The sequence below is a fragment of the Aminobacter sp. P9b genome (assembly GCF_045345995.1).
GTDB lineage: Bacteria > Pseudomonadota > Alphaproteobacteria > Rhizobiales > Rhizobiaceae > Aminobacter > Aminobacter niigataensis.
Genome location: NZ_CP150082.1, coordinates 2,327,540 through 3,229,120 on the forward strand (window position 1 = coordinate 2,327,540; position 901,581 = coordinate 3,229,120).

At 63.4% G+C, this 901,581-nt stretch carries 868 protein-coding genes, 17 tRNA genes, 10 pseudogenes and 1 riboswitch (2 of these 896 only partly in view); of the genes and pseudogenes, 521 read left to right on the plus strand and 374 right to left on the minus strand.

The genetic code is table 11. The annotated features are described in order from the left end of the window. The 9 genes from glgC to WHT83_RS11510 form a co-directional block, all read left to right on the plus strand. A protein-coding gene (gene glgC / locus WHT83_RS11470; RefSeq protein ID WP_108608878.1) for a glucose-1-phosphate adenylyltransferase crosses the window boundary here: on the plus strand, window positions 1-1,008 show its 3' portion. 255 nt of this gene lie to the left of the window's left edge; the window shows 1,008 of its 1,263 coding nt (coding positions 256-1,263); the start codon falls outside the window, past its left edge; its stop codon occupies window positions 1,006-1,008. 3 nt (window positions 1,009-1,011) lie between these two features. Next, on the plus strand, window positions 1,012-2,457 hold the full coding sequence (gene glgA / locus WHT83_RS11475; RefSeq protein ID WP_406873840.1) for a glycogen synthase GlgA: 1,446 nt from the start codon (window positions 1,012-1,014) through the stop codon (window positions 2,455-2,457). After that, the gene (locus WHT83_RS11480) at window positions 2,458-4,086 is read left to right on the plus strand and encodes an alpha-D-glucose phosphate-specific phosphoglucomutase (RefSeq protein WP_406873841.1); all 1,629 of its coding nucleotides are present in this window, start codon (window positions 2,458-2,460) and stop codon (window positions 4,084-4,086) included. 5 nt (window positions 4,087-4,091) lie between these two features. Further along, window positions 4,092-6,095, plus strand: a complete 2,004-nt coding sequence (glgX, locus tag WHT83_RS11485; RefSeq protein WP_183263582.1) for a glycogen debranching protein GlgX — start codon at window positions 4,092-4,094, stop codon at window positions 6,093-6,095. Window positions 6,096-6,134: 39 nt separating this feature from the next. Beyond that, window positions 6,135-7,757 (plus strand): alpha-glucosidase family protein, encoded by a 1,623-nt coding sequence (locus tag WHT83_RS11490; protein WP_183263581.1) that lies wholly within the window; start codon window positions 6,135-6,137, stop codon window positions 7,755-7,757. A 187-nt stretch (window positions 7,758-7,944) separates the two neighbouring features. Then, window positions 7,945-9,540: a peptide ABC transporter substrate-binding protein gene (locus tag WHT83_RS11495; protein ID WP_183263580.1), complete on the plus strand. Its 1,596-nt coding sequence runs from the start codon at window positions 7,945-7,947 to the stop codon at window positions 9,538-9,540. A gap of 83 nt (window positions 9,541-9,623) precedes the next feature. After that, window positions 9,624-10,547: an ABC transporter permease subunit gene (locus WHT83_RS11500; RefSeq protein ID WP_183263579.1), complete on the plus strand. Its 924-nt coding sequence runs from the start codon at window positions 9,624-9,626 to the stop codon at window positions 10,545-10,547. Next, window positions 10,540-11,658, plus strand: a complete 1,119-nt coding sequence (locus tag WHT83_RS11505; protein WP_318762242.1) for an ABC transporter permease — start codon at window positions 10,540-10,542, stop codon at window positions 11,656-11,658. The genes WHT83_RS11500 and WHT83_RS11505 overlap by 8 nt, the downstream gene beginning before the upstream one ends. Window position 11,659: 1 nt before the next feature. Then, window positions 11,660-13,276 carry an ABC transporter ATP-binding protein gene (locus WHT83_RS11510; protein WP_318762240.1) on the plus strand — a complete coding sequence of 539 codons (1,617 nt, stop codon included), beginning with the start codon at window positions 11,660-11,662 and terminating at the stop codon, window positions 13,274-13,276. Window positions 13,277-13,330: 54 nt separating this feature from the next. Here WHT83_RS11510 and WHT83_RS11515 read toward each other — a convergent pair whose 3' ends face one another. The 3 genes from WHT83_RS11515 to WHT83_RS11525 all read right to left on the minus strand — a co-directional run bounded on the left by WHT83_RS11515 (window position 13,331) and on the right by WHT83_RS11525 (window position 16,192). Continuing rightward, complete coding sequence (locus WHT83_RS11515; RefSeq protein ID WP_246389642.1) at window positions 13,331-15,094, minus strand: TadG family pilus assembly protein; 1,764 nt, start codon at window positions 15,092-15,094, stop codon at window positions 13,331-13,333. Beyond that, window positions 15,095-15,700, minus strand: coding sequence for a TadE/TadG family type IV pilus assembly protein (locus tag WHT83_RS11520; RefSeq protein WP_406873842.1), 606 nt, complete (start codon window positions 15,698-15,700; stop codon window positions 15,095-15,097). Window positions 15,701-16,115: 415 nt separating this feature from the next. Then, window positions 16,116-16,192 (minus strand) — tRNA-Pro (locus WHT83_RS11525). 207 nt (window positions 16,193-16,399) lie between these two features. Here WHT83_RS11525 and WHT83_RS11530 point away from each other — a divergent pair. Continuing rightward, complete coding sequence (locus WHT83_RS11530; RefSeq protein ID WP_406873843.1) at window positions 16,400-17,920, plus strand: phosphomannomutase/phosphoglucomutase; 1,521 nt, start codon at window positions 16,400-16,402, stop codon at window positions 17,918-17,920. 9 nt (window positions 17,921-17,929) lie between these two features. After that, window positions 17,930-20,170: a mannose-1-phosphate guanylyltransferase/mannose-6-phosphate isomerase gene (locus WHT83_RS11535; protein WP_406873844.1), complete on the plus strand. Its 2,241-nt coding sequence runs from the start codon at window positions 17,930-17,932 to the stop codon at window positions 20,168-20,170. Between the two features lie 60 nt (window positions 20,171-20,230). On the opposite strand, the gene betB is transcribed toward WHT83_RS11535, so the two are convergent. From betB to betI, 5 genes are read right to left on the minus strand one after another with little or no spacing between them, the layout of a single operon-like run. Further along, complete coding sequence (gene betB / locus WHT83_RS11540; protein WP_318762235.1) at window positions 20,231-21,694, minus strand: betaine-aldehyde dehydrogenase; 1,464 nt, start codon at window positions 21,692-21,694, stop codon at window positions 20,231-20,233. A gap of 52 nt (window positions 21,695-21,746) precedes the next feature. Beyond that, the gene (gene betA / locus WHT83_RS11545) at window positions 21,747-23,399 is read right to left on the minus strand and encodes a choline dehydrogenase (RefSeq protein ID WP_108608855.1); all 1,653 of its coding nucleotides are present in this window, start codon (window positions 23,397-23,399) and stop codon (window positions 21,747-21,749) included. Continuing rightward, window positions 23,392-24,393 carry a threonine/serine dehydratase gene (locus WHT83_RS11550; protein ID WP_318762234.1) on the minus strand — a complete coding sequence of 334 codons (1,002 nt, stop codon included), beginning with the start codon at window positions 24,391-24,393 and terminating at the stop codon, window positions 23,392-23,394. The genes betA and WHT83_RS11550 overlap by 8 nt, the downstream gene beginning before the upstream one ends. After that, on the minus strand, window positions 24,390-25,916 hold the full coding sequence (betC, locus tag WHT83_RS11555; protein ID WP_406873845.1) for a choline-sulfatase: 1,527 nt from the start codon (window positions 25,914-25,916) through the stop codon (window positions 24,390-24,392). Before betC ends, WHT83_RS11550 begins: the two co-directional genes overlap by 4 nt. Further along, window positions 25,913-26,506, minus strand: a complete 594-nt coding sequence (betI, locus tag WHT83_RS11560; protein ID WP_406873846.1) for a transcriptional regulator BetI — start codon at window positions 26,504-26,506, stop codon at window positions 25,913-25,915. Before betI ends, betC begins: the two co-directional genes overlap by 4 nt. A 181-nt stretch (window positions 26,507-26,687) precedes the next feature. Between betI and WHT83_RS11565 the strand changes: the two genes are divergently transcribed. From WHT83_RS11565 to WHT83_RS11580, 4 genes are all read left to right on the plus strand, one after another. Then, complete coding sequence (locus tag WHT83_RS11565) at window positions 26,688-27,851, plus strand: acetyl-CoA acetyltransferase (RefSeq protein WP_406873847.1); 1,164 nt, start codon at window positions 26,688-26,690, stop codon at window positions 27,849-27,851. After that, complete coding sequence (locus WHT83_RS11570) at window positions 27,848-28,576, plus strand: SDR family NAD(P)-dependent oxidoreductase (protein WP_406873848.1); 729 nt, start codon at window positions 27,848-27,850, stop codon at window positions 28,574-28,576. Before WHT83_RS11565 ends, WHT83_RS11570 begins: the two co-directional genes overlap by 4 nt. A 66-nt stretch (window positions 28,577-28,642) precedes the next feature. Beyond that, entirely contained in the window at window positions 28,643-29,647 is a 1,005-nt protein-coding gene (locus tag WHT83_RS11575; protein WP_406873849.1) for an asparaginase, read from the plus strand. Between the two features lie 65 nt (window positions 29,648-29,712). Beyond that, window positions 29,713-30,183, plus strand: coding sequence for a GreA/GreB family elongation factor (locus tag WHT83_RS11580; RefSeq protein ID WP_406873850.1), 471 nt, complete (start codon window positions 29,713-29,715; stop codon window positions 30,181-30,183). On the opposite strand, the gene WHT83_RS11585 is transcribed toward WHT83_RS11580, so the two are convergent. Continuing rightward, on the minus strand, window positions 30,180-30,566 hold the full coding sequence (locus WHT83_RS11585; RefSeq protein WP_406873851.1) for a type II toxin-antitoxin system death-on-curing family toxin: 387 nt from the start codon (window positions 30,564-30,566) through the stop codon (window positions 30,180-30,182). The two genes, WHT83_RS11580 and WHT83_RS11585, sit on opposite strands and share 4 nt — an antisense overlap. Then, on the minus strand, window positions 30,563-30,793 hold the full coding sequence (locus tag WHT83_RS11590; protein WP_108608848.1) for an AbrB/MazE/SpoVT family DNA-binding domain-containing protein: 231 nt from the start codon (window positions 30,791-30,793) through the stop codon (window positions 30,563-30,565). The genes WHT83_RS11585 and WHT83_RS11590 overlap by 4 nt, the downstream gene beginning before the upstream one ends. Window positions 30,794-30,933: 140 nt before the next feature. Between WHT83_RS11590 and WHT83_RS11595 the strand changes: the two genes are divergently transcribed. Beyond that, window positions 30,934-32,493, plus strand: a complete 1,560-nt coding sequence (locus tag WHT83_RS11595; RefSeq protein ID WP_406873852.1) for a helicase HerA-like C-terminal domain-containing protein — start codon at window positions 30,934-30,936, stop codon at window positions 32,491-32,493. Window positions 32,494-32,561: 68 nt separating this feature from the next. Here the strand turns inward: WHT83_RS11595 and WHT83_RS11600 are convergent, their stop codons facing one another. Both WHT83_RS11600 and WHT83_RS11605 read right to left on the minus strand, forming a co-directional pair. Then, window positions 32,562-33,299, minus strand: a complete 738-nt coding sequence (locus tag WHT83_RS11600) for a L,D-transpeptidase (protein WP_108608846.1) — start codon at window positions 33,297-33,299, stop codon at window positions 32,562-32,564. A gap of 182 nt (window positions 33,300-33,481) precedes the next feature. Next, entirely contained in the window at window positions 33,482-34,144 is a 663-nt protein-coding gene (locus tag WHT83_RS11605) for a haloacid dehalogenase type II (RefSeq protein WP_183263566.1), read from the minus strand. Window positions 34,145-34,284: 140 nt separating this feature from the next. Between WHT83_RS11605 and WHT83_RS11610 the strand changes: the two genes are divergently transcribed. From WHT83_RS11610 to WHT83_RS11625, 4 genes are all read left to right on the plus strand, one after another. After that, window positions 34,285-35,163, plus strand: coding sequence for a branched-chain amino acid aminotransferase (locus WHT83_RS11610; protein ID WP_183263565.1), 879 nt, complete (start codon window positions 34,285-34,287; stop codon window positions 35,161-35,163). 108 nt (window positions 35,164-35,271) lie between these two features. After that, complete coding sequence (locus tag WHT83_RS11615; RefSeq protein WP_183263564.1) at window positions 35,272-35,868, plus strand: superoxide dismutase; 597 nt, start codon at window positions 35,272-35,274, stop codon at window positions 35,866-35,868. Window positions 35,869-36,031: 163 nt separating this feature from the next. Continuing rightward, window positions 36,032-36,469: a cytochrome c gene (locus WHT83_RS11620; RefSeq protein ID WP_183263563.1), complete on the plus strand. Its 438-nt coding sequence runs from the start codon at window positions 36,032-36,034 to the stop codon at window positions 36,467-36,469. 9 nt (window positions 36,470-36,478) lie between these two features. Then, window positions 36,479-37,432, plus strand: coding sequence for a c-type cytochrome (locus WHT83_RS11625; protein ID WP_406873853.1), 954 nt, complete (start codon window positions 36,479-36,481; stop codon window positions 37,430-37,432). A 42-nt stretch (window positions 37,433-37,474) separates the two neighbouring features. On the opposite strand, the gene WHT83_RS11630 is transcribed toward WHT83_RS11625, so the two are convergent. After that, window positions 37,475-39,574 carry a S9 family peptidase gene (locus WHT83_RS11630; RefSeq protein ID WP_406873854.1) on the minus strand — a complete coding sequence of 700 codons (2,100 nt, stop codon included), beginning with the start codon at window positions 39,572-39,574 and terminating at the stop codon, window positions 37,475-37,477. A 118-nt stretch (window positions 39,575-39,692) separates the two neighbouring features. Here WHT83_RS11630 and WHT83_RS11635 point away from each other — a divergent pair, with 118 nt between their 5' ends. The 4 genes from WHT83_RS11635 to WHT83_RS11650 all read left to right on the plus strand — a co-directional run bounded on the left by WHT83_RS11635 (window position 39,693) and on the right by WHT83_RS11650 (window position 41,322). After that, window positions 39,693-40,058: an SH3 domain-containing protein gene (locus tag WHT83_RS11635; protein WP_406873855.1), complete on the plus strand. Its 366-nt coding sequence runs from the start codon at window positions 39,693-39,695 to the stop codon at window positions 40,056-40,058. A gap of 83 nt (window positions 40,059-40,141) precedes the next feature. After that, window positions 40,142-40,408: a hypothetical protein gene (locus WHT83_RS11640; protein WP_406874060.1), complete on the plus strand. Its 267-nt coding sequence runs from the start codon at window positions 40,142-40,144 to the stop codon at window positions 40,406-40,408. Then, the gene (locus WHT83_RS11645; protein ID WP_406873962.1) at window positions 40,314-40,622 is read left to right on the plus strand and encodes a cation:proton antiporter; all 309 of its coding nucleotides are present in this window, start codon (window positions 40,314-40,316) and stop codon (window positions 40,620-40,622) included. The genes WHT83_RS11640 and WHT83_RS11645 overlap by 95 nt, the downstream gene beginning before the upstream one ends. 271 nt (window positions 40,623-40,893) lie before the next feature. Continuing rightward, on the plus strand, window positions 40,894-41,322 hold the full coding sequence (locus tag WHT83_RS11650) for a MucR family transcriptional regulator (RefSeq protein ID WP_108608840.1): 429 nt from the start codon (window positions 40,894-40,896) through the stop codon (window positions 41,320-41,322). A 19-nt stretch (window positions 41,323-41,341) separates the two neighbouring features. On the opposite strand, the gene WHT83_RS11655 is transcribed toward WHT83_RS11650, so the two are convergent. After that, window positions 41,342-41,698: a cytoplasmic protein gene (locus WHT83_RS11655; RefSeq protein WP_183263560.1), complete on the minus strand. Its 357-nt coding sequence runs from the start codon at window positions 41,696-41,698 to the stop codon at window positions 41,342-41,344. Window positions 41,699-41,915: 217 nt separating this feature from the next. On the opposite strand from WHT83_RS11655, the gene WHT83_RS11660 reads away from it, so the two are divergent. Continuing rightward, window positions 41,916-42,338, plus strand: a complete 423-nt coding sequence (locus WHT83_RS11660; protein ID WP_245439465.1) for a helix-turn-helix domain-containing protein — start codon at window positions 41,916-41,918, stop codon at window positions 42,336-42,338. Window position 42,339: 1 nt separating this feature from the next. Next, window positions 42,340-43,140 (plus strand): DUF6456 domain-containing protein, encoded by an 801-nt coding sequence (locus WHT83_RS11665; protein ID WP_406873856.1) that lies wholly within the window; start codon window positions 42,340-42,342, stop codon window positions 43,138-43,140. A gap of 7 nt (window positions 43,141-43,147) precedes the next feature. Here WHT83_RS11665 and WHT83_RS11670 read toward each other — a convergent pair whose 3' ends face one another. Together WHT83_RS11670 and WHT83_RS11675 are read right to left on the minus strand one after the other, a co-directional pair. Beyond that, window positions 43,148-43,576, minus strand: coding sequence for a SufE family protein (locus WHT83_RS11670; protein WP_406873857.1), 429 nt, complete (start codon window positions 43,574-43,576; stop codon window positions 43,148-43,150). Window positions 43,577-43,690: 114 nt separating this feature from the next. Further along, window positions 43,691-44,065 (minus strand): DUF5330 domain-containing protein, encoded by a 375-nt coding sequence (locus WHT83_RS11675; RefSeq protein WP_406873858.1) that lies wholly within the window; start codon window positions 44,063-44,065, stop codon window positions 43,691-43,693. Between the two features lie 450 nt (window positions 44,066-44,515). On the opposite strand from WHT83_RS11675, the gene WHT83_RS11680 reads away from it, so the two are divergent. The 3 genes from WHT83_RS11680 (at window position 44,516) to WHT83_RS11690 (ending at window position 47,477) form a co-directional block, all read left to right on the plus strand. Further along, window positions 44,516-46,288: an ATP-binding protein gene (locus WHT83_RS11680; RefSeq protein ID WP_406873859.1), complete on the plus strand. Its 1,773-nt coding sequence runs from the start codon at window positions 44,516-44,518 to the stop codon at window positions 46,286-46,288. Further along, the gene (locus tag WHT83_RS11685; RefSeq protein ID WP_183263556.1) at window positions 46,263-47,057 is read left to right on the plus strand and encodes a peptidoglycan-binding protein; all 795 of its coding nucleotides are present in this window, start codon (window positions 46,263-46,265) and stop codon (window positions 47,055-47,057) included. Before WHT83_RS11680 ends, WHT83_RS11685 begins: the two co-directional genes overlap by 26 nt. 72 nt (window positions 47,058-47,129) lie before the next feature. Beyond that, window positions 47,130-47,477, plus strand: a complete 348-nt coding sequence (locus WHT83_RS11690; RefSeq protein ID WP_318762216.1) for a DUF1491 family protein — start codon at window positions 47,130-47,132, stop codon at window positions 47,475-47,477. On the opposite strand, the gene WHT83_RS11695 is transcribed toward WHT83_RS11690, so the two are convergent. Next, window positions 47,464-48,480 carry a DUF2336 domain-containing protein gene (locus WHT83_RS11695; RefSeq protein WP_108609989.1) on the minus strand — a complete coding sequence of 339 codons (1,017 nt, stop codon included), beginning with the start codon at window positions 48,478-48,480 and terminating at the stop codon, window positions 47,464-47,466. The two genes, WHT83_RS11690 and WHT83_RS11695, sit on opposite strands and share 14 nt — an antisense overlap. A gap of 417 nt (window positions 48,481-48,897) precedes the next feature. Between WHT83_RS11695 and WHT83_RS11700 the strand changes: the two genes are divergently transcribed. Then, window positions 48,898-49,065, plus strand: a complete 168-nt coding sequence (locus WHT83_RS11700) for a hypothetical protein (RefSeq protein WP_183263554.1) — start codon at window positions 48,898-48,900, stop codon at window positions 49,063-49,065. A 55-nt stretch (window positions 49,066-49,120) separates the two neighbouring features. On the opposite strand, the gene WHT83_RS11705 is transcribed toward WHT83_RS11700, so the two are convergent. The 3 genes from WHT83_RS11705 to WHT83_RS11715 form a co-directional block, all read right to left on the minus strand. Next, on the minus strand, window positions 49,121-49,663 hold the full coding sequence (locus WHT83_RS11705; protein ID WP_108608833.1) for a DUF1254 domain-containing protein: 543 nt from the start codon (window positions 49,661-49,663) through the stop codon (window positions 49,121-49,123). Beyond that, window positions 49,656-50,186 carry a DUF1214 domain-containing protein gene (locus tag WHT83_RS11710; protein WP_406873860.1) on the minus strand — a complete coding sequence of 177 codons (531 nt, stop codon included), beginning with the start codon at window positions 50,184-50,186 and terminating at the stop codon, window positions 49,656-49,658. The genes WHT83_RS11705 and WHT83_RS11710 overlap by 8 nt, the downstream gene beginning before the upstream one ends. Before the next feature lie 170 nt (window positions 50,187-50,356). Further along, window positions 50,357-52,513 carry a transglycosylase domain-containing protein gene (locus WHT83_RS11715; protein ID WP_318762215.1) on the minus strand — a complete coding sequence of 719 codons (2,157 nt, stop codon included), beginning with the start codon at window positions 52,511-52,513 and terminating at the stop codon, window positions 50,357-50,359. Between the two features lie 283 nt (window positions 52,514-52,796). On the opposite strand from WHT83_RS11715, the gene WHT83_RS11720 reads away from it, so the two are divergent. The 32 genes and pseudogenes from WHT83_RS11720 (at window position 52,797) to WHT83_RS11875 (ending at window position 81,991) form a co-directional block, all read left to right on the plus strand. Further along, complete coding sequence (locus WHT83_RS11720; RefSeq protein WP_406873861.1) at window positions 52,797-53,231, plus strand: hypothetical protein; 435 nt, start codon at window positions 52,797-52,799, stop codon at window positions 53,229-53,231. Continuing rightward, window positions 53,213-54,481, plus strand: coding sequence for a DNA-packaging protein (locus WHT83_RS11725; RefSeq protein ID WP_406873862.1), 1,269 nt, complete (start codon window positions 53,213-53,215; stop codon window positions 54,479-54,481). The genes WHT83_RS11720 and WHT83_RS11725 overlap by 19 nt, the downstream gene beginning before the upstream one ends. Window positions 54,482-54,493: 12 nt before the next feature. After that, the gene (locus WHT83_RS11730) at window positions 54,494-55,669 is read left to right on the plus strand and encodes a phage portal protein (protein WP_406873863.1); all 1,176 of its coding nucleotides are present in this window, start codon (window positions 54,494-54,496) and stop codon (window positions 55,667-55,669) included. A gap of 26 nt (window positions 55,670-55,695) precedes the next feature. Further along, complete coding sequence (locus WHT83_RS11735; RefSeq protein WP_406873864.1) at window positions 55,696-56,052, plus strand: DUF6107 family protein; 357 nt, start codon at window positions 55,696-55,698, stop codon at window positions 56,050-56,052. Continuing rightward, a complete protein-coding gene (locus WHT83_RS11740) occupies window positions 56,045-56,731 on the plus strand; it encodes an HK97 family phage prohead protease (RefSeq protein WP_406873963.1) in 687 nt (228 codons plus the stop codon). The genes WHT83_RS11735 and WHT83_RS11740 overlap by 8 nt, the downstream gene beginning before the upstream one ends. Next, on the plus strand, window positions 56,728-57,984 hold the full coding sequence (locus tag WHT83_RS11745; protein WP_406873865.1) for a phage major capsid protein: 1,257 nt from the start codon (window positions 56,728-56,730) through the stop codon (window positions 57,982-57,984). Before WHT83_RS11740 ends, WHT83_RS11745 begins: the two co-directional genes overlap by 4 nt. 105 nt (window positions 57,985-58,089) lie before the next feature. Beyond that, window positions 58,090-58,659: a head-tail connector protein gene (locus tag WHT83_RS11750; protein ID WP_406873866.1), complete on the plus strand. Its 570-nt coding sequence runs from the start codon at window positions 58,090-58,092 to the stop codon at window positions 58,657-58,659. Further along, window positions 58,659-58,994: a phage head closure protein gene (locus tag WHT83_RS11755; protein WP_406873867.1), complete on the plus strand. Its 336-nt coding sequence runs from the start codon at window positions 58,659-58,661 to the stop codon at window positions 58,992-58,994. Before WHT83_RS11750 ends, WHT83_RS11755 begins: the two co-directional genes overlap by 1 nt. Beyond that, entirely contained in the window at window positions 58,991-59,182 is a 192-nt protein-coding gene (locus tag WHT83_RS11760; protein WP_406873868.1) for a hypothetical protein, read from the plus strand. The genes WHT83_RS11755 and WHT83_RS11760 overlap by 4 nt, the downstream gene beginning before the upstream one ends. Beyond that, window positions 59,163-59,576 (plus strand): DUF3168 domain-containing protein, encoded by a 414-nt coding sequence (locus WHT83_RS11765; RefSeq protein WP_183263544.1) that lies wholly within the window; start codon window positions 59,163-59,165, stop codon window positions 59,574-59,576. The genes WHT83_RS11760 and WHT83_RS11765 overlap by 20 nt, the downstream gene beginning before the upstream one ends. A 52-nt stretch (window positions 59,577-59,628) precedes the next feature. After that, window positions 59,629-60,045 (plus strand): phage major tail protein, TP901-1 family, encoded by a 417-nt coding sequence (locus WHT83_RS11770; protein WP_406873869.1) that lies wholly within the window; start codon window positions 59,629-59,631, stop codon window positions 60,043-60,045. Then, window positions 60,042-60,383: a gene transfer agent family protein gene (locus WHT83_RS11775; protein WP_183263542.1), complete on the plus strand. Its 342-nt coding sequence runs from the start codon at window positions 60,042-60,044 to the stop codon at window positions 60,381-60,383. The genes WHT83_RS11770 and WHT83_RS11775 overlap by 4 nt, the downstream gene beginning before the upstream one ends. Before the next feature lie 38 nt (window positions 60,384-60,421). After that, window positions 60,422-60,604: pseudogene (locus WHT83_RS11780) on the plus strand (phage tail assembly chaperone); the annotation flags it as partial. Further along, window positions 60,597-61,172 (plus strand): phage tail tape measure protein, encoded by a 576-nt coding sequence (locus tag WHT83_RS11785; protein ID WP_406873870.1) that lies wholly within the window; start codon window positions 60,597-60,599, stop codon window positions 61,170-61,172. The pseudogene WHT83_RS11780 and the gene WHT83_RS11785, both read left to right, overlap by 8 nt. 19 nt (window positions 61,173-61,191) lie before the next feature. Continuing rightward, the gene (locus WHT83_RS11790) at window positions 61,192-61,830 is read left to right on the plus strand and encodes a TIGR02217 family protein (protein ID WP_406873964.1); all 639 of its coding nucleotides are present in this window, start codon (window positions 61,192-61,194) and stop codon (window positions 61,828-61,830) included. A 2-nt stretch (window positions 61,831-61,832) separates the two neighbouring features. After that, a complete protein-coding gene (locus WHT83_RS11795) occupies window positions 61,833-62,714 on the plus strand; it encodes a DUF2163 domain-containing protein (RefSeq protein ID WP_406873965.1) in 882 nt (293 codons plus the stop codon). Beyond that, complete coding sequence (locus WHT83_RS11800; protein ID WP_406873871.1) at window positions 62,711-63,163, plus strand: NlpC/P60 family protein; 453 nt, start codon at window positions 62,711-62,713, stop codon at window positions 63,161-63,163. Before WHT83_RS11795 ends, WHT83_RS11800 begins: the two co-directional genes overlap by 4 nt. A gap of 19 nt (window positions 63,164-63,182) precedes the next feature. After that, the gene (locus WHT83_RS11805) at window positions 63,183-67,085 is read left to right on the plus strand and encodes a glycoside hydrolase TIM-barrel-like domain-containing protein (RefSeq protein WP_406873872.1); all 3,903 of its coding nucleotides are present in this window, start codon (window positions 63,183-63,185) and stop codon (window positions 67,083-67,085) included. A 33-nt stretch (window positions 67,086-67,118) separates the two neighbouring features. Beyond that, on the plus strand, window positions 67,119-67,331 hold the full coding sequence (locus WHT83_RS11810; RefSeq protein WP_055978469.1) for a hypothetical protein: 213 nt from the start codon (window positions 67,119-67,121) through the stop codon (window positions 67,329-67,331). Window positions 67,332-67,407: 76 nt separating this feature from the next. Further along, on the plus strand, window positions 67,408-67,704 hold the full coding sequence (locus tag WHT83_RS11815; protein WP_108608829.1) for a hypothetical protein: 297 nt from the start codon (window positions 67,408-67,410) through the stop codon (window positions 67,702-67,704). 67 nt (window positions 67,705-67,771) lie between these two features. After that, window positions 67,772-68,437 carry a response regulator transcription factor gene (locus WHT83_RS11820; protein ID WP_055978403.1) on the plus strand — a complete coding sequence of 222 codons (666 nt, stop codon included), beginning with the start codon at window positions 67,772-67,774 and terminating at the stop codon, window positions 68,435-68,437. 46 nt (window positions 68,438-68,483) lie between these two features. Continuing rightward, window positions 68,484-69,860 carry an ATP-binding protein gene (locus WHT83_RS11825; protein WP_406873966.1) on the plus strand — a complete coding sequence of 459 codons (1,377 nt, stop codon included), beginning with the start codon at window positions 68,484-68,486 and terminating at the stop codon, window positions 69,858-69,860. A 92-nt stretch (window positions 69,861-69,952) separates the two neighbouring features. Further along, a complete protein-coding gene (locus WHT83_RS11830) occupies window positions 69,953-70,399 on the plus strand; it encodes a hypothetical protein (RefSeq protein WP_406873873.1) in 447 nt (148 codons plus the stop codon). Between the two features lie 97 nt (window positions 70,400-70,496). After that, window positions 70,497-71,633, plus strand: coding sequence for a c-type cytochrome biogenesis protein CcmI (ccmI, locus tag WHT83_RS11835; protein ID WP_406873967.1), 1,137 nt, complete (start codon window positions 70,497-70,499; stop codon window positions 71,631-71,633). Window positions 71,634-71,636: 3 nt separating this feature from the next. Then, window positions 71,637-72,077 (plus strand): cytochrome c maturation protein CcmE, encoded by a 441-nt coding sequence (ccmE, locus tag WHT83_RS11840; RefSeq protein ID WP_108608825.1) that lies wholly within the window; start codon window positions 71,637-71,639, stop codon window positions 72,075-72,077. A gap of 18 nt (window positions 72,078-72,095) precedes the next feature. Further along, complete coding sequence (locus tag WHT83_RS11845; protein ID WP_406873874.1) at window positions 72,096-74,078, plus strand: heme lyase CcmF/NrfE family subunit; 1,983 nt, start codon at window positions 72,096-72,098, stop codon at window positions 74,076-74,078. After that, window positions 74,075-74,542, plus strand: coding sequence for a cytochrome c-type biogenesis protein (locus WHT83_RS11850; RefSeq protein WP_183263535.1), 468 nt, complete (start codon window positions 74,075-74,077; stop codon window positions 74,540-74,542). Before WHT83_RS11845 ends, WHT83_RS11850 begins: the two co-directional genes overlap by 4 nt. Before the next feature lie 117 nt (window positions 74,543-74,659). Then, window positions 74,660-76,195, plus strand: coding sequence for a Do family serine endopeptidase (locus tag WHT83_RS11855; protein WP_406873875.1), 1,536 nt, complete (start codon window positions 74,660-74,662; stop codon window positions 76,193-76,195). A 191-nt stretch (window positions 76,196-76,386) separates the two neighbouring features. Next, complete coding sequence (locus WHT83_RS11860) at window positions 76,387-77,061, plus strand: response regulator transcription factor (RefSeq protein WP_406873968.1); 675 nt, start codon at window positions 76,387-76,389, stop codon at window positions 77,059-77,061. After that, entirely contained in the window at window positions 77,061-78,512 is a 1,452-nt protein-coding gene (locus WHT83_RS11865; protein WP_406873876.1) for a sensor histidine kinase, read from the plus strand. Before WHT83_RS11860 ends, WHT83_RS11865 begins: the two co-directional genes overlap by 1 nt. Further along, a complete protein-coding gene (locus WHT83_RS11870; protein ID WP_406873877.1) occupies window positions 78,513-81,473 on the plus strand; it encodes a bifunctional [glutamine synthetase] adenylyltransferase/[glutamine synthetase]-adenylyl-L-tyrosine phosphorylase in 2,961 nt (986 codons plus the stop codon). Window positions 81,474-81,541: 68 nt separating this feature from the next. Continuing rightward, complete coding sequence (locus tag WHT83_RS11875) at window positions 81,542-81,991, plus strand: EF-hand domain-containing protein (protein ID WP_108608819.1); 450 nt, start codon at window positions 81,542-81,544, stop codon at window positions 81,989-81,991. 42 nt (window positions 81,992-82,033) lie between these two features. Here the strand turns inward: WHT83_RS11875 and WHT83_RS11880 are convergent, their stop codons facing one another. Further along, window positions 82,034-84,364, minus strand: coding sequence for a PAS domain-containing sensor histidine kinase (locus tag WHT83_RS11880; protein ID WP_406873878.1), 2,331 nt, complete (start codon window positions 84,362-84,364; stop codon window positions 82,034-82,036). Between the two features lie 255 nt (window positions 84,365-84,619). After that, complete coding sequence (pepN, locus tag WHT83_RS11885) at window positions 84,620-87,265, minus strand: aminopeptidase N (RefSeq protein WP_406873879.1); 2,646 nt, start codon at window positions 87,263-87,265, stop codon at window positions 84,620-84,622. A gap of 151 nt (window positions 87,266-87,416) precedes the next feature. Here pepN and WHT83_RS11890 point away from each other — a divergent pair, with 151 nt between their 5' ends. Beyond that, window positions 87,417-89,726: a xanthine dehydrogenase family protein molybdopterin-binding subunit gene (locus WHT83_RS11890; protein WP_406873880.1), complete on the plus strand. Its 2,310-nt coding sequence runs from the start codon at window positions 87,417-87,419 to the stop codon at window positions 89,724-89,726. Beyond that, window positions 89,693-90,670 (plus strand): DMT family transporter, encoded by a 978-nt coding sequence (locus tag WHT83_RS11895; protein WP_318762204.1) that lies wholly within the window; start codon window positions 89,693-89,695, stop codon window positions 90,668-90,670. The genes WHT83_RS11890 and WHT83_RS11895 overlap by 34 nt, the downstream gene beginning before the upstream one ends. A 1-nt stretch (window position 90,671) precedes the next feature. Here WHT83_RS11895 and WHT83_RS11900 read toward each other — a convergent pair whose 3' ends face one another. Beyond that, entirely contained in the window at window positions 90,672-91,469 is a 798-nt protein-coding gene (locus WHT83_RS11900; protein WP_406873881.1) for a helix-turn-helix domain-containing protein, read from the minus strand. Between the two features lie 138 nt (window positions 91,470-91,607). On the opposite strand from WHT83_RS11900, the gene WHT83_RS11905 reads away from it, so the two are divergent. Further along, window positions 91,608-92,009: a hypothetical protein gene (locus tag WHT83_RS11905; protein WP_406873882.1), complete on the plus strand. Its 402-nt coding sequence runs from the start codon at window positions 91,608-91,610 to the stop codon at window positions 92,007-92,009. Here WHT83_RS11905 and WHT83_RS11910 read toward each other — a convergent pair. Then, the gene (locus WHT83_RS11910; protein WP_108608813.1) at window positions 92,006-92,875 is read right to left on the minus strand and encodes a uracil-DNA glycosylase family protein; all 870 of its coding nucleotides are present in this window, start codon (window positions 92,873-92,875) and stop codon (window positions 92,006-92,008) included. The genes WHT83_RS11905 and WHT83_RS11910 overlap by 4 nt on opposite strands. 36 nt (window positions 92,876-92,911) lie before the next feature. Further along, on the minus strand, window positions 92,912-93,565 hold the full coding sequence (locus WHT83_RS11915) for a hypothetical protein (protein WP_108608812.1): 654 nt from the start codon (window positions 93,563-93,565) through the stop codon (window positions 92,912-92,914). 247 nt (window positions 93,566-93,812) lie between these two features. On the opposite strand from WHT83_RS11915, the gene WHT83_RS11920 reads away from it, so the two are divergent. Next, complete coding sequence (locus WHT83_RS11920; RefSeq protein WP_406873883.1) at window positions 93,813-95,495, plus strand: electron transfer flavoprotein-ubiquinone oxidoreductase; 1,683 nt, start codon at window positions 93,813-93,815, stop codon at window positions 95,493-95,495. 87 nt (window positions 95,496-95,582) lie between these two features. Here the strand turns inward: WHT83_RS11920 and WHT83_RS11925 are convergent, their stop codons facing one another. After that, entirely contained in the window at window positions 95,583-96,623 is a 1,041-nt protein-coding gene (locus WHT83_RS11925; protein ID WP_404801208.1) for an endonuclease/exonuclease/phosphatase family protein, read from the minus strand. A gap of 202 nt (window positions 96,624-96,825) precedes the next feature. Here WHT83_RS11925 and WHT83_RS11930 point away from each other — a divergent pair, with 202 nt between their 5' ends. Beyond that, complete coding sequence (locus WHT83_RS11930; RefSeq protein ID WP_406873884.1) at window positions 96,826-97,428, plus strand: DUF922 domain-containing Zn-dependent protease; 603 nt, start codon at window positions 96,826-96,828, stop codon at window positions 97,426-97,428. A 52-nt stretch (window positions 97,429-97,480) separates the two neighbouring features. Here the strand turns inward: WHT83_RS11930 and WHT83_RS11935 are convergent, their stop codons facing one another. The 3 genes from WHT83_RS11935 to WHT83_RS11945 form a co-directional block, all read right to left on the minus strand. Then, window positions 97,481-98,983 (minus strand): AMP nucleosidase, encoded by a 1,503-nt coding sequence (locus tag WHT83_RS11935; RefSeq protein WP_406873885.1) that lies wholly within the window; start codon window positions 98,981-98,983, stop codon window positions 97,481-97,483. A 67-nt stretch (window positions 98,984-99,050) separates the two neighbouring features. Continuing rightward, window positions 99,051-99,245: a hypothetical protein gene (locus WHT83_RS11940; RefSeq protein WP_055978476.1), complete on the minus strand. Its 195-nt coding sequence runs from the start codon at window positions 99,243-99,245 to the stop codon at window positions 99,051-99,053. 33 nt (window positions 99,246-99,278) lie between these two features. Next, the gene (locus WHT83_RS11945) at window positions 99,279-99,449 is read right to left on the minus strand and encodes a hypothetical protein (protein ID WP_183263521.1); all 171 of its coding nucleotides are present in this window, start codon (window positions 99,447-99,449) and stop codon (window positions 99,279-99,281) included. 173 nt (window positions 99,450-99,622) lie between these two features. Here WHT83_RS11945 and WHT83_RS11950 point away from each other — a divergent pair, with 173 nt between their 5' ends. Continuing rightward, window positions 99,623-100,345, plus strand: coding sequence for a glutathione S-transferase family protein (locus WHT83_RS11950; RefSeq protein ID WP_108608807.1), 723 nt, complete (start codon window positions 99,623-99,625; stop codon window positions 100,343-100,345). 110 nt (window positions 100,346-100,455) lie between these two features. Here the strand turns inward: WHT83_RS11950 and WHT83_RS11955 are convergent, their stop codons facing one another. After that, complete coding sequence (locus WHT83_RS11955; protein WP_108608806.1) at window positions 100,456-100,800, minus strand: DUF2147 domain-containing protein; 345 nt, start codon at window positions 100,798-100,800, stop codon at window positions 100,456-100,458. 436 nt (window positions 100,801-101,236) lie between these two features. Here WHT83_RS11955 and WHT83_RS11960 point away from each other — a divergent pair, with 436 nt between their 5' ends. The 3 genes from WHT83_RS11960 (at window position 101,237) to WHT83_RS11970 (ending at window position 103,811) form a co-directional block, all read left to right on the plus strand. Next, window positions 101,237-101,503, plus strand: a complete 267-nt coding sequence (locus WHT83_RS11960; protein WP_108608805.1) for a sel1 repeat family protein — start codon at window positions 101,237-101,239, stop codon at window positions 101,501-101,503. Between the two features lie 364 nt (window positions 101,504-101,867). Beyond that, entirely contained in the window at window positions 101,868-102,986 is a 1,119-nt protein-coding gene (locus tag WHT83_RS11965) for an ABC transporter substrate-binding protein (protein WP_108608804.1), read from the plus strand. Between the two features lie 162 nt (window positions 102,987-103,148). Next, complete coding sequence (locus WHT83_RS11970) at window positions 103,149-103,811, plus strand: peroxiredoxin (RefSeq protein WP_108608803.1); 663 nt, start codon at window positions 103,149-103,151, stop codon at window positions 103,809-103,811. 57 nt (window positions 103,812-103,868) lie between these two features. On the opposite strand, the gene WHT83_RS11975 is transcribed toward WHT83_RS11970, so the two are convergent. The 5 genes from WHT83_RS11975 to WHT83_RS11995 form a co-directional block, all read right to left on the minus strand. Continuing rightward, entirely contained in the window at window positions 103,869-104,486 is a 618-nt protein-coding gene (locus WHT83_RS11975) for a YitT family protein (RefSeq protein ID WP_343061751.1), read from the minus strand. A 101-nt stretch (window positions 104,487-104,587) separates the two neighbouring features. Beyond that, complete coding sequence (locus WHT83_RS11980) at window positions 104,588-106,546, minus strand: biotin carboxylase N-terminal domain-containing protein (protein ID WP_406873886.1); 1,959 nt, start codon at window positions 106,544-106,546, stop codon at window positions 104,588-104,590. A 13-nt stretch (window positions 106,547-106,559) separates the two neighbouring features. After that, window positions 106,560-108,167 (minus strand): carboxyl transferase domain-containing protein, encoded by a 1,608-nt coding sequence (locus tag WHT83_RS11985; protein ID WP_318762195.1) that lies wholly within the window; start codon window positions 108,165-108,167, stop codon window positions 106,560-106,562. Between the two features lie 120 nt (window positions 108,168-108,287). Next, on the minus strand, window positions 108,288-108,659 hold the full coding sequence (locus tag WHT83_RS11990) for a type II toxin-antitoxin system VapC family toxin (protein ID WP_199914502.1): 372 nt from the start codon (window positions 108,657-108,659) through the stop codon (window positions 108,288-108,290). A 2-nt stretch (window positions 108,660-108,661) separates the two neighbouring features. Beyond that, window positions 108,662-109,000, minus strand: coding sequence for an AbrB/MazE/SpoVT family DNA-binding domain-containing protein (locus tag WHT83_RS11995; RefSeq protein WP_318762194.1), 339 nt, complete (start codon window positions 108,998-109,000; stop codon window positions 108,662-108,664). Between the two features lie 340 nt (window positions 109,001-109,340). On the opposite strand from WHT83_RS11995, the gene WHT83_RS12000 reads away from it, so the two are divergent. Further along, window positions 109,341-109,733 carry a hypothetical protein gene (locus tag WHT83_RS12000; RefSeq protein WP_108608799.1) on the plus strand — a complete coding sequence of 131 codons (393 nt, stop codon included), beginning with the start codon at window positions 109,341-109,343 and terminating at the stop codon, window positions 109,731-109,733. A 17-nt stretch (window positions 109,734-109,750) separates the two neighbouring features. On the opposite strand, the gene WHT83_RS12005 is transcribed toward WHT83_RS12000, so the two are convergent. The 8 genes from WHT83_RS12005 to WHT83_RS12040 form a co-directional block, all read right to left on the minus strand. After that, window positions 109,751-110,911: an isovaleryl-CoA dehydrogenase gene (locus WHT83_RS12005; protein WP_406873887.1), complete on the minus strand. Its 1,161-nt coding sequence runs from the start codon at window positions 110,909-110,911 to the stop codon at window positions 109,751-109,753. Continuing rightward, the gene (locus WHT83_RS12010; RefSeq protein ID WP_108609982.1) at window positions 110,877-111,521 is read right to left on the minus strand and encodes a TetR/AcrR family transcriptional regulator; all 645 of its coding nucleotides are present in this window, start codon (window positions 111,519-111,521) and stop codon (window positions 110,877-110,879) included. Before WHT83_RS12010 ends, WHT83_RS12005 begins: the two co-directional genes overlap by 35 nt. 96 nt (window positions 111,522-111,617) lie before the next feature. Further along, entirely contained in the window at window positions 111,618-113,045 is a 1,428-nt protein-coding gene (locus WHT83_RS12015; RefSeq protein WP_108608797.1) for an HlyD family type I secretion periplasmic adaptor subunit, read from the minus strand. 2 nt (window positions 113,046-113,047) lie between these two features. Next, on the minus strand, window positions 113,048-114,784 hold the full coding sequence (locus WHT83_RS12020) for a type I secretion system permease/ATPase (RefSeq protein WP_406873969.1): 1,737 nt from the start codon (window positions 114,782-114,784) through the stop codon (window positions 113,048-113,050). 86 nt (window positions 114,785-114,870) lie between these two features. Continuing rightward, a complete protein-coding gene (locus tag WHT83_RS12025; protein ID WP_406873888.1) occupies window positions 114,871-116,091 on the minus strand; it encodes a CAP domain-containing protein in 1,221 nt (406 codons plus the stop codon). A gap of 194 nt (window positions 116,092-116,285) precedes the next feature. After that, window positions 116,286-117,398, minus strand: a complete 1,113-nt coding sequence (locus WHT83_RS12030; protein WP_406873889.1) for a pyridoxal phosphate-dependent aminotransferase — start codon at window positions 117,396-117,398, stop codon at window positions 116,286-116,288. A gap of 213 nt (window positions 117,399-117,611) precedes the next feature. Then, on the minus strand, window positions 117,612-118,487 hold the full coding sequence (locus WHT83_RS12035) for a site-specific integrase (RefSeq protein WP_245439939.1): 876 nt from the start codon (window positions 118,485-118,487) through the stop codon (window positions 117,612-117,614). 307 nt (window positions 118,488-118,794) lie between these two features. Then, complete coding sequence (locus tag WHT83_RS12040) at window positions 118,795-119,856, minus strand: porin (protein ID WP_183263514.1); 1,062 nt, start codon at window positions 119,854-119,856, stop codon at window positions 118,795-118,797. 451 nt (window positions 119,857-120,307) lie between these two features. On the opposite strand from WHT83_RS12040, the gene WHT83_RS12045 reads away from it, so the two are divergent. Then, window positions 120,308-120,398, plus strand: a tRNA-Ser gene (locus WHT83_RS12045). 147 nt (window positions 120,399-120,545) lie between these two features. Continuing rightward, window positions 120,546-121,613, plus strand: a complete 1,068-nt coding sequence (locus WHT83_RS12050) for a porin (RefSeq protein ID WP_406873890.1) — start codon at window positions 120,546-120,548, stop codon at window positions 121,611-121,613. 172 nt (window positions 121,614-121,785) lie between these two features. Here the strand turns inward: WHT83_RS12050 and WHT83_RS12055 are convergent, their stop codons facing one another. Continuing rightward, window positions 121,786-122,676, minus strand: coding sequence for an alpha/beta fold hydrolase (locus tag WHT83_RS12055; protein ID WP_406873891.1), 891 nt, complete (start codon window positions 122,674-122,676; stop codon window positions 121,786-121,788). Window positions 122,677-122,763: 87 nt separating this feature from the next. Continuing rightward, window positions 122,764-124,806: a lytic transglycosylase domain-containing protein gene (locus tag WHT83_RS12060; RefSeq protein WP_406873892.1), complete on the minus strand. Its 2,043-nt coding sequence runs from the start codon at window positions 124,804-124,806 to the stop codon at window positions 122,764-122,766. Between the two features lie 232 nt (window positions 124,807-125,038). Between WHT83_RS12060 and dapA the strand changes: the two genes are divergently transcribed. Both dapA and smpB read left to right on the plus strand, forming a co-directional pair. Continuing rightward, window positions 125,039-125,920 carry a 4-hydroxy-tetrahydrodipicolinate synthase gene (gene dapA / locus WHT83_RS12065; RefSeq protein ID WP_406873893.1) on the plus strand — a complete coding sequence of 294 codons (882 nt, stop codon included), beginning with the start codon at window positions 125,039-125,041 and terminating at the stop codon, window positions 125,918-125,920. A gap of 229 nt (window positions 125,921-126,149) precedes the next feature. Beyond that, on the plus strand, window positions 126,150-126,629 hold the full coding sequence (smpB, locus tag WHT83_RS12070; protein WP_108608786.1) for an SsrA-binding protein SmpB: 480 nt from the start codon (window positions 126,150-126,152) through the stop codon (window positions 126,627-126,629). Window positions 126,630-127,874: 1,245 nt separating this feature from the next. On the opposite strand, the gene WHT83_RS12075 is transcribed toward smpB, so the two are convergent. Together WHT83_RS12075 and WHT83_RS12080 are read right to left on the minus strand one after the other, a co-directional pair. Further along, the gene (locus WHT83_RS12075; protein ID WP_406873894.1) at window positions 127,875-128,534 is read right to left on the minus strand and encodes a uracil-DNA glycosylase; all 660 of its coding nucleotides are present in this window, start codon (window positions 128,532-128,534) and stop codon (window positions 127,875-127,877) included. Then, a complete protein-coding gene (locus WHT83_RS12080; protein ID WP_318762183.1) occupies window positions 128,534-129,115 on the minus strand; it encodes an NYN domain-containing protein in 582 nt (193 codons plus the stop codon). Before WHT83_RS12080 ends, WHT83_RS12075 begins: the two co-directional genes overlap by 1 nt. Before the next feature lie 280 nt (window positions 129,116-129,395). Here WHT83_RS12080 and rpoZ point away from each other — a divergent pair, with 280 nt between their 5' ends. The 7 genes from rpoZ (at window position 129,396) to era (ending at window position 135,978) form a co-directional block, all read left to right on the plus strand. Further along, the gene (rpoZ, locus tag WHT83_RS12085) at window positions 129,396-129,791 is read left to right on the plus strand and encodes a DNA-directed RNA polymerase subunit omega (RefSeq protein ID WP_108608782.1); all 396 of its coding nucleotides are present in this window, start codon (window positions 129,396-129,398) and stop codon (window positions 129,789-129,791) included. Between the two features lie 208 nt (window positions 129,792-129,999). Beyond that, entirely contained in the window at window positions 130,000-132,231 is a 2,232-nt protein-coding gene (locus WHT83_RS12090; RefSeq protein WP_108608781.1) for a bifunctional (p)ppGpp synthetase/guanosine-3',5'-bis(diphosphate) 3'-pyrophosphohydrolase, read from the plus strand. A gap of 43 nt (window positions 132,232-132,274) precedes the next feature. After that, entirely contained in the window at window positions 132,275-132,853 is a 579-nt protein-coding gene (gene pyrE, locus WHT83_RS12095; RefSeq protein ID WP_108609978.1) for an orotate phosphoribosyltransferase, read from the plus strand. A gap of 233 nt (window positions 132,854-133,086) precedes the next feature. Continuing rightward, window positions 133,087-133,503 carry a holo-ACP synthase gene (gene acpS / locus WHT83_RS12100; protein ID WP_406873895.1) on the plus strand — a complete coding sequence of 139 codons (417 nt, stop codon included), beginning with the start codon at window positions 133,087-133,089 and terminating at the stop codon, window positions 133,501-133,503. Window positions 133,504-133,580: 77 nt separating this feature from the next. Then, the gene (lepB, locus tag WHT83_RS12105; RefSeq protein ID WP_318762181.1) at window positions 133,581-134,327 is read left to right on the plus strand and encodes a signal peptidase I; all 747 of its coding nucleotides are present in this window, start codon (window positions 133,581-133,583) and stop codon (window positions 134,325-134,327) included. Between the two features lie 2 nt (window positions 134,328-134,329). Further along, window positions 134,330-135,052, plus strand: a complete 723-nt coding sequence (gene rnc, locus WHT83_RS12110) for a ribonuclease III (RefSeq protein WP_108608778.1) — start codon at window positions 134,330-134,332, stop codon at window positions 135,050-135,052. After that, on the plus strand, window positions 135,025-135,978 hold the full coding sequence (era, locus tag WHT83_RS12115) for a GTPase Era (protein WP_406873896.1): 954 nt from the start codon (window positions 135,025-135,027) through the stop codon (window positions 135,976-135,978). Before rnc ends, era begins: the two co-directional genes overlap by 28 nt. A gap of 71 nt (window positions 135,979-136,049) precedes the next feature. Here era and WHT83_RS12120 read toward each other — a convergent pair whose 3' ends face one another. Next, on the minus strand, window positions 136,050-136,952 hold the full coding sequence (locus tag WHT83_RS12120; protein WP_406873897.1) for a cupin domain-containing protein: 903 nt from the start codon (window positions 136,950-136,952) through the stop codon (window positions 136,050-136,052). A 98-nt stretch (window positions 136,953-137,050) separates the two neighbouring features. On the opposite strand from WHT83_RS12120, the gene WHT83_RS12125 reads away from it, so the two are divergent. After that, the gene (locus tag WHT83_RS12125) at window positions 137,051-137,794 is read left to right on the plus strand and encodes an SDR family oxidoreductase (protein WP_406873898.1); all 744 of its coding nucleotides are present in this window, start codon (window positions 137,051-137,053) and stop codon (window positions 137,792-137,794) included. 17 nt (window positions 137,795-137,811) lie between these two features. Here the strand turns inward: WHT83_RS12125 and WHT83_RS12130 are convergent, their stop codons facing one another. Then, window positions 137,812-138,318: an N-acetyltransferase family protein gene (locus WHT83_RS12130; protein ID WP_406873899.1), complete on the minus strand. Its 507-nt coding sequence runs from the start codon at window positions 138,316-138,318 to the stop codon at window positions 137,812-137,814. Between the two features lie 435 nt (window positions 138,319-138,753). Here WHT83_RS12130 and WHT83_RS12135 point away from each other — a divergent pair, with 435 nt between their 5' ends. Both WHT83_RS12135 and WHT83_RS12140 read left to right on the plus strand, forming a co-directional pair. Further along, on the plus strand, window positions 138,754-139,806 hold the full coding sequence (locus WHT83_RS12135; RefSeq protein ID WP_406873900.1) for an HWE histidine kinase domain-containing protein: 1,053 nt from the start codon (window positions 138,754-138,756) through the stop codon (window positions 139,804-139,806). Continuing rightward, the gene (locus WHT83_RS12140) at window positions 139,799-140,164 is read left to right on the plus strand and encodes a response regulator (RefSeq protein WP_406873901.1); all 366 of its coding nucleotides are present in this window, start codon (window positions 139,799-139,801) and stop codon (window positions 140,162-140,164) included. Before WHT83_RS12135 ends, WHT83_RS12140 begins: the two co-directional genes overlap by 8 nt. A gap of 11 nt (window positions 140,165-140,175) precedes the next feature. Here the strand turns inward: WHT83_RS12140 and WHT83_RS12145 are convergent, their stop codons facing one another. Further along, on the minus strand, window positions 140,176-140,778 hold the full coding sequence (locus tag WHT83_RS12145; RefSeq protein ID WP_406873902.1) for an NADPH-dependent FMN reductase: 603 nt from the start codon (window positions 140,776-140,778) through the stop codon (window positions 140,176-140,178). 120 nt (window positions 140,779-140,898) lie between these two features. On the opposite strand from WHT83_RS12145, the gene WHT83_RS12150 reads away from it, so the two are divergent. Beyond that, window positions 140,899-141,807, plus strand: a complete 909-nt coding sequence (locus tag WHT83_RS12150) for a LysR family transcriptional regulator (RefSeq protein ID WP_406873903.1) — start codon at window positions 140,899-140,901, stop codon at window positions 141,805-141,807. Between the two features lie 143 nt (window positions 141,808-141,950). Further along, window positions 141,951-143,183, plus strand: a complete 1,233-nt coding sequence (gene pepT / locus WHT83_RS12155; protein ID WP_406871301.1) for a peptidase T — start codon at window positions 141,951-141,953, stop codon at window positions 143,181-143,183. 68 nt (window positions 143,184-143,251) lie between these two features. On the opposite strand, the gene WHT83_RS12160 is transcribed toward pepT, so the two are convergent. The 3 genes from WHT83_RS12160 to WHT83_RS12170 form a co-directional block, all read right to left on the minus strand. Continuing rightward, window positions 143,252-143,935 (minus strand): HD domain-containing protein, encoded by a 684-nt coding sequence (locus WHT83_RS12160; RefSeq protein ID WP_406871302.1) that lies wholly within the window; start codon window positions 143,933-143,935, stop codon window positions 143,252-143,254. Next, window positions 143,935-144,957 (minus strand): serine hydrolase domain-containing protein, encoded by a 1,023-nt coding sequence (locus tag WHT83_RS12165; RefSeq protein WP_406871303.1) that lies wholly within the window; start codon window positions 144,955-144,957, stop codon window positions 143,935-143,937. The genes WHT83_RS12160 and WHT83_RS12165 overlap by 1 nt, the downstream gene beginning before the upstream one ends. A 155-nt stretch (window positions 144,958-145,112) precedes the next feature. Then, window positions 145,113-145,664: a MarR family winged helix-turn-helix transcriptional regulator gene (locus WHT83_RS12170; RefSeq protein ID WP_406871304.1), complete on the minus strand. Its 552-nt coding sequence runs from the start codon at window positions 145,662-145,664 to the stop codon at window positions 145,113-145,115. 50 nt (window positions 145,665-145,714) lie between these two features. Between WHT83_RS12170 and WHT83_RS12175 the strand changes: the two genes are divergently transcribed. The 3 genes from WHT83_RS12175 to WHT83_RS12185 all read left to right on the plus strand — a co-directional run bounded on the left by WHT83_RS12175 (window position 145,715) and on the right by WHT83_RS12185 (window position 148,304). Further along, the gene (locus tag WHT83_RS12175) at window positions 145,715-146,632 is read left to right on the plus strand and encodes a DMT family transporter (protein WP_406871305.1); all 918 of its coding nucleotides are present in this window, start codon (window positions 145,715-145,717) and stop codon (window positions 146,630-146,632) included. A 26-nt stretch (window positions 146,633-146,658) separates the two neighbouring features. Continuing rightward, window positions 146,659-146,889 carry a DUF4287 domain-containing protein gene (locus WHT83_RS12180; RefSeq protein ID WP_108608766.1) on the plus strand — a complete coding sequence of 77 codons (231 nt, stop codon included), beginning with the start codon at window positions 146,659-146,661 and terminating at the stop codon, window positions 146,887-146,889. Between the two features lie 215 nt (window positions 146,890-147,104). After that, window positions 147,105-148,304: an NAD-dependent formate dehydrogenase gene (locus tag WHT83_RS12185; RefSeq protein WP_406871306.1), complete on the plus strand. Its 1,200-nt coding sequence runs from the start codon at window positions 147,105-147,107 to the stop codon at window positions 148,302-148,304. Here WHT83_RS12185 and WHT83_RS12190 read toward each other — a convergent pair. Then, window positions 148,294-148,875: a TetR/AcrR family transcriptional regulator gene (locus WHT83_RS12190; protein ID WP_406871307.1), complete on the minus strand. Its 582-nt coding sequence runs from the start codon at window positions 148,873-148,875 to the stop codon at window positions 148,294-148,296. The genes WHT83_RS12185 and WHT83_RS12190 overlap by 11 nt on opposite strands. A gap of 94 nt (window positions 148,876-148,969) precedes the next feature. Here WHT83_RS12190 and WHT83_RS12195 point away from each other — a divergent pair, with 94 nt between their 5' ends. The 12 genes from WHT83_RS12195 to WHT83_RS12250 all read left to right on the plus strand — a co-directional run bounded on the left by WHT83_RS12195 (window position 148,970) and on the right by WHT83_RS12250 (window position 160,734). Further along, a complete protein-coding gene (locus WHT83_RS12195) occupies window positions 148,970-149,878 on the plus strand; it encodes an SDR family oxidoreductase (RefSeq protein WP_406871308.1) in 909 nt (302 codons plus the stop codon). A 100-nt stretch (window positions 149,879-149,978) separates the two neighbouring features. Continuing rightward, window positions 149,979-150,260: a metal-sensing transcriptional repressor gene (locus WHT83_RS12200; RefSeq protein WP_183262280.1), complete on the plus strand. Its 282-nt coding sequence runs from the start codon at window positions 149,979-149,981 to the stop codon at window positions 150,258-150,260. A gap of 76 nt (window positions 150,261-150,336) precedes the next feature. Next, window positions 150,337-151,656, plus strand: a complete 1,320-nt coding sequence (locus WHT83_RS12205) for an MFS transporter (protein WP_406871309.1) — start codon at window positions 150,337-150,339, stop codon at window positions 151,654-151,656. A 67-nt stretch (window positions 151,657-151,723) separates the two neighbouring features. Continuing rightward, entirely contained in the window at window positions 151,724-152,116 is a 393-nt protein-coding gene (locus WHT83_RS12210; RefSeq protein WP_406871310.1) for a DUF2946 family protein, read from the plus strand. Window positions 152,117-152,171: 55 nt separating this feature from the next. Further along, complete coding sequence (locus WHT83_RS12215) at window positions 152,172-153,524, plus strand: PepSY-associated TM helix domain-containing protein (RefSeq protein ID WP_406871311.1); 1,353 nt, start codon at window positions 152,172-152,174, stop codon at window positions 153,522-153,524. Window positions 153,525-153,758: 234 nt separating this feature from the next. After that, the gene (locus WHT83_RS12220) at window positions 153,759-154,940 is read left to right on the plus strand and encodes an MFS transporter (protein WP_406871312.1); all 1,182 of its coding nucleotides are present in this window, start codon (window positions 153,759-153,761) and stop codon (window positions 154,938-154,940) included. Window positions 154,941-154,994: 54 nt separating this feature from the next. Continuing rightward, window positions 154,995-155,756, plus strand: a complete 762-nt coding sequence (gene recO / locus WHT83_RS12225; RefSeq protein WP_406873970.1) for a DNA repair protein RecO — start codon at window positions 154,995-154,997, stop codon at window positions 155,754-155,756. Then, window positions 155,753-156,271 (plus strand): PaaI family thioesterase, encoded by a 519-nt coding sequence (locus WHT83_RS12230; protein WP_406871313.1) that lies wholly within the window; start codon window positions 155,753-155,755, stop codon window positions 156,269-156,271. The genes recO and WHT83_RS12230 overlap by 4 nt, the downstream gene beginning before the upstream one ends. Window positions 156,272-156,297: 26 nt before the next feature. Continuing rightward, complete coding sequence (locus tag WHT83_RS12235; protein WP_406871314.1) at window positions 156,298-159,030, plus strand: DUF2339 domain-containing protein; 2,733 nt, start codon at window positions 156,298-156,300, stop codon at window positions 159,028-159,030. A gap of 304 nt (window positions 159,031-159,334) precedes the next feature. Continuing rightward, window positions 159,335-159,964: an outer membrane protein gene (locus tag WHT83_RS12240; RefSeq protein WP_406871315.1), complete on the plus strand. Its 630-nt coding sequence runs from the start codon at window positions 159,335-159,337 to the stop codon at window positions 159,962-159,964. 105 nt (window positions 159,965-160,069) lie between these two features. Continuing rightward, window positions 160,070-160,315: a type II toxin-antitoxin system VapB family antitoxin gene (locus tag WHT83_RS12245; protein WP_108608754.1), complete on the plus strand. Its 246-nt coding sequence runs from the start codon at window positions 160,070-160,072 to the stop codon at window positions 160,313-160,315. After that, window positions 160,312-160,734: a type II toxin-antitoxin system VapC family toxin gene (locus WHT83_RS12250; RefSeq protein ID WP_199914498.1), complete on the plus strand. Its 423-nt coding sequence runs from the start codon at window positions 160,312-160,314 to the stop codon at window positions 160,732-160,734. The genes WHT83_RS12245 and WHT83_RS12250 overlap by 4 nt, the downstream gene beginning before the upstream one ends. A gap of 25 nt (window positions 160,735-160,759) precedes the next feature. Here the strand turns inward: WHT83_RS12250 and WHT83_RS12255 are convergent, their stop codons facing one another. Then, complete coding sequence (locus tag WHT83_RS12255; RefSeq protein WP_406871316.1) at window positions 160,760-162,001, minus strand: MFS transporter; 1,242 nt, start codon at window positions 161,999-162,001, stop codon at window positions 160,760-160,762. A gap of 227 nt (window positions 162,002-162,228) precedes the next feature. Here WHT83_RS12255 and WHT83_RS12260 point away from each other — a divergent pair, with 227 nt between their 5' ends. The 11 genes from WHT83_RS12260 to WHT83_RS12310 all read left to right on the plus strand — a co-directional run bounded on the left by WHT83_RS12260 (window position 162,229) and on the right by WHT83_RS12310 (window position 170,836). Beyond that, the gene (locus WHT83_RS12260; protein ID WP_183262263.1) at window positions 162,229-162,747 is read left to right on the plus strand and encodes an RNA polymerase sigma factor; all 519 of its coding nucleotides are present in this window, start codon (window positions 162,229-162,231) and stop codon (window positions 162,745-162,747) included. Then, the gene (locus WHT83_RS12265; protein WP_108608751.1) at window positions 162,744-163,538 is read left to right on the plus strand and encodes an anti-sigma factor; all 795 of its coding nucleotides are present in this window, start codon (window positions 162,744-162,746) and stop codon (window positions 163,536-163,538) included. The genes WHT83_RS12260 and WHT83_RS12265 overlap by 4 nt, the downstream gene beginning before the upstream one ends. Window positions 163,539-163,716: 178 nt before the next feature. Continuing rightward, window positions 163,717-164,823: a peptidase C39 family protein gene (locus tag WHT83_RS12270; protein WP_406871317.1), complete on the plus strand. Its 1,107-nt coding sequence runs from the start codon at window positions 163,717-163,719 to the stop codon at window positions 164,821-164,823. After that, window positions 164,820-166,280: a RimK family protein gene (locus WHT83_RS12275; protein WP_183262259.1), complete on the plus strand. Its 1,461-nt coding sequence runs from the start codon at window positions 164,820-164,822 to the stop codon at window positions 166,278-166,280. The genes WHT83_RS12270 and WHT83_RS12275 overlap by 4 nt, the downstream gene beginning before the upstream one ends. A 60-nt stretch (window positions 166,281-166,340) precedes the next feature. Continuing rightward, the gene (locus tag WHT83_RS12280) at window positions 166,341-166,730 is read left to right on the plus strand and encodes a helix-turn-helix transcriptional regulator (RefSeq protein WP_318764250.1); all 390 of its coding nucleotides are present in this window, start codon (window positions 166,341-166,343) and stop codon (window positions 166,728-166,730) included. Beyond that, window positions 166,727-167,293 carry an SRPBCC family protein gene (locus WHT83_RS12285; RefSeq protein WP_406871318.1) on the plus strand — a complete coding sequence of 189 codons (567 nt, stop codon included), beginning with the start codon at window positions 166,727-166,729 and terminating at the stop codon, window positions 167,291-167,293. The genes WHT83_RS12280 and WHT83_RS12285 overlap by 4 nt, the downstream gene beginning before the upstream one ends. 1 nt (window position 167,294) lies before the next feature. Continuing rightward, entirely contained in the window at window positions 167,295-168,086 is a 792-nt protein-coding gene (locus tag WHT83_RS12290; protein WP_406871319.1) for an SDR family NAD(P)-dependent oxidoreductase, read from the plus strand. 63 nt (window positions 168,087-168,149) lie between these two features. Then, window positions 168,150-168,422, plus strand: a complete 273-nt coding sequence (locus WHT83_RS12295) for a DUF3303 domain-containing protein (RefSeq protein WP_108609973.1) — start codon at window positions 168,150-168,152, stop codon at window positions 168,420-168,422. An 84-nt stretch (window positions 168,423-168,506) separates the two neighbouring features. After that, window positions 168,507-168,890: a DUF4087 domain-containing protein gene (locus WHT83_RS12300; RefSeq protein ID WP_108609972.1), complete on the plus strand. Its 384-nt coding sequence runs from the start codon at window positions 168,507-168,509 to the stop codon at window positions 168,888-168,890. An 82-nt stretch (window positions 168,891-168,972) separates the two neighbouring features. Further along, entirely contained in the window at window positions 168,973-170,157 is a 1,185-nt protein-coding gene (locus WHT83_RS12305; protein WP_406871320.1) for a low temperature requirement protein A, read from the plus strand. Window positions 170,158-170,209: 52 nt separating this feature from the next. Then, window positions 170,210-170,836, plus strand: coding sequence for a glutathione S-transferase family protein (locus WHT83_RS12310; protein WP_108608744.1), 627 nt, complete (start codon window positions 170,210-170,212; stop codon window positions 170,834-170,836). Here WHT83_RS12310 and WHT83_RS12315 read toward each other — a convergent pair whose 3' ends face one another. Both WHT83_RS12315 and WHT83_RS12320 read right to left on the minus strand, forming a co-directional pair. Continuing rightward, on the minus strand, window positions 170,837-171,451 hold the full coding sequence (locus tag WHT83_RS12315) for an HD family hydrolase (protein WP_199914645.1): 615 nt from the start codon (window positions 171,449-171,451) through the stop codon (window positions 170,837-170,839). Beyond that, window positions 171,448-172,302, minus strand: a complete 855-nt coding sequence (locus tag WHT83_RS12320) for a folate-binding protein YgfZ (protein WP_108608742.1) — start codon at window positions 172,300-172,302, stop codon at window positions 171,448-171,450. Before WHT83_RS12320 ends, WHT83_RS12315 begins: the two co-directional genes overlap by 4 nt. A gap of 71 nt (window positions 172,303-172,373) precedes the next feature. Here WHT83_RS12320 and WHT83_RS12325 point away from each other — a divergent pair, with 71 nt between their 5' ends. Beyond that, window positions 172,374-173,705: a dihydroorotase gene (locus WHT83_RS12325; RefSeq protein WP_108608741.1), complete on the plus strand. Its 1,332-nt coding sequence runs from the start codon at window positions 172,374-172,376 to the stop codon at window positions 173,703-173,705. A 524-nt stretch (window positions 173,706-174,229) separates the two neighbouring features. Here the strand turns inward: WHT83_RS12325 and WHT83_RS12330 are convergent. The 5 genes from WHT83_RS12330 to WHT83_RS12350 form a co-directional block, all read right to left on the minus strand. Continuing rightward, window positions 174,230-175,042, minus strand: coding sequence for a hypothetical protein (locus WHT83_RS12330; RefSeq protein ID WP_108609971.1), 813 nt, complete (start codon window positions 175,040-175,042; stop codon window positions 174,230-174,232). Window positions 175,043-175,224: 182 nt separating this feature from the next. Next, window positions 175,225-175,482 (minus strand): hypothetical protein, encoded by a 258-nt coding sequence (locus WHT83_RS12335; protein ID WP_055978591.1) that lies wholly within the window; start codon window positions 175,480-175,482, stop codon window positions 175,225-175,227. A gap of 133 nt (window positions 175,483-175,615) precedes the next feature. Beyond that, window positions 175,616-175,993, minus strand: coding sequence for a TIGR02301 family protein (locus tag WHT83_RS12340; RefSeq protein ID WP_318762142.1), 378 nt, complete (start codon window positions 175,991-175,993; stop codon window positions 175,616-175,618). 58 nt (window positions 175,994-176,051) lie between these two features. Beyond that, entirely contained in the window at window positions 176,052-176,474 is a 423-nt protein-coding gene (locus tag WHT83_RS12345) for an NUDIX hydrolase (protein WP_183262238.1), read from the minus strand. A 75-nt stretch (window positions 176,475-176,549) separates the two neighbouring features. Continuing rightward, window positions 176,550-177,101 carry a bifunctional 2-polyprenyl-6-hydroxyphenol methylase/3-demethylubiquinol 3-O-methyltransferase UbiG gene (locus WHT83_RS12350; RefSeq protein ID WP_159091676.1) on the minus strand — a complete coding sequence of 184 codons (552 nt, stop codon included), beginning with the start codon at window positions 177,099-177,101 and terminating at the stop codon, window positions 176,550-176,552. Window positions 177,102-177,595: 494 nt separating this feature from the next. Between WHT83_RS12350 and WHT83_RS12355 the strand changes: the two genes are divergently transcribed. Both WHT83_RS12355 and WHT83_RS12360 read left to right on the plus strand, forming a co-directional pair. Next, the gene (locus tag WHT83_RS12355; protein ID WP_406871321.1) at window positions 177,596-178,375 is read left to right on the plus strand and encodes an SOS response-associated peptidase; all 780 of its coding nucleotides are present in this window, start codon (window positions 177,596-177,598) and stop codon (window positions 178,373-178,375) included. A gap of 20 nt (window positions 178,376-178,395) precedes the next feature. Further along, on the plus strand, window positions 178,396-179,016 hold the full coding sequence (locus tag WHT83_RS12360; protein ID WP_108608736.1) for a LysE/ArgO family amino acid transporter: 621 nt from the start codon (window positions 178,396-178,398) through the stop codon (window positions 179,014-179,016). Here WHT83_RS12360 and WHT83_RS12365 read toward each other — a convergent pair. Continuing rightward, window positions 178,999-179,154, minus strand: a complete 156-nt coding sequence (locus WHT83_RS12365; protein WP_108608735.1) for a transcriptional regulator — start codon at window positions 179,152-179,154, stop codon at window positions 178,999-179,001. The two genes, WHT83_RS12360 and WHT83_RS12365, sit on opposite strands and share 18 nt — an antisense overlap. Before the next feature lie 363 nt (window positions 179,155-179,517). On the opposite strand from WHT83_RS12365, the gene cysS reads away from it, so the two are divergent. The 9 genes from cysS to rarD all read left to right on the plus strand — a co-directional run bounded on the left by cysS (window position 179,518) and on the right by rarD (window position 186,998). Further along, complete coding sequence (gene cysS / locus WHT83_RS12370; protein WP_406873971.1) at window positions 179,518-180,939, plus strand: cysteine--tRNA ligase; 1,422 nt, start codon at window positions 179,518-179,520, stop codon at window positions 180,937-180,939. A gap of 224 nt (window positions 180,940-181,163) precedes the next feature. Next, a complete protein-coding gene (locus WHT83_RS12375) occupies window positions 181,164-181,562 on the plus strand; it encodes an endonuclease domain-containing protein (protein WP_406873972.1) in 399 nt (132 codons plus the stop codon). After that, a complete protein-coding gene (locus tag WHT83_RS12380) occupies window positions 181,559-181,939 on the plus strand; it encodes a VOC family protein (RefSeq protein ID WP_406871322.1) in 381 nt (126 codons plus the stop codon). Before WHT83_RS12375 ends, WHT83_RS12380 begins: the two co-directional genes overlap by 4 nt. 12 nt (window positions 181,940-181,951) lie before the next feature. Then, window positions 181,952-182,443 carry a GFA family protein gene (locus WHT83_RS12385; RefSeq protein WP_406871323.1) on the plus strand — a complete coding sequence of 164 codons (492 nt, stop codon included), beginning with the start codon at window positions 181,952-181,954 and terminating at the stop codon, window positions 182,441-182,443. After that, entirely contained in the window at window positions 182,440-182,916 is a 477-nt protein-coding gene (locus tag WHT83_RS12390; protein WP_406871324.1) for a GFA family protein, read from the plus strand. Before WHT83_RS12385 ends, WHT83_RS12390 begins: the two co-directional genes overlap by 4 nt. Next, a complete protein-coding gene (locus WHT83_RS12395) occupies window positions 182,913-183,389 on the plus strand; it encodes a GFA family protein (RefSeq protein ID WP_108608730.1) in 477 nt (158 codons plus the stop codon). The genes WHT83_RS12390 and WHT83_RS12395 overlap by 4 nt, the downstream gene beginning before the upstream one ends. Beyond that, window positions 183,386-184,342: a prolyl aminopeptidase gene (gene pip / locus WHT83_RS12400; protein ID WP_406871325.1), complete on the plus strand. Its 957-nt coding sequence runs from the start codon at window positions 183,386-183,388 to the stop codon at window positions 184,340-184,342. Before WHT83_RS12395 ends, pip begins: the two co-directional genes overlap by 4 nt. Then, the gene (cimA, locus tag WHT83_RS12405) at window positions 184,339-185,961 is read left to right on the plus strand and encodes a citramalate synthase (RefSeq protein WP_406871326.1); all 1,623 of its coding nucleotides are present in this window, start codon (window positions 184,339-184,341) and stop codon (window positions 185,959-185,961) included. The genes pip and cimA overlap by 4 nt, the downstream gene beginning before the upstream one ends. A 128-nt stretch (window positions 185,962-186,089) precedes the next feature. Further along, a complete protein-coding gene (rarD, locus tag WHT83_RS12410) occupies window positions 186,090-186,998 on the plus strand; it encodes an EamA family transporter RarD (protein ID WP_183262221.1) in 909 nt (302 codons plus the stop codon). A gap of 59 nt (window positions 186,999-187,057) precedes the next feature. Here rarD and WHT83_RS12415 read toward each other — a convergent pair whose 3' ends face one another. After that, window positions 187,058-187,669, minus strand: a complete 612-nt coding sequence (locus WHT83_RS12415) for a TIGR00730 family Rossman fold protein (protein WP_108608726.1) — start codon at window positions 187,667-187,669, stop codon at window positions 187,058-187,060. A 109-nt stretch (window positions 187,670-187,778) separates the two neighbouring features. Between WHT83_RS12415 and WHT83_RS12420 the strand changes: the two genes are divergently transcribed. From WHT83_RS12420 to WHT83_RS12430, 3 genes are all read left to right on the plus strand, one after another. After that, the gene (locus WHT83_RS12420) at window positions 187,779-189,143 is read left to right on the plus strand and encodes an Ig-like domain-containing protein (RefSeq protein ID WP_406871327.1); all 1,365 of its coding nucleotides are present in this window, start codon (window positions 187,779-187,781) and stop codon (window positions 189,141-189,143) included. 70 nt (window positions 189,144-189,213) lie between these two features. Beyond that, the gene (locus WHT83_RS12425) at window positions 189,214-189,552 is read left to right on the plus strand and encodes a helix-turn-helix transcriptional regulator (RefSeq protein ID WP_108608724.1); all 339 of its coding nucleotides are present in this window, start codon (window positions 189,214-189,216) and stop codon (window positions 189,550-189,552) included. A 14-nt stretch (window positions 189,553-189,566) separates the two neighbouring features. Beyond that, a complete protein-coding gene (locus tag WHT83_RS12430; RefSeq protein ID WP_108608723.1) occupies window positions 189,567-191,462 on the plus strand; it encodes an ABC transporter ATP-binding protein/permease in 1,896 nt (631 codons plus the stop codon). Between the two features lie 6 nt (window positions 191,463-191,468). Here the strand turns inward: WHT83_RS12430 and WHT83_RS12435 are convergent, their stop codons facing one another. Both WHT83_RS12435 and WHT83_RS12440 read right to left on the minus strand, forming a co-directional pair. After that, window positions 191,469-192,398 carry an NAD(P)/FAD-dependent oxidoreductase gene (locus WHT83_RS12435; protein WP_406871328.1) on the minus strand — a complete coding sequence of 310 codons (930 nt, stop codon included), beginning with the start codon at window positions 192,396-192,398 and terminating at the stop codon, window positions 191,469-191,471. After that, window positions 192,388-192,849: an Rrf2 family transcriptional regulator gene (locus WHT83_RS12440; protein WP_318764248.1), complete on the minus strand. Its 462-nt coding sequence runs from the start codon at window positions 192,847-192,849 to the stop codon at window positions 192,388-192,390. Before WHT83_RS12440 ends, WHT83_RS12435 begins: the two co-directional genes overlap by 11 nt. Before the next feature lie 149 nt (window positions 192,850-192,998). Between WHT83_RS12440 and WHT83_RS12445 the strand changes: the two genes are divergently transcribed. Then, a complete protein-coding gene (locus WHT83_RS12445) occupies window positions 192,999-193,697 on the plus strand; it encodes a phosphatidylserine decarboxylase (RefSeq protein WP_108608721.1) in 699 nt (232 codons plus the stop codon). After that, window positions 193,697-194,549 (plus strand): annotated as a pseudogene (locus WHT83_RS12450) (CDP-alcohol phosphatidyltransferase family protein). Before WHT83_RS12445 ends, WHT83_RS12450 begins: the two are co-directional and overlap by 1 nt. On the opposite strand, the gene WHT83_RS12455 reads toward WHT83_RS12450, so the two are convergent. Continuing rightward, window positions 194,546-196,765, minus strand: coding sequence for an AMP-binding protein (locus WHT83_RS12455; protein WP_406871329.1), 2,220 nt, complete (start codon window positions 196,763-196,765; stop codon window positions 194,546-194,548). The pseudogene WHT83_RS12450 and the gene WHT83_RS12455 overlap by 4 nt on opposite strands. A 224-nt stretch (window positions 196,766-196,989) precedes the next feature. Next, window positions 196,990-197,910 carry a DMT family transporter gene (locus WHT83_RS12460; RefSeq protein WP_406871330.1) on the minus strand — a complete coding sequence of 307 codons (921 nt, stop codon included), beginning with the start codon at window positions 197,908-197,910 and terminating at the stop codon, window positions 196,990-196,992. Window positions 197,911-198,022: 112 nt separating this feature from the next. Between WHT83_RS12460 and WHT83_RS12465 the strand changes: the two genes are divergently transcribed. Further along, window positions 198,023-198,529 carry an OsmC family protein gene (locus tag WHT83_RS12465; protein ID WP_406871331.1) on the plus strand — a complete coding sequence of 169 codons (507 nt, stop codon included), beginning with the start codon at window positions 198,023-198,025 and terminating at the stop codon, window positions 198,527-198,529. 16 nt (window positions 198,530-198,545) lie between these two features. Here WHT83_RS12465 and WHT83_RS12470 read toward each other — a convergent pair whose 3' ends face one another. From WHT83_RS12470 to WHT83_RS12480, 3 genes are all read right to left on the minus strand, one after another. Beyond that, window positions 198,546-199,169: a hypothetical protein gene (locus WHT83_RS12470; protein WP_108608717.1), complete on the minus strand. Its 624-nt coding sequence runs from the start codon at window positions 199,167-199,169 to the stop codon at window positions 198,546-198,548. 83 nt (window positions 199,170-199,252) lie between these two features. Continuing rightward, window positions 199,253-201,019, minus strand: a complete 1,767-nt coding sequence (locus tag WHT83_RS12475; protein ID WP_406871332.1) for an SLC13 family permease — start codon at window positions 201,017-201,019, stop codon at window positions 199,253-199,255. Window positions 201,020-201,140: 121 nt separating this feature from the next. After that, entirely contained in the window at window positions 201,141-201,887 is a 747-nt protein-coding gene (locus WHT83_RS12480; protein ID WP_406871333.1) for an SDR family NAD(P)-dependent oxidoreductase, read from the minus strand. Window positions 201,888-202,072: 185 nt separating this feature from the next. On the opposite strand from WHT83_RS12480, the gene WHT83_RS12485 reads away from it, so the two are divergent. Continuing rightward, window positions 202,073-202,495, plus strand: a complete 423-nt coding sequence (locus WHT83_RS12485; protein WP_406871334.1) for a DoxX family protein — start codon at window positions 202,073-202,075, stop codon at window positions 202,493-202,495. 28 nt (window positions 202,496-202,523) lie between these two features. Here WHT83_RS12485 and purF read toward each other — a convergent pair whose 3' ends face one another. Beyond that, window positions 202,524-203,993 carry an amidophosphoribosyltransferase gene (gene purF, locus WHT83_RS12490; protein ID WP_183262198.1) on the minus strand — a complete coding sequence of 490 codons (1,470 nt, stop codon included), beginning with the start codon at window positions 203,991-203,993 and terminating at the stop codon, window positions 202,524-202,526. 127 nt (window positions 203,994-204,120) lie between these two features. Next, window positions 204,121-205,377: an MFS transporter gene (locus tag WHT83_RS12495; protein WP_406871335.1), complete on the minus strand. Its 1,257-nt coding sequence runs from the start codon at window positions 205,375-205,377 to the stop codon at window positions 204,121-204,123. A 294-nt stretch (window positions 205,378-205,671) separates the two neighbouring features. On the opposite strand from WHT83_RS12495, the gene WHT83_RS12500 reads away from it, so the two are divergent. Beyond that, the gene (locus WHT83_RS12500) at window positions 205,672-206,604 is read left to right on the plus strand and encodes a DUF6282 family protein (protein WP_108608714.1); all 933 of its coding nucleotides are present in this window, start codon (window positions 205,672-205,674) and stop codon (window positions 206,602-206,604) included. A gap of 185 nt (window positions 206,605-206,789) precedes the next feature. Here WHT83_RS12500 and WHT83_RS12505 read toward each other — a convergent pair whose 3' ends face one another. From WHT83_RS12505 to WHT83_RS12515, 3 genes are all read right to left on the minus strand, one after another. Continuing rightward, window positions 206,790-207,398, minus strand: a complete 609-nt coding sequence (locus tag WHT83_RS12505) for a CvpA family protein (protein WP_108608713.1) — start codon at window positions 207,396-207,398, stop codon at window positions 206,790-206,792. 26 nt (window positions 207,399-207,424) lie between these two features. After that, window positions 207,425-208,828 (minus strand): DNA repair protein RadA, encoded by a 1,404-nt coding sequence (gene radA / locus WHT83_RS12510; RefSeq protein ID WP_108608712.1) that lies wholly within the window; start codon window positions 208,826-208,828, stop codon window positions 207,425-207,427. Window positions 208,829-208,898: 70 nt separating this feature from the next. Next, complete coding sequence (locus tag WHT83_RS12515; protein ID WP_108608711.1) at window positions 208,899-210,395, minus strand: replicative DNA helicase; 1,497 nt, start codon at window positions 210,393-210,395, stop codon at window positions 208,899-208,901. 402 nt (window positions 210,396-210,797) lie between these two features. On the opposite strand from WHT83_RS12515, the gene WHT83_RS12520 reads away from it, so the two are divergent. Next, window positions 210,798-213,467, plus strand: coding sequence for an autotransporter domain-containing protein (locus tag WHT83_RS12520; RefSeq protein WP_406871336.1), 2,670 nt, complete (start codon window positions 210,798-210,800; stop codon window positions 213,465-213,467). A 33-nt stretch (window positions 213,468-213,500) separates the two neighbouring features. On the opposite strand, the gene WHT83_RS12525 is transcribed toward WHT83_RS12520, so the two are convergent. The 6 genes from WHT83_RS12525 to WHT83_RS12550 all read right to left on the minus strand — a co-directional run bounded on the left by WHT83_RS12525 (window position 213,501) and on the right by WHT83_RS12550 (window position 219,006). Beyond that, window positions 213,501-213,824: a YnfA family protein gene (locus WHT83_RS12525; RefSeq protein ID WP_318762123.1), complete on the minus strand. Its 324-nt coding sequence runs from the start codon at window positions 213,822-213,824 to the stop codon at window positions 213,501-213,503. Window positions 213,825-213,894: 70 nt separating this feature from the next. Next, window positions 213,895-215,184: a class I SAM-dependent methyltransferase gene (locus WHT83_RS12530; protein ID WP_406871337.1), complete on the minus strand. Its 1,290-nt coding sequence runs from the start codon at window positions 215,182-215,184 to the stop codon at window positions 213,895-213,897. Window positions 215,185-215,328: 144 nt separating this feature from the next. Then, window positions 215,329-215,907, minus strand: coding sequence for a 50S ribosomal protein L9 (gene rplI / locus WHT83_RS12535; RefSeq protein WP_108608707.1), 579 nt, complete (start codon window positions 215,905-215,907; stop codon window positions 215,329-215,331). A gap of 205 nt (window positions 215,908-216,112) precedes the next feature. Continuing rightward, complete coding sequence (gene rpsR / locus WHT83_RS12540) at window positions 216,113-216,361, minus strand: 30S ribosomal protein S18 (protein ID WP_018427106.1); 249 nt, start codon at window positions 216,359-216,361, stop codon at window positions 216,113-216,115. Then, a complete protein-coding gene (gene rpsF / locus WHT83_RS12545) occupies window positions 216,361-216,843 on the minus strand; it encodes a 30S ribosomal protein S6 (RefSeq protein ID WP_406871338.1) in 483 nt (160 codons plus the stop codon). Before rpsF ends, rpsR begins: the two co-directional genes overlap by 1 nt. A 306-nt stretch (window positions 216,844-217,149) precedes the next feature. Further along, window positions 217,150-219,006: an LTA synthase family protein gene (locus tag WHT83_RS12550; protein ID WP_406873973.1), complete on the minus strand. Its 1,857-nt coding sequence runs from the start codon at window positions 219,004-219,006 to the stop codon at window positions 217,150-217,152. A 442-nt stretch (window positions 219,007-219,448) separates the two neighbouring features. Between WHT83_RS12550 and fabD the strand changes: the two genes are divergently transcribed. The 7 genes from fabD (at window position 219,449) to gmk (ending at window position 225,829) form a co-directional block, all read left to right on the plus strand. Continuing rightward, the gene (gene fabD / locus WHT83_RS12555; protein WP_406871339.1) at window positions 219,449-220,390 is read left to right on the plus strand and encodes an ACP S-malonyltransferase; all 942 of its coding nucleotides are present in this window, start codon (window positions 219,449-219,451) and stop codon (window positions 220,388-220,390) included. A 53-nt stretch (window positions 220,391-220,443) separates the two neighbouring features. Further along, window positions 220,444-221,181, plus strand: coding sequence for a 3-oxoacyl-[acyl-carrier-protein] reductase (fabG, locus tag WHT83_RS12560; protein WP_108608703.1), 738 nt, complete (start codon window positions 220,444-220,446; stop codon window positions 221,179-221,181). A 197-nt stretch (window positions 221,182-221,378) separates the two neighbouring features. Continuing rightward, window positions 221,379-221,615, plus strand: coding sequence for an acyl carrier protein (locus tag WHT83_RS12565; RefSeq protein WP_055978681.1), 237 nt, complete (start codon window positions 221,379-221,381; stop codon window positions 221,613-221,615). 29 nt (window positions 221,616-221,644) lie between these two features. Continuing rightward, on the plus strand, window positions 221,645-222,907 hold the full coding sequence (gene fabF / locus WHT83_RS12570; protein ID WP_406871340.1) for a beta-ketoacyl-ACP synthase II: 1,263 nt from the start codon (window positions 221,645-221,647) through the stop codon (window positions 222,905-222,907). A gap of 108 nt (window positions 222,908-223,015) precedes the next feature. After that, the gene (gene mltG / locus WHT83_RS12575) at window positions 223,016-224,218 is read left to right on the plus strand and encodes an endolytic transglycosylase MltG (RefSeq protein WP_406871341.1); all 1,203 of its coding nucleotides are present in this window, start codon (window positions 223,016-223,018) and stop codon (window positions 224,216-224,218) included. A 63-nt stretch (window positions 224,219-224,281) separates the two neighbouring features. Beyond that, window positions 224,282-225,172 (plus strand): YicC/YloC family endoribonuclease, encoded by an 891-nt coding sequence (locus tag WHT83_RS12580; RefSeq protein ID WP_406871342.1) that lies wholly within the window; start codon window positions 224,282-224,284, stop codon window positions 225,170-225,172. Window positions 225,173-225,175: 3 nt separating this feature from the next. Beyond that, window positions 225,176-225,829, plus strand: coding sequence for a guanylate kinase (gene gmk, locus WHT83_RS12585; RefSeq protein WP_318762118.1), 654 nt, complete (start codon window positions 225,176-225,178; stop codon window positions 225,827-225,829). Between the two features lie 11 nt (window positions 225,830-225,840). Here the strand turns inward: gmk and rsmA are convergent, their stop codons facing one another. The 6 genes from rsmA to lptF form a co-directional block, all read right to left on the minus strand. Further along, the gene (rsmA, locus tag WHT83_RS12590; RefSeq protein WP_406871343.1) at window positions 225,841-226,677 is read right to left on the minus strand and encodes a 16S rRNA (adenine(1518)-N(6)/adenine(1519)-N(6))-dimethyltransferase RsmA; all 837 of its coding nucleotides are present in this window, start codon (window positions 226,675-226,677) and stop codon (window positions 225,841-225,843) included. Continuing rightward, window positions 226,674-227,696 (minus strand): 4-hydroxythreonine-4-phosphate dehydrogenase PdxA, encoded by a 1,023-nt coding sequence (pdxA, locus tag WHT83_RS12595; protein ID WP_406871344.1) that lies wholly within the window; start codon window positions 227,694-227,696, stop codon window positions 226,674-226,676. Before pdxA ends, rsmA begins: the two co-directional genes overlap by 4 nt. Window positions 227,697-227,699: 3 nt before the next feature. After that, window positions 227,700-228,635, minus strand: a complete 936-nt coding sequence (locus WHT83_RS12600) for a peptidylprolyl isomerase (RefSeq protein WP_108608696.1) — start codon at window positions 228,633-228,635, stop codon at window positions 227,700-227,702. Window positions 228,636-228,755: 120 nt separating this feature from the next. Then, window positions 228,756-231,134: an LPS-assembly protein LptD gene (locus WHT83_RS12605; RefSeq protein ID WP_406871345.1), complete on the minus strand. Its 2,379-nt coding sequence runs from the start codon at window positions 231,132-231,134 to the stop codon at window positions 228,756-228,758. Window positions 231,135-231,147: 13 nt separating this feature from the next. Then, window positions 231,148-232,236, minus strand: coding sequence for an LPS export ABC transporter permease LptG (lptG, locus tag WHT83_RS12610; RefSeq protein WP_183262172.1), 1,089 nt, complete (start codon window positions 232,234-232,236; stop codon window positions 231,148-231,150). Beyond that, window positions 232,233-233,432, minus strand: coding sequence for an LPS export ABC transporter permease LptF (gene lptF, locus WHT83_RS12615; protein WP_406871346.1), 1,200 nt, complete (start codon window positions 233,430-233,432; stop codon window positions 232,233-232,235). The genes lptG and lptF overlap by 4 nt, the downstream gene beginning before the upstream one ends. Window positions 233,433-233,747: 315 nt before the next feature. Between lptF and WHT83_RS12620 the strand changes: the two genes are divergently transcribed. After that, window positions 233,748-235,244, plus strand: coding sequence for a leucyl aminopeptidase (locus WHT83_RS12620; RefSeq protein ID WP_406871347.1), 1,497 nt, complete (start codon window positions 233,748-233,750; stop codon window positions 235,242-235,244). A gap of 35 nt (window positions 235,245-235,279) precedes the next feature. Further along, a complete protein-coding gene (locus tag WHT83_RS12625) occupies window positions 235,280-235,729 on the plus strand; it encodes a DNA polymerase III subunit chi (RefSeq protein WP_406871348.1) in 450 nt (149 codons plus the stop codon). 46 nt (window positions 235,730-235,775) lie between these two features. Here the strand turns inward: WHT83_RS12625 and WHT83_RS12630 are convergent, their stop codons facing one another. After that, window positions 235,776-236,267, minus strand: coding sequence for a carboxymuconolactone decarboxylase family protein (locus tag WHT83_RS12630; protein WP_406871349.1), 492 nt, complete (start codon window positions 236,265-236,267; stop codon window positions 235,776-235,778). A gap of 84 nt (window positions 236,268-236,351) precedes the next feature. Here WHT83_RS12630 and WHT83_RS12635 point away from each other — a divergent pair, with 84 nt between their 5' ends. The 6 genes and pseudogenes from WHT83_RS12635 to WHT83_RS12660 all read left to right on the plus strand — a co-directional run bounded on the left by WHT83_RS12635 (window position 236,352) and on the right by WHT83_RS12660 (window position 240,473). Continuing rightward, complete coding sequence (locus WHT83_RS12635) at window positions 236,352-237,038, plus strand: TetR/AcrR family transcriptional regulator (RefSeq protein ID WP_406871350.1); 687 nt, start codon at window positions 236,352-236,354, stop codon at window positions 237,036-237,038. Between the two features lie 66 nt (window positions 237,039-237,104). Continuing rightward, window positions 237,105-237,728 (plus strand): hypothetical protein, encoded by a 624-nt coding sequence (locus WHT83_RS12640; RefSeq protein WP_183262164.1) that lies wholly within the window; start codon window positions 237,105-237,107, stop codon window positions 237,726-237,728. Next, window positions 237,725-238,585, plus strand: a complete 861-nt coding sequence (locus WHT83_RS12645; protein WP_406871351.1) for a 23S rRNA (adenine(2030)-N(6))-methyltransferase RlmJ — start codon at window positions 237,725-237,727, stop codon at window positions 238,583-238,585. Before WHT83_RS12640 ends, WHT83_RS12645 begins: the two co-directional genes overlap by 4 nt. 53 nt (window positions 238,586-238,638) lie before the next feature. Continuing rightward, a complete protein-coding gene (locus WHT83_RS12650; protein WP_183262161.1) occupies window positions 238,639-239,085 on the plus strand; it encodes a hypothetical protein in 447 nt (148 codons plus the stop codon). Between the two features lie 18 nt (window positions 239,086-239,103). Further along, window positions 239,104-239,807, plus strand: a pseudogene (locus tag WHT83_RS12655) (ribonuclease T2 family protein). A 66-nt stretch (window positions 239,808-239,873) separates the two neighbouring features. Next, window positions 239,874-240,473, plus strand: a complete 600-nt coding sequence (locus WHT83_RS12660) for a glutathione S-transferase (protein WP_406871352.1) — start codon at window positions 239,874-239,876, stop codon at window positions 240,471-240,473. A 66-nt stretch (window positions 240,474-240,539) separates the two neighbouring features. On the opposite strand, the gene WHT83_RS12665 is transcribed toward WHT83_RS12660, so the two are convergent. Next, on the minus strand, window positions 240,540-241,199 hold the full coding sequence (locus WHT83_RS12665; protein ID WP_183262156.1) for an outer membrane protein: 660 nt from the start codon (window positions 241,197-241,199) through the stop codon (window positions 240,540-240,542). A gap of 420 nt (window positions 241,200-241,619) precedes the next feature. Here WHT83_RS12665 and WHT83_RS12670 point away from each other — a divergent pair, with 420 nt between their 5' ends. The 6 genes from WHT83_RS12670 to WHT83_RS12695 all read left to right on the plus strand — a co-directional run bounded on the left by WHT83_RS12670 (window position 241,620) and on the right by WHT83_RS12695 (window position 246,771). Beyond that, window positions 241,620-242,384, plus strand: coding sequence for an SDR family oxidoreductase (locus WHT83_RS12670; RefSeq protein WP_183262154.1), 765 nt, complete (start codon window positions 241,620-241,622; stop codon window positions 242,382-242,384). Then, window positions 242,381-244,444, plus strand: a complete 2,064-nt coding sequence (gene uvrC / locus WHT83_RS12675; RefSeq protein WP_406871353.1) for an excinuclease ABC subunit UvrC — start codon at window positions 242,381-242,383, stop codon at window positions 244,442-244,444. Before WHT83_RS12670 ends, uvrC begins: the two co-directional genes overlap by 4 nt. A gap of 106 nt (window positions 244,445-244,550) precedes the next feature. Further along, window positions 244,551-245,147: a CDP-diacylglycerol--glycerol-3-phosphate 3-phosphatidyltransferase gene (gene pgsA, locus WHT83_RS12680; protein ID WP_108608681.1), complete on the plus strand. Its 597-nt coding sequence runs from the start codon at window positions 244,551-244,553 to the stop codon at window positions 245,145-245,147. 5 nt (window positions 245,148-245,152) lie between these two features. Further along, window positions 245,153-245,407: a molybdopterin converting factor subunit 1 gene (gene moaD, locus WHT83_RS12685; protein WP_055978740.1), complete on the plus strand. Its 255-nt coding sequence runs from the start codon at window positions 245,153-245,155 to the stop codon at window positions 245,405-245,407. A gap of 3 nt (window positions 245,408-245,410) precedes the next feature. Next, on the plus strand, window positions 245,411-245,884 hold the full coding sequence (locus WHT83_RS12690) for a molybdenum cofactor biosynthesis protein MoaE (protein ID WP_406871354.1): 474 nt from the start codon (window positions 245,411-245,413) through the stop codon (window positions 245,882-245,884). A gap of 122 nt (window positions 245,885-246,006) precedes the next feature. Continuing rightward, window positions 246,007-246,771: a YbaY family lipoprotein gene (locus tag WHT83_RS12695; protein ID WP_406871355.1), complete on the plus strand. Its 765-nt coding sequence runs from the start codon at window positions 246,007-246,009 to the stop codon at window positions 246,769-246,771. A gap of 146 nt (window positions 246,772-246,917) precedes the next feature. Here WHT83_RS12695 and ndk read toward each other — a convergent pair whose 3' ends face one another. Beyond that, window positions 246,918-247,340 (minus strand): nucleoside-diphosphate kinase, encoded by a 423-nt coding sequence (gene ndk, locus WHT83_RS12700; RefSeq protein ID WP_018427138.1) that lies wholly within the window; start codon window positions 247,338-247,340, stop codon window positions 246,918-246,920. A gap of 73 nt (window positions 247,341-247,413) precedes the next feature. After that, entirely contained in the window at window positions 247,414-248,106 is a 693-nt protein-coding gene (locus WHT83_RS12705) for a glutathione S-transferase family protein (protein WP_406871356.1), read from the minus strand. A 59-nt stretch (window positions 248,107-248,165) separates the two neighbouring features. Here WHT83_RS12705 and WHT83_RS12710 point away from each other — a divergent pair, with 59 nt between their 5' ends. The 5 genes from WHT83_RS12710 to WHT83_RS12730 all read left to right on the plus strand — a co-directional run bounded on the left by WHT83_RS12710 (window position 248,166) and on the right by WHT83_RS12730 (window position 254,911). Continuing rightward, complete coding sequence (locus tag WHT83_RS12710; RefSeq protein ID WP_406871357.1) at window positions 248,166-248,678, plus strand: DinB family protein; 513 nt, start codon at window positions 248,166-248,168, stop codon at window positions 248,676-248,678. A 232-nt stretch (window positions 248,679-248,910) separates the two neighbouring features. Beyond that, window positions 248,911-249,540: a hypothetical protein gene (locus tag WHT83_RS12715; protein WP_406871358.1), complete on the plus strand. Its 630-nt coding sequence runs from the start codon at window positions 248,911-248,913 to the stop codon at window positions 249,538-249,540. Between the two features lie 258 nt (window positions 249,541-249,798). After that, window positions 249,799-251,676, plus strand: a complete 1,878-nt coding sequence (locus WHT83_RS12720) for an ABC-F family ATP-binding cassette domain-containing protein (RefSeq protein WP_108608675.1) — start codon at window positions 249,799-249,801, stop codon at window positions 251,674-251,676. Window positions 251,677-251,883: 207 nt separating this feature from the next. Beyond that, window positions 251,884-253,992: a molybdopterin-dependent oxidoreductase gene (locus tag WHT83_RS12725; RefSeq protein ID WP_406871359.1), complete on the plus strand. Its 2,109-nt coding sequence runs from the start codon at window positions 251,884-251,886 to the stop codon at window positions 253,990-253,992. Window positions 253,993-254,017: 25 nt separating this feature from the next. Next, the gene (locus WHT83_RS12730) at window positions 254,018-254,911 is read left to right on the plus strand and encodes a cation diffusion facilitator family transporter (protein WP_406871360.1); all 894 of its coding nucleotides are present in this window, start codon (window positions 254,018-254,020) and stop codon (window positions 254,909-254,911) included. Between the two features lie 8 nt (window positions 254,912-254,919). Here WHT83_RS12730 and WHT83_RS12735 read toward each other — a convergent pair whose 3' ends face one another. The 3 genes from WHT83_RS12735 to purM are packed head-to-tail and all read right to left on the minus strand — an operon-like array spanning window position 254,920 to window position 257,230. Next, window positions 254,920-255,447: a SixA phosphatase family protein gene (locus WHT83_RS12735; protein ID WP_406871361.1), complete on the minus strand. Its 528-nt coding sequence runs from the start codon at window positions 255,445-255,447 to the stop codon at window positions 254,920-254,922. Between the two features lie 14 nt (window positions 255,448-255,461). Beyond that, window positions 255,462-256,169: a phosphoribosylglycinamide formyltransferase gene (gene purN / locus WHT83_RS12740; RefSeq protein ID WP_406871362.1), complete on the minus strand. Its 708-nt coding sequence runs from the start codon at window positions 256,167-256,169 to the stop codon at window positions 255,462-255,464. Then, on the minus strand, window positions 256,166-257,230 hold the full coding sequence (gene purM, locus WHT83_RS12745; protein WP_108608670.1) for a phosphoribosylformylglycinamidine cyclo-ligase: 1,065 nt from the start codon (window positions 257,228-257,230) through the stop codon (window positions 256,166-256,168). Before purM ends, purN begins: the two co-directional genes overlap by 4 nt. A gap of 181 nt (window positions 257,231-257,411) precedes the next feature. Between purM and WHT83_RS12750 the strand changes: the two genes are divergently transcribed. Genes WHT83_RS12750 through hdaA form a run of 3 tightly spaced genes read left to right on the plus strand, consistent with a single transcriptional unit; the run spans window position 257,412 to window position 259,811 of the window. After that, complete coding sequence (locus tag WHT83_RS12750; RefSeq protein ID WP_318762098.1) at window positions 257,412-257,969, plus strand: CDP-alcohol phosphatidyltransferase family protein; 558 nt, start codon at window positions 257,412-257,414, stop codon at window positions 257,967-257,969. Next, window positions 257,941-259,107: an AI-2E family transporter gene (locus WHT83_RS12755; protein WP_108608669.1), complete on the plus strand. Its 1,167-nt coding sequence runs from the start codon at window positions 257,941-257,943 to the stop codon at window positions 259,105-259,107. Before WHT83_RS12750 ends, WHT83_RS12755 begins: the two co-directional genes overlap by 29 nt. Window positions 259,108-259,109: 2 nt before the next feature. Further along, on the plus strand, window positions 259,110-259,811 hold the full coding sequence (gene hdaA, locus WHT83_RS12760; RefSeq protein WP_406871363.1) for a DnaA regulatory inactivator HdaA: 702 nt from the start codon (window positions 259,110-259,112) through the stop codon (window positions 259,809-259,811). A gap of 3 nt (window positions 259,812-259,814) precedes the next feature. Here the strand turns inward: hdaA and WHT83_RS12765 are convergent, their stop codons facing one another. The 8 genes from WHT83_RS12765 to WHT83_RS12800 form a co-directional block, all read right to left on the minus strand. Then, entirely contained in the window at window positions 259,815-260,093 is a 279-nt protein-coding gene (locus WHT83_RS12765; RefSeq protein ID WP_108608667.1) for a hypothetical protein, read from the minus strand. A gap of 61 nt (window positions 260,094-260,154) precedes the next feature. After that, window positions 260,155-261,264, minus strand: a complete 1,110-nt coding sequence (locus tag WHT83_RS12770) for a helix-turn-helix transcriptional regulator (RefSeq protein WP_406871364.1) — start codon at window positions 261,262-261,264, stop codon at window positions 260,155-260,157. 226 nt (window positions 261,265-261,490) lie between these two features. Next, window positions 261,491-262,129 carry a 2-dehydro-3-deoxy-6-phosphogalactonate aldolase gene (locus WHT83_RS12775; RefSeq protein WP_406871365.1) on the minus strand — a complete coding sequence of 213 codons (639 nt, stop codon included), beginning with the start codon at window positions 262,127-262,129 and terminating at the stop codon, window positions 261,491-261,493. Window positions 262,130-262,141: 12 nt separating this feature from the next. Further along, complete coding sequence (locus WHT83_RS12780) at window positions 262,142-263,092, minus strand: 2-dehydro-3-deoxygalactonokinase (RefSeq protein WP_406871366.1); 951 nt, start codon at window positions 263,090-263,092, stop codon at window positions 262,142-262,144. Between the two features lie 43 nt (window positions 263,093-263,135). After that, window positions 263,136-264,416, minus strand: coding sequence for a TRAP transporter large permease (locus WHT83_RS12785; protein WP_108608663.1), 1,281 nt, complete (start codon window positions 264,414-264,416; stop codon window positions 263,136-263,138). Then, entirely contained in the window at window positions 264,413-264,958 is a 546-nt protein-coding gene (locus tag WHT83_RS12790; protein WP_406871367.1) for a TRAP transporter small permease, read from the minus strand. The genes WHT83_RS12785 and WHT83_RS12790 overlap by 4 nt, the downstream gene beginning before the upstream one ends. 82 nt (window positions 264,959-265,040) lie before the next feature. Further along, on the minus strand, window positions 265,041-266,045 hold the full coding sequence (locus WHT83_RS12795) for a TRAP transporter substrate-binding protein (RefSeq protein WP_406871368.1): 1,005 nt from the start codon (window positions 266,043-266,045) through the stop codon (window positions 265,041-265,043). A 74-nt stretch (window positions 266,046-266,119) separates the two neighbouring features. Further along, window positions 266,120-266,293 carry a hypothetical protein gene (locus WHT83_RS12800; protein WP_406871369.1) on the minus strand — a complete coding sequence of 58 codons (174 nt, stop codon included), beginning with the start codon at window positions 266,291-266,293 and terminating at the stop codon, window positions 266,120-266,122. A gap of 209 nt (window positions 266,294-266,502) precedes the next feature. Between WHT83_RS12800 and araD the strand changes: the two genes are divergently transcribed. From araD to WHT83_RS12815, 3 genes are all read left to right on the plus strand, one after another. After that, window positions 266,503-268,284 carry an L-arabinonate dehydratase gene (araD, locus tag WHT83_RS12805; protein ID WP_406871370.1) on the plus strand — a complete coding sequence of 594 codons (1,782 nt, stop codon included), beginning with the start codon at window positions 266,503-266,505 and terminating at the stop codon, window positions 268,282-268,284. A gap of 11 nt (window positions 268,285-268,295) precedes the next feature. Further along, entirely contained in the window at window positions 268,296-269,213 is a 918-nt protein-coding gene (locus WHT83_RS12810) for a dihydrodipicolinate synthase family protein (RefSeq protein WP_406871371.1), read from the plus strand. A 115-nt stretch (window positions 269,214-269,328) separates the two neighbouring features. Continuing rightward, window positions 269,329-270,042, plus strand: coding sequence for a FadR/GntR family transcriptional regulator (locus WHT83_RS12815; protein ID WP_406871372.1), 714 nt, complete (start codon window positions 269,329-269,331; stop codon window positions 270,040-270,042). A gap of 174 nt (window positions 270,043-270,216) precedes the next feature. Here WHT83_RS12815 and WHT83_RS12820 read toward each other — a convergent pair. After that, a tRNA-Pro gene (locus WHT83_RS12820) sits at window positions 270,217-270,293 on the minus strand. 158 nt (window positions 270,294-270,451) lie between these two features. Between WHT83_RS12820 and WHT83_RS12825 the strand changes: the two genes are divergently transcribed. From WHT83_RS12825 to WHT83_RS12845, 5 genes are all read left to right on the plus strand, one after another. Further along, window positions 270,452-270,757, plus strand: a complete 306-nt coding sequence (locus tag WHT83_RS12825) for an ETC complex I subunit (RefSeq protein ID WP_183262132.1) — start codon at window positions 270,452-270,454, stop codon at window positions 270,755-270,757. A gap of 44 nt (window positions 270,758-270,801) precedes the next feature. Continuing rightward, window positions 270,802-270,878 (plus strand) — tRNA-Arg (locus WHT83_RS12830). A gap of 555 nt (window positions 270,879-271,433) precedes the next feature. Beyond that, window positions 271,434-272,927, plus strand: coding sequence for an ammonium transporter (locus WHT83_RS12835; RefSeq protein ID WP_406871373.1), 1,494 nt, complete (start codon window positions 271,434-271,436; stop codon window positions 272,925-272,927). 29 nt (window positions 272,928-272,956) lie between these two features. After that, on the plus strand, window positions 272,957-273,196 hold the full coding sequence (locus WHT83_RS12840; RefSeq protein ID WP_108608656.1) for a hypothetical protein: 240 nt from the start codon (window positions 272,957-272,959) through the stop codon (window positions 273,194-273,196). A 161-nt stretch (window positions 273,197-273,357) separates the two neighbouring features. Further along, on the plus strand, window positions 273,358-273,981 hold the full coding sequence (locus tag WHT83_RS12845) for a helix-turn-helix domain-containing protein (protein ID WP_406871374.1): 624 nt from the start codon (window positions 273,358-273,360) through the stop codon (window positions 273,979-273,981). A gap of 67 nt (window positions 273,982-274,048) precedes the next feature. Here the strand turns inward: WHT83_RS12845 and WHT83_RS12850 are convergent, their stop codons facing one another. Further along, the gene (locus tag WHT83_RS12850) at window positions 274,049-274,558 is read right to left on the minus strand and encodes a cupin domain-containing protein (RefSeq protein ID WP_406871375.1); all 510 of its coding nucleotides are present in this window, start codon (window positions 274,556-274,558) and stop codon (window positions 274,049-274,051) included. A gap of 90 nt (window positions 274,559-274,648) precedes the next feature. Then, window positions 274,649-275,821, minus strand: coding sequence for a cystathionine beta-lyase (locus WHT83_RS12855; RefSeq protein WP_183262127.1), 1,173 nt, complete (start codon window positions 275,819-275,821; stop codon window positions 274,649-274,651). Between the two features lie 169 nt (window positions 275,822-275,990). Here WHT83_RS12855 and WHT83_RS12860 point away from each other — a divergent pair, with 169 nt between their 5' ends. The 6 genes from WHT83_RS12860 (at window position 275,991) to WHT83_RS12885 (ending at window position 282,026) form a co-directional block, all read left to right on the plus strand. Continuing rightward, window positions 275,991-276,701 carry a phosphatase PAP2 family protein gene (locus WHT83_RS12860; protein ID WP_183262124.1) on the plus strand — a complete coding sequence of 237 codons (711 nt, stop codon included), beginning with the start codon at window positions 275,991-275,993 and terminating at the stop codon, window positions 276,699-276,701. A 257-nt stretch (window positions 276,702-276,958) separates the two neighbouring features. Further along, a complete protein-coding gene (locus tag WHT83_RS12865) occupies window positions 276,959-277,987 on the plus strand; it encodes an amino acid ABC transporter substrate-binding protein (protein ID WP_055979263.1) in 1,029 nt (342 codons plus the stop codon). A gap of 63 nt (window positions 277,988-278,050) precedes the next feature. Further along, complete coding sequence (locus WHT83_RS12870; protein WP_108608651.1) at window positions 278,051-279,241, plus strand: amino acid ABC transporter permease; 1,191 nt, start codon at window positions 278,051-278,053, stop codon at window positions 279,239-279,241. A 9-nt stretch (window positions 279,242-279,250) separates the two neighbouring features. Then, the gene (locus WHT83_RS12875; RefSeq protein ID WP_108608650.1) at window positions 279,251-280,405 is read left to right on the plus strand and encodes an amino acid ABC transporter permease; all 1,155 of its coding nucleotides are present in this window, start codon (window positions 279,251-279,253) and stop codon (window positions 280,403-280,405) included. A 23-nt stretch (window positions 280,406-280,428) separates the two neighbouring features. After that, window positions 280,429-281,232 (plus strand): amino acid ABC transporter ATP-binding protein, encoded by an 804-nt coding sequence (locus WHT83_RS12880; protein ID WP_055978835.1) that lies wholly within the window; start codon window positions 280,429-280,431, stop codon window positions 281,230-281,232. Window positions 281,233-281,348: 116 nt separating this feature from the next. Then, complete coding sequence (locus WHT83_RS12885) at window positions 281,349-282,026, plus strand: TIGR02117 family protein (RefSeq protein WP_108608649.1); 678 nt, start codon at window positions 281,349-281,351, stop codon at window positions 282,024-282,026. Here the strand turns inward: WHT83_RS12885 and WHT83_RS12890 are convergent. Next, window positions 281,981-283,204, minus strand: coding sequence for an FAD-dependent monooxygenase (locus tag WHT83_RS12890; protein WP_406871376.1), 1,224 nt, complete (start codon window positions 283,202-283,204; stop codon window positions 281,981-281,983). The genes WHT83_RS12885 and WHT83_RS12890 overlap by 46 nt on opposite strands. Window positions 283,205-283,220: 16 nt before the next feature. Then, window positions 283,221-283,469 carry a zinc-finger domain-containing protein gene (locus WHT83_RS12895; RefSeq protein ID WP_055978849.1) on the minus strand — a complete coding sequence of 83 codons (249 nt, stop codon included), beginning with the start codon at window positions 283,467-283,469 and terminating at the stop codon, window positions 283,221-283,223. A gap of 206 nt (window positions 283,470-283,675) precedes the next feature. Between WHT83_RS12895 and WHT83_RS12900 the strand changes: the two genes are divergently transcribed. Both WHT83_RS12900 and ppx read left to right on the plus strand, forming a co-directional pair. After that, window positions 283,676-285,883, plus strand: coding sequence for an RNA degradosome polyphosphate kinase (locus WHT83_RS12900; protein WP_108608646.1), 2,208 nt, complete (start codon window positions 283,676-283,678; stop codon window positions 285,881-285,883). Then, entirely contained in the window at window positions 285,883-287,418 is a 1,536-nt protein-coding gene (gene ppx / locus WHT83_RS12905) for an exopolyphosphatase (protein WP_183262117.1), read from the plus strand. The genes WHT83_RS12900 and ppx overlap by 1 nt, the downstream gene beginning before the upstream one ends. Here ppx and WHT83_RS12910 read toward each other — a convergent pair. The 4 genes from WHT83_RS12910 to WHT83_RS12925 form a co-directional block, all read right to left on the minus strand. Further along, the gene (locus WHT83_RS12910) at window positions 287,411-287,824 is read right to left on the minus strand and encodes a DoxX family protein (protein WP_406871377.1); all 414 of its coding nucleotides are present in this window, start codon (window positions 287,822-287,824) and stop codon (window positions 287,411-287,413) included. The genes ppx and WHT83_RS12910 overlap by 8 nt on opposite strands. 133 nt (window positions 287,825-287,957) lie before the next feature. Next, entirely contained in the window at window positions 287,958-288,380 is a 423-nt protein-coding gene (locus tag WHT83_RS12915; protein WP_108608643.1) for a DoxX family protein, read from the minus strand. A 117-nt stretch (window positions 288,381-288,497) separates the two neighbouring features. Further along, window positions 288,498-289,895: a class II fumarate hydratase gene (gene fumC, locus WHT83_RS12920; RefSeq protein WP_406871378.1), complete on the minus strand. Its 1,398-nt coding sequence runs from the start codon at window positions 289,893-289,895 to the stop codon at window positions 288,498-288,500. A gap of 181 nt (window positions 289,896-290,076) precedes the next feature. Further along, window positions 290,077-290,256 carry a CsbD family protein gene (locus WHT83_RS12925; protein WP_183262114.1) on the minus strand — a complete coding sequence of 60 codons (180 nt, stop codon included), beginning with the start codon at window positions 290,254-290,256 and terminating at the stop codon, window positions 290,077-290,079. A 129-nt stretch (window positions 290,257-290,385) separates the two neighbouring features. Here WHT83_RS12925 and WHT83_RS12930 point away from each other — a divergent pair, with 129 nt between their 5' ends. After that, window positions 290,386-291,834: a patatin-like phospholipase family protein gene (locus WHT83_RS12930; RefSeq protein ID WP_406871379.1), complete on the plus strand. Its 1,449-nt coding sequence runs from the start codon at window positions 290,386-290,388 to the stop codon at window positions 291,832-291,834. Between the two features lie 256 nt (window positions 291,835-292,090). Here WHT83_RS12930 and groL read toward each other — a convergent pair whose 3' ends face one another. From groL to WHT83_RS12945, 3 genes are all read right to left on the minus strand, one after another. After that, window positions 292,091-293,746 carry a chaperonin GroEL gene (gene groL / locus WHT83_RS12935; RefSeq protein ID WP_108608640.1) on the minus strand — a complete coding sequence of 552 codons (1,656 nt, stop codon included), beginning with the start codon at window positions 293,744-293,746 and terminating at the stop codon, window positions 292,091-292,093. 64 nt (window positions 293,747-293,810) lie between these two features. After that, complete coding sequence (gene groES, locus WHT83_RS12940; protein WP_018427182.1) at window positions 293,811-294,107, minus strand: co-chaperone GroES; 297 nt, start codon at window positions 294,105-294,107, stop codon at window positions 293,811-293,813. Window positions 294,108-294,264: 157 nt separating this feature from the next. After that, window positions 294,265-294,879 carry a DsbA family protein gene (locus WHT83_RS12945; protein WP_406871380.1) on the minus strand — a complete coding sequence of 205 codons (615 nt, stop codon included), beginning with the start codon at window positions 294,877-294,879 and terminating at the stop codon, window positions 294,265-294,267. Window positions 294,880-295,020: 141 nt separating this feature from the next. Between WHT83_RS12945 and WHT83_RS12950 the strand changes: the two genes are divergently transcribed. The 3 genes from WHT83_RS12950 (at window position 295,021) to WHT83_RS12960 (ending at window position 298,276) form a co-directional block, all read left to right on the plus strand. Continuing rightward, window positions 295,021-295,491 carry a MarR family winged helix-turn-helix transcriptional regulator gene (locus WHT83_RS12950; RefSeq protein WP_183262399.1) on the plus strand — a complete coding sequence of 157 codons (471 nt, stop codon included), beginning with the start codon at window positions 295,021-295,023 and terminating at the stop codon, window positions 295,489-295,491. Beyond that, complete coding sequence (locus tag WHT83_RS12955; RefSeq protein ID WP_406871381.1) at window positions 295,488-296,624, plus strand: HlyD family secretion protein; 1,137 nt, start codon at window positions 295,488-295,490, stop codon at window positions 296,622-296,624. Before WHT83_RS12950 ends, WHT83_RS12955 begins: the two co-directional genes overlap by 4 nt. 113 nt (window positions 296,625-296,737) lie before the next feature. Beyond that, window positions 296,738-298,276 carry a DHA2 family efflux MFS transporter permease subunit gene (locus tag WHT83_RS12960; RefSeq protein ID WP_406871382.1) on the plus strand — a complete coding sequence of 513 codons (1,539 nt, stop codon included), beginning with the start codon at window positions 296,738-296,740 and terminating at the stop codon, window positions 298,274-298,276. A 60-nt stretch (window positions 298,277-298,336) separates the two neighbouring features. Here the strand turns inward: WHT83_RS12960 and WHT83_RS12965 are convergent, their stop codons facing one another. Further along, window positions 298,337-300,304 carry a pilus assembly protein TadG-related protein gene (locus tag WHT83_RS12965; RefSeq protein WP_108608635.1) on the minus strand — a complete coding sequence of 656 codons (1,968 nt, stop codon included), beginning with the start codon at window positions 300,302-300,304 and terminating at the stop codon, window positions 298,337-298,339. Between the two features lie 254 nt (window positions 300,305-300,558). Here WHT83_RS12965 and WHT83_RS12970 point away from each other — a divergent pair, with 254 nt between their 5' ends. Both WHT83_RS12970 and WHT83_RS12975 read left to right on the plus strand, forming a co-directional pair. Then, on the plus strand, window positions 300,559-301,419 hold the full coding sequence (locus WHT83_RS12970) for a TIGR01459 family HAD-type hydrolase (RefSeq protein WP_108608634.1): 861 nt from the start codon (window positions 300,559-300,561) through the stop codon (window positions 301,417-301,419). Window positions 301,420-301,427: 8 nt separating this feature from the next. Beyond that, window positions 301,428-302,411 (plus strand): bifunctional riboflavin kinase/FAD synthetase, encoded by a 984-nt coding sequence (locus WHT83_RS12975; protein ID WP_406871383.1) that lies wholly within the window; start codon window positions 301,428-301,430, stop codon window positions 302,409-302,411. On the opposite strand, the gene WHT83_RS12980 is transcribed toward WHT83_RS12975, so the two are convergent. Beyond that, window positions 302,408-302,971, minus strand: a complete 564-nt coding sequence (locus WHT83_RS12980; RefSeq protein WP_406871384.1) for an HdeD family acid-resistance protein — start codon at window positions 302,969-302,971, stop codon at window positions 302,408-302,410. The two genes, WHT83_RS12975 and WHT83_RS12980, sit on opposite strands and share 4 nt — an antisense overlap. Before the next feature lie 213 nt (window positions 302,972-303,184). Here WHT83_RS12980 and WHT83_RS12985 point away from each other — a divergent pair, with 213 nt between their 5' ends. From WHT83_RS12985 to WHT83_RS12995, 3 genes are all read left to right on the plus strand, one after another. Further along, a complete protein-coding gene (locus WHT83_RS12985) occupies window positions 303,185-303,988 on the plus strand; it encodes a MipA/OmpV family protein (RefSeq protein WP_108608631.1) in 804 nt (267 codons plus the stop codon). A gap of 232 nt (window positions 303,989-304,220) precedes the next feature. Next, a complete protein-coding gene (gene ileS, locus WHT83_RS12990; protein WP_406871385.1) occupies window positions 304,221-307,142 on the plus strand; it encodes an isoleucine--tRNA ligase in 2,922 nt (973 codons plus the stop codon). A gap of 189 nt (window positions 307,143-307,331) precedes the next feature. Continuing rightward, a complete protein-coding gene (locus WHT83_RS12995) occupies window positions 307,332-307,949 on the plus strand; it encodes a hypothetical protein (protein WP_183262100.1) in 618 nt (205 codons plus the stop codon). Between the two features lie 25 nt (window positions 307,950-307,974). Here the strand turns inward: WHT83_RS12995 and WHT83_RS13000 are convergent, their stop codons facing one another. After that, on the minus strand, window positions 307,975-308,427 hold the full coding sequence (locus WHT83_RS13000) for a nucleoside deaminase (RefSeq protein ID WP_183262098.1): 453 nt from the start codon (window positions 308,425-308,427) through the stop codon (window positions 307,975-307,977). A 76-nt stretch (window positions 308,428-308,503) separates the two neighbouring features. Between WHT83_RS13000 and WHT83_RS13005 the strand changes: the two genes are divergently transcribed. Further along, window positions 308,504-310,714: a pseudouridine synthase gene (locus WHT83_RS13005; protein ID WP_406871386.1), complete on the plus strand. Its 2,211-nt coding sequence runs from the start codon at window positions 308,504-308,506 to the stop codon at window positions 310,712-310,714. After that, complete coding sequence (gene rsmD / locus WHT83_RS13010) at window positions 310,714-311,268, plus strand: 16S rRNA (guanine(966)-N(2))-methyltransferase RsmD (RefSeq protein WP_183262094.1); 555 nt, start codon at window positions 310,714-310,716, stop codon at window positions 311,266-311,268. Before WHT83_RS13005 ends, rsmD begins: the two co-directional genes overlap by 1 nt. Window positions 311,269-311,281: 13 nt before the next feature. Here rsmD and WHT83_RS13015 read toward each other — a convergent pair whose 3' ends face one another. Then, the gene (locus WHT83_RS13015; RefSeq protein ID WP_183262092.1) at window positions 311,282-311,680 is read right to left on the minus strand and encodes a cupin domain-containing protein; all 399 of its coding nucleotides are present in this window, start codon (window positions 311,678-311,680) and stop codon (window positions 311,282-311,284) included. 267 nt (window positions 311,681-311,947) lie between these two features. Between WHT83_RS13015 and WHT83_RS13020 the strand changes: the two genes are divergently transcribed. Genes WHT83_RS13020 through WHT83_RS13030 form a run of 3 tightly spaced genes read left to right on the plus strand, consistent with a single transcriptional unit; the run spans window position 311,948 to window position 315,502 of the window. Then, on the plus strand, window positions 311,948-313,321 hold the full coding sequence (locus WHT83_RS13020) for a pitrilysin family protein (protein ID WP_108608625.1): 1,374 nt from the start codon (window positions 311,948-311,950) through the stop codon (window positions 313,319-313,321). Between the two features lie 4 nt (window positions 313,322-313,325). Beyond that, window positions 313,326-314,684, plus strand: coding sequence for a M16 family metallopeptidase (locus WHT83_RS13025; protein ID WP_406871387.1), 1,359 nt, complete (start codon window positions 313,326-313,328; stop codon window positions 314,682-314,684). Continuing rightward, window positions 314,681-315,502 carry a patatin-like phospholipase family protein gene (locus WHT83_RS13030; protein ID WP_183262088.1) on the plus strand — a complete coding sequence of 274 codons (822 nt, stop codon included), beginning with the start codon at window positions 314,681-314,683 and terminating at the stop codon, window positions 315,500-315,502. The genes WHT83_RS13025 and WHT83_RS13030 overlap by 4 nt, the downstream gene beginning before the upstream one ends. A 20-nt stretch (window positions 315,503-315,522) precedes the next feature. Here WHT83_RS13030 and WHT83_RS13035 read toward each other — a convergent pair whose 3' ends face one another. Further along, entirely contained in the window at window positions 315,523-316,947 is a 1,425-nt protein-coding gene (locus WHT83_RS13035; protein ID WP_108608623.1) for an MATE family efflux transporter, read from the minus strand. A gap of 140 nt (window positions 316,948-317,087) precedes the next feature. Between WHT83_RS13035 and WHT83_RS13040 the strand changes: the two genes are divergently transcribed. The 6 genes from WHT83_RS13040 to lpxK all read left to right on the plus strand — a co-directional run bounded on the left by WHT83_RS13040 (window position 317,088) and on the right by lpxK (window position 322,685). After that, window positions 317,088-318,431, plus strand: coding sequence for a TldD/PmbA family protein (locus WHT83_RS13040; RefSeq protein WP_406871388.1), 1,344 nt, complete (start codon window positions 317,088-317,090; stop codon window positions 318,429-318,431). Then, the gene (locus tag WHT83_RS13045; protein ID WP_406871389.1) at window positions 318,418-319,215 is read left to right on the plus strand and encodes a 3'(2'),5'-bisphosphate nucleotidase CysQ; all 798 of its coding nucleotides are present in this window, start codon (window positions 318,418-318,420) and stop codon (window positions 319,213-319,215) included. Before WHT83_RS13040 ends, WHT83_RS13045 begins: the two co-directional genes overlap by 14 nt. A gap of 86 nt (window positions 319,216-319,301) precedes the next feature. Beyond that, window positions 319,302-319,553, plus strand: a complete 252-nt coding sequence (locus tag WHT83_RS13050; protein WP_108608620.1) for a DUF4170 domain-containing protein — start codon at window positions 319,302-319,304, stop codon at window positions 319,551-319,553. Next, window positions 319,553-320,344: a lysophospholipid acyltransferase family protein gene (locus WHT83_RS13055; RefSeq protein ID WP_406871390.1), complete on the plus strand. Its 792-nt coding sequence runs from the start codon at window positions 319,553-319,555 to the stop codon at window positions 320,342-320,344. Before WHT83_RS13050 ends, WHT83_RS13055 begins: the two co-directional genes overlap by 1 nt. Beyond that, window positions 320,341-321,657, plus strand: a complete 1,317-nt coding sequence (gene waaA, locus WHT83_RS13060) for a lipid IV(A) 3-deoxy-D-manno-octulosonic acid transferase (protein ID WP_406871391.1) — start codon at window positions 320,341-320,343, stop codon at window positions 321,655-321,657. Before WHT83_RS13055 ends, waaA begins: the two co-directional genes overlap by 4 nt. A 2-nt stretch (window positions 321,658-321,659) precedes the next feature. Beyond that, window positions 321,660-322,685, plus strand: coding sequence for a tetraacyldisaccharide 4'-kinase (gene lpxK, locus WHT83_RS13065; RefSeq protein ID WP_406873974.1), 1,026 nt, complete (start codon window positions 321,660-321,662; stop codon window positions 322,683-322,685). A gap of 6 nt (window positions 322,686-322,691) precedes the next feature. On the opposite strand, the gene WHT83_RS13070 is transcribed toward lpxK, so the two are convergent. The 3 genes from WHT83_RS13070 to WHT83_RS13080 all read right to left on the minus strand — a co-directional run bounded on the left by WHT83_RS13070 (window position 322,692) and on the right by WHT83_RS13080 (window position 325,850). Further along, on the minus strand, window positions 322,692-322,925 hold the full coding sequence (locus WHT83_RS13070; protein WP_108608616.1) for a DUF2093 domain-containing protein: 234 nt from the start codon (window positions 322,923-322,925) through the stop codon (window positions 322,692-322,694). A 91-nt stretch (window positions 322,926-323,016) separates the two neighbouring features. After that, on the minus strand, window positions 323,017-324,861 hold the full coding sequence (mutL, locus tag WHT83_RS13075) for a DNA mismatch repair endonuclease MutL (protein ID WP_406871392.1): 1,845 nt from the start codon (window positions 324,859-324,861) through the stop codon (window positions 323,017-323,019). Between the two features lie 86 nt (window positions 324,862-324,947). Then, window positions 324,948-325,850 carry a LysR substrate-binding domain-containing protein gene (locus WHT83_RS13080; protein ID WP_406871393.1) on the minus strand — a complete coding sequence of 301 codons (903 nt, stop codon included), beginning with the start codon at window positions 325,848-325,850 and terminating at the stop codon, window positions 324,948-324,950. Window positions 325,851-325,941: 91 nt separating this feature from the next. Between WHT83_RS13080 and WHT83_RS13085 the strand changes: the two genes are divergently transcribed. From WHT83_RS13085 to WHT83_RS13095, 3 genes are read left to right on the plus strand one after another with little or no spacing between them, the layout of a single operon-like run. After that, window positions 325,942-327,507 carry a trimethylamine methyltransferase family protein gene (locus WHT83_RS13085; protein ID WP_406871394.1) on the plus strand — a complete coding sequence of 522 codons (1,566 nt, stop codon included), beginning with the start codon at window positions 325,942-325,944 and terminating at the stop codon, window positions 327,505-327,507. Window positions 327,508-327,558: 51 nt separating this feature from the next. Continuing rightward, window positions 327,559-327,789: a hypothetical protein gene (locus tag WHT83_RS13090; RefSeq protein WP_108608612.1), complete on the plus strand. Its 231-nt coding sequence runs from the start codon at window positions 327,559-327,561 to the stop codon at window positions 327,787-327,789. Continuing rightward, window positions 327,786-328,085 (plus strand): type II toxin-antitoxin system RelE/ParE family toxin, encoded by a 300-nt coding sequence (locus WHT83_RS13095; protein WP_108608611.1) that lies wholly within the window; start codon window positions 327,786-327,788, stop codon window positions 328,083-328,085. The genes WHT83_RS13090 and WHT83_RS13095 overlap by 4 nt, the downstream gene beginning before the upstream one ends. 41 nt (window positions 328,086-328,126) lie before the next feature. On the opposite strand, the gene queF is transcribed toward WHT83_RS13095, so the two are convergent. After that, a complete protein-coding gene (gene queF, locus WHT83_RS13100) occupies window positions 328,127-328,588 on the minus strand; it encodes a preQ(1) synthase (protein ID WP_108608610.1) in 462 nt (153 codons plus the stop codon). Between the two features lie 123 nt (window positions 328,589-328,711). Between queF and WHT83_RS13105 the strand changes: the two genes are divergently transcribed. Continuing rightward, complete coding sequence (locus tag WHT83_RS13105; protein WP_108608609.1) at window positions 328,712-330,757, plus strand: NADH:flavin oxidoreductase; 2,046 nt, start codon at window positions 328,712-328,714, stop codon at window positions 330,755-330,757. Here WHT83_RS13105 and WHT83_RS13110 read toward each other — a convergent pair. Next, on the minus strand, window positions 330,747-331,652 hold the full coding sequence (locus WHT83_RS13110) for a LysR family transcriptional regulator (RefSeq protein ID WP_108608608.1): 906 nt from the start codon (window positions 331,650-331,652) through the stop codon (window positions 330,747-330,749). The two genes, WHT83_RS13105 and WHT83_RS13110, sit on opposite strands and share 11 nt — an antisense overlap. Window positions 331,653-331,769: 117 nt before the next feature. Here WHT83_RS13110 and WHT83_RS13115 point away from each other — a divergent pair, with 117 nt between their 5' ends. Both WHT83_RS13115 and WHT83_RS13120 read left to right on the plus strand, forming a co-directional pair. Then, window positions 331,770-332,972, plus strand: coding sequence for an acyl-CoA dehydrogenase (locus WHT83_RS13115; protein ID WP_183262069.1), 1,203 nt, complete (start codon window positions 331,770-331,772; stop codon window positions 332,970-332,972). 199 nt (window positions 332,973-333,171) lie between these two features. Next, on the plus strand, window positions 333,172-333,684 hold the full coding sequence (locus WHT83_RS13120; protein ID WP_159097876.1) for a cupin domain-containing protein: 513 nt from the start codon (window positions 333,172-333,174) through the stop codon (window positions 333,682-333,684). Window positions 333,685-333,735: 51 nt separating this feature from the next. Here WHT83_RS13120 and WHT83_RS13125 read toward each other — a convergent pair whose 3' ends face one another. Then, window positions 333,736-334,851 carry a mandelate racemase/muconate lactonizing enzyme family protein gene (locus WHT83_RS13125; protein ID WP_108608605.1) on the minus strand — a complete coding sequence of 372 codons (1,116 nt, stop codon included), beginning with the start codon at window positions 334,849-334,851 and terminating at the stop codon, window positions 333,736-333,738. Window positions 334,852-335,102: 251 nt separating this feature from the next. Here WHT83_RS13125 and WHT83_RS13130 point away from each other — a divergent pair, with 251 nt between their 5' ends. The 7 genes from WHT83_RS13130 to WHT83_RS13160 all read left to right on the plus strand — a co-directional run bounded on the left by WHT83_RS13130 (window position 335,103) and on the right by WHT83_RS13160 (window position 340,895). Continuing rightward, complete coding sequence (locus WHT83_RS13130; protein ID WP_108608604.1) at window positions 335,103-335,582, plus strand: cupin domain-containing protein; 480 nt, start codon at window positions 335,103-335,105, stop codon at window positions 335,580-335,582. Window positions 335,583-335,705: 123 nt separating this feature from the next. Beyond that, window positions 335,706-336,893, plus strand: coding sequence for a glycine C-acetyltransferase (locus tag WHT83_RS13135; RefSeq protein ID WP_406871395.1), 1,188 nt, complete (start codon window positions 335,706-335,708; stop codon window positions 336,891-336,893). Between the two features lie 54 nt (window positions 336,894-336,947). Continuing rightward, window positions 336,948-337,982 (plus strand): L-threonine 3-dehydrogenase, encoded by a 1,035-nt coding sequence (tdh, locus tag WHT83_RS13140; RefSeq protein ID WP_183262060.1) that lies wholly within the window; start codon window positions 336,948-336,950, stop codon window positions 337,980-337,982. A gap of 77 nt (window positions 337,983-338,059) precedes the next feature. Next, on the plus strand, window positions 338,060-338,593 hold the full coding sequence (locus tag WHT83_RS13145) for an HPP family protein (RefSeq protein ID WP_318762060.1): 534 nt from the start codon (window positions 338,060-338,062) through the stop codon (window positions 338,591-338,593). Between the two features lie 110 nt (window positions 338,594-338,703). Then, window positions 338,704-339,621: an MBL fold metallo-hydrolase gene (locus WHT83_RS13150; RefSeq protein WP_406871396.1), complete on the plus strand. Its 918-nt coding sequence runs from the start codon at window positions 338,704-338,706 to the stop codon at window positions 339,619-339,621. Further along, window positions 339,587-340,333, plus strand: coding sequence for a fumarylacetoacetate hydrolase family protein (locus tag WHT83_RS13155; protein WP_406871397.1), 747 nt, complete (start codon window positions 339,587-339,589; stop codon window positions 340,331-340,333). Before WHT83_RS13150 ends, WHT83_RS13155 begins: the two co-directional genes overlap by 35 nt. 7 nt (window positions 340,334-340,340) lie before the next feature. Next, window positions 340,341-340,895, plus strand: a complete 555-nt coding sequence (locus WHT83_RS13160) for a DinB family protein (protein ID WP_406871398.1) — start codon at window positions 340,341-340,343, stop codon at window positions 340,893-340,895. On the opposite strand, the gene WHT83_RS13165 is transcribed toward WHT83_RS13160, so the two are convergent. The 7 genes from WHT83_RS13165 to aztA form a co-directional block, all read right to left on the minus strand. Next, on the minus strand, window positions 340,874-341,251 hold the full coding sequence (locus WHT83_RS13165) for a type II toxin-antitoxin system VapC family toxin (protein WP_406871399.1): 378 nt from the start codon (window positions 341,249-341,251) through the stop codon (window positions 340,874-340,876). The genes WHT83_RS13160 and WHT83_RS13165 overlap by 22 nt on opposite strands. Beyond that, entirely contained in the window at window positions 341,248-341,475 is a 228-nt protein-coding gene (locus WHT83_RS13170; RefSeq protein WP_183262052.1) for a type II toxin-antitoxin system Phd/YefM family antitoxin, read from the minus strand. Before WHT83_RS13170 ends, WHT83_RS13165 begins: the two co-directional genes overlap by 4 nt. 77 nt (window positions 341,476-341,552) lie before the next feature. Further along, entirely contained in the window at window positions 341,553-341,891 is a 339-nt protein-coding gene (locus tag WHT83_RS13175; protein ID WP_406871400.1) for a TIGR01244 family sulfur transferase, read from the minus strand. Window positions 341,892-342,030: 139 nt separating this feature from the next. Next, window positions 342,031-343,227, minus strand: coding sequence for a zinc metallochaperone AztD (aztD, locus tag WHT83_RS13180; protein WP_406871401.1), 1,197 nt, complete (start codon window positions 343,225-343,227; stop codon window positions 342,031-342,033). A gap of 140 nt (window positions 343,228-343,367) precedes the next feature. After that, window positions 343,368-344,303 (minus strand): zinc ABC transporter substrate-binding protein AztC, encoded by a 936-nt coding sequence (gene aztC, locus WHT83_RS13185; RefSeq protein ID WP_406871402.1) that lies wholly within the window; start codon window positions 344,301-344,303, stop codon window positions 343,368-343,370. A 23-nt stretch (window positions 344,304-344,326) separates the two neighbouring features. Next, a complete protein-coding gene (gene aztB / locus WHT83_RS13190) occupies window positions 344,327-345,193 on the minus strand; it encodes a zinc ABC transporter permease AztB (protein WP_183262047.1) in 867 nt (288 codons plus the stop codon). Between the two features lie 2 nt (window positions 345,194-345,195). Next, window positions 345,196-346,029 (minus strand): zinc ABC transporter ATP-binding protein AztA, encoded by an 834-nt coding sequence (gene aztA, locus WHT83_RS13195; RefSeq protein ID WP_406871403.1) that lies wholly within the window; start codon window positions 346,027-346,029, stop codon window positions 345,196-345,198. Between the two features lie 205 nt (window positions 346,030-346,234). Here aztA and WHT83_RS13200 point away from each other — a divergent pair, with 205 nt between their 5' ends. Further along, window positions 346,235-346,579: a RidA family protein gene (locus tag WHT83_RS13200; protein ID WP_055979001.1), complete on the plus strand. Its 345-nt coding sequence runs from the start codon at window positions 346,235-346,237 to the stop codon at window positions 346,577-346,579. A gap of 71 nt (window positions 346,580-346,650) precedes the next feature. On the opposite strand, the gene hutC is transcribed toward WHT83_RS13200, so the two are convergent. Further along, complete coding sequence (hutC, locus tag WHT83_RS13205; protein WP_343061696.1) at window positions 346,651-347,409, minus strand: histidine utilization repressor; 759 nt, start codon at window positions 347,407-347,409, stop codon at window positions 346,651-346,653. A gap of 16 nt (window positions 347,410-347,425) precedes the next feature. After that, entirely contained in the window at window positions 347,426-348,778 is a 1,353-nt protein-coding gene (locus WHT83_RS13210; RefSeq protein ID WP_406871404.1) for a formimidoylglutamate deiminase, read from the minus strand. 98 nt (window positions 348,779-348,876) lie between these two features. Between WHT83_RS13210 and hutI the strand changes: the two genes are divergently transcribed. The 10 genes from hutI to WHT83_RS13260 all read left to right on the plus strand — a co-directional run bounded on the left by hutI (window position 348,877) and on the right by WHT83_RS13260 (window position 368,349). Beyond that, on the plus strand, window positions 348,877-350,106 hold the full coding sequence (gene hutI, locus WHT83_RS13215; RefSeq protein WP_406871405.1) for an imidazolonepropionase: 1,230 nt from the start codon (window positions 348,877-348,879) through the stop codon (window positions 350,104-350,106). Further along, complete coding sequence (hutH, locus tag WHT83_RS13220; protein ID WP_318762047.1) at window positions 350,103-351,647, plus strand: histidine ammonia-lyase; 1,545 nt, start codon at window positions 350,103-350,105, stop codon at window positions 351,645-351,647. The genes hutI and hutH overlap by 4 nt, the downstream gene beginning before the upstream one ends. Further along, entirely contained in the window at window positions 351,644-352,471 is an 828-nt protein-coding gene (gene hutG / locus WHT83_RS13225) for an N-formylglutamate deformylase (protein ID WP_406871406.1), read from the plus strand. The genes hutH and hutG overlap by 4 nt, the downstream gene beginning before the upstream one ends. Before the next feature lie 11 nt (window positions 352,472-352,482). After that, window positions 352,483-354,159, plus strand: a complete 1,677-nt coding sequence (gene hutU / locus WHT83_RS13230; RefSeq protein ID WP_318762045.1) for a urocanate hydratase — start codon at window positions 352,483-352,485, stop codon at window positions 354,157-354,159. Window positions 354,160-354,161: 2 nt separating this feature from the next. Beyond that, window positions 354,162-354,725 (plus strand): HutD family protein, encoded by a 564-nt coding sequence (locus tag WHT83_RS13235; RefSeq protein ID WP_406871407.1) that lies wholly within the window; start codon window positions 354,162-354,164, stop codon window positions 354,723-354,725. 113 nt (window positions 354,726-354,838) lie between these two features. Beyond that, window positions 354,839-355,411, plus strand: a complete 573-nt coding sequence (locus WHT83_RS13240; RefSeq protein WP_406871408.1) for an NADPH-dependent FMN reductase — start codon at window positions 354,839-354,841, stop codon at window positions 355,409-355,411. 373 nt (window positions 355,412-355,784) lie between these two features. Beyond that, window positions 355,785-364,340: a GH36-type glycosyl hydrolase domain-containing protein gene (locus WHT83_RS13245; RefSeq protein ID WP_406871409.1), complete on the plus strand. Its 8,556-nt coding sequence runs from the start codon at window positions 355,785-355,787 to the stop codon at window positions 364,338-364,340. A 243-nt stretch (window positions 364,341-364,583) separates the two neighbouring features. After that, window positions 364,584-366,350: a glucan ABC transporter ATP-binding protein/ permease gene (locus WHT83_RS13250; protein ID WP_108608585.1), complete on the plus strand. Its 1,767-nt coding sequence runs from the start codon at window positions 364,584-364,586 to the stop codon at window positions 366,348-366,350. Between the two features lie 130 nt (window positions 366,351-366,480). Then, the gene (locus WHT83_RS13255; RefSeq protein ID WP_406871410.1) at window positions 366,481-367,245 is read left to right on the plus strand and encodes a heme ABC transporter permease; all 765 of its coding nucleotides are present in this window, start codon (window positions 366,481-366,483) and stop codon (window positions 367,243-367,245) included. Window positions 367,246-367,272: 27 nt separating this feature from the next. Continuing rightward, window positions 367,273-368,349 carry a nitronate monooxygenase family protein gene (locus WHT83_RS13260; protein WP_108608584.1) on the plus strand — a complete coding sequence of 359 codons (1,077 nt, stop codon included), beginning with the start codon at window positions 367,273-367,275 and terminating at the stop codon, window positions 368,347-368,349. Window positions 368,350-368,367: 18 nt separating this feature from the next. On the opposite strand, the gene glpK is transcribed toward WHT83_RS13260, so the two are convergent. The 9 genes from glpK to WHT83_RS13305 all read right to left on the minus strand — a co-directional run bounded on the left by glpK (window position 368,368) and on the right by WHT83_RS13305 (window position 377,872). Then, window positions 368,368-369,861, minus strand: a complete 1,494-nt coding sequence (gene glpK / locus WHT83_RS13265; RefSeq protein ID WP_406871411.1) for a glycerol kinase GlpK — start codon at window positions 369,859-369,861, stop codon at window positions 368,368-368,370. Between the two features lie 90 nt (window positions 369,862-369,951). Beyond that, a complete protein-coding gene (locus WHT83_RS13270; protein ID WP_406871412.1) occupies window positions 369,952-371,676 on the minus strand; it encodes a carbohydrate ABC transporter substrate-binding protein in 1,725 nt (574 codons plus the stop codon). Window positions 371,677-371,750: 74 nt separating this feature from the next. After that, window positions 371,751-372,032, minus strand: coding sequence for a DUF2160 domain-containing protein (locus tag WHT83_RS13275; RefSeq protein ID WP_055979040.1), 282 nt, complete (start codon window positions 372,030-372,032; stop codon window positions 371,751-371,753). A gap of 13 nt (window positions 372,033-372,045) precedes the next feature. Further along, a complete protein-coding gene (locus tag WHT83_RS13280) occupies window positions 372,046-372,864 on the minus strand; it encodes a carbohydrate ABC transporter permease (protein ID WP_406873975.1) in 819 nt (272 codons plus the stop codon). Between the two features lie 118 nt (window positions 372,865-372,982). Further along, window positions 372,983-373,849 (minus strand): carbohydrate ABC transporter permease, encoded by an 867-nt coding sequence (locus WHT83_RS13285; RefSeq protein ID WP_183262024.1) that lies wholly within the window; start codon window positions 373,847-373,849, stop codon window positions 372,983-372,985. Window positions 373,850-373,851: 2 nt separating this feature from the next. Beyond that, entirely contained in the window at window positions 373,852-374,919 is a 1,068-nt protein-coding gene (locus WHT83_RS13290; protein WP_108608581.1) for an ABC transporter ATP-binding protein, read from the minus strand. A gap of 9 nt (window positions 374,920-374,928) precedes the next feature. Continuing rightward, a complete protein-coding gene (locus WHT83_RS13295) occupies window positions 374,929-376,011 on the minus strand; it encodes an ABC transporter ATP-binding protein (RefSeq protein ID WP_406871413.1) in 1,083 nt (360 codons plus the stop codon). 38 nt (window positions 376,012-376,049) lie between these two features. Next, window positions 376,050-377,579 carry a glycerol-3-phosphate dehydrogenase gene (gene glpD / locus WHT83_RS13300; RefSeq protein ID WP_406871414.1) on the minus strand — a complete coding sequence of 510 codons (1,530 nt, stop codon included), beginning with the start codon at window positions 377,577-377,579 and terminating at the stop codon, window positions 376,050-376,052. Next, the gene (locus tag WHT83_RS13305; protein WP_406871415.1) at window positions 377,576-377,872 is read right to left on the minus strand and encodes a hypothetical protein; all 297 of its coding nucleotides are present in this window, start codon (window positions 377,870-377,872) and stop codon (window positions 377,576-377,578) included. The genes glpD and WHT83_RS13305 overlap by 4 nt, the downstream gene beginning before the upstream one ends. A 159-nt stretch (window positions 377,873-378,031) precedes the next feature. Here WHT83_RS13305 and WHT83_RS13310 point away from each other — a divergent pair. Further along, window positions 378,032-378,552 (plus strand): annotated as a pseudogene (locus WHT83_RS13310) (c-type cytochrome). An 81-nt stretch (window positions 378,553-378,633) separates the two neighbouring features. Here WHT83_RS13310 and WHT83_RS13315 read toward each other — a convergent pair. The 7 genes from WHT83_RS13315 to WHT83_RS13345 form a co-directional block, all read right to left on the minus strand. After that, the gene (locus WHT83_RS13315; RefSeq protein WP_108608576.1) at window positions 378,634-379,926 is read right to left on the minus strand and encodes an NCS2 family permease; all 1,293 of its coding nucleotides are present in this window, start codon (window positions 379,924-379,926) and stop codon (window positions 378,634-378,636) included. Window positions 379,927-380,252: 326 nt separating this feature from the next. Then, window positions 380,253-381,338, minus strand: coding sequence for an ABC transporter ATP-binding protein (locus tag WHT83_RS13320; protein WP_406871416.1), 1,086 nt, complete (start codon window positions 381,336-381,338; stop codon window positions 380,253-380,255). Next, window positions 381,335-382,264, minus strand: a complete 930-nt coding sequence (locus WHT83_RS13325) for a PfkB family carbohydrate kinase (RefSeq protein WP_406871417.1) — start codon at window positions 382,262-382,264, stop codon at window positions 381,335-381,337. Before WHT83_RS13325 ends, WHT83_RS13320 begins: the two co-directional genes overlap by 4 nt. After that, window positions 382,265-383,287, minus strand: coding sequence for an SIS domain-containing protein (locus WHT83_RS13330; RefSeq protein ID WP_406871418.1), 1,023 nt, complete (start codon window positions 383,285-383,287; stop codon window positions 382,265-382,267). It lies immediately after the preceding gene. Continuing rightward, window positions 383,284-384,129, minus strand: coding sequence for a carbohydrate ABC transporter permease (locus WHT83_RS13335; RefSeq protein ID WP_406871419.1), 846 nt, complete (start codon window positions 384,127-384,129; stop codon window positions 383,284-383,286). Before WHT83_RS13335 ends, WHT83_RS13330 begins: the two co-directional genes overlap by 4 nt. Continuing rightward, window positions 384,129-385,013: a carbohydrate ABC transporter permease gene (locus tag WHT83_RS13340; RefSeq protein ID WP_406871420.1), complete on the minus strand. Its 885-nt coding sequence runs from the start codon at window positions 385,011-385,013 to the stop codon at window positions 384,129-384,131. Before WHT83_RS13340 ends, WHT83_RS13335 begins: the two co-directional genes overlap by 1 nt. Before the next feature lie 70 nt (window positions 385,014-385,083). Then, the gene (locus WHT83_RS13345) at window positions 385,084-386,322 is read right to left on the minus strand and encodes an extracellular solute-binding protein (protein WP_318762030.1); all 1,239 of its coding nucleotides are present in this window, start codon (window positions 386,320-386,322) and stop codon (window positions 385,084-385,086) included. A gap of 240 nt (window positions 386,323-386,562) precedes the next feature. Between WHT83_RS13345 and WHT83_RS13350 the strand changes: the two genes are divergently transcribed. Continuing rightward, entirely contained in the window at window positions 386,563-387,780 is a 1,218-nt protein-coding gene (locus WHT83_RS13350) for an ROK family protein (RefSeq protein WP_406871421.1), read from the plus strand. A 99-nt stretch (window positions 387,781-387,879) separates the two neighbouring features. Here the strand turns inward: WHT83_RS13350 and WHT83_RS13355 are convergent, their stop codons facing one another. Beyond that, complete coding sequence (locus WHT83_RS13355) at window positions 387,880-390,504, minus strand: DNA translocase FtsK (RefSeq protein ID WP_406871422.1); 2,625 nt, start codon at window positions 390,502-390,504, stop codon at window positions 387,880-387,882. Window positions 390,505-390,776: 272 nt separating this feature from the next. On the opposite strand from WHT83_RS13355, the gene WHT83_RS13360 reads away from it, so the two are divergent. Continuing rightward, a complete protein-coding gene (locus WHT83_RS13360; RefSeq protein ID WP_406871423.1) occupies window positions 390,777-391,811 on the plus strand; it encodes a hypothetical protein in 1,035 nt (344 codons plus the stop codon). Window positions 391,812-391,820: 9 nt separating this feature from the next. Here the strand turns inward: WHT83_RS13360 and WHT83_RS13365 are convergent, their stop codons facing one another. Then, the gene (locus tag WHT83_RS13365) at window positions 391,821-392,903 is read right to left on the minus strand and encodes a GNAT family N-acetyltransferase (RefSeq protein ID WP_406871424.1); all 1,083 of its coding nucleotides are present in this window, start codon (window positions 392,901-392,903) and stop codon (window positions 391,821-391,823) included. A gap of 508 nt (window positions 392,904-393,411) precedes the next feature. On the opposite strand from WHT83_RS13365, the gene WHT83_RS13370 reads away from it, so the two are divergent. The 5 genes from WHT83_RS13370 to WHT83_RS13390 all read left to right on the plus strand — a co-directional run bounded on the left by WHT83_RS13370 (window position 393,412) and on the right by WHT83_RS13390 (window position 403,329). Further along, window positions 393,412-394,257 (plus strand): family 16 glycosylhydrolase, encoded by an 846-nt coding sequence (locus WHT83_RS13370; RefSeq protein WP_406871425.1) that lies wholly within the window; start codon window positions 393,412-393,414, stop codon window positions 394,255-394,257. Beyond that, the gene (locus WHT83_RS13375; RefSeq protein WP_406871426.1) at window positions 394,254-396,722 is read left to right on the plus strand and encodes a phosphotransferase; all 2,469 of its coding nucleotides are present in this window, start codon (window positions 394,254-394,256) and stop codon (window positions 396,720-396,722) included. The genes WHT83_RS13370 and WHT83_RS13375 overlap by 4 nt, the downstream gene beginning before the upstream one ends. Then, a complete protein-coding gene (locus WHT83_RS13380) occupies window positions 396,719-398,617 on the plus strand; it encodes a hypothetical protein (RefSeq protein WP_406871427.1) in 1,899 nt (632 codons plus the stop codon). Before WHT83_RS13375 ends, WHT83_RS13380 begins: the two co-directional genes overlap by 4 nt. A 168-nt stretch (window positions 398,618-398,785) precedes the next feature. After that, a complete protein-coding gene (locus tag WHT83_RS13385) occupies window positions 398,786-400,954 on the plus strand; it encodes a tetratricopeptide repeat protein (RefSeq protein ID WP_406871428.1) in 2,169 nt (722 codons plus the stop codon). A gap of 29 nt (window positions 400,955-400,983) precedes the next feature. Then, complete coding sequence (locus WHT83_RS13390; RefSeq protein WP_406871429.1) at window positions 400,984-403,329, plus strand: hypothetical protein; 2,346 nt, start codon at window positions 400,984-400,986, stop codon at window positions 403,327-403,329. 9 nt (window positions 403,330-403,338) lie between these two features. Here WHT83_RS13390 and WHT83_RS13395 read toward each other — a convergent pair whose 3' ends face one another. Next, window positions 403,339-404,454 carry a hypothetical protein gene (locus WHT83_RS13395; protein ID WP_406871430.1) on the minus strand — a complete coding sequence of 372 codons (1,116 nt, stop codon included), beginning with the start codon at window positions 404,452-404,454 and terminating at the stop codon, window positions 403,339-403,341. 81 nt (window positions 404,455-404,535) lie between these two features. Then, the gene (locus WHT83_RS13400; RefSeq protein ID WP_406871431.1) at window positions 404,536-405,219 is read right to left on the minus strand and encodes a N5-glutamine methyltransferase family protein; all 684 of its coding nucleotides are present in this window, start codon (window positions 405,217-405,219) and stop codon (window positions 404,536-404,538) included. 278 nt (window positions 405,220-405,497) lie between these two features. Here WHT83_RS13400 and asnB point away from each other — a divergent pair, with 278 nt between their 5' ends. The 4 genes from asnB to nadE are packed head-to-tail and all read left to right on the plus strand — an operon-like array spanning window position 405,498 to window position 410,309. Continuing rightward, the gene (gene asnB / locus WHT83_RS13405) at window positions 405,498-407,441 is read left to right on the plus strand and encodes an asparagine synthase (glutamine-hydrolyzing) (protein ID WP_406871432.1); all 1,944 of its coding nucleotides are present in this window, start codon (window positions 405,498-405,500) and stop codon (window positions 407,439-407,441) included. 22 nt (window positions 407,442-407,463) lie between these two features. Then, window positions 407,464-407,751, plus strand: a complete 288-nt coding sequence (locus WHT83_RS13410) for an acyl carrier protein (protein WP_406871433.1) — start codon at window positions 407,464-407,466, stop codon at window positions 407,749-407,751. Between the two features lie 18 nt (window positions 407,752-407,769). Further along, window positions 407,770-409,311, plus strand: a complete 1,542-nt coding sequence (locus WHT83_RS13415) for a class I adenylate-forming enzyme family protein (RefSeq protein ID WP_406871434.1) — start codon at window positions 407,770-407,772, stop codon at window positions 409,309-409,311. Continuing rightward, on the plus strand, window positions 409,308-410,309 hold the full coding sequence (gene nadE, locus WHT83_RS13420; RefSeq protein ID WP_406871435.1) for an NAD(+) synthase: 1,002 nt from the start codon (window positions 409,308-409,310) through the stop codon (window positions 410,307-410,309). The genes WHT83_RS13415 and nadE overlap by 4 nt, the downstream gene beginning before the upstream one ends. A gap of 43 nt (window positions 410,310-410,352) precedes the next feature. Here the strand turns inward: nadE and WHT83_RS13425 are convergent, their stop codons facing one another. The 8 genes and pseudogenes from WHT83_RS13425 to WHT83_RS13460 form a co-directional block, all read right to left on the minus strand. Then, entirely contained in the window at window positions 410,353-411,684 is a 1,332-nt protein-coding gene (locus WHT83_RS13425; RefSeq protein WP_406871436.1) for a sensor histidine kinase, read from the minus strand. A 113-nt stretch (window positions 411,685-411,797) separates the two neighbouring features. Continuing rightward, entirely contained in the window at window positions 411,798-412,166 is a 369-nt protein-coding gene (gene mnhG / locus WHT83_RS13430) for a monovalent cation/H(+) antiporter subunit G (protein ID WP_406871437.1), read from the minus strand. Beyond that, complete coding sequence (locus WHT83_RS13435) at window positions 412,163-412,444, minus strand: K+/H+ antiporter subunit F (protein ID WP_183261971.1); 282 nt, start codon at window positions 412,442-412,444, stop codon at window positions 412,163-412,165. Before WHT83_RS13435 ends, mnhG begins: the two co-directional genes overlap by 4 nt. Continuing rightward, entirely contained in the window at window positions 412,441-412,926 is a 486-nt protein-coding gene (locus tag WHT83_RS13440; protein ID WP_406871438.1) for a Na+/H+ antiporter subunit E, read from the minus strand. Before WHT83_RS13440 ends, WHT83_RS13435 begins: the two co-directional genes overlap by 4 nt. Further along, window positions 412,923-414,566, minus strand: a complete 1,644-nt coding sequence (locus WHT83_RS13445; RefSeq protein ID WP_406871439.1) for a monovalent cation/H+ antiporter subunit D — start codon at window positions 414,564-414,566, stop codon at window positions 412,923-412,925. The genes WHT83_RS13440 and WHT83_RS13445 overlap by 4 nt, the downstream gene beginning before the upstream one ends. Next, window positions 414,563-414,901 carry a Na+/H+ antiporter subunit C gene (locus WHT83_RS13450; RefSeq protein ID WP_108608551.1) on the minus strand — a complete coding sequence of 113 codons (339 nt, stop codon included), beginning with the start codon at window positions 414,899-414,901 and terminating at the stop codon, window positions 414,563-414,565. The genes WHT83_RS13445 and WHT83_RS13450 overlap by 4 nt, the downstream gene beginning before the upstream one ends. Continuing rightward, window positions 414,901-417,801 carry a monovalent cation/H+ antiporter subunit A gene (locus WHT83_RS13455; RefSeq protein WP_406873976.1) on the minus strand — a complete coding sequence of 967 codons (2,901 nt, stop codon included), beginning with the start codon at window positions 417,799-417,801 and terminating at the stop codon, window positions 414,901-414,903. The genes WHT83_RS13450 and WHT83_RS13455 overlap by 1 nt, the downstream gene beginning before the upstream one ends. Window positions 417,802-418,047: 246 nt before the next feature. After that, window positions 418,048-418,186: pseudogene (locus tag WHT83_RS13460) on the minus strand (oxidoreductase); the annotation flags it as partial. A 520-nt stretch (window positions 418,187-418,706) separates the two neighbouring features. Here WHT83_RS13460 and WHT83_RS13465 point away from each other — a divergent pair. The 12 genes from WHT83_RS13465 (at window position 418,707) to WHT83_RS13520 (ending at window position 433,071) form a co-directional block, all read left to right on the plus strand. Further along, window positions 418,707-419,963, plus strand: a complete 1,257-nt coding sequence (locus tag WHT83_RS13465) for an aminomethyltransferase family protein (RefSeq protein WP_406871440.1) — start codon at window positions 418,707-418,709, stop codon at window positions 419,961-419,963. Between the two features lie 189 nt (window positions 419,964-420,152). Beyond that, a complete protein-coding gene (locus WHT83_RS13470; protein ID WP_406871441.1) occupies window positions 420,153-420,977 on the plus strand; it encodes a methylenetetrahydrofolate reductase in 825 nt (274 codons plus the stop codon). A 285-nt stretch (window positions 420,978-421,262) separates the two neighbouring features. After that, complete coding sequence (locus tag WHT83_RS13475; RefSeq protein WP_406871442.1) at window positions 421,263-422,468, plus strand: aminotransferase class V-fold PLP-dependent enzyme; 1,206 nt, start codon at window positions 421,263-421,265, stop codon at window positions 422,466-422,468. Window positions 422,469-422,477: 9 nt separating this feature from the next. Beyond that, window positions 422,478-423,437, plus strand: coding sequence for a 2-hydroxyacid dehydrogenase (locus WHT83_RS13480; protein ID WP_406871443.1), 960 nt, complete (start codon window positions 422,478-422,480; stop codon window positions 423,435-423,437). A gap of 80 nt (window positions 423,438-423,517) precedes the next feature. Beyond that, window positions 423,518-424,792 (plus strand): serine hydroxymethyltransferase, encoded by a 1,275-nt coding sequence (gene glyA / locus WHT83_RS13485; RefSeq protein ID WP_406871444.1) that lies wholly within the window; start codon window positions 423,518-423,520, stop codon window positions 424,790-424,792. Window positions 424,793-425,123: 331 nt separating this feature from the next. Beyond that, window positions 425,124-426,164, plus strand: a complete 1,041-nt coding sequence (locus WHT83_RS13490; RefSeq protein ID WP_406871445.1) for a porin — start codon at window positions 425,124-425,126, stop codon at window positions 426,162-426,164. A 129-nt stretch (window positions 426,165-426,293) separates the two neighbouring features. Then, window positions 426,294-427,085: an AraC family transcriptional regulator gene (locus tag WHT83_RS13495; protein WP_183261953.1), complete on the plus strand. Its 792-nt coding sequence runs from the start codon at window positions 426,294-426,296 to the stop codon at window positions 427,083-427,085. Between the two features lie 295 nt (window positions 427,086-427,380). Next, window positions 427,381-428,250 (plus strand): aromatic ring-hydroxylating dioxygenase subunit alpha, encoded by an 870-nt coding sequence (locus WHT83_RS13500; protein ID WP_406871446.1) that lies wholly within the window; start codon window positions 427,381-427,383, stop codon window positions 428,248-428,250. Window positions 428,251-428,491: 241 nt separating this feature from the next. Continuing rightward, on the plus strand, window positions 428,492-429,511 hold the full coding sequence (locus WHT83_RS13505) for a BMP family protein (RefSeq protein ID WP_406871447.1): 1,020 nt from the start codon (window positions 428,492-428,494) through the stop codon (window positions 429,509-429,511). Window positions 429,512-429,525: 14 nt separating this feature from the next. After that, the gene (locus WHT83_RS13510; RefSeq protein ID WP_406871448.1) at window positions 429,526-431,067 is read left to right on the plus strand and encodes an ABC transporter ATP-binding protein; all 1,542 of its coding nucleotides are present in this window, start codon (window positions 429,526-429,528) and stop codon (window positions 431,065-431,067) included. Next, window positions 431,064-432,146, plus strand: coding sequence for an ABC transporter permease (locus WHT83_RS13515; RefSeq protein WP_406871449.1), 1,083 nt, complete (start codon window positions 431,064-431,066; stop codon window positions 432,144-432,146). The genes WHT83_RS13510 and WHT83_RS13515 overlap by 4 nt, the downstream gene beginning before the upstream one ends. Continuing rightward, window positions 432,139-433,071 (plus strand): ABC transporter permease, encoded by a 933-nt coding sequence (locus tag WHT83_RS13520; protein ID WP_318762002.1) that lies wholly within the window; start codon window positions 432,139-432,141, stop codon window positions 433,069-433,071. Before WHT83_RS13515 ends, WHT83_RS13520 begins: the two co-directional genes overlap by 8 nt. 16 nt (window positions 433,072-433,087) lie before the next feature. On the opposite strand, the gene WHT83_RS13525 is transcribed toward WHT83_RS13520, so the two are convergent. After that, complete coding sequence (locus WHT83_RS13525; protein WP_406871450.1) at window positions 433,088-433,903, minus strand: helix-turn-helix domain-containing protein; 816 nt, start codon at window positions 433,901-433,903, stop codon at window positions 433,088-433,090. A gap of 153 nt (window positions 433,904-434,056) precedes the next feature. Between WHT83_RS13525 and add the strand changes: the two genes are divergently transcribed. Next, the gene (add, locus tag WHT83_RS13530; protein WP_406871451.1) at window positions 434,057-435,211 is read left to right on the plus strand and encodes an adenosine deaminase; all 1,155 of its coding nucleotides are present in this window, start codon (window positions 434,057-434,059) and stop codon (window positions 435,209-435,211) included. Between the two features lie 115 nt (window positions 435,212-435,326). Here the strand turns inward: add and WHT83_RS13535 are convergent, their stop codons facing one another. Next, entirely contained in the window at window positions 435,327-436,151 is an 825-nt protein-coding gene (locus WHT83_RS13535) for a helix-turn-helix domain-containing protein (RefSeq protein WP_183261942.1), read from the minus strand. 19 nt (window positions 436,152-436,170) lie between these two features. Here WHT83_RS13535 and WHT83_RS13540 point away from each other — a divergent pair, with 19 nt between their 5' ends. The 7 genes from WHT83_RS13540 (at window position 436,171) to WHT83_RS13570 (ending at window position 443,988) form a co-directional block, all read left to right on the plus strand. Beyond that, a complete protein-coding gene (locus WHT83_RS13540; RefSeq protein WP_406871452.1) occupies window positions 436,171-437,424 on the plus strand; it encodes a Rieske 2Fe-2S domain-containing protein in 1,254 nt (417 codons plus the stop codon). 77 nt (window positions 437,425-437,501) lie between these two features. Beyond that, a complete protein-coding gene (locus WHT83_RS13545) occupies window positions 437,502-438,515 on the plus strand; it encodes a PDR/VanB family oxidoreductase (RefSeq protein WP_406871453.1) in 1,014 nt (337 codons plus the stop codon). A gap of 87 nt (window positions 438,516-438,602) precedes the next feature. Next, window positions 438,603-439,634 carry a BMP family protein gene (locus WHT83_RS13550; protein WP_108608533.1) on the plus strand — a complete coding sequence of 344 codons (1,032 nt, stop codon included), beginning with the start codon at window positions 438,603-438,605 and terminating at the stop codon, window positions 439,632-439,634. An 82-nt stretch (window positions 439,635-439,716) separates the two neighbouring features. Next, on the plus strand, window positions 439,717-441,231 hold the full coding sequence (locus WHT83_RS13555; protein WP_406871454.1) for an ABC transporter ATP-binding protein: 1,515 nt from the start codon (window positions 439,717-439,719) through the stop codon (window positions 441,229-441,231). Beyond that, window positions 441,228-442,292 (plus strand): ABC transporter permease, encoded by a 1,065-nt coding sequence (locus WHT83_RS13560; RefSeq protein WP_406871455.1) that lies wholly within the window; start codon window positions 441,228-441,230, stop codon window positions 442,290-442,292. The genes WHT83_RS13555 and WHT83_RS13560 overlap by 4 nt, the downstream gene beginning before the upstream one ends. Next, window positions 442,289-443,221 carry an ABC transporter permease gene (locus tag WHT83_RS13565; protein ID WP_406871456.1) on the plus strand — a complete coding sequence of 311 codons (933 nt, stop codon included), beginning with the start codon at window positions 442,289-442,291 and terminating at the stop codon, window positions 443,219-443,221. The genes WHT83_RS13560 and WHT83_RS13565 overlap by 4 nt, the downstream gene beginning before the upstream one ends. Window positions 443,222-443,313: 92 nt before the next feature. Continuing rightward, window positions 443,314-443,988 carry a helix-turn-helix domain-containing protein gene (locus tag WHT83_RS13570; protein WP_406873977.1) on the plus strand — a complete coding sequence of 225 codons (675 nt, stop codon included), beginning with the start codon at window positions 443,314-443,316 and terminating at the stop codon, window positions 443,986-443,988. A gap of 498 nt (window positions 443,989-444,486) precedes the next feature. Here the strand turns inward: WHT83_RS13570 and WHT83_RS13575 are convergent, their stop codons facing one another. The 7 genes from WHT83_RS13575 to WHT83_RS13605 all read right to left on the minus strand — a co-directional run bounded on the left by WHT83_RS13575 (window position 444,487) and on the right by WHT83_RS13605 (window position 454,589). Then, window positions 444,487-445,293: an ABC transporter permease gene (locus WHT83_RS13575; RefSeq protein ID WP_406871457.1), complete on the minus strand. Its 807-nt coding sequence runs from the start codon at window positions 445,291-445,293 to the stop codon at window positions 444,487-444,489. Beyond that, complete coding sequence (locus WHT83_RS13580; RefSeq protein ID WP_183261927.1) at window positions 445,287-446,144, minus strand: ABC transporter permease; 858 nt, start codon at window positions 446,142-446,144, stop codon at window positions 445,287-445,289. The genes WHT83_RS13575 and WHT83_RS13580 overlap by 7 nt, the downstream gene beginning before the upstream one ends. A 59-nt stretch (window positions 446,145-446,203) precedes the next feature. Beyond that, window positions 446,204-447,364, minus strand: coding sequence for a PotD/PotF family extracellular solute-binding protein (locus WHT83_RS13585; protein WP_406871458.1), 1,161 nt, complete (start codon window positions 447,362-447,364; stop codon window positions 446,204-446,206). A 51-nt stretch (window positions 447,365-447,415) separates the two neighbouring features. After that, window positions 447,416-448,510 carry an ABC transporter ATP-binding protein gene (locus tag WHT83_RS13590; protein WP_183261925.1) on the minus strand — a complete coding sequence of 365 codons (1,095 nt, stop codon included), beginning with the start codon at window positions 448,508-448,510 and terminating at the stop codon, window positions 447,416-447,418. Between the two features lie 3 nt (window positions 448,511-448,513). Next, a complete protein-coding gene (locus WHT83_RS13595; RefSeq protein ID WP_406871459.1) occupies window positions 448,514-450,568 on the minus strand; it encodes a hydantoinase/oxoprolinase family protein in 2,055 nt (684 codons plus the stop codon). Next, on the minus strand, window positions 450,565-452,247 hold the full coding sequence (locus tag WHT83_RS13600; RefSeq protein ID WP_406871460.1) for a hydantoinase B/oxoprolinase family protein: 1,683 nt from the start codon (window positions 452,245-452,247) through the stop codon (window positions 450,565-450,567). The genes WHT83_RS13595 and WHT83_RS13600 overlap by 4 nt, the downstream gene beginning before the upstream one ends. A gap of 137 nt (window positions 452,248-452,384) precedes the next feature. After that, window positions 452,385-454,589 (minus strand): LuxR C-terminal-related transcriptional regulator, encoded by a 2,205-nt coding sequence (locus WHT83_RS13605; protein ID WP_406873978.1) that lies wholly within the window; start codon window positions 454,587-454,589, stop codon window positions 452,385-452,387. On the opposite strand from WHT83_RS13605, the gene WHT83_RS13610 reads away from it, so the two are divergent. From WHT83_RS13610 to WHT83_RS13630, 5 genes and pseudogenes are all read left to right on the plus strand, one after another. Continuing rightward, entirely contained in the window at window positions 454,557-455,234 is a 678-nt protein-coding gene (locus tag WHT83_RS13610) for a hypothetical protein (protein WP_406874056.1), read from the plus strand. The genes WHT83_RS13605 and WHT83_RS13610 overlap by 33 nt on opposite strands. 151 nt (window positions 455,235-455,385) lie before the next feature. After that, window positions 455,386-455,480 (plus strand): annotated as a pseudogene (locus WHT83_RS13615) (IS5/IS1182 family transposase); the annotation flags it as partial. Between the two features lie 120 nt (window positions 455,481-455,600). Next, entirely contained in the window at window positions 455,601-456,389 is a 789-nt protein-coding gene (locus tag WHT83_RS13620) for a citryl-CoA lyase (protein ID WP_406871461.1), read from the plus strand. Window positions 456,390-456,392: 3 nt separating this feature from the next. After that, window positions 456,393-457,694, plus strand: coding sequence for a phenylacetate--CoA ligase family protein (locus WHT83_RS13625; protein WP_108608517.1), 1,302 nt, complete (start codon window positions 456,393-456,395; stop codon window positions 457,692-457,694). A 72-nt stretch (window positions 457,695-457,766) separates the two neighbouring features. Beyond that, complete coding sequence (locus tag WHT83_RS13630) at window positions 457,767-459,050, plus strand: cystathionine gamma-synthase family protein (RefSeq protein WP_318761985.1); 1,284 nt, start codon at window positions 457,767-457,769, stop codon at window positions 459,048-459,050. A gap of 278 nt (window positions 459,051-459,328) precedes the next feature. Here the strand turns inward: WHT83_RS13630 and WHT83_RS13635 are convergent. The 3 genes and pseudogenes from WHT83_RS13635 to WHT83_RS13645 all read right to left on the minus strand — a co-directional run. Next, window positions 459,329-459,490, minus strand: a pseudogene (locus WHT83_RS13635) (DUF6538 domain-containing protein); the annotation flags it as partial. A gap of 149 nt (window positions 459,491-459,639) precedes the next feature. Continuing rightward, window positions 459,640-459,713 (minus strand) — tRNA-Gln (locus WHT83_RS13640). Between the two features lie 115 nt (window positions 459,714-459,828). Beyond that, window positions 459,829-460,773, minus strand: a complete 945-nt coding sequence (locus WHT83_RS13645) for a YbhN family protein (RefSeq protein WP_406871462.1) — start codon at window positions 460,771-460,773, stop codon at window positions 459,829-459,831. 301 nt (window positions 460,774-461,074) lie between these two features. On the opposite strand from WHT83_RS13645, the gene WHT83_RS13650 reads away from it, so the two are divergent. Both WHT83_RS13650 and WHT83_RS13655 read left to right on the plus strand, forming a co-directional pair. Next, on the plus strand, window positions 461,075-462,427 hold the full coding sequence (locus WHT83_RS13650) for a Ppx/GppA phosphatase family protein (protein ID WP_183261892.1): 1,353 nt from the start codon (window positions 461,075-461,077) through the stop codon (window positions 462,425-462,427). Further along, window positions 462,424-463,143, plus strand: coding sequence for an RlmE family RNA methyltransferase (locus WHT83_RS13655; RefSeq protein ID WP_108608513.1), 720 nt, complete (start codon window positions 462,424-462,426; stop codon window positions 463,141-463,143). The genes WHT83_RS13650 and WHT83_RS13655 overlap by 4 nt, the downstream gene beginning before the upstream one ends. On the opposite strand, the gene WHT83_RS13660 is transcribed toward WHT83_RS13655, so the two are convergent. After that, on the minus strand, window positions 463,138-464,547 hold the full coding sequence (locus WHT83_RS13660; RefSeq protein WP_318761984.1) for an MFS transporter: 1,410 nt from the start codon (window positions 464,545-464,547) through the stop codon (window positions 463,138-463,140). The two genes, WHT83_RS13655 and WHT83_RS13660, sit on opposite strands and share 6 nt — an antisense overlap. Before the next feature lie 278 nt (window positions 464,548-464,825). Here WHT83_RS13660 and guaB point away from each other — a divergent pair, with 278 nt between their 5' ends. Together guaB and WHT83_RS13670 are read left to right on the plus strand one after the other, a co-directional pair. Next, window positions 464,826-466,328, plus strand: a complete 1,503-nt coding sequence (gene guaB, locus WHT83_RS13665; RefSeq protein WP_183261889.1) for an IMP dehydrogenase — start codon at window positions 464,826-464,828, stop codon at window positions 466,326-466,328. A gap of 5 nt (window positions 466,329-466,333) precedes the next feature. Next, window positions 466,334-466,909, plus strand: coding sequence for a hypothetical protein (locus WHT83_RS13670; protein ID WP_406871463.1), 576 nt, complete (start codon window positions 466,334-466,336; stop codon window positions 466,907-466,909). Window positions 466,910-466,913: 4 nt separating this feature from the next. On the opposite strand, the gene WHT83_RS13675 is transcribed toward WHT83_RS13670, so the two are convergent. Further along, window positions 466,914-468,029 carry a hypothetical protein gene (locus tag WHT83_RS13675; RefSeq protein WP_406871464.1) on the minus strand — a complete coding sequence of 372 codons (1,116 nt, stop codon included), beginning with the start codon at window positions 468,027-468,029 and terminating at the stop codon, window positions 466,914-466,916. Between the two features lie 112 nt (window positions 468,030-468,141). On the opposite strand from WHT83_RS13675, the gene WHT83_RS13680 reads away from it, so the two are divergent. After that, window positions 468,142-468,561, plus strand: coding sequence for an MAPEG family protein (locus tag WHT83_RS13680; RefSeq protein WP_406871465.1), 420 nt, complete (start codon window positions 468,142-468,144; stop codon window positions 468,559-468,561). A 19-nt stretch (window positions 468,562-468,580) separates the two neighbouring features. Here WHT83_RS13680 and rnd read toward each other — a convergent pair whose 3' ends face one another. Next, window positions 468,581-469,738 carry a ribonuclease D gene (gene rnd / locus WHT83_RS13685; RefSeq protein ID WP_406871466.1) on the minus strand — a complete coding sequence of 386 codons (1,158 nt, stop codon included), beginning with the start codon at window positions 469,736-469,738 and terminating at the stop codon, window positions 468,581-468,583. An 85-nt stretch (window positions 469,739-469,823) separates the two neighbouring features. Beyond that, on the minus strand, window positions 469,824-471,068 hold the full coding sequence (locus WHT83_RS13690) for an MFS transporter (protein WP_318761979.1): 1,245 nt from the start codon (window positions 471,066-471,068) through the stop codon (window positions 469,824-469,826). 164 nt (window positions 471,069-471,232) lie between these two features. Here WHT83_RS13690 and WHT83_RS13695 point away from each other — a divergent pair, with 164 nt between their 5' ends. Both WHT83_RS13695 and aspS read left to right on the plus strand, forming a co-directional pair. Then, a complete protein-coding gene (locus WHT83_RS13695; protein ID WP_183261876.1) occupies window positions 471,233-471,649 on the plus strand; it encodes a GNAT family N-acetyltransferase in 417 nt (138 codons plus the stop codon). Between the two features lie 149 nt (window positions 471,650-471,798). Continuing rightward, entirely contained in the window at window positions 471,799-473,589 is a 1,791-nt protein-coding gene (gene aspS / locus WHT83_RS13700; protein WP_406871467.1) for an aspartate--tRNA ligase, read from the plus strand. Window positions 473,590-473,674: 85 nt separating this feature from the next. On the opposite strand, the gene WHT83_RS13705 is transcribed toward aspS, so the two are convergent. Further along, window positions 473,675-474,868: a hypothetical protein gene (locus tag WHT83_RS13705; protein ID WP_406871468.1), complete on the minus strand. Its 1,194-nt coding sequence runs from the start codon at window positions 474,866-474,868 to the stop codon at window positions 473,675-473,677. A 272-nt stretch (window positions 474,869-475,140) separates the two neighbouring features. Here WHT83_RS13705 and parC point away from each other — a divergent pair, with 272 nt between their 5' ends. Together parC and WHT83_RS13715 are read left to right on the plus strand one after the other, a co-directional pair. Beyond that, window positions 475,141-477,447, plus strand: a complete 2,307-nt coding sequence (gene parC, locus WHT83_RS13710) for a DNA topoisomerase IV subunit A (RefSeq protein ID WP_406871469.1) — start codon at window positions 475,141-475,143, stop codon at window positions 477,445-477,447. Window positions 477,448-477,581: 134 nt separating this feature from the next. After that, window positions 477,582-478,811 carry an AI-2E family transporter gene (locus tag WHT83_RS13715; RefSeq protein ID WP_183261868.1) on the plus strand — a complete coding sequence of 410 codons (1,230 nt, stop codon included), beginning with the start codon at window positions 477,582-477,584 and terminating at the stop codon, window positions 478,809-478,811. A 17-nt stretch (window positions 478,812-478,828) separates the two neighbouring features. Here WHT83_RS13715 and WHT83_RS13720 read toward each other — a convergent pair whose 3' ends face one another. From WHT83_RS13720 to hemB, 6 genes are all read right to left on the minus strand, one after another. Beyond that, window positions 478,829-479,728, minus strand: a complete 900-nt coding sequence (locus WHT83_RS13720) for a DMT family transporter (protein ID WP_406871470.1) — start codon at window positions 479,726-479,728, stop codon at window positions 478,829-478,831. Between the two features lie 52 nt (window positions 479,729-479,780). Further along, on the minus strand, window positions 479,781-480,536 hold the full coding sequence (locus tag WHT83_RS13725) for an arginyltransferase (RefSeq protein ID WP_318761975.1): 756 nt from the start codon (window positions 480,534-480,536) through the stop codon (window positions 479,781-479,783). Between the two features lie 140 nt (window positions 480,537-480,676). After that, on the minus strand, window positions 480,677-481,147 hold the full coding sequence (locus WHT83_RS13730) for an RDD family protein (protein WP_183261865.1): 471 nt from the start codon (window positions 481,145-481,147) through the stop codon (window positions 480,677-480,679). 66 nt (window positions 481,148-481,213) lie between these two features. After that, window positions 481,214-481,570, minus strand: coding sequence for a DUF86 domain-containing protein (locus tag WHT83_RS13735; protein ID WP_406871471.1), 357 nt, complete (start codon window positions 481,568-481,570; stop codon window positions 481,214-481,216). Then, complete coding sequence (locus WHT83_RS13740; RefSeq protein ID WP_406871472.1) at window positions 481,570-481,866, minus strand: nucleotidyltransferase family protein; 297 nt, start codon at window positions 481,864-481,866, stop codon at window positions 481,570-481,572. Before WHT83_RS13740 ends, WHT83_RS13735 begins: the two co-directional genes overlap by 1 nt. Window positions 481,867-481,916: 50 nt before the next feature. After that, window positions 481,917-482,948 carry a porphobilinogen synthase gene (hemB, locus tag WHT83_RS13745; RefSeq protein WP_406871473.1) on the minus strand — a complete coding sequence of 344 codons (1,032 nt, stop codon included), beginning with the start codon at window positions 482,946-482,948 and terminating at the stop codon, window positions 481,917-481,919. 140 nt (window positions 482,949-483,088) lie between these two features. Here hemB and WHT83_RS13750 point away from each other — a divergent pair, with 140 nt between their 5' ends. The 15 genes from WHT83_RS13750 (at window position 483,089) to WHT83_RS13820 (ending at window position 496,987) form a co-directional block, all read left to right on the plus strand. Then, complete coding sequence (locus WHT83_RS13750; protein WP_183261856.1) at window positions 483,089-484,126, plus strand: enoyl-CoA hydratase/isomerase family protein; 1,038 nt, start codon at window positions 483,089-483,091, stop codon at window positions 484,124-484,126. A 26-nt stretch (window positions 484,127-484,152) separates the two neighbouring features. Next, on the plus strand, window positions 484,153-484,545 hold the full coding sequence (locus tag WHT83_RS13755; RefSeq protein WP_406873979.1) for a DUF6163 family protein: 393 nt from the start codon (window positions 484,153-484,155) through the stop codon (window positions 484,543-484,545). Window positions 484,546-484,760: 215 nt separating this feature from the next. Next, a complete protein-coding gene (gene ldtR / locus WHT83_RS13760; RefSeq protein WP_055971496.1) occupies window positions 484,761-485,276 on the plus strand; it encodes a transcriptional regulator LdtR in 516 nt (171 codons plus the stop codon). Window positions 485,277-485,607: 331 nt separating this feature from the next. Beyond that, complete coding sequence (locus tag WHT83_RS13765) at window positions 485,608-486,861, plus strand: murein L,D-transpeptidase (RefSeq protein ID WP_108609943.1); 1,254 nt, start codon at window positions 485,608-485,610, stop codon at window positions 486,859-486,861. 178 nt (window positions 486,862-487,039) lie between these two features. Then, entirely contained in the window at window positions 487,040-488,341 is a 1,302-nt protein-coding gene (gene glyA / locus WHT83_RS13770) for a serine hydroxymethyltransferase (protein ID WP_108608498.1), read from the plus strand. A gap of 177 nt (window positions 488,342-488,518) precedes the next feature. After that, window positions 488,519-488,983 carry a transcriptional regulator NrdR gene (gene nrdR / locus WHT83_RS13775; RefSeq protein ID WP_108608497.1) on the plus strand — a complete coding sequence of 155 codons (465 nt, stop codon included), beginning with the start codon at window positions 488,519-488,521 and terminating at the stop codon, window positions 488,981-488,983. Between the two features lie 15 nt (window positions 488,984-488,998). Beyond that, window positions 488,999-490,114, plus strand: a complete 1,116-nt coding sequence (gene ribD / locus WHT83_RS13780; RefSeq protein ID WP_406871474.1) for a bifunctional diaminohydroxyphosphoribosylaminopyrimidine deaminase/5-amino-6-(5-phosphoribosylamino)uracil reductase RibD — start codon at window positions 488,999-489,001, stop codon at window positions 490,112-490,114. Further along, a complete protein-coding gene (locus WHT83_RS13785; RefSeq protein WP_406873980.1) occupies window positions 490,114-490,731 on the plus strand; it encodes a riboflavin synthase in 618 nt (205 codons plus the stop codon). Before ribD ends, WHT83_RS13785 begins: the two co-directional genes overlap by 1 nt. Window positions 490,732-490,847: 116 nt before the next feature. Continuing rightward, the gene (locus WHT83_RS13790; protein ID WP_108608494.1) at window positions 490,848-491,312 is read left to right on the plus strand and encodes a 6,7-dimethyl-8-ribityllumazine synthase; all 465 of its coding nucleotides are present in this window, start codon (window positions 490,848-490,850) and stop codon (window positions 491,310-491,312) included. Continuing rightward, window positions 491,309-491,809, plus strand: coding sequence for a transcription antitermination factor NusB (gene nusB, locus WHT83_RS13795; protein WP_108608493.1), 501 nt, complete (start codon window positions 491,309-491,311; stop codon window positions 491,807-491,809). The genes WHT83_RS13790 and nusB overlap by 4 nt, the downstream gene beginning before the upstream one ends. Then, the gene (locus WHT83_RS13800) at window positions 491,806-493,008 is read left to right on the plus strand and encodes an MFS transporter (RefSeq protein ID WP_108608492.1); all 1,203 of its coding nucleotides are present in this window, start codon (window positions 491,806-491,808) and stop codon (window positions 493,006-493,008) included. The genes nusB and WHT83_RS13800 overlap by 4 nt, the downstream gene beginning before the upstream one ends. A gap of 156 nt (window positions 493,009-493,164) precedes the next feature. Beyond that, complete coding sequence (locus WHT83_RS13805; RefSeq protein ID WP_108608491.1) at window positions 493,165-494,076, plus strand: ABC transporter substrate-binding protein; 912 nt, start codon at window positions 493,165-493,167, stop codon at window positions 494,074-494,076. Window positions 494,077-494,133: 57 nt separating this feature from the next. Then, on the plus strand, window positions 494,134-495,300 hold the full coding sequence (locus WHT83_RS13810) for an ABC transporter permease (RefSeq protein WP_108608490.1): 1,167 nt from the start codon (window positions 494,134-494,136) through the stop codon (window positions 495,298-495,300). Then, window positions 495,297-496,235 carry an ABC transporter ATP-binding protein gene (locus tag WHT83_RS13815; RefSeq protein WP_108608489.1) on the plus strand — a complete coding sequence of 313 codons (939 nt, stop codon included), beginning with the start codon at window positions 495,297-495,299 and terminating at the stop codon, window positions 496,233-496,235. Before WHT83_RS13810 ends, WHT83_RS13815 begins: the two co-directional genes overlap by 4 nt. After that, entirely contained in the window at window positions 496,232-496,987 is a 756-nt protein-coding gene (locus tag WHT83_RS13820; protein WP_108608488.1) for an ABC transporter permease, read from the plus strand. Before WHT83_RS13815 ends, WHT83_RS13820 begins: the two co-directional genes overlap by 4 nt. 4 nt (window positions 496,988-496,991) lie before the next feature. On the opposite strand, the gene WHT83_RS13825 is transcribed toward WHT83_RS13820, so the two are convergent. Beyond that, window positions 496,992-497,303 carry a hypothetical protein gene (locus WHT83_RS13825; protein ID WP_406871475.1) on the minus strand — a complete coding sequence of 104 codons (312 nt, stop codon included), beginning with the start codon at window positions 497,301-497,303 and terminating at the stop codon, window positions 496,992-496,994. Between WHT83_RS13825 and WHT83_RS13830 the strand changes: the two genes are divergently transcribed. Beyond that, window positions 497,302-497,796 (plus strand): DUF2165 family protein, encoded by a 495-nt coding sequence (locus tag WHT83_RS13830; RefSeq protein WP_406871476.1) that lies wholly within the window; start codon window positions 497,302-497,304, stop codon window positions 497,794-497,796. The two genes, WHT83_RS13825 and WHT83_RS13830, sit on opposite strands and share 2 nt — an antisense overlap. 194 nt (window positions 497,797-497,990) lie before the next feature. Further along, window positions 497,991-500,132, plus strand: coding sequence for a sodium-translocating pyrophosphatase (locus tag WHT83_RS13835; protein WP_108608486.1), 2,142 nt, complete (start codon window positions 497,991-497,993; stop codon window positions 500,130-500,132). Window positions 500,133-500,302: 170 nt separating this feature from the next. On the opposite strand, the gene WHT83_RS13840 is transcribed toward WHT83_RS13835, so the two are convergent. Next, window positions 500,303-500,836: an outer membrane protein assembly factor BamE gene (locus tag WHT83_RS13840; RefSeq protein WP_183261844.1), complete on the minus strand. Its 534-nt coding sequence runs from the start codon at window positions 500,834-500,836 to the stop codon at window positions 500,303-500,305. A 112-nt stretch (window positions 500,837-500,948) separates the two neighbouring features. Between WHT83_RS13840 and WHT83_RS13845 the strand changes: the two genes are divergently transcribed. The 6 genes from WHT83_RS13845 to WHT83_RS13870 all read left to right on the plus strand — a co-directional run bounded on the left by WHT83_RS13845 (window position 500,949) and on the right by WHT83_RS13870 (window position 505,323). Then, on the plus strand, window positions 500,949-501,491 hold the full coding sequence (locus tag WHT83_RS13845) for a ubiquinol-cytochrome C chaperone family protein (protein ID WP_406871477.1): 543 nt from the start codon (window positions 500,949-500,951) through the stop codon (window positions 501,489-501,491). A 12-nt stretch (window positions 501,492-501,503) separates the two neighbouring features. Further along, window positions 501,504-502,058, plus strand: a complete 555-nt coding sequence (locus tag WHT83_RS13850; protein WP_406871478.1) for a YceD family protein — start codon at window positions 501,504-501,506, stop codon at window positions 502,056-502,058. Window positions 502,059-502,163: 105 nt separating this feature from the next. Continuing rightward, the gene (gene plsX, locus WHT83_RS13855) at window positions 502,164-503,231 is read left to right on the plus strand and encodes a phosphate acyltransferase PlsX (RefSeq protein ID WP_108608483.1); all 1,068 of its coding nucleotides are present in this window, start codon (window positions 502,164-502,166) and stop codon (window positions 503,229-503,231) included. Between the two features lie 11 nt (window positions 503,232-503,242). Beyond that, window positions 503,243-504,214, plus strand: a complete 972-nt coding sequence (locus WHT83_RS13860) for a beta-ketoacyl-ACP synthase III (RefSeq protein WP_108608482.1) — start codon at window positions 503,243-503,245, stop codon at window positions 504,212-504,214. Window positions 504,215-504,345: 131 nt separating this feature from the next. After that, complete coding sequence (locus WHT83_RS13865; protein WP_055971437.1) at window positions 504,346-504,669, plus strand: integration host factor subunit alpha; 324 nt, start codon at window positions 504,346-504,348, stop codon at window positions 504,667-504,669. Window positions 504,670-504,783: 114 nt separating this feature from the next. Further along, complete coding sequence (locus WHT83_RS13870; RefSeq protein ID WP_406871479.1) at window positions 504,784-505,323, plus strand: MerR family transcriptional regulator; 540 nt, start codon at window positions 504,784-504,786, stop codon at window positions 505,321-505,323. Window positions 505,324-505,866: 543 nt separating this feature from the next. On the opposite strand, the gene WHT83_RS13875 is transcribed toward WHT83_RS13870, so the two are convergent. Further along, window positions 505,867-507,171: a hypothetical protein gene (locus WHT83_RS13875; RefSeq protein ID WP_406871480.1), complete on the minus strand. Its 1,305-nt coding sequence runs from the start codon at window positions 507,169-507,171 to the stop codon at window positions 505,867-505,869. Between the two features lie 106 nt (window positions 507,172-507,277). Next, a complete protein-coding gene (locus tag WHT83_RS13880) occupies window positions 507,278-508,489 on the minus strand; it encodes a helix-turn-helix transcriptional regulator (RefSeq protein ID WP_406871481.1) in 1,212 nt (403 codons plus the stop codon). 115 nt (window positions 508,490-508,604) lie between these two features. Between WHT83_RS13880 and WHT83_RS13885 the strand changes: the two are divergent. Then, a pseudogene (locus WHT83_RS13885) lies at window positions 508,605-509,307 on the plus strand (SOS response-associated peptidase). A gap of 122 nt (window positions 509,308-509,429) precedes the next feature. Here WHT83_RS13885 and WHT83_RS13890 read toward each other — a convergent pair. After that, complete coding sequence (locus tag WHT83_RS13890) at window positions 509,430-510,107, minus strand: outer membrane protein (RefSeq protein ID WP_183261829.1); 678 nt, start codon at window positions 510,105-510,107, stop codon at window positions 509,430-509,432. Window positions 510,108-510,491: 384 nt separating this feature from the next. On the opposite strand from WHT83_RS13890, the gene WHT83_RS13895 reads away from it, so the two are divergent. Next, the gene (locus tag WHT83_RS13895; protein ID WP_406871482.1) at window positions 510,492-511,058 is read left to right on the plus strand and encodes a hypothetical protein; all 567 of its coding nucleotides are present in this window, start codon (window positions 510,492-510,494) and stop codon (window positions 511,056-511,058) included. Between the two features lie 43 nt (window positions 511,059-511,101). Next, a tRNA-Pro gene (locus WHT83_RS13900) sits at window positions 511,102-511,178 on the plus strand. 127 nt (window positions 511,179-511,305) lie between these two features. Here WHT83_RS13900 and WHT83_RS13905 read toward each other — a convergent pair. The 8 genes from WHT83_RS13905 to WHT83_RS13940 all read right to left on the minus strand — a co-directional run bounded on the left by WHT83_RS13905 (window position 511,306) and on the right by WHT83_RS13940 (window position 518,248). Then, window positions 511,306-511,560 carry a DUF1344 domain-containing protein gene (locus tag WHT83_RS13905; RefSeq protein ID WP_183261825.1) on the minus strand — a complete coding sequence of 85 codons (255 nt, stop codon included), beginning with the start codon at window positions 511,558-511,560 and terminating at the stop codon, window positions 511,306-511,308. A 312-nt stretch (window positions 511,561-511,872) separates the two neighbouring features. Continuing rightward, the gene (locus WHT83_RS13910; RefSeq protein ID WP_108608479.1) at window positions 511,873-512,109 is read right to left on the minus strand and encodes a DUF1344 domain-containing protein; all 237 of its coding nucleotides are present in this window, start codon (window positions 512,107-512,109) and stop codon (window positions 511,873-511,875) included. Between the two features lie 94 nt (window positions 512,110-512,203). Continuing rightward, window positions 512,204-512,440, minus strand: a complete 237-nt coding sequence (locus WHT83_RS13915) for a DUF1344 domain-containing protein (protein ID WP_183261822.1) — start codon at window positions 512,438-512,440, stop codon at window positions 512,204-512,206. A gap of 775 nt (window positions 512,441-513,215) precedes the next feature. Further along, window positions 513,216-513,452, minus strand: coding sequence for a DUF1344 domain-containing protein (locus WHT83_RS13920; RefSeq protein WP_108608477.1), 237 nt, complete (start codon window positions 513,450-513,452; stop codon window positions 513,216-513,218). Window positions 513,453-513,664: 212 nt separating this feature from the next. Then, entirely contained in the window at window positions 513,665-514,900 is a 1,236-nt protein-coding gene (locus tag WHT83_RS13925; protein WP_406871483.1) for an O-antigen ligase family protein, read from the minus strand. Continuing rightward, window positions 514,897-516,432 carry an undecaprenyl-phosphate glucose phosphotransferase gene (locus WHT83_RS13930; RefSeq protein WP_406871484.1) on the minus strand — a complete coding sequence of 512 codons (1,536 nt, stop codon included), beginning with the start codon at window positions 516,430-516,432 and terminating at the stop codon, window positions 514,897-514,899. The genes WHT83_RS13925 and WHT83_RS13930 overlap by 4 nt, the downstream gene beginning before the upstream one ends. A gap of 97 nt (window positions 516,433-516,529) precedes the next feature. After that, the gene (locus WHT83_RS13935) at window positions 516,530-517,663 is read right to left on the minus strand and encodes a glycosyltransferase family 4 protein (protein ID WP_406871485.1); all 1,134 of its coding nucleotides are present in this window, start codon (window positions 517,661-517,663) and stop codon (window positions 516,530-516,532) included. Window positions 517,664-517,681: 18 nt separating this feature from the next. After that, a complete protein-coding gene (locus WHT83_RS13940) occupies window positions 517,682-518,248 on the minus strand; it encodes a polysaccharide biosynthesis/export family protein (RefSeq protein ID WP_108609939.1) in 567 nt (188 codons plus the stop codon). 201 nt (window positions 518,249-518,449) lie between these two features. Between WHT83_RS13940 and WHT83_RS13945 the strand changes: the two genes are divergently transcribed. Next, on the plus strand, window positions 518,450-520,645 hold the full coding sequence (locus WHT83_RS13945) for a GumC family protein (protein ID WP_406871486.1): 2,196 nt from the start codon (window positions 518,450-518,452) through the stop codon (window positions 520,643-520,645). Here WHT83_RS13945 and WHT83_RS13950 read toward each other — a convergent pair. Next, entirely contained in the window at window positions 520,642-521,841 is a 1,200-nt protein-coding gene (locus WHT83_RS13950) for a GNAT family N-acetyltransferase (protein WP_406871487.1), read from the minus strand. The genes WHT83_RS13945 and WHT83_RS13950 overlap by 4 nt on opposite strands. An 89-nt stretch (window positions 521,842-521,930) precedes the next feature. On the opposite strand from WHT83_RS13950, the gene WHT83_RS13955 reads away from it, so the two are divergent. Continuing rightward, window positions 521,931-522,980, plus strand: a complete 1,050-nt coding sequence (locus WHT83_RS13955; RefSeq protein WP_406871488.1) for a polysaccharide deacetylase family protein — start codon at window positions 521,931-521,933, stop codon at window positions 522,978-522,980. Between the two features lie 3 nt (window positions 522,981-522,983). On the opposite strand, the gene WHT83_RS13960 is transcribed toward WHT83_RS13955, so the two are convergent. Beyond that, window positions 522,984-523,202: a DUF2842 domain-containing protein gene (locus WHT83_RS13960; RefSeq protein ID WP_183261809.1), complete on the minus strand. Its 219-nt coding sequence runs from the start codon at window positions 523,200-523,202 to the stop codon at window positions 522,984-522,986. 159 nt (window positions 523,203-523,361) lie between these two features. On the opposite strand from WHT83_RS13960, the gene WHT83_RS13965 reads away from it, so the two are divergent. Further along, window positions 523,362-524,456, plus strand: a complete 1,095-nt coding sequence (locus WHT83_RS13965; RefSeq protein ID WP_406871489.1) for a COX15/CtaA family protein — start codon at window positions 523,362-523,364, stop codon at window positions 524,454-524,456. Here WHT83_RS13965 and WHT83_RS13970 read toward each other — a convergent pair. The 3 genes from WHT83_RS13970 to speB form a co-directional block, all read right to left on the minus strand. Continuing rightward, window positions 524,446-525,288: an aminoglycoside phosphotransferase family protein gene (locus tag WHT83_RS13970; protein ID WP_406871490.1), complete on the minus strand. Its 843-nt coding sequence runs from the start codon at window positions 525,286-525,288 to the stop codon at window positions 524,446-524,448. The genes WHT83_RS13965 and WHT83_RS13970 overlap by 11 nt on opposite strands. Window position 525,289: 1 nt before the next feature. Then, complete coding sequence (gene argC / locus WHT83_RS13975) at window positions 525,290-526,228, minus strand: N-acetyl-gamma-glutamyl-phosphate reductase (protein ID WP_406871491.1); 939 nt, start codon at window positions 526,226-526,228, stop codon at window positions 525,290-525,292. Window positions 526,229-526,314: 86 nt separating this feature from the next. Then, window positions 526,315-527,271, minus strand: a complete 957-nt coding sequence (gene speB, locus WHT83_RS13980; RefSeq protein ID WP_406871492.1) for an agmatinase — start codon at window positions 527,269-527,271, stop codon at window positions 526,315-526,317. A 207-nt stretch (window positions 527,272-527,478) separates the two neighbouring features. Between speB and WHT83_RS13985 the strand changes: the two genes are divergently transcribed. Continuing rightward, on the plus strand, window positions 527,479-528,549 hold the full coding sequence (locus WHT83_RS13985) for a glycerophosphodiester phosphodiesterase family protein (protein ID WP_406871493.1): 1,071 nt from the start codon (window positions 527,479-527,481) through the stop codon (window positions 528,547-528,549). A 31-nt stretch (window positions 528,550-528,580) separates the two neighbouring features. Here the strand turns inward: WHT83_RS13985 and WHT83_RS13990 are convergent, their stop codons facing one another. From WHT83_RS13990 to WHT83_RS14005, 4 genes are all read right to left on the minus strand, one after another. Continuing rightward, window positions 528,581-528,862 carry a hypothetical protein gene (locus tag WHT83_RS13990; RefSeq protein ID WP_108608465.1) on the minus strand — a complete coding sequence of 94 codons (282 nt, stop codon included), beginning with the start codon at window positions 528,860-528,862 and terminating at the stop codon, window positions 528,581-528,583. 122 nt (window positions 528,863-528,984) lie between these two features. Next, complete coding sequence (gene rpsI, locus WHT83_RS13995; protein WP_108608464.1) at window positions 528,985-529,461, minus strand: 30S ribosomal protein S9; 477 nt, start codon at window positions 529,459-529,461, stop codon at window positions 528,985-528,987. 2 nt (window positions 529,462-529,463) lie between these two features. After that, window positions 529,464-529,928, minus strand: coding sequence for a 50S ribosomal protein L13 (gene rplM / locus WHT83_RS14000; protein WP_108608463.1), 465 nt, complete (start codon window positions 529,926-529,928; stop codon window positions 529,464-529,466). 214 nt (window positions 529,929-530,142) lie between these two features. Beyond that, window positions 530,143-530,607: a PaaI family thioesterase gene (locus WHT83_RS14005; RefSeq protein WP_108608462.1), complete on the minus strand. Its 465-nt coding sequence runs from the start codon at window positions 530,605-530,607 to the stop codon at window positions 530,143-530,145. Between the two features lie 173 nt (window positions 530,608-530,780). Between WHT83_RS14005 and WHT83_RS14010 the strand changes: the two genes are divergently transcribed. The 5 genes from WHT83_RS14010 to WHT83_RS14030 all read left to right on the plus strand — a co-directional run bounded on the left by WHT83_RS14010 (window position 530,781) and on the right by WHT83_RS14030 (window position 534,456). Then, window positions 530,781-531,602 carry an enoyl-CoA hydratase gene (locus WHT83_RS14010; RefSeq protein ID WP_406871494.1) on the plus strand — a complete coding sequence of 274 codons (822 nt, stop codon included), beginning with the start codon at window positions 530,781-530,783 and terminating at the stop codon, window positions 531,600-531,602. Window positions 531,603-531,604: 2 nt separating this feature from the next. Beyond that, on the plus strand, window positions 531,605-532,027 hold the full coding sequence (locus WHT83_RS14015; protein ID WP_406871495.1) for a VOC family protein: 423 nt from the start codon (window positions 531,605-531,607) through the stop codon (window positions 532,025-532,027). Between the two features lie 73 nt (window positions 532,028-532,100). Then, complete coding sequence (locus WHT83_RS14020) at window positions 532,101-532,622, plus strand: CoA-binding protein (RefSeq protein ID WP_406871496.1); 522 nt, start codon at window positions 532,101-532,103, stop codon at window positions 532,620-532,622. Between the two features lie 144 nt (window positions 532,623-532,766). Beyond that, the gene (locus tag WHT83_RS14025; RefSeq protein ID WP_406871497.1) at window positions 532,767-534,050 is read left to right on the plus strand and encodes an O-acetylhomoserine aminocarboxypropyltransferase; all 1,284 of its coding nucleotides are present in this window, start codon (window positions 532,767-532,769) and stop codon (window positions 534,048-534,050) included. 61 nt (window positions 534,051-534,111) lie between these two features. Then, window positions 534,112-534,456, plus strand: coding sequence for a cupin domain-containing protein (locus WHT83_RS14030; RefSeq protein ID WP_406871498.1), 345 nt, complete (start codon window positions 534,112-534,114; stop codon window positions 534,454-534,456). 4 nt (window positions 534,457-534,460) lie between these two features. Here WHT83_RS14030 and WHT83_RS14035 read toward each other — a convergent pair whose 3' ends face one another. Together WHT83_RS14035 and WHT83_RS14040 are read right to left on the minus strand one after the other, a co-directional pair. After that, window positions 534,461-535,117: a CatB-related O-acetyltransferase gene (locus WHT83_RS14035; protein ID WP_406871499.1), complete on the minus strand. Its 657-nt coding sequence runs from the start codon at window positions 535,115-535,117 to the stop codon at window positions 534,461-534,463. 24 nt (window positions 535,118-535,141) lie between these two features. Next, window positions 535,142-535,744 (minus strand): class I SAM-dependent methyltransferase, encoded by a 603-nt coding sequence (locus WHT83_RS14040; protein WP_406871500.1) that lies wholly within the window; start codon window positions 535,742-535,744, stop codon window positions 535,142-535,144. Window positions 535,745-536,026: 282 nt separating this feature from the next. On the opposite strand from WHT83_RS14040, the gene WHT83_RS14045 reads away from it, so the two are divergent. From WHT83_RS14045 to WHT83_RS14060, 4 genes are all read left to right on the plus strand, one after another. Beyond that, window positions 536,027-536,659, plus strand: a complete 633-nt coding sequence (locus WHT83_RS14045; RefSeq protein WP_183261788.1) for an ATP-dependent Clp protease proteolytic subunit — start codon at window positions 536,027-536,029, stop codon at window positions 536,657-536,659. A 301-nt stretch (window positions 536,660-536,960) separates the two neighbouring features. Continuing rightward, window positions 536,961-538,232 carry an ATP-dependent Clp protease ATP-binding subunit ClpX gene (gene clpX, locus WHT83_RS14050; protein WP_108608454.1) on the plus strand — a complete coding sequence of 424 codons (1,272 nt, stop codon included), beginning with the start codon at window positions 536,961-536,963 and terminating at the stop codon, window positions 538,230-538,232. Window positions 538,233-538,503: 271 nt separating this feature from the next. Next, window positions 538,504-540,918: an endopeptidase La gene (lon, locus tag WHT83_RS14055; RefSeq protein WP_108608453.1), complete on the plus strand. Its 2,415-nt coding sequence runs from the start codon at window positions 538,504-538,506 to the stop codon at window positions 540,916-540,918. Window positions 540,919-541,101: 183 nt separating this feature from the next. Then, complete coding sequence (locus tag WHT83_RS14060) at window positions 541,102-541,374, plus strand: HU family DNA-binding protein (protein ID WP_055971339.1); 273 nt, start codon at window positions 541,102-541,104, stop codon at window positions 541,372-541,374. A 73-nt stretch (window positions 541,375-541,447) separates the two neighbouring features. On the opposite strand, the gene WHT83_RS14065 is transcribed toward WHT83_RS14060, so the two are convergent. The 4 genes from WHT83_RS14065 to WHT83_RS14080 all read right to left on the minus strand — a co-directional run bounded on the left by WHT83_RS14065 (window position 541,448) and on the right by WHT83_RS14080 (window position 545,448). Next, on the minus strand, window positions 541,448-541,867 hold the full coding sequence (locus WHT83_RS14065) for a DUF6636 domain-containing protein (RefSeq protein ID WP_406871501.1): 420 nt from the start codon (window positions 541,865-541,867) through the stop codon (window positions 541,448-541,450). A 165-nt stretch (window positions 541,868-542,032) separates the two neighbouring features. Beyond that, window positions 542,033-543,127 (minus strand): M24 family metallopeptidase, encoded by a 1,095-nt coding sequence (locus WHT83_RS14070; protein WP_406871502.1) that lies wholly within the window; start codon window positions 543,125-543,127, stop codon window positions 542,033-542,035. Between the two features lie 75 nt (window positions 543,128-543,202). Next, a complete protein-coding gene (locus WHT83_RS14075; protein ID WP_406871503.1) occupies window positions 543,203-544,795 on the minus strand; it encodes an ABC transporter substrate-binding protein in 1,593 nt (530 codons plus the stop codon). After that, window positions 544,795-545,448 (minus strand): helix-turn-helix domain-containing protein, encoded by a 654-nt coding sequence (locus WHT83_RS14080; RefSeq protein WP_406871504.1) that lies wholly within the window; start codon window positions 545,446-545,448, stop codon window positions 544,795-544,797. Before WHT83_RS14080 ends, WHT83_RS14075 begins: the two co-directional genes overlap by 1 nt. A 229-nt stretch (window positions 545,449-545,677) precedes the next feature. On the opposite strand from WHT83_RS14080, the gene WHT83_RS14085 reads away from it, so the two are divergent. The 5 genes from WHT83_RS14085 to WHT83_RS14105 are packed head-to-tail and all read left to right on the plus strand — an operon-like array spanning window position 545,678 to window position 549,663. After that, a complete protein-coding gene (locus tag WHT83_RS14085) occupies window positions 545,678-546,670 on the plus strand; it encodes an ABC transporter permease (RefSeq protein ID WP_406873981.1) in 993 nt (330 codons plus the stop codon). Further along, window positions 546,670-547,575: an ABC transporter permease gene (locus WHT83_RS14090; protein ID WP_406871505.1), complete on the plus strand. Its 906-nt coding sequence runs from the start codon at window positions 546,670-546,672 to the stop codon at window positions 547,573-547,575. Before WHT83_RS14085 ends, WHT83_RS14090 begins: the two co-directional genes overlap by 1 nt. Beyond that, window positions 547,572-548,402 (plus strand): ABC transporter ATP-binding protein, encoded by an 831-nt coding sequence (locus WHT83_RS14095; RefSeq protein ID WP_183261780.1) that lies wholly within the window; start codon window positions 547,572-547,574, stop codon window positions 548,400-548,402. The genes WHT83_RS14090 and WHT83_RS14095 overlap by 4 nt, the downstream gene beginning before the upstream one ends. Then, window positions 548,399-549,142, plus strand: a complete 744-nt coding sequence (locus WHT83_RS14100) for an ABC transporter ATP-binding protein (RefSeq protein ID WP_183261778.1) — start codon at window positions 548,399-548,401, stop codon at window positions 549,140-549,142. The genes WHT83_RS14095 and WHT83_RS14100 overlap by 4 nt, the downstream gene beginning before the upstream one ends. 14 nt (window positions 549,143-549,156) lie before the next feature. Then, a complete protein-coding gene (locus tag WHT83_RS14105) occupies window positions 549,157-549,663 on the plus strand; it encodes a GAF domain-containing protein (protein WP_406871506.1) in 507 nt (168 codons plus the stop codon). Window positions 549,664-549,752: 89 nt separating this feature from the next. On the opposite strand, the gene WHT83_RS14110 is transcribed toward WHT83_RS14105, so the two are convergent. From WHT83_RS14110 to WHT83_RS14175, 14 genes are all read right to left on the minus strand, one after another. Beyond that, on the minus strand, window positions 549,753-550,568 hold the full coding sequence (locus WHT83_RS14110; protein ID WP_406871507.1) for a hypothetical protein: 816 nt from the start codon (window positions 550,566-550,568) through the stop codon (window positions 549,753-549,755). Window positions 550,569-550,700: 132 nt separating this feature from the next. Continuing rightward, entirely contained in the window at window positions 550,701-551,153 is a 453-nt protein-coding gene (gene panD / locus WHT83_RS14115; protein ID WP_406871508.1) for an aspartate 1-decarboxylase, read from the minus strand. 30 nt (window positions 551,154-551,183) lie between these two features. Next, entirely contained in the window at window positions 551,184-552,167 is a 984-nt protein-coding gene (locus WHT83_RS14120; protein ID WP_406871509.1) for a beta-ketoacyl-ACP synthase III, read from the minus strand. Beyond that, on the minus strand, window positions 552,164-553,429 hold the full coding sequence (locus WHT83_RS14125) for an adenosylmethionine--8-amino-7-oxononanoate transaminase (protein WP_406871510.1): 1,266 nt from the start codon (window positions 553,427-553,429) through the stop codon (window positions 552,164-552,166). The genes WHT83_RS14120 and WHT83_RS14125 overlap by 4 nt, the downstream gene beginning before the upstream one ends. Continuing rightward, complete coding sequence (gene bioD, locus WHT83_RS14130) at window positions 553,426-554,064, minus strand: dethiobiotin synthase (RefSeq protein WP_406871511.1); 639 nt, start codon at window positions 554,062-554,064, stop codon at window positions 553,426-553,428. Before bioD ends, WHT83_RS14125 begins: the two co-directional genes overlap by 4 nt. After that, window positions 554,061-555,197, minus strand: coding sequence for an 8-amino-7-oxononanoate synthase (locus WHT83_RS14135; RefSeq protein WP_406871512.1), 1,137 nt, complete (start codon window positions 555,195-555,197; stop codon window positions 554,061-554,063). Before WHT83_RS14135 ends, bioD begins: the two co-directional genes overlap by 4 nt. Continuing rightward, complete coding sequence (bioB, locus tag WHT83_RS14140) at window positions 555,197-556,294, minus strand: biotin synthase BioB (protein WP_406871513.1); 1,098 nt, start codon at window positions 556,292-556,294, stop codon at window positions 555,197-555,199. Before bioB ends, WHT83_RS14135 begins: the two co-directional genes overlap by 1 nt. 62 nt (window positions 556,295-556,356) lie before the next feature. Beyond that, complete coding sequence (gene nadC, locus WHT83_RS14145; protein WP_406871514.1) at window positions 556,357-557,208, minus strand: carboxylating nicotinate-nucleotide diphosphorylase; 852 nt, start codon at window positions 557,206-557,208, stop codon at window positions 556,357-556,359. Between the two features lie 3 nt (window positions 557,209-557,211). Next, on the minus strand, window positions 557,212-558,756 hold the full coding sequence (locus WHT83_RS14150; RefSeq protein ID WP_406871515.1) for an L-aspartate oxidase: 1,545 nt from the start codon (window positions 558,754-558,756) through the stop codon (window positions 557,212-557,214). Then, a complete protein-coding gene (gene nadA / locus WHT83_RS14155; RefSeq protein ID WP_406871516.1) occupies window positions 558,753-559,727 on the minus strand; it encodes a quinolinate synthase NadA in 975 nt (324 codons plus the stop codon). Before nadA ends, WHT83_RS14150 begins: the two co-directional genes overlap by 4 nt. Before the next feature lie 82 nt (window positions 559,728-559,809). Beyond that, a complete protein-coding gene (locus WHT83_RS14160) occupies window positions 559,810-560,754 on the minus strand; it encodes an NrtR DNA-binding winged helix domain-containing protein (protein ID WP_183261757.1) in 945 nt (314 codons plus the stop codon). A 274-nt stretch (window positions 560,755-561,028) separates the two neighbouring features. Then, window positions 561,029-561,838: a GGDEF domain-containing protein gene (locus WHT83_RS14165; protein WP_183261755.1), complete on the minus strand. Its 810-nt coding sequence runs from the start codon at window positions 561,836-561,838 to the stop codon at window positions 561,029-561,031. Window positions 561,839-562,032: 194 nt separating this feature from the next. Then, a complete protein-coding gene (locus tag WHT83_RS14170; protein WP_318761934.1) occupies window positions 562,033-564,450 on the minus strand; it encodes a bifunctional diguanylate cyclase/phosphodiesterase in 2,418 nt (805 codons plus the stop codon). A gap of 12 nt (window positions 564,451-564,462) precedes the next feature. Further along, window positions 564,463-564,993, minus strand: coding sequence for a molybdopterin-dependent oxidoreductase (locus tag WHT83_RS14175; RefSeq protein ID WP_108608434.1), 531 nt, complete (start codon window positions 564,991-564,993; stop codon window positions 564,463-564,465). A gap of 198 nt (window positions 564,994-565,191) precedes the next feature. Here WHT83_RS14175 and WHT83_RS14180 point away from each other — a divergent pair, with 198 nt between their 5' ends. Further along, window positions 565,192-565,551 (plus strand): 6-carboxytetrahydropterin synthase, encoded by a 360-nt coding sequence (locus WHT83_RS14180; RefSeq protein WP_108608433.1) that lies wholly within the window; start codon window positions 565,192-565,194, stop codon window positions 565,549-565,551. Between the two features lie 328 nt (window positions 565,552-565,879). Here WHT83_RS14180 and WHT83_RS14185 read toward each other — a convergent pair. Beyond that, window positions 565,880-565,955: transfer RNA gene (locus WHT83_RS14185), tRNA-Val, on the minus strand. 212 nt (window positions 565,956-566,167) lie between these two features. Here WHT83_RS14185 and WHT83_RS14190 point away from each other — a divergent pair. Continuing rightward, window positions 566,168-566,244 (plus strand) — tRNA-Asp (locus WHT83_RS14190). On the opposite strand, the gene WHT83_RS14195 is transcribed toward WHT83_RS14190, so the two are convergent. The 3 genes from WHT83_RS14195 to bcp all read right to left on the minus strand — a co-directional run bounded on the left by WHT83_RS14195 (window position 566,233) and on the right by bcp (window position 568,665). After that, the gene (locus tag WHT83_RS14195; RefSeq protein WP_406871517.1) at window positions 566,233-566,433 is read right to left on the minus strand and encodes a hypothetical protein; all 201 of its coding nucleotides are present in this window, start codon (window positions 566,431-566,433) and stop codon (window positions 566,233-566,235) included. The genes WHT83_RS14190 and WHT83_RS14195 overlap by 12 nt on opposite strands. A 107-nt stretch (window positions 566,434-566,540) precedes the next feature. After that, window positions 566,541-567,809: a peptidoglycan DD-metalloendopeptidase family protein gene (locus tag WHT83_RS14200; RefSeq protein ID WP_406871518.1), complete on the minus strand. Its 1,269-nt coding sequence runs from the start codon at window positions 567,807-567,809 to the stop codon at window positions 566,541-566,543. Between the two features lie 388 nt (window positions 567,810-568,197). After that, window positions 568,198-568,665, minus strand: a complete 468-nt coding sequence (gene bcp / locus WHT83_RS14205) for a thioredoxin-dependent thiol peroxidase (RefSeq protein WP_406871519.1) — start codon at window positions 568,663-568,665, stop codon at window positions 568,198-568,200. Between the two features lie 102 nt (window positions 568,666-568,767). On the opposite strand from bcp, the gene WHT83_RS14210 reads away from it, so the two are divergent. Then, a complete protein-coding gene (locus tag WHT83_RS14210) occupies window positions 568,768-572,172 on the plus strand; it encodes a DUF3971 domain-containing protein (protein WP_406871520.1) in 3,405 nt (1,134 codons plus the stop codon). 76 nt (window positions 572,173-572,248) lie between these two features. Here the strand turns inward: WHT83_RS14210 and tyrS are convergent, their stop codons facing one another. After that, a complete protein-coding gene (tyrS, locus tag WHT83_RS14215) occupies window positions 572,249-573,502 on the minus strand; it encodes a tyrosine--tRNA ligase (protein ID WP_406871521.1) in 1,254 nt (417 codons plus the stop codon). A 105-nt stretch (window positions 573,503-573,607) separates the two neighbouring features. Here tyrS and WHT83_RS14220 point away from each other — a divergent pair, with 105 nt between their 5' ends. The 3 genes from WHT83_RS14220 to WHT83_RS14230 all read left to right on the plus strand — a co-directional run bounded on the left by WHT83_RS14220 (window position 573,608) and on the right by WHT83_RS14230 (window position 577,322). Then, window positions 573,608-574,732: an anhydro-N-acetylmuramic acid kinase gene (locus WHT83_RS14220; protein ID WP_406871522.1), complete on the plus strand. Its 1,125-nt coding sequence runs from the start codon at window positions 573,608-573,610 to the stop codon at window positions 574,730-574,732. Between the two features lie 95 nt (window positions 574,733-574,827). Beyond that, a complete protein-coding gene (locus tag WHT83_RS14225; RefSeq protein WP_406871523.1) occupies window positions 574,828-576,186 on the plus strand; it encodes an esterase-like activity of phytase family protein in 1,359 nt (452 codons plus the stop codon). Window positions 576,187-576,407: 221 nt separating this feature from the next. Beyond that, window positions 576,408-577,322, plus strand: a complete 915-nt coding sequence (locus tag WHT83_RS14230; protein ID WP_406871524.1) for a hypothetical protein — start codon at window positions 576,408-576,410, stop codon at window positions 577,320-577,322. Between the two features lie 39 nt (window positions 577,323-577,361). On the opposite strand, the gene WHT83_RS14235 is transcribed toward WHT83_RS14230, so the two are convergent. Together WHT83_RS14235 and WHT83_RS14240 are read right to left on the minus strand one after the other, a co-directional pair. After that, a complete protein-coding gene (locus WHT83_RS14235) occupies window positions 577,362-578,012 on the minus strand; it encodes an FMN-binding negative transcriptional regulator (RefSeq protein ID WP_406871525.1) in 651 nt (216 codons plus the stop codon). A 14-nt stretch (window positions 578,013-578,026) separates the two neighbouring features. Beyond that, complete coding sequence (locus WHT83_RS14240; RefSeq protein ID WP_108608424.1) at window positions 578,027-578,701, minus strand: alpha/beta hydrolase; 675 nt, start codon at window positions 578,699-578,701, stop codon at window positions 578,027-578,029. 218 nt (window positions 578,702-578,919) lie between these two features. On the opposite strand from WHT83_RS14240, the gene WHT83_RS14245 reads away from it, so the two are divergent. The 9 genes from WHT83_RS14245 (at window position 578,920) to WHT83_RS14285 (ending at window position 586,697) form a co-directional block, all read left to right on the plus strand. Next, complete coding sequence (locus WHT83_RS14245) at window positions 578,920-580,083, plus strand: cysteine desulfurase family protein (RefSeq protein WP_406871526.1); 1,164 nt, start codon at window positions 578,920-578,922, stop codon at window positions 580,081-580,083. A 169-nt stretch (window positions 580,084-580,252) separates the two neighbouring features. Next, a complete protein-coding gene (gene sufB, locus WHT83_RS14250) occupies window positions 580,253-581,770 on the plus strand; it encodes a Fe-S cluster assembly protein SufB (RefSeq protein ID WP_108608422.1) in 1,518 nt (505 codons plus the stop codon). Continuing rightward, window positions 581,770-581,931, plus strand: coding sequence for a hypothetical protein (locus tag WHT83_RS14255; protein WP_159091663.1), 162 nt, complete (start codon window positions 581,770-581,772; stop codon window positions 581,929-581,931). The genes sufB and WHT83_RS14255 overlap by 1 nt, the downstream gene beginning before the upstream one ends. Before the next feature lie 82 nt (window positions 581,932-582,013). Further along, window positions 582,014-582,769 carry a Fe-S cluster assembly ATPase SufC gene (sufC, locus tag WHT83_RS14260; protein WP_108608421.1) on the plus strand — a complete coding sequence of 252 codons (756 nt, stop codon included), beginning with the start codon at window positions 582,014-582,016 and terminating at the stop codon, window positions 582,767-582,769. 10 nt (window positions 582,770-582,779) lie between these two features. Then, a complete protein-coding gene (gene sufD, locus WHT83_RS14265) occupies window positions 582,780-584,045 on the plus strand; it encodes a Fe-S cluster assembly protein SufD (protein WP_406871527.1) in 1,266 nt (421 codons plus the stop codon). Between the two features lie 192 nt (window positions 584,046-584,237). Continuing rightward, the gene (locus WHT83_RS14270; RefSeq protein ID WP_406871528.1) at window positions 584,238-585,479 is read left to right on the plus strand and encodes a cysteine desulfurase; all 1,242 of its coding nucleotides are present in this window, start codon (window positions 584,238-584,240) and stop codon (window positions 585,477-585,479) included. 5 nt (window positions 585,480-585,484) lie between these two features. Next, complete coding sequence (locus WHT83_RS14275; protein ID WP_406871529.1) at window positions 585,485-585,883, plus strand: SUF system Fe-S cluster assembly protein; 399 nt, start codon at window positions 585,485-585,487, stop codon at window positions 585,881-585,883. Window positions 585,884-585,986: 103 nt separating this feature from the next. Next, window positions 585,987-586,367: a Fe-S cluster assembly scaffold SufA gene (gene sufA, locus WHT83_RS14280; protein WP_108608418.1), complete on the plus strand. Its 381-nt coding sequence runs from the start codon at window positions 585,987-585,989 to the stop codon at window positions 586,365-586,367. A 15-nt stretch (window positions 586,368-586,382) separates the two neighbouring features. Next, window positions 586,383-586,697, plus strand: a complete 315-nt coding sequence (locus WHT83_RS14285; RefSeq protein WP_406871530.1) for a TfoX/Sxy family protein — start codon at window positions 586,383-586,385, stop codon at window positions 586,695-586,697. Between the two features lie 2 nt (window positions 586,698-586,699). Here WHT83_RS14285 and WHT83_RS14290 read toward each other — a convergent pair whose 3' ends face one another. From WHT83_RS14290 to WHT83_RS14300, 3 genes are all read right to left on the minus strand, one after another. After that, window positions 586,700-587,023, minus strand: a complete 324-nt coding sequence (locus WHT83_RS14290) for a hypothetical protein (protein ID WP_406871531.1) — start codon at window positions 587,021-587,023, stop codon at window positions 586,700-586,702. Between the two features lie 182 nt (window positions 587,024-587,205). After that, complete coding sequence (locus WHT83_RS14295) at window positions 587,206-588,129, minus strand: pseudouridine-5'-phosphate glycosidase (RefSeq protein ID WP_406873982.1); 924 nt, start codon at window positions 588,127-588,129, stop codon at window positions 587,206-587,208. A gap of 20 nt (window positions 588,130-588,149) precedes the next feature. Then, window positions 588,150-589,091 (minus strand): carbohydrate kinase family protein, encoded by a 942-nt coding sequence (locus WHT83_RS14300; RefSeq protein ID WP_406871532.1) that lies wholly within the window; start codon window positions 589,089-589,091, stop codon window positions 588,150-588,152. 281 nt (window positions 589,092-589,372) lie between these two features. On the opposite strand from WHT83_RS14300, the gene recA reads away from it, so the two are divergent. The 3 genes from recA to WHT83_RS14315 all read left to right on the plus strand — a co-directional run bounded on the left by recA (window position 589,373) and on the right by WHT83_RS14315 (window position 594,358). Further along, window positions 589,373-590,464: a recombinase RecA gene (gene recA, locus WHT83_RS14305; RefSeq protein ID WP_108608414.1), complete on the plus strand. Its 1,092-nt coding sequence runs from the start codon at window positions 589,373-589,375 to the stop codon at window positions 590,462-590,464. 238 nt (window positions 590,465-590,702) lie between these two features. Beyond that, window positions 590,703-593,369: an alanine--tRNA ligase gene (gene alaS, locus WHT83_RS14310; RefSeq protein WP_406871533.1), complete on the plus strand. Its 2,667-nt coding sequence runs from the start codon at window positions 590,703-590,705 to the stop codon at window positions 593,367-593,369. Window positions 593,370-593,506: 137 nt separating this feature from the next. After that, entirely contained in the window at window positions 593,507-594,358 is an 852-nt protein-coding gene (locus tag WHT83_RS14315; RefSeq protein ID WP_406871534.1) for a GyrI-like domain-containing protein, read from the plus strand. A 75-nt stretch (window positions 594,359-594,433) separates the two neighbouring features. Here the strand turns inward: WHT83_RS14315 and WHT83_RS14320 are convergent, their stop codons facing one another. Next, on the minus strand, window positions 594,434-595,645 hold the full coding sequence (locus WHT83_RS14320) for an NADP-dependent isocitrate dehydrogenase (RefSeq protein ID WP_108608411.1): 1,212 nt from the start codon (window positions 595,643-595,645) through the stop codon (window positions 594,434-594,436). A 328-nt stretch (window positions 595,646-595,973) separates the two neighbouring features. On the opposite strand from WHT83_RS14320, the gene WHT83_RS14325 reads away from it, so the two are divergent. The 3 genes from WHT83_RS14325 to WHT83_RS14335 are packed head-to-tail and all read left to right on the plus strand — an operon-like array spanning window position 595,974 to window position 597,880. Continuing rightward, window positions 595,974-596,855 carry an RNA methyltransferase gene (locus tag WHT83_RS14325; protein WP_406871535.1) on the plus strand — a complete coding sequence of 294 codons (882 nt, stop codon included), beginning with the start codon at window positions 595,974-595,976 and terminating at the stop codon, window positions 596,853-596,855. Then, entirely contained in the window at window positions 596,848-597,633 is a 786-nt protein-coding gene (gene murI / locus WHT83_RS14330; protein ID WP_406871536.1) for a glutamate racemase, read from the plus strand. Before WHT83_RS14325 ends, murI begins: the two co-directional genes overlap by 8 nt. A gap of 58 nt (window positions 597,634-597,691) precedes the next feature. Next, window positions 597,692-597,880, plus strand: a complete 189-nt coding sequence (locus WHT83_RS14335) for a DUF3008 family protein (protein WP_406871537.1) — start codon at window positions 597,692-597,694, stop codon at window positions 597,878-597,880. A gap of 20 nt (window positions 597,881-597,900) precedes the next feature. Here the strand turns inward: WHT83_RS14335 and WHT83_RS14340 are convergent, their stop codons facing one another. Continuing rightward, window positions 597,901-598,536 carry an NAD(P)-dependent oxidoreductase gene (locus tag WHT83_RS14340; protein ID WP_406871538.1) on the minus strand — a complete coding sequence of 212 codons (636 nt, stop codon included), beginning with the start codon at window positions 598,534-598,536 and terminating at the stop codon, window positions 597,901-597,903. Window positions 598,537-598,685: 149 nt separating this feature from the next. Between WHT83_RS14340 and WHT83_RS14345 the strand changes: the two genes are divergently transcribed. The 3 genes from WHT83_RS14345 (at window position 598,686) to rpsD (ending at window position 600,719) form a co-directional block, all read left to right on the plus strand. Continuing rightward, window positions 598,686-599,096 (plus strand): helix-turn-helix domain-containing protein, encoded by a 411-nt coding sequence (locus WHT83_RS14345; protein ID WP_318761911.1) that lies wholly within the window; start codon window positions 598,686-598,688, stop codon window positions 599,094-599,096. Between the two features lie 72 nt (window positions 599,097-599,168). After that, complete coding sequence (locus WHT83_RS14350; RefSeq protein ID WP_406871539.1) at window positions 599,169-599,879, plus strand: 2OG-Fe(II) oxygenase; 711 nt, start codon at window positions 599,169-599,171, stop codon at window positions 599,877-599,879. Between the two features lie 222 nt (window positions 599,880-600,101). Next, window positions 600,102-600,719 (plus strand): 30S ribosomal protein S4, encoded by a 618-nt coding sequence (gene rpsD / locus WHT83_RS14355; protein ID WP_055971213.1) that lies wholly within the window; start codon window positions 600,102-600,104, stop codon window positions 600,717-600,719. Between the two features lie 212 nt (window positions 600,720-600,931). On the opposite strand, the gene purB is transcribed toward rpsD, so the two are convergent. From purB to WHT83_RS14380, 5 genes are all read right to left on the minus strand, one after another. After that, window positions 600,932-602,239, minus strand: coding sequence for an adenylosuccinate lyase (gene purB / locus WHT83_RS14360; RefSeq protein WP_406871540.1), 1,308 nt, complete (start codon window positions 602,237-602,239; stop codon window positions 600,932-600,934). Between the two features lie 59 nt (window positions 602,240-602,298). Then, complete coding sequence (locus WHT83_RS14365) at window positions 602,299-602,829, minus strand: hypothetical protein (protein ID WP_406873983.1); 531 nt, start codon at window positions 602,827-602,829, stop codon at window positions 602,299-602,301. A gap of 14 nt (window positions 602,830-602,843) precedes the next feature. Further along, the gene (locus WHT83_RS14370) at window positions 602,844-603,560 is read right to left on the minus strand and encodes a DUF2259 domain-containing protein (RefSeq protein ID WP_406871541.1); all 717 of its coding nucleotides are present in this window, start codon (window positions 603,558-603,560) and stop codon (window positions 602,844-602,846) included. An 81-nt stretch (window positions 603,561-603,641) separates the two neighbouring features. Continuing rightward, on the minus strand, window positions 603,642-604,652 hold the full coding sequence (locus WHT83_RS14375; RefSeq protein WP_406873984.1) for a P1 family peptidase: 1,011 nt from the start codon (window positions 604,650-604,652) through the stop codon (window positions 603,642-603,644). After that, window positions 604,652-605,725: a branched-chain amino acid ABC transporter substrate-binding protein gene (locus WHT83_RS14380; RefSeq protein ID WP_406871542.1), complete on the minus strand. Its 1,074-nt coding sequence runs from the start codon at window positions 605,723-605,725 to the stop codon at window positions 604,652-604,654. The genes WHT83_RS14375 and WHT83_RS14380 overlap by 1 nt, the downstream gene beginning before the upstream one ends. 153 nt (window positions 605,726-605,878) lie before the next feature. On the opposite strand from WHT83_RS14380, the gene WHT83_RS14385 reads away from it, so the two are divergent. The 7 genes from WHT83_RS14385 to WHT83_RS14415 are packed head-to-tail and all read left to right on the plus strand — an operon-like array spanning window position 605,879 to window position 612,276. Then, window positions 605,879-606,373 carry a flavin reductase family protein gene (locus tag WHT83_RS14385; RefSeq protein WP_108608401.1) on the plus strand — a complete coding sequence of 165 codons (495 nt, stop codon included), beginning with the start codon at window positions 605,879-605,881 and terminating at the stop codon, window positions 606,371-606,373. 20 nt (window positions 606,374-606,393) lie between these two features. Continuing rightward, window positions 606,394-607,323 (plus strand): AAA family ATPase, encoded by a 930-nt coding sequence (locus WHT83_RS14390; protein WP_406871543.1) that lies wholly within the window; start codon window positions 606,394-606,396, stop codon window positions 607,321-607,323. Window positions 607,324-607,332: 9 nt separating this feature from the next. Next, window positions 607,333-608,577, plus strand: coding sequence for a vWA domain-containing protein (locus tag WHT83_RS14395; RefSeq protein ID WP_406873985.1), 1,245 nt, complete (start codon window positions 607,333-607,335; stop codon window positions 608,575-608,577). A gap of 18 nt (window positions 608,578-608,595) precedes the next feature. Beyond that, entirely contained in the window at window positions 608,596-608,931 is a 336-nt protein-coding gene (locus WHT83_RS14400; protein WP_108608398.1) for an XdhC family protein, read from the plus strand. 5 nt (window positions 608,932-608,936) lie between these two features. Continuing rightward, on the plus strand, window positions 608,937-609,647 hold the full coding sequence (locus tag WHT83_RS14405; protein ID WP_183261699.1) for an XdhC family protein: 711 nt from the start codon (window positions 608,937-608,939) through the stop codon (window positions 609,645-609,647). Continuing rightward, a complete protein-coding gene (locus WHT83_RS14410) occupies window positions 609,644-611,254 on the plus strand; it encodes an NTP transferase domain-containing protein (protein WP_406871544.1) in 1,611 nt (536 codons plus the stop codon). The genes WHT83_RS14405 and WHT83_RS14410 overlap by 4 nt, the downstream gene beginning before the upstream one ends. Then, complete coding sequence (locus tag WHT83_RS14415; RefSeq protein ID WP_406871545.1) at window positions 611,251-612,276, plus strand: alpha/beta hydrolase family protein; 1,026 nt, start codon at window positions 611,251-611,253, stop codon at window positions 612,274-612,276. The genes WHT83_RS14410 and WHT83_RS14415 overlap by 4 nt, the downstream gene beginning before the upstream one ends. 3 nt (window positions 612,277-612,279) lie before the next feature. Here the strand turns inward: WHT83_RS14415 and WHT83_RS14420 are convergent, their stop codons facing one another. Both WHT83_RS14420 and WHT83_RS14425 read right to left on the minus strand, forming a co-directional pair. Then, a complete protein-coding gene (locus tag WHT83_RS14420) occupies window positions 612,280-613,320 on the minus strand; it encodes a DUF1176 domain-containing protein (RefSeq protein ID WP_108608395.1) in 1,041 nt (346 codons plus the stop codon). Between the two features lie 66 nt (window positions 613,321-613,386). Further along, window positions 613,387-613,557, minus strand: coding sequence for a DUF1127 domain-containing protein (locus WHT83_RS14425; protein ID WP_108608394.1), 171 nt, complete (start codon window positions 613,555-613,557; stop codon window positions 613,387-613,389). A gap of 329 nt (window positions 613,558-613,886) precedes the next feature. On the opposite strand from WHT83_RS14425, the gene WHT83_RS14430 reads away from it, so the two are divergent. The 6 genes from WHT83_RS14430 (at window position 613,887) to WHT83_RS14455 (ending at window position 617,620) form a co-directional block, all read left to right on the plus strand. After that, the gene (locus WHT83_RS14430) at window positions 613,887-614,360 is read left to right on the plus strand and encodes a hypothetical protein (protein WP_318761903.1); all 474 of its coding nucleotides are present in this window, start codon (window positions 613,887-613,889) and stop codon (window positions 614,358-614,360) included. A gap of 101 nt (window positions 614,361-614,461) precedes the next feature. Beyond that, window positions 614,462-614,710, plus strand: a complete 249-nt coding sequence (locus WHT83_RS14435) for a ParB N-terminal domain-containing protein (RefSeq protein ID WP_108608392.1) — start codon at window positions 614,462-614,464, stop codon at window positions 614,708-614,710. Window positions 614,711-614,796: 86 nt separating this feature from the next. Further along, a complete protein-coding gene (locus WHT83_RS14440; protein WP_406871546.1) occupies window positions 614,797-615,267 on the plus strand; it encodes an SRPBCC family protein in 471 nt (156 codons plus the stop codon). Between the two features lie 300 nt (window positions 615,268-615,567). After that, a complete protein-coding gene (locus WHT83_RS14445) occupies window positions 615,568-616,500 on the plus strand; it encodes an alpha/beta fold hydrolase (protein WP_406871547.1) in 933 nt (310 codons plus the stop codon). A 276-nt stretch (window positions 616,501-616,776) separates the two neighbouring features. Further along, the gene (locus WHT83_RS14450; RefSeq protein WP_055970666.1) at window positions 616,777-617,241 is read left to right on the plus strand and encodes an aminoacyl-tRNA deacylase; all 465 of its coding nucleotides are present in this window, start codon (window positions 616,777-616,779) and stop codon (window positions 617,239-617,241) included. Between the two features lie 148 nt (window positions 617,242-617,389). Further along, window positions 617,390-617,620, plus strand: coding sequence for a hypothetical protein (locus tag WHT83_RS14455; RefSeq protein ID WP_108608388.1), 231 nt, complete (start codon window positions 617,390-617,392; stop codon window positions 617,618-617,620). Window positions 617,621-617,677: 57 nt separating this feature from the next. On the opposite strand, the gene WHT83_RS14460 is transcribed toward WHT83_RS14455, so the two are convergent. Next, on the minus strand, window positions 617,678-618,469 hold the full coding sequence (locus WHT83_RS14460; RefSeq protein ID WP_406871548.1) for a DeoR/GlpR family DNA-binding transcription regulator: 792 nt from the start codon (window positions 618,467-618,469) through the stop codon (window positions 617,678-617,680). 231 nt (window positions 618,470-618,700) lie between these two features. On the opposite strand from WHT83_RS14460, the gene WHT83_RS14465 reads away from it, so the two are divergent. Beyond that, the gene (locus WHT83_RS14465) at window positions 618,701-621,994 is read left to right on the plus strand and encodes an autotransporter domain-containing protein (RefSeq protein ID WP_406871549.1); all 3,294 of its coding nucleotides are present in this window, start codon (window positions 618,701-618,703) and stop codon (window positions 621,992-621,994) included. A gap of 126 nt (window positions 621,995-622,120) precedes the next feature. On the opposite strand, the gene WHT83_RS14470 is transcribed toward WHT83_RS14465, so the two are convergent. Next, window positions 622,121-623,014 (minus strand): LysR family transcriptional regulator, encoded by an 894-nt coding sequence (locus tag WHT83_RS14470; RefSeq protein ID WP_406871550.1) that lies wholly within the window; start codon window positions 623,012-623,014, stop codon window positions 622,121-622,123. Window positions 623,015-623,031: 17 nt separating this feature from the next. Continuing rightward, window positions 623,032-624,006, minus strand: a complete 975-nt coding sequence (locus tag WHT83_RS14475) for a YeiH family protein (RefSeq protein WP_406873986.1) — start codon at window positions 624,004-624,006, stop codon at window positions 623,032-623,034. Window positions 624,007-624,307: 301 nt separating this feature from the next. Between WHT83_RS14475 and WHT83_RS14480 the strand changes: the two genes are divergently transcribed. From WHT83_RS14480 to WHT83_RS14495, 4 genes are all read left to right on the plus strand, one after another. Next, window positions 624,308-625,201 (plus strand): DMT family transporter, encoded by an 894-nt coding sequence (locus tag WHT83_RS14480; RefSeq protein WP_406871551.1) that lies wholly within the window; start codon window positions 624,308-624,310, stop codon window positions 625,199-625,201. 148 nt (window positions 625,202-625,349) lie between these two features. Further along, entirely contained in the window at window positions 625,350-625,811 is a 462-nt protein-coding gene (locus tag WHT83_RS14485) for an acyl-CoA thioesterase (RefSeq protein ID WP_406873987.1), read from the plus strand. 431 nt (window positions 625,812-626,242) lie between these two features. Then, window positions 626,243-626,530, plus strand: coding sequence for a GIY-YIG nuclease family protein (locus tag WHT83_RS14490; protein WP_183261675.1), 288 nt, complete (start codon window positions 626,243-626,245; stop codon window positions 626,528-626,530). A gap of 264 nt (window positions 626,531-626,794) precedes the next feature. Beyond that, window positions 626,795-627,013, plus strand: coding sequence for a GIY-YIG nuclease family protein (locus WHT83_RS14495; protein ID WP_108608382.1), 219 nt, complete (start codon window positions 626,795-626,797; stop codon window positions 627,011-627,013). A 57-nt stretch (window positions 627,014-627,070) separates the two neighbouring features. Here the strand turns inward: WHT83_RS14495 and WHT83_RS14500 are convergent, their stop codons facing one another. The 5 genes from WHT83_RS14500 to WHT83_RS14520 form a co-directional block, all read right to left on the minus strand. Continuing rightward, window positions 627,071-630,859, minus strand: coding sequence for a vitamin B12-dependent ribonucleotide reductase (locus WHT83_RS14500; protein ID WP_406871552.1), 3,789 nt, complete (start codon window positions 630,857-630,859; stop codon window positions 627,071-627,073). A 604-nt stretch (window positions 630,860-631,463) separates the two neighbouring features. Further along, window positions 631,464-631,958: an NUDIX hydrolase gene (locus tag WHT83_RS14505; protein WP_406871553.1), complete on the minus strand. Its 495-nt coding sequence runs from the start codon at window positions 631,956-631,958 to the stop codon at window positions 631,464-631,466. Between the two features lie 149 nt (window positions 631,959-632,107). Next, entirely contained in the window at window positions 632,108-632,605 is a 498-nt protein-coding gene (gene gpt, locus WHT83_RS14510) for a xanthine phosphoribosyltransferase (RefSeq protein WP_055970685.1), read from the minus strand. 117 nt (window positions 632,606-632,722) lie between these two features. Next, window positions 632,723-633,562, minus strand: coding sequence for a universal stress protein (locus WHT83_RS14515; protein WP_108608379.1), 840 nt, complete (start codon window positions 633,560-633,562; stop codon window positions 632,723-632,725). A 117-nt stretch (window positions 633,563-633,679) separates the two neighbouring features. Continuing rightward, a complete protein-coding gene (locus WHT83_RS14520; protein ID WP_406871554.1) occupies window positions 633,680-634,420 on the minus strand; it encodes a competence/damage-inducible protein A in 741 nt (246 codons plus the stop codon). Between the two features lie 183 nt (window positions 634,421-634,603). Between WHT83_RS14520 and wrbA the strand changes: the two genes are divergently transcribed. Both wrbA and WHT83_RS14530 read left to right on the plus strand, forming a co-directional pair. Continuing rightward, window positions 634,604-635,233: an NAD(P)H:quinone oxidoreductase gene (wrbA, locus tag WHT83_RS14525; RefSeq protein WP_108608377.1), complete on the plus strand. Its 630-nt coding sequence runs from the start codon at window positions 634,604-634,606 to the stop codon at window positions 635,231-635,233. A 121-nt stretch (window positions 635,234-635,354) separates the two neighbouring features. Continuing rightward, window positions 635,355-636,347: an alpha/beta fold hydrolase gene (locus tag WHT83_RS14530; protein WP_406871555.1), complete on the plus strand. Its 993-nt coding sequence runs from the start codon at window positions 635,355-635,357 to the stop codon at window positions 636,345-636,347. Window positions 636,348-636,397: 50 nt separating this feature from the next. Here WHT83_RS14530 and WHT83_RS14535 read toward each other — a convergent pair whose 3' ends face one another. The 10 genes from WHT83_RS14535 to WHT83_RS14580 form a co-directional block, all read right to left on the minus strand. Next, the gene (locus WHT83_RS14535) at window positions 636,398-636,637 is read right to left on the minus strand and encodes a DUF2188 domain-containing protein (RefSeq protein WP_108608375.1); all 240 of its coding nucleotides are present in this window, start codon (window positions 636,635-636,637) and stop codon (window positions 636,398-636,400) included. Beyond that, window positions 636,637-636,909: a DUF982 domain-containing protein gene (locus tag WHT83_RS14540; protein ID WP_318761892.1), complete on the minus strand. Its 273-nt coding sequence runs from the start codon at window positions 636,907-636,909 to the stop codon at window positions 636,637-636,639. Before WHT83_RS14540 ends, WHT83_RS14535 begins: the two co-directional genes overlap by 1 nt. 381 nt (window positions 636,910-637,290) lie before the next feature. Further along, a tRNA-Leu gene (locus WHT83_RS14545) sits at window positions 637,291-637,375 on the minus strand. A gap of 174 nt (window positions 637,376-637,549) precedes the next feature. Beyond that, on the minus strand, window positions 637,550-638,269 hold the full coding sequence (locus WHT83_RS14550; RefSeq protein ID WP_406871556.1) for an outer membrane protein: 720 nt from the start codon (window positions 638,267-638,269) through the stop codon (window positions 637,550-637,552). Window positions 638,270-638,566: 297 nt separating this feature from the next. Then, window positions 638,567-638,776, minus strand: coding sequence for a hypothetical protein (locus tag WHT83_RS14555; protein WP_406871557.1), 210 nt, complete (start codon window positions 638,774-638,776; stop codon window positions 638,567-638,569). Between the two features lie 205 nt (window positions 638,777-638,981). Continuing rightward, complete coding sequence (locus WHT83_RS14560) at window positions 638,982-640,490, minus strand: tripartite tricarboxylate transporter permease (protein WP_108608371.1); 1,509 nt, start codon at window positions 640,488-640,490, stop codon at window positions 638,982-638,984. A gap of 10 nt (window positions 640,491-640,500) precedes the next feature. Further along, window positions 640,501-640,962, minus strand: coding sequence for a tripartite tricarboxylate transporter TctB family protein (locus tag WHT83_RS14565; RefSeq protein ID WP_406871558.1), 462 nt, complete (start codon window positions 640,960-640,962; stop codon window positions 640,501-640,503). Between the two features lie 190 nt (window positions 640,963-641,152). Beyond that, a complete protein-coding gene (locus WHT83_RS14570; protein ID WP_108608369.1) occupies window positions 641,153-642,130 on the minus strand; it encodes a tripartite tricarboxylate transporter substrate-binding protein in 978 nt (325 codons plus the stop codon). Window positions 642,131-642,345: 215 nt separating this feature from the next. After that, window positions 642,346-643,707 carry a sigma-54-dependent transcriptional regulator gene (locus WHT83_RS14575; RefSeq protein WP_406871559.1) on the minus strand — a complete coding sequence of 454 codons (1,362 nt, stop codon included), beginning with the start codon at window positions 643,705-643,707 and terminating at the stop codon, window positions 642,346-642,348. Then, entirely contained in the window at window positions 643,704-645,548 is a 1,845-nt protein-coding gene (locus WHT83_RS14580) for an ATP-binding protein (protein ID WP_406871560.1), read from the minus strand. The genes WHT83_RS14575 and WHT83_RS14580 overlap by 4 nt, the downstream gene beginning before the upstream one ends. A 123-nt stretch (window positions 645,549-645,671) precedes the next feature. On the opposite strand from WHT83_RS14580, the gene ade reads away from it, so the two are divergent. Further along, window positions 645,672-647,483, plus strand: a complete 1,812-nt coding sequence (ade, locus tag WHT83_RS14585; protein WP_406871561.1) for an adenine deaminase — start codon at window positions 645,672-645,674, stop codon at window positions 647,481-647,483. A 57-nt stretch (window positions 647,484-647,540) separates the two neighbouring features. On the opposite strand, the gene WHT83_RS14590 is transcribed toward ade, so the two are convergent. The 3 genes from WHT83_RS14590 to WHT83_RS14600 form a co-directional block, all read right to left on the minus strand. Next, window positions 647,541-648,005: an imm11 family protein gene (locus WHT83_RS14590; RefSeq protein WP_406871562.1), complete on the minus strand. Its 465-nt coding sequence runs from the start codon at window positions 648,003-648,005 to the stop codon at window positions 647,541-647,543. 290 nt (window positions 648,006-648,295) lie between these two features. Next, window positions 648,296-649,357: an alpha/beta hydrolase gene (locus tag WHT83_RS14595; protein ID WP_404801287.1), complete on the minus strand. Its 1,062-nt coding sequence runs from the start codon at window positions 649,355-649,357 to the stop codon at window positions 648,296-648,298. A 201-nt stretch (window positions 649,358-649,558) separates the two neighbouring features. Then, window positions 649,559-651,016, minus strand: a complete 1,458-nt coding sequence (locus WHT83_RS14600) for a TrkH family potassium uptake protein (protein ID WP_183261650.1) — start codon at window positions 651,014-651,016, stop codon at window positions 649,559-649,561. A 153-nt stretch (window positions 651,017-651,169) separates the two neighbouring features. On the opposite strand from WHT83_RS14600, the gene ilvA reads away from it, so the two are divergent. Together ilvA and WHT83_RS14610 are read left to right on the plus strand one after the other, a co-directional pair. Then, window positions 651,170-652,426, plus strand: coding sequence for a threonine ammonia-lyase IlvA (ilvA, locus tag WHT83_RS14605; protein WP_183261649.1), 1,257 nt, complete (start codon window positions 651,170-651,172; stop codon window positions 652,424-652,426). Then, window positions 652,423-652,962, plus strand: coding sequence for a DUF1697 domain-containing protein (locus WHT83_RS14610; RefSeq protein WP_406871563.1), 540 nt, complete (start codon window positions 652,423-652,425; stop codon window positions 652,960-652,962). The genes ilvA and WHT83_RS14610 overlap by 4 nt, the downstream gene beginning before the upstream one ends. 4 nt (window positions 652,963-652,966) lie before the next feature. On the opposite strand, the gene gloA is transcribed toward WHT83_RS14610, so the two are convergent. Beyond that, the gene (gene gloA / locus WHT83_RS14615; RefSeq protein WP_108608360.1) at window positions 652,967-653,407 is read right to left on the minus strand and encodes a lactoylglutathione lyase; all 441 of its coding nucleotides are present in this window, start codon (window positions 653,405-653,407) and stop codon (window positions 652,967-652,969) included. Between the two features lie 226 nt (window positions 653,408-653,633). Here gloA and WHT83_RS14620 point away from each other — a divergent pair, with 226 nt between their 5' ends. From WHT83_RS14620 to WHT83_RS14630, 3 genes are read left to right on the plus strand one after another with little or no spacing between them, the layout of a single operon-like run. Continuing rightward, window positions 653,634-654,230, plus strand: a complete 597-nt coding sequence (locus WHT83_RS14620) for a cold-shock protein (RefSeq protein WP_406871564.1) — start codon at window positions 653,634-653,636, stop codon at window positions 654,228-654,230. Window positions 654,231-654,254: 24 nt separating this feature from the next. Further along, window positions 654,255-654,773: a DUF192 domain-containing protein gene (locus tag WHT83_RS14625; RefSeq protein WP_318761883.1), complete on the plus strand. Its 519-nt coding sequence runs from the start codon at window positions 654,255-654,257 to the stop codon at window positions 654,771-654,773. 35 nt (window positions 654,774-654,808) lie between these two features. After that, a complete protein-coding gene (locus tag WHT83_RS14630) occupies window positions 654,809-655,582 on the plus strand; it encodes an alpha/beta fold hydrolase (protein ID WP_404801194.1) in 774 nt (257 codons plus the stop codon). Between the two features lie 9 nt (window positions 655,583-655,591). Here the strand turns inward: WHT83_RS14630 and WHT83_RS14635 are convergent, their stop codons facing one another. After that, a complete protein-coding gene (locus tag WHT83_RS14635; protein WP_406871565.1) occupies window positions 655,592-656,182 on the minus strand; it encodes a hypothetical protein in 591 nt (196 codons plus the stop codon). 4 nt (window positions 656,183-656,186) lie between these two features. Further along, entirely contained in the window at window positions 656,187-656,969 is a 783-nt protein-coding gene (locus WHT83_RS14640) for an enoyl-CoA hydratase-related protein (protein ID WP_406871566.1), read from the minus strand. A 129-nt stretch (window positions 656,970-657,098) separates the two neighbouring features. Between WHT83_RS14640 and cysE the strand changes: the two genes are divergently transcribed. Together cysE and WHT83_RS14650 are read left to right on the plus strand one after the other, a co-directional pair. Then, window positions 657,099-657,947 carry a serine O-acetyltransferase gene (cysE, locus tag WHT83_RS14645; protein ID WP_108608354.1) on the plus strand — a complete coding sequence of 283 codons (849 nt, stop codon included), beginning with the start codon at window positions 657,099-657,101 and terminating at the stop codon, window positions 657,945-657,947. Window positions 657,948-658,075: 128 nt separating this feature from the next. Further along, a complete protein-coding gene (locus tag WHT83_RS14650) occupies window positions 658,076-658,279 on the plus strand; it encodes a DUF3126 family protein (protein WP_055970710.1) in 204 nt (67 codons plus the stop codon). 40 nt (window positions 658,280-658,319) lie between these two features. On the opposite strand, the gene WHT83_RS14655 is transcribed toward WHT83_RS14650, so the two are convergent. Then, on the minus strand, window positions 658,320-659,045 hold the full coding sequence (locus tag WHT83_RS14655) for a hypothetical protein (protein ID WP_406871567.1): 726 nt from the start codon (window positions 659,043-659,045) through the stop codon (window positions 658,320-658,322). A 203-nt stretch (window positions 659,046-659,248) separates the two neighbouring features. Here WHT83_RS14655 and WHT83_RS14660 point away from each other — a divergent pair, with 203 nt between their 5' ends. Further along, window positions 659,249-659,782 carry a gamma carbonic anhydrase family protein gene (locus WHT83_RS14660; protein WP_406871568.1) on the plus strand — a complete coding sequence of 178 codons (534 nt, stop codon included), beginning with the start codon at window positions 659,249-659,251 and terminating at the stop codon, window positions 659,780-659,782. A 112-nt stretch (window positions 659,783-659,894) separates the two neighbouring features. On the opposite strand, the gene WHT83_RS14665 is transcribed toward WHT83_RS14660, so the two are convergent. From WHT83_RS14665 to WHT83_RS14675, 3 genes are all read right to left on the minus strand, one after another. Next, on the minus strand, window positions 659,895-660,500 hold the full coding sequence (locus WHT83_RS14665) for a transglutaminase-like cysteine peptidase (RefSeq protein WP_406871569.1): 606 nt from the start codon (window positions 660,498-660,500) through the stop codon (window positions 659,895-659,897). Window positions 660,501-660,929: 429 nt separating this feature from the next. Further along, entirely contained in the window at window positions 660,930-661,547 is a 618-nt protein-coding gene (locus WHT83_RS14670; RefSeq protein ID WP_108608350.1) for a PilZ domain-containing protein, read from the minus strand. A gap of 117 nt (window positions 661,548-661,664) precedes the next feature. Next, entirely contained in the window at window positions 661,665-662,303 is a 639-nt protein-coding gene (locus tag WHT83_RS14675; protein ID WP_108609927.1) for a PAS domain-containing protein, read from the minus strand. Between the two features lie 377 nt (window positions 662,304-662,680). Here WHT83_RS14675 and WHT83_RS14680 point away from each other — a divergent pair, with 377 nt between their 5' ends. After that, entirely contained in the window at window positions 662,681-663,415 is a 735-nt protein-coding gene (locus tag WHT83_RS14680) for a rhomboid family intramembrane serine protease (protein WP_406871570.1), read from the plus strand. A 101-nt stretch (window positions 663,416-663,516) separates the two neighbouring features. Beyond that, window positions 663,517-663,948, plus strand: a complete 432-nt coding sequence (locus WHT83_RS14685) for a CBS domain-containing protein (protein WP_055970721.1) — start codon at window positions 663,517-663,519, stop codon at window positions 663,946-663,948. Between the two features lie 53 nt (window positions 663,949-664,001). Here WHT83_RS14685 and WHT83_RS14690 read toward each other — a convergent pair whose 3' ends face one another. Then, window positions 664,002-664,259 (minus strand): YjhX family toxin, encoded by a 258-nt coding sequence (locus WHT83_RS14690; RefSeq protein WP_183261635.1) that lies wholly within the window; start codon window positions 664,257-664,259, stop codon window positions 664,002-664,004. A gap of 343 nt (window positions 664,260-664,602) precedes the next feature. Here WHT83_RS14690 and gatB point away from each other — a divergent pair, with 343 nt between their 5' ends. Both gatB and WHT83_RS14700 read left to right on the plus strand, forming a co-directional pair. Beyond that, the gene (gene gatB / locus WHT83_RS14695) at window positions 664,603-666,105 is read left to right on the plus strand and encodes an Asp-tRNA(Asn)/Glu-tRNA(Gln) amidotransferase subunit GatB (RefSeq protein ID WP_108608347.1); all 1,503 of its coding nucleotides are present in this window, start codon (window positions 664,603-664,605) and stop codon (window positions 666,103-666,105) included. 2 nt (window positions 666,106-666,107) lie between these two features. Continuing rightward, entirely contained in the window at window positions 666,108-666,599 is a 492-nt protein-coding gene (locus tag WHT83_RS14700; RefSeq protein WP_406871571.1) for an N-acetyltransferase family protein, read from the plus strand. Between the two features lie 12 nt (window positions 666,600-666,611). On the opposite strand, the gene panC is transcribed toward WHT83_RS14700, so the two are convergent. The 3 genes from panC to WHT83_RS14715 form a co-directional block, all read right to left on the minus strand. Further along, entirely contained in the window at window positions 666,612-667,457 is an 846-nt protein-coding gene (gene panC / locus WHT83_RS14705) for a pantoate--beta-alanine ligase (RefSeq protein ID WP_406871572.1), read from the minus strand. Beyond that, the gene (gene panB / locus WHT83_RS14710; protein WP_406871573.1) at window positions 667,454-668,290 is read right to left on the minus strand and encodes a 3-methyl-2-oxobutanoate hydroxymethyltransferase; all 837 of its coding nucleotides are present in this window, start codon (window positions 668,288-668,290) and stop codon (window positions 667,454-667,456) included. Before panB ends, panC begins: the two co-directional genes overlap by 4 nt. Window positions 668,291-668,425: 135 nt before the next feature. Next, window positions 668,426-668,908 carry a hypothetical protein gene (locus WHT83_RS14715; protein WP_406871574.1) on the minus strand — a complete coding sequence of 161 codons (483 nt, stop codon included), beginning with the start codon at window positions 668,906-668,908 and terminating at the stop codon, window positions 668,426-668,428. 157 nt (window positions 668,909-669,065) lie between these two features. Between WHT83_RS14715 and WHT83_RS14720 the strand changes: the two genes are divergently transcribed. The 3 genes from WHT83_RS14720 (at window position 669,066) to WHT83_RS14730 (ending at window position 670,639) form a co-directional block, all read left to right on the plus strand. Next, window positions 669,066-669,464 (plus strand): NADH:ubiquinone oxidoreductase subunit NDUFA12, encoded by a 399-nt coding sequence (locus WHT83_RS14720; protein ID WP_108608342.1) that lies wholly within the window; start codon window positions 669,066-669,068, stop codon window positions 669,462-669,464. Window positions 669,465-669,779: 315 nt separating this feature from the next. Beyond that, complete coding sequence (locus tag WHT83_RS14725; RefSeq protein ID WP_318764236.1) at window positions 669,780-670,190, plus strand: DUF2155 domain-containing protein; 411 nt, start codon at window positions 669,780-669,782, stop codon at window positions 670,188-670,190. A gap of 71 nt (window positions 670,191-670,261) precedes the next feature. Next, entirely contained in the window at window positions 670,262-670,639 is a 378-nt protein-coding gene (locus WHT83_RS14730) for a hypothetical protein (RefSeq protein ID WP_406871575.1), read from the plus strand. Between the two features lie 4 nt (window positions 670,640-670,643). Here the strand turns inward: WHT83_RS14730 and aat are convergent, their stop codons facing one another. From aat to WHT83_RS14760, 6 genes are all read right to left on the minus strand, one after another. Beyond that, the gene (gene aat / locus WHT83_RS14735; protein ID WP_318761871.1) at window positions 670,644-671,261 is read right to left on the minus strand and encodes a leucyl/phenylalanyl-tRNA--protein transferase; all 618 of its coding nucleotides are present in this window, start codon (window positions 671,259-671,261) and stop codon (window positions 670,644-670,646) included. Between the two features lie 12 nt (window positions 671,262-671,273). Continuing rightward, a complete protein-coding gene (gene accC / locus WHT83_RS14740) occupies window positions 671,274-672,617 on the minus strand; it encodes an acetyl-CoA carboxylase biotin carboxylase subunit (protein ID WP_108608339.1) in 1,344 nt (447 codons plus the stop codon). Between the two features lie 18 nt (window positions 672,618-672,635). Continuing rightward, window positions 672,636-673,100 (minus strand): acetyl-CoA carboxylase biotin carboxyl carrier protein, encoded by a 465-nt coding sequence (accB, locus tag WHT83_RS14745; RefSeq protein WP_108608338.1) that lies wholly within the window; start codon window positions 673,098-673,100, stop codon window positions 672,636-672,638. Window positions 673,101-673,127: 27 nt separating this feature from the next. Beyond that, window positions 673,128-673,562, minus strand: a complete 435-nt coding sequence (gene aroQ, locus WHT83_RS14750; RefSeq protein WP_318761870.1) for a type II 3-dehydroquinate dehydratase — start codon at window positions 673,560-673,562, stop codon at window positions 673,128-673,130. A gap of 130 nt (window positions 673,563-673,692) precedes the next feature. Next, window positions 673,693-674,499 (minus strand): DsbA family protein, encoded by an 807-nt coding sequence (locus WHT83_RS14755; protein WP_406871576.1) that lies wholly within the window; start codon window positions 674,497-674,499, stop codon window positions 673,693-673,695. Between the two features lie 53 nt (window positions 674,500-674,552). After that, window positions 674,553-675,956: a M48 family metalloprotease gene (locus WHT83_RS14760; protein ID WP_406871577.1), complete on the minus strand. Its 1,404-nt coding sequence runs from the start codon at window positions 675,954-675,956 to the stop codon at window positions 674,553-674,555. Between the two features lie 136 nt (window positions 675,957-676,092). Between WHT83_RS14760 and WHT83_RS14765 the strand changes: the two genes are divergently transcribed. Beyond that, window positions 676,093-677,241, plus strand: coding sequence for a pyridoxal phosphate-dependent aminotransferase (locus WHT83_RS14765; RefSeq protein WP_406871578.1), 1,149 nt, complete (start codon window positions 676,093-676,095; stop codon window positions 677,239-677,241). A gap of 223 nt (window positions 677,242-677,464) precedes the next feature. Here WHT83_RS14765 and WHT83_RS14770 read toward each other — a convergent pair whose 3' ends face one another. From WHT83_RS14770 to WHT83_RS14795, 6 genes are all read right to left on the minus strand, one after another. After that, window positions 677,465-679,138 carry a S8 family serine peptidase gene (locus tag WHT83_RS14770; protein ID WP_406871579.1) on the minus strand — a complete coding sequence of 558 codons (1,674 nt, stop codon included), beginning with the start codon at window positions 679,136-679,138 and terminating at the stop codon, window positions 677,465-677,467. Window positions 679,139-679,151: 13 nt separating this feature from the next. Beyond that, entirely contained in the window at window positions 679,152-680,123 is a 972-nt protein-coding gene (locus WHT83_RS14775) for a phospholipid phosphatase (protein WP_406871580.1), read from the minus strand. A 54-nt stretch (window positions 680,124-680,177) separates the two neighbouring features. Further along, window positions 680,178-681,962 carry an SARP family transcriptional regulator gene (locus WHT83_RS14780; RefSeq protein WP_406871581.1) on the minus strand — a complete coding sequence of 595 codons (1,785 nt, stop codon included), beginning with the start codon at window positions 681,960-681,962 and terminating at the stop codon, window positions 680,178-680,180. Between the two features lie 540 nt (window positions 681,963-682,502). Next, entirely contained in the window at window positions 682,503-682,643 is a 141-nt protein-coding gene (locus WHT83_RS14785) for a hypothetical protein (protein ID WP_246389436.1), read from the minus strand. A gap of 279 nt (window positions 682,644-682,922) precedes the next feature. Further along, on the minus strand, window positions 682,923-684,527 hold the full coding sequence (locus WHT83_RS14790; RefSeq protein WP_406871582.1) for an amidohydrolase: 1,605 nt from the start codon (window positions 684,525-684,527) through the stop codon (window positions 682,923-682,925). 461 nt (window positions 684,528-684,988) lie between these two features. Further along, window positions 684,989-685,063: transfer RNA gene (locus tag WHT83_RS14795), tRNA-Asn, on the minus strand. Between the two features lie 198 nt (window positions 685,064-685,261). Between WHT83_RS14795 and WHT83_RS14800 the strand changes: the two genes are divergently transcribed. Both WHT83_RS14800 and WHT83_RS14805 read left to right on the plus strand, forming a co-directional pair. After that, complete coding sequence (locus WHT83_RS14800; protein ID WP_183261613.1) at window positions 685,262-685,528, plus strand: hypothetical protein; 267 nt, start codon at window positions 685,262-685,264, stop codon at window positions 685,526-685,528. Between the two features lie 147 nt (window positions 685,529-685,675). Beyond that, window positions 685,676-685,749: transfer RNA gene (locus tag WHT83_RS14805), tRNA-Cys, on the plus strand. A gap of 32 nt (window positions 685,750-685,781) precedes the next feature. Here the strand turns inward: WHT83_RS14805 and WHT83_RS14810 are convergent. The 11 genes from WHT83_RS14810 to WHT83_RS14860 all read right to left on the minus strand — a co-directional run bounded on the left by WHT83_RS14810 (window position 685,782) and on the right by WHT83_RS14860 (window position 691,331). Further along, entirely contained in the window at window positions 685,782-686,972 is a 1,191-nt protein-coding gene (locus tag WHT83_RS14810; RefSeq protein WP_406871583.1) for a tyrosine-type recombinase/integrase, read from the minus strand. After that, complete coding sequence (locus tag WHT83_RS14815; RefSeq protein WP_406871584.1) at window positions 686,969-687,229, minus strand: helix-turn-helix transcriptional regulator; 261 nt, start codon at window positions 687,227-687,229, stop codon at window positions 686,969-686,971. Before WHT83_RS14815 ends, WHT83_RS14810 begins: the two co-directional genes overlap by 4 nt. After that, on the minus strand, window positions 687,226-687,588 hold the full coding sequence (locus WHT83_RS14820; RefSeq protein WP_406871585.1) for a DUF4326 domain-containing protein: 363 nt from the start codon (window positions 687,586-687,588) through the stop codon (window positions 687,226-687,228). Before WHT83_RS14820 ends, WHT83_RS14815 begins: the two co-directional genes overlap by 4 nt. Further along, on the minus strand, window positions 687,585-687,827 hold the full coding sequence (locus WHT83_RS14825) for a hypothetical protein (protein WP_406871586.1): 243 nt from the start codon (window positions 687,825-687,827) through the stop codon (window positions 687,585-687,587). Before WHT83_RS14825 ends, WHT83_RS14820 begins: the two co-directional genes overlap by 4 nt. Next, on the minus strand, window positions 687,824-688,108 hold the full coding sequence (locus WHT83_RS14830) for a hypothetical protein (protein WP_406871587.1): 285 nt from the start codon (window positions 688,106-688,108) through the stop codon (window positions 687,824-687,826). The genes WHT83_RS14825 and WHT83_RS14830 overlap by 4 nt, the downstream gene beginning before the upstream one ends. Beyond that, entirely contained in the window at window positions 688,105-688,527 is a 423-nt protein-coding gene (locus WHT83_RS14835) for a hypothetical protein (protein WP_406871588.1), read from the minus strand. Before WHT83_RS14835 ends, WHT83_RS14830 begins: the two co-directional genes overlap by 4 nt. Beyond that, window positions 688,524-689,564, minus strand: a complete 1,041-nt coding sequence (locus tag WHT83_RS14840; protein ID WP_406871589.1) for a DUF5131 family protein — start codon at window positions 689,562-689,564, stop codon at window positions 688,524-688,526. The genes WHT83_RS14835 and WHT83_RS14840 overlap by 4 nt, the downstream gene beginning before the upstream one ends. Then, entirely contained in the window at window positions 689,557-689,943 is a 387-nt protein-coding gene (locus tag WHT83_RS14845; RefSeq protein ID WP_406871590.1) for a hypothetical protein, read from the minus strand. The genes WHT83_RS14840 and WHT83_RS14845 overlap by 8 nt, the downstream gene beginning before the upstream one ends. Then, window positions 689,944-690,723, minus strand: coding sequence for a hypothetical protein (locus WHT83_RS14850; protein ID WP_406871591.1), 780 nt, complete (start codon window positions 690,721-690,723; stop codon window positions 689,944-689,946). Beyond that, a complete protein-coding gene (locus WHT83_RS14855; protein ID WP_406871592.1) occupies window positions 690,720-690,977 on the minus strand; it encodes a hypothetical protein in 258 nt (85 codons plus the stop codon). The genes WHT83_RS14850 and WHT83_RS14855 overlap by 4 nt, the downstream gene beginning before the upstream one ends. 135 nt (window positions 690,978-691,112) lie before the next feature. Continuing rightward, complete coding sequence (locus tag WHT83_RS14860) at window positions 691,113-691,331, minus strand: hypothetical protein (protein WP_406871593.1); 219 nt, start codon at window positions 691,329-691,331, stop codon at window positions 691,113-691,115. 146 nt (window positions 691,332-691,477) lie between these two features. Between WHT83_RS14860 and WHT83_RS14865 the strand changes: the two genes are divergently transcribed. After that, complete coding sequence (locus tag WHT83_RS14865) at window positions 691,478-691,774, plus strand: hypothetical protein (protein WP_406871594.1); 297 nt, start codon at window positions 691,478-691,480, stop codon at window positions 691,772-691,774. Further along, on the plus strand, window positions 691,771-692,118 hold the full coding sequence (locus WHT83_RS14870; RefSeq protein ID WP_406871595.1) for a hypothetical protein: 348 nt from the start codon (window positions 691,771-691,773) through the stop codon (window positions 692,116-692,118). Before WHT83_RS14865 ends, WHT83_RS14870 begins: the two co-directional genes overlap by 4 nt. 2 nt (window positions 692,119-692,120) lie before the next feature. Here the strand turns inward: WHT83_RS14870 and WHT83_RS14875 are convergent, their stop codons facing one another. Further along, a complete protein-coding gene (locus WHT83_RS14875) occupies window positions 692,121-692,915 on the minus strand; it encodes an XRE family transcriptional regulator (protein WP_406871596.1) in 795 nt (264 codons plus the stop codon). 18 nt (window positions 692,916-692,933) lie between these two features. Here WHT83_RS14875 and WHT83_RS14880 point away from each other — a divergent pair, with 18 nt between their 5' ends. The 36 genes from WHT83_RS14880 to WHT83_RS15055 all read left to right on the plus strand — a co-directional run bounded on the left by WHT83_RS14880 (window position 692,934) and on the right by WHT83_RS15055 (window position 721,593). Continuing rightward, complete coding sequence (locus WHT83_RS14880; protein WP_406871597.1) at window positions 692,934-693,209, plus strand: helix-turn-helix domain-containing protein; 276 nt, start codon at window positions 692,934-692,936, stop codon at window positions 693,207-693,209. Between the two features lie 382 nt (window positions 693,210-693,591). Further along, window positions 693,592-694,083 (plus strand): hypothetical protein, encoded by a 492-nt coding sequence (locus tag WHT83_RS14885; protein ID WP_406871598.1) that lies wholly within the window; start codon window positions 693,592-693,594, stop codon window positions 694,081-694,083. A gap of 2 nt (window positions 694,084-694,085) precedes the next feature. After that, a complete protein-coding gene (locus WHT83_RS14890) occupies window positions 694,086-694,697 on the plus strand; it encodes a hypothetical protein (RefSeq protein ID WP_406871599.1) in 612 nt (203 codons plus the stop codon). Beyond that, window positions 694,694-695,899, plus strand: coding sequence for an MT-A70 family methyltransferase (locus WHT83_RS14895; RefSeq protein WP_406871600.1), 1,206 nt, complete (start codon window positions 694,694-694,696; stop codon window positions 695,897-695,899). The genes WHT83_RS14890 and WHT83_RS14895 overlap by 4 nt, the downstream gene beginning before the upstream one ends. Then, window positions 695,896-696,975: a hypothetical protein gene (locus WHT83_RS14900; RefSeq protein WP_406871601.1), complete on the plus strand. Its 1,080-nt coding sequence runs from the start codon at window positions 695,896-695,898 to the stop codon at window positions 696,973-696,975. Before WHT83_RS14895 ends, WHT83_RS14900 begins: the two co-directional genes overlap by 4 nt. A 6-nt stretch (window positions 696,976-696,981) precedes the next feature. After that, the gene (locus tag WHT83_RS14905; RefSeq protein ID WP_406871602.1) at window positions 696,982-697,170 is read left to right on the plus strand and encodes a hypothetical protein; all 189 of its coding nucleotides are present in this window, start codon (window positions 696,982-696,984) and stop codon (window positions 697,168-697,170) included. After that, entirely contained in the window at window positions 697,163-697,462 is a 300-nt protein-coding gene (locus WHT83_RS14910; protein WP_406871603.1) for a hypothetical protein, read from the plus strand. Before WHT83_RS14905 ends, WHT83_RS14910 begins: the two co-directional genes overlap by 8 nt. Continuing rightward, complete coding sequence (locus WHT83_RS14915) at window positions 697,459-697,746, plus strand: hypothetical protein (RefSeq protein ID WP_406871604.1); 288 nt, start codon at window positions 697,459-697,461, stop codon at window positions 697,744-697,746. The genes WHT83_RS14910 and WHT83_RS14915 overlap by 4 nt, the downstream gene beginning before the upstream one ends. Further along, complete coding sequence (locus tag WHT83_RS14920; protein ID WP_406871605.1) at window positions 697,743-698,252, plus strand: hypothetical protein; 510 nt, start codon at window positions 697,743-697,745, stop codon at window positions 698,250-698,252. Before WHT83_RS14915 ends, WHT83_RS14920 begins: the two co-directional genes overlap by 4 nt. Next, on the plus strand, window positions 698,249-700,159 hold the full coding sequence (locus WHT83_RS14925) for a DNA cytosine methyltransferase (protein WP_406871606.1): 1,911 nt from the start codon (window positions 698,249-698,251) through the stop codon (window positions 700,157-700,159). The genes WHT83_RS14920 and WHT83_RS14925 overlap by 4 nt, the downstream gene beginning before the upstream one ends. After that, a complete protein-coding gene (locus tag WHT83_RS14930; protein WP_406871607.1) occupies window positions 700,156-700,713 on the plus strand; it encodes a hypothetical protein in 558 nt (185 codons plus the stop codon). The genes WHT83_RS14925 and WHT83_RS14930 overlap by 4 nt, the downstream gene beginning before the upstream one ends. Continuing rightward, the gene (locus tag WHT83_RS14935) at window positions 700,710-702,014 is read left to right on the plus strand and encodes a helix-turn-helix domain-containing protein (RefSeq protein ID WP_406871608.1); all 1,305 of its coding nucleotides are present in this window, start codon (window positions 700,710-700,712) and stop codon (window positions 702,012-702,014) included. Before WHT83_RS14930 ends, WHT83_RS14935 begins: the two co-directional genes overlap by 4 nt. Next, a complete protein-coding gene (locus WHT83_RS14940; RefSeq protein WP_406871609.1) occupies window positions 701,983-702,669 on the plus strand; it encodes a transcription termination/antitermination protein NusG in 687 nt (228 codons plus the stop codon). Before WHT83_RS14935 ends, WHT83_RS14940 begins: the two co-directional genes overlap by 32 nt. A 130-nt stretch (window positions 702,670-702,799) precedes the next feature. After that, on the plus strand, window positions 702,800-703,180 hold the full coding sequence (locus WHT83_RS14945; RefSeq protein WP_406871610.1) for an HNH endonuclease: 381 nt from the start codon (window positions 702,800-702,802) through the stop codon (window positions 703,178-703,180). 90 nt (window positions 703,181-703,270) lie between these two features. Then, a complete protein-coding gene (locus WHT83_RS14950; RefSeq protein WP_406871611.1) occupies window positions 703,271-703,852 on the plus strand; it encodes a phage terminase small subunit P27 family in 582 nt (193 codons plus the stop codon). A gap of 3 nt (window positions 703,853-703,855) precedes the next feature. After that, the gene (locus WHT83_RS14955; protein WP_406871612.1) at window positions 703,856-705,592 is read left to right on the plus strand and encodes a terminase large subunit; all 1,737 of its coding nucleotides are present in this window, start codon (window positions 703,856-703,858) and stop codon (window positions 705,590-705,592) included. After that, complete coding sequence (locus tag WHT83_RS14960; RefSeq protein WP_406871613.1) at window positions 705,589-706,827, plus strand: phage portal protein; 1,239 nt, start codon at window positions 705,589-705,591, stop codon at window positions 706,825-706,827. The genes WHT83_RS14955 and WHT83_RS14960 overlap by 4 nt, the downstream gene beginning before the upstream one ends. Window positions 706,828-706,832: 5 nt before the next feature. Then, the gene (locus tag WHT83_RS14965; RefSeq protein ID WP_406871614.1) at window positions 706,833-707,498 is read left to right on the plus strand and encodes an HK97 family phage prohead protease; all 666 of its coding nucleotides are present in this window, start codon (window positions 706,833-706,835) and stop codon (window positions 707,496-707,498) included. 31 nt (window positions 707,499-707,529) lie between these two features. Continuing rightward, entirely contained in the window at window positions 707,530-708,933 is a 1,404-nt protein-coding gene (locus WHT83_RS14970) for a phage major capsid protein (RefSeq protein ID WP_406871615.1), read from the plus strand. A gap of 66 nt (window positions 708,934-708,999) precedes the next feature. Beyond that, a complete protein-coding gene (locus WHT83_RS14975; RefSeq protein WP_406871616.1) occupies window positions 709,000-709,344 on the plus strand; it encodes a hypothetical protein in 345 nt (114 codons plus the stop codon). An 11-nt stretch (window positions 709,345-709,355) separates the two neighbouring features. Further along, the gene (locus WHT83_RS14980; protein WP_406871617.1) at window positions 709,356-709,532 is read left to right on the plus strand and encodes a hypothetical protein; all 177 of its coding nucleotides are present in this window, start codon (window positions 709,356-709,358) and stop codon (window positions 709,530-709,532) included. Next, window positions 709,532-710,104 carry a head-tail connector protein gene (locus WHT83_RS14985; RefSeq protein ID WP_406871618.1) on the plus strand — a complete coding sequence of 191 codons (573 nt, stop codon included), beginning with the start codon at window positions 709,532-709,534 and terminating at the stop codon, window positions 710,102-710,104. The genes WHT83_RS14980 and WHT83_RS14985 overlap by 1 nt, the downstream gene beginning before the upstream one ends. Beyond that, entirely contained in the window at window positions 710,104-710,454 is a 351-nt protein-coding gene (locus WHT83_RS14990) for a head-tail adaptor protein (protein ID WP_406871619.1), read from the plus strand. The genes WHT83_RS14985 and WHT83_RS14990 overlap by 1 nt, the downstream gene beginning before the upstream one ends. Continuing rightward, the gene (locus WHT83_RS14995) at window positions 710,451-710,699 is read left to right on the plus strand and encodes a hypothetical protein (protein ID WP_406871620.1); all 249 of its coding nucleotides are present in this window, start codon (window positions 710,451-710,453) and stop codon (window positions 710,697-710,699) included. Before WHT83_RS14990 ends, WHT83_RS14995 begins: the two co-directional genes overlap by 4 nt. Continuing rightward, window positions 710,699-711,142 carry an HK97-gp10 family putative phage morphogenesis protein gene (locus WHT83_RS15000; protein ID WP_406871621.1) on the plus strand — a complete coding sequence of 148 codons (444 nt, stop codon included), beginning with the start codon at window positions 710,699-710,701 and terminating at the stop codon, window positions 711,140-711,142. The genes WHT83_RS14995 and WHT83_RS15000 overlap by 1 nt, the downstream gene beginning before the upstream one ends. A 15-nt stretch (window positions 711,143-711,157) precedes the next feature. After that, entirely contained in the window at window positions 711,158-711,517 is a 360-nt protein-coding gene (locus WHT83_RS15005; RefSeq protein ID WP_406871622.1) for a DUF3168 domain-containing protein, read from the plus strand. 1 nt (window position 711,518) lies between these two features. After that, window positions 711,519-712,214 (plus strand): phage tail tube protein, encoded by a 696-nt coding sequence (locus tag WHT83_RS15010; RefSeq protein WP_406871623.1) that lies wholly within the window; start codon window positions 711,519-711,521, stop codon window positions 712,212-712,214. Window positions 712,215-712,223: 9 nt separating this feature from the next. After that, window positions 712,224-712,574 (plus strand): GTA-gp10 family protein, encoded by a 351-nt coding sequence (locus WHT83_RS15015; protein ID WP_406871624.1) that lies wholly within the window; start codon window positions 712,224-712,226, stop codon window positions 712,572-712,574. A 50-nt stretch (window positions 712,575-712,624) separates the two neighbouring features. Further along, entirely contained in the window at window positions 712,625-712,870 is a 246-nt protein-coding gene (locus WHT83_RS15020; protein ID WP_406871625.1) for a hypothetical protein, read from the plus strand. 1 nt (window position 712,871) lies between these two features. Beyond that, the gene (locus WHT83_RS15025; RefSeq protein ID WP_406871626.1) at window positions 712,872-715,085 is read left to right on the plus strand and encodes a phage tail tape measure protein; all 2,214 of its coding nucleotides are present in this window, start codon (window positions 712,872-712,874) and stop codon (window positions 715,083-715,085) included. After that, window positions 715,086-715,775, plus strand: a complete 690-nt coding sequence (locus tag WHT83_RS15030) for a hypothetical protein (RefSeq protein ID WP_406871627.1) — start codon at window positions 715,086-715,088, stop codon at window positions 715,773-715,775. It abuts the gene before it with no gap. After that, window positions 715,775-715,987, plus strand: coding sequence for a hypothetical protein (locus WHT83_RS15035; RefSeq protein ID WP_406871628.1), 213 nt, complete (start codon window positions 715,775-715,777; stop codon window positions 715,985-715,987). Before WHT83_RS15030 ends, WHT83_RS15035 begins: the two co-directional genes overlap by 1 nt. Then, window positions 715,987-716,577, plus strand: coding sequence for a hypothetical protein (locus WHT83_RS15040; RefSeq protein ID WP_406871629.1), 591 nt, complete (start codon window positions 715,987-715,989; stop codon window positions 716,575-716,577). The genes WHT83_RS15035 and WHT83_RS15040 overlap by 1 nt, the downstream gene beginning before the upstream one ends. A 4-nt stretch (window positions 716,578-716,581) precedes the next feature. Then, a complete protein-coding gene (locus WHT83_RS15045) occupies window positions 716,582-716,983 on the plus strand; it encodes a DUF6950 family protein (RefSeq protein WP_406871630.1) in 402 nt (133 codons plus the stop codon). Then, the gene (locus WHT83_RS15050) at window positions 716,984-719,056 is read left to right on the plus strand and encodes a fibronectin type III domain-containing protein (protein WP_406871631.1); all 2,073 of its coding nucleotides are present in this window, start codon (window positions 716,984-716,986) and stop codon (window positions 719,054-719,056) included. It abuts the gene before it with no gap. A 38-nt stretch (window positions 719,057-719,094) separates the two neighbouring features. Continuing rightward, window positions 719,095-721,593, plus strand: a complete 2,499-nt coding sequence (locus WHT83_RS15055) for a glycosyl hydrolase family 28-related protein (RefSeq protein ID WP_406871632.1) — start codon at window positions 719,095-719,097, stop codon at window positions 721,591-721,593. A 22-nt stretch (window positions 721,594-721,615) separates the two neighbouring features. On the opposite strand, the gene WHT83_RS15060 is transcribed toward WHT83_RS15055, so the two are convergent. Continuing rightward, a complete protein-coding gene (locus WHT83_RS15060) occupies window positions 721,616-722,728 on the minus strand; it encodes an acyltransferase family protein (RefSeq protein ID WP_406871633.1) in 1,113 nt (370 codons plus the stop codon). Window positions 722,729-722,815: 87 nt separating this feature from the next. On the opposite strand from WHT83_RS15060, the gene WHT83_RS15065 reads away from it, so the two are divergent. From WHT83_RS15065 to WHT83_RS15085, 5 genes are read left to right on the plus strand one after another with little or no spacing between them, the layout of a single operon-like run. After that, window positions 722,816-723,484, plus strand: coding sequence for a glycoside hydrolase family 108 protein (locus tag WHT83_RS15065; protein ID WP_406871634.1), 669 nt, complete (start codon window positions 722,816-722,818; stop codon window positions 723,482-723,484). Window position 723,485: 1 nt separating this feature from the next. Next, window positions 723,486-723,659 carry a hypothetical protein gene (locus WHT83_RS15070; protein ID WP_406871635.1) on the plus strand — a complete coding sequence of 58 codons (174 nt, stop codon included), beginning with the start codon at window positions 723,486-723,488 and terminating at the stop codon, window positions 723,657-723,659. Window position 723,660: 1 nt separating this feature from the next. Further along, window positions 723,661-723,900 carry a hypothetical protein gene (locus tag WHT83_RS15075; RefSeq protein WP_406871636.1) on the plus strand — a complete coding sequence of 80 codons (240 nt, stop codon included), beginning with the start codon at window positions 723,661-723,663 and terminating at the stop codon, window positions 723,898-723,900. After that, on the plus strand, window positions 723,897-724,115 hold the full coding sequence (locus tag WHT83_RS15080; RefSeq protein ID WP_406871637.1) for a hypothetical protein: 219 nt from the start codon (window positions 723,897-723,899) through the stop codon (window positions 724,113-724,115). The genes WHT83_RS15075 and WHT83_RS15080 overlap by 4 nt, the downstream gene beginning before the upstream one ends. Further along, window positions 724,112-724,423, plus strand: coding sequence for a hypothetical protein (locus WHT83_RS15085; protein WP_406871638.1), 312 nt, complete (start codon window positions 724,112-724,114; stop codon window positions 724,421-724,423). The genes WHT83_RS15080 and WHT83_RS15085 overlap by 4 nt, the downstream gene beginning before the upstream one ends. Before the next feature lie 505 nt (window positions 724,424-724,928). On the opposite strand, the gene WHT83_RS15090 is transcribed toward WHT83_RS15085, so the two are convergent. The 4 genes from WHT83_RS15090 to WHT83_RS15105 all read right to left on the minus strand — a co-directional run bounded on the left by WHT83_RS15090 (window position 724,929) and on the right by WHT83_RS15105 (window position 727,945). Further along, a complete protein-coding gene (locus tag WHT83_RS15090; RefSeq protein WP_406871639.1) occupies window positions 724,929-725,693 on the minus strand; it encodes a GGDEF domain-containing protein in 765 nt (254 codons plus the stop codon). Window positions 725,694-726,121: 428 nt separating this feature from the next. Beyond that, a complete protein-coding gene (locus WHT83_RS15095; RefSeq protein ID WP_406871640.1) occupies window positions 726,122-726,568 on the minus strand; it encodes a MucR family transcriptional regulator in 447 nt (148 codons plus the stop codon). Window positions 726,569-726,996: 428 nt separating this feature from the next. Further along, window positions 726,997-727,629, minus strand: coding sequence for an outer membrane protein (locus WHT83_RS15100; protein ID WP_406871641.1), 633 nt, complete (start codon window positions 727,627-727,629; stop codon window positions 726,997-726,999). A gap of 142 nt (window positions 727,630-727,771) precedes the next feature. After that, window positions 727,772-727,945: a hypothetical protein gene (locus WHT83_RS15105; protein WP_406871642.1), complete on the minus strand. Its 174-nt coding sequence runs from the start codon at window positions 727,943-727,945 to the stop codon at window positions 727,772-727,774. A gap of 60 nt (window positions 727,946-728,005) precedes the next feature. Between WHT83_RS15105 and WHT83_RS15110 the strand changes: the two genes are divergently transcribed. The 8 genes and pseudogenes from WHT83_RS15110 (at window position 728,006) to WHT83_RS15145 (ending at window position 737,947) form a co-directional block, all read left to right on the plus strand. After that, a complete protein-coding gene (locus tag WHT83_RS15110) occupies window positions 728,006-728,308 on the plus strand; it encodes a hypothetical protein (protein ID WP_406871643.1) in 303 nt (100 codons plus the stop codon). 3 nt (window positions 728,309-728,311) lie between these two features. Next, window positions 728,312-728,593: a hypothetical protein gene (locus WHT83_RS15115; protein WP_406871644.1), complete on the plus strand. Its 282-nt coding sequence runs from the start codon at window positions 728,312-728,314 to the stop codon at window positions 728,591-728,593. A gap of 196 nt (window positions 728,594-728,789) precedes the next feature. Continuing rightward, window positions 728,790-729,464, plus strand: a complete 675-nt coding sequence (locus WHT83_RS15120; RefSeq protein ID WP_406871645.1) for a protein-L-isoaspartate O-methyltransferase family protein — start codon at window positions 728,790-728,792, stop codon at window positions 729,462-729,464. A gap of 167 nt (window positions 729,465-729,631) precedes the next feature. After that, complete coding sequence (locus WHT83_RS15125; protein WP_183261609.1) at window positions 729,632-731,014, plus strand: TolC family outer membrane protein; 1,383 nt, start codon at window positions 729,632-729,634, stop codon at window positions 731,012-731,014. A 749-nt stretch (window positions 731,015-731,763) separates the two neighbouring features. Further along, a pseudogene (locus WHT83_RS15130) lies at window positions 731,764-731,994 on the plus strand (PopZ family protein); the annotation flags it as partial. Window positions 731,995-732,137: 143 nt separating this feature from the next. After that, window positions 732,138-734,921, plus strand: a complete 2,784-nt coding sequence (locus tag WHT83_RS15135) for a valine--tRNA ligase (protein WP_406871646.1) — start codon at window positions 732,138-732,140, stop codon at window positions 734,919-734,921. 365 nt (window positions 734,922-735,286) lie between these two features. After that, complete coding sequence (locus WHT83_RS15140) at window positions 735,287-736,417, plus strand: outer membrane protein transport protein (RefSeq protein WP_406871647.1); 1,131 nt, start codon at window positions 735,287-735,289, stop codon at window positions 736,415-736,417. A gap of 714 nt (window positions 736,418-737,131) precedes the next feature. Then, on the plus strand, window positions 737,132-737,947 hold the full coding sequence (locus tag WHT83_RS15145; RefSeq protein WP_406871648.1) for a tetratricopeptide repeat protein: 816 nt from the start codon (window positions 737,132-737,134) through the stop codon (window positions 737,945-737,947). Window positions 737,948-738,068: 121 nt separating this feature from the next. On the opposite strand, the gene xth is transcribed toward WHT83_RS15145, so the two are convergent. Beyond that, window positions 738,069-738,860, minus strand: a complete 792-nt coding sequence (gene xth / locus WHT83_RS15150; protein ID WP_108608325.1) for an exodeoxyribonuclease III — start codon at window positions 738,858-738,860, stop codon at window positions 738,069-738,071. Between the two features lie 138 nt (window positions 738,861-738,998). Here xth and WHT83_RS15155 point away from each other — a divergent pair, with 138 nt between their 5' ends. Next, complete coding sequence (locus WHT83_RS15155; RefSeq protein ID WP_406871649.1) at window positions 738,999-740,483, plus strand: nucleobase:cation symporter-2 family protein; 1,485 nt, start codon at window positions 738,999-739,001, stop codon at window positions 740,481-740,483. Here WHT83_RS15155 and WHT83_RS15160 read toward each other — a convergent pair. From WHT83_RS15160 to erpA, 3 genes are all read right to left on the minus strand, one after another. Further along, window positions 740,422-741,756 (minus strand): DUF4375 domain-containing protein, encoded by a 1,335-nt coding sequence (locus WHT83_RS15160; RefSeq protein WP_406871650.1) that lies wholly within the window; start codon window positions 741,754-741,756, stop codon window positions 740,422-740,424. The genes WHT83_RS15155 and WHT83_RS15160 overlap by 62 nt on opposite strands. 71 nt (window positions 741,757-741,827) lie before the next feature. Continuing rightward, window positions 741,828-742,208, minus strand: coding sequence for a VOC family protein (locus WHT83_RS15165; protein ID WP_406871651.1), 381 nt, complete (start codon window positions 742,206-742,208; stop codon window positions 741,828-741,830). 2 nt (window positions 742,209-742,210) lie between these two features. Further along, window positions 742,211-742,558 (minus strand): iron-sulfur cluster insertion protein ErpA, encoded by a 348-nt coding sequence (gene erpA / locus WHT83_RS15170; protein WP_108608321.1) that lies wholly within the window; start codon window positions 742,556-742,558, stop codon window positions 742,211-742,213. Between the two features lie 71 nt (window positions 742,559-742,629). On the opposite strand from erpA, the gene WHT83_RS15175 reads away from it, so the two are divergent. From WHT83_RS15175 to WHT83_RS15240, 14 genes are all read left to right on the plus strand, one after another. Next, window positions 742,630-743,850, plus strand: coding sequence for a deoxyguanosinetriphosphate triphosphohydrolase (locus tag WHT83_RS15175; RefSeq protein WP_406871652.1), 1,221 nt, complete (start codon window positions 742,630-742,632; stop codon window positions 743,848-743,850). A 61-nt stretch (window positions 743,851-743,911) separates the two neighbouring features. Further along, window positions 743,912-745,669 carry an arginine--tRNA ligase gene (argS, locus tag WHT83_RS15180; RefSeq protein WP_406871653.1) on the plus strand — a complete coding sequence of 586 codons (1,758 nt, stop codon included), beginning with the start codon at window positions 743,912-743,914 and terminating at the stop codon, window positions 745,667-745,669. A 106-nt stretch (window positions 745,670-745,775) separates the two neighbouring features. Beyond that, window positions 745,776-749,057, plus strand: a complete 3,282-nt coding sequence (locus tag WHT83_RS15185) for an SPOR domain-containing protein (protein WP_406871654.1) — start codon at window positions 745,776-745,778, stop codon at window positions 749,055-749,057. A 120-nt stretch (window positions 749,058-749,177) separates the two neighbouring features. After that, window positions 749,178-750,197 (plus strand): beta-N-acetylhexosaminidase, encoded by a 1,020-nt coding sequence (gene nagZ / locus WHT83_RS15190; RefSeq protein WP_406871655.1) that lies wholly within the window; start codon window positions 749,178-749,180, stop codon window positions 750,195-750,197. 65 nt (window positions 750,198-750,262) lie between these two features. Then, window positions 750,263-751,063, plus strand: coding sequence for a ScpA family protein (locus tag WHT83_RS15195; RefSeq protein ID WP_183262377.1), 801 nt, complete (start codon window positions 750,263-750,265; stop codon window positions 751,061-751,063). Continuing rightward, window positions 751,060-751,794, plus strand: a complete 735-nt coding sequence (gene scpB / locus WHT83_RS15200) for an SMC-Scp complex subunit ScpB (RefSeq protein ID WP_183261579.1) — start codon at window positions 751,060-751,062, stop codon at window positions 751,792-751,794. The genes WHT83_RS15195 and scpB overlap by 4 nt, the downstream gene beginning before the upstream one ends. Window positions 751,795-751,833: 39 nt before the next feature. Continuing rightward, the gene (locus tag WHT83_RS15205) at window positions 751,834-752,937 is read left to right on the plus strand and encodes an ABC transporter ATP-binding protein (RefSeq protein WP_108608314.1); all 1,104 of its coding nucleotides are present in this window, start codon (window positions 751,834-751,836) and stop codon (window positions 752,935-752,937) included. A 35-nt stretch (window positions 752,938-752,972) separates the two neighbouring features. Continuing rightward, a complete protein-coding gene (locus tag WHT83_RS15210; RefSeq protein WP_108608313.1) occupies window positions 752,973-753,191 on the plus strand; it encodes a twin-arginine translocase TatA/TatE family subunit in 219 nt (72 codons plus the stop codon). 32 nt (window positions 753,192-753,223) lie between these two features. After that, window positions 753,224-753,883, plus strand: a complete 660-nt coding sequence (gene tatB, locus WHT83_RS15215) for a Sec-independent protein translocase protein TatB (protein ID WP_108608312.1) — start codon at window positions 753,224-753,226, stop codon at window positions 753,881-753,883. Between the two features lie 41 nt (window positions 753,884-753,924). Beyond that, on the plus strand, window positions 753,925-754,767 hold the full coding sequence (gene tatC, locus WHT83_RS15220; RefSeq protein ID WP_406873988.1) for a twin-arginine translocase subunit TatC: 843 nt from the start codon (window positions 753,925-753,927) through the stop codon (window positions 754,765-754,767). Window positions 754,768-754,824: 57 nt separating this feature from the next. Then, window positions 754,825-756,129 carry a serine--tRNA ligase gene (serS, locus tag WHT83_RS15225; protein ID WP_406871656.1) on the plus strand — a complete coding sequence of 435 codons (1,305 nt, stop codon included), beginning with the start codon at window positions 754,825-754,827 and terminating at the stop codon, window positions 756,127-756,129. A gap of 1 nt (window position 756,130) precedes the next feature. Next, window positions 756,131-756,889 carry a 5'/3'-nucleotidase SurE gene (gene surE / locus WHT83_RS15230; RefSeq protein ID WP_406871657.1) on the plus strand — a complete coding sequence of 253 codons (759 nt, stop codon included), beginning with the start codon at window positions 756,131-756,133 and terminating at the stop codon, window positions 756,887-756,889. Continuing rightward, entirely contained in the window at window positions 756,886-757,539 is a 654-nt protein-coding gene (locus WHT83_RS15235) for a protein-L-isoaspartate(D-aspartate) O-methyltransferase (RefSeq protein WP_108608309.1), read from the plus strand. Before surE ends, WHT83_RS15235 begins: the two co-directional genes overlap by 4 nt. A gap of 261 nt (window positions 757,540-757,800) precedes the next feature. Then, complete coding sequence (locus WHT83_RS15240) at window positions 757,801-759,048, plus strand: peptidoglycan DD-metalloendopeptidase family protein (RefSeq protein WP_406871658.1); 1,248 nt, start codon at window positions 757,801-757,803, stop codon at window positions 759,046-759,048. 78 nt (window positions 759,049-759,126) lie between these two features. Here the strand turns inward: WHT83_RS15240 and WHT83_RS15245 are convergent, their stop codons facing one another. Further along, the gene (locus WHT83_RS15245) at window positions 759,127-759,999 is read right to left on the minus strand and encodes an ATP-binding protein (RefSeq protein WP_406871659.1); all 873 of its coding nucleotides are present in this window, start codon (window positions 759,997-759,999) and stop codon (window positions 759,127-759,129) included. A 181-nt stretch (window positions 760,000-760,180) separates the two neighbouring features. On the opposite strand from WHT83_RS15245, the gene yajC reads away from it, so the two are divergent. From yajC to WHT83_RS15265, 4 genes are read left to right on the plus strand one after another with little or no spacing between them, the layout of a single operon-like run. Then, window positions 760,181-760,519, plus strand: a complete 339-nt coding sequence (gene yajC / locus WHT83_RS15250; protein ID WP_108608306.1) for a preprotein translocase subunit YajC — start codon at window positions 760,181-760,183, stop codon at window positions 760,517-760,519. Window positions 760,520-760,569: 50 nt separating this feature from the next. Continuing rightward, complete coding sequence (gene secDF / locus WHT83_RS15255) at window positions 760,570-763,131, plus strand: protein translocase subunit SecDF (protein ID WP_406871660.1); 2,562 nt, start codon at window positions 760,570-760,572, stop codon at window positions 763,129-763,131. 6 nt (window positions 763,132-763,137) lie between these two features. Continuing rightward, complete coding sequence (locus WHT83_RS15260) at window positions 763,138-763,524, plus strand: Mth938-like domain-containing protein (RefSeq protein WP_108608304.1); 387 nt, start codon at window positions 763,138-763,140, stop codon at window positions 763,522-763,524. 1 nt (window position 763,525) lies between these two features. After that, on the plus strand, window positions 763,526-764,356 hold the full coding sequence (locus tag WHT83_RS15265) for a phytoene/squalene synthase family protein (protein WP_406871661.1): 831 nt from the start codon (window positions 763,526-763,528) through the stop codon (window positions 764,354-764,356). Window positions 764,357-764,361: 5 nt separating this feature from the next. Here the strand turns inward: WHT83_RS15265 and WHT83_RS15270 are convergent, their stop codons facing one another. Together WHT83_RS15270 and trmFO are read right to left on the minus strand one after the other, a co-directional pair. Continuing rightward, window positions 764,362-764,883, minus strand: a complete 522-nt coding sequence (locus WHT83_RS15270; RefSeq protein WP_108608303.1) for a GNAT family N-acetyltransferase — start codon at window positions 764,881-764,883, stop codon at window positions 764,362-764,364. 13 nt (window positions 764,884-764,896) lie between these two features. After that, window positions 764,897-766,306, minus strand: coding sequence for a methylenetetrahydrofolate--tRNA-(uracil(54)-C(5))-methyltransferase (FADH(2)-oxidizing) TrmFO (trmFO, locus tag WHT83_RS15275; RefSeq protein WP_406871662.1), 1,410 nt, complete (start codon window positions 766,304-766,306; stop codon window positions 764,897-764,899). Window positions 766,307-766,401: 95 nt separating this feature from the next. On the opposite strand from trmFO, the gene WHT83_RS15280 reads away from it, so the two are divergent. Beyond that, complete coding sequence (locus tag WHT83_RS15280) at window positions 766,402-767,007, plus strand: hypothetical protein (protein WP_406871663.1); 606 nt, start codon at window positions 766,402-766,404, stop codon at window positions 767,005-767,007. 479 nt (window positions 767,008-767,486) lie between these two features. Here WHT83_RS15280 and WHT83_RS15285 read toward each other — a convergent pair whose 3' ends face one another. Then, on the minus strand, window positions 767,487-767,627 hold the full coding sequence (locus tag WHT83_RS15285) for a DUF1127 domain-containing protein (protein WP_018427695.1): 141 nt from the start codon (window positions 767,625-767,627) through the stop codon (window positions 767,487-767,489). 51 nt (window positions 767,628-767,678) lie between these two features. Then, window positions 767,679-767,819 (minus strand): DUF1127 domain-containing protein, encoded by a 141-nt coding sequence (locus WHT83_RS15290; protein WP_082496386.1) that lies wholly within the window; start codon window positions 767,817-767,819, stop codon window positions 767,679-767,681. 221 nt (window positions 767,820-768,040) lie between these two features. Here WHT83_RS15290 and WHT83_RS15295 point away from each other — a divergent pair, with 221 nt between their 5' ends. From WHT83_RS15295 to WHT83_RS15305, 3 genes are all read left to right on the plus strand, one after another. Beyond that, window positions 768,041-769,144, plus strand: coding sequence for a DUF2157 domain-containing protein (locus tag WHT83_RS15295; protein WP_406871664.1), 1,104 nt, complete (start codon window positions 768,041-768,043; stop codon window positions 769,142-769,144). Further along, window positions 769,141-769,752 carry a GDYXXLXY domain-containing protein gene (locus WHT83_RS15300; RefSeq protein ID WP_406871665.1) on the plus strand — a complete coding sequence of 204 codons (612 nt, stop codon included), beginning with the start codon at window positions 769,141-769,143 and terminating at the stop codon, window positions 769,750-769,752. The genes WHT83_RS15295 and WHT83_RS15300 overlap by 4 nt, the downstream gene beginning before the upstream one ends. Before the next feature lie 85 nt (window positions 769,753-769,837). Further along, complete coding sequence (locus tag WHT83_RS15305) at window positions 769,838-771,109, plus strand: glycosyltransferase family 4 protein (RefSeq protein ID WP_406871666.1); 1,272 nt, start codon at window positions 769,838-769,840, stop codon at window positions 771,107-771,109. Between the two features lie 68 nt (window positions 771,110-771,177). Here WHT83_RS15305 and WHT83_RS15310 read toward each other — a convergent pair. Next, window positions 771,178-771,262, minus strand: a tRNA-Leu gene (locus tag WHT83_RS15310). A 343-nt stretch (window positions 771,263-771,605) separates the two neighbouring features. Here WHT83_RS15310 and tig point away from each other — a divergent pair. Then, on the plus strand, window positions 771,606-773,066 hold the full coding sequence (gene tig, locus WHT83_RS15315) for a trigger factor (protein WP_318764233.1): 1,461 nt from the start codon (window positions 771,606-771,608) through the stop codon (window positions 773,064-773,066). Between the two features lie 101 nt (window positions 773,067-773,167). On the opposite strand, the gene radC is transcribed toward tig, so the two are convergent. From radC to WHT83_RS15355, 8 genes are all read right to left on the minus strand, one after another. After that, entirely contained in the window at window positions 773,168-773,920 is a 753-nt protein-coding gene (gene radC, locus WHT83_RS15320) for a DNA repair protein RadC (RefSeq protein ID WP_183261383.1), read from the minus strand. Window positions 773,921-773,964: 44 nt separating this feature from the next. Further along, window positions 773,965-774,792: a type I methionyl aminopeptidase gene (gene map / locus WHT83_RS15325; protein ID WP_108608286.1), complete on the minus strand. Its 828-nt coding sequence runs from the start codon at window positions 774,790-774,792 to the stop codon at window positions 773,965-773,967. 160 nt (window positions 774,793-774,952) lie between these two features. Beyond that, a complete protein-coding gene (locus WHT83_RS15330; RefSeq protein ID WP_406871667.1) occupies window positions 774,953-775,684 on the minus strand; it encodes an SH3 domain-containing protein in 732 nt (243 codons plus the stop codon). 58 nt (window positions 775,685-775,742) lie between these two features. After that, window positions 775,743-775,967, minus strand: coding sequence for an alkylphosphonate utilization protein (locus WHT83_RS15335; protein WP_108608284.1), 225 nt, complete (start codon window positions 775,965-775,967; stop codon window positions 775,743-775,745). Window positions 775,968-776,070: 103 nt separating this feature from the next. Then, a complete protein-coding gene (locus tag WHT83_RS15340; protein ID WP_183261379.1) occupies window positions 776,071-776,796 on the minus strand; it encodes a GntR family transcriptional regulator in 726 nt (241 codons plus the stop codon). A 25-nt stretch (window positions 776,797-776,821) separates the two neighbouring features. Further along, complete coding sequence (locus tag WHT83_RS15345; RefSeq protein WP_406871668.1) at window positions 776,822-777,676, minus strand: ABC transporter permease; 855 nt, start codon at window positions 777,674-777,676, stop codon at window positions 776,822-776,824. Further along, window positions 777,676-778,488, minus strand: coding sequence for an ABC transporter ATP-binding protein (locus tag WHT83_RS15350; RefSeq protein WP_108608281.1), 813 nt, complete (start codon window positions 778,486-778,488; stop codon window positions 777,676-777,678). Before WHT83_RS15350 ends, WHT83_RS15345 begins: the two co-directional genes overlap by 1 nt. Next, entirely contained in the window at window positions 778,485-779,510 is a 1,026-nt protein-coding gene (locus tag WHT83_RS15355) for an ABC transporter substrate-binding protein (protein WP_199914489.1), read from the minus strand. Before WHT83_RS15355 ends, WHT83_RS15350 begins: the two co-directional genes overlap by 4 nt. Window positions 779,511-779,880: 370 nt before the next feature. Between WHT83_RS15355 and WHT83_RS15360 the strand changes: the two genes are divergently transcribed. Beyond that, window positions 779,881-780,573, plus strand: a complete 693-nt coding sequence (locus tag WHT83_RS15360) for a fumarylacetoacetate hydrolase family protein (RefSeq protein WP_318761793.1) — start codon at window positions 779,881-779,883, stop codon at window positions 780,571-780,573. A 22-nt stretch (window positions 780,574-780,595) separates the two neighbouring features. Then, a complete protein-coding gene (locus tag WHT83_RS15365; RefSeq protein ID WP_183261374.1) occupies window positions 780,596-781,249 on the plus strand; it encodes a 4-carboxy-4-hydroxy-2-oxoadipate aldolase/oxaloacetate decarboxylase in 654 nt (217 codons plus the stop codon). A 235-nt stretch (window positions 781,250-781,484) separates the two neighbouring features. Here the strand turns inward: WHT83_RS15365 and WHT83_RS15370 are convergent, their stop codons facing one another. Next, complete coding sequence (locus tag WHT83_RS15370) at window positions 781,485-782,396, minus strand: fumarylacetoacetate hydrolase family protein (RefSeq protein WP_406871669.1); 912 nt, start codon at window positions 782,394-782,396, stop codon at window positions 781,485-781,487. Window positions 782,397-782,546: 150 nt separating this feature from the next. Between WHT83_RS15370 and WHT83_RS15375 the strand changes: the two genes are divergently transcribed. After that, window positions 782,547-783,341, plus strand: coding sequence for a GntR family transcriptional regulator (locus WHT83_RS15375; RefSeq protein ID WP_406871670.1), 795 nt, complete (start codon window positions 782,547-782,549; stop codon window positions 783,339-783,341). Window positions 783,342-783,831: 490 nt separating this feature from the next. Next, window positions 783,832-784,008: a hypothetical protein gene (locus WHT83_RS15380; RefSeq protein ID WP_318761788.1), complete on the plus strand. Its 177-nt coding sequence runs from the start codon at window positions 783,832-783,834 to the stop codon at window positions 784,006-784,008. Window positions 784,009-784,146: 138 nt separating this feature from the next. On the opposite strand, the gene WHT83_RS15385 is transcribed toward WHT83_RS15380, so the two are convergent. Genes WHT83_RS15385 through WHT83_RS15405 form a run of 5 tightly spaced genes read right to left on the minus strand, consistent with a single transcriptional unit; the run spans window position 784,147 to window position 790,268 of the window. Next, a complete protein-coding gene (locus WHT83_RS15385) occupies window positions 784,147-785,475 on the minus strand; it encodes an amidohydrolase family protein (protein ID WP_406871671.1) in 1,329 nt (442 codons plus the stop codon). Window positions 785,476-785,535: 60 nt separating this feature from the next. After that, window positions 785,536-786,471, minus strand: coding sequence for an ABC transporter permease (locus WHT83_RS15390; protein ID WP_406871672.1), 936 nt, complete (start codon window positions 786,469-786,471; stop codon window positions 785,536-785,538). Between the two features lie 9 nt (window positions 786,472-786,480). Next, window positions 786,481-787,533 (minus strand): ABC transporter permease, encoded by a 1,053-nt coding sequence (locus WHT83_RS15395; protein WP_406871673.1) that lies wholly within the window; start codon window positions 787,531-787,533, stop codon window positions 786,481-786,483. Continuing rightward, window positions 787,533-789,122 (minus strand): ABC transporter ATP-binding protein, encoded by a 1,590-nt coding sequence (locus WHT83_RS15400; RefSeq protein WP_406871674.1) that lies wholly within the window; start codon window positions 789,120-789,122, stop codon window positions 787,533-787,535. The genes WHT83_RS15395 and WHT83_RS15400 overlap by 1 nt, the downstream gene beginning before the upstream one ends. A gap of 30 nt (window positions 789,123-789,152) precedes the next feature. Next, the gene (locus WHT83_RS15405) at window positions 789,153-790,268 is read right to left on the minus strand and encodes a BMP family ABC transporter substrate-binding protein (protein WP_406871675.1); all 1,116 of its coding nucleotides are present in this window, start codon (window positions 790,266-790,268) and stop codon (window positions 789,153-789,155) included. 115 nt (window positions 790,269-790,383) lie between these two features. Here WHT83_RS15405 and WHT83_RS15410 point away from each other — a divergent pair, with 115 nt between their 5' ends. After that, window positions 790,384-791,304: a LysR family transcriptional regulator gene (locus WHT83_RS15410; RefSeq protein WP_318761782.1), complete on the plus strand. Its 921-nt coding sequence runs from the start codon at window positions 790,384-790,386 to the stop codon at window positions 791,302-791,304. Window positions 791,305-791,560: 256 nt separating this feature from the next. Here WHT83_RS15410 and WHT83_RS15415 read toward each other — a convergent pair. The 3 genes from WHT83_RS15415 to WHT83_RS15425 all read right to left on the minus strand — a co-directional run bounded on the left by WHT83_RS15415 (window position 791,561) and on the right by WHT83_RS15425 (window position 794,950). Next, window positions 791,561-791,635: transfer RNA gene (locus tag WHT83_RS15415), tRNA-Glu, on the minus strand. A gap of 79 nt (window positions 791,636-791,714) precedes the next feature. Continuing rightward, window positions 791,715-792,905, minus strand: coding sequence for a YcbK family protein (locus tag WHT83_RS15420; RefSeq protein WP_406871676.1), 1,191 nt, complete (start codon window positions 792,903-792,905; stop codon window positions 791,715-791,717). 215 nt (window positions 792,906-793,120) lie between these two features. Next, window positions 793,121-794,950 carry a PHA/PHB synthase family protein gene (locus tag WHT83_RS15425; RefSeq protein ID WP_406871677.1) on the minus strand — a complete coding sequence of 610 codons (1,830 nt, stop codon included), beginning with the start codon at window positions 794,948-794,950 and terminating at the stop codon, window positions 793,121-793,123. A 99-nt stretch (window positions 794,951-795,049) separates the two neighbouring features. On the opposite strand from WHT83_RS15425, the gene WHT83_RS15430 reads away from it, so the two are divergent. The 5 genes from WHT83_RS15430 (at window position 795,050) to recJ (ending at window position 801,085) form a co-directional block, all read left to right on the plus strand. Next, the gene (locus WHT83_RS15430; protein WP_108608270.1) at window positions 795,050-795,439 is read left to right on the plus strand and encodes a hypothetical protein; all 390 of its coding nucleotides are present in this window, start codon (window positions 795,050-795,052) and stop codon (window positions 795,437-795,439) included. A gap of 48 nt (window positions 795,440-795,487) precedes the next feature. Next, window positions 795,488-796,705 (plus strand): LL-diaminopimelate aminotransferase, encoded by a 1,218-nt coding sequence (locus WHT83_RS15435; RefSeq protein WP_108608269.1) that lies wholly within the window; start codon window positions 795,488-795,490, stop codon window positions 796,703-796,705. 54 nt (window positions 796,706-796,759) lie between these two features. Then, window positions 796,760-798,073 carry a homoserine dehydrogenase gene (locus tag WHT83_RS15440; RefSeq protein WP_108608268.1) on the plus strand — a complete coding sequence of 438 codons (1,314 nt, stop codon included), beginning with the start codon at window positions 796,760-796,762 and terminating at the stop codon, window positions 798,071-798,073. 190 nt (window positions 798,074-798,263) lie between these two features. Next, entirely contained in the window at window positions 798,264-799,238 is a 975-nt protein-coding gene (gene glpX, locus WHT83_RS15445) for a class II fructose-bisphosphatase (protein WP_108608267.1), read from the plus strand. A 56-nt stretch (window positions 799,239-799,294) separates the two neighbouring features. After that, window positions 799,295-801,085: a single-stranded-DNA-specific exonuclease RecJ gene (gene recJ / locus WHT83_RS15450; RefSeq protein WP_406871678.1), complete on the plus strand. Its 1,791-nt coding sequence runs from the start codon at window positions 799,295-799,297 to the stop codon at window positions 801,083-801,085. On the opposite strand, the gene WHT83_RS15455 is transcribed toward recJ, so the two are convergent. The 3 genes from WHT83_RS15455 to folE form a co-directional block, all read right to left on the minus strand. Next, window positions 801,082-802,053, minus strand: a complete 972-nt coding sequence (locus tag WHT83_RS15455) for a patatin family protein (protein WP_108608265.1) — start codon at window positions 802,051-802,053, stop codon at window positions 801,082-801,084. The genes recJ and WHT83_RS15455 overlap by 4 nt on opposite strands. 84 nt (window positions 802,054-802,137) lie before the next feature. Next, the gene (hisI, locus tag WHT83_RS15460; RefSeq protein WP_406871679.1) at window positions 802,138-802,596 is read right to left on the minus strand and encodes a phosphoribosyl-AMP cyclohydrolase; all 459 of its coding nucleotides are present in this window, start codon (window positions 802,594-802,596) and stop codon (window positions 802,138-802,140) included. A 37-nt stretch (window positions 802,597-802,633) separates the two neighbouring features. Continuing rightward, window positions 802,634-803,269 (minus strand): GTP cyclohydrolase I FolE, encoded by a 636-nt coding sequence (gene folE, locus WHT83_RS15465; RefSeq protein WP_055970896.1) that lies wholly within the window; start codon window positions 803,267-803,269, stop codon window positions 802,634-802,636. Window positions 803,270-803,505: 236 nt separating this feature from the next. Between folE and WHT83_RS15470 the strand changes: the two genes are divergently transcribed. Next, a complete protein-coding gene (locus tag WHT83_RS15470; RefSeq protein ID WP_108608263.1) occupies window positions 803,506-803,946 on the plus strand; it encodes an iron-sulfur cluster assembly scaffold protein in 441 nt (146 codons plus the stop codon). Here WHT83_RS15470 and WHT83_RS15475 read toward each other — a convergent pair. Then, entirely contained in the window at window positions 803,943-804,857 is a 915-nt protein-coding gene (locus tag WHT83_RS15475) for a LysR substrate-binding domain-containing protein (RefSeq protein WP_406871680.1), read from the minus strand. The two genes, WHT83_RS15470 and WHT83_RS15475, sit on opposite strands and share 4 nt — an antisense overlap. A gap of 94 nt (window positions 804,858-804,951) precedes the next feature. On the opposite strand from WHT83_RS15475, the gene WHT83_RS15480 reads away from it, so the two are divergent. The 4 genes from WHT83_RS15480 to thrS all read left to right on the plus strand — a co-directional run bounded on the left by WHT83_RS15480 (window position 804,952) and on the right by thrS (window position 808,687). Continuing rightward, window positions 804,952-805,116 carry a hypothetical protein gene (locus tag WHT83_RS15480; RefSeq protein ID WP_406871681.1) on the plus strand — a complete coding sequence of 55 codons (165 nt, stop codon included), beginning with the start codon at window positions 804,952-804,954 and terminating at the stop codon, window positions 805,114-805,116. Window positions 805,117-805,214: 98 nt separating this feature from the next. Next, window positions 805,215-805,580, plus strand: coding sequence for a membrane protein insertion efficiency factor YidD (yidD, locus tag WHT83_RS15485; protein WP_406873989.1), 366 nt, complete (start codon window positions 805,215-805,217; stop codon window positions 805,578-805,580). Between the two features lie 201 nt (window positions 805,581-805,781). Continuing rightward, window positions 805,782-806,567 (plus strand): class D beta-lactamase, encoded by a 786-nt coding sequence (blaOXA, locus tag WHT83_RS15490; protein WP_406873990.1) that lies wholly within the window; start codon window positions 805,782-805,784, stop codon window positions 806,565-806,567. Window positions 806,568-806,710: 143 nt separating this feature from the next. Then, window positions 806,711-808,687 (plus strand): threonine--tRNA ligase, encoded by a 1,977-nt coding sequence (gene thrS / locus WHT83_RS15495; protein WP_406871682.1) that lies wholly within the window; start codon window positions 806,711-806,713, stop codon window positions 808,685-808,687. Between the two features lie 96 nt (window positions 808,688-808,783). Here thrS and WHT83_RS15500 read toward each other — a convergent pair whose 3' ends face one another. Then, window positions 808,784-809,752 carry a hypothetical protein gene (locus tag WHT83_RS15500; RefSeq protein ID WP_108608260.1) on the minus strand — a complete coding sequence of 323 codons (969 nt, stop codon included), beginning with the start codon at window positions 809,750-809,752 and terminating at the stop codon, window positions 808,784-808,786. Between the two features lie 136 nt (window positions 809,753-809,888). On the opposite strand from WHT83_RS15500, the gene WHT83_RS15505 reads away from it, so the two are divergent. Beyond that, the gene (locus WHT83_RS15505; protein WP_406873991.1) at window positions 809,889-810,473 is read left to right on the plus strand and encodes a nitroreductase; all 585 of its coding nucleotides are present in this window, start codon (window positions 809,889-809,891) and stop codon (window positions 810,471-810,473) included. Between the two features lie 5 nt (window positions 810,474-810,478). Next, window positions 810,479-811,087, plus strand: a complete 609-nt coding sequence (locus tag WHT83_RS15510) for a flavin reductase family protein (RefSeq protein ID WP_108608258.1) — start codon at window positions 810,479-810,481, stop codon at window positions 811,085-811,087. On the opposite strand, the gene WHT83_RS15515 is transcribed toward WHT83_RS15510, so the two are convergent. Both WHT83_RS15515 and WHT83_RS15520 read right to left on the minus strand, forming a co-directional pair. Continuing rightward, window positions 811,084-811,962, minus strand: a complete 879-nt coding sequence (locus tag WHT83_RS15515; RefSeq protein WP_406871683.1) for an HpcH/HpaI aldolase/citrate lyase family protein — start codon at window positions 811,960-811,962, stop codon at window positions 811,084-811,086. The genes WHT83_RS15510 and WHT83_RS15515 overlap by 4 nt on opposite strands. After that, window positions 811,962-812,414, minus strand: a complete 453-nt coding sequence (locus WHT83_RS15520) for a MaoC family dehydratase (RefSeq protein WP_108608256.1) — start codon at window positions 812,412-812,414, stop codon at window positions 811,962-811,964. Before WHT83_RS15520 ends, WHT83_RS15515 begins: the two co-directional genes overlap by 1 nt. A 149-nt stretch (window positions 812,415-812,563) precedes the next feature. On the opposite strand from WHT83_RS15520, the gene WHT83_RS15525 reads away from it, so the two are divergent. Further along, window positions 812,564-813,685, plus strand: coding sequence for a DUF2336 domain-containing protein (locus WHT83_RS15525; RefSeq protein ID WP_406871684.1), 1,122 nt, complete (start codon window positions 812,564-812,566; stop codon window positions 813,683-813,685). A gap of 13 nt (window positions 813,686-813,698) precedes the next feature. On the opposite strand, the gene parE is transcribed toward WHT83_RS15525, so the two are convergent. Then, window positions 813,699-815,762 (minus strand): DNA topoisomerase IV subunit B, encoded by a 2,064-nt coding sequence (parE, locus tag WHT83_RS15530; RefSeq protein ID WP_406871685.1) that lies wholly within the window; start codon window positions 815,760-815,762, stop codon window positions 813,699-813,701. Between the two features lie 252 nt (window positions 815,763-816,014). Between parE and WHT83_RS15535 the strand changes: the two genes are divergently transcribed. After that, a complete protein-coding gene (locus WHT83_RS15535; RefSeq protein ID WP_406871686.1) occupies window positions 816,015-817,190 on the plus strand; it encodes a diguanylate cyclase in 1,176 nt (391 codons plus the stop codon). Between the two features lie 97 nt (window positions 817,191-817,287). Here the strand turns inward: WHT83_RS15535 and gcvP are convergent, their stop codons facing one another. From gcvP to WHT83_RS15580, 9 genes are all read right to left on the minus strand, one after another. Continuing rightward, on the minus strand, window positions 817,288-820,098 hold the full coding sequence (gene gcvP, locus WHT83_RS15540) for an aminomethyl-transferring glycine dehydrogenase (RefSeq protein ID WP_406871687.1): 2,811 nt from the start codon (window positions 820,096-820,098) through the stop codon (window positions 817,288-817,290). A 14-nt stretch (window positions 820,099-820,112) separates the two neighbouring features. Beyond that, the gene (gene gcvH / locus WHT83_RS15545; protein WP_406871688.1) at window positions 820,113-820,481 is read right to left on the minus strand and encodes a glycine cleavage system protein GcvH; all 369 of its coding nucleotides are present in this window, start codon (window positions 820,479-820,481) and stop codon (window positions 820,113-820,115) included. A 5-nt stretch (window positions 820,482-820,486) separates the two neighbouring features. Further along, window positions 820,487-821,587, minus strand: coding sequence for a glycine cleavage system aminomethyltransferase GcvT (gcvT, locus tag WHT83_RS15550; protein ID WP_406871689.1), 1,101 nt, complete (start codon window positions 821,585-821,587; stop codon window positions 820,487-820,489). Window positions 821,588-821,736: 149 nt separating this feature from the next. Then, window positions 821,737-821,823: riboswitch (glycine riboswitch) on the minus strand. Between the two features lie 147 nt (window positions 821,824-821,970). Next, window positions 821,971-822,762, minus strand: a complete 792-nt coding sequence (locus tag WHT83_RS15555) for a molybdopterin-binding protein (RefSeq protein ID WP_406871690.1) — start codon at window positions 822,760-822,762, stop codon at window positions 821,971-821,973. A 1-nt stretch (window position 822,763) separates the two neighbouring features. After that, window positions 822,764-823,651: a cytochrome b/b6 domain-containing protein gene (locus WHT83_RS15560; RefSeq protein ID WP_406871691.1), complete on the minus strand. Its 888-nt coding sequence runs from the start codon at window positions 823,649-823,651 to the stop codon at window positions 822,764-822,766. Window positions 823,652-823,769: 118 nt separating this feature from the next. Continuing rightward, complete coding sequence (locus WHT83_RS15565; RefSeq protein ID WP_406871692.1) at window positions 823,770-824,426, minus strand: DUF1345 domain-containing protein; 657 nt, start codon at window positions 824,424-824,426, stop codon at window positions 823,770-823,772. Continuing rightward, the gene (locus tag WHT83_RS15570) at window positions 824,423-824,893 is read right to left on the minus strand and encodes a YaiI/YqxD family protein (protein WP_108608246.1); all 471 of its coding nucleotides are present in this window, start codon (window positions 824,891-824,893) and stop codon (window positions 824,423-824,425) included. The genes WHT83_RS15565 and WHT83_RS15570 overlap by 4 nt, the downstream gene beginning before the upstream one ends. A gap of 24 nt (window positions 824,894-824,917) precedes the next feature. Continuing rightward, a complete protein-coding gene (locus tag WHT83_RS15575) occupies window positions 824,918-825,382 on the minus strand; it encodes a GNAT family N-acetyltransferase (protein ID WP_108608245.1) in 465 nt (154 codons plus the stop codon). Continuing rightward, window positions 825,382-826,509: an S-(hydroxymethyl)glutathione dehydrogenase/class III alcohol dehydrogenase gene (locus WHT83_RS15580; RefSeq protein ID WP_406871693.1), complete on the minus strand. Its 1,128-nt coding sequence runs from the start codon at window positions 826,507-826,509 to the stop codon at window positions 825,382-825,384. Before WHT83_RS15580 ends, WHT83_RS15575 begins: the two co-directional genes overlap by 1 nt. Window positions 826,510-826,730: 221 nt before the next feature. Between WHT83_RS15580 and dnaE the strand changes: the two genes are divergently transcribed. From dnaE to WHT83_RS15605, 5 genes are all read left to right on the plus strand, one after another. After that, window positions 826,731-830,261 (plus strand): DNA polymerase III subunit alpha, encoded by a 3,531-nt coding sequence (dnaE, locus tag WHT83_RS15585; protein WP_406871694.1) that lies wholly within the window; start codon window positions 826,731-826,733, stop codon window positions 830,259-830,261. Window positions 830,262-830,443: 182 nt separating this feature from the next. Further along, complete coding sequence (locus tag WHT83_RS15590; protein WP_406871695.1) at window positions 830,444-831,454, plus strand: methyltransferase; 1,011 nt, start codon at window positions 830,444-830,446, stop codon at window positions 831,452-831,454. A 104-nt stretch (window positions 831,455-831,558) separates the two neighbouring features. After that, a complete protein-coding gene (locus WHT83_RS15595; RefSeq protein ID WP_406871696.1) occupies window positions 831,559-832,512 on the plus strand; it encodes a glycine betaine ABC transporter substrate-binding protein in 954 nt (317 codons plus the stop codon). Window positions 832,513-832,600: 88 nt separating this feature from the next. After that, window positions 832,601-833,227, plus strand: a complete 627-nt coding sequence (locus tag WHT83_RS15600) for a L,D-transpeptidase (protein WP_245439906.1) — start codon at window positions 832,601-832,603, stop codon at window positions 833,225-833,227. Window positions 833,228-833,266: 39 nt separating this feature from the next. Continuing rightward, window positions 833,267-833,575 carry a hypothetical protein gene (locus tag WHT83_RS15605; protein WP_406871697.1) on the plus strand — a complete coding sequence of 103 codons (309 nt, stop codon included), beginning with the start codon at window positions 833,267-833,269 and terminating at the stop codon, window positions 833,573-833,575. 35 nt (window positions 833,576-833,610) lie between these two features. Here WHT83_RS15605 and WHT83_RS15610 read toward each other — a convergent pair whose 3' ends face one another. Next, window positions 833,611-834,939, minus strand: coding sequence for a DNA polymerase IV (locus WHT83_RS15610; protein WP_406871698.1), 1,329 nt, complete (start codon window positions 834,937-834,939; stop codon window positions 833,611-833,613). 66 nt (window positions 834,940-835,005) lie between these two features. On the opposite strand from WHT83_RS15610, the pseudogene WHT83_RS15615 reads away from it, so the two are divergent. Next, a pseudogene (locus WHT83_RS15615) lies at window positions 835,006-835,571 on the plus strand (N-acetyltransferase family protein). Between the two features lie 5 nt (window positions 835,572-835,576). On the opposite strand, the gene WHT83_RS15620 reads toward WHT83_RS15615, so the two are convergent. Then, entirely contained in the window at window positions 835,577-836,122 is a 546-nt protein-coding gene (locus WHT83_RS15620) for a DUF924 family protein (protein ID WP_406871699.1), read from the minus strand. A gap of 2 nt (window positions 836,123-836,124) precedes the next feature. Then, complete coding sequence (locus WHT83_RS15625; RefSeq protein ID WP_406871700.1) at window positions 836,125-837,981, minus strand: monovalent cation:proton antiporter-2 (CPA2) family protein; 1,857 nt, start codon at window positions 837,979-837,981, stop codon at window positions 836,125-836,127. A 258-nt stretch (window positions 837,982-838,239) separates the two neighbouring features. Here WHT83_RS15625 and WHT83_RS15630 point away from each other — a divergent pair, with 258 nt between their 5' ends. After that, the gene (locus WHT83_RS15630) at window positions 838,240-838,509 is read left to right on the plus strand and encodes a hypothetical protein (protein WP_108608235.1); all 270 of its coding nucleotides are present in this window, start codon (window positions 838,240-838,242) and stop codon (window positions 838,507-838,509) included. A gap of 66 nt (window positions 838,510-838,575) precedes the next feature. Here the strand turns inward: WHT83_RS15630 and WHT83_RS15635 are convergent, their stop codons facing one another. From WHT83_RS15635 to WHT83_RS15650, 4 genes are all read right to left on the minus strand, one after another. After that, complete coding sequence (locus WHT83_RS15635; RefSeq protein WP_406871701.1) at window positions 838,576-839,127, minus strand: hypothetical protein; 552 nt, start codon at window positions 839,125-839,127, stop codon at window positions 838,576-838,578. Between the two features lie 72 nt (window positions 839,128-839,199). Next, entirely contained in the window at window positions 839,200-840,279 is a 1,080-nt protein-coding gene (locus WHT83_RS15640) for a YcjF family protein (RefSeq protein WP_406871702.1), read from the minus strand. Continuing rightward, window positions 840,276-841,748: a YcjX family protein gene (locus WHT83_RS15645; RefSeq protein WP_406871703.1), complete on the minus strand. Its 1,473-nt coding sequence runs from the start codon at window positions 841,746-841,748 to the stop codon at window positions 840,276-840,278. Before WHT83_RS15645 ends, WHT83_RS15640 begins: the two co-directional genes overlap by 4 nt. 67 nt (window positions 841,749-841,815) lie before the next feature. After that, the gene (locus WHT83_RS15650) at window positions 841,816-842,319 is read right to left on the minus strand and encodes a SixA phosphatase family protein (RefSeq protein WP_406871704.1); all 504 of its coding nucleotides are present in this window, start codon (window positions 842,317-842,319) and stop codon (window positions 841,816-841,818) included. 242 nt (window positions 842,320-842,561) lie between these two features. On the opposite strand from WHT83_RS15650, the gene dksA reads away from it, so the two are divergent. Continuing rightward, on the plus strand, window positions 842,562-842,978 hold the full coding sequence (dksA, locus tag WHT83_RS15655; RefSeq protein WP_055973928.1) for an RNA polymerase-binding protein DksA: 417 nt from the start codon (window positions 842,562-842,564) through the stop codon (window positions 842,976-842,978). A gap of 69 nt (window positions 842,979-843,047) precedes the next feature. Here the strand turns inward: dksA and WHT83_RS15660 are convergent, their stop codons facing one another. Then, complete coding sequence (locus WHT83_RS15660) at window positions 843,048-843,773, minus strand: flagellar biosynthetic protein FliO (protein WP_318761756.1); 726 nt, start codon at window positions 843,771-843,773, stop codon at window positions 843,048-843,050. Window positions 843,774-843,982: 209 nt separating this feature from the next. Between WHT83_RS15660 and cckA the strand changes: the two genes are divergently transcribed. The 5 genes from cckA (at window position 843,983) to WHT83_RS15685 (ending at window position 850,797) form a co-directional block, all read left to right on the plus strand. Then, on the plus strand, window positions 843,983-846,577 hold the full coding sequence (gene cckA / locus WHT83_RS15665) for a cell cycle histidine kinase CckA (protein ID WP_406871705.1): 2,595 nt from the start codon (window positions 843,983-843,985) through the stop codon (window positions 846,575-846,577). A 100-nt stretch (window positions 846,578-846,677) separates the two neighbouring features. Continuing rightward, window positions 846,678-847,415: a purine-nucleoside phosphorylase gene (deoD, locus tag WHT83_RS15670; protein WP_406871706.1), complete on the plus strand. Its 738-nt coding sequence runs from the start codon at window positions 846,678-846,680 to the stop codon at window positions 847,413-847,415. Between the two features lie 210 nt (window positions 847,416-847,625). Beyond that, complete coding sequence (locus WHT83_RS15675; protein WP_183262411.1) at window positions 847,626-847,778, plus strand: hypothetical protein; 153 nt, start codon at window positions 847,626-847,628, stop codon at window positions 847,776-847,778. A 337-nt stretch (window positions 847,779-848,115) separates the two neighbouring features. Next, on the plus strand, window positions 848,116-849,474 hold the full coding sequence (locus tag WHT83_RS15680; protein WP_183261301.1) for a DEAD/DEAH box helicase: 1,359 nt from the start codon (window positions 848,116-848,118) through the stop codon (window positions 849,472-849,474). 105 nt (window positions 849,475-849,579) lie between these two features. Then, window positions 849,580-850,797 carry an MFS transporter gene (locus WHT83_RS15685; protein WP_406871707.1) on the plus strand — a complete coding sequence of 406 codons (1,218 nt, stop codon included), beginning with the start codon at window positions 849,580-849,582 and terminating at the stop codon, window positions 850,795-850,797. Here the strand turns inward: WHT83_RS15685 and WHT83_RS15690 are convergent. Further along, complete coding sequence (locus tag WHT83_RS15690; protein WP_108608226.1) at window positions 850,788-851,609, minus strand: SDR family NAD(P)-dependent oxidoreductase; 822 nt, start codon at window positions 851,607-851,609, stop codon at window positions 850,788-850,790. The genes WHT83_RS15685 and WHT83_RS15690 overlap by 10 nt on opposite strands. A gap of 215 nt (window positions 851,610-851,824) precedes the next feature. On the opposite strand from WHT83_RS15690, the gene WHT83_RS15695 reads away from it, so the two are divergent. The 6 genes from WHT83_RS15695 to WHT83_RS15720 all read left to right on the plus strand — a co-directional run bounded on the left by WHT83_RS15695 (window position 851,825) and on the right by WHT83_RS15720 (window position 856,335). Further along, entirely contained in the window at window positions 851,825-852,853 is a 1,029-nt protein-coding gene (locus WHT83_RS15695; RefSeq protein WP_318761752.1) for a cysteine synthase A, read from the plus strand. Then, the gene (locus WHT83_RS15700) at window positions 852,853-853,596 is read left to right on the plus strand and encodes an alanyl-tRNA editing protein (RefSeq protein ID WP_406873992.1); all 744 of its coding nucleotides are present in this window, start codon (window positions 852,853-852,855) and stop codon (window positions 853,594-853,596) included. Before WHT83_RS15695 ends, WHT83_RS15700 begins: the two co-directional genes overlap by 1 nt. Before the next feature lie 13 nt (window positions 853,597-853,609). Continuing rightward, the gene (sseA, locus tag WHT83_RS15705) at window positions 853,610-854,461 is read left to right on the plus strand and encodes a 3-mercaptopyruvate sulfurtransferase (RefSeq protein WP_406871708.1); all 852 of its coding nucleotides are present in this window, start codon (window positions 853,610-853,612) and stop codon (window positions 854,459-854,461) included. Window positions 854,462-854,463: 2 nt separating this feature from the next. Next, the gene (locus tag WHT83_RS15710; protein WP_108609910.1) at window positions 854,464-855,027 is read left to right on the plus strand and encodes a GNAT family N-acetyltransferase; all 564 of its coding nucleotides are present in this window, start codon (window positions 854,464-854,466) and stop codon (window positions 855,025-855,027) included. 110 nt (window positions 855,028-855,137) lie between these two features. Then, the gene (locus WHT83_RS15715; RefSeq protein ID WP_406871709.1) at window positions 855,138-855,695 is read left to right on the plus strand and encodes an OmpA family protein; all 558 of its coding nucleotides are present in this window, start codon (window positions 855,138-855,140) and stop codon (window positions 855,693-855,695) included. A 148-nt stretch (window positions 855,696-855,843) separates the two neighbouring features. After that, window positions 855,844-856,335, plus strand: a complete 492-nt coding sequence (locus WHT83_RS15720) for a DUF1203 domain-containing protein (protein WP_406871710.1) — start codon at window positions 855,844-855,846, stop codon at window positions 856,333-856,335. A gap of 67 nt (window positions 856,336-856,402) precedes the next feature. Here the strand turns inward: WHT83_RS15720 and WHT83_RS15725 are convergent, their stop codons facing one another. Further along, on the minus strand, window positions 856,403-857,674 hold the full coding sequence (locus tag WHT83_RS15725; RefSeq protein WP_183261292.1) for an outer membrane protein: 1,272 nt from the start codon (window positions 857,672-857,674) through the stop codon (window positions 856,403-856,405). 204 nt (window positions 857,675-857,878) lie between these two features. Continuing rightward, the gene (gene ald / locus WHT83_RS15730; RefSeq protein ID WP_108608219.1) at window positions 857,879-858,994 is read right to left on the minus strand and encodes an alanine dehydrogenase; all 1,116 of its coding nucleotides are present in this window, start codon (window positions 858,992-858,994) and stop codon (window positions 857,879-857,881) included. Window positions 858,995-859,148: 154 nt separating this feature from the next. Between ald and WHT83_RS15735 the strand changes: the two genes are divergently transcribed. After that, window positions 859,149-859,622 carry an Lrp/AsnC family transcriptional regulator gene (locus WHT83_RS15735; protein ID WP_108608218.1) on the plus strand — a complete coding sequence of 158 codons (474 nt, stop codon included), beginning with the start codon at window positions 859,149-859,151 and terminating at the stop codon, window positions 859,620-859,622. A gap of 173 nt (window positions 859,623-859,795) precedes the next feature. Continuing rightward, window positions 859,796-861,772, plus strand: a complete 1,977-nt coding sequence (locus WHT83_RS15740; RefSeq protein WP_406871711.1) for a bifunctional 2',3'-cyclic-nucleotide 2'-phosphodiesterase/3'-nucleotidase — start codon at window positions 859,796-859,798, stop codon at window positions 861,770-861,772. Between the two features lie 56 nt (window positions 861,773-861,828). Here the strand turns inward: WHT83_RS15740 and WHT83_RS15745 are convergent, their stop codons facing one another. Further along, window positions 861,829-862,809 carry a glycerophosphodiester phosphodiesterase family protein gene (locus WHT83_RS15745; protein WP_406871712.1) on the minus strand — a complete coding sequence of 327 codons (981 nt, stop codon included), beginning with the start codon at window positions 862,807-862,809 and terminating at the stop codon, window positions 861,829-861,831. 132 nt (window positions 862,810-862,941) lie between these two features. After that, entirely contained in the window at window positions 862,942-864,198 is a 1,257-nt protein-coding gene (locus tag WHT83_RS15750; protein WP_406871713.1) for a class I SAM-dependent methyltransferase, read from the minus strand. A gap of 357 nt (window positions 864,199-864,555) precedes the next feature. Here WHT83_RS15750 and WHT83_RS15755 point away from each other — a divergent pair, with 357 nt between their 5' ends. Both WHT83_RS15755 and WHT83_RS15760 read left to right on the plus strand, forming a co-directional pair. Continuing rightward, window positions 864,556-864,684 (plus strand): hypothetical protein, encoded by a 129-nt coding sequence (locus WHT83_RS15755; protein WP_406871714.1) that lies wholly within the window; start codon window positions 864,556-864,558, stop codon window positions 864,682-864,684. 131 nt (window positions 864,685-864,815) lie between these two features. Then, window positions 864,816-865,106: a Dabb family protein gene (locus WHT83_RS15760; protein WP_406871715.1), complete on the plus strand. Its 291-nt coding sequence runs from the start codon at window positions 864,816-864,818 to the stop codon at window positions 865,104-865,106. A gap of 46 nt (window positions 865,107-865,152) precedes the next feature. Here the strand turns inward: WHT83_RS15760 and WHT83_RS15765 are convergent, their stop codons facing one another. Together WHT83_RS15765 and WHT83_RS15770 are read right to left on the minus strand one after the other, a co-directional pair. Then, a complete protein-coding gene (locus WHT83_RS15765) occupies window positions 865,153-865,593 on the minus strand; it encodes a MucR family transcriptional regulator (RefSeq protein ID WP_108608214.1) in 441 nt (146 codons plus the stop codon). A gap of 156 nt (window positions 865,594-865,749) precedes the next feature. Next, the gene (locus WHT83_RS15770; protein WP_406871716.1) at window positions 865,750-868,707 is read right to left on the minus strand and encodes a ribonuclease E/G; all 2,958 of its coding nucleotides are present in this window, start codon (window positions 868,705-868,707) and stop codon (window positions 865,750-865,752) included. A gap of 32 nt (window positions 868,708-868,739) precedes the next feature. Between WHT83_RS15770 and WHT83_RS15775 the strand changes: the two genes are divergently transcribed. The 8 genes from WHT83_RS15775 (at window position 868,740) to WHT83_RS15810 (ending at window position 877,018) form a co-directional block, all read left to right on the plus strand. After that, window positions 868,740-868,901 carry a hypothetical protein gene (locus WHT83_RS15775; protein WP_159091655.1) on the plus strand — a complete coding sequence of 54 codons (162 nt, stop codon included), beginning with the start codon at window positions 868,740-868,742 and terminating at the stop codon, window positions 868,899-868,901. A gap of 461 nt (window positions 868,902-869,362) precedes the next feature. Next, complete coding sequence (locus WHT83_RS15780; protein ID WP_183261280.1) at window positions 869,363-870,637, plus strand: N-acetylmuramoyl-L-alanine amidase; 1,275 nt, start codon at window positions 869,363-869,365, stop codon at window positions 870,635-870,637. 206 nt (window positions 870,638-870,843) lie between these two features. Next, a complete protein-coding gene (locus WHT83_RS15785) occupies window positions 870,844-873,297 on the plus strand; it encodes a penicillin-binding protein 1A (protein ID WP_406871717.1) in 2,454 nt (817 codons plus the stop codon). Window positions 873,298-873,552: 255 nt separating this feature from the next. Continuing rightward, window positions 873,553-874,023 carry a VOC family protein gene (locus WHT83_RS15790; protein ID WP_406873993.1) on the plus strand — a complete coding sequence of 157 codons (471 nt, stop codon included), beginning with the start codon at window positions 873,553-873,555 and terminating at the stop codon, window positions 874,021-874,023. A 145-nt stretch (window positions 874,024-874,168) separates the two neighbouring features. Continuing rightward, window positions 874,169-875,300 (plus strand): peptide chain release factor 2 gene (prfB, locus tag WHT83_RS15795; RefSeq protein WP_108608210.1). Its coding sequence is split into 2 segments (ribosomal slippage): window positions 874,169-874,234 and window positions 874,236-875,300, totalling 1,131 coding nucleotides; the frame shifts between segments, so codons are not numbered across the junction. Window positions 875,301-875,435: 135 nt separating this feature from the next. Beyond that, the gene (locus WHT83_RS15800) at window positions 875,436-875,768 is read left to right on the plus strand and encodes a hypothetical protein (protein WP_108609908.1); all 333 of its coding nucleotides are present in this window, start codon (window positions 875,436-875,438) and stop codon (window positions 875,766-875,768) included. Between the two features lie 99 nt (window positions 875,769-875,867). Next, a complete protein-coding gene (locus WHT83_RS15805) occupies window positions 875,868-876,236 on the plus strand; it encodes a GFA family protein (RefSeq protein ID WP_108609907.1) in 369 nt (122 codons plus the stop codon). Window positions 876,237-876,370: 134 nt separating this feature from the next. Next, entirely contained in the window at window positions 876,371-877,018 is a 648-nt protein-coding gene (locus tag WHT83_RS15810) for an OmpA family protein (RefSeq protein WP_108608209.1), read from the plus strand. Window positions 877,019-877,166: 148 nt separating this feature from the next. Here WHT83_RS15810 and WHT83_RS15815 read toward each other — a convergent pair whose 3' ends face one another. The 3 genes from WHT83_RS15815 to WHT83_RS15825 form a co-directional block, all read right to left on the minus strand. After that, window positions 877,167-878,705, minus strand: a complete 1,539-nt coding sequence (locus WHT83_RS15815) for a DEAD/DEAH box helicase (RefSeq protein WP_183261274.1) — start codon at window positions 878,703-878,705, stop codon at window positions 877,167-877,169. 167 nt (window positions 878,706-878,872) lie between these two features. After that, complete coding sequence (locus WHT83_RS15820; RefSeq protein ID WP_108608207.1) at window positions 878,873-879,646, minus strand: NAD kinase; 774 nt, start codon at window positions 879,644-879,646, stop codon at window positions 878,873-878,875. A 101-nt stretch (window positions 879,647-879,747) separates the two neighbouring features. After that, window positions 879,748-879,915 carry a hypothetical protein gene (locus WHT83_RS15825; protein ID WP_406871718.1) on the minus strand — a complete coding sequence of 56 codons (168 nt, stop codon included), beginning with the start codon at window positions 879,913-879,915 and terminating at the stop codon, window positions 879,748-879,750. A gap of 157 nt (window positions 879,916-880,072) precedes the next feature. Here WHT83_RS15825 and WHT83_RS15830 point away from each other — a divergent pair. Then, window positions 880,073-880,148, plus strand: a tRNA-Thr gene (locus tag WHT83_RS15830). Window positions 880,149-880,153: 5 nt separating this feature from the next. Here the strand turns inward: WHT83_RS15830 and WHT83_RS15835 are convergent. Then, a complete protein-coding gene (locus WHT83_RS15835) occupies window positions 880,154-880,648 on the minus strand; it encodes a YbaK/EbsC family protein (RefSeq protein ID WP_406871719.1) in 495 nt (164 codons plus the stop codon). A 212-nt stretch (window positions 880,649-880,860) separates the two neighbouring features. On the opposite strand from WHT83_RS15835, the gene WHT83_RS15840 reads away from it, so the two are divergent. Next, window positions 880,861-881,184, plus strand: coding sequence for a BA14K family protein (locus WHT83_RS15840; protein WP_406871720.1), 324 nt, complete (start codon window positions 880,861-880,863; stop codon window positions 881,182-881,184). Between the two features lie 53 nt (window positions 881,185-881,237). Here WHT83_RS15840 and bhcR read toward each other — a convergent pair whose 3' ends face one another. Next, window positions 881,238-882,074 (minus strand): HTH-type transcriptional regulator BhcR, encoded by an 837-nt coding sequence (gene bhcR, locus WHT83_RS15845; protein ID WP_183261267.1) that lies wholly within the window; start codon window positions 882,072-882,074, stop codon window positions 881,238-881,240. A 198-nt stretch (window positions 882,075-882,272) separates the two neighbouring features. Between bhcR and gcl the strand changes: the two genes are divergently transcribed. The 3 genes from gcl to WHT83_RS15860 are packed head-to-tail and all read left to right on the plus strand — an operon-like array spanning window position 882,273 to window position 885,824. Continuing rightward, on the plus strand, window positions 882,273-884,054 hold the full coding sequence (gene gcl, locus WHT83_RS15850; RefSeq protein ID WP_108608203.1) for a glyoxylate carboligase: 1,782 nt from the start codon (window positions 882,273-882,275) through the stop codon (window positions 884,052-884,054). 18 nt (window positions 884,055-884,072) lie between these two features. Beyond that, window positions 884,073-884,870, plus strand: a complete 798-nt coding sequence (otnI, locus tag WHT83_RS15855; protein ID WP_406871721.1) for a 2-oxo-tetronate isomerase — start codon at window positions 884,073-884,075, stop codon at window positions 884,868-884,870. A 36-nt stretch (window positions 884,871-884,906) separates the two neighbouring features. Beyond that, window positions 884,907-885,824: a 2-hydroxy-3-oxopropionate reductase gene (locus tag WHT83_RS15860; RefSeq protein ID WP_406871722.1), complete on the plus strand. Its 918-nt coding sequence runs from the start codon at window positions 884,907-884,909 to the stop codon at window positions 885,822-885,824. Window positions 885,825-885,920: 96 nt separating this feature from the next. On the opposite strand, the gene WHT83_RS15865 is transcribed toward WHT83_RS15860, so the two are convergent. Both WHT83_RS15865 and rlmB read right to left on the minus strand, forming a co-directional pair. After that, a complete protein-coding gene (locus WHT83_RS15865; protein WP_406871723.1) occupies window positions 885,921-886,811 on the minus strand; it encodes a WD40/YVTN/BNR-like repeat-containing protein in 891 nt (296 codons plus the stop codon). A 116-nt stretch (window positions 886,812-886,927) separates the two neighbouring features. Beyond that, complete coding sequence (gene rlmB / locus WHT83_RS15870) at window positions 886,928-887,773, minus strand: 23S rRNA (guanosine(2251)-2'-O)-methyltransferase RlmB (protein ID WP_406871724.1); 846 nt, start codon at window positions 887,771-887,773, stop codon at window positions 886,928-886,930. Between the two features lie 197 nt (window positions 887,774-887,970). Here rlmB and WHT83_RS15875 point away from each other — a divergent pair. The 14 genes from WHT83_RS15875 to rpoC form a co-directional block, all read left to right on the plus strand. Then, a tRNA-Tyr gene (locus WHT83_RS15875) sits at window positions 887,971-888,055 on the plus strand. Between the two features lie 126 nt (window positions 888,056-888,181). After that, a tRNA-Gly gene (locus tag WHT83_RS15880) sits at window positions 888,182-888,255 on the plus strand. A 196-nt stretch (window positions 888,256-888,451) separates the two neighbouring features. After that, window positions 888,452-889,627, plus strand: coding sequence for an elongation factor Tu (gene tuf, locus WHT83_RS15885; RefSeq protein ID WP_108608191.1), 1,176 nt, complete (start codon window positions 888,452-888,454; stop codon window positions 889,625-889,627). 129 nt (window positions 889,628-889,756) lie between these two features. Beyond that, window positions 889,757-891,376, plus strand: a complete 1,620-nt coding sequence (locus WHT83_RS15890) for a hypothetical protein (protein ID WP_406871725.1) — start codon at window positions 889,757-889,759, stop codon at window positions 891,374-891,376. Between the two features lie 128 nt (window positions 891,377-891,504). Continuing rightward, window positions 891,505-891,984 carry a group II truncated hemoglobin gene (locus tag WHT83_RS15895; protein WP_406871726.1) on the plus strand — a complete coding sequence of 160 codons (480 nt, stop codon included), beginning with the start codon at window positions 891,505-891,507 and terminating at the stop codon, window positions 891,982-891,984. A 163-nt stretch (window positions 891,985-892,147) separates the two neighbouring features. Further along, window positions 892,148-892,223, plus strand: a tRNA-Trp gene (locus WHT83_RS15900). A gap of 305 nt (window positions 892,224-892,528) precedes the next feature. Beyond that, entirely contained in the window at window positions 892,529-892,729 is a 201-nt protein-coding gene (gene secE / locus WHT83_RS15905; protein ID WP_055973830.1) for a preprotein translocase subunit SecE, read from the plus strand. Window positions 892,730-892,756: 27 nt separating this feature from the next. Further along, on the plus strand, window positions 892,757-893,284 hold the full coding sequence (gene nusG / locus WHT83_RS15910; RefSeq protein ID WP_108608198.1) for a transcription termination/antitermination protein NusG: 528 nt from the start codon (window positions 892,757-892,759) through the stop codon (window positions 893,282-893,284). A 155-nt stretch (window positions 893,285-893,439) separates the two neighbouring features. Beyond that, window positions 893,440-893,868 (plus strand): 50S ribosomal protein L11, encoded by a 429-nt coding sequence (gene rplK / locus WHT83_RS15915; protein ID WP_055973823.1) that lies wholly within the window; start codon window positions 893,440-893,442, stop codon window positions 893,866-893,868. Between the two features lie 4 nt (window positions 893,869-893,872). Continuing rightward, window positions 893,873-894,571, plus strand: a complete 699-nt coding sequence (gene rplA, locus WHT83_RS15920; RefSeq protein ID WP_108608197.1) for a 50S ribosomal protein L1 — start codon at window positions 893,873-893,875, stop codon at window positions 894,569-894,571. A 389-nt stretch (window positions 894,572-894,960) separates the two neighbouring features. Then, window positions 894,961-895,479: a 50S ribosomal protein L10 gene (gene rplJ, locus WHT83_RS15925; RefSeq protein WP_055973817.1), complete on the plus strand. Its 519-nt coding sequence runs from the start codon at window positions 894,961-894,963 to the stop codon at window positions 895,477-895,479. A gap of 54 nt (window positions 895,480-895,533) precedes the next feature. Beyond that, window positions 895,534-895,905: a 50S ribosomal protein L7/L12 gene (gene rplL / locus WHT83_RS15930; protein ID WP_055973815.1), complete on the plus strand. Its 372-nt coding sequence runs from the start codon at window positions 895,534-895,536 to the stop codon at window positions 895,903-895,905. 200 nt (window positions 895,906-896,105) lie between these two features. Continuing rightward, window positions 896,106-900,242 (plus strand): DNA-directed RNA polymerase subunit beta, encoded by a 4,137-nt coding sequence (gene rpoB / locus WHT83_RS15935; RefSeq protein WP_183261256.1) that lies wholly within the window; start codon window positions 896,106-896,108, stop codon window positions 900,240-900,242. 194 nt (window positions 900,243-900,436) lie between these two features. Further along, window positions 900,437-901,581, plus strand: partial view of a DNA-directed RNA polymerase subunit beta' gene (gene rpoC, locus WHT83_RS15940; protein ID WP_406871727.1) — the beginning only. Its footprint extends 3,052 nt past the window's final position; the window shows 1,145 of its 4,197 coding nt (coding positions 1-1,145); the start codon lies at window positions 900,437-900,439; its stop codon lies beyond the right edge, outside the window.

A 901,581-nucleotide genomic window follows, 5' to 3' on the forward strand; every position in this document is an offset into this window, starting at 1 on the left:
CCGGAGCGAAACGAGAGTTTCGACATCCTGCCGGCAAGCCAGCGCGTGTCGGAAACGCAGTGGTACGAAGGCACCGCCGACGCGGTCTACCAGAACATCGACATCATCGAGGCCTATGGCCCCGAATACATGGTCATCCTTGCCGGCGACCACATCTACAAGATGGATTACGAACTGATGCTGCGCCAGCACGTCGACGCGGGCGCCGACGTCACCGTTGGCTGCCTCGAGGTGCCGCGCATGGAAGCGGTGGGCTTCGGCGTGATGCATGTCGACAAGAAGGACAACATCATCTCCTTCATCGAAAAGCCCGCCGACCCGCCCGGCATTCCCGACAAGCCCGACTACGCGCTGGCCTCGATGGGCATCTATGTCTTCAAGACCAAGTTCCTGATGGAGCAGTTGCGCCGCGACGCCAATGAGCCGGAATCGAGCCGCGACTTCGGCAAGGACATCATTCCCTACATCGTCCAGCACGGCAAAGCGGTGGCGCATCGCTTCGCCAAGTCCTGCGTACGCTCGAGCACCGAGGCCGAGGCCTATTGGCGCGATGTCGGAACGGTCGATGCCTATTGGGAAGCCAACATCGACCTGACCGACATCACGCCCGAGCTCGACCTCTACGACCGCGACTGGCCGATCTGGACCTATTCCGAGCTGACGCCGCCTGCGAAGTTCGTCCATGACGAGGATGGCCGGCGGGGCTCGGCGGTATCATCGCTGGTGTCGGGCGATTGCATCGTCTCGGGTGCTTCGCTCAAGCGCAGCCTGATCTTCACCGGCGCACGGATCAATTCTTACTCCACGCTCGAGGATGTGGTGATGCTGCCGGCCTGCCATGTCGGTCGCAACGCCAGCCTCAAGCGCGTTGTCATCGATCACGGCGTACACATCCCCGAAGGGCTGGTCGTCGGCGAAGACCCGGTGCTGGACGCCAAGCGCTTCCGCGTCTCGGAGAAGGGTATCTGCCTGATCACCCAGGACATGATTAACAGGCTGGAGCTGTAACTGGTGCAGGTGCTTTCGGTCACGCCCGAGATTTTTCCGCTGATCAAGACCGGCGGGCTGGCCGACGTCACCGGCGCGCTTCCGGAGGCGCTTGCCGGGCTCGGCGTCGGCACGCGCAGCCTAGTGCCGGGTTATCCCGTCGTGATGAGCGCGCTGAAGAAGAAAAAGGCGGTTCATCAATACACCGCCCTGCAAGGCGGCAAGGCAGCACTCCATGCGGCCGAGATCGGCGGGCTGGATATGCTGGTGCTCGACGCGCCGCATCTGTTCGACCGGCCGGGCGGCCCTTATGGCGACGCCACCGGGGCCGACTGGCAGGACAATTGGCGGCGCTTCGCGGCACTTGGCCGTGTCGGCGCCGACATCGCCGCCGGCGTGGTCAAGGACTACAAGCCCGACATCGTCCATGCCCATGACTGGCAATCGGCGATGACGCTGGCCTACATGCGCTACGGCGAGGCGGCAAAGGTGCCGTCGGTGATGACGGTGCACAACCTGGCCTTCCAGGGGCAATTCGGGGCCAGCATCTTCGCGGGCCTTGGTCTGCCGCAGCAGGCCATGGCGCTGGACGGGGTCGAATATTACGGCGGCGTCGGCTTCCTCAAGGCCGGCTTGCAGGCGGCCTGGGCGGTCACCACCGTCAGCCCGACCTACGCCCAGGAAATCCGTACGCCGGCGTTCGGCATGGGGCTCGACGGGCTGATCAACCTGCGCGCTGCCGAACTCCACGGCATCGTCAACGGCATCGACGACGAGATATGGAACCCTGAGACGGACAAGCATCTGGCCGCGACGTACACGGCCAAGAGCCTGAAGGGGCGCAAGGCCAACAAGCGCGCCATCGAAGAGCGCATGACGCTCGACCGCGACGATGGGCCGATCTACTGCGTGGTCAGCCGCCTGACCTGGCAGAAGGGAATCGACATCCTGGCGTCGATCATCGACCCGGTGGTGGCCTCCGGCGCCCGGCTGGCGATCCTGGGTTCGGGCGATGCGGGGCTTGAAGGCGCGCTTTTGGCTGCCGCCGCGCGCCATCGTGGCCGGGTCGGTGTCGTCATCGGCTATGACGAGGGGCTTTCGCATCAGTTGCAGGGTGGTGCCGACGGCATCCTGATCCCGTCGCGCTTCGAGCCTTGCGGCCTGACCCAGCTCTATGGCCTGCGCTATGGCTGCGTGCCGATCGTAGCGCGAACCGGCGGCCTGGCGGACACCGTCATCGACGCCAACGAGGCCGCGGTCGCGGCCGGGGTAGCTACCGGTTTTCAGTTTGCGCCGGAGAATGCGGGCGATTTCCACCATGCCATCCTCAGGGCCAACGCGCTTTACGCCGACCCGGCTGCCTGGGCGTCGTTGCAGAGGCAAGGCATGAAGGCGGATGTGTCCTGGGATCGAAGCGCCCAGAAATATGCCGCACTTTACCGCATGCTTCTCTCAAAAAGGGATGCCTGAATGATTCGCACCGTCTCCACCACGCCCTATGGCGACCAGAAACCCGGCACATCAGGCCTGCGCAAGAAGGTACCTGTCTTCCAGCAGCCGAATTATGCCGAGAACTTCATCCAGTCGGTGTTCGATGCGCTCGAAGGTTTTGCCGGCAAGACGCTGGTCGTCGGCGGCGACGGTCGCTTCTACAATCGCGAGGTGATCCAGAAGGTCATTGCCATGGCGGTGGCCAACGGTTTCGGCCGCGTCGTTGTCGGCCAAGGTGGCATCCTGTCGACGCCCGCCGCCTCCAACCTGATCCGCAAGCGCAAGGCCTTCGGCGGGCTTATCTTGTCGGCTAGCCACAATCCCGGCGGCCCGCACGAGGATTTCGGCATCAAATACAATGCGGAAAACGGCGGCCCGGCGCCGGAGAAGCTCACCGATGCGATCTATGCCCGCAGCAAGGTCATCACCAGTTACAAGATCGCTGATGTTGGCCAGGTCGATCTCGACCACACGGGCACCTTCGAAGTGGGTGGCATCAAGGTCGAAATCGTCGATCCGGTGGCGGACTACGCGGCGTTGATGGAGACGCTGTTCGACTTCGATGCGTTGCGCGCGCTGTTCAAGTCGGGCTTCCGCATGCGCTTCGACGCCATGCATGCCGTGACCGGCCCTTATGCCAAGGAAATCCTGGAGCGCCGGCTCGGCGCCGCCGAGGGTACGGCGCGCAACTTCGTGCCGCTGGAGGATTTCGGTGGTCACCATCCGGACCCCAACCTGGTCCATGCCAAGGAACTCTATGACGAGATGATGGGGCCGAACGCGCCTGATTTCGGCGCGGCGTCCGATGGCGACGGCGACCGCAATCTGATCATCGGCCGCGGTATCTTCGTCACGCCATCGGATTCGCTGGCGATGCTGGCGGCCAATGCCCATCTCGCGCCGGGCTACAAGGCAGGCCTCAAGGGCATTGCCCGCTCGATGCCGACCAGCGGTGCCGCCGACCGGGTTGCTGAAAAGCTCGGCATCGGCATGTACGAGACGCCGACCGGCTGGAAGTTCTTCGGCAACCTGCTTGACGCCGGCATGGCGACGATCTGCGGTGAGGAAAGCGCCGGCACCGGCTCCGATCATGTTCGCGAAAAGGACGGGCTGTGGGCTGTGCTGCTCTGGCTCAACATCCTTGCCGTACGTGGCGAGAGCGCCAAGGAAATCGCTGCCAAGCATTGGGTTACATACGGTCGCAACTATTACTCGCGCCACGACTATGAGGAGGTCGAGACTGATCGCGCCAACGCGTTGGTCGACGCCTTGCGCGCAAAGCTCGGCTCGCTGCCGGGCACGAGTGTTCGTGGCATGAAAATCGCCAGTGCCGACGATTTTGCCTACAACGACCCAGTCGACGGCTCGGTGAGCAAGAACCAGGGCATCCGCATCCTGTTCGAAGGCGGCTCGCGCGTCGTCTTCCGGCTGTCCGGCACGGGCACCTCGGGTGCCACGCTGCGTGTCTACATCGAGCGTTATGAGCCCGATCCGGCACGACATGGCCTGGACACGCAGGCAGCCCTTGCCGACCTGATCAAGGCTGCCGAGGACATCGCCGGCATCCGCAGCCACACCGGTCGTGACAAGCCGAGCGTCATCACCTGATGCCAATGGACGCAGCGGCTGAATATCGGCCGCGGTTTGGCGCGACCGTATCCGAAGGCGGCATCCGTTTTGCCGTCTGGTCCGGTGCTGCCGAGCGCATCTGGGTGTCGGTCTTCGATGCGGCCGGCAAGGCCGAGACCGACAGGCTGGAACTCCAGCGCGAGGGCGAGGGCGTTTTCGCGCTGTCGGTTGCCGGCCTGCGCGAGGGAACCCGCTACGGCTTCCGCGCCGACGGGCCATATGTGCCTGATGAGGGTCTTTGGTTCGATCCCGACAAGCTGCTGGTTGACCCCTACGCCGTTCGAATTGACAGAGCCTATCGTTATGACGGACGGCTGGCGGCGAGAAGGGGGCAGGGCGGCGACACCGCCGATCTGATGCCGAAGGCTGTGGCGGTCAGGCTGCCAACAGCGCCGACTGCAGCACCAACCTTCACGCGGGGCGGGCTCATCTACGAGGTGCCGGTGCGCGCCTTTTCGATGGCGCATCCGTCCATCCCGACGAAGCTTCGCGGCACGATCCGCGCCTTGGCCGAGCCGGCTGTCATCGAGCATCTCCTGAGGCTGGGCGTGTCGGCCGTCGAACTCATGCCGGTGACCGCGACGATGGACGAGCGCCACCTGCCGGCGCTGGGGCTCAGCAATTCCTGGGGCTACAATCCCGTCAGCTTCATGGCGCTCGATCCGCGCCTGGCGCCCAATGGGATAGACGACTTGCGTGAGACAACGGCCGCACTCCACGAGGCCGGCATAGGCGTCATCCTCGACCTCGTTTTCAACCATACGGCCGAAAGCGATGAACTCGGACCGACGCTGTCGCTGCGCGGTCTCGACAATCGCGCCTACTATCGCGGGGCCACAGATGACCCCGGCCGCTTTGCCAATGACACCGGCACCGGCAACACGCTCGCCTGCGACCATTCGGTGGCGCAGCAGCTCATTCTCGACAGTCTCAGGCATTTTGTCGTTCATGCCGGCGTCGACGGTTTCCGTTTCGATCTCGCGCCGGTGCTGGGACGGGTCGATGGCGAGTTCCGGGCGGATGCACCGCTGCTCCAGGGCATGCGCCAGGATCCGATCATTGGCGACCGTGTTCTCATCGCCGAGCCATGGGACATCGGCCACAATGGCTATCGCCTCGGCGGTTTTCCGCCCGAATTCCAGGAGTGGAACGATCGCTACCGCGACGACGTCAGGCGCTTCTGGCGCGGCGACCGCGGCATGGTCGGCGCCCTGGCGACCAGGCTTGCGGGTTCGTCCGACATATTCGGCGGAGGAGCGCAAACGCGGACGGTGAATTTCGTCGCCGCCCACGACGGCATGACGCTGGCGGACATCGTGCGCTACGAACGCAAGCATAACGAGGCCAATGGTGAACACAATCACGACGGCCACAACGAGAATTTTTCCTGGAACAACGGTGTCGAGGGTGAAAGCAGCGACCCCGAGATCGCCGCCGAGCGCGGCCGGGACGTGCGCGCCATGCTGGCCGTGCTGTTCGCCTCGCGCGGCGCCATCATGCTGACTGCAGGCGACGAGTTCGGCCGCAGCCAGCATGGCAACAACAATGCTTACGCGCAGGACAACGAACTGACGTGGCTGGACTGGGTCGACCGGGACGTCGCGCTTGAGGATTTCGTAGCCAACCTTTCGAGGCTCCGGCGCGAGATACCCGCGCTGGCCGAACTGGATTTCCTGGCCGGCACACCCAGGCATGGCTCGGCCGTATCTGACGTGGAATGGCTGACGGAAGCGGGCCGGCCGATGAGCGACGCCACCTGGCACGAGCCCGACCGGCATCGCCTGACCATGCTGCTTGGAAACGGAACCGCCTTTGGCGGACAGCTCGCCGTCATGATCAATGGGGCGCGGCGCGACGCCACCTTCAAGCTTCCAACTCGTCCCGGCTTCCAATGGCAGCCGGTTGCAGGCGGGACAGGGCCGCTCGAGAACCGCACCGCGGTGCCGGCGCGCACCGTGCTTTTTGCCATCGAACATCCCGGCGAGTGACAGCCAAGGAGAACTGCAATGGTGCCGAAAGAGGGAACGATGCCCCCTGCTGACTGGTGGCGCGGCTGCGTCATCTATCAGGTTTACCCTCGCTCTTTTCAGGACACGACGGGTGACGGCAGCGGCGACCTTGCAGGCATTACGCGTCGCCTGGCGCACATTGCCTCGCTCGGTGTCGACGCAGTCTGGCTTTCGCCGTTCTTCAAGTCGCCGATGGCGGACATGGGCTACGACGTTTCGGACTACTGCGATGTCGACCCCATGTTCGGCACGCTGGCGGATTTCGACGCGCTGATTGCCGAAGCCCATCGCCTCGGGCTGAAGATCATCATCGACCAGGTGCTGTCGCACTCTTCGGACCAGCATCCGTGGTTCGTGGAGAGCCGCGCCAGCCGCGACAACCCCAAGGCCGACTGGTACGTCTGGGCTCCGCCCAAGCCCGACGGAGGCGCCCCCAACAACTGGATATCGATCTTCGGCGGCCCTGGCTGGGAGTGGGATTCGACCCGCAGGCAATATTACCAGCACAACTTCCTGGCCTCGCAGCCCGACCTCAATTTCCACAATCCCGACGTGCAGGATGCCTTGCTGGAGACTGTGCGCTTCTGGCTCGACCGGGGCGTTGATGGCTTCCGGCTAGATACGGTCAATTTCTACGTCCACGACAGGTGGCTGCGCGACAACCCGCCCTTGCCGAAGAGCATTGCCGGCGAGAACGAGGAAACCAACCCTTACGAATTCCAGGACCATTTGTTCGACAAGACGCGGCCGGAAAACCTCGAATTTCTCAAGCGCTTCCGGGCGTTGCTCGACGAATATGACGGGCGAAGCTCGGTCGGCGAGGTCGGAGACGGAGAGCGCTCGCTGCAGACGGTAGCCGCCTACACCTCTGGCGGCGACAAGCTCGACATGTGCTACACCTTCGACCTGCTGGGGCCTAAATTCTCGGCTGCGCATGTCCTGAAGTGCATTGCCGATTTCGAGGCAGCGGTCACCGACGGCTGGATTTGCTGGGCTTTCTCCAATCATGACGTAGCCCGCCATGTCACGCGCTGGACCCGGCCCGGCGGCGATCCGGAGGCGGTCGCGAAGTTCTCGGTCGCCTTGCTTGCCTGCCTGCGCGGCTCGATCTGCATCTATCAGGGCGAGGAGCTTGGCCTGACGGAGGCGGAACTTGCCTTCGAAGACCTGCGCGATCCCTACGGTATCCGATTCTGGCCCGGCCAGAAGGGCCGGGACGGCTGCCGCACGCCGATGGTTTGGGAGGCCCAGTCGGAGCAGGGGGGCTTTTCCGACGGCAAGCCGTGGCTGCCGATTCCGGCTGGTCATCGCGCCCATGCCGTTGACCGGCAGCAACGAGACGAGGGGTCGGTTCTGGCCCGCTACCGCGCCGTGCTCGCCGCCCGCAGGGCGCTTCCGGCACTTATCCACGGCTCGATCTCATTGCTGGAAGCCGACGGCGACGTGCTCTCTTTCGTGCGCGAGGCAGACGGCGAGCGGCTGCTTTGCGTCTTCAACTTTGCCGAGGATTCCGCCGTTTGGCCGGTTCCCGCGCGGCTCACCGGGTTGCTTCCGCTCGATTTTCCCGGAGGCTCGGACGAACTCGAAGGAGGCAGGATCGCGCTTCCTCCGCTCGGTTACTTTATCGGACGCTTGGTTTGAAGGCGCTCAAGTTGACTTTAGGTGAGCACGAGTCGTGTTGAAATAAAAATTCGCCGTGGATAGTGTCAGCCACCGCTGGCGGTAGGGAGCTGCCGGCTCGCTCAACGAAACCGGAAAAATCCGGCATTCGGGCGCTAACTAGGCGAGGCCTGTTTTACGAGGAACAGGCCACTTGGGAGAAACAATCATGCTGAAGAACATGCTGAAAGCGACCGTGTTCGCCACGACGCTTGCCTTGGCCACCGGCGCGGTCTCCATGCCGGCCTTTGCCGAGGTCGTCTTCAATCGCGGCAATTCGGCCGATCCGGAATCGCTTGATCCGCACAAGACCTCGACTGTCTACGAAGCGCACATCCTGCGCGACTTGTTCTTTGGCCTGGTGATGCAGGACCAGGGTGCCAATCTGATTCCTGGTGCGGCCGAGAGCTGGACCGTTTCGGACGATGGCAAAGTTTATACCTTCAAGCTGCGCCAGGGCGCGACCTGGTCGGATGGCAGCCCGGTAACGGCTGAAGACTTCGTTTACTCGTTCCGTCGTCTCGAAGATCCGGCGACCGGCGCCGAATACGCCTCGATGCTGTACCCGATCGTGAATGCCGAAGAGGTCAACACCGGCAAGGCAAAGCTCGAGGACATGGGCGTGAAGGCTGTCGACGCTTCGACGCTTGAAGTGACGCTGAAGGCCCCGACGCCTTATTTCCTTGAAATGCTCACCCACCAGGCGGCCTATCCGGTCAACAAGGCGGCGATCGAGAAGCTTGGTGCCGACTGGATCAAGCCGGGTAACCTGGTTTCCAACGGCGCGTTCACGCTTGCCGAATTCGTGCCCAACGACCACATCAAGCTGCTCAAGAACCCGAAGTTCTATGACGCTGCGAACGTCAAGGTCGACGTCGTCAATTACATCCCGACCGAAGACCGCTCGACCGCCATCAAGCGTTTCGAGGCTGGCGAACTGGACAGCAACGACGACATCCCGACCGAACAGATGGCCGATCTGAAGACCAAGTTCGGCGATCAGTTGCGCGTCGGTGCCCAGCTCGGCACCTACTATTACGCGATGAAGTGGGACAAGGAGCCGTGGACGAACCTGCAGCTTCGCAAGGCGATTTCGATGGCGATCGACCGCGACTTCATCGCCGAGAAGGTCTGGCAGAATTCGATGCTGCCGAGCTACACGATGGTGCCTCCGGGCATCGAGGGCTACACGCCCATCGCAGCCGACTATGCCGACAAGACCCAGATCGACCGCGAAGACGAGGCCGCCAAGATCCTGAAGGAACTTGGTTATGGTCCCGACAAGCCGCTGAAGATGGAGATCCGCTACAACACGTCGGAAAACCACAAGAATACGGCCGTCGCAATCCAGGAGCAGCTCAAGCCGCTCGGCGTTGAAGTGTCGCTGGTCAACACCGACACCAAGACCCACTACGGGTTCCTCGAGCAGAAGGGCGACTACGATACGGCCCGCGTTGGCTGGATTGCCGACTATAAGGACCCGGAGACCTTCCTCGGTGTCGCGCGCAAGGCGAGCGGCAACAACTATTCGGTCTACAACAATCCGAAGTTCGAGGAAGCCATGGACAAGGCTGCTGCCGCTGGCGGCAAGCCGGAAGAGCGCATGAAGGACATGCAGGAAGCCGAGCGCATTGTCCTTGAGGATACGGGCTTCATTCCGATCCTCTACTACAGCTACAAGAACCTGGTTTCGTCCAAGCTCAAGGGCTTTGATGAAAACGTCATGGACGTTCACCCGACCCGCTTCATCAGCAAAGTCGAGTAACTCTGATTGTGTCGCCGCTCCCACCCGGGAGCGGCGGCCCTAGCTGGATATGTTTCTGGCTGGCGTAACGGAGTACGGCGCCCATGTTTGTATATGTGATACGGCGGCTTCTGACCGCCATTCCCACCCTTTTTGTCATTGTGACAATGGCATTCTTCCTGATCCGCATCGCACCCGGCGGGCCGTTCAATCAGGAAAGAGGACTGAGCCCGGAGATCAAGGCCAACCTCGAAGCGCAGTTCGGCCTGGGCGACCCACTCTGGCTCCAGTACGTCAACTACCTCAAGAACCTGCTGCATGGCAATTTCGGGCCGAGCTACAATCTTCCCGATTTCACCGTCACTGAACTGTTCGCCAAGGGTCTGCCGATCTCGATCCAGCTCGGTTTCTCGGCTCTGGCGCTCGCGTTGTTTGTCGGTGGCATCCTTGGGATCGTAGCCGCGCTCAACCAGAACAAGCTCGGCGACTATTCGGTCATCGCGCTTGCCACTGCCGGCAGCACGATCCCTACCTTCGTCATCGCGCCCGTGATCCAGCTCCTGTTCGGTCTCACCTGGAAGCTGCTGCCGATCGGCGGCTGGGGTGATGGTGCGCTGATCAACAAGATCGGCCCAATCCTGACCTTGTCATTGCCGCAGATCGCCATCGTCGCGCGCCTGATGCGCGGCTCCATGATCGAGTCGCTGCGGTCCAACCACATCCGAACTGCGCGTGCGCTAGGCCTGTCCGACTGGTCGGTGGTGGTTAAGCATGCGCTCAGGGGCGCGGTGCTGCCTATCGTATCCTATGCCGGCCCGGCGGCTGCGGCACTGCTCACCGGCTCGATCATCGTCGAGACCATCTTCGCCATTCCCGGCGTTGGCCGCTATTTCGTCGATGCGGCGCTCAACCGCGACTATACGCTGGTGATGGGAACGGTCGTGGTGATCGCGCTGTTCACGATCGCATTCAACCTGATCGTCGACATCCTCTACGCCTTCTTCGATCCGAGGGTGCGTTATGACTGATATGGCCATCACTGCCCCTGTCGTCGGACGTTCGCTCTGGGCAGATGCCTGGGCACGCCTCAAGGCCAACAAGGCTGCCATGTTCAGCCTTTTCTACCTCATTGCCATGAGCGTCGTCTGTATTGTCGGACCGTATTTCGTGCCGCATCAATACACCACGATCTATGCCGACTATGTCAGGACCCCGCCCAGCCTTTCGTCATATCCAAAGCCCGAGATGATCGAGACCGCCATGAACGACGCCGTCCGGCGCATGCGGGTCGATGTCAAGGAATGGCGTCAGGAAGGCGAACGCGTCTTCATCACGGTGACCTCGGCCAAGCCGCTCGACGAGCGCAACATCCGCTACCTCGACCGCTCGGATACGTTCGACAATGCCAAGCTCGATAGCACATCCGCTGACGGCCTGACGGCGGTCATGAGCGCCTCGATCAAGCAGCAATACTTCCTCTTCGGCACCGACAATACCGGCCGTGACCTGCTGTCGCGAACGCTGATGGCCGGCCGCATCTCGCTGGCGATCGGTCTTCTGGCCGGAGTTGTCGCCGTGGTCATAGGTGTCGTCTATGGCGCAACCGCCGGCTTTATGGGCGGCAAGACCGACGAGGTGATGATGCGCATCGTCGACGTTCTTTATTCGCTGCCGTTCATCTTCTTCGTCATCATGCTGGTCGTCTTCTTCGGCCGAAACTTCGTGCTGATGTTCCTGGCTGTGGGAGCGGTGCTATGGCTCGACATGGCGCGCATCGTGCGTGGCCAGGCCTTGTCGATCCGAAGACAGGAATACGTCCAGGCAGCGGAAGCGCTCGGCGTCAGGTCGCGCGGTATCGTGCTGCGGCACGTCATTCCCAACCTGCTCGGGCCGGTGGTCATCTACATGACCCTGCTGGTGCCCCAAGTCATCATCCTGGAGAGCTTCCTGTCGTTCCTGGGGCTCGGCGTGCAGGAGCCGATGACGAGCTGGGGCGTGCTCATTTCAGCCGGCGCAAAGAACATCGGCACCGCCAATTGGCTGCTTTTGTTCCCCGCATTCTTCCTTGTCTCGACGCTTTTCGCGCTGAATTTCATCGGCGACGGACTTCGCGACGCTCTCGATCCGAAGGACAGGTGAGATGGCTGGCGAAACGATCCTTTCGGTCAAGGACCTGCGCGTCCGCTTCCGCACGCTCGATGGTGCTGTGGAAGCGGTGAAGGGCATCAACCTTCACATCGACGCCGGCGAGACGGTGGCGGTGGTCGGCGAGTCCGGCTCCGGCAAGAGCCAGACGATGATGGCGGCGATGAGCCTTCTCGCGTCCAACGGCGAAGCCACCGGTGTGGTGGACTATCGCGGCAAGAACCTGTTGACGCTCGGAAAATCGGAACTCAACAAGGTCCGGGGCGTCAAGATCAGCATGATCTTCCAGGAGCCAATGACCTCGCTCGACCCGCTCTACACCATCGGCAACCAGCTGATGGAACCGATCCGGCGGCATCGTGGGCTCGACGCCAAGGCGGCGCGCACCGAGGCGCTCAGGCTGCTCGAACTGGTCAAGATTCCCGACCCCGAGCGCCGCCTGAAGTCTTATCCGCACGAAATGTCGGGCGGCCAGCGCCAGCGTGTGATGATCGCCATGGCATTGGCCAATGACCCCGACATCCTGATCGCCGACGAGCCGACGACGGCTCTCGACGTGACGATCCAAGCGCAGATCCTGATGCTTCTTGCCGAGTTGCAGCGCAAGCTCGGCATGGCGATCGTCTTCATCACCCACGATCTTGGCATCGTCAGGCGCTTTGCCGACCGGGTCTATGTAATGCGTTCGGGCGAGGTGGTGGAGGAAGGCAAGGCAGACGAATTGTTTGCCAATCCGCAGCACGATTACACCAAGATGCTGCTCGCGGCGGAACCGACCGGACGCAAGGCCGCACCGCCGGACAATGCGCCGATCCTGCTCGAGGGTCGCAACGTCGAGGTCGAGTTCAAGATCGGTGGCGGGTTTCTAGCCGGTCCGCCGATGCTGCTCAAGGCGGTCGACCACATATCGGTAATGCTTAGGCGCAATCAGACCATCGGCATCGTCGGCGAGTCCGGCTCGGGTAAGTCGACGCTCGGTCGGGCGCTGCTCAGGCTGCTGCCGAGCGAAGGCTCGATCCGCTTCGGCGGCCAGGACCTGTCGAAGGCCGACAAGTCGACAATGCGCCCGTTGCGGCGCGAGTTGCAATTGGTCTTCCAGGACCCGTTCGGTTCGCTCTCTCCGCGGATGACGGTCGGTCAGATCATCACCGAGGGCCTTCTTGTCCACGAGCCGTCCCTTTCAGGCAAGCAACGCGACGCCCGTGCCGTCGAAGCCTTGCTCGAAGTCGGCCTCGACCCGGCTGCCCGCAACCGCTATCCGCACGAATTCTCCGGCGGCCAGCGCCAGCGCATTGCCATCGCCCGGGCGATGATCCTCAAGCCCAAGGTCGTGGTGCTCGACGAGCCGACCTCGGCGCTCGACCGATCGGTGCAGAAGCAGATCGTCGAGCTGCTGCGCAAGCTGCAGGCCGACCACGACCTGTCCTACCTGTTCATCAGCCACGACCTCGCCGTGGTGCGGGCGATGTCCGACTACATTATCGTGATGAAACAGGGAAAGATCGTCGAGGAGGGGCCGACGGAGGAGATCTTCGGCGATCCGCGCGAGGCATATACGAAGACACTGATGGCCGCGGCGATCGACGAGACCAAGTTCCGCCAATCGGCCTGAACAAAAAGCGCCTGCCGCCTGCGGGGCTGTCCCCGCAGGCTCTTTGTCCTTTGGCTAAAGAACCAGAACCGACCGGCCGCAGGACACGCCGTGGACGCGGATATCGGCCTCGCCCACCTTGACGCCCAACAGCGCAAGGACGTTGAAAACCAGGCCGTCGACGGGGGCCGTGACGCCCGACAACAGGTTGGCGACGGCTGTCTTGACCGCGGCATCGGAGGGCAGAAGTATGCCGATCCCCAGGCCCAACAGCCTCACATCGACGCTGAGGTTCAGGTTCTTGATCAGCGAACTGGTCAGTGACTGAGTGAGATTGCTTGAAGACACCGACTTGATGGTGCGGTCGTCGATGTCGTTCTTGTTGAAGGTGAGCGTCTTTGGCGTGGTGTTGCCGATGTCGACATTCGCGCTGCCGCTGACCTCGACCTTGATCAGCCCGACTGCGTTGACGTTCACGAGCTCCGCCGGGTGGACGGTTGGTTCTTTTGTAAAGACACGGAGATCGGCCGGATTGATCTGGCCGAGCCAGACTTCGGCGATGCCGGGTTTGGCTGCCACGGTGACGACCGCGCTGGCCGGCTTTCCGGTCGGACAGGATACGCCCTTGAGCTGGCCCTCGGCGTAGGCGAGCTCGACATAGACGGGCAGCTTGATCGAGGCGCCGAGGACGCCGCCAAGCAATCCGCCGGCGCCGCCGACCGTGGCTTCGATCTGCAGGCGCGTCTGGGCGGTCCGGACGATCTTGCCCGCTTCGCCGATCGCAAACCAGGTGCCGCCTTGCGGTGGCTCGCCGATTGCCAGATCCAGTTTGACCGCCAGCAGGCCGGGAACGCCGACGCCGAGATTGGCCGCCACCTGGTTCTTGCCGTTGGCGATTGCCGCGGCGGCACCGATCAGTTCCATCAGGCCGACATTGGCATCGAACGCCGACGCGCCGTGCCCCAGGGCCAGCTTGCCGACCTGGCCGAGGTCGATGTAGTGCGACAGCGGCACCTTCAGCGATCCGGGCAGCTTGGCGCCGAGCAGCTTGGCAAGTGCCACGTCGGCATCCTTGTCCTTGGTCGTGGTCGCCAGCGCTGACACGATCTGGCCGACGGTCGCTTCGGCTTTCAGCACGTCATTGTAGGTGCCGGCGCTCACCTTGAGTTCGGTTGCCAGGGCATCGATGAACTGCAATGCGTTCACATCCGTGGCCAGCAGGGCGTTGTAGTCCATCGCCGCCAGCGACAGGTTGGTCCCCAAAAGTCCGCCCAACAGCGGATTGAGCAGGGCGCTTTGCTGCGTATTGACGCTGACAAGGCGGGAGCCGATGGAAAAGGCCGCTTCCGCGGGAGCGCTGGCGACCGCGGTGGTGACGATGTTGCGTTGGCCGGTGACCAGATTGGCAAAGAAGGTGGTGCCATCCTTGCGGTAGGTTACGCGCACCGCATTGTGGGGCGTCGCATCGACGACGAACCGTTTGCCTGCCTCGACCATCGCGTCCGGCGTGTATCGGCCCTTCTCGACCCGGACTTCCTTGTAGCCGACCCCTGTCGGCTGGATGTCGAAAGTGCCGGCCAGGGAAACGCCGCCCTGGCGGTTGTTGGCGAAAACCTTGAGCACCGCTGCGTCGGCCTTGGCGATGTTGGCCGCGGCATAGATGGCGGCCAGATCGGTGATCGACTGCGCTTCGCGGCGCTCGACATAGAGTGAGCCTTCGTCGACAGCAAACGCGGCCGCCGCGATGCCGATCGGCAGGCTCAGGGCGAACATCGTGGCAAAGTTGCCTTTGGTCGAACGTCGGAAGCTGCCAAGCTTCTGCATGATGTTCGTGCGCATTCAGATGCCCCCCACCCGAATTGTCGAAGAACGAGAGATGGTCTTTTCCGGTAGCGGCAGCATCGGCAGCAAGTTCCAGATCGGAAGGTGGCCTGCGTCGTAGCGCAAAGAGACGACGAACTGCTCGCTGTCCTTGTCGCTGTCCTTGACCTCGACGACGAGCTTTTTCCTGTCGATGAACACGTAACCGTCCGCGTTGAGATCGATGTACCGTTGCGCAAGCGTCTTGCGCTCGTTCTCGTCAAGACCCGCAATTGCGGTGCGGGCTGCGTCGGCTGCCATCTGCTGGACGGAATGCAGTGCGCCGAAATAGATGCCGTAGGCGATCATCCCGAATACCAAGAGGATGAAGACCGGGGCGACGATTGCAAATTCAATTGCCGAAGTGCCGGATTGGTCTTGTATGATGGTTTGTCGATCAGGTGGCCGGGTGCGTGCCAGGATCTTGTCCTGCCTGCTCTTCAAGCCGATCAACTCGGTGAAGGGCTTGGAGCCTTCTGCTCCCAGCTTGCGGCGCTGGCGAGAGGGACTCGGCTTCATGCGTCTTTGAGAAGCTTGAATCTCACGAGAATATTGTTTGTATGCAAAGTAATAATGATATTCCATATGCCACCTGTTTGGCGATAGCCAAGATCTTTTCTTCTCACGCTGTGGAGAAGATCAAGATCAGCAGCAGAATGGCCGTAGAAGATTATCGATTTGCTAATGTGATGGTTCAGAGTGGATGATGACCAAGAAACAATCTATCGCTATCTAACAATCCGCATAAAATCTTCTGCAATCTTTGCGCGAATAAAGTTGTGATATTAGGTTGTGTCGAAGGAGTTGGAAGTTGACGCGCTGCGTCGACAAGCAAAAGATGGCACGCAAGAGCGGTGCCTGTATCGATGCAGGAGGCGCAAGGTGACTTACTTGCAATGAGCGGCAGGCGGTAGCAACGGGAGGGCGTCCGGTTGTAGAGCGCACGATCCGGCGCGGCAGTGCCGCCAACGCCTAATGGATTGAGATGTCGGGATTTTTCTGGTCGGAGTGGCAGGATTTGAACCTGCGACCCCATCGTCCCGAACGATGTGCGCTACCAGGCTGCGCTACACTCCGTGACCAGTCGGCGGGCTTATAGCCGCCGCTTCTGCTTCCTGCAAGCGCCAAAGGATTGGCTGGCGTAATTTTTCGCAAGCGAGTTATCTTATTGAGCTTTTTTGGCTTTGTTCCTGTGCCGCAGGTGAGGACAGTGCTCCAATCTTGCGATAAACCGTTCGGAAAACAATCGGTTCGTAAATCTTTGCGAATGCCCGGAGTGACGTTGTGAACATCAAGCCAGTCGGCCACGTGGCGCCCAATACGTTCGAATTCGAGACGCGCGCGCTGGTAAAACCGACGGGTTTCCGCGAATACGACGCGCGCTGGTGGTTCGGGCATCCAAGTTCGCCCAAGGAGCCGGAACTCAACCTGATCGGCGTGCAGGCGCTCGGCATGGGCATCGGCACGTTGATTCGCCGCTTGGGCGCAGGCCCCGACATCGTCACCGGCCACGACTTCCGCTCCTATTCGATGGCCATCAAGCTGGCGCTGGTTTCCGGGATGATGGCAGCGGGCGCACGGGTCAAGGACATCGGGCTGGCGCTTTCGCCCATGGCTTATTTTGCCCAGTTCGCGCTCGACACTCCTTCCGTCGCGATGGTGACCGCCTCCCACAACGAAAACGGCTGGACCGGCGTGAAGATGGGGGCACAGCGTCCACTGACCTTTGGGCCTGACGAGATGTCGGCGCTCAAGGAAATCGTGCTCAACGGAGATTTCGAGCTGATCGGCGGTGGCACCTATGAATTCGTGCCGGATTTCCGCAAGACCTACATCGACGACCTCGTCGCCGGCAAACGCATCACCCGCAAGCTGCGGGTCGTTGCCGCCTGCGGCAATGGCACTGCGGGCGCATTTGCACCCGAAGCACTGGAACGGATCGGCTGCGAGGTCATCCCGCTCGACGTTGAACTGGATCATTCTTTCCCGCGCTACAATCCCAACCCCGAAGACATGCAGATGCTGCATGCCATCCGCGACAAGGTTCTGGAGACCGGCGCCGACGTCGGACTAGGCTTCGACGGGGACGGCGACCGTTGCGGCGTCGTCGACAACGAAGGCAGCGAGATCTTCGCCGACAAGGTCGGCGTGATGCTCGCGCGCGATATCTCGGCGCTGTATCCGAACTCGACTTTCGTCGTCGACGTGAAGTCGACCGGCCTGTTCAACACCGACAAGGTACTGGCTGCGAACGGTGCGAAGACCGACTACTGGAAGACCGGCCACTCCTACCTCAAGCGCCGCGTCGCCGAGTTGAGCGCCATCGCAGGCTTCGAGAAGTCGGGCCACTTCTTCTTCAATCCGCCGATCGGCCGCGGTTATGACGACGGCATCGTCACCGCAATCGCCGTGTGCCAGATGCTCGACCGCAGCCCGGGCAAGTCGATGGCCGACCTGTATCGCGATCTGCCGCTGACCTATGGCACGCCGACCATGTCGCCGCATTGCGACGACGAGCTGAAATACGGCGTCGTCGACAAGGTGGTTGCCGATTTCGAGACGATGAAGCGCAATGGCGAAATCTTTGCCGGCCAGAAGATCGTCGACCTGGTGACCGTCAATGGCGTACGCGTCGTTGCCGAGGACGGCACCTGGGGGTTGGTTCGCGCCTCCTCCAACAAGCCGGAACTGGTCGTGGTGGTGGAAAGCCCGGTATCGTCCGAAAGGCGGCGTGAGATGTTTGAGGGCGTCGACGCCGTTTTACGGCGCAATCCGTCTGTCGGCGCCTACAACCAGACATTCTGAGGAGTGGGCATGGCTGAGAGAATCGTCAGTTTTGTCATGAGCGGCGGCGTCGGCTCCAGGCTCTGGCCGCTGTCACGCGAGGACAATCCCAAGCAGTTCCACGACCTGTCGGGCGACGGCTCGATGCTGGTCAAGACGCTGAAGCGGCTCGCCGCGCGCGATGTGGGCGAAACGCCGATCTACCTGATCGCGTCCGAGCGCCATGCCGCGCGCGTGCGTGCCGACCTTGCCGCAATCGACCTTTCCGGCGGCGCGGCGATCTTCGAGCCGACCGGACGCAACACGGCAGCCGCCGTGGCAATCGCAACACTGCAGACGCTCAAGGACTACGGCAACGGTATCGTATTGGTCGTTCCGTCGGACCACGAGATTTCGACGCAACGCCAGTTTTGGGACACCGTCGAGCACGGCGTGCCGGCTGCATCGGCCGGCCGCATGGTCGTTTTCGGCATCCGCCCGACTGCGCCCGAGACGGGCTACGGCTATATCGAGGCCGGCGCGGAAGCCGATGGCATTTCCGACGTCACCCGCTTCGTCGAGAAGCCGGACCTCAAGACCGCCGAGACCTATCTCGCAGCCGGAAACTTCTTTTGGAATGCCGGTATCTTCCTGTTCAAGGCGAGCGCCATGCGCAATGCCTTCCTCAAGCACCAGCCCGAGATCTGGCAGAAGGCCGAAGCAGCCTTTCAGGCGCAGACCAGCGATCTCTCCGGCGTCTACATGCCGTTGGATCTCTACCAGGACATACCATCCATCTCGATCGACTATGCCATCATGGAGCGCACTAGCGGCATCGCCATGGTGCCGGCGAGTTTTCGTTGGAACGATCTGGGGTCGTGGCAATCGCTGCTCGATATCAGCCCCTCTGACAAGGACGGCAATGTCATTGTCGGCGATGTCGTCGCCATCGACTGCGAGAACTCCTACCTGCGCGGCGAGGGGCGACTGCTCTCGGCCATCGGCCTCAAGGACGTAGCCATCGTCTCGACGTCGGACGCAACCTTCGTCGCGCCTGTCAGCCACAGCCAGAACGTCAAGAAGATCGTCGAGCAGCTTGAAAAGAGCGGGCGGCTGGAGACCAAGTTCACGCCGGCGCATGGCCGGGTGCTCTCCAATGGCGCCTGGCGCCGGCGGGTTCAGCACTGGCTGATGGAGGAGACGCTGCCGCTGTGGTCTACGGCGGGGGTGGATGAGCAGTTCGGCGGTTTTCACGAGGCCCTGGGCTTCGACGCAAGGCCGCTGGCGAAACCGAAGCGCATGCGCACCATGGCGCGCCAGGTCTATGCCTTTGCAGTTGCCAAGCAGCGTGGCTGGGACGGCAGGGCCGATGCGCTGATCGACCATGGCATACGCTTCATGGCCGACAAGGGCCGCACCGAGCGCGGCGGCTGGGTGCGTGCGCTCAACCCTGATGGCAGCGTCGTCGATCCCATCGAAGATGCCTACGACCACGCATGCGTGCTCCTGGCCCTGGCCCATGCACATCGCTCGGGCAATGCCGAAGCTCTGGCCCTCGCCACTGAAACATTCGCCTTCCTCGACAAGCACCTCGAGGACGAGCGCATGACGGGCTTCATGGAAAGCCCCGATGGGGAGGGTGTCCGGCGCTCGAACCCGCATATGCACCTGCTTGAGGCTTTTCTAGCCTGGCACGCGGTGACGGGCGACCGTGTCTATCTGCGCCGGGCTGCCCGCATCATCGATCTGTTCCGCAGCCACTTCTTCGAGTTGGACAGCTGGACGCTCGGCGAGTTCTTCGACCGCGACTGGCATCCTGCCGCTGGCGAAAAAGGCCAGTGGACCGAACCCGGTCATCATTTCGAATGGGCCTCGCTGCTGGTCGATTTCGCCGACAAGAGCGGCCAGAAGGATCTGGTTGCTTTCGGGCGCAAGCTCTATGCCTCGGCGGTGGCCAACGGGCTCAACCGTGCGACGGGGCTCGCCTATGGGGCAGTGTCGCGGCAGGGCCTGCCGCTTGACAACATTTCGCGCAGCTGGCCGCAGACCGAAGCCATCAAGGCTGCGGTGGCGCTCGACGGCACGGGCGGTCCCGACCTCAAGCCGGAGATCGAGGCGCGCGTCGGCCGCCTATTTCGCTGGCATATAGACCCCGCGCCGCAAGGCTTGTGGATCGACCAGATCGACGAGCACGGCCGTTCGCTGGCCAAGGAGGTGCCGGCGAGCATCTTCTACCACCTGGTGACGGCGCTGACGCAATATCTCGACAAGACCGAGGACGTCGTCCACTGAGACGCCTTACAAAAAGCCGGCCAATTGGCCGGCTTTTTGTTTGTTGGGCGTTGGCCGAGATCAGTAGGGGCTCGCGACGTCGCCGGTCTCGACATAGACCGATTTGAGCTGGGAATAGTGCTGGAGCGCGGCGAGCGAATTCTCGCGTCCGATGCCAGATTGCCTGGCGCCGCCGAAGGGAATTTCGACCGGCGTCAAATTGTAGGCGTTGATCCAGCAGGTGCCGGCCTTGAGTTCGCCGATGACGCGGTGGCCACGCGTGATGTCCTTTGTGAACACGCCGGCTGCGAGGCCGAACTCGGTGTCGTTGGCGCGCGCGATTGCCTCTTCCTCGCTGTCGAAGGACAGCACGCTCATGACCGGGCCGAAGATTTCTTCGCGGGCGATGCGCATGTTATCGGTGACGCCGCTGAACACGGCCGGCTCGACGAAGAAGCCGCCCTCGAAGCCCTGGAGCGAAGGCGTGCCGCCGCCGCAGCGCAGTTCGGCACCCTCGCTTTTGCCGATGGCGATGTAGTCCAAAACCTTGTCTTGCTGGGCCTTGCTGACCAGCGGGCCCATCTGGGTTTCGGGATCGAGCGGATCGCCGATACGGATCGCCTTGGTGCGCTCGACCAGGCGTTCGACGAAACGGTCGTGCAGGCCTTTCTGGACAAAGACGCGGGTGCCGTTGGAGCAGACCTGGCCGGTCGAATAGAAATTACCCAGCATGGCGCCGCCGATGGCGTTTTCGAGGTCGGCGTCGTCGAAGACGATGATCGGCGACTTGCCGCCGAGTTCCATCGTGGCGTGCTTCATGTGCGAGCCGGCGAGCGCCAGCACTTTCTTGCCCGTGGGCACCGAGCCGGTGAGCGAAATCTTGTCAACGACAGGATGCGCGGCGAGGGCAGCGCCGACGTCGCCATAGCCCTGGACCACGTTGAACAGCCCGTCGGGCAGGCCGGCCTCGGTGTAGATTTCGGCCAGCGCAAGAGCGGAAAGGGGCGTGTTCTCGGAGGGTTTGAACACCATGGCGTTGCCCATGGCCAGCGCAGGCGCCGACTTCCATCCAGCGATCTGGATGGGGTAGTTCCAGGCGCCGATGCCGACGCAGACGCCGAGCGCTTCGCGCTTGGTGTAGGCGAAGGGGCCGCCGAGATCGACATAGTCGCCGTTGAAGGCGGCGATCGCGCCGGCGAAGAATTCGAGGCAGTCAGCGGCGGATGCTGCGTCGGCGACAAGCGTCTCCTGGATCGCCTTGCCGGTGTCGAGCGTCTCCAGCCGCGACAGTTCCTCGTTGCGGGCGCGCAGGATGTCAGAGGCGCGGCGCAGGATGCGGCCGCGCTCGACAGGCTTCAGCCGCGCCCACGCCGGCTGGGCCTCGCGTGCGGCCTCGACGGCCAGCTCCACGACGTTGGCTGTGGCCGAGTGCAGCGAGGCGACCGCTTCGCCGGTGGCCGGATAGATGACCGGGATCGATGCCCCACGCTCGTCGTCGATATAGCGGCCGTTGACATAATGCGAGGCTTTGGGCTGGGCGCGCATGCGTTTGCTCCAGTTGTATTTTCAGTGTCTGGCCTGTTGGCCGGATGATGCTCTATCTGTCCGAGACCTGCCAGCGCGGATTGATCCATGGCTCCTGGTTCGACGGCGCAAGCGGCGTACGGCCTAGGATGTGGTCGGCGGCCTTCTCGCCCGTCATGATCGACGGGCCGTTAAGGTTGCCGTTGGTCACGCGCGGGAAGATCGAGGAGTCGGCGACGCGCAGCCCCTCGACGCCGATCACCCGGCATTCGGGGTCGACCACGCTCGTGGGGTCGTCGGCGCGGCCCATGCGGCAGGTGCCGCAGGGGTGGTAGGCGCTTTCCGAATGCTCGCGGATGAAGGCGTCGAGTTCGTCGTCGGTCTGAACCTGGCTGCCCGGCGAAATCTCATTGCCGCGGAATGGATCGAAGGCCGATTGCGCGAAAATCTCGCGGGTGAGGCGGATGCAGTGCCGGAAGTCCTCCCAGTCGTCGGGATGCGACATGTAGTTGAAGCGGATCTCCGGCTTGGCCCACGGGTCGCTCGAGCGCAGGGTGATCGCGCCGCGCGACTTCGAGCGCATCGGCCCGACATGCGCCTGGAAGCCGTGAGACTTGGCAGCTGCCTTGCCGTCGTAGCGCACGGCTGCCGGAAGGAAGTGGAACTGGATGTCGGGATAGTCGACACCGGCTTTCGAGCGCACGAAGGCCGCCGCCTCGAAATGGTTGGTGGCGCCAAGCCCGGTCTTGAACAGCAGCCATTCTGCCCCGATCAGCGCCTTGGAAAACGGGTTGAAGACCGAATGCAGGGTGATCGGCTGGGTCGCTTCCTGCTGGATGTAGAGCTCCATGTGGTCCTGAAGATTCTGGCCGACGCCACGCCGGTCGGCCACGACGGATATGCCGTGTTGCTTCAGGTGCTCGGCGGGGCCGATGCCCGACAGCATCAGCAGTTTCGGCGAATTGATCGAGGACGCAGCGACGATCACCTCACGCCGCGCCTTGACGACCTGGACCTTCCTGCGCGCTTCGATCTCGACGCCGACGGCGCGTTGATTCTCGATCACCACGCGCCGGGCGAAGCCATTGACGACACGGACATTTCCGCGTTTCAGCGCCGGACGCAGATAGGCGTTGGCGACCGACCAGCGGCGCCCGCCATGGATGGTCTGCTCCATGGCCCCGAAGCCTTCCTGCTTGGAGCCATTGTAGTCGTCGGTGAGCTCGAAGCCGGCCTGCTGGCCTGCTTCGACGAAGGCCTGATAGAGCGGGTTCCTGCGCGGGCCACGCTGCACGTTGAGCGGACCCGAAGTGCCGCGCCAGCCGTCCTCGCCGCCGTTCGAATGCTCCATGCGCTTGAAGTAGGGCAGCACGTCGGCATAGCCCCAGCCGGACGCACCCTGTTCGGCCCAGTGGTCGAAGTCGCGGGCGTGGCCGCGAACGTAGACCATGCCGTTGATCGAAGAAGAGCCGCCGAGCACCTTGCCTCGCGGGGTCGCCAGCGTGCGCCCGCCGAGATGCAGCTCAGGTTCGCTGGAATAGCCCCAGTCGTAGCGGCTCATGTTGAGGGGGATCGACAGCGCGGACGGCATCTGGATCAGGGGGCCGAAGTCGGTGCCGCCATACTCGATGACGATCACCGAGTGCTTGCCGTCCTCCGACAGGCGATAGGCCATGGCCGAGCCGGCGGAGCCGGAGCCGACGATTACGAAATCTGCTTCAAGCATTGTTCACATGAACCATGAAATCGGCGAGCGAGACGTTGCCGCCGGTTGCGACGACGAGCACGGTCTTGCCGGCTACGTCGACCTTTCCTCCCAGAAGTGCCGCCAGCGACGAGGCGCCCGAGGGCTCGAGCACGAGCTTCAGGCGCTCGAACGCTACCTTCATCGCACTGCGGACGGCTGCGTCCTCGACAGTCAGTCCGCGCACATTGGTCGTCGTGACCGCGGCATAAGGTGCTTCGCCCGGCTTGCGTGCCATCAGGCCGTCGCAGATCGATTTCGGACCCAGCGGCATGGTTTCGATCGCGCCATGGGCGAGCGACGAGCCCATGCCGTTGAAGCCTTCCGGTTCCACCGCGAACACCTGTGTTGATGGCGACAGGTAGTGGAAGGCGAGCGAGACGCCGCCAATGAGTCCACCGCCGCCGACCGGGCAGAGCACGATGTCGGCCGCAACACGTTTCGCCGCCAGTTGGTCGAGCGCTTCGAGCCCGGCACCGGCCTGGCCGGCGACGATTTCGGGGTCGTCGAAGGGATGGAGCAAGGCGAGGCCCTCGGTGTCCGAGATTTCGCGCGCCTTGGCGGCGGCGACTTCTTCGCGGGCGCGGTCGCCATGGTCGGTCAGCACCACGCGGGCGCCGTAACCCTTGGTCGCCTCGCGCTTGGCTGCAGGCACATCGATCGGCATGACGATGGTGACGGGAATGCCGAGCGCCTGGCCGGCGGCGGCAAGGCCCTGGGCGAAGTTGCCGGACGAATAGGCAACCACGCCGCGCCGCGCCTCGTCAGCTGTGAGCTGCTTGAGCCGCCAGTAGGCGCCGCGCGCCTTGAACGAGCCTGCCCATTGCAGCGACTCCGCCTTGACGAAGACGCGCGCCGCGCCGGTCTGGCGGGCCAGCGCAGCGGATTCGAGCAGGGGCGTCAGCTGCGTCGCACGCGATGTTTCGGCATAGGCCTGGCGGAGCCTGTCCAGGGTGGGGACTGTTGTCGTCATCATTCGCCTCTCGGGAAACGCTTGCTCTCTTCGAGCACGTTCAGGTCCATGTGGTTGCGCATGTAGCGCTCGGATGCTTTCTGCAGCGGCTGGAAATCCCACGGATAGTAGGCGCCGTTGCGCAGCGCGGGATAAATCACCCAGCGGCGTGCCTGGCTTTCGCGCACGGCCGCATCGAAAGAGGCCATGTCCCAGCGAGCGTGGACCTTGGCCACGAAGTCGGCCACCAGATCAGCATGAGCAGGGTCTGCGGCCAGGTTGTCGAGCTCCTGCGGATCCGATTCCAGATCAAACAGTTGCGGCGGGTCGATCTCGCAATGGACGAACTTGAAACGGCCGTCGCGGATGGCGACCAGCGGGCAATAGGAACCCTCGGCGGCATATTCCATGAGCACGGGGGCGGTTCGCTGCTCGCCGCGCATCAGCGGCAGAAGCGACTGTCCGTCGGTCCAGGGCATGATGGCCGAAAGGTCGATGCCGGCGAGGTCGCACAGCGTCGGCAGCACATCGAGATTGGAGGTCGGCGCCTCGATCAGTCCGGCGGGCAGGCCCATGCCTGATATCATCAGCGGCACGCGCGCCGAGCCCTCGTAGAAGCACATCTTGAACCACAGGCCGCGCTCGCCGAGCATGTCGCCGTGGTCGGAGCAGAACAGGATGACCGTGTCATCGAGCATGCGCGTGCGCTCGAGCACCGACAGCAATTCGCCGACCTTGTCGTCGATGTAGGAGATGTTGGCGAAGTAGCCGCGGCGCGAGCGGCGTACCTGCTCGGGCGTGATGTCGAAACTGGCGTAGTCGCTGGCGAGATAGAGGCGCTGCGAATGCGGGTCCTGTTGCTCGGTCGGGATGAAGCCGACCTCGGGATCGAGGGCAGGGCTATCCTCGTAGAGGTCCCAATATTGGCGCCGCGCGACATAGGGGTCGTGCGGGTGAGTGAACGAGACGGTGAGGCACCACGGGCGACGCTCGGCCTGATCAGAGGTGCGTGCGAAGTCGTAGAGCTTCTGGGTCGCTAGGAAAGCGACCTCGTCGTCATACTCCATCTGGTTGGTGATCTCGGCCGTGCCGGCGCCGGTGACCGAGCCGAGATTGTGATACCACCAGTCGATGCGCTCACCCGGCTTGCGGTAGTCCGGCGTCCAGCCGAAATCGGCGGGATAGATGTCGGTCGTCAGGCGCTCCTCGAAGCCGTGCAACTGGTCCGGGCCGACGAAATGCATCTTGCCTGACAGCACGGTGTGGTAGCCGGCGGCACGCAGGTGGTGGGCGAAGGTCGGGATGGAGGAAGTGAATTCGGCAGCGTTGTCGTAGACCCCGGTGCGCGACGGCAACTGCCCGCTCATGAAGGCCGCACGCCCCGGCGCGCAGAGCGGCGAGGCGGTGTAGTTGTTTTTGAAGCGCGCCGACCGCGCCGCCAGCGCCTTGAGATGCGGGGCGTGCAGGCAGTTGGCGGGGCCGTCTGGGAAGAACGTTCCGGCCAGCTGGTCGACCATGACGATGAGGATGTTTGGCTTGCTGGTCATCGTGCGCGGGCCGCCTGCGACAGCTTGGTTTCCAGATAGTCGTCGACCAGCGCGATCGCCGAAGCGGCATTGGGGATGCCGTCGCGCAGGGCCCGGCGAATGTAGAGCCCGTCGATCATCGCTGCTGTCGCCTCGGCGACGTGCTCGGCGTCCGCGCGTGGCAGCAGGCGCGCAAGGCCGCTCATCAGGTTCGAATGAAGGCGATGGGCGTAGATCCGCAGCAGGCGGCGCAGACCCGGCGACTTCTGCGCCTCGACGTAGAAGGCAAGCCAGGCGGCGATGGTTGCGGCGCGGAACTGCTTGTCGGAGAAATTGACCGAGATGACGGCCGACACGCGCGCACGCGGGGTCTCGGCAACGCGCAGTGCCGCGGTGGTGTCGGTCAGCAACTCGGACAGGAGATGCCGCATGGTGGCGGCGAGCAGGTCTTCCTTGGCGCCGAAATAGTGGTGGGCGAGGGCGGAAGACACGCCGGCGCGGCCCGCGATCTCCGACATGGTCACATCAAGGCTGCCGCGCTCGCCGATCGCCGAGATCGTCGCGTCGATCAGCGCCCTGCGGCGCAGCGGCTCCATTCCGACCTTGGGCATACAAGCTCCTCCAGCGGCCAAGCTATTTTTTATTGACGCATCAATCAATAAAAAACACGGCGCATTTCGTCTCGAATGCGCCATTGAAAGCTGATGAAAATTGTTCATATTTGAACGGAATTGAAGGGCGTTGGAATCGCCCGGCAAATGGCGCAACATAGAACTGGCGATGGAGACGAAGATGACCGCATGCATCGTGGGCTGGGCGCATTCGCGCTTCGGCAAGCTGGAAGGCGAGACGCTGGAAAGCCTGATTACGCAGGTTGCCACCGAGGCGCTGGCGCATGCCGGCATCGGGCCTGACGACGTCGACGAGATCGTGCTTGGCCACTTCAACGCCGGCTTTTCCGCCCAGGATTTCACTGCGAGCCTTGTGCTGCAGGCCGACGACCGCCTGCGTTTCAAGCCGGCGACGCGCGTCGAGAATGCCTGCGCCACGGGTTCGGCAGCCGTTCGCCAGGGCATCCGTGCGGTGAACGCCGGCCAGCGCATCGTGCTTGTGGTCGGCGCCGAGCAGATGACCACGACGCCTGGACTCGAGATCGGCAAGAACCTGCTGCGCGCCTCCTATCTGCCCGAAGATGGCGACACGCCGGCCGGGTTTGCCGGCGTGTTCGGCAAGATCGCCCAGGCCTATTTCCAGCGCTACGGCGACCAGTCGGACGCGCTGGCGATGATCGCCGCCAAGAACCACAAGAACGGCGTCGACAATCCTTATGCCCAGTTGCGCAAGGATTTCGGCTTCGACTTCTGTCGCCAGGAGAGCGAGAAGAACCCGTTCGTCGCTGGACCGTTGAAGCGTACCGACTGTTCGCTGGTTTCGGACGGGGCTGCAGCCCTGGTGCTGACGGACAGCACGACTGCGCTGAAGATGCGCCGGGCGATCGCCTTCCGCGCCAACGAGCATGTGCAGGACTTCCTGCCGATGTCGAAACGCGACATCCTGCAGTTCGAAGGCTGCGAGGTGGCGTGGAACAAGGCGCTGAAGTCGGCCGGCATTTCGCTCGACGACCTCTCCTTCGTCGAGACGCATGACTGCTTCACCATCGCCGAGCTGATCGAATACGAGGCCATGGGCCTGGCACCGCGCGGCGAGGGCGCCCGCATCGCCATGGAAGGCATCACCGCCAAGGACGGCCGCCTGCCGGTCAATCCCTCCGGCGGTCTCAAGTCGAAGGGCCATCCGATCGGCGCAACCGGTGTCTCGATGCATGTGTTGACCGCCATGCAGCTTGCGGGCGAGGCTGGCGGCATTCAGGTCAAGGACGCCAAGCTCGGCGGTATCTTCAACATGGGCGGTGCTGCCGTCGCCAACTACGTGTCGATCCTGGACCGCATCAGATGAGGCATTCCGCCGTTGTTATCGGCGGTGCGTCGGGCGTCGGCCTTGCAGTGGCCGAACGCCTGATATCGGACGGATGGCCGGTGGCGGTGATCGATGACGACGGCGGCGCGCTCGAGGCGGCCGAGGACCAGATCGACAACGACGAGGTCGTGTTCATCGAATGCGACCCGACCGACGAGGATGACATCGCCGAGGCGTTCGACCAGGTTGTGGACCGGCTTGGTCTTGTCGGCGGGCTTGTGTCGATGGCGAGTTTCGCCCGCAGTGCCGCCATCGAGGACACCAGCGCCGAGATGTTGCGGGAAGCGCTCGACGTCAACCTCGTTGCCCCCTTCATCGCCGCGCGGGCAGCGCTGGAGCGGATGGGCGCCTCGCTGTCCATTGTCAGCATCGGGACCGTGGCGGGCCTTCGGGCCCATCATGGGCAATTGGCCGTCGCCGCGTCGCAGGCCGGGCTCAAGCTCATGTCGGAAGTGCTGGCGCTGGAGTATGCCGGCCGGGGCGTGCGCGTGAATGCCATAGCCGCCGGGCCTGCGGACGTGGATGCTGCAAGCAATGGCGGCATCGCACCCCATCATGTGCCGCAAGGCCGCGGTGCTGAGCCGGATGAAATTGCCGCCGCCGCTGCTTTCCTGCTTTCACCGGAAGCCAGTTACATCAATGGCCACACGCTCGCGGTGGATGGCGGATTTCTCGCCGGTGGGTTATCGGGAAACAGATCATGACGCTTGGCTGACCGCTGGCGAAATGACCCAACCTCGATCTCGCAAGCGCATGAAGGCACGCACACAATGACAAATCCGGTCCTGGTCGAGGTGCTGCGCGGCGACCTCGTTGAAAGCGTACATCGCGGCGCGGTCGTCGTCGTCGATGCCGATGGCACGCAGAGGCTTGCCTTGGGCGACGCCACGCAGCCAGTGTTTCCGCGCTCGGCGGTCAAGGCCATCCAGGCGCTGCCCTTCGTCGAAAGTGGCGCGGCCGATGCCTATGGCTTTGGCGATCGCGAACTGGCGCTTGCCTGCGCGTCGCATTCGGGCGAGCCGGCTCATGCCGAACTGGCCAATGCGATGCTGGCCAAGGCCGGTCTCGGGCCGGATGCGCTGGAGTGCGGCGCGCATTGGCCTTCGAACCATGCGGCGACGATTGCACTAGCGCGCAGCGGGGCGTCGCCGAGCGCGTTGCACAACAATTGTTCGGGCAAGCACTCGGCTTTCGTCTGTACCTGCCGTCACCTCGGCATGGCCCATCTCGGCTATGTCAGGCCCGAGCATCGCTTCCAGCAGATGATCCGCGAGACGATGGAAGCCGTCACCGGTGCACCCCATAACGAAATGAACCGCGGAACCGACGGCTGCTCCATCCCGACCTTTGCCGTGCCGTTGCACAATCTCGCACTGGGTTTTGCGCGCATGGTCACTGGCAATGGCCTCGGCACGGAAAGGGCCAAGGCCGCGCGGCGGCTGATGTCGGCATGCATGGCGGAACCTTTCCAGGTCGCTGGAACCGACAGGGCTGATACGGAGTTGATGCAAGCTGCACCAGGACGGATCTTCGTCAAGGTCGGCGCCGAAGGCGTTTTTTGCGCGGCCTTGCCGGAACTTGGCCTCGGCATTGCGATTAAATGCGACGACGGCGCGGGCAGGGCTGCCGAGGTTATGATCGCGGCGGTCCTCGCAAAGCTTTTGGCTGGAGACGAGGCGTTGCCCGGGACACTGGACAAGGCGGCGAGGCCGGTGCTGAAGAACTGGAACGGGATCGAAGTTGCATCGCTTCGACCGACTTCCGCGTTCGCATGAAAGCATAAGTAGTCGGTCAGTTTGGCTGGCTTGTTATCGGAGCTATGAACACCTAGGTTTATTTCATGAGCAGAGCTTTCACCCGCGAAGACGACAGCGAAAACGTCATTGCCGATATCGGCGAGCGGCCGGTCAGTTCGTCCCGGAATCTCGTGACCGAACAAGGGCTGGCCCGTATCGAGGCCCAACTCGCGAGCCTGCGCGAGGATCTGGCAAAGGCGGAGGCCGATGCCGACCGGGAGCGGATCGCGACGGTGTCGCGCGACCTGCGCTATTGGCAGTCCCGCCGGGAGACGGCCGAAGTGTCGGTTCCCGAACCTGACAGTACGGTTGTCCGCTTCGGGATGAAGGTTGTCGTTGAAGATGACAATGGCAAACGCAACGTCTGGGAGATCGTCGGTGAAGACGAAGCCGATGCAGCCAAGGGCCGCATCTCGCATTCCTCGCCTATGGCGATAGCGCTGTTCGGCAAATCCGTTGGCGATGTCGCTTCGGTCAACGGGCATGAGTGGGAAATCGTCGAGTTCGCCAGCTAGGCTTCGATTGGAGCCGTGTGGTCGCGGAAGAACGCGGCCGCACCTGTCTCGTCGATCTCGCCGGCGGCGACCATCAATACGAATTGAATGATGTCTTCTTGCGCTGCTTCGACGCTCAATCCTTTGAAATATAGAAACAAATCCGCTGCTGCAAAGGCAGTTCGTTTGTTGCCGTCGACGAATGGGTGGTTCTTGGCGATGCCAAACAAATAAGCGGCTGCTAGGTCACAGAGGTTTGGCTCGCCATACGCTTGCTTCTGAAGCGGCCGTGCAAGGGCCGATTCCAGCATATCCTCGGATCGTACGCCTTGAGCGCCTCCGTGCAGCTTCAGTTGCTCGGCGTGTAGCGCCTCGACGAACTGACGCGAATGGAACTCAATCATTTGGCGAGGGCGCGATACGCGACCTCATATTTCTTCATCCGCTCGCGCGCGATCTTCATCTTGCGTTCGAACTCTTCCGGATCATCCTCAGCCGGCCGAAGCCGCAACTCGTTGCCATCCTCGGTGAGGACGAGCGTGTCACCCGCGCGCAGATTATGCCGCTCGAGCACTTCCTTCGGCAGGATCACGCCTTCCGAGTTTCCGATCTTGCGAACAGTCACGTTCATGGCTGCGTCTCCATGTTATAACTTATGTATAACATGCGTGCGGATGCGATCCAAGCCATTGTCGCACCGTAGCGCCGCCACTATACCTGTGGTCTGACTGCTGATGCGGTCGTGAAAGAGCATTGCCGGAGAGACAGCCCATGGCGCAGGACGACAGCATTTTCATTGGTGCCAGCCGCAAGCCCGACGACAGTTATCAGCGGCCCGAAGATCTGTTGCTGAAGTACGGCAATCGCCATGGTCTGGTTACCGGTGCCACAGGTACCGGCAAGACGGTAACACTGCAGATTCTCGCCGAAGGCTTTTCGAACGCCGGTGTTCCGGTGTTCTGCGCCGACATCAAGGGCGACCTGTCGGGCATCGCCATGATGGGCGAGGCCAAGGATTTTCTTACGGCCCGTGCCGAGGCGATCAAGCTCGACCCGTATGATTTCCAGGAATTCCCCGTCATCTTCTGGGATCTGTTCGGAGAACAGGGCCATCCAATCCGCGCGACCATATCGGAGATGGGACCGCTGCTGCTGTCGCGGCTGATGAACCTCAGCGAAGCGCAAGAAGGCGTGCTCAACATCGCCTTCCGCATCGCCGACGAAGAAGGGATGCTGCTCCTCGATATGAAGGACCTGCAGTCATTGCTCGCCAACGTCGCCGAGCGGGCCGACGAGATCGGTGCGCGCTATGGCAATGTCACCAAACCGTCGGTCGGCGCCATCCAGCGGTCGCTGTTGGTCCTGGAGCAGCAGGGCGGCAACAACTTCTTCGGCGAACCCGCACTGAAGATTGCCGATATCATGCGCACGACGCGTGATGGTCGCGGCGCGATCAACGTGCTGGCCGCCGACAAGCTGATGATGAACCCGCGGCTCTACGCGACGTTCCTGCTCTGGCTACTGTCGGAGCTGTTCGAGGTGCTGCCGGAAGTCGGCGACCCGGAAAAGCCCAAGCTGGTCTTCTTCTTTGACGAGGCGCATCTTCTGTTCGACGAGGCGCCGAAGATCGTCGTCGACCGGGTCGAGCAGGTCGTGCGCCTGATCCGCTCCAAGGGCGTTGGTGTCTATTTTGTCACCCAGAACCCGCTCGACGTGCCCGAAACCGTTCTGGCGCAGCTCGGCAACCGCGTGCAGCATGCGCTGCGCGCTTACACGCCGCGGGAGCAGAAGGCGGTGAAGACGGCCGCCGACACTTTCCGCCCCAACCCTGACTTCGATTGTGCCAAGGCGATCACCCAGCTCGGAACCGGCGAGGCGCTGGTCTCGACGCTCGAAGCCAAGGGCGTTCCGTCGATGGTGCAGCGGACGCTGATACGCCCGCCGGCCTCGCGGCTTGGCCCGATCACGCCGCAGGAGCGCCAGAAGCTGATCAGCGAGAGCCCGGTCGCCGGGCAGTACGATCAGACCGTTGACCGTGAATCGGCGTTCGAAATGCTGCAGAAGAAGGCGCTCGAGGCACAGAAGGCGCAAGAACAGGCCCAGCAGGCGAATACCGGTGGCGGTGGTGGTGGTTGGACCATTCCGGGCTTTGGCAATGACGCGCCGCCGGCTTCGGGCGGCCGCAACACGGGCAGCGCGCCGAGGCCGCGGACCTCAAACCGGCAGACGGTGACCGAAGCGGCACTGAAGTCGGTCGTGCGCTCTGTTGGTTCGTCTGTCGGCCGTGCGCTGGTGCGCGGAATTCTCGGAAGCCTGAAGAAGGGCTTCTGACCCGAGAAGCCAATAGCAAAACGGCGCGTCGATGACGCGCCGTTTTTCGTAGGTGACTGAGCCCAGGGTCAGGCAGTGCCGAGGCCGCTGGTGACCAGGATCGGCGTCTTGCCGGGCACGCGATCGTAGAGATCGATGATGTCCTGGTTCATCAGGCGCACGCAGCCCGACGACACCGACTTGCCGATCGTCCACCATTCCGGTGAACCGTGGACGCGATAGAGCGTGTCCTCGTTGTTCTGGAAGATATAGAGCGCGCGCGCGCCGAGCGGGTTGTTGAGGCCCGGGGCCATGCCGCCATTCCTGACGCTGTACTTTTCGAGGTCGGGCTGGCGGCCGATCATTTCGTCCGGCGGCGTCCACTTGGGCCACTTGCGCTTCCACTGGATGACAGCGCGGCCCTGCCAGGCAAAGCCGGCACGACCGAGGCCGACGCCATAGCGCATCGCTTCGCCGTTTTCGCGAACGAGGTAGAGGAAGTGCGTCGAGGTGTCGACGACCACGGTGCCGGGGCGCTCGCCAGTGGGGTCGCGGACGATCTGGCGCAGGAACTGCGGCTTCACTTTCTTGAGCGGGATGCCGGGGATTTCATAGCCCTCGTCGGCGACCGGGGCATACATGCTGGCATAGTCGCCACCGAAAGCGGGATCGACGCTCATGGGCGGTGCAACCGGAGGTGCATCGACGATCTGACCGCCTCCGCCAACCGTGGAGCAGGCAGAAAGCGCTGCCGACGCGGCGCCCGCTGCCGCCAGGTTCAAAAAGCCGCGACGGCTGAGCGGACGTGATTCTGTAAATGTGGACATGACTGCGATCTAGAGTTCCAGTTCGAAAGAAATGGTGAATTTAGAGGAAACCAACTGCGTCGCCCCTTAACGCTCGCGGAGATAGGCGGGTCAAATTCCGACCTTAGGGTGGACAAAGCATGGCGAAGGTGTGACAGGCCAATCACTGTTGCGTTATGGCAACAATATTGACCTATGGTAAGCTAACCAATTGTAACTAAACCTTCCAGAGAAGGTAGGATCAGCGATGGAGGCAGGTCGCGATACTCGTCCGGCTGGTTGCTGCGGTTGATCCAGACGGTGCGGCAGCCGAACTTTGCCGCCCCTGCAATGTCCCAGCGATTGGACGACTGGAACGACATTGCTTCCGGGTAAAGACGCCAACTGCTGGCGACGAGATCATAGACCGACTGGTCCGTCTTGAATCGGCGGACGCTGTCGACCGAGAACACCTCGTCGAGGATCAGGTCCAGCCCGGCCGAGCGCACGGCCGCTTCCAGCATGTCTGGCGAACCGTTGGAGAGAATGGCCAGCCGTGCACCGTTTTCCTTCAGGTTGCGCAGCACTGCCGGAACCTCGGGGTAGCAATCGAGGCGCCAATAGGCGTCGAGCAGCTTGCTGCGCATCGCGGGATCGACCGACGGCACCTTGCGGAATGCAAAGTCGAGCGCCTGCTCGGTGAGCTGCCAGAAATCGGCATAGGCGCCCATGAGCGTCCGCACCCAGGAATACTCGAGCTGCTTGGCCCGCCAAATCTCGGAAAGCAGCTGGCCCTCGGGTCCGATGTCGGCCGAATGGCGGCGAACCGCCGCATGGACGTCGAACAGCGTGCCATAGGCATCGAATATGTAGGCTGCGTGGCGCATGCCTTTGGTTGTCCAACGGCTTGGTTCCGAGCGCAAGCGCAACTATCGGCTGGCTCCAACATTTCGGCTTGCTGCCGATTGACGGGGCGCGCCAAAGCCTCTTCCATACCGGCGATCAACAAGATGGATGGGAAAACACCATGACGCTCGCGGCGGCTGCACAATCCACGACCTGGAGCTTCGTCGATGGCGACTGGCACGAGGGCAACGTTGCGATCATCGGCCCGCGAAGCCATGCCATGTGGCTCGGCTCCACCGTCTTCGATGGCGGCCGTTGGTTCGAAGGCGTGGCTCCCGACCTTGAAGCACATTCGCGCCGGGTCAATTCGTCGGCCATCGCATTGGGCCTGAAGCCGACCATGAGCCCGGAACAGATCGTCGGGCTGACCTGGGACGGGCTCAAGAAATTCGACGGCAAGACTGCCGTCTACATCCGGCCGATGTATTGGGCCGAGCACGGTGGCTACATGGGCGTGCCGGCCGACCCTGCTTCGACGCGGTTCTGCCTGTGCCTGTACGAATCGCCGATGCTTCCGCCGACCGGCTTTTCGATTTGCTTATCGCCGTTTCGCCGGCCAACTCTCGAAACCATGCCGACCAATGCCAAGGCAGGCTGCCTCTATCCAAACAACGGCAGGGCAATCCTCGACGCCAAGATGCGCGGTTTCGACAATGCCCTGGTACTCGACATGCTAGGCAACGTCGCCGAAACCGCCTCGTCCAACATCTTCCTGGTCAAGAACGGGCAAGTGTTCACCCCGGCGCCCAACGGAACTTTCCTTTCCGGGATCACCCGCAGCCGCACGATTTCGCTTCTTGCCGGCAGCGGTGTCTCTGTCGTCGAAAAGACGCTTTCGGTGCGCGAGTTCCTCGAAGCCGATGAAATCTTCTCCACCGGCAATCACTCCAAGGTTGTTCCGGTCACGCGCATCGAGGAGCGAATTCTCCAGCCCGGACCGGTAGCAAAAAAATCACGCGAGCTATATTGGGAGTGGGCGCACTCGACCGACAAGGCCTGAGTGTAGCGAAGAAAAACAGCGCCTCTCATCTGTTGTCACACGATGATGACGACCTATCTGTAGACGGCATAGTCATGCCGCGAAATTGCCAGCAAGGGAGTATGATCCATGGCTTTTGAATTGCCCGAATTGCCCTACGACTACGAGGCGCTACAGCCCTTCATGTCGAAGGAGACGCTTGAGTATCATCACGACAAGCACCACAAGGCCTATGTCGACAACGGCAACAAGCTGGCTGCCGAAGCAGGCATGGACAAGCTGTCGCTGGAAGAGGTCGTGAAGCAGTCGTTCGGCAAGAATGCCGGCCTGTTCAACAACGCCGCCCAGCATTACAACCACGTCCACTTCTGGAAGTGGATGAAGAAGGGCGGCGGCGGCAACAAGCTGCCCGGCGCGCTGCAGAAGGCGGTAGATGCCGACCTCGGCGGCTACGACAAGTTCAAGGCTGATTTCATTGCCGCCGGCACGACGCAGTTCGGTTCGGGCTGGGCGTGGCTTTCGGTCAAGGATGGCAAGCTCGCCATCTCCAAGACCCCGAACGGCGAGAACCCGCTGGTTCACGGCGCGACCCCGATCCTCGGCGTCGACGTCTGGGAGCACTCCTACTACATCGACTACCGCAACGCCCGCCCGAAATATCTCGAGGCGTTCGTCGACAGCCTGATCAACTGGGACTACGTGCTCGAGCGTTACGAAAACGCCTGAGCCTGGTTCACCCACGAAAAGCCCCGGCAAGTCCGGGGCTTTTTTTGTCGAGAGAACGCAAATTTATTCCACCGACTCACGTAAGCGTGAGGAGAATCTTGGGACGAATTGGGCCAGTTTCGCCGTTCACCCTAGGCAGCTTTTGCAACCGAAAGAGGACCTGATGAGAAAATTTGTGCTCGCCGTCGCAGCGCTGGCGCTCGCATCCACTGCAGCATTCGCCGATGTGATTACCGACCGTCAGGCGGTGATGAAGGAGAACGCAAGGCAAGTCGGCACGCTCGTCAAAATGGTGAAGGGCGAATCCGCTTTCGACGCCGCCGCCGTTCTGGCGGCCTTGACGGCGCTCAACGACAATGTCCAGAAAATCGATGTCGCGGCGTCGTTCCCGGTAGGAAGCGACAAGGGCGACACCACTGCATCCCCCAAGATCTGGGAGGATCCGGCTGGATTCCAGGCCGAGGTCGACAAATTCAAGGCAGTGACGGCCTCGGCAGTTGGCGCCCCGGCCCAGGACCTGGACGCCTTGAAGGCACAGGTCGGCACCATCGGCCAGACCTGCGGCACCTGCCATGAGGCGTTTCGCGTCAAGAAGGGCTGATCCCTTCGCATGGGTGCTTTCAAGAAGTTTGCAGTGGCGGCTCTGGCGCTTGGCGGTGCCGGAGCCGCGACTTTGTGGTGGCTGGCGCTTCCTGAAAGACTGGGGCCCGATGCCGTGGCTGCCCTGGGAGCCGGCGACGCGGCCCGCGGTCAACGCATCTTCGATGCGGGCGGCTGTGCCTCCTGCCACGCCAAACCGAAATCGGAGGGCGATGCACGTCTTCAACTCGCCGGCGGTCTCGAGCTGAAGACGGCGTACGGTACCTTCGTGGCGCCGAACATTTCCACCGACCCGAACGACGGCATCGGCGGATGGTCGCTCGAGGACTTCGCCAATGCAATGCTCAAGGGCGTGTCGCGCGACGGACAGCACCTCTATCCGGCGTTCCCCTATGCCTCCTATGCCCGCATGAAGCCGGCTGAGGTCGCAGATATCTACGCCTTCATGAAGACGCTGCCGCCTGTTGCGGGCAGGGCGCCGAGCCACACGCTCGCCTTTCCGTTCAATGTCCGATCCGGCATCGGGCTCTGGAAGCTGTTCTACCTGAGCGACCAGCCCGTGATCGCCTTCGCCGACGGCACGCCTGAGAAGGTCCTGCGCGGTCGTGACCTCGTGGAAGGCGCAGGGCATTGTGGCGAATGCCACACGCCGCGCGGCTTTGACGGCGGGACCAGGAAGGGCCAATGGCTGGCGGGTGCTGCGGCGGCCGAAGGACAGGGCATCGTGCCCAACATAACGCCGCAAGGGACTGGGATCAGCGGCTGGTCGGAGAGCGACATCGCCAGCTATCTCGAAACGGGTTTCACCCCTGAGTTCGATTCGGTCGGTGGCACCATGGTCGAGGTGCAGAAGAACATGGCGAGGCTAAGCGCCGAAGACCGCGAGGCAATCGCTGCCTATCTCAAGGCGATCCCGCCGCATTCCAACGGTTATCCCGCGCCACAGCCGAAGCCTGCCGGTTGACGCAACCGGCGGCCCCAAGCCGCCGGTCTGCCGTTTCCAATGTCAGGCGAGCCCAACGACCTTCAGTGCGAAGGCGTAGTTGAAGGCGATTTCCTCCAGCCGCGAGAAGCGGCCCGAGGCGCCGGCATGGCCCGAATCCATGTTGATCTTGAACAGCACAGGACTGCTGCCCGACTTGCGTTCGCGCAGGCGCGCGGCCCATTTGGCCGGCTCCCAATAGGTGACGCGCGGGTCGGTCAGGCCGGCCACCGCCAGGATCGGCGGATAGTCGAGTGCGGCGACATTGTCGTAGGGCGAATAGGCGGCGATGGTCTTGTAGTCGTCCTCCGAGGCGATCGGGTTGCCCCATTCCGGCCATTCGGGCGGCGTCAGCGGCAGAGTGTCGTCGAGCATAGTGGTCAACACGTCGACGAACGGCACTTCGGCGATGATGCCGGCAAAGGCATCCGGCGCCATGTTGGCTATGGCGCCCATCAGCATGCCGCCGGCCGAACCGCCCTGGGCGACGATGCGCTCATGTGCCGTGTAGCGCTCGGCGACGAGGTGGTGGGCACAGGCGATGAAGTCGGTGAAGGTGTTGGTTTTCGCCGCGCGCTTGCCGTCGTCATACCAGGCGTAGCCCTTGTCCTTGCCGCCACGGATATGGGCGATGGCATAGACGAAGCCGCGATCGACCAGCGACAGGCAGTTCGTGTTGAACGAGGCCGGAATGGTCATGCCGTAGGAGCCGTAGCCATAGAGCAGGCACGGTGCCGTGCCGTCCAGCGGCGTGTCGCGATGGTGGATCAGCGAGATCGGCACCAGTTCGCCATCGGGGGCCGGCGCCATCAGCCGCCGCGTGACGTAGTCATCGGCATTGTGGCCCGAGGGGACTTCCTGGGTCTTGAGCAGGACGCGTCCGCGCGTCCGCATGTTGTAGTCGAACAACTGCGTCGGGGTGGTCATCGACGAATAGGAAAATCGCATGGTGTCGGTATCGTATTCATAGGAGCCCGACAGGCCGAGCGAGAACGCTTCTTCCGGGAAAGAAATGATGTGCTCCGCACCGGTGGCGCGTTCGTGCACCACGATCCGCGGAAGGCCTTCCTTGCGTTCCAGGCGAACCATGAAGTCCCTGAAGCCGATGACCGACAGGATCAGCCGGCCGGGTTCGTGGGCGACAAGTTCCTTCCAGTTGGTGCGCGCCGGATCCGCCGCTGGCGCGGTCATGATCTTGAAGTCTTTGGCGCCGTCGGCATTGGTCAGCACGAAGAAGATGTCGCCGCCTTCCTCGAGATCATATTGCAGGCCGGTTTCGCGCGCTGCAACGAGTGCCGGCGAGGCGAGGGGATTGTCGGCCGGGAGCAGCCGGTATTCCGACGTTTCATGATCGCTGATCGAGATCATGATCCAGTCATTGCTGCGGGTGCCGCCGACACTCATGAAGAAGCCGGGATCGGTCTCCTCGTAGACCAGGCGGTCTGTCGAGGCGTCGCTGCCGAGCGCGTGGTAGAAGACCTTCGACGGCCGGTGGTTGGAGTCGAGGCGGGTGTAGAAGAAGCCGGCATTGGCGGCATCCCACTCGCCCGAGCCGCCCGTATCGGCGACGATGTCGGCGAGTTCGGCGCCGGTTGCCAGGTCGCGGACACGCAGGGTGTAGAATTCCGATCCCTTGTCGTCGAACCCCCAGATCAGGCGGCTATGATCGGAGGAGTGGTCGATCCCGCCGAGGCGGAAATAGGCGTGACCTTCGGCTTCCTTGTCGCCGTCGAGGATGATCTCCTCCGTGCCGCCTGCGCTCGGGAGGCGGAAATAGCGCGGCTGCTCGCCACCCTTCTTGTAGGATGAGCCATAGGCGAACGGGCCGTCCTTCATCGGAACCGAGGAATCGTCTTCCTTGATGCGTCCCTTCATCTCTTCGAACAGCTCCTTGCGCAGGTCCGCCGTGCCGGCCATCAATTCGGCCTGGTAGCTGTTTTCCGCTTCGAGATGTGTGCGGATTGCCGGATCGAGCAGGCTCGGATCGCGGAAGACCTCCTGCCAGTTGTCGGCGCGCAGCCAGGCATATTCGTCGATGCGGGTGATGCCGTGCCGGGTGTCGGAAACGGGGCGGCGCTCGGTCGACGGCGGGGCGATGTCGGCGAAAATGGCAGGTCGGGTCATCATGTCTCGCATGCGGTGAATCTTGAATGGCGAATGAACACGCCGATCAGGGCGGGTTCAAGGGCTGAGTTGCATTGTTCGTCAACGTTCCAATTGACCGGTTCGCCGGAGGAGAGAGATGAACACGTTCTTGAAGACCGCCGTAGCCCTGACCGTCGCCACGACAGCACTGTTCGCCGGCAACGCCCACGCGGCTGCTTTTGCCGCCTGGCAGGTGACCGACGTTCCGTTCGGCGACACGTTGAACATCCGGAAGTATCCGTCCAATGGTTCGCAGAAGCAGGCAGCCTATCCCAATGGCACTGTCCTGCAGATGACCGGAAAATGCACTGGCGGGGTCGATCTCTTCGACATTTCGCATTTGCCGGAATGGACGCAGGCACAGCGTGTGCGTTATCGCTGGTGCCAGGTCTGGCACGATCCCGCCCAGAACGGGCAATTCACCACTGGTTGGGTCTATGGCAAGTACATCGCGCCGTATTGAACAGGCAAAACTGTTGCTTGCGTTGCCTTGAGCACTCGGGCGGGCACCGGTTATTGACAAGATAGGTTCAGGTTTGGCCCTGCATGGCTGGTAACGACTGGGGCAGCGGCGCCTTCCTCGTTAGCTTTCTTGCGACTGTTGCGTTCCCGCATTTTTTGACCAGCGGCGGTGTCCATCTCAAGCAAGAGGCCGAAGAAAAACCGGTCATGATCAGCAGCGTTGGCGATTATCTTGCCGGCGGCCCGGTCATGGTTGGTGCGTTGCTTGCGATGGCCATCTCTCCAGGGGCTGTTGCGCCTCCCCGATTTCCACACGGTCTCGAAGGCCGGAACGGTTGGTTCCTGTCCTGAGTTGCTTCGTCTCGCGGTGCATATCGGCGAACTCTCCACGGCATTGCCGGCGCGGGCTGGAGTGGTGTTCTTCATGCTGATGGCGCAGATTTTGGCCGATTTGCTTGCCAAGGCGGCTTATTCAGCCGGATATCGCTTGTGGCAGGGGTCTCTCGGCGACGATTTGGCTGAAACTGTGGCGCGGGATAAGAAGAACCGCATTGTTGCCACCTAATGCCGACAATGACCCCGGAGAGAACATTCAGCGTTGTGTAACTTGATCTCGTGCGATGACATTGCCCTGTCAAAAAGGCTCATTTGTTAGAGAAGTGATGAATGCATTGTTCTTGGAGTTGCAAAGAATAGTGAATTGACTTGTTATGGCTACAGGCTCATTAAAGTGATGGAACGCGACTCGTAATGGCAAATTGCGATACAAGATCGCGCCGCACCCCGGTCGCAATATCGGGCAAAAAAACAACCAGTCACATTGGGGCCTGAAGCATATGGATACTTCCGAAACGCCTGCAGCAAATAGCGAAACGCTGATCGAACTGACCGCCGACGTGGTGGCCGCTTATGTCAGCAACAATCCGGTCCCGGTAGGAGAACTTCCGGGGCTGATCGCCGACGTTCACGCAGCCCTTGGCCGCGTCGGTAACGTCGCCGACACACCACCCGCCGACAAGCAGAAGCCGGCCGTCAACCCGAAGCGTTCGGTGCATGACGACTACATCATCTGCCTGGAAGACGGCAAGAAGTTCAAATCGCTCAAGCGTCACCTGATGACGCACTACAACATGACGCCCGATCAGTACCGCGAGAAGTGGGGCCTTGACGCCAGCTATCCGATGGTGGCGCCCAACTATGCGGCAGCTCGCTCGCAACTGGCCAAGAAGATGGGCCTGGGCCGCAAGCGCAAGGTGGGTAAATAATACTCCCTTCGACAGACGTTTAGCGAGCGGCGCCTTCGGGCGCCGTATTGCTTTTGTGCCGGCGCCGGCGCGGCCTGAGCGACAGTCGCCCAGGCTGGTCGGGGAAGACGCCTTTCAGCCGATCGCGCACTTGCTTGAGCGCGATGTGCCGGTTGAGATCGTAGCTCCAGTGGCGGTTGACACCCCGGAGCCGTTCGCGCTCGATCGCCCGTTCGAGCCGTTTGAGCAAGGCGACGGTCGATGTCGGCTCGCCAGAAAGCGCATTCGAAAGCTCGATCCCGCAGCAGAGCTGCAGGGCTGCCCGCTGCCGGGCGTCAGTCAATTCGGACAGCTTGTTCTGCCTGAAGGCTGCAATTTCATTCGAAAAATCCCGCATCGCGATCCTGCCTGATGTGACTGTGATCGTGCGATGATGCTGCCATCTTGCAGGGTGGGGAGAAACTGCGCCAAGAATTCACTGGAGCGGAATAAATAGAACAACGATTACAGCGTGTTGAAGTTTCTTCCGCTGCTTCATCGTTCTTTTTTTGTTCACACCCCGTGACGTGCCCGGTATAAGAACTTATTCCTATCCACAAAGGGGGAAGAGTTCGGTGGGATCCACGTCGGCAACATTGGTCAAACGGCAGAAGGAGGCGCGCGAGGCCGCCGCCAGGGACGAGCGTTCCGTTCTTGAACTTGTCGCCGACCGGCGTCGTGACCAGGTGGTGGAGCGTTGCGATGCGATGATCGACCTCATGGCGGCGTTGTTCGGCGTGCCAAGCAGGGAGATTCGTCGAATTGGCCGGACTGGCAACGACATCAGCCGCCTCCGCCAGATTGCCATGTATGTTGCCCATGTCGTGTTTCGTCTCAGCATGCGCGAGGTCGGCCGTGGCTTCGGGCGCGACCGGACCACAGTGCTTTATGCCTGCCATACCGTGGAGGACCTGCGCGACGATGCGGAGTTTGACCGGATCGTCGCGCTGGCGGAGCGGGTGGCGATCGCTGCGTTTCGCGACAGGCTGGAGGGTTGACATGAGCACCCCTGACGAAAAGGCACACAAGCGCGTGCTCACGCTGCTGGCCAAGGGGGCCGCAGAATGCGAGCCGGCCGCAACGGCCGGCAAGATGCTGCTTGAGAACGATAGGAACGACAGGATAGCTGTCGGCGCCGAGGTGCTTGCGGCATTGTCCCGGCAAGGGCTTGTCGTTTGCGTTGGCCGGGCGATGCGGCTTACGCCGGAAGGGCAAGCGGCCGCACGGCGAGAGGAGAGCCCAGTCGATCCTTTCCAGAGCCAGCACCGCGAACTGGACACGGCGACGGTCGATACCGCGGCCGGGCAACATGCGGCGCTGATCAACATTTCGGAGTCGCCACTCGGCCAACTCGCCCGACGCAAGACCAAGGCCGGCAAGCCGTTCCTGAACGGCAGCGAGTTCGTCGCCGGCGAACGGCTGCGTGCCGACTACACGCGCGGCCAGATCATGCCGCGCTTGGGCGCCAACTGGGTGGCGAGCGTCTCTTCCGGCAAGCGCAGTGCCGGCGGCGGCCTGGCGGAACTGACGGATGCGGCGCTCGCCGCGCGGCAGCGGGTTGACAGGGCGATCGATGCGGTCGGGCCGGAGCTATCCGGCGTCCTGATTGACGTCTGCTGCTTCCTGAAGGGGCTGGAACTTGTCGAAGCCGAGCGCGGCTGGCCGGTGCGGTCGGCCAAGGTCATGCTCAAGTCGGCACTTGGCGTGCTGGCCAGACATTACAATCCTCGCGCCGGTTCCGTTGCCGGTCGCAAGGTCCTGCATTGGGGGGCCGAGGATTATCGCCCGCGAATGGGCTGAACGGAACTCAGGCGACCTGATGGAGGGCAGCCTCGGCGTCGCGCTTGATACGCTTGACCGTCGAGCGCAAGCCATTGGCGCGTTGCGGCGACAGGTGCTCGTTGAGGCCGAGTGCCTTCAATGTGGCTTCGGCGTCGGTCGCCATGATCTCGCTGGCGCGATGACCTGAGAACAGGGCAAGCATGATGGCGACGAGCCCGCGCACGATATGCGCGTCCGAGTAGCCTTCGAAGCGGATGGCGGGGTCGGCACCGTCGCCCTTGTGGGTTACAAGCCAGACCTGGCTGACACAGCCCTGCACCTTGTTGGTGTCGGTCTGCGCGCTCTCGGGGAAAGGCGGAAGTGCTTCGCCCAACTCGATGACATAGCGATAGCGATCCTCCCACTCGTCAAGGAAGGAGAAGTCGTCGCGGATGGTGTCGATCGAGGTGGTCATGGTGCCTTCGATATAGTGCCGGCACCGCTGCCCGTCACGAAAAAAAGAAATGCACCGCAGATGCCAGAGGCGGGCGTATCGCGGTGGGACCTGGCGTAGGCCCGGAAGTCGGAATCAGTTTGCCGGGGCCGGGGCCGGGGCCGGGGCTGGGGTCGGGGTCGGGACGGCCATGGCCGGTTCGTCATCCGTCGCAGGGACGCTGCCGGTCCGGGTTGCAGTGTCGGGCTGTCCGAACTGCTGGTCGAGCGCCTCATAGGCGATGCGGGCGCTCTCGCGTGCCCTGACACCGATGGTCTGCATCGCGGCCTTGCCTGTTTCGCAAACCTCGGGCTTGCGTTCGCAGATGCCGGCGATGTCGCCAACCGCCTCGCGCGCGGCGAAAATGGCCTGTAGCGGGCTCACGCTGTTCTCACCATCGGGGCCCGTGCCGAGCGGCAGCAGGAGAAGGACGAGCGAGAACCAGAAAGCGGTTCTGAAGAGAAAGCCCATGGAAGCCTCGTGTGGTCTGTCGGCGCCGGATCTATGCGGCCCCGCATCTTGCTGAGCCGACAATGGCATGAACGAGCAAAGGAGCGCTTGCTGCAAAAGGTGGCATTTCGCGAAGGTTTTTCACCAAAGTTTAACGGACTGGCCCGGCTTGCGTGACTGTGCGCCTGAGTAATCTCTCACGAGACTCGTAAGCAATTGATTTAAATTGCGAAACTTCGAGATTGCGCGTTTTGCGCAGATTCGGGTTCGCGAAGTCGGCAAATAACCCTCCATTTACCATGGCGAGAACTGTTCTCGAATGTCGACGCCGTGATCCCGATATTCGCCATGCGCCAGGGTTTCGGTCGCCTGGCTTTATTCCTTCATTAAAGGCTCGGTGCGAGTTTGGAGACCAACCAGAGAAGAGCCGCAAAGCGAGCCACGGAAGAGTGCGTAGCGTTGAGTTTTGTCATGACCAGATACGGTGAGTTTTCCGGCGCGGTCGCCGGCGGCTGTGACCGGCTGGTCCATCCGTCCATCGATGGCTCCGAACGTTCGCGCCAGCGGCGTCTCGTTGGCCTGTTGTTGGCGGCACCTTTCCTTGTTGCCGGTGCCGGCGTGGTTCTGGTGTCGGCCAATCTGGGCGCGGCCCCGACCTTTGCCGTCATCTTCGCCGCCTTCAGCCTGAGCTGGCTGGCGGCCTTGTTGGTTGCCGCGACCGGCACGGCCGCGTCGATCGGCGTCGCGTCGCTTGGCGTCGGTGCCGTAACCGCTGGCGCCATCATTGCTGCCACGGGCGGCCTGACATCGCCGGCGGCGCTGCTTGCAGCCGCGCTTCCGCTCGAAGCGCTGTGGGTTTGGCGGACGCGGAAAGCGGCTTTGTTCGGCGGGCTCGCGGCCGTTGCTGCGCTGCTGCTGCAAGGTTTGCTTGGCGCCGTGCCATTTGCCGAAAGTGCGACGGCATCCGCATGGCATTGGTTGCTGCCAGTCGCCTGGTTGGCGACCTTCGTCGCTCGCGCTGTACAATTCGCCGGCCATGGCGCCGAACAGGCTGCCGCGCCGGCTGCGCCGCTGGAGCAGGTCCTCCGGGCTGTCGTCCTGCGCGTCGCGCAAAATGGCGACGTGGTTGATGTCTCCGAGCAGGCGCGGACGTTGTTGCGGCTGCAGCCGGAGTTGCTCCTCGGTACTGCCCTGTTCGACCGCATCCATGTGGCTGACCGTGTTGGCTATCTCTGTGCGCTGGCAGACATGCGCGATGGCGCCGAAACGCGTCAGGTGGAGCTGCTTCTGCGTTTGCCCAGGCAGTCCGAGAGCGATGCGGGCGACAATTTCCGGCCGTTCGCACTCGAGTTCATCAAGGCCGGTGTCGAGTTTATTGCGATTGTCCGCAATAACGACACTGTCGCCGAGTTGCGGAACGAACTGGCCAAAGCCACCGACGCCGTGAAGAGCGCGGAACTTGCCAAGAGCAATTTCCTCGCAGCCGTGAGCCACGAACTCAGGACGCCGCTCAACGCGATCATCGGTTTTTCCGACATGCTGCTGCACGAGATGTTCGGCAAGTTCCAGGAGCCGCGCCAGAAGGAATATGTCGGTATCGTCCGCGAGTCCGGCCAGCACCTGCTCGAGGTGGTGAACTCGATTCTCGACGTCACCAAGATCGAGTCGGGTTGCTATGCGATCAACCCGGAGCCTTTCAGGTTCCGCGAGGCGGTCGACATGTGCGCTTCGATGATGGCGCTGCAGATCGAGGCCAAGGCGCTTGACCTGGCTGTCGAAGTGGCTGCCGGCACGGGCGAGGTCAAGGCTGACCGGCGTGCGGTGCAGCAGATGCTGATCAACCTCGTGTCGAATGCGGCAAAATTCACCCCCGATGGCGGTCGCGTCGAGATCGGCGCCAAGCGTCTCGGTTCGCGGCTGCATTTCTGGGTGTCGGACACCGGCATCGGCATCGCCCAGGAAGACCTGTCGCGGCTGGGTACGCCGTTCACGCAGATCCAGAACGACTACACCCGTCGCTTCGAAGGCACCGGCCTTGGGTTGTCGCTGGTCAAGGGACTGGTTGCATTGCACGACGGCGCGATGTCGATCGAGAGCGCGCCGGGCGAGGGGACCACGGTTACCATCAGCCTGCCGATAGAAGGGCCAGCCCTCCGCCCTGAGCCGACGAAGGGCGAAGTGATGCGGTTGCCGGCAGACAGGATCAGGGAGATGCGCAATGGCCCGCTCCGCAAGGCAAGCTAAGCGGGTCGTCGAGGACCGCAGCCCGCTGCAAGAAGGGGCCGTGGCGCTCGGCGGGATGATTGCACGCAATCCGGTGCTGGTCGGCGGTTCGACGGCGTTTCTGGTGGCGCTGTTCTACGTCTCGGCGAATGCGCTGTGGTACCAGCCATATGCGCACAAGGGTGCGTTCTTCTCGACCCGGGAGGTGGTCGAGTTTCCCGACATGAACGAGGATGCGCCGGAGACCACGATCAAGATCGAGCGACCGGAGGCACAGGTCGTGCGCCCCAAGGGCGATCCTCAGATCGAACAAATACAGAGCATCCTGAAGGACCTCGCATTTTATGATGGCACGGTCGACGGGCTGAATGGGCCGGCCACGCGCAGTGCCATCCAGGCGTATCAGAAGAAGGTAGGCCTGACGGCCACGGGCGACATCGACGGCGCGCTGCTCGAGCAACTGGGCGCTGCTGAAACCACGGCCGGAATTGCGCCGACACCGACACCGCGAGCGCAAGCGACACCGGTGTCGAGGCCGCGAACGGGCGGGGCCACCACGGCACCCGTGCGCACGGAGCCCGCAGTCGATGCCGATCCGAGTGCGCGCATCATGAAGATCCAGGCTGGGCTGAAGGCCTTCGGCAATGACGGAATCGACGTTGACGGCGTTCCAGGCGCCAGGACCACGGCGGCAATCCGCGAATTCCAGGCTTTGTTCGGCTTGCCTGAAACGGGCGAGCCCGACCCGGCAGTTTACGTCAAGATGCGTGAGATCGGCCTGACCAACTGAGCCGATAGGCCTGTGCGCTTTCCGAGCGAGCCGCTATAGAGGCCGGATCGAAATTGCGTTCGGGCCTGGCAAATGCGCTTAACCACTGACTTCTGGGTGTCTGCCCTGTTGCGCCGGATTTTCGGCGAGGGCGGCTTTGGCGCGATCCTCAGCCGGGGCGCACTTGAAGCCGGCGCTGTCTTCATCCTGACCCGCGATCGTTTCGGCCGCACCAGCCTCTACGGCCCGGCGCCGCAGACGAGCTACGACATGGCAAGACCCGATGAGCGCCAGTTCAGCCTGCTGGAAAGCGACGATGACGGGACGGCGATCGAAAAGCGGCTCGAGCGCGAGCGGCGCTTCGACCCCGATATCTGGGTGGTCGAGATCGAGCCGGGCCAGACCGAAATCAAGGATCTGGTGTCTCTTACGACGCCCTGAGCTGATCACCCTTTGAGCCGGCTGCCCCTGGCTTAGGCTGTAGCCTGTCCGCGTTGCCGCGGATGCTTGCGCCGACCGCCGCTGCCTTCCAGTCGCGCACGCGGTCGAGCGCTACGTCGCGATGCAACAGCCGGTAGCGCTCAAGGAACAGCCTGATGGCTTCGGCATGGGCGAACTGGCCAGGGAATGTCGTCGCGGTGAGAAGGAATGCCTGCTCTTCAGGCAGGTCTAGCGCCTTGAGCGCGTCAATGAGCGAAGAGTAGCCAGACTTCTCGGTGATCGAACGGGCCGTCTGGAAGTCGATCTCCAGCGCGTCGGCGAGAGCGGTCTGGAAGAATGTGCCGTTGCCGGTAAGGGCGGTCGACTTGAGCCGTTCGTAGGCCGGCGCACGCGTTTGTCCTTCGGTCGATGTCGACTGGTGCGCCGTATTGGGTGTCATCATCGAGCGCAGACGGCGGCGGACGTTTTCGGCAAGTTCGCCCGGGGCGGGAATGTTCGGCGTGTCCTGCACCGCGTCGATTGTCGTTGCGGCTGTCGCTGTGGCGACTGGCACTTCGACCTGTTCCGTCGTTTCGGGGTACACCAGGCGTGGGCGCTCGAGCACCCGGATCAGGTCGGCGATCGTCTGGTTGAGGCCGGGGCGGCGGGCAATCGCGCGCGCATGCGGCAGGCCATGGCGTCCGATCAGCGCGATGAGCGCGACATCCGACAAGACAGGCGAACGGATCAGCAGCGGCGCGGCAATATCGACGCTTTCGTCGCTCAGACGGCGAACGAGGCCGGGCGGCGCATATTCGGTTTCGGAAAGCGCGGCAGAGACATACCGGCGCGCCTCCACCGAAACCTTTTCGAATAGGGGAAGGGTAAGGTCTTCAAGTTGCGCGATTTCGCGGCGCGATGGACGGGGCAGCGCACAGAAGGCGGAAACCGCTGCCCGGAAGAGCCGCTCGGGCTTTCCGGTTTCGCGACCGATGGCAATTTGCCTGAAGTCCGATGCTGACACGAACGGATACGCCTGACACAACCTTGCACTGCCCTGGGATGAGGCGGACGTCGCTGCATCCATCCTCCCGAAGGTGAACATAAACTTAGCGAAGATTTGTTAGCGGACTGTTAACTTTGGCGTTAAGGAAGTCATTCATTAACAAAGACTTATACGCGGATCGTCACGCAAAGGCCGAATTGCCCGTTTTCAGCCGGCGACCTGTGACGTGGCAATGCTGCTGCGTTCACAGACCGCTCACGCCGCATTGGTATGAATGCAGCGTCGAAAGCGGAGCCGCAGCGCCTAAATTGAATCAAATCCGTGACGGTAACCGACTGTTAACTCTCTACTGGCGTTATCGCGATGGAGGCGTTGCGTGCTTACTCCGGTTGAACCGAGAGGGAATCGCGAACCATGGGCAGCATAGTGTCATTCATGCCGCGTCGTGCGACCGTCCACCGGGCCCCACGTACAGCGGAAGCGTCGGCATCCATCATCATCTTTCCGGGCGTGCGTTACGAGCGCACCGGCGGCACGACTTCGTCGCCCGACAATCGCGTCGAAGGCGACAATCGCCGCAAGGATCCGTTGCCGCGACATTGACGGTGGCGACTGCCAAGCTCAGGCGACGTAGTTCATGCGCTGCTACGGCGTATGATTACTGGATTTCGCAGCTGATGCCGTCGAGGAAACGCGACACGATCGGCTTCCAGCTGTCGTCGGGAACAAAGGCACGAACGACGACGATGCCTTCGTCGATCGGCGTTTCCACGAAGATCGATTTTTCGAATTCAGACGGCAATTCCTTGCGCAGATCGATCATCTGCGCCGGTGTGAGCACGACGAAATCGAGATTGCCGTCGGTCGCGGTGCGGTCATTGAAGCTGTAGATGTTCTGGCCGCTGCGATCGTAGACCGAGGCCGACCAGTAGGGGACCTTGCCGGCATTGTCGATGCGGACGACGCCTTCGCCGAGATCGAAGCGGCAGGCGGCTTCGTAGAATGACGGGTCGAGCGACTTCACCACCGGTGCGCCGCCAATCTCGTGGTCGAGGCGGACAACCTTGTTGGGCCCGGCCACCATGGCCAAGCGTGACCATGCATCCCGCTCGGAAAAGCTGGGTACCAGCAGCAGGATGGCGATGTGGGCGATGCCGGCGCCGACCAGCCCGATGGCCAGGGCATGAAACAGCCTACGCATTGCACTGGACCCTGACGATGCGAGGCATTTCGATGCCGGACAGGCCAGTGCTGCTGGCGACGGGCGTGTCGTAGAGGGTCAACACCAGGTTCATTTCGCCGGCTCCCGATACCGGCAGCCAGTTTCCGGGCTCAGGCCGCGCGCCGACAGCAATCTCGATGGAATTGTCGGGCTGGCGCAGGATTTCGAAGGAATGCATCGACGGATCGCGGCGCATGCCCGACTTGAGTGTCATCTGCGCCTTGTCGGTCGCATAGAAAGTCCAGAACCGGGCAACCGGCAGCGATCCCTCGACGCGATAGCTGCATTCGCTTCTCAGGGTCACGCCGCTGGAGTCTCGGTCGGCTACGAAACTGAGGCCTTCGGCGCGGCCGAGCGCAAGCATGCCGTCGCGTGCGACGCGGGCCTTCGAATAGGGATCGGCTTCGGGCGTTCCAATATCGGGAAACGCCGTCCATGGGCCGACTGCGACAGCGCCGATGCCTTCCTGCGAGATCGAGAACCATCGCCACGCTGGCGGCACCGCCGCCAACCGCAACCGCGAGGGCGATAACTATCAGAAGCGATTGTTTCAGCATGAGCCGCCGCAGGATGGAGTTGGCGGAGGAATATCCCGCCATGCGACCGGAAGGCAAGCCGGGAAGGGCTGCAACCGGTACGGGAATGATCGCTGGCCCCTCAATTTGGGAACAATCACAGCGCTGACAGCGTCTCGGGTTCGGTCGGCGGGGTGATGGCGGGCGCTTTCTGGAAGACATCCGCGATCGCGCGCAATGCCCGCGTCGTCGTGCTCGACAGGACCGGAGGTCGGTCGGCCGTGTCGGCTGCCGGCGGCTGGGTTCCACTCTTTGCGGCTTCTTCGGCCTTGGCGATGGTCGCCGGATCGACGAAGGGGTTCTTGATGCCTGGGATGGGCCTTAGGTCGATGTTCTGGTGGGCATAGGCCATGAAACGCTGCCACACCATCGCCGGCAGCGAACCGCCGGTCATGTTGTTGGTGGGCGAGAAGTCGTCGTTTCCGAGCCAGACGGCGGCCGTATAGTTGCCGGTGTAACCGACATACCAGGCGTCGCGATAAGACTGGGTGGTTCCGGTCTTGCCGGCCGAGCGGATGTTGGGAAGCGCTGCCCGGCGGGCCGTGCCGACTTCGGGAATCTGAACCATGATCGAGTTCATCGATGCCACCGCCTGCTCGGACAGCACCCGGTGGGGCGGTGGCGCGTCCTTGCTGTAGTCGTAGATGAGCTGGCCGGAATGAGTGACCAGCTGGGTGATGCCGTGGCGGGTGCCGACGATACCGTCCTGGGCAAGCACGCTGTAGCCGGTGGCCTGGTCCATGACCGTCAGGCCCGATGTGCCGAGCACCATGGTCTTGTGCGAGCTGACGGGAGACTCGACGCCCATCGCCTCGGTCATCGCCTTGATCGGCGGTATCGACAGGTGATCCTTGGCAAGGCGCACCGGCACGGTGTTGATCGATTTGACCAGTGCGGTCGTCAGCGACATGCGGCCGGAATAGCCGCGTGTGTAGTTTTTGGGCGACCAGGCACCCCAGCTGATCGGGCCGTCCGAGATGACCGATTCAGGCGTAAAGCCGTTTTCCATGGCGGTCGCGTAGACATACGGCTTGAATGACGACCCGGTCTGGCGCTGTGCCCTGGTGGCGCGGTTGAACTGGCTGGCGCCGTAGTCGCGGCCGCCGACGATGGCGCGCACCGCACCGTTGGTTTCGATCACGACAACGGCGCCTTCGGTGACGCGGTATTCCTTGCCGAACTGACGCAGGTGGAACTCGACCGATTCCTCTGCCGCCTTCTGGATGTTCATGTCGATCGTGGTGCGCGCGACGAGCGAATGGATGCCCGATTTGGCTGCGATCTTCTTGACCTCGTCGAAGGCCCAGTCGAGGAAATAATCGGGGCTCTTGCGGTCGCCGCGATCGACGATGTCGGCGGGATGGAGACGCGCCGACAGAACCTGCCCCTCGGTCATGAACCCTGCCTGCACGAGGTTGCTGAGAACGACGTTGGCGCGGGCGCGGGCGGCCGGAAGGTTGATGTGCGGGGCGTATTTGGTCGGGGCCTTGAACAGGCCGGCGAGCATCGCCGCTTCTGCGAGGTTGAGGTCCTTGACCTGCTTGCCGAAGTAGAAATCGGCCGCGGCCGCAATGCCGAACGTGCCGCCGCCCATGTAGGCGCGGTCGAGGTAGAGCTGGAGAATATCCTTCTTCGACAGGTTCGATTCGAGCCAGAGCGACAGGAAGGCTTCCTTGACCTTGCGCTCGACGGTGCGCTCGTTGGTGAGGAACAGGTTCTTGGCAAGCTGCTGGGTCAGGCTCGATCCGCCCTGGACGACGGAGTTGGCGCGGACGTTTTCCGACATGGCGCGGATCAGGCCGAGGAAATCGATGCCGTAGTGATCGAAGAAGCGCCGGTCTTCGGTCGCCAGGACGGCCTTGATGACGTGGTCGGGCATTTCGTCGACCGGGACCGAGTCGCGCTGGATTATGCCGCGCTGGCCGATTTCATTGCCGTAGCGGTCGAGGAAGGTGACGGCGAAGTCGTCCTGGTTGCGCCAGTTGCCGGTTGTTTCCTGGAAGGCCGGCATGGCGAGCGCGAGCATCACCACCGAGCCGGCGGCGGCCATGGTGAACCCTTCGCTCAGGACCTCGATGACACCGCGGCGCCAGCCCTTGACGCGGAAGCGGCGGAAGAAAATGGTGGCGCTTTCCCAGAACTGCTGCGTGCGGAAACGCAGTTCGTAAAGCGAAGAGTCGAGCCAAGCATCAAGGGCGAGCAGGCCTGCTGCCAGGCGGCCTCGTTTCTTGCGTGGTTCTACGGGATTTTCCATTCGAGACGGGTCCGGCACGTGACTGCAGCTTATACCTAAATACGGGTGCTGGCGAATTCAGGGCACGCGTCCCTCGGCCCACGGCTGACTTGTCCCCGATTTTCGACGCCGCGACAAGAGGGGGGCGGCAAGCAGCCTGCGGAACAGGAAAATGCACCTCGATAGGAATATATTCTTGACACCGTGACGGTGCTTTGATAGTGTCCGGCTATCGTCAAAGAAGTGTAGCCAAAACGGGCAGCACGGCCAGGCGGTTCTCCCAATCATGATGCTGGAGGTTTCGTTGGTCGCGAGAGCGGACGAGCGATGGCGGGCGCTGCGCGCGCTCCATGAGGGCGCGACGCCGGACGTCGAGCTATTGTCGGTGGCAAGCGGCTATGCCGTGGCCAAGATAGAAAGACGTGCCGCGCGAGATGGCTGGATTGCCGCCGACGACTTCGCCGACCGGTTGGCCCGGTTGGCAGATTCGTTGATCGCGCAGGCAGAAGCCCTGCAGCCGGAAAACGAAGGCGGTTTCGACAAGGCGCAGGTCGACATGGTCGGCTCGATCATCAGGACGGTCGAGAAGATCAACGAATTGATGCGGGGAGGCGAGGCAGCGAAAATGAGCCAGACGGAGCGAGATGCAGAAATGGCAGATGTGCTCGCAAGGATCGACCGACGCATCGTCGAACTTGCCAGAGACTATGCAAGAGTGCTTTGCGCAAACGAGATCTGAACTGGCGCCAAGGTAGCCTGATCGCAAGAGAGTGGTATTGGTCGGCGCGAATCCAGCAATATCTGCTCGAAGCCGAGCCGGCGACGTGGCTGGTGGTGGGCGGGCGTGGCGCCGGCAAGACCCGGCTGGGGGCCGAGTGGGTCAATTCCATGGTGCGTGGGTTCTCGCCTTTCGCATCCAGGCGGCATTCGCCGATAGCCTTGGTCGGAGAGACCCTTGCCGACGTGCGAGAGGTGATGATCGAAGGACCGTCTGGCATCGCAACGATTTCGCGTCATGACAGGCCGCGTTTCGAGCCGAGCCGCAAGAGGCTGGTCTGGGACAGCGGCGCCGTGGCACAGATTTTCTCCTCGGAGGACCCCGACAGCCTGCGTGGGCCGCAGTTTCAAGCTGCCTGGTGCGATGAACTGGCGAAGTGGAAGCATGCCGAAGCGTGTTTCGACATGCTGCAGTTCGGGCTCAGGCTTGGCGACAAGCCGCGCCAGATCATCACCACGACACCACGGCCCGTACCGCTGCTGAAGCGCCTGCTGGCCGACCCGACGGTCCTTGTTACGCGAATGCGCTCGGATGAAAACAGCGCCAACCTGGCGCCAGGTTTCCTGGGCACGATCCGCAGCCGCTACGGCGGCAGTGTGCTCGGACGGCAGGAGCTTGACGGCGAGCTGATCGAGGACCGCGCAGATGCATTGTGGTCGCGCGATATGCTCGAAGCGGCGTTGGTCGCGGCAGCAGCCGACTTGCGTCGTATCGTTGTGGCGGTCGATCCGCCGGCGAGTTCGCGCAAGACATCGGACGCCTGCGGCATTGTTGCGGTCGGACTGGATGGCGCGGGCAGGGCGGTGGTACTCGCCGACGCGACGGTCCAGGCGGCAAAACCGCAGGACTGGGCAGGCACGGCCGTAAGGCTGTTTCACCGCCTGGAGGCTGACTGCATCATCGCAGAGACCAACCAGGGCGGCGAGATGGTGACGGCGGTGATCCGAACGGTCGATCCGGCGGTGCCGGTAAAGGCGGTGCGGGCGAAGCGGTCGAAATGGCTGCGCGCCGAACCGATCGCGGCGCTCTATCCGCAAAGCAAGGTTTTGCATGCTGGACGATTTCCGGCGCTTGAAGACGAAATGTGCGACTTCGGCCCGAATGGGCTGTCCAATGGTCGCTCTCCCGACCGCGTCGATGCGCTGGTCTGGGCGATCGGCGAGTTGATGCCGGACTGGTCGACCGAACCACGAATCCGCGATTTTCTCTGAACAGGAAACGATATGGCTGTGAATTGGCCCAGGTTCTGGCGGACCGGGAAGGGTAGCGCCGTGCCCGAACGCAAGAGCGGCGGACCGACTGGCTTCGTCGCTCTCCACGCCCAGGGCGAGGCGCGCTGGACACGGCGCGACTATGCCGGGCTGGCGCGCGAAGGTTTCATGCGCAATCCGATCGTGCATCGCTCGGTGCGCCTGATCTCTGAGACGGCGTCGGCAATACCCTGGCTGCTCTATGAAGGCGCAACCGAACTGGGCGAGCATGCCTTGCTCGAACTGTTCGAGCGGCCGAACGAGCGGCAGGCCGGTGGCAGCTTCATGGAAGCGCTGTATGGCCACTTGCTGCTTTCGGGCAATGCCTATGTCGAGCTGGTGGCGGCAGGCGGCGGTGCGCGCGAACTGCACCTACTACGGCCCGACCGGGTTGCGGTGGCGAGTGACGCCAATGGGTGGCCGATAGCACTCGACTATCGCGAAGGTGGTGCGCGCCGGCGCATATCCCTTGGCTTGTCGGAGCAGGGCGGGGCGGCACACCTGACGCTGTTTCATCCGCTCGACGATCATTACGGCTTCCCGCCGCTCGAAGCGGCGCTGATCGCCCTCGACACGCACAATGCGGCGGGGCGCTGGAACAAGGCGTTGCTCGACAATTCGGCGCGTCCATCCGGAGCGTTGGTTTATGCGCCCAAGGACGGCGGCAATCTGAGCGACGAACAGTTCGACCGGCTGAAGGCCGAGCTGGAAGAAGGCTATTCGGGAGCGACCCGCGCCGGCCGGCCGCTGCTGCTCGAGGGCGGGCTCGACTGGAAGGCGATGGGCCTGACGCCGAAGGACATGGACTTCATCGAGGCAAAGCATTCGGCGAGCCGCGACATCGCGCTCGCCTTCGGCGTGCCGCCGATGCTGCTCGGCATTCCGGGCGACAACACCTACGCGAACTACCACGAGGCCAACCGCGCCTTCTATCGCCTGACCGTGCTGCCGCTGGTGGCGCGGACGGCGAAGGAACTTTCCGCCTGGCTGGCGCCGGCTTTCGGTGGCGGTCTGCGGCTCTGGTACGACGCCGACCAGGTCGAGGGGCTCGCTGGCGAGCGCGATGCCCTGTGGACCCGGGTCGAAGCGGCCAATTTCCTCAGCGACGACGAAAAGCGCGAGGCGGTGGGTTATCCGCCGCGCGGCTGAACACTCTGAATCTGGGACCTGAAACGATGACCGACATGTCCAATCCCGGCTGGCTGTGGCTGGCCAAGGGCGGGGGCGCGATTGCCGGCTCGGCGATCTCGCTCGCCTACATCCTGCCGCACGGGAGGCGCGAGGCCGCCGTGCGCTTTGCCGTGGGCGTGGTCTGCGGCTTGGTGTTCGGTGGCACGGTCGGCCTGAAGATCGCCGCCGAGCTCGGCATCGAAGAACTGATCAGCCCGACCGAGATAACGATGATGGGGGCCGCGGCGGCAAGCCTGTGCGCCTGGTGGGCGCTCGGCTTCGTCATGCGTGCCTTTGAAGGCAACCGCGTCAGCCGGTGGATCGACGACAGGCGGAAGAGGAAGGGCGCTGATGATGCATGAGGCAGCGATGCGGCACGGCGAACGGAAATTCGTCGACCTAGTGCTCGACGAAGTCGCCATCGACGGCACTTTCTCGGGCTATGCCAGCCTGTTTGGGCGGGTTGATCTCGGCAAGGACGTGGTCGAGCGCGGCGCTTTCGCCAAGTCGCTTCGGACACGCGGCGCGGCGGGCATACGCATGCTGTTTCAGCATGATCCCAACCAGCCGATCGGCACCTGGACGGAGCTGAAGGAGGATTTTCGCGGCCTGTTCGTGCGTGGCCGGCTTACCAAGGACGTGGCGCGGGCCCGCGACGTGCACAATTTGCTGCGCGGCGGCGCGCTCGACGGCCTGTCGATCGGTTTTCGAGCGGTGAAGGCGCGGAAAGAACACGCGAGCGGTGTCCGCCATATCCTCGAGGCGGATCTCTGGGAGATCTCGATCGTCACCTTTCCGATGCTGCCCGAAGCGCGCATCGATACGGTCAAGGGCCGCGGAAGGCTGCCCACCACCCGACAATTCGAAGGTTGGCTCACGCGGGATGCGGGGCTGACCAGGAGCGACGCCCGGGCGGTCATCGCCGAGGGTTTTGCCAGCCTCGTGCGCAAGCGGGACGCCGCATGGGGATCAGAGAGCGGCCTCGCCGAACGCATTCGCGAGGCCACGCGCATGATCAAGCAAAAAGGAAGCAGCGTATGAATGAGACCCACGCGTCGCGCGCCCCCGAAATCAAGGCGGCAGCCGGCGACAACCTCGACCTGAAGGATGCCTTCGGCGAGTTCATGACCACCTTCGAGGCCTTCAAGGACAGCAATGACGAACGCTTGGCGCAGTTGGAAGGCAAGCTCGGCGCCGACGTGGTGACCTCCGACAAGGTCGACCGCATCTCGCGCGCACTCGACGAGCAGAAACGCACGCTCGACAGCCTGTCGCTGAAGCGCCTGCGGCCGACCCTTGGGCGCGACGGCCGGTCGATGCCGAGCGAACACAAGGATGCGTTCGACGCCTATATGCGCAACGGCGACGACCGGCAGTTGCGGGCCCTCGACACCAAGGCGATGTCCTATGGCTCCGGCCAGGACGGCGGCTATCTCGTGCCGAACGAGACCGAAACCGAGATCGGGCGCCGGCTGTCGACATTGTCGCCGCTCCGCTCGATCGCCTCTGTAAGGCAGGTTTCGGCCGCTGTGCTGAAAAAGCCGTTCACCACCACGGGACCGGCCGTGGGCTGGGTGGCCGAGACGGCTACACGGCCGCAGACGGCGACGCCTGTCCTGGCCGAGCTGCAGTTCCCGACGATGGAGCTCTACGCCATGCCGGCGGCGACGGCCTCGCTGCTCGAAGACAGTGTCGTAGATCTCGACCAGTGGATCGCATCCGAGGTGGAGACGGCCTTTGCCGAGCAGGAAGGCACCGCCTTCGTCAATGGCAATGGCGTCAACAAGCCCAAGGGCTTCCTCGACTACAACAAGGTGGCCGAGGCGAGTTGGGCCTGGGGCGATATCGGCTATGTGGTGACCGGCGTGTCGGGTGCGCTGCCCGCGTCGAGCCCCTCGGACATCCTGATCGATACCGTCTATACGCTGAAGGCCGGCTATCGCCAGAATGCCAACTGGGTGATGAACCGTAAGACCCAGGCGTCGATCCGCAAGCTGAAGGATGCCGACGGCAACTATCTCTGGCAGCCGCCTTCGGCACCTGGCCAGCGCGCCATGCTGATGGGCTTCCCGCTTGTCGAGGCCGAGGACATGCCGGATGCGGCCGCTAACGCGACGCCGATCGCCTTCGGCGATTTCGGGCGCGGCTATCTGGTCGTCGACCGGACCGGTGTGCGCGTGCTGCGCGATCCCTATTCCGCCAAGCCCTACGTGCTGTTCTACACGACCAAGCGCGTCGGCGGCGGTGTCCAGGACTTCAGCGCGATCAAGCTGCTCAAATACGGCACCGCGTAAGCCGGTTCGAACGAGATATTGCTCCCGTTTGCCGCTCAGTGCCGTTGCGGCCCCGGTTCCTCCCCGCCGGGGCCGCTCCCTTTCCATGCCAGACACAGGTGATGAATGACCCTGATCAGAACCGGCGCGCCGGCGGTCGAGCCCGTGACGCTGGTCGACGCCAAGGCGCATCTGCGCATATCGCATGCCAGCGAGGACGCGCTGATCAGTGGCCTGATCCGCGCCGCGCGAGAGGATGTCGAGCGCACGACGGGTACCGCGCTGATCGACCAGACCTGGCGGCTGGTGCTCGACCGCTGGCCGGCTGACAATTTCGTGATGCTGATGCGGAACCCGGTGCGGCAGGTGATTTCGGTGACGACCTTCGGCAGCGAGGGCGAGGCCTCGGTCATCAATCCCGGCGATTACCAGCTGGACACGCTGTCGCGGCCGGCGCGCATCCACTTCGAGCGTGCGCCGGAGCGGCTGCGCGTGATGAATGGCGTGGAGATCGATTTTCGCGCCGGCTTCGGCGAGGCGGGGACCGATGTGCCTGATCTGCTCAAACGAGCGATGCTTGTGCTCGTTGCGCATTGGTACGAGTTCCGCACGAGCTTCGGTCCCGACGACCAGCCCGTGTCCTATCCCGGCGGGTATGACCGGCTGCTTTCCGGCTATCGAGCCCGGAGGCTCTGATGCGCGCGAGCTTCATCGATCCCGGCGCGCTGCGCAGCGAGTTTGCACTCGAACAATGCGTGACGACGCCGGACAGCCTCGGCGGCCATACGGAAAACTGGGTCGAGCTGGCGACGTTGTTTGCCCGGGTCGAGCCGGTTTCGACGCACAGCTTGTTCGGCGCCGACCAATCGCTGGAGACGGCAACGCATCGTGTGACCGTGAGGTGGCGGGCAGGATTGAAAAGCGGGATGCGACTGCGCCGGGGCCCGCGCGTACTGGACATCATTACCGTGCACGACCCCGACGAAACGCAGCGTTACCTCGTTTGCCGCACAAGGGAGCAAGGTGCATGAACGTGACGATGAAGCTGACGCTGGATGGGCTGAAGCGGGCGCTGCGCTGGAAGGCGCATGAACTGGCGGAGAGCGCCGAACAAGGCTACCGTGACGTCGTGCCCGCCGAAAAGTCGGCCGACGTGCCGTCTTCGCGGGCGGTGGCGAGAAGCAAGAGGGAGCGAAGCGATGACCGCCCCGGCCGCTGAGTTGCAGAAGGCGGTATTTGCGGCGCTCCGTGGCAACGCCGCGCTGGTGGCACTCTTGGGCGGCCCGAAGATCCACGACCCGGCGCCCGCCAATGTCGACTTTCCCTACCTGACTTTCGGGCGGACGAGCGTGTACGACTGGAGCACGGACACCGAAAGCGGCACCGAACAGCTGTTCTCGGTCCACGTCTGGTCGAAGTCGCAGGGCAAGCGCGAGGCGCTCGAAATCATGGAAGCAGTGCGTGGTCTGCTCGATGATGCGACGCTCAACCTGGGCACGCAGCATCTGGTCAGCATGCGGCTCGAATTCTCCGAAACACGCTTCGACGACCGGCTATCCGTGCAGCATGGTCTGTTGCGCTTTCGCGCTGTGACCGAGCCGGTGGCCGCCTGACGGGCCAACAGCCGCCCAGTATCATTCTCAAGACATTTCAGGAGACCAACGAATGGTCGCACAGAAGGGCAAGGACCTTTTGCTCAAGATCGACAGCAACGGTCTGGGCAGCTTTGTCACAGTTGCAGGGCTGCGTTCCAAGCGCATTGCCTTCAACAGCGAGACGGTCGATATCACCGATGCCGAGTCGGTCGGGCGCTGGCGCGAGCTCTTGGCCGGGAGCGGCGTGCAGCGGGCGGCGGTGAGCGGGTCCGGCATCTTTAAGGACCAGCAGTCCGATGCCAGGATCCGCACATGCTTTTTTGGCGGCGAGATTGTCAGGTGGCAACTGGCCGTGCCTGATTTCGGCGTCGTCGACGGGCCGTTCCAAATCACCGCGCTGGAATACACCGGCAACCACGACGGCGAGGTGACGTTCGAGGTGGCGCTGGAGTCCGCCGGTGTCGTCGGCTTCACGGTGGCGCCATGACGGCGAACAGGCGGCGCGGCGAGATTGCCGCCGAACTGGACGGCAAGAACCACCGGCTGTGCCTGACATTGGGCGCCTTGGCCGAGCTCGAAGCGAGCTATGCCGCCGATGACTTGGCCGCGCTGGTGCAACGCTTTTCGTCCGGCCGACTGTCAGCAACCGACATGATCCGCATCATCGGCGCTGGCTTGCGGGGTGCCGGACATGAGCTTTCCGACGACGAGGTGGGCGGCATGCGTGCCGAAGGCGGCGTCGCAGGCTTTGCCGCGATCGTGGCGGACCTTCTGACCACGACCTTCGGCGCTGCGCCCAAGGCAGAGGATGGCCGAAACCCTTAGGTGCCGCAGCGGGTACCGGCGCTGAATTTCCCTGGGACAGCGTGATGGCCACGGGATTCGGCCTGCTGCGGCTATCGCCGAAGGACTTCTGGGCGATGACGCCACGCGAACTGGAGCGAGCGATGAGCATGCTGCCGCCAGGTACCGGCGGTGCGCCGACAAAGGCGCAGCTCGACGCGCTGATGACGATGTTCCCCGACAAGGACAAAAAGCATGGCTGAGGAAGTGACAGTGGCGATCCGCGCAGATACGGCGCCGTTCCAGACTGCGCTGCAGTTGCTGGAGCGGCTGTCGGACAGTTTCGGCGCGCAACTGACCGGCGCCTTGAAGAGTGCAGTGGTAAGTGGACGCGAACTGGACGACATCCTGCGGCGCATCGGCCTGAACCTCGCCGGCATGGCGTTGGAGCAAGGACTGGCGCCGCTGCAGTCGCTGGCGGGCTCGCTATTTTCGAAGCTGCTTGGTGGCTTGTCCGGCATCTTGCCGTTCGCCAAGGGTGGGGTGACGGGCAGCATCGTGCCGTTCGCCTCCGGCGGGGTGGTGTCGTCGCCAACCTATTTTCCGGCCGGCAGGAACATCGGATTGATGGGCGAAGCTGGCGCCGAGGCGATCCTGCCGCTGCGCCGTGGAGCTGATGGTAGCCTGGGCGTCGCGGCACCCGGCGGTGGTGGCGCCGTCAGTGTCGTCTTCAACGTGACAGCACAGGACGCTGCATCGTTCCGCAAATCCGAAGCGCAGATCACCGGCATGCTGGCGCGGGCTGTTTCGCGCGGCGCGCGAACGTTCTGAGGGAGAGGTCGTGACGGAATTGGCCAGCTTTCATGATGAAGTCTTTCCGCTCGCCGTATCCTTTGGCGCGACGGGCGGGCCCGAGCGGCGCAACGAGATCGTTTCGCTGACCTCGGGGCGCGAGAAGCGCAACCTGCGCTTTTCGCAGTCGCGCCACCACTATGACGCCGGCACCGGCGTCAAGTCGCTGGACGACCTGCACGATGTGCTGTCGTTTTTCGAGGCGCGGCGCGGATCGCTGCATGCCTTCCGTTTCCGCGATCCCTTCGACATGAAGTCGTGCCGGCCGGGAGACCTGCCCACCATGCTCGATCAGTCGCTTGGATCGGGGGACGGAGCCAGGGCACGCTTTTCCTTGGTCAAAGCGTATGGTCCCGGCATCGATGCGTACAAACGCCTGATTGCCAAGCCGGTCCTGGCCAGTCTCCGGGTGGCTGTCGCGGGCGTCGAACGACTTTCGCCGGCGTTCTCGTTCGATGGCGCTACCGGCGATGTTGTATTTTCGTCCGGATCGATCCCGGGCACCGGCGCGCTGGTCACGGCGGGTTTTGAATTCCATGTGCCCGTCCGCTTCGATACCGAGCGGTTGTCGCTGAGCCTGACGGCCTTCAAGGCGGGGCAGATCCCGTCGATCCCTCTGGTGGAGGTGCGCCTGTGACCATGCTCGTGGAACTGGCCGATCACCTCGGCCGAGCTGTGACCAGCGTATGCCATTGCTGGCGGCTGACCAGGAAAGATGGCGTTGTCAGCGGCTACACCGACCACGATCGTCCGCTCGAATTCGATGGCACGACCTTCGAGCCGGAATCCGGGTTGAGCGCCAGCGAAGCACGCAGTTCGCTCGGCCTGGCCGTCGACACCGTCGATGTCGAGGGAGCGCTGAGTTCGGACCGAATCCGCAACGAGGACATTGCGGCGGGGCTCTATGACCGCGCGACCGTGGAGACTTTCTTGGTCAACTGGATGGCGCCGGGGCAATTCGCATCGTTGCGGATGGCGACCGTAGGCAGGATTACCCGCAGCGACCAGCGCTTCGTCGCCGAACTGGAGAGCGCTACGCACGCGCTCGACCAGGTGCGGGGGCGCTATGTCAGCCGCTCATGCGACGCTGAGCTCGGCGACCAGCGCTGCGGTGTGGCGCTGAGCCCGCCACAGTTTTCCGGCAGCGGGACGGTTTTGGCGGTTGCCGAACCCGACATGCTGACTGTTTCGGGATTGAGCGGTTTTGCGCCGGGATGGTTTGGGCATGGCACGCTGACCTGGACTACCGGGGCAAGAGCCGGCCGAAGCGAAAGGATCGACGACCATCGTCGGGATGGTTTGGGCGTGACGCTCATCTTGGGGTCGCATTCCGGCTCCCCAGCGGCGGCAGGAGATGCGTTCTCGGTTCGCGCCGGCTGCGACAAGACGTTCGCGACCTGCAAGGCGAAGTTCTCCAATGCGCTTAGCTTTCGCGGGTTTCCGCATCTGCCTGGCAATGACGCCGGCTACGCCTACGTCACGGAGGGCGGCAAATTCGATGGCGGGCCGATCGTGTCATGAGCGGAAATGCTGGCAGGGACCGGATAGCAGCATCTGTCGTTTCGGTGGCATTGGAATGGGTCGGTACGCCCTACAGGCACCAGGGCAGCCGCAAGGGCGTCGCCTGCGATTGCCTCGGCCTGGTTCTCGGCGTGTGGCGTGAAGTCTACGGGCGCGAACTGGAACCGCCGGGACCCTATGCGCCCGACTGGGCCGAAGCCACCGAACAGGAGCGCTTGCTCGAAGGGTTGCGCCGGCATTTCGAGGAGAAGCCGATCTCGGCGATAGCAGCCGGCGACCTCATCGTGTTTCGCTGGCGGTCGCATCTTCCGGCCAAGCACGCAGCAATCCTGATCGAGCCGGATAACTTCGTGCATGCCTATCAGGATCATGGCGTGACGCTGACGCGGCTGGTGCCGCAGTGGCGCCGCCGCATCGCGGCAGCCTTTGCCTTTCCAGATATGACATAGCCGATAGCGGAGACCGGAGATGGCGACCATTCTATTGCAGGCAGCCGGGGCGTTTCTCGGCGGCATGCTCGGGCCTATCGGCACCGCCATCGGCACGGCTGCAGGCGCGCTGGCTGGTTATGTCGTCGACCGCGCACTGATCGACGGCACAAGGCGTATCGAAGGTCCACGGCTAGCGGGAGCGCGGCCGTTCACGGCAGAAGAGGGCGCCTCCCTGCCGCGCATCTACGGCTCGGCGCGTGTCGGCGGTACGCTGATCTGGGCGACGCGTTTCAAAGAGACACGTTCGACGCGACGCCAGGGCAAGATGGGGCCGAAGGTCACCGAATATGCCTATTACGGCAATGCCGCCTTTGCCCTGTGCGAAGGCGAGATCGCCGGGGTTCGCCGGGTCTGGGCTGATGGCCGCGAGATCGATCGCAACACGATCGAATTGCGCATTCACCTCGGCACCGAAGGCCAGGCCGTCGATCCGCTGATTGCAGCCAAGCAGGGTGCGGGCAACGCTCCTGCCTATCGCGGCGTGGCCTACGCCGTGGTCGAGAACCTGGACATTGGCGAATACGGCAACCGCATTCCCCAGATGCAGTTCGAGGTGATCCGGCCGATAGGCGAATTGCGCAGTCATGTCCGCGCGATCTCGCTGATACCGGGAGCCACCGAATATGGTCTGTCGACGAGCCTGGTCCGGCGCCAGAGGCGGCCCGGCGACACGGAGGCGGTCAATCGGCATGTGCTGTATGCCGGCACCGACATCGCCGCCTCGCTCGATGAACTGCAGATGCTTTGCCCGAACCTGGAGAACGTGGCGCTCGTCGTTGCCTGGTTCGGCACCGACCTGCGTGCGGGTCATTGCCGGATAAGGCCCGGCGTCACCCAGTCGTCCACCTCCGGCCTGTCGGCAGTTTGGCAGGTTTCGGGCATCGGCCGGCCGGAAGCCATGGTGGTTTCGACCCACGCCGGAGGCCCGGCCTATGGCGGGACGCCTTCCGACAAGAGCGTCAGAGAGGCGATCGCCGAGATCAAGGCCCGCGGCCTGAAGGTGACGCTCTATCCGTTCGTGATGATGGACATTGCCGAGGGTAACAGCTTGCCTGATCCCTATGGCCATTCCAGCCAGCCGAGTTATCCATGGCGCGGGCGCATCACCTGCGCGCCGGCGCCGCTGCTTCCCGGCACCGTGGATCGCACCGCGGCGGCGCGGAGCCAGATCGATGCGTTCTCCGGGGCCGCGCTGCGGACCCAGTTCGCGGCTGCCGGCGACATGATCAGTTTCGGGGGCAATCCAGGCGACTGGAGCTACCGGCGCTTCATTTTGCATTACGCGCACCTCGCAGCTGTGGCGGGCGGGGTCGATGCGTTCATCGTCGGCACGGAATTGTGCGGTCTGACGACATTGCGCGACGGCGCCAATGCTTTTCCGTTTGTCGAGAAGCTTTGCACCCTGGCGTCTGACGCTCGCGCGGTGTTGGGTTCGGCATGCCGCATCACCTACGGCGCTGACTGGAGCGAATATTACGGGCACCAGCCCGGTGACGGCAGCGGCGACGTCTACTTTCATCTCGACCAGCTTTGGGCGCATCCGGCAATCGATGCGGTCGGCATCGACAACTACATGCCCCTGTCTGATTGGCGCGACGGCGACTATACCGGCGGAAACCCGGACGGATTTGCCTCGCCCTACGATCTCGCCGGCCTGAGCTCGTCCATCGTCGGCGGCGAGGGGTTCGACTGGTATTATCCCAATTTCGAGGCGAGACAATCGCAATCGAGAACGCCGATCAGCGATGGCGCCCACGGCAAGCCGTGGGTATTTCGCTACAAGGACCTGGTCGGCTGGTGGAGCAACCAACACCATAACCGGCCCGGCGGGGTGGAAGCGGCAATGCCGACGGCGTGGGTGCCGCGGAGCAAGCCGATCTGGTTCACCGAGCTTGGATGCCCGGCGATCGACAAGGGGCCGAACCAGCCCAACATGTTTCCGGACGTCAAATCGTCCGAGAACGGAACGCCATACTTTTCGAACGGCGGCCGGTCGGACATTGCACAGCGCCGCCTGCTCGAAGCGCACGCCGCGCATTGGGATCCGGCGTCAGCCGGCTTCAACGGGGCGTACAATCCGCTGTCGCCGGTATATGGCGGCCGCATGGTCGATGTGGCGCGCAGCTACGTTTGGGCGTGGGACGCGCGTCCCTATCCGGTCTTCCCACTGCAGTCGCGAGTCTGGTCCGATGGCGCCGGCTGGCATCGCGGCCATTGGCTGAACGGCCGTTTTGGCAGCCCGACGGTTGCCGATCTCATCAACGCCATCCTGCGCGATCATGGACTGCCGCCGGCCAATGTGGATGGCGTCGAGGGAACGGTCACCGGCTATGTGATCGCCGACCCGGCGTCGGCGCGGGGTGCGCTCGAACCGCTGGTCGACTTGTTTGGCCTTTCCGCGAGCCAGCAACCGGGCGGACTGGCATTCAAGCGGACGACAGCCTCGAACATCGCCGCAATCGAACTGACCGACCTCGCGTTTGACGGCGAGAACGCCGTGGCCGAGACCGCACGCAGCCCCGATCACGATCTGCCGGCGGAGGCGATCCTCAGTTTCCGCGACCCGGTTGCCGACTATCAATCGGCTTCGGTCAGGAGCACGAGATTTGCCGCGGTGGGCAGTCGCCAGCACGGCCTGTCATTTCCTGGCGTGCTGGAAGCCGGGCAGGCGCGCATGCTTGCCGACGACTGGATGCGGCGGACCTGGCAAGAGCGCGAACGTGTCAGCTTCGCCCTGGCCGAGCCACGGGCGGATATCGTGCCCGGCACGATCATCAAGCTTCCGGCCTCCGGCAGCACGTACGAATTCCTGGTGACCGAGATCGAACAGGGGTTGGTTCGCAAGGTTGCAGCACGGCAGATGGCGCGATCGGTGCCGGCGCCCTGGCGTTCATCGAATCCTGGCGTTGCAGCCACCGCCCCGGTTGTTGCGGGACAGCCCCACGCCGTATTTCTCGATCTTCCGATGATGGATGGCAGCACGGCAAATCCGCACCTGCAATTTCGCGTCGCGGTGACGCAAACGCCCTGGAGGAGCCAGGCGCTGTTCGTTTCACCGGAGGAGACCGGCTTTGCGTTGCGCGGGTCGGTCGGTCGCCGTGCCGACATCGGTGTGCTCACGGCGATGTTGGCGCCCGGAATGGAAGGAAGGATCGACCGCGCGGCGGCTTTGACCGTTGAGCTTTACGAAGGCGAGCTGGCGAGTGTCAGCCGGCTGCAACTTCTCAACGGCGCGAACCTCGTCGCGGTGCGGTCTGCCGGGGGCGCCTGGGAAGTGCTGCAATTCGAAAGTGCCGAGGAAATTGCACCGGAGATTTGGCGATTGCGTGGGCTGCTGCGCGGGCAGTTCGGGACTGGCGATGCCGCTGCCGCCGGCGCTGCGGTTGGCGCAGACCTGGTCGTCCTCGACGAAGGGGTGGTGCCTGCCGGTTTGTTGGCCGGCGAGGCCGGTTTGCAGCTCAATTGGCGCGTCGGTCCGCTGGGTGCAGATTTCTCCAGCGCCAGCTTCTCTGCATCAAGCGAAACAGGAGGCAAGCGCGCGCTGATGCCATTTTCTCCCGTTCACCTCAGGGGAAGGCGGGCGGGAGCCGGCGATCTTTCGCTGTGGTGGATCAGGCGTGGACGTATCGACGCCGACAGTTGGGAAGCTAGCGACATTCCGCTCGGCGAGGAGCGGGAGGAATATCGCGTCGAGGTATCGGCCACAGGCGGTGGCGTGCTCCGCTCGGCCACCGTCTCGACGCCGGCCTGGATCTACGCTGCGGCGGACATCGTTGCCGATTTCGGCGTCCCGCCGCCGGCGGTCGACATCACGGTGCGCCAGTTGAGCGTCGCCGCAGGCCCGGGCCTTCCTGTCACAAGACGGTTTTCGCTCGCCTGAGGCGGGTGGGTCATTCAGCTGAAAGGATCGAACATGTTGAACCTGAAACCCTGGTATCTCTCGCGAACGATCTGGGCCTCGGTGGTGACCATGCTGGTAGGCGGGGCCGGGCTTGCCGGGTTGCCGCTCGACGGCATCGACAACTCCGCGTTGACCGATACCATCCTGCAGGCGATCACTGCTCTTTCGGGGCTGGTTGCGATCTTCGGCAGGTTGGCGGCCAAGCAACGCATCGGCAAAGGCTAGCAGACTTGCAATGGCGTCGATTGCATGAATTCATCGTTCATTCCACGTTCAGCACTGGCGTATTAGAAACCTCGACATGAAAACGCTTCGCTCCATATTCCGGCCAACGATTGCAGCGCTCAGCGCCGCCGGCCTTTTCGCCGTGTCGGCGAACGCCGCGCCCCTGCGCACGTTGGAAGGCGGCGAGATCCTGGTGGCGGCCGCAGATTGCTATTCGATCGGCCAGCAGGTGGCCGACCAACATGGCGGCACCTTGGCGCGCGCTTCCGAATCCAATCAGGGCGGGCAGTCGGTCTGCGTGATCGTCGTGCTGGTTCCTGCAAAGGATGGCCAGCGTCCGCGCCGCGTCGAGGTCGTTGTGCCGGCCAACTAGTCCGGATTTCCCGCTCGCCCGGAATCGCCTATATCTTCTGCCATCGTTCCACTGGTCGCAAAATCGCATGCGCATACTCGTCGTTGAAGATGACAAGGACCTGAACCGCCAGATCTCCGAGGCGCTGACCGACGCCGGCTATGTCGTCGACAAGGCCTTTGACGGCGAGGAGGGGCATTTTCTTGGCGACACCGAACCCTACGACGCGATCGTGCTGGACATCGGCCTGCCGCAGATGGACGGCATCAGCGTCGTCGAACGCTGGCGCCGCGAAGGGCGCAAGATGCCGGTGCTGATGCTGACGGCGCGTGACCGCTGGAGCGACAAGGTCGCCGGCATCGACGCCGGGGCTGACGATTATGTCACAAAGCCGTTCCACATCGAGGAAGTTCTGGCGCGGGTGAGGGCGTTGATACGCCGCGCAGCCGGCCACGCCTCTTCGGAACTGTCGTGCGGCCCGGTCAGGCTCGACACCAAGGCGTCCAAGGCTGACGTCAATGGCGTGCCGCTGAAACTGACATCGCACGAGTTTCGCTTGCTCGCCTATCTCATGCACCACATGGGCGAGGTGGTTTCCCGCACCGAACTGGTCGAACATCTCTACGACCAGGACTTCGACAGGGATTCCAACACGATCGAGGTGTTCGTCGGTCGCCTCCGCAAGAAGATGGGCATCGATATGATCGAAACCGTCCGCGGCATGGGCTACCGCATGCGCGAGCCGGAGGCGTAAGGCGGAACAGCTTCGCAAACGACTGGGTCGCTGGAAGCGCTACGTGCTGGGCCTCGGCCCGCGTTCGCTGGCATTTCGCGTCATCGCGTTTTCGACGGTGTGGGCGATCCTGGCGTTTGCGCTGATCTTCACGGTCATCAGCTCGCTCTACCGACAGACCAGCGAACGCGGTTTCGACAGTCTGCTGTCGGCGCATCTCTTCAATCTCATCGGCTCTGTCGGCGTGTCCGACAGCGGCACGCTCACCGGAGGCCCCGATCTCGGCGACCTCAGGTTCTCGGAACCGGAATCGGGCTGGTACTGGTCGGTCGAGCCGGTCTCCAAGGGACTTGTCGGGCAACTGCGCTCGTCGTCGATGACCGAACCGGTGGCGTCGCCGAGCGTCGATGACGTCCCGTTCAATGCCGAGTTTCAACGCCACTACCGGGTCGATGGCATCGTCGGCGAGGAACTGGAGGTCTTCGAGACCGAGTTCGTGCTGGATTCGCAAAACCGCATCGCGCGCTTTCGCGTGATGGGCAACCGCACGGAACTCGAGGACGAGATCAGAGGCTTCGAGTGGCGTCTCTTCACCTATCTGTCGCTGTTCGGCTTCGGCATGATCGCGATCAACGCGATAGCGATCCTGCTCGGACTGCAGCCGTTGACGCGGGTCCGCAATGCGCTCGCCATGGTCCGCGAGGGCACGGCGCAACGCCTGACCGGACGTTTCCCGGCCGAAATCCAGCCGCTCGCCAACGAGACCAATGCGCTGATCGAAAACAATCGCCGCATCGTCGAGCGGTCGCGAACCCAGGTGGGCAACCTGGCGCATTCGCTGAAGACGCCGCTCGCGGTGATGCTCAACGAGGGGCGTGCGCTTGGCGGTACCAAGGGGCAACTCATCGCCGACCATGCGACGGCGATGCAAAAGCAGATCGACCATTATCTCCAGCGGGCACGGGTCGCCGCGCAACGCGAGAGTGTCGTCTATCGAACTCCCGTCGCACCGCTGTTGCAGCGCATGGTTCGGGTGATGGAAAAGCTGACCCGTGGCACCAGGATCACCTTGACCTTGCCGGAAACTGAAGTGGTCTTCGCCGGAGAACGGGAGGATCTCGAGGAGGTTGTCGGCAATTTGCTCGAAAACGCGATGAAATGGGCGCACAGTGCTGTCAAGGTTTCGGTGGAGCCGGTAGCAGCTGTCGGCGAAGAACCGCCGCGCTTTTTGCTCCAGATCGAGGACGACGGCCCGGGAATTCCTGAGGACAAGGCGCGCGAAGCGATGCAGCGCGGCAAACGCCTCGACGAAACAAAACCGGGCACCGGCCTCGGTCTCGCCATCGTCGCAGACCTGGTCAAGGAGTATGGCGGGGCGCTTCGATTGGAGCGATCGGCGATGGGCGGATTGAAGGCCGTCGTCGAGTTGCGCGGCGTGCAATAGAAATGGCTGGCCGAATCGGCCCCATTTCGGCCAAAGATGCAATCTAACGCGGCGCCAAGCCCTTGTAAGCGGACGCAAATTCGGAACCGGTGATGAGCATGAGACTTCGGGTGGCACTGGTTGCGGGACTGCTTGCCGGCTCCGGATGCACGACCTCCGGTTTGAGCAGCGGCGGCGGAATCGTGCCGGCGCTCGGCGGCGGCGATAGCGGGGCTTCCAACGGCAAGGTTGCAGCGCGCATCATCAACGCGATGGATGGTGGCTTGATCGGTGGTACGATCGGCAATGGCCTGAGCGATGGTGACCGGCGCAAGGCGCTCGAGGCCGAGTACCGCGCACTGGAATACGGCCAGGGCGGACAGGGCGTTGCCTGGAAAGGCGGGTCCCGTTCCGGCGAGGTCGTCGCCGCGCAGCCGTATCGGGTCGGATCGCAGGACTGCCGCCAGTATTCGCAGACCGTGTTCACGACAGGCACGCCGCTGGTTGCTCGCGGTACGGCCTGCCGCAACGCGGATGGCAGCTGGACGCCCCTGACCTGAATTGTCACGCGTTGTTGCTTTGGCAACAGCGCCCGCCGTCAATAAGCCGCAGGACGGAGATGTTGGCAGCATGGAGGCTGCTAGCTATTTAGGTGCCATGCTGTTCTGGGTCATAGCCGCTGTATTGACACTTGGTGCGAGCCTTGCGGTTCTGTTGCCCTTGGCGCGACAGGCCGAAGGCGAAGCCGACACCAGCCACGACCTTGAAGTCTATCGCGATCAACTGACCGAACTCGACAAGGATGCCGCGCGCGGGCTGATCGCGCCCTCCGAAGCCGAGCAGGCACGCGCCGAGATTGCGCGCCGTATTATCAAACTCGATGCGGAAAGCGGGTCGAAGGCGAAAAGCGCATCGCCGCTTGCGCCGCGGCTGGTCGGCGTTGTCGCCGTGCTGGCGATTCCTGTGCTGACCTGGAGCATCTACACGGCGATCGGCTCGCCGGATGTGCCGTCGCAGCCCTTGAAGGCACGTCTCGAGCAGAAGCCGGCCGACAGTTCGGTCGACGAACTGATTGCCCGTGCCGAGGCGCATCTGATCGCCAACCCATCGGATGGCCGAGGATGGGACGTTCTGGCGCCGATTTACCAGCGCATGGGCCGGGCCGACGACGCCGTCACCGCCTATCGCAATGCGATCCGCCTCGAAGGCTCCACCGCCGCACGTCAGTCGGGTCTTGGCGAGGCAATCGCCGGCGTTTCGGGCGGCATCGTCACTTCGGAGGCCAGCGTTGCCTTCGAAGCCGCACTCAAGCTCGAGCCTGCCAATCCAAAGGCCCGCTATTTCCTGGGCCTGGCTCTGGCCCAGGAGGGCAAGGTTGCCGAGGCGGCCATCGCCTGGCGTCAGCTGGCCGAGAGCTTGCCGGCGGATTCGCCATGGCGTTCAGTAGCCGAACAGGCCGTTGCCCAGGCAGAAGCGCCTGGCGCCCCGGCTAACCAAGCGGCGGGTGCTCCCGGGCCGAACCAGAGCGACATCGATGCTGCAGCTTCGATGTCCTCAGGCGATCGCACGGCGATGATCGAAGGAATGGTTGCGACCCTGGACGAGAAGCTGCGCCAGAATCCGCGCGATCCGGAAGGCTGGCTGCGGCTGGTGCGTTCCTATCAGGTGCTCGGCAAGACCGAACTGGCCCAGGAAGCGCTGGGGCGTGCCTACGCAGCTCTTGGCCGCGACAGTGACGATGGCCGCAAGCTCACCGAATTGGCCGGCTCGCTTGGCCTGAAGGTCACGGAGTAGCCCATGACGCGCAAACAGAAACGCCTGTCGGTCATCGCTGGTGCGCTGGCCTTTCTCGGCGCGGCGACCGCGCTGACCTTCTATGCGCTTGGCCAGAAGGCATCCTATTTCTACATGCCCGCCGACCTGCAGGCGGCGACCCTCGAGCCAGGCCAGCGCATTCGTCTCGGCGGTCTCGTCGAGAATGGCACCATCGTTCGCGGCCAGGGCACCGAGGTTGCGTTCGGGGTGACCGATTCCGAAGAAACGGTCAAAGTGCGCTACACTGGCCTTCTGCCCGATCTGTTTCGGGAAGGGCAGGGCGTGATCACCGAGGGTAGCTTTGGATCGGACGGCGTGTTTGTCGCCGACAGCGTGCTGGCCAAGCACGATGAGAATTACATGCCCAAGGAAGTCGCCGACAGCCTGAAGGAAAAGGGCGTCTGGCAGGAAAGCACGCAATGAACGGCGGACGGTGCTGACATGGTCGAAATGGGTCACTTCGCGCTTGTCCTGGCGCTCGTCTTGTCGCTGGTGCAGTCGCTGGTGCCGCTCTACGGAGCCTACAAGGGCGACGCGAAGCTGATGGCGGTCGGCGGTCCCGTGACCGTCACCGGTTTCGCCATGATCGCGCTTTCCTTCACGGTCCTGACGCTGGCCTATGTCCAGTCCGACTTTTCGCTCGTCAACGTCTGGGAGAATTCGCATTCGCTCAAGCCGATGATCTACAAATTCACCGGCACATGGGGCAATCACGAAGGCTCGATGTTGCTTTGGGTGATGATCCTCAGCTTCTTCGGTGCGTTGGTTGCGGCCTTCGGCAGCAATCTTCCGGCTACGCTTCGGGCAAATGTGCTCGCCGTCCAAGGCTGGATCGGCACGGCTTTCCTGCTCTTCATCCTGATCACGTCGAACCCTTTCGCCCGACTGATCCCAGCGCCTATCGAAGGCAAGGATCTCAACCCGATTCTCCAGGACATCGGCCTCGCCGTGCATCCGCCGCTGCTTTATCTTGGCTATGTCGGCTTTTCGGTCTGTTTTTCCTTCGCCGTGGCAGCCCTGATCGAGGGGCGCATCGACGCTGCGTGGGCGCGCTGGGTACGCCCATGGACGCTGGCCGCCTGGGTGTTCCTCACCGGTGGCATCGCCATGGGCTCCTACTGGGCTTATTACGAGCTCGGCTGGGGCGGGTTCTGGTTCTGGGATCCGGTCGAAAACGCCTCTTTCATGCCCTGGCTCGCCGGCACCGCGCTGCTGCATTCGGCCATCGTCATGGAAAAGCGCTCGGCGCTGAAGATCTGGACACTGCTGCTTGCCATCCTGACTTTCTCGCTGTCGCTGCTCGGCACCTTCCTGGTGCGCTCCGGCGTGCTGACGTCGGTGCATGCCTTTGCCAGCGATCCGAGCCGAGGTGTGTTCATCCTCGGCATCCTCACAGTGTTCATCGGCGGCTCCCTGGCGCTGTTTGCGCTGCGCGCGTCCTCGCTGACGGCCGGCGGCATCTTCCATCCCATCTCGCGCGAAGGCGCGCTGGTGCTCAACAACCTGTTCCTGACCACGGCCACTGCTACCGTGCTGATCGGCACGCTCTATCCGCTGATGGTCGAGGCGCTGTTCGGCGAGAAGATTTCGGTCGGCGAGCCGTTCTTCAACCTCACTTTTGGCCCGCTGATGATGCCGCTGCTTGTGCTCGTGCCGTTCGGGCCGCTGCTCGCCTGGAAGCGCGGCGACGTTGCAGCGGTGGCGCAACGGCTGATGTTTGCTTTCGGCGCTGCCCTTCTGGTCGTCCTCGTCACCTTCCTGTTCATCGACGGCGCCTCGGTCTTCGCCGCGCTTGGTGCGGGCCTTGCCGCCTGGCTGGTACTCGGAGCGCTGACCGACCTCTCGCTGAAGGCCGGCATTGGCAATGTCGCGCCGAAGGTCGCGCTGCGCCGCTTCCTCGGCCTGCCGCGATCGGTGTTCGGTACGGCGCTCGCCCACCTCGGCCTTGGATTGACCCTGCTCGGCATCGTCGGGGTCCTGTCGTTCGAGAAGGAGGCGATCCTCGTCATGAAGCCCGGGCAGGTGCTGGAGATCGCCAGTCACCGCCTCCGCTTCGAGGGCCTGCAGCCTGTGCGCGGACCCAATTTCACCGAAGACCAGGGGCGTTTCTCGCTGCTTGGCGCTGCCGGACAGCCGGTTGCCGAGATCGTCTCGGCCAAGCGCTTCTATCCTGTCCGCCAGATGCCGACGACGGAGGCCGGCATCAAGACGTTGTGGCTCAGCCAGCTCTACATCTCGCTAGGCGATGAAGCGAATGACGGAGCGGTGGTCGTGCGTGTCTGGTGGAAGCCGCTGGTGACCTTGATCTGGGGCGGCACGCTGGTGATGATGGCGGGCGGCTTCGTGTCGCTGATGGACCGTCGGCTGCGCGTCGGTGCGCCGGCGAAGCGCAAGTCGGCCAAACCCAGCCCGGTCGTGACATGAAGACGAAACTGCCGGCCATTGCAGGCTTCCTTGCCGCCTTCCTTTTCGCGGGGACGGCGCTTGCGGTGAAACCCAGCGAGATGCTTGCCGATCCGAAGCTGGAGGCGCGCGCGCGCCTGCTGTCGGAGGAGCTGCGCTGCATGGTCTGCCAGAACCAGTCCATCGACGAATCCGACGCCGAACTGGCCGCCGACCTGCGCGTGCTTTTGCGTGAGAGGCTGGTTGCCGGCGACAGCGATGAACAGGTGATGGACTACATCGTCTCGCGCTACGGCGAGTTCGTCCTGCTGAAGCCGCAGTTCAATCTGCGTAACGCCTTGTTGTGGGGCACGCCGCTCCTGCTGCTGCTCGGCGGCGGCGCTTTCGTTTTCTTGTCGGCGCGCTCGCGGCGCCGGCAGGAACCGGCCGCCTTGAGCAAGGACGAGCAGGAAGCGCTCGACGCGATCCTGCGCAAGGACGTCTGACACGACAAACATTACGAAAGTTTCATGCTTCGGAAATGGTGCCGTAATGTGAGCCTCTCTATCTCTTGAGCCATCGGATGCAGATCCAAGGCATCCCGTTCAAGAGGATCAGAGACTATGAGCAACGCTCCCACCTCCCTTTCGCGTTCGCGCAAGCGTTTCATGGCCGCCGCCGCTTCCGTTGCCCTCGCTGGCGCGATCGGCATTGGCGCCGTTGCCGGCGGAACGGCACCGGTTTTCGCCGAAGCCGTGCGTGTCGAGGCACCTCAGGCGCCAGGCTTCGCCGACGTCGTTTCGCAGGTTTCCCCCGCTGTCGTCAGCGTCCAGGTCAAGGCCAAGATTGCACCGGCATCGGACCGTGGCGACTCGCCTTTCTCAGACCAGCAGGGTTTCGACAACCTTCCCGACAACCATCCGCTAAAGCGCTTCTTCCGCCAGTTTGGCGAAGATGGCACCCAGAACCGCGCTCCGCGCTCGAACCGTGGTGACCGTGGCCAGATGAAGCCGCGTCCGGTTGCCCAGGGGTCGGGCTTCTTCATCTCCGAGGACGGCTATCTCGTCACCAACAACCACGTGGTCGAAGACGGCAGCGCCTATACGGTGGTCACCGACGACGGCAAGGAATACGACGCCAAGCTGATCGGCACCGACCCGCGCACCGATCTGGCCGTGCTCAAGGTTGAAGCCGACGCCAAGTTCACCTATGTCGGCTTTGCCGATGACGCGAAGGTGCGGGTCGGCGACTGGGTCGTGGCTGTCGGCAATCCGTTCGGCCTCGGCGGCACCGTCACCGCCGGTATCGTCTCGGCCCGCGGCCGTGACATCGGCGCCGGTCCTTATGACGACTTCCTGCAGATCGACGCTGCGGTCAACCGCGGCAATTCGGGCGGTCCGGCCTTCAACCTCAATGGCGAAGTCGTCGGCATCAACACGGCCATCTTCTCGCCTTCTGGCGGCAATGTCGGCATCGCCTTCGCCATTCCTGCCTCGACCGCCAAGCAGGTGGTGCAGGACCTGATGAAGAGCGGCAGTGTCCAGCGCGGCTGGCTCGGCGTTGAAATCCAGCCGGTCACGTCGGACATCGCGGAGTCCCTCGGCTTGAAGAGTGAGAAGGGTGCCCTTGTTGCGAGCGCCCAGGACACCGGCCCGGCCAAGAAGGCGGGCATCGTTGCCGGCGACATCATCACCGGCGTCGACGGCCAGGATGTTGCCTCGCCCAAGGAACTGTCGCGCCTGATCGCCGGCATCACGCCCGGAAAGTCGGTCGACATCACGGTCTGGCGCAATGGCAAGGCCGAAACGGTCAAGGTCGGTCTCGGCGAGATTCCGGGTGGCGACAAGCAGGCCTCTGCCGATCAGTCGGCTGAACCCGGCGAACCGACCTCGCTGGCAGACCTCGGCCTGACCGTCACGCCATCCGAGGACGGCAAGGGTCTCGTGGTCACCGATGTCGATCCGTCCAGCGAGGCCGCCGATCGCGGCATCCAGGCAGGCGACGTCATCACCTCGGTCAACTCGGTCGAGGTCAAGGGTCCGGCGGACGTCTCGGCTGCCATCGAGCAGGCGGCGAAAGCCGGCCGCAAGGCCGTGCTCTTCCAGATCAGCCGTGAAGACACCAACCGCTTCGTCGCCCTGCCTGTCGGCCAAGGCTGAACGGTCTCTCCCGTCGGGCGGTTTCATCACCCCCGAGCCGCTCGATGGGAGCTGACGGTGCCGGATAGTTTGTCAGTCTTCGTTCCGGCCCCGGCGGCAGCGGACTTCCCATCGCCCGCTGCCGCTTTCGCATGCAAGAGGAGTACGACATGGCGCCTCTGATCTCAGGCAAAATCGTTTATAACGGCGGCATGAAGATTCTCGTCATCGAAGATGACCGCGAGGCAGCGGACTATCTGCAGAAAGCTTTCGCCGAGGCCGGACATACTGCCCATGTGGCGGGTGACGGCGATTCCGGTTTCGCGCTTGCGGACGCTGGCGAATACGACGTCATGGTCGTCGACCGCATGCTGCCTCGCCGCGACGGCCTGTCGGTGATCGCCGGTCTGCGTTCGCGCGGCAATACCACCCCCGTCCTGATCCTGTCGGCTCTCGGCGAGGTCGATGACCGGGTGACCGGCCTGCGCGCCGGCGGCGACGACTACCTGACCAAGCCCTACGCCTTCTCCGAACTGCTCGCCCGCGTCGAAGTGCTGAACCGTCGTGCCCCGGCGCGCGAATCCGAGACAGTCTACCGGGTCGGCGATCTCGAACTCGACCGGCTCTCCCATTCGGTCCGCCGCTCCTCGCAGGAAATCACCCTGCAGCCGCGCGAATACCGCCTGCTCGAATATCTGATGCGCCACGCCGGCCAGGTGGTGACACGCACGATGCTGCTCGAAAACGTCTGGGACTATCATTTCGATCCGCAGACCAACGTCATTGACGTCCATGTCTCGCGGCTGCGCGGCAAGATCGAAAGGGGCTTCGACAAGCCGATCCTGCACACTATTCGCGGCGCCGGCTACATGCTCAAGGCCGGCTGATGGCGCTCAGGCTGCCGGCCATCATGAAAACCACGGCGGCGCGCCTTTCGGCGCTCTATTTGTTGCTGTTCGCCCTGTGCGCGGTGCTCCTAGTCTTCTACATGACGTCGCTGTCGGCGCGCATGCTGTTGGCCCAGTCGCAGGAAACCATCAACGAGGAAGTCCAGGGCCTCGGCCGCGCCTACCAACGCGGCGGCATCCCGGTTCTTGTGCGGGTGGTCGAGCAACGTTCGCGCCAGCCCGGCGCCAACCTCTATCTGCTGGCCGATCCCAACGGCCGCATCCTTTCGGGCAATGTCCAGAGCATCCAGCCCGGTGTCCTGCAGCGCGAGGGCTGGACCGCTCTGCCGTTCTCCTACGAGCGTTACGGCGAGGCCTCCGGCCGACGTTCCCAGGGCGCCGCCGAGCAGGGTGAAGCGGAAGCCGCCACCGAAGTCGGGCACAACGCCATTGCCGTGGTGCTGCGGCTGCCCAACCAGATGATCCTGATGGTCGGCCGCGACCTCGGCGAGCCCGAGCGTTTCCGCGACGTCATCCAGCGCTCGCTGATGCTGGCGCTCGGCATGATGGGGTTTGGTGGCCTGCTGATCTGGTATTTCGTCGGCCGCCGCGCGCTGAAGCATATCGACGGCGTGTCCGAGGCCAGCCGGCGCATCATGGGCGGCGACCTGAGCGGCCGGCTGCCGGTCACCGGCGCGGGCGACGAGTTCGACCGGCTTTCCGAGAACCTCAACGCCATGCTGGCCCGCATCGCCCATCTCAACGACGGGCTCAAGCAGGTCTCCGACAACATCGCCCACGATCTCAAGACGCCGCTGACGCGCCTGCGCAACCGCGCCGAGGCGGCCCTGTCGGGCAAGAAGACCGGCGCCGACTATCGCGAGGCGCTGGAAGGCACCATCGCCGAATCCGACCAGCTTATCCGCACCTTCAACGCCATCCTGATGATTTCGCGGCTCGAGGCGGGCTACTCCGCCGAAACCGTGGCCAAGGTCGACTTGGCTGCGGTCGTTCGGGATGTCGTTGAACTTTACGAGCCTGTCGCCGAAGAACTGGGTGTCGGCCTCGAAGCGACGATCGACGGCGACTTTGTCGTCAGCGGCAATCGTGAACTGATCGCCCAGGCGCTTTCGAACATCGTCGACAACGCCATCAAGTATTCCGCAGGCGCAGTCGAAAAACCTCATGTCGATGTCACCTTGCGACGCGAGGGCGACGAAATCCGGGTCCAGGTCGCCGACAACGGCGAAGGCATCCCCGACGAAGGCGACCGCAAGCGCGCCACCGAGCGCTTCGTAAGGCTGGAAAAGAGCCGGTCGCAGCCGGGTTCCGGCCTTGGCCTCAGTCTCGCCAAGGCCGTGATGAAGTTTCACAATGGCCGGCTTGATCTCCTGCCCGGCAATCCCGGATTATCGGTCCTGATGGGTTTCCCCGGACCGAAGGACGAATAGATGAAAACTGCTGCCAGACAGAAAGCGACCGAATGGCGGCTGGAGCCCAAGATCGAGATCGCACCGCTCGATCCCGAACGTGCCTGGCGGGAACTGTCCGAACTCGCCGTCTTGGCCAAGGAGGAGGGCCTCGATCGGCTCGCCTCGTTCCTGAAAGCCAAGGGCCCGGCCCAAGGGTTGCTTGCCGCAGTCTTCGACCTTTCGGAGTTCATGCGCCACAGTGCCAGGCGTCAGCTCGAAATGCTCGACCGGTTGTTTGACCGGTCGATCGAGCAGCGGCTTCAGGAAATCGGCCAAGCGATCGCGGCATCCCCCCGTGAGGAGGGCGTGACGGAGGCCACGCTGATGATGCGGCTGCGCCGGCTGAAGGCGGAGGCCCATTTCCTCATCGCACTGGCCGACCTCTCCGGCGAAGCAACCGCCTCTGCCAGCGTTCACAGGCTGAGCGAGCTGGCCGACCTTTGCACCAGTGCGGCGGTGAACTTCCTGCTCAGGGATGCGCATGACCAGGGCAAGCTCAAGTTGTCCGATCCCGAAAACCCGACCGTCGGCTCGGGCTGGATCCTGCTCGGCATGGGCAAGCTCGGCGCCCACGAATTGAACTTCTCCTCCGACATCGATCTCGTCGTGTTCTTCGATCCCGAAGCGCCGGCGATCATTGACCCGCTCGAAGCGACCGAGTTGTTCGCGCGCCTGACTCGTCGCCTGGTCCGCATCATGCAGGACCGCACGGAGCACGGTTATGTCTTCCGCACCGACCTGCGCTTGCGTCCCGATCCCGGATCGACGCCGCTGGCGATCTCGGTCCATGCAGCACTCCACTATTACGAAAGCCGCGGCCAGAACTGGGAGCGCGCGGCGATGATCAAGGCGCGCCCGGTGGCAGGCGATATTGCTGCCGGCGAAGCCTTCCTCAAAGAGCTGCAGCCCTATGTCTGGCGCAAATACATGGACTATGCGGCCATCGCCGACGTCCACTCGATCAAGCGCCAGATCCACGCCCACAAGGGCCACGGCGAGGTCGCCGTCAAAGGCCACAACGTCAAGCTTGGCCGCGGCGGCATCCGCGAGATCGAGTTCTTCGTCCAGACCCAGCAACTGATCGCCGGCGGCCGCTTTCCCGAGCTGCGTGGCCGCGCCACCGTGCCGATGCTCGACCAGCTCGCCGTGCGCGGCTGGATCACCATGGAAGCGCGCGACGCGCTCGAACGGCAGTACTGGTTCCTGCGCCGCGTCGAGCACGCCATCCAGATGGTCGCCGACGAACAGACCCACACCCTGCCCGAGGACGACGAGGGGTTGGAGCGCATTGCCCACATGCTCGGCTTCGCCGATGCGGGGGCCTTCTCCCAGACCTTCCGCGCCTCGCTGCAGGAGGTCGAGCGGCATTATGCGGCGCTGTTCGAAGCCGCGCCCGAGCTTTCCGCCGGCATCGGCAACCTCGTCTTCACCGGCGATGTCGACGACCCCGACACGCTGCACACACTGCGCCAGCTCGGCTTCCAGCGGCCGTCGGACATCTGCCGTGTCATCCGCAGCTGGCACTTCGGCCGCTATCGCGCCACCCAGTCGGCCGAAGCGCGCGAACGCCTGACTGAGCTCACCCCGGCGCTGCTCGAAGCCTTCGGCAAGACGCGCCGGGCCGACGAGGCACTGATGCGCTTCGACGAGTTCCTCGCAGGACTGCCGGCAGGCATCCAGCTGTTTTCGCTGCTCCAGTCCAATCCGGCGCTGCTCAAGCTGCTCGCCACCATCATGGGTGCCGCCCCCCGGCTTGCCGCCATCATCACGCGCCGGCCGCACGTCTTCGACGGCCTGCTCGATCCCGCATTGCTGTCCGAACTGCCCAACCGCGCCTATCTCGCGACCCGTCTCTCGGCATTCCTCGAAAGCACCCGGCTCTACGAGGACGTGCTCGACCGCCTGCGCATCTTCGCCGCGGAACAGAAGTTCCTGATTGGCGTCCGTTTGCTGGCCGGTGCGATCGATCCGGCACGTGCCGGCAAGGCCTTCTCCGATCTCGCCGACCTGACCGTGGGTGCTGCCCTTGAAGCCGTCGAGGCCGAGTTCGCCCGCCGCCATGGCAAGGTGGCAGGCGCCCGGGTGGCGATCTTGGGCATGGGCAAGCTCGGCAGCCGCGAACTGACCGCCGGTTCCGATGTCGACCTGATCCTGCTCTACGACCACCTTGAGAACGCCGAGGAATCCGACGGCGACAAGCCGCTTGCCCCCTCGCACTACTACGCCCGCATGACCCAGCGCCTCATCGCGGCGGTATCCGCCCCGACCGCCGAAGGTGTGCTCTACGAGCTGGATCTCCGGCTGCGCCCTTCGGGCAACAAGGGGCCGGTCGCGACCCACATCTCGTCCTTCCGCAAATACCAGCGCGAGGAAGCCTGGACCTGGGAACACATGGCGCTGACGCGCGCGCGGCCCATCGCCGGCAACGCCTCGTTGCGCGCCGAGGTCGAAGCCGAGGTGGCCTCCATCATCGCCTTGCCGCGCGATACCGCCAAGGTTGCCGCCGAGGCGCGCGACATGCGCCAGATGATCGAGGACGAAAAGCCGCCGCACGACCTCTGGGACATCAAGCTTGTGCCCGGCGGGCTGATCGACCTCGAATTCATCGCCCAGGTGGCGGTGCTGACCGGCAGGATCGAAGGAGAGGGCCATGCCACCGGCACGACCGACACGCTTCACCGGCTCGCGCCCGGCTTTGCCGATGCGCAGGTGCGGCAGGACCTGGTCGAAGCCTATGGGCTCTATTCGGCCATCACACAGATGACGAGGCTGTGCCTCACCGGTGCGTTCGAGCGGAACGATGTTCCGCCGGGGCTGTCGGACTTGCTGCTCGCGGCAACCGACCTTCCCGATTTCGGCGTGCTGGAGGCACATCTCAAGGAGACGTCGCAAACGGTCAGGACACACTTCGACCGTTTGCTTCGTGCGAAGCGCAAGTGAGGGCGGTGGGACGCCATGCTTGGGCTTCGATCAGCATCGGGGGGTGCCGATGCAACAGGAGAAACCCCATGAGCAAGTCAACGAAGATCGCCATCGCCTTTCTCGCCCTCGCGGGCACGGCCGGCACCTCCGCCTTTGCCGCCGCGCAGCCCTCGCGCGGCCAGGGCATGAAGCCGCAGATGCGCTTCGAGCGGGCCGATGCCGACAAGAGCGGTGACGTCACCTTCGAGGAGTTCACGGCGGCGATGAACGAGCGGCTGGTCGACGCCGACGGCAATGCGGACGGCAAGATCACCGTCGCCGAGGTGGCCGACCAGATCCAGCGCATGCGCGCCGAGCGCATGGCCGAACGTCTCATCAAGCGGTTCGATGCCAATGGCGACGGCGAACTGACCAAGGCGGAGATCGAATCGCGCCAGAAGAAGATGTTTGCGATGATGGATCGCAACGACGACGGCAAGATCGTCAAGGACGAGATGCCGACCCGCAACGGGCATGGCAAGCGTCACCAGCAGTAACGCCGGCTTGCCGCCCCGGGGGCTTTGACCTCCGGGGTGGCCTCAGGCTGCCTTGGCCAGCCGCTCGATCCGGCGCACCGGTATGCGCACCGAAACGATCGTTCCGACGCCTTCGGTGGACCTGATTTTCAGCGCGCCGCCATGCAGCTCGGCCAGCGAGCGCGAAATGGCGAGGCCGAGGCCTGAACCTTCGTGGTTCTTCGAGAACTGGTTCTGCACCTGCTCGAACGGACGGCCGAGCTTGCCCAGCGCGTGCTTGGGAATGCCGCAGCCACTGTCTTCGATGCTCAGTGTCAGCGCGCCCGAGGCGTTGCGTGCCCGCACCGTGATGCGGCCGCCATGGCCGGTGAACTTCACCGCGTTGGACAGCAGGTTGATGACGATCTGCTTGATGGCGCGGCGGTCGGCGAACAGTGTCATCTGCTCGGCGATCTGTGTCTCGACGGTAATCGATTTCTGCGCCGCCTGCAGCGAGACGACCCTGACCGTCTCGCGGATCAGCGGGCAGAGGTCGATCTCTTCGCGATCCATCGAGAACTGGCCGGCCTCGATCTTCGACATGTCGAGGATGTCGTTGATGACGCCCAGGAGATACTTGCCGCTGGAGTTGATGTCGCGGGCATATTCCTCGTAGCGCGGCGAGCCGAGCGGTCCGAACAGCCGTCCCTCCATCAGCTCCGAAAAACCGATCACCGCGTTGAGCGGCGTACGAAGCTCATGCGACATGTTGGCGAGGAATTCCGACTTGGCGCGGTTGGCCGCCTCGGCGCGCTCGGTTTCCTTCATGTACTTGCGGTTGAGCTCGACCAGTTCGCCCGAGCGTTCCTCTTCGGAGCGTCGCGCCAGGCTGAGATCGTGGATCGTCGCCATCAGCCGGCGCTCGCTCTCCATCAGCTTGTCCTGGTGCTGCTTGATCTGGGTGATGTCGGAACCGACAGACACAAGGCCGCCGTCGCGGGTGGTCAGTTCGTTGACCTGCAGCCAGCGCCCGTCCGCCAACTGGCGTTCATAGGACGCGCCGGCACGCGGGCCGTTGGCGCTGGCCAGCCGCCGCTCGGACACGAAAGCGACCATGCGCTCTTCGAGATCTTGGCGGGCCGTCCCCGGCAGCACGTCGCGGTCGCTCAGGCCGTTGTCGTGCTGGTATTTCGAATTGCACATCACCAGCCTGTCGCTGGCATCCCAAAGCACGAAGGATTCGGTGATGTTCTCGATCGCCGCCCGCAGCCGCTGGTCCGCGGCCTCCGAGCGCAGCGCCAGATGCCGCTGCTCGGTAATGTCGACGGCAATGCCGGTCATCTGGATCTCGGGCGCTTCGGGGTCGACGACCTGGGCGCGGGCGCGCATCCACACCCAGCGCCCATCGGCATGGCGCATGCGGAAGACTCGGTCGATATGGTCGACTTCGCGGGCCACCACCTGGTTGGCCAGTTCGAACAGGTCGCCGTCTTCGGGGTGGATGATGCGCGCCACTTCGCCGAACGACAGCATCGCCTCGCAGGCCTCGTAGCCGAGCAACTGGTACATCGAGCCCGACCAGTACATCTTGCCGCGAACCATGTCCCAATCCCACAGCCCGCATTTGCCGCGGACAAGGGCGAGATCGATGCGCTCATGCGCTTCGAGATAGATGCCGTCGGCGGCCTGGGCGCGCGCCGCCTGGCTGAAATAGGCATAGAGGATGATGATCAGGATGCCGGCCGTCATCACGAACAGCGCGACGTTGAGCGACACCGTCTTGCGCCAGTCGGCGAACACGGCATCCTTCGGCACCATGGCCGCCGCTGCCGCCCGCTTGTCGTCGGCGAGGCTGACCGCTGCCAGCCAGTCCTGGCCGCCGATGCGGATGTCCATCACGCCGGCGCGGTCGCCGAACATGAACAAGGGCTGCCCGCCCGAGATGATGGCGTCGAGTGACTGGCCCTGCCAGCCGGTCGACTGCGGGCTGACCGCGACGACGCGGAAATTCCCGTCGGTCAGCGCAATCACATGGCTGCGGCTCAGCGTGCCTTGCTGGCTCGTGCGCTCGAGCAGGTCATGGCTGGCGGCGGCAAAGGGCACGTCGGTCGTGGCGCCTGCCATCAGCGAGTTGACCAGCTCACCGGCCGAAAGCGCCAGGATAGCCTTGGCGTTGCGTTCGACATCGTCGCGCAAGGCCATCATCGACAGAAAGCGCGCACCGGCAACGACGATCAGGAAGATGACGATCAGCGTCGGAATGGAGCGGCGAAGCAGCGGCTCGGCGGCAAGGAGCCGGCGGTACGCGGGCTCCGCGATAAGACGTGCATTGCCCGACAGGCCAGCGCCACGCGCCTGCCTGCGACGACCAAAAGCAGTCTCATCGGGCGCGCCCCACGCGTCCGCCTTTGCCATAAATGGCTCCCCAAATCCCGTTTCCTGGTAGATGATCCGGCATACACCGAACTTCCGAATCGTCACTAAAGAATCAAAGCTGATTCGCCTTGTCCAGTGGGGCGGGGGAAAAAGATTAAAATTCGGCTAAAAGTCAGCGGAATGAGCGGCGCAGCAAAACGGCGGCCCCTGTTTCGGGAGCCGCCGCGTTCTGGAACATTGCCCTGGCAAGCGAATTCAGGTCAGATCGGCCTCGCCTGAATTTCTCGGCACTTGTCAGGCCAACGTGCGTTCGATGATGTCGCGCAGATCGGCCGACAGCCCTTCCTTGGCTTGCATCGAGAGCAGGGCCGCACGCGCCTTTGCCTGGCGCTTGGGTTCGAGCGAACGCCATGACCTGAGCGCGGTGGCGAGGCGCGCGGCGACCTGCGGATTGCGCTTTTCCACCGTCAGTACGGATTCCGCGAAGAACGTGTAACCGGCACCGTCGGCGCGGTGGAAGCCGGTCTGGTTGGCGCTGGCAAAGCCGCCGATCAGCGAACGCACCCGGTTGGGGTTGGCAATCGAGAAGGCCGGGTGCTCGGTAAGTGCCTTGACGGCATCGACTGCGCCGGCGCCGGGGGCCGTCGCCTGGATCATGAACCACTTGTCCATGACCAGCGGATCGCCGCGGTAGCGCTTGTCGAATTCGGCCAGCACCTCCTTCGCTTCCTCCGAGCCGGCATGGCGATGTGCCAGCACGGCAAGGGCGGCCGCACGGTCGGTCATGTTGGTTGCCGAGGCGAAATGCGCTGCCGCGCGCGCGGCGCCGCCCGGCAGGATGGCGAGATAGTCGAGCAGCGTGTTGCGCAGCGCCCGCCGGCCAGCACTTGCGGCGTCCGGCGAGAACGGACCCGACATGCGCAAATCGTCGTAAAGCTGCGAAAAGACTCCGCTGTTGCCTTCCGCCATCTTGCGCGCCAGCGCCTCGCGCCCGGTGAAGATGGCATCGGGGTCGATGTTCTTGCCGATATCGCGGGCAATGTCGGCTTCGCCCGGCATGGCCAGTGCCAGCGCCCGGAAGGCATGTTCGAGCGAGCCGTCGCCGGCGATGCGTCCGGCCAATGCCGCCAGGTCCGCGCTCAACTCGGGCCGCTTGCCGCCGAGGATGTCCTTAAAGGCACCGATGGTGGCGTCGGTCAGAAGCGTGTTGAATGCCTGCCAGCGCGAGAACGCATCGCTGTCGTGCGAGGCGAGGAAGATCTGGTCCTCCGGGCGCTGCTCGACGGTCAGCGTGATCGGTGCCGAAAAGCCGCGGTTGACCGACAGCACCGGCCGTTCGCTCACTCCGGAGAAGGTCACCACATGCTTGCGCTTGCGGACGTGGATGACGCCGTTTTCGACGGTCGCACCCTCGGCGCTGCCATAGGCCATGTCCTTGCCGTCGGCGCCGACGAGGCCGAAGGCGAGCGGGATGTGCATCAGCCGCTTGCGGCTTTCCGACGGTGTCGGCGGCACCGATTGCTCGATCTCGATGGTGAATTCTGCCGTGGCTGGGCTATGCGATGCCGTCACGCTGAGGTTCGGCGTACCCGCCTGATGGTACCAAAGCGCGAACTGCGACAGGTCGCGGCCCGACACGTCCTCGAACACCTTGAGGAAGTCCTCGATGGTCGCGGCATCCCCGTCATGGCGCTCGAAATAAAGGTCCATGCCTTTGCGGAAGGTCTCCGCGCCCAGCACCGTGCGGATCATCCGCACCACTTCCGAACCCTTCTCGTAGACGGTTGCCGTGTAGAAGTTGTTGATCTCGCGATAGCGCCTGGGGCGAACCGGATGCGCCAGCGGCCCCTGGTCCTCTGGGAACTGGTGGGCGCGCAGCGTGCGCACCTCGGCGATGCGCTTGACCGGCCGCGAGCGCTGGTCGGCGGAGAACTCGTGGTCGCGGAAGACGGTCAGCCCTTCCTTGAGGCAGAGCTGGAACCAGTCGCGGCAAGTGATTCTGTTGCCTGTCCAATTGTGGAAATATTCATGCGCGATGATCGCCTCGATGTTGGCGAAGTCGGCGTCCGTCGCGGTCTCCTCGTCGGCAAGCACGTACTTGTCGTTGAAGATGTTCAGACCCTTGTTCTCCATCGCGCCCATGTTGAAATCGGACACGGCGACGATGTTGAAGACGTCGAGATCGTATTCGCAGCCGAACACCTCTTCGTCCCATTTCATCGATCGGCGCAGCGAATCCATGGCGTAGCCGGCCTGGTTTTCCTTGCCGTGCTCGACATAGATGCCGAGCTCGACCTCTCGGCCCGAAGCCGTGACGAAGCGGTCCTTGATGCAGCCGAGGTCGCCGGCGACCAGCGCGAACAGGTAGGACGGCTTGGGGAAGGGGTCGTGCCAGACCGCATAGTGCCAGCCGTTGGCGAGATCGCCATGCTCGACCGGATTGCCGTTGGCCAGCAGTAGCGGCGCCTCGGCGCGCTCGGCCTCGACGCGCACGGTGTAGACCGACAGGATGTCTGGCCGATCGAGGAAATAGGTGATGCGGCGGAAGCCCTCCGCCTCGCACTGGGTGCAATAGACCTTGCTGGAGCGATAGAGGCCCATCAGCGCCTCGTTGCGCGATGGTGCAAGCTCGGTCTCGATCAGCAAGGTGAAGTGCCCTGAGGCCGGTGGGGTGTAGATGACCAGCCGCTCGGGCGTGGCGTCGAAATTGGCGGCATCGACCGTCTCGCCGTCGATTTCGATCCGGCGCAATGTCAGCCCGTCGCCGTCGAGTTCCAGTTGCACCGGCTTGTCGACGCCAGCGCGCCGCTCGATCGTCAGCCTTGCCACCACCCTTGTGTTGTCTGCGCCGAGGCGGAAGTCGAGCTCGGTCCTGGGGATCAGGTAGTCGCTCGGCCGGTAATCCTCGAGACGAAACACCTGTCCGGTATCAGTGCGCATGTGGTGGGCCTTCCTGTCGACGTCCGAACGCTGGCTGCATGCTGGTAGAACAAATATGCGGCCGCTGCTCTTTACACGAAACGCCCCCTCGGCAAAACTGTTCGGGACCGCACATTTGCTGCGCTCCTCCACCAATCCTCACGGGGCAGATATGACTATCGTCACGCCGAAATTCGGGATGGGCGCATCCGTTTTGCGCCTCGAGGACGCGGCATTCATCACCGGCACGGGTCGCTACACCGACGACATCGCCCTGGCATCGCAACTCCACGGCTATGTCCTGCGTTCGCCGGTCGCCAAAGGCAGCTTCAAGATCGGTTCGGTCCAGGACGCACGCGCCGCACCCGGGGTCCGCCTGGTGCTGACCGGCGCCGATGTCGACCATCTCGGCGAACTCAAGTCGATGGTCATGCAGAAGCAACCCGACGGCACCCGTGCGCCGACCCGCGACATCCCGATCCTGTGCGGCGACCGGGTCAACTATGTCGGCGATGCGATAGCCTTCGTTGTCGCCGACACCAGGGCGTTGGCGCAGGATGCCGCCGAACTGATCGAGGTCGATTATGACGGCGAAGACGCTGCGGCCAATACAGCGACCGCGCTGGACGACAAGACGCCGCTGGTCTGGCCCGAACTCGGCTCAAACCGCGCCTTCACCTACCATCTCGGCGACAAGGACAAGACCGACAAGGCTTTCGCCAGCGCCGACCATGTCACCCGCATAGAGTTCATCAACAACCGCCTGATCTGCAACTACATGGAGCCGCGCTCGGCCATCGGCGAGTGGCGCACCGACGAGGACCGTTTCGTGCTGACCACCGGTTCGCAGGGCGTGCATTCGATGCGCAACGTTCTGACCGGGCAGGTCTTCGGCATAGTCGCCGACAAGCTTCGCGTCATAACCCCCGACGTCGGCGGCGGCTTCGGCACCAAGGCTTTCGTCTATCGCGAACACGCGCTGGTGCTTGAGGCCGCCAAGCGGCTCGGCCAGCCGGTCAAATGGGCGAGCGACCGCACCGAGCATTTCCTCACCGACGCGCAGGGGCGCGACAACGTCGTCGCCGCCGAAATGGCGATGGACGGCAACGGCCGCTTTCTTGGCCTGCGCGTCGAACTGCTCTCCAATGTCGGTGCCTATGTCTCGCAATACGGTCCTGTTATCGCCCATATCGGCGCCAGCATGTCGACCGGCGTCTACGACATCGAGGCGCTCGATGTGGCGATTACGGGCGTTTACACCAACACCTGCCCGGTCGATGCCTATCGCGGAGCAGGGCGCCCGGAGGCCGCACTCCTGGTCGAAAAGCTCGCCGATGCCTGTGCCCACGAACTTGGCCTGACGGTCGACGAGATCCGCCGCCGCAACTTCATCCGCCCGGAACAGTTCCCCTACCGGACCCAGACAGGCCGGCTCTACGACGTCGGCGAATTCGAAGCGCACATGGAGCTTTCCATGCAGCGCGCCGGCTGGGAAGGCTTCCCCGAGCGGCTCGCCGGGGCGAAGCAGCGGGGGAAAATCCGCGGCATCGGCATGGCGACCTACATCGAAGCCTGCGCTTTCGCCGGGTCCGAACCCGCGCGCGTCGAGCTCAATGCCGACGGCACGGTGTCGGTCTTCATCGGCACCCAGTCCAACGGCCAGGGCCACGCCACCGCCTATGCCCAGTTCGTGTCGGAAAAGCTCAATCTCGAGGTCGCCAGGATCAGCGTCCACCAAGGCGATACCGACCAGCTGCCCAGCGGTGGCGGCACCGGCGGTTCCCGCTCGATCCCGCTCGGCGGCGTCTCGGCCTCCCGCGCTGGCGAGGCATTGGCGGAGAAGCTCAGGAAGCTCGCCGCAGATGAACTCGAGGCCGCGGCCGCCGACATCGAACTGGAAAACGGCGAGGCACGCATCGTCGGCACCGACCGCGCTATCGGTTTCGCGGCGCTTCATGCCGCGGCGAAAAACCCGGACGATCTCAAGGCGATGGGCGAGTTTGTTCAGCACGAGGCCACTTATCCCAACGGCACCCATATCTGCGAGGTCGAGATCGATCCCGAGACTGGCGCCACCGAGGTCGTGGCCTACACCATCGTCGACGACTTCGGCATGACGGTAAACCCGCTGCTGCTGGCAGGCCAGGTCCACGGCGGCGTCGTCCAGGGCATCGGCCAGGCGCTGTCGGAAGAGGCGGTCTACGGCGAGGACGGCCAGCTCCTGACGGCGAGCTTCATGGACTACACCATGCCGCGTGCCGACTCCGTGCCGTCCTTTCATTTCGAGACGCGCAACGTGCCCTCGACCACCAATGCCATGGGCATGAAGGGCGCCGGCGAGGCCGGCACCATTGGCGCGACGCCGGCCGCACTCAATGCCGTCACCGATGCGCTCCACCGGGCCTATGGCATAAGCCATGTTGAAATGCCGGCGACGCCCGCGCGCGTATGGGCAGCGATAGAGGCGGCCAGGGTGAAGTGAAGCATCAAGTGGTTCATCAGGCTTTGTCGCCGCTTACAGGTATCGCGCTCAAGGTCATTTCGGTGGCAATCTTCGTCGGCATGTCGACCAGCATCAAGCTGGCCGGCCAGGTGCCCGCCGGCCAGATCGTCTTCTTCCGGTCCTTCTTCGCCATTTTTCCGATCCTGGTCTTTCTCGCCTGGCAAGGCGAGTTGCGCACGGCGGTCGTGACCACGCGGCCGTTCGGGCACATCATGCGCGGGCTGGCCGGGGTCACGGCGATGGGTTTCAGCTTCTTCGCGCTGACGCAACTGCCGCTGCCGGAGGCGATCACGCTGAACTATGCCCAGCCGCTGCTGGTCGTCGTCTTCAGCGCCCTCATCCTCGGCGAAAACGTTCGCGCCTATCGCTGGACTGCGGTCGCGATCGGTCTTGTCGGCGTGCTGATCGTGTCATGGCCCAATCTGACGCTGTTTACCTCGCCCGAAGGCGTGAGCGACAAGGCGGCGATGGGCGCGGTGGCCGCCATTGTCGGCGCGGCACTTTCGGCCATCGCCATGCTGCTTGTCCGCAATCTCGTCCATACGGAGCGCACGGCGACGATCGTGCTGTGGTTTTCGTTGACCGCCAGCATCATGGCCCTGTTCAGCATCCCGTTCGGCTGGCAGTCGCTGACTTGGGAGCAGACGGCGCTGCTCGTCACCAGCGGCTTCTGCGGCGGCATCGCGCAACTGTTCATGACCGAGGCCTACCGCCACGCCGAGGCGTCGACGGTCGCGCCGTTCGAATACACGTCGCTGCTGCTCGGCATCGTCGTCGGCTATCTCGTCTTCGGCGATCTGCCGACCCTGTACACGCTGGTCGGTGGTGTCATCGTCGTCGGCGCCGGCATCTTCATCATCTGGCGCGAGCGGCGTCTCGGCATCGAGCGCCAGGCGGCCAAGAAAGCTGCCCCGCCGCAATAGCTCATTGCTTGGCCAGTGCCCTGAGATGGGCCGCCGTCTCCTCGTCGGCGGGGAAGAAGGATTCGATTGCCAGCTCCGACAACGTCACGTCGAGCGGCGTGCCGAATACGGTGATCGTGCTGATAAAGGACAGCACCGCATCTCCCATGCGAAGCCTTAGCGGATGGGCGATCGCCTGCGGATCGGCCTGAATCGGGCGGCCCGTGCGCGGCCCGTCGGGATAGCTCAGCAGTTCCCGCTCCAGCGCTTCGAGCACCGGATCGCCGGCGGTGTCGTTCTGGTGCTTCAGCCGCTCGATCAGGTGCGAGCGCCATTCGTGCAGGTTGACGATGCGCGGCGCCACGCCTTTCGGATGCAGGCTGAGCCTCAGCACGTTGACCGGCGGCTCGAGCAGCGAGGCGTCCTCCACGCCTGCGAGCATCGGGGCCAGCGCCGCATTGCCCTCGATCAGGTTCCAGTGCCGGTCGACGGCGATTGCAGGGTAGGGCTCGTGGCCCTTGAGCACCATGCGCACCGCGTCCATGGCCGGCGCCAGCGACGGGTGGTCGAGTGGTCTTTCGCCGAAGGTCGGCGCGTATCCGGCGGCCAGCAGAAGCTGGTTGCGCTGGCGCAGCGGGATCGACAGCCGTTCGGCGAGGTGAAGAACCATGTCGCGCGAGGGCGCCGACCGCCCGCTTTCCATGAAGCTCAGGTGCCGCTGCGAGATTTCAGCTTCCATGGCGAGATCGAGTTGGCTCATGCGCCTTCTGGTACGCCATTCGCGGATCAGGCCGCCTACGGGGTTTTGTGTCGTTGCCATCCACTCAACCTAAGCGGCATGGGTACTTATTGCTATTACCTCCGGCGTAATCGCCTTGGCCCAGTTCCGGTGGGATGTTCGGCATCAGGAAGGCGGTCGCAGACAGCCTCCGCCACAACCGAGCCAGGAGCTTTAGCCATGTCGATTACCGTCGCCCCTTTCCTCCGCAACGTCCTCTTCGCCGACGCCCTGGTCAGCGGCGCCGCTGGCATCCTGATGATGCTTGGCGCCCCGTTGCTGTCGCCGCTCCTTGGCCTGCCGCAGGATTTGCTGTTCTGGGCCGGCCTGGCGCTGGTGCCGTTTGTCGCCATGTTGGTGGTTCTTGCGCGGCGAACCGCCGTTTCGAGGCTGCTGATGATCGACATCGTCGCCATCAATGGCCTTTGGCTGGTCGGCAGTCTTGCCCTGTTGCTCTCTGGCACAGTGCAGCCGACGATGCTCGGCACAGCCTTTGTCGTCGTCCAGGCGCTGGCGGTCGCGGTGTTTGCTGAACTGCAGTTCATCGGCATCCGCCGCGCAGCTGCCACCGCCTCCTTTTAGAGGCTGCCCAGTTCCCGCAGCTTCGCTTTGACCTCGAGGAAGTCCCGCCACGCAAGTTTCTTGTGGGCGGGATTTCTGAGCAGATAGTCCGGATGCAGCGTCGGCATGACGGGAATGACCGTGCCATCCGGTGTCGTGTGGTTTTTCCAGGTGCCGCGAACGCGCAGGATGACGTCAGGCGAACCAGTCAAGACCTTTGCCGGCGGCCCGTCCAGCGTCACCAGAACCTTGGGTTTGACGAGCGCTATCTGGCGTTCGATGAACGGCCGGCAGATCTCGGTCTCATGTGGCGTCGGCGCACGGTTGCCGGGCGGACGCCACGGAATCACATTGGCGACATAGGCCGATGTCCGGTCGAGGCCGATTGCCGCCAGGATGCGGTCGAGCAACTGCCCAGAACGTCCGACGAAGGGCAGGCCCTCGAAATCCTCGTCGCGGCCGGGCGCTTCGCCGACCAGCATCAGGTCCGCATCCGGGTTGCCGTCGGCAAACACCATGCTCTTGGCCGTGGCCTTGAGATTGCAGCCTTCGAAGCCTTCCATGATCTGCCTGAGCTCGTCGAGCGTCGCTGCCTTTGCGGCGATCTCGCGCGCGGCGGCTGCCTGGGCTTCGTCGGGCACCGCTGCGGATACGGCCGGGCGCGGCGGCGGGGGAGGTGCACTCCTGTCGGCTCTTGCCGGCTCGGAGCGAACCGCGCCCTGCGGGCTTTGTTGGGCAGACCCTTGGACAGCCACTGCCTGGCGCTGCGCGTTTTCGGCAAATCTGTCGACAGGGTCGTCCAGTAGTGCGTCGTCGACGCCTGCCGACGCATAGAAGGCGAGCAGATCGCGCAGATCCGGACGTTCATTTCCCGAAAGTGAGGCCATGCCCCAGTTTCGGCGTTACGCCGGCGATTTGCAAGTTCATGACGACGGGATGCGCGGGTCCTGCACCAGATAAAAGCGCCAGCGCGGCGTGTAGTCGGTCACCAGGAAGCTGAAACCGACCACGGCGCGAGGGTCGACCTTGCCATCCGTATAGCGCAGGCGGTCGTAGGGCTCGAAGTCGCGGCTGTACTGGGCAAAGCTGTCCGATGAAATGTTGGCGTTGTCGGTCCGCCTCTGGTCGAAGGACAGCCCGTCGCCGAAAACGCTGGCATGTCCTTGTAATTCCTGCAGCTCGAACTCGAACTCCACCCAGGCTTGGCCGCTGTTGTTCAGCGCTTCGACGCGCACGAACATGATGCCGCTGGCGTAAAATCCCGAACTGTCGAAGGGTCTGATCGGCCGGGTCGTCCTGATCGTCAGCGTCACCGGTGTCGCCGACTGCAGTTCTTCCTTGATGACGAAGGGATCTTCGCGCGTTCCGGTGCCCGAAACCGAGGTGATGCGAAAGCCGCCCAACTCGTCGGAGAACGAATAGGCGCCGGCATTCCACACCTTCTGGTCCGCTTCGGTCTCTTGAGAGCGACCTTCATCGCTCAGCCATGTCGCAATAAGAAGGGCGGCCCCGGCCAGGATGTGGCGTCTAGGGTGACGGCGCTTCGGTCCGGTCCTGCAAGGCACGTATGGGCGCATGGAGAATCAATGGACGAATAGGCTGTTGAACACACCTGAAAACAGACAGTACGGGGCGGCGAATGCTGCCGAAAGGTGAAATCTTTTGACCTTTACGTTAACGTAAGATAATTCATCGTCGGGAGGAACGTCATTTCCTAAAGGCCGATGTGCGGCCGGTTCGATTTGACGTTTGCCAACGATGCGCTATGCAGCGCTTAGCTACAGATCGCCCTTGGGGACAGGGCCAGCCAATGCGGAGGGATTGATGAGCGATATCGAACGCGAGAGCATGGAATTCGACGTTGTCATCGTCGGCGCCGGGCCGGCGGGCCTGGCAGCGGCGATCCGGCTCAAGCAGGTCAATCCCGATCTCTCGGTGGTGGTGCTGGAGAAGGGCGGCGAGGTCGGCGCCCATATCCTGTCGGGTGCGGTTGTCGATCCGATCGGCATCAACCGCCTGTTGCCCGACTGGCGCGACGATGCCGACCATCCGTTCAAGACGCCCGTCACCGACGATCATTTCCTGATCCTCGGCCCGGCCGGCTCGGTCAAGCTGCCGAACATGCTGATGCCGCCGCTGATGAGCAATCACGGCAACTACATCGTCTCGCTCGGCAATGTCTGCCGCTGGCTGGCCACCAAGGCCGAGGCGCTCGGCGTCGAGATCTATCCCGGTTTTGCCGCCGCCGGCCTGCTCTACAACGATGAGGGGGCCGTCACCGGCGTCGTCACCGGCGACATGGGCATCGAGCGCGATGGCAGCCATGGCGCTGGCTTTGCGCCGGGCATGGCGCTGATGGGCAAATATGTGCTGATCGGCGAGGGTGCCCGCGGTTCGCTCGCCAAGCAGCTGATCGCCAGATACGACCTCGGCGCCGGCAAGGAGCCGCAGAAGTTCGGCATCGGGCTGAAGGAACTGTGGCAGGTCGCGCCGGAAAAGCACAAGCCGGGCCTGGTCCAGCACTCCTTCGGCTGGCCGCTCGACTTCAAGACCGGTGGCGGCTCGTTCCTCTACCACCTCGAAGACAACATGGTGGCGGTCGGTTTTGTCGTCCACCTCAACTACAAGAACCCCTATCTCGCACCGTTCGAGGAGTTCCAGCGCTTCAAGACCCATCCGGCGATCCGCGGCACCTTCGAGGGCGGCAAGCGCCTGTCCTACGGCGCGCGGGCCATCACCGAGGGCGGCTACCAGTCGGTACCGAAGCTGTCGTTCCCCGGCGGCGTCTTGATGGGCTGCTCGGCCGGCCTGGTCAACGTGCCGCGCATCAAGGGCTCGCACAACGCGGTGCTGTCGGGCATGCTCGCCGCCGAGCACGTCGCCGAGGCCATTGCCGCCGGTCGTGCCAATGACGAGCTCGCTGCTTACGAGGCCGCCTGGCGTTCGACCGACATCGGCAAGGACCTGAAGAAGGTCCGCAACGTCAAGCCGTTGTGGTCGCGCTTCGGCACCATCCTCGGCGTCGGCCTCGGCGGCCTCGACATGTGGCTCAACACGCTGTTCGGCGTCTCGCCCTTCGGCACGCTCAAGCACGGCAAGTCCGATGCCCAGTCGCTCGAGCCGGCATCGAAGCACGCCAAGATCGACTATCCCAAGCCCGACGGCGTCTTGACCTTCGACCGGCTGTCCTCGGTGTTTTTGTCCAACACCAACCACGAGGAGAACCAGCCGGTCCACCTCCAGGTCAAGGACATGGAGCTGCAGAAGCGCTCGGAATATGAGGTCTTCGCCGGGCCGTCGAGCCGCTACTGCCCGGCCGGTGTCTACGAGTGGGTCGATGCCGACGGCAACTCCATCGCCGGCGAGCCGGGACATGCCGACGCCAGGTTCGTCATCAACGCGCAGAACTGCGTCCACTGCAAGACCTGCGACATCAAGGACCCCAACCAGAACATCAACTGGGTGCCGCCCCAGGGCGGCGAGGGACCGGTCTACCCGAACATGTGATTTCTGCATTTGCAGCACATCCAGTGACAAAAGAACGGCCCGGAAGTCCTCGCGACTTCCGGGCCGTTTCCGTTGTGGCGAATGGCTTCAGCTGCCGCGTGGCGCCGGGGGCGTTTCGAGCACCACCGTCTGCGTCTCGTCCTCGGGTTGGGTGGCGCTGTCGCGGAACGAGAATTCCACCAGCAGCGGCCGGTGATCGGAACCGGCAGCCTCGCCCATGGTCACCGAGTGCACGGTGACATCGCCCTTGGCCATGACGTGGTCGATGGTCAAGCCGGCAAAGCGCATGAAGTCGGGCAGCATGAAGGTCAGCCAGGTGCGGCCGGCTGCCGGCATCAGCGTCAGGTCGCCGGCCTTGGCGACGCGTCCGACGGCAGCACTCCATGGCGTGGCGTTGAAATCGCCGCCCAGGATCGCATTGTCGCCGAGCGTGGCGAGATCGCCGCTCAGTTCGCCGATCTGGGGCGATTGCTCGAACGGCCACGGCCAGCCGAGGTGAAGGGCGGCCACGTCGCTTGTCCGGCCGCCGAAATCGACCTTGGCGATGGCCAGCGCCCCACCGCCGAAGCATTGCGGCTCGCTGCCTTCGGCAAACGGCCTTCGCGACAGGATCGCAACGCCGAAGATGCGGTTGGGGTAGGGGCACAGGATGCGGTGGGGGTAGCGCGCAAACAGCGGCTCAAGGCTCTTGGTCCACTTTGCCGACACTTCCTGCAGGGTGATGATGTCGGGCTGGGTCCGGCCGACCAGCGACAACACCTTGCCCGGCTCGGTGCTGTTGAAGCGCAGGTTCATCTGCAGCATCTTGTAGACCGGGCGGTCGGTGGCGCGCGGCTGGATTGCGGCATGCACCGGCCCGAGGCCGGGCAGCGGCAGCGCGCTCGACGTGGTGGACAGTGCCGCGGCGCCAAAGGCCAGCGCCGCAACCGCTTGCCAGCGCAGCGAGCTAAACAGCAGCGGCAGTGCCGCCAGCATCATCAGCACCGCCAGGTGCACCCTGAAATGGGCGAACGAATCGAGCGCCGGGTGCCAGGCGCCGAAGAACCCGGCGACCAGCGGCACCGAAAGCAGCATCATCGCCGCAAAGCAGGCGATCTTGCCGAATTTGTAAAAAGCCATGGTCGTCATGTCCGCTTCATGTCGCGACAAATGCGGCCCATTGATGATCGATTATGTGCCTCCTGTATCTGGCCGCAAGCCTGCTTTGACAAGCCCCGTCGAGCGCTGCCCCGGTTGAAATCCGGAACGAACCGTGAGACCGATGGGCCGAGTTCACCGGCGCTCGCGGCCAGGTATCGCCCGACGCTGCATCTGCCTTGCGGAGAATGGAATGAAAACAGCCGCCCATCACTGGCTGCGGGCTTGTGCGGTCCTGGTTCTGGCGACGACGGTTGACGCCCGCGCTAACGGCCAGGTCGTCGAGCAGGTCAAGACCTATGCCATATCCGGCACCACCGCGCCCGAACTTTATGCCTCGATCGGCGAGCGCGGCCCCAAGGCCAGCGTCGGCCGCGCCATCGCCCACACCAATTTCAAGCTGACCTGGCAGCGCAAGTACGAGCCGCAGGGCGATGCCTGCACCCTGGTCGCGGCCAAGCCCAGGCTCATCATCACCTACACCTTGCCAAAGCCAGCCGGCCGCCTGCCGGCAGCGCTCCAGCGGCGCTGGGATGTGTTCTATGAAGGCGTCAGGCGCCACGAGCTGGTGCATGGCGAGATGATCAAGCAGATGGTGGCGACCATCGAAAAGACCACCATTGGCCTGTCGGTGCCGGGCGATTCCGGCTGCAAGAAGATCAGGCAGGAGATCACCAGGCCGCTGTCGGAAGCCTCGCTGGCCCAGCGGCAGCAAAGCAGCGACTTCGATCGCGTAGAACTCGGCGATGGCGGCAACGTCCATCGCCTGATCCTGACCTTCGTCAACGGGCAGTAACCCGCACGCCGAGGCGTTGGCGCCCGCAGTTCACGGGCGCGATGAGCCGTCCCTACTGGAACGCCGTCTCGGCAAAGCTGCGCAGCTTGCGCGAATGCAGCCGCTCGTTGGGCATTTCGGCCAGCTTTTCCAGGGCGCGGATGCCGATGGTCAGGTGCTGCGCCACCTGCCGCTTGTAGAACTCTGTCGCCATGCCCGGCAGCTTGAGTTCGCCATGCAGCGGCTTGTCGGAGACGCACAACAGCGTGCCGTAGGGCACCCGGAAGCGGAAGCCATTGGCGGCGATCGTTGCCGATTCCATGTCGAGCGCAATCGCACGCGACTGCGACAGCCGCTGCACCGGTCCGCGCTGGTCGCGCAGTTCCCAGTTGCGGTTGTCGATCGTCGCCACCGTGCCGGTGCGCATGATGCGCTTGAGGTCGTAGCCGGAAAGCCCCGTCACCTCGGCGACCGCCTCTTGCAGCGCCACCTGCACTTCGGCCAGCGGCGGGATCGGTACCCACACAGGCAGATCGTCGTCGAGCACGTGGTCCTCGCGGACATAGGCGTGCGCCAGCACATAGTCGCCGAGCGCTTGTGTGTTGCGCAAGCCGGCGCAGTGGCCGAGCATCAGCCAGGCATGCGGCCTCAGCACCGCGATATGGTCGGTGATGGTCTTGGCGTTGGAGGGGCCGACGCCGATATTGACCATGGTGATGCCGGCATGGCCCGGCTTCTTTAGATGGTAGGCCGGCATCTGCGGCAGCCTTGCCGCCGGCGTGCCTTCGGACGGTGTCGTGGCACCGGCCTTGGTCACCATGCCGCCCGGCTCGACGAACTCGGTGTAGCCGCCGCCGCCCTTGGCCATCAGGTCACGGGCCAGCAAGACGAACTCGTCGATGTAGAACTGGTAGTTGGTGAACAGCACGAAATTCTGGAAGTGCTGCGGCGTCGTCGCCGTGTAGTGGGACAGGCGGTGCAGCGAATAGTCGATGCGCTGGGCAGTGAAAACGGCCAATGGGCGCGCTTCGCCCGGCATGATCTCGAACGTGCCGTTTGCGATGTGGTCGTCGGTGCCGTCGAGATCCGGCACGTCGAACAGGTCGCGGATCGGCCGCTGGATGCGGTCGGCGGCAGCGCCGTCGACATGGGTGCCTTCAAGGAAGGCGAAATGCAGCGGGATCGGCGTCGACGATTCCGACACGGTCACCGGTCCGCCATGGTTGCGCATGATCAGCTTCAACTGCTCGGTCAGATAGCTCTGGAATAGGTCCGGCCGGGTGATCGTCGTCGAGAAATGGCCCGGCGTCGGCATATGGCCGTAGGCCTGGCGGGAATCGACCTGCGAATACGACGTCGTGGTGACTCCGACCTCGGGGTAGAAGGCGCGGAAGCGCACATTGGTGTCGGCACCCGCGGCAAGCGAGGCGAAGGCCTCGCGCAGGAAGGCGGTGTTGCGTTCGTAGAGCTGCTGCAGGGCAGCCACCGCCTTGGCGGCATCGCTGAAGCTCTGCTTGGGAAACGGCAGCGGCGAGGAGATGGATTCGATGGGTTCAGGATAGATTCGCTTTTCCATGACCCATTATAGAGACCAATCATGACAGTTGGGAGGGGGCCGATGGCGGGTCCCGCCAAATCCACGCTCAGCTGCGCTGCAGGCTGACCAGCAGCACGAAGCCGACGCCACCCTTGCGTGCCGCGGGAGCCTCGATCGTCGAACCGTTGTCGGCGCGCAGTTGCGGCACGGCCAGCACCGGGGCGGCGAGAACCATCAGGATCAGCGCGGCCCGCGGCAGGAGCCGGAGCGTCTTTCTGATCTGGGTTGCGGTGCGGGTCATTGGCTTTTCTTTCGTCTCGGACAGTTGGTTCGGTTACTTGCTGTGCGGCGCTTCGCAGGTCAGTCCTTCTTCGAAGACACAAGGCACGACATTGCCGATATCCCATGAGCGGGCGGGGCGGCTGGTCTCGGCGACGATGGTGGCAAACATGATGCCGAACATGGCGCTGAGCAGACAAACGATAGTGAACCGGCGAGCGAGCATTGGTGTCTTCCCCTTCAATGCGAGGGAATATGCGCCGTCGCGACTGAACGGGTTCTGAGACCTCCGTTCATCTTCGGTTCAAATTTATTGACGGTGCTTAAGACGTTCGCAGGGTTGTGTTTGAGGAGCCCACGCATATCTCCAGTCTATCGACCATCAACGGAGACTGCGGAATGACCACCCAGACGCTGCCGATCGAGCTCTATTATTGGCCCACGCCCAACGGCTGGAAGATCTCGATCATGCTGGAGGAACTCGGCGTTCCCTACACGGTCAAGTACATCAACATCGGCAAGGGTGAGCAGTTCGAGCCGTCATTCCTCAAGATCGCGCCCAACAACCGCATGCCGGCGATTGTCGACCCCGAAGGCCCGGGCGCGGATGGCAAGTGGGGCCATGAGCCGATCTCGATCTTCGAGTCGGGTGCGATCCTGCAATATCTCGGCCGCAAGTTCGGCAAGCTGTACCCTGCCGACGAGCGCGGCCGCGCCGAGGTCGACCAGTGGCTGTTCTGGCAGGTCGGCGGTCTCGGCCCGATGGCCGGCCAGGCGCATCATTTCCGCCAATATGCGCCGGAGAAGATCGCCTATGGCATCGAGCGCTATACCAACGAGGTCAACCGCCTCTATGGGGTGATGAACAAGCGCCTCGCCGATCGCGAATTCCTCGCCGGCGACTATTCGATCGCCGACATTGCCTCGCTCGGCTGGGTCAAGCCCTACAAGAACCAGGGTCAGGAAATCGACGACTTCCCGCACCTCAAGCGCTGGTTCGAAACGCTGATGGCCCGGCCGGCGGTCGTGCGCGGCATTGCGGTCGGCGAGGATCATCGCCGCAATCTCGCCGACGACAAGGAAGCCCAGAAGGTGCTGTTCGGGCAGCGGGCGAGGGCCTGAAGAGAGCGAGTAGCGAGTAGTGAGTAGTGAGTAGCGAATAGGGGGAGGCAGCGCCTCAGTTGCCCAGCTTCCCTACTCCCTACTCCCTACTCCCTATTCCCCATCCGCTCCTACAGCTTCGACCAGTTCTGCGTCTTGCAGATCAGGCCGCCGAGCACGCAGCCCTTCATCTTGAGGTTCGAGCCGGCGAGGCTGGCCTTGCCGGTGTAGGTCTTGTCGTTGGCCGGATCGGTGATCTTGCCCGAATAGGCGCTGTCGCCATCGGCATTGAAGGTACCGATCTTCTTGCCGGCATGCTTGCCGTCTTTCAGCGTGATACAGAAGCTGCCGCCGCAGGACGCGATTGCGGCAGTCGAGCCCGCTTCGGTCTTCCAGCTGCCTTCGATCGGATCGGCATGGGCCGCACCGGCCAGCATCATCGTGGCCGCCACGGCCACGCTCATCTTGCGAAACATTGAAGTCCTCCCGGTTGGTATCTTGCTCAGGCATCTCCCCCGCCTGACGTTTACGCAAACGTAAGCGTAATGCAGCTCTGGCGAAAACGAAAGCGGTGCCGCAGGGGAAGCCGGAAGCATTTTTGAGCCCTGAAAACACCGGCATAGCGCTCTGAAATTCACCGATGGCGACGGATGAAAGCTGCGCGTGGTTATCAAAGACTTTCGCGTCCGGGCGCAAATTTTCATCGCATTTTCTCCAAATCCCAGCCGGCGCAACGGTTCCTATCCTTAATGAATTCCGAGGTTTACCCTTTGTTTTAGGTTTGTTTTCCTGGAATTAAGCACGCCATTTAACGCCGGATTCAAGGCTCGGCGGCATCCTCGGAAGCATCGAAAGAGCAGCTCGGGGGACACCAGCGGGCCCGCTCTCGGGAGACAGACAGGGGATAAGAAAATGGCACGTTTCGAAATCTTTGATGCTGGCTTCGGCGCGATGGGTTCCACCGCTCAGGCCGACATACTTCTGGAATTGGGCATGATGTATGCCACCGGCCGCGATTGCGAGGTCGACGTCGTTACCGCCCACAAATGGTTCAATATCGCCGCGATCAAGGGCTCTGCCCGCGCTGCCGAGTTGCGCTCGGAATTGTCCGGCTCGATGTCCAAGCTCGACATCGTCAAGGCGCTGCGCGAAGCCCGCGAATGGATGACCACGCACTGAATACTGCTTCCGGGGGGAAGATCGAGGTCGCCCGTATGGCGGCTTCCAATAACAACAACGCGACGGCCTGAAGGACGGGCGAGGCGCGATCGGAATAACAGGGCAGGCGGATTGCGACGGGGCCACAGACGCTCCGCGACGTTCTCCACGAAAAAGGCCGCGACCGATCGAAACAAGATCGGCGCGGCTTTTTTGTTTTTTCCAGGCGATTACCCGATTGCCGGCATCATTGCCGGCAGTGCCGCTTGCAGGCACAATGTTCCGATGCCCATGCGCCAAGACAAGGCACAACTTGGGTGAGAGGTTTCCGGCGCATTTGAAGTATGGCGCGCGGCATCGCCGGCGCGCCCAGGGAGAGGGAAAAATGCATTTCAAACGTTCAGTTGGCGCATTGCTCGCGCTGTCGCTCAGTGCCGGCGTGGCATTTGCCGAAGACATCACTGTCGCCGTCGTCGGGCCGATGACTGGCCAGCTCGCCAACATCGGCGACCAGTTCCGCCAGGGCGCCGAGGCTGCCGTCAAGGCGATCAACGAAAAAGGCGGCGTCCTGGGCCGCCAGCTCAAGCTTTCGGTCGAGGACGATGTCTGCGATCCCAAGCAGGCGGTTTCCGTTGCCAACCGCATCGTTGCCAACGGCATCAAGTTCATCGACGGCCATGCCTGCTCGGGCTCGAGCATTCCGGCGTCGGCCGTTTATGCCGAGAGCGGCGCGCTGATGATGTCGCCGGCGTCTTCGAACCCGATCATGACCGACGATGCGGCTGCCAAGGGCTGGTCGACGATCATGCGTCTCTATACCCGCGACGACGCGCAGGGCGCGTTCATCGGGCCGTGGATCGCCGAGAAGTACAAGGGCAAGAACGTTGTCGTGCTGCACGACAAGAGCGCCTACGGCCAGGGCGTGGCCGATGCCGTCAGGAAGACGATGAATGCCGGCGGCCTCACCGAACTCCTGTACGAAGGCATCAATGCCGGCGAGAAGGACTATTCGGCGCTCGTCACCAAGCTCAAGGAACTCAAGGCCGATGTCGTCTATTTCGGCGGCTACCACCCCGAGGCCGGCCTCATCCTGCGCCAGTCGGCGGAGCAGAACTTCAAGTATCAGCTGATCATGCCGGACTCGATCGCCTCGCCTGAATTCTGGCAGATCGCCGGCCCGGCCGGCGAAGGCACGATGTTCGTCTTCCCGTCCGACCCCCAGGCCAAGCCCGAAGCCAAGGAAGCGGTCGAGAAGATCAAGGCCGGCGGTTTCGTGCCGGAAGGCTTTACCTTGTTCTCCTACGCCACCATCCAGGCCTTCGCGCAGGGCATCGAGCGCGCCGGCACCGACGATCCGATGAAGGTCGCCGAGGCGCTCAAGGACGGCAAGCCGATCAGCACCGTCGTTGGCGACGTCGTCTTCGACGAGAAGGGCGATCTGAAGAACGCGAGCTACGACATCAACCAGTGGCATGACGGCAAGTACGCGCCGATCAAGCAGTAAGCTTTCCTGGAAATGCTGAACTGTTGCAATGGCCGGGCTTGTCCCGGCCATTGTCGTTTTCGCGGGCTTGGCGCAAGATGGCGCATTCGCACTCGGACGTAAAACGCGCGCCGTTTTGGCTGCGAGTTCGCTTCGTGCGTCGATTTCAGGAGGAACCGAGCCATGAGCCTTCGTATCAACGACACCGCCCCGGATTTCAAAGCCGACACCACGGAAGGCCCGATCAGCTTTCACGACTGGATCGGCGACGGCTATGCCGTGCTGTTTTCGCACCCCAAGGATTTCACGCCGGTCTGCACGACCGAACTCGGCTACATGGCCGGGTTGAAGTCCGATTTTGCCAGCCGCAACGCCAAGATGATCGGCATTTCGGTCGATCCGGTCGAAAACCATCACAAATGGAAAGCCGATATCGAGCAGCTGTCGGGCAACAAGGTCGACTACCCGATGATCGGCGATCCGACGCTTGCCGTAGCCAAGCTCTATGACATGCTGCCTGCCGGTGCGGGCGACAGCTCGGAAGGCCGGACCCCGGCAGACAACGCCACGGTGCGCTCGGTGTTCGTCATCGGCCCGGACAAGAAGGTCAAGCTCACACTGACCTATCCGATGTCGACCGGCCGCAACTTCGACGAGATCCTGCGTGCCCTGGATTCAATCCAGCTGACGGCCAAGTACCAGGTCGCTACGCCCGTGCAGTGGAAGCAAGGCGACGACGTCATCGTCACCGCTGCCGTGTCCGACGAGGACGCCATCAAGCGCTTCGGCTCGTTCGAGCGCGTGCTGCCCTATCTCCGGAAGACCAAGCAGCCGACCACGCACTGATCCGCAACGGACTACTACAAGAAGCCGCGCCCCTGGCGCGGCTTCTTGTTTACTGCGTCAGCTCATGCCGACATAGCGGCCGGGACGGTGGTTGATGGCAATAATCAGATTGAGTACCGCAGCACCCGCCACTGACAGCGCCACCTTCGACCAGTCGAGATAGAACAGCGATATGAACAGGATGGTCAGGTCGACCGCGAGCTGGAAATAGCCGGCGCGGATGCCGTGATTGTCCTGCAGGTAGAGCGCCAGGATGTTGAAGCCGCCGAGCCCGGCGCGGTGGCGAAACAGCACCAGAAGCCCCATCCCCATCAGTCCGCCGCCGGCGACCGCCGCATAGAGCGGATCGACATGCGCGATGCCGATCCACTCCGGCGTCAGCCGCGACAAGACTGAAATCAGCGCCACGGCTGCAAATGTGCGTAGCGCGAACGGCCAGCCCATGCGCTTCACCGCGAGATAGTAGAAGGGCAGGTTGATGACGAAGAACACCGCGCCGAAGCCGTAGCCGGTCACATACTGGATGAGCAGCGCCAGCCCGGCCGAGCTGCCAGTGATCAGCCCGGCATGGGTGTAGAGCACCAGCCCCAGCGCCACCAGCGTCGTGCCGGTCAGCAGCGCCAGCACGTCCTCGTAGAGCCCATGCGGGATGGCTTCGCTGTTGGTCTCGGTCACGGTATCGCCTGTCGTTGATTGTTGCACCGCAGCCCTAAGACGTCAGCCCGAAAATCGAAACCCATTTCCGGGCTGGAGTTGCGCTTTCGCAAACGGCAGCACTATTCCTCGAAGCGCACCAGCACCGTTCCGTCGGTCACCTGCGCGCCTTCCATGGCGATCTCCTGGATCACCCCGTCATGGGTGGCGGCAATGGTGTGTTCCATCTTCATCGCCTCGAGCACCAGCAGCGGCTGGCCCTTGGTGACCTTGTCGCCCTTGGCCGCACGTACCAGCTTGACCAGCCCCGGCATCGGCGCGCGCATACTCGAAGTGCCTTCGCCGATCTCGGTTGCGCGCGCAAACGGGTCGCTGATCGCGAAGTCGAAGGAACGCCCGTTTTCGAAGACGGTGACGTGGCCGGGCCAACTGGCGACCGTTGCCACGCTCGTATCGGCAGTGTCGGTTGAAAGCACAAAGGCTTCGCTGCCGTCCGGACGGACATCGAAGCGACCGTCGGGCCGTGCCATAATGTGGGCGACGATCTCCGCGCCGCCAAACGACAGGCTCGCCCGCCGCGCCAGCGGGTTGAAATGTGCGTAGCCGGCGATGCTGGACCACGGATCGGCAGAGGCGTCCGCATTGCCGGCACCGGTCGCAGCGAGGGCTGCCAGCGCCACGGCACGGCTGCTGGGCGCCGCGCTCGTCGTCAGTTCCTCCTGCTTGCGCCCGATCAACCCGGTGTCGACATCGCCGGAGGCGAAGTCGACATCGCGGGCAAGGGCTGCCAGGAACGCAGCATTGGTGGTTGAACCCGCCACTTCCGTGTGGGTAACCGCTTCCGCCAGCGCGTCGAGCGCGCTCGCGCGGTCGGCACCGTGTGTCACCACCTTGGCAATCATCGGATCGTAGAACGGCGAGATGACATCGCCCTGGCGCACGCCGGTCTCGATGCGGATTTCGGTGCCTGCGGCGGTCTCGGTCGGGAACCTGAGATGATGCAGCGTGCCGATCGCCGGCAGGAACCCCTTGGCCGGGTCTTCGGCGTAGAGCCGTGCTTCGAAAGCGTGGCCATCAAGCCCGATGCCGTCCTGCCCGACGGGAATTTCCTCGCCCGCGGCCACGCGCAACTGCCATTCGACCAGGTCGACACCCGTCACCATTTCCGTCACCGGATGCTCGACTTGCAGGCGCGTGTTCATCTCCATGAACCAGAAGCGGTCGGGCTTCAGCCCGTCCGATGCATCGACGATGAACTCGATCGTGCCCGCACCCGAATATCCGATCGCCTTGGCGGCCTTCACCGCGGCATCGGTCATCGCCGCGCGCAGCTCGGCCGTCATGCCGGGGGCAGGGGCTTCCTCGATCACCTTCTGGTGCCGGCGTTGTGCCGAGCAGTCGCGCTCGAACAGATGCACGGCATTGCCATGGTTGTCGCCGAACACCTGCACCTCGATGTGGCGCGGCTTGTCGACATATTTTTCGACCAGCACCCGGTCGTCGCCGAAGGCTGCTTTGGCCTCGCGCCGGGCGCCCGACAGGGCGTCGGAGAAGTCGTCGGGATGGTCGACCCGGCGCATGCCCTTGCCGCCGCCGCCGGCGCGCGCCTTGATCAGCACGGGATAGCCGATCTCGCGCGCCTTGCTGGCAAGGATCACGATCTCCTGCGCTTCGCCGTGATAGCCCGGCACCACCGGCACGCCGGCTTTTTCCATCAGCCGCTTGGCCGCGTCCTTCAGCCCCATGGCGCGGATCGAATCCGCCGAAGGGCCGATGAAGACGAGGCCCGCCGCCGTCACTTGGTCGACGAAGTCGGGATTTTCCGACAGGAAGCCATAGCCGGGATGGATCGCCTCGGCGCTGGTCGCCTTGGCCGCCGCGATGATGACGTCGCCGCGCAGGTAGCTTTCGGCGACAGGCGAGCCGCCGATATGCACGGCCTCGTCGGCCATCGCGACATGCAGCGCGCGCGCATCGGCGTCCGAATACACCGCGACCGTCTTCACGCCCATCTTACGGGCGGTGCGGATGACGCGGCAGGCGATTTCACCGCGATTGGCAATGAGGATTTTCGAAAACATGGCTTGATCCCCATCACATCCTGAACACGCCGAACTTGGTGTCGGCGATAGGCGCGTTGAGCGCCGCCGACAGGCTGAGCGCCAGCACCTCGCGCGTCTTCGCCGGGTCGATGATACCGTCGTCCCAAAGTCGAGCGGAGGAATAGAGCGGGTGTCCCTCGCGCTCGTATTTTTCGAGGATCGGTGCCCGGAACTCGGCCTCTTCCTCCTTCGACCAGCTGCCGCCCTTGCGCTCGATGCCCTCGCGCTTGACCATGGCGAGCACGGTCGCCGCCTGTTCGCCGCCCATCACCGAGATGCGCGCGTTAGGCCACATCCACAGGAAGCGCGGCGAGTAGGCCCGGCCGCACATGCCGTAGTTGCCGGCGCCGAACGAGCCGCCGATGATGATCGTCACCTTCGGCACCTGGGCGGTTGCCACCGCGGTCACCAGCTTGGCGCCGTCCTTGGCGATGCCGCCGGCCTCGTATTTTGCCCCCACCATGAAGCCGGTGATGTTCTGCAGGAACACCAGCGGGATCTTGCGTTGGCAGCACAGTTCGATGAAATGCGCGCCCTTCAGCGCGCTTTCGGAAAACAGCACGCCATTGTTGGCGATGATGCCCACCGGCATGCCGTGGATATGGGCAAAGCCGGTCACCAGCGTGGTGCCGTAGTTCTGCTTGAACTCGTCGAAATCCGAACCATCCACCACGCGCGCGATCACCTCGCGCACGTCATAGGGCTGGCGCAGGTCGGCGGGGATGACGCCATAGACTTCTTCCGGAGCATGAACAGGCGGAATCGCTTTCTTCAAGACGAGCCCGATGTCCTTCTTCCGATTCAGGTTTTTGACGATGCGCCTGACGATCGCCAGCGCATGTTCGTCGTCCACGGCGTAGTGGTCGGCGACGCCCGAGACGCGCGTGTGCAGGTCGGCACCGCCCAGTTCCTCGGCGCTCACGTCTTCGCCCGTCGCTGCCTTCACCAGCGGCGGTCCGGCCAGGAAGATCGTCGCCTGATTGCGCACCATGATCGTTTCGTCCGACATCGCCGGTACATAGGCACCGCCCGCCGTGCACGAACCCATCACACAGGCGATCTGCGGAATGCCCGCTGCCGACATGTTGGCCTGGTTGAAGAAGATGCGGCCGAAGTGGTCGCGGTCGGGAAACACCTCGTCCTGGTTAGGCAGGTTCGCCCCGCCGGAATCGACAAGGTAGATGCAGGGCAGATTGTTCTGCAGCGCGATCTCCTGCGCCCGCAGGTGCTTCTTCACGGTCAGGGGATAGTAGGTGCCGCCCTTCACCGTGGCGTCGTTGACCACCACCATGACTTCGGTGCCTTCGACCCGGCCGATGCCGGCAATCAGCCCGGCCGAGGCGATGTCGCCGCCATAAAGTCCCCAGGCGGCGAACTGGCCGACCTCGAGGAACGGCGAGCCGGCGTCGAGCAACTGCGCCAGCCTCTCCCGGGGCAGAAGCTTGCCGCGCGAGGCATGCCGCTTGCGCGCGTCTTCCGAGCCGCCGCGCTCCACCGTTGCAGCCTTGTCGCTGATATCGGCCACCAGCGTTCGCAGGCGCGCGGAATTGGCCTTGAAGCTTTCGGAGGAGGGGGAGAGCTGGGAGTGGAGCGTCGGCATTTTTCCTCTTGGAGTGATACCCATGCGGTGCTGCGCCCAAGGCGCGAAGCAGTCATGGTGGGGTGGCGAATCTAACGCACTAGCCTCGTAATTTCGGCGAAGTCCAGCATCGTCTGCGCTCTAGCGTATGACCTCTATCTTGCAGCCGACGTCGAGGTCGGCCCATTTCCGGTCGGCAGTAACAGCCGTTCGTTCAGTCAGTATCGCCAGCGCCAGGCAGGCGCGGTCGCCCAGCGACAGGCCCTTGTGGCGCGTCGTTGAACGAAGGTGCCCGGCGACCAGCGCAAGGTGATGGTCGAACGACACTACCTCAAGATGCATATTCTCATACTGCTGCCGCACGGCAACTTCGTCGTAGCCCTTGTCGATCAGCTTCGAGATGACCTCCGTGGTGTTGACCGCACAGATCACGCTCTTGTCGACGAGCGCGTGCACCCGGTCGGCTCCAGGCTCTTGCAGCATGGCAGCCAAGACCGCCGAAGCGTCGAGCACGATCACTCTTCACCCCACATCGCGCGGCGCTCGGCCAGAAACTCGTCAACAACGCTCTCGCCCGGCTTCTTGTACTTGGCCATTTCCTCTTGGACCCGAGTGAGGGCCATCTGGTGTGAGATCAGCTTCAGTTCTCCGCCCTCGACATGGGCTACAAGATCGTCGCCGGGTTTGATGCCCATTTCCTCGCGCATGGCAGCGGGGATGACGACCCGGCCGCCGTCGCCCACGCGCAGGCGCTCGAACTTTGGCGGCTTGCGCAGCAATTCGTCCCTGATCCTGGAGCTGTGTGGCTTCTGCGGCTCCTCGGCGAAGCCCTTCGGTGTATCTGGCTCAGTCATGGCATGAACCTCGATCTGTGGCAGAAAGCGAGATTGTGCCATGAATGGCCATTTGCGGCAAATTGCAGTCGGAGGTGTTGCGAAACCTCTGATTGTTTTGGCTTGATAACGTTGCGGAATGCGTGTATCTGCCCGCTCCCGATAGGGCGAGCTGCTGGCTCGTCCGCGGGTTCCGCAACCTGTCCTCTTGGAGACGACCGATGAGACGCATCGATATGCGCCTGGCATTCCGTCTCCCTTCGGCAAAAGGCTGAGGCCGCCGAAGGGCGGCTCTTTCACACCTTGAATTCACCGAAGTTGCAGGGGAGCGCGCCGCCGTTGAGGCCGCGCGGTTGTCATCATGTATGTGCGTTTCGTCACGCCACTCATCCACCCGAACAGCCGGGTGGAGGCCGGCTTCTTCCAGGCCTCCTGGTATCTCTACCGGAACGGCTGCCCGGACTGGATCCTGGCCGAGTTGCGCGAGCAGTTCGACTGGTTCAATGCGCATTTGCCGGTGCCCGACAGGATCGGCCGCCACTTCAAGCGGCGTAACTCGATCTGGGGCATCTGCTGGTTCAATCCGGGTGCCGCCGAGGCCATCAGCCGTGCGCGTTACTGCGCCTGGCTGATCGGCGAAGGCGGTCTGCCGGTTCGGAGCATCAAGACTGCCGGCCAGCGCGAGGTCATCTGGCGCGACGCCCATCAGATCGTGTCGAAGCCGACCGACGATCTGCCAAGGGCTTTCCAGTGACCAGGCGGGAGGCGTCATCAGCCTTCCGCCATGATCTCGCGACCGATCAGCCAGCGCCTGATTTCGCTCGTGCCGGCGCCGATCTCGTAGAGCTTGGCGTCGCGCAGCAGCCGGCCGGTGGGATAGTCGTTGATGTAGCCGTTGCCGCCGAGAAGTTGCAGTGCGTCGAGCGCCATCTGGGTCGCCTTCTCCGCCGCAAACAGCACGCAGCCGGCGGCGTCCTTGCGTGTCGTCTGGCCGCGGTCGCAGGCCGCCGCCACCGCATAGACATAGGCACGCGCGGCATTCATCGTCGAATACATGTCGGCGAGCTTGCCCTGGACGAGCTGGAATTCGCCGATCGGCTGGCCGAACTGCTTGCGGTCATGGACATAAGGCACGGCGACATCCATGCAAGCCGCCATAATGCCGATCGGCCCGCCGGCCAGCACCACGCGCTCATAGTCGAGGCCCGACATCAGCACTTCGACGCCGCGGCCTTCCTCGTGCAGCACGTTTTCAAACGGCACCTCGACATTGTCGAACACCAGTTCGCCGGTGTTCGAGCCGCGCATGCCGAGCTTGTCGAGCTTCTGCGCCACCGAAAAACCCTTCGTCGTCTTTTCGATGATGAAGGCGGTGATGCCGCGCGATTTCCGGTCAGGGTCGGTCTTGGCATAGACCACCAGCGTATCGGCATCGGGGCCGTTGGTGATCCACATCTTGGAGCCGTTGAGTACATAGCGGTCGTTGCGCTTCTCGGCCCGCAGCCGCAGCGAGACGACGTCGGAGCCCGAGCCGCTTTCCGACATGGCGAGTGCGCCGACATTCTCGCCCGAGCACAGCTTGGGCAGGTATTTCGCCTTCTGCTCCGGCGTGCCCCAGCGCTTGATCTGGTTCACGCACAGGTTCGAATGCGCGCCATAGGACAGCCCGACCGAAGCCGAGGCGCGGGAGATTTCCTCCACCGCCACGACATGGGCGACATAGCCCATTTCGGAGCCGCCATATTCGACTTCGGCAGTGATGCCGAGCAGGCCCAGCGCGCCGAGTTCCTGCCACAGATGGGCGGGGAACTCGTTCGAGCGGTCGATGTCGGCGGCAATCGGCGCAATGCGCTCCTGGGCGAAGCGCCGCACCATCTCGCGCAGGCTGTCGATGTCCTCACCGAGCCCGAAGTTCAGCGTCTTGTCGTACATGCCGGTCCTCCGTATTGGTCTTGGCGCCCGTCAGGCGCATCGTCATGGCGAGATAGGTCGCCGTCACTTCATCGACCGACAGCCTCTCATCCGGACGAAACCAGACGATGACACCCGTGATCATCTGGATGATCGCCATCGCCGTCAGCCCGGTGTCGTCGACTTCCAGCAAGCCGGCGTCCGCGCCGTCGCGCAGGATGGTCCTGAGCTCCTTCTCATAGGTGGTGCGGAGCTTGAGGATGTTGGTCAGATTATCGCGCGAAAGGCTGCGCAATTCCATGTTCGAGACATGGGTGGCGTGCCGGCGTTCGACGTGGAATCGAATGTGGTTGGCGACAAAGCTGGTCAGCCTCGCCACTGGATCGTCATTGGCCGGGCGCGCCGCGTCCCAGGTGGCGGCCAGCTCTTCCATGTGCTCGCGCATCAGCGTGTGGAGCAGGTCTTCCTTGGTCGGGAAATAGCGATAGAGCGCAGCCGCCTGGACACCGACTTCAGCCGCCATCTGGCGCATCGTCACGGCTTCATAGCCGTGGCGCGCGATCAGCTGCACGGCAGCGTCGCGTATTGCCGCTTCCGTCCTGCCGCCGTCCGAACCCGCCGTTCGTGCCATGTCAGCCATTCCTCCCGAATGGCCAATTAATAAAACGGACGTTTAATTAATTCAAGTGGCGGGGGTCGTGGTCTTGGCAGTCGAGATAAATCGACGTCAGTCGCTGCGGAAGGCGCGGCTTGCCTGGTCGCTCAAGGGCTTGAACAGATAGGAAAGCACCGTGCGGTCGGTGGTCTTGAGAAACACCTCTGCCGGCATGCCGGGCTTGAGGTCCGGCTTGCCGGCCTGTTCCAGGCTCGTGGGCGACAGCGCGATGCGCACGGCATAGTAGGAGAGTCCGGCCTTCGGATCTTCGATCATGTCGGGCGAAACCCGGTCGACTGTACCTTCTACTTCCGGCGTCGTCTGCTGGTTGAAGGCCGAGAGCCTGAGCGTCGCCGGCTGGCCAATGCGAACCTGGTCGATATCCTGAGGCTGGACGCGGGCCTCGACCACCAGCGCATCCGCCGTCGGCACGATCTGCATGATCGCTTCGCCAGGGGTGACAACGCCGCCGACCGTATGGATGGCGAGTTGGTGGACCCGGCCGGCTTGCGGCGCGCGGATGTCGATCTGTTTCAGCGACTGCATGGCGGCGACCTGCCGTTCCCTCAGCTCTCCGGCCTTGCCGTCGATCTCGCGCAGGTCGCCCGCCACCTGGCTGCGCATGTCCTGGTCGATCTGGATGATGGCGAGTTCGGTCTCGCTGATCCGGCCGCGCGTCTGCGCCGCAGCTGCTGTCAGCTGCCCGTCCTCGCCGTCAAGCTGCGCCTGCGCCCGCTGGCGATCCGCCAGCCGGGAAATGGGCACCAGCTTCTTCTTCCACAGCTCCTGCATGCCCCCCAGTTCGACCTTGATCAGGGCGATCTCCTGCTGCTTGCTCTTCTGCTGGGCTTCGATGCCGGAGATTTCCTGCCGGAACTGGGAAATACGTTCGCGCAGCTGCGATACCTGCCCATCCCGCGCCTCTCGCCTCAGGGCAAAGAGCTTGTTTTCGCCCTCGATCAGCTGGGCGATCTCTGGATCGGACGCGCGTGCCGTCAATTCCTCTGGATAGACGACCGCGTCGGCACCGTCGCGCTCGGCCGTCAGGCGCGCCCGTCGGGCAATCAGTTCGTCCAGGCCATTGTCGACGATGGCGAGATTGGCCTTGGCGACGGTGTCGTCCAGCCTGACCAGTACCTCGCCTGCCGAAACGACGCTGCCATTGTGCACGTTCAGCGCGCCGACCACGCCGCCCTGCGGGTGCTGGACCGCCTTGACGTTCGAATCGACCACCAGATGGCCAGCAGCCACGACCGCACCCGACAGGCTGCTTGTCGCGGACCACAGGCCGAGTCCGCCCACCAGAGCCAGCGCGGCAAAGCCGCCCAGCCGCACGTTTCGTCTGATGGCATGGCGCAGCCGCAGCTGTTGCGGCGATGCGCCATCGATCGGCTTGGCGCCGTTGTCGAGCAGCGCAAGCGCCCGTGTCCGTACGGACGCGACGAGGTCCCGCGCTGTCTTCAGCCGGTCTGCTGCAGAATGGTTTGCTATCAGTGTCATCGTCAGCTCGCCGTTCCCACCGCATGCAGCGGCACCGGCACCGGTTGCAGCGCCTGTCGTGCGATGTCGCTTTTCAGGCCGAACGCCTGCTGCTTGCCGCCGCCGAGGACCAGCAGGTGGTCCAATGCCGCGAGCGCGCTCGGCCGGTGCGCCACCACTATGACAATGCCGCCGCGTATCTTGATGCGTTCGATGGCTTGCGTCAGGGCCTGGTCGCCGGCGGCGTCGAGATTGGAATTGGGCTCGTCGAGCACGACAAGGAACGGATCGCGATAGAGCGCGCGTGCCAGGGCCACGCGCTGGCGCTGTCCGGCGGAAAGGGCCGCACCGCTTTCGCCGATCTCGGTCCGGTAGCCCTCGGGCAGGCGCAGGATCATGTCGTGCACGCCTGCTGCCTTTGCCGCTGCGATGATCGTTTCGGAGGCCGCTTCGTCCTCGAAGCGCGAGATGTTCTGGCCCACGGTTCCAGCGAACAGTTCGACATCTTGTGGCAGGTAGCCGATATGGCGTCCAAGCGATTGGGTCGGCCACTGCTCGAGGGCGGCGCCATCGAGCCGGACCTTGCCGCGCATCAGCGGCCACACCCCGACCAGCGCCCGCGCCAGCGACGACTTTCCCGAGCCGCTGGGGCCGATGACGCCCATGCCGCACCCGGCCTGGAGCGAGAATTCGACGTCCTGCACCACCAGACGCCGGTCGCCCGGCGCCACGACGCTTATGCCTTCCACGGCCAGCTCGGCGGTCGGTGCTGGAAGCTCCATGCCGTTCTCGGCGGCGGGCATGGCAGCGAACAGGCCGTCGAGGCGGTGCCAGCTCTGGCGCGCGTTGAGGAAGCTTTTCCAGTGCGCGATGGCGAGTTCGATCGGTGCAAGTGCACGCGAGGTCAGGATCGAGCTGGCGATGATGATGCCCGGCGTCGCCTGCTGGTAGATGACGAGATAGGCGCCAAGCGCCAGCACCATCGACTGCAGCATCATGCGCAGGATGCGCGATACCGCGCCAAATCCGCTCGTCAGGTCGCTGGCGCGTTCCTGGGCCTCGCGAAAATCGCCATTCGCCTGGCCCCAGCGTGTCGCCAGCCGGTCGCTCATGCCCATCGCCACGAGTACCTCGGCGTTGCGGGCGCTTGATTGCGCGATGGCGCTTCGCCTTGTGCTGAAGCCCGACATCGCCTTGGTCGGTCCGCGTACCAGGCGGTCGGTCAGAACCGTCAGCGCCACAAGCAGCAACGCACCGATCAGCGCTGCGACGCCGATCCAGGGGTGGAAGAGAAAACAGATGCCGACATAAAGCGGCATCCACGGCAGGTCGAACAGGGCTGCCGGTCCGGCGCCGGAGAGAAAGCCGCTGACCTGGTCGAGGTCGCGCAGCGCCTGCAGGCCTTCGCCGCGGTCGCGTGTGCGCAGCGGCAGCCGAACGATGCAGTTGAAGACGCGGCCGCTGATGATTTCGTCGATGCCCGCGCCGATCCGCGTCAGCACGCGTGCCCGGACCGCTTCAAGCACGCCCTGGAAGGCGTAGAGCACCGCAACCAGGATGATCAGCGCCACAAGCGTCGGCACGCTGCGGCTCGGCAGCACGCGGTCGTAGACCTGCAGCATGAACAGCGAGCCGGACAGCATCAGGATGTTGATCAGGCCGCTGAAGCCGGCAACGGCGACGAACGTGCCCCGGAAGGAGCCGAGCGCATCGCGCAGCTCGGAGCGGCGGTTCGGGTCATTCGCAAGCGGGTTGGTCAGGACTTATCCCCCCATGACAGCCGGTCGGCTGCAATGCGGCGGGCCTCGCCGAAGCGAAGCCCGCCTTCTTGGTGTCGCAAGAAAAATCAGGCGACGAGGTCGGCGTTCTGGTGGCCCGAATGTGCGGCCATCTGTGCCAGGATCTTGGCGACCGCCGCCTGGGCAGCGTCGCCGGCATCGGCAACGGCGTGACCATCCGCAGGCAGGTGAGCCTGCAACGCTGCGATCACATGATCGACTGCCTGCTGCACGTGGCCGCCGTCGGCGATGTCGTTGACCTGGTCGGCATTGACGTGCGCGGCCACCTTCGAGCTGAAGTTGAAGTGGTCGCCGTCGAACGCCACCGACTTCTTGACCGTGGCGTCGGCGGAGCCGGCAACTTCACGCGCACCGCGCGTTCCCTGATCCTGGCCGGAATGGTCCATCTTCTTGAAGAAGTCGGCGAGCCAGTTGTTGGCGGGGTTGCCTCCGGTGCTGTTGCTACCGGTGCTGCCCGTGTCGGTGTTGTCGGCAACGTCGACCGGTTTCGTCGGCGCCGTCGGTGCGGCCGTGCCCGCATCCTCGGCAGAATCCGTGGCCGCCAGCGTGCCCGACTTCATCACCGGGTCGATCAGGTCCTTCTTGACATTCTTGGTGCCGATCGTCGCGGTCTGGGTCGACGTTGCGATGTTGGCGCCCGAGAAGGTCACCGTGTAGGTGCCGGGCTTCAGCACCAGGTCGTAGCCGCCTGCTGCCGAGGTTGTGGTCTTGAAGGTCTGGCCGGCGGAGTTCTTCGCCGTCACCGTGACCGCACCAAGCCCTTCACCCGGATCGTAGAAGCGGTCGCCGTCCTTGTCGTCGAAGGCAACACCCGTCAGGAACAGGTCCGAGCCCGTCTTGGCGAAATCTTCGGTCACGAAGGCGCTCGAACGGCCCTTGTAGTCGCCGACTTCGTAGCCGAGGCCGACTTCACGGAAGTTCGGGTTGAGGATGTTCGCCCGGTGCCCGGAGGAATTCATCAGGTTGGTGTGGAGCAGCTTCACTTCGTCGGTGTAGCCGGTCGGCGCGCGGGTCGTGGCCCAGGCGATGTTCTCGCCGGTCGCCCAGGAGCCGCTGAGCGTGTAGCCGGCCGCCTTCATGCGCGTCGTCGGCGACGTGCCGCCGGAACCGGTGTGTGAAAAGACGTCCGCTGAAAGCATCCATCTGTCGTGATTTTCGGCGGCTTCGCTAAGGTCGTTGTCGAATGCCAGAGGCTGGGCGCCTGTCTTGGCGCGCTCCGCGTTGATGAGCTCGAGCAAATACTGCTCGTTGGCGCTGTGCTGAGGCATAGGGTCTCCCCGGTTGGTTCTTGATTGCTGTTGGACCCCCAATGTCCCCGTCCGCCCGAAAACTGGCCTAGGTAGGAACTGTGTTAATGATGCGGCGCTGAAATGAATAAATTAGGATATGCGCATATATCTTCGCGCAGACGTACGCTGTGGCAAGCGTAGCGCCTATCGACGGTTGAAATCGTCTGTTTCGATCAGGCGCCGCGGGCGGCAGCAATTGCCTTCGGCAGCTCTTCGGCGAAGATGTCGAGCTCGTGGTCGAGGCCGACGCTCACCCGGATGCAGCGGTCGAGCACCGGCGCCATCGGTTTGCGGATGAAGACGTCGCGCGCCAGCATGTTGCGCATCACGGCAAGCGCAAAGTCGGCATCGCCGCCGCAGTCGATGGTGACGAAATTTGTCGCCGAGGGCAGGGGCTTCAACCCATTGTTCCTGGCGATTGCCGCGATGCGCTCGCGTCCGGCCGCCACCTTGGCGACCACCTCGGCCAGGTAGGCCTGGTCGGCAAGCGCTTCTTCGCCGGCGATCTGCGCCATCCGGCTGACGCCGTAGTGGTTGCGGACCTTCTCGAAACTGGCGATCACATCAGTGTCGCCGAAGGCATAGCCGCAGCGGATGCCGGCAAGCCCATAGGCCTTGGAAAAGGTGCGCATGCGCACGACATTGGGCCGCGAAATGTCGACAGGCGGCAGCGCCGAGGCGGGCGCGGTCTCGCCATAGGCCTCGTCCAGTATCAGTGTCGTCGTCTCGGGCAGCGCCTCGATGAAGCGCAGGATGTCGCCCGCTTCCCACCAGCTACCCATCGGATTGTCGGGGTTGGAGAGATAGACGACCGGTGCGTTCTCGCGCCGCACGGCGGCGAGCAGGCCCTCGAGATCTTCCTTGTCGTCGCGGAACGGCACCGGCACCAGGCGGGCGCCGACGCTGGCGACGTGGAAATTGAAGGTCGGATAGGCGCCGAGCGAGGTCACCACGGGCGTGCCTTCCGTCGCATACATGCGAACGACGAGGTTCAGCAGGCCGTCGATGCCTTCGCCGACCACCACATTCTCGATGCCGATGCCGAGATGGCGTGCCAGCGCGACCTTGAGGTCGTGATTGTCGGGATCGCAATATTTCCACATCTCCGCCGCGGCCTCGGCCATGCGCGCGATGACGCGCGGGGAGGGGCCGAAGCCGCTCTCGTTCGCACCGATCCGGGCGCGGAACGGCTTGCCGCGCTCGCGCTCCTGGGCTTCCGGGCCGACAAAAGGCACGGTCGCGGGGAGGGCATGGATGACGGGCGTGAGCGACGGGCGATTGGGCATGAGGCAACTCTTGAAGATCGAACGGAACATCGGCGCCTGCGCCGACGATAGGACCCTGCCTATACGACACAAAAGCTGCAAGGTGCAGCGCTTTATTGAGGCTGGCTCGACGCTCCCGCGCTCCCGTCCGATTCAGGGCGAGTTAAGGAGAAAACCGCGCCCCGGGAGGCGCGGTTGTTGGCTGTGGGGCTGGCGGCCGCTCCGAATCCGTCGTCAGTGCCGCTCCAGCACCACCACGCAGCGGTCGAGATCGTTCGTCGCCAGATGCGCATAGCGCATCGTCATCGACAAGGTCTGGTGGCCGAGCCACATCTGCACGCGGCGGATGTCGATGCCGCCCTGCACCAGGCGCGAGGCGCAGGTGTGGCGCAGGATGTGTGGCACCACCTGGTCGTCGGCACCCAGGCCCACTTCCGCCTTGGCCTCGTTCCAGATCGCCCGGTACTGCGGCTGCGTCAGCATCGCGAACGGTCCCTTTGGCCGCGGACCACGATCGGCCGGCCATTTGGTTGTTTCCCGGGCGCGGGCGGTCAGCGGGATGGTGCGGCTGCGTCCCGATTTGGTGATCCAGAAGCTGACGCGTGTGTCCTGGATGTCGTTCCAGATCAGGCCTAGCGCCTCGCCGAGCCGGCAGCCCGAATCGACCAGGAACACCGAAAGCCGATAGGCGTCCTCGCTCTTGGCCTTGATCGCGGCGAAAAGCCTGTCCTCTTCCTCGAGCTCGAGGAAGCGGATCCGTCCCGCCCGTTCCTTTTGGCGTCGGAACTCCGGCAGGCTGTGGATGTCACCCATCTTGTAGGCCTTGCGCAGTAGCTTGCTCAGTGCGGCCATCTTTCGATTGATGGTCGCGTTGCTGTTACCGCGTTGGCGCAGGGAGCCTATCAGTCCGTCGAGCGCCTCCTGGGAGAATGCACTGAAGCGTTCGCCTAGAAGAATCTCGTCGATCTCGCCGATGAAGGAGCTGACGTTGTATTTGTGCTTTCCGTCATCCCATAAAATATCTTTGTATTGAGAAAAAAGCTCTAAAACCCTGAATGACTTTACTTCTTTGATGGTGCTGAAATTGTATGTGACTTTGCAATTAGTCATCAGGGCGGCTGAATGATGGCCGCTCATAATATCGTTCCGTGAAGTTGACTTCTTCATAATGAGTGTCGGCAACCGTCCCGTGACTGGAGGCAATGGGTACTCCAGTGGATGGCGGCCTACAAGATGACGGCGGCGAACGACAACCCTACGGGAACATCACGATTTCGTTCCCCCTGTCGTGAACCGTGCTTTACAGCGTCTGTCTCCTCCTTCGTGCAGTCAGGTTCCCAGCACTTTCCGCTGGTAGAAAAACGGCCCGGGATTCTTGCGAAGCCCGGGCCGTCTTAATCGTTACGACGTCAGTCGATTAGAACGAGGCGTCGAGACGGAGGAAGCCGTTGAACGAGCCGTCTTCGAAGCTGTCGCCGTCGTCGTAGTTGAGGGCGAGCTTGGCGTTCAGGTTCTCGACGATCGTGTAGTCGATGACCGCACCAACCGTCCAGTCGTCGTTGCCAACGTCAACGGTCTCGCCGGTGATGAAGTTACCGAAGTGCGAGTCAGCAAAGTACTGGCCGCCGAAGCCGAGGCGCAGCTTCTCGTTGACCTGGTACTTCAGGTAACCACCAACCGACCATTCGTAGCCGGCGTAGAAGTCGGCCAGACCGAACCAGGTGGCGCCCGACTCGTAAGCTGCGAGCAGCTCGACGGTCAGAGCATCGGTCGCCTTGACGCGAGCGATACCCTTGAGGGCGAATTCCGAGAAACGATCGTCATAGCCGGCGAACAGGTCGACCGAACCCCAGCCCTGCGACACCGAAACCTTGCCGGTGATGAGCGGGATGTAGTCGAAGTTGTTGTCTTCCTCTTCCAGGCCGAGCGACACTGCGATGCCGTTGCCGGCGTCGAAGGTGTAGCGGATCTGGTTGATGAAGTCGCCGCCGCCGGCGTCGAACTCGCCACCCAGGTCGCCGTCGAACAGGGTGTCGTTACGGCCGACCATCAGGCCGCCCAGCTCGAAGAAGGCATAACGGATCTTCGAGGTCGTAGCGTCGGTGTATTCGCGGAAGCCGTCAACGTCGGCATCGCCGAATTCGCCGCCGTTGTTGGCGTATTCGAGTTCGATGAAGCGGCGGAACGTGCCGTATTCGGTTTCCGAACGGGCATCGAGGTTCACGCGAGCCTTGGTGGTCTTGATCCAGCCGTCATCGCCGGTCGTCTCGGCCCAGCCGATCTCGTAACGAACGAGGCCGCCGACCTTGAGGCAGGTCTCGGTGCCGGGGATGTAGTAGAAGCCCGCGCCGTAGACGTCGCAGATGCGGACGTATTCCATGGGTTCCGGCTCAGCGACGACGACAGCGTCGGCCGCACGAGCGCCGGAGACTGCGAGCAGAGCCGCAGCGGAGCCGAGAAGAAGGCTCTTAATGTTCATTTTCTGACCTCCAGTCAAAAGTTTCAAAAGAGGGTCTGGGTATTTTTTGCTGAAGGACAGCGTTCCCTGCCCCATCCCCGTTTGAAAAAGATGCGCACCGCGCTCCCTCTTCGACCCCGACATTACCCATGAGCCGCCGCGGTTCAACAACCAACGCAACCGGCAAGGGCGTCCCGGCGCTCTATCGGGAAGCGATGTTGCACAAATGACACGATTTGATGCCCCCCATAAAGAACTCATTAAGAAATGGCGGCGTTCGGGCGGCGATTTTCTGCCGATGGAGCTGCCCCCGGAAGTTCCCTGGTCTCGAATCGTGGGTGAACTCGTGGCTTTCCGGAGTGCGCCGGCGCCGACGATTCGCGCGCCACGTGGCCGGACTGCGCTTTTTCCGGTCGATTGATGCAAAGGCTTATTGATTGTGCCGCACCTTTTCTTTATCCAGCGGCGCAACGGAGAGGTGGCCGAGTGGTCGAAGGCGCTCCCCTGCTAAGGGAGTAGAGGTCAAAAGCTTCTCGTGGGTTCGAATCCCATCCTCTCCGCCAGCCTCAGGCTGCCATCTTTCCATACCTTCAAAATCATCAGCAATTTCAGCCGCTTGCGGCCAGGTCCACGGACGCAACGGTCGTTTCCGCCCGGATTTGGCGTCCGTTTTTCGGCTTCCGGTCGCGATTCTGACTGGAGGTCAGAAAATGAACATTAAGAGCCTTCTTCTCGGCTCCGCTGCGGCTCTGCTCGCAGTCTCCGGCGCTCGTGCGGCCGACGCTGTCGTCGTCGCTGAGCCGGAACCCATGGAATACGTCCGCATCTGCGACGTCTACGGCGCGGGCTTCTACTACATCCCCGGCACCGAAACCTGCCTGAAGATCGGCGGCTTCGTTCGTTACCAGATCGACTTCGACTCGCGTGATGACGAGCGCGGTGAAGCTGTGTTCGGCGATGAGAATGGTGGCTGGCGCAAGTACGCACGTGCCAACGTCCATCTCGATGCTCGTTCGGAAACCGAATATGGCACGTTCAAGCGTTACATCGAGCTTGAGGCCACGGTCCGTTCGAACCGCGATGATTGGGCAGAATACACTGAAGTAGGTGGTGGCGACGGCTTCACGGCTTTCGTCGATGACCGTGCCGTTCGTGTGAACTACGCCTACATCGAACTCGGTGGTCTCTACATCGGTTTCGGCGACTCGCTGTTCGATCAGGGCATCAAGGGTGAGTTCGACTCGAACTTCGCATTCGATGACTCGGTTCACCGCATTTCCTATAGCTTCGATGCTGGTAACGGCATTGCGCTGACGGCAGCCCTGGAAGAGCTCGACTACAACTACGACTACGTGCCGAACATCCTCGGCAAGGTGTCGGTGTCGCAGGGCTGGGGTTCGGTTGACATCCACGCTGCCTACGACGCTACCGCTGAAGAGTTCGCACTCAAGGGTATTGTCGGCATCAAGGCGACTGACGCTCTGACCGTGAACCTCCTTGCCATCTATGCGTCGGACCCGAACGTCTACTGGGCGGCGTCGGAATGGTCGCTCGGCGGCTCGCTCACCTATCAGGTCAATGAGAAGCTCGCCCTTACCGGCGGCGCTCAGTGGTTCGGTGACGTCAACCCGGCTGGCGATGACCGTTATTCGATCGGCGCCAACATCGACTACACGGTTGTCGAGAACCTGACCACCAAGCTGGCAGTCAACTACGTCGACGGCGACAACATGGACGGTCGCTGGAACGGCTTCCTCCGCATCCAGGCCGGCTTCTAATCACTTAGAAGCTTGGTTTGGCAGAAAAGGCCCGCGGTCTTCGGATCGCGGGCTTTTTTCGTTCCAATCAGTGCCGTATTGCGGGGATACGGCTCTACTGTCGGGCCTGTTGTAACGAGGCTTCCCCCTGCGCCCCGTCTAGGCGCGGCAAGCGAGTATTTCAGACGCCGTGTCAGTCGGAGCCGGACCTGTTTTGCAGGAAGACTGCGACTTTCCCCGGCAGTCCCCCCGTCTCCAAAAATGGCGCATGCCCTTGGCCGCCAACCGTGACGGCCTCAAGGCGCGGATGCCTCCGCCCCATTTCAGCAAGCGTTTCCACCGATAGCAGCCGTGAATTCTCCCCGCGGATCACCAGCATCGGCACTGATGACAGCGCCTCGAACTGCGGCCACAGGTCGGGCAGCGGTTGGGTCAGGTCCATTGCCAGTACCGTATTGATCAGGGCCGGGTCGTAGTCGGCAACGGGCCTGCCGTCTTCCTGGCGATAGATGGCATGCACGAATCGCTGCCAGTCGGCCTCGGTCAGCGCCGGAAAGGCCGCGCCGTGAATGGTCTTTTGCAGTTCGACGGCAGCGGCGAAGTCGGTTGGGCGAGGGGCGTTCTCAAGATACGACCGGATATGCGCCAACCCGGCCGGGTCGATCACCGGGCCGACGTCGTTGAGCACCGCCGCCTTGATCAGGCCAGGGCGCACCGCGCCCAGCACGTGCATGATCAGCCCGCCGCGCGACGTGCCGATGAAGGCAGCCTCGTCGATGCCCAACTCGTCGAGGCCATTGACGATGTCGGCCGTTTCCACACCGACATTATAGTTCTGCCAGGTCGGGTCGTAGGCCGACAATCCGCGGCCGCGATAGTCGAAGCATATGATTCGGCGGGGATTTTCGGGATCGCCGGCGAGTTGAAGCGCGAGATCGTGAAAGTCCCTGCAATTGCGGGTGAGGCCCGGCAGGCAGACGACCGGCAACTGGCTCCGATTGTCGTTGCCATAGATGCGGGCATGGAGCGTCAGTCCGTCCTGCGCCGCATAGAAGAAGTCTGAAAAGCCTTCGCCGCCGGCCATCGTACCGCTCTCCCCCGCCTTGGCACGCCCACGGGCTGCCCGCGACTTAGCTACTAGGGCCGTTGCAGCAGGTCAAATGCTGGGGGATTACCGGCCTTTCACCAGGTCGCCCTCGATGTCGTAGCTGCCCGATAGCCGCATCTTGTAGACTTGGTAGTTCTCCATGACGCGCTGGACGTAGCTGCGGGTTTCCGAGAACGGGATGCGCTCGATCCAGTCTACGACCGTGTCGATGTCCCTGCCGCGCGGGTCGCCATAGCGCGCGATCCACTGGTCGGCGCGGCGCGGGCCGGCGTTGTAGCCGGCGAAGGTCAGCACGTAGGAGCCGTTGAAACGGCCGAGCTGCTGGCCGAGGAAATTCGCGCCCAGGGTGGCGTTGTAGCCGGCGTCGGAGGTGAGGCGGTCCTGCGAGTAGGCCATGCCGGCCTTCTTCGCCAGATCCTTCGCCGTGCCGGGCATCAGCTGCAGCAGCCCGCGCGCGCCGGCGCGGGAGACCGCCGAAACCTTGAACTCGCTTTCCTGCCGCGCAATGGCATAGGCGAGCGCCTTGCCGGAGCCGGAGATGTTCGCAGTCACCGGGATGACGCCGACCGGGTGCGACAAGGCGCCGACGTCGAGGCCGCGCTGGGCGGCAATCTTGCCGACGCGCAGGGCGAGATAGTGATTGTCCTGCTTTTCCGCCATGACCGCGAGCAGCGCCAGTTCGCCCGGGCTGTTCATCTGCGCGGCGAGATCGCGGTAGAGCATCTCGGCATAAACCGGGTATCCTGCCCCCTCGAGCCGTGTGATCGCGCTGACGGCCTCGCGCTGGGTAAAGGTCTGGCGATCGGCGGCGCTCGGCGCGGGGTAGGCGACGTTGAGAGCCTTGCGGCCGATCCGTTCGGCAGCGAGTTGCCCGTAGAAGGTCGTGCCGTAGGTGGCGGCGCGCGCGAAATAGTCCTTGGCATTGCCGGGGCCGCCGGCTTCTGCTGCCCGGCCGAGCCAGTAATAGGCGCGCGACAGCGAGATCGGGCTGCCGGCGATCTTGGCGATGCGCTCGAAATGACCCGAAGCCAGCTTGGCGTCGTTGAGGCCGCGCAGCGCATACCAGCCGGCGTGGAACTCGGCGTCGACCGCGTTGGTGGCACTTTCGGCCGAGTGCGCTGCAGCGATCCGGTAGGCGGTCTTGACGTCGCCGGCATCGAGCAATTCGCGCGACAGCACGCGTCGTTCGATCCACCAGGCGTCGGGATCGACCAGGCTGGCCCCGTCCTTCGGCGCCTTGAGCATGACGGCGGCAGCGTCGGTGAACTTTTCCTGCTTGCGCAGGTAGCGCGACTTGGCAAAGAAATAGCCGGCCGAGCGCTGTTTCGCAGGTACTGCCTCAAGCAGCGCAGCAGCCTTCTTGTCGCCCTTGATGACAGCAATCCAGGCGTCAACAAGCTGTTTTGCGCCTGCGAGTTCGGCGACACGCGCCGCCGAACTGGTCCGGTCGGCATAGAGCATCTTCTCCATGCGGATGCGGTGGTCTGCGGCCGGGATCAAGGCCGCGAATTCGGCGAGGATCGCGACTTCCTGTTTTGCCTCGAGCTTTTCGCTGCGCCAGAACGGGCCGATGGTTGCGCGCGCCGCCTTGGTGTCGCCGAGCGCCATCTGGGCACGGGCGAGCAGCAAGGCACCTTCGATGGTCTGCGGCTCGCTGCCGGCGAAGGCCGAAACGACGACATTGGGCCCGGGGTTTTCGCGCGCCATGGCGCGTTCGCTGTTGCGGCGAAGCGTGGCGAGGCCCGGCCAGTTGGGCAGCGCCTGGGCGGCAGCCGCGATGTCGGCGCTGGGAACCTTGTCGCCGCCATTGATGGCGATTGCCCACATCAGGATGTGTCGGTCGAGCGCGGTCTCTGGCAAGCTGTCGCGCACGGCCCGTGCCTGCGTGAAATCGCCGCTCGACAGCGCATCGAGCCCGCTCTTGAGCTGGTCGATCGTGCCGAAGGCCGCGCGGACCGCGTCCGCCTTGCCGATCGAGGCGAACGGGATGGCCGACGTTGCCTGCGGGTCGAGGCTGGAACTCCCGGCGGGCAAGGGCGCCAGGGCAAGAAGAGCGCTCAAAAGCGCGACATGGTGCGGCCTGGCTGCCGGAATGATCTTGGTCATTCCCTATCCTTGCGGGGGTATGGTCGGGAGCGGTTCGTTCGAGACTAGGTTTATCTGGTGAAGAGCAGGTTAATGAAAGGTTATCGCGGTCGTTCGATTCGAACTCATATAAGTGTCGGTCACACTTGCCGCAAATTGGTGTCGAGACTATGGTGCGCGGCCCCGCTTTCGGCTAGAAAGCCGGCGACATCAAACAGACCGTGAAACCGTAGGGTTCCTGGAGTTGGACGACATGCTGAGAGGCTCATTCACCGCGCTCGTGACACCATTCGACAAGAATGGCCGTCTCGACGAGAAAGCCTTTCGCGAATTCGTCGAATGGCAGATCGCCGAAGGCACCAACGGCCTTGTTCCGGTCGGCACCACCGGCGAGTCGCCGACGCTGAGCCATGACGAGCATCGCCAGGTGGTGAAGATCTGCGTCGAGGTCGCGCGTGGCCGCGTGCCGGTCATCGCCGGCGCCGGCTCGAACAACACCGAAGAGGCCGTCGGCCTGGTGAAGTTCGCCGAAAGCGTCGGTGCCGACGCCGCACTGGTCGTCACGCCCTACTACAACAAGCCCACCCAGCGCGGGCTCTATGCGCATTTCGCCGCCTGTGCCGAGGCGACGACGCTCCCGATCATCATCTACAACATCCCGCCGCGCTCGGTCATCGACATGACGCCCGAGACGATGGGGCGGCTCGCGCACGACTTCAAGAACATCAAGGGCGTCAAGGACGCGACCGGCAAGGTCGAGCGCGTCTCCGAGCAGCGCATCACCTGCGGCAAGGATTTCATCCAGATGTCGGGCGAGGATGCCTCGGCGCTCGGCTTCAACGCCCATGGCGGCGTCGGCGCCATTTCGGTGACCTCCAACGTCGCGCCGCGTCTTTGCGCCGAGTTCCAGCAGGCGAGCCTTGCCAACGACAAGGACAGGGCGCTCGAGTTGCAGGACCGCCTGATGCCGCTGCACAAGGCGATCTTCATCGAGCCAGGCGCATCGGGTGCAAAATATGCCCTGTCGCGCCTCGGCAAGATCGAGAACGTGCTGCGTTCGCCGCTGATGACGGTCGAGGCGTCCACCGCCGAGAAGATCGACGCCGCGATGAAGCACGCCGGCCTCATCAACTGAGCCCGCAAGGGTTGCGGAACAGCTTGTTCGCAGCCATGTAGGGCTCTTTGGATCGTGCGTTCCCCGAGGCTCCGCGCCTCAGAATGAGGCAAGCCGTCCCGCTCCGTCCGCCAGTTCGCGTCTTTGGCGCCTGGTCTGGGCTGTTGCGGCAACTTCCTCGCCCTGAAAGTGCAAACCCTGGCTGGTCGAGGGGGAGCCCCGAAGGACGCACCAAACAGATTGCGATGCCATGAGCCAGGGCAAGAAGTCCGACCCCAACAACAAGATCGCCGCGGAAAACCGCAAGGCGCGCTTTAATTATGAGGTGCTCGACACGCTCGAGGCCGGCATGGTCTTGACCGGCACCGAGATCAAGTCGCTGCGTCTGGGGCAAGCCAACATCCAGGATTCCTACGCCTCGTTCGAGGGCGGCGAACTCTGGCTGATCAATTCCTATGTGCCGGAATACCTCCAGGCCAACCGCTTCAACCACGAGACCAGGCGCCGCCGCAAACTGCTCGTCAACAAGCGCGAGATGGCCAAGCTCGCCCAGAGCATCGAGCGCGAGGGCATGACGCTGGTGCCGCTCAAGATCTATTTCAACGACCGCGGCATGGCCAAGATGCTGCTTGCCGTCGCCCGCGGCAAGAAGCTGCACGACAAGCGCGAGACCGAAAAGCAGCGCGACTGGAACCGCGAGAAGGGGCGTTTGCTCAAGGAGCGGGGGTAGCGGCGGGTCCCTCCCTTCTCCCCTAGTGGGAGAATGTGCCCCAAGGGGCGGATGAGGGGTTCTGGATAGAGCGCGGCGATTCAGGTTCTGCCTCCGAGGCTCCTTCTCCATCCTCTCATTCCTTCCAACACCCCTCATCCGACCTCGCTTCGCTCGGCCACCACCCGGCCCTCCGCTATGGCTCCGGGCGTTCGTCGTTGGAAAAGCCAAATCGTTGGCTTTTCCTGGCCTTCGGCCACCACTCCTCACCCCACAAGGGGAGAAGGTAAGTTCTCGCCTTGCCACGCTCGCTTTCGCGCCTGGCCATTGTCAAAGAGCGCTCCCTTGCCGGGAGGTAATTCGGGAAGCGGGGCGCGAGGCCGTGCCTTCCGATAGTAATTATGTGGCGCGACGTTCGCGCCCCGCCCGGTTGCTTGCCCCGCTCAGTCGCCTCGGCTTTCACCGCCAGCCGCCGCAAGGCCCGGACTTGGGGGCTCATCACCCAGCAGGAGATCCGACCTCCTGCCAGCCCGGCACCGGCGCTTCCCTCCGCTGCCCGGTGCGCACCGGAGTCTCGTGGAAGATCGCAAGGTGAATGATACGGGAGGTTGAGAGGGCGTGGATAAACGTGGCCGGCTATCCACGCGCGATGCTGACAGATGGTGACAGGCAGCATCGGAATTTTTGGCTCTGATTGGACTGTGGCGGCTGCGTTAACTTCACGGCATGGATCCCCGGGTCTTCGCAGCCCTTCGCTGTCGCTCCGGGCGTTCGTCACTCGAAAAGCCAAGCAATTGGCTTTTCGTCCGCTTCGCGGACCGTTCCTCACCGCTTCGCTCCTGCTCCGCCCGAGGATGACGAAGGCGTTGAGGCCGCAGCCAATCGCCAACGTCGGCGACTAGCATCTGCCCATTTGCCAACAATTTCCGCATGTTCCTGCCGGTCGCCGCCGTCTACGATTTGCGACGGGCTCAATGCCTTCGTCATCCTCGGGCGGAGCAGGAGCGAAGCGACGTGCGGAGACCCGGGGATCCATGCCGTGACATTGATGCTGCCGCTACGGTTCAGAAAAATTGCGCGGACGGGGAAACTCCATCCCCACACTCCAGCCCTAGTGCCAACTCATCCGGCTAAACAAGTGCGATGAGGCTCGGCCCTGCGCAGCCTCGTTTCCCGGCCGGCGTCGCAATGCGCGGTTAACCAAAAGGCGGAAACCCGTGCGCAGTCGGGCTTTTTTGCGCTGAACCAACTGCGGGGAGGCAGGATTTAGGTCCGCAAGAATTCCGCTACGTCGCGGAAAACATTGATGAACATTTCTTCCGTCAAGACACCCGTATTGGTGTTGTAGCGCGAGCAGTGATAGCTCGAAAAAATTGCGAGATTGCCCACGTCGCAACGCGCGCCGTGCTTGAAGGGAACGGCGGCGACACGCGCGCCAAGCGCACGCACCGTCGACTGGTGCCCGATCGCGCCGAGCGTCAGGATCGCCCTCAGATTGGGAAAGCGCGCGATCGTCGGCACCAGGAAGGTGCGGCAGGTGTTGATCTCGGCGCCCACCGGCTTGTTGTCGGGCGGCACGCAGCGCACCGCATTGGTGATTGCGGTGCCGATCAGTTCGAGGCTGTCGTCGGGCCGCGCCTCGAACTCGCCGCGCGCCATGCCGAAGCGCTTGAGGGTGGCGTAGAGCAGGTCGCCGGCATAGTCGCCGGTGAAGGGCCGCCCGGTGCGGTTGGCCCCGCGCACCCCCGGCGCGAGCCCCACGATGAGGAAGCGCACGGCCTCCTCGCCTTCCGGGGGCAGGAAGGAGCGGACGGGCGCGTTGTACCAGCCCGGCTCGCGCTGCCGCCAGCCGGCTATGAAATCATGCAGGCGCGGGCAGAGCGGGCAATCCCGGTCGGGATCGACGGGCAGGGGCGACGACAGCATCAAACGTCGTCGGGCGCCGGTTCGACCGGGTCGACCTTGCGGACCGGGCGCTCGGAGGGTTCGCGGCCGATATCGGCCTTGAGCGTCATCAGGTCGATGAAGTGGTCGGCCTGGCGGCGCAGATCGTCCGAGATCATCGGCGGCTGCGAAGCCATGGTCGAGATGACGCTGACCTTGCGGCCGCGACGCTGCAGCGCCTCGACGAGGGTTCGGAAATCGCCGTCGCCGGAGAAGATGACATAGTGGTCGACAACATCGGCGAGTTCCAGGGCATCGACGGTCAGCTCGATGTCCATGTTGCCCTTGATCTTGCGCCGGCCGGTGGCGTCGGTGAATTCCTTGGCCGGCTTGGTGACGACCTTGAAGCCGTTGTAGTCGAGCCAGTCGATCAGCGGGCGAATCGAGGAGTACTCCTGATCCTCGACAAGGGCGGTGTAATAATAGGCACGCAGCAGGTAGCCGCGCTTCTGGAAGGTGGAGAGAAGTTTGCGGTAGTCAATGTCGAAGCCCAACGCACGGGAGGTCGCGTAAAGGTTGGCTCCGTCGATAAAGAGTGCGATTTTCTCGCGCGGATCAAACATAGGAAAATTTCCTTGTTGAAATAGGCTGTCGCCAAATACGTCGATATCGAGCGTCCGGTTTCTCCCCAAATCAATGACTTGCCCCATGCGGCAAATATCGCCCGCGGTGGATCATTCCAAGAGGGGCAGGGTTGTGAAGCGGTAAAATAATTGTGGGTGGGTTGGTGGCGCGACGCTAGCGCTTCGAAGGCAAAGCAGGCTTCACGCTTGAATTGCGCGGCCTTTCAGGTTAATGCACGCGCCAGCTTTCCGTCAAATCCATGCATGAAAGGGGCACTTCATGGCCCGCGTAACCGTTGAAGACTGCATTGACAAGGTCGACAACCGCTTTGAGCTGGTGTTGCTCGCCGGCCATCGCGCCCGCCAGATCTCGCAGGGCGCGCAGATCACGCTTCCCCGCGACAACGACAAGAACCCGGTCGTGGCGCTGCGCGAGATCGCCGACGAGACGCTTTCGCCAGACGATCTCAAGGAAGACCTGATCCACTCGCTGCAGAAGCACGTCGAGGTCGACGAGCCGGAGCCGGAGGCGCCCGAGGCTGCAGACCAGACCACGGCTTCCGCCGTCGACAGCGACGAGCCGGAAGAAAACATCAACTTCGACCGCATGTCGGAAGAAGACCTGCTCGCCGGCATCGAGAGCCTGGTGGCGCCCGAGAAGAGCGACGACTACTGAGACCTGTTGAGAATTCTACCCTGCCGGCCACCTGAGGCGGCTTTCTCCGCTTCCGGCAGGGCGAATTCCCAAAAAGGCTTCGCGTCGAGCTAAACTCACGCCAAACCGGCCAATCGGCACTTCCGCGCCGCTACATCAGTGTTTATCTATGACATGCGTCGCAAGCCCTTGCGGCGCATGATTCATTTCGAGTTCCGGGAAGCCGCCCATGATGCGTCAGTATGAGCTTGTCGAGCGCGTCCAGCGCTACAAGCCTGACGTCAACGAGGCGCTGCTCAACAAGGCCTATGTCTATGCCATGCAAAAGCATGGCCATCAGCGCCGCGCCTCGGGCGATCCCTATTTTTCGCATCCGCTCGAAGTGGCGGCGATCCTCACCGACATGCATCTCGACGAGGCGACGATCGCGGTCGCACTGCTGCACGACACGATCGAGGACACCAGTGCGACGCGCGCCGAGATCGACGAACTGTTCGGCCCCGACATCGGCAGACTGGTCGAGGGGCTGACCAAACTGAAGAAGCTCGACCTCGTCTCCAAGAAGGCCGAGCAGGCGGAAAACCTGCGCAAGCTGCTGCTGGCGATTTCCGAGGACGTGCGCGTCCTGTTGGTCAAGCTGGCCGACCGCCTGCACAACATGCGCACGCTGCACCATGTGCCGGAGAGCAAGCGCCTGCGCATCGCCGAGGAGACGATGGACATCTATGCGCCGCTGGCCGGCCGCATGGGCATGCAGGGCATGCGCGAAGAGCTCGAAGAGCTCGCCTTCCGCTACATCAATCCAGAGGCCTATCGCACCGTCACCGAGCGGCTGGCCGATCTCTCCGAGCGCAACAAGGGCGTGCTCGCCGACATCGAAAAGGCGCTGTCGGCGCAGTTCGAGAAATACGACCTCAAGGCGACGGTGAAGAGCCGGCAGAAGAAGCCGTGGTCGGTGTTCCGCAAGATGGAGACCAAGGCGCTGTCCTTCGAGCAGTTGTCCGACATCTTCGGCTTCCGCGTCGTCGTCGACGGCGTCGAGGACTGCTATCGCGCACTCGGCGCGATCCACACCACCTGGTCGATGGTGCCGGGGCGGTTCAAGGATTACATCTCGACGCCCAAGCAGAACGACTACCGTTCGATCCACACCACCATCGTCGGTCCGTCGCGCCAGCGCATCGAGCTGCAGATCCGCACCCGCGAGATGAACAAGATCGCCGAATACGGCGTCGCTGCGCACTCGATCTACAAGGACAACGTGCCCAAGACCAATGGCGTCGGGCACCAGATCTCCAAGGAAACCAACGCCTATGGCTGGCTCAGGCGGACGATCGAGCAACTGGCCGACGGCGACAATCCCGAGGATTTCCTCGAGAACACCAAGCTCGAGCTGTTCCAGGACCAGGTCTTCTGCTTCACCCCGAAGGGCATGCTGATCGCCCTGCCGCGCGGGGCGACGCCGATCGATTTCGCCTATGCGGTGCATACCGATGTCGGCGACACCTGCGTCGGCGCCAAGGTCAACGGCCGGGTGATGCCGCTGATGACCGAGCTCAAGAACGGCGACGAGGTCGAGATCATCCGCTCGAAGGCCCAGGTGCCGCCGGCGGCGTGGGAATCGATCGTTGTCACCGGCAAGGCACGCTCGGCGATCCGCCGGGCGACCAAGAACGCCATCCGCAAGCAATATTCGGGGCTGGGCACCCGCATCCTCGAACGTACCTTCGAGCGTGCCGGCAAGAAGTTCTCCAAAGACAGCCTGAAGTCGGTGCTGCATCGGCTGGCGCGCAAGGACATCGAGGATGTTTTGGCCTCCGTCGGGCGTGGCGAGTTGGCCTCCAACGACGTCGTCCGCGCCGTCTTCCCCGACTACAAGGAAGAGCGCGTCACCCAGACGGCGAAGCCGCGCGAGGAAGGCTGGTCGAAGATCCGCAATGCCGCCGGCATGCTGTTCCAGATTCCGGGCCGTTCGTCGACGCCGCCGCGCAAGGAAAGCAAGCGCTGGGGTCCCGCGGTGCCGATCCGCGGCGTCAGCGGCGACCTGCCGGTGCGCTTTGCGCCCGAGGGTGCCGTGCCGGGCGACCGCATCGTCGGCATCATGCAGCCGGGCTCGGGCATCACAATCTATCCGATCCAGTCACCGTCGCTGATGGCCTTCGACGACCAGCCCGAGCGCTGGATCGACGTGCGCTGGGACCTCGACGAGGGCTCGAAGGAACGCTTCCCGGCGCGCCTGACGGTGACGGCGATCAATGCTCCGGGCTCGCTTGCCGACATCGCCCAGGTGGTGGCGGCCAACGATGCCAACATCCACACGCTGTCGATGGTGCGCACTGCCCCCGACTTCACCGAGATGCTGCTCGATCTCGAGGTCTGGGACCTGAAGCACCTGAACCGGCTGATCTCCCAGCTCAAGGACAACACCAGCGTCAGCGATGCCCGCCGCGTCAACGGCTGACGACAGGCAGGCGGCTGGACGCACGACAGGAAAGACGAAACCGATGCAGACAAGCGACGTCCTGGACATCTTCCGCTCGGCGGGTGCCGTGCTGGAGGGCCATTTCATCCTGACCTCCGGCCTGCGCAGCCCGACCTTCCTGCAGAAGGCGCGGGTGTTCATGCATGCCGACAAGACGGAAGTGCTGTGCAAGGCGCTGGCCGAAAAGATCCGCGCCGAAGTGAAGGGCGACATCGACTATGTCGTCGGACCGGCCATCGGTGGGCTGATCCCGGCCTACGAGACCTCGCGCCACCTCAAGGTTCCGGCGATCTGGGTCGAGCGCGAGCAGGGCACCTTCCGCCTGCGCCGCTTCGAGATCGAGAAGGGCGCTCGCGTCGTCATCGTCGAGGACATCGTCACCACCGGTCTGTCGATCCGAGAGACTATTGCGTGCCTGCGCGAACTCGGCGCCGAAGTGGTGGCAGCGGCCTGCATCATAGACCGTTCGGCCGGCAAGACCGATGTCGGCGTGCCGCTGATTGCCCTCGCCGAATATGAGGTGCCGGCCTATCCGGCCGACCAGCTGCCGCCTGAACTGGCGGCGATCCCGGCGGTCAAGCCGGGCAGCCGGAATATCTGAAGGCGGATGGCGGTGAGGCTGATCGCGCCCATCGGTGCAGAACGGGAAGCGGCGTTGCGGACGGCTGTCTTCTCCCCGTCCTTCACGGGGAGAAGATGCCGGCAGGCAGATGAGGGGCGGCGCAGACGTTGCCAGATTGCCCCTCACCCTTACCCTCTCCCCGTGAAGAAACGGGAGAGGAGGGCGTCCGCGTCGCGCCTCGCCGGTGAGACGTGCCGCGTAGGGCTGAACCTATGATCATCGGTATCGGCAGCGACCTCGTCGACATCAGGCGGATCGAGAAATCGATCGCCCGTCACGGCGAGCGCTTCATCCAGCGCATCTTCACCGAGGTCGAGCAGGAGAGGGCCGAGAGCCGACGCGGGCGGATGGCTTCCTATGCCAAGCGTTTCGCCGCCAAGGAGGCCTGTTCCAAGGCGCTCGGCTGCGGCATCGCCGAGGGCGTGTTCTGGCGCGACATGGGCGTGGTCAACCTGCCGGGCGGGCGGCCGGCGATGGAACTGACGGGGGGAGCTGCGAAGCGGCTGGCAACGATGCTGCCGGTCGGGCATCGCGCGGTGGTGCACCTGACCATCACCGACGATTTTCCCCTCGCACAAGCCTTTGTGATCATCGAGGCGGTGCCGGTCGAACAACCGCCACTATCTTAGGGTTTTGGCGGCGGCTGGGACATTGCCCCGGCGGCGGCGAGCCCTTATACCCATCGCGACCTACAATCGAGGACGACATGAGCGTGGCTGAAAAACAGAAGAAGTCCGGCGGGCTCGGCGAGACCGTAAGCGTCATCGTCCAGGCGCTGCTGCTCGCCTTGGTGATCCGGACGCTGCTGTTCCAGCCGTTTTCGATCCCCTCGGGCTCGATGCGGCCGACGCTGCTCGAGGGCGACTATCTGTTCGTCACCAAGTGGGCCTACGGCTATTCGCGCTATTCGCTGCCCTTGTCGCCCAACCTGTTCTCCGGCCGCATCTTCGGCTCGGATCCCGAGCGCGGCGACGTCGTCGTCTTCAAGTTCCCGCCAAATCCTTCGCTCGACTACATCAAGCGCGTCGTCGGCCTGCCGGGCGACCGCATCCAGATGAAGGAAGGCCAGCTCTACATCAACGGTGCGGCCGTTGCGCGCGAGAAGGTCGGCCAGATCGACAATCCCGACATCACCGAGGTCAATCGCCCGGTCGACGTCTACCGCGAGACGCTGCCGAATGGCGTGTCCTACGACACGCTCGACCTGACGCCGAATTCGATCGGCGACGACACCCGCGAGTTCGTCGTGCCTGAAGGCCATTTCTTCATGATGGGCGACAATCGCGACAATTCGACCGACAGCCGCTTCAATGTCGGCTTCGTGCCGGGCGAAAACCTCGTCGGCCGCGCCAACATCATCTTCTTCTCGATCGCCAATGGCGCAAGCCCGCTGGAAATCTGGAAGTGGCCGACCGAGATGCGCGCCTCGCGCCTGTTCAACTTCGTCCGATAGGCATGGCAGGCAAGCGGCTCACCGCAACGGAACTCGCCGACGCGCTGCAACTCCGCACCGGCCACATCTTCCGCGACCATCAGCGCCTGCAACGGGCGCTGACGCATGGCAGCGCGCGCAGCGCCAATGCCGGCGTCGACTACGAACGTTTCGAGTTCCTGGGCGACCGGGTGCTCGGGCTGGCGGTTGCCGACATGCTGCTGGCCGATTTCCCGAACGCGCCCGAAGGCGAGCTGTCGGTCAGGCTCAACGCGCTGGTCAATGCCGAGGCGCTGGCCCAGATCGCCGACGAGATCGGTCTCGCCGAACTGATCCGCGCCGGCTCCGAGGTGCGCAACCTCGCCGAGCGCAAGCGCGTCAACCTGCGCGCCGATGCGCTGGAATCGCTGCTTGCCGTCATCTATCTCGACGGCGGGATGGATGCCGCCAAGCGCTTCATTCACAAATTCTGGAAACCGCGTGCCGAAGCCGCGGGCGCCGCGCGCCGCGACCCCAAGACCGAACTGCAGGAATGGGCGCATCAGGCGTCGACAGCAGTGCCTGCCTACCAGATCGAAAGCCGCACCGGCCCGGATCACGACCCCGTCTTTTCGGTGAGCGTGCGGGTCGGCAAATTTTTGCCCGCCACCGGCACCGGCCGCTCCAAGCGCGAGGCTGAGCAGAATGCCGCCGCCGCCCTTTTGGTGCGCGAGGGCGTATGGAAGAACGAGGAGACCGCATCGTGACCGATGCCCCTGAGACCGCTACGCCTGCAACGGGTGCCACCCGCTCGGGCTTCGTCGCCCTTTTGGGCGCGCCGAATGCCGGCAAGTCGACGCTGGTCAACCAGCTTGTCGGCGCCAAAGTGTCGATCGTCACCCACAAGGTGCAGACCACGCGCGCCATTGTGCGCGGCATCGCCACCCACGACAATGCCCAGATCGTCTTTGTCGACACGCCCGGCATCTTCAAGCCGAAGCGCCGACTCGACACCGCCATGGTGACCACCGCCTGGGGCGGGGCCAAGGATGCCGACGTGATCCTGGTGCTGATCGACGCCGAACGCGGCATCAAGGGCGACGCAGCCGCCATCCTCGAACGGCTCAAGGACGTGCGCCAGCCCAAGGTGCTGATCCTCAACAAGGTCGACCGGGTCAATCCCGAGGTGCTGCTGAAACTGACCTCGGCTGCCAATGAGGCTGTCGATTTCGAAAGCACCTTCATGGTTTCGGCGCTGACCGGTTCGGGCTGCAAGGATTTGCTCGACTTCCTCGCCAAGCGGCTGCCCGAAGGGCCCTGGTATTACCCCGAGGACCAGATTTCCGACCTGCCGATGCGCCAGCTGGCAGCCGAGATCACGCGCGAGAAGCTGTATCTGCGCCTGCACCAGGAGCTGCCTTATTCGTCGCATGTCGAGACCGAGAAGTGGGAAGAGATGCCCAACGGCTCGGTGCGCATCCAGCAGGTTATCTTCGTCGAGCGCGACAGCCAGAAGAAGATCGTGCTCGGCCACAAGGGCGAGACCATCCGCGCCATCGGCCAGGCCTCGCGCATGGAAATCGCCGGCATCCTCGAGCAGAAGGTGCACCTGTTCCTGTTCGTCAAGGTGCGCGAGAACTGGGGCGACGACCCCGAGCGCTACCGCGAAATGGGGCTGGACTTCCCGCATTAAGGCCGGGCGAGGCCCTGTAGAGGTCTCCTCACGGTCACTGTCATGCACGGGAAGGGGCGGCCGATTTTTCATCACCTCCGATCACTGCGCGCGTAGCGGCCTGGCGATTGTCCGACATGACGGCTGAAGGCGGTGCTGAAGGTGCTGGCCGAGCCATAGCCGACCTGCCGGGCGACTTCATCGAGCGCGATGTCCTTGCCGCCGAGAAGGTTCTTGGCCAGCGCCATGCGCCAGGCGAGCAGATATTCCATCGGCCGTAGCCCGACGGTGCGTGTGAAGCGGTCGAAGAAGGCCGACCGGGACAGGCCGGCCTCGCCGGCAAGCTCGGCCACCGTCCACGGCCGCTGCGGATCGCCGTGCATCTGCCTTATCGCCCCTGACACCCTCGCATCGGCCAGCCCGCGCAGGAAGCCGGGCGGCGAGCCCTTTGCCTGGCTTGCCCGCAACGCCTCGATCAGCAGGATTTCGACGAGGCGGCCGAGCACGAGATCGCGGCCGGCATTCTGCTGGCTGGCTTCCTCGCCGACGAGGCGCACCAGCGTCGAAAGCCGCTCGACCCCGCGCATGTGGACCATCGCCGGCAGCAGCGACACCAGCAGTGCCGCATCGGGAGAGCCGAAGAGAAAATAGCCGCCGAGCAAGCGGACATCGACAGGGCCATCCTGCCGGCCGTGTCGGACCTCCTCCGTCGGCGCCGGCGTCGCCCTGGGATCGATCCGCCTTGGCGTCACCGGCTCGAAACCGGACATGGTGAAGGCAGGGGTTGCGGGCAAAAGCACGAAGTCGCCCTGTTCGAGCGTTACAGGCACTTCACCGTCGACGAAAAGGCGGCAGCTGCCTTCGATGACCGCGCAGAAGCCGGGCTGCCCGAATTCGGAATAGCGGACACCCCAGCGTCCCGCGCCGCTGATCCCCTTCGAGAACACGGTGCGCGGCTGGAGCAGTTCGATGACCTGGGCAAGAGGGTCGGTCATATCAGGACCATAGCCAACAAATTCCGGACTTTAGATTGATGATAGTCCGGATTTTGGACGGTATTTTCATGGCGTCAACATCAATCAGGAAAAAGTCCATGAAAACCGCACTGATCACCGGCTGTTCTTCAGGCTATGGCCTCGAGACCGCCCGCCACTTCCATGCCCGGGGCTGGAACGTCGTCGCCACCATGCGCAATCCGCGCCAGGACATCCTGCCGCGTTCGGAGCGGATGCGTATTTTGCCGCTCGACGTAACCAATGACGAAAGTATTGCCGCAGCGCTCGACGCCAGTGGCCCGATCGACGTGCTGGTCAACAATGCGGGCATCGGCCTCGTCGGCGCCTTCGAGGCGATGCCGATGGCGCATGTGCGCAAGCTGTTCGAGACCAACACTTTCGGCGTGATGGCGATGACCCAGGCGGTGATCCCGCAGTTCCGCGCACTTAGATCGGGCGTCGTCGTCAACGTCACTTCAAGCGTGACGCTCGCCCCGATGCCGCTCGCCGCCGCCTACACCGCAAGCAAGATGGCGATCGAGGGTTTTACCGGGTCGCTGGCCCATGAGCTTGGCGCTTTCGACGTGCGGGTGAAACTGGTGGAGCCCGGTTATGCGCCAAGCACGCGCTTTGCCCACAACACGGAGCTGCGCGTCGAGGACCTCATTCCCGAGACCTATGCCGCGTTCGCAAGGCCGATCTTTGCCGCGTTCGCGACGCCTGAGATGGTGACGAAGGAAACCGACGTCGCCGAAGCCGTCTGGCAGGCCGCGAACGATGTTTCAGGACAGCTCCGTTTTCCGGCGGGGCCGGACGCGGTGGCCTTGGCGCGCGCAAGCTGAACTGTGCGTGCACCCGTCTAGACCAGATCGTACCGCAGCACGTGGTTCGGGTAGGACCGGTCGTCGATCTGGAAGCGGGTTTCGCCGACCTTGGCAAAACCCTTTCGCAGGTAGAACGCGGTCGCGCGTTCGTTTTCCGCATTGACCGCGAGCCAGACGTCGGGTCGTCCGGTTGACGCGCAGTACCGCAAACCGGCATCCAGCAATCGTCCGCCCGCGCCTGAGCCCTGGTGCCGGGGTTGAACATAGAGCTTCGCAATTTCGAGATCGGAGCATGCCGGCACGGGTGCGGGCGCGCCTGACGCGACATGGATGAAACCGTCGATGCCGACGGAATTCTGCGAGACCAGGATGGTCTGGTCTGCCTGCGTCAGTATCTCTTCGAAACGTGCGGCGGTGAAATGCTTCAGCGCATAGTCGGCGAAGAACGCGTTGACGCCATTGCGAATATAGGTGTTCAGCCAGACTTCCAGGCCGAGCGCTGCGAGACTGGAAGCATCCGTCAAGTTGGCTGGCCTGATCACGTCTCGATCCATTCTGTCCGGTAAAAGCAAGCCGCGAATAAAGGATGATTCGATGTTTGGGAAGGCGTGATCCAGAAGCCGCCATGTTGGCGGTCAAAAGCTGAAAAATATTAGTGCGAATAGAGCGCCAAAGTCCCTGTTTCGTTGGAACAAGAAAGCATGTGGAGCGTTATTTGGAGTTGGAGTGCGATGAACAGGCAACCTACCGCTTCGTGAAAAGAGTGGCGAGAGGTCCAAGAGCACTCTCCAGGAGACTCACATGGATACCACCACCCTTCTCATCATACTTATCGTACTTGTTCTGCTGGGCGGCGGCTGGTTCGGCCGCGGTCGCTGGTATTGATCAACGCTTTCAAGAGCGAACTTGGCGGCAAACATTGCCGGTTGCTGTTCGGAGTTAGCTGCGGCCTGCCGCGAATCGAATGAAGCCGAGGCATGGCTGAACGTATCAAATCCGAAGGCCAGATAGTCGCTGAAGCTGAGGTCGACAGCTTTCGGAGGGATCTTGGGCCGTTCGTCGTTGCTGCCGAAACGACACGCATGGCGATGGTTTTTACCGATGCGAAAGAGCCCGGCAATCCGATCATTTTCGCCAATGACGCCTTTCTCGAGCTAAGCGGATATGCCCGGGAGGAACTGCTCGGCCAAAGCTTCAACTTCCTGATGGCGTGCGGCACCGATGTCGATTCTTTGGCGCGCATCGAAGCGGCTTTTGCGGGCGATGTCACTGGCGGTTCGGAAATCTGCTACCGCCGCAAGAACGGCAGCGAGTTCTGGTCGGCAATCCTCATCAGCCCGGTCAGGGATGAGCGTGGCGATGTCGTGCAGCATTTCGCCTCCCTCGTCGACCTCACCGATCACAAGCAGGAGCAGGCCCAGTCGCGGATGCTCATCGACGAACTGAATCACCGGGTAAAGAATACGCTTGCCACGGTGCAGTCGATTGTCTGGCAGGCATTGCGGAATACCTCCGACCCCGAAGTGATCCGGGAGTCCATCGAGTCGCGCCTGTTTGCGCTCTCCCGGTCGCACGACCTGCTGACCCGCGAGAACTGGGAAGGTGCAGGGTTGCTCGATCTGATCAAGGGGGCTTTGGAGCCGTTCGGGATTGCGAACGGCCGCTCGGAACACTTCGTCATCACGGGCAGCAACATCCGCGTCTCGCCCAAAGTTACTCTCGCACTCGGCATCGCCTTCCATGAGCTTGCGACCAATGCCGTGAAATACGGCGCGTTTTCCAACAACATTGGGTCAGTCCTGATTTCATGGACGATCGAGCCGCCTCCCGAGGGCGATCGGCTTGTCCTGTGCTGGCAGGAGAAGGACGGCCCGTCCGTGATGCCGCCGTCCCGGAAAGGGTTTGGCTCGCGGGTGCTTGAGCGCGGCCTGGCACATGAGCTGGATGGCGCGGTTGACCTCGATTACCGGGCGGACGGCGTGGTCTGCACGATCAACTTTCCCGCACCGATCGGTGCCCGCGATGGCTAAGCTGCTTTGTGACCGGCGCGTCCTTGTCGTCGAAGATGAGATGCTCGTGCTCATCATGATCGAAGACATGCTGGCCGACCTCGGATGCGAGTCGGTGACCGCTGCCGCCACGGTCAAGCAGGCGCTCGCCCTCATCGAGGCGCACGATTTCGATGCGGCCATGCTGGACATGAACCTGAACGGCGACAAGACCTATTTCGTGGCCGACGCGCTTGCCGCGCGCGGCGTGCCTTTTGTTTTCTCGACGGGCTACAGCGGCCACGAGATGAGGGATGGCTATCGTGACCGGCCCCTTCTGAAGAAGCCGTTCATGGACAAGCAACTGGCCGAGGTATTTGCCCGCTTGCTGCCGGGCTAGCTGGCAATCGGTCAATCCGCACGGTAAGGCAACTGCGCGCGGCCTCGGCGAAGCGTCAACGCCCACCAGGACAGTGTTTCGAGGAGTGTTGCTGCAGCTTGATCAGGCTCCTGCGGATCGATGAGCGCGCCGGTTTCGTCGAATTTTTCCCAGAATCTGTCGAAACTTACGCTATCCCGCAGCGTGGCGGCATGCATTTCGGAAAAGACCAGCCGCAACTGTTCCACTGCCCGCAAGCCTCCGGAGATCCCGCCATAGGAGATGAATGCCACGGGCTTGCACCTCCACGGCGAGAAATGCCAATCGATGAGATGTTTGAGCGAGGCCGTGTAGCCATGATTGTACTCCGGCGTGACGATGACAAAGGCCTCGGCGTCGTCGAGCCTGGCAAACAGTTCGCGCATTTCCGGAGATCTGCCCTCGGCAGTGCTCAGCGCCTCGATCGTCGGCGGCAATTGTTCGGGCAATTGCACTTCCGCAAGGTCGAGGAACGTCGTCTCAAACCTCTCATTGTTGCGTGCGTGAGAGGCAAACCAACGCGTGATGACGGTCCCGAAGCGCCCTTCGCGGACGCTGGCGGTGATGACAAGCAGCTTGAGCGGGGAGGGCGACATGGCAAGCCTCTGAGAAGAGTTGGTAGCGCGGATGCGCCATCAGCCATCAATATAGCCGTACGGAATTTGGGAAGAATGGTATAGATTCTGGCTTCTGTTTCCCAAATTATGGACGACGAGATGGATCTCGCAGAGCTGGAAAGTCTGATCGCCACCATCCGCGCGGGCTCGTTTTCAGGGGCTGCGCGCGAGCTGGGCATTCCGAAATCCACCGTGGCAAACAGGGTCAACGAGATGGAAGCGCGTCTCGGCGCGAGACTCATCGAGCGCACGACACGACAAATTCGGCCCACTGCCGAGGGCTCGATGCTCTTCAGGCGCGGGGAGCGACTGCTCCTGGAGGCGAGGGAACTCGAACAGGCGCTGCACGAGCAGAGCGGTACGCCGCGTGGCACGCTCCGCGTCTCCGTCCCTGTCCTGTTTGAGCAGGCATTCATGGGCAAGATTGCGGCGGCCTACCTGGCACGCTACCCGAAAATGGTGATTGAAGTCGTTGCCGAAGACAGGCGCGTCGACATCGTTGGCGAAGGTTTCGATTGCGCGATCAGGGTCGGGGCGCTTGACGATTCGAGTGCGATGGCACGGGTCTTTGCCCAATCGCAGAACACGGTGGTGGCGTCTGCGTCGCTTGTCGACCGCATCGGCCGTCCGAATTCGCCGGCCGACTTCACGAATTGGCCCACGCTCTGGTTCGGCAGGGACGCGCCAGGCAACAAGAACTGGGAAATGACAGAGGCCGCGCGGCCGATCCTGGTTGCCGTCAAGCCTCGCGCATACCTTGGCAGCCTTCACGCGGTCCGTGCCGCCGTTCTCGATGGGCTCGGCGCGGCACTTTTGCCTGATTTCTTCGTCAGCGATGACCTCAAGGCCGGACGCGTTGTGTCGATCGCGTCAGAGTGGCAATGCCCGCCCGTTCCCTTGTCGATCGTCTTTCCGGCCCACAAGCAATCGTCACCGCGCTTGCGCGCCTTCATCGAGCTCGTCATGGGCTCGTTTCACAGCCGGGAACTCGTCTCCGGTCAGAACTAGAAGCGGTCATGCTTCTTTGGCGGCATGACGTGTGCTGCCGTGCGCCCCGAGCTGCTGGCATAGTGGCTGGCACGGAGAAACGCATTCACCGCAGCTGCGCGGGCGGCTATACAGGCCCGACCTGATGCACTGGATCCCTTGCCATGACCGACACCGTTCTCGACCGTTTTCTGCGCTACGTCGTCATCGACACCCAGGCCAACGGAAGCTCGACGACGCAGCCTTCGACCGAAAAGCAGAAGAACCTCGGCCGCCTGCTGGTCGAGGAGCTGCAGGCGATCGGCCTTCGTGACGCCCATCTCGACGAGCACGGCTATGTCTATGCCACCATTCCGTCGAACAGCGACAAGCAGGTGCCGGTGATCTGCTTCTGCTCGCACATGGACACCGCCCCCGACTTCACCGGCACCGGCGTCAAGCCGCAGCTGATCCGGAACTATGCCGGCGGCGACATCGTGCTGCCGGGCGATCCTTCGCGGGTCATCCGGGTGAGCGAGCATCCGGAGCTGAACAACCAGATCGGCAACGACATCGTCACCACCGACGGCACCACCCTTTTGGGCGCCGACGACAAGGCCGGCGTTGCCGAGATCGTGGCGGCGGCCAAGGTGCTGGTCGACAACCCCGACATCAGGCACGGCACGATCAAGATCCTGTTCACCACCGACGAGGAGATCGGACGCGGCGTCGACAAGGTCGATTTCGCCAAGCTCGGCGCTGCGTTCGCCTACACCATGGACGGCGAGACGGCAGGCACCATCGAGGACGAAACCTTCTCCGCCGATGGCGTCGAGATCGCGATATCAGGCGTTGCCATGCATCCCGGTTTCGCCAAGGGCCGGATGGAGAACGCCATCAAGATCGCCGGCGCCATCATCGATCGGCTGCCGCAGGACATGGCGCCCGAGACGACCGAGGGCCGGCAGGGCTTCGTCCATCCGACCAGCGTCAGCGGGTCGATGGAGAAGGCGACGATCAGCCTGATCGTCCGCGATTTCCGCAACGACGGCCTGGCCGAGAAGGAGGCCATGCTCGAAAAGATCGTCAGGGACGTCATCTCGGCCTATCCCGGCTCGACCTACAGTTTCACGGTCAAGGAGCAGTACCGCAATATGAAGGTGGTGCTCGACCGCCACCCCGAGATCGTCGAGAACGCCGTCGAGGCGATCCGGCGCGCCGGCATGGAGCCGGTGCGCGGCAGCATCCGCGGCGGCACCGACGGTTCGCGCCTGTCGTTCATGGGGCTGCCATGTCCCAACATCTTCGCCGGCGGCCATGCTTTCCACTCGCCGCTCGAATGGGTCAGCCGCCAGGACATGGAAAAGGCGGTGAAGACGATCGTCGAACTGGCCAGGGTCTGGGAAGAGCGGGCTTAGGCAGCGATAGCGCAGACCGAAAATTCCAACGCCAGGACCGGCGTCCGTCAGGGCGCCGGTTGTCCTCCTTACAAAGCTGCAATCTCGCGGCCGAAATCCGTGACGAATGCCCTCATCAGTTCGGTGCGCTGGCGGCCGATCTCGTGGCCGGCGGCGGTGAGCAGGCCTGCCGAAAGCTGGAACAGCTTGGTCTCGAAATGGTCGAGCGCGAAGCGCCTGTCGTCGAGCGGGCGGCGTTGCGCGAACGGGTCGTCCGCATCGTAGAGCGGCAATCCCAACCGGCCGGCGACATAAAAGACCCGGGCAATGCCGAGCGCGCCCAGCGCGTCGAGCCGGTCGGCATCGCGCAGGATGGCCGCTTCGGGGCTGCGCGGCTCGATGTTCGCCGAGAAGCTGTGTGCCTCGATGGCATGGGCGACCGCCTCGGTGCGGTCCTCATGCCAGCCGGCCTGGCGCAACAGCCCGCGCGCCACATCGGCCGACAGGCGCGAGGCCATGGCGCGTTGCGGCGAATTTTTCTCCACGGCAACGCAGTCGTGGAGCAGCGTCGCCACCGCCAGAACCTCCATGTCAGTGCCCGGCACCGTCGCCGCGATGCGGCAGACGAGGTTCCACACCCGCATCAGGTGCGAGCGATCATGCGAGCCGTCGCCATCGGCCATGGCGCCGTCCCAGCGCGCGAGCAGTTCGGCGAGCAGCGCCTCGTGCGGCGCGAACAGGCGGGCGAGGTCCTCGATCTGCGAAGGGCTCATCATGTTTCTTTTGCAGCCAACACCTGCTCGATGATCGATACCAGTGCGCCGCGTGCCTCGCGGTTGGTGGTAAAGCCTGCAATGGCGATGCCTGTGGCTGGCGAATAGTAGGCCGCGGTGCCCCAGAAACCGAGATGCGAGTAGCATTCGACATCGCTTATGCGGCTGGCTGAAATGCCGAGCCGATAGCCGTCGGCATCTTCATGGCTGCCGGTGGAAAGCATCTGGCGAAGCGTGTCCGGGCTTGTGAAGACGCGGCCCTCGAAAAGGGCGGCGAAGAGTGTGGCTAGGTCCCGCGCGGACATGACCAGTCCGCCGCCGCCATAAAGGTCCATCGAGGCGCTGATGTCGGTGGCGTCGGTATTGCCGAGGAACTGGCGGGCGCGGAGCGCGGCCGTTGCCGGCTGCGGTTCGGCGATCTCCCACCAAGTGGCTTCGAGGCCGAGCCGGTCGAATGACATCTGGCGCCGGACAGTGGCTGCCAGCGCTTCACCCGAGATGCGCTCGATGATGTCGCCGAGCAGGATGTAGCCGGTGTCGGAATAGCGGAAGCTGGTTCCGGCTTCGCTGAGAGGGCCAGAATATTCGACCGCGAGACGAACCTGTTCCTCGCGCGCCCAGAAACGCGTGGGCTCGCGAAGCACGGTCTCGAAGTAGCGCGGATCGTCGGCGTGGTCGTTCAGGCCGGCACTGTGGTTGAGAAGCTGGCGAACGCTAATCCTGTCCGTGCGGTAGCCGGCAGAAGTGAGCAGCCCGTTCAACACGGGCGTGAGCAACGGTGCGATCGGGCCGTCGAGGTCGACCAGCCCCTGTTCCCACAGGCGCAGAATCGTGGCGGCAACGAAGGTCTTGGTGTTGCTCGCGACTCGCAGCGGCGTGTCGACCGAGAGCGGCCGGCCGGTCGCGGCATCGGCCATGCCATGCGCAATGCCCCAGGAACCGTCGAGCCCCTTACCGGTGACGTAGAGCGCCATCGCAGCCGGTTGCCGGCTCAGGATTGCGGCAAGTTCGTCGCGGTTCATTCGGTTGCCCTCGGCATTGCATGTGATTCCCGGCGCCACTCTGGCGCGGTGCTGCGGTCGAAGGATAGCGCCAGTTTGTGCAGGAGCTTGGCCAGCTCCATCCGGCAAGGAGGCGCGGCGTCAAGGGGTTCGGCTGCCGAGGCAGGTGGGCCGCCTCACTCCAGCGCCGGCGAACTGCCGAGCGATAGCGCCAGCTTGCGCAGCAGCTTGGCCAACTGCGCCTGTTCGTCCTCGCTCAGACTTTCCAGCATGAGTGTCTCGACCGCCATGTCGGCCTCGAAGGCCTCGCGAGCGCGGGCAAGGCCGTCCTCGGTCAGTTCGACCGGCAGGCTGCGGCCGTCGCCGTCCGAGCTGACCTGCCTGACCAATCCTGCCTTGACCAGCTTGACGATGCGGTTGGTGATGCCGCCGGACGAGATCATCATCGAGCGGTAGAGCTCGGTCGGGCGCAGCCGATAGGGCGGGCCCGAGCGCAGCAACGTGAACAGCACGTCGGCCTCGCCGGTGTCCAGCCCATAGGAGGCGAAGATCGCCTCGATCTTGGGCCGGGCGGCGAGCGTGATCCAGCGGGCACGGCCGAGGATCGCCATGCCGCGGGTGTCGAGCCCGGGCAGTTCCGTCGCCCATTGCGCCCGCCTGATATCGATGCCGTCCTGCAGGCCGTCGTCGATCAACTCCCCAATATTTTCGCCGAGATGTCTTGACACTAAGATAATTCCGTCATTTATCTTACCGGTAAGATATATTGGAGCCGGCCATGACGCAACAGGAAGTTCTCCGTTCCCCGGCTTCGCTTGCCGCGCAGTCACCGCTGATCCTGCTGGCGCTGTGCGGCCTCGTGTTCGCCACGCGCATCATGATCTCCAAGGCTGCGCTGAATGCCGGCATGCAGCCGTTCCAGCTGGCACTGGTGGCCAATGTCGGCGCAGGTGCGATCCTTCTGCCGCTGCTGGCCGCCTCGGGGCAGGGGATCCCGCGCGAGCGGCAGCATCTCGTGCTCTACCTGGTGCTCGGCATCATCAGCTTCACCATCCCGACCGTGCTCGGCTACTACATCGTCGACCGGGTCGGGCCGGCCTACACGTCGACCGTCTATTCGCTGTCGCCGCTGCTGACGATGAGCTTCGCCGCCGGGCTCGGCATCGAGCGCATGTATTTGAGGCGCTTCGCCGGCATCCTGATCGGCCTTGCGGGCATGGCGGCGCTGGTGCAGCAGCAACTGGCCGAGATCGATTTCTCGCAGACGGTATGGGTGCTGCTCGGCGTCACCATCCCGGCCTGCGCCGCCGCCGGCAACATCATCCGCTCGGCCTACTGGCCCAAGGGCTCGTCGGCGCTCGCCTTTTCCTGCGGCATCCTGCTGAGCTCGAGCCTGCTGGTGGCTGTGGTGGCGCCATTCTTCGAGGCACCCTCGAGCTGGGTCTTTCTCGACCGCGACATCCTGTTCTGGATCGGCTGCATGGTCGCCACCTCGGCGGCGTCCTACCTGCTCAACTTCCGCCTCCAGGAGATCGGCGGGCCGGTGTTCTTCAGCCAGCTCGGCTACTGGGGCACGGGGTTCGGCGTGGTGCTGGCGGCAATCCTGTTCAACGACGTGCTGACCCTGCTGTCGGTCATGGGACTTGCGGCCATCATCGCCGGCGGCGTGCTCGCCAACCGGCGGCGCGAACTGTGATTTTCCAAAAAATCAGGAGAAGAAAAATGTCCTTCCAGGCCTATCTCGACACCATCAAGACCAAGACCGGCAAGGGACCGGAGGAACTGCTGGCACTCGCTGACGGCAAGGGATTTTCCCACAGCGGCAAGCTGAAGCCTGATGTGAAGGCCGGGCAGATCATCGAATGGCTGCGCGACGAGTTCGGCCTCGGCCACGGTCATTCGATGGCGGTCTATGCGCTCTTGACCGGCAAGAAGCAGCCCGGCGACAAGTAGCGACGGGACAGCCGGCCCGCGGCCTTGAAACCGTGTCCGGCTCCGCCATTTAACCTCTGGAGCGCGCAACATCTCGAACGAGGAAGCGCCAGGCGGCAAGCCGGCCGGCCACGAACAATCCTGAAGGCTGGTTCGCTCCGTCACACGCGTGCAAATTTCGGGTAGCGTCAGTTTTCCAAGCGTCTCCTCGTCCATCAGACGAAGGGAGATACGACATGGCCAAGGTTGTTTGCGTCCTTTACGACGATCCGGTGGATGGCTACCCCAAGCGGTATGCGCGGGACGGCCTGCCAAAACTCGACCGCTATCCGGGCGGCCAGGCATTGCCCACGCCGGAAGCCATCGATTTCGAGCCGGGCGTGCTTCTCGGCAGCGTGTCGGGTGAACTCGGCTTGCGCAAGTTTGTCGAAGGTGCCGGGCACAGCGTGGTCGTAACCTCCGACAAGGACGGGCCCGACAGCGTCTTCGAACGCGAGCTCGTCGATGCCGAGATCGTCATTTCGCAGCCGTTCTGGCCGGCCTACTTGACCGAGCAGAGGATCGCCAAGGCCGGCAGGCTGAAGCTCGCCATCACCGCCGGCATCGGCTCCGACCATGTCGACCTGCAGGCGGCGATGGAGCGCGGCATCACCGTGGCCGAGGTCACCTACTGCAACTCGATCAGCGTGTCCGAGCATGTGGTGATGATGATCCTGGGCCTCGTGCGCAACTACATTCCCTCCTATCAGTGGGTCGTGGACGGCGGCTGGAACATCGCCGACTGCGTCGCACGGTCCTATGACGTCGAGGGCATGCAGATCGGAACGGTGGGCGCCGGCCGGATCGGCACGGCAGTGCTGCGCCGGCTCAAGCCATTCGACGTCAAGCTGCACTACACCGATCGCCACCGCCTGCCCGAGACTGTCGAAAATGAGCTTGGCCTGACTTTCCACAAGACGGCAGCCGACATGGTGCCGGTCTGCGACGTCGTCACCATCAACGCGCCGCTGCACCCCGAGACCGAAAACCTGTTCGATGCGGCGATGATCGCGAAGATGAAGCGCGGGGCCTATCTGGTGAACACCGCACGCGGCAAGATCTGCAATCGCGACGCGGTCGCCCGGTCGCTCGATAGCGGCCAGCTCGCAGGTTATGCCGGCGATGTCTGGTTCCCGCAGCCGGCGCCCAAGGACCATCCGTGGCGAGCGATGCCGCATCATGGCATGACGCCGCATATTTCGGGGTCGTCGTTGTCGGCGCAAGCGCGTTATGCCGCGGGCACTCGCGAAATCCTCGAATGCTGGTTCGCCGGCCGGCCGATCCGCGAGGAATATCTGATCGTCGACGGTGGCAAGCTCGCTGGCGCCGGTGCGCATTCCTACAGCGCGGGTGATGCCACGCGTGGATCGGAGGAGGCAGCCCGGTTCAAGGGGTGACCTGAACCGTGGTCGCAGGAACGACTGCGGCGACGAAGCCGCGCAGGCCGGCGGCGACGAAGTCCTGGATGCGGCCCTGCGGGTCGAAGCCCCACCAGAGGAGCGAGCCTTGCCATTGCGAGGCCATCAAGAGGCCGATGCCGCTGGGCGCGCCGGTGACATCGGCGAAGCGCTCCTCGAGGGCGGCCGACAGGGCCGCCTTCCAGGCGCCGCCGCGCGCCCGGAGCACGGGATCGCGCAGATCCTCGCGCAAGACCAGCAGACCTTCGGCATAGGTTTCGATGCCGCCATAATGCGACAGGCCGACCAGCAACTCGATGGCGCCTTCGGGCGTGTTTGGCGTGGACGCGGCGAGGGCGGTGGTCTTGGCGTCGAGCCCGTCCCAGGCATGGAGCAGGGCGGCCTGCTTGAGCCCGGCTTTGGTCTTGAAGCGCTGCACCAGCGTCGCAGGCGACAGGCCGCAGGCGCGCGCCAGGCTGTCGAAAGTCAGCGCATCAGGCCCATGGTCGTGGATCAGTCGGCTGGCGGCTTCGAGTACGTTCTCGTTGGACAGCGTCTTGGAGCGAGGCATGTTGAACTTTCATTTATAAACGAGTATTCATTTATATACGGCTTTGATGCTGACTGCGAGCCAATTCGACAAAACGTAGTTTTGGGAGAGTTCGATGACGCTGCAAGGCAAAGTTGCTCTCGTCGCCGGCGCGACGCGCGGGGCAGGGCGGGGCATAGCCACCGAATTGGGCGCTGCCGGCGCCACGGTCTATGTTACCGGACGAACCACCCGCGATCGACAGTCCGAATATGCCCGGCCCGAGACGATCGAGGAAACCGCCGAGATGGTCACCGCCGCCGGCGGCAAGGGCGTGGCCGTGCCGACCGATCATTTGGTTTCCGACGAGGTGCGCGACCTCGTCGCCCGTATCCGCAGGGAGCAGGGCCGGCTCGACATTGTGGTCAACGACATCTGGGGCGGCGAGAAGCTGTTCGAATGGAACAAGCCGGTGTGGGACCACAATCTCGGCAATGGCTTGCGGATGCTGAGACTATCCATCGACACGCATCTGATCACCGCGCATCACGCGCTGCCGCTGATGATCGAGAAGCCGGGCGGGCTTCTGGTCGAGGTGACGGACGGCACGGCCGAATACAATGCCGTGAACTACCGCCTGTCGCCGTTCTACGACCTGTGCAAGTCGGCGGTGCTGCGCATGGCCTGGGCGCATGCCAAGGATCTCGCCCCGCATGGCGCGACGTCGGTGGCGATCACGCCGGGTTGGCTGCGCTCGGAGATGATGCTCGAGCATTTCGGCGTCACCGAAGCCAACTGGCGCGACGCGACCAAGAACATTCCGCATTTCGCCATCTCGGAGACGCCGCGCTTCGTCGGCCGCGCGGTGGCAGCCCTTGCGGCCGATCCCGACGTGGCGCGGTGGAACGGCCAGTCGCTGTCGAGCGGCGGCCTGGCCCAGGTCTATGGCTTCACCGACCTCGACGGCTCCCGGCCGAATGCCTGGCCCTATGTCGTCGAGGTGCAGGATGCCGGCAAGCCGGCCGATACGACAGGCTATCGCTGAGCGCACGGCACGGCTGATTTCGCGTCCCGTGCTTCAGCTATCCATAATTCGATGCGTCCGACGGATTGACCATATACCCCCCTGGGGGATAGCATCTGGTATGACAACGCATGCGCACACCCACGCTTCCCATCCGGATACGCTCAAGCGGCTGAAGCGGGCCGAGGGCCATCTTCGGGGCATCATCGCCATGATCGAGGCTGGCAGGCCATGCCTCGATGTCGCGCAGCAGCTGCATGCGGTCGAAAAGGCCGTCGGCCAGGCCAAGCGCACGCTGATCCAGGACCATCTCGACCATTGCCTGGAAGAGGCCGTCGGGCCACTGCCGCGCGAGCAGCGCCAGTCGATCGACGAGTTCAAGGAAATCACCAAATACCTCTAGGACGGCCCCGCTGCCGGCCATGCCGGCCCGAACGACTGACTGGCCTTCGGGCCGCCGAAGACCGCCAGGGCGACAGATGCTCCAGATACTCTCCAACCGAACCTATCGCCATCTGTTCGCGGCGCAGCTGATCGCCCTGATCGGCACCGGCTTGGCCACCGTCGCGCTCGGTCTTTTGGCCTATGAGCTGGCGGGGCCGGATGCAGGCGTGGTGCTCGGCACCGCATTGGCGATCAAGATGATCGCTTTCGTCGCCGTGGCACCCGTGGCGGCGGCCTTTGCCGAGCGGCTGCCAAGGCGCTCGATGCTCGTTTGCCTCGACCTGGTGCGTGCGGCGGTGGTGCTGCTCTTGCCGTTCGTCACCGAGGTCTGGCAGGTCTATGTGCTGATCTTCGTGCTGCAGTCGGCATCGGCCGGCTTCACCCCGGCGTTCCAGGCGACGATCCCCGACGTCCTGCCCGACGAGAAGGATTATACGCGCGCGCTGTCGCTGACCCGGCTTGCCTATGACCTCGAGAGCCTGGTCAGCCCTGTCCTGGCGGCGGCGCTGCTGACGGTGGTCAGCTTCCACGAGCTGTTCGCCGGCACCGTCGTTGGTTTTCTGGCCTCGGCGGCGCTGGTGGTCTCGGTCACGCTGCCCAGCCCGCACGCGACCGCCCCGCGCGGCATCTATGAGCGGACGACGCGCGGCTTGCGCATCTATCTCGCGACACCCCGGCTGCAGGGCCTGCTGGCCGTCAGCATGGCGGTTGCCGCCTCCGGCGCCATGGTGATCGTCAACACCGTCGTCATCGTGCAGGGCGAATACGGCCTGACGCAGCGATCGACGGCGATGGCGCTCGCTGCCTATGGCGGCGGGTCTATGATGGCCGCGCTGATGCTGCCAAGGATACTCGACCGGGTACCGGATCGCTCGATCATGCTGGCGGGCATATCCTTGTTGGCGGTCGGGCTCGTTTGCGGCACGCTGGTGCAGGGCTTCGCTTCGCTCATGCCGCTGTGGTTCGTCCTTGGCCTCGGCTATTCGATCGCGCAGACGCCGGCGGGCAGGTTGCTCCGGCGCTCGTCGCGTCCCGAAGACAGGCCGGCGCTGTTCGCCGCCCAGTTCGCGCTGTCCCACGCCTGCTGGCTGGTCACCTATCCGCTCGCCGGCTGGCTCGGCGTGACGGTCGGCCTGCCTGCGACTTTCGTCGTCATGGCCGGCATCGCAGCCGCAGCCGTCGCCGTGGCATTGCTCCTGTGGCCGTCATCTGATCCCGATGTCGTAGACCATCACCATCATGGCCTTGCCGACGACGATCCGCATTGGGCCGAAGGCGGACACCGCCTCGGGCACCGCCACGCCCATGGCTTCGTCATCGACACGCTCCACCACCAATGGCCGCGCCACGGCTGAGGCAACCTGACACTCGTGCCGCAGTGACGCGGCTGTGGAATCGTGCCATTTCGCTGGCATGAAGGGGATGCGCCTCATCTTGCGGGACAGGCTGTCGGCCGGCGCCATCGCCGGCATGATCGCTTTCATGCTGCTGTTCCAGGCGCTGCTTTCAGGTGCAGCGACAGGTGCCATGGCGGCCTCCGCCGCCGATCCGCTCGGCGTCATCTGCACCATGGACGGCATGGGCCCGGCAGGTGGCGACCAGCAGCCCTCCCGCAGCCGCGCCGACTGTCCTTGCGGCACGCTCTGCCAGCTGGCGGCAGCAACAGTGCCCGGCCTGCCGGGCGAGCAGCTTGCCTTCATCATTGACCGGCCCGAGGCGCAGGGCATCGTCGTCGCGGAGCCGCGACAGGCGGCACCCCAAGGCCTGCGCGGCCTGATCGCCGAGGCGAGGGCACCACCGCACATCTCCATCTGACGTCGAAACCGGCGGGTCCGATACGGCCCGCGCTTCCACGCCTATGGAGATATCTATGTCCGAAACGACCCTCGGACGGGAGAACGCCGCCGTGCACTCCGCGTCCAACCTCTACCGCGCCGTCTGGCGCTGGCACTTCTACGCCGGGCTGCTGGTGCTGCCCTTCATGATCACGCTTGCCGTCACTGGCGCGCTCTATCTTTTCAAGGACGAGATCGACGCTGCCGTCTATTCCGACCTCAAGCGGGTCGCGGTCGAGCAGAGCAAAGCGACACCCGAAGCCTTGGTGGACGCCGCACTGGCCGACTTTCCCGGTACGGCGGTGAAGTACCTCGACCCGGCAACGCCGGAGAGCCCGGCCGAGATCACGGTCGCCACGCCCGACTTCGGTAAGCTTGCCGTCTATGTGAATCCCTACAGCGGGGCCGTGTTGGGCGCCTTGCCCGACCGCGGCACCGTCATGTGGAGCATCCGCTATCTGCACAGCCTGAAATATTTCGGCGACGGCGCGCGGCTGCTGATCGAGCTGGCCGCCGGCTGGTCGATCCTTTTGGTTGGCACCGGCATCTATCTGTGGTGGCCGCGTGGCAAGAAGGGCGGTGTCGTCACCGTGCGCGGCAAGCCGAAGAACCGCATGTTCTGGCGCGACCTGCATGCGGTGACCGGACTGTTCGTCGGCTTCTTCATCGTATTCCTGGCGATCACCGGCATGCCCTGGTCCGGCGTCTGGGGCGAGAAGGTCAATGAATGGGCCAACGGCAGCAACTTCGGCTACCCCTCGGGCGTGCGCGTCGACGTGCCGATATCGGGCGAACATCTCGACCATGTCTCGAAGTCGTCGTGGTCGCTGGAGCAGGCCAGGCTGCCGGAATCATCCGCCACCTCAGGCACGCCGATCGGGTTGGACAGAGCGGTCGCGATTTTCGACGGGCTTGGCCTGCATCGCGGCTATGCGGTCGCCATTCCGGGCAAGCCGACGGGCGTCTATACCGGCTCGGTCTATCCTGATGATGCCAGCCAGCAGCGGGTGATCCATCTCGACCAGTACAGCGGCGAGCCGCTGATCGACATGGGCTTTGCCGACTACGGTGCGGGTGGCAAATCGATGGAATGGGGCATCTCGGTGCATATGGGCCAGGAGCTCGGGCTGGCCAACCAGCTGGTGCTGCTGGCGGCCTGCCTGGGCATCGTGGTGCTGGCTGTCTCGGCCGGGGTGATGTGGTGGAAGCGCCGACCGGCGGGCTCGCTCGGCGTGCCACCGCTGCCCGAAGATCCAAGGGTGTTTCGCGGGCTGATCGCCATCCTTGCCATCGGCGGCATCGCCTTTCCGCTCGTCGGCATCTCGCTGCTGGCGATGCTGGCACTCGACTGGGCCGGAACGCGCGTGCTGCGCCCCAGGCTGGCCTGACGCAAATGGCCGCCGTCTTCAGGGCGGCGGCCATGGCGCAGGGCATTGCGGCCAGGTTTGCGTGCTGGCGCAAGGGCTGGGCGAAGGGCCACTTCGTCCGCGACAAGCGACGGCTTGGCAGGTTGTGCTACGATGGCGATGCAACTGGACCAAACGGCTTTGCTTGACCCGCCGTCTGTGATGGGGCACTGACGCCCTCCCGAAAAAGGCCCTCAATCCAAGACTGGCTAGACAATGACTCCCGGCAAGCATGGCGGCCATGCAGGCATCGCCTTCGCTCTCATCGTGACCAGCACAGTGCTCGGCATTGCCGGCACGGATCTCGTGCTGCCGGCCGTGCCGAGCCTGCCCGAGGTGCTGGGCGGAACCTATGGCGAGGCGCAGTTCGTGCTGGCGGCATTCGTCACCGGCTCGGCGGTCGGCCTGCTCGCCTTCGGCACGCTTGGCGCGCATTTCGACCAGCGCCGCCTGCTTGTGGCTTCGCTCGTCGCCTACGGCCTCGTCTCCGCGGTTGCCGGCATGAGCACGTCGCTCGACATGCTGATCGGCTTGCGTTTCCTGCAGGGCGCAGCGGGTTCGGCGGCAGCGGTTTTCGCCCCTGGCATGATCCGGGCGCTGTTTGGCGACGATCGCGCCGTCAGCAAGCTCGGCCTGCTCGGCTCCATCGAGTCGCTGACGCCGGCGCTTGCGCCCGTGGCGGGCGTGTGGCTGCTGTCACTCGCCGGCTGGACCGCCTCGTTCGACGTCATTGCCGTGCTGGCGTTGCTGCTGGCAGCCGCCGTCGGCGCGCTGAGCCGCCATCTGCCGGCACTGACGACCGGCAAGGGAGCCGGCGGCTATGCCCATCTGCTGCGCGATGCCACCTTCCTGCGATACGCGGTAAGCCATGCCTTCACGCTCGGCGCGCTGCTGGTGATCGTCTTTGCCGCACCGACGGTGTTCGTCGCCGCACTTGGCGCCGGGCTCAGGGACTTCATCATCATGCAGATCACGGGCATCGCCACCTTCATCGTCGCAGCCAACTGGACAGGCCGGCTGACCGGGCGCTTCGGCGCCGAACGCATGATCTGGTTCGGCACCGGCCTGTCCGCGCTTGGTGGCGTGGCGATGCTCGCCTATGCGCTAATGGGCGGCGCCAACACGTTGGTGGTGACCGCATTGTTTGTGCCTTTCAACCTCGGCCTCGGGTTCCGCGGTCCGCCTGGCTTCCACCGCGCCGTCGTGGCCTCGCAGGGCGACGATGCCCGCGGTGCAGCGCTGGTAGTGGTGGCGATCCTCGGCACCACGGCGGCGGGCACCGCGGCGGTTGCGCCCTTCATCACGCTCGGCCTGCTGCCGCTTGCCATTGCGGCCGCAGCGCTGGTCGTTGCGGCATTGCTGCTTATCGCCCTCATCCCGCCGCTGCCGGAACGGTAATTGCGCCGCGCCATTATTCTTGATTTCGCCGCGCAACCGGCTGATGGTCCGGCCATGGAATGGCGCGACGAAGGAATCATCCTCGGCACCCGCAAGCATGGCGAAACCTCGGCCGTGCTCGAGGTGATGACGCGTGCGCATGGCCGGCATCTCGGCCTGGTACGCGGCGGCCGCTCGCGCAAGCAGCAACCCGTGCTACAGGCCGGCAACCGCGTCGACCTGATCTGGCGGGCGCGGCTCGACGAGCATCTCGGCACTTTCCAGGCCGAGCCGATCGAGCTCAATGCCGCCAGGCTGATCGACAGTGCCGTGGCCGTCTACGCCCTGCAGACGCTGGCCGCGCATTTGAGGCTCTTGCCAGAGCGCGACCCGCATGCCGGTCTCTACGAAACGCTGGCGATCCTGATCGCGCATCTCAACGACGCCGAAGCTGTCGGCGAACTGGTGGTTCGCTTCGAGCTTCTGGTGCTCGACGAACTCGGCTTCGGCCTCGACCTCTCCGAATGTGCCGCCACCGGCGCCATCGAGGATTTGACCTATGTCTCGCCGAAGTCGGGCCGCGCCGTGTCGTACGCCGCCGGTGAGCCGTGGCGCGACAAGCTGCTCCCGCTGCCGCTGTTCCTGCAGCGCGGCGCGCGGCAAGGGGCCGACCTCGCGGCGATCGAGGATGCGTTCCGGCTGTCGAGCTTCTTCTTTGCCCGCCACGTCTACGAGCCGCGCGGCATCGAGGTGCCCGATGCCCGCAGCGGCCTGCTGATGGCGCTGAGGAAATTCTATGCCGCCCAAGCCATCTCCCGTGGAGACACCGCCGCATGAGCGACGTCGAACTGTTTCCCGGCCATGTTTCGCCGCTTGGCCTGGGCACGATCCCGCTTGAGGACGTGCATCTTTTTTCCGGCAGGGAACTGCTACAGCGGGTGGTCGAAGGGCTCTATCCGGCGCCGCCGATCGCCGCGGTGTTGAATTTTGCCCTGACCGGCGTGGAAGAGGGGCGGGCGGTGTTTCGCGGCGTGCCCAACAAGCGCCATCTCAATCCGCTCGGCATGGTGCATGGCGGCTGGGCGGCGACGCTGCTTGATTCGGCGCTCGGCTGCGCCGTGCACAGCACGCTTGCAAAAGGCGAGGCCTACACCACGGTCGAGTTCAAGGTGAACCTGACGCGGCCGATCACGCCCGACACCGGCGAGATCGTCTGCGAAGGCAGGGTGATCCACAAAGGGCGCACGCTCGCCGTGTCCGAGGCGACGCTGAAGGACAGCAACGGCAAGCTGCTCGCCTTCGGCACCGAAACATGTTCGATCTTTCCCGTCGCCAATCTGGCGGCGCGGTGAGCCGGCCAATCTGAGGGGGAACGGCCATGCTTGAGAGCCTTCTGGGCGTCATCGCCATTGTCGCGCTGTTCATCATCATATCGAAGCAGCAGTCACGGCTCGGCCTGCTCGAACGCGAACTGGGCGCGCTGCGCAGCCTGGTGCTGTCGGGGGCCGTGCCTGCACCGGCTGCAAAGGCTGCCGAGGTTTCGACGCAGACGGCGGAGCCAGGGGTGCCCGAGGCGCTGGCTGCAGCGGTAGCGGAGGTGCCTGCCAAGGCGGAGCTGGCAATCGCGGCTGCCCCGGACGCAGACGTCGCGGCAGAGCTGCCCGCGGCGGCCAATGCCGAAGCTGAAGCCGGCGAGGCAGGGCCGTGGGGCGGCACGCAGGCACCTTCCACGCCGGAGCCTGCGCCCGCGCCGGCCAGACCCGATATCGAAACGGCGCTCGGCACGCGCTGGGCGGTGTGGGTCGGTGGGCTGGCGCTTGCCTTCGGCGGCGTGTTCCTGATCCGCTATTCGATCGAATCCGGCCTTTTCGGTCCCGGCGCTCGGCTGACCATGGCTGCACTGCTCGGCCTGGTGCTGGTCGGCGGCGGCGAGTTCATCCGCCGCACCGGCTTCCGCGTGCCGATCCAGAATGGCGGCAGCGCCTACATCCCGGCGATCCTGACGGCGGCGGGCGCCTTCACCTTGTTCGGCACCATCTATGCCGCGCACGGGCTCTATGGCTTCATCGGTGCCGGAACCGCCTTCGTCCTGCTTGGCATCGTCGGCGTGGCGACGATCGGCGCCGCACTCGCCCACGGTCAGCCGCTGGCGGGCCTCGGCCTGCTTGGCGCGATGGTGACACCGGCGCTGATTGCGTCCGCGGCGCCCAATTTCTGGGCGCTGTTCGGTTACCTCGCCATCGTTCTCGTGGCGACCGCGGCGGTCGCCCGGACGCGCAGATGGTCGCTGCTGATGGGGGCAGCCTTCATAGGCACCGGCCTGTGGACGCTGCTCTACCTCGCCGATGCGCCGTTAGCCGATTTCACCATCATCCTGTTCATCAGTGCGGTCACGCTGGCGGCTCTCGCCCTGCTTTGGCTTGGACGCCGCGACGACATGACGGCGCTGGACTGGCCGTCGATGGTGCCGGCGTTTTTCGTGGCCGTGACCGCCATGGTGCTGTTCATCCACCCGACCTACGCCGCGCTCGGCGGGCCGCTGCGCGGGACCATTCTATTGGTCGGCTTGCTGGCGGTGGCACTTTACCGGCCGGCTGCTGTTTCGCTGCTGTTTGCGGCAGGCATCGCGACAGTGCTGGTCTATCTGCGCAACGCGCTGGGCGGCACCTTCGAGCTCGACCTGCCGATCGGCGGGCTGATGGTTGAGGGCCTGCCGATCGAGATCGCCGGTACGTCGCTGACCCGCATCGGCTGGCTGCTTGGGCTCGTCTTTGCCGGCACCGGCCTGTGGAGCGCGCATCGGCTGGCGGCGACGGCGCCCTGGCGCGCGGCAGCCTGGGCCGGGTGGGGCGTGGCGGTGCCGCTGGTCGTGCTGACTTCGCTGTGGATCGCCTATGGCAACCCCGACCGCGATCTCCTGCGCGCGCTCATCTCAGCCGTCCTGGTCGCTGGCTTCATTGCCGGCGGCGAATGGATCGCCCGTGCCGAACAGCCGCCGCTCCAGGGCGGGCCGGCGGTCTCCTTCGTGCTTGGCGGGGCAGGGGTGGCGCTGCTGCTGGCCCTCCACATGGGCTTCGGTTCGGGCCTGACCACGGTCCTGCTTGGCCTTGCGGCGGTGGTTCCGGCACTGGCGACGCGGCAGCGTGGCTACCCGGTGCTCAGCTGGCTGAGCGTCGGGGCGGCGGTTGCCGTTTTGGCGCGGATCGCTTTCGACCCGACGGTTGTCGGGGCGGACAGGCTCGGCATGACGCCCGTCTTCAACTGGATCCTGCCCGGCTACGGCATCCCGGCAATTGCTTTCGGCTTCGCCGCCTGGCAGCTGGCGCGCACCACCAACGGCCGGCCGCGGCTGGTCATGGAGGCGGTGGCCGCCCTGTTTTCGCTGCTGACCGTGGCGATGCTGGTGCGCCATGCGATGAATGGCGGCGTCATCACCTCGGACGCACCGACGCTGGCCGAACAGGCGATCTACACGCTGATCGCGCTCGGCGGCGGCGGCATCCTGGTGGCGCTCGACATGCGTTCGCCGAGCCCGGTGCTGCGCTATGGCTCGCTCGCCATCGGCGTGCTGTCGGTGCTTTCTGTGCTGGGCCAGCACTTCCTGGTGCTCAATCCGCTGTTCACCGACGAAGGCACGGGCAGCATTCCGTTGTTCAACCTCTTGCTCCTTGCCTACCTTCTGCCGGCGTTGGCAGCAGCAGCGTTGGCGTACTACGCCAGGGGCAAGCGGCCGAAATGGTATTCGGCAATGCTGGCCTTTGTCGCCGCACTGCTCGCCTTTGCCTATGCCACGCTGTCGGTGCGCCGGCTGTTCCAGGGCGAGCATATCGGCCTGTGGGCAGGCCTCGGCCAGGTCGAGACCTATTCCTATTCGGCGCTGTGGCTTGCCATGGGCGTCGGCCTGCTGGTCGCCGGCGTGACGCTGAAGTCGCAGGTGTTGCGCATCGCCTCGGCGGCGTTGATCTCGATCGCCGTGGCAAAGGTCTTCCTGTTCGACATGTCCGAACTGGAAGGCGTGCTGCGCGCGCTGTCCTTCATCGGGCTGGGCGCTGTGCTGATCGGCATCGGGCTGTTCTACCAGCGCCTGCTGACGCGGGCGGCACGCTCGTAGCGCAAGGAAGTCAATGTAGATTGCCGGAAGGTCGAAGCGCTGCACGGCTTGCCTTCGATGCCTGGTGCGCATGCCGTTAACCATCTGTTAACATTACCGAAAGATTGCCTGATCGGATCGGCATTTATTAAGATCGCGCAAGGTTTCGGCAACGAATGGCGACGAAGGTCGCCTCGCGCCAATGATATGGCGCACGGGACTCGGCCTGCGGACTTCCTCCCCCGTTTGCCGCTGCGTCGAAGCCCGTCACAGGACAGCAAAGCCTCGGGCTTTGCTGTCCCAAGCAATGTCGGAGCACTACATCATGTCCAAGCGAAATCTGTATTTCGTCCTCTTCGCGGCCCTCGCGCCCTTTGTCACCCCCGTCGTCGCCAATGCGGCCGACGTGGCATCGGATTACTCCCAGGAAAGCTCTGGCGCCTATGACTGGTCGGGCATCTATGGTGGCGGCCATGTCGGGCTTTCCAATGACGGTTTCCCGAACCCGTTCTCGAGCAAGACCGGCTGGCAGCTTGGCGGCCAGGTTGGAGCCAACTTCCAGTCCGGAATGTTCGTCTACGGCGCCGAAGCCGACGCCAGCTTCTCCAACGGTGCCCGCCACAACATCGCCAATGGCGCCCAGCTCGAGCGCAAGTTCGACGCCGCCGCCAAGGCCCGTGCCGGCGTCGCGATGGACCGCACGCTGGTCTACGGAACCGCCGGCTACGGCGTCTCCAAGTTTGACGCCAGGCGCAACGTCAGCTCCGGCAGCAACTGGGAAGGCGGCCTCCTGCTCGGCGCCGGCGTCGAACAGGCGATCAGCGACAAGGTCACCGCCAAGATCGAGTACAACCGTGTCGACTATGGCAAGGTGCGGTCGACTGTCGGCGGCGTCAAGCAGGCCGACGAGCTCGACAGCAACACGCTGAAGGCCGGCCTGAACTACCGGTTCTGAGCGACCTAGGCACTTCCGAAGGCGGGCATGCAGGTCATGCCCGCCTTTTTTATACTTGAATGAATATGCGTTGAGGAATATCTGTATATCCAGAAGGATATGTAGATGCCTCTCTACATCAGAGATAACGAAGTCGATGCGCTGGCAGCCGAATTGCAGGCAGTATCCGGCGCCGCGAGCAAGACCGAAGCGGTGCGGACCGCACTGCTTCACGAGCTTGCTCGCAACCGCGCCAAGATCCCCCTGCGCAATCGCCTTGCCAAACTGCAGGCGAGAGTGGCGGAGTTGGGCCTGCCCGACCGCGACTTCGACATGAAGAAGTTCACCGACGAAATGTGGGACGGCGAGTGATTTTCATCGACGCGTCCGTCATCGTTGCCGTCCTCAACCAGGAGCCGGGCTGGGAGGAACTGGTCAAGCAACTCACCAGCGCCGCCGGCGAGAGATACGTTTCGCCGCTGGTTCGTTTCGAAGCAATCATGTCGCTTGCTCGGGCCAGGGCCGGTGGTGGCCGGAAGCCGGCCCCGGAGCTTGTCTTGCAGGCAGGGCAGGTGGTTGACGACTTCATGGTCGAGATCGACGCCCAGGAGATCCCGATTTCGGATGAGATCGGACGGGCGGCGGTCGATGCCGCAACACGCTACGGCAAGGCGGTCGGCCATTCCGCCGATCTCAACTTCGGCGACTGCTTTGCCTATGCCTGCGCCAAGGCGTTGAAGGCGAAGCTAGTCTACAAAGGCAACGACTTCGCCCAGACCGACCTGGCCTGATCGGACGTCAGGCCAGGACCGGTTACTATTCCGCCGGCACCAGTGCCGGATGCCTGGCGACGGGGCGTTCCTTGATCGGCCAGTGGACGGCGGCGGCGAACAGCCCAAGGGCGACGCCAAGCCACCAAACCGCATCGTAGGAGCCGAAGTGGTCGTAGAGGTAGCCGCCGAGCCAGACACCGAGGAATGAGCCGATCTGGTGCGAGAAGAAGACGATGCCGCCCAGCATGCCGAGGTGCCGGGTGCCGAACATGATGGCGACGAGGCCATTGGTAGGTGGCACTGTCGATAGCCAGAGCAACCCCATGACGATGGCGAAGACGACGACGCTGGCCGGCGTCTGCGGCAGCAGCAGGAACGCCGCGACGAGTGCCGACCGGGCGAGATAGATCCAGGCGAGGAAGCGGGGTTTCGAGTACTTCTGGCCGATGATGCCGGAGGCGAGCGAGCCGATGATGTTGAAGAAGCCGATCAGGGCGAGCGCGATCACCGCATAGCGGGCGTCGATGCCGATGTCCCTGATATAGGCCGGGAAATGGGCGGTGATGAAGGCGACCTGGAAGCCGCAGACGAAGAAGCCCGAAACCAGGAGCATGTAGCTCCTGTGGCCGAAGGCTTCTGACAGGGCTTGGCTGAGCGTTTGCTGGATTTCGGCCTGGGAGACCTTACCCGAGCTGGAATTGCCGATCAGCGGGATCGCCAGCACTGGGATGACCAGCATGGCGATGGACATGTAGACGAGCGTATCGGACCAGCCATAGGCATCGATCAGGCCCTGGCTGATCGGGGCGAAGATGAACATGCCGGCCGACCCGGCGGCGGTGCCGATGCCGAAGACCATGCTGCGGTTGTTCGGGTTGGTGTTGCGGGCAAAGGCCGCCAGCACGATGCTGAAAGAACCGGCGGCGACGCCGAGGCCCACGAGCACGCCGCCGCTCAGGTGCAGCATGCCGGGGCTGTCGGCAGAGGCCATCAGATAGAGGCCGAGCGCATAAAGCACCGCGCCGAGCGTCAGCACGCGCCATGTGCCGAAGCGGTCGGCGATCGCACCGAAGATCGGCTGTCCCAGGCCCCAGCACAGGTTCTGGATCGCCATGGCGAGACCGAACGTGGTGCGGTCCCAGCCTTTTTCGGCGAGCATCGGCAATTGGAAGAAGCCCATCGCCGAACGCGGCCCGAAGGTAAGCGCCGCGATCAGGCAGCCGCAGATGATGATCAGCCACGGCACCGTATTGCCCGACCTGGTGGTTGCCGCCGCTGCCGTCATCGTCGCTTCTCCCGTGAGGAAGCCACTTTTAGCCGATCCCATCGCATGTTCAAAATCAATTGAACTAGCGCATGCTTCAACATTTCTGATGGATGGGAATAGGAGGGCCGCAGCAAGCGTTAGTTGCATGCTTGGGTGATTGGCGGCTGAATTCGACGGCCGCTTGCGTCGCTGAGGCAAGGCGCGTTCTATCAGCACGTTCAAAGGGCGATCCACGATCCGCAGTGATGGAAGAAAAGAAGGCAGCGATACTTCAGGAAATCCCGCGCCTGCGGCGCTATGCGCGCGCGCTGCTGCGCGACCGCGACTCTGCCGATGATCTCGTCCAGGATTGCCTCGAACGGGCATTGATGCGCCTGGACAACTGGCGAACGGGAGAAAGCCCCAGGAGGTGGCTGTTTACGATCATGCATCATCTGTTCATCGACCAGATGCGAAAGGTGAAACGCCGCGGTGAAGCGGCGGTCCTGCCGCTCGACGCCGGCGAGGCGATGGCAACGCCGGCCATCCAGGCTGAAAGCGCGGCCTCCCGTGAAATCGTCGACGCCTTGCAGCAGATCAGCCCCGACCGGCGCGCCGCACTGGTGATGGTCGCCATCGAAGGATTTTCCTATGCCGAGGCGGCAACGATGCTGGGCGTGCCCGCCGGCACGCTGATGTCGCGCATTGCCCGGGGCCGCGAGGAACTGCGGGCGCTGCTCGACGACCAGGCGCGGCGCCGGACGATAAGGATCGTCGAGAAATGAACGCGCGCAGCTTCACCGACCGCGATATCCACCTGGCGCTTGATGGCGAGCTGCCGGAGGACGAGCGCGCCGCCTACCAGGCCTGGCTGGAAGCCAATCCCGACATGAAGGCGAGGAGCCTGCGTTTCGCCGCCGACAATGCCGCATTGCGCGGCCTGTTCACGGGCGTCCTCGACGAGCCCGTGCCGGCGCGGCTGACGGCGGTGGTCAAGGGCGATGCGCCGAAGCGCAAGGGCACGCCGCCATGGTGGCGCATGGCTGCGGCGGCAGCACTTCTGGTCGCCGGCGGTCTCGGCGGATATCTGGTCGGAGCGAGCGGTTTCGGCTTTGGTCCCGATTCCGACGATCGCATGGCCGAATTGGCGATTGCCGCGCATCAGACCTTTGCCGCCGACAAGAACCGGCCGGTCGAGGTCGACGGCAGCGATCCGGCCTACCTGACCGGCTGGCTGTCGAAGCGGACCGGGCTGAAGCTGGTGGCGCCGGATCTCAGCGTCAATGGCTTCCAGCTCCTGGGCGGACGCCTGGTGCCGGCCGAAGGCAGTACGGCGGCGCTGATGCTCTACGCCGACGCGCAGGGCAATCGTATTTCCGTCTATGTCACCACCGGCGGCAGCGAGCTCTCGAAGGGCACTTATACGCTCGCGGGCGGTGGCCCCGAAGCCGTCTACTGGCAGGAAAAGGGCTATGGCTGCGCCGTCGTCGGAACCCTGCCGCCAGCGGAACTCCGGCTGGTTGCGAAGGATGCCTACAAGCAATTGCTCGCAGGGGCGGGCCTGAGCCAGTCATAGGACGCACCGATATTTAGGCGTCCTTTCCTACGAGATTCATATCCCTCCAGCCCGGGCGTCATGTCACAATAAGGCCCGAATCGAGGCGTGACTGCGCTGGCAATGCGAGCGCGAGCGTGCTTCGCAGGGGCATATCCTTCCGGGCATTTCTCCGCCCAATCGAGGTCCTCAGAACCGCATGGTTGCCGACATCCGTACGGCCCGCGCAGAAGATGTCGATGCGCTCGTCGCCATCGAGAACGCCGTCTTTGATGGCGACAGGATTTCCCGCCGTTCCTTCCGCCAGTTGATCGATCACGAAACCGCCGAGGCGCTTGTCGCCGAGGTCGGCGGACGTGTCGCCGGCTACGCCATGGTGCTGTTTCGCAAGGGCAGCGGCGTGGCGCGGCTTTACTCCTTCGCCATCGGCCCGGATTTCGGTGGCAAGGGCATTGGCCGCCTCCTGCTCGATGCCGCCGAGCATGTCGCCTATGGGCACGGCCGCATGATGATGCGGCTCGAGGTGCGCGAGGACAATCAGCGCGCCATCGGCCTCTACGAGCGGAACGGCTATCGCAGGATCGGCCACGAGCCCGACTACTACGAAGACGGCATGGCCGCACTTCGCTTCGAAAAGACGCTGCGCGGCGACGTGCCCATTGCCACGAATGTGCCGTTCTACGCCCAGACCTGCGACTTCACCTGCGGGCCGTGCTGCCTGATGATGGCGATGGCCAATTTCGACCGCAAGTTCGTGCCGGACCCTGTGATGGAGGTTCGGCTGTGGCGCGAGGCGACGACCATCTTCATGATGTCGGGGCCAGGCGGCTGCGAGCCGTTTGGCCTTGCTGTGGCGGCGCACGAGGCGGGGCTCGGCACCGAGATCCTCGTCTCGGCCGAAGGCGTGCTGTTCCTGCAGTCGGTTCGCACCGCCGAAAAGCGGCGGGTCATGGAGTTGGCCCAGGCCGACTTCCGCAACCGCGCCGAGAAATACGCCATCCCCGTAACCTACCGCCCGTTCGGCATCGACGACATCAGGTCGAGGCTCGCCGAAGGCAAGCTCGTGCTGGTGCTGATCTCGGGATTCCTGATGTTCGGCAAGAAGGTGCCGCACTGGGTGCTGGCCATCGGCGACGATGGCGGCCACATCCTGATCCACGACCCGTGGATCGAGGACGAACAGCGCGAGACGGCATCCGACGCCGCCAACATTCCGGTTCCCTACGACATCTTCATGCGCATGGCGCAGTTCGGCCGCGATGGCCTGCGCGCCGCAATCATTCTCGGAAAGCTTAGGAAACGATGACCTGGGTCATTCTTACCGGCCGCCAAAGCGATCTCGACCAGACGGCGACGCCGCACAAGATCATCACCAACCGCGACTATCTCGCCCATCCCTCGCTGTTTCGCGGCCAGCGGCCGAAGGTGATCAACCTGTCGAACCGCTACAGCTACCAGAGCCGGGGTTACTACGCCTCGCTGCTGGCGAGCTCGCGCGGGCACAAGGTGATCCCGACGGTCGAGACGATGATCGACCTGTCGGAGCGCAAGCTCTACGAAAACGCGCTGCCGGAACTGGAGTTGGCGCTGAACAAGTGCCGCAAGGATCTGGGCGGCAGCTTTCCGGCCAAGGTGACGATCTTCTTCGGCATCGGCCCGTCCAAGGCTTGGGATCGTTTTGCCAAGCTTCTGTTCGACTGGTTCCGCGCGCCGGCGCTGGAAGTGGCGATCAAGGACGGCGAATGGGCTGCGATCCACAAGATCGGCTTTGCTGCGCTCGGGCGGCTCGACGACGCCGACAAGAAGCGTTTCGTGGCAGCCCTCGACACCTATACCAGCCGGGAATGGCGCGACACCAAGGCCCGCACGCCTTCGCGCTTTACCTTTGCCACCCTGATAGATCCACACGAGCAGCTGCCGCCTTCGGCGATCTCGTCGCTGCGCCACTGGGCCCGCATCGCCGAGAAGATGGGCGTCGAGGTCGAGCCGATCACCAAGAAGGACCTCGCCAAGCTCGCCAACTACGACGCGCTGTTCATCCGCGAGACGACGTCGATCTCGAACCACACCTATCGCTTCGCCCGCCGCGCACAGCAGGAGGGCATGCCCGTCATCGACGACCCGCTGTCGATGATCCGCTGCACGAACAAGGTCTATCTCAACGAATTGATGGCCTACAACAACGTGCCGGTGCCGCCGACTGTGATGATCGCCGGACTGTCGGACCTGCAGTTCGCGGCCGATACACTCGGTTTTCCGCTGGTGCTGAAGATTCCCGACAGCTCGTTCTCGCGCGGCGTCAAGAAGGCGTCGAACTTCGACGAGCTGAAGGCGCTGGCGACGGCGTGGCTCGAGGATTCCGACCTGCTGATCGCCCAGAAATTCATGCCGACGCAATATGACTGGCGCGTCGGCGTGCTCGGCGGCCAGCCGCTGTTTGCCATCCACTACCTGATGGCCAAGAAGCACTGGCAGATCGTCAATCACGACAGCAAGGGCAAGCCGGTCGAGGGCGGCATCAAGACGTTCACGCTCAAGCATGCACCGGCACATGTCATCGACACCGCCGTGCGCGCCGCGCGCTGCATCGGCGACGGGCTCTATGGCGTTGACCTCAAGGAGACAAAGGACGGCGTGTTCGTCATCGAAGTCAACGACAACCCCAACCTCGACCACGGCGTCGAGGATTCGGGCGAGAAGGACGAGATCTGGGTGCGGCTGACCCAGTGGTTCCTCGACCGGCTGGAGCGCAACGGCAAGTAGCCTGAAAATCATTATACCAAATGGTTGACCATTCGGAATGATGGTGCTACATTCAACCTTATGGTTGAAGATTCAGAGCGTCTCGACACAATTTTTCACGCGCTGTCCGACCCGACCCGCAGGGCGATGCTCAACGGGCTGGCCAGGGGGCCGCGCAATGTTGGCGACCTGGCAGCACCCTTCGACATGTCGCTGGCCGCGGCGTCCAAGCACATCAAGGTGCTGGAAAAGGCGGGGCTGGTGAAACGTAGCGTCCAGGGGCGCACGCACGTCTGCAGCCTCGACGCGCTGCCCATGCATGCCGGCGTCGAATGGATGCGGCATTACGAGAAATTCTGGAACCAGCAACTCGATGTCCTCGAAGCCCTTCTGGTGGCCGAGGATCGCGGCGAGGCGAAGAAGCAAACCGAAACAAACACTGACGCGAAGAAGAAAGGGAGTAAGTCATGAACATCCACACTTCTTACGGCATCGTCACCGAACCCGGCGCGGTGCGCATCGAACGTCTGCTGCCTGGGCCTATCGAGCGCATCTGGAGCTATCTGACCGACTCAGACAAGCGCCGGCAGTGGCTCGCCGCCGGGCCGATGGAGCTGAAGCTTGGCGGACATGTCGAAAACGTCTTCCGCAATTCTGAGCTGACCCGCAACGACGATCCGCCGCCGGCACACATGGCCGCCTTCGCCGAGCATCGGGTGCCTGGCGAGGTCATCGCCTGCGAGCCGCCGCATCTGCTCGCTTACAGCTGGGGCGGCGCACCGGGCGAAAGCTCGGAAGTGCGCTTCGAACTGGCAACCCGCAACGGCAAGGTGCTGCTGACGGTGACCCACCGCCGTCTCGCCGAAGACGGTGCACTGCTGAACGTCGCCGCCGGCTGGCACACCCATCTCGACATATTGGCAGCCAGGCTGGAGGGCAGCGAGCCCGACGGCTTCTGGAGGACGCATACGCGGCTCGTGGCCGAGTACGGCCGGCGCATCGACGGCTCGCAGACGGCTGCCAAGGGAGGGTGAGATGCTGCTCAAGAACAGGACGGCTATAGTCTATGGCGGCGGTGGCGCGATCGGAGGGGCCGCGGCCAGGGCATTTGCCCGCGACGGCGCCCGCGTGTTCCTGGCCGGGCGCACGCCGGACAGGCTGGAAATGGTCGCGGGCCGGATCCGCGCTGAAGGCGGCTTTGCCGAAACGGCGGTGCTGGACGCGCTTGACGAGGAGGCGGTCGAGCGCCATGCCGCCGAAGTGGCAACACAGGCCGGCGGCATCGACATCGCCATGAATGCGGTCGGCATTGCCCATGTGCAGGGCACGCCGTTCGGCGAGCTGTCGCTTGCCGATTTCGAGACGCCGGTCGCGGGCTATGCCAGGAGCAACTTCGTCACCGCAAAAGCCGTCGCGCCGCACATGCGGAGCAAGGGCGTGATCCTGACCCTGTCGACGCCAGGCGCGCGGCTGTCAGGCGCGGGCTTCCTCGGCAACGGCGTCGCCAGTGCCGCGGTCGAAGCGCTGTCGCGCATCCTCGCCGGCGAGCTTGGTCCGCGCGGCATAAGGGTGATCTGCCTCCGGCCCGACGCCATCCCTGAATCTTTGGCCGCGTCGCATGTGCGCAGCGCTTTCGAGGGCTTTGCCGAGCGCGCGGGCATGAGCGTCGACGACATGCTTGCCGCCCGTGCAGCGTCGGGGCCGTTGCTCCGGCGCTTCCCCACCTTGGCGGAGATCGGCGATTTCGCTGCCTTCGTTGCCTCCGACCGCGCTGGCGCAATGACGGGTGCGATCGCCAATCTGAGTTGCGGCACGCTGGTCGACTGACCGCTGCCTTGCCAATTCCCGCGTCCCCTGATCTTCTCAACGGAGAGCGGGGACACGGACGACATGCTTTTCTTTGTCATCGAGGATTTTCGCGGGCGCGACCCGAAGGCGATCTATCGCCGGTTTCGCGACAAGGGGCGGCTCGCGCCGGAGGGTTTCGTCGTTCACCACAGCTGGATCGCGGCCGACATGAGCCGCTGCTTCATGCTGGTGGAAGCCGACGACGTGACGCTGCTCCAGCGCTGGGTCGTCGAATGGGCCGACCTTGTCGGCTTCGAGATCGTGCCGGTGGCGACGAGCAAGGACACCGCCGCGGGGCTTGCCCCGCATCTCTGACGCGGGTGTGGCGGCCGGTCGTATCAATCGACGCTTGCAAAAGACTTCTCGGCTTGTTTTCCTGCCGAAGCGCTGGAGGCACGCATGCGGCGGATTCTCTTCCTTGCAGCTGGAGCACTCGTCGTCGCGTCGCTGACCGCGGCCTCGGCGGCCGAACGGCGCTGCGGCTGGTACGCAAGCCCGACGCCGGGCAATCTCTGGCTCATCGACAAGGACGCCACCTGGACGATCACCTCGCAGGGCGAGGCGGACGGGGCCGATGCCTTCGACGTTGACAAGGCGCCGGACTTCGATCCCAGGCAGTTTGTCGAGACCAATGTGCCGGGGGCTGGCTACGGCTATGGCTGCGCCTGCATGACCGTCGAAACCGACGCCAGACAGCAGCGCATCACCAAGGTGTTTGCCGGCGACATCCTGCCGTTGCGCAAATGCAAGGCCGACAGGTCGCTGCCACCGCCACCGGATTGACCATCGGGTCGGAACGATGCGTTGGCCTGAGTTGCGGCCGCCCGGAACGGCCATTTTTGATCGTGCATAAGAGGGGACGGATATGGCATTGACCGGCGCGAGCCACAACTATCAGCGCGTACGGCGGGAGGGCGAAAGCGCGAGGGTCGAGTTCGTCGAACTGTTCTTCGATCTTGTCTTCGTCTTTGCGGTGACGCAGCTGTCGCATTTCCTGCTCAAGGACCTGTCGCTTGAAGGCACGCTCGAAGCGGTACTGATGCTCGTCGCCGTGTGGTGGGTGTGGAATTACACCGCCTGGGTGACCAACTGGCTCGACCCCAACCGCCGGCCGGTGCGTGGCATGATGTTCGCGCTGATGCTCGGCGGGCTGATGCTGTCGACGTCGATCCCCGAGGCATTCGAGGCGCGCGGGCTGCAGTTCGCTGCCGCCTATGTGTTCATGCAACTGGGCCGCACCCTGTTCATGACGTGGGCGCTCAGGCGTCACAATCCTGCAAATCATACAAATTTCGTACGGATCGCCATCTGGGTCCGCCTGGCGAGCGTGTTCTGGATCGCCGGTGGCATTGCCAGTCCCGAGAACCGTTTTGCGATCTGGGCCGTGGCGCTGGCGATAGAACTCATTTCACCGGCCTGCGGGTTCTGGACGCCGTGGCACGGCGCCTCCACGACCGCCGACTGGGACGTCGATCCCGACCACATGGCTGAGCGCAACGGGCTGTTCATCATCATCGCACTGGGCGAATCGATCCTCGTCTCGGGCGCAACCTTTGCCGAACTCGAATGGACATGGGTCAATTTCGCGGCCTTCCTGACGACCTTCTTCGCCTCGGTGGCGATGTGGCTGATCTACTTCAATGTCGGCCAGGAGGCGGCACATCACCGCATTTCGTCGGCCACGGACAAGGGGCGGATCGCCCGTGTCGCCTACACCTATATCCCCGTGCTGCTTGTGGCCGGCATCATCGTGGTGGCCGTGTCGGACGAGCTGATCCTCGCCCATCCGCTCGGTCATGCGGAGGCTGCCGTGATCTGGACCTCCATCGGCGGCTCGGCGCTTTATCTGGTCGGCAATCTGCTGTTCAAGCGCTATGTCGTCGGCCGCGCGCCGCTGTCGCACATCATCGGCCTGGCGATCCTTGCCGCGATGGTGCCTTTCGCCAGCCACATGTCGCCGCTGCTGATCGGCGCGGCCACGACCGTGGTCATGGTGCTGGTGACGGTGCTCGAACTCAGGGGGCAGCCGGTGCGGCATGCGAAGGCTTGACCGGCGCCCGGCCATGGCGTTCGATCTGCCCTGAACAGTCGGAAGGCGCACCATGATCCTCATCGGCCAGTATGACAGCCCATTCGTCCGCCGCGTCGGCGTAGCACTCCGGCTTTATGGCATTGCCTTCACGCACGAGCCTTGGTCGGCGTTTGGTGACGCCGACAAGATCCGCGCCTACAACCCGCTCACGCGGGTGCCGACGCTGGTTCTCGACAATGGCGAGGTGCTGATCGAGAGCCACGCCATCCTCGACTATCTCGACAGCCTGGCGCCAGGCGGGCTGGCGATGTTCCCGATTGCTGAGCCGGCGCGCCATCAGGCACTGAAGGTCTCGGCGCTGGCGATGGGGCTGGGCGACAAGGCTGTCAGCCTGTTCTACGAGCGGCGGCTGCACAAGGAGGTATCGACCGTCTGGGTGGAGCGCTGCCGCACGCAGATCACGGACGTACTGGCAGTGCTCGAAGCCGATCGCGCGGGACGGGACAGTGACTACTGGTTCGGCGACCGCATCGGCCATGCCGATATCGGGGTGGCATGCGTGCTGCGCTTCATCAACGATGCGCATCAGGGGCTGCTGAACATGGCTGATTTCCCCGCGCTCGCTGCCGACGCCGCACGGCTGGAGACGATGCCGGTGTTCCAGGAGATCAGCCAGGAGTTCATCCCGCCGGCTTGACTACCTGCAGCGCTGTTTTTCGATCGCGGCGAAGCGTTCGAGGAACGTGTCCTGCACGCGTTTTGCCGGCTGCGGTGCAAGGTCGAGCCCGTCGATGGTGATGCCGCGCGGTCGGCCGAAGAACTCGGTCGCCTCGTTCACCGCAAAGCCTGCAAGCCCGGTTGCCTCGAAATAGGCAGCTATCTGGTCGGCGCGCTTGATGTCCTTCTTCAGGCCCACACCGATCTCGGCCGGCAGGCCGAAGCGCAGGTGGATGGCGTGCTGCAGCCGCTCCTCGCAAGCCTTGTAGCCGCCGCCGACCACCGACTTGAACGGCGAGATCATGTCGCCGATGACATATTCAGGCGCGTCGTGCAGCAGAGCGGCGAGTTGCGCATCCGGCGAGGCGGCCGGCACGATTCTGCGGAAGATCTCTTCGACAATCAGCGAATGCTGCGCCACCGAAAAGGCGTGGTCGCCCGAGGTCTGGCCGTTCCAGCGGGCGACGCGGGCGAGGCCATGGGCGATGTCCGATATCTCGACGTCGAGCGGCGAGGGGTCGAGCAGGTCGAGCCGGCGGCCCGACAGCATGCGTTGCCAGGCACGCGGCGGGGCGCCGGGACGATCGGCCATCAGGCGTCTTCCGCGCCGGCGGCTTCCGGATAGGTGAAGCCAGCCCAGCCAGGGATTGCGGGGGTGATGGCAACGTCGCCGGCGGTGATTTCGGCGCCTGCGTCGAGCGCGGCCTTCACCCGGTCGATGCGGGCGATGGCGATGCCCGTCGTTCCCGAAACCGAGCCGAGGGTGCCGACCAACTTGCCGCCCGAGACAAGGTCGGTACCGGGCGCGGGGAGGTCGGAAGCAGCCGAGACCAGAAGCACGCGCCGCCGGGCGGTGCCGCGATGCTGCATGCGCGATACGACTTCCTGGCCGATGAAACAGCCTTTTTTGAAGCCGACGCCTCCCATCAGGTCGAGCAGCACGTCGTGCGGAAAGGCATCGCTGAGCGCGTAGTCGGGGCCGCTCTCGGCGACACCGTTGGCGATGCGGAAGGCGTGCCAATCGGCTTCGCTGGCATCGGCGACGGGTGCTGCGCCATAGTGACGGAAGACGGGGGACAGGAAGCGGCTGTCGCGGACAGTTGAATCAGATTGCGAGGCAGCTGAATCATCTTGCCATGAGACAGCGATATCAGGTTGATCCTGCTTCGATATTTCGGCTTTCGCGCGCAGTCTGTAGAGCGTCAGGCGGCGGACGAAATCGTCGGCGATGTCGGCGCGGCATTCGAGTCGGAGCGCGTTTTCGCCGCTGCGCGACACCAGGAAATCGAACATGATCTTGCCCTGCGGGGCGAGCAGCGCGCCTGGCCTGGCTTCACGGTCACGCAGTGCATCCAGATCGAGCGTCAGGATGTTCTGCAGGAAATGCTCGGCATCGGGGCCGGAAACATCGATGATGGCGCGGTCTGCGAGAGTGGCTGTCGGCATGGACCTGATCTTGCATTTCTGAGAGCCATTACGTAAGCCGCAGGCAATTCCCAGACAAGGGCACGCGCGACATGGCTACCACCTTCGATCTCATCCTCAAGGGCGGCACGGTCGTCAACCATGACGGCATCGGCGTCCGCGACGTCGGCGTCACCAATGGCCGGATCGCCGCCATCGGCAATCTGGGCAGCGCATCGGCCGGCGAGACCATCGATTGCCTCGGCCTGCACATCCTGCCCGGCGTGGTCGACAGCCAGGTGCATTTCCGCGAGCCGGGACTGGAGCACAAGGAAGATCTGGAGAGCGGTTCGCGCGCGGCGGTGCTGGGCGGTGTCACCGCCGTCTTCGAGATGCCCAACACCAATCCGCTGACGACGAGCGAGGCAGCTCTTGCCGACAAGGTCAGCCGCGCGACGGCGCGCATGCATTGCGACTTCGCCTTCTGGGTCGGTGGCACGCGCGAGAACGCGAAAGACGTTGCGGAACTGGAACGCCTGCCGGGCGTTGCCGGCATCAAGGTATTCATGGGGTCGTCCACCGGCGATCTTCTGGTCGAGGACGACGAGGGCGTGGCCTCCATCCTGCGCAACACCCGCCGTCGCGCCGCCTTCCATTCCGAGGACGAGTTCCGCCTGCGCGAGCGCCAGGGCCTGCGCATCGAGAACGACCCGTCTTCGCACCCGATCTGGCGCGACGAGATCGCCGCGCTCCAGTGCACCGAGCGTCTGGTGCGGATCGCACGGCAGGAGCGCGCGCGCATCCACGTGCTGCATATCTCGACGGCCGAGGAGATCGCCTTCCTTGAACACCACAAGGATGTTGCCACCTGCGAGGCGACGCCGCACCACCTGACGATGAGCGCGGACGATTATGCCCGCCTCGGCACGCTGCTGCAGATGAACCCGCCGGTGCGCGCCGCCCGCCACCGCGACGGCATCTGGCACGGCATCGGCCAGGGCGTCGTCGACGTGCTCGGCTCCGACCACGCGCCGCACACGCTTGCCGAAAAGGCAAAACCTTATCCGGCCTCGCCCTCGGGCATGACAGGCGTGCAGACGCTGGTGCCGATCATGCTCGACCATGTGAACGCCGGCCGGCTGACGCTGGAGCGCTTCGTCGATCTCGCCAGCCACGGTCCCAACCGCATCTTCGGCATGGCGCGCAAGGGCCGCATCGCCGCCGGCTACGACGCCGACTTCACCGTCGTCGACATGAAGCGCAAGGAAACCATCACCAACGCCCAGGCCGGTTCGAAGGCCGGCTGGACGCCCTATGACGGCAAGCAGGTCACCGGCTGGCCGGTCGGCACCATCGTCCGCGGCACCCGCGTGATGTGGCAGGGCGAGATCACCACGCCGTCGCAGGGCAGGGCGGTGGAGTTTTCGGAAGCGGTGGTGCGGTAGGTTCTTCTCCCCCTTGTGCGATAACCCGGGGGCCGGGTGAGGGAGGTCGCAGTACGCTGCGACCACACCGACGCGATGTGTCGACCCGTGGGCTAGGTCCGCTTTTCTTGACCGGTTCTGACGCCGCCACCGTCACGGCATGGATTCCCGACACTCTCCGCTCGTTCCTCGCTCACGAGGTCGGGAACGACGGGTGGCAGGGATGTGGCCGCCAATTTTCAGCCTTGGTGATTTGCATATGCGCAAAGACGTTGGCGATGACCTACACAAAAAACGTTCTCGATTGGCCAACCGGTAGATGAAGCCGTCATTCCCGACCTCGTGAGCGAGGAACGAGCGGAGAGTGTCGGGAATCCATGCCGTGACGGTAAGACCAACTGGGGCGGCACGCATGGTTTAGCGCCTAGAGCCGGCGACTGCTGATCAGGGCGTGCCTACGCGCACCAACTGAGGCTCGAGGCGCTGCCCCTCATCCGGCCTTTCGGGCCACCTTCTCCCCGTAAACGGGGCGAAGGGAAAAAGAATCAATCTCCCGCCACGAAGAACGCCCAGCGGCCGTCCGGCGTGATGCCGAGACGGTAGAAGACATATGTGCCGTACTGCTTCATGTCCTCGTAATCGCCGGCGGTCACGATCTTGAACAGCTCGACCTTCTGACGCGCGTCGAGCTTTTCGAGCGGGATGCCGAAGAAATAGGGCCAGACATAAAGGTCCTCGTCGGTGCCTTCGCCGAGATGCACGTAGCCGGCGTTTAGCACCTCTTCCATGATGGCCAGCAGTTCCTGGCCTTCGCCGTCGCCGGACAGGCCCTTGATGAAGGCGATCGGGTCGCCCTCGATCTCGCCGAACGACAGTTGCGGCATGGATTCGCCCTGGCCGATCAGCGGCCGGAGCTTTTCGATGTCGCCGGTCTTGGCCGCCTCGACAAGCAGGTTGCGCATGCGCGCGACGGGCTCTGGCAGGCGGCTGAGGTCGTAGACGATCTCGGGCAGCGGGCCATCGGGATCGAGATGCGGCGCGGCGGGCCCCGTGGCGTCGGGCGCGTCCGGCTCGGCGTCCTGCGGCTCGGCCGGTTGATCTTCGGGCGCTTCTTCGCTTCCGCCAGGCGCGCTGGCCGCCGGAGGCGCCTGGATCGGGTCGGGCATCGGCACCGAATTTTCAGGCCCAGTGCCCTCATCTGTTGCAGGCGGGGTGACGGGCGCTGGGATCTCTTCGCGCTTGATCTCGCTCAGTGCAAGAGCGCTGGTGGCAGTCAGCGAAAAGGCAAACGAAGCGGCAAGGCCGAGAGCCGCGATGCGCAACGCGCCGCGGGCCGTAATTTCAGTCTTTGGCCGCATCAGAACTACGCTCCGGTCTTCCCAGGCGCCGTGCATCCGATCCGGATGCGCGATTGGCGCCCTAAACTGCAAAACCTGCGCATCGTGCTCGCCGAAACGCGATTCGGGTCGCAGGCCGATGCCAGTGATGTGCCGGCATGATGCCGAAACCGCGTCGGCTAGTCAAAGAACCGGGATAGCGCTCAATGCCGCAGGCGCAGCGGCTCGAACTCGCCGGCTTCGACCTTGGCGCGCATGCGGTCGAGCATGGCCAGCGCCGCGCGCTCGCCATTGGCGGCCACGATCTCGGCGAACGCGGTGGCAAGGGCGGCTTCGGCGATGATCTCGGGCTCGATGCCGGCGGAAAGGCCTTCCGCCCATGCCTCGTTGTGGCTCTCGACGGCGGTCAGGCGCTTTTCTTCCCGGACCAGGGCGTCGATATCGCTTACGCTTTGTTCCATTTCGGTCTTTCACCCTGCCAAGCGATCCGGTGATTCGGATCAACTTGAGCTATCCCTTTAATGTCCCGTTAAGACACCTAACACAATCGCCCGTCCGTGTACGGCAGGCAATGCCGGGAAAGTAAATAGCCTGTTAATTACCGTAGCGGGAGGCGATGTCGCGGCTGAGCGCTTCGCCTTCCTTCATGTAGCGCCCGATGGCTTCGGTCGCTGACGGCGTGCAGGCGGTGTAGGTGCCGTCGAACGAACGGTAGCCGCGGTTGAAGGACGCGATGAAACGGGCGCGGCGTTCGGGCGAGGGGTTCTCGGCCTGCAGCAGCTTTTCCATCTCGCCGCGCCATTGTGTGCCCTTCTCGCCGCAGAGGTTGCGCAGGAAATGCAGCGAGCCCAGAACCTCGGCGAGCCTGAGAAGGCCCGGTTCGAACGGCGCTTCGACGGCCCGCGCTGGCGCCGCAAGCACGGCGCTTGCGGCAAGCATCATAGCCATGATGTAGGTCGAAGCGCGCATCATAAGCTTTTGTGGCGAAACAATTTGTCGCCGGCAAGGCCACAGTCGCGGCTATCCAACGCTATGCGGGCAAGGCGACCTGTCCGCCGAGCAGTTCGAGCACGATCTCCAGCGTCGAATCGGTGAGCGGCAGGCGCTCGATCTCGGCGAGGGAGAAGAAAGCGGCTTCGTCGGCGTCATCGGCCGCTACCGGGTCGCTGCGCACATGGCGCGCGCCAAAGACGGTGAGCAGGTAGACCGAGGCACCTTCGGCGCGGCTGTCGATGAGGATCTCGCGCAAGGGAACAAGCGTGCCGACCTCGATCCCGGTCTCTTCCATCAGTTCGCGGCGGGCGGCATCTTCGAGCGTTTCGCCGCTTTCGACACGCCCACCGGGAAACGCATAGAGGCCCTTCGACGGCGCGCGCCCGCGCCGCACCAGCATGATCGAGCGGTCGCGCAGTACGGCGACGGAGACGGCGGGGACTATTTTCGCGTCGATCATCAACTCTCGCTTGGGTAACGCGTTCCACTGTGGAACAGCCGGCCGCGACTGCTTCGCCGCAGGGCGGCATGCGTGCTATAGCGGCGGAGATTTCTTGCAAAGAAAGACTTCAGTGTATTCACCGAGGATACCGTGCCGCTTATCGGCAAAGCGATAGACCCGAGTGTCGAAATTGGCATCCGCGACTAGCTTGTGAACATCATAGCCGTAGTCAACCGTAACAAGGGAGCCACCCTTCGGGTCAACCGGGTTGCCGTGATATTCGGGTTCTTTCAGGTGCTCAAATGAACCATCCGGCTTCAGTTTTGCTCGATACTCCATAGCCGCTACTTGGGCTTTTCTCACTGGCCAAGTGCACAGCATGCTACCGCCTGGCTTCAGTGTACGGAAAACTTCCCTGAGGGCTGGAACAGGTTCCGGAATATGTTCAAACACATCGAGCGAGATGAAGAGATCGAACTGGTTGTCGGAGAAAGTCTGTTTCTGGAGGTCTTCGTTGCGGAATCCTTTGTATACCTCGCCCAAGGGGACGCCGGGATAGAATTGGGTTCGGACAAGGTTCTTTGCCTCACGATGCAGCTTGATTGAAATTCCACGCTCTATCGGCGAACACTCATGGATCGCCATGCTCCGCCATTCCGGAAAACTCTCTTCGAGAACGAGTGCAAGCGCGCGCTCTCTCGGGACAGATCCGTTAGGGCATGACTGGCATAGGAGGGTGCCGCGCAACCAGTTGCCCGTCGCTCGGAACGTCGAATTGCGTGAGCAGATCGGACAAAAGCCATCGTACTCGAGTAGGAAAGGCCGGGGTGCCAGCGGAGTTGCCTGGCTCTTTGCCCGGCGCCATTTCCGTAGAAGGCTCGAAAGTTGGCTCATGTTCTGGAAATGCTCTGATGATGGGGCATGCCAGCAGCTACTACCATAAGGCAGGAGCTGTCTATCCGCCGAAGGCCATGGAACTGCCTTGATGCCCGAGCTGCGCGAGTATCGCTGATTGTCGTTTTCGACGCGCCGGAACAGACATAAAGGCCCATTGTGGAGCAGCCGGCCATATCCGCATTAGCGGTTGCGGCGGGTGCGATCCATCGCCACTTTCAGACGATGAAGCGAGACATGAGCCGATGTGCGGACGAATAGCGGTGATAGCCTCGCCGGAGGAGACGGCGGCCTTTGTCGGCATAGGCGAGCTCGAGAGCTTTCCCCCGCGCTATAATGTGGCGCCGACACAGCCGATCCTGGTGGTGATGGCCGGGCCGCAGCGTCCGCCGGGCTCGAACCTGCCCGACCGCATGGCGATGCTGACGCGGTGGGGGCTGATTCCGGCCTGGACGAAGAATCCGGCCGACATGCCGCTGCTGTTCAACGCGCGCTCCGAATCGGCAATCGAAAAGGCCTCGTTCAAGACCGCGATGCGCCACCGGCGGGCGCTGATCCCGGTCTCGGGTTTCTACGAGTGGAAAAAGCTGCCGGGCAACCGGCGCCAGCCTTACTGGCTGAGGCCGCGCAAGGGTGGACTGGTGGCACTTGCCGGTTTGATGGAAACCTGGAGCGAGCCGGGCGGCTCGGAGATCGACACGGCGGCGATCCTGACCACCGGCGCCAGCGCCGACATCCTGCACATCCACGACCGCATGCCGGTGGTGATCCAGCCGGAGGATTTTGCCCGCTGGCTCGACTGCCGTACGCAGGAGCCGCGCGACGTGGCCGAACTGATGCGGCCGGCGCAGCCCGACTTCTTCGAGCAGATCCCGGTGTCGGAGATGGTCAACAAGGTGGCCAACGTCGGCCCCGAGATCCAGGATCGGGTCGAGCCTTTGCCGGAGGCAGCACCTGAACGGGCCGCGAAGCCAAAAGTGGAAAAGCGTAAGTCCAGCGATGACGGCCAGATGAAACTGTTCTGACCAGACGCTAGAAGAGCGGCGTGTCCACGCCAGTCCTGTCCGCCGCCCTTTCCGGTTTCCTGCTCGGTGCGTCGCTGATCATTGCGATCGGTGCGCAGAATGCGTTCATCCTGCGGCAGGGGCTGCTGCGCCAGCACGTCTTCATTCTGAGTTTGATCTGCGCGGCCTCGGATGCCTTGCTGATCGCCGCCGGCGTCGCCGGGCTCGGCACGCTGATCGCCCAGTCGCCGCGGCTGATCATGGCCGTGACGGTGGGCGGAGCGCTGTTCCTGTTTACTTATGCGGCGATCGCCTTCCGACGTGCGATGAAGCCCGAGGTGCTCAAGGCGGCCAAAAGCGGCGAGGCCAGGCTGTGGCCGGCGATTGCCGCTTGTCTCGCTTTCACCTTCCTCAACCCGCATGTCTATCTCGACACGGTGGTTCTGCTCGGCGGCCTGTCGGCCGCCTATGAAGGTCAGGCACGCCTTGCCTATGGGCTGGGCGCTGCAACGGCATCGTTCGTGTGGTTCTTCGGGCTCGGCTATGGCGCCCGGCTGCTCGAGCCGGTCTTTGCCCGGCCTGCCGCGTGGCGCGTGCTCGATCTCCTGATCGGCCTGGTGATGGCCGCGATCGGCTTGAGCCTGCTAAGCCGCCTTGCTTAGCTTGGGAGACTGCTTGTCTTTCTTGGGCGCGCAGATCAGCGCGGCAAGAATTGCTGCGGGGCCGATGGCCCGGTAGTGCTTGGTGAGTTCTGCGTACTGGCTACGCGCTCGGTCCTGTTCGGATTGTTTTCGTTTCATTGGTCTCTTCCCTTACGTCAACTGTGTTGAGAGCGGCTGCAAATGCTCACTGATTGGGTCGAATTCGTGGCATGCGGCGCCTTTTATCCGGGCAATGTTTCATTACAGTGCCGGGATATTTAATAAATTGTTTCAGTACTGCTTCTGTTCCGGTTTGCGCGGTAAAGTTTCATGACGCAGCGTCTTGACGGCAACAGGCCGGCGAGGCGATAAAGCTGGTGATGAAAACGTCTTTCGCCATTTTCGGCATTTGCATTATTGGCTAGCGTTCGCGCTGGTCAGGACGTTTTCGCCTCATCTTCACACGAGACAGGTCAAACGCCCGGGCCAGCAGGCCAGGGGAGTTCTATGTCTGATTCAACGATGAAGTCCGGTGCGTTTCGGGGCCTTCGGCTTACCAACACGCTGACGCGCACGAAGGAGGACTTCGTGCCGGTCGATCCGCAAAACGTGCGGATGTATGTCTGCGGGCCGACCGTTTACGACTTCGCCCATATCGGCAATGCCCGCCCGGCGATCGTCTTCGACGTGCTGTTTCGGCTGCTGCGCCACGTCTATGGCGCGGATGCCGTCACCTATGTGCGCAACCTCACCGACCTCGACGACAAGATCAACGCGCGCGCCCTGCGCGACTTCCCCGATCTGCCGCTTAACGAGGCGATCAGGCGCGTCACCGAAAAGACCGCCAACCAGTACCAGGCCGACGTCAAGGCGCTGGGCTGCCTCGAGCCGACAGTCGAGCCGCGGGCGACGGAGTTCGTGCAGCCGCGCGCCGACGGCCGCGCCGACATGATCACCTTGATTCTCAGTCTCATCGAACGCGGCCATGCCTATGAAGCACAAGGTGAAGTGCTGTTCGATACCGGCTCGATGGAAGACTACGGCCAACTGTCGAAGCGCAATCTCGACGAGCAGCAGGCCGGCGCCCGCGTCGAGGTCGAGGCGCACAAGAAGAGCCCTGGCGACTTCGTCTTGTGGAAGGCGTCTTCGGCCGAGGAGCCGGGCTGGTACAGCCCCTGGGGCCGAGGCCGTCCGGGCTGGCACATCGAGTGCTCGGCGATGGCGTCGGCCTATCTCGGCGAGGTCTTCGATATCCATGGCGGCGGGCTCGACCTGATCTTCCCGCACCATGAAAACGAGATCGCCCAGTCGCGCTGCGCCCACGGCACCGAGGTGATGGCTAACTATTGGATGCACAACGGCTTCCTGCAGGTCGAGGGCCAGAAGATGTCCAAGAGTCTGGGCAACTTCTTCACGATCCAGGAATTGCTGGCGACGGAGAATTTCGGTGGCCGCAAATGGCCGGGCGAGGTGCTCAGGCTGGCGATGCTGATGACGCACTACCGCGAGCCGATCGACTTCTCAGTGCGCAAGCTGGAAGAGGCGGAAAACACGCTGCGCAAGTGGAAGCGTGCGGCGGACGGCGCCGGCGAGGCTGAGGCCGAGGTTCCCGCTGGGCTGGTTGCCGCGCTGAGCGACGACCTGGCGACGTCGAGTGTCTTTCAGGGCATGTCGCAGCTGGCCGGCGAAGCGGCTGGGAACGTCGACGCGGCAGCCAGCCTGAAGGCCGCGCTGCTGTTCCTGGGATTCGGGCTCGACGCGGCCGAGGTCGACGAAAGCGAGGTTGCGAAATTCATCGCCGAACGTCTGGCCTTCATCGCCGCCAGGAACTGGGCCGAGGCCGACCGCATCCGCGACGAGCTTTTGGCCCAGGGCGTGCAGCTCAAGGACGGCAAGGATCCGTTGAGTGGTGAGCGTGTGACGACGTGGGAAGTGAAGCGGTGATGTCTACGCTGCACGGCGTGGAAGAGATGGGGCTTCATACCCCCCTCTGCCCTGCCGGGCATCTCCCCCTCAAGGGGGGAGATCAGCAGCTTTTGCGCCTCACATCTTCCTGCAGACGTTCAATGCTTGGTGCTGCGCTTGCGGTTGGGCGACGCGTTGATGACGGCGTGATCTCCCCCCTTGAGGGGGGAGATGCCCGGCAGGGCAGAGGGGGGCGGTTGCTGATGACCCACTACCCAGTTCCTCAGGCCAATCGTCGGAACGCGCGCAAGATGCGCAAGCAAATGACGGATGCCGAACTGAAGCTCTGGAACGAGCTTAGGGCGCATCGACTGATGGGATTGGGTTTTCGGAGGCAATTGCCAATTGCTGGCTACATCGTCGACTTTGCCTGCCCAACACACAACTTGATTGTCGAGATCGATGGTTCGCAACACGGCTCGGCCGATGTTGCGGAAGCGGATGCTCTGCGTACTGCCAAGTTGCAAGGTCTCGGCTGGACCATGCTCCGGTTCTGGAACGACGACGTGCTTCGCGATATCGACAATGTCTGCCACCATATCGTGATCTCGGCCGGCCAGGGCGGAACGGCCGGCGGCATGAAGGAGGAGTTCGTGCAATGATCGACCACACGGGCATTTCGGTAACGGATTTCGACACGGCAAAGGCCTTCTACGACAAGGCGTTCGCGCCGCTCGGCGCTTCCCTGCTGATGATGGTGCCGGGCGAACACACCGGCGGCGTCAAGGTCGGCGGCTATGGGCGTGAGCGGCCGGTGTTCTGGCTGCACGAGGCGCCAGCCGGGCCGGGACGGCACTATGCCTTCACCGCCCGCAGCCGGGCCGAGGTCGACGCTTTCTATGCTGCGGCGGTCGCCGCCGGTGGCCGCGACAATGGCGGACCGGGCCCGCGGCCGCATTACCACCCCGACTATTACGCTGCCTTCGTCTTCGATCCCGATGGCAACAACATCGAGGCGGTGTGCCATGCCCCGGCCTGAGGGAATGTTGCCATGAGCCTCGACAACCGGCCTGTCTATTCCGGCGGCTGCCAGTGCGGTGCCGTGCGCTTTCGCATTGAGGGCGCTCTCGGCGACGCCTCGGTCTGCCATTGCCGCATGTGCCAGAAGGCGTTCGGCAATTTCTACGCGCCTCTGGTGTCGGTGCGGCAGGCAAAACTTACCTGGACGCGCGGCGAGCCGAAGAAATTCCGCTCCTCGAACTTTGCCTATCGCGGCTTCTGCGGCGAGTGTGGCACGCCGTTGAGCTACGAGGCGCCGGATGGCGTGGCCCTGGCGATCGCCGCCTTCGACGAACCGGCCGAGATCGCGCCGATTGTGCAGTGGGGCCTCGAGGGCAAGCTGCCCTATGTCGACCATGTCCATGAATTGCCGGGCTATTCGACCGAGGACGACCCTGATGCGGCCGACTTCGTCAATGACATCGTCTCCTACCAGCATCCCGACCATGACACCGGCAGCTGGCCGCCGGAGGGGCGCACATGAACGCTGCGACGACGGGGGGCTGCCAGTGCGGGGCCGTGCGCTATCGTATCGCCCAGGCGCTGGAGAATGCGCATATCTGCCATTGCCGCATGTGCCAGAAGGCTTCCGGCAACTATTTCCTGCCGCTGGCCCGCACTGCCAAGGCCAAGTTTGCCGTCACGCGCGGCGAGGTCGGCTGGTTCCAGTCGTCAGACATCGTGCGCCGCGGCTTCTGCCGCGATTGCGGGACGCCGCTGCTATTCGACGTTGTCGACCGCGATACGATCAACGTGATGCTCGGCTCGCTCGACGAGCCGGCGTCGGTCAAGCCGGAATTCCAGTGCGGACCCGCGGCCAAGATGCCCTGGTTCGGCGACCTGGACACGGTCGAGCCGTCGGCGGACGAGACGTCCTGGTACGCCGCGATCGCGCCATCGAACCACCAGCACCCCGACCACGACACTGAACAATGGCCACCGGAGAATAGGTCATGACCGAGACTGTTAGATCAGGCGGCTGCCAGTGCGGCGCCGTGCGTTTTCGCATCCGCGGCGCGCTGGGGCGCACCTCGATCTGCCATTGCCGCATGTGCCAGAAGCAGTTCGGCTCTTTCTTCGGCGCTTTCGTTGCGGTTCCGGTTGATGGCATCGAGTGGATCCGCGAGGAACCGAGCTATTTCCAGTCGTCGGTCAACATCGCCCGGGGTTTCTGCCAACGCTGCGGCACGCCGATGACCTATCGCCAGCCGGGCGAACTCGAGATCGCCATCGGCACGTTCGACGATCGTTCCGATCTCGCGCCAACTGTCCAGATCAACCATGGCGCGCGCCTGCCGTGGGTCGAGGCGATCTTCGCCGCGCCGCCACATGACAATCCCGACTATTACCGGCGGCAGGAGCAGATCATCTCCTTCCAGCACCCGGACGAGGAAACGGCCAACTGGCCGGAGCATGGGCTGAAACTATGAGCGACGAACTGCGCGGCCTCTATCCCGAGATCGAGCCCTTCGACAGCGGCATGCTGGATGTCGGCGACGGCCACCAGATCTACTGGGAACGCTCCGGCACCAGGGGCGCCAAGCCGGTGGTGTTCCTGCACGGCGGCCCGGGCGGGGCGACCTCGCCGAAGCATCGCCGGCTGTTCGACCCAAAACTCTACGACATCATGCTGTTCGACCAGCGCGGCTGCGGCAAGTCCGTGCCCAACGCCTCCCTTGAAGCCAACACGACCTGGCACCTTGTCGCCGACATCGAGCGGCTGCGAGAGATGGCCGGTTTCGACAAATGGCAGGTGTTCGGCGGTTCCTGGGGCTCGACGCTGGCACTCGCCTATGCCGAAACCCACCCCGACCGCGTCAGTGAGCTCGTGGTGCGCGGCATCTACACGCTGACCCGCGCCGAGCTCGAATGGTACTACCAGTTCGGCGTCTCCGAGATGTTTCCCGACAAGTGGGAGCGCTTCGTTGCCCCGATTCCGGAGGCCGAGCGCGGCGACATGATGGGTGCCTATCGCAAGCGCCTCGTCGGCGACGACTACAAGGCCAAGGTGGAGGCAGCCCTTGCCTGGAGCCTGTGGGAAGGCGAGACGATCACGCTGCTGCCCGACCCCGAAACCAGCGGCAAGTTTGGCGAGGACGATTTCGCTGTGGCCTTCGCCCGCATCGAGAACCATTATTTCGTCCATGCCGGCTGGATGGACGAAGGACAACTGATCCGCGACGCCCACAAGCTGCGCGACATCCCCGGCGTCATCGTCCATGGGCGCTACGACATGCCGTGCCCGGCGAAATATGCCTGGGCGCTGCACAAGGCCTGGCCGCAGGCCGAATTTCACCTCATCGAAGGCGCCGGACATGCCTTTTCGGAACCGGGCATATTGAACCAGTTGGTCCGGGCGACCGACAGGTTCGCAGGGAAATGACAATGGCACGCGAACGCATCTATCTCTTCGACACGACGCTGCGCGACGGCCAGCAGACGCCGGGCATCGACTTCTCCGTCGAGGACAAGATTGCGATCGCCGCCATGCTCGACGAGTTCGGGCTCGACTATGTCGAAGGCGGCTATCCCGGTGCCAATCCGACCGACACGGCGTTCTTTGCCGAAAAGCGGACGCGGCGGGCGAAATTCGTCGCCTTCGGCATGACCAAGCGGGCGGGGGTGTCGACGTCCAACGACCCAGGCCTCGCCACGCTGCTGCAGGCCAGGTCGGACGGCATCTGCTACGTCGCCAAGAGCTGGGATTACCACGTCCGCGTCGCGCTCGGGGTCACCAACGAGGAGAACCTCGAATCGATCCGCGCCTCGGTCGAGGCGGCGCGCGACGCCGGCAAGGAGCCGATGGTCGACTGCGAGCACTTCTTCGACGGCTTCAAGGCCAATCCCGACTACGCGCTGGCCTGCGCCCGTACCGCCTATGATGCCGGCGCGCGCTGGGTGGTGCTGTGCGACACCAATGGCGGCACCCAGCCGTCGGAGGTGCGCGAGATCGTGGCCAAGGTCATCGCATCCGGCATTCCCGGCGCCAATCTTGGCATCCATGCCCATGACGACACCGGCCAGGCGGTGGCCAATTCGCTGGCCGCCATCGAGGCCGGCGTGCGCCAGGTGCAAGGCACCATCAACGGCATCGGCGAGCGCTGCGGCAACGCCAACCTGATCACCATCATCCCGACGCTGGCGCTGAAGCCGCATTTCGCCGGGCGTTTCGAGACAGGCGTTTCGGAAGAGGCGTTGGCCGGCATCTCGCGGCTTTCGCGCGCATTCGACGAATTGCTCAACCGCGCGCCTGAGGCGCAGTCGCCCTATGTCGGCGCCTCCGCCTTTGCGACCAAGGCCGGTATCCACGCCTCGGCGATCGCCAAGGAGCCCAAGACCTACGAACACGTGCCGCCGGAAGCCGTCGGCAACCGGCGCAAGGTGATGGTGTCGGACCAGGGCGGCAAGGCCAACTTCGTCGCCGAGCTGAAGCGCCGCGGCATCGACGTGCCCAGGGACGACGGACGGCTGGACGCGCTGATTTCGGTGGTCAAGGAACGCGAGGCCGAGGGTTATGCCTATGAGGGCGCCGACGCCAGCTTCGAGCTCCTGGCGCGCAGCATGCTGCACACGGTGCCGGATTTCTTCCGCGTGACCTCGTTCCGCTGTCTGGTCGAACGGCGTTTCGACGCCAATGGCAACCTCAAGACCGTGTCGGAAGCGGTGGTGAAGGTGATGGTCGATGGCGAGGAGAAGATGTCGGTGGCCGAAGGCGACGGCCCCGTCAACGCGCTCGACATCGCCCTGCGCAAGGACCTCGGCAAGTTCCAGCACGAGATCGGCGACCTGGAGCTGGCGGACTACAAGGTGCGTATCCTCAATGGCGGCACCGAGGCGATAACCCGCGTTCTGATCGAGTCGCATGACAGCACCGGCGCGCGCTGGTGGACCGTCGGGGTGTCGACCAACATCATCGACGCTTCGTTCCAGGCGCTGATGGATTCGATCATCTACAAGCTGATGAAAAACCGCGACATGGCGGGGCTGGTGGCAGCGGAGTAGGGGTTGCTTGCTATGATTGGGCCAGCCAAGGCGACTGGCCCGATCGATTGATCCATCAACGAAAAGCGGATGGACCATCAGAATTTTGAAATGGCATGGCCGGGCAGGCGGGCGCATAGGTTCGCGCCATGAGCACGAACACGCCTGCGATTTCTCGCGACGAAGCCACGCGTGGCTTCCTTTTTGCCCTCTCGGCCTATCTGATGTGGGGGGTCTTGCCCTTCTACATGAAGGCTGTGGCGCATATCCCGACGCCCGAGGTGATCGCCCACCGCATCACCTGGTCGATCCCCATCGCAGCCCTCCTGCTGTGGTGGCTGGGTCGCACCTCCGACATCAGGCAGGCGCTGCGCACGCCGCGGACGCTGGCGATGGGCACGCTGACAGCGGCGCTGATCACCATCAACTGGGGCGTCTATGTCTGGGCGATCGGCAACGACCGCGCACTGGAAACCGCGCTCGGCTACTACATCAATCCGCTGTTCAGCATCTTTCTCGGCGCCGTCGTTCTGGGCGAGAGGCTGACGCGGGCGCAGATGCTGGCGATTGCACTCGCCGTGGTTGCCGTGGCCCTGCTGACCTGGGAAACCGGCGGCTTGCCCTGGGTGTCGATCGTGCTGGCGCTTTCCTGGGGCTTCTACGCCTTGTTCAAGAAGACGCTGCCGATCGGCCCGGCCCAGGGCTTCTTCCTCGAAGTGCTCATCCTCGGCCTGCCGGCGCTCGGCTACATCTTCTACCTGCAGTCGACCGGCGTCGGCCATTTCGGCACCACCGGCATGACCGACGTCTGGCTCATGCTGGGCTGTGGTGTCGTCACCGCCGTGCCGCTGATCCTGTTTGCCAACGGCGCCAAGCTGCTGACGATGTCGACCATCGGCATCATGCAGTACATCGCGCCGACGATGATCTTCGTCATCGCCATCTTCATCTTCAAGGAGCCGTTCTCGAGCGAACGTGCCGTTGCCTTCGCGCTGATCTGGGTGGCGCTGGCGATCTATACCTGGTCGATGTTCTCCGAACGGGCGAAGAACGGCTGAGGTTCGGGTGAGGCGGCCTGCCAGCGGCAGGCCGCAGCCTCAGGGATTGATCCCTAAGGTCACATCTTGTCGATGAGCGACTGCACGCCCTCGGTGGGTGTGGAATCGCTGCCGGCCGCTACCAGGATGGCCGAGACCACGGCCTCCGGCTCGTCGATCACCAGCGGCTGGACCAGATGCGAGGTGTGCACGAAGCCCTCGGCCTTCATGTGGTCGAGCAGCGCCAGCATCGGATCCCAGAAGCCTTTGACATTGGCAAAGACGATCGGCTTGCGGTGATGGCCGAGCTGCGCCCAGGTCATGATCTCGACGATCTCCTCGACCGTGCCGATGCCGCCCGGCAGCGCCACGAATGCGTCCGATTTCTCGAACATAAGGTGCTTGCGCTCGTGCATGTTGTCGGTGATGACGGTTTCGTCGAGCCTGGTCAGCGCGGTTTCGGTCGCTTCCTTGTTCATCAGGAAGCGCGGGATGATGCCGGTGACCTTGCCGCCGGCGCGCAGCGCGCCATCGGCGACCGCACCCATGATGCCTTTGGTGCCGCCGCCATAGACCAGCCGCAGGCCGGCCTTGGCGATCGAGTGGCCGAGCAGATGGCCAGCCTTTATGTAGACTTCGTCGCGGCCCGGCGAGGAGCCGCAATAGACGCAAATGGATCGAATCTTGTTCATGGCCTGATTGGGTATTGCGTCTGCTGGCAGGGTCAAGCCCGCACGGGCTTTTTCTTGTCGCTGCCGGCAAAACAAGGTAGACCCGTTGCGCGGCTAGGGGCAGGGAAATATGGCGATTAATCCGTTGAAGATATTCCTATTGGCAGCCGGCGGCTCGGCCGCGGCAGCCACGGTTGCGTATGTGTCGGGCGCGCTCGATCCCTATCTCGCGCCGCCGGCTGCGATAGCCTCGTTGCCGGCGCCGAACTCGACGGCGCCAGCCGCCGACAAGCCCGCCGAACCGGCAAAGCCGTCAGCCGAGGCGGCGGCGCCCGCTGCTCCGGCGGTCGTAGCACCTTCCTTCGATGTCGTGCGTGTCGAGGACAATGGCGCTGTCGTGATCGCCGGCAAGGCTGCGGGTGGTTCCAAGGTCGAGATCGTGACCGGTTCGCAGGTCATCGGCGCGGCTGTGGCCGGCGCCGACGGTGATTTCGCCGTCGTGCTCGACAAGCCGCTGACGCCTGGCGACTACCAGATCGTGCTGCGCGCCACTGCGCCCGATAATGTCGTGGCGACGTCGACGGAGACGGCCGTGGTGTCCGTGCCCTCCGAGCCGGGCGGCCAGGTGCTGGCGCTGGTGGAGGAGCCGGGCAAGCCGGCGGAACTGATCACCGTGCCCAAGCCTGCCGAGGCGCCGGCAAAGCTGCCCACGGCCGAACAGTCCGCCAACGCGCCCGCGACGACGACCGAAGCACAGACCGCGCCGCAACCGGCACCGGCCAAATCGGACGCACCGGCCTCTCAGGCAAAGGTGGTGGTCGAGGCGGTCGAGATCGAGGGCAAGAAGATCTTCATCGCCGGTGCCGCCGATGCCGGCCGCAAGGTGCGCGCCTATGCCAACGAGATTCTCATCGGCGAAACGCAGACCTCGCCGGACGGGCGCTTCCTGATCGAGGCGGAGCGCGAACTGCCCGTGGGCGACTACATCATCCGCGTCGACGCGCTCGAGCCGGATGGCGTCAAGGTGGTGGCACGCGCTGCTGTCCCGTTCCAGCGCGAGCCGGGTGAGTCGATTGCAGCCGTTGCGCCGCAGGAACCGGTCCAGCAGCCGGCATCGGCACAGCAGCCCGAGGCCAAGTCTGACGCGTCGACGCCGTCAACGGCCGAAACGCCGGCCGCGCCAACGGCATCTGAAGCAAAACCCGCCGATGTCGCCGCCGCACCGGCAGCGCCCGAGGCGACCGCTCCCAAGCTGGAGGCGGTCAACGGTGCCGTGATCATCCGGCGCGGCGATTCCCTGTGGCGGATCTCGCGCCGCGTCTACGGCCATGGCGTGCGCTATTCGAACATCTATCTCGCCAATCAGGACCAGATCCGCGATCCCGACCGCATCTGGCCGGGGCAGGTGTTCCGTGTCCCGGAAAAGTCCAAGGAGGGCGAGGCCGCCAACATGGACGCCATGGGCGAGCAGGCGATGCCGACGCCCAAACCATAGGACTTCGGGCACGGCATCTCACCCCATTCGGGTTGCGCGGAATGAATTCATCGTCTATCGTCGATGAACGATGAAATCATTCTCCGCCAGGCAGAACTGCCGCGCACCATCCGTCGAGGATGTGGCGCACAAGCTTGCCGCCCTCTCGCATCCGGCACGGCTTGAAATCCTGCGACGGCTGGGCGGCGGCAGGTCGTGCTGCTGCAAGGAAGTGGTCGAGCATCTCGACCTTGCGCAATCGACGGTTTCGCAACACCTGAAAATCCTCGTCGAGGCGGGACTGGTTCGCTATGCGCCGGAGCGGCAACGCTCGCGCTATCAGATCGACCAGGCGGCCCTGGCCGCCGTTTCCGCATCCGTCTCGGCGCTCGTCGAATCCTGCTGCGCCGGTGAAGGCGCGGACATCTAATCAAGGCAAGAACAGTGGCTAACAAGACCGTCTCCGCCGAACGCGGCTCGACTTTCAGCACGATCAGGAACCTTTGGCCCTATATGTGGCCGGAGGACCGGCCCGATCTCAGGGCGCGTGTCGTCTGGGCGACCGTGTTCCTGGTCGTTGCCAAGCTGACGCTGGTGGCAGGGCCCTATTTCTTCAAATGGGCGACCGATGCGCTGGCCGGCGACCAGCGCTCGCCGTTGCCGCTGCCGGCTTTCCTGGTGGCGCCGGTGATGCTGGTGGTTGCCTACAATGTCGTCCGCATCGTCCAACTCGGCTTCAACCAGCTGCGCGACGCACTGTTTGCCCGCGTCGGGCAATATGCGGTGCGTCAGCTAGCGCATCGCACCTTCGTGCACATGCACCAGCTGTCGCTGCGTTTCCATCTCGAGCGCCGCACCGGCGGGCTGTCGCGCATCATCGAGCGCGGCACCAAAGGCATCGAGACCATCGTCCGTTTCACCATCCTGAATACCGCGCCGACGGTGCTCGAATTCGCGCTGACGGCCGGCATCTTCGGCTTCGCCTATGGTTGGAAATATGTGGCGGTCGTGGCTGCCACCGTCTGGATCTACACCTGGTTCACGGTGCGGGCGAGCGACTGGCGCATCGGCATCCGCCGCGAGATGAACGATTCCGACACCGACGCCAACACCAAGGCGATCGACTCGCTGCTCAATTTCGAGACGGTGAAGTACTTCAACAACGAGGCCATGGAGGCCGAGCGCTTCGACCGCTCGATGGCGCGCTACGAAACGGCGGCAACCCGCATTTGGACGTCGCTCGGCTGGCTGAACTTCGGCCAGGGCGTCATCTTCGGCATCGGCATGACCATCGTCATGGCCATGTCGGCAATGGAGGTCATGGCCGGCACCCAGACCGTGGGCGATTTCGTCTTCATCAACGCCATGCTGATGCAGCTTTCGGTGCCGCTCAACTTCATCGGCTTCATCTATCGAGAAATCCGCCAGGGCCTGACCGACATCGAGCAGATGTTCGACCTGCTCGACGTCGCGCAGGAGGTGGTCGACAAGCCGGGCGCCCGGGCGCTGGAGATCGGAACCGGCCGGATCGAGTTCCGCGACGTGCATTTTGCCTATGATCCCAACCGGCAGATCCTCAAGGGCGTCAGCTTCGAGGTTCCGGCCGGCAAGACGGTGGCGATCGTCGGCCCTTCGGGCGCCGGCAAGTCGACGATCTCCAGGCTGCTGTTCCGCTTCTACGACATCCAGCAGGGCGCGATCCTGATCGATGGCCAGGACATTCGCGACGTCAGCCAGGAGAGCCTGCGCGGCGCGATCGGCATGGTGCCGCAGGACACCGTGCTGTTCAACGACACCATTGCCTACAATATCCGCTACGGCCGCGTGAACGCCGACGAGGAGGATGTGCGCAAGGCGGCCGAACTGGCGCAGATCGCCGGTTTCATCCAGCGCCTGCCCGACGGCTACAAGGCGATGGTCGGCGAGCGCGGCCTGAAGCTCTCGGGCGGTGAAAAGCAGCGCGTGGCGATTGCCCGCACCATCCTCAAGGCGCCGCCGATCCTGATGCTGGACGAGGCGACGTCAGCGCTGGACACCCAGACCGAGCAGGAAATCCAGAGCGCGCTCGACCTGGTCAGCAAGGGCCGCACGACGCTGGTCATCGCGCACCGCCTGTCGACGGTCATTTCAGCGGACGAGATCATCGTGCTGGCCGATGGCAGCATCGCCGAGCGCGGCACCCATGCCGAATTGCTCGGCAAGCGCGGCCTCTACGCCTCGATGTGGGATCGCCAGCGCGAAGCGACGGAAGCCGAGGAACGGCTGCGCCAGGCCCGCGAGGGCGACGAGCTCGGCGTCGTCGTGCGCCGCCGCACCCCGGAGGTCACCGACGGGGCCTGATACCGGTCAGGCAGCTGTTGCGTTCAGCGACGTTGCTGCGTCCTCTTCGATCAGTGAACGGTGGATGGAAAGCGCTGCAAAGACGCCATCCGCCGAAGCAAGCGTGATGTTGTGCATTTCGGTGGCAGCATCGCCCGCTGCAAAGACGTTGCGGACCGTCGTCTGCTTGAAGCCGTCGGTGTGGATCTTGACGCCAAGGCGCGTATCGTCGAACGCGCAGCCGATCTGTTGCGCCAGCGGGCTGGCCATGCGCAAGGGCGCTCCGATGAACAGGGCCTTGACCGGCACCAGCCTGCCGTCGGCAAGGCGCACGCCGTCGATCCCAGGGGCGGGGCCTTCGACTGCCGTGAAGGGCGTATCCTCGATCCGGACGTTGCGGGCGGACAGCAGCGCGGCGGTGGCTTCGTCGAGCGGGAAGTTCGCGTTGGCAAAGTAGGTCGTGTCGCCCCAGTCGGCCAGAAGCGATGCCTGGTGATGGGAAAGTGCCGTGGTGGCGAGCACGCCGATCGGCCCGCCGCCGATTTCATAGGCGTGGCAATACGGGCAGTGCAGCACCGTCTCGCCCCAGCGCTCGGCGAGGCCGGGAATGGCCGGCAGGTCGTCGCGCACACCCGTCGCGATGAGCATGCGTCGGCCCTGATGCAGCGTCCCGTCGGCAAGCCTGACCGCGATGCCTTCTTCCGTCGTCTCGGCTGCGACTGCCTCGCCGGAGACGAGCGAGGCGGATGGATAGGCTAGAAACTGCGCCCTGGCCTCTGCGAGGAGGTCGCCACCGGCGCGACCGTCATGCCCGAGCACGCCGTGTGAACGGGCGGCGAAGCGGTTGCGCGGCATGCCGGCGTCGATCACCAGCACCCGCCTGCGGGTACGGGCCAGGACCAGTGCTCCGGCGAGGCCGGCAAAGCTGCCGCCGACGATGATGGCGTCATGCTGCATCGTGATTTCCTTTTGCATGTTGTGCGTGGTCCGCCATCCGGCGGCTGAAATCGGCGGCGAGATCGCTGAGCCGTATCTGCCCGAACCGTTCGAGCAGCAGGGCCTGCGCCTCGCGGAAGGTGTCGTCGAGTGCGTGATTGACCGCCTGTTCGACCAGGCAGCCTGGGTTTTCGGTGGCTGGGCTGAGCGGCAGCAGCACCGGTTCGCCCAATGCCAGGTGGATGTCGCGCAGGCTGACCGAGGCGAGGTCGCGGACAAGCGTCCAGCCGCCGCCATGGCCCCGCTCCGACGTCACGAAACCGGCCTCCCGCAGGCCGGCCATCGTCCGGCGCACGACCACCGGATTGGTGCGCAGGCACAAGGCGAGATGGTCCGATGTCATCGGCTTGCCGTGATCTGCCATGTGAAGCAGGGCATGCAATGTCGCGGAAAGGCGGCTGTCGTGTTTCATGTAACTTTTATAGTTACGAAACTTCTGAAGATCAAGCAGGCGATGCTGCCCCTGGCGTCACCTGACCACCGGCCGGCAATGTCGCGTTGCGGCGGCCAGAGCTTTCCGGTAAGCACTCCGGGACTTCAACAGCAACGGCCACCCCTTTCATGAGCATAGCCGACACGATCCGCAACGCCTTCGTTCCGGTCCATCGCGAGGGGTATCCCTTCATTGCCGGATTCGCGGCGGTCGCCGTCCTGCTGGGCTTCTTCTCGACGTCGCTGTTCTGGATCGGGGCGATTCTCACCGCCTGGTGCGCCTATTTCTACCGCGACCCCGAGCGCGTGACCCCTGTTGACGACAAGCTCGTGGTCAGCCCCGCCGATGGCGTGGTTTCGGCCGTCGGCCCGGCCGTGCCGCCGCGCGAACTCGGTCTCGGCAATGCCGAGATGACGCGCATCTCGGTGTTCATGAATGTCTTCTCCGTCCACGTGAACCGCGCACCGGTGCGCGGCAAGATCGTCCGCATCGAGCACCGTCCGGGCAAATTCCTCAACGCCGAGCTCGACAAGGCAAGCCAGGAAAACGAACGCAACGGCGTCGTCATCGACAGCCCCAACGGCCAGGTCGCCGCAGTCCAGATCGCCGGCCTCGTGGCGCGGCGCATCGTCTGCTGGGCCGATGTCGGTGGCAACATCGCGGTGGGCGAGCGTTTCGGCCTGATCCGCTTCGGCTCGCGCGTCGATGTGTTCCTGCCCGCGGCAGCTGTTCCGCGCGTCGCCGTCGGCCAGACCGCGGTGGCTGGCGAAACCATCCTCGCCGAATTCGGCGGCGCCAGCCACGCACCGCTGGTGCGGGTCTCCTGATGGTGGCGCCGTTCAAGCCCTTCGAACCACATGGCAGCGGCGGACCGCGCATCCGCGAAATTCCGCTGCGCATGGTGCTGCCCAACCTCATCACCGTGCTGGCGATCTGCGCTGGGCTTTCCGGCATTCGGCTCGCCTTCCAGGACCGGTTTGAACCGGCCGTAGTGATGGTGCTGCTGGCAGCCTTCCTCGACGGCATCGATGGCCGTCTGGCGCGCATGCTGAAGGCGACCTCGAGGTTCGGCGCGCAGATGGATCTCGCTCGCCGACATCGTCAATTTCGGCGTCGTTCCGGCATTGGTGCTCTATGCTTACCTGCTCGACAAGGCCGGATCCCTGGGCTGGATCGCGACGTTGCTTTTCGCCATCGCCATGGGCCTGAGGCTGGCGCGTTTCAACGTGCTCGACGAAGACCTCGATCGCCCGGCTTGGCAGGCCGAGTATTTCGTCGGCGTGCCGGCGCCGATCGGGGCCATCACCTTGATGCTGCCGATGTATCTCGGCTTCCTCGGCCTCGAGGGCACGCGCACGGTGGCCTACGTCGCCACCGGCTTCGCCATCCTCGTCGCCTTCCTGCTGGTCAGCCGGCTGCCTGTCTATTCCGGCAAGAAGCTGAGCATTCGCAGGGAATACCTGCTGCCCGTCATGCTGGTTGCGGTATTCTACGTGCTGCTTCTGACAGTCTATCCCTGGCAGACGCTGACAGCGTCGGTGATCGGCTACCTTATCTTCCTGCCGCTGAGCGCCAGTGCCTATGCACGACGGGCGAGGATCGAGGGCGAGAAGGCTGTGGCTGCCACAGCCGAGGCTGAGACAACCGACGTCTCGGACGAGACCAAGCCGGCAAGCTAGGCTGCCAGCCCCAGTCGCTCGATGGCCATGTGGCGCGCAGCGACATAGTCGGTCTTGCCGGAGCCGAGCACCGGGATTTCGCGCACCTTGATGATGTCGTGCGGGACCATCAGGTCGGCGGCCCCGGCCTGCTTGCCATAGAGGCGCAAGGTTTCGGGATCGGCATTGCCGGCGGTGGTGACGAGCACGATGCGTTCGCCCTTGCGCTTGTCTGGAACGGCAACGGCGGCGTGGCGTTCCTCCGGCCACAGTGCCTGCACCAGCATCTCGACGGCGCCGAGCGAGACCATCTCGCCGGCGATCTTGGCGAAACGCTTGGCCCGGCCGCGGATGGTGACGAAGCCCTCGCGGTCAACCGAGACGATGTCGCCGCTGTCGTGCCAGCCTTCGAGCGGCTGCAACTCGCCCGGCCGGTCGGCGGTCATGTATCCCATCATCAGATTGGGGCCGTTGAGCCAGAGCCGCCCGCCTTCGCTGACGCCTTCGACCTCTTCGAGCCGCATGCGCATGCCGGGCAAGAGGCGTCCCACCGTGCCGTCGCGGCCATGGGTCGCCGTATTGACGGCCACCACCGGCGCCGCCTCGGTCAGGCCGAAGCCTTCGATGATCTCGGCGCCGAATCGCTCGCGCCAGACGCGCCGTGTTTCCGACCGTACCGGCTCGGCGCCGGCCACGACGAAACGCAGGCTGGAGAAATCGCCATCCTCCGCAGTCCGGGCATAGGCGGCAAGGAAGGTGTCGGTCCCGAACATGATGGTCGGGCGGATCTTGCGCGCGACGTCCGGGATGAGCTTGTAGTGCAACGGCGAGGGGTAGAGGAAGAGCCGCACCCCGGTGATCAGCGGGAGGATGGTGCCGCCGGTGAGGCCGAAGGAATGGAAAACCGGCAGCACGTTGAATAGCTTGTCGGCCGGCGAGATGGAGATTCGGGCCTCGGCCTGCATGGCGTTGGCGACCAGGTTGCGGTGCGAGAGCACGACGGCCTTGGGCATGCCTTCGGAGCCCGAGGTAAACAGGATGACTGCCGGCCTGGAGGCGACCTGGGGTTGCAGCGGGCGCCGCCATTGAGCGGCCGCGGCGGCCTTTTCGAAGGTCGTGATGCTGTCGCGCAGCTCTTCCAGCCAGATCATCCGCGCGCCGGCCTGCTCGGCGGCCGCGACGATGTCGGCGAGGTCGGCCTTCTGGATGAAGGCGCGCGACGAGACGATGGTCTTGATGGCAGCCGTCTTCACCGCCGAGGCGACATTGGTGGCGCCGGCGGTGTAGTTGACCATGGCGGCCACGCGCCCTGCCGAGATGAGACCGAGCATGGTCAGCACCACGCCATTGGCATTGGGCAACAGTATGCCGACCGCTTCGCCCGGGCTGGTCAGGCCCTCGAGGCGTTTGCCCAGCACGCGCGCCCCGGTCAGGAGCTTGCGGTAGCTGAGCGCGCCGCTGACGACGTCCTCGACGATCAGGCGCGAGGCGCCGTAGCGGCCGGCGGCATCGCACACGGCGTGGAACAAGCCCCGGTCGAGATCGGTGCCGGCGAGCCGCGCTTCGGCAAAACGGTCGAACAGGGCATTGGCGGTGGTGGTCTGCGAGTAACCGGCGCGCTGGAGCAGTTCGGCCATGGTCATGGGCGCAAGCGCTGCGATCCGGAGGCGTGGGAACCAGGCGCGTGGCGCGCGTTCGGCCGGTGTCAGCGAAAACGGCAGGTGGCGCGCGCCGCTGACGAAGATCGGCACGATCCGGGCGTCGGCCTGCATGGCAATGCGGGCGACGGCGCGGAACAGGCGGAACGACTTGACGTCTGGCTCGACGGTGTCGGGCAGGTAGACCGCGAGGCGGCCCTTGCCGCGCAGCACGCGCACCAGGCGACGGCTGACGAAGACATGTTCGGCGTTGAAGGCGATGGTGCGGCCAAGCTCGCGCCACGGCTCGAGCCAGAAGGCGCGGGCGGAGGCATCGTCGAGGATGTGCAGCGTCTGCTCCGGCAGCAGGGACAGCATCAGCGCCGGTTCGAGTCGGGACTGATGCGACACGACATAGATGACCGGCGTTTCTGAATCCCGCGCCTGGCGTATGGCCTTGTCGTGGACGCGCCACGCCAGCTTGAGCGGTAGATAGAGCAGCGCCTGGCGGAAGCGGATGCCGAGCGTATACGTCAGGTAGCCTGCGGCAAGCATCCATGCCGCGACAAGACCGAGCAGAATCGCACTGGCCAGGACCATGCCGCACCTCCCAATGCGCGCGACCCCCCAACCGCGCGCACTGAAACTAGACGATGCCGACGCCACGTCAATGCGCATCGTCCCGCCATCCCCTGGGGTTCAGGACAGGAAAAAGCCGGTCTTGCGACCGGCTTAAAGCAAAGGGACGGGTGGAGGGGATGGGGGGATGGGGCAACCCGTCCTGAGGCCAATAACGCCGACCCCGCGATTTGGTTCCGCCCCGTTCAGGTTTTTTTCGATTCTTTTTCGCCGTTGGCCAGCGCGGTGGCTACAGCCCGGGTGCCGGCCCAGTCACGCCAGGCGTGCCAGAACACGGCCGCCAGCACGATGGCACCGCCGGCGAGGCTAGCGACCGGCGGCAACTCGGCCAGGAACAGCCAGGCGAAGAAGATGCCGAACGGCACTTCGGCGGTGCCGAGCAGCCCTGCTTCGGCAGCCGGAATGCGGCGCGCGCCTTCGGTCCACAGCACCACCGCGAGGGCGAAGGTAAGGCCGAATATGGCGAGCACAGCTATGTCCTGGCTTGGCACGGCGAGCGGGTCGGTGACGAACCAGGCCGGTAAGACGCCCAGGAAAGCCGAAACGGCGCCGGCCCACACCACCGATGCGTTGCGAAAGCGGCGGACGAGGGTCGCGTAAAGCGCGAATGTGAAGGTCATCAGCAGCGCCAGCATGTCGCCGAAGGCGTGGCCGCCGCCAAGCCCGGACCAGACCATGACGGCGACGCCGACGAGGCAGACCGCTGCTGCAACTGCTGTCTGGCGGCGAAAGACCTCGCCGATGATCACCCAGGCGAGCAAGGCGACGACGAACGGCACTGTCGCGTAGATGACCACGACATTGGCGACATAGGTGTTCTTGAAGGCGGCGATGAAGGCGATGCTGGCGAATGTCCCCACTATGGCAAGCATCCAGCCTTGCCAGCCGAGATCGAGGCTTTCGCCATGGCCGCCGCGCCGGCGCCAGAGGACATAAGCAGTGATCAGCAGCCCGCCGGCCAGTCCGCGCCAGGAGGTGATGGTCAGGGGATCGGCGTCGATCGATTTGGTGAGGATGCCGGACAGGCCGAAGACCGCCGCGGACAGCGTGACAAGCAACATGCCGAGCCTGTGTTCCGATGCGCCGTCGATGATGTCGGTGGCCATGCCGTCTCCTGCAAGAGAAGCTTAGTCTATCGCATCGCTCCTGCCAGCCTGCTGTCATGAGCCAAGGCACCTTGCCTATGCTAGGATCGCCATGGTTTGCCGGGAGAAGATCATGGATGCCGCGGGACTGAAGGCGCTGCAGGCGCCGCTGAAGGACGCCTATCGCGAGGATGCTGGGCGGGGGCTGATCACGCTGCGGGCCGCCGGTGCCGTCGACGACCAGTCGATTGCCTGCAAGGTTGATACGGGCAGGGCGATCGTGACCGCCGGCCTGCACCCGGCGACCGGTGGCAGCGGCATGGAGTTGTGTTCCGGTGACATGCTGCTGGAAGCGCTGGTCGCTTGTGCCGGAGTGACCTTGAAGGCGGTTGCCACGGCGTTGGAGTTCAGGCTCGGCGAAGCCAGGGTCTCGGCCGAGGGCGATCTCGACTTTCGCGGCACGCTCGGTGTCGCCAAGGACGCGCCGGTTGGCTTTTGCGCCATCAGGCTGGCCTTCAAGCTCGATACGGACGAGCCGCAGGACCGGATCGACGCGCTGATCAAGCTGACCGAGCGTTACTGCGTCGTATTCCAGACGTTGAACGTTCGGCCGGACCTTTCGGTATCGGCCGAACGTTAGGGGTGATGCAGGCCGCTCAGTTGGTGGCGAAGCAGTAGAACAGGCCGTCGCCGCCGGTGCCCTTCAGCGCTTCCTGGCCGCAGCCGCCGCGCGAGGCATGCGAGGAATTCCAGGACTTCGCGGCCGCCGAATCGTCGAGCCCCATGCGGTCGTGATGCCCCATCATGGCGACGCCTTCGCCGTCGCTGGTCCAGTTGTTGCAGGACTGGTCGGCGGCCTTGGTGCCGTCAGGCATCGACCCGGTCAGGATGTCGTGCTTGTTGGGCTGGTCACCGCGGCCGTTGACGGCGTTGCCCTTCTCGTCGAGCGCGGTTTCCTTGTTGATGTTGTTGGCGTCGCTGTGCAGTGAGGCGACATCGTCGGCGATCTTCTGGCCCTTGGCATTCGACCATGGACCGCTGCCGATGCGATCCTTGGCGTCGGTGTCGCTGGTCGAGAGATAGGCATGCCAGGTCTTGCCGGTCGAGCCGGCAGCTTCGGCGAGGCTCTGGCAATGCGCGTCGGCGCCTGCGAGGCCGCCGAGATTTGCGCCCTTGCCCAGGCCGGCGCTGGTCACGAAAAAGCTCATCGTGTTGTCCTGGGCGCTGGCGGTGAGAAGGCCGGAGCACAGTGCCGCGGACAGGATGAGGATGCGTTTCATCGATCGTTCCTCCCAAACTTTACCGATAGACGCGCAAAGCTAGGGCGGGCCGAAATCAACGGCCAATCACGCTTGCGTGTCGCCTACATCGGCCAGACGAGGATCAGCATCGGCACCGCCACCAGGATGACCAGCAATGACAGTGGCAGCCCGAGGCGAGGATAGTCGGAGAATTTGTAGCCGCCCGGTCCCATCACCAGCGTGTTGCACTGATGGCCGATCGGTGTGAGGAAGTCGCAGCCGGCGCCGATGGCGACGGCCATCAGGAATGCTTCCGGCTGGTAGCCGAGCGAACTGGCGAAGCCCGCGGCAATGGGGGCGACGACAAGCACGGTCGCGGCATTGTTGAGGAACGGCGTGACCGCCATCGCCACGACCATGATGAGGGTCAGTGCTCCTGCAGCCGGCAACCCGGCGGCGAACTCGGCGAGCCAGGCCGAAATGACGTCGGTGGCGCCCGTCCGCCGCAAGGAATCGCTGACAGGAATGAGAGCTGCCAGCATGACCAGGATCGGCCCGTCGATTGCGCCATAGACCTCGCGCAGCGGGATGACACGGAACAGGACCATGGCGACGGCAGCCGAGAAGAAAGCCAGCGGGACAGGCAGCAGGCCCAGGGCGGTCGCCGCCATCGCGGCGATCAGGATCGCCAGCGGAACGATGCCGCGCCGGACGCTGCCGAGGAGGATCGACCGCTCCGCCAGCGGCAGGCAGCCGAGTTCGCGCAGGATCTCCGGCAGGGTCTGGGGATTGCCCTGAAGCACCACCACGTCGCCCATGCGCAGCGTGACTGCACCGAGGCGCTCCTGGATGCGCTCGCCCTTGCGGCTGACGGCCAGCAGGTTGACGTTGAAACGGTCGTAGAGCGCAAGCCTTTGGGCCGACCCGCCGATCAGGCTCGAATTTTCGCCGATGACTGCTTCGACGGCCGCGGCGGCATGCTTGCCGCCGGCGGAATCGCGGCTGCCGGTGACGCTGAGCTTGGCCTGCGCCACCATGCGGTCAAGGACGTCGGGGGCGCCCTCGATCAGGAGGATGTCGCCTTCGCGCAGGATCACGTCCGGAAACGGCGTGACGTGCAGCGCCCGCGAACGCAGGATCGAGGTGACGACAGCGCGGCTGCCGCCGAGCTTCAGCAGATCGCCCAGCGACTTGCCGGCGACGGCGGAGTCGGCGACGATCCGGGCTTCGGTGACGTAGTTGTTGATGTCGATCGCCTCGTGGATGGAGGCCGAGGCGCGCGTGCGGCTGGGCAGCAGCCAGTAGAACAGCACCAGGAAGACGACGCCGGCGGCGGCAAGGGCCGCACCCACCGGGGTGAAGTCGAACATCGAGAAGGCCTCGCCGGTCATCTCCTGGCGCACGCGCGAGACGACGATGTTGGGCGAGGTGCCGATCAGCGTCATCAGGCCGCCGAGCAGCGAGCCGAACGCCATCGGCATCAGGAACACCGAGGGCGAGACATTGGACCGGCGAGCGAACTGGAAGGCGATCGGGATCATGATCGCCAGCGCGCCGATGTTCTTGACGAAGGCGGACAACACCGTGACGACGATGACCAGCAACGCCAGTTGCGCCCTGACGCTGGAGACATCCGGAGCGAAGCGCTGGATGGCATATTCCATGATGCCCGAGCGGGCGACGCCGGCACTGACCAGGAGCGCCGAGCCGACGATGATGACGATGTCGTCGCCAAAGCCGCTGAATGCCTTGGCCTGCGGAACGATGCTGGCCGCAACGGCGACGATCAGGGCGCCGCAGGCGACCAGATCATAACGGAACCGACCCCAGATGAACGCCGCCATCATCAGCACGATGACGGCGAGGGACATCATCTGGTCTGTGGTCATGCGGTCGATGTCCCCACATTCGTCGGATCGCGATGGTCAACGCGGCAGCGGTGGTATCGTTGCTTTGTCGGGGCAGGCAGGCCCCGAAGCGGCAAGTGCCGGGCCGGTCGGCAGAAGATGTTCAGGCTGGCTGCTGGTAGGAGACCCAGCGCTGTTCGCCGGCCTGGTAGATCAGGCCGGTCCGGGTGAGGGCAGGGTCGACCATCGGCAGGATGTGGGCTGCGACCTCGGAGGGATGCGGCAGCGTTTCAGGGTTTTCGCCCGGCACCGCCTGGGCGCGCATCGCCGTGCGGGTGCGACCCGGGTCGAAGGCGTTGACGCGCAGCTTCAGGTTGCGGGTCTCGTCGGCCCACGAGCGCATCAGCGTCTCGGCCGCAGCCTTGGAGGCGGCGTAGGGCGCCCAGAAGGCGCGTGCGGAATGCGCGGCGTTGGAGGTGACGACGACGGCGCGGCCGGCGTCGGAGAGGCGCAGCAGCGGATCGACCGAGCGGATCAGCCGCCAGGTGCCCGTCACGTTGACCGCCATCACCTTGTCGAAGACCTTGGCTTCGACGTGGCCGATCGGGGCGATGACGCCGAGAACGGCGGCGTTCGCCACCAGGATGTCGAGCTTGCCCCAGCGTTCGTGGATCGAGCCGCCGAGCCGGTCGATGCCGGCCATGTCGGTCAGGTCGAGCGGGACCAGTGTCGCCTGGCCTCCGGCAGCCTTGATTTCGTCGTCGAGTTCTTCGAGGCCACCGACCGTGCGCGCAACCGCAATGACATGCGCGCCGGCTGCGGCCAGCTGCTTGGCTGTGTTGTAGCCGATGCCGCGCGAGGCGCCGGTGACAAGGGCGATGCGGCCGGAGAGGTCGGGAATGGTGGTCATGAGGGCACCCAATTCGAACTTGTCGATCCGCTGCCTGATAGGACGATTTCGCCGCGAACAAAACCCCGCAGGCCACAATGAGGGCCGACTATGTGTCGCAAGCTGCGAAATTCGCGCCGGCAATGTCGGAAAAGCCTGGCGTCAGGCGTCCTGGGTTGAGAACGATGATCCCGGAGGTACGAGCCATGAGCAGAACTGTAGCAATCCTTGTCGCCAGACTGATCTTTGCCGGCGCTTTCGCCATGGCGGCTGTCTTCAAGTTCGCCGGAATGGAACAAACTGCGGCCTACATCGCGGCGGCCGGCTTTCCCTCCCCGTTGCTCCTCGCGTGGCTCGCGGCCATATTCGAAGTTGCTCTGGTACTGGCCTTCCTGACGGGCGCCTTCTTTTCGGAAGCCGCTCTGCTCGCGGGGGTCTACGTGATCTTCCTGGCCTTCGCCTTCCACGGCCCCTCGCTCTGGCAGGGAAACCAGGCCGAGTTCGGCTTCTTCGTCGACCACTTCACCTTCCTCGCGGGACTGCTGTTCGCAGCAGTCCACGGGCCAGGCGAAAAGCTGGCGCTGCGGCAAGGCCTTATCTGGAAGAACGAGGCGGCTTCCGCGAACTGACGCGAAAGCCAGGCAGCGTCAGAAGGCGCTAGACTCCGCCCGTCGCCAGCAGCGACAAGGTGCGGACATTGTCCGAGCCTTCGAGATCGGCGAGGCGTGTCGGGTACTGCCCCGAGAAGCAGGCATCGCAGAACTGCGGCTGTTCGTTGTCGCGGCTGGTCTCGCCGACGGCGCGGTAGAGACCGTCCATCGACAGGAAGCCGAGCGAATCGACGCGAATGAACTCGGCCATTTCCTCGATCGTCATGCGCGAGGCCAAAAGCTTGGACTTCTCCGGCGTGTCGACGCCGTAGAAGCAGGAGGCGCGGGTGGGCGGCGAGGCGATGCGCATGTGCACTTCGCGGGCACCGGCGTCGCGCACCATCTGCACGATCTTCTGGCTGGTGGTGCCGCGGACGATGGAATCGTCGACCAGCACCACGCGCTTGCCTTCGATCATCCGGCGGTTGGCGTTGTGCTTGAGCTTGACGCCCATATGGCGGATCGAATCGCCGGGCGAAATGAAGGTACGGCCGACATAGTGGTTGCGGATGATGCCGAGCTCGAAGGGGATGCCTGCCTGCTGCGAGAAGCCGATGGCCGCCGGCGTGCCGGAATCGGGCACGGGCACGACGATGTCGGCTTCTACCGGGCTCTCGATGGCGAGTTCGGCGCCGATGCGCTTGCGCACGTCATAGACGTTGCGGCCCTCGACCGAGGAGTCGGGGCGGGCGAAATAGACATATTCGAAGATGCAGAAGCGCGGCTTTTGCGGCTCGAACGGGAAGATGCTCTCGATGCCCTTGGAGGTGACGATGACCATCTCGCCGGGCTTGAGATCGCGCACGAAACGCGCGCCGATGATGTCGAGCGCGCAGGTTTCGGAAGCGAGGATCCAGGCACCGTCGAGGTCGCCGAGGACCAGCGGGCGAATGCCGAGCGGATCGCGGCAACCGATCATCTTCTTCGACGACAGTGCCACCAGGGAGAACGCGCCTTCGACCTGGCGCACCGCATCGATGAAGCGCGCATTGAGATCGCGTTCCTTGGACGTCGCCACCAGGTGCAGGATGGTTTCGGTGTCGGAGGTCGACGAGAAGATCGAGCCCTGCTTCTGCAAGGCGCGCTGCACCGTCATCGCATTGGTCAGGTTGCCGTTATGCGCAACAGCGAAGCCGCCATCGGCCAGTTCGGCGAAGAAGGGCTGGATGTTGCGGATACCCGCGCCGCCAGTGGTGGCGTAGCGCGTATGGCCGATGGCGCGATTGCCCTTGAGGCTGTCGATGACGCGCTGCTTGGTGAAGGTGTCGCCGATCAGGCCGACATGGCGTTCGACGTGGAACTGGCTGCCGTCGTAGGAGACGATGCCGGCAGCTTCCTGGCCGCGATGCTGGAGCGCATGCAGGCCCAGCGTGACGATGGCTGCTGCGTCCTGCCGGCCAAAGATGCCGAACACGCCGCATTCATCGTGGAAATGATCATCGGCCTCGGCGGAGAGAGGTGTGTCTGCGTCAACCATCGGGTCACGGTCTCGTGTCGGAAAGCCGTCATATAGGGCATGCCGACCTGCAATACCATCACCAATTTTAGCAGGCCTTGTCGCAGGTGGCCTGCGCAGGAGGTGATCCTGCGCAGGCAACTTGGCCCTAGGCCAGTTCGACGCCCTTGCGTTCCTTGATCAGGAAGACCGTGGCGAGAATGTCGATTGCCCAGACAAAGACCAGGAACGACAATCCGGCGGACAGCGAATATTGCGTTGCCAGCCAGCCGATGACCAGCGGGCCGAAGCCGCCGACGCCGCGGCCGACGTTGAAGAGCACGTTCTGTGCCGTCGCGCGGGCCTGCGTCGGGTAGCTTTCGGAGATCAGGGCGCCATAGCCGCCGATCATGCCGCTCAGGAAGACGCCGGTGATCGCGCCGGCAATGAGCAGCGCCGTGGGGTCCTTGATCTGCGGATAGACGAATGCCATCGCCATGGCGCCGATCTGGAAGGCGATGAACAGCGGCTTGCGGCCGAAGCGGTCCGCCAAATGCCCGAAGATCCACATGCCGACCGCCCCGCCGAGCACGGTGACCGACGTCCACATCGCCGACTTGGTGAGCGTGAAGCCCATCTGCGTCGACAGGTAGGCCGGCAGCCAGATCATCGTGCCGTAGTAGCCGAAGTTCTGCGCCGACGTCATGATGCCGATGCCGATCGTCGACCGGATCGTTTCGCGGTCTGCAACCAGGTGGCGGAAGGGATTGACGCGCTTGCCGGCGTCCTTCTTGGCCGCCGCCACGAACATTTCAGGCTCATGCAGGTACTTGCGCAGGGCAAAGGCCACAACAGCCGGGATCAGGCCGATGACGAACATGCCGCGCCAGCCGATCAGGGGCAGCAGCAGCGGGGTGAGCAGCGCCGCGGCGAGCACGCCGGCCTGCCAACCCAGGGCGACGTAGGACGAGGCGCGCGCCCGCTTATGCGCCGGCCAGGCCTCTGCCACCAGCGCCATGCCGATGCCGAACTCGCCGCCCAGGCCGATGCCGGCGATGGTGCGGTAGATCAGCAGATCCCAGTAACCCTGGGCGATGGCACAAAGACCGGTGAACACACCAAACAAAAGGATGGTCCACGACAGGACGCGGATGCGGCCGAAACGGTCGCTGAGTGCCCCAACGATCAGGCCGCCGATCACGGCCCCGATGAGGGTCCAGGTAATGAGCGAGCCCGCCTCCGAACTCGAAAGGGCCAGGCCGACCGTAACCGCCGGCAGCATGAAGCTCAGGATCATCAGGTCGAAACCATCCATCGCGTATCCGAGATTGGATGCGAGCAGCGCCTTGCGCGCATAGCTGTTGACGGGCGCGTCCTTGTCGTCCGCGAGGGTCGGCGATTGCGCCGTAGAAGACTTAATTGACATGCTTTCCTTCCCAAAAAATGCGCTCGGCCCACGCGACACCAGGAAGCGCGGCTTCAAGCCGCGGGAATAAGTATATACATAATTGAAGTTGCGCAAGCTGAGCCAAGTGCTCATGCATGCTGCCGGCTTGACTCGCAAGCGAAGAACTTGGCTACAGCGCGTGGCGCCAAGCAGAGGTCGCCGCGACAATGGTGTCGGAGGCTCGCGGAGGCATGTTGACAAGCTTCTATGCGTATAGAATAGTAATTATGTATATACATAATTTACTGCCGTGACTGGGAATGGAGTTGGGTTATGAAGGCACTACCGCACGTTGGCGACAAGCGCGTGATCGATATGCATGTGCATATCGGACCGGAGTTTTTGCGCCGGAAATATAGCGCTGAAACGCTCGCGGCCGAGGCGCGGAGCGAAGGCTTCGGCGTGGTGATGAAGAATCACTTCCAGCCGACCACCGGACAGGTCAGCCAGTTGCGCCGGCCCGACGACAAGGTGGCGCTGGTTGGTTCCGTCGCCCTGAACTTCGGCTGCGGCGGCGTCGACGACCATGGCGTGCGGTCGGCACTCTCCGGCTGGAAGCGCGACGTGACGGCGGCAGACCCGGATTCCGACCGCTTCGTGGTCTGGATGCCGACGATGTGCTGCGAGGCGCATCTGAAGAAGTACAATCGCCGCGACCTGTCCGAGGCCTGGGGCATCAAGGGGCAGTACACGAGGTATTATGCCGAGGGTACCGGCTATACGCTGGACGAAGGCAATGACGACAAGATGGCCGCGCTGCGGCGCGCGCTGCAGGTGATCGCCGACAACGATCTCATCCTGGCGACAGGGCATTTCGACCGCAACGAGACCCTGACGGTCGTCAGGATCGCGCATGAGATGGGCATCCGCCGGATCATCATGACGCATCCGCTGTTTCAGACCACCGAGCTCGATCCCGAGACGATGCGGCGCATGTGGGAGCAGTACGGAGCCTACAGCGAACTGGCCTTCGTCAACCTCGCCATGGATGACCTGAGCTACGAGCAGTACATCGAAGTCATCGAGGCGGTCGGCTCGCAGGGCGTAATCCTGTCGTCGGACGTCGGGCAGGTGTTCTCGGCAGGCGTTGGCGATGCCCTGCGCGAATTCTTCACGGAGTTGCAGGCACGAGGCGTCAAGGAAGACGACATCGTCCAGATGTCGGTCATGAACACCAACAAGCTGTTGTTCGAAACCATGGAGTGATCGTCGGGAGGGTTCACGCGTCCTGACCGGGGCGCGTCGATCCTGAGTGTCTGCGACGCGCCGAGGAATGCTGCCTGCCGGACCAGCGATACGCAGCCAGAATGCAGAACGCCGTGCCTCCCTTCGGACGCACGGCGTTCAATGTCACGCGCTGATCATCGGTCCCCTGATGATCGCGAAGTCGCTCAGTTGTTGGCGGGCGGCGTTTCCGCTGCGGGCGCGCCGGCAGGCTCGTCAGCTCCACCTTCGGCGGGCGGCGTGGCCGCGCCGGCCTCGGGCTCGCCCTGCGAATTGAGCTTCTTGAGAATCGAATTCTCGGGATCTTCCGGCAGCATGTTTTCGATCGTCGTGCCGATGCTTTCGAGCAGCGGGCGCGACTTGGCCTCGGAAACCCAGGCAGGTGACTTGTCGCCGACCAGCCAGTTGAAGAACAGCAGGCCGACAGCGACCACCAGGATGCCGCGTGCCGCACCGTAGAGGAAGCCGAGCGTGCGATCGAGCGCGCCGATGCGGCTGTCGATGATGAAGTCGGCGATCTTCATGGTGATGATGGTGACGACGATCAGCGCGACGATGAAGACGATGCCGGCGGCTGCGGCCATCGCGATCTTCTCGTTGTCGATATAGGGCTGAACGTAGGGCACGACCGGCTTGTAGAAGAAGAAGGCAGCAGCGGCAGCCGCAGCCCAGGAGGCGACCGAGAGCACCTCGCGCGAGAAGCCGCGCACCATGGCGAGCATCGCCGAAACCAAGGTGAAGCCGACCAGAATTCCGTCAAGCAGCGTAATCGGCATAGTGTCTCTCACTCCCTGACGACGGTTTAGTCCGTCTCTTCCGCTCGGCTTCGTCTTGAGCCGGCTATCCGCGCCACCAGATCCGCGAGTGCGGTCGGCTGGAACGATCCGGCCCCGATTCCACCTGCGATGTCCCCACTGCCGGCGGGCAGGACTGCCCTTCCGAAGCCCAACTTTTCGGCCTCTTTAAGGCGTTGCTGCGCATGCGCAACCGGCCTCACGGCGCCAGAAAGGCTGATTTCGCCGAAATAGACGCAATCAGCGGGCAGGGCAAGACCGGTGAGCGAGGAAACCAGTGCGGAAGCGACCGCCAGATCTGCAGCCGGCTCGGAGATGCGGTAGCCGCCGGCGACGTTGAGATAGACGTCGTGCTGGCCGAATCGGACGCCGCAATGGGCCTCGAGCACGGCGAGGATCATCGACAGCCGCGACGAATCCCAGCCGACGACCGCACGACGTGGCGTACCCAGCGTGGAGGCGGCGACAAGGGCCTGGATTTCGACCAGCACTGGCCGCGTGCCTTCGATCGCCGCGAAGACGGCAGCCCCGGGAGCCTTGGCATGGCGCTCGCCCAGGAACAGTTCGGACGGGTTGGCGACCTCGCGCAGGCCCTTGTCGGACATCTCGAAGACGCCGATCTCGTCGGTCGGGCCGAAACGGTTCTTGACGGTGCGCAGGATGCGGAAGTGGTGGCCGCCTTCGCCTTCGAAATAAAGAACGCCATCGACCATGTGCTCGACGACGCGGGGACCGGCGATCTGGCCTTCCTTGGTGACGTGACCGACAAGCACCACCGCGGCACCTGTCGACTTGGCGTAGCGGATCATCGCCTGGGACGAGGCGCGCACCTGGGTGACGGTGCCGGGGGCTGAATCAGCAAGGTCGGTCCACAGCGTCTGGATCGAATCGATGATGACCAGGTCCGGCCGCTTGCCGTCGGCAATGGTGGCCAGGATGTCTTCGACATTGGTCTCGGCGGCGAGTTCGACCGGCGAGGAGGCGACGCCGAGGCGCTGGGCACGCAGCCTGATCTGGGCAACGGCTTCTTCACCCGAGACATAGACGACGCGGTGGCCACGCGACGCGAGTGCCGCCGCCGCCTGGGTGAGCAGCGTCGACTTGCCGATGCCGGGATCGCCGCCGATGAGCAGCGCCGAGCCGCGAACGAAGCCGCCGCCGGTGGCGCGGTCCAGTTCGCCGATGCCCGAGACGATGCGCGGTGCGTCCTCGATGTCACCGTCGAGCGAGGTCAGGGTGACGGGACGGCCCTTGCGGGCGCTCTTCAGCGCGCCCGGGCCGCTGCCGATGCCGCCGGAAGTGCCTTCCTCGACGAGCGTGTTCCACTCGCCGCAGGAATCGCATTTGCCGGCCCAGCGCTGGTGCGCTGCGCCGCAATTCTGGCAGATGAACTGAACGCGCGCTTTAGCCATGGGTGCGATGCAATACTGATTGGGATGGGTCGAGCCCCTTGGCGGGAAGAGGCGCTGCGTTTGACAAGGCCTACTGTTCTCCAAACCTCTCCGGCAGGTGATGCTCGGGCGCGAGGTCGAAGAAGCGGGTGAATTCGCCCTGGAAGCCGAGGCTGACGGTGCCGGTGGGGCCGTGGCGCTGCTTGGCGACGATGACCTCGGCCTTGCCGCGCACTTCGGCCATGTCGCCTTCCCACTTGATATATTCGTCGGTGCCGGGTTTCGGCTCCTTGTTCTTGAGGTAGTACTCCTCGCGATAGACGAACAGCACCACGTCGGCGTCCTGCTCGATCGAGCCCGATTCGCGAAGGTCGGAGAGCTGCGGACGCTTGTCGTCGCGGCTTTCGACCTGACGCGACAGCTGCGACAGCGCGATGATCGGAACGTTGAGTTCCTTGGCCAGCGCCTTGAGGCCGGTGGTGATCTCGGTGATTTCCTGCACGCGGTTCTGCGACGACTTGGCCGACGAGCCCTGCATCAGCTGGATATAGTCGATGATGATGACGTCGAGGCCGCGCTGGCGCTTGAGGCGGCGGGCACGCGCGGCGAGCTGGGCGATCGAGATACCGCCGGTCGAATCGATGAACAGCGGAATCTTCTGCAGCGTCTGGGTGCAGCTGACCAGCTTTTCGAAATCGGCTTCGGTGAGATCGCCGCGACGGATCTTGGAGGAGGGCACTTCGGCCTGCTCGGAAATGATACGGGTGGCGAGCTGTTCGGACGACATTTCGAGCGAGAAGAAGCCGACGACGCCGCCGTTCTCGGCCTTGAACGAGCCGTCTGCCTGCTGCGCCGGGACATAGGCGTGGGCCACGTTGAAGGCGATGTTGGTGACGAGCGAGGTCTTGCCCATGCCGGGGCGGCCGGCAAGCACGATCAAGTCGGAAGACTGCAGGCCGCCCATGCGGGCGTCGAGATCGTGAAGGCCGCTGGCAACGCCAGACAGATGGCCGTCGCGCATATAGGCGGCGCTGGCCATGTCGATCGCGGTCTTGACCGCGTCGGAGAAGCTTTCGAAGCCGCCGTCATAGCGGCCGGTCTCGGCGAGTTCGAACAGGCGGCGCTCGGCATCCTCGATCTGTTCGGACGGCGACATGTCGACCGGCGCGTCATAGGCGATGTTGACCATGTCCTCGCCGACGGTGATCAGCGCACGGCGCGTGGCAAGGTCGTAGACGGCGCGGCCGTAGTCGGAGGCGTTGATGACGGTGACGGCATTGGACGCAAGGGCGGCCAGATATTGCGAGACCGTCATGTCGCCGACCTTCTCGTCGGCGGGCAGGAAGGTCTTGATGGTCACCGGGTTCGCCATCTTGCCCATGCGGATCAGCTCGGACGAGACCTCGAAGATCTTGCGGTGCAACGGCTCGTAGAAATGGGTCGCCTTGAGGAAGTCGGAGACGCGGTAGAAGGCGTCGTTGTTGACCAGCATCGCGCCGAGCAGCGCCTGCTCGGCCTCGATGTTGTTCGGGGCTTCCCGGTAGAGCGGGGTTTCCGCCACTTCGAACTTGCGTGCTGCCTCAGCCAATGTCTTCCCCGTCCGTTGCCGAGCAACTGCAGTACCAGAGCCGCGCCACAAGCCGTCCATTGTCATTTCAACTGACGCCCACTATTCACACTCGTCCACAGGGACGGCCGGTGCGATGACGGATTCCGGTTGACGCGAATCGGGGCGATTCTAGCTGTGTATCGACAGGAACAGAACAGGAATATGTAGCCGATCGCTGCATTTACCAAGAAAGTGCCCAGAACAATCCAAGGGTAGTTTGTATACATAAGGTGGTTGATTTTACTCGGTTATGCGGTGATCCTTGACTTTCGACGGCATACGCCTCGCGATGCGGCACATGGCGATGAATATGCTGGAAGGGCACCAGTGGCCGAAACGCGCTCTGCTGCGGCGTCGGCCTGCCCTGCTTGAGGAGGCAACATGCGCATTTTTCATCCGGCACCGGCGCGATTCGGCTGGCTGGCATCCACCGCCATGGTTTTGTTGGGTTCGACGCAGGCAGGCTTTGCCGCCTGCGACCTGACGCCGACCGCCGGCAACAGCATTTATGTCTGCGACAGTGGTGCCAGCGGAGGGCTGACCGACACCAACGGCACTAACACGCTGACCATGCCGGGTGGTGGTGCCGGCACGATCAATGGCAACGTCGTATTTGGCGGTTTTGTCGACCGCGTTGAGGTCCACAGCGGCGCCATCACAGGCAACGTCCAGCAAGGCGGCGGAAGCGACGACTTCCTGATGAGCGGCGGCCAGATCCAGTCGCTCAGCCAAGGTGATGGTCTCGACACATTCTTCATGTCTGGCGGCCGTATCGTCGATTTCTTCGAAGATGGCGACACGGCATACATGACCGGCGGCCGCATCGGTCGCGTCAACATGAAGCTCGACGACAACCTGTTCGATATGTCTGGCGGCACGATCGACAAGAACCTTGTGACCGGCTTCGGCGATGACACCATCATCCTTTCAGGCGGCACGATCGGCGGCAACATCAGCGTCAGTGGCGGCACCGATAGCGTGACTGTGACAGGCGGCTCCGTCGGCGGCAGCGTGCTGCTGAGCGTCGGCGCGGACACTTTCACCTGGGACGGCGGCGGTATCATCTACGGCACTGTCGATCTTGGCGGTGACAACGACACGGCAAAGCTCAGCAATCTCAGCAACGCAAACATCGGCGCGACTGTTGCGGTCAATGGCGGGGACGGCACGGACGGCCTGACTTTCGACAATGTATCGGCGGCCGGCATTGCGCGGTTCCAGAATTGGGAAACGATCGACGCCACCAACGACACCGAACTGACCTTCGACGGCAATCTTGTGCTCGGCGACGCCGGTACCGGAACCGGTACGCTGACGGTCGATGCCACCAGCACCCTTTTCGGCGGTGGTCAAAATGCAAGCGTGCTGGCGGTCAGCGGGCTGGCAAACGTCATCAATGCCGGCCGCATCGACTTGACCAATGGCGGTGGTGGCACTGGCGATGCGTTCACGATCAATGGCAACTACCAGGGCAATGGCGGACTGCTGTTCCTCGACACTGTGCTCGGCAGCGACGGCTCGGCCTCGGACAAGCTGGTCATATCCGGTGGCACCGCGACGGGCTCGACCGGCATCGAGATCGTCAATGCCGGCGGTGCCGGCGGATTGACTGTCGCGGATGGCATTCTGGTGGTCGAGGCGATCGGCGGTGCGACGACCGGAGGTGCCTTCGCACTTGCCAGTCGAGTGGCCGCCGGCGCCTACGAGTATATGCTGTTCAAGGGCGACGCTGCGGGTGCAGGCCAAAACTGGTATCTGCGCTCGACGATGTCCTCGACCAGTCCCGAGCCAGCGCCGGGGCCTTCTCCGATCGAACCGAACCCTCAAGCTGCGCCCGTCGATCCCGAAACGGCACCACCGCCGCCGACGTCGGCGATACCGCCGGTGGTGATTCCGGGCGAGGGCGATCCTGTTACCCCGCCCACTGACCCGACCCCGCCGGTGCTGCCGGGGGATACGCCGCCCGAAGCACCGCCAGTACCACCGGTTACCGGCGAGCCGACGCCGCCTCCGCCGACCGAGACGCCGCAATTGGTGCTCAACCCGGCCGAGTCGGCACCGCTGCCCAATCCCGAACGGCTCGAAGGAGGAGCGATGCCGCTCTTCCGTGGCGAGGTTCCGACCTACGCGGTGATCTCGCCACTCGCGCACTACCTCGCCATGTCGACGCTGGGCACATTCCATGAGCGCCGCGGCGAGCAGCCCGAAGTGCAGGGTGCCGGGCAGATGCCGGCTGCATGGGGGCGTGTCTTTGGCCAGAGTGTCGATATGTCCTGGACCGGAACCCTGACACCGAGCTTCGACGGCACGCTGTTCGGCATGCAGGCCGGCCTCGACATCTATGGCTGGGAAACGGATAGCGGCCATCACGACCGTATCGGCCTGCTTGTCGGCCACACGCGCATCAGCGGCGACGTGAAGTCGCCGACGATCGCCGGGCCGGTAGCCGATTTCGGCGATATCAACGCGAACGGCACCAGCCTGGGTGCCAATTGGACCCATGTCGGCCCAGGCGGCTGGTACCTCGATGCCGTGCTGATGGGCACCTGGTACGGTGGCGATGTTACCTCCAGCGGCGGCGAAAACCTCGACGTCGGCGGAACCGGGGTCACTGCTTCGCTGGAGGGCGGTTATCCCATCGCACTGACGCCGGAGTGGACACTGGAGCCGCAGGGCCAACTGGTCTGGCAACATCTGTCGCTTGACGACCAGGCCGACAGCTTCTCGACGGTGTCGTTCAATTCCGACGAAGTGCTGACCGGTCGGCTGGGCGTGCGGTTGCAAGGTCTCTTCCAGACCGAAGCCGCGACGCTGAAGCCGTACCTCAAGGCCAACATCTGGCACGAATTCGACGGTGAGGGGGGCATCAGCCTCGGCGGCGACCCGATTGCCGTCGAGACCGGCGGGACGTCAGTCGAGTTCGGCGGCGGCGTGATTGCGAAGCTGACCGAGCAGACCAGCATGTTTGCCACCGCTGACTACACCACCAATATCGGCGGCGAGAAGAAGCGCGTCTTTGAAGGCAATGTCGGTCTCAGCGTCAAATGGTAAGGGGCGTCGACGCCGGCCGCTCTGTGATCCTGCTCAAGCCCCGCGTGGCGCCAGCAGGATGATCGAGGCGCCGGCGATGCAGACTGCGGCGCCGATAATGTCCCAGCGATCCGGGCGTACGCCTTCGGCAAGCCACAGCCAGCCCAGCGACGCCGCGATGTAGATGCCGCCATAGGCGGCGTAGGCGCGGCCCGCGGCATTGGCTTCGACCAGGGTCAGCAGCCAAGCGAAGGCGATCAGCGAGATGACGCCGGGGATGAGCCACAGGGCCGACTTGTCCAGCCGCCACCATGCCCAGAAGGCAAAGCAGCCGGCGATTTCGGCAAGAGCTGCGGCAACATAGATGGCGTAGGTCATGAAGAAGGCCCGGTGCGAATGGCAACGGGCCTATCTCCTACGACGGCCGGGGCCGAGGCAAGGGCGAGTTTCACTCCTTGTCGCCGACCTTCCCGCGACGGGTGGTCTTGCCCGTCGGCGTCGTCTCGCGATGCGCCATCTCGTGCATGGCGAGCGCTTTCTCGCACTTGCCGATATAGTCGCGGGTCAGCGGCAGCGTGTCGTTGCGATGGGTGAGCTGGATCTGGAATACCATCAGGTCCTGCCAGCGGAAGGCGGCTTCGGAAGCCGCGAGATAGAATTCCCACATCCTGCAGAAGCGCTCGTCATAGATCGCCTTGGCCTTGTCGCGATTGGCGGCGAAACGCTTGCCCCAGTGCTTCAGCGTCTCGGCATAGTGAAGGCGCAGGATTTCGACGTCGGTGACCATCAGTCCCGACTTCTCGATCGCCGGCAGCACTTCCGACAGGGCAGGAATGTAGCCACCCGGGAAGATGTATTTGCGGATGAAGGCGCTGGTCGCCGTCGGCGGGCCGAAACGGCCGATCGAATGCAGCACCATCACGCCATCGGGTTTCAGCCGCTTGGCGACGTTGTCGAAGAAGGTACGGTAATGGTTGACGCCGACATGCTCGAACATGCCGACCGACACGATGCGGTCGAAGCGCTCGACCAGATCGCGATAGTCGCGGATTTCGAAGTGGACGTGGCCGTCGAGCCCTTCGGCCTGGGCGCGTTCAGTCGCCACCGCGTGCTGTTCGGTGGAAAGGGTGACGCCCAGAACCTGCGCTTCGAACGAGCGCGCCAGGTAGAGCCCGAGGCCCCCCCAGCCAGAACCGATGTCGAGCACCGACTGGCCTGGCTTGAGCCGCATCTTGGCGGCGATATGCGCCTTCTTGGCCAGTTGGGCCTCTTCCAGCGTCATTTCGGGGTCGGCGAAATAGGCGCAGGAATATTGCATGTCCTTGTCGAGGAAGAGCCGGTAGAGGTCGCCCGAAAGGTCGTAGTGACGCTCGACGTTGCGTTTCGCCCGCGCCGCAGTGTTGACCTGCTGGAAGCGGCGCAAGGCCACTCGCAGGCCTTCGATGGCGCGTGACCAGGCGGCGTCGACCGTGCCGTTGCCGAGATTCTGGAAGGCGATCCGCATGAAGCCGAAGATGTCGCCCTCGACGATGTCCATCTCGCCGTCCATGTAGGCCTCTGGCACGGCCAATGTCGGATCGAAGGTAATGGCCCGTTCGGCTCGCCGCGTTCGGATCAGCATGTGGACCGGTTCGCCGCTGCCGTCGCCGAAGCGATGCGGTCGGCCATCGGGCCCGGTGACGGTCAGGTTTCCTGTGCGTACGAGTTTTGCGAAAATGCGCTGCAGCAACACGTTCATGGGCAATGCTCGCGATGTGTCAGTCCTATTGTCAGAAGCTGGTAACTAGCGCGGGCACGTTCAAGTTCCACCTGGCACAAAAAAACCCGGGTGTTTCCACCCGGGCTTGGTCCAGAAAACTGGATCTGACAACTGAGGCTGAGATCAGCCCTCGTCGCCTTCGCCGTCTTCGTTCGGATCAAAGAAGCTGTCCGGACGGGCGTTTTCGTTGATGTCGTCGCCGTAGATGGCTTCGGCAGTGGTCAGCGTCTCGCCCTTCGACTGACGCTCGGCTTCGTCGGCCGTGCGCGCGATGTTCAGCGTGATGGTGACTTCGACTTCGGCGTGCAGCGAGATCGCCACGTTGGTCAGGCCGATGGTCTTGATCGGCTGGTTGAGCTCGACCTGGTTGCGTGCAACCGTGAAGCCTTCGGCGGCCAGCAGGTCGGCGATGTCGCGGGTCGAGACCGAACCGTAGAGCTGGCCGGTTTCACCAGCCGAGCGGACGGTCACGAAGGTCTTGCCGTCAAGCTTGTCGGCAACCTGCTGGGCTTCCGACTTGCGCTCGAGGTTGCGGGCTTCGAGCTGGGCGCGCTGGCCTTCGAACTTCTTCTTGTTGGCTTCGTTGGCGCGGAGCGCCTTGCCCTTGGGCAGCAGGAAGTTACGGGCAAAGCCGTCCTTGACCTTGACGGTGTCGCCCATCTGGCCGAGGCGGGAAATGCGTTCGAGGAGAATGACGTCCATTTTCCTTGTCCTTTCGTTGGCTGCAAAGGCAGCGAATAAAATTCAACGGGCAAGGAAGCAGGGAAGGGCGTTGCCGCCGGTTTCGCTGTCCTGCCTGTCGCGGCAGTTAGGTCCTCTTTGGAGGTCCAACCCGGGATTTGAAATTCGCCCGATCGCGCCCGTCGCGGGGGAGGAAGCGGGCAGCGAACCGCCCGCTTCGGATGTCTTACTTCACCACGTAGGGCAGCAGGCCGAGGAAGCGGGCGCGCTTGATCGCCTGGGCGAGTTCACGCTGCTTCTTCTGGCTGACGGCGGTGATGCGCGAAGGAACGATCTTGCCGCGCTCGGAAATGTAGCGCTGCAGCAGACGCACGTCCTTGTAGTCGATCTTCGGAGCGTTGGCGCCGGAGAACGGGCAGGTCTTGCGGCGGCGATGGAAGGGACGACGGGTCGGGATCTGATTGATGTCGACCATTATTCTGCACCCCCTTCAACACCTTCGCGCGGACGGCGCGGGCCACGGTCACCACCGCCATCGCCGAAGCTGCGCGGGCCGCGATCACCACGGTCACGATCGCCGAAGCTGCGCGGACGGTCGCCGAAGCCACCGCGTTCGCCACGCTCGGAGCGCTCTTCGCGCTTCTGCATCATGGCGGAGACGCCTTCTTCATGCGCCTCGACCTTGATGGTCAGGAAGCGCAGGATGTCTTCGGACAGGCCCTGCTGGCGCTCGACTTCCTTGACGGCAGCCGACGGAGCAGTGATGTCCATAAGCGTGTAGTACGCCTTGCGGTTCTTGTTGATGCGGTAGGTGAGGGACTTCAGTCCCCAGTTCTCAACCCGGCCAACCGATCCACCAGCTGCAGTGATGATGCCCTTGTAGTGTTCGACAAGTGCATCGACCTGCTGCTGCGAGAGGTCCTGGCGGGCAAGAAACACATGTTCGTAAAGAGCCATAGTTTTTGCCTTTCTTCGTTTCCATCTTCCGGTCCCGGCGGCTAGAGCCTCTGCGACCTCCCTGATCCGTCGAAGGCCTAAGCCATCTCAGGAGAAGAAAGGAGCACGACGAGACGGTCGAGAGCGGAGACACGGGAGGCGGAAGCGTTTTCGCTTCACGCGGCGGCTTTCGAGAAAACCTCCGGCCCTCCGTTCAGCCCCCAGCTGGGACCGGCAGATAGCGGGCGTCTACAGGCAAAGTGCCTTCAAGGCAAGGGGCGGGACCAAGAAACCGGCCGAAATCGGCCCTTTCGGCGGCTTCGGGCCTCAGCCCAGAGCCTCCGGACGCAGGAACAGGGGCGAACGCGTGCGATCGGCAACCACCTTGTCGACCGTCTCCGGGAAGAATGGCTTGGCGCCGCGGCGCTTGCCGAACATCATGTCGTATTGCAGCCAGCGGTAATCGCGGATCGACGGGTCGATCTCTTTCTGGCGCGACCAGTCGAACACCGACTCGCCCGCCTTCGGCAGAAGCACGTTGCGGTCGACGACGCGGAAGCGTTCGTGCAGATCGCCAAGGAAGCCGGTGTAGTAGGGGTGGCTGATGCCGGCGGTCTCGAGCACGTGCAGCGGCAGGAAGGCCGGACTGATCGAGCCGATGTTTTGCGCCGCACCCGTCCGGTTCGACCACACCACCAGCGGCGTTTCGTGCTGGACCAGCATCTCGCCGATCGCCGCTTTGCGCTTGGCGACAGGTTCGTTCATGAAGCCGGTCTCGACATAGACGGGGCCGAGCGGTGGCAGGTGGTCGCCGAAGAAGGCGATCACGGTCGGGCGCTTGCGCTTGCTGGCCCAGTCCATCAGCCGCTTGAGGCTGCGGTCGGCGTCCGATGCACCTTCGGCATAGGTCAGGATCGATTCGCGTGCCCAGGGTGACGTTGCCGCCTCGACCTTGTGGGTGGTGTCGCTGTAGCGGTTCGGCTCGTAGGGGCCGTGGCTCTGCAGCGAGACCGCGAAGAAGAAGAACGGATGCTCGGTCGCATCGGCCTCGCGGATGATCTCTTCGGTCAGAGCGGCGTCGGACACCAGCGGCCCGCGCTTTGCCAGCAGCGGCAGGTTTTCCTCCGACATGAACTGGTCGAAGCCGAACGCCTTGTAGACGGGCGCGCGGTTCCAGAACCAGCCGCCGAACGGGTGGATGGCCTTGGTCTCGTAGCCTTCGCTCTTGAAGAACGTCGCAAGCGACGGCACCGGCGCGCGGACATATTGCTGGTAGGGAATGGAGCCGGCCGGCAGGAAGGCGTTGGAGAAGCCGGTCAGCGCCTCGAACTCGACATTGGCGGTCATGCCGCCGAATTCCGGCGAAAAGACATGGCCGGACTGGGCCGCGCGCACGTTTGCGATCGGATCGGGCGTGATCGAAACGCCGGGCAGGCGCGTCGGATCCCAAAAGGATTCGCTCATCACGATGATGACGTCGGGCTTTTCCTCGGGCAGGACGGCGGCGGCCTGGTCCGGCCGGGCGATGGCGTCGACAGCCTTTTCGGAATAGCCGTGCGGCGCCTTGACCTTGGCCATCGGCACGTTGAGCGCAAACGCGATGGCAAAGCCGTTGGAATTGTAGTTTTCCTTCTGGTCCCACATCATCGGGATGATCTGGAGACGGTCGCGCGTCCACGAGAAGGTCGCGTAGTCCATGATCGAGACGAAGAAGGCGAGGGCCGGAATGGCGATGGCGAGGCGCGAGATGCGCGCCCAGAACGTCAGCGCCGGCATGCGGCGGCGCCAGTAGCGCCAGGCAAGGACGAGGAGCGCAATGCCGGTGACGAGGCCTAGGACGATGCCGACGCCGGCCATCGGGCGCTCGCGCACCAGCAACGGCATCAATTCGACGATCTGTCGGGCATAGAGAAAGTCGGTCGGGTAGAGTGGGTCGCCGAGATAGAGCGACTTCTGATGCCCGACAAAGGCGAGCAGCAGCGCCACGGGTGCGACGATCAGCAGGCCGTTATGCGGCCGGCCGAGCAAGGCATCGAGGCCAACCAGCAGCAGCGCAAAGAGCGCCACCGTGGTCCAGCTCGGCTTGAACGGCTGCTGGAAGAAATTGAGCGTGTCGACGAAGGAGCCGCGCGCGATGTATTCGATGGCGAAGACCAGCACCGCCGAAACGGCGAGCGTGACCATCACCGAGCGCAGTACGCCCAAGGCATAGGCACGCCGGTCGGACGCGGTCTGCTTCGCGTCCTCAACACTCCTTGCGGCCTTATCGACTACACTTCCCAACTCGACTTCCTCGGCTTTATGACGGCCTCATCATGCAGCGGTCACCTGAACGTCACCTGAACGTCATCAAACTGTCATGCAGAAGCTAGGGCTTATGGCAAAATTGAGAAGCGTTGGCCAACAAATCGTGTTTCGGCTTAATCATGTGTGATTATCGGCCCGTTTCGGGCCTCGGGACGCACAAGGCTTGACTTGACAGGGCGCATTGCGCCAGAGCCACAGCGATCCGGAGTGCCCGACGTTCCCTGGGGGCGGCACGCGTACTTCGGTTTGTTATGTCTGCGCATCGCGCCGAAAGGGCCGGAATGGCCTGAGGCGATGCGCCAGCAGCCAGGAGACGAATATGGCCGTTGCATTTACTTTTCCAGGGCAGGGCAGCCAGGCCGTCGGCATGGGCAAGGAATTGGCCGATGCTTTCCCGGAAGCGCGACGGGTATTCGAGGAGGTCGATGACGCACTTGGCGAAAAGCTGTCGAAGCTGATCTGGGAAGGTCCCGAGGAAACGCTGACGCTGACCGCCAATGCCCAGCCGGCGCTGATGGCTGTTTCGATGGCTGCATTCAGGGCGCTAGAAGCACGCGGCCTGTCGCTCAAGGACAAGGTCACATATGTCGCCGGCCACTCGCTGGGCGAATATTCGGCGCTTGCTGCCGCAGGGTTCGTTTCTGTGGCCGACGCTGCGCGGCTGTTGCGCATTCGCGGTGATGCCATGCAGGCCGCTGTACCTGCCGGGCAGGGCGCCATGGCTGCGATCATCGGGCTCGAGCAGGCTGATGTCGACGCGGCTTGCGCCGAAGCAGCCGAGGGTTCGGTCTGCCAGATCGCCAACGACAATGGCGGCGGCCAGCTGGTCATCTCCGGCGAGAAGGCGGCGGTCGAACGCGCGGCCAAGCTGTGCACCGAAAAGGGCGCCAAGCGCGCGCTGATGCTGCAGGTCTCCGCACCGTTCCATTCCGCGCTGATGGCACCGGCTGCCGAGAAGATGCGCGAGGCGCTTGCCGGCGTGAAGAAGCATGCGCCGATCGTCCCGGTCGTCGCCAACGTCTCGGTCCAGCCGATCACCGACCCGGAAGAGATCGCCGCCCGCCTGGTCGAACAGGTGACCGGCCGCGTCCGCTGGCGCGAGACCGTCGAATGGTTCGGCAACAACGGCGTCACCACGCTCTACGAAGTGGGCGCCGGCAAGGTGCTCTCGGGCCTCGCCCGCCGCATCAACAAGGACATCGCCACGGCCGCGGTCAACAACCCGGCCGACGTCGAGGCGGCAATCGCCGCGCTCGTCTAAACATACTGTGACCCCACCCGTGTGAAGGGTGTGCTCTGGAAGGGATTGGAAAAATGCTCGATCTGACCGGCCGCAAGGCACTCGTCACCGGCGCATCCGGTGGCATCGGCGAGGAAATCGCCCGCATCTTGCACGCGCAGGGCGCCATCGTCGGCCTGCACGGCACCCGCGTCGAAAAGCTCGAGGCCCTGGCCAACGAGCTCGGTGACCGCGTCAAGCTGTTTCCGGCCAACCTCGCCGACCGCGACGAGGTCAAGGCGCTGGGCCAGAAGGCCGAGGCCGAACTCGAAGGTGTCGACATCCTGGTCAACAACGCCGGCATCACCAAGGACGGCCTGTTCGTTCGCATGTCCGACGCCGACTGGGACTCGGTCATCGAGATCAACCTGACGGCGATGTTCCGCCTGACGCGCGAGCTGACGCATCCGATGATGCGCCGCCGCCATGGCCGCATCATCAACATCACCTCGGTGGTCGGCGTCACCGGCAACCCCGGCCAGACCAACTACTGCGCCTCGAAGGCCGGCATGATCGGCTTTTCCAAGTCGCTCGCCCAGGAAATCGCCACCCGCAACATCACCGTCAACTGCGTCGCCCCCGGCTTCATCGAATCGGCAATGACCGAGAAGCTCAACGACAAGCAGAAAGAGGCGATCATGGCCGCGATCCCGGCCAAGCGCATGGGCACCGGCAAGGAAGTTGCTTCGGCCGTCGCCTATCTCGCCTCCGACGAAGCTGCCTACGTCACCGGCCAGACAATTCACGTCAACGGCGGCATGGCGATGATCTGATTGGGCCGATTGGCCGGGATAACTGGCCCTTTTGCCTTGGACGCGGTCAAGATTTCGTGTATTGCCGCGCTCCATCAGGTGGCCGGACCGAAGACGGACCGCTGCCCGAGCGCTTGGGAAAGCGCAGATTACTGCTTGATTAGCGGCATTCCGCCCGCTAACGAAGACCTAACAAACTCCAGACTGAGGATGCCCACATGAGTGACACCGCAGAGCGCGTCAAGAAGATCGTCATCGAACATCTTGGCGTCGACGCCGACAAGGTGACTGAAGCTGCAAGCTTCATCGACGACCTGGGCGCGGACAGCCTCGACACGGTCGAGCTCGTTATGGCGTTCGAAGAAGAATTCGGCGTTGAGATCCCCGACGACGCGGCCGAGACCATCCTCACCGTTGGCGACGCCGTGAAGTACATCGACAAGGCTTCGGCCTGAGCGATCGCGAATTGTCAGGGATGCCTGCGATGAGGCGTGTGGTTGTCACGGGCCTTGGCCTGCTTTCACCGTTCGGCATGGGCTACGAGCACGGCTGGAAAGAGCTTCTTTCCGGCCGTAGCGCCGCAAGGCGGATCACGGAGTTCGAGGTCGAAGACCTCCCCTGCAAGATCGCCAATGTCATCCCCAGGGGTGACGGCACGAACAATACCTTCAATCCCGAAGCAGTCCTCGAACCCAAGGAACTGCGCAAGATCGGCGACTTCATCCTCTACGGGATCGCGGCCGCAGACGAGGCATTGAAGGATTCGGGCTGGGCGCCCAAGACACCGGACGAGCAGAACGCGACTGGCGTCATGATCGGTTCGGGCATCGGTGGCATCGAGGGCATCGCCGAAAACGCGCTGATCCTCAACGAACGCGGCCCGCGCCGCATCAGCCCCTTCTTCATTCCAGGCCAGATCATCAATCTGGTCTCTGGCCAGGTTTCGATCCGGCACGGGCTCAAGGGCCCCAACCATGCCGTGGTCACGGCCTGCTCGACCGGCGCGCACGCCATTGGCGACGCAGCTCGTCTGATCATGTTCGGCGACGCCGACGTGATGGTGGCGGGTGGTGCTGAATCGCCGGTGGCACGCCTGTCGCTTGCCGGCTTCGCCGCTTGCAAGGCACTGTCGACCGGGCGCAACGACGACCCCGAGAGGGCCTCGCGCCCTTATGACCGCGACCGCGACGGCTTCGTCATGGGCGAGGGCGCAGGCGTCGTCGTGCTCGAAGAGCTCAAACACGCCAAGGCGCGCGGCGCCAGGATCTATGCCGAGGTTGTCGGCTACGGCCTGACAGGCGACGCACATCACATCACGGCTCCGGCCGAGGATGGCGACGGCGCCTTCCGCTGCATGACCGCCGCCCTCAAGCGCGCCAACCTGTCGCCGGCGGATATCGACTACATCAACGCCCATGGCACCTCGACCATGGCCGATACGATCGAGCTCGGCGCCGTCGAGCGCCTCGTCGGCAATGCCGCCTCCAAGGTCTCGATGTCATCGACCAAGTCGTCGATCGGCCACCTTTTGGGTGCTGCCGGTGCTGCCGAGGCGATCTTCTCGATCCTCGCCATTCGCGACAACATCGTGCCGGCAACGATCAATCTCGATAATCCCGAGCGTGAGACGGCCATCGATCTCGTGCCGAACAAGCCGCGCGCCCGGCAGGTCGACGTCGCCTTGTCGAACTCCTTCGGCTTTGGCGGTACCAACGCCTCGCTGGTCTTCCAGCGCTACAACGGCTGACAACTCTGTGGGAAGGGGGCGTTAAACGCCCTCTTTGCCGCGATTTTTGCCACATTCGGCTCTAGTCTCCCGGCGGGGATTCGACGCAAGAGGGAGTGGCGAGGCAAAATGAGCATGAATACGCCAGGTCAAGGGGAAGGTGCCGCGCGCGCCGCACCGGCAAATCCGATCGTTCCTAAGACAGCGCAGGAAGCGCTGCGGCCGGAAATCGGCACGCCGCCGCCCAAGCGTTCGCGTGCCTCGCGCAACCAGATCGTCGTGTTCATGAATTTCGTGATGTCGACGGCGGTGCTGGTGATCCTCGCCGGCGGCGCAGCCCTCTATTTCGGCAAGCAGGAATTCAACGGCGAGGGCCCGTCGGCGGTCCCCAGCACATTCCTGGTCAAGGAAAAGACCGGCGTGCAGGATATCGCCGACCAGCTCGAGCGGCGCGGACTGATCAGCGATGCGCGCATCTTCCGGATGGGCGTGCGCGCCTACGGCAACGACGGCTCGCTGAAGGCCGGCGAATACGAAATCCAGGCCGGCGCTTCGATGCACGAGATCATGGAGCTCCTGAAGAGCGGCAAGTCGGTGCAATACTCGCTGACGATCCCGGAAGGACTGACCGTCGAGCAAGCCTGGAAACGCATTGCCGAACAAGAGGCTCTTACCGGCGACATGCCGACGGAGATGCCGGCCGAGGGCACGCTTGCCGCGGATACGCAGCGCTTCACCCGCGGGCTGACGCGCCAGCAGATCATCAACAAGATGCTGGCCGACCAGAAGGAACTGGTCGAGACCATCTGGCAGCGCCGTACGTCGGACCTTCCGTTGGCCGACATCAACGAATTCGTGACGCTGGCGTCCATCGTCGAGAAGGAAACCGCCCGCGGCGACGAGCGCTCACGCGTGGCAGCTGTCTTCATCAACCGCCTCAACAAGGGCATGCGGCTGCAGTCGGATCCGACGATCATCTACGGCATCTTCGGCGGCAAGGGTAAGCCCGCCGACCGGCCGATCTACCGCTCAGACATCGACAAGCCGACGGCCTACAATACCTATACCATCAAGGGCCTGCCCCCCACGCCGATTGCCAATCCGGGCAAGGCTTCGCTCGAGGCGGTGGCCAATCCGTCCAAGACCAAGGACCTGTATTTCGTGGCCGACGGTTCGGGCGGGCATGTCTTTGCCGAGACGCTGGACGAGCACAATGAGAACGTCGCGCGCTGGCGTGCCTTCCAGCGCAAGGTCGTCGAGGACGAGAAGGCGGCCGGCGAGGCCGACCCGGCAAAGAAAGACGCCACGACGACGAACGCCGTCAAGAAGTAGGACAGGCTCGCCGCGCGGCCATCGGGCCCGCGCGGCGCAACAAGAACAGGGACGCGCTGCCAGATGAACCTGCAGAGCATGACAGGCTTCGCCCGCGTCGCGGCCGAGCATGACGGAACCGCCATCGCCTGGGAGGCGAAGTCGGTCAACGGCAAGAGCGTGGAGGTGCGCCTGCGCCTGCCGCAGGGCTTTGAACGTCTCGAGCCGTCGGTGCGCCAGGCCATCCAGAAGCGCTTTTCGCGCGGCAACGTGCAGGCAACCCTGACCGTCAGCCGCGCCAGTGGCTCGATGGTCCAGCCCGTCATCAACGAAGTGTTCCTGCGCGACGTCGCCGAACTCGCCAACCGGCTGGTCACACAATTTGGCGCGGCGCCTGCCAGTGCCGACGGGTTGCTGGCGCTGCGCGGCGTCTTCGATGTGCCCGAGGCAGTCGAAACCGAAGAGCAGCGCGCGGCGATCGATGCGGCGATCATGAATTGCCTGGAGACTGGTCTTGCCGGCCTCGTCGAGGCGCGCAAGGCCGAGGGCGAGGCCCTGCGCGGGCTGTTGTCGGGCCATATCGCGACCATCGAGGCGCTGACGCTGCGGGCCGAGGCCGATCCGTCGCGCGAACCGGCGCAAATCCGCCAGCGGCTCGCCGAGCAGGTGCGTCTGCTGCTCGAGGCATCGCCGGCGCTCGACGAGGCACGGCTCAACATGGAGGCGGCGTTTCTCGCCACGAAGGCCGATATTCGCGAGGAAATCGACCGGCTGAAGACGCATGTCGCCTCGGGACGCACGCTGATATCTGGCGGTGGCGCAATCGGCCGCAAGCTCGATTTTCTGGCGCAGGAATTCAATCGCGAATCGAATACTCTATGTTCGAAGTCGAACGCCGCCGCAGTGACCGCCATCGGGCTGGAACTGAAGGCCGTGGTCGACCAGTTTCGCGAGCAGGTTCAGAATCTGGAGTAGCGCATGAGCGCCGAGAACCCTTCAAACGCCATCAGGCGGCGCGGCCTGATGCTGGTGCTGTCTTCGCCGTCGGGCGCAGGCAAGTCGACCATCGCGCGTAACCTGCTGGAAAGCGACCCCGGCCTCGAGCTGTCGGTCAGCGTGACGACCCGCGCTCGCCGGGGCAGCGAGATCGACGGCATGCACTATCATTTCCGCTCGATGCGCGATTTCGAACGGCTGCGCGACTCCGACGCTCTGCTCGAATGGGCCGAGGTGCATGGCAACTACTATGCCACGCCGCGCGAGCCGGCCGAAATTGCCATGGCGCAAGGTCGCGACATGCTGTTCGACATCGACTGGCAGGGTGCCGAGCAGCTCAAGGAGAAGATGCGGGCCGACATCGTCTCGATCTTCATCCTGCCGCCGTCGATGGGCGAACTGAAGGCGCGCCTGCGCCGCCGCGCCGAGGATCAGGATGCGGTGATCGAGACAAGGCTGCACAACGCCCGTGTCGAGCTCGAGCACTGGCGCGACTATGACTACGTCGTCGTCAACGACGACCTCGACAAGGCCTTTGCCTCGGTCAAGGCGATCGTCACCGCCGAGCGCCTGCGCCGCGACCGCCGGCCGGGATTGTTCGATTTCGTTTCGAAGCTGCTCGACGAGAAGGTCTGAGCGACCGGCGCTCAGACCGCCTTTGCCAGCGCCACGAACTCCTCGACGCTGAGCGTCTCGGCGCGGCGGGTCGGGTCAATGCCGACTGTTTCCAGAAGTCTTTCGCCGCCCATGCTTTTCAGGCTCTGGCGCAGCATCTTGCGGCGTTGGCCGAAGGCCGCCTCGGTGACACGGCCAAGTACCTTCACGTCGGCCGGCAGAGGCACCTGACGCGGTTCCAGGTGTACGACGGACGAAGTGACCTTCGGTGGCGGGGTAAAGGCCTGTGGCGGCACATCGAAGGCAATGCGTGCGTCGGTGCGCCAGCCGGCGAGAACACCGAGGCGGCCAAAGGCCGAGCTCGCCGGCTTCGCCACGATGCGTTCGGCGACCTCGCGCTGGAACATCAAGGTCAGCGATTGATAGAACGGCGGCCAGTCCTGGACGGTGAGCCAGCGGACGAGCAGTTCGGTGCCGATGTTGTAGGGCAAGTTGGCGACGATCTTTGTCGGCTCGCCGCCGGCGAGCGCCGCGAAATCGGTCTTCAGCGCGTCGCCCGAGACCACTTCCAGCCGCTCCGGATAATGGTTGGAAATCTCGGCCAGTGCTGCGAGGCAGCGTTCGTCGCGCTCGATGGCGATGACGCGCCTGGCGCCGTTCATCAACAGCGCTCGTGTCAGGCCGCCGGGGCCGGGGCCGACCTCGATGACGGTGACGCCTGTGAGATCGCCGGCAGCCCGCGCCACCTTGCTGGTCAGGTTGAGGTCGAGCAGGAAATTCTGGCCGAGCGCCTTCTTGGCCTGCAGGCCGTGGCGCTCGATGACGTCGCGAAGCGGCGGCAGGCCATCGATGCTGGTGGCCGCACTCATGAAGACTTGCCCCCAACGTCCGCCAGCCGGCGCGCCAGCTTCAGCGCTGCGATCAGGCTGTCCGGCCGGGCAATGCCCTTGCCGGCGATGTCGAAGGCGGTGCCGTGGTCGGGCGAGGTGCGGATGAAGGGCAGACCGAGCGTGACGTTGACCGTCTCGTCGAAAGCCAGCGCCTTGGCCGGGATCAGTGCCTGGTCGTGATACATGCAGATGGCGGCGTCGTAGCCGGCGCGGGCGCGGGCATGGAACATGGTGTCGGCGGGCAGGGGACCGAAGACGTCGATACCTTCCGCCTTCAGCGCCTCGATCGCCGGGCGGATGATGCGTTCGTCTTCATGGCCCATCGCACCGCCTTCGCCGGCATGCGGATTGAGGCCCGAAACGGCGATGCGCGGCCTGGCGATGCCAAAACGTGTGCGCAGGTCATGCGCGGTGATGCGGGTGGTCTCGATGATCGCCTCGGTCGTAAGTGCCCTTGGCACGTCGGCAAGCGCGATATGGATGGTGACGGGCACGGCGCGAAGCTCCGGCCCGGCAAGCATCATGACCGGCATGACGGCGGAGCCGGTCCTCTGGCTCGCGAGGTGGGCGAGGTATTCGGTATGGCCGGGAAAGCGGAAGCCGGCGTCATAGAGCGGCTTCTTGGCGATCGGGCAGGTGACGACGGCAGCGGCGCGGCCCTCGAATGTGTCCATCACGGCACGGTCGATCGCCTCGATGATGCCGGCGGCGTTCTGCTTGTCGGGCTGGCCCGGCGCGTCGACCAGCGCAGCGGACAGCGGCACGACCGGCAACGCATCTGCGAACTGCCCGGCGGCATTGGCCGGGTCGGTCTCTGCGATCTGGATTTCGACGCCCAGCGCCAAAGCGCGTGCGGCGACCAAAGCGGGGTCGCCGAGGAGATAGAAGGCGGGCACGTCCGCTTCGTTGCGCAGCTGCCAGGCGACGACTGCGATTTCGGGGCCGATACCTGAGGGATCGCCAACAGTCAGCGCCAGAGGGGCGCCATGCGAGCCCACGACCTAGCGGTTGACGATGCGAGCCTTGGCCCGCAGTTCTTCGATGTACTTCTTGCTGAGCTCGTCGGCCTTTTCGTTGCCTTCCTTGCCGAGCCCCTCGGCCTGGAAGACCATCTGTGCGACCTTGTCGTCGGACACTTCGCGGGCGCTGCAAACGCCGATGAACTCGACGCCACGGTCAGTCTCACGCACCGGGGTTGCGCCGCCAGCCTTGAGCTTCTTGATCTGGTCGGCCCATTCCGGCGGCAATTGCGGTGCAAGCACGCGGCCGAGATCGCGCACGGTCACGTCGAGCAGGCCCCTGGCGAATTCGCGCGTCTGCTCGCAACCGTTGAAGCGGCCACGCATGGCATCCGCCTCGCGCTTGCGCTTGCCGATGGAGCCGCGCTCGGATGCCGGCACGACGAAGATCACCTGCTGCAGCATGTATTCGGTGGCGCTCGGCTTGGCGCCGCCCTGCTGCAGCATGCGCCGGACGGCGTCCTGCTCGCTGGTGCCGCCACCGCCGCTGCCCTCGGCGCGGAAGCGGGAACTGAGCGCCTGGTTCCAGCCCATCTGCGTGCGGATGTAGTCCTTGAAATGGCTGCTCGTCACGCCGGCCTGGGCCAGGATCTGGTCCATTTGGGCGGGCTTGAGCTTGTTGGAGCCGGCAAAGCGCGCATAGGCGTCGTCGACCTGCTTGTCGGAGATGCGGATGTTGAGCCGCTTCATTTCGGCCTGGCGCAGCGTCTGCTCGATCATTTCCTCGCCGGCATTGCCTTTGCGCTTCTGCAGCTTGAGGAACGCGGCGCGGCGCTGGATGTCGTAGCTGGTAACCGGCACGTCGTTGACAATGTATTTGATCTCGCTCGCCTGGGCCGGAGGCGCATAAGCGGTCATCGAGAGCGACGTTGCCGCCACGAGCAGGGCGAGGCCTGCCGAAAAGAGGTGCTTCCGCATCGATAAAGTCCCGTTCAAACCCCAGATCCGAGCATTGCCCGAATGCATGTTGCCCCGTCCAATGGCCGCGTTATGCGGCAAAACGATGTCAGGTCGCCCTGGCATCGTTCTCTGGCTGCCTTAGAAACTGTTCTTCGCCGTACCGAGATCGCCGAGCGTGCGGAACGAAATGTTGAAGCCTACGGAGCGTGTGACGTCGTCGGGATCGTTGTGATCGCGGCTTTCGGCGTAGGTCATCATGTAGGTGAAGCACTCATCGTCATAGGCGAAGCCGACACCGTTCTTGACGAGCAGGTCGCTCTTGATGTCGTAGGTGCCGGAACCAAACACCCGCCATTCGTCGTTGAAGCGCGCCGTGGCGCCGAGCGTGACCTCGTGACGGTCGTCCTTGAAGCCATAGAGCGGCTGCGCATCGATGAAGGCGTAGCGGGCCGAAACGGCGATCGGGCGCGCATCGAGGCCGACCTTCATTTCGGCGCGGCGGACGTCGAGGCTCTGCTCGTCGAAGCGGCCGCTGACCGAGGCCGAGAAGCCGTTCGGGCTGGCGATGCCGGCAAGCGCCACATAGTCGGACGTATCGGTTTCCAGGCCGGAATAGGCGCCTGCGTTGACCAGATCGGGCGCGGCAAACGAGTTGTCGCCGGCGAGTTGGTAGGACTGGCCGAAAAGCGCGTTGGTGGTCCAGCCGTTGCTGTAGCTGCCGGAATAGCGCAGGCCGATATTGGCGCGCGTCCCGCCTTCCATGCGGTCATAGCCCGAGAACTTGTCGCGTTCGAACAGCGACGCCGCGTCGAAGACAAAGCTCTGCGCATCCTCGTTGGGGATGCCGAGCCCGCCGATGGCGCTCTCGCTCGGGCGGGCGAAGACCTGGGCCATCGGTTCGAGCACATGGGTCGAGCTCGTCGACGAGAACAGCACCGGCCAGCGCAGTTCGAGACCGAGCGTCGCCATGTAGCGGAACAGCGATGAGCGTACGTCTGCCGCAACGCCAATGTCCGGATCGATGGCCATGTTGTTGATGGCGTTCAGCGAGGCGCTGGAGGCGTCGAGGTAGCTGCCGTCGGCGCGGAAAGCCATCAACGGTGTAACCAGCAGGCCACCTTCGGTAACGATCGTGCGTTTCCACTCGGCTTCGGCGGTGATGCGGCTGGACGTTCCTTCGAGGCCGTGAATTGTCGGGCCGTTCAAACCTGGTATCGCGGAATCGAGCTCGGTGCGGCGGATGACGCGTGCATTGAGGTCGAACGACAGTTCGCCGCCGGCCAGCGGCGCGTCGGGAATGTAGGCGTAGTCGAGCGACGGCAGCACCCAGGGCTGCTTGTCGGCACGTGCATCGGGATCGCTATCGAGGGCTTCTTCCTGGACCTGGAAGCGCATGGCGCGCAGGTCGAAGTAGTTTCGGTCGTTGAGGCCGGTGAGATAGACCTCGGAACGATGCGTGCTGTCGGCGAAACCCTCGATGCCGTAGGTGCGCGAGAAATTCTTGTCCGACTGGGCGAGGATGTCCCAGCCGAAGGCCCAGCGCGGATTGAGGTCGAAACGGCCCTTGGTGCCGACCATGCCGCGCAGCTTGTTCGCGTCGCCAGTAGGCCCGCTGTCGACGGTGTTGGCGTCGAACTTGTCGGGGTTCATCTGGTGGATGCCTGCGATCTTCAGGCTGTATTGGCCATTGTTGAAGCGCTGGCGCCACTCGGCCTCGCCGAGGAAGCCCTGGCGGGTGTAGCCGGTGCCCTTGACGGTCAGGTCGTAGGTCGGCGAGAGCGCGAAATAATAGGGGATCGAAACCCCGACGCCGAGCTCGCTCTTGTAGCTGATGCCGGGCATCAGGAAGCCGCTCTTGCGCTTCACCGTCGGGTCGGCGATCTCGAAGGCGGGCAGGAAGGCGATCGGGAAACCGAAGAACTCGAAATTCGAGTTTTCGAAACGGACGGTCTTCTTTTCGCCGTTCCAGATGATCTTCTGAGCCTTGATGCGCCAGATCGGCGCCTTGTCGGGCTTTTGCTCGCAAGGTTCGCAGGCCGTGTAGACGCCGTTGTTGAACGTCGTCAGGATGCCGCCTTCGCGCTTGGCGCTCTCGGCCGCAAAGTAGGTCTTGTCGACGGTCTCGACGCGCAGCGCGTTGACGAAGCCATCGGCGAAGTCGTCGGTGATGTCGATCTCTTGCGAGAAGATCTTGGTGCCGTCGGAATTGACGATCTCGACATTGCCGCTGGCGATCAGTCGCGACGTCTTGCGGTCGTAAGTGACGCGCTGGGCGACGAGACGGTTGCCGGCATAGTCGATCTGTACGCCGCCGACGGCGGTGACCGTCTGGACGTCATTGTCATAGACCAGCGTGTCGGCCTCGAGCAGCATCTGCGAGCCCTCGGGCACGCTTGGCGCGAGATCGGCGATGGTCTGTGCGTAAGCTGGTGCGAACGGGAGCGCGCATGCAAACAGGCATGCAAGCGCAGTCGCCCCGAATAGGCGTGCCCTGCGGGCAGTCCTGCGGTTGGCCATTGCGCCCCTCACACTAACCATCCTCGTTGTAGAGCAGGAAAGTCACCCCGAAAAACATTGCTACGACAACTGGAAGCCACGCCGCAATATAAGTCGGCACGAATCCCGCATTGCCAAATGCTTTGACCAGAACCGAAACGACATAAAGCAGAAAGCCGGCGACGACGCCACCCAGAATCATCGTTCCGGACTGCCCCATCCTCGCAAATCGCATCGACACTGTTGCAGCAATGAGCGTCATCGCGACCAGCAGGAAGGGAAGTGCGACAAGTGAATGAAATTGCATGGCAAAAGCATTCGCCCGGAGCCCGAAGGACCGTGCCACTTCGATTTTCGACGGAAGCTGGAAAAAAGGAATGGTTTCGGGCCGCGCTAGCCGCTCCTGGACGAATTCCGGCTTCAGATTCGTCGGCACCTCGGCGGTGGCTTCGGAGGTGAAGTTCTCGCCACCCTTCATGCTTCGAACGTTGACCAATTCCCAATGACCGTCGCGCAGATAGGCGCGCTCGGCATCCTTGCGTTCGACCATGTTGCCGTCGGCGTCAAAGACGAAAAACACCGCGTCCGACAGTTCCATCCCCTGATTGAGAACCGCCCGGGCGCCGATGATGACCTCGGTGCCGTTGGCTTTCTGGCGCAGCCATGGCGCCGAAAATGCCGAAACCGAATTGGACTGGCGTGAGCGAAGCTCCGACTCCAGCGACTCCGAGTGCGAGAAGCCGTAGGCCGCGATCGGGTTGAGCACGCCGACCGTGATGAAGCCGAAGAGCAACGCGCCGAGGCAGCATGGCAGCAGGAACTGCCATGCCGAAATACCGGCGGCGCGGGCAATGACCAGTTCATAGCGCCGGTTGAGCGACACAAGCGTTGCCATGGCGCTGAACAGGGCGACGAACGGAACGACCTGCAGCATGATCATCGGCACGCGCAGTGCAGAAACCGTCAGGGCGATGCTGAACTTGAAGCCCGGCACGCCGCCGGCATTGTTCGAGAATTCCGTGACGTCGATGATGAAGATGAGCGCGAAAATACCGATGAAGAACCACGCTGTGATGGTGGCGTAGCGAAAGAAGAAATAGCGCCCGAGCGTCCAGCCCATCATGCTGCTCCCTGACGCGGAGCACCGCCGCTGAACCGCAGGCGCAAAGCCGTGAGTTTGTCGCGGATCTGCGCCACCACGGACGCGATCCGGTCGGCGACCGAAACCGGCAGTTCCATGCTGCGGTTGGTGCGGATGAACCAGATGGCAATCAGCGACGTGGCGATGGGCACGGCATAGACTACATAGCGGACCCACGCCACCGTCTCGGCCTTGCTGCCGGCGAAGAAGCCAAGCCAGCGGAAGAACAGCGCGATGGTGATGGCGGTGACAAGCGGATGGATGCGCGCTTCACGATGTGATCGCGCGTCGCCTGCCACGGCCAGCGCTATGAGGGCAAAGGCGATCGGGTAGAGCCACTCGGTGAACCGGCGGTCGAGTTCGGCGGTAAACAGCCGGGGATTGCGCTGGTAATATTTGTCGCTTGGCGAGGGGTTCACCAGGTAAGCCGTCGAGCGATCCTTCGGCTGCATCGTGACTTCCTTCGCAGCAGCGGAGAACTCGCTGAGGTCGAATGCGTAGGAATCGAAGCTGATCACCGACACTTCGCCGCCTGGCGCCTTGCGGTGGATCACGCCGTCATTCATCACCAGCATCTGCTTGCTGTCGCGCTCCACGAACGAGCCGTCCTTGGCGTAGTAGACGAGATCAATGTTGGGTTCGCGAGAATCGGCGACGAAGATGCCGCCAAGGCCGCCATTTGGCAGGCGCTCGCCGACCTGGACGAAGAGACCCTCGTCGACCTTGCGGAACGTGCCTTCCTGGATGATCAGCGACAAAAGATCTGCGCGCGAGGTCGCGATCAGTTCGCGGTTGCGCTGGCGCGCCATGGGATCCGCGATGTTGTGGACCAGGAAGGCGAACAGGCTGGCGCCGATGGCCAGGATGAGGATGGGCCGGATCACGGTCATCCGCGAAGCGCCGGCGGCGTTGAGGATCACCAGTTCGGAATCGCTGTTCATCGAGCTTAGCGTCAACGCCACCGCGATTGTCACCGCAAAAGGCACGACGATCGGAATGAGGGTGGGCAGGATAAGGGCTGCGACCTCAAAGAAGGTCAGCGCCGACTGGCCGCTGTCGGTGACAAGGTCGATTCGCCCGAGCACCTGGGTGGTCCAGACGATCACCAAGGTCCAGGTCAGCGCCGCGATAAAAACCGCGAACGCACGACGCAGGATGTAGCGCTCAACAACCTTCATCGATGATCAGGATTCCGTGTTTCCGACTTGGCCGGCCGACGGGACGTCGAGTGACCGGCAGGTGTCTAAGGTATAGTCCAAGGCAAGCCGGCACAACCGGCCCCTTCAAGCCGGCATCGTTCCAACACCCATCTCCTACCGGCCGCGACTCTCGGCGCCAATGGCTAAGAAAGGCCGAACAGAGGTGGTTAACGCAAGGTTTCCCACCTTTTTTCACCTTTAATCATATCGGGCCAAGATGACGGAGGCTTGCCAAATTTTTGAAAACGACCAAATGTCGCGCACCATCTGAACGGGATCCGAAAGCAGGACATCATGACCTCCAAGCCGTCGATCAGCTTCGCCAAGGCCGGCACGCCGAAAAAGGGCAGCGTTTTTGTCTTCTCCGCCGAAGATGGCGCGCTGAGCGAGATCGCGCGCGGCAACGATCCGGCCAAGACGCTCGACCGCGCCTTTCCGGTCGCCGACTTCAACGGCAAGTTTGGTGGCGTCGTTGAAGTCCTGGCGCCGGAAGGCACTGGCGTTGACCGGCTGGTGGCTGTCGGCGTGGGCAAGACGTCCAGTCTCGACGAGTATGCCTGGCTGAAGCTTGGCGGCACGCTGGCGGCACAATTGCGCAAGGCAACCGAGATCGGTGTGGTCCTGGACATTCCGGGCGCCACAGTCGACGGCGCTGCCGCCGCTGCTGTTGCAGCCGGCATCCTGCTGCGCAGTTACACCTTCGACAAGTACAAGACCAAGAAGGACAATGGTAACGGCAAGGCCGAGGACAAGAAGCCTGCGAAGGTCACCATCCATTGCGCCGATCCGGTAGCGGCAAAGAAGGCCTTCGCCGACATCGAGGCGGTGGTCGGCGGCGTGCTGCTGGCCCGCGACCTGGTCAACGAACCGGCCAACGTGCTTGGTCCGGTCGAGTTCGCCGCCCAGGCCAAGGAACTGGAAAAGCTTGGCGTCAAGGTCGAAATCCTGACCGAAAAAGAGATGAAGAAGCTCGGCATGGGCGCGCTGCTCGGCGTCGCGCAGGGCTCGGTGCGTCCGCCGCGCATGGCTGTGATGCAGTGGAACGGCGGCAAAGCCAAGGACAAGCCGGTGGCCTTCGTCGGCAAGGGCGTGGTCTTCGATTCGGGTGGTGTGTCGATCAAGCCGGCCGCCGGCATGGAGGACATGAAGGGCGACATGGGGGGCGCCGCCGCTGTCACCGGCCTGATGCATGCGCTTGCCGCGCGCAAGGCCAAGGTCAACGTGGTCGGCATCATCGGCCTGGTCGAGAACATGGTCGATGGCAACGCCCAGCGTCCTGGCGACATCGTCACCTCGATGTCGGGCCAGACCATCGAGGTGCTCAACACCGACGCCGAAGGGCGCCTCGTGCTCGCCGACGCGCTCTGGTACTGCAACCAGCGCTTCGAGCCGAAGTTCATGGTCAATCTGGCGACGTTGACCGGCGCAATCATGGTGGCGCTCGGGCAGAGCCACGCCGGGCTGTTCTCCAACAATGACGAGCTTGCCGGGCGCCTGACCTCGTCGGGTGCCGCGACGCAGGAAAAGCTGTGGCGCATGCCACTCGGCTCCGAATACGACAAGCTGATCGATTCCAAGAACGCCGACATGAAGAACATCGGCGGCCGCTTCGGTGGCTCGATCACCGCGGCGCAGTTTCTCCAGCGTTTCGTCAAGGAGACGCCCTGGGCGCATCTCGACATCGCCGGAACCGCGATGGGCTCGCCGGCCAGCGAGATCAACCAGTCCTGGGGCTCGGGCTATGGCGTGCGGCTGCTCGACAGGCTGGTGCGCGACCACTACGAAGGGTGAGGCTGGATAAATCGGCCCTGGGTGCGAACTGAGCAATGGCCGAAGTCCTTTTCTACCACCTGACCGAATCGACGCTCGAGGATGCCCTTCCGGGCCTGCTCGAGCGCAGTCTGCAGCGCGGCTGGAAAGCGGTGGTGCAGACCGGCACCGAGGAGCGGCGCGATGCATTGGATGCCCATCTCTGGAGCTTCCGCGACGATTCGTTCCTGGCCCATGGCAGCGACCGCGAACCTCATGCGGCGGATCAGCCCGTGGTGCTGACGACAGGTGAAGGCAATTCGAATGCGGCCGAGATCCGCTTTCTGGTCGATGGGGCGGCTCCGCCCGATGTCGGACCCTATCAACGTGCCGTTTTCCTGTTCGATGGCCACGACGCAGCGCAGCTCGAAGGTGCACGTGAACATTGGAAGACGATGAAGAACGGCGGGCACACCGTGACCTACTGGCAGCAGACGCCGGACCGCCGCTGGGAACGCAAGGCCTGAGGCAATATGGCGGCCTGCGAACGGACCGCCTTATGGCTGGAGCCAGCTATTTGGCAGCGCTCATTTCGCCGCCGAGTTCCTTCTTGAAGGTCTCGAAATCGACCTGCATGCCGTTGAAGACAGTGCTCCAGTGGCGAGTCAGCGCGGCCATCGCCACGGCTTCCTGGATCTCTTCGTCGGTCGCGCCTGCCTGCCTGGCGCTCTGGGTGTCGGCCCAGATGCAATAGGTGCACGGGATTTGTGCAGCGACTGCCAGCGAGATCAGCGCCTTTGTCTTCGCCGGCAACGCGGTCTTGTCGCTGAACTCGAGCGCCTTGAGTTCCGACCAGGCGCCGGGCAGGCCGGCCTTCGGGAACTGCTTGACGAAGCTCGGCACGCCGCCCATCGATTTCTGGATGTCTTGAAGCGTGGCGTCGTAATCGTCGGCATGGGTGGAAAGCGGCATCAATGCGAATGTGGCTGAACAGGCTGCTGCGCCGGCCAGGACCGTCATCGTGCGGCGGAACGAGGCGAGGGCGGATGCGTCGAAGAACGACATGACTTCCTCCTCTGGATCATTTTTACCTTACGGTGTAAGGTATCTCAGTGATGAGCCTTACAGTGTAAGTTGTCAAGCGAAGCGATGGACAAGCCGATCAACAAAAAGCGAGCCCGCGGCAAGCTGTCGCGCGACAGGATCGAGACCTCGGCGTTCGAGCTCATCGAGCGCGAAGGGCTGTCGGGCTTTTCGATGCGCAAGCTGGCGCAGGCACTGGGCTGCGAGGCGATGAGCATCTACCACCACTATCCCTCCCAGGCGCATCTGTTCGAGGCGCTGGTCGATAGGCTCATCGGCGAATTGGAGATACCGCCCCGTGACCTCCCATGGCGGCAACGGGTCAGGAATGTGCTTCATGGCTATCGTGCCATGGCGCGCAAATACCCCGCATTCGCGCCGTTCATCGTGACCTACCGGATGAATTCGCCGAAATGCCTGAAATGGCTGGATGGCGTGATCGGCCTGTTCGAAGACGGCGGCTTCGGCCGGGAGCGCTCGGCGCGCCTGTTCCGCGCTGTCGGCTACTATCTCATGGGCGCCATCCTCGATGAAACGGCAGGCTATGCCAGGGGGCCGTCGTCGGTGACGAAAGTCGACGACGAGCAATTGCGTACCGACTTTCCCAATGTGGCTGCGGCCGGCCCGTACTTCGCCCCGAGCCAGTTCGACAAGACCTTCTCGATGGGCCTCGAAATGATGCTCGACGAAATGGGCCCCGAAGTTGCAGGCAATGGCCATGCCGGACTTTCCGGCGCCGGCCAAAAGCCGTAGTAGGGAGGCTACTTCCATCCGGCCAGCCACCTCGCGTTAGGCAGCAGCCACAGAGTTTCGAGCGCTATGCGGTTCCTGTTTCTTCTTATCCTGCTTGCCGGCACTGGCCTCGGCATCATCTATCCATGGGCGGCAACCAACTTCACCGGCCGCGAGATCGGGACGTATCGCGTCTACGATCGCGGTGGCAGCTTTCGCCCGGTCGAGGTGGCGCTGGCGACCGCCGACGCACCGGTGCGCGTGCTGGTCGACCTGACGACGCTGGCGCCGCCAGTGGTCCAGCCGGCGCGGGCGATCCTGACGATGACGGCCTCGACGCGCGGCGAAACCGTGCTGGCCCAGGCCCTCAACTTCTATGACACGACACCGCGCGAGCGCAGTCCTCAACTGCCCGATCCGGTGTTCCGCGACGATGCCGGCCTGATCCGCGACGTGAAGGCGGGCAGCTACCGTTTCGTCGTCGCGCCGGGCGATAACGACAACGTCCAGATCCAGCGTGTCGACCTCATCCTGCGTTCGGGCGCTGGCGAAGCGGACCAACGCGCCCAACCGATCGGCTTTTCGCTGATGGCGGTCGGTTTCGTCGGCCTGGTGTTGTCGCTGCGCCGGGGCAAGGGCAGCCGACCCGAAAACCCCAATTCGCAACCGCCGCCGACGCGCTGGGGCCGGGGCAGGGACAGCCAGTCGTGAACTATCGCCACGTCTACCATGCCGGGAATTTTGCCGACGTGGTCAAGCACGCAGTGCTCGCCCGGCTGGTCGAATACCTCAAGCGTAAGGACAAGGCCTTTCGCGTCATCGACACCCATGCCGGCATCGGCCTCTACGACCTGTCGTCCGAGGAAGCGCAGAAAACCGGCGAATGGCATGACGGCATCGGCCGCCTGATCGATGCGACCCTGCCTGCCGACGCTGCCGCGCTGCTTGCGCCGTATCTCGCAGCCGTTCGTACGGTGAATCCAGATGGTGGCATCGAAAAATATCCGGGCTCACCCCTGATCGCGCGGCACCTGCTGCGCAAGCAGGACCGCCTTTCGGCCATTGAGTTGCATTCTGAAGATTCACAAATCCTGGCCAATCTGTTCGAGGGCGACTTCCAGACACGGGTGACCGAACTCGACGGTTGGCTGGCGCTGGGCGCACACCTGCCGCCCAAGGAAAAGCGCGGGCTGGTGCTGGTCGACCCGCCCTTCGAGATCGCCGGCGAGTTCGATCGCCTGGTCGAAGGGCTGAAGAAGGCGCACCGGCGTTGGCCGGGCGGCATCTTCGCCCTGTGGTATCCGGTCAAGGACCGGAAGGCCGTGGCAGCATTCCGCGAGGCACTTGCCGGTGCGGGCATCCCCAAGATCATGGACATCGAGTTCTACATCCGCCCGCCTTCATCGGAGCCGCGGCTCGACGGCACCGGCATGGTCGTGGTCAATCCGCCTTTCCAGTTGGAGAGCGAACTTGCAGTGATGCTGCCGGCGCTCGGCAAGGTTCTCGGCGAGGATGCAAGGGCGCGCTGGACAGTCGAGTGGCTGGCAGGCGAAACGCCGGCTTCTTGACCGCAGCGCGGCGAAACCGCAAACTGAATTGCATCAGCCTTGGAGTGGGAACCATGAGTCGCGTCGCCAGTAGCATCATTGCCGCAATGATCGGCCTCGGAGCGGCCGGGTTGGGCGCGGTTTCCGCGCAGGCCGCCGATCTCTCCGTCTCTTCGGACTATGCCGGCGATCCCGGCATTTGCGGCAACGCCTCGGTGCTCAATCGCATCACCAGCCGGTTCAGCTACCAGGTTCGCCACGTGCCGAACCTGCCCCAGGTTGGGATCACCGATTTCCAGCGCATCCACGAACACCGCTATCTGCCCGCTGACGAGAGCCATCCGATCGGCCGGCGCTATTGCGGTGCGACGGTGACGCTGTCGGACGGCGGCGACCGCGACATCTGGTACCTGATCGAAGAAGGCATGGGCTTTGCCTCCATCGGCGACAATGTCGAGTTCTGCGTCTCGGGCTTCGATCGCTGGTACGTCTACAACGGGCGCTGCCGCGTTCTGCGCTGAGCCTGGCCGGGCTTCACGATGAGACGGTTGGCGTCTGCGCGAGCATCGGCGGTTGCGGTGTTGCTCGCGCTGTCGGCCTGTGCGCCGTCCGACGAGGCATCCAAGGAAACCCAACCGGCGGTGACGGCTGAAGCTCCCGTACCGCGTGGCCAGGGTTTTGACTTCTACGTGCTGTCGCTGTCGTGGTCGCCGAGCTATTGCGAGGCCGAGGGCGAACAGGCCAACGGTCAGCAATGCCGCGCCGGCCGGCCTTATGCCTTCGTCGTCCACGGCCTTTGGCCGCAATATGAACGCGGCTATCCCGAGAATTGCCAGGCGGGAGCAAGTAATGTCTCAAACGAGGCGCTCCGCGGCCTTACGATCTGATGCCGTCGGCCGGGCTCATCCGCCATCAGTGGCGCAAGCACGGCACATGTTCTGGCCTCAGCCAGGCCGACTACTTCGAGGTCCTGCGCGCCGCGCGGCAAAAGGTCGAAATTCCCCGGGAATTCAAGCGCCTGGACGTTTATCGCACACTGGCGCCGGGCCAGGCGGAGGGCGCGTTCCTTCAGTCGAACCCGGGTCTCGAAGCAGACGCCGTGGCGGTGGTCTGCGACCGCCGCTACCTGCGCGAGGTGCGGATTTGCATGACCAAGGATCTCGAATTTCGATCCTGCACCGAGGTCGACCGGCGTGCCTGCCGCCTCGACAAGGTGGTGATGCCGCCTGTGCGCGGCCGCTGATCGGCGCGCGCCGCGTTGCCGGAAAGAATAGTGCGGAATATGGTCCGCCGCCAAAGGGAGCCCTCGATGCCGAAATTGTTCTACTCGCCCGCTTCGCCCTACAGTGCCAAGGTGCGCATGGCGGCCGCCTATGCCGGCATCCCGGTCGAATCCGTCACCGTCGAGACCGGGCCGCAACCGGCGCTGCTGACGGACGCCAACCCGCTCGGCAAGATCCCGGTGTGGATCACCGACGAAGGCGAAAGCATCTACGACAGTCGGGTGATCACGCAGTATCTGAACAGGCTTTCCCGCAACAAGCTGTTCCCGCGCAATGCTGAAAAGCGGCTCGATGCCGAACGGCTCGAAGCGCTCGCCGACGGTATCTGTGACTGCCTTCTGGCGATCGTCTACGAGCGCCGGTCGCGGCCGGAGGAGATCGTCCACCAGCCGTGGATCGACAAGCAGTGGTCGAAGGTGACGCGCGCACTCGACCTCTTGAACGCCAACCCGCCCAAGCTGCCGAAGGCGATCAGTGCCGGCCAGATCGCGCTCAGAGTCACCATCGGCTACATGGATCTCCGCTTCGCCGGCAAGTGGGAGAAGGGTCGCCCGCGCCTCAAGCGCTGGGCCGCGCGCTTCGACGAGAAGTTTCCGGAACTGAAGGCGGTCGTGCCGCAGGGGTAATTGCCCAAGGGAAACAAAAAAGCCGGGCGCGAAGCCCGGCTTTTCCGTTGGTGCTGATCTTGTGGATCAGAACTTCATGCCGACGCCGAACTGGACGCGGTGATCCTTGCTCGACACTTCGGTCGAACCGCCGCTCAGGGCGAAGTCGTCGCTGCCGTAGTCGGTGTAGCGATACTCGACGCGGCCGAAGACCGACTCGGTCAGCTTGACGTCGGTGCCGACGCCAGCGGTCCAGCCAAGCGCGGTGTTCGAATCTTCCGCGATGCCATCGCTGACTTCGATACGCTTGCCGGCGCCGCCAGCGGTACCGTAGAGCAGGATGTCGGGCGAAACCGCATAGCCGAGACGGGCGCGCAGCGAGCCTTCGAAGCCCGACTTGACGTTCAGGCCGCCGTTGTCGCCTTCGACGCCGCTGTAGCCGATGTCGCCTTCAGCGCCGACCACGAAGTTGTCCATCTGGTAGTTGTAGCCGACGAAGGCGCCGCCGAGGAAACCATCGGTTTCGACATTGGTACCACCGACATCGGACTCGCCGCTGAAGCCGTAGCCGAGGAACACACCAGCGTAGGGGCCCGACCAGGTGTTGAGCGGGGGCTGCTCCATCGGAGCGGCAGGTGCCGGCGGCTCTTCCATGACGACGTCGGCAGCGAAAGCTGGCATCGACGCCAGCGCGACCAGGCCGAACGCGGCCGCGAGCGGACGGGCGTGCTTGAGTATGGCAGTCATTGTTTTACTCCTTAAGCCAACTAGACACTGGCTCTTTTTAGAAATGGCGCCCCTAGCCCGTCCGGGGGGAGAAACGGTCTGGGCGCCGAACAGTTCCGAATGTCGTGTCGAAATGCGGCTGAACCGAACCTGAAGTGAGGTGATTGCCCGGCGCAAATGAGGCTGAAGCATGACGTTGCTCTAATACAACAACCTTGTCAGGAGCTTTGCCTGCCTTTTGCCGCAGGCCGCTTGGTACATGGGGTTGGGCGTTCTATATCTCGCTTGGCCGCATGGTTCGCGGAAAGGTCTTGGGGTGGCATTTGAGGCTCTCGCCACATTGCTGCCAAATCGATGAACCGCTTTTTACATAGGTTACCGAGACGTAACCGCGCCTGCCTCCGAGGAAGCCGGCGGATAGCATGAGAGGAAGGATACTGGATGGCGAACATGGCAGGCAACGTGCTGGTGACGGGTGGGGCCAAGCGCATCGGTCGTGCGATCACCGAGGACCTTGCCGCGCACGGCTTCGGGGTCGCCATCCACTGCAACCATGCGCGCAAGGCAGCCGATGATCTTGCCGCCACGATCAAGGCCAATGGTGGCCGCGCCGCAGTGGTGCAGGCCGACCTCGCCGACATGGCTGCCGTGGACGGTTTGCTTGCCGCGGCCGAGGCCGCATTGGGGCCGATCGACCTGCTGGTCAACAACGCTTCCGTCTTCGAAGGCGATCAGGTGACGGATTTCGGCTGGGAGACCTGGGACCGCCATTTTGCCCTGCACGTGAAGGCGCCCGCGCTGCTCGCCAAGAATTTTGCAGCAGCCTTGCCCGAGGGGGCGGAGGGGCTGATCGTCAACATCATCGACCAGCGTGTGCTCAAGCCGACGCCGCAGTATTTCTCCTATTCGCTGTCCAAGGCAACACTTTGGGCGGCGACCAGGACCATGGCGCAGGCGCTCGCGCCGCGAATCCGCGTCAACGCCATTGGCCCGGGCCCGACCTTGCCCAGTTCGCGGCAGGACGCTGCTGCCTTTGGCGCCCAACTCGACGGCCTGATCCTGAAGCGCGGTCCGACCCTCCAGGAGTTCGGCGAGACCATCCGTTATCTCTGGCAGGCGCGCTCGGTGACCGGCCAGATGATCGCGCTCGATGGCGGCCAGCATCTTGCCTGGCAGACGCCGGACGTGACAGGCATGGTGGAATGAGCCCTCGACAGTCCGATAGCAAGCCGAGCCCCGCAGGAGGCGGCAAGGCTACAGACGACATGCCCGACATCGAACTCGACGACGACGAAGCGGTGGAGGAGGCAACTGCTCCGGGCGGGCCCGACCTTCCGTTCACGGCGATCGACTGGACCGCGCATGCCGGCGACGCCGACGGCATGGTCGGCGCCGAGGTGATCCAGACCCTGGTCAAGCGCCTGCCGAATGCCCCGGGCGTCTACCGCATGATGAATGCCGCCGGCGACGTGCTGTACGTTGGCAAGGCGCGCAGCCTGAAGAAGCGCGTCACCAACTACGCGCAGGGGCGGTTCCACACCAACCGCATCGGCAAGATGGTGCGCGAGACGGCGACGATGGAGTTCGTCGTCACCCGCACCGAGATCGAGGCGTTGCTGCTTGAGGCAAACCTCATCAAGCGGCTTCGCCCGCGCTTCAACGTGCTTATGCGCGACGACAAGTCGTTCCCCTACATCATGCTGACCAGCGACCATACCTCGCCGGGCATCTACAAGCATCGTGGCGCGCGCTCGCGCAAGGGCGGCGATTATTTCGGCCCGTTTGCTTCGGCGCAGGCGGTCGGTCGCACCATCAATTCGCTGCAGCGGGCCTTCCTTCTGCGCAGTTGCACCGACAGTTTCTATGACAACCGCACGCGACCGTGCCTGCTGTTCCAGATCAAGCGCTGTGCGGCTCCATGCACGGGCGAGATTTCGCGCGAGGGCTATGCCGAGCTTGTCGACGAGGCCAAGGACTTCCTGTCCGGCCGCAGCCAGAAGGTGAAGACCGAGATCTCCGGCCAGATGCAGCAGGCGGCGGAAGAACTCGATTTCGAGCGTGCCGCGGTCTATCGGGACCGTCTCGCCGCCCTGTCGCACGTGCAGAGCCACCAGGGCATCAATCCGCAGACCATCGACGAGGCCGATGTGTTTGCCATCCATCAGGAGGGCGGCCAGACCGGCATCCAGGTGTTCTTCTTCCGCACCGGCCAGAACTGGGGCAACCGCGCCTATTTCCCCAAGGCCGATCCGTCGCTGGAAGCGGCAGAGGTGCTCGGCTCTTTCCTGGCCCAGTTCTACGACGACAAGCCGTCGCCGCGCGCCATCCTGCTGTCGCATGCGGTCGAGGAACAGGAATTGTTGGCCGAGGCGCTGTCTACCCGCGGCCGGCACAAGGTGGCGATCTCGGTGCCGCAGCGCGGCGAAAAGAAAGACATCGTCGATCACGCCCTGCAGAATGCCCGCGAGGCGCTTGGGCGCCGGCTGGCCGAAACGTCGACGCAGGGGCGCTTGCTGGATGGCTTCGCCCAGACCTTCGGGCTGGAAAAGCCGCCGGTGCGCATCGAGGTCTACGACAACTCGCACATCATGGGCACCAATGCGGTCGGCGGCATGATCGTGGCCGGGCCCGAAGGGTTCGTGAAGAACCAGTATCGCAAGTTCAACATCCGCTCGACCGACATCACGCCCGGCGACGATTTCGGCATGATGCGCGAGGTGATGACGCGGCGGTTCTCGCGGCTGCTCAAGGAACATGGTGACGAGAACGTCGAATCCGAAGACGGCCTGGAGGGCAACGGCGCCTTTCCGGCCTGGCCGGACGTCATCCTCATCGACGGCGGCCAGGGGCAAATGAGCGCAGTGCGCGCCATGCTTGCCGAACTCGGTGTCGAGGATCGCGTCGTGGCGATTGGCGTCGCCAAGGGGCAGGATCGCGAGGCTGGGCGCGAGCGCTTCTTCGTCAAAGGCAAGGATTCGTTCTCGCTGCCGGTGCGCGACCCGGTGCTCTATTTTGTCCAGCGCATGCGCGACGAGGCGCATCGCTTCGCCATCGGCTCGCACCGGGCGCGGCGCAAGAAGGAGATGGTCAAGAACCCGCTCGACGAGATCGGCGGAATCGGCCCCTCGCGCAAACGCGCGTTGTTGCATGCCTTCGGCACGGCCAAGGCGGTAAGCCGGGCAGCGGTTGACGACTTGATGGCGGTGGAAGGTATTTCGGAGTCGATTGCACGCCTTGTTTACAACCATTTTCACGATAATGGGTGATGAACGATGGATTGCCGTCAAGTGACCGCCTGGACTATCGATAGGCAGTTGACCCCCAGCCCGCCCTTCTGATTTCACTAAGGCAGACGAAAGAGCATAAGAGACCATGGCCCAGCGCGCATTCAACCTGCCCAACATGCTTACCTATGCGCGCATCCTGGCCGTGCCGTTGGTGGTATTGTGCTTCTTCCTGGAAGGGCGCCTGCAGTCGTCCGACTTCGCTCGCTGGAGTGCGCTTGCCATCTTCGTCGTTGCAAGCATCACCGACTATCTCGATGGCTACCTGGCCCGCGCCTGGAAGCAGACCTCGAACATCGGCAGGATGCTGGACCCGATCGCCGACAAGCTGCTGGTCGCCACCTGCCTGCTGCTGCTGGCAGCCGATACCGACAATCGCGGCGGCATCGCCGGCTGGTCGCTGTGGGCGGCGATCATCATCCTGTGCCGCGAGATCCTGGTCTCGGGCCTGCGCGAATATCTGGCCGCCCTCAAGGTCAGCGTGCCCGTCACCCAGCTTGCCAAGTGGAAGACGGCCATCCAGATGGTGGCGATCGCCTTCCTCCTCGCCGGCCCGGCTGGCGACAAGATCTTCCCGCTGACGACCCAGATTGGCCTTGTCCTGCTGTGGATCGCGGCATTGGTGACGCTATACACCGGTTACGACTATTTCCGTGCCGGCCTGAAGCACATCATGGACGAGTGAAGGCCATGACCAAGCTCATCTATTTCGCCTGGGTGCGCGAGCGCATTGGCAAGACCGAAGAAGACATCGATTTGCCCGCCGAGGTGAAGACGGTGCGGGATCTTCTGCTGTGGCTGAAGTCGCGCGGCGAGGAATTCGAAAGCGCCTTGCAGCATCCCGAGGTGATCCGCGTCGCGATCAACCAGGAGCATGTCGACCACCGCGAGGCTGTTGCCGGTGCGCGCGAGATCGCGCTGTTCCCGCCCATGACGGGTGGCTAGGCCATGAGCGCCGCTGTCGTGCCGATGGTGCGCATCCAGGCAGCCGATTTCGACGTCGCCGCCGAGATCGCCAGGCTGACGCAGGGCAGGGCCGACGTCGGCGCCGTCGTCACGTTCACGGGCCTTTGCCGCGACGAGGCAGGGACGCTTTCAGCGCTCGAACTGGAACACTACCCCGGCATGGCCGAGGCCGAGATCGCGCGGATTGCAGGCGAGGCGATCGAGCGCTGGCCATTGGCCGGCATCACCGCCATCCATCGCTTCGGCCGCATCCGACCCGGCGAGAACATCGTGCTGGTGGTCGCCGTATCAACGCATCGGCAGGCTGCCTTTGAGGCGGCGAGCTTCCTGATGGACTACCTCAAGTCGCGTGCGCCCTTCTGGAAGAAGGAACATCGCATCGATGGCAGCGAGGGCGGATGGGTGGACGCCAAGGAAAGCGATGAGATCGCGGCAGCCCGCTGGGCCGGGCGCTGACGGATGGCTGCGGCGATAGGCGCTCGCGGCCTTGGAACCACCGCAATCCTTTGTAGCTTCAATCGCGAAACGGCGCGCTCCGGCGCGGCACGTCTCGGCAACAACGCAGTGGGGAGAAAGCCATGATCGGCAAACTCGCGGAATTCCTTGTCTTCGGCTTCGCGCCGCTGGTGATCGGCATGCTGGCGGTTCCGGCCATGGCTACGGCCGACGAGAGTTCGGTCACGGGGGAGGTGTTCTATCGCGAGCGCATCGCCCTGCCGCCGAACGCGGTGCTTGAGGTGCAGCTTGCCGACGTCTCCCTTGCCGATGCCCCAGCCAAAATACTCGGCGAGCAGAAGATCGATCCGGCAGGCCAGGTGCCGATCAAGTTTGCGATTCCCTTCGATCCAACGGCTATCAAGACCAACATGACCTATGCCTTGCAGGCACGCATCAGCGTCGATGGCCAGCTGTGGTTCATCAATGACGAGCGCCACGCGCTCGATCCGCTGACTGCCGGCCCGCAGACGATGATGGTCAAGATGGTCCGCCAGTCGAGCGCTACCGAGGAAGAAAGCATCTTCGATCGCGATTGGGTGGCGCAAGACATCGGCGGCGCAGCGGTCAGCGAGAAGGCCAAGTCGACGCTGCGCATCGGCAAGGACGGCAAGGTTTCGGGTCGCGGCGGCTGCAACGGCTATTTCGGCAGCGCCAAGATCGACGGCAGCAAGATCGAGTTCGGACAGGTGGGCTCGACGCAGATGGCATGCGAGCAGGCGGCCATGGATCAGGAGCACAAGTTCCACGAGGCGCTTGGCCGTGCCGCTGCCTACCGTTTCGAGGCAGGCAAGCTGGTCCTGGCCGACAAGGACGGCAAAGACATCGTCCGTTTCGTCGCCGGCTGATTGAATCGTTTTCTCGGCGGTTCACGCCAAGCCATTGAAATAGCTAGTCTTGCAGTATGGGGTGTATTTTTCAAGACAAAGAAAAAGCCGGGGCGCAAACCCCGGCTTTTTGATTCTTTGTCAGTGGCCTGAGAGCCGCGGCTTAATCAGCCGACGACCTCGGTGCCCGAGAACCAGTAGGCGATCTCTTCAGCGGCGGTCTCGGGGGCATCCGAGCCGTGCACCGAGTTTTCGCCGATCGACAGGGCGTGGACCTTGCGGATGGTGCCTTCGGCAGCGTTGGCCGGATTGGTGGCGCCCATCACTTCGCGGTTCTTGGCAATCGCATTCTCGCCTTCGAGAACCTGGACGATCGTCGGGGCCGACGACATGAACTCGACCAGCTCGCCGAAGAAGGGGCGTTCCTTGTGGACGGCGTAGAAGCCCTCGGCCTCGCGGCGGCTCATCCACACGCGCTTGGAAGCGACGACGCGCAGGCCGGCATCTTCAAGCATCTTGGTGATGGCGCCGGTCAGGTTGCGCCTGGTTGCGTCCGGCTTGATCATCGAAAATGTGCGTTCGATCGCCATGGTAGGTCCTTGTGATATGGGGATTTGCAGTGTGGCGGGCTCTATACAGGCCGCCCGCCGCATTGCCCAGGGGTCAGGCTGCCGCTGGCACCCGGTGTCCGAGACCCGCATGGAGATTGAGGCAGCGGCCGAACCACTCGGCGATGGGGTCATCCGCATCGATTGATTGGAATGTCGTGGCGATGCGCACCCACTGGAATGCCCCGAACACGATGTAGTCGGCAAACAGCGGGCCGCCGCCGCCGATCCACGGCTGATAGGTCAGCATGCTGCGCAGCGGTTCGAGCGACGCACGGAAGGCGGAGAGGCCGGCGTCGCGCCCAGCCGTCACCTCCTCCAGCGGCTTGCCGTAGCGCGTCTCGCGACTGTGGCGGAAATAGCCTGCATTGGCCTCGTCCTGCATGCCGTGCAGGGCGCCGAGGGCGGTCACGCCGAGATAGGGGTGGATGGTCAACTGGGACCAGCGCTCGATGAAGCGTGCATGCACCTGGCCGCCCTTGCCGCCAAACAGCGTCGGCCGGTCGGGATAGGCTTCTTCGAGATGGAGCGCGATGGCGAAGGAATCGGACACGACCTTGTCGCCATCGCGGATGACCGGGATGGTCGACGACGCGCCGCCTTCTATTTCGGATACTTCGAGGAAACGCGTCGGCACTGCGCGATAGTCGAGCCCCTTGTGGGCCAATGCCATCGCCACTTTCCAGCAGTGCGGGCTGAAGGGGCGGGCGGCGTCGCTGCCGACAAGATCATAGAGCAAAATGGTCATTGGGTTCCCGGTGGGCTGTAGTAAGGAGGGATTGAATGCGAAGCGCCGAAGGATATCAGATGAAGCAGTATTTCATGATGTTGGCCGCCTACAATCAATGGGCCAACGAGCGGATTTACGAGGCCGCGTCCGCCCTCGACGAAGAACAATTCGCCCGCGACACCGGCGCTTTCTTCAAGTCGATGAGAGGCACGCTGAACCACCTCCTGGTCGCTGACCGCATCTGGATGAAGCGCTTCACCGGCGAAGGCGATGCGCCCGCGGCGCTGGATACGATCGTCCAGGCCGACTTCGACAGGCTGCGAGTGGCACGCAAGGCCGAGGACCAACGCATCGTGGAATGGATCGGCTCGCTCAGCGATGCGGCATTTGCCGGCCGCTTCACCTACATGACCGTCACCGACATGCGCACCATTTCGCAGCGGCTGGCGCCAGCGCTGGTTCACCTCTTCAATCACCAGACCCACCATCGCGGACAGGCCCATATGATCCTGACAGTTCTCGGTCGGGAGTCGGTCGGCCTCGACCTCATTCAATTCCAGAGAACGGAAGATGGCAGGGCGTTTGCTTGAAATAGAGCTAAATTTTATATTTTAAATATGAAATATAAAAATCATTGGAGTATTTACTCTCGCAAGTAGAGATGGCCGACGACGTAGAGAAAATCTACGGAAAATCAGAAATCGCTGAAACTTATTCCTGGGTTGTAGCGTTAGTCGAAGTGCAACCGGTTTCAGGTGACTGGTTGCTACGTTTGGCAACTACAGGGAGAAGGACATGGCCTATTGTTGTTCAAGGACTCTGGTGAAAGCTCTGGCAGGGGGCGTCGTCCTTGCCGCGTTGAGCCTGCCTGCGACCGCACTCGAGATCGGCAGCCGTAGTGGCGGCCTAGGCGTCTCGGTCGACTCCAAGGGCATCGGCGCGACGGTGGGCGGATCGGGCGGCGTCAACGCAGACGTTGGCCTGGGCAGCGGCGGCAGCAAGGGGCTTGCCGGCGCGGATGTCAGCGCCTCGGTCGGCGGCTCGAGGGGCATCAATGCCAATGTCGGCGCGAACGTGGGCGGCAACAAAGGCCTGGTCGATGCAAAGGCCAATGCCACGGTTGGCGGCTCGAGCGGGCTCAATGCCAATCTCGGCGCCAATGTCGGTGGCAGCGGCAGCCTGGCCAAGGTCAGCACCAATGTCGGACTGGGCGGCAATACGCTGCTCGATCTCGGTGTCAATGTCGGCGGTCCCGGCATCGCCGGCCCTAGTGGCCCCGGCGGACCTGGAGGCCCGGGCGTTCCTGGTGTGAACCCCGGTGTGGTCAACGGCATGTCGGCAGGGCAGATCGCGGCCTACGTCAAGCGCTGCAAGATGGTGCTGTCGAACCCGATGGCCTTCGAAAGCGACCTGCGCGAACTGTGCAAGTTGCTGCGCACCGCCAGCCGCTGAGGCGCCCAACCAGATTTTTCGGACGGCCCGCGATCTGCGGGCCGTTTCGTTTTCCGAAGGTGCGCATGTTCATGCTCTTCGCCATCCTGTCTGCAGGCAGTGCCGTCTTGTTTGCGCTCGCAGGCGACGCGCTCCTCCGTGCTGCAAGACCGGCTTTCGCCTGAAGCAACGCAGCTATCGCGTTTTCGACCATGCGTTGCGTCTAACGTGGGCCGCGCACCCTTGCCATTGCTGCAACTCTCCGCCAAAACCGCCGCCATGCTTATTATCAATGATCTTTCCCTCCGTATCGCCGGACGCCTTCTTCTCGACCATGCGTCGCTGACCCTGCCTGCCGGCACCAAGGCCGGCCTCGTCGGCCGCAACGGCACCGGCAAGACGACGCTTTTCAAGGCGATCACAGGCGATTTCAGTTCCGAAAGCGGCAGCATCAGCCTGCCCAAGAACACGCGCATCGGCCAGGTGGCGCAGGAAGCGCCCGGCACCGAGGAGCCGCTGATTGACATCGTGCTCAAGGCCGATGTCGAGCGCGCGGCACTTCTCGCCGAGGAGCAGACGGCCACCGACCCGCATCGCATCGCCGAGATCCACATTCGCCTGGCGGACATCGAGGCGCATTCGGCCGAGTCGCGCGCAGCGACCATTCTCGCCGGTCTCGGCTTCGACGATGAGGCGCAACGCCGCCCGGCGTCGTCGTTCTCCGGCGGCTGGCGCATGCGCGTGGCGCTCGCGGCAGTTCTGTTTTCGGAACCCGATCTTCTGCTGCTCGACGAGCCGACCAACTATCTCGATCTCGAAGGCACGCTGTGGCTGGAGAACTACGTTTCCAAATATCCGCACACCGTGCTTCTGATCAGCCACGACCGCGACCTGCTCAACCGCGCAGTCAATTCGATCGTCCATCTCGACCAGAAGAAAATGACCTTCTGGCGCGGCGGCTATGATCAGTTCGAGCGTCAGTTCGCCGAGCAGCGTGAGCTGCAGGAGAAGGGCCGCGTCAAGCAGGAGGCGGCGCGCAAGCATCTGCAGTCCTTCGTCGACCGCTTCCGTGCCAAGGCTTCCAAGGCGCGGCAGGCACAGTCGCGCATCAAGGCGCTGGAGAAGATGAAACCGATCGCGGCGCTGATGGAGGACAATGTGCGTCCGTTCAGCTTCCCCGAACCGGTGAAGACGGTCGCCTCGCCGATCGTAGCACTTGATCGCGTCAATGTCGGCTATCAGGCCGACAAGCCGATCCTCAAGAAGATGACTTTGCGTATCGACGCCGACGATCGCATCGCGCTTCTCGGCGCCAACGGCAACGGCAAGTCGACTTTCGCCAAACTCCTGGCCGGCCGGTTGAAGGCCGAGACCGGTTCGGTGACGATTGCGCCAGGCCTCAAGGTCGCGATCTTTGCCCAGCACCAGCTCGACGATCTGAGGCCTGAGGAAAACGCCTACGAACACGTGCGCCGGCTGATGCCGGAGGCACCGGAATCGAAGGTGCGCGCCCGCGTCGCCCAGTTCGGCCTTCCCACCGAGAAGATGAACACCGCCGCCAAGGACCTCTCCGGCGGCGAAAAGGCACGGCTGTTGATGGGGCTGTCCGCCTTTGACGGGCCGAACCTGTTCATCCTCGACGAGCCGACCAACCACCTGGATATCGACAGTCGTGAGGCGTTGATCATGGCGCTCAACGACTTTCCGGGCGCGGTGATCCTGATCAGCCACGATCGCCACCTGCTCGAGGCGACGGCCGACCGGCTGTGGCTGGTCAAGGATGGCTCGGTCAACCCGTATGACGGCGATCTCGAGGACTACAAGACGCTGGTGACGGGCGTGTCGGGCGACCGGCGCGAAAAGCGCGAGGCCGACAAGGCATCCAAGGCGGACAAGCGCCGCGAGGCTGCCGCGCGCCGGGCAGCGATGGAGCCGCTGGCCAAGGAAATCCGCGCCACCGAGGCGCTGATGGACCGCATCCGCAAGCGCATCGACAGCATCGAGGATCAACTGGCCGACCCGAAGCTCTATGAGAAAGATCCGACGACGGCGACGCAACTTGCCAAGGAGCGCTCGCAGCTAGGCGCCCAGCTCAATGGCCATGAGGAAAAATGGCTGACCATGTCGGCCGAATATGAGGAAGGCATCGCCGAGTAGGGCTGTTTGCCCTCCCCTTTGTGGGGAGGGTCGGACCAAAAGGTCCGGGGTGGGTGTGCTGCGTCCACTATCACCCCCTACCTTCGGCTCTCTTGGTTGCTTCGCAATCCTCGCTCCCCGACCATACTCGCAACGGGGAGGGGGAGGGCAAGTCAGTGCTCCATGCTGGCCCTACACTCGGCGCCGACATCAGGGTAAAAGGGCGCCATGAACCAGCACACCAAGATCAGGATCGGCCATTCGGCCTGCCCGCATGACTGCCCGTCGACCTGTGCGCTCGATGTCGAATTGCTCGACGACAAGCGCATCGGTCGCGTCCACGGCGCCAAGGACAACAACTATACGGCTGGCGTCGTCTGCGCCAAGGTTGCGCGCTATGCTGACCGCGTCCACCATCCCGACCGCTTGCTGAAGCCGCTGATCCGCGCCGGCGCCAAGGGCGACGGCAACTGGAAGGAAGCGAGCTGGGAGGCCGCGCTCGACCTCGTGGCGGAAAAATTCATCGCGGCGGAGGAAAAATACGGCTCGGAGACGGTCTGGCCCTATTTTTATGCCGGCACGATGGGGCTGGTGCAGCGCGACGGCATCGAGCGGCTCCGGCACGCCAAGAAATATTCCGGCTTCTTCGGCTCGATCTGCACCAACCTGGCCTGGACCGGCTATGTGATGGGCACCGGTGCGCTGCGCGGTTCCGACCCGCGCGAGATGGCCAAGTCCGATTGCGTCGTGATCTGGGGCACCAACGCGGTCGTCACCCAGGTCAACGTGATGACCCACGCGATCAAGGCCCGCAAGGAACGCGGCGCCAAGATCGTCGTCATCGACATCTACGAGACGGCAACGCTCAAGCAGGCCGACATGGGCCTGGTGCTGAAGCCCGGCACCGACGCAGCGCTGGCCTGCGCCGTCATGCATGTGCTTTTCCGGGAAGGTTTCGCCGACCGCGCCTATCTCGAGACGTACACCGACGATCCGAAGGGCCTGGAAGCGCATCTGCGCGACAGGACGCCGGAATGGGCGGCTGAAATCACCGGCCTGTCGGTCGACGAGATCGAGGCCTTCGCCCGCCTAGTCGGCACGACCAGGAAGACCTTCTTTCGCCTCGGTTATGGCTTCTCGCGCCAGCGCAACGGCTCGGTCAACATGCACGCCGCATTGTCGATCCCGGCGGTGACGGGTGCCTGGCAGTATGAAGGCGGCGGCGCCTTTCATTCCAATTCGGGCATCTTCAAGCTCAATGGCGAACTGTTGGAGGGCACGAAGTTTCGCGATCCCGACATCCGCTACCTCGACCATTCGCGCATCGGCCCGGTTCTGACCAACGCCGAGGACGCGCTTTACGGCGGCCCGCCGGTGACGGCGCTGCTGATCCAGAACACAAATCCGATGAACGTCGCGCCCGAGCAGCGGCTGGTGCGCCAGGGTTTCCTGCGCGACGATCTGTTTTCCTGCGTGCACGAGCAGTTCATGACCGACACGGCGAAGGTCGCCGACGTCGTGCTGCCGGCGACGATGTTCCTCGAGCATGACGACATCTACAAGGGCGGTGGCAACCAGCACATCACGCTCGGGCCGAAGCTGATCGATCCGCCGGAAGGCCCGCGCACCAACCACTATGTCGTCGAGGAGCTTGGCAAGCGCCTGGGCGTGGCGCACCTGCCGGGCTTCGGCATGAGCGAGCGCGAACACATCGACGTGATGCTGGCGAAGAAGGGACTCGGCGATTTCGACACGTTCAAGGAACAAAAATGGGTCGACCTGCAGCCGGAATTCGAGGATGCGCATTTCCTCAAGGGGTTCGGCCATCCCGACGGCAAGTTCCGCTTCAAGCCGCATTGGAACGGTGGGACCGCTCCCAACAAGCCGCCGAAGAGCATGGGCATCTTCGGCCCAGTCGCGCAGTTGCCGGAATTCCCCGATCATGTCGACCTGATCGAGGTGGCGGACGCCGAGCACCCGTTCCGGCTGGCGACGTCGCCGGCGCGCAATTTCCTCAACTCGACCTTCGCCGAGACGCCGGTGTCGCGCGAGAAGGAGGGACGGCCGGAGTTGCTGATCCATTCGGAAGACGCAGCGGCGCTCGGCCTAGCCAATGGCGATCGGGTCGAGATCGGCAACACACGCGGCGAAGTCGTGCTGCACGCCAGGCTGTTCGACAAGATCAGGCGCGGCGTCGTCATCGCCGAGGGCATCTGGCCGAATTCGGATCATGAACGCGGCGAGGGCATCAATGTGCTGACCGGTGCCGACGCGCCGGCGCCCTATGGTGGTGCTGCGGTTCACGACAACAAGGTTTGGGTCCGGCCGGCCGGCTGATCCTCAATACGGTCGGAGACTTGTCATGAGCGGCGATCACGATCACGGCGACATGCAGAACACGCCGGAGTCCCGGCTCTGGCTGGCATTCGGCCTGACCGCCAGCTTTATGATCGCCGAGGTCATCGGTGGCGTCGTCACCGGCAGCCTGGCGCTGATCTCCGATGCGATGCACATGGCGACCGACGCCATGGCACTCGCCATCGCGCTGATCGCGATCAAGGTCGGCCGGCGCGCCGCCGACCTCCTGCGCACCTACGGTTATGCCCGATTCGAGATCCTGGCGGCGGCATTCAACGCACTGGTCCTGCTCGGCATCGCCTTCTACATCCTCTACGAAGCCTATGAGCGGCTGTACCAGTCGACGGAGATAGCCTCGCTCGGCATGCTCGTCGTCGCGGTCATCGGACTTGCCGTCAATTTCACGTCCATGCGCCTGCTGACCGGTCACAAGGACAAGAGCCTCAACGTCAAGGGTGCCTATCTCGAAGTCTGGGCCGACATGCTGGGTTCGCTCGGCGTGATCGCCGGCGCGCTCGTCATCTGGTTCACCGGCTGGCAGTGGGTGGATTCGCTGATCGCCGTCGGCATCGGCTTCATGGTGTTCCCGCGCACCTGGGTGCTGCTCAAGGCATGCGTCAACATCCTGCTCGAAGGCGTGCCGCCCGGCATGAACCTGGCCGAGGTCGAGCAGGCCATTGCCACTGTTCCGGGCGTCGCTTCGGTCCACGACCTGCACCTGTGGGCGATCACCCAGAGCAAGGCGTCGCTGACGGCGCATGCGGTGCTGGACGTCGACGCCGACGCCGAGATGGTGCGGCGGGCGATCGAAGCCCGGCTGCAGGAGAAGTTCGACCTGCATCACACCACGCTGCAGATGGAGCGCGAAAACTGTGCGCCGCTGGAGCGCATCCACTGACGGTTGCGTTAGTTCAGATCCTTGGGACGCAGGCAATGGGTGAGACGGGCGCTGCCGAAGTGCAGTTCATTCCATGCGCCTTCGAATTGCAGCCTGGCCAGCGCGCCAGTCGAAAACTTGTCGGCAAGGAGCTTCAATGCGTTGTCGTCCGAACCCGAACCGGCGAGTTGAAGCGCGAAGTCCTCGAGACCCGGATTGTGGGCAACCACAAGCAGCGTCATGACCGCATCGGATGCCGATTGCACCTCGGCCAGCAACTCCCGCGCAGTGGCTAGGTAGAGGTCGTCGGGGAAGGCAACCGGAGGCTGAGGAACCGGCCAGCGGGCCGAGGCCAACTGCCATGTATCGCGCGTGCGCACGGAGGGCGAGACCAGCGCGAGGTCGGGCAACCAGCCGCGCTTGAGGATTTCCTCGGCCATCCTGGGTGCGGCCTTGCGCCCGCGCGGTGCGAGCGGACGGTCGAAATCCGCGAGCGCGGTATCGTCCCAGCTCGACTTGGCGTGGCGCAGAAGCAGAAGTTGCCTGATCTTCGCCATGCCGTTCTTTCCGTTCAGGGCGTGATGCGCGCCAGCTGTTCGAGGTCGACCTCTTCGCGCGCCGGGCTGGGAGCAGCGACGGTGTCGTTGCTGGTGGTCTCGGCGAAGCCCGAAAAGGCAGTGCGATTGCCGTCCATCCTTACCTTGCCCTCGGCGAACAGCTTGAGCGCAAGCGGATACAGCCTGTGCTCGGCCTTGAGCACGCGGGCCGAAAGCGTTGGCTCGTCGTCGTCGATCAGCACGGGCACGGCCGCCTGGGCGATGATCGGACCGTCGTCCATTGCGGGCGTGACGAAATGAACCGTGCAACCATGGACGCGGATACCGGCATCGAGCGCACGGCTATGCGTGTCGAGACCCTTGAACGACGGCAGCAGTGCTGGATGGATGTTGATCATCCGGCCCTGCCACTTCTCGACGAAATCGGTGGTCAAAAGCCGCATGTAGCCCGCAAGGGCGACGATCTCGGCGCCGAAAGTGGCCAACGCGGCATCGATGGCCACGTCATGTGCATCCTTGCTGGCATGGTCGGCGCGGGCGATGACCTTGGTCGCGACGCCGCGGCTGGCGGCGATGCCCAGGCCGAGCGCGTTGGGCTGGTCGGAGATGACGCCGACGATCTCGGTCGGGAAGGCCGGGTCGGCCGCCGCGTCGATCAGCGCGGCCATGTTGGAGCCGCGGCCGGAGATCAGGATGACAGTGCGTTTGCGCGGCGCATTCATAGGGCGAGCGACCCGCGGTAGATCACGCCCGTGTCGCGGCGCGGCACGATGCGGCCGATCGGCGTGACCGTTTCGCCTGCCTCCTGCAGCACTGCCGCGACCTGTGCGGCCTGGCCGGCGGCCACGACCGCGATCATGCCGACGCCGCAATTGAAGGTGCGCATCATCTCTTCGGGCGCGACGCCACCGGTTTCTGCCAGCCAGGAGAAGACGCGCGGCACTTCGATCGCAGAAAGGTCGAGCTCGGCGGAGAACTCCTTGGGCAGGACCCTGGGAATGTTTTCGGGGAAGCCGCCGCCGGTGATGTGGGCCAGCGCCTTGATGCCGTGGGTCTCGCGGATCGCCTTGAGCAACGACTTGACGTAGATGCGGGTCGGCTCGAGCAGGGCCTCTGCCAGCGTCGGTCCGTCGGCGAAGGGCGCGCGGTCGGCCCATTTGACGCCGGATTTCTCGACGATGCGGCGAACCAGCGAATAGCCATTGGAGTGCACGCCCGAAGAGGCGAGGCCGAGCAGCACGTCGCCCTCGACGACATCGTCGGTCGGCAACAGCTGGCCGCGCTCGGCGGCACCAACGGCGAAGCCGGCGAGGTCGTAATCGTTGCCGTGATACATGCCCGGCATTTCGGCGGTCTCGCCGCCGATCAGCGCACAGCCGGCCTGGCGGCAGCCCTCGGCGATACCCGAGACGATGTCGGCGCCCTGGTTGGGGTCGAGCTTGCCGGTGGCGAAGTAGTCGAGAAACAGCAGCGGCTCGGCACCCTGGACGACGATGTCGTTGACGCACATGGCGACGAGGTCGACGCCGATGGTGTCGTGCTTGCCGGCATCGATTGCGATCTTGAGCTTGGTGCCGACGCCGTCATTGGCCGCGACCAGGATCGGATCGCTGAAACCCGCCGCTTTGAGGTCGAACAGGCCACCGAAGCCGCCGATCTCGCCATCCGCACCCGGCCGGCGCGTCGAGCGCACCAGCGGTTTGATCTTCTCGACCATCAGGTTCCCGGCGTCGATGTCGACGCCCGCCTGCGCGTAGGTGAGACCCTTGCTGCCTTCGCTCATCGTCAAAATCCTGATGTCCTACGCCTTTTGCGCGCTATTCGCATGAACGGCCCGTTCCCGCAAGCGACACTGGCCCGGTGCGACCGGATGCGCCGGTCAAAGCCGTGGACAGGGCCTGTCCCTTGCGGTCAGGTGAACTGTCGCCCATGTATCGGGAAAAGACAAAGGGTGGATGCCGGTCGTGACGATTCCCAACATGATCACCATCATGAGGCTCATCCTGGTGCCTTGCGTGATCTATGCCATGCTCTCGGCGCGCTGGGACTGGGCCTTTGCCGGATTTGTCATTGCAGGTGTTTCCGACGGCGTCGACGGCTTCATCGCTCGCCATTTCAACCAGCGTTCCGAACTCGGCGCCTATCTCGATCCTATGGCCGACAAGCTGCTGCTGGTCAGCGTCTTCGTGGTCCTCGGCATCATGGGTCACCTGCCTCTGTGGCTGGTTATGCTGGCCGTTTCCCGCGACGCGCTGATTGTCGGCGCGGTGCTGTTGTCGACCATCATGGGGCACCCGGTGAAAGTGCGCCCGCTCATGGTGTCCAAGGTCAACACCGCGATACAGATCGTCCTGGCAGCGATTGTCCTTGCCGAACTTGCCTTTACACTCGAGCTTGGCCCGGTTCGGCCGGCGTTGATAATACTGTCCGGCCTCTTGACCGTGGCTTCCGCGGCAGCCTATCTCGTGGCCTGGCTGAGGCACATGAGCGGTTATGGCGAAGGCGAAACTCCCAACCGATAACGAGGCGGCCGAAGAAGCCGCCGCTGCAGCGTTCCGCAAGCAGATCCGTTTCTGGCTGATCACCGCCGTCCTGTTCGTCGGTTTCCTCTATTTGTTCAGCAACATCCTGCTGCCCTTCGTGGCCGGCATGGCGCTTGCCTATTTCCTCGATCCGGTCGCCGACCGGCTGCAGCGGCTTGGCCTGTCGCGGATCATGGCGACGGTGGTGATCCTCATCTGTTTCATCGTCTTGCTGACGCTGGCGCTGGTGGTGCTGATCCCGGTGCTGGCCTCGCAGATGGCGGATTTCGCCGCCAAGGTGCCGGGATACGTCGAGAAGCTTCAGCAACTGGTCACCAATTTCGACCCGCAATGGCTGGAACAGCGCTTTGGCGTCGATGCGGCCGGCCTGCGCGAAGGCCTCAACTCGCTGCTGAGCACCGGTTTCGGCTTCCTTTCGACTGTTTTCCAGTCGATCTGGAGCTCGGGCGTGGCGCTGTTTTCCATCGCCAGCCTGTTCGTCATCACGCCCGTCGTGGCCTTCTACATGCTGCTCGACTGGGACCGCATGGTTGCCGTCGTCGACAGCTGGGTGCCGCGCGACCACGTCGAGACGGTGCGCCGACTCGCCACCGACATCAACGCGGCGACCGCGGGCTTCGTCCGCGGGCAGGGCACGCTCTGCTTGGTGCTCGGCGTGATGTACGCCATCGGCCTGACGCTGACCGGGCTGAATTTCGGCGTTCTCATTGGCCTGTTCGCCGGGCTCATCAGCTTCATTCCTTATGTCGGCTCGATGGTCGGGCTGGTACTGTCGGTCGGCGTCGCTTTCGTGCAGTTCTGGCCGGACTGGACAATGGTGGTTGCCGTGGCTGCGGTCTTCTTCGTCGGCCAGTTCATCGAAGGTAACATCCTGCAGCCGCGGCTGGTCGGCAAGAGCGTCGGCCTGCATCCGGTCTGGCTGATGTTCGCGCTGTTTGCGTTCGGCGCGCTGTTCGGCTTTGTCGGCTTGCTGGTTGCGGTGCCCGCCGCGGCGGCCGTCGCCGTTCTGGTCCGCTTTGCCATATCGCGTTATCTCGAGTCGCCGCTCTATCACGGCCATGCGGTGCAGCCGCCGGTCGAGGCCCGCAAGGCGAGCGGGACCAGCCCGGATAAATGAACGTGTCGCGCGAGCCCCAGAAACCGCGCCAGTTGCCGCTCGACCTTGGCCATTCGCCGGGCTTCTCACGCGACGACCTCGTCGTCTCAGCGGCCAATGCCCAGGCCGCGTCGCTGATCGACCGATGGCCGGCATGGCCGGCGCCCGTGGTCCTGCTGGCCGGTCCTGCGGGATCGGGCAAGACGCATCTTGCCGCGATCTGGCGCGAGCATGCCGGGGCTTTCGAACTGTCCGCTTCCGACATCTCCACCCATGTCGGCGACATCGGCGCAACGCCGGTTCTGATCGACGACGCCGACCAGGGCAGGCTCGACCAGGACGGCCTGTTCCACCTCATCAATACCGTGCGCGGCGCTGGCTCCCACCTTTTGCTGACGGCGCGCAGCTTTCCTGCCGCCTGGGGTGTCACCCTTCCCGACCTCGCCTCGCGCCTGAAAGCGGCGGCGACGGTTGAGATCGAGGAGCCGGACGACCTGCTGCTGGCAGGCGTCATCACCAAGCTGTTCGCCGACCGCCAGGTCGAGGTCGACCCGCATGTCGTCCAGTTCCTGGTGCGGCGCATCGAGCGGTCGCTGTCGACGGCCATTCGCGTGGTCGACCGCCTTGACCGTGCAGCGCTGGAGCAGAAGACCCGCATCACGCGCACGCTTGCCGCCGAGACGGTCGGTGCGTTCGATGCCGGGCAGGGCGAACTGGGAGTCTGACCGTCAGGCCAATCGCGAGTAGAGCGCCTTTGCGCCGAGCAGAACGGCGAGGATCGTCGCATTTGAGGCGAGGCCGACGAGTATTGATGTCGGAGTATCTACAGCGCTGTTCGCACCGATGCTGAAAGGGATCAGCACGGCAACGAAGACGATGCCCAAGGCGATCGGAATCCAGCGGTTGAGCGTTTGCGCGGTGTTTGCGGCGGTCAGCACCAGTGCGATCAGCAGGCCGATGCGGAACGGGTCGATGAGCTGCGCGAGATAGATGTCGAGATACGGCACTTTTGTTCCTCCCCGAACTAGATGCGCAGGTCAGCGACCAGCTGTCGAGTAAGCCTATGGTCTAGCCGTCCTTCACGGAGCCGCAAGGCAGCGTCACCCCGAGCAGCAGGCGGACCAGGGCCGATTGCTTGGAAACGCCGGATTTGGCGAAGATCGAGCGCAGATGCGAACGCACGGTCTCCCTCGCGATGCCGAAATCGTTGCTGATGGCATCGATCGACCGGCCATCGGCGAGCGCCGACGCGATTCGCGCCTCGCTCGGCGTCAGGTCGAACAGTGCTTGCAGCACATTGGCCGGCGGCGCGCCGGGGCCGGGCAAGGGCATGATGACGAGGATGCTGTGGATGCGGCTGAACAGATCGTGCGCCGAACCGCGCACCGGCAGGAGATGGGCGACGCTGGAAGGCTTGCCGTCGCGGCCGGTGATCGGAAACGACTGAACGATGCCGCGCCGGGTGCCGGCGGACAATGCTGTCAGCGCCGTCTCAAGCAGCGCGTCGGCCTTCTTGTCCGTGATCCGGGCGCGGTCGGTGCCGTCCTGGATGGTGGCCGGTATCAGCTCGTGCATCAGTCCGTTGCAGGCCAGCAGTTGTCCGTGCGCGCCCAGTACCGCCGCCGGCAGGCCCAGGGCCTCAAGCGCGTCGGCGCCGGCATGTGCTTTTTCGAGACCCATGCGGGCGCTGACCATGGCGGCGCGTGCGAGGTGCGGCCGCATCCGGTCGAGCGAATCGACATAATGCCGCTCGAAGGGACCTCGAACCGTCCGCCGCTCCAGGTTGAAGGACAGCACATCCCCCGTTGGAAGCGGGATGTGGGTACCTGCGGCCCAGCCCATGCCTCTCGGACGCAGGAAGTCGCGGTAGATGGGCTCGCTCTCCAGTTCCTCCTCGGTAAAGGCATCGAGGTCGGTGATGAAACCGGGGTAGGCGAGGGCCGAGGCTCGTGCGGCGCGCGCGTTGACGACCATCCAGCCTTCGCGCATGAACGCTTCGACATGCGCTGCGACCGCTTCCGAGGCGGTAAAGGCCGACGCGCCTTGGCTGATGGTGAACAGATAGCCGCCCATGCCCTCGACGGCATGCGCGAGGCCGTCGAGCAATGTCGGCCACTTCTCCGGTACGAAGGAAGCCTCGTAGATCTGGTCGATGAATTTCTCGGAAAGTTCCGGCAATCGTTCACTACTCCCACCCAAGTAGAACGATAGCATCAGGCTTGCGGACGGCAAACTCTGCGACAGGTGCCCAAATGTCGCAAGCGTGGTATTCGCGGATTTGATCGGCGGATTTTGCGGGAGCACGGCACGCGATTTCTGCGGATTACATCCGCCATACGGTCACGTGCCGGAGAGTTGCAGCAAGGCGGGCCGGGATGCCCGGCCGCCCGTCAGTGCATGGCCTTTAGTTGCTGGCTGCTGCCTTGTCGTAGGCCGCGATCAGCCGGCGGGCCTTGTTACGCACAGTCGTTGCGTCGTCACCCGGGGCATAGAGGTTCGACCCCATGCCGAAGGTCGACACGCCGATCTTCCAGAAGTCTGCGAAGGACGCTTCGGAGACGCCGCCGACGACACCGACGATGGTGTCGGCCGGCAGGATGGTCTTGATCGCCGCGATCCCGCTTGTGCCGAGCACGCTGCCGGGGAAGAACTTGAGCGCCGACGAGCCGCACTTGACCGCAAGCAGCGCCTCGGTCGGCGTGAAGACGCCGGGCATGGTCAGCATCTTGTGCTCCGACGCACGCGCAATCACCGACGGTTCGATGTTCGGGCTGACCACCAGGCGGCCGCCCGCATCAGCCAGCCGATCGACCTGTTCGGCGGAAAGTACGGTGCCGGCGCCGATCACGCACTTGCTGCCGAACGCGTTGGCTGCCCTGCGGATCGAGGTGTAGGGATCTGGCGAGTTGAGCGGGATCTCGATCAGTTCGAACCCTTCCTCGACCAGCGTGCCGACGATCGATTCGGCTTCCTCCGGCTTGATGCCGCGCAGGATGGCGACGAGCGAGCGTTGCAGTTGCGGCCAGGCGATGATTGAGGCCATGTCTTTGTTTCCTTATGCCCAGATTGAATGCGCGGCCAGATAGAGGCCCTGGCGAACGGCGTGGTCGGCGTCGACGTGCTTGACGTTCAAACCGACGCGCTGGAGCGCCACCCGATAGAGATCGGCCACGGACCCCGAGGCCACCAGGGTGACGTCGGTGTGGTCGGGAAAGTTCTGCCTGGCGGCCAGCACCTCGGCTCCGATCAGCAGGCCGGAGAGGTGTGCTGCGCCATCGCTCTTGGCCTCGAAGCCCAGCAGTTGCGCGGCGCGGACGCCGAAAAGCCGGCTCAATGCCAGGCAGGGATCTGCGACACCCTTGTCGAGTGCGTTGAGGAAAGCCGGCGCGTCGGCGCCGAACTTAACGTCAGCCTCGATCGCGAAGGCAAGGGTGGAGTGCTTGTTGAGCAGGCCGAAGAGTTCGCCCGTCATCAGGGTCGCAAATCGTCTCAGCCAGCCATCCTCGAGCACCACCCATTTGCTATGGGTACCCGGCATGCAGACGAGCTGGCGCGCGACACCGTCGCCGAGCCCGAGAAGCTGGGTCTCTTCGCCGCGCATCACCTCCGGTGCCAGCGGGTCGCGCTGGGCGACGCCAGGCAGGATGCGGATGTCAGCAAAACCATTCGCTACGCTGACGGCCCTGGCTGCAAAGTCGGTGAGGCGCGTCGGCGCGTCGACATAGGGCGCCTCGACCCAGCCTTGGCGCGCCCCGGCCATGCCGCAGATCAGGATCGGCGGGGACGCGGGGGCCGCCAACTTGCCAAGGTGCGCCTGCAGGACCGGCTCGAATCCCGACGTCACGCAGTGCGTCATGCCTTCGGGCCCGCGGCTTTCAGCCAGCACGCTGCCGTCCCGGGCCAGAAGCCAGGTGCGGAAGCTGCTGGTGCCCCAGTCGACCGCCACGCAGAAGGCATCCTCCTGCTGCGCGGGCGATGAGATGGCTGTGTCTTGTGCATTGCTCATGCTGGGAACCCTCGGCATTTTTTCGGAAGAAGCGTGGCCGGCGTCACTGGCTCATCCAGCGCATCGGCGCCATCACAAGTTCAGGGAACAGCACGAGCAGGAACAGAACCACGGTCTCGGCCAGCAGGAACGGCCAGATGCCCTTCATCAGCTTGCCCATCCGCATGTTGCCGACGCCGCACACGACGTTGAGCACGGTGCCGACGGGCGGGGTGATCAGCCCGATCGCGTTGTTCATGATGAACAGCACGCCGAAATAGACAGGGTCGATGCCGGCCTGCTTCAGAACCGGCACCAGAACCGGAGTCAGGATCAGGATGGTGGGCGCGAAGTCGAGCGCGCTGCCGACGATCAGCACCAGCACCATCAGCACCAGGATGAGCAGCATCTGGTTGTCCATGATCGGCTCCAGCAGCGCGACCATCTGGGCTGGCATGTTGGCCGCCGCGATCAGCCAGGCCGAGACCGAAGCCGCAGCCACGAGGAACATCACCACCGAGGTGGTTTTCGCGGCGTTGAGCATGAGGCCGTAGAGCTGGCCGAACTTCAGTTCGCGATTGACGAACAGGCCGATGATCAGGGCGTACACGGCCGCCACGACTGCAGCTTCGGTCGGCGTGAAGAAGCCGAACTTGAGGCCGCCGATGATGATGACCGGCAACATCAGGCCCCAGAAGCTCTCGAGCGTGAGGCTAAGCCGCTCCCTTAGTGGCGGCTTGGGAGCCACCTCGATCTTGTCCTTGCGCGCGACGTACATCCACGTCAGCAGCAGCGACGTACCCATCAGGATGCCAGGCACGATGCCGGCGAGGAACAGCTTGGAGATCGAAACCTGGGCCGCAACGCCGTAGAGGATCATGCCGATCGACGGCGGGATGACCGGGGCGATGATGCCGCCGGCAGCGATCAGGCCGCCGGAGCGGTAGGGATCGTAGCCGGCCTGCCGCATCATCGGCAGCAGCACCGCAGCCAGAGCTGCGGTATCGGCAACGGCCGAACCGGAGAGCGATGCCATGACGACGGCAGCGCCGATCGCCACGAAGCCCAGGCCACCGCGCAGGTGTCCCACCCAGGCCATTGCCATGTGGATGATGCGCCGGGTGATGCCGCCGGCGTTCATGAATTCGCCCGCCAGCATGAAGAACGGCACGGCGAGAAGCGGGAAGCTGTTGGCGCCGTCCCACATGTTCTGCACGATGATCTGGGGGTCGGTCATGCCCATGTGGAACATCAGGGCCAGGCCCGAGACGATGAGGGCCAACGCGACCGGCATGCCGATCGCCATCGCGGCGAGCAGGGAAACGACGAAGATAAGGATGGTCATGACTTGCGCGCCGCCTCAACGCTGGAATCGACGTCATGCATGCCTTCTTCCTCGACCTGAATGAGTTCGTCGTCGCGGACTTGGCCGCGCGCGAAACGAACCAGATTGTGGATGCAGAGCGCAGCCATCAGGGCGCCGGTCACGAGCGTTACGTCGTAGACCCAGCTCATGGGCAACTGCATGACGGTGGAAATGGTGCTGGCGTTGATCTCGTGCTGCATGAAGGTGCCGACGAAGATGTAGACGCTGCAGACGAAGATCAGGATCTGGGAGATCATCCAGCATAGCCGCCTCCACCTGATAGGCAGCGCCAGAACGACGGTGTCGACGCCGAGGTGCCGGTTCTCCCGCATCGCCACCACGGCGCCGATGAAGGTCAGCCAGATGAAGAGGAAGCGGGGGAGCTCTTCGGAGATGTCGATGCCGGTGTTGAACCCGGCGCGCAAGATGACGTTGCCGAGCACCATCACGAACATGCCGGCCATGCAGACCACCATGACGGCTTCAAGCAGGTGAAAAAATCTGTCTACCAGACGCGGCATTGTTCGGACCTCCCGAATGGATCAGGGACACATGCAGTGATGCCGCAGGCATTCCCGCCTGCGGCATCACTTGGCTTGTGCGTCAGTTGGCTGCGCCCTTGCGCGCGGTTTCGACGGCGGCCGTGAACTCCGTCACGAAGTCGGCGCCGACCGAGGCGGTGTATTTGTCGACCACCGGCTTGACGATTTCGCGCATCTTGGCGAGTTCGGCTTCCGGCATCGCATCGATCTCGACACCGGTTGCCTTGAGCTGGTCGGTGATCTTGCCGTCGTTTTCGGCGATCAGCTTGGCCTGGTAGGCCGAAGCGTCGGCAGCAGCCGTCATGACCGACTTGCGGTCAGCTTCCGACAGGCCTTCGAACCAGGTCTTGGAAGCGACGATGGCCACCGGCGAATAAACGTGGTTGGTCATCGTGATGTACTTCTGCACTTCGTAGATGCGGTTGGCGTAGATGTGGGCCAGCGGGTTTTCCTGGCCGTCCAGCGCCTTGGTCTCGAGCGCCGAGAAGACTTCCGAGAAGGACATCGTCACGGCGTTGGCGCCGAGTGCCTTCCAGGTGTCGAGAGCCACCGGGTTCTGCATGACGCGCAGCTTCAGGCCCGAAATGTCGTCGACCGACTTGATCGGCTTTTCGCCGTTGGTCAGGTTGCGGAAGCCGAATTCGCTCCAGGCGAGACCGGTCAGGCCGATTTCCGACATGCGGTCCAGCATCTTGCGGCCGATCGGGCCGTTCAGCACGGCGCCGGCTTCTTCGCGATTGGCAAACATGAACGGGAAGTCGAAGATCTGGACTTCCTTGATCTTGCCGGAAAGCGGCGCGACGCCGCCGATGTAGAGTTCGAGCGTGCCGCTCTGTGCAGCCTGCAGCATCTTGTCGTCGCCGCCGAGGATGCCGCCGTCGAAGACCTGGATCTCGACGCGGTTTTCGGTCGCCTTAGCGACGTCTTCGGCGAACTTCTTCATGGCGACGGCCTGCGGGTGCTCTGCCGGCATGCCATGCCCGAGGCGGGCGGCCGATGCCTGGCCGGCGAGGCCGATGAGGCTGACGGCTGCAGCCAGCGTGAATGCGAGCGCTTTGAGACGCATGTTAACTCCTCTCTTGGGTTTTGATTTCGGGCGATGACCGGGGTGGTGGCGGGATTGCGCCATCCCCGATTGGATCAACTCATAGGCCTGGGCGATTGCGCCTTGCGGCGCGCGACCGTGTGCCGCGCCCGAGCCGTTGAGCATTCATTCTGGCCGGCGGAAACGGCGGGCGCCGACAGTTCGATGCCGCGGACCGCAATGCCTGCGATCGCCGCATCTCCGGCATTCCACGAAACGAACTCGGTCACGCGCCCTCCCAGGCAAACTGGATGCTCTTGACGCCCCAATAACTCCGATTATAAGAGAAAACAAGACTGATTGCTTGACTGCTTGTGGGATCGAGCGTCGCATGCGTCGGCTCAAGGGAGGGCAGCGCGAGGAGGAGTGCCGGCACGCTTGCCGGGGACATCCATCGCCGTCATCCCGCAGTTCCGGCGTCTGCGCGAGCGGGCCAAGAATGGCCGCAGGCGCGTTCAAGCCATCGGTGCCGCACGGCACCGATCAACAACGGGATAGACAAGACGTGACACGGAAATTGCGTTCTCAGGCCTGGTTCGGAGGCTTCGGCAAGGATGCCTTCATCCACCGCAGCTGGATGAAGAACAACGGCCTGCCGGACGATGCCTTCGACGGCCGCCCGGTGATCGGCATCTGCAACACCTTCTCCGAACTCACGCCTTGCAACGCCCACTTCCGTGGGCTCGTCGAGCACGTCAAGGCCGGTATCCTCGAAGCCGGCGGCCTGCCGCTCGAGTTCCCTGTCTTCTCCTGTGGCGAATCGAACCTGCGCCCGACCGCGATGCTGTTCCGCAATCTCGCCTCGATGGATGTCGAGGAAGCCATTCGCGGCAACCCGATGGACGGCGTGGTGCTGATGGCCGGCTGCGACAAGACCACGCCGTCGCTGGTGATGGGCGCGGCTTCTTGCGACGTGCCGGCGATCGTCGTCTCCGGCGGGCCGATGCTCAACGGCCGCTTCCGCGGCAAGGCCATCGGCTCTGGCACCGACGTCTGGAAATTCTCCGAGGACGTGCGCGCCGGCGTCATGACCGAACAGGAATTCGCCGCCGCCGAGAGCGCCATGTCGCGCTCGCCCGGCCACTGCATGACCATGGGCACCGCCTCGACCATGGCGTCGATGGTGGAATCGCTCGGCCTGGCCCTGCCGGGCAACGCCGCCTATCCGGCGGTCGATGCGCACCGCGCTCGGCTCGCCCGCCTTTCGGGGCGGCGCATCGTCGAGATGGTCAAGGAAGACCTGCGCCTGTCCAAGATCCTCACGCTCAAGGCCTTCGCCAATGCGATCCGCATCAACGGCGCCATCGGTGGCTCGACCAATGCCGTCGTCCACCTGCTGGCGATTGCCGGGCGCATCGGTGCCGAGCTTTCGCTGGACGACTGGGATCGCTACGGCCGCGACATCCCGACCATCCTCAACCTGATGCCGTCCGGCAAGTTCCTGATGGAAGAATTCTGCTACGCCGGTGGCCTGCCGGCTGTGATGAAGGAAATCGCCGACCTGCTCGATCTTGACGCCCTGACTGTGACCGGCAGGACGGTGGGCGAAAACATCGCCGGCGCCGAGAATTTCAACGACGAGGTCATCCTGCCGCGCGACAAGGCGCTGACTTCGCAGGGCGGCATCGCCGTCCTGCGCGGCAACCTTGCCCCCAATGGCGCGATCCTGAAGCCTTCCGCCGCGTCGCCCGAATTGATGCGCCACCGCGGCCGCGCCGTCGTCTTCGAGAGCATCGAGCACTACAAGGCACGGGTCGACGACCCGGCGCTCGACATCGACGAGACCTGCGTGATGGTGCTCAAGAATTGCGGCCCCAAGGGTTATCCGGGCATGGCCGAGGTCGGCAACATGGCGCTGCCGCAGAAGCTACTGGAAAAGGGCGTGCGCGATATGGTGCGCATTTCGGACGCGCGCATGTCGGGCACCGCCTTTGGCACCGTCGTGCTGCATGTCGCGCCCGAAGCGGCTGTCGGTGGCCCGCTCGCGCTGATCGAGGACGGCGACATGATCGAGCTCGACGTCGAGAACCGCCGCTTGCATCTCGAAGTGTCGGACGAAGAACTTGCCCGCCGCCGTGAGCGCTGGACCCCGCCGGTGCCTGACATGCAGGGTGGCTATCAGAGCCTCTATGTCGAGCGCGTCATGCAGGCCGACCGCGGTGCGGACCTCGACTTCCTGGTCGGCTGCCGCGGCCACGACGTGCCGCGCGAAAGCCATTGAGGGAGATGCCGATGTCCCGTTTTCCGGTAGCCGAGATGCACGGCATTCACGCTATTCTCTACGCGTTGTTCGATGAGCAGGAGCGGCTCGACCGTGACGCGATGCGTCGTCAGGTCGAGGTTTGCCTGTCGGCTGGTGTCCACGGCATGGCGGCGCTCGGGCTTGCCACCGAAGTGTCCAAGCTGACCGAAGCCGAGCGCCGCACCGTCATGGACTGGATCGCCGAAGACACCGGCGGCCGGGTGCCGCTGGCGCTGACCATCTTTGGCTCGTCCGTCGCCGAGCAGATCGCACAGGTCCGCCACGCCGAAAGCGCCGGTGCCGACTGGCTGATCCTGCAGCCGCCGATGGTCGGCCAATATGGTGCGGCCGAATACATCCGCTTCTTCGGCCGCGTGGCGGAGGCGACCGATCTGCCTGTCGCCATCCAGAATGCGCCGGCCTTCATGGGCCGCGGGCTGAGCTCGACTGAAATCAGCGATCTCGTGCGCCAGCATCCGAACGTCCAGTTGGTGAAAGGCGAGGGGCCGGTGGTCGACATCGCCGGCCTGGTCGAGGCGACCGGCGGCAAGCTGCCGATCTTCAACGGCCGGGCCGGGCTGGAGATGCTCGACAATCTGCGCATCGGCTGTCGTGGCCTGATCCTTGCGCCGGATTGCATCGACTATGCGGTCGCAGCCTATGACAGCTTCCGCGCGGGTGATGAAGACGGTGCGCTTGCGACTTATCGCAGGATGCTTCCGGCTGTCGTCTCGACCATGCAGGGGCTGGAGAACCTGCTGTGCTACGGCAAGCGTCTGTTTGCCCTGCGCACGGGATTGACCGTCCATGATCGCGGCCCCGCGCTGCGTCCGAACGCGACCGGGCTTGCGATGATCGATCGCTTCGCCGCCGACCTCGGGCCTCTGCAGCGCAGGACCATCGCGTAAGCGCTGGTTGAATTGCCGCAAATGCTGTGAATTATGACAGCGCGCCGACGAGATTTCCGGCGCGCTGTGCCGTGCCGGCTGTTACGGCCAAAAATCCATGTCGGGACCGGGTGCCATGACCAAGCCAATGCTGATGCAGGAACGCGGCTTGCCGGCGCAGATCGCCGCCGAGATCGGCCGCCGCATCACGCGCGGCGATCTCAAGCCGGGCGACATGCTGCCGAAGGAACTGGAACTGCTGTCGAGCCTGCAGGTCAGCCGCACGACGCTGCGCGAGGCGCTGAAGATCCTGTCGACCAAGGGATTCATCGAGGCCAAGCCGCGCATGGGCACGCGAGTACTGCCGGCCGATCGGTGGAACACGCTAGATCCCACCGTCCTGTCATGGCAGGACGATTCCGAAAGCAGCGAGACGCTTGCCGAGGAACTGTTCGAGATTCGCCTGTCCATCGAGCCGATGGCCGCCGGCTTGGCCGCGCGTCGCTCGACCGCTGCCGACCGGGCCGGCATTCGCCGCGCCTTCGAGGCGATGTCGCGCCAGTATGACGACGAACGGCAGTCGGTCGAGGCCGACATTGCCTTTCACCTGCAGATCATCCAGGCCGCCCACAACCGCTTCCTGCTGCCTGTTTCGTCGGTGATACGCGCCGCACTCACCGTGAGTATCCCCAAGACGATGCGCGCCTTCGGTGGCATAGGCCACTCGCTGTCCATGCATGAGGCGATTGCCATCGCGATCGAGGCCAAGGATGAGGCGGGCGCGGAGGAAGCCTCGCGCAAGCTGATCCAGGACACCTATCAGCGCAATTTCAAGTCCCCGAAGACCTGAGGCTGGCGAGAGCCGCATTGGTCTCTCCCGGTTGCGGCCGCGTCCTTTGCAGCCGTCCATATCCAGCGCTGATCGCCAACGAGCTAGGGACGAGCGGCGTCGCGCTGTTGCGCGCGGTGCCTTCTGGCAGTCGAGCGTTGACTATGTATGGCGGGGGGATTGCAAGGTCTTGAATGGTCGGAGTGGAGAGATTCGAACTCCCGACCCTCTGGTCCCAAACCAGATGCGCTACCAGACTGCGCTACACTCCGAAATCACATTTCGACGCCGTGCCTAGTGGCTTCCGCTCGACATGGCAAGGGCAAAAAAGCGGAAACCGGCTTTCGCCTTGCAGCAATGACGATTGCGCAGTAAATGACGGGCGCATCTGGATGTCCGCGCACGCTGCGGACTCACGAGTGAGGGAATTATGTCCGCGCGAATTTTCAGCCCCGCCAAGACCGCCATGCAGTCGGGCAAAGCCAAGACCGGGCACTGGGTGCTCGAATTCGACGCCGAGAAGCCGAAGAAGATCGATCCGCTGATGGGCTACACCAGCTCCGGCGACATGAGGAGCCAGATCCGCCTGACCTTCGAGACCCGCGAAGAGGCGGTGGCTTACGCCGAGCGCGAAGGCATCGCCTTCCGCGTGCAGGAGCCCAAGGAAGCCAAGCGCCGGCAGATTTCCTACTCCGACAATTTCCGCTATGACCGCAGGACGCCCTGGACGCACTGACGACCTGAGGCATGGTCATGCCGGCCTGACATGGGCCGGCCAGCGGTCCCGTAGCTCAGTTGGATAGAGCACCGGCCTTCTAAGCCGATGGTCACAGGTTCGAATCCTGTCGGGATCGCCAATCTATTTTCAGCCGCTGATTCCATGGAAGTTTTCGGCCTGCCCCCCGCCGCCTTCATGGCGGCCGCTCGATTTCCGGGCAAGGTTGCAACGTTGATCACTTCAAGCGCGGCAGCAGTCCGGCCTGGAGGCGATCCTGCAGCAGCAATTGGCGCTCGTGTTGTAGCCCGTCGAAGGCGCGATCCGTCTGCCTTTGGATGTGCGAAGTAGGCATCCCCTGCCAATTCCAAAATAATCAGTACTGACCAGTTGATTTCCACTGATAGGAAAGTAAACTTCCTATCGTGCAGGACGACCTGCGCCTCGATACACACCAAGGGACGGCCCTTCTCTTACGCTGACGTAAGGAGGCCGTCGCGTATCGTTCGGAAGCGGTTCTGACGCTTTGGGTGCGTGTCCAATGCCTCGCTCGCGATGGCATTCTTCTGAAGTCTAGCGTCCATCACTTCCGTCAAATGACCATGAATAGAGCTGTGGCTGGCCGCGTCATCGAGCCGAGCAAGCCATAAGTCATTTCATGTGTCCGCCGCCGCCCTGGGGAGGAGCTGTTCGACCATTGCGCCATGCGCTTGGTCGACGGGCCGACTGTTGTCTGTCGCCCATAGAAATAGAAATGTCAGGGGACCATATGAACAACGAACTAACTGCTCTAACGACAATTTTTACAGAGTTTTACTATTGGGTCACTGTCGTCATGATGTTTCTCATCCATGCCGGCCTGCTCGCCTATGAATTCGGCGTGACCCGCCCCAAGAATCTCAATCAGACTTTGGTCCGCCACACGATGAGTCTGGCACTTGTGACCGTCACCTGGTTCCTGTTTGCCTGGTGGATCTACTGGGCGTTCAACAACGGGCCGTTTCTTTTCGGCGGCGTCATATCCAATGCGGCAACGGCTGCGGCACTGCCTTGGGCAGAGCAGATGGGCCCCAATTTCCAGGACAACATACAGGGCGTTTTCTGGGCGGCATTCCTGCTGTTTTCGTGGGTGATGAGCGCCATCCTTTCTGGGGTGGCGATTGAACGGGTACGAACCGGCGCCTTCATGATCCTGTCCGTCCTGGTTGGATCGATCACCTGGATCTGGCATGCGTCCTGGGGCTGGAACGCCACGGGCTGGACGACGCAGTTGCTCGGCTATCACGACGCTTACGCATCGGGAGTCATTCATGCCATCGCCGGCGGTGCCTGTCTGGCTTTGACGATCGTGCTGGGACCTCGCATCGGCAAGTTTGGTCCAAACGGCGAGGTTCGGGAAATCAAGCCGCACAACTCCTTCCTGTCGGTCCTTGGCCTGTTCATCATCTACACGGGGTTCTGGGGCTTCTATGCGGCGTGCAACATTCCGATCGTCGATGTGAGCCGCGACGCCGAAACTGTCCGCTTCGCTGCGACGACGATCTATGGAACGCCCACGACGCTCTCGGCCATCACCTTCAACTTCCTGATGTCGCTGGCTGGTGGTCTGATGGCGGCTTACGTGGTCAGCCGCGGCGATCCGTTCTGGACGCTGTCCGGGGGCCTTGCCGGCATCATCGCTGCCTCGGCGGGTAATGATCTCTACCATCCGCTGATTTCAATGTTCATCGGCGCGTCCGGCGCGGCGATCGCGTTCAAGCTTCACCATTATGTCGAGCGCCGATTCCGCATCGACGATCCGGTCGGGGCTATTGCGGTTCACGGCTATGCAGGCGTTTGGGGGCTCATCGTCTGCGGTTTCGTCCTGTGGGGTTATCCCGCCGCACCAGCCGCGCCCGATGTGCAGAACTGGGCAGGCTCGGTTGGATGGCTGGGCACGACGCCGGCGGGAGATCCGGCGATCAATCCGATTGGCATGATCATCGGTGCGGTTCTCACCTTCGGGCTGTTTGGCTTTCTTGCCACCTGGGTGGTGGCCAAGGTGCTGCAGCGCATGGGCATCCTGCGTGAACCGTTCGAAGTGGAACTGGCAGGCGCCGACACCTGGCATAACCGGGACATCTATCCCTACGGCGCCGGCGTGGTCACCGAATTCGAAGCGGTTGAGCGCAACGAAGCTGCGCGTTTCTGACTGTCAACCAATTGGAGGAGACCCAAGCTATGGAAACCGGACTGACTGACTGGACCAATCTCGACACCATCGGCGCCTTCTACCCCTTCCAGGGGTTCGAATGGCTGCTGGTGGCAGCCGCCGTCTGCTTCTGGCTCTGGTGGCACTATCGCTGCATCGTCGATGAGGACCGGGAAATGCGGGAAGCGGCGGAGTATTACCGCCGTCACGGCATCACGCGCTGCATCTCGGCGGATGGCAAACCGCGACGGCCGCCCGAATCGGTCTGAGGAAGCAAAACACGCCCAGCGGAATTGTCTGCTGGGCGTATGGCGCCAACGGCGTGCGTTACCGCCGGGCGGCGCGCTCGCGGTTCAGTCCACCCTTTTGACCGGCCGCCTAGGCCACGGCGCAAAGAGGCTACGCATTGCCAACAGCGAAAGATGCCAAGATGTTTACGTCGGTTTCGCCGGACCAGAGCCTGGATGTTGCCAACGAACCCGGCGAGGATCGGCTGCAGCTAGCAATTGGAATGGAAGTGCGCGCCTGCCGCAAGCGTCTTGGCATGACCGCAGCCGATCTCGCAGGTGTCGCTTGCATCTCCGTCGGCATGATGTCGAAAATCGAAAACGGGGTGATTTCCGCGTCGTTGGGCACACTCCAGGCGCTGTCGCGGGCGCTTGATGTCCCGCTCACGACGTTTCTGCGCCGTTGCGAGTACGAGGAGAACGCCGTCTTCGTCCCTGCCGGGGACGAAATTGCGGTTGAAAAGTGCGATAACCGTGCTGGCCACCACTACAAGCTGCTTGGCTATTTTGACTCCCAGCCGAACAACTTGACGGTAGAAACCTACCTCTTCACCATGGACCGGGAGACGGACACCCTTCCATCGTTCGAGCATTTCGGAATGGAGTTTCTCTACCTGTTGGAGGGCGAGATGACCTACCGGATCGGCTCTAAGCGTTATGTCATGGGGCCCGGTGACAGCCTGCACTTCGCAGGCCATTCGCCACATGGGCCGGAGCAGTTGGGACGGCTGCCGGTCCGTTTTCTGTCCGTAATTTCGCATAGATAAAGCGCGCCACCGTACCGGATCTGTTCGTGTTCCTGGCCAGCCATCTTTTCTTGACGCTGGCCAATTTTCAACGCTTGGACCGCAACCGGTCGGGCACTCCGTCATGGTCGCTGAGGATCCGCTGAGGCGCGTCGTCCCACCAGTCGTCGCGCATTGCCTTGCGCTCGGGATTGACGGGATAGACGATGCGGTTTTCGGCCTTGGCGGTCTCGCCGACCACCAGAAGCCGCACCTCGGCATCTGTGTTGTTAAGGAAGCTGTGCGCCAGTCCGGTGCCCGCGGGAAAGCCGACGGAATCGCCCGGCTTCAGGCGATGCAGGAGGCCATCGAGCCAGACGTCGGGCTCACCCTCCAGCACGTGGACGAACTCCTCCTCCAGACTTTCGGCGTGAGGGAACGACGTGCGCCGGCCCGGCGGCAGCCGGACATGGTGGATGCCAAGCCGCTGCAAGCCGAAATGAGTGGCAAGCGGCGCGCCGAGGGCCCGCAACTCGTCAGTACCGGAAAAGGTCTCGCCGTCGGGGCGCTCGACTTCGGTCCAGTGGGCGATCTCGGCGGGGCGGTCGGACGTGGTCATGCTCTTCCTCGCGGAATTTCAATCTGTCCTTGTCGCGTCATGCCTCAGGCTGTCGTCTGGTGCTGGCTCGGCATCGAGAGCCTGATGGCTTCACTCCGCCGCGTTGGCGGCTTGCAGCCCGGCCGCAATATCTTCCTTGAGGTCGGCGACATCTTCAAGCCCGATCTGCAGGCGGATGATCGGGCCCTCATAAGGGGTGACCACCTTGCGGTCGCTGAGGTTGACCGGCACAGCCAGGCTCTCGAAACCACCCCAGGAATAGCCCAGGCCGAAGATCTCGAGCGCGTCCAGGAAAGCGTGTGCCTTGTTCTGGCCGCCGCCGGACAGCACCACGGAGAAGATGCCGCTGGAGCCGCCGAAGTCGCGCTTGAACAATTCATGGTCGGGGTGGCTTTCGAGCCCTGGGTGCAGCACGCGGGCCACGCCCGGCTGGCCTTCGAGCCAGCGCGCGATGTCCAGCGCGCTCTTTTCGTGATGGGCGAGCCGGACGCCCATGGTGCGCAGGCCGCGCAGCACCTGGTAGACGTCGTCGGGACCGGCGCAGCAGCCAAGCGTGAAGAACGCCTCGCGAAGCCTGGGCCAGCAGTCGGCGTTTGCCGAAACCGTGCCGCTCAGCACATCGGAATGGCCGGCGGGGTATTTGGTCGCCGCGTGGATGGTGACGTCGACGCCGAAATCGAGCGCCTTGAAATAGAGCGGCGTGGCCCAGGTGTTGTCCATCATGACGATCGCGCCGGCGGCATGGGCTGCCTTTGATATGGCGGGGATATCCTGGATCTCGAATGTGTTCGAGGCGGGCGATTCGGTGAGCACCACCTTGGTGTTCGGCTTGATGAGGGCGGCGATGCCGGCGCCGACATGCGGATCGTAGTAGTCGACCTCGACACCGAGACGCTTGAGCATGGTGTCGGCGAAGTGGCGCGTCGGGTGGTAGACGGAATCCGTGATCAGGATGTGGTCGCCGGCCGAGAGGAAGCCAAGCAGGGGGATGGTGACGGCCGCAAGCCCCGAAGGCACGGCGATGGTGCCGGCCGAGCCTTCCAGTTCGTCGATGGCCGCGCAAAGGGCATCCGTCGTCGGCGTTCCGCGGGTGCCATATGTGTATTTTTGAGCACGCGCCGCCATCGTTGCAGCGTTGGGATAGAGAACCGTCGAGGCGTGGACGACCGGCGGATTGACAAAGCCATGAAAGCCGTGTGGATCGTGGCCGGAATGCGCGAGCCGCGTGTTGACGCCTTTGATCCTGCCGTTGTCTCGAGTCATGAATCCGCACCCTTTCAGCGAAGACGCCAGCCATAGTGCGCCGACTGGGCCGGCGCAACCGCCGCGGCCCGCCGTTCGGCTGGGCCAGATCTGGCCGGCTGGCCATTTCGGGCGCCTCGCTGAAACGGTGTCGGTTTCCTGGCGCCGGATCTGGCGGGATCCCGTCGGCTTGAACGAGCCGGTATGGACGCGCGAACTGACATGGCTGGTGTCAGTCGGTGCGGTGGCTGCCCTCTTGCTGTTCGTGGTCGACGCGCGGGTCATGGACTTCATACTGTCCAACCGCAACCAGCTCACACGCTGGCTTGCACAGGCGAGCCAGGCCGGCAAGTCGGAGTGGTACCTGGTCCCGGCACTGCTGGTTTATCTGGTGACGGCAACCGCAGACTGGAGAAACTCAGGCTATCGCGTCAGGGCTAGACTCGTTTCGTGGTTCGGCCAGGCGGCGTTCCTGTTCGGCTCGATTGCCATCACCGGCATCGCCGTCAATCTGGTGAAGATCGTTATCGGGCGCGCGCGCCCCTCGATGTTCGGCGAACTCGGTGCCTACCATTTCGACCCGTTCGTGGTGAGCAAGTATTTCTCGAGCTTTCCCTCGGGGCATTCGACGACGCTCGGCACCGTTGCCGCCGTCCTGATGATCTGGTTTCCGCGCCAATGGCTGCCGATCGGCCTCGTCTGCCTGATGCTGTCCGCCTTCCGCGTGCCGGCCGCGGCCCACTATCCCTCGGATGTCGTGGCGGGCTTCCTGTTCGGCTTCGTCCTGACCGTCGTCATGGCGCGCTTTCTTGCTGCCCGCCGTGTCGGGTTCCGGCCGAGGCCCGGAAAGATGCTGCCGGCAGCAACCGGGATGCGGCAGAAAAGGCTGCCAGCCGCCTGAGCGTTGAACAACTGTTCAATGCGCTTTGAAGCTGCGCGACAAGGCCGGACTAATACTAAAGGCGGAGCCGGCGGCGGCAGGCCTTTATTGCTTGACCTAACAAGAATTATCGCCTTCGATGGCATTTGTGAACCGGACTGCAGCAAAGCGCACCGGCAAGGTGCGCAATCCGGATATGGGCCGGATAGGGGATGCTGAGTTCACACATTAAAAAGACAGGCAACAGCCTGGAAAAAACAGAAAAGGGTTCGTGGGTCATGAAATACATCATTTCAGGCATTCTCGGGGCTGCTGCGCTCGGCCTTATGGCGACTGCCGCTTCGGCCGGCACGCTCGAGGACGTCAAGGCTAAGGGGTTTCTGCAATGCGGCGTCAGCACCGGCCTGGCCGGTTTTTCGGCGCCGAACGACAAGGGTGACTGGCAGGGTCTGGACGTCGATTTCTGCCGCGCCGTGGCTGCTGCGATCTTTGGCGACGGCACCAAGGTCAAGTTCACGCCGCTTTCGGCCAAGGAGCGCTTCACGGCACTTCAGTCGGGCGAAATCGACATGCTGTCGCGTAACACCACCTGGACCATCAATCGCGATACGGCACTTGGCCTGAACTTCGTCGGCGTCACCTATTATGACGGCCAGGGCTTCATGATCAACGCCAAGAAGCTGCCGGGCGTGAATTCCGCTCTCCAGCTGTCGGGCGCCGCCGTCTGCGTGCAGACCGGCACGACGACCGAACTCAACCTCGCCGACTACTTCAAGGCGAACAAGATGGAGTACAGCCCGGTCGTCTTCGAGAAGCTGGAAGAAGTCGACGCTGCCTATGACGCCGGCCGTTGCGACGTCTACACCACTGACCAGTCGGGTCTCTATGGTATCCGCCTGAAGCTCAGCTCGCCCGACGATCACGTCGTGCTGCCCGAGATCATTTCCAAGGAGCCGCTCGGACCTGCCGTACGCCAGGGCGACGACAAGTGGTACCACATCGTCAAGTGGGTCTATTTCGGTCTGCTGACCGCCGAGGAACTGGGCATCACCCAGGCCAATGTCGAGGAGATGAAGGCATCAGGCAATCCCGAGATCAAGCGCGTCCTCGGAACTGAAGCGGACACCAAGATCGGTACCGATCTCGGCCTCGGCAACGACTGGGTCGTCAACATCGTAAAGGCCGTGGGTAACTACGGCGAAGTCTTTGAACGCAATGTCGGCCAGGGCAGCCCGCTGAAGATCGCCCGCGGCATCAATGCGCTCTGGACCAAGGGTGGACTGCAGTACGCGCCGCCCATCCGCTGATCCGAAGTCTCGTCCGGAAGGCAGATCTTCTGCCTTCCGGTTACTCTTTCAGAGGGACTTCCGATGGCTACGCAGGACATACCCCAAGACGTAGGGGGCGGCCGCGCGTCGCTTTTCTACGATCCGAAGGTGCGCGGCATCTTCTTCCAGGTCCTCGTGATCGTTGCGCTTGTGGCGTTCGTCTACTGGATCATTGGAAATACCGTCGAAAACCTGAAGCGCGCCAATATTGCTTCGGGTTTCGCCTTTCTCAACGGCCGCGCCGGATTCGACGTCAGCGATACGCTGATCGCCTTCGATTCGGATTCGACCTACAGGCGCGCTTTGCTTGTCGGCTTCATCAACACCTTGGTTGTGGCTGCCGCCGGCATTGTCACCGCTTCGATTCTGGGCTTCCTGATCGGCATCGGCCGGCTGTCGCACAACTGGCTGATCCGCAAGATCTGCACGGTCTATGTCGAGCTGTTCCGCAACATTCCGCCGCTGCTCGTCATCTTCTTCTGGTATTTCGGCGTGCTTTCGGTGCTGCCGCTGCCGAAGGAGAGCATCGAACTGCCCTTCGGCTCCTTCCTCAATAGCCGTGGCTTCTATTTTCCGAAGCTGGTCTGGGGCGACGGGTCGATGCTGGTCCCGGTGGCGCTGCTGCTCGGCGTTGCCATGTCCTGGTTCGTCGCCCGGCGTGCCAAGCAAAGGCAAATGGCCACGGGCGCGACATTTCCCGTGTTTTGGACGTCGCTGGCGCTGATCGTCGGCCTGCCGTTCCTGGCCTTGGTCGCGACTGGCTTTCCGCTCAGCTTCGACTTTCCGCAGAAGTCGACGTTCAACCTGACCGGCGGCCTGCAAATCAAACCGGAATTCCTGTCGCTGTACCTTGCCTTGTCGTTTTATACCGCAGCCTTCATCGCCGAGATCGTCCGCGCGGGCATCCGGGGCGTCAGCAGCGGACAGAGCGAGGCGTCCGCCGCACTTGGCCTCAGGTCCGCGCAGGCGCTCAGGCTGGTGGTGGTGCCGCAGGCGCTGCGCATCGTCATTCCGCCGCTGACCAGCCAGTTCCTCAACCTGACCAAGAACTCGTCTCTGGCGATCGCCATCGGCTATCCGGACCTGGTTGCGGTCGGCGGCACGGTGCTCAACCAGACGGGCCAGGCCATCGAGATCGTCGTCATCTGGATGGTCGTCTATCTCGGTCTCAGCCTGATCACGTCAGCCTTCATGAACTGGTTCAACGCCAAGATGGCGCTGGTGGAAAGGTAGGAGGCGGGCATGTCGCAAGATATCGGATACGTCCGCACCGAAATGGCGCTGCCGCAGCCGGCGCCGCTTCGCGAGCGTGGGCCGCTGGCCTGGATGCGCAAGAACCTGTTCGCCAACCCGTTTGATTCGGTGTTGTCGATCGTGGGGTTTTTCATCGTGGCGATGATCGTGCCGCCGCTGTTCAACTGGGCCATCGTAAATGCCCAGTGGACCGGCACCGATCGAACGTTCTGCGCCACCGTGGCGCAGGGCGGCATCCAGCCCGACGGCTGGTCGGGCGCCTGCTGGGCGTTTGTCAAGGCAAAGTTCGGCCAGTTCATGTTTGGCCGTTATCCCCTGGACGAGCGCTGGCGCGTCATCCTGGTGGCGATCATGTTCGTGGCACTGCTGGTGCCGCTGCTGGTTCCACGCATCCCGCGCAAGGGGCTCAATTCTGTCCTGTTCTTCCTGGTGCTTCCGGTCGTTTCCTACTTCCTGCTGATCGGTGGCGTGTTTGGCTTGCCGCATGTCGAGACCCCGCTCTGGGGCGGTCTTCTGGTGACGCTTACGCTGTCCTTTGTCGGCATCGTGGTCTCACTGCCTTTCGGCATCCTGCTTGCGCTCGGTCGGCGCTCCAAGATGCCGGTTGTGAAGATGCTCTGCGTCATCTTCATCGAGACGGTGCGCGGCGTGCCGCTGATCACGGTGCTGTTCATGGCAAGCGTCATGCTGCCGCTGTTCCTGCCGGCGGGCGTCTCCTTCGACAAGTTCCTGCGCGCGCTGATCGGCGTGTCGCTGTTCGCTTCGGCCTACATGGCCGAAGTCGTGCGCGGCGGCCTGCAGGCCATACCCAAGGGGCAATATGAAGGCGCCGACTCGCTTGGTCTCAGCTACTGGCAGAAGATGGGCCTGATCGTGCTGCCGCAGGCGTTGAAGCTGGTCATTCCCGGCATCGTCAACACCTTCATCGGCATGTTCAAGGACACCAGTCTGGTCTACATCATCTCGATGTTCGACCTGCTCGGCGTCGTGCGCCAGAACTTCTCCGATGCGGCCTGGGCTTCGCCGCAGACTCCGGCTTCGGGGCTTGTCTTCGCAGCTCTTGTCTTTTGGATATTCTGCTTCGGCATGTCGCGCTATTCTATTTTCATGGAGCGCCGGCTCGACACCGGGCATAAGCGATAACGAACAACAAAAGGGAACGGCCCATGGCCATCGAAAACGCAGTCAGCGCCGACGAGATCAAGGTTGATCGGGCGAAGATGCATATCTCGGATACCGATGTCGCCATCGACATCGTCGGCATGCACAAGTGGTATGGCGAATTCAACGTGCTGAAGGACATCAATCTCAGGGTCATGCGCGGCGAGCGCATCGTCATCTGCGGTCCGTCCGGCTCGGGCAAGTCGACCATGATCCGCTGCATCAACCGGCTGGAGGAGCATCAGAAGGGCAAGATCATCGTCGACGGCAAGGAACTGACCAACGATCTCAAGAAGATCGACGAGGTCCGTCGCGAAGTCGGCATGGTGTTCCAACACTTCAACCTGTTCCCGCACCTGACCATCCTCGAGAACTGTACGCTGGCGCCGATCTGGGTGCGCAAGACGCCGAAGAAGCAGGCCGAGGAGCAGGCGATGCACTTCCTGCGCCGGGTCAAGATCCCCGAGCAGGCCAACAAGTATCCGGGCCAGCTGTCCGGCGGCCAGCAGCAGCGCGTGGCGATTGCGCGGTCGCTGTGCATGAACCCGCGCATCATGCTGTTCGACGAGCCGACCTCGGCGCTCGATCCGGAAATGATCAAGGAAGTGCTGGAGACGATGGTCGGCCTCGCCGAAGAGGGCATGACCATGCTGTGCGTGACCCACGAGATGGGTTTTGCCCGCAAGGTCGCCAACCGGGTGATCTTCATGGACCAGGGCCAGATCGTCGAGGAGAACACGCCGGGCGAGTTCTTCGACAATCCGCGCCACGAGCGCACCAAGCTCTTCCTCAGCCAGATCCTGCACTAGGCTCGGCTGGAAAATTCCGCGAAGCCCGGTCGTATTTCGGCCGGGCTTTTTTGTTGGAACCGGCAAAGAGCAGCAGGGATGTAGAGTCGTTGCGAAGAGCATTACGTCTTCTAGGCATGCTTGCCCTGCTGGTTGCCGCCGGTGTGGCGCTCGGTACCCTGGTGCCGAGGCCGCTGTTCGGCGGCGCTGCGGCAGGCGATGCAACGTCGCGCCACATTCTCGTTTTCACCAACCCGATCCACACTGACATCGCCGTGCCGATCGATGATGGCGTGCTGGAAAAATTCGACTTCCTGCTGGATGCCGGCATTCAGGCCGACCTGCCGGCGGCGCGCTATCTGGTGTTCGGCTGGGGCAGCAAGGCCTTCTACATCGGCACGCCGACATGGTCGGAGCTGAAGCCCGCGCCTGTGCTTGCGGCGCTGACGCTCGACAACTCGGTGATGCATGTCGACCTGGCCGGCGAAATAGCGCTGCCGCAACCCACGGTCAGCCGGTTCGACATCAGCGAGGCAGGTTTTGCCTCCCTGCTCGACTTCATCGACGGCAGCTTCGAGCGGGGCAGTGCGGGCGTTCAACGCATTCCCGGGGTTGCGTACGGTGCCTATGACGGCTTCTTCGACGCCAACGGCAAGTTCAACGCGCTTGCCGGTTGCAACACCTGGACAGCCGCCGCCTTGCGCCAGGCCGGACTGACGACCGGCTGGTGGAACCCGCTGCCTGCGACGCTCAACTGGTCTCTTGGCCTCTACAACCGGCCGTCGTCTTTCCAGCCGGGCGGGGTCCAGCCGTAAAGCCAATCCATGTCGGCTGCGAGGCTGTCCGGCGACTTGAGCTTCAGGAACAGGTTGCGTGCCATCGCCACCGGCCCGGCGGCATGCCAGGCAAGGCGGTTGAGCGCGCCGCGCCGCGCCACTTTCCGCACGCGCGGCTTCCGCAGCATCTCCCACTGCGACAATGCGTTGGCAGTGTTGGGTCCAGAGGCAACGGCGTCGGCCAGGGTGAACGCATCCTCGATCGCCATAGCCGCGCCCTGGGCGGCGAAGGGCGTCATCGCGTGTGCGGCGTCGCCGATAAGGGCGATGCCGCTTGGCGCGGTCCAGGGCCGGGTCGGGTCGACGGCGTGCAAGGGCCAGACCGTCCATGGCCCGGCTTCGTCGATCAGCCTGGACAGAGCAGGAGCCGTACCGCGCATGGCGCGTTTCAACGCATTGGCATCGGTCTCGCCCGACCATTGCTCGGCTATCGAGTTGCCCGGGGTGAATGCGGCGAGGTTGATCGCCGCCCCCGCCCGGATCGGGTAGGCGACGAGATGGAAGCCTGCGTGAAGATAGGTCGTCACCATGGCCGGGGAGCTCAGGGAGGCAAAATGCCGGCCGACGTCGCCATCGGCGGAAAGCGTCGTGCGCCAGGCCAGTTCGCCGGTGAAGCGGCTCTTTTCGTTGGGGCCGACAAGGCGCCGGCTCGACGACCAGACGCCATCCGCTGCAACCAGCAGCGCGGCCTGCTCGTGGGAGACGATGCCCGCTTGCGTGAGTGTTATCCTGTTGCCGCTTGCCTGTGCCTCGACCCCGCTGACGGTGGCGTCCGTCACGATCTCGATCAATGGGCTTTCCGACGCTCGTGCGAGCAGCGCGCTCTGCAGGTCGGCGCGGTGGGCGACCACATAAGGGGCTTTCCAGCGGCGCTCTGCGGCAGCACCCAGCGGCACACGCGCCCGTTCGCTCAGGGTTGCAGCATCGCGCAATACCACCGCCTCCGGTCGTACGGTCGACGGGCTAACCAGGTCGAGCACGCCAAGACGGTCGAGGATGCGGGTTGCGTTGGGGGAGAGCTGGAGCCCCGCGCCGACTTCCTCAAGCGCCGGCGAGCGTTCGAAAACGCGAACGCTAAAGCCGTGTCTTGCAAAGGCGATTGCTGCAGTGAGCCCGGCAATGCCAGCTCCGGCAACCACTATCTGCCGCGATTGCATGACCGCGGCTTGCGGGTCAGGCTGCGCGGTCGACCACGTAGAGGCAGCCTTGCGGCAGTGTCTCGGTGGCCTTCAGCTTGGACGAGTAGCGATAGAGCGTCGAGCAATAGGGGCAGACCTTTTCGGCATCGGCGCCCATGTCGAGGAACACATGCGGATGGTCGAAGGGCGGGTTGGCGCCCACGCACATGAATTCCTTCACGCCGATTTCGATCACGGCATGTCCAGCATCGTTCTGGAAGTGGGGGATGGAGCCGCCGGCCATGGTGTTTTTCCCTTCTGAGGAACTGCGCGCATGAATGCCATGGCGTCTTTGGCGCGTCCACAGGGCGCGCGACGCCGTTATTCGACAGCGTTTGTATCATAAGCGGCGGGTTTGCAAGATGCTGAAATGAAACTGTCGCAATTGCCTGTCAGAGGATAAGTTGAGCCGGATAAGCGGCGGAACGCGGCAGTGGGGAAGGTTTGCATATGAATCAGTTGAAGCCGGTCCATACCGATTTCGTCAACGACAAGTCGCCGACCGGCGCAATCGACGGCAACCCCGACCGCTTCGTCAATCGGGAGTTCTCCTGGTTGCAGTTCAACCGGCGCGTGCTCGAACAGTCGCAGAACCCGAACCATCCGTTGCTGGAGCGCGTCCGCTTCCTGTCGATTTCGGCCGGCAATCTCGACGAGTTCTTCATGGTCCGCGTCGCCGGTCTTGCCGGCCAGGTGCGCGAAGGCATCACCGTCCGCAGTGCCGACGGGCGCACCCCCGAACAGCAGCTCAATCAGCTGTTGCTCGAGGTCGAACGGCTTCAGGAAGACCAGCAGAAGAGCCTGTCGAGCCTGATGGAACTGCTCAAGCTCGAGGGTATCGAGAGCATAGCGGCGGCCGATCTCGGCAAGGACGAAAGGAAGTGGCTCGAGGACCACTTCATGGAGCAGATCTTCCCGGTACTGACGCCGCTGTCGATCGATCCGGCACATCCGTTCCCGTTCATTCCCAATCTTGGCTTCTCGATCGCGCTGCAGTTGCGTCATCGCAAGAGCGGCGAGGAGATGACGGCGCTGCTGCGCCTGCCGGTGGCGCTGAAGCGCTACATCAGGCTGCCGGACCGCAAGCGCTCTGTGCGTTTCATCCCGATCGAGGAGACGGTGAACCTGTTCATCGGTAAGCTTTTCCCCGGCTACGAGGTCAAGGGATCGGGCACGTTCCAGATCATTCGGGACAGCGATATCGAGGTCGAGGAAGAATCCGAGGATCTTGTGCGGCTGTTCGAGACCGCATTGAAGCGGCGTCGGCGCGGCTCGGTCATCCGCATTGAGTTCGACAGCCAGATGCCATCCCAACTGCGCGATTTCGTTGCCGGCGAACTGGGCGTTTCGGCGAGCCGCATCAGCGTCCTCAGCGGCCCGCTGGCCATCAGCCAGATTTCCGAGATCGTCGCCGTGCCGCGCGACGACCTGAAGTTCCCGCCCTTCAATCCGCGTTTTCCCGAACGCATCCGCGAGCATCGCGGCGACTGTTTCGCTGCGATCCGCGAGAAGGACTTCGTCGTCCACCACCCCTACGAATCGTTCGACGTGGTGGTGCAGTTCCTGCGCCAGGCAGCGATCGATCCCGAGGTCGTGGCGATCAAGCAGACGCTCTACCGCACGTCCAACGACAGCCCGATCGTGCGCGCCCTTGTCGACGCCGCCGAGGCCGGCAAGTCGGTGACCGCACTGGTCGAGCTCAAGGCTCGCTTCGACGAGGAGGCCAACATCCGCTGGGCGCGCGATCTCGAACGCGCCGGCGTGCAGGTCGTGTTCGGCTTCCTGGAGCTCAAGACCCACGCCAAGATGTCGCTGGTGGTCCGCCGCGAGGACGGCCGCCTGCGCAACTACGTCCATCTCGGCACCGGAAACTACCACCCGATCACCGCGCGCATCTACACCGACCTGTCGTTCTTCACCACCGATTCGGCGATCGCGCGCGATGTGGCGCAGATCTTCAACTTCATCACCGGCTACGCCGAGCCGGCGGACGAGATGTGCATCGCCTTGTCGCCCTATACGCTGCGCAGCCGCATCCTCAAGCACATCGCCGACGAGGTCGAACATGCCCGCGCAGGCCGGCCGGCACAGATCTGGATGAAGATGAACTCGCTCGTCGATCCTGACGTGATCGACGCGCTTTATGACGCGAGCCGCAGCGGCGTCGAGATCGACCTCGTCGTACGCGGCATCTGTTGCCTGAGGCCGCAGGTGCCCGGACTGTCGGAGAACATCCGCGTCAGGTCGATCGTCGGCCGCTTCCTCGAGCACAGCCGCATCTATTGCTTCGGCAACGGCCACGGCCTACCTTCGGACGAAGCCGTGGTCTATATCAGCTCGGCTGATCTGATGCCGCGCAACCTTGATCGCCGTGTCGAATGCATGATCCCGATCGCCACGCATTCGACCGTCCACGAGCAGGTGCTTGGGCAGGTGATGCTTGGAAACATCATGGACAACCAGCAAAGTTTCGAAGTATTGGCGGATGGTACCTCGCGCCGGGTGACGCTGGACGAGGGCGAAGAGCCATTCAACGCGCAGGAATATTTCATGACCAATCCGAGCCTGTCCGGACGGGGTGACGCGCTGAAGTCCCATGCACCCAAACGCATCGCCCAGTTCAAACGTCGCAAGAAGGCGGAGGCGGCGGCCAGCTGATGGCCGAGCTTTCGCAGGGCCGGCTCAAGGACCGCCGACCGCTGTCGATCATCGATATCGGCTCGAACTCCATACGTCTCGTCGTCTATGAGGGCCTGGCGCGCTCGCCGACGCTTCTGTTCAACGAAAAGATGCTGGCTGGCCTTGGCCGCGGCATCGTCTCGACTGGGAAGCTCGATCCGGAGGGCGTGACCCGCTCGATGGAAGAGTTCCGGCGCTTTCGCGCGCTGTCCGAGCAGTCGGGCGCGGAGAAGATGTATGTGCTGGCGACCGCTGCCGCCCGCGAGGCCATCAACGGCCCTGATTTCATCGAGCGTGCCGAACGCGTGCTCGGCACCGAGATACAGGTGCTTACTGGCCGCGAGGAAGCGCATTTTTCGGCGCTGGGCGTGATCTCCGCCTTCCACCCCGCCGACGGCATCGCCGGCGATCTTGGCGGCGGCAGCCTCGAACTGGTCGACGTCAGAGGCGAGGACATCGGCGACGGCATCACGCTTCCGCTGGGCGGACTGCGTCTCCAGGACATGGCCAAGGGTTCGCCTGTCGTGGCAGCCAAGATCGCCCGCACCGAGCTGATGCGTGCCAAACTGCTCAAGGGCGGACAAGGCAGGACCTTCTATGCCGTTGGCGGCACCTGGCGAAACCTCGCCCGGCTGCACATGGGCGTCACCAACTATCCGCTGGAGGTGATGCATCACTACCAGCTCGACCCCGCCAGTATGATCCCGTTTCTCAAGCAGGTGGCACGCGGCGACGTCGAAAAGCTCAAGGGCATCGAGGGCGTGTCGAAAAACCGCCGCACGTTGCTACCTTATGGTGCCGTGGTGCTTCAGGAAATCATCGCCGCGATGGAGCCATCGAAGATTGTCGTGTCGGCACTTGGCGTGCGCGAGGGCTTTCTGTTTTCGCTGCTCGATGAGGAAGTACGTCGATCCGATCCACTGATCTCGGCGGCCGAGGAACTGGCGGTCCTGCGCGCACGTTCGGTGCGCCATGCCCGTGAATTGACCGAGTGGACCAAGCAGGCATTCGCTGCCTTCGGCATCGATGAGACCGAGGAGGAGGCGCGATATCGCCATGCCGCCTGCCTGCTTGCCGACATCGGCTGGCGCGCGCATCCCGAATATCGCGGCCGGCAGTCGCTCAACATCATCGCACACGCTTCGTTCATCGGCGTCGACCATCCCGGACGTGCATTTCTGGCCCTGGCAAATCTGTTCAGGCATGATGGCGTCTTCAACGACAGCTTCGCGCCGGAACTGAAGGAGCTGGCGACGCCGCGCTATCTCGAACGGGCGCGCATCCTCGGGGCGATGATGCGCGTGGTTTATCTGCTCTCTGCCTCGATGCCCGGTGTCATGCCCAAGCTGCGCTGGGAAGATAGGGGCGGGGGCGTGCTGGCGCTGGTCATCCCTGCTGAATTTGGTCAGCTCTATGGCGAGCGTCCTGCGGGCCGGCTGGCACAACTCGCCAAGGTTACCGGCCGCAAGCTGGTGCTGGCGGTCGAGGACGGGCCAAGTACCTCGGTCAAATAGCCTGGCGTCGGAGCATGCGATCGAGCGAGATCGCCCCGGCGCCTGCCACAGATAGCGCCAGCAAGCCGCCTGCCGTGGCGATGTCCTTCATCAGCGCCTGCTGGTGCATGAAAAGCAGTGCCGGGTCGTCGCCACCCTGGCCGAAGTGGCCGATGAAACCCGCAGACAATGCGAACGCCGCAAGCAGTGGCGCGGCGATGCGGGTTTGGAAGCCGACCAGGACCAGCGCGCCGCCAATCAGCTCGAACAGTCCGACACCCAACGCGACCAATGTCGGCAGCGGAAAGCCAAGTCCGGCAAAGTAGCTGGCGGCGCCGGCGACATTGGACAAGGTGCTGATGCCGGCCGGTACGAACAGTGCCGCAATCAGCAATCTCGCAAGCAGCAACGACGCGTTCCCGAGCATTGGCGCACCCTCGATGGTCCGCCGAGAATGCGCCCGCATTCTTGCAAAGTCATCACATCGCGCCGCGGCGGTATTGGCGCACAAAAAAGCCCGGGACAAGCCCGGGCCATTCCTTGGGAGGAATTTATAAAACTTAGCTGCGACGGCCGTCGATCGACAGTGCGCCGGCGCCGAAGGCGGCGAGCACGAACAGGCCGCCGGCAATCGCCAGGTTCTTCTGCAGGAACATCATCTGGACCTGATCGGCGAAGTCGGTGTGGGCGATAGCAGTTGCGGCCAGCGTGAAGACGCCGAGCAGGATGGCGGCGATGCGGGTCTGGAAGCCGACCAGGACGGCGATGCCACCGACCAGTTCAACCAGGCCGACAACGACCGTCGTTACGGTCGGAGCGGGCAGGCCGATGCTGGCAAACCAGCCGGCGGTGCCGGAAATGGCGGTTAGCTTGGCAAAGCCGGCGAGGATGAAGATGACCGAAAGCAGGACGCGGCCTGCGAGGATAAGGGCCGAGGCGTTGCCGCTGACAGCCTTTTCAGAAGCGATGGAAGCGTTGGACATTGGGGTGGGGCTCCGTTGAATTTCGATGCCCCACACCTAACGGATTTCGACTGTTCACTAAAGGTGCGAATGTGTCGACAGATCGTTCACTAATGGAATGAATTTGCGCTGGGCACCTCAACCCGGGCGGGTCATGTCCTCAGGACGGACGATGCGGTCGTAGTCGTCGGCGCTAACCAGGCCGGTTGCGAGGGCCTCCTCGCGTAGGGTGGTGCCGTTCTTGTGCGCGGTCTTGGCGATCTTGGCGGCGTTGTCGTAGCCGATGGTCGGCGCCAGGGCTGTGACCAGCATCAGCGAACGGTCGAGGGCAGCCTTGATGTTGTCCTCGCGCGCCTCGATGCCGACGACGCAGTTGTCGGTGAACGAGACCGCAGCGTCCGCCATCAACTGCACCGACTGCAGGAAGTTGTAGGCCATGACGGGGTTGTAGACGTTGAGCTCGAAATGGCCCTGGCTGCCGGCAAAGGTCAGCGCTGCATTGTTGCCGAAGACCTGGACGCAGACCTGGGTCAGCGCCTCGCACTGGGTCGGGTTGACCTTGCCCGGCATGATCGACGAGCCGGGCTCGTTTTCGGGCAGCGCCAGCTCGCCGAGGCCCGAACGCGGGCCCGAGCCGAGGAAGCGGATGTCGTTGGCGATCTTGAACAGGGAGGCGGCGGCCGCGTTGATGGCGCCGTGCGAGAAGACCATCGAGTCGTGTGCGGCAAGCGCTTCGAACTTGTTCGGCGCTGTGACGAAAGGCAGGCCGGTGATGGCCGCGATTTGCTCGGCCACCTTCTCGGCAAAGCCGATCGGCGCGTTGAGGCCGGTGCCGACGGCGGTACCGCCTTGGGCCAGTTCCTGCAGGCCCGGCAGTGTCAGTTCGATGCGCTTGATCGACGAGGCGACCTGCGCGGCATAGCCGCCGAATTCCTGGCCAAGCGTCAGCGGCGTCGCATCCTGGGTGTGGGTGCGGCCGATCTTGATGATGTGGTCGAATTCGCGTGCCTTCTTGTCGAGGGCGGCATGCAGGTGCTTCAGCGCCGGCATGAGGTCGTGGACGATGCGCTCGGCGCAGGCGATATGCATGGCCGTCGGGTAGGTGTCGTTCGACGACTGGCTCATGTTGACGTGGTCGTTGGGATGGACCGGCTTCTTCGAGCCCATCTCGCCGCCCAGCATTTCGATGGCGCGGTTGGAGATCACCTCGTTGGCGTTCATGTTCGACTGCGTGCCCGAGCCGGTCTGCCAGACGACGAGCGGGAAGTGGTCGTTAAGCTTGCCGTCGATGACTTCCTGAGCGGCTGCCACCACGGTATTGCCGACCTTGGGGTCGAGGCGGCCAAGCGCCATGTTCGCTTCGGCGCAGGCGCGCTTGACGATGCCCAGCGCGCGTACGACGGAAAGCGGCTGCTTTTCCCAGCCGATCTTGAAATTGCCCAGAGAGCGCTGCGCCTGCGCGCCCCAATAGCGGTCGGAAGCGACCTCGATCGGTCCGAAGGTGTCGGTCTCGGTTCTGGTCTTCTGGGCTGTCACGATCAGGTCTCCGAAAATGTCGTTGCGGGCAACGGCCTATCGCGTTGCACCCAAGGCATCAAGCGGAGAATGGTCCGGTCGGGAAAGCTAATCGGTTCAAGTTGGAAGTCATTTCAGCTTGCACGCTCCGGGCATGAAAAAAGGCGGCCCAGCCGCCTCGTTTCCTATCGGTGAGCGTGGTTCACAGTGCCTTCTTGATCTTCTCTTTGGTATCGCCATAGGCCTTCTGCACCTTGCCGACGATCTTCTCGGCGGTGCCCTTGGCCTGGGTTTCCTTGTTGCCGCTGGCTTTGCCTGCTGCTTCCTTGACGGAGCCGGCAACCTGCTTGGCAACGCCCTTGACCTGGTCCTTGTTCACCATTTCGCATCTCCTGTGGCTGGTGCGACCTTCAACGCCCGGAACCGCCAAGGGTTCCGGCCGCCGATCCGTTGCGAGGGCATATCGATCCGGTTAGGTTCAGGCGGAAATCGAGTGCCAAGGGGGAGTTGCATGCGATTGGCATTTGGTCGTGTCCTTGCGATCGCTGCAGGTCTGTTGTCCGCGGGCTGCGTCGCGGACGATGTCGGCCCGATAAATGTCCTCACTTCGCAGGTCGGGCTTGCATCACCGGAGTTCATCCCCGATCCCGGCGACGACGGCTCGACAGTGGTCGGGCTGGCGTTCTCCGGCGGCGGCACGCGCGCTGCGGCCTTCGCTTATGGCGTGCTGCGCGAACTCGACGACATGGTCATCGATGAGAGCCCGGTCAGGCGCAGCCTCGTCGACGACATCCGCATGATTTCGGGTGCCTCCGGCGGCGCAGTTGCCGCGTCCTATTTCGGCTACAAGGGCAGGGACGACTATCGCGACTTCCGCGAAAAATTCCTCATCCAGAATGCCGAAGCCAATCTCAGGAAGTCGACTCTGTCGCCGGTAAACCTGATCCGCGCGCTCAATGGCGGGGTCAACGACCGCAATGGCTTTGCCAAATGGCTCGACGACAATCTCTTCAACGGCGCGACCTATGAGGATTTCAGGCGGCCGGATGGACCGATCGTCTGGATCAATGCCTCCGACATCTACAACCGCACGCCCTTCCTGTTCACCTATGACACCTTCGCCGCCCTGTGCAGCGATCTGGACAAGGTCAGGCTTGCCGACGCCGTTGCGGCTTCGGCCGCCGTACCCGTCGTCTTCGCTCCGGTCGTTGTTTCGGCCCTCAAGCCGGATTGCGGCTACCGCCAGCCGGAATGGCTGAGCCGGGCCCTCGCCGATCCCGATGCATCGGTCAGGCTCAAGGCCTATGCCGGCGCCATCCGGTCCTACCACGAGACCGACAGCCTGGATTACGTCAAGCTGCTCGACGGCGGGCTGACCGACAATCTCGGCATCACCGGCTTTACCATCGAGCGTTCAGCCGCCGGCACGCCCTACGGCCCGCTTTCGCCGGCTGCCGCGGTCAAGCTGCGCAAGCTGCTGTTCATCGTGGCGGACGCCGGCCGCGCTGCAGAGGTCAACTGGGGCGACACGATCAGGGGCCCAAGGCTTGGCAATCTGCTCGAAGCGGTCACCGAGACGACAATGGCGGCCTTGGTGCGCGACCAGCTCGACGCGCTCACATTCGCTGTCGGCGAATGGCGTGGCGAACTCATCCGTTTTCGATGCGGCCTGTCTGCCGAAGCGGTACGGCGTCACCGCGGCTCCCTGGCCGGCTGGAATTGCAGGGATGTGCAGTTGGTGGTCGAGCACCTTTCGTTCGGCGATCTCGACACGTCGCAGCAGGCCAAGCTCAACCGCGTACCGACCCGGCTGAGCTTGCCGGTCGATCAGGTCGACCTGACGATCGCGGCCGGCCGCGAAGCACTTCGGGTCAATGGCCCGCTGCAAAGGGCTGTTGCCGAGATACGCATGTCTGCGGGTGTTCGCGAACCGCTGGCGATGGCATCCGGCGCGCGCTGATCGCTCCAGGCACAAAGCTGGCCGTTCACAGGCACAAAAGAGAACGCCTCCCGCACCTGTTGAAGTGCTGGAGGCGTCCTGTTTGTCCTTTGGTTTTCCTTCAGGATTGCTCCATCCGGACGTGCCTCGGACAGGTTCAAAACGTCGACATCCGGAAAAGGTTCCGCCTGATTGTAAATTTCTTCTGGAATCTTTGACGCAACGAAAAAGGGCGCCCGAAGGCGCCCTTTCCGTAAGCTTGAGCCAGATGGCTGGATTAGAAATCCATGCCGCCCATGCCGCCCATGCCGCCGCCGCCCATGCCGCCAGGCATGCCGCCGCCAGCCGAGTCCTTCTTCGGAGCTTCGGCGATCATGGCTTCGGTGGTGACGAGCAGGCCGGCAACCGAAGCTGCGTCCTGCAGAGCGGTACGAACGACCTTGACCGGATCGACGATACCGAAAGCGATCATGTCGCCGTATTCGCCGGTCTGGGCGTTGTAGCCGAAGGTAGCCGTCTTGTTCTCGAGGATCTTGCCGGCAACGATCGAAGCCTCGGCACCAGCGTTCGAAGCGATCTGGCGGGCCGGAGCCTGCAGAGCGCGACGGACGATGTTGATGCCGGCGGCCTGGTCGGAGTTCTCGCCGGTCGCCTTGATGGCGAGCGAAGCGCGCAGCAGAGCCACGCCACCGCCAGGAACGATGCCTTCTTCAACAGCGGCGCGGGTTGCGTTCAGCGCGTCGTCGACGCGGTCCTTGCGCTCCTTGACCTCGATCTCGGTCGCACCGCCGACGCGGATGACGGCAACGCCGCCTGCCAGCTTGGCGAGACGTTCCTGCAGCTTCTCCTTGTCGTAGTCCGACGTGGTCTCTTCGATCTGCTGCTTGATCTGGGCGACGCGGCCCTGGATCTCTGCCTTCTTGCCGGCGCCGTCGACGATGGTGGTGTTCTCCTTGGAGATCGACACCTTCTTGGCGCGGCCGAGCATGTTGAGGCCGACGTTCTCGAGCTTGATGCCGAGGTCTTCGGAGATGACCTGGCCACCGGTCAGGATGGCGATGTCTTCCAGCATGGCCTTGCGGCGATCGCCGAAGCCCGGAGCCTTGACGGCAGCGATCTTCAGGCCGCCACGCAGCTTGTTGACGACGAGCGTGGCCAGAGCCTCGCCTTCGACGTCTTCCGAGATGATGAGCAGCGGCTTCGAGGTCTGCACGACGGCCTCGAGGACCGGCAGCATGGCCTGGAGGTTCGACAACTTCTTCTCGTGCAGGAGGATGTAGGCGTCTTCGAGGTCAGCAACCATCTTGTCGGGGTTGGTGACGAAGTAGGGGCTGAGGTAGCCGCGGTCGAACTGCATGCCTTCGACGACTTCAAGCTCGGTCTCGGCGGTCTTGGCTTCTTCAACCGTGATGACGCCTTCGTTGCCGACCTTCTGCATCGCTTCCGCGATCATCGAGCCGATTTCCTTCTCGCCGTTTGCCGAGATGGTGCCGACCTGCGCGACTTCTTCCGAAGTCTTGATCTTCTTCGAGCTCTTGACGAGGTGGGTGACGACTTCAGCCACGGCCAGGTCGATGCCGCGCTTCAGGTCCATCGGGTTCATGCCGGCGGCAACGGCCTTGTGGCCTTCCTGAACGATCGACTGGGCCAGAACGGTCGCGGTCGTGGTGCCGTCGCCGGCGATGTCGTTGGTCTTCGAAGCAACTTCGCGGACCATCTGCGCGCCCATGTTCTCGAACTTGTCTTCAAGCTCGATTTCCTTGGCGACGGTGACGCCGTCCTTGGTGATGCGCGGGGCGCCGAACGATTTGTCGATGACGACGTTGCGGCCCTTGGGGCCGAGGGTCACCTTGACCGCGTCGGCGAGGATGTTGACACCGCGCAGCATGCGCTCGCGGGCGTCGCGGGAGAATTTTACTTCCTTGGCAGCCATTTTAAGCTCCTCGATGGGCCTTGGAGGCCCGAATTTCAGATTGGATGGTGCGGATGGGTGGCGATTAGCCGATGATGCCCATGATGTCGGATTCCTTCATGATCAGAAGGTCTTCGCCATTGAGCTTCACTTCGGTGCCCGACCACTTGCCGAACAGCACGCGGTCGCCAGCCTTGACGTCCAGCGGAACGAGCTTGCCGGCTTCATCGCGCGCGCCAGAGCCGACGGCGACGATTTCGCCTTCCTGCGGCTTTTCCTTGGCCGTATCGGGGATGATGATCCCGCCGGCGGTCTTGGATTCGGATTCGACCCGGCGAACGACCACGCGGTCATGAAGCGGGCGGAACTTCGACTTTGCCATTTGAACTTCCTCGGTGGACTGTTGAGAACCCTCGGTCCGGTCTGGCCGGACTTGGTTAGCACTCACTTCAGGCGAGTGCTAACGTGACGGTGAGATAGTCTGTCGCCCTTTTACTGTCAAGGGAACGACAGCTTCACGACAGCCAGATTTCGGCGAATTAAGCGCGTGCCTGGGCGATGGCCTTGCGGAAGTCGTCGGCCGTCATGCCGCGCTTGTACAGCGACTTGCCGATCAGGAAGCCAGGGGTGCCCTTGAGCTGGAAGGCTTTGGCCTGCGCTTCGGTTCGCGTCAGCAGGCTGACGAGGATATCCTGTCGCGCGCCGAGTTCGTTCCGGGCCAACTCGACGTCGATGCCGGCATCGCTGAGAAGATTGGCGGTGCTGCGAAAGGTCAGGCGCTCGTTGGCCGTCATCAGCGTCTTCACGGCCTCGGCGTAACGCCCCTGGCTGTGCGACGCCAGCGTCAGGAGCGCTGCGTTGCGGGAAACCTGCCCGAAGATCGGCCAGTCGCGGAGCACGAGTCGAATGTTGCCGTCCTCGGCCATTACTTTCGACAGTTCGATGTAACTTAGTTTGCAGTAGGGGCACTGGTAGTCCGTATACTCGACGACGGTAACGTTGCCATCCGGATTGCCCAGCGCAGGGATGTCGGGGTCGAAGGCAACTTCCTCCACCGTCGGCAGAGGCGCGGCCCAGAGCGGCAAGGGTGCCAAGACGCCCATGCCGGCAAGGGCTTTCAGGAGATAGCGCCGGTTCGGCGGCGGGTTTTGCATGCAATCGGTCCCGTGGCGTGTGGTCCTTTTCGTAAACGATGTGCGGCCGTGATTAACAGGGGCCTAATCGTCGCGCGGGCACCTATGCCAGGCGTAACATTAGCCCTTGAATGGTAAGCATGCTTATAATATATGCCGCTCATGAAAAATGACGGTACCGAAAGGCTGGGTTTCCTCATCCATGACGCGGCGCGCCTGATACGGCGCAATTTCGAGCAGCGCGGCAGTGAGTTCGGCCTGTCGGCAGCGCAATGGCGACTGCTCGTCAGGCTGGTCAAGGACGAGGGCGTGGCGCAGGCGCGCCTTGCCGAACTTCTCGAAATCGAGCCGATCAGCGTGTCGCGGCTGCTGGACCGCATGGAGGCGGGCGGCTGGATCGAGCGCCGGCAAGGCGCCTCCGATAGGCGTGTGCGCATGATTTTCCCGACCGAAAGGGCACTTGAGGCCTTTTCCAAGGTCAAAGCCGTTGCGGGTGAGGTCTACGAGCGGGCGCTGAGCGGACTTTCCGACGAAGAGCGCCTCGCCACGGTCCATGCCTTGCGTACCATAGTCGACAACCTTTCCGCGGGCGAACCCGCCGATGCGAATTGTTTGAGAGAGAAGACGAAATGAACGCGGTGGCGAAAGTGAACGAAGACAGCGCAAAGGTCGAACTCGCGGCGGCAAGCCAGCTTCCGCCGGCAGCGCCCGAACCGGCGCCCAAGAAGCGTGGTCGCCTGGTGCTGATGGCTGCATTGCCGTTGGCCCTGGTGGTCGGCGGCGGCTATTTCTGGGTGACCGGTGGTCGCTATCAGGAAACCGAAAACGCAAATCTGCGCCAGGCCAGGGTGAACATCGCCTCGGAGGCGGCCGGTCGGATCGTCAAGGTCGACGTCGCCGACAATACTGCCGTGAAGGCTGGAGACGAGCTGTTCCAGGTCGATCCCGAGCCTTACCGGATCGCGCTGGCCCAGGCCGATGCCGCACTTGCGGCTGCACGGCTCAATGTCGAGCAGCTTCGTGCCGGCTATAGCCAGGCCGTGGCACAGGAGCGTGTAGCGGCCAGCGGTCTCGATTATGCCCAGGCGCAGTTCGACCGCAGCAACGGGCTCGTCACCAAGGGCGTGAACACGAAGTCGTCCCTGGACGAGGCCCGCATGGACCTCGACAAGGCCCAGGAACAGCACAGCGCTGCCGTGCAGGGCATCGTCAGCGCCAAGGCCGCGCTCGGCGGCAACCCGGACATCGAGGCCGACCAGCATCCCACGGTGCTGTCGTCGCTGGCAGCACGCGACAAGGCAGCTTTCGATCTGGCCCAAACGACGGTGCGTGCTCCCGCGGATGGCGTGGTCTCGCAGGCAGCATCCTTCAAGATCGGCCAGTATGTCGGCGCCGGAACCGCACTGTTCAGCCTGGTCGAGACCGGCGACACCTGGGTAGAGGCCAATTTCAAGGAAACGCAGCTGACCCACATGAAGCCCGGCCAGGAGGCCGAGATCGTGCTCGACACCTATCCGGACCGCACCTTCCGCGGCACGGTCGAGGCGATCGGCGCGGGCACCGGCGCGGAATTCTCGCTGCTGCCGGCACAGAACGCCACCGGCAACTGGGTCAAGGTGACCCAGCGCATTCCGGTGCGCGTCAAGGTCGATACTGCCGACGGCGGGCTGGCCATGCGCACGGGCATGAGCGCAACCGTGTCGATCGACACCGGTGTCTCGCGCGGCTTTGGCAGCATCTTCGGCCACGCGGTGGCAGCGGAATAACACCCCACCAAGGGTGCGCATAAAGTCCAGGATCGAGCCGGCCGCCATATGCGGCCGGCCCTCCGGTTTTCCGGTCGCCGCTTGACGACCACAAGGTCCCAAGGGTTGGTCGAATGAGCCAGGCAGCCGCAAAGTCTCTCACCGATGTGCCGCATCGCGGATTGATCACCGTCGCCATCATGCTTGCGACGGTGATGCAGGTGCTCGACACCACCATCGCCAACGTCGCGCTGCCCTCGATGGTCGGCGACCTCGGCGCCTCCCAGGACACGATCAACTGGGTGCTGACGTCCTACATCGTCGCCGCCGCCATCATGACGCCGCTGACCGGCTGGATGTCGGATCGCTTCGGCCGCAAGGAACTGTTCCTCGTTTCGGTCGTCGGCTTCACCATCATGTCGATGCTCTGCGGCGTTGCCTGGAGCCTGGAATCGATGGTGCTGTTCCGCGTCCTGCAGGGTGTGTTCGGCGCGGCGATCGTGCCGCTCAGCCAGACCTTCCTGCTCGACATCAACCCCAAGGAACGCCACGGCCAGGCAATGGCCATGTGGGGCGCCGGCATCATGGTCGGCCCGATCATCGGCCCGACGCTTGGCGGCTGGCTGACCGAGAGCTTCAACTGGCGCTGGGTGTTCTTCATCAATCTGCCAGTGGGCATCGTCGCTTTCATGGGCTCGGCTGCCTATCTGCCAGCCGTGGTCAAGCGCCTGCGCGGTTTCGATTTCTTCGGCTTCGCCATGCTGTCGCTCGGCGTCGGCGCGCTCCAGCTCATGCTCGACCGTGGCGGCGAAGTCGACTGGTTCTCGGCTGTCGAGATATGGATCGAGCTTGGGCTCGCCATCACCGGTTTCTGGGTGTTCGCCGTGCACATGGCGACGTCCAAGAATACGTTCCTCGACCCCAAGATCTTCACCGACCGCAATTTCGTGACCGGGTTGGTGTTCATCTTTGTCATTGGTGTCATCCTGCTCGCCAGCCTGGCGCTCTTGCCGCCGATGCTGACGCGCATCTATGGCTATCCCACCATCACCACCGGCCTGGTCATGGCGCCGCGCGGCGTCGGCACAATGGTTGCGATGCTGCTCGTTGGGCGCCTGGTACGGCTGGTCGATAACCGCTACCTGGTTGTCGCGGGCCTGCTGCTGACGGCGATCTCGCTCTACTACATGACCGGCTTCACGCCACAGATGGACGCCTTCCTGATCGTCTCGACCGGCGTGATCCAGGGGCTTGGGCTGGGCCTGGTGTTCGTGCCGCTGTCGACGGTGGCATTCGCGACGCTGGAGCCGCGACACCGGACCGATGCCGCGAGCCTGTTCAGCCTCGTCCGCAACATCGGCTCCTCGATCGGCATCTCGATCGTCACGGTGCTGTTGACGCGCAACGTTCAGATCAACCACGCCGAGCTGTCGGCCAACATCACGCCCTTCAACCCCAACCTGATGGCGCTGTCGCCGGGCGCTGCCGCCGGCAACCCGGCCGCCTTGTCGCAGGTCGACGGCCTAGTCAACATCCAGTCGCTGATGATTTCCTACATCGACGATTTCAAGCTGATGATGATCGTCTCGCTCTGCGCCATCCCCCTGGCGTTGCTGCTACGCAAGCCGAAGGCGCAGGCCGCCGCCGGTGCACCGGCTGCACATATGGACTGACATGAAAAAGGCGCCCGTCCGCGAGGGAGGGCGCCTTTTGTCCGTCGGTGACAGTCTGCGTCAGCTGACGATGCGCAGGTTGGACAGCTCGTCCGCGATTTCCTTGAAGACCTGCATCAGGGTGTCGCCGGTGGCATTCCAATACAGCTTCTTCCCAACCGTCGTGCGGGAGTAGGACGCACAATTCTTGAGAGCGGCGATAGCCTTCTTCTCATCGCTCTTGGCTTCGGTGAGATCCAGGGAGACGGTCATGACGATAATGCTGTCGTTGCCTTCGCCTTGGTCATTGCGGGCACTTGTTCCCTTGGCTTTGGTGCAGACCTGCTGCATCTGCTCGTCCATCGCGGCTTGGTAGTTCTCGCTGGTGTAGGTGGACTTGCCGACAGCGGAACTGGTGTCCATGAAGATGCGGCTGGTGCCGCTGCCATTGTAGCCCTTGCCCGTGTAGCCATATGCCGCATATGTCGATTTGTTGCCGGCAGGATCGGCACTTCCAAGGTCGCCATAGGTATTGGCGCCGTCGGTGAGCACGATGACGACCTTGTCATTTCCCCTCTCACCGTCCGCCCTGCCTTCGGTGAAGGGGGCTCCGCTCGAGACAACACGCCAGCCCCAAGCAGTGCCTTCAGGCACGTTGGTGTTGCCGCTTGGCGTCATCTCGTCGATCGCGGCCTTGATCTGCTGCTTCTCGTCCGCCTTGCTGACATCCCGCAACGGGGTGATCGGGTTTGTCGTGCAGGAGTAATTTGGCCCGTTGCCCTTCTTGGGAGGGTCGGCATCGAAGGGACGAATATCGAAGTACTTCGTCATGTTCTTTTGACGGGAGCGATTGTTGGTCAGTGTGTCGGAACCCTCGATGCCATCGTTCCACCAATTGTTGACCGCGTTGCGGTCGTCTGGGGTGCTGTCCGTCTCGGTTGCCCAATTGTCGCCAGGCTCGTCGGTCGCGAACATCGGCACGAAGAGTGTCGCAGCATTGCTCGTGCTGGGAGTGACATCGTTGTTGTTGTAGGGGGCTGGCCGCGCCTCGACACAGCCTTGCCAGGTCGCGAAAGGCCCGGGAATATCGACGTTGTATCCCTCGATCTTCCAGTCATATGTCTGGCATTTGCCGTTTTTCTTCTTCACGCAGACCCATTCGCGGCTGGTCTCGACGAACTCGCGCGCCACGACTTTCTCGGTGTCCATGTAAAGCGAAAACCGTGTCAGCGGGGTGTCCTCTGTTTCACCCCAGCCGTTGCCCCGCTTGTACCAGACATCGCCCGTCTTTTCGGCGTACTTGTTTGATGCGTTCAATGTAGACCAGTCGAAATTCTCGTGATGGACCGGCGAGATTCCGTCGACATCCATCCATGACTGGTTCGCATTGGTGGGGCTGACATTGACCGAGGCCGCAAAGGGCACAAGCCCAAATTGAACCGGCTTGTCGATCTGTTTCATCTGCAGGGCTTGCATAGCCAGAGTGTCGACAAGCTGCTTGGATGCGTTTTTCAGCAAGTCGATGCGTTTCTGGCCGGTGCCAGATCCGAGGTAGCTCATCGATCCCGAGTTATCGAGCACCAGAGCTACTTCCAGCGTGTTCTTCAGGCGGATGCCCGATCGGACGACAAAGTTCAGGTCAATGTCACTGCTGGACTTGCCTATCAGCGCGGCTGCAGCAGGCAGGAAATATGGCTCATATTTGAGCGTGGACTCCATTTCCAAGGTTCCGCCGCCGAATTCGGCGTTCGGAAGCGTCACCTTCAGCGGGGCGTTGGCAGGTTTGACCGAGCCGAGATTGTTGTTGAAGAAATCGGTGGCATAAGCCTTCAATTGGTCGTCCGTCGGCTGTTCGCCCGGCTTGCCATCGAGAATTCGCCGCGCAACCGCCATGCCGGCAGCATCGAGTGCGTTGCGCACCACCTCGCGCTGTCGCGACACTTCCGCGTAATCGATGGCAAGCGCCAGCGCGCCCATGATCGGCACCATCGCTGCGACCGTCAGAATGGCATAGCTGCCGCGCGTATCCTTCAGGAATTTGCGGATCATTGGATTGCTTCCCCAAGCTCAACCTAGGGACGATCTCATGAAATCCTTAAATTTGCGGTTCTCGAAATCGCGAGAAATATGAGTGATTGCTTAGTAAAGCGATAACCAATGTGCCTGCGGGCGAACTGCGGTTTCGTCGGTGTTGGGACGTCATGCCGCGAAAGCTGGTGACAGGCAGGGCTGGTTCGGATAATTCCGGGCTTCCTGGCCGCTCGGCCAAAACTCCCCCTTTGGGAACGATCGAAGGACAGACAATGGCGGGTTTGCCGCAATCAATCGCGTCGCTCGAAGCCCTCACGGGCCGCTACTCGGCCCTGCTGTGCGACGTCTGGGGCGTCATCCACAATGGTGTGCACGCTTTCCCGGAAGCAGCGGCAGCGCTTGAGGCGGCACGCGCGAAGGGTGTGGCCGTCGTGCTCATCACCAACGCACCGCGCCCGCGCGACGGTGTCATCGTACAACTGGCGAACCTCGGCGTGCCGGCTTCCGCTTGGGATCGCGTCGTCACCTCGGGTGACGTGACGCGCGACCTGATCAGCTCCGGGCCACGCCGCGTCTTCCATATCGGGCCTGAGCGCGACTTCCCGATCTATGACGGTCTCGATGTCGATCTGGTCGAGGAGTTCGAGGCGTCCGTCGTGGTCTGCACCGGGCTTTTCGACGACGAGACCGAAACGCCCGACGACTATGCCGAGATGCTGCGGCGCCTGCGGGCCCGCAACCTGCCGTTCATCTGCGCCAACCCTGATATCGTGGTCGAGCGTGGTCACGAACTGATCTGGTGCGCTGGAGCGCTGGCGCGTGACTATGGCCAGCTTGGCGGTCGTACGCTGGTTTCGGGCAAGCCGCACCGGCCGATCTATGAGGCAGCACTCGCCGCTGCCGGCGAAGTACTCGGCCGCGAGGTCAAGGCATCCGAAGCGCTTGCCATCGGCGACGGCATGTTCACCGACGTCAAGGGTGCCGCCGACAACGGCGTCGACGTTCTTTATGTCTCGGGCGGCATTCACGCCCGCGACTATGGCGATCCACTGGCACCCGATGCCGACAAGCTTGCAGCGTTTCTCGACAAGCATGGCTACGCACCGGTGGCCACCATTCCAAGGCTTCGGTAGGCGAAACGATGGAACAGGCCTTTCTTCGCGTTGCAGGTGAGGAAGCAGTGCCGGATTGGCTGCGCGGCGGCGTCGTTGCCATAGGCAATTTCGACGGCATCCATCGCGGCCACCAGGCGGTGCTGGAACGCGCGCTGGAAGAGGCGCGCCAGCGCGGCGTGCCGGCACTGGTGCTGACTTTCGAACCGCACCCGCGAAAGGTGTTCCGGCCTGATGTGCCGCTGTTCGTGCTGACGCCGCCGCATGTCAAGGCGCGGCTGATCGAGGCGCTTGGCTTCGCCGGGGTCATCGAGCGGCCTTTCACGCGCGAATTTTCCGGCCTCTCCGCCGAGGACTTCGTCATCGCCATACTTGAGCAGCAGCTTGGTATCAGCCACGCGGTGACCGGCTTCGATTTTCACTTCGGCAAGAACCGCCAGGGCGGCCCGGCCTTCCTGATGGCAGCGGGCGAACGCCACGGTTTTGGGGTGACGCTGGTCGACGCCTTTCGCGACGAGGGCACCGAGATCATATCGTCAAGCCGTATCCGCGAACTGCTGGCCGAAGGCGAGGCGGCCGAAGCGGCCGGCTTGCTCGGCTATCGCTACACGGTCGAGGCCGAGGTCGTGGGTGGCGCGAAATTGGGCCGGACGCTGGGATTTCCGACAGCCAACATGCGGCTGTCGTCCGAGGCCGGGCTCAAGGAGGGCATCTATGCCGTTCGCTTCCGCCGTGCCGATGGCACGCTACATGACGGCGTTGCCAGCTTCGGCCGCCGCCCGACTGTCGATGACCATGGCGCGCCGCTGCTGGAAACCTTTGTCTTCGACTTCACCGGCGATCTCTATGGTGAGATCGCCTCGGTGTCGTTCTTCGGCTACCTCAGGGGCGAGGTGAAATTCGAAGGCCTCGACGCACTGGTTGTCCAGATGAAGCGCGACGAAGTCGAGGCGAGGGCGCTGCTCTCCGGCGTGCGCCCTCTCTCGGAGCTTGATCGGGCGATCGCCTTCTAGGCGCCTTTCCTCAGCCCCAGGCCGAAGGCGATGTAGGTGATTCCCTGGAACATCAGGTCGACGGCCAGGAAGATGCCGAGGATGATGAGGCTGTTGACCGGCCAGCCTGCGGCGATGACAAGGCCTGCCAGCACGGTGACGACACCGGCTGCGACGATCCAGCCCCAACTGGCCAGAGCCGACTTGCCCTTGATGCCCATCCAGATCTGCATCAGTCCCGAGGCGACGAGGCTGGCGGCAAGCAGCAGTGTCAGGATGGCCGAGGTCAGCACCGGGTTGACGAAGGCGAGCCAGCCGGCGACGACATAGAGGACGCCGCCAAGCAGCCACCAGAAGAAGCTGCCCCAGCTCTTCACGCCGAACGCGTGGATGATCTCGATCACGCCTGCCACGATCATCAGCGATCCGACGAAGAATACCGACACTACGGTGGCGGCCAGAAGGTTGCCGGCCGCAATGATGCCGAGCGCCAGCACGAGCACGCCAAGCGCGACGAACCAGCCCCATTTCGAGCGCATTTCGGCGAGGTTGCCCTGGGGCATTTGATCGGAAGTTGCCATCGATCCCGTCTCCTTGAATTGAACAATTTTCAACAACGGTGGCGTCGTGCCGGTTTCGGAGGCTAGTCTTGGCAACCGAGTCGGTCCAGTGGCGGGCAACCTGGGAGGGAAATAAACGTCAGTGCGAACGAACGAACTTAATTCAAATTTTACGTTGTTGGCGTCACACCGATTATTCCTGGCGATTGGTTTCGTAGCGTACGCGGGGTTGTGATGAGGTCTATCGGTCGTATTTCGGCAGCGGTTTCCGTTCTTGCCTTGGTCAATGGACCGGCGATGGCCGGCGAGGGCGCTTTCGGCTTCCTTTCCGGCGACTGGTACCTGACGCTCGGCGCCACTGGCATGGTCGCGCCCAGCTTCGAAGGCTCCAAGAAATACATGTTCTCCGCCCAGCCGATCATCTCGCTCGGCAAGGCTGGCAGCGAGACGCGCTTTTCCTCGCGCAATGATAATATTTCCCTGGCCTTGATCGACGGCGGCGGCGTGCGTGCCGGTCTCAACGGCAAGATCATCTTCGGCCGCGATGCCGAGGACGAGCTCCAGGGGCTCCACGATGTTCGCTGGGGCGGCGAAGTCGGCGGGTTCTTCGAGTTCTATCCGACCGACTGGGTGCGTGCCCGGGCCGAAGTGCGCCACGGCATCCGCGCTCATAGCGGCATTGTCGCCGACGTTGCTGTCGATGCCTTCCACGATGTGACGCCGACGATCCGAGTTTCCGGCGGGCCGCGCGTTTCTTTCGCCACTGACGACTATTTCGACACCTACTACGGTGTCAGCGCGCAGGAAGCGCTGGCATCAGGCATCAGCCAGTATGATCCGGGCAGCGGCATGAAGTCGGCAGGCATCGGCGGTGCGATCACCTGGAAGGCGACCGACAATGTCACCGCCAGCCTGTTCACCGAGTATTCGCGACTGATGGGGCCGGCGGCGGATTCCACCATCGTCAAGGAGCGTGGTTCGCGCGACCAGCTGACGGTTGGCGTCTCGACCAGCTACCGCTTCGACTTCAACCTTTGAATTCGGGCGAATTAGACGCTTTATTCCGCGTCGCGCCTCCGCTAAAAGCGCGGCCATGAGATTTCTCGCGCCTATCTTCGCGACTTCGATACGAATTATGGGCCCGGCCTTCCGGACGCTTTGACGCGTCCGCAAGTCCGGGACGACTTTGCGTGCGCGCCGTAGGGCGCCTTTTCCAGATCACGACAGTTGAACGCCCGTGGCAGCTTTGCCGGGCAAGATGGCAAGACAGATGACCGATACGTCCGAAAAGATCGACTATTCCAAGACCCTCTACCTGCCGCAGACGGAGTTTCCGATGCGCGCCGGCCTGCCTGAGAAGGAGCCGGTGACGGTCTCTCGCTGGCAGAAGATGGGCCTCTACAAGCGCCTGCGCGAAAGCGCTGCCGGGCGCGAGAAGTATGTGCTCCACGACGGCCCGCCCTATGCCAACGGCAACATCCACATCGGCCATGCGCTGAACAAGATCCTCAAGGACGTCATCACCCGCTCGTTCCAGATGCGCGGCTATGACTCGAACTACGTGCCGGGCTGGGACTGCCACGGCCTGCCGATCGAGTGGAAGATCGAGGAGAAGTACCGCGCCGCCGGCAAGAACAAGGACGAAGTCGAGATCAACGAGTTCCGCAAGGAATGCCGCGAATTCGCCGCCGGCTGGATCAAGGTCCAGGGCGAGGAGTTCCAGCGCCTCGGCGTCATCGGCGATTTCGACAATCCCTACACGACCATGAATTTCCACGCCGAGGCGCGCATCGCCGGTGAACTCCTGAAGTTCGCCATGTCGGGCCAGCTCTATCGCGGCTCCAAGCCGGTGATGTGGTCGGTGGTCGAGCGCACCGCGCTTGCCGAGGCCGAAGTCGAATACCAGGACTACGAGAGCGACACGATCTGGGTAAAGTTCCCGGTGGCTTCCGGCTCGGATGCCTTGGCCGGCGCCCACGTCGTCATCTGGACGACCACGCCCTGGACTATCCCCGGCAATCGTGCGGTGAACTACTCGCCGCGCATCGGTTATGGCCTGTACGAGGTCACAGCTGCCGAGAACGATTTCGGCCCCCAGCCGGGCGAGAAGCTCATCTTTGCCGAAGCGCTGGCCGAAGAAGCTGCGGCCAAGGCCAAGGTGACGTTGAATCTGCTTCGCAGCGTTTCTGGTGAAGAGTTTGGAAAGCTTGTGCTTTCTCATCCGCTCGAAGGTCTTGGCGGCGGCTACGAATTCCCCGTGCCGATGCTGTCGGGCGACCACGTCACCGACGACGCCGGCACCGGCTTCGTGCACACCGCACCCGGCCATGGCCGCGAGGATTTCGACGCGTGGATGGACGCGGTTGCCGAGCTGGAGAAGCGCGGCATCGACCCGGCGATCCCTTTCACGGTCGACGATGCCGGCTTCCTGACCAAGGACGCGCCCGGCTTCGGTCCCGATCGTGAGGGTGGTGCAGTCCGCGTCATCGACGATCACGGCAAGAAGGGCGACGCCAACAAGGCGGTGATCGAAGAACTGATCAAGCGCAAGGCACTGTTCGCGCGGGGTCGTCTCAAGCACAGCTATCCGCATAGCTGGCGTTCGAAGAAGCCCATCATCTTCCGCAACACGCCGCAGTGGTTTGTCTACATGGACAAGCAGCTCGGCGACGGCACGACGCTGCGCAGCCGCGCGCTTCAGGCCATCGACGACACGCGCTTCGTGCCCGCCGCCGGCCAGACCCGCCTGCGCGCGATGATCGAGGATCGCCCCGACTGGGTGCTGTCGCGCCAGCGCGCCTGGGGCGTGCCGATCGCCATCTTCGCCGACGCCGACGGCAAGGTGCTGAAGGACGAGGCGGTCAATGCCCGCATCGTCGAGGCCTTCGAAAAGGAAGGTGCCGACGCCTGGTTTGCCGAAGGAGCGCGCGAGCGTTTCCTGGGTTCGCGCGCCAATGAGCCGTGGAAGCAGGTGATGGACATCCTCGACGTCTGGTTCGACTCGGGCTCGACGCATGTGTTCACGCTGGAAGACCGTCCGGACATGAAGTGGCCGGCCGATGTCTATCTCGAAGGCTCCGACCAGCATCGCGGCTGGTTCCATTCGTCGCTGCTCGAAAGCTGCGGCACCCGCGGCCGTGCGCCCTACAAGGCGGTCGTCACCCATGGTTTCACCATGGACGAGGAAGGCCGCAAGATGTCGAAGTCGCTCGGCAACACGGTCGTGCCGCAGGATGTCATGAAGCAGTCGGGCGCCGATATCCTGCGCCTGTGGGTGATGACGACCGACTATTGGGAAGACCAGCGCCTCGGCAAGAACGTGCTGCAGACCAACATCGACGCCTACCGCAAGCTGCGCAACACCATCCGCTGGATGCTCGGCACGCTCGCCCATGACGAAGGCGAGGAGATCGCACTTGCCGAAATGCCGGAACTGGAGCGGCTGATGCTGCACCGGCTTGCCGAACTCGATGCACTGGTGCGCAAGGGCTATGACGACTTCGAGTTCAAGCGCATCACGCGTGCGCTGATCGACTTCATGGTCGTCGAGCTGTCGGCCTTCTACTTCGACATCCGCAAGGACGTGCTTTATTGCGACGCGCCATCGAGCGTGCGTCGCAAGGCCGCCGTCCATGTCGTGCGCGAACTGTTCAACTGCCTGGTCAAGTGGCTGGCGCCGATGCTGCCTTTCACCACCGAAGAGGCGTGGCTCGAGCGCAACCCGCAGTCCGAGTCGGTGCATCTCGACCAGTTCCCCGACGTGCCGGCTGCCTGGCGCGACGAAGCGCTGGCCGAGAAATGGCGCAAGATCCGCCAGGTTCGCAGCGTGGTGACCGGTGCCTTGGAACTGGAGCGTGCCAAGAAGACCATCGGCTCGTCCCTGGAGGCCGTGCCGGTCGTCTACATGACCGATGCGGTGCTCGAAGAGGCACTGACCGGTATCGATCTGGCCGAGATCAGCATCACCAGCGATCTCGTCATCTCGCACGGCGACGTTCCGGCTGATGCCTTCGCCTTGCGCGAGGTTCCCGGCGTGGCGGTGGTCGTGGAGAAGGCGGATGGCCGCGGGCTGGTCAAGTGCGCACGTTCGTGGCGCTACACCGGCGATGTCGGCTCGGACGCTGCATTTGCCGATGTATCGGCCCGCGACGCAGCCGCGCTGCACGAACTGCAGGCCCTTGGCCGGCTCTAGGCTGGTTGCCGAAATGCAACGACCGGTTGGACATCTCCCGCCGGTCGTTGCCCTTGACGGCCCATTAAGGTAAAAGCGCGAAACTTCGGCAGACAAATTGTCGCCGGATTTCCGTCGGATGAGCAAACGGATCGGGACCCGGCTCAAGGCCGGCATCTAGCGAGAGGCGTTCGAGTGAAAATTACTGGCATGACGGACCGCATCAGCGCGCGTGGAGCTTTGCTTGCGTCGCTCGCCGTTTCCGGCCTGGCGCTGACGGGCTGCATGAGCGCGCCCACCTATGGCACCGACAAGACAGCGACCGAGCAGCTTGCCGGCGACGTCACCAACATGTTCTCGATGAAGCCCAAGACCAACAGCATCGATTACAAGCCGCGCCCTGAACTGGTGAAGCCCAAGACCGGGGCGCAGGCAGCACTTCCGGCGCCGCAGGACAACATCGTCAGCACGGCCAGCGCCGATTGGCCCGAATCGCCGGAGGCACGTCGTGCCCGCATCCGCGACGATGCGACCAAGAATCGCGACAATCCGAACTTTGAGCCTCAGGTCGTCAACGACATGACGTCGCTGAACGGCCCGGATATGAGCAAGTGGACGCCCGCGCAGCGCAAGGTGGAGATCGAGCGCCGCCTGCGCGAGAACAAGCAGGGCAGTGCCAGCACGCGCAAGTATCTGAGCGAGCCGCCGCTGGTGTATCGCGAGGCCGCAGCAAGTGCTGCGCAGGATGAACTCGGCGAAGACGAGATCAAGAAGGAACGCCGCAAGAAGAAGCTTGCCAAGAAGGGCAGCAGCTGGTGGCCGTTCTGATCGATCGCTGACGAGTCGCGACCACCTATAGGTCGCGTCGGTCCTTGAAGAAGCCTTTCAGTATTTCGGCTGACCGCGTTTCGCCTATCCCCGGATAGACGTCAGGAGCGTGGTGGCAGGTCGGCGCGGCGAAAAAGCGCACGCCGCTGACCACAGCGCCGCCTTTGTCGTCGACCGCGCCGAAGTAGAGCCGCCTCAGCCGCGCAAACGATATGGCGGCCGCGCACATGGTGCAGGGTTCCAGCGTGACATAGAGGTCGTGGCCGGTGAGCCGCTCGGAGCCGAACTTCTCCGACGCCTCGCGGATCGCCAGCACCTCGGCATGGGCCGTGGCGTCGTTCAGTTCGCGCGTGCGGTTGCCTGCGCGGCCGACGATTTCGCTGCCACGGACGATGACTGCGCCGATCGGCACCTCGCCGCGTTTGGCAGCAGCTTCTGCTTCCGCGAACGCCAATGCCATGTAATCGGGCCGTTTCACGCCTCAACCATCCTGTTACCCCTCGCTAACCCCCGAGCTTCCTGTTATCTAGCCGCCGAAAAGGGCAAAGGCCACCATGGACGACGATCGTAAGAAATTCCCGCGCAAGGGCGGCTCCAAGCCGGGTGGCGCAGGTGGCCGCGATGGCGGCGCGAAGAAATTCGGCAAGCCACGCACCGAAGGCGGCGCCAAGCCGTTTGCCAAGAAACCTTTTGTGAAGCGCGCTGAAGGTGCCGAGGGCGGCGAGCGTCCAAAGCGCGACTTTGCTCCGCGCGACGGTGCTGCGCGTCCCGAACGTTCGGCAACGCCATTCCGCAAGGGCCCGCGCCCTGAGGGCAAGCCTTACGAGAAGCGCGAAGGCGGCCGCTCCTTTGGCGGCGACAAGCCTTATCGTGCGCGTCCCGCCGAGGGCGCAGAGGGCGGCGAACGTCCCAAGCGCGAATTCCGTCCGCGCGACGGCGAGGCACGTCCTGCCGGCGGCGAGCGCCCATTCCACAAGGGCCCGCGCCCCGAGGGCAAGCCCTACGAAAAGCGCGAGGGCGGCCGCTCCTTTGGTGGCGACAAGCCGTATCGTGCGCGTCCTGCTGAAGGCGGCGATCGTCCGCATCGTGAATTCCGTCCGCGCGACGGCGAGGCGCGGCCGGCAAGTGGCGACCGCCCGTTCCGCTCAGGCCCGCGCCCCGAGGGCAAGCCTTACGAGAAGCGCGAGGGCGGCCGCTCCTTTGGTGGTGACAAGCCGTATCGTGCGCGTCCTGCTGAAGGCGGCGAGCGTCCGCACCGCGAATTCCGTCCACGCGACGGCGAGGCGCGTCCTGCAAGTGGCGACCGCCCGTTCCGCTCAGGCCCGCGCCCCGAGGGCGGCAGGCCTTATGAGAAGCGCGAAGGCGGCGAGGCGAGGACGTTCCGTCCAAGGCCGCAAGGCGACCATCGTCCTAAGGACGACGGCTTCAAGCCGCGTCCACGCGGTCCCGAGGAGGCAGTCGAGCCGGGCGAGCGCATCGCCAAGCGCCTTGCACGCGCTGGCATCGCCTCGCGTCGCGACGCCGAGGAATTGATCGCTGCTGGCCGCGTCAGGGTCAACGGCCAGGTGCTGTCGTCGCCGGCGTTCAACGTCATGCCGAACGACGTCATCTTCCTCGACGGCACCGAGATTCCGCCGATCGAGCGCACCCGACTGTTCCTGTTCCACAAGCCGGCCGGCTTGGTGACGACCAACCGCGATCCCGAAGGCCGCAAGACCGTCTTCGACGTTCTGCCGGCCGAATTGCCGCGGCTGATGACCATCGGCCGTCTCGACATCAACACCGAAGGGCTGCTTCTGCTGACCAATGACGGCGGGCTGTCGCGCGTGCTCGAGCTGCCGGCGACCGGCTGGCTGCGGCGCTACCGCGTGCGCGTCCATGGCAAGGTCGAGCAGAAGACGCTTGACGGGCTCAAGGATGGCATCGCCGTCGAGGGCGTGTTCTACGGCTCGATCGAAGCGACGCTCGACCGCGAGCAGGGCACCAATGCCTGGATCACCATCGGCCTTCGCGAAGGCAAGAACCGCGAGGTCAAGAACATCCTCGGCGCGCTCGGCCTGGAAGTGAACCGGCTGATCCGCATCTCCTATGGCCCGTTCCAGCTCGGCGAACTGCCCGAGGGGCACGTCCAGGAGATCAAGGGCAAGATGCTGCGCGACCAGCTGGGCGAGCGGCTGATCGAGGAGGCCGGCGCCAATTTCGATGCCGACATCGTCAACCCCTTCTCCAACAAGCCCACGGTGCGCGCCCGTGAGCCGCGCGAGGAAGAACCGGCACGTCCGAAGTTCCAGCGTGACGGCGAACGCGGCCGTATCGGCGAGGGCGGCCTGATCAAGAACCGCAAGCGTTCTAATGAACGTCACCGCGAAGACGTGCTGGGACGCCTGTCGACCGAGCGCCCCACCTTCGGCGACAAGCCGAGTTTTGGTGACAAGCCAAAGTTCGGCGACAAGCCGAAATTCGGTGATCGGCCCAAGTTTGGCGACAAGCCGAAGTTCGGTGACAAGCCCCGGTCTGGCGGCAGGAAGGGCGACGAGCGCGAGAAGAAGCCGTTCGAAACCCCTGGTGCGCGCAAGGCCAATGTCTGGATGGCACCGGGCGCGCGTCCGCAGAGCGAAAAGGCCAAGGCCGAAGCAGCCGCGAGGCCGCCGCGCGACAAGCCGCGCTTTGATAAGCCTCGCTCGGACAAGCCTCGCTTCGACAAGCCCAAGGGCGATGGTCCGCGTGGCGGCCGGCCGGGCGGTCCGCGCAAGGATCGCGGCTGATGCGGGTTGTCGGTGGCGAATTGCGCGGAAGGCCGTTGGCCACGCCGCGTGACAACGCCATCCGCCCGACCACCGATCGCACCCGCGAGGCGGTGTTCAACATGCTCGCCCATCGCTTCGGCGGCAGGCTCGATGGCGCGCGCGTGCTCGATCTTTTTGCCGGCACCGGCGCGCTCGGCATCGAGGCGCTGTCGCGCGGTGCTTCCTATTGTGTGTTCATCGAGGAGTCTGCGGAGGGCCGCGGGCTCATCCGCACCAATGTCGAAAGCTTCGGACTGACCGGACGGACGAAGATCTTCCGTCGCGACGCGACCGGTCTCGGCGATGCCGGCACGCTGGGACCGTTTGGCCTGGTCTTTGCCGACCCGCCCTATGGCAAGGGACTGGGCGAAGGCGCGTTACGTTCCGCCCAAGCCGGCGGTTGGCTCGCGCCGGGCGCGCTGTGCGTGGTTGAAGAAGTGGCATCGGCTCCATTCGAGCCAGGCCCCGGCTTTTCCGTCGTCGACGAACGCTCCTATGGCGAGACCGTGATCCGCTTCATCGAAGCTGCCTGATCGATCCAATCGCTTAATTCGGGCCTGGCTGCCGCGGGATCCAGCGCCGCACTGGCTCGGCGGAGCCGTCAAAGGTCGCCTCGAAGATTGGCGCTGCAAGCACCGCATGCACGTGGAGTGTTCCAGAGCCGACGTTTCGGAAACCGTGTTTTTGACGGGCTGCAACAATGAGCGACTGTCCGCCGGCGAGGACAACGTGTTTTTCGTCGATCCACATCTCGGCTTCGCCTGAGAGTACGGTGAGCACCTCCTCGACAGGGTGCCAATGCGTGGGAGGTCCGGCTTCTGGCTGCAGCCATTGTTCGAAAATGCAAAGCTGAGTTGCGCCGTTGAGGGCCGAGATCTGCATCCGGCTGATGACCCCCGCCCGCCACTCTTCGCGCAGTTGGTCCGCATGCGCAACTACAGTCATCGCCGTTCCTCCTGTTTTTGCTCTCCATTCACGAGACTTGCGAAGAGGACCAGCGTTCGCCTCTCCCAGGCCCAACAATACAAACTATCCCAATGACTTGGCAGTCCGGATCTGGCGAAATTGTTGTCGGCCGTCACATCCGTTTCGCAAAATTGGCGCGCTTGCCGCCTGAGTGTGGCCTTGTTCGGGCTTCATTACGAACAATTCACTTCCCGCCGCTTTGTGCCAACGCCTATAAGGCAGCACGTTCACATTCAGAGGCAGTTGATGATTTTGGGATTCTTGCGGTCGAAGGGCTCGCTGCCGGCCGCGCTCGCCTTGGGCCTGGCGTGGGCAGGACCGGTTCTGGCCGAAGCGCCGCGCGGCGACTGGGACGTCACCAGCTTCACGCTCGACAACGGCATGCAGGTGGTGGTCATCCCCGATCATCGCGCGCCGATCGTCACCCACATGGTCTGGTACAAGGTCGGCAGCGCCGACGAGATGCCGGGAAAGTCCGGCATCGCGCACTTCTTCGAACATCTGATGTTCAAGGGCACGACCAACCACAAGGCTGGCGAGTTTGGCCAGAAGGTCGCCGAGATCGGCGGCAGCGAGAACGCCTTCACCACCTACGACTACACGGCCTACCACCAGACGGTGACCCCCGGCGCGCTCGAAACCATGATGGGCTTCGAGGCTGACCGGATGCGCAACCTCGTCCTGACCGACGCGGTGATCGGCCCCGAGCGAGACGTCATCCTCGAGGAACGCCGCTCGCGCATCGAAAACAATCCCGGCGCTCTGCTCAACGAGGAAGTCGACGCGACGCTGTTCCAGAACCAGCCCTACCGCACGCCGGTCATCGGCTGGATGCACGAGATCGAGAAGCTGAACCGGCTCGATGCGACCGCCTTCTACGACAGGTATTACGCGCCCAACAACGCGATCCTGATCGTCGCCGGCGATGTCGAGCCTGAAAACGTCAAGGCGCTTGCCGAGAAGACCTACGGCCAGGTCGCGCGTGGCCCCGAGCTTCCGCCGCGTATCCGCCCGACGGAGCCGGAGCAGAACACCAAGCGCACGGTCGAGCTTACCGACGAGCGGGTGAGCGTGCCCAGCTTCTCCAAGGCCTGGGTGGTGCCATCCTACCAGACCGCCGAAGCCGGCGAGGCCGAGGCGCTGGACCTGCTTTCGGAGATCCTGGGTGGTGGCAACCGCAGCCGGCTTTACCAGGCTCTGGTCGTCAAGGATGGCATTGCCTCGTCCGCCGGCGCCTTCTTCGAGGGGACGATGGTCGACGACACCAGCTTCACTGTCTATGGCGCACCGCGTGGCGAGGCCGGGCTGCAGCAGGTCGAATCCGCGGTCGACGTCGAAATCCGCCGCATCATCAAGGATGGCGTGACATCGGACGAGCTTGAAAAGGCCAAGGACCGTTTTGTCCGCTCGATGATCTTTGCGCGCGACAACCAGGCGAGCATGGCCAATATCTATGGCAGTACGCTGGCCACCGGCGGCACCGTCGACGACATCAGGCAGTGGCCGGACAGGATACGGGCGGTCAGCGCCGACCAGATCAAGGCGGTTGCCGCCAAATACCTCAATCCCGACCATTCGGTCGCCGGCTATCTGCTGCCGGCGAAATCTGTCGAGAAATGATTTGATGATCACGCTTACGGCAATGCGTTTCAGGATTTCGATGTCGGCGCTGACGCTGATGCTGGCGCTGGTATTTCTGGTGCTGCCGGCGGTGGTTGCCGCGCGCGCCGAGGTCCGCATCCAGGAGGTCAAGTCGGACAAAGGCATCACCGCCTGGCTGGTCGAGGATTATTCGGTGCCGATCATCGCCATCAAGTTCCTGTTCGATGGCGGCAGCACCCAGGATCCGGTCGGCAAGGAGGGACTTGCCAATCTGATGACCGGTCTCTTCGACGAAGGTGCCGGCGACCTCGACAGCGATGCCTTCCAGAACAGACTCGACGAAGCCGGCGCCGAAATGGGCTTCAACGAAAGCAACGACGCGGTCGGCGGCGGCATGCGCATGCTGGCCGACCGACAGGACGAGGCGTTCGAACTGCTCAAGCTGGCGGTCGAAAAACCGCGTTTCGACCAGGCCCCGATCGACCGCATCCGCTCGCAGATCGTTTCCGGCATCGTTGCCAACGCCCGCGATCCCGAAGCCCAGGCGGCGCGCAAATGGGCCGAGGCGGTTTATGGCGCACATCCCTATGCCCGGCCCGACCAGGGCACAGAAAAGTCGCTCGCCACAATCACCGCCGACGACCTGCGCGCTTTCCACAAGGCCAATTTCACCCGCCAGAACATCCATGTCGCGGTAGTCGGGGCGATCGATGCCGAGACGCTGAAGAAGCGGCTGGACCAGGTCTTCGGCGGCTTGCCGGAAAAGGCGGAGCTGCAAGCCGTCGAGCGCGTCGAGCCCAAGCTGCGCCAGACGATGCATATCGAGTACCCGTTGCCGCAGACCTCGCTGCAGCTGATTTACCCCGGCGTGCCGCGCGAAGCGCCCGATTTCCTTGCGGCTGCGCTGATGGAGCACATCCTTGGCGGCGGCACCTTCTCGTCGCGTCTGTTCGACGAAGTGCGTGAGAAGCGTGGGCTGGCCTATAGCGTCAGTTCCGCGCTGATCAACCAAGAACACGCCTCGTCGCTGATCATCGGCACGGCAACCCGTTCCGACAGGGCTGCGGAGACCTTGGCCGTCATTCGCGATGTGATTGGCAAGATGGCGGAAGATGGCCCCACCGAGGCCGAACTCGAGGCGGCCAAGAAGTACATGCTTGGCGCCTATGCGATCAACAATCTCGACTCCTCGGGCGCCATTGCCAGCACGCTGGTCGACCTGCAGACCGACAAGCTCGGCATCGACTACATGCAGCGGCGGATCGACCTGATCAATGCGGTGACGCTCGATCAGGTGAAGGCTGCTGCGCGCAAGCTCCTGACGGTCGAGCCGGCAGTGATGATCCTCGGCCCGAAATTTGCAGAAACGAGCAAGGGATGAGCGCGACCTTCGCCCTTGCGCTCGGCGGCGGCGGCGCACGCGGGCTTGCCCATATCCACGTCATCGAGGCACTCGACGAGCTCGGCATCAAGCCGGTGGCGATCGCCGGCTCGTCCATCGGCGCCGTCATGGGGGCAGGCATGGCTGCCGGCCTGAGCGGCCGCGAGATCCACGAGCATTCCCGGGCCGTGCTCGGCCGGCCTGCCGAAGTCGCCAGCCGCATGTGGCGGGCGCGGCCTGGCACGCTTTCCGAAATGGTCGAAAGCGGCATCAGGGTGACCCAGTTCAATGTCGAGCGCATTCTCAAGGCATTCCTGCCCGAGGGCGTGCCGGCGACGTTCGAAGAACTCAAGCTGCCGCTCAAGGTGACGGCGACTGACTACTACGGCCATTGCCTGTCGGTATTCGAGGAAGGCGAGCTGTTCTCGGCGCTCGCCGCATCTGCGGCGATTCCGGCTGTCTTCAAGCCGGTATTGCGCGGCAACACGCTCTATATCGACGGCGGCATCTACAACCCTGTGCCGTTCGATCTGCTCGATGGCGTGGCCGATTTCACCATCGCCATCGATGTCGTCGGCGCACCGTTTGAAAACGGCCGCAAGCAGCCCAATTCGATCGACCTGATGTTCGGTGCTAGCCAGCTGATGATGCAGTCGATCATCGCCAACAAGCTGAGCCAGAACCCACCCGACATTTTCCTGCGACCGCCCGTGTCGCGCTTCAGGGCGCTCGATTTCCTCAAGATCGACCAGGTCATGGCCGAGACGGTGGCGATCAAGGACGAACTCAAGCGCGCTGTCGACGAAATCCTGCAGTAGTTCCGCTGCGGCGCACGCGCTTATTGCAGCGTCGATGCCTTGCCGGTGGAGAAAGGCGACTGTGCGGCCGGCGGCGGTGTCGGCACGGCTTCGTCTTGATGCTGCGGCTCGTTGGCGATCGCCTTGACGACGCGGAAGCAGACGATCATCGACGCGACGCCGAACACCACCGCCCCGAGGCCCCAGCCGGCGATGACGCCGATGGCGCCCCAGTAATGCGCGCCAGCCCAGACGAAGGGGATGACGCCGAGCGTCGAGCGGCCCCAGTTGAAGACGGTCGAATAGGTCGGATAGCCCAGATTGTTGAAGGCGGCGCTGGAAACGAAGATCGCGCCGTTGAACAGGAAACTGCCGGCTGCGAAGTGGCAGAAGAACACGATCAGGTCGCGCGCAATGCCGTCGGCGCCGAACGCGCTGGCGATAGGATTGGCGAAGATTGCCAGCAGCGCCCATACAGCCAGTACGTAGACGATGGTGAACAGCAGGCTGTCGCGCATCGTCGTCGTCAGCCGGTCGAATTTGCGGGCGCCGTAATTCTGGCCAAGGATCGGTCCGACCGCTCCCGAGAGCGCGAAGATGACGCCGAAGGCGACCGGCACCAGGCGGCCGATGATCGCCCAGCCGGCAACGGCCTGGTCGCCGAAAGCGGCCATCTCGATCGTGACATAGGCATTGCCCACGGGTGTGGCGACCTGGGTCAGCATCGCCGGAACACCGATCGCGAAGAACGGCCGCACCGCGTCGCGCAAGCCGCTCAAGTTTGGAAGCCGGATCAGTCTGTGCACGACATGGGCGCCATGCAAACCGATGGCGAGCATCACGAAGCGCGTCAGCACCGTTGAGATCGCCGCCCCGTCGAGGCCGAGATCGAAGCCGAAGATGAGGATCGGGTCGAGGATCGCCGCCGCGATGCCGCTGCCCAGAGTCACATACATTGCCCGCCGCGCGTCGCCGACGCCGCGCAGGATGCCCGTCGTGCACATGCCGAGCGCCATGATCGGAAACGACGGCAGCACGATCTGCAGGAAACGTGTCGACAGCTCGAGCGTTTCGCCAGTCGCGCCAAGAAGCGCAACCAGGGGCCGCAGGAACGGCATTGCAGCCAGCGTCATCACCAGCGTGGCGAGCCCCATGAAGACCATCGAGGCGCCACCCATGCGCGCGGCCTCTTCGCGCTGGCCGCGCCCGAGGCAGCGGGCCACCAATGCGCCGCAGGCGATAGTGAAGCCGATCGAGATCGAAAGCGTGAAGAACAGCAGCGTCGAGGCAAAGCCGATTGCTGCAGCCAGTTCCTCGATGCCGAGCAACGAAATGTAGAACAGGTTGAGCGCGTCGACGATGAAGATCGCAATCAACCCGATCGACCCGGTGCCGGTCATGACCACGACATGGCGCATGGTCGAGCCGGTGGTGAATTTTGCCGGTGCCTGAGCCTGTGCGGACATGCGAATTCCCGAAGATTTGTGCGGCGATGTGCCTGGCTAGGGTCGTTTGACCATGCACCCGCCCATTGCACAAGCGGGTCGGGGACAATAGATGGAGGGGACGGGCCGTGACCCATGCGGCAAGCAATCGGAACATGCCAATGAACGATACCAACGACGCCGCGAAACTGGCCGACCGGGTGGCGAGCCTCGTCGAGGCGGCAAAACGGGCCGGCGCCGATGCCGCCGATGCGGTTGCCGTGCGCGGGCGTTCGACCAGCGTTTCGGTGCGACTGGGCAAGGTCGAGGGCACCGAGGCGTCCGAGAGCGAGGACATGTCGCTTCGCGTGTTCGTCGGCCAGCGGGTTGCCAGCGTATCGGCCACTGCTGCGTCCGACCCCAAGACCCTCGCAGAACGCGCTGTCGCAATGGCCAAGGTGTCGCCGGAAGATCCGTATCAAGGTCTCGCCGATGCGGCGCTTTTGGCCCCATCGCCGCGCGATCTCGATCTCTTCGACGACACCGAGGTGTCGGCCGAGCGGCTGAGGGAAGACGCGCTTGCCGCCGAAGAGGCCGCACTTGCCGTCAAGGGCGTGACCAACTCGGCCGGCGCCGGTGCTGCCGCGGGGCTTGGCGGCCTGGTGCTCGCCACCTCGCATGGCTTCGTCGGCCACTATGTCGGTTCGCGTTTCTCGCGCTCGGCCAGCGTCATCGCCGGCGAGGGCACGTCGATGGAGCGCGATTACGACTATTCCTCGCGGCTGCATTTCGCCGATCTCGATGCCGCGGCCGACATCGGCCGCAATGCCGGCGAACGCGCGGTCAAGAGGCTCAACGCGCGCAAGGCGGCGACGGGGCCGGTCGATGTCGTCTTCGATCCTCGCGTCGCGCGCGGCATTGCCGGGCACCTTGCCGGCGCCATCAACGGCGCTTCGGTGGCCCGCAAGACCAGCTTCCTGCGCGACATGATGGGCAAGCAGGTGGCATCCGCCGCCATCACCGCTATCGACGAGCCGCTCAAGCAGCGCGGCCAGGCATCGCGTCCCTTCGACGGCGAGGGCATCGAAGGTGCCACGCTCAAGATGGTCGACAAGGGCGTGCTCAATCATTGGTTCTTGTCGACGTCGGCGGCGCGAGAACTGGGACTGGTCACCAACGGTCGCGGTGCGCGTGGCGGCTCGTCCGTGTCGCCATCCTCGACCAATTTTGCCATCGAGCCCGGTGAGAAATCGCCCGAAGAGCTGATCCGCTCGCTGAAGCGCGGGTTCTACGTCACCGAAGTGTTCGGCCAGGGCGTCGACATGGTCACCGGCGAATACAGCCGCGGCGCCTCGGGCTTCTGGATCGAGAATGGCGAGCTTGCCTGGGCAGTGTCGGAAGTGACGATCGCCTCCAACCTCAAGGACATGTTCATGCGCATGGTGCCGGCGAGCGACCTCGACCGCAATTTCGGCACCGCCGCGCCGACCCTGCTGATCGAAGGCATGACCCTTGCCGGAGACTGAGATCATAGACCAGGCGGAGCTTCGAGCCGAACTCGAGCTGCTGCGTACGGCAGCCACCGAGGCCGGGCGCATTGCCATGAGCTATTTCCGCCAAAGCCCGGAAGTCTGGTTCAAGGGTGGCAATTCGCCGGTCAGCGAGGCCGACTACGCCGCCGATCGCTACTTACGCGAAACGCTGATGGCGGCGCGGCCGGACTACGGCTGGCTGTCGGAAGAAACCGCCGACAATCTCGACCGGCTTGGCGCGCGCCGCACCTTTGTGGTCGACCCGATCGACGGCACGCGCGGCTTCGTCGAAGGCCGCACGGCTTGGTGCGTCAGCGTTGCCGTCGTCGAAAACGGCCGGTCGCTGGCCGGCGTGCTCGAATGCCCGGCGCGCGAAGAGACCTATTGGGCGGTCGCGGGCGGCGGCGCTTTCCTCAACGATGCCCCGATCAGGGTGCGTGATGCGGGCGAGCGCGTGCGCATTGCCGGCCCCAAGGCGATGATCGACCGGATGCCGGAGGAATGGCAGGGCAGGCTGGATCGCGAGGCGTATATTCCTTCTCTCGCCTATCGTCTGGCGATGATCGCCAGCGGCGCGCTCGATGCAACTTTCGTCAAGCCGAACGCACACGACTGGGACATTGCCGCAGCCGAATTGATATTGGCCGAGGCCGGCGGAAAGCTGCTCGACAGCCACGGCGGCCTGCCGGCCTTTGCTGGCAGGGAGATCGTCCATGGCGCGCTGATGGCTGGCAGCGGGGCGATGCTCGACGTCATGGCAGGGGTGCTTGCCGGTTAAGAAGGCTGACGAACTGCAAACTGTTCCAAAACGGCCCGGTTTGGTCTAGATCAGGCGGGCCCTGAGATGATGAATCAAGGAAGAAGATGTCCGAAGAAGACGGAAAAAAGCAGCTCTTGCATCTGGTGTTCGGCGGCGAGCTGACGAAACTCGGCGGAACCGAGTTCCGCGATCTCGATGCGCTCGACATCGTTGGCGTCTATCCCGACTACAAGTCGGCCGAGCTTGCCTGGAAGGCGAAGGCGCAAGGGAGCGTCGACAACGCCCATATGCGCTACTTCGTTGTCCACCTGCATCGGCTGCTGGAGCCGGATACGAAGGCGACCGGTCAGAACTGATGGAGCAACCTGGCATGGCGCCGCCGGCCGCGAGGCCTGCGGCGAAGAAAAAGCGTGCCAGAAAGGCACCCAAGACGTTCTGGCGGCGCATTCGCGAACCGCTCGCCCAGTCGCGTTTCGCCAAGGCCGCAATCACCAACCTGTTTGCCTATGGCCTGAGTTTCATTCGCCGGACCAACCCTCTGGTCGAGGGCTCCGTTGATCTCGCCTCCTATACCTACGCCGATAGCGAGCCGCTTGTATTCGGAATGTGGCACGGCCAGCACCTGCTGGCGCCGGCCATCTATCCAAACAAGCGCGGTCTGGTGGCGATGGTCTCGCGCAGCGCTGATGCCGAGCTCAACGCTCAGGTGGTCGAAAAATTCGGCATCGAGGCCGTGCGCGGCTCTGGCGGACGGGAAAGCAAGAGCAGGCTCAAAAAGGGCGGCGCGACCGCGCTGATTGCCCTGAAAAAGGCGCTTGATGCCGGCAAGAACGTTGCCATGATTGCAGACATTCCGCATGGCACTCCGCGTGAATCGGGCATGGGCATCGTCCTTTTGGCCCGCCTGTCGGGTCGGCCGATCGCGCCGATCGCGATTGCCACGAGCCGGCGCAAGGTGCTGGAGAAGACCTGGGACAAGACCACGATCAGCCTGCCTTTCGGCGGATGCGCGGTGATCGTCGAGCCGTTGATCCAAGTGCCTGCCGATGCCGACGATGCCGAGATGGAACGGATCCGCGTCGAGGTGACCGCCGCGCTCAATCGGGCGACAGAAAAGGCCTATGGTCTGGTGGACGGTCCCCGATGAGCGAACGCTGGGCCCGCGCATTTCTGAGAGCCTATCGCTATGCGGGCGCCGCTGCCTATCCGATGGTTGGCGGTTATGTCGCCTGGCGTGCCTCCAAGGGCAAGGAGGACCGCAATCGCCGGCGCGAGCGCTATGGCGTGCCGAGCCGCGAAAGGCCCGAGGGTCCGCTGATCTGGTTCCACGCGGCGAGCGTCGGCGAGACGATCGCGGTGGTGCCGCTGATCGAGGCCATACTGGGCTACGGCATCCATGTCGTGCTGACGACCGGCACGGTTACCTCCGCGCAGGTCGTGGAAGAGCGCCTGGGCGATCGCGTCATCCATCAATACGTACCGCTCGACCTCAAGCCGGCGGTCAGCCGTTTCCTCGATCATTGGCATCCGGACCTCGCGATCATCGCCGAATCTGAAATCTGGCCGATGACCATCCTCGAGCTCGGCGCACGGCGCGTGCCGCAGATCCTGGTCAACGGACGGCTTTCCGACCGGTCGTTCGCTTCGTGGAAGAGGCGCGCCAACATCGCCGAGGCGCTGTTCGAAAACATGGCCCATGTGGTCGCCCAGTCGGAGGTCGACGGCGAGCGTTTTCGCGCTCTCGGGGCGCGTCCCGTTACCGTTTCCGGCAATCTCAAGGTAGATACGTCGCCGCCGCCGGCGGATGAGCGCGCGCTGCATTCGGTCCAGCGCCAGATCGGCCGCCGGCCGACCTGGGCCGCCATCTCCACTCACGACGGGGAGGAGGTCATGGCGGCGGAAGTGCACGCCATGCTGCGCAACCGCCACCGCAATCTGCTGACCATCATCGTGCCGCGTCACCCCGATCGTGCCGTCGCCTTGATGACGGAACTGACGGGCATGGGCCTCAAGGTTGCTCGTCGCAGTAGCGGCGACCACATCCTGCCCGACACCGACATCCTTCTCGGCGATACGATCGGCGAGATGGGGCTGTATCTGCGCCTGACCGAAATCGCCTTTGTCGGCCGATCCATGACCTCGCAGGGCGGCCAGAACCCGCTCGAACCGGCGATGCTCGACACTGCGGTGCTTGCTGGGCGCAACGTGCAGAATTTCCGCGACACCTATCAGCGGCTGATCGACCGCGGTGGCGCCAAGATCGTGCGCGACCGCGACATGCTCGCAGGCGCGGTCAACTTCCTGCTCGGCAACGAGATCGCGCGGCACGACATGATGGCGGCTGGCGCCTTGACGGTCGAGGAAATGCGCGGCGCGCTCGCCCGCACGCTGAAGTCGCTGGAGCCATTCATCCATCCGCTGATCGTTCAGTCGCGCCTCAAGGGCGCGGGCGGGAGGTAGAGCTGGCCAGCGAAGCGCCTCCTTTCTGGTGGGAAAAGCCGGATTGGCGCGCCTACGCGCTTTACCCGGTGTCGTCGCTCTATGCCTTCGTCGCCGGCCGGCGCATGAAATCGGCCCGCCGGGAGAAGATGGACGCTCCCGTGCTTTGCGTCGGCAACTTCACCGTCGGCGGTACCGGCAAGACGCCGATTGCGATCGCGCTCGCCAGGCAGGCCAAGCGCATGCAATTGGTGCCCGGCTTCCTGTCACGTGGCCATGGCGGCAGCTTCGCCGAGCCGCATGTCGTCGACACCCGCCATGACAGTGCCAAGCATGTCGGCGACGAGCCGCTGTTGCTCGCCGAGCACGCGCTGGTTGCCGTCTCCGCCAACCGGGCGGCCGGCGCACGCCTGCTCATCGAGCGGGGCTGCAATTTCCTGATCATGGACGACGGCTTTCAGAGCGCGCGCATCCATATCGACTATGCGCTGATCGTGGTCGATGCGCGTTTCGGCCTGGGCAACGGCCACGTCATTCCAGGCGGTCCGATGCGCGCCCGGCTGATCGACCAGCTCCGGTTTGCCGATGCCATCCTCAAGATGGGCGAGGGCGAAAGGGCCGATTCCGTCGTGCGCCAGGCAGCGCGGGCCGGAAAACCGGTCTTTTCGGCGACGGCCCGGCCGCGCGGCAAGAAGGCCTTCGCAGGGCGGCGCTTCCTGGCCTTTGCCGGCATCGGCCATCCCGAAAAGTTCTTCGACACGGTTGGCAAGGCTGGCGGCACCGTGGTTCTGGCGCACGCCTTCGCCGACCATCATTTCTATCTTCCGGACGAACTGGACGATCTGGTGGCAGCGGCCGACGCCGGCGAACTGGAACTGCTCACGACGTCCAAGGACGCGGCGCGCCTGCGCCACGGCGCGGCATCGCCGGAATTCCTCGAGCGCCTCAACGTGCTGGAGATCGATGCGGTGTTCGACATCGAACATTCGGCCGAGCGCATCGTCGACGAAACACTCGATGCCTGGCGCCGGCGGAAGATTGCTGGCTGAGGGCCGTTAGCGGCGCTTGCGCAGATCCGGGTTCATATCGATCTCGCGTGCCAGCGAGACCGCCGCGTCGCGATAGGGCTCCTGGCGGGCGACGCTCCAGTATTTGAGCTCGTCAAGCGGGATCGAGTCGGACGTCACCGCACAGCGCACGAAGGAACCGGGGCTGGTCACCTGGAAATCGCCGTCGAGATAGCGGATGCGGGCTTCGCGTGCGCCGGGGCCTTCGAAACGGTTCATCATCGCTTTGTGCTCAACTTCCTTGCTCGGCTTTTACGGCTACCGAATGCCCGAGGTCAAGCTGCCGCCTTTGGGCGGTGGGCGGCGAAATGCGTCAGCGCCGGCCGAACAGCTTTTCGATGTCCGCGAGCTTGAGTTCGATATAGGTCGGCCGGCCGTGGTTGCAGGTGCCGGAACCCGGCGTCGCTTCCATCTGGCGCAGCAGCGCGTTCATCTCCTCAGGCCGCAACCGCCGTCCGGATCGCACGGAGCCATGGCAGGCCATAGTCGCGGCAATGGCGTCGAGCCGCTCCTTGAGCGTATCCGACGTGTCGCTGTCGGCGATCTCGTCGGCGAGGTCGCGCACCAGTTGGGTGACGTCGGTCTCGCCAAGCATGGCCGGCGTCTCGCGCACGGCGACTGCGCCCGGACCGAAGCGCTCGATGCCGAGGCCGAAGCGGGCCAGCGTTTCCGCATGCAGCTCCAGCCGCTCGGCGTCTTCTTCCGGCAGGTCGACGATCTCCGGCATCAAAAGCATCTGCGCCGGCACCGGGCGCGAATGCAAGGCGTTCTTCAGCGCCTCATAGACCAGCCGCTCGTGAGCCGCGTGCTGGTCGACGATGACAAGAGAATCCCGCGTTTGCGCGACGATGTAGTTTTCGTGCACCTGTGCCCGGGCGGCGCCCAGTTCGGTCTGCAACAGCACCTCCGCCACTTCGGTCAGCCCGGCGCGGGCATCGGCGCTGTGCAGCGGACCCGTGTCGAAGCTCGCCTGTGCCGCCTCGGCGAAGCCCGCATCGAGTGGCCGGAATGGCGAGCGTTGCGGCTCGTAGCCTGCCGAGGTTGCCGCTCTGAAGTCGGGATTGTAGGCGCGATGGCCGTTGGCCGGGCCGGGGTGGCCGTAGCTGGTGGTTCCCGGCCGGAAAGCCCCCATCATCGCCTGCGTGCCTGTTGTTGCTGGTCGGATGCCCGCGCCGGCCAGCGCCTGGCGGATCGCGCCGACGATCAGGCCGCGCACTAGCCCCGGATCGCGGAAGCGCACGTCGGCCTTGGCCGGATGTACGTTGACGTCGACAAAGGCCGGGTCGAGCGACAGGAACAGCACCGTCACCGCATGGCGGTCGCGCGGCAGGACGTCGGCATAGGCGCCGCGTATCGCCGAGGCGATCAGCTTGTCGCGCACCGGCCGGCCGTTGACATAGGCATATTGCTGCAGCGCGTTGCCGCGGGTGTAGGACGGGATGGAGACATGGCCCTCCAGTCGAACGCTCTCCCGCGCGGCATCGATGACGATCGAATTGTCGGGGAAGTCGGTGCCCATCACCTGGGCGATGCGGGCGAGCCTGCCTTCGACGTCGTCCGATGTCGCGGACAGCTCCAGCGTCGAGCGGTCGGTGCCGGACAGGGTGAAGCGCACGGCCGGGAAGGCAATCGCAATGCGCTTGATGATGTCGGCGATGGCCGTCGCCTCGGCGCGCTCGGTCTTCATGAACTTGAGCCGTGCCGGAGTGGCGAAAAACAGGTCGCGCACCTCGACCGATGTGCCCCGGTTGGTCGGTGCCGGCCGCACGGACGAGACGCGCCCGCCCTCGACCGCAATCTCGGCGCCGCTGTCGGCCTGGCGCGTGCGCGAGCGGATGGCGAGTTTCGATACCGAGCCGATCGAAGGCAGCGCTTCGCCCCGGAAGCCGAGAGAGCGGATGTCGAGGATGTCGTCGCCGAGCTTTGAAGTGCAGTGGCGCGAAATCGCCAGTGCCAGTTCCTCCTCCGGCATGCCCGAACCGTCGTCGACGACGCGGATCAGGTTGAGCCCGCCGCCTGCGGTGGCGACCTCGATGCGCGACGCACCGGCATCGAGCGCGTTCTCGACCAGTTCCTTGACCACGCTGGCAGGTCGCTCGACGACCTCGCCGGCGGCGATCTGGTTGATCATCGTTTCGGAAAGCTGGCGAATGGGCATCTTGGTATCATAGCTGGATTCGGTTCGGCACGGACAGGCCGAGTTGCATAGTTGGCGGAAACACCTGTCAATAAAAGAAGCCAGCCTTAAGCCTGAGCGGCCAACCAGTCGCGCACCTTCTCCGCGCTCTCGCTGAGCGGACGGTTCTTCGGCCAAGCAACGTGAAAACCCTTGCCGGTCGTCATCACGTGGTCGGAAAGCCGGACCAGCAGCCCCGCCGCGATCAGGCGATCGGTGAGATGGCGCCAGCCGAGCGCGATGCCCTGACCCTCCATCACCGCCTGGATGACGAGCACATAGTCGTTGATGACCAGCCCGCGCTTGGCAACGGCGCCATTCAGGCCGGCCGACTGGAACCACTCGTTCCAGGTCGCGGCCGGGCGATAGGGCTCTTCGAGATGGATCAGGTGGTGCAGGGTCATCTCCGTTGGTGTCTCAGGCGTGCCGGCGCGCGCCAGATAGGCCGGGCCGGCGACCGGATAGACCTCCTCGTCGGCGATCTGCAGCAGCTCATAGTCCGGCCAGTCGGTGGCTTCGCCGCCGCGGATGCCCAAAGGAATGCCCTCGGCGACGAGATCAAGGTCGCGGTCGGCGGTCTGGATGCGCAGGTCGATGCCGGGCAGGTCGTCGCGGAATTTCTGCAGCCGCGGCATCATCCAGAACGAGGCGAAGGCGGTCGAGGCCGACAGCGTGACATGCATGCCGCCGGACCGTGCCCTGAGCTCCTCCGCCGACTTGCGGATATGCGACAAGCCGAGCGTGACGTCGGCATGGAAACGCTCGCCGGCCTCCGTCAGCAGCACCTGCCTGTGGCGGCGCTGGAACAGCTTGGCGCCGAACTGGTCCTCCAGTCCGCGGATCGCATAGGAGACCGCCGCTTGGGTCATGCCGAGCTCGCGGCCGGCGGCGGTGAAGCTCGCCAGCCGTCCTGCCGCTTCGAAGACGATGAGGCTGCCGGCGGATGGCAGCAGATGGCGCAGGCTTTGCATAAATGCAGCTTATGCAAACAATCAGGATTTTCAAGCGTCACAGCCGCGCTGCCAAAGGCTAGCTTCATGCTGGAATGTTCAGGAGCCCTGCATGAACGTAGTCGCCCCCGAAACCCAGGCAGAGCCTGCCAAACGCCGTGAGCGCGGCGGTCGCAACGCGCGTCGCGAACAGCGTTCGCACGGACCCGAAGCGCATGGCCGACCCTATATCGTCAGGAACATCCCGACCTACGACATCCTGTCGGAAGAAAACCTGGTCCGCATCGAGGAGACGGCCGACCGCATCCTCGCCGAGATCGGCATCGAGTTTCGAGACGATCCGGTAGCGCTCGATCACTGGAAACGGGCAGGGGCCAAGGTCGAGGGCGTGTTGGTCAAGTTCGAGCCCGGCCTGTTGCGCGAAGTGCTCAAGACGGCGCCCGCGACCTTCACCCAGCATGCCCGCAATCCCGAGCGTTCGGTCGAGATTGGTGGCAAGAGCGTGGTGTTTTCGCCGGCCTACGGCTCTCCCTTTGTCATGGATCTCGACAACGGCCGCCGCTACGGCACTATCGAGGACTTCCGCAACTTCGTGAAGCTGGCGCAGTCCTCGCCCTGGCTGCATCATTCCGGCGGCACGATCTGCGAGCCGGTCGACGTGCCGGTCAACAAGCGCCATCTCGACATGGTCTACAGCCATATCCGCTATTCCGACCGCGGCTTCATGGGCTCGGTGACCTTGGAGAGCCGGGCTGAAGACTCCATCGACATGGCGCGCATCGTCTTCGGCGAGGAATTCACCGACCGGAACTGCGTCATCCTCGGCAACGTCAACGTCAATTCGCCGCTGGTCTGGGACGCGACCATGACCACCGCCCTGCGCGCCTATGCCCGCGCCAACCAGGCGGCGGTTGTGGTGCCCTTCATCCTCGGCGGTGCCATGGGGCCGGTCACCAATGCCGGCGCGATCGCCCAGTCGCTGGCCGAGACCATGGCCGGCTGTGCGCTGACCCAGCTCGAGCGGCCCGGCGCGCCTGTCATCTTCGGCAACTTCCTGTCGTCGATGTCGCTCCGCTCGGGCTCGCCGACTTTCGGCACGCCCGAGCCGGCCATCGGCTCGATGGTCATTGGGCAACTGGCCCGCCGGCTCAATCTGCCGCTGCGCTGCTCCGGCAACTTCACCACGTCGAAGCTGCCCGATGCTCACGCCATGAACGAAGGCACCATGTCGATGTTGGCCGCCGTCCATTGCGGCGCCAACTTCATCTTGCATTCCGCCGGCTTCCTCGACGGGCTATTGTCGATGTCCTACGAGAAGTTCGTCATGGACGCCGATTTCTGCGGCGCGCTGCACACCTATCTCGACGGCGTCAAGATCGACGACAACCAGTTGGCGCTCGACGCCTTCCGCGAGGTCGGCCCCGGCAGCCACTTCTTTGGCTGCGCCCACACCATGGCCAATTACGAGACGGCCTTCTGGGATTCGGCCATCGCCGACAACGAGCCTTATGAGAAGTGGCAGGCGGCAGGCTCGGTCGACGCTGCCACCCGCGCCAACAAGCGCTGGAAGACGATGCTCGCCGAATACGAGGCGCCGCCGCTCGACCCCGGCATCGACGAGGCGCTGCAGGACTTCATGACGCGCAAGAAGACGTCGATGGAAGACGCGTGGTATTGACGGAGGACTCGCGGGAGCGAAATATTGTCTCCACATATGCGAGGATGAGACATGACCAAGCTACTCGAACAGGCATTGGAGGCAGCTCGAAAGCTCTCCAGGGATGACCAGGACGAGATTGCCCGCGCGATCTTTGAACTCGTAGGTGCTGGTGCTGTGGCGCCTGTTCTGCTGACGGCTGACGAGCGAGTTGCCATCGAAAGATCCCGCGCGGCTGCCCTTCGTGGTGAATTTGCTTCGGAGAAAAATGTCGCGGCGGTCTGGGCGAAGCACGGCGCATGAGATTGCGCTACACCCTTCCGGCACTTGCCGATCTTGAGGGGATACTCGATCACATCGCGGCTGAATCGCCGTCTGCGGCCAAAAAGGTGGCAAAGCGCATCAAGGTGATCACGGAATTGCTGCAGCGTCATCCCGAGGTCGGCCGGTTGACCGACGAAGACGGCATCCGGCGGATCAACACAAGACCTTATCCATATTTGATCTTTTATGAACACGGAGGCGACGAGGTTGTCATTCACGCGGTGCGCCACGGTGCACGCGATCCAGCTGACATGCAGGGATATGGCGGTTCGTGACACTCCGCCGCGTTGCCAGCAACGTGCTCGAAATTCCCGGCTCAGCCGCGGCCGCGATAGGGCGCAACACCCGTTTCGGGCAGCCACGATCCCTCCGGCGGCGTGCCGGTCTGCCAGAACACGTCGATCGGGATGCCGCCGCGCGGATACCAGTAGCCGGCGATGCGCAGCCACAGCGGCTTTGTCGCTTCGACGACGCGGCGGCCGATCATGACCGTGCAATCCTCGTGGAAGGCGCCGTGATTGCGGAACGACACCATGAACAGCTTCAGCGACTTGGATTCGACCAGCATCTTGTCCGGCGCATAATCGATGACGATGTGCGCGAAGTCGGGCTGGCCGGTCACCGGGCAGAGCGAAGTGAATTCCGGGCAGGTGAAGCGCACGATGGCCGGCGGGCCTTCGACGCGGGTGTAGGGCACGGTTTCGAGCACTGCGGTTTCCGGCGAGGTCGGCGTTTCGACCTTGGTGCCGAGCTGGGTGAGGGTATCGGTGATGGTCATTGGGCGGCTCTTGGGCTGGGCTTGGCTCATTGCATCGGCGCGATTGTCCGCGAAAAGTCGCGTTGCCGCGCCGGCATCGGTTTTCGAGTGGCGTGTATTAGCGCCGGATAATGCAGGAAGGCAATGACCAGCAACGACCCGCTTCTCCAGCCATACCGGCTCAAGCACCTGACGCTGAAGAACCGCGTCATGTCGACGAGCCACGAACCGGCATACTCCGAAGACGGCATGCCCAAGGAGCGCTACCGGCTCTACCATGCCGAGAAGGCCAAGGGCGGCATGGCGCTGACCATGACGGCCGGCTCGGCCATCGTCTCGCGCGACAGCCCGGCCGCATTCGGCAATCTCCACGCCTATGACGACGCGATCGTGCCTTGGCTGCGCGAACTCGTCGACGACTGTCACGAGCACGACTGCAAGGTGATGATCCAGATCACCCACCTTGGCCGCCGCACCAACTGGAACAAGGCCGACTGGCTGCCGGTGCTCAGCGCTTCCCCGGTGCGCGAAGCCGCCCACCGCACCTTCCCCAAGACCATCGAAGACTGGGACATCGAGCGTATCGTCGCCGACTATGCCTCGGCCGCCCAGCGCATGCAGGCGGCCGGGCTCGATGGCATCGAGTTCGAGGCCTACGGCCATTTGATGGACGGCTTCTGGTCTCCGGCGACCAACCACCGCGACGACGACTATGGTGGCTCGCTCGACAACCGGCTGCGCTTCACTTGGCGGGTGATCGATGCCGTGCGCGCTGCTGTCGGTCCCGATTTCGTCGTCGGCATCCGCATGGTCGCCGACGAGGACTTCGACAAGGGCCTGTCGAAGGAGGAGGGCATCGAGATCGCGCGACGCCTGGCGTCGTCGGGAAAATTCGACTTCCTCAACATCATCCGCGGCCATATCGACACCGACGCAGCACTGACCGGTGTCATCCCGCTGCACGGCATGCCGTCGTCGCCGCATCTCGATTTCGCCGGCGAGGTCAGGGCGGCGACCAAATTCCCGGTCTTCCACGCCGCGCGCATATCGGATGTCGCCACGGCCCGCCACGCCATCGCCGCCGGCAAGCTCGACATGGTTGGCATGACGCGCGCCCACATCGCCGAGCCGCATATCGTCAAGAAGGTGATGGAAGGCCGTGAGCACCAGATCAGGCCGTGCGTCGGCGCAACCTACTGCCTCGACCGCATTTACGAGGGCGGCGGCGCGCTCTGCATCCACAATGCCGCCACCGGCCGCGAGGCGACGATCCCCCATGTCATTTCCCGCACCGATGGCCCGCTGCGCAGTGTCGCCGTGGTCGGTGCCGGTGCTGCCGGCCTTGAGGCTGCGCGCGTGCTGGCCGAGCGCGGGCACAAGGTGACCGTGCTGGAGGCATCGAGCCAGGCCGGCGGCCAGGTGCGGCTTGCGGCGCAGAATCCGCGGAGGCGCGAGCTGATCGGCATCGTCGACTGGCGGCTGGCCGAGCTGGAGCGGCTCGGCGTAGAGATCCGCTACGACATCTGGGCGGGTGTGGACGACGTGCTGGCGCTCGACCCGGATGCCGTGGTGATTGCCACCGGCGGCCTGCCGCAGAGCCCGCCGCTCGATGCGGGCGACGATCTGGTCACGTCGAGCTGGGATATCATCGCCGGCAGCGTCAAGCCGGCCGAGAATGTGCTGCTCTATGACGACAATGGCGGCCACCAGGGCATGACGGCTGCCGAACTGATCGGCAAGGCAGGCAGCAAGCTCGAACTGCTGACGCCGGAGCGCTTCTTTGCCCCTGAGATCGGCGGCATGAACCACGTGCCCTACATGGAGGCGTTTCATCGCTCTGGCGTGAAAATCACCATCAACACGCGGCTGAAGTCGGTCAGGCGCGAAGGGAATCAGTTGGTTGCTACCCTTTTTTCCGACTACGCCAAGGGTTGGCACGAGGAGCGCCGTGTCGATCAGGTGGTCGTTGAGTATGGCACGTTGCCGCTCGACGAGCTCTATCTCGAGCTCAAGCCGCTGTCGAAAAATGGCGGCGCCATCGACTACGAGCGCCTGATCCATGGCGGCGACATCTTCCCGGCCAAGAACCCGGATGGCCGTTTCCTGCTGCTGCGCATCGGCGATGCCGTGCAGGCGCGCAACATCCACGCCGCCATCTATGACGGCATCAGGTTTGGACTCAGAATCTGACCGGCTGGTCCGCCGCTTCGGCCGCCAACCAGCGGACGAATTCGCGCAAGCCGGGCCGGTCCTCGCTGCCGGGCCGGAAGGCGAGCCGGTAAGGCACTTCGCCGGCAATGCGGTTGGGTGAGGCCAGTACCAGTCTGCCGGCGGCGAGTTCGCGCTCTGCCAACACTTCCGGCACCAGGGCCACGCCGAGCCCGGCGACCGCCGCCTCGACCACCATGGAGAATTGTTCGAAACGGTGGCCGCGCAAAGTGGTGCGTGGATCGATGCCAGCGGCCTGGAACCATCGCAGCCACAGGGTCGGCCGGGTCGACTGCTGCAGCAGCGGCAGCGCGGCAAGCTCGGCATCATCGAGGGCGGCGCGCCCGTCCAGCAAAGCCGGTGAAGCCACCACCACAAGCTCCTCGTCGAACAGGCGGACGATGCCCGGTTGTCCCGACTCTGCCGGACCGCGCTGGATCGCGGCGTCGAAAGTTTCTGTTTCTAGGTCGACGGTCTCCAGCCGCACCGCAAGGTCGATGGCGACGTGCGGATGGGCGGCGTGGAAGCCCGCGAGTCTTGGGATCAGCCAGCGGTCGGCCAATGTCGGCAGCACCGCGATGCTCAGCACGTCCGACTGGCCGCCGAAGGCCATGGTACGCACCGCCGCCTCATGCAGGCTGTCGAGGATCGCCTCGGCATCGCGAGCGAAGCGGCGGCCGGCATCGGAAAGCGCCAGCCGCTGCCGGACGCGGTGGAACAACGCCACGCCCAGCCGGTCCTCGAGCTGGCCGATCGAACGGCTGACCGAGCTCTGGGTCAGGCCGAGGTGATCGGCGGCGCGAATTGTCGTGCCGAGGCCGGCGCAGGCGCGGAAGGCCTCAAGCTCTGCAATCGTGGGGACATAGCTGCGGCGCATCGTCGGGCCTGGCCTTGAGTTGATCGAATTTACGCATAAACCTTACGAGATTACTTGTTAGCGAAAAGTGCTGAAGCGGTCTAGAATGACGGAAAATCACCATTCTCCGGAGGAACCATGAGCGCATCCACACCGGCCGGCGGCGGCAGCTTTGTCTGGGCCGACCCTTTCCTGATCGAAGACCAGCTGTCCGAAGACGAGCGCATGGTACGCGACGGCGCGGCCGCTTTTGCTGCCGACAAGCTCGCGCCGCGCATCGAGGAAGCCTATCTCGACGAGAAGACCGATCCGGCGATCTTCCGCGAGATGGGCGAGGCCGGCCTGCTCGGCATCACCGTTCCCGAGGAGTATGGCGGCCTGGGCGCCGGCTACGTCACCTACGGCCTGGTCGCCCGCGAAGTCGAACGCGTCGATTCGGGCTACCGATCGATGATGTCGGTGCAGTCGTCGCTGGTGATGTACCCGATATATGCCTATGGCTCCGAGGAGCAGCGCAAGAAGTACCTCCCCAAGCTTGCCTCGGGCGAGTGGATCGGCTGCTTCGGCCTGACCGAGCCGGATGCAGGTTCCGATCCAGGCGGCATGAAGACCCGCGCTGAAAAGACCGCGAATGGCTACAAGATCAGCGGCTCGAAGATGTGGATCTCCAACGCGCCAATCGCCGACGTCTTCGTCGTCTGGGCCAAGTCGGCGGCCCACGACAACCAGATCCGCGGCTTCGTGCTTGAAAAGGGCATGAAGGGCCTGTCGGCGCCGAAGATCGGCGGCAAGCTGTCGCTGCGCGCCTCGATCACCGGCGAGATCGTCATGGAAGGCGTGGAAGTCGGCGAAGATGCGCTGCTGCCGAACGTTTCGGGCCTCAAGGGTCCGTTCGGTTGCCTCAACCGCGCCCGCTACGGCATTTCCTGGGGCGTCATGGGCGCCGCCGAGGATTGCTGGCACCGTGCCCGTCAGTACGGCCTCGACCGCAAGCAGTTCAACAAGCCGCTCGCCGGCATGCAGCTCTACCAGAAGAAGCTGGCCGACATGCAGACCGAGATCGCGCTCGGCCTCCAGGGCTCGTTGCGCGTCGGCCGCCTGATGGACGAGCACAAGTTCGCGCCCGAGATGATCAGCCTCGTCAAGCGCAACAACTGCGGCAAGGCGCTCGACATCGCCCGCCAGGCCCGCGATATGCATGGCGGCAACGGCATCCAGATCGGTTACCACGTCATGCGCCACGCGCAGAACCTCGAGACCGTGAACACCTACGAAGGCACTCATGACGTGCATGCGCTGATTTTGGGCCGCGCCCAGACAGGTCTGCAGGCTTTCTTCTAGGCCTTCGATTGACACGCTGAAGGTCGTAACGGCCGCATGGACACGCCATGCGGCCGTTTTCTTGTTGGCAGGCGCAAGTCGCTACGGTGCGTCCATGGTTCGCTTTGTAGTTTAGCTGGTGCGATTACAGTTCGCCTATAGCGCGAATTGTTTCATGACTTTGAAACACACCGCCTGCTTCTCGACGTCAGGCGGATACATGGCGTCGATAATCCCCAAGGGCGTACGGCAGTTTTTCGCCGGACGGGCAGAGGGGATATTGTCGATGAACGCCCAGACCAAGTTCGAGAATGCCGGCCAGATCCTGTGGTTCGGCGACAATCTCATGACGATCCGCACAGCCGCAAGCGTCGAAAACGACCAGATCAGCATCATCGAATGCCGCATGCCCGCAGGCGGCTCGTCGCCGCTGCAGGTGACCTTGAGCGGCGACGAACTCATCCATATTCTCGAAGGCATGATGCGTTTCCAGGTTGGCGAAACGGTTTTCCTCGCCCATGTCGGGCAGACCGTCATGGCGCCGAAGGGGATTCCTCACGATTTTCAGATACTGTCCGCCGATGGCGCGACCTGTCTCATCGTCACCCAGGGTGGGGAGTTTGAGCAGATGGTTCGCCAGATGAGCCGTCCGGCTCCTTCCGTTTCGAGAGAATCTTTCCCGGACAATCGCGTGAACAGTTCCATCGAGGTCGTCGGCGCCCCGCTACCATAGCGCCGATGCTGGGCTGGACGGGTGCGGGGGCGTGTCCGTCCAGCCATCCTCTCAGGTAGAGCAGCTGAAGATTGGCTCGCCAAAGGCGTGAGCATCGACGTCGAGGCCAAGCCCTGGGCCGCCGGGCAGGCGCATCATGCCATCGGCGATGGCAAAATCGCCGCGTGCGTTCGACACCGTCACCCAGTTGTGGAAGTCGACGGTGTGTTGTCTGAGATGTTCCGGTGTCGACAACAGCAGGCCGGAATAGGCGGCCGTGTCGATCTGGGCGCCGCCCGTATCCTCGATGGTGACCTTGAGATTTTTGGCAATCGCGATGTCGCGCAACAGTCTTGCCTTGCTCAGGCCGCCGACACGCGCCAGCTTGATGGTGATCCCGTCGACCAGCCCGTCGGATATGGCGCGGACCAGCACGTCAACACCGTCGATGGTTTCGTCGAGCACAAGAGGCCGGTCGGTGGCGCGGCGGATGGCGAGGTTCTCCTCGTAGCTCGCGCAAGGTTGCTCCAGTGTGTAGTCGAGATTGCGCGTCGCCAACAGGAAGCGGCGTGTCTCTGCCGTACCCCAGCTTGCATTTGCATCGCAAAACAGAACGGTGTCGGCCGGAACGCTTGCCCGTACCGCCTCGAGCCGGGCAATATCCTCGTTGACGTCAAGCCCGACCTTTACCTGCAGGCGGCGGTAGCCCTCGGCGATGTACTTTTGCGCTCGCATGGCCATCGCGTCGGGAGCCTGTTGGGCGATGGAGCGATATAGTGCCAGCGCCGATCCCTCCGCGCCGCCGCTCATCGCGGCTAGAGACAGCCCTGAGCGTTTGCCGGCAAGGTCCCACAGCGCCATGTCGAGCGCCGACTTCGCATAGGGATGGCCCTTGAGCAGCAGGTCCATGCGTCGGTTCAGGGCCTCGATACCCGATGCGTCGCAGCCCAGCATTTGCGGTGCCAGTTCCCGCATCGCTTCGCGCGCGCCGGCGGCAAATGCCGGGTCGTAGAAGCTGCCCAGCGGCGCCATTTCTCCGTATCCGGTGGTGCCGTCGCGACTGGTGATCTCGACGATGGTCGAATCGAAGCCTTCCGCACTGCGCCCGCCCGAGCAGCGATAGGTGCCGTCGCGAAACGGCTGCCATTGCCGGAAGATGCGAATGCTCGAAATCGTCGCGTCGGTCATGCTGTCCCCAAGGCGCAGGCTTGATGTGCGCCAAGGATAGCGTGGCCGACGCCCCGCTGCGGTCAAGGAAGCGGCGCGTGCGGGCGTCGTATTCCTAACAGACTTGTCTCGGCATCCTGGTTCATATCAGGTGCAAAATGTTTCAGGTTACAGATACAGCTTTCGGTTTTGCTGAATTCGAACGGATACGCTCGCCCCTTAGATCAAGGCCACTGCGGCCCGGCGCCGCGCTTGTTCGAAAGGAAAACACAGTGACCATTCATGCAAAGACCGAGAATGACGGCGAACTGCTGTGGTTCAACGGCACGCTTGCAACCATCCGGGTTTCGGGTCAGGCGGGAGCCGACACCATCAGCGTCATCGAACACCTGATGCCATACGGATCGTCGCCGCCGCTCCATATTCACCACAACGAGGACGAGGTCTTCCACATCCTCGAGGGCGTGGTGCGTTTCAACGTCGGTGGCAAGGATCTCTACGGCCGCGCCGGCCAGATCCTGCTGGCGCCGAAGGGCATTCCGCACAGCTATCGCGTCGAATCCGCCGAGGGCGCCCGCTGCCTGACCATCACCACAGGCGGCGACTTCGAGCGCATGGTGCGCGAAGTCAGCATTCCGGCCCCCAGGGCGGAGATCCCACCGCAGGAAGCGCCGACGCCCGAAGTTATTGCCATGCTGAGCGAGGCTTGCGCCCGCAACGGCATCGACATCATCGGCGCGCCGTTGAGCTGACGTGACTGGGGTGGCGGGGCGGATGGCGTCCATTCGTCCCGCCGTCGCTTTTGTGATGGATTTTCACCTTGCCAGGCGCGACACTTGCCCAGATGCACTCCAATTCGAGGCGGCAAGCTGGCCATGAGCAACGCGTTTTTGTCCCATCTTTCCTCCGAACTGGAGGGACTGAAGTCGGCAGGGCTCTACAAGTCCGAGCGCGTCATCACCTCGACGCAGAGTGCCGAGATCGAGGTCGGCGGCGAAAAGGTGCTGAACTTCTGCGCCAACAACTATCTCGGCCTCGCCGATAGCCATGAGTTGCGCGACGCCGCCAAGAAGGCGCTCGACCGCTACGGCTATGGCATGGCCTCGGTGCGCTTCATCTGCGGCACCCAGGAAGAGCACAAGCAACTGGAGGCGAAGCTGTCGGCGTTCCTCGGCATGGAGGACACGATCCTCTATTCCTCCTGTTTCGACGCCAATGCCGGCCTGTTCGAAACATTGCTTTCCGAGGACGACGCCATCATTTCCGATGCCCTCAACCACGCCTCGATCATCGACGGCGTGCGCCTCTCCAAGGCCAAGCGCTTCCGCTACGCCAACAACGACATGGCAGCGCTCGAAGAGGAACTGAAGAAGGCCGAAGGCAGCCGCTTCAAGCTGATCGCTACTGACGGCGTGTTCTCGATGGACGGCATCATCGCCAATCTCGGCGGCGTCTGCGACCTGGCTGAAAAATACGGGGCGATGGTGATGGTCGACGACAGCCATGCCGTCGGCTTTGTCGGCAAGCACGGCCGCGGCACGCCGGAGCACTGCGGCGTCGAGGGCAGGGTCGACATCATCACCGGTACGCTCGGCAAGGCGCTGGGCGGCGCCTCGGGTGGCTACACCGCAGGTAAGCGCGAGGTTGTCGACTGGCTGCGCCAGCGGTCGCGCCCCTACCTGTTTTCCAACACGCTTGCGCCCTCGATCGCCGGAGCGTCGATCAAGGTGCTCGACATGATCGCCTCAGGCGGCGCCTTGCGCGAAAAGCTCTATGCCAATGCCGAGCGTTTCCGTTCGGGCATGGGCAAGCTTGGCTACACGCTTGCCGGTGCTGACCATCCCATCATTCCCGTCATGCTGGGCGACGCCGCACTCGCTCAGGAGATGGCGGCGCGGATGCTCAAGCGCGGCATCTACGTCATCGGTTTCTCGTTCCCGGTCGTGCCCAAGGGGCAGGCGCGTATCCGCACCCAGATGTCGGCGGCACATTCGGCTGCCGACATTGACCGGGCGGTGGCCGCTTTCGGCGAAGTCGGACGAGAGTTGGGCGTCGTTTCGTAAGCCGCCAGCGGCGCCAAAAGCGATTCTGGATCAAGGGATTCGCAGGAGAAGACAATGTCGAACATGATGCGCGCGCTGGTGAAGGCCAAGGCCGAACCCGGCATCTGGATGGAAGAGGTGCCGGTGCCCGAGGTCGGTCCCAACGACGTGCTGATCAAGGTCAGGAAGTCGGCGATCTGCGGCACCGACGTCCACATCTACAACTGGGACCAGTGGGCGCAAAAGACGGTGCCCGTGCCGATGGTGACGGGCCACGAGTTCGTCGGCACGGTTGCCGATTTCGGCGCCGGTGTGAAGGACTACAAGGTCGGCCAGCGTGTCTCGGGCGAGGGGCATATCGTTTGCGGCCACTGCCGCAACTGCCGCGCCGGGCGAGGGCATCTCTGCCGCAACACGCTGGGCGTCGGCGTCAATCGCCCGGGCTCCTTCGCTGAATATGTCGCCATTCCCCAGCACAACGTCGTGCCGATCCCCGACGACGTGTCCGACGAGATCGCCGCGATTTTCGACCCGCTCGGCAATGCCGTGCATACTGCCCTTTCTTTCGACCTAGTCGGCGAGGATGTGCTGGTAACCGGCGCCGGCCCGATCGGCATAATGGGTGCTTTGGTGGCGCAATGCGTTGGCGCGAGAAAGGTCGTCATCACCGACATCAACCCTGTCCGCCTGGCGCTGGCGAAAAAGCTGGGCGTCCATCATGTGGTCGATGCCTCCCGGGAAAAACTGCGCGACGTGATGCGCGACGAGGGCATGACCGAAGGGTTCGATATCGGGCTTGAGATGTCAGGCTCGGCGGTCGCCTTCCGCGACATGATCGACACGATGAACAATGGCGGCAAGATCGCCATCCTCGGCATCGCGCCGACCGGCTTCGAGATCGATTGGAACAAGGTCATCTTCAAGATGCTGCATCTCAAGGGCATCTACGGTCGCGAGATGTTCGAGACCTGGTACAAGATGATCGCGCTGGTGCAGGGGCCGCTCGACGTGACGGGTCTCATCACCCATCGCATCGGCATCGACGACTACCAGGCCGGGTTCGATGCCATGCGCAGCGGCAATTCCGGCAAGGTGGTCATGGATTGGTGAGCCACAGGAAAGTTTTTTCACTATAGGGCGAATTTTTCGAACAAACCAGCGTTGCCAAACGAACAGGCGATTTGCTATTGGAGCAGACCGTTCGCCTGGAACCGACGATGCGCCGCCATATTCGCACGCTTACCGCCCGGCACGAACCGCAAGGGCAATTCCTTTCGCACCTCAAGTCGGGGTCGGGGGCGGTCGTGGGTATGGCGACCGTGGGCGGTTTAGCCTCGGTGACTGGCTTGCCGATGCTGATTGCACCGTTGGGCGCGACTGCGGTTCTCCTGTTTGGCCAGCCAGCGAGCCCACTGGCACAGCCGATCAATATTTTCGCCGGCTATTTCATCGCAACGTTGATCGGCGTGGCCGCGGCCATGACTTTCCCGGGGCTGTGGGAAGTGTCGGCGGTCGCTGTCGGCGTTTCGATCGCGCTGATGCTGATGTTCCGCGTAACGCATCCGCCTGCGGGCGCGATCCCGCTCGTGGCAACCGCTTCGCCCTATCAGGGCGGCACGCTCTTCGTTGTCATTCTGCTCGGCTGCGTCAGCCTCCTGGTGCTGGCATTGGTTCACCACTGGATTCCGCCGCGGGCGCAGTATCCACGCCGCGTCGACTGACGCTTTCGCCTTGCCACGAACCTTGACGGCGCTTTAGCTTGGGCGCCTGCAGCGAGGTGTGGCATGAATCAGGATATCGGAGCGACAGGCTCGGCGCGGGGCAGAAGCGCATGAGCGATCGTCTCGTTCTGCTCGGCACCAAGGGTGGTCCGGCGATCCGACCCGGTGGGCCCTGGCCGACTTCCACACTTCTCGAACTCGGCGGCCGCACCATCGTCGTCGATTGCGGGCTCGGCGTGACGCGCGGCCTGACCGACGCGGGCCTGAGCCTGAAAGCGCTCGATCTCATCTTCGTCACCCATCTTCATTCCGACCATGTGCTTGAACTGGGAGCGCTGATCCATACCGCCTGGACGGCCGGGCTCGCGACGCCGGTCCGGCTGCTTGGCCCCATCGGGTTGAATCGATACTGGCAGAGTTTCGTGCAAGCGCTTGAATTCGACATCGAAACCCGGATCGACGATGAGGGCCGTCCCGACCTGCGCAGGATGGTCGAGGTTGTCGAGTTCGGCGAAGGGGATGTGCTGCGCGACGGTGCACTTGGCGTCACCGCCCTGCGTGTTGACCACCCGCCAGTGACCGAGTGTTTCGCCCTTCGCTTCGAGCACGCGGGCACGAGCATCGTATTTTCTGCCGACACGGCCTTTTTTCCACCGCTCGCCGATTTCGCTCGAGGCGCCGCAATACTGCTCCACGAAGCAATGCTGGAGGAGGGCGTCGAACGGTTGGTGGTGCGTACCGGCAATGGCGCCCGCCTGAGGCAGCACCTGATGGCAAGCCACAGCCTGGCCGGAGAGGCGGGCACCATTGCTGCCAGGGCCGGGGTTGGACGGCTGGTGCTCAACCACCTCATTCCAGCCGATGATACCGAGATCGGCGAAGCCGACTGGATCGAGGCTGTCAGGAAAACATGGAATGGTCCCTTGACGATCGGCCGCGACGGGCTTGTTGTGGTGGTCGAGGGCGATGACGCCCGCAATCGGGAGGACCTGCATGAAACTGGCGACGCTGAAGAACGGTTCGCGTGACGGGAAACTGGTCATCGTCTCGCGCGACCTGACGCGATACACCGATGCCTCCTTCCTGGCGCCGAATTTGCAGGCGGCGCTGGACGACTGGCGCCGGATTTTCCCGCATCTCACAGCATTGGCCGATTCGCTGGAAATAGGCTCGGTGCCTTCGTCGCGCTTCCATGAGCATGACGCCCATTCGCCCCTGCCTCGCGCCTACCAGCGCCTGGGCGGCGACGGTGCCTTTGTTGGCCCGCGCGATCCGATCGAACTCGCCGGCAAGACGCGCGACGCCAAGATCGAGGCGGCCGTTGCGGTGATCGTCGCGGACGTTGCGATGGCGGCGACAGCAGACAGCGCCAAGGACGCCATTGCCCTTGTCGTGCTTTCGGCCGATACGGACCTTGATGCCGGGCAGAGCGGAACGTCGGCGCTGTCACCTGTTGCGGTGACGCCGGACGAACTTGGCGATGCCTGGGACGGTGCGGTGCATCTACCGCTGCTGGCAGGCACGCGGAGCATTGCCTCGGTCGGCTGGACCAGCTTTCCGAAGCTGATTGCCGATGCGGCGGCGACCAGGCCGCTGGGCACCGGTGCCATTGTCAGGGGGGCGGTCGAGACGTTGTCGGTTTCGCTCGGCGACACGCTGCGCGTCGAAATGAAGGACAAGTCCGGCCACTCCATCTTCGGCGCGATCGAACGCCAGGTCGGCCGTTTCGAGCCGGCCTGAGGCCGCCGTGAACTTGAAGAGCCACTTTCGCTGCATGGCGCGGAACAATCTGTGGTCGAACGACCGCATCTACCGCGCCGTGCAGGCCTTGAGGCCGGGCGAATTCGAGGCTGTGCGGACCAGTTTCTTTCCGTCCCTCAAGGAGACGCTCAACCATATCCTGTCAGTCGATATCTATTATCTCGACATGATCGAAGAGGGCGGTGAGGGGCGAAGGGTGTTCGACCGTTTTGTCGATTTCGACGACGCGGTGGCGTTGGCAAGAGCTCAAGCGGAGTTCGACCGCCGGCTGATCGGCTGTTGCGACCGGCTGACGGAGGCCGATCTCGACAGGCCGGTGCTTTCCGACCGCGGCGAGGCGGGGCAGATACCCGAGCGCATCGGCGATCTGCTTACGCATCTCTACATCCACCAGATCCACCATCGTGGCCAGGTGCATGCGATGTTGTCGGGCACTTCGGTCGCTCCGCCGCAACTCGACGAGTTCTTCCTCGACTACGATCTGCAGTTCCGCGGCGAGGAGGTCGAGCGGCTGGGGCTTCAGGCGAGTGCGACGTCGTAATGCGAGAATAATGGATCGGCCGTGAGGATCGACAGGTTCTCGGTCTGCGCTTGCGCGATCAGCAGCCGGTCGAACGGGTCGCCGTGATGGCGAGGCAATCCGGCCACGCGCTGTGCGTGCTCGATGGTGATGGCAAGCGGCGTAAACTGCATTCTAGGAAGGAGGACGTCGAGATTGGTCGGCGTGTCCAACTTTCCGATGTTCTGCTTGATCGCAATCTCCCAGACGCTCGCCGCGCTGGCATAGACAATCGCCGAAGAAGCGAGAATCTTCCGGTGTGCTGGCCTCAGTCGTGGGTCGTCGTTGATCGACCACAGGATGATATGCGTGTCGGCGAGAAAGGCCTCGCCGGTCACTTCATGTAGTCCTTGAAGTCATCAAGCGGCGCGTCAAAATCCTCAGCGATCCAGATCTTGCCCTTGAGCGCACCGATCCGGGGAAGCAATTCCCGTTCTGGCTCCGGCGGCATGACGCGCGCCACGGCCTTGCCGTGGCGCGTGACGACAATCTCCTCGCCGGCTTCAGCCCGCTTGATGAGTTCGGAGAACTTGGCTTTGGCCTCGGCGACGGAAACGTTCATGGGCACAATCCTTATGACCATAATTTAGGTCATAATTGGTGGTCCTGCAAATCGAAGCGCGTCCGCTGCCGCTCCAATCAACCCTTGCTCTGCTGGATTGCCATGTAGAGGTTGGTGCAGCGGGCGCCCGAGCGGCAATAGGCGAAGACCGGACCTTCCATCTCGTCGAGCGCATCGGCCATGTCGGCAACATTGTCGCCGGTCATCTGGCCGCTGATGACGGGGATGTGGCGGAAAGCAAGGCCGGCTGCTTCGACCGCTGCCTTGACGCTGTCTGCGGATGGCTGGCCGGGCTGCTCGTCGTCGGGCCTGTTGCAGATCACGCTCTTGAAGCCGGCGGCCTTGATGGCGGCAACTTCGTCCGGCGTGATCTGGCCGGAAACCGAGTAATCGTCGGTGATCTGGCGAATTTCCATGTTCGTCCTCGCAAGGGTTCGTGGGCCGCAGTCGCGGCCGGTCGGCGCCAGTCTTGCCACTGCTGGCGCTCCGGGGCAACCATCTGCTGGTAGCAGATGCAGGACGGGGAGCCGGTGTGTGCCGGCTCCCCCCGTCATTTCAATGGGCTTCGCCGGAGCCGCCGACGGCAACGAGGTTGAACGGCTTGCCTTCGACGGAAATCTCCTCAGCCGGCGTAAAGGTCGTGGCATCGACGGTATGCAGGACGCCTTTCAGCGGGTCCGAGACGACGATGCGATCGCCGGCGACGGCGATGCGTGGACGCGGATCGCTCCAGTGGCCGTCCATGCTGTAGGGCTCGGTCAGCTTGAGCGAGGCATCCAGCTTGCCCGCCACCACGTCGATCTTGTGCAATTGGCCATCCTCGGTGAAGACATAGGCGAACTTCGCCCGCACAGGATCGACGCTGAAATGCACGCGGCGTGTCGGCAGTTCGATCAGCCTGAAGGCGTTTTCGGACTTCGGATCGATCAGGACGACGGCGCTGGGACCATAATTGCCGAGGAAGTATTGCAGGCCGCGACCGCCCACCAGCGTCGTCGATTTGCCTTCGGGAAGGTCGGCGTAGGGCAGCAGGTTGATCGCAGGGGCACCTGTGCCTGTCGAAGTGATGAGTAGGCCTTTGGCGCAGGCAACCGCAACAAGGTTGCCCGATGACGCCTCGCCATGCAGGTCCGGGCAATCGTGCAGGCCGCCGACGGACGCTCCCGAACGGTCGACCACGCGAATGCCAATGGGCAGTTCATCAGGCTTCGCCAGGTTCGGCTCCGACACAAGCACGTGGTCGCCCAGGGCGATGGCCACGCCGTGATGTGGCGCGTCGGTGGTCACTTCGCGAATAGCCGGCTTGCCCTCGAGAATGTCAGCCTCTCGTGTGACCCGCGTCTTTCCTTCGCCGTCGAAGAACAGGGCGATGTCGCCGTCATGGTCGACGAAATGCGACGGCTTCTTGCCTTCGAAGCTGATATCGAGAAGCTTTGGCGCCTCGATGCTGATGTCGCCGTGATCGCCATGGTCGCCGAACGAAATGCCGCTCGAAAGCACCGAGATCACATCGCCCTTGCCCTGCACGGCAAAGACGGTGCGGCCGCTGCTGGAGCGATAGAGGCTGGTTGGCGCCTTGACGTTGAACTTGTCGATCTTCTGGCCGGTCTCCATGTCGATGGCGTGGACGATCGGTTGGGCGTGATCGGAAACGAACAGCCGCCATGCGGTTTGTTCCTCGGCGAAGGCTGGAGCGGCGGCGACGCCGAGCAGAACGGCAAGCGCAGACGTGGTGGCGAGTAGATGTTTCATATTATCCTCATGAATGTTATTACATAACAGATGAACTTTGGGAAAAAGGCGAGGTTTTGGGCCCCGCCTCATGCCGGCTGGTTGGTCGGATCGGATTGTCGGGCCAAAAGGCGGCCGGCTAGCCGCTTGGCGATATCCGGTTAGCTGCCGAGGATGGCGCCCTTGATGGTGGCGATGTTGGCCTTCATCATGTCGATGTAGGTCGCGGCCGGGCCGTCGGCCTTGGACAGCGCGTCGGAATAGAGCGTTCCACCGACTTTGACGCCGGTTTCCGAGGAGATCTGCTCGATCAGGCGCGGATTGGTGATGTTTTCCAGAAAGATCGCCGATGCCTTGTCGCCGCGCACCTGCGAGATCAGCGCCGCGACATCGGCCGCCGAAGCCTCCGCTTCGGTCGAAATGCCCTCCGGCGCCAGGAAGGTCAGGCCGTAGGCGTTCTCGAAATAGCCGAAGGCATCGTGCGAGGTGATGACGATGCGCTTGTCCTCGGGGATTGCCGCCACCGCCACCTTGACCTCGGCATCGGCCGCGTCGAGTTTGGCGGTATAGACTTCGGCGTTTGCCTTGTAGCTGTCGCAGCCGGTGGCGTCGGCAGCGCAGAAGGCGTCGGCGATGTTCTTCACATAGATCCTGGCGTTGGCGATCGACTGGAAGGCGTGCGGATCGAGGTCGCCGTGGTTGTGATCGTCGCTGCCTGCCTCGGCAGTGTGCTCATGCCCTTGCTTCATCTTGATCGGCAACACGCCCTTGGTCAGTTCGACCACCGAAGCCTTGGTGGCGCTGGCCTCGACAAGGCGTTGCAGGAAGCCTTCGAACTGCAGGCCGTTGACCAGGACGACATTGGCCTTGGACATGGTCACCGCGTCGGCGGGCGAGGGCTCGTAGACATGGGCGTCGCCGTCCGGTCCGACCAGCGTGGTCAGTTCGATGCGGTCACCGCCGACATTCCGGGCGAAGTCGCCGATGATCGAGAAGCTTGCCACGACCTTGAGCGGTTCGGCAGAGGCCGAAGTCGTTCCGAGCGAGGTTAATGTTATAACGCTCATAAGCGAGGCGAAGCCAATTGTCCTGAGCATATGTCTCTCCATGTTGAAGCGGATCAGGCGGTGCGGTGGCGGTGGCGGCGAAGCTTGGTGTTGAAGACGCCGCGCGTACCGAAAAGAATGGAAGCGAGGTAAATCGCCCCTGCCGAAAGGATGATGGCCGGGCCCGAGGGCAGGGAGGCGTGGTAGGACACCAGCAGCCCGGCGACGCAGGAAATCGCGCCAAAACCGAAGGCCAGCGCGCACATCGGCTCGACCCGCGCCGTCCAGAAGCGGGCGGCTGCAGCCGGCAGCATCATCAGGCCGACGGAGAGCAGGGTGCCTAGCGCCTGGAAGCCGCCGACGAGATTGAGCACGACGAGGCCGAGGAAGATGAAGTGGACCGGCGTACCGAGCCGGCTGACCGAGCGCAGGAACAGCGGGTCGAGGCATTCGGCGACCAATGCGCGCCAAAAGATGGCAAGCGTCAGCAACGTGAACCCTGAAATCAGCGCGATCAGCGTCAGCGCGTCGTTGTTGAGCGCCAGCACCGTGCCGAACAGCACATGCATGAGATCGACGCTCGAGCCGCGCAGCGACACGATGAGCACGCCGAGCGCCAGCGAAATCAGGTAGAACGCCGCCATCGACGCGTCCTCGCGCTGGACGGTGAAGCGCGACACGGCACCCGCGCCAAGCGCCACGATGACGCCGGCAATCAGCCCGCCGATGGTCATCGGCACGATCTGCAGGCCGTAGAGCAGGAAGCCGGCGGCAGCGCCCGGTAGGATGGCATGCGCCATGGCGTCGCCGGTCAGGCTCATGCGCCTCAGCATCAGGAATACGCCGACCGGGCAGGCGCCCAGCGCCAGCATCAGCGAGCCGGCAAGCGCACGCTGCATGAAGCCGAATTCGACGAACGGAGCGATCAGGAAATCATACATGTTCAGGCTGCCCGCGGGCCGGATTCGTGGTCGGGATGGCCGTGGACCTCGCCGTGCTCATGATGGTGATGATCGTCATGGCTGTGCGCGTGGACATGGCCTGGTTCCGGTTCGCACCATGGCGCATCGTCATGCCAGGCTTCGTCGAAGCGCCGGGCTCTCAGGAGGTTTTCCGGGCGCAGCGTCTCGATGGTTTCGCCCCAGGCAACCGGCTGGCGGGCGAGCAGCAGGGTGTTGGGAAAATGGGCGCGCACCAGCTCGAGATCGTGGGCGACCACCATCACCGTGCGGTTTTCGCCGTGCCAGCGCTTGATCAGCCGGATGAGGTCGCCGACCGTCTTGGCGTCGACCGCGTTGAACGGCTCGTCGAGCAGGATGATGTCGGCGTCCTGAACCAGCACGCGGGCAAACAGCGCACGCTGCAGCTGGCCGCCCGAAAGCGTGTCGATTGGGCGCTTCTCGAAGCCCTCGAGCCCGACGGCCATCAATGCGTGGTTGACGGCCTCGCGATCCTCTTTGGTGTAGCGGCCGAGCAGGCCACGCCTTGGCCACAGGCCAAGCGAAACGAGATCGATGACGCGGGCGGGAAAGCTGCGGTCGAGTTCCGACTGCTGCGGCAGATAGGCGATGCGTTTTCCCGGAGCGACGGTGCAGGAGCCGGCCATTGGTTTCAACACGCCGACAATGCCCTTCATCAGGGTGGATTTGCCCGAGCCATTGGCGCCGACCACCGCCGTCAACGAACCGGCCTTGATCGAGCCGTTGAGATGGTGGACCGCTGGATGGCTGCTATAGCCCAGCGTCAGATCCTTGAATGTCAGGCAGGCGTCGGTCATCGGTCTGTCCACAGGCGGCCGCTCGTTCGAACTCTGGATATGTGATGTTATTACATTAGTCAACGAGGCGGTGCGACAAAGCGGTGCATTTTCCCCATAGGGCCGCAACTGACAGGACTGGCCCACGGAATTTGACCATTGCGGCCTTGCGCCGATGGGGCAGCAAAATCTAAGAAGGCGCCACCTATAACGGAAGGAGACCACCATGAGCGTTCGTCGTATCGATGTCGGCCCTCGCATGAGCCAGATCGTCATCCACAACAACACCGTTTACCTGGCTGGCCAGGTTGGCGCCCCGGGCGAAAGCGTTGCCGCGCAGACCAAGGCCATCCTGGCCGAGATCGATGCCCTGCTGGCCAAGGCCGGCACCGACAAGACCAAGATCCTGCAGGCGATCATCTGGCTCGACGACATGTCGACCTTCGCCGAAATGAACTCGGTCTGGGATGGCTGGGTGCCTCAGGGCAACACGCCTGCACGTGCAACCGGTGAAGCCAAGCTCGCCGGTCCGGAATACAAGGTCGAGATCATCGTCACGGCTGCTGCCTGACGATAGCCTTCGGCTTCAAACCTAGCGAAACGCCGCGCGTCCCCGGGAAGCGCGGCGTTTTTGCTTTTTGGCTAGCTGTCGGAAGGCGTGAAGCGGGCGACCACCGCATGGGCATTCGCCGGATAGGTGAAGCGCACATGCGTGACCGGGCGCTCGGCGCTCCATGTCCGCCTTTCGATGACAAGGCAGGGCGCCCCTGCGGCAAGGCCAAGGTCCACGGCAATCTCGGCATCGGCCGCCGCCGCGCGGATGACGTGTTCTGCCGCACTCCAGGGCACTTGTCCGATCAGCCAGGGGCCGGGGGCAGTTTCAAGGAACTCCTCGTCCGCAGCCTCGGGCACGGCAGCGAGATTGATCAGCCGGTCTTCCGTGCAAAACGGCCGCGCACCGGCATAGTGGCGGCATTTCAACGCCAGAAGCTGGCCCGAAACGCCGGCCCCCAGCCTGTCACGGTCAGCCGCGCCTGCACGCCGCTTGAGCTGCGAGATCAGTTCGTAGCGGTAGGGCAGGCCGAGCGCTTCGACCTCGATGCGGATGTCGTGGATTTCGAGCACGGCTGCCTGCGACTGCGGCCTGCGCACGAAGCTGCCGGAGCGCCGACGCCGTTCGATCAGCCCGGCTTTGGCGAGTTGCGACAGCGCCTTGTTCACGGTCATGCGCGAACAGCCATACTCTTCGGTCAGTTCGTGTTCGAAGGGGATGCGGTACCCCGGCTCCCATTCGCCCGAAACGATGCGGTCGCGGATGTCGTTGAGGATGCGCTGGTAGAGCGATGTCGATGCATCGCCGCTTTCCGGCGCTTCAACTAGGTCCGCTATCGAATCAGGCACCAGGATTTCCTCGCCTTTACGCCGCCGTCAGTTGCATCATCACGCTCCGGAACCGCGCCGCAATAGCATCGCGGCGGAAATGTTGGCCGCCCGACACGACTTTGCGTCCCCGGACCCAGGCACAATCGACCTTGCCGCCGCGCGCGAAGATCCAGGCGTCGAGAATGGCGTCGCCGGTTTTCCCTGCGAGGGTGGGGTGGCCTGCGTCGAGCGAGATGAAATCGGCCGGCGCACCCGCGGCAATGGCGGCGTTCCCTGCGCCGAGCGCTTGTGCTCCGCCTTCGAGTGCCCGGTCGAACAGTGCGCGGCCGGTCGATTGGCCTGATGTCGCAAGCACATTGCGGGCCCGGTGCGCCAGCCGCTGCGAGTACTCGAGCATGCGGAGTTCGCCGCCGACGCCGATCTCGACATTCGAATCCGAGCCGACGCCGTATTTGCCGCCGTGTTCGACGAATAGCGGCGCAGAAAAGACGCCGTCGCCGAGATTGGCCTCGGTGATCGGGCACAGGCCGGCGACCGCTCCCGACCGAGCCATGGCGATCGTCTCGGCCTCGGTCATGTGCGTGGCGTGGATCAGGCACCAGCGCCTGTCGACATCAGCGTTGCGCAACAGCCACTCGACGGGCCGGGCCCCTGACCAGGCGACGCAGTCTTCGACCTCTTTCACCTGTTCGGCGATGTGGATGTGGATCGGCCCGGTGGTCATGGCTGTGACAACCGGCAATTCATCCGGGGTCGCCGCGCGCAGGCTGTGCGGCGCAAGTCCGAGCACCGCGCCGTCGATGCCGGCAACCGCTTCGCCGCACTTCTCAAAAAGCTGTGCGAAGCGATTCGTATCGTTGATGAATCGCCGCTGGCCTTCATTTGCCGGAGTGCCGCCGAAACCGGAATGGGCGTAGAAAACCGGCAGAAGGGTGAGCCCGATGCCGGTGTCGACCGAAGCTGCCGCGATGCGTTCGGCCATCTCGGCGATGTTGGCGTAGGGGCTGCCGTCCCGGTCGTGGTGGAGATAGTGAAACTCGCCGACGCGCGAAAATCCTGCCTCCAGCATTTCGACATAAAGCTGCGCCGCGACCGCCTCGACCTGGTCCGGCGTCATCGACAGCGCGAAACGGTACATCACCTCGCGCCACGACCAGAAGCTGTCGGACGACGGGCCGCGGATTTCGGCGAGGCCGGCCATGCCGCGCTGGAAGGCGTGACTGTGCAGGTTTGGCATGCCCGGCAGCACGATGGTGTGGCGCTCGTCGGTCGAGGCGGTGACGGCTCCGGTTTCCACATGTTCGATGCGTCCGCCGGCCAGCGTCAGCCTCACATTTTGTTGCCAGCCATCGGCCAGAAGCGCCTGTTCCGCAAAGATCGTTGCCACCATAATCTCCTCACCACTGTCGCGAACCGCACGATAGCACTTGCATCGCGCTTAGATATGTATATACATAATTGAAAGTGGAGGAAACGAAAAAGATCATGGCTGGAGCGCAATCGACAGGATCGGCAAGGGTTTGGCGCAATGCGCGGTTGGCGACGCTGGCTGAGGGCACGGCCGGCCTTGGCATCGTCGATGCGGGCGCGGTCGCAACACGAGATGGCCGCATCGTCTATGCCGGTGCTGAGGCTGACATGCCGGCCGGGCTGCTGTCGGGTGCCGAGGTTCTGGATTGCCATGGTCGCTGGATCACGCCGGGCCTGATCGACTGCCACACCCATCTTGTCCACGCCGGAAATCGCGCCAACGAGTTCGAGATGCGCCTGGCCGGTGCCACCTATGAAGAGGTGGCACGGGCAGGGGGCGGCATCGTCTCGTCGGTCAAGGCGTTGCGTGCGGCGAGCGAGGCAGACCTCGTGGCGCAGACCTTGCCGCGCCTCGATGCACTGATCGCCGAAGGGGTGACCACGGTTGAGGTCAAGTCGGGCTACGGGCTCGACCTCGACAATGAAGCCAAGTCGCTGCGCGCAGCGCGGCAACTGGCCGGGCTGCGGCCTGTGACAGTGCGCACGACTTTTCTCGGCGCCCATGCGCTGCCGCCGGAAGCCAACGGCGATAAGGATGCCTATATCGACCTCGTTGCCGGTCCGATGCTGGCGAAAATAGCCGATGAAGGCCTTGCCGACGCCGTCGACGGCTTCTGCGAGGGCATCGCCTTCTCGCCCGATCAGATGGCACGTGTTTTCGATGCGGCTACAGAGCGCGGCCTGCCGGTTAAGCTCCATGCCGACCAGTTGTCCAATCTCGGCGGCGCCGCACTTGCCGCCAGCTACGGCGCGCTGTCGGCCGACCATCTTGAGTATACCGACGAGGCTGGCGCTGCCGCGATGGCCAAGGCCGGCACGGTCGCGGTTGTCCTGCCGGGCGCCTACTATTTCATCCGCGAGACCAAAAAGCCGCCGCTCGACCTGTTCCGCAAGCACGGCGTCAAGATGGCCGTCGCCACCGACAACAATCCCGGCACCTCGCCGCTGACCTCGCTGCTTCTGACCATGAACATGGCCGCCACCCTGTTTGCCATGACCGTCGACGAATGCATCGCCGGAGTCACCCGCGAAGCCGCGCGTGCGCTCGGCCTGCAGGCCGAGACCGGCACGCTCGAAGCCGGCAAATGGGCCGACCTTGCCATCTGGGACATCGAAAGCCCGGCCGAACTTGTCTATCGCATGGGGTTCAATCCGCTCCATGCCCGTATCTGGAGAGGTAAATGACTACGCTCGTTCTGAAGCCCGGTAACGCAACGCTGGCCGATTGGCGCGCCATTTATCGTGGCGCCGTGCCCGAACTCGACCCGGCCTGCCGCCCCAGGATCAGGGCCAGCGCCGAAACGGTGGCAAGGATCGTCGCCAAGGGTGAGCCGGTCTACGGTATCAACACCGGCTTCGGTAAGCTGGCCAGCGTCCGCATCCCGGCGGACGACCTGGAAACCCTGCAGCGCAACATCGTGCTTTCCCATGCCGCGGGCGTCGGCGAGGCCATGCCGGTCGCGGTGACGCGCCTGATGATGGCTCTGAAGCTTGCAAGCCTGGCACAGGGTGCCTCCGGCGTGCGCGAACAGACCATCGATCTGCTGCAGGCCATGCTTGCCAAGGGTGTCATTCCGGTCGTGCCGGCGCAAGGCTCGGTCGGCGCATCGGGCGATCTGGCGCCGCTGTCGCACATGACCGCGACGATGATCGGTGTGGGTGATTGCCATACGCCGCATGGCATCGTGCCGGCCAAGGTCGCCTTCGTCACCCACGAACTCGAGCAGATCACCCTCGGCGCCAAGGAAGGCCTGGCGCTGCTCAACGGTACCCAGTTTTCGACCGCCTATGCGCTTGCGGCCCTGTTCGATGCCGAGGTTCTGTACAAGTCGGCGCTTGTCACCGGCGCGCTGTCGACGGACGCGGCCAAGGGCTCGGACGCGCCGTTCGATCCGCGCATCCACCTGCTGCGTAAGCATCGCGGCCAGATGGAAACGGCGGATGCGCTGCGCAACCTGATGGCCGGCAGCGCCATCCGCGAGAGCCACCGTGTCGGCGACGAACGTGTCCAGGACCCGTATTGCCTGCGCTGCCAGCCGCAGGTGATGGGCGCAGCCCTGACCTTGCTGCGCCAGGCGGCCGACACGCTTGGCACCGAGGCCAATGGTGTCACTGACAACCCGCTGATCTTCACAGAGGACGATACGGCTCTTTCCGGCGGCAATTTCCACGCCGAGCCGGTTGCCTTTGCTGCCGACATGATCGCGCTCGCGGTTTGCGAGATCGGCTCGCTGTCCGAGCGCCGCATCGCCATGCTGGTCGACCCCGCATTGTCCGGCATGCCGGCTTTCCTGACGCCGAAGCCGGGCCTCAATTCCGGTTTCATGATCCCGCAGGTCACGGCTGCAGCACTGGTTTCCGAGAACAAGCAGAGGGCCTACCCGGCATCCGTCGATTCCATCCCGACTTCCGCCAACCAGGAAGATCATGTCTCGATGGCTGCCCACGGCGCGCGCCGGCTGCTGTCGATGATCGAAAACGCCAATGGCGTTATCGGCATCGAACTGCTGGCTGCTGCCCAAGGCTGCGATTTCCATGCCCCGCTGGCATCGAGTGGGGCGCTCGAAGCGGTGCGCAAGCTGGTCCGGGCGCAGGTGCCGCATCTCGATGACGACCGCCATTTCCATCCCGACATGGAAAAGGCCATCGCTTTGGTCCGCAACGGGGCGATCGTCGAAGCGGCTGGCGCCGTTTCCTTGCCGCAGATTTCGGGGGCTCAGGCATGAGCGATAGGTCCTGGCTGACGGTCCAGCGGGGCGACGCCCCGCTGCTTGTCAGTATCCCCCACACCGGTACCGATCTTGCTGGGCGCGACGACGGCTTCGTTTCGCCCTGGCTGGCCCGGCGTGACACCGACTGGTGGATCGAGCAGCTTTACGACTTTGCCGGTGATCTGGGCGCGACCGTCGTCCGCACCTCGGTTTCGCGCTCGATCATCGACGTCAACCGCGATCCCTCGGGGGCCTCACTTTATCCCGGCCAGGCGACCACGGAGCTTTGCCCGACCACGACTTTTGACGGCGAGGCATTGTACAGGGATGGGCAGGAGCCCGATGCCGACGAGGTGGCCCGGCGCCGCGCGGCTTATTTCGAACCATACCATGCGGCTCTGGAAACCGAGATCGCCCGCCTGCGGGCGATGCACCCCCACGTGGTGCTTTACGATTGCCATTCGATCCGCTCGGTCATTCCCAGGCTCTTCGAGGGCAAACTGCCGCTGTTCAATCTCGGCACCAATTCCGGCAACAGCGCCGACCCCGCCTTGCAGGAACAGGTTGCTGCGCTGATGGCGGCGACGGGCCGGCCTTCTGTCGTCAATGGCCGTTTCAAGGGCGGCTGGATCACCCGCCACCACGGTCGCCCGGAGCAGGGTGTCCATGCTCTGCAGATGGAGCTTTCCTGCCGCGGCTACATGCTTGAGCCGGAAGGAAAGATCGAACCGTCCAACTGGCCGAGCCGCTACCACCCCGCCTTCGCCGCGCCGATGCGTGCGACGCTTACCAAGATTTTCGAAACCGCGCTCGCTTGGGCGGGCAGCCGACACTCCTAGGAGGCTTACGCATGACCCAACATTCCCGCATCGACAATGACCGCGTCATCCGCGCCGCCACCGGCACGGAACTCACCGCAAAGAGCTGGCTCACCGAAGCGCCGCTGCGCATGCTGATGAACAATCTCGACCCGATGGTCGCCGAAAAGCCGAGCGAACTCGTGGTCTATGGCGGCATCGGCCGCGCCGCGCGCGATTGGGAGAGCTTCGACCGCATCGTAGCCGCCTTGCGCAAGCTCGAGGCGGACGAGACGCTGCTCATCCAGTCGGGCAAGCCGGTCGGCGTGTTCCGCACCCACAAGGATGCGCCGCGCGTCCTGCTCGCCAACTCCAACCTGGTGCCGCACTGGGCCAACTGGGATCATTTCAACGCCCTCGATAAGAAGGGCCTGATGATGTACGGCCAGATGACTGCCGGCTCGTGGATCTATATCGGCAGCCAGGGCATCGTTCAGGGCACCTACGAGACCTTCGTCGAGATGGGCCGCCAGCATTTTGGCGGCAACTTGGCTGGCCGATGGATCCTGACGGCCGGCCTCGGCGGCATGGGCGGCGCGCAGCCGCTGGCCGCCACCATGGCTGGAGCCTCCTGTCTTGCCGTCGAATGTCAGCCGAGCCGCATCGAGATGCGGCTGAAGACCGGCTATGTCGACGTCCAGGCCAAGGACCTCGACGACGCTTTGGCCATCATCGACAAGGCAAGCAAGGAAAAGAAGGCGATTTCCGTCGCCCTGCTCGGCAATGCCGCCGACGTCTTCCCCGAACTCGTCAAGCGTGGCGTCAAGCCCGACGCGGTGACCGACCAGACCTCGGCGCATGACCCCGTCAACGGTTACCTGCCCCAAGGCTGGACGGTCGCCGAATGGGAAGACAAGCGCGAGCGGGATCCCCAGGCGGTGGCGAAAGCCGCGCGCGCCTCGATGGCCGTGCACGTCAAGGCGATGCTTGACTTCCACAAGATGGGCATCCCCACGGTCGATTACGGCAACAACATCCGCCAGATGGCGCTGGAAGAAGGCGTGGAGAACGCGTTCGACTTCCCAGGTTTCGTGCCGGCCTATATCCGTCCGCTGTTCTGCCGCGGCATCGGCCCGTTCCGCTGGGCGGCGCTGTCTGGCGACCCGGAGGATATCTACAAGACCGACGCCAAGGTGAAGGAACTCACCCCCGGCAACACGCATCTGCACAACTGGCTCGACATGGCCGCCAAGCGCATCCATTTCCAGGGTCTGCCGGCGCGCATCTGCTGGGTCGGCCTCGGTGACCGCCACCGCCTCGGCCTCGCCTTCAACGAGATGGTCGCCAAGGGCGAGCTCAAGGCGCCTGTCGTCATTGGCCGCGATCACCTGGACTCGGGCTCGGTCGCGTCGCCGAACCGCGAGACCGAGGCGATGAAGGACGGATCGGATGCTGTGTCCGACTGGCCGCTGCTCAACGCGCTGCTCAACACCGCCTCCGGCGCCACCTGGGTGTCGCTGCACCATGGCGGCGGCGTCGGCATGGGCTTCTCGCAGCATTCGGGCGTGGTCATCTGTGCCGACGGCACCGAGGACGCAGCACGCCGCCTAGAGCGCGTGCTGTGGAACGACCCCGCGACCGGCGTCATGCGCCACGCCGATGCCGGCTACGACATCGCCCTCGACTGCGCCAGGGACAAGGGCCTCAACCTGCCGGGCATTCTGGGCTGACCATGCGTATCATCCGTCACGCCGACTGTCGCTCCATGCCGTGGAAGAACGGCGGCGGCGTGACGACCGAAATCATGGCCTGGCCGCCCGCGGCCGGGCTCGACGACTTCGACTGGCGCATCTCGATGGCGCAAGTCGCAAGCGGCGGACCGTTTTCCGTCTTTGCCGGCATCGACCGGACGCTGACGGTCCTGGCCGGCAGCATGGAGCTCGCGGCGGGCGATGCGGCGCCGGTGGCACTTTCTCCACGGTCAGAGCCTTACATTTTCCCGGGCGATGTCAGCACCGAGGCGAAGCTCATCGACGGCCCGGTTCTCGATTTCAACGTCATGACCCGGCGGGGCCGCATCAGCCACTCGGTCCAGCGGCTGGAAATTTCAGAGCCGACCAGGATTGGCGTGGGTGAGGGGACCAGCCTGGTCTTCTTCGCCTCGGGCTCGGCGCGTATCGGCAATGAGAAAATCGCCGCGCTGGACACGCTGCATACCGAAGCTGGCCCAGTTGTGCTGGAAATAGAGCCTAGCAAAGCGGTATCGCTCCTGCTCGTCTCCATTCGCCGCCAATAAGCGCGCAATCTCCAAAATCGTCGTGACATCCGGCCGGAACTGGCAAACTATCCCATCGGGGTGGGTAGGTCAGGTCGGCGACCGATATCGCACGGCGAAATGGAGAATGTGCCATGGACACCTACAAGGTCGGTTATTTCATAGGCAGCCTTGCCGCAGGCTCGATCAACCGCAAGCTCGCCAAGGCGCTTGTCAGGCTCGCACCCAAGCATCTCGAAATGGAGGAAATCTCGTTTCGGGACCTGCCGCTCTACAGCTACGACTATGACGCCGATTTTCCGCCGCCCGCCCGCGCCTTCAAACAGGCGCTTGCGGGTGTCGACGCCATCCTGTTCGTCACGCCCGAGTACAACCGGTCCATCCCCGGCGGCCTGAAGAACGCCATCGACTGGGCGAGCCGGCCCTATGGCACCAATTCGTTCACCCGCAAGCCTTCGGCCGTCATCGGAACGTCGCCGGGTGCGATCGGCACGGCGGTCGCGCAACAAAGCCTGCGCAGCGTGCTGAGCTTTTGCAATTCGCCGCAGATGAACGCGCCAGAAGCCTACATCCAGTTCAAGCAAGGGCTGATCACCGATGAAGGCGAGGTGACAAATGAGGATACCGCCGAATTCCTCAGGAATTACATGGCCGAATTCCACGCCTTTGTCGTCAGGGTCTACACCGTATTGCCGCGCGGCGGATGACCTTCGCCCGACGACTTGGCGGGGCGGAAGTTCGGCCGGCACAAGAAGGATCCGGGCGCGGAGCAAGGCGATTCGCGCCTCGCAATTGCCAAAGCGAGTTCCTTTGACGGGCACTGCCTGAAATATGGCCAAATTCGAGCATCGAACACGAAAAAGCCTGAATCCTTCCGTTCCGGTCTCTACCCGGCACTGCTATGAGGCGCCTGGCGACGTGGGCGATGACGGCGCCATATTTTCACTCAATCGCGGTGCAAGAGCGATCAATCGACCTGTTGTGTTGCCATGCAACCAATTCTTGTTTGAAACGGTTTATGCGACAGGTCCGCGGCGCCGAAAGGCGTGGCGGACTTTCTGTCAGACGGAAATGCTGTAGATGAATATTCAGACCGACCCGCGCCGGATCAAAGATGTAGTGCCTAGTTTTCCGGCTGTGGCAGAACAGCCGATAAGGGCCACGGTGCTCCATGAGGACCGGCTCAGGGCGACGGGCGAAAGTCTGGCCCGCAAGGAGTTGCGCTCCTATGCCGGTCTCGAAGCGTTCGACTTCCACGCCCGCATTCGCGAGAGCGCCAAGAAAATCCTTCAGGTCTATCGAGACACCAATGCCGCGCAGGGCAGGGGCGAGCCGATCACGCCCGCCGCGCAATGGCTGCTCGACAATAACTATCTGGTCGAGGAGACGATCTATCAGGTCAAGCGCGACCTGCCGCGCCGCTTCTACCGCGAACTGCCGACCATCGAACTCGGCGAAGGACAGCAGGTCCCGCGCGCGCTTGCCATCGCCTGGATCTACGTCGCCCACTCCGACAGCACCGTGTCGGCGCAGATGTTCAAGTCGATAGTCGAGGGCTACCAGTCCGTCGAGCCGCTGCACATCGGCGAACTCTGGGCGCTGCCGTCACTCCTGCGCTTCGTGCTGGTCGAGAACCTTCGCCGCATCGCCGTGCGGGTCAATCGCGCCCGCGAAATGCGCGCGATTGCCAACGACGTCGCCGACCGCCTGCAGGGGGTGCAGGAACAGGATGACGGCCTGGCCTTGCTCAGGGCCTATGCGGCGCATGCCCGTGACACGACCTTTGCGACACAACTGCTCTATCGATTGCGCGATGGCTCGCAAAATGCCGGCAAAGCATTGATTTGGCTCGAAAACGAGCTTGAGAAGTCTGGTAGCGACGCCGAAGAGATCATCATCGGCGAGCACCACACGCTCTCGAGCGGCAACGTCACAACCGGCAACATCATCCGTGGCCTTCGCCTCATCAACGACCAGGACTGGACGGTCTGGTTCGAGGATGTCAGCCGCGTCGACACACTGCTGCGCGAGCGCACCAATTTTGCGGCGCTCGATTTCGCCTCGCGCGACCAGTATCGCACCGCGATCGAGGATCTGGCCCGCCACTCCAAGCTTTCCGAATTTCAGGTCGCCGAGCGTGCGACCGATTTCGCCCACACGGAAAAGCCTGCGCCGCTTGCGGATCGGGACGATCTGCAGAAGGAATGTTCGGACGTCGGTTTCTTCCTTGTCGGCCCGCGCCGGCAGGAACTGGAGCAGGCGATCGGCTATCGCCCGACGATCGGCCGCGTCATCAATCGTGCCTTCCGCAAGACCAACTGGCTGGGCATAGCCCTTCCGGTCTTTGCGCTGACCGTGGTCTTGCTTTTGCTCGCCGGCAACGCGCTCGCCGCCCTTGGCCTGCCGACGGCAGCGATCGCACTCATGCTGACGCTGTTTGCCGTTCCGGCAAGTGAAGGCGCACTCGCTTTCTTCAACACCATCGTGCTCAAGTTCCTGGAGCCGACCCGGCTCATCGGTTACGAGTTCAAGCACGGCGTGCCGGCTGAAGCCCGAACGCTCGTGGTGGTGCCGTCGCTGATCGGCTCGCGCGACGATGTTGAGGAAAACATCCGCAATATCGAGGTGCATTATCTCGCCAACATGTCGGGTGAACTTCATTTCGCCGTGCTTTCCGACTGGCCCGACAGCCAGGCCGAGATTTCGGCCGGCGACCGCGAAATCTACGATTACGCCCGCCGCGAGATCGCCAAGCTCAACCAGCGCTATCCGAGCGAGGGCGCGCCGCGCTTCTATCTGCTGCATCGCCGCCGGCTCTACAATCCGGCGCAAGGCTGCTGGATGGGCTGGGAGCGCAAGCGCGGCAAGCTGCACGAACTGAACCTTTTGCTGCGCGGCGACGGCGACACCACCTTCATGCCGACGGACGTGGCGCTGCCCGACAACATCGTTCACGTCATGACGCTCGACGCCGATACGCGCATGACGCGCGGCGTGGTCACCAAGCTGGTGGGCAAGATGTGCCACCCGCTCAACCGGCCGGAGTTCGACACCGAAAAGCGCCTGGTGACGGCTGGTTATGCCATCTTGCAGCCGCGCGTGACGCCGTCACTGACGACGGGCGATGAAGCCTCTTTCTTCCAGCGCGTCTTCTCGGCCCACCGCGGCCTCGATCCTTACGTCTTTGCCGTTTCCGATCTCTATCAGGACGTGTTCGGTGAAGGCACCTTCACCGGCAAGGGGCTGTATCATGTCGACGCGATAGAGGCTGCGCTCAAGGGCCGTATCGCCGAAAACACCGTGCTCAGCCACGATCTGCTCGAAGGCGCGCTCGCACGCTCGGCGCTCGTCACCGATGTCGAGGTCGTCGAGGACTACCCGACCCGTTATTCGGTCGACGCCTCGCGCCAGCACCGCTGGGCGCGTGGCGACTGGCAGCTGCTCGGCTTCATCTTCGATCCGAAATCGGGCGTTCCGGCGCTGTCGCGCTGGAAGATGGTCGACAATCTCAGGCGCTCGCTGACCCCCATCTTCTGGGTCTTGGCGGCGATTGCCGGCTGGACGTTGCTGCCCTTCACCCAGGCGGCGCAATGGCAGGCGCTGTTGATCCTCAGCCTGTTCATGGCGCCGACTTTCGACATCATCGACGCCATCCTGCCGAAGAACCGCGACGCCACGCCGCGAGGCCATTTCAGCGCGCTTGGCCGCGACCTGGCATTCGGCACGGCGATGGTGGCGTTGAAGATCGTGCTCATGGCGCATCTCGCCTGGATGATGGGCGACGCCATCGTCCGCACGCTCTACCGCCTGTTCGTCAGCCGCAAGGACCTGCTGGAGTGGCGCACCGCCTCGCAGGCGCACAAGTCAGGCGGCAACGACCTCGCAGCTTACTACCGGATGATGTACGGCGCGGTGATCATTGCGGTCATCGGCCTGGCAGTGCCGGTTTTCGCGGATTCGACCGGCGCGTTCGTTGCTTTCGCATTCGCCGTCTTCTGGGCCGGCTCGCCCGCCTTTGCGTGGCTGATCAGCCGCTCGGCCGAGACCGAGGACCGGCTGCACGTCATGCCCTGGGATGTGCATACGCTGCGCACCGTGGCCCGCCGCACTTGGCACTACTTTGAAACTTTCGTGACGCCGGAGCAAAACCACCTGCCGCCGGACAATTTCCAGGAAAACCCGACTGGCGTCATCGCCACACGTACGTCGCCGACCAATATCGGCGTCTACCTGCTGTCGGTGGTCTCGGCCCGGGATTTCGGCTGGATCAGCCTTGCGGATGCGGTTGCGCGCATCGACGCCACGGTTTCGACCATCGAGAAGATGGAGCGCTACAGGGGGCATCTCTACAACTGGTACGACACCACCAACCTGCGCCCGCTCTATCCGCTTTATGTCTCAAGCGTCGACAGCGGCAATCTCGCCGGCCATCTCGTGGCGGTCGCCACGGCCTGTTCTGAATGGGCGGAAGCGCCCTCGGTCCATCTGCAGGGCGATTTCGAAGGCATTCTCGATATAGTCTCGATCATCGAGGAAAGCGTAGCCGACCTGCCGGACGATCGCCGACAGTTGAGGCCGCTGCGCCAGCGGCTCATCGACCGCATCGACGGCATGCGCCGCGCGGTGGAGACGATCAAGTCGCAGCCCGAAATGGCCTCGATCCGCACCATCAATCTGGCGGTCTTGTCGGGCGAGATCCGCAAGCTGGCGGGCGCCATCCATACGGAGGCGGTATCGACCAAGAGCGAAGTCCTGTCCGATTGGGCGCGGACGCTCGAGGCCACCTGCGAGGCGCATGTCCATGACGCGCACAGCGACGACCAGGCTGTTGCCGCTCTGCGGGCCAAGCTGATGGAACTGCGCGAGCGCACCCGCAAGTTCGCTTTCGAGATGAATTTCTCGTTCCTGATGCGCAATGAGCGCAAGCTGCTGTCCATCGGCTATCGAGTCGAGGAACATCAACTCGACGAAAGCTGTTACGACCTTTTGGCTTCCGAGGCGCGTCTGACCAGCCTGTTCGGCATCGCCAAGGGCGATATTCCGACCGAGCACTGGTTCCGGCTCGGCCGGCCGATCGTCGAGATCGGTTTCCAGGGTGCCCTAATGTCGTGGTCGGGCTCGATGTTCGAATACCTGATGCCGCCCCTGGTCATGAAGGAGCCGCAGGGCGGCATTCTCAATCAGACCAACAAGCTCATCATCCGCCGGCAGATCCAGTATGGCCGCTCGAAGGGTATTCCGTGGGGCATTTCGGAAGCCGCCTACAATGGCCGCGACCGCGAACTGACCTACCAGTACACCAATTTCGGCGTGCCGGGCCTCGGTCTCAAGCGCGGCCTTGGCCAGAATACGGTGATCGCGCCCTATGCAACCGTGCTGGCAGCCCAGTTCATGCCGAGCGAGGCGACCGCGAACCTCCGGCGGTTGCGCAAGATCGGGGCGCTCGGTCGCTACGGCTACTACGACGCCGTCGACTACACGCCGCAGCGCGTGCCGGAAGGCGCCGATCATGCCATCGTCTACAACTACATGGCCCACCACCAGGGCATGTCGATCGTATCGATTGCCAACGCCATCTTCGAAGGCCGGATGCGCGACCGGTTCCACAGCGACCAGGTGATCGAGGCTGCCGAGCTTCTGTTGCAGGAGAAGGCGCCGCGCGACATCCCAGTCGCAACCGTTCGCACGGAGGTTGCCGAGCACACCAAGGACGAGACCACTGACCACAGCGCCGACACGCGCCTGGTGCTCAATCCGATGCGGGCGTTGCGCTCGACCAACCTGATGTCGAACGGCCGCTATTCGGTGATGGTGTCCGCCACCGGTTCCGGCTACAGCCGCTGGAACGACATGGCGATCACGCGCTGGCAGCCGGACCCGACCGAGGATCGGCTGGGCACCTACCTGTTCCTGCGCGATACCGATACCGGTGACTGGTGGTCGGCGACCGCCGAACCCAAGCGCGCCACCGGCGAGCAGACCCAGACGCTGTTCTGTGACGACAAGGCGAGCTTCATCAAGACCGTCGGCACGCTGCGCAGCGAGGTCGAGTGCATCGTCGTTTCCGAAGGCAATGGCGAGGCCCGGCGCATCGTCATCTGGAACGATGCCGCCGTCGATCGTCACATCGAGGTGACGTCTTTTGCCGAGCTGGTGCTTGCACCTGAGGCCAACGACAACGCCCACCCGGCGTTCTCGAAGATGTTCGTCGAAACCGAGATCACCCACAACGGCAGCGCGATCCTGGCGACCCGGCAGAAGCGGGCGGCCAATGAGCCCTCGGTCGTGGCCGCGCACTTCGTCACCGATCAGTCTGGCTTTGCACGCGATACCGAGGCCGAGACCGACCGCCGCGCCTTCATCGGCCGTGGCCGTACCATCGCCGATCCGGCAGCCTTCGACGCGGGCGCCAAGCTTTCTGGCAGTGCCGGCTTCACCCTCGACCCTGTAGCGGCACTTCGCCGCCGCGTCCGCGTGCCGGCCAACAAGAAGGTCTCGCTGACGTTCTGGACCGTCGTCGGTTCGACCCGCGAGGAAGTCGAGGAGACGGTAGCCCGGCTCGACCATCCCGAGGGTTTCCCGCGCCAGGCCATGCTGTCCTGGACGCGTTCGCAGGTTCAGACACGCCACCTCGGCCTCAATCTCGCCGATGCCGCCAATGTGCAGAAGCTGGCGCGCTATCTGATCTATCCCGATCCGTTCCTGCGTCTTTCGGCGGACGCGATCGCCTCCGGCCTCGGCCGGCAGTCGGCGCTGTGGCCGATGGCGATTTCCGGCGATTTCCCGATTCTGGCGATCCGGATCGGCGACATTGCCGACATCGAGATCGTTGCCCAGGCGCTGAGGTTCCAGGAGTACATGCGGGCTCGCGGCCTGGTCGCTGATCTCGTCATCGTCAACGAGCAGGCCTCGTCCTACGTGCAGGATCTGCAGCAGGCGATCGAGCACCTGTGCGAGAACAGCCGGCTACGCGGCAAGGAACTCGGCCCGCGCCAGCACATCTTCGCCGTGCGTCGCGACCTGATGGACGAAGCGTCCTATCGCACGCTGCTCGCTGTCGCGCGGGTCTGTCTGCACACCCGCAATGGCACCATCTTCGACCAGATCGAGCGCGCCGAGGCCGCCGCTCTTCAGGCGCGTGACGCACTGGCGACGGCTCAGGCAACGGACCGCCCGGAATCGACGGCAACGGCAGCTTTGCCTTCGCGGAACGCGCGCAAGGCTGCCGGGGACGGACTTTCCCACTGGAACGGATTTGGCGGTTTCGACGCTGGCGGCCGCGACTATGTCGTGCGCCTCAACGGCATGCGTGCCACGCCGCAGCCCTGGATCAACGTCGTTGCCAATGCCGGCTTCGGGTTCCACAGTTCGGCCGAGGGCGCTTCCTTCACTTGGAGCCGCAACAGCCGCGACTACCAGCTGACGCCGTGGTCGAACGACCCGGTCACCAACCGGCCGGGTGAGGCGATCTACGTCTTCGACCGCACCAGCGGCAGGACCTACTCGCCGATTGCCGCTGTCGCCCGTGATGCGAGCGCTTCCTACGAGGCGCGTCACGGCCAGGGCTTCTCGACCTTCCGCTCCAAGCGCGGCACGCTGACGACCGAGTTGACCCACCTTGTAGACCCGGCGGATCCGGTTCGTGTCTCGCGACTGCGCATCGAGAATTCCGGCGCCGTGGCGGCCAAGCTCAGGGTCTATGCCTATGCCGAGTGGGTGCTCGGCACCGGGCGGGCCAAGACCGCGCCGAACATCGTTCCCTCACTCGATCCGGCGACCGGCGCACTGTTGGCGCGCAACACCTATGGTCTCGATTTCGGCGAGCGCGTCGCCTTCATGGCGATGGACGGCAAGGCCGGTTCGGTCACCGCCGATCGTCTCGAGTTCATTGGCACGGGAGGAACGGTCGAGGCGCCGCGCGCGGTGACGCTCGGTGTGGAACTGACCGGCCGCGTGGAAGCCGGCGTCGATCCTTGTGCCGCGATTGCGCGGGACGTCGAGGTGCCGGCTGGCGGCTCTGTGTCGTTGTTGTGGTTGCTCGGCGATGCCGGCTCCGACGAAGAGGCGAACGCACTTGTGGCCCGTCATCTCAAGGTCGATTTCGACAAGCGGCTTGCCGACAATGCGGATGACTGGCGCTCGTTCCTCGGCACGATCGAAGTCGACACGCCGGACAAGGCGCTCGACGCGATGGTCAACCACTGGCTGCCCTATCAAAGCCTTGCTTGCCGCATCCGCGCGCGCTCGGCCTTCTACCAGGCGAGCGGTGCGTTTGGCTTCCGCGACCAGCTGCAGGACACGCTTGCGCTGCTGATGCATGACGCAAGCCTGGCCCGTGCACAGATATTGAATGCGGCTGGCCGGCAATTTGCCGAAGGCGACGTGCAGCACTGGTGGCTGCCGCGCACCGGTGCCGGCGTGCGCACGATGATCTCCGACGACGTCGTCTGGCTGGCCAGCGCCACGGCGCGCTATGTCACCGTGACCGGCGACGCCGCGATCCTGGCCGAGCAATTGCCCTTCATCGAAGGACAGCAGCTCAACCCTGGCGAGCATGATGCCTTCTTCACGCCCGAGGCGTCGAAGAAGAAGGCTTCGCTCTACGAGCATTGCGCCCGCGCGCTCGACCTCGCCATCAAGCGGACGGCCAAGAACGGCCTGCCGCTAATCCTCGGTGGCGACTGGAACGACGGCATGAACCGCGTCGGCGAGGAGGGCAAGGGCGACAGCGTCTGGCTTGGTTGGTTCCTGCTGAAGACGCTGGGCGAGTTTGCGCCCCTGGCCAAGGCAGAGGGCGACTCCAAGCGCGCCAATGCCTGGGACAAGCATGCCAATGCCCTGAAGCGGGCGCTGGAGAATGCCGCCTGGGACGGCGAGTGGTATCGTCGCGGCAGTTTCGACGATGGCACGCCGCTCGGCTCACGCAATTCCGACGAATGCAAGATCGATTCGATCGCCCAGTCGTGGAGCGTGATCTCGGGCGAGGGAGATCCTGCCCGTTCGCGCACCGCCATGGCGCAGGCGACCAAGATGCTGGTCGATGACGAGATGCAGCTCATCAGGCTGTTCACGCCGCCGTTCTCCGAGACGGAGAAGGAACCCGGCTACATCAAGTCCTATCCGCCAGGCGTGCGCGAGAACGGTGGCCAGTACACCCATGCAGCGACGTGGTTTGTCATCGCGCTGGCGGAAATGGGGCAGGTCGACGAGGCCTACCGCTGCTTCTCCATGCTCAACCCGGTCAACCATGCGCTCGACGAGCATTCGGCGGAGACCTACCGGGTCGAACCCTATGTCGTGGCGGCCGATGTCTATGCCGACGCATCCAAGGCAGGGCGCGGTGGCTGGACCTGGTACACAGGTTCGGCCGGCTGGCTCTATCGTGCGGCGGTCGAGAGCATCCTCGGCATCAGCCGGCGCGGCGACCGACTTGTGGTTTCTCCGGCCATTCCGAAGCATTGGGAAGGTTACGCTGCGACCCTGCGCTTGGGTGGAGCTGTCTATAGGTTGCGGGTGGTGAGAGACAAAACCACTAAGGCTGCGAAGGCCGATGTCGATGGCGTGAAGGGCAAGGATGCGTCTTTTGCCATGCGCGATCGTGGCGAGATCGAGGTGGTGGTGCGCATTCCGGCCTGACCGGAATGCCCCTGCGTTAACTTGTCCGTCATCTTCGTCATCATTTCGCCGCAACGATGCCTTTTTTCGTTAGTTCTCAATTCCTTATCGGATCACACGAGATTACCGAGCGTAGCTATGTGTTGTTCGATTTTTTTGAACTCAGAGGTTATCTGCGCATTGTCTTGCGGACCCGAGGTCGCTATTTGTCGGCCATGGTGCAGTGCACAATAAAGGGACGAACGGGACTCAAGGGGTACCAAAGTGTCGTTGCTTGAGGTTTATTGGAGAGCCCTTCGCTATCTTGCCGCAGACGGCAAGAAGGTCGGGCTGATTTGCGCAGCCAACGTCGTGTTGGCCATCGTCACTATTGCCGAGCCGATTCTGTTCGGACGCATCATCGATGCCATTGCCGGAAAGACGGAAGTCGTTCCCACGATGGCGCTGTGGGCCAGCTTCGGCGCGTTCAACATTGTCGCTTTCGTTCTGGTGGCGCGTGGCGCCGACCGCCTGGCCCATGCGCGGCGCGGCGAAGTTCTCTGCCAGTCGTTCGAACGCGTCATCACCATGCCGCTGGCCTGGCACCAGCAGCGTGGCACGTCGCACTCGCTGCACACGCTGCTGCGCGCGGTAGAGGCGCTGTTCAGCCTGTGGCTCGAATTCATGCGCACCCACCTGTCGACCGCCGTGGCGCTGACGCTGCTCATCCCGACTGCCTTCGCGATGGACGTCCGCATGTCGCTGGTGCTGATCGGCCTCGGTGCGCTCTATCTGATGATCGGCCGGCTGGTGATGCGCAAGACCAAGGAAGGCCAGGCTTCGGTCGAGCGCCACTATCACAAGGTTTTCTCCCACGTCTCCGACTCGGTCAGCAACGTGGCGGTGCTGCAGAGCTACAACCGTATCGGCCAGGAGACGGAATCGCTGCGCGATTACGTCAAGGCACTGATCACCACGCAGAACCCGGTCCTCGATTGGTGGGCGCTGGCTTCCGCCATGCATCGGCTCGCCTCGACGATCTCGATGATGGTGGTGCTGCTCATCGGTGCCTATCTCGTCACCCAGGGCCAGTTGCGGATCGGCGATATCGTTGCCTTTACCGGCTTTGCCGCCTTGCTGATCAGCCGCCTCGACCAGGTTTCGAATTTCGCCAACCAGATATTCGACGCCCGTTCGAAGCTGGAGGAGTTCTATCGTCTCGAGGATACCGCCGCCGACCATCGCGAGCCCGAGGGCCTGCGTGAGCTGGAAAACGTTACCGGCCATGTCCGCTTCGAAAATGTCAGCTTCGAGTTTCCGAATTCGGGGCAGGGCGTGAGCGACGTTTCCTTCGAGGTCAGCGCCGGCCAGACCGTTGCCATCGTCGGCCCGACCGGCGCGGGCAAGACCACGCTTATCAACCTCCTGCAACGCGTTCATGCGCCGGAGCATGGCCGTATCCTGATCGACGGTATCGATACGCGCAGCGTGACCAAGAAGTCGCTGCGCCATTCGATCGCCACCGTGTTCCAGGATGCCGGCATGCTCAACCGCTCGATCGAGGCCAACATCCGCGTCGGCCGCGCCAGCGCCAGCTATGAGGAAGTGCACGCCGCAGCCAGCGCCGCGGCAGCGCAGGACTTCATCCTGTCGAAGAGCGAAGGCTATGACACCAATGTCGGCGAGCGCGGTGGGCAGTTGTCCGGCGGCGAGCGCCAACGCATCGCGATTGCCCGCGCCATCCTCAAGAGCGCGCCGATCCTGGTGCTGGACGAGGCGACCAGCGCGCTCGACGTCGAGACAGAGAACCGCGTCAAGGACGCGATCGACATGCTGCGCGATGGCCGCACGACGTTCATCATCGCCCACCGCCTGAGCACTGTTCGCGACGCCGACCTCGTCGTGTTCATGGATCACGGCCGTGTCGTCGAGATGGGCGGCTTTGGCGAGCTTTCGGCTCGCAACGGGCGCTTTGCCTCGCTGCTGCGCGCCGGTGGCCTGCTCAACGACGAAGAGGTCCGCCGTGTCACCCATGTCGAGGCAGCGGCCTGACGCTGTCCTCGAGGCGGCCTGAGGCCGATCTGGTTTTTGTCTGCGGGGCGCTTCGGCGCCCCGTTTGCGTTGGCGAGCCGCGACGTTGGAACTGATTGCGAAGAAGGCCGGCCACGGCTATTTAGCGTCCATGACACAGACGAGTTCGCAGGCTTGGCGTTTCAGCGACCTGGCCAACCCGACCCGCTTCATCACGCTGGTGGACAAGGTTGTCCCTTGGCTCGCCGGCGCTTCGGCGCTGGTGCTGGCTGCAGGTTTGTATCTCGGCTTTGCCGCGCCCGGTGATTTCCAGCAGGGCATCACCGTCCGCATCATGTACATCCACGTGCCCTTCGCCTGGCTCGCCATGATGTGCTACTCCGTGATGGCAATTGCGGCACTGGGAACGCTTGTCTGGCGCCACCCGCTCGCCGACGTGGCACTGAAGTCGGCAGCACCGGTTGGTGCCGTGTTCACCGCCCTGGCGCTGCTTACAGGCTCGATCTGGGGCAAGCCGATGTGGGGCACCTGGTGGGTGTGGGACGCACGACTGACCTCGGTCTTCGTGCTTTTCCTGATGTATCTCGGCATCATCGCGCTGACGCGCGCGCTCGACGACCCTGCACGTTCGGCGCGTGCCGCGGCGGTCATCACGCTGGTCGGCTTCGTCAATATCCCGATCATCAAGTTTTCGGTCGAATGGTGGAACACGCTGCACCAGCCGGCTTCGGTGTTCCGCCTCGATGGCCCGACGATCCATCCCAGCCTGCTCTGGCCCCTGCTTGTGATGGCGCTTGGCTTTACCCTTCTGTTCTTCACTCTGCATCTAATGGCGATGCGCACCGAGATATTGCGGCGCCGTGTGATGGCCATGCGCCAGATCGCTGCCCGGAAGGCCGAGCGCCAGCGGCACTGAGCGGCCAAACCCAGGAAGGAAGCCAACATGTGGCCCGATCGTCGAATTCTTGATCTCCTGGGCCTCGACCTTCCGATCTTGCAGGCGCCGATGGCCGGGCCTGTCGATTCCGAGATGGTGATTGCCGTTTCCGAAGTTGGCGGACTGGGCGGCTTGCCCTGTGCGCTGATGACCCCTGAGAAGACGCGCACCGAACTCGGCATCATCCGCCAGCGCACCTCGCGGCCGATCAGCGTCAATTTCTTCTGCCACAGGCAGCCCGAGGAAGACCTCGCCCGCGAATCCGCGTGGAAACGCCGCCTAGAACCATTTTACCTTGAACTCGGACTCGATCCTGCAGCACCCACACCACGCTCGGCGCGAGCGCCTTTCGATGCCGAGTTCTGCGAGATCGTCGAGGAGTTCCGCCCCGAGGTGGTAAGCTTCCATTTCGGCCTGCCCGACGCTGGCCTGCTCGACCGGGTCAAGGCGACCGGCGCCAAGGTGCTGTCGTCGGCGACGACAGCCGACGAAGCGGTGTGGCTGGAGCAGCACGGCTGCGATGCCATCATCGCGCAAGGGGCCGAGGCCGGTGGCCATCGCGGCATTTTCCTCACCGACGACGTCGCCAATCAGGCAGGCACCTTCGCGCTGGTGCCGCAGGTGGTCGACGCGGTCAAGGTGCCGGTCATCGCAGCCGGCGGCATCGCCGATGCACGCGGTATCGTTGCGGCCTTCGTGCTGGGAGCCTCGGCGGTGCAGATCGGCACCGCCTATCTGTTCTGCCCGGAAGCCAAGGTGGCGGCCCCTCACAAGGCAGTGCTGCGCACCGCCAAGGACGATCATACCGCTCTGACCAATGTCTTCACCGGCCGGCCGGCGCGCGGCATCGTCAACCGCATCATGCGCGAAGTCGGCCCGCTGTCCGACCTGGCGCCCGCTTTTCCACTTGCCGGCGGCGCACTGGCGCCGCTTCGGGCGAAGTCCGAGCCGCAGGGTTCGGGCGACTTCATGTCGTTGTGGTCAGGCCAGGCCGCACGCCTCGGCCGCGAAATGCCGGCGGCCGAGCTGACGCGAACCCTTGCCGAAGAGGCGCAGGCGCTGCTTTCGAGCTTCGCCAGATAAGCTGACGGCCTCGAACAGCTACTTCGGCGTCAGCGTCCGGCGTACCGCGTCGTGCCAGCCCTTCAGCTTGGCCGCGCGCACGGCCGGTTGCATCTCGGGCCTGAACTGCCGGTCGAGCGCCCAGGCCTTGGCGAAATCCTTGGCCTTTGGCCACACGCCCGCCCGCGAACCGGCAAGCCAGGCAGCGCCGAGAGCTGTTGTTTCGAGCACGGTCGGTCGGTCGACCGGCGCGTCGAGGATGTCGGCGAGGCGCTGCATCGTCCAGTCGGAGGCGACCATGCCGCCGTCGACGCGCAGCACCGTCTTGCCGTTCCTGGTCTTCCAGTCCTTCTTCATCGCGTCGAGCAGATCGCGGGTCTGGTAGGCGACGGACTCCAGCGCCGCCCGGGCGAATTCTTCAGGGCCGGTATTGCGGGTCAGCCCGTAAATGGCGCCGCGTGCCTCGGCATCCCAGTGCGGCGCGCCGAGGCCTACGAAGGCAGGCACGAGATAGACGCTCTGTGTATCGTCGGCCTGTGCCGCCATCTCGCCACTGTGCTCGGCCTTGCCGATCACCTTGATGCCGTCGCGCAGCCACTGCACCGCAGCGCCGGCGATGAAGATCGACCCTTCGAGTGCATAGGTCGTCTTGCCGTCAAGCCGGTAGGCGATGGTGGTGAGCAGCCGGTTCTTCGAGCGCACGATATCGCTGCCGGTATTGAGGATGGCAAAGCAGCCGGTGCCGTAGGTGGATTTCATCATGCCTGGCTCGAAACAGGCCTGGCCGATGGTTGCCGCCTGCTGGTCGCCGGCCACGCCCAGGATCGGAATCTCGGCGCCGAACAACGCTTTCTCCGTGACGCCGAAGTCTGCGGCGCAATCCTTGACCTCGGGCAGCATCGCGGCGGGGATGCGCAGGATGTCGAGCAGTTCGGCGTCCCATGCGTTCTTTTCTATATTGTAGACCAGCGTGCGCGAGGCGTTGGTAGCGTCTGTCGCGTGCACCTTGCCGCCGGTAAGCCGCCAGATCAGGAACGAGTCTATGGTGCCGGTCAGCAGTTCGCCGCGCTCTGCACGTTTGCGGGCTCCTTTGACCTTATCGAGCAGCCACGCGATCTTGGTGCCGGAGAAATAGGGGTCCAACAGCAGTCCGGTCTTTTTGGTGAAGCGCGGCTCCAGCCCTTGCTTCTTGAGCTTGGCGCACAGCGGCGCGGTGCGCCGGTCCTGCCAGACGATGGCGTTGTGGATCGGTTTGCCCGTGGCTTTGTCCCAGATGACCACGGTTTCGCGCTGGTTGGTGATGCCGATAGCGGCGATGTCGGCGGTGTCCTTGCCGGCCTTCTTCAATGCAGTCTTGCAGGTCGAAACCACGCTGTCCCAGATTTCTTCCGGATCATGTTCGACCCAGCCCGACGCTGGGAAATGCTGGGTGAATTCCTTCTGGCCGATGCCGACAACTCTCATTGCCTGATCGAACACGATCGCCCGGCTGGACGTGGTGCCCTGATCGATCGCCAGAACGAAACCGCTCATTTCCGTCTCCTGCAGTCACTTGCAAAAATAGGGGAGACGGCACTGTGCCGTCTCCCCAGGTCCTGCCAGGCGGAAATTCCGCCTGAACCCTTACTTGCTCCAGCTCTTCACCAGTTCGTCGTAATTGACGGTGATCGGCTTTTCCTTCTCGTTCTCGATCTTCAGCTGAGGCGCAAGATTGCCGGCCTTGACCGCTTCCGCGTTCCAGTAGGCGAGATCATGCTCTTCCGCCAGCTTCGGACCGATATCGCCCTGGATGCCGGCGCGTTCGAGGCGTTCCATCACCTTTTCCTGCTCGGCGCAAAGCGAGTCCATGGCTTCCTGGGCCGTCTTGGCACCCGACGAAGCATCGCCGATCGCCTGCCACCACAGCTGGGCCAGCTTCGGATAGTCGGGCACGTTGGTGCCGGTCGGCGACCACTGGACGCGGGCCGGCGAACGGTAGAACTCGACCAGGCCGCCGAGCTGCGGCGCACGATCGCTGAAGCTCTTGTGGTCGAGGGTCGACTGGCGGATGAAGGTCAGGCCGACATGGCTCTTCTTCACGTCCACGGTCTTCGACGTCACGAACTGCGCGTAGAGCCAGGCGGCCTTGGCGCGGTCGTCAGGCGTGGATTTCAGGATCGTCCACGAGCCGACGTCCTGGTAGCCGAGCTTCATGCCTTCCTTCCAGTAGACGCCGTGCGGCGAGGGCGCCATGCGCCACTTCGGCGTGCCGTCCTCGTTCATCACCGGCAGGCCTGGCTTCACCATGTCGGCGGTGAAGGCGGTGTACCAGAAGATCTGCTGGGCAACCGCGCCCTGAGCCGGAACCGGGCCGGATTCGGAGAAAGTCATGCCCTGCGCTTCCGGCGGAGCGTAGGCTTTGAGCCAGTCGAGATACTTGACGATCGAGTAGACCGAGGCCGGGCCGTTTGTGTCACCGCCGCGGGCTACGCACGAGCCGACCGGCTGTGACTTCTCGTTGACCTTGATGCCCCATTCGTCGACCGGCAGGCCGTTTGGCAGGCCCTTGTCGCCGTTGCCGGCCATCGACAGCCAGGCATCGGTGAAGCGCCAGCCGAGCGAGGGGTCCTTCTTGCCGTAGTCCATGTGGCCATAGACCTTCTGGCCGTTGATATCGCGGCCGGTGAAGAACTCGGCGATATCCTCGTAAGCTGACCAGTTGACCGGAACGCCGAGGTCGTAGCCGTATTTTGCCTTGAAATCGGCCTTGTTCTTCTCGTCGTTGAACCAGTCGTAGCGGAACCAGTACAGGTTCGCGAACTGCTGGTCGGGAAGCTGGTAGAGCTTGCCGTCCGGGGCGGTCGTGAACTTGCTGCCGATGAAGTCGGCGATGTCGAGGTTCGGATTGGTGACGTCCTTGCCTTCGTTGGCCATCCAGTCGGTCAGGCTGCGCGCCTGCAGATAGCGCCAGTGGGTGCCGATCAGGTCGGAATCGTTGACATAGGCGTCATAGATGTTTTCGCCCGACTGCATCTGCGTCTGCAGCTTTTCGATGACGTCGCCCTCGCCGATGAGGTCGTGCGTGATCTTGATGCCGGTGATGTCCGAGAACGCCTTGGCGAGCGTCTTCGATTCATATTCGTGCGTGGTGATGGTTTCCGAAACGACCTTGATGTCCATGCCGGCGAAAGGTTTCGCCGCATCGATGAACCACTGCATTTCGGCTTCCTGGCCGGCGCGGTCGAGCGCCGACATGTCCTTGATCTCGGTATCGAGGAAGGTTTTCGCTTCCTCCATGCCGGCAAAGGCATTGCCTGCGCCCAAAAGCAGGGCGATCACACTCGTTGATGCTAGAATATGGCGTCGCATTAATTTCCTCCCAAACAAGGTTGCATTGCCATTTGGCGCCGCCGCGGGCTTGCGGCGGCCCAACATTTCCCCCTCTAGACGAAGCGGAATACGCCGATGGCGTAGACCACTGCGAGAGCGAGAGCCCACCACAGGTTGGGCCCGATCAGGCCCAGCCATGCGAGATGAATGAAGGCGCTGCCGAGCAGCGAAACGAAAAGCCTGTCTCCTCGGGTCGTCTCGAACCTGAGGATCCCGACGCGCGGATTGCCGCCGGGCGAAAAATACTCCCACACGCCCATGCCAACCAGCATGAGGAAGATGGTGATGAAGAACGCCGCCGTCGGCAGCGTCCAGGCCATCCAGGAAAAGTCCATCACAAACGCTCCCTCAGACGCGGCCCAGGGCAAAGCCCTTGGCGATGTAGTTGCGGACAAACCAGATGACGAGCGCGCCCGGGATGATGGTCAAGACACCCGCCGCGGCAAGCACGCCCCAGTCCATGCCCGAGGCCGAGACCGTGCGCGTCATGATGGCGGCTATCGGCTTGGCGTCGGTGGTAGTCAGGGTGCGGGCGATCAACAGTTCGACCCAGGAGAACATGAAGGTGAAGAACGCCGCGACCCCGATGCCGCTTGCGATCAGCGGCACGAAGATCTTCACGAAAAAGCGCGGGAACGAGTAGCCGTCGATGTAGGCGGTCTCGTCGATCTCCTTGGGTACGCCCGACATGAAACCTTCGAGGATCCACACCGCCAGGGGCACGTTGAACAGGCAATGGGCGAGCGCGACGGCGACATGCGTGTCGATCAGGCCAAAGGCGGAATAGAGCTGGAAGAAGGGCAGGGCGAACACCGCCGGCGGGGCCATGCGGTTGGTCAGAAGCCAGAAGAACAGGTGCTTGTCGCCCAAGAAGCGATAGCGCGAGAAGGCATAGGCCGCAGGCAGGGCGACGGAGATCGAAATCACCGTGTTCATGACCACGTAGATGATCGAGTTGATGTAGCCCTTGTACCAGGACGGATCGGTGAAGATCACGCTGTAGTTGCGCAGCGTCGGGTTTTGCGGCCAGAGCGAGAAGGCGCCCAGGATTTCCTGGTTTGACTTGAAGCTCATGTTGATCAGCCAATAGATCGGCAGCATCAAGAAGATGATGTAGATCGTCGGCACCACCCACCAGAAGCGCGATTCCTCGCCGCGCCGCCGCATCCGCCGGGCGAGCGCCGCGTCCGCAGGTCCGCCATGGGCGGCGCGTTCCGCAGCCGGCGCATTGCGCATCATCTGGTCCTTGTCGACGTTCACGACGGCTTCCCTTGTCCCCGCCATCTCACTTCTCCACGTCGTAGTTGGTCATGACGGTGTAGAAGACCCATGACAGCAGCAGCACGATCAGGAAGTAGATGATCGACATCGCCGCCGCCGGGCCGAGGTCGAACTGGCCGACCGCCATCTTGACGAGGTCGATCGACAGGAAGGTCGTCGAATTGCCGGGCCCGCCGCCGGTGACGACGAAGGGTTCGGTGTAGATCATGAAACTGTCCATGAAGCGCAGCAGCACGGCGATCAGAAGCACGCGCTGCATTTTCGGCAGCTGGATGTAGCGGAACACCGCCCAGCGCGAGGCGCCGTCGATCTTGGCCGCCTGGTAGAAGGCGTCGGGGATCGACACCAGCCCGGCGTAGCAGAGCAGCACGACGAGGCTGGTCCAGTGCCAGACGTCCATGACGATGACCGTCACCCAGGCGTCGAACGGGTCGTTGACGTAGTTGTAGTCGAAGCCGAGCGCGTGCAGCGTGTAGCCGAGCAGGCCGATGTCGATGCGCCCGAAGACCTGCCAGATGGTGCCGACGACATTCCACGGAATGAGCAGCGGCAGCGCCATCAGCACCAGGCATACGGGCACGCCCCAGCCTTTCCTGGGCATGTTGAGCGCGATGAAGATGCCGAGCGGGATCTGGATCGACAGGATGATCGCCGAGAAGATCAGGTTGCGGCCCATCGCGGCCCAGAAGCGGTCGGAGTGCAGCATCTCCTCGAACCATTCGGCGCCGGCCCAGAAGAACTGGTTGCCGCCGAACGTATCCTGCACCGAATAGTTGACCACCGTCATCAGCGGGATGACCGCCGAGAACGCCACCAGCACGAGCACCGGCAGCACCATGAACCAGGCTTTGTTGTTCCAGGTCTTTTCCATGGTTACGCTCCCATCTCGACGCGCCAGGACTTGTCGTAGAGGTTGATGCCGGCGGGATCGAAGGTGACGTGCGGATCGGCTGGCACGTTGTCGTCTTCGCCCAGGATCGCCGCGATCTCGCGGCCTTCGAGGCTGGCGCGCACCACCTTGTGCCGGCCGATATCCTCGACCTTGCGCACGGTGACGGGCATGCCCTTGGCGCCCAGCCGTACGTATTCGGGGCGGATGCCGAGTTCGATGCCATTGCCTTCGGCCTTGGGCGCGCCGGGCAGGTCGATTACTTGCTCGCCGAGCCGGGCGCGCCTGCCATCAACTGCCACCGGCATGACGTTCATCCCGGGCGAGCCGATGAAATAGCCGACGAAGGTGTGCTTGGGGCGCTCGAACAGTTCGGCCGGTGTGCCGATCTGGACGATCTCGCCGTCATACATCACCACCACCTTTTCGGCGAAGGTCAGTGCTTCGGTCTGGTCGTGGGTGACGTAGATCATGGTGTAGCCAAAGCGGCGGTGAAGCTGCTTGAGCTGCGAACGCAGTACCCACTTCATGTGCGGGTCGATGACGGTCAGCGGCTCGTCGAACAGGATCGCGTTGACGTCCGAGCGTACCAGTCCGCGGCCGAGCGAGATTTTCTGCTTCTGGTCGGCGGTCAGCCCGCGCGCCTTGCGCTTGGCCCAGCTGGCGAGGTCGATCATCTCGAGCGTCTCGCGCACCTTTCGGTCGACATCGGCCTCGGCGACGCCACGGTTGCGCAGCGGGAAGGCGAGATTGTCGTAGACCGTCATGGTGTCGTAGATGACCGGGAACTGGAACACCTGGGCGATGTTGCGCTCCTGCGTCGACAGCCGGGTCACGTCCTTGCCGTCGAACAGAAGCTGCCCGTGCGAGGCGTGCAGCAGCCCCGAAATGATGTTGAGCAGCGTGGTCTTGCCACAGCCGGACGGGCCGAGCAGCGCATAGGCGCCGCCATCGTCGAAGCTGTGATGCACTTCCCTCAGCGCATAGTCCTTGTCGGATTTCGGGTTGGCGCCGTAGGCGTGGCGGATGTGGTTCAGGTCGATGCGTGCCATCTCGCCCTCCTATGCTGCCAGTTGCGATGGCGAGGCGGCCGAACGGCCGTTCGCGTCGAACACCATGACGTGGCGTGGATCGATGAAGACCTCGATCGCCTCGTCCGGCTCGAACTGGCGGATGCCATGGGCGAGCATCACCCATCGCGCATCTGCGTAGTTGAGATGAACGAAGCTTTCAGAGCCGGTAATCTCGGTCACCGTCACCTTGGCCTTCACGCCAACCGCATCTGCGGTGCGCTTTTCGAAAGAAAGATGGTGGGGTTGGAAGCCGATCGTATAGCTGGCGTCGGCAATGCCGGCGAGGTCTGCCGGCACCGGGAGGTCCACCCCACCATCAAGCTGGAAACTGCGACCGCTCTTCTTCAGCACGATCGTGTTGAGCGGCGGGTCGGCAAAGGTCCGCGCCGTGACCAGGTCGTTCGGCTTGCGGAACACCTCGATCGTCGGACCGAACTGCGTGATGTGGCCTTCCGACAGCGTCGCGACATTGCCGCCGAGCAAAAGTGCTTCATGCGGCTCGGTCGTGGCATAGACGAAGATCGCGCCGGTCTCGGCGAAGATCTTCGGAAGTTCGGCGCGCAGTTCCTCGCGCAGCTTGTAGTCGAGATTGGCCAGCGGCTCGTCGAGCAGCACCAGCCTGGCATTCTTGACGATGGCGCGGGCAAGTGCTGTGCGCTGCTGCTGGCCGCCGGAGAGACTGAGCGGGGTGCGGTCGAGATAGGGCGTCAGCTTGAGCAATTCGGCGGCGCGCTTGACCTCCTGGTCGATCCTGGCCTTGTCGGCGCCGGCAACGCGCAGCGGCGAGGCGATGTTCTCGTACACCGTCATCGCCGGATAATTGATGAACTGCTGGTAGACCATGGCGATGTTGCGCTTTTGCACCGGCACGCCGGTGACATCCACGCCATCGAACCAGACCGAGCCGGAGGTCGGCTTGTCGAGCCCGGCCATCAGCCGCATCAGGCTGGTCTTGCCGGACAGCGTCGGCCCCAGCAGCACGTTCAGGCTGCCGTGCTGCAGCTTGAGCGAGACGTCGCGGATATGATCCGCGCCGGCTACGGTCTTGGTTACATTGCGTAATTCCAGCATTTCCCCTCCTCCCAGAGGCAGATGTCAGGCGGTGGCGCCTATTCCGCCGCGGCGTTGTGCACGCCCGGGCGTATTCCATGCATGAATTCGTCAAGCGACGCGGCCTGCTCCTTGCCAAGCTTGAGACCGCGCTTGGTGCGTCGCCAAAGAACATCCTCTGCCGTCACCGCCCATTCGTTGTCGGCGAGGTAGCGAACTTCTGCCTCGTAAAGATCGGCACCGAAATTGCGCCCGAGGTCCGTCTCCGATCTGGCAAGGCCAAGCAACGCCTTGGCGCGCGTGCCGTAGAGACGGGTCAGGCGCCGTGCCAGACGCATGTCGAGAAACGGGTAGGCGGCCTTGAGCTTCACCACTTCCGTATCGAAGGCTGTCGCCTCGAACTCGCCACCGGGCAGGGCAGCCGTCGCGGTCCAGGATTTGCCCTTCTTGCCCAGGTGCTTTTCGATGATTTCCAGCATCGACTCGGCCAGGCGCCGGTAGGTGGTGATCTTGCCGCCGAAGATGTTGACGATCGGGGCCTGGCCGTCGCGACCATCGGACTTCAGCACGTAGTCGCGCGTCGCTTCCTGGGCCTTGCTGGCACCGTCGTCATAGAGCGGCCGCACGCCGGAATAGGTCCAGACGATATGCTCTGGCCTGACCGGTTCAGCGAAATATTCGCTCGCCGCGTTGCAGAGGTAGTCGATCTCGGCCTGGCTGATCTTTGCCTGGCGCGGGTCGCCGTCATAGTCCTGGTCGGTGGTGCCGATGAGAGTGAAGTCTTCCTCATAGGGAATGGCGAAGATGATCCGCCCGTCCTTGTTCTGGAAGAAATAGGCGCGCGGGTCGTCGAACTTCTTCGCAACCACGATGTGGCTGCCCTGGACCAGGCGCACATTGTGGACGTTGTTCTGCCCGACGGTCTCGGTCAGGACATGGTCGATCCACGGGCCGGCAGCGTTGACGATCAGCCGCGCCTTGACCTCTTCGATCTGACCGCTGCGGAGATCTTCGACGAGGATGTTCCAATGACCGTTGTCACGTCGCGCGCTCGTCACCTTGGTGCGGGTGCGGATGACGGCCCCGCGGTCAGCCGCGTCGCGGGCGTTGAGCACCACAAGACGGGCGTCGTTGACCCAGCCGTCCGAATATTCGAAGGCACGCAAGAACATCGGCTTGAGCGGCTTGCCGGCGGCGTCGCTGCGCATGTCGAGCGTGCGGGTTGCTGGCAGAAGCTTGCGGCCACCGATATGGTCGTAGAGAAACAGCCCGAGCCGGATCAGCCAGGCGGGACGCAGGCCCTTGGCGTAGGGCAGGACGAAGCGCATCGGCCAGATGATGTGCGGCGCGTTGCGCCACAGCACCTCGCGTTCCATCAGCGCTTCGCGAACCAGCCTGAACTCGTAGTGCTCGAGATAACGCAGGCCGCCATGGATCAGCTTGGTCGAATAGGAAGACGTGCCGCTGGCCAGATCGCTCATTTCGGCGAGGTAGACGGAGTAGCCGCGACCAGCTGCGTCGCGTGCGATCCCGCAGCCGTTGATGCCGCCGCCGATGACGAAGATGTCGTGTATCTCGGGCATGCTCACGCCTTCGTCGCCTTTTCGCACTGCAGCAATTTCAGGATATTCCGAAGCTCAATTTCGATTATTTCGAACTGGAAATGAATGTCAAACGAAATATATCGATGATCGAGTCGCTCGGCTTTACGCAACGTAGCATGGCTGACTTCACCGAATTTGCGACGATTTTTGCCTGAAATGCGTTGAATCTTCTGTTCTTGAACCCGCGAACCGGATTCGGTGTGGGGATTGCACGGCAATTGCCGGTTGCGATGTTCGTTTTCCACGATGCCGTACAAAAACGAAAGAGCCGCGGCCATCGCGATTTGCATCGCCGATCGCGGCCACGATGGAGTGATCGTTGCTGGTCAGCGTCCCGCAAGGGTGCGAGAATTGGGTGACCCGCGTCTATGCCAGGGCGGGGAAAACAGGCGGCGGAATGCGAGGGAGCAGAAACAGGCAACGTCAGGGGTGAAGCGATGTTTCGAACGCCGATTGGACTTGCATTGTGGGCCGCAACATTTGCCATGTCTTCGGCAGCTATTGCCGACGAGGCGCAGGTGGCACGAGGCGAATATCTCGTGACGATGGGCGGCTGCACCGACTGCCACACGCCGGGCTATCTCTTGGCAAACCCGATGGTTCGAAGTTTCTCGGCGGCTCGGATGTCGGTTTTGAGATTCCGGGTTTGGGTGTCTTCGTTGGCCGCAACATCACGCCAGACAAGGAGACGGGCATCGGCAGCTGGACGACCGAGCAGATCGTCACGGCGCTCCAGACCGGCCAAAGGCCGGACGGGCGGGAACTGGCTCCGATCATGCCGTGGCGTGCCCTGGCCCAACTCACCCCCGAAGATGTGGGCGCGATTGCCGCCTTTCTCCAGAGCGTGAAGCCGGTCAGCAATGCCGTGCCGGGGCCGTTCAAGCCGGGCGAAAAGGTATCGACCTTCACGTTCCGGATCTTGCCGCCGGGCGAGACCGCGGCAGCGGCGCCCAAGTGAGGCAGTCGTCCGTACGGCTGGGCTGAACCGAAAATCGCCGGAGGCTGCTGACACAGCCTCCGGCGATGCTGTTGTGGAGCTTCAGTGCGGGAAGAAAGCGAAGCGGATGATGAACAGCGCTGCCACCAGCCATGTTGCCATGTGCACCTCGCCGGGCCGTCCGGTCAGGAGCTTGAGTGCTGCGTAGCTGACGAAGCCGAAGGCCAGGCCGTTGGCGATCGAATAGGTGAGCGGCATCATCAGCGCGGTCAGCGCTGCAGGCGCTGCCTCGGTGATGTCGGCCCATTCGACCTCGACGAGTTCGCGCATCATCAGGCAGGCGACGTAGAGCAGGGCAGGGGCCGTCGCATAAGCCGGCACCGAGCTGGCCAGCGGCGAGAAGAAAAGCGCTGCAAGGAACAGCACGGCAATGACCAGTGCGGTAAGGCCGGTGCGGCCGCCGGCCTGCACGCCCGAGGCACTTTCGACATAGGCGGTGGTGCTGCTGGTGCCGAGCAGCGAGCCGGCAACGATTGCCGTGCTGTCGGCCAGAAGCGCACGGCCGAGGCGGTTCGGCTTGCCCGGCTCGATCAGCCCGGCGCGCTTGGCGACGCCGATCAACGTGCCGGTTGCATCGAACACCTCGACCAGGACGAACACCAGGATGACGTGCACCAGGCCTGCATGCAGCGCGCCAACGACGTCGAGCTGCAGGAAGGTCGGCAGGATCGATGGCGGCATCGAGACGATGCCGTTGAACTGGCTGACGCCGAGCGCCATCGAGGCGATGGTGATCACCAGGATGCCGATCAGGATCGCGCCGCGCACCTTGAGCGCGTCGAGTGCCGCGATGATGAAGAAGCCGGCGATGGCCAGCAGCGTTCCGGTCTGGCTGAGGTCGCCGAGCGTCACCAGGGTTGCCGGGCTGGCAACGACGATGCCCGAGCTTTTCAGCGCGATGATGCCGAGGAACAGGCCGATACCGGCGGCGATCGCGCTGCGCATCGATTGCGGGATGCCGGCGATCAGCCAGCTGCGCACGCCGCTGACGGTCAGCAACAGGAAGATGACGCCCGAAATGAAGACGGCACCCAGAGCCTGCTGCCAGGAAAAGCCCATGGCGCCGACCACGGTGAAGGCGAAGAAGGCGTTGAGGCCCATGCCCGGCGCCATGCCGATCGGCCATTTTGCCACCAGGCCCATGATCAGCGAGCCGAGTGCCGCGGCAAGACAGGTCGCCACGAACACGGCGTTGCGGTCCATGCCCGTCGAAGACAGGATCTCTGGGTTGACGAAGATGATGTAGGCCATCGTCAGGAAGGTCGTGACGCCGGCGATCACTTCGGTGCGAACCGTCGTCCCTTGTTCCTTCAGGTTGAAATACTTCTCGAGCACTCTTTGCTTCCTCCCATGCGGTGCGGGGAGCGGCCGTCCGTCACGCGCAAGGCGTCGATGGTCCATGATCCCGAGCGGATCGAAGAACCCCGTGGCCTTGCCGAGCGTTGCTGCTCCTCACGCCGTCGGCTTTGACGCTGTTCCAGCGTGTCCATCCCAGCCGACTGTGGCCCATAATCCAGCGCAAGACATGGCTGTCTGCGCAAACCGGGTTAACTTCTGCTCGTTGCATTGATGGCACAAGAGGCCACACAGCTAATTCTGTGAGAAGCAGTTTCGCGTTTTTGGGGAGGAATTGCCGGCCGACTTATACCCAGTGACTTGTCTTACGACGATACTTCGCAAGCCTTTCCGGTCTTGGGATCGAAAAGATGCAATGCTTCTTCATCGAACGCAAATCTGTGGTTTTCCCCTTCGCTGATCCGCGCGCGTGGCGCAAGGCACGCAATCAGCTTCTGCCCGCCGATCCGCGCTGTCGTGATCAATTCCGGACCGGTCAGTTCGACGACTTCGACCGTTGCCGGCAACGACAGCCCGGCGACGTTTTCGGTTGCGAGCCGTAGCGCCTCGGGGCGTATGCCAAGCGAAAGCCTGGCCCCATCGCCGATCGCAGCGTATCGCGCCGGCAGCGGGATCGCCACATCAGATCCTGCCACCTCGAGCGCGCCTCCGCGCACGGTGACGTCAAGGATGTTCATCGGCGGCGCGCCGACAAAGCCGGCGACATAGAGCGTGGCCGGGCGGTTGTAGATCTCTTCCGGGGTTCCCAGTTGCTCGATCCGGCCGTCCTTCATCACCGCGATCCGGGTGGCCAGCGTCATCGCTTCGATCTGGTCGTGCGTGACATAGACCACGGTCGTCCTCAGCATCTGGTGCAGGCGCTTGAGTTCGGTGCGCATCTCCAGCCGCAGCTTGGCATCGAGGTTGGAAAGCGGTTCGTCGAACAGGAACACCTGTGGTTTGCGCACCAGCGCCCGGCCGATGGCAACGCGCTGGCGCTGGCCGCCGGAGAGCTGGCTCGGCTTGCGGTCGAGCAGCGCTTCGATCTGCAGCAGCCGGGCCGCTTCCTGCACGGCCTTGTCGCGCTCTGCGACTGGCACCTTGCGCATCTCGAGCCCGAAGCCGATGTTCCGGCGGACGCTGAGATTGGGGTAGAGGGCGTAGGACTGGAACACCATGGCGATGTCGCGGTCCTTGGGGTGGACGCCGAGGATCGAGCGGTCGCCGATCCTGATGTCGCCGCTTGTCGCCTCGGCCAGCCCGGCGATGATGTTGAGCAGGGTGGACTTTCCACAACCCGACGAGCCGAGCAGCACCAGGAACTCGCCGCTTTGCAGGGCGATATCGATACCCTTCAGTGTTTCGATGGCCCCGTAGCTCTTGCGGATGTTCTGGATTTCAAGCGCACTCATGCAATATCGTCCCTGAAATCCGGCAAGGTGCCGTAGCTGCGGGGCAAGGTGGAGATTGCGCGCGATGCCACCTGCGTTCCCGCGGCGAGGCAGGCTTCGAGTGGCTGGCCCCTGGCAAGGGCTGCCAGAAAAGCCGAATTGAACACGTCGCCGGCGCCGATCGTGTCGACGACCTTCACCTGCGGGGCGATTGCCGATGCCAGCTCGCCATCGGCATCGATGGCGATGGCGCCATCCGGCCCGCACTTGACCACGACGATGGCGCCCTTGCGCATGCTGGACCAGATCGCCTGTGCCGCCTCGGCGGGATCGTCGCGACCGGCCAGCGTCGTCGTTTCGACCTCGTTCAAGAGCGCGCAATCGCAACGTGAAAGCCAGGCGCGGGTCGTTGCGCAGTTCGCCGCGGTCCAGCCGTCCGGCGGCCAGCCCGTATCGAGAACGACCGAGATGTCGTGGCCATGCGCCCAGTCGAAGAAGGCCTCGTATTCGCGGGCGAGGTCAGTGGTCAGGAACGAGCCGCAAAGCAGAGCATAGCCGCCGGCGAGCCGTTTGCCGTCGAGTACCGAAAGCGTGTCGGCAAGGCTGAAGCGGGGCAGGTGGCCGTGCGTGGTGAAGAACGTGCGTTCGCCGTCGGGGTGGGTGATGCCGACCGACAGCGTCGTGCGCTCGGAAGAAATGGCCCACTTCGCCGCGCGGCGGCCAAAGGCTGTGCGCAGCCACAGGCCGAACTGGTCGTTGCCGACATTGGCGGCGATCTCGAAATCGACGCCGAGCGCCTCCCAGGCAAGGGCAGAGTTGCCCGCCTGGCCGCCGACGCGCAACTCGTCGTGGTCGACGATGATCTCAGTACCGGCCTTGGGCCAGGGGGCCGTCGGTCCGAGAATGAGGTCGACATTGACGTTGCCGATCACCGCTAGAGGCCGCATTCATTCGCTCCGGGTAATCTTGGTCGAGCGCACCGGCGTGCCGGCATTGTCGACGCGGGCATCGGCGAAGGCGATCATCAGGCGCTGTGCCGTCGGCAGCATCGCAAAGATGGCGGCCATGCCGGTGGCCCGCTTGAACCGAAGCGTGACGGCGCCGGCAACGGGTGCCACGCCGGACGAATCGAAGATGACGACCGGTGCTCCTGTCTCGATGGCCGACAACGCCATTGCCGTGACGAGAGAGGCTGTCGGGTCGTCGCCGCGAAACAGCACGACGCCGATGTCGGGGCCGAGCATTTCCATCGGTCCATGACGAAGCTGCCCGCCTTCGAGCGAGAAGCACGGACGCCGCGACAGTTCAGTCAGACCGAGGGCGAGGGCTTCGGCAACGCCTTGCAGGCGACGCCCCGAGGTGACGACGGTCGCGACGTTCTCCAGCGCCGCGAGTGCCGGACGGATGTCGACGACTTCGGGCGCCTGGAGCGCGACGAGCGCCCCGCTCGGGTGTTCGCCAAGTGCGGCCAGGATGGCGAGATGCAAGGCCAGGGTGACAGTCAGGCTTCGCGTCGCGGCAAAGGCGAGCTCGGTGCCGCCGATGCCGACCAGCGACGGCGCGGTGCGAGCCAGGAATGAGCCGGCCTCCAGAGTCAGCCCGAATGTCTCGGAATTTCCGCCGGTCTCGGCGAACCAGCGCAAGACCTCGGCGCTTTCGCCGGATTGCGAGGTCATCAGCACCGTGCGGTCGTCGAGCGCCAGCGGCTGGCCGAGCTGTTCCGATAATGGCAGTGCGATGGCATCGATACCGAGCGCGCGATAGAGCGGCTCGACCGCCCGTCCGACAGCATGCGAACCGCCCATGCCGAGCAACAGCAACTGCCCCGTGCTGGCCAGCGAGGCGGCAACCCTGGCGGCCATTTCCGCGGATTCTGCGAACGATGCCAGTGCATCGCCGTACTGGCGCGCCATTTCGCGGTCGATCGCCACGAGCCCGGCGGGCCTGGTCTCTTGTTGCGTCATGGTCATCCTTTCACGCCGCCGCTGGTCAGCCCCGAAATCAGGGCGCGCTGCATGACGAGGCCGATCAGCACCGGGGGAAGTGCGGCGAGAACGCCCGCGGTGGCGATCAGTCCGTAGTCGGAGACGCGACCGCCGGCGAGATCGGCGATGGCCACCGTCAGCGTCTTGGCGCGCAGGTCCGACGTGAACAACAGTGCATAGAAGAATTCGTCCCACGCAAGCAGCAGCGCAAACAGCGCTGACGTCGCCACCACCGGCGCTGCCAGCGGCAGGGTGATGATGCGTAGTGTCTGGAACAGGCTGGCGCCGTCGATCATCGCCGCGGACTCGATTTCCCTCGGGATGGAATCGAAGCCCGACTTCATCAGCCACGTCGTGAACGGCGCAAGGATGGTCAGGTAGACGAGTGCCAGGCCGAAGATGTTGTTGAGCAGGCCGAGCCAGGCAAGGCCCATGTACAGCGGAACGGCCAGCGCCACCGGTGGCAGCATGTAAGTGGCGATCACCATTGAAAGCGACCAGCCCACCGTCGGTGTACGCGATACCGCCCAGCCGGCGGGGATGGCCAGCGCGATCGCAGCGACTGTTGCCATGCCGGCGATCCTCAAGCTGTTGTAGAGCGAGGCGACAAAGGCAGCCCCCGCACTGTTTTCGACCGTCGACAGCAGCATCCGGTAGCGCGAGAAGTCGACCTCCTGTGGCCACCAGCGCAAAGGCTTGGCCGACAGATCGGCCGCAGGCGAGATGCTCATGATGAACAGCCACAGCACGGGTGCCAGGATCACCACCGCCAGCAGAAGTGCTGACGCGTAGATGAAGACGGTGAAAAGGAGGCCCTTGCGTTCCATCAGGCGGTGCTCCCCGCGACTTTCCTGACCAAAGCGGCATAGGCAACGGCCAGGACCGTGACCAGCAAGGTGACGATCAGCGCCAGCGATGCTCCGGAGCCGGCGCGCTGGAACGAGAATGCCTCCTGGTAGACAAGGATCGACAGCGTCCGCGTCGAGTTGGCAGGCCCGCCGCGGGTCATCACCCAGATGATGTCGAAGACCTTGAACGCTTCGATGGTGCGCAGCACCAGCGCCACCATCAGCGGTCCGGCCAGATAGGGCAAGATGACGAAGCGGAAGCGGTTGATTGGTCCGGCGCCATCGACGAGCGATGCCGCGGTGATGTCGCGCGGTACGGCCTGCAGGGCAGCCAGTGCGATGAGTGCGACGAGCGGGAAATTCTTCCAGCAGTCGGCAACGATCAGGGCTGCAAGTGCTGTATTGGGTTCGCCGAGCCAGGAACGGTAGGCATCAAGCAGGCCGATCTGCGTCAGTGCGGCGTTCAAGGCGCCATATTCGGGATTGTAGATCAGCCGCCACAGCGTGGCGTTGACCACGGTCGGCAGCGCCCAGGGCAGGATCATCAGGGCGCGCAAAAGCGCGCGGCCACGAAACTGCTGGTTCAGCAAGAGGGCGGCAAGAACGCCCAGTACCATTTCCGCTGCGACGGAGATGACCGCGAACCACGTCGTGGTTACCAGCGTACGCTGGAAATTCGAGCCTGACAGCATCTTTGCGTAGTTGTCGAAGCCGACGAAATTGCCCTGGGTGCCGACGAGCTTGGCATCGGTGAACGACAGGCGGACGGTGTCGACGAGGGGCCAGCCGATGACTGATATCATGACCACGAGCAAGGGCAGCATCAGCAGCCATGCGCGGGTCGTCATCCATGAGCCCGACATGAGGCGACTCTTTCACCGGAACCGAAAGGGCCGGGCGGCCGAAGCCGCCCGGAGAGTTGGGGCAGTAAACCTAGAGGCCGCTGTTTTCGGCGGCACCCTTCAAGGCGTCTTCCGGCTTGGCCTGGCCGAGCAGGGATTCCTGGATTGCCTGCTGCAGCGCCGTCGACAATTCCTGGTATTTCGGCGTCGTCGGGCGCGGATACATCGCGGCCAGGCCGATCTTGGCTGCGGCGATCAGCTCTTCCTGTCCCTTGGTGACGGCCGGATCCTCGTAGGACGAAGCCCAGATCGGTAGGCTCAGCTTGGCATACTGGTTCTGCGTCGCCTGCGAGGTCATGAAGGTAATGAACTTCCATGCCTCGTCGGGGTTCTTGCTGGCAGAGGTGATGCCGAGCCCCATCGAACCGTTGACGGCCGAAACCTCGCTCTTGCCGGCGACGCCGGGGGCGGGAACGACACCGACCTTGCCCGCGACCTTGCTGTCCTTGGGGTCGTTGGCCATGTTGTACATGTAGGTCCAGTTGAGTGCGAAGGCCGCTTCGCCGTTCTGGAAGACCTTGCGCACGTCCTCTTCGAGGAATTCCTTGGAGTTCGGGTTGGTCAAGCCGGAGGTGTAGCTGGTCACCATGTAGTTCAGGGCGTCGAGACCGCCGCCGCTCTGGAACGCCGGCTTGCCGTCCTTGAGGAACTCGCCGCCATAGGCACTGACCAGCGTGGTGTAGTCGCAGATCGCGGCTTCGGCCTGCGACCAGCTCCACGAGATCGGTGTTGCCAGAAGGCCCTTGTCCTTGATGATCTTGGCCTGATCGGCCAGTTCGTCCCAGGTCTTGGGCGGGTTCTTGATGCCGGCCTTCTCAAGGATTTCCTTGTTGTAGAACAAATACTTGGTGTCGAGAATCCAGGGCATGCCGTAGGACTTGCCGTCATAGTTGACGGTGGTCCAGGCGCCGGGCAGGACGCCCTTCTTCATGTCGTCGGTGATGCGCGAGGAGACGTCGACCAGCACGTTGTTGCTGGCATATTCGGCCGGCCAGATGACGTCGAACAGCACCACGTCGTAGCCGCCGCCCGAACCTTGGGCGAGCACGGTCTTGTCGTGCAGGCCTTCGTAGGGCACGAATTCGAGATTGACCTTGATTTCGGGATTGGCCTTGGTGAAGGCCTCGGTCATGGCCCGCACGTCCGCCTCGCTGTAGGCGGCCTGCGCCATGAACAGCGCATTGATCGACGTTTCGGCGAAAGCCTGGGGCACGAAAGCTGCGCCAATGAGAGTGGCACCCAGCAGCGCCCTGCTAAACGATTTCAACATTGCATCCTCCATTATCTGACGTTGGCAAATCCTGTGATGCCGGCGCCACGCGCCGCCATCTCGCTTCGGAAAGGCGTCGCACGAAGGTCCCGGCGTTCTTTCCCAGGCGGTGTCACAGTCGAAAAACACGACGGCTCCAGCCGTCTTCATTCCCCGGAACTCTCACGGTTCCTTATTAAGTCAACTGACTTGACTTATTACTTCTGCAATTATCTATTGGAGTCAAGAGGGGAAACAGTGGTGAACGATATCAGGCCGATCCGAGCCACCAGCGGCACCAATCAGGAAGGCGCGAGCGCGCACAACCGCCGCGTCATGATCGACGCGTTGCGGCTCAATGGAGCTCTGTCACGTGCCGACCTGGCTCGGGCGACGCAACTCACTAAGCAGGCCGTGTCCAACATCATCGACGAGCTCGAGCGCGACGGCTTCGTGGTGCCTCTGGAGGCGGTGAGAAAGGGCAGGGGGCAGCCGTCGACGCCTTACAGGCTGGTGCCGGAAGGCGCATTCGCCATCGGCCTCCAGATCGACCGCCACCTGACCCGCGCGGTTGCGGTCGACCTCGTCGGCACCGTCCTGGTCCGTTCAGAGGCGAACCTGCCACCCGACGATCCCGCGGGCGGTGTCAGGGTCATTCTCGGCCTGATCGAAGGCATCCGGACGGAGCTTTCGCGCATCTCGGCACAGTCGGAAAAGCGCCTGGTCGGCCTCGGCGTCGCCATGCCGGGTCCGTTCGGGCTGGCAGAGTTCGGCGACAACAAATGGATGATGCCGGCCTGGCAGAAATTTCCGCTACTCGAGACGCTTGCCGCCGGCACGGGGCTGGAAGTCGGCCTGCAGAACGACGCCGCCGCCTGCGCCACGGCCGAGCGCCTAGTGGGGGCGGCACATGGTGTCGACCACGCCGTCTGCCTCTATGTCGGCTATGGTATCGGCGCCGGCCTCATCCTCAATGGCGAACTCTACCGCGGCGGCAATGGCAATGCCGGCGAGATCGGCATGGCACTGTTGTCGCCGCGTGGCGCCGACGGCACGGTGCTTGAACACCGGGCGTCGCTCGCCTCGCTTTATCAGCATCTGGATCTCGACCCCTCCGATGCCGGCATTTACGAACATGTCGACGCCCTGGCCATGGCCGGGGACCCGGAGCTGCTGGCCTGGGTCGATGCCGCCGCCCAGGACCTGCGCTGGAGCGTGCAACTCATCGAAACGCTTTTCGATCCGCAGACGGTCATCTTGACCAGTGGCGCGCCCGAGGCGCTGGCCCGCCTCATCTTGCAGGCAATGCATCCACTGCTGCAGTCGATCGCCGCCCGGCCAGATCGAACCTTGCCGCGCCTGCAACTAGGCATCACCGACCCGTGGTCGATCGCGCTCGGGGCCGCTTCGGAGCCGATCAGCCGGGCGTTCGATCCGCGCTTTTCGGCGATCCTGAAGAACCGGGTCGGCGCAGGGTAGATCATCGGGAGCACACTTCCGCCCTGCCAATCAAAAAATGCCCAAGGCGTGGACCGCCTTGGGCATCTTGCCCTAAAGCTCCACGCCTAGCGGCGGCTGTCAATCCATCTCGTCAGGCGCGTTTACCGGCTCGCGCCTGCCGAGCATGATCTCGCGCTTGCCGACATGGTTGGGCGCACCGACGATGCCTTCCTTTTCCATGCGCTCGACCAGCGAGGCGGCGCGGTTGTAGCCGATGCCGAGCCGGCGCTGGATGTAGGAGGTCGAGCACTTCTTGTCGCGCAGCACCACCTTGACCGCCTCGTCGTAGATGTTGTCGCCGTCCTCGGCAGCGACCGATCCCTTGTCGAAGACGGGGCTGTCGTCGGCTTCCGGCACCTCGTCTTCCTCGTCCGCGGTAACCGTCTCAAGATACTCGGGCCGTCCCTGCGACTTGAGATGGGCTACGACCTGCTCGACCTCGGCGTCGGAGACGAACGGGCCGTGGACACGGGCAATGCGGCCGCCGCCGGCCATATGCAACATGTCGCCCTGGCCGAGCAGCTGTTCGGCGCCCTGTTCGCCAAGGATGGTGCGGCTGTCGATCTTCGACGTCACCTGGAAGGAGATGCGCGTCGGGAAGTTGGCCTTGATGGTGCCGGTGATGACGTCGACTGACGGACGCTGGGTCGCCATGATCAGGTGGATGCCGGCGGCGCGCGCCATCTGGGCGAGGCGCTGGATGGCGCCCTCGATCTCCTTGCCGGCGACCATCATCAGGTCGGCCATCTCGTCGACGATGACGACGATGTAGGGCATCGGCGCGAGGTCGATCTCCTGCTCCTCGAACAGCGGCGCGCCGGTGCCCTTCTCGAAGCCGGTCTGCACCTGCATCACGACAGTCTCGCCCTTGTCGCGGGCGATCGCCGCGCGCTGGTTGTAGCCGTCGATGTTGCGCACGCTGAGCCGCGCCATCTTGCGATAGCGGTCCTCCATCTCGCGCACCGCCCATTTCAATGCGGTGACCGCTTTCTTGGGGTCGGTGACGACGGGGGTCAGGAGGTGCGGGATACCGTCATAGACCGATAGCTCCAGCATCTTGGGGTCGACCATGATAAGGCGGCATTCCTCCGGCTTCAGCCGGTAGAGCAGCGACAGGATCATGGTGTTGATGGCGACCGACTTGCCCGAGCCGGTGGTGCCGGCGACGAGCAGGTGGGGCATCTTGGCGAGTTCGGCGATCACAGGCTCGCCGCCTATCGTCTTGCCCAGGCAGAGCGCCAGCTTGCAGCTGGTATTGCGGAAGTCGCCGGACTCGATCAACTCGCGGAAATAGACGGTCTCGCGCGTCTCGTTGGGCAGCTCGATGCCGATGACGTTGCGGCCGGGCACGACGGCGACGCGCGCCGAGATCGCCGACATGGAGCGGGCGATGTCGTCGGCGAGGCCGATGACACGGGAGGATTTGACGCCCGGCGCCGGCTCGAATTCGTAGAGGGTGACGACCGGCCCCGGGCGGACATGGATGATCTCGCCGCGCACGCCGAAATCCTCGAGGACGCTTTCCAGAAGGTCGGCATTCTGCTCCAGCCGCTCCTGCGACATGTAGAAGCCCTGGCCCTCTGGCGGCTGCTGCAACAGCTCCTCGGAGGGAAGCTCGTAAGCCTCGCCGGCGCCGGAATGAATGAGGGCAGTGATTGGAGGCAGGGGCGAGGCCGGTCGCGCCACTGGAACCGGCATGGTGATTTCCACGCTTTTGGCCGCCGGCGCCGGAACCGCATCGTTTGCTGCGACGAGTGGTGCGATGGCTGGTTCCTGCGGCACCGGCTTGGCCGTTGGAGTCTCGTTGGCCTGGGCCTCGGTTGCTACGGCGGCCTTCTCGCTTGCGGCAGTCGGGGCGGCCGCTGTCTGCGCCTTTGACGGGCGCTCGATGACGCGGAACAGCGAGGTGACGTCGACCGAGGGCGCCGGGCGGACGTCTACGCGCCTGACGGCAATTGGAGCTGGTGCAACCGGGGTCGCCACGGCCGGCGCCACGCGAGCAGGGGCAGGCTGCGAAGGCACGGCGCCCTTCGTGCTCTCGACCACGTAGGGCGCCATGAACTCGAAGAAGGCATGGTCGGAAAGATACGACCAGCGGGTCTCCTTACGGTTGGCTGTCTCGTTCGGCGCGTCGGTATGCCGGGAAACTGCTTGCTGGGCAGCAGCGCTCCCCGTAGCGGCCGCAGCCGGAGCCGCCGATTGCAGAACCTGCGCTTTTTCCACGACACGCTGCAGCGGACCGGGCGCCATGGCCGGCGACGGCTGTGTCTTGTTGCCGGACGTTGGCTGCGCGGTGATCCGATTGTTCACCTGTGACTGGCTGGCTGAATATGCCTGGGAGACCATGGGTGCAGCGGCTTCGATTGCCGCCTGCTGCGCCGAGCTTTTGTCCTCCGTCGTGCCTTCGACATCGCTCTCGCTATCTCGTGGCGAACGTTTCGCCGCCTCGTAGTCGGGCGTACGGGTGAAGCGCACGTTAGGTGCCAGGAAGAAATAATCTTGCCAGGCGGGGCCTTCCATTCCGCTGAGTTTTGGAGAGGCATTGCCGGCCGGGGTGTTGCCCCTGGGCTTCATGTAGGACTGCTCGTTGCCATAGAGATTGACGACGCGACCGGAATAGCCGGCGGCGTCCCCCGGCTGCTCGGAGCTGTCGGGCGAGGTTGGGTTCGAAGGATTGGTTCGAGGATAACGCGTGTATGCCATACTCAAGACTCGCCGATGAAACGTACCCCCGAGCAATAGGAAGCGAGTGGTTAACAGTTCCTTCCCGCCGGGCTCTGCTTTTGCCGCAGCGGGGTCCGTGTGGCGGATAGGAGACGCTCTCTTCGCCGCCCGATTGCGAGGCAGGATGCAGCGTGGCTCGAGGATGGCGCCATTCCCTGCGAGATGGAATCTGTTCGGGGCTATTTTCACTCCAGGAAGGTGGGGTGTATGAATGAGGTGTGACAGCGAGAGACATGCCAAGAGCAAGGTCATTGCCGGCCATCGTCCTGATGGCTTGCGCGGCAATTCTGTCGTGGCTGGACGGAATTGGTTTTGCTGCCGACTTTCCGGCAATCGCGCTTGAGTCGACCTCGAATGTCGATCTAGACAAGGCCTTGCGGGCGAGCCTGAACGCGCCGGAACTGGAGCGGTCGAAGGCAGGCACTGATCAGCAGGGCTCCTGGAAGCGGCTTGTCGAGGCCGAGCGCCACCGTCTGGAAGAACTGATGCGTGGCCGAGGCTATCGTGACGCACGCGTCGACGTCTCTGGCTATTCGGACGGTGACGCGCCGCAAAAGGTCATGTTCAAGCCGCACCCCGGCCCGCTCTACCGTGTCGGTATGATCGAGGTCGATGGTGTCGGCGGCCTTTCGCAGGCGGTCCGCGACGACCTTTCACGGCAGTTGGCCACCGCCACCGGCGAGCCGGCCAGCGGCGAGGTCCTGGCAACCCTGGAGGATGAGATACTTTGGCGCGTTCGCAGCGCTTCGTATCCTTTCGTCCACATTGCCGATCGCCAAATGCAGTCGATGCCGGGCAGGCACCTGGCGATGGTTCGCATGACAGTCGATCCCGGCGCGGTGGCCACATTCGGTACCGTCACCTACAGCGGGCTCGTTGTCCTCAAGGAAGAGGATTTGATCCGCCTGCAGCCATTCAAGCCCGGCGATGCCTATGATCCGCTGGTGCTGGATCGTTTTCGCGAGGCGCTGATCGCTCATCCCTCGATCAGGACCGCAAGGGTACTGAGCGCCGACGGCGTTGATGGCAACGGCCAAGTGCAGCTCAAGGCCGAGATCGGCGAGGAACAGTTGCGAGTTGGCGACGCTGCTGGCGGCTATCCCAACGGTGTCCTTGCCGTGGCATCCGCCATCGCGGTGCTGGCCTTTCGCCAGATATCGGTCGCGAGCTTGCGGCCCGGTCGCACGCATTGGCCCTGGTGGCTCGAGGCTGCGGCCATGGTGCTGCTCGCAGCGGCCTTCTTTTTCGGCGCGCAGCGACTGGTGTTGCTGGCGGTGCCGGGATGATGCGTTTCTTCAGGTATCCTTGAAGCCGATCATCCATTTCGCTGCCCTTCGCAGGTGACCGTCCGCAGCCGTAATCGGCAGCTTCTCCAGAAAATACTCCGCATGCGGGTGGGGGGTGGCGCCAAAGCGCTGCTTGTAGTGTGCAAGAGAGGTGGAAGCGCCGGTCTCGCCGAAATGATAATATCGGCATCCGCTGCGACAGGCTTCTTCGATCGACAGTTTCTGGATCAGGTCGTTGGCGCCGGACGTGCCGAGCGCCTGTCGGTCTATGGCGCCGCGGGCGTCGTTGACGTTACCGTATTGAAGCACGAATGCGGCAGCTGCCGGCTTACCCTCCACCCACGCGATCCAGACGTGGCATGCCTCGCCGAAATGCCTGGCAATCGAGCTGAACTTGATCATCGGGTCGCGTCGGCCGCCGCGTAGGTTTGCGAGTAGCCGTGGCTCGTGCTGCTTGTCGGCCCATCGGTTGAAGGACGAGCGAAGCAACTGATGGAACACCGGCACCAGCCTTCCGGTGGTATCGCGTTCGACGACGATGCTGGTGCGTTCGGCCTTGCGGACGCGTGTACGTGTCGTCTTCTTGAAGCGCCTCGACCATACCTCCTCGAATCCGCCACTCAGGTCGAGTACGTGGGCAAGGCCCGGTACGACGGTGACAGACGGGGGCGCCGCGGCCGACCACAGATGGGCGTGGCGCGGGTTGGGCCGCACTGCAATCCTGAGATAGGGCAGGCTGGCCAGATCTTCGAAAATGGCGCGCAGGTGCTCTACCCGGGGGGGAGCCGAAGAGATGACCCCGCCGCGGCCCCAGGCATAGGGCATCGACTCTGCCACCGACAGCCGTTCCGGCAGTCCCCTTCGACTGACCATCGGCAGGATGTATTGGTGGCCGCCGTCGAAGCGATAGGCGCGGCTCGCATCCTTGTGCTTGCCGAGTGCGCAAAGACTGTCGAGCCAGGCCGGCGATTGATAGGGAAGGGCTTCGTGATCGAGCAGCATCAGGCGCCGCCAGACTTCGCGCGGCGCAGGGCTTTGCACGACGAACCCGCGCGATTGCGCGACTGCCGCGGCTAGCGGGTTCTCGGTCATCGTGAAATCAATCGGGTCCGTGAACCCCTCCCGTTTTGGCGGCCAATGTCACAGGTTCTGCAAAATTGCACTATCGCACGGGTGAAAGTTACTTTCACAGTTTCGTGTTTATCAAGAAGCGTCGATAATCTGAGTTGATAGAGATTTTCTATCAGTAACTTATTATTTGATCGCCACGATATGGATTATAGTCTGTAAATTCAGCGTGTAAGTAAATCATTCGATCTATTGTAAGAGCGCAGAGATAGTTCGGATGCTCAAAATGACGTGATCGTTTTCGGTTTCGGTGACCTTGGCATGTGCGCCGGAACGCCGGTGTCATTTACCGCGGGAGGCGAAATTGCTTGACGAACCGTACCCCGGTCGGTCCTAGTTAACAGATCGTAAGCGTCGAACTGCCTGTCACCGTTGGCAAATGCGCGCGATCCATCTTGCGGAACCACGCAGGTAACCGCAGTCTGGTATGTTCTACGGCGGGCCAATGTAATCGGACCTATTGGGTTGTTGCATGGGTATGGGATCTTGGGGTGCGGCGCTGGTAGGGCTGGCGTGCGTCGGGTGGTTCACGCAGGCGGGTGCTTTCGCTCAAGAGCTCGAGCCGCCGCTCATCAAGGGGCAATGGGAACAGATCTTCACCGAGGAGTTCAACCGGCCAAGGCTCGACCGCAGCAAATGGACCCGCTGCTACTGGTGGGACAAGGGCGGCTGCACCAACCTCGCCAACAAGGAACTGCAGTGGTACATGCCCGACAACGTCAGTGTTGCCGACGGCCACCTGCGCCTGACGGCACGGCCTGAGAAGGTCGCCGGCCATGAGGGCCGAACCTTCAACTACACTTCCGGCATGGTGACGACGGGACGAGATTATCTCGAGCGGGCGCGGCCCGACCGTTTTGCCACGAAATACGGCTACTTCGAAATCCGGGCCAAGGTACCGCGCGGCAAGGGCCTGTGGCCGGCCATCTGGCTGCTGCCGTCGACGCAGGAACCGCGTCCGGAGATCGACATTCTCGAAGTGCTCGGCCACGCGACCAGCACTTATGAGATGCACCTGCACTATCTCGATAAGCAGAAGAACTGGAAGAGCGCTGGCAAGAATGCCAGGACGGTCGACCTTGCCGACAACTGGCACGTCTATGGCCTGGAGTGGCGGAAGGACGCCGTCATCTGGTATCTCGATGGCAAGGAGATGTGGCGCTACACCAATCCGGAGGGCATTTCTCAGGAGCCGATGTACTTGCTCATCAATCTGGCGGTGGGCGGGAATTGGCCAGGCTCGCCCGATGCCAGGACGGAGTTCCCGGCCGATTTCCTGATCGACTATGTCCGTGTCTGGCGGCGGGTGGGTGAATGACCGCCCACCCGCCCAGCCTGCGGCATCCTGGACAGGCACAGATGCCGGTCAGCGGCAGGCGCGGACGGGGCTGGAAATCGCTTGTGCCGTCGGGATTGATGGCGTCGTCGCTGCTGCGCAACGGCTACGCGCTCATAGCCAACAGCGGGTTGAGCGCCGTGCTGGGCTTGGCATTCTGGTTTTTGGCGGCCCGCTATTGCTCGCAGGAGGCGATTGGTCTCGGTGGTGCGATCACGGCGACCATCGTCAACCTCTCCAACGCCGCCCAGCTCAATTTCGGCAACCTGCTCGTCCGCTTCGTTCCGACGATAGGGGGGCGTGCCGGAAGGCTGATCCTGTTTGCCTATGCGACATCGGTGGTTGCCTCGGTGATCGTGGCGACAGGCTTCCTTTTGGTCGTCGGCGCCTTCATGCCGAAGCTTGGCGTGCTGACAGACAGCGCCGGCGTCATTGCATGGTTCGTGGTGACGGTCGCCATATGGTCGGTCTTTGCGCTGCAGGACAGCGCGCTGTCAGGCCTGCGGCAGTCGATATGGGTTCCCGTCTCCAAGACGATCTATCAGGTCGTCAAGATCACGATGCTGGTGCCGCTCGCGCTCGTCGGCCTGGGTTGGGAGGCGATAGCGCTGTCCTGGACGGTACCGGTCGTGGTCTTTGTCCTGGCCGTCAATCTGCTGATCTTCAGGCGTCTTTTGCCAAAGGCCGAACCAGGGGATCTGCACCTGCTCGACCGCCGCGCCATGGCCCGCTTCTTCGGCTGGGACTATATCGGGTCGGTGTCGATGATGGTGGCCTGGACTGCTACACCCCTGATCGTGCTCAACTTTGTCGGTGCTGCCGAGAGCGCCAGCTTCTTCGTCGCGTGGACGATCTTCACCTCCCTCTATTACGTCGGCAGTTCGATGGGGCTTTCGCTGCTCGCCGAAGGGGCCAGCGACAGCGGCCGGCTGCGCTCGCTCGCCGCGGATGCCGCCGTCATGTCGGTGCTGCCGCTACTCGGCCTCGTGGTATTGATGCTGGTATTCGCGCACCCGGTCATGTCGGTGTTCGGCGCTGCCTATGCCGCCGAAGGTGCGTCCATTCTGCGTGTCTTCACGATCACCAGCGTCATCTCCGCCGTACTGTCGATCTACCTCTCGATCGCCCGCACCAAGGGGTGGATGCGGTCGGTGGCTGCCGTCGAGGTTTCGTTGATGGTGCTGGCGCTGGGCGCCGGTGCCGTCCTCGTCCCCCTCCAGGGGCCGATCGGTATGGCCCATGCGTGGCTGCTGGCTATGCTGGCGGTCACATGCGGGGTTGGCGTGCTCGCCCTTGTCACCAATCGCCGCCACAGCGTGCACGACTGGGGCATGGCAGTGGCGGCATCGCTGAAGAGGCTGTCGTCGCAATTCCTGCCCTTCGGGCGCCCCCCTGAACCGGCGCTTCCCGTCGAAGCGGACCTTCGTCCAATACTGGCGTTCACCGCCAGGCCTGATGCGTCGAACTGGCGGGCTCTCGCTGCAGAGCCAGGGCCTGAAGGGACGAGCGTCATCTACCTCGGCGATCACGCGGCCGATGGGGCGGTCGTGCACGAGACAGAGACCAAGGCCATACTTCGCAGCGGACACGATCCCATTGCAGCTGCCTATCTCGAGCGGATGATCGACAATCTCGACCTGCTGCAGGCTGACCCGCGGTTTGAAGGGCTCTCGAAGGTGCTGCCCTCCCGGTTGGCGGTCAGGCGGACAGAGGGCGGTGTCGACTGCATCGAGACAGTGGTTGAAGGGGAGGATGGGCGCGCCTTGCTGCGAAATCCGGCACAACTGCAATCCGGGCTGGTGGCTGCTGGCCGCGCCGCAACGCTCGTGCATGGTTGGACGGCGTCGCAACGCAGCATTGACGAGGTCTGGTTCCGGGAATGGGTTGAGCGCCCCGCAGCACAGTTGCTGCATCTGCCGGGCTCGATGATGTCGTCCGCCAGGCGAAAGCAGGCGCTCGACATATTCGTGGCGGAGCAACGCAGGTACTGGTTGGGCCGAGACGAGCGTCTCGGCTGGTGCCACGGCGACCTGCAATTGCGCAACCTCCGCTTTGCCAGGGCTGGCGGCGATATCGTCTCCCTCGCGAGCATCCTGGAGTGGGGCAATGCCCGATCCAATGCTCCGGACGGCTTCGATGCGTGTGGGCTGGCAATCGCCATGCGCATGACCGCTTCGGCGGAGCCACTCGGCGCTGTCGTCTCAGATCTCCTGTGGGTCCCGGAATGGCATGCGGATGAACGGACCTGGCTTGCCGCCGGCCCTGGCGACGCCCCCCATTGGAGCGACGACGCCGGTGCGACCCGGGCAATGGTCTCTCTGGTGTGGCTCCACCAGGTCAGCGAGCGGATGCGGCACCCCGATCCGGAGGGCATCGGCCGGCTCTGGATGGCTTCCAATGTCGATCGCGTGCTGCGTATCGTATCCTCCAATGGAGGCTCGATATGAATGTGATCGTCACCGAGTCTCGTCTCGCGCTTGCCAGGCCGGCAATCGGCCAGCCGCTTGCCGCAAGGGACGACCGGACTTTGGGCCGCTCGGCCGTTCTATCCCTAGGTTGCCTCGGGCTGGCGTTCGCGCTTTGGGTGGTCAGCCTGTATCTCACCGACCCCGCAGGTGTGGACGACTATGGCCTGTTTTCGGTTATGCCCCCCACCATCTGGGCGGCATACGCTGCGGTTGGCGTCGGCTTCGCGCTCAGCCTGAGGCGTGGCGTATGCGAGACCCGCATTCCGCTGCTGCACATCGCCATGCTGGTCTTGCTGCTGCATGGCACGCCCGCGATCGTCTACGATACCTTGCGTTATGCCTGGGCCTGGAAGCATGTCGGGGTTGTCGACTACGTGCAGCGGCATGGCCAGATCGACCCGACGGCCCCCTTCCTGGCAGCCTACAGCAACTGGCCTGGGCTGTTCGTCGTCAGCGCCGCAATCGCCAACCTGTTCGACATCAAGCCGATCCAGCTCGCCAACATAGCGCGGTTTTCGCCGCCGGTGCTCAATCTCCTCTACATCCTCGTGCTGCCGCTCATCTATCGCCGCTTCACGGCCGACCCCAGACTTGTCTGGGGTGCTGTCTGGCTCTTCGCTGTCGGAAACTGGATCGGCCAGGACTATTACTCGCCGCAGGGCGTCGCCTTCCTTTTCTATTTGATGCTCATCGCGCTTTGCGTCGGACCGCTTCGCATCGAGCATAGCTGGGGCGATCCCGAAGGTCGTGGTCTCGGCGGGATCGCCGGTCGCTATTTCGCTCTGGTTTCGCGCGGCCAGCCCTTGATGACGCTTGGGGTCGCGCCGCATGTGCGAGTGCTGGCCTCGGTGCTGGCCATGGTGCTGATTGCCGCTATCGTGGCGACCCACCCTCTGACGCCGATGGTGGTCATGGTGGCGCTAGGCGGCCTGTGGTTCCTCGGACAGCTCAGTTTGGGCTATCTGGTTTTTGCCGTTCTGGTCGAGGCCGCCTGGCTGCTGTTTTACGCGGACGGCTACATGGCGACGGTCTTGCCGGAACTGGTCCAGCGCTTCGGCGATACATCGACCGAGATTGGCGAACGCCTGGTCGACACCTCCATCGTAAGCCCTGGACAGGTGGTGGTGTCATGGGCGTCGCGCGCGCTGACGGGCATCATCGCGCTGGCCGCGATGTTTGGCGGATTGCGGCGGCTCGTGGCGGGCTTCCGCGACGGGCCGGCGGTTGTGCTGACGCTTGCCCCTGCTTTCCTGTTGGTCGCGACGTCTTATGGCGGCGAGATAGCCTTCCGCGTCTACCTGTTTGCCCTGCCGTTCCTCGCATTTTTCGCTGCGGCCTTGTTTTTCCCTTGGTCGGGTACGCAGAGGGATGCGATCGCGCGCTATGCCCTGGGAACGCTGGGCGCAGTTCTGTCGGTGGCCTTCGTCCTCGCCAACAACGGCAAGGACAGGCAGTACAGCTTCACCCAGGCCGAGGTTGAGGCATCGCAATGGCTTTATGCCAATGCGCCGGCCGGTTCTATCTTGGTCGAGGGCGCGCCCAACTACCCCCAGCAGTTCATGAATTACGAGAATTTCATCTATGTGCCGATCTCGACCGAGAGCAAGCAGTCCATCGCCGCGATACTCGCCGACCCCGCGGCGGAGCTGTCGGGTTGGCTGCGCGGCCGGCCGCCGGGCACGGCTTTCGTCATCATCACCCGAAGCCAGAAGGCCTACATCGACGACCTCGGGGTCATGCCGAAAGGCTCGCTTGACGCCATCGAAACAGCATTGCGGGCCTCGGCGCGGTTCCGGTTGGTGAGGGCGACAGCAGACGCCAGTGTCTTCGTTCCGGATGATGCAGGCATAAGGATGGGCGAATGGGTCAAGTAGGACCGTGCCGCCTTTGGTGCCGTACCTTGGAAAGCCAGCCTGCGCGGACAGGCGCGGCTGACACTGCAGGTCGAAATTGTTCTTGCCGGGAAAGTGCAATGATTGTTTCATATTAGCGTTGCTGCATTTGCTTGAATGCAGCCATCGCGCTGTCGGGAGCTTGGGCCCATGCGTATCGGCTGGTTGTGTCTTGCCAGCGTCATGATGTCGGGAATCGCGGCTGAATCCAGCCCCGACGCGCAGGCTCCGTCGTCGCCCGCAGCCGCGCCGCCGGTCCTGCGAAGCCAGCAGTCAACGCCGACCGACGGCTTCATCAAGGCCGTTGCTTCCTCCTACATGGCGCTCGGCGACCTCTATCGTGATGGCAAGACGACGGTCGGGGGTGCCGAGGCGGCGCTCGCTTACTATCGCGGCCTGGCCAACCCGGGCCGGCCCGACGCCATCTACGCGATCATTTCACCATCCGACCTGATGGAAACCTCCGAGGATGCTCCGGCCGATCCCTTCGCAGCGACCGAACTCTACCTTCAGGCTGCGGCGATGGGCAGCGCCGAGGCGCTGATGCGGCTTGGCGATCTCTACCGTGAGGGCAGGGTGGTGGCCGCCGACCCGAAACGGGCCTACCTCTTCTATGATCAGGCTGCCAAGGCCGGAAGCGACGATGCCAAGCTACGGGTTGGCGAGATGCTGGCGCGCGGGCAGGGCGTGGCCCGCGATACCGGCAAGGGATTGGCCATCATCGCCGCGCTCGCCGACAGCGGCAACGCCGAGGCGCTGGTGCTGCTGGGCGATCTATATAGACCGGGCGGCCTGGGCATGGTGGCCATGGATCCGGCCAAGGCGTTCGACTTCTACCGAAAGGCCGTTGCGCTTGGCTACGATGCCGCCAAGCTTCGGATTGGCGAAATGACGGCCATTGGCCAGGGCGTCGCCAAGGACGTCAATGCCGGGCTCGGGATGATCGAGGAAGTGGTTGCCCGCACCCGCAATCCTGCCGGGCTCGTGCTTCTGGGTTCGCTCTACAGCCGAACCGACGGCGGTGTCATCTCGATCGATTTTGCAAAGGCGTTCGGCTATTTCCGCCGCGCCGCCGACAGCGGCGACGAGACCGGGATCCTGCGGACCGGCGAGATGCTGGCCCGCGGACGTGGCACTGGCCAGTCCTACCAGGCGGGGCGCGCAATGCTGGCCGGCCTTGCCGATCACGGCGATACCTTCGCGCTGATCGCGCTTGGCGATCTGCTCAGCGACCCGACTGTGGCGCCTGTCGACCTCCCTGCAGCTGTAGCCTCCTACGACAAGGCGGCTTCGCTCGGCCATTCTGATGCACTGGTCAGGCTTGGCGATCTCTACAGCCGCAACGGCTCGGTGGCGTCGGAGCTGCCCAGGGCGTTCTCCTACTACGTCAGGGCTTCTCAGGCTGGAAATATCGTCGGCAAGCTACGGGTCGGTGAGATGACCCTGCTCGGGCGCGGCACGAACCGCGACGTCGACGCGGGGCTGGCTCAGATGAATGCGCTCGCAGACGACGGAGACCCCGAAGCGCTGAACCTGCTCGGGGCGCTTTACCAGCGTGGCATAGGGGGGCTTCTGCAGGCCGACCCGGCCCGGGCATACGGCTATTTCAGCAAGTCGGCTGATGCCGGCAACGTGATCGGCAGCGTGCGCGCCGGCGAGATGATGGTACGCGGCCAGGGCACAACCAAGAACGTTGTCGATGGCCTGGCGCTGGTGCGGGCGGCGGCAGATGCCGGCAGCAGCGAAGCGCTGATGTCGTTGGGAACACTAATGGCGGACGGGTCGACAGGCGCGTTCGATGCGCCGGAGGCCGTGCGTGCCTATGAGAAGGCGGCAGTTCTCGGTCGACCCGATGCGCTGGTGCGCATCGGCGACATCTATCGGGTGGGCGGACCTATCCCTGTCGATCCGGGCAAGGCATTCGAGTTCTACCGCAGGGCCGGGCTGGCCGGAGATGAGACCGGCCGACTGCGGCAGGGCGAGATGACCGCGCGCGGCGAAGGTACATCCCAGGACATCGCGGCGGGTCTCGACCTTGTCAGGCAGGTCGGCGCCGCCGGTGACCCCTACGCCTATGTCGTTCTCGGCGACCTTCATCTTTCGGGGGCCATTGGGTCCATCGATGGTCAGGCCGCGGTGGCGGCCTACGAGAGTGCCGCGCGGCAGGGGCGGGCGGATGCCTTGCTCCGGCTCGGCGACCTCTATCGCGACGGCAGGGGCGTGCCGGCGGACGGCAAAAAGGCGGCGGAGTACTATCTGAAGGCGGTCGACGCAGAAGACCCGACGGCAACGGCGCCGGGTGAAAGCGTCCGTTACTGAACAGCACGGGTGTGGCTGGGGAGTTGGCTTTGTCGCGTATAAGTCATGTCGCGTTATCGGCTGTTGTCGCGATCCTCCTGGCGGGTACGGCATCGTCGGCACAAATCGCACCGGAGACGGGCGGATCTGCAGGCTCGGGCGATGCCGCGACGCCCGGCCGCATAGTCAATGCCGACGCGCTGTTGCGCCTTGGCGATCTCTACAGTGATTCAGCATACACCAATCGCGATCTATCAAAGGCATTCGACTACTATCGTCAGGCTGCCGAAGCCGGCAGCACCCCCGCCAGGCTTCGCGTCGGGGAAATGCGTGTGCTTGGCGAAGGCACTGAAAGCGATGTCGAGGCAGGCCTTGCCGCCATCGAAGAGGTCGCTTCCGCTGGTGATGGCGCTGCCCTTGCCTTGCTGGGTGATCTTTACAGCCGTCCCGGCATCCACGGACTCTCAGTCGATCTGAAGCGCGCCTACGGCTATTTCCGCCGCGCCGCGGCGGCTGGGAACGAAACAGGCATTCTGCGCAGCGGCGAAATGCTGGCGCGCGGCCAGGGCCCTGAAAAGGACAGCACGGCCGGCCGCGCGCTGGTGCGTTCGCTTGCCGATCGCGGCAATTTGCACGCGCTCGTTTCGCTGGGCGACATCATGAGCGACAGCAATGTCGGCCCGCTCGACATCCAGGAGGCGGAGACGGCCTACACCAAGGCGGTTGCCCTTGGCCATCTCGATGCGTCGCTGCGGCTCGGCGACCTCTATGGCAGTGGCCGCGCCGGCAAACCGGACTTTGCCAAGGCGTTTGAATTTTACGACAAGGCGGCGAGGGCCGGACAGCAACTCGGCAAGCTGCGTGTCGCCGAGCTGACGTTCCGCGGGCTGGGCACGAGACGGGACGTCGAGGGAGGATTGTCCTCGATAAAGGCCATCGCCGGTACCGGCGATGCCGAGGCACTGTCATTGCTTGGCGACATCTATAGCGTTCTGACACCGGGACTGCCGGCAACCGACTTCCCCGCAGCACTCGGCTACTACAAGCAGGCGGCCGACGCCGGCAACATCCACGCCGCCCTGCGGGTGGGCGAACTGACGGCGCACGGACTTGGTACGGCGCGCGACGTCGAGGGCGGGCGCAGCATCGTTCGGCGGATCGCCGATGCAGGCAATCCGGTGGCGCTGATAAGCCTGGGCGATCTGCTGCGGGAGCCGCAATCGGGCGATGTCGACGGCGAAGGCGCCGTTGCAGCCTACAAGCGCGCGGCCGATCTCGACGACGCGGACGCACTGGTGCGGCTCGGTGACTTCTACAGCGATGGCATGACTGAGGCGGTCGATCTGCCGAAGGCGCTCGATTATTACCGCCAGGCTGCGGCGCGCGGCAACGTTGTCGGCGCGGTTCGGGCTGGCGCCATGACGGCGCGAGGGCAGGGCACCACGCAGGACGTAGCGGCAGGTCGCGCCATGGTAAGGAAGGCAACGGAAAGCGGCGAGGGCGAGGCGCATGTCGTCATGGGCGATTTGTTGACCCGAGGCGATGCCGGTCCGCCCGATATTTCGGCGGCGATGCGGGCATATGCCGAAGCTGCGTCGCTCGGCTGGACGCAGGGCCTGATACGGCTCGGCGATCTCTACCGCGAAGGCAAACTGCTGCAGAGCAATGGTCGGCGTGCCGCGGGATATTACCGCCAAGCGGCCGAGGCTGGCGACGCCTACGGTCTGCTCATTCTCGGCTCTGCAGTGTCGGAAAGCCTGCTGCGCAACGCCGGCAAACCGGCCGACGGCGTTGCGGCGCTGCGCCAGGCCGAGGCGATGGGCCTGAACGATGCGGTCGTCCCGCTGGCCGACGCTATGCTCTACGGCATGGGCACGAAACGCGACGCCAAGGCTGCGGTGGCTATTCTTGAGCGAGCAGCCGCCAGCGGCAACATCGCGGCTGCGCGCCACCTGATCAGCTATTATCGTGACGGCCGTCGTTACGGACGGACGACCTTCATCAAGGCCGATCCGAAGCGCGCCCGGCAGTTGTTCGCCGGGCTGTCGCCTTGGCTGTCGCGCGGTGACCGGCTTGTCGAGGAAATGTTGTTCTCCGCTGACGCTTCAGGGCGGGGGGACTACCAGCAGATCGCAGCGCGCATGCATGAGCTCTCGGCGGAGTCGCGCCAATCGCTCATCCGCATGATGCGCACCACCCATCCCAATGCCTACATCTACCTGGCCCAGCACCAGCTCAAGCAGGCCGGTTTCTACAATGGTCCGGTAAACGGCGTGCTCAGTGGAACCACGACGCGCGCGGTCAACCGGTTTTGCGTGTCGAAATCGATGCGGGGCGCCTGCCGCTACGGACCGATGAGCAGCCAGGCCGGAGATATTCTGTCCTACGCTTTCTAAGCCGGTGGTTCAGTCGAACCTGTCGCCGAATATCCGGCTCCAGTGTTCGCCCACCAACCCGTTGAAGAAGCCGTTGCCGGCCTGGAACTGCCGGACGAGTTCCGGATCGCGGGCGTGCACCACGGTCGAATTGACGTTGATGAAGATTATTTGTCGACCGAGCATCGCTTCCAGCAATGCAGGCTGGGTTCGTCCCCTGACGGCTGCGAGGCCCGCTGTTGCCGCATGAGCAATCAGGCAATCGATCACTGCTCCGGCCTGGCCGGGCAGGGCCAAGACCTGGAGGACGTGGCCTATTTCGCCAGCCTGCCCAAAATACATGAAGGCGCCGATGACGGCACCGGTTCGGGTCGACACGGTGCATCGGATAGCCGCACCGAAGTCCTTCTTGGCCGAGGCGTCCGCCATGATGCGCGAGAGCAAGGCATCGTTCCATTCCGGATGGACCGCGAACCTTGACGTGAATTTGCCGAGCAGCCTTGAAAATCCGTCCTGGTCGATGTCGGAGACCGTGTAGCGACCGAGTGTCGCCGCGGCGTCGCGGGCACCGAACCAGCGCGAGAACTCGCCGCTGCGACGGAGCCGCAGGCCGGCGTCCGCGGCACGGGCAATTGGTGCGGCAAAACGGGCGATCGGTACGCGGGCTTTGGCCCCCGCGACGGTGAAGCTCGCGGGTTTGATGACCTTGATCCAGTCGAGGCTGTATTGCGGCAGGATCGCGCCGCGCAGCGTCGTCCACATGTTGGCGGTGACATCGCTTGCCGTCTCGCTGAAGGAAATGTCCTGCGGCCCGGCAAGGAATGCCTTGAGAAGCCTGGCCCCGGAAAGGTCGTTGCGCTGGTCCTCGTCGACCATCAGCGACCCGCAGATCGAGGCGTTCAGCTTGGTTTCCGCAAAGCGCATGGGCAGCGACGTAACGCCGACGAAGCCTGAAACGCGACCGTTGTCGGCGACGTGGACAAGCGACGGCGATCCGCCGTTGCCGTCGGTGGCATCGAGATAGAGGCGCTGGAGGTAGCCGGCCAGCGACGCAGGCGCCGGTGTGCGTCGTTTGCGCAGCACGCGCTGGAACATGTCGGCGACGACTGGGAGGTCGTCGGCCTGCAATGGACGAATTTCAGGCATCGGGCGAAGCCTCGGTCATTTTGCGACAGCAATGGCTTAGGATGGAAATATCTAGGAAGCGTTTCGAAATTCGAATTCGGTTCACGCTGGGGCGAGCTTCCGGGCGATTGCGACGCGCGGCAACCGTGCTGCGTCGGTGGCAAACTCCACCGGCGCGTAGGCGCGCCCCCTGGCAACCAGGGCCGCAACCTGGCGGTCCTGGCCTTCGCCGAATTCGAACGCCAGCCATCCCCCCGGCTTGAGGAATGCTGCCGCATCGCGGATCAGCCGCTGGTGGATCGACAGGCCATAGGGGCCGCCATCGAAGGCTTCGCGCGGCTCGGACGCGAGCAATTCGCTGCGTTCGCCCTCCAGTCGGGCAGACGAAATGTAGGGCGGATTGCAGACGACGAGATCCACGGTTGCGGCGAGGTCCAGCCCGTCAAACGCACCGAACAGGTCGCCTTGTGCAACGGTCACGCGATCGGCCAGCCCGAGACGCTCGACATTACGGCGGGCTACTGCCACGGTTGCGTCCGTCAGATCGGCGCTCCAGACCTCGGCGCTTGGTACCTTGGTGGCGACCGCCAGGCCCAAATTGCCTGAGCCGCAACACATGTCGATCACGCGCGCGCCTGCCGCGCGTCCGCCCAGGATAGCGATCGCGGCATTGCCCAATATCTCGGTCTCCTCGCGCGGCACGAGTACGCCGGGTCCAAGCTCCAGTTCGATCCCCATGAAGCGGTGGAGGCGAATATTGTCGCCGTCGCCCTTAACGATATGCATTGTTGCCCTCGCCAAGTCTTTCGCGGCGTCCATCACAACCTGCTGCGGCCAAGATCGTCAACTGATCAATGCATTCGCCGGCAAGGATGACCATCAACATGACTTGTTCATACAATTGCTTACATGGTGAGGCTTCGTTCCTAGGATGTCGAGCGCCCGGAAGGCCAAGACTGTCGCCATTGTGATGTGTCTTGGGAACCGAAGTGTGCTTTCCTATCATTGATTAACCTGCGCTATAACAAGTGCGTTCGTCGCGCTAGCGGATCAGGGTTTGGCGTATGTGTGGGTTTGTTGGGTACCTTGGCGATGTCGAGCCAGCTGCAGCTGAAAAGTTGCTGCGCCGGATGACCGACAGCATCGCGCATCGGGGACCTGACGAGCAGGGCGTGTATGTTTCACCCGGGGCCGGGCTTGGCCACGCGCGCCTGTCGGTCGTCGGACTTGGCGACGGGCAGCAGCCGATGGCCAGCGCCTCGGGCGATCTCCACATCGCCTTCAACGGCGAGATATTCAACTATGTCGAGTTGCGCGACGAACTGAAGGCGCGAGGGCGCCGGTTCCGAACCGGAAGCGACACCGAGGTGATCCTGCATCTCTATGAGGAGATGGGCCCCGATTGCGTCGATGTGATGAACGGCGACTTCGCCTTCGCCATCTGGGACGCGCCGCGCCAGCGCATGTTTTTTGCCCGTGACAGGATGGGCGTGCGGCCGCTCTTCTACACCGAAGTGCGCGGCACCTTGTATTTCGCCTCCGAAGTAAAGGCGTTGCTGCAGGTTCCCGGCTTTGCGGCCGAGCTCGACGAGATTGCGCTCGACCAGATATTCACGCTCTGGGCGCCGATCGCCCCGCGTACGGCGTTCAAGAACGTCTACGAGCTCGAGCCCGGGCACATCATGATCGCCGACAAGGGCGGGCTTGCCACGCGTCCGTACTGGCGGCTCGATTTCCCCGACGCCGAAGCGAGCCGCGAACCGCGTGACGAAGTCCGCGCGGCGGAGGAACTCAGGGCGCTGCTGACCGATGCGACGCGCATACGCATGCGCGCCGACGTGACGGTCGGCTCCTACCTCTCGGGCGGCCTGGATTCCTCGATCGTCTCGGCGCTCGCCGCACCGATGGCGGCAGGAGGGCTGCGCACCTTTTCGGTGACGTTCGACAGTGCCGAGCATGACGAAAGCGAGTTCCAGGAGGAGATGGCCCTTGCCATCGGTTCGCATCATAGCGCGGTGAATGTCGGGCCGGGCGACATCGCGTCGGTGTTCCCCAAGGTGATCGATGCCACTGAAAGGCCGGTCATCCGCACGGCGCCGGCGCCGCTCTACCAGCTGTCCGGCCTTGTCCGCGCCAGGGGCATCAAGGTCGTGCTGACGGGCGAAGGGGCCGACGAGGTCTTCGCCGGCTACGATATCTTCAAGGAGACGCTTGTACGGCGGTTCTGCGACCGGCAGCCTGGTTCGACAGGCAGGCCGCATCTCTTCCGCAAGCTCTATCCCTATCTGCCAGGGCTGCAGAAACAGTCGGCAGCCTATCTCGCGGCGTTCTTCGGCGCCGGCAAGGACAGCCTGGACGACACGCTCTATTCGCATCGTCCCCGGATGCGCAACACCGCGGCGGCAAAGCTGTTCTTCTCGGCCGACCTGCGCGCCAGGCTTGCTTCATACGATGCCGCTGCCGAACTTGCCGCGTCCCTGCCGGAGCGGTTCTCCCGCTGGCACCCGCTGCATCAGGCGCAATATCTCGAAAGCCGCTACCTGCTGCCGGGCTACATCCTGTCGAGCCAGGGCGACCGCATGGCGATGGCGCATGGCATCGAGGGGCGCTTCCCGTTCCTCGATCATCGCCTGGTGGAGTTTGCCAGCCGGCTGCCGCCTTCGATGAAGCTCAAGGGGCTGGTCGAAAAGCACATCCTGCGCGAGGCGACCAAGGACCTCCTGCCGGCGTCGATCGGCCGGCGGGTCAAGCAGCCTTATCGCGCCCCGGATTCGCAGTCTTTCGTCGGCGCAGGCGAACAGGAGTGGATGCGCGAGGCGATGAGCCCGGAAGCGATCGCGGATTCGGGATTCTTTGACGTTTCGACGGTACGGAAGCTGACGGAAAAGTGCCGGCATCAGGCGGTGACCGGTTTCCGGGACAATGCCGCCTTCATCGGCATCCTGTCGACGCAGTTGTGGAACCGGTCATTTGCCGGGAAGAGGGCGGGCGCCACCGAGGCTGCCTGAGGATGGACCAGAGGAAGAGAGCATGACGCAGCAGATCAAGGACACAGTCAAAACCTTCATCATCGAAAATTTCCTGTTCGGGGACACTTCCTATGCTTTGGACGATGATGTCTCGCTGATCGAAAGCGGCGTGGTCGACTCCACCGGCGTGCTTGAACTGGTGACCTTCATCGAGGACCAGTTCGGGCTCGAGATGGCGGATTCCGACATCGTTCCCGCCAATCTCGACTCGCTGGTGCGTATCGCGACCTTCATCGAGACCAAGACGGCAGAGGTGCAGCCCGCGGAGCAGGCAGCAGGCGCCGCCTGAGGGCGTCGGGAGAGGGCAATGCGACTGGAGCAATTCTTGCGCGACAGCGCGCGCTTGCGGGGCGACAAGATTGCTCTGATTTCGCGCGACGCGCGCCTGTCCTATGCCGAACTCGACAACCTGTCTGATCGGCTTGCCGCAGCGCTTGGCGATCGCGGCATCGGACGCGGCGACCGCGTGCTGGTCTTCATGGACAATTGCTGGGAAGCCGCGGTGTCGGTCTTCGCCATTGCCAAGGCGGGAGCGGTCTTCAGCCCGATCAACCCGTCGACCAAGGCTGACAAGCTCGACTTCATCATCGGCAACTGCCGCGCGCGTGCCGTGCTGACCCAGGCCAGGCTTTTGCCCGTCGTCAGCGAGGCGCTGGCCGCCGGCGACAACGACTTGCTGGTGGTCTCGACCGCAGCCGGGGGCGTTGCACCGAAGGGGGCTGTCTCGTTCGAGCAATGCCTCGCAAGTGACGCTCCGCCGGCTAACCATGGCGGCATAGATGTCGACCTTGCCATGCTGATCTACACCTCGGGTTCGACGGGCCGGCCCAAGGGCGTGATGATGACCCACCGCAACATTGAAGCTGCGGCCGGCTCGATCACGGCCTATCTTGAGAACACGCCCGACGATATCATTCTCAACGTGCTGCCGCTGGCCTTCGACTACGGCCTCTACCAGTTGATCATGTCGGTCAAGATGGGCGCGACGCTGGTGCTCGAAAAGTCGTTTTCGTTTCCGCAGGCGATCTTCGATGTCATTCGCGCCGAAAGCGTCACCGGCTTCCCGCTCGTTCCGACGATGGCCGCGCTGATCCTGCAGATGCGCGACATCAAGCCGGGGTTCCTGCCGAGCCTGCGTTATGTCACCAACACGGCGGCGGCGCTGCCGCCCGCGCATATCGCCAGGCTGCGCGAACTCTTCACGGGGGTTAGGCTCTACTCGATGTATGGCCTGACCGAGTGCAAGCGCTGCACCTACCTGCCGCCGGCGGAACTCGACCGGCGCCCCGGCTCGGTCGGCATCGCCATCCCCAACACGGAAGCCTTCGTGCTCGACGACGACGGCAATCCGGTGCCGCCGGATACGCCCGGCGAGCTGGTCATCCGCGGGCCGCATGTCATGCAGGGCTATTGGGAGAACGCAGAGGCGACGAACCGCATGCTGCGCCCGGGGAAAAATCCGTGGGAAAAGCTGCTCTACACCGGCGACCTGTTCAGCCGTGATGCTGAGGGTTTCCTCTATTTTGTCGGGCGCAAGGACGACATCATCAAGACGCGCGGCGAAAAGGTCGCGCCCAAGGAGGTCGAGGCCGTGCTGCACGCCTGTCCCGGCATTGCCGAGGCCGTGGTGATCGGCGTGCCGGACCCCATTCTCGGCCATGCCATCGGAGCGCTCGTCGTGCTGTCCGATCCCGGCGTGACCCAGCGTGAAATCCTGCGCCACTGCCAGGCGCATCTCGAGGATTTCATGGTACCGAAAATCATCGAGTTTCGATCCGAGTTGCCGAGGACCGACACTGGCAAGGTGAGCCGGCGTCTGGCCGCCGAATCCATGGAACCGACGGGATGAACATGACTGTGGCCCAAGCCGGAAGCTTCAGCGCCGCGACGCTGGCGATCGATCCCGAGGTCGAAGCCGCAAGGATCGCGGCGGCCCTGCGCAACCAGTTGACCGGCACGCTACGCCGGCGAGGGCTTGTCCTGGGCCTGTCCGGTGGCGTCGATTCCAGCGTCAGCGCTGCCCTGGCGGTACGTGCGGTCGGGGCCAAGAACGTGTTCGCCCTGTTCATGCCGGAAGACGATTCCGACCCGGAGAGCCTGCGACTAGGGAGCCTTGTCGCCGAAACCTTCGGCATCGCGGCGGTTGTCGAGAATATCGGTCCGACCCTGAAGGCGATGGGATGCTATGAGCGCCGCGACGCCTTCATCCGCCAGCTTGTGCCCGAATACGGGCCCGGCTGGGCCTGCAAGATCGTGATTGCCAACGCGCTGACCAACGAAGGCTACAACATCTCCTCGCTGGTGGTGCAGGATCCCGACGGCAAGCAGACCAAGCTACGCATGCCGCCGCAGGTCTATCTCGGCATCGTCGCGTCCACCAACATGAAGCAGCGTACGCGCAAGCAGGTCGAGTATTTCCACGCCGATCGTCTCAACTATGCGGTGATCGGCACGCCGAACCGGCTGGAATACGACCAGGGCTTCTTCGTCAAGAACGGCGACGGCGCCGCCGACGTCAAGCCGATCGCGCATCTTTACAAGTCGCAGGTCTACCAGCTTGCGGAGTGCCTCGGCGTGCCGGAGGAAATCCGTCGGCGGCCGCCGACGACCGACACCTATTCGCTGCAGCAGACGCAGGAGGAGTTCTATTTCTCCTTGCCCTATGACCGCATGGACCTGTGCCTATACGGGCTCAATCATGGCGTGCCGGCAGAAGAAGTCGGTCGTGCTACGGGCCTGACTGTGGAGCAGGTCGGGCGGGTGTGGACGGATATTGCATCGAAGCGCAAGACGACACGTTATCTGCACAGCGGGCCGCTGCTCGTCGATCCGGTTCCCGAGATTTGAACTAGGCAGCAGTTGGGGCTGCTTGTCTGGTTGGGTAGGGCCGCTACGGGGCGGCGTTCCGGATCAGGTCGACAGGTGCGTCCAGCGTCCAGGTGATGCCATTCGGTTCAAAGTTGAGATGACCGACGCCGCTCAGTGCCAGCGGCGCGATCCGCTCGAGCACGATCTTGCCAAAACCGGCTCGTGACGCCTTTTCGACCGTCGGCCCATTGCTTTCCTTCCAGGTGAGGCGGAAGCGACCGGACGTCGTCCAGCCGACCTCGACGGTTCCACCGGGCGACGAAAGCGCGCCATGCTTGGCCGAATTGGTGGCAAGTTCGTGAAACGCCATGCCGAGGTTCTGGACTGCGACGGTCGACAGGATGATCGGCTCCCCCGAGATCTTGACACGATGCTCTGCCGCGAATGGCCGGATCTGGTTATCGACCAGGTCGGCGAGGTTCGCGCCGCGCCAGTCGCCGTCGACGAGCAGGTCTTGGGACCGCGACAGTGCCATGATGCGGTTGCGGATCTGCTTCTCGAACTCGGCAATCGTCGTCGTGTGTTTGCCCGTCTCGCGGATCATCGAAAGGATCACGGCGAACTGGTTCTTCACGCGATGGTTGACCTCACGCATCAGCATGCGGATGCGGTTTTCGCTTTCCTTGCGCTCGGTGACGTCTCTGGCGATCTTGGAGGCGCCGATGACCTTGCCGGAGGGGCTGCGCACGGGTGAGACGGTCAGCGAAATCGCCACCTCCCGGCCGTCCTTGCGCCTTCTGATCGTGTCGAAATGGTCGACGCGCTCGCCCTTGCGGACTTTGCCGATGATGAGGTCTTCCTCGTCCCGCCGGTCGGCAGGGATCAGCATCATGATGTGCTTTCCGATGGCCTCGTCCGCAGAGTAGCCGAAAAGCCGGGTCGCGCTGGCGTTCCAGCTCTCGATGATGCCACACAGGTTCTTGCTGATGATGGCGTCGTCCGAAGATTCGACGATCGACGCCAGGCGCATCGTCTGCACTTCCGCCTGCTTTTGCACCGAGATGTCGATCAGCAGGTTGATGGCGCCCGTGACGTTGCCCGATGCGTCGCGCAGCGGTGCGGGGAATGCCAGGAACGGCACGAACGTTCCGTCGGGCCGCTCGGCGATGGCTTCGGCGCCGCGGATCGCGCGGCCTTCCCTGAGCGCCAGCGCCATCGGGCAGTCGCTATGCGCGAGGGGATCGCCGTCGGCAGTCCTGAGCCGCCAGGATCCGCACCATTCGTCCTTGCCGATTTCGGGTGTGTGCCCCCAGAGCTCGGCTGCCGCATCATTGAAGTAGGTGATCCGACCGTTTGCATCGGTCGTGTAGGCTGCGGCAGGCAGCGGGCCGAGTAGATGTTCACTGGTAGTCATCAACGCCCGCCGCTTCGAATTCCGGTAAGCTTTAACGGGCAACAGTCCCGGGAGTTCCGTTTACGCTACAGATACACCCAATCCTCGATCGAGTGCCCCGTGGTGAACGATGGTTATCGCCCATCCGGCGTGTCGGCGAGATGATCCGGTGGCACCTCGGAACCGCCTTCCGAACGGTCGCGATAGAGTGCCGCGCGTGCAAGCAGCATCAGCGTCACCGGCGTGGTGATGCTGATGAAGACGCCGATGAGGATTTCGTGCAGCACCGGTCGCGAACCGAGCACCGAGAACAGGATCATCGATGCGAGCACGATCGCGCCCGTGCCCCAGCTCGTGCCCAGGGTCGGCGCGTGGACCCGTTCGAAGAAGCTGCGGAAACGCAACGTGCCGATCGCCCCGATCAGGGTCAGGCCGGCACCGGCCAGCACCAGCAACGCCACCAGAAGTGCCGCCCATGCGGGCAGGTTTTCGGCATAGGTCATTCGATCACCTCGCCACGCATCAGGAACTTGGCAAGAGCCACCGTCGAGATGAAGCCGAGCAGCGAGATCACCAGTGCCGCCTCGAAATAGAGCGCATTGCCGGTGCGGATGCCGAAGGTCAGAACCAGCAGCATTGCGTTGACATAGAGCGCGTCCAGGCAGAGCACGCGATCCTGGGCGCGCGGCCCAACAATGAGCCGGTAGGTGTTGCAGGCCATGGCGGCGACCAGCATGAGCTGGGCTGCGGTCACCGACCAGGCGAGGATGGCGGAGGTCATTCGAAAATCTCCCGCAGGGTCGCTTCGTAGCGTGTCTTGATCAGGTCGATCCATTCCTGCTCGTCGACGAGGTCGAGGACATGGATGAGCAGGACGCCCGAAGCAGAATTGTATTCCACCCAGGCGGTGCCGGGCGTGCTGGTCACGATGCAGGCAAGTACTGAAAGCCCGGTACGGTCGCGAAGGTCGAGCGGGATCGAAACAAAACCCGCAGTGCGACCGCGCCGGCCACCCTGGAGGATGATGGTGGCGACGGCAATGTTGGAGCGCGCGATGTCCAGCAGGACGATGCCGCACAAATACGGGATGAGCTGCCAGCGCCGCAGACGCGGCTTGGACGGCTCAAGCTGCATCATGGCACGCGAGGCACCGATCGCCACGACCAGTCCGAGCAGGAAATGGCCCAGGGAAAATGCGTTGAGCAGCATCCATACGATGACGAGCGATGCGGTGAGAACGGGATACGGCAGGATGCGTCTCATTGTGCAGACACCCCGCTTGCCGACTCGGATCCGGGCAGAACGCCTTCGATGTAGGAACGCGGTTCGTGCAGCGCCTGCGCTGCGGCATCGGTGTAGCGCATGACAGCCCCGGCCTGGACCGTCAGCAGGAAGCAAAGCCCGATGAGCAGGATGATCGGCACGATCTCGACCACCAGCACCCTGGGCACGATGACCTCCAATGGTGCCCAGAACGTGCGGATGCCGGTTCGCATCATGGCGAGCAGGGCGGCAAGACCCGACAGGATCAGAAGCGCCGTAAGGATCCATCCGATGCTATCCGGACTGCCGGCCGCAGTGCCGAGGCCTTGGGGATTGAAGATGGCATTGATCAGCGCGAATTTGCCGATGAAGCCGGACAGAGGCGGCAGGCCAGCGAGCAGCAGGCCAAGGCAGCCGAAGCAGACGCCAAGGATCGCAAGCGCTCCCGGCATCACCACGCCGACTTCTTCCTCGTCCTCCTCTTCGGGTTCGATATCGTCGCCATAGGCTTCCATGGTGACCGTCAGAAGGTTTGCGGCAGGCTCCTGCGCCCGCTCTACGAGCTCGATCATCAGGAACAGCGCACTGACGGTGATCGTCGAACTAACGACATAGAACATCGCGCCGGAGACCACGGCCTGGTCGCCAAGTCCAACGGCGGCGAGCAGAGTGCCGGACGACACCAGAATGCTGTATCCGGCGAGCCGGCCAAGCGATTGTGATGCTAGCACGCCGAACGCGCCGAAGGCGATCGTCGCCATGCCACCGATCAACAGCACCTGGCTGCCGAAGCCGGCGAGCGGGCCAGCATCGGCGCCGAACAACAGCAAGGTGAGCCGCAGCAGCACATAGAAGCCAACCTTGCTCAGGATGGCAAAGAGCGCCGATGCCGGCGCCGAGGCCGCCATATAGGCCGACGGCAGCCAGAAACACAGGGGCCACATGCCGGCTTTGACGAGGAACGCGATCCCGAGAACGGCGGCGCCTGCTGCGAGCAAGGCCTGGTTTTCCGGCGCGACCTCGGGGATGCGCATGGCAAGGTCGGCCATGTTGAGGGTGCCGGTCACGCCGTAGATCAGGCTGACGCCGATCAGGAACAGCAGCGAAGCAGCCAGGTTGATGGCGATGTAGTGCAGGCCGGCGCGTACCCGGAAGGCGCCCGAACCATGCAGCATCAGGCCGTAGGAGGCAGCCAGCAGGACCTCGAAGAAGACGAAGAGATTAAAAAGGTCGCCTGTGAGGAAGGCACCGTTCACGCCCATCAGCAGGAACTGGAACAGGGTGTGGAAATGCGGGCCCGCCTTGTGCCAGCGCGCCAAGGAGAAGACCAGCGTTGCGGCGGCAAGCACCGAGGCCAGCACCAGCATCAGGGCCGACAGCCGATCGAGGACCAGCACGATGCCGAACGGCGGGGCCCAGTCGCCCAGCCGATACGTGTGTGTCACAGCACCGCCTGCCGCATCTCCGGTGTCGGCGAGGCGGAGTAGTGCGAAAGCCAGGCCCAGGAGTAGGGCCGTGGCGGCGATGTTGATGCCGGCTTTAAGGCTGTGGCGCCGCTCTTCGAACAACAGCAGGATTGCTCCCGCGGCCATCGGCAGCAGGATCGGCAGGATCAGGAGGTGCTGCGAGAAACCCATCATGGCTCCCGCCCGTCGACATGGTCGCTGCCGGTCAAGCCGCGCGCGGCGAGCAGCACGACGAGGAATAGTGCCGTGGTGGCAAAGCCGATCACGATGGCCGTCAGCACCAGGGCTTGCGGGATCGGATCCGCATAGTCTGCTGGATTGACGGCGCCGCTGCCGTCCAGCACGGGCGCGGCCCCGACGCGAAGCCTGCCCATGCTGAAGATGAAGAGGTTCACGGCATAGGACAGCAGCGAAAGCCCGATGACAACCTGGTAGGTGCGCGGACGCAGCAGCAGCCACACACCCGATCCCGTCAAGCAGCCGATGGCGATTGCGAGCGTCAGTTCCATCACGGCTGCTCCTCGATGCGCGAAGCCCGCAGCCTGCGGACGGATTGGTGGGCAAGCGCAATGAGCATCAGCACGGTCGCACCAACGACCAGCGTCAGCACGCCGAGGTCGAACAGTGCCGCCGTCGCCAGCGGTATCTTGCCGATGAGAGGCAGGTCGACATACTGCGCGTGTGAGGTCAGGAAGGGCTTGCCGAACACCCAGGCGCCGATTCCCGTGGAAAGGGCGAGGAGCAGGCCGCCGCCGATCCAGGTCACCGGCAGGATGCGAAGCCTGTCCTCCACCCAGATGGTTCCCGCCGCCATGTACTGCAGGATGAAGCCGGCAGCCATTGCCACGCCGGCGGCGAAGCCGCCACCCGGCGAATCGTGGCCGCGCAGGAACAGATAGGCCGAGAACATGATGATGACAGGGAACATCCACTGCATGATCACCGACGGCACGAACAGGTAGTCGGCGGCGGTTGCGCCCGCCTGGCGATCCGGTTGTGCCTCGTCATAAGCGCCTTGGATGCGCTGCTGTTCCGGCCGCTCGACGCTGTCGGGTGCGGGCCGGAACCGGCGCAGCAGCGCAAACACCGTGAGCGCCACGATGCCGAGCACGGTGATCTCGCCGAGCGTGTCGAAGCCGCGGAAATCGACGAGGATCACATTGACCACGTTGCGTCCGCCGCCCTCGCTGTAGGCCTTCTCGAGGAAGAAATCGGCGATGGTGTCGGGAGCCGGGCGTGTCATCACAGCATAGGCGATGACGGTCATGCCCAAGCCTGCGGCGACGGCCATCGTCAGGTCGCGCAGGCGGCGCAGGCGCGCCATCGGCCCCAGCGGTTCGCTGAGCGCCTGCGAGCGCTTCGGCAGCCAGCGCAGGCCGAGCAGGATGAGAATAGTTGTCACGATCTCGACGACCAGCTGCGTCACCGCGAGGTCGGGGGCCGACAGCCAGACGAAGGTCATGCAGGTGACGAGGCCTGTGCCGCCGAGCAGGGCAAGCGCTGCCAGGCGATGGAATTTGGCCTGGTGGGCGGCCGCAATCGCACAGGTCACGCCCACGGCCCACATGCCGGTGAAAACCCAGTCCGTGCCTGCCAGCTGCACCGGCGCCAGCCCGATGTCGCTGCCGAACAGCGAAAGCAGGGCCGCGGCGAATGCAACGAACACAAGCAGGCGCAACTGCGGTTGCAGGCGTCGCGTGCCGAGATTGGTCTCGATGAAGCGTGCCCACCGCCATGAGACGGTGACCATGACCTGCTCGAAGATGCGCTGGGCCTGGAAGCGGCGCAGCAGGAACACCCCTTCGGCGCGCTCGAGATAGTCGCCGATGACGAGATAGAGCAGGGCGCCGCCGACCAGTGCGACCAGGCTCATGATCAGGGGCACCGTGAAGCCGTGCCAGACGGCGAGGCTGTATTCCGGCGTCGCAGCCCCCAGCACCGATGTGACCGCGATATGCAGATACGGTCCGATCGTCAGTCCTGGAACGATGCCGACCACCAGGCATGCGAACACCAGCAGCGTGACCGGAAGGCGCATGAAGAAGGGTGGCTCGTGCGGTTCGCGCGGAAAGCTCTCGGGCGGCTTGCCGAGGAAGATCGAGTGGATCAGGCGCATCGAATAGGTCACCGCCAACGCGCTGGCCAGCACGGCGGCATAGGGCGCCACCGTGTCGAGCCAGGAATCGGCATGCGTCTCCACGGCCTCGGCGAAGAACATCTCCTTCGACAGGAAGCCGTTGAGCAGCGGGACGCCGGCCATGGCGGCACTTGCCACCATCACTAGCGTTCCGGTGATGGGCATGAAGCGGAAAAGCCCGCTCAGTTTCCTGAGGTCGCGCGTGCCGGTCTCGTGGTCGATGATGCCGGCCGCCATGAACAGCGACGCCTTGAAGGTCGCATGGTTCATCATGTGGAAGATGGCTGCGACCAGCGCGAGCGGGCTGCCGAGGCTGAGGAGCAGGGTAATCAGGCCGAGGTGGCTGATGGTCGAATAGGCGAGCAGGCCCTTCAGGTCCTGCTGGAACATGGCGACGTATGCGCCGAAGACGAGCGAGGCCATGCCGGCCAGGCCGACGATCATGAACCATTCCGGCGTGCCCGAAAGCACCGGCCAGAGGCGTGCCATCAGGAACACCCCGGCCTTCACCATGGTGGCCGAATGCAGGTAGGCGGAGACCGGCGTTGGCGCGGCCATCGCGTTCGGCAGCCAGAAGTGGAACGGAAACTGGGCGCTCTTGGTCAGCGCCCCGAGCAATACCAGCAGCAAGGCCGGAACGTAGAGCGGGTGGGAGCGGATCAGGTCGCCGGATGCCAGCACCCGGTCGAGGTCGTAGCTTCCGACGATGTGCCCGATCACCATCACCCCTGCCAGGAGGCCGAGCCCGCCGATCGCAGTGACGGTCAGCGACATGCGGGCGCCGTCGCGCGCCGCCTGGTTGTGGTGCCAGTAGCCGATGAGCAGGAAGGAGGTGATGCTGGTCAGCTCCCAGAACACGACCAGCAGGATCAGGTTGCCGGAGACGACGATGCCGAGCATTGCTCCCATGAAGGCCTGGAAGAAGGAGAAGAAACGCGGCACCGGATCTTCCGCCGACATGTAGTAGCGGGCGTAGAGGACGACGAGCACCCCGATTCCGCTGACCAGCAGCGCAAAGAGCCAGGCGAAGCCGTCCAGCCGCAGCGACACGGTCAGGCCGAGGCTGGGCACCCATTCGTACACCGCGTGGACCACTTGGTTGTCCCGGACGGGGACATAGAGGAGCCAGGCCAGCAGATGGCAGGCAAGCGCCACAGCACCTGCAATGCCACCGGCGAGGTTTCGCGACGTCGATGCCAGCATGACGGTTACCAGGCTTCCCAGGAACGGCAGCACAATAAGTAACGTCAGCAAGCTGTTGTCCGGCATCAGTATCTCGGTGCTCCCTTTGTCGCTCGGCTCCCTACCTCACTAACCATCGATGGCTGTCGTGACAATTGCCAAAGCCATGGCAGCCGCGATGATCTGTGTGCCTTACGGTTTATCGCCCGCTTGTGCTCGGTCGAGCACGATGAATGACGAGAGAAAGCCGACCGCGGATCATCCGAAGCGAATGATCCTCGTTGTCGTGATGTTTCACAAACGCGACAGAATCGCCCAGCGCCGGAGAAGCGCCCCCTAATGAGGGCTGGCAGTAGGACGCACGATGATCTCGCCGACGTCCACATCCTCTGGCTGTCCAATGGTGTAGGCGATCGAAGCGGTGATTGCTTCTGATGCAGATCGCCCGCCAGGCATTCATCGCATCCCGTGCTGTGGAAACGCTGGGGCTTTCGTAAGCCTTATGGCACCCCAAACCTTTCACCAAATGCGACTTTAGGGACGGGTGCGACGAATGGATGCTTCTGGCGCGAGCTGACGTATGCGCCGCCCATCAGCAAGCCATATTTGCCTTGGCGCTTCCTCATCTGGCATCTTTTCTGACTTCTCCCACGGGCAGACGCCGGCCGGGCAGGGTTGGCCTTTGGTCGCCGCGTCCTGTCTCGGACCATCTTCGTGGACGCTGGGCGACTCGTGCGGCCACTTGAACCTCAGGTATGCGTCCGGCAACTCCGGGCATTCCGAATTTCGTTCCTCCGTGAAAATCTCGACAGCAATAGATGCGATTGAAATGGCCTGTTGAAAGGGCCTCGCCAAAGCAGCCATGGAACAATGCTGGGCATGTGCCAGCTCCGATTCTTCCATGGCTGAGGTGAATTTGATCGTGTCGGGGAAACCGGTGCATCGACATCGGCAATTGCTGCCCCGCTCGTGGGGCGCGTGGAGGAAAGACTTCTATGGACGACGTCAAATTCATCACCGGCCTGAGCGCCGCGGCCGATGCCCGGGTTGCATTCCGCGGCACACCGTTCGTCGAGCGTACGGCGCCGCTGAACCAGAACGCCTTGTGGATGCGCTGGGACAGGAACATGGTCGTCGACGCCTATTCCGACATGGTCGAGGAACTGGCTGCGATCCGCAATCGGGTCGCCATGGGCGACATGTCGCCGCTGTCGAAATACGTCATCACTGGGCCTGATGCGGAAAGGCTGATGGACAGCCTGATCCCGCGCGACATTACCAAGCTGAAGGTCGGCCAGATATATTATGCGCCATGGTGTGACGAGAACGGCCACGTCGTCGGCGACGGCCTCGTCTTCCGCATGGACGAAACCACCTTTCGTGTCTCGGCCGATCCCGGCTTCACCTGGTGGAAGAGCCATGCCGAGGGCCTCGACGTCGTGGTGACCGACATCACCGATGACTATGGCATCCTCACCCTGCAGGGGCCGCGCTCACGGGAAGTGCTACGCGCTGTGACCGGCAATGCCTTCGATGAACTGCCGTTTTCGCGGCTAGGTTTCGTCACCATCGCCGGCCGGCAGGTCGAGATATTGCGCCAGGGCTTCACCGGCGAGCATGGTTATGAGCTCTGGGTCAGGGCCGCCGACGGCGCAGCCGTCTGGGATGCGGTACAGGAAGCGGGCCAGCCTTTCGGCATCCTGCCCGCGGGTGCCTGGGCGCTCGATTTGGCCCGGCTCGAAGCCGGCCTGCTGATCGTCGGCTACGACTACACCAGCGCTGGCCCCGATCATGGCGGCGCCGGTATCCAGGCAGCCGGCAAGTTCCGGGCTTCGCCTTACGATCTGGGTCTTGGCCGGCTGATCGATCTGCGCAAGAGCGACTTCGTCGGCAAGGCCGCGCTGCAGCGCATGTCGGAAGCGGGCGACCACCGCCAACTCGTCGGACTCGACATCGACTGGTCGCAGGTTGCCGGCGGCAAGGGCCTCGACGGCGGCACGCCGGGCAATCTCCGGCGCGTGCGCTGGTATCCGGTGCCAGCCTTCCATGACGGAGCTGTAGTGGGGCATGCCTCGAGCGTCGCCTGGGCACCGTCAATCGGCAAGATGATCGGCTTCGGACATCTGCGCGGCAAGGCAGCCGAAATTGGCTCGCAGCTGACACTGCGCTGGAACAAGGACGGCGAGGCAATCGACGTCAATGCGCGCGTCATCGAGCTGCCGTTCCTGTCGCTCAAGCGCGCCAAAGGCTGACGCAGCAAGCGTCGCATCCTCCCCGAAGAACCGCCGGGCGGCATGTACCGCCCGGCAACCCTGGACAATCGGCGGCGCCAGCCATGGCGGCGAACGCCGCAGGCTGGTCGCAATCGACCAAGGGCAGACATGACCGAAACAAGTGAAGCCGTTGCTGATAGGCCATCTGCCCGTGCTGTCGGGCCTGCCATGTCGATCGAGCTCGCGCCGGAGCAGGCGCGCAGCTTTGCGCCCGAAGTCTCGCACTTCCCGCTGGGTTCGCGCGTGTTCCTGACCCATCTCACCGGTAAGCCCGAGGCGATGCAGGTCGAAGCGGCTCTGCGTATCAGGGAAAAGGGCTACATCGCCGTGCCGCATCTCGGCGCGCGCAACTTCAAGACCGAGAAGGACTTTGTCGATCTCGTCGCTGCGCACAGCCGCAACGGCATTACTGAAGCGCTGTTTCTGGGCGGCAATCCGGCACTTTTTCCGGGGCCGATGAGTGAATCTGCGCAACTGCTGGCACATCCCGTGCTTCGCGACTCGACCATTCGTACGGCCTTTGTCGCGGGCTACCCCGAGGGACATCCGAACATTGGCGATGCCGATCTTGCCGACGCGCTTCGGCGCAAGCTCGAGATCTGCGATGACCGCTCCATCGATGCCAGGGTCGTCTCGCAATTCGCTTTCGACGGTGCTGCCATGGGTGCCTGGGCGCGAGGCTTGCACGAACAGTATCCAGGACTTCCCGTGCATGTCGGGCTTGCGGGCGTGACCAGCCTGGCCAAGCTGGTCAAGTTCGCCATGATGTGCGGGGTAGGGCCTTCGATCGCGGCGCTGAAGCGTTCGGCGAGCGGGCTGTTCAACGTCATTGCCGACCGCAATCCGGCCGATGTGATTGAAGCAATGTCAACGAGCTATCCGCAACCGGTGGGACCGCTGCATTTGCACTTCTTCCCCTTCGGCGGCTGGGAAAAGACGCTGGCCTGGTACAGCGAACATCGGGGAGCCCGTCGGCTGCGCCCCGGCGACTGATGAGCCGGGCCGTAACGGCCCGCCATGTCACCTGACCCGGCCATCGAACAGGAAACCGAGCGTGTGACGCATTCGATGAGCGTGCAGGACTTCGCGGCGTCTGGCCGCGACAGCAAAGCCGCATGCTTGCGCGTGCCTCGCCATGTTGAACGGACCCCCGACGGTCGCGTTCACCTAGGCGCGAGGAGCCACCAGAACCAGTGCAGGCAAGCCCGCCAATCGGGCGCCGATGCGAGGGACGATCGCAGGTCGTCGCGCGCCGAGATCAAACAGGAGGAACATCCGATGAAGAATGGAACCACGCATCTTTTCGTGCCTGGACCGACGAACATCCCCGATGCCGTTCGGCGGGCGATGAATGTGTCGATGCAGGACATGCGCGCACCGGACTATCCGGAATTGACGCTGCCGCTGTTTGCCGATCTCAAGAAGGTGTTCAAGACCGAGGCGGGTACCGTTTTCATCTATCCCGGCTCCGGCACGGGTGCCTGGGAAGCGGCCATCTCCAATACGCTGAACCGCGGCGACCGCGTGCTGATGTCACGCTTCGGTCAGTTCTCGCATCTGTGGGTCGACATGGCCCAGAGGCTGGGCCTTGAGGTCGACTGCATCGACGTCGAGTGGGGCGAGGGAGTTCCGGTCGAGGAATACCAACAGCGGCTGAGCGACGACAAGCACGGCCGTATCAAGGCGGTGTTCGCCACCCATAACGAAACAGCCACCGGCGTGACCTCCGACATCGCCGGCGTGCGCAAGGCGCTCGACGCAGCCGGCCATGGCGCGCTGCTGTTCGTCGACGGCGTCAGCTCGATCGGCTCGATCGATTTTCGCATGGACGAATGGGGCGTCGACCTTGCCGTCACCGGCTCGCAGAAGGGTCTGATGCTGCCGGCCGGCCTCGGCATCCTTGCCGTGAGCGAAAAGGCACTTGAAGCGCACAAGCAATCGCGCATGGAGCGCTGCTATTTCAGCTTCGAAGACATGAAGGCGTCATCGTCGACTGGCTTCTTCCCCTACACGCCACCGACCCAGTTGCTGCATGGGCTGCGTGCATCTCTCGACCTGATCTTTGCCGAAGGGCTCGACAACATCATCGCGCGCCACCATCGCCTCGCGGAGGGCGTGCGCCGCGGCGTGCATGCCTGGGGGCTCAGGCTCTGCGCCAAGGAAGCGAAGTGGTGGTCAAACACCGTTTCGGCGATCGTCGTGCCCGACGAAATCGATGCGCGGCATGTCATCGCCAACGGCTACTCCAGGTATCGGACGTCATTCGGTGCCGGGCTGAGCAGGGTCGCGGGCCGTGTCTTCCGCATCGGGCACCTCGGCGATCTCAACGAAGTGATGTGCCTGGCGGCGTTGGCCTCGGCGGAAATGTCGTTGCGCGATGCCGGCGCCAAGGTTGAAGCCGGTTCCGGCGTCGCCGCGGCCCAGGAATGGTACCGCGCCGAGGTCACCGGCAATCTGCAGCCGCAGCAAGACCGCGCGGCTTGAGGGGACAGGATGACCAGACCGAAGGTAATCGTCACCCGTCGCTGGCCGCTCGAAGTCGAGGAGCGGCTGGCTAGCCAGTTCGACGTCAGGCTCAACGAAACAGACCGCCCGTACAATCGCAGTGAGCTGCGCCTGGCGCTGCAGGAAGCCGATGCGGTGCTGCCCACCGTGTCGGACAGGCTTGGCGCCGAGCTGTTTACCGATGGTGTCCAGGCAAAAATTCTCGGTAATTTCGGCGTCGGCTACAACCACATCGACGTTGACGCGGCGAAGACAGCTGGCGTCGTGGTCACCAATACGCCTGCGGTGCTTACCGATGCGACCGCCGATCTTGCCATGACGCTGCTGTTGATGTGCGCCCGCCGCGCCCGGGAAGGCGAGCGTGAACTGCGCTCCGGAAAATGGACCGGCTGGCGGCCGACCCATCTCTGCGGCACCCAGGTCACCGGCAAGACCATCGGCATCGTCGGCATGGGTCGCATCGGCCAGGCCATGGCGCGGCGCTGCCATTACGGTTTCGGCATGGACGTCGTCTTCTACGACAGCCAGCCGGTTGCCGATCCTGGCATGCCGGCGCGCCAGCTGGCGACGGTCGATGACGTGTTGGCGGCCGCCGATTTCGTGTCGCTGCATTGTCCAGGTGGTGGCGAAAACCACTATCTCATCAACAGTCGCCGCCTCGGCTGCATGAAGAAGTCGGCGTTCCTGATCAACACCGCGCGTGGCGATGTCGTCGACGAACGCGCCCTGGTCAATGCGCTCGACGAAGGGCGCATCGCCGGTGCCGGGCTCGACGTGTTCGAAACCGAGCCGGTGGTGCCGCGCTCGCTGACCGAGCGCGACGACGTCGTGCTGTTGCCGCATCTCGGCAGCGCCACCAACGAGACGCGTATCGCCATGGGCATGCGGGTGATCGACAACCTCACCGCCTTCTTCGAAGGCCGATCGCCGCCCGACGCCGTCAACTAGTCCCCGTTTCAATTTACCAACACCAAGCCAAGGGCAGGCGCCAAACGGCGTCTGCCCCTTGCCGCCAGGAGACAAGAAGCATGTTCGGCTTTTTCCAACGCGACTTGAAGCGCCAGGATCCGGTGATCGCCGATGCGATCGCACGCGAAACCGCCCGCCAGCGGTCGGAGATCGAACTGATCGCCTCCGAGAACATCGTCTCGCCCGCCGTGCTCGAAGCACAAGGCTCGGTGCTGACCAACAAATATGCCGAGGGCTATCCCGGCCACCGCTATTATGGTGGCTGTCAGTATGTCGACCTGGCAGAAGCCGCAGCGATCGAGCGGGCGAGCCGGCTGTTCGGCGCGGCCCATGTCAACGTGCAGCCACACTCGGGCGCCCAGGCCAATGGCGCGGTCATGCTCGCCATGCTGAAGCCCGGCGACACCTTCATGGGCCTGTCGCTTGCCGCCGGTGGGCACTTGACTCACGGTGCCCGACCGACGCTGTCGGGCAAGTGGTTCAACGCGGTACAGTATGGTGTGCGCCAGAGTGACAGCCTGATCGACTACGACGAACTGGAGGTCAAGGCGCTCGAAACGCGGCCGAAGCTGATCATCGCCGGGGGCTCGGCCTACCCGCGCATCATCGATTTCAAACGCATCCGGGCGATCGCCGACAGCGTCGGCGCGCTGATGATGGTCGACATGGCGCATTTCGCCGGACTGGTTGCCGGCGGCGTGCATCCCAACCCATTGGAAGTCGCCGACATCGTGACCACGACCACGCACAAGACGCTGCGTGGTCCGCGCGGCGGCATGATCCTCACCAACAATGCCGACATCGCCAAGAAGCTGAACGCGGCGGTCTTTCCTGGCCTGCAAGGCGGTCCGCTGATGCATGTCATCGCCGCCAAGGCGGTTGCCTTGGGCGAGGCGCTTGAGGATGGCTTCAAGGAATATGCCAGGCAGATGGTGGCCAATGCGCGCACGCTTGCCACGACACTTTCGGCGCGCGGTTTCGATATCGTTTCAGGTGGCACCGACACGCATCTGATGCTGGTCGACCTGCGCAGCAAGGGTATCTCCGGCAAAGACGCCGAAGAGGCACTCGGCCGGGCCGGGCTGACCTGCAACAAGAACGGCATCCCGTTCGACCCTGCGCCGCCGGCGGTCACCTCAGGGATTCGGCTGGGTACGCCGGCTGCCACCACGCGTGGCTTCCGCGAGGCGGAGTTTGCCCAGGTCGGTACGCTGATCGCCGACGTGCTCGACGCCGTCGGCACCGATCGTGCCACTGAACAGGAACGTGCAGTTCATTCGACGGTGGAGTGGCTGTGCGCAGCATTCCCGATCTACGAAGGCCGTTCAATCTGACCTTGGGCGGCTGACCGCCAATGCAGCAGCTTGGCCGCTGCTGCATTGGCTCTTTTTCGCATTACCTGCAGATATGGTTTTGCGTATCTCGGCCATTCGGACGGTGCCGCGCCTGTCCTAACGTCGCAACGCAATCGCCGCACACACCAACATCCAGGCCGGTCGTTGATCGGCAGGCAGCATGCACCTCCGTCACGCGATGGGGGGCGACGCATGCTGCCTGACGCTGACGGGGAGGAACGCCTGGATCGCGACGATTGCCGCCTGCATGCGGGATGTCCACCCCGGCATGAAAACCAGAACAGCTACAAATCGGGAGGGAACCGGGACAATGAATTACAGGAAAACTGCGCTTGGCTGCGCGCTGGCAATCGGTGCGCCCTATGGCGCCCAGGCCGCTGATGCCGTGGTCGTCGCCGAACCGGAGCCGATCGGCTATGTCCGCGTCTGCGATACCTACGGTGCCGGCTTCTACTATCTGCCGGGGACTGAAACCTGCCTGCGCGTCGGCGGCTACATTCGCTACGAGATCGGTGTGGGCGACCTTTTTGGCGCGGACCGTGACGACGACGGCCGGGGCGGCACCTATTTCAAGCGTGCCCGCGCGGCGTTGAAGATCGATGCCCGCTCGGAGACTGAATTGGGCACGTTGCGCCGCTACATGCACATCAACTTCCAGCATGACATCGACTCGGACGGCGGCCACGAAGCGATGGAAATCGAGAGTGCCATCATCGAGCTGGGTGGCTTGCGCATCGGCGTGAACGACTCGCTGTTCATCACCTTCGTCAATTATGCCGGCTATGTCTCCAAGGACGACGTGATCGGCTACGGCCCATTCGCCACGCCGCAGATCGCCTACACCTACAAGAACGAAAACGGCTTCACCGCGGCCGTTTCTCTCGAAACCGGCTACGACCCGTTCGTCGTCGACAGCTACATGCCGCATGTCGTGGCAGGCCTGTCCTACGCGCAATCCTGGGGTGGCGTGGCCCTGGTTGCTGCCTATGACTCGGTTTCGGAGGAGTGGTCAGGCAAGCTGCGCCTCGATGCCACCTTCAGCGATACAGTTTCCGCATTCGCAATGGCAGGACTCAAGAGCGACGACAGCGCACCCTATTCCCAGTTCTACGGTATCTGGGGCGGCCGGTGGGCCGTGTGGGGCGGCGCCACGATCAAGGCTTCCGACAAAGCCTCGGTGAACTTCCAGCTGTCTTATGACGAAGACGAGAACTTTGCCGCGGTTGCCAATGTCGCATATCAGGTCGTGCCGGATCTGATGGTCGCGCCGGAGATCGGCTTCTACGACAATTTTGCCGTCGACGGCGCCGATATGATCGGCGGCTTCGTGCGCATGGAGGCATCGTTCTAGCGCGTCTTGCGAGTAGACGCGGCTCCGTCGGCTTGCGCCGGCGGAGCAATGCCCCGATGATCATGCGCACAGTACATCAGGGCAGGGGTGAGCTCTGGCTCGCGTCCGTGAACATTGCGAAAGATCAGTATGCGTCTGCCCCCGATCGATCTCAGCCGCGAAAACACCTTCGGGGAACTGACCTATGAGACCGGCGGCCAGTATGGGCCGATCATGGGCGATTACCTCGCCTTCATCGTCGTCCATATCGGCAGCGCCACGATCGAGGCTGATGACAGGGTCACAAGGCTCGAGGCCGGGCAGTGCGCGTTCTCGCTGACGCATGACCGCTACAACTACATTGCGCAGGAGGGGGTCTTCTCGCATGTCAGCTGGTGCGACGGTCGCCCTCAGAACGCCGGCTGGCTCTACCAGGAGGCCGGCAAGATCGCGCCTTTCATCGACGCAACGCCTCAAGTCCAGGCACTAATGCAACTTGGCGTCGACCTTGGCATCGGCGACCGCGACAGCCGCAGCGGATTGCGCGAGGCGCTGACAAACGCGCTGCTCAACGCCTACATCTACGAGGCAGGGGTCCTGGCAGCGGAAAAGCCGGTGCCGCAGACGATCCTGCGCGCCAGGCGCTACCTCGACGAGCACTTCGCCGGCGACCTCACCATCGAACATGTTGCAGAACAGGTGCGGGTCAGCCCGCAGTATCTGGTCTCGGCTTTCAAGAAGCATATGGGCATGACTCCGGCGCGTTATCTCTGGCGCTGCCGTGTCGACTATGGCGCCCACCTTTTGCAGCGGACCGGGCTGTCGATCAGCGAGATTGCCTACAAGGTCGGCTACAAGAATCCCTACCATTTCTCGCGCCAGGTGAAGCTGGCGTTCGACTGTTCCCCGACGGAGCTGCGCGAGCAGGCGCGCAGCGCCTAGTCGCAAGCCGACGCATGCTTGCCGCCGGGTGAACTGGCGATATGCGATTGCCAACCGCATGCATGGCGGATTGGGCGTCATCCGTGGAATTCTTCACCTGCCGATCCGAACTGGGCCAAGACACCAGCCAGACCGGCAGCGGAGGAACGACTGTATAAGGCACTCAGGTGCTCGCCAGATATGGCGCCGGGCAAATGCCGCCCGCAATCGCTCCGAAATCGCTGAACCGAACGACTATCGCCTGCGGCCTGTTTCGAGGCCGCAATGTGCTGAACGAGTATCGCGGATGGCCAGTATGGGAAACCTCGCTTCGATAGATCCGGTCGCTCTCGACGAGTGGCATGTCGTGGCTTCCCTCGACGAATTGCCTGCCCAAGCGACGATCTCGACGATCCTGCTCGGCCAGGCGATCCAGGTCGGGCGGCGTGGTGACGTGCTCGGCGTATGGCGGGGCGATGAAATGCTGCCTTTGATCCAACGCTTCGGCTATCTGTGGACGACGCTGGGCAATCCTCCGCGCGACCTGTTCGAGATCGTCGAATTCAACGAACCCGACCGCAATGTCATCGTCCAGGGCGTCACGCGCGTCGCCGTGTCGGCACCCCGCGCCGTCGAGAACTTTCTCGACATGGGGCATTTTCCCTTCGTCCACACTGGCATCCTCGGCGAAGAGCCGCACACCGAGGTCAAGCCCTATAAAGTCACCGTCTATCCGGAGCCGCCGGAAATTCTGGTCACCGAATGCGAGTTCTACCAGCCGCAGGCCAATGCCGGTTCTGACAGCGGCGTGGATACGGAATATGTCTACCGCATCCCGCATCCGTTTTGCGCGGTACTCTACAAGACAGGCTCGACGGACGCCAAGCGCCGCGACGTCATTGCCTTGTTTGGCCAGCCGGTCAGCGAAGAATGCGTGCTGGTCCATATCGTTATCTGCCTTGTCGACGATGTAACCAACCTCGCTGCGATGCGCAGCTTCCACCAGACCATTCTCGGCCAGGACAAGCCGATCCTGGAAAACCAGGTGCCGAAGCGGTTGCCGCTCGACACGCGCGCAGAAGTGCCGATCCGCGCGGACGCGGCCTCTGCTGCATATCGCCGCTGGCTTCGCGACCGCGGGCTTCGTTACGGCGTCATCTTCGGCAACACCAGCCGCGCCGCATGAAGTGCAGCCGTTGTGTTTAACCAGGGATATGCCTGACTGAAATAGCAGCCATTGTTGCGCCCAAGCCGGCATGAAAGCTTGAGCTCATGGTTGCAAGACCGAAAACCGACGACAGATAAGACCAAGGGGAACGTCGTTGGTGCAGGAATTCCGCCGCTTTGCGCGGCCTGCCCTGTGCAGGCTGAGCGCGAGCAGTCGGGCGGAATGGGACAGTTTTCGAGCTGGAATGGAGGAACCTTACATGGCACCGAACATCACCCGTCGCGCGGCACTTCTCGGCTCTGCAGGAGCAATCCTGCTGGCGGGCTTTACCCGCTCATTCGCGGCCGAGCCGACCAAACTGAAGATCGCCATCATCATGGAGAGCCGCGTCGATGTCGGCTGGTGCAGCACGCTTCTCGACTCCCTCAACAAGATCAAGGGCGAGATCGCACCGACCGTCGACCTTTCCTGGGAATACACCGATCCGCTGTGGAACGAGGACGCCGAGAATGCGATGCGCCTCTACGCCGAGAGCGGCGAATACGACATCATCTGGGGCCATGGCCGCTATTCCGACCAGATCAAGAAGCTGAACACCGAATTCCCCGACATCATGTTCGTGGTGGCCGGCTCCGGCAATGCGCCGATCGGCGCCAACCAGTACTGGCTCTACAAGCGCCTGCATGAGCCGTCCTATCTGCTTGGCATGCTCGCCGGACGGACGACGAAGTCCGGTGTCATCGGACTGGTCGGCACCTTTGCCGCCGACGACGTCAACGACCAGATCAACGCTTATCTCGAGGGAGCGCGTTCGGTCCGCTCCGACATCCAGCATCGCGTTTCGTTCATCGGCTCGTGGTCGGACAATGCGCTGGCCGCCGAGCATGCCAATGTGCAGATCGCTTCCGGTGCCGACGTCGTGTTCATGCTGACCGACAACTTCAAGCCTTGCGAGGAGCACAACATAATGTGCTTCGCCAACATCAGCGATCAGAGCAAGAATGCACCGACAGCGCTTGCTTCCAGCGCGGTCATCAACTGGGAGCCCGACCTCAAATGGCTTGTCGGCGAGTGGCAGAAGCACAAGGCCGGTGGCCAGTTTAGCGGTAACGCGGAACCGAAATGGTTCTCGATGGCCGATGGCGGCACCGACATCGCGCCCTTCCATGAGTTCGAAGCCAAGTTGCCCGATGCCGTGAAGCAGGAAATTGCCGCGACCCGGCAGAAGATCCTTTCGCGTGAACTCGTCGTTGCAGTGAACACGGCGGAAGTGAAGTGAACTGCACGGCGCAAATGGTGCGGCCTGTCGTGGTGGAAGAGCTGCTCAAGGTCCAGAATCTCACCAAGCGCTTTGGCGCGGTCACCGCCAATGACGGCGTCAGCCTCGACGTGCGCAAGGGTGAGATTCATTGCCTCTTCGGCGAGAACGGTGCCGGGAAGTCGACCCTGTCGGCCTGCCTCTACGGCTATTATCGCGCCGACAGCGGCGAGATCGTGTTCAAGGGCAAGACCGCCGAACTGAACTCGCCCGCCGACGCGCTCCGCCTCGGCATCGGCATGGTGCACCAGCATTTCGTGCTGGTCTCCAACTTCACCGTCCTTGAAAACATCATCGTCGGCAGCTCCGACGTCGGCGTCTTCCTCAACAAGTCGGAAGCCCGCCGCAAGGTGGTTGCTCTTTGCCAGGAGTGCGGCATCGACATCGACCTGGATCGCGAGATCTGGCAACTGTCGGTCGGCGAGCAGCAATGGGTGGAAATCCTCAAGGCGCTGTATTTCGGCGCCGAATTGCTGATCCTCGACGAACCGACCGCGGTTTTGACCCCGCAGCAGTCGGACCAGCTGTTCAGGATCATGTCGGGCATGCGCAGCCGCGGCCTGTCGATCATCCTGATCAGCCACAAGCTGCGTGAGGTGATGCAGTCCGACCGCGTCACCATTCTGCGCAAGGGCAAGGTCGTGGCCACCGTGGAAACGGCCGGTAGCACGGCGGAGGCGATCACCGCGCTGATGGTCGGCCACAAGGTGACAAAGCACGTCCGCGACCGAACCGTTACGCCGGCTGGCGATTTCCTTTCCGTGCGCAATGTCTGCGCCAAGGGCGACTGGGCCGAGGATGTACTCAAGGATGTCAGCTTCGACATCGCCAAGCATGAGGTTCTTGGCTTGGCAGGTGTCGCCGGCAACGGCCAGAAGGAGCTGTTCGAAGTCCTGATGGGGGTGCGCGCGGCGAGCTCCGGCGGCTTTTCGCTCGACGGCGAGGCGATCGTCGCACCGACATCACGCGAAATGCTGGACCGTGGTGTCGGCTTCGTGCCCGACGACCGCTTTCGCGAAGGGTTGATCCCGGAATTCGGCACCGCCGAGAATCTCGTGCTTGGCTGGCAGCGCGCGCCCGAATATCGCCGTGGGCCGTTCCTCGACCGGCGCAAGCTCGGCGTGCTCGCCCGCAAGAAGATCGAGGAATTCAAGGTGGTGACGGCATCAGCCGAACTGCCGGTCGAAAGGCTGTCCGGCGGCAATGCGCAACGCGTCATCCTGGCGCGTGAATTCCTGCATGCGCGCGGGCTGCTGCTCGCCAACCAGCCGACGCGCGGGCTCGACGTCGCGGCTTCCGAATTCGTCTACGAAAAGATCCTGGAGAAGCGCGCTGCCGGTTTCGCCGTGCTGCTGGCCTCGGAGGAACTCGATGACTTGCTGCGCCTCTGCGACCGCATCGCGGTGATCTTCAAAGGGCGGATCATGGGCATCGTACGTCCTGAGGAAACCTCATTGCTCGACCTCGGAATGATGATGGCGGGAGACGCCAAAGAGCCTGAACGGACAGTCCAATGATTTCAGTTCAACGACGCTCGGGCAGCAGCCTGAGCTGGAATGTCGCCTGTTACTCCACGGCGATGATATGCGCATTCCTGACGTCGGCAGCTTTGTTGGCCTTTTCGGGCGGTGACCCTGCGAAGGCGTTCTCGGCGCTGCTGACAGGCGCCTTCGGCAGCCAGAACGCGCTCTATGGTTCGCTGGCAAAAGCGACCCCGCTTTTGCTTGTCGGGCTCGGTACGGTCATCGCCTTTCGGGCGAAAATCTGGAACATCGGCCAGGAAGGGCAGGTCTTCGCCGGTGCGATGGCCGCCTACTGGATGAGCCTTTGGGTGGCTCCATTGCCGTACTGGCTGGCATGGCTGCTGATTGCCATTGCTGGGCTTGTCGGCGGCGGCGTGCTCGGCCTGCTTGCCGGCTATCTCAAGGTCCGCTTCGGCACCAGCGAGGTCATCTCGACCGTGATGCTGAACTACATCGTCATCTACATCCTCGCCTATCTTCTCGATGGCGGCCCGTGGATGGAGAGTGGGCTGACTGTTGCCTATCACCAGTCGTCGCCGGTCAACCCGCTGCTCGAATGGCCGATCCTGCTTGGCCAGGGCTCAGGCAAGATGCATATCGGCTTCATCCTGGCGCTTGCCGCTGCTGCCTTCTGCGCCGTGCTCCTCGAGAAAACGTCGCTCGGCTACGAGATTCGCGCCTTCGGCTCCAACCCGACCGCGCTGCGTTTCCGCGGCACCAACATCCGGCGGCTGCTGCTGGTCGTGATGCTGTTGTCGGGTGCGCTCGCCGGTTTGGCCGGGGCAGGCGAATTGTTCGGCACCTCGCACCGCCTGCGCGCCGAGACGCTGCTTGGCATCGGCAGCTCCGGCATCGTTGTTGCCATGGTCGGCGGCCTGCGGCCGAGCGGTGTGATGCTGGCCGCACTTTTCTTCGGCGCGCTGAAGAGTGGCGCCATCTACATGCGACTGAAAAGCGGAACGCCTGCCGGCCTGGTCTCGGCGATGGAAGGGTTGGTGCTGCTCTTCTTCCTCTGTGCCGCAGTCGCGACAAAGCTTCAGTTGGTGCGCGTCGAGGAGAAAGTCCATGCTTGAGTTGCTGCAAGGTCCGCTGCTGATCAGCATCCTGGCCGGCATGGTCCGAATCGCGACGCCGCTGCTGTTCTCGGCCATGGGCGAGCTGGTTACCCAGCGCGCCGGCATCTGGAACATCTCGGTCGAAGGCACGATGCTGCTGGGAGCGGTTGTCGCCTATGTCGTCGCTTCGACCACCGGCTCGCCGTGGCTAGCGCTGCTTGCAGCCGTGCTCGCTTGTGCCCTGATCAGCCTGATCATGTCCTTTGTCACGATCGTCCTGAAGGCGGAACAGTTCGTTGCCGGCCTGGCGCTGAACCTCCTGGCTTCGGGCCTCACCCTGTTCTGGTTCCAGACCTATGTCATCGGCCGCGAGCCGCCGAAGTTCGCCGGTTTCGATCAGGTCGACATTCCGCTGCTGTCGGATATTCCGTTCCTCGGCCCGATCCTGTTCTCGCAGCGCCTGTTGACCTATGTCGCGTTTTTGCTGCCGGTCGCAGTGTGGTTCTTTCTCTACCGCACCAAATACGGCCTCGAGATCCGCTGCGTCGGCGAGAACCCCAAGGCGCTTGACGTCAAGGGTTTGAGCGTCGGCTGGCGCCAGTGCCTGGCAATCATGTTCGGCAGCCTGATGTCGGGCTTCGGCGGGGCCTTCCTCATGCTCGGCTATTCCGACCGCTTCGTGCCCGATCTCATCGCCGGCCGCGGCTGGCTGGTCGTCGTCGCCATCATTGCCGGCAACTGGATGCCGTTCCGTGTGGTCGGCGCGATCTTCATCTTCGCCCTGCTCGAGGCGGTTGCGATCCATGCCCAGGTAGTCGGCGTTTCCATCCCCCACCACTTCTTCCTGATCCTGCCCTATGTCGCCTCGCTGGTATTGCTGGCAGGGCTCAGGTCGCGCACGCACCAGCCCGAAGCGCTCGGCGTGCCCTACAGCAGAGAGTGAGCGATCCCGCTTGCGGCTATGATGCCGTAGGCTCCCTGGAGATCCGCTGAGCCGCCTGGGCGCGAAGCTCCGTCGGCGACATGCCAAAATGCAGTCTGATCTGACGCGAGAAGTGATAGGGATTCTTGTAGCCGCACCGTTCGGCTATTTCCATCACCGGTAGTTCGCTGTGAAGCAGCAGTTGCCGGCCATGGTTCGCTCGTATCTGCCAGAGATAGCGAACTGGCGTGACGCCAATGTGCTTGCGGAACGACGAGACCAGATGCTGGGGCGTCAGCGCAAGCATGTCGGCCAGCTGGCCGAGGGTCAGTTCCTTTGCAAAGTTTTCTTCGAGATAACGCCGGGCGCGGTGGATGGAGCGGGGCGTGTGCCGTTCTCGCTCCGATATCTGCGCCTCATGGAAGTAAGCGGCGAGCAGCGACTGCCCCAATGTCTCGCAAAGGATATGGGTATCCGCGTCAGAACCCTGCGTCAGCCCCAAACCCAGTCGCTGGAGAGTCTCGATCCGTGCGGAGATCGGGATCTTGCTGGTCGCGTTGCGCAAGCTTAGCGCGGCAGAGTCCGGGAGGTTCGCAGGAAACGCCTCGCACCAGCCTACCTTGTTGCGCGTGCCTTTCTGGTACTCAAACACGGACAGCTGCTCACCCAGAAACAAGCCGCACTCGCCGGCTTCGACGATGGTGATCTTGCCGTCGCATGTCGCCTTGGCGGTGCCTTCATGCACCAGCAGCAGCGCGACATAGTTGCCGGTTAGCGGCCCGTACACTCCCCCCACGGGATACACGGCCTCGCCAAAGGAAAAACCGTCCTCCTGGTCAACGACGATCTTCATCTACTCGCCCCGATAGCCGCTGCATTCTGCGCGATTGCCCTGAGGCTCGCAACGTTGGCTCATCGCTATCTTCATTCACGATATGCTTCGAAGCGTCGCCGATATTTCGTTTGCTGCCTTGATGCATGACACTTTGGCCATTGCGATGAGACGATGAGGCGCAGCCGGCGGCAACCGCCAAATGCCTTTGTGAAGCTCGATGTGGCCAGAAAATCGTCCACCTGGCGTCCGCGCAATACAAGTTGCGAGCTACGTTGGCAGTGGAGAAGACCAGTGAATATCCAAGAATTCATCCGGAAAGTCCCAAAAACCGAGCTTCACCTTCATCTGGAGGGAGCCATTTACCCGCAAACCGCACTGGATCTGGCCAGGAAGAATGGCGTGCATCTGCCACCAGTCGACGACGCGAAGGACCTTTATCGTTTCAAGAGCCTCGAGGATTTCCTCGTCATCTACTCCGCAGTGTCGGCAAGCGTCGTCGACGTCGACGATTTCAGGCGCATCACCTACGAGATGCTCGAGCGCTGTGCCCGCAGCGGCGCGCGCTACGTCGAGTTCTTCTTCAGCCCGCACGCACATCTTGATTGCGGGGTAGCATATGAAACGCAGCTCAAGGGCATCCTGACCGGCATGAAGGACGCCGAGACGGATTTTCGCGTTGTCAGCCGCATCGTGCCCGGCATCAACCGCGAACGTGGGCGGGCGGCAGGACAAGAGATGGTCGAACTGATCCTCGCGCATCGAACCGACGAAGTGATCGGTATCGGCCTGGACTTCAACGAGGCGCCGTTTCCGCCCGAGCCCTTCGGCGACGTCTTTGCCCATGCGCGCAAGTCCGGGCTGCATGTGACCGCACATGCCGGCGAAACGGGGCCGGCCGCCTACATCAGAGGCTCGCTTGACGCCTTGAAGGTCGAGCGCATCGATCATGGCTACAATGTCGTCAATGACCCACAACTAATGCAGCGCTGCAAGGATGAGGGTGTGCTCTTCACCGTATGCCCCTCAACCGCAGCGGTCACTTCGGCGTGGCACGATCTGTCGGCGCCAGATCACGCCATTCGCCAGATGCTTGATTTCGGACTGACACTTTCGATCCACAGCGACGATCCACCGATGTTTTTCACCGACCTCGAGAACGAATACGTCAAGGCGGTTGAACAGCTGAAATTCACCCCGCGCGACATCCGGGATGCCATCCTGGCGGGCATCGACGGCTCCTGGCTCGATGCAACGACAAAGCGTCGGTGGCTGCAGGAATGGTCGGAAGAGATCGACGGGCTGATGACGGCGTTGTCGCCCAACTAGGTACGGCGTTCGGGCGGTCGACAACGGCGCGATCCGGTTGCGGCCATATCACTTAAGATCAGCCGGGCTTGCCTTGTCGCGGCCCGGCTGACAGACCACGAAAATTCCACACCGCTCAGTACGCGATATCGACCGTATCTTCGGCAACTTCGCTTGGCTTGTGGTAGCCCATGTTCGCGCGCACTTCAGTTGGCGACATACCGAAAAGCTGCTTGATCTGACGCGAGAAATGGTAGGGGTTCTTGTAGCCGCATTGATATGCGATTTCCGCTATCGTCAGGCCGCTGTGCAAGAGCAGATGACGCGCCCGTTTTCCGCGTACCTGCCAGAGATAGCGGGCCGGTGTGACGCCGATATGTTTGCGGAACGACAGAATGAGGTGCTGCGGCGTTCGCGCCACCAGATCTGCCAGACTGTTGATCGTGACGTCCTTCTCGGAATTTTCCTCGATGTAGTTTCTGGCGCGATGGACGGGTCGGGGAATATGCCGATCCCGCTCTGAAACGTGGGCTTCGTGAAAATAGACTGCGTAGAGTGTCTGCCCCAGGGCGTTGCGCAGCATGTTGAGATTGGCCGTGGATCCGGAGCCCAGTTCGACGCCAAGGCGCTGAAGTGCTTCAAGCGGCTCGGATATCGGAATCTTGGCGGGCACTTCGCGCAGACGCTGCGCAATCGACTCCGTCAAGGTTCCCGGTGAGCCTTCGCACCAGCTCACCCGGCCGCGATCATACTCGAACAGAACGTATTGTTCGTTGCGAAAGACGCCGCATTCGCCACTCTCCACGATCGTCACTTCGTCGTCGCAGGTCACCTTGGCTGTTCCTTCGTGGACCAGCAGCAGCGTCACGTAACGATTACGAAGTGGGCCATAAACCCCTCCCACATTGTACAGCGCCTCACCGAAAGTGAAGCCGTGCTCCGGGTCGACGATTGTCTGCATTGGCTGGCTCCAACCGGCAGTGGATGAGCACGTAACGTACCTCGCTGTCCCGGCATTTCAAGCGGCGGTCCATCGCGATCTTCATTCAAGATATCCATTGGATCGGCAAGGACATTCCTCAAAAACCTCTGTTCGCCGACTATCCAGCTACGAAAATCAAAGCCGATCCGACGAACCAGATATGGCAAATCGGGCCGGGCTCCAGGGAGCTGAACTTATGTTTTTGCCCGTCGACAACTCGAAGACGAAGAGCGAGCTGCCGCCCGGATGCACATTCGCGGAAAGCGACTGGCATATCCTCTCCTCGTTCTGGCATCCCGTGGAATATGCTCACGAAGTTGGCGAAAAGCCCGTGCGGGCCCGCCTCCTGGATGTCGACCTTGTGCTCTACAGGACGTCGCAGGGCGTGGCCGTCGCCCGCGACATCTGTCCCCACCGCGGCACCAGGATCAGCTCCGGCTGGATGGCCGACGGCCAGATCGTCTGCCCGATGCATGGCTTGCATTTCGACCATGGCGGACAGTGCACCAAGATTCCGTCGATGACCGATCCGACGGCAAAGATACCGCCCAGGCTCAGGCTGCTGACCGTGCTTTCAGAGGAGCGCTACGGCATAATCTGGGTATGCCTCAAGGGCGAGCCGATCTGGCCGATCCCGCAATGGCCTGGACTTTCCAACGCGGACTGGAAGACGGTCTATCTGCCCAAGGATACGTGGAACGCGGCGGCGAGCCGCCATGTCGAAAACTTCAATGATGTCGCCCATTTTCCATGGGTTCATGCCGAAAGCTTTGGCTCGGCGACAGCGGTTCCTATTCCGCAATACACGGTCGATCATGCGGAGTTCGGACTGCGTTTTTCTTATCCATACCCGAACGGCGCCAACTATTACCCTGACGGCGTCGAGGGCACCGAGCGCAACGTCGTCTACAGCTATGAACTGACCTATCCGTTTTCGACGATCATCATCATCGATCCGGAAGGCTCGGATTACGTGCAATATCTGGCGGATACGGTGTGTCCGGTTTCAGCCCGCGAAACCCGCATTTTCCAGCTGCTCACCGACACCACCGGCAATCCGGACAGCGAATACTGGAAGAAGTTCCAGATGCTGATCAACGACGAAGACAAGTCGATGGTCGAAGAACAGCGCCCGGAAGACCTGCCGCTCGATCTGACTGAAGAAATCCACGTTCCCTGCGATCGCCTGTCGCTTGAATACCGGCGTGCGCTCGCCAAGAAATTCGGGCTCGGCGCGCCGATCGCGAGTTGAGCCGGCCAATTCAGCGAAATCGGAACCGTAGCCGCAAAGTTCCACGTTTTGCCTGACAGGCCAGGAAGGAGCCGAGCATGAACATCGCGCTGTCTGCCCATGGAAATGCTATGATCCACCAGGTCAACCGTTCTGCGCGCCTGCAAGTCCGGGTCGCTGCCAAAACCACCGAAGCCCAGGATATTGCCGGCTTCGAACTGGTCGATTGGAGTGGCGAGGACCTGCCGGCTTTCACGGCGGGGTCGCATGTCGATGTCTTCATGGCCAACGGGCTTGTTCGCCAATATTCGCTTCGCAACAATCCCAGTGAGCGCCACCGCTACCGCCTGGGTGTCCTGCGTGATCAGCAGGGCGCTGGCGGCTCGATCTTCATGCACGATATGCTGAAGTCAGGCGATGTGATCGAGATCAGCCACCCACGCAACGCCTTTCCGCTGAATGAACAGGCGTCATCGTCACTGCTGCTGGCCGGAGGGATTGGCGTGACGCCGATCCTGTCGATGGCCCACAGGCTATCGGCCCTGGGACAGGACTTCGCGCTGCATTACTGCGCCAGAAACCTCGACCGGATGGCTTTCCGGGCCGAGCTAGAGACGGGTCCGTTCAAGACGCAGGTTCATTTTCACCTCGATGACGGACCACCCGAGCAGAAATTGAGCATCGCGGAATTGTTGCATTCGAGCCCAAAGGGCACGCATCTCTATGTTTGCGGACCACGCGGGTTCATGGACGCCGTCATCGGCGAAGCCGAACGGTCGTGGCCGAAGGAAACCATTCACCGCGAGTATTTCGGCAAGATCGCTGATGTCGGATCAAGCGATGACAGGCCGTTTGCCGTCCAGATTGCCAGCACGGGCCAGGTCTTTGCCGTTCCAGCAGGCGAAAGCGTCGTCTCGGTGCTCGGCACCAACGGTATCGAGATCCCGGTATCTTGCGAGCAAGGCATCTGCGGAACCTGCGTGACCCGCGTGCTTGCCGGGCTGCCTGACCACCGCGACCTTTATCTGACCGATGCCGAACATGCAGCCAATGACCTAATGACGCCGTGCTGTTCGCGGGCGCTGTCGGAAATCGTCGTGCTGGATTTGTGAACGAGGGAAATATGCACCGGTGGACATACACCGGGCAAAGCAGGGCCTGACCAAACTGGGCCAGACAACCAATGGGAGTTAGAAATCATGATTGGACGATTGACCGGCAGGCTGGTTGCCTCCTTGGCAATGGCTGTGCTTGCGCTGTTTGCGCTTTCGTCGGTGTCGCGCGCCGAAAATCCGGACAAGCTCCGCATCGCGGTCATTCTGGCTTCCGGCGTGGAAAGCGGCTGGGACGGAACACTGATAGAATCGCTCGAGCGGGTGAAGGCGGCGAAGCCGCATGGGCTTGAGCTGAGCTGGAAATACACCGACCCGCTATGGGGCGACGATGCGGGCGACGCCATGCGGCTGTTCGCCGAAAGTGGCCAGTATGACGTCATCTGGGCGCACAGCACCTATTCCGACCAGGTCAAGAAGCTGAAGGACGAATTCCCCGAGATACTCTTCGTCGTCACGGGTTCGGGGAACGAAGGCTTGGGCGGCAACCAGTACATGCTCTACAAGCGTGTCCACGAACCTGCCTACCTGCTTGGCGTCATCGCCGGCCGCATGACCAAGACCAACGTGCTTGGCACGGTGGGCACATTTCCCGCTGACGACGTGAACGACTCGATCAACGCCTTCTTTGCCGGGGCAAGGTCGGTAAATCCGTCGATCAAGGAAAAGGTCGTTTTCATCGAGTCCTGGTATGACCCAGCCAAGTCGGCCGAATACACCCATGCGCAGATCGCCACCGGCGCCGACGTCATCTTCCAGCAGACCGACAACTTCAAGGAATGCGAGGCTGCGAAGATCATCTGCTTCGGCAGCAATCAGGATCAGTCCAGCTTCTCCCCGACCACGATCGTCAGCAGCACCGTGATCCGTTGGGATCCGGACATCACCCATGTCGTCGATGCCTGGTGGCAGCATAAGGTCGAGGGAAAGCCTTTTGCCGGCAGCACGGAGCGGATTTGGCGCGGCATGAAGGATGGCGGCGCCGGCATGGCTCCCTATCACGGCTTCGAGGCGACGCTGCCGCAACCGGTGATATCAGAGGTCGAGGCGCTGAAGGCCAAGATCATCTCAGGCGAGTTCCAGGTACCGCTCGATGTATCAGCCCCCAAGCCCAATTGAGACAACGCTCCTGCCGGGCCGAGAGGTCGGTCCCGGCAGGATACTCCCCATCCCACTGACTGATGACAGGACAGATTTTCGAATGTCGACAGCTCTGCGCGTTGAAGGTCTGACCAAGCGCTTTGCCGGCGTGACGGCCAATGACGGCGTCGACTTCGACTTGGCGGTCGGCGAGATCCATTGCCTGTTCGGTGAAAATGGCGCGGGCAAGTCGACCTTGTCGGCATGCATCTTCGGTTTCTGCAAACCGGACGCCGGGCAGATCGTCGTGCGTGGCGAGCCGGTCGAGATGCACTCTCCAAGGGACGCGATCAAGCTCGGCATCGGCATGGTGCATCAGCATTTCGTGCTGGTGCCCGAATTTACCGTGCTGGAAAATATCATTGTCGGAACCCAGAAATCCGGGTGGCGGCTGGACGACAGAGCAGCCAGGCAAAAGCTGAAGAGCCTGTGCGACGCCTACGGCATCGAGATCGATCTCGACGCCTATGTCTGGGAACTGGCGGTCGGGCGCCAGCAATGGGTCGAGATTCTCAAGGCGCTCTACCTCGACGTCCAGATCCTCATTCTCGACGAACCGACGGCGGTGCTGACACCTGATGAGTCCGCGCGCCTGTTCGCCATCATGCGCAAGATGTGCGCCAACGGCATGTCGATCATCCTGATCACCCACAAGGTCGCCGAAGTGATGCAGTCGAACCGCGTCACGGTCCTGCGCAAGGGCAAGACAGTCGCCACCGTCCAGACCAGGGACACGTCGCCTGAAGAACTGGCGCGGCTCATGGTTGGCCGCGAGGTGTCATTTTCGGTCAACAAGTCGAAGATCGCGCCCGGCGATACCGTGCTCGAAGTAAGCGGTCTCGGCGCCAGGGGCTACTGGAACGAGGCGGTTCTGAACCAGGTTTCGCTGTCGATCGCCCGGCACGAAATCCTCGGCATCGCCGGTGTCGCCGGCAACGGCCAGAAGGAGCTTTTCGAAGTTCTCTCGGGTGTGCGCTGGGCACGCGAAGGCACGATCAGGCTGAACGGCGAGGACGTCAGCCGGCTCACGCCGCGCGCCATGATGGACAGGGGCGTGGGACACATTCCCGACGACCGTTTTCGTGAGGGTCTGGTCGGGCCGTTCAGCATCGCCGAAAACCTCATCCTCGGCTGGCAGCGCAACGCCAAGTATCGCACCGGCCTGTTTCTGGATCGCGGCAAGATCGCAGCGCTGTCGAAGACGATGATGGCCCGCTACCAGATCGCCGCGCGCGACGACGAGGTGCCGGTCGAAAACCTCTCCGGCGGCAACGCCCAGAAGGTCATCCTGGCGCGTGAGTTCCTGCATTCGTCGGGACTGCTGCTCGCCAACCAGCCGACACGCGGCCTCGACATCGGCGTCATCGAATATGTCTACGCCCAATTGCTGCAGAAGCGCGAAGAGGGTTTTGCGATCCTGCTCGCCTCAGAAGAGCTCAGCGACCTGTTCAATCTCGCCGACCGCATCGCGGTGATGTTCAAGGGCGAGATCGTTGGCGTCGTCGACCCCAAGACAACGACAGTGGAGGAGGTCGGCATGCTGATGGCCGGACGCAGGATGGAGGCTGGACGATGATCCGGATCGAACGGCGCATCGAAGCCAATCCATGGTGGACGGCCGGCACGCTGGTGGCCGCATTGGCCGCTGGCATGCTTGCCTCCGCGCTCATCGTGGCGACGGCCGGCGCTGATCCCTTCGAGGCGTTCAGGACTTTGTTCTTCGGTGCCTTTGGCTCGCAGAAAGCGGTGATGACCACCCTCATCAAGTCGACGCCGCTGATCCTGACGGGATTGGCAACCGTCATCGCCTTTCGCGCGCAGATATGGAGCATCGGCCAGGAAGGCCAGGTCTTCGCCGGCGCGATGGCCGGCTATCTCGGCAGCCAGATCCTGGCTGGCCTGCCGCCGCTGCTGTTCTTTCCCGGGGTGATCCTGTTCGGCGTCGCCGGCGGGCTGCTGCTGGGCGGGGCCTGCGCGATCCTCAAGACACGCTTTGGCGTAAACGAGATCGTTTCGACTGTGATGACCAACTACCTTGCAATCTACCTGTTGTCTTACCTTCTGGCGGGCGGACCCTGGGCCGAAATCGGCGATGGCGCTTCTTATCAGCAGTCGGTGCCGCTTCCGGCCGCGGAGCAATTGCCGCTGCTGTTTGGAACCAAGCTCCATATCGGCGTGCTGTTGCCCTTCGTCGCTGCGATTTGCTGTGCCGTCATGCTCGACCGGACCGCACTCGGCTACGAGATCAAGGCACTGGGAACCAATCCTGTCGCGCTTGGCCACAAGGGCACCAATATCGCCAGGACCATCATTGCGGTGATGTGCATCAGCGGCGGGCTCGCAGCCCTTGCCGGCGTCATCGAGCTCTACGGCGTCGGGCACCGGCTGAAGGCCGACAACCTGATCGGACTTGGCTACGCCGGCATCATCGTCGGCATGATCGGCGGCTTGCGGCCGCTGGGCACTGTGCTGGCGGGACTGCTGTTTGGCGGGCTGGCAAGCGGTGCCGTGTCGATGCGGGTGGTCAGCGACATCCCGGCGTCGCTCGTCCCTGCCATGCAGGGCATCATCCTGCTTTTCGTCCTCTGTGCCAGCGTGATGGCGCGTTACAAGATCGTCAGGGGTACCGCGTCATGAGCGGATTGTTTCAGGAAGCCATCCTCATCAGCATTTTCGCAGCGACTTTGCGGACGATGACGCCGCTGCTGTTTTCGGCCATGGGCGAACTCGTGACCCAGCGCGCCGGGATCTGGAACATGGGTGTCGAGGGCACGATGCTGATGGGCTCGTTCATCGCCTATTTCGTGGCGACGTCGACCGGTTCCTTGTGGCTGGCGGTGCTCGCAGCGATCCTGGCTGGCGCCGTCATGGGCCTGATCATCGCCTTCATGACGGCGACGATGCGTGTCGACCATTTTGTTACTGGCCTCGGCCTCAACCTCTTTGCCGGCGGCATCACACTGTACTGGTTTCAAAGCTACGTTCGCGGTGGCCCGCAACCCTCCTTCGCCGGCTTCGAGGACGTGCCGTTGCCCTTCCTGTCGGACATTCCCTTTATCGGTCCCGTGCTGTTCTCGCAGCGGCTGTTGACCTACGCCGCCTTCTTCATCGTCCCTGCCATCTGGTTCCTGCTTTATCGTACGCGATATGGCCTGGAGCTGCGGTGCCTTGGCGAGAATCCGAAGGCGCTCGACGTCAAGGGGCTGAGCGTACCTGTCCGCCAATATGGCGCGGTGATGTTTGGTAGCGCCATGACCGGGCTCGGCGGTGGTTTCCTGATGCTCGCTTTCTCTGATCGCTTCATCGCTGATTTCTCGGCCGGCCGCGGCTGGATCGTGGTCGTCGCGCTCATAGCTGGAAACTGGAAGCCCAAGGGTGTGCTGATGGCGGTGGTGGCCTTTGCATTGCTGGAAGCTATCGCCACTCATGCCCAGGTTGTCGGCGTCGGCGTGCCGCGCCAGCTGTTGCTCGCGCTGCCTTATCTCGCTTCGATCATCCTGTTGATGGGGGTTCGCTTCCGCACCGGCCAGCCGGCAATGCTCGGTTTCCCGTATTCGCGCGAGTGACGCGGGCGACAGCGGGTGTAGTTCGAGCGAAGCCTTTTCCAGCAACTCTGAGCGGGAGGTCAAAGACAGTGGAAGAAGCACATTTCGCCCTCGTGGCGGACGCTCGCGAGCAGCAGAACGACCTGCTCGAGCAACCCGCAAGCCTTTGCCAGAATCCGCATTCGTTGCGCGACAGCGGCGAGAACCGCCTGCAGACCGCGATCGGGCGCGAAGTACGCTTCTGTCGAAAGCGTCATGGCATGACCCTCGCCGAGCTTGCCGACGCCGCAAGCGTGTCGCTCGGCATGATGTCCAAGATCGAAAACGGGCACATCTCGCCGTCACTGGCCACGTTGCAGGCGCTCGCCCAGGCTTTGGCCGTGCCGCTCTCGTCCTTGCTCAGGCGCTTCGAACAGGAGCGCACCGCCGTCTTCGTGAAGGCAGGAACAGGTGTCGAGGTCGGGCGGCGCGGCACGCGGGCCGGTCATCAATACAACCTTCTGGGTTACATCGGCTCCAACACGGGTGGCATCTTCGTCGAGCCCTATCTCATCACGCTGACCAAGGACACTGATACCTTCCCGTTGTTTCAGCATTCCGGGATGGAATTGCTTTACCTGCTCGAAGGCGAGGTCAACTACCGCCATGGCACATCGGTCTACCGGCTGCTGCCGGGCGACAGCCTGTTCTTCGACGCCGACGCGCCACACGGACCAGACGCACTGATCAAACTCCCCATCCGCTTCCTGTCAGTCATCTCATATGGCGTTGGCGGTGGGGAGGATTGAGTGTTTTGGGTCCTACGTTGGCCTATGGAACCTGCCCGAAGGCATGGTGGCATAAGTTTGTCGGGCGGCGTCACTCCATCACCGAAGGATGTCGACGATAGCTTGACGGAATCTACTGGCGCTTGGCTTTTCGTTCAATCAGGCGGGATCCTTTGTGCCGCAACTCGTCGAATCCATTGCCAAGTGCTTGACACACTCGCTCAAGATAGCGGCGGCCGCGAGAACTGTCCGCCGCAAGATCAACCAGTCACCAGCTTGCCGTCATCGACGACCGACGGCGCGGACGCCGAGTCGATCGACAAGCCACGGACGAGCAGTCGTCGCGTCCGGCGGCGATCATGGCGGAGGCGATCGCCGCTGTGATTCTGATCGACATCAACCGATCGGAGCAGGCGACTGATCGTATCTGACGCCGAGGCCATCTTCGATGCGGCAGTGAATTTCTGGAGCGTCGAAGAGTGCTGTCCCAACCGGACCAAAATGAGGAGAGGAGGCTCCCTACCGACGAAGTTTTCGGTCGTTGGCCCGTGCTGCCAGAAGCACGAACGATACCGCCAGTATTGAAGCCAGGAAAATCGAGCCTGACAGGGCATAGATCGTTGGCGACGCGCCCGAATTCATCTTGCCGAACATCGCCAGTGGCAGCGTGTTTTGCCGTCCGACCAGATAGAAGGCCCGGCCGAATTCATTCAGCGACAGCAGGAATGAGAAGATGAAGGCGGCCACCAGGCCTGGCTTGATCAGTGGCAATGTCACATCAACCAGTTGGCGCCACCAGGACGCGCCGAGATCGGACGCCGCAAGCAGGTAGGAACGCCTGACGGCTGCCATGCTGGTCAGGATGACGGTGAAGGCGAATGGTAGCGCCCACAAAAGGTGGCTCGCCGCCACTGTGCCCCAAAATGGCTTCAGTCCGATGCGTCCGAAGATCACCGATAACGACAGCCCCTGGATGATGCCGGGAACGAACATTGGCAGCAACACGAACATGAACCAGCGCGAGCGCCATTTGCCGAGGTCCATGTAAGCGAGCGCCGACAATAGCGCGAGGCCGGTTGCCACCAGCGCGGTAATGGTCGCGACCAGCAGGGATTCCTGCAATGCACTGATGAGGGTGCGTTCCTTGGCGAGCGCGAAATACCAGGTCAGGCTGACATCGGAGAGCGCCGGCAGGGCCGGCTGCAATGCCGGGTTGAATGACACTGCAACCAGATAAAGCGGCGGCAGGTAGATGATTGCCAAACCTATGGCTGTTATCAACCAGATGGCGGCCTTCAGCGGGCGGCTTTCGAAACTGGCTACCATGTGAAACCCTCGAACAGTCTGGTCAGCTTGAACAGACGGTTGCCGATGAATATCAGCCCGAACAGGATGATCAGCACCACGGTCGAGATTGCGAAGGCCAGCGGGAAGTTCACGACCCGCATGACGTCGTTGATCATCACCGAGATCATCGATGCGGCTGCGCCGCCAAGCATCTGCACTTCGGTCGCCGACCCTGCCGCCATGACGAAGACGAAGAGAAATCCGGCGAATATGCCGGCTTGCGTGAGCGGCAGCAGAACCGAGCGGAATGTGCGCCAGAAGCTCGCGCCAAGGTCCTGGCTGGCGGCGAGCAGCGACGGCTCGACGCGTTGCATCGACAGGATCAGCGGAAAGATGACGAATGGCAGGTAGGAGGCGACCAGGCCGACATTGACGGCAAAATTGGAAAACAGGAGCCAGTCGAGCGGCTGGTCGACGATCCCGAGATCCATCAGCCAGCCATTGATCAGGCCGTTGCGGCCCAGCACCAGCCGCCAGGAAAAGGCGCGGATCATGTACGAGGTAAAGAACGGGATGGTGAACAGCGCCATGAGCAGGAGTGCCGTTCGCCTGCTTGCCAGAAAATGCACCGCCATTGCCGCGGGATAGCCGATGACCACGCAAATTGCGGCGGTCAGGAATGCCTTGCCCAGCGATCCGACGATGACGCTCCAGCGCCCGGCCTCGAGGATCGCTGCATAACCGGCCAGGCTGAACTCCGGCCTGATCCAATAGGTCGCGGGGTCCCAGGTCCAGAAACTCCAGACCAGAATGACGATCAGGGGAACGAACCCGAGCAACAGCACGATGAGTGCGGTCGGGAGTGCAAGCAAAAGACCGGGCGATTTCATCTGGTTTCCAGAAAAAGTGCGGTGGGAGCGCGAACCGCTCCCGCCGCTGTTGGTCGCAATCAGGCGTTACGCAGCTTCTGCCACCATTCTTCGTAGAGCTGGAAATTGTCCGGCCGGGTATTCTGCCAGGCGACCTTGCCGCTGAACTTGGCCTTGACGTGCTCTGCCAGCGCCTTGACCTTCGCCGGGTCGAATTCGCTTGCGTGCGCCTCGGCGTAGGCGACATTGCGATCGCTGGGCACGACGTAACCGCGCTGTTCGCCAAGCGTACAGCCATAGAACCCGTCGAACAGCCAGTTCGCGAACTTGTGGGCGTCATCGCCTAGGCCACGGTCGACCGCACCCTTGAGCAGCACCAGGTTGTTGCCCCAGCCTTCGTAGCCTTCGACGGGCGCAGCATACTCGACCTGCAGGCCGCGCTTGCGACCTTCATAGACGATGGGCTCCCACCCAGTCATCGCGAGCACTTCGCCGTCGCCGACGAGCTGTACGCCCTGTTCCCAGCCGCTCCAGAAGGTGCGGAACTGGCCGTCCCGCTTGTGCTTGATGAGGAACTCCATCACCAGGCCAAGCTCGTCCGCGGTCAGGTTGCCTGGATTGCCGATCTTCTGGTTTTCTGACTCCTTCAGATACATGGCGGCAAAGACCGCGCTGTTGATCCAGGCGTCTTCCATCGCCACCTGGCCCTTCAGCTTCGGATCGAAGATGACGCCATAGCTGTCGACCTTGCCCAGCTTGTCGGGGCGATAGATGATCGAGTCTGCGTTGATGACAGCCGGCAGGCCATACTGCTTTCCGTCATGGTGCAGGTAGGGAATATCCTTCGCCCATTGCCAGACGTTTTCGTAGTTGGGGATCTTCGACATATCCCAGGGAACGATTGCGCCCTGGACCGCCAGTTCCTTCTCGGCCCCACCCTGCAGGCCGCCGATATCGAAGAGGTCGTTGGCGTTGCCGGCGACCAGGCGGGCGACCGCCGGACCCGGGTCGTTGCCATTGTCGGTGAAGGCGACGTTCAGGCCCGCGTCGTCGGCTGCCCGAGACCAGGCATCGCCGACGTCGAGCGTGCCGGTCGCCCAGAATGCCAGATCGCTCGCAGCCAGTGCCGCCATTGGCCGAAACAGGGTTCCGCCCGCCAGTGCCGCACCGCCAGCCCCGAGGGTCTTGAGCAACTGGCGGCGGTTGAAGTTGCTCGACATCGCATTGTTCAAAGGATTCATGTGATTTGTCATCGTGTTACCCCTTCTTTTTATGAGATTTCTTCAGGATGATCAGGTGTCACGGTTCGGCGCAGTTCCCGATGCGGGCACGGGTACCAAGGCGCCGCCGGCGAATTCGAGCCGCACTGGATTGCCCGGTTCGGGCCAGGCGTCGGCGAACTCGACCGGGATCTCGGCGTCGAGCTTCTGGCCGTCGCCAAGTTCGAGATAGAAGTCGAAGAACCGGCCTCGAAACTGGCGCCCGGCCACCGTAGCTCTGAGTGAACTGCCGGGCGCTGCATGCCCGTTCGCGAGCGAAATTCGGTCGGGACGAACCGCCAGGAGTCCCATTTCCCCAACGTCGCGAGCGCCTGGCAGAACCAGCCGCTCACCGGCTATGATGGCGACCGTGTCGCCGCCGCTGCGTTCCAGCCTTTCGGGCTTGAGGACGCGTTCCATGCCAACGAAACGTGCGACGAAATCATTGGCGGGATTGGCAAAGAAGTCGGCCGGCCGTCCCACCTGCTCGATCCTGCCCTTGTGCATGATGGCCATGCGGTCGCTGAGGCTCAGCGCCTCGTCCTGATTGTGGGTGACCAGCACGAAGGTCGACCCGGTCCGCTGATGCAGCCTGCCGAACTCGTCGCGCATCTGCTGGCGCAGCCTTTCGTCGAGCCCGGTCAAGGGCTCGTCGAGAAGCAGGATGCCCGGCTCCATGACAAGTGCGCGCGCCAGGGCGACCCGTTGCCGCTGTCCACCAGAGAGAACATTGACGTTGCGCTCGGCAAATCCTGCCAGATCGACCAAAGCGAGCGTGCTGTCTACGCGCTTCTTGCGTTCAGAGGCGGCTACGCCCTTCACCTTCAGTCCGTAGGCGACGTTCTCTCCCACTGTCATGTGAGGAAACAGGGCGAGATCCTGGAAGACGGTGTTTGACGGGCGGCGGTTTGCCGGCATGTCGGTGACGTCCTGGCCATCGAACAGGACCCGCCCGGTGGTGGGACGGTCAAAGCCGCCGATCAGCTTTAGTAGCGTACTTTTTCCGGAGCCCGACGAACCGAGCAATGTGAAGAATTCGCCGGCCCCGATCTTTATACCCACGCGCTCCAGGGCTTTGACGGTGCCAAAGGTCCTGGTTACGTTGTCAATTCCAATCGCGATGGCCATGGGCTAGCGGACCTCTTCCGTGATTACCATGATGCCCCGGTCAGTGATTTCCAGGACTTGCCCTGCATGAACAAGCGTTGTCGTGGTTGGCTCCTCGACAAGCAGCGGGCCACTTAGCCGCTCGCCGCAGGGCAGACCGTTACGATCATAGACAGCGCAGAATTTCCAGCCGCCATCGTTGCCGAAATAGACTTTGCGTTCGCCCTTGCGCGCCTTGGCGACAGTACGACCATTATCGTCGATCAGAGGGCAGTCGATGACATTGCCGGCAATCTCGGCCTGAAGATGCAGGTTCGTCACCTCGATGCGTGCATCGGGCAGGCGGAACGAGTAGGCGGTCTCGTGAGCAAGATGGAAGGCCTCGGCGAAATCGACGAGTTGCATCGACGGCGAGAACCGCGTCGACACGCTATGCTCCTGTCCGCGATAGCGCATTTCGACGGTGTAGCTGAAGGCGATGTCGCCCTTGCCGTCGAGATCGAAATAGGACAGTGCCTCATCTTCCATGCCGGTGAACAGGTCGGCCAGTTCGCCAAGCGACGAGGCGGCCAGCGGCGAGAACCAGGTTTTGCGAATGTCCGCGCGCGGATGGGCTGCCAGCATGCCCCAGGCCGAGAAGATGCCCGAATGCGGTGGGATGATGATCGACTTGGCGTTGAGTTCGCGGCCGAGGCGGGCGCCCAGCATCGGCCCGGCGCCGCCGCTTACGATCAGCGCAAGGTCGCGCGGATCGTGGCCGCGCTGGACGGTGACCAGTTTCAGGGCGTTGATCATGTTGGATTCGGCGACGTCGATGATGGCCTGGGCAGCGTCGTCGACGGACAGACCGAGCGGTCCGGCCAGCCTGGTGATGGCCTGGCGCGCGAGTTCGACGTCGAGGGTCATCGCGCCTTCGGCAAATGCGGCAGGATCAAGCAGTCCGATGGCCACCTTGGCGTCAGTGACCGTCGGTTCGGTTCCGCCAAGCCCGTAGCAGGCCGGTCCGGGCGAAGACCCGGCACTTTTCGGTCCCACCCGCAGGCCGCCGGCGGCGTCGATCCATGCGATCGAGCCTCCGCCCGAGCCGATCTCGACGATGTCGACCACCGGCACCTGGACCGGATAGCCGGGGAAGGTGCGGGCCCACTCCAACTTGTATTCGGCGTCGAGATTTGGCTTGCCGTCGCGAATGAGCGTGCATTTTGCCGTCGTGCCGCCAACGTCCAGATAAAGGACATCCTTTTCGCCGAGGATCGCGCCGATCCTGGCGGCGCCAGCTGCACCGCCCGAAGGGCCGGATTCGACAAGGGTCAGCGGACTGGCGACGGCTTGCGAGAACGTCGCGACTCCGCCATTCGACAGCATCGCATAATAGGCTGAGTACACGCCCTTGGCGGCAAGCGCCTTTTCGAGATTGGCGAAATAGCGCTGTATGATCGGCTGTACATAGGCGTTGAGGGCAACGGTGTTGGTGCGCTCATATTCGCGCCATTGGCGCGAGATCTCGTAGCTGGCGCAGACGGTGACGCCCGGCAGCAGGTCGCGCAGCAGCGCTGCGCAGCGCTTCTCGTGATCCGGGTGGGCGTAGCTGTGCAGGAAGATGACCGCTACGGCCTCAACTCCCTCGTCCTGAAACAGGCGCGCGGCCTGGCGAACATCGTCCTCGTTGAGCGGTTCGATGATCCTTCCGTCCGCGCCGACCCGTTCGCGGACCTCTGTACGCAGCTTCCTGGGGATGAACGGTTCGGGGCTGTGGAACTGGAGATTGTAGAGGTCGGGGCGGTTGCCGCGGCCGATCTCGAGGACGTCGCGAAACCCGGCAGTGGTCACCAGGGCGGTCCTGACGCCCTTGCGTTCGGTGATCGCGTTGATCACCGTCGTTCCGCCATGGGCAAAGAACCGGACCTTGTCGGGGTCCAGGCCGCCGGCACTCTCTGCGCGGTCGATCACGTCGAGCACGCCGATGGACTGGTCCTGGGGTGTGGTCAGGCTCTTCGAGGTGAATACCTTGCCCGTCTTCTCGTCATATCCAACGAGATCGGTGAAGGTGCCGCCGACATCGGTTGCAAGTCTGATCATTTCGTCGTCGTGCCCCGGTGGTTGTATTCCGATGCCGCGCGTTCCGCGCTGATGTAGCCGGCGCGGATGTCTTCGGCGATCGCATCCTTGCTTCTCTTGGTTGGATCGCCCCAGCCGCCGCCGCCGCCAGTGGCGATGCGCAGCAAGTCGCCTTTGACGACGCGGCGGTGAGACAGGCGCCCATAGGAGGTGGTGTTCGCCGCCTCCTTGTCCACGACATCGAGCCGGTTGAGACTGCCCGCGCCGCCGCCGTCCATGCCCCAGGGCGGCGTCCTCGAGCGGCCGAAGCCGCTGTGGATGTCGGCCTCTCCGGACAGGATCTCGTATTCGCGCACGACCCCGAAGCCGCCGCGCCACTGGCCTGCGCCGGCTCCGCCCTCGACATTGAGCGCGTAGCGCCGAACGTGGAGCGGAAATTTGGCTTCGATCAGCTCCACCGAGTAATTGTAGGTATCGCCGTCGGTCAGGGCGATCACCGCGCTGGCGCCGTCGCGACCGGGCGCGCCACCCCAGCCGCCATGCTGCGGCTCGATGTGGATGAACTCTTCGCCGTCGGCGGTCCGGCCATTGATGTATGTCACGCACAGGCTGGAATAGGAGCCGGCGGAGAAACGTTCCGGCATCAGCGGTGCAAGCGCCTTCCATACCAGTTCGGAGGCATGGACGGAGCCTTCGTAGTACCAGCCTGTCGGCGAGGGTTTCTGCGCCGTGAAGACCGTTCCATTGGGAGCGATCACCGAAAGTGGCCGGAACCACCCTTCATTGGACGGCTCCTGTGGCGCCACGAGCGCCTTGAAGATGGTCTTCACTGCCGAGCTGAGTGCCCCGCGCGCGCAGTTGATCGGGCCTGCCGCGGCTGGTGGGCAGCCAGTGAAATCCACCTCCATGCGGCCGCCCTCGATTCGGATGGCGACCTTCACTTCGATGGGGTCGGTGGTAATGCCATCGCCATCGATGATGTCGGTTGCCTCGTAGATGCCGTCCGGCAGTGCCGCTATGACGTCCTGGCTACGCCGCTCGCTGACGTCGAGGAGGTGGTCGAAGGCGTCCTGGATCGTGGCCGCACCGTACTTTTCGACCATCTCCAGGATGCGGCGCTCGGCGATGCGCACAGTGGCAAGCTGCGCATTGAGGTCGCCCAACGCCACTTCCGGAAGGCGGACATTCTCGCTGATGATACGGACCATGTCAGGCAGCAGCTTGTCGTCGCGGGCAATGCGGACGCAGGGCAGGCGAAGGCCCTCCTGGAAAACCGAATTGGCGTCCGGCGGCAGGCTGCCGGGCACCGCACCGCCGACGTCCAGCCAGTGGGCGACATTGATGGCAAATGCAATGATGCGGCCTTCGGCAAAGATCGGTCGCATGATCGCCAGGTCGCAGGAATGCGTACCCCCGGCATAGGGGTCGTTGGTGACCAGCACGTCGCCCGGCGCCATGTCGTCGGCGAACCGCTCGACCAGGCTGCGAACCTGGGTGGCGAAGGTGCCGGTGAACAGCGTGATGCCGTTGGTCTGGGCGATCAGGTCGCAGTCGCGGGTGCAGATGCCACAGGCGAAATCCAGTACCTCGTAGATGACGGGGCTCATGCTGGTCCGCGCCATCACGATGCCCATCTCGTCGACCATCGACAGTAGCTTGCCCTGGATGATCTCCTGGGTCACGGGATCGACGGTTCGCACCTGCTGCTCCATTCCGCACCTTTATGACTGCAGCGCGTGTATCTGCTGCCCATGCGGAAAGGTTGCATCGTGGAACGGACTTGCATACCCGACCGATCGGGTGGGCAGGCTGATTGGGTGCCTACCCAAAATGACGGTTAGGCTAATAGTCCTAGCTCTCGCGCGACCGAGATGGCCGCAGTGCGCGAGTGGACATTGAGCTTTGAGAAGACATTTCGGACGTGAAACTTCACGGTGTTTTCGCTGACGTCCATATGCCTCGCTATCTCCTTGTTGGAGAAGCCGCCGCAGATCAATGAAATGACCTTCAGTTCCTGCTGGGTCAGCGTATGCGGTGCGCTCGAGGAATCCGCCGCCGTTTCTGCCGAACCTTCTCTTGGAACTGACGCATCTGCCGGCGCAAAGATCTGGCCGACGCGCCGGGCGATAAGGCTGTCAGGGCCGGCTTCCTGCGCGCGCCGGCGCAGCAAGGCGAGCATGTCGGGACCCTCCTCGAAAAAGGCCGCGCGATAGGTTGCGCTGGGCAGGGTCAGTAGGATTTCGTCTAGCACGGAAGCGGTGCGTTCTACCTTGCCGGTCTTCATGCCGGCCAGCACCGCCAGCAGGCGCATCCGGAGCATTCTCGGCACACTGAAGGGACGTTCCTGGGCCACCTCCAGGCGCTGCAGCATGTCGAGTGCGCGCTCCGTCTGGCCTTCCTGTATCCAGATCCGTACCCACAGCGTTGCGGGTACCTCGCCGCGTAGCCGGAACGAAAGCCGGTTGCGCTCGATGTCGAACGCCGTTTCCGCGCCGAGATCGAAACGGTCGGCGAAACGCTTTGCGCCCTGGATGTCGCCGAAGTGGATGATCGAGCGCATCTGCTCTCGTGCTACCAGCCTTTGCAGGCGAGGAAAGCCACGGCGCTGTGCGGTGCGCCTTGCCTGTTCGAGCACGGCGTCCACGCCGTCAAAATCGTTCCTGACCATTCTTGCGCGAATGCGGGACAGATAGGCTGCGGCCAACAGGTCGAACCAACAGTCGTTCTTCTCCAGATGCGGCAGCGACCATTCGAGGATGCGCTCGGCGCCATCATGAAGACCACGCTCCGATAGCGTCTCGGCCAGCAGGACCTGGGCGATCGCGTCGAGGTCGCAACCCTTGCCAATGGCGTTCTGCGCGTCGCTGGCCAGGCGCTCGTAGGCCGCACTCGCGCCTTCCATGTCGCCGCGAAAGAACTGTGCCTGCCCGACATGGACATGGAGATGCATCGCCCCGAAAAGCGCTCCTGCCTGGGTAAAGGACTGGATCGCCAGGTTGCCGTGGCGCTCGGCGCGCTCGAACTCGCTGCGCTCCAGATATTGGAAGCACAGCAGATTGTAGGTCAGTGCGCGCTGCACGGGTTCCACCAGTTCGAGCAGCGTGAGATCGCGCTCGAGTAGCGACAGGTCGAGGGCTTCGATGCGGTCATCCCGGTACAGCGCCATGAGTGCCCCGATAAGGCGGACCTCGTTGACCAGGATATTGTCGGAACGGTCGATGGTCCGATCGACCAACTCGAAATAATGAGTCGCCAGTGCCAGGTTCCCGCCCTTGGCCGCGGCGACGGCCAGTCCGAGAAAGCTGCGTGGAAACTTTGCGGCTTCCGGTTCGGGCAGCACCGCCGCCAGCGCATGAAACTGCTGCAGCAGCCCGCGGGCGCCGGCATAGACCTGTCGCCATCCCCCCGCGTTTTCGGAGAATTCCCCGGCAAGGCGGAAGTCTTCCGCATGCAAGGCGTGGCGGATGGCACTCGCCCAGTCGCGCCGGGCTGCATACCAGTGCGCGGCACTGCGCCTGATCTGGTTGACATCCAGCCCGCGCGCGAGGGCTTCCTGCATGAGGTATTCCTGAAACACCGCATGCAGTTTGAACTGCTTGTGCCCATCATCGAACGCCTCGATCGGCAAGCCGCCGATTGCGATGTCGGAGGTCAGTTCGGCGGCGGCCGCAGGGCTGACGACCGCGCTCGCCAGCTCGGCGCTGAAATAGGGCAGGGCCGCAACGCCGACCAGCGCCGACTGCATATGGACTGAGAGCGACGAAAAGACCTGTTCGGACAGGTAGCGTGCCATATCCAACTGGGTGCCGCTGAATTCAAGCAGGTCCCTGTCGGTCACGGCCCCGTCGCGCAACAGCACGCGCGCAAGCTGCAGTGCCACGGCCCAGCCCTGGGTCTTCTGGACCAGGGCCTCGATCTGCGATTTATCGAGCTTTACCCCGGCCATGGCGAGCAGGTTCTGAGCCTCTCCGGGCGAGAAACGCAGATCGCTGGCCTTCAGATAGGTGAGTTGGCCATTCAGCTGCATCGCCGAGATCGCCAACCTCGGCTCCGACCTGGAGATGATCAGCAGCCTGAGGTTTCGTGCCTGCGGCGAAAACAGGAGCCGCGCCAGCGTCGCGTCGTTTTCATCGCTCTGGGCGAAATGATAGTCGTCGAGGAACAGGTACAGGGGGCGGCGCAGCCGTTGCAACTGGGTCAGGATGACGCCCAGAACATGCTGCTGCGACAGACTGGAATAATCCTGCGCCGCAGCGGGGAAGACGTGTGCTGCGGTGAGAACTCCGAGCAGTCCGAGGAGGAAGTGGGTGCCGTCGCGATCGTCGCCATCCAGCGCGGCCCAGGCTGCCTGGTGGCCTTGTTTGCGCAGATCCTCGTAACGCTGGTTCATCAACGAGGACTTGCCGAAGCCGGCAGGTGCTATGACCAGCGTCAGGCGCCGGTCGCCGGCATCGTCGAGCAGCCTCAGCGTCCGGACGCGCCTGACCTGCGCCATGCGCGCATCGGCCTCACCTTCAGAGATGCGCTTGGGCGCCACCATTCTGTCAGAATCCAGGATCAATCAACATGCCGATATCATGAGCCGCGCGAACATGTACACCTTGAGGCCATCCGGGGGCAGCCTATGTGCCATCTGCGAGGCGGTGACCCGGCCGACCATGCGCTTCGTGCCGGTGAAGACGCCTGAGCACGCTTGTCATCGCCCGCCGGCTTGCCACTATCGCCCATGCCGACCGCATTCAAAACGCTTCACCATCGCAAAACAAGGCGGCACCCAGCACGCCACCAACCACGCCGGGGCCGGTGGATGATGCCAGCGGCGCGCTCAGTAGTCCTCTCGATGCCGCAGGCTGACCAAGGACTTCGAGAACCTCTCACATAACGCGCTCGCCTTCCTCAACTGGCGTCCATTCGCCTCATGCTCGGAAGGCTTTGCTTTTCCGAAGATCGCCGCCGTCACTGCCTGTGCGCCGTCCGCTGTTGTGTGATCTCCATCGTCAGTCTAGCATCCGAGTGCCACAGATACTGAACCGTTCCGACGGAAACGCAGCCCATGCAGATCGGTAACGCGCGCACAGCCACCACTGAAATCTGTATTGCGGCAGCAGACGCAGTCGAAGTGCGAGGCAGGGATCTCTGCGGCGATCTTATGGGTCGGCTGAGCTTCACTGCGTATTTCTATCTGCTCTTGACCGGGCGCGAGCCGACTGAAGATCAGCGCTACTTCCTGGACCTCTTGCTCGTTGCGATCGCCGAACACGGGATGATGCCCACTGTCCAGGCGGCGCGGATGACTCTCGCCTCCGATCCCAATGCACTACAGGGCGCGTTGGCCGCGGGTGTTCTCGGCTGCGGCCCCGTAATCCTTGGTACCTCCGAACTCTGCGGCGCGCTTCTCCTAAAGGCGCGTGCCCGGGTGACCGAGGGCGGGGATGCCGACGAGGTCGTCCTGGAGTTGGCTCGTGAAATCCGTGAAGCGGGCGGAAAGGCGCCGGGCTTCGGGCATCCCGTGCATCGGCCGCTCGACCCGCGCGCCGAGCGCATCCTGGATCTTGCCGACCAGCGCGGCGTCAGCGGCCCGCATGTCGATCTGGCGCGGCGCATGCGCGAAGCGGTGGCGCAGGTATGGGGGAAGCAGCTCGTCTTGAACGTCTCGATGCCGATTGCCGCAGTCCTGCTCGATCTCGACTTCCCTCCCGCATTTCTCAAGGCGATCCCGCTGCTTGCCCGCACCGGCGGCCTCCTTGCTCATCTTGCGGAAGAACAGCAAAACCCCATCGGCTTTGTCCTCGCCGGCCATGCGGAAGCGGCCGTTTCCTACGGTGCCAATAACAGGACCTGAGCCATGTTCGACCCGGAGGTGGAAACCAACCCCTGGCGCGATCAGGTCAGGCAGGACGACGCTCAGTACCGCCGGCAGGTCGGATATCTCCTCGCCCACTCGGCCTTCTACCACAGCAAGCTGAAGCAGGCCGGCTTTGCCACCGCGGAAGAGATCGGCGGTCTGGATTCGATCGAGAAGCTGCCGTTCACCGAGAAGGACGAGATCAGGGCGTCATGCAGCGAGAATCATCCGATCGGCACGCATCTGGCGGTCCGCAGGGAAGAGATCGTGCGCATCTTCTCTACAAGCGGCACAACCGGTACTCCCAGCTACATTCCTCTCACGGCGCAGGATCTCGAAAACTGGGTCGTGACCTCAGCCCGGAGCTATTCGGCTTCGGGCATCAGCCCGGGCGAAGCGATCGTCTCGACCTACAATGCCGGACCTTTCGTGGCGGGCGCGGCGCTCGGCGCCTTCGACCGGCTCGGCATGACCCACGTTCCCGTCGGTACGGGCAATACCGAGCGCCTGATAACCGCCATCCGCCTCCTGAAGCCGGCGGCGGTGGTGATGACGCCCTCCTACGCGGCCTACCTCGCAGAATGGGCGGAAGAGAGGCGCTTCGACCTCAAGGGCTCCAGCGTGAAGCGCGTTCTGGTCGCTGGCGAGCCCGGCGGCGGCGAACCGGCCCTGCGCGCGCGCCTCGAAGAGGCATGGCGCGCCAAGGTGACGGAGGCCATGGGGATCGGCGACATCGGGGTTTCGCTGTGGGGCGAATGCGAAGAGCAATGCGGCATGCATCTCGGCGGCCGCGGCTTCGTCCATCCCGAGCTGGTCGATCCGGAAAGCGGCGCACCGATTGCAATGGAGGACGGTGCGCGCGGCGAACTTGTATTGACCCATCTGCGCCATCAGGCTGCGCCGCTGCTGCGGTTCCGGACGCGCGATCATGTCCAGGTCTGGAGTTCGCCCTGCCGGTGCGGCCGCACCGCGCCTCGGGTCCGCTGCATCGGCCGCACTGACGACATGCTTCTCGTGCGCGGCGTCAATGTTTTCCCATCGGCCATTCGCGAGGTGGTCAATCAGTTCATGCCGGAGGTGAGTGGCATGATCCTGGTCAAGCCGCAGGACCCGGGCGTACGGCAAGAACCACCTGTGCCGGTGGTGGTCGAACTGGCGAAGGATTCCGCTGCCGATCCGGAACTTGCAGCGAGAATTCAGAAGCGGTTCCGCGATATGCTCGTCTTCACCGCGCAGGTCGATCTGGTGCCGTGGGGCACGCTCCAGCGCAGCGAATACAAGTCAAAGCTAGTTCAGCGCTAGACGCAACTGCGGAAGAGAATCGACGCGAAGGATACGGCAAACCCACATTGCCTCTCAAACCGGGGGATCATCATGACTGCGCCCAGACCGTCCAAGACACACATCGGAAACCATCGGCTGCATCCGGAAACGTTAATGCTGAGCTACGGCTTTGATCCGCAACTGTCGGAAGGAGCGGTGAAGCCGCCGGTGTTTCTCACCTCGACCTTCGTGTTCAAATCAGCCGAAGAGGGGCGCGATTTCTTCGATTTCGTCTCCGGCCGCAAGGAGCCGCCAAGCGGAATCGGAGCCGGACTCGTCTACTCGCGCTTCAATCATCCCAACAGCGAAATCGTCGAGGATCGCCTGGCAATCTATGAAGGTGCGGAGGCCTGTATCCTGTTCTCGTCCGGCATGTCGGCTATCGCAACCACCTTGCTGGCCTTCGCGCGCCCGGGTGATGCCATCGTGCATTCACAGCCGCTTTATGGCGGCACCGAAACGTTGTTTGCCAAGACGCTGGCCAATTTCGGCATTGGCTCTGTGGGTTTTTCCGACGGTGTTGATGAAACCGCCATTCGCGCTGCTGCCGATGAAGGCTGCGAGCGAGGCCGCGTCTCAGTGATCTTTATCGAAACGCCCTCGAATCCGACCAACACGTTGGTCGATTTTCTGGCTGTCGGCCGCATCGCCGATGAGATCGCCGCCAAACAGGGCCATCGCCCGGTCATCGTGTGCGACAACACGTTGCTCGGACCGGTGTTCCAGCGTCCACTCGACCACGGTGTCGACATTTCGGTCTATTCCCTGACCAAATATGTCGGCGGCCATTCCGATCTGATCGCCGGCGCGGCCCTCGGCAGCAAGGCCATCACCAAACCGATCAAGGCACTCAGAGGAGCGATTGGTACACAACTTGATCCCCATTCTTGCTGGATGCTCGGCCGCTCGCTGGAAACTCTGAGCATTCGCATGGAGAAGGCCAACGCCAACGCCCGCATCGCCGCCGAATTCCTGGCCGAGCATCCTAAGGTCGCAAGGGTGGCCTATCTGCCGTTCCTCGGCGAAGACACCCCGGCTGCACATGCCTTCAGAACGCAATGCACAGGCGCCGGGTCGACGTTCTCGTTCGACATTGTCGGTGGTCAGGCCGCAGCATTCGCCTTTCTCAACGCCTTGCAGATTTTCAAGCTTGCGGTCAGCCTCGGCGGCACAGAATCGCTGGCGAGCCACCCAGCCGCTATGACCCATTCCGGTGTGCCCAGAGACGTCCGGGAACGGATAGGCGTTCTTGACTCGACAATAAGGCTGTCGATCGGCGTCGAGCATCCCGACGACCTTGTCGCCGACCTCGCGCAGGCGTTAGCTGACGCCTGACGTGTTACCAAAGCGCGGCATCGACGCGCTGGACAAGCAAGCCGCCAATCTCCGCGCCAGCGCGTAACAGCAGCACTTGCTCGACGCTTATTCCCCCGGACTGCTGCCCGAAGCACTGGATCGCGGAGTGTGCCCCTACGTTTGGCAGAGCGGTCCAGCGCATCGATCTCGTCGCGCATGGCGTCGATCTCGAGCGCAAAGATCTTGGTCAGCTGTTCTTTCGTCGCCATTCTCGCCATCGGCATCAGTGCGAGCTGCAACAGCAGGGCATTGAGCCGCCGCGCCACCACGGATGCCTTCTTACGGTCCGAGAGCCTAAGGCTCAGTGAAAGCCTGCCGTCACCTGCCGCCGACGCGAATCCGACGGGAATACGGGCCCGCCAATAGAAGACGGGACCCCTGAGAATGAGGTTTTCGATCTGATGTCTGCGCAGTCCCATCCGCCCGTGCTCCGCTCATCCAGGCCGGATGGACACCAGCTCTGGACATCAGTTGTGGGCACCACTTGTGGAAGGCCGATTCGACGTGAAACGATGACCTTGCGAACGGCCATGGATCCCGCGGATTTCAAAGCTTCTGGGAGGCGAGTTGGCTGGGGAACCTGGATTCGAACCAGGACTAACGGAGTCAGAGTCCGTGGGTCTACCGTTAACCTATTCCCCAGCATGGCCGAAACTTGTCCGGCGCTGGCGGGTCGCATTTGACGCGGCCACCTGTGCGCGCCTTGTAGCCGCCGCCGGGAAATAGTCAACCCCATCAGTTGCGGCAATTTCGGTTTTCAGGCCTCGTCCTTGTTGGCGCTCCGGCCGAACTGCGAGTGCTCGAAAGCAAGCACCGCCATGACCCCCAGGATGAGCGGGATGATGAGGTAGAACAGCCTGAAGACCAGAAGTGCTGCCAGCACCGCCGCCGGGTCCATTTCCGACAGGCCGGTGAGAAACACCACTTCGAGCACGCCCAGTCCGCCCGGCGCGTGCGACGCCTGCGCCACCGCGAAGGAGAACAGGAAGATGCCGAGCACGATCAGGTAGCCCGGATTGTGCTCGGCGGGCAGGACGAAATAGATGATCGCCGCAGCCGCCAGTATTTCCAGCGGGCCGATGATCAGCTGGCGTGCCACGATCGGCAGTGCCGGATAGTGCAGGCGGAAGCTGCGGATGGCGAGCGGCTTGAGATGCAGCCAGCCGCCGAAGACATAGGCGCCGACCGAAAGCAGCATGGCAACGCCCAGCGCGATCCACCATGCTTCGTGGCTGCCCTCGGTGTAGCGGTCGAGCAGGCTCGGCTCGAGCAGAATCACCACGCCGCCGACGAACACGCTCGAAAGCACGAAGGTGAACCAGCAGATGCCGACGAGCACGCCGACCTCCTGGCCGGTCAACCCCTTGGTGGCATAGGCGCGATAGCGGATCACCGCGCCCGAGAATACCGAGCCGCCGATATTGTGCGAAAGGGCATAGGTGGTGAAGGAGCAGACGGTGACGAAGAACCACGACACGCGCTTGCCGATATGCAGCAGCGCTATGTGGTCATAGCCGGCCAGCGCGCCATAGGCGACGATCGAGCTGATCGCGGCGAGTATCCAGCCGTGGAAGGGGATGGCGGTCAGGCCGCTCCACACATCGTCGAGGGAGATTTCGCGCCATTCGTGATAGAGCAGCCAGGCAGAAACGGCGACGGCGCCGAGCCCGATGACGGGCCAGATGAAGTCTTTGATTCTCATGCAGGAGCGCTTGCCCGTTCCTTTCGGTCTGGCGTTTCAGTTCCTCGTTGTGGCAATGCGTCCGCTCGCATGACCGGCTCGTCCTTCAGCTTTGCCTCATCGAAGCCGGCTATTCAACCCGACCCGTGATTTTCGATAGCGATGCAGCCGGCCACGCGGCGAGGCCGGGACGCGCCGGCCAAATTTCAGCGCCGGCGGGCCTTGGTGATCGGGTCCCGCACTGATAGTCTGGCGCCAACACAAGATGATATGCGCGTGCAGCGTCCGAAGGGTTCGCGCGGCGCCAGAAGGAAATTGCAGGGTGAAGGACCGCGAAGCCGACGTCAGCGCGTCGGATGCGGGTGTCTCCGGGGATGGTCCGTCGCGTCATGGCGGGGAAGCTCCCCGACCGGGCCGTCAGGCCGCCGTGCGACCGGTCAACGGTCACGGCAATGGGGACGCCGCGCAACCAAAAGGCAAGACCAGGAAAAGGCGTAAGCGCCGCCGCGGCCGCAAGGTTTTTGCGCGCGACGGCGTTCAGCTTGCGGCCGGCGGCAAGCCGGCGGAGTCCACAGTACCCGTGGCCGGGCCAGCGGTTTCTCTGAAGCCAAGCAACCCGGTCGCAAGGCCGGAGGTGGCCGAACAGCCGCGCCGCATGCCGGTGTCGGACCTGCCGGTCTTTGCGGCGCTCGACCTTGGCACCAACAATTGCCGGCTGCTGGTGGCTGTGCCGGGAAGGCCGGGCCAGTTTCGCGTCATCGACGCCTTCTCGCGCATCGTGCGGCTGGGCGAGGGCCTCTCGGCGTCCGGTCGGCTCGGCCAGGCGGCCATGGACAGGGCGGTCGAGGCGCTCAAGGTCTGCAGCGACAAGCTGCGCAACCGCAAGATCAAGAAAGCGCGCCTGATCGCCACCGAGGCCTGCCGTTCGGCCGCGAATGGTGCGGAGTTCATCGATCGCGTCGAGCGTGAGGCAGGCCTCAAGCTCGAGATCATCGACCGCCAGACGGAAGCGCGGCTGGCTGTTTCGGGATGCGGCTCGCTGGTCGAGCGCGACACCGACGGGGTCGTGTTGTTCGACATTGGCGGTGGCTCCTCCGAGATCGCCCTGATCGACGTTTCGCGCCACCGCTCGCCGCGGCTGGCGAATCACATCGTCTCGTGGACGTCGCTGCCGGTCGGGGTGGTTTCGCTCGCCGAGCGCTTCGGCGGCCGCACGGTGACGCGCGAGATCTTTGCTGCGATGGTCGAGGATGTTGCCACCCGCCTGCGTTCGTTCGACGGGCGCGACCGCTTGGCTCATGTCGTGTCGAGCCCGAAATTCCACCTGTTGGGTACTTCGGGCACGGTCACTACGCTCGCCGGCGTGCATCTCGAACTCGACCGATACGACCGCCGCCGCGTCGACGGGCTTTGGATGGATGGAACCAGCGTCGACCGCATGGTCGAAAAAGTGCTCGGCTGGGACTTCCAGCAGCGCGTGGCCAATCCCTGCATCGGCGCCGACCGCGCCGACTTGGTCCTGGCTGGCTGCGCCATCCTGGAAGCGATTCGGGCGGTCTGGCCATCGGAACGGCTGCGTGTCGCCGATCGCGGCTTGCGCGAGGGCATTTTGAGCGAATTGATGGCCGACGACGGCGTGTGGCGCCGCAACTGGCGGAACGGACAGCGTACATGACCAAGAAACCAAAACCAGCGGTAGGAGCGGGCGCGACGCGCGTGCTGCGCACCAAGATCAAGAAGAAGCACGGCCTCAAGGAATCGTCGCGCCGCTGGCTCGAACGCCACATGAACGACCCCTACGTCCAGCGCTCGAAGGCCGACGGCTACCGCTCGCGCGCGGCCTACAAGCTGATCGAGATCGACGACAAGCATCATCTGTTGAAGACGGGCATGAAGGTCATCGACCTTGGTGCCGCGCCCGGTGGCTGGTGCCAGGTGGCGGCCGCCCGCACCAACTCGACGGCGGAAAAGCCGCATGTCGTCGGCATCGACTATCTCGAAATGGATGCGGTGCCCGGAGCGCCCGTGCTGCTGATGGATTTCCTCGACGATGCCGCCCCGGCACGCCTGTCCGAGGCGCTCGGCGGCGCGCCTGATCTGGTGCTGTCCGACATGGCGGCGCCGACGACGGGGCACCGGCGCACCGATCACATCCGCACCATGCATCTGTGCGAGGTTGCTGCCGATTTCGCCATTTCGGTACTGAAGCCCGGTGGCCATTTCCTGGCCAAGACCTTCCAGGGTGGCACCGAGGCCGAACTGTTGACCCTGCTCAAGCAGAATTTCCGCACCGTCCATCACGTCAAGCCACCGGCCTCGCGCGATGAATCGGCCGAGCTCTATTTGCTTGCCAAGGATTTCAAGGGCAGGTCCGAGCCTGACGCCTCATAGCTGCTGCGGCTCGTCGGCCTCGCGCTGACGCAGGCGGTGGCCGGAAACCGAGCCACCGGCATCGGCCGCCATGCGCGCGTACATGAACGCCGGCAGTCCCGAAATCAGCGCGACCGTCAGGAACGCGAAGGTGAAGCCGGCCCCGCCGATCGCCTGGCCGGTGGCCAGCGACCATATTTCGAGCGCGCCGCCGCCGACTGCCACGCCGAGCGCCACCGAGGTCTGCTGGGCAACGGCCGAGATGGCGGTTGCCTGGCCGCTCTGGGCGGTCTCGATGTCGGCAAAGACCAGCGCGTTCGACGAGGTGAAGAACAAGGACCGCAGGAAACCTGACAGGAACAGCACCAGAAGGATCACGAGATAGGGCGTCTGGGATGTGAACAGCGCATTGGCCGCCATCAGGCCGGCTGAAACCACCGAAGCGACCGTCAGCACCGTGCGGAACCCCATGCTCTTCAGGATCTTCGGCGCGACGAACTTCATCGACAGCGCTCCCGCTGCGGTGGCGAAGGTGATCATGCCCGACTGGAATGGCGACAGCCCGAAGCCGAGCTGGAACAGCAGCGGCAAGAGGAACGGCGCCGCGCCGACACCGACGCGGAACAGCGAGCCGCCGACAATCGCCGTGCGGAAGACCGGATTGGCGAAGAGCTTGAGTTCAAGCAGCGGGTAGGGCGTCCGGCGTGCGTGGCGGATGTAGAGCAGCGCTGCGGTAAGGCCAACGGCAATGGTGACGACGCCGACGACAGGCGGCAGCGCCGGCAAGCTGACCACCGACAGGCCGAAGACCACACCTGAGGCGGCGATGGCCGACAGGAAGAACCCGGGCACGTCGATCGGTCGCGTTGCCTCCGGCGCAATCTCGGGCAGGAAGCGCCCCGACAGCCAGATGCCCAGCGCGCCGATGGGAATGTTGATCAGGAAAATCCAGTGCCAGGCGAAGAAGGTGGTGATGAAGCCGCCGACTGGCGGGCCGATGAGCGGACCGACAAGTGCCGGGATGGTCAGCGTTGCCATTGCCGCCACCAGGCCGCTCTTTTCGGTGGTGCGGACCAGAACCAGCCGCGCTACCGGCGTCATCATCGATCCGCCCATGCCTTGCAGGAAGCGCGCGAGCACGAATTCGCCGAGCGACCCCGAGATGGCGCAGGCGACCGAACCCAGCATGAAAACGCCGATGGCGACGCGGAAGACCAGCTTGGCGCCGAAACGGTCGGCCATCCAGGCGCTGATCGGGATGAATATGGCGAGCGAAACGAGATAGGCCGTCAGCGCCAGCTTGAGCGCGATCGGGCTCGTGCCGATGTCGGTCGCGATCGCCGGCAGCGAGGTGGCGATGACGGTCGAGTCCATGTTCTCCATGAACAGGGCGACGGCAAGGATGAGCGGGGTGGTTCTGTTCACGGACTTTTCCGCAGTGGCGTCTGCATCTGCCGGCAGCCAGGCCGCCGTCCGATCCGACCGTTAACATGGATGCGGCAGCCTGTCCGCAGCCAACGCATGCGGCCCGTGCGGTCCAGTCGGCACGATGAAGTAGCCTCCGTGTCGATTGCGCCTCAAGCTGCGCTTTTCATCGGCTCGAAGACGTGGTACCAGCCACCGCCAATCCTGAAAGGGAAAAGACGAGTCGGCGCTGCATACCAACTGGTTCCAGCGTCCTTTTACGTATTCCGAGGTTGGCCATGGCAAAAATCATTGAATCCTCCACCGGCGCTCTGGCGCTGACCTTCGACGACGTGCTGTTGCAGCCCGGCCATTCCGAGGTGATGCCCGGCGAAACCGACATCAGCACCCGCATTGCCGGCGATATCGATCTCAACGTGCCGATCATTTCGGCGGCCATGGACACGGTGACGGAAGCCCGCCTGGCGATTGCCATGGCCCAGGCCGGTGGCATCGGTGTGATCCATCGCAACTTCACCCCCGCCGAACAGGCCGAGCAGGTCCGCCAGGTCAAGAAGTTCGAATCGGGCATGGTGGTCAATCCGGTCACCATCGGCCCGGACGCCACGCTGGCTGACGCACTCACCTTGATGCGAACCCACGGCATTTCGGGCATCCCGGTCGTCGAAAATGGCGGCGCCGGTGGCCAGAAGACCGGCCGCCTGGTCGGCATCCTGACCAACCGCGACGTGCGCTTCGCTTCCGACCCGGCGCAGAAGGTCTATGAGCTGATGACGCGCGAGAACCTGATCACCGTCAAGGAGACGGTCGAGCAGGACGAGGCCAAGCGGCTGCTGCACCAGCACCGCATCGAAAAGCTGCTCGTCGTCGACAAGCACGGCAATTGCGTCGGCCTCATCACCGTCAAGGACATGGAGAAGTCGCAGCTCAACCCGAACGCGTCCAAGGATGCGCAGGGACGCCTGCGCGCCGCGGCTGCCACCAGCGTCGGCGATGACGGCTTCGAGCGGGCCGAGCGGCTGATCGACGCCGGCGTCGACCTGCTCGTCATCGACACCGCCCATGGCCATTCCCAGCGCGTCCTCGATGCGGTGGCGCGGGCCAAGAAGATTTCCAACTCCATCCGCATCATGGCGGGCAACATCGCCACCGCCGACGGCGCCCAGGCGCTGATCGACGCGGGCGCCGACGCCGTCAAGGTCGGCATCGGGCCGGGCTCGATCTGCACCACGCGTATCGTTGCCGGTGTCGGCGTGCCGCAGTTGTCGGCCATCATGTCGGCTGTCGAGGTGGCACAGAAGGCCGGCGTGACCGTCATCGCTGACGGCGGCATCAAGTATTCGGGCGATCTCGCCAAGGCTCTGGCCGCTGGCGCCGGTGCGGCCATGATCGGCTCGCTTCTCGCCGGTACCGAAGAGAGCCCGGGCGAGGTCTACCTGCATCAGGGCCGCTCGTTCAAGGCATATCGCGGCATGGGTTCGGTGGGCGCCATGGCGCGCGGCTCGGCCGACCGCTACTTCCAGGCCGAGGTTCGCGACACGCTCAAGCTGGTTCCCGAAGGCATTGAGGGCCAGGTGCCTTACAAGGGCCCTGTCGGCGGCGTCCTGCACCAGCTCGCCGGCGGCCTCAAGGCTGCGATGGGCTATGTCGGCGGGCGTAATCTTGCCGACTTCCGCGAGCGCGCCACTTTCGTGCGCATCTCCAACGCCGGCCTGCGCGAGAGCCACGCCCACGACGTGACCATCACGCGCGAAAGCCCGAACTACCCCGGCGGCATGTGAGCCCAATGATCGTGCGGCTGCGGCGTCACGCGGCTGCGCTAAGCGTCGTCACTGCGGCAGTATTCGCCGCAATGACGCTGCTGGAGTTCTTCTATTTCCGCAGCTTGAGCGGCGGCCTGCCGTCGCTCGATCTGCGTTTCTGGGGGGTCTCCGAGAGCGAAGGCTTTGCCTGGATTGCGGCTCTCGGCCGGCCGGGCGCCGAGATCATTCTCGTCTGGCACTACCTGACCTTCGACCTTCTCTTCCCAGCGCTGCTTTCGGCGACGCTGGTCAGCCTGATCCTGAAGGCCGGCGACAGGCTGCCGCGTTTCGCTGGCCTTTCGGAGACGATGCGCTCGGTCGCAGCACTTGCGTTGGTGCTGCCCTATACGATTGCCGACTATGCCCAGAACATCGTCGTGGCGCGTATCCTCGCCGACCCGCCATCGGCGGGAGCCAGGTCGATGGCGCTCGCCTCCGGCCTGATTGTCGCCAAGTTTGCGTTTCTGGCTGTATCGGTCGCGGTCGTCGCAACCTTTGTACTTGCGGGCTTGCGAAGCGTCAGGCGATCAGCAGGCACCGGCGACCGCAAGCTACGCTGATCGGCTATAGCCGAATGGACAATTTCTGCTTCTTGTCGATGTCGGATGCGTCGATGAATTCGAGGTATTGCGCAAGCAGCCCACGCAGGGCTTCCCCCTTTGTGCCCTCGTCGCGGTCTTCCTTGGCAGCGTCCCTGGCGATGCCGGACAGATCCAGTTCCATCTCGGGGGCATCCTGGCCAGTTGCCGGGGACGACACGGTTTCGCTCATCCCGCTTAGGGCCTGGACTATTGCCAAGGCCGCCTGCGAACTGTCCGTGCCGGACGTGTCCTTGCCGGCCTGAATTTCCTCGAGGGCGTCTCTGATCTTCTCGGGAATGGCTGCTGCTTCGTCGAGCTTTTCCTTCGCTTCGGCTGTCCGGACAGCCTTCAGGTCCTCGGCAATCGTTTCCTTGTCGACGACGTCGATTGAAGACCCTTTTTGGTCGGCGAGGGTCTCTTCGACCGACTTGGCCCCGGACGTTGCCGCTTCCAAGCGCTGCGAAACCTTGCTGCCGGCCTGGCCGGCAAGGCCTTCCGACACCGCGTCATACACCTTCCGCGCGGCGTCGCTTTCCGGATCCGCGAATGCCTTGAACAGATCGACTGCGTTCATCCCGTCCAGACGGAAGCCCGCCGCATCCTCCAGCACCTTTCTGAGATCGCCGTCGCCTGCCAGAAATTCGGTCTTGAATTTCTCCAGGACGAGTTTGGCCACAGCCCGGAAGGTAACGCCGTTCTCGCCTGGTTTCGGGATCCGGAAGTCGTCCCCCGAACCGACACCGACATTCTTGATCAGCGCTTCTTCACGCCATTTGTTGCCGGCTTCGACGGCTTTGGGGTCGCCGTCGCTGCCCACGCCCAGCTTGTCGTTGAGAAAGTCGACGGCCCTCTCGACCATGGAGAACATCACTTCCATCGGCGTCAGGCTGATGCCGAAGTAATACTCGTTGATGGCCTGCATGTCTTTCGGGCGGGCCGGCGCAGTCTGGGCCATGTCGCCGAGCGGCTTCATGCCCCCCGCAGCCTGCGCATCCTCGCGCATTGCGCGTTCACGGGCATAGGTTCCGGCTTGGATGACTGCTAGAGCAGGTTGGTAGCGATTGGCGGTTGCAGGGAGCATCATGTTTCGGTCGACCATTGAACTGCTGCATCACAGTTTCGATCATGATCCGTAAATTCTCCATTAAGCAGAAATGGAGTGCAGCAATTGATGGCCAGATTAGTCGATCATTTTTCTTGAGGTTATGCTTGTGAACCAGACCGCTATTTTCTGGCCGATGCTCTCGCAGGTTCTTTTGGTCTACATCGTCTATGTCGTGCTGGGCCTGCGGCGCAGGCAGGCGGTACAGGCTGGCGAGGCGCGGGTGAACCAGTTCAAGACGCGCGCCGCCGAGCCGGAGTTGAGCGTCACCGCCGCCAACAACACCATCAACCAGTTCGAGCTGCCGGTGCTGTTCTACGCAGCGTGCCTGGCACTCTACGTGACCGACGGCGCGTCATTTGTCAGTGTCGGGCTGGCCTGGCTGTTCGTGGCGACACGTTATGCGCACGCGTGGGTTCACCTGACTGCCAACCGGGTCAGGCTTCGCAGTCTGGCCTTCATTCTGGGCTGGCTGGTACTTGGGCTGCTGTGGATCTGGTTCGCGCTGCATCTTGCCGGCGCGGTCTGAGCCGCGCCGATCAGGCCGTTCAGGCTTCGATCTCGAACACTGCGATCTTGCGCTTGTCGAAACGGATGGCGATTTCGCCGCGCACCAGCTTGAGAGCGGTTTCGCCGAACACCGAGCGGCGCCAGCCCTGCAGGGCAGGGACGTCGGCGGCTTCGCCTTCGGCGGCGATACGGTCGATGTCGTCGCCCGAAGCAAGCACCTTGGGCGCCACCCCTTCCTTTTCCGAGACCAGGCGCAGCAGCACCTTGAGCAGTTCGGCGGCCGCGCTCGAGCCCTCAGGTGGCTGGAAGGTCTTGGGCAGCTTGGGCATCTGGTCGCGCGGTATTTCGAGCGCCGCATTGACGACGGCGAGCAGGGCGGTTGCCGAAGAGGAGCGCTCCCAGCCCTTGGGCGTGGTCCGCAGCCGCGACAGCGCCGTGGTGTCGCGCGGCGCCTGCTGGGCGATCTCGTAGATCGCGTCGTCCTTGAGCACGCGCCCGCGCGGCACGTTGCGTTCGCGCGCCTCGCGCTCGCGCCAGGCGGCGACGGCCTGCACGATGGCCAGTTCCTGCGGCTTGCGCAGACGCATCTTCAGCCGCTTCCAGGCGTCTTCCGGATGCGGATCGTAGGTTGCCCGCGAGGTCAGCACCTCCATCTCTTCGTTCAGCCAGTGCGCGCGGCCTTCGCGCTCGAGCTCGGTGACGAGATGCTGGTAGACATCGATCAGGTGGGTGACGTCAGCCAGCGCATATTCGAGCTGCTTTTCCGACAGCGGCCTGTGGCGCCAATCGGTGAAGCGCGATGACTTGTCGATGCGGCCGCCGGTGATCTTCTGGACGATCTGCTCGTAGGAGACGCTGTCGCCGAAGCCGCAGACCATCGCCGCCACCTGCGTGTCGAAAACAGGGTGAGGGATCAGTCCGCCGAGATGGAAGACGATTTCGATGTCCTGCCGGGCGGCATGGAAGACCTTGGTCACTGCCTCGTTGGCCATCAGGTCGAAGAATGGCTTGAGGTCGAGCCCGGGCGCCAGCGGATCGACCAGCGCCGAAACGCCAGGCGCCGCCATCTGGATCAGGCAGAGCTCCGGCCAGAAAGTGGTTTCGCGAATGAACTCGGTGTCGACGGTGACGAAGGTGGATTTTTCGAGAGCGGCAACGGCGGTATCGAGTTCGTCCTGGGTCGTTATTACATGCATAATATTGCTTTTATCAGAACGCGTTGTCTTTCCATTTCAGTCGAGCGGCCATTCGTCAAGCGATTGCCGCATCCGGAGAGGAAGTCTAGTCGGCGTCCGAACCATTCGTTGGGCCATTTCGCCCGGCCAGGCGGGCGAAAATCGGCGACGTCCGCAGCAAGGCGATGAAGCGGCCGCGCCGGCCGGCCGGCACCGGCGAGCGCGATCCCATGCGATAGACGATGACCGCCACGAACGCGACGTAGACTGCTGCGCTGAAACTGAAAAGCGCATGCGGTCCAAACTGCTCCATGACGATCGAGGCCACGAACGGACCCGCGATCGCGCCGACCGAGTAGAACAGCATCAGCGCGGCGTTGATCAGCACGAACTCGCCCTTTTCCGCCCGGTCGTTGGCGTGCGCCGCCGACAGTGAATAGAGCGGCATGGCGAACGAGCCGAAGATGAAGATCAGCACGAAGTTGGCCAGCGGCGAATTGCCAGCAAGGAAGACCAGCATCAGCGCCGAGGTCATCGCGCCGACGGTGGTGACGAGCAGTACCTTGCGGCGATCCCACAGGTCGGACATGTACCCGAGGGGATACTGGACCAGCGCGCCGCCGATGATGCCGACACTGACGAAGGTGACGACGTCGGTGACCGACAGCCCGATCTGTTCGGCATAGATCGGGCTCAGCGTCCGGAACGCGCTGTTGGTGACGCCGACGAAGATGCAGCCGATGCTGCCGAGCGGCGAGATGCGCCAGGCGCGCTTCAAGTCGAGCTTGACCTCCTCCGGCGGTGTCGGGTTGGAACGGTCGCCGAGCGACACCGGCACCAGCGACAGCGTGATCATGATCGACATGATGGCGAAGATGGTGAAGCCGCCGGCACCGAACACCGGGATCATGAACTGCGCGCCGGTCACCGATGCGATGTCGATGATGCGGTAGATGGCGAGCACTCGGGCCCGGTCATGGTTGGAGACGCCCGAGTTGAGCCAGCTCTCCATCACCGTGAACAGCCCGGCGAAGCAGAAGCCCGTGGCGAAACGGATGAGCGACCACATCACCGGGTCGATGACCAGCACCAGCATCAATGTCGCGGCGGCAGCGATGGCTGCCAGCGCCGCGAAGGCCCGGACATAGCCGACGGCCTTCATGATGCGGGTGATGAAGATGCAGCCGAGCAGGAACCCCATGAAGTAGAAGGTGCCCATCAGCCCGATGGTCGACGCCGAAAAGCCCTCCTGTGCCCCGCGCAACGCAATCAAGGTGCTTTGCAGGCCGTTGCCGCCTAGCAGGATGCCGGCGGTGATCAGAAGCGGGATGAGGGGACGTATGGAGGACATTCGGCAACGCGAGAAAAGGTGAGTTGGCTATAGTTAGGCCGTCCGGTCAATGCCAGTCGGCCACTGGCGCGACATATTCCGCCGGCTGCGCCAACGTGTCGAGCGCCGAGACGGTTAGCTTGCGCGCCTGTCGTCCCGACGGATGGCGAGAGCGGGAGCTGATGATGACGACACTGACGGTCAGCACGAGCATTGATCGGGAGACAGCACAGCTGATCGGCGAAGGCCTGAACGCCTACAACTACGAGACGGCGGGGCCCCACAATGAGCAGGATCTGTGGATCGTCGCGCGCGACGAGGACGCTTCGCTCGCTGGCGGATTGAAGGGCTCGTCCGAATATTCGTGGCTTTTCGTGGAATGGCTCTGGATCAGCTCGAAACATCGCAACCGGGGTCTCGGCGTGCAATTGCTTGGCAGGGCCGAAGAGGTCGCCAGGCAAAGGGGTTGCGTCGGCGTTCATCTCGATTCGTACACCTTTCAGGCGCCGGAGTTTTACAAGCGGCTGGGCTATGAGGAGTTCGGCCGTATCGATGACTATCCGGCAGGCCATTCGCGCGTCTGGCTGAAGAAGCGCCTTTAACTGGGGCGTTCTGCGCAGCGGAGCCGCCCGAACCGGTGGCTTTACCTTGACAAAACCGGGCACCCATGCGCTTTTCCCGCCAAATTTCGGCCCGGGCGCATCGGACGCCTCGACGCCGTATGACAACAGCCCGAACCGGAATATTTGCCATGCACCGTTACCGCAGCCACACCTGCGCTCAATTGAGGAAATCCGACGTCGGTTCCGCCGTCCGCCTGTCCGGCTGGGTGCATCGCGTGCGAGATCACGGCGGCCTGCTGTTCATCGACATGCGCGACCACTACGGCCTGACCCAGATCGTCGCCGATCCCGATTCGCCGGCCTTCAAGGTCGCCGAGACCGTCCGTGGCGAGTGGGTCATCCGCGTCGATGGCGAGGTCAAGGCGCGCATGGCCGAGGCCGTCAACGGCAACCTGCCAACCGGTGAGATCGAGGTTTTCGCCGGCGAGATCGAGGTCTTGTCGCAGTCCAAGGAATTGCCGCTGCCGGTGTTCGGCGAACCCGAATACCCCGAGGACATCCGTCTCAAGTATCGCTTCCTCGACCTGCGCCGCGAGACGCTGCACAAGAACATCGTGGCCCGCACCAGGATCATCGCCGAAATGCGCGCGCGCATGACCGATGAGGGTTTCACCGAGTATTCGACGCCGATCCTGACGGCATCGTCGCCTGAAGGTGCACGCGACTTCCTGGTGCCTTCGCGCATCCATCCGGGCAAGTTCTTCGCCCTGCCGCAGGCACCGCAGCAGTACAAGCAGCTGTTGATGGTCGCCGGCTTCGATCGCTATTTCCAGATCGCGCCTTGCTTCCGCGACGAAGACCCGCGCGCCGACCGCCTGCCGGGCGAATTCTACCAGCTCGACCTCGAAATGAGCTTCGTGACCCAGGAAGACGTCTGGAACACGATGGAGCCGGTGATGCGCGGCGTGTTCGAGAAGTTTGCCGACGGCAAGCCGGTGACGCAGCAGTTCCGCCGCATTCCCTATGACACCGCGCTGCGCACCTATGGCACCGACAAGCCCGATTTGCGCAACCCGATCGAGATCCAGCCAGTCACTGAGCATTTCGACGGTTCGGGCTTCAAGGTGTTCGCAGGCATGATCGCTGCCAACCCGAAGGTCGAGGTCTGGGCCATCCCGGCCAGGACCGGTGGTTCGCGCGCATTCTGCGACCGCATGAACTCTTGGGCCCAGGGCGAGGGCCAGCCGGGTCTCGGCTACATCTTCTGGCGCAAGGAAGGCGACAAGCTCGAAGGCGCTGGTCCCATCGCCAAGAATATCGGTGAAGAGCGCACCGAGGCGATCCGCCAGCAGCTTGGCCTGTCGGATGGTGACGCCGCTTTCTTCGTCGCCGGCGACCCCAAGAAGTTCGTCTCGTTTGCCGGTGCTGCCCGCACCCGCGCCGGCGAGGAGCTCAACCTCGTCGACCGCGAGCGTTTCGAGCTGTGCTGGATCATCGACTTCCCGTTCTACGAATGGCTCGAAGACGAAAAGAAGATCGATTTCGCCCACAACCCGTTCTCGATGCCGCAGGGCGGCCTGGATGCGTTGAACAACCAGGACCCGCTCACCATCAAGGCCTATCAGTACGACATGGTCTGCAACGGCTTCGAAATCGCATCCGGTTCGATCCGCAACCAGTTGCCCGAGCTGATGGTCAAGGCGTTTGAGCTGACCGGCAAGTCGCGTGAAGAGGTCGAGGAGCAGTTCGGTGGTCTCTACCGCGCCTTCCAGTACGGCGCCCCGCCGCATGGCGGCATGGCTGCGGGCGTCGACCGCGTGATCATGCTTCTTGTCGGTGCGAAGAACCTGCGTGAAGTGACGCTGTTCCCGATGAACCAGCAGGCGCAGGACTTGCTGATGAATGCGCCTGCCGAAGCCTCGCCGCAGCAGCTGCGCGAGCTGTCGCTGCGCGTCGCCGTGGCCAAGAAAGAAGCTTAAGAGGCCCGCGCAAGCGATTCTTTCGATTCAACAAAAAAGCCCGGCATCGCTGCCGGGCTTTTCCGTTTGGCCGTCTTGCCAAGGATCAATCCTGGTTGGCCGTAACCGTCAGGCCGAGCGTCTTGGGCAGTTCCTTGGGGTTGGACATGCCGCTGGCCGCCAGCAGGGCGAACGGAACCGGCGATGCGGGCTTGGCTGCGATCTCGAGCGACTTGGGGTTGTCGAGATAGGCGGTCACGGCTGCCGTCACCTGCGCTGCCAGTTCCGGATTGTTGAGTTCCATCAGCATGAACGGCACGATCGCCTTGGCCTGGTTGGCGATGTCCTTGGCTGACATGCCCTGCTGCTTGCCGACATATTCGAGAACCTTGTTGGTCACCGAATCGTCGTCGAAGCGCACGGTCGCACCGTTGAAGGTGAGCTGCTGCATCAGGCCGAGCATGGCGAGGCCCTGAGCCGAGTTGTCGGTGCCTTCCGGCTGGTCGGCCATCTTCTTCTGCAGGTCCTGCACCGACTTGAGGAAATCGACGGTGTAGCCGCCGAGGTCGAAGGTCATGCCGAGTGTACCGGCGTCGTCGACGGTGATGTCGTAGTTCGACAGCGCCATGCGGCCGTCGGTCGGCTGCCAGGTGCCAGCCAGCTGAAAGTCGCCGCTGATGTTCTGGTAGCCGAGCGCGTCGATCGCAGCCTTCGACTGCGGGTCTTCGACGAGGCTGAGGTCGGCGGTGAACTTCTCTGCCGAACCGGTGAATTCCATGGCGTTGCCGTCGGCCGGAGGCGTCACCTCCGCCGCGAAGTTGGTCATCTGGAAGGCTTGCTTGTCGCCGATCTTGACGCTGACGTTGTCGAGATTGGCGGTCTCGTACATCAGGAACGATGCCAGCGGATCGGTCGAGCCTTCGGCCGGCAGCGACACATTGCCGATGGTCAGCGGGCTGACATCGACCTTGGTGGTACCTTCGGTGAGGCTGTAGGCCTCTGTGCTGAGGGTCTCGATCTTGTAGCCGCCATTCTCCTCGGTAATGCCGCCAAGCGTGACCTTGCCGACGGAAACCGGCTTGTCTTCCCCGGCCATCGCGATGCTTGCCCCTTCAAGCACGGTCTCGGAGGCGTCGCCCGACACGCTGGTCCAGCTGAGCGTCAGGTTCTGGGCTGCCAGGACGGCCTTGAGCCTTTCGGCTACCGCGGTCGCGTCCTGGGCCAGTGCTGCATTGAGCGGAAGCGTGAAGAGAAAGGTCGATAGAGCGAGCTTGCTGAATGCAGAGCGGTATTGCGTCATCATGGTTCCCTGAGACTTGTGAGGAATCGTTCACGCCATATCCTGTCCGTCAGGAACTGGACTGGAAAAAGGCATTCTCGCCACATTGGCCGCAATTCGGCGCAAAAGGCAATCGCTGCAATGCAACACGCGCAAAAATGGTGAACGGCAAGATGATCGCGCAATTGCTACTTTAGCGAGCGCAAAAATTTGTTTCATCCGGGCGACTGTGTCGCCCCTTGCTTTTGCCGATAAGGCTTGTCGCGAATCACCCGTTCCGCTAGTCCAAACCCATGGGAAAAGGGCTTTTGCCGCCTGGAAATGACGGCGGCGACAATATTGAACCGGTCGACCTGAAGAAGGCGCTCGAAGAGCGCTATCTGGCCTATGCGCTGTCGACCATCATGCATCGGGCCTTGCCCGATGTGCGCGACGGACTGAAGCCGGTCCATCGCCGCATCATGCACGCCATGCGGCTGCTGCGGCTCAATCCCGACCAGGGTTTCGCCAAATGCGCCCGTATCGTCGGCGAGGTGATGGGCAAATTCCACCCGCATGGCGACCAGTCGATCTACGACGCGCTGGTGCGTCTGGCGCAGGATTTCTCCGTCCGCTACCCCCTCGTCGACGGACAGGGCAATTTCGGTAACATCGACGGCGATAGCGCCGCCGCCATGCGTTACACCGAAGCGCGCATGACCGAGGTCTCGGTGTCGTTGCTCGAGGGCATCACCGAAGACGCCGTCGACTATCGCCCGACCTACAACGAGGAAGACGAGGAACCTGTCGTCCTGCCGGGCGCGTTCCCGAATCTGCTTGCCAACGGCTCGTCCGGCATCGCCGTCGGCATGGCGACCTCGATCCCGCCGCACAATGCCGCAGAGCTCTGCAGCGCTGCGCTCCACCTCATCGATAATCCCGACGCTTCGGTCACCGACCTGATGACCTCGCCGGGCGAATGGGATCGCATCAAGGACGATCCAGAGCTGCGCCTGAACTGCAAGGTGCGTGGCCCCGATTTCCCCACCGGCGGCAGTGTCGATGATGACTGGGCTTCCATCGTCAACGCCTACGAGACCGGGCGTGGCGGCTTCCGCATGCGCGCCATGTGGCAGCAGGAGGATCAGGGCAGGGGCACCTGGAACCTCGTTGTCACTGAAATCCCCTATGGTGTGCAGAAGTCGCGTTTGATCGAAAAGATCGCCGAGCTTTTGATCGCCCGCAAGCTGCCGCTGCTCGAAGACATCCGCGACGAAAGCGCCGAGGACATTCGTGTCGTCCTGGTGCCCAAGAGCCGCACGGTCGACCCGGGCCTGTTGATGGAATCGCTGTTCAAGCTCACCGAGCTCGAGAGCCGGTTCCCGCTCAACATGAACGTGCTGTCGCGCGGCAAGGTGCCGAACGTGCTGTCGCTCAAGAGCGTGTTGCGCGAATGGCTGGACCATCGCCGCGAGGTGCTGGTTCGTCGATCGAAGTTCCGCCTCGGCGAGATCGAAAAGCGCCTTGAAATTCTCGGCGGCTACCTCATTGCCTACCTCAACATCGACGAGGTGATCCGCATCATCCGTGAGGAGGATGAGCCCAAGCGGGTGATGATGGCGCGCTGGGATCTGACCGATACCCAGGCCGAAGCCATCCTGAACATGCGCCTGCGGGCCCTGCGCAAGCTCGAGGAATTCGAGATCCGCAAGGAGTTCGACGCGCTCAGCACTGAGAAGAAGCAGATCGAAGCGCTGCTCGCCTCCGATGCCAAGCAGTGGTCGACGATCAAGTGGGAAGTGAGCGAGGTCCGCAAGCACTACGGCCCCGAAACCGAGCTCGGCCGTCGCCGTACCGTGTTTGCCGAAGCCCCCGACCACGACCTCACCGACATCGCGCACGCGATGATCGAGAAGGAGCCGGTCACGGTCGTCGTCTCGGAGAAGGGCTGGCTGCGAGCGATGAAGGGGCATCTGGCCGACTTCGGGCAGCTCACCTTCAAGGAAGGCGACAGCCTCAAGCTGGCCCTCCACGCCCAGACGACCGACAAGATCCTGGTCTTCACGACAGGCGGCAAGTTCTACACCATTGGCGCTGACCGCCTGCCGGGCGGCCGTGGCCATGGCGAGCCGATCCGCATCATCGTCGACATGGACAACGACCAGGACATCGTCACCGCCTTCGTCCATGAGCCCAAGCGCAAGCTGCTGCTGGTCAGCCACGAGGGCAATGGCTTCACGGTTCCCGAGGAAGAGGTTGTCGCCAACACCCGCAAGGGCAAGCAGGTGATGAACGTCAAGACGCCGGATGAAGCCAAGCGCTGTATCCCGCTCGCTGGTGATCATCTCGCCATCGTCGGCGAGAACCGGAAGATGCTGGTGTTCCCGCTCGAGCAGATCCCCGAGATGACGCGCGGCAAGGGCGTCAGGCTGCAGAAGTACAAGGATGGCGGCGTGCTCGACGTGAAGACCTTCACGATGGAGAGCGGCTTGAGCTGGCTGGATTCCGCGGACCGAACCTTCACCCGGTCACGAGAGGAACTGGTCGAGTGGATCGGAACGCGCGCCACGGCCGGACGTATGGTGCCGAAAGGCTTCCCGCGCACCGGCCGCTTTGGCTAGCGTCTCGAATGCGGCAGTGCGGCAAAGTTTTCGTGCGCTGCCTCGCATAAGCCTCTATGATCTTCCCATCGGCGTCGTAAAGCGGCGCCGGGTGTCCAATCGGGTCCACTTCAGGGCCGAGGAGATCAAGGCCCTTGAAAGTGACTGAATCCCGCAAACCGGAGCGAGAGCCGAGGCTGTTCGGCCCGTCCCAGCCGATGCGCGCGGCCCTTGTGCCGCCCTTGTCGGCGGCGCGCTGGCTGCTGGTGCTGATCGTTGCCGCAGGCATCTATTTCTTTCACGGCTTCCTGGTCCCTGTTCTGGCCGCACTCGTCATCGCATTCGCCAGCTGGCCGCTCTATCGAAGACTTCTTGCGGCGGTTGACGGCAACAGGACTGTCGGTGCGACGCTGGCGCTCCTGTTCATCGTTGCCTTCCTGGTGGTGCCGATCTCCTTTGCCGCGACCTATGCGGTCAATGAGATCCGCGAGTGGTTCGGCTGGGCGCTCGAGACCAACCGCCATGGCGCAGCGACGCCGGAATGGATCAACAATCTCCCGGTCGTCGGCGAATGGCTCAACGAGCAATGGACCCGCTATGTTGGCCATCCCGGTTCCATCGGCGAACTGATCCAACTCGTCAGCGGCGCCAATATCGGCAGCATCTACCGGGGTGTGCTTGCTGCCGGTGGCAGCGCCTTCGGTATCATGCTGACGCTGCTGTTCATGCTGATCGCCCTGTTCTTCACCTATCGCGACGGCGAATCCTTCGTCGCGCAGCTCGACCGGCTGGGCGAGCGTATCCTGCCGATGCGCTGGGAGCGCATCTCGCGCGTCGTTCCCAAGACGATCAGCGCCACCGTCATGGGCATGACGGTGATCGCCATAGGTGAGGGCGTCGTTCTTGGCTTGGCCTACTGGGTCGCCGGTGTTCCCTCGCCGGTCACGCTCGGCGTCATCACCGGGTTCATGGCGCTCATTCCTGGCGGGGCGCCTTTGTCGTTCACGCTGGTCTCGGTCTATCTGGTTGCCAGTGGCTCGCCAGTCGCTGGTGTGGCGCTGTTTTGCTGGGGCTCAATCGAACTCTTCATCGTTGACAAGACGCTGAGGCCAAGGCTGGTCGGAGGGCCCATCAAGCTGCCCTTCTTGCCGACCTTTTTCGGTCTCATCGGCGGCGTCAAGACGATGGGCCTGCTCGGCCTGTTCATCGGCCCGGTGCTGATGGCGCTGCTGGTCGCGATCTGGCGCGAATGGATTCGCGAGATCGAGCTGAACGACGAGGCGGCGGCGATTGCGGCCAACGTGCTGCCCGAAGCGGGGGCGCCGCGCACCATTGAAGCCGTCAGCGAGGGCCTGCCCCCGGCCAAGCGAACGCAGGCAGGCTAGGGGCCGAGGCCTGCGCTTCATGCTGCCTGCTGAACTGCCGCGCTTGCCCTGCGCTTGCGGCTTTCCGAAAGCTGCCAGGCCGAGTGGGCGACGAGCGTGACGATCAGGATCGCTCCGCCGATCAGGCTGTTGTGTGTCGGCACCTCGGCAAAGATCATCCAGACCCAGATCGGCGCAAGCACCGTCTCGAGCAGGTAGAACATCGCCACTTCCGGGCCGGAAATGTATTTCGGGCCGTTGGCGAGACAGAAGAACGAGATCGGCATGATCACTGCGCCGTTGAAGATGATCCACCATGGCGCCTCAATCTGAAAGCCGGTTCTCGAGACCATGTAGGCGGCGAGCAGGCAGGGCAGGAGAACGCCGACGAGTGCCGTGAAGCCCATGTCCTTGCCGCTGGAACGCGAAATGGTAATGGCCGAGGCAATGCAGAAAGCCGAGACAACGGCCATCAGGTCGCCGAACAGGTGACCGGTGCCGATCGAGCTGCCGACGATGATCAGCACGCCGCCGACCATGGCCAGCATGGCGAGCATGGTCACCGGGCGCGGCCGCTCCCTGAGAAAAATCCACGACAACACCGCCGCGAACACGGTGTTGAAGGCCAGGATGAACACCAGGTTGGCCGTCGAGGTGTTGTACACGGCGGTGACGAACGCGATCGATCCGATGCCGTAGAGGACGGCGACCACCAGCCCGGCCCGGCCAGGGATGAGCTGCGGCGCGTTGCGGCTGAACGAGCGCCAGACCAGCCAGATGACGATGGCAGCTAGGAACGTCACGCCGCTGCGCATCAGCAGGATCGACCAGTGATTGCCGTCGGCGAGCTTGATCAGTGGAATGTCGACCGTCAGCGCCATGCCGCCTATCGCAGTCAGCAACAGGCCCTTGGAATGATTGGAATGAGTGCTTGCCACGATTTTCCCTGCCAGATGGTCTACGGCAGCGTGGAAAACGGGCCGGACGTGCTCAGATGTCGCCTTCGAAGCGCTCCCAGCCCTTCATGCCGAGATGCTCCTGAGGTGTGAAGCGTACCTTATAGTTCATCTTGCGCGACCCATTGACCCAGTAGCCAAGATAGACGTGGGGCAGGCCCATGGTGCGGGCGCGGGCAATATGATCGAGGATCATGAAGGTGCCAAGCGACCGTTCGTCCATTTCAGGATTGTAGTAGGAATAGACCATCGACAGGCCGTCGGCCATCTGGTCGGTCAGCGCGACGGCCATCAGTTCGCCCTGGCCCTGGCCGGTAATGAAGGTGTCGGGGCCACGGCGGCGATATTCGATCACCTTGGTGTCGACATGTGTGTCCTCGACCATCATGGCATAGTCGAGCACGGTCATGTCGGACATGCCGCCCCTGCGGTGGCGGGCGTCGAGATAGGTGCGGAACAGCGAATATTGTTCGGTCGAGGGCTCGGCGTCATGCATGGCGCCGACAATGTCGGAATTGCGCTCGATCACGCGGCGCATGTTGCGCGTCGCCTTGAATTCCTGGGCCAGGATGCGGACGGAGACGCACGCCCTGCAGGTTTCGCAGGCGGGCCGATAGGCGATGTTCTGCGAACGCCGGAAACCACCCTGGGTCAGCAGGTCGTTCATTTCCGGGGCCTTGTCGCCGACCAGATGGGTGAAGACCTTCCGCTCGAATTGCCCTTCAAGATAGGGGCATGGGGAAGGCGCCGTCAGGAAGAATTGCGGGGAATGGGTAGGATGCTGCGTCATCGAGCGTCAGGAAGACTCCCAATCAATGTTCCCTAGCTTGGCGCTACCCGCGAAAAATTCAACATGAATGTGAAGGTAAGTGGATTCTTTGCCTTCACATTTTGGCGCAAATGCCCGTTTTGACTCGGCGAATGGCAATTTCAGCTGTCGCTGCGGCTGACAACGGTGCCAAGCAGCAGGTCGTGCAGCGTGCGCTTGCGGTCGGAAAACAGCGAAACCAGCAGGACAAGTGGCGTCAAAACCACGTTGCCGGCCCAGAAAAGCACCGAATGCACGATGGCCAGGAGGCCGTCCACCGGCCTGCCGTCGAGGCGGTCGAGTCGGATGCCCATGATTCGCATGCCGGTAGTCGCCTGGTTCGGGCCGCCGAGGGTCGTCCAGACATAGAGCAGTGCCACTGCCGGGCCGAGGATGCCGAACAGCGCCCAGCCGAGGCCGAGCGTCAGGATCCCGAGAAAGAAGACGATGATGGCAAACGGAATCAGCAGCAGGCCGACGATCAGATAGTCGACCAGGAACGCCAGCACCCGGCGCGTCCGCACGCCGTCATAGGCACGCGAGTCCTCAAGCCTGCTGGTGATGATTTCGCCGTCCAGAACGCGTGCGGTCATTGTGTCCTCGATAGGCGGGCAAGATTGCCCGCGCGGCTTTGCAAATGGGGAAATCGACACGCGAATTCAAGATTCGTCGGTGCCGAGGTCGGCTATCAGACGCTGAACGGCGCTGCGCAAGTTCGGTAGGTGGTCGGTAACCACCGCCCAAACGATTGGATCCGCAATCTTGTGATATTCATGTCTGAGCACGTTTCCGATCCCGCGAATCTGCTTCCACGGCACTTCTGGCTCACGTTCGAGGAGTTCGTCCGGCAAATGCCGTGCAGCTTCCGAGATGATTTCGATGCCGCGTTGCACGCCGTGCTTCAGCAGCCAGTTGTCCTGGAAGTCTTGAAGCGTCTTGTTGGCGGTCGCAGCCTCGATGCCATCGAGTGCATCGAGAATTTCCGCCAGGATGGGACCGATCTTGCGCTGAACCATCAGAACACGCGGATGGCTGAGCGTTCGATGTCTTCCCTCAGTTGCGGGTGCAGGCTGTCTCGTGTGGTCACGTCCACTTCGACGGCCATGGTCTCTTCCAGCAACTGCTTGATCCCGACCAGATTGATCAGCGAGAAGCGACGCCCCGGCTCGTAGTCGATGAAGAGGTCAAGGTCGCTGCAGGACGACTGCTCGTTCCGGGCGGTCGAACCAAACAGGTAAAGCGACGTCGCGCCCATGCTGCGGATAGCATCGGCGTTCTGTTGAAGTTTCCTGACCGCCTCGGACCTGTTCATGTAGGCAGGATATAGGAAACTCAGCGCGTGTTGTAGCTGAGGCGTCCGCCTCAGCCCTTCAGCATCTCAGCCACCTCGGGCGCGAAATAGGTCAGGATGCCGTCGCAGCCCGCGCGCTTGAAGGCGAGCAGGCTTTCCAGCATCGCCTTTTCGCCATCGATCCAGCCATTGGCGCCGGCAGCCTTGATCATCGAGTACTCGCCCGAAACCTGGTAGGCGAAGGTCGGCACGCGGAACTCGTCCTTCAGGCGGCGGATGATGTCGAGATAGGGCAGGCCAGGCTTGACCATCAGCATGTCCGCGCCTTCGGCGAGGTCTTGTTCGGCCTCGCGCACGGCCTCGTCCGAGTTGGCGTGATCGATGTAGTAGGTCTTCTTGTCGCCCTTGAGCAGGCCCTGCGTGCCGATCGCCTCGCGATAGGGGCCGTAGAAGGCGGAGGCGAACTTGGTCGCATAGGACATGATCGCCACGTCCTGGAAGCCATTGTCGTCAAGCGCGTCGCGGATGGCGCCGATGCGGCCGTCCATCATGTCGGAAGGCGCGATGATGTCGGAGCCTGCAGCCGCCTGCAGTACGGCGGCCGCAGCCACCTGGGCGACGGTCTCGTCGTTGACGATGGTGCCCTCGCGCAGGATACCGTCATGGCCGTGGCTGGTGAAGGGATCGAGCGCCACATCGGTGATGATGCCGATCTCGGGCACCGCCGCCTTGAATGCGCGGGTGGCGCGGTTGATCAGGTTGTCGGGTTCGAGGATATGCGCGCCGGTCTGGTCGCGCAGGCCCATTTCGACATTGGGGAAGGTGGCGATGGCCGGAATGCCGAGCTTGGCCGCACGTTCCGCTTCCTTGACCGCGAGATCGATCGACAGGCGGAACACGCCGGGCATCGCCGGAATGGCCTCGCGCCGGTTCTCGCCGTCGATGATGAAGATCGGCCAGATGAGATCGTCGACGCTGAGGCGGTTTTCCTGCACGAGGCGGCGCGACCAGTCGGCCTTGCGCATGCGGCGCAGGCGCCGGCTGCCGGTGATTTCGTCGACGCTGCGTGCGCCGGCTGGCTTGGCTGGGGTGAACTTGTTCATCGCTCGTCTCCGGATTGTGCAGTTTTTAGCATGCCGATTTGCCCAAGACCAAGGTGCAGGATGGGACCTGCGGCATTGACGCACCCACGCGCAGCACATTAGCTCTGCAGGCGGTTTCGATGTGAGGGAATCTCTTGGACATGGATTTTGGCGGCGGCGATGAAATCCGTTTCGAGCGGACCGGCAGCGCCGGCATCGTCACCCTGACGCGGCCGAAGGCTCTCAATGCGGTAACCCACAAGATGGTCGGCGCGCTGTCTCGCGCGCTCGAGGCATGGCAGGCCGACCGCGACGTTGCGCTTGTCGTCGTCAAGGCCGAGGGCAGGGCCTTCTCTGCGGGCGGCGACATCTTGCACATCTACGAGGCCGGCCGCGCCGGCAGCCCGCCGGTCGATTTCTTTGCCGACGAGTACCGGTTGAACGCCCAGATCGCGCGCTTTCCCAAGCCCTATGTCTCACTGATCGACGGCATCGTCATGGGTGGCGGGGTCGGCATCTCCTTCCACGGCTCCCACCGGGTGATGACCGAGAATGCCCAGTTCGCCATGCCTGAAGTGGGCATCGGGTTTTTTCCCGATGTCGGCGGCAGCCATTTGCTGCCCGACCTTGGTGGCTATTTCGGCATGTATCTGGCGCTGACCGGCAATCGAATCCGCTATGGCGATGCGCTCTGGTCGGGTCTGGCCACGCACACCATTGCCGCCGATGGACAGATCGGGCTGGTGGAGCGCCTTTGCGAGACAGGCGAGCCGGAGGCGGTGCTGCGTGGATTTTTCCACCCGGCCAAGCGTGAGACCGACCGTGAAACGCTTGAAGCCATCGCCCTGCATTTCTCCCGGCAATCGCTTGCCGAGATCATCGAGAGCCTCGAGGCGGACACCAGTGAGTTCGCGGCAAAGACGCTCGCAACCTTGCGGTTGCGCTCGCCCACCAGCCTTGCTGTCGCCTTCCGGCAGATCAGGGCCGGGCTGACGATGTCGATGGACGACTGCATGCGCATGGAGTTCCGCATCCTGAACCGCATGCTGGCCGGTCGCGACTTTTATGAAGGCATCCGGGCCGCGATCATCGACAAGGGCTCGACGCCGGTCTGGCAACCGGCGCGACTGGCCGATGTCGATCCGGCGGAAATCGACCGCTATTTCCAGACGCTGGGCGACAGGGAGCTTGCCCTGTGACCGACAGTGCAGGGCGTCTCCACGAAATGCATCCATCGGCCACGGAAAACGCCTTCGCCTGGTTCCTGCGCGTCGTTGCGGCCTACTGCCTGCTGTTCGGCATTCTCTATTGGGTCCGCCTGATCGGCGTCTACGACGGCCCGCTCTGGCGCTTCGACCTGATGCCTATTCACTGGCAGATCGCGGCTGTCACGCTTTCCGTCTTTTTTCCCTTCGCCGCCATCGGCCTGTGGATGCTGTCATCCTGGGGGCCGGTCATCTGGTTCATTTGCGCGGCCACCGAGATCGTCATGTATGCCGGCTTTCCCGATCTGTTCGGCTCTCGGCCGCTGATTGTCGTCTCGCACATTGCGGTGGCTGTGATTTACGCGGCGTTCCGTATTGTCCTGCACCTGAAACGGCGCCGCGCCGTGCAGTAGCCAACGCTTTCAGGGCGTTGCCGGACGTTCCATAAAATACAAGGTTAATTATTCTTACTCGGAAGGGTTTTCATTAACCCTCTTTCGAAACCACTGGCTGGTAAGCCCTTGTTAAGCCTGACGTTTAAGTCGAATTTTATGGGTATTCGATAAGTTCGCGATCAAGGTGACATCAAACAAAAAAGTCACCAGGCGACAACAGAGAGGCAAAGACAATGATCAACTCGCGTCAGGTGGCTAAGCCCGCCATGGTTTCCGAGGACCGCAACGAAGCGATCCGTTCGCTTTACATGGAATCTCTGCAGCTGGTTGAAAGACTTCATCGCCGTCTTCTTGACGTTATCAAGGATGAGTTCGACCGCAACGGCCGCAGCGACATCAATGCGATCCAGGCTCTGCTGCTGTTCAACATTGGCAATGCGGAACTGACCGCCGGCGAATTGCGCTCCCGCGGCTACTATCTCGGCTCGAATGTCTCCTACAACCTCAAGAAGCTGGTCGAACTCGGCTTCATTAATCACCAGCGCTCGCGCATCGACCGTCGCTCGGTCCGCGTCAGCCTGACACCCAAGGGCCAGGACGTGGCCGAGGTCGTGGCCGGCCTTTATGACCGTCACGTTGGCTCAATCGAGCAGGTCGGCGGCATCAACACCGACGAGTTCAAGCAGATGAACCGCGCCCTGCAGCGCCTCGACCGCTTCTGGAACGACACCATCGCTTATCGCATGTAAGCAAGACGGCTCGCGCGGCGCCGCAAGTCCGCCCAAAAGGAAACGACCTCCAGTCGCAGGGCCGGTTGCAGAAATGCACCGGCTCTTCCTTTTTCGGATCGCGCCGGTGCGATCAAAGGCGGCCCAGCCATGTTGCCGCCATATTCGGATGACTATCGAACAACAGTGATGCGCCAGATCTGCCTGTTCGGCCGTCAGCAACCCGTGCAATGAAGTCGCGTTTCACGCGTAGTGATGCCGGGTTATGGTTGGCTAATTGTTAAGTATGGCCGTCATATCGTCGCGGGAAATCTCCTGCCGGTTGAGTTGCGCGAATATGTCTGGGATGTCCATGAAAACTAGCCGCCGTTTCTTTCTCACCGGTGCCGGCGCGATCGCCATGGCAGCCATCTCGGGTGCAGCCAGCGCTCAGGACGTGATCGGCGAAGTGCTCGGTTCGTCGCGGCGCGGCAACTGGGACGATGAATTCGACGCCAAGGTGAGCCAGGGGGCCAAGGTCGCCAGCACGCTTCCCGTGTTCTCGCAGCAGACCGTGGCCTACACCCAGCAGGCCATCGGCCAGTATCAGAACATAGCAGCCCAGGGCGGCTGGCCGGTCGTTCCGGCCACCAAGAAGCTCAAGCTTGGCGTCGAGGACCCTGATGTCGAGGTCCTGCGCAAGCGCCTGATGGTGTCCGGCGACCTGTCGGCGCGCGCCGGCCTCTCCAGCTCCTTCGATACCTATGTCGACGCCGCGCTGAAGCGCTTCCAGGCGCGTCACGGCCTGCCGGCCGACGGTGTCATGGGCCAGTACACCTATGCGGCGATGAACATCAGCGCCCAGGTCCGCCTTGGCCAGCTCGAGACCAATCTCGGCCGCCTGCAGGCGCAGGCCGGCACGCTCGGCCAGCGCTATGTCAACGTCAACATTCCGGCCGCCCAGGTCGAGGCCGTCGAGGACGACCGTGTTGTCCTGCGCCACACCGCGATCGTCGGCAAGGTCGATCGTCAGTCGCCGATCGTCAATTCCAAGATCAACGAGATCGTCGTCAACCCCTACTGGAATGCCCCGGTGTCGATCGTCCGCAAGGACATCATCCCGCTGATGCGCAAGAATCCCAACTATCTCACGGACAACAAGATCCGCCTCATTGCCCCCGATGGCAGCGAGGTCGATCCGATGACCGTCGACTGGTCGACCGAAGAGGCGGCCAAGTATCTGTTCCGCCAGGACCCGGGTGCCATCAACGCCATGGCGTCGGTGAAGATCAACTTCCCGAGCCCGGACGGCGTCTACATGCATGACACGCCGCAACAGAGCCTGTTCAACAAGCTCATGCGCTTCGATTCCTCGGGCTGCGTGCGTGTCCAGAACGTCCGCGACCTCGTCACCTGGATCCTGCGCGACACGCCCGGCTGGAGCCGCCAGCATTTCGAGCAGACCATCAAGTCGGGCGAAAACACCCCGGTCCCCGTCTCCAACCCGGTGCCGGTCTATTTCACCTATGTTTCGGCCTGGTCGACCGGTGATGGCGTCGTTCAGTTCCGCGATGACATCTATGGCCGCGACGGGGTCGACGAGCTGCAGATCACCTCGGCGCTCTGAAACGTCGACAATGACTTTGAAAAGGCCGTCCTTCGGGGCGGCCTTTTTCGTTGTCGCGACGTTGTGGCGCAAAGCGACCACGAAATTTCGCGCTCCAAACGTGGCGACGCAGGGTCAAGTGTGTTAATGGCGCGCCGAACCTCTCCGATGCCCCCTCCGGACCTAAGGATCTTCAGCCATGGCCGCCTCGAAAAACCTCGAATCCTTCTTTGGAACCCCGCTGTCGGAGGCCGATCCCGAAATCTTCGGCTCGATCCGCAACGAGCTCGGGCGCCAGCGCCATGAGATCGAGCTGATCGCCTCGGAAAACATCGTTTCCCGCGCCGTCCTCGAGGCGCAGGGCTCGATCATGACCAACAAATACGCCGAGGGTTATCCCGGCAAGCGCTACTATGGTGGCTGCCAGTTCGTCGACGTCGCCGAGGAACTCGCCATCGAGCGTGCCAAGAAGCTGTTCGACTGCAAGTTCGCCAACGTCCAGCCGAACTCCGGCAGCCAGATGAACCAGGCCGTCTTCCTGGCCCTGCTGCAGCCGGGCGACACCTTCATGGGCCTCGACCTGAATTCAGGCGGTCACCTGACCCACGGTTCGCCGGTCAACATGTCCGGCAAGTGGTTCAAGGTCGTGTCCTACGGCGTTCGCAAGGACGACAATCTGCTCGACATGGACGAGGTCGCGCGCCTTGCCCGCGAGACCAAGCCGAAGCTGATCCTCGCCGGCGGCACCGCCTATTCGCGTATCTGGGACTGGAAGCGCTTCCGCGAGATCGCCGATGAAGTCGGCGCCTATCTCATGGTCGACATGGCCCACATCGCTGGCCTGGTTGCCGGCGGCGTGCACCCGTCGCCGCTGCCGCATGCCCATGTCGTCACCACCACCACGCACAAGTCGCTGCGCGGTCCGCGCGGCGGCATGATCCTCACCAATGACGAGGATATCGCCAAGAAGATGAACTCGGCCGTGTTCCCCGGCCTCCAGGGCGGCCCGCTGATGCACGTCATCGCTGCCAAGGCGGTTGCCTTCGGCGAGGCGCTGAAGCCGGAGTTCAAGACCTACGCGGCAAATGTCGCTGCCAACGCCAAGGCGCTCGCCGCCAGCCTCAAGGACACCGGCCTCGACATCGTTTCGGGCGGCACCGACAACCATCTGATGCTGGTCGATCTGCGTCCCAAGAATGCCACCGGCAAGCGCGCCGAGGCAGCGCTGGGCCGCGCCAACATCACCTGCAACAAGAACGGCATTCCCTTCGATCCGGAAAAGCCCTTCGTCACCTCGGGCGTCCGTCTCGGCACCCCGGCCGGCACGACCCGCGGCTTCGGCGAGGCCGAGTTCCGCGAGATCGGCCAGTTGATCGCCGAAGTCCTGGACGGCCTCAAGGCGGCGAATTCCGACGAGGGCAACGCTGCCGTCGAGGCGGCGGTCAAGCGCAAGGTGGTCGACATGACCGAGCGCTTCCCGCTTTATCCTTATCTCGGCTAAGTCGCCGATGCGGGGAGGGCCTTTGGTCCACCCTTGAGAACTTTGGAGCCCCGTTCCGGCATGTCCGGGACGGGGCTCCTGCTTTTCGGCCGGGCTTGCCGCCAAAAGCGGTTTCCACTTTTCCGGATCATGCTTTAAGCCTTTCCCGGTCGGGGATTCGAATGACAAGGCCGAACGATGCGTTGCCCATATTGCCAGTCTGAAGACACGCAGGTGAAGGACTCCCGTCCGGCCGAGGACGGTGCTGCGATCCGCCGGCGGCGCATCTGCCCGGTCTGCGGCGGCCGCTTCACCACATTCGAGCGCGTGCAGCTGCGCGACCTCGTCGTGCTCAAGAAGACCGGCCGCAAGGTGCCGTTCGACCGCGACAAGCTGGCTCGGTCGGTCGAGATCGCCGTGCGCAAGCGCAACGTCGATCCCGAGCGCATCGAGCGCGCGGTGACCGGTATCGTTCGCCAGCTCGAAAGCTCCGGCGAAACGGAAGTTCCCTCGGGCGAGATCGGCCGCCTTGTGATGGAAGCGCTGAAGACGCTCGACGATGTCGCTTATGTGCGCTTCGCTTCGGTCTATCGCAATTTCCGCGAGGCCAAGGACTTCCATGAGGTATTGGGCGAGTTGAAAGGCGAAGAGGAAGCCGGCTGAGCGATGGCCAGGGACATGAGTGCATCCGAGCAGGACAGGATCGACCGCCGCTACATCGCGGCCGCTCTCAGGCTTTCGCGGAAGAATCTCGGCCTGACCTCGACCAATCCGGCAGTAGGCACGCTCATTGTCCGCGACGGCGGCAACGGACCGGTTATCGTCGGGCGCGGCGTCACTGCCATCGGCGGCCGTCCGCACGCCGAGGCCGAAGCTCTGGCCGAAGCCGGCGACCTTGCGCGGGGCGCCACCGCCTATGTCACGCTCGAACCGTGTGCTCATCACGGCCGCACGCCGCCCTGTGCCAATGCGCTCGTCAACGCCGGCATAACCCGTGTTGTCGGCGCTGCCAGCGACCCCGATCCGCGCGTATCGGGCAGGGGATACGCCATTCTTCGCGGCGCCGGTATCGAGGTCAAGGAAGGCGTGCTTGCCCGCGAGGCCGCCGATCAGCTTGCCGGATACATGAATCGGTCCTTGAGGAAGCGCCCTGAAGTGATTCTGAAACTTGCGCTTTCCGCCGATGGCATGATCGGCAGGCGCGGCCAGGGACAGATCGAGATCACCGGGCAGGTCGCCCGCCGCCAGGTCCACGTCATGCGCGCCGAAATCGATGCCATCCTGGTCGGCATCGGCACCGCACTTGCCGACGATCCCGAATTGACCGTGCGTTTGCCCGGGCTCCGCAACCGTTCGCCGGCACGCATCGTGCTCGACAGGCTCGCGCGGTTGCCGGCGACGTCGAAGCTGGCGCGATCGGCGCATGATGTGCCGGTGTTTGTCGCTGCGTGCCCGGAAGGCGATCCGAAGAACCGGGCCGAACTCGAGCGCGCGGGCGTGAAATTCCTGGCGACAGAGACCTATGACGGCCGCGTGGCACTTCCCGAACTGCTTGAGGATCTCGCCAATCAGGGCATGTCGCGGATCATCGTCGAAGGCGGAGCCGACACCGCACGGGCCTTCCTCGACGAAGGTCTGGTCGACCGGATCGCGCTGTTTTCCGGTCCGGAGGCGATCGGGGCGGATGGTATTGCGGCCCCCATCGGTCGCGACCATATACCGGCAGGGTTCAGCCTTGTGCGCGAAGCGCGCTTCGGCGAGGACACCTTCGCCGAATGGATAAGGGAAATCTGATGTTCACCGGGATCGTCACCGACGTGGCCACAGTCGCGTCTGCAAAACCGCTCGACCAGGGCGTCCGCTTACGCTTCGACACCGCCTACGACCCGAAGACAATCGACATCGGGGCCTCGATTTCCTGCTCCGGCGTCTGCCTGACCGTGGTGGCGCTGCCCGAAGCCACGTCCAATGCCCGCTGGTTCGAGGTCGAGGCCTGGGAAGAAGCACTTCGCCTGACCACGGCAAGCGACTGGGCGGCCGGTCGCAAGGTCAATCTCGAACGCGCACTCAAGATCGGTGACGAACTCGGCGGCCATATCGTGTCGGGCCATGTGGATGGCATGGCCGAGATCGTGGCGCGCGAGGACGAGGGCGAGGCGGTGCGCTTTCGCCTGGAAGCCCCGCGCGAGCTGGCGAAATTCATTGCTCCCAAGGGCTCGGTCGCGCTCGACGGCACGTCGCTGACCGTCAACAAGGTCGAGGGCACGCGCTTCGACGTGCTGTTGATCCATCACTCGCTGCAGGTCACGACATGGGGCGAGCGCAAGGTCGGCGACCGCGTCAACCTCGAGGTCGACACCATGGCGCGCTACGCGGCACGCCTTGCCGACGCTGCCAGGGAAGGGCTCTGAGCCACGCTGCGTGCCGCCAGTCGGCTGGCCAGCGGTTTCCTGCCACAGTGCTTAACACTTCGCTTGCGAACTCATCCGGTTCGGCCTAAGTCAGCCGCTCCTGCCGGAGATTTGACATGGCCAACGACAAGAAACTGAAGCTCCTCATCGTTGAGGCGCGCTTTTACGACGACCTCGCAGACGCGCTGCTGGACGGCGCCAAGTCTGCCTTGGCCGATGCCGGTGCATCCTATGACGTGGTGACCGTTCCCGGCGCGCTCGAAATTCCGGCCGTGATCTCGTTTGCGCTCGACGCTGCCGACGACGAAGGCACGCATTATGACGGCTATGTCGCCCTCGGCACCGTCATTCGCGGCGAGACCTATCACTTCGACATCGTCGCCAACGAATCCTGCCGCGCCTTGATGGACCTTGCGGTTTCGGAATCGATCTGCGTCGGCAACGGCATCCTGACTGTCGAAAACGACGACCAGGCCTGGGCCCGTGCGCGCCGCAATGAAGGCGACAAGGGCGGCTTTGCCGCGCGTGCCGCACTGACCATGATCGCAGTTCGCGAAAAACTCGGAGCTGCACGGTCGTGACGTCTCCCGAAGACAAAGCCCAGCCGCCCGCACGCCAGGCCAACAAGCGCGGGGCTGCCCGTCTTGCGGCCGTCCAGGCGCTCTACCAGATGGACGTCGCAGGCAGCGGCCTGCTCGAAATTACCGCGGAATACGAGGCCTTCCGCCTCGGCAAGGAAGTCGACGGCGCGCTCTACCGCGAGGCCGACGCCCAGTGGTTCCGCGCCATTCTCGCTGGCGTGGTGGAGAACCAGAAGACCGTCGATCCGGTGATCCGCCAGTCCCTGACCGAGGATTGGCCGCTGTCGCGCCTCGATTCGACGCTGCGCGCCATCCTGCGCGCCGGTGTCTACGAGTTGATGAAGCGCCAGGACGTTCCCGTGGCTGTGATCGTGTCGGAATATGTCGACATCGCCAAGGCCTTCTACGCCGACGACGAGCCCAAGCTCGTCAACGCCGTACTCGACCGTGTCTCCCGCAAGCTGCGCGGCGAGGGTAAGGGCAAGGACGCATTATGACCGGTGGCGAACGCGAAGCGCGGCGGACAGCATATATCCTCGCCGCATCGCAAGCCATCATCGGCTCCGCCGCACCGATCGCCTTCTCGCTTGGCGGCCTGGCCGGCTTCTACCTCCTCGACACCGACAAGTCGCTGGCGACCGCCCCGATCACCGGCTTCAGCGTCGGCATGGCGCTTGGTGCGCTTCCCGCTGCCGCGATCATTCGCGGCCTCGGACAGCGCGGCGGCTTCATGTTCGGTACTGCCGTCACCGCCGTTGGCGGCGCGATCGCCACGCTGGCGCTGTTCCGCTCGGAGTTCTGGCTGTTTGTCTTCGGCCTTCTGATGCTCGGCGTCGGCAGCGCCTTCGTGCAGCAGTTCCGTTTTGCCGCCGCCGACAACGCGCCGCCCGAATTCAAGGCGAACGCGATTTCCTTCGTGCTGGCCGGCGGCATTGTCACCGCCATCCTCGGGCCACAGATCGTCATTTTCACGCGTGAAATGTTCGCGCCGGTGATGTTCGCCGGCTCCTTTGCCGCGATTATCGGGCTCGCAGCGGTTGGCGCTGTCATCCTGTCCTTCCTCAGGGTGAAGGAAGTGACCGGCGTTCATGCCGAAGCCTCGCAGGCGGACGCGCGCCCGATGCTCGAGATATTGGCGCAACCGCGCTTTGCCGCCGCCCTCGTCTGTGCTGTCGGTACCTATTCCCTGATGACCTTCGTTATGACCGGTGCACCCCTCGCCATGGTCGGCTGCGGATTTTCGCCGGACGAGGCGACGCTCGGCATTTCCTGGCATGTCATGGCAATGTTCGGCCCGAGCTTCTTCACCGGGCGCCTGATCCAGCGCTTTGGCCCTGAGCGCATCGTCGGCCTGGGCGTCTTGCTGCTGATCGGCTGCGCCATCGTGGCACTGTCGGGCATCGCGCTTTGGCAGTTCTGGACGTCACTCATCCTGCTCGGACTCGGCTGGAATTTCGGCTTCATCGGCGCGACGGCCATTGTGTCCACAGCCTATCGCCCGTCGGAAAAGGGCAAGGTCCAAGGCTTTCATGACTTTATCCTGTTCAGCTCGGTGGCCCTTGCATCGCTGATGTCGGGCGCAGTTTACAACGCCTATGGCTGGGACATGCTCGCCTGGATCGTCTTCCCCATCTGCGCGGTTTGCTTGGCCGCGCTGGCGACTCTGTCGTTCGCGCGCCGGAGCCGGACTGCCTGACAGGAGGATGTCGGCAATCGAGGCCGGCGATTACTTCAAAATACAAAATAATATTGCGCAGCCCCTGCGCATTGTGAAATCGTATGCCCCGACGGAAGCTGGATCGCCATGCTCATATGCGGTCACCGAATTCCGGCAACGAGAAGGGGCTTCACCATGCGTCAGACCAGAACAATCGCCGCAGCGGCAATCGCACTCGGCCTTGCCACCAGCGCCGCAAGCGCACAGGTGGTCGTGTCTTCCAAGATCGACACCGAAGGCGGCGTGCTCGGCAACATCATCCAGGCCGTGCTCAACGCCAATGACATCGCTACCACCGACCGCATCCAGCTCGGCGCGACGCCGGTCGTCCGCAAGGCAATCGCGGCAGGCGAGATCGACATCTATCCCGAATATACCGGCAATGCCGGCTTCTTCTTCGAAAAGGCCGATGATCCGGTCTGGAAAGATGCTGCCAAGGGCTTCGAAACCGCCAAGAAGCTCGACTACGACGCCAACAAGATCGTCTGGCTGTCGCCATCGCCGGCCAACAACACCTGGGCGATCGCGCTGCGCAAGGACCTCGCCGACGCCAACAAGCTCGCCACCCTCAGCGATTTCGGCAAATACGTCGCCGGCGGTGGCACCGTCGTGCTGGCGGCATCGTCCGAGTTCGTCAATTCGGCTGCAGCACTTCCCGCCTTCCAGACCACCTATGGCTTCACGCTCAAGCCCGAGCAACTGATCACGCTGTCGGGCGGCGACACGGCCGCCACCATCGGCGCTGCCGCCAACCAGACCAACGGCGCCAACGCGGCCATGGTCTATGGCACCGATGGCGGCATCGCTCCTTCGGGCCTGGTCGTTCTCGACGACGACAAGGGTGTGCAACCGGTCTACCAGCCGGCACCGATCATTCGCGAGGCGGTGCTCAAGGAGCACCCGCAGATCGAGACCCTGCTCAAGCCGGTGTTCGAAAAGCTCGACCTCGTCACGCTCCAGGAGCTCAACGGCCGCGTCCAGGTTGGCGGCGAGCCGGCCAAGGCTGTTGCCGAAGATTTCCTGAAGAAGAACGGCTTTCTGAAGTAAGCTTCCTCGGCGCGCCTCATCAGGGGCGCGCCGTCGGAACCGGGGACGCATGCGACAGTGGGCATCAGGTTCGACAAGCTGGGCGTGGTGATCGCCGCGATCACCGCCTATGGCGCCTTCTTGGCGCCATTTGCCACCTTTCGCGCCAACCGCATCGTGGCCGGTGAGCCGCGCTCGATTCTCGAGGCTCTGCCGTCTCCGGCAGGGCTTGTGCTGCTGGTCATCCTGGTTGCGGCCGGCCTCGTTGCCCTGTTCAAGACGCCGCTGGCCGCGCGTCTTGGCGCCAGTGCCATTGCCCTGGTTTCCCTTGCCCTGCTGATCGGTAATGCCGGCAGCTATCTGACGCCGGAGGGCAACACCTTCGCCCGCATCTCGCCGGCCTCTGGTTTTTGGCTCTTGATCTTTGCCTTCACCCTTTTGCTCGCTGATGTCCTGACAAGGCTGCAGCTTTCACCCGTCGGGCGCGTCGCCGTACTTGGCATTGCCGCCGCTGCGGTTTGGCTTCTGCTCGCCTCGGGTCAGTGGGACAGCCTGTCGATCCTCAAGGAATATGCCAATCGTGCCGACAGTTTCTGGAACGAGGCGAAGCGCCATGTCCAGCTGGCGCTCGGTTCGCTTGCCGCTGCGGTGCTGGTCGGAATACCGCTGGGCATCCTGTGCCATCGCGTCGAGGCGCTGCGCGCGGGCGTGCTCAACGTGCTCAACATCGTCCAGACCATTCCTTCCATCGCGCTGTTCGGCATCTTGATCGCGCCGCTCGGCTGGGTTGCCGCCAATGTCCCCGGCGCTTCAGCGCTCGGCATTCGCGGCATCGGCGCGGCGCCGTCATTCGTCGCGCTGTTTCTCTATTCGCTGCTCCCCGTGGTGGCGAACACCGTCGTCGGGCTCGCTGGGGTTCCCCGAACTGCCAATGATGCGGCGCGCGGCATGGGCATGACCGGCTGGCAGCGCCTGTGGGGCGTCGAGTTTCCGCTGGCGTTTCCCGTCATCCTCACCGGCATACGCATCGTGCTGGTCCAGAACATCGGCCTTGCCACCATCGCTGCCCTGATCGGCGGTGGCGGCTTCGGCGTCTTCGTCTTCCAGGGCGTTGGCCAGACGGCAATGGACCTCGTGCTGCTCGGTGCGGTCCCCACTGTGGCGCTGGCCTTTGCCGCTGCCATCATCCTCGACGCGGTGGTCGAACAAGTCGCGACCCGCAGATCCACGACGGTGGCCGCATGATCGAAATCGAAAACATCACCAAGCGCTATGGCGACGCCGCGGTCGTTGACGATGTCTCGATGGTCATCGAGCCGCACACACTGACGGTCATCGTCGGCACTTCGGGTTCCGGCAAGACTACGCTTCTGCGCATGATCAACCGCCTGGTAGAGCCCACGTCGGGCACGATCAAGCTCGACGGTGTCGACAACCGTTCCGTCCCGGGCCACGAACTTCGCCGCAGCATCGGCTACGCCATCCAGGGCAACGGGCTGTTTCCCCACCGCACGGTGGCGCAGAACATAGGTACCGTTCCGTTGCTTCTCGGTTGGGATGCCGCGCGCATCAAGGCCCGGGTCGATGAACTGATGTCGCTGCTGCAGCTCGACCCGGCAGCCTTTGGTCCACGCTATCCGCACGAGTTGTCGGGCGGCCAGCAGCAGCGTGTCGGCGTCGCCCGCGCGCTTGCTGCCGAACCCAACGTGCTCTTGATGGACGAACCCTTCGGTGCGCTCGATCCGATCATCCGCACCAAGGCACAGCAAGATTTGCTGGCGATCCAGAACCGCTTCGGCACCACCATCATCCTCGTCACCCACGACATGGAAGAGGCCGTCCATCTGGGCGACCGCATTGCCGTCATGGATGCCGGCAAGCTGATCCAGTACGCATCGCCGGCCGAAATCCTGGCAAAACCGGCCACGGGGTTCGTCGAGACGCTGGTCGGGGCCAGCGACCGTCCTTTCAAGCTCCTGTCGCTCGGAGAGGTCCGCGATGCCGTCGAGCCGGGCAGTGCCGATGGCGAGGGCATAGCTGCCGAGGCGAGCCAGCGCGACGCGCTCGCCGAACTCCTCTGGTCGGGACGCGCTGCCATGCCGGTGACATCGGAAGATGGCACGGCCATCGGGCGCGTGACAGTCCAAGGCCTAGTCAAGCGCGCCGCGAGGCCACAATGAAGGCCTGGATTCCGCTGCTGTTGCGGCTTTGCCTGCTGGCCCTGTTGGTCGCGTTCCTGAGCAACCCGCTATGGTTCGAGCCGTTGCTCAAGCCGCTGACGCAGAATGGCGCACCTGCGATCTACAATCAGGGCAGCCTTTCGTCGCTGGCGTTCCAGCATTTGCGCACGGTCGCCATCGCCACCGCTGCCGCGATCGTCGTTGCGGTTGCGCTCGCCATCCTGGTCACGCGGCCGGCCGGCGTCGAATTCCTGCCTTTGTCACGCAGCCTGGTAAATATCGGCCAGACGTTTCCGCCAGTGGCGGTGCTTGCACTCGCTGTGCCGGCCGTCGGCTTTGGCGAGAAGCCAACCCTGATCGCGCTGTTTCTCTACGGTCTGCTGCCGATCTTCGAGAACACGCTGACCGGTCTCACCACCACTCCGGCCAATGTCGTCGAGGCGGCGCGAGGTGCGGGCATGACGGGCTGGCAGCGCCTGCTCAAGATCGAGCTGCCGCTCAGCGTGCCGGTGATTCTCGCCGGCATCAGGCTTTCCGTTGTCATCAGCCTTGCCACGGCGACCATCGGCTCGACGGTTGCCGCCAAGACGCTCGGTGAGGTCATTATCGCCGGGCTGCAGTCCAACAACCTCGCTTTCGTCCTGCAGGGCGGGTTGATCGTCGCGGCACTTGCGGTGCTGATCTATGACGCACTGTCGGCGCTGGAGCGCATGGCTGCCAGGCGCATGGGGCAGGGCGTCGGCCACGCCTGACGTTTCACCGCCCGCGAACGGGGTGGTCGAGTGTCACTTCGAGCCGGCTGCGCGACCGGTCGACGATCCAACGGCGGCGCATGACTGCAAAGTCATGCGAGGCGTCGCCGGAAGATACCGATACTATGTCCCCGATCTGACAGTCGGCAGACAGCCGCACTGCTTCCAGCTCAACGTCGATGCCGTTCTTCCCGGCATATGCTTTTGCCGTCGCTGTCAGCGAAATGCTGACCGGGCGGCCGGTTGCATCGTTGCCGAGACTCGGCAATTGATCTGGTTGATGCCCCGATGTTTGACCTGCAGGAGTTCTTGCCATGACCTTGCGTCTCTCAAAGATCGTAATGTCCCTTTGCCTCGCGGCCTTCGCCTTCCTTGTAGCGTTCGGCAACATCACTGACTATGGCTCCAATTTCGCCTTCGTTCAGCATGTGCTCAGCATGGACACCACATTTCCGGGCAATGCGCTGATGTATCGCTCGATCACCAGCCCTGCTTTGTGGACCGCCGGTTATTGGCTGATCATTGTCGGTGAAGCATTGACCTGCGTGCTGTTTCTGGTCGCAGCTTTCAAGCTCTGGCAAGCCCGCAACGGTTCCGGCAGGGAATTCAACGATGCCAAGGGCTTTGTCGTCATCGGCGCCACCATGGGTTTCCTTGTCTGGTTCCTCGGCTTCATGGTCGTCGGCGGTGAGTGGTTCGCCATGTGGCAGTCCAGCACCTGGAACGGCCAGGAGGCCGCATTCAAGTTCTACATGACGATGCTGGCTGTGCTGATCTTCGTCAACCAGCCTGACCATGATCTCGCCTGAGTTGAATTTGTCGTTTGAGTTCAGCCTATTCGGGGCAGGCTGCGAAAGCCGGGACAAAAGCTTGGCGATGTCTTGACGTTCGCTGCCCTGTTTCGGATTGTTCGCCAGGGGCCGGAAACCGCGTAGAGGCTGCCGGTCTCGTTCACTAGCCCGGGGAGGGGAATTCCGGGCACAATCAGGGAAGAGAATTGGCAATGACAATGCTTTACGTCGTCATCGCCTGCGGCCTGCTATCTGTCCTTTACGCCATATGGGCGACTCAGTCGGTTCTCGCAGCCGACCAGGGCAATGCGCGCATGCAGGAAATCTCCGCCGCCATCCGGGAAGGTGCGCAGGCATATCTGGCGCGCCAATACACCACCATCGCCATCGTCGGCGTCGTCGTGTTCCTGCTCGCTTGGTGGCTGCTTTCCGCATCCGCGGCGATCGGCTTTTTGATTGGTGCAGTGCTTTCGGGGGCCGCCGGTTTCATCGGCATGCATGTCTCGGTTCGCGCGAATGTTCGTACCGCCCAGGCAGCCTCCAACAGCCTCGCCGCCGGCCTCGATATCGCCTTCAAGTCGGGCGCCATCACCGGCATGCTGGTTGCCGGCCTCGCCTTGCTTGGTGTCTCGGTCTACTACCTCATCCTCACCGGCCCGATGGGCTACGGGCCTGCTGATCGCGTTGTCATCGATTCGCTCGTGGCGCTCGGCTTCGGCGCCTCGCTGATCTCGATCTTCGCCCGTCTCGGTGGCGGTATCTTCACCAAGGGTGCCGATGTCGGCGGCGATCTCGTCGGCAAGGTCGAAGCTGGAATTCCCGAGGATGATCCGCGCAACCCGGCCACCATCGCCGACAACGTCGGCGACAATGTCGGCGACTGTGCCGGCATGGCCGCCGACCTGTTCGAGACCTATGCGGTGACCGTCGTCGCCACCATGGTCCTTGGCGCCATCTTCTTCGGCGGCACGGAAGTGCTTTCCAATGTGATGCTCTATCCGCTCGCCATCTGCGGCGCCTGCATCATCACCTCGATCATCGGCACTTTCTTCGTCAAGCTCGGTTCCAACGGCTCGATCATGGGCGCGCTGTACAAGGGTCTGATCGTCACCGGCCTGTTGTCCATCGTCGGTCTTGGGGCGGCGACGTCGCTGACTGTCGGCTGGGGCGAGATCGGCACCGGTGGCGGCGTGCTGATCACGGGCCAGAACCTGTTCATCTGCGGCCTCGTCGGCCTCGTGGTAACGGGCCTGATCGTCGTTATCACCGAGTACTACACCGGCACCAACAAGCGGCCGGTCAACTCGATCGCCCAGGCGTCGGTCACCGGTCACGGCACCAACGTCATCCAGGGCCTGGCGGTGTCGCTCGAATCGACGGCACTTCCGGCGATCGTCATCGTCGGCGGCATCATCTCGACGTTCCAGCTTGCCGGCCTGTTCGGTACCGCGATCGCGGTTACCACGATGCTCGGCCTTGCCGGCATGATCGTCGCGCTCGATGCCTTCGGCCCGGTCACCGACAATGCCGGCGGCATTGCCGAAATGGCCGGCCTGCCCAAGGAAGTGCGCCATTCCACCGACGCGCTCGACGCGGTCGGCAACACCACAAAGGCTGTCACCAAGGGCTACGCCATCGGCTCTGCCGGTCTCGGCGCGCTTGTGCTGTTTGCCGCCTACAGCTACGACCTGCAGTACTTCGCCGCCAACAGTGCGCAGTACCCGTACTTTGCTGATATCGGCACGGTGTCGTTCGACCTCTCCAACCCTTACGTCGTCGCCGGCCTGATCTTCGGCGGCCTCATCCCCTATCTGTTCGGCGGCATCGCCATGACCGCCGTCGGCCGGGCCGCGGGCGCCATCGTCGAGGAGGTGCGCAAGCAGTTCCGCGAGGATCCGGGCATCATGAAGGGAACGTCAAAGCCCAACTATGCCCGTGCGGTCGATTTGCTGACCAAGGCGGCGATCAAGGAAATGATCATCCCGTCGCTGCTGCCGGTTCTGGCGCCGCTGGTCGTCTATTTCGGCGTGCTTCTGATCTCCGGTTCCAAGGCCTCGGCTTTCGCGGCCCTCGGCGCTTCGCTTCTCGGCGTCATCGTCAACGGCTTGTTCGTGGCCATCTCGATGACCTCGGGCGGCGGCGCATGGGACAACGCCAAGAAGTCGTTCGAGGACGGCTTCACCGACAAGGACGGCGTCAAGCACCTGAAGGGCTCGGAGGCGCACAAGGCGTCGGTGACGGGCGATACCGTCGGCGATCCCTACAAGGACACCGCCGGTCCGGCCGTGAACCCGGCGATCAAGATCACCAATATCGTCGCGCTCCTGCTGCTCGCCGTCCTGGCGCATAGCTGATCAAACCCGGCAGGCGGTTGGCCTGCCGATGCTGTCTGCTCGATTCAGCCCCGTCCGCGCACCATGCGGGCGGGGTTTTTTCGCGTGCCGGTGGTGGGCGCAAAGAAAAACCCGCGGGATTGCTCCCGCGGGTCCTGTTGCCTGAGATTTCTGAAAAGTCTTGTGCGGGCCTAGCTGCCGCCGAAAATGCTGCTGGCCGCGCTCGAGCCCATCTTGCCCGCGCCTGCAAGCAGCTGGCCGAGGAAGTTCTGGTCCTTGCCGCCGGTCGGCGTCGTGCGCGAGATGAAGTCGAACACCTTGCCATCCTGCATGCCGTAGTTGGCGATGTTGGTGACGCGCCCGTCGGCGCCGAAATAGACGGCCAGCACGCGCTGTTCGACAAGCTTGGGCTTGGCGAAGGCGACGGCGCGCTTGCGCGTCTGCGAGATGTAATAAAACACCTCGTTGTCGAAGGTTGCTGTCGTCGACGGCGTGCCCAGCGCAAGCAAGACCTGCTCGCGGCTGGAACCAACGGGCACGGAATCGATCGACTGCTGGTCGATGACGTAGCCCTGGGTCAGCGTCTCGCTGGGGGTCAGGTCACCGAAGGTCTTCGAGGTGTTGCACGCCGAAAGCGCGGCTGCGGCCACGATTAGCGAAACTGCGCCAGCCGGACGCAACGAAAATGGCATCTTGAATTTCAGCGAGTGCAACAACAACTCCATCCTGTCGTGCCAGAGCCTCTGCTTGCGCGAAGCCGCAAAACCGGTAAACCAGCTTGCGCGCCGATGCAACAAGGCCACTTAGCGAAACGGGTCCCCGGGAGACCGCCCTCAAATGTTCCAGCGTCTGTTTGGCCGTGAACGCCAAGCCAACCGCGCCATCACGGACGCGCTCTATACACGAATCGTGGCAGCGGCGCGGCAGGAGCCATTTTATTCCGCCTGGGACGTGCCCGATACGCCGCTTGGCCGTTTCGAGATGCTTTCGCTGCACATGTTCCTGTTCCAGCATCGCCTGCGCGGCGAAACCGGGGCTTCCGCCGACATTGCCCAGCAACTGATTGACGAGTTTTTCCTCGATGTCGATCATTCCCTGCGCGAGCTCGGCATCAGCGATGTTGGCGTGCCCAAGCGCATGAAGAAGCTGGCCAAGATGTTTTATGGCCGCACCGAGTCCTACAAGGACGCGCTCGAGCGCGACGATCACGCCGCCCTTGCTGCGGCGCTGATGCGCAACATTCGTCCGGATGCCAGGGAATGGCCCCAGGCCTCGGAACTCGCGGATTATGTCTTTGCGGCGAATCGCGCTCTGGCAGAGCAGCCTTCGCAGGATATATGTGCCGGCAAACTGACATATCCGGTGCCGCAGGCAGCCTGAAGGAGGCGACCCATGAAATTTAATGAGACCCGAAGCCCGGTTTCCTTCCCGGTCAACATCGCGCGGCTGCCACAAAAGGGCATGGCCGTTGTGGTCGATGCAGATGCGGCGCAGCGCGCAGCTCTTGCCGAGGCCCACGACCTGGTGTCGGTAGAGCGCTACAAGGCGGACCTCTTGGTCACCAAATGGAAGCGCAACGGCGTCAAGGTCAGCGGCCGCGTGCAGGCTCGGATCACCCAGGCATGCATCGTTACGCTCGACCCGGTCGAAGCGACCATCGACGAGGATATCGAAGGCGTCTACCTGCCCGAGGATTCCAAGCTTGCCAGGCAGGGCTTTAATGCCGCCGGCGAAATCCTGCTGGATGCCGATGGTCCCGACAGCCCGGAAACATTCACCGGCGACACGATTGACGCAGGCGCCCTTGCCGAGGAATTCTTCGGCCTGGCCATCGATCCTTATCCGCGCAAGACGGGTGCCGCGGTCGCCAGTTCCGGCGACGACGACATCGAGCCGATCGAGAGCGAATTCCAGAAAAAGCTCCGCCTGATATCCAAGAAACTTTGAAAACGCCCGCCGTTTCGCGTAATCCCGGTTGTGCGGTCGTCCAGAACCGCTATTTTCGCCGGACTTTTGCCTGCCCTGCGACGCCAACAGTGAGATGACCGACGCGTGATCAAGATTTCCATTGATGCCATGGGTGGCGATCACGGCCCTTCCGTGATCATTCCCGCCTTGGCCAAGGTCGCCACCAGGCGCACCGATATTCGCTTCATCATCTACGGCCGCGAGGAAGTGGTCCGTCCCGAATTGGCCAAGCAGCCGCGGCTGGCCGCCGTCAGCGAGTTCGTTCACTGCGAGGTTGCGGTGAGGATGGACGACAAGCCCAGCCAGGCGCTGCGCCAGGGCCGCTGGAAATCCTCGATGTGGAAGGCCATCGAGGCGGTCAAGTCCGACACCGCCGATGCCTGCGTGTCCGCCGGCAATACCGGCGCGCTGATGGCGATGTCGAAATTCTGCCTGCGCACCATGGCCACCATCGATCGGCCGGCGATCGCCGCCCTTTGGCCGACGACGCGTGGCGAGAGCGTGGTGCTCGATGTCGGCGCGACCATCGGTGCCGACGCCCACCAGCTCATCGATTTCGCCATTCTCGGCACCGGCATGGCGCGGGCGCTGTTCGGCATCGAGCGGCCCACCGTCGGCCTGCTCAATGTCGGCGTCGAAGAGATCAAGGGCCAGGAGGAGGTCAAGGAAGCCGGACGCATGCTGCGCGAGGCCAACATGGCATCGATGACCTACCAGGGCTTCGTCGAGGGCGACGATATCGGCAAGGGCGTCACCGACGTCGTTGTCACGGAGGGTTTTTCGGGCAACATCGCGCTCAAGACCGCCGAAGGCACCGCGCGCCAGATTGGCGGCTATCTGCGCGAAGCGATGAGCCGCACGCTGATGGCCAAGATCGGCTACATCTTCGCCAAGGGCGCATTCGACCGCCTGCGCGAGAAGATGGATGTGCGTCGCGCCAATGGCGGCGTGTTCCTCGGCCTCAACGGGATCGTGGTGAAGAGCCATGGCGGGGCCGACGCGGACGGCTTCGCTGCCGCCATCGAAATGGCCTATGATATGGTCCGGAACCGGCTGCTCGACCGCATCGAGGCCGATCTGGATTTGTTTCATGCACGCAACCCACATGCTCAGATGGGGCGCCCCGCTGCTGCGGTCGAAGATCAGGAATAGGATTTTTCAAAGTGATCAGATCAGTTGTGCGCGGCATCGGTTCGGCGCTGCCCCGCCGCATCATGAAGAACGCCGATTTCGAAGGCATGGTCGAGACCTCGGACGAGTGGATCGCCCAGCGCACCGGCATCCGTCAGCGCCATATCGCCGCCGACGACGAAACGACGGCCTCGCTGGGTGAAGCGGCGGCCCGTGCCGCCCTTGCAAATGCCGGCTTGACGCCTGACGACATCGACCTGATCGTGCTGGCGACCTCGACGCCCAACAACACATTCCCGGCGACCGCAGTCGAGATCCAGAACCGGCTCGGCATGCGCCACGGTTTCGCTTTCGACATGCAGGCGGTGTGCAGCGGCTTCGTCTATGCCGTCACGACTGCCGACCTCTACATCAAGGGCGGTCTTGCCAAGCGCGTCCTGGTCATTGGTTCCGAGACCTTCTCGCGCATCCTCGACTGGAGCGACCGCTCGACCTGCGTGCTGTTCGGCGATGGTGCCGGTGCGCTGGTGCTCGAGGCCGAGGAAGGGCAGGGCACTATCGCCGACCGTGGCGTTCTGGCGGCCAGCCTGCGCTCCGACGGCACCCACAAGGACAAGCTCTATGTCGACGGCGGGCCGTCGACGACCGGCACGGTCGGCCATCTCAAGATGGAAGGACGCGAAGTCTTCAAGCACGCAGTCGGCATGATCACCGACGTGATCGAGGATGTTTTTGCCCAGACCGGCGTTTCGGCCGACACGCTCGACTGGTTCGTGCCGCATCAGGCCAACAAGCGCATCATCGATGCGTCGGCCAAGAAACTCGGCATCGCCGAAGACAAGGCTGTGGTCACCGTGCATCTCCATGGCAACACATCCGCCGCCTCGGTGCCGCTGGCGCTTTCCACCGCCGTTGCCGACGGCCGCATCAAGAAGGGCGATCTCGTCATGCTTGAAGCCATGGGCGGTGGCTTTACCTGGGGTGCCGTCCTTCTCAGGTGGTGATTTCGGCGCCTCGGCAAGCCCGTATGGCGTCCGCCCCAAGGTCATGGCATCGGTCCTTGACCTTGACGGATCAATTACTTAACCTCCGCCGCGTTTGCTGAATTTCAGATTTTTGAGGATTGGACCGTCGCATGGGGGGAAAGACACTTACGCGTGCCGACCTCGCTGAATCCGTCTACCGGAAAGTCGGCCTTTCGCGCACCGAATCGGCGCAACTGGTCGAAACGGTTCTCGACGAAATCTGCGAAGCGATCGTGCGCGGCGAGACAGTCAAATTGTCGTCTTTCGCCACATTTCATGTCCGCGACAAGAACGAACGTGTCGGCCGCAACCCCAAGACCGGCGAAGAAGTGCCGATCCTGCCGCGCCGGGTGATGACCTTCAAGGCGTCCAACGTGCTCAAGAGCCGCATCCTGCGGGCTCACCAGAACGGCAAGTCCAAAGCCGCCAAATAGCGAATACTCCGCTCTAAGCGGTTGAAAGCCTGGTGTGTGATTCGCACCGGGCTTGAATGTTGCCGCGCAAACCGCTGAAATGAATCACGAATCGTTTTTGCGAAAGTGGCGACCATGGACAAGAGCCCCGACGCCTTCCGCACCATAAGCGAAGTGGCCGAAGACCTCGACTTGCCGCAGCACGTACTGCGCTTCTGGGAGACGCGTTTCACCCAGATCAAGCCGATGAAGCGCGGTGGTGGCCGCCGCTATTACCGGCCGCAGGATGTCGAGCTCATCAAGGGCATTCGGCACATGCTCTATGAGCAGGGCTACACCATCAAGGGTGTGCAGAAGCTGTTGCGCGACAACGGCAACCAGTTCCTCGTCGCAGTCGGCAGCGGCGACATGAAGGCTGTCGAGGCGATCGCCCAGCGCAAGCAGGCCGAAGCCCCGATGACGCCCGCAGCCCAGCTGCGCGGCACCGACGAGGAGATGCTGGTCGGCGAGGCGAGGGCCAAGCCGAGCCGCCGTTTCTTCGGGCTTGGAAAGGGCGACGAAGACGGGCCCGTTGCCGCCGACAGTGGCAAGCTTTCCCGCGACAATCGCGCCCTGCTGCAGGAGGCCTTGTTCGACCTTCTCGAGTGCAAGCGGCTGCTCGATCAGGTGCGCTGAAGCGGCTCCACTGGGATTTTGGCCAGCGGCATCAATATCTTGCCTCGCGATGGAGAAGTTTGGCGGGAAAGCCGCCGAATTGGGTTGACCAGGACGCCATTATCAAGATACATCGCGACCGGTCCGGAGTGTAGCGCAGCCGGGTAGCGCACTTGACTGGGGGGTATAGTCTCTCAGCGCGCTTTATTCAAAGAATCCAATGCATTCTGATCTGTCGCTGCACTAGTTGTGGGACTTTTCGTGGGGCTGGTTGCTTCCAGCGCAGCACGCACGTCTTCTTTCATCGCATGGCATATTTGGTGGTGGTCGCGACGTCGCGATGGCCCAGCAGCTCCTGGACGCTCTTGCGCAGCACGCACGTTGCGACGCGCCTGACGCTCATTCGCCCGCGGGCTCCGGCCGGCGAGGCTATTGCATTTCAGGTGCAAGCAAAAACCCGCGAGGCCGGAGCTAGGGGAGTGTGTACCCCTCAAAGCCGGTAATTCAGCCCGACCGTTGTCGTGTGGACATCGATGTCGGCTTCGGCGTTGTCTGTAGAATTACCTAGTTGATTGCCTGTCCGAAGTTGGATCCGCTCATATTGGCTGAATAGAGAACACTATTTTTGCCCAGCCAATATGTCCCATTGACTACGTTTTCCCAGTAAAACCCAGTGTTTCCAACGCCTATCGTCGTTCCGCCCATATATCCAGAAAACGCACTAACGTCTTCATATCGCTGAAATTGCCCCAGCTGATTGTAAATGGCTCCGCGCCCCGAAATATCAAACCTGACATACCAGAGGTCGTCGGCGCCATTTCCGAATTTGTTGTAGTCAGGATCTTCGGCAACAGTGATGCGCGTGCCGTCGGCACCGAAGAACGTACAGCCGGGTGTCGCTTCGACAGTCTGGCATACGTCACCGTAGGCGGTCACGAAGGGGAAGGTGACCTTAGTGACCGTCGAGGTGCGGGCCGTCTTGGGAACGCCAGGCATCGTCAGTTGGGCATGTTGCATCTGCCGGTCGAGGCGGTCGGCCAGTGCGCCGTTGGCCTCGGATGTGCTCGGTCCGAACTCTATGGAGAGCCTTGCACCGGCATAGGCCCCTTCGGTTGCGCCATCACGATAGCCGGCATAGACGGATGCAATCAGGTCGGAGTCGAAACGATAGCCCAGCCCAATCTGTCCGCCGTCGCCGAAATTTGGCGAAGTCCAAGCCGAGCCTTCGACCGAAAGCTTTCCAAAGGCCTTGCTGAAGTCGATCTTCGCAAAGATTCCATCGTCGCCGTTTTCAACGGCCAGTTCATAGCCTAGCTTTGCATCCACCCTCAGTGTCGGGTCGAGGTACGTTTCCAGGCCAGCCGAAATGCGGGTTCCGCTGGCGCCGTCGAAGCGTGTTTGGAAGATTGGCGTATCCGCCAGCAGGACTGAGGGACTGTTCCAGCCGTCGACGCCAAGGGAAATTTTTGATGAGCCGTTGAGACGCAGATCAAGGGAACTCGCGATGCTCCAGGTGTCTACGTTTTGATCGGTGGCCAATCCGAAGACTTTGTCTGCATCTTCGCGGACGAATTGACCGGTGATGCTAAAATCCAATGCCTCGCTCAGATTTGCAGCGCTGCCGAGCATCAATCGTTCAAGGCCATTTCCCTTCTCCGCGGTCGCACCGAACGCGATTGGGAGATCGGCAAATGCAGCAACGATTCGTGCACTGAGCCGCTCTTGGAACTCATCGTTGGATACCTGCCCGTCGATCGTTATTCGGACCGATTTCCGCTTGTCATCCGAGTGTGTGTCTTGGGCGCTGGCCGCAAAGGCGCCGGTTAGCCACGCAGCCGACGCTGCGAGAGCCAATTTCCTCAATTCCATTCTAATCCCCAAGCCCAGCAGGCACATCGGCCTGAACGCGCGATGCGCTAACCTATGCGCTTGGACAAGGTCTTCGCATCACCTAGGTGGGTTATGTGTGCCGTGATCATATTAGAGCGGGCCGGCCAGAAGACATGTGTTGGCAAAGTACCCGAGGCGAGATCGTTGCCAAGCCTCGATCCATCGACCGCAACTTTGTTAAAGGCGTGGGTGTTCGCGTGCAATCAACACTGCGAGCTGGCTTTGCCTGCTGGTTTCGGTTTTTGCATAAATGGACTTCAACTGCGCTGATCGACCGGATGTCGGCATACTCGCGGGGGGAGATGCCCTCCGCTATAGCCTTGGCCAGCGCCAGCTCCGCCGGCGTCATCCCGTATCTGTCGAGTGATGGAACATCCGAATTTGCGCATTCCGTTTGGCGGTGGAAAACCAACATTGCGACCGGATGGTCTTCGAATAGACAATCGAACATCAATGACTTGGCATTGTGACGAACCGGGGCGAGGATCGCTTGCAGAGGCGAGCCGGTTGCACATCGAACTACGAAGTCCCGCTGCAATTGCGCGTAATTTGCCCTGGCCATTGCGCCCAAAGCAGCTTGCAGCGCCGCATCGGCCTCCAAGTCTAGCAAATGCATGTACCCCGCACGATCGACGCGGATTATCGTATTTTCCCGACGCAGTGCATCGCCAGCCCGGTTGGAGTAAGTGATCCGCCCCGACCGGTCGATAAAGAACATCGCATCGTCCGCAAGCTGGGCAGTGGCGCGATAGTCTTCACCATTGACCAAGGTAGGGACATGGCGCAGCAAGTCGAATGAACGCGAGATGTGAGGTCCAAGAAGGTCGAGCAACCGGCTCAATGGTGCTCGCACCCATTCGGCTTCCTTGCATCGTATGTTGCCTGATAGAAACAGAAGTCTGTCTGGAGCGTTGTGCAGGACGATGGCACTGGCCGCCACAAGCCCCTGAGTGCTGAAATAATCATTGTAGAATTCGGTCCTGAAGAATTCATCTCTGTCGTAAAGCTGTTCCGACTGAACGACCTTCCCGGTCGATGCTTTGGCCAAGCCTGGTGCCCAGACATTCTTGGCCGCATAATACGCGTCATAAGCGCTCAGGAAATCGGGATCTGTTTTGGACGACACCAATCCAAGGCCAGCGCTGGCGACAGCGTCATGCGCTTGCAAGCAGACTATCGTTCCACCCAGAAAGCCCGCCAAATTCTCGACGAACAGCGACCATTCCCGAGGGTCCAAACCTGCTTGATAGACCGAATGGACGAGATTATTGAAGTCTTCCAACGTGATGCTAGACATATTTGCCGCGTCGCTCTCACTCTATTGAGAGTGATATGGATTCGACTTCGTTCCGTCAAATACGACGCCGCCTGCTCGATATTGCTCCGGTGGAATTGATGGGTATGCTGGCCCCATGTGCGGCCGCGACTTTGTCAAATCGAACCCTCGCCGAAATGCTGCGTAGCTTTCGCTTCGCCGATCCAACAGCCGTTGGTGGCCTCGACAATGCCTTTCCGCGCTACAACGGCGCGCCCCAGGCCTGACCTATCCCATCATCGTGCAGGATGACGCGGTGAAGGGCAGCGCGATGTTCGTCTCGGCCAAATGGGGGTTGATCCCATCCTGGCAGAAGGAAGCGGGCTCGAGGAGGCCACCGTCGATCAATGCTCGTTCCGGGACCAACGCTACCAGTGGCATGTTCAAGCGCGCCTACGCCTCCAGGCGGTGCCTGATACCGATCGACGGCTATTTCGAATGGCGGGACATCCATGGCACGGGCAAGGACAAGCAACCCTACGCCATCGCCATGAAGGACGGCTCGCCCCTTCGCGCTGGCCGGCATCTTCGACATCTGGCGCAACCCTGCCACAGGCGAATTGGTACAGACCTTCTGCGTCGTCACCTGTCCGCCGAACGAACTGATGGCGACGATCCATGACAGGATGCCGGTCATCCTGGCACCTTCCGACTATGCCCGGTGGATCGGGCCAGAATTGGACCCTGCCGACCTGATGAAGCCGTTCCCGTCGGACCGGATGACGATGTGGAAGATCGGCCGGAAGGTCGGATCACCGCGAAATGACACGCCCGACATTCTCGACCCGATTGAGGATTGATCTCGTCTGCCCGGCGAATAGACCGGATGCATGACGATAGCGCAGGTCCGCGCTATGTGAATGGCAATCTCCGAATACAAAAACCCCGGCCGGAGCCGGGGTTTGATTGCGTGTCGGCTATCTTAGAACCTGTAATTCACCCCGAGGCGAACAGTGTCGAATTTGGTTTCCGATTTAAAAAAGTCGTTTGCGAGTTCGGTCCACCCCAGATCGACGTGGAGATACTCGGCTTTGACGGACCAGTTTTGGTTTAGCGCATATTCAACGCCAGCACCGGCAGACCATCCAATGTTCGTGTCGGAGACGTAGAAAGCCGAGTCATCGACGATCTGCGACTTGACCCGGCCAATAGCGAGACCGCCAGTTCCGTAAACCAACAGATTGTCAAAAGCATAGCCTAGTCGAGCGCGGGCGGTAGCATACCAATCTACGTCGGTCGTACAGGCGTCGGAACCGCAGCCCCAGCTGCTACCGTCCGGCTGCCCCAAATTGCCCGGGCCAAAGGCTCCGTCAACGCCGGAAATTGAGAGGTCGGCCTCGATGCCGGCGACCCAGTTGCCTGCGAACTGCACGTTGTAACCGGCTGTAAGACCGCCGGCAAAGCCGTCCACATCAAACCAGTTGGAGGTGGCGCCGTCGTCAAATCGTGTATCGCCCCAGCCGTAAGCAGCCTGAAGGCCAACATATCCCCCGGTCCAGATGAAACCGGCGGAAACAGGAGCAACTTCCACAGTATCGGCTGCAAACGCAGCGCCCGAGACAGCGCACAGGAAGGTCGCGGTCAATAGAATCGATTTCATGCCCCACCTCATTATTTGACGGTTCTATAGCGCTCGCCAAATGCGTGCGCAACCTGCGGTCACCCTTTCCGGTTGTGAAAATATGCACAGTTGTAGCGCTGCAACACTCCGTCCGAGGCGGTATATTAGCGGCTGTTGACTTAGCAAGGCATTTGTTCCTATTTCGTTCTCATGCCGCGCCGAACAGATCCGAGCCATATCCGCTTGCGGCGACGTGGACGTCGATTCCCTTGCCCTTCGGATGGTTTGCGAGAACACGCCGACTGGGACGCACGGCAATCTCGACGTCTCGCGGTTAGTGCCGACTGCTGGCGAGGCTGTCGGGTTGAAGATCCGCAAACTCGTGGCGATCAAGATCAGGCGCATCCCTGTGTGGAAAGAAGAATGACGTCCTCCAAGAAGCGCGAGAATTCAAAGCGCTGGTACATCCGCCAGAACTTACCGCATCAGGTCGCGCTGCCGAACGACCTGTGCTGCATGGAGAACTACGATCTCCTTGAGCGGTATTGCCGGCGCTTCGAACCCCGCCCCAAGACCCAGCAGGTCACGGCAATATGGCCGAACGGCAAGCAAGAGGACTTTCGGCTTTATTGCTTCGCGACCAAGGCTGACGCTGACGTCTTTGCGGCTGAGTTCGAGGGCACGCATTTCGATCCTGCCAAGGACCGAGAGGGCGGCCGCGTCAACGGCGCCTGGCTGCGGAGCGACGAATGGAAGCTGGTCGAACGATGCGGCCCGCTGCAATTGCCGCGGTTCTTTCGGGAATACGGACGGGAGGCCTCCAAGGCTGTCGCCATCACCAACTCTTTGACCGCGCCAGCGGGGGGCAGGGGGGCGATTCGCAGTCGCCAGATATCCACAGAACGGGCCGCGAACACTGTGGGACTTTTCGTCTGGCTTGATCCCACATTGCCGGAAATGATCGGCTTCTGTTCTCGGCGAGCGTTTTAGGCCTTGCGCCGCAAACCCTGAATATATATGGCTCCCCTCGGTCCGGAGTGTAGCGCAGCCCGGTAGCGCACTTGACTGGGGGTCAAGGGGTCGTCGGTTCGAATCCGGCCACTCCGACCATTATATCCCTTCCCCTGATTTCCATTTGCATTGCGAGCACAACGGCTCGCAACGCTGTTCCGCAAGAACGCCATGGACGCTTGCGCCCATGGCGTTGATCGTAGCGTGCCGCTGACGGCACCGGCAGTCACATCATCGACTGCGGGCTGACAAAGACGTTGCGGACGACGTCGCCTTCGTCGTTGAGCAGGATCGTCACCTTCTCGCCCACCTTGATCGACGGCAAGGCAACGTCGCGCGGAATCGTATAGCTGCCGCCATGATCCAGGGTGATGACGCGAGCGCCGGCATTGAACCGGGCGACGATGCCGCTGGCGTCGGATGCGAGGGCCGAGCCTGAAAAAAGGGCTATCGCGGCGGCGGCAAGAATGAGCTTGTTCATGATCGTAACTCCCTATGGTGGTTGTTGAGGTCCGGGGCCCTGGGGCACCTCGGGTGACATCTACAACTACGACCGGCAGCGTCCGCTTGTTGCTGCCGCCGCGGTAAACTCGGGACACGTTTTGATCACGCGATCTTGCCCGGCGCGCTGAAACCGGAATGGAAAGCCATCGTTCACGCGCGACGCCTGGGCCGGCGGGTTCCGTTGAAGTTGTGGCGCTCATCGCGGAAAAAGAAAAAGCCACGGGTGGGGGCCCATGGCTTTTCTGAGTCTGACAGGCCGACGGAAATCGGCCTCTCGATGCGGCCTCACTTAGCGGAGAACCGCCCGGACCTTGTCGCCTTCGTCGTTGAAATGGATCGAGACGGTTTCGCCGGCCTGGATCACGGGCAGGGCGACGTCACGCGGAACGGTGTAGCTCTTGCCGCTTTCCAGGGTAATGACGCGCGTCTCCGCATTGATGTTGCCAACGACACCACTTGCAGTCGAGGCAAATGCGGCGCCGGTCATGATCGAAAGTGCAGAGGCGGCGAGGATGATCGTCTTCATTTTCGTATTCCTTTCATAGGGCCGTAGCGAGGCCGAAATCTTTGTCCGGCTGCTATTTCTTGTTGCAGGTCACCAAGTCTCGGAGTCGCCGCACTTAGCGGAGGACGGCCTGGACCTTGTCGCCTTCATCGTTCAGTTGGAGCGAGACGGTGTCGCCGGCCTGGATCGCAGGCAGGGCAACGTCGTGCGGGATGGTAAAGCTCTTGCCGCTTTCAAGAGTAATGACGCGGGTGCCGGTGTTGATATTTCCAACAATTCCGTTAGCTGGCGAAGCAAAGGCAGCGCCTGCCATGATAGAAAGTGCCGATGCGGCGAGGATGATCTTGCTCATTTTCGTATTACTTTCATTTTTTCGTAGCGAGGACGAGCCGTTTATTTCGTCATTTCGCTTACCACAATCAGATAGGTGCCTATCTCTGTGATTGCTACGGGCCGGGTGGTCACTCTGATTCACAAAGCAGTCACGCCGTGTTGAGCCGGCAAATGGTGCCGGACTGTTCACAAAAGCGGCTCCGTGTGTGCAATGGCCGGCTGCGGATGTGACTCGTTGCGGTGGATGCCCGAACTCTGGTGGCCGGCGTTGTCAGTGCGGAATTGGTGCCTGCGCCTGGTACAAAGGGGCAGGCGATGCCGGGGGCGCTGGCTTTGGGGCTGCCGGCAGGCGGTGATGGGATTTCCGGCGGATGAGTGCGGCGGGCGCCGAGAGAGCGGGTTGCTCGGTGGCTATCCGGAAGTCCAAACGCAAAGAAGGGCCGATGGCCTTCTTTCGCAGGCTGCTATCTCTTGATGCAGGGCACCAAGTATTGGGGTCTGGCCGCCGCACTCAGTGGAGGATGGCTGGACCTTGTCGCCTAGCGGTCGCGGGGCGTGGACGAGAGGGATAGGGAGGAGGGGCTTCAGCCAGCCAGGCAAGGGAGGCGCCGAGCATGCGGGTGCCTCAAGGCGCAGTCGTTTGCGGATGCGTTGGGTTCTAGCTGTTGGCCCATCGCATGTTGCCGGTTGCCCGGGCGCCAAACGCAAAGAAAGCCATGGGTGGGAGGACCCATGGCTTTCTTTTGGCAATCGCGACAGTTTGATTGGGGCATCAAGCCATCGTTGGTGGCGGCTTAGCGCAGAACGCTCTGGACGCGGTCGCCTTCGTCGTTGAGCTGGATCGAGATCTTTTCGCCGGCCTGGATCGCGGGCAGAGCAACGTCACGCGGAACGGTGTAGCTCTGGCCGCTCTCGAGAGTAATGACGCGAGCGTCGGCATTGATCTTGGCAACAACACCGTCAGAGGACGAAGCAAGTGCAGCGCCGGTCATAAGAGCAAATGCGGAAGCGGCGAGGATGAGCTTGTTCATTGTATTATTCCTTTCACTTTTCGGTAGCGTAGCCGGAATTTTTTGTCGGCCATTTCGCTTACCACAGACACATAGGCGCCTATCTGTCCGATTGCCACTGGCCGAGCGGTAACTCTGTGTCACAAATCGCTCACGGCAATTTGAGCCGGCAAATGGGTGCCGCAACGTTCGCCAAGCCGGAATGATGGGCGCAATCGCCGGCAATGACCGCGTCAGTTGGCGGCGTCGAAGGCGCGCTGGTGGCGTGCCTCGAGCGCGATCGCGCCCCAGATCAGCCCGAGCAGCAGGTAGAAATGGCGCCAGTGGTCGGTGTCGATGACGGTGCCAAGGGCGATGTGGCCGAGGAACACGACATAGGCAGACAGCAGGTAGGGCTGCCACGGCCGGTTGCGCAGGAGGATGCGGAAGCCAGCGGCTACGGTCCACACGATCAGCGTCAGGTAGCTGGCGAAGCCGAGCCAGCCATAGTCCATCAGCGCCTTGAGCCAGATGTTGTGCGTGTCCTCGCCATAGATCTGGCCGAAGACCAGCGGACCGATGCCGAGCGGCTTTTCGGTGGCCAGCAGGAAACCGATGGCGTAGCGGGCGAAGCGGCCGAGCCGCGCCCCATCATAATCCTGCACGAGCTGGGCGCGTGTCGCGAACAGTTCGCCGATGCCGGGAATCTGGAGCGCAACGAGCAGTGCGGCAGCCAGCAATGTCACGACGGCCATGCTCATGACTGCGATCCTGAGCCGGAAACGGCCGCTGTTGCTCTGCAGGAACAGGAAGCCGGTGAGCAGGATTGCCGACGCGCCAAACAGGCCCCAGGCACCGCGCGAGAAGGACAGGAAGATTCCGCCGGTGACGACCAGCAGCAGCACCGCATGTAGCGCCATCCTGGCGGGACGTTCGGTCAAGACGCGGAAGAGCAGGTAGATACCTGGCAGGGCCAGGAACGGCCCGAAGACGTTGGGGTCCTGGAAAGCGCCGGCGGCGCGGCCGAACTTGGTGAACATCTCGGCCCCTGGCACGGCGCCGAAATATCCGAGAATGCCGAGCACCGAGGTGACCACGGCCGACGTTACCCAGGACAGGAAGATGACCCGGTAGAGCTTCGGATCGGTCTCCGTCACCGCGGCAAAGAAGATCGCGGTGAATGCCAGGAAAAGCGATACAGCAAGATAGAGCGGCGTGCCCATCAGGTTCGACATCTGGGTCATCGAAATCATGCCGCCGATGTTGAACACCACGAGCAGGACAACCAGCGGCGTGATGGCCCGCGTGATGCGCAACCCGAAGAGCGACCAGACGGCAATCAGCCCGGCCATGTAGAGCTCGTATGGGGCAGGCTCGCGGATGACGAACCCGGACAGCAACACGCCCAGCGCAATGGCGCCGGTGGAAATCAGCCCGATCAGCTTGGCATTGATCGCAGCCCGCGGCAGATCGTAGGTGATCGCGCTCAATAGGCGTTTTCCGTGTCGAGCAGGCGGATCGGCGTCAGGAACAGGATCTTCATGTCGAACCAGAGAGACCAGTTCTCGATGTAGTAGAGATCGAATTCCGTGCGCTTGCGGATCTTCTCGTCGGTGTCCATCTCGCCGCGCCAGCCGTTGATCTGTGCCCAGCCGGTGACGCCGGGTTTGACCTTGTGGCGGGCGAAGTAGCCATCGACCACTTCATTATAGAGCAGGTTGTGCGATTGGGCCGCGATCGCGTGCGGGCGTGGACCGACGAGCGACAGGCTTCCGAACAGCGAATTGAAGAACTGCGGCAACTCGTCGATCGAGGCCTTTCGGATGAAGCGGCCGACACGGGTGACGCGGGGGTCGTTCTTGGTCACGCTCTTGCGCGCCGACGGGTCCGACTGGTCCGTATACATCGAGCGGAACTTGTAGACCTCGATCACCTCGTTGTTGAAGCCGTGGCGCTTCTGCTGGAACAGAATCGGGCCCTTGCTGTCGAGCTTGATGGCGATGGCGGTGACGATCATGACAGGCGAAAAGACGATGATGCCGAGCAGGCTGAAAGCGATGTCGAATGCGCGTTTGGCAACCGAATCCCAGTCGTTGATCGGCTTGTCGAAGATGTCGAGCATCGGCACGGCGCCGATGTAGGAATAGGCGCGTGGCCGGAACTGCAACTGGTTGGAATGCGCCGACAGCCGGATGTCGACCGGAAGCACCCACAGTTTCTTCAGCAGCTGCAGCACCCTGGTCTCCGCCGTCAGCGGCAGCGAGACGATCAGCATGTCGATGCGGGCGATGCGCGCGAATTCCAGCAGTTCCGAAACCGTCCCGAGCTTCGGATAACCGGCGACGATCGGCGGCGAGCGCCTGTCGTCGCGGTCGTCGAAGATGCCGCAGATGCGGATGTCGTTGTACGGCTGCTGTTCGATCGATCGGATAAGCACCTCGGCGGCCTTGCCGCCGCCGACGATGACGGCGCGCCGCTCCATCCGCCCGTTGCGCGCCCACTTGCGGATGACGCGCGCCATGACCAGGCGCAACCCGATCAGCAACGACAGGCCAAGGACGAACCAGCTGCCGAACAGCAGACGGGAATATTCTGCCGAAACCTTCATGAAGAAGGCCGTAAGCGACATCAGCGCAAAGGTCGTTGCCCAACCCAGGGCGATCCGCCCGATCGAGCCGCTCGGCCGCAGTAGCGATTGCAACTGGTAGCAGTCCATGACTTCGAAGAAGAGGACCGCTGCAAAGGACCCAGCCAGGATGACGAGCGGGTATTGCCAGCTGAGATGGCTGAGGAAGCCGACATGGTAGGCATAGAGCGCCAGTCCTGACACAACAAGAAAAGCGAACTCGGCGAGGCGCAGCCAGCCGCTGACCATGACCGGGGACATGGTGTCGCGCCGGTATTGGGCCGCCACTTCCTGGGCGACGCTGCTCAGCTTGGCGGTATCGGACTTCGTGCCGTCGCCGCTAGCCGCCTTGACGGCTTCCGCGCTGAAGCGGTGCTTGGGGTCGGAGTTGGTCATTGTCGTCGATCTGTTGGTCGGCTGCCCGATTGCCAGATCGGCATAGCAAAGATGAGCTAAGAAACTCTTGAGCGGGTCGGGCGACTTCTAAAGGTATTCAGCCGCGGCGCGGCAAGAGGGCTGAGAAATATGCTTTCTCGACATCGCTGGCCATCACAGCCACCCCGAAGCGGGACTTCAGATCGACAGCCCCAGGCATCAGTTTTGCGTATGTATCGGGCGTTTCCAGCACCAATCGCATCTTCTTGCTGATTTCCTCGGCACTTGGCATGACAAGGGCAGGGGAGTTTGCTCCCAGGATTTCAGGAATGCCGCCGACGGCAGTCGCAATGATCGGCTTGCCCGCGGCCAACGCCTCGAGCACGATGTAGGGCATGGCTTCGGCACGCGAGGGCACCACGACGCAGCCGGCAAGGGCGAATGCCTGCCGGGCCGGCATGGGCGGCATGAAGCGGACGTCGTCGGCGAGGCCAAGTCTTTCGACCTGCGCACGGTAGCGCGGCAGGTCCTCGCCGTCGCCGACCATCACGGCAGTGACCTTGCGGTCGAGATCTTGCCGCAGTCTGGCCAGCGCGTCGATGAAAAGGTCTGGGCCCTTCAGGTCGCGCATCATCCCGATATAGAGAAAGTCGGCGCCGCCGGCGGGCACCGGCTCGAATTCTTCGTCCCTCAGCCCGTTGTAGACCAGGCTGTTCGGCACGCGCGGCGCGCCGACCTTGCGGATGAAGGTGCGGCGTTCGTAGTCGGAGACGAACAAGAGGTGGTCGGTGAAGCGTTCCATCAGGCGTTCGAGGCCGAAGAACAGCTTTCCGGTGACGGTCCTCTCGTCATAGTGCAGACTGCCGCCATGCGGCGAATAGAGGCGGGCCACGCAATACCTTGAAACCCGCAACAGTGAGCCGAACGCACGTGCATAGACGCCACCCTTGGCGCCGTGCCCGTGCAGCACGTCCGGCCGCAATTCCTTGATGATCTTGTAGGTGCGCCAGCCGTCGGCAATGTCGCCGGGGCCGACGTGGCGCTGCATTGATGTGCGCTTGATGCCCAGTGCGAGCATGGGCCGGATCGCCTCGAACAGGCGCTCCTCGTGTTCGCCGCCGGTCGTCGAGTCGCAGATGATGCCGACCTGATGGCCGGCTGCCACCTGCGCCTCGGTCAGGTCGCGCACATGCCTGAAGATGCCGCCGACCGGCGACCTGAAGCAGTGGACGATCCGGAGCTTGCGGGGCACGGTCTGCTGCACGGCGACTTAGAACAGCCGTTCGCGGACGTAGATCGTATCGCCGGGCAGGAGCGGGTCGCTGGTCACGACGCGACCGGTCATCACCTTCCCGTTGATGTCGCGGGTGATGTCGACATTGCCCTGGTTGGCGCGGGCGCTGTAGCCGCCGGCCATGGCCACGGCCTTTTGCACGGTCAGCCCGGGAACATAGGAATATTGGCCTGCGGCTCCGACTTCGCCCATGACGAAGATCGGCCGGTAGCGGTCGACCTCGACCGAAACGTCGGGATCGCGCAGATAACCCTGGCGCAGCTTGGCTGCCAATGCCTTCTCGACTTCCTGCGCGGTGTAGCCGCGCGCCGCAACGCCGCCGACGAGCGGGAAGGAGATGTAGCCCGACTGGTCGACGCTGTAGGTATTGGTCAGTCCTTCCTGCTCGAACACGGTGACCCGGATTCGGTCGCCGGCGCCGAGGCGGTAGGGCTGGTCGAGAACCTCATGAAAAGCAGCCGGTGCCGGTTTGTAGCTCGAGCAGCCGGTGAGGGCGAGCATGACGGCAACAAGCGCGTGGCTGACGGCAAGGGAGCTTTTCATTTCGGCAGACACACCTTCGACTGCTTGCCGCCACGCTGCGGGATATCGGTTCGCGTCCGTTATCGTCTTGTTAGGGTTAATGCCGGGTAAAGGGCTGGGCAATCTTGCTTGCGCGCAGGAGAGTGCCGCTCGGCGATGTTAACGCCTGAGTTACCATGTTTGTTTACCATGCAGCCTGCCTAGCCTCGGGAGTAGGAATGCATGTCTGGCGTCCAATCCACTGCCGGTGATGTCGATGTTGATCTCGGCCATCTCTTCGCCAGTCTTGCGAGAAACTGGCTGCGCTTGCTGTTGGTTGCATTGGCCGTCACCGGTCTGGCCTTTGTGCTTGCTTCGCTGGCGACGCCTCATTACCGCGCCGAGACGCGCCTTTTGATCGAAACGCGGGAATCGGTCTTCACGCGACCCGACGGCAGCGGCGAGAACGAACGACCCATGCTCGACGAGGAGGGGGTGACCAGTCAGGTCGAGGTCATTGGTTCGACCGACATCCTCAAGCAGGTTGCCAAGCAGCTCGATCTGGCAAGCCGGCCGGAATTCGACGCGGCCGAAGAAATGTCGACGATTTCGCGTTTTCTGGTCATTGCCGGGCTCAAGGCCGATCCAAATGAAATGCCGCCGGAGGAACGTGTACTCAAGGCGTTCCGCGAGCAGCTGACCATCTATCGCGTCGAGAAGTCGCGCGTCATCGTCATCCAGTTCTCGTCATCGGATCCCAAGCTCGCCGCGGAAGTGCCGAACGCCATTGCCGACGCCTATCTGGCCTTCCAGCGCACGTCCAAGCTCGAGTCGAGCACCGAGGCGACCGACTGGCTGAAGCCCGAAATCGCCGACCTGAACCAGCGCGTCAAGGATGCCGAAGCGCGCGTCGCCAGCTTCCGGTCGCAGTCCGACCTGTTGATCGGCCAGAACAATTCTGCGCTTGCCACCCAGCAGCTTTCCGAACTCTCCAGCGAATTGTCGCGCGTTCGTGCCAACCGCTCGGCCGCCGAGGCGACAGCCCAGAGCGTGCGCCAGGCATTGAAGAACGGCGGCTCGATCGACGCGGTGCCGGAGGTTCTGTCTTCGGGCCTTATCCAGCGCCTGCGCGAGCGGCAGATCCAACTGCGGACCGACATTGCCGATCTTTCGACGACCCTGCTGCCCAATCATCCACGCATCAAGGCGCTCAATTCCCAACTTGCCGACCTGGATGTCCAGATACGTGCGCAGGCGGAAAAGGTTCTTGCGGGCCTGGTTAATGAGGCTGCGAGCGCCGATCTTCGCGAAAAGCAGCTGGTTGCCGACCTCAACAGGCTGAAAGTGGAATCCGGGCGGGTGTCGGAAGAAGAAGTCGAGTTGCGGGCGCTCGAGCGCGAAGCCGCCGCCCAGCGCGCGCTTCTCGAATCCTACCTGACCCGCTACCGCGAGGCCTCATCGCGCCAGGATCGCAACTATCTTCCGGTCGACGCACGCGTCTTTTCGCGCGCCATCGTGCCGTCCGAATCCTATTTCCCCAAGGTCATGCCGATCGTCGGTGCGGCATTCGTCGGTTCGCTGCTGTTGATGGCAATCTTCACATTGCTGCGGGAGCTGTTCTCCGGCCGTGCGATGCGCCCGGCTGCCGGTTCCCGCGTGTCACCGGTGACACAGGTTCCCATGCCGGTGCGCCGCGCGGCAAGCCTGCCCGACGAAGCGGAGCCCCGGTCGTGGGATGATGCCGGAGAGCCGGTCGTCGCCGTCGAATACGAAGATGCGCAGCCCGAAGTTCAGCCGCTTGACGACGAAGAGCCTCTCGTCGCTGCAATGCCGGCCAAGCCCCATGCCGGCATCAGCATCGAGACCGCAGCCGAAAGGCTCATCGCTGGCGGTGCCGCGCGCGCAATCTTCATTTCGCCCGAAGGTGATGACGCGGCGGCGACCGCGGTACTTGTGGCCCGCGAAGTGGCCGACACCGGCCTGCGCGTGCTGTTGCTCGATCTGACCGCCTCAGGTGCTGCCTCTCGGCCGATGCTCGATGGTGGCCGCTATCCCGGCATCACCAACCTGCTGGCTTCGGAGGCCCAGTTTAGCGATGTCATCCGCGCCGACCACTATTCGGACTGCGATGTCATGCCGGTGGGCACCGCCGATCCGGCGCGCGCCATGCGTGCCGCCGATCGGTTGCCGATCATCATGGAATCGTTGACGACGGCCTATGATCTGGTGGTCGTCGAATGCGGCCCGGCCGATGCCGACGAGATCAGGCGCCTGGTCGGCGACGGTACCGAGGTGCTGGTCAGCTTCCTTCAGCATGACGACGAGATCGCCGATGTGGCCGATGGCCTGCGTGCTGGCGGCTATGAGGATGTCATCCTGGTGACTCCGGTTGGCCATGACTTGCCGACGACGCCACAGCCGACGCGCTCGGCGGCCTAGTCTTCCCCTGCAGGCGAAGCCTTACCGCGCACGCCCGAACGCAGACGCTTTACCACGGCCCATAACGTGGTGTTGTTTTTGACCGCGCTCTTGAGCCGCGCGGTCGACTTCAGCCCGAGCGCATAGAGCCGGCCCTTTGCCGTCATCGGCACCAGAACGTCGGCGTGCTGGATTTCGATATCGCACCATTGCCGTTTGTACGGCTCGTCGCCGACGCTGAAATCGTAGATGTCGAAGCCCTGGTCGCAAGCCTCGGAGATGTTGTCGAAGAACAGGTATTCGCCCGGGCTGACATAGCCCAGTTCGTCGTCGGCGATGGCGCCGAATTCGCAGACCATGCGGTTGCCGGCGCGGCTCGACCCGGTGACCGCGCGGTATTTTCCGCCGACGTCCAGGCCGTGAAGGATAAAGGGCGACGGGTCTTTCTGCAGTGCATCGACAAACAGCTTGCGGAAGAATGTACGGACGCCGGCATCGGCGAAGACGTCGGTAATGCCCATAGCGCCAAAACGCTGTTCCTTCATCGCGAAGAACGCGTCCAGCATGGCGTTGACGTCCGCTTCTGTCGTCGCAACGATACGGCGGGCACCGCCCACGGCGTCGTATTTGCGTTCCTGGCTGCGATGCCGTTTGCGTTTCTTCTTGCCGCTGGTGCGCGTCAGAACCGCCTCGAAACCGCCGACCAGGTCGACCCCCAGGGCGAAGTTGGGGCTAGGCGTGGAAATGAGCTTGAGCAGCGGATTGGGCAGCCCGTCGAGATCGGTGATGAGGCGGTCGAACGCGACCACGTCGATATCCGGACGTGCCTGGCGGATCGAGCCGATGAGGCTTTCAATCTCGGCAGTGCTTGCCGTTGCCAGCCAGTTCCTGTCAGCTGCCGGAAAATTGCCGTTCGCGTGCTTGCCGCTGAGAAATCGGGCAATGCGGAACGGCCCTTCGTGGCTTACCTCAAGCGCAACGGACAGCACCGGCCGTCCCTTGGCGTTCAGCGTCGCAATAACCGCATCGACATTATTCGTTTCGATCCAGGTAGACACCCATCCCGGGCACTGTGCCGGTGCCGAGACTCCTGCCGATTTGCCATAGGCCTTGATTGCCTCGCGCGTGGCTGGAATGGCGACAGCGGTCAGGATGTCGCCAGCATTCGCGCCCTGGCGCAACAAGGCGCTGTTTTCGCGGGGGGCGGCGTCAACCATACTTCAATCCTTGCCGGCTATTCATCGGCATGTGGAACGCGTTCCCTGCGTGTTCGATGCGGCCAAGCCTACGCACCAAAGGTGAAGGAATGATCGACGCAGCCCGTAAGCTGGCTCTCATGCTGATCGGATATGCAGGGCTGGGTGCGCTGGCCAGGCCGCTCGTCGGCAGCGTCGGCGCTATTCTCATGCTGCATCGGGTCACTGCCTTCCTCGATCGACCGGAAGGGCCCAACCGCCATCTCAGCATCGCGCCGCACTTCCTCGACGCGCTGATCGGCGAGATGAAGCGCATGGGATATGCCTTCGTCTCGATGGACGAGGCCGTGGCGCGCCTGCGCTTGGGCGACAAGGGCGGTCGGTTTGCAGCATTGACTGCCGACGATGCCTATCGCGACAACCTCACCGAAGCGCTCCCTGTTTTGGAAAAACACGCAGCCCCGATGACCATCTACGTCGCCTCGGGCCTGACTGGCGGCGACGCCGATCTTTGGTGGGAGGTGCTCGACGACATTGTCGAGGCAGGCAGGCCGCTTTCTGTGGCCATGCCGGAGGGCGAGGTGAAACTCGATTGCTCGACGCCGGAAGGACGATCGAACGCGTTCCGGCGCTTGTCGGCCCACATCACCACGGACGTGCGCGAGGAAGATCAGCGCGCTGTTCTGCGCCGTTGGGCCGAAATGGCCGGCGTCGACGCTTCGGCCCTCAACCGCAAGCTGCTGATGAACTGGGACGAGATCAGGCGCTGTGCCGAGAACCCGCTGGTCACCATCGGCGCGCATACCGTGCACCACTACAATCTCAAGCGTTTGAGCAGGGAAGTCGCATTGCGCGAGATGTACCGCTCGCGCAGCATGATCGAAGCCGAGCTTGGCTATGCACCGCGCCATTTTGCCTATCCCTACGGCTATCCGGCGGCGGCGGGTTTGCGCGAGACCGAACTGGCGCGCGAGGCAGGCTATCTCTCGGCGGTGACCACGCGTCACGGCATCCTGCGGCCCGAGCATGCCGGTAACCTGCACGCCCTTCCCAGGCTTTCGGTCAACGGCAGGTATCAGGATCTCGCGGCGGTGCGGGCCATGCTGTCGGGCACGACGACGCTGCTGGCCAACGGCGGCCGGCGGGTCGTCACTGTGTGATGTTTAGCGGCCGGCGGCCTTCGACGGCTTGAGCATCCATTTGATGATCCACATCGCCGGCAGGATCCACAGCAGCCCGCTGAAGAAGAAGAAGGCGAGGTGGACGACCGGGCCCGACTGCGACAGCTGTGCCACCGCCACCATGGTCGCGATCAGCGCGTAGACGATCACCAGCAGCACCAGCAGCACGGTTCCGATCAGCTTCTTGACGCGCACGGGCATTTCTTGATCCTTTGTCCAGGTTCCGCATAGTCGCTCTGGCCAACCGGCGCAACCGGTGAGGACATGCGGCGCGACTGCGTGTCGCGTGGGCCGAACTTGCCAGCGGGGCCGCTATGGTCCACCAGTCCCGCGGTTTCGAACGAGCCGGGAACGATTGCAATGTCAGCCATGACCAACACCGCCGCACCGCTTGCCGAGCGAAACCGCGAACTGCGCAATCGCACGCTCGTGCGCGGCTGGCTCTATGTCGTGCTCCTGGTCCTGTTCGCTCTTGTCATGGTCGGCGGCGCCACGCGCATGACCGGTTCGGGGCTTTCCATCACCGAGTGGAAACCGATCCACGGCGTCATCCCGCCGCTCAATCAGGCCGAATGGCAGGAAGAGTTCGAAAAATACCAGCAGATCCCGCAATACGAGCAGATCAACAAGGGCATGACCGTTGACGAGTTCAAGGGCATCTTCTGGTGGGAATGGGCGCATCGTTTGCTTGCCCGCGGCGTCGGCTTCCTGGTGGCGGTTCCGCTTGCCTTCTTCTGGCTCACCGGCCGCCTGGAACGCCGCCTCAAGCCGCGCTTGGTCGGACTTTTGGCGCTCGGCGGCTTCCAGGGCTTCATCGGCTGGTGGATGGTTGCCTCGGGTCTTTCGGAGCGGGTTTCGGTCAGCCAGTACCGGTTGGCGATCCACCTGACCTTCGCCTGCATCATCGTCATGGCCGTCACCTACATCGCGCGCGGCCTCGCGACCTATTCGCAAACGCCGGCCGATCGCCGCGTCCAGCGCTTCTCGGGCATCATGGTGCTGCTGGTCCTGTTCCAGATCTATCTCGGCGCGCTGGTCGCGGGCCTGCATGCCGGCCTCTCCTACAATACCTGGCCGCTGATGGATGGCGCCATCGTTCCCGGTGATCTGCTCGTCATCGAGCCGATATGGCGCAACTTCTTCGAAAGTCCCAAGACGGTCCAGTTCGTCCACCGCATGTTTGCTTATACGGTTCTGGTGGTGGCGCTGTGGCACGCATTTTCGACTATGCGGGCAGCACCTGGGTCGACGCACGCGCGCCGGGCATGGCTGCTGGCGCTGCTGATCGTGGGGCAGGGCGCTATCGGCGTCGGCACGTTGCTCATGCAGGCGCATATGCACTGGGCGCTGCTGCATCAGGGATTCGCGCTGGTCGTGCTGATCTTCGCCACCGCCCATTGGCGCGGCACCAAGGGCGCTTATGCCCTGGAGAACGACGTGGAAGTCAGAAGCTAGAGCGCACGTCGCGGATTGCAGCGACCACGCCGAGTTCGCTCTGTTCGTCCTCGTCGTTGTTGTCTTCCGCGTGCCAGGAAGCCGACAGGCAGCCCCAGGCGATGGCATGGTCGAGGATCGCGTCGGGGCGCTGGCCAAGCGTTCTGGCAAAGGTCTCGGCCATATGCGCGATGCGCTCCGGATCGAGACAAAGATCGCCCTGGCGGTCCAGCGGATTGTAGAAGAAATTCGCTGCGTCGAAGCCGGGGTCGCCAAGAATGCCCTTCGGATCGATCACCAGCCAGCCACGCTCGCCAAGCAGGATGTTGTCGTGATGCAGGTCGCCATGCAGCACGCGCAATTCGTGCGGGTTTGACAGCAGGCGCTCGGCAACCGCGGCCGTCTCGACATAGAGGCTCTCCACGCCGGCATGGTGGTCGATCCGGGCCTTCTTGAACAGGCTGGCGAACCTCTCTCTCAACGGCTGCAGGTCGGCAGGGGGAGGGATGTCGGACGACGACAACAGCCTTGCCATCACCTCGTTGGCTATGTCGGTGGCGTGGCGGTCGCCATGCGCGTTCAACTCGTCGGCCAGAAGCCGGTCGCCGGCATATTCGAGAAGCATGCTGTGCCCCTCGAAGCCAAGCAGCCGCACCGCGCCCACGCCATCGCGCCACGACAGATAATGCGCGCCGCGCAGCTCGTCGGCGACATCATCGAACGGCTTGAGGGCTTTGATCACCGCTGGACCGCCGTCGGCCAGCCGCACTTTCCAGATGCGGCTGGAGAATGTCTCTGCGATGAGCTGCGGATCGCTGACGTTCCAGCGCGCTGGAAAGGCAGCCTGATCCACCTTAGTGCTTGAGCCCGAGCATCAGGTCCATGTTCTGCACGGCTGCACCCGAGGCGCCCTTGCCGAGATTGTCGAGCAGGGCGACCAGATTGACCTGGCCCTGGCCTTCCGTGCCGAAGGCGTAGAGCTTCATGCGGTCGCTGTCGGCCAGTTCGGTCGGGTCGAGGCGATCAAGCTTGGCGCTGGTCGCCAGCGATACGACTTCGACGATGTCCTGTCCGGCATAGTGCGCAGCGAGCGTCGCATGGATGTCGGCGATCGACACCGCCCCGTTGAGATCGGCGAGGTGCAGCGGCACTTGCACGATCATGCCCTGGGCAAAGCGGCCAACCGACGGCGCAAAGATCGGCCGCCGGTCGAGCAGGCCGTGCTGCTTCATCTCGGCAACGTGCTTGTGCATCAGCGGCAGCCCGTAGAGGAAGTGCGGCGAGGCGATGTGATCCTCCCGGCTGGGGTCCTCTATCTGGGCGATCATCTGCTTGCCGCCGCCGGTATAGCCAGAGACGGCATTGACGCTGACCGGATAGTCGGCGGGCAAGATGCCTGCCGCGACCAGCGGGCGGATGAGCGAGATGGCGCCGGTGGGATAGCAGCCCGGGTTGGCGACCAGCCGTGCATCGGCGATGCACTGGCGCTGGGCAGCGTCCATTTCGGCGAAACCATAGGCCCAGTCGGGGTGGACGCGGTGCGCCGTCGAGGTGTCGATGACGCGCGTCGAATTGTTGCCTTCAAGGATGCGCACAGCCTCCTTGGATGCATCGTCGGGCAGGCACAGGATGGCGACGTCGGCCTCGTGCAGCCGCTCGGCCCTGAGATCGACGTTGCGGCGCTCGGCCTCCGGAATCGACAGGACGGCAAGATCGTCGCGGGCGGCAAGTCGCGTCCGGATCTGGAGGCCCGTGGTGCCGTGCTCGCCGTCGATGAAGATTTTCGGTTTCATTGTCTGTCGTTCCGTCGAAAATTAAGCAGTGTCAGAGGGTTGTGGCCAAAATCGGACTCAAGCCGGCAAGCCGTTGAATCATCGCCTCAGCCGTTGTCTCGTGCCTTCCGTTCAGCCAGCAGGCCGAGATAGTGCATCGCGACCGTCGATCCGGCGATGGCCGTAATATCGGCATGGTCGTAGACCGGTGCAACCTCCACGATATCGGCGCCGACAATATCGATCTGGGTCATCTGGCGCAGCACCGAAAGGATCTTGGCCGATGACGGGCCACCTGCGACAGGCGTGCCCGTTCCGGGTGCATAGGCCGGGTCGAGGCAGTCGATGTCGAAGGTGACATAGGTCTTCTTGCCGCCGGTACGCTCGGCAATCGCATAGGCGATGTCGGCGGCGCGCATTTCCTCCACTTCGTGGCCGTAGAGGATCTTGATGCCAAAATCCTCCGGCGCGTGCGTCCGTATGCCGATCTGGATCGAGCGGTCGGGGTCGATGATGCCGTCACGCACCGCGCGCCCGACGAACGAGCCGTGGTCGATGCGCTTGCCGTCGTCTGGCCAGGTGTCCTGGTGCGCATCGAACTGCACCAGCGCCATCGGACCGTGGATCGCGGCATGCGCCTTCAGCACCGGCCAGGTGACGTAATGGTCACCGCCGAGCGTCAGCAGGAAGGCGCCGGACTTGAGGATCTTGGCCGCCTCGCGTTCGATCGTCCCAGGCGTCTTCTGGTGATTGCCGCTGTCGAGCAGGCAGTCGCCATAGTCGACGACCGAGAGATCCTCGAACAGGTCGCGGTTGAACGGATATTGCGGGTCGCAGTCGAAGATCGCCGACGCGCGGCGAATCGCCTGCGGGCCGAAGCGTGCGCCGGGCCGGTTGGTGACGGCGGCATCGAACGGAATACCCCAGACGACAGCGTCGGCGCCGGCGACGTTCTTCGAATATTTGCGGCGCATGAAAGACAGTGCCCCTGCATAGGTCGGATCACTCGAACGGCCGGTGTTCGTCCGCGCGGTAAAGGCGTGATCGATCGATGAAGCGGGCATGGGCAGTCTCCTCAGTCGGTCTATCGGGATGCGAGGCGCAAGAACTACAGAAGCAGGGCGCAAGATGCCAGCCCCGTAGCGCACTGCGTATGACAGGGCCGCAGCCGGCGCTTTCTCGGGTCATTTGAATGTCATCTGCCTTACACGCCCCTGTCATCGCAGCCGGGTAGTTCGTTGCACGCATCCTCTAGCCGTGGAGCGATTCCGATGCGGACAGTCCTGGCAGGCGCAGCCTCGCTGCTTCTTACACTCGGCGTTGTCACCGCGGGCCATGCCGGCTCCGGCGTCGAGCAGATCCTCGAACGCTACGAGAATGCCAATCGTTGGCGCGACCACGTCATGGTTGTGGCCCATCGCGGCGGCGGGCTGGAGGCCGGCAAGACGCGCTATCCCGAAAACTCCATCGCTTCGATCCGCGGCGTCATCGCCTTGGGCGCCGAAATGGTCGAGATCGATATACGCCGTTCGAAGGACGGCGAGTTGATCGTCATGCATGACAGCTGGCTCGACCGGACCACCAATTGCAAGGGCGAGGTCATCGCCCGCACGCTGGACGAACTCAGGCACTGCCGGCTCGTCGTCGAAGGCACCGGCGCCGTCACCGCCGAGTCGGTGCCGACACTGCGGGAAATGCTCGAGGCCACCAAGGGCAAGATCCTGGTCAATCTCGACAACAAGCTGGAGACTGCCGACCTCGCCGACATGGTGGCGCTGGCGCGCGCCATGGGCATGGAAGAGCAGGTCGTGGTCAAGGCAAACCTCTGGAGCGCCGAACGCGTGACTTCGGTCAAGCAAACCATGAGCCAGGTCGGCAGCGGATTCCAGTTCATGCCGATCATCGCCGACGATGCGGTGCGCGACGCCGGCTTCATCGAGTCGGCGGGGAGGGCATTCTCGGCGCGGGCGGTGGAAATGATCACCTGGCGCGGCGAAGCCGAAGAGATGACAGCGTCAGGCGGGCCGCTGTTTTCGGCCAAGGTGAAGGCCGCGGCCATCCGCGACAACTGGCACATCTGGGTCGACACCCATGCCATCGTCAACAAGCCCGGCGGTTTTCTCTCCGGCGGGCGCGGTGACGAACTGGCTGTGGCAGCAGGTTTTCCCAACGAGGTGTTCGGCTTCTGGGCCGAACGTGGCGCCACCATGATCCAGACCGACGAACCAAGGGCCGCTATCGAGTGGCTGTCGGCCAACGGTTATCGCGTGCCTTATGCCGATGCTGATGAATCGGTGGCAGCTGCAATGGGCGAGGAGCAAGTATCTGCGCCGACCAACTGACAGGAGCGATGGTGACGACGGGCACTGCCAGCTAGTACTCGCTGGACTTCCGGAGAGCCTTGCGCCGGTCCTTGAGCGAATATTTCGAGCCGCCCTCCTTTAGCATCTTTCGCCCCAGCTTCTTGCAGTGGTTGTCGGCCTTCTTGGCGGCCTTCCTTGCATCGGCACCCTTCTCCAGCGCCTTTTCATTGGCCCGCATCCAGCAGGTGTCGAACTGCGACGACCATTTCAGGAACTTGTTGGTGGCGGCGTCCACCGTTGTGGCGGGGGCGGCGAAGGTCACTGCGACTGCCAATGCGAGCATGCGGACCATTGAGATCTCTCCTGCCGGACTGTCGGCATCTACGCAGGGATCATACGTCAGCCATGGCCCAACGGCATGCAAAAAGAAAGGCCGCCCGAAGGCGGCCTTTCCGAAGCTGAAGTTCGAGACGCTTAGCGCTTCGAGAACTGGAAGCTACGACGGGCCTTGGCCTTACCGTACTTCTTACGCTCGACGATACGGCTGTCGCGGGTCAGGAAGCCGCCCTTCTTGAGCACGCCGCGCAGCGTCGGCTCGTAGTAGGTCAGCGCCTTGGAGATGCCGTGACGAACGGCACCGGCCTGGCCCGACAGACCGCCACCGACGACGGTGGCGATGATGTCGTACTGGCCGACGCGGTTTGCCGCGACGATCGGCTGGTTCAGGATCATCTGCAGCACGGGGCGGGCGAAATAGGCCGCGAATTCCTTGCCGTTGACGACGATCTTGCCGGAGCCGGGCTTCACCCAGACGCGGGCGATGGCGTCCTTGCGCTTGCCGGTGGCATAGGCGCGGCCGCTCTTGTCGAGCTTCTGGACGTGGACCGGAGCTGCCGGCTGTGCGGCGACAGCGACGGTGCCGAGTTCTGCGAGCGAGCTGAGATCAGCCATGATTACGAGGCCTTCTTGTTCTTGGCGTTCAGCGCGCCGACGTCGAGCGTCACGGGCTGCTGAGCGACATGCGGATGATCGGCGCCTGCATAGACGCGAAGGTTCTTCATCTGGCGACGGCCGAGCGGACCACGCGGGATCATGCGCTCAACTGCCTTCTCGAGAACGCGCTCGGGGAAACGGCCTTCGAGCAGCTGGCGCGCGGTGCGCTCCTTGATGCCGCCGGGGTGGCCGGTGTGCCAGTAATACACCTTGTCGGTGAACTTCTTGCCGGTGAACACGACCTTGTCGGCGTTGATGATGATGACATTGTCACCGTCGTCGACGTGGGGCGTGAAGGTGGGCTTGTTTTTGCCGCGGAGGATGTTGGCGACGATAGTGGCGAGACGGCCGACGACGAGACCCTCGGCGTCGATCAGCACCCACTTCTTCACCACGTCCGCAGGCTTCTGCGAAAAGGTTGCCATGGTTACATGCTTTCGTTTGGGACCTTCCGGAGAAGGCGTTTCTTGTTGCTTTCATTGGCGAGAGACGCTGCCCGACGCCAATAACAAAACGGCGACCCGATGCGGGCCGCTGCTTTGGTTGGGCTTATAGGCGAGGGCGCCTAGCCCGTCAAGCGCTTCGGACCGGGTGTTGTCCTGTAAAATGAAGCAAAAACAATAAGATAAGGTAGAGGTATTATTTTACCTCACCATTTTGCCGCTTCGGCGGGATCGAATAGGTGCCGGTTGCGTGCGCCACGGTGTGCTGTTCCGGGCCGGCGACGATGTCGATATCGAACACCATCAGGCTCTTGCCCAGCTTCAGGATGCGGCAGTGGCCGTCGATCGGGCCGGCTTCAGCCTTGCGCATGAAATTGATGTTGAGATTGGTCGTTACCGACAGCGCGTCCGGCCCGGCATGGCTGAGCACGCAGACATAGCCACCGATGTCGGCGAGCGTGAACAGCGACGGCCCCGACACTGTTCCACCGGGTCGGAGGTGGCGCTCATCGGCGTTGAGCCGCACGGTGCAACCGCCTGGGTAGACCTCCGTGACCTGGTAGAAATCGTGGTGTTCGTTCAGCTGCGGGTAGACCTGTCTCAACAGGCCGTTGACCTCGCTTGCCGTCATGATCGGCGCCAATCCGTGCTGCTCGGGCATTAGCTCTCCCCATTGGGTTTCCGGAGCCGTGCCCCGCATCATCCGCCACTTGCGAACCTTTGCGTTCCAAACCGAGACATAGTTGGGAACTAAAACTTGAGTGCAAGCGTATATGGCTCAAATTTGATGCTGGCGATTCTCCTTTCGCCGCATTGAATCAGTCAGGGGACACTATGGCAGAAATCGTCGCCATCAAGCGCAGCACACCGGAAGGTCCGGTTTGGTCCAGTCTCGAGAAAGGCGTGCTGCGCATTGTGCTCGCCAATCCGCCGGCCAACGCCCTGTCGATCGAGACGATGGCCGCGTTGCAGGCGCGACTGGACGGCGCGAGGGACGACAAGGCCGTGCGCGTCATTCTGCTTGCAGCGCAGGGCAAGGTGTTCTGCGCTGGTCACGACCTCAAGGAGATGACGGCGCACAGGAGCGATGCCGACCGCGGCCGTGCCTTCTTCGAGCTCACCATGTCGCGCTGTTCGGCACTGATGCAGTCGATCGTGCGCCACCCCAAGCCTGTCATCGCCGAAGTCGATGGCCTGGCGACCGCGGCCGGCCTGCAGCTGGTCGCCAGCTGCGACCTCGCTATCGCCACCGATCAGGCTGCCTTCTGCACGCCGGGCATCAATATCGGCCTGTTCTGCTCCACCCCGATGGTGGCGCTGTCGCGCAACGTCTCGCGTAAGCAGGCGATGGAGATGCTGCTGACCGGCGAGACGATCGACGCCACGACCGCGCGCGACTTCGGCCTGGTCAACCGCGTCGTGCCCCGCGAATACCTGAATCATATTGTCGGCAAGTACGCCCAAACCATTGTTTCGAAATCGTCTTCGACACTGAAGATCGGCAAGGAGGCGTTCTACGCCCAGGCCGAGATGGGGCTGGTCGAAGCCTATGATCATGCCGCACGGGTGATGGTCGAGAACATGCTGGCAAGCGACGCCGAGGAGGGCATCGGTGCGTTCCTCGACAAGCGCCAGCCGGAGTGGAAGGGAGAATAGGCGTGGAACCGCGGATTTCTCTCGTGACCCTGGGGGTCGACGATCTCGACCGTGCCGTGCGCTTCTATGAGGCGATGGGGCTCAAGCGCAATCAATCGATCACCGAAGGCGTCGCCTTCTTCCAGATGGGTAGCCTGGTGCTGGGCCTTTGGGGGCGCGAGCACCTTTCGTCCGATGCGGGCATTGCCGGCGGCAAGGGCGGCTTTTCCGGCGTCTCGCTGGCCTACAACACGCGCACCGAAGCCGAAGTGGATGAAATTCTCGCGGCTGCCGAACGGTCCGGCGGCCACATCGTCAAGCCGGCACAACGTGCCTTCTGGGGTGGCTGGTACGGCTATTTTGCCGATACCGAAGGTCACCTCTGGGAAGTCGCCCACAATCCCGATTTCCCCATCGCCGAGGATGGCAGCATCTCGCTGCCGTGAGGCTCCACATCGCCGACCGGGTTTGCGGCGACTGCCGAAAGGCGGTATCCGGAACCGTCGAACGAGGACGGCCATGAACCACGATGCCTACGATGATGCCTATATCGCCGGCATCCTGAATTCGGTCAGGACCATCGCCGTCGTCGGTGCTTCGGCCAACGACGTACGACCGAGCTTTTTCGTCACCAAATATCTCATCGCCAAGGGCTACGAGGTCTTCCCGGTCAACCCGGGCCATGCCGGCAAGGAAATCCTCGGCCGCATGACCTATGCCAGCCTTGCCGACATCCCCGTTGCGGTCGACATGGTCGACGTCTTCCGGGCGTCGAGCGCCGTGCCTGCCATCGTCGACGACGTGCTCAAGCTCGATCCGCTGCCCAAGGTTGTCTGGATGCAATTGACTGTGCGCCACGACGAAGCCGCCGCGCGCGCCGAAGCTGCCGGCATCAAGATCGTCATGAACCGCTGCCCCAAGATCGAATACGCCAGGCTGGCAGGCGAGATCGGCTGGACCGGCGTCAATTCCGGCGTGATTTCGTCCAAGCGGCCGGTGATGCGGCAAGGCTTCCAGAGTTTCGGCATCCGCGCAAAGTAGATGGCCGAAGCCGTTGCTTTGCAGCGCCGATTGGAAATTTCGTCCGCGACAGCCGGTTAGTCGGAAATTTTCGTCTTTGCATTCCGTGGCCGGCTCCGCCAAAGATGTCAGCCGATTTGACGGACCTATTCTTTGGAGAGAACCATGTCCCAGCGTACCCCGGGCTTCAACACGCTTGCCGTCCACGCCGGCGCGAAACCCGATCCGGCCACTGGCGCGCGCGCCACGCCGATCTACCAGACCACCTCCTATGTCTTCGATGATGCCGACCACGCCGCTTCGCTGTTCGGGCTGAAGGCTTTCGGCAACATCTACACCCGCATCATGAACCCGACCCAGGCCGTGCTCGAAGAACGTATCGCGGCCCTTGAGGGCGGCACGGCCGCACTCGCCACCGCCTCGGGCCATGCGGCGCAGATGCTGGTGTTCCACAACCTGATGCGCCCGGGCGACAATTTCGTCGCCGCCAACAAGCTCTACGGCGGCTCGATCAACCAGTTCGGCCATGCCTTCAAGAATTTCGGCTGGGAAGTCCGTTGGGCCGACACCAATGATCTGTCCGGTTTCGAAAAGCAGATCGACGCCAAGACCAAGGCGATCTTCATCGAGAGCCTTGCCAATCCCGGCGGCACCTTCGTCGACATCGAGAAGGTGGCGGATATTGCCCGCAAGCACGGCCTGCCGCTGATCGTCGACAACACGCTGGCAAGCCCGTACCTGATCCGCCCGATCGAGCATGGCGCCGACATTGTCGTGCATTCGCTGACCAAGTTCATCGGTGGCCACGGCAATTCGATCGGCGGCGTCATCGTCGACGGTGGCACCTTCGACTGGTCGAAGTCGGGCAAGTATCCGATGCTGTCGGAGCCGCGCCCCGAATATGGCGGCATCGTGCTGCACGAGACCTTCGGCAATTTCGCCTTCGCCATCGCCGCGCGCGTGCTTGGCCTGCGCGATCTCGGCCCGGCGATTTCGCCGTTCAACGCGTTCCTGATCCTCACCGGTCTCGAGACCCTGCCGCTGCGCATGCAGCGCCATTGCGACAACGCGCTGACGGTCGCCGGCTGGCTCTCCGACCACCCCAAGGTCGAGTGGGTGGCCTATCCCGGCCTCAAGAGCGACAAGAACCACGCGCTGATGAAGAAGTACTCGCCGCAGGGCGCGGGTGCCGTCTTCACTTTCGGCCTCAAGGGCGGCTACGAGGCCGGCGTCAAGTTCGTCGAGGGCCTCGAGCTGTTCTCGCACCTTGCCAACATCGGCGACACCAAGTCGCTGGTCATCCACCCGGCGTCCACCACCCACCGCCAGCTCTCCGATGAGCAGAAGGTGGCAGCGGGCGCCGGCCCTGACGTCGTCCGCCTATCGGTCGGCATCGAGGATGTCAGCGACATCATCGCCGACCTCGAACAGGCGCTGGCCAAGGCCTGATCGACCGTGCAAAAATGGCTCCGGCCCCAAGCCGGGGCCATTTTTGCATTCGGGGGTGGCCTTGCCGAGATTTCTGAAAATCGGGACCGATGGCATCGAGCCGGAAGCCGGTGCTCCGGCGGAGGGCCGGCTGATCGCTGGCGACCCGAAATTCCGCACCTGGAACGCCGAGGAGGCCGAAGGCGGCCTTTACGCCGGCATCTGGGAATCGACCCCCGGAAAATGGCGCATCGAATATGACGAATGGGAGTTCTGCCACATCCTTTCGGGTGTCTCGGTGATCGCGGAGGAGGGCGGCGAGGCCCGCACCGTCCGCGCCGGCGACAGCTTCGTGCTCAAGCCCGGCTTTAGGGGAAGCTGGGAAGTGCTTGAAACGACTCGCAAGGAGTATGTGATCAGGGTCTGAGCGGTCAGGGCCACCCTTCGTCAAACTTTGCCGAAGCAGTTGCGAGTGCGTCGATCTCGCTCGCGCAAAGCAGCGGTTTCAACGCCTCGAATTTCTCCGCCGGCCATGCGTAGACCTTCAGTGCCAGCAGCCTGTCGACAACGGCCTGGGGAAAACGGGTCTTGATAGGCACAGCCGGATTGCCCGCAACGATCGTGTAGGGCGCCACGTCCTTGGTGACGATGGCGCCTGACGCGACGATCGCGCCTTCGCCAATGGTGATGCCGGGCATGATCATGGCACGCATGCCGATCCACGCGCCGTCGCCGATGGTGGTGTTACCCTTTCCGGCATAGGCGTCGACAATGAATTCGGCGAAGGGATAGAGGCTGAACCAGTCCGTCCGGTGCGTATGGTTGCCGCCGAGCAGGATCACCGCCTCTGCGCCGATGCAGACATAGTCGCCGATATCGAGCTGGTCGATCGGCCAAGCAGGCTCCCACGCCTTGAGGCTGTAGTCGTCGCCATAGAGGTAGCGCACCACGCTTTCTTCGAACGATCCAGTCCAGGCATTGCTGTAATAGCTATGCGTGCCGCGAACGCGGATGTTCGGGTTCTTTACGGTCTCGTGCAGGTACTCGACCTTGGACCAGTGTTTGTTGGTTTGGGTGGGATCATTCATCGCGTGCATTCCATTTGGTTCGAATTAGCCGGCCTTCGTGGCCGTGACATGAAGCCAGTCCGTCTGCAGGCCGTCATAGCCGCCTCCGGTTTCTTGGCCGATCTCCAGGGCGCTCCAGTGGTCGGCGCCATAGGCCTGTTCCAGCCATTCGGCAGACGGATAGTTGTAGTACCTGCCGAAGCGATCCCGTCCTTCGGCTTCGCCGGCCTTGAAACTGGCGTAGAATACGCCGCCCGGCTTGAGCGCGGCATGCACTTGACCAACAATCGATGGCAATTGCGCGCGCGGCACATGCAGCAGGCAGGCATTGGCCCAAACACCGTCGTAGCTTTCGTTCTCGTCGATGTCCTCGAAAAGCAGCAGCTTGACCGGGCGTCCCAGGCGTTTCGCGGCAGCAGCGGCGATCTCGGGGGTGCCGTCGGTCGGGATGACGTCGAAACCGCCCCCCAGCATCGCTTCGCTGTCCTGACCAGCGCCGCAGCCGAGTTCGAGCACACGGCCACGCCTCGGCAGGCGCGCCATGAAGGTGCGGAGGTGGTGCACGCTCGCCGGTTGGCCCCGCGTCGTATACGCTTCCGCCTCGTTCGCGTAGAACTTGATCGTCTCGTGGTCCTTGGCTTCCGTCACGGGCGTTGCTCTCCAACGCGTGCAGCGCCTTGATGTCGCCGGCGCAGGGCAGGGGCACCGAGTGCCATAAATCGGTTGGTGGCTTCAATATCGCCGTGGCTGCGGCAAGTTCCAGTGCCGAGCATTGAGCCAGCTGTCGCAGCGAAAGTTAGCGATAGCTGAAATCAAGCCCCTTCACCGGCCTTGCGCAATGATGACACGGCATCCTATTTACAGGGCAAAGCCTCTGAACCGATTCTGCCCGTCCGGCGCTGGAATCCCATCTCGATAAAGGGATAGTCGATGAAGAACCCCGTCGAAACATACATGAACCTCGTTCCGATGGTGGTCGAGCAGACCAACCGAGGCGAGCGCGCCTACGATATCTTCTCGCGGCTCCTCAAGGAGCGCATCATCTTCATCACCGGCCCGGTCGAAGACGGCATGGCGACGCTGGTCTGCGCCCAGTTGCTGTTCCTCGAAGCCGAGAACCCGAAGAAAGAGATCAGTCTCTACATCAACTCGCCAGGCGGCGTGGTCACCTCGGGCATGGCGATCTACGACACCATGCAGTTCATCAGGCCCGCGGTTTCGACGCTGTGCATCGGCCAGGCCGCCTCGATGGGTTCGCTGCTGCTCTGCGCCGGCCACAAGGACATGCGTTTTGCCACGCCGAACGCGCGCATCATGGTGCACCAGCCCTCGGGTGGCTTCCAGGGCCAGGCCTCGGATATCGAGCGCCACGCCCAGGACATCATCAAGCTTAAGCGCCGTCTCAACGAGGTCTATGTCAAGCACACCGGCAAGGACTACGAGACCATTGAAAAGACGCTCGACCGCGACCATTTCATGACTGCGGACGAGGCACGCGACTTCGGTCTGATCGACAAGGTCATCGACAGCCGTGAAGCCGTTGAGGGTGCCACCGCTTCGTGATTGGGTGCTGCGACCTGCCTACGAGGTCACATCTCGCATTTTTGAGATGCCCTGCGGCATTTCGGACACATTTTGCTGTTCCCTCGGCGAAAGCGGCGGCCTACGTTAAGGCTGCGTTGAGCTTCGACGGCTTAGCGTTGTTCAAGGGTGCCGCGACTCGTTGCAGCGACTTCTGGAATGTGAGTTGTACGGAGCTCGTTGCGGCGGCCAGGGACTGGCGGTGGCGGTGTCCGGCGTTAGATTGCATATGCGCCCATCAGCCAGACCAACGGCCGGGCGGCAGTGAAAGGACTTGGACAAGATGAGCAAGGTCAGCAACGGCGGCGACTCCAAGAACACGCTCTATTGCTCGTTCTGCGGCAAGAGCCAGCATGAGGTACGCAAACTCATCGCCGGCCCGACCGTCTTCATCTGCGACGAGTGCGTCGAACTGTGCATGGACATCATCCGCGAGGAGAACAAGACCTCGATGGTGAAGTCGCGCGAGGGCGTGCCGACACCGCAGGAAATCCTCAAGGTTCTGGACGACTACGTCATCGGTCAGCCCTACGCCAAGCGCGTGCTGTCGGTGGCCGTCCACAACCACTACAAGCGCCTGGCGCATGCCGGCAAGAACAACGACGTCGAGTTGGCGAAGTCGAACATCCTGCTGATCGGCCCGACCGGCTGCGGCAAGACCCTGCTCGCCCAGACGCTTGCCCGCATCATCGACGTGCCGTTCACCATGGCCGATGCGACGACGCTGACCGAGGCCGGTTATGTCGGCGAGGACGTCGAGAACATCATCCTCAAGTTGCTGCAGTCGGCCGACTACAACGTCGAGCGCGCCCAGCGTGGCATCGTCTACATCGACGAAATCGACAAGATCTCGCGCAAGTCCGACAACCCGTCGATCACCCGCGACGTCTCGGGGGAAGGCGTGCAGCAGGCACTGCTCAAGATCATGGAAGGCACTGTCGCTTCCGTGCCGCCGCAAGGTGGCCGCAAGCACCCGCAGCAGGAGTTCCTGCAGGTCGACACCGCCAACATCCTGTTCATCTGCGGCGGCGCTTTTGCCGGCCTCGACAGGATCATTTCGGATCGCGGCCGCAAGACCTCGATCGGCTTCAGCGCCACGGTTGCCTCGCCGGAAGATCGCCGTACCGGCGACCTGTTCCGCCAGGTCGAGCCTGAGGATCTGCTGAAATTCGGCCTGATCCCCGAGTTTGTCGGCCGTCTGCCGGTTCTGGCGACGCTCGAGGATCTCGACGAGCCGGCGCTGATCCAGATATTGACCGAGCCGAAGAACGCGTTGGTCAAGCAGTACCAGCGCCTGTTCGAGATGGAAAACGTCGACCTGACCTTCCACGAGAACGCGCTGTCGGCGATCGCCAAGCGCGCCATCGAGCGCAAGACCGGCGCACGCGGCCTGCGTTCGATCATGGAAGCGATCCTGCTCGATACGATGTTCGAACTTCCGGCCCTCGAAGGCGTCCAGGAAGTGGTGATTTCGGATGAGGTGGTGACCGGCAGCGCCCGGCCGCTCTACATCTATTCCGAGCAGAAGGAAAAGAAGGGCAACGTCAGCGCCTGAGGCCTGGCTGTTTCCCTATTAACCGCTCCAGCGAACGGCGCCCCAGCGGCGCCGTTCGGCATTTGGAATTCCGCCGATCCCGGCCCCCTACACGGCAGCGTGTTCGGCCTTGATGTTTACCCGGCGAAACTCCAACTAACGGAGAAGAGGCGATGGGTTGGCTTTCGTGCTGTAATGCCGCGCGGTAATCGGCGGTAGGCGGAACCGTCCATGGTCGTTAATATGAGATTCGCGGTTGGCCCTGCGCGGCCGCGATATGAAAGGTTGGACAATGGCCAAAATATCCCGCTCTTCCAGCGAAGGTACCTTCGCAGTCCTGCCGTTGCGCGACATTGTCGTGTTCCCGCACATGATCGTCCCGCTTTTCGTGGGGCGTGAAAAGTCGATCAAGGCTCTGGAAGAGGTGATGGGTCAGGAAAAGCAGATCCTGCTTGCGACCCAGATGAATGCCGCCGACGACGATCCCGAGCCTGATGCCATCTACGACATCGGCACGCTCGCCAATGTGCTGCAGCTGCTGAAGCTGCCGGACGGCACCGTCAAGGTGCTGGTCGAAGGCACGACGCGCGCCAAGATCCAGTCCTTCACCGACAAGCCCGATTTCCACGAGGCCCACGCTCTCATCCTGAGCGAGCCGGAAGAGGAAGAGGTCGAGGTTGAGGCGCTGTCCCGCTCGGTGGTTTCTGACTTCGAGAACTACGTCAAGCTGAACAAGAAGATTTCGCCCGAAGTGGTTGGTGCTGCCAGCCAGATCGAGGACTATTCCAAGCTCGCCGATACGGTGGCCTCGCATCTCGCCATCAAGATCACCGAGAAGCAGGAAATGCTTGGCACGCTGTCCGTCAAGGAGCGGCTCGAGAAGGCGATGGGCTTCATGGAAGCCGAGATCTCCGTCTTGCAGGTTGAGAAGCGCATCCGCAGCCGCGTCAAGCGGCAGATGGAGAAGACCCAGCGCGAGTACTACCTCAACGAGCAGATGAAGGCGATCCAGAAGGAACTCGGCGAAGGCGAGGACGGCCGCGACGAGGCCGCCGAGATCGAGGCCCGCATCAAGAAGACGAAGCTGACCAAGGAGGCCCGCGAAAAGGCGGAGGCCGAGCTGAAGAAGCTGCGTTCGATGTCGCCTATGTCGGCCGAAGCCACCGTCGTGCGCAACTACCTCGACTGGATCCTGTCGATCCCGTGGGGCAAGAACTCCAAGGTCAAGCAGGACCTCAACTTTTCCCAGGAGGTGCTCGACACCGACCACTACGGCCTCGACAAGGTCAAGGACCGCATCGTCGAGTATCTCGCGGTGCAGAGCCGCCAGAAGAAGCTGAAGGGGCCGATCCTGTGCCTCGTCGGCCCTCCCGGCGTCGGCAAGACCTCGCTCGGCAAGTCGATCGCCAAGGCGACCGGCCGCGAATTCGTGCGCATGGCGCTTGGCGGCGTGCGTGACGAGGCCGAGATCCGCGGTCACCGCCGCACCTATATCGGCTCGATGCCCGGCAAGGTCATCCAGTCGATGAAGAAGGCCAAGAAGTCGAACCCGCTCTTCCTGCTCGACGAGATCGACAAGATGGGCCAGGACTTCCGTGGCGATCCTTCGTCGGCGCTGCTCGAGGTCCTCGATCCGGAACAGAACGCAACGTTCATGGACCATTATCTGGAGGTCGAATACGACCTTTCGAGTGTGATGTTCGTGACGACGGCGAATACGCTGAACATTCCTGCGCCCCTGATGGACCGCATGGAGATCATCCGTATCGCCGGCTACACCGAGGACGAGAAGGTCGAGATCGCCAAGCGGCACCTGATGTCCAAGGTGGTTCGCGATCATGCGCTCCAGCCCAAGGAATTCTCGGTTTCCGAGGATGCTATCCGCGGCATCATCCAGACCTATACGCGGGAAGCCGGTGTCCGCAGCCTCGAGCGCGAGCTGATGAAGCTCGGGCGCAAGGCGGTCACGGAGATCATCAAGACCAAGAAGAAGTCGGTGAAGGTCACCGCCGCCAACTTGGACGAGTATCTCGGCGTGCCACGCTACCGGTTCGGACAGGTCGAGGCCGACGATCAGGTTGGCGTCGTCACCGGGTTGGCCTGGACCGAGGTCGGCGGCGAACTGCTGACGATCGAAGGCGTGATGATGCCCGGCAAGGGGCGCATGACCGTTACCGGCAATCTGCGCGACGTCATGAAGGAGTCGATTTCGGCGGCGGCATCTTATGTCCGCAGCCGGGCCATCGATTTCGGCATCGAGCCGCCGCTGTTCGACAAGCGCGACATCCATGTGCACGTGCCGGAAGGTGCGACGCCCAAGGACGGCCCCTCGGCCGGCGTTGGCATGGCGACGGCTATCGTGTCGATAATGACCGGTATTCCGGTCAAGGCGGATGTGGCGATGACTGGCGAGATCACGCTGCGTGGTCGCGTGCTGCCGATCGGCGGCCTCAAGGAGAAGCTGCTTGCAGCGCTTCGCGGCGGCATCAAGAAGGTGCTGATCCCGGAAGAGAACGCCAAGGATTTGGCGGACATTCCGGAAAACGTGAAGAGCGGCATGGAGATCATCCCGGTCAGCCGCATGGGCGAGGTGATCAAGCATGCCCTCGTGCGCCAGCCGGAGCCGATCGAATGGACCGAGCCAGTCGACGTTCCCGCGGCCAAGACGGATGCGGGCGACGATGCCGGCAAGGGCTTTGCTCATTAAGCTGCATCTAAAGTTGCACAGAAAACAAAAAAGCCGGGCTCGCGCCCGGCTTTTTCATGTGAAAAAGCGCGGAATTCCGGGCTTTGTGAGCCTTTTCGACTTGGTTGTGCCAAAGCTTCTTTCTAAAGTCCGTGTCCTACCGGCTGAGTCTATGTCCCGGTTTTCTCATGGAAGGGAATTTGAATGAACAAGAACGAACTAGTGTCCGCCGTCGCTGAGGCTGCCAAGCTGTCCAAGGGCGATGCGCAGTCCGCCGTTGATGCAGTGTTCTCCGTCATCACCGGCGAACTGAAGGGTGGCGGCGATGTCCGGCTTGTCGGTTTCGGAAATTTCACCGTGTCAAAACGTGCGGAGTCCACCGGCCGCAACCCGCAGACCGGCGCGGAAGTGAAGATCCCGGCCCGTACGGTGCCGAAGTTCTCGGCTGGCAAGGGCCTCAAGGACGCGGTCAACTGATCACTTTCTTGCCGACGCAATGACTGAAAAGCCGGGCTCGCCCGGCTTTTCTTTTGCCTGCGAGTGCGGACGATCAGTAGATCTCGGTCCTCGACCGGCTGATGAAGAAGCCATGGCCGTCCTTGCGGGTGCAGCTCAGCCCGGCCTTGGTCGCCTCGCAGCCGAATGGCCCCTTCTTCCAGTTGTTGCCGTATTCGAGCGTGTGCGAGCCGTCGCAGCAGCCGGTGTCGCCGACATTCTGGTAGCGCTTGGCCTTGCCGGCCCTGCCGAGGATGAAACGTTGATAGGTCGGCTCGATGCGGTCGCAGCCGAGTTCGGGGCCGCCATCCTCGGGCATGTAGACGTCTGAGCCGCCTGCCGGCGTGTACTGGCAGCCGACATTGCCTGAGGGCATGTTGAAATAGATCACTCCGCCATCGGTCGGGAAAGACTGTTCCGCCGCACTGGTATCGACGGAGATCAAGGCGGCCACAGCCAAGAGCAAAGAACGCACAGTCCCCTCCAACGCCAATTCAGGCTGCTGGTTGGGACGATATCACCCGCGCCCGGCGGCTGAATAGTATGCCGGCCCGTACCTGAAGCTGGTGAAGCGAGCAGGGCAGCTCAACAAAAAGGGCCGCTGTAGCGGCCCTTTCGTCATGCTCCAGGCAGTTTAGGCTCAGGCCTTGACCACGAACGCCTCGCGCGGCAGGTCGGACAGCACCTCGGCACGGTTGCCGCGCAGGATGACGATCTCCTCCAGGCGAAGGCCGAACCGGCCCTGCAGGTAGATGCCGGGTTCGATCGAGAAGACGTTGCCTTCGCGAAGGATCGTTTCCGACGTGCCGGTGATGTAGGGCGGCTCGTGAATGTCGATGCCAAGGCCGTGCCCGGTCCGGTGCAGGAAGAAATCGCCATAGCCGGCAGCCGTGATGACGTCGCGTGCGGCCTTGTCGACCTCCTTGGCGGCGACGCCTGGCTTGGCGACGGCGATCGCTGCCTGGACTGCGCGTTCGAGCACGCCGTGCACTTCGTCAAAACCTTCGGGCTTGTCGCCGAACACGCCGATGCGGGTCATGTCGGAGGGATATCCGTCCTTGCGGCCGCCGATGTCGATCAGCACGGCCTCGTTCGCCCTGAGCTTGCGATCGCCGGTATGATGATGCGGGAAAGCGCCGTTCTCGCCGAAGCAGACGCTGACGAATTCTCCCGTGGCGCCGTTTGCCGCGTAGAAGTCGCGGATCGCCCGGGCGACTTCGAGCTCGGTCACGCCTTGTCTCAGCGCGGCGAAGCCGGCCTTCATGGCACCGTCGTTGAGGACGGCATTCATCTTCAGCAGCGCGTACTCCGCCTCGTCTTTCTGGCCGCGCAGGAAGCTTACCGTATCGGTGAGGAAGCCGCGGGCAGCACCGGGCAGGGCGTCGATGACCAGCAGTGCGAAATCGGCGCGCATGGTCTCGTCGAGCGCGATCTTGAGGCTGTCGCGGTTGGCGCCGCAATCCTTGAGAAGCTTGGCGAGCGCGGCACCGGGACCGTCCGCATCAGTCCAGGGATAGAAGGGTAGCTTGGTGAACGGGCGCTGGCTGTCGACATTGAGCGCCGGCATCAGGAAGCCGGCATGGTCCCTGGAGACGATCAGCAGCACGGGGCGTTCGTCGCCATGCGGCGACATGCCGGTGAGCCAGACAAGGTGCGAGGAGGGGCCGACGATCACAAGGTCGGTCCCGGTTTCAGCCATGCGTTCGCGCAGCCGCGCCATCCGCTCTTCGTACATAGTCTCTTGCCTTTGGGATTTGGGGGAGGGATGGGACCGCCCGCAACGGGCGGTCCCGGAATTCAGGCCGTCAGGTCAGTTCTTCTTGACGAGGCGGTAGTAGACGAAGTCGGAGGTCGCGCCGTTGACGTAGCCTTCGACGTTCTTCGCACGCGCCACTTGGGTCGCCGCCTGGAACATGATGACGATCGGCGACTTCTCCTGCACTTTCTTCTGCAGGTCGACATACATCGCGCTGCGCTTGGCCTGGTCAGGCTCGGCGAGTGCTGCCTTGGTCGCCTTGTTCAGCTCTTCCGGCACAGCCCAGCCGTTCCGCCACGTGGTGGTCGACTGGTAGTGGTCGTCCGAGTTGTCCTCGTTGTAGGCGAACGCCTTGGCGTTGGAGTGCGGGTCCATGAAGTCGGGGCCCCAGTACAGCAGCATCGCCTCGTGGGTGCGGGCGCGGTACTTGGTGATCACCTGCGAGCCGGTGCCCGGGATGATCTCGAAGTTGATGCCGGCTTCCGCGAAGCTTGCCTGCAGCGACTGCGCCATGTCGGTAAACGGCGTCGAGTTGATGACGTCGAGCGTGACGGTGATCGGCGTCTTGATGCCGGCATCGGCCAGGATCTGCTTGGCTTTGGCCGGATCGTAGGTGTAGGGCGTCTCGTCGAGCGAGCCGGGGAAGCCCGAGGGCCAGAAGGCCTGGTGGGTCTGCATCTGGCCCTTCAGGAAGGTATCGGTCATGCCCTTGTAGTTGACTAGGTAGCGCGCGGCATCCCACACGGCTTCCGGCTGCAGGGCCTCGTCCTTCTGGTTGAACGACAGGAAGTGCACGGCCGCCTGCGGATAGGTCTCGGTGATCAGCGTATCCTTGCCGGCGATTGTCGCGATCTGGTCCGACGTCAGGTTCTTGGCCATGTCTACGTCACCCGATTCCAGCAGCAGCTGCTGGGTCGCCGCTTCGGCGACGTGGCGGATGATGACGCCCTTGATCGCGGGTGCGCCGTTGAAATACTCGGCATTGGCCGTCAAGTTGATCAGTTCGCCCGGACGGAAGGTCTTCAGCACGAACGGGCCAGATCCTGCCGAATTGGACTTCAGCCAGCCATTGCCCATGTCGCCATTGGTCTCGTTGGCCTGCAGCGTGACCGCGTCGACCACCGAAGCGGGGCGGGCTGCGAGAACGTTGAGCACGAAGGCCGATGCGAAATCGCCCTCATACTTGACCACGACCTTGTTGCCGTCGGCCTTGACCATGGAATCGAAGTTTTCCGGCGTCCAGCCGAGCTGGGTCAGGATGAAGGCGGGCGCTTTGTTGAGCACGATGACGCGCTTCCACGAGTAGATCACGTCTTCGGCACGCAGGGGATTGCCGGAGGTGAACTTGACCCCGTCGCGCAGCGTAAACGTGATGGTCTTGGTGGCGTCGTCGGCTGCCCATTCCTTGGCGAGGCCGGCGGCCAGCGTCTTGGTGTCGGCGGCGTCGTACTGGACGAGACGGTCATAGGTCTGGGCGACATATTCGCCCGACGAGAACTCGTAGGCCTCTGCCGGGTCGATGCTGACGATGTCGTCGATATTCTGCGCCACCACGAGAATGTCAGCTGGCGTAGCGGCCAGACTGATTGCCGGCGTCATCGGCATGGCCAGCGCCGCCGCAAGCAGCGCGGCTTTGAACAGTTTCATCATTTTCTCTCCTTTTTGGTTCCCGGTTTCTTTGTCTCGGCCCGTGAACCGCGCAGGGCCGGATACTCCGTGCGTGACCTGAACATCGGCAAGGTGCCGGTCCAGAGCATGCGCGCGAATTTGTCGGTGTCGTTGGACCATGAATGCGGACGATTGCCGCGGAAATGCAGGCTGTCGCCGGCCGTAAGCACCATCTCGTCGTCCTCGAGGCGCTGAGTGATCGAGCCTTCGAGGATGAACAGGATTTCCTCGCCCTCGTGGCTGACCGTCTCGGAGCGATAGCCTGGCGGAACATTGAGGATGAAGGAGGACAACACATTGCCGGTAAAGTCGGCGGCGATACGCTCGTAGACGATCGACGATCCGTCGACCGAGAAGCGGTTGCGCTGGTCGGCGCGGGTCAGCCCGTCCTCCATCGACGGGGTGGCGATGAAATAATCCACAGCCACGTCGAGGCTGCGGGCGAGCTGGGCGAGGGTGCCTAGCGACGGGGTAGCATGGTCGCGTTCGACCTGGCTGAGATAACCGACGGAAATGCCCGCCGCATCGCACAATTCCTGCAATGTCAGCGACAGCTGGCGACGGCGTGCACGGATCAGCGCACCCACCTTTGGCTGGCTCGCCGTCGCGTTCTTGCTGGCCTCGGAGGACACGCTGAATTTTGCTCCCATCAAAATTTTTTTGATCTAAGCAAAATTATTTGTATAGTCCAAGTGGAATTTTGCTCGACAGACAACATCCGTGCCGCATTCGCAGCGCGGCCAATGTGGTAGGAACAGACACCGCGTGGCATCAGAAATCGACTCCGCCGCTCAGGCGCTTCCAACAGGGCCCGGCGGCTCGTCGCGCAATGCGCGGCACGCCTGGAAAACGCTGAAGGGCGTGCTTGGCGTCCTCGTCGCCGTCGCATTCACCTTCCTCGGCCTCCTGGCCATCACCTTCTTCATCGGCCGCGTCGTGCCGATCGATCCGGTGCTCGCCGTCGTCGGCGACCGCGCCCCGCGCGCCGTCTATGAGGCCGCGCGCATCGAGATGGGCCTCGACAAGCCGTTGATCGTGCAGTTCTTCCACTATGTCGGCAATGTCCTGACCGGCGATCTCGGTATGTCGGTGTCGACAGGCAAGCCCGTGGCCGAGGACTTGGCCCGCGTCTTCCCGGCGACCCTCGAGATGGCCACGCTCGGCATCATCATCGGCGTGCTTTTGGGCGTGCCGATGGGTGTCTATGCCGCCAGCCGTCAGGGCAGCCTCGTCGATCAGGTCATCCGCGTCGTCGGCTTGCTCGGCTATTCGGTGCCGGCCTTCTGGCTCGGCCTTGTCGGTCTGGCGCTGTTCTATGCCAAGCTGCAATGGGTCGGTGGCCCCGGCCGACTCGACATCTTCTATGACGGCATGGTCGACCCGGTGACGGGCCTGATCCTCATCGACAGCCTGATCGCCGGTGAGACCGATATCTTCTTCAATGCGCTCTCGCACATCGCATTGCCGGCAGCCGTGCTCGGCTTCTTCAGCCTGGCATACATCGCCCGCATGACGCGTTCCTTCATGCTTGACCAGCTGGCGCAGGAATATGTCACCACCGCCCGCGTCAAGGGCGTGTCGGAGCGGCTGGTACTGTGGCGCCATGCCTTCCGTCCGATCCTCGTGCCGCTGATCACCGTCATCGGCCTGTCCTATGCCGGTCTGCTCGAAGGCTCGGTGATGATAGAGACCGTCTTCTCGTGGCCCGGCATCGGCAATTACCTGACCACGGCGCTGCTCAACGCCGACATGAACGCCGTGCTCGGCTCGACGCTGGTCATCGGCGCGGTCTTCATCGGCATCAACAAGATTTCGGACGTGCTCTACCGCGTCCTCGACCCGAGGGCACGCTGATGGCGACGACACGTGACTGGCTTCTCGACGATTCGCCGTCCTCGCGCCTGCAGGCGCGCCTAGGCCGCAGCTATCGTCTTTCGCGCGCCCTGATGCGCAATCCCTTAGCCGTGGTCGGCGCGATCATCGTGCTGGCACTGATCCTGGTGGCGCTGTTCGCGCCGTGGATCGCCACGCATTCGCCCATCGGCCAGGATCTTGCCAACCGGCTCAAGCCTCCGAGCGCCGAAAACTGGATGGGCACTGATGAACTCGGCCGGGACATCTGGAGCCGCGTCGTTTATGGCGCGCGCATCACCCTAATGATCGTGGCGCTGGTGGCCGTTCTTGCCGCGCCCGTCGGCCTCGTCATCGGCGCCGTCGCCGGCTATTTCGGCGGCTGGACTGACCGTATCCTGATGGGCATCACCGACATCTTCCTGTCGATGCCGAAATTGATCCTGGCGCTGGCCTTCGTCGCGGCCCTCGGGCCCGGCATCCAGAACGCCATCATCGCCATCGCGATCGCCACCTGGCCCGGCTATGCCCGCATCGCCCGTGCCGAGACGTTGACCATTCGCAACTCGGAATTCGTCGCCGCGGTCGAGCTGCAGGGTGCCTCGTCCTTGCGCGTCATCGTCAACCACATCCTGCCGCTGTGCACCTCGTCGATGATCATTCGCGTCACGCTCGATATGGCAGGCATCATCCTGACCGCCGCCGGCCTCGGCTTCATTGGCCTCGGCGCGCAGCCGCCGTTGCCCGAATGGGGTGCGATGATCTCGCGCGGCCGTTCCTTCATCCTCGACCAGTGGTGGGTGGCGACCATGCCCGGCTTTGCCATTGTCATCGTCAGCCTCGGCTTCTGCTTCCTCGGAGACGGCCTGCGCGATGTGCTCGACCCCAAGCATGGAGACCGCCAATGAGCGCCTTGCTTGAAATCGAGAACCTGCGGGTCACCTTCCCGACCGCGCGGGGTCCGATCGACGTGGTCAAGGGCCTGTCGCTCACGCTCGGCCGCGAACGCCTCGGCATCGTCGGCGAAAGCGGCTCCGGCAAGTCCATGACCGGCCGCTCGATCCTGCGGCTGATCCGTGCGCCCGGCAAGGTCACCGCCGACAAGCTGCGCTTCGACGGCATTGACCTGCTCGCCCAATCGGAACGGCAGATGCGCTCTATCCGCGGCGCTCGCATTTCCATGGTCATGCAGGACCCGAAATTCTCGCTGAACCCTGTCATGACCATCGGCGACCAGATCGCCGAGGCGCTGCTGACCCACCAGAAGCTCGGCCGTGCCGATATCAGGGGCCGCACGCTCGCCATGCTGGAAGCCGTGCGCATCAACGACCCCGAGCGCGTGCTCGGCCTCTACCCGCACGAAGTGTCGGGCGGCATGGGCCAGCGCGTCATGATTGCCATGATGCTCATCCCCGAGCCGGACCTGCTCATCGCCGACGAGCCGACATCGGCCCTCGACGTCTCTGTCCAGGCCCAGGTGCTCGAGATCATCGACGACCTGGTCAAGCGTAAGGGCATGGGCCTGATCCTGATCAGCCACGACCTTGACCTGGTCTCGGCCTATTGCGACCGCATCCTGGTGATGCGCGGCGGCGAGGTGGTGGAGGAATGCGTCGCGGGCGAACTCCGCAATGCCAAGCATCCCTACACGCGCGGCCTGCTCGCCTCGATCCCGCGTCTCGACGAGGATCGCGAAGAGCTGCCTGTCCTGCAACGCGACGAGGCTTCGACATGAGCGCGCTGAAGATCGAAAACCTCGACATCTCCTACGGCGATTCGAAGGTCACTCACGGCATCGGCTTCGACGTCGCCGAGGGCGAGAGCTTCGCGCTCGTTGGCGAAAGCGGCTCGGGCAAGACCACCGTGCTCAAGGCCATCGCCGGCATGGCCAGGAGCTGGACCGGCTCCATCACCGCCTTCGGCCACGCCCGCACGCCGGGCATCGACCGCGGTTTCGCCAGGCAGTGCCAGATGGTGTTCCAGGATCCATACGGCTCGCTGCACCCGCGCAAGACTGTCGATGCGACGCTGAGCGAGCCGCTGGCCATCCACGGCGTCGGTGACAGCGGTGCGCGCGTCGACGAGGTGATGCAGTCGGTCGGCCTCGACCGGCGTTTCCGCTTCCGCTTCCCGCACCAGCTTTCGGGCGGCCAGCGCCAGCGCGTCGCTATTGCCCGCGCCCTGATCCTCAAGCCCAAACTGCTGTTGCTCGACGAGCCGACTTCGGCGCTCGACGTGTCGGTGCAGGCAGAAATCCTCAACCTGCTCAAGCGCTTGCGCCGCGAGCAGGGGCTGACCTATCTGATGGTCACCCACAATCTTCCCGTCGTTTCGTTCCTGTGCGATCGCCTTGCCGTCATGCGCCACGGCCGGGTCGTGGAGGTCGCCAGCGTTGACCAGCTCAAGCGTGGCGAACTGCAGGACCCCTATTCGCGTGAACTGACCAGGTTCAGCGCGTCTCATCCCAAGACTTGAAATAGAGGTACATCATGACAGAGACCAAACTCGCCGAGGCGCTCGTCGCCTTCGATGCCGCCATTGCGACCACGACCGAAGTCGAGGGCGTGTGGAAGGCCCTGCAGGCGCTGGCCGATGTCGTCGTCGGCGCCAAGCTCTTCACGGTGATGAAGCTCGACTGGGCCAGCGAGCTTTCGAGCCGCACCTACACCAGCCACCCGGACACCTATCCGGTCTCCGGCACCAAGCCGATGAACCGCACCCACTGGTTCGACACGATCCACGTCCAGCGCAAGCCCTTCGTCGCCAACACCATCAAGGACATCGCCGACGTCTTCCCCGACCACGAGACGATCTGGTCGCTCGGCTGCGGCTCGGTGCTCAACTGGCCGGTCTTTGTCGGCGACACCATGCTCGGCACCGTCAACATGCTGCACGAGGAGCACTACTACACGCCCCAGCGCGTCGAGGCCGCCAACCAGCTGTCGCTGGCCGCCAAGGCTGCCTTCCTCGCCGTCGAGCACCTGGAACGCCGCTAGGTCCTCCGACGCCGTCATGACCGCGGTGTATTGCCGGCGCTTCCCCGCGCCGGCAGCCCACTTCACGGGGGATCTAGGGTTAGCCCTCTCTAGGACCCCGCGAGGATTTCTGCGAGCGGGCTGCCGGGTGGCGGGTTGAACGGCGGCGCAATCGAGTTGTTGTACAGGTGGATCGCGTAGGTCCGTGGCGTCGTGACGTCCTTGATCGACAGTTCAGCGTCGAAGAGCAAGTCGGTCATCGCTTGATGAACAGGATAAAAGGCGTCCATCGGGAGCGCCTTGTCTGCCAATCCGTATTTCTTGATGAGAAAGGTGAGCAGTTGGGGGCCAGTCGTCCCCCATCGGGTCCGCCTGATGTCACGCCCAACCCCTAATTTCATGAGGCGATTGTAGGCCGCTTTCTTAATTGGCGACCACCACGGGGCGATGAAATGTCGGCCGGAGGTGCACTGGACGAGGCTCTTGACGAGATCGCTGTCGGCTGGTGCTTTCAGCACCGCACAATTGATGACATCCTTCTTCTCCCACCCGAAAAGCCATTGTTGCTCGGGAAACGGCCGAACGCAGTAGACGTCGCAGTCGGCGTAGATGCCGAGCCCTGCCTCAAGCAGCCTGTAGCGGTAGATGTTAGCGGTCAGCGCCAGGCTCTTCTCGTGCTTGTAGGCCACGATCTCGCTCTGCGACAGCAACTGCGATGCGTCGAAGATCTCGACGCCATCGGGCGTGTCCTTGGGCGCGTCGAACGCGTGTAGCACCGTACGATGTCCATGTCGCCGAAAAGAGCGGATGCATGCGGCATGCAATGGACCGAGCTTCTCGCCGATCCAGATGAAATTGACGGTTTCGCCCATGGTGCCTTGCATTTGCTGGTCGGGGTCAAGCTGGCCGAACTGGAAGGCCTTCACGAGTACGAGTTGTTCCGACGACCGCCCGCACATGCCGTTGGTTGCATCCTTGCGGGAAATTCAGCCGCGCGGCAATAGAACGTCTCGCCGTGGGCGATGGTCCTCCTGGAGCCTCGGCGTCTGCTGCAAGCTCTAGTGGCTGCTCACCAGCGCGGGTATCGAAAGCCTCGCGCTGGTCTCGTCCAGGATGGAGAAGCTGTAGCGGCCGAACTGGTCTCGCTCGACCGAATAGGTCAGCCGGTCGGCGATGCGGTTGTCCTTGTCGAAGGTCAGCACGTGCGGCTTGAGCGTGGTGATCTCCTTCTCCGTCACATAGACCGAGTTGCAGATGATGATCTGATCACCGGCCTGGCAGGTGCGGGCGGCAGCACCATTGAGGATGCAGCAGCGCGAGCCGCGCTCGCCGAGGATCACGTAGGTCGAAATCCGCGCACCGGAACTCTTGTTCCAGATTTCGACGAACTCCATCGGCAGGATGCCGGCTTCCTCGCAATGGTCGGGGTCGAGGGTGATCGAGCCGTGATAGTTGAGGTTGGCTTCGGTGACGTGGATGCCGTGCAGCTTGCCGGCGACGATCTTGCGCATTCTTCCTCCTGCTAAGCCAGCGTTCGCTTCTTACATGCCCACCACCAGCGCACCGCCGGTCAGGCCCGCGCCGGCTGCTGAAAGCAGCAGCTTTTCGCCTCGCTGGAACGGCGCTGCCTGGTGCGCCAGCGACAGCGACAGCGGGATCGTTGCGGCCGATGAATTGCCGTAGTTGGCTATGGTCTTGACGATCCTGTCATCGGCGATGCCAAGCGACTTGCCCACCGCGTTGAAGATGCGGGCATTGGCCTGGTGCGGCACGAAGCGGCTGACGGCTGCAGTGTCCAGGCCCGCGGCAGCGAGCGCATCTGTCGAGCAGCGGCTCATCATCTCGACAGCCTTGGCGAAGACCGCGCGTCCGTCGGCGATGGTCATGCGTGTCTCGGCAATGTCGAGTTCGTCGGCGAAGGGTCGGTTGCTACCACCGGCGGGAATCTGGATCAGGCCATAGCCGCCGCCGTCGGCTGCCAACGACGCACCCAGGATGCCGTGGCCGGGGTCGTCGGATGGGCCGAGCACCACGGCACCGGCAGCATCGGCGAACAGCACGGCACTCGCACGTTCTGCCGGGTTGATGCGACGGCTGAGGATGTTGGCGGCAATGACCACCGCAGGCTTGTTGTGCAGCCGCACGAAGCCGTCGGCGAAGGTCATGGCGTAGATGAATCCGGCGCAGGCGCCGGCGAGGTCGACGCCGCCCGCATTGGCAAGGCCGAGCCGGTGCGCCACCAGCGGTGCGCTCGGCGGCAGCAGGTGGTCCGGCGTCGAGGTGGCGAGCAGCAGCAGGCCGATGTCGCTGCGCGCAATGCCGGCAGCTTCGAGCGCCATGTCTCCGGCCTTGGCTGCCAGTCCCGACAGTGTGTCCCCGGGTTCCGCCCAGAAGCGCGAGCGGATGCCGGTGCGGCCCTCGATCCAGCCGGCATCGAGACCGAGGCTGGCCTCGATCTCGGCGTTGCCTACCTTGCGGCCAGGTACATGGTGGCCCAAGCCGAGGATACGGGCCGAGCGGTTCACGCGGCGCGGCCCGCGAGGTTGGCGGCCTCGTCCACGGCGTCATAGAGCCGGTCGAGTTCGCCTGACGTCACGCAGTAGGGCGGCAGCACATAGATGACGTTACCAAGTGGCCTGACCAGCAACCCGCGCTCGAGGAAGAACGCGCGCAGCTTGGGCCCGACCTCGGCGAGATAGCCTGATTTGCCGACGCGCAGGTCGAGCGCGGCGATGGTTCCCGCGGTGCGTACATTCTCGAAGCGCGGGTCATCGCCGAACCGCGCGACCTTCTCGGCCTGCATCCGCGACAGCGCCGCGATGCGCTCAGCCACCGGCTCGTCGCGCCATATCGCGACATTGGCGAGCGCGGCAGCACAGGCGATCGGGTTCGCCGTATAAGAGCTCGAATGGAAGAAGGTCTTGGCGCGGTCGGTGGAGAAATGCGCCCGGAACACCGCGTCGGTTGCCAGCGTCGCCGCGAGTGGCACTGAGCCGCCGGTCAGGCCCTTGGAGGTGCAGAGGATGTCTGGCGCTATCCCCGCCTGCTCGCAGGCGAACATCGTCCCGGTCCGGCCCCAGCCGGTCATCACTTCGTCTGCGATGAGCAGCGTGCCCGATTTCTCGGCGATGCGCTTGAGTTCGATCAGCACCCCGGCCGGATACATCAGCATGCCGCCGGCGCCCAGCACCAGCGGCTCGACGATGAGGGCTGCGGCCTTGCCGTCGCGGGTCAGCGCCTCGAAGTTGTCGAGCGTCTCCTGCTCGCGACCCGGCGCGGGGAAAGGGATGGTGTCGACCTCGAACAGCAGCGGGTCGTAGGCGGCGTTGAACACGCCGCGCGCGCCGACGCTCATCGTGCCGATGGTGTCGCCATGGTAGCTGTGCTCCATGACGACGATGCGCGAGCGGGCGTCGCCATTGTTGCGATGGAAGCCGAGCGCCATCTTCAGCGCCACCTCGACGCTGGTCGAGCCGCTGTCGGAATAGAACACCCAGTCGAGGCCGGCTGGCGCCATCTCGACCAGTTCAGACGCAAGCTGTTCCGCCGGCTCGTGGGTCAGCCCGGCGAAGATCACCTGGTCGAGCGTTTCGGTCGCGCTTCGGATCGCTTCGACGATCCTCGGATGCCTGTGGCCGTGGGTGACGACCCACCAGGACGAGATCGCGTCGAGGATGCGCTTGCCATCTGATGTCTCGACATAAGCGCCCTCGGTGCGGACAATCGTCGGCGGCACCGGTTCCGTGGCGTGCTGGGTGAAGGGATGCCAGACGGCTGAACGGCTCATCGCCTGGCCTCCAGGAAGTCGGCTGTCTTGAAATTCGCGCGCATGGCTTCAGCCAGTGTTTCGGGCGTCAGCTGGTCGAGCCGGGGCAGGCGGCCAAGCACGCGCACCTTTCCCATTTCGGCGATGGTTCGCTGTGTGTCGGCCATCTCGTCGCCGATGAAGGCTATTCCCAGTAGCGGAATCGCGCGGCTGCGCAACGCCTCGATGGACAGCAGCGTGTGGTTGATCGTGCCGAGCCCGGTGCGGGCGCACAGCACCACCGGTGCGCGCCAGCGCGCGAAGACGTCGATGTAGAGCGTCCGCCGGTTGACCGGCACCATCAGCCCGCCCGCGCCCTCGACAACGAGTGAACGGTTGGTTGTGGGCAAGGTGAGCGCATCGGCATCGATCTCCACGCCGTCGAGTTCGGCGGCGCGGTGCGGCGACAGCGGTTCCTTCAGGCGCCAGGCCTCTGGCAGCACGCGTTCAGCCGGCACGCCGGACAGCCGGGCGACGATCTGGCTGTCGGTCTCCTCCTCGATGCCCGATTGCACCGGCTTCCAGTAGACGCCGTCGAGCAGGGCGGTGAGGCCCGCGGCGAACACGGTCTTGCCGATTCCGGTGTCGGTTCCGGTGACGACGATCGCCTGGCTCATCGGTCCCATTCCTCGGCGAGGGCGTCGAACAGCGCCGAAACGTCGTCCTCGCCGATGTTCAGCGTCAGCGAGATCCTGAGCCGGGCCGTGCCTTCCGGCACGGTCGGCGGGCGGATACCACGCACGTCGAAGCCGCGCGCCTGCAGCGCCTCGGCCAGTGCCATGGCGCGGCCATTGTCGCCGACGATGATGGGCAATATCTGCGAGCCGCTTGGGTTGAAACCCAGTGCCTGTGCTCGTTTTCCTGCCAGCGCGACAAGCCCGGCCAGTTGCTCCCGGCGTCCGGGTTCGTCGGCGAGGATATCGAGCGCTTCCATGGCCGCCACCGCCATCAGCGGCGAGGGCGCCGTGGCATAGATGAAGGGGCGGCAACGGTTGATGATGTAGTCACACAGCACCGCCGGCGCCGTGATCAGTGCCCCGGAGCCGCCCAGCGCCTTGCCGCAGGTGTGCAACACAACCACATTGTCGCGGCCTTCGAGGTGATGCGCCAGCCCGCGCCCATCAGGGCCATGGACGCCGGTGGCATGCGCTTCGTCAACGAACAGGAAGGCGTCGTGCCGGTCGGCAACGGCCATCAATTCGTCCAGCGGGGCGCGGTCGCCATCCATGCTGTAGAGGCTTTCGGCCACGATCCACGGCCGGCCCGTGCCGCCCTTGTCACGCCAGGAACTGATAGCGTCACCGACCGCATTGGCATCGTTGTGGCTGGCTTCCACCACTTCGGCGCGGCCGGCGCGTGCGCCTTCATGGGCACTGGCGTGGATCAGCTCGTCGAGCACGATCAGGTCGCCCTTCTGCGGCAGGGTCGTCAGCACGGCGAAATTGGCGACATAGCCGCCGCCGAAGAACAGCGCCCGCTCAGTACCGAAGAACTTTGCAGCCTTCTCTTCCAGCGCCTCGTGCTCGGGATCGTTGCCGCGCAGCAGCCGCGAGCCCGTGGCGCCGACAGGCGTACCGTTGGCGAGTGCGGTGGCAACGGAGTCGGCCAAACGCTTCGAGCCGGCGAGCCCGAGATAGTCGTTGGAGGCGAAGTCGAGCCCGGCGCGGCCGCTGAGCGCCCGCAGCCGACTCTTGCGGGCCAGCCCGCGCAGGCTGGCTTCGTAGCGGTCGAGCAGGGCTCGTCCATTCATTAGAGCGCCGCGCGTCCTGCGGGACGCGCAAAGGACGCTCTATCACTTTGAGTTTGCGCATCGTGCCCACCGAGAATCGGTTCCGATTCTCGGGCCGATGCGCTGGCGTCGCGCTCCATCGGCTGGATGCCGAGACGGCGGAACAGCGCTGTGTCCTTGTCTTCCCCGGGGTTCTCGGCGGTCAGCAGCGTGTCGCCGACGAAGATCGAGTTGGCGCCGGCAAAGAAGCACAGCGCCTGCATCTCGTCGCTCATCGCCGTGCGCCCGGCGGACAGGCGGACATGCGACTTGGGCATCATGATGCGCGCGAGTGCGATAGTGCGCACGAACTCGATCGGCTCGATGGGCTCGGCTTCGCCCAGCGGCGTGCCTTCGATCGGGATCAGCATGTTGATCGGCACGCTGTCGGGATGCTCGGGCAGGTTGGCCAGCGTCACCAGCATGTCGACGCGGTCGGCCTTCTCCTCGCCCATGCCGACGATGCCGCCGCAGCAGACCTTGATGCCGCTGTCGCGGACGTTGGCGAGGGTGTCCAGACGGTCGGCGAAGGTGCGGGTGGTGATGATTTCGTTGTAGTAGCGTTCGGAGGTGTCGATGTTGTGGTTGTAATAGTCGAGGCCGGCCTCTTTCAAGCGCTGCGCCTGGCCGAGATCGAGCATGCCGAGCGTCATGCAGCTCTCCATGCCGAGTTCCTTGACGCCCTCGATCATGGCAACGACGGCATCCATGTCGCGCTCCTTCGGGCTGCGCCAGGCAGCGCCCATGCAGTAGCGCGTCGCGCCGGCGTCCTTCGCCTTCTTGGCTTCGGCGAGAACGCGCTGCACTTCCATCAGCTTGGAGGCCTTGAGGCCGGATTCGTGACGTGACGATTGGCTGCAATAGCCGCAATCCTCGGGGCAGCCGCCGGTCTTGATCGACAGCAGGCGCGAAAGCTGCACCCGGTTGGGGTCGAAATTCTGACGATGCACCGTCTGCGCGCGAAACAGCAGGTCGTTGAAGGGCAGGTCGTAGATCGCCTGCGCTTCCGCGCGGCTCCACTGGGGATGCGCCCCGTTGATCTCAGTCGCGGCTGCATTGAGGTGCAAATCGGCGTTCATGCGCTCTCCATTGCCAAGATGTGTCTTTGCCATGCCCACCCGGGGCGGGACCATTGCCCCCGTCAAGGGGCCGTGTCCAGTCCAATATCGAGGATCGGCGCGCTGTGCGTCACCCAGCCGACCGAAATGAGGTCGACGCCACTAGCCGCAATATCAGGCGCCGTCGTCGGGTTCACCCGCCCCGACGCTTCGGTGATCGCTTGGCCGCCGACCATTTTCACAGCGCGGGCAAGTGTCTCGGGCGTCATGTTGTCGAGGAGGACCGCGTCGACGCCGAGCGCCAGCACTTCATCCAGCTGTTCGAGCGTGTCGACTTCGACCTCGATCTTCACCAGATGCCCGACATTGGCCTTGGCCCGCTCGATCGCCTGCTTCACGCCGCCTGCGATGGCGATGTGGTTGTCCTTGATCAGCACGGCGTCGTCGAGGCCGAAGCGGTGGTTGGAGCCGCCGCCTGCTCGCACCGCGTATTTTTCCAGCGCGCGCAGGCCCGGCGTGGTTTTCCGGGTGCAGACGATGCTTGCCTTGTGGCTGCGCACGGCCTCGACGATGCCTGCGGTGGCGGTGGCGATGCCGCTGAGATGGCAAAGGAAGTTGAGCGCGACGCGCTCGGCGGTCAGAAGTCCACGCGCTGGTCCACTGAGCGTGGCGATGACATCGCCGGCCGCGAGCACGCTGCCGTCCGGGCTGGCGACCTTGATATCGATGGCCGGGTCGATGAGCCGAAAGGCGAGTGCCGCCAGATCCAGCCCGGCGACCACGCCCGGCTGGCGCGCCGCGAGCACGACTGTCGCCCGGTGGTCGGCGGGCACGACGGCGTCGGTGGTGATGTCGCCGGCGCGGCCGAGGTCTTCCAGAAGTGCCGCGCGGACCAGCGGCTCGAGCATGATTTGGGGCAGGGGCGAGAGGTTCATCTGTCAGGCGCTCCGTGCAAGCGGCGTGGCGTCGATTGCTGCAGCTGTTTCCAGTGCCTCGACCAACGTGATCTTCGAGCGGCGTGCGACAGCACCGCGAAGCGGGAAGTCGGCCCGGCAATGCGCGCCGCGGCTTTCCTCGCGCCGAAGGGCGGCGACAACCATCATCAGCGCCACCGCCGCCGGCTCTGCGGCTGAAGTGCTTCCCCTGGCAAGAGGCAGCAGCGTCGACGCCGCTTCGCGCAGGCTTTCGCCGTCGCGCAACACGCCCAGCGCGGGCGAGACGATGCTGCGAACCGGTGCGGGATCGGCGCGTGCAGGTGCTGCTGCAGGAATTGCAATGGTCTTCCGTTCCATGCTCGACGAGGCGGCCACGCTTTCGGCCACCCAGCCCGCCATCGCCACCGCTTCGGTCAGCGAATTGCTGGCTAGCCGGTTGGCGCCATGCAGGCCGGTCGAGGCGACCTCGCCACAGGCCCACAGGCCCGCCACCGAGCTGCGGCCTTCTGCGTTCACGGCGACGCCGCCCATGTGGTAATGCGCCGCCGGCCGTACCGGGATCGGATCGACCGCGGGGTCGATGCCGGCCTCGCTGCAGTAACCGGCAATGGCCGGGAAGCGGCCGGCAAAGCTTGCGCCCAGGCAGGCGCGCGTATCGAGGAACACGCGGTGGCCGCGTGCCAGATGGCGGTGGACACCGCGCGCCACGGCGTCACGCGTACCAAGTTCCGCTCCTGGCAGGTCGGCAAGAAAACGCCGGCCGGTCTCGTCGATCAGTATGGCGCCTTCGCCGCGCACCGCTTCGCTGATCAGCCGCATTGGGCGCTGCGGCCCGTCGAGCGCCGTCGGATGGAATTGGACGAATTCGAGATCGGCGAGTGCGGCTCCCGCACGTGCCGCAAGCGCCAGTCCCTGGCCGAAGCAGCCGAGCGGATTGGTGGTGTCATGGAACAGTCCGCCGACACCGCCGGTGGCGAGCACCACGCGACTGGTTGCAAGCACCAGGTCGCCCGATGCGCCGGTAGCGAGCACGCCTGCGATTGTGCCGTCCTCGACCAGCAGCCGCCGGGCTTCGAAACCCTCGACAACCGTGATCGAAACAGTTCGCCTGACGGCTGCGACAAGCGCCCGCATCAACTCGCTTCCGGTGGCCGCGCCGGCTGCATGCACGATACGCCGGCGGCTATGCGCGGCCTCCAGCCCAAGATGCAGCCCACCATCCGTTGCCCGGTCGAAAGCAACGCCGAAATGTTCCAGCTTCGCGATTGCGGCAGGCGCCGCCTCGACGACGCGCCTGACCACGACTTCGTCGCTAAGCCCGTCGCCGGCTGCCAGTGTGTCGGCCAGATGCAAGGCAGGGCTGTCGTCGCTGCCGATGCTGGCGGCGAGCCCGCCTTGGGCCAGCGCGCTCGACGCTTCGCAGCCGAGCTGTGCCGCTGACAACAGCACGACCGGCTCCGGTGCCATCTCCAGCGCTGTCATCAGCCCGGCCAGGCCGCCGCCGATGATGACGGGCCGACCGGAAAGCGCGCGGAAATCGAAGCTCATACGGCGAGCATCCGCTCGACCGCCAGGCGGGCGCGCACAGCAACTGTGGGGTCGATGGTCACGGCATGTTCGTTGCGCTCCAATGCCGAGCGGATGTTGCCGAGCGTGATCCGCTTCATGTGCGGGCAGAGATTGCAGGGCCGGATGAATTCGACATCGGGGTGCTCGACCGCGACGTTGTCGCTCATCGAGCATTCCGTCACCAGCACGACGCGTGCCGGTTTCTCCCTGCCGACATAGTCCGACATTGCAGCGGTCGAGCCGGCGAAATCGGCCTCGGCGACAACCTCCGGCGGGCATTCCGGGTGTGCCAGCACGGTGACGCCGGGATGGGCGGCACGCATCTCGCGGATGTCTTCGGGGGTGAAGCGCTCATGCACCTCGCAATGGCCCTTCCAGGCGATGATCTCGACATCGGTCTGCTTGGCGATGTTCTGCGCCAGGTACTCGTCGGGCAGCATCAGTACGCGCGGCACGCGGAGCGATTCGACGACCGCCTTGGCATTGCCCGAGGTGCAGCAGATGTCCGACTCGGCCTTCACCGCGGCCGAGGTGTTGACGTAGGTCACGACAGGCACGCCGGGGTAGCGCTGGCGCAGCAGGCGGATGTCTTGGGGCGTGATCGAATCGGCCAGCGAGCAGCCCGCGCGCATGTCGGGGATCAGCACCGTCTTGGACGGGTTCAGCAGCTTTGCCGTCTCGGCCATGAAATGAACGCCGGCGAGCACGATCACGTCGGCCTCGACCTCCATCGCCTTGCGGGCGAGCGCCAGGCTATCGCCGACGATGTCGGCGACGCAATGGAAGATTTCCGGCGTCTGGTAGTTATGCGCCAGGATGACGGCGTTGCGCTCGCGCTTCAGCTTCAGAATGGCGTCGATGTCGTCGGAAAACACCGGCCATTCGATGGCGGGAATGACGCGCTGGACGCGGTCATAGAGCGAGGCGGCGGAAAGGGTCATGCCAGACATCGTCATCCTTATTATGCTCTAGTTGAGTATAATAAGGACATATGCTTAGCATGAGCATAAGTCCTGTCAAGCGGTGATTTGCTTATTTGGTTCCGGCGGCCGGGCGATCGTCGAGCACGGAGTGACGGAAGCGGAACAGTTTCGCCGGGCGTCCGCCAGTGTCGGCGCTCATTTCGCCGGTCTCCTCGACGAGGTCCTGCTGTTCGATGAGACGGCGGAAATTCTGCTTGTGGACCGTCACGCCGGCCAGCGCTTCGACCGCGCGCTGCAGTTGCAGCAGCGTGAAGGATGGCTGCATCAGCTCGAACACCACGGGACGGTATTTGATCTTGGTCCTGAGGCGCCCGATCCCGGTTGCCAGGATACGCCTGTGGTCGCCGGTCATGGCCCGGCCGGGAACGGTCGCTGCAACCTTGGCGCCCCGTGCGCGAACCGCCTCTTCGACCAACCCTGCCTCGTAGAGCAATTCGTAGCGCTGCAGCACCATTTCTTCGTTCCAGTGGCGATCGTCGAACCCGAAGGCGCCTGCGGCGCGACGCAGGCGGTTCTGCCGCTCGTCCTGCTGCTCGGCCTCGTCGGCCCACTGGCGCAGGCGCGGCACGATGATGTCGCCGATGATTTCAGGTGCGCCTTCACGATGGTCTTCCCATGGAAAGAACTCGTACCAGTTGCGCCAGCTTCCTGGCGGGGTGCGGTGCGAGGGTTCTTCGCGCGTCAGGCCAAGATAGCTGATCGAGATAACCCGGCCGGCCGGTTCGTCGCTGCTGCGGTCACGGTCGGCAAAGGTATAGAGCTGTTCGATATAGCCGACCGGATGGCCGGTCTGCTGCTCCACCCAGTTGCGCAGGCCCGATTGCAGCGAGCGGTGGATAAGTTCGAACGGACCGGAGGGCAGGGCGGAGCCATCCTTGACGGTCAGCACCACCGGGTTGCCGTTGGGGGCTGCGACGAGCACCGCGATCAGGTCCGCACTGATCGCGTGACGCTCTGCTGCACTTTCCCTGGTCACCCCTGAAGTATCCCGCATTTCGCCCTGGTTGGATTCTGCTGGCCGTGATCGGATGGCCAGATGGATCAAAGGTCAACACCCAATCGCCTGCAGCAGGCAATGTCATGCTCAGCTATTGGCCTGCAGGAGCAAGAAAATCCACACTGCCTACGAGATTTGCGAATGACGCTGGGGCAGGGATGCTTTGCCGTCACAGCTTTGCGGAACCGTCGGAGGCATCGGCTCCCGGGGCCTTCGCGCTGAGCATACGCTTCGTGTCTCAGCGGAGGGATCCGTCCCCTTGGGGAGATGGTCAGTGAAGCGAAGGCCGGGACGACGAACGGCTGTCCGGCAGGCGGGTCGATTCGATGCGATTGCGGCCTTTTTCCTTGGCAATCCGGATCTGGTGGTCGGCAGCAACAAGCAGGTCGTCGGCAGTAGCCTCCGTCTCGAACAGCACCGCGCCGACGCTGACCGTCAGCGGCCAGTTCGACCCGCTGGGTTCGAAGCGCACTTCGGACACGGCATGACGAATGCGTTCCGCGACCTTTTCGGCGTTTTCCTTGCTGGCGCCGGGCAGGTATACGCCGAATTCGTCGCCGCCGATGCGGCCGACCAGATCGCCGCTCCGGACCGTGCTCCGGATGATGCCCGCAATGACACTGATCGCCTGGTTTCCCGCGCTGTAGCCGATGTGCTCGTTGATCCTCTTCAGATGGTCGATGTCGACCATCAGGAGCGCGCCCTTTCGCCGGCCGGTTCCCGTCGCGAAAACGTCGATTGCTGCCGAGAAAAGCGTTCCGTTGAGACAGGAGGTCAGGCTGTCATGCGCAAGCTCTTGCGCGTATTGCTGCTTCAGTGACGCATTCTCGTGCAGTTTCAGGCCGAGGAAGGCAAGCAGCGGCGCGATGAACAGGACCGGGAGAATGAAGGCGGTCAGGAGGCCCGGACGAACGGCGTCGGCGCCGCCGAAAACGAGGGCCTGCAGGGCCCACGAAATAGCTATGTATGCGAGAGTGCCGGCTACCGTCAGGAGTGTAACCTGAAACCACTTGCGGTTTGAAAATGCACTGAGCTTGCTGAACATCCGTCCCCGCGACTCAAGCTTCTGCTGCCCGATCATTTCGGCTTATCCGACCTGGCAACTGAGAGACAGGCGCATCGATCATGCATCACAGCTAAGAAGCGGTAAGGTTAACGATTGCTGAATTCTCAACCTCTGGCATCGCCGTAGCAAGCCCCATGATCGAGGCAGCAGGGTGGTTCCCGGGAACCCGTCCCACGCGCAGCATCCACCGCCCGCTGCATGCGCAACGTCTAGGCCAGGGTCAGCCTGTCGTGTGGCTTTTCGAGATATTTGCGGAGTTGAGCAGCCGGTTTCGGCGCACTGAAGAAGTGTCCTTGAACCGCATCACATCCGGTGGCCCGAACGATCAGGAGCTGTTCTTCGGTTTCGACGCCCTCGGCGATCGTGGTTATTTCCAGTGCATGGGCCAGGTTCACGATCGCACTGACGATGGCCATGTGATCCCTGTTGCCGGCGATCTCCGCGATGAACGAGCGGTCGATCTTGACCTTGTCGACCGGAAAGTTCCTGAGGTAGCTGAGCGACGAATAGCCCGTCCCGAAATCATCGAGCGAGATCAGGACTCCCAGCGAATGGAGCCGGTTCAGGGCATGCAAGGTTTCCTTGCTGTCGTCGAGCAGGAGGGATTCCGTGATCTCGAGTTCGAGGCGCTCGGCTGGCAGGCCTGTCATCGCCAGCACGGCGGAAACGGTTTCGACGATATTACCTCTCCGGAACTGGCTCGGCGACAGATTGACGGCGACATTGACATTGCCCGGCAGGCTCATGGCTTCTCGGCAGGCACCTTCCAGCACCCAAGCGCCTAGCTGCACGATCAGGCCCGTGCTTTCGGCGATGGGGATGAACTCGTCCGGTGAAACGTGGCCACGTTGGCAGCCGGGCCATCGCAGCAGAGCTTCCACCGTCGTGACTGCCTTGCTTTGAAGATTGATGATCGGCTGGAAGGCGAGTTGGAACTCCTTGTCGAAATCGGCAGCTCTCAGGTCGAGTTCAAGCATGCGGCGACGCTGCAGCCGGTCATCCATCTCCGGCTTGTAGAATTGATAGGTCCCGCGCCCGTCGCTTTTGGCCCGATAGAGCGCAAGATCCGCATTCTTCACCAAGTCGTCAGGGCCGGTCTTGGTTTCCGATTCAAGCGCAATGCCGATGCTGGCGCCGACGACCACCAGATGCCCATCAAGCTGATACGGCTGTTCGAGGGCTTCGATGAGGCGCCGCGCCACCCGGCCCGCCTCGTCGCGTCCGACTGCCGGCTGGACGATGAGGAATTCATCACCGCCAAGTCGGGCCACCACGTCGTCATCGCGCACGAGGCTTGAAATGCGGGACGCGACCTCGCGCAGCAATGCGTCGCCGATAGGGTGGCCGAGCGTATCGTTGACGTTCTTGAAATTGTCCAGGTCGAGGCAAAGGACCGCAGTGTCCTTCTGGTGGCCATGACCTTGCATGAGAATTTGTTCCAGGCGCTCGCGCAGCAGCAGGCGGTTGGGAAGCCCGGTCAGCGGGTCATGCCGCGCCATATGGGCGATGCGTTCTTCCGCCTGGTGACGTTCGGTGATGTCCTCGTAGGTCGCGACCCAGCCCCCTCGCTCCATCGGCTGGTGGCTCACGGAGATGATGCGGCCATCGGTCAGCTTCTGCAGCAGGATGCCGGGCTTGCGGTGGTCGATCAGCTGTTGCTGTTTCCAATAGGCGAGCTCGGCGCTCTGCTGCGTCGAAGTCCCTGCCTTGATCGAGCTCAACTTGACCTGTTCCGGCGTTGTCCCGGGCGGCAGGCTTTCCGGCGGGACCCCGTACATGGTGGCGAACTTGCCATTGCTCACGATCAGCCGTTCGTCGGCATCGAACATGCAAAGCCCATGCGACATGTTGCTCAAGGCCGCGTCGAACAGGCCGTTCTGGGTTGCCAGGGCATGATTGGCTTCAAGCACGGCAGCGTTCGCACCCTCCAGATCCTTTGAGGTGCGCCGCAGGTCTGCGTTCACGGTGTTCAGCGCATCGTAGGTATGCGTCAGCAGGCGATTGTGCCATCCGAGCAAGCCGATAAAGGCCAGGCTGCAAAGGAAGAAACCAACCGCAACGGCGGAGAAATTGCTGTGCAGTCGCAGCAGCTCGTTGTCGACCTTCGCCATCTGGATGGCGCTGTACTGATTGGCTTCCGAGGCGAGGCCGATGAGGTCCGTTTCCAGCGGTGCCATCGATAGCACCGCCGATCGGGCGACTTCAGGTTCGCCGATGCGGCTCATCACGCCGTCCAGTTCCGCGATGAGCTCGGACAGCCGGCGGACCGTCTCCTCCCGCTCTGCCGCTTCGCTCACGAAGGTCTGGAACTGGCCGCTTGTGAACAGGCTGAGTCGGCCCTTCAGGATGTCGAATCGAAGTTGCACCTCGGCTTTGAGAGGTTCGCTCCCGGAGGCCGCAAGCGCGGTGACGCGCTGCGACAGCCGCAGATATTCGTTCATCCCCTGGCTGGCGCTCCACGCCACGTCATATCTGGAGATCTTGCCGATCGATGCCTGGCGCTCATAGATCACGAACGACAGATACGCTGCGGCAACGGCGAAAGCGGCGATGGTTCCGATCAGGAGTGTCTTGAGCAGGTGGAATGCGAACGCGCGGCGGGAACCAGGCGCAAACAAGGAACCCATGACATGGGTTCCCTACCGCACGATCAGACGGGCAAGCTGCCATACCGAGCGCGAATAGAACTGTTGGCTCTGTAGCGCGGGATCGCTGTCGTAGGGATAGACGATGAAGAGCGGGCCTTTGTCGCTGACTGGCATGTACTGACCGTCACGCTTGAGAGCCAGCAGCACGCCATGTTCCGCGAAATCCTTGAGCGGGAGCGTCGTGCTGTAGTCGTTGAGTGCTACCGCGACGACCTCGTCGCCGTCGGCGCCAACGAGCTTCATGATCTTATCTAGCGGGACGCCTTCGAATTTTACCTTGCCGGTAAACCATGGTGTCATCGTCTCGAATGATGTGACGCCAAGCTCCTCGAGCATGTCGCGATCGAACTGCGCCTTACCGTCGGCATTGGTGACACCAATTTTGCCTTCGATTGTCAGGATCGGAGTACCCTTGGGAGTCCCGAGTTTTCCCTCTTCGGCATTGGCGGCAGAGAGCGCAATCAGCACTATCGACGACGCCACCGCCAGGGCGCGAAAGATTGAAGACGGAACGTGGTACATTGGCGTGCTCTCCTGGTGCTGTCGCGCTGTTTCAGATGGTGCCTGAGCTCGCTGAACAACGTATTAATAGAATGCGAATTTCCTAATGTGCCACGGCCCGGAAGTCGACGCATGCGCTTTATCCGGTTTGACCCGTTGGACGTCCGATGGCAGATTGCGCACGAGCTTTAAATAGAATTCAGATGGATACGACTGCAAATGGTTGAGACGTTCAAGGAGTTTACTTTCGAGGCAGCGCATCAATTGCCGCCATTTTCCGGGCTCCACGGTCATTCGTTTCGGGTCAGCGTCCATTTGGTTGGCGCTCCCGATCCCGTTTTCGGCTGGCCGGCCAACCTCTACGAGGTAGAGAAGCGAATCGAAATCGTTCGCAAAACTCTCGATCACACGTATCTCAACGACATCGAGGGCCTTTCCGTTCCGTCGATCGAGAACATAGCGCGCTGGATCTGGGAGCAGATGGAGGATCACTTCCCGCAGCTCGATCGTGTTGCCGTCGCGCGCGGCGCGGACGGCCAGGCCGAAGGCACCGTCTATCGCGGCAGGCTGGTGAACTAGGATCGGCCCGCATATCGCGAAAATGCCGTCGGGCGACGGCAGCGCTGGCTAGGGCGCAACCAGCAGGCCGATTCTTGTCGGCCTGCTGTCGCATCTCCCGCGGACGTATGGCGGTGGGCGCCAGATGCAGCGCTGCTGCAGCAGCGGCTGCAAATTGAATTCATGCTTCCTTGACGTGACCGCATAGAACGCGAGCCGATCCGCCCCCGATCGTGCCATGTGCGGTTTTTGCCGATGATCCGGCCGTCCATCCAGGTCCATTGGACCTTGGCGAACTTCGCAATTCGGACCGAACGAGCCGAAGCGCCTGATAATTTCAAAGGAGGAGTGGTGGGCGATGACGGGCTCGAACCGCCGACATCTTCGGTGTAAACGAAGCGCTCTACCAACTGAGCTAATCGCCCCAACCGCGCGGAGCAATAAGCGGTTCATTGTTGATCTGCAAGTTGAAATGCATGCCGCAACGGCAGGCAAGTGTGCGCCGAAGCCGGGTTTCCGGTGCCTTGAAAAATAGACGGCGAAGATTGTCGATTATCTCTTCGATGTCGCTTGACACCTAACAACGAACGCCGTAATTCACCGCCAACGACGCGGCGCCCAGCGCAACGTCCAGAGCGCGGGTGTAGCTCAGTCGGTTAGAGTGCCGGCCTGTCACGCCGGAGGTCGCGGGTTCGAGCCCCGTCACTCGCGCCAGTTTTTCAAGAGCTTAGCTCTTGTAGACTGCTCCAGTTTCAAGTCTTTCTCCCAGCCACGTTTCAATTTTTGTATTCGTTGTGTTCCTGGTCGACCTTTTTGCGGTTGTGCTGGGTTGATGTTGCGCGCAAGCCTATCTGCTGCTGCCTTTTCGCGCTTCAACTGCGAATCACTGCTGCCAAAAACCATCGATCTGGTCGGGACAGGGCGCTGCCCCTCCGGGCCGCGCCCGATGCAGCTTTGCTGTCCCTATGGTTGGCCTGCTTCGAGAATCGCTTCCGATTCGCGCGCTCGCGTCAGAGATACTGGCCGAGCTTCTTGCCCGCCTTGATGAAGCGCAGCGGATCGATGGCATCGCCGCCGCGGCGTACCTCGTAGTGCAGGTGCGGCCCGGTCGAGCGGCCGCTGCTGCCGACCTCTCCGACCTCGTCGCCCGCCACGACCGTCTGGTCGGGCGCCACCAGTACCTTGCTCAGATGTGCGTAGCGCGTGACGAAGCCGCCGCCATGGTCGATCTCGACCATCCGGCCATAGCCGCCATTCCAGCCGGCCTTGGTAACGACGCCGGCGGCCGTTGCACGCGCCGGAAAGCCGAAGGGTGCGCGGAAGTCCATGCCCGAATGCAGCGCCGGCATGCCGATCAGTGGATCCTTGCGGACGCCGAATCTGCTTGAGATGGAATGGCCGGGGGCAGGGTTGGCGAGTGGCAGCTTGCGCGCCTGCGTCTTGATTCGGTCGAGCGTATCGAGCGCTTCGTCGAGTTCCTTGACCTTGCTGTCGAATGCCATCGGATTGTCGAGCGCGACGAGCGGGCCGCCGACGCCCGACTGTCCAAGACCGGCATCGACCGGCAGCCCGGCTCCCTCCAGCGCTTCGGAAATGACGTCGGCCGTCTGATAGGCATTTTCTGCCAGCGTACCGATGCGCGCGACTTGCTCGTCCTCGATGCTGCGTAGCGACTTGTTGATGGCGACAAACAGCTTGTCTGCGCGGTCGGCGCGGCTTTCGCTGTCGGGTGTGATCGATCTGGTCGACCAGAAGGAGAAGGGACGCATCGCGTCGCTGCTGGCGGCAAGGGTCACCGCGCCGGCTGCTTCGATCGTCTTGCCGTTCAGGCTGGCGCGTTCGTCCGGTGTCTTGGCCGGCGCTGCTGGCTCCGCCACTGCCGTGGCCCGTTCCAGGACTGGCCCCAGGCGCCCGTTTCGTTCGCTGAGCTGCGACTGCCGCGCCAACAACTCGCTGACCTTCGTCTCCATCAGTTGCTGGTCGAGCAACTGCCGGCTGGTGATGCGGTCGACCTGGGCGCGGAGCGCCGAGATCCTGTCTTCATAGGCGTGCTGCATGCGCGCCTGGCGGGCCGTGGCGGCGCCGATGAGGTCGTCGCGCAGCACAAGATAGGAGGTCGCAAGGAGGTAGCCGATCGCGACAGCGGCCAAAGCCGAGCCTGCGGCGGCAGCGACCCATGGGCGCACGGTAAAATGCCGGATCTCGTTGCCGCGCGCGATGATGACCGTGTGGGGTTCTTTGCGCCTGCCGAAAACGGCCGCCTGATTTTCTGGTTTCACCGGACCGAACTCTCATAACGAGACAGCGACCATCCGATTACACATTATTAGGGTTAACAAAGCTTTGCGCGCCTGATGCCGGGCCGGCCGGGTTTTCGGCTCAAGAAAACGAAAGCCCGCCTGCATGAGCAGGGCGGGCTTATTGTCAGATTTGAAAATACAGTAGGTTGGTTCATATGCCGTGATGCTGGCCTTCTAAAGGCTTGCAAAACATTGGCGCCTGAGAATCATTTACTTCAGCGCAGGAAGAGCCAAAGCAGGATGATGATTGGGATCGGAATACCGATCATCCAAAGAATGATGCTGCGGAACATCTTGTTTCTCCCGTCGATTACGTCCTGTCTGCAACGCAGGGAGAAGGGATCGGTTCCGCAGCCGGCGATTTTCGCTACAGCGCCTTCACAGCCTCGAGAACCTCTGCGGCATGGCCCGGTACCTTCACCTTGCGCCAGATGCGCGCGATCTTGCCGTCGGCGCCGATCAGGAAGGTCGAACGCTCGACACCCATATATTTGCGGCCATACATGCTCTTTTCGGTCCACACGCCATAGGCCTCGAGCGCCTTTCGCTCCTCGTCGGCGACAAGGTCGATGCCAATTTCATACTTGGCCTTGAATTTGTCGTGTTTCTTGGCGCTGTCGGGCGACATGCCGATGACCACCGCTCCAGCCTTTTCGAACTGCGGCTTGAGCTGGCTGAAATCGATCGCCTGTGCCGTGCAGCCGCTCGTATCGTCCTTGGGATAGAAATAGAGGACAACCGGTTTGCCGGCGAAGTCGGAAAGCGTCAGAATACCGCCACCGTCGCGCGGCAGAGCAAATTGCGGGGCGGTTTGGCCGGTCTCGAGATCAGACATATCGATACCCTTGTTTGAAGTTACGAGTGAGCTCGCAAGGATGTCAGGTTAATAATGCCGGACTTGGATTCGTCCACGACCGAAACGACTACGGGACATCGCGTGGTTCAGGAAGTGCCCCGGCACGAGAAAATCCGGTTCAGGCGCGACGAGATCACCGATCTCGGCGCAATGCCTTCGGCTGCCGGCCAGGAGCTGGTCCGCGAGCGCCCTTCGTTGCGGCGCCGCGCCGGCCATTGCGTGCTTGCCGCCGTGGCGGTGCTTGGTTCGCTGGTCCTGCTCGTCATCATTGCGATTGAAGCCCTCAGCTATTCCGGCGTCGGCCAGGACCGGATGCGCGCCGAGGCGGAGCGGGCGATCGAAGGCCTGGCCGGTGTCGATGTCGACGTTTCGATGGGCCAGGTACGGCTGGCGCTCGACGGGCTCAGGCTGATTGCCGTCGAGGTTCCCCATGTTCGGCTGAAGCGAGCCGACGGCAAGGCCATGGCTGAAGCCGGTATGATGCGATTTGGCATCCGGCTCTTGCCGTTGCTGTCGGGCGACGTGCGCCTCGGTGCCGCCAAGATTTCCGAGGCCCGTATCGTCGTCGACGCCATGCCTGAGGGCGGCGGTACCGACTGGAGCGCCGTGCTGCGCAATCCGGACGGGCTGATCGATCCGCAGAAACTGTTGAACGAGACGTTCCGGGGCGTTCACCGCGGCTTCGAGGCGGTTCAATACGACGCGATGCGCGAGATCGCGCTGGCCAATGTCGATTTCGTGCTGCCGTCGGGTGGCGAGGTCAATGTCGTTCGCGTCGTCGATGCCTCGCTGGCCAAGACGCGAACCGGCGAGCTGAGAATCGATGCCAATTTCGACGTCGACGGTCGCGGTGTCGCGCTTTCGGCCTCGGCCGCCCGCGCCGCCGGTACCGATCGCATCGCTGTGCTGGATGCCACCGTATCGATGAGCGATCCCTATGCCGGAAAGACCGACATACCTGCCGCCAAGGCCAGCCGGATCGGTTCTGCCGACCTTGTCATCACCGGCCGCGAGGGCACAAACGGCGAAGGTTCCGAACTGATCGCCAAAGGCTCGATCGGTCAGTCTACGCTCGATCTCGAACAGCGCGGCCAGCTTGTCGGCGACATTGCCATCGACCTGCGCCTGGCCGACGGTCTGGAGAAGCTCGATATCCGCCGATTGCTCGTTACCACCGGCCGTTCGACGTTCGATTTCAGCGGCGGCTTGGGCCCGCGGCCGGCCACGGGCGTCGCCGGCGACAACCCTGCCTATCGCTTTGAGCTGATGAGCCGCGAATCGCGCCTGGCGCCTGGGGAATCCCCGGAACCGGCTTTGACTTTTCTAGCCCGCGTTGCCGGCACCTATGACATCGTGACCAGGACGCTGGCTGCCGAGCAGATCGGCGTCAAGTCCGGCCCTGGCGGTGAAGCGCTCGGCAAGGCTTCGGTCCAGTTCGCCGAGGGCAAGGCGCCGGGGATCTTCCTGGCATTCAATGTCCACGACATGTCGGTTGCGCATGTGAAGCAGCTTTGGCCGTGGTTCTCGGCACGTAACGCCCGGCTTTGGGTGCTCCAGAACCTGTTCGGCGGGCGTGTGGTCGACGGCAACGTGCAGTTCGACGTCAAGCCCGACCGCCTCGGCAACGGCGTACCTCTCACTGCGCAGGAAGTATTCGGCCGCTTCGAGATCGACGGTGCGCGTTTCGATACCGCTGGCCTCATTCCGCCCATCCGCGACGCCAGGGGCATCGTCGAGTTTCATGGCAACGACGTTGATGTCGCGCTGTCGTCCGGCACGGTGTTCATGCCCAGCGGCCGCACCGTGGCGGCGAGCAACGGCAAGCTGAAGGTCGCCAAGGCCAACGTCATGCCGGTGATCGGCGCGCTCGACATCGATGTCACCGGCAGCGCGGACGCCGTTGCCGAACTTGCCTCCTACGAGCCGATCAACGCCATGCGTCATGTCGGCATCCTGCCGGAGGAATTGACGGGCGACGTCATCGGCAACGTCAAGGCCGACATACCGCTGACCCGCGGCATCGATACGGACACCCTCGATTGGACCGTGGCGTTGAATTATGACGGCCTGTCTGTCGCCAAGCCGCTCGACGGGCAGAAACTGTCGGACGCGAAAGGCACGATCACTGTCACGCCCGACAAGGCGGTCATCGCCGCCAACGGCAAGCTCAATGGCGTTCCTGCCGAACTGAACCTCGTCGAGCCCCTGCGCGACAAGGATATCGCCAAGGAGCGCAACGTCCAGTTCGTGCTCGACGACAAGGCACGCAATGCCCTCGTTCCCGGCCTGTCGGACATGCTTTCGGGCACCATCAAGGTAGACGTCGAACAACTGGAACAGGGCAGGCGTAACATCGATGCCGACCTCACCGGGGCGCGGCTCGATCTCCCCTGGGTCGGCTGGAGCAAGGGGCCGGGCATTCCAGCCAAGGTCTCGTTCACGATGGATGTCGACGGCGAGCGCTCGACGCTGTCCGACTTCCGTTTGACCGGAAAGACCTTCAGCATCGGCGGCGATGTCTCGCTCGCCAATGGCAACCTGACCTCCGCGCGCTTCGGCAAGGTGCAGCTTAACCGTGGCGACGATGTCGACGTCAGCATCAAGCGCTCCGGCAAGGGGTTTGCGGTTCAGGTGAACGGCAATTCGCTCGACGCCCGGGCGCTGATCAAGCAGTTCATGTCCGACGTCGACACTGCTACCAAATCGGCGGGGACGGGTGCCGTGTCGGTCACCGCGAACGTCGGGACGCTAGTCGGTTTCAGCGGCGAGAAGCTTTCCAACGTGACGCTCGAATATTCCGGTTCAGGGTCGAAGGTCGGTGGGCTCAAGGTCAATGCGACGGCGAACTCGGGCGGACTGATAACCATCAGCAACGTCCTGCAGGGCCAAGGCAGGCGGCTCGATGTGCGCTCGGCCGATGCCGGTGCCATCCTGCGCTTCCTCGATGTCTATCCGCGCATGCAAGGCGGCAGCCTGGCACTGGCGCTTGAATCGGCCGGCGATGGCCCGCTCAAGGGCCAGGTCGACGTGCGAGAGTTCTGGGTAGTTGACGAACCGCGTCTCGCCTCCATCGTTTCCAGCAAGCCTGTCGGCGACAATCGCAGCCTCAACCAGGCGGTGCGCAAGGACATCGATACCTCGCGCGTCAAGTTCGAGCGCGGCTTCGCCCAGATCGACAAGCGGGAGAAATATCTGGCGCTGGAGAATGGCGTGCTGCGCGGGCCGCTGATCGGCACCACCTTCCAGGGCGTGCTCTATGACCAGCAGGGGCAAATGAACATGACCGGCACCTTCATGCCGGCCTACGGCCTCAATCGCCTGTTCGGCGAGCTGCCGCTGGTCGGCGTCATCCTGGGCAATGGCCGCGACCGCGGCTTGATCGGCGTGACCTACAAATTGTCGGGCGACGCCAATGCGCCCAAGCTGCACGTCAATCCATTGTCGGTGATCGCGCCCGGCATCTTCCGCGCCATTTTCGAGTACTGAGCCGCGGGCATTTCAATCCCACAAACGAAAATGGCCGGCAATGCCGGCCATTTTGTATCCTAGCGGGGCGGCCCGATCAGGTCGGGCGCACCAGGATATGCTTCTTCTTGCCGAGCGACAGCTTGACCACGCCTTCCGGCGTCAGGTCTGCCGTGGTAACGGCGCGGCGTTCGTCATTGACCGCCTGGTCGTTGATCCTGACGGCACCGCCCTGGACGTGTCGGCGTGCTTCGCCGTTCGAGGTGGCAAGCCCGGCGCGCACGACGAGCGCAAGCAGGCCGATGCCGGCCTTCAGTTCGTCACCGGCAACGTCCACCGACGGCAGCGTCTCGGCCAGTGCGCCTTCCTCGAAGGTTTTCCGCGCCGTTTCAGCCGATTGCTCGGCGGCGGCGCGGCCATGCAGCATCGCCGTCACTTCGGTCGCCAGCACCTTCTTGGCGTCGTTGATCTCGGAACCGCCGAGGGCAGCGAGCCGTGCGATCTCGTCGAGCGGCATCGCCGTGTAGAGCTTCAGGAAGCGCTCGACATCGGCGTCCTCGGTGTTGCGCCAGTACTGCCAGAAATCATACGGGCTCAGCATGTCGGCGTTGAGCCACACCGCACCGTTCATCGACTTGCCCATCTTGGCGCCGGAAGAAGTCGTCAGCAACGGTGAGGTCAGCGCGTAGAGCTGCGGCGTGCCCAGGCGGTGGCCGAGGTCGATGCCGTTGACGATGTTGCCCCACTGGTCGGAGCCGCCCATCTGCAGGCGCAGGCCGTAGCGCTTGTTGAGCTCGACGAAGTCGTAGGCCTGCAGGATCATGTAGTTGAATTCGAGGAACGACAGCGACTGCTCGCGGTCGAGGCGCTGTTTGACGGAATCGAAGCTCAGCATCCGGTTGACCGAGAAATGCTGGCCGACGTCGCGCAGGAATTCGAGATAGTTGAGCGGTAACAGCCACTCGGCGTTGTTGACCATCATCGCATCGCGCGGGCCGTCGCCGAAGGTCAGGTAGTTGGAAAACACCTGCTTGATGCCGTCGATGTTCGACTGGATCATTTCTGGCGTCATCAGCTTGCGTGCCTCGTCCTTGAAGGACGGGTCGCCGACCATGCCGGTGCCGCCACCCATCAACGGGACGGGGCGATGGCCGGTCTTCTGCATCCAGTACAGCATCATGATCTGGATCAGGCCGCCGGCATGCAGGCTCGATGCGGTCGGATCGAAGCCGATATAGGCAGACACGGTTTCCTTGCAAAAGAGGTCGTCGAGGCCGGCGTCATCGGAGGTCTGGTGGATGAAGCCGCGCTCGGAAAGGGTGCGCAGGAAATCGGATTTGAAGCCGGACATGGTTCTTTCTCTTGGCGGACGATTGGATCGGACGATCCGGCATTGGATCGGCGAAGCTGGGGCTTTAGCATCTGAAGCCTTGGAATCACAAGGACGGCGGACTTCATGGCGCTTCTGACAGCCATCGGACTAATGAGCGGCACCTCGATGGATGGCATCGACCTCGCCATCCTGCGCAGCGACGGCGCCAATGTCATCGAATTCGGCCCGTCGATGGCGGTGGCCTATGATGCCGCGTTTCGCCGTCGCATCGAGGCCTCGCTCGAAACAGCAAAGGCGATCGTCCGCCGCGAGGACCGCCCCGACGATCTTGCCGAGTTGGAGCGCGAGATCACGCTGCGCCACGCACGAGCGGTCTCAGACTTCCTGCTTTCCCTGCCGGCCGAGTGGCAAAAGCCCGATGTGATCGGCTTCCACGGCCAGACGGTGCTGCACCGGCCACATCTCGGCGTGACCGTCCAGCTTGGCGATGGCGCATTGCTTGCCCGCGAGACCGGCATCCCCGTCGTCTATGACATGCGCGCCAACGACATGACCCATGGCGGGCAGGGGGCGCCGCTGGTGCCTGCCTACCACGCCGCACTCGCCCGCTCGCTGTCCGAACCCTATGGCGCGATGAAACCCGCTGTGTTCGTCAATGTCGGCGGCATCTCCAACATCACTTACGTGCCGGAAACAGGCGCCCCGGTCGCCTTCGACACCGGCCCCGGCAACACGCTGATCGACCAGTGGGTCAGCCGTGAGGGCGGCGTTCCCTACGATGCCGGCGGCACCATCGCCAGTGAGGGCGGCGTGGTGACCGAGGTGGCCACGCGCTATCTCGACAGCCCGTTCTTTGGGAAATCCGGGCCCAAATCCCTCGACCGCAACGATTTCACGCTTGCCCTGGCCGAAGGCCTCGAACTGTCCGACGGCGCCCGCACGCTGGCCCATGTCTCGGCCGAGGCGATCCTGAAATCCGTCGCGCATATGCCCGCGCCGCCAAAACTTTGGATCGTCTGCGGCGGCGGCCGCAAGAACCCGCACATCGTCGGCGATCTCAGGGCAGGCGCGGAAAAGGCGGGGGCGGAAGTCATCGTCGCCGAGGACGCCGGTCTCAATGGCGACGCCACCGAGGCCGAGGCCTGGGCCTATCTTGCGGTCAGGTCGGCGCTCGGCCAGCCGCTGACCTTCCCGACGACGACCGGATGTCGCGAGCCTGTGACCGGCGGCCAGCGCGCCGAGCCCTGATCGGGAGACTTCATCAAAGTTTCATCGGGGCGTCACCCGCCCGACATGGCACGGACCTAGCTGGAGGGCGTTCCTTCAACCAATCGGGGTCCACCATGCGACGCTCTCTCTATCTGGCTGCGGCCGTTCTCGCGCTCTCCACCGCTTCCGCCTTCGCGGATGAGACGGAATTCAAGGCGACGCTCGCCGGTCACGCGATCCTGCCAGCCAACACCATCATCGCAGCGCCCGAAAATGCACCCGAGCACCTGCGCACCTCGGGCAAGTTTACGACCCCTGACCGCAAGCGCGCCGAAAGCCTGGGCACCGTCCCCGGCAAGGATGGCGTCCGCCTGACCGGGCTATCGCTGCCCTTCGACGGCCAGCCCGTCCAGGGCTTCTCGGGCATCAAGGCGGTCGGCGACGGCACGTTCTGGTCGCTGTCGGACAATGGCTTCGGCAACAAGCTGAATTCGACCGACGCGGCGCTTATGCTGCACCACATCTCGTTCGACTGGGACAAGGGCACGATGAACCGCATCAAGACGCTGTTCCTCACCGATCCCGACCGCAAGGCGCCGTTCCCGATCGTGCTCGAAGGCTCCGACACGCGCTTCCTCACCGGCGGCGACTTCGACGTCGAGTCGATCCAGCCGGTTGCCGACGGCTTCTGGGTCGGCGAGGAGTTCGGCCCCTACCTGCTCAAGTTCGATCTCGACGGCAAGCTGACCGACGTCGTCGGCACCGTGGTCGATGGCAAGCCGGTCAAGTCGCCCGATCATCCGACGCTGACCGTCCAGGCCAACCCGACGCTGCCGATGCCGGCCTTCAATCTCAAGCGCTCGGGCGGCTATGAGGGCCTTGCGCAGTCGAAGGACGGCTCCAAGCTCTACGGCCTGCTCGAAGGCGCGCTGTTCAAGGACGACGGCACCATGGAGCAGGTGGAAGGCAACCGCGCGCTTCGCGTCATCGAATTCGACGTTGCCAAGAAGGAATGGACCGGCCGCAGCTGGCTCTACCCGCTCTCCGCCGGCGGCGATGCCATTGGTGACTTCAACATGATCGACGCCACCACCGCTCTTGTCATCGAGCGCGACCAGGGTGCCGGCACAGCCGCCAAGGCTTGCACTGACGCCAAGAACCCGCAACCGGACTGCTTCGCCAATCCGGCCCTGTTCAAGCGCATCTACAAGATCGAGATGTCCGACGCCAATGTCGGCGGCGCGGTGCGCAAGATCGGCTACATCGACCTGATGAACATCGCCGACCCCGACGACAAGAAGCGTCAGGGTGGCGGCGAGGGCTTCTACGACATGCCCTTCAACACCATCGAGAACGTCGATCTGGTCGATGACACCCACATCGTCGTCGGCGACGACAACAACCTGCCGTTCTCGGCCGGCCGCGCCCTCGACAAGGCGGACGACAACGAGTTCGTGCTGCTCGAGGTCGGCGAGTTCCTGAAGGCCAAGTGAGGCGCCTATAGAAATGAAGGGCGGCCGCCGGCCGCCCGCGATCGAGGCAAGGAGAAAGGTTTCGGCTTGGCCGGAGCCTTTCTTCAATGCGGTGAAAACATTTATGCGGGCAGCGACAAAACGCGCCTTTGACCTTCCAGGGCGTGCTGGTCGTATAGCGCCAATCTGGCTTGCGAAGGCGAGCAGATCACCAACGCGCTGGAAGTGACTGAAGCATGCCCATGACTGACGATAACAAGCCGCTGGCCGCCTATGCCGCTGCGTTCGGTTTCATACTGCTGATGGTGCTTACTGCTGTCTTTTTCGGCGATTCCGAAATCGTGCTGCCGGAAATCGCCGCAATGGCGGTGGCGCTCTGGGCCTGGCGCGAGAAGGGGTGGCTGAGACAGCCCGAAAAGATCTTAATCGTGCCGTCCGTCACTGCAACCATCGGATTTGCAGTCAACCTGCTGGATCAGTCCTTCGTCGTGAAGATCCTGCTGGTGTTGTGCCTGATGCTGGTTGCCATGCGGGCCATCCGCACCAATCTGGCGCCGGCACTTGCGACCGGGTTCCTGCCTGTCGTGACCAACGCCACGCACTACTCCTTCCTGATCGCCATCTTCGTCACCACCTTCGCATTGATGCTGGGCGTCATGCTGTTCAAGCTCAATCGCGGTGTGCCCCGCGAAGCGCCGGTGAAATACCAATACATGCTGGTCTATCTGGCGATGCATCTGGTGTGGATCGCCATCACCGTTCTGGCCGGCTATCCGCACATGGCCATCATTCCGCCGATCACCGTTGTGGTCTACGAGTCCCTGCAGATGCCGATGTATATGCGCAAGATGGCGCTCAAGCAGGTGGCTGTGCTCACACTGTCTGCATTGATCGGCACGGTGCTGTTTCTGGCGCTTGAGAACTGGTTTGTGGTCGCCACCATCGATCTGGCGTTGATCTACGGCTTGCTGCATCTCTTCAAGGCGCGCATCCCTGCAACCTACGCCTTCCCGTTCCTGCCATTTGTCTTTCCGGCGGAATTCGTCCCACAACTGCCCGTCGGCGCGGCAATCGTATCCGTGTTCTTCTTCTCATTGGTGTTGGCGTACAAGACTTATGAAAAGAAGCGGATGGCACAGGTTCCGGCCATGGCCTGACTGGCGCCTTCTGGCGCCTCTGACGAACGGAGGCTGGGCTTAGCTGTCCGTCAGCCCGCCATATTGCCTGACCAGTTGTGCCATCTCGTCGACGGCGCCCTGGTCGGCCTCGATCCCTTCCGCAACGCCGACGCGGTCGCCGAGCGGCCTGTTCTGGCTGACCTTCCATTTGCCGTCGATGCTGGCAATGTCGATCTCAAGCCCGACAATGCCCCTGATCTGGGCGTCGATGTAGGCCTGGGGTGCATCGGTCACCTGCCAAGGTTCCGACCGGCCGGCTTCGTGCGTGGCCGTGAGCCTGGCGATCTGGCCGGCGAGCCAGTCCTTGTCCTCGATCACACGCACCGTGCCGCGCACCTGGACCATTGCGTAGTTCCAGGTCGGCACCACCTTGCCGGTTTCGCGCTTGGTCTCGTACCAGGATGGCGTGATGTAGCTTTCGACGCCCTGGAACACCACCAGCACAGGCACGTCGGGCATTTCGGCCAACAGCCGCCATTGCGGGTTGGCGCGCGCCAGGTGCACCTGCAGCCTGCCGTTCGGCCCGACATCGGCGTCGAGCAGGAACGGCAGCGGATTGGCCACCGGGCCTTCTGCTCCATTGCAGATCAGAAGGCCGAGCGGATGGCTGCGGATCAGCGCATGCAGAACGTCCAGCCGTGTCTCGCGAAACAGCGGAGGTTGATACATGCGCGAAACTCCTCCTAGCGCAGGCGCTTCGGACGCGGGTCCGAAAGCTCGCCGGCGAGACGCCGGTCGAGATACTCGGCGCATTCGTCGATCACCATCTCCGGATCGTTGCCGAAGAAGTGGTTGGCACCCGTCAGCGTCTTCTGCGTGATGGTGATGCCCTTTTGCGTGTGCAGCTTGTCGACCAGACCCTGCACGTCTTTGGGCGGGGCCACCTTGTCGGCGTCGCCATGGATGATCAGGCCCGACGACGGGCAGGGCGCCAGGAACGAGAAGTCGTAGGTGTTCGGCTGCGGCGCGACCGAGATGAAACCTTCGATCTCCGGCCGGCGCATCAGAAGCTGCATGCCGATCCACGCGCCGAAGGAATAGCCCGCGACCCAGCAGCTCTTGGAATCGGGATGCAGCGACTGCACCCAGTCGAGTGCTGCGGCCGCATCCGAAAGCTCGCCCGTGCCATGGTCGAATTCGCCCTGGCTGCGGCCGATGCCGCGGAAATTGAAGCGCAGCGTGGTAAAGTCGCGCTTCTGGAACATGTAGAAGAGGTCGTACACGATCTTGTTGTTCATCGTGCCGCCGAACTGGGGGTGCGGATGCAGGATGATGGCGATCGGCGCGTTCTTTTCCTTGGACGGCTGGTAACGACCTTCCAGGCGACCCGCCGGACCGGTGAAAATGACCTCTGGCATAGAATACTCCACTTGACGCAAAGCCGATGAAACAATCCTGTTGCCAGCCTTGACGCGAGGGACGCGTCTTCTTAGAAGCTAGTTTAGAACTGTTCAAAACTGGGTGGCGAGACCACCTGTTTGGCAAAGCGGGTAGATAGGACGGCTCGCCTTGGAATTTCAAGGAAATTGCGCGTCCCCACACCCAAACGTGATTTGACAGGGCAGATTGAACGGAAATGGCCGGACCGCGCGCCTATCTCGACCACAACGCCAGTGCGCCGCTGCTGCCCGCAGCGCGTGCGGCCGTGGTTGCCGCGCTGGATGTCGCTGCCAATCCGTCGTCCGTGCATAGCGAGGGCAGGGCTGCCCGCAAGATCGTCGAGGATGCCAGGCGCGATGTCGCCGCCCTCGTCGGTGCAAAGGCCGAGCACATCGTTTTCACTTCAAGTGCTACCGAGGCTGCAACGACGCTGCTTTCGCCGGACTGGCGCATTGGCCGCGCAGCGGTCCGCATGTCTCGGCTCTATGTCACCGAGGCCGACCACCCTTGCGTGCTGAACGGCGGGCGCTTTCCTGCCGAGCGGATCACCCGGCTCGGCGTCGACAGCAACGGCATCATCGATCTCATGGCCTTGCAAGCCGCACTCGGCGCGCACGACAAGTCTGAAGGCCTGCCGCTTGTAGCGCTTCACGGCGCAAACAACGAGACCGGCGTCGTTCAGCCCTTCTCAGCCATAGCCGAACTGGTCAAGGCGGCGGGCGGCGTGCTCGTGCTCGACGCGGTCCAGGCTGCCGGGCGCATTCCTCTCGACATATCAGCGGGTTGCGCCGATTACCTGATTCTTTCGTCGCACAAGATCGGCGGCCCCAAGGGCGCCGGCGCCATCGTCGCCATTGCCGACCTGATGATGCCTGTGCCGCTTGTATCGGGCGGCGGCCAGGAAAAGGGCCATCGCGGCGGCACCGAGAACCTGCAGGCGATTGCTGGATTTGGCGCCGCCGCGCGCGACGCCCTGGCGGGCCTCGCCGAGATGGAGCGGGTACGGGCTCTCCGCGACCGCATCGAGGCAACGGTCATCAGGCTTGCCCCCGATGCCGAAATCTTCGGAAAGGCCGTCGAACGGCTTGCCAATACGACATTCTTCGCTATTCCGGGCGTCAAGGCAGAGACGGCACAGATCGCCTTCGATCTCGCGGGCGTCGCCCTCTCGGCCGGTTCCGCCTGTTCGTCGGGCAAAGTCGGTCCCAGCCATGTGCTGAAGGCCATGGGTTTCGCCGACAACCTCGGTGCCCTGCGTGTCTCGATCGGCCGGGATACGACGGAGGCCGACGTGGAGAAATTCGAAACGGCCCTTGCCGCGCTCCTGGCGCGCCGCACGGACCGTACGAAGGCCGCCTAGGCGGCAGATTTGGCCCAAGGGCCAGTGAACGGGTGTATCAGGGGCGTCGCAAGGCGGCCTTCCGGGTGAATTCCCGGAGAGAATGCACTATATGGAACTTACGCCGCTCCAGCGGTGCCATAGTTTGAAAACTGTCGGGCCTTGACCCCGGCGTGGATGGAGAACGCTTATGCCTGCTGTGCAGGAAACGATCGAGCAGGTCCGCAAGATCGACGTGGACCAATACAAGTACGGCTTTGAATCGTTCATCGAGATGGACAAGGCCCCCAAGGGCTTGAGCGAAGACATTGTCCGCTTCATCTCGGCCAAGAAGGGCGAACCGGAATGGATGCTCGAATGGCGCCTCGGCGCCTATCGCCGCTGGCTGACGCTTGACGAGCCGAACTGGGCGCGCGTCGACTACCCCAAGATCGACTTCCAGGACATCTACTACTACGCCGCTCCCAAGAGCACGCCCGGACCGACCTCGCTCGACGAAGTCGATCCCGAGATCCTGAAGGTCTATGAAAAGCTCGGCATTCCGCTCCGCGAGCAGGAAATCCTCGCTGGCGTCGAAAAGACCGTCGATCCGGACCTCGAAGAGGTTGGCGACAATGTCTACAAGTCGGGCCGCGTCGCCGTCGACGCCGTGTTCGATTCGGTTTCGGTGGTCACCACCTTCAAGGAAGAACTGGCCAAGGCCGGCGTCATCTTCTGCTCGATCTCGGAAGCCATCCGCGAGCACCCCGAGTTGGTGAAGAAGTATCTCGGCACCGTGGTGCCGACGACCGACAACTACTACGCGACGCTGAATTCGGCCGTCTTCACCGACGGATCGTTCGTCTTCGTGCCCAAGGGCGTCCGTTGCCCTATGGAGCTGTCGACCTACTTCCGTATCAACGAGAAGAACACCGGCCAGTTCGAGCGCACGCTGATCATCGCCGAGGAGGGGGCCTACGTCTCCTACCTCGAGGGCTGCACTGCACCCCAGCGCGACGAGAACCAGCTTCACGCTGCCGTTGTCGAACTCGTCGCGCTCGACGATGCCGAGATCAAGTACTCGACCGTGCAAAACTGGTACCCGGGCGACGCACAGGGCAAGGGCGGCATCTACAACTTCGTCACCAAGCGCGGCGACTGCCGTGGCGACCGTTCGAAGATCTCGTGGACCCAGGTCGAAACCGGTTCGGCGATCACTTGGAAGTACCCGTCCTGCATCCTGCGCGGCGACGATTCTCGCGGCGAGTTCTATTCGATCGCCGTTTCCAACGGCTACCAGCAGATCGACAGCGGCACCAAGATGATTCATCTCGGCAAGAACACGTCGAGCCGCATCATCTCCAAGGGCATCGCCGCCGGTTTCTCGCAGAACACCTATCGCGGCCAGGTCTCGGCCCATCGCAAGGCCACCAACGCGCGTAACTTCACCCAATGCGATAGCCTGCTGATCGGCAACCAGTGCGGGGCGCATACCGTGCCCTACATCGAGGCCAAGAACGCAACGGCCCAGTTCGAGCACGAGGCGACGACGTCGAAGATTTCCGACGACCAGAAGTTCTACGTCATGCAGCGCGGCATTCCCGAAGAGGAAGCGATCGCGCTGATCGTCAACGGCTTCGTCAAGGAAGTCATCCAGGAACTGCCGATGGAATTCGCCGTCGAGGCGCAGAAGCTCATCGGCATCAGCCTTGAGGGGAGCGTCGGCTGATGGATCCGGTCACGATGGCCTTCTACGCCGTCGTCTGCGGCGGACTTGCGGCGGCGGCGCCGTCGTTTCAGTCGCGTGCCGCACGGCTTGTCGTGGGAACCATCACCGGCATCGTTGCCGCAAGCCTTTTGCCGCTGCTGCGCCGTGTGTTCGGGATCTGAAAATCCCGCGCCGCGTCGGCAACGTCATTGACAGCAATTGCGCCGCCCGCCTCGGCGCCAGATGTGAAGAAAGCTGAAGAGAATGCTTGAGATCAAGAACCTGCATGCCCGCATCGCCGAGAGCGGCACCGAGATCATCCGCGGCCTGAACCTGACCGTGAAGGCTGGCGAAGTCGCCGCCATCATGGGCCCCAACGGCTCGGGCAAGTCGACGCTGTCCTACATCCTCGCCGGTCGCGACGACTACGAGGTGACCGAGGGCGACATCCTCTACAACGGTGAGTCGATCCTGGAGATGGACCCTGCCGAGCGCGCCGCCAAGGGCCTGTTCCTGGCGTTCCAGTATCCGATGGAGATACCCGGCGTCGCCACCATGGAGTTCCTCAAGGTTGCAATGAACTCGCAGCGCAAGGCGCGCGGCGAGGAGCCGCTCAAGGTGCCGGATTTCATCAAGCGCGTGAAGGAAGCAGCGGGCACGCTGGAGATGGACTTCAACATGCTCAAGCGTCCGGTCAATGTAGGCTTTTCCGGCGGCGAGAAGAAGCGCGCCGAGATCCTGCAGATGAAGTTGCTCGAGCCGAAGCTCTGCGTCCTCGACGAGACCGATTCCGGCCTCGACATCGACGCGCTCAAGATCGTTTCGGATGGCGTGAATGCCCTGCGTTCGCCCGACCGCGCCATCATCGTCATCACCCACTACCAGCGCCTGCTCGACCACATCGTGCCGGATACCGTCCACGTGCTCTACAAGGGCCAGGTCATCAAGTCGGGCGACAAGTCGCTGGCGCTCGAGCTCGAAGAGAACGGCTACGCCGGGATCATCGAAGAGGCGGCTTGAGGTGTCGACGATGAACATGCGTGCTGAAATACAGCGTACCCCGGCGGAGGCGGCGATCGTCGACGCCTTCGGCGAGCGGCTCTCGCTCCTGCCCGGCGACGGCGCGGTCATGGTCAAGCGCGACGATGCGATTGAGCAGATCAAGGCCGGCCTGCCGACCCGTCGCGTCGAATCCTGGCACTACACCGACCTGCGTCGTCTTCTGGCCTCCGTGCCGGCCTTCGACGCCAGCGCGGAAGCCAAGCCGATTGCGGCCCTGCTCGAAGGTTCGACCCTGCTTTCGATCGTCAACGGCGTGTCGGCGGCTACGCCTTCCGTTGATGGTGTCACGTTCCAGCGGCTCGGCGACAAGCTCGTCGACGGCAGCTACGCGCCGGCGCTGGTGACCTATGGCAGCGACGACGCTGTCGGCGCACTCAACACTGCCTTCGTTGCCGACGGCTATTTCGTCGACATTGAAGCGGGCACTCAGCTGGAGAAGCCGATCGAGCTGCAGAACGTCCAGGCCGGCGGCCAGAGCCATGTGCGCCTGCCGGTGCGTGTCGGCGCGGGCGCTAAGGCGACCATCGTCGAGCGCCAGACCGGTGAGGGCGCAGGGTTGGTCAGTTCGGTCAGCCAGTTGCTGCTGGGCGACGACGCCGAGGTGCTGTGGCTGATCGTCCAGGACCAGCCGGAGACGGCGACTCATCTCGCCCAGTTCAAGGCCGAGCTCGGCAAGAATGCCAAGCTTACCCTGTTCGTCATGAACGCCGGCGGCAAGCTGGTTCGCCAGGAAGTCATCGTCAAGGCGGCCGGCGAGGGCGCCGATTTCAAGTTGCGCGGCGTCAACCTGCTTTCCGGCGAAAGCCATGTCGACGTGACCATGGTGCTCGACCACACGGTGCCGCACACAAGTTCGACCGAGGTGGTGCGCAACGTCGTCACCGGCCGGGCCAAGGGCGTGTTTCAGGGTCGCATCAACGTCCACCAGATCGCCCAGAAGACCGACGCGCGCATGGCCTGCAACACGCTGCTGCTCTCCGACGACGGCGAGTTCTCGACCAAGCCCGAGCTCGAAATCTTCGCCGACGACGTCGCCTGCGGCCACGGCGCGACCGTCACCGAGATCGACCGCAACCACCTGTTCTATCTGATGGCGCGCGGTGTCGACGAAAAGACCGCCCGCGGTCTTCTGGTCCGGGCGTTCCTGGCCGAAGTCATCGAGGAACTCGAAGACGAAACGGTCGTCGAGCCGCTGGAAGAGCTGCTGAGCAACTGGTTTGCGACGCATGGGTAAGTAGTGGCAATTAGCCCCCTCATCCGGCCGCTTACGCGGCCACCTTCTCCCCGCCGGGGAGAAGAGGGAGCCAAGACCTCGGAAGTACCGCCTTTAACTGGCGCAAGCGTCTCCAATCTCCTCTCCCCTCGGGGAGAGGTCGGCCAAGCGAAGCAGAGGCTGGGTGAGGGGGCGTTGGAAAGAGAAGACGCGATGGACAAGAAAGTCGAAGACAGCACCTACGACGTCGAGGCGATCCGCCGCGATTTCCCGATCCTGTCGCGCGAGGTCTACGGCAAGCCGCTCGTCTATCTCGACAACGGCGCCTCGGCCCAGAAGCCGCAGGTGGTGATCGACACCATCGCCAACGCCTATTCCAACGAATACGCCAACGTCCACCGCGGCCTGCATTTCCTGTCCAATGCCGCGACCGACGCCTACGAAAAGGCGCGCGAGAGCGTTCGCCGCTTCCTCAACGCGCCGAACGTCGACCAGATCGTCTTCACCTCCAATGCCACCTCGGCGATCAACACCGTCGCCTATGGCTACGGCATGCCCAATATCGGCGAAGGCGACGAGATCGTGCTGTCGATCATGGAGCACCACTCCAACATCGTGCCGTGGCATTTCATCCGCGAACGCCAGGGCGCCAAGCTGGTCTGGGTGCCGGTCGACGATCTCGGCGCCTTCCACATCGAGGAATTCGAAAAGCGCCTGACCGACCGCACCAGGCTGATCGCCGTCACGCACATGTCGAATGCGCTCGGCACCGTGACGCCGATCAAGGAGATCTGCCGCATTGCGCGCGCGCGCGGCATCCCCGTGCTGGTCGACGGCAGCCAGAGCGCGGTCCACATGCCGGTCGACGTCCAGGATCTCGACTGCGACTTCTTCGTCATGACCGGCCACAAGCTCTACGGTCCCTCAGGCATAGGTGTGCTCTACGGCAAGCGCGAGCTGCTTGAGCGCATGCGTCCCTTCCACGGCGGCGGCGAAATGATCGTCGAGGTCACAGAGGACGTCGTCACCTACAACGAGCCGCCGCACCGCTTCGAGGCCGGCACGCCGCCGATCGTCCAGGCTATCGGCCTGGGTGCTGCGCTCGACTACATGGACAGTATCGGCCGCGAGCGCATCGCCGCGCATGAAGCGATGCTGCGCGACTACGCCCATGAGCGGCTGCGCGCCATCAACTCGCTGCGCATCTTCGGCGATGCGCCCGGCAAGGGCGCCATCGTCTCCTTCGAGCTGCAGGGCATCCACGCTCACGACGTGTCGATGGTCATCGACCGCCAGGGCGTCGCCGTGCGTGCCGGCACGCACTGCGCCCAGCCGCTGTTGAAACGCTTCGGCGTAACCTCCACATGCAGGGCATCCTTCGCCATGTACAATACGAAGGCCGAGATTGACGTCCTGGCCGAAGCGCTTGAAAAAGCGCGTAAATTCTTCGGGTGAGCACCATGGAAGACGTTATCGCCGCCACAATTGACGACACCGCGCCGGAAACGGCGGGCAAGGGAATCGTTTCGGCCTCGGCCATCCCAGCCGCCGAGCTGGCGCGGCTGACCGACGACATCGTTTCGGCGCTGAAGACGGTCTACGACCCGGAAATCCCCGCCGACATCTACGAGCTCGGCCTGATCTACAAGATCGACATCGAGGACGACCGCACCGTCAAGATCGACATGACGCTGACCGCGCCCGGCTGCCCGGTCGCCGGCGAAATGCCCGGGTGGGTGCAGAACGCCGTCGGCGCCGTCGAAGGTGTCTCGGGCGTCGAGGTCAACATGACCTTCGATCCACCATGGACCCCCGACCGTATGTCGGAAGAGGCCCAGGTCGCGGTGGGGTGGTATTGAGCCAAGCGACGGTGGTGCTTGCATGGACATGCAATCTTCACCATCTTAGCTCTGGAATGAGTCATTCCCCGGGCCTTGAACCCGGCGACGAATGGAGACTGGAATGGGACGCTTCGCCGTCATCTCAATGACCGACCGGGCCGCCGACCGCGTGCGCGAGATCATGGCCACGCGCGAAAACGCGCAGGGCATTCGTCTTGGCATCAAGAAGGGCGGCTGCGCCGGCATGGAATACACGGTCGACCTGGTGACCGAGCCGAACCCCAAGGACGACCACATCGAGCGCGATGGCGCCCATGTCTATGTCGCGCCTGAGGCGGCACTCTTCCTGTTCGGCACCGAGATGGATTTCGAGATCACCACGCTGCGCACCGGCTTCACCTTCTCCAATCCGAACCAGAGTTCGGCCTGCGGCTGCGGCGAATCCGTCGAACTCAAGCCCGCCGACCTCAAGGCGCTCGCCGAAGCGCGCGCGCAGGTCTGACAGACGAGCTCACCAATGAGCGACGAAGCCATCCGCGAGACCTTCTCCGGCCTTGGCGAAATCACGATCCGGAAAATGTTTGGCGGCAAGGGCATATATTGCGACGGCCTGATCGTCGGCGTCGAGGTGCGCGGCGAGATGATGCTCAAGGCCGATGCGGTGAGTGCGCCGGGTTTCGAGGCTGCCGGCGCGAAGCGCTGGACCGATGCCGGCGGCAGACCGGTGAACATGCCTTACTGGACCATTCCCGACAGTGCGATCGACGATCCCGACGAACTGGCCGCCTGGACGCGCAAGGCCTATGAGGCAGCACTCCGTACCAGGAAGTAGTGCTACATCGCATCGGGCGGCACGAAGAAGCAGTTCTCATGCTCTTCCGTCGGATGCAGGCAGATGTGGAATTGGCCGTCCCGAGACGGAATTTCCGAGCCGTAGGGCACGAAATAGCGGTTTCGGTGCGTAACCTTGCGATGATCGCCGGGATCGAGGACGACCGTCCAGCCGCCGCCGCGTTCCAGAACGGCGCTTCCCGGTATGCTCTGGCAGTCGCCGTCGACGGCATCGCCCTGGCAGCAGGCCGGTGGGTAGGTCCAGCCCGAGGCTGTTTGATGCGCGCCCGACTGCGGTGTGCCGGCGACAGTGGCGATTACCAGCAAAGCGCATCTCTGGCTCCGCCATCGCGGCGGATTCCGCTGCCTGCAAGCGTGGGGACCGAAAGGCATCGCGCCCCCCATCAGTCGACCCGCCTCTGCGGGTCGACCAATTCTACGACGGCTGTCGCGGTTTTTATATTAGCTAATACTAATTAGATAGAGGCGTGGTACTGGCCATCGGACTTTCAGCGGCCCAGCGAAATCGCGATCTTGGCCGCAAGCCGCGCGTTGTTTTCCACCAGCGCGATATTGGTCTTGAGGCTGGCGCCGTGGGTCAGCTCCAGGATCTTGGCCAGCAGGAACGGCGTCACCGCCTTGCCCGAGATGTTCTGGGCCTCGGCCGCCTTTTGCGCGGCCTCGATATAGCCGGCCATCCTTTCGGTCGGGATCTCGTCGCTCTCGGGCACGGGATTTGCGACCAGCAGGCCACCATCGAGGCCAAGTGCTTCGCGCGTCTGGTATAGGCGGGCGATCTTTTCCGCCGCGTCGAGCCTCAGTGGCGCCGCATAGGGCGACTTGCGCGACCAGAACGCCGGCACGATGTCGGAGCCATAGGCGACAACCGGCACGCCGCGCGTCTCCAGCACTTCCAGTGTCTTTTCGATGTCGAGGATGGCCTTGGCGCCGGCCGAGACCACGATGACGGGCGTGCGCGCCAACTCGTCGAGGTCGGCGGAGATGTCAAAGCTCTTTTCGGCGCCCTTGTGCACGCCGCCGATGCCGCCGGTGGCGAACACCTTGATGCCGACGAGATGCGCCGCAATCATCGTCGCTGCCACCGTCGTGCCACCGGTCCGGCCTTCGGCGACCGCATAGGCCATGTCGGCGCGCGACAGCTTCATGGCGCCGCCGGTCATCGCCAACGACTCGCGCTCGCCGTCGGACAGGCCGATCTTGATGCGGCCGTTGACCACCGCGATGGTTGCCGGCACCGCACCTTCGTCGGTGATGATCTTCTCTACATTCGCCGCCATCGCGCTGTTGTCGGGATAGGGCATGCCATGGGTGATGATGGTGCTTTCGAGCGCCACGACCGCCTTGCCTGCGGCGAGCGCGGCTGCAACGGGGGCGTGGATATCGATGAAGGGGCGGGCGGTTTCTGGCGTCATGGTGATCTCCTTGGTCCGCGTCATGCCATTTCCCGGGCTTGCGGCACAAGGGCCAGCACCTCGTCGAAGGCTGCTTGGCCGAGTTCCGGTACGGCAGATGGGCTCTCGATCGCCAGTATGGCGGCGGCGATGCCTTGTCTCAATGCGCTTGCCAGCCCTTCGCCGCGCAGCAAGGCGACCGTAGTCGTACCCGCCAGCGCGTCACCGGCGCCGGTGACGTCGACGACCTGGCGCGGTGCCGGCGGGGCGATCATCGAAAGCCCTTCGGCGTCATAGGCAAAGACCGCGCTGCCGCCGGCAGTGACGACGCCGCGCCCGAGGCCCGCGGCGCGCAGCCCTTCCACGATCTCGGTCGCGTCGGCGTCCGCATCGGTTCCCGCAAGCACCGCCGCCTCGCGCCGGTTCATGAACAGGCACGACAGCCTGTCGAGGATTGGCACCATCCGCACCGCCTTTGCCGGCGATATGGCGATGGCAAACAGCGGCACCGCGCCGGCTGCTTCCGCCAGGCGCCAAAGTGCCGCCTCTGGCAGGTTGGCGTCGCAGAGCACGGCATCGGTGGCGGCGATCGCCTCCAGCACCTTGGCGCGCCGCATCTGCTTGGGGAAGGCCAGTTCGTACAGTCCCATGTCGGCAAGCGCGGCTACGACATCGCCGTTACGGTCGAGCAATGCCGTGTAGCTCGGCGTCGCGCGGTCGAGAAAGACCGACGACAGGTCCGAGATGCCATTGGCCCCGATTTCCGCTGCCACCGCCTCGCCGGCGGCATCGCCGCCCCGCACCGACATCAACGAACCAGCCGCTCCCCGCCGGACCGCACCGCGCAGCGCGTTGAAGGCTCCGCCGCCGACCTCCTCGCTCATCGCCCCGGGGATCGAGGCCCCCGGCACGAAGGGAGCGGACATCCGCCCGCGACGGTCGACATGGGCGCCGCCGATGGCGAGGATTCTGGGTGACTTCATGCTTGGCTGTCCGGTGGGCGTTTAACGCGGCGAACTTAGTGTTCCATGCGAGAGGCGGCAACCGCCCGCGATTCGCCAAGACGGGTTTTGCCGGGCAACGGGCTATTTGGCCCATGCGGCATATGATTATACACAGTTTGAAAACAAAAAAAGAACATGGCAAGAAATGTCATTTTATTTCAATATGTTGGCCGCTCTTGCCAAATGTGAACAAAACCGGTACAAATTTATATCGGCATCGGACAGTCCGGCCTTCATTGACGACTACGGGGTGATGTATCATGGCTCAGAATTCATTGCGGCTTGTAGAGGAAAATTCGGTGGACAAATCCAAGGCTCTGGACGCGGCGCTGTCGCAGATCGAACGCGCCTTCGGCAAGGGCTCGATCATGCGTCTCGGTGCCAATGAGCAGGTTGTCGAGATTGCTACAGTCTCCACCGGCTCGCTCGGTCTCGACATCGCGCTCGGTGTCGGCGGCCTGCCGCGCGGACGCATCGTTGAAATCTATGGTCCAGAAAGCTCGGGCAAGACGACGCTTGCTCTCCACACCGTTGCTGAAGCCCAGAAAAAGGGCGGCATCTGCGCTTTTGTCGATGCCGAGCACGCGCTCGATCCGGTCTATGCCCGCAAGCTTGGCGTCGATCTGGAAAACCTGCTGATCTCGCAGCCCGACACCGGCGAGCAGGCGCTGGAAATCTGCGACACGCTGGTGCGCTCCGGCGCCATCGACGTGCTGGTCGTCGACTCGGTGGCGGCATTGACGCCGCGCGCCGAAATCGAAGGCGAGATGGGCGAGTCTTTGCCCGGCCTGCAGGCCCGCCTGATGAGCCAGGCGCTGCGCAAGCTGACCGCTTCGATCTCGCGCTCCAACACCATGGTCATCTTCATCAATCAGATCCGCATGAAGATCGGCGTCATGTACGGTTCGCCCGAAACGACGACCGGCGGCAACGCGCTCAAGTTCTATGCCTCGGTCCGCCTCGACATCCGCCGCATCGGCTCGGTCAAGGACCGCGACGAGGTCGTCGGCAACCAGACCCGCGTCAAGGTGGTCAAGAACAAGCTGGCGCCGCCCTTCAAGCAGGTCGAGTTCGACATCATGTACGGCGAGGGCGTTTCCAAGACCGGCGAACTCGTCGATCTCGGCGTCAAGGCGGGTGTTGTCGAGAAATCGGGCGCCTGGTTCTCCTACAATTCGCAGCGTCTGGGGCAGGGACGTGAGAACGCCAAGCTATTCCTGCGCAACAATCCCGACGCGGCGCGCGAAATCGAACAGCTGCTCAGGCAGAATGCCGGGCTGATCGCCGAGAAGTTCCTCGAGAACGGCTCACGCGAAGAAGATGACGGCGAGGACGAAGCCGGGGCGATGTAACAGCGCCCAGGGCTGGATCGATAAGGTCCAAGGACAGTCAATCCATGCGACCGCTGGCCATCGTGCCGGCGGTTTGCGCTTGTGCAGCCGGCTTTGACCATCCGGGCGGCGGAATTGCGGGCTTTTGCCGGTCCGGGGTTTCTGGACAGTGTTAAGGTGGGCCGCTAAAAGGCCAGTTCCAATTTCCGCCTGCAAGGGTGGGAAGCATCTGTCCAGGGCGGCGATCAAAGGCGGCAATATGAGTGGCGTGAACGAGATCCGGTCGACATTTCTCGACTACTTCAAAAAGAACGGGCACGAGGTGGTGGCCTCAAGTCCGCTCGTGCCGCGCAACGACCCGACCTTGATGTTCACCAATGCCGGTATGGTGCAGTTCAAGAACGTCTTCACGGGCCTCGAGACGCGTTCCTATTCGCGTGCCGCGACCGCCCAGAAGAGCGTACGCGCCGGCGGCAAGCACAACGATCTCGACAATGTCGGCTACACCGCCCGCCATCTCACCTTCTTCGAAATGCTCGGCAATTTCTCGTTTGGCGACTATTTCAAGGAGCGCGCCATCGAGCTCGCCTGGAATCTGATCACCAAGGAATACGGGCTGAACAAGGACAAGCTGCTCGTCACCGTCTACCACACCGACGACGAGGCGGCCGGCTACTGGAAGAAGATCGCCGGCTTCTCCGATGACCGCATCATCCGCATCGCCACGTCGGACAATTTCTGGGCCATGGGCGATACCGGTCCTTGCGGACCGTGCTCCGAGATATTCATCGATCGCGGCGACCACATCTGGGGCGGACCTCCCGGCAGCCCCGAGGAGGATGGCGACCGTTTCCTCGAATTCTGGAACCTCGTCTTCATGCAATACGAGCAGGTGACGAAGGAGGAGCGCATCGACCTGCCGCGGCCATCCATCGACACCGGCATGGGCCTAGAGCGCATGGCCTCGATTCTGCAGGGCGTCGAGACCGTATTTGAGACCGATCTGTTCCGCCATCTCATCGACGCGGCGTCTTCGGCGATCGGTCGTGGGCCGGATGCAAGCAATGTCGGCTCCTACCGCGTGATCGCGGATCACCTGCGCTCATCCTGCTTCCTCGTGGCCGACGGCGTGCTGCCGTCGAACGAAGGACGCGGCTATGTGCTCCGCCGCATCATGCGCCGCGCCATGCGCCATGCGCAATTGCTCGGCGCCAACGAACCGCTGATGTGGAAGCTGGTGCCGGCGCTGGTGCGCGAGATGGCCCAGGCCTATCCCGAGCTCGGACGCGGCGAAGCGCTCATCACCGAGACTCTGAAGCTCGAGGAAACCCGCTTCCGCAAGACGCTGGCGCGCGGCCTCGGCTTGCTGGCTGACGCCACCGAGACACTCGGCTCCGGTGACATGCTCGACGGCGAGACCGCATTCAAGCTCTACGACACCTACGGCTTCCCGCTCGACCTGACCCAGGACGCGTTGCGCCAACGCCACATTTCGGTCGACCTCGAAGCTTTCAACGCGGCCATGGCCCGCCAGAAGGCCGAGGCCCGTGCCAATTGGGCCGGTTCCGGCGAAGCTGCGACCGAGACGGTCTGGTTCGGCGTCAAGGACAGGAATGGCGCCACCGAGTTCCTCGGCTACGAGACAGAGCAGGCCGAAGGCGTGGTCCTGACGCTCATCAAGGACGGCGCCGAAGTCGCAAATGCCGCGGCAGGGGACACCGTCGCCATCATCGTCAACCAGACGCCCTTCTATGGCGAATCTGGCGGCCAGATGGGCGACACCGGCACGATGTCGGGCGAAGGTTTCGTCATTGAGGTGACCGACACGCAGAAGAAGGCGGACGGCCTCTTCGTCCATTACGGCAAGGTGACCAGCGGCAAGCTCAAGACAGGTGCTGTCGTCGAGCTGAAGGTTGACCATGCGCGCCGCACGCGCCTGCGCTCGAACCACTCGGCAACCCACCTCATCCACGAGGCCCTGCGCGAGGTGCTTGGCACCCATGTGGCGCAGAAGGGATCGCTGGTCGCGCCCGAGCGCCTGCGCTTCGACATCTCGCACAACAAGCCGATTTCGGCGGAAGAGCTCGAACAGGTCGAGCGCATGTCGAACGAGATCGTTGTCCAGAACAGCCCGGTTACGACCCGCCTGATGAGTGTCGACGACGCCATCGCCGAGGGCGCGATGGCGCTGTTCGGCGAGAAGTACGGCGACGAGGTTCGTGTGGTCTCGATGGGCACCGGCCTGCACGGCGCCAAGGCCAACCGGCCCTATTCGGTCGAGCTCTGCGGCGGCACGCATGTGTCCGCCACCGGCGACATAGGCCTCGTGCGCATCGTCTCCGACAGCGCGGTGGCTGCCGGCGTCCGCCGCATCGAAGCACTCACCGGCGAAGCCGCCCGCCGCCATCTCGACGAGCAGGATCGCCGTCTGAAGGCTGTTGCAGCATCGCTCAAGGTTGCGCCCGCCGACGTGCTGGCGCGGGTCGAAGCACTTGTCGAGGAACGCAAGAAGCTGGAGCGCGAACTTACCGAGGCGCGCAAGAAGCTGGCCCTCGGCGGCTCCAACGGTGGTGGTGCCGCCGATGAAGGCGAGACCGTCGCCGGCGTCAATTTCCTCGGCAAGGTGGTGTCGGGCGTATCGCCGAAGGACCTCAAGCCGCTGGCCGATTCCGGCAAGGCCTCGCTCGGTTCGGGCGTGGTGGTGTTCGTCGGTGCGGGCGACGACGGCAAGGCAAGCGTCGTTGTCGCGGTCACCGACGACCTGACCAAGCGTTTCAGCGCGGTCGAGCTGGTGCGCGTCGCCTCCGCGGCCCTTGGCGGCCAGGGTGGCGGCGGCCGTGCCGACATGGCCCAGGCCGGCGGCCCCGACGCCACCAAGGCAGCCGATGCGATTGCCGCGGTCAAGGCGGCAATGGCCGCTGCCTGACCGCCCGCCGAAAGAAGATATGAAAAAGGCCCGCTTCGGCGGGCCTTTTTTGTTGCAGCCGCGCCGTCGCAAGTCAGCAGGATTTGTCAAATCCATCTATGGTTTTTTCCAGCCGATCGATTTGCATGAGGCTAGGCGTGAACGGTGAGACGGCATGGGCGGTCTATGAAGACCGCCTGAAAAGGGTATCGAACCATATCTACGCGCACCTCGACGAGGAGCTGGATATGGAGCGCCTTGCCGAGATCGCCTGCCTGTCGAGCTATCACTGGCATCGGATCTATCGCGCCATCTACGGCGAAACGCTTGCCGCCACGGTCAAGAGACTGCGGCTGCACCGTGCCGCCGGCGACATCGTCGGTAGCGATCTGCCTGTCGGTGAAATTGCAAAGCGGTCTGGCTATCCCAATGTCCAGTCGTTCAACCGCATCTTCAAGGCCGCCTACGGCATGCCGCCGGCGCGCTACCGGAAACAGGGAAGCCACACGCTCTTTGACCCGCAATCAAACGGAAAGGCTCCCCATATGTTCGATGTGGCAATTCGCAAGATCCCCGAGGTGCATCTGGTCGGTGTCGCTCACACCGGCTCCTACATGCAGATCGGCAAGGCGTTCGAGGAACTGTTCGGCACGCTCTATGCCCGGGGCCGCGCCCGGCCCGAAATGCGCATGATCGGTGTCTATCTCGACGATCCCGACATCGTCGCGGCCGACAAGCTGCGTTCCTATGCCTGCGTCACAGCCGATGCCACAACGCCTGCGGAGGCGCCGCTCGAACGCCGGACGGTCGACGGCGGTGACTATGCCGTGCTGCGCCACAAGGGTCCTTATGCCGAGATGCACAAGGCCTACCAGTGGCTCTATGCCGAGTGGCTGCCCAAATCGGGCCGTGAGTTGCGCGACACGGTGATGTTCGAGGAATACGTCAACAACCCGCGCGACGTGCCGCCGGCCGAACTTCTGACCGACATTCATTTGCCGTTGGCATGAACGCGCGCCTCCTCCGCCAACAAGAAAGGCCCCGGATCGTTCCGGGGCCTTTCTTGTTTCAGAACCGCGAGCAGATCAGCCCACGGCCTTCTGCAGGTTCTCGTCAATCTTGTCGAGGAAACCGGTGGTCGACAGCCAGGGCTGGTCCGGACCGATCAGCAGCGACAGGTCCTTGGTCATGTAGCCGCTTTCGACGGTCTGGATGCAGACGCGCTCCAGCGTCTCGGCGAACTTCTTAAGTTCGGCGTTGTCGTCGAGCTTGGCACGGTGCGCCAGGCCACGGGTCCAGGCGAAGATCGAGGCGATCGAGTTGGTCGAGGTTTCCTCGCCCTTCTGGTGCTGGCGATAGTGGCGGGTCACGGTGCCGTGGGCGGCTTCCGCTTCCACCGTCTTGCCGTCCGGTGTCATCAGCACCGAGGTCATAAGGCCGAGCGAGCCGAAGCCCTGCGCGACCGTATCGGACTGCACGTCGCCGTCATAGTTCTTGCAGGCCCAGACATAACCGCCCGACCATTTCAGGCTCGAAGCCACCATGTCGTCGATCAGGCGGTGTTCGTACCAGAGCTTGCGTGCCTTGAACTCGGCCTCGAATTCCTTCTCGTAGACGTCCTGGAAGATGTCCTTGAAGCGGCCGTCATAGGCCTTGAGGATGGTGTTCTTGGTCGACAGATAGACCGGATAGTTGCGCAGCAGGCCGTAGTTGAGCGAGGCGCGGGCGAATTCGCGGATCGACTCGTCGAGATTGTACATAGCCATCGCCACGCCGGCGCCCGGCGCGTCGAACACGTCGTGCTCGATCACCTGGCCGTCGTCGCCGACGAACTTGATCGTGAGCTTGCCCTTGCCGGGGAACTTGAAATCGGTCGCTTTGTACTGGTCGCCGAAGGCGTGGCGGCCGACGATGATCGGCTTGGTCCAGCCCGGCACCAGGCGCGGCACGTTCTTCATGATGATCGGCTCGCGGAAGATGGTGCCGCCCAGGATGTTGCGGATCGTGCCGTTGGGCGACTTCCACATCTTCTTGAGCTTGAACTCTTCGACGCGCTGCTCGTCGGGCGTGATGGTGGCGCACTTCACGCCGACGCCGTGCTTGTTGATGGCGTTGGCGGCGTCGATCGTCACCTGGTCGTTGGTGGCGTCGCGGTGCTCGATGCCGAGGTCGTAATATTCCAGGTCGAGATCGAGATAGGGGTGGATCAGCTTGTCCTTGATGAACTGCCAGATGATGCGGGTCATCTCGTCGCCGTCGAGTTCGACGACGGGCTTGGCCACCTTGATCTTCGCCATTTGGAAAATGCCTCTTCTTGCCTGGAACCAGCCGGTCCCGGAGGGTTCACGATTGGGAGTGCGGCCCCTATACCAAAGCGAATCGGACGGCGCAAATGATTGCGATTGCGACCTTCGGCCTGTTTGCTGACATTGTATGAACTACCCCGCATGCGACTTCAGCGGTCGCAGATGTCAGGCTCATTTCTTCTTGCCGGCAGGTGTCTCCGGCGGCGGCTTCCTGCTCCGTGACGACGTCCGCCATGGCTGTCACTTACCGGAACTTCATTTTCGCGCGCAAATATGTCAGGGACGCGCAAAAGGCGCAATTCTCGGTTCAATCGCAGCAATGTCAGTCAGCCCAAGCTCCACACAGTCCGCCGCCCCCGTGATCATCCTTGTCGAGCCTCAGCTCGGCGAGAACATCGGCATGGTGGCGCGCGCCATGGCCAATTTCGGCCTCGCCGAATTGCGCCTGGTCAATCCGCGCGACGGCTGGCCGAGCGAGAAGGCGAGGGCCGCGGCCAGCAACGCCGATCACGTCATCGACGGCGTGGTGGTCTACCCCGATCTCGCATCCGCCGTTGCCGATCTCAATTTCGTCTTTGCCACCACCGCGCGCGCGCGTGACGGCTTCAAGGAAGTGCGCGGTCCGGTCGAAGCCGGGCGGACGCTGCGGGGGCACGCGGTTTCGGGGCTTCGCACCGGCATCCTGTTCGGGCGCGAGCGCTTCGGTCTCTACAACGAGGAAGTGAGCCTTGCCGACGAGATCGTCACCTTTCCGGTCGATCCAAGGTTCGCATCGCTCAACATCGCCCAGGCTGTGCTGTTGATGTCCTATGAGTGGATGAAGTCCGGCCTGGAAGACGAGACCCAGACCAATTTCACCGGCCCCGAAATGGCGCCGGCGACCAAGGATCAGTTGCACGGGCTGCTTAATCATCTGGAAGCAGCGCTCGACGCGCGCGGCTATTTTCGCCCAGCCGCCAAGAAACCCAAGATGGTCGACAATCTGCGTTCGGTGCTGACGCGGCCCGGCTTCTTCGCCCCCGAGCTCAAGGTTCTGCGTGGCGTCGTCGCCTCGCTCGACTATTTCTCGCCCAAGGAGCCGCGTGGCGCCGGCTACCCCGACCGCAAGGCCAAGGTCGATCACGCCGCCCATTCAGGCAGCGGGAGTGCCGATGAGGACGACATGCCGCCGATAGGCGGCCGGGGGCTCGACAATGACTGACCGTCCGATCCTGATGTTCGATTCGGGCATCGGGGGACTTACCGTGCTGCGCGAGGCACGCGTACTGATGCCCGAGCGCCGCTTCGTCTATGTCGCCGACGATGCCGCTTTTCCCTATGGCGCCTGGGAAGAGCCGGCGCTCAAGGCGCGCATCCTCGACCTGTTCGGCGGCCTGCTGGAGCGTTTCGATCCCGAGATCTCGGTCATCCCGTGCAACACCGCCTCGACGCTGGTCATAGATGCCCTGCGCGATGCATTCCCCGGCCATCCTTTCGTCGGCACCGTGCCGGCGATCAAGCCGGCAGCCGAACGCACCCGCTCCGGCCTGGTGTCGGTGCTGGCCACGCCAGGCACGGTCAAGCGGCAATACACCCGCGACCTGATCACCCAGTGGGCGACGAAATGCCATGTCCGGCTGGTCGGCAGCGACAGGCTGGCTCAGATGGCCGAAACCTACATGCGCGACGGCTTCGTCGACGAGCAGGCGGTGAAGGACGAGATCGCGCCCTGCTTTATCGAGCAGGATGGCCGGCGCACCGACATAGTCGTTCTCGCCTGCACGCATTATCCGTTCCTGGTCAATCGCATGCGCAAGACGGCGCCCTGGCCGGTCGACTGGATCGATCCGGCCGAGGCCATCGCGCGCCGGGCGCTGTCATTGCTCAACGGCTCGCGTGGTACGCGCGACATGGCCGGGCCCGATCTCGCCGTCTTCACGTCGCAACGGTCGGATTTTGCCACGCGCCGGCTGATGCAGGGCTTCGGGCTGACGGTCTGAGGGAACATCACCGGGCAGCAGGCGTTTCCCAAACCCGCAACGGTTAGGAGAAAACGATATGCCCGCCACATCGAGAGCCCAGCAGAAAGCCGCTGGCGCGGCCCTGGCTGCCAAGCGCGGCGAGATCAAGAGGAGCAAACTTTTCGGCGCATCGAAGGAAATGTACGAATCGATGACCGAGAAGGAACTCGAAGAGTTTGCCGAGACGAAACATAAGGGCCTGCCGGAGCACAAGACAAAGCACTGAGCCCCGGACAGGCGGCTCGATCAGTACCCGGCGGTGAAGCGCTTGCCGGTATGCTTGGGCGACACGGCTTCGTCGACGATGGCAACAGCCAAGTCTTCCACCGAGATGCGGCTTTCGCCATAGGCGTCGAACACCGGCTGGTCGCCGCCGACACGGAACTTGCCGGTGCGCTCGCCCGGTGCGAGGTGAATCGCGGGCGATACGAACGACCAGTCGAGCCCGCTTTCGTTGCGCAGCGCGCTGAGCGCGTCGCGCGCAGCCAAGGCGCCGTCCCTGTAGGCTGCGGGGAAGTCGGGGCCGTCGACGAGCTGCTTGCCGTCGATCTCCAGGCTGCCGGCGCCGCCGACGATGATCACGCGTTTGCCCGCAGCCTTGGCGGCGGCCGCGATCGCCTTCGAGCCGGCGAGGTGCTTGGCGTAGATGTCGGGGTCGCCCCAGCCGCCATTGAAGGCGGAGATGACGATGTCGCTGTCCGAGATCGCGGCCTTCAGTGCGCCGGCGTCGTTCACGTCGGCCTTGACCGCGTTGACGCCGTCGTGAGTAGCCACCTTTTCGGGGGAGCGCACGATGGCCGAAACTTCGTGGCCGCGAGAGGTTGCTTCTTTGAGCACTGCGCCGCCGACGAAGCCGGACGCGCCGATGAGAGCGATTTTCATGACTGTTCTCCTTGTTCGGCCTGTTTTGCCAATTCGGGCGAAAGCAGGTATGATCTGTAATCAGGTTACCAACGATAACCATATAGCTTGGCAGGCCGGACGCGAAAAGAACGCATGATTTCGTGCCTAGGTTACCTCAGGAGAACCGCATGAACGCGCCAGCGAAGGCAGCAGCAGTGGCGCCGCTGCTGCATACGACCCCCGGCTTCGAGACCGATGGCCGTGATACCTGTCCCATCCGCGAGGTGCTCGACCGTGTCGGCGACACCTGGAGCATCCTGGTCGTCATCAACCTTCAGGCGCAGCCGGTGCGATTTAACGCACTGAAGCGCTCCATCGAGGGTATTTCGCAGCGTATGCTGACGGTCACCTTGCGTTCGCTCGAACGTGACGGGCTGGTCACGCGCACCGTGCGGCCGACCACGCCGCCGGAGGTCGAGTACGGGCTGACGGAACTCGGCCAGTCGATTGCCGTGCCGATCGCGGCCCTTGGCGACTGGGCGGCGGCCAATCGCGACCGCATGCGCTGTTCACGCGACAGTTTCGACGCCCAGGCGTGACAAGCGCAGGAATCGGAATGCGGCACTCTTCATGACAGCCTAGATTCGGCGCCGAACCCGACAAGGAGCGCCATGATGAATGTCCAGGATGTTGTTTCGAGAGTGAACTGGGAGGTCGTTCTCCGCGATCTCGACGAGTTTGGCGTGGCACCGGTGGGCCAATTGCTCGACAGCCAGACCTGTCTCGAGTTGCGAAAGCTCTACGATCAAGACGCCCATTTCCGCAGCCGGATCGTCATGCAGCGGCACGGCTTCGGGTCGGGTGAATACAAATATTTCTCCAACCCGCTTCCCGATGTGATCGCCGGTTTTCGCCAGAGCTTCTACGAACGCCTTGCTCCATTCGCCAATGGTTGGAACGAGCGCATGGGGCTCGACCGGCGTTATCCGCCAGAATTGGACTCCTTCCTGGCCGAGTGCCACGGAGACGGGCAGACGAAGCCGACGCCACTTCTGTTGAAATACGGCGCGGGCGACTACAATTGCCTGCATCAGGATGTCTACGGCGCCCATCTCTTTCCAGTGCAACTGGTGATTCTGCTCAGCGAGCCGAAAAAAGAGTTCGACGGCGGCGAATTCGTCATGACCGAACAGCGGCCGCGCATGCAGTCTCGTGCCGAGGTCGTGACGTTGGGAATGGGCGAGGGCGCGCTGTTTGCCGTCAACGACCGGCCGAAGGCTGGCTCGCGCGGCGATTACCGGGTAAAGATGCGCCACGGCGTCAGCCGCATCCGCTCCGGCGAGCGCCTCACCCTCGGCATCATCTTCCATGATGCGAAGTGAGCCGGCGCCCTGCGACGCGTTGACATTGCAGCCCGTTTCCCCTAGTTAGCCGCCAACGCTGGGCCGAAACGCCCGGTGTTTCATTTGACGTGTCCCGTGGACCTTTTCCGCAAAGCGTGCGTGGAAGATCCTGTCAGGCTCCGAAAACGGGGGCCAGAGGAGGGCGCGTTTCCTTCACTCGAAACACGAGGTTTCGGGTGTATCGTTTTGAAAGGGAATGCGATGAGCAAGCGCGAATCCGCGAAATACAAAATCGATCGCCGTCTTGGCGAGAACATCTGGGGCCGTCCGAAGTCCCCGGTCAACAAGCGTGAATACGGCCCCGGCCAGCACGGCCAGCGTCGCAAGGGCAAGCTCTCGGACTTCGGTCTGCAGCTGCGCGCCAAGCAGAAGCTGAAGGGTCACTACGGCGACATCTCGGAAAAGCAGTTCCGCAAGACCTACGAAGAGGCCAACCGCCGCAGGGGCGATACGCCGGAGAACCTGATCGGTCTTCTCGAGTCGCGTCTCGACGCGGTTGTCTACCGCGCCAAGTTCGTGCCGACCATTTTCGCTGCCCGTCAGTTCGTCAACCACGGCCACGTCAACGTCAACGGCAAGCGTACCAACATCTCGTCGTACCGCTGCAAGGCCGGCGACGTCATCGAGGTCCGCGAGAAGTCGAAGCAGCTGGTGATCGTGCTTGAGGCTGTTGCCCTCGCCGAGCGCGACGTGCCGGACTACATCGAAGTCGACCACAACAAGATGGTTGCGACCTTTGCTCGCGTTCCTGGCCTGTCGGACGTTCCGTTCGCCGTCCAGATGGAACCGAACCTCGTCGTCGAATTCTATTCGCGCTAATCCCTTCGGATCGGCGCCGGCCGGCAACGGCTGTCAAAGCATCGCAAAGACCCCGTCGATTTTCGGCGGGGTTTTTTGTTGTTTGGTATTGGTCACGATGGCGCGAGTGATTTCGCGACATAGCCCATGAAAAAAAACCCCGGCTTGCGCCGGGGTTTTTGCAGTCCGAAGGCCCGCGATAATGCGGGCCTTTCTGTTTCAGGCCTTGAGGCTCAGCTTGCGCCGAACACGCGGGCGAAGATCGTGTCGACATGCTTGGTGTGATAGCCGAGGTCGAACTTCTCGCGGATCTCGCTCTCGGGCAGGGCTGCCGTCACTTCCTTGTCGGCGAGCAGTTCCTCGAGGAAGTCCTTGCCTTCTTCCCACACCTTCATGGCGTTGCGCTGGACCAAACGGTAAGCGTCCTCGCGGGAAACACCTGCCTGGGTCAGTGCCAGCAGCACGCGTTGCGAATGAACCAGCCCACGGAACTTGTTCATGTTCTTGAGCATGTTGTCGGGATAGACGACGAGCTTGTCGATGACGTTGGTCAGGCGAGCCAGCGCGAAGTCGAGGGTGACCGTCGCATCCGGGCCGATCATGCGCTCGACCGACGAGTGCGAGATATCGCGCTCATGCCACAGCGCCACGTTTTCCATCGCAGGCGCCGCATAGGAGCGGACCATGCGGGCGAGGCCGGTCAGGTTCTCGGTCAGCACCGGGTTGCGCTTGTGCGGCATCGCCGACGAGCCCTTCTGGCCCGGCGAGAAGTATTCTTCCGCCTCGAGCACCTCGGTGCGCTGCAGGTGGCGGATTTCGGTGGCCACGCGCTCGATCGACGAGGCGATGACGCCGAGGGTGGTGAAGAACATGGCGTGGCGGTCGCGCGGGATGACCTGCGTCGACACCGGCTCCGGCTTGAGACCCAGCTTGGCTGCGACATGCTCCTCGACGCGCGGGTCGATGTTGGCGAAGGTGCCGACTGCACCCGAGATCGCGCAGGTGGCGATGTCCTCGCGGGCATGCACCAGGCGTTCGCGGCAGCGGGTGAACTCGGCAAATGCCAGTGCCAGCTTCACGCCGAAGGTCGTGGGCTCGGCATGGATGCCGTGGCTACGGCCGATGGTGACGGTGTCCTTGTGCTCGAAGGCACGGCGCTTGAGGGCGGCCAGCAGCGCGTCGAGATCGGCGAGCAGGATGTCGGTCGCCCGCACCAGCTGCACGCTGAGGCAGGTGTCGAGCACGTCGGAAGAGGTCATGCCCTGGTGGATGAAGCGCAGATCCGGGCCGACGAATTCGGCGAGGTGCGTCAGGAACGCGATGACGTCATGCTTGGTGACGCGCTCGATCTCGTCGATGCGCTCGACGTCGAACTTCGCAGCGCCGCCCTTTTCCCAGATCGTCTTCGCTGCTTCCTTGGGGATGACGCCGATTTCGGCCAGCGCGTCGCAGGCATGGGCCTCGATCTCGAACCAGATGCGGAACCGGGTTTCGGGAGACCAGATGTCGACCATCTCGGGCCGGGAGTAGCGAGGGATCATGGTGGGGCTTGTCCAGCTGAGTTTCGTCGCCGCTCCCCTAACAGAGGTGAGCCCAATGCTCAACGCGAACGGTAGGTAAACCACGCTGCAGCAGTGAAAAGGGCGGCAAATCCACCCGGAAAATACAGCCTGATGCCCAATACCGCAAATTGGTAGAGCGCCACCAGCCCGGTGAAGACGAACTGGAACGCCCAGGTCACGGTGAAGGGCTCGGCATGCCACTCGGCATAATAGCTGCGATACTGCAGCGCATAGAACAGGGCGGTCAGGCTGATCGTCGTCACGGCCAGCGCAACGAAAGTCGCGGCGAAGGCCGTCTCGGCGCGACGGCCATGCGAAAGCAATCTTGCCAGCATCCAGCCTATGGGGAAGGCGGCAGCCCCGCCGAGCGCGAAAAGCACGACCACGGCGCGGACCCGAAGGGGTGTCTCCCAATGGTCGAGAAGCAGCGAGTAAAACGCCGAGGCACCCATCGCAAAGCCCCAGAGCGCAGAACCGGCGAGCGCAAGGCGCAGCGAGGGCAGGGCCTGGCGCAGTTTCCTGCCGGCACGTATGGCGCGCGATCCCTCGATCTGGGCACCGGATTCCATGGTGGTGGTGTCGCTCACATCCGTCCCGTAACCGCGAGCCAGCGGTGGTCAGGGCCTTCGAATCCATGACGGATGACGGTGATCAGTACCGCGTAGGTCATCGCGCCGCCTTCGCCGAAGAAGGCCTGAACGCCGCCGATGCGATAGCCGGTCGGGCAGCCGCGGCTGAGCGGCACGTCCTTGTCTTCCTGCATGACGGTGGTCTTGCCGCCGTCGCCGACCTGCACCAGCTTGAAGCCCTTGACCGGACCGATGCCGGGGCAGCGTTCGATCTCGCCGAGCGGAATCTCTTCAAGGCGGAATTCGAGTGGCGCGTCGATCGGCGGAAATACCGGTCGTGGATTGACCACCATGCGCAGCGGATCGGCACTGGTCTCGGTCACGGCGTTGAAGCCGGCGAGACGGCCACGGTTGGCGCCCAGCACGTCTTCGGCGATGACCTTGTCGCCACGCTTGCGCGCCTCGTCGCGTGCCACCTGCAGGCCGACGCTCTCGTCTTCCATCTGCACCCGCACCGGCGTGTTGGGCAGGAACGTGTCGGTTACCGTGTCGATGTAGAAGCGGTGGGCATAGGCAAAGCCCGAGCCGTCCTGGATGCCGTATTCCTCGAAGGCGAACACCTTGCCGTCGGCGCTGAAGCCAAGCACGTTGAGCTCGGCAGCGTCGCCGGCGTGCGCGGCCTGTGACGCGGCCAGCAACGACATGCCTGCGAGGCAAAGAAGCTTCATCATTTTCATCGCCGTGCCCCTCTTTCCGATTGAATCAATTTTTCAGGCGAAAGCGCTAAGATACCGTCAATAAAGGACTTTAGGTCATCCAGTGCGTGCCGACCACGCAGGCATTATGTCGCCGGGCGCGGCGGATGCGGCATGCACGCCGCGCGCGATCGCCCGCGCCATGGTCGAGGCTGCTGCGGCGAAGAAGTCGACGACGTCGGCCTGCCCGACCTCGATCCCGCTCGCGCCCGTCGCCAGCGCAAACACCAGATCGCCGTCGAACGGCGTGTGCACCGGCCAGATGGCACGGGTGAAGCCGTCATGCGCCGCGATCGCCAGCCGCTTGGCGGCGGCCTTGGTCAGCACGGCGTCGGTGGCGATCACCGCGATGGTGGTGTTGGCCACCGCGCTGTTTTCGTCCTCGTATTTCTTGAACACGCGAGCGGCGTCCGCTGGCATCGGCGAGGGGTAGCCCAGACCGCCGAACTCGCCGTCCAGCTCAAAAGGTGCGGCCCAGAAGTGCCTGGAGCGTCCGACCGTCACTGAGCCGGTGGCGTTGACGGCAACCAGCGCGCCGACCGTCACGCCGTTGGGCAGGACGGTCGAGGCAGAACCCAGCCCGCCCTTCAGCCCGGCAGTCAGCGCGCCGGTGCCGGCGCCCGTGGTGCCGAGCGCGAATTCGCGGCCGGCGGACTGCGCGGCGTCATAGCCGAGCTCGCGATAGGGCGGGTAGCGGCCCCAGTCCTTGTCGCCGCCGTTCAGCATGTCGAACAGGATCGCCGCCGGCACGATCGGGATGATCTGGTCGCGTATGGCAAAGCCGATGCCTTTTTCGCGCAAAGCCGCCTGCACGCCCGACGCGGCGTCGAGGCCGAAGGCGGAGCCGCCGGCAAGCGCTATCGCATTGACGGTCTCGACAGTGTTGTGCGCCTCGAGAAGGTCGGTCTCGCGTGTTCCCGGCGCCCCGCCCAGTACCTGCACGGCCGCCGTCGCCGGCGCGTCGCACAAAACCACGGTCACGCCCGACTTCGCCTTTTCATCGTCAGCATTGCCGACCAGCAGGCCGGCGACGTCGGTGATCAGGTTGAGCGGTCCGGCTTTCAGCATCATTCGGTCTCTGCAGGCACGTAGCTTGTACCGTCGAAGCGGAACAGGCGGAACGGGTTGTCGGTAAGGTCGCCCTTGGCGTCGAACCGGATTTTTCCGATGGCCGTATCGAAGTCTGTACCGGCCAACACGCCCGCGACCGGTTTTCCCGACGACGTGGCTAGATCTGCAGCCGCACGTGCGATTTCCACCGCTGCATAGGCAGGCAGGGCGTAGCCGTCCGTCACCGCCTTTGCAGTCTCGAACGCCGCCAGCACGTCGGGGCTCGCCATGTCGGACCATTCCGGAGCCGCGATCATCAGCGTGCCTTCGGCCGGACGGACTGTCCGATCCGCCACGCGCAGGGTATCGCCGCCGGCAAACACGATTTCGGCGCCCAGCGATGCCGCATCGCGGCCCATCACGGCGACATCTTCACCGTCGCCGCCGACGAACACATGCGTCGCACCCGCCTTGCGCAGCCGGCCGATCAGCGCGACCTGGTTGTCGAGCTGCGGCCTGAAGGTGTCCAGGAACACCGGTTTCAGCCCCGCTTGTTCGGCGCCCGCCCGAAAGCTCTCGGCCAGTTCGCGGCCATAGATGGTGCCGTCGTCGACGATGGCGAACAGTTCGTCGGTCCACAGCCGCGTCAGAAGCGAAGCTCCCGCCTCGCGCTCGCCGTCGCCGCGCGGTCCAAGCCGGAACACCTGCCAGCCGGTCTTGTCACGCCGGTCGGTCAGGCTGTCGGTACGCACGCCGATGGTGATGACAGGTATCTGCGCATCCTTGAGGACCGGCAATGCTGCCTCTATCGCTTCGGTGCACAGAAACCCCGTGACCACGGTCACCTTGGCGTCGACAAAGCGCTTTGCCGCCTTGGCCCCGCCTTCTGCCGTGCACTGGTCGTCGGCGATCTCGAGCGATACCCCGTCATGCGCGGCCGCGAGCGACGCGCCGGTCTTGATCTGCTCGCCGAGAATGCCCGACGGGCCGGAAAGCGGCGCCGCCACGCCGATCTTCAACGGCTCGGCCTGGGCAGCCAGCGTCACCAACGATGCGGCCAGGGCAGTGGCGATGGCAGTTGCGGATCGCATTCGGTCCAATAAAATCCTCTGCGCGCGCAAGTTTACGCGATGTCTTTGACCTACTGCCTGGCCCGTATAAGCGCAATGTGCTTGTGTCCACTTGCTTGTGAGCCCAATGATGCGGGCATATATAGCCCTCAGGGATCATCGCAGGAAAACGCCTTGCTGAAGAAGTTTGAAGTCGGGCCGCAGGCCTATCGCGACGCCATGAGCCACTTTGCCGGCGCCGTTCATCTGGTGACCACCGATGGTGTGGCCGGCAAACGTGGCGCAACCGTCATCGCCGCATGCTCGGTTTCGGACGCTCCGCCGATGGTGCTGGTCTGCGTCAATCGCGAAAACCCCAAGAACGATGCTTTCATCGAGAACGGCAATTTTGCCCTCAACACGCTTGCCGCGAAGCACGAGCCGCTCGCCGTCGCCTTTTCCGGCGTCACCGGCCTGCCGCCGGAACAGCGATTCGCGCTTGGCGAATGGGAGGTCCTGGCCTCCGGCGCACCGGCATTGATCGGCGCGGTCGCGGTGTTCGACTGCGAACTGGTCGACACCAAGGAACTGGCCACCCATCGCGTCATGTTTGGCAAGGTGACAGGCCTGCGCATCGGCGATAACCTCCGCCCACTCGTCTATCACGGCCGCAGCTATCACGTGCTGTAGGCCGTCTCCCCGGAAGCGCCATGACCGACCGTACGCCTCGTCCCATCCCGCAAACGATCGACGAGACGCTCGAGCTGTTGACCGGCGCCGACTACGTCGCCGACCGGGCCTTGGCGACGGTGCTGTTCCTGGCGCTGCGCATGAATCGGCCCCTCTTTCTCGAGGGCGAGGCGGGTGTCGGCAAGACCGAGATCGCCAAGGTGCTGGCGAGCGCGCTCGGCCGCCGGCTGATCCGGCTGCAATGCTATGAAGGGCTCGACGTCTCGTCCGCCGTCTACGAGTGGAACTATGCGGCGCAGATGATCGAGATCCGCATGGAGGAGGCTGTCGGCAAGGTCGATCGCTCCGCCATGGAAAAGAACGTCTTTTCCGAGAAATATCTGATCCGCCGGCCGGTGCTCGATGCGCTGACCGGCAAGGCCGGTGCTGCCCCGGTGTTCCTCATCGACGAGCTCGACCGTACCGACGAGGCTTTCGAAGCCTTCCTGCTCGAAATCCTCTCCGACTACCAGGTGACGGTGCCCGAGCTCGGCACGATCAAGGCGGAAGAGCCGCCGATCGTCATCATCACCACCAACCGCACCCGCGAGATCCACGACGCTCTCAAGCGCCGCTGCCTCTACCATTGGGTCGACTATCCCAATGCCGAGCGCGAGCTCGAGATCGTCCGCCGCAAGGTGCCCCAGGCCAACCAGCGGCTTTCCCACGAGGTCGTGCGTTTCATCCAGCGGCTGCGCGAGATCGAGCTGTTCAAGGTGCCCGGCGTCGCCGAAACCATCGACTGGGCAAGTGCGTTGACCGAACTCGACAAGGTCGCGCTCGATCCCGAGACGATTTCGGACACGATCGGCGTGCTCTTGAAGTACCAGGACGACATTGCCCGGATCGAGCAGGGCGAAGGCCGCCGTATCCTCAACGAGGTGAAGGCGGAGCTGGCGGCGGCGGAGTAGGGTGCAGTGATGGACGTGTCCGTGATCGACACCACCAAGCCCGACGGCCGCATCGCCGACAACATCGTCTATTTCGCCCGCGCCCTGCGCAAGGCCGGCATGCGGGTCGGCCCCGCCTCGGTCAAGGACGCCATCGAGGCCGTGCTCGCCGCAGGCATCGGCTCGCGCGACGACTTCTACTGGACGCTGCATGCCGTGCTGGTCACCCGCCACGAGGATCACCCGACCTTCGACGAGGCTTTCCGGCTGTTCTGGAAATCGCGTGAGCTGATCGAGAAGATGCTGGCGATGTTTTCGCCCGTCGCGCCCGACAATCGCGAGAAGCAGAAGCCGCGTGCCGCCGAAAACCGCGTCAGCCAGGCGATGTTCGAAGGCCACCAGAAAAACCAGCCGCCGCGTGAGATCCCCGAGATCGAGGTCGATGCCCGTTTCACCGTGTCGGGCAACGAGATGCTGCGGGCCAAGGATTTCGCCCAGATGACGGCCCGCGAGGTGTCAGAGGCGCGGCGCGAGATCGCAGCACTTCGGCTGCCTTTCGACACCGTGCGCACCCGCCGCTTCAAGCCCGACCCGCATGGTGCCAAAGTCGATCCGCGCGCCATGATGCGCGCGGCTGCTCGAACCGGCGGCCAGTTGATCCTGCCCAAATTCCGTTCCGTCCGCGAAGTGCATCCGCCCTTGGTGGTGCTTGCCGACATTTCCGGTTCGATGAGCCAGTACACGCGCATCTTCCTGCATTTCCTGCATGCGCTGACGGAGAAGCGGCGGCGGGTTCACACCTTCGTCTTCGGCACGAGGCTCACCAACCTGACCCGCCAGATGCGCCACCGCGACCCCGATGCTGCGCTCGCCGACTGTTCCGCTGCGGTCAAGGACTGGTCGGGCGGCACCCGCATCGGCGACACGCTCGGCGAGTTCAACCGGCTGTGGTCGCGTCGCGTGCTCGGGCAGGGCGCGGTCGTCCTGCTCATCACCGACGGGCTCGAGCGCGACGATGTTGCGGGCCTCTCCGAAGAGATGGAGCGGCTGAAAAAATCCTGCCGCCGGCTGATCTGGCTCAATCCGCTGCTGCGTTTCGATGGTTTCGAGGCGCGCGCTCGCGGCGTTCGTGCCATGCTGCCTTATGTCGACGAGTTCCGTCCGGTGCATAATCTGAACGCACTGGGCGATCTCTGCGCGTCGCTCGGCGCGCCCGCATCGCGCCAAAGCGACCCCAGATTGTGGATCATCGACGGCCAGCGCCGGGCGGCGTAAGGTCGTGAAGGAGGTTCCATGCCAAGCAAGTTTCTCGATGAGGCCCGCGATCCTCTGATCATCGCCGAAGGCTGGATGAAGGACGGCAAGGACGTCGCCATTGCCACCGTGGTCGAGACCTGGGGTTCGGCGCCGCGTCCCGTTGGCAGCCATCTCGTCATCGACGCCGAAGGCACCTTTCACGGCTCGGTCTCAGGCGGCTGTGTCGAGGGTGCCGTGATTTCCGAAGCGCTCGACGTGATCGGCAGCGGCCAGCCGAAGATGCTCGAATTCGGCGTTGCCGACGAGACGGCATGGCAGGTCGGCCTGTCCTGTGGCGGCCGTATCCGGGTCTATGTCGAGCGGCTGGGCTGAGAGCGATGGATCCGTTTGCACTGAAGACGTTGAATGCCGAGCGCCGCGCGCGACGTGCGGCCATCCTGGTCACCGACATGGGCGACGGCCGCGACCGTGTCGTCAAGGAGGGCGATGTCGTCGCGGGCGATCTCGGCGAGGCGATCTCCAGGGCCTTCCGCACCGGCCTTTCCGGCACGGCCGAGGCCGAGGGTCGCCAATTCTTCCTCAACGTGCATCTGCCGCAGCCGCGGCTGGTGGTCGTCGGCGCCGTGCACATCAGCCAGGCGCTGGCGCCGATGGCCAAGATTGCTGGTTTTCCGTTGGAGATCATCGATCCGCGCACGGCCTTTGCCAGCGACGATCGCTTTCCCGACGTCACCCTCCATGCCGAATGGCCCGAGGACGTCTTGAAACATTGCCCGCTCGACCGCTATGCCGCGCTGGCGGCGGTGACGCATGATCCCAAGATCGACGATTTCGCGCTCAAGGCAGCCCTTGATGCCGAGTGCTTCTATGTTGGCGCCCTGGGCAGCCGCAAGACCCACGCCAAGCGCGTCGAGCGCCTTCTCGGCATGGGGGCGACACCTACCCAGATCGAAAGCATCAATGCGCCGATCGGTATCGATATCGGTGCGGCCAACCCGGCCGAGATTGCTGTCGCGGTCCTGGCGCAGGTCATCGCCGCATTCCGTTCGCGCGGGCTTGGCGCCAAGGCAAAAAGCGAGGCGGCGTGAAATTCGGCTCCATCTCAGTCGAACAGGCAGAGGGCGCGGTCCTGGCCCATTCAACCAGTGCCGGGGACCGTCGCTACCGCAAGGCTCATGTGCTCGGTGCCGAAGACATCGCCATCCTGGCGGCTGCGGGCCTGACCGAGATCGTCGTCGCGGTGCTGGAGCCCGGCGACCTCGGCGAGGACGCTGCAGCCGAGACTATCGCGGCAAGCATGCGGCATCGTCATGTCGAGGTGAAGCCGGCGGCGACGGGCCGGGTCAATCTGTATGCGCGGGAAGCCGGTGTTTTCACGGTGGACGCTGGCCTCGTTGACGCCATCAACGCCATCGATCCGTCGATCACCGTTGCCACGCTCGCCCGGCACGCCACCGTCGAAAAGGGCCAGATGGTCGCGACGGTGAAGATCATTCCCTTCGCTGTCGCCGGTTATCTCGTGCGGCAGGCAACCGCGCTTTGCGAGCGAAGCGAGATCTTCGCCGTCAATCCGTTCGTGCCGAAGCGCGTCGGCGTCATCCAGACGGTCCTGCCGAGCGTCAAGGCAAGCGTCCTCGGCAAGACCGCGCGCCTGACCGAACAGCGGCTGGCACGTTCGGGCAGCCGGCTGACCGCCGAGCGCCGTACCCCCCACGAAGCCTCAGCCGTGGCCGAGGCGGCGAGGGCGCTGGCCCGCGAGAACGACATGGTCGTGATCTTCGGCGCTTCGGCGCTGAGCGATTTCGACGATGTCATCCCGGCTGCCATTCGTGCCGCCGGCGGTACCGTCGTCCGTTCCGGCATGCCGGTCGATCCCGGCAATCTTCTGGTGCTGGGTCATATCGGAGCAACGGCGGTCATCGGCGCCCCCGGCTGCGCCCGCAGCCCCAAGGAAAACGGCTTCGACTGGGTGCTCGACCGGCTGATTTCAGGGCTTGAGGTGACCGCGGCCGACATCGGCGGCATGGGCGTCGGAGGTTTGCTGATGGAAATCCCGACGCGTCCGCAGCCGCGCGACCTGTCAGCCATTCCGCCGGTGCCGAGAGTCCATGCGCTGCTGCTCGCTGCCGGCCGCTCCAGCCGCATGGGCGGCTCCAACAAGCTGCTGGCGCTGTTCCAGGGCAAGCCGCTGGTGCGCCGCACGGCCGAGCGGGTGCTCGCATCGAAGGCCGAAAGCACTGTCGTGGTGACCGGCCATCAGGCGGCTCGTATCCGTGAGGCACTTACAGGCCTCGACATTCCGGTTGCGCACAATGCCGATTTCGTTTCCGGTCTCGCCAGTTCGCTCAAGGCGGGCGTCGCGGCACTTCCCGAGGATGCCGCCGGCGCGCTGATCGTGCTTGGCGACATGCCCGAGGTGCTGCCAGCCGACCTCAACCGGCTGATCGAGGCTTTCGAACGCGCCGAGGGCCGCGCCGTGGTTCGCGCCACCCACGACGGCAAGCGCGGCAACCCGGTCATCTTGCCCCGGTCTTTGTTCCCTGCGGTCGCCCACCTCGAAGGCGACACCGGCGCCCGGCATCTGGTCGAGGCCGAGGGTGTCGATGTGATCGACGTCGAGATCGGCGCAGGGGCGGCTGTCGATGTCGACACGCCCGAGGCGCTCGAAGGAGCGGGCGGGGTGCTGCAGGATTGAGCGTGTTGACAAAGGGCCTGTTGGCCAGCCAACCCTTGGTGATGGTTCTCAACGCTTTCAAATCGAAGTCGCATTCTTTCGCGCCCCCCTCTGTCCTGCCGGACAGTCCGGCAGGACAGAGGGGGGCAACGTGTAGCGCTTGGCTGCAAGTCAGCATAGGCCACTTCGTTCTGCCGCTTGTTCTCGCCGCATCAGTTGCCTCTCCCGCCCATGCCCAAACCCTCGCGCCCTACAAGGACGACCTCTTTGCCTATCCGGCGATCCTGTCCTCCGAGGGCGACACCTACCGCGTCGTCGATTACCAGGAGATGCGCGACATCAACGAGCGCGACCAGGTACCTGAGCGCAGGGTCCAGGGCAAGTATGTCTCGACCGGCGTGCGCAAGGTGCAGCAGGACCTGGTGTTGAGGACCGACGCCGGCGAAATCAGGCATGTCGCGGTGGGCAAGACCGAGGGCGCGTCGGTCATCGTGCTCTACCTCCACGGCCAGGGCGGCAGCCGCAAGCAGGGCGTCGACGACTTCACCTTCGGCGGCAACTTCAACCGTATCAAGAACCTGATGGTCGCCAATGGCGGGCTCTATCTGTCACCTGACTTTTCCGACTTCGCCGACAAGGGTGTTTCAGAGGTAGCTGCCCTGATCGAGCACTACGCAGCCCAATCCCCTGGCGCAAAGGTCGTTGTCGCCTGCGGCTCGATGGGTGGGGCGCTGTGCTGGGGACTGGCCCGTGACGCCAGGGCGGCCAAGCAATTGAGCGGGCTGATGCTGCTTGGCTCGCTGTGGGAGGACGGCTTCCTCAAGTCTCCGGCCTTCGCGGCCAAGGTGCCGGTGTTTTTCGCCCAGGGCAGCAAGGACCCGGTCTTCCCGGTGGAAAAGCAGGAGGCGTTCTTCCGCTCGATCCTTGCCGAGAAGCCGGGTTACCCCGTGCGTTTCGTGCGTTTCGAGACCGGCACCCACGGTACGCCGATCCGCATGACCGACTGGCGCGAGACGCTCAACTGGATGCTGGCAGAAAGATAGCGGTCACGGCCCGGTGTTGTAGTCGAGCACTGTCTCCGGGTTGATCTCGCCGTCATAGGATGCATCGACGTCGTATTTCACCAGCGAAAACGCGCCGTCGCGGAAGATCCAGATGCCGTCCGACGAGGCGTCGCCGACGCCGCGCCATTTGGCGTGCGAGGCGATTGTCCTGGTATTCACGTCGTAGAACGAATTGACCAGCTCGCCTTCCGAGCGGTAGCCGATGGTGCTGACGCTCTCGACCTTGCCCTCGCTGTCGTCGTTCTCGTAGCGGATATCGAGTTCGGGCGTGGCGAAGTGTTGCTGCCTCAGCCCGGCAAGCTCGCTCCAGAAATAGTAGACGTGGGTCTCGTTGTAGGCGCCCATCGTGCAGTAGAAGCGGAACAGCCTGGCCTCGCTCGGCTTGGCGTCCGCCGCGTCTGTCTTGTTGTGATAGGAAATCGTGTAGCTCAGCGCGGCATCGTCGCGTTCCGAGCGGGTGTCGCACGAGCCTTGGTAGTCACTGGCAAACAGCTTCTTTGCTTGGTCGAGCACGGCATCGGTTTCGGTGGGCGGGGCGTCGCCGCATTGCTTGGGCAGCGCGCCGGCCAATTCGCCTTCGGCGGGCTTGAGTGCGCCCTTGTCGAGTTGGATCGGAGTGAACGGCGGCTCCTGGATCGAGCCATTGACCTGGCGGGCGGTATAGCAGCCGGCGAAAACCTTCTCGGTGCCGTCCTTGTCGACGGCGCGGATCGCGACCGGGATGTTGTAGAAGATGCTGCCGGCAGCGCCTTCCGAGCTGACCGCGCCGGTTTCGACGTCGACGCGCTCGGTCGCCTCGTAGCCCTTGGCGAAGGTTTCGAAATCCTTGGCCGGCTTGGCCTCGCCGAAATAGTCCCAGGCGCGGGCATATTCCTTGCGGCTCACCGCATTGTAGAGCGAGCGGACAACGGCGGCCGCGTCGGAACGATCATCGATATAGGGAACTTCGGCCGCGAACGCCTGGACGGGCAATAGCGCTGAAAGGGCCAGCGTGGCGGCCGCGGGCGTCGAAAAAATCTTCATCGCGAATCTCCTGCCTGCCGCAATGATGCCTGATCGATTGCGGCAGCGCAGTGACGCGCGTGACCATCACGCCTGGCGCGTCGACATTTCCCGGGCGATGCGCGGGAAATCGGCCGGCTTGATGCCGATGTCGGAGCGGTCGGCATTGCTCATCGCATTGAGCAGCGCGAGCGCTGCGCGATAGCGTGCCTGTTCCTTGGGGCGCGGGCGGGCGAACAGTTCAGTGTAGAAACCCATGTTTCATGGCTCCTGTTGGTCCTCCCATTGCACATATAGGTGATTCCATTGCGATTGTGCAGTGCAGCATAAGCATGGCTGCCATGCGGGGTGCCGGCGTTTTATCTCGTCGCGATGAAACAAAAATCCCATCGCCAGCGTAACTGCATTGCCGGCGATTGCCGGTTTTCCTCGCCGTAGGGCGTTTCCGGGCCGTCGTCCTCGTGCGGCCCGGCTTTTTCTAGTTCGATTCTAAGATGCGGACGAAGCATCGAAGCGATTTTTAACCGGCCACCCCTATGGTTCTGCCGGATATTGCGTATCATTTGTTTTCGTGCGGAGGGCCTTGCATGGGCACCGGGATCAATCGGGACTTTGCTTCGTTGCTCGATGATCTGTTTGTTGCGTCCGAGCCAGGCGACGTTGCGCCCGCGCCGACGATCCCTTTCGACTATCTTGCGGTTGCAGACGAGCTGCATTCGGGCCGCATCCGCGTCGCCGGCGAGACGGTTGCCGCCGAGTACCGCGAAGCAGGGGCCGCGCTGGAAGACGAGTTCGTGTCGCTGCTCGACATGGTCAAGGCCAAGGCGGTTGCGGTCGAGGAGCCCGAGGCGCCGTCGATCGACCCAGAAGTGATTGCCGCCGAATTGGGGCTGGCCGATGCCAAGCCCGCCGATCTCGCCAAGATGCGCCGCATCTTTGCGCTGGCCAACCATCCCGACCGGGTGGCGCCGCACCTGCGCCAGCGCGCCATGGTGCGCATGCAACTGGCCAACATGATGATCGATGACGCCAAGCGGCGTACCGCCAAGAAAAGGAGCTGACGCCGCAGGGCGATCGGCTTGATGCCGCCGGCGGCTGCCTTGGCCGGCTCAGCAAAACACCCTATCTACGAGGAGCTGTACTTCCACAGCCGGAAGCCACCATGCTCAGAGTCCAGAAGATACCGCTCAACGACATCTATGTGCCTGCCGCGCGCAAGAAGACGCTGCATCCCGAAACCGTGCGGCATCTCGCCGAGGACATCGTCGAGAACGGCATGAAGACGCCGATCCAGGTGCGCCACGACGGCAAGCGTTACGTGCTGGTCGAAGGCCTGCACCGGCTCGAAGCGGCGCGCTGGCTGGGCGAGACGTCGATCGATTCCTATCTGGTCCAGGCGCGCAAACACTAGCCGCCGAATTTTTGCATCGAACTGTCGGTGCGGCCCGCTGTGCTTCGTCCTTGCTTCGAAAGCCAAATTCATCAGGAGACGACGACATGAATGCTAGTGCCAACGACCGCGAGCTGGTGCTCACCCGCATCATCGATGCCCCTCGCGAAAAGCTCTATCGCTGCTGGACCGATGCCGAATTGCTGCCGAAATGGTTTGCGCCGCTGCCCTGGACGACGGCCAGTGCCAGGCTAGACGTGCGCGCCGGCGGCACCAGCGCTATCACCATGCGCAGCCCCGAGGGCGTCGATTATCCCAGCTCCGGCGTCTATCTCGAAGTCGTGCCGAACGAGAAGCTGGTCTTCACCGATGCCTTCACCGAAGCTTGGCTGCCGTCGGAAAAGCCGTTCATGGCGGCGACCGTGACCTTCGAGAATGTCGGCGGCGGCAAGACAAAATACACCGCCATTGCCAGGCATTGGACGGTCGAGGATCGCGAGGCTCATGAAAAGATGGGCTTTCACGAGGGCTGGGGCCAGTGCGCCGACCAGCTCGAGGCTTTGGCGAAGACGCTCTGAGGGGGGCCTTTCCTTCTCCCCTGTGGGAGAAGGTGCCCCCAAGGGGCGGATGAGGGGTGCTGGACGGAGTGCAGCGCTTCAGATTTTTCACCATCCAGAGTTTCCTTCTGCCTCTCATTCCTTCCAACACCCCTCATCCGACCTCGCTTCGCTCGGCCACCTTCTCCCGCAAGGGGGAAGGCAGGTAAGTCAGGCGCGTCCTCATCCGTGGAAAATTTCTCTACCAATGTCGGCGTCCCGTCATCCCGTTCGTCCTAGGAGCAACGGGTCGCAAGACCTGGCGAGAGAAGGGACGAGGACATGAACAAGCGCAGTTTCATCACCATGCTGGCGGCGGCGGCACTCGCGGTTGTAACCGGAGGGTCGGCCATGGCTGAGACGACTAAATCTACGGCTGCCGGCGCCAAGACCGGACATGCCGAGATCAACGGCGTGAAATACTATTACGAGATCCGCGGCGAGGGCGAGCCGTTACTGCTGCTCCATGGCGGACTAGGCTCGATCGACATGTTCGGACCGGTGCTGCCGGCGTTGTCGAAGGGCCGGCAGGTGATCGCGGTCGACCTCTACGGCCATGGCCGAACCGCACTTACCGAGCGCAAGATGAGCCATGTCGACATGGGCGACGACATGGCCGGCCTGCTGAAGACGCTCGGCTACGGCAAGACCGACGCCATGGGCTATTCGATGGGCGCCGGTGTGGCCTTCCGCCTTGCCGTGCAGCATCCAGACGCGGTTCGCAGGCTTGTGCTGGTATCGGCGGGCTTTGCCCAGGACGGCTTCTATCCCGAGATGCTGCCGATGCAGGCCCAGGTGGGTGCTGCCATGGCCGAGATGATGAAGCCGACGCCGATGTACCAGGCCTATGCGGCGGTGGCGCCGAAGGTCGAGGATTTCCCCAAGCTGCTCGACAGGATGGGCGAGATGATGCGCACGCCCTATGACTGGGCCGACGACGTCAGGACGCTGAAGATGCCGGTCATGCTGGTCTATGGCGACAGCGACATGTACCGGCCGGAGCACATCGTGAAATTCTACCAGCTGCTCGGCGGCGGCTTGAAGGATGCCGGCTGGATGCGCGAGACCATGGCGCAGAACCGCCTGGCGATCATCCCCAACCGGACCCACTACGATGTCTTCTTCGCGCCCGAACTGGCAGCGATGGCGCTGCCCTTCCTCAACGGCGAGACCAAGGTGAAAACCTGGGACGAGCAGGTCAAGGCAGCGCAGTAGGCGAGGGCGCCGCAAGCCCGGCCGACACAGTCGCCGCGCGCTTCGAAATGGGGCGCGCGGCGGTCTCTTTTGTTGCTGTCGGCGGCCGCGCAGTGTATCTTTCCCGCGCGTTCGAAATACCCCAGTTGGGGCCTCGAAACTTCGGCATACCGGCAAACCGGCAATGAGTTGGCCATGGCGGGATCGGACTGTCCGATACCATCGCTTGGGTGCCAGCCGCCTGCTCCGCCTGTTCCGGTCCATAGCGTCCGATGTACGCCCACCGGAGGAACGGTCATGGCTATCTCATTGACAATGCAAGAATATCTGGAGGACAATCACATCCGCTACGACGCCGCCAAACATGCGCGGACCGGCTGCTCGATGATGACTGCCGAGGCGAGCCACGTGCCCGGCAATGCCCTTGCCAAGGGTGTGGTGCTGAGATGGGAGGACGGCTATGTGCTCGCCGTGCTGCCGGCCTCGCGCCATGTCGACCTCGCCAGGATGCGCGAGATCATCGGCGACAAGGTGCGGCTCGCCACCGAAGAGGAGGCAAGCTCGCTGTTTCCCGACTGTGACGAGGGGGCTGTCCCGATCCTCGGCGTACCCTACAGGGTGGCTTGCGTGGTCGATGAGCAGCTGCGCCGCGGCAGCGACGTCTATTTCGAGGGCGGCGACCACCGCACGCTGGTGCATGTCTCCGGCGACGAGTTTTCGCGCCTGATGTATGGCATGCCGCAGGCCCGCATCAGCTGGTAGCAAGCGCAATACGCAAATCCGGCGAGGCGGCCACCTCCAATGGTCGCCAGCCGACGAAAAGCCCGTTTCGTGTCACGCAACCGCCATTTGCCGGTCACGGTTCGGGATTATGTTGTGTCTAGTCTATTGGTCACGAACGGAGGCGACTATGGGCGATCAGCCGGAACTGACGCTTGAGGAACTGTTGCACGACCCGATCATCCTGAAGCTCATGGAGCGTGACGGATACAGCGCCGACGACATCCGCATGCTCGCACGGCATGCCGTGGCAGGTACCCAGGGATGGGAAAGCGTGTCGTCCAGTGCAAGCGCCCGCCGGAAGAGCAGGCTGTTTCGCCCGATGCCGTCGGCCTGCGCGACGCTGCCGCTGTGCCCCTAGGGCCATTCAGGCCCTAGACCAGGCCATTTCCGAAAGGACGCCGCTCTATCTCAACGCCTAGACGCGGATTTCGACGCCACTGTCGCGCAGCTTGTTGAGCAAGCGCTCTTCGGGCAGCGTATCGGTGACGAGCGTGTGGATGTCGCACAACGAACCGAGCCGGACGAGCGCGCGGCGGCCGAATTTTGAGCTGTCGACGGCCATGATGGTGCGTCCGGCCTGGCCCATCGCGGCGCAGACTGCGGCGACCTCGGCATGGTCGTCGTCGCCGATGTCGCCGTCCTGGTCGACACCGCTGACCGAAATGACGGCGACGTCGAACTTGAACCTCCTGATATAGTCTGATGTCTCCTCGCGGAACACGCCGCCGTCGACCTGGCGGACGAAGCCGCCGGGGACGGCTATGGCGAAATTGGTGCTTTCGCTGAGCGTCGTGGCGACGCGCAGCGAGTAGGTGACGACGCGCAGGTCGCGGCGGCCGATCAGCGCCCGCGCCACCGCCTCGCAGGTGGTGCCGGTGTCGATGAACACGGCAGCGCCGTCTGGGATGAGTTCGGCGGCGAGGCGGCCGATCTTTTCCTTCTGCGCGGCATTGTCGACCCGACGCTGGCGCAGCACCGACGGCTCGACCGGTGTCGAAATGGTAGCTCCGCCGTGCAGGCGGCGCACCTTGCCGTCTTGTTCGAGAGCCATGATGTCGCGACGCGCGGTCTGTGTCGTTACCCCGTAAAGCGTGGTGATCTCCTCGATCGAGACGTAGTGGTTTTTCTCCAGATAGCTCAAGAGCTGGGCCTGGCGCCTCGATTTCTTGTCGTCCTTGTCCATGCCGGGTCCGTTCGTTCTGGCCATCTGCGATCCGGTCTCCACAATCCTAGCTAGCAAATTCGTATGCCGGGTTCATCCGGCATCTCGGTGTCGTGCGCGGGGTTTTGGGACTGTACCCAGGAATGTTGTAAAAGTGACATCTACCGAAACTAATGTCCGAATCCGTACTTTTCAGTGACCGCAACATGTCATTCGCACGCCAGCCCTGGCGGTTTTGTGACAATGCGCGGTCGCGTCGCACACAGGAGTTACGCGATGACGACTTTCCAACATGGCGCCGAGGATGCGCCTGCCCAAACCCGCCCCAACAGGCGTCTGCGCGCCGCAGCAGCCGCGCTGCTGTGCGGCACGGCATTGGCCGTCTCGGCGGTTGCCGCACAGGCGGCCGAGGATTCGATCCGGATCCTGACGCTCAACACCTGGCTCGACAGGTTCAAGGCCAATCCGAGCGTGATGTCGGAGTTCTTCATCAAGGGCAATTACGATGTCCTGACCTTCCAGGAACTTCAGGCCAACAGTACCTATGTGCGCGACATTCCCGGGATTCTGAGCGGAGCCGGACTTGGCACCTTCGGCAAGCGCCAGGACGGCGACGTCGGTGTGTTCTCGCGCCTGCCGGGCACGTACGGCGCCAACAAGATCGGCGACACCGCCACCTACACCTTGCTCGACGCCACTTCGAGCCGGCCGCAGAGCTACGTCGCGACGACTCACCTGAATTACTACGATCCCTCGACCAACCGCATCAATGAAGCCAAGGGGCTGAACCAGTGGGCGGCCTCGACGACGGCTCCGATCATCATGACCGGTGACTTCAACGCCGGCGACGTCTCGGAACGCGGCCTGCACTCGATCAGCCAGCAGGAGCGGCTGCTCAGGATCTACACCAAGAACCCAACCAACGCGTTCTATCTCGACCTGCTGAAGCAGTATGCCAAGGATCAGCCGCAGCTCGACGCCTTCATCGCCCAGTGGAAGGGCAAGGGAAATGCGGCGATCGACGGTGCGCCGATCCCTGCGGGCCTGTTCGCCGACGAGATGTATCCGGTCGCCGGCAACCTGCCGCAGACCATGAACATCCTTAAGAAGCAGTACCAGGTCCTGCAACTGCCCAACGAGCGCGAGCAGTTCTCGCCGCATGCGCTGAACGACGGGTCGGTGACCTGGCCCTCGCACGGCGAGGACGCGACCAACACCTGGGGCAGTTGGCACCGCGTCAAGATCGACCATTTCCTGGCGTCGCGGCCATTCGGCAAGTGGTGGCAGATCGACGACGACCAGAACGATCCCTATCTCGGCGTTATCACCGATGTCAGCTATGTGACAAACGCCAATGGTTCGAAGACGCCGCTCTCTGACCACGAGCCGGTGGCGCACAATGTGCGCTGGGTCGGGCCGCAGCTCGAAACCTATGACGACAACGGCACCGCCAGGACGCGCGTCGTCTGGGGCAAGGACGCCTCGACCTTCGCCGAGCGCGGCAAGGAGTTTTTCCTCTCGCGCAACAACATGCGCGACGACGTCTATCTCGGCCAGATCTCCGACGCCAACGGCCTGCCGATCCTGGCCGGACTGACGGAGGCCGAGAAGAAGACGCTGCTCGACTGCAAGAGCACCGATGCGCGCTTCCAGCAGGCGATTGTCGACTACTGCATCGACGACCATACTTTCATCGGCGAACTCAAGGTCGCCGACGGCGGTACCGTCGTCGTAGAGGAGGACGCGGCCCTCGGCACCGAACAGGCGAAGCTCCGCCTCGATGGCGGCAGCCTCAGGATTGCCGGCACCGACATGCATGTGCTGGGCCGCAACGTCGTGCTGGAGGCAGGCGGCGGCTCGATCGACATCGCCGATGCAACCAATGTCGTCGGCATCAACAAGGAGATCGCGGGCGCGGGCAGCCTGACCAAGCTCGGCCTCGGTGCGCTGGTGCTCGACGGCACCCACAGCTACACCGGCGAGACCGTCGTCGAGGCCGGCGCGCTCTCCCTCCAGGGCTCGATCGCCTCCTCGACGCTGACGACGATCGGCGCCGGCGGCACGCTTGGCGGCATCGGCACGCTCGGCAATACGGTGGTCGCCTCCGGGGGCGTGCTGGCGCCGGGCAATTCGATCGGCACCATCAATGTCGCCGGCGACATCACCTTCGAGGCCGGCTCGAAGTTCGAGGTCGAGGCCAACGACAAGGGCGAGAGCGACAAGGTCGCAGCATCAGGCAAGGCCACCCTCCAGGGCGGCTCGGTGCTGACTTTGGCCAGCGGCAACAACTACGCGCCACAGACCAGCTACCAGATCGTCACGGCAGGCGGCGGCGTGACCGGCACCTTCGCCGACGTCAGCTCGAACCTCGCCTTCCTCGACCCGACACTGGCCTATGGCGCCAACGACGTGACGCTGACGCTCAGCCGCAACGACATCAGCTTTGCCGAGGTCGGCGCCAACGGCAACCAGAAGGCGACCGCCGCAGCCCTGGAAACCCTCGGCTTCGGCAATGCCGCCTACGCCGCGGTGGCCAATCTCGACGAGGCCGGCGCACAGCAGGCGTTTGAGCAGCTTTCGGGCGAAGTCCATGCCTCGGCCAGGGGCATGATGATGCAGGACGGCGGTGTCATGCTGGACGCAGCCACCAGCCGCATCGACCAGGCTTTTGGCGACAACGCAGCGGCCAGCATGCCTGTCATGGCTTATGGCGACGACGGGCTGGAACTGGCACCTGCCGACACCGACCGCTTCGCTTTGTGGACGCGGGCCTTCGGCTCGTGGGGCGACAGCAAGGCCGATGCCGCCAATGTCGGCTTCGACCGCAGCACCGGCGGCCTGTTGGCGGGTGGCGATGCCATGGTCGGCGACAGCTGGCGCGCCGGCGTGATCGCGGGCTACAGCCGTTCGTCATTCAATAGCGCCAATGGCGGCTCGAGCGGCAGCGCCGACAACTACCATGTCGGCATCAATGCCGGCACGCGGGCTGGTCCCTTTGGGCTGACCGTCGGCGGCGGCTACACCTGGCACCGCTTCGACACGGCGCGCCAGGTCGCTTTCGCCGGCTTCTCGGACGCGCTGTCGGCCAAGTATGATGGCGGCACAGCGCAGGTGTTCAGCGAGGCGAGCTACAAGGTCGAGGCCGGGCGCTTCACGGTCGAGGGCTTCTCCAACCTGACCTATGTCAACCTGCGCACCAATGCCTTCACCGAAACGGGCGGGGCGGCAGCGCTGTCCAGCGAAGCGTCGAGCAGCGACGTGACCTTCACCACGCTCGGCGTGCGCGGCTCGACCGAGGTGGCGCTGGGCGCAGTCGACGCCACGCTGCACGGCACGCTTGGCTGGCGCCACGCCTTCGGCGATGTCGCTGCGACCTCGTCCTTCGCCTTCGACGGCAGCGGCGGCTTCGACATCACCGGTTCAGCGATCGCCAGGGACGCGGCGGTGCTGGGTGCCGGCATCGACTTCGCCGTCGCGCCGAAGACGAGGCTCGGCATCAGCTATACCGGGCAGGTGAGCAACGGTGCTTCCGACCACGGTGTCGATGCCAAGCTGGCGGTCAGCTTCTAGGCATCGAACAGCATCCGCGGCCATGGGCCTTGGCCGCGGATGCTGGGGAAAGTATTCGCGCGTTGTTGGCGGGCGAAATGAACCGCGCCAGCGCCGTGCTGAAGTTCGGCAACTGAGCCGCTGTCGTCAGGCGCCGATTGCCGGCCGCGCCACAAGGGCAAGGAATTCGCGGGTTGCCCGCGTCGCATGACGCTCCTTGTGGCGGAGCGAAAAGAAGCGGCGCTTGGGCAGGTCGAAATCGATGGCGACCAGCGTGCCGGCCTTGAGCGAGGCTTCGGCGACGAGCCGCGACATCACGGCGACGCCGGCGCCGGCCTCGACTGCGGCCCGTACAGCCTCGTTCGACGGCAGTTCCAGCGCGATGTCGAGGCTGCCGGGCTCGATACCGCGGGCGGCGCGCACGGCCTCGAAATGCGCGCGCGTGCCCGAGCCCGGTTCGCGCAGGACCCACCGCGCCGCCTGGAGGTCGCGCGGGGTGAAGGCAGCGTTGCTGGTCCAGGGATGGCCGGGCGCCGCGACGAGTACCAGTTCGTCGTTGTCGACCGGCTCGATGGCCAGGGCCGGGTCGTCGACTTCGCCCTCGACGAAACCGAGATCGGCAATGCCGTCTCGGACCTGGGTTGCGACTGTCTCGGTGTTGCCGATGGTCACGTCGAGCTCGATGCCGGGATAGCTGGACCTGAAACGGTGGGCGATGCCGGGCAGCCAGTAGTTTGCGACCGTCTGGCTGCCGGCGAGCTTGAGCGTGCCGCGCTTGAGGCCGGCAAGATCTGCAAGCACGATCTCGGCGGAGCGGGCGCGGGCGAGCACCGCGCGCGCCTCGGACAGGAAGATCCGGCCGGCCTCGGTCAGTACGATGCGGCGGCCGACACGGTCGAAGAGCTGGGTCTGGTAGTGCGCTTCGAGTGCCGACACCGCGGCACTTGTCGCCGATTGCGTCAGGTTGAGTGCTTCGGCGGCGCGGGTGACGTGTTCGCGCTCGGCCACCGCGACGAAGATCCTGAGCTGTTCGAGGGTCACGGTGTTCCTTTCAGTCGTCAGCCCGCAAGCTTGACCAGTATCAGACTGAAAACCGCAATGAAAAGGAATGCGCCGAGGCCAAGCAGCAGGGGACGGGCGCCGCGGGCCCAGAGCCTGGCGATGTCGGTTTCGAGCCCCATGGCGGCGAGCGCGGTAGCCAGGAGGAAGGTGGTCAGCGTGACGATCCACGCCTTTGCCTCGGACGGAATGTCGATCAGGCTGTTGAGGCCGACCATGGCGACAAAGCCGAGCACGAACCAGGGCATCGGGGCAGGGGCGCCGTCCCGGGCCATGCCCGCCGACCTGGCGCGCTGCCTGGCAGCAACACCGAGCACGATCACCACCGGCGCCAGCATCATGACACGGGTGAGCTTGGACACCGTGCCGAACTCGCCGGCCTGCTGGCCGTCCTGGAAGCTTGCCGCGGCCACCTGGGCGATCTCGTGGATCGAGGCGCCGGCCCACAGGCCGTAAGCGTGAGCGTTAAGGTGGAACAGGCCGGGCAGCAGTGGATAGGCAAACATCGCCACCGAGCCGAAGACGGTGACACACGCGACCGCATAGGCGACGTCCTCGTCGGGCGCTCTGGTCACCGTGTTGGTGGCGATGACCGCCGAGGCGCCGCAGATAGAGGTGCCGGCGGCGATCAGCTCTGCAAGCTTGTGGTCGACGCCGATCGCCTTTCCCAGCCACAGCGTGAAGGCGAAGGTGGCGACGAGCGTCGTGGCGATGATGGCGATGCCCGCAGCACCCACCTCCGCGACCTGGCTCGCAGTGAGTTGCAGGCCGAGCAGGATGATGGCGAAGCGCAGCAGCCTGCGCATGGCGAAAGTCACCCCGGCCTTGGCCGCGTCCGGCGTGCCCCGGAGATTGTGGACCGCCATGCCGAGGACGATGGCGATGATCATCGGGCTGAAAGCCGAGAGGCCGGGCAGCAGCCTGAGTGCGAAGGCGATGCCGGCGATGGCCACGGTCAGCGCAACGCCGGGCAGCAGGTTGCAGCGGCTTTCATGGCGCGCCTGACGCGGGCTGATGGCGACGGCGTCTTGGGCTTCGGCTCGGGTGTGGGCGTTCATGGCTTGGTCCTTTTCAGGTACAAGCTATTGTTGCCCGTCTGATCGATCCAACGCGTAATGGCGCTTGAATCGTTCGAATGAATCGATTGGTTTTCCGGTGGCCCTGTCCAGCCCATGCCGTGCCACTGGACGAAATATCCGGCGCGTCTATAGCGGTGCAATGGATGACGCGGTCGTGTCCTTCGTCTTTTCAGTCCTCTTGCCAACCGGAACGAAGATGCCTGTTCACGAGATCGCAGCAATCGGGGCCGCGACATGCTGGGCCGTCACGGGATTGATCTCGGCCGGACCCGCCGGCTATCTCGGCGCGCCGGCTTTCAACCGCTTGCGGCAGGTCTTCGTCACCGGGCTGCTGGCGCTCTATGTGCTGTTCACCGGTACCTGGCGCGAACTCGACGCCGGCAGTGCCGGGCCCCTGCTGCTGTCCGGCCTTGTCGGCATCTTCGTCGGCGACACGCTGCTGTTTGCCGCGCTGAACCGGCTGGGGCCCCGGCGATCGGGCATCCTGTTTGCGCTGAACGCGCCGATGGCCGCCGTTCTCGGCTGGCTGATGCTGGGCGAGGACCTCGCGCCAAAAGCTGCCGCGGGTATCGGCCTGACGGTCGCAGGCGTGTTGCTGGCGATCCTGTTCGGCAAGCGCCGCGACCAGCTGCACGCCTGGGAGACGGTGAAAGGGCCGTTGTGGATCGGCGTGGCGCTCGGACTGGGGGCGGCGGCCGGCCAGGCGATCGGCTCCATCATCGCAAGGCCGGTGATGGCAACGGGCATCGACCCGTTCGTGGCGTCGATGCTGCGTGTCGGCATCGCCGCTTTTTGCCTCAGCGTACTGATCCAGCTGCCGATACCGGCCGTGAAACCGCGGGCGCCGCTGACATTCAAAGTTGCGGCACTGACGGCGTTGACCGGCATCATCGCGCTCGGCATCGGCATGACGCTGCTGTTATTTGCGCTTTCCGGCGGCAAGGTGGGCATCGTCTCGACGCTGTCGGCAACCTCGCCGGTGATCATCCTGCCCATGCTGTGGGCGCGGACCGGCGAACGCCCCGCCGGCGGCGCCTGGGCCGGGGCGGCACTGGTCGTCGCCGGCATGGCGTTGATCTTCATGCGCTGACGGGAGCGCTGGGTTTCTGCCATGCGGCACCGGCTGAAACTGGCGTTCCAACCGCATCCCGGATAGCGTCGCATCACATCGAATGCTGTACCGACATCGTCAGGGGAAGGGTCCATAGGTGGAAGACAGGGACACGCGCCGGCTCGAGATGGTCGTGCTGATGACGCCCGAGATGGCGAATTTCAGCGGCAAGGTGCATGGCGGTGCCTTGCTCAATATCCTCGACCGCGTCGCCTTTTCATGCGCCTCGCGCTATTCCAACAAATACGCGGTCACGCTGTCGGTTGACCAGGTGGTGTTCAGGGAGCCGATCAATGTCGGCGAACTGGTCACCTTCCGGGCGTCGGTCAATTTTGCCGGCCGCACCTCGATGGAAATCGGCATCCATGTCGAAGCCGAAAACATCCGCTCCGGCCAGCGTCGCCACACCAATTCCTGCTATTTCACCATGGTGGCGGTGGACGAAGACGGCCGCCCGACCGAGATTCCGGCTTTCGTGCCGGCGACCGACATCGACCGCCGCCGCCACCGCGCCGCTGAGCTGCGCCGCGAACTGCGGCGCGAGTTCGAGGCGAGATTCCGGGCCGCAGCCAATGCGGATGAGGGGTAGGGGAGACAGAGCTCAAACGGCCGCCACTTGGCACGGGCTTACCATTCGTTATGCCGGCTCATCGTTCGCTGGATCGAGCGGCCAGTTGCTCCCGCCTGTCCGCAAATCGACGGCCTTCGAAAATGGCCGCTGGCCTCCCTGCCTTCGTCATCCTCGGGCTTGACCCGAGGATCCATGCCGTGAGGCGGATGTGGTGCGGGGGGAAGGCGAGCGTTCTGGACCGCTTGGGCGTTGCCGCAAGGTCACGGCATGGATCCTAGGGTCTCCGCGACGTCGCTGCGCTCCTGCTCCGCCCTAGGATGACGAAGCGAGAGGGGGCAATCGTCGATGGTGTAAGGGGCGCGGCCGCTCCTCACCCAAGACTACATGCGTTAAGGCATCGGCAGGTGCGGAGGGCTTGCGTACAACTTTGCCGCGAGTAGGCTCCAGTCATGACCGGCTACGTCTACATGACCGCCAGCCAGAAGGGTGGCACGATCTATATCGGCGTGACCAATGACCTGGCGCGTCGTTTGCCGGAGCACAAGTCGGGTGAGGGTACAGGCTTCACCGCTCGATATGGCGTGCATCGCCTCGTTTGGTACGAGGAGCATTTCGATATCCGCGACGCCATCCAGCGCGAGAAATCGCTGAAGCGCTGGCCGCGCCAATGGAAGATCGAGTTGATCGAGACGAGCAATCCCGAGTGGCACGAGCTGTTTCGCGGACTTGGATGGTGAGGGGAATTGGTGGGAGCGGTCTCTTCCGTTTCGTCATCCTCGGGCTTGACCCGAGGATCCATGCCGTGAGCGTGAGGAATGCGGAGCGGGGCAAGAAAAGGCGAGCGTTCTGAACCGTTTGGGCGTTGCCGCAAGGTCACGGCATGGATCCTAGGGTCTCCGCGACGTCGCTTCGCTCCTGCTCCGCCCTAGGATGACGAAGGGAGGGGGCGTTCGCGCCAATCGTCGGGGAGGACTTGCGCAGGTCATGAGCGGCTACGTCACATGACTGCTAGCCAGAAGGATGGCACGATCTATGTCGGCGTGACCAATGACCTGGCCCGTCGTTTGCCGGAGCACAAGTCGGGTGAGGGTACAGGCTTCACCGCGCGATATGGTGTGCATCGGCTCGTTTGGTACGAGGAGCATATCGACATCCGCGCGTCATCCAGTGCGAGTAGTCGCGGAAGCGAGTCATTACCTGCCCAGTTACTAAAAGAGTAGGCCGCACTGTGGCGGCCTACTGTCTTTTCGCTATTACTTTACCAGTGGGACCACGCCTCAGCTGCACCCGCTCGTCGCGCCGCAGGTGTCGCACTTCTCGCAGGTGCCGTTGCGCACCATGGTGAAGTTCTGGCACTCCGAGCAGGAATTGCCGGTGTAGCCCTGCAGCATCGACTTGGCGCGGCGGTCGGCGGCGAGTTTCTTGGCCTCCGCCGCTTCCTGGGCTGCGGCGTCGGTGAACAGCGACGTCGTGACCGACGTTTCCTCGACGGTCTCCTCGGTCGTGACTTCTTCGACCAGTTCCTTGGCCCGCTCCTCGTAGTCGCGCTTGTAGGCGGTGGATTCCTCCGCCGAGATCGCCGCCTTGGGGGCGAGCGCCAGCACGTTGGAGCCGGAGAAGGCGGTCACAGGCGTCACGCGCGCCGGGCTTGCGGCAGCCGCCGAACCCTTGGGGTCGTTGCCGGCGACGCCGGAGACGACCTTGAGCGGGGAGGCGCCGCGGGTCAGGCCCTTGGAGAAGGGCAGGGCCTTGCCTTCGGTGATGCCCTTGCCGAGCGCCGTCTTGTCGAAATCCGACTGGTCGACATGGGCGAGGTCGTGGCGGCCGAGATAGGAGACGGCCAGTTCGCGGAAGACGTAGTCGAGGATCGAGGTGGCGTTCTTGATGGCGTCGTTGCCGACGACCATGCCGGCCGGCTCGAACTTGGTGAAGGTGAAGGCCTCGACATATTCGTCGAGCGGCACGCCGTACTGCAGGCCGAGCGAGATCGAGATGGCGAAATTGTTCATCATCGCGCGGAAGGCAGCGCCTTCCTTGTGCATGTCGATGAAGATCTCGCCGAGGCGGCCGTCGTCGAACTCGCCGGTGCGCAGGTAGACCTTGTGGCCGCCGACGACGGCCTTCTGGGTGTAGCCCTTGCGGCGGTTCGGCAGCTTTTCCCGCTCGCGGTAGAGCCGCTCGATGACGCGCTCGACGATCTTTTCGGTGACCTGCACCGCCTTGGCGGCGGCGGGTGCCGCGATCAGCGCCTCGACGGCATCGTCTTCGTCCTCGTCCTCGTCGGCAATCAGCGAGGCGTTCAGCGGCTGCGACAGCTTGGAGCCGTCGCGGTAGAGCGCGTTGGCCTTGAGCGCCAGCTTCCACGACAGCATGTAGGCGCTCTTGCAGTCCTCGACCGTCGCCTCGTTGGGCATGTTGATGGTCTTGGAGATGGCGCCCGAGATGAAGGGCTGGGCCGCCGCCATCATGCGGATGTGGCTCTCGACGCTGAGGTAGCGCTTGCCGATCTTGCCGCAGGGATTGGCGCAATCGAAGACGGGCAGATGCTCGTCCTTGAGGAACGGCGCGCCTTCCAGCGTCATTGCACCGCAGACATGGATGTTGGCGGCTTCGATGTCGCGCTTGGAAAAGCCGAGCGCCGGCAGCATCTCGAACGAGAGGTCGTTGAGCTGCGCCTCGGTCAGGCCGAGCACGTCCTTGCAGAAGTCTTCGCCCAGCGTCCACTTGTTGAACACGAACTTGATGTCGAAGGCGCTCTTGAGGGCCGAATTCAGCGCCTCGATCTTCTCGTCGCTGAAACCCTTGGAGCGCAGCGAACCGGGGTTGATGCCGGGCGCCTGGTTGAGGTTGCCGTGGCCGACGGCATAGGCCTCGATCTCGGCGATCTGGGCTTCGCTATAGCCGAGGGTACGCAGCGCCTCGGGCACCGCACGGTTGATGATCTTGAAGTAGCCGCCGCCGGCGAGCTTCTTGAACTTGACCAGCGCGAAGTCCGGCTCGATGCCAGTGGTGTCGCAATCCATGACCAGGCCGATCGTGCCGGTGGGCGCGATCACGGTTGCCTGGGCGTTGCGGTAGCCATGCTCCTCGCCGAGCTCGATGGCGCGGTCCCAGGTGGCGCGGGCATGGGTCACCAGTTCCTGCTGCTTGAGGTCGGACGCGACCAGCGGCACCGGATGCACCGACAGCTTCTCGTAGCCGTCCTTGTCGCCATAGGCGGCGCGGCGATGGTTGCGCATGACGCGCAGCATGTTTGCGGCGTTGCGGTCATAGTCGGGGAAGGCGCCGAGTTCGGAGGCCATCTCGGCCGAGGTGGCGTAAGCCACGCCGGTCATGATCGCCGTCAGCGCGCCGCCGATGGCGCGGCCCTCGTCGGAGTCATAGGGAATGCCGGACGTCATCAGCAGGCCGCCGATATTGGCATAGCCGAGGCCGAGCGTGCGGTACTCGTAGGAGAGCTTGGCGATCTCCTTGGACGGGAACTGCGCCATCATCACCGAGATTTCGAGCACGACGGTCCACAGGCGCACCGTGTGCTCGTAGGCCGCGATGTCGATGGTGCCGTCGGTGTTGCGGTAGGGCAGCAGGTTGATCGAGGCGAGGTTGCAGGCCGTGTCGTCGAGGAACATGTATTCCGAGCACGGGTTCGACGCACGGATGGCGCCTGCGGAGGCGCAGGTGTGCCAGTCGTTCATCGTGGTGTTGAAGTGCAGGCCGGGATCTGCCGAGGCCCAGGCGGCGTAGCCGATCTTTTCCCACAGATCGCGCGCCTTGAGCGTCTTCATCACCTTGCCGTCCTTGCGGGCGGTCAGGTGCCATTCGCCGTCGCCCTCGACAGCGCGCAGGAAGTCGTCCTTGAGCGAGACCGAATTGTTCGAGTTCTGCCCCGAGACGGTGAGATAGGCCTCCGAATCCCAGTCGGTGTCGTAGGTCTTGAACTCGATCGAGCTGTAGCCTTGCTTGGCGAACTGGATGACGCGGTAGATGTAGTTCTCCGGCACCGCGTTCTTCTTGGCGGCCTTGATCTCGCGCTTGAGCGCGGTGTTGACGGCCGGGTCGAAGCAGTCGTCATCCTGGCCTTCGCAGTTGACGCAGGCCGCCATGATCTTGCTGAGGTGCTGGCGCACGATCTTGGAACCGGTGACGAGGGCCGCCACCTTCTGCTCTTCCTTCACCTTCCAGTCGATATAGGCCTCGATATCGGGATGGTCGGCGTCGACCACCACCATCTTGGCCGCACGGCGGGTGGTGCCGCCCGACTTGATGGCGCCCGCAGCACGGTCGCCGATCTTGAGGAAGCTCATCAGGCCGGACGAACGGCCGCCGCCGGACAGCTTTTCGCCTTCGCCGCGCAGGTGGCTGAAGTTCGAGCCGGTGCCCGAGCCGTATTTGAACAGGCGCGCCTCGCGCACCCACAGGTCCATGATGCCGCCCTCGTTGACGAGGTCGTCGGCGACCGACTGGATGAAGCAGGCATGCGGCTGCGGGTGTTCGTAGGCCGACTTCGACTTGGTCAGCTTGCCGGTGAAGGGGTCGACATAGAAGTGGCCCTGGCCAGGACCGTCGATGCCATAGGCCCAGTGCAGGCCGGTGTTGAACCACTGCGGCGAGTTCGGCGCCACGCGCTGGGTGGCGAGCATGTAGGACAACTCGTCCTTGAAGGCGCGGGCGTCGTCTTCGCTCTTGAAGTAGCCGCCCTTCCAGCCCCAATAGGTCCAGGTGCCGGCGAGACGGTCGAAGACCTGGCGGGCGTCGATCTCGGAGCCGTAGCGTTCGTTTTCGGGCAGCTTGGCAAGTTCGGCCTCGTCGGGAACCGAACGCCACAGGAAGGAAGGAACGTCGTTCTCCTCGACCTTCTTCAGACGGGCGGGCACGCCGGCCTTGCGGAAATACTTCTGCGCCAGGATGTCGGCCGCGACCTGGGAGAACTGCGCCGGCACATCGATGTTGTCGAGCCGGAAGACCACCGAGCCGTCCGGATTCTTGATCTCGGAGAGCGCCTTGCGGAACTCGATCTCCGCATAGGCCGATTGTCCATCCTTGGTGAAACGCCGCTCGATGCGCATCGGTCGATTTCCTTTTGTCTATATATAGCGTCTTTCGCGGGAAATTTCCCATTGCTGAAACGAAAGACGCAATGCCGATCTTGCCGGCCGCCCGAACGACCGGTCACCATTGCCGAAGAAGCCGCCGCCAGACCGGAAATCCTCCTTGCGGAGCGCCTTCCCGTCAGCCTGCGGACCGCTTCGGGTCCTTGAAACTGAAACTTTGTTGCGATTCCCTCGCTGAGGGAGAACTCACACTATCTAGCGTCCAGGCTGCCTGCAAACACTAAATATAGTGTTAACAGAAGATTTCTGCCAGTCCCCAATTTTTACCCGTCAACCCCTCGGACACACCGCAACCACGCGCGACGGCGCCCCGCCTGTGCGGGTGCAAATGCGAGCGGCAACTCACTAGATCTGGAGAAAGGACCGGGCTCTGAACTTTCCGGTCACGCACTCAACAAGCGCGCTGGAGTCATAAAAAGCGACTCGGGGGGTAACGTCAAGAAGTCGTTTATGCAGATTTTGTGACCCCAACATCTTGTGTGTCACTTGTGTGGATAACGGGGAGAACCGGCTCCGTGAACGAAGCCGGCAAGATACCCGCTTGGCGGCGTCTCGCGCCTCAGGCGGCGACTTTTCCGTGGGCTGCGCCGAAGGACGAGATCAGCCGGCAAAGGTCTGGTTCGTTGACCATGCGCGCTGCCTCGGCAGGCGACACCCACTTGCGCGTGCGCTGGCGCCGCTCCTTCCACTTTTCGGCGACCTTGCGCACTTCGAGCGGATAGACCAGCACCTCGCAGGCGACCTGTTCGCCGCTTGCCAGTTCCTTGGAGTAGAAATAACGGCCCGCCTCGTGGGTATCGACCGAGCCGCTCAGGCCGGCTTCTTCGCTCGCCTCGCGAGCGGCGGTCTCGCACAGCCGTTCGGATTCTTCCGGCCAGCCCTTGGGCAGGACCCAGCGCCCGGTGTCGCGGCTGGTGATCAGCATGATCTCGATGGTGCCGGAGGCGGTGCGGTGCCAGGGCAGGGCGGCAACCTGGAGCCTGCAGGCGGGAGCGCCGAACAGCCGGCGTAGGCGCTCGACGAGGTGGCTGTGATAGACAGGCTTCATCAGCATCGGCAGTCCTACCCAGAAGCAGACTCAGTTGCCGTATTACGAATTGTACGGTTAATCCTCCGTAACAAAAGTAAATAGATTGATAATGAAAACGCCCGGCGCAAAGGCCGGGCGTCGAACAGGTCGGGTTGAGCCGGAGGGCGCTGCAATCAGCCCATGTGATCTTCCGCGATCGGCTTTTGGTATGTGAAGCCGAGATCCCAGGGGAAATAGATCCAGGTGTCCTGCGACACCTCGGTGACGAAGGTGTCGACCAGCGGGCGGCCCTTGGGCTTGGCATAGACCGTGGCGAAATGCGCCTTCGGCATCATGGCGCGCACGATGGCTGCGGTCTTGCCGGTGTCGGTCAGGTCGTCGACGATCAGTACGTTTTCGCCTTCGCCCTCGAGCAGCGACGGCGTGATCTCCTTCAGCACCTGCAACTGACCCTGCGAGGTGTAGTCGTGATAGGAGGCGATGCAGATCGTCTCGATCAGGCGGATGCCGAGTTCGCGCGAAATGATGGCAGCAGGCACCAGGCCGCCGCGAGTGATGCAGACGATCGCCTTCCACTGCGGATTGACGCCGGCGAGACGCCAGGCGAGCGCACGCGCGTCGCGGTGGAACTGATCCCAGGATACGGGAAAGGCTTTTTCGGGAAGGGACATTCGACGCGCACTCCGGCTCGGCGCGCCTAGTGGCGCGAAAATTAGGGGAATGCAGGCGGAATTAGCCGGAAAGCCCCGCTCTTGGCAAGGGCGGGGCTGCACAGTTGTGCGGTAATCTTAGCGCGACAGCAGGATCGCGGTGTCGCCGGCCTGCAGGACGCTGCGCGTGACACCGCCGAACAGGAACTCGCGCAGCCAGGAATGGCTGTAGGCGCCCATCACCAGCAGGTCGGCGCCTGTTTCAACCACCTTGTTGTGGATGACGGCATCGACGGTGTGGCCGCGCGACGCCTCGACGCTGACCGATACCTTGGCGCCGTGGCGGGCAAAGGCAGAGGCGATCTCGGCGCCGGCGGCGTCGGCGCTCTGGGCTGCCGTCTCGATGGGGTCGATGACCAGGATTTCGGTCTGGTCGGCCTCGAGGATGAAGGGCAGGGCATCGAAGGCGGCGCGGGCGGCTTCGCGGCTGCCGTTCCAGGCGACCAGGACGCGGCGGAAGGTCGAGATCAACGGTGCCGCATGCGGCACCACCAGCACCGGGCGGCCGGCCTCGTAGATCAGGGAGTCGACGTCGGCGGCAATCGAGTCCTTGGCCTCTTGCGATCCCTGCGAAACGATGACTAGGTCGGCGCAACGCGCGCTTTCGACCCCCGAAAGGGCGCTGTCGCCGGAAAAGCTCTCGAAGCTGCGCCATTCGAACGACACGCCGGCGGTCTCGATGCGGGCGAGGAACGCCTTCTGCACCTTTTCGGCGCGCTCCTTGCAGAGATCGGAATTGGCCTGGATGAACTCGGTGTCGGGAAAGCCGACGGCCGTGGTGTAGGGCATCGCCAAGGCTTCGGCATGAACGCCGATCAGATGGCTTTCGTGCCGGTCGGCAAACGGGATGGCCACATCGAGGACGCGGGCGGCGTCGCGCTCGCTCTGGATGATGGCAACGATTGTCTTGAACGGCATGGCACCCTCCTTTGCACGGACAGAAATCTGCTCAGCAAAGAAACACTATCATGCCCGTACTTGTTCCCATGTGACCTGGATCAAGTGTTTGGGATCAAGTGTTTGGCATCAAGTCGTTCAGGCGGCTTTTGTTATGCCCTCAAGCATTGCCTCGATCGCATCGCGGGCGCGATCCATCGCTTCTTGCGAGCGCGAGCGGACGACGAGTTCGGTCCAGAACTTGCCGTCGAGATATTTCGGGTAGGAACCGATGATGGTGTCGGGATGCGCCTTCTGGATCTCGCCCAGCGGGCCGCCGATGGTGCCTTCGCCATAGGGACACTGGACCGTGGTCGACAGAAGCTTGGCGCCGGTCTTCAGCGTCGGCATGACGTTGTCGAGCATGGCCTGGAAGATCGACGGCACGCCGGCCATGACATGGACGTTGCCGATGCGGAAGCCCGGCGCCACCGAGACCGGGTTTTCGATCAGCCCGGCGCCGCGCGGCATGCGCGCCATGCGCTTGCGTGCTTCGGAGAATTCCAGGCCGCGCGTGGCATAGTTGGCCTCCAGAATGGCATAGGCGCGCGGCTCGTATTCGCACGGCACGCCAAAGGCCTTGGAGATCGAGTCGGCGGTGATGTCGTCATGCGTCGGGCCGATGCCGCCTGTCGTGAAGACATAATCGTAGCGTGCGCGCACGGCGTTGACGGCGGCGACGATCTCGTCCTCGTCGTCGGGCACGATGCGCACTTCCCTGAGGTCGATGCCTGAGGCCGTCATCATGTCGGCGAGGTGGCCGATGTTCTTGTCCTTGGTGCGGCCGGACAGAATCTCGTCGCCGATGACGACCATAGCTGCGGTGACGATGTCGGCCATTTCAGGAGCTCCTTTTAGACCAAGGTCAGATACAGCCGCCGGGGCAGGCGAGCAATAGTCGCCGTTTTGTGAACGATGCGTCACGCATTGGCCCGCTTTCATTGAACGGGCTTTGCATTACATCTCTCCCCAGACGCCAACCCAAGATGGTGTCGCGAGATTTTCCCCCCGCTGGAGTTTGAAATGGCTAAGATTCTTGTTCTCTACTATTCGAGCTGGGGTCACATGGAGCAGATGGCCAAGGCCGCTGCCGAAGGCGCCCGCGCAGCCGGTGCCGACGTGACCATCAAGCGCGTTCCCGAGCTGGTACCCGAGGCTGTCGCCAAGGCTGCCTATTACAAGCTCGACCAGGAAGCGCAGATCGCCGATCCGCTCGAACTGGCCGACTATGACGGCATCATCATCGGCACGGCCACCCGCTACGGCACCATGGCCTCGCAGATGAAGAACTTCCTCGACCAGACCGGCCCGCTCTGGGCCAAGGGCGCTTTGCTCGACAAGGTCGGCTCGGTGATGGTTTCGACCGCGACCCAGCACGGCGGCGCCGAGCTTGCGCTGATCAACGCGCAGATCCACCTGCAGCACCACGGCATGGTCATTGTGCCGCTGTCCTATGCCTACCAGGGCCAGATGGGCAACGACGTGGTTCGCGGCGGCGCGCCCTACGGCATGACCACCACCTCCGACGGCGACGGCTCGCGCCAGCCTTCGGCGCAGGAACTCGAAGGCGCCCACTTCCAGGGCAAGCGCGTGGCCGAGATCGCCATCCGCCTGCACGGCAAGGGCTCGAACGCTGTCAAGGAAGTTGCATAACAGCTTCGAATTGCTATGATTTTAGTGAACGGGCGGTCGCAAGGCCGCCCGTTTTGCATGTCACGGGCTTGAGCCTGCGTCTCGCGCCGCTAAGTTGCGGGCATTGCCTGCAGGAGGTTCGATGGCGACCGCGACAACGATTTTTGGCTGGATCGCCAGCATCATCTTCCTGGCCGTGGTCCTCGTCGGCGGTTATTTCGTGCTGGCGACCCGCAAGATCTCGACCCAGGCCGCACGCGCGGTGCCTGCAATCGGCAAGTTCGCAGCACTTGGCCGGCATCGCATCCACTATGTCGAGCAGGGCGAGGGGCGCCCGATCCTCTTTGTTCACGGTCTCGGCGCGCAACTGCACCATTTCCGCCATCCGCTGTTTCCGGAACTTGCCGATTTCCGGCTGATCGCGCTCGACCGGCCGGGCTCGGGCTATTCCACGCGTCCGGCCGGGTTTTCGGGCAGCCTGACCGAACAGGCCGATCTGATCGCGCGCTTCATCGCCGAACTCTTGCTGGAGCGGCCGCTGGTCGTCGGCCATTCGCTCGGCGGCGCCGTGGCGCTGGCGCTGGCGGAAAACCACCCGGAGGCGGTTTCCGGTTTGGTGCTGCTGTCGCCGCTGACGCATCTGGAGGACGAACTGCGGCCCGAATTCAGGTCGCTCTATATCAAGTCGCCACTACGCCGCCGCCTGATGGCCGAGACGGTGGCGATACCGACGAGCCTGAAATATGCGCCGCAGACCCTGGCCTTCCTGTTTTCGCCGCAGGAAGCGCCAAAGGACTACGGTACGGCAGGCGGCGGTTTCGCCGGGCTGCGGCCGAGCCATTTCTACGCGACATCGGCGGACATGGTGGCGATCGAGAGCGATCTTGGCGCGGTCGAGGCCAGGTATGGGGAACTGAAGCTGCCGGTGGCGGTGATGTTCGGCACCGCCGACCGTGTGCTCGACTACCGGCTGCATGGCGAGCCTCTGGCCGACAGGATCAAAGACCTGGAACTCGATCTGGTCGAGGGCATGGGGCATATGCCGCAATTCGTCGAGCCGAAGCGGGTCGCAGAGCTGATCCGGCGCATTGCGGCAAAGGCATTTGCCCAACCGGTCGACAAGGCGGCCAGGTAGAGGCGGGAACTGCTCGTCCGGCGATCCTGTTCGCGCCGGGGCGATGGCCGCTAGTCGGAAACCTCGGTGTCGGGCCTGTCGTCGCCCTTGGCGAGTTCGTCATGCCAACGGCCTTCCTTGTCCTCGTACTGGATGCCGTCGGTGGAGCCGGAGACACGCTGCTCTGCCGCCGCCGTCTCTGCGGCGCGAAGGGCGTGTTCGTGCGTGGGGAAGGTCTCGGAGAAGGTGTCACCGACCTTGTAGGCCCAGCCACCATCGTGCTGGACGACTTCATAGACGAGCTTTGCCATTATTTTTCCTCGCTGGATGACGATGCCGCTATCGGCACCTCGGCTTCCATCGCTGCCTCGACGAAGGCTCGCCGCGCATCCTCGGAAGGGCGTTGCCCCTCGAGCACCTTCAGGCATGTCTGGACGGCGTTGCGGTGACGAGGGCCGCGGCTCAGGGGCCAGGTCGTCACCAGGCATTCGGCGGCGTCGCCCGCACTTGCGATGCGGCGGTAGTTTCCGGCGCGGCCGAGTTCAACAATGACCGGGCGCGCAAAGGATGTCGAGGCGGCCATGCCGGCTCAAACGTTGACGACCTCATTTGGTTGCATGACGCTTCGCGGCCGGTGGCTCTGTCCGGCGACTTTTGCTGTCAGAGCGGCACGATAGCCAGTATCACCCAGGCGCCGCAGATGGCCGCGCAAAGGCCGAAACAGGCGTTACGATGCTTTTCCCAAAAGTATGGCGCGCGTTCCCAATTGTACTGCATACGCAACTCCCCACTCACCCCACCCGGTGAAGTTGTATTTCAGTGTGAAATATTCTGCAATTTTCCGGTGTGGTGTTGACGTAACGAAAGCACGCGGGAGTGGCAATTATGTCACGGAAAGCTTGCCGCTGGTGGCGCGAACGCACGGTTGCCACTGTTCTGGCATCAGGAACGGGAGATTCTTGCCTGGTGCGGACGGCGGGGGTCGAACCCGCATAGCCGAGGCTGAGGGATTTTAAGTCCCTTGCGTCTACCAGTTCCGCCACGTCCGCTTGCTTGTCGTTTCAACTAGTTAGGCGATTTCGTCAACTGGCGTTGTGCAGGTCGAAAAATCCATCGTGCAAATCGTGTTCGGTTTTCCTTCGCCGAGCCGTTCGCCGGAGATTGGCGCTGGATGCCTAGCCGGAAACAAAAAGCCCCGACACGAGGCCGGGGCTTGAGGGCGATCAGAATCGGTAATTCAGCCCGACCTTTATCGTGTGGGCGTCGATGTCGACTTCGGCCTTGTCACCCTGAATGTCGGTCAAGCCAACCGTGCCAAAGTCGAAATACTGGTACTCAAGCTTAGTGGTCCATTTTTCGGACAGGGCCAATTCGACTCCACCACCGATCGTGTAGCCGACGCGACCGCCGCTTCGAGATTCACTACTGTTTCCGTCCAGAGTGCCGTTGATGTTGTGGAGGTCGCCGAAAGTAACGTCGTAACGTGTGGCCGCGACACCACCCTTGACATAAATCAGCAGTCGATCAGCTGCAAAGCCCAGCCGGGCGGTCAAATCACCGTAAAGGCCCAGTTTCGCGGAACCGTAATTGTCGGGTTCGTCGAGAATTTCGTTGACACCATCCAAACCCAAATAGCCGATATCCGCCTCCAGGCCATAGACGAACGAGCCGGTTTGCCAATTGTGGCCGGCCTGAACGCCGCCGACAAAACCCTCGGTGTCGACGTCATGGGTCTGGCCAATGCTCTCATCAAAGAAGCTGTCGTCGAGATCAACCGCATTGCCGTTGCCGCGACCGTAGCCAACATGAAGGCCAACATATCCGCCGGCCCAGAACCCGGCCGGAGCGAGATCAGACGTTGGCTCTGTCACAACCGCGTCAGCGGCAAGCGCGGCGCTGGCGAACGCGAAATAAACAGCCGATACAAGCAGAATCTGTTTCAATGCCCTGTCCCCAAATCAGTCCGAGGTAATACGCAGACTAGAGGTGGCAATAATAGTCCGTGCGCATGCAGGCAATTTAAGTCGATGTTGGTGTAGCCAAGCAGCAACATCACCCGTTCGGGTTAGAAATACCAAAAAATCTGTAAGGTCGTATTTTCTGCAGCTTGCGGCTCAAAGGCCACATCAGCCAGATAGCCACTGCATTGGCATCAGTTCAACTGTCCACCCGAGTTGTCCAATTGCGCGCAGCCGGCAAGGCAGCCGGGCGATATTGCAAGCCCCTGCAACTGCCTGCCGCTACTTCGTCTCGCTGAAATCAAGCAATGGGGATTGCGTCGCCGTATCTGGTTTCGGCGCCTTACGGGCCGTTTTCCTGGCGGGTTTCTTGGTAGCTTCAGTCGCGGCTTTCGCCGCTTCCTGCGTAACAGTGGGCGCTGGTGACACTGCCTTGGCAGCCACAGGCTTTGCCGCGGCGCTGGTCGCCTTTTCGGTGAATTTGATTGCCATGATGAGGATCCGCCATTTACACGGCCGCGCGCGAGTCGGCGGCTTGGTTCTCCATACATGATTTGACGGCTGAGGGGCGGGGAGGCGCGGCCAATTGCGTGAACAACCGTTTGAGCCACGAGGGCGGAATTTCGATCGGCCCCGCCGAAAATGCCAACGGGCGGAAATTCCGCCCGTTGCCGTGTTCGTAGAAGTTCTGGCCTGCCTATTCCTCTTCGACAAAAACCTCGTCGCGCTTCTTGCGCACCGCCGGCAACAGCACGACGATCAGCACGCAGGCAGCCAACCCAAGCAGCAGCGCGCTGATCGGGCGGGTGACGAAGGTGGTCGGATCGCCGCGCGACAGGATCATGGCGCGGCGCAGGTTTTCCTCCAGCAGCGGCCCGAGCACGAAGCCGAGCAGCAGCGGCGCTGGTTCGCAGCGCAGCTTGACCAGCGCGTAGCCGATCAGGCCGAAGAAGGCGACGGCGTAGAGGTCGAAGACGTTCGAGTTGACGCTGTAGACGCCGATGGCGCAGAACGCCATGATGATCGGGAACAGCACGTAGTAGGGCACGGTCAAGAGCTTCACCCACAGCCCGATCAGCGGCAGGTTGAGCACGATCAGCATCAAATTGCCGATCCACATCGAGGCGATGATGCCCCAGAACAAGGCCGGCTGTTCGGTCGCGACATTGGGGCCGGGCACGATGCCCTGGATGATCATCGCGCCGATCATCAGCGCCATGACAGGGTTTGCCGGAATGCCGAGGGTCAGCATCGGGATGAACGAGGTCTGCGCGCCGGCATTGTTGGCCGATTCCGGACCGGCGACGCCGGCTACAGCACCCTTGCCGAACTCTTCGGGGTGCTTGGAAACGCGCTTTTCCACCGTGTAGGAGGCGAAGGCCGCGAGGATGGCGCCGCCGCCCGGCAGGATGCCGAGCGCCGAGCCGATGGCCGTGCCGCGCAGAATGGGGGCTGCCATCTCGCGGAAATCCTGGCGCGTCGGCATCAGCCCCGAAACCTTGGCCATCAGCACTTCGCGGGTCTTTTCGCTTTCGAGGTTGCGCAGGATTTCGGCGACGCCGAACACGCCGACCGCGACCGCGACGAAGTTGAGCCCGTCGGCATATTCGCGGATACCCAAGGTGAAGCGTGGCGTGCCGGTGTAGATGTCGGTGCCGACGAGGCCGAGCAGCAGGCCCAGAACCACCATGGCCAGCGCCTTGATGACCGAGCCGTGGGCGAGTGCGATCGACGAGACCAGGCCGACGACCATCAGCGAGAAATATTCGGCCGCGCCGAACTGCAAGGCGATTGCCGTCAGCGGCGGGGCGAAGATCGCGACCAGGAAGGTCGAGACCGTACCGGCGAAGAACGAGCCGATGGCCGCGATGGCGAGTGCCGCTCCGGCGCGGCCCTTGCGCGCCATCTGGTAGCCGTCGATGGCGGTGACGGCGGACGAGGATTCGCCCGGCATGTTGATCAGGATGGCGGTGGTCGAGCCGCCATACTGCGCGCCGTAATAGATGCCGGCGAGCATGATCAGCGACGAGACCGGATCACCGATCTGGAAGGTGATCGGCAACAGCATGGCGATGGTGGCGGTGGCGCCGATGCCGGGGAGCACGCCGATGAGCGTGCCGAGCAGGACGCCGATCAGGCAAAAGCCGAGATTGGCGAGCGTCGAGGCGGTCGAAAAACCGAGCGCGAGATTGTCGAAGAGTTCCATCTTTTCCCCCTCAGAACGGCAGCCAGGGGCCGAAGCGCTGGAACGGCAGGCCGAGCGCGTAGCTGAACACGACGACCGAGAACAGGGTGACCCCGGCGGCGAGGACGACGGCGGCGAGCGGTTTCATGCGCGTCGAGGCGAAGGCGGCGATCAGGCAGGTCACGAAGATCGACGGCACGAAGCCGAGTCCGCGCACGGTGAGGCCGAAGAAGATCGGCGCCGGCAGGATGAAGGCCATGCCGCGCCAGGCGATCGGGCCGATCGGCTCGCCTGCGACGCGGGTCGCCTGGACGATGACGACGAGGCCGAGCAGGATCAGCACGCTGGCCAGGACGAGGGGGAAATAGCCCGGTCCCATGCGGAAGGTGGTGCCGAGGTCGAGACCCAGCGACTGGATGGCGAAGAAGGCGCCGGTGGCGACGAAGATCGCTCCGCAGGCGCCGTTGGTGGGATCGATGGAAAGCTTGTTCATGGTTTCCCTCTTGGGGTTCACCTGGCGCCGCCCCTCATCCGGCCCTGCGGGCCACCTTCTCCCCGCTGGGGAGAAGAGGAAGGCTGAGGTGTTGCCGATCTCCTCTCCCCGTCGGGGAGAGGGCGGCCGAGCGAAGCGGAGGCCGGTGAGGGGGCTGGCTAGGCCAACCCCTAGGCCGAGTTGCTCAGGCTTAGTCGGCGAACTGGCCGGCAGCCTCGATGATCGGCTTCCAGCGCGCGATCTCGCCTTCGAGCTTGGCCTTCAGCGCTGCCGGCGTGGCGTCGGCTTCCGGCGACGGCACGGTGCCGAGTTCTGCGAAGCGGGCAACGACGTTGGGGTCCTTGAGTGCCGCCTGCAGCGACTTTGACAGGCGCTCGGTCACCTCAGCCGGGGTGCCCTTGGGCGCATAGAGGCCGTGCCAGATGCCGACTTCCATGCCGTCGAGGCCGCCTTCCTTGGTGGTCGGAACGTCCTTCAGGACGTCAAGGCGCGCTGGCGAGGTCACGGCGTAGGCCTTGATGGTGCCGCCCTGGATCTGCTTGGTGGTGTTGGTGGTCTGGTCGCACATGATGTCGACCTGGCCGCCGAGCAGGTCGGTCATGGCAGGGCCGGTGCCCTTGTAGGGAACGGTGACCAGCGGCGTGCCGATGGCGCTCATGAACAGCATGCCGCACAGATGCGAAGCAGCGCCGATGCCGGCATTGGCGACCGTCACCGTGTCCTTGTTGGCCTTGGCGTATTCGACGAGGCCCTTGAGGTCGGTCGGCGCAAGGTCCTTCTTGGCGACGATGGTCATCGGCACTTCGGTGACCAGGCCGACATATTCGAAGGCGTTGAGCGTGTCATAGGCGAGCTTGCGGTAGAGCGTGGCGCTGGTGGCCATGCCGATGTGGTGGAGCAGCAGTGTGTAGCCGTCCGGATCGGCGGAAGCGACGCGGCCGGCACCGAGCGTGCCGCCGGCACCGCCGACGTTTTCGACGATGACCTGCTGGCCGAGATCCTTGGACATCGATTCGGCGACGAGGCGCGTGACCGTGTCGGTCGGGCCGCCGGCCGAGAACGGCACAACGACGGTGATGGTGCGCTCGGGATAAGTCTGCGCATTGGCGGCGAGCGGGAACACGGCAAGCGTTGCGGCGGCCGTGAGCGAGGCGAGCAGTCTCTTCATGAAATCCTCCCGGGATATTCTGGTCTGTGGTTCCACCCGCGCCTGGTGCCTCCCTGCGCCGGCGGTGGATGGGCGATTAGGACCGCTGGCGCGGGCGCACTGCAATGCTTGCCGTGGCCTCAGGCCGGTAAAAATCATCGAACACGGCGCGAATGGGTGGAAAAGGTGACATCGCCTTGTTGGCGTGTGTGCGTTTCCACACATTGGCGTGGCGGTCAGTCATCTGCACCGTCCACCGCACCCAGGCGATTCTTGTCGAGCCCGTAGCGCTGCATCTTCTCGTAGAGCGTCTTGCGCGAGATTCCGAGCTGCTCGTAGACGGGCTTGAGGCTGCCGCCATGGGCGGTTAGGGCGGCTGAAATCGCGTTCTTCTCGAAGTCGGCGACACGGTCGGCAAGGCGGTCGCCGCTGCCGTTGGCCTCGGTCGCGGCGTCGGGCAGCTGCAGCCCGAGCCCCAGCACGAAGCGGTCGGCGGCGTTGCGCAGTTCGCGCACGTTGCCCGGCCAGTCGCGGCGGGCAACTTCGGCGATGGCCCGGGGCGGCACGTCGACGTCGTCGCGGCGGTAGCGCGCCGCCGCCTCGCGGGCCAATTGCAGGAACAGCAGCGGCACGTCCTCGCGCCGCGACGACAAGGCCGGCATGCGCAGCGTCACGACATTGAGCCGATAAAGCAGGTCGGCGCGGAAACGCCCGGCAGCGACTTCGGCGTCGAGGTCGACCTTGCTGGTGGCGATGAAGCGGACATCGAGCGCGATCGGCTCGTTGGAGCCGAGGCGGGTGATGACGCGCTCCTGGATGACGCGCAGCAGCTTGACCTGGAGGTCGGCCGGCATCGAGCCGATCTCGTCGAGCAGCACCGTGCCGCCGCGCGCATGCTCGAACTTGCCGAAGCGGGGGCGCAGGGCACCGGCAAAGGCGCCGGCCTCGTGGCCGAACAACTCGCTCTCGATCAGCGTTTCAGGCAGGGCGGCGCAATTGATGGCGACGAACGGCTTTGTCGCGCGGCCGCTGATGTCGTGCAGCGCGCGCGCCGCCACCTCCTTGCCGGTGCCGGTGTCGCCGATGAGCAGGACGTCGGCGTCGGTCGCGGCAATGGCGCGAAGCCTGTAGCGCAGGTCGACCATCGCCTGGCTGCGTCCCGGCAGGCGCGCTTCGATGTCGTCGCGCTTGCCGGCGACGGCGCGCAGCTCGCGGTTTTCCAGCACCAGGCTGCGCCGGTCGATGGCACGCGCCGCCATCTCGGTGAGATGCTGGGTGACGAAGGGCTTTTCGACGAAATCATAGGCGCCTTCGCGCATGGCGCGGACGGCGAGCTGCACGTCGCCGTGGCCGGTGACCAGGATCACCGGGATGTCGGTGTCGATCTCGCGGATGCGGCCCATCAGCGTCATGCCGTCCATGGCGGGCATGCGCACGTCGGTGATGACGACGCCGTTGAACCCTTGCGTGATGAAGTCGAGCGCACGTTCGGCCGACGAGACGTCCTGGACAGTGAAGCCGGCAAGGTCGAGCGACTGGGCTGTGGAGCGCCGCAACTCGTCTTCGTCGTCGACAAGGAGCACGATGGGCGGTTTCATTCGGCTGCCTCGCGCACCGCTGCGCGCGCCGCGTCGAGTTCGATGGTGAACAAGGCGCCCCCTTCAGGATGATTCAAAACCGCAAGGGTTCCGCCGAAGTCTTTGACTATGTTGTAGGAAATGGAAAGCCCCAGGCCGAGACCCTTGCCCACGCCTTTGGTCGAGAAGAACGGGTCGAAGATGCGCTCGGCAATCGCCGCCGGCACGCCCGGACCGTGGTCGCGGATGGTGATGGTGACCCTGGAACCCTTGCGCTGCGCGGCGAGCTCGATGCGCCGGTCGGCAAGGCCTTCGACGGCGTCGGCGGCATTGGTGATGATGTTGACCAGCACCTGCTGCAGCCGGACCGAGCCTGCCTTGACGGTGAGTGGCGCCGGCCCGAGGTCGACCGACAAGGCCGCATCGGCAGCCTTGAGGCGCCATGCCACGATCTCCCCGGTGTCGCGGACCACCTCGTCGAGCGAGACCGCCCCAAGCTTCTGGTTGGGCTTGCGGGCGAAATTCCTGAGATGACGGCTGATCGAGGCCATCCGGTCGGCGAGGCTCGAAATGCGCGAGACGTTGTCGCGCGCCTCGTCGATGCGAGCGCGATCGATCAGCGTGGCGGCGTTGTCGGCATAGGTCTTTACCGCTGCCAGCGGCTGGTTGAACTCGTGCGACAGCGCTGCCGACATCTGGCCAAGGGCAGCGAGCTTGCCGGCCTGGATCAGGTCGGCTTGCGTCTGCCTGAGCTGCTGTTCGGCGGTGCGGCGCTCCGCGACTTCGGTCTCCAGCCGGCTGTTGACCTGGGCGAGGTCGGCGGTGCGCTCCTCGACCCGTCGTTCCAGTTCGACCTGCGCACTCTGCTGCAACTGCATGCGCTCGGCGAGACGGGCGCGGCGCTGCAGGATGACGGCGCCACCGAGGCCGGCAAGGCTGAGCGCGAGCAGCGCCGAGACCACGGCCGTCAGCGCTTGCGCATGGGCGGAGGCGGTGTCCGCCAGCACACGCACCGTCCAGCGTGCTTCGGGCATCTCCTCGGCCAGTTCGAGGAACTCGCGCGACTTGCCGCCCTCCGTGATGCGCAGCAATGGCTGGCCGTCATCCGCGGCACTTCTCGTCACCGGCAGTTCGCGCAGCATGGCATCAGCATAGCGGCGCGACGCTTCGGTGCGGGCTAGCCGTTCGGCGGTCAGCGGGTTGAGGCTGGCATAGAGCCAGTCGGGCCGCCCGCTCATGAAGATGATGCCTTCGGGGTCGGTGACGATGATCTCGTGGTCGCCGCCCTTCCACGACGCTTCGATGGCGTCGATGTCGACCTTGAAGACGACTACGCCGCGGATCTCCATGCCGATGCGGACAGGCGAGGAGAAATAGTAGCCGCGCTTGAGCGAGGTGGTGCCGAGCGCGAAGAAACGGCCGAGATTGCCGCGAATGGCATCCTGGTAATAGGGCCGGTAGGAAAAATTCTCGCCGACGAAGCTGAGCGGCAGGTCGTGGTTGGAGGCCGCGATCGTGTCGCCACCGGGGACCAGTACATAGATGTCAGAGGATTTCAGCAGTCCGTTGATTTCTTTCAGGTATTCATTGGCACGCGTGCGCAGGACCGGGTTGTCCGGGTCGCTGACCAGTTCCTTGATGTCGTCGTTGTCGGCGATCAGTTCAGGCAATGGCTCGAAGCGGTTCATCTGGCCGGAGAGGGCCGCAACCGCCAGCCGTAGTGTGGTCTGGCCACGCGACGCCGCCTCGTCGAGATAGATCTGGTTGGCGAAGGCACCGCCGAAAAACACGATTGCCGCCGCCAGCGCCGCCGCAGCGAGCCCCGGCCACAACCAGCGGCGTGTTTTGAGAAATGGCGGCATCGAAGCGGACCGGACCTGTTTGGCATGACGAGTATAGCGGGCGGGCGCGGCCAAACAACCAAGGCCCTGTTTTCCTCCGCCGCTTTCGCTACAGTCGCGTCAAAGCAGTCAGGAATCCCAGCAATGCCCAGCAAGACCACCTTCGCCAAGCCTCGCCCCTGGACCGAGACCGCACCGGTGCTGGTCGATGTCGCCATGGGCCGCCGGCCGGCCGATCTCGTCATCCGCAACGGCCGCTGGGTGAATGTGCATTCGGGTGAGATCATTGCGGGCACGGATGTCGCCATCGTTGCAGGGCGCTTCGCCTATTGCGGACCTAACGCCAGCCACGCCATAGGCCAGGGCACAAAGGTGGTCGACGCCGGTGGGCGCTATCTCGTGCCGGGACTGTGCGACGCGCACATGCATGTCGAGAGCGGCATGGTGACGGTGACCGAGTTCTGCCGCGCGGTCATCCCGCATGGCACGACCTCGATGTTCATCGATCCGCACGAGATCGCCAATGTGCTCGGACTGCCCGGCGTCAGGCTGATGCACGACGAGGCACTTGCCATGCCGATCAACGTGCATGTGCAGATGCCGTCCTGCGTGCCCTCGGCACCGGGGCTGGAGAATGCCGGTGCCGCGTTGACGGTTGCCGATGTTGCCGAAGCGATGACCTGGGAAAACATCATCGGCCTCGGCGAGGTGATGAATTTCCCCGGCGTCGCCGCCAACAACCCTGTCATGTCGGGCGAGATCGCCGAGACGGTGAAGGCCGGCAAGACGGTGGGCGGGCATTACGCCTCGCGCGACCTCGGCCTGCCGTTCCACGGCTATGTCGCCGGCGGTCCCGAGGACGACCATGAAGGCACGCGCGCCGAGGACGCGATTGCGCGCGTTCGCCAAGGCATGAAGGCCATGCTGCGACTCGGCTCGGCCTGGTACGATGTCGCAAGCCAGATCAAGGCGGTGACGGAGCAGGGCATCGACCCGCGCAGCTTCATCTTGTGCACCGACGACAGCCATTCCGGCACGCTGGTTCATGAGGGGCATATGGACCGCGTCGTCCGCCATGCCATCCAGCAAGGACTGAAGCCGGTGACAGCGGTCCAGATGGCGACGATCAACACCGCCCAGCATTTCCGCCTCGAGCGCGAACTCGGCTCGATCACGCCGGGCAGGCTCGCCGACCTGCTGATCGTCTCCGACCTGGCCGAACTCAAGATCGACGAGGTCTATGCCCGCGGCGTGCGGGTGGCCAAGGCCGGCAAGCTCGACATCGACATTCCGGCCTATGCTTACCCGGCCGACGCCAAGCATACGGTGAAGCTTGGCAAGAAGCTGAAGGCCGTCGATTTCGACATCAAGGCACCGGAAGGCGCCAACGAGGTCCGGGTGCGGGTGATCGGTGTGATCGAGAACCAGGCGCCGACGCGCGCGCTGGAGGCCGATCTTGCCGTCGAGGACGGGCTGGTTGCCATGGACCGGCGCAACGACGTCTGCCAGATCGCGCTTGTCGAGCGTCATCGCGCCACGGGGCAGGTGACCAATGCCTTCGTTTCCGGCTTCGGCTACATGAAGGACTGCGCGCTTGCCTCGACGGTCGCGCATGACAGCCACCACATGATCGTCGTCGGCACCAACAAGACCGACATGGCGCTGGCCGCCAACCGACTCGGGCAGGTCGGCGGCGGCGTGGTGCTGTTCTCCGAAGGCAAGGAACTGGCGCTGGTCGAGATGCCGATCGCCGGCCTGATGTCGGATGAGCGCGCCGAGATCGTCGCGGCCAAGGCCGACAAGCTGGTCCAGGCGATGCGCGACATGGGCTGCAGCCTCAACAACGCCTACATGCAGCATTCGCTGCTGGCGCTGGTGGTCATCCCCGAACTCAGGATTTCCGACGTCGGGCTGGTCGATGTCACGACCTTCGAGAAGGTCGATCTGTTTCTCTGACCGGGCCAAAAGATGAAGAGCAAGGGGCCTGAAGCCAGGCCTTGGCTTGCCTTTGAGTCAGTCCGTTTCTGGAAAATGCTGATAGTGCGCGCCGGTGATGCCGGCCGCATCCAGGGCCGCTTTCAATGCCTCGCTGACTGCCGGCGTCGGCATCACGATGAACTTGTCGATCCAGACATGGTGGCTGCCGATCTGCGACCGGTTGAAGACCAGTTCCTTCTTGCTGCCGTCCAGGAACCAGAGATTGCGAAATTCGAATGTCGTCTTGGCGCGATCGACGGTGTCCAGGCGATTGCAGGGAACGAACCAGAACCGGTCGGCGGCATGGCTACCATCCTCCCATACAAACTCGATCGGAAAGAACTGATGGACATCAGGTTCGAAGCTTTCGATGACGTCCTTGACCTTCGCGCTGATAAACAAAGCGTAGGCGTCGTCGAGATCCAGAATCTGCCGCTTCGGCCCTGAGAGTTCGATTTTGGTGGGGAGGTGTGTCGCCTCGATCGGTCGGCCACAATACACGTAGTTGGGCCGAATTCGAACGCCAACATCCCGCGTGAGATCAACTGCTGGATCTTGTCGACGTCTCCATCCAGGGCGCGAGCGATATAGCCGTAAATCTCTTCGCTCTTGTGACTGAGAAAATAGACCATGACACCCCTAAATCTCGGTGCTCCACGACTGTAGACGGGCAGGATGCTTTAGGAAGTCTTTTCAATAAGCTAAACGACTACAGTCTGGGTTGGCGTTGGACTGCGAAATGAAAAAAGGGGCGCCAGAAGCGCCCCCTTTTTGTTCGTGTACCCGTCGGTCTACTGCAGCCCGCCGCTGAGCATGTTGATGCGGTCGGTGACCTCGCGGTCGCTGGCAAAGCCGTCGTCGGCGCGCAGGCGCTGGCCAAGCAGCTTCACCATCTGCGGATTGTCGGCGAACTTGGTGTGGTTGAAGGAATCGCCACCCTTCGCGTCGGACAGGTCGACGACGATCACGCCGTACTCGGCAAGGTCGCCGGCATTTTTGTAGTCGCCGAGGCGCGGCTTGGAGCCGGCGAGCAGGCCCGAAAGCTTGAGTGCGCGGTCGTCGCCCGACGTCATCAGGAAGAACGGCTTGGTCGGCTTGCCGTAGCGGCGCATCTGGGACTTGAACACGTCGACGTCGATGTCGGGCGAGGCCAGCACCACGTCGCCGAGCTTGCCGCCGAGGTCGCGATCCCCGGTCAACGCCAGCTGGCGCAAGGCTTCCATGGTCACCCAGGTGCCCATCGAATGCGCCACGATGTCGATGCGGCGGGCACCCGATTGGGCAAGCATGCGCAGCGTCACTTCGAGCTGGTCGCGGGCCGCAGCCGCGCTCTCCTTGTCGTAGACATAGTCGGTCGTGTTGCCGCCAGAAGCCCAGGAGAACAGCACCGGCGTGCCGGTGTAGCCGCTATCATGCGCAATCTGCGTGGCGCGGTAGACGCCGGCGTCGAACGAGGTGTTGTAGCCATGCACGAACAGCATGGCGCGGCCGCCGCGCGCGGCGATGTCGGCGGTCAGAGCCTTGGAGAATTCCGGCTGTGTCTCGTAGCCGACTGCGTCGGTGGCGGTGAAGAACTTGGTCGGGTCGGCTTCCTTGCCGCTCTTGCGGCGCTCGATCTGGCCGGTCTGGTGGATCTTCGGCACGGTGACGTTGACCCGCGCGAAATTCAGCGTCGCCGAGCGGCCGCGATCGAAGACCTGCTTGTCATCGGCGGCGTGCTCGCGGGTGGACGCCACGAAAATCGCATGGTTGCCGGCGATCTCCGAAACCGGGACGTTGACGACAGCGCCCGTCAAAAGCTCGCCCGAGGGCTGGTTGATGCAGCCGGACAAAAGGAGGGCGGCAAGGGCTATGCAGTACTTCGACGGTGACACTTTTGATGATCTCTCTGACGGGCAAGGCGTGCAGCGTACCTTCCTCGGGACCGTCTGATAGTGGCGGAAGTAAGTCGGGTCCAGCCGAAAAGGACCAGCCGGGGGGAAGTCGCTCGCCGACTGTTGCCCGATTGCCGAAATTGTGGCGGAAACAAGTACTTCGGCGGCTGAGCTAGCGAACTAGCGACCCCAGAATGTCGGCGTGAAAATGACCAGAACGGCAAGGATTTCGAGACGCCCGAGCAGCATCGCCGCCGAGCAGATCCACTTGGCTGCGTCCGGCAGCGAGGAGAAGTTGCCCATCGGGCCGATGACCGGGCCGAGGCCGGGGCCGACATTGGTCAGCGAGGTCAGCGAACCGGTGACCGCCGTGATGAAGTCGAGCCCGGTGGCGCTGAGCAACACGATGGTGATGGCCCAGAGCACCATGAAAGAGGCGATGAACAGTACCACCGCGCTCTGCATCTCTGGGGCGACGGTGCGGTCGCCATAACGCACCGGCGTGACCGTGTTGGGATAGATCAGGCGGCGCAAGCCGTTCGACAGCAGTTCGAACAGGATCAGGAAGCGATAGGCCTTGATGCCGCCGGTGGTCGAGCCGGAGCAGCCGCCGAGGAAGGTGGCGACGAAGATGCAGCCGATGGCGAACGGCCCCCACAGGCTGTAGTCGTCGCTGGCAAAACCGGCGGTGGTGATGATCGACATCAGGTTGAATGTCGAATGGGTCAGTGCGGTGAAGAACGGCATGCCCATGCTGACGCGCAGGTAGATCGCGACCGCAACCGCGAAGACGACGCAGTAGCCGGCATAGACCCGGATCTGCGGATCGCGCAGCGCGTCGAGCCGGCCGCGCACCGCAAACAGGATCATGATCGAGAACGGCAGGCCGCCGATGAACATGAAGACGATGCCGGTCCACAGGATCGCGGGGTTGTCGGCGTAACGAAGGAAAGAGGTGTCGTGGGTGGAGAAGCCACCCGTCGCCACCGTCGACATGGCATGGTTGATGGCATGGAAGCCGTCCATGCCGGCAGCCACGTATGAGATCGTGCAGGCCACCACCAGCACCGTGTAGATGCCGATCAGGCTGACGGTGAAGGTCTGGAAGCGTTCGAACGGCCGGTCTTCGATGTCGGAGGATTCGATCTTGAAGTAGGACACGCCGCCGATGTTGAGGAACGGCAGCAAAAACAGGCCGAGCGCGATGACGCCGAGGCCGCCCATGAAGCTCAGCAGCGAGCGCCAGATCAGGATGCCGGGCGGGGCGCTGTCCAAGCCGTTGATGACGGTTGAGCCGGTGGTGGTGACCCCCGAGACCGACTCGAAGAACGCATCGGTGACGCTGAGATCCAGCGACGAGGTCATGAACGGCACCGCCCCGGCGATCGCCAGCGTGATCCAGAGGAAATTGACCAGAAGGAAGCCGAAACGGGTGTTGGCGGGTGGGGTGCGCCCCTGGGTGGCGAGCGCGACCGCCAGCGCCAGGCCGCCCATGAACATGGCGGTGAAGGCAAAGGACCGCCAGTCATCATTGTCGTAATAGAGGTCGACGGCCGCCGGGATCAGCATTGCGACGGATAAGTAGATGGCAAAGACCGCCGCGATGTGGATCGCGGCGCGGACGGCAATTCTGTTCACCGAGACGTATCCCCAAATGTATCGCGGCGAGCCAATGAGCCGGTTTGGAACTGACGGCAGAAGCCGGACAGTGGCTTCGCCGCGCCGAATATGCAATAGCGCGGGGGCGCGGGCCACAGCATTTGCCCGGTCGATTTCAGGAGTGCCGTTGCCATGACCAGTTTTGCCGAAAGGGTTTCGCTGGCGGCGGAGGGGGTGCGGCAGCTCTTCCCAGAAACACCGCTGCAGGAGAACGACTATCTCTCGCGCAAGACTGGCGCGCGCGTGCTGCTCAAGCGCGAAGACCTGACGCCGGTTCGGTCCTACAAGATACGCGGCGCGTTCAACTTCTTCCGCAAGGCGCTTGCCGCCGGCAACCAGGCCGAGCTGTTCGTCTGCGCCTCGGCTGGCAATCACGCCCAGGGTTTTGCCTTCGTCTGCCGGCATTTCGGCAAGAAGGGCGTGGTCTTCATGCCGGTGACGACGCCGCAGCAGAAGATCGACAAGACAAAGCTGTTCGGCGGCGAATTCGTCGAGATCAGGCTGGTCGGCGACTTCTTCGACGAGTGCTACCGCGCCGCCATCGAATTCGCCGAGGGCTCGGGCGGCCACATGGTGCCGCCCTTCGACCACAAGGACATCATCGAGGGCCAGGCAACGGTGGCACTCGAGATCGCCGCCCAGATGCCGGGCGGCAAGCTTCCCGACATCGTGTTGCTGCCGGTCGGCGGCGGTGGATTGTCGGCCGGCGTGACACGCTATTTTGCCGAGACGGGCAGCACACCGCGCTTCGTCTTCTGCGAACCGGCCGGAGCACCGAGCCTGCGCGACAGCTTGGCCACCGGCAAGCGCGTGAAGCTCGCCAAGGTCGACAATTTCGTCGATGGCGCTGCCGTCGCCGAGATCGGCCGCGAGCCGCTGCGCCTGCTCAAGGAGTTTCCGGCCGATGCGGTCAAGCTGGTGCCGGAAAACCGGCTCTGCGCCACGATGATCGAGATGCTGAATGTCGAGGGCGTGGTTCTGGAGCCGGCGGGTGCCCTGGCGATCGATGTGCTCAAGGATTTTTCGAAGAAGGAACTGAAGGGCAAGACCGTGGTGGCGGTGGTGTCGGGTGGCAATTTCGACTTCGAGCGCCTGCCCGACGTCAAGGAGCGCGCTTTGCGCTTCGAGGGGCTGAAGAAATACTTCATCATCCGCTTCCCCCAGCGCCCCGGCGCCCTGCGCGACTTTCTCGAGATCATGGGTCCCGAGGACGACATCACCCGCTTCGAGTATCTCAAGAAGTCGGCGCGCAATTTCGGCTCGGTGCTGATCGGCATCGAGACCAAGGACCGGCGCAATTTCGACCTGCTTCGCGCGCGCTTCGACGTCGAGGGCGTGCAGTACCAGGACATCACCGACAACGAGACGCTCGGCGGCTTCATCATATGAGCATGTTCGTTGCGCTGTTCTCCGGCATCAATGTCGGTGGCAATCGCATCGTCAGGATGGCTGAACTGAGGGCGTTCTTCGAGGAGCTCGGTTTCACCGGCGTTGCTACCTACATCCAGAGCGGCAATGTCGTCTTCAGGACCGGCGACGGCGACGCGGCCGGACTGACCGAGCGGCTGGAAAAGGCTTTTGAAGGACGCTGGGGTTTTCACTCGCGCATCATGGTGCGTGACGCAGCCTGGTATGAAAGGCTGGTGGCGGGAAACCCATATCCTGAAGTTGCGGAAGACCACACCAAGCTGCACGCCTACGTGCTGGAGCGCGCGCCGCTGCCTGAGGAAATTGCGCCGCTGACCGAACGCTGCACCGGGCCGGAGCGCTTCGTGGTCAAGGATGACGTGCTTTATCTGCACGCGCCCGACGGTCTCGGAAAGTCGAAGTTTGCGGAAGTCCTGCCGCGGGTTCTCAAGGTGCCAGGCACGGCGCGCAACTGGCGCACCGTGCTGACATTGCGTGAGATGGCGCGCGGCGCCTGAAACTCTACCAGGTGCCGGTGTTCGGCATCGATAGCCAGGGCTCTGCCGGCGCCTTCCGCTCACCCTTCTGCAGCAGTTCGATCGAGATGCCGTCTGGCGACTTGATGAAAGCCATGTTGCCGTCGCGCGGCGGGCGATTGATGGTGACGCCCTTGTTCATCAGGTCCTGGCAGGTGGCGTAGACGTCGTCGACCTCGTAGGCGAGGTGGCCGAAGTTGCGGCCGCCCTGATAGTCTTCCGGGTCCCAGTTGTAGGTGAGCTCCAAAAGCGGCGCCTGCCGGGAGGCGCCGGCGCCTTCGTCTTCGGCGGCGGCGAGGAAGATCAGCGTAAAGCGTCCCTTCTCGTTGGTGGAACGCCGGACCTCCTTCATGCCGAACTTGTTGCAGTAGAAGTCCAGCGAGGCGTCGATGTCTTTGACGCGGACCATGGTGTGCAGATAGCGCATCTCGGTTCCTCAGAAGTTCAGGGGGATGTCGGGCCGATACATAGGGCGCGTGCCGCGCCCTCGGCAACCGTAGCTGTGACTTTTCTGCGGAACTGGCGCGAAGCTTGTGTCTATCTGGTGGGCAAGTCGAAAAAGGGCAGAACGGCCCTTGCGTAAGTCCAAAGTGGAAGTGTTAATCTTATGTCAAGAATCAGTAGTGGCGTTTGCAAGGAAAGGGGGCGTTCTGATGGGGGAAAAGGCCTCTCTCTTGGTGCAGAGCGGCGTAGGCCGCGAAGCTTTCGAACATGATGACATCGCTGACAACGCTGGCCTTGTCGAGCTTTCCGGCGCCATAAAATGGTTCGACGTGGCCAAGGGCTACGGCTTCATTCTTCCCGACGGCGGTGGTGTCACCGACGTGCTCCTGCATGTCACCTGCCTGCGCCGCGACGGTTTCCAGACCGCCCTCGAAGGCGCCCGCGTGGTCTGCCTGGTCAAGCAGGGCGATCGCGGCCTGCAGGCCTTCCGCGTGCTGTCCATCGACAACTCGACCGCCGTGCACCCTGCAGAGATGCAGGAGCAGCGCACCCATGTCGCCGTGACCGCCGAGAGCGGGCTGGAACGGGCGCTGGTCAAGTGGTTCAACCGCACCAAGGGCTTTGGCTTCCTGACGCGCGGCGAGGGCACCGAGGACATCTTCGTCCACATGGAGACGCTGCGCCGCTTTGGCGTTACCGAGCTTCGTCCGGGGCAGGTTGTGCTGGTACGTTTCGGCAAGGGCGACAAAGGCCTTATGGCTGCCGAAATTCACCCCGATCTAGGAACCTTGCCGGTCTCGCACTAGGCTGAGACCGCCGCAGGGGAATTTATGACCAGACTTAAATCGCTATTGGCTGGCACGACCGGCGCCGCATGGCTTGCGGCAGCCGTGTTTGCCGTTTCGCTCTCCTCCGCCTCGCCAGTTCATGCCCAGCAGGCGATGGCCCTTCCGGCCGATCCCGAACCGCTGGTCGCAGTCACTGCCAAGGGCGAGGTTTCCTTCCGCATCGAGGTTGCCGACGAGCCGGGCGAACGCGCCATGGGGCTGATGCACCGCAAGGACCTTGCCGACGACCAGGGTATGCTGTTCGTCTTCGAGCAGACGCAGCCGGTAGGCTTCTGGATGAAGAACACGCCGCTGCCGCTCGACCTCGTCTTCGTCGGCCCGGACGGCAAGGTGCTCGACATCCAGCAGGGCACACCGTTTTCGGAAGCCGTCATCGCGCCCGACGAACCGGCTCGCTTCGTGCTCGAACTCAACGCCGGCACGGCGGCGAAGACCGGCATTGCCGACGGCGTCATGCTGAAGCATCGGGCAATCACCGCCGCGGCCGGCAATCCCGGCTGAGGCGAGACTTCGGCCAAAGACCATTCGGAGCGACGATGGCAATCGATCATTTTTCCCATGAAGGCTTCGACCTGGCGTTTCTCGACCTGCCGCCGGCGAGCGGTCGCGGCGACCCGGTGCTGATGATCCATGGCTTTGCGTCAAGCCACTTCGTCAACTGGGTGTCTCCGGGTTGGTTCAAGACGCTGACCGAGGCCGGTTACCGCGCCATCGCCTTCGACAATCGCGGCCATGGCGGCTCGTCCAAGAGCTATGACGAGGCCGACTACACGCCGAGCAAGATGGCAGGCGACGCGCTGGCGCTGCTCGACCATCTCGGCATCGAGCGCGCCCATGTCATGGGCTATTCGATGGGCGCGCGCATTTCGGCCTTCTTGGCGCTCGAAGCGCCGGAGCGGGTGGCGACGCTGGTGTTCGGCGGGCTCGGCATCGGCATGGTCGACGGTGTCGGCGACTGGGATCCGATCGCCTCGGCGCTGCTGGCCGAGGATCCGGAGACGATCACCCATCGCCGAGGCAAGTCGTTCCGCGCATTCGCCGACCAGACGCGCAGCGACAAGCGGGCATTGGCCGCCTGCATCGCCACCTCGCGCGAACTGCTGACGGAAGCCGACATGTCCCGCATCACTCAGCCGACGCTGGTGGCGGTGGGCACCACCGACGACATCGGTGGCTCGGCGGCGGAACTGGCCGCGCTGATGCCCAAGGCGGTCGCATTCGACATCGAAGGCCGCGACCACATGCTCGCCGTCGGCGACAAGGCGTTCAAGAAGCGCGTCCTGGAGTTCCTGGAAGAAAATCCGCTCTGACTGGCTTGCCTAGCCGGCCAACGTAGCCAGCGACCGTTCCATGTTCGCGCGCGCCTGTGCCTCGAAGAGTGCGCCGAAGATGTCGGTGTGGAAGATGCGTGGTCGCGCGAGGAAATTGCGCAGCACGGCAGCGCGTCCGACGCGCCAGTCGGCATCGCTGACCCAGCCATATTCGCGCCTGACGGCCGCCTCGTAGGCGTCGAACGCCTCATCCGGGGCGCCCAGGATCGACAGATCCATGTCCAGCAGCAGGGCGGCATCGTTCCTTGCCGGCGCATCATCGAAGATCGGCACCTCATGTGTCGCCGTTGCCTCGATCATTGCGACGATGCGGGCGAGGCGACGGGCGTCGATCTGACCTTTGAGCTTGTCGGCGGCAAGGGCGGCGCTCAGCGCCTCGTTGTCCTTGCGGCGGCTGTCGTAGATCGCATCGTGGAACCAGATGGCGGCCTCGACCGCCTCGGGGTCGGCGAACGTGGTGCGATGCTCTTCAAGCAGGGCGAGCAGCGCCTCGATGTGGCGTATGCCGTGATAATGGCGGTCTGTCGCCTGGTAGAGTTCGGTCAGTTCTGCCCTGGTTGCAACGTCAACGAGAGACATGGCGTCAGCGCCCCTTGAACATCGGTGTGCGCCGCGCGGCGAAGGCGGCCCGGCCCTCGGCATAGTCGTCGCTCAGGAAGGTGGCATCGCCAGCGGCCTGGGCAAGGGCGGCCTCCTCTGCATCGTGGCTCAGTGCCGCGCGGATGGCGGCCTTCGAGGCGCGGACCGAAAGCGGCGCGTTTTCGGCAATGGTGCGGGCGATCTCGCTGATGCGCGCATCGAAACGTTCGGCTTCGACGATTTTGAGCAGGAAACCCGCCGAAAGCGCTGCCCGTGCGTCGATGCGCCCGGCGGTGTAGGTGAGATAGCGCGCCATCTGCGGCCCGGCGGCCCAGACGATGTCGCCCATGGCATCCTGCGGATAGGCGAGGCCGAGGCGCGCGGCAGGCACGGCGAACTGTGCATCAGCCGTGGCGATGCGCAGGTCGCAGGCGGCGGCAAGGCCGAACCCGCCGCCGAAGCAGATGCCGCGGATCGCCGCGATGACCGGAACGGTGCAGTTGCGCAGGGCCGCGAAGGCCGCAGAGTTGGTGGCCTCATAGGCGCGCGCGCTTGTCGCGTCGCCGCGCAACTTGTCGAACTCGCCGATGTCGGCGCCGGCGGAAAAATCGTCGCCCATGCCGCGCAGGACGATGACCCTGACGTCGGGATCGGCCGAAAGGATGTTCGCGCGCGCGGCCAGATCGACCCACATCGCCTGTGTGACGGCGTTCTTGCGCGCCGGGCGGTTGATGACAACGGTCGCCACGCCATCGCTCATTGAGAGCAGCAAGGGTTCAGTTTCCATGGCGCCTTGAATATCCGTGAACCAAATCCATCTGAACGAGCACTAAGGAAAATTGAGTTCAATCGTGCTAGCATGTGGCTTATATGTCCGACGCGGCATTGCACAAGCCGGCAGTGAACGGAGACGTCGATGAACACCATATCCGCAGCGCGCCACGGCGCGCTGAAGCCGGTCGATCCGATTTGGCAGTCGGTGCGCGACGAGGCGGCTGACGCTGTCGCGGGCGACCCGCTGCTGGCGGCTTTCCTGTATGCCACGATCCTCAACCAGGACACGCTGGAGGAGGCGGTGATCCATCGCCTGGCCGAGCGGCTGGCGCATCAGGATCTCGGCGCCGACCTCATCCGCCAGACATTCTATGCCATGCTTGAGGACAGCCCTGACTGGAGCGACACCGTTCGCACCGACATCCAGGCCTATTACGATCGCGACCCGGCCTGCGACCGCTACCTGATGCCGGTGCTGTACTTCAAGGGATTCCACGCCATCCAGACGCATCGCTTGGCGCACTGGCTGTGGAACCGTGGCCGCAAGGATTTTGCGCTCTATTTGCAGAGCCGCTCGTCCTCGGTCTTCCAGACCGACATCAATCCGGCCGCCCGCATGGGCAAGGGCATCTTCATCGACCATGCCACCGGCCTCGTCGTCGGCGAAACCGCTGTCATCGAGGACGACGTCTCGATCCTGCATGGCGTGACGCTCGGCGGCACCGGCAAGGCCGGCGGCGACCGCCATCCCAAGATCCGCTACGGCGTGCTGATCGGCGCCGGCGCCAAGATTCTCGGCAACATCGAGGTCGGCCATTGCTCGAAGATCGCGGCTGGCTCGGTGGTGCTGTCGCCGGTTCCGCACAACAAGACGGTCGCCGGTGTGCCCGCGCGCGTTGTCGGTGAAACCGGCTGCGACCGTCCGTCGAGCCAGATGGACCAGCTCCTGCCGTCGCAGACCATGGATCACGTCGTCAGCTTCGACATCTGAGGCTGGACGCCGGCGCCCTTGACGGGCGCCGCGCGCGATTTGCGCGGGGTTAAGCCAAGCCTTGCCTTTACAGGGCCATGCTTTGCGTGTCAGAAGCGCGTCTCTTAACGACAAGCCGGAGAAGCCAGTTGAAGCCGGAAGAAATCCGAAAACTCGACGCCTATTTCAAGCGCCAGTTCCAGAACCCCACGCTTCAGGTCAAGGCGCGTCCGCGCAAGGACGACTCGGCCGAAGTCTATATCGGTGACGAGTTCCTTGGCATCGTCTTCAAGGACGAAGACGATGGCGATTACAATTTCTCGATGGCGATCCTCGACATCGACCTGGCCTGATTATTGATCAAGCCTGACGCCGCGCGCTCCGCGCGTGGCGTCATTCGACGTGCAGCATGGCATTGGCCTTGGCGACAACCGCCGCATCCAGCGCACGCCAGTCTCCCAAAAGCTCCCGCGGAAACCTGTAGGTCATGCTCAGGCCGTTGCCGACGAAGATATCGCGCTCGCATGGCGCCAGGGATTCGTCGGCTTCGGTGCCATTGAGGCAGCGGGCGACAAAGGCCGGTTCGCCGCTGCGCGCGGCAACCGCCAGCACCTCGTTGAGATAACCTGAAGTTTCGCTGAAACCGAACAGCGTCATGCCCTCGGGGCCGGGCACGCCGGGCTTGACGGTGAGTGCGTTGTAGATCGGTGCGAGACGACCGCTCATGTCGCGCGTCATCACGCGCGGCTCGAGGCTCAGGAAGATGATGCGCTTGTTGCCGTCGAGATTGTTGAAGGCTAAGCGTGCAGTCTCGCTGTAGCCGTCCAGTTCGGGCCAGCGCAGATAAAGGTCGAGGCGTCCGGCAACGCCGTCGCGCCGGGCCTTTTCGAAGCGGATCGTGTTGGCGGGTGCTGCGACGACGTCGTTGCCGATGACGACCTCGCGCGTCGTCGTGTCGTCGGTGTAGCCGGCCATGGCGATGGTGTGGCCGAACCAGCGGCCGCCGAAGCTGATCGCCAGCGACAGCGCGGCCAGGACGGCGAAGCCACAGAAAACCTTCATCATCAGCGCCGAATCGACGATTTCGAAACCGGAGCTTTCAGCTGCCTCTTGTTTCATTCGTCGTCTCCAGGGTGCCGGCCGTCCGGATCTGTCCGGTTGGATGTCGCCGCGACCGGGTCGCAAGTCTTGCCATCCATGGGCCTATATCCATCCGACATTGCGCGAGCATGGTTAACGACGCGTTAAGCGTGCTTCGCGCGCTTGCCTTGCAGCCGCTCCCTAAATAGTTTGCGCGCCACCAACGAATGAGGATTGTGACGATGCCGCTTTACGCACTCGACGGGGTCGAGCCGCAGTTCGAGGATCGCGCCAGCAATTGGATCGCGCCGGATGCTGCGGTGGTCGGCGATGTCAGGATCGGGCGCGATGTCGGCATCTGGTTCGGCGCGGCCATTCGCGGCGACCGCGAGACGATAACCATCGGCGCGCGCTCCAATGTCCAGGAGCATACGGTGATGCACACCGATCCGGGCTTTCCGCTGACCATCGGCGAGGGATGCACCGTCGGTCACCGCGCCATCCTGCATGGCTGCACCATTGGCGACAATTCTTTGATCGGCATGGGCGCGATCGTGCTCAATGGCGCGAAGATCGGCAGCAACTGCCTTGTGGGTGCTGGCGCCCTGGTCACCGAGGGCAAGGAATTTCCGGACAATTCGCTGATCGTCGGCTCGCCCGCCAAGGTGATCCGCACGCTCGACGATGCAGCGACCCAGCGGCTGCGAAAGTCGGCCGACGACTATGTCGCCAACCAGCGTCGGTTCGAGGCCGGGCTCAAGAAGATCGCGGACTGATACGAGGCTTGCGCCAGAAAAGGCGGAGCCGGCCCGGGGACTTGGGCCGGCTCCTAGACCCGGTCGTTGGGGACGGGGAGGGTGGGGACGCGACCGGGTTTCTCGCCGAAGCCTAGCGAACCGACGCGACGGCGTCGGCGCGGCCATCGTTAATGGCAATCCAGACGCCCGAATTTCGCTCGGACTGGCGCTTCAGATAGGTATATGGCGTCTCGTTCCAGGCCATGACCTGCGAGTCGAGGTTGTCGAGGATGAACTCGCCGAGGCTGGTGCGCACGGTCAGCACGGCGTGGCCCTCGCCATTCGGCTGGCGCACGACGGTGACCAGCAGGTTGCCAGCCGGCACGCCCAAGGCCATCAGGCGGCGGCGCTTCTCCAGGACATAGTCTTCGCAGTCGCCAGCGCCGGTGGTCGGGTATGACCAGACCTCTTCCTGGCCCCACATTTCCATGTCGGTGCGCGGCGCGACCGCGGTGTTGACCTCGTCGTTGATCGCGACGATATCTTTCCACAGGCTGCGCGTCAGCTCGACGGGGGCCTTGCTGGCGGTCTTTTCATTGCACTCGATCGGCGAGCGCTTGCACAGCTCATAGTGTCCGACAGGCTGCGTGGTACGGCCGTTGGTCTGCATGGCCACCGGTGCGGCAAGCGCGCTACCGATGGCGCTGGCCTGAAGTGTCGCGGCCAGAAGCAGAAGCCATCCCCGACGCTTGATCATTTTTTAGTCTCCCCGTTTGAGGGGACAATGACAGGGTCGGATTTATTTCACGCAAAGCAACGAAGTAGATGTTGAGTAAAAACAGGAGAGAACTCTTATAAACAAAGAAGAGAATAAGAATAAAATTTGCAGAAAATTTGATTACAATTTTATCGATGTGGCATGGCTGCTGGTTTTGCCGCACAATTGTTTGGCCGTTCGGGGGGCTGGAGGGACCCGAGGATGAAGCAGCGGCTGGCGGCGTTGCGCAGCCGCGTTCTGGTGCGCGGATGTGCTCGCGATTTGGCTTTTGTGGAAGTGTTTGCTCACCGAGCTGCCATGCCGGCGCAGGAGGGTGCAGTACGGCTTTAGTCAGGGCCGAACGCAAATAGCCTGACCTCCGACCAGGTCAGGCAAAATCCTATTGTCTGGAAAGGCAGCAGTCGGCCGTCAGGTGCGCGGCCGGTTGAACTCGGTGTCGAGCGATTCGGGGCGCTGGACGACGGCGAATTCGATGGCGACGCCGTCCTCGAAATGGCGGACGATCTGGCCGCGCATCGTTCCCAGCGTTACTTGGACGCCGATCGCCGGCTTGACCTCGATCTCGATGGCCGCGCCTGAAAGCGACAGGTCGATGATGCGGCAGGGATATTGGCGGCCGTCGATGAGCTGCAGCACGCTGACCGGGTTGCGCGGCGCCACGCGTTCGTGGCGGCGGTCCTCGGGCAGGTCGAGCTCATGCTTGTTGGCGAGCCAGGTGAGCTGGGCTGCCAGCTTGTCCTTCTTGCGGTCCGAGGCAATGACCGTCATGGCAAAGCCATCTGGTAAGGTGCGGGTGACGACGCCTTCGACGCGGCCGATGTGATCGATATAGGCGATGACCTTTTCGCCTGGCATGCCCGAACGGTCGGAGCGGAAGGCGACGTTGCCGGGCGACATGTCGACCACCTGGCCGGCATGCTCGGTACGATCCTCGAGCATGAAACGGCCATAGATCTTCACGCGGACGCGCTGGAAATTCCGCCGCTCCGCCCGTGACGGCGCGTAGTCCATCGCCGCTGGCCTCATGCTAACCTCATATCCGCAGGCTCCCATCGAACAGCATCGGAGAGCTATCTCGGAAAAATACCGCCGGAGAGGTTAACAAAACGCGTAGTTTTCTACCCTTGCGTCAGGTTGCGGGCGCTATTCCTCGCGTCCGCCTTCGAGAACGAACAGATGGCGGATGCGCCGGGCGCCGTCGAGCGGGTTCGGCTCGCCCTCCAGCGCCGAGGCGCTCGGCGCGAGCGACGGCACGGTGACGGCCGGGCGGTTCTTGAGGAACATCGGCTCGAGGTCGGGATCGACGACGCGCACGCTTTCGATCGAGGCGTCGGTGAGCGGGTCGGAACCGAGCCAGAACGGCCGCTCGACGCTCGACAGGACGCCCAGGCTGCGTGGGTTCTCTATGCCGCCGTCGAGCGGCAAGAGCAGCATCTCGAAGGTCGTGGCGCGCCGGCTGGACGTGAAGCCTTCGAAAGTGATGACGACCACCGACTTTTGCTGGAACACGCCATAGGCGAGCCGGGCCATCAGCCGCTGGTCCTTCTGGCGCCACAGCGAGGGGAAGGAAAAGCCCTTGAGCTCGCGGCCGAAGGTGGCGCAGAGCCGGGTGCCGGCGAGGCGGAAGACGGCTTCGCCGCGGGCGTCGCGTTCGAGGATGAAAGTGTCGGCAAGCAGGCCCTTGATGTCGGCCGGTTCGACCTCCGTGCGTTTGGGTGCGGGTCTGCCGTCGCGAAGGCGGTTCCAGTATTGGAACAGTGCCAGCGATCCTTTCTGTTTCATATTGCTCCGCTCCGAGCGCTTCTGTGCCTGATGTGCCATCCGAGGACAGAATCGCTTCAATCTTGAGGACTACATGAGGCGCGGAGCAGGACGCGTGCCAGTCACAGTAACAGTTGTTAACGCTTGGGGGTCGGTAAGGTTAACAAAGGGTTTACGTTGCCGGGTCGGGCCATCCGTGAGATGTTCAAGTCACTCCATGAAGTGGCCGCTCAGGCGCGGCCAGCAGCACTTCAGTCAAAGTTTATTGGGGACGGGCAGGGGGGCTCGACCAGCCGTCCAGGGGAAACCTTGGGCGGCTTTCTTTTTTGCGCTTTCAGTCCGGCTGTTCTAGATGGGGACCGGGCGCCATCGGCCCGACCACACCGGACCAGAGGCGCATGAGCGAACAGCCCAATCCCATCGACAATGCCCGCGACACGGACGAGCCGCTGCCGCCGCGGCGCGAACCGGTGTTCAACCTGCCGGCCATCGTCGTTGCCGTCATCGGCGCCTGCGTCGCCATTCACCTGGTGCGTGTCTATCTGCTCAGCCTCGACCAGGACCTGTGGCTGCTGGTCCGCGCAGCTTTCATCCCGATCCGCTATTCGGGGCAGTTTGATATTGATATCTATGCTTTTACGACGCCGCTGACCTACGCATTCCTGCATGGCGGCTTTGCCCATCTGATCATCAACATGGTGTGGCTGGCGGCTTTCGGCTCGCCCTTGGCGAACCGGCTCGGCGTCTTGCGGTTCTGTCTCTTCTTTGCAGCGACCACGCTCGCTGCCGTGGCGTTGCACTACGTGCTTCACCCTCTCGATCAGGCGCCGCTGGTCGGTGCGTCCGGTGCCATTTCGGGCATGATGGGTGCGGCAGCCCGCTTCAGCTTTCAGATCGACCGCTCGCACGGCAAGCCGGCCTTCGCGGGGGCGCCTCTGCCGATCCGCGATGTGTTCCGTTCGCGCGCGACGGTGACGTTCCTGGCGGTCTGGATGGTGGTCAACCTGGTCACCGGGCTGGTCGGTCTTGCCCCCGGCGACAACAGCCAGATTGCCTGGGAGGCCCATATCGGCGGGTTCCTGGCGGGGTTCCTCGGCATCCGGTTTTTCGACCGCAGACCAAAATACGCCTGAGCGCGTTGTACTTGAAATGCTGACTAATGCAGAGCACCATGCACTTGGCTCCGTGGGCCGCATGGAGTGTTTGCGCAGACCGACAGCAGCAGGAGGACCCGATGACAGTGAAGGCTATTCTGGAACGGAAGGGCCACGACGTTTTTACCATTGGGCCCAACGTGCAGTTGTCGGAGGCAGTCAGCATCCTGGCCGAACACCGCATCGGCGCCCTTGTCGTGACCAACGGCGACCGCAAGATCGTCGGCATCCTGTCGGAGCGCGACGTGGTCCGTATCATCGGCAAGGAAGGTGGCGCCGCCCTTGAAAAGACCGTGCGCGAGGTGATGACCCCCAAAGTCAAGATCTGCAACGAAAACCACACCGTCAACCAGGTCATGGAGATCATGACCGTCGGCCGCTTCCGCCATCTGCCCGTCGAGCGCGACGGCTATCTCTACGGCATCGTCTCGATCGGCGACGTCGTCAAGCGCCGCATCGAGGATGTCGAGCGCGAGGCGGAGGAGATCAAGGCCTATATCGCCACCGCCTGACGCGGCTGGGCGATGCGCCGGACCCGCAAAGTGCGGACCCGGCGTCGCTGGCACTACCTGTTGTCGAGTTCGGAGCGGACGAGTTTGAGCCCTCGCTTGGTGATGCGGTAAGGCCCGCCTTGCGACGACGCGACCGCCCGTTTCCGCTTCAGCTTCCTGAAAAGTTCGAGATCAAAGCCCGGGTAGCGCCAGCCGTCGCGGGTGAGGCAGATCACGGCCTCGATCTTCCTGTTGTCGTCTTTTTCGATTTCGATCCGCCCGCCCTGGGCGAGCAGGTGCAGGATGCGCTGCTCTATGCGCGATATGTCCATGTGTGGATGAGTCCCGGAAAACCTGGCCGGACAGCCCGCGGGCCGCACAGCCAAAACAAAAAGCCGCAGCCGCGATTGTTCACGGCACGGGGTTTCTGGTTTTCACGCCCCGCCTTCAGTCGAAGGTCGGGGCCTTAACGGGACTCAGACGAGTTAAACATCCACACTCCATCGGGATGGGGCCTATATAGCCAGACCGCCCTCAAGATGCCAGCCAGGGCGCGGCTTTGTCGCCTTATGGGCAGGCGACAGTTGCAACGAGGCAACGATTGATCTAGCGAAACGGGACGATTTGTCGTTCGCCGACAGGCGACAAAACAGACACGGACGTATTCGGATTACCATGACCCTCATCGACACCCGCACGCCCGACGCCAAGCGCTTCATCCCCGGTGCCACCGGTGACTGGGAAGTCATCATCGGCCTGGAGGTCCATGCCCAGGTGACGTCGGAAGCGAAACTCTTTTCTGGCGCCTCGACGGCATTCGGCGCCGAGCCCAACGCCAATGTCAGCCTCGTCGACGCGGCGATGCCCGGCATGCTGCCCGTCATCAACGAGGAATGCGTGCGCCAGGCGATCCGCACCGGCCTCGGCCTGAAGGCGCAGATCAACCTGAAGTCGGTCTTCGACCGGAAGAACTATTTCTATCCGGACCTGCCGCAGGGCTACCAGATTTCGCAGTTCAAGCAGCCGATCGTCGGTGAGGGCACGATGACCATCTCGGTCGGCCCCGACCGCAAGGGCGAGTTCGAGGACATCGAGATCGGCATCGAGCGCCTGCATCTCGAGCAGGACGCGGGCAAGTCGATCCACGACCAGCACCCGACGATGTCTTATGTCGACCTCAACCGCTCGGGCGTGGCGCTGATGGAGATCGTCTCCAAGCCCGACATGCGCTCGGCCGACGAGGCCAAGGCCTATGTCACCAAGCTGCGCACCATCGTACGCTATCTCGGCACCTGCGACGGCAACATGGACGAAGGCTCGATGCGGGCCGACGTCAACGTCTCGGTGCGCCGTCCCGGCGGCGAGTTCGGCACCCGCTGTGAGATCAAGAACGTCAACTCGATCCGTTTCGTCGGCCAGGCCATTGAATATGAGGCGCGGCGCCAGATCGCCATTCTCGAGGACGGCGGCAAGATCGACCAGGAGACGCGCCTGTTCGACCCTAACAAGGGTGAGACGCGCTCGATGCGTTCCAAGGAAGAGGCGCACGACTACCGCTACTTCCCCGATCCGGACCTTCTGCCGCTCGAATTCGACCAGGCCTATGTCGATGCGCTCGCCAAGGAAATCGTCGAACTGCCCGACGACAAGAAGGATCGGCTGGTCAAGTCGCTCGGCCTGTCGGTCTACGACGCCTCGATCCTGGTCTCGGAAAAGTCGATCGCCGATTATTTCGAGAAGGTCGCGGCCGGCCGCGACGGCAAGCTTGCCGCCAACTGGGTCATCAACGACCTGCTCGGCGCGCTGAACAAGGCCGGCAAGGACATTGAAAATGCCCCTGTGACGCCCGACCAGCTCGGTGCGGTCATCGACCTGATCAAGGAAGGCACCATCTCCGGCAAGATCGCCAAGGACCTCTTCGAGATCGTCTGGAACGAGGGCGGCGAGCCGCGCGAGCTGGTGGAAAGCCGCGGCATGAAGCAGGTCACCGACACCGGCGCCATCGAAAAGGCCGTCGACGACGTCATTGCCGCGAACCCTGACAAGGCCGACCAGGCCCGCGCCAAGCCGACCATGGCCGGCTGGTTCGTCGGCCAGGTGATGAAGGCGACGGGTGGCAAGGCCAACCCGCAGGCCGTCAACGACCTGGTCAAGGCCAAGCTCGGCATCGAGGAATAGAGATGTTCGTACGCACGGCGAGCGAGCGCGACCTCGAGACGGTCAAGGCGCTGCTCGCCGAGACGTGGCACGCGACCTACGATGCCATCTACGGCGTCGATCGGGTCAACGAGATCACCGGCGAGTGGCATTCGCTGGCTTCGCTCAAGGCGCGGCTGACAAGGCCGCATTCCGAGCTCCTGGTTGCCGACGACGGCAAGCAGATCGGTGGCATGGCATATGCTGCGGCGACCAGCGATCCAAAGGTGGTGGTGCTCCATCAGCTATATGTGCGCCCGGCAAATCAGGGCGCCGGCATTGGCCGCAGCTTGCTCGAAGAGATCGAGCAGAGCTTTCCCGAAGCGCGGACTTTGCGTCTCGAAGTGGAGGAAGCGAATGCAGGCGCCATTGCCTTTTACGGGGCAAATGGTTTCGTGCATGCGGGCGCGACCGCCAATTGCGGTGCCGACCAGTCCGGCATTCCGGCGCTGATCTTCGAGAAGACGCTGGGCTGAGGCAGGCCAAGTTTAGCTGGCCGATATCTCGATATTGTCGATGAGGCGTGTCTTGCCGAGGCGGGCAGCGACCAAAACGCGGCCGTCGCGGTCCTTCCGCCATGGCGCCAGCGTCACGCTTTCCCGCGCCTCGACATAGTCGACGATGTCGAAACCGGCATCGAGGATCTGCTGGCGTGCGGCTGCCATGGTCGCCTGCTCGTCGGCGCCCGACTGAAGCAGCGACGCTGCCTTGCGCAGCACCTTGTTGAGCTTGCGCGCGATGTCGAGTTCCGCCGCGTCGAGATAGGCATTGCGTGACGACATGGCGAGGCCTTCGGCGTCGCGGATCGTCGGCGAGCCCAGGACCTCCACCGGCAGGTCGAGGTCGCGGCACAGCTTCTTGACCACGCAGAGCTGCTGGTAATCCTTCTCGCCAAACACGGCGAGGTCGGGTGCCGCCTGGATGAACAGCTTGGCGACGACTGTGGCCACGCCGTCGAAAAAGGCCGGGCGGAAGGCCGTTTCAAGCCCGGCCGACGGGCCAGAGACGGAGATCGAAGTGGCAAAGCCTTGCGGGTAGACTTCGTCGACGCCGGGCGTGAAGGCGAGGTGGACGCCTGCGTGCTTGAGCTTCTCGAGGTCGAGCACCAGCTGGCGCGGATATTTGTCGAGGTCCTCGGTCGGCGCGAACTGGCGCGGATTGACGAAGATCGAGACGACGCAGCGGTCGGCGCGCTCAAGGGCCGCGCGCATCAGCGAGACGTGGCCGTCATGCAGCGCACCCATGGTCGGCACCAGCGCGACCTTAAGGCCCTCGGCACGCCACGCCTGCACTTGCGCGCGCAGGGCGGCAATGGTTTCGACGACTGAGGTCATGCCTTGTCCTTGCTCAGTGAAAACAGGTGCTCGGGTCCGGGAAAGGCGCGGCTTCGGACGTCGCGCGCGTAGTCTTCGGCGGCCTTGGAGACCGTGTCCCGCAGCAGCGCATATTCCTTTACGAATTTCGGTGTCCTGTCGACGGTGAGGCCGATGGCGTCGTCGATGACCAGGATCTGGCCGTCGCATTGAGCGCTGGCACCGATGCCTATGGTCGGGATGGCGATGCGTCGCGTGATTTCGGCGGCCACGGGCTCTACAGTGCCCTCGATGACGACCGAGAATGCGCCGGCGGCCTCGACTGCCTTGGCGTCGGCGTAGAGCAACTCGGCATTGGCTTCGGAGCGGCCCTTGATCTTGTAGCCGCCTTCCTTCTCGACCGACTGCGGCAACAGGCCGATATGGCCCATGACGGGGATGCCGGCGGCGACGATGGCGGCGATCTGCGCTGCGATGGCTACGCCGCCTTCGAGCTTGACTGCATGGCAGCCGGTCTCGCGCACGATGCGCTGGGCACAGGCGACGGCGTTTTCGACCGTGTCCTCGTAGCTGCCGGCGGGCATGTCGACGACGACACAGGCGCGGCTCGAACCGCGCATCACCGCCTGGCCGTGGGCGATCATCATGTCCATCGTCGCGCCGAGTGTCGTCGGGTGGCCGTGCAACACCATGGCGACACTGTCGCCGACGAGTTGCAGGTCGACATGCGGGTCGAGCAGGCGGGCGATCGGATAGGTGTAGGCGGTGAGGCAGACGATCGGTACGCCGCCCTTGCGGGCCGACAGCTCGGCAGGCGTGATGCGGCGGCCAGCCACAGGCGCGTCAGAAGCCATGTCTTTTCCTCCCTCGACCGGGTGCCGGCCTAAGCCAGTCCGCGAGCCCGCATTGGGCCAGAGTCCATTACGGATCGGCTAATATTTTTGCAAGTGCGAGATCAAGCCGTGAGCAAGTGCGAGATGAGTCCGTCGTCACGCCAGGTTGCGAGCGGCTTCCTCCTGCGCCAACCTGCGGATGTAGACGGCGAATTCGGGGTCTTCGCCGGGCAGCAACTGGGGTAGGGCGTTGCGGAAATCCTCGCGCCGGCACCATTCGCGCATGAAATCTTCCCAGGATGCCCAACGCCGCTGCCGGCGCTCCGACATGTCTGGCTCGTAGGCCACGAGATAGGCACGCTCGAACAACGCGATGAGGATGGCGAACATCGCCAGGAGCCGGTCGCGCTGCTCTTCGTTCAGGCCGACGGTGGCCTTTTCGGACTGCAGCCGAAGGTCGGAGTGCTGGAGCGACAGCTTGAGGAAGTTGGTGTAGCCGTCGGAGAGCATCTGGTAGATCTCTTCCTCCTCGTTGACCCGTTCCTTGCGCTGTTCGAAGACGAAGATGAAGATAGCCAGTGGCAGGCCGAAGATCGTCACCAGCATGCTCAGCATTTCAAGGGTTTGCATGAAGGGCATTTGTCGCATCCCATCCGACGCCTGGGACGAACAGTAGGTTGTGATTGATCGCCTGCCAATCGTCGCAGGACGCAAGTTGCGCGTTCTAAACTCTTGCCTTCGTGCCAGCCTGACGCCATAAGCAGGAGACTTTCGACGCGCCTGCCGCGAGGATCCTATGAAGAAATTCCTTGTCCAGTTTTTCACCTGGTGGAACGGCCAGACCCTTGGCACGCGCTTCCATACCTGGCGCAAAGGCACCAAGGTAGGCCAGGATGAATTCGGCAACGTCTATTACGAAGGCGGCAAGGATTCCGAAGGCCGCACGCGCCGCTGGGTGATCTACAATGGCGTGTCGGAAGCGTCGATGATTCCGCCCGGCTGGCACGGCTGGATGCATCACCGCGTAGACGTGGCGCCGCCGAGCGACAACTACATTCCGCGCGAGTGGCAGAAGGGGCACCAGCCCAATCTCACCGGCACCTCCGGCGCATACCGTCCCAAGGGTTCGGTGCTCGGCAACACGCATCGCCCGCAGGTTACCGGCGACTACGACGCCTGGACGCCCGGCTCGTAAGACGACAGCTCTTCGGCGCGGACATTTGTCGCCACAATTGGCGGCTAACTGCTTGCCCATTGGTGTCAGGCGTTTAGCCTTGGCGCATGGGAATCACCGAGTGCAGAACACTCCGGGCGCAACGGCGGTAACGACTGTATGACACTTCCTGGCCGGGTTCCGTCGAGCGGACGATCGAAGGCGAAAGCTCTGCTTGCTGCTGTCGCGCTGTGCGCCGGCCTTGGCCAGGCAATGGCCCAGGACAGCATCCAGCGCCTGCCGCTCGAAGAACAGGTCCAGCAGGGCGACGATCTCCCGGCCATCGATCTCGAGCCTTTGCCCGGCGAAGCCCAGCCTGCCCCGAGCGAGGCTCAGCCGGCGCCGCAGGCCGCAGCCCAACCGCAGCGCATCAAGAATCCGATCGCCGAGTTCGCCGGCATCGACAAGATCACCGGCCGCATCATCACTTTCGACGTCTATGTCAACGAGACCGTGCAGTTCGGCGCGCTGCAGGTGACGCCGCGCGTCTGCTATTCCAGGCCGGAGAACGAGGAGCCGAAGACGGACTCGTTCGTCGAAGTCGACGAGATCACGCTCGACCGCAAGATCAGGCGCATCTTCACCGGCTGGATGTTCGCCGAAAGCCCTGGCCTGAACGCCGTCGAGCACGCCGTCTATGACGTCTGGCTGAAGGCCTGCAAGCGCAAGTCGGACGTGCCGGCGCCGGAAGCCGCCAAGACCAACTGATCGCTATCGGAACCGCATCCACCGCCCAGCGTTTGTCGTCACGAGCAACGCCAGCGGAGGATCGTGCTGTGATGACCGTGAACCGTGACGAACTCCTCGAACTCGAGCGGGAATTCTGGACCGGCGATGAGCAGTTCTTTGCCGAAAACGCCGACCGGGAGTGCCTCGTCGCATTTCCCGAGATGGCTTGCGTGATGAGCAATGCCGATCTGGCCGCCACCGCCAAGAATCCCAATCGCTGGCGAAACCTCGAGATCAAGCTGCAAGGCATCGTCGAGCCGGGCAGCGACATCGTCGTGCTGACCTATGAGGCCAAGGCCGTCCGCGAGAACGGGGAGCCGTATTCGGCGCTTGTCAGCACTGGCTACGTCCATCGCCTGCAAGGCTGGAAAATGATGTTCCACGCCCATGCGCCGCTCCAGCCGGAAGGCAGCAAGGCCAAGAACTAGCGCTTCAGGGAGCGAAATTGGCTTCGCCGACCAGCGCCTTGGCCAGCAGCTTCTCGTATTTGTCGCGCGGCACGTCGACGGCGCCGAAGCGCTTGAGATGGTCGGTGGTGAACTGCGTGTCGAGCAGCAGGAAGCCGCGTTGCTGGAGCCGTTCGACCAGGCGGACGAGGCAGACCTTCGATGCATCTTTCTCGCGCGAGAACATGCTTTCGCCGAAGAAGGCGCGACCCAGCGACACGCCATAGAGACCGCCGACCAACTGCCCGTCGCGCCATGCCTCAACCGAGTGCGCATGGCCGATGCGGTGGAGATGGGTGTAGGCTTCGCGGATAGGCGCGTTGATCCAGGTCGACAGGCGCCCGGCGCGCCGTTCGGCGCAGGCATCGATCGTCGCCTCGAAGTCGCTGTCGAAACGGACCTCGAAATGCCCCTGCCGGATCGTCTTGGCAAGGCTGTGCGGTACGTGGAAGCTGTCGAAGGGGATGATACCGCGCGTCTCGGGCCGGACCCAGAAGACCTCCGGATCCGACGCGCTTTCGGCCATGGGAAAGACGCCCGACGCATAGGCCTTCAACAGAAGGTCCGTGGGTATGCTGTAGCCGGGCGCATAAGGGCGGGTCATGCGCCCCCCAGCCTACTCGCCTTTGGCGAGATGTTTTTCCAGCCAGTGGATGTCGTAGTCGCCATTTGCAATGTCAGGGTTGCCAACGAGTTCACGGAACAGCGGCAACGTCGTCTTGATACCATCTACCACGAATTCGTCGAGCGCGCGCCGTAGACGCATCATGCATTCGACGCGATTGCGGCCGTGCACGATGAGCTTGCCGATCAGGCTGTCATAGTAGGGCGGGATGCGATAGCCGGAATAGACGCCCGAATCGACGCGGATGCCGAGGCCGCCCGGGGTGTGGAAATGCGTGATCGTGCCAGGCGAAGGCACGAACGTGCGCGGATCCTCGGCGTTGATCCGGCATTCGATGGCATGGCCGTGGAAGCGGATGTCGTTCTGCGTGACAGACAGGCCGCCGCCGGAAGCGACGCGGATCTGCTCGTGCACGAGGTCGATACCGGTGATCGCTTCGGTGATCGTATGCTCGACCTGGAGGCGGGTGTTCATTTCGATGAAATAGAACTCGCCGTTTTCGTAGAGGAACTCGATCGTACCTGCGCCGGAATAGCCGAGGTTAGCTACCGCATTGGCGCAGATGTCCCCGATGCGCGAGCGCTCCTCGGCGTTGAGGGCGGGCGAATTGGCTTCCTCCCAGACCTTCTGGTGGCGGCGCTGCAGCGAGCAGTCGCGCTCGCCGAGATGGACGCCCTTGCCGGCGCCGTCGCCGAAGATCTGCACTTCGATATGGCGCGGCTTCTGCAGGTACTTCTCGATGTAGACGGCGTCGTCGCCGAAGGCCGCACCCGCTTCGGTGCGTGCAGTCTGCAGCGCGACCTCGAGGTCCGCCTCGGTGAGGGCAACCTTCATCCCGCGACCGCCGCCGCCGGCGGAGGCCTTGATGATGACCGGATAGCCGATCTCGGCGGCCACCCGCTTGGCTTCCTTCTCGTCGCTGACAGCGCCTTCCGAGCCGGGAACGACCGGAATGCCCAGACGCTTGGCGGTGCGCTTGGCCTCGATCTTGTCGCCCATGATGCGGATATGGTCGCCCGAGGGCCCGATGAAGGTGATGTTGTGGGCGGCCAGGATGTCGGCGAACTTGGCATTTTCCGACAGGAAGCCGTAGCCAGGATGGACGGCGTCCGCCCCGGTGATCTCGCATGCCGCGACGATCTGATGGATGTTGAGATAGCTGTCGCGCGAAGGCGGCGGGCCGATGCAGACGCTTTCGTCGGCAAGCCGCACATGCATGGCGTCGGCGTCTGCGGTGGAGTGAACAGCAACCGTCTGGATGCCGAGCTCCTTGGCCGCGCGGAGCACTCTCAGCGCGATTTCGCCGCGGTTGGCGATCAGGATTTTCTGGAACATTGCGCGCAGCCTTCCGGCTTACTCGACGACGACGAGCGGCATGCCGTATTCGACAGGCTGCGCGTCTTCAATCAGGATCGCTGTGACGGTGCCGGAGCGCGGCGCGGGAATCTGGTTCATCGTCTTCATGGCTTCGATGATCAGCAGCGTCTGGCCTTCCTTGACCACTGAGCCAACCTCGATGAACGGCTTGGCATCCGGCGACGGTGCCAGATAGGCAGTGCCGACCATCGGCGAGGGCACGGCGTTCTTGGAGATGTCGACGACCGCGGGTGCGGCGACCGCGACCGGCGTCGAATTCACAGCTGCCGGCGCTGCCATGACCGGGGCCGCCACCGCATGCACGGCCTGCGTCTGGCGCGAGACGCGCACCTTGAGGTCGCCGAGTTCGACTTCGATCTCGGTCAGGTTGGTGTCGTTGAGGATCCCTGCGAGGTCGCGGACGAGCTGCTGGTCAACTCCATCGGTCTTCTTCGTCGCCATGTTCAAACCTTTTCTGTCTGTTTCCGGTCAGAGCCGGGCGGCCAGCGCCTGAAGCGCCAGCGTATATCCGAGCGGCCCGAAGCCGCAGATCATGCCCACGGCCACCGGTGCCACCATCGATTTATGGCGGAACGGCTCGCGGGCGTGGATGTTGGAAAGGTGCACCTCGGCGACCGGCAGCGGCGAGACGGCACGGATGGCGTCCTGCAGCGCGATCGAGGTGTGGGTATAGGCGCCGGCGTTGAGCACGATGCCGGCGGCGTTTTCGCCTGCCTCGTGAATCCAGTCGACCAGATCGCCCTCGTGGTTCGATTGCCGGAAGTCGACCGCAAGCCCGAGCGAAGCGGCTGCCGCATGGCAGTCGGCCTCGATGTCGGCCAGGGTCTTGCCGCCATAGATGCCGGGCTCGCGTTTGCCGAGCATGTTAAGGTTCGGACCGTTGAGGACGAAAACCGTTTTCAATCTACAGACCTTTCCACCCGCCAGATCCTCTCTGGCGCGGCGGACCCTCTATAATCGGCATAAGCCGTCGCGGAAAGAGCGCAAGCAACTTCTTGCGCTGTCCACAACGGCTCATGTCCAAATGACGGGCTCAGCAGGTGGAATCGGCCTGGCAGGCGGCGGCCGCGGCGATCTTCTCGGCCAGCACGTCCTGGCCGAGCGCGCCGAAGACGACCTCGTTGCCGACGACATAGGACGGCGTGCCGCTGATCTGCAGCTTGTTGGCGAGCTCGTAGGTGCGGTTGAAGGCCTCGCCGATGGCCGGATCCTTCATCGCCTCGCGCAGCTTGGCTTCGTCGGCGCCGAGCTCCAGAGCGAGCTTGATGGCATTGTCCTCGCCGGCGCGGCCTTCGCCGCCGAGCAGCTTGTCGTGGAATTCGCCGTACTTCTCGGGCATCAGCTTACGGAAGGCCATCGAAACGACGTGGGCCTTCTGGGAGTCAGGTCCGAGGATCGGGAACTCCTTGAGGACGAAGCGCAGGTCGGGATTGGCCTTGGTCAGCGCATGCATGTCGGCCTGCGCGCGTTTGCAGTAGCCGCAATTGTAGTCGTAGAACTCGACGATGGTGGTCTTGCCGTCGGGATTGCCGACGATGCCGTCGAAGGCCGAGTTGAAGATTTCGTCCTTGCTCTGCTTGATCACCTCGAGGCTGGCGATGCGCTGCTCTTCCTTCTGCTTGGCTTCGAGCGCGCCCTGCATTTCGAGCAGCAGCTCGGGATTGTCGAGCAGGTATTCGCGCACGATCGTCTCGACCTGCTTCTTGTCGAGGCTGCCGGTTGCTGCCGGTTGCGATGCGCTTTGGGCATGCGCGGTGCCGGGACTGCCGGCCAGGCCGAAAGCCAGCATGGCGAAGGCGACTGCGATGCCGGTCGTGCCGAGAAGAAGTGCTTTTTTCATGATCCCTGAGTCTCCAGCCGTTTCGGCTATGTCGCTACCCGCCGAAAGAAGGTTCACTTCTTTTTCTTGCTCGGCGCCTTGTAATTGATGATGTCCTGGGCGCGCACCCAGCCCGGCGAGCCGCGCGGCATCTTCATCTGCGCGCGCATCGCAAAGATCTTGGCGTCCTGGTAGGCACCGCTGTAGTAGTGTCCGTCGGCGGTGGCAAGGTCGGCGTCGGCGACGTCGCCGAGCATGCCGTAGGCCTGGGCGAGGTAGCGATAACCGGCGGCGTTCTCGCGATCGCGATCGAGGCCCTTGCGCACCTCGATGACGGCTTTCTTCAATGCGTCCGGGGTGCCGACGGCGAGATAGGCCTGGCCAAGCTGGATCGGCAGGATGCCCGACTTGGCCGGGTCGAGCCGGACGGCGGTGGCGTAGGATTCGGCTGCAGCCGCTGCCTTGTTCGACTTCATCAGGATGTCGCCGCGCAGCTCGTGGAAATAGGCGTTCTTGGGCTGCGATTTGATCAGCGCGTCGGTCTTGCTGAGCGCAGAGCGCAGATCGCCGAACAGGTAGGTCGCCTGGGCGTCGCCATAGCGCGCGGCAAGGCCACTGGCATTGTTGCGAAGCAGCCGCGAGGCGGCGGCCTGGCCCTGCGTGTAGACGGCGATCTTCACCCGCATCATGTCATGACGCAGCTGGAGCGCTTCAGAATCGGTCTTGCCGAAATTGGGGCTCTGATGCGCCAGCGTTTCGAGATTGGCGATGCGTTCGCGCGGCATCGGATGGCTGACCTGATAAGGGTCGACCCGGGCGCCTGACAGCGACAACGCACTCTGGAAGCGCTGGAAGGTCTTCAGCATGCCCTGTGCCGACTGGCCCGTGGCATTGAGATAGGTGATCGCCGAACGGTCGGCGGTGGCCTCTTCCGAGCGCTGGTAGCCGAGCAGGCTGCGCCGTGCCATTTCCGAACCGCCGGTCATGATGCCGGCGCCCGCGGCACCGAGGCCGTTGGTGTCGGAGGCTGCCCCTGCCACCATCGCGCCTGCGCCGAGCAGCGCGGCCACGATCGCCATGGTCTGGGCGCGTGCCAGTTGGTCGCGCAAGCGTTCCTGGTGGCCGCCGGCGATATGGCCGGCCTCATGCGCGAGCACGCCGATGACCTCGTTCGGCGTCTCCGACGTCATCAAAGTGCCGGTGTTGATGAAAATGCGCCGGCCGGCAACGAAGGCATTGAAAGCCGGATCGTTGACGAGCACGATATTGATGTTCGAATTGGCAAGCCCCGCAGCCTTGAGGATCGGCCGGGCGTAGTCGCGGACCAGCGCCTCGATCTCTGCGTCGCGTACTATGGGCACCCGCTGCGCATGCGCTGCACCCGTCGAACCCAGCGCAACGCCGGCCGACAATGCAAACGCGGCAAAGGCGCGCGTTGATCTTGCGAGGAAACGCGAAAGACTATTGTTGCTCTGCATGGCGGGAAACACTCGTAAACGAGCCGTTGGGCTGTGAAAAGGCTGGTCCAAGAAACTCATCAACTTGTGATCCCCATATCAATCAGGCATTTGTGCGGCGCATTGCCCGACGGACGGCAAGGGAAAGTGGACGAACATGGCGGTAGCGATTTCACGGCGCGGCGAGGTTGAGCCCTTCCACGCGATGGACATCCTGGCCGAAGCCAACAGGCTCAAGGCCTTGGGAACGCCCGTCATTTCGATGGCGGTCGGCCAGCCCTCCGATCCGGCACCGCAACGGGTGCGCGATGCGGCGGCCGCAGCACTCAAGATCGGGCGTATCGGCTATACCGACGCGCTCGGCCTTGCCGAACTGCGCAAGGCGATTTCGGCCTACTACGCCGAACATTACCGCATCGAGGTGCCGGCTTCGCGAATCGCCGTCACCACCGGGTCGTCGGCGGCCTTCAATCTGGCGTTCCTCGCGATGTTCGATCCGGGCGACCGGGTGGCGATCGCCGCACCCGGCTATCCCGCCTACCGCAACATCATGGGCGCGCTCGGGCTCGACGTGGTCGAGATCGAGCTTGATGGCGCCGCCTATCTCCATGCCGAGCATCTGCGCGAGGCGCATCGCCAGAAGCCGCTGAAGGGCGTGCTGTTTGCGAGCCCTGCCAATCCGACCGGCGCGGTCGTGCCGCCGGGCGACCTCAAGGCGCTGGTCGACACGGCACGCGAACTCGGCATCGCCGTCATCTCAGACGAGATCTACCACCGGCTTGCCTATGGCGCGCCCGACGTGACCGCGCTCGCCTATGACGACGACGTCACCGTCATCAACTCGTTCTCGAAATATTATTGCATGACCGGCTGGCGCATCGGCTGGATGGTATTGCCGGAACGGCTGGTGCGGCCGGTGGAGCGCATCGCGCAATCTCTCTACATCTCGGCGCCCGAGCTGTCGCAGGTCGCTGCCATCGAGGCGTTCAACGTCACCGACGAGCTCGAGGTCATCAAGGCGCGCTATGCCTGGAACCGCGAGCTGCTGGCCAAGCGGCTGCCGGAACTGGGGTTCAGCTTCGCAGCGCCCATGGATGGCGCCTTCTACGCCTTTTGCGACGTCTCGCGCCTGACCAACGACAGCATGGAGTTCGCACGTCGCATGCTGGCCGAAGCCCATGTCGCAGCAACGCCCGGCAGGGACTTCGATCCGCTCGCCGGCCATCGCTATATGCGCTTCTCCTATGCCGGCAGCCACGACGAAATGATCGAGGCGATGGACCGCATCGAGCGCTGGTTGCGCTGAGCGCCGGTCTCCTTCAAATCCAACCGCCCCGTCGTCGAGCCGACGGGGCGGGGCAGGGGCAAGGGGAGGATCATCTCGGCCCCTGATTGCCAGGATGCTACAACCCCCGCGGACAGCATCCTGACAAACCATGATTTTCGACAAAGGTTTCCCGCCGGCGGATGGGCTGCGCTCACGCCATCCACCTCAGACCTTCGTTATCGCTGCCTTCTTCCGTGGCCCGTCAGGGGCCAAGCACCGCGGCGACCGCCTTGCCCGCATCGAGCAGTCCGGCGCCGAAGAAATAGCCCTTGCCCTTGGCAGGCTCGTTGTCGGCATTCATCGGATCGGGCGTCAGCGGTGTCGTGCCCGGCTTGACGGTGGCGTTCTGGTCGCAGGCGGCCACCAGGATCGCCTTTGACGACAGGCCGTCGAGTTTTGCCGCCGGGCCCTGCTTGGCCTTGTTGGCGCGCGCCAGCAGGGCTGCCACGCCCGCGACAAGGGCTGCGGCACCCGAGGTTCCGCCGAACGTCGTGTAGTAGCCGCCGCCTATGCCGGGATTGTCGTGCGGCGGCAGGATCGACGAATAGGGATCCGAGCCGCCGGCATAGCCGAACGTGCCGGGCAGGTCGGTCGTCAGCAGCGAGAAATGGCTGTGCGGAATGACCTTGCCGGTGCCGGGATGGTAGAAATGCTGCTCGACCATCGGGTCGGTTCGGTCCACGCGCAACTGGTGCCGCGTGTAGATCTCGAAATCGTCGGACGGTGCGACCAGCGTCAGCTTCGTTCCGTAGTTGCTGTAGCCGGAGCGATAGCCGTTGGGCGTCACCGCGCCCACGGCCACAATGCCATTGTTGGCCGCGGCGAGGTTGGCCGGGTAGATGAGCTGGCTTTCACCGTCGTTTCCTGCCGCGCACACGACGGGCACCTTGCGGCTGATCGCGACGATCAGCTTGGCGAGGATGTTCCAGGCCAACTCGCGATTTGCCGTCTTGCCGACCGCATTGGGGCGGATTTCGCTGGCTGGCGGCGTCGCCTCCTCGAGCCGGGCAAACAGATCGGCCCGCTCCCAGTTCTGACGCTCGTCGAGGTCCTGCGACAGTTCGGGCTTGGGATTCAGGGCGCCGCGGTTCGGATCGGGGAGCCCGCGGGGCAGCAGGATCACGTCGGCACCGCTGGCGAAGGCATAGAGGAAAGCCGTGATGAACTGGTCGGGCTGCTGTTCGAAGCCGGTGCGAATCGAGATCAGCCGCGAGAACGGATCTACGCCGAAATAGGGCAAGGTGTTGCGGTTCGGGTTGGGGACGACGCTGCCGTCGTCGCCGTTCAGCACATCTGGAAGCACGATGGCGGGATCGGGGGCAACGGTGGCGGCCGGTTCGCCAACTGCCAGGCCGGCGACGGCCGTGCCGTGGCTGCCGAAGGTTTCGTCGCCTTCGATCAGCGTATGGACGACGCCCTCCGAGGCCACGAGCTCGGCAATAAGGCTGTTGAAATAGACCGTTTCAGGTCCGGTCAGGTTCAGCGCGCCCAGGCCGGCGGCGGAAAGGCCGGCAAAAAACGCGGCTTTGACCTCCGGGTCGTAGGGGCTGGCTGCAGGCGCGGCCACATATTTCGCGCCATGGGGATGGCTGACGAGATCAATCGACTTGACGGTGTCGAGCCGGCTCTTGAGGTTTGGGTGGCTGCGGCTGACGCCGACGTCGATGAGGGCGATCGTCGCCGGCGTGTTGGCCGCTGGAAAGGCCTGGGTGATCGTATCCCAGATCGTGCCTTGTATGTCCGGCGATGAGTAGTCGATCTCGCCGCCCGGGCTGAGCGGCCCGAAAGTCGCATCGATCACACCGAGCGCGGCGAGGTGCCAGAGATAATAATAGGACTGCGGTGCCTGGAAGGAGAATTGGTTGCCGTTTGCCATCTTCGTCTCTCCCTCAAAGCCATTCGCGCTGGGCGGCGAGATAGTTCGCCATGAAGGCATCCCTGAGATAGGGCTGGAAACGCTGTGCCAAAGCGCGTCCGCCATTGGTGTCGCTGGGATAGTGGAGGCCCGCCCATTCGCGGTTCTCGGCGACCTTGCGGGCGATGCGCGACAACTCCTCCGTCGCCGGGTGCTCGGGCAGGATCGAGTTGAAAGCAAAAGCGATCGAGTGGCACTGGAACGAGTGATTGCTGGGATAGGCCTGGTGCGCCGGGTTGGGCAGCATCAGCCGCAGCCTTGGCTCGATCTGGTTCGGCCGCGTGCGGTTGAACTTGGCCTTGTAGATCAGCCCGACATATTCGCAGGCCGTGAGAATCGCCTGGAACAGGCCCTCGGTCTGATCGAAACCGCTGATGCCGTCGATGCCCAGTGGCTTGGTGAAATCCGAGACATCGAGGCTGGCTTCGCGCTCGATGTCTTCCTTGCGCCGTGTCCGTTCGCGGTCACGCGCTTGGAGCGACAGCATGACCGCGGTTTCCAGCCGCGTGACGTCGGGCCCTGGGGGCAGCGGGATGTCGAGCTGCTCCCAGGTGAATTTGCGCGCCGCAGTGAATGCATGCGGCGAGGGCGAGGTGTGGAGACGCCGCAACTCGAAGGCGGGGATGAGGTTGCTCTGTGAACCGCCTCCGGACCCGGATTGCAGAGCGCTGCCTTTGTTCTTGTTCTTATTTTTGTTTTTGTTCTTATTCTTGTTCTTGTTGAGCGAAGCCTTGTTCTGCACGCCCGCACTCATCACCGCGCTGGCCACCCTTGCGGCCATCACCATCTGCGGGCCGGCTGCGAGCGATTTCGTCTCCAGCGCAACCTGCGGCCGGTCGGAAGCCGCACAAGGCAGCACGTCGTCGCCGGCGATCTTGAAGCGGTACTGATCCAGGAAGTGCGATAAGCCGCCTTCATGCGGCGCAAAACTGTCGTTGCCAGCCACTTTAAACCCCATTGATTTGATCGAATGTTGCGGCGCTCGGTGCGCCGGTCAGGCTTATTTCTTGACGCCGGCCTTGATGAGGCCCGAAATCAGATTGGCGCCGCCTTCGGTTCGCATGATCGGGTAGCGCGCATCGATCAACGAACTGATCGAGAAATTGGGTTCCACCGTATTGAGGCGGTCGAGAAGCGAGCGCGCGGCGCGGATGTCGCCCAGCTGCGCATGGCTCGCCACGAGATAGCGGAGCAGCGAATTGAAATCCGGCCGTTCGCGCAGCGCCTGTTCGCCGGCCTCGATGGCGACGCGGTGATTGCCGGCGAGTGTGGCGTTGATCAGCCGCGAGGTGTCGAAATAGTAGCGATACGGGCTGTGGGCGCCGAGGTGACGCGCCCAGTTGGCGAGGCCCAAGCCCTTTTCCGGCTGTCCGGCATAGGCATGCAGCATCGAGTAGAGGTCCCAGCCCAGAACCTGGGTCGGGTTGGCCCGGATTGCCCGTTCGAACAGACCCGATGCGTAGTCGTATTCGCCGAACAGGAACGAATGGACGTGGCCGACCAGCGCCAGGGTGACCGAGTTGCCGGGGTCGAGTTCCAGCGCCTTGCGTGCGTATTGCTGCGCCTGCTCGGTCACATTGGCCGAATCGGAAAAGCGCTGGCCGACCTGGAAGGTCATCAGGAAGGCGAGCCAGGCATAGGCCTGCGACGATGGCCGCTGGGCGATGATGCGCCGAAGCGAGGCCTCCGACATCACAAGGTCGTTGCGCGACAGGCGGAACATGGCGTTGACGGCAGCAAAGAGGCTCTCGCCCTCCGCCGCGTCGTCGGATTGTTCGGAGCGCGCGATGAAGTACCGGCGCAACTCGTCCATCGCCTCGTTGATGAGCTGGTGCGAGGCCGAGGTGTCGCCCGTCTCGATGGCGCGGCGTTCCAGCGTGGCGCCGCCCATCCACAGCAGGCTGCGGTCCGCGGTGCGATGGACGCTGACGCTGATATGGGCCTGGTGGGCCGAAAACCGGTAGCCGACCTGGATGGCCAGGGCCACGGCGTCGAATTCGGCCCCGGCTTGCGTGGCCGCTGAAAGGTCTGGCCTCGAAAGGTCGCAGACGGCCAATTCGCCATCTTCCAGCAACGAACGGACCAGTGATGCCGTGAACATGTCCGGCAGCGATGCCGCATTGAATGCGTCGCCTGATATCGAGGGCGGCAGCAGGGCGACAGACCAGCCGGTGAGGCTGCCGCGTTGCGGCGTCGTTCTGCGCTCCCCGCCATCGGGCGAATCCGGGCCGGACCGCTTGTTCTCTGCCGGGATGAAGCCGTTGGCTCGACGGTCTTTCGGGCTGAGGTCGCGCTGGCCGAGCGCGGTTTCGAGCCGGCCATGCCAGACCTGGCGCTCGAGCATCAGCCATTCCTCGAATTCGGGGTCGCCTATGTCGAGCCCTTCGAGCAGTTCCGGCCAGGATTCGAGTTGCACGTCGTCTGGCGAGGACTGGCGAGCCGGGTCGAGAAGCTGCAGCGCATCGACCGAAACACGGTTGAGGTCGAGCGAGATCGTATGGTTGTCGGAAATGATGATGCGTTCGGCCATCGGGCCGAGCGACTTGCGCACGTCGACAAGCGCCTGCCTCAGGCTTGCCGCCGCCTGTTCTTCGCCACGGTCGCTCCATAGCTTGTCGCGAAGCCAGATGCGTGACCGGGCGCCGCGCGGGGCCAGCGCCAGCATGGCGACCAAGGCGCGGGATTTCTGGGCTTTCGGCGTGCACGACGCCCCATCTGCGTCGGTGACGGCCAGCGTCCCGAACAGATAGATATGACCCAGGGTACTGGCGTCTTCACCAGTCATCGCGCGGACCTTTGCAGCAGGTCGTTCCTGCCCGCGACGAGGGTAGCACAACTCGACTCGCCTTGGGCGTGGATACCTTAGGTTGGAATCATACAACGACAACCCAGCCAGCGCGCCTATTTGTGTGCCTTCGCAACCGGACAAAACCTGAAGCATTCCAGCGTCCCTCACCAATGTTTGCCGGAGGCGATTCCAGCCTGTTTTGGAAGACGATAGTGGGGTGGGGTGATTGCTGCGTGAGCGAAACGTCAAAGCAGCCGAAAATCTCAGGTCGTCCTGGCAGAATCGTCATGTGGCGCACGCAGGTGCGGACAAGCCGACCGCTGGGTTGCGTGGCGGTTCACAAGTATCGGGAGAGCGGCGGAAAACCGGTGGTCCGACTGGAATGCCGCGCCGTTGGGGAGGGATCTCGGCGCGGGTTCGTCAAAAAGCGGGGCTGCCGACAGGCACGCGCCGATGTGGTCAGGTCCGCAGAGCTGCAACTGGCGGCGACGCTGCCAACGGTCACGACCGGTCGCCGCAGGTGATCAGCTACTTATGTTACCTGCTGGCGCTGGCACGTCGTGGGCCGGCAATCTGCCTGCCCAGCGCCAGCGCGTCCTGGAGGTCGGTGGTGTATTTCGCCGTGTCTTCGAGCCCGCCGAAATGGTTGAGGCGGATGGTCTCGCCTCGCTTGCTCATGACCACTCCGATGGAGCGAAGGGTCTCGCGTACATCCGAAAAACGCATGGTCGCCTCTCCTGGCCGGTGGTTGGTGAATATTAGCGACCGCTTGTAACAGCCCCATGTTGCACGCAACGTGATGGATACGTGAATCGGGTTGTGAAAAGTTTCGCGTAGAGCGCGAATTTTGCGACGCGGGGCCGGGCAGGTGGCTCCGGAAAAAAGTCCGGCTGCAGCGGGGGGCCTCGCCGCTGCAGCCGTTCGCTTGCGCCACCAGCCTGGTGGCGCAGTGCCAGCCTACTTCTTCTCGAGGACCGGGAACTTGATCCCCAGCTGTTCGAGATAGGTCGGGTACTTCGACGGATCGTAGTAGAATTTCTGCATTTCCGGCCGGAAGGTCGCCATGATCTCCACGTTCTTCTGGATCTGCGGCTTGTCGTCGGCGCTCAGCATCGGGACATATTTCTGACCTTTCTGCTGTTCGTTCTGGAAATAGTCGGTCGCCTTGGCCAACAGTTCCGGATTGGTCAGGAGGTCGATCGACGTCATGGCGACGACTTTCGAGCCGGCGACCACGCCCTTGTGGGCGATCGGCGTCGCCATCGCCATGGCGTTCGACCAATGGTGGCCAGGCAAACCGGGGATGTTCGACGGGTAGTTCACGGTGATCGTCGGCACCACCCAGGAGATGTCGCCGATGTCGTCCGACCCGCCGCTCTCGGGTTTCTCCAGCGGCGGCTGCAGTTCCTTGAGCTTGACGGCCAGCCCTTCCTCTTTGGCTTGCACCGTCTTCTGCACGGCCTTGGCGAAGGCCTGCTCGTCGTCGTTCCAGCTGGGCAGGCCGACCTGCTGGATGTTGGCGTAGGCAGCCTCGGCCATCGGCTTGTTGAAGTGGCGCGGTGCCGCCGTGCCGACGATCTGCCGCGACACGGTGGTGTTCGACATTTTGGCCGCGGCTTCGGCGATGGTGTTGGCGGTTTCGAAATTCTTGGAAATGTTGTCGAAGTCCTGCTCGCGGATGAAGTACCAGACCGTTGCCGCGGAAGGCACGACGTTGGGCTGGTCGCCGCCATCCGGGATGACGTAGTGCGACCGCTGTTCGGGACGCAGGTGCTCGCGCTTCATGTTCCAGGCGATGTTCATCAGTTCGACGCCGTCGAGCGCGCTGCGGCCGCGCCAAGGCGCGCCGGCCGAATGGGCCGATTCGCCGCTGAAGGTGTATTCGACCGAAACCATGCCGGTGCCGTTGGGCTGGCCCCATGTGGTCTGCAGATTGTTGCCGACATGGGTGAACAGCACCGCATCGACATCCTTGAAGACGCCGTCGCGCACCATGTAGGCCTTGCCGGCCAGCAACTCCTCGGCAACGCCTGGCCACAGCATGATGGTGCCTGGGATCTTGTCCTTCTCCATGATGTCCTTGAGCGCGAGCGCTGCGACGACATTCACCGCCTGCCCGGAATTATGGCCTTCGCCATGCCCCGGCGCGCCTGCGATCATCGGGTCGTGATAGGCGACGCCCGGCTTCTGCGAGGTCTTGGGCAGGCCGTCGATGTCGCTGCCGAGGGCGATCACCGGTTCGCCCGATCCCCATTTGGCGACCCAGCCGGTGGGCAGGCCGGCGACGCCGCGTTCGACCGTGAAGCCGCCTTCTTCGAGGATGTCGGTGATGTATTTCGAGGTTTCGACTTCCTGGAATGCCAGTTCGCCGAAGCTGAAGATCGAATCCGTCATCTCCTGGGCGAGCTTGGCGCGCGACTCGATGCCCTCGATCGCACGTTTCTTGAGGTCCGCGACCTGCTCGGCGCTCATCGGCTTCTGTTCGTTTGCCAATGCATATGTCGAGGTGGACGCTGCCAGGAAGGCAGCCAGGGCTATTCGTGAAATCCGCATCCGCTTCATGAAAATCTCCCATTGATCGACAACTCGCCGCTGGCCACGAGCTGCAATCTGCAGAGCCTGACGCAACGGCAACCGGAATGATGACGTCGGGTTGGGAGTGACGGCAAGAATATTCTTCCAGTCACTGGAATTTAGGAAAATATGTGCTGTGAATCGCCAGTCTTATGGCCTGTTGTATTTTCGCAGGCTAATATATGTGTCGGAAACAGAATGCCGCGGCGGCGGCTGTTCAACTCAAGGTCAACGATTGGCCCAATCGGCAAATCTTCTGGACTACTGCGGGGCAGGGGTGCTGGAACCGGAAGATCTTCACAAGCGTCGCTGCATTGCATGTGGAGCTTGGCATCCGCGCCTGCGGCGGGCAGCTTGATTGCCGTCTCCGGCCGGCCGAGCCATAAACGTCGTGGCCATGCCAGGCACGTTTGTGCCCTGATGCCAACAATTGCACTTTGCGGAAAAAGTGGCTCCCCGGGCCGGATTCGAACCAGCGACCAACCGGTTAACAGCCGGTTGCTCTACCACTGAGCTACCGGGGAACAGGGCTCATGTGAACGAGGCGGCGTATAGCAAACGGTTTCGCGATTTGCAAAGCGCTAATCGAACTTTTTGCGAGTTTTTCCCAGCAGCCTTTCTGGTAATCGCCGCCGCGCGGCCTCATATGACGGCTTCGCCCGCATTTTTGCCGGCTTGGCGCGGCATTCGGGCGCATACGGATCGCCACAAATGCAGGACTCATGACCAGCTACAAACCTCAGCAGCCGCCCAGACGGAAGATTTCGGTCTTGGGGCGCGAGTTTGCCATGCCGCAATCGCGTGGCGTCCGCATCGGACTGGGCGTGGCGCTTTGCTTCCTCGGGCTGCTTGGGTTCCTGCCGGTGCTCGGCTTCTGGATGATTCCGCTCGGCCTGCTGATTCTTTCGCATGAGTTCCACGTCGTGCGGCGGGTGCGCCGTCGACTGATCGTCTGGTGGGAGCGGCGCCGGCGTCCCGCTGACCGATGAGGCAGGCCGAAGCGGGATGCGCGATCGGACTGGCCAACGGCATTGCTTGAGCGTGTCGTGTCCAAAACCGATGGGGAAAGAAGCTTCCCCGCTTGACGCCGGATTCCTGGCAACCTATTGGAGCCGTGTAGACGCCCGAAGCGGCGAGGCCTCGTGGCGGAGTGGTTACGCAGAGGACTGCAAATCCTTGCATCCCGGTTCGATTCCGGGCGAGGCCTCCATTCTGCCACACCTTGGCAGTTAAGTCGCTGAATTACTTGGCAGATTTCTTTTCTGCCAGCGTCTGGAACTCCATCCCCTTCTCAGGGTGTGGCAGAATGTTCCCGATTTCGCCCCAGTCGATGCGCGAAATGGCCTGCCTGGCGAGCTTCGCCTGCTGCTTCCTGGCCGTGTAGATCTTCGACGTTTTGCCGTCTTTCCAGCCAAACAGGCCATCCAGCATCGAATCGGTCGCCTCGCTTTCGGCGAGCGACGTGGCGAGGCCCTTGCGCACTGTGTGCGCCGTGCAGTGGGGCAGGTGGGCCTGGCTGAACCATTCCGACACCCGATTGCCCAGTCCCTTGATGGTGAAGGGCTTGCCGTATTCGGTCATCAGGTAGTTCATGCCCTTGACCGGATGCAGCGCCAGCACCGCGTCGAGGGTGGGGTGAACGGGGATTTCCAGCGTTACCGGCGTGCGGTTGCGATTCTTGAACAGCTTCAGCATGAAGCGATCGCCGCGGCGGTGCTGCGGGCCGATGGCTGCGAGATCCGACACGCGCAGGCCGGTGTACATCATGATGACGATCGCCAGCACCGCCTTTGATTCGGGGCCGTGGTGGCGAATGTACTTCTCGATCTCGTCGTCGCGGATGGTGTGGTGGCCGTCCGTCTTCTTCCGATAGGGCTCGACCAGGCGTGCGAGATTTTGCCGCACGATCTTTTCCGGCTTCCCGTCCTTGCCCGGCCGGGTGGTTTCGAACACCTGGCGCAGGATCTTCAGCCGCTCGTCGGCGGCAAAGGGCGTGTCGCTCTTGCGGTTGCGCAGGATCTCGATGTTGGCGACGTCGAGCGCGGCCATCGGCATCGAAGCAAAAATCTTGGCGCCGCCACGCTTGATCGGCTCGAGCAGCATCGAATCGATGATCGCCTTGCGCTTGGCGCGGGTGGTGTCGTCGAGCCGCAGGTAAGGGTCCGATCTGAGATAGGCGACGCAGAGCGCGCGAAAGCTGCCGGGGATCGGCTTGCCGAGCAGGTTTTCGACGGGCGAGGGCGTTTCGCCCTTGCCGCTCTCGTGGTCGTTACGGGCTTTCCAGTAGGCCTTGGAGAATGCTTCGGTGTCGGGATCGTCGGGCAGACGGGCGAGGCGCTTGCCGTCGACGCGGAAATAGTAGCGCATCGTGCCGTGGCGCGACTTGTTCTTCTCGATGAAAGGGAGGTCGATATTGCTCAATTCATCGCTCAATCGTCGGCCCTCCACTCGTCGGAGGCCACGGCTTCATCTTCGCTCTGGCCGTCAGTAGGCCATTCGGCCATGGCAGCGTCAATCTCGGCGGTGCGCCAGATCTTGCGGCTGCCCCAGACGCGCGGGCGCGGCAGGGCGCCTTCCTCGACCATCTTGCGCACCGTCGTCGGGCTGACGCCCAGCGACATCGCCAGATCGTCGCAGCTGAGGCCGAGCCGCGGCACGCTTCGTTCAATCGTGGCGAGGGCGGGTTTCATCGGGCGGCCTCGTCGGTCGGAGCGTTGGCGAACTCGAGCAGAACGTCGGCATGGCATGGCTGGTCGGGCCTGCACCAGCAGGCGAGGTTCTTGCCACGAAGGTGTTCCTTGACCAAGTCGTGGGTCGCCTCGTCCGAGACCAAGGCTGCCGAGAAGCGCCGCACGGATGACAGCGCGTCTTGTGCAACGAAGGTTGGCTGCCCGAGGACCCATCCCCACCGACGCGCGCAGAGCATATCCACCGGCTCGCCGACACGGAACGGGTTGCCCCACCGTGTCGATCGATCCACTTTCACCGTGTTCTCGGGCATCTTCCAGCCCTTCTTGCGCGAAAGCTGGATGCGGATAGGCGATGTCATGGGCGCACCACTCGGTAGAGATGATTGCAATATGCGCCGACGGCCTTCCAGTAGACCGCCATCGGACCCTTGTTCTTGCGCCAGCTCATTTGCGCGCGCGACCGAGCGTCATCCCGCAAATCGCGCAGAATGCTGGCTAGGGCCGATCGCGCTTCCGGTGACAATGACTTGAGCTGCTTTGCCGCGGCAAGTGCCAGGATAGGGTTGCGGACCTCGGCTGATGTGGATCGATCGATCACAGTAGCCCCTCCTGCCGCCCTGGGATGGCCTCTGAGGCGCAAGAGGGGCATTTGTGCGTGTAGGGCTGCGCCTGCGCCTTGCCGGCGACGCTAGGCGCCTTGCCGAACAAGTCGGCGGTGTCGCGCGGGGCGGCGTCGGGCAGGGCCTTGCGGATCGACCAGCCAGCCGCCTTCACGTCTGCCACCATGATGGCGAAGTCGGCGTCGGCATAGGTTTTGGGGAAGCTGGCCGGGCAGGTGTCGCAGACGATCTGCTGGCGGCCTTCGTGGCGCTCGATCATGACGCGCTCCTTGCCGTGGCCGTCTTGCAAAACTCCGCGAAGGTGAGATCCGACCATGCGTCGGAAACGGCGAGGTAGTAGGCGTATTTCGCCTTGGAGCGGGAACGCTCGGGGATGATGCGCGAAAAGCCCCCGAACGAAACCACAAAGGGCCACCAGGGGCTTTCGATGTCCTTGAGATGCTGGTCGAGCGCCATCCTGCCAGTCTCGGTGACGGCGTAGAACGCCATGTCGCCCTGCTGGCCGACCTTGGACCAGAATGGTGATGCTTCCATGCCCAGCGGACCACCGGCATCGGTGGCATAGTGGTTCCGATAGGTTTCGCGGAGCGGATAGATCGGCCGGCCAAGCGCGTGGTCGATCCGGTCCATCGCCTTGTTGGCGAGATAACGGTTGACGATCGGATTGGCGATGCTCATCGCGCAACCTCCGGCATGGCGTTGTGTTCGCGACCGTCGAGCAGGCGGCCGGCGGCTTTCTTGCCGACACGGTTCATCATCGTTCCGTCGGGAAAGGTGACCGCCTCAAATGACCAGCCGTTGGGTACTGCACCTCCGCTCATCGCGTGGCCGGTCTCGTTCATTTGGAACGAGCCCCATTGCTTGAAGAAGAAAGGAACGCCAGCAGCAGCGCATTGGTCGCGGATCTGGCGTACCCAATCCCGATGCATCGGGCGAGGGCCGTTTTCGCCACCAGCGATGACCCAGTCGAGCCTCGGGAACCATCCACTCATGCGGTCTTGGCGCGGCTGGGAGCCAGTCGGGTCGAAGCCGTTTGGCCCGTACCACTCACTCAACAGCTGATAGGTCTGGTCGGCCTTTGGTGCGAAAGTGATCGGCCCGAGCAACGGCTCGGCCGAGACGAAGCGCACCGCTGCCGGCGTGGCCAGCAGATCGGGAATGCGCTCGTCGGCCCGCTGCTGATCCTCGGCCGAAACGCCAAGCCATAAGCCGGACGGCATGTTGTCGGGGCCGAACAGGTCGATCGTCAACGGGTCGTAGTGATGGCGCACCAGGTCGGCGACCGCGATGTTGACGTCTTCCCAGAACGCAGTGTCGTTGAGCAGCTGGCGCATGCGGGCGGCGCGCTTGGTGAGGATCTGCAGCGTATGGCCGTTGAGCAGCCACGACGCGATCGACACCGCGACAACGCGGATGATCCACGCATCGGGCACGTTCTCGGCGAACAGGTCGCCATGGGCGCAGACGAAGATCCTGCGCGGCTTTTTCCAGCGCAGCGGCTGGTCGAGCCATTGCTCGTTGAGACGGACCTCGCCGGTCCACACGGGGCCAGCCTTGCTGTCGCGCGTCAGGCCCTCGCGGCTTTCGTGATGCTTCAGCCGCGTGCCAGCCAGCTTCATGGCGTAGCAGTTGGTGCAGCCGGGCGAGACGATGGAACAGCCGGTGATCGGGTTCCAAGTGGCGTCGGTCCATTCGATGAGGGAATGGTCAGCCATGGTGCTCACCTCCTTGCGCGCCGGCACTAGGGGCGGCGAGAGCGGCAACCCAAGCGATGAACGCGCGCAAGATCGGCTGCACGTTCACTTCGTCGGCCCATCCCGCGAACCCGATGAACCCGTCACTGTTGAAGGTGACTGCCTCTCGCTTGTCGAAATAGAAGGCGCGGCAGAAGATTTCTACCTGCATCCAACGTTCGTTGCGAACGATGCGGGGAGCTCTGGTCGCTCGGAAGGTTCCCTTTATCAGACCTGATGCTTTCACCTCTTGGTCGATCAAGGCCCGAAGACCCCTGAGGCGGTCGTCGGTCAGATCCGAATAACCCAAACAGGCGTCAGCCCAAGCTTTGCGGGCCTGATCTCTGGTCAGCTTCGCCATCTACTTGCCCTCCACCACAGCCGGGGAGCGGAGAGAGGCGAGAGCTCGCCAGTGGCCGGCAGGAAGCTCGATCGGCCATGTAGCATAGTCCGGGATATCGGTGCCGATTGCCGCAACTTCGGCGATCAAGGCCTCCACCACCCCCACAGGCGCTGAGACTGGCGTGGGAGCGGGGTGGACTAGCGCAGAGCGGATGCGGCGCTCGTAGTCGGCCTGTGCGGCGGCGTGTGCCTCCCAATAGGTGCCAACTTCGGCGCCGATCGAAGGCTCGGCCCCGGTCGCGTCATCTAGCCATGCCTGATGGCGGCCGCCGTCGATGTGCACATGGTAGGTGCCGATGATGGACTTCGCCGCCCACACCCAGTTGTTCCGTGGTCCAGGCTCCGTCCACTCCAGCGCCTTGATCCCCGGCTCTCCTGCCAGCGCAGAGCGGCGATTGATGGCCGCCGCGAAGTTTCTGGCGGCTGTTTCAAAGTCGAAATCGGCGCAGTAGCCGTCGATCTCTACGCGCCAGATGGGGTCTGCGGGCATCTCATACCCGGTATCGTAGGAGACACACTCAACGCGCTCTACGGACGCCACGCTGTCATTTGCCGGGCCGATGCGCTCGGCAGCATATAGGCAGGCGCCAGCCGCAATCAGGGGATCTATTGTGTCGAGCTTGCCGTTCTCAAACGCATGGGCCAGCCACTTGAGGTGCGTGACTACGACCTCGCGGCGCTCGGCGTCGGTCTTGGCGTAGAGTTCGCCCAGGTAGGCGTCTTGGGTTGCAATGGTCATTTCCAGCCTCCGAAGCGGAGCGAGATGAACAACAGGCCGAGGCCGACGAGGGCGAGGATCAGCGTCCACTCGCAGAGGCCGAACATCGGGCGGGCCTCGAACGGCGGCCTTTCCTCGTCGCGGGCATAGTCGAGCGGCAGCACGTCGAGGTCGACGAAATGGCGGGCATCGCGGCGCGGGAGCAGCAGCTCGCGCGACGCGGATTTTTCCTGCTGCCGGCGCAGGCGGGCGATGGCGTCACGGGCGCCGCTCATGGGTGCAAACTCCCGAGCAGCGCCAGCGTGCCCCAGACGAAGGCCAGCATGGCGAAAAAGGCGGGGCACTCCACCCACAGGTCGCGAAGGGTGAAGCGCGGCGACTGCATGCGTTCGCGGCGGGGCTGCATGGTGTCAGCCCGCGCGGCCGGAGAGGTTGGCCAGGTCGATGGCCTCGGCGCTGTGCGCGGTGATCTCGGCGCGGGTGAAGCCGGCGAGGGTCAGGGTGCGTTCGTCGATGCCCTGGTCGGCGCGCTCGATCATGACCTGCGCCATGCGGGCGACGACGGTGCCTTCAGGCGAAGGCAGGGCGCTCGGGATCGGCGCGGCGTATTCTTGGTGGAAGGAAATCATGGTGCTGCTCCATCGCGGGGTTGCGGTGAGGCACATAAGCCATAATGGCTAATCTTTGGTCAAGTAAAATATTAGCCAGAACGGCTATTGTGGCTAACCGTGCCGCGCGCCAAACTCATATGGCTTGTTTGTGGGGAGGGGTTTCCATGGCGGTCACGGTGCGGCGCGAGGTGCGCAAGCGCGGATTTTTCGGTCACCTGTTCAAGTGGCTGTTCATCATCTTCAACCTCCTCATGCTGGTCTGGCTCGTCTCCTACTGGGTTACGGCCGGGCAATTGCTCAATGAGGCGGCCAGCGATGCCGAGAAAGCCGGGGGCGCCATCGGCGCGACGCTGGGGACAGGCATGCTGGTTTTCTTCTGGGTGGCCGGCGCCGTCATACTCGGACTGTTCGCGATGCTGTCGCGGGGGAAGACTGTCGTCGTGACCGAGGAAACCCGATGAGGGGTGGGCGTGCCATCGTCTCGGCCCTGATCCTGATTGCAGGTGCATCAGGCACGGCTTGGGCAAGCGAGCTGCCCCGGTTCGACGTGGAGAGCCATTGCAAGGCAGTTGCGTCCTTTGGCGGGACGTATTCAGCCAGCCTCGACGAAAGCTGCTTTTCGATGGAGCAGGCGGCCTATGACGGGTTGAAGCCGATATGGCCGGATCTTCCCGCCAGCGTGGCCAGGCATTGTGCCGAGGTGGCGGCATTCGGCGGGCCGGGCAGTTACAGCCTGCTGGAAAGCTGCATCCGGATGGAAGTCGACGCTGCGGGCGCCAACAGCAACCGGAAGTTCAAGTTCTGACCTTATCCGGCAAACAGTTCGTTGATGGGCAGCACTCTGTGCATGTGGATGACGAACTGCTTCTTGAACTCGACCTTTGCCGCCGGATTGTACTGCGAGACAGTCAAGGTCTCGCCGGTTTCGCTGTCGAATCGCTTGACCCAAGTCTCCGTGCCGGCGCCGTCGTGAAGCATGGTCTGGACCACGACATGGTCGCCCTGGCGAACGCTCTGGTGCGGATTGATGTAGAGAATATCGTGCGGGAAATAGCGGGGCACCATCGACTCGCCGCGTGTCCTTAGCGCGTAGGCGCCCATGACATCCCGAAGTCCCGGCGGGCAGGGGACTTCGTCGATCGGGTCGGATGTCATGTTGTGGGCACCCTGCAGCGAGCCTGCCGCCAGGCCGTAGAGCGGAATCGTGCGATTGTCATTTGCACCGGCGCTCGCGTTCAGGGCGGCGCGCTTCGCGGTCTTCTTGGGCGACTGCCAAATCTCGAACGCTCTCGGTTCCGGGATAGGACCCTCGCCAAAGAGAATATCTTCCGGAATGCCGAGGGCGACGGAAGCTCTGGCCCGCCATTCATCATCCAGATTCGTCGCGCCGCTGCGCAGCTTCGACACCGTCACCGGGTGAGCGTCGAGCTTTTCGGCCATGCCCTCATTGGTCAGCTTCCGCGCCTTCATGGCTGCGGTGAGGCGGGCGCGGTAATGTTCGTATTTCCGGCTAATGTCGATCATGTGAACAATTTTAGCCGAATTGGCTAGGCTCGAAAGAGCCGGAATGGCTAAACTTTTGCTTGACAGAATATTAGCCATTATGGCTTAGCTTTCGCCATGCGATTGCGAGATTGGCGAACACACAAAAAGCTGGGCTTTGCCGAACTGGCGCGCGCCCTCGGTATCGAGGGTGTGAACCCAGGGGGGACGCTCGCGCGAATGGAGACCGGATGCCGGCAGCCAGACGCGGATATGGTCGAGCGCATTGTCAGGTTTACTGACGGCGCAGTGACGGCCGAGGACATGCACGCCGTGCGCCTGGCGTGGCTCAAGGCGAACAGGCCGGAAAAGTTTGTCACGGTTTCCGCCCCCGCTGCCGAGGCGCGGCCATGATGAAGCGGCGCGCCTCGCAACAATACCTGGCCATGCAAGGCGACCGCCTGCTTGGTCGCAGTTTCCTGCCTGGGGGCAGCGTCGCGGGAGCGGACCGCGCCTGCGAACCCGCCCTGGCAGGAAAGGCCGCGCCGGGGGTAACCCCTCCGCCTTCGGCGCGGCCACCCATTTCAACGCCGACGGCGATCTTGCCGCAGTTCCCCAGTTCGAGCGCGCCGGGCGCACTCGGGTCTGGAGCGGCGATCCATGACGTTGTTCCAGGCATGCGGGCCTCCATGAGTTTCATGGTCCGACTCTGAATCGAATTGATCATTCCCGCCACGGGAAACGACGCCGGGTTTTCCCGGCGCGGGAAACGTTTTTGTCTATGGGAGACAAAGAGATGGCTGAATTTACCGAGCGCTGGCACACGCGGCTTCGCAACGCGCAGCGCGACCTGCTCGACGATATCGGCATCGAGCGCGCCACCGAGCTGACCTCGATGTCGAAAAGCCAGGTTGGCCGCTGGCGCAGCCCGACCGATCGGGACCTGATGCCGCTGCCTGTGGTGCTCGTGCTTGAGGCTTATACGGCTCGGCCGCTCGTGTCGCAGGTGATGGCCGATTTCCATGGCCGCCGCCTGACAGCGCCAGATGAGCGCGAGGCCAAGATCGCCTGCCTGACGACGCAGGTCGCCGACCTCGTCGGCCAGGTGTCGACGCTGATGGCGCGCACGGCGCAGGCCGGCAGCGACGGCTTCTATTCGGTGGCCGAGGTCAACGAGCTGATGAAGCTCAATTCGCAGGTGCGCCGGGCGGGCGACGTGCTCGACGACGTGCTGGCCACGGTGAAGACCGAGGGCGGTCTGTCGCTGGTCAAGGGCGGGGCGGCGTAGAGATGACTGCCATCACGCTGTCCCGTCGCGCCTTGCTCTGCGGTGCCGCCATCTCTGCCGTCGCCATTGCGGCGCCGGTCATCCCCGCTGCTGTGGCGATCGCGGACCCTGTTCCGGCAGCGCCGGCCCTCAAGGCATTCGTCGTCGGCACGCCCGGCGAATACGACTGGCAGCAATTCTTTGCGCGGACAGCCGAAGAGGCGTTCGAGGAATGGTGCCAGGAGAAAGAGCGGGCCGGGTACGAGGCGCCGGACTTTGATCCTGATTATGTCTTGCGGGTCGAGGATTGGGATGGTCGCGATCCGGCTTCCATTTCGCCGGCCGACTGGATCGACGTCGGCATGGGTTATTGCTGCGAGCGCTGCGGCTACGAAACCCATCCTGATTGTGGCTGCCTCGTCGTTGCCGGCGAAGTCGTTTGCGAGGAATGCCAGACACCGGCAGATCGCGCCGCAGCCGCGCCGGATGACTTCCTTGACGAACTGGTGAACCGGCTGTCGGAGGAAGACACGGCAGAGGTCCGCGCCTGGCTCGAGGCCGAGCGCTGCTGGGATATCGTCAGGGGCGATCTATGGCCCCAGGCTTTGGCGCAAGCAGTCGAGGTCGCGGCATGAGCCTCGACCTCGCAGCCCATCCCCTGGCCGAGCTTTTTCCCATGCTCTCCGAGCAGGAAATCCGCGAACTCGCGGACGACATCGTCACCTATGGCCAGCGCGTGCCGATCATGCTGCTGGACGGGCAGGTGCTGGACGGGCGCAACCGGCTGGCGGCGTGCCGCTTTGCCGAGGTCGAGCCGGTGTTCGCCCAGTTCGAGGGCGACGATGCGCTTGGCTTCGTGCTGTCGCACAATCTGCATCGCCGGCACCTGAGCGAAAGCCAGCGGGCCATGGTGGCGGCGTCTATCGTCGACTGGGATCGCGGCATCAACCAGGCGACGGCAGGGTCAGCAAATTTGCCGACCCGGGAGGCGGCGCGGCGGCTGTCGATTTCCGAGCGCGCGGTGATCGCCGCCAAGCGCATCCGCGAGCACGGCGCCGACGAGCTGGTCGCGGCCATTCGCGACGGGCGGGTTTCGGTGCATGCCGGCGAGGCGATCTCCGATCTGGCGCTCGAGGCGCAACGCGAGGTGCTGGAACGTGAAGAGCGCGACATCGTGCGCAAGGCGAAGGAAATCCGAGAGCGCAAGCAGAGGCTGCGCCACACGGTGCGGCTGGCGCATATGGAGATGGTGCGCAACGGCGGGCAGGCGACCGCGCCGAAGGCGCTGGGGAAGAAGTATCCCGTCGGCATGATGGATCCGCCCTGGCAGTTTGCCGTGCGCTCCGAGGTGACGGGGCGCGAGAAGAGCGCCGAGAACCACTATCCGACGATGACCACCGACGAGATCATCGCGCTGCTGCGCGAGCTCGACCCGTTCACCGACAATGCCGTGGTGGCCTGCTGGGCGACCAACCCGATGCTGCTCCACGGGCTGCGCGTGCTGGCCGAGCTGGGTTTCACCTATGTGCACCACTGGGTGTGGGACAAGGAAGTCGCCGGCACCGGCTATTGGGGCCGCGACCGCCACGAGATCCTGCTGATCGGCCGCCGCGGCGACGTGGCCGCACCTTTGCCGGGCACCCAGCCCGAGACCGTGCACCGCGAGCGCAAGGGCCGCCACTCGGCCAAGCCCGATTTCTATGCCGAGCAGATCGAGCGGCTGTTTCCCGGCGTTGCCCGGCTGGAGCTGTTCTCGCGCCGGGCGCGGCCGGGCTGGGATCACTGGGGATTCGAGGCGGTCGATACACCGTCACAAGCTGAGGAGATCATGGCATGAAACTCCAAACTTCGGCTGGGCAGCTGCATGCTGCCCTGCGCCAGATGGCCGGCATCGTCAGCCGTCGCGTTACTACACCCGTGTTGTCCGCCGTGAAATTCGAGGCTGGCCGGGTGATCGGCACGGATCTCGACAATGAAGCGTCGGTGACACTGGCGACCATCGGCACTGCCGAGGGCTCGGCGGCAATCGACTTCTTTGGGCTGTCGGCTTTGGCCGCGCATATCGACCCTGCCGAGCAGGTCACCATCGTCGAGGACGGGGGGGCCGCCAAAGTGTCATTTAACGGCTCGGAGTACCAGATGGCGTCGTTTCCGGCGTCGGACTTCCCTGTTTTCGGCGACGTGGCGGGAACGCGCAACTCGACCGGCAACCTGGGACTTGTGGCGGCCATCCGGCGCATCGGGTTTGCCATGTCGAGCGAGCAAACCCGCTACTACCTCAATGGCGTCGCGATCCTTCAGAGCCCGGAAGGACAACCGATCATCGCGGCGACAGATGGGCACAGGCTGGCCTACCTGCCGCTCGACGGCGCGCCCGAAGAGGCTTTCGGCGCAATCATCTGGAAGCCGACGGTCCATCTTCTGGCCAGACAGAAGGGGGAGCCGGTCGCGATAGAATTCAATCGCAAGGGGAACCGCATCAAATTCGAGTTCCCGGGGCTGACCCTGTCGGCCAAGCTGGTGGATGGCAAGTATCCCGACATCTTCATGGTCATTCCGCGTGATCCGAAACCGCTGTTTTCGGTCGACCGCAAGCAGATGCTGTCAGTGGCGAAGCGCATGCGCTCGTTCTCCTGGGCCAAGAACGGCGTCAAGCTGGTAGCCCGCACCGAGGGGCTGCGGCTCGAACTGGCCTCGTTCAGCAACCGCGCCACCGAGTGTGTCGACTGGTCGGGGGCAGCGCCGGAGCCGTTCGAATGCGGCTACAACCTCGACTATCTGATCTCGGCATTTGCGGAACTGTCCGGGGACGTTGTCACATTCTCGCCCGCCGCCGGCATTTCGGGTTCGCCGGTGATCCTCAGCTGTGAGGGCGACCCGCTGCGCATCGTCCAGATGCCGATGCGGGTGTAGGCGGGCATGAAGCTGTTGGCCCGCATCCTTGCTGTGTTCCGCGCGCCTCGTCCGGCTGCGCCTGCGCCTCGGCGCGCGCTGTCGGCGACGTCGGCCGAGATGTCCGATCTGGGCCGCCAGATCGAACGCGAGATCTCGCGACAGACCCGGGATGAGGGCCGCAGCGGCGGCAAGCGCGAGGTGCGCCGTGGCTGATCTCGATCTGCAGAAATTTGGCGATGCGCTGGAGAGCCGGCTCCGCGAGCTTGGCTATTCCTATGCCCAGGCAGAAGCAAAATGGCCCGAGACCGATCGCGCCATGCTGTCGCGCGCGATCAATGCCAAGCCGCTGTCGGCCGGCAACTTCCTGCTGGTCTGCCAGATGGCGGGGCTTGATCCCTATGCGTTCCTGAAGGGTGCCAAGCGCCGCCGCGTGACGCTGAAAGGCATTTTGAAACAGACTGTTACAGAGGTCGTTTCCCGTGAAGCGTCGGGGGCGGGCCGATGACCGACGCCAACCAGATGCTGCCGATCATCCGCCAGATGTTGGACGCTGAGAGCGACGAGGCGCGGGCGCGGATCCTGCTCGTCGTGTCCGATGTCGTGCTGATGCGGCATCGCGAGGTGTTCGAGCAGGCCTGCCGGCGCATCGGCTTCGATCTCGGCGAGCAGTTCATCGCGGTTCGCCGGGCGGAATGGCATGCCGTGCGCGGTGCCGATGGCGCGCTGCGGAATGCGTTGTTTGCCGAGTTCCGCGCCGCCTTCGCCGAGTTCGCCGGGGTGGCGCCATGACGGTTGCAGTCGACGCCCGCAAGACGCTGACCCCGCCGCCGCTGCATGTGGCGCTGCCCGGCGCCCTGGCCGAAGAGGTTCGGCAAGAGGCCGAACGCCGTGGCGACCATCCCCAGGTGCTGGTGGCGGCCCTGATGCGCCGGCTGCTCGACCAGGAGCGTGTCGACGAGGTGATGGGCGAGGCCGTGGCCGCCCGGGAAGCGCCGGGGCAGGGGCGGCGGCCGCTCGACAGCTATCCGCAGGGCCTGACCCAGCGCCAGTGCGGCGTGATCTACGTGCTGGGCTTCCATGCCGACGATGACGGCGTGTTCCGCAAGCCGATCAAGGTGATCGGTCTGGTGCTGCGCGGCGACGGCTCGACCGTCGGCGACATCGGCGTCGTGCTGTCGGCGCTGCGCATTAAGAACCTGACCGAACAGGTGCCGGGCCGCGATGGCGCCCGCCACTGGCGGCTGACCAAGGCCGGACAGTCGGTTTTCGACGAAATCAGCGAGGAGGGGGAATGAACGCCGAACCGGTCGATCTTTTCGGCGGTCCATCGCCGTCGCGTGCCAAGACGAAATGGCGGTGCCTGCCGGTGCCCGGCTTCATGCCGGCGCGCAAGGTTCCGCTGCCGATGATCCCGCCGGCAAAGGCTGGTCCTCGCAAGGTGATGGTCGTCGACAGCTTTGCCGGCGGAGGCGGCGCCACCAATGGAATGGAAGAAGGGTTGCGACGGCTTGCGCGCGCCGGGCTGCTGCCGGTCGGCCACACCGAGAAGGTCGACATCGCCGTCAACCACGACGAGCCGGCAATTGCCATGCACACGGTCAACCACCCGGACACGCTGCACCTGCCGCATAATGTCTGGCAGGTGTCGATGCGCGAGCAGCTGGGCGACAACCTGTTCGGGCTGCTGTGGCTTTCGCCGGACTGCCGCGATCACTCGCCGGCCAAGGGTGGGCCGATCACGTCGCGCGCGGTTCGCGATCTCGCATGGGTGCTGCTCCGCTGGCTCAAGGAACTGCCGGACTGGCAGCGGCCGTGGACGATCTGCCTGGAGAATGTCTTGGCCTTTGCCAAATGGAGCCCGCTTGTCGAGCGCGCCGACGGCAAGGGCTTCGAGCGCGACCAGACCCGGCTTGGCCACACCTTCCACGAGTTCGTCGATGCGCTGTCGCGCTACAGCTACTCGGTCGGCTGGTATGAGATGGAGGCCTGCGAATATGGCGACCCGACCATCCGCAAGCGGCTCAAGCTTTGTGCCCGTCGCGACGGCGCGCGCATAGTTCTGCCGGCGCCGACGCATGGTGACCCGAAGTCCGAGGCGGTTTTGAGCGGCCAGTTGAAGCCGTGGCCGGTGGCGGCTGATATCGTCGACTGGTCGCTCGACTGCCCGTCGATCTTCATGACGAAGGAAGAGGGGCGGGAATACACGAAACGCACCGGTAAGCGCGTCATCCGGCCGCTGGCGGTGAAGACGGATGCCCGGCTGGCCTATGGCGTGAAGCGGCATGTGCTGGACGCCGGCGACGACGCCTTCGTCAGTCGGGGCCAGCATGGCGGCGGAAATCGAGCTGCGAGTGAGCCGTTGCACACCGTCGCGGCGTCCGATGGCGACCAGAACCAGATCGTGGTGCCCTATCTCGTGCCCCGCTATGGCGAGCGAGAGGGGCAGGCGCCACGAACGGCCAGCATGATGCGGCCGACGCCGACACCCGTGCCTGACGGCAACCAGGGCAGCCTGGCAGCGGTTTACCTGGCGCAGCACAATGGCGGGGAAAGAGGACCGATTGGGAGGCCTGCTTGCGAGCCGGTGTCCACGGCCACCGTTGCGGGCTCTCAACAGACCGTTGTCGCTGCCTCGATGCTGTCGCTCAAGGGCAGCGATCGCCGAGATGGCTCCTGCAAGGACGCCCATCCTGCTATTTGCGCCGGCGGGCAGCATTCGGCGGTGGTGACCCTGCCGCTGATGACGGCTTATTATTCGACCGGCGGCCAGCATGCGCGCGTCGACAGTCCATCGCTCACCGTACCGACCAAGGCGCGTTTCGGCCTGACGCAAGTCGAGGCCAGGGTGCCTCCGCTGTCGCGTGCTCAGATGGCGCGGGCTCGCCAGGTCGCGGAATTCCTGCGCGCACATGATTGCTGGGACGGCGGCGAGTTCGTCACTGTCTCCATTCGCGGCATCGTCTACGTCATCGTCGATATCGGCATGCGGATGTTGACGCCGCGCGAGCTGGCGCGCGCGCAGGGCTTTCCCGACACTTATATCCTTAACCCGATCTATCGGGGCAAGCCGCTGTCGGAGACCGAGCAGCGGCACAAGATCGGCAACTCGGTGTGCGAGAAGCCGGCAGCGGCCTTCGTCGAGGCCAATTATCGCCCGCCCCTCGAATGGGGCGCGGCCGAATGGCTGGAGGCTGCGGAGTGAACCGGCAGCTTTCCGACGATGCCATGCGGCTGAGGGCCATTCGGGTTAATCTGGCGGCGATCGAGAGTGGCGACTGGACCGTGGTGCACGACGAGGAAGGGTATCTCGTCGTCGAGGCCCTTGGCCCCATGGCCGAGCGGCATTGGCGGCTTTGCCGCTTCGACCGCGCCGCGAGCAAGGACGAGATGGCGCTGATCAGCAGCGCGCCGGAAACGGTGCGCTTCCTGCTCGACCTGGTCGATAGGGCACGGCGGGCACTTCAGCCACCTCATGGCGGCCACGACCAGCGCGGCGAGGCGAGGGGCGAGCCCCAGACCGACCCCAGGAACTATGCCGCCGAGGCGGCGATGAAATGCCAGGAGCCGGCGTTTCTGGCCTTCCTCGAGGCGGAGCACGGGCTTGAGCGACCGCTGACGCCGGAGCGCGCGGCGCAGAAGCTGCGGTCGCTGTGCGGCGTGACCTCGCGAAAACAACTCAATGACGGCGGGCAGGCGGCGCAGGCGTGGCGGCAGCTGCGCGACGCCTATGCGGCATGGAAGAAGGCAGGGCGATGAGCGAAGAAGCCACAATCAGACGCGGCGTTCGCAATGCCCGCTACACGACCTTGCCGAACCATGTGTTCGAGGACGTCCGGCTTTCCATGGAGGCGCGGTGGCTGCTTGGCTACCTGCTGTCCAAGCCCGACAACTGGACGGTGCGCATGGGTGACATCGCCAAGAAGGGCGCCTGCGGCCGGGACAAGGCGCGCCGCATGATCAACGAGCTGGTCGAGCACGGTTATGCCGAAAAGGACCAGCAGCGCGAGGAAGGCCGCTTCGCCAAGCTGTCGCTCGTGATCTATGACGAGCCGAAAGAACCGAACGAAATCAACGGCACGGGGCCGAGTGTTGCATTCTTACCGCAGACTGAAAACCCGTCGACGGTGAATCCGTCGACGGAAAAACCGGCGCCGGTAAATGCGGCACTAGTAAGTACTGAAGATCTAGCAATACCTGAATCTCAGATTGAGAGAGAGCGCGGGCGAGAGGGGCAGGAAGACCACAGGGCTGTTGTGAGGGCGTTCAAGCGCGCATTCATCGCCTGGCCGACTGCCATATCCGACAGCGAGCCGCAGGCGCTGGATGCCTGGCTGGCACTTTCGCCCGATGAGCGCGAACTGGCTGCGGCAGGGGCTGAGCGGTATGTGACCGCGTCCAAGGCCACCGGCCGCAAGATGGTCTGCTCGTTCGCCGTCTATCTCCGGGAGCACCGCTGGGAGAAACTTCCGGAGGCCGCAGCCGCTGCTGCGAAGCCCGTCAGCCGGGAGGTTCGCCCCTTCGGCCCGGCGTGGTCGACACTGCGTTTTCGGGCCTTGCTTGGCGGACCTGTCGAGCTTGGCGAGCCCGAGATGACGCGGGCGAAGCGATCGGCGAACTACCAAGCTTCGCTCCAGTTGCTCGGCGCGGCGAGTGCCGAAGCTACCTATCGCAAAATGGGACACGAGATCGGCGACGGTGGCGAGCTGCTGTTTCCCGACGATTTCGAACAGCGCGTCTGGCGCGCCCATGTGCTCGAAAACGGGTTCCCGGAGGTGGCGCGGCTCGACAAGGCAGCCGGCGAGGGCAGGGCGCTGCCCGCACCCGAGGGCTTTGACCCAATGGCCCAGTTGATGGAGGCGGTGCCTGTGGGGTTGCAGACGTGGAACGCGTGGAAGGCGGAATTCGAGCGGCGGCAATGGCCCTGGCTCCCGTCACCGGGGAAGCAGCCGGTGGTGTTCTTCCCGGTCGGTGGGCCGGAAGGGTTGGAACGGTTCGTGCAGGCAATTTCAGACGAGGGAAACGGTGATGATGGCGGTACGCGGCAAGCAGCTGAGTGAGGCGAGTGAACGCGTATGGCTCGACGGCAAGGGCGAGCCGATCAACATCGACCGTGCATGGCAGAAGAGCGACAGGCGAATCGCACTGACGCGGCGCGAGCAGGCGATGCTTGCCGCGGCTGGAATGGATGGGCCTGAGGCGCGCTGGTATGTGCTTCGCATCGAAAATGGCATGGACAAAGCTGTTGATAAGGCGCTTGAGGATGCCAATGTCGAGCACTGCATGCTGTCTCTGAAGCTGGCCGCAAAGCGCCGCGGCAAGCGTAAACACCAGAAGCTGGAGGCGGTCGATGTGCCCGCGTTTCCGGGTTATGTGTTCGTCAAAGTGGTGGCTTGCCCGGCCTCATGGGCAGGCCTTCAGACGATAGCAGGCGTTGTCGGGCCCATTGGTGGCGGCGAGTATCCAGCCCCGGTATCGGCCAATGAAATCACCAAGTTGCAGGCGAAGATTGAGAAAGACCCGAAGGCAATAGCGGTGCTGACCAACGCGTTGCTGTCGGGTGACAAGGTGATGATCGACAACGGTCCCTTCGCGTCGTTCGAGGCGGTCGTGCTCATGATTGGCGAGACGGACAGGATACGTGTCGAAGCCTCGATTTTTGGTCGTGCTGTGCCTATCGACCTCGATCTTGCACAAGTCACGAAACTGGATTAGCGAATCTCACCCAGGACGAGCCGAAAGAGTCGCACACCGCACAAGGTGGACCGCGCCATCGGCCCCAGGTGAAGCAGCAGGCAGGTGCCGACAGCTTCACCGCAATGGCAACGCATTCCGAAAGATCATCATGCCCGACATGCCGAAGATGTTTCGGCCTGCTCATGCACCATCACGGCAGGAGCAGCGTCGGGACTATGACCGCCAGCGCGATGAGCGCGAGTCGCGCCAGTGGTACAAGACCGCTCGCTGGCAGAAGCTGAAGCAGCGGGTGCATGTTCGCGATCTCTTCGTCTGTCAGGTGACCGGTGTGTTGTGCACGGGCAAGCACCCGGCACCGAACAGTCCGGTCGCCGATCACAAGATCGAGCACGGTGGCGACCCCGCGCTCTTCTGGGATGAAGGCAACGTCAGGACCGTTTCCAAAGAGTTCCACGACAGCGAGCGCCAGCGCGAGCAGAACGCGCAGAGGCGGGGGGTGGTCAAAAGTCCGGCAACCCGCCGCTTCTAGACCGGCGCTCCCCCATAAAATTGTTGGGCGCGGGTTTTCGGAAGATTTTTTTCTTGGGCCGGCATTGGCTGGCGATCCTTGAGCGAGGGAATGATGGGCAGGCGTGGACCGAAGCCGGAGCCGGCGACGGTGAAAGAGGCGAAGGGCAAGCCGGGCAGACGGCCGGTCGGATCCGATCCGGTCGATGTCGTTGCGGCCGATGCCACGCTTGCGCGCATCGATGCTCCGGACTGGTTGAGCGAAGCCGGGCGCGAGGTCTGGAACCGGCTGGCGCCGCGGCTCGTGTCGCTCAAGCTGCTGTCGCCGACCGACACCGAGACGTTCGGGCGCTACTGCAAGAACTTCGCCAGGTGGCTGAAGATGCAGAAGCGCCTCGATGAGCTCGGCGAGATCTACGAGATCGAGACGGCGAGCGGCGTCGTGCGTCGCGCCGACCCGGCGTTCCTGATCGGGGACCGCCTCGAGCGGCAGCTCGTTTCGGCCGAAGCGATGTTCGGCCTCAACCCGGCCGAGCGACAGCGCATCTTCGCGGCGCGCGCAGCCGGAACCGGAAAGGGCGATCCCGACCTGTTCGGCCAAACGGCGCCTGCGCCTGCCGGCAAGGGCAAGGGCCGGACTCCTGCCGCGCCTGCGCCATCGCGCCCGAAATCGGCAGTGGGATTCCTGCAGTAGGCCATGGCAGTCAAGGTCGGGCCGGCGCGGAAGAAGAAGCCGCGGACGCGCCCCCGCGGCGTGGACAAGAGGGCCGTCTGGGACGACCGTTCGCTCGTCTGGCGTGACGGTGACTTCTGGTTCGACGAGAAGGCGGCGGCAGCTGCGGTCGGGTTCTTCCCCGAGCATCTGTGCCTGACCGCCGGCGAATGGGCTGGGCGCCCGTTCGACCTGGAGGATTGGCAGCAGGACGATATCGTCCGACCGCTGTTCGGCTGGAAGCGGCCCGACGGCACCAGGCGCTACCGTCGCTGCTATGTCTGGGTTCCGCGCAAGAACGGCAAGACGGAACTGGCGGCGGGAATTGCACTGCTCGTCCTGGTCGGGGACGCGGAGGAGGCCGGCCAGGTCTATTCGATCGCCAAGGACAAGGATCAAGCCAGCCTCGTCTTCGACAAGGCCACGCTCATGGTCGGCAAGTCGGAAACGCTGCCTGCCGATCTCGAATGCTTCAAGACGTCGATCTATTGCCCCGCGCTCAATGCGTCGTTCAAGCCTCTCTCGGGGCGTCCGACCGGCAAGCACGGCCTGTCGATGTCGGGGCTTGTCGGCGACGAGATCCACGAGTGGGACAATGGCGACCTGTATCAGTTCATCCACGATTCGGTGGATGCGCGCCGCCAGCCGCTCGAATTCCTGATCTCGACGGCCGGCAAGAAGGGCGGCTACGGCGAGCAGATCTGGGACGAATGCCTGAAAATCCGCGACGGTCTGATCGACGACCCGGAAACGCTGGTCGTGATCTACGCCGCCGACGAAGACGACGACTGGACGTCGCCCGAGGTCTGGCGGAAGGCAAACCCCAACCTCGGGATATCGAAAAAGGTCGACGCGCTGGCCATGAATGCCAAGCGCGCCATGCAGTTGCCCCGGCTGGTCAACGACTTCAAGCGTTACCAGCTCAACATGTGGACCGACCAGGCAACGATCTGGTTGCCGATCGACGGTCTCGACGATGACGGCAATCCATTCGGATGGGATCACTGTATCGGTCCCACCGCGTGGAACGACCTCGAGGCGCATCTTGCCGGCAAGCGTTGCTTCGGCGGGCTCGACCTCTCGGCGGTGCAGGATCTGTCGGCGCTGTCCTGGTACTTTCCGGTGCAGGCCGGGCTGGACGTGCCGGTGGTGCTGCCGCGGTTCTTCAAGCCTAAGTCGTTGCTCAAGCAACATTCGACGCGGGACAGGCTGCCGTACGAACGCTGGGTCGACGAAGGGGCGATCATCGCCACGCCCGGCAACGTCATCGACTACGCTTTCATCAAGAAGCAGATCTTCGATGACGGAGAGAGGTTCCAGATCGCCCATGCCGGTTCGTCGGAGCTGGAGGATGGGCAGGGCGGGCTGGCCATAGATCGGTGGAACGCGACCCAGCTTGCGGTCGAGCTGCAGCAGGAAAACCTGCCGGTCGTGCTGTACGGCCAGGGCTACTTCTCGATGAACCCTCCGTCGAAGGAACTCGAACGGCTGGTGTTGTGCAACGGGTTCCACCATGGCGGCCACCCCGTCCTGCGCCGACATGCCCAGGTGGTGTCGGTGGAGTCGAACCCGGTGGGCGACATCAAGCCCGTGAAGGGCAAGCAGACCGAACGTATCGACGGCATCGTCGCGACGGTGATGGCCATGGGCATTGCCGCACGCGACAAAGGCGAGGATCCAAGCATGGACGAGTATTTCCGAAGCCTGGCAGCTGCCGAATGAACCTCCTTCGCAAAATGGCCGATGGGCTGATCCGCGTGCTGTCGGTGCGGGACAAGGAAGGCTGGGTCTCCGACGCTCAACGTGGCGACGCGGGCGAGACAGTCACCGAATCCTCGGTGATGGCACTGTCTGCCGTCTGGTCTTGCGTCAACCTGCTTTCAGGAACCATCTCATCCCTGCCGCTGATGGTCTACAGGACCGGGAAGAAAGGAGCTCGTGAAGTTGCGAAGGACCATTCGCTCTATCGCATCCTGCACGACAGCCCGAACTACGATCAGACGGCGCTGGACTTCTGGGACTTCATCTGCGCCTCGATCGAGCTTTGGGGTAATGGCTACGCCAAGATCGAGCGCAATGGCGGGTTGGTGGCTGCGCTGGTTCCGATCCGGCCAAACTCGATGTATGTCCGCCGGCTGCAGAATGGCGATATCGAGTACCGTTGGACCGATGATGGCAAGGCATACGTCGCGACGGATCGGGAGATGCTCCACATTCGGGGGCCCGGCGGTAGCCCGCTCGGGGGCATGTCGACATTGGAGTTCGGCCGCAATGCCTTCAGCCTGGCACGCGCGGCAGACAAGTCGGCCTCAGGGATGTTCGCCAATGGACTGCGGCCGTCCGGCGTCCTGACCTTCGACAAATTCCTGAGCGCGGAAAACCGCGAGATCGCCGAGACGAAACTGGCGCAGAAATTCGTCGGCGCGGTGAATGCCGGCCGCCCCATGGTGCTGGAAGGCGGCACCAAGTGGGAAAAGCTGACGATCAACCCGGATGAAGCCCAGATGCTGGAGTCTCGGGCCTTTTCGGTCGAGGAAATCTGCCGGTTCTTCAATGTCCCGCCGGTGATGATTGGCCACACGTCGAAGACAACCAGCTGGCCGACAGGCGTCGAGCAACAGGGGCTGATCCTTCAGAAGTTCACGCTTCGCCGACGCTTGAAGCGGATCGAGCAGGCCCTGATGAAGCAACTGCTCACGCCAGCAGATCGGGCGGCAGGCGTGACTATAGAGTTCAACCTGGAAGGCCTGCTTCGCGGTGACACCGCGTCCCGCTCGGCCTTCTACACCGCCATGCTCAATGCGGGCGTGTTCACCATCAACTATGTCCGCTCGCTCGAAAACTTGCCCCCGATCGAGGGTGGCGATGTCCCGCGCATGCAGATGCAGAACGTTCCCATCACCGAGGCAGGCAAGGAAACGGAAGCCCTGCCGTCTCCGGACGACGACGAGGAATAGGCCACATGAAAACCAAGGATTTTGCCCTGCAGGTCAAAGACCTGTCGGAAGACGGCACTTTTGAAGGCTACGGCTCAATCTTCGGCAACGTCGACAGCTACGGCGAAAAGGTGATGCCAGGCGCGTTCGTCGAGAGCCTTGCGAAGCATAAGCGCGAAGGCTCGTCGGTTCTCATGCTCTGGCAGCACAACCCGCACGAACCAATCGGTGTGTGGGAAGACCTTGCCGAGGATGGCAAGGGGCTGTGGGGCAAGGGCCGGCTTATTCTCGAGGTGCAGAAGGCCCGCGAAGTCCACGCCCTGATGAAGAACAAGGCCATCGGCGGTCTGTCGATCGGCTATCGCGAGATCGACACGGATCAGGACGGCATCGTTCGTCTGCTGGTGAAACTCGATCTTCGCGAGATCAGCCCTGTCACGTTCCCGGCAAATCGCCGGGCGCGGATCGAAAGTGTCAAATCCGAACGCATGGACGAGTTCGCCCGCCGGCTGCGCGATGGCGATCCCATGCCGATCAAAGAATTCGAGGACATCCTGCGTGACGCAGGCGTCCCGAAAAGCATGGCCACTGCGATCGCCTCGCATGGCTATGCCAAGGCCATTCGGAGCGAGTCCGAGGGCAGCAAGGCGAATGAACCGGCCGCTTTCCTGCAGGCGCTCCTGCGCGGCTGATTTCCTCTCCCTGTCCAGAAAGGACACTCCAATGAAACTGAATATTGTCAGCATGCTGGCGGTAGCGATGATTGCTGCCCTCGGCGTCCTCACTGCCGGCGGCGCCTATGCCGCCATCGGCCCCGTCAATCCCGGCGATCTCGCCGCACTTGCGCCCTTCGCTGCGGTCGGTGCCGGCGGCGTTGCCCGTCTCGCCGTATCGCGTATCGGCCCCCGCATCTTCTTTGGACCTGACGACGGCTCCGGCGCCAAGTCGGCAGAACAGCTGGCCGTCGAGGTCAAAGCCGACTTCGAGAAGAAGTTCGACGCGGTGAAGGAAATCGCCGAGAAGGCCGTGGCCGAAGCGGCCAAGGGCATCGACATGACCAAGTCGGTGAAGGAATTGGCCGATACGACGCTCACGGCCATGAACGAAGCCAAGGCCCGCCTTGATGATCTGGAGCAGAAAGCCGCTCGCAATGCCGCAGGTGCCGATGCCGTCAAATCCATGGGCGAGCAGTTCGTCGAGGATCAGAAGGTCAAGGACTTCCTCGGCCAGGCTAATCCCCGCGGCCGCATCGACCTGCAAGCCAAGGCGACGCTGACTTCCCTGACCACGGACGCCGGCGGTTCGGTAGGCGATGCCATTGTCAACACTCGCCTGCCGGGCATCCTTCCGCTGCCCCAGCGCCGCATGACCGTGCGTGACCTGCTCTCGCAGGGACAGATGGACGGCAACACGCTGGAATATGTGAAGGAAACCGGCTTCACCAACAACGCCGGCATGGTCGCAGAAGGTGCGGCGAAGCCGTCGTCCGACATCAAGCTGGATCTGGTTGCGACGTCCGCCAAGGTCATCGCCCACTGGATGAAGGCCAGCCGCCAGGTTCTGTCCGATATCGCGCAGCTTCGCTCGATTATCGACCAGCGCCTGCTGTATGGCCTCGCCTACAAGGAAGAGCAGCAGCTCCTGAACGGCGACAATACCGGCCAGAACCTGCATGGCATCATCCCGCAGGCGACTGCCTATTCGGCGCCGATCACGCTGACCAGCCCGACCAGCATCGACCTGATGCGTCTTGCCATGCTTCAGGCAGCCCTGGCCGAGTATCCGGCAACCGGTCACGTCATGCACCCGTCCGACTGGGCGTTCATCGAGACGCTGAAGGACGCCGGCGGCAACTACATCATCGGCAACCCGCAGGGCACCCTGTCGCCGACGCTGTGGAGCCTGCCGGTGGTCACCACGCAGGCTATTGCCGTCGACAAGTTCCTGACCGGTGCCTTCAAGCTCGGCGCCCAGGTGTTCGACCGCTGGCAGGCACGCGTCGAGGTGGCGACGGAGAACGAAGACGACTTCATCAAGAACCTCGTCACCGTGCTCGCGGAAGAGCGCATTGCTCTCGCCGTCTACCGGCCGGAAGCCTTCATCTACGGCGACTTCGGTCGCGTCTGAGCCGTGTTCGGTTGAGCAAGGGCGGCGGGCACGTCTCGCCGCCTCTCTGAGCCGAAGGAGGCAAATATGCGAAGCAAGGCACAACATAAGCGCAGCTATGCCGGGTTCGTCGGCGCGCAAGGTGGGGCGCCGGTGGCCCCGGCAAACACCGTTGCTCCCTCGATTACCGGCACCGCGCAGGTCGGCCAGACTTTGACGGCGGCCAATGGAACGTGGACCGGACGGGAGGCGCCATCTCTCGTTCGAGCATGGAAGGCTAACGGCGTCGCCATTCCCGGCGCTACGGCCGCGACTTACGTCCCTGTGGTTGGCGATGTCGGCAAGACGATCACCGTCACCGTGACGGCTACGAACTGGAAGGGCAGCGCATCTGCCACCAGCGCCGCAACTGCGGCTGTCATCGCAGCATAAGGAGAACTGCCATGAAGTTCAGGGTCAAGCGTGAGCATTTCGGCGACAAGATGTACATGACGGGCGACGAGCGGGAGGCGAAAGAATCCGACGTCGCGCACCTCGTTAAGGCCGGTGTTCTGGAAAAGTCAGAACCCGCACCGAAGAACAAGGCCGAGAAGGCCCCGAAGAACAAGAGCGCTGACTGATGCTCGCACCCGTCCGCACCGCCGCACCTGCCTCGACGCCGATCTCGGTCGCCGAGGCCAAGTCGCATTTGCGTATTGATATCAGCGACGATGACGGACTGATCGAGGCATATATCGCGGCGGCGGTCGATCATCTCGACGGGTGGAGCGGCATTCTCGGGCGGGCGCTCGTGACGCAATCCTGGCGACAGGACTTTGCCGGGTTCGGCTGTCTCCGCCTTCCGCTCGGTCCGGTCGCGTCGATCACCGAGATCAAGTATTTCGACGACGACAATGTTCAGCAGACGCTGGCCAATACCGTCTACACCCACCTTAGCGACGCGCTCGGCACCTATGTTGCGCTGAAGCCTGATCAGGTCTGGCCGTCAAGCTATTCGCGGCCCGATGCTGTTAGCATCACCTACGCCGCGGGCTCTGCTGCTGCCGATGTGCCGCCCGCCCTCAAGGCTGCGATCTTCCTTATGGTCGGCAACTGGTACGCGAACCGCGAGACGACGACGGAAACGGCGATGACAGAATTGCCGATCGGTGCCTATGCACTGATGTCGCCGTATCGAAGGATCGGCGTCTGATGCCTGGCGCCGGCAAGCTGGACCGCCGCATCACGATCGAGCGGGCGACTTCGGTTCCGAACGAGCTGAACGAGCCCGTCGAGACGTGGGTGCAGCTGGTGACGGTTTGGGCGCAGCGGAAGGACAGTTCCGACATGGTCAAGACGGAACTGCTGGGCGGCGCCGAGCAGGTTGGCGCGTTCCTGCTGTCGCATTTCGTCGTGCGCTCGTCGTCGACCACGAAGACCGTCTCCCCCGTCGACCGCATCGCCTATGACGGCCACGTCTGGAACATCAAAGGCACCAAAGAGACGGCCGAGGGGCGGAACCGCTTTATCGAGATCACAGCCGTGAGAGGGAACAACGGATGAAGTACAAGAACGGGACCGCCGCGATCGATGTGTCCGTCGAGCTATTGCGGGAAGCTCTTGTGCTATTCCCTTCAACGTATCGCGTGATTGGTTCGTCTTGCAGCCTCGCGCCGCGTACGGTCCGTCTGATCGTCGAGAGCGAAGATATCGCCGGCCACGATTTGCTGATGACTTGCGAGGTCAAGGATACCGGTAGCACCCGGACGGTGGTCATGCTGCCCTGTGGGCGCACTGAGAGGCCCTGATGGCGGGGGTTAAGGTCCACGTCGAAGGCCTCAAGGAACTTGAGCAAGCTCTCCAGCAACTGCCGCAGGCCAATGCCAAGGCCGTCCTGCGCCGGACGCTGAAAGAAGCCGGCGAGCCGGTCGCGAAGACTGCCCGATCGCTTGCGCCGGCGCATCTGGGCTTTCTGCGGGAAGGCATCGACGTCAGCACCCGATTATCAAGCCGCCAGGCCAAGCTGCACAAGAAGCAGTCGCCGGTGGAAATGTTCATCGGCCCTAAGCCGGATCCTGCTGCCCACCTGCAGGAGTTCGGCACCGGTCCCGGCCATCAGGCGCAGCCGTTCATGCGGCCGGCATGGGATCAGCACAAGAACGAGGTCCTGGACATCATTGCCAACCGGACGTGGCTTGAGATCGAGAAGGCCGCCGCACGCCTGGCGAAGAAAGCCGCGAAGGGCAGATAGTCCATGGAAGAAGCATTGACCGCGCTGCTGGCACCCGTTGCCGGCGGGCGACGCTTTTGGGGGCGCAAGCCGCAGAGCGACCCGGCCCGGCCCTATGTGGTCATGCAGCGGATCGACGGCCTGCGCGATTACCACATGCAGGGCGCATCCGGCTATGTCGCGAGCCGCGTGCAGATCGATTGCTATGGCGAGACCTACACCTCGACCAAGGACACGGCGCGTGCCGTGCGCGACATCCTTTCAGGCCATCGCGGCGGCATCATCCAGGGGATTTTCCTCGATGGCGAAAGAGACCTTCCCGCTGCGGACGCGGGCGAGGTGACGAACCTGTTCCGCACTTCACTCGATTTCATGGTTCATCACAAGGAGACCTAAGATGGCCGAAACAGCCGCCTCAATTGGCTATGGCTCATTCTTCCACATCAGCGAAGACAACGGCGCGACATGGATCGAGCTGGCCGAGGTGTTCGACATCACGCCGCCGAACGACACGGTGGACGAGATCGACGCCACGCATATGCAGTCGCCGAACCGCACCCGCGAGTTCATTCCCGGCCTCATCGATCCCGGCGAAGCATCGTTCGAGATGAACTTCGTGCCGGGCTCCGCCTCGGATCTGAAGGTTGCGGCGCTGAAGGTCGCCGGGGCGCGCGTCAAGTGCCGTATCACCTTCCCGAACTCGGTGGCCTGGGTGTTTTCGGGCTGGATCTCCAGCTACGAGCCCGCGGTTCCGACCGACGACAAGATGACGGCAACCGTCACCTGGCGCGTCACCGGCTCGACCGTCTCGACGCCTGCGGCAGCCCCGACCAACACTGCGGTCCCGGCGATCGGCGGCATCGCCCAGGTTGGCCAGACCCTTACCGCCTATCCCGGCGAATGGACCGGCTCGCCGACCTTCACCTATGTGTGGAAGGCCGAAGGCGTGGCGATCCCGGGTGCGACCGCGTCGACCTATGTCCCGGTCATCGGCGACGTCGGCGACAACATCACGGTCACGGTCACCGGCACGAATGCCGCGGGCAATGCGTCCGCGACGTCGGCCGAAACCCTGCCTGTCATCGCGGCATAAGGAGCGGAGATGGCAAATCCACATCGTGGCTCGGTCGCCCTTCAAGCGGGCGATCGGGCTTACACCCTGTCGTTTTCGGTCAACGCCATCTGCGAGCTCGAGGCCGAGCTCGACAAGCCGGTCACCGAGATCGTCGCCAGCATCCAGGATCCGAGGCAACTTCGCCTGTCTTCGGTGCGGGCGTTGGTCTGGGCGGGGCTTCGCGATCACCATTCCGACCTGACAGTGCAGGAGGCTGGTGCGATCATCACGGACGCTGGCATCCAGACAGCTGTCGAGAAGGTCGGCGAGGCGTTCAAGCTGGCGTTCCCGGAGGCCAAGGGCAAGGCAAACCCTCGGAAGGCGGCGGCGGGAGGCTAGAGCCACTGCCGCTGCTGCAATCATGGGCCGAAGCCGGACAGGACCCCGCATTGTTCTGGCGTCTCACCGTTCGGGAAATCGGGGCCATCCTCGACGGCGTATCAAACCGGCTTAAGCGCGAGCACAACGACCGTGCCTGGGCCGTGTGGCACATCGAGGCACTGTCTCGCCAGAAGAAACTCCCGAAGCTCAAGGACCTGCTGCACGACGCTCCGAAGAAGTCGAAGCGCCGGCAGACGGTCGAGGAACAGATCGCCATCGCCCATAGGTGGACGGCGGCAGTGACGAGGCATTGACATGGCAGGTAGCGCAGTCATCGGCAGCCTTCGCGTCGTGCTCGGCATCGACACGGCGATGTTCGACAAGGGCCTTGCCGATGCGATGAAGAGCCTGAAGGGCATCGGCAAGTCGATGCAGTCGGCGGGCAAGACCATGTCCGCCGCTCTCACAGCGCCCATCCTCGGCTTCGGGGCACTGACGTTGAAGACGGCCGGCGCCTTCGAGGCGTCGATGAACCGCGTTGCCGCCGCCACCGGGGCGACGGGCGCGGAGTTCCAGGCGCTGGAAACACTGGCGCGCGACCTTGGCCGCAGTACGTCAAAGTCGGCATCGGAATCTGCCGACATGCTGGAAATGCTGGCCAAGAACGGGTTGAGCGCGGAGCAGATCCTCGGCGGCGCGGCGGAGGCTGCGATCAAGCTTTCCGAGGCGACGGGCGGCGAGCTGTCCCGGTCCGCCGACGTCGCGACCAACGTCATGGCCCAGTTCGGGCTTGAGGCAAAGGATCTGGCGAAGGTCGTCGACCAGATCACGGCGGTGACGCTCGACTCTCAATTCGGCTTCGACGACTACGCTCTCGCTCTCGGCCAGGCCGGCGGTGTGGCAGGGGCTCTTGGCGTCGAGCTGACCGAATTCAATGCTGTCATTGCTGCGACGTCCGATGTGTTCAACTCCGGCTCGGATGCTGGAACGTCGTTCAAGAATTTCCTGACCCGGCTCGTGCCCGCATCGGATGCGGCGGCCGCCACCATGGAAGAACTCGGCCTGAAATTTTTCGAGGCTGACGGGTCGATGAAGTCCATGTCCGCCATTGCAGGCGAACTTCAGACCAAGATGGCGGGCCTGTCCGACGAGAAGATGAATGCCGCGCTGAAGGATATCTTTGGCGTCGACGCGATGCGCACCGCAGTGGCGCTGATGAACCAGGGCGCGTCGGGCATCGACGCTGCCACAGAGAGCATCAACCGCAAGGGCATCGCCGATGAACAGGCCGCGGCCCGCATGAAGGGCCTCAACGGCGAGATGGAGAAGCTTGCGGGTGCGTTCGAAGACCTGCAGATCGCCATCGCCGACAGCGGGCTGCTGGCGCTGGTGACAGAGTTTGTGACCAAGCTTGCCGAGTGGGTGCAGTCGCTGGCCGAAGCCAACCCCGAATTGTTGAAATGGGGCACGATCATTGCCGGCGTTGTCGCCGCCCTCGGCCCGCTCGTCCTGGCACTGGGGTTTGTCGCCTCGGGGATCGTGGCAATCGGCGCGCCTATCGCGCTGGTGATTGCCGGGCTTACAGCGCTCACGGCGGCCGTCATTGCCTTCTGGCCCGAGATCCAGAACCTCGCCTCGATCGTCACGGCCTTCGTCGCGGGCGCCTGGGCGCAGTTCGAAGCCGCATGGGACGGCATGGTTGCCAAGGTTCATGCGGTCAAAGACAGCATCGTCCAGTTCGTAGCCGAGATACCGGCCATCTTCGCCAACCTCGCCGCCCAGATGGTCGAGATCGGCGCGCAGATCATGGACGGCCTGTGGCAAGGCATCAAAGGCAAGTTCGCGCAGGTCAAGGACGGCATTGCAGGCTTTGCCAGCGGGCTCGTCGACAGCGTCAAGAGCACGCTCGGCATCCATTCGCCATCGCGCGTGATGTACGAGGTCGGCACCAACGTCATGCAGGGTCTGTCCGACGGTATGACCAGCATGCAGGGCGGCATCTCGAATATCGCCGATAGCATCGGCTCGACGATCTCCAGCGCCTTCAAGGGTGTCATCGACGGCACCAAGAGCGTGAAGGAAGCCATCGCGGACGTCCTGAAATCGCTCGCCAGCATGATGCTGGACAGTGGCTTCAAGATGCTGATGTCAGGCGTCTTCGGTGGCGGAGGAGGTGGCGGCGGTGGTGGTGGATTCCTGTCCAGCCTGTTTGGCGGACTCCTTGGCTTCCAGAACGGCGGATCGTTCAAGGTCGGTGGTGCTGGTGGCGTCGACAGCCAGGTGGTGGCGTTCAGGGCCTCGCCCAATGAGCGCGTCGACATTACCAAGCCGGGGCAGGAACGTGGCGGCGGCGGTGTGGCTGACGTCAGGCTGTATGTCGATCAGGACGGCAACTGGCAGGCCAAGGTCGAGCGGATATCGCAACAGACGGCGTCCAATGTGACCCGGCAGGGCATCGCGGCATACGACAAGCAGCTCGATCGCTCGCTCGGCGGCAAGATGGCCAATGCACAGACGAGGCAGTTGTAAATGGCGATCATCTGGCCATGCGAGGTTCTTGTTCCTCGCAACATCGCGGTCGATCCCGCCTATCGCTCGCTCGCCGGGCCTGCCTCGGTGAGCGGGTTCGGGCAGGTGGTTGCGTCTGATGCCGGACTTTGGCGCGCGACATATGACGCTATCCCGGTGCACGACAATTTCGGGCAGAGCCTGGTGAAGCTGTGGCGGGCGATTTCGGTGCAGGCGGAAGGCCGGCTCAATCCGTTGCTGATCTGCGTCCACGACATCGAGCGCAAGCCATATCCGGTTGGTACGTCTGACGCCGACCTTGAGGGACAGGTGCCGCATTCGGACGAGGCGTTCTTCGACGACGACACCGGCTATGTCTCGTCGGTCATCGATGTGTCGCTGTCTGCCAATGCAGCCGTGCGGGCCACGACCCTTGCGGTGTCGAAATCGCTGTCGGGCGAGCTGGAACCGGGGCACCGGTTCTCGATCGGCGAACGGCTCTATCAGATCCGGAGCGTCACCAGCCAGGATGCGGCCTCGGCCACCATCAAGATATGGCCGCCGCTGCGTGAGGGGTGGGACATCGGGGCTCGTCTTGAGTTCGATCGACCGGTGCTGCGTGTGCGGCTGGCGAGCGACAAGGAAATGGACCTTCCGCTCGAGTTGGGCCGCTGGTCGTTTCCGAGCGTGAACTTCATCGAGGATCTGTGATGGCTGCCAAAAAGGCGATTGTGCAGATGGACAAGATTGCGCTCGCATCGCGCCTTCGCAGTGCTGCTGAGGCGATGACGCAAGACAACTTCCACGATTGGGCGTTCCTGGCGACCTTGGCTGCCGACGCCCTTATCGAGATGGGGGACGATGCCGTCGATCAGCGGGTCTTGGCCGCGATTGGTCGGCTAAAGCGTCAGGGCCTGTTGTGATGGACTTCTTCAGCCCAGACCAGATCGCGCTGCTGTCGGCATCGACGGTGCGGTGCGACTTCCTGGTGAAGTTCGAGTTCGCCTCGTCGACTATGCGCGCATGGAACGGCAATACCGAGCTTATCGTCGGCGGCGACGCCTATCTGCCGATGTTCGGCTTCGGGCAGATCGACGGCCTCGGCATGAGCGGTGGCACGGTGTCGGAGAATGTGACGCTGTCGCTGAGCGGCTTGCCCGGTCAGGCGCTCGATCTTCTGTCCGTGGCGCTGGATGACACACCGGAGGTCGACCAGCAGATGCTGACGGTCTACCTGCAACTGTTCACCGACGAATGGCAGCCGGCCGGAACGCCGATCCCGATCTTCCGCGGCTTTATGCAGCCGCCGAGCGTGTCGCGATCGGCCATGCAAGGCACGGACGGGGCATCGCAGTCCATCTCGGTTGTTGCCGAAAACATCTTCTACAGCCGGTCCCGTCCTGCCTATGGCCGCAACACCGACCGCGACCAGCAGGCCAGGTCTTTGGGAGACCGGTTCTTCGGCTTCGTCGCATCGCTGATCTCAAAAACGATTACCTACCCGGACTATTGAACCAATGCCCGATTGGAAAGCAGAGGTCTCGGCGTTCATCGCGTCCGAGAGCGAGAAGCCGTTCGCCTGGGGCCTGACGGACTGCGCCACCACCGCCGACCGGTGGGTCTGTGGCGTGCTCGGGGCGTCGCCGCTGCGGATCTTCGGGCGGGTGCATCATGACGAGGCCGAAGCTCGCGAATGGCTGTCACAGCCAGGCGGCATCGCCGTCGCTGTCAATCGTGTCACTCGCAACGCAGGTTTGATGAAGACGGCCGCACCGGTGGCCGGCGATGTCGGCCTGATCATTCACCGCGAAAAGCTCTGCGTCGCCATCCATGCCGGTGGCTTCTGGTTCTCGCGCGATTCCGACGGGCTGATCGGCGCGCCGCTCGCTTCTGCCTGGAAAGCCTGGAAGGTCGTCTGAATGCCCGGACTGATCGAAAGCTTCGTGCTGCTGGCTCTGACGTCGGCCGGCGTGACCGGTGCTGCCCTGACTGTCGGCGTGTCATTGATTGCGGGTGCCATCGGCATCGGTCTTAGCGTGGGCTTGTCCTATCTCGCATCGTCGTTGTTTCGGCCCGAACCGCCGAAACCGGAAGATGTGCAAGTCTCTATCAAAAGCCCGGTGGCACCACGCCAAAGGCATTATGGCCGGGTGAAGGCCTCGGGCTCGTGGGTGTTTGCCGAGAGCAAGAACGGGACGCTGTACAAGGTCATCGCGCTCGGCACTGGCGAACTGGACTCGATCGAGGAATTGTGGATTGACGACAAGATCGTCACCGTCAACGGGAATGGCGACGTCCAGGAGCACCCTTATCAGTGGAAGCCAGGAGACTATCGCCTCCGCATCCAGACACGGAAGGGGCTGGCCACCGAAACTGCCTATAGTGACGTTTCGGCAGCGTTCCCCGAATGGACCTCGGCACATCGTGGTGATGGGGTCTCGTCGCTCTATGCCCGCCAGCGGGCCGTTGGCGCCGAACACCTGACGGAGTTTTTCCCCAATCTCTCCAACACGCTCTATCGTGTGGTGGCGCGCGGGTCGAAGGTCCACAACCCCTCCACCGGCCTGAACGCATGGAGCGATAATGCCGCGGCGGTGATCCGCAACTACGTCACCCATGCCGATGGTATGCGGTTGCCATTGGCGCTGGTGTCGACGCCCCAAGCGGCGGCGGGGTGGCTGGCAGCCTACAATCGCGCCGCCGAGGCTGTTGCGCGAAAAGCGGGCGGCACAGAGCCACGCTATCGGCTTTGGGGCACGTATCGCTTCGACGAACGACCGGCGGACGTTCTGGGCCGCATGCAAGATTGTTGCGATGCGCGCATCGTGCCGACCCCTGACGGTGGCGTGACGCTCGATATCGGCACATGGGAAGACCCGACCGTCACCCTCGACGAGGATGCGATCGTCGGCTTCTCGGAGCTGTCACGGGGCCGGGACATCCTGACCACAGCGAACACGATCCGGGCGACCTATCTGTCACCGATCCATGACTACCAGTCGACCGACGCAGACCAGTGGATCGATGACGCCGACGCGGCTCTGCGCGGCGAGATCGCCATCGACAGGCAGTTCCTGCTGGCGCCGAGTCACGGCCAGGCGCGCCGGTTGATGAAGCTGGCGGCCTACCGGGCCAATCCGTCGTGGATCGGCGGCTTCCAGTGTAACCTCAAGGCGCTCGCCGCCTTTGGCAAGCGCTTCGTGCGTATCCGATATCCGCTGTTCGGCATCGACGAGGTTTTCGAGGTGCAGGACTTTCGCTTCAACATCGGCGAGGGCGGCATCCTGACCGGCGTGTCACTGCAGGTGATTTCGATGCCCTCGGCGGCTTATGCCTGGGATGCCGTGGCCGAAGAGGGGACGGCACCGATCAGCGAAGACGTCGTCGTCGACCGGACCATTCCACTGCCGACCGGCTTTTCGTTTGGCGTCAACCGCATCACCGTCGGCGGCCAGCAGGTGCCTGTCGGCGTGATCCAGTTCAACCTGGCGCCCGCCGGGCTGCTCATCGAGGGCCGCTACAAGCGCACCGCGGCATCTGAATGGCAGGTGATCCCGATCGGCGATGAGGCGATCGAGGCACAGACCGGTGCCTTATCCGACGGTGACCAGTACGAGGCGCAGGTCCGTCACACCACAGTGACCGGCCGGCAAGGCGCATGGACCGCTAGCCAGACCGTCAATGTGGTGGCGGACACCACCGCACCGGCTGTCGTCACCAACGTCACCAAGACTGGCGGCGTGGGTATCGTCGATCTCGGCTGGAAGAGCCCGAACAGCGCCAACTATGTGGCGGCCAATATCCGCCGCAACACCGTCAACACCGAAGGCACGGCAACGCTGGTGCGCACCGAATATGGCGGCCCCTCGGCCAATGACACCTGGCAGGACACCGGCCTTGCCGCCGGCACCTATTACTACTGGATCAAGGCCCGCAATGCCTCCGGTGTCGAAAGCGCCAGCGTGGCCACCGGATCCGTGATCGTCACCTAACCCCTGAAATCTGAACATTCGAACATCTGGAGCCTGGCATGGTTGATCTTGCCTCGATGATCTTTCGCGACTTCGAAACCGATGGCGTTCCGGCCTCGGGAAAACATAAGCCGAATAAGTCGAAGATCCGCGAATGGGGAGCCTATCTCGAAGGGTTCATCACGGCATTCCTCGCCGGCGGGGGTCTGATCTTCGACACGCGCGCCAACCTGTTCGCTGCTCTTGCGCATCCGGCGAATTCGCAGGCCTGGGTAATCGCTGATCCGACCGTCGCCTATAGCGGCATCTATCGGAAGCTCGGCGCGTCGGGTGCCGGTTCTTGGACCCGTGTCGCCGATCTGCCCTATAGCTTCATCCGACTGAATGATGCCGGCGCGGGCACGGCGAATGCGATTATTGCCACGTCGAGTATTCCGCTTCCCGGTTCGGCCTCGGCTGCGCTGTTGGTCATGAACGTGTTCGAGGCCAACAGCGGTCCGGTGACAATCGCTGCCAACGGGGCCCCTGCAAAACCACTGAAGACAAGCGCCGGCAATGACCTCGCGTCGGGCTATCTCACCGCCAACATGATGCTGTCCTTCATCGACGAGGGCGCAAACTTCAGGCTTTTGTCTGATGTCGCCAGCGCGGCAATCCAGGCGGTGGCCGAAGCGGCGGCTGGTGCGTCGATAGCAGCTGCAGGCGTAGCAGAAGGCGCCCGGGATGCTGCTGTAGCTGCCGCGGCGACGTTCCTCGTTCTCGACGAAGACGACTTCGCATCAAACAGCGCTACGCGGCCGCCTTCGCAGCAAAGTGTGAAGGCGTATGTCGCTGCTAACGGCGGAGACATTAAGGAAGTTGCGACGCGAACGGCGCTCAAAGCACTCGACACGACGAAAGATACAAGTGCTCTCCTCACTGAAGCAGGCCGCGAGGGTGTGTTCGTCTGGAAGGCGGGCAACTATTCGACGCAGATCGCGACGGACACAGCAGAAGGCGTGTACGTCAAGGCGAATGCCGTAGCCTCGGCGTCAGGCTCTTGGGTGCGCGTATTCAGCGGACCCGTGTCCGTCGAATGGTTCGGCGCTGTGCTGGACGGGGTGACGGACTGCACGGCAGCCATCAATGCGGCGGTCATCCTTCAGGGGACGCTAGGCGGTGGCGGCGTATGGTTCCCCGAAGGGACCGCCTTGCTCTCCGACAGCAATCCTGGCGCGGTGAACTGGGACAACAACCGCGCAATCTACGTTGGACATAGTGGCGTACACCTGATCGGCAATGGAAAGAAGACGAAGCTTCTGCTCGCCAACCTGGCTGACTGCCATGTCATCCAGATGGGCCAGCGGGTCACCTCCGTCGTCACGGTAAGCGATGTTAAGGTCTCTGGCTTCGAGATCGACGGCAACAAGGCCAATCTAACTCCGCCGACAGAGCTGAGCGACCATTGGAGCGGTGTTACGGTCTCGTCCGGCTGCAACCGCATACAGATCGAAGACATGGTGATCCACGATTGCCAATATTACGGCATCGGGATGCAGCGCGACAACATCAACAACTCGTCAATCAAGCGCTGCGAGATATACAACACCAACGCTGACGGCCTGGACTGGAAGGACGACAACGACAACACCTATGGCAACGTCGTGGAAGACGTCGAGGTCCGCAACTTTGGCCAGCACGCGGCGGTGTTGACCGGACAGGCGGGTATCGACCTACGATCGGGCGTCGCGGCAACGCGCCTCAAGGTCTCCGGCTTCGCCGGTGTGTCGGCTTCGGTCGGCATTCGGGTGCAGAATGGCGTTCCGGCCGCTACACCTAACCAGCCAACCTCCATCCGCGATTTTATCGTGCGCGGCAACAACGAGGCCAACACCCAAGGCGTCAGGGTCGCGACGCGCTACGCAAAGCTTTCGGCTGGCTACGTCAAGTCGATTGGAGGTGACGCGTACAACATGTCGGATGGCGACGCTCGGCTATCCGAACTGATCGCGGAAGGGTGCATCGACGGGTTTCGATTCTGGCAGAATGCCGGGGCCAGTGTCGAGGCTGATGTTGCCTCTATGTTTGGCCTCATTGCCCGGTCTAACAGCGGTACGGGCATCATCCTTGACAGCGTGGACGAGATCACGATCCTCGGCGCCGACGTCCGCGGCAACGGTCTTGGCTACGATATTCGCGCGGGATCGACACTCATCCGCATCATTGGCGGGTCATGCGCCGGGAACACGGCGGCGATGGTCAACAACGGCGTATCGACCATGGTCCGAAACGTTTCGGGCCTTCGCACCAGGGCGAAGGTAAACCAGAACGTCGACATCGCCGCCACCGGTATCAAGAGCATAACGTTCGCCCATGGGCTGGGCGTCACGCCTAGCCTAAGCGATGTGCGCCTGACGATGGTCCGAAACACCAACGTCGGGGACTGGTCGGCGGGTTTCCTGTGGGCCACCGCGGTCGATGCGACCAACGTATCGGCTCAAATGCGCGTGTTGACTGCTTCTGCGACGGGTGGCGCGACGGTGACGGTGACGCTGGACGTTGATGCCCTGGCCCACTGATCCGATGGTGGAGTGATGGCAGTCATTCGGCAGGCGAGCGAATAGCCTGCCGGCGCTCCGAGACCCACTTCAAGAACATCCTTCCAAGGTTCTGGCCTGGAATTTCAATCCATTTGAAGCTGCACCACGCGACCACTGTCACGATGGGAATAGTCATGGCTATCGATGCGCCCAACTTGAACCACAGGGAAATCGGCAAGGCATAGATAGCTCGATATGCCGGGAAAAGGGCAAAGATCACGAAGGGATGCCAGAGATACATCGAATAGCAGATCTTTGCGTAAAAGCGCGTGACCACGTTCGAAAACAACGGGATGGGACTGATGGACAGTCCGATTAGAAGGGTCGCGTAGCCAATCGCCGTCAGATGGTCCATTTCGAAGCTGGTGTTGGCATACTTGTTCAGAGCCATCACCCAGACCAGGCTTAGGCCGAGGCAAGAGATGAGCCAGCCAACCGACGGATCGATCTTCCGGTCTTTGACATACTGGTAGACGTCGAAGGCGATCATCCCGATGACGAAAACCGGAAAGTGGTGAAGCAAATTGTAGTGGCTATAGCGCCGGGCCAAGGTCGGGTCGCTGATCAGGGGCGTGACATACTGATCAAAAGCGTACACCGCCCATGCAGCGAGGATTGCAAAGGTGATCTTTTGCCAGGTCGTTCGAAGGCGGAAATAAAGGAGCGGGAAGATCAGATAGAACGGTAGCTCGACACCGATCGTCCAACTCGCCCAAACGATGCCGGTGACCCACTGAGGGTTGAAATTGAAGACGATGAAGATCGTCGCGAGGATCTTGCCCCAGTCGAACGTCATGTCGCGCCAGACGTAATCTCGCCAGATCGTCAGCGGGAGCATGAAGTAGTACAGAGGCAGGATGCGGAAAAGCCTCGCTACCGCATAGCTGAGCATCGGGCGGTCATGCGAGAAGTGCCTTGGCATCGTGTAGCTGAGCGAAAAGGCGCTGATCACAAAGAACAGGATCACGCCTGATCCGCCAAACTCTAGAAAAACCTTCGCCGCGCGGGGATACTGAATAGCTGGCACGAAAACGGTGTGAAAGATCACCACGTAAAGAACGGCCAGTCCGCGCCCGTCATCAAGAAAATCCAACCGGTCTCGGCGCTCGGCCATTCTGAGTCGCTCCGAACAGAGATCGGCTAGCCATAAGATAAAAGTGGCGCCGCCTCAACGGCCCTTGTTTCATCAAAGGAACCTCACATGGACCGCAACTTCGCGCGGGCGCTTTCGCTCGTCTTGAAACATGAGGGTGGCTGGTCAGATCATCCGGCCGATCCAGGCGGCGCCACCATGAAGGGCGTCACGCTGGCGAACTTCCGCCGATACGTGAAGCCGAACGCGACCAAGGACGATCTGCGCAAGATTACCAACGAGCAGGTGGCCTCCGTCTATCGGCGCTTCTACTGGGAGGCCGTGCATGGCGCCGAACTTCCCGACGGGGTCGACTATGCCGTGTTCGACTTCGCGGTGAACAGCGGGCCCGGCAGGGCGGCCAAGTACCTGCAGGGTGTCGTTGGTGTTGCCCAGGACGGCAGGATCGGCCCGGCCACGCTGGCGGCGGTTCGAGCCAAGCCGCACGCCGCGGTCATTCATGATCTCTGCGACCGCCGCATGGCCTTCCTGCGCGGACTGAAGACCTTCGGCACCTTCGGCAAGGGCTGGTCCTCTCGCGTCGCTGGTGTCCGTTCCGAGGCGCTGAAGATCGCCGCGCCGAACACGGGCGAAGTCATCGCCCCGAAGCCCATCACCCGGAAACCGGATGAGACAAATCCGTCGCCACCTGCCGCCGAACCCGCCAAGGGCTTGGCCTTCTGGCTGCAACTCATCGGCAAGGCGATTGCCGCGCTCTTCTCGAAGAAAGGACACTGACATGCGCAAGTATTCGAAATTCTTCGTTGCGGCGTTCGGCATCGGTGCCTTGATCGGGCTGCGGCACTTCGAGGTCGACATCCCCGGTCTCGACGCGATCGTGCGCGACCTGATCGTCGGTGCTCTGGTTGCCGGCGGCGTCTATCAGATCCCCAACCAGCCGGCGGATCAGTGACATGACGGCGCTCGTCCTGTCCTTCATCAGCAACCCGACGCTGCTCGCCATCATGGGCGGCGTAATTGCGGCACTGGTGGCCTTCCTGAAAGGCAACAGCCGCGGCGCTCAGAAGGAGCGGGCCAAGCAGGCCGCGGAGGAAGCCAAGGCCCGCGACATCCGCGACGAGGTGCAGAACGACGTCGGCGCCATGCCGGCCGATCAGGTGCGCGCCGAACTCGCCAGGAGGGCCAGCAAATGAAGCGCCGGCTCGCCGACATCATCACCCGCATCCTGCTGCTGATCGTCGTCCTGACCGGGTTGGCGGCCTGCACGACGGCGAAGGGTAGTTTCTGCGAGATCGCGCCGGATCTCCGATATTCGCAGCAGGTGTACGACGCCATGTCAGACGCCGAGGCAGCACGGCACCTGACCTATCTCAAAACCCGCGAGGAGCTGTGCAGGAGGAAGCCATGAGCGACCAAAAGCACTTCGGCATGGATATCGACATGAAGATGAGCCTGGGGAACATGATCACCATAGGCGTCCTGCTGGCGACGATCATCGCCGGGTGGTCTACGTTTCAGGCTGATCTCACGTCGGCGAAGGCCGAGATTGGCAAGAACGCCATTCGGATCGAGCGACTGGAAACCCAGAGCGGCGACATGAAGGACCGGCTCACCCGTATCGAGGTGACGCTGCAGAACATGTCGATCCAGATCGATCGCGCGGTGCGATTTCTTGAGCGCTCGCCGAGGGAGGCTGACCCAACCCAAAGCCCCTGACCATTTTCCCAGCGCCAGCGGTATGCTACCCTGGCGCCCTGAGTGGTATGAAAACTGCCCCGCTGCCGAAAGGTGGCGGGGCTTTTTTGTGTTTACCTGGAACTTAGGCTGCATGTGTCGGGTTATGAGCATGCCCGGTTCGAGGTGGGCTACGTGGTCTTATCCTTTCAGCCACGTTTTGAGGTGAAAGCCTGCCGGTCAGTTCGCCTCCGGCAGGCTTTCTCACGCTAGGGGAACTATCTGCCCGCTGTTGAATTGTGATGCCGGAGCGCCAGGCAACGACCCGAACCGTCAGGCGCTCTTGCATGGGGCCTGCCGTGAACCCTCCCGGCAGGCCTTTGTATGATTACCCCGTCTGCCTTGGCGTCGTCTTGCCCCGCACCCGGGTTTTCCCGTTACCAGCTTTAAAATTGTCTATGACCGTGGCAACATTCACCCCGCGCCGCACTGTATCCATTTTGAAACCGGTTCTTAGGTTCCGCGCGACGAAGCTCGAGAGAACCTCTCAACCCGTCTCACTAGTCTTTCGCTCTGCCATCTCGGCCAGGGCGTCTTCGACAACGACCGTGTTTCGCCCGCGGCCCTTGGCGTCGTAGAGACAGCGGTCGGCTTGTCGCATCAGCTGCGATGTCAGGTGGTGTCCCCGTGTGAGCGCGACGCCGATGCTGATCGTCAGGGGATAGTGTTTGCCATCGTCCGGTTGAAAGACGAGCCTTTCGACCTCGACGCGGATCCGTTCCGCAATCTGGACCGCGTCATCGCGGCTGGCAGCCGGCAGGAAGACGCAAAATTCTTCTCCGCCGATGCGTCCGACAATATCGAGTTCCCTTGTGGTGCGGTCAATCGCGCCGGCAATGAGCTTCAGCGCTTCGTCACCGACAAGATGGCCATATGTATCGTTGATCTTCTTGAAATGGTCGGCGTCAATAAGAGCAAGCGCCCCGGTGTCGGTCCACCGCCTGGCCATCTTGAACTGTTCGAAGAAGGCCTCGCGGTTGAGAAAGCCGGTCATCTGATCCCGGTTGGCCTTGGCTTCCAGCTTGACATGGAGTTCACGCAGCTCTGCGAGCGCCCGCTTGAGCCTGGCGGTCTGCCAGAAGACGTACAGCCCGGCTGGAAAGGCCGTCAGCACGGGCAGGATAGAATTCATCAAGAAGACGAAGAGGGTAAAGGGCTGTCCTGCTGCATAGCGCGTCGCGAAGGAAACGACCTGACTGACGGCGACGACCGCGACCGTGACTGAGCAGGCCTTCAACATGATTTTGAGCATATCGGCCCCAGCATTCAGGAGTGCTCATCCCATGCCGGTCATTAACAAGTCGTAAGATAGTGCGCGCCCTGATAGTTGGATGCCGGCCCCTGAGCGGGCCATATCTCACGAGCTGGATATTATTGCTGATACGTTTTGATATATGGTCGCGGCGTGGAGCGCGCCCCCCAACCCCCGCCCCGCGCTCTACCAACAACTAGCACTTGCCTGCGAGGCCAAATTGAAAAACCCGCTCCTGTTGGGGAGCGGGGTCCTCCTTCCCCCCGGCGCTGTGCCGCACGCTTTTACACAAGCAAAGAGCCTCCCTTGATGGTCGGTCATTCATATTAATCGCTGCGCTGGCGGGGCCAGCCGTGGTCGCCCGCGGCAGCCCTTTTGAACTTGCCCGTCGAGTTCTTGGTCGTCCAGCAAACGGATGATGCGGCGGATTAAGCCTTGGCCTTGCGCGGCTTCTTCGCCGGCAGCGCTGCAGCTGGCTTGCGGCCGAGACCCAGCTTCTTCGCCAGTTCGGAGCGCTTAGCCGCGTAGGCCGAAGCGACCATCGGATAATCGGCAGGAAGCGACCACTTAGCGCGATACTCTTCAGGGGTCAGACCAGCAACCGCCAGGTGTCGCTTGAGCGTCCGGTACTGTTTACCGTCTTCCAGGCTGATCAGGTATTCCGGGGTGATGGTCTTCTTTATCGGCATGTGGGGCTTGAGCGGCTCTTCGAGCGCCGCTGTCGGGGTGCTCAGGCTGCTAATGCTGGCGTGAATCTGGGCGATCAGCCCAGGAAGCTCTGCAGGGGGTACGGGGTTGTTGGAAACATAGGCCGCGACTAGATCAGCAGTTAGCTCAACAAGCTGGTTGGTCGGCTTTGGCAATAGTTCGGTCATAAGCTTACTCCAACAAAATGACTTCGTAGAACGTATTCTCTCATGCGGCTGAGATTGCAATAGCCCGTCCTTGGGGGCTTCGCTATCGCAAGATTTGGCGATTGACACGAGCAGTGGAACCTCGGCGCTTTTCCCGAGTTCTGCATATGCACACAACGTGGCTTTTGTCCTTAGGCTCCGTTGATCCCGAAACTGAGGCCCTGCCTGCGAACACGCGGCGGGCCCCTTTTTTATTGCGGTATCAAGGCTTCGGTCACGGTTGCGTGGCGCAGCTTTTCCTCACCGCGTAGACGCTTGGTCATGACCTTCAAGACAGGCTGCACTGGCACGGTCATGCTAAGCTGCTCCGGCCCGACGAAGCTTTTTGTTGGCGCAAACAAAAACCCCGGCGCGAGGCCGGGGCTTGAGAAGTTCAGGCGGGCCGCCGTTCAGAACTTGTAGGCCACACCGAGAAGCACGTCGTGCGTTTTGACGTCGTACTCGTGCGTGTGTGAGCCTTCAAAGGCAAACTCGTCTTTGCCGAAATCCGAATACAGGTACTGGCCTCTGACAATCAGATTGTCCGTCACCGCCCACTCGACGCCGGCGCCAACGGAATAGCCGGTCATTGTCTTCTTGGCGATATCGTCGCCATCACCATCATGATCGGCTTCAAAACTGGCGATGGCTACACCGGCAGTCAGGTAGGGCATGAAGCGGTCAATCGCGTAGCCAACCCGACCGCGGATGGATCCACCCAGTTCCTGGCTTAGAGGAAGCGTGAAATCGTCTTCCGGTTCGGCGGTTCTGAAGTTCAGATCGCCCTCGACGCCCAAGACCACATTGCTGAACTGGACGTTGTAGCCCGCGTATAGGGCTCCAGCGAAGCCGCCGTCGCGACGATCGAAATAGCCGTTTTCCAATTCATCGTAATTGATAGACGCCCAGCCAATCGCGCCACCGACATAGACGCCGGACCAGTTGTAGGCTGCTGCGCTCTCATCGACCACGACGGTGTCGGCGGCAGTCGCAGCGGTAGAGATTGCAACCAGTGCGGCTGCTGCCAGAAGAATCTGTTTCATCAAAGCCCCCAATCAATTAGCGGGCAATAACAAACTAATCGGTTGAGCGAAAGTGGACGCTATCCAATAGGTTGCAACTGGCATCTCTTATGTCACTTCGTTGCAACATTTTAGCTAGTATGAATATAGCCCTGATGCCGCATCAAACGACGTACTTCTCGCCCTCGGCCTTGTGGTCGTAGCAGAACCAGTGCGGCGCCTGCTTGCCGACGGCGAAGCCCCGGCCACCGTCCTTCTTGCAGCCGACGTGTTCGCAGTGGTGCTCGTAGAGGCCGCTCGGCGGCCTGTGCGGTGCGGTGGATTGTTCGTCGCTCATGCCCATAGGTTAGCGCGATGTGAATTGACTCCGCAAGGAGTTTGTTCCTATTTCGTTCTCATGCCGCAGCCGAACAAATCGAAGCCCTTTCCGCTGTCCAATCTGAATGATGGGCGTCAGCTCGTGCGTGTCCGCTGTGCCTATTGCAAGCGGACGCACCACTACTTTCCAGGCGACCTGATCCAGATTTTTGGCGACGTGGACGTCGACTCGCTGATGCAGAGGATGACATGCGAGGCCGGCGACCACGGCCTCATGAAGGTTGAGGCCGTCTATCCGACCGGCAAGGAAGCGGTGGGCATGAAGATACGGCGCCTGGTGGCGATCAAGATCCGGCGCGTTCCAGTCTGGCGGGAGGAATAATCGATGACGCGCCGGCCCACCAGAAGCGAGCATCTGACCGATAGCCAGATCGAGGCGATTGTCCTGGCGGCAATCCCGCTGCGCGAGGCGATCCAGAGGTGCTTCATCGCTCTGAAGCCGTTCAACGAAACCTATTCGCTGCTGAACGATCACGTTGATGGGCTGGACGCAGTTCTTGAGAAAATCTCCGGCCGCTCGATCGACCACCGCGGGCGCGATCTCGGGCTGCTTCCGCCGCAGCCTCGGCAAAAGCCGGAGCGCCGGGCTCCTGGCCAGAGGCGCTAGGGTGTGGCAGCGTCGTTCCTAAGTCATTGATTGACTGTGTCGCGGATTTTTGCCACACCGCCCGCTAAATGCATGCTCGAATTGGGTTCGCGGCTTCCGGGCGAGGCCTCCAGCTTCCTTGGCAACCGCCGCCGAGGACCGAATTCGGGCACAGTCACATTTGCGCGTCATGCGCCGAAGGCGGGCCTGTTTGAAAATGAACGCTGATTTTTCCGAACGTCGCGTGAAGATGGTGGACGGCCAGGTCCGCACCACCGACGTGACCGACGCTGCCATCCTTTCCGCCATGCTTTCGGTGCCGCGCGAGGCGTTCGTCGACAGCGCCCAGCGCGAGCTTGCCTATATCGACGAGGACCTGCGCTACGGTGTGACCGCCGACAGCGACCAGCCGCGCTACCTGATGGAGCCGTCGCCCTTCGCCAAGCTCGCGCAACTGGCCGAGATCGGTCCGCGTGACTTCGTGCTCGATGTCGGCAGCGGCACCGGCTATTCCTCGGCCGTGCTGTCGAAACTCGCCAGCTCGGTAATCGCACTCGAAAGCAATCCGACGCTCGCGGCAACCGCGACCTCGACCCTTTCCTCGCTTGGCTGCGACAACGTGGTGGTGGTCTCCGGGCCGCTTGCGGCAGGTTATGCCTCGCAGGCTCCCTATGACGTTATTTTTGTCGGCGGCAGCGTCGAGCAGGTGCCCGATGCGCTGCTCGCCCAGCTCAAGGAAGGCGGCCGCCTGGTTGCCGTCGAAGGCCGCGGCAACGCCGGCGTGGCCAGCGTTTACCTCAAGGCAGACGGCAATGTGACGGCCCGCAGGGCGTTCAATGCGGCAGTTAAGCCACTACCTGGCTTCAATCGCACACGCGAATTTGAGTTCTGAGCGCCTTTTTCTTGCTGTGCGCAACGCGTCGTGATGTTCTAAGACCGGACGAGGGTGATTTGATTCTGGACTGTTTCAGTCTGGAATCAGCGCATTAGGCCGGTTTCGGCGAGGGGCACTTCAGGCTGCTTCCGGGCAGCTCGCCGCAGAATGAATGAGGGACGCGCGTGTCGTTTTTCCGTAAAAGTGTGTTTGCTGTAGCTCTGGTCTCTGCCACGGCGCTGTCGCCGTTGTCGGCCTCCGCGGAAACGATCCTCGGAGCTTTGGCAAAGGCCTATCAGAACAACTCCCAGCTCAATTCGGCCCGCGCCGGTGTGCGCGTCACCGACGAAAACGTCGCGATCGCCAAGTCAGGCTGGCGTCCGACGATCAATGGCTCCGCCAGCATCGACTATTCTACGACCCGTAGGAATTCATCGACGAGCCATCTGACGACCGGTTCGTTCGGCGTCGAGATTCGCCAGTCGCTGTTCGACGGCTTCCAGACCAAGAACAATGTGGCTGCCGCAGAGGCACGTGTTCGGGCCTCCAATGAGAGCCTGCGCAACACCGAGCAGAACATTCTGTTCAACGCGGCAAGCGCCTACATGGATGTGATCCGCGACCGCCAGGTGGCGGCGCTGACCGAGCGCAACCTGCAGTTCCTGGGCGAGCAGGTACGGGCCGCGCGTTCGCGCTTCGACGTGGGCGAGGGCACCCGCACCGACGTCGCCCAGGCTGACGCATCCCGCTCGGCGGCACTCGCCCAGCTCAGCGCTGCCCGGGCCCAGGCGCTGTCGAGCGCAGCCATCTATCGCCAGATCGTCGGCGACGAACCGAAGAACCTGAAGGCGGCATCGCCGCTCGCCAAGCTCCTGCCCAGGAGCCTTGAGGGCGCTGCCTCCATCGCAGCCGATCAGCATCCGGCGATCCTTGCTACCGGGCACCTGGTCGACGCGGCCGGCTTTGCCGTCAAATCCGCGGAAGGCGCGCTGCTGCCGCAGCTGTCGGCTTCGGCAGGCGTTTCCCAGATCAATCGGGATACTGCCGGAGCGACTCCTGGCACGCAGGATGGCTGGTCGACGTCGGCCAATATCGGCGCGACGCTGACCGTGCCGATCTACCAGGGTGGCCGGGCCTCGGCGACCGTGCGCCAGTCCAAGGAATCGCTTGGCCAGGCCCGCATCGAAGTCGATGTCAGCCGTGATCAGGTGCGCGCCGCGGTGACCTCCGCCTGGACGCAGTACACCGCGGCCCGCGAGGCCGTGGCAGCCAATCGCGAAGTGATTTCGGCTGCTCAGCTTGCACTTAGCGGCGTTGTCGAGGAACGCAATGTCGGCCAGCGCACGACGCTCGACGTGCTGAATGCCCAGCAGGACGTTATCGACGCCCAGATTAACCTGGCGACCGCCGAGCGCGATGTCGTGGTTGCGAGCTATGCCATCCTGTCTGCTGCCGGCAATCTGTCGGTCGAACGGCTTGGGCTGAACGTCACGAAGTACCGGCCGGAAGAACACTTCAATGCCGTCAAGGACAAGTGGATCGGGCTGCGGACGCCGGACGGTCGCTGACCTTCCGCACCCCGCGTGCGGGATTTGAGGCGGGCGCCTGCTCTTTTGGAGCGGGCGCCCGTTGTCGTTTGCGAACCCCCTTGTGAGGTAATCTGTTGAAATCGCCGGGGCTGTCCGATTGGGGATTCTCGAAGGGGAATCAGTCGGCTACGCTAAAGCACTGATTCGAAGCTCGTTTCGACGGGCGGGTTTTGTAACCTGTCACAAAGGCGGCGGATGTGACGATGGCCCAGGCTAGCAGCGCTCAGCGCGAACCCTCGATGGAAGAGATACTCGCTTCCATTCGCAGGATCATCGAGGACAACGACACCGGACGACGCCCGGCAGTCGACTTCGAGCAGATGCGCCCGGAGCCGGAAGACGATCGCGGTGACCGCAATATCATCGAGGTCGAGGCATTCAGGGCGGAACTCCAGGCTGCCAAGCCGGCGCCGGTCGAGGTCAAGCCCGTTGAAGCCGTGCAGGTTCCGACTGCACCCGAAGGCAAGGCAGCCGAGCCCCGCGCCGTGACGTGGCCGCCGGCAGATCCGAAGACGGCTGAAGCAGTCGTGGCAGAGGCCGCTGCATTGCCGCGCACGCCGACGGCGAGCTGGGCGCCAAAGTCCACCCTGGCGGTAGAGCAGATGGAGCGGCTGGCCGGCCCCGCGCGCGAACCCGAAGTCGAAGCTCCTGTCTCAGCAGCGAGGGGCGAAGCTGCTGCGTCCCCGATCGAACCTGCAGCTTCCCCGATCGAGCCGGCAACTGCCGAAGAGCCCTTCGCTGTGAAGCCCGCGATTATCTCCGAGCAGGCTGGCCGCCAGGTTTCGGCCGCCTTCGGCGAGCTCAACGACGCCTATGCGGCGCGCAGCCGCAAGTCGTTCGACGACATTGCCGCCGACATGATGCGGCCGATGCTGCAGGATTGGCTCGACAACAACCTGCCGACGCTGGTCGAACGGCTGGTACGCGAAGAGATCGAGCGCGTGGCCCGCGGCGTGTAGTGATTTCGGCCTTGCCGACATGAAAGCGCCGCCTTCGGGCGGCGTTTTCGTTTCTGGTTGCGGCAGGCCATGCTGTTGACTTGCCCCCACCCATCCGATTTACACCGGACCAGCAAAATCCGGACCAAACGGAACCAATTCCGATGCTTGAGAAGACCTACGACGCCAAATCAGTCGAACCCAAGATTGCCAAGGCCTGGGAAGACGCCGATGCCTTCAAGGCCGGCGCGGGTGCTGCCGAGGGCGCGGAGCCGTTCACCATCGTCATCCCGCCGCCCAACGTCACCGGCTCGCTGCACATGGGCCACGCGCTCAACAATACCCTGCAGGACATCCTCGTGCGCTTCGAGCGCATGCGCGGCAAGAACGTGCTGTGGCAGCCGGGCATGGACCATGCCGGCATCGCCACCCAGATGGTGGTCGAGCGCAAGCTGATGGAAAAGCAGATCCATCGCCGCGACCTGACGCGCGAGCAGTTCGTCGAGAAGGTCTGGGAGTGGAAGGACGAATCCGGCGGCATGATCTTCAACCAGCTGAAGCGGCTGGGTGCCTCCTGCGATTGGTCGCGCGAGCGCTTCACCATGGACGAGGGCCTGTCCAAGGCCGTCATCGAGGTGTTCGTCACGCTGCACAAGCAGGGCCTGATCTACAAGGACAAGCGCCTTGTGAACTGGGACCCCAAGCTGCTGACGGCGATCTCCGACCTCGAGGTCGAGCAGCATGAGGTCAACGGCAACCTCTGGCACTTCCGCTATCCGGTCGAGGGCGAGGTCTACGATCCGGAGAACCCGAGCACCTACATCACGGTTGCGACCACAAGGCCCGAGACGATGCTGGGCGATACGGCTGTCGCCGTTCATCCCGACGACAAGCGTTATGCGCATCTCGTCGGCAGGAACGTCGTGTTGCCGATCGTCGGCCGCAAGATTCCCGTTGTCGCCGACGAATACTCCGATCCGGAAAAGGGTTCGGGCGCGGTCAAGATCACGCCGGCGCACGACTTCAACGACTTCGAGGTCGGCAAGCGGAACAATCTGCCGGCGATCAACATCCTGACCGTCGAGGCCAGCATTAACATCGTCGACAATGACGAGTTCCTCGAAGGCCTCGAGCGTAGCGACATGCGCGACGGCGTCTGGACTCAGCTTCACGGCCTCGACCGCTTCGCGGCGCGCAAGCTGGTGGTCCAGATCATGGAAGAGGGCGGTTTCCTCGACAAGATCGAGCCGCACAAGCACATGGTGCCGCATGGCGACCGTGGCGGCGTGCCGATCGAGCCGTATCTGACCGACCAGTGGTGGGTCAACGCTGCCGAGATGGCGAAGCCCGCCATACGCAGCGTGCGCGAGGGGCGCACCAACTTCGTGCCCAAGAACTGGGAAAAGACCTATTTCGACTGGATGGAAAACATCCAGCCCTGGTGCGTTTCGCGCCAGCTGTGGTGGGGACACCAGATCCCGGCCTGGTATGGCCCGGACGGCCACGTCTTCGTCGAGCGCACCGAAGAAGAGGCGCTCGATGCGGCGGTCCAGCACTATCTCGCTCTTGACGGGCCGTGGAAGGCCTGGGTCGAGGAGCAGCTTGAGAATTTCGAGCCCGGCAAGATCCTGACCCGCGACGAAGACGTGCTCGACACATGGTTCTCGTCGGCACTGTGGCCGTTCTCTACGCTCGGCTGGCCGGACAAGACGCCCGAGCTCGATACCTACTACCAGACCGACGTTCTGGTGACCGGCTTCGATATTATCTTCTTCTGGGTCGCCCGGATGATGATGATGGGCCTGCATTTCATGGACGAGGAGCCATTCCACACGGTCTATGTCCATGCGCTGGTTCGCGACAAGAGCGGCCAGAAGATGTCAAAGTCGAAGGGCAACGTCATCGATCCCATCGAACTGGTCGACGAGTACGGCGCCGACGCGCTGCGCTTCACGCTTGCGATCATGGCCGCCCAGGGCCGCGACGTGAAGCTCGACCCGGCGCGCATCGCCGGCTACCGCAACTTCGGCACCAAGCTGTGGAACGCCACGCGTTTTGCCGAGATGAACGGCGTGGCGCGTAACGACGAGTTCTGGCTCAACGATGCCAAGCTTACCGTCAACCGTTGGATCCTGACCGAACTCACCCGCGCCACGCGCGAGGTGACGGCGTCGATCACCACCTACCGCTTCAACGAAGCGGCGGGCGCGGCCTACCGCTTCGTCTGGAACACCTTCTGCGACTGGTATCTGGAGCTGCTGAAGCCGATCTTCATGGGCGAGGACGAGGCGGCCAAGGCCGAAAGTCAGGCAGTCGCGGCGTTCGTGCTGGACGAGATCTATAAGATGCTGCATCCGATGATGCCGTTCATGACCGAGGAGCTGTGGGCGCACACGGCGGGCGAGGGCAAGGAGCGGCCGTCGCTGCTGTGCCATGCTGCCTGGCCCTCGCCCGACTTCGAGGATGCGGCCGCCGCTGCCGAGATCAACTGGCTGGTTGACCTGGTCAGCGGCATCCGCTCGGTGCGCTCGGAGATGAACGTGCCGCCGGCGGCGATCGCGCCGCTGGTCTTTGTCGGTGCCAATGACGAGACGCTTGAGCGCCTCAAGCGCCATCAGTCGGCTATCGCGCGCTTGGCCCGTGTCGGCGAGATCACGCATGAGGCGGCAGCGCCCAAGGGTGCGGCCCAGATCGTCGCCGGCGAAGCGACCGCTTGCCTGCCGCTCGGCAGCCTGATCGACCTCACGGCCGAAGCCGCGCGGCTGCAGAAGGAACTGGCCAAGACGACCGAGGAGATTGCCCGGCTGCACAAGAAGCTGTCGAACGAAAAATTCGTCGCTTCCGCGCCCGAGGAGATTGTCGCAGCCGAGCGCGAAAAGCTCGAGGACTATCGCCAGACGCAGGAAAAGCTCGACACCGCGCTGTCGCGGGTTCGCGACGCCGGCTGACGATTCGAGGCTGAAATCCTGCCGCGGAATGACGCTGCGGCAGGGGCGTCTTTGGCTGCCGGAACGGGCGTGCCGCAGCGTAAATTGTGGTCGATGTAACCGTTTTGCGCCTGATTGTTGCCATAATGTAACAAGGCGCTGATATACCCGCAAAAACGCCGATTTCCGGATAGGGTTCTCCGGATTTTCCTGGAAATCTTTCCGGTGGAAGAGCGAAATCACCAAAATTGACGTTTGCGTAAGCGGAAGGTCAGCGGCGATGGCCGAGCCTGGCCGTAGCGCCGCCGCGTTTGCAAAAAATCAATGTTGCGTGATCAGAATGAAATCGGTCAATTCTCATCGCGAGCATTCGGGAGAGGACACAAATGAACATTTCGCGTCTCACAAAAGCGCTGCTGGGGGCAACGGCGCTGACGATCGTGGCGGCAAGCACGGCTCAGGCAGGCGGGTTTTCGCGCGGTACGGCCGATACGGATATTCTGTACGAAGAGGGCAATTTTAACCTGCGGACTGGTGTCGTGATAGTATCGCCCACCAGGAAGTTCACGGACAATAAGTTCAATCCCGCGCTTGTTGGAGTGGACTACGCTGACACTTACGCGATTCCTTCCGCTGCAGTGAAGTTCAAGATTTTCGAGGACATGAACTGCGCTGGTACATATACCCAGTCTTACGGGGGCAGTGCCACTTGGCCGACCCCCAGTGGACCTGTTCAGAAGCTCAACGAGGACTTCAGCGTCAACGAATTCGGCGCAACCTGTGGTTATAAGGTTGATCTGGGCAAGGGCCGGCTTTGGTTGCTCGGCGGCGTGTTCATGGAGTCGGTGAAATACGACCTTGTTGCCGTCTCTGGCGCCCTTTCGGGTACGCTCCATGACACTGGCATGGGATGGCGTGCAGGTGTCGCCTATGACATTCCCGAGATCGCGCTGCGTGCGCAGTTGATGTATCGTTCTGGGTTCTCTGTCGATGCCGACGGAACTGCTCTCCTTATGCCACCGTTGACGCCGGGCGCGGTCACGCGCCCTGCAACTGGCACGGCGGACTTGCCCCAGAGCGTCGAGATGAAACTGCAGAGTGGCATCGCTCCTGGCTGGCTCGCCTATGGTAGCGTGAAATGGACCGATTGGTCTGTAACCAAGGAGCTTATTCTGAATGTTCCTGCTGCAGGCCTGCAGAGCAAGAACGAATACTTTTGGCGTGACGGTTGGACAGTCACGGGTGGCATTGGACATGCGTTCACGGACCGCATATCGGGTACCGTCTTTGCGTCGTGGGATCGTGGGGTTGGAACTGGCTGGGATTTGACGGCCGAAACTTATACGTTAGGCGTCGGGACGTCGATGAAAGACGCGCTTGGTGGGGAACTCCGGCTTGGAGCCGCCGCCATCCACATGGGTGAGGTGTCTGAAACTAAGTACGTCCCAGTATTGAACCGCACTGTTGGGGCTGCCTGGGGCTTTGCCGTTTCCGCGGGCTACTCGGTCAAGTGGTAGCGACCACCTCCTAATCCTCCAAAAGCCGGGCCTTGTGCCCGGCTTTTTTGTTGCCCCCGGCGCGTTTGCCATTCGGAAACCATGGCGCGGCAAGTCGGCAACAGTTGTGACGATTCGGCAACACTTTTGCATCAAGCTTTCGGCTAAGAAACCAAGCGGGGCAATTGCCCATTTCCCGCCATAAACCCGGCGCACCCCGGATAGGTCTTCGGACCAGAACCCGGGATGCCCGTGACGGGACATCGGACGACATGTGCAAGGGGCCGCAATTCTGCGGCAGGAACAGGAATGAACGCCAAGGCGATCTTCAAGGCCAAGCTGCCCAGCCGTCAGACGACGGCAGCGTCGGCGCATGCGCCTGCCTGTTCTTTGCCCGCGAGATTTCGCGCCGTGCGTGGAAGTAGTCTTGATGTCGTCGGCGCCCGGACCAAGCCTGCACAGCATGTGCGCGATCGCGGTTGCTTGCAGGAATTTGGCCGTACTTTAGTCGAAAACAGCGCGCATCTTGACGTTATCGATGTTCAGGACATGGCGCGTCCGGCCGAGCGGATCGGCATGACGCAGTCCGGTGTCGAACTCGCGGAGAGGGCGAAAGAATGGAAGCCGTGCCCGACTGCCCAGCGGTCGGGAACGATCTCGAATTGTGCCGAAACCGTCCCGTCGGACAGCAATGGCACGGTCACCCACCCAGGTGGGCGGAAGAAACGCACTGCTATGCGCATATCTGAGTTGGTAAGAGCATCAGCCTATTCTGCGCTTGTCGCGGCTTCCCTGTTGGGCGCCGCCGGCGAGGCGCAGGCGTTCGACGACAAGGTCTTCGACGACAAGACCGGCGTGAAGCCGGAGTCGAGCCCGTGGGCGGTGTTCCAGTTCGGTTTCTCCGCCTACAAGAGCGGCCACAAGGACCAGGCTGTCGAAGCCTATCGCTACGCTGCCGAAAACGGCCAGATCGGCGCCACCTGGAAGCTCGCCCGCATGTATGCCGAAGGCGATGGCGTTGCCCAGAACGACTACGAAGCCTTTAAGTTCTTCTCTGAGATCGCCGAGCAGGACGTCGAGCCCGGCTCGCCCGAGGAGAGCTATGTCTCCGACGCGCTGGTGGCGCTCGGCGGCTACATGAAACATGGCATTCCCGGCAGCCCGGTGTCGGCCAATCCGGTCGCAGCGCAGGAATACTACATGCGCGCCGCCGCCAACTACCGCAATCCCAATGCCCAGTTTGAAATGGGCAAGATGTTCCTCAAGGGCGATGGCGGCGTGAAGGCCAGCGTCAGGCAGGCCGGCCGCTGGCTGCAGCTTGCCGCTGAAAAAGGCCATGCGGGTGCCCAGGCGACGCTCGGCAATCTGCTCTTCGAGAGTGGCAAGGTGGTCCGCGGTCTCGCCATGATGACCGCAGCCCTTGAGCGCGCCCAGCCGGCCGACCAGCCCTGGATCAGGGGCATGCAGGAAGAGGCCTTCGCGCTCGCCGACGAATCCGACCGCCGCACCGCGATCTCGCTGGCCGAAGACATCCTGACCAAGGGCCAGTAGGCCCTAGCTGCCAGTTGCGGGCGTTTGCTGCCGAGCACGTGGAAAGCCAGGCCTCCCACGTTTCGTCTCCCAGCATTGAACTGACTGCTCCTGCCGCCCTGCCGGCTCTGGCGGGCTTGCCTCAGGCGGCCACGAGATTGAGGTCGATCGCCACCGGCACGTGGTCCGACGGCTTTTCCCACGCACGCACATGCTTTTCGATCGACGCGGAAGTGAAGCGGTTGGCTGCCTCCGGCGACAACAGCAGGTGGTCGATGCGGATGCCGTTGTTCTTCTGCCAGGCGCCGGCCTGGTAATCCCAGAAGGTATAGACGTCGGGCTGGTCGGTGACCGAGCGCACCGCCTCGGTGAAGCCGAGGTTTTCGAGCCGCCGGAAGGCCTGCCGCGTCTCGGGCTGATACAGCGCGTCGCCCAGCCACAGCTCGATGTTGCGGGCGTCGATCGCCTCGGGAATGACGTTGTAGTCGCCGGCAAGTACCAGCGCCTCTTCGAGCGCCAGCCGCTCGGCCGCCCAGCGTTCCAGCCTTGCCATCCATGAGAGCTTGTAGGGGAATTTTTCGGTGCCGACGGGATTGCCGTTGGGCAGATAGAGCGAAACCACGCGCAAGGCGCCCTTGTCGGTCGAGAACACACCTTCGATGAAGCGCGCCTGCTCGTCGGAATCATCTCCCGGCAGGCCGCGATTGACTTCGTCGAACGGCAGCTTCGAAAGTATAGCGACGCCGTTGAAGCCCTTCTGGCCATGTGTTTCGACGTTATAGCCGAGTGCCTCGATCTCGAAGCGGGGAAATCCTTCGTCGACAGTCTTTATTTCCTGGAGGCATACGATGTCGGGCGCGCTTTCCTTGAGCCAATGCAACAGGTTGTCGATGCGGGCTCTGACGCCGTTGATGTTCCAGGTCACGATCTTCATGAATTTCACGCGATTATTTCAAATAAATCTTGATAGCCGAATGGCTCGATACAGACGATCCTGCACCATCCCTCGGGAGAAGGGAACCGGTCCTCTTCGGCATTCTTCGGACCGGCTGGCAAAAGGGGAACAAATGCCATGTCCAACAGTCCGCATCCTGTGGACGAGGTGCTACCGGCGCCTCGTCTAACCGCGCTTGGCATCCAGCATGTGCTGGTCATGTATGCCGGTGCAATCGCAGTGCCGCTCATCATCGGGCGTGCGCTCAAGCTCGACCCGGAGCAGGTCGCCTTCCTGATCTCGGCCGATCTGTTCGTCTGCGGCGTCGTCACGATTATCCAGTCCTTCGGCGCGACCCAGTGGTTCGGTATCAAGCTGCCGGTCATGATGGGCGTCACCTTCGCCGCCGTCGGCCCGATGGTTGCCATGGCCAACGCCAACCAGGGGCCCGATGGTGCCCGCATGATCTTCGGCGCGATCATTGGCGCCGGTATTGTTGCACTTCTCATTGCGCCGCTTGTCAGCCGCATGCTGCGCTTCTTTCCGCCTGTCGTGACCGGCACGATCATCGTGGTGATCGGCGCATCGCTGATGCGCATCGGCATCAACTGGATCTTCGGCAATCCGTTCGGCCCGACCGCACCAAAGCTGGTGTCGCCCGAACATGCCGAATGGCTGAAGACGGTGACCGAGATGGCCGCCGCCGCCGGCTCGACCATTCCGCCGCTGCCCGAAAAGCTCGGGCTTGCAGCGTCGGTGTCTAACCCGGCCTATGCGCCGCTGACCAATGTCGGCATCTCGGCAGTTGTCCTTTTGTCGATCCTGGCGATCGCCAGGTTCGGCAAGGGCTTCATGGCCAACATCGCCGTGCTGCTCGGCATCGTCATCGGCGGCGTCATCACGGCGGCGCTCGGCATGATGAGTTTCGACAAGGTGGCGTCCGCCGGCTGGTTCGAACTGGTCACGCCGCTGCGCTTTGGCATGCCGATCTTCGAGCCGATCCTGATCATCACCATGGTGCTGGTGATGATCGTGGTGATGATCGAATCGACCGGCATGTTCCTCGCGCTTGGCGACATGACCGGCAAGAAGGTGACCCAGCCGATGCTCTCGGCCGGCCTGCGTACCGACGGTCTCGGCACCATCATCGGCGGCCTGTTCAACACCTTCCCGTATACGAGCTTCTCGCAGAATGTCGGTCTGGTCGGCGTTACCGGCGTCAAGAGCCGCTTCGTCTGCGTGGCTGGCGGCGTGATCCTAATCATCCTCGGCCTGGTGCCGAAGATGGGCGCCCTGGTCGAGGCGCTGCCGACCTTTGTGCTCGGCGGGGCAGGGCTGGTGATGTTCGGCATGGTGGCGGCGACGGGTATCCGCATCCTTGCCAATGTCGACTTCAAGACCAACCGCAACAACCTGTTCGTGGTCGCCGTCTCTGTCGGCTTCGGCATGATCCCGCTGGTGGCGCCCGATTTCAAGATGTGGATGCCGCATGGCATCCACCCGCTGATCGAGTCGGGCATCCTGCTCGCCTCGGTTTCGGCGGTGGTGCTCAACGCCTTCTTCAACGGCACCAAGGAAAATGAAGCCGAAATCCGCGAAGCGGCGATGGCTTCGGAGGCGTAACACAAGTGCAATCTCGGCGGGTCTGATCCTGCAAGGTCAGACCCGCCGACATTTCCGTCTTTCCGCGGGCCGCGGCAAACGGGTCAGCGCTCCTGCAACGCCTCGGCATGGCTTGTGGCTTCACGCAGCGACAGCGGGCCGTACCTTTCGCCACTGGCGCTGCCGGCAAGGACGATCCCCGCGGCGACTCGACGAGAGCAAAACTCTCCTCGGCGATGACGATCCAGAAGACCGGATTTGGAATGTCGGCTGTCGCGCCCTGCGCCGACATGACCGCATCGTCGACAAGAGGCCGGGCACGCCGCAGCAGAAGGTCACCCGCGGCGGCTACCGGCATCCTCGTCGCATATCGGATCAGTGCCTCGACAGCAGGGCCTTGCACGGTTCCCAGCAACGCGCCGGCAGCGGGCGGCCGATAGTTTCCGAGCGGGTCGCCATGGCCCTCGATATATTCGTAGAGCCGCGCCCCGGCGTCGTCCACCACGGCAAAGCGCATGCCGCCATCGGTGTCCACGACCCAGGCTTTCTCTTGTCTGCCATGGATATCTGTTAGGTAGCCGCCACGAATCCCGGTCAGCGCCTCCGGCGTCCCGACGGCTGCCGCAGCAAGCGCCACGGCCGCGTGCAGCGGATCTGTCACCGAGTGGTGGAAGCGCGCGATACGGGCGGCAGAAAGGCGTTTGCCTCGCCTTGGATTGGCAAGGATGAGAGCTTGCATCTCGGCTTCATAGAATCCGTCTTCGACCTTTCGCAATTCGGGCCATCGCGAAACCCACTCGGCAGCACGCCGGGAGATCGGGTCTGCTTTCTCGGCGGCGTAAAGCCGGTCGTCGAGCTTGTCCAAGGCGGGTGCGCGGCCGCCGGAAAATCCGGTCTGCGCGCTAGCAGCAGCCGGGTTGGCCTCGAACCAGTCAATCATCTCCTGCAGCAGCGCTGCCTGTATGGTCGCGCCCATCGCAAGCAGCCCCGAAAGCGCGTCGGCGAAGATGTGCGGTGCTTTCCGGCCGCTGTTGTGAATGAACTGGCTGTGCCCGCCATTGTTGACCTGGGCCAGATAGAAATCTGCGTGGTAGGCCTGCAAAGCGACGCTGGGCAGTTCGTGGCGATGGTACAGGCCGTGGTCGAAAAGGCTGTTGACGTAGTTGACGACCGCCTGAACGATGTCGTCGTCGCGATATTTGGACTGTTCAAAAGCAGAGGCCGGCAAGATGACTGGCATCGGCGGATCGCCCGAAGGCGGTTGCTTGCGTTTGCCAAAAGTGAACAAGGCCATCTACCAAGTCTCCGATCAATGCTTCCGCGATGCTCGAAGATGCTGGCAAAGAACAGTCAATTTTTGGTTGTTTAAACCCGCCTTTCCACCAGTCCTATCGTATTGCCGGCTGGGTCCTTCAGGAAAGCCATCCATTCGCACTCGCCGGCCGGGCCGAATTCGCCCGCGGCATCGCGATGGACCAGCGTCGGCGCCGTGGTGAAGGCGACGCCGTTGTCGGATGCGGTTTCGTAGAAGGAGTCGAGATCGGAGATGTCGAGGTAGACGGTCGCCTGCGGCACGCCACCGGTGAAGAACAGCCTGACATTGCCGGCGATGATGAAGGCGATGCCGGGCGGGTCGTAGCGGGCGTGCACGGGCAGGCCGAAAACGTCGAGCCAGAAGCCGAGCGTGTCGTCGATGTCGCGGCCGGCGGAGAGCGCAACCTGGCGGAGCGCTCCGACCCGGCGCATGGCTAGATGGAGAAGCTGGTGCCGCAGCCGCAGCCGGCGACCGCGTTGGGATTCTTGATCTGGAACGACTGGCCCATCAGGTCGTCGACAAAGTCGACCACCGAGCCGCCCATATAGACCAGCGACAGGTCGTCGACGAGCAGCGTCGCGCCATCGCGTTCGATGGCGACGTCGTCGTCGTTGCGGCCGTCGACGAGATCGAACTTGTAGGAAAAGCCGGAGCAGCCGCCACCTTCGACCGAGATGCGCAGCGCGATCTTGCCTGGATCGCTGGCGACGATCTTGGCAATCCGCTTCGCAGCGGCTTCGGTCATGTCGACCTTCATGGCAGTCTTGGCATCAGCGCCCATCGGCGTCACCTTGCTTTCGGTTTCTTATGATAGGTATGAAGCCACCTGGGGCAAGTCAACAGGTGGGGAGCATGGCAGGCGAGCGGCAACTTGGCGATATCGGCTTCGGCTACCGGCCGCGCGCGGCCTATGCCTGCGATCCCGCGCGTTCGCGCGGACGCCTGTTCGACGAGGTCGAGAGCCCGACGCGGACGCCGTTCCAGCGTGACCGCGACCGCATCATCCACTCGACCGCCTTCCGCCGCCTCAAGCACAAGACCCAGGTGTTCGTCGCCCATGAAGGCGATCATTACCGCACCCGGCTGACCCACACGATCGAGGTGGCGCAGATCGCCCGCGCTTTGGCCCGTGCCCTGCGCTGCGACGAGGATCTCGCCGAGGCCATCGCCCTGGTCCATGATTTCGGCCATACGCCCTTCGGCCACACCGGCGAGGACGCGCTGAACGAGAAGATGGCGGCCTGGGGCGGCTTCGACCACAACGCCCAGTCGCTGCGCGTGGTGACGCGGCTCGAGAGCCGTTATGCCGAGTTCGACGGGCTCAACCTGACCTGGGAAACGCTGGAGGGGCTGGTCAAGCACAACGGACCGCTCACCGATGCCGCCGGCAACGGCCTGAAAGGGCCGGTGCCACAGGCGATCCGCGACTATTCCGAGTTGCACGACCTCGAACTCGACCGCTTCGCCAGCCTCGAAGCGCAATGCGCGGCGATCGCCGACGACATCGCCTACAACACCCATGACATCGACGATGGCCTGCGTGCGGGCTTGTTGACGCTCGACATGCTCGACGAAGTGGGCCTGCCGGCTTCGATCCTGCGCGGTGTGCGCGAGCGCTATCCTGCACTCGATGCGGTGCGCACCGGCCACGAACTGATGCGCCGCCAGATCACCATGTTTGTCGAGGACGTCATTTCTACAGCTTCCGCAAAGATCACGCTTGTGGCACCGCAAAGCGCCGACGAGGTCAGGTCAGCCAGCGCGGCGATGGTGACCTTTTCCGGCGAGATGGCGGCGTCCGAGAAGGAGCTCAAGGCCTTTCTCTACCGCTACATGTACCGGCATTCGGAGGTGATGCGGGTGCGGGCCAATGCCGACCGGATCGTCAAGGAGCTGTTTGACGCCTACTACGCCGATCCGCGCGCCATGCCGGAGGGCTGGCGTGAGGGGCTCGATCGGGCTGAGGACCGCATCAAGGCCCGCGCTGTCGCCGATTTCCTGGCCGGCATGACCGACACCTACGCGGTCAAGGAACACCGGCGCTTGTTTGACCATACGCCCGATTTGGTTTAGGCCGGGCGCAATTTCCGGCTATTTTGCCGGTTGCCACGCAATGCCACCCAGAGCCGAGCACATGAATATTTTCGCCGATTTCAGCGAGCGGATCACCAAAGCCGTCGAAGCGCTTGAATTGACTCCCAAAGATGGCGGCGCGCTCGACCTGACGCGCATTGCCGTTGAGCCGCCACGCGACGCCACCCATGGCGATCTGGCGACCAATGCGGCGATGGTGCTGGCCAAGCCGACGGGGCAAAACCCGCGCGCGCTGGCCGAACGGCTGGTCGCCGAACTCGCCAAGGACGCCGACGTGGTCAAGGCCGAGGTTGCCGGCCCGGGTTTCGTCAACCTCAAGCTCAAGGACGCGTTCTGGCACAAGCATCTTGCCGATCTTCTGTCGCGCGGCGCCGAATACGGCCGCTCGGGCTTCGGCAACAACAAGCGGGTCAACGTCGAATACGTTTCGGCCAATCCGACCGGGCCGATGCATGTCGGCCACTGCCGCGGCGCGGTGGTCGGCGATGCGCTTGCCAACATCCTCGGCTTTGCCGGCTATGACGTGACCAAGGAATACTACATCAACGACGCCGGCGTGCAGATCGACGTGCTCGGTCGCTCGGTGATGCTGCGTTATCGCGAGGCATTGGGCGACGAGATCGGCGAGATTCCGGCCGGGCTTTACCCGGGCGACTATCTCGTGCCGGTCGGCCAGGACCTCGCCAAGGAGTTTGGCCGCGACCTCCTGCAGAAGCCCGAGGACGAGGCGCTTGCCATCATCAAGGACCGGACCATCGACGCCATGATGGTGATGATCCGCGAAGACCTGGCGCTGCTCAACGTCCGCCACGAGGTGTTCTTCTCCGAGCGCACGCTGCACGCCGACAACGCCAAGGCGATCCGCTCGGCGATCAGCGACCTGACGCTGAAGGGCCACATCTACAAGGGCAAGCTGCCGCCGCCCAAGGGCGAGAAGCCGGATGACTGGGAAGACCGCGAGCAGACCTTGTTCCGCTCGACCGAGGTTGGCGACGACATGGACCGGCCGCTGGTCAAGTCGGACGGTGCATTCACCTATTTCGCCGCCGACGTCGCCTATCTCAAGGACAAGGTCGATCGCGGTTTCGAGGAACTGGTGTTCGTGCTCGGCGCCGATCATGGCGGTTACGTCAAGCGCATGGAAGCGCTGGCGCGCGCGGTTACCGACGGTGCCGTGAAGCTCGACGTGCTGCTCTGCCAGTTGGTCAAGCTGTTCCGCGACGGCGAGCCGGTGCGCATGTCCAAGCGGGCAGGGGAGTTCATCACCTTGCGCGAAGTGGTCGAGGAAGTCGGCCGCGACGCAATCCGCTTCATGATGCTCTACCGCAAGAGCGATGCGCCGCTCGATTTCGATTTCGCCAAGGTCACCGAGCAGTCGAAAGACAACCCGGTTTTCTACGTGCAGTATGCTTCGGCGCGCTGCCACTCGGTGTTCCGGCAGGCGAAGGAACAGCTCAGCGTAGCAGAGTTCGCACGTGCAGGCCTGATCGGGCGAGTCGAACGGCTTGCCGACGAAGGCGAGATCGCGCTCGTCAAGAAGCTTGCCGAGTATCCGCGCCTGATCGAATCCGCTGCCCAGTCGATGGAGCCGCACAGGCTGGCATTCTACCTCTACGATCTCGCCAGCACCTTCCACGGACACTGGAATCGCGGCACGGACAACCCCGACTTACGGTTTGTTAAGGTTAACGATCCAGAATTGACCCATGCCAGACTCGGGCTGGTGCAGGCTGTTTCGGACGTCTTGACGTCGGGCCTGGCGTTGATCGGGGCGGATGCGCCGACCGAAATGCGCTAGGTTAACAGAGGCTTTCTGTCACCTTTTGCCCACATTGCGCTGGTAAGGGCCAACCTTACGCGACGTTCATGGCGTCCGAAAAAAGTGCGAGAGTTCGGGAAAAAGAATGGCAGACAGACCCCAGCTGAAGATCGCCGATAAGAACGATTTCGCCGATGAAGATCCGTTCGCCGAGCTGACGAGGATCATGGGCTTCGATCCGCGCCAGCCTGTGGTGCGCCAGGATGTTGGTGCGCCCGCTGCTCGTGTCGAGCCGGCGATGGACGACGATTTCGGCATCGACCTGGAAAAGGAATTGCTTGGCGAACTGGCCGGCGACGATCTGGTGGCAGCACCGGAGCGTGACGCGCCCGCGGCCTATGTTCAGGCTGACGCGCCGTCCGCCTACGCGCCCGTCGAGGCTGGTTTCGAACAGTCTGGCTATGGCCGCGCGCAGGAACCGGAATTCGTCTCCGACGCCTCGTTCGACGATGCGGTTGCCGCATCCTTTGAGCAGGAGTTTTCGCTCGAGGACGAGTTGCTGCGCCCTGAAGACCAGGCGTATGCGGTCGAGCCGGCCTATGCCGTTGAGCCCGCTTTCGCCGCCGAGCCCGCTTTCGCCGCCGAGCCCGCTTTCGCCGCCGAGCCGGCTTATGCAGTGGAGCCGACTTTCGCGGTTGAACCAGCCTATGCGCCCGTGGCCGATGTCGCGGCCGAAGCGGCGTTCGACGATGCCGTCGCCGCCTCCCTCGACGAACATTTCACGCTCGAAGAGCTGCCGATCGAGGAGACTGCCGCCCAGGTCGAGGCGCCGATTGCCTACCAGGCTCCCCTCGAAACCGATCTCGATGCTGAATTCGATGTCGCCCTTGCCGATGTCGACATGGATTTTGCTCCCCATGATGGTGCGGACTATGTTGCTGATGGTGCGGACTATGCTGCCGGGAGCGAGGCCGACGATCAGCTGACGCTTGGCGAATATCAGCCGGCCGAGGCTGAAATTGCTTTCTCCCACGAGGACCTGGTCGAAGAACAGCAAGCAGTGGCGGCCCCCGTCGCCCAGGCCCAGGACTACGACGAGTTCGAGCGTCGCTTGCAGGACGCCCTGCGCGACGAAGAGCCTGCCTACGAGGCTGCTGTCGCTCAGGAGCCGGCCTATGAGCCCGAGATTGCACCGGCAGCTGCCGTCGCAGAAGACACCAGCCTCGAGGACGAGCTGAACGCGCTGCTCGGAACCATGAGCAGCCAGGCCAAGGCCCTTTCCGAGCCTGCACCGCTTCGCGTCGAAGAGCCTGCTGCCGTCGAACCGGAGCCGGCGTTCACCAGCTCATTCTGGGCGCCCGAGCAGCCCGCTGAAATCGAGCCGCAGTCGGTTGAAGACGCCGACTATGCGACGTCCTACGCCGATGACGCTCAGCAGATCGAGGATTTCGCAGCCACGGATGATGCGGCTGCTGTCGCATCCGATGCCGGCTACACCGAGCCCAGCTATGACCAGCAGGCCGACGTCGATGTCAATTTCGACGACGATGCTTTCGACATGGCTTTCGAACGCAGCGTGGCAACGGCTGCGACCGAAGCCGTCGCGCCTGCCGTAATCGCGCCTGCAGCTATCGCTGCGGCAGCAGATCGGCCGCTTGCTGCTTCGCGCTACGAGCAGGCCCGCAGTTGGGGTCTGGGCACACCAGTGGCTCCGCGTGCATCGACGCCTGTCGCCGAGACGCAGCCGAGCTATCAGCCCGAGACCTATGCTGCGCCCGCGGAAGCCTATGCTCCTGCGGAAGCCTTTGCGCCGACGGCCGAGCCCGAGCCCTACGTGCAGCAGGCCGAGCCGGCCGCCGACGTTGCCGACGATCTCGAAGCCGAATTGTTCGCCGCCGTTTCGTCCTTCGACGATGCGCCAGACGTGGAGACAGTGGACGTGCCGGAGAAGGCCGTCGCGCTTGCCGACGATCTCGACATTCCCGAACTGTCCTTCGAAGACGATGCGCCGCCGGCGCCGGCCTACGATGATCTCGACAGCGAATTCTCGAATCTCATGAACGAGATGAACGCTCCCGAGGCAAGCAAGCCGTCGGCTTCGTCGAGCTACGAGCCCAATCCTTATGCCAGCGGGTTCGATCGCAAGACGCTGCGCGATGGCGATGCGTCGCAGCCGATTGAATTTCCCTCGGAGGCAATTGCAGCCGCTGCTACCGCTGGCGCGGCCGCCATGTATGCCGGGCGCCAGTCCCAGGCGCAGCAGGGCGACGATCGACTGACCGGATTTGACCTTGGTGGCATGCACCAGGGACGCGGTTCCGCGCCGCGCGAGCAGGCACCGGTTGACGACTTCGACTACGACCCGGATTTTGACGAAGCCATGGAAGCGCTGCCCGGCTCGCCGGCCGCAGCCCGTCCGGCCCGTCGCGGCCTGATGATCGCCGCCATCGTCGGTGCGGTCGCCGTTGTCGGCGGCATCGGCGCCTGGGGACTGTCCTTCGGCGGCAGCGAAGACGCTGGGGCGCCTGTCATCGTCAAGGCTGACGGGACGCCAATCAAGGTCAAGCCGGAAAATCCGGGCGGCATGACCGTGCCGAACCAGGACAACAAGGTCTACGACCGCGTTGCAGGCGGCGCCGCCAACGGTGCGCCGGCGCAGGAAAAGCTGGTCACCAACACGGAAGAGCCGATCGACGTGGTGGCGCAGGACGCCGAGGCACGCGCCAACGACACGCTGCCGCTGGATGCGGACGAGACTGCCGATGCGCCGCTGCCGAAGGCAGAGGATCGGGTCGCGCAGGCGGCTCAGGCCGACCAGCCCGACGCCAGCACCGAGACTGCCGCTGTTGCACCGCGCAAGGTCCGTACCATGGTGGTGAGGCCCGACGGCACCCTCGTGCCGCGCGAAGATCCGGCACCTGCTGCCGTGGCCGCAGCCGAGCCCAACGATCCGGCGCCGCAGCGCGTTGCCGAGCCTGCCAGCGAGGCCACCGGCACGGTGCCTTCGCAGCCCGCGCTTGCGCCGGTTGCCAACACCCAGGCGGCTGCCCAGTCGGCAAATACGCCTGCTTCGGCTCCGATCGCGCCGCAGCGTCCTTCTGAACAGCCCGTCAACGTCGTCGGCGAGGTCAAGCCGGACCAGGTCGCAGCCCTTGCACCGTCGGCCCCGACCGCAGCAGCCTCGGGCGCATGGGCGATGCAGATCGCCTCGCAGCCGAGCGAAGCCGCGGCCAAGTCGACTTACGCCGATCTGGCGCGCCGCTACGGTAGCGTGCTCAACGGCCGCGAGGTCAGCATCGTCAAGGCCGAGATCGCCGGCAAGGGCACCTTCTGGCGCGTCCGCGTGCCGGCCGGCACCCGCAACGACGCGGTTAGCCTGTGCGAGAGCTACAAGGCTGCAGGCGGCAACTGCTTCGTCTCGAAGTAGGCTTGCGACTTTCCAACCGGCAAACGGCGCGGCATCTGCTGCGCCGTTTTTCGTTTCCGGCTCGCCGGCCGCAAATGGCAGCCGATTCTATCTCATCCAAAAAGGCGCTAAGCTCCTGACATGACCGAATCAAAGTCCATCATCCTTGGCTGTGCAGGCCTGTCGCTCACCGCTGAAGAGATTGCCTTCTATCGCCGGGAGCGGCCGTGGGGCTTCATCCTCTTTGCCCGCAACGTCAAGGAGCCGGAGCAGATTCGCGATCTCGTCGCCGCCATGCGTGACAGCGTCGGTCGTCCGGACGCCCCTGTCTTCATCGACCAGGAGGGTGGGCGCGTGCAGCGCCTGCGCCCGCCACTGGCGCCGAACTATCCCGCAGGCGGCGCGCTTGGCGCGCTCTATCGCAGCGACCGCGAGGCGGGCCTGAGGGCAACGTGGCTGCTCGCGCGCCTGCATGCCTTCGATCTCGCCCGCTACGGCATCACTGCCGACTGCCTCCCGGTGCTGGATGTTCCGGTCGAGGGCGCCAGCGACGTCATCGGCGCGCGTGCCTACGGCAAGGACCCCGAGAGCGTTACGGCACTCGGCCGCGCCGCTGCCGAGGGGCTGCTTTCAGGCGGCATCCTGCCGGTCATGAAGCACATTCCAGGCCATGGCCGCGCCTTTGCCGATACCCATTTCGAATTGCCGACGGTGGACACGCCGCTCGACCAGCTGCGCGCGCACGATTTCGCGCCGTTCAAGGCGCTGAACCATTTGCCAATCGCCATGACCGCGCATGTCATCTTCAGCGCCGTCGATCCGTCAGCACCTGCGACCACGTCGCGCAAGGTCATCGAGGCGATCGTGCGCGGTGAGATCGGCTTCGACGGCCTCCTGGTCAGCGACGACACTTCGATGAAGGCACTTTCTGGGGATTTCCCGTCAAAGTCGGCGGCGATCCTTGCGGCGGGCGTCGATCTTGTCCTTCATTGCAACGGGGTGATGGAGGAGATGGAGGGCATCGCCTCGCGGGCGACGGCACTTTCCGGGAAGTCGCTTGAGCGCGCTGAAAAGGCCCTTGCCGCGGTCAAGGCGGGCGACGGCCACGATGAAGCGTCGCTTCGGGCGGAATTCGGACAATATTTCGAGGCAGTTGCATAGCCTCTCAAGGAGAAGGCACGGATTTGGCGGACGCATTGGAAAGCAAGGCCCAAAAGCCAGCACCGATGGACCGCCTGTGGGCGGAGAACGCCGACGAGCGCATGACGGACGATCCGTCGCTGGTCGTCGACGTCGCCGGCTTCGAAGGCCCGCTCGACCTCCTGCTGCACCTGGCGCGCAGCCAGCGGGTGGACCTGTCGCGCATTTCGATCCTGGCGCTTGTCGAGCAGTACCTCATCTTCGTCTCGCAGGCGCGGGCCTTGCGGCTGGAGCTTGCCGCCGACTATCTGGTCATGGCGGCGTGGCTCGCCTTCCTCAAGTCGAAGCTCTTGATCCCCAAGCTGCCGGGCGATGAAGGCGAAAGCGGCGAGGAACTGGCGGCCGTGCTGCAGTTCAGGCTCAAGCGGCTTGAAGCCATGCGCGATGCCGCCTCGCGGCTGGTCAACCGCAACCGGCTCGGACGCGACGTCTTCCAGCGCGGCGCGCCGGAACTCGTCATCATCGACAAGCGCAACGAATACTCGGCCTCGCTTTACGACCTGTTGAGCGCCTATGCCGGCCAGCGGCAGCGCCAGGCCATCACCAACGTGCAGATCGCCAAGCGCGGCGTCTGGTCGCTCAAGCAGGCGCGCGACATCTTGGCCCGCATGGTCGGTGAATTGAAGGACTGGACCGCGCTCGACCATTTTCTCATCCGCTACATGACCGGCCCGGAGGAGCGCGCAACAGCGCTTGCCAGTTCCTTCGCCGCGAGCCTCGAAATGGTTCGCGACGGCAGCGTCGAAATCCGCCAACACGAGCCATTCGCGCCGATCTATCTGCGCGAACGCCAATCCGCCCCCCGGCAGACCGAAGGTGCTTCATGACCGAAGGATCAAACGTCGTTCCGTTCTCCCTCGACGACGAGGATGGCGATGCCGTCGAACGCAACCCCGCGGTACGGCTGCATCTCGCCGAGGCCGTACGCATGGCCGAGGCGATCGTCTTCGCCAGCGCCGAGCCGGTGAGCGAGCGGCAGCTTGTTTCGCGACTGCCCGAAGGCATCGACGTGCCTGCGGCGATGGCCGAACTGCAGCGCATCTACGAGCGCCGCGGCGTCAATCTGGTCAAGGTCGCGGATTCATGGGCCTTCCGCACCGCCGGCGACCTGGCATTCCTGATGAGCCGGGACACCGTCCAGCAGAAGAAGCTGTCGCGCGCGGCACTCGAAGTGCTTTCGGTGATTGCCTACCACCAGCCGGTGACACGCGCCGAGATCGAAGACATCAGGGGCGTCGAAACTTCCAAGGGTACGCTCGACACGCTGATGGAAACCGAGTGGGTGCGCATGCGCGGCCGCCGCAAGACACCGGGCCGACCGGTCACCTATGGCACCACCGACAAGTTCCTCGATCATTTCGGCCTCGAGGAAATACGCGATCTGCCCGGCATGGAAGAGCTGAAGGGAGCAGGGCTGCTCTCCACGCGCATGCCGCCCGGCTTCTCGGTGCCGTTGCCGCCGTCCGACCCTGACCTGCTCACCGAAGATGAGGATCCGCTGACGGACATCGATCTTGAGGAGCTTGGCCTGTTGACACCCCGCGTCACAGATGATTGACCGGCGCCGGTGTGGAACCGGCCCTGCGAGGTCCATTCTGTGACGACCAATCAAGCCCAGACGGTTTCCCGCGTCACCGCGGGCGTGACTTTTGCCGCACGCCTGGCTTTCGAAAATATCCGACATTCTTTCGCCAATGGCGCCGAGACGCTGCGCGGCGTCAGCCTTGCCGCTGAACCGGGTGAGGTTCTGTGTCTGCTTGGCCCCTCCGGTTCGGGCAAGACGACGCTGCTGAGGATCGCCGCCGGCATTGAGGCCCAGACATCCGGCCAGGTGATGCTCAACGGCAAGGAAATTGCCGGTCCCTCGGTATTCCTGCCGCCGGAACAGCGCTCGATCGGCCTGGTTTTCCAGGATTTCGCCCTGTTTCCGCATTTGACCATCCTGGACAATGTCCGTTTTGGGCTGACTGCCCTGTCGCGGGACGAGGGCAAGCGCGAGGCCTTGATCGCGCTCAACCGCGTCGGCCTCGAGCACTATGCCGACAACTACCCGCACGCGCTGTCCGGCGGCGAGCAGCAGCGCGTCGCCCTTGCCCGTGCGCTCGCGCCGCGGCCGGCAGTGCTGTTGATGGACGAGCCGTTTTCCGGCCTCGATTCGCGGCTAAAGGATACGGTGCGCGCCGAGACGCTGGCAATTCTGCGCGAAAGCCGGGCAACCGCGATCGTCGTCACCCACGACGCCGAGGAGGCGATGCGCATGGGCGACCGCATCGCCCTGCTGAAGGACGGCCAACTGGTGCAGACGGGCAGGGCGGACGACCTCTACCTCAGGCCGGCAAATCTGTTCGCCGCCGGCTTCTTCTCGGAGTTGAATGTCTTTTCGGCCAGGGTTGTCGATGGTTATGCAGATACACCGGTCGGCGAGGTCGAAACGTCGGTCGCCGACGGTACCCAGGTATCGGTAGCCGTGCGCCTGACCGGCATCGACGTCAGCGAAGACACCGGCGAGACTCAGGCGCGCATCATTTCGCGCCGCTATCTCGGCGTCGTCGAATTGCTGGAGCTTGCGGTGCCGGGAGCGGAGACGCCGGTCAGGGCGCGTGTGCGCTGCGGCGCTTTGTCCGTAAAAGCTCGTGATATATGGCTGTCGCTTCGGAAAGCGGATGTTCTAGTGTTTGAATCTGGAAGCGAAAGAGCCTAGATCAATCGCAGGGAAACTGTTCAAGAGAGAGTTCAATGGGTTCGTTTTCAATCTGGCACTGGCTGATCGTTCTGGTCGTCGTGCTGCTGCTGTTTGGCCGTGGCAAGATCCCCGAACTGATGGGCGACATGGCCAAGGGCATCAAGAGCTTCAAGAAGGGCATGTCGGACGAGGAAGCCGACGATGCCAAGACGGTCGAGCATCGCAACGACGAGGCCGTAAACTCGACCAAGGAAAAGGCCAGCAAGAGCTGACCATAGTCTCTTGCTAGCCGGATCGCACCGACATGTTTGAAATCGGCTGGACCGAAATGCTGGTGATTGCGGTCGTCATGATCGTGGTCGTCGGCCCGAAGGATTTGCCCAAGATGCTCCGCACCATAGGGCGGATGACCACCAAGGCACGGTCCATGGCGGGCGATTTTCAGCGCCAGTTCAACGAGGCGCTGAAAGAAGCCGAACTCGACGACGTCAAGAAGTCGCTCGACGATCTCAAGGGCCTCAATCCGGCCAATGAGATCAGGAAGCAGCTCAATCCGTTCGAAAAGGCGGCTGCCGACGTGCGCGCCGGGCTCGATTCTGCGATGAAGCCGTCGCAGCCGGCAGCACCCGCTGACCCGGCGTCTAGTTCCGTGCATTCGGCCGAGCCGTTGAAGAACGGCGCAACCGTCATGCCGGGCGTGGCCGGACCGGAGGCAATGCCGGCAGCGCCGGTTGTCCCGGCCGTCGAAATCAAGGCTATGCCGTTGCCGGTTGCCGAAGCGCCTGCCAATGCTGCCAAGGCGGCAACAAAGCCGAAAGCGGCCGCGAAGCCCAAGGCTGCGGCGCAAGCCAAGGCCAAGGCAAGTCCAGCCAAGCCGGCCGCCGCCAAGGCAGCGCCGGCAAAGGCTGCTGCGCCCAAGAAGACCGTCGCCAAGACGACGACCAAAGCAGGAAAAGCCTCGTGAGCGCCGAAGACGACGAGATCGAAAAGTCCTCGGCCCCGCTGATGGAGCATCTCATCGAGCTGCGCACGCGGTTGATGTGGTCCATCGGCGGCTTCTTCGTCGCCTTCCTGGTCTGCTTCTTCTTTGCCAAGCAACTGTTCAACCTGCTGGTTATCCCGTTCAAATGGGCGACCGGCTGGGCTGGTCTCGACCCGCAAAAGGTCGAGCTCATCTACACGGCGCCGCAGGAATTCTTCTTCACCCAGATCAAGCTCGCCATGTTCGGCGGCCTTGTGATCGCGTTTCCGGTGATCGCCTCGCAGATCTACAAGTTCGTCGCCCCCGGCCTCTACAAGAACGAGCGCGCCGCTTTCCTGCCGTTCCTGATCGCTTCGCCGGTGCTGTTCCTGATGGGGGCGTCGCTGGTCTACTTCTTCTTCACCCCGATGGTGATGTGGTTCTTCCTCGCCATGCAGCAGACCGGCGGCGAAGGCGAGGTACAGATTTCGCTGCTGCCCAAGGTGTCGGAATATCTCAGCCTGATCATGACGCTGATCTTCTCCTTCGGCCTCGTGTTCCAGCTGCCGGTGGTGACGACGTTGATGGCCCGCGTCGGTATGGTGACGTCGCAGGGATTGGCCGACAAGCGCAAATGGGCGATCGTGATCGCCTTCGTGGTTGCCGCCGTGCTGACGCCACCCGATCCGGTCAGCCAGATCGGCCTTGCCCTTCCCACGATCCTTCTTTACGAGATTTCCATCTGGACCGCCCGGATGATCGAAAAGAAGCGCGAGCAGGAGCGCGTGGCGAGCGAGACGCAGAGCGAGGGCGACAACCCCGCCGAGCAGACGCAAGCAGCACCGACCTCGCTCGAAGGCACAGGCAGCGGCACGAAAGCCGGCTGACAGCCCGATCCGCCGTCGCGGTCGTTTCGACAACCGCCGCGACCGGAAAATTTTTAAATGCTTGATATCAAATGGATTCGCGAGAACCCTGAAGCTCTAGTCGAAGCGCTGACCAAGCGTGGGCAGCCGGCTTCGGTCGCGAGCTCGACGGTGGACGACCTGATCGCCAAGGATGAGGCGCGGCGAGCCCACGTTTCGAAGCTGCAGGAGGCGCAGGAGCGCCGCAATGCCGCGTCGAAAGAAATCGGCAACGCCATGCGCAATGGTGATTCCGCCCTGGCAGAGAAGCTGAAAGCCGAAGTCGCCGAGATCAAGGGCTTCATCCAGGATGGCGAGGGCCTCGAACGCGAACTCGACAAGGCACTCGATTCGGCTCTTGCGATTATTCCCAACGTTCCGCTGCAGGACGTTCCCGTCGGAAAGGACGAGAACGACAATGTCGAACTGCGCAAGGTCGGCAAGGTCATGCCGCGCCCGAACTGGGTGAAGGAGCATTTCGAGATCGGCGAGGCGCTCGGCCTGATGGACTTCGAGCGTGCCGCCAAGCTTTCGGGCGCGCGTTTCACCGTGCTGAAAGGCCAGCTTGCCCGGCTCGAACGCTCGCTCGGCCAGTTCATGCTGGACCTGCATACGACCGAACACGGCTACACCGAAGTGCAGCCGCCGCTTCTGGTGCGCGACGAGGTGCTGTTTGGCACCAACCAGCTGCCGAAATTCGAGGAAGACCTGTTCTTCGTGCCGCATGGCGACAGCCGCCTCGGCCTGATCCCCACCGCCGAAGTGCCGCTGACCAATCTCGTGCGCGAGGAAATCCTTGCCAGCGAGCAGCTGCCGATGCGCTTGACGGCGCTGACGCCCTGCTTCCGCTCGGAAGCTGGCTCGGCGGGCCGCGACACGCGCGGCATGCTGCGCCAGCACCAGTTCTACAAGGTCGAGTTGGTCTCGATCGTTGATGCCGAAAGCGCGCTTGCCGAGCATGACCGCATGACCGACTGCGCCGAGAACGTGCTCAAGATGCTTGGCCTGCCGTTCCGCACTGTCGTGCTGTGCACCGGCGACATGGGCTTCGGCGCACGCAAGACCCATGACATCGAGGTCTGGCTGCCGGGTCAGAATACCTACCGCGAGATTTCTTCCTGTTCGGTGTGCGGTGACTTCCAGGCGCGGCGCATGGATGCCCGCTATCGTCCGAAGGAAGAGAAGGGCACGCGCTTCGTGCACACCCTCAATGGCTCGGGTGTCGCCGTTGGTCGTGCGCTGATCGCCGTCATCGAGAATTACCAGAACGAGGACGGCAGCGTAACCATTCCTGAAGTGCTGCTGCCTTACATGGGTGGCCTGACCAAGATCGAAGCGAAGTGACATGCGCATTCTGCTGACCAACGACGATGGCATCCATGCCGAAGGGCTTGCTGTCCTGGAGCGCATCGCCAACCAGCTGTCGGACGACGTTTGGGTGGTGGCGCCCGAGACCGACCAGTCGGGCTACGCCCATTCGCTGTCGATCTCGGAACCACTGCGGTTGCGCAAGATCAGCGACAAGCACTACGCGGTGAATGGCACGCCGACCGACTGCGTCATCATGGGCGCGCGGAAGATCCTGCCCGAGGCGCCGGATCTGATCCTGTCGGGCATCAATTCGGGCCTCAACGTTGCCGACGACGTGACCTATTCGGGCACGGTCGCCGGTGCCATGGAGGGCGCGCTGATCGGCATTCGCTCGATCGCGCTGAGCCAGGCCTATGTCTACGAGAACGAAGAGCGCATCGTGCCTTACGAGACGGCGGAAGCGCTGGCGCCGGCGCTACTCAGGAAGCTGATCGCCACCGAGCTGCCGATCGGCGTGCTGCTCAATGTCAATTTCCCGAACTGCCCGCCGGAAGAGGTGACGGGTCCTGTTGTGGCGAGCCAGGGCAAGCTGTCCTACGGCATCTGGGTCGAGGAGCGCCGCGACGGCCGCAGCCTGCCATATTACTGGCTGCGATTCGGCCGCGACGAGCCGGAGGTCAAGCCGGGCACCGATTTGCATGCCGTACGCAACAAGCAGATTTCGGTCACACCGCTCAAGCTCGACATGACGGCGCATGAACTGCGCGATCAACTGGCCAAGGCAATTGCATGAACATGATGCCGGACGATCGTGAAGGCTTCGCCGCCTTTCTTCTTCGCCTGCGTGGGCGCGGCATCGTTCCGAAAAATCTCATCGCCGCTTTCGAGGCAACGCCAAGGCGGGATTTCATCGCCGGGCAATTCCATTCCATGGCCTGGTCGGATCGCATGCTGCCGATCGAATGTGGCGAAGCGATCGAGGGCGCCGACCTTCAGGCCGCGGTGATTGCCGCCCTCAACATCGAGCCGGGCAACCGCGTGCTCGAGGTCGGCACCGGTACGGGCTACACGGCTGCCGTGATGGCGCGGCTGGCCGGGCGCGTCATCACTGTCGACCGCTTCAAGACACTAGCCGAGCAAGCGCGCCAGCGCTTCGAATTGCTCGGCATCAACAACGCGCTGGTGCGCCAGGCCGACGGCTCGAACGGGCTGCAAGGCGAGGGGCCGTTCGACCGCATCGTGGTATGGGCCGCCTTCGACAGCCATCCGCGCATGTTTGTCGACCAACTGTCGAGCGGCGGCACGATGATCGCGCCGATCGGTCCTGAAGAGGGCGAGCAGGTGCTCTGCAAGCTGACCAAGATCGGCAGCCGATTCGAACGCGAAGACCTGGGCGTCGTTCGGCTCCAGCCCCTGGCGCGTGGCGTCGCTGCCGTAATCTAGGCATTGAGCGTCAGGCAACGCTGGCCTGACCTGAGCCTCGGCACGCCCAGCCTATCCCATGAGCCTCCCGCATCTGTCCGATTGAAACCCGGCCACCCCCGGCTTGACTGCTATCGCGACGTGGCTTGCGAAGCTTTTGATTTATTTGATCCCCTTAACCGGCCGGTAACATTAACGCGCTTTAATCAAGCCTAGTTGGTATCGGGTAAAGCGCGGGTCAGTGCGATGCGTTTCAGTATTTTGAAGGCGAATAGACGCTCTATGGCGCGCAGTGGCGCCGTTCTGCTGGTTGCCGGCATGGCGGCAGGCTGCAGTTCCGGAGTGTCGCGATTCGGCGGCGGTGGCGTCGACGACATCTTTACGGCATCGACGCCCAATCAGCGTTCGATCATCAGCCAGCAACAGCAGCCCTATCCGGGTGAGACCCAGGCAGCGCCGCTCGCGGCCAGCAATTCAGGTTCGGTGAGCCGCGGCAGCCTGGAGCCTGTCTCTTCGCAGCCGCTGCCGGCTCCCGCAGTTGCCCAGGCTCCGGCAATGGCTCCGGCTCCGGTCCGCACGGCCCAGGCTCCCGCCTTGGCGCCGGCCGTCGATCGTACGACGACGTCGACGGTCGCCCAGGCCCCCGCCCAGGACAATGTGCTCAAGGTGCCCGGCAAGAAGCCCCTGCCGGCCAACCAGCAGCCACTTTCCACGGACAAGGTTGCGGTGTTGCCGCAGCAGCCCAAGACCAAGGAAAATGGCGCGCTCGCTCAGGTCGACTCTTCGGCTGACAAGAATGCCAAGCCTACGGGCACTGGCAGCAGCTACAAGGTGGCCGAAGGCGACACGCTCAACCGCATTGCCAACAAGCTCGGCGTCACCACGGCTGCTCTCAAGCAGGCCAACGGCCTGCAGGATGGCCGCATCCGTATCGGTCAGTCGCTGAAGGTGCCCGGTGCCGCCACCACGACCATTGCCAAGGCAGCGCCGGCCGCTGTCGATCCGGTGGTGACCAGCTCGCCTGCTCCGGCCAAGCCGGCCGTTACGGCAGCCAAGCCCACCGAAGCGCCAACGGTCGCAGCCTACACGCCGCCGAAGAAGGACAAGTTGGTGCAGCAAGCCGAAGAATCGGCCGAAGCTGCACCGAATGCCACCGGTATCGACCGCATGCGCTGGCCGGTGCGTGGTCGGGTCGTTTCCAGCTACGGCAAGGGCGGCGGCAAGTCGAATGACGGCATCGACATCTCTGTGCCGGAAGGCACGCCGGTCAAGGCAGCCGAAAACGGCGTCGTCATCTATGCCGGCGACGGGCTCAAGGAATTCGGCAACACGGTGCTGGTGCGCCACGAGAACGGCCTCGTGACTGTCTATGGTCACGCGAGTCAGCTCAAGGTGCAGCGCGGCCAGAAGGTCAAGCGTGGCGACGAGATTGCGCTTTCCGGCATGAGCGGTTCCACCGATGCGCCGAAGTTGCATTTCGAAGTGCGCAAGAACTCTACGCCGGTCGATCCGAACGGCTTCCTGGAATAGCGGGTACCCTGACCTCCAATTCGCCCGCCAGCTTCGCCCGTCCCGACCAGGGGCGGGCGTTTTCGTTGGAAGGTCGGCTTAATCCTTCAGCGATTTGCCCAGCCGGCCGGCGAGATCCTGGATGAACTGCCAGGCAACGCGGCCCGAGCGGCTGCCGCGGGTCGTTGCCCATTCCAGCGCTTCGGCGCGCAGCGTTTCGGCATCCCCGTCGAAACCGTGGTAGCGGGCATAGCCGTTGACCATGTCGAGATATTCGTCCTGCGAGCACTTGTGGAAACCGAGCCACAGGCCGAAGCGATCCGACAGCGACACCTTTTCCTCGACTGCTTCGGACGGGTTGATCGCCGTCGAGCGCTCATTGTCGATCATGTCGCGTGGCAGAAGATGCCGGCGATTCGACGTCGCATAGAAGATCAAATTACCCGGCCGGCCCTCGACGCCGCCTTCGAGCGCTGCCTTGAGCGACTTGTAGGACGTATCGTCGTGGTCGAACGACAGGTCGTCGCAGAACAGGATGAAGCGATGGGGCGCCGCCTTGAGCAGGTTCATCAGCTTGGGCAGCGTGTCGATGTCCTCACGGTGGATTTCGATCAGCTTGAGCGGAGCGACGCTCTTGCCCGAGGCGTTGATGCTGGCGTGCGCCGCCTTGACCAGGGACGACTTGCCCATGCCGCGCGCACCCCACAACAGCACGTTGTTGGCGGGCAGGCCGGCGGCGAAGCGCTCGGTGTTGTCGACAAGGATGTCGCGCACCCGGTCAACGCCCTTGATCAGCCCGATGTCGACCCGGTTGACGCGGTGGACGGGTTCGAGATAGCCGGGATCGGCAGCCCAAACGAAACAGTCGGCGCTGTCGATATCGGTTTCCGGAGCTGCCGGCGGCGCCAACGTCGCCACGGCGGCAATCAGACGGTCGAGTTTGTCGTTGAGTGCTTCGATCGCCTTTTCCATGACCAATCCTGTCCATCTCTACATTTCATCAATGCGCGACGCTGTAACACGCTCAAATTGCGCGGAAAAGCGCCGCTGCTTGGGCCAAGCGCAGTTGCATTGGTCGCTTTAGCGACTATATTCCGCGCACATTTGCGGGGTCCCGGTGTGCGGTATCCCGATACTTTCTCAGGAGACATTCATGTTCGTCACGCCGGCATACGCACAGGCCACCGGGGGAACGCCCGACGTTCTCGTAAGCATTCTGCCGTTTGTGCTGATCTTCGTGATCATGTATTTTCTTATCATCCGCCCGCAGCGCACCCAGCTCAAGAAGCGTGGCGAGATGCTTTCGTCGATCCGCCGCGGCGACACGGTCGTCACGGGTGGTGGTTTCGTCGGCAAGGTGACCAAGGTCATCGACGACAATGAACTCGAGGTCGATCTGGGCAACGGCCTCAAGGTGACGGCGCTGCGTGCGACCATCTCCGACGTTCGGGTCAAGGGCGAGCCGATCGCCAACCAGAACGCCAAGAAATAACCGTATTCGAGGCGGAACGCACCGCTTTCACGCCTGACGGACGAGGCCATATGCTCTATTTTTCGCGCTGGAAGACGATCTCGATCTGGGCAGTCGTGCTCCTCGGGGTACTCTTCACCCTCCCGAACATGCTGACCCAATCTCAGCTCGATTCCCTTCCGGGATGGTTTCCCAAGCGCGCGTTGACGCTCGGACTCGACCTTCAGGGCGGTTCGCACATGCTGCTCGCCATCGACAGGCAGGACCTGATCGATGAGCGGCTGCAGACGACCCGCGACGATATCCGCACGATGCTGCGCGATGCCAAGATCGGCTATACCGGCCTGACAGGCACTGGCAGGACCATCCAGGTGCGTATCACCGACGCGAGCGAGCTCGAGGCGGCCAAGACCGCACTGGCCACGCTGGTGGCGCCGGTGTCGGCGAGCATGTTCGGCGCCGGTTCGGTGACCGAGCTTGCGCTCGAAGAGCCTGAACCCGGCCTGTTGCGCTATACGCTGACCGATGCCGGCATCGAATATCGCGTGGCCAATGCCGTCACGCAGTCGATCGAGGTCGTTGGCCGCCGCGTCAACGAACTCGGTACGACCGAGCCGATCATCCAGCGTGCCGGCGCAGACCGCATCCTCGTCCAGGTGCCGGGCCTGCAGGATCCGACCCGCCTCAAGGAAATCCTCGGCAAGACCGCCAAGCTGACCTTCCAGATGGTCGACCAGTCGATGTCGCCGCAGGAGGCCCTGCAGGGCCGTCCGCCGGCAGGCTCGACGGTGATGTATTCGCAGGATGATCCGCCCATTCCCTATCTGATCGAGAACCGGGTCATCGTGTCGGGTGAAAACCTCGTCGATGCGCAGGCGACGTTCGATCAGCGTACCAGCGAGGCCGTCGTCTCGTTCCGCTTCGACGGCAAGGGCGCCTCGCGCTTCGGTCAGGCGACCCAGCAGAATGTCGGCCGTCTGTTCGCCATCATCCTCGACAACCAGGTGATCTCGGCTCCGCGTATCAATGAGCCGATCCTCGGCGGTTCGGGCCAGATCTCTGGCAGCTTCACGGCTGAGAGTGCCAACGACCTTGCCGTGCTGCTGCGCGCTGGCGCGCTGCCTGCCGACCTGACGATTGTGGAAGAACGCACGGTTGGCCCGAGCCTCGGCGCCGACTCGATCTCGGCCGGCAAGTTTGCCTCGGTCATCGCCGGCACCCTCGTCGTCGGCTTCATGCTGGTGGCCTACGGCACGCTCGGCATCATCGCCAACATCGCGCTCGCCGCCAACGTGGCGCTGATCATCGCCATCCTGTCCATTCTGGGGGCGACGCTGACGATGCCCGGCATCGCCGGTATCGTCCTGACCGTCGGCATGGCGGTGGACTCCAACGTCATCATCTACGAACGCGTGCGTGAAGAACGACAATTGGGTCGATCTCTGGTCCAATCGCTCGATTCAGGGTTTGCGCGAGCGCTGGCGACCATCGTCGATGCCAACTTCACCACCTTCATCGCCGCGCTCATCCTGTTCTATCTCGGCTCGGGTCCGGTGCGTGGCTTCGCCGTCACCCTGGCCATTGGTATCGTGACTACGGTGTTCACCGCCTTCACCCTGACCCGCTGGCTGGTTTCGATCTGGCTGCGCCGGGTAAAGCCCAAGGAACTGCCGAAGGGCCTCGTGCGCTTCGTTCCGGACAATACCAAATATTCGTTCATGTCCCTGCGCCGCTATGCCTTCACGCTTTCGGCGCTGGCATCGCTGGCAGCGATGACCCTGTTCTTCACCATGGAGATGAACTACGGCATCGACTTCCGCGGCGGCACCAGTATCGAGGTGCAGTCAAAGAGCGGCACGGCCAATTCGTCTGAGGTCCGCGCAAGGCTGGGCGAACTCAACATCGGTGACGTCCAGGTCCAGGAATTCGGCTCCGAAAGCACCTTGCTGATCCGCGTCGAGGGCCAGAAGGCTGGCGACAACGCCGAACAGAGCGTGGTCGAAAAGGTGCGTGGCGAACTTGCCAACGACTACGAATTCCGCCGCGTGGAATCGGTCGGACCGACCGTGTCGAGCGAACTTGCCTGGTCGGGTACGATCGGCGTGGTGACGGCGATGCTGGCGATGCTGATCTACATCTGGTTCCGCTTCGAGTGGCAGTTCGGCATGGGCGCCATCCTGGCCACCATCCACGACGTGACCATGATGATCGGGCTCTACGTGCTGACTGGCATCGAGTTCAACCTGACCAGTATCGCGGCGATCCTGACTATCGTCGGTTATTCGATCAACGACACTGTTGTGGTCTACGACCGCGTGCGTGAAAACTTGCGCAAATACAAGAAGATGCCGATCGAGCAGTTGCTCGACCTGTCGATGAACCAGACGCTGTCGCGTACGGTGCTCACCGGCGTGACCACGCTTCTGGCGCTGATTTCGCTCTACCTGTTCGGTGGCGAGGTCATCCGGTCGTTCACGCTGGCGATGATCTTCGGCATCGTGGTCGGTACCTACTCGTCGATCTTCGTCGCTGGTCCGCTGCTCATCCTGTTCAGGCTGCGGCCAGAAAGCGTCGAGGCCGACGACAAGGACAAGCCGGCGGTGCCGGCCGGCGCCCAGCCGACCAAGTCGTAGCAGGCCATGGCTGGACTGATCATCCGCGAGGCGCATTTTCCCGGGCGAGCACCCGTCGACGCCTATGGCGACGGCGGCTTCCGCTTCGCGGACATGTCGCACCGCGGATCGATCCTGTGCCTGCCGTCCGGCATCTACGGATGGCAGCCCACTGATCCGCTGGCGCTGACGCCGGCGGATTTCGAAAAGCTGTTTGCAGAAGCCGCCGACGTGGAAATCCTGCTCGTCGGCATGGGCAAGGAGTTGCGCCGTTTGCCCGAGGGCCTCAGGGCGGCCCTCAAGCAAGCGAAGATCTCCGCCGACCCGATGTCGACGGGCGCTGCCGTGCGCACCTACAACGTGCTGCTTGCCGAAGACCGCGCCGTGGCTGCCGCCTTCATCGCCGTCGACTGACGTGAGCAAGGCGAACGACGCGACAGGGGCTCTGTTGGACGCGGTGCGCATTGCCGACCACGACCGTTATCTCTCCGTACTCTATGCGCCCGAGCAAAAGCGCCCGGCGCTTCTCGCGCTTTACGCCTTCAATGCCGAGATCGCAGCCATCCGCGACCGCGTCAGCGAGCCCATGCCGGGCGAGATCAGGCTGCAATGGTGGCGCGACGTCATCGCATCGGGCCAAAGCGAGCTGGGTGCGGGCCATCCCGTGGCCTCGGCCTTGATGGCGGCGATTACGACCCATCGGCTGCCCGTCGCCGCCTTCGACAACTACCTCGAAGCACGCATCTTCGACCTCTACGACGACCCGATGCCTTCGCGCACCGATCTGGAGGGCTATTGCGGCGAGACCGCCTCAGCGATGATCCAGCTTGCGGCGCTGGTTCTCGATGCTGACGAGGCGCCGAAACATGCCGAGCTTGCCGGCCACGCCGGCTGCGCGCAGGCGATCACCGGGCTGTTGCGGCTGCTGCCGGCCCACAGCACCCGCGGCCAATGTTATGTGCCACGCGACATCCTGGCTGCGGCCGGCACGACGCCGGACGAATTTGTCGCCGGCGGCAAGACGCCTTCATCGAGGCATGCCGTCCAGGCGATGGCTGCGCTCGCGCGTGAACATCTCCGCGCCTTCGAACGCGGCGCCAAGACCTTGCCGGTAAGCTTGCGGCCGGCATTCCTGCCGCTGTCCCTGACGGGCGCCTATCTCGACCGGCTGGAGCGCGGCAAGGACGGCATCTCAGTGTTGCGCAAGCATCTGCTGATGTTGAAGACGGCTTCGCGCGGCTGGTAGTGACCTCAGGCGGTCGCGTCGTGGTCGTCGCGTCTGGTGAAGAACAAGAAGCGGTCGAGGCCACGTGAGTTCACGTAGGACCGGACGTCGCGATGCAGGCGTCGGGCGACGCTTGCCGAGGCCGTATTGTCCGTGGCGACGATCGAGCCGATCTCCATTTCGTCCCTGGTTGCGAAGCCGTATGCCATTGCGGCGCGGGCTGCCTCGAGCGCGATGCCGCGGCCGCGCCAGGCGGGGGCGACATGATAGCCGATCTCGAGGATGCGAACGCCACCGGCGTCCTGCCAGGTCGGCCCGCAATCGCCGATCAGCGCGCCGCTGGCCTTGTCGACGATCGCCCACAGCCCGAAACCGTCCTGCCGGTAGCGATCCCGGTTTCTGCCGATCCATTCGATGGCGGCGCTTTCGGTCGTCATCTCCGGATAGAACCGGCGCGCATAGTCGTCGGCAAAGACCGCCAGGATGGCCGCCTGATCGCCAGGCACCATCTCCCTCAGGATCAGGCGCTTGGTCTCGGGGGGAGCCATCTTTTTGCCCCGTTTATTCCGCCGCCTGTGCCGCTTCGGCAATGCCGAGCCAGGCGCGGCAATCGACCAGCGCGCGCGCCGTCATCGCCTTCTTCTTGGCAATGGTCTTTTCCTTGCCGCGCAGGCGCTTGCCTTCGACCTTGGGCGCTTCCATCACCGGGAACAGCCCGAAATTGACGTTCATAGGCTGGAACGAGCGTTTGCCGGGCTCATCGTCGGAGACGATGTGGCCGCCGGTGATATGGTTCAGCAGCGCGCCGAAGGCTGTGGTGCCGGGCGGCGGCGGCATGTGCTGGCCGAGGCGTTCGGCTGCGGCGAAGCGTCCGGCGAGCAGGCCGATGGCGGCACTTTCGACATAACCCTCGCAGCCGGTGATCTGGCCGGCGAAACGCAGGCCGGGCCGCGACTTGAGTTGCAGCGTCGGGTCGAGCAGCGTTGGCGAATTGAGGTAGGTGTTGCGGTGCAGGCCGCCGAGGCGGGCGAATTCGGCATTTTCCAGACCCGGAATCATCCGCAGCACATCGACCTGCTCGCCATGCTTCAGCTTGGTCTGGAAACCGACCATGTTGTAGAGCGTGCCCAGGGCATTGTCCTGGCGCAGCTGGACGACGGCATAGGCCTTGACTGTCGGGTTGTGGGCGTTGGTCAGCCCCATCGGCTTCATCGGGCCATGACGCAACGTCTCGGGACCGCGCTCGGCCATGATCTCGATCGGCAGGCAGCCGTCGAAATAGGGCGTGCCTTCCCACTCCTTGAACTCGGTTTTCTGGCCGTCGAGCAGTGCCTGGACGAAGGCCTCGTAATGCTCCTTGTCCATCGGGCAGTTGATGTAGTCCTTGCCGGTGCCGCCGGGGCCGACCTTGTCGTAGCGCGACTGGAACCAGCAGACATTCATGTCGATGCTGTCGAAATGGATGATCGGCGCGATGGCGTCGAAGAAGGCGAGCGCGTCGGCGCCGGTGCTGGCGGCGATCGCTTCGGCGAGCGAGGGAGCAGTCAGCGGGCCGGTGGCGATGATCGCCTGGTCCCAGTCGGCGGGCGGCAGGCCGGTGACTTCCTCGCGCATGATGGTGATCAGCGGATGGGCTTCGAGCCGGGCGGTGACGGCGTTGGAAAAGCCGTCGCGGTCGACGGCGAGCGCGCCGCCGGCGGGAACCTGGTTGGCGTCGCCGGCACTCATGATCAGCGAACCGGCAAGCCGCATCTCGGCGTGCAGCAGGCCAACCGCGTTGGTTTCGGCGTCGTCCGACCGGAACGAGTTGGAACAGACCAGTTCGGCCAGGCCCTCGGTTTTGTGTGCGTCGGTGCCGCGCACGGGGCGCATCTCATGCAGGATCACCGGCACGCCAGCCGAGGCCGCCTGCCATGCTGCTTCCGATCCGGCGAGGCCGCCGCCGACGATGTGAATGGGTTTTGTGCTCATGGTCGCGGGAATAATCCCTTGGGCGGGCGAATGCAACGATTGCGCCGGGTGATAGGGGGTTGCGGGCGCTGCGCGGCAACTTTTAAGATGCCGCCATGACGAGGCTTTCAATCTCTCATGTGCTGCTGGCGGGCCTGCTATCCGTCTCGACCGTCGGTGCAGTCCCCAAGTCGAGCCACGCCGCGCCGGGCACGAAGCGCATCGACATCTGCCATGGCTATGGTTGCGCTTTCCGTTCGCGCCTCGACATCGGGCCAGGCGATGCTGCGAGATTTGCCTCGATCCTCGCTGCGGGCCGATCCTCGCCGAAAGCCGAGCGCGCGGCGATTGCAAGGGCAGTGGGCTATTTCGAGAAGCGGGCGCAGCAGGTGACCGGCGTACGCGACGCACCCCAGTCGGAGTTCGGCGCCTCGAAGATCAAGGGTCAGATGGATTGCGTCGACGAATCGACCAACACTGACGCGCTGCTGCGCTATCTCCAGGGGCGTGGCCTGTTCAGGTACCACAAGGTCGAGGCGAGAACCTCGCGTGGCTTCCTGCTCGACGGCCGCTATCCGCACTGGACAGCCGTGGTCCGCGCGCCCGATGGCGTGAAATGGGTCGTTGATTCCTGGTATGCCCCGATGAGCGGCGCCCCTGACATCATCCCGCTCAGCGACTGGAAGCAGCGCGGCGTGCTCGAAAGCGGCGCGTTGAACTAGGCAGCGCGGCAACATCGTATGAATTGGAACGCTCTGCGGGGCCCAAAAACAACAACACCCGCCGGGGGAGGAGATCCGGCGGGTGTCGTTTTGGGTGGTCAGCCTTCTGGGAGGAGGAAGCTGACCTATTCGCCTTTGCCGGGGAGGAGGTCGGCGCAGGCTGAATTCTTGTCGCCAGTTCGAAGAGGGCGAAGCTCTCGGGGTAACAACACCCGCCCGGGGAGGAGGTCGGGCGGGTGTCGTTTTGAGTGGTCAGCCTTCTGGGAGGAGGAAGCTGACCTATTCGCCTTTGCCGGGGAGGAGGTCGGCGCAGGCAGAATTCTTGTCGCCAGTTCGAAGAGGGCGAAGCTCTCGGGTAACGACACCCGCCCGGGGAGGAGGTCGGGCGGGTGTGTTAAGGTGGTCAGCTTATCGGGAGGAAGAAGCTGACCGGATCCGTCATTGCCGGGGAGGAGGTCGGCGCTGACGGAAAGCTTGAATTAGATTGCGCGGCGGGCGATCGACTGGATCTCGCCACGATTGATGCCGAGATCGGCAAGCTGGCGGTTCGACAGACGGCCAAGCTCGTTCACCGTCTCGCGATAAGCGCGCCAGTTACGGTAAGTGCGGAGCAAGTTCATTTTAGTTCTCTTTTCGGTTCGGACAGGTGGGTCCAGTGGACCCGGTTTCGGTTAGATGGCTTTACGCGCGACGAAGTGGATGTCGCTGCGGGTGATGCCGAGGTCGGTCAGTTCACGGTTCGACAGGCGGCTCAGCTCGGAGACGGTGTCACGGTAGCGGCGCCAGTTACGGTAATTGCGGATCAGGTTCATCTTCGTTTTCCGTTCGTCTTCTTTTCTCTTCTGTGTACGAGGCGTAGATAGGATGGCCTTGCCCAAAATTGAAGCGCTATGCTCGCATGGCAGCAATGCGTTTTGTGCATTGCAGCATTAATGGGCATTAAGCCTTCGGTCATAATTGCGACCGAATCTGAAATTCGCCATGATCACAACGGTTTGGCCACAACAGGCAGCCGGGCAGGGGGACGCGACTTATGGCGAGCTATGCCACCAAGGTGAAGAACGACATCGGCCGATGGGTCGAAACCGGGCTGCTTGACCGGGCAACCGGTGACGCGCTTGTTCGTGACGTCGAGGCCAGCGAGCGCAACGGGCTCAATTTCGGTTCGATCCTGGCGATCATGGCGGCTCTTTTGTTTGCTGCCGCCATCCTCATCCTCGTCGCCGCCAACTGGGAAGCGATCCCGCGCATTGCCCGCGTCGGCGCCTTGTTCGCCGTCATCTTCGCAGGCTATGTCGGTGGCGCCTTGCTCAAGCAGCGTGGCCACGGTGGTATCGCCGAAGCGCTGTGGCTGGTCGCTGCCGCGGCTTTCGGCGGCTCGATCGCGCTGATCGGCCAGATGTACCACTTCGCCGGCGACGAAAGCGCGGCCGTGGTCACCTGGTGCATCGGTACGGCGATTGCCGCTGCCGCGCTGCGCTCCAACGCGCTGACCGTCGCAGCTGTCGGCATCGCCGACGCCTGGCTGGTGCTGAAGGGCTTCGATATCTTCCGTCGCTCGGAATTCCCACATCTCTTTATTGCGTTCATGGCGGCGTTCTGGGCGCTGTCGTTCTGGACGCAGAGCCGCGCTGCCCGGCATCTGATTGCGCTGTCGGTCATTCTCTATGCGGTGCTGCTCGGCTTTCACTACGAGTCGCTGGAGGTTGGCCTGGTGCTTGCGCTGGTCTCGGCGGTGCTTCTCGCCGTTGCGGCCCTGATGCCAGTGGCTGCGGAACGCCTTGTCCAACTCGGCGGGCGACTGCCCCTGCATGCGCTGATCGGCTTCCTTTCTGGCATGGGCATGGTTCAGCTCGACAGGTTCGACGAGCAGGGTTTTATCATTGCCGCCGCCGTCGCGCTGGCGGTCATTGCCGCGACCATCGTCTTCCTTGGCCGCGAGAGTCGCGGCTTGCGCTGGATCGCCTATGTCGGCTTCGCCTTCGAACTGGCCATCGTCTATCTCGTCACAGTCGGTTCGATGCTGGGCACGGCCGGTTTCTTCTTCGCAGCTGCAATAATCCTGGCGGGGCTCGCCTATGCGATCATCCGCATCGAACGACGGATGAGGCCCGAACCGGCCCGAGGAGCAGCATGATGTCCCGTTACAAGCTCGTCATTGCCGCCATCGTGCTGGCGCTCGCGCAGATCGGTTTTCTCAGTTGGATGATCGCCGGACGTGCGGCGATCTTGCGCGACGGCAAGGAAGTGCTGCTCAAGGTCGAGCCCGTCGACCCGCGCGATCTGTTGCGCGGCGACTACGTCCGGCTGGGCTACGACATTTCGCGCATAGAGGTGGAGAAGATCGCCAACCTAGCCCAGGGCGAACTGGCGACGGCCGAAGGGCCTGTTGTCGTGCGCCTGAAGAAGGACGCTGACGGCTACTGGCGCGCGACGTCCGCATGGCTGGGCGCTGCTGCTGCAACGCCCGCCGGCGCAGACGAAGTCGACATGGTCGGGCACGTGTCCGACGGCTGGAGCCTGACCCCGGGCTCGACCATCGGCGTCGACTACGGCATCGAGCGTTTCTACGTGCCGGAAGGCGAGGGGCTGGCGATCGAGGAAGAGATGCGCAAGCGCAACTCCGGCGCGGAACCCGAATTACGCAGCTTTGGCATCAAGGTAGCGGTGGCCAGCGACGGCAGCGGCCAGATCAAGGCTTTGATGGACGGCGAGACCATGTTGTTCGAGGAACCGCTTTATTGAGACGTTCGCTTCCAGAGGCCAGGAATGTGTGAAATAACGAGACGAATTATGTCTCTGTCAATTTTGCAAAAGAAGTCTGCATGAAATGAAGATTGCCATTGTTGCAGAGCACGCTTCGGCCCGTCTTGGCGGTGAGGCCATTCTGCCGTTGCAGTACTTCCGCATCCTGCGTGACAGAAATTACGATGTTTGGCTTATCGTGCATGAACGGACGCGGGAAGAACTCGAAGGTCTCTTCGGTAATGACCCGCGGGTGATATTCACACCCGACACGCCGTTAATTCGTCTTCTCTGGCGCCTTGGGGCATTTCTTCCGCAGCGTGTGGCGAATTTTTCGACCGGCTATCTGATGCGGATTTTGACGCAGCGACGACAGGTCAAAGAAGCACGCCGTCTCGTCGTGGAAGAAGGTGTGCAAATCGTCCACCAGCCGATTCCTGTCTCGCCTCGTGAACCGTCGATGCTTTTTCGCCTTGGGGCGCCGGTTGTGGTTGGCCCCCTGAATGGCGGTATGGAGTTTCCGCCGGGGTTCCGCGATCGGAGTTCCGTGCTCGAGGATTATGCCGTTGCCGCTGCTCGGGCGATGACCAATGTGATGAACCGGCTCATCCCCGGCAAGCGCCTGGCGAGCGTGGTCATGGTCGCCAACCAGCGTAGTCGCATGGCCTTGCCTGGTGGCCTGGGTGGCAAGGTCATCGAGATCTGCGAGAATGGCGTGGACTTTTCCCTGTGGAGCGGAACCGCCGCACAAGACCCGCAGTCGGGACCTTCGCATACGCGCTTCGTTTTCACCGGGCGTCTTGTCGACTGGAAGGGCGTCGATCTGCTGTTGCGTGCGTTTGCCCGGGCCAGGGACCGTGCGCCCATGAGCCTGCTGATCATGGGGGACGGGGACGCTCGCGAGCGGCTGGAAAAGCTTGCCCGCGAACTGGGCCTTCTTTCCTCGGACGAGGCTGCGGGCAAGGTGCGCTTTGCGGGATGGCTGAGCCAGAAGGAATGCGCCGAGGCCCTGGCCGCTCGAGACGCCCTTGTGCTTCCCAGCCTGTATGAATGCGGAGGCGCTGTCGTCCTTGAGGCTATGGCGCTTTCCAAGCCGGTGATCGCCACTGCCTGGGGAGGGCCGCTGGATTACCTCAACACGGAATGCGGCATACTCGTGCCGCCGCTTTCGCCTGATGCGTTGATCGACGGTCTGGCGGAGGCATTGCGGAAGCTCGCCAGTTCGCCGGATCTCAGGGCGTCAATGGGGCAGGCGGCGCAGCTTCGTGTCCGCGCCGAATTTGATTGGGAGCGCAAGGTGGACGCCGTGCTGGACGTCTATGCGTCGGCATTGCGAGGCGGCACGGCGCCATTGTGAATGGTGTCGGGCCGTGCCCGGCTGGTACTCTCTACCAAGAGGTTTCTAGTCCGCCAGCAGGGTGATTTTGGTGCGGATGATAGGAGTCGAACCTACACGCCTCTCGGCACTGGAACCTAAATCCAGGGCGTCTACCAGTTCCGCCACATCCGCATGCGAACGCCAATCCCATGCTGCCATCATTCTGTCAATCTCGGAGCGGAAATCACCTCGACCGGGAGAAACCGCGAAGATAGTTGAAAATTGGCCCCGCCTGTGACAAAAGGCCTGTCGAATAAGATGGGACGCAAAGGCCCGTCTCTGCAGGATGCGATAAGAAGTCAAAAAAACAACAGCTTATCGTAATCTTCGGACGACGGCGGAACAAACGGACCGCATATGGCGGACCTTGGATGCCGATTTGCGAACTTGAAGCCACCCCCGGCAAACGAATTCCGGCAGGCGGAACGGCAGGGAGCCGTCCAAGCCGCGCCATACGTAAAACAAAGGTTTGATGATGCAGGTCACCGAAACGCTCAACTCCGGCCTCAAGCGCGAGATCAAGGTCTCGGTTCCTGCCGGCGACATGGAAGCCCGTCTCGTGAAGCGGCTTTCGGCTGCCAAGGACAAGGTCCGCATCAACGGCTTCCGTCCGGGCAAGGTGCCGATGCAGCACCTGCGCAAGGTTTACGGCAAGTCCTTCATGGCCGAGGTTGTCAATGAGATCCTGACCGACTCGACCCGCACGATCATTTCCGACCGCGGCGAAAAGGCTGCGATGCAGCCGGACGTGGTGATGACCGAGGACGAGAAGGAAGCCGAGAAGATCCTCGAGGGCGGCGCCGATTTCGAGTTCTCGCTGAGCTACGAAGTCATCCCGGCGATCGAGATCAAGGACTTCTCCGACATCAAGGTGTCGCGCCCGGTCTATGACGTCCCGGAAAGCGAAATCGACGAGCAGGTCAACCGCGTAGCCGAATCGGCGCGTTCCTATGAGCCGAAGACCGGCAAGGCCGCGGAAGGCGACCGCGTCACCATCGACTACGTCGGCAAGATCGACGGCGTTGCCTTCGATGGCGGCACGGGTGGCGACCAGCCGCTGGTGCTCGGTTCCAAGGAATTCATCCCCGGCTTCGAGGACCAGCTGGTCGGCGCCAAGGCCGGCGACGAGAAGCTCGTCACCGTCACTTTCCCCGAGAACTACCAGGCCTCTCATCTGGCCGGCAAGGAAGCGACCTTCGACGTCACCGTCAAGGAAGTCGCGGCTCCCGGCAAGCTCGAGGTCAATGACGAGACCGCCAAGAACCTCGGCCTGGAATCGCTCGAGAAGCTGCGTGACATCGTTCGCGGCCAGATCGAGAACCAGTTCGGCGCCATGACGCGCCAGAAGGTCAAGCGCCAGCTGCTCGACCAGCTCGACGGTTCGTATCAGTTCGAGGCACCCTCCAAGCTCGTCGAAGCCGAATTCGGCAACATCTGGAGCCAGGTGACCCGCGATCTCGAGATCGCCGGCCGTACCTTCGCCGACGAAGATACGACTGAAGAAGAAGCACGCGCCGAATACCAGCGCCTGGCCGAGCGTCGCGTGCGCCTCGGCCTAGTTCTGGCCGAGATCGGCGAAAAGGCTGGCGTGACGGTCAACGACGAAGAGCTGCAGCGCGGCCTGTTCGACACGGTTCGCCGTTATCCGGGCAGCCAGCAGCAGGAAGTGTTCGACTTCTACCGCAACAACCCGTCGGCGCTGGTCAACCTGCGCGCGCCGCTGTTCGAGGAGAAGGTCGTCGATCACCTGCTGTCGCAGATCACCGTCACCGACAAGAAGGTGAGCAAGGAAGAGCTGCTCGCCGACGACGAGGACGAGGCATCGGAAAAGCCGGCGAAGAAGGCTTCGGCCAAGAAGGCCGACAAGGCTGAGGGCGAAGAGCCCAAGAAGAAGGCCGCTCCGAAGAAGAAGGCCAAGGAAGCCGACGCCGAATAAGGCGCCGTCCCTTAGACGAAACGAAAAGGCCGCTGGAGCGATCCAGCGGCCTTTTTGATTCCTGATGGTGCAGGGCGCCGCCTGGGCGACCGGCCATCGGGTCAGATGAGCAGCAACCCCTTCATGCTGGCAAAACCGTTCTTGCCGATGATGATGTGGTCATGCACCGCGATGCCGAGTGGCTTGGCCGTGTCGATGATGGTCCTGGTCATGTCGATGTCGGCACGCGACGGCGTCGGATCGCCGGAAGGATGGTTGTGGACGAGAATGAGCGCGGTTGCCGACAGCTCCAGCGCGCGCTTGATCACTTCACGCGGATAGACGGGTGTGTGGTCGACGGTGCCGGTCTGCTGCACCTCGTCGGCGATCAGGACGTTCTTCTTGTCGAGGAACAGGATCCGGAAGTGCTCGCGCGCTTCGAAGGCCATCGCCGCCCGGCAATAGTCGAGCACCTGGTTCCATGACGACAGCACCTCGCGGCCACTGATCTCGCCGCGTGCCAGGCGCCTGGCCGCAGCCGCCACCACCTTGAGGTCGAGCGCGACCGACGGCCCGATGCCTTTGACTTCCTGCAGGAGATTGGCGGGGGCGCCGAGAACTTCGGCAAGGGTGCCGAAACGGGTGAGCAGGGCCTTGGCCACCGGCTTGGTATCCGAGCGCGGGATCAGCCTGAACAGCAGCAGCTCGAGCAGTTCGTAGTCTGCAAGCGCCTCGCCGCCCGTGGCTGAAAACCGCTCGCGCAGCCTGTCGCGATGGCCGAGATAGTGGGGCTTTTCCTGAGCGGCCGCGCGCTTGATCGTCGGCAGAGGCCGCTCGCCGAAGAAACCGCGCTCGTCGTGCTCGTCGCTCGCCATGCCGCCGATGTCGCCCCCGCCGGAGTGTCTCCGGCGATGCGATATTATGCGGGCAGGCCCGGCCGGTCGAGCCCCTTGGGCGACAGCGTGAAGATCTCGCAGCCGTTGGCCGTCACGCCGATGGTGTGCTCGTATTGCGCCGACAAGGAGCGGTCGCGGGTGACTGCCGTCCAGCCGTCGGACAGCACCTTCACATGCGGCCGGCCGAGATTGATCATCGGCTCGATGGTGAAGATCATGCCTTCCCGCATCTCGACGCCTTCGTTGACGTTGCCGTAGTGCAGGATGTTCGGCGCATCATGGAAGAGGGCGCCCACGCCATGGCCGCAGAAGTCGCGCACCACAGAGCAGCGCTCGGCCTCGGCATAGGTCTGGATGGCGGCGCCGATGGCACCGGTGCGCGCGCCGGGGCGTACGGCGGCAATGCCGCGCATCAGGCATTCATGCGTGACTTCGAGCAGGCGCTCGGCGGCGCGCTTGACGGTGCCCACCGGGTACATGCGGCTCGAATCGCCGTGCCAGCCGTCGAGGATGTAGGTCACGTCGATATTGACGATGTCGCCATCCTTGAGCGGCTTGTTGTCGGGAATGCCGTGGCAGACGACGTGGTTGATCGAGGTGCAACTCGACTTGGTGTAGCCGCGGTAGTTGAGCGTGGCGGGCATTGCGCCATGGTCCATGCCGAATTCGAAGACGAAACGGTCGATGGCTTCGGTGGTGACGCCGGGCGCCACGCGGTCGACCAGTTCGTCTAGGCATCGGGCGGTGAGCGCGCAGGCCTTGCGCATGCCTTCGAAGGCGTCCGCGCCGTAGAGGCGGATCTGGCCTGTATTCCTGAGGGGCGCCGTGGCGGCGTCGAGATAGCTGACCATTGACCTCTGCCGGGTGTGTCTGGGGCTGCCCGCAGCGGCGTGCGAGCCATTTCCGCAGATTTGGCACCGGATGCGTTCGGTTTCAACCCGCAAAGCCCAAACCGCAGCGATATGCGCCATTTGGGCGGCGAAAATTGCCTTGTCAGCCGGGTAGGACCGTCTATCCTGGTTGCGCGAGTTGTTGCTTGGGCCGTGGCGCGCCTGGATCTGCCGGCCGCAGGTTTTCGCCGTGGACCCAGCCCTTGCGGCCGGAGGATGAGACAAGCGTCCATTTGCCGTCGCGGGCAAAGACGCGGACGCTTTCGCCCTGCTTCAGGCTGGAGGTGACGGGCGCCGAGACATGCGGGCGCTGGCGCAGATAGACCGTCGTACTGGTGTAGAGCACGTTGAGCTGGGGGGCGGCCTCGGCCTTCGGTTTGGCCGCCACAGCTTTCGCGGCCGTTGCCTCGGGCGAGGGCTTGGGGCGTGGCATGGGCGTCGGGGCCCGCGAGATCGAGCCGGTCTTGAGGTCGGCAGGCGGCCGCAGGGTGGGTTCGGATTGCGCCGGCTTCTTCAGGGCAGCGGGCTTGCCAGCAGATGGTTCGACCTTCGGGCGCTGTGCCGCGGCCAGCTTCTGCTGGCTTGGCTTGGGCGCGGCCTTGGCTTCGCGCCTTGCGACATCGGCTTTCGGCCGCACGACATTGGTTTCGGAAGCTGAGCCAACACTCGCCTTGGGTCGTACTGTGGCCGTTTCCCTGCGGGGGGTGGCGTCGTTCTTGGGCCGGCTTGCCGCCCTCGCGGGGCGGTCGTCGATCCGCGCCTTGCTGGGCATGTCCTGGGTCATGGCCCAGCCGCCCGCCGCAAGCGCGCCAAGCACCAGCCATCTCAGTTTTGGAAGCGCGAATCCACCCATGCGCCGAGTCTGGACCCGAGAGCTTAAAACCGCGTTGACGCGCCTGTTGCGCGGGCGGTCAGGCCTTCTTGAGGAACTCGGTTTTCAGCACCAGTCCCTTGACCTGCTTGGTGTTGCATTCGACCTCGCCGGAATTCCCGGTCAGGCGTATGTTCTTGACCAGCGTGCCGCGCTTGATGGTCTCCGAGGTTCCCTTGACCTTCAGGTCCTTGATCAGGGTAACGGAGTCGCCGTCGTTGAGCTGGGCGCCGTTGCTGTCTTTCACGATGACGTCGTCGGACATGATTCTTCCTTCCGCTGCCGGGCAATGTTGCAGTCGGAGTAGGGGCTCAGGCGAGGCTCGTAAAGTGCCTGGACAGCGATCTCGCCATTGCGGTCGTCGCGCGCTACGCCGCCCCGACTATTTCGAGCTGTTCTTCCAGAAGCCGCAGCGTCGTCTGGTACTGGCTGACCAGATGCTCTTTTGCCAGCTCGACATTGCCGTCGATCGTCGCCTCCATGATGAGGCGATGTTCTTCGTTGGAATCGCGACGCGGCGTCGTCGCGATGATCATGGAAATGTACCTGTACCGCTCGGCGTGATCCATCATCTCGTTGCAGTAGTTGATCAGCAGCGAGGAGCCGCAGGCGGCAATCAGCGCGTTGTGGAAGGCGCGATGCTTGATTTCCCATTCGGAGTTGTCGCCGCCGTCCTCCGGCAGCCGGACCTTGGTGCGTGACAGGCGGTGATAGGTGAGGATGACATTGTCCTCCCACGCCTGCGTCCGGTTGGCGATGGACTCCTCCAGCGCCTTCGCTTCAAGCCAGCAGCGCGTCTTGACCAGTTCGCGTAGGCTTTCGAGCGACAGCTGCGGCACAGAGAAGCCGCGCTGCTCGTGGCGATCGACGAGGCGCTCGGACGACAGCCGGTTGAGCGCCTCGCGCACCGGATTGGTGCCGGCCGAATAGCGTGCCGCGACCTGGTCGATCTGCAGCTTCTGGCCGGGCTTCAACTCGCCCTTGAGGATGTCCCGGCGCAGGTGCTGGTAGACGAAGGTCGCCGTCGTCACCTTTTCGGCACGGCTGCCTTCGCCAGTCTTCGACTCGGCGAGAGCCTGATCGACCAGTGTCATGGGTTGCCCAATCTATCGCCAAGCCTCACGTGCCGATGCCTCCGCTCACGCTGGATTTGTGCCAGAAAACCAGCTTCTTCTCCAGCCACACCACCGACCAAAACAGTGTCAGTCCCAGGAGACTGAGGAAAATGATCAGCGAAAACACCCTCGGCGTGTTGAGCTGGGAGGAGGCGACGCGGATGAGTTCGCCAAAACCCTTGCCGCCGCCAAGAAACTCGCCCGTGATGGCGCCTGCCATCACGCCGACCGCCGCGATCTTCAGTCCGGTGAATATCTGCGGCAGGCCCAGCGGCAATTTCATCTTAAACAGCGTCTGGAAGCGGCTGGCACCCATGGTCTTGAACAGCATGCGCGCGTTTTCGTCGGCCACGTAGAGCCCCGCTGCCGTTCCGACCACGATCGGGAACGTTGCGATGAACGCGGCAAGCGCCACTTTCGAGGCAATGCCAAAGCCAAGCCAGGCAAGAAACAGCGGCGCGAAGGCAACCTTCGGCATCGTGTCGATGGCGACTAGGTAAGGCAGCACGGCACGCTCGCCGAACGTCGTCTCGCCGACAAGAACGCCAAGCAGGAAACCGATCGTGATGGCTATGGCGAAACCGAAGATCACCTCCTTGATGGTGATCCACAACGCCGTCAGCATATAGCCGCCCGAGAGCAGGTTCTTGCCGACGAAGACGATGTCGGCACCGGTCTCCCACGGGCCTGGAAGGATGATCGGCGAGACGACCCCGATCGCATAGATCAGCTGCCACAGGGCGACGAAGCCGACCAGCAGTCCGCCCATGGCGATCGTGCGCGGGATCCTGTCCATGAAGGAGACATGTTCGCTCCAGATCGTTTCCGGGCGCTGATCCGTATTGTCGATAGCGGTCATTACAGGAATGCTCCCTTGTCGAGCCGAGCGCGAATGCGGCGCACATACTCGCCGAATTTCGGATCGGTCATCATGTCGAGCGTCCTTGGCCGCGGCAGGTCGATCTTGATCGCCTCGACGAAGCTTCCAGGCCGCGGCGACATGACATAGACGGTGTCGGACAGGATCACCGCTTCGGGAATGGAGTGGGTGACCAGGAACGCGGTGGCGTTGCGTTCCATGCAGATGCGCTGCAACTCCATGTTCATGAAGTCGCGGGACAGTTCGTCGAGCGCACTGAATGGCTCGTCGAGCAACAGCACTGCGGGCTTGGTGATCAGCATCCGGCAGATTGCCGCGCGCTGGGCCATGCCGCCGGACAGTTCGTTCGGCCGCACGGCATCGAACCCCTTCAGTCCGACAAGGTCGAGCAAGGCCCGCGCCTCGTCGTGCATGGCTCGCGCCGCCTTCTTGCCGTCGCGGATCTCGATCGGCAGGACGATGTTCTCGAGCGTCGTGCGCCACGGGAACAATGTCGCCTGCTGGAACATCATGCCGATGTCCCGGCGCGTGCCGGTGACCGGTGTGCCCTCGAGATAGACGCTGCCTTCGGTCGGCGGCAGCACGCCCGCCATGATCTTGAGCAACGTGGACTTGCCGCAGCCGGAGGGGCCGATGACCGAGGAAAAGCTCCCCTCGGTCAAGGTCAGGTCGACCCGGTCGAGCGCGTGGATCGAGCGCCGCGCATAGCTTTTTGCGACGCCCCTGAGCTCGTATACGGGCCGGCCTGCCAGGCCGGCCCCATCGAATGCGGATCGCTGAGGTGCGTTCATTCGTTCCAGGCCTTCACGAAATCATTCGTGTAGGCCGCGTTCAGGTCGTCCAGGGGCTTGGACAGGGCGCCCGTTGCCACCTGGCTTTCATGCCACATCTTCCAGTGCTCCGGCGGCTGGTAGCCGTAGCCGGTGGAGACATCGAGTGGCGTGACGCGATCCTGGATCGCGGTCAGAAGTGCCGCCGCAAACTTCGGATCCTCGGCTTCCTGCGGATTGCCGACCGCGGCATGGGCGAGCACGGCGTCCTTGTTGGCCGGGTCCAGCCCGAACTTCGTTGCCTTGACCAGCGCCTTGCCGAAACCTTCGATGACCTTCGGATTAGTATCGAGATAGCTGCGGGTGACGGCCCAGCCATTGCCGAAGAAGGAGAGGAATTCCTCAGGCGTGATCTCGCGCAACGGGATGCCGCGCGCACCGATGATCGCCGCGTCGCTCACGGCCGCCGCGTAGGATTCGACTTCGTTGTTCAGGAATGCCGCAGCCGCCGTGCCGCCGTCGCCGACAGCGAGGAACTTGTAGTCATTGCCTTCTGCCAGGCCGACCTTGGACAGGATGGCCCGGCTGAAGCCGACTTCAGCGCCATCGGCCGTGCCGACGCCGACCGTCGTGCCCTTGAGGTCGGTTGGCGTCTTGATTGCCGATTCCTCTTTGACGACGAGGCCGAAGATCGACTTCGGGAACTGGTTGTAGATGAAGACGACGTCTTCGCCGCGGGCGCGGGCGCCGAGCAGCGGGCCGGGGCCGGGGTTGCCGATCTGGGCCTGGCCTGCCGCCATCGACTGAAGCACCGAAGCCGAGCCGTTCACCGCCTCCACGGTGACATCAAGGCCCTGTTCCTTGAAGTAGCCTTCTCCGATCGCGACGTGGAGCGGGAAATTGTTGATGGCCGAGGGATTGGGCACGACGATCGTGACCTTGGTCTCCTGGGCATACGCGCTTCCGGTTGCGCCAGCGACCGAGGCGAAAACCAAAGTCAACGCCACCCTGGCGCTACGGTGTAGTTCCGGACCCATTTTCATAAGCTATTCCTCCCGTGGCGGCTGCGCGGATTTGTTCCGTCAACAACGCCTTCCAACAATCTACATTTTTCGGAATACCTGTCAAAAACATATTTCCTAGATTTCTGCGTCTGTATGAAAGGTCCGGGTTGAAGGGGGCTACGATGGGGCTTCTCCAGCCTTTGATGGGCATTTTTTGCGGGGATTGACCTAATATCGCGTGATGTTGCACCAAGAATTCACGGGGTCTGGTGCTATTTCAGAAACTCCATGGTCTGGTGCTGTTCAATTTTGAATGCATGAAAATGCCAGCAGAAAAAAATCATACATTTTTGCTGCGAGGCGCGCGTTTGTGTGCTCTACGTAAGTAGTTCAACAGGGAGGAGCCAATATGGCCAATGGGTACGTAGTCGAGGCACCGCAGCAGGTATCGCTGCCGGTTGTGGGCAAGGCGGAGCGGTTTCCGGTTCGCCGCATCTATTGCGTCGGACGCAACTACGTTGCCCACGTGCGCGAGATGGGTGGCAACGAGGATCGCGATCCGCCGATCTTTTTCCAGAAGCCGACCGACGCAATCGTGCAGGATGGGGCGACGATCCATTACGCCACCATGACCAAGGACTTCCACCACGAGATGGAACTGGCGGTCGTGTTGAAGTCGGGCGGCTACAACATTCCCGAATCCGAAGCGCTCGATCATGTCTATGGCTATGGCGTCGGGCTCGACATGACGCGCCGCGACATCCAGGGCAGCGGCAGGCCGTGGGAAATCGCCAAGTCGTTCGACCAGTCCTGCCCCTGCGGCCCGATCACGCCGGTGGAGAAGGTGGGGCACGTCTCCTCGGGCAACATCAAGCTCACCGTCAATGGCGAGGCCAGGCAGGACTCCGACATCAGCCTGCTGATCTGGAAGGTGCCGGAAATCATCGCCAACCTCTCGACCTATTTCGAGCTCCACGCCGGCGACGTCATCCTGACCGGCACGCCCCACGGCGTTGGGCCCGTCGGACCCGGTGACGAACTGGTCGGCACCATTGCCGGACTGGAACCGCTGACGATCCGCATCGGCTCGGCCGCGGCGTAACAAACGCGACGAGGGCGCGATCATGGATGCTGACTACGAGCGGCCCGTTCCATCCCTCCTGGAAGAACTCGCCGCGTTCTCTTCGGCGACGATCCACGAGGCAAACGGGCAGCGCGGCGCGGTGTCCGGCGCCCTGAAACCGCTTGATCCGGCAATGCGCATCTGTGGCTCCGCCCTGACCGTGCATTGTCCGGCCGGCGACAACCTGATGATCCATGCTGCGATCGCCGTGGCGCGGCCCGGCGATGTGCTGGTCGTGGATCACCAGGGGGCGCTTGACGATGGTCCCTTCGGCGACCTGCTTGCGGAAGCGTGCCTTGCCAGGGGTATCCGTGGCTTGGTCATCGACGGCTGCGTCCGGGACGCAACGACCATCAGGCAGATGAATTTCCCGGTTTTTGCGCGCGGCCTGTGCATCAAGGGCACGACGAAGAACAAGCCGGGCAGCATTGGCCGGCCGATCAGCCTTGCCGGAGAGCCCGTCGCACCGGGAGACGCCATCCTGGGCGACGAGGACGGTCTCGTCGTCGTGCGTCGGGCAGATGTCGCCGACGCGATTGCTGCGGCGCGTCAGCGCGAAGCCAAGGAGGTGGCATTGCGCGAGGCCATCCGCAACGGTGCCTGCACGCTCGATCTTCTCGACCTGAGGAACCGCCTGTCGGCGATCAAGTCCTAGGCGTCGGCGCAATCGCCGGATGCCAGGGAAGGCGAATTAAGCGGCACATTGCCTGTGCTCGCCCCCGCAAACTCACGCCTGCGGCCTTTGCAATCTTTCCTGCTCCATCAGACGACAAAGGTTCTTGCTTTCGACGCATCGCGACCTGCGTCGATGCTGACCATGCTCTTGGCGAAAAGCTGCTGACGATGATGGGAGCCGCCTCTCGACGAGGCGGCTCCGCGCATCTGGACGACTAGACGGCGACGACCGGGCAACGCAGGCGCCCGATGCCATCGACGCCTGCTTCGACGACGTCGCCTGGCCACAGCCATTCCTTGGGCGTGCGCCCCGCGCCAACGCCTTCCGGGGTGCCGGTGGCGATGATGTCGCCGGGTTCGAGCGCGATGCCCTGGCTGATATCCGAGATCAGGTAGGGAACCTTGAACAGCATGTGCTGCGTGTTCGACTTCTGCTTGGTGACGCCGTTGACGGTGAGCCAGAGGTCGAGCGCGTGCGGATCGGCGATCTCGTCGGCGGTGACGATGCAGGGGCCGAAGGGAGCATAGGTGTCCTGGCCCTTGGAGACGATCCACTGGCCGGCGCGGCGGCAGTCGCGGGCGGACACGTCGATCATGACGCTGTAGCCGAAGACGTGGTCCAGCGCGTCTTCTTGCGACACGCGCTTGGCGCGCTGGCCGATGACGACGGCCAGTTCCACTTCCCAGTCAAGCTGCTGGGTGATCTTGGCATTGTGCTCAATGGCGTCGCCGGGACCGCAGACCGTGGTCGGGGGCTTCGAAAAGATGACCGGCTCGTTTGGCAGGTTTGCGGCGTTTTCGAGCATGTGCGCCGATTCCGCGATATGCTCGACATAGTTCAGGCCGATGCCGAAGATGTTCTTGCGCGGGCGCGGGATCGGGGCAAGCAGCTTGACGTTGGCGGCGTAGAAGACGGTGCCGACCGGCCAGTCATCGGTCGAATCCTCGATGATCTTGCGCGCGGTATCGAGCGCAGCGGGGCCAAGGTCGATGAATTCCAGCATGTCGCTTGGCAGTTCCAGGTCGTAGTAGGCCGCAAGCGCCTGCAGGTCGACGACCAGGTCGTTGACGAGCGCGCCGAGACGCGCTGCCGCAGTCACACTGCTGCGATAGGTAACCAAACGCATGTTTTCACCTCTGTTTGTTGGCGACGAAGCGGTCGCCGACATGGCGCCCTCCGTCCCGATTTCGTTCGCCCGCAACATAGATGGCCGTCGGCCTGCGTCAACAGATTTTATAAAATCTTGCACATTGCACAAAATCTGTAAGCCGGTAGATTGGCCGAGGTCTGCCATGTCTATCGCTATTCGAGACAAAGCCCCGTGTCCGAGTCAGAGTTCGCCGTCCCCGAAGGATCGCTTGCCGATCGCGCCTATCGGCTGATCCGCGACGATATTCTCAACGGCGTTTTCCCCGCCGGCGCGCCGCTGCGCCTTGCCGTGCTACGCGACCGCTATGGCCTCAGCTTTTCTCCTTTGCGGGAGGCGCTGACGCGGCTGAGCAGCGATCGGCTTGCCGAGTTGGCTTCGCTGCGCGGATTTCGCGTCGCGGGGGTGTCGCTGGACGAGATGTGGGATGTGATAGGCATCCGCATCCTGGTCGAATCGGAGGCGCTGCGGCGGGCCGTCAGCCTGGGCACCGACGACTGGGAGGCGCGGGTGGTGGCCTCGTTTCATGCTTTCGGCAAGGCCGTCGCCAGGCACGAATCGCAGCCGACGCAAGTCGACGGCGCCTTCGACCAGGCCCTGGAGGATCGGCATCAGAGCTTCCACCACGCGCTGATCTCGGCCTGCGGCTCGGCGGCTTTGCTCGACATAGCGGCGCAGCTCTACACCAGGACGGAGCGATATCGCCGGCCGGTGCTGTCGGATGAGTTGCGGGCGCGGCCGCGCAATCTGATGGAAGAGCACTCGGCGCTCATGAAAGCCGCGTTGCAGCGGGACGGCGAGGGCGCGGTCAAGCTCCTTGCCGAACACTATCGCCGCACGGGAGAGCTTATCGAAGCTGGTCTGAAAGACGCTTCGACCACCGCCGCCACGGGCAAGGCAACCAGGCGCCGCGCTGCGACGTAGAGCGCGCTGTGCTGGTTGGCCGGCCGTCAGGTGGCGTCACGGCTTGGGTGTTGCGCTGTCAGCCGCGTCGCACGAGGGTTGGCCTTTGAAATCCCGCGCCAGGCAGCCGTATTTGTCGAACGTCTGACCGGTTTGCCTTGCGGCTTTCGCCATGCCGCATGAGGACACGGCCAGGCAGGCAAGAAGAACGACAGTGGCTTTCATGGCAGGCATCGATTCGCGCTTCCACTTGCGGACATTACTCCGGTCAGATGCCGGAGCCTCACGGAGGTGGTTGAGACTGTAGGCGCAAGCGCACCAAGCGCCTAGCCGTGAAAGGACAACGGCAAGGTCGAGGCTGTTCATCTCGTCGTCTGTCGCGAACGGGAGCGGCGCCCGAGGGCGCTTAGCGCATCCTTAACCATGTCCGGAAGACCCGGTGGATGGGGCTTAATCGCGCCAAATGGGGCAACTACCGACGGGAGTGAAACAGCCGACTCAGGATTGCCCGATGGATGACGAACGGAAAATCACCTCCGACCGGTGGGCTCCACTGAAGTGCCTGGCAAATGTGGCGCTGCTCTTTGCGCCTATTGCCATCGGTCTTGGTGTGCTGGTGGCGCTGTCCGGCAACGGTGACCGAAACCTGGACCCCGTGGTCACGAGTACGATCAAGCACAGATACTGACGCGCCCGCTGAGCCTTCTTTCACCGAACGCGCCATTACCGCTCGACGCAAGAGCATCGAGTGGCATCCTTTTGAATATCTTCGGACAGTCAGCGGGCCGACGAAGCCTGGTGCTCCAGGCTCCGCCTGCTGCTCCGATTACCCCAGGCTGCGCTTGCGGAGTGCGTGTGCCTTGCTGCGGAAATTGGCTCTGATTTCAGCCTCGTCGATGCCGGCGACAATGCGGTTTTCCATCAGCAGCCGGCCGCCGACGATGGTGTGCAGCACGTCGTCGGCACGGCTCGAATAGACCAGTGCCGCAGCAGTGTCATAGACAGGCTGCGTGTGCGCCTTGTCGAGGTCGACGACGATGACATCTGCGGCCATGCCGGGCGCAAGCTTGCCGGTTTCGGGCCGATTCATCGCCTTGGCACCCTCGGAAGTTGCCATTTCCAGGATTTCTGTCGTTTTCAGGAATTCCGGGTCGGCTGTCTTGTCCTTGTGGATGAGGCCGGCGAATTTCATTTCCTGGAACATGTCGAGCGTGTTGTGGCTGGCTGGCCCGTCGGTGGCCAGGCCGACCGTGACGCCATGCTCGCGCACGCATTTGAGCGGCAGTGTGCCGGAGACCACCTTGGCGTTGCAGCAGGGGCAATGGGCGATCTTTGTATTGGTCGCCGCCAAGATCTTCACGTCGTCTTCATCGAGCTGCGTGCAGTGGGCGGCTGTCACGTCAGACTTCAGGAATTCAAGCGAATGAAGCCAGCGGACCGCCGATGTGCCGTAGGTTTCGGCGACATAGACGGTCTCCTGGGGCGCTTCGGCGAGGTGGATGTGGATCGGCACGTTGTGTGCGTCGGCGACCTCGCGCGACAGGCGGAACATTTCTGGCCCGCAGGAATAGGTGGCATGCGGCGACAGCCCGACATGCAGCAATCCGTTTTGCGACTTGTGGTGCTTGGCGACGAGATCGCCGAAGCTGTGCAGTGTCTTCCATGACCAGTCGGTGATCGATGCATAGACGCCGCGATCGGCAAATCCATAGCCAAGGGTGGCGCGAAGCGGAATCTTCTTGAGCGCCTCGATCTGCGGCTCTACGGCATAGGCATCGAAATGCTCATTGAAGGAGGTGACGCCCGACTTCACCATTTCGACGAGGCCGTTCAGGCTTGCCCAGTACAGCGTCTCGGGATCGAAATTGCGCTTGAGCTGCCACATGGTGGACAGCCATTCGAACAGCCTGACGTCCTCCAGAAGCCCGCGCAGCAGCAGGTTCGAGGCAATATGCGTGTGGCTGTCGCAGAAGCCGGGCATGACCACGCAGTTCGAGGCATCGATGACCTTCGCAGCACCGCTGATGTCGATGGTCTCCTGCGGGCCAACAGCCAGGATCTTGCCGCCGGCGATGGTGATCGCTCCGCGCTCGATCGGCTTGGCGCCGCCCATGGGCATCACGGTGCCGTTGATGATGGCGATATCGATAGTCATGCGTATCCTCCTACGCGATCCGTTTCGGGATCCGGTTTTCAGAGTTCAGAGTTTCAGATTTCAGCGCACATCGCGGAAATAGGGCAGGCCCAGCGCCGCCGGCGCCGCCGACAATTGCCTCATGCGCTGCAGCACAATGACGGGAACGATGATGAAGCACAGTGTCCCGAGATAGGGCAGCATGCCGAGCAGGGCGGGGGCGACCGGCCAGTTGCGTGCCTGCCCCACATAGCCAAGTGCCGTGATCAGCCCGAACAGAAGCGCCGCCATCACGACATTCAGCGGCCTGTAGCGGGCAAAGATGACCAGGGCGACGGCGATCCAGCCGCGGCCAGCGACAATGCCGTCCGACCATGACGGAACAAAAGCCAGCGTGAGATAGGCGCCGGCCCCCGCCGCCAGTGCCGCGCCCAGCGACACGTACCAGAAGCGCATCGCCAGGACCGGTATGCCGGCCGCGTCAGCCGCTGCGGGGTTTTCTCCAACCGCACGCATGTTGAGGCCATGACGCGTCTTGAACATCAGGTAGTGGATGGCGACGGGCAGGATGATGAAGATCAGGTAGACGAGTATATTCTGGGAGAAGAAGGCCGGTCCCAGAATTGGAATTTCGCTCAGATAGGGCACGACCACCGGCTGGAAGGTCGCCTTGGCCGGCATGCCGGAAAACGCCCTGCCTGCGGTGGCGGCAAGTCCCGTCCCCATCAGGGTAAGCGCCAGTCCGCACAGCACCTGATTGGCGCGGAAGAGCACGGTCGCCACGGCAAAGATCATCCCGAAGCAGAGCCCGACCGCAAGTGCTGCGGCAAAACCGACCGACGGGTTCGGGACGCTGATGGTGACCGCGATCGCCGTTACCGCACCGAGCGCCATCAAGCCCTCGACGCCCAGGTTGACCACTCCGACGCGCTGGCAGATGACCTCGCCAAGTGCTGCCAGTGCCAGGACGCCTCCGGCAAGCACCGCCGTTGTCAGCAACCCCGTTATGATATCCATGTCGGCATCCTATGCGGTGGTTCGATCGGTGCGGACGAGGCGGTAATGCGCAAACTCGTCGCCGATGGCGGTGAACATCAGTACGAGGCCGGTCAACGCCACGATTGCGCTGGTGGTAAGTCCCTGCGTCTGCAGGATGATGCCGGCGTTGAGGATGAAGGCCATCAGTGCCGCGGCGGCAAGGACGCCAAGACACGAGGTGCGTGCAAGCACCGCAACGATGATGCCGAGATAGCCGAAATTGTTGGAGATGCCGCCTTGCAGGCGATGCACGGTTCCGGCCACTTCCAGCATTCCGGCAATGCCCGCGACTGCACCCGAAAGCAGCATCACCGCAATGATGCGCCGCCGCACGGGTATGCCGACATAGATCGCGTTCTCGGGATTGGCGCCGCTGATCCGCACCTCGTAGCCCCATCGGGTGAAGGACAGCACTGCTGCCACAAGCACCGTCAGAGCCACCGCGATTGCAAAGCCCCAATGAACCATGCCCCAGAGTTCCGGCATCTCGTAGCGAATGCGCGGCGTGGAGCCGAGCGTTCCGGCACCCTTGTCGCGCCACGGTCCGGTCGCGAAATAGTAGACGAGCAGGGTCGCCACGAAATTCAGCAACAGCGTAGTGATGAGTTCGTTGACGCCGATAAAGGCGCGGGCGAGGGTCGGGATGGCGATCCATGCCATGCCGCCGGCGACGCCCGCCAGGAACATCGCCGGCAGCATCAGCCAGGCCGGGCCGTCGACAAACAGGCCGATCGCCGCTGCTGCCAGCGCACCTGCATAGAACTGGCCTTCGGCGCCGATGTTCCACAGCCCGATGCGCCGCATGATCATGACCGCAAGGCCGGTCAGGATGAGCGGCGTTGCCAGAAGGCCAAGATCCTCCAGTCCGAAGCTCGAGCCAAACGTCGACTTGATGACCTGGCCGCCAAGGGCGAGCGGATTGAGCCCGGAGACGGCGACAACGAGGCCGCCGACGATGAGGGCAAGCACGATCGCCGCGACGCGAACCGCAAGAGCAACGGAAGGCTTGGGCGAGGGGAAGCGCTGCAGACGCCAGGCCATCACGACCTCTTGCCGTTGATTGCGGGCGCAGCCGCCGTCTGCCCGCCCATCAGGAGACCGATGGTTTCCATATCGGCACTTTCGGCATCAAAAACAGACATGATCCGGCCTTCGTAGAGAACCGCGATACGGTCCGAGAGACTGAGCAATTCTTCGAGGTCTTCCGATATCAGGACGACGGCGACGCCCTGGTTTCGAAGGTCGACGAAATAGCGAAGCATCGTGTTGATCGCGCCGATATCCAGGCCACGGCTGGGGTAGGCTGCGACCAGGACCTTCCGCGCTATGCGGATTTCGCGCCGGGCGACGAGGCGCTGCTGGTTGCCACCGGAGAGGTTTCGCACCGGCATGCCAAAATCGGGAATCGCCACCTCGGCGTCTGCAGCGATCGTCCGGGCCAGCCGGTTGGCGGCCCGCGGGTCGAAGAACGGACCGCGCGACACCGCGTCGGTCTTGTATTCCCGGATCACCACATTATCGTCGATCGAAAGCGAAGGCGCCAAGCCGCTGCGCAGGCGGTCCTCCGGGATGTGGCCGATGCCAAACGCCGCGAAGGCCGCCGCATCCTGACGGCTTTCGGCCTTTCCGCCGATCAGGATCTCGCCGGAAACAAGCGGCCGGATGCCGGTGATGACCTGGCTCAGTTCGCGCTGGCCATTGCCTGCAACGCCTGCAATTCCCAGTATTTCGCCGGCCCGGATGGAGAGGTCGACATTCCGCAGCGCCGGCAGGCCGCGCTGGTCGTCGGCGCAGACATTCTTGAGTTCCAAAACGGCAGGGCGGGCATGCTGCCGAGGCTCAGTCGATCGGTCGCGGTAGTTGCCCAGGACGATTTCGCGCCCGACCATCAGCCCGGCGAGCATGCGATGGTTGCAGTCCTTGGTGTCATGCGTCCCGACCTTGCGGCCGCCGCGAAGAACCGTCACCCGGTCGGAAATCTCCAGGACTTCATGAAGCTTGTGGCTGATGAAGATGACGGCGTTGCCGGATTTGCGAAAGGCGTCGAGGGCCTTGAACAGTTCCCGTGCCTCGGCTGGAGTCAGCACGGCGGTCGGTTCGTCGAGGATCAGGACGCGCGCGTCTCGCGCCAGCACGCGCAGGATCTCGACGCGCTGCTGCTCGCCTGCCGACAAGGTGTGGATGCGGGCGTTGGGCTTGACGGCGAGATTGAATTTGTCGGCGATCGCAGCCGTTCTCGCTTCCAACTGGCTGGCCGACGCCAGCCTTGGCGTCTGCCCCCATCCGAGATGGATGTTTTCGGCCACGGTGAAGGCCTGGACCAGCTTGAAGTGCTGATGAACCATGCCGATGCCTGCCGCGATCGCATCGAGAGGGGAGCCGAAGCGAACCGGCTTTCCATTGATGGCGATCTCGCCGGCATCAGCTTGATAGATCCCGGTGAGGATGTTCATCAGGGTTGATTTGCCGGCGCCGTTCTCGCCGAGAAGCGCGTGGATCTCACCGGCGCGGATGTCGAGGTCGACGTCCGCATTGGCGATCACGCCAGGAAAATATTTGGCGATTCCGCATAGTGATACGAGCGGCGGCGCGGTGTCACCGCCGACAAGGCGAAGTCTCGGATCAGGCATTGCAGCGTCCATCGATCGAGGCGATCAGTCTTAGGTGCCGAGCCCGGAAACGCCCTCGACCGACCAGTCCCAGTTGTAGAGCGCGAATTCGTCAAGCGTTTCGCCCGCCTTCACCCGCACTGCCCCGGTCGTGTCCTTGATCTCGCCTGTAAACGGGCTCCAGCCGCCGATGATCTTCTCGCGCACTGCGTCGGCCTTGGCCGCGACGTCGGCAGGAACCGACTCACCCCAGCTATCGCGGTCGATGCCGCCGCCCAGGGGAAGCAGGGTCTGGCCACCACCCGACCAGGTGCCTTCCAGCCGCTTTCTCACCTGATCGACATAGAACGCCGTCCAGTCAGGGATGATCGAGCTGACATAGGCATTCTTGCCGTAGCGCCGCATGTCGGAGCTCCACATCGCAGCCCGCACGCCCCGCTGTTCGGCGACCTGCAGATAGGAGGCCTCGTTCATGACGCCAAAGAGGAAGTCGCAGCCATTGTCGATCAGCGCGCTTGCAGCCTGGTTGGCGCCTTGCGGATCGAACCAGGAGTTGATGCTGATGACCTGCAGGGTGGCCGCCGGATTGACCGAGCGTGCTCCCATCAGGAACGCATTGCTCGATGAGATCGCCATCGGCACCGGGAAGGAAGCGATGAAGCCGAGTTTGCCGGACTTGCTGAGCAGGCCGGCTGCCACGCCGATGACATAAGTCGGATGCCAATGGGCAGCGTAGTACCAGCCGAGATTGTCGGCCACCCGGCGGCCGTCGGCTTCCAGGAAGGCAACTTCCGGCGAGCGCTCGACCACCGATGCGAAGAAGTCGCCATAGTTCGATGTCGAAAACACCATCTGGGCGCCTTCCTGCACGAACTGCCGGAACGTGCGGCTTGCGTCGGCGGAGAAAGGAATGCTTTCGACCACCAGCGTCTTGGCCTTCGGGAAGGCAGCCTGGATCGCCTTGGCCCCTTCATTCTGCTTGGTGTTCCAGCCTTCGTCCGAGACCGGCCCCGTCAAGCCAAAGGCGATGACGGCATCCTCTTCCTTGATGGCTACGAGAGGTGCCGCGCGAGCCTGGCCGATCCAGCGCGGCATGATGAGAGATGAAGAAGCAGCGGCCGAAAGGGCCAAAAACCGGCGACGAGAAAAGTTATGCTTATAGTTCATCGAATTCCCCCCGAAATCGAGGTGAAGGCTAGTTTTTCAAACCCCTCATTGACCAGCGAATATTTGCGTCAGTAGTGTATAAAAAAATAGTACAGTCACTTTACAGGTGTCGGGAATGCCCTTGATTACGCAAGGCGCGAAGGCGCTGGAAATGGTCGCTCGATTTGGGTCGATCCGTAAGGCGGCGGAGCAGATGAATGCGACACCCTCTGCTGTCAATCGCCAGATACTCAATCTGGAACTGGAGTATGGGCAACCGCTTTTCGAGCGCTTGCCGCGGGGTATGCGACCGACGGAGGCGGGCCGCATCCTGGTGGGGCAGGTTCGGAAATCGCAGCAGGAGATCACCGCGGCCGGCGCCGAAGTGGAAGGCCTGCGTCCCTCGCACGGCAGCAGCGTGAGCATCGGTATCATGGAGTGCCTGTCGACAGGGTTCCTGCCCAAGGCGTTTCGTGCGCTTCAGGCGCAGCATCCCGGCGTCAGCCTGCGGGCGTATGTCGATGGTACCAACATCATACTCGATAAGGTCAAATCAGGCTCGATAGACTTGGCGATCGCATTCAATACGCCTCAGGATATCGGCTTGAATATCGTCAAGACTGCCCATCTAAGGCTTGGAATAGTCGCTCACCCGTCGCACAAATTGATGCAGCGAAAACACGTTGATATCGAAGACATATTGAACGAATATTTTCTGTCGACGGATGACAGCCTGACCATTGGGCCTATGGCTGACCTGCTCATTCAGAGATTGAGATCTCCGATCCACAAAATTGCCGTTTCCAATTCCATAGCTCTATTGAAGGCAATAGTTCAGGAAGGGCTTGGAATAAGCATACTGACATTGATTGATGTCTACGAGGAAGTCGAAAGCGGAAAATTGGGCTTCGTGCCGCTCTCCGGCCCGAGGATGTCGGTGGCGCTGTCTCTCTCTTCGCGCGACGTGAACGCGCTGACCGATACCGGCAAGGCCATTGCCGGCATCATCGCCAGTTCATTGGACGAAGTCCAAGCACTGTCGCTCAACAACGCCTGAACCGCATGCGGCACACGCTCACTGTCGCCGGCCGGTGAGGCTGCCGCACTTTCGTTGAGGCTTGGTCGTGATTGCGAGTTTGCCGCTGTCTCGGCAGTCTACCTCTGGCTGGCGGTCGTGGCACCGCAAGCGAGCCAATTTCACATTGAAACCGCAAGACGAACGGTCAAGGGCTGGCGGCCGTCGATTCCAACAAATTCTTGTTTGATCCTTGCCTGACGGCTTGGCTCACATCCTGCTAAGTGGTTGGAAAACCTGGTACGCCCAAGGGGAATCGAACCCCTGTTACCGCCGTGAAAGGGCGGTGTCCTAACCGCTAGACGATGGGCGCGCTCAGGTGAGGCGGTGTATAGTTGGCTTGTTCGCGACAGGCAACCCGTCTTTTTGCTGCGTCGCGAAATTTTTTTGGCTTATCCACGGCGGCGGCCGCAGCGCCAGTTCCATTCGCGTTCCGGGCCGACATCGATGTGTACTGAATTGGTGTGGCAGTAGGTGCCGACGCCGCCGCGACCGGGCATCGCCCGCAGGAAAGTTGCCAATTCCCACTTGCCGACGCCTGGGATCTGGATGTCGGCCGCAGCGCAATACATGTGCTGCGAGTTCTTGGCGCCGCGTGCCCGGCGATTGCGCTCGGCGTTGCGGTAGCCAGACGTCACGATCATCTTCTTGCCGTAGTGCTGCTCGGCTGCCTTGAGGATGCGCACAAGCGACGGCTTCAGACAGGCGACGTCGACGCTCTCGGTCTGCTTGAGCAATCCGTTGGGAGCAAGACGCGCCATGCCGGCGGCGGATGCCACTTCCAGGCCGGGGTCCTCGTCCTCGTGCAGGTCGACGTCGCTGTCGTCGTCGATGCCCGACTTGCGCTTGATCTCGAATAGGTCGGTCTGGCGCACGCCGGGCAGCGCCCAGTTCGAATCGCCGCCGCCGCCGAGCGAGGCCAGTTCGACCGGCTTGGCATCCGACTTTGCCGAGGCAAGCGTGATGATCGGCTTGGCCTTGGCTTCCACGGGTTCCGGCGACGGAGCGGTGGCGGCCGTCGCGATCAACGGCTTTGCCTTTTGCTCGGCCGGCGCGGCCTTCGCCGGCGAAGAGCCAAAGAGGGAGGCAAGGAAGCCCTTCTTCTTGGGCTGCTCGGCCTGCTGGGGGGCAGGGCCGTTGGTCAGATAGAAGCCGGTGTCTTGTTGCGCCGGCGGCTTGGCGGCATGGGCTTCGGCAGCTTGAACCGGCTGCTGCTCGGTCGCCGGTTGCTGGGCGGCCGCCGCTGCCGCGACGGGCGCCTGCGCAGCTTCTTCGCTGGCGATGGCAGCTTCGGCCGGCGTTTCGCCGCCTGGCTTGGCAAGGGGAACATAACCGACCTGGTCGGGCAGGGCGGCGTTGCCCTCGGCGTTCATGGCCAGATTGGCGGTGGCGGGCGCCGTACCAGGCGTCGCGGCCGCGTCGGTCCCGGCAGCCTGGCCGGTTGCATCAGCGGTGAGTGCGGGGTTTGCGAGCTCGAGATTGGGCTCGCCCGTCGAGGAGCAGGATACGGCCAGCAGCGAAACCAGGACGGTCAGCGCAACGCCGCATCGCCGGTCTGCGAATCGCAGTCGTCCTGACCTCAAGCTGGTCCCCTCTCATGCACTGCAGGCCAAAGATCACGTTTGGCGATGAAAATCGTACGTTTACGCAACCACGTTTCTGAACAAGAAACGGCACCCGATCACTTGCAATGATCTCCCCAGTGTCGGGCTATGCGCCAATTAAGGCGAGATCATGATAGGCGCCATGTTCTCGCCCCCTTTGCTAAGGGCGTCAACTCACCACGCATTACAGCAGGTTACACGCGGACCTTCACATAGCTGCCGGGCGCGTCTTCCAGCACCGGGCCGCTTATCCCGGGCTTGCGGGGGTCGACGCGCCTGTCGTCCTTGGCCTCGATCCAGCGGTGCCAGTGCGGCCACCACGAGCCGGGCGTCTCGGTGGCGCCCTTGAGCCATGTGTCGAAGTCGCCCGTTGGCTTGCCGCTCGACCAGAATTGATACTTGCCGGCGGCCGGGGGATTGACCACGCCGGCGATGTGACCCGAGCCGCCGACGACATAGTCGACATCGCCGCCGAAATACTGGCAACCGAGGAAGACCGAGCGGGCAGGGGCGATGTGATCCTCGCGGGCCGCCAGATTGTAGACGGGAATGGTGATGTCGGCGAGCGAGATGATTCGGCCGGCAAGCTCCATCCGGCCCTGCGACAGGTTGTTCTCGAGATAGCAGTTGCGCAGGTAGAAGGAGTGGTTGGCTGCCGCCATGCGCGTCGAATCCGCGTTCCAGTAGAGCAGGTCGAACGGCAGCGGGTCCTTGCCGCGCATGTAGTTGTTGACGACGTAGGGCCAGATAAGGTCGCCGGAACGCAGCATGTTGAAGGCGGTCGCCATCTTGGTGCCGTCGAGAAAACCCTTGTCCTTCATCGCGCGTTCGAGGGCGACGATCTGGTCTTCGTCGACGAAGACCTTGAGGTCGCCGGCGTAGGTGAAATCGACCTGCGTCGTGAAGAAGGTGACCGAGCGGATGCGGTGGTCGCCCTCCTGCGCCAGAAGCGCCAGGGCCGCGGCCAGCAGCGTGCCGCCGACGCAATAGCCGATGGCGTTGACCTCGCGCTCGCCGGTCGCCTGCTCGACCGTGTCGAGGCCGTATTGCAGCCCCTCGCGGATATAGGCCTCCCAGTCCTTCAGGCCGTGGCGCTGGTCGGGATTGATCCAGGAGATGACGAAGACGGTGTGGCCCTGCTCGACGGCCCAGCGGATGAAGGATTTCTGCGGGTTGAGATCGAGGATGTAGAATTTGTTGATCCAGGGCGGGCAGATCAGCAGCGGACGCTTCAGCACCTTGTCGGTTGTCGGCGCATACTGGATGATTTCGGCGACGTCGCTGCGGCCGACCACCTTGCCCGGCGTGGTGGCAATGTTCTTGCCGATCTCGAAGCCGGAATAGTCGGCCTGCCTGAGCTTGAGGTCGCCCTTGCCGGCCACGATGTCCTCGGCGAACATCTTCATGCCGCGCACCAGGTTTTCGCCGTTGCTGGCAACCGTCTCGCGGAACAGTTCCGGATTGGTCAGGATGAAATTGGACGGCGAGATCGCATTGGCGACCTGCTTAACATAGAAGCCGGCCTTGTGGCGGGTGTGCTCGTCGAGGCCGTCGGCATGGTCGACTAGGTCGCCGGCCCAGCGGGCGGTGACCAGATAGGCCTGCTTGAGGAAGTCGAAGAAGGCATTGCGGCCCCATTCGGGGTCGAGGAAGCGCTTGTCGGTGCGCTCCGGCTTGACCGCGTCCTCGACCTCGTCGCCGCCCATGCGCTGGACCGACTTGCTCCAGACATCGAGATAGCCGGAGAACAGCCTGGTCTGTGCTTCGAGCGCGCGTTGCGGGTCCGACAGCCAGTATTCGGTGAGCTTGGAGAAGGTCTTGACCATGTCGGTCATGGGTTCGGCGACGGTGTCGCGCAGTTCGCCCTTCTCGCGCGGCTCGGCCCATGCGGACGCGGCCTTGCCGGCCTGTTCGATCATGCGGGCCATGTTGAGCGCGAAGCGCTCGGGATCTTTGACGAGGTATTGCTCGACGGAGGAGGGGGAATCGCCACTCGGCTTGTCCGAATCGTCTACCTTCGCCATGGTCTTTCGAGGTCCTCCCAAAGGGCCTTTTATTGACATACTATCATGCGACGTCTTACCGGGTCCAACGCGCTCTACCGCGCCTGTCGGGGAAACTTTATGACACATCGTGTTGGTCGGCATATTTTTTTCTGCGCCCGCCTGGTCGTATCGGCGGGATTGCTGGCCTTGCCCGTGGTCGCCAGCGGCTGCACCAGCACGACGAGCGCCGACACTGGTCCCGCCCTTGCAGGTGGTCGCGGTGCGCAGGACACCGGCACTTATCCTAATCTCAACATCCGGCCGACGGCCGCGGCACCTCAGTTCACCGAGGAGCAGAAGGCGGCAAAACTCGCCCAACTTCACGCCGCGCAGCGGCGGCAAGGTGCCAAGGCCGGTGCCGGCAGCGGCAATTCGGCGGCGATGACCACGCTTGCCCGAAAGCACGGCGACGACACGCTGAAGGCCATCGAAGGCAAGTGCGAGACTATCGACCCCGCCTGCAATTGAGTGTATATCGCGCACGCATCGCCGAGCCCCCGTTTACCTGGAACTGACATGGAAGAATTTCACAAGGTCCGCCGCCTTCCGCCTTATGTCTTCGAGCAGGTCAACCGGCTGAAGGCCAGCGCCCGATCGCGCGGCGCCGACATCATCGACCTTGGCATGGGCAATCCCGACCTGCCGACGCCGACCGCGATCGTCGACAAGCTGTGCGAAGTGGTCCGCGACCCGCGCACCCATCGCTACTCGTCGTCGCGCGGGATTCCCGGCCTGCGCCGTGCCCAGGCCAATTATTACGCCCGCCGTTTCGGCGTGAAGCTCAACCCCGACACCCAGGTCGTGGCGACTCTGGGGTCGAAGGAAGGCTTCGCCAACATGGCGCAGGCGATCACCGCCCCCGGCGACGTGGTCCTTTGCCCGGATCCGACCTATCCGATCCATGCCTTCGGCTTCATCATGTCGGGCGGCGTCATCCGTTCACTGCAGGCGAAGCCCGATGACGGCTTTATCCCGGCGCTCGAGCGCGGCGTGCGTCACTCGATCCCCAAGCCGCTGGCGCTGATCCTCAATTATCCTTCGAACCCGACGGCACAGGTCGCGACGCTCGATTTCTATAAGGACGTGGTCGCGTTCGCCAAGAAGAACGATATCATCATCCTGTCGGACCTCGCTTATTCCGAGATCTATTTCGACGGCAATCCCCCGCCTTCAGTGCTTGAGGTGCCGGGCGCGATCGACGTCACGGTCGAATTCACCTCGATGTCGAAGACCTTCTCGATGCCGGGCTGGCGCATGGGCTTCGCTGTCGGCAACGAGCGCTTGATCGCGGCGCTGACGCGCGTGAAGTCCTATCTCGATTATGGTGCGTTCACGCCCATCCAGGTGGCGGCGACCGCGGCCCTCAACGGCGACGGCACCGACATTGCAGAGGTGCGCGAGGTCTATCACAAGCGCCGCGACGTCATGGTTGATTCCTTCGCCCGCGCCGGCTGGGAAATCCCGGCGCCGGCAGCGACGATGTTTGCCTGGGCGCCGATCCCCGAGCCGTTCAAGCATCTCGGTTCGCTAGAGTTCTCCAAGCTGCTCATCGAGCACGCCGACGTGGCCGTGGCTCCGGGCGTCGGTTTCGGCGAGCACGGCGACGATTATGTCCGTCTTGCGCTGGTCGAAAACGAACACCGCATCCGCCAGGCGGCACGAAGCATCAAGCGCTTCCTGCAAACCACCGCCAAGCATCCAAACAACGTGGTTCCGCTCGCAGCCCATCGCTGAGCGGCGCCACGAACAACATTCCCAGAACGACTGAAGTAAGAGGCGCCGTCGACCATGGCTGAAGCATTGCGTGTTGGAATTGCCGGTCTCGGCACGGTCGGTGCTTCGGTGGCGCGCGTGCTGCGCGACAAGGCGGCCGAACTCACCCGCCAGTGCGGCCGCGAAATCGTGGTCACCGCTGTCTCCGCGCGTGACCGTTCGCGCGATCGTGGCGTCGACCTGAGTGGCGCCAAGTGGTTCGACGATCCGATCGAGCTGGCCGAGAAGGCCGACATCGATGTCTTTGTCGAACTGATCGGTGGCGACGAAGGTGCGGCGCGTTCCTGCGTGTCTGCCGCGCTCGCCGCTGGCCGGCACGTCGTGACCGCCAACAAGGCGCTGCTCGCCAAGCATGGCGTGGCGCTCGCCGAGGTCGCCGAAAAGAAGGGCGTTCTGCTCAACTACGAGGCGGCGGTGGCCGGCGGTATCCCGGTCATCAAGACGATGCGCGAGGCGATGGCCGGCAACAGCGTCAACCGCGTGTTCGGTATCCTGAACGGCACCTGCAACTACATCCTGACCCGCATGGAAGCGGAAGGGCTGACCTTCGAGGCGTGCCTCAAGGACGCGCAGCGTCTGGGCTATGCCGAAGCCGACCCGACCTTCGACATCGAGGGCAACGACACGGCGCATAAGCTGGCGATCCTCACCAGCCTGGCCTTCGGAACCCGGATCGCCTCCGATGACATCTATCTCGAGGGCATTTCCAACATCACCCAGGCGGACATTCGCGCCGCCGGCGAACTCGGCTACCGCATCAAGCTGCTTGGCGTTGCCCAGCGCACCGAAAGCGGCATCGAGCAGCGCGTGCACCCGACCATGGTGCCGACGGCTTCGGTCATCGCCCAGGTCCACGGCGTAACCAACGCCGTTGCCATCGAGACCGACATTCTTGGTGAACTGCTGCTTTCCGGCCCTGGCGCCGGCGGCAATGCCACGGCTTCGGCGGTCGTTGGCGACATCGCCGACATCGCCAAGAGCCGCCCCGGCTTCCAGCACGGCCCTGTGTTCGGGCGTCCGGCCAAGGAACTGCGCCCCTACAAGAAGGCGCAGATGCGCAGCCACGCCGGCGGTTATTTCATCCGCCTGACCGTGCACGACCGCACCGGCGTGTTCGCGGCGATCGCCAAGCGCATGGCCGACAACGACATCTCGCTGGAATCGATCGTCCAGCACGCCAACGGTTCCGATGGCGTATCGGAGAAGACCGTCATCCTGGTGACCCACGAGACCACCGAAGCTGCCGTGCGCAAGGCCGTCGACGGCGTGACCAAGGACGGCCACCTGACCGACAAGCCACAGGTCATCCGCATCGAGCGCGCCGGCTGAGGCTGGCGACGCAGGCGAGGGCGGAAATGCGCCTTCGCCGGGGCAGTCAAGCCTCAACTCCCTTTCAATCGATTGATATTGTTTCGCTTTCGATAAAGCGGGCTACAGGTCTTGCCGTTGTCACAAGGGTTTGACAATAAGAGCCGGCCCGGTTCGGGCGCTCCGAATTCATCGACTCCAGGACCCTGATATGGCGAAAAGCGTTGTTGCCGGCCTCGACCGGATACTCACCATGGAACTCGTGCGCGTCACCGAACGCGCGGCTGTCGCTGCCGCCCGGCTGCGCGGACGCGGCGACGAGAAGGCTGCCGACCAGGTGGCCGTCGACGCCATGCGCCAGGAATTGAACCGCCTCGCCATCGATGGCACCGTCGTCATCGGCGAGGGCGAGCGCGACGAAGCGCCGATGCTCTATATCGGCGAGGAAGTCGGCGCTGGTGGCCCCGAGGTCGACATCGCGCTCGACCCGCTCGAAGGCACCACCATCTGCGCCAAGAACCTGCCCAACGCGCTGGCGGTCATCGCCATTGCTGAAAAGGGCAGCCTGCTGTTTGCGCCCGACGTCTATATGGACAAGATCGCGGTCGGCCCGGGCTACCCCGATGGCGTCATCGACATCGATGCGTCGCCGGCAGAAAACATTGCCAGCGTCGCCAAGGCCAAGGGCGTGCCGGTCGGAGAGATCACCGCTTGCATCCTCGACCGCCCGCGCCATGCCAAGCTGATCGATGCCGTGCGTGCCACCGGTGCCGCCATCCGCCTGATCGGCGACGGCGATGTTGCCGGCGTGATTCACACCACCGACCCGGAAGAAACCGGCATCGACATCTATCTCGGCACAGGCGGCGCGCCCGAGGGCGTGCTGGCAGCCGCAGCATTGCGTTGCACTGGCGGCCAGATGCAAGGCAGGCTGCTGCTCGACAGCCCGGAGAAGATCGCCCGTGCCGCCACCATGGGCATTGAAGACCCTAAAAAGGTCTACCGGATCGAGGAAATGGCGCGTGGCGACGTGCTGTTTGCGGCAACCGGCGTCACCGACGGCAACCTGCTTGCCGGCGTGAAGTTCGGACGCGACTCGATCACCACGCACACCATCGTGCTGCGCTCCTCGTCCAAGACTGTTCGTGAAATCAAGGCGCGCCATCAGGATCTGGAAAAATTCTGATTACGCGCTTGTCGCGGTCGCCTATGGTCGATCCGAAGCGGGTGGACCTCCTCTGAATGGCGATTGAAAAGCGCAATTTCCTCGGCGTACGGCGTTCGGCCACCGGTGTTTCATGGGAGCACCGGCTGACCGAGCGCCAGGATATGCTGGCGCTCGCCATCGCACAGGGCCATGGCGTGCCCGACATCGTTGCTCGCGTGCTTGCCGGGCGCGGTGTGCTGCCGGAGGATGCGGAGCGCTTCCTCGATCCCTCCATCCGCGACCTGTTGCCGGATCCGGCGACGTTGACGGACATGCACAAGGCTGCCGGCCGCATCGCCGATGCGGTGCTGCGCGGCGAGCGCGTCGCCATCTTCGGCGACTATGATGTCGATGGCGCCTGCTCGTCGGCGCTGATGAAACGTTTTCTCGGCCGCTTCGGCGTCGAGGCCGAAATCTACATCCCCGACCGGATCTTTGAAGGCTACGGCCCCAATCCCGATGCGATGCGCGAGTTGATCGGCCGGGGCGCCCGCCTGATCGTCACCGTGGACTGCGGCACCAACAGCGCGGCATCGATCGACGCGGCCAACGAGGCCGGTGCCGATGTCGTCGTGCTCGACCACCATCAGGTCGGCGGTGCGTTGCCGAACGCGGTTGCCGTGGTCAATCCGAACCGCGACGACGATCTTTCGGGCCAGGGCCATCTCTGCGCCGCCGGCGTGACCTTCCTGACGCTGGTGCAGACCGCCAAGGTGCTGCGCGAACGGCTGCCGGACGCGCCGCGGCCCGATCTTCTCAAGCTGCTCGACCTCGTGGCTCTCGCGACCGTGGCCGACGTGGTGCCGCTGACCGGCGTCAACAGGGCGTTCGTCGTCAAGGGCCTGCAGGCGATGCGCCAGCAGAACAATCCCGGTCTCACCGCGCTCGCCCGCGTCGCCCGCATCGGCGAGCCGCTGAATACGTTCCATCTGTCGTTCCTGCTCGGGCCGCGCATCAATGCCGGCGGGCGCATCGGCGACGCGGCGCTCGGCAGCAAGCTGCTGGCGACCGACGATCCGGTCGAGGCAGGCACGATCGCCGAAACGCTCGATCGCCTGAACCAGGAGCGGCAGGCGATGGAGACGGTAATGCTGGCCGAGGCGCGCGCCGAGGCCGATGCGGAGATCGGTGCCGGACCGGGACCGGCGGTGCTGGTGACGGCCAACACCACGTGGCATCCCGGCATCGTCGGGTTGCTGGCGTCGCGGCTCAAGGACCATGCCCGTCGTCCGGCTTTCGCCATTGCCTTCAACGGCAATGGTGTCGGCACCGGCTCAGGGCGGTCCGTCTCGGGGTTCGATCTCGGTCGTCTGGTTCGGGAGGCCGTCGAGGCCGGGCTGCTGGTCAAGGGTGGCGGTCATGCCATGGCGGCCGGCATCACCGTCGAGCGCGCGAAGCTCGGTGAGGTGCGCGCCTTCTTCGAGGCACGCGCGGCCGCAGACGTGTTCCGCCTGCAGGATGAGGAAAGCCTGCTTGTCGACGGCGCGCTCGTCGCCGAAGGTGCGACGCTGGCACTCGTCGAGTCATTGGAGAAGGCGGGTCCGTTCGGACAGGGCCACGTAGCCCCAACCTTCGTCCTGCCGCGGCACAAGCTGGCCGATGTCAGGGTGATTGGCACAGGCCACGTGCGCATCGACCTCAGGTCTGAAAGTGGCGGCCGCATCCAGGGCATCTCGTTCCGGTCCGCCGAAGCGCCGCTTGGCGAGTTCCTGCTCAGGAACAGCGGGCGCACGGTCCATGTCGCCGGGTCGCTGTCGGTCAATCACTGGAATGGCAACCGCACGGTGCAACTGCGCGTCATCGACGCGTCGCTTGCCGGGCCTTAGCCCAGGACCGCCTGCAGCCTGACGATCTCGTCCATCTGTGCCTTGGTGGCCTCGTAGCCGAGCCGGATCGCTTCGTCGGCGCGATGGAACTCCGACAGGCCGATGTGGCCGAGCTTGGGCTGCAGCGACAGGTCGGGCGGGTCGCCGGCGAGGCGTGCCCGCGAGATGCGGTCCTGGATGATGTTGAAGGCCTCGACCATCACTCCGCTGATGCCCAGCCGCGATTCACGCGCGCTGCGATTGGCGTCGTACTGGTCGGCAGGCTTGGCGTCGCGCTCGACCATAAGTTCGCCGGCGCTGTGCTTGATGACGGCCGCGCGGCCGAACAGATCATAGTGCAGATTGACGGCAACCACGAGCGGCTGCTCGTTGGCACGGCAGACCGAGACCGGCACCGGATTGACCAGCGCTCCGTCTACCAGGACGCGGCCATTGCAGGTCACCGGCTCGAAAACGCCGGGCAGGGCATAGGACGCGCGCATCGCCTTGATCAGCGAACCGCTCGACAGCCAGATTTCGTGGCCGGTGCGGATTTCGGCGGCAACGCAGACGAACGGCTTTGGCAGGTCCTCGAAGGTGACGCCCGCCATGTGCTGCTGCATGCGCGAGTCGAGCTTCATGCCGCCGAACAGGCCATTGCCGACGATCTGCAGGTCGAACAGGCCGAAGATGCGGCGCTTGGTCAGGCTTCGGGCGAACTCCTCGAGCTGGTCGAGTTTGCCGGCGAGATAGCAGCCGCCGACCAGTGCGCCGATCGAGGTGCCGGCGATCATGTTGATGCGGATGCCTGCCTCGTCAAGTGCACGCAGGACGCCGATATGTGCCCAGCCACGTGCGGCACCGCCGCCGAGCGCGAGGGAGATTCCGGTTTCTTTGGCTAGCTTCGGATCGTCGGCGCCCGTGCCCGAGGAAAAGCCGTTTGCTTCCCGGACGTTCTGACGCGCATGGAACGACGCCCATTCGAGCATCACGATCTCCCTTGTCCCGCGTACAGAGTACACTGGACACGTATTAAAATCGTGAATCTTTGTGTTGCAGGACGGGAAGCCGGTTCACGATTTCTTGTGGTAGGTCTCGTCTGCATCGAACAGCGGGGCGCTGCCGTCTGCGCTAAGCGTCGCGAAGCCGTCTTTTTGCCCCACCGTCCGATAGAAACAGGAACGCCTGCCGGTGTGACAGGTTGCGTCGTGGCCGGAAACTTTTACGCGCAGCCAGACCGCGTCCTGATCGCAGTCGGTCCGCATCTCCTCGATGTGCTGGAAATTGCCCGAGGTCTCGCCCTTCTTCCAGAGCGAGCCGCGGGACCGCGACCAGTAGTGCGCGATGCCGGTCTCGATCGAAAGCGCCAACGCCTCGGCATTCATATGCGCGACCATCAGCAGCATGCCGTCGGTGGCATCGGTCACAACGGCGGTGACCAAGCCGTTCGCGTCGAAACGCGGCGTGAACACCTCGCCTTCTTCGAGCGCGCGCTTGTCGCTGGTAGCTTCGGAGAATTTCAGAGCAGACATCGCCGGATCCTGGGTTTCGGGAACCGGCGAGGGGGGATTAGAGCCCGCCGGCTCGTATCATGGTGACAAACCGGACCTGTTCTTCGGGGGTATCCCGGAAAACGCCGGTGAAGGTCGAAGTCAGGGTCGACGACCCTTGCTTGCGGATGCCGCGCATGGCCATGCACATGTGCTCGGCCTCGATCATCACGGCGACGCCGCGCGGATTTAGCACGTCCTGGATGACACCGGCAATCTGCGCCGTCATCGCTTCCTGGGTCTGCAGCCGGTGGGCGAAGATGTCGACCACGCGGGCGATCTTGGACAGGCCGACGACCTTGCCGTCCGGCAAATAGCCGACATGGGCCTTGCCGATGATCGGCACCATGTGGTGCTCGCAATGCGAATGGAATTTAATATCGCGGACGATGACGAGGTCGTCATACCCGGCCACTTCCTCGAAGGTGCGGCCGAGTTCTTCGGCCGGGCACATGTCGTAGCCGTTGAACATCTCGCGGAAAGCCTTGGTCACGCGCTTCGGCGTGTCGATAAGGCCTTCGCGCGCCGGATTGTCGCCAGTCCAGCGCAAAAGAACACTCACTGCAGCTTCGACCTCGGCCTCGGTGGGCCGGTCGGTTGCAGGCTTCTCCATATAGGCTGATTGCGGCATCAGCTTCTTGGCAACGGCATCCATATCAGGCGTCTCCAGTAGTCCCTGTCTGAGCAGGGACGAGTTGAACGGACACAGCCACTTCAGGGACCACCGATTGAGTGCCGTACCTAAAGCTGCTCATTTTCGCCCCTCCTCCCGATGTCAGTCCTGTTGCCTTGCCGGGAAGCGAGCGCCACCATTATATATAGGTGGAGACGACGATTGAAAGATGCGACAGCGACAAGAGTTGCTCATAGCACGCACTCAGAGTGAAAAAGTTGATTGACGACATCTACAACACGAAAATTCTTGGCTTTGCCGGAAATATCGGCCGGCTTGGACGCCTCGATCATCCTGATGCGTCGGCCACCGCGCATTCCAAGCTGTGTGGCTCGACCGTCACCATTGATCTCAAGATGGAAAACGGCGTCGTCACCGACTTCGCCCATGAAGTGAAGGCCTGTGCGCTGGGCCAGGCGTCGTCGTCGATCATGGCCGAGCACGTCGTTGGCGCCAGCGCCGTCGAGCTTCGAGCCGTGCGCGAGGCTATGCTGCGCATGCTCAAGGAGGGCGGCACGCCGCCCGAGGGCCGCTTCGACGACCTCAAATACCTGGAGCCGGTGCGCGACTACAAGGCGCGCCATGCCTCGACCATGCTGACCTTCGACGCCGTGGTAGATGCCATCGGCCAGATCGAGCGCAAGCAGGCCGCGGCCTAGCATTTCTCCAGATAGCGCCGGCATTCTTCGAACTCTGCCCTGATCCAGTCGGCAAAGGCTTCCGCAGGCTCCGACAGCTTGCGCAGGCTTTTGGCAACCAGCCAGTAGGCGCCGCAGACCACGTTGGTTTCGAACGGCTTGATCAGCGCTCCCGTCGCCAGTTCCTCGCGCACCAGCAAGAGATCGCCAAGCGCAACCCCGTGACCGAGCATCGCCGCCTGTTTCGACAGTGCGGCGTCAGCCAACAACGGGCCACGCGCGGCAGCCGCATCTTCTACAGCGCCGGCGGCTTCGAACCAGCGTGCCCAGCCCTGGCGGTTTTCCTCATGCAGCAGCGTATAGCGCCGGAGATCTGCCGGGCACGCCAGGGCAGGGCCCGAGGCAAGCAGGGCAGGTGACACCACGGGCGAATCGATGACCGGTGCCAGGCGTTCGGCCTCGCTGCGCGGCCACGACGTGCTGTGCGCGCTGAAGCGCAACGCAAGTTCTGCCTGGTCGCTGCGGAAATCGATCAGGCGCGGGTCCACGTCGAGCGAAACGTCGATGTCCGGACGCAACAGGCGAAACCGGTTGAGCCGAGGCACCAGCCAGGAGGCGGCGAGCGACGGCTCGACACTGACGCTGACCACGGACTGCGCGGGCTTTGAAGCCAGCTCCGACAGTCGCTTGTCGATGTCGTCGAAGCTCTTGATCAATTGCCCAAGCAGCTTCTGTCCGGCGTCCGTGAGCTCGACGCGGCGGTGGTAGCGCACGAACAGCGGCTGCTGCAGGAAGGTTTCGAGTTCGCGTATCTGGCGGCTGATGGCGGCCTGGGTGACAAAAAGCTCTTCCGCCGCGCGGCTGAAACTCAGGTGCCGCCCGGCTGCCTCGAAGCTCCTCAGTGCTGTCAGCGGCAGCCGCCCGCGCTTCATTCGCATAATCTCAAGTTATCCATGGTGGACGTTATACTCGTTTGAAGGAAACGACCAGAGGCGGTCAAATCCTCCCCATCAAGGAGGCAAGACCATGCCGATGCTCTTCAACGCCTATGCGGAGATGTTCCGCATCGCGACTTTCCAGGCCGACCATTCGCCTCGCTTCGCAGGACGCTACGGCGCCGGGCGGCAACAGCTTGAGGCCCCGCAGCATCGGTGCCCCCACCGACCGGCGAAACTCAGCTGGCTTGCGTGACACGGCGCCGCAACTGCGCGGTCCTATGCGCCGGACATTGCGTCTGCATGTCGGAATTGACATCTATGGCGGATGAACAGTTCCGAGCGATGCTGGCGATGAGCCGCGGCCACGACCATAGCCATGGCAAACCGGTGGCGCGGGGCCGCAATTGGCCCGGCCCCTGGCGCAAGACGCCGGGTCGTGTGCTCGGCACGTCGCTCGTTCGGCTCTATCAGCTGACGCTTTCGGGCTTTATCGGCAATGCGTGCCGGCACATGCCGACCTGCTCGGAATATGCGCATGAGGCGATTGCCCGCCATGGCCTGTGGGCCGGCGGCTGGATGGGCCTTTTTAGGGTATCGCGCTGCGGGCCGTGGGGCACCCATGGCATCGACCGCGTGCCGGAACAGCTGGAGCCGCGCTATCGCTGGTTCACGCCCTGGCGCTACTGGAAAATCGGCACCAAGGCGACCGATGCCTGACATTGTGTCGGCAGCCGGAACCGTTAATCGGTTGGCTGCGTGATTTACCGTTTGGTCAGCCTATCGGAAACAATCCAGGTTAAGTCATATTCGAACCAAGCGCTCACCGTAGGTGTCGGCGGCCAACGACAGAGGGTGTCACACGTGTTCGCTTCAATTCGTCACTATGCCATCGGCGCAAGCACTGCGCTTCTTGTCTCGCTGTCTCTGGTGTCGGCGTCTTCGGCGGCCGAAACGACGGCCCTCAAACCATTTCTTGAATGCACGCTCATCGTCGATGCCGGCAGCGGCGCGAAGCTGCGTCGCGACGGCGCCTGCGATCGCCGGGTGAGCCCGGCATCCACTTTCAAGGTGCCGTTGGCCCTGATGGGCTATGATTCGGGCATTCTCGCCGACGAGCATTCGCCGCGCTGGGACTACAAGCCTGAGTTCAACGCGGTGAAGCGTGACCACAAGCCGGTCGACCCGACGATCTGGGAAAAGGACTCCGTGCTGTGGTTCTCCCAGGAGATCACGCGCAAGCTCGGCGGCAAGCGATTTGCCGGCTATGTCGGTGGCTTTGCCTATGGCAACGGCGACCTATCGGGCAATCCCGGCAAGGAGAACGGGCTTATCCGCAGCTGGCTGAGTTCTTCGCTGAAGATCTCGCCGGACGAGCAGGTCGGCTTCATCGGTCGCATGCTTGACCGCAGCCTGCCGGTCTCCGCGCGAGCGGTCGATCTCACGGCGGCGGTGTTGCCGCCATTCCAGGCCGGCGAATGGCAGGTCAAGGGCAAGACGGGTACTGGCTGGCTGACCGGAAAGTCGGGCAAGATCGACCGCAACAAGCCCTTCGGCTGGTTTGTCGGCTGGGCCGACAAGGGCGACCGCCGCATCGTGTTCGCCCGGCTGCTGGTCAATGACGGCAAGAGCCCGGTGTTTCTCGGCCCCAAGGTACGCGACATCTTCCTGGCAAGCCTTCCTGACCTGATGAAGTCGGCCAAGTAGCGGGCACTCCGTCATCGTTGGCAGAGGCGCCGTCGCTCGGCTTTACGGCAGCGCATTCTCCCCCTAAAAGATCGCTCGCTGCCGGACGCATCCGGTTTATTGCCCACCCGCGCTCGTTTGCGGGACTGGATAGGAGAAGAGCTTTGTCGAATTCCGTTTCCCTGACATTTCCCGATGGTTCCGTCCGCGAATATGACGCGGCGCTGACCGGTGCTGGTCTGGCCGAGTCGATCTCGAAGTCGCTGGCCAAGAAAGCGGTGGCCTATGCCATCGACGGCACCGTGCGCGATCTGTCCGATCCGCTTGGCAAGTCCGGCAAGGTCGAGATCGTTACCCGTGACGATCCGCGTGCGCTGGAACTGATCCGCCACGACGCTGCCCACGTGCTCGCCGAGGCGGTGCAGGAATTGTGGCCAGGGACCCAGGTGACCATCGGCCCCGTGATCGACAACGGCTTCTATTATGACTTCGCTCGCAACGAGCCTTTCACGCCCGAAGATTTTCCGGCGATCGAAAAGAAGATGCGCGAGATCATCGGCCGCAACAAGCCGTTCACCAAGCAGGTCTGGTCGCGCGACAAGGCCAAGCAGGTGTTCCGCGACAAGGGCGAGGCCTACAAGCTCGAGCTGATCGACGCGATCCCCGAGGACCAGAACCTCAACATCTATGCGCAAGGTGAGTGGTTCGACCTGTGCCGGGGACCGCATATGGCTTCGACCGGCCAGATCGGCAGCGCCTTCAAGCTGATGAAGGTCGCCGGTGCCTATTGGCGCGGCGACAGCAACAACCCGATGCTGACGCGCATCTACGGCACCGCCTGGGCCGACCAGGTGCAACTCGACCAGTACCTCCATATGCTGGAAGAGGCCGAGAAGCGCGACCACCGTCGCCTCGGCCGCGAGATGGACCTGTTCCATTTCCAGGAAGAGGGACCGGGCGTCGTGTTCTGGCACGCCAAGGGCTGGAAGATGTTTCAGAACCTCGTCAGCTACATGCGCCGCCGCCTTGATACGCAGGGCTATCAGGAGGTCAACGCCCCGCAGGTGCTCGATAAGAGCCTGTGGGAGACGTCGGGCCACTGGGGCTGGTATCGCGACGCGATGTTCAAGGTTACCGTTGCCGGCGACGACACCGACGACGACCGCGTCTTCGCGCTCAAGCCGATGAACTGCCCCGGCCACGTGCAGATCTTCAAGCATGGCTTGAAGTCGTATCGCGATCTCCCGGTAAAGCTTGCCGAATTCGGCAATGTCCATCGCTACGAGCCGTCGGGCGCGCTGCATGGCCTGATGCGCGTGCGCGGCTTCACCCAGGACGACGCGCACATCTTCTGCACCGAGGAACAGCTCGCCGCCGAGTGCCTGCGCATCAATGACCTGATCCTGACGACCTATGCCGACTTCGGCTTCGACGAGATCTCGGTGAAGCTGTCGACCAGGCCGGACAAGCGCGTCGGCTCGGACGAGGCGTGGGATCATGCCGAAGAGATCATGGGCAACGTGCTCAAGACCATCGAGGCGCAGTCGGGCAATCGCATCAAGACGTCGATCAATCCGGGCGAGGGCGCCTTCTACGGCCCCAAGTTCGAATATGTGTTGCGCGATGCCATCGGCCGCGAATGGCAGTGCGGAACGACCCAGGTCGACTTCAACCTGCCTGAGCGTTTCGGCGCCTTCTACATCGGCTCGGACTCCGAGAAGAAGCAGCCGGTCATGATCCACCGCGCCATCTGCGGCTCGATGGAGCGCTTCCTCGGCATCCTGATCGAGAATTATTCGGGCCATTTCCCGCTGTGGTTTGCGCCGCAGCAGGTGGTGGTGGCGACGATCACCTCGGATGCCGACGACTATGCCCGAGCGGTGGTGGCCAAGCTCAAGGCCGCCGGCCTTTCGGCCGAGGCCGACCTGCGCAACGAGAAGATCAACTACAAGGTCCGCGAGCACTCGCTGGCCAAGGTTCCGGTCATCCTCGTCTGCGGCAAGCGCGAGGCGGAAGAGGCAAGCGTCAACGTCCGTCGCCTCGGCTCGCGCGACCAGCAGTCAATGGGCCTTGACGAGGCCATTGCCTCACTTCGGGAAGAAGCGACGACACCAGATCGCCGCCGCGCCGCGCAGGGCTGAGCGGCCAACCAGACACGAAAAAGGGGCGGCAGAGATGTCGCCCCTTTTTTCATCTGCCTGGATTCAAAAAGCTCGGACGGAGCAACCCGCGCCTGGTCAGTCGGCGCCTTCGTTGGGGTCGATTGCCGCAGCCTCGGAAGCGACAACCTCGACGTCCTGGTTGCGGCCGGCAACGACGGTGAAATCGCGCTGGTAGATGCGGTCGCGGTTCTTGGCGATGATGGTGTAGTCGCCTTCCGACAGGACCATCGAGGCAAAGGCGCCGACCGCTTCGCGCAACGGGTCGCCGGACTCTGTCAGAACCGACCAAGATGTATCGGCGATGGCTTCACCGCCGGCTTCGCGCACCAGCTTGAAGGTCAGGTCGGCGGCACGGTGTTCGACCGTCGCCTCGGTCAGCTTGCCGGCCTCGACGCGGATGTCGGAGCGGATCACTGCATTGACCGCGCCATAGGTCGAGACGACATGGTAGGTGCCTGAATTGAGCCGCACCACCGAGTTGGGTTCGACATCGGGGATGATCAGGGCGCGTTCGCCATCGCTGCCTTCGTCCGCCTCATAGATCGAGAATTTGAGCTTGGCCGGCGGAATGCGCACGCCGCCCGAAAGCACGGCGTCAAGCTTGAGGCCGCCCGCATCGAGCACCAGGCTTTCGCGCTTGCCTTCCTTGCCGACGGTGATGCGCTTGGTGGCGCCGGCGCGACCGTAGGAGGCATGGACGAGATAGCTGCCGGGCGGCAGCTGGAACATGCTGGTGCCGCCCTGGGCGGATGCCACCAGCGGCAATTTTCCATCGGGGCCGGCTTCGGGACGGAACACGCGCCAGACCAGCCCGCGGCCGATGTCGCCGCCCTTGTCTGTGAGCTGGGCGGTGAGCGTGATCTCGCCGAGTGCGCTGATTGCCAGGGATTCGTCGCCGCGCGGCGCGGCAAAGCTTGAGATGCCGGGAAGGCTCAGGCCTTCTATTGCCGAGGCGCCATCCTGGGCAAACGCGACCGAAGACGGCATCGCGAACAGTGCGGCACCCAGAATCGGTGCGAAAAAGCGGAAGCATCCCCTCGACATCCCTTGTTTGAAGCGCAAGGCGGTGGCAATTTCAAGGCTATTCGGGCGCCATGGATTCCGACCAATGAGCCCCGTCGCCAAAGCAGCTGCCATTCCGGTCGGCGCTTCAGCCCAAAACCCAAGGAGCGCCAGCGCCGTGCCATCGCCGATCATCGACTTTTTGCTGACCCGCAATTCCGCACCGATCCCGGAACTGCGCGCGCCTGCGCCTTCCGATAGCGAGATCGAGACGATGCTGCGGGCAGCGACGCGCGTGCCCGACCACGGCCGTCTCGAGCCCTGGCGCTTCATCCTCTATCGCGGCGATGCGCGCATCGAAATCGGCAAGAAGCTGGCTGAACTGGCCGAGCGCCGCGAAGGGCCGTTGCCCGACGGGCGGCGCAACCAGGAGCTCGCCCGCTTTTCGCGCGCGCCGCTGGTGATCGGCGTTGTGTCGAGCCCCAAGGAGAACCCGAAGATCCCGCAATGGGAAATGTTCCTGTCAGGTGGCATGGCGGCGATGAACCTGATGACCGCCGCCAACGCGCTCGGCTATGGCACCAACATGATCACCAACTGGTATTCCGATGTAGAGGAAGGGCGCGCGCTGCTGGGCCTGGCACCGCATGAGCGGGTCGTCGGCTTCATCCACATCGGCAGCTACGAAGGCACCGCACCCGAGCGGCCGCGTCCTGATGTGGCGAAGCTCCACAGCGACTATACTGGCCCCTGGGAGGGCTAGGCGCGATGTTCTACGAGCCGTCGCAGGGCCACGGCCTGCCGCACGATCCGTTCAAGGCGATCGTCTCGCCCAGGCCGATCGGCTGGATATCGACCATCGGCAAGGATGGCGCGCTGAACCTTGCGCCCTATTCGTTCTTCAATGCGCTGACGGGCAAGCCGCCGCTGGTCTGGTTTTCCTCCGAGGGGCCGAAGGACAGCTCTACCTTCGCCGGCGAGACCCGTGAGTTCGTTGCCAATGTCGTCGGGCGCGAACTCGCCGAGAAGATGAACCGAACCTCGGTCAATGCCCCCAGGGGCACGAGCGAGTTCGGCTATGCCGGGCTGACGGCAGCGCCATCGCGGCTGGTCGTCCCGCCGCGTGTTGCCGAAGCACCAGCAGCGCTGGAATGCAAGGTCACCGAGATCTTCCGCCCGAAGGGCCTGGACGGTGCCGACGCCGGTGTATTTGTCGTCGTCGGCGAGGTGGTCGGTGTCCATATCGACGAGGCATTCCTGACCGACGGCCTGTTCGACGTCGTCAAGGCAGGCAATGTCTCGCGCCTCGGCTACATGGATTATTCCAGCATCAGCGAAGTCTTCTCGATGCGCCGCCCGCGCTGGGAAGAAGATTAGGCTCCGGCAGCGGCCTCGGCGCGCGCCAGCAGGCGTTCGGCCCGGCGCAGATGCGGTCGGTCGTACATCTGCCCGCCAATTCCGACGACGCCCGGATTCCCGGCCTCCCTGAACGCAGCGACCACCGCTTGCGCATGTTCGACGGCTTCCTTCGCCGGTGTGAACGCCTCGTTGATGATCGCGACCTGATCGGGATGGATGGCCATCTTGGCGGTGAAACCGTCGCGCTCGGCCTCCAGGCACTCGGTGCGAAGGCCCTCGTGGTCGCGGAAATTGACGAACACCGTGTCGACGGCAGCGACCTCGGCTGCCGAGGCGGCGAGGACGGTCAAGGCACGCGCGAGCCTGAAAACGTCGGTGTAGCGGCCTTGTCCGTCGCGCGTGGCGCGCGCGCCGATCGCTGCCGAGAGGTCTTCCGCGCCCCAGGTCAGGCCGGCCACGCGCGCGCTGGCACCCGCATAGCTGGCCGTTGCGAGAGTGCCGGCAGCGGTTTCCGTGATGATCGGGATGATGCGGATCGCGCCGTCCGGCAAACCGTTTTCGGCCTCGTGCACCCTGAGCTTGGTCGAAAGATGCTGGACGTCAGCCCCGGAATTCGACTTCGGCAGCATGATGCCATCCGGTGCGATGGGTACGATCGCGCGCAGGTCGTCGTCGGTCATTCCGGTCGAAAGGTCGTTGACGCGGACATAGATCGAGGACCGCGTCGTGCGCCTTCTGCTCGCGATTAAATCGGCGGCGACGCCGCGCGCATGACCCTTGTTGTCGGGCGCCACCGAATCCTCGAGGTCGACGATGACGACGTCGGCGCCGGACAAGAACCCGCGTTCGAGCTTCTTTTCCGAATCTCCGGGGACGAACAGCAACGAACGCATCAAGCGGCCTTCTTTTTCATCATTGCCTGGCGCTGGCATTTGGCGACCAGTGCGCCGTGCTGATTATAGGCGCAATGCAGGAATTCGACGATGCCACGGTCGGTTTTCGACTTCGATTCGCGCACCGAAAGCACTTCGGTTTCGACGCGAATGGTATCGCCGTGGAAGACAGGGTGCGGGAAGGTGGTTTCGGTCATGCCGAGATTGCCGATGGTGGTGCCCAGTGTGGTGTCGTGCACCGAAATGCCGATCATCAGGCCGAGCGTGAAGAGCGAATTGACCAGCGGCTTGCCCCATTCGCTCTTGGCGGCAAAGTCGAAGTCGATGTGAAGCGGCTGTGGGTTCAGCGTCATCGTCGAGAACATCATGTTGTCGCTCTCGGTGACGGTCTTGGTGAGTTGATGCCGGATCACCTGGCCGACTACGAACTCCTCAAGAAAAAGACCGGCCATCCGCATTTTCTCCTGTTGCCCCGTTTTGATAGGCGCTGCCACGGCGGGCGGCAAGCGGGTTAACGGATATGGTGAACCGTTCGTAAACCATTTGTTCCTAGGATGGTTTCAGGGGTTTGGCATGGCTTGCCGGGGGCGAAGAAAAGCGAATGGTGGTCTCGCATTTCCTGAGATGGATCGACACCGCGAAGGTGGCCGAGCGCGCAGCCGCAGCAGCCGCCTTGGCCAATGCCTACGTCAATCGCGAACTGCCGTTCGAGGACCGATGCGCCGCAGAGGCGGCGCTGACGCTGTTGCTCGACGATCCCTCGTCGAAGGTGCGCCAGTCGCTGGCAGAGGCGCTGTCGATGAGCGCACACGCGCCGCTGCAGATCATCGCAGCCCTCGCATCCGATCAGCCTGACGTCGCAGCCCTGGTTCTGGCGCGCTCGCCGCTTTTGACCGACGCCGACCTCATCGACCGGGTCGCCTCAGGCTCGTGCGCCATCCAGAAACTCATCGCCGACCGGCCTGCTGTCTCCATGTCGCTCTCGGCGGCCATTGCTGAGGTGGGCGAGGCTGAGGCTTGCGTCACGCTGCTGCAGAATTATGGCGCCGATATCGCCTCGCTGAGCTTCCGTCGCATTGCCGAGCGCTTTGGTGGCGATGCGCGTGTGCGCGAGGCGTTGGTGGCCGATCAGCGGCTGCCTTCGGATTGCCGGCACCTGCTTCTTGTCAAACTCGGCGAAGCCCTGAAGACATCGCCCTTCGTCTTGGCCCTGATGGGTGCCGCACGCGCCGAACGCGTGACGCGCGACGCCTGCGTGAAAGCCTCGATGACGCTGATCGAAGGCACGCGTGCTCAAGAGCATGCGGCGCTTGTCGAACATCTGCGGCTCCGCGGTGATCTCACTGCAAGCTTCATCATCCGCATCCTCGCCCACGGCAAGGTCGACTTCTTCGGGGCAGCCCTGGTCGTGCTGACCGGCCGAGACGAGCCGAGGGTGAGGGCGTTGTTGTCTACCGGGCAGGATGTGGCGTTGACGGCCTTGTTCCGCTCGGCCGGCCTTGCCGATGCGACGCATGCAATCATCCTGCGGGCGCTGAAGATCTGGCGCGAGGTTGCCAATGGGCGCCGCGTCGCCGGAGCACAGGAAGTCAGCTGGCTGATGCTTCGTGAACTGGGTGGCCAGAGCGCTGAAGGCGAACTGGCCGGACTGGTCAAGTCGATCCATCTCGAGGCCCTGCGCGAGAACGCCCGCGGCCACGCATTGGCGATCGCGGCGGCCTGATCCGCCGTTAGCCTCAGATGTCGAGCGCGTCCGCTGCAGCGAATTCAGCGCGGTCCTGGATGAAACGGAAGCGCAACTCCGGCTTGGTGCCCATCAGCGCATCGACCGCGCTCTTCGTCTCGTCGGCGTCGTCGAGGACCTCGATGCGCAGCAGCGTGCGCTTCCTGGGGTCCATCGTCGTTTCCTTGAGCTGGCTTGCCATCATCTCGCCAAGGCCTTTGAAGCGGCCGATCTCGACCTTGCCGCGTCCGCTGAACTCGGTGCGCATCAGCTCTTCCTTGTGGGCGTCGTCGCGGGCATAGGCCACCTTGCCGCCCTGGCGGATCGAGTAGAGCGGCGGCACTGCCATGTAGAGGTGGCCGCCGCGGACGAGCTGGGGCATTTCCTGGTAGAAGAAGGTGATCAGCAGCGAAGCGATGTGGGCACCGTCGACGTCGGCGTCGGTCATGATGATGACGCGGTCGTAGCGCAGGTCTTCTTCGCGATACTTGGATCGCGTACCGCAGCCCAGCGCCTGGATCAGGTCGCCGATCAACTGGTTCGACGCCAGCTTGTCGTTGCCGGCGCTGGCGACGTTAAGGATCTTGCCGCGCAGCGGCAGGATCGCCTGCATCTTCCGGTCGCGCGCCTGCTTGGCCGAGCCACCTGCCGAGTCGCCCTCGACGATGAACAATTCGGCCCCTGCGGCGGCATTCTGCGTGCAGTCGGCCAGCTTGCCGGGCAGGCGCAGCTTGCGCACCGCGCTCTTGCGCGACACTTCCTTTTCCTGGCGCCGGCGCACGCGCTCGTCGGCGCGCGCAATGACCCAGTCGAGCAGCTTGGAGGCTTCCTGCGGGTTGTCGGCGAGCCAGTGGTCGAACGGATCGCGGATCGCCGTCTCGACGATGCGCATGGCTTCGACCGTTGCCAGCTTGTCCTTGGTCTGGCCGACGAATTCGGGCTCGCGGATGAACACCGACAGCATGCCCGCCGCCGAGATCATCACGTCTTCGCTGGTGACGATCGCAGCACGCTTGTTGCCGACGAGGTCGGCATAGGCGCGCAGGCCACGCGTCAGCACGTTGCGGAAGCCCATCTCGTGGGTGCCGCCATCGCCTGTCGGGATGGTGTTGCAGTAGGAATTGATGAAGCCGTCGCCGCCAAACCAGGTGACGGCCCATTCGATCGAGCCATGCCCGCTCTGCTTGTCGCTCTTGCCCGAGAAGATTTCGCGGGTCACCTGCATCTCGTCGCCGAGCGAGGCCTTGAGATAGTCACCGAGGCCGCCGGGGAAGTGGAAGACCGCCTTGGCCGGGGTCTCGTCCTTCTCCTTCAGCAGTGCCGGGTCGCAACTCCAGCGGATCTCGACGCCGCCGAACAGGTAGGCCTTCGACCGCGCCATCTTGTAGATGCGGGCCGGCAGGAAATGGGCGCCCTTGCCGAAGATGTCGGGATCCGGATGGAAACGCACCCTGGTGCCGCGCCGATTGTGGACGTCGCCGAGGCTTTCGAGGCCGCCTTGCGGCACGCCGCGCGAAAAGCGCTGGCGATAGAGCTGGCGGCCGCGCGCCACCTCGACTTCGAGCAGGTCCGACAACGCGTTGACCACCGAAACGCCCACGCCATGCAGGCCGCCGGAGGTTTCATAGACCTTCGAGTCGAACTTGCCGCCGGCATGCAGCGTCGTCATGATGACTTCGAGCGCCGACTTGTTCTTGAACTTGGGATGCGGATCGACAGGGATGCCGCGGCCGTTGTCGGTGACGGTCAGAAAACCCTCTGCGTCGAGCTCCACTTCGATGAAGGTCGCATGGCCGGCCACCGCCTCGTCCATCGAGTTGTCGATGACTTCGGCAAAGAGATGGTGCAGCGCCTTCTCGTCGGTGCCGCCGATATACATGCCGGGGCGGCGGCGCACGGGCTCAAGGCCTTCGAGCACTTCGATATCGGCTGCACTATAGCCCTCGCTGCCATCCTTGGCGGCCGGGACCGGGCGCTTTGCCACCGCTGCCGCCTGCACCAGCGGGTCCGCCGGACGCGACACGGGGCGGGGCGGCTGCTTGTCGAGGCTGCCGAAAAGATCGTTGCTATCGTCCATGCTCAATACAGTTTTCCGATGCTGCGAATCAGTTTGCCAAGTGTGCCAGTTTTGCCGTCAGCGCAATAGAAGTTCCGGTTATGTTCGTGCGTCATGTTGTCAAACGCGACGGAACCGTGCAACTATTCGTAAACGCAAACCGAAATCGCCGGTTGATGAGTGGCGACGATCTGGCCTTAGGCGGTTGCTGGGCGACCGCTAAGTCCATAAGTGCTTCCCAATCAATCGGACAATCAACAAGGCGGGGGCCTCGTGCTTGACTTCGGTTCCCTTTTGCTCGCGACGGCTTTGTCCGGCGCCTGTCTGAGCGGGACGCTGCTCGCCATCTGGCTGACGGCGCGCCAAGCGCGTTTCGTCTTTACGATGGCGGCCGGAATACTACTTCTTGTCGTTCATGTCATCGGCTTTTGGCAATATGGCCGCAACGCCTCGCCGTGGCTTGGCCAACTGACCCTGACACTGCTGGTGGCCGGCTTCTTCGTCATCCTGTGCTCGACGGCTCAGTACCTTGATAAGGGTTGGCACAGGATCGCCGCGGCGCCCGTGCTCGCGGCGGTGGTGTTGATCACGGCCGTGACCGCCTCCGGCTACGACGGCTTGGGTTTCGTCCTCGCCTATTCCACCGTCACAGCCCTGCTGATCGTAGTCACAGTGATGTTTTGGGCTGCCGGGGAATATGACCGGCGTATCCTGGCCGCGGTCACCCTGCTCGCTGGCAGCGCCGCCGTCTCCTTCACGCTCTGTGCGTTGGTGCTGGTTCTGGACGGGCAGTGGTCTCTGGGGACCGTCCCCAAGAATTGGGCCGAAGACCTCAACACCGCCGTCGTCGTCGCCTGCATGACGGCACTGGGGGCGCTGACCATTTCGCTGCATCACCTGCGCACCCAGCGAGAATTGACGGTCCAGACGCTGACCGACCCTCTGACCGGCTTGTTGAATCGCAGGGCGTTGACGATGTTCCATGGCGACACGCGGTTCGGATCGACGACGGCGCTGGCCATGTTCGACCTCGACCATTTCAAGCGCACCAACGACGTCTTCGGTCACGCTGCGGGCGATACGGTTCTGCAACGCTTCGCCGACGTTGTCAGGAATCATGCCCAGGACGGCGTCGAATGTTTTCGGCTGGGCGGTGAGGAGTTTGCCGTCATCATGTCAGGCGTCGCCCCTGATGAGGTGCACGGCATATTGCGGTCTATCGGAGGTTCCTTTGGCGCCGAGATCGTCGTCACCAGGCTCGGGCCACTGCGCAGCACCGTCAGCGTCGGCATCTGTTTCGGGGACGATGGCGCAATGACGCTCGATGAGATGCTGACCGCCGCCGACGCGGCGCTCTACGCCGCCAAGCGCGCCGGCCGAAACCGGGCAGTTACAGCCGATATGACGGGTGGCGCGACAACCTACGAGCCGGCACGGTTGTTTGCCTAGGCTCGGCTGCGCCATTAGGCACAGCCGTCGAGAAGCCGCCCGCAAAAGGATACGGCCGGACTAGGTGTCCGGCCGATTCGTCTGGTTTCAGATCCGCCTACTCGGCGGCGCCGAGATATTCCGACAGCGGCGGGCAGGCGCAGACCAGGTTGCGGTCGCCGGCCACGTTGTCGATGCGCGACACCGGCGGCCAGTACTTGGCAGCGGTGTCGGGATCCCCGCCGGGATAGGCCGCCTCGAGGCGCGAGTAGGGGTGCTTCCACTCGCCTGCCAGCGTTTCGGTCGCCGTGTGCGGCGCATTGGCCAGCGGATTGTCGTCCTTCGGCCACACGCCCTTTTCGACCTTGGCCGCCTCGGCAGCGATCGCGATCATCGCTTCGCAGAAACGATCGATCTCGTGCTTCGGCTCGGACTCGGTCGGTTCGACCATCAGCGTACCGGAGACCGGCCAGGACATGGTCGGTGCATGGAAGCCATAGTCGATCAGGCGCTTGGCGATGTCCTCGACGCTGATGCCTGCAGTCTCCTTGAGCACGCGGGTGTCGAGGATGCACTCATGCGCGACGCGACCGTTGCGGCCCTTGAACAGCACCGGATAGTACGGCTCGAGCTTGGTGGCGATGTAGTTGGCGTTGAGGATAGCCTGCTCCGTCGCCTGCTTCAGGCCCGAAGCGCCCATCATCCGGATGTACATCCAGGTGATCGGCAGGATCGAGGCGCTGCCGAAGGGAGCCGCCGAAACCGCATGCGCGCTGCCCGCCTCGACATGGCCGGGCAGGAACGGCGCAAGATGCGACTTGACGCCGATCGGCCCTATGCCGGGGCCGCCGCCGCCATGCGGAATGCAGAAGGTCTTGTGCAGGTTCATGTGGCAGACGTCGGCGCCGATGTCGGCTGGACGCGAAAGTGCCACCATTGCGTTCAGGTTGGCGCCGTCGAAATAGACCTGTCCGCCATGCGCATGCACGATCTCGCAGATGTCGCGCGCACCTTCCTCGAACACGCCGTGCGTCGAGGGATAGGTGAACATCAGCGCCGCAAGCTTGTCGGCGTGCTGTTCGGCCTTGACCTTGAGATCGGTGACGTCGATGTCGCCGTCGTCGAGGCAGTGCACGACCACCACTTCCATGCCGGCCATGGCCGCACTTGCCGGGTTGGTGCCGTGCGCCGAAGACGGGATCAGGCAGATGTTGCGCTGGGTCTCACCACGCGAATGGTGATAGCGGCGGATCGACAGCAGGCCGGCATATTCGCCCTGGCTGCCGGCGTTCGGCTGCAGGCTGACGGCGTCGAAGCCGGTGATCTCGCAGAGCCAGGCTTCGAGATCGTCGGTCATCGCGCGATAACCGAGCGAATGGCTGGTCGGCGCAAACGGGTGCAGGTTGGCGACCGACGGCCAGCTGACCGGCATCATCTCTGCAGCCGCATTGAGCTTCATGGTGCAGGAGCCGAGCGGGATCATGGCGCGGTCGAGCGCCAGATCCTTGTCGGCGAGCCTGCGCAGGAAGCGCATCATGTCGGTTTCCGAACGGTTTGCGTGGAATACCGGCTGGGTCAGGAACTCCTTGCCGCGTGGTTTTCCGGGCAGGGCGCGCTTGGCTTCCGCCGGTGCCTTGGCACCGAACAGCGCAGCAATCGCTTCGAGATCCGCGCCGGTGGAGGTTTCGTCGAAGGCGACCGAAACATGGTCGGCGTCGATGACACGCAGCAGACGGCCAACCTTCTCGCCTTCGGCGGCGATCGCCTCGGCCTTGCCCTTGGCTTCGACGGTGACGGTGTCGAAGCGCTTGTCGCCGAGCACGGCGACGCCGGCAGCCTTGAGGCCTTCTGCGAGGCGGCTAGCCAGCGCGTGGATGTGTTCCGAGATCGCCTGCAGGCCGGACGGGCCGTGCCAGATGGCATAGGACGCCGCCATGTTGGCGAGCAGGGCCTGGGCCGTGCAGATGTTCGACGTCGCCTTGTCGCGGCGGATATGCTGCTCGCGGGTCTGGAGCGCCAGGCGATAGCCGGGGCGGCCCTTGCTGTCGACCGACTGGCCGACGAGGCGGCCCGGCATCAGGCGGGTCAGCTTGTCGGAAACGGCGCAATAGGCAGCGTGCGGACCGCCGAAGCCAATCGGCACGCCAAAGCGCTGCATCGAACCGGTGGCGATGTCGGCGCCGAGGCTGGCAGGGGTATCGGTGACGGTCAGGCTGAGCGGGTCGGAAACGAAGATGACGATCGCGCCGACTGCCTTGGCTTTCTCGATCGCCGCCTTGTGGTTGCCATAGACACCATGGGTGTCGGGCCAGGAAACGATGAGGGCTGCCGTGTTGTCGTCGATGGTCTCGCCGTCGATCTCGGTACCGAGCGGTTCGGCCCGCGTCCGGATGACGTCAAGGATCTGCGGATGAGCGGCACCGGCGAGGGCGACGCGGCTGCGCTTGTCGCGGTGATGGCGAAGCGCGATGCCGACGGCCTCGGCAACAGCCGTCGCTTCATCGAGCAGCGAGGCGGAAGCAACCGGCAGGCCGGTCAGTTCGGCAACCAGCGTCTGGAAGTGGAACAGCAGTTCCAGGCGGCCCTGGCTGATCTCAGCCTGGTAGGGCGTGTAGGCCGTGTACCAGGCCGGGTTTTCGAACAGGTTGCGCTGGATCACCGGCGGTACGTTGACGCCGTGATAGCCGGCGCCGATGAAGCTCTTCAGCACCTTGTTGCGGCCCATCTTCTCGCCGAGTTCGGCAAGCGCTTGATGTTCGCTCGCAGGTGCCGGCAGCGCCAGCGGCCGGTCCAGCCGGATCGACTTCGGAACCGCCTGCGAGATCAGCGTTTCCACCGAAGGCACGCCGATCGCGGCAAGCATGGCGCGGGTTTCGGTCGCGCCGGGCCCGATGTGACGGGCCGAAAAAGGATATGGTGCAATGGTCATGTCAGGCAATCCTGTCAACCGATATGGGCTTTGTAGCCCGCTTCGTCCATCAGGCCCTCGAGCTGGCCCGTATTGGCGATCTTCATCTTCCAAAGCCAGCCGTCGCCGGTGGCTGCCGAATTGATCAGCGCCGGCTCAGAGGAGAGCGCGGCATTGGAGTCGGTGATTTCGCCGTCGAGCGGCGCGTAGACGTCCGAGGCCGCCTTGACGGATTCGACGACGACGGCGACGTCGCCCTTCGCGAGCTTGCGGCCGGCTTCAGGCAGTTCGACGAAAACGAGGTCGCCAAGCTGTTCCTGGGCGTAGTCGGTGATGCCGACCGTTGCGATGTCGCCCTCAACGCGCAGCCACTCGTGGTCTTCAGTGTAATAGGTCTTGGTCATGGAAATTATCCTTTGCGATAGCGATGCTGCGTGAAGGGAAGGGAGTGGACGTCGACAGGCACCTTGGTGCCGCGAACATCGGCGAAGACACGAGTGCCGGCCTTGGCAAGCGGTGCCGAGACATAGCCCATGGCGACCGGGAACCCGGCCGAGGGACCGAAGCCGCCCGAGGTGACACGGCCGGCGGGATTGCCGTCGGCGTCGAACAGTTGCGTGCCCGAACGCACCGGCTGGCGGCCTTCGGGCTTCAGCCCGACGCGCTTTTCCTTGGCGCCGTCGGCGAGAATTTTCGAAAGCGCTGCCGCACCGATGAACTTGCCGTCGGTACGCAGGTCCTTGGGGATGGCCCACATCAGGCCGGCACTTGCCGGGTCGGTGTCGGGCGTGATGTCGTTGCCGTGCAGGCAGAGGCCGGCTTCGAGCCGCAGGCTGTCGCGGGCGGCAAGGCCGATCCACATGACACGTTCGTCGCCGAGCAGCTTGGCGAGCAGTTCGCGGGCGTCTGCTTCCGGCAAGCCGATCTCGAAACCGTCTTCGCCGGTATAGCCCGACCGGCTCATGAACCACTTGGTGCGCGGTTCGAAGCCCTGCATGAAGAACAGGGCGTCGGTGTCGACGCCGGCACTTTCGAGCACGGCTGCCGCTTCCGGTCCCTGGATTGCGATGAAGACGCGATCCAGCGGCTCGATGTTGGCGTCGAAACTCTTGCCGACTTCACGCAGATGCGCCTCGTCGGTGGCCGCGTTGCCGGCGTTGGCGACGACCATGAAACGGTCTTCGCCGAGCCTGGTGATGATCAGGTCGTCGACGATGCCTGCGGCTTCGGTGAGGAAGAAAGTATACTTGGATTGCTTGAACTCGAGTGCCTTTGCATCGAGCGGGCAAGCGCGGTTGATGAGGTCCGCCGCACCCGGTCCGCTGACCACGAACAGCTTCATGTGGGAGATGTCGAACAAGCCGACATGCTCGCGGGTGTGAAGGTGCTCCTTCATCACGCCGGCAGGGTAGGTGAGCGGCATGTTCCAGCCGGCAAAGGCGCCGAAGCGCGCACCGGCTGCGGAATGCAGGTCTTCGAGTGGCAATTGATTAGTATGGTCGCCCGTCATGTCTTCTCCAGAGTCGCACGTTGCCAGCCGCTTTTGGCAGCTATTCCGTGCCCCTCTGTCTGAAGCCTGAGAGACTCGCGCTCCGGATCTCTGTCGGCAGCGCTTACACCTTCGGCGCGGGATCCAGGTCCCGACTTTCCAGAGTGTCCTTCCTGTTTACGGTTCTTTTGCCTGAGAGATTTCGGGCGATTTCCCCTTCGGCGTCAGCTTTCGCTGCTCTCTCCCGCAAACAGGTGGAGCCCGCAAAGGCCCCAGACGACTCGTCAATATCCCAAGGCCGACACTTTGTCACCTATCGGCCAAGCCTTATTTGCAAAGTAGATAGTCCAGGCCAATACTTTCGGGTGGCAGTTTCCTATCCGCGGCAATCAACGCCACTGCCTTCAGATGCCGCCGTACCAATCGTAGCCGCGGTCTTCCCAATATCCGCCCTTGCCGAGCCCCATCGAATTGAGGCCGTCGACCAATTCGATTCTGTGCACGTATTTCGGCATCTTGTAGCCGAGCTGGCGTTCGACCCGGACGCGCAGTGGCGCGCCGTTCTCGACCGGCAACGCTTTCCCGTTCATGCCATAGGAGAGAATCGTCTGGGGGTGCCGTGCGTCGACCAGGTCGATCGAGCCGTAATATTTGACCTCGCCCGACAGGCTTCGCTCGATCGTGTCGAGGCAGTGGAAAACGACATAACGTGCTTCAGGCTTCACCACCGCCTGGTCCAGAACCAGCGCCATCGGCACGCCGGTCCATTTGGCGATGCAGCTCCAGCCTTCGACGCAGTCATGCCGGGTGATCTGGGTGCGCGAGGGCATCGCCATCAGTTGCTCCCGCGACAGCGACAGCGGCCTTTCGACGAGCCCGACAACGTCGAGCCGCCAGTCGGCGAACTGATTGGACAGCAGGCCCTTGTAGACATCGTCGTTGGGCGCCGTCACGCCGTTCGGACGCTGCGGCTGGCGAATGTCTGCCTCGGAGAATTCCTGGGCAAGTGAGGCGCGGCCCGCGATCAGCCTTTGCGCGCGATAGGTCAGTCCATTGGCGCCTTCGAGCACATTGCGCACGCCGTTGTCGCGGTCCTGCAGGAAGTCGAAGGCATCGCAGCCGGAAAGCGCTGCCCCCGAAATTCCGAGGGATGCGGCGGTCAGGAAGCGTCGGCGGCTTATCTGAAACTTTGGCATCTCAGGCACTCCCTTTGTCGGAATTGCCGCGCTCGGATCGATCCGTACGGTACCACCCGGTGATGATCGAGCGCAGTTCGTTGATCGGGCCTGCAGCCAGGATCATCAGCATGTGGACAATGAAGAAGCCGACGAGCAGCGCCATCGCAACGAAGTGGATGGTGCGGGCTGTCTGGCGCCCGCCAAGCATGTCGGCGAGGAAAGGAATCGCCGCGTTCATGCTCGGCGACATGGCGAGGCCGGTCAGGATCATCAGCGGCAGCAGCACGAACAGCACGCCGCCATAGGCAAGTTTCTGCAGCGTGTTGTAGTCGCGGCTGTGGTGGAACTTCAGTCTGGCGTGGTCGGCAATGTCTCTGGGCAGGCGACGTATGTCGTCCGCGCGAGGCACAAGATCGCGGCGCAGGTGGCCGCTGAGCGCGCTGGCGACAAGCCAGGCCAGCAGCGTTGCCGACAGGACCCAGGCGAAGAAGAAGTGCACGACGCGGCCGGTCGCGAGGTCCTGTCCGGACGGGATTGTCGCCCATGCCGGAAAGGCGCGGGCGTCCAGATTATCAATGGGGCCTGAAAGGCCAAGGATGCCGGTGGTGTTGAATCGTTTGCCGAGGAGTTCGGTGTAACCTATTGGTCCACTTGAGCTATAGTCGGAGCCAATGACCAGAACGTCGTTGTCGAACTGGAAGCCCGATTGCTTGCCGATGTAGAGCGCAGGATGGGCGTTGAAGATCTGCAGTCCGCTGAGCAGCAGGAAGAACAGCGACAGCGCCCAGACCCAGTGGGTCAGCCGCGTCCAGCGCGTTTGCCGATAGACCAGTTCGCTCTCCGGGCGATTGGACGTCGGCAACGGGTGCCCGTCCGATTGCTGCACGATACGCGACTGGCTTTCCATCTGGCGTGACCTCCAATGGCGCACGCGGCCTTGGGCGGAAGCGCGCTGGTGTTGGTCAAACTACGCGTCCGGTCGGAGATAGGTTTCGGGGCCGCGATGATATTCGCGTGAGCCGGGCTCAGTTGGCCAAGGAGACCACCAGGTTGACCGCCGCGGCGACGATGATGGTGTTGAAGAAGAACGACAGGATCGAATGCAGCATCACGGCGCGGCGCATGTCCGTGGTGGAGATGTCGGTGTCGGCGGTCTGCGCGGTCATGCCGATGACAACGGCGAAGTAGAGAAAGTCCCAGCCGACCGGTCGGTGTGTTTCAGGAAAACCCAATCCACCTATGGGCTTACGTCCATGCGTTGATGCCGTGTCTGACTTGTCGTCACCCTTCCAGAACAGGTGAGCATAGTGCAACGCAGCCATGGCGTGGATGGTGAACCACCCGAAAGGCAGCGAAAGCAGCGAGAAGACCAAGGCAATCGGATTGGTCGCTTCCTTGGCGTTGATCAGCATGAACAGCGAGCCGACCGCCACCGCCACGATGCCGATGGTGACCAGGAAGATGATGCCCACCGGCTCGTCCGCGTCCTGGGCGCGGTGGCTGAGATAGGCGGCATCCAGTGCCGGCATTTGCCGCAGGATCAGCGCGATGTAGGCGACGAAGAAGACGTTTGCGCCGATGGCGAAGGCCAATGGCTGGCCGAACAACAGTGCGCCAGCCAAAGCCGCGACGCCCAGGGCAGCGCTGATCAGGAACACGACATGGCGCTTGAATGGCTTCATGACGGCGGAGCCGCCTTCAGCGCCCGTCGCGCCATCTGGTCCAGGGCTCCAAGGAAACGTGAACGGTCCTGCGGCGCAAAGGATGCGTTGTAGCCCTTGCTCTCGCCGGTCTCGCGCAGATGCTGCTTGAGGTCGCGCATGGCAACCGCCATGCCGATGGTCTCCGGAGTAAAGGGCTTGCCCGTCGGACCCAGCACATGGGCACCCAAGGCTACCGCCCTGGCGGCCAGCGGGATGTCGGCGGTGACGACGATGTCGTTGGCATGGGTATTGTCGACGATCCAGTCGTCTGCAGCATCCGCGCCCTTGGACACCACCACGTTGCGGATCATCGGATCGCGCGACGGCCTGAGGCCGCCATTGGAGACGAAGGTGACGATGAGGTCGAGCCGTTCGGCGACCTTCACCACCTCGTCCTTGACCGGGCAGGCGTCGGCATCGACGTAGATGATAGGCTTGCTGTCCATCGCACCACCTTGCATGCGCAAGGCTCAGGCAGGCAAGGGCCGGAGCATGTCGATATGGGGGATATCATCTTCCAGATATTCCTCCGAGACGGTCTCGAAGCCGAAGGACGCGTAGAACCTCTGGAGGTGGCTCTGCGCCGAAAGCGCGATCGGGCGCCCGGGAAACAGCCGCCCACAGGCGGCGATGGACTCGCGTATCAACATGCCGCCCAATTGCTTGCCGCGATGGTCGGGCGAAACCACGACCCGGCCGATATAGGCCGGGCCGTCGCTGTTGGTGGGGGCGATGATCCGCGTGCTTGCCAGCAATTCCTTGCCGGCAAGCAGCCTGAGGTGCAGTGCCTCGGGGTCCTTGCCGTCCAGTTCGGGAAACGCGCATTTCTGCTCGACGACGAAGACGTCGATGCGCATTTTCAGCATCGCATAGAGGTCGCGCGGAGACAGGTCGTCCAAGCCTCTGACGTCGACCTCGTATGCGACACCGCTCATCAATAAACCACGACGCTGCGGATGCTCTCGCCGGCATGCATCAGGTCAAAACCCTTGTTGATGTCTTCGAGCTTGAGCGTATGCGTGATCATCGGGTCGATCTGGATCTTGCCCTCCATGTACCAGTCGACGATCTTCGGCACGTCGGTGCGGCCGCGCGCGCCGCCGAAGGCGGTGCCCTTCCAGGTCCGGCCGGTGACCAGCTGGAACGGCCGCGTCGCGATCTCCTGGCCGGCACCGGCGACGCCGATGACGATCGATTCGCCCCAGCCGCGATGGCTGGCCTCGAGCGCCTGGCGCATCACCTTGACGTTGCCGGTGCAGTCGAAGGTGTAGTCGGCGCCGCCGATCTGGTCGGCACCGCGCTTGGTCATGTTGACGAGGTAGGGAACGATGTCGCCCTCGACCTCCTTCGGATTGACGAAATGCGTCATGCCGAACTTTTCGCCCCAGGCCTTGCGCTCATTGTTGAGGTCGACGCCGATGATCATGTCGGCACCCGCCAGGCGCAGCCCCTGCAGCACGTTGAGGCCGATGCCGCCGAGGCCAAAGACGATCGCCGTCGAGCCGATCTCGACCTTGGCGGTGTTGATGACGGCACCGATGCCGGTCGTCACGCCGCAGCCGATGTAGCAGATCTTGTCGAAGGGCGCGTCGGGGTTGACCTTGGCCAGCGCGATCTCGGGCAGTACGGTGAAGTTCGAGAACGTCGAGCAGCCCATGTAGTGGAAGATCTTGTCCTTGCCGATCGAAAAGCGCGACGAACCGTCCGGCATTAGGCCCTGTCCCTGCGTCGAGCGGATCGCGGTGCAGAGATTGGTTTTCCGCGACAGGCACGACGGGCACGAGCGGCATTCGGGCGTGTAGAGCGGAATGACGTGGTCGCCCTTCTTGAGCGAGGTCACGCCCTTGCCGACATCGACGACGACACCCGCTCCCTCATGGCCGAGGATCGCCGGGAAGATGCCTTCCGGATCGGCGCCCGACAGCGTGAATTCGTCGGTGTGGCAGATGCCGGTCGCCTTGATCTCGACCAGTACCTCGCCCTCGCGCGGCCCTTCGAGGTCCACCTCCATGATTTCGAGCGGCTTTCCGGCTCCGACGGCGACTGCGGCGCGGGTTTTCATGGCGATGTTCCTTCATGTAATTTCGGGGGCAAAAATCCGGCGGCAGGGTTTCAGGTTTTGGCCGGGCGATCAACCGGGAAGGTGACGCCGAACCGTGCTAAAGCGGCGTTCGGCATCGTCCTCCACAAGGCGTTTCCGGCGTGACCCCATGCGGGATGGACACGATGACGCCCCTGGCCGAACATGCCGGCTGAAATCTTCCTTGCAAGGCAAACGATTCGATGTCGAGTGAACGGCTCCCGCGCGATCCCCTGAAGCGTGAAGCGTTAAAAGCGGAAGCAAAGCCAGAGGCTTCCGCAAGGACGTTCATTCACCTGCGCGTTCATTCCGCCTATTCTCTGCTTGAAGGCGCGTTGCCGCTCGGCAAGGTCGTCGGACATGCCGTGAAGGATGCCGCGCCGGCAATCGCGGTGGCCGACAGCAACAACCTGTTCGGCGCGCTGGAATTCGCCCAGAAGGCGACCAAGGACGGCGTGCAGCCTCTGGTTGGCTGCCAGGTCGACGTCGACTTCGCCGAGACTGCCGATTCCAGCCAGCGCGGACCCGTGTTCAAGCAGGCGCTCGATCTTCTCCCGATCGTACTGATCGCCGCCACCGAGGCAGGTTATGCCAACCTCGTGCGGCTTGTCAGCCGACTCTATCTCGAAACGCCCAATGGCGAACCGGTGCATGCCAAGCTCGACTGGGTCGCCGGGCTGGCGGACGGCATCATCTGTCTGACCGGCGGGCCGCGGGGGCCGATCGGCACGGCGATCAGGAGCGATCACCAGGTCCTCGCCGAAGCCCGGCTTCTGGGCTTACAGGCAATGTTCGGCGACCGGCTTTATGTCGAGCTGGAACGCGTGGCCGGCTACGATCGGGGTGTCGAGGCAGCGACCATCGAGCTGGCCTACCGTCACCGCCTGCCGCTGGTGGCGACAAACGAGGCCTTCTTCCCGACCCGCGCCGACTATGAGGCGCACGACGCGCTGATCGCCATCGCCGAGGGTTCGGTGGTTGCCGAAGACAACAGGCGCAGGCTGACCCCTGACAATTTCCTCAAGTCCCAGAAGGAGATGTCGGAGCTTTTTGCCGATCTGCCCGAAGCGATCGACAATACGGTCGAGATTGCCCGGCGCTGCTCGTATTATCCCAAGAACCGCAATCCGATCCTGCCGCGCTTCACCGGGGGCGACATTGCCGACGCCGACGCCGCCGTTGCAGCCGAAGCGGCCGAACTGACCCGGCAGGCCCATGACGGCCTTGCCATGCGGCTTGAAACGCGCGGCCTGGCCGAGGGCTATACGCCGGAGCAGTACAAGGAACGCCTGGAATACGAGCTCGGCATCATCGAGCGCATGAAATTCCCCGGCTACTTCCTGATCGTTGCGGACTTCATCAAGTGGGCGAAGGTGCAGGGCATTCCGGTCGGCCCGGGCCGCGGCTCGGGCGCGGGCTCGCTCGTCGCCTATGCGCTGACCATCACCGACGTCGATCCGCTGCGTTTTTCGCTGCTGTTCGAGCGCTTCCTCAACCCCGACCGCGTCTCGATGCCCGACTTCGACATCGACTTCTGCCAGGACCGGCGCGAAGAGGTCATCCGCTATGTCCAGGCCAAATACGGCCGCGACCAGGTCGGGCAGATCATCACCTTCGGAACGCTGCAGGCGCGCGCCGTGCTGCGCGACGTTGGCCGGGTGCTGCAGATGCCCTATGGCCAGGTCGACAAGCTGTGCAAGATGGTGCCGCAGAACCCGGCCAACCCGGTGACGCTCGGCCAGGCGATCGAGGGCGAGCCGCGCTTTGCCGAAGAAGCCGAGCGCGAACCGATCGTCCAGACGCTGCTCGACATGGCGCAGAAGCTGGAAGGGCTCTACCGCCACGCCTCGACGCACGCCGCCGGCATCGTCATCGGCGACCGTCCGCTGTCCGAACTGGTGCCGATGTACCGCGACCCGCGTTCGGACATGCCGGTCACCCAGTTCAACATGAAATATGTCGAGCAGGCCGGCCTGGTGAAGTTCGACTTCCTCGGCCTGAAGACGCTGACGGTGTTGCAGAAGGCGCTGCAGTTCATCAGCCGGTGCGGCGTCGACATCGACCTCGCGCTGATCCCGCTCGACGATCCGCTGACCTATGCCATGCTGTCGCGCGGCGAGACGGTCGGCATCTTCCAGGTTGAAAGTGCCGGCATGCGCAAGGCGCTGATCGGCATGAAGCCCGATCGCGTCGAGGACATCATCGCCTTGGTGGCGCTCTATCGCCCGGGCCCGATGGAGAACATCCCGACCTACAACGCACGCAAGCACGGCGACGAGGAGATCGCCTCGATCCATCCGATGATCGACCATCTGGTGAAGGAGACCCAAGGGGTCATCGTCTACCAGGAACAGGTGATGCAGATCGCCCAGGAGCTGTCGGGCTATTCGCTCGGTGAAGCCGACCTTCTGCGCCGCGCCATGGGCAAGAAGATCCGCGCCGAGATGGACAAGCAGCGCGAGCGCTTCGTCACCGGTTCGATGGAAAAGGGCGTCTCCAAGCCCCAGTCCAATGCGATCTTCGATCTGCTTGCCAAGTTCGCCGACTACGGCTTCAACAAGTCGCACGCCGCAGCCTACGCCATTGTTTCCTACCAGACGGCGTATCTGAAGGCGCACTATCCGGTCGAGTTCCTCGCGGCCTCGATGACCTACGATATGTCGAACACGGACAAGCTCAACGACTTCCGCCAGGACGCCATGCGCCTCGGCATCGATGTCGTGCCGCCGTCCGTCATGACCAGTTTCCGCGACTTCGAGGTCGGCGAAAGGAAGATCTTCTACTCGCTCGCCGCCATCAAGGGCGTCGGCGAAGCGGCGGTCCAGCATATCGTTGCCAAGCGGATGGAAAAGCCCTTCGCCAGCCTCGCCGATTTCTGCGAGCGCATCGATCCGAAGACCGTCGGCAAGCGTGTTTTCGAAAGCCTGATCATGGCCGGTGCGTTCGATTGCTTCGGCCACGATCGCGCGGCCTTGATGGCCGGCATTGAGCGCATGATGGGCCTCGCCTCGCTGGCGCACGAAAACGCCACGCTTGGCCAATCGGATATTTTCGGCAGCGCCTTTTCGGGTCAGGCGCCCGTGCTGCACCTGCCGCAGGCCGATGCATGGTTGCCGGCCGACCGTTTGCACCGAGAGTTCCAGGTCGTTGGTTTCTATCTCTCGGCGCATCCGCTCGACGAATACAAATCGGCGCTCGAAAAGATGCGCGTGCAGAACTGGACCGATTTCGCCGCAGCGGTGAAGCGTGGCGCCACAGCTGGCCGGCTTGCCGGCACGGTAACGACCAAGCAGGAGCGCAAGACCAAGACCGGCAACAAGATGGGCGTCGTCCAGTTCTCCGACGTCTCCGGCCAATATGAGTCGGTGCTGTTTTCGGAGGCGCTGGCGCAGTACCGCGACCTGCTCGAACCGGGCAAGTCGGTGGTCATCACCGTTGCCGCCGAAGATCGGCCCGAGGGCGTCAACCTGCGCATCCAGACGGTTCAGTCGCTGGAAGACGAGGCCAGCCGCGTGCAGAAGACATTGCGCATCTTCGTGCGCGACGCAGCACCGCTGAATATGCTCTCCAATCAGCTTACGACCCGCGGCGAAGGCGAGGTCAGCTTCATCGTGCTGAAAGGCGAGGCCCAGGGCGAGATCGAGATCGAACTGCCCAACCGCTACCGCATCACGCCCTCGATCGCATCGGCCATGCGGGCGGTGCCTGGCGTGGTCGAGGTTGAACTGGTCTAGGTCACGGTTTCGCGGTCGCTTGCCTTGGCGTGCAAGATTGCGGCGCGTTGCGGCGAACAATCCCTGCTGGTATTCTAGGCGCCTCTCACCTGCAGTGCATGCCGCTTGCTGGGCTGTGCAAACCAGCCAGAACCGCTTTGAACGATTGCATCGGGGAAGCACCAGGCACTTGAGGCTTCGTCATGGACGAGAAGGCCGCCGCATCACAGCTTATGCAGATGGTGAACGGGTACCAGGTGTCCCAGGCGATCTGCGTTGCGGCAACGCTTGGCATTGCCGATCATCTGGCGTCGGGCGTCCGGTCCAGCGACGACCTGGCCGAAGCCACCTCTGCACATCCACAATCCCTCTACCGGCTTCTGCGCGCGCTGGCCTCCGTTGGCGTGCTGCATGAAGGCGACGCACGCCAGTTTTCCCTCACCAGTCTTGGGGCAGGCCTGCGTTCCGATGTCGAGCATTCCGTCGCGCCTTGGGCGCGCATGGTCGGGCGAGCCTATTATCGCGACGCCTGGAGCGAACTCCTGCACAGCGTGCGCACCGGCGAAAATGCCTTCGCCCATGCCCATGGGACAGGCGTCTGGCAGTATCGCATCGACCATCCCGAGGAATCCCTGATCTTCGACCGGGCGATGTCGTCCTTCGTGCCCGCTGTCGCTGCGGCGGTGCTGGCGGCATATGATTTCAGCAGGTTCGAGGTCGTCATGGATGTCGGCGGCGGGCAGGGCGCGCTGCTTGCCGCCATACTGTTACGCAACCCATTGCAGCGCGGAATCCTGTTCGACCAGCCGCAGGTGGTGGAAGGCGCGAGAGCGGTGCTGCAGACGGCGTCCGTGGCCGAACGCTGCCAGGTGGTCGGCGGCGACTTTTTCCTCGCAGTGCCCGAGGGGGCGGACGCCCATGTGATGAAATGGATACTGCACGACTGGGACGACGAACGCTCGATTGCCATCCTGAAATGCTGCCGCAGGGCGATCCGGCCTGACGGCAAGCTGCTCGTGCTGGACGCGGTGCTGGCGCCGCCAAATGAAGGCGCGCAGGCCAAGTTAGCCGATCTTAACATGCTGGCGGTGCCCGGCGGGCAGGAGCGAACCCGGGACGAGTTCGCAAGTCTCTACGTCGCCTCTGGTTTCCGTTTGACGAATGTCTTCGACGCCGGCCCACGCATCAGCCTCATCGAAGGTGAGCCCGTCTAATATCCCTGTCTAACTTGAAGGTCGTCCGGGGCGAGTAACTTCGCTTGACTTCAACGCCCGATGAATAGAGCCTGCTGCCAGCGGAAACGAGGCTAGCGGTCAAGATGAAGACCCTGTTGCGAGGTGTCTGCGTTACGGCTGTGCTTGTGGGAGGCATTCTCCAGGCACATGCCGCCGATCTCGTCGTGGCAATGCCGAATTGGCCTTCCGGACAGGCGGCTGCGAATATCATCAAGGCAGCGCTGGAGAAATCGCTCGGTCTCGAGGTCGACGTCGCCGAGATGGGGACGTTGATCGCGTTCTCCGGAATGGATGCGGGCACGGTCGATGTCTACCCGGAAGTCTGGCGCCCGAATTTCGATCCCTTGATCCAGAAATACGCCACCGACCGCGGCACCATCCATCTCAGCAGCCACGATGTATCGGCGACGCAGGGTTTGTGCGTCACGCAGAAGACCTATGACGAGCATGGCGTACGCGACGTTGTGGATCTGAAGGACCCTGCCAAGGCCAGGCTCTTCGATACCGACGGCGACGGCAAGGGCGAGATGTGGATCGGCGCGCGCGGCTGGCTGTCGACCGATGTCGAACGCATCCGTGCCAAGAGCTACGGCTATGCCGAAACCATGACGCTGCTGGAAATGCCAGAAGAAGTCGGCATGTCGGCGGTTGATGCGGCTGTCGCGACCGACAAGCCGATCGTCTTCTATTGCTACAGTCCACACCATGTCTTTCAGCTTCACCAGATCAAGCAACTGAGCGAGCCGGCATTCGATCCAGCGAAATGGAAGGTGGTGTTGCAGGCCGACGATCCGCTCTGGCTGTCGAAGTCGGACGCGCCGGTGGCCTGGATGCCGTCGAGCTTCAGCCTGGCTTATGCTTCCTCGCTGTCCAAGCGCCTGCCTGCGGTGGCCAGGTTCCTCGACAAGGTCGATTTCAACGCCGACGAAGTGACTGCCATGGGCTACGCGCTGGAAGTTGAGCGGCAGGATCCGGCGAAGTTTGCCGAGCAATGGGTGGCGACCCACGAAGAACGCGTCAAGGGATGGCTGCAGTGATGTGCCGGTCGAAACCTAAACAAGGGTGAGGTGCATGGCAGGGATGTCGCGTCTGCGTGGAAGGCTGGGTTGGGTCGCGGCCCTGTTCATGGCTGTGGGGCTCGGAGCGGCATTGGCGCAGGTAGGCCCCACGACGCAGATATTCGACCCGAAGACGCACAAATGGATCAACTACGACCGCAAGAAGGCGCGGCAGTATTACGCCGCCCACGGACAGGTGCCTGACGCGTTTCGCCGCCAGATCGTGACGTTCCGCACGGCGGAGAAGCCGGGAACGATCATCATAGATGGCAACCAGCACTTCCTCTATCTCGTGCTGCCCGGTCTCAAGGCAGTGCGCTACGGCATCGGTGTCGGCCGCGACGGCTTTGGCTGGGCCGGCATCGTGCGCGTTGGCCGCACCGCCGAATGGCCAACCTGGACGCCGCCGGCCGAGATGGTGGCGCGCGATCCAAACGCCGCCAAGTTTGCCGGCGGCATGCCGGGCGGTCCCGACAATCCGCTCGGCGCGCGTGCGCTCTACCTCTACCAGGGCGACCAGGACACCATCTACCGCATCCATGGAACGCCGGAACCGTGGACGATCGGCCTCGACGTGTCGTCTGGTTGTATCCGCATGAACAATGACGACATTGTCGACCTGCATGCGCAGGTGCGGGTGGGCGCCAAGGTCGTGGTGCTGATGCAAGGGGCTGCGCTCTACAAGGGGGTGTGATCCCTCTCAACGACCAGACGCATGGAACGAGGGGACGAAATGCGAACGATCCATCTTGCCGCCACTGCCTTGCTGACCGGACTTGCTGCTGCCGGTTGCAGTTCCACCGCGCCAGAACCGCAGGACATGGCGCGAACCACCGTGCAGACAGCACCCGCCGACCTGCAACTCACCTGCGCCAGTGCTGCCGCAACCTCGGCTGGCGTCGACGCCGACAAGGTGTTGCCGGTCGGCTCGTCGCAACTGGACGCGACCAGGTACCAGGTCGAACTCAATGCGTCCGGCGAGCGCTATACCTGCGTCGTCGACAATATGGGCACGGTGACGTCGGTGCAGAAGGCGGCCTGAAAGGCGCTTCAGACGCCAATGGCGCACTGCGGAAGCTAGTCGTCCAGTGGTTCCGGCGGGCGGGTGTTACGGCCCTTGCCGAAGGTGTAGCCGGTCTCGACCGCTTGCCTACCGAACTTGCCGCGCAACACGTCGATGGCACCTTCCGCCAGTGCGCGCTTGCGTGACTGGACATCGACCAGATCCGGCGGATCGGCCCGCTCGTCGTCCGACAGGTCGCTGACGCCGATGCCGAGAAGGCGGTACTTGGTGCCGTCGGTTTCCCTGGCCAGCAATTGCATGCCGGTCTGGAAGATGCGGTCGGCGAGCCTTGTCGGATCGGCAAGCTGCCGGTTGCGCGTCCTGAGCTTGAAATCCTGCGTCTTGAGCTTCAGCACCACCGTCCGGCCCGCGATACCTGCCTTTTTCAGCCGCGCCGACACCTTCTCCGACAGGGCGCGCAGCACCGGCACGAGGTCGGCCGGCGTCGCGAGATCGGTGTCGAAGGTCGTCTCCGCCGAGACGCTCTTGGCTTCGTGATCGGGCGACACCTGCCGGTCGTCCTGGCCACGCGACAGATGGTAGAGCCGGCTGCCCATCGTGCCGTAGCGCCGCATCAAGTCGCCACGATCCATGCGCTGGAGTTGGCCGATGCTGCGGATGCCATCGCGTTCGAGCGTCGCGGCAAAGGCCTTGCCTACGCCCCAGATCATCGTCACCGGCTGTTGCGCGAGGAAACCCAGGGCCTCTGCCTCGCCGATGACCGCAAAGCCGCGCGGCTTGCGGAAGTCGGAGGCGATCTTGGCCAGGAACTTGCAGTAGGACAGCCCGGCCGAGACGGTGATGCCGATTTCCTTTTCCACGGCCGCTGCGAATCGAGCGAGGACCAGAGCGGGGGGAAGCCCGTGCAGTCGCTCGGTGCCGTCGAGATCGAGAAACGCCTCGTCGATCGAGATCGGCTCGACCAGCGGCGTCAGTGCCTGCATCATCGCCCGCACCTCGCGGCCGACGCGGACGTATTTCTCCATGTCGGGCTTGACCACCACCGCCTCGGGACAGGCCTCCAGCGCCTTGAACATCGGCATCGCCGAGCGCACCCCATGGATGCGGGCGATGTAGCATGCGGTCGAAACCACCCCGCGCTTTCCGCCGCCGATGATGACGGGCTTGTCCTTCAGGTCGGGGTTGTCGCGTTTTTCCACCGCCGCATAGAAGGCGTCGCAGTCGATATGGGCGAGATGCAGCTCGTAGAGCTCCGCATGGCGCAACAGGCGAGGGCTGCCGCAGGCATGGCAGCGCGGGCCCGCGCCGCGCTGAAGGGCAAGGCAGTCGCGGCAGAAACCGTGGCTGGGATCGTTGACAGGCATTGCCTTCACTGCGAACATAAAGAGAACGAACGCGATTTTATGCCAGCCGCAGTGCCGCGACAAGGCTGTGCGACGGAGCTATCCATGTCTGATGCCATCTTGCCGCTGACGCCCGATCTGTGGCCGCAATTCGAAGACCTGTTCGGCAAGCAGGGCGCTTGCTACGGCTGCTGGTGCACCTATTTCAGGCTGCCGCCGGCGGCACGGCGGCAAAGCAGTCGCGAACGCAACAAGGATCACATCAAGGCGCGCATCGAGGGCCGGGCGTGCTTGCCTTCGATGCCGGCCAGGCAGTTGGCTGGATGCAGATCGGCCCGCGCGCCGATGTGCCCGAATTCAACAATGCCGGCAGGGGATCCGCGCCGCTGGATCCCGATGATGCCGGCGACCCACGTGTCTGGGCGATCTCGTGCTTCTTCATCCGCAACAATGCGCGCGGCCAGGGACTGACTCACCAACTGGTCGACGCCGGCATCGATTTTGCGCGCCAGTCGGGTGCGCGGCTGCTGGAGGCGTGCCCGATGGACCAGTCGAAGGATTCGCGCTCGGTCGGTCTTTTTGTCGGCTCGACGCGGGTATTCGAGAAAGCCGGGTTTTCGCGAGCGGCCGAGCGCAAGCCCGGCCGACCCCTTATGCGCCTGGAGCTCTGAGCCGCTCAGCCGGAAAAGCCGCCGCTTTCGAGGAACGCCAGTTCCTGCTCGCTCGATTCACGCCCGAGGATGGAGTTGCGGTGCGGGAAGCGGCCGAAACGAGCGACGATGTCGCGATGGCCGATGGCGTGCTTCAGGTAGTCGCCACCAAGGGCGGTCGACCGTTCAAGCGGGATGTCGTGGTCGGCCAACGTCTCGGAATGTGAGAACGGCAGGTAGAAGAACACCCGGATCGGCCCTTCTGTGGCGAGGTCGTGGCCGTCGGCCACCGCCTTGCGCGCGAAATGGCGGGCGAGCGGATCGGTGGCATACATATGGCCGCTGCCGCGGAAACAGTTGCGCGGAAACTGGTCGAGCAGGATCATCAGCGCCAGTGCGCCTTCGGGGTCGCTCGCCCAGTGATCGCATTGGCGCTTGGCCGCGGCCATGTGCAGGTCGCCGAAACGGCTGCGGAACCGGTCGTCGAACATCTCGTCCTTGCGGAACCAGCCTTCGGGGCCGGCCTCGCGCCAATAGGCGACGACTTCGGTTGCGCGCTGCCTGTCCACCATGATCAATTCCTTTCCGTTTGTTCGGTCGTCTTCCTGGCGATGACGCTCGCCGCTTCCTCGTTGAGTGCCTTGGCGGCGCGGCGCGGTGGCGTCAGCGGCGTCGGCACCGGACCGGGAATGTTGCCCTGCAGATAGTTGCGGCCGGACTGGATGTCACCTGCGAACTGCATTTCCAGTCGCGCCGCATCGCGACGGCGCACTTCTTCGATCACCTCGGCGACTTCGTCGGGATCCTCGCCGAGCTTTTCGAGCGTGGAGCCGCCGAAAAGCAGCGCCGATTCGAATGTCTCGCGCAGCTGGAAATCGACGCCGGCGCGAATGAGTTCGATCGCGGTGCCCCGATCATAAGCCCGTGCCAGCACCGGTATCAGCGGGAATTCGGCCCTGAGATGCCCGGCGATGCGGACTGCGACATCCGCCTTGTCGACACAGATCAACACCGCACGTGCACGTCCGGCACCGGCAGCATGCAGGATGTCGAGCCTCGTGCCGTCACCGTAATAGACCTTGAAGCCGAAGTCCGCCGCCGCCTGGATCATCTCGACGTCGTTGTCGATGATCGAGACATCGACACCGCGCAGCAGAAGCGGCTGGCTGGCGATCTGGCCGAAGCGTCCGAAGCCGATGACCAGCACCGTGCCGCTCAACTCGGCAGCCACGTCGACATCTTCGAGCGACTGTTCGTCCTGTGGCGTGAAACGGCGCAGCACCATGATCGCCAGGGGCGTCAGCACCATGGAGATGATGATGATGGCGGTGAGGATAGCGTTGGACTCGCCGTCGATGATGCCTACGGCGAGTGCCGACGAATAGAGCACGAAAGCGAACTCGCCGCCTTGCGCCATGATCACCGCGCGCTCCAGCGCCTCGCGATGCCCCGAGCGCAGGCAGCGCGCCACGACGTAGATGCCAATGCCTTTCGCCAGCATGTAGACGACGACGTAGAAGGCGATCATCTGCCAGTTGGCTGCGACCACCAGGAGGTCGAGCGACATGCCGACGGCGATGAAGAACATGCCGAGCAGGATGCCGCGGAAGGGCTCGACGTCGGCCTCGAGCTGGTGGCGGAAGGTCGATTCGGAAAGCAGCACGCCTGCGAGGAAGGCACCCATCGCCATGGAGAGCCCGCCAAGCTGCATGGCGAGCGCCGAGCCGAGCACCACCAGCAGCGCGGCGGCGGTCATCACCTCGCGGGCGCGCAGATCGGCAAGGATGCGGAACAGCGGATTGAGCAGATATCGGCCGGCGATCACCAGGCCGGTGATCGAGGCGATGCCGATGCCGATCTCGCTCAGCCGGCCGGCCCAGCCTGTGTCGATCTCATTGCCCGAAACGGGCGCAAGGAAGGCAACGAGCGCCAGCAGCGGAACGATGGCGAGGTCCTCCAGCAGCAGGATCGACACCATTCGCTGGCCCTTGGGAGTCGACATTTCGCCGCGCTCTTCGAGCAATTGCATGACGATCGCCGTGGAGGTCAGAACGAAGCCGGCGCCCGCTACAAAGGATTGCGCAACGGAAAATCCTGTCGCCAGTCCGATGGAGGTCAAAAGCAACGCGCAAAGTCCGACCTGGAATGCCCCGAGGCCGAAGATCTCTCGCCGCAGGCCCCACAGCCGCGACGGCTGCATCTCGAGCCCGATGATGAAAAGAAACATCACCACGCCGAGTTCGGCGACATGCAGGATGGTTTCTGCCTCGGAGAACACGCCGATGCCGAACGGGCCGATGATGACGCCGGCACTGAGATAGCCGAGTATCGAGCCAAGGCCGAGGCGCTTGAATATCGGAACGGCCACGACGCCCGCAGCCAGCAACGCCACAACCGGAATCAGGTCGACGCCCGTAGTCTCTGCCGCCATGCGCTCTGTCGATCCTTTGTTTGCGGCTGCCGGCCGCTTGAGGGGAAGCTCAAGATAGGTGGTTCGCACGCCGCCGAACAGCCCGCCTGGCGGATCGAAATTTGCTGCAGAGATTTGCAGGCGGGCAGGGTGCGCGCGCTGGCCTCACAACCTGTCATTGCGTGTGACATGGCTTGACGCTAAGGCGGGTCCGGTTTCGACCAGCGGGTGGTTGAATTGCCGCCGGCATTTCCTGCCGGTTACGAGGAGAGGACTGACATGAACAAGATTCTGTTTGCCGTGATTGGTGTTGCTGCGCTTGGCCTTTCGGCCTGCTCGAAGGCGGCGCCGGAGTGCACCGCCGAAGTCATGGCCAAGAAGAGCCAGGAAGTGGGAACGGCGCTTCAGGAAGCGGTGACCAAGGATCCGGCCAAGGCTGCCGAACTGTCGGCCAAGGTGCAGGAAGTTGCGTCCAAGTACACTGGCGCCACCACTTCGGAAGAGGCCTGCAAGGCGTATGACGAACTGCTGACTGTCATCAAGGGCTGATTCTCGCGGCGAGAATCAGAAAGGCGGCGCCGATGGCGCCGCCCTTTTTTGTTTGGGGCAGGGGAATCAGTTCTTGGCGATGGCGCCGACCGCGGTCTCGTCGACGCGCGACAGCTTCATGCCGATCACCGGCACCAGTTGCTTGTCGACACGCACCGAAACCGTGACATGCATCGAGTTCTCGTCAGGCACGCGGGCCTGCATCACGCCGTTGAGCTGGTTGCGGTTGAGCGACAGCACGACTTTTCTGCCATCGACGACGTTGCCGGAAACGATGTCCAGGCCCTTGCCCGCGGAGCCGTCGAGGAAGGTTCCGCGATAACTGCGTCCCTTCTGTTCGATGGTTGCCGACATCTTCTGGGTAAACACGCCGACGCGGCAGCCGCCGTCGAGCGACATCCCGACTTTCCCGTCCGGCGTCGAACCGGTGAAGCTGCAGGTGAACTTGGTGCCCTTGTATTTGCCGGCGACGATTTCGCCGGGTCCGACCCATTCGCCCTCGACCGATTTGAAGAATTTCTTGTCGCGTTCGGGTGCCTTGGCGGGTTCGGCATGTGCGATGCCTGAGAGCGAAACCGCCATGGCGGGCAAAACGGCGGACAAGAACAAGCGCTTCATGGGCACACCCGACAGCAGGAAACTGGAACGACTAGCTGCCGGGACCATGGCGAAAAATGGTTAATGCTTCGTCTATTTGGCCTTGTCGGCACCCTTGTCCTTGGTTGCGAATGTGGTGAGTGCGGCAAGGAAATCGCCCATGCCGGGTCGCTTGACCGCAGCAAAGGGCAGGGGGCGCGCCGTCTCCATTGCGGCAATGCCGATGCGCGCGGTCATCATGCCGTTGACGATGCCTTCGCCGAGCTTTGCCGACAGCTTGGCGGCAAGTCCGTGGCCCACAAGCTGCTGGACGAAACTGTCGCCGACGGCGATCGAGCCGGTAACGGCCAGATGGGCAAGTGCTGCGCGCGCCAGCCTGAAGAAGCCGAGCGTGCCCGGGCGGCCGCCGTACAGTTCAGCCAGCCGGCGGATCAGCCGGCCGGCCTCGAACACCACATAGGCGATGTCGACCAGCGCGCGTGGGCTGACGGCCGTAACAAGCGACACGCGCTTGGCCGCATCCAGGATGAGGATCTTTGCCTGTGCGTCGAGCGGCGTCAGGATTTCGGTCTCGGCAAGGCCCACCAGATCGCGGCCGTCGATCACTTCGCCGCGCAGATCCGCCAGGGCACGCCTGCCCGCCGCCGTTTCGGGCTTGGATGCCAGCAGGCTCGACAATTCGTCGACGACGCCGCGCGCTGCGCCGGGGTCATTGCGTTCGATGGCATCAGTCGCGCGGTTGCGCAGGCGCTCAACCGAGGCGAGCCGGAAAACCGACAAAAGCTCGCGAACGACTATGACGAGCAGCGCAACCGCGGCAATTGCGGCTGCACCTACCGCCAGCCAGCCGAGCCAGTCGGCCCTGGAAAACAGGTCGCGGATCAGCCTGTCGGTCCACAATCCGATGCCGAGCGAGACCAGGATGCCCGCCGCCGCGAGAAAGATTGCGCCGATGCGTGATTGGCGCCTGGGTGCAGTGGCAGGCGGCGGTTCGGCCACGGCAATGTCGGCCTCGTCAAAGACGTCGAATTCGGCCGGCGTGACGATGACCGACTCCTTGGCCAGCGCACGAGGTTTGCGCTCGGCGGCCTGCGGCGTCCTGGCCCCAGCGCTGTCCCGTGCATCCGCTTCGGGCTCGATGCGGAACGCGGCAGGCTTGCGAGGCGTGCTCATGCGAGGTGGTCTCCGATCAGGAACTGCAAGGCGCGGTCGAGCCGGATATGCGGCAGCGACAGCGTCACGCCTTCGGCGGTCCGTTCCAGCCTGGGCGGGCGGAAACGCACGAAGCGGATCGTCGGGTCGTTCGCGTCCTGGCGATGATTGGTGCCGAAATCCTGAAACACGACGTCTGCCCTCTCCGGCAAGTCACCGGGAAATATAGCAGTTTCCGTGTTGCCGTCGAAACGCTCCTTGCCGATCGCCTCGCCCTCGATGGGTGTTCCAATGATGACGGGCAGCGTCTCGCGGCCTTGCTTGACCGTGCCTTCGCGCGTGGCGCGCACCGCAGCCAATGCCAGGACGTCGACTTCGGCACCTGAAAGGTTCGCCCGCGCCACGGCGCGATCGGTCAGCCGCCGCACGATCGATTGCAGCCGGTCGTGGCTCTCATGGTGCAGATGGTCAGCCTTGGTCGCAGCGACCAGGATGCGGTCGATGCGCCGTGAAAACAGGTCGGTCAAGAGGTTGCCGCGGCCGGGGCGAAAGCAGGCAAGGATTTCGGTCACCGCGCGCTCCAGGTCGGCGATAGCGCCAGGGCCGGCGTTCAGGGCCTGCATGGCATCGATCAGCACGATCTGCCTGTCGAGCCGGGCGATATGCTCGCGGAAGAAGGGCTTCACCACATGCGTCTTGTACGCCTCGTAGCGCCGCTCCATCATCGCATGCAGCGAGCCGGGGCGCGCCCGCTGGGCAAGGCCGGGCAGCGGCGCAAAGGTCAGCGCCGGCGAGCCCTCGAGGTCGCCCGGCATCAGGAAGCGCCCGGGCGGCAGCGTCGACAGCGCGCGCTCGTCGTCCTTGCATGCCTTGAGGTAGGCGGAAAACGTCTCGGCGAGCCTCCGGGCCGTCATCTCGTCGGCGTCGGCTTCGGGCTTCACGGTTGCCGCAAGCGCGCGCCAGGCTTCCGACAGGTCGGCCCTGACAGGCAGTCGGGCGAGCTCGAATGCCTCGCGGGAAAAATCGTCGTAACTCTTGCCGAGCAGCGGCAGGTCGAGCAGCCATTCGCCGGGATAGTCGACAAGGTCGACGGACAGTTTTCCAGCTGAAAACATCCGGTTCCAGCCGGAAGCTGACTCGAATTCTATGGTCAGCCTGAGCTCGGAGATAGCGCGGGTGGAATCCGGCCAGATGCGCTGGTCGACGAGGGCCGCGACATGATCCTCGTACTGGAAGCGCGGCACCGCGTCGTCGGGCTGCTGCTCGAGGAAAGCGCGCGAGATGCGCCCCGATTTCTGCGCCTCGAACAGTGGCAAGCGGCCACCATGGATCAGGTTGTGCACGAAAGCGGTGATGAACACCGTCTTGCCGGCGCGGGAAAGTCCGGTGACGCCAAGCCGCAAGGACGGCGAAAACAGCCCCGTTGCGCGGCCGGAAAGCGTGTCCAGCGCGATACGCGCCTCGTCGGTAAAGGTGGTCAGTGACGCCAATCGTCATCCCCCATGCGATAGCGCCGGATATAGGTGCCACCTCCGGGATTTGAAATGGCGTCCGGCTTCAAAGATCGGCGGGCGTCAGGAAGACTTCGAGGTAGCCTCGGCCCAGTTCGGCGCCGGTCAGCGCGCCTTCGAGCCGGATTACGGCGAGGCCGGAGGTCGGAAATCCGGTGTGCAGCGTATGCAGCGCGGTCTCCTCGCCGTCGCCTGACACGGCGATGGCCAGATCTTCCATCATCGGATTGTGCCCGATGACGAGGATCGAGCCGTGCCGGCCGTTTTCGCGGATCTTGTCGAGATAGCCGGCGGCATCTGCGCTGTAGAGGTCATCGCTGAAGACCACGCGTCCGGTATCGGCATGGCCGGCTAGGCCTTCCAGCGTTTCCCGGGCGCGCCGGGCGTTGGAGCAGAGCGTGAGTTCGGGCACGTAGCCGCAAGCCCGCATCGCTGTTCCGGTGGCTTCGGCGTCGGCGATACCCGTGGCGTCGAGCGGTCGATCGAAATCCCTGACGCCGGGCAGTGCCCAGCCGGCCTTGGCGTGTCTGAGAAGGTAGAGCTTGCTCAAATGTTGCTCCCGGAGCCTCAAGCTCCTGACGAGCCTGCGCCAATTATCCCTTCAGGATGTAGCCAAGCACCGGGCGCCTTGCAACCGGACGATGCCGGTCTGCGTTTCTTGGGGGGAGCGTTGCGCCGTTGCCACGCCGAATCGCCAGTTGCATGTAGGCGCCAACTTTTCGCGGATTACGCTTGTGCGAGGGTTGGCCCGCGAATATATAGGCGCCAAAACGGGGTTGTTGGGTGAGTCGAATGAACGATACCGTTACACTTGGCTACGTGCCCTCCGAAGAGGAGCCGTTCATGAACGAACGGCAGAAGTCTTACTTCAGAGCAAAGTTGGTTGCCTGGAAGAACGACATCCTCCGCGAAGCTCGCGAAACCCTCGAAATACTCCAGCAGGAAAACGCCAACCATCCGGATCTTGCCGATCGTGCATCATCCGAGACGGACCGTGCCATCGAACTCAGGGCGCGCGACCGTCAACGCAAGTTGATCTCCAAGATCGACTCGGCGCTGCAGAGGATTGACGAGGGTACCTACGGCTATTGCGAGGAGACCGGCGAGCCGATCTCGCTGAAGCGACTGGACGCACGTCCGATCGCCACGCTGTCGATCGAAGCGCAGGAGCGCCACGAGCGCCGCGAAAAGGTCTATCGCGACGACTGATCGCGGGATACCAGAACAAGAAAAAAAAGCGGCTTCGGCCGCCTTTTTTCTTGTCTGATGCCGGCCGTGTTATCGTTTGTGGCTGGTCAGCTCGCCGAGCAGCTTCGCCATCTCGTCGTCAAGCGATGGATCGGCGGCCTTTGCCGGCTTGGCCTGCGGTTTGTCGTCAAGCGAGACTTCCAGCTCTTTCATCAGCGTCTCGTCGATTTCTTCGCCGCGCATTGGCGCGACTGCCGGGGCAGGTGACGATCGAACTGGAGGGGCGTAGCCCGCAGGAATGGCGGGCCTCGGCGCCGGACTGGGAGCAGCCGGTGCAGTCGGTGAGAGCGGTAGCCTGGGCGGTGCCTGCTTGACGGGAGCTGGCGGCGTGGGCTGCTGCGGTCTGGCAGCCGGTGCCTGTGCCGGCCGCTGGACAGTTGGTTGCGCTGCTGCTTGGCGGGCCGGTTGGGCAGCTTGCTGTCCGGCTTCGGTGCCGGTCAGCGCCGGGCGGCGCGGTGCGGTCATCCGGATATCTGTTTCGATAACGACATCTGTCGGTCCGCCGATCAGGAGCAGATGTTCGATGTCGTCGCGGCGCACCAGGACAAGCCGCCTCTGGCTGTCGACGGCAGTCGCGTCCATGACGGCAAGGCGCGTCTTCCTGTTCCTGCCGCCGGCAACGAAGGTACCGAAAGTCAGGCTGCGGATCAGCTTGACGATGACCAGCACGATGACAAGCAGCACCAGCGCAGCGAACGTCCACAGCACTGCTGCCGCATATCCGGGTCCCGCCACGCTATCCAGCCATTCGAACATATCTTTTCCCCGTCGCCGCGCCGGGGCGACACTAACGCCTTGCCGCCGCGCCCGGCAAGTTGCCATTCGCGTATTACAGCCACGTTTGAAGCTAAGCGCATGATCTTGCCTCAGGCTTGCACCGCCTTTTTGAGGCTGGGCCTTTTCCCGGTAAGGAGAATGTGATTCAACCGCTTCCGTATGAGGGAGCTGGAGAGACTCGCAGGGGCATGGCCAAGGAAACGCGCAACGACTTTTATCCGGTTCCGATCGTGGATCAGGCAGCGCGCCCCGACGCCATCACGCGGCTGATCATCTTTATCGTCGTGCTGACCGGCGCGGCCATCGTATTCGGTGTGTTCCGCGAACGCTTGGGCGATCCGTTCCTGCTTGGCATGCTTGGCGTGCTTGCGATGATCGGCGTCGGCTATCTCTTCGCCACCGCCATCGGCTTCATCCAGATTTCCCCGCGCTCGCCTGCCGACGGCCTGTCCAAGGCCTTCGTCGATTCGATGTCGCAAGGGCTGGTGGTGACTGACACCAAGGGCCGCGTGGTCTATGCCAACCGCGCCTATGCCGACATGACGGGAGCCACCACCGCATCGGACTTGAAGACGGTCGATGGCCTGTTGTCGGATGTGCCAGAGGCGTCGTCGACCATTTCCGAGTTGGCGTCGGGCCTGCGCGACGGCCAGGCGGGCGACGGCGAATTTCGGCTTGGTCAATCCGTTCGTCCAGGCGCTGCACCGGGCGCGCGCTGGTATCGCGTGCGGGCGCGTGCCTTCAGCATTCCAGGCCAACGCCAGCCGCTGAATGCCTGGCAGCTTGCCGATATTTCGCCGGAGCGGGCGGAGCAGGAACGCTTCTTCCTCGATCTCCAGCAGGCCATCGATCACCTCGACCACGCGCCGGCAGGTTTCTTCTCGGCCGACCAGGATGGCCGCATCACCTATGTCAATGCGACGCTGGCCGACTGGCTCGGCATCGACCTTGCAAGCTTCACGCCCGGCGCCATCAGCCTGGACGAGGTCGTTGCCGGCGACGGCATGGCGCTTGTCCGCTCCGTCAAGGCCGATCCGGGGACGACGCGCAATGCGGTGATCGACCTCGACCTTGCTACGGTGAACGGCGAAGCCCTGCCGGTTCGCTTCATGCATCGCGTCTCGGCGAGCCGAGAGGGCGTCAACGGGCCGACTCGCACCATCGTTCTCAACCGCACCCAGGGCGAGGACTCCTCCGCACAGTTGCGCGCTTCGGAAGTGCGCTTCACCCGCTTCTTCAATTCGACGCCCATGGCCATTGCAGGCGTCGACCAGGCCGGGCGCATCCTGCGCACCAATGCGCCGTTCCTGTCGCTGTTCTCGTCGGTCGTCGACAGGGATGCGGTCGACCGGCGCGTGCGCCTCGACACCGTCATCCACGAGCGCGACCGCGCGGCATTTGCTGCGGCGCTCGAGCGCGCGCATCAGCGCCAGGCCGACATCGCGCCGATCGACACCGTGATGCCCGACAACGAGGAGCGCCACATGCGCTTCTACGTCAACGCTGTCGCCGACGGTTCGGACGCGGAGGGTGCTGAGGAAGCGGCGATCGTCTATGCCGTCGAGACGACCGAGCAGAAGGCGCTCGAGAGCCAGATGGCGCAGAGCCAGAAGATGCAGGCGGTGGGCCAACTCGCCGGCGGTATCGCCCACGACTTCAATAACGTGCTTACCGCCATCATCATGGCGTCGGACCTGCTTTTGACCAATCATCGGCCGTCGGATCCGTCCTTCCCCGACATCATGAACATCAAGCAGAACGCCAACCGCGCAGCCTCTCTGGTCAGGCAGCTTCTTGCATTCTCGCGCAAGCAGACGCTGCGTCCGGAAGTGCTCAACCTTACCGACGTGCTTGCCGACCTGCGCACGCTGCTTGCCCGCCTGGTCGGCAACGGCATCAAGCTCAAGATCGACCATGGCCGCGACCTCTGGCCCATCCGGGCCGACATCGGCCAATTGGAGCAGGTCGTGGTCAATCTCGCGGTTAACGCGCGCGACGCCATGCCTGATGGCGGCGACCTGATGGTACGGACCAAGAATGTTCCGGTCGAAGATTGCAAGGCCTATGGCTACCGCGAACTGGTTCCGGCCGACTACGTGCTGGTCGAGGTCGAGGATACCGGCAGCGGCATCGCGCCCGAGGTGCTGAAGAAGATCTTCGAGCCGTTCTTCACCACCAAGGAGGTCGGCAAGGGCACGGGTCTCGGCTTGTCGATGGTCTATGGCATCATCAAGCAGACCGGCGGCTTCATCTATTGCGACTCCGAGGTCGGCAAGGGGACTGTGTTCCGCATCTTCCTGCCGCGGCACGTGGCCAAGGCGCAGCCGGCGGATGAAGTGAGGCTGGAGGCATCGGTTGCTGCAACGGCCAAGGCACAGGAAGCCGGGGGGGGCAACGTCGCCAAGGACCTGTCCGGCTCGGCCACGGTTCTGCTGGTCGAGGACGAGGATGCGGTGCGCATGGGTGGGGTGAGGGCGCTCACCTCGCGTGGCTACACCGTCCACGAGGCATCGTCGGGCGTCGAGGCTCTCGAGATATTCGACGAACTCAAGGGCCAGATCGACATCGTGGTGTCCGACGTCGTCATGCCCGAGATGGACGGCCCGACGCTGCTCGGCGAGTTGCGCAAGCGCCAGCCCGATATCAAGTTCGTCTTCGTTTCTGGCTATGCCGAGGACGCTTTCGCCAAGAACCTTCCAGCCGATGCGCAGTTCGGATTCCTGCCCAAGCCGTTCTCGCTCAAGCAACTGGCGACGGTCGTCAAAGAGGTGCTCGAGAGCTAGGCACCGCGTATTCAGTTCAGTTCTGCCCGAACTTCTATTAGCTTTCCCGTATGTGGCGATCATGCCATCATGCAGGCAAGCGCGTCGTCGGGGGTGACCAATGCAGACTACGCCGCACAACGAAGCAAGGCGCGGTGACTACGCTGAAACGGTGCTATTGGCCGGCGATCCGCAGCGGTCGGAGTGGATTGCCGCAACTTTCCTAGACGACGTCAGGTGCGTGAACCGGGTGCGCGGCGCCCTCGGCTACACCGGCAGGTTCCGTGGCGTTCCGATAAGCGTCCAGACCACCGGCATCGGTGCCCCATCGATGGCCATCTATGCGCACGAACTTCTGGAGACCTATGGCGCCAGGACTTTGATCCGTGTCGGCACATGCGGCGGTTTGGCCGAGCACGTCAGGCTGCGCAGCCTGGTCATCTCGCAATCGTCGAGCAATGACGGCGCCGTCAACCGGCAGCTGTTCGGCTTCTACAGCTACGCGCCGAGCGCCGACTTCGATCTTTTGCGCCGCGCGGCACAGCGCGCCACCGAGCTGGGTCTGGACCATCATGTCGGCCAGACCGCTTCGAGCGATGTTTTCTACCACCCCGATGTGCTTGGACGCTTTGCCGGGGTCCGCGCCCATGGCGCATTGGCGGTCGATATGGAGACCAGCCTGCTCTACACGGTCGCCGCCCGCTTCCATGCCAAGGCCCTGTCGATCTGCACCGTGGTGGACAGCCTCGTTACCGACGAGCAGACGGACACGTCCGAGCGGCAGGAGCTCTTCACCGACATGGTGCGGCTTGCACTCGACGTTGCTATCCCGGCGGAGCCGGGCACGACCCAGCGGTAGCGCTGCCACCGGCCTGTGGTACCATGGCTCCGGCCTTGTGAGTCGGTCAACTTTCCCGCGTCATCCCGATCTATGAATGGAGCCGCCGGCGCCCTGGCAAGTTCCGCGCAAGCGATGTTCCATACCCTGATGGGGAGTTCTGGTCTGAGTTCATTGCGTGTGTGCAATCGGACGAAGGGACAGCCGATGGAACAGTTTGTCGAGGAAAGCATGAAGAGGCGTCTGACCGAGCCGGTCGACATACTCACCGCAGTCAGCATCCTGAAATCGCACGGCTATTGGGGGGACGAACTGGTCCTAGCGATCACCAGGATATTCTACGTCGATCTTGACACTTACAACGAGGTGGTCGGCGCCGCCTGAAGCAGATCAAGCGGCGGGAAAATAAGTGCCGCGATGTTGCACTGCAGCATGGTGGGCTTGCTATTTCGAGCCAAATGATCCATATGCGGCGTCATAGGCGCTTGGGCCGGGCTTACGGCTTTCTCCCCAGAGAGACTGGTTGCGTCTGTTTTCTCCCTTTCCGGCAACGGAAGGCGGCGGAATAGACCCGCGGCATGAGGCCAGCGGGCACGACAGCGCAGCCGAGCGGACACGCGTCCGCCGCCTTGTCGTTTCACACGAGATTCGGGCCGGCAGGTTGCGCCCTGCCGCCATTGTTGTTTGTGACGGGAAAGCCGTCGCACGAAAGAAGAAGATATTGACGAATGAAATCAATGCGGAGCTGAACGGCTTCGCCAAACTCGGCATTACCGGCGCGCTGCTCAAGGCCACCCAGATGGCCGGATTCACTGAGCCCAAGCCGATCCAGATCGAGTCGATCCCGGCGCAACTGGCCGGCCGCGACATCCTCGGCATCGCCCAGACCGGTTCCGGCAAGACCGCAGCCTTCTCGCTGCCGATCCTGCATAAGATCATGGCGCTCGGCACCAAGCGCCGGCCCAAGACGGCGCGTGCGCTGATCCTGGCGCCGACGCGCGAGCTCGCCGTGCAGATCGAAGACACCATCAAGATCCTCGCCAAGGGTGCGCATGTTTCGACCGCGCTGGTCCTCGGCGGCGTGTCGCGTTTCTCGCAGGTCAAGAAGATCGCTCCGGGCGTCGACGTGCTGATTGCCACGCCCGGCCGCCTGACCGACCTCGTCCGTGAAGGCGACCTCGTGTTGGCCGACACCCAGTGGCTGGTCCTCGACGAGGCCGACCGCATGCTCGACATGGGCTTCATCAACGACGTCAAGCGCATCGCCAAGGCGACCGCGCGCAACCGTCAGACCGCCCTGTTTTCGGCAACCATGCCGGCTGAGATCGCTGAATTGGCGCAGGGCCTGCTCAAGGATCCGATTCGCGTCGAAGTTGCGCCGCAGAGCACGACCGCGGCCGAAATCCGCCAGAGCATCATCCTTGCGCGCACCAAGCAGAAGCGTCAGATCCTGGCCAAGATGCTGGCCGATGACGCCATGACCTCGGTCCTGGTCTTCGCCCGCACCAAGCATGGCGCCGACCGTGTCGTGAAGGATCTGGATCGCGACGGCTTTCCCGCCGCCGTCATCCACGGCAACAAGTCGCAGAATGCGCGACAGGCCGCGCTCAACGGCTTCCGCGCCGGCAAGGTCCGCATCCTCGTTGCCACCGATATCGCAGCACGCGGCATCGACGTACCCGGCATCAGCCACGTCGTGAACTTCGACCTGCCTGACGAAGCCGAAAGCTACGTCCACCGTATCGGCCGTACCGGCCGTAATGGCGCCAACGGCGTTGCGGTCACGTTGGTCGATCCCTCGGAAAACTCGAAGCTGAGGCAGGTCGAGCGCATCATCCGCATGAAGCTGACGATTGATGCCGACCATCTTGGCGAACCGGATCCGGCACGTCCGGCCGGCGAGCCGCGCAGCTTCGTGCCGGCCAACGACCGCGGTGATCGCGAGGAACGCCGGCCCAGCGGTCAGCGCCCGCGCGGAAACAATGGCGGCAAGCCGAAGGGCGATCGTCCGAATGGAAATGCACCCAAGGGTGGCAAGCGCCGCTTCGGCGCGCGCAAGCCGAACACGCGCGCAGCATAAGCTGTGCAGCAGATCGGGCCTGCCTGGTCCATTTGCTGATGTGGCATGAATAGGTTAGGGCGGTCGGGGCGGTGCTTCGGCCGCCCTTTCGTTTGAGGGGTCTGCATGGCCGGGATAGCGACGCTCGCAATCGCCTATGTGCTGTCGCAGTTCTACCGCTCGTTCATGGCCGTGCTGACGCCGGCGCTCACCGCCGATCTCGGCGCCACCAAGGCGCAATTGTCCTTCGCCTCGGGAGCCTTCTTCATCGCTTTCGCCCTGGCGCAATTTGCCATCGGCGTTTCGCTCGATCGCTTTGGTCCGCGGCGCACGGCCTCGACGCTGCTTTTGTTCGGTGGCGGGGGCGGCGCGCTGTTTTTTGCCTCGGCCACTGCGCCCTGGATGGTGATTGCCGCGATGGCGATGATCGGCATCGGCTGCGCCCCGGTGTTGATGTCGTCGCTGTTCATCTTCGCCCGCACATTTTCGATCGCGCGTTTTGCCGTGCTTGCCTCGTGGATGGTCGCATTCGGCACTGCCGGCAACGTCATCGGTGCCGCGCCGCTGGCCCAGGCCGCCGAGGCATTCGGCTGGCGGCCAGTCATGGCCGGGCTCGGGGTCATCACCATGTTGGCTGCCCTCGCGGTGCTGGCGCTGGTACGGGACCCGAAATCGCCTGATGGCGTGGACGGCGATGCCGCTGGCTTTGGCGGCTATCTCGAACTGTTGCGCATGCGGGTCTTGTGGCCGATCATCCCGCTCACCGCGATCAATTATGCGCCGACAACCGGCATCAGGGGCCTGTGGTCAGGGCCCTATCTCGTCGATGTCTATGGCGCTGATGCTTTGATGATCGGGCAGGTGACGTTTTTCATGGCCTTGGCTATGGTCGCTGGCGCTTTCGTCTATGGTCCCCTCGACACCATGTTCCGCACCAGGAAGTGGGTTGCGGTGATTGGAAACACCATTGGCCTCGTGGCGATCCTCTATCTCGCGCTCAATGTCGTATCCGATCTGACCACCGTTACGGTCGTCTTCGTCATCATCGGTCTGACCGGCGGCAGCTATGGCCTGCTGATGGCGCACGCGCGCGCCTTCCTGCCGCCGCATCTGATCGGACGCGGCGTGACACTGATGAACTTCTTCTCCATTGGCGGCGTGGGCGCAATGCAGTTTGCAACCGGTGCCGTGGTCACGGCAAGTGCCGTGCCGGGCGATCCGACGGCGTCATATCAGGCGCTGTTCTGGTTCTACGTTGTGATGCTCGGGGCTGCGATTGTCGTCTACCTCTGGGCGCGTGACGCCAAACCCGAAGCTGCCGCCGAAGCTGAGCTTCAGTCGTAGCTTGATCGTCTGAGATAGATGAGAGGCACTCTCTTCCATCGCGTGGAGGCACGCAGCGCCATCTCGCGAAAAGGCCGCGGCAGCAGGAAAAGCAGCTTCATGCCCCATGTCAGGCGCCGCGGGAACGTAACCTCGAAGCCGCTCTTGCGCATTGCCTTGCAGATCCGCTCGGCTGCAGCGTCGACTGCCATCATCGCCGGCATGGAGAACGCGCTTTTCTCCGTCAGCGGCGTAGCGACGAAACCCGGGTTCATCACCTGCGTGCGGATGTTCATCTTGTCGAAGTCGAACTTCAGCGCCTCGGCGATGATGTTGACCGCAGCCTTGGTGGCGCCATAGGCAGCCGTGGTTGGCCAGCCGAAATAGGCGCTGATCGATCCCATGATCACGACGTGCCCGCGACCGCGGTTGCGCATGCGTTCGACAACCGGCACCAGGCCGTTGAGGACGCCAAAGACGTTGACCGCAAAGCTCTGTCGGAAGGTCTCCAATCGAAGATTGTCGCCGGTCACCGGCATGTAGGCGCCGGCGTTGAAGATGGCCAGCACGATCGGTCCTGCCTGTGCCTCGATCGCTGCCACGGCGGCGGCCATGCCGGCCTCGTCGGTCACGTCGGACGGAAAGGACAGGACCCGGCCGGTCATGCCCTGGGTCTCTTCGATCAGCGTGTCGATCGGATCATTGGGGCGTACGGTCACGGCGACCGTGTAGCCCTCCTTGGCCAGCAGGCGCGCGACCGAACGACCGATTCCGGTGCTGCCACCGGTGATCCATGCGACCCCATCGCGCGGGTCCGCCCGATATGTGCTCACCCCATCCCCCTAGAAACTGCCTGCTGATGCTCTAGCGAGGCGGCGCGTCGATGGGAAGTCCGTTTTGCCCTGAGCCGCCCTCCTATGCCAATTGCCGTCATATTGCAGGGTTGCGTCCCGTTTGACGCCAAGATGCAATGGGCCAGAGAATTTCATCCCTTGAAAGCGCGGCCTCACATTTCTAGGGTTCGTCGGCGAATTAGGAAGGAATCTTCATGCGCTCGGTGATCGATGCCATCGGCAACACGCCTTTGATCCGGCTCAAGCGGGCCTCGGAGGAAACGGGTTGCGAAATCCTCGGCAAGGCCGAGTTCATGAACCCCGGCCAGTCGGTCAAGGATCGCGCCGGTCTGTTCATCATCCGTGACGCCGAGCAGCGCGGTCTGCTCCGGCCCGGCGGGGTGATCGTCGAAGGTACTGCCGGCAATACCGGCATCGGTCTGACCGTCGTCGCCAAGGCACTCGGCTACCGCACGGTAATCGTCATTCCCGACACCCAGAGCCAGGAAAAGAAGGACGCCCTTCGCTTGCTCGGCGCCGAACTGATCGAGGTTCCTGCCGTTCCCTACAAGAACCCGAACAACTACGTGAAGGTTTCCGGCCGGCTTGCCGAACAATTGGCCAGGTCCGACCCCAATGGGGCGATCTGGGCCAACCAGTTCGACAATGTCGCCAACCGTGAAGGCCACATCCGCACGACGGCGGAAGAGATCTGGCAGCAGACCGGCGGCAAGGTTGACGCGTTCGTTTCGGCAGTCGGCACCGGCGGCACGTTGGCCGGCGTGGCTATCGGCCTCAAGGCCAAGCGCCATGCGGTTAAGATCGCGCTCGCCGATCCGCTGGGCGCATCCCTGTACAGCTACTACACGACAGGCGAACTGAAGGCCGAGGGCAGTTCGATCACCGAAGGCATCGGCCAGGGGCGCATCACCGCCAATCTCGACGGCTTCTCGCCGGACTTCTCCTTCCAGATCCCCGACGAAGAGGCGCTGCCCATCGTTTTCAACCTGATCCAGGAAGAGGGCATCTGCGTCGGCGGCTCCACAGGCATCAACATCGCTGGGGCGATGCGCCTGGCGCGGGAACTCGGACCGGGCCATACCATCGTGACCGTACTTGCGGATTTCGGCACGCGTTATCAATCCAAGCTGTTCAATCCGGATTTCCTGCGCAGCAAGAACCTGCCCGTTCCCGATTGGATGGAGAGCGAGCCCAACATCGCGGTTCCGTTCGAGGTGGCATGATGGCATTTTCGACCCAGGCGGTCTTTCGCGACGATGCTTATCTGCGCGAGACCGAGGCGACCGTGGTCGGCATCAACGACCGCGGCGGCATCATTCTCGACCGGACCATCTTTTATGCCACGTCGGGCGGCCAGCCCGGCGATACCGGTCTTTTGACGCGCGGCGACGGCAGCAATATCTCGGTTGCTGCCACGATTACCGGCGAGACCAAGGACGAGATCATCCATGTTCCGGGGCTGGAGCAGGCCGTGCCGGAAATCGGCGAACGCCTGAAGCTTTCGATCGACTGGCCGCGCCGGCACCTTTTGATGCGCATGCACGCCGCCTGCCATCTGCTGACCGTGGTGTGCCCATATCCGATAACCGGGGCGTCGGTCAGCGAGGAGGACTCGCGCGTCGACTTCGACATTCCCGACGCCGGCTTCACCAAGGAAGACGTCACGTCCCAGATGATGGAACTCGTCCGCGCCAACCACCCGATCTACAACAGGTGGATCTCCGATGACGAACTCGCGGCAAATCCGACGCTGGTGAAGTCGAAGAACGTTCGGCCGCCTTCCGGCACCGGCAAGATCAGGCTGGTCTGCATCGGCGACAACGCCTCGATCGACAGCCAGCCCTGCGGCGGAACCCATGTTGCCGGCACGGCCGAAATCGGCGAGATCCATATCGGCAAGATCGAGAAGAAGGGGCGCGAGAACCGCCGCTTCCGCATCCGCTTCGGCGCGATGCCTTCCAACTGAACCGGAGACTGCCATGAGCGACAAAAGCGCTTTCGTCATCGATGCGGATTGGCTGGAAAAGCGGCTGGGCACGCCCGGACTGTCGATCGTCGACGCCTCCTGGTACATGCCGGCGCAGAAGCGCGATGCGCGGGCCGAATACGATGCCGCCCACATCCCGGGGGCGGTGTTCTTCGACCAGGACCTGGTCGTCGATCCGGATTCGACCTTGCCGCATACGCTGCCGTCGCCTTCCCTGTTCGCCCGCTTCGCCGGTTCGATGGGCATTTCGGCCGACGACACCATCGTGGTCTACGACGGACCCGGTTTCATGGCCGCGCCGCGCGTCTGGTGGATGTTCCGCATCATGGGCGTGTTCCAGGTCTACATCCTGGACGGCGGTTTCGAGCGCTGGAAGGCTGCCGGCCGGCCGGTGACCGCCGAGCCGACCAAGACCGCTCCGGGCGTCTTCCACGTCGACTATGACGCGTCCAAAATCGTTTCGCTCGCCGAGATGCGCAAGATCGTCGACACCGGCAGCGCCCAGGTCGCCGATGCGCGTTCCGCGGGACGTTTCGAGGGCACCGACCCGGAGCCGCGGGCTGGCCTGCGCTCGGGCCATATGCCGGGCGCCCGCAGCGTACCTTCCGGGACGCTGTCCGAGAACGGCGAACTGTTGCCGCTCGACCGCCTGCAGGCGACGCTCGAAGCGGCCGGCATCGACCTGTCCAAGCCGGTGGTCACGTCCTGCGGTTCGGGCGTCACGGCTGCCGTCATCGCCCTTGCGCTGCAATCGCTCGGCCATGGCGACGTCAGGCTTTACGACGGCTCGTGGACCGAGTGGGGCGGCATGTCCGACACGCCTGTGGTGACGGGAAAAGCATGAACATGGCCGCGGACCGCAGCGAGAACATCGAGGTCACGGTCACGTTTCTGGAGATGCACGTGCCGCCGGCCTACACGCCGCCGCTGCCGGTCAATCGCCAGATAGCGCTGCTCAGGACCCGAAACATACCGCTGCATTACTACCGCTATCTCGCCGATCGGGTCGGCCGCAAATGGCATTGGGTCAACATCCTCCGGCTCGATGACGAAGAACTTGCCGCCGGGCTGCATCGCGAAGACCGCGACATCCGCGTGCTCTATCTCGATGGCGCGCCGGCCGGCTTCCTCGATCTCAAGCCGCATCTGCCCGACGAGGTCGAACTCGCCTATTTCGGCATGATGGACCATGCCATGGGGCAGGGCATCGGACGCTGGTTCCTTGGTGCCGCGATCGCTGCCGCGTGGTCATATCGCCCGAACAAGGTGACGGTGCAGACCTGCACGCTCGACCATCCGGCAGCTCTTCCGCTCTACCAGAAGATGGGTTTTTCGCCGGTCGCGCAGAAGACCGAGACGGTGCGGACCATGACCTTTGCCGAACGTTCGGCAAGCGTCATGCGGCCGTGAACGCATACAACCCAGGCTGAACCGTCCGTTCATCGCTTCTTCAGGTTGCTTCTGGCATTTTCCAGCCCATCGGATCTGACCATCTGGTCGACGTGCAAGGAGAATTGAAGATGTTGAACCGCCGTACGCTTGCTGCCGCGCTGATCGCCGTGCTTGCCGCGCCTTCTCTCGCTGCCGCGCAGGCGACGACGCCTTCGGCGTCGCAGATTGAGCGCCAGCTTCAGGCCGCGCCGACCACGAAGCTCAGGCCCAACCAGCGCGTGACCGTGCGCGAATTCAAGCGCCGCCCCGATCTGCGCCGCATGGCCCCGTCGATCGACATCCAGTCGATCAACTTCGCCTTCGGCTCGGCCGAGGTTCCCTATTCGCAGTACGGCAAGGTGGAGAACATCGCCAATGCGCTCGAGCGCATTCTGCGCCGCGACCCCGGTGCCCGCGTGCTGATCGAGGGGCACACCGATGCCGTCGGTTCGTTTGCGTCGAACCAGGCGCTGTCCGAGCGCCGCGCGGCATCTCTGAAGCAGACTCTCGTGCGTGAGTTCGGCGTTCCGCGCTATGCGCTGGAGACGGTGGGCTATGGCGAGGAGTTCCTGCTGGTGCCGACCCAGAACGAGAACTGGCGCAACCGCCGCGTCACGCTGCGCCGCTACGACGCCTTCATCCGCTAGCACTTGCTAGGACAGTTCGATGAGCCCGGTTCGCGAGAGCCGGGCTTTTTTCGTTCTCGGACTGTTGGCGTGTTGGCAGCGTAAATCGGGTGGGCACGACGGTTTAGGCACCATAGGTTGCGGCCGATGTCCAACGAGGATTGCCGCCATGACCATCCGTTTCCAGGCTCTTCCTACCGATGCGGTGCGCGCGCTTCAGCGTGGCGCGCCCGATGCATATGGCATGAAACCCGAACGCAAGATTTCGGACGGCGACGGCGTGCCGTGCCGCCATTGCCTCAGCAATGTGGGTGAGGGCGAGGCCTATCTCGTGCTTGCCTACCGGCCGTTCCCCGAGTTGCAGCCCTATGCCGAAACCGGCCCGATCTTCCTGCATGCCGAGGCGTGTACGCGGGCGGAAGAGGCCGATGAACTGCCGGAGCTTTTCACCCGGACGCGGGACTACATCCTGCGCGGCTACAGCAGTGACGACCGCATCGTCTACGGCACCGGCGCGGTGACGCCGACGCCCGAGATCGTCGGCAAGGCAGGAGAATTGCTTGCGCGGCCGGACGTCGCCTATGTCCACATGCGCTCGGCAAGGAACAATTGCTATCAGTGCCGGATCGAGTTGGTAGGCACATCCGACGCAGATGCCTGACCGAGTGCCATGAAAAAAAGCCCGCCGCATTGCTGCGACGGGCTTCGGATCATGATGGCGAACGCGCTTAGTTGAACTTGTACTTGGCGCCGACTCGGACAGTGTGGAAAACCGGCACCGTCTCGTAGACGCCGCCGCTGCCGTAGTCCTGGCCCTCAAACTTGGAGTAGCGATACTCCAGGTTCACGGCGACGTTGCTGGACACTGCGGTTTCGAGACCGCCACCGACTGAGAAGCCGTCGACGCTCCAATCGAAGCTGTCGGTGAGGCCACCGCCGGACATCTCTTCCTTCACATGCTGCCGGCTGTAGCCGCCGAGCACATAAGCGAGGGTCGATTCGTTGAGTTTCGTACCGACGCGTGCGAGCACGTCGAACCCATAGTCCGCCTTGCCCTTGTAGCTTCCGGATGGATCCTCTTGCAGGACCGTGGTCATGCCGGAGTAGCGGCCACCGATCTGGATACCTGCGACCCAGGTGTCGTTGAACTCGTGGTCGTAGCCGACGCTGAGTTCGCCGAAGATGCCGTCGCCGCCGAAGCCGTTGAACTCGCCGCCGCCGATGTGGATCTCGTCAGCAATGGCGCCTGCGCCCAGGGCACCACCGACATAGAATCCGGTCCAACTATAGGCCGGTGCGGAGAACGAGGCGCTGCCACCATTGTGGGCGCCGAGGCGGTAGTTGGCGCCGATGCTGAAAGTGTGAGTGGATGTCTCGGCATCAAGGCCTCCGACCCCAATGAACGGTTCGGTGCCGTAGTTGGCGTAGCGGTACTCGCTCTTCAGGGTCCAGTTGGCGGCAATCGCCGTCTCCACACCCAAACCGAGGACATATCCGTCACGGTCGCTGTCAAGGTCGAAGCCTGCCGGGGCGCCGGGGAGATCCGCGTCGATATGCTGCCAGCTATAGCCGCCAAGCACATAGCCCAGCGTGGTGGGCGTCAGCAGGTAACCTGCTCGCGCGCCGATGTCGAAGCCATAGTTGTTGGTGATCTTGGCTTCGTCCCCGCCTTGCTCCATCGAAAGACCGATGTTGCCGAATCGTGCGTCCGCGAAGGCGCCGATCAGGACGCGCTCTGAGAGCATGTAGTCGTAGCCGACGGTCACTTCGCCAAAGACGCCACCGCCTCCAACATCAGGCAAGCTGAACGGAGCTCCAGAAATTTCCAGGCCATGCTTGACCGCCCCGACACCGCCGCCGAAGCCGACATAGATGCCGCTCCAGTTGAAGGCCGCCGGCGATTCTGCCGACACTGCATCCGCAGCATGCGATGCCGAGTTGATTGCAGCAGCCGAAGCGGCCCCCAGCAGGAGTGCTGCGAAAGTCTTTCCAAAGTGCATTACATTACCCCACTACCAATAATCGGCTATATGGCACGTTGGGGCTGTCTATGCTGCAACTAATTTGTCACACTGAGAGATTAGCGAGTGGTGCACCCGAGAATTCGCATTGAATAGGCAAAGTCGAGCGAAGATAGGCGAACTCGAAAGCAAGTTGAGCCCGCCGCACCAATAGAGCGGGCCCGACGGACTACTCCAGGCGAATCACGCGGCCAGTGCCGACTTTGCTTCAGTCACCTCGTAGCCGAGCGCTTCGGCGACCGCGCGGTTGGTGATCCGGCCGCGGTGGATGTTCAACCCGTTGCGCAGATGCGGCTCGTCGGCAATGGCCTTGAGCCCGCGGTCGGCGAGCGCCAGGCCATAGTGCAGCGTGGCGTTGTTGAGCGCGTGGGCCGAAGTCACGGGCACCGCCCCCGGCATGTTGGCGACGCAGTAATGGATGATGCCGTCGACCTCGTAGGTCGGGTCGGCATGGGTGGTCGCATGCGAGGTCTCGAAGCAGCCACCCTGGTCGATGGCGACATCGACGAGGACAGCACCCTTCTTCATGCCCGACAGCATCTCGCGGCTGACCAGCTTTGGCGCGGCGGCACCGGGAATGAGCACCGCACCAATGATGAGATCGGCCGAGAAGCACTCTTCCTCGAGCGCTTCGACCGTCGAATAGCGCGTGTGGACACGTCCGCCGAAAATGTCGTCGAGCTGGCGCAGGCGCGGGATCGATCGGTCGATGATGCTGACGTCGGCGCCGAGACCGGCGGCCATGCGCGCGGCATGAAGGCCGACCACGCCCCCGCCGATGACCGCGACCTTGCCCGGAAGCACACCGGGCACGCCTCCGAGCAGCACGCCGCGACCGCCATAGGCTTTTTGCAGCGCTGTCGCTCCCGCCTGGATCGCCAGTCGCCCGGCGACTTCCGACATCGGCGCCAGCAGCGGCAGGCCGCCGCGCTCGTCGGTGACCGTTTCATAGGCAACCGCAGTCACGCCGGAGGCCATCAGGCCTTTGGTCTGATCCGGATCCGGAGCGAGGTGGAGATAGGTGTAGAGGATCTGGCTGTCGCGCAGTTGCACCCATTCATGCGGCTGCGGCTCCTTGACCTTGACGATCATGTCGGAGCGCGTGAACACTTCCTCGGCGGTCTTGGCGATCTGGGCGCCTGCGGCGCGGTAGGCATTGTCGTCGGCGCCGATGCCTGCACCGGCGCCGGTCTCGACCAGCACTTCGTGGCCGTGAGCGACATACTCACGTACCGAGCCGGGAGTGAGCCCGACGCGGTACTCGTGGTTTTTGATTTCCTTCGGACAACCTACGCGCATTTTATGCTCCTCCGCAGCCGTTTCGGCCATTGTTCTTTATTGACGAAGTCAATCACGAATCGTTCCGAATATGTTTGCGAAATGAGTTGCGCGTAAAGGTTGAGATCGATAATCCTTGCATAAATAGGCATCATTCTCGAAGGAAATTCGAAAAATGCCGTTGGACAGGATCGATATCGCCATTCTGGATGCCTTGCAGAAGGATGGGCGCCTGCCCAATGCTGCGCTTGCCGAGAAGGTCGGCCTCTCGCAATCCGCCTGTTCCCGTCGCCTCGATAACCTCGAAAAGTCGGGCGTCATCGCTGGTTATCACGCGCGGCTTTCCAACACGGCCCTCGGTCACCAGATGACGGTGATCGTGCATATCTCGCTGTCCGGGCAGTTCGAAAAGACGCTGTCCGACTTCGAGGTGGCGGTGAAGCGCTGCCCCAATATCCTGTCCTGCCATCTGATGTCGGGCGAATACGACTACATCCTGCGCATCGCTGCCCGCGACCTGCCGGACTATGAACGTATTCACAAGGAATGGCTCTCGGCGATGCCGCACGTCACCAAGATCAACTCGTCCTTCGCCCTGCGCGAGATCGTCGACCGCACCGTCATGGGCATCCGGCCGGACCTGGCCTGACGGGTTGGAGCGGCAGTCGGCCGAAGCGCTGGCATCCGCTGGCTCAATCCATTTCCCGAAGCTTGTCGCGGGGCTGTCACGCGACTCGGCTGGACTCGGGCGAATTTTGGCGCAAGATTTGATCTTTCGGACGCCGGCTAAATACTGTCAGTTCATTTCCCTGGAGAATGAAAATGTCCAACATGCTTCACCCCATATCTCGCCGTTCCTTTCTCGCGGGTTCCGCCGCGGCGAGTGCGCTTGTGATGCTGCATCCGTTCTCGGCGCGCGCGCAGGCCAACCAGGCGCATTTGCGCATCATGGAAACCACCGATCTGCACGTCCACGTGTTTCCCTACGACTACTACGCCGACAAGCCAAACGACACGATGGGCGTCGCCCGCACCGCATCGATCATCGATGCCATCCGCGCCGAAGCCAGCAACTCGATCCTGGTCGACAATGGCGACTTCCTGCAGGGCAATCCGATGGGCGACTATATGGCCTATCAGCGCGGCATGAAGGATGGCGACGTCCATCCCATCATCAAGGCGATGAATGCGCTGGGCTATGATTGCTCGACACTCGGCAACCACGAGTTCAATTACGGCCTCGACTACATGTTCAAGGTGCTGGCCGGAGCGAACTTCCCCGTCGTCTGCGCCAACCTGACCAAGGGCCAACTCGCCGCCGATGCCGCCAAGGACGAGCTGTTCCTCAAGCCTTACGTGATCCTGGACAAGAAGGTGAAGGACGGCTCCGGCGCCGAGCACCCGATACGCATCGGCCTGATCGGCTTCGTGCCGCCGCAGGTGATGACCTGGGATTCCCGGCATCTCAACGGCAAGGCGATGACCCGCGACATCGTCAAGGCGGCCGAGGCCTGGGTGCCGCAGATGAAGGAGGAGGGGGCCGAGATCATCGTGGCGCTTTCGCATTCCGGCATGGGCACGCCGCAAGCCGGGGAAAACCTCGAAAATGCCTCGATCCTGCTCGCCGGCGTCGATGGTATCGATGCCATCGTCACCGGCCATAGCCACCTCGATTTCCCCGGGCCGAAGTTCGACGGCGTCGAGGGGCTCGACAATGCCAAGGGCACGATCAACGGCAAGCCCGGCGTTATGGGCGGCTTCTGGGGCTCGCATCTCGGCCTGATCGACCTGCTGATCGAGCGCGATGGCAACGCCTGGAAGGTCGTGAGCTCGACCAGCGAGGCGCGCCCGATCGCCAAGCGCGTCGACAAGAAGATGGTGCCGACCGTCGAGAGCAATGCGGAGGTGGAGGCTGCGGCCAAGGAAGAGCATGAGGCGACGCTCGCCTATGTGCGGACGCCGGTTGGCAAGACCTCGGCGCCCCTATACTCCTACTTTGCTCTCGTCGCCGACGATCCTTCGGTGCAGATCGTGAGCCAGGCGCAAGTCTGGTACATCAAGGACATGCTGAAGGAGACCGAGCACAAGGACCTGCCGGTGCTGTCGGCGGCGGCACCCTTCAAATCGGGCGGGCGAGGCGGGCCGGATTATTACACCGACGTGCCGGTGGGCGACGTGGCGATCAAGAACGTCGCCGACCTCTATCTCTACCCCAACACCGTGCAGGCGGTGTCGATCACCGGCGCCCAGGTCAAGGAATGGCTGGAGATGTCGGCTGGTATCTTCAATCAGGTCACGCCAGGCAAGGCCGACCAGGTACTGATCAATCTCGACTTCCCGTCCTACAATTTCGACGTCATCGACGGTGTGACTTACAAGATCGACCTGGCGCAGCCGCCCAAATACGACCCCAAGGGGGCTGTCCTAAATGCCGCTTCGAACCGCATCGTCGACCTGATGTTTGATGGCCAGCCGATTGATCCGGCTGCAAAATTCGTCGTCGCCTCGAACAATTACCGGGCCGGCGGCGGCGGCAATTTCCCTGAGATCAACGCGTCGAAGCTGGTGTTCGAGGCGCCCGACACCAACCGCGACGTGATCGTGCGCTACATTGTCGAGCAGGGCACGATCAACCCGTCGGCCGATTCCAACTGGTCGTTCGCGCCTGTCGAAGGGGCATCGGTAATCTTCGAGACCGGACCCAAGGCCAAGGATCACCTCGCAGAGGTCAAGGCGGTCAAGATCGAGCCGGCAGGCGAGGGCGCGGACGGCTTTGCCAAGTACCGCATCACGCTTTGAGATTTGGCGGATGGGAGGGCGGCTGGAGCTATCCAGCTGCCCTTGTTTTTGTGAATTCAGAGCGCCCGCCGTTGGAGGGCTGGAGCGATCATGTCGAGCGCGTCGGTCGAGATGCCGCCGGAATAGCCCGCGGGTAGTGCGTCGATCAACTCGGGGTCGTTCATGCCTTCCGAGAAGCCGCTGCCATAATAGGGCGCGATGAGGAAGACTTCGGTGCCGCTCGCTGCCATCCGGTCCAGGAACCGGGTCGGCCAGCCCCACAACCATGGTGCAAAGTTCGCCGGCAACAGCATTGCCCCGTTGCGGCAATTGTCAGGCACGTAGCCACTCCAGCCAAGCGCCTGATAGCGAATCAGGCAGCGCTTCAGGGACTCCTTCGACAGCGTCCTGACGTCTGGCAAGGCCTGCTTGACCGCCTGCACCGGCCGGTCGCCGCCAAGGACCGACAGGTCGTCCTGGCGGCTGGGCGGCAAGGTTGCGATGAATGCCGCGAGCCGTTCGCCCTCCCTGGGATCGTTGCTCTTGACGTTGATGTGGAAGCGCTTGTCCGGAAACTCGTTCAGAACCTCCTCGAGCGTCGGCATCAGGCCGACGCCCTGACCGCGAAAGGGATAAGTCTTGCCACCGTCTGCCGTGTAGCCGTAGCCGACGTCGAGCTTCTTGAGGTCGGCCATCGAATGCGACCGCGTCTCGCCTGCACCCTCAGTGCGGCAGTCCACGGTCCAATCGTGGAACACCGCGAACTTGCCGTCGGTCGTTGGGTGGATGTCGAACTCGAGCACATCGGCGCCACGCTCGAATGCCGCCTTCATCGAACGGAGGGTGTTTTCGAGATAATCGTGCCGCGGCGGACGGATACGCTCGGCGGTGCACGTGTCGCCGGTGAGCCCGGTGCGATCATACTCTTGCGTCAGCCCGCGATGAGCCAGGATAGTCGGCTCTCCCGCCGGCCGTCCCGAAAGCAGGGACGTATTGTTGAGATAGACTGCTCCGGCAATCGCCAAACCAACGAGAAGGAAAATGTTGCGCTTGCGCATGTCTTGATTCGCTCCCGAGACCCAACTCGAGAAGCTATTCAGTAGAAAGATCCGGCGTTTTCGCGACCAAACCGTGACGCCAGTGCGCCTGAACCGGATCGATCCGTGTCGCCGCCAGTTCCTGCTGAGCGGTCAGGCCTTGTAGACCACCTGCCTGACGTCGATGTACTCGGCACGGAATCCGGCTTCGCAATAATGGAGATAAAACTCCCAGAGCTTCTTGAACCGCTCGTCGAAGCCGAGAGGCACGATGCGCTCCCAGGACGACCAGAAGCGGCCACGCCATTCGGCAAGTGTCCGGGCATAATCCTGCGGAAAGACGCGCTCGCGCAGATAGTCGAGCCCGTGCTCGGCCCCCAGCGACTTCAACAGCGTCGGTGTCGGCAGCATGCCACCGGGAAAGACGTAGCGCTGGATGAAATCGGGCCGCTTGCGGTAGAGCGGATAAGCCGCCTCGTTGATGGTGATGATCTGCAGCCCAGCGGTGCCGCCCGATGGCAGGCACTGCTTCATCTTGGCGAAGAAGGCAGGCCAGTATTTTTCGCCGACCGCCTCGAACATCTCGATCGAGGCGATACGGTCGTAGGCGCCGGTTTCGTCGCGATAGTCCTGCAGCTTGAAGTCGACCTTGTCGGCCAGTCCGGCATCGTGGATGCGCTTGCTGGCGAAGTCGAATTGCTCGCTGCTGATTGTCAGGCCTGTCACCCTGCATCCGATTTCGCGCGCTGCAAACTCGGCAAAGCCGCCCCAGCCGCTGCCGATCTCGAGCACGTGGTCGTTGGGGCCGATGCCCGTGTCGCGTGCCAGTGCCCGATATTTTTCGGTCTGCGCGCCGGCCAGATCGTTGGCACCTGTGGCGTAGAGGCCCGAGGAATAGGTCATCGTTGGGTCGAGCCACTGGCTGTAGAAGGCATTGCCGAGGTCGTAGTGGGCGGAAATGTTGCGTTTCGAGCCGGTGCGGGTGTTCTCGTTGAGCCAGTGCCGTATCCGCTGGATGGTCGTGAGCAGCCAGTTGGTGCCGCCGGCAACACCTTCTCCCGCCTCTGTGTTGACCACGAACAGTTCCAGGAAGCTGGTGACGTCCGGGCTCTCCCAATCACCGTCCATGTAGGATTCGGCGACACCGATCGTGCCGCCGCTGAAGGCCCGTGCCGGCAGGTTCCAGTTGTGCAGCACGATCTCGGCTTCCGGTCCGGGTGCCTTGCCGCCAATCAGGATGGCGCGGCCGTCAGGCATCCTCACCGTGAGCGTGCCGCGTGGCAGATGCAGGGCGGCCGACAGTGCCATGCGTACCCGCGCCGGCAGGCCACGCGCTACATCCCTGATATTGCCTTCGTGGAGCCGCGTTACTCCACGCTCGATTGATTCGTCCGGTATCCTCTGGGCCATCTCGACGTCCCAAGCTCTGCTGCCCGTGCCGGCGTCTTCGGGCTCGTGTCCAGGCGTGTCCGTTGGGCGCGTTGCCGGTCGCGCCCCCCGCTTGGCATTGCGGTAGACTTGACCTGCTTCCGCCAAGACTTTCGCGCGCCACGGTAAATTCCCGCCGTGATCTTCACCGCCAAAAGCGCGAACTTCAAGTGACATCTGGCAAGCGCTTATGTGCCAGCGGAGGAAGACGTCCGACGAGGACTGACAGGTCCAGGTGCTGCCGGAAACTTGCGTATTAGCGCGGCCTAACGCTTCACGACGGATTGAGGGCGAACTATCATCATTCCGGAGGCTGCTGAGCCTCGGGGAGGGCACACGATGCGCTATATGATCGTGATAATGTGCGGCGCCTTGTTCCTGGTCTGGGACGTTTTCTACAACCACGGCAACGCGATCGGCACGACTGTGACGGAGGTGCACCGTGTGGTGCGGATGGTCACCGGCTGAGCATCGCTACGCGAATCGCCATGAGGCCCTGTCCGTCTGCGTTGTTTTGCGGTCCGCAACACTTTGCCGGATTGACGCCGGTCGAAAGCCGACCCAAAAGGCGCCAGCAAAGCAGCAGAAGGAATTGTCGCTTGATCCGGCACATCGTGTTCTTCAGTGCGCGGCAGAAACAGGACGTCGAGACGATCCGCGAGGAGTTGTCGGCGCTCGGCGAAATTCCGCATTCCACCGTTTTCGAAGTGACGGTCAATACAAAGGTCGATCCGCTTTGTGACGAGATCGACATCGTCGTTTATGCAGAGTTCGCCGACCAGGCGGCACTTGCAGCCTACAAGGCGCATCCGCTCTACGACAGGACCACGCAGCGTGTGCGCCCGATGCGCGAGCTGCGCTATTCGGCGGACGTCGTCGCCGCGTCGTGATCAAAGCGCCCCGGTGCAGCCCGGAGCGCTTTTCAGAGTTCGGAAATCAAGCCTTTTTGGCGCGGCCGCGTGCCTTGGCCGGAACTGCGGCTGCCTTGCGTCCAAGACCAAGGGACTTTGCCAGTGCCGAACGCGCGGCAGCATAGTTCGGCGCTACCATAGGATAGTCGGCAGGCAAGCCCCACTTGGCGCGATATTCCTCCGGCGTCAGTCCGAAGTGGACCGCAAGATGGCGCTTCAACGACTTGAACTTCTTTCCGTCCTCCAGGCAGACGATGTAGTCGGGGAGGACCGAACGCTTGGGGTTCACGGCAGGCTGTTGCACCTCGACCGGCGCTTCGACAGGCTGGTTGAGCGCCAGGATCGATGCGTTGACGCTGGCGATCAGTTCCGGCAACCCGGTGGCGGGAACCTTGTTGTTCTCTACATAAGCGCTGACGATATGCGCAGTCAGTCCTAGGATGTCGATCTTGCTGTCACTCGTCATCGGCCGTCTCTCCGGGCAGTATTAAAGCAAAGTATGAGTCTATTCGAACGCTGGGTTGTATATCGGTGCAAACAGTGTCGGACGGCAAGCAAAATAATCTAAATAAATAGTGACCCCGACCAACGATGTGCTGGTCGGGGTTTTTATATTAGCCGATCAAAAGAAACCTTTGCGCTGCCACCAGCCACCTTTTTTCGGCTTGGCTTCGCTCGAAGCGTCGTCCTCGGCATCGACTGCCGAAGTGACTACCGGTGCGGCCGGCGTCTTCGTCGGACGTGCCGCAACTGCCTTGGCAACAACCTCTTGCTCGGCCGGAACGGCAACCGCATCTTGCTCGGCTTCAGCGGCAACTACCTCTTGCTCGGCTGGAGCAGCGGCAGCCTTGCGACGCGGCGCACGGGGCTTCGCTGGTTTCTTCGCCGGCTTAGCTTCGGACTCGGGAGCTGCCGCATCTACGGCAATTTCAGCCGCGACAGCTTCTGCAACGGGCTCAGTTGCCGGCGCCTCGATTGCCTCGGCCTCCGCCTTCTTGGCCTTGGCCGAACGGCGCGGTGCCTTTTTCGGCTTGGCTTCGGCGGCGGCTTCCGGTTCTTCAGCCACAGCTGCGACTGCTGCGCCTTCGGCGACCGGCGCTTCGTTTACGCTGGGCTCGACGACCGCATCTTCGGATGCTGGCTGTTCGTCGCCTTCTGCCGAGAGCTCGTCGTCCTCCTTGCGGTTGCGCTTGCCGCCGCGCTTGCCACGCCGGCGCTTCTTTGCCGCGGCCTCATCGGTCGCGGCAGCGTCTGCGCTTGTTGCTTCAGAAGCGACTTCCACTTCCGCACCGCTCTCGATCTCGGCATCGGAACCGGCCTCCTCATCCTCGGAGGCGTCGGCTTCCGAGGCGACGGTGGCTGCGTCGTGCGGTGCGCCATGCTCGCGGTCGCGGCCGCCGCGACGACGCCGGCGCTTGCGCCGCTTGCGGTCGTGCTGTTCGCCTTCGCCTGCTGGCTGGGCTGCGCGGGCCGGCTGCACTTCGGCGGCGGCGACGGCTGTTGCCTCGTCTTCCTCTTCGGCGACGATCTCGTCTTCGACCTCTTCCGGCTCTTCATAGGCCGGCGCGATCACCGGCAAGCTGAAGCTCGCCGGCTTCTCGGCGATGGCGCCGCGGAAGATGGCATGGTTCTGCGAGCCGACGCTGTCGTCGGCCTCGAGCGTGATCGTCACGCCGAAGCGGGCTTCGAGGTCCACCAGCGTCGAGCGCTTGTGGTTGAGCACGTAGAGTGCGGTCGCCGCAGGCGTCTTGACGGTGATGTGGCTGCGCGAATCCTTGAGCAGGAATTCTTCGATGGCGCGAACGACCTGGAGTGCCACCGAGGAGTCCGAACGCACATGGCCCGTGCCGCCGCAATGCGGGCAGGGCTTCATCGTCGATTCCAGCACGCTGGCGCGGATGCGCTGGCGCGACATCTCCATCAGGCCGAAATGCGAGATCCGGCCGACCTGGATGCGGGCGCGGTCGTTCTTCAGGCAATCCTTGAGCTTCTTCTCGACCGCACGGTTGTTGCGGTTCTCCTCCATGTCGATGAAGTCGATGACGATCAGGCCGGCAAGGTCTCGCAGCCTGAGCTGGCGCGCGACTTCCTCGGCGGCTTCCAGGTTGGTGTGAAGTGCCGTCTCCTCGATCGAGTGTTCCTTGGTGGAGCGCCCGGAGTTGACGTCGATGGCAACCAGCGCCTCGGTCTGGTTGATGATGATGTAGCCACCCGACTTCAGCGTCACCTGTGGCTGGACCATCCGTTCGAGCTGCGATTCGATGCCGCTACGCACGAAGATCGGCGTGATGTCGCGGTAAGGCTGGACGACCTTGGCATGGCTGGGCATCAGCATGCGCATGAAGTCCTTGGCCTCGCGGTAGCCATCTTCGCCGGCGACGAGAACCTCGTCGATGTCCTTGTTGTAGAGGTCGCGCACCGATCGCTTGATCAGGCTGCCTTCCTCATAAACCAGTGCGGGAGCCGTCGACTGCAGCGTCAGGCTGCGGACGTTCTCCCACAGGCGCATCAGATATTCGTAGTCGCGCTTGATCTCGGCCTTGGTGCGGCTTTCACCTGCGGTGCGCAGGATGACGCCCATGCCCTTCGGCACTTCCAGATCGGCAACCACTTCCTTGAGGCGCTTGCGGTCCTGGGCGTTGGTGATCTTGCGTGAAATGCCACCGCCGCGCGCCGTATTGGGCATCAGCACCGAATAGCGGCCGGCCAGCGACAGATAGGTCGTGAGCGCAGCACCCTTGTTGCCGCGCTCTTCCTTGACCACCTGGACCAGAAGAATCTGGCGGCGCTTGATGACTTCCTGAATCTTGTAGTGGCGGCGAACCGGCTTGCGGCGATTGCGCACCTCTTCGAGGGCGTCTTCCGCGCCGACCGACTCGACTTCATGGTCGTCGTGATGGGACGAATGAACTTCCTCGATCACGCCGCCGTTTTCGTTTTCGGTGACGGTCGGTTCAGGCACCCGTTCGGATACCACATCGGCGTCGAACGACGCGGCGATCGATGTCGGCTCACGCTCGTCCGAATCGTCGGCTGCCGTTTCCGATTCGTCGCTGTGCGTCTCCGCAGATTCGCTTGTGGCAATCGAATCGCCGTCGTCGTCGGATGCGGCAGCGATAGGCTCGCCGTCGTCCTCCGAATGGGAGCCCTCGTCGTCACCGGCTCCTTCGGGCTTCTGCTCGTCGCCATTGCGGCCACGGTTCTTGCCACCGCGGCGGCGGCGGCGTCCGCGGTTGCGGTCCTGGCCCTTGCTCTCGTCGCCTTCGTTCTCTTCGTCTTCCTCGTCCTCGGCTTCTTCCGCCTCGGCGCGCAGCAGCGCCTGCCGATCGGCAACCGGAATCTGGTAATAGTCGGGATGGATTTCGCTGAAGGCGAGGAAACCGTGACGGTTCCCGCCATATTCGACAAAGGCAGCCTGAAGGGACGGTTCAACCCGCGTTACGCGGGCGAGGTAGATATTTCCTTTGAGCTGCTTTTTGTCCTGTGATTCGAAATCAAATTCTTCAATGCGGTTACCGCGAACTACGACAACCCGTGTTTCCTCCGGGTGGGAGGCGTCTATCAGCATCTTGTTGGGCATTATTTGTCCTCCCGGCAGCCGTCAGCCGCGGCTTGCGGGAACTCGTCCGCCGCCGTGAGTTTGCTGATGAAGGGGTGCCGGATAATTTTGCGCCCGCCGGTCGCAGCCAAAACGCCATGACGGTGCCGCCCGCAGCCGTGATGGCGCGGTTATTTGCGGACCTGTCCATGATTGCGTCTGTGGCCAATGCGTGACCTTGCGGAACCTTGTTTCAAACCTAAGCCCGGGGAATCCGGACCAGCTACTTTGCTCTTACAGAGCCGGCGCGGGATGAATGTCCGGCCGTTTTTCTCACGCAGTCGCTACCCCGCCACGGGCCGCGCCTGCGAATCTCGTCGCGATCACTGAAATCGTTTCTCTTTTGCGAGTTGAGCCATCGCTCGTCGCGTGGTTCCCTAGCGGAAGGCGCTGAGGGCGCGGGCCCAGGATTGCAGTGATCCAATGTCGCTTTTATGATTTGGCGAGGTTGAGCGCAACCCTGATTTCCGACGCCGGCAAAGGCGGGTGCGACAGCCAGCAGGGGAGCATTTCCGCAAAGACTCGGTTAACCTTCTCTGGTTACCAGTCGTTAATCGAAGGGGCGGCCTATTTTGCCCCGCGACTGGCTTCGGCGTGCAGCCTTTGCGCGCCTGCTTTTGGAGCGGCAAGACGAGAGATGGGGCCTGCGGCATTGACTGGCACGAGCTTCCCGATCGGGGGCAGTCAGCCCAGGGGCGCAATTTGCCGTGCGCTGCTTTTGGTGCTGGCGTTATTTTCGGCTGTCGTGGGCTTTCAATCCCAGCCGGCTTCTGCCGCCGATGCGATCAAGACGCTCGACTACAAGATGGCAGGCGACGCGACTCATATGCGCATCGTGATGAATTTCGACCGCGAGCCGGAGCCGAGGTGGTTCTTGTTGCGGGGGCCGCATCGTCTGGTCGTCGATCTCCCAGATACGTCACTGGCGCTGGATGCAAAGGAACTCAAGCCCCGCGGCCTGATCAAGGGCGTACGCTATGGCACGTCGGGCGAGGGCGCCTCGCGGCTGATCGTAACGTCGAAGGGGCCGTTCAACGTCGAAAAAGTCGACATCCTCAGGAATGAGGATGGCTCTGGCTACCGTATGGTAGCGGACATCGGCGCTGCCTCTGAACGGGAGTTCGACGCAGCACTTGCTGCCCAGGCCGAAACGACAGGCTCGACGGTGTCCACGCCCAAGAGCGACCGCGTCGGCAAGATCGCCCACCGCGGCGACCGGCCGTTCACCATCGTCCTCGACCCCGGACACGGCGGTATCGACGGTGGTGCGGAAGGCCTGAACGGGACGGTCGAAAAATCGGTTACGCTCGCTTTCGCCCAGGAATTGAAGGCCAAGCTGGCGGCGAACGGTGCCTACAAAGTGGTGCTGACGCGCGAGGGTGACGACTTCCTGCGGCTCGACGATCGCGTTCGCATCGCTCGCCAGGCCGAGGCGGACCTGTTCATTTCGATCCACGCCGACACCATCCGCCTGAAGGGCATTCGCGGCGCGACCGTCTATACCGTCTCGGACAAGGCATCCGATGCCGACGCCCAGGCGCTCGCCGATCGCGAAAACCTTTCTGATCAACTGGCCGGCGTCGACGTCGCTGAAGAAAATCACGAAGTCTCCGACATTCTTGTCGATCTCATCCGGCGCGAAACGCATGGCTTTTCGACACGATTTGCCCGCTCGCTGGTCGGCGAGCTGTCGCCGACGGTCGGCATGATCAACAACCCGCATCGTTCTGCAGGCTTCAGGGTGCTCAAGGCCCCCGACGTGCCGTCGGTGCTGGTCGAACTCGGCTATCTCTCGAATCCCGAGGACGAGGAGCAACTGCGCAGCGCAGATTGGCGCGAGAAGGCCGCAAGCAGTATTTCCAAGGCTGTCGCTGCTTTCGTTGCCGGGCGTGGAAGCAGCACCGGCGGCTGACGGCCCGCAATTTGGCGTTGCGGAGTGGCAACTACCGAGGCAATTATGGCCGTTCTGGCCGGAATCTTTGGCGCATGCCGGCTGTTGCCGTATTTTGCCCACAACCGCGCGACATGGGTGGCCGATTACGGATCGGGACAGTACCTGCGGCTTGCGGTGATGGCGGGTTGGTTTAGGGAATCCCCGAACCTTGTACTGGAGCGGGCATGATTCGTCTTATCGGCTATTTCTTCGGCATCGGCACGACGCTTGCGCTCGTCGTTGCGGCGGGTGTGGCGATCTATCTTGGCCAGGTCAACAAGGAACTGCCGGACTACGAGGTGCTCGCCAAATACGAGCCGCCGGTGACCACCCGCATCCACGCCTCCGATGGCGCGCTGATGGGCGAGTTCGCGCGCGAGCGCCGGCTCTATCTACCGATCCAGGCGGTGCCCGACCGCGTCAAGGCGGCATTCCTGTCGGCAGAGGACAAGAATTTCTACAACCACCCCGGCATCGACGTGACCGGCCTCGGCCGCGCCGTGCTGACCAATTTCCAGAATTTGGGCTCCGGCCGCCGCCAGGTCGGCGCCTCGACGATTACCCAGCAGGTCGCCAAGAACTTCCTGCTGAGCTCCGATCAGACATACGAACGCAAGATCAAGGAGATGATCCTGGCCTTCCGCATCGAGCAGGCCTACTCGAAGGATCGCATTCTCGAGCTTTATCTCAACGAGATTTTCTTCGGCCTCGGTGCCTATGGCATCGCCGGTGCAGCGCTGACTTACTACGACAAGTCGGTCAACGAGCTGACGGTCGCCGAAGCGGCCTATCTGGCGTCGCTTCCCAAGGGCCCGTCCAACTATCATCCGTTCAGGTTCACCGACCGGGCGATCGAGCGCCGCAACTGGGTCATCGACCAGATGGTCGGCAATGGCTACGTGTCGCGCGAAGAGGGTGAAAAGGCGAAAGCGTCGCCGCTTGGCGTCACGCCGCGCCGCGTCGGCACCTATGTTTTCGCTGGCGAGTACTTCACCGAGGAAGTGCGCCGCGAACTGATCGCCCGCTATGGCCAGGACGCGCTCTACGAGGGCGGCCTGTCGGTGCGCACCACGCTTGATCCGAAGCTTCAGGTGATGGCGCGCAGGGCCATGCAGTCGGGCCTGGAAAAATACGATCGCCTGCGTGGCTACCGCGGCCCGGTCAAGAACATCGACATTTCCAGCGACTGGGGCACGGCGCTGGGTGAGGTGAAGAGCCTCGACGACGTTCCCGAATGGCGCCTTGCAGTGGTACTCGACAGCTCGAAGGCGGGGCTCGACATCGGCCTGCAGCCCAAGCGCGAGGTTTCCGGCGCACTCTCCAAGGACCGCGAGCGCGCTACGGTGTCTGCGGAAGACATGAGCTTTGCCATGCGTCACGTCGTCGACGGCAAGCGCGTGAAGGCAAATTCGCCCGCCGACGTGCTCAAGCCCGGCGACGTCGTCTATGTCGAAAAGAACCAAGGCAGCGACAGCTATGCGCTGCGCCAGGTGCCAGAGGTATCGGGCGGCCTCGTGGCGATGGACCCGCATACCGGCCGCGTGCTCGCCATGGTCGGTGGCTTCTCTTATGCGCAGTCCGAGTTCAACCGCGCCACCCAGGCGATGCGCCAGCCCGGTTCTGCGTTCAAGCCGTTCGTCTATGCGGCAGCACTCGACAATGGCTACACCCCCGCATCCGTGATCATGGACGGTCCGATCACCATCCAGACCGGCAGCACGAGTTGGTCGCCCAAAAACTATGACGGCAAGGCGGCTGGTCCGTCGACGCTGCGCGCCGGCATCGAGCGCTCGCGCAACCTGATGACCGTCCGTCTCGCCAACGACATGGGCATGAAGACGGTCGCCGAGTATGCCGAGCGCTTTGGCGTCTATGACAAGATGCTGCCGGTGCTCGCCATGTCGCTGGGTTCCGGCGAAACCACTGTCATGCGCATGGTCTCCGCCTACGCCGTGATGGCCAATGGCGGCCGGCAGATCAAGCCGTCGCTGATCGACCGCATCCAGGATCGCTACGGCAAGACCGTGTTCAAGCACGACGAGCGCGGCTGCGAAGGTTGCGTTGCCGCCGACTGGGCCAACCAGCCCGAGCCGGAACTGGTCGACAATTCCGAGCAGGTGCTCGACCCAATGACCGCCTATCAGATTACATCGATGATGGAAGGCGTCGTCCTGCGCGGCACGGCAACGACCCTGCTCGAACTCGGCCGCCCGATGGCCGGCAAGACCGGCACCACCAATGACGAGAAGGATGCCTGGTTTGTCGGCTATACGCCGAACCTCGTCGTCGGGCTCTATCTCGGCTTCGACAAGCCGCAGACGCTGGGCAAGGGCACCACTGGCGGCGGCCTTGCGGCCCCTATCTTCAAGGAGTTCATGAAGGTGGCGCTCGACGGCACGCCCAAGGTCGACTTCGTCGTTCCCGAGGGCATGGCGCTGATCTCCATCGATCGCAAGACCGGCATGCAGGCCGCCCAAGGCGCGCCTGGCACCATCATGGAAGCCTTCAAGCCCGGCACCGGCCCGGCCGACAGCTACTGGGTCATCGGCATGGGCGAAGATGGCAGCAACGGCTATGGCGAAGCGCTTTCGCCGCAGGCAAGCAAGGCCATCAGCGAAGGTGGCGGCGGCCTCTACTAGTCCGGACAGCCACGTCGGCGAAAGCCGGCCTTCAAAGCAGGTTTTCAGGATGCGCGCGGCTTGGCCGCGCGCATTTTTGTTTGCGCGCAGGAGGCTCTATCGTCTTTCGTATATCCTGTCAGTTATATAGCTTATTGGTTATTGGCGATCCGAGTGGCTAGAGCTTTGCGCACATGTCGGAAACTTGCCCGCTCGAACGTCCTTGCAACGGAAACTGCCACGGCAATCCGAATTCTGAAAAAGGAGGAGAGAATGATGCAGAAGATCACGCCGTTCCTGTGGTTCGACAACCAGGCGGAAGAGGCGGTCAATTTCTACATCTCGGTGTTCAGGAACGCCAAGGTCGGCAAGGTGACACGCTATGGCGAAGCTGGCCCCGGTCCGGCCGGCACTGTCATGGTTGCGGAGTTCGAGCTTGAGGGGATGCGTTTCACCGCACTTAATGGCGGTCCCATGTTCAAGTTCACCGAAGCGATCTCGATGGTTGTCGACTGCAAGGATCAGGCCGAGGTCGATCATTTCTGGGACAGGTTGTCGGAAGGCGGGCAGCCTGGCCAGTGCGGTTGGTTGAAGGACAGGTTCGGCTTGTCTTGGCAGATCGTTCCCGAAGCCTTGCCGCGGCTGCTTGGAGACCCCGATCCGGCCAAGGCGGGCAGGGTGATGCAGGCAATGTTGCAGATGACCAGGATCGAGGTCGCCAAGCTGGAAAAGGCTTACGCGGGATAGGTGATGGTGCCTCTGGCCCTGATCGTGATGGGCGGGAGCCGCGGCGTCCGCCCATTTCCCTTTACAGGCGGAGGCCCCGACCCTATGTTCCGCGCCGATTCAAGGGTCTTTCCAGGCCGCCAACAACAAGAAGAAGCACACTGCCATGCGCGCGGAAACGCAGAACATCGTCGACGAAATCAGGCAGGCCATAAGCCTGCTGAGGAGGCATCTTTGACTGGGATCAGGCGGTAAAGCGGCTTGATTACCTGAACATGAGGGCTGAAGACGCTGCTCTCTGGAACGACCCTCAGGAAGCGCAGAAGCTGATGCGCGAGCGCCAGTCGCTCGACGACAGCATCAAGTCCATCAAGGGCCTGAGCCAGGCGCTCGACGACAATATCGGCCTGATTGAGATGGGCGAGGAAGAAGGCGACGCTGATATCATCAGCGAGGCCGAGACCGCTATCCGTTCGCTGTCGGGCGAAATCCGGGCACGACAGATCGAGTCGCTGCTGTCGGGCGAAGCCGACCAGAACGACACCTATCTCGAAGTTCACGCCGGCGCCGGCGGCACCGAAAGCCAGGACTGGGCGAACATGCTGCTGCGCATGTATACGCGCTGGGCCGAGCGTCGCCGCTTCAAGGTCGAGGTTCTGGAAGTCCATGACGGCGAAGAAGCCGGCATCAAGTCGGCCACGCTGCTCATCAAGGGCCACAATGCCTACGGATGGCTGAAGACGGAATCGGGTGTCCATCGCCTGGTCCGCATCTCGCCCTATGACAGCAATGCGCGGCGGCACACCTCGTTCTCCAGCGTCTGGGTCTATCCGGTGGTCGATGATTCGATCGAGATCGACGTCTCGGAATCCGATGTCCGCATCGACACCTACCGGTCCTCGGGCGCCGGCGGCCAGCACGTCAACACCACCGACTCTGCGGTGCGCATCACGCACATCGCGACAGGCATCGCGGTTGCCTGCCAGGCCGAGCGTTCGCAGCACAAGAACAAGGCCAAGGCCTGGGAGATGCTGCGCTCACGCCTCTACGAGGAAGAGCTGAAAAAGCGCGAAGCCGTTGCCAACGCGACAGAGTCCGCCAAGACCGACATCGGCTGGGGTCACCAGATCCGCTCCTACGTTCTCCAGCCCTATCAGCTGGTGAAGGATCTGCGCACCGGGGTCGAAAGCACCAGCCCTTCCGATGTGCTGGATGGCGATCTCGATGACTTCATGGAAGCATCTCTGTCGCAGCGTATCGAAGGCGGGGCAGGGCAGGCTGTCGCTGACCTCGACTGATCGGCAAAGCCGACATCGTCAAGCCCGGCCGCTACAGTGGGGCCGGGCGCCGATGCCCGGAACATTCCGGCTAACATTTCGTTAAGCATGCGGGCGCAGGATTTCGCTTGGGAGGTGATCTCAGGGGAAGACGCCATGTTGTGCCCAGGAAAGCCCCGCCCGCGCGCGCTTGCTGTTTCGGCGCTGGCGCTGATCTCGCTCAGCACGCCACCAGCCTCATCGCACGACGCTCCAAAAGGCTGGACCTATCCTTTTGCCTGCTGCTCCGGCTACGACTGCCGCGAGGTGCCGAAAAAGGCCATCAGCGAGCGCCCGCAAGGCTATGTCATCGAAGGCACCGGCGAGGTTGTCACCTATCAGGATGCGCGTATCCACGATTCGCCGGATGGCCAGTACCATTGGTGTTCGGTCGCCGGAGCCGATGACAGCCGGACCATATGCCTGTTCGTCCCGTCGAGGTCATATTGAGGCGCCAGCGCACCTGCTCCTGACGCTAGCCTGTCAGGAGCCCCTGGCTAATGTATGCCGTCGCCAAGCGGCGCGACGCTGACCTGCGAGGAGATGGACATGGTCATCAAGGCAAGCTGCCATTGCAAGGCAACGACGTTCGAAGTGACGGAGGCGCCGGAGACTGTCACCGCCTGCACCTGTTCGTTCTGTTCCAAGCGCGGCTCGTTGTGGGCCTACTACACGCCGGCGCAGTTCACGCTCACCAGCCCACCGGAAAACGTATCGGTCTATGAGTGGGGATCAAAGACGGTGAAGCACGGCTTCTGCGCCATCTGCGGCTGCGGCACCTTCACCAAGACACCTGACTGGTCGACCGGCGAGCCTGATTTCGACAACCCCAAGGTCAGCGTCAATGCTCGCCTGTTCGACGACTTCGATCTCGATAAGCTCGAGGTAGTGGTCATCGACGGAAAGAACCTCTGGTGATCTGGCGATAGTCTGTGACTTTGCGCCTCGGTTGCTCCGCTGATCCGTTTTTCGCCGTATTTCATGCTACAAGGCCGGTGAAGGGCTTTGCGCGAAACGCCATTGGGTTTCGCGGTACGGAGAGGGACATCCTTATGAAAAAGACAGTGATTTTGGTGCTGGCTGGCAGCATGTTCGTCGGCGCCTGCACCACCGACCCCTATACGGGTGATCAGAAGGTTTCCAACGCGGCTGCGGGTGCGGGCCTTGGTGCGTTGGCCGGTGCCGGCCTCGGCCTGCTGGCCGGCGGCAATGATCGCCGCAACGCGCTGATCGGCGCCGGTGTCGGCGCACTCGCTGGCGGTCTTGCCGGCGGCTACATGGACAGGCAGGAATCGGAGCTCCGCGCCCAGCTTCAGGGCACCGGCGTCAGCGTTACCCGCGCCGGCGACCAGATCATCCTGAACATGCCGTCGAACATTACCTTCGCCACGGACCAGGATGCCGTGAAGGCGGGCTTCTACGGCACCCTCAACTCGGTTGCGCTGGTGCTGAAGAAGTTCAACCAGACCACTGTCGACGTGTTCGGCCACACCGACTCGACCGGTGGCGACCAGCACAATTTCGACCTGTCGCAGCGTCGCGCGTTGTCGGTTGCCAACTACCTCGGTGCGCAGGGCGTCGATTCGCGCCGCTTTGCCGTTACCGGCTTCGGCGCGACGCGACCGATTGCGTCCAACGCCACGTCCGAAGGCCGCGCTCAGAACCGCCGCGTGGAAATTCAGCTGTCGCCGCTCACCTGAGCGGCGAGCAGCCAAGCACGCAACAAAACGGCCCCCTTGCGGGCCGTTTTTCATTTGAGCTGCCATCCTCTGCGAAAGCCAGGTTCCTCTCAGGCACAAAAGAAAATGGCCCCGAAAGGGGCCATTTTTTCGTTGAGGCGCAGTGCACTCAGACGTTGGTCGCGATCAGCATGAACGCCGGCATGTCGTCGCCGAAGCCAACCGTGCGGTCGTCGTCTTCCTCGCGCTCGCGGTTGCTGCGACGGTTGCCGCGGTCGTCGCGACGCTGCTTGTCGTGTTCGGCGCGTGGCTTGCGTTCGGCATTGCCATTCCTGATCGCTTCCTTGCGCTCGCGGCGCTCGTCGATGTCGGACACGACATTGTCGACGGGAGCTTCAGGGGCGGCGGCTGCCTGGACGACGGGTGCTTCGGCACGGGGCTTGTGGTCGCGTTCGCGGCCGTGCCGATCCTTGCCGGCCCGGCGCGGCGCCCCGCGACCGCGGCGCGGAGCCACCTCGTCGTCGCCTTCGCTGGCAACGACCGTCGACAGGTCGCCGTCGTGCCATTCCACTTCCAGGCCAGTCAGCCGGTGGATGGCGTCGACATATTTGGTGTCGGACTTGGTGACGATGGTGAAGGCTTTGCCGAGACGTCCAGCACGACCGGTGCGGCCGATGCGGTGGACATAGTCTTCGGCATGGATCGGTACGTCGTAATTGAAGACGTGGCTGACCTCGGGAATGTCGAGGCCACGCGCGGCAACGTCGGAGGCGACGAGCAGCTTCAGCTTGCCGTCACGGAAACCGGCCAGCATCGCCATGCGGGCCCGCTGATCCATGTCGCCATGCAGCGCACCGGCGTCGAAATCGTGCTTGACCAGCGAGCGGAACAGTTCCGACACATCGACCTTGCGGTTGCAGAAGATGATGGCGTTCTTGATCTCATCGCCTTCGGCATTGATGAGCTTGCGCAGCGTTTCGCGCTTGTCCCAGGGCTTGGGGCCGGATTTGACGAGACGCTGGGTGATGTTGGTGCTGGTCGATGCGGCCTTGGAGACCTCGACACGAACCGGCGCGTGCAGGAACTGCTCGGTCAGCTTAGTGATCTCTGGCGGCATCGTCGCCGAGAAGAACAGCGTCTGCCGGGTGAACGGGATCAGCTTGCAGATGCGCTCGATGTCGGGAATGAAGCCCATGTCGAGCATGCGATCTGCCTCGTCGATGACGAGGATTTCGACGCCGGTGAGCAAAAGCTTGCCGCGCTCGAAATGGTCGAGCATGCGGCCGGGCGTGGCGATCAATACGTCAGCGCCGCGCTCGAGCTTCTTTTCCTGCTCGTCGAACGACACACCGCCGATCAGCAGGGCGATGTTGAGGCGATGATTCTTGCCGTACTTGACGAAGTTCTCTTCGACCTGTGCGGCGAGCTCGCGCGTCGGTTCAAGGATCAGCGTGCGTGGCATGCGTGCCCGGGCGCGCCCCTTTTCAAGGCGCGTCAGCATCGGCAGCACGAAGGATGCTGTCTTGCCGGTACCCGTCTGGGCGATGCCAAGCACATCCTTACCTTGCAAGGCGTGCGGGATCGCGCCTGCCTGGATCGGCGTGGGCTGCGTGTAGCCGGCGTCGGTGACTGCGGAAAGGACCTTCGGCGAGAGGCCGAGGTCTGCGAAGGTCAACGCTTCTGGAGCGGTCTGAGTGTCTTCGGACAAGTGTGTTGGCTGTCTTTGCTCGTTCAAGGGCGCGGCGCATTCGCCACGACAGGCGCAACTCGCCTGCAATATGCCGCAAGGCGATAGGCGTAAGTGTGCGATTTGTCAACTCAAACTGGCACCCAACCGGCGTTTGCAGCCCTTTACTTCCGGCTGTGGCCCAATGCTCAGTATTTGAACTGCTCGGCCAGGATGCGCTCGCTCCAGGAATGGCCGGCATCGAACAGCAGGGTCGCGGTATGCGATGCCGATTCCTTGACCTCGACCGAGACCACGGATTTGACTTCGGTGTGGTCGGCAACCGCGTTTACCGGGCGCTTCCGCTCCTCCAGTATTTCGAAGCGCACGACCGCGGTCTTGGGCAACAGCGCGCCGCGCCAGCGCCGTGGCCGGAACGGGCTGACCGGCGTGAGTGCCAGCAGCGGCGCGTCGAGCGGCAGGATCGGGCCGTGCGCCGACAGATTGTAGGCGGTCGAGCCGGCGGGTGTCGCCACCATCACGCCGTCGCAGATCAGGTCCTCGAGCCGCACCTTGCCGTCGACAGATATGCGCAGCCGTGCGGCCTGGTAGGACTGCCGCAGCAGCGACACTTCGTTGATGGCCAGCGCTTGCGTCGCGGCGCCTGTGTCGTCGATGGTTTCCATCTCGAGCGGACGGATGGTTTCAGCAACGGCCGCGGCAAGGCGCCCGGGCAGGGCGTCCTCGCTGTATTCGTTCATCAGAAACCCGACTGTGCCCCGGTTCATGCCGTAGACGCGCTTGCCGGTGCTCATCGTCTCGCGCAGCGTCTGCAGCAGGAAACCGTCGCCGCCCAGCGCTACGACGATGTCGGCCTGACCGAAAGGCATCTGGCCATAGCGCCGCGAAAGCCGCTTTGCGGCGGCGTCCGCCTCGGGCGTGCCCGATGATGCGAACGAAAATGTCAGCGACTTGGCGTCCATATGCTCCCTGCAGGCGGTCCGAACGCCGATGCCGGCCGCCGGCAACGGGTTAGCATGCAGGCTTGGCGAAGCAAAGGGAGGGGAACCAGTTCGGCCCCGGTTCAGCCCATGCCAGTGACGTGGCGAAGGTAAAAGGCAAGGGCGATGAAGCCAACGATCGTGGCGATGCCGGTCCAGTCGACCTGCGCCTTCTTGGCCAGGCGGAAAATCCTGAGCAGCAAAAGCCAGGCGATTACGATCGCCACAGCCACGATGACAAACCTGATCATCCATCATCTCCGACGCGAGGGCCGATGCCCTTGGTCAAGATGTAGGGAAGCTCGAGTGCGAGTTTTAGGGCGCTAGCCGCGATGCGCCTTGGGGAAGCGTCGCAGCTCGACCGAAATTGTCTTTACTGGCGCACAGAATATGCTAACGGGGCGAAATGCCCTTGTAGCTCAGCTGGTAGAGCAGCGGTTTTGTAAACCGAAGGTCGCGGGTTCGATTCCTGCCGGGGGCACCAGCCAACTACTCAGCAGCTTCCGCTTCTTGCCTGTCGACGAGGTCCTGGCAGATGTCGCACCATTGCGCGCCGACAAGCTGTGCCATGCGTTCGACGCCGATGCGCACTGCCGCATTCGTCGCCCCTGCGGCCGGCACGACTTCGTCGTAGGCGCGCAGCGAGACGTCGCAGTAGACGGGCAGGGGCGTTGCCAGGCCGAACGGGCACACGCCACCCACCGGGTGACCGGTGAGTTCGGCCACTTGTTCGGCATCGAGCATGCGCGGCTTGCCGCCGAATGCATCGCGGGACTTGCGATTGTCGATGCGCGCGTCGCCCCGGGCCACGACCAGCAGCGCGCGATCGCCAACGCGCAGGCAGATCGTCTTGGCGATCTGCGCGGGTTCGACCCCGTGCGCTTCGGCTGCCAAGGTCACCGTCGCCGAACTGGTCGGCGTCACGATGACCTCGATGTCGGGGGCATGCTCGGCGAAGAAGGCTTTGACTGAGTGCAGGCTCATGGTCTTTCCCGGCAATGTTCATTGCATTGAGCTTCTGACTTCGTCCGCCGCCGCCCGGCTGTCAAGCACAGGACCTTGGCCCACCGCGCATCGATCCGCGCGGAACCCCTGCAGAAAAAATCTCTCAGCTGCGTGAACCTTTTGCCCGCCCGCCGCCACTGACTGGCATGAGGCGGATGGAACGCCTCCCAGATCAACCGAAGGAGAGCACCATGTCGTTCAAGAGCAAGATGATTTCGGGTCTTATCGCTGCTGCCGTCGTCGCAACCGGCCTCGCCAGCACCGTCCAGCAGTCTTCCGCCGGCGGCCTGACAAGGGCCGAGGCCGCAGCACTCGCCGGCGCAGGCGGCTTCATTGCCGGCGCCATCATCGCCGGCGGCCACCGTCCGGCTCCGGCGCCTTATTATGACGCCTATTATCCGGTGGATCCCTATGGCAGCCATATCCAGCGCTGCCTGGCCCGCTATCGCAGCTACGATCCGCGTACCGACACCTATGTCGGCTACGATGGCCGGCTGCGCTATTGCCGCCTGTAGCCGGAACGACCTTGCAATCGGGAGAAGGGACAACCTTTCTCCCGATTGCGTTTTCAGAGGCCCGGCACGGTGCCGTCGGGCGATCCCCCGATCATCCGGGTCAGCTCTGCCGCCGCGTCGCGGACGATCGGACCGATCTCGCCGAGCCGTTCCGGTGTCACGCGCACCGTCGGCCCCGAAACCGAAACGCCGCCAATGGGTTCGCCGAATTCGTTGAACACCGCAGCGGCAATGCAGCGCATACCGGGGTAACGCTCCTCATCGTCAACCGACCAGCCGCGCGCGCGGATTTGTTCGAGATCGCGCGCAAGCGATGCCGGTTCCGAGAGCGTCCTTTCGGTATAGGCGTCGAGGCCGGCCTTGCGCACGATGGCGTTGACGCGGTCGCGGTCGAGATGGGCAAGAACCGCCTTGCCGATGCCCGATGCATGGAACGGGCTGCGGGTTCCTGGCCGGAAGAAGGCACGGATCGCCTGGTGCGTCTCGACCTGGCTGACGAAGACGACACAATCGTCTTCGGCGACACCCAGGTTGGCCGTTTCGCCGGTTTTCTCCATCAGTTCCTGCATGACGGTGCGGGCACGGTCGACGAGCTTGCGCCGGCGCAGGAAGGCAGCTCCCATGCGATAGGTCTCGACCCCGATTGACCACAGCTGGCCGTCGCTGTCGAACTCGACCATGCCGTGGTTCTGCAGCGTCGTCAGCATGCGGTAGGCGGTCGCCGCGGCAAGCTCGGATGCGGCGGAGATTTCGCTCAGCGACAGCCCGTCGCTATGGGCGACGATCGCCAGGATGCGCAGTGCCCGATCCAGCGACTGCACGGATCCCGCGTCTGGGGCGGGCTGGAAGGCGCGAGGCCGCCCGCGTTGCCGTTTTTCCATCGTTGCCATGACGTTTGCTCCGCAATGTCTTTAAAAAACTTTTTCATCCAAGATGGCGGGCATTGCAACGAAAAATGAAAACCAACGCAAAATCAGATAGTAAGCACCACCAATTAGAAATGAAAAAATATTTTGAAAAAATTGCAAAATACGAACTGCGGTGACACGATCAGCCAACAATCAGTTTCGATCGTTGGAGGTAAGACCATGGCCAGGATGCGCGCTGTCGATGCAGCGGTCCTCGTTCTCGAGAAGGAAGGCATCTCTTGTGCCTTCGGCGTGCCGGGTGCCGCCATCAATCCGCTCTATTCGGCCCTGAAGGCGCGCGGTTCGATCCGCCACGTGCTTGCCCGACACGTCGAAGGCGCTTCGCACATGGCGGAAGGCTACACCCGCACCAAGGCCGGCAATATCGGCCTCTGCATCGGCACCTCGGGTCCGGCCGGCACCGACATGATCACCGGTCTCTATTCGGCATCCGCCGACTCGATCCCGATCCTCTGCATCACCGGCCAGGCGCCGCGCGCCCGCCTCACCAAGGAGGATTTCCAGGCCGTCGATATCGCCGCGATCGCGGGCCCGGTCACCAAGTGGGCCGTCACCGTCATGGAGCCGTATCTGGTTCCGATGACGCTGCAGAAGGCATTCCACCTGATGCGCAGCGGTCGGCCCGGGCCGGTCCTTGTCGATCTGCCGGTCGACGTTCAGCTGGCCGAAATCGAATTCGACATCGACGCCTACGAGCCGCTCGCGGTCCACAAGCCGGCGATGACGCGCGCTCAGGCCGAGAAGGCGCTATCGATGCTCAACGAGGCGGAGAAGCCGCTGATCGTCGCCGGCGGCGGCATCATCAACGCCGACGCATCGGACCTGCTCATCGAGTTCGCCGAGATATCGGGTATTCCCGTCGTGCCCACCCTGATGGGCTGGGGCGCGATCCCCGACGACCACCGCCTGATGGCCGGAATGTGCGGCCTGCAGACCTCGCACCGCTACGGCAACGCGACGATGCTCGCATCCGATTTCGTTCTCGGCATCGGCAACCGCTGGGCCAACCGCCATACCGGTTCGGTCGACAAGTACACGGCCGGCCGCAAGTTCATCCATATCGACATCGAGCCGACCCAGATCGGCCGTGTCTTTGCGCCAGACCTGGGCGTCACTTCGGATGCCGGCGCTGCCCTGAAGATGCTTCTCGATGTCGCCACCGAATGGAAGACGGCCGGCAAGCTGCGTGACTGGTCCGGCTGGGCCAGGGAGTGTCAGGACCGCAAGAAGACGATGAAGCGCAAGACCCATTTCGAGCAGGTGCCGCTCAAGCCGCAGCGCGTCTACGAGGAAATGAACAAGGCGTTCGGCCGCGACACCACCTATGTCACCACCATCGGCCTGTCGCAGATTGCCGGTGCCCAGTTCCTGCACGTCTACAAGCCGCGCAACTGGATCAATTGCGGCCAAGCCGGGCCGCTCGGCTGGACATTGCCGGCAGCCCTCGGCGTTCGCGCCGCCGATCCGGATCGCGATATCGTGGCACTTTCGGGCGACTATGACTTCCAGTTCATGATCGAGGAACTGGCGGTCGGCGCCCAGCACAAGCTGCCTTACATCCATGTCGTCGTGAACAACGCCTATCTCGGCCTCATCCGCCAGGCGCAGCGCGGCTTCACGATGGATTTCGAAGTCAGCCTGGCGTTCGAAAACATCAACCGTTCAGGCGATCCCGAAGCAGGTTATGGTGTCGATCACGTCGCGGTTGCCGAAGCCATGGGCTGCAAGGCCGTCCGGGTTCGCAAGCCGGAAGAATTTGCCTCGGCCTTCAAGCAGGCCAGGCAGTTGATGAAGGAACACCAGGTGCCTGTCGTGCTCGAGTTCATTCTCGAACGCGTCACCAACATCTCCATGGGCGTCGAGATCGACAACGTCGTCGAGTTCGAAGAGCTTGCCGAGAGCAACGAAGACGCGCCGACCGCGATCATGCTGCTCGACTGATCATCCGAGGGAAGACCAATGCCTAAGTTTTCAGCCAACCTTTCGATGCTCTTTGGCGAGCATGATTTTCTCGACCGTTTCGATGCCGCGGCACGCGCCGGCTTCAAGGCCGTCGAGTACATCGCACCCTACGATCACGCTCCCGACATCGTGGCGGCGCGCCTCAAGAAGAACGGCCTCACCCAGGCGCTGTTCAACCTGCCGCCGGGCGACTGGGCGGCAGGCGAACGCGGCATCGCCGTGTTGCCCGACCGCATCCACGAATTCCGCCAGGGCGTGGCCAAGGCGATCACCTATGCCCACGCGCTCGGCTGCGAACAGGTGAACTGCCTGGCCGGCATCGCGCCTGCTGGCAACGCCCGTGACGTGCTGGAGAATGTCTTCGTCGAGAATCTCGCCTTTGCGGCGGAGAAACTGAAGGCGGCGGGCATCCGGCTGCTGATCGAGCCGATCAACACCAGGGACATCCCAGGCTTCTTCCTGACCAACACCAGTCAGGCGCTTGGCATCATCGACCGGGTCGGTTCCGACAACCTCTATCTGCAGTACGACATCTACCACATGCAGATCATGGAGGGCGACCTCGCCCGCACCATCGAGGCCAATCTGGGCCGCATCGCTCACGTGCAGCTCGCCGACAATCCCGGGCGTCACGAGCCGGGGACGGGCGAGATCAACTACCCGTTCCTCTACGAACACCTCGACCGCATCGGCTACGCCGGCTGGGTCGGGGCCGAATACAAGCCGAAGGCCGGAACGGTCGAAGGCCTGGGCTGGTTCGAGGGCTTTGCCAACAAGGGCAGCGCCGCAGCCTGACAGCGCGCCTGCCACCGGAATTGAAGGAATATGGAAATGGAAAAGATCGGATTTGTTGGGCTGGGCATCATGGGCGCGCCGATGGCGGGTCACCTGCTGGACGCGGGTTTTGAGGTGGTTGCCAGCGACCATCGAGGCGCCCTGCCAGCCGAACTGGTTGGCAAGGGGCTGAAGTCGGTCTCCGGGCATCAGGCCCTGGCCAAGGCTGCCGATGTCATCATCCTGATGGTGCCGGATACACCGCAGGTCGCAGATGTTCTGTTTGGAGAAAATAGTGTTGCATCAGGACTTTCCAAAGGAAAGCTCGTGATCGACATGAGCTCGATCTCGCCGATCGAGACCAAGGAGTTCGCCAGGAAGATCAATGCGCTGGGCTGCGACTATCTCGATGCGCCGGTTTCCGGCGGCGAGGTCGGAGCCAAGGCTGCGTCGCTGACGATCATGGTCGGCGGCGAGGAGAAACCGTTCGAGCGTGCTCGCCCGGTGTTCGAGAAGATGGGCAAGAACATCACCCTTGTCGGACCCAACGGCGTCGGCCAGACGACCAAGGTTGCTAACCAGATCGTCGTTGCGCTGACCATCGAGGCGGTCGCCGAGGCATTGCTGTTCGCCTCCAAGGCCGGCGCCGACCCAGCCAAGGTCCGTCAGGCGCTGATGGGTGGCCTTGCCGCTTCGCGCATCCTCGAGGTGCATGGCGAGCGGATGTACAAGCGCACCTTCGCGCCTGGCTTTCGCATCGAGCTGCACCAGAAGGACCTCAATCTCGCGCTGCAGGGCGCCAAGGCGCTTGGCGTGTCCTTGCCCAACACCTCGATGACGCAGGAACTGTTCAACTCCTGCGCCGCCAATGGCGGGGCGAAGGAGGATCACTCGGCGCTGGTGCGCGCACTGGAGCGCATGGCCAATTTCGAGGTCGGCGCCGACGTGACCGATGCAAAGGGCAAGGCGGCATAGGCAGGGAAGGGCGCGGCGGAAGTTCCCAACGCCGCAGCTTTCTCATCACTGTCGATGAACGGGTCCCTGCGGTATCGCAGCGGACCCGTTCAGCGTTTATCTGGCCGCGGTGGGGCTTAATTGCTGCCCGAGCACGGCCCACTTCGCACCGGCATCGCTGGAAACGACGATGGCGCTTGTACCGGTCACGGCGACCATGCGCGCAGGCGTCTGCGGGTCGACCGCCAGGTGCAGTATGTAGCCTGCCGGATCTGGCCCTTCGCCCAGCTCCGCGAAGTCGGGCGCCGTCTCGGTGGCCCGCATCAGCCCGCGCCCGGGCACGAAGGCGTAGATCGAGCCGTCGGCGGTCAATTCCACCGTGGTCACCGGAACGCCGGGGAGAATGGTCTGCCAGCTTCGGGCGGCGTCGCGGCTCACCTTTAGTCCTTCTTCGGTCGCGGCATAGACCGTATCGGGGCTTGCCGGCGAGACCGCCAGGTCGATCAGCTTGGCTGGTGCGTCGCCTGCAATCGCCCAGGTCTTGCCGCCGTCGCGGCTGGTCTGGATTGACCCATACGAGCCATAGAGCACGTCGGGATTGCTGGGGCTCGCCGCAAGCTGGTGGAAGTCGACCGGACCGTCGACGCCGGGCGCGATCTGCTGCCAGCTCTTTCCTGAATCCGTCGACTTGATGAAACCGAGATTGCCACCGCCTTGCGGGTGGCCGCTGGCGAACATGATCGTGGCATCGGTCGGGTGCGGCACAAAACCCATGAAGTCGTCGCGGCTGTCCGAAACCGGCGTCACCGTGCCGTTGGGCGCAGCCTTCATCAGCCCGTGGTGGGTGGCGACCAGCACGATGGAAGGATCGGCACGGTCGAAGGCCAGTCCGTGGATATGCGTCTTGCCGGCCAGTTCGGCCACAGTGATTCCCTGGGCGATTGCAGGGGAGACAGCGCCGAGCGCAATACCGGCTGACAAGAGGGTGAAAAATCCGAGGCGACGCATGACAAGACTCCGTTGTGCCTAGAGGCTACGGCCTCCGCCAAGTGGAAGGTCAAGGGGCGCCGGCGTTGAATTCGCTGCGCTGCCGCACTGGCTGGCTTGCAGGCCAGCCAGAGGCGTCAGCCGAGGAATTTCCGCGCCGCGTAGAGCGACACAGCCGCAGCGTTCGACACATTGAGCGAATGGATTGCACCCGGCATGTCGAGACGCGCCAGTGCCGTGACCGTCTCACGTGTCTTCTGGCGCAGTCCCTTGCCTTCTGCGCCGAGTACCAGCGCCAGCTTGTCTCCGGAAAAACTCTTTTCGAGCTCCGCCGGGCCTTCCGAATCGAGCCCGATGGTCTGGAAGCCGGCCTCATGCAGTTCGCCGAGTGCTTCGGACAGGTTGCGCACTTCGATCAGGTCGATGTGTTCGAGCGCGCCAGACGCCGATTTGGCGAGCACGCCGCTTTCGTGCGGGCTGTGGCGCTGCGTGGTGATCAGCGCACCTGCGCCGAAAGCCACTGCCGAACGCATGATAGCACCAACATTGTGCGGGTCGGTAACCTGGTCGAGCACCAGAATCAGCGGCGAATCGCCCAGCGCCGACAGCGCCTTGGATTTCAGCGGCTCGGCCTCGATCAGCACGCCCTGGTGAACGGCGTCCGTGCCCGTGACCTTGTCGATCTCCTTCGGCTCGACCAGCTCGGTGGCGAAGGGCAGGGCACCAAGGTCGGCAATCTCCAGCCTTTCGGCGGCATTGCGGGTGATCAGCATGCGCCTGATCTTGCGGCGCGGATTGTCGAGCGCTGCGCGCACGGTGTGCAGGCCGTAAAGCCGCACCAGGCCGTCGGCAGGGTTCTCGCCCGGTGGCACATGGCGCTTGGGCCGAAATTCAGGCGCGCCGCTTTTCTGGTCGCGAAAGGTGCGGCGCAGCTTTGCGTAGTGGCTGTCCTTGGGGGTTCCGGGCTTTTTTGTATCGTTCATGCGCCTGCTATAGCGGCAGCTCCAGGCTTTGGATACGGCCCGTTAGTCGGCGCTTCGAATATTCCGCATGAAAAGGCGCGCTGTCCGGTTGACAGGCCAAATCCTTGTCGCCATAAGCCCACGCAGATTTCGGGGCAGGGCGCTTCGCTCGGCACCGTGATCGAAAAGCCTCGTAGCATGGCTCCGGCAAAGCAGTTGGAGGAGTGCCCGAGTGGTTAAAGGGGACGGACTGTAAATCCGTTAGCTCAGCTTACGTTGGTTCGAATCCAACCTCCTCCACCACTGCCGGCCCGGAAGCCATAAAGCGCATGGCCTCGAAAGGTGAGTTCATCTTTCGGCAAGGAACATGCGCCAAGGTATATGCCAAGAGCGTCCTTCGCTCCTGAACAGGCGCGCGGCGCTCAGGGCGCGGGTATAGCTCAATGGTAGAGCAGCAGCCTTCCAAGCTGAATACGCGGGTTCGATTCCCGCTACCCGCTCCAGCGCATTTCGCCGAAGCGAGAAGCCTTTTATTTTTGTCCGCTTGCTCCCATATGTGCGTCCAGCACTGAAAGAGTAGCGCTGCTTGTGGGCCTGACCTTGGCGTTTGGGCAAAAGGCGCTTGTCTTTTTCGGCCTTTATCGGTAATCGCCCCGCATCCGACCGGAACCAAGGTCCCGATGCCTAAGGAAAGAGACAATGGCAAAAGGTAAATTCGAGCGTAATAAGCCTCATGTGAACATTGGCACGATTGGTCACGTCGACCACGGCAAGACGTCGCTGACGGCGGCGATCACGAAGTATTTCGGCGAGTTCAAGGCCTACGACCAGATCGACGCAGCGCCTGAAGAGAAGGCCCGCGGCATCACCATTTCGACGGCACACGTCGAATACGAGACGCCGGCCCGCCACTACGCTCACGTCGACTGCCCCGGCCACGCCGACTATGTCAAGAACATGATCACCGGTGCCGCCCAGATGGACGGCGCGATCCTGGTCGTTTCGGCTGCCGACGGCCCGATGCCGCAGACCCGCGAGCACATCCTGCTCGCCCGTCAGGTCGGCGTTCCGGCCCTGGTGGTGTTCCTCAACAAGGTCGACCTGGTCGACGACGCCGAGCTGCTCGAGCTGGTCGAGCTCGAAGTGCGCGAGCTGCTGTCGAAGTACGAATTCCCCGGCGACGACATTCCGATGATCAAGGGTTCGGCTGTTGCGGCGCTCAACGATTCGGACAAGAAGATCGGCGAAGACGCGATCCGCGAGCTGATGGCTGCGGTCGACGCCTACATCCCGACGCCTGAGCGTCCGATCGACCGTCCGTTCCTGATGCCGATCGAAGACGTGTTCTCGATCTCGGGCCGCGGCACGGTTGTCACCGGTCGCGTCGAGCGCGGCATCGTCAAGGTCGGCGAAGAAGTCGAGATCGTCGGCATCAAGGCGACCTCGAAGACGACGGTTACCGGCGTCGAGATGTTCCGCAAGCTGCTCGACCAGGGCCAGGCCGGCGACAACATCGGCGCGCTGATCCGTGGCGTTGGCCGTGAAGACGTCGAGCGCGGCCAGGTGCTGTGCAAGCCGGGTTCGGTCAAGCCGCACAAGAAGTTCGTGGCTGAAGCCTACATCCTGACCAAGGAAGAGGGTGGCCGTCACACGCCGTTCTTCACCAACTACCGTCCGCAGTTCTATTTCCGCACGACCGACGTGACCGGCATCGTGTCGCTGCCGGAAGGCACCGAGATGGTCATGCCCGGCGACAACATCACCGTTGACGTCGAGCTGATCGTGCCGATCGCCATGGAAGAGAAGCTCCGCTTCGCTATCCGTGAAGGCGGCCGCACCGTCGGCGCCGGCATCGTCGCTTCGATCAAAGAATAATCGACGGTTCACTGTCGAAAGCATGAAGGGCGGCCTCCGGGCCGCCCTTTTTGTTTGGCCGATACATTGCAAGTCCCGGTTCCGGAATTACTATCGCTTTGGGTAGCGGCTGGTTTGGGGGAATCCGCCATGGGCAAGGGCTCGCGCGCAGTCTGGCAGGAGCTTGTCCTGTCTTTTGCCTTGGCTATCGTAGTCGCACTGTCGTTTCCGGCCTCGGCGGAGGCCGCCAAGCACAAGCCTCCGGACAATGACGGGCCGCCCATGCGTTTCGCCGTCGTGCGCAGCGCCTCGCCGGGTTGCGAGCCGCTTTGCCCTGAATGGATTTCGGCCGAGGGCACGATCACGCGTTCGACGCCTGCCGAGTTCAAGAAGCTGCTCAAGAAGCTGGGCGACAAGCGACTGCCGGTCATCGTGACTTCGCCCGGCGGCCACGTCGAGGCGGCATGGGAGCTGGGCCGGATGCTGCGGGCGCGCAAGCTCGACATTGGCGTTGGGCTTACCAGGTTTGTCGAATGTGCGCCTGGTCAGAAGGGCTGCAAGCTCGATCCGGCCAGGAAGGGTATCTACTCAGGCGCCTTGTACGCGGCCGGCGCTTACTGCGCCTCCGCTTGCTCGATGATGTTCGCGGGCGGCGTGCGCAGGCATGTGGGGCAGTGGGCCTACATGGGCGTCCATCAGGTGACTTCTTATGTGACGCAGCAGAAGATCACCTATCGCGAGACCTACCGGATCGTGAACGGCAAGAAGAAGGGCATCAAGCGCAAGGTCGTTGGCCGCAAGACAGTGGGCAGCTACACCACGACCAAGATGGGCAAGGCGTTCAAGTCCAAGATGTTGGCCTATCTCAAGGAGATGGGGGTCAAGCAGGCCATGTTCGATGCGGGGCAAAGCACACCCGCCGCCGACATGCGCCAGCTTGCCCTGGTGGAGATGCTCGACATGAACCTTGTCACGAGCATGGATGCCACCGACGCGCTGGTGAGCATCGAGATCTGCAAGCGCGCTGTTCCCGCCGGAAATTGCACCCTCGCGCCTGGTGTCAAACCACAACCCGGCACATACCCCAATCCCGTTGTGCCGGAAGACGGTGGTATGTGGTTTGTGGTTGTTCGCTCCGGCGAGGCTGGTTGCGAACCGACTTGCCCCGAATGGATTTCTGCTGAAGGCGACATCGATGCCAAGGCGTTGCCGCGGCTCGAGGCGACGCTCAAGGCGCTGGGCGGGCGGAAGCTTCCTTTGGTGGTGTCATCCCGAGGTGGCGACGTGGATACGTCGATGGCAATGGGCAAGATGATCCGCAAGCACGGCTTGGACGTTGCGGTTGGGGGCACGATATTTGGCGGCTGCCGGCCGCGCGATGAGGGCTGCAAGGTACCAGCCAAGTCGCCGTTCTTTGGCAATGCGGTTTCATACGAAGGGCTGTGCCTAAGCGATTGCACCCTCCTGCTGGCCGCGGGTAAGACGAGGCTGGTTGGCTACGGTGCTCGACTAGGTTGGTATCCGAGAGCTAAGCCGTCCACATCCGTGCTTGCGTCGTATCTTGACGAAATGGGGGTGCGGGCTCAATCGTTCGACGACGTTGCGCCTATCAAGGTCGTCTATACTGACCAGACAAGGCTCAAGGCGGCGGGGCTCCTGACCCGGAATGGCTCAGTGGATCTGCTGATCGATGGCAGTGTTTGCCGGCTGATTCCTATCCCCGCCAATTGCAGGCTGGCCAGTCAAGGTGAGTTTGCGCGGAAACAGTAAGGCGTCCCGCGCGCAAGGTTAGCCTCAATGCCAGTCATAAGCGGTAAGACATCCACGCACTGACAGCTGCAGGCTTCCCACCCGCGATCGCGCTCCCCATATGCCTTCAACGCTATAGGATGAAGGCGATGCAAAAAGACGTGCCGACATTGTTCGACTGGGCCGGCGGGGCAACGGCGCTCAACCGGCTGACGAGCGTATTCTATGACAAGGTGCGCAGTGATCCGCTGCTCGAACCGGTGTTCCGCAACATGTCCGGTGACCATCCCGCGCATGTCGCTGCCTTTATCGGCGAGGTGTTTGGAGGGCCGAAGGACTACAGCGAGAGCCATGGCGGCCATCCCGCCATGATCAGCTATCACCTCAACAGGCACCTGACCGAGGCGCAGCGCCGTCAATGGATTGCGCTGTTGCTCGATGCTGCCGACGAGGTGGATCTGCCCGACGATCCGGAGTTCCGTTCGGCGTTCGTCGCCTATCTCGAATGGGGTACGCGCCTGGCCAAGCTGAACTCACAGGACGGTGCCGCGCCCGCACTCCACGAACCGATGCCACGCTGGGGCTGGGGCGTACCAGGCGGACCTTACGTACCGCCCGCCAAATCGTGATCGGAAGCCTGGACCTGCCCAAGCCGGGCGGGCGAGGGCGCTTGTGCAGCGCCTCGTGCAATTCCGCCTGTGAATGTTGGAAGCATCGCGCACTCCACTCTTTACAGACGCCTCGGAAATCCTTAGGAAGCCCGTGCTGCGCAGATGATGCGCGGCGACAAGTACGGGCATAGCTCAGTTGGTAGAGCGGCGGTCTCCAAAACCGCAGGTCGTAGGTTCGAGCCCTGCTGCCCGTGCCAGTCTTGCCAGAATTCGCTAATTCAGGCATAAAGACTTCTATAGCCGGAACGGGACGACTGGATGGTCCCGACGCGGCGCTCAAACGTAGTACGGGTTCCTGCCACTTGCGTGGAAAGAGAATCGGCTCTATGTAGGCGAAACAGACACGCGGCGCGTGGAGCTGGGGATCCGGCTTTACGCGTCCGAATTGCATGGGCGGAATGTTTGCGCTGATTCGGCGCGGATTGCCTGCCATGCAGCGGCATCTCCCGGTCACGGGATCATCCAGAAGTCCGGTCAACGGACGTTGAAAGCAGAGCGGCACATGGCGAAAACCACGAACCCCTTCACCTTTCTGCAGCAGGTGCGGTCGGAAACGGCGAAGGTTACGTGGCCCTCACGGCGCGAGACGATGATCTCGACCGTCATGGTGCTCGGATTTGCCGTCATCGCGATGATTTTCTTTTTTGCCGCTGACCAGCTGATGGCATTCGCTGTCGAGCAGATCCTGGGCATTGGCCGCTAAGGCTGCGAATACGGAGAATTCCCTGAAATGACCGCGCGCTGGTACATCGTCCACGCCTATTCGAACTTCGAAAAGAAGGTCGCCGAGGACATTGAGCACAAGGCCAAGCAGAAGGGCCTGAGCGACCAGATCGAGCAGATCGTCGTTCCGACCGAAAAGGTTGTCGAGATTCGCCGCGGCCGCAAGGTCGATGCCGAGCGCAAGTTCTTCCCGGGCTATGTCCTGCTCAAGGCCAACCTCACGGACGCAGTGTTCAGTCTCGTCAAGAACACCCCGAAGGTTACTGGTTTCCTTGGCGATTCGAAGCCGGTGCCGATTACGGAAGCCGAGGCCCAGCGCATCCTGAACCAGGTTCAGGAAGGCGTCGAGCGTCCGAAGCCTTCGGTCACCTTCGAGATCGGCGAGGCGGTGCGCGTTTCCGATGGTCCGTTCGCCTCGTTCAACGGTTTCGTCCAGGAAGTGGACGAGGAGCGTGCGCGCCTCAAGGTGGAAGTTTCGATCTTCGGGCGCGCCGTGCCTGTCGATCTCGAATTCGGTCAGGTCGAAAAGGGCTGATCGAAACGCCCGTCACCGGTTTCGGTGGTGGGCAGTGCCAGGCGCATGCCTGGCGCAAGCATGGTGGGAGATGAGGCGGCTTAGCCGGTCGTCTTCTTCGCACCACCGAACTGCAACCGCCGGCCCAGCCGGCATGAAACAAAGGCAGGAAAGAGATGGCTAAGAAAGTTGCGGGCCAGCTCAAGCTTCAGGTTTCCGCGGGTTCGGCGACGCCGTCGCCCCCGATCGGACCGGCGCTTGGTCAGCGTGGCATCAACATCATGGAGTTCTGCAAGGCGTTCAACGCGCAGACCCAGGAGCTCGAGAAGGGGTCGCCGATCCCGGTCGTGATCACCTATTACCAGGACAAGTCGTTCACCTTCGTCATGAAGACGCCTCCGGTGGCCTACTTCCTGAAGAAGGCGGCCAACCTCAAGTCTGGCTCGAAGGAGCCGGGCAAGATCAAGGCTGGCGAGATCAGCAGCGCCAAGGTGCGCGAGATCGCCGAAGTCAAGATGAAGGACCTCAACGCGAACGACATCGAAGCCGCCATCAAGATGGTCGAAGGCTCGGCTCGTTCGATGGGCCTGGAAGTGGTGGGCTGAGATCATGGCTAAGATTGCAAAGCGCGTTTCCAAGTCCCGCGAAGGCATCGATGCAAACAAGGCTTACGGCCTTGGTGAAGCACTCGAGCTTTTGAAGGCTCGCTCGTCGGTCAAGTTCGACGAGACCATCGAAGTCGCCATGAACCTCGGCGTCGACCCGCGCCATGCTGACCAGATGGTCCGCGGCGTGGTCAACCTGCCGAACGGCACGGGCCGTACGGTCCGCGTTGCGGTTTTCGCACGCGATGCGAAGGCTGACGAAGCCCGCGCAGCCGGCGCCGACATCGTTGGTGCGGAAGATCTCGTCGACATCGTCCAGAAGGGCCAGATCGACTTCGACCGCTGCATCGCCACCCCCGACATGATGCCGCTGGTCGGCCGTCTCGGTAAGGTGCTCGGCCCGCGCGGCATGATGCCGAACCCGAAGGTCGGCACCGTGACCACCGACGTCGCAGCAGCCGTCAAGGCTTCGAAGGGCGGCGCCGTTGAGTTCCGTGTCGAGAAGGCCGGTATCATCCACGCCGGCGTCGGCAAGGTTTCGTTCGACGTCAAGGCGCTGGAAGAGAACGTCCGCGCCTTCGCGGATGCGGTCAACAAGGCCAAGCCGGCCGGTGCCAAGGGCGTCTACGTCAAGAAGGTGTCCGTCACCTCGACGATGGGCCCGGGCCTGAAGCTCGACCTCGGCACGCTCGCAGCGTCCTGATAAGTTGAATTTGGATCGGCCAATAAAGGCCTGATCCCGAATAAGAATTCCGGGCTTCCGAGCCCGGATTTTCGGAAGTTGGAAACAGCTTTCGAAAATCCTGTCCGAGATTGCAGGCGGTCCAGGCGACCCTTGGTCCTTAATTCGAATGGGCCTGCATGAGACGGGTGAAGACCAGACAAAGGAGCTTTGGCTCCAATGAAAGGTTCGAACCGTGTTTGCCTTTTGTCTGCGCATCGCGCCGGGCCGCAAGCCCGTCAGGTGTGGCGAAAGGGGGCAGGATCCTCGAGCGCCGTTCGGGTGATCTGGAATTTCTGGATTGGCCGCCCGGCAAAAGGCAACCCGACCGCTCACCCCGCAAATGGGAGGCGGTCAACTGGAGATAGGCAGTGGACAGAGCGGAAAAACGCGAACTCGTCACGGGCCTGAATGACGCGTTCTCGAACGCAGGTTCAGTCGTCGTGGCCCACTATGCCGGTATCACCGTCGCGCAAATGAACGATCTTCGCGTGAAGATGCGTCAGGCCGGCGGCACCGTCAAAGTCGCGAAGAACCGTCTCGCCAAAATCGCTCTTCAGGGCACGGAATCCGAAAGCATCATCGATCTGTTCAAGGGACAGACGCTGGTTGCCTATTCGGAGGATCCGATTGCAGCGCCGAAGGTCGCGTCCGACTTCGCCAAGACCAATGACAAGCTTGTCATCCTTGGTGGTTCGATGGGCACGACCTCGCTCAACGCCGACGGAGTCAAGGCTTTGGCCGCGCTCCCGTCGCTCGACGAGCTGCGTGCAAAGCTGGTTGGCATGATCGCCACCCCGGCTACCCGGATCGCCCAGATCGTCAATGCGCCGGCGGCTTCGGTCGCGCGCGTCATTGGCGCATATGCCCGGAAGGACGAGGCGGCATGAGGCCGTTCCTCGCTATCATCAACACACGTTCGAACTGATTGAAGGAATAGATAAATGGCTGATCTCGCAAAGATCGTTGACGACCTGTCGGCCCTGACCGTCCTCGAGGCGGCTGAGCTGTCGAAGCTCCTCGAAGAGAAGTGGGGCGTTTCGGCTGCTGCTCCGGTTGCAGTCGCTGCTGCTGGCGGCGCTGCTGCTGCTCCGGCTGAAGAGAAGACCGAGTTCGATGTCATCCTGGCAGCTGCCGGTGACAAGAAGATCGAAGTCATCAAGGAAGTCCGCGCCATCACCGGCCTGGGCCTCAAGGAAGCCAAGGACCTCGTCGAAGGCGCTCCGAAGCCGATCAAGGAAGGCGTCTCGAAGGCTGACGCCGAGAAGCTCAAGGCTCAGCTGGAAGCAGCTGGCGCCAAGGTCGAGCTTAAGTAAGCACGGTTTCGGTGGGCGGCTCAGTGCCGCCCACCGGCTCCCGTGACCCGGGGGATTGTGGGGAACCTATTTCCTGAGGGCCGCAAGCGGCTTTCAGGAAACGGGTTTTCGCCCGTTTTGGACAGGCCGCCGCCGAGGCGGCGAGAATGCAAGGTGAGCCTTAGCGACTCTCACCCCAAGAAAGGCAGCAAGGAGCGACGATGGCCCAGACCCAGACTTTCAATGGCCGCAGACGCGTACGCAAGTTCTTCGGAAAGATCCCTGAAGTTGCGGAGATGCCGAACCTGATCGAGGTTCAGAAGGCATCCTATGACCAGTTCCTGATGGTGGACGAGCCCAAGGGCGGTCGTCCCGACGAAGGACTGCAGGCCGTTTTCAAGTCGGTCTTCCCGATCTCGGACTTCTCCGGCGCTTCGATGCTGGAGTTTGTCAAGTACGAGTTCGAAGCACCGAAGTTCGACGTCGATGAGTGCCGTCAGCGCGACCTGACGTTTGCCGCGCCGCTCAAGGTGACGCTGCGCCTCATCGTGTTCGATATCGACGAGGATACCGGCGCGAAGTCGATCAAGGACATCAAGGAGCAGGACGTCTACATGGGCGACATGCCGCTCATGACGTCCAACGGCACCTTCATCGTCAACGGCACCGAGCGCGTCATCGTTTCGCAGATGCACCGTTCGCCGGGCGTCTTCTTCGATCACGACAAGGGCAAGTCGCACTCGTCGGGCAAGCTGTTGTTCGCTGCCCGCGTCATCCCTTATCGCGGTTCCTGGCTCGACATCGAGTTCGACTCCAAGGACATCGTCCACGCCCGTATCGACCGTCGCCGCAAGATCCCGGTTTCGTCGCTGCTGATGGCCCTCGGCATGGACGGCGAGGAGATCCTGTCGACCTTCTACAACAAGATCACCTACAAGAAGTCGGGCGACCATTGGCGCATCCCGTTCTCGGTCGATCGCTTCAAGGGCTTGAAGGCTGTCGGCGACCTGGTTGACGCCGATACCGGCGAGATCGTCGTCGAAGGCGGCAAGAAGATCACCGCGCGCCAGGCCAAGCAGCTTGCCGAGAAGGGCCTCAAGGCCATCAAGGCGACCGAAGACGATCTCTTCGGCAGCTATCTTGCCGAGGATATCGTCAACTACGCGACTGGCGAGATCTTCCTCGAAGCCGGCGACGAGATCGACGAGAAGACCCTCAAGGTTCTGCTTTCGGCCGGCGAGGAAGAGATCAAGATCCTCGACATCGACCACATCAACGTGGGCGGATACATCCGCAACACGCTGACGGTCGACAAGAACGAGAGCCGCCAGGACGCGCTGTTCGACATCTATCGTGTCATGCGCCCGGGCGAGCCGCCCACCATCGACACTGCCGAAGCGATGTTCAACTCGCTGTTCTTCGATAGCGAGCGCTACGACCTTTCGGCCGTCGGTCGCGTCAAGATGAACATGCGTCTCGAGCTCGACGCCGAAGACACCGTCCGTGTCCTGCGTAAGGAAGACATCCTTGCCGTGGTCAGGACGCTTGTCGAACTGCGCGACGGCAAGGGCGAGATCGACGACATCGACAACCTCGGCAACCGCCGCGTCCGTTCGGTCGGCGAGCTGATGGAGAACCAGTACCGTGTCGGTCTGCTGCGCATGGAGCGCGCGATCAAGGAGCGCATGTCGTCGATCGAGATCGACACCGTCATGCCGCAGGACCTGATCAACGCCAAGCCGGCCGCAGCTGCCGTGCGCGAGTTCTTCGGTTCCTCGCAGCTGTCGCAGTTCATGGACCAGACCAACCCGCTGTCGGAGATCACCCACAAGCGTCGTCTCTCGGCGCTTGGACCTGGCGGTCTGACCCGCGAGCGCGCCGGCTTCGAAGTCCGCGACGTGCATCCGACGCACTATGGCCGTATCTGCCCGATTGAAACGCCGGAAGGCCCGAACATCGGTCTGATCAACTCGCTGGCCACCTTTGCCCGCGTCAACAAGTACGGCTTCATCGAGAGCCCGTACCGCAAGATCGTCGATGGCAAGCTGACCAACGAGGTCGTCTATCTCTCGGCTATGGAAGAGGCCAAGCACTTCGTTGCTCAGGCCAACGCCGAGCTCGACAAGAACGGCCACTTCGTCGACGAGTTCGTCATTTGCCGTAACGCCGGCGAAGTGATGATGGCGCCGCGCGAAAACGTCGACCTTATGGACGTTTCGCCGAAGCAGATGGTTTCGGTCGCAGCTGCGCTGATCCCGTTCCTGGAAAACGACGACGCCAACCGCGCTCTGATGGGTTCGAACATGCAGCGTCAGGCCGTGCCGCTGGTGCGCGCCGAGGCTCCGTTCGTCGGCACCGGCATGGAGCCGATCGTTGCCCGTGACTCAGGCGCCGCCATCGGCGCCCGCCGCGGCGGCATCGTCGACCAGGTCGACGCGACCCGTATCGTTGTCCGTGCGACGGAAGATCTCGATCCGGGCAAGTCCGGCGTCGACATCTACCGCCTGATGAAGTTCCAGCGTTCGAACCAGAACACCTGCATCAACCAGCGTCCGCTGGTTCGCATGGGCGACCGGGTCAACAAGGGCGACATCATTGCCGACGGTCCGTCGACCGAGCTCGGCGATCTGGCGCTCGGCCGCAACGTGCTCGTCGCGTTCATGCCGTGGAATGGCTACAACTACGAGGACTCGATCCTGCTCTCCGAGCGTATCGTGGCCGACGACGTCTTCACCTCGATCCACATCGAGGAGTTCGAGGTCATGGCCCGTGATACGAAGCTCGGGCCTGAGGAAATCACCCGCGACATTCCGAACGTCTCGGAAGAAGCGCTGAAGAACCTCGACGAAGCCGGTATCGTCTACATCGGTGCGGAGGTGCAGCCGGGCGACATCCTGGTCGGCAAGATCACGCCGAAGGGTGAAAGCCCGATGACGCCGGAAGAGAAGCTTCTGCGTGCCATCTTCGGTGAAAAGGCGTCCGACGTCCGTGACACCTCCATGCGCATGCCGCCCGGAACCTACGGCACCATCGTCGAAGTTCGCGTCTTCAACCGCCACGGCGTGGAGAAGGACGAACGCGCCATGGCAATCGAGCGCGAGGAAATCGAGCGTCTCGCCAAGGACCGTGACGACGAGCAGGCGATTCTCGACCGCAACGTCTACAGCCGCCTGAGCGACATGCTCATCGGTAAGGACGCGATTGCCGGGCCGAAGGGCTTCAAGAAGGGCTCGACGCTCGCCAAGGAGACCCTGGACGACTATCCGCGTTCGCAGTGGTGGCAGTTCGCCGTCGAAGACGAGAAGATGCAGGGTGAGCTTGAGGCTCTGCGCGGCCAGTACGACGACTCCAAGAAGCAGCTCGAGCAGCGCTTCATGGACAAGGTCGAGAAGGTGCAGCGCGGCGACGAGATGCCGCCCGGCGTCATGAAGATGGTCAAGGTCTTCGTCGCGGTGAAGCGTAAGATGCAGCCCGGCGACAAGATGGCCGGCCGTCACGGCAACAAGGGTGTCGTGTCGCGCATCGTTCCGGTCGAGGACATGCCGTTCCTCGAAGATGGTACGCATGCCGACATCGTGCTGAACCCGCTCGGCGTGCCTTCGCGCATGAACGTCGGCCAGATCCTCGAAACCCATCTCGGCTGGGCTTGCGCCGGCATGGGCAGGAAGATCGGCGAGATGATCGATGCGTATAAGGCTGCCGGCGACATCAAGCCGCTGCGCGACACCATCGAGAGCATCATTCCGGCCAACGACCGGAACGAGCCGGTTCGCAATTACGACGACGAGAGTGTCGTTCGCCTCGGCGAGCAGATGCGTCGCGGCGTCTCGATCGCGACCCCGGTGTTCGACGGTGCGCACGAGGCTGACATCAACGAGATGCTGGAGCAGGCGGGCCTGCACACATCGGGTCAGTCGCAGCTCTATGACGGACGTACCGGCGAGCCGTTCGACCGCAAGGTGACGATGGGCTACATCTACATGCTCAAGCTTCACCACCTGGTCGACGACAAGATCCACGCTCGTTCGATCGGACCTTACTCGCTCGTTACCCAGCAGCCGCTGGGCGGCAAGGCGCAGTTCGGCGGTCAGCGCTTCGGCGAAATGGAGGTCTGGGCACTCGAAGCCTATGGTGCCGCCTATACGCTGCAGGAAATGCTGACGGTGAAGTCGGACGACGTGGCCGGCCGTACCAAGGTCTACGAGGCGATCGTGCGCGGCGACGACACGTTCGAAGCGGGCATCCCCGAGAGCTTCAACGTTCTCGTCAAGGAAATGCGTTCGCTGGGCCTCAATGTCGAATTGGAGAACACCAAGATCGACGAGACCGCTCATCGCCTGCCCGACGCGGCAGAGTAAGCATCAAAGGCGCGCCGCGGGATTTTTCCCGCGGCGTCGCCGCAGAGCATGATCCCCAAAGTTGGGTGCCGGTTTCGGTCAAGATCATGCTCATTTGTTGAGAATTCTTCGGCTATGGGCCGACACAGCTGGCGGGCGCTCTGGTCCGCACACGATGACAAGGGGCTTTCGAGGGCCCCGAAAAGGAGAACGGCATGAACCAAGAGGTCATGAATCTCTTCAACCCTCAGGCGCCTGCGCAGGTGTTCGATTCCATCCGGATTTCGCTCGCCAGCCCTGAGAAGATTCTGTCCTGGTCGTTTGGCGAGATCAAAAAGCCGGAGACGATCAACTATCGTACCTTCAAGCCGGAGCGCGACGGCCTGTTCTGCGCGCGCATCTTCGGCCCGATCAAGGACTACGAATGCTTGTGCGGCAAGTACAAGCGCATGAAGTACAAGGGCGTCATCTGCGAAAAGTGCGGCGTGGAAGTCACGCTGTCGCGCGTTCGCCGCGAGCGCATGGGCCACATCGAGCTCGCAGCGCCCGTCGCCCACATCTGGTTCCTGAAGTCGCTGCCGAGCCGCATCGGCACGCTGCTCGACATGACGCTCAAGGATATCGAGCGCGTCCTGTATTTCGAGAACTACATCGTTACCGAGCCTGGCCTGACCGCGCTCAAGGAGCACCAGCTCCTGAGCGAGGAAGAGTACATGCTTGCGGTTGACGAGTATGGCGAGGACAGCTTCACCGCCATGATCGGCGCCGAGGCCATCCACGACCTGCTCGCCAGCATGGACCTGGAGAAGATCGCGGGCGATCTGCGTTCGGAACTCGCCACGACGACGTCGGAACTCAAGCAGAAGAAGTACCTCAAGCGCCTCAAGGTCGTTGAGAACTTCATGGAATCGGGCAACCGTCCCGAGTGGATGATCATGAAGGTCGTGCCGGTGATCCCGCCGGACCTGCGCCCGCTGGTCCCGCTGGATGGCGGCCGCTTTGCGACCTCCGACCTGAACGATCTCTATCGCCGCGTGATCAACCGCAACAACCGCTTGAAGCGGCTGATCGAACTGCGTGCGCCTGGCATCATCATCCGCAATGAAAAGCGCATGCTGCAGGAGGCTGTCGACGCACTGTTCGACAACGGCCGCCGCGGTCGCGTCATCACCGGTGCCAACAAGCGCCCGCTGAAGTCGCTGTCCGACATGCTCAAGGGCAAGCAGGGTCGCTTCCGCCAGAACCTGCTCGGCAAGCGCGTCGACTATTCCGGCCGTTCGGTCATCGTGACCGGTCCGGAACTGAAGCTGCACCAGTGCGGCCTGCCGAAGAAGATGGCGCTCGAACTGTTCAAGCCGTT

Coding starts and splice junctions, on each gene's coding strand:
- WHT83_RS11480 (WP_406873841.1), top strand. CDS start 2,458: ATGATTCGCACCGTCTCCACCACGCCCTATGGCGACCAGAAACCCGGC.
- glgX (WP_183263582.1), top strand. CDS start 4,092: ATGGACGCAGCGGCTGAATATCGGCCGCGGTTTGGCGCGACCGTATCC.
- WHT83_RS11490 (WP_183263581.1), top strand. CDS start 6,135: ATGCCCCCTGCTGACTGGTGGCGCGGCTGCGTCATCTATCAGGTTTAC.
- WHT83_RS11495 (WP_183263580.1), top strand. CDS start 7,945: ATGCTGAAGAACATGCTGAAAGCGACCGTGTTCGCCACGACGCTTGCC.
- WHT83_RS11500 (WP_183263579.1), top strand. CDS start 9,624: ATGTTTGTATATGTGATACGGCGGCTTCTGACCGCCATTCCCACCCTT.
- WHT83_RS11505 (WP_318762242.1), top strand. CDS start 10,540: ATGACTGATATGGCCATCACTGCCCCTGTCGTCGGACGTTCGCTCTGG.
- WHT83_RS11510 (WP_318762240.1), top strand. CDS start 11,660: ATGGCTGGCGAAACGATCCTTTCGGTCAAGGACCTGCGCGTCCGCTTC.
- WHT83_RS11515 (WP_246389642.1), bottom strand. CDS start 15,094: ATGCGCACGAACATCATGCAGAAGCTTGGCAGCTTCCGACGTTCGACC.
- WHT83_RS11520 (WP_406873842.1), bottom strand. CDS start 15,700: ATGGAATATCATTATTACTTTGCATACAAACAATATTCTCGTGAGATT.
- WHT83_RS11535 (WP_406873844.1), top strand. CDS start 17,930: ATGGCTGAGAGAATCGTCAGTTTTGTCATGAGCGGCGGCGTCGGCTCC.
- betB (WP_318762235.1), bottom strand. CDS start 21,694: ATGCGCGCCCAGCCCAAAGCCTCGCATTATGTCAACGGCCGCTATATC.
- betA (WP_108608855.1), bottom strand. CDS start 23,399: ATGCTTGAAGCAGATTTCGTAATCGTCGGCTCCGGCTCCGCCGGCTCG.
- WHT83_RS11550 (WP_318762234.1), bottom strand. CDS start 24,393: ATGATGACGACAACAGTCCCCACCCTGGACAGGCTCCGCCAGGCCTAT.
- betC (WP_406873845.1), bottom strand. CDS start 25,916: ATGACCAGCAAGCCAAACATCCTCATCGTCATGGTCGACCAGCTGGCC.
- betI (WP_406873846.1), bottom strand. CDS start 26,506: ATGCCCAAGGTCGGAATGGAGCCGCTGCGCCGCAGGGCGCTGATCGAC.
- WHT83_RS11565 (WP_406873847.1), top strand. CDS start 26,688: ATGACCGCATGCATCGTGGGCTGGGCGCATTCGCGCTTCGGCAAGCTG.
- WHT83_RS11570 (WP_406873848.1), top strand. CDS start 27,848: ATGAGGCATTCCGCCGTTGTTATCGGCGGTGCGTCGGGCGTCGGCCTT.
- WHT83_RS11575 (WP_406873849.1), top strand. CDS start 28,643: ATGACAAATCCGGTCCTGGTCGAGGTGCTGCGCGGCGACCTCGTTGAA.
- WHT83_RS11580 (WP_406873850.1), top strand. CDS start 29,713: ATGAGCAGAGCTTTCACCCGCGAAGACGACAGCGAAAACGTCATTGCC.
- WHT83_RS11585 (WP_406873851.1), bottom strand. CDS start 30,566: ATGATTGAGTTCCATTCGCGTCAGTTCGTCGAGGCGCTACACGCCGAG.
- WHT83_RS11590 (WP_108608848.1), bottom strand. CDS start 30,793: ATGAACGTGACTGTTCGCAAGATCGGAAACTCGGAAGGCGTGATCCTG.
- WHT83_RS11595 (WP_406873852.1), top strand. CDS start 30,934: ATGGCGCAGGACGACAGCATTTTCATTGGTGCCAGCCGCAAGCCCGAC.
- WHT83_RS11600 (WP_108608846.1), bottom strand. CDS start 33,299: ATGTCCACATTTACAGAATCACGTCCGCTCAGCCGTCGCGGCTTTTTG.
- WHT83_RS11605 (WP_183263566.1), bottom strand. CDS start 34,144: ATGCGCCACGCAGCCTACATATTCGATGCCTATGGCACGCTGTTCGAC.
- WHT83_RS11610 (WP_183263565.1), top strand. CDS start 34,285: ATGACGCTCGCGGCGGCTGCACAATCCACGACCTGGAGCTTCGTCGAT.
- WHT83_RS11615 (WP_183263564.1), top strand. CDS start 35,272: ATGGCTTTTGAATTGCCCGAATTGCCCTACGACTACGAGGCGCTACAG.
- WHT83_RS11620 (WP_183263563.1), top strand. CDS start 36,032: ATGAGAAAATTTGTGCTCGCCGTCGCAGCGCTGGCGCTCGCATCCACT.
- WHT83_RS11625 (WP_406873853.1), top strand. CDS start 36,479: ATGGGTGCTTTCAAGAAGTTTGCAGTGGCGGCTCTGGCGCTTGGCGGT.
- WHT83_RS11630 (WP_406873854.1), bottom strand. CDS start 39,574: ATGACCCGACCTGCCATTTTCGCCGACATCGCCCCGCCGTCGACCGAG.
- WHT83_RS11635 (WP_406873855.1), top strand. CDS start 39,693: ATGAACACGTTCTTGAAGACCGCCGTAGCCCTGACCGTCGCCACGACA.
- WHT83_RS11640 (WP_406874060.1), top strand. CDS start 40,142: ATGGCTGGTAACGACTGGGGCAGCGGCGCCTTCCTCGTTAGCTTTCTT.
- WHT83_RS11650 (WP_108608840.1), top strand. CDS start 40,894: ATGGATACTTCCGAAACGCCTGCAGCAAATAGCGAAACGCTGATCGAA.
- WHT83_RS11655 (WP_183263560.1), bottom strand. CDS start 41,698: ATGCGGGATTTTTCGAATGAAATTGCAGCCTTCAGGCAGAACAAGCTG.
- WHT83_RS11665 (WP_406873856.1), top strand. CDS start 42,340: ATGAGCACCCCTGACGAAAAGGCACACAAGCGCGTGCTCACGCTGCTG.
- WHT83_RS11670 (WP_406873857.1), bottom strand. CDS start 43,576: ATGACCACCTCGATCGACACCATCCGCGACGACTTCTCCTTCCTTGAC.
- WHT83_RS11675 (WP_406873858.1), bottom strand. CDS start 44,065: ATGGGCTTTCTCTTCAGAACCGCTTTCTGGTTCTCGCTCGTCCTTCTC.
- WHT83_RS11680 (WP_406873859.1), top strand. CDS start 44,516: ATGACCAGATACGGTGAGTTTTCCGGCGCGGTCGCCGGCGGCTGTGAC.
- WHT83_RS11685 (WP_183263556.1), top strand. CDS start 46,263: ATGGCCCGCTCCGCAAGGCAAGCTAAGCGGGTCGTCGAGGACCGCAGC.
- WHT83_RS11690 (WP_318762216.1), top strand. CDS start 47,130: ATGCGCTTAACCACTGACTTCTGGGTGTCTGCCCTGTTGCGCCGGATT.
- WHT83_RS11700 (WP_183263554.1), top strand. CDS start 48,898: ATGCCGCGTCGTGCGACCGTCCACCGGGCCCCACGTACAGCGGAAGCG.
- WHT83_RS11705 (WP_108608833.1), bottom strand. CDS start 49,663: ATGCGTAGGCTGTTTCATGCCCTGGCCATCGGGCTGGTCGGCGCCGGC.
- WHT83_RS11715 (WP_318762215.1), bottom strand. CDS start 52,513: ATGGAAAATCCCGTAGAACCACGCAAGAAACGAGGCCGCCTGGCAGCA.
- WHT83_RS11730 (WP_406873863.1), top strand. CDS start 54,494: ATGGCTGTGAATTGGCCCAGGTTCTGGCGGACCGGGAAGGGTAGCGCC.
- WHT83_RS11735 (WP_406873864.1), top strand. CDS start 55,696: ATGACCGACATGTCCAATCCCGGCTGGCTGTGGCTGGCCAAGGGCGGG.
- WHT83_RS11740 (WP_406873963.1), top strand. CDS start 56,045: ATGCATGAGGCAGCGATGCGGCACGGCGAACGGAAATTCGTCGACCTA.
- WHT83_RS11745 (WP_406873865.1), top strand. CDS start 56,728: ATGAATGAGACCCACGCGTCGCGCGCCCCCGAAATCAAGGCGGCAGCC.
- WHT83_RS11750 (WP_406873866.1), top strand. CDS start 58,090: ATGACCCTGATCAGAACCGGCGCGCCGGCGGTCGAGCCCGTGACGCTG.
- WHT83_RS11755 (WP_406873867.1), top strand. CDS start 58,659: ATGCGCGCGAGCTTCATCGATCCCGGCGCGCTGCGCAGCGAGTTTGCA.
- WHT83_RS11760 (WP_406873868.1), top strand. CDS start 58,991: ATGAACGTGACGATGAAGCTGACGCTGGATGGGCTGAAGCGGGCGCTG.
- WHT83_RS11765 (WP_183263544.1), top strand. CDS start 59,163: ATGACCGCCCCGGCCGCTGAGTTGCAGAAGGCGGTATTTGCGGCGCTC.
- WHT83_RS11770 (WP_406873869.1), top strand. CDS start 59,629: ATGGTCGCACAGAAGGGCAAGGACCTTTTGCTCAAGATCGACAGCAAC.
- WHT83_RS11775 (WP_183263542.1), top strand. CDS start 60,042: ATGACGGCGAACAGGCGGCGCGGCGAGATTGCCGCCGAACTGGACGGC.
- WHT83_RS11785 (WP_406873870.1), top strand. CDS start 60,597: ATGGCTGAGGAAGTGACAGTGGCGATCCGCGCAGATACGGCGCCGTTC.
- WHT83_RS11795 (WP_406873965.1), top strand. CDS start 61,833: ATGCTCGTGGAACTGGCCGATCACCTCGGCCGAGCTGTGACCAGCGTA.
- WHT83_RS11800 (WP_406873871.1), top strand. CDS start 62,711: ATGAGCGGAAATGCTGGCAGGGACCGGATAGCAGCATCTGTCGTTTCG.
- WHT83_RS11805 (WP_406873872.1), top strand. CDS start 63,183: ATGGCGACCATTCTATTGCAGGCAGCCGGGGCGTTTCTCGGCGGCATG.
- WHT83_RS11810 (WP_055978469.1), top strand. CDS start 67,119: ATGTTGAACCTGAAACCCTGGTATCTCTCGCGAACGATCTGGGCCTCG.
- WHT83_RS11815 (WP_108608829.1), top strand. CDS start 67,408: ATGAAAACGCTTCGCTCCATATTCCGGCCAACGATTGCAGCGCTCAGC.
- WHT83_RS11820 (WP_055978403.1), top strand. CDS start 67,772: ATGCGCATACTCGTCGTTGAAGATGACAAGGACCTGAACCGCCAGATC.
- WHT83_RS11830 (WP_406873873.1), top strand. CDS start 69,953: ATGAGCATGAGACTTCGGGTGGCACTGGTTGCGGGACTGCTTGCCGGC.
- ccmI (WP_406873967.1), top strand. CDS start 70,497: ATGCTGTTCTGGGTCATAGCCGCTGTATTGACACTTGGTGCGAGCCTT.
- ccmE (WP_108608825.1), top strand. CDS start 71,637: ATGACGCGCAAACAGAAACGCCTGTCGGTCATCGCTGGTGCGCTGGCC.
- WHT83_RS11845 (WP_406873874.1), top strand. CDS start 72,096: ATGGTCGAAATGGGTCACTTCGCGCTTGTCCTGGCGCTCGTCTTGTCG.
- WHT83_RS11850 (WP_183263535.1), top strand. CDS start 74,075: ATGAAGACGAAACTGCCGGCCATTGCAGGCTTCCTTGCCGCCTTCCTT.
- WHT83_RS11855 (WP_406873875.1), top strand. CDS start 74,660: ATGAGCAACGCTCCCACCTCCCTTTCGCGTTCGCGCAAGCGTTTCATG.
- WHT83_RS11860 (WP_406873968.1), top strand. CDS start 76,387: ATGAAGATTCTCGTCATCGAAGATGACCGCGAGGCAGCGGACTATCTG.
- WHT83_RS11865 (WP_406873876.1), top strand. CDS start 77,061: ATGGCGCTCAGGCTGCCGGCCATCATGAAAACCACGGCGGCGCGCCTT.
- WHT83_RS11870 (WP_406873877.1), top strand. CDS start 78,513: ATGAAAACTGCTGCCAGACAGAAAGCGACCGAATGGCGGCTGGAGCCC.
- WHT83_RS11875 (WP_108608819.1), top strand. CDS start 81,542: ATGAGCAAGTCAACGAAGATCGCCATCGCCTTTCTCGCCCTCGCGGGC.
- WHT83_RS11880 (WP_406873878.1), bottom strand. CDS start 84,364: ATGGCAAAGGCGGACGCGTGGGGCGCGCCCGATGAGACTGCTTTTGGT.
- pepN (WP_406873879.1), bottom strand. CDS start 87,265: ATGCGCACTGATACCGGACAGGTGTTTCGTCTCGAGGATTACCGGCCG.
- WHT83_RS11890 (WP_406873880.1), top strand. CDS start 87,417: ATGACTATCGTCACGCCGAAATTCGGGATGGGCGCATCCGTTTTGCGC.
- WHT83_RS11895 (WP_318762204.1), top strand. CDS start 89,693: ATGGGCAGCGATAGAGGCGGCCAGGGTGAAGTGAAGCATCAAGTGGTT.
- WHT83_RS11900 (WP_406873881.1), bottom strand. CDS start 91,469: ATGGCAACGACACAAAACCCCGTAGGCGGCCTGATCCGCGAATGGCGT.
- WHT83_RS11905 (WP_406873882.1), top strand. CDS start 91,608: ATGTCGATTACCGTCGCCCCTTTCCTCCGCAACGTCCTCTTCGCCGAC.
- WHT83_RS11910 (WP_108608813.1), bottom strand. CDS start 92,875: ATGGCCTCACTTTCGGGAAATGAACGTCCGGATCTGCGCGATCTGCTC.
- WHT83_RS11915 (WP_108608812.1), bottom strand. CDS start 93,565: ATGCGCCCATACGTGCCTTGCAGGACCGGACCGAAGCGCCGTCACCCT.
- WHT83_RS11920 (WP_406873883.1), top strand. CDS start 93,813: ATGAGCGATATCGAACGCGAGAGCATGGAATTCGACGTTGTCATCGTC.
- WHT83_RS11925 (WP_404801208.1), bottom strand. CDS start 96,623: ATGACGACCATGGCTTTTTACAAATTCGGCAAGATCGCCTGCTTTGCG.
- WHT83_RS11930 (WP_406873884.1), top strand. CDS start 96,826: ATGAAAACAGCCGCCCATCACTGGCTGCGGGCTTGTGCGGTCCTGGTT.
- WHT83_RS11935 (WP_406873885.1), bottom strand. CDS start 98,983: ATGGAAAAGCGAATCTATCCTGAACCCATCGAATCCATCTCCTCGCCG.
- WHT83_RS11940 (WP_055978476.1), bottom strand. CDS start 99,245: ATGACCCGCACCGCAACCCAGATCAGAAAGACGCTCCGGCTCCTGCCG.
- WHT83_RS11945 (WP_183263521.1), bottom strand. CDS start 99,449: ATGCTCGCTCGCCGGTTCACTATCGTTTGTCTGCTCAGCGCCATGTTC.
- WHT83_RS11950 (WP_108608807.1), top strand. CDS start 99,623: ATGACCACCCAGACGCTGCCGATCGAGCTCTATTATTGGCCCACGCCC.
- WHT83_RS11955 (WP_108608806.1), bottom strand. CDS start 100,800: ATGTTTCGCAAGATGAGCGTGGCCGTGGCGGCCACGATGATGCTGGCC.
- WHT83_RS11960 (WP_108608805.1), top strand. CDS start 101,237: ATGGCACGTTTCGAAATCTTTGATGCTGGCTTCGGCGCGATGGGTTCC.
- WHT83_RS11965 (WP_108608804.1), top strand. CDS start 101,868: ATGCATTTCAAACGTTCAGTTGGCGCATTGCTCGCGCTGTCGCTCAGT.
- WHT83_RS11970 (WP_108608803.1), top strand. CDS start 103,149: ATGAGCCTTCGTATCAACGACACCGCCCCGGATTTCAAAGCCGACACC.
- WHT83_RS11980 (WP_406873886.1), bottom strand. CDS start 106,546: ATGTTTTCGAAAATCCTCATTGCCAATCGCGGTGAAATCGCCTGCCGC.
- WHT83_RS11985 (WP_318762195.1), bottom strand. CDS start 108,167: ATGCCGACGCTCCACTCCCAGCTCTCCCCCTCCTCCGAAAGCTTCAAG.
- WHT83_RS11995 (WP_318762194.1), bottom strand. CDS start 109,000: ATGACTGAGCCAGATACACCGAAGGGCTTCGCCGAGGAGCCGCAGAAG.
- WHT83_RS12000 (WP_108608799.1), top strand. CDS start 109,341: ATGTATGTGCGTTTCGTCACGCCACTCATCCACCCGAACAGCCGGGTG.
- WHT83_RS12005 (WP_406873887.1), bottom strand. CDS start 110,911: ATGTACGACAAGACGCTGAACTTCGGGCTCGGTGAGGACATCGACAGC.
- WHT83_RS12010 (WP_108609982.1), bottom strand. CDS start 111,521: ATGGCACGAACGGCGGGTTCGGACGGCGGCAGGACGGAAGCGGCAATA.
- WHT83_RS12015 (WP_108608797.1), bottom strand. CDS start 113,045: ATGACACTGATAGCAAACCATTCTGCAGCAGACCGGCTGAAGACAGCG.
- WHT83_RS12025 (WP_406873888.1), bottom strand. CDS start 116,091: ATGCCTCAGCACAGCGCCAACGAGCAGTATTTGCTCGAGCTCATCAAC.
- WHT83_RS12030 (WP_406873889.1), bottom strand. CDS start 117,398: ATGCCCAATCGCCCGTCGCTCACGCCCGTCATCCATGCCCTCCCCGCG.
- WHT83_RS12035 (WP_245439939.1), bottom strand. CDS start 118,487: ATGACTAATTGCAAAGTCACATACAATTTCAGCACCATCAAAGAAGTA.
- WHT83_RS12040 (WP_183263514.1), bottom strand. CDS start 119,856: ATGAACATTAAGAGCCTTCTTCTCGGCTCCGCTGCGGCTCTGCTCGCA.
- WHT83_RS12050 (WP_406873890.1), top strand. CDS start 120,546: ATGAACATTAAGAGCCTTCTTCTCGGCTCCGCTGCGGCTCTGCTCGCA.
- WHT83_RS12055 (WP_406873891.1), bottom strand. CDS start 122,676: ATGGCCGGCGGCGAAGGCTTTTCAGACTTCTTCTATGCGGCGCAGGAC.
- WHT83_RS12060 (WP_406873892.1), bottom strand. CDS start 124,806: ATGACCAAGATCATTCCGGCAGCCAGGCCGCACCATGTCGCGCTTTTG.
- dapA (WP_406873893.1), top strand. CDS start 125,039: ATGCTGAGAGGCTCATTCACCGCGCTCGTGACACCATTCGACAAGAAT.
- smpB (WP_108608786.1), top strand. CDS start 126,150: ATGAGCCAGGGCAAGAAGTCCGACCCCAACAACAAGATCGCCGCGGAA.
- WHT83_RS12075 (WP_406873894.1), bottom strand. CDS start 128,534: ATGCTGTCGTCGCCCCTGCCCGTCGATCCCGACCGGGATTGCCCGCTC.
- WHT83_RS12080 (WP_318762183.1), bottom strand. CDS start 129,115: ATGTTTGATCCGCGCGAGAAAATCGCACTCTTTATCGACGGAGCCAAC.
- rpoZ (WP_108608782.1), top strand. CDS start 129,396: ATGGCCCGCGTAACCGTTGAAGACTGCATTGACAAGGTCGACAACCGC.
- WHT83_RS12090 (WP_108608781.1), top strand. CDS start 130,000: ATGATGCGTCAGTATGAGCTTGTCGAGCGCGTCCAGCGCTACAAGCCT.
- pyrE (WP_108609978.1), top strand. CDS start 132,275: ATGCAGACAAGCGACGTCCTGGACATCTTCCGCTCGGCGGGTGCCGTG.
- acpS (WP_406873895.1), top strand. CDS start 133,087: ATGATCATCGGTATCGGCAGCGACCTCGTCGACATCAGGCGGATCGAG.
- lepB (WP_318762181.1), top strand. CDS start 133,581: ATGAGCGTGGCTGAAAAACAGAAGAAGTCCGGCGGGCTCGGCGAGACC.
- rnc (WP_108608778.1), top strand. CDS start 134,330: ATGGCAGGCAAGCGGCTCACCGCAACGGAACTCGCCGACGCGCTGCAA.
- era (WP_406873896.1), top strand. CDS start 135,025: ATGGAAGAACGAGGAGACCGCATCGTGACCGATGCCCCTGAGACCGCT.
- WHT83_RS12120 (WP_406873897.1), bottom strand. CDS start 136,952: ATGACCGACCCTCTTGCCCAGGTCATCGAACTGCTCCAGCCGCGCACC.
- WHT83_RS12125 (WP_406873898.1), top strand. CDS start 137,051: ATGAAAACCGCACTGATCACCGGCTGTTCTTCAGGCTATGGCCTCGAG.
- WHT83_RS12135 (WP_406873900.1), top strand. CDS start 138,754: ATGGCTGAACGTATCAAATCCGAAGGCCAGATAGTCGCTGAAGCTGAG.
- WHT83_RS12140 (WP_406873901.1), top strand. CDS start 139,799: ATGGCTAAGCTGCTTTGTGACCGGCGCGTCCTTGTCGTCGAAGATGAG.
- WHT83_RS12145 (WP_406873902.1), bottom strand. CDS start 140,778: ATGTCGCCCTCCCCGCTCAAGCTGCTTGTCATCACCGCCAGCGTCCGC.
- WHT83_RS12150 (WP_406873903.1), top strand. CDS start 140,899: ATGGATCTCGCAGAGCTGGAAAGTCTGATCGCCACCATCCGCGCGGGC.
- pepT (WP_406871301.1), top strand. CDS start 141,951: ATGACCGACACCGTTCTCGACCGTTTTCTGCGCTACGTCGTCATCGAC.
- WHT83_RS12160 (WP_406871302.1), bottom strand. CDS start 143,935: ATGAGCCCTTCGCAGATCGAGGACCTCGCCCGCCTGTTCGCGCCGCAC.
- WHT83_RS12165 (WP_406871303.1), bottom strand. CDS start 144,957: ATGAACCGCGACGAACTTGCCGCAATCCTGAGCCGGCAACCGGCTGCG.
- WHT83_RS12175 (WP_406871305.1), top strand. CDS start 145,715: ATGACGCAACAGGAAGTTCTCCGTTCCCCGGCTTCGCTTGCCGCGCAG.
- WHT83_RS12180 (WP_108608766.1), top strand. CDS start 146,659: ATGTCCTTCCAGGCCTATCTCGACACCATCAAGACCAAGACCGGCAAG.
- WHT83_RS12185 (WP_406871306.1), top strand. CDS start 147,105: ATGGCCAAGGTTGTTTGCGTCCTTTACGACGATCCGGTGGATGGCTAC.
- WHT83_RS12190 (WP_406871307.1), bottom strand. CDS start 148,875: ATGCCTCGCTCCAAGACGCTGTCCAACGAGAACGTACTCGAAGCCGCC.
- WHT83_RS12195 (WP_406871308.1), top strand. CDS start 148,970: ATGACGCTGCAAGGCAAAGTTGCTCTCGTCGCCGGCGCGACGCGCGGG.
- WHT83_RS12200 (WP_183262280.1), top strand. CDS start 149,979: ATGACAACGCATGCGCACACCCACGCTTCCCATCCGGATACGCTCAAG.
- WHT83_RS12205 (WP_406871309.1), top strand. CDS start 150,337: ATGCTCCAGATACTCTCCAACCGAACCTATCGCCATCTGTTCGCGGCG.
- WHT83_RS12210 (WP_406871310.1), top strand. CDS start 151,724: ATGCGCCTCATCTTGCGGGACAGGCTGTCGGCCGGCGCCATCGCCGGC.
- WHT83_RS12215 (WP_406871311.1), top strand. CDS start 152,172: ATGTCCGAAACGACCCTCGGACGGGAGAACGCCGCCGTGCACTCCGCG.
- WHT83_RS12220 (WP_406871312.1), top strand. CDS start 153,759: ATGACTCCCGGCAAGCATGGCGGCCATGCAGGCATCGCCTTCGCTCTC.
- recO (WP_406873970.1), top strand. CDS start 154,995: ATGGAATGGCGCGACGAAGGAATCATCCTCGGCACCCGCAAGCATGGC.
- WHT83_RS12230 (WP_406871313.1), top strand. CDS start 155,753: ATGAGCGACGTCGAACTGTTTCCCGGCCATGTTTCGCCGCTTGGCCTG.
- WHT83_RS12235 (WP_406871314.1), top strand. CDS start 156,298: ATGCTTGAGAGCCTTCTGGGCGTCATCGCCATTGTCGCGCTGTTCATC.
- WHT83_RS12240 (WP_406871315.1), top strand. CDS start 159,335: ATGTCCAAGCGAAATCTGTATTTCGTCCTCTTCGCGGCCCTCGCGCCC.
- WHT83_RS12245 (WP_108608754.1), top strand. CDS start 160,070: ATGCCTCTCTACATCAGAGATAACGAAGTCGATGCGCTGGCAGCCGAA.
- WHT83_RS12255 (WP_406871316.1), bottom strand. CDS start 162,001: ATGACGGCAGCGGCGGCAACCACCAGGTCGGGCAATACGGTGCCGTGG.
- WHT83_RS12260 (WP_183262263.1), top strand. CDS start 162,229: ATGGAAGAAAAGAAGGCAGCGATACTTCAGGAAATCCCGCGCCTGCGG.
- WHT83_RS12265 (WP_108608751.1), top strand. CDS start 162,744: ATGAACGCGCGCAGCTTCACCGACCGCGATATCCACCTGGCGCTTGAT.
- WHT83_RS12270 (WP_406871317.1), top strand. CDS start 163,717: ATGGTTGCCGACATCCGTACGGCCCGCGCAGAAGATGTCGATGCGCTC.
- WHT83_RS12275 (WP_183262259.1), top strand. CDS start 164,820: ATGACCTGGGTCATTCTTACCGGCCGCCAAAGCGATCTCGACCAGACG.
- WHT83_RS12280 (WP_318764250.1), top strand. CDS start 166,341: ATGGTTGAAGATTCAGAGCGTCTCGACACAATTTTTCACGCGCTGTCC.
- WHT83_RS12285 (WP_406871318.1), top strand. CDS start 166,727: ATGAACATCCACACTTCTTACGGCATCGTCACCGAACCCGGCGCGGTG.
- WHT83_RS12290 (WP_406871319.1), top strand. CDS start 167,295: ATGCTGCTCAAGAACAGGACGGCTATAGTCTATGGCGGCGGTGGCGCG.
- WHT83_RS12295 (WP_108609973.1), top strand. CDS start 168,150: ATGCTTTTCTTTGTCATCGAGGATTTTCGCGGGCGCGACCCGAAGGCG.
- WHT83_RS12300 (WP_108609972.1), top strand. CDS start 168,507: ATGCGGCGGATTCTCTTCCTTGCAGCTGGAGCACTCGTCGTCGCGTCG.
- WHT83_RS12305 (WP_406871320.1), top strand. CDS start 168,973: ATGGCATTGACCGGCGCGAGCCACAACTATCAGCGCGTACGGCGGGAG.
- WHT83_RS12310 (WP_108608744.1), top strand. CDS start 170,210: ATGATCCTCATCGGCCAGTATGACAGCCCATTCGTCCGCCGCGTCGGC.
- WHT83_RS12320 (WP_108608742.1), bottom strand. CDS start 172,302: ATGCCGACAGCCACTCTCGCAGACCGCGCCATCATCGATGTTTCCGGC.
- WHT83_RS12325 (WP_108608741.1), top strand. CDS start 172,374: ATGGCTACCACCTTCGATCTCATCCTCAAGGGCGGCACGGTCGTCAAC.
- WHT83_RS12330 (WP_108609971.1), bottom strand. CDS start 175,042: ATGCGGCCAAAGACTGAAATTACGGCCCGCGGCGCGTTGCGCATCGCG.
- WHT83_RS12335 (WP_055978591.1), bottom strand. CDS start 175,482: ATGGAACAAAGCGTAAGCGATATCGACGCCCTGGTCCGGGAAGAAAAG.
- WHT83_RS12340 (WP_318762142.1), bottom strand. CDS start 175,993: ATGATGCGCGCTTCGACCTACATCATGGCTATGATGCTTGCCGCAAGC.
- WHT83_RS12345 (WP_183262238.1), bottom strand. CDS start 176,474: ATGATCGACGCGAAAATAGTCCCCGCCGTCTCCGTCGCCGTACTGCGC.
- WHT83_RS12350 (WP_159091676.1), bottom strand. CDS start 177,101: ATGGCGATCCATGAGTGTTCGCCGATAGAGCGTGGAATTTCAATCAAG.
- WHT83_RS12355 (WP_406871321.1), top strand. CDS start 177,596: ATGTGCGGACGAATAGCGGTGATAGCCTCGCCGGAGGAGACGGCGGCC.
- WHT83_RS12365 (WP_108608735.1), bottom strand. CDS start 179,154: ATGAAACGAAAACAATCCGAACAGGACCGAGCGCGTAGCCAGTACGCA.
- cysS (WP_406873971.1), top strand. CDS start 179,518: ATGAAGTCCGGTGCGTTTCGGGGCCTTCGGCTTACCAACACGCTGACG.
- WHT83_RS12375 (WP_406873972.1), top strand. CDS start 181,164: ATGACCCACTACCCAGTTCCTCAGGCCAATCGTCGGAACGCGCGCAAG.
- WHT83_RS12380 (WP_406871322.1), top strand. CDS start 181,559: ATGATCGACCACACGGGCATTTCGGTAACGGATTTCGACACGGCAAAG.
- WHT83_RS12385 (WP_406871323.1), top strand. CDS start 181,952: ATGAGCCTCGACAACCGGCCTGTCTATTCCGGCGGCTGCCAGTGCGGT.
- WHT83_RS12390 (WP_406871324.1), top strand. CDS start 182,440: ATGAACGCTGCGACGACGGGGGGCTGCCAGTGCGGGGCCGTGCGCTAT.
- WHT83_RS12395 (WP_108608730.1), top strand. CDS start 182,913: ATGACCGAGACTGTTAGATCAGGCGGCTGCCAGTGCGGCGCCGTGCGT.
- pip (WP_406871325.1), top strand. CDS start 183,386: ATGAGCGACGAACTGCGCGGCCTCTATCCCGAGATCGAGCCCTTCGAC.
- cimA (WP_406871326.1), top strand. CDS start 184,339: ATGACAATGGCACGCGAACGCATCTATCTCTTCGACACGACGCTGCGC.
- rarD (WP_183262221.1), top strand. CDS start 186,090: ATGAGCACGAACACGCCTGCGATTTCTCGCGACGAAGCCACGCGTGGC.
- WHT83_RS12415 (WP_108608726.1), bottom strand. CDS start 187,669: ATGAACAAGATTCGATCCATTTGCGTCTATTGCGGCTCCTCGCCGGGC.
- WHT83_RS12420 (WP_406871327.1), top strand. CDS start 187,779: ATGGCGATTAATCCGTTGAAGATATTCCTATTGGCAGCCGGCGGCTCG.
- WHT83_RS12425 (WP_108608724.1), top strand. CDS start 189,214: ATGAAATCATTCTCCGCCAGGCAGAACTGCCGCGCACCATCCGTCGAG.
- WHT83_RS12435 (WP_406871328.1), bottom strand. CDS start 192,398: ATGCAGCATGACGCCATCATCGTCGGCGGCAGCTTTGCCGGCCTCGCC.
- WHT83_RS12440 (WP_318764248.1), bottom strand. CDS start 192,849: ATGAAACACGACAGCCGCCTTTCCGCGACATTGCATGCCCTGCTTCAC.
- WHT83_RS12445 (WP_108608721.1), top strand. CDS start 192,999: ATGAGCATAGCCGACACGATCCGCAACGCCTTCGTTCCGGTCCATCGC.
- WHT83_RS12455 (WP_406871329.1), bottom strand. CDS start 196,765: ATGGTCCTGGCCAGTGCGATTCTGCTCGGTCTTGTCGCGGCATGGATG.
- WHT83_RS12460 (WP_406871330.1), bottom strand. CDS start 197,910: ATGGCCACCGACATCATCGACGGCGCATCGGAACACAGGCTCGGCATG.
- WHT83_RS12465 (WP_406871331.1), top strand. CDS start 198,023: ATGGATGCCGCGGGACTGAAGGCGCTGCAGGCGCCGCTGAAGGACGCC.
- WHT83_RS12470 (WP_108608717.1), bottom strand. CDS start 199,169: ATGAAACGCATCCTCATCCTGTCCGCGGCACTGTGCTCCGGCCTTCTC.
- WHT83_RS12475 (WP_406871332.1), bottom strand. CDS start 201,019: ATGACCACAGACCAGATGATGTCCCTCGCCGTCATCGTGCTGATGATG.
- WHT83_RS12480 (WP_406871333.1), bottom strand. CDS start 201,887: ATGACCACCATTCCCGACCTCTCCGGCCGCATCGCCCTTGTCACCGGC.
- WHT83_RS12485 (WP_406871334.1), top strand. CDS start 202,073: ATGAGCAGAACTGTAGCAATCCTTGTCGCCAGACTGATCTTTGCCGGC.
- purF (WP_183262198.1), bottom strand. CDS start 203,993: ATGGTTGACGCAGACACACCTCTCTCCGCCGAGGCCGATGATCATTTC.
- WHT83_RS12495 (WP_406871335.1), bottom strand. CDS start 205,377: ATGTCAATTAAGTCTTCTACGGCGCAATCGCCGACCCTCGCGGACGAC.
- WHT83_RS12500 (WP_108608714.1), top strand. CDS start 205,672: ATGAAGGCACTACCGCACGTTGGCGACAAGCGCGTGATCGATATGCAT.
- WHT83_RS12505 (WP_108608713.1), bottom strand. CDS start 207,398: ATGCCGATTACGCTGCTTGACGGAATTCTGGTCGGCTTCACCTTGGTT.
- radA (WP_108608712.1), bottom strand. CDS start 208,828: ATGGCTAAAGCGCGCGTTCAGTTCATCTGCCAGAATTGCGGCGCAGCG.
- WHT83_RS12520 (WP_406871336.1), top strand. CDS start 210,798: ATGCGCATTTTTCATCCGGCACCGGCGCGATTCGGCTGGCTGGCATCC.
- WHT83_RS12525 (WP_318762123.1), bottom strand. CDS start 213,824: ATGACCTACGCCATCTATGTTGCCGCAGCTCTTGCCGAAATCGCCGGC.
- WHT83_RS12530 (WP_406871337.1), bottom strand. CDS start 215,184: ATGAACGTGTTGCTGCAGCGCATTTTCGCAAAACTCGTACGCACAGGA.
- rplI (WP_108608707.1), bottom strand. CDS start 215,907: ATGGACGTCATTCTCCTCGAACGCATTTCCCGCCTCGGCCAGATGGGC.
- rpsR (WP_018427106.1), bottom strand. CDS start 216,361: ATGGTCGACATCAATCAGATCCCGACCCGTCGTCCCTTCCATCGCCGC.
- rpsF (WP_406871338.1), bottom strand. CDS start 216,843: ATGGCTCTTTACGAACATGTGTTTCTTGCCCGCCAGGACCTCTCGCAG.
- WHT83_RS12550 (WP_406873973.1), bottom strand. CDS start 219,006: ATGGTCACGCTCGCCGTTTCGGCGGTGCTGGTCTTCGCCATCGAATAC.
- fabD (WP_406871339.1), top strand. CDS start 219,449: ATGGCCGTTGCATTTACTTTTCCAGGGCAGGGCAGCCAGGCCGTCGGC.
- fabG (WP_108608703.1), top strand. CDS start 220,444: ATGCTCGATCTGACCGGCCGCAAGGCACTCGTCACCGGCGCATCCGGT.
- WHT83_RS12565 (WP_055978681.1), top strand. CDS start 221,379: ATGAGTGACACCGCAGAGCGCGTCAAGAAGATCGTCATCGAACATCTT.
- fabF (WP_406871340.1), top strand. CDS start 221,645: ATGAGGCGTGTGGTTGTCACGGGCCTTGGCCTGCTTTCACCGTTCGGC.
- mltG (WP_406871341.1), top strand. CDS start 223,016: ATGAGCATGAATACGCCAGGTCAAGGGGAAGGTGCCGCGCGCGCCGCA.
- WHT83_RS12580 (WP_406871342.1), top strand. CDS start 224,282: ATGAACCTGCAGAGCATGACAGGCTTCGCCCGCGTCGCGGCCGAGCAT.
- gmk (WP_318762118.1), top strand. CDS start 225,176: ATGAGCGCCGAGAACCCTTCAAACGCCATCAGGCGGCGCGGCCTGATG.
- rsmA (WP_406871343.1), bottom strand. CDS start 226,677: ATGAGTGCGGCCACCAGCATCGATGGCCTGCCGCCGCTTCGCGACGTC.
- WHT83_RS12600 (WP_108608696.1), bottom strand. CDS start 228,635: ATGCGGAAGCACCTCTTTTCGGCAGGCCTCGCCCTGCTCGTGGCGGCA.
- WHT83_RS12605 (WP_406871345.1), bottom strand. CDS start 231,134: ATGGCCAACCGCAGGACTGCCCGCAGGGCACGCCTATTCGGGGCGACT.
- lptG (WP_183262172.1), bottom strand. CDS start 232,236: ATGATGGGCTGGACGCTCGGGCGCTATTTCTTCTTTCGCTACGCCACC.
- lptF (WP_406871346.1), bottom strand. CDS start 233,432: ATGAAGGTTGTTGAGCGCTACATCCTGCGTCGTGCGTTCGCGGTTTTT.
- WHT83_RS12620 (WP_406871347.1), top strand. CDS start 233,748: ATGACCTCCAAGCCGTCGATCAGCTTCGCCAAGGCCGGCACGCCGAAA.
- WHT83_RS12625 (WP_406871348.1), top strand. CDS start 235,280: ATGGCCGAAGTCCTTTTCTACCACCTGACCGAATCGACGCTCGAGGAT.
- WHT83_RS12630 (WP_406871349.1), bottom strand. CDS start 236,267: ATGTCGTTCTTCGACGCATCCGCCCTCGCCTCGTTCCGCCGCACGATG.
- WHT83_RS12635 (WP_406871350.1), top strand. CDS start 236,352: ATGGACAAGCCGATCAACAAAAAGCGAGCCCGCGGCAAGCTGTCGCGC.
- WHT83_RS12640 (WP_183262164.1), top strand. CDS start 237,105: ATGCGGTTCCTGTTTCTTCTTATCCTGCTTGCCGGCACTGGCCTCGGC.
- WHT83_RS12650 (WP_183262161.1), top strand. CDS start 238,639: ATGAGTCGCGTCGCCAGTAGCATCATTGCCGCAATGATCGGCCTCGGA.
- WHT83_RS12660 (WP_406871352.1), top strand. CDS start 239,874: ATGCCGAAATTGTTCTACTCGCCCGCTTCGCCCTACAGTGCCAAGGTG.
- WHT83_RS12665 (WP_183262156.1), bottom strand. CDS start 241,199: ATGACTGCCATACTCAAGCACGCCCGTCCGCTCGCGGCCGCGTTCGGC.
- WHT83_RS12670 (WP_183262154.1), top strand. CDS start 241,620: ATGGCGAACATGGCAGGCAACGTGCTGGTGACGGGTGGGGCCAAGCGC.
- uvrC (WP_406871353.1), top strand. CDS start 242,381: ATGAGCCCTCGACAGTCCGATAGCAAGCCGAGCCCCGCAGGAGGCGGC.
- pgsA (WP_108608681.1), top strand. CDS start 244,551: ATGGCCCAGCGCGCATTCAACCTGCCCAACATGCTTACCTATGCGCGC.
- moaD (WP_055978740.1), top strand. CDS start 245,153: ATGACCAAGCTCATCTATTTCGCCTGGGTGCGCGAGCGCATTGGCAAG.
- WHT83_RS12690 (WP_406871354.1), top strand. CDS start 245,411: ATGAGCGCCGCTGTCGTGCCGATGGTGCGCATCCAGGCAGCCGATTTC.
- WHT83_RS12695 (WP_406871355.1), top strand. CDS start 246,007: ATGATCGGCAAACTCGCGGAATTCCTTGTCTTCGGCTTCGCGCCGCTG.
- ndk (WP_018427138.1), bottom strand. CDS start 247,340: ATGGCGATCGAACGCACATTTTCGATGATCAAGCCGGACGCAACCAGG.
- WHT83_RS12705 (WP_406871356.1), bottom strand. CDS start 248,106: ATGACCATTTTGCTCTATGATCTTGTCGGCAGCGACGCCGCCCGCCCC.
- WHT83_RS12710 (WP_406871357.1), top strand. CDS start 248,166: ATGAAGCAGTATTTCATGATGTTGGCCGCCTACAATCAATGGGCCAAC.
- WHT83_RS12720 (WP_108608675.1), top strand. CDS start 249,799: ATGCTTATTATCAATGATCTTTCCCTCCGTATCGCCGGACGCCTTCTT.
- WHT83_RS12725 (WP_406871359.1), top strand. CDS start 251,884: ATGAACCAGCACACCAAGATCAGGATCGGCCATTCGGCCTGCCCGCAT.
- WHT83_RS12730 (WP_406871360.1), top strand. CDS start 254,018: ATGAGCGGCGATCACGATCACGGCGACATGCAGAACACGCCGGAGTCC.
- WHT83_RS12735 (WP_406871361.1), bottom strand. CDS start 255,447: ATGGCGAAGATCAGGCAACTTCTGCTTCTGCGCCACGCCAAGTCGAGC.
- purN (WP_406871362.1), bottom strand. CDS start 256,169: ATGAATGCGCCGCGCAAACGCACTGTCATCCTGATCTCCGGCCGCGGC.
- purM (WP_108608670.1), bottom strand. CDS start 257,230: ATGAGCGAAGGCAGCAAGGGTCTCACCTACGCGCAGGCGGGCGTCGAC.
- WHT83_RS12755 (WP_108608669.1), top strand. CDS start 257,941: ATGGCGAAGGCGAAACTCCCAACCGATAACGAGGCGGCCGAAGAAGCC.
- WHT83_RS12775 (WP_406871365.1), bottom strand. CDS start 262,129: ATGGCCTCAATCATCGCCTGGCCGCAACTGCAACGCTCGCTCGTCGCC.
- WHT83_RS12780 (WP_406871366.1), bottom strand. CDS start 263,092: ATGAGCAATGCACAAGACACAGCCATCTCATCGCCCGCGCAGCAGGAG.
- WHT83_RS12785 (WP_108608663.1), bottom strand. CDS start 264,416: ATGACCATCCTTATCTTCGTCGTTTCCCTGCTCGCCGCGATGGCGATC.
- WHT83_RS12790 (WP_406871367.1), bottom strand. CDS start 264,958: ATGCCGCGTCTGGTAGACAGATTTTTTCACCTGCTTGAAGCCGTCATG.
- WHT83_RS12795 (WP_406871368.1), bottom strand. CDS start 266,045: ATGCGTCTCAAAGCGCTCGCATTCACGCTGGCTGCAGCCGTCAGCCTC.
- araD (WP_406871370.1), top strand. CDS start 266,503: ATGGCCGCAGGCGCGTTCAAGCCATCGGTGCCGCACGGCACCGATCAA.
- WHT83_RS12810 (WP_406871371.1), top strand. CDS start 268,296: ATGTCCCGTTTTCCGGTAGCCGAGATGCACGGCATTCACGCTATTCTC.
- WHT83_RS12815 (WP_406871372.1), top strand. CDS start 269,329: ATGACCAAGCCAATGCTGATGCAGGAACGCGGCTTGCCGGCGCAGATC.
- WHT83_RS12825 (WP_183262132.1), top strand. CDS start 270,452: ATGTCCGCGCGAATTTTCAGCCCCGCCAAGACCGCCATGCAGTCGGGC.
- WHT83_RS12840 (WP_108608656.1), top strand. CDS start 272,957: ATGGAAACCGGACTGACTGACTGGACCAATCTCGACACCATCGGCGCC.
- WHT83_RS12845 (WP_406871374.1), top strand. CDS start 273,358: ATGTTTACGTCGGTTTCGCCGGACCAGAGCCTGGATGTTGCCAACGAA.
- WHT83_RS12850 (WP_406871375.1), bottom strand. CDS start 274,558: ATGACCACGTCCGACCGCCCCGCCGAGATCGCCCACTGGACCGAAGTC.
- WHT83_RS12855 (WP_183262127.1), bottom strand. CDS start 275,821: ATGACTCGAGACAACGGCAGGATCAAAGGCGTCAACACGCGGCTCGCG.
- WHT83_RS12865 (WP_055979263.1), top strand. CDS start 276,959: ATGAAATACATCATTTCAGGCATTCTCGGGGCTGCTGCGCTCGGCCTT.
- WHT83_RS12870 (WP_108608651.1), top strand. CDS start 278,051: ATGGCTACGCAGGACATACCCCAAGACGTAGGGGGCGGCCGCGCGTCG.
- WHT83_RS12875 (WP_108608650.1), top strand. CDS start 279,251: ATGTCGCAAGATATCGGATACGTCCGCACCGAAATGGCGCTGCCGCAG.
- WHT83_RS12880 (WP_055978835.1), top strand. CDS start 280,429: ATGGCCATCGAAAACGCAGTCAGCGCCGACGAGATCAAGGTTGATCGG.
- WHT83_RS12885 (WP_108608649.1), top strand. CDS start 281,349: ATGCTTGCCCTGCTGGTTGCCGCCGGTGTGGCGCTCGGTACCCTGGTG.
- WHT83_RS12890 (WP_406871376.1), bottom strand. CDS start 283,204: ATGCAATCGCGGCAGATAGTGGTTGCCGGAGCTGGCATTGCCGGGCTC.
- WHT83_RS12895 (WP_055978849.1), bottom strand. CDS start 283,469: ATGGCCGGCGGCTCCATCCCCCACTTCCAGAACGATGCTGGACATGCC.
- WHT83_RS12900 (WP_108608646.1), top strand. CDS start 283,676: ATGAATCAGTTGAAGCCGGTCCATACCGATTTCGTCAACGACAAGTCG.
- ppx (WP_183262117.1), top strand. CDS start 285,883: ATGGCCGAGCTTTCGCAGGGCCGGCTCAAGGACCGCCGACCGCTGTCG.
- WHT83_RS12910 (WP_406871377.1), bottom strand. CDS start 287,824: ATGCTCGGGAACGCGTCGTTGCTGCTTGCGAGATTGCTGATTGCGGCA.
- WHT83_RS12915 (WP_108608643.1), bottom strand. CDS start 288,380: ATGTCCAACGCTTCCATCGCTTCTGAAAAGGCTGTCAGCGGCAACGCC.
- WHT83_RS12925 (WP_183262114.1), bottom strand. CDS start 290,256: ATGGTGAACAAGGACCAGGTCAAGGGCGTTGCCAAGCAGGTTGCCGGC.
- WHT83_RS12930 (WP_406871379.1), top strand. CDS start 290,386: ATGCGATTGGCATTTGGTCGTGTCCTTGCGATCGCTGCAGGTCTGTTG.
- groL (WP_108608640.1), bottom strand. CDS start 293,746: ATGGCTGCCAAGGAAGTAAAATTCTCCCGCGACGCCCGCGAGCGCATG.
- groES (WP_018427182.1), bottom strand. CDS start 294,107: ATGGCAAAGTCGAAGTTCCGCCCGCTTCATGACCGCGTGGTCGTTCGC.
- WHT83_RS12945 (WP_406871380.1), bottom strand. CDS start 294,879: ATGCAAAACCCGCCGCCGAACCGGCGCTATCTCCTGAAAGCCCTTGCC.
- WHT83_RS12950 (WP_183262399.1), top strand. CDS start 295,021: ATGAAAAATGACGGTACCGAAAGGCTGGGTTTCCTCATCCATGACGCG.
- WHT83_RS12955 (WP_406871381.1), top strand. CDS start 295,488: ATGAACGCGGTGGCGAAAGTGAACGAAGACAGCGCAAAGGTCGAACTC.
- WHT83_RS12960 (WP_406871382.1), top strand. CDS start 296,738: ATGAGCCAGGCAGCCGCAAAGTCTCTCACCGATGTGCCGCATCGCGGA.
- WHT83_RS12965 (WP_108608635.1), bottom strand. CDS start 300,304: ATGATCCGCAAATTCCTGAAGGATACGCGCGGCAGCTATGCCATTCTG.
- WHT83_RS12970 (WP_108608634.1), top strand. CDS start 300,559: ATGGCGGGTTTGCCGCAATCAATCGCGTCGCTCGAAGCCCTCACGGGC.
- WHT83_RS12975 (WP_406871383.1), top strand. CDS start 301,428: ATGGAACAGGCCTTTCTTCGCGTTGCAGGTGAGGAAGCAGTGCCGGAT.
- WHT83_RS12980 (WP_406871384.1), bottom strand. CDS start 302,971: ATGGCAACTTCCGATCAAATGCCCCAGGGCAACCTCGCCGAAATGCGC.
- WHT83_RS12985 (WP_108608631.1), top strand. CDS start 303,185: ATGAGGTCTATCGGTCGTATTTCGGCAGCGGTTTCCGTTCTTGCCTTG.
- ileS (WP_406871385.1), top strand. CDS start 304,221: ATGACCGATACGTCCGAAAAGATCGACTATTCCAAGACCCTCTACCTG.
- WHT83_RS12995 (WP_183262100.1), top strand. CDS start 307,332: ATGACGGACCGCATCAGCGCGCGTGGAGCTTTGCTTGCGTCGCTCGCC.
- WHT83_RS13005 (WP_406871386.1), top strand. CDS start 308,504: ATGGACGACGATCGTAAGAAATTCCCGCGCAAGGGCGGCTCCAAGCCG.
- rsmD (WP_183262094.1), top strand. CDS start 310,714: ATGCGGGTTGTCGGTGGCGAATTGCGCGGAAGGCCGTTGGCCACGCCG.
- WHT83_RS13015 (WP_183262092.1), bottom strand. CDS start 311,680: ATGACTGTAGTTGCGCATGCGGACCAACTGCGCGAAGAGTGGCGGGCG.
- WHT83_RS13020 (WP_108608625.1), top strand. CDS start 311,948: ATGATTTTGGGATTCTTGCGGTCGAAGGGCTCGCTGCCGGCCGCGCTC.
- WHT83_RS13025 (WP_406871387.1), top strand. CDS start 313,326: ATGATCACGCTTACGGCAATGCGTTTCAGGATTTCGATGTCGGCGCTG.
- WHT83_RS13030 (WP_183262088.1), top strand. CDS start 314,681: ATGAGCGCGACCTTCGCCCTTGCGCTCGGCGGCGGCGGCGCACGCGGG.
- WHT83_RS13035 (WP_108608623.1), bottom strand. CDS start 316,947: ATGTCCGCACAGGCTCAGGCACCGGCAAAATTCACCACCGGCTCGACC.
- WHT83_RS13040 (WP_406871388.1), top strand. CDS start 317,088: ATGAACGATACCAACGACGCCGCGAAACTGGCCGACCGGGTGGCGAGC.
- WHT83_RS13050 (WP_108608620.1), top strand. CDS start 319,302: ATGTCCGAAGAAGACGGAAAAAAGCAGCTCTTGCATCTGGTGTTCGGC.
- WHT83_RS13055 (WP_406871390.1), top strand. CDS start 319,553: ATGGAGCAACCTGGCATGGCGCCGCCGGCCGCGAGGCCTGCGGCGAAG.
- waaA (WP_406871391.1), top strand. CDS start 320,341: ATGAGCGAACGCTGGGCCCGCGCATTTCTGAGAGCCTATCGCTATGCG.
- WHT83_RS13070 (WP_108608616.1), bottom strand. CDS start 322,925: ATGATGAACCGTTTCGAAGGCCCCGGCGCACGCGAAGCCCGCATCCGC.
- mutL (WP_406871392.1), bottom strand. CDS start 324,861: ATGCCCATTCGCCAGCTTTCCGAAACGATGATCAACCAGATCGCCGCC.
- WHT83_RS13080 (WP_406871393.1), bottom strand. CDS start 325,850: ATGCAAAGCCTGCGCCATCTGCTGCCATCCGCCGGCAGCCTCATCGTC.
- WHT83_RS13085 (WP_406871394.1), top strand. CDS start 325,942: ATGAACGTAGTCGCCCCCGAAACCCAGGCAGAGCCTGCCAAACGCCGT.
- WHT83_RS13090 (WP_108608612.1), top strand. CDS start 327,559: ATGACCAAGCTACTCGAACAGGCATTGGAGGCAGCTCGAAAGCTCTCC.
- WHT83_RS13095 (WP_108608611.1), top strand. CDS start 327,786: ATGAGATTGCGCTACACCCTTCCGGCACTTGCCGATCTTGAGGGGATA.
- queF (WP_108608610.1), bottom strand. CDS start 328,588: ATGACCATCACCGATACCCTCACCCAGCTCGGCACCAAGGTCGAAACG.
- WHT83_RS13105 (WP_108608609.1), top strand. CDS start 328,712: ATGACCAGCAACGACCCGCTTCTCCAGCCATACCGGCTCAAGCACCTG.
- WHT83_RS13110 (WP_108608608.1), bottom strand. CDS start 331,652: ATGCGCCGCAGCTATGTCCCCACGATTGCAGAGCTTGAGGCCTTCCGC.
- WHT83_RS13115 (WP_183262069.1), top strand. CDS start 331,770: ATGAGCGCATCCACACCGGCCGGCGGCGGCAGCTTTGTCTGGGCCGAC.
- WHT83_RS13120 (WP_159097876.1), top strand. CDS start 333,172: ATGGCGTCGATAATCCCCAAGGGCGTACGGCAGTTTTTCGCCGGACGG.
- WHT83_RS13125 (WP_108608605.1), bottom strand. CDS start 334,851: ATGACCGACGCGACGATTTCGAGCATTCGCATCTTCCGGCAATGGCAG.
- WHT83_RS13135 (WP_406871395.1), top strand. CDS start 335,706: ATGAGCAACGCGTTTTTGTCCCATCTTTCCTCCGAACTGGAGGGACTG.
- tdh (WP_183262060.1), top strand. CDS start 336,948: ATGTCGAACATGATGCGCGCGCTGGTGAAGGCCAAGGCCGAACCCGGC.
- WHT83_RS13150 (WP_406871396.1), top strand. CDS start 338,704: ATGAGCGATCGTCTCGTTCTGCTCGGCACCAAGGGTGGTCCGGCGATC.
- WHT83_RS13155 (WP_406871397.1), top strand. CDS start 339,587: ATGAAACTGGCGACGCTGAAGAACGGTTCGCGTGACGGGAAACTGGTC.
- WHT83_RS13170 (WP_183262052.1), bottom strand. CDS start 341,475: ATGAACGTTTCCGTCGCCGAGGCCAAAGCCAAGTTCTCCGAACTCATC.
- WHT83_RS13175 (WP_406871400.1), bottom strand. CDS start 341,891: ATGGAAATTCGCCAGATCACCGACGATTACTCGGTTTCCGGCCAGATC.
- aztD (WP_406871401.1), bottom strand. CDS start 343,227: ATGAAACATCTACTCGCCACCACGTCTGCGCTTGCCGTTCTGCTCGGC.
- aztC (WP_406871402.1), bottom strand. CDS start 344,303: ATGCTCAGGACAATTGGCTTCGCCTCGCTTATGAGCGTTATAACATTA.
- aztB (WP_183262047.1), bottom strand. CDS start 345,193: ATGTATGATTTCCTGATCGCTCCGTTCGTCGAATTCGGCTTCATGCAG.
- aztA (WP_406871403.1), bottom strand. CDS start 346,029: ATGACCGACGCCTGCCTGACATTCAAGGATCTGACGCTGGGCTATAGC.
- WHT83_RS13200 (WP_055979001.1), top strand. CDS start 346,235: ATGAGCGTTCGTCGTATCGATGTCGGCCCTCGCATGAGCCAGATCGTC.
- hutI (WP_406871405.1), top strand. CDS start 348,877: ATGGCTGGAGCGCAATCGACAGGATCGGCAAGGGTTTGGCGCAATGCG.
- hutH (WP_318762047.1), top strand. CDS start 350,103: ATGACTACGCTCGTTCTGAAGCCCGGTAACGCAACGCTGGCCGATTGG.
- hutG (WP_406871406.1), top strand. CDS start 351,644: ATGAGCGATAGGTCCTGGCTGACGGTCCAGCGGGGCGACGCCCCGCTG.
- hutU (WP_318762045.1), top strand. CDS start 352,483: ATGACCCAACATTCCCGCATCGACAATGACCGCGTCATCCGCGCCGCC.
- WHT83_RS13235 (WP_406871407.1), top strand. CDS start 354,162: ATGCGTATCATCCGTCACGCCGACTGTCGCTCCATGCCGTGGAAGAAC.
- WHT83_RS13240 (WP_406871408.1), top strand. CDS start 354,839: ATGGACACCTACAAGGTCGGTTATTTCATAGGCAGCCTTGCCGCAGGC.
- WHT83_RS13245 (WP_406871409.1), top strand. CDS start 355,785: ATGAATATTCAGACCGACCCGCGCCGGATCAAAGATGTAGTGCCTAGT.
- WHT83_RS13255 (WP_406871410.1), top strand. CDS start 366,481: ATGACACAGACGAGTTCGCAGGCTTGGCGTTTCAGCGACCTGGCCAAC.
- WHT83_RS13260 (WP_108608584.1), top strand. CDS start 367,273: ATGTGGCCCGATCGTCGAATTCTTGATCTCCTGGGCCTCGACCTTCCG.
- glpK (WP_406871411.1), bottom strand. CDS start 369,861: ATGAGCGGTTTCGTTCTGGCGATCGATCAGGGCACCACGTCCAGCCGG.
- WHT83_RS13270 (WP_406871412.1), bottom strand. CDS start 371,676: ATGCGACGCCATATTCTAGCATCAACGAGTGTGATCGCCCTGCTTTTG.
- WHT83_RS13275 (WP_055979040.1), bottom strand. CDS start 372,032: ATGGACTTTTCCTGGATGGCCTGGACGCTGCCGACGGCGGCGTTCTTC.
- WHT83_RS13280 (WP_406873975.1), bottom strand. CDS start 372,864: ATGCGGCGGCGCGGCGAGGAATCGCGCTTCTGGTGGGTGGTGCCGACG.
- WHT83_RS13285 (WP_183262024.1), bottom strand. CDS start 373,849: ATGGAAAAGACCTGGAACAACAAAGCCTGGTTCATGGTGCTGCCGGTG.
- WHT83_RS13290 (WP_108608581.1), bottom strand. CDS start 374,919: ATGGCACGCATCGACCTGAACCACATCCGCCACGCCTACGGCGCCAAC.
- WHT83_RS13295 (WP_406871413.1), bottom strand. CDS start 376,011: ATGCTGGAATTACGCAATGTAACCAAGACCGTAGCCGGCGCGGATCAT.
- WHT83_RS13305 (WP_406871415.1), bottom strand. CDS start 377,872: ATGGCCGCGGCTCTTTCGTTTTTGTACGGCATCGTGGAAAACGAACAT.
- WHT83_RS13320 (WP_406871416.1), bottom strand. CDS start 381,338: ATGAGTGCGCTTGAAATCCAGAACATCCGCAAGAGCTACGGGGCCATC.
- WHT83_RS13325 (WP_406871417.1), bottom strand. CDS start 382,264: ATGCGGCCTCTAGCGGTGATCGGCAACGTCAATGTCGACCTCATTCTC.
- WHT83_RS13330 (WP_406871418.1), bottom strand. CDS start 383,287: ATGACCATGACGCAACAAGAGACCAGGCCCGCCGGGCTCGTGGCGATC.
- WHT83_RS13335 (WP_406871419.1), bottom strand. CDS start 384,129: ATGGAACGCAAGGGCCTCCTTTTCACCGTCTTCATCTACGCGTCAGCA.
- WHT83_RS13340 (WP_406871420.1), bottom strand. CDS start 385,013: ATGTCGGGCTCATGGATGACGACCCGCGCATGGCTGCTGATGCTGCCC.
- WHT83_RS13345 (WP_318762030.1), bottom strand. CDS start 386,322: ATGTTGAAATCGTTTAGCAGGGCGCTGCTGGGTGCCACTCTCATTGGC.
- WHT83_RS13355 (WP_406871422.1), bottom strand. CDS start 390,504: ATGGCATACACGCGTTATCCTCGAACCAATCCTTCGAACCCAACCTCG.
- WHT83_RS13365 (WP_406871424.1), bottom strand. CDS start 392,903: ATGACCGAGAACCCGCTAGCCGCGGCAGTCGCGCAATCGCGCGGGTTC.
- WHT83_RS13370 (WP_406871425.1), top strand. CDS start 393,412: ATGGGTATGGGATCTTGGGGTGCGGCGCTGGTAGGGCTGGCGTGCGTC.
- WHT83_RS13375 (WP_406871426.1), top strand. CDS start 394,254: ATGACCGCCCACCCGCCCAGCCTGCGGCATCCTGGACAGGCACAGATG.
- WHT83_RS13380 (WP_406871427.1), top strand. CDS start 396,719: ATGAATGTGATCGTCACCGAGTCTCGTCTCGCGCTTGCCAGGCCGGCA.
- WHT83_RS13385 (WP_406871428.1), top strand. CDS start 398,786: ATGCGTATCGGCTGGTTGTGTCTTGCCAGCGTCATGATGTCGGGAATC.
- WHT83_RS13395 (WP_406871430.1), bottom strand. CDS start 404,454: ATGCCTGAAATTCGTCCATTGCAGGCCGACGACCTCCCAGTCGTCGCC.
- WHT83_RS13400 (WP_406871431.1), bottom strand. CDS start 405,219: ATGCATATCGTTAAGGGCGACGGCGACAATATTCGCCTCCACCGCTTC.
- asnB (WP_406871432.1), top strand. CDS start 405,498: ATGTGTGGGTTTGTTGGGTACCTTGGCGATGTCGAGCCAGCTGCAGCT.
- WHT83_RS13410 (WP_406871433.1), top strand. CDS start 407,464: ATGACGCAGCAGATCAAGGACACAGTCAAAACCTTCATCATCGAAAAT.
- WHT83_RS13415 (WP_406871434.1), top strand. CDS start 407,770: ATGCGACTGGAGCAATTCTTGCGCGACAGCGCGCGCTTGCGGGGCGAC.
- nadE (WP_406871435.1), top strand. CDS start 409,308: ATGAACATGACTGTGGCCCAAGCCGGAAGCTTCAGCGCCGCGACGCTG.
- WHT83_RS13425 (WP_406871436.1), bottom strand. CDS start 411,684: ATGACTACCAGTGAACATCTACTCGGCCCGCTGCCTGCCGCAGCCTAC.
- mnhG (WP_406871437.1), bottom strand. CDS start 412,166: ATGACCTATGCCGAAAACCTGCCCGCATGGGCGGCACTTCTGGTGGCG.
- WHT83_RS13435 (WP_183261971.1), bottom strand. CDS start 412,444: ATGACCTCCGCCATCCTCGCCTGGTCGGTGACCGCAGCCCAGCTCATG.
- WHT83_RS13440 (WP_406871438.1), bottom strand. CDS start 412,926: ATGAGACGCATCCTGCCGTATCCCGTTCTCACCGCATCGCTCGTCATC.
- WHT83_RS13445 (WP_406871439.1), bottom strand. CDS start 414,566: ATGATGGGTTTCTCGCAGCACCTCCTGATCCTGCCGATCCTGCTGCCG.
- WHT83_RS13450 (WP_108608551.1), bottom strand. CDS start 414,901: ATGGAACTGACGCTCGCAATCGCCATCGGCTGCTTGACGGGATCGGGT.
- WHT83_RS13465 (WP_406871440.1), top strand. CDS start 418,707: ATGGACGACGTCAAATTCATCACCGGCCTGAGCGCCGCGGCCGATGCC.
- WHT83_RS13470 (WP_406871441.1), top strand. CDS start 420,153: ATGTCGATCGAGCTCGCGCCGGAGCAGGCGCGCAGCTTTGCGCCCGAA.
- WHT83_RS13475 (WP_406871442.1), top strand. CDS start 421,263: ATGAAGAATGGAACCACGCATCTTTTCGTGCCTGGACCGACGAACATC.
- WHT83_RS13480 (WP_406871443.1), top strand. CDS start 422,478: ATGACCAGACCGAAGGTAATCGTCACCCGTCGCTGGCCGCTCGAAGTC.
- glyA (WP_406871444.1), top strand. CDS start 423,518: ATGTTCGGCTTTTTCCAACGCGACTTGAAGCGCCAGGATCCGGTGATC.
- WHT83_RS13490 (WP_406871445.1), top strand. CDS start 425,124: ATGAATTACAGGAAAACTGCGCTTGGCTGCGCGCTGGCAATCGGTGCG.
- WHT83_RS13495 (WP_183261953.1), top strand. CDS start 426,294: ATGCGTCTGCCCCCGATCGATCTCAGCCGCGAAAACACCTTCGGGGAA.
- WHT83_RS13500 (WP_406871446.1), top strand. CDS start 427,381: ATGGGAAACCTCGCTTCGATAGATCCGGTCGCTCTCGACGAGTGGCAT.
- WHT83_RS13505 (WP_406871447.1), top strand. CDS start 428,492: ATGGCACCGAACATCACCCGTCGCGCGGCACTTCTCGGCTCTGCAGGA.
- WHT83_RS13510 (WP_406871448.1), top strand. CDS start 429,526: ATGGTGCGGCCTGTCGTGGTGGAAGAGCTGCTCAAGGTCCAGAATCTC.
- WHT83_RS13515 (WP_406871449.1), top strand. CDS start 431,064: ATGATTTCAGTTCAACGACGCTCGGGCAGCAGCCTGAGCTGGAATGTC.
- WHT83_RS13520 (WP_318762002.1), top strand. CDS start 432,139: ATGCTTGAGTTGCTGCAAGGTCCGCTGCTGATCAGCATCCTGGCCGGC.
- WHT83_RS13525 (WP_406871450.1), bottom strand. CDS start 433,903: ATGAAGATCGTCGTTGACCAGGAGGACGGTTTTTCCTTTGGCGAGGCC.
- add (WP_406871451.1), top strand. CDS start 434,057: ATGAGGCGCAGCCGGCGGCAACCGCCAAATGCCTTTGTGAAGCTCGAT.
- WHT83_RS13535 (WP_183261942.1), bottom strand. CDS start 436,151: ATGCAGACAATCGTCGACCCGGAGCACGGCTTCACTTTCGGTGAGGCG.
- WHT83_RS13545 (WP_406871453.1), top strand. CDS start 437,502: ATGAACATCGCGCTGTCTGCCCATGGAAATGCTATGATCCACCAGGTC.
- WHT83_RS13550 (WP_108608533.1), top strand. CDS start 438,603: ATGATTGGACGATTGACCGGCAGGCTGGTTGCCTCCTTGGCAATGGCT.
- WHT83_RS13555 (WP_406871454.1), top strand. CDS start 439,717: ATGTCGACAGCTCTGCGCGTTGAAGGTCTGACCAAGCGCTTTGCCGGC.
- WHT83_RS13560 (WP_406871455.1), top strand. CDS start 441,228: ATGATCCGGATCGAACGGCGCATCGAAGCCAATCCATGGTGGACGGCC.
- WHT83_RS13565 (WP_406871456.1), top strand. CDS start 442,289: ATGAGCGGATTGTTTCAGGAAGCCATCCTCATCAGCATTTTCGCAGCG.
- WHT83_RS13575 (WP_406871457.1), bottom strand. CDS start 445,293: ATGGTAGCCAGTTTCGAAAGCCGCCCGCTGAAGGCCGCCATCTGGTTG.
- WHT83_RS13580 (WP_183261927.1), bottom strand. CDS start 446,144: ATGAAATCGCCCGGTCTTTTGCTTGCACTCCCGACCGCACTCATCGTG.
- WHT83_RS13585 (WP_406871458.1), bottom strand. CDS start 447,364: ATGAATCCTTTGAACAATGCGATGTCGAGCAACTTCAACCGCCGCCAG.
- WHT83_RS13590 (WP_183261925.1), bottom strand. CDS start 448,510: ATGGCCATCGCGATTGGAATTGACAACGTAACCAGGACCTTTGGCACC.
- WHT83_RS13595 (WP_406871459.1), bottom strand. CDS start 450,568: ATGATCAGACTTGCAACCGATGTCGGCGGCACCTTCACCGATCTCGTT.
- WHT83_RS13620 (WP_406871461.1), top strand. CDS start 455,601: ATGCAGATCGGTAACGCGCGCACAGCCACCACTGAAATCTGTATTGCG.
- WHT83_RS13625 (WP_108608517.1), top strand. CDS start 456,393: ATGTTCGACCCGGAGGTGGAAACCAACCCCTGGCGCGATCAGGTCAGG.
- WHT83_RS13630 (WP_318761985.1), top strand. CDS start 457,767: ATGACTGCGCCCAGACCGTCCAAGACACACATCGGAAACCATCGGCTG.
- WHT83_RS13645 (WP_406871462.1), bottom strand. CDS start 460,773: ATGAGAATCAAAGACTTCATCTGGCCCGTCATCGGGCTCGGCGCCGTC.
- WHT83_RS13655 (WP_108608513.1), top strand. CDS start 462,424: ATGACCAAGAAACCAAAACCAGCGGTAGGAGCGGGCGCGACGCGCGTG.
- guaB (WP_183261889.1), top strand. CDS start 464,826: ATGGCAAAAATCATTGAATCCTCCACCGGCGCTCTGGCGCTGACCTTC.
- WHT83_RS13670 (WP_406871463.1), top strand. CDS start 466,334: ATGATCGTGCGGCTGCGGCGTCACGCGGCTGCGCTAAGCGTCGTCACT.
- WHT83_RS13675 (WP_406871464.1), bottom strand. CDS start 468,029: ATGGTCGACCGAAACATGATGCTCCCTGCAACCGCCAATCGCTACCAA.
- rnd (WP_406871466.1), bottom strand. CDS start 469,738: ATGCATGTAATAACGACCCAGGACGAACTCGATACCGCCGTTGCCGCT.
- WHT83_RS13690 (WP_318761979.1), bottom strand. CDS start 471,068: ATGTCCTCCATACGTCCCCTCATCCCGCTTCTGATCACCGCCGGCATC.
- WHT83_RS13695 (WP_183261876.1), top strand. CDS start 471,233: ATGACGACACTGACGGTCAGCACGAGCATTGATCGGGAGACAGCACAG.
- aspS (WP_406871467.1), top strand. CDS start 471,799: ATGCACCGTTACCGCAGCCACACCTGCGCTCAATTGAGGAAATCCGAC.
- WHT83_RS13705 (WP_406871468.1), bottom strand. CDS start 474,868: ATGACGCAATACCGCTCTGCATTCAGCAAGCTCGCTCTATCGACCTTT.
- parC (WP_406871469.1), top strand. CDS start 475,141: ATGGGAAAAGGGCTTTTGCCGCCTGGAAATGACGGCGGCGACAATATT.
- WHT83_RS13725 (WP_318761975.1), bottom strand. CDS start 480,536: ATGACGCAGCATCCTACCCATTCCCCGCAATTCTTCCTGACGGCGCCT.
- WHT83_RS13730 (WP_183261865.1), bottom strand. CDS start 481,147: ATGACCGCACGCGTTCTGGACGGCGAAATCATCACCAGCAGGCTTGAG.
- WHT83_RS13735 (WP_406871471.1), bottom strand. CDS start 481,570: ATGGTTCAGCGCAAGATCGGTCCCATCCTGGCGGAAATTCTCGATGCA.
- WHT83_RS13740 (WP_406871472.1), bottom strand. CDS start 481,866: ATGAACAGGTCCGAGGCGGTCAGGAAACTTCAACAGAACGCCGATGCT.
- hemB (WP_406871473.1), bottom strand. CDS start 482,948: ATGAACAAGTTCACCCCAGCCAAGCCAGCCGGCGCACGCAGCGTCGAC.
- WHT83_RS13750 (WP_183261856.1), top strand. CDS start 483,089: ATGGATTTTGGCGGCGGCGATGAAATCCGTTTCGAGCGGACCGGCAGC.
- WHT83_RS13755 (WP_406873979.1), top strand. CDS start 484,153: ATGCATCCATCGGCCACGGAAAACGCCTTCGCCTGGTTCCTGCGCGTC.
- ldtR (WP_055971496.1), top strand. CDS start 484,761: ATGATCAACTCGCGTCAGGTGGCTAAGCCCGCCATGGTTTCCGAGGAC.
- WHT83_RS13765 (WP_108609943.1), top strand. CDS start 485,608: ATGAAAACTAGCCGCCGTTTCTTTCTCACCGGTGCCGGCGCGATCGCC.
- glyA (WP_108608498.1), top strand. CDS start 487,040: ATGGCCGCCTCGAAAAACCTCGAATCCTTCTTTGGAACCCCGCTGTCG.
- nrdR (WP_108608497.1), top strand. CDS start 488,519: ATGCGTTGCCCATATTGCCAGTCTGAAGACACGCAGGTGAAGGACTCC.
- ribD (WP_406871474.1), top strand. CDS start 488,999: ATGAGTGCATCCGAGCAGGACAGGATCGACCGCCGCTACATCGCGGCC.
- WHT83_RS13785 (WP_406873980.1), top strand. CDS start 490,114: ATGTTCACCGGGATCGTCACCGACGTGGCCACAGTCGCGTCTGCAAAA.
- WHT83_RS13790 (WP_108608494.1), top strand. CDS start 490,848: ATGGCCAACGACAAGAAACTGAAGCTCCTCATCGTTGAGGCGCGCTTT.
- WHT83_RS13800 (WP_108608492.1), top strand. CDS start 491,806: ATGACCGGTGGCGAACGCGAAGCGCGGCGGACAGCATATATCCTCGCC.
- WHT83_RS13805 (WP_108608491.1), top strand. CDS start 493,165: ATGCGTCAGACCAGAACAATCGCCGCAGCGGCAATCGCACTCGGCCTT.
- WHT83_RS13815 (WP_108608489.1), top strand. CDS start 495,297: ATGATCGAAATCGAAAACATCACCAAGCGCTATGGCGACGCCGCGGTC.
- WHT83_RS13820 (WP_108608488.1), top strand. CDS start 496,232: ATGAAGGCCTGGATTCCGCTGCTGTTGCGGCTTTGCCTGCTGGCCCTG.
- WHT83_RS13830 (WP_406871476.1), top strand. CDS start 497,302: ATGACCTTGCGTCTCTCAAAGATCGTAATGTCCCTTTGCCTCGCGGCC.
- WHT83_RS13825 (WP_406871475.1), bottom strand. CDS start 497,303: ATGGCAAGAACTCCTGCAGGTCAAACATCGGGGCATCAACCAGATCAA.
- WHT83_RS13835 (WP_108608486.1), top strand. CDS start 497,991: ATGACAATGCTTTACGTCGTCATCGCCTGCGGCCTGCTATCTGTCCTT.
- WHT83_RS13840 (WP_183261844.1), bottom strand. CDS start 500,836: ATGGAGTTGTTGTTGCACTCGCTGAAATTCAAGATGCCATTTTCGTTG.
- WHT83_RS13845 (WP_406871477.1), top strand. CDS start 500,949: ATGTTCCAGCGTCTGTTTGGCCGTGAACGCCAAGCCAACCGCGCCATC.
- WHT83_RS13850 (WP_406871478.1), top strand. CDS start 501,504: ATGAAATTTAATGAGACCCGAAGCCCGGTTTCCTTCCCGGTCAACATC.
- WHT83_RS13865 (WP_055971437.1), top strand. CDS start 504,346: ATGGGGGGAAAGACACTTACGCGTGCCGACCTCGCTGAATCCGTCTAC.
- WHT83_RS13870 (WP_406871479.1), top strand. CDS start 504,784: ATGGACAAGAGCCCCGACGCCTTCCGCACCATAAGCGAAGTGGCCGAA.
- WHT83_RS13875 (WP_406871480.1), bottom strand. CDS start 507,171: ATGGAATTGAGGAAATTGGCTCTCGCAGCGTCGGCTGCGTGGCTAACC.
- WHT83_RS13880 (WP_406871481.1), bottom strand. CDS start 508,489: ATGTCTAGCATCACGTTGGAAGACTTCAATAATCTCGTCCATTCGGTC.
- WHT83_RS13890 (WP_183261829.1), bottom strand. CDS start 510,107: ATGAAATCGATTCTATTGACCGCGACCTTCCTGTGCGCTGTCTCGGGC.
- WHT83_RS13895 (WP_406871482.1), top strand. CDS start 510,492: ATGACGTCCTCCAAGAAGCGCGAGAATTCAAAGCGCTGGTACATCCGC.
- WHT83_RS13905 (WP_183261825.1), bottom strand. CDS start 511,560: ATGAACAAGCTCATTCTTGCCGCCGCCGCGATAGCCCTTTTTTCAGGC.
- WHT83_RS13910 (WP_108608479.1), bottom strand. CDS start 512,109: ATGAAGACGATCATCCTCGCCGCCTCTGCACTTTCGATCATGACCGGC.
- WHT83_RS13915 (WP_183261822.1), bottom strand. CDS start 512,440: ATGAGCAAGATCATCCTCGCCGCATCGGCACTTTCTATCATGGCAGGC.
- WHT83_RS13920 (WP_108608477.1), bottom strand. CDS start 513,452: ATGAACAAGCTCATCCTCGCCGCTTCCGCATTTGCTCTTATGACCGGC.
- WHT83_RS13930 (WP_406871484.1), bottom strand. CDS start 516,432: ATGACCAACTCCGACCCCAAGCACCGCTTCAGCGCGGAAGCCGTCAAG.
- WHT83_RS13940 (WP_108609939.1), bottom strand. CDS start 518,248: ATGAAAAGCTCCCTTGCCGTCAGCCACGCGCTTGTTGCCGTCATGCTC.
- WHT83_RS13945 (WP_406871486.1), top strand. CDS start 518,450: ATGTCTGGCGTCCAATCCACTGCCGGTGATGTCGATGTTGATCTCGGC.
- WHT83_RS13950 (WP_406871487.1), bottom strand. CDS start 521,841: ATGGTTGACGCCGCCCCCCGCGAAAACAGCGCCTTGTTGCGCCAGGGC.
- WHT83_RS13955 (WP_406871488.1), top strand. CDS start 521,931: ATGATCGACGCAGCCCGTAAGCTGGCTCTCATGCTGATCGGATATGCA.
- WHT83_RS13960 (WP_183261809.1), bottom strand. CDS start 523,202: ATGCCCGTGCGCGTCAAGAAGCTGATCGGAACCGTGCTGCTGGTGCTG.
- WHT83_RS13965 (WP_406871489.1), top strand. CDS start 523,362: ATGTCAGCCATGACCAACACCGCCGCACCGCTTGCCGAGCGAAACCGC.
- argC (WP_406871491.1), bottom strand. CDS start 526,228: ATGAAACCGAAAATCTTCATCGACGGCGAGCACGGCACCACGGGCCTC.
- speB (WP_406871492.1), bottom strand. CDS start 527,271: ATGCCCGCTTCATCGATCGATCACGCCTTTACCGCGCGGACGAACACC.
- WHT83_RS13985 (WP_406871493.1), top strand. CDS start 527,479: ATGCGGACAGTCCTGGCAGGCGCAGCCTCGCTGCTTCTTACACTCGGC.
- WHT83_RS13990 (WP_108608465.1), bottom strand. CDS start 528,862: ATGGTCCGCATGCTCGCATTGGCAGTCGCAGTGACCTTCGCCGCCCCC.
- rpsI (WP_108608464.1), bottom strand. CDS start 529,461: ATGGCTGATCTCAGCTCGCTCGCAGAACTCGGCACCGTCGCTGTCGCC.
- rplM (WP_108608463.1), bottom strand. CDS start 529,928: ATGGCAACCTTTTCGCAGAAGCCTGCGGACGTGGTGAAGAAGTGGGTG.
- WHT83_RS14005 (WP_108608462.1), bottom strand. CDS start 530,607: ATGCCCGAGCAGCACGGATTGGCGCCGATCATGACGGCAAGCGAGGTC.
- WHT83_RS14010 (WP_406871494.1), top strand. CDS start 530,781: ATGGCAGAAATCGTCGCCATCAAGCGCAGCACACCGGAAGGTCCGGTT.
- WHT83_RS14020 (WP_406871496.1), top strand. CDS start 532,101: ATGAACCACGATGCCTACGATGATGCCTATATCGCCGGCATCCTGAAT.
- WHT83_RS14025 (WP_406871497.1), top strand. CDS start 532,767: ATGTCCCAGCGTACCCCGGGCTTCAACACGCTTGCCGTCCACGCCGGC.
- WHT83_RS14035 (WP_406871499.1), bottom strand. CDS start 535,117: ATGAATGATCCCACCCAAACCAACAAACACTGGTCCAAGGTCGAGTAC.
- WHT83_RS14045 (WP_183261788.1), top strand. CDS start 536,027: ATGAAGAACCCCGTCGAAACATACATGAACCTCGTTCCGATGGTGGTC.
- clpX (WP_108608454.1), top strand. CDS start 536,961: ATGAGCAAGGTCAGCAACGGCGGCGACTCCAAGAACACGCTCTATTGC.
- lon (WP_108608453.1), top strand. CDS start 538,504: ATGGCCAAAATATCCCGCTCTTCCAGCGAAGGTACCTTCGCAGTCCTG.
- WHT83_RS14060 (WP_055971339.1), top strand. CDS start 541,102: ATGAACAAGAACGAACTAGTGTCCGCCGTCGCTGAGGCTGCCAAGCTG.
- WHT83_RS14070 (WP_406871502.1), bottom strand. CDS start 543,127: ATGTACGAAGAGCGGATGGCGCGGCTGCGCGAACGCATGGCTGAAACC.
- WHT83_RS14075 (WP_406871503.1), bottom strand. CDS start 544,795: ATGAAACTGTTCAAAGCCGCGCTGCTTGCGGCGGCGCTGGCCATGCCG.
- WHT83_RS14090 (WP_406871505.1), top strand. CDS start 546,670: ATGGCGACGACACGTGACTGGCTTCTCGACGATTCGCCGTCCTCGCGC.
- WHT83_RS14095 (WP_183261780.1), top strand. CDS start 547,572: ATGAGCGCCTTGCTTGAAATCGAGAACCTGCGGGTCACCTTCCCGACC.
- WHT83_RS14100 (WP_183261778.1), top strand. CDS start 548,399: ATGAGCGCGCTGAAGATCGAAAACCTCGACATCTCCTACGGCGATTCG.
- WHT83_RS14105 (WP_406871506.1), top strand. CDS start 549,157: ATGACAGAGACCAAACTCGCCGAGGCGCTCGTCGCCTTCGATGCCGCC.
- panD (WP_406871508.1), bottom strand. CDS start 551,153: ATGCGCAAGATCGTCGCCGGCAAGCTGCACGGCATCCACGTCACCGAA.
- WHT83_RS14125 (WP_406871510.1), bottom strand. CDS start 553,429: ATGAGCCGTTCAGCCGTCTGGCATCCCTTCACCCAGCACGCCACGGAA.
- bioD (WP_406871511.1), bottom strand. CDS start 554,064: ATGAGCCAGGCGATCGTCGTCACCGGAACCGACACCGGAATCGGCAAG.
- WHT83_RS14135 (WP_406871512.1), bottom strand. CDS start 555,197: ATGAATGGACGAGCCCTGCTCGACCGCTACGAAGCCAGCCTGCGCGGG.
- bioB (WP_406871513.1), bottom strand. CDS start 556,294: ATGAACGCCGATTTGCACCTCAATGCAGCCGCGACTGAGATCAACGGG.
- nadC (WP_406871514.1), bottom strand. CDS start 557,208: ATGAACCTCTCGCCCCTGCCCCAAATCATGCTCGAGCCGCTGGTCCGC.
- WHT83_RS14150 (WP_406871515.1), bottom strand. CDS start 558,756: ATGAGCTTCGATTTCCGCGCGCTTTCCGGTCGGCCCGTCATCATCGGC.
- nadA (WP_406871516.1), bottom strand. CDS start 559,727: ATGTCTGGCATGACCCTTTCCGCCGCCTCGCTCTATGACCGCGTCCAG.
- WHT83_RS14160 (WP_183261757.1), bottom strand. CDS start 560,754: ATGCGGGATACTTCAGGGGTGACCAGGGAAAGTGCAGCAGAGCGTCAC.
- WHT83_RS14165 (WP_183261755.1), bottom strand. CDS start 561,838: ATGATCGGGCAGCAGAAGCTTGAGTCGCGGGGACGGATGTTCAGCAAG.
- WHT83_RS14170 (WP_318761934.1), bottom strand. CDS start 564,450: ATGGGTTCCTTGTTTGCGCCTGGTTCCCGCCGCGCGTTCGCATTCCAC.
- WHT83_RS14175 (WP_108608434.1), bottom strand. CDS start 564,993: ATGTACCACGTTCCGTCTTCAATCTTTCGCGCCCTGGCGGTGGCGTCG.
- WHT83_RS14180 (WP_108608433.1), top strand. CDS start 565,192: ATGGTTGAGACGTTCAAGGAGTTTACTTTCGAGGCAGCGCATCAATTG.
- WHT83_RS14195 (WP_406871517.1), bottom strand. CDS start 566,433: ATGGTTTTTGGCAGCAGTGATTCGCAGTTGAAGCGCGAAAAGGCAGCA.
- bcp (WP_406871519.1), bottom strand. CDS start 568,665: ATGTCTGATCTCGAGACCGGCCAAACCGCCCCGCAATTTGCTCTGCCG.
- tyrS (WP_406871521.1), bottom strand. CDS start 573,502: ATGTCCGGCTTCAAATCCGATTTCCTGCGCACCCTTTCCGAGCGCGGC.
- WHT83_RS14220 (WP_406871522.1), top strand. CDS start 573,608: ATGGCGCTTCTGACAGCCATCGGACTAATGAGCGGCACCTCGATGGAT.
- WHT83_RS14225 (WP_406871523.1), top strand. CDS start 574,828: ATGCGACGCTCTCTCTATCTGGCTGCGGCCGTTCTCGCGCTCTCCACC.
- WHT83_RS14230 (WP_406871524.1), top strand. CDS start 576,408: ATGACTGACGATAACAAGCCGCTGGCCGCCTATGCCGCTGCGTTCGGT.
- WHT83_RS14235 (WP_406871525.1), bottom strand. CDS start 578,012: ATGTATCAACCTCCGCTGTTTCGCGAGACACGGCTGGACGTTCTGCAT.
- WHT83_RS14240 (WP_108608424.1), bottom strand. CDS start 578,701: ATGCCAGAGGTCATTTTCACCGGTCCGGCGGGTCGCCTGGAAGGTCGT.
- WHT83_RS14245 (WP_406871526.1), top strand. CDS start 578,920: ATGGCCGGACCGCGCGCCTATCTCGACCACAACGCCAGTGCGCCGCTG.
- sufB (WP_108608422.1), top strand. CDS start 580,253: ATGCCTGCTGTGCAGGAAACGATCGAGCAGGTCCGCAAGATCGACGTG.
- WHT83_RS14255 (WP_159091663.1), top strand. CDS start 581,770: ATGGATCCGGTCACGATGGCCTTCTACGCCGTCGTCTGCGGCGGACTT.
- sufC (WP_108608421.1), top strand. CDS start 582,014: ATGCTTGAGATCAAGAACCTGCATGCCCGCATCGCCGAGAGCGGCACC.
- sufD (WP_406871527.1), top strand. CDS start 582,780: ATGAACATGCGTGCTGAAATACAGCGTACCCCGGCGGAGGCGGCGATC.
- WHT83_RS14270 (WP_406871528.1), top strand. CDS start 584,238: ATGGACAAGAAAGTCGAAGACAGCACCTACGACGTCGAGGCGATCCGC.
- WHT83_RS14275 (WP_406871529.1), top strand. CDS start 585,485: ATGGAAGACGTTATCGCCGCCACAATTGACGACACCGCGCCGGAAACG.
- sufA (WP_108608418.1), top strand. CDS start 585,987: ATGGGACGCTTCGCCGTCATCTCAATGACCGACCGGGCCGCCGACCGC.
- WHT83_RS14285 (WP_406871530.1), top strand. CDS start 586,383: ATGAGCGACGAAGCCATCCGCGAGACCTTCTCCGGCCTTGGCGAAATC.
- WHT83_RS14295 (WP_406873982.1), bottom strand. CDS start 588,129: ATGACGCCAGAAACCGCCCGCCCCTTCATCGATATCCACGCCCCCGTT.
- WHT83_RS14300 (WP_406871532.1), bottom strand. CDS start 589,091: ATGAAGTCACCCAGAATCCTCGCCATCGGCGGCGCCCATGTCGACCGT.
- recA (WP_108608414.1), top strand. CDS start 589,373: ATGGCTCAGAATTCATTGCGGCTTGTAGAGGAAAATTCGGTGGACAAA.
- alaS (WP_406871533.1), top strand. CDS start 590,703: ATGAGTGGCGTGAACGAGATCCGGTCGACATTTCTCGACTACTTCAAA.
- WHT83_RS14320 (WP_108608411.1), bottom strand. CDS start 595,645: ATGGCGAAGATCAAGGTGGCCAAGCCCGTCGTCGAACTCGACGGCGAC.
- WHT83_RS14325 (WP_406871535.1), top strand. CDS start 595,974: ATGTCAGTCAGCCCAAGCTCCACACAGTCCGCCGCCCCCGTGATCATC.
- murI (WP_406871536.1), top strand. CDS start 596,848: ATGACTGACCGTCCGATCCTGATGTTCGATTCGGGCATCGGGGGACTT.
- WHT83_RS14335 (WP_406871537.1), top strand. CDS start 597,692: ATGCCCGCCACATCGAGAGCCCAGCAGAAAGCCGCTGGCGCGGCCCTG.
- WHT83_RS14340 (WP_406871538.1), bottom strand. CDS start 598,536: ATGAAAATCGCTCTCATCGGCGCGTCCGGCTTCGTCGGCGGCGCAGTG.
- WHT83_RS14345 (WP_318761911.1), top strand. CDS start 598,686: ATGAACGCGCCAGCGAAGGCAGCAGCAGTGGCGCCGCTGCTGCATACG.
- WHT83_RS14350 (WP_406871539.1), top strand. CDS start 599,169: ATGATGAATGTCCAGGATGTTGTTTCGAGAGTGAACTGGGAGGTCGTT.
- rpsD (WP_055971213.1), top strand. CDS start 600,102: ATGAGCAAGCGCGAATCCGCGAAATACAAAATCGATCGCCGTCTTGGC.
- purB (WP_406871540.1), bottom strand. CDS start 602,239: ATGATCCCTCGCTACTCCCGGCCCGAGATGGTCGACATCTGGTCTCCC.
- WHT83_RS14365 (WP_406873983.1), bottom strand. CDS start 602,829: ATGGAATCCGGTGCCCAGATCGAGGGATCGCGCGCCATACGTGCCGGC.
- WHT83_RS14370 (WP_406871541.1), bottom strand. CDS start 603,560: ATGATGAAGCTTCTTTGCCTCGCAGGCATGTCGTTGCTGGCCGCGTCA.
- WHT83_RS14375 (WP_406873984.1), bottom strand. CDS start 604,652: ATGCTGAAAGCCGGACCGCTCAACCTGATCACCGACGTCGCCGGCCTG.
- WHT83_RS14380 (WP_406871542.1), bottom strand. CDS start 605,725: ATGCGATCCGCAACTGCCATCGCCACTGCCCTGGCCGCATCGTTGGTG.
- WHT83_RS14390 (WP_406871543.1), top strand. CDS start 606,394: ATGACCGACCGTACGCCTCGTCCCATCCCGCAAACGATCGACGAGACG.
- WHT83_RS14395 (WP_406873985.1), top strand. CDS start 607,333: ATGGACGTGTCCGTGATCGACACCACCAAGCCCGACGGCCGCATCGCC.
- WHT83_RS14400 (WP_108608398.1), top strand. CDS start 608,596: ATGCCAAGCAAGTTTCTCGATGAGGCCCGCGATCCTCTGATCATCGCC.
- WHT83_RS14405 (WP_183261699.1), top strand. CDS start 608,937: ATGGATCCGTTTGCACTGAAGACGTTGAATGCCGAGCGCCGCGCGCGA.
- WHT83_RS14420 (WP_108608395.1), bottom strand. CDS start 613,320: ATGAAGATTTTTTCGACGCCCGCGGCCGCCACGCTGGCCCTTTCAGCG.
- WHT83_RS14425 (WP_108608394.1), bottom strand. CDS start 613,557: ATGGGTTTCTACACTGAACTGTTCGCCCGCCCGCGCCCCAAGGAACAG.
- WHT83_RS14430 (WP_318761903.1), top strand. CDS start 613,887: ATGGGCACCGGGATCAATCGGGACTTTGCTTCGTTGCTCGATGATCTG.
- WHT83_RS14435 (WP_108608392.1), top strand. CDS start 614,462: ATGCTCAGAGTCCAGAAGATACCGCTCAACGACATCTATGTGCCTGCC.
- WHT83_RS14440 (WP_406871546.1), top strand. CDS start 614,797: ATGAATGCTAGTGCCAACGACCGCGAGCTGGTGCTCACCCGCATCATC.
- WHT83_RS14445 (WP_406871547.1), top strand. CDS start 615,568: ATGAACAAGCGCAGTTTCATCACCATGCTGGCGGCGGCGGCACTCGCG.
- WHT83_RS14450 (WP_055970666.1), top strand. CDS start 616,777: ATGGCTATCTCATTGACAATGCAAGAATATCTGGAGGACAATCACATC.
- WHT83_RS14455 (WP_108608388.1), top strand. CDS start 617,390: ATGGGCGATCAGCCGGAACTGACGCTTGAGGAACTGTTGCACGACCCG.
- WHT83_RS14460 (WP_406871548.1), bottom strand. CDS start 618,469: ATGGCCAGAACGAACGGACCCGGCATGGACAAGGACGACAAGAAATCG.
- WHT83_RS14465 (WP_406871549.1), top strand. CDS start 618,701: ATGACGACTTTCCAACATGGCGCCGAGGATGCGCCTGCCCAAACCCGC.
- WHT83_RS14480 (WP_406871551.1), top strand. CDS start 624,308: ATGCCTGTTCACGAGATCGCAGCAATCGGGGCCGCGACATGCTGGGCC.
- WHT83_RS14485 (WP_406873987.1), top strand. CDS start 625,350: ATGGTCGTGCTGATGACGCCCGAGATGGCGAATTTCAGCGGCAAGGTG.
- WHT83_RS14490 (WP_183261675.1), top strand. CDS start 626,243: ATGACCGGCTACGTCTACATGACCGCCAGCCAGAAGGGTGGCACGATC.
- WHT83_RS14495 (WP_108608382.1), top strand. CDS start 626,795: ATGACTGCTAGCCAGAAGGATGGCACGATCTATGTCGGCGTGACCAAT.
- WHT83_RS14500 (WP_406871552.1), bottom strand. CDS start 630,859: ATGCGCATCGAGCGGCGTTTCACCAAGGATGGACAATCGGCCTATGCG.
- WHT83_RS14505 (WP_406871553.1), bottom strand. CDS start 631,958: ATGCTGATGAAGCCTGTCTATCACAGCCACCTCGTCGAGCGCCTACGC.
- gpt (WP_055970685.1), bottom strand. CDS start 632,605: ATGTCCCTTCCCGAAAAAGCCTTTCCCGTATCCTGGGATCAGTTCCAC.
- WHT83_RS14515 (WP_108608379.1), bottom strand. CDS start 633,562: ATGCCGTTCAAGACAATCGTTGCCATCATCCAGAGCGAGCGCGACGCC.
- WHT83_RS14520 (WP_406871554.1), bottom strand. CDS start 634,420: ATGGCCGACATCGTCACCGCAGCTATGGTCGTCATCGGCGACGAGATT.
- wrbA (WP_108608377.1), top strand. CDS start 634,604: ATGGCTAAGATTCTTGTTCTCTACTATTCGAGCTGGGGTCACATGGAG.
- WHT83_RS14530 (WP_406871555.1), top strand. CDS start 635,355: ATGGCGACCGCGACAACGATTTTTGGCTGGATCGCCAGCATCATCTTC.
- WHT83_RS14535 (WP_108608375.1), bottom strand. CDS start 636,637: ATGGCAAAGCTCGTCTATGAAGTCGTCCAGCACGATGGTGGCTGGGCC.
- WHT83_RS14540 (WP_318761892.1), bottom strand. CDS start 636,909: ATGGCCGCCTCGACATCCTTTGCGCGCCCGGTCATTGTTGAACTCGGC.
- WHT83_RS14555 (WP_406871557.1), bottom strand. CDS start 638,776: ATGGCAATCAAATTCACCGAAAAGGCGACCAGCGCCGCGGCAAAGCCT.
- WHT83_RS14560 (WP_108608371.1), bottom strand. CDS start 640,490: ATGGAACTCTTCGACAATCTCGCGCTCGGTTTTTCGACCGCCTCGACG.
- WHT83_RS14565 (WP_406871558.1), bottom strand. CDS start 640,962: ATGAACAAGCTTTCCATCGATCCCACCAACGGCGCCTGCGGAGCGATC.
- WHT83_RS14570 (WP_108608369.1), bottom strand. CDS start 642,130: ATGAAGAGACTGCTCGCCTCGCTCACGGCCGCCGCAACGCTTGCCGTG.
- WHT83_RS14575 (WP_406871559.1), bottom strand. CDS start 643,707: ATGAAACCGCCCATCGTGCTCCTTGTCGACGACGAAGACGAGTTGCGG.
- WHT83_RS14580 (WP_406871560.1), bottom strand. CDS start 645,548: ATGCCGCCATTTCTCAAAACACGCCGCTGGTTGTGGCCGGGGCTCGCT.
- ade (WP_406871561.1), top strand. CDS start 645,672: ATGCCCAGCAAGACCACCTTCGCCAAGCCTCGCCCCTGGACCGAGACC.
- ilvA (WP_183261649.1), top strand. CDS start 651,170: ATGACCAGTTTTGCCGAAAGGGTTTCGCTGGCGGCGGAGGGGGTGCGG.
- WHT83_RS14610 (WP_406871563.1), top strand. CDS start 652,423: ATGAGCATGTTCGTTGCGCTGTTCTCCGGCATCAATGTCGGTGGCAAT.
- gloA (WP_108608360.1), bottom strand. CDS start 653,407: ATGCGCTATCTGCACACCATGGTCCGCGTCAAAGACATCGACGCCTCG.
- WHT83_RS14620 (WP_406871564.1), top strand. CDS start 653,634: ATGGGGGAAAAGGCCTCTCTCTTGGTGCAGAGCGGCGTAGGCCGCGAA.
- WHT83_RS14625 (WP_318761883.1), top strand. CDS start 654,255: ATGACCAGACTTAAATCGCTATTGGCTGGCACGACCGGCGCCGCATGG.
- WHT83_RS14630 (WP_404801194.1), top strand. CDS start 654,809: ATGGCAATCGATCATTTTTCCCATGAAGGCTTCGACCTGGCGTTTCTC.
- WHT83_RS14635 (WP_406871565.1), bottom strand. CDS start 656,182: ATGTCTCTCGTTGACGTTGCAACCAGGGCAGAACTGACCGAACTCTAC.
- WHT83_RS14640 (WP_406871566.1), bottom strand. CDS start 656,969: ATGGAAACTGAACCCTTGCTGCTCTCAATGAGCGATGGCGTGGCGACC.
- cysE (WP_108608354.1), top strand. CDS start 657,099: ATGAACACCATATCCGCAGCGCGCCACGGCGCGCTGAAGCCGGTCGAT.
- WHT83_RS14655 (WP_406871567.1), bottom strand. CDS start 659,045: ATGAAACAAGAGGCAGCTGAAAGCTCCGGTTTCGAAATCGTCGATTCG.
- WHT83_RS14660 (WP_406871568.1), top strand. CDS start 659,249: ATGCCGCTTTACGCACTCGACGGGGTCGAGCCGCAGTTCGAGGATCGC.
- WHT83_RS14665 (WP_406871569.1), bottom strand. CDS start 660,500: ATGATCAAGCGTCGGGGATGGCTTCTGCTTCTGGCCGCGACACTTCAG.
- WHT83_RS14670 (WP_108608350.1), bottom strand. CDS start 661,547: ATGAGGCCAGCGGCGATGGACTACGCGCCGTCACGGGCGGAGCGGCGG.
- WHT83_RS14675 (WP_108609927.1), bottom strand. CDS start 662,303: ATGAAACAGAAAGGATCGCTGGCACTGTTCCAATACTGGAACCGCCTT.
- WHT83_RS14680 (WP_406871570.1), top strand. CDS start 662,681: ATGAGCGAACAGCCCAATCCCATCGACAATGCCCGCGACACGGACGAG.
- WHT83_RS14685 (WP_055970721.1), top strand. CDS start 663,517: ATGACAGTGAAGGCTATTCTGGAACGGAAGGGCCACGACGTTTTTACC.
- WHT83_RS14690 (WP_183261635.1), bottom strand. CDS start 664,259: ATGGACATATCGCGCATAGAGCAGCGCATCCTGCACCTGCTCGCCCAG.
- gatB (WP_108608347.1), top strand. CDS start 664,603: ATGACCCTCATCGACACCCGCACGCCCGACGCCAAGCGCTTCATCCCC.
- WHT83_RS14700 (WP_406871571.1), top strand. CDS start 666,108: ATGTTCGTACGCACGGCGAGCGAGCGCGACCTCGAGACGGTCAAGGCG.
- panC (WP_406871572.1), bottom strand. CDS start 667,457: ATGACCTCAGTCGTCGAAACCATTGCCGCCCTGCGCGCGCAAGTGCAG.
- panB (WP_406871573.1), bottom strand. CDS start 668,290: ATGGCTTCTGACGCGCCTGTGGCTGGCCGCCGCATCACGCCTGCCGAG.
- WHT83_RS14715 (WP_406871574.1), bottom strand. CDS start 668,908: ATGCCCTTCATGCAAACCCTTGAAATGCTGAGCATGCTGGTGACGATC.
- WHT83_RS14720 (WP_108608342.1), top strand. CDS start 669,066: ATGAAGAAATTCCTTGTCCAGTTTTTCACCTGGTGGAACGGCCAGACC.
- WHT83_RS14730 (WP_406871575.1), top strand. CDS start 670,262: ATGACCGTGAACCGTGACGAACTCCTCGAACTCGAGCGGGAATTCTGG.
- aat (WP_318761871.1), bottom strand. CDS start 671,261: ATGACCCGCCCTTATGCGCCCGGCTACAGCATACCCACGGACCTTCTG.
- accC (WP_108608339.1), bottom strand. CDS start 672,617: ATGTTCCAGAAAATCCTGATCGCCAACCGCGGCGAAATCGCGCTGAGA.
- accB (WP_108608338.1), bottom strand. CDS start 673,100: ATGGCGACGAAGAAGACCGATGGAGTTGACCAGCAGCTCGTCCGCGAC.
- WHT83_RS14755 (WP_406871576.1), bottom strand. CDS start 674,499: ATGAAAAAAGCACTTCTTCTCGGCACGACCGGCATCGCAGTCGCCTTC.
- WHT83_RS14760 (WP_406871577.1), bottom strand. CDS start 675,956: ATGCAGAGCAACAATAGTCTTTCGCGTTTCCTCGCAAGATCAACGCGC.
- WHT83_RS14765 (WP_406871578.1), top strand. CDS start 676,093: ATGGCGGTAGCGATTTCACGGCGCGGCGAGGTTGAGCCCTTCCACGCG.
- WHT83_RS14770 (WP_406871579.1), bottom strand. CDS start 679,138: ATGGCAAACGGCAACCAATTCTCCTTCCAGGCACCGCAGTCCTATTAT.
- WHT83_RS14780 (WP_406871581.1), bottom strand. CDS start 681,962: ATGACTGGTGAAGACGCCAGTACCCTGGGTCATATCTATCTGTTCGGG.
- WHT83_RS14785 (WP_246389436.1), bottom strand. CDS start 682,643: ATGAGCAAGCGAGGCGAGACCATCCGCCTCAACCATTTCGGCGGGCTC.
- WHT83_RS14790 (WP_406871582.1), bottom strand. CDS start 684,527: ATGAAGCGGATGCGGATTTCACGAATAGCCCTGGCTGCCTTCCTGGCA.
- WHT83_RS14800 (WP_183261613.1), top strand. CDS start 685,262: ATGACCAGCTACAAACCTCAGCAGCCGCCCAGACGGAAGATTTCGGTC.
- WHT83_RS14815 (WP_406871584.1), bottom strand. CDS start 687,229: ATGAAACCCGCCCTCGCCACGATTGAACGAAGCGTGCCGCGGCTCGGC.
- WHT83_RS14820 (WP_406871585.1), bottom strand. CDS start 687,588: ATGACATCGCCTATCCGCATCCAGCTTTCGCGCAAGAAGGGCTGGAAG.
- WHT83_RS14830 (WP_406871587.1), bottom strand. CDS start 688,108: ATGATCGAGCGCCACGAAGGCCGCCAGCAGATCGTCTGCGACACCTGC.
- WHT83_RS14835 (WP_406871588.1), bottom strand. CDS start 688,527: ATGAGCATCGCCAATCCGATCGTCAACCGTTATCTCGCCAACAAGGCG.
- WHT83_RS14840 (WP_406871589.1), bottom strand. CDS start 689,564: ATGGCTGACCATTCCCTCATCGAATGGACCGACGCCACTTGGAACCCG.
- WHT83_RS14845 (WP_406871590.1), bottom strand. CDS start 689,943: ATGGCGAAGCTGACCAGAGATCAGGCCCGCAAAGCTTGGGCTGACGCC.
- WHT83_RS14850 (WP_406871591.1), bottom strand. CDS start 690,723: ATGACCATTGCAACCCAAGACGCCTACCTGGGCGAACTCTACGCCAAG.
- WHT83_RS14855 (WP_406871592.1), bottom strand. CDS start 690,977: ATGAGCGGCGCCCGTGACGCCATCGCCCGCCTGCGCCGGCAGCAGGAA.
- WHT83_RS14860 (WP_406871593.1), bottom strand. CDS start 691,331: ATGATTTCCTTCCACCAAGAATACGCCGCGCCGATCCCGAGCGCCCTG.
- WHT83_RS14865 (WP_406871594.1), top strand. CDS start 691,478: ATGGCGGTCACGGTGCGGCGCGAGGTGCGCAAGCGCGGATTTTTCGGT.
- WHT83_RS14870 (WP_406871595.1), top strand. CDS start 691,771: ATGAGGGGTGGGCGTGCCATCGTCTCGGCCCTGATCCTGATTGCAGGT.
- WHT83_RS14875 (WP_406871596.1), bottom strand. CDS start 692,915: ATGGCTAATATTCTGTCAAGCAAAAGTTTAGCCATTCCGGCTCTTTCG.
- WHT83_RS14880 (WP_406871597.1), top strand. CDS start 692,934: ATGCGATTGCGAGATTGGCGAACACACAAAAAGCTGGGCTTTGCCGAA.
- WHT83_RS14885 (WP_406871598.1), top strand. CDS start 693,592: ATGGCTGAATTTACCGAGCGCTGGCACACGCGGCTTCGCAACGCGCAG.
- WHT83_RS14890 (WP_406871599.1), top strand. CDS start 694,086: ATGACTGCCATCACGCTGTCCCGTCGCGCCTTGCTCTGCGGTGCCGCC.
- WHT83_RS14895 (WP_406871600.1), top strand. CDS start 694,694: ATGAGCCTCGACCTCGCAGCCCATCCCCTGGCCGAGCTTTTTCCCATG.
- WHT83_RS14900 (WP_406871601.1), top strand. CDS start 695,896: ATGAAACTCCAAACTTCGGCTGGGCAGCTGCATGCTGCCCTGCGCCAG.
- WHT83_RS14905 (WP_406871602.1), top strand. CDS start 696,982: ATGAAGCTGTTGGCCCGCATCCTTGCTGTGTTCCGCGCGCCTCGTCCG.
- WHT83_RS14915 (WP_406871604.1), top strand. CDS start 697,459: ATGACCGACGCCAACCAGATGCTGCCGATCATCCGCCAGATGTTGGAC.
- WHT83_RS14920 (WP_406871605.1), top strand. CDS start 697,743: ATGACGGTTGCAGTCGACGCCCGCAAGACGCTGACCCCGCCGCCGCTG.
- WHT83_RS14925 (WP_406871606.1), top strand. CDS start 698,249: ATGAACGCCGAACCGGTCGATCTTTTCGGCGGTCCATCGCCGTCGCGT.
- WHT83_RS14935 (WP_406871608.1), top strand. CDS start 700,710: ATGAGCGAAGAAGCCACAATCAGACGCGGCGTTCGCAATGCCCGCTAC.
- WHT83_RS14940 (WP_406871609.1), top strand. CDS start 701,983: ATGATGGCGGTACGCGGCAAGCAGCTGAGTGAGGCGAGTGAACGCGTA.
- WHT83_RS14945 (WP_406871610.1), top strand. CDS start 702,800: ATGCCCGACATGCCGAAGATGTTTCGGCCTGCTCATGCACCATCACGG.
- WHT83_RS14950 (WP_406871611.1), top strand. CDS start 703,271: ATGATGGGCAGGCGTGGACCGAAGCCGGAGCCGGCGACGGTGAAAGAG.
- WHT83_RS14955 (WP_406871612.1), top strand. CDS start 703,856: ATGGCAGTCAAGGTCGGGCCGGCGCGGAAGAAGAAGCCGCGGACGCGC.
- WHT83_RS14960 (WP_406871613.1), top strand. CDS start 705,589: ATGAACCTCCTTCGCAAAATGGCCGATGGGCTGATCCGCGTGCTGTCG.
- WHT83_RS14965 (WP_406871614.1), top strand. CDS start 706,833: ATGAAAACCAAGGATTTTGCCCTGCAGGTCAAAGACCTGTCGGAAGAC.
- WHT83_RS14970 (WP_406871615.1), top strand. CDS start 707,530: ATGAAACTGAATATTGTCAGCATGCTGGCGGTAGCGATGATTGCTGCC.
- WHT83_RS14975 (WP_406871616.1), top strand. CDS start 709,000: ATGCGAAGCAAGGCACAACATAAGCGCAGCTATGCCGGGTTCGTCGGC.
- WHT83_RS14980 (WP_406871617.1), top strand. CDS start 709,356: ATGAAGTTCAGGGTCAAGCGTGAGCATTTCGGCGACAAGATGTACATG.
- WHT83_RS14985 (WP_406871618.1), top strand. CDS start 709,532: ATGCTCGCACCCGTCCGCACCGCCGCACCTGCCTCGACGCCGATCTCG.
- WHT83_RS14990 (WP_406871619.1), top strand. CDS start 710,104: ATGCCTGGCGCCGGCAAGCTGGACCGCCGCATCACGATCGAGCGGGCG.
- WHT83_RS14995 (WP_406871620.1), top strand. CDS start 710,451: ATGAAGTACAAGAACGGGACCGCCGCGATCGATGTGTCCGTCGAGCTA.
- WHT83_RS15000 (WP_406871621.1), top strand. CDS start 710,699: ATGGCGGGGGTTAAGGTCCACGTCGAAGGCCTCAAGGAACTTGAGCAA.
- WHT83_RS15010 (WP_406871623.1), top strand. CDS start 711,519: ATGGCCGAAACAGCCGCCTCAATTGGCTATGGCTCATTCTTCCACATC.
- WHT83_RS15015 (WP_406871624.1), top strand. CDS start 712,224: ATGGCAAATCCACATCGTGGCTCGGTCGCCCTTCAAGCGGGCGATCGG.
- WHT83_RS15025 (WP_406871626.1), top strand. CDS start 712,872: ATGGCAGGTAGCGCAGTCATCGGCAGCCTTCGCGTCGTGCTCGGCATC.
- WHT83_RS15030 (WP_406871627.1), top strand. CDS start 715,086: ATGGCGATCATCTGGCCATGCGAGGTTCTTGTTCCTCGCAACATCGCG.
- WHT83_RS15035 (WP_406871628.1), top strand. CDS start 715,775: ATGGCTGCCAAAAAGGCGATTGTGCAGATGGACAAGATTGCGCTCGCA.
- WHT83_RS15040 (WP_406871629.1), top strand. CDS start 715,987: ATGGACTTCTTCAGCCCAGACCAGATCGCGCTGCTGTCGGCATCGACG.
- WHT83_RS15045 (WP_406871630.1), top strand. CDS start 716,582: ATGCCCGATTGGAAAGCAGAGGTCTCGGCGTTCATCGCGTCCGAGAGC.
- WHT83_RS15050 (WP_406871631.1), top strand. CDS start 716,984: ATGCCCGGACTGATCGAAAGCTTCGTGCTGCTGGCTCTGACGTCGGCC.
- WHT83_RS15055 (WP_406871632.1), top strand. CDS start 719,095: ATGGTTGATCTTGCCTCGATGATCTTTCGCGACTTCGAAACCGATGGC.
- WHT83_RS15060 (WP_406871633.1), bottom strand. CDS start 722,728: ATGGCCGAGCGCCGAGACCGGTTGGATTTTCTTGATGACGGGCGCGGA.
- WHT83_RS15065 (WP_406871634.1), top strand. CDS start 722,816: ATGGACCGCAACTTCGCGCGGGCGCTTTCGCTCGTCTTGAAACATGAG.
- WHT83_RS15070 (WP_406871635.1), top strand. CDS start 723,486: ATGCGCAAGTATTCGAAATTCTTCGTTGCGGCGTTCGGCATCGGTGCC.
- WHT83_RS15075 (WP_406871636.1), top strand. CDS start 723,661: ATGACGGCGCTCGTCCTGTCCTTCATCAGCAACCCGACGCTGCTCGCC.
- WHT83_RS15080 (WP_406871637.1), top strand. CDS start 723,897: ATGAAGCGCCGGCTCGCCGACATCATCACCCGCATCCTGCTGCTGATC.
- WHT83_RS15085 (WP_406871638.1), top strand. CDS start 724,112: ATGAGCGACCAAAAGCACTTCGGCATGGATATCGACATGAAGATGAGC.
- WHT83_RS15090 (WP_406871639.1), bottom strand. CDS start 725,693: ATGCTCAAAATCATGTTGAAGGCCTGCTCAGTCACGGTCGCGGTCGTC.
- WHT83_RS15095 (WP_406871640.1), bottom strand. CDS start 726,568: ATGACCGAACTATTGCCAAAGCCGACCAACCAGCTTGTTGAGCTAACT.
- WHT83_RS15100 (WP_406871641.1), bottom strand. CDS start 727,629: ATGAAACAGATTCTTCTGGCAGCAGCCGCACTGGTTGCAATCTCTACC.
- WHT83_RS15105 (WP_406871642.1), bottom strand. CDS start 727,945: ATGAGCGACGAACAATCCACCGCACCGCACAGGCCGCCGAGCGGCCTC.
- WHT83_RS15110 (WP_406871643.1), top strand. CDS start 728,006: ATGCCGCAGCCGAACAAATCGAAGCCCTTTCCGCTGTCCAATCTGAAT.
- WHT83_RS15115 (WP_406871644.1), top strand. CDS start 728,312: ATGACGCGCCGGCCCACCAGAAGCGAGCATCTGACCGATAGCCAGATC.
- WHT83_RS15120 (WP_406871645.1), top strand. CDS start 728,790: ATGAACGCTGATTTTTCCGAACGTCGCGTGAAGATGGTGGACGGCCAG.
- WHT83_RS15135 (WP_406871646.1), top strand. CDS start 732,138: ATGCTTGAGAAGACCTACGACGCCAAATCAGTCGAACCCAAGATTGCC.
- WHT83_RS15140 (WP_406871647.1), top strand. CDS start 735,287: ATGAACATTTCGCGTCTCACAAAAGCGCTGCTGGGGGCAACGGCGCTG.
- WHT83_RS15145 (WP_406871648.1), top strand. CDS start 737,132: ATGCGCATATCTGAGTTGGTAAGAGCATCAGCCTATTCTGCGCTTGTC.
- xth (WP_108608325.1), bottom strand. CDS start 738,860: ATGAAGATCGTGACCTGGAACATCAACGGCGTCAGAGCCCGCATCGAC.
- WHT83_RS15155 (WP_406871649.1), top strand. CDS start 738,999: ATGTCCAACAGTCCGCATCCTGTGGACGAGGTGCTACCGGCGCCTCGT.
- WHT83_RS15160 (WP_406871650.1), bottom strand. CDS start 741,756: ATGGCCTTGTTCACTTTTGGCAAACGCAAGCAACCGCCTTCGGGCGAT.
- WHT83_RS15165 (WP_406871651.1), bottom strand. CDS start 742,208: ATGCGCCGGGTCGGAGCGCTCCGCCAGGTTGCGCTCTCCGCCGGCCGC.
- erpA (WP_108608321.1), bottom strand. CDS start 742,558: ATGGGCGCTGATGCCAAGACTGCCATGAAGGTCGACATGACCGAAGCC.
- WHT83_RS15175 (WP_406871652.1), top strand. CDS start 742,630: ATGGCAGGCGAGCGGCAACTTGGCGATATCGGCTTCGGCTACCGGCCG.
- argS (WP_406871653.1), top strand. CDS start 743,912: ATGAATATTTTCGCCGATTTCAGCGAGCGGATCACCAAAGCCGTCGAA.
- WHT83_RS15185 (WP_406871654.1), top strand. CDS start 745,776: ATGGCAGACAGACCCCAGCTGAAGATCGCCGATAAGAACGATTTCGCC.
- nagZ (WP_406871655.1), top strand. CDS start 749,178: ATGACCGAATCAAAGTCCATCATCCTTGGCTGTGCAGGCCTGTCGCTC.
- WHT83_RS15195 (WP_183262377.1), top strand. CDS start 750,263: ATGGACCGCCTGTGGGCGGAGAACGCCGACGAGCGCATGACGGACGAT.
- scpB (WP_183261579.1), top strand. CDS start 751,060: ATGACCGAAGGATCAAACGTCGTTCCGTTCTCCCTCGACGACGAGGAT.
- WHT83_RS15210 (WP_108608313.1), top strand. CDS start 752,973: ATGGGTTCGTTTTCAATCTGGCACTGGCTGATCGTTCTGGTCGTCGTG.
- tatB (WP_108608312.1), top strand. CDS start 753,224: ATGTTTGAAATCGGCTGGACCGAAATGCTGGTGATTGCGGTCGTCATG.
- tatC (WP_406873988.1), top strand. CDS start 753,925: ATGGAGCATCTCATCGAGCTGCGCACGCGGTTGATGTGGTCCATCGGC.
- serS (WP_406871656.1), top strand. CDS start 754,825: ATGCTTGATATCAAATGGATTCGCGAGAACCCTGAAGCTCTAGTCGAA.
- surE (WP_406871657.1), top strand. CDS start 756,131: ATGCGCATTCTGCTGACCAACGACGATGGCATCCATGCCGAAGGGCTT.
- WHT83_RS15235 (WP_108608309.1), top strand. CDS start 756,886: ATGAACATGATGCCGGACGATCGTGAAGGCTTCGCCGCCTTTCTTCTT.
- WHT83_RS15240 (WP_406871658.1), top strand. CDS start 757,801: ATGGCGCGCAGTGGCGCCGTTCTGCTGGTTGCCGGCATGGCGGCAGGC.
- WHT83_RS15245 (WP_406871659.1), bottom strand. CDS start 759,999: ATGGAAAAGGCGATCGAAGCACTCAACGACAAACTCGACCGTCTGATT.
- yajC (WP_108608306.1), top strand. CDS start 760,181: ATGTTCGTCACGCCGGCATACGCACAGGCCACCGGGGGAACGCCCGAC.
- secDF (WP_406871660.1), top strand. CDS start 760,570: ATGCTCTATTTTTCGCGCTGGAAGACGATCTCGATCTGGGCAGTCGTG.
- WHT83_RS15260 (WP_108608304.1), top strand. CDS start 763,138: ATGGCTGGACTGATCATCCGCGAGGCGCATTTTCCCGGGCGAGCACCC.
- WHT83_RS15270 (WP_108608303.1), bottom strand. CDS start 764,883: ATGGCTCCCCCCGAGACCAAGCGCCTGATCCTGAGGGAGATGGTGCCT.
- trmFO (WP_406871662.1), bottom strand. CDS start 766,306: ATGAGCACAAAACCCATTCACATCGTCGGCGGCGGCCTCGCCGGATCG.
- WHT83_RS15280 (WP_406871663.1), top strand. CDS start 766,402: ATGACGAGGCTTTCAATCTCTCATGTGCTGCTGGCGGGCCTGCTATCC.
- WHT83_RS15285 (WP_018427695.1), bottom strand. CDS start 767,627: ATGAACTTGCTCCGCACTTACCGTAACTGGCGCGCTTATCGCGAGACG.
- WHT83_RS15290 (WP_082496386.1), bottom strand. CDS start 767,819: ATGAACCTGATCCGCAATTACCGTAACTGGCGCCGCTACCGTGACACC.
- WHT83_RS15295 (WP_406871664.1), top strand. CDS start 768,041: ATGGCGAGCTATGCCACCAAGGTGAAGAACGACATCGGCCGATGGGTC.
- WHT83_RS15300 (WP_406871665.1), top strand. CDS start 769,141: ATGATGTCCCGTTACAAGCTCGTCATTGCCGCCATCGTGCTGGCGCTC.
- WHT83_RS15305 (WP_406871666.1), top strand. CDS start 769,838: ATGAAGATTGCCATTGTTGCAGAGCACGCTTCGGCCCGTCTTGGCGGT.
- tig (WP_318764233.1), top strand. CDS start 771,606: ATGCAGGTCACCGAAACGCTCAACTCCGGCCTCAAGCGCGAGATCAAG.
- radC (WP_183261383.1), bottom strand. CDS start 773,920: ATGGCGAGCGACGAGCACGACGAGCGCGGTTTCTTCGGCGAGCGGCCT.
- map (WP_108608286.1), bottom strand. CDS start 774,792: ATGGTCAGCTATCTCGACGCCGCCACGGCGCCCCTCAGGAATACAGGC.
- WHT83_RS15330 (WP_406871667.1), bottom strand. CDS start 775,684: ATGGGTGGATTCGCGCTTCCAAAACTGAGATGGCTGGTGCTTGGCGCG.
- WHT83_RS15335 (WP_108608284.1), bottom strand. CDS start 775,967: ATGTCCGACGACGTCATCGTGAAAGACAGCAACGGCGCCCAGCTCAAC.
- WHT83_RS15340 (WP_183261379.1), bottom strand. CDS start 776,796: ATGACACTGGTCGATCAGGCTCTCGCCGAGTCGAAGACTGGCGAAGGC.
- WHT83_RS15345 (WP_406871668.1), bottom strand. CDS start 777,676: ATGACCGCTATCGACAATACGGATCAGCGCCCGGAAACGATCTGGAGC.
- WHT83_RS15350 (WP_108608281.1), bottom strand. CDS start 778,488: ATGAACGCACCTCAGCGATCCGCATTCGATGGGGCCGGCCTGGCAGGC.
- WHT83_RS15355 (WP_199914489.1), bottom strand. CDS start 779,510: ATGAAAATGGGTCCGGAACTACACCGTAGCGCCAGGGTGGCGTTGACT.
- WHT83_RS15360 (WP_318761793.1), top strand. CDS start 779,881: ATGGCCAATGGGTACGTAGTCGAGGCACCGCAGCAGGTATCGCTGCCG.
- WHT83_RS15365 (WP_183261374.1), top strand. CDS start 780,596: ATGGATGCTGACTACGAGCGGCCCGTTCCATCCCTCCTGGAAGAACTC.
- WHT83_RS15370 (WP_406871669.1), bottom strand. CDS start 782,396: ATGCGTTTGGTTACCTATCGCAGCAGTGTGACTGCGGCAGCGCGTCTC.
- WHT83_RS15380 (WP_318761788.1), top strand. CDS start 783,832: ATGGATGACGAACGGAAAATCACCTCCGACCGGTGGGCTCCACTGAAG.
- WHT83_RS15385 (WP_406871671.1), bottom strand. CDS start 785,475: ATGACTATCGATATCGCCATCATCAACGGCACCGTGATGCCCATGGGC.
- WHT83_RS15390 (WP_406871672.1), bottom strand. CDS start 786,471: ATGGATATCATAACGGGGTTGCTGACAACGGCGGTGCTTGCCGGAGGC.
- WHT83_RS15395 (WP_406871673.1), bottom strand. CDS start 787,533: ATGGCCTGGCGTCTGCAGCGCTTCCCCTCGCCCAAGCCTTCCGTTGCT.
- WHT83_RS15400 (WP_406871674.1), bottom strand. CDS start 789,122: ATGCCTGATCCGAGACTTCGCCTTGTCGGCGGTGACACCGCGCCGCCG.
- WHT83_RS15405 (WP_406871675.1), bottom strand. CDS start 790,268: ATGAACTATAAGCATAACTTTTCTCGTCGCCGGTTTTTGGCCCTTTCG.
- WHT83_RS15410 (WP_318761782.1), top strand. CDS start 790,384: ATGCCCTTGATTACGCAAGGCGCGAAGGCGCTGGAAATGGTCGCTCGA.
- WHT83_RS15425 (WP_406871677.1), bottom strand. CDS start 794,950: ATGGCGAAGGTAGACGATTCGGACAAGCCGAGTGGCGATTCCCCCTCC.
- WHT83_RS15430 (WP_108608270.1), top strand. CDS start 795,050: ATGACACATCGTGTTGGTCGGCATATTTTTTTCTGCGCCCGCCTGGTC.
- WHT83_RS15435 (WP_108608269.1), top strand. CDS start 795,488: ATGGAAGAATTTCACAAGGTCCGCCGCCTTCCGCCTTATGTCTTCGAG.
- WHT83_RS15440 (WP_108608268.1), top strand. CDS start 796,760: ATGGCTGAAGCATTGCGTGTTGGAATTGCCGGTCTCGGCACGGTCGGT.
- glpX (WP_108608267.1), top strand. CDS start 798,264: ATGGCGAAAAGCGTTGTTGCCGGCCTCGACCGGATACTCACCATGGAA.
- recJ (WP_406871678.1), top strand. CDS start 799,295: ATGGCGATTGAAAAGCGCAATTTCCTCGGCGTACGGCGTTCGGCCACC.
- WHT83_RS15455 (WP_108608265.1), bottom strand. CDS start 802,053: ATGCTCGAATGGGCGTCGTTCCATGCGCGTCAGAACGTCCGGGAAGCA.
- hisI (WP_406871679.1), bottom strand. CDS start 802,596: ATGTCTGCTCTGAAATTCTCCGAAGCTACCAGCGACAAGCGCGCGCTC.
- folE (WP_055970896.1), bottom strand. CDS start 803,269: ATGGATGCCGTTGCCAAGAAGCTGATGCCGCAATCAGCCTATATGGAG.
- WHT83_RS15475 (WP_406871680.1), bottom strand. CDS start 804,857: ATGAAGCGCGGGCGGCTGCCGCTGACAGCACTGAGGAGCTTCGAGGCA.
- WHT83_RS15480 (WP_406871681.1), top strand. CDS start 804,952: ATGCCGATGCTCTTCAACGCCTATGCGGAGATGTTCCGCATCGCGACT.
- yidD (WP_406873989.1), top strand. CDS start 805,215: ATGAGCCGCGGCCACGACCATAGCCATGGCAAACCGGTGGCGCGGGGC.
- WHT83_RS15500 (WP_108608260.1), bottom strand. CDS start 809,752: ATGTCGAGGGGATGCTTCCGCTTTTTCGCACCGATTCTGGGTGCCGCA.
- WHT83_RS15510 (WP_108608258.1), top strand. CDS start 810,479: ATGTTCTACGAGCCGTCGCAGGGCCACGGCCTGCCGCACGATCCGTTC.
- WHT83_RS15515 (WP_406871683.1), bottom strand. CDS start 811,962: ATGCGTTCGTTGCTGTTCGTCCCCGGAGATTCGGAAAAGAAGCTCGAA.
- WHT83_RS15520 (WP_108608256.1), bottom strand. CDS start 812,414: ATGGCCGGTCTTTTTCTTGAGGAGTTCGTAGTCGGCCAGGTGATCCGG.
- WHT83_RS15525 (WP_406871684.1), top strand. CDS start 812,564: ATGGTGGTCTCGCATTTCCTGAGATGGATCGACACCGCGAAGGTGGCC.
- parE (WP_406871685.1), bottom strand. CDS start 815,762: ATGGACGATAGCAACGATCTTTTCGGCAGCCTCGACAAGCAGCCGCCC.
- gcvP (WP_406871687.1), bottom strand. CDS start 820,098: ATGACCATTGCACCATATCCTTTTTCGGCCCGTCACATCGGGCCCGGC.
- gcvH (WP_406871688.1), bottom strand. CDS start 820,481: ATGACCAAGACCTATTACACTGAAGACCACGAGTGGCTGCGCGTTGAG.
- gcvT (WP_406871689.1), bottom strand. CDS start 821,587: ATGACGGGCGACCATACTAATCAATTGCCACTCGAAGACCTGCATTCC.
- WHT83_RS15555 (WP_406871690.1), bottom strand. CDS start 822,762: ATGCCAAAGTTTCAGATAAGCCGCCGACGCTTCCTGACCGCCGCATCC.
- WHT83_RS15560 (WP_406871691.1), bottom strand. CDS start 823,651: ATGGAAAGCCAGTCGCGTATCGTGCAGCAATCGGACGGGCACCCGTTG.
- WHT83_RS15565 (WP_406871692.1), bottom strand. CDS start 824,426: ATGAAGCCATTCAAGCGCCATGTCGTGTTCCTGATCAGCGCTGCCCTG.
- WHT83_RS15570 (WP_108608246.1), bottom strand. CDS start 824,893: ATGGACAGCAAGCCTATCATCTACGTCGATGCCGACGCCTGCCCGGTC.
- WHT83_RS15575 (WP_108608245.1), bottom strand. CDS start 825,382: ATGAGCGGTGTCGCATACGAGGTCGACGTCAGAGGCTTGGACGACCTG.
- WHT83_RS15580 (WP_406871693.1), bottom strand. CDS start 826,509: ATGAAAACCCGCGCCGCAGTCGCCGTCGGAGCCGGAAAGCCGCTCGAA.
- dnaE (WP_406871694.1), top strand. CDS start 826,731: ATGTCGAGTGAACGGCTCCCGCGCGATCCCCTGAAGCGTGAAGCGTTA.
- WHT83_RS15590 (WP_406871695.1), top strand. CDS start 830,444: ATGGACGAGAAGGCCGCCGCATCACAGCTTATGCAGATGGTGAACGGG.
- WHT83_RS15595 (WP_406871696.1), top strand. CDS start 831,559: ATGAAGACCCTGTTGCGAGGTGTCTGCGTTACGGCTGTGCTTGTGGGA.
- WHT83_RS15600 (WP_245439906.1), top strand. CDS start 832,601: ATGGCTGTGGGGCTCGGAGCGGCATTGGCGCAGGTAGGCCCCACGACG.
- WHT83_RS15605 (WP_406871697.1), top strand. CDS start 833,267: ATGCGAACGATCCATCTTGCCGCCACTGCCTTGCTGACCGGACTTGCT.
- WHT83_RS15610 (WP_406871698.1), bottom strand. CDS start 834,939: ATGTTCGCAGTGAAGGCAATGCCTGTCAACGATCCCAGCCACGGTTTC.
- WHT83_RS15620 (WP_406871699.1), bottom strand. CDS start 836,122: ATGGTGGACAGGCAGCGCGCAACCGAAGTCGTCGCCTATTGGCGCGAG.
- WHT83_RS15625 (WP_406871700.1), bottom strand. CDS start 837,981: ATGGCGGCAGAGACTACGGGCGTCGACCTGATTCCGGTTGTGGCGTTG.
- WHT83_RS15630 (WP_108608235.1), top strand. CDS start 838,240: ATGAACAAGATTCTGTTTGCCGTGATTGGTGTTGCTGCGCTTGGCCTT.
- WHT83_RS15635 (WP_406871701.1), bottom strand. CDS start 839,127: ATGAAGCGCTTGTTCTTGTCCGCCGTTTTGCCCGCCATGGCGGTTTCG.
- WHT83_RS15640 (WP_406871702.1), bottom strand. CDS start 840,279: ATGAGCACGCCTCGCAAGCCTGCCGCGTTCCGCATCGAGCCCGAAGCG.
- dksA (WP_055973928.1), top strand. CDS start 842,562: ATGAACGATACCGTTACACTTGGCTACGTGCCCTCCGAAGAGGAGCCG.
- WHT83_RS15660 (WP_318761756.1), bottom strand. CDS start 843,773: ATGTTCGAATGGCTGGATAGCGTGGCGGGACCCGGATATGCGGCAGCA.
- cckA (WP_406871705.1), top strand. CDS start 843,983: ATGGCCAAGGAAACGCGCAACGACTTTTATCCGGTTCCGATCGTGGAT.
- deoD (WP_406871706.1), top strand. CDS start 846,678: ATGCAGACTACGCCGCACAACGAAGCAAGGCGCGGTGACTACGCTGAA.
- WHT83_RS15675 (WP_183262411.1), top strand. CDS start 847,626: ATGAAGAGGCGTCTGACCGAGCCGGTCGACATACTCACCGCAGTCAGC.
- WHT83_RS15685 (WP_406871707.1), top strand. CDS start 849,580: ATGGCCGGGATAGCGACGCTCGCAATCGCCTATGTGCTGTCGCAGTTC.
- WHT83_RS15695 (WP_318761752.1), top strand. CDS start 851,825: ATGCGCTCGGTGATCGATGCCATCGGCAACACGCCTTTGATCCGGCTC.
- WHT83_RS15700 (WP_406873992.1), top strand. CDS start 852,853: ATGGCATTTTCGACCCAGGCGGTCTTTCGCGACGATGCTTATCTGCGC.
- sseA (WP_406871708.1), top strand. CDS start 853,610: ATGAGCGACAAAAGCGCTTTCGTCATCGATGCGGATTGGCTGGAAAAG.
- WHT83_RS15710 (WP_108609910.1), top strand. CDS start 854,464: ATGGCCGCGGACCGCAGCGAGAACATCGAGGTCACGGTCACGTTTCTG.
- WHT83_RS15715 (WP_406871709.1), top strand. CDS start 855,138: ATGTTGAACCGCCGTACGCTTGCTGCCGCGCTGATCGCCGTGCTTGCC.
- WHT83_RS15720 (WP_406871710.1), top strand. CDS start 855,844: ATGACCATCCGTTTCCAGGCTCTTCCTACCGATGCGGTGCGCGCGCTT.
- WHT83_RS15725 (WP_183261292.1), bottom strand. CDS start 857,674: ATGCACTTTGGAAAGACTTTCGCAGCACTCCTGCTGGGGGCCGCTTCG.
- ald (WP_108608219.1), bottom strand. CDS start 858,994: ATGCGCGTAGGTTGTCCGAAGGAAATCAAAAACCACGAGTACCGCGTC.
- WHT83_RS15735 (WP_108608218.1), top strand. CDS start 859,149: ATGCCGTTGGACAGGATCGATATCGCCATTCTGGATGCCTTGCAGAAG.
- WHT83_RS15740 (WP_406871711.1), top strand. CDS start 859,796: ATGTCCAACATGCTTCACCCCATATCTCGCCGTTCCTTTCTCGCGGGT.
- WHT83_RS15745 (WP_406871712.1), bottom strand. CDS start 862,809: ATGCGCAAGCGCAACATTTTCCTTCTCGTTGGTTTGGCGATTGCCGGA.
- WHT83_RS15750 (WP_406871713.1), bottom strand. CDS start 864,198: ATGGCCCAGAGGATACCGGACGAATCAATCGAGCGTGGAGTAACGCGG.
- WHT83_RS15755 (WP_406871714.1), top strand. CDS start 864,556: ATGCGCTATATGATCGTGATAATGTGCGGCGCCTTGTTCCTGGTCTGG.
- WHT83_RS15765 (WP_108608214.1), bottom strand. CDS start 865,593: ATGACGAGTGACAGCAAGATCGACATCCTAGGACTGACTGCGCATATC.
- WHT83_RS15770 (WP_406871716.1), bottom strand. CDS start 868,707: ATGCCCAACAAGATGCTGATAGACGCCTCCCACCCGGAGGAAACACGG.
- WHT83_RS15780 (WP_183261280.1), top strand. CDS start 869,363: ATGGGGCCTGCGGCATTGACTGGCACGAGCTTCCCGATCGGGGGCAGT.
- WHT83_RS15785 (WP_406871717.1), top strand. CDS start 870,844: ATGATTCGTCTTATCGGCTATTTCTTCGGCATCGGCACGACGCTTGCG.
- WHT83_RS15790 (WP_406873993.1), top strand. CDS start 873,553: ATGCAGAAGATCACGCCGTTCCTGTGGTTCGACAACCAGGCGGAAGAG.
- WHT83_RS15800 (WP_108609908.1), top strand. CDS start 875,436: ATGTTGTGCCCAGGAAAGCCCCGCCCGCGCGCGCTTGCTGTTTCGGCG.
- WHT83_RS15805 (WP_108609907.1), top strand. CDS start 875,868: ATGGTCATCAAGGCAAGCTGCCATTGCAAGGCAACGACGTTCGAAGTG.
- WHT83_RS15810 (WP_108608209.1), top strand. CDS start 876,371: ATGAAAAAGACAGTGATTTTGGTGCTGGCTGGCAGCATGTTCGTCGGC.
- WHT83_RS15820 (WP_108608207.1), bottom strand. CDS start 879,646: ATGGACGCCAAGTCGCTGACATTTTCGTTCGCATCATCGGGCACGCCC.
- WHT83_RS15825 (WP_406871718.1), bottom strand. CDS start 879,915: ATGATCAGGTTTGTCATCGTGGCTGTGGCGATCGTAATCGCCTGGCTT.
- WHT83_RS15835 (WP_406871719.1), bottom strand. CDS start 880,648: ATGAGCCTGCACTCAGTCAAAGCCTTCTTCGCCGAGCATGCCCCCGAC.
- WHT83_RS15840 (WP_406871720.1), top strand. CDS start 880,861: ATGTCGTTCAAGAGCAAGATGATTTCGGGTCTTATCGCTGCTGCCGTC.
- bhcR (WP_183261267.1), bottom strand. CDS start 882,074: ATGGCAACGATGGAAAAACGGCAACGCGGGCGGCCTCGCGCCTTCCAG.
- gcl (WP_108608203.1), top strand. CDS start 882,273: ATGGCCAGGATGCGCGCTGTCGATGCAGCGGTCCTCGTTCTCGAGAAG.
- otnI (WP_406871721.1), top strand. CDS start 884,073: ATGCCTAAGTTTTCAGCCAACCTTTCGATGCTCTTTGGCGAGCATGAT.
- WHT83_RS15860 (WP_406871722.1), top strand. CDS start 884,907: ATGGAAAAGATCGGATTTGTTGGGCTGGGCATCATGGGCGCGCCGATG.
- WHT83_RS15865 (WP_406871723.1), bottom strand. CDS start 886,811: ATGCGTCGCCTCGGATTTTTCACCCTCTTGTCAGCCGGTATTGCGCTC.
- rlmB (WP_406871724.1), bottom strand. CDS start 887,773: ATGAACGATACAAAAAAGCCCGGAACCCCCAAGGACAGCCACTACGCA.
- tuf (WP_108608191.1), top strand. CDS start 888,452: ATGGCAAAAGGTAAATTCGAGCGTAATAAGCCTCATGTGAACATTGGC.
- WHT83_RS15890 (WP_406871725.1), top strand. CDS start 889,757: ATGGGCAAGGGCTCGCGCGCAGTCTGGCAGGAGCTTGTCCTGTCTTTT.
- WHT83_RS15895 (WP_406871726.1), top strand. CDS start 891,505: ATGCAAAAAGACGTGCCGACATTGTTCGACTGGGCCGGCGGGGCAACG.
- secE (WP_055973830.1), top strand. CDS start 892,529: ATGGCGAAAACCACGAACCCCTTCACCTTTCTGCAGCAGGTGCGGTCG.
- nusG (WP_108608198.1), top strand. CDS start 892,757: ATGACCGCGCGCTGGTACATCGTCCACGCCTATTCGAACTTCGAAAAG.
- rplK (WP_055973823.1), top strand. CDS start 893,440: ATGGCTAAGAAAGTTGCGGGCCAGCTCAAGCTTCAGGTTTCCGCGGGT.
- rplA (WP_108608197.1), top strand. CDS start 893,873: ATGGCTAAGATTGCAAAGCGCGTTTCCAAGTCCCGCGAAGGCATCGAT.
- rplL (WP_055973815.1), top strand. CDS start 895,534: ATGGCTGATCTCGCAAAGATCGTTGACGACCTGTCGGCCCTGACCGTC.
- rpoB (WP_183261256.1), top strand. CDS start 896,106: ATGGCCCAGACCCAGACTTTCAATGGCCGCAGACGCGTACGCAAGTTC.